We start from the raw sequence: 779,661 nt of genomic DNA, 5'->3' as shown, positions 1-779,661 counted from the left end.
CTTCCAATTTAGGCGGCCTGGCGCAGGGGTCCCACCTCTTCCCATCCCGAACAGAGAAGTTAAGCCCTGCAGCGCCGATGGTACTGGGGTTACACCCGGGAGAGTAGGTCGCCGCCTCATTCATTACAAGCCCCGATCACGGGGCTTTTTTTATGCCCTTACTTCTCAGACTACCAACGTCACATTCCTTACAGAATCCCTTTTCCAGCTCTCAACAAGTCCTTCTCAAAAGTTTATTTTTCATTTTTAGATTATTGTTGCAGTTTTGCATCAAATAGATTTCGAATGGCTGTACTCTTCCAAGGATTGACATGGATCGATAAGGGAGAATCCCAAAAAGGTGATTTTGTTTTTGTTGATGGTCAATTCCAATTGCTCGATTCAACACTAGACTATAAACATGCTCAAATTATCAATTCTGAAGGATGGTTGGCGTCCAAGGGTTGGATAGATCTTCGTGTTGCTTCAGGAGAGCCTGGTTTAGAACACAAAGAAACGATCGAGACCCTTTGTGATAGTCTATACTGCTCTGGGTTTTCGACAGCCGTGATGATGCCAAATACCCAACCTGTTGTTCAAAATAAAAGTCTGGTTGACTTCATCAAAAATAAATCTGCTTACAGCTCGGTTGAATTGATTCCTCAAGCCGCAGTAACCATGGATTTAAAAGGGGAAGATCTGACTGAAATGTTGGATATGCACTATCAGTCTGGGGTGACCATTTTTGGAGAAGGTAAAGATCCATTATCAAACAGTGATCGATTCCTTAAAATCATCCAATACCTTCAAAAATTTAATGGTGTCCTTTTTGATCATTCCTATGACCCGCTATTGGCAATTTTTGGACAAATGCATGAAGGTGAAGTATCTACAAGACTAGGACTTAAAGGGATTCCGTCCTTAGCTGAAGAAGTAGCTATTCAAAAAAACTTGGAGTTAATTCGCTATGCAGGTGGACGCGTTCATTTTCAGACAATTAGTACAGCAAAATCCGTAGCTCTAATCCGAAAAGCAAAAGAGGAAGGCTTAAATGTAACAGCAGATGTCTCTATTTACCAGTTGATTTTTTCAGATGGAGATTTGGTTGAATTTGATCCCAATTTGAAAGTATTACCTCCATTTCGAAGTGAGAATGATCGAATGGCTCTTTTGGAAGGGTTAAAAGACGGAACTATCGATGCAATTGTTTCGAATCATCAACCCGAAGACTATGATTCCAAATTCATGGAATTTGATTTGGCAGCTTTCGGGATGGCAGGTTTACAAACCTTTTTACCAGCAATGGTAAAATTGGAAAAGGAGTTAGGTTGGGAGTTAATGATCGAGAAACTAACTGATGGCCCCTTAGAAGTTTTAGGCCGCACTTCTTCTAATTCCATTACGATTTTTGATCCAAAAGAATCTTGGATTTACGATCACCCAAGTAATCGATCTCTTTCTTTTAACCATCCTTGGTTTGGGAAGGAATTAACAGGTAAAGTGAAATATAGAATTTACGACGGTGTTTTAAGCGAAATCGATGATTAAGTATTTTGGATCTGCTTATCAATTCGGAACCCTCGGGGGGATTCTAAGCTTGATTGCTTTTGGGGTCTTAGCTTGGATGGTACCGGATCCAACAAATCTGAATTTGATTTTCGGTTACATAATTACCCCAATTTCAATATTCCTTGCACTTAAATTTTTTAAAGATTACACTAATAATGGTTTCTTGTCATTTGCTGAAGGTATGTCAGTTGGTTTTGTAACATACATGATTATCGCGCTTCTTTCGGTGGTTGGAATCTGGGCTATTTTTCAAGTTTTTCCTGAATTCTTTGAAACAGTCAAGGCTTCCAAGCTCCAGGTAATGGCGAACAGCCGGGATACCATCATTTCTCAAGTAGGTGAAGCTTCCTATGAAAATACCCAAGAAAGTCTTTTAAAAATGAGCCCTTTAGATATAGCACTAAATGATGGGATTTGGAAAATAGTGCCCGGACTGTTTTTTACCATTATTATTTCTATTATTTTGAGAAAAAACCCTAATTAATTTATTATGGAAGAGAAGCAAACTCCTTTTCAAGCCGCTGTAAGACCTGGTCTTACGATAGGTCTTATCTCTGTGGCCTTAACTTATGTGGCCTATTTTGTCGACTCAACAATGCTAGCTTCCGGCTGGTTTGGGCTAGTTGCTCTAGTAGTGTTTTTTGTTTTGATCATCTATTTCGGTAGACAATACCGTACCGAATTAGGAGGCTTTATGACATTTGGTACAGCCTTCAATTTTTCATTTATCACCATGATTATTTCTGGCCTGATTTCTCTAGTCGGACAAATTTTGCTTTTCCAGGTGATTGATCCAGCGTTGCCTGGAGTTTTGGCAGATCAATCATTACAAAATACACTTGAGATCATGGAAAGATTTGGAGCATCTGCGGATTCTATGACTCCTGAGCAAATGGATGAAATACGTAACAGAACGTTGGATAATTTTTCCATGACTGGCCAGGTCAAAAATTTTGGAATTGGATTAATTATCTACGCGATCATTGCTTTGATTTTAGGAGCTATTCTTAAAAAAAGAGACAAATCCTTAGATTACTGATATGCTTCAAATTTCGGCGGTTGTTCCTGTTTTCAACGAGGAAGAATCTCTTTCAGAACTTACCCAATGGATTAGCCGTGTTATGCACCATCACGGCTTTTCTTATGAAATCATCCTAGTAAATGATGGGAGTACGGATGGTTCGTGGGAAAAAATCGCAGAGCTTGCCGAGGCAAATGGAAATATCAAAGGAATTAATTTCACACGAAATTATGGAAAATCTGCGGCCTTGGATGCAGGTTTTAAAAAAGCCCAAGGGAAAGTAGTGGTAACGCTTGATGCGGATTTGCAGGATAGTCCAGATGAAATCCCCGCACTTTACGAAATGATAGAAAAGGAAGGCTTTGATGTAGTTTCGGGCTGGAAAAAAGAACGTCATGACCCGATTTCAAAAACCATTCCCTCCCGATTTTTTAATGCAGTTACCCGATGGATTTCAGGTATCAAACTCCATGATTTCAATTGCGGGCTCAAAGCTTACAAATTGAAAGTGGTTAAAAACATTCAGGTTTATGGGGAGATGCATCGCTATATTCCTTTGTTAGCGAAATGGAATGGGTTTGGAAAAATTGGTGAAAAGGTAGTTCAGCATCAAGCCCGAAAATATGGATACTCTAAATTTGGGATTGAGCGATTTCTGAATGGTTTTTTGGATCTAATCTCGGTTTCTTTTGTACATCGATATAAAAAGAAGCCTATGCATTTTTTTGGATTACTAGGCACATTATCCTTCATTTCAGGTTTTTTAATTACTTGTTGGCTTATTTTCCAAAAGATTTATGGCCTCAAAAATGGTCTTCCGGTTCGAGAGATTGTTGATCAGCCTTTGTTCTTTTTGGCTTTGGTGGCATTAATTATTGGGGTTCAACTTTTTGTAACTGGCTTTATTGCCGAATTAATGACTTCCAATCAATCGAAAGAATCAGAATATAAAATAGACGAGGAAATCAACTTTGAGTATTGATGCTCTTTTCGGTTATCATTCCTGTTTACAACCGTCCAGAAGAATTGAGGGAGCTTCTGTATTCATTAACATGTCAAACCCAATCCAATTTTGAAGTCATTGTAGTAGAAGATGGGTCCGGGCTCAAGGCCGAGGAAGTTTGTCATTCTTTTCAAAAGGAATTAAGAATTCAGTATGTTTTTCAAAAAAATTCGGGTCAAGGTTTTGCCCGAAATAAAGGAATGGAACTGGCAAAAGGGGATTTTTATATTCTATTTGATTCCGATGTAGTTGTTCCAGATAATTATTTTTTTCAGGTGGAAAATGCAATTCTAGAAAGGAATTTGGACGCTTTCGGTGGTCCTGATGCAGCAGCAAAAGATTTTTCTATACTTCAAAAAGCGATGGATTTTGCCATGACCTCATTTTGGACGACGGGAGGAATTCGCGGAAAAATGAAAGACCCGGCAAAATACCAAGCTCGCGGTTTCAATATGGGCGTTTCTAAAGCAGTTTTCGAAAAAACAGGAGGTTTTTTGGATCCCAATCAGGGAGAAGATATCGAATGGAGTATCCGGATAAAAAAAGCAGGTTTCAGATTGGAATTAGTAAAAGAAGCCTTTGTTTTCCATAAGCGAAAAAATACACTATGGAGCTTTAGCAAGCAGGCTTTTTCCTTTGGGAGAAATCGTATAAATGTTTCAAGATTTCATCCAGATGCTATTCAGATTGTGCATCTTATGCCTTCTCTCTTTTTAGCCTTTTTGATCAGCTTGAGTTTGACAGGAATGCTGGGATGGAGAATTTTTATGCTCCAGTTCCTAGTTTTTAGCTGTTGGGTTTTAGCTGTTTGGATATCGGCCACTTTCAAGACTAAATCTTTTCTTGCAGGCTTGCTAGCGATAGTAACCTCAATTCTTCAGCTTTCAGCTTATGGTTTAGGCTTTATATGGGAATTCTTGGTAAAGATCTTCAAAGGTTAGCTGCCTTTTCGGCATAGGAAAATTATTTCCTTTGGGGGAAGGGCATATTTTTGAACCAGTTCTTTTGGTAGGTTTTCTACAAAGTGATTCTCTTCTATGCCAAGACCCGATTTTCGAAGTCGCTCGGCATAGTCTTTTCCATATTTTCTTACATGATCTCGCTGACCAAACAAATGTTCCCTTTCCGCTGGATCTGTAATCGTTGGATCCTCCAAGGTTTTTTCAAGTTCATAAATGGGTGATTGAATAATCCCCCAACCAGTAGGCTTCAATACTCTATTGAATTCTTCACAAACCCTCAAGTCATCTTCTACATGCTCCAAAACATGATTGCAAAAAATCACATCAAAGCTATTTTCCGGAAAGGGAATATCATGAACATCCATTTTTACCTTCGCCAAGGGGGATTCCAGATCGGCAGTGATGTAGTCCAAATTTGGCAATGCATCAAATAACTTCAAGAAACAATGCTCAGGGGCAACATGTAATACCCGGAGTTTATCGGTGAAAAAAATGGTTTCCTTTTGTAAAAATAACCACATCAAACGATGTCGCTCTAGGGAGAGGCAGTTAGGGCAAAGGGCATTTTCTCTGGCTTTTCGTCCATAAGGAAGAAATTTTTTAAACTGAGAATTACAAATTGGGCATTCCACGCCTTCTCCTTTATTTTTCCAGGCAAAAAACCTCATCGCCACAGGGCTCACACGCTGTAAGAGTGGCCTAGGAACGTATCGAATGACAAAGGAAATAGTCTTTTTAATCATGGCCCGCAATTTAGGTAACCTTCATTTCCTGTACCAGAAGTTTTCTGAAGAGATTTAGCATTTTTTCACACGATACTCTTAGGTCCTGATTGGTTAATGAATGTTCAATCATTATTTTAGTTAAATTATTTTCAAAATCTAGATACCTCATGAAGAGACTTTCAATTGTTCTATTTTGTCTTTTTGCTTTTCATCTAAGTGTTTCTGAATCTATAGCCCAAGAAGTGGTGACTTATACTCTTCAGGAAATGGTTCAGAGGGCCAAAGATCGTTCTCCCGCCTCCTTACGGGCAAAAACCAGACGTGAAAATCGCTATTGGCAGTATCGGTTATTTCGATCAAATTATAATCCCCAACTACGATTAAATGGCACCATCCCCAGTTATTCCCAAGCATTCAATAGTATTACACAGCCTGATGGTTCCATCGAATTTTTGGAGGTTCAGCAAAATTTCATGGATTTAGAATTAGGACTTCAGCAGGTGATTTCTCCTACTGGTGGTGTAATCTCGGTAAATACTTCCACTAATCGATTTGATAATTTTTTAGCCGGGCCGAATGATATCCAAACACGCTGGTCCGGAGTACCTGTCAATGTTCGTTTTCAACAGCCGCTTTTTGCCTATAATCCATATAAATGGGACAAAAAGATCCAACCCCTTCTCTTCGAAGAAAGTAAACGGGAATATGTCCAGGAAATGGAGGAGGTGTCTTTTTTTGTAAGTCAATTATTCTTTGACTATTTACTAGCTCAGGTAAATGTTGGAATAGCTCAGCAAAACCTAACGAACACCGAGGAAATCTTTTCTATCGAGCAAGCCCGCTATGATTTGGGGACTACTTTTGAGGATAAGCTGCTTCAGGTGGAGCTACAGGTGTTGCAAGCACGGCAGGATTTGGCCCAAGCAAAGTTGGATCTGGAAAGTTCAGCTCTAGCCGTAAAGTCTTTTATCGGCTTAGATCCCAATACAGAAATCGAGCTGGATTCTCCGGAAGAAGTTCCTTTTTTTGATGTAAATGTGGACGATGCGATAGAATTAGCCTTTCAAAATAGGGCAGAGGCATTGGGTTTTCAAAGGCGAAAAATAGAAGCCGAAGCAGCTATGGCTGAGGCAAAAGGACAGCGTTTTGCCGTACAATTGAATGCTAGCTATGGCTACAATAATGCTGCTTTTACTTGGTCCGATATCTATCAAAATCCCAATACCCAAGCTTTGGTTAGTTTAGGTTTTTCTGTTCCGATTTTGGATTGGGGGAGAAATAAAGCCCGTTTGGCTCAGGCTGAAGCTAATCAGCAATTGGTAGAGTATACCGTGCAGCAAGATGAAATCAATTTTGAGCAAGAGATTTTTACAAAGGTGAAGAATTTCTTGATGATTAGGGAGCGTCTTCAGGTAACCAAGGTGTCTGATGAAGTTGCCCAAAGGCGGTATGAGATAGCCATTAAGCGATATCAGTCTGGAAATGTGTCAATTACGGATCTTTCGATTGCTCAGAATGAAAAAGACACGAATCGTAGAGCCTATTTCAGCGCCTTAAAGGATTATTGGCTGGCTTATTATGAACTCCGGGCTTTGACACTTTTTGATTTCGAAAATCAGGAATTATTGTATAAAACAGAATAAAAAAAGGCGGTGTTAACCGCCTTCTTCATATTTTCTGATTTGCTCCTTTAATTTCTCGATTTCCTTTTCAAGTTTTACTACTTGTTTTTCATACTTTTGAATGGACTTAGTTTCTTTCGAGACCTGTTTAGGGGATAGTTTTCCACTAGTGTTTGATTTGTTAAACTTATCCCGACTGCTTTGTAGCTTTTTTTTCGCTTTTGCTAGCTTTTCTTCATCCTTGGCTAATTTCTCTTTTGCCTTTTCATACTTATCCTTTGCTTTGGCTTCCTTGATTTCTGCTTTGGAAGGTTCAGTGGTTTGGCCCATCACTTCAGTAGAAAGGGATAAAAGGCTTGCCAAGAGAAGAGTGGCCAAAAATCCTATTTTCAAAATATTTTTCATGAGAAAAGTTTTACTTAATGTAATGAAAATCAGCGTTATAATATAAGAAAAGCATAATTATTCGCTCGAACTTTCTTCCTGTCCGCCATTTTTAGGAAGTCTATTTGCTTTTTTTAGCGCTTCACGAATAATCCACTCCAGCTGTCCATTGGTGCTTCGGAATTCGTCCGCAGCCCATTTTTCAATGGCTTTCATGGTTTCTTCACTGATTCGAAGTGCAAATGCTTTCTTCTTACTCATAGGAAGTTTCCTCCTGCCAATAATCCAGAAATGCCTTCAATTCACCGGCCTTTTGAGTTCCGATCATGATCTTCTTTTTCTCATCCGTATGGATGGTCATTCCTTTATCGCCAATGATGCTATAAGCCTTTGTTGTTCGGTTACCCTTAATTCCCCATCCTCCAAAATCCGAGATAGGAGAATAGCTGATCACCTGTATTTCTCGAATTTTGGACCTGGGAATCGTTCTCCATTTGTTGATAAAGGGGACATATCGATAATGAATGCCTACCTCATCTATTCTACTTTCGAGACGAATGCTCATCAGTAACAAAAATGTCAGCCCAACGACCCCAATGATCACAGCTGTTGCAAAAGCGATTTCATTCGGGTCTGTTTTACTCGTTTTTAGTATTATGAAGACTAAAATGAGCATGGGAATCTCAGTCATTAGCAACAAATACATGAGCCAAGTGCCACGGTAAGATTGACTTTCCTTGTAAACCTGATGAGCCATAGCTTTATTGGTTTAGTGTTCCTACGTTTAGTACGGGGTTTGCACTTTTATCTGAGCAAAGAACAACCATCAGGTTGGATACCATCGTTGCCTTTTTTTCCTCATCAAACTCAATAATATCCTTCATTTTTAGATCATCTAATGCCATTTCCACCATTCCAACAGCACCTTCTACAATTTTTTGGCGGGCGGCTACAATGGCTGTTGCCTGTTGACGCTGAAGCATGGCAGAGGCAATTTCGGATGCATAGGCTAAGTGTGAGATTCTGGCTTCAATTACCTTGATTCCCGCGTGATGCAATCGCTCGGATATTTCTTTTTCAAGGGAATGATTGACTTCTTCTACACCTGAACGAAGTGTAACTTCCGCATCTTCGTCCTCGAAATTGTCATATGGATAAAGACCTGCCATTTTTCGAACAGCAGCATCTGATTGTAAGTGAACGAAGTTCTCATAATCTTCCACATCAAAGGTAGCTTTGAAGGTGTCTTCCACTTGCCAAACCACAATGGTCCCAATCATGACAGGGTTACCAATTTTATCATTGACTTTGAGTGGTTTGTTTTCAAAGTTTCGTACCCGCAAAGAAATTTTCTTTTTGGTCATAAATGGATTGACCCAGAAAAACCCATTAGCTTTTACAGTGCCTTTATAATCCCCAAATAGAAGCAAAACCATCGCTTTATTGGGTTCGACAATAAAGAATCCTGGAATCAGGAGAATGAAAACCAGAACACTGACTACCCCAAGAACTGGGATACCATTCAAAAAGGAGTACACAGTCAAAGGGATCATAATGAGATCCAACAAGAGAATGAGGTACCCGGACCAAGGTTTAATTATTTTTTCCATATTGATATGATATTAATTTGATATCATATTGAATTACGGAAATAAATTTAGAAGGTTCAAGTATTTGCAAAAAAAAATCCCTGAAAAACAGGGATTTAAATTTTAGATCAGATTAAACTACTTTTTAGAAAAGAGAGAATCCACAAATTCTTTGCGGTTGAATATCTGCAAATCGCTCATTTTTTCTCCCACTCCGATGTATTTGACAGGGATTTTAAATTGATCTGAAATTCCAATCACCACACCACCCTTGGCTGTTCCGTCCAGTTTGGTAATAGCTAAAGAAGTAACCTCAGTCGCCTTGGTGAATTCTTTTGCCTGGATGAATGCGTTTTGTCCTGTGGATCCATCCAATACCAACATGATTTCATGCGGTGCGTCTGGAATAAACTTCTGCATGACTCGTTTGATCTTGGAGAGTTCGTTCATCAGATTCACTTTGGTATGAAGTCGGCCAGCAGTATCGATGATGATCACATCCGCCCCCTGCTCCTTGCCTTGCTTTACCGTGTCAAATGCTACAGAGGCGGGGTCGGTATTCATGCCATGGGAAACCACCGGTACTCCAACGCGCTCTCCCCAAAGAATCAATTGGTCCACGGCAGCTGCTCGAAATGTATCAGCTGCTCCCAGGATGACAGATTTGCCATTACTCTTGAATAGGTTGGCTAGTTTTCCGATGGTAGTTGTTTTTCCAACCCCATTTACACCAACTACCATTATCACGTAGGGTTTTTTGTCTTCCGGAAGGTCAAAATCTAAAAAGTCTTGGGAATTATTTTCTTCCAGAAGAGCGATAATTTCTTCCCGGAGAATCTTGTCGAGTTCCTCCGTATTTAAGTACTTATCTCGGGCAACCCGTTCCTCAATTCGCTGTATGATTTTGATAGTGGTATCAACGCCAACATCCGAGGTGATCAGAATTTCTTCGAGTTCATCTAAAATCTCATCATCTACCTTAGATTTTCCCACAACGGCTTTGCTCAGCTTGGAGAAAATAGATTGATTGGATTTTTGTAGGCCTTGATCTAAACTTTCCTTTTTTTCCTTAGAGAATAATCCAAAGATTCCCATAACGTGAATTTTTGATGGAAAATAATAAAAAAGTCCCTGCTGACCGAAGTACAGAGGGACCTAATTGCATTACGATGCCGTTGGCAAATTATTTTTTCAAAGTATCCTGAACCATTGAGGTAGGAACCATTTCTTCTTTGAAGGTATATGCGCCGGTTTTGTCAGATTTTACCGCACGGATTACCTTGGCGTAAGTCACACCGCCTTCTTTTTTCAGGGTTGCTACTACTTTCTTAGCCATATCTTGTTTCGTTTACGGATTACTCCGGCTTAGATTACTTAATTTCTTTATGAACAGTGACCTTTTTAAGGATAGGATTGAATTTTTTCAATTCCAATCGCTCGGTCGTGTTCTTTCTGTTTTTGGTGGTGATGTACCGAGAGGTACCTGGCATGCCAGATTGCTTATGCTCTGTGCATTCCAAAATCACTTGTACTCTATTTCCTTTCTTAGCCATCTTTCTGAATATTTATCGCCGAGACTATATTATTTGATTACGATCATTCCTTTATCCTGCGCTTCTTTCAATACTGCAGAGATTCCTTTTTTATTGATCGTCTTCAATGCTTTAGTGCTAACTTTCAAAGTAATCCAAGCATCCTCTTCTGGTACATAGAAGGTTTTCTTTTGAAGATTCGGGTAAAATCTACGCTTGGTCTTGTTATTAGCATGGGACACATTGTTACCTACTTGAGGTCTTTTTCCGGTAATGTCACAAACTTTTGCCATGATTCAGTATCGTAAATGTATGCGTTTCACTAATGAGTCTGCAAATATCGGAACTTTTTGGGAATTAACAACAAAGCCCCCGAAAATATTGCCTGACTTTTCAGGCTTTTGAATATGGACAATGCTTACATCCACTTCCGCAGCAATATCCTCGCTTCCGATGATATTTTTCGGTGAATACCATAAGCCCTTGTTCATTGAAATAATAGTCTCCAGGCTCTAGAGCCGGAAGCTTCCCGCTATTCTTTTGGCTTTTCATGAGAGGGGCTTTGGGGCATTTACTATATTTGTACTCATCAGTTTTAACAGCCCAAAATTACAAAAGTTCATGGAGACCATCACTTCTAGCCGTCAGGCAATCGCCCTTGAAAATCAATACGGAGCCCATAATTACCATCCATTGCCTGTAGTTTTATCTAGAGGAGAAGGAGTTTTTCTATGGGATGTAGAAGGAAAAAGGTATTATGATTTTCTTTCTGCCTATTCTGCAGTTAATCAAGGTCATTGCAACCCTCGGATACAAAATGCTTTGATTGAGCAAGCTGGGAAATTAACCCTTACTTCCAGAGCTTTTTATAATGATGTATTAGGCCCATTTGAAAAGTACATCACAGAATATTTCGGCTTTGATAAGGTGCTACCCATGAATACCGGGGCTGAGGGTGTTGAAACTGCCATTAAAATTGCTAGAAAGTGGGGGTATGAAAGAAAAGGAGTGGCCGAAAACGAAGCAAAGATTATCGTGGCAGAGAATAATTTCCACGGTAGAACTACCACGATCATTTCCTTTTCTAATGATGCAAATGCAAGGAAAAACTTCGGTCCTTACACTGGAGGCTTTGTCAAAATCCCATATAATAATGTAGCTGCCTTAAAATCTGCCTTGGAAGATCCGCAGGTTGTTGCCTTTTTGGTGGAGCCTATTCAAGGGGAAGCAGGTGTTTACACGCCGGCTGATGATTATATCCGCCAAGTTCAAGAAGCCTGCGCTGCTAAAAATGTTCTATTTATTGCAGATGAGATTCAGACAGGGATTGCTCGTACGGGTTCTTTGCTAGCAGTTTGTGGTAATTGTACCTGTGAAGGCCATTGTGAAAGACAGGAAACTTATACAAAACCTGATATCTTGATTTTGGGGAAAGCGATTTCTGGGGGATTTTATCCGGTCTCTGCTGTTTTGGCTGATAAAGAAGTAATGGATGTAATTAAGCCGGGTCAGCATGGTTCTACTTTCGGCGGAAATCCTTTAGGGACTCAGGTTGCCATGACTGCACTTGAGGTGGTTCGCGATGAAAAATTGGCACAAAATGCACGTCGACTAGGTAAGATTTTTCGAGAGCGAATGCAAAAAATGGTGGATAAATATTCCATTGCGAAGCTAGTCAGAGGCAAAGGCTTGCTCAATGCCGTAGTCATCAATGATTCTGAAGATAGCTCTACCGCTTGGGATATCTGTATGAAGTTGGCTGAAAATGGATTATTGGCTAAACCCACCCACGGGAATATCATCCGTTTTGCCCCTCCATTGGTGATGACTGAAGAGCAGCTGCATGAATGCTGTGACATTATTGAAAAGGTGATTTCAGAGTTTAATTAATAAGGTGTAAAATTCTTTCGAAAGGTCGCTTTATTAGAAATGGTAAAGCGACCTCTCTTTTTTAACAATGGAAAAAGCGGTGATCTTCGATATGGATGGCGTAATCTGCCATACTAATCCATTCCACTCAAAGGCTTTTCGGGTTTTCTTTGAAAAAAGGAGTTTGTATCCCACAGAGGAAGAGTTTGCCCAGCATATGTATGGCAAAAGCAACTCCTATATATTAAGCCATTTTTTGGGAAGAAAAATTGAGGGAGATGAACTTCTGATTCTTGAGGATGAGAAGGAGAGTTTATTTCGGGAGATTTACCAACACCATGTTTCTCCCATTTCTGGATTTCTTGAATTTTTTAAGGATTTGAAAAATACTGGTTTTCTAACGGGGGTAGCGACTTCCGCTCCCTTTGCTAATCTCGAATTGATCGGTGGGAAGCTTGATCTTTTTCCTTACATGGAATCAACTTTGGCGAGCGAACATGTGACCAAGCACAAACCTGATCCGGAAGTCTATTTGAAGTCAGCTGAAAATCTTGGAGTAAATCCTGATCGATGTGTTGTTTTCGAGGATTCTTTTTCAGGAGTATCTGCCGCAAAAAATGCTGGGATGAAAGTAGTCGGCGTTTTGTCCTCTCACAGTGTAGATGAACTTCCGACCTGTGATTTTTATATTAATCATTTTGGGGAGGTGGATATACCAAGAATACTTTCATTTTTTGAATAATTTGAACATTCTAGGCTTAGTTATTTACAGGAGCTTTACTTCATCTTCATTGATTATTAAAAAAATCTAAGCGCTTCTGTAGAAAAGGAGGGTTTAATTATAGTTTTGACTTAATCAGATTTTTTCGCTCTTAACAATTTCTTAACATTGAAACCTGTGAAATAATGGATTCTGACCAAATAGCCTAGGTCTGATATCAGATTTTATTATAGATAGGATTAGTTTTGTTAATTATTTGATAATCTAGGATTCATTTTAAATCACAATTTTTCAAAGCAATTTTGCCGCGCTGTACAATTATCATCTTCTAATAATTCTATTATGCGAATAATTTTCGCGGTAGCTATGACCATTTTAGTCATGGTTAGCATCAGTGTCATTGCAAGAGGCGCTGTTCAGGATACTTTATTGTCTCAAGAACAAAATCCACCTAGAGTTGTCAATACTTGGTTTGAAAAAATCCAATTGAGAGGTTATGCTCAACTTCGTTATAATGGATTATTTGAGACAAATCCAGATCTTAAGTGTGATCAATGTGATAAATCATGGGGAGGAGACAATGGTGGATTCTTTTTCCGCCGAATCCGATTGATTTTTTATGGACAGATTCATCCTCAGGTTTATTTCTATATCCAGCCTGATTTCGCCTCAGGAGGGGGAAATTTTGCTCAAATAAGAGATGCTTATTTTGATTTGGCATTTGATAAAAAACAGGAATTTCGCGTCAGAATTGGTCAATCAAAAGTCCCATTTGGATTCGAAAATCTGCAGTCCAGTTCAAATAGACTTCCACTTGACCGAAATGACGGATTGAATTCTGCTGTTCCAAACGAACGTGAAACAGGACTTTTCTTTTATTACGCCCCACAAAAAATCCGGGAACGTTTTCGGTTTTTGACATCCTCAGGATTAAAGGGCTCCGGTGACTACGGAATGTTTGGTTTGGGGATTTATAATGGACAGGGACCCAATCAGCAGGACAAAAATAGAAATGTCCATGTTGTATCAAGGTTTACCTATCCTTTTGAGTTTTCCTCAGGTCAGATTTTGGAAGCTTCTTTTCAAGGATATGTTGGCAACTACATAGTAACAAGAAATAATCCAGCCAGTACGGATCAGGTAGAATTCAAGGATTTTCGCTACGGGCCTACTGTGGTTTTGTACCCACAGCCTTTTGGGTTACAGGCTGAATTCAATTGGGGAAAAGGGCCTGAATATGATCCTGAATTAGATGATGTTTTAGAGTCTCCTCTTCAAGGTGGATACATTTTGGCTAATTATAGAATTTTAAAAGGGAAAGATGTAATCATACCATTTACTCGATATCACTATTATAAAGGAGGGAAAAAGTTTGAAATTGATGCTACTCGACATCGAGTCAAAGAATTGGAGGTCGGTTTTGAATGGCAACCTCATAGAAACTTTGAACTTGTATGTATGTATACTTTCTCAGATAGAACGGCTGAAAATTCACTTAACCCTTCCAATAGGCAAAAAGGAAGTTTGCTAAGGCTTCAAGCCCAAGTAAATTTTTAAAAACCATCCAGAGGTGGCCTGAAATAATGTGCCCCCAAAAAGTTAGACACTTATTGGGGGCATTTTTTATGAGCAAAAATTCAGGTGTGAAAGTTGTCGGCGTTTTGTCCTCTCACAGTATAGATGAACTTCCATCTTGGGAATTTTTATTTTGAAATTTTAAGCAACTGAGGGTACGGAAAGTTTATTTGTTCCAAGAATCTTAGTCAAGGCTGCACTTAACAAGGAATCAATCTTAAATCAAATTTTTCCAATTCTATCTTTTTCAAGGGCCTTGTGTGCTTTCTATTAACAAAATTTGGTATTTGGAATATAATTCAAATTGAATCCAAATATTATTTTATAATTAAGACTTAAAGAAGAATAAAAATTACTTTTTAGATTATTTTAACCAAATATTGATTTTTAAATACATAAAATTGAATAATAAATTGGTTTAATTGAATTTTATTGATTTTACAATTTTCTTTAGAATTTTTCTCAGAGAAAAAATTTTTATTCTTTTTATAATTTACTTAAATTCAAAGAGTTATGTTTTTTGAATTTTGTAATTCAGATTTTTTATGGCAGTCGTTAACTTACCTTTCGAGTCCCTACTTTCCGATTCAGGTTTGAGTCAATGGAAATCGCAAATGGATCAACTTTTGGCAAATCCCTCGGATTCTGCTGAGGTAGTTTTTGAGCATCTCAAGGATTCATTAAATAACCCCATCAAACTTCCGGTTGATATTTCGAAAGTCGGTAATCAATATGTTATTGATTCTGCAGAGGATTTAATAGCAGACAATTTTGAATTTTTTCTTCATGAGTTGGCTTCAGTCCTGAATCAATTTCAGATCAAATTAAATGATGCAGGTACTCAGATAGATGAACTTTTAGTAAAAGGGGAAACGGAGCTTCTTTCGCTCCGAGATCGGGTAAGTAATGAATTATCAAAGATCCCCTACACAATAGAAATAAGAGATAATGGCGGTGTCAAGGAATTCTTTATAAATCAAACCCAAAAAATAGAATGTAAGATTCAAGGAGTTGATTTGACAATTAATTCTTCTTCCTGTTCATTCACACTTTCTCAATTAACGCAGTTACAGCTTTCTGTTGATGCCTTTTTGCCTGGGCTACAAAATGAGGATGGAACAGGCCCTCACAAGGTGGGTTTGGAATTGAATTATGGAGGAGGAGTTTTTAATGCCACAGCTTCAACTATTCCCCTAGCTAGATTTCAAGGAATACAGGCTACAATTAGCCAATTGACGCTAATTATACAGAATGGAGAATTCCAATCCGGGTCTCAAGTGTCGGGAGAATTTATCTTTGAATTTTTGGATTCTGGTCCTGGTGGTCCCGGTAAAATCGATTTTGAAGTTTCCTTATTAAATAATGGTGATGTCAATTACCAAGCTCAAAATCCCGAAGGGCAAGAACTAAAAAAGGGAAGTGTATCGATCTTTTTTCAACAAATTGAACTTACAACCCATACTTCTTCTCCCGCGGAGGTAACTATTAATGGATGGGCACAATTGCCTGGAGTCATTGACCAAGGAACTCAACAGCCTGCAAAGACTCAATTTCAATTCAATTATTCTGATCCTCATTTTGAATTCACCGGAAATAATTTTTCACCCATTCCTTTGGGTTTTTCTACCATCACCTTCAATCAAGTCTTTCTTCGAATTCATAAAGACGGAAGTTTGGTTCAAAGTGATTGGCAAGGCCAATTAGAGCTACCGCTCTTTTCAACTGGCAAACTGGATTTTGAGATAGCTTTTCTGGATTCGAGTCAAGATGAATTAGAAATCAGAATCACCGGCAATCAGCCTGTTTCCCATGGCGGTTTTATCTTGAATTTGCAGCAATTCACGTTAGCCTATCTGAATGGGCAAGTTCAGGATATCAATGGTCAAGGTACCCTAACCATTCCTGAGATCACCTCTGGTACTCCAATTGAGGTAGATGTTCAATTTAATCGTACCGGCTCTGATGAAAATCTACTGATTCAAGCTTCAGATTTTGGGACACCTGAAATAGCGGGTTGTCAAATTGATTTTTCCCAAATCCAATTTGAATTTCTAAACGGGACTTTTACTGGAAGTCAGATAAATGGAAAACTTAAGCTACCTGATACAACTGATGGAGCGGGTATTGGCTTTGAGTTGATGTTCTCCAATGGGGGTAATGATTATTTGATTCAATTGACAGGGAATCCTGCAGATAGTGAATTAAACTTTGGCCCGATTTCGTTGCAAATTCAAGCTTTTGAGTTGATTGTTCAGAATACAGCACTTCAGGCAATATCCGGGAATGGGCAATTGCAATTTCCCGGCTTGAGCCAAGCTTTCGCTTTCAATTTTGGAGTAACAATCAATGGGGGAAATACGGAATATGAAATAGAAATCAATAATGTCCAAGCAGATGTTGCCGGGTTTAGCCTGAACTTTTCCCAAATTACCTTAAGCAGTCAGCGATCCCAACAATTTTCAGCGAGTGCGATTGGGAGCTTGACTTTATCGGTGTTTGATGATGGAGGAAGTTTGGATTTTGCCTTTGCTATCGAGCGAACCGATAATTATCAAATTGCAGTAAATAGTGGCTCTCAGTTTGTTCGATTTGGTGATTTTGAGTTAAATCAGGTCCAGCTCAGCCTTCAGGTTTCTGGAGGGGTGGTACAAGATTTTACAGGAAATGCCACACTTCTTATTCCTGGATTTAATTCTCCTAGCGCTGTATCCCTTGCCTATTCCCAAATTCAAGATCAATATTTAATCAATCTTCAAAATCCACTTGACCTCGAATTATTTGGAGGAGAAATGCACCTAGCATCATTGGATTTTGAGATTCGAAATGGAGATTTCCAAAATGGCTCTGCTGCTGGAGCTTTTAAATTACCCGATTCAACGGGGGGGTCTGGAATCCTTTTCGAGTTAGAAATCGGAAATACTGGGCAGAATTATTCACTAAATCTTACAGGAACTCCTGATCAGAATACCTTAGAATTCGGACCTGTTCAATTGCAATTTCAGAGTTTTAATCTTCTGGTCCAGAATGGAAATCTCCAGTCAGTCTCGGGTTCAGGCGCTTTGCAATTCCCAGGATTGAGTCAACCTTTCACATTCAATATTTCAGTTGATACATCCGGGCCTAATCCTATTTATGAAATAGAGCTACAAGATGTCACAGCGGATCTTGAAAGTTTCAATTTACATTTTGACCAAATTCGGATTGCGAGTGAAAAGTCAAAAGATTTTGAGGCCGATGTCAATGGTCAAATTACGCTTCCGGTTTTTGATGGCAACCCGATCGGATTTGAAGTATCTGTTGCTAAAACCAACAGTTATTCGATTCAAATTGATGGAACAGGGCAAAGTTCGAATTTTGGAATGTTCGTCCTCAGCGATGTTGAATTTGCCATTCAGGTTTTAAGTGGGAATGTTCAAAATGCAAGTGGGTCCGCTGGATTTCACATTCCTGAACTAACTGCTCCGAATCAGCCGTTTTCAGTTGCCGTAAATTATTCAAAAAACGGAAATGAAGATTTCGCCCTTTCTGCATCCGGTTTGCCAGCAGTTGATTTGGCCATTTTTACGCTCAATATAACTTCCTTAGCATTTTTAATCCGAAATGGGAATTTTGAATCCGGCGATTTAGAAGGAACGATTAGCATGCCCTTTTTTACCAATGGCGGGGGGCTCAATTTTACTTTCGAAGTAAGCAATGGGGGCAATAGTTATTCAATTCAAATCCTTTCGGTGGGAACCCTTGAAGGCAATGGGTTAGAACTTAAAGATGTTGATTTGGATTTGGTTGTTTCTAATGGATCAATGCAATCCATTTCCGGAACCTCGAAGTTTAAACTTCCGGGTGGTGATGATTTCATTCAGGTAGCTGTTGCCTATAATTCAGGACAGAATAAACTCAGTTTCTCGGCAAGTTCTTTGCCGACTTTTAAAATTGGAGACCTTGATTTTGCATTCTCTCAATTTGGTTTTGCTATTCAAAATGGAAACCTGATGGATGCAATTTTTGCAGGGCAATTGACGATCGATGCCTGCGATACAGGGCACAACTCGTTGGATTTCAGTTTTCAATTATCCGATGGAAATGATTATACCATCCAGGCAAATACTGGGGGTAGTCGAACTGAGCTTAAATTAGGGGATGTCAGTTTATTCATCGATGACTTTGATCTGAGGATTTTGCAAGGTGAATTGGAAAGCATCCAAGCCGCCGCCGCATTGGGTTTCTCAGGTTTTGAAAATGAAAGCGGTTCGGGTCCTGCTGAAATAGGAATTGGTTTCAGTTACGAAAAAGCTACCAAAAAATATCAAATATCCCTTTCCAGTGATCAAAAGATCAAAGTAGGAGGTTTTGCCTTTACATTGAAAGAGCTTGAATTGGCATTTACTTCTTTAAGTCTTCAGTATCCATTTTCATTTGAAGGAGAATTAGAAATACCTGGTTTGAAGGATGATTCAGATCAGCAGGCCAAAGTAACTGTCAGTTTTGAAGTTCCTTCTGCGGGGAATTTTTCTGCCTCGATAGGAAGTACAGCAGTTTTTCATGTTGGAAGTATCAAAATTACCATTTTGGATATCTCCGTTACCAAAAACCAAGATGAAATCACGATCAAACTTCAAGGGCAACTTGAGTTAGAAGGAATTGGAGGCGCGGATGGCGCCACTGCTATCGGAGTTGATATAGAGATCGATAATCAAGGAGCATTTAGCATTTTGGGAACGGCAGATCCAGCTTTGAAAGTCTTGGATGTCCCAAGCGTAGTTCGGATATACTTGAGTAAAATCGGCCTGAGCAGGACTGCTTCCAATGATTGGGGTTTCAGTTTAGGTGGATTAATAGAAAATCAGATTGTCATCCCTGGTATGGATGATCTGCTGCCAAGTCAGATCAATCTAAAGGATTTACAGTTTGGGGAATCGTTTGATATTGACTTGGATATCCGCTGGCCTTCAGGCCTTAATATTTCATTTGGAGGAGCTCAAAGTGAGGCTTTAATTCCTGTAAATGGGAAATTCGGAAATGCAGTCAGCTTAGATGCGCTAAAAATCACATACAAAGACAATGGGACTGCAGGTGCAGATATTGGAGTAGCATTTTCAGGAGCAAGCATAACGCTTGGACCAGTGGCCGCTTCCGTGGAGGGATTAGGAATAGAGGCCACCTTAGTCAAGGCTACTTTTAGCAATGGAGTGCCACAGGGAAATTCCAATTTTGGAATAGTCAATATTGACATACGCTTCAAACCACCAACAGGACTAGGAGTTTCGCTAGACACGCCGGTATTTACCGGAGGAGGTTATTTGTTTTTTGATAAAGAAAAAGGGGAATACGCAGGAGCTGTCGAGTTATCCTTTATGAATCTTTTCGCAGTATCTGCGATAGGAATCATCAATAGCAAAATGCCGGATGGCAAGCCGGGAACCTCCGTATTGTTTATTGTTTCTGTGGAGTTTGCAACAGGGATCGCCTTAGGGTTTGGATTCTTTTTGTCCGGATTGGGAGGGATTTTAGGTATTCATAGAACCATTCAAGTAGAGCGACTACGGGATGGTGTTCGGACCGGAACCATTCAGAATATTCTTTTTCCAAAGGACATCATTGCCAATATTAATAAGATTCTGACCGATATCAAGGAGGTCTTCCCAGTGAAGCGAGACCAATTTGTTTTGGGTCCAATGGCTGCTATTACTTGGGGAGTTCCTACACTTCTCCGGGTAGATTTAGGAGTAGCTATAGAATTTGCAAATCCTGTAAGGTTTGGGATTCTAGGAGTTCTTCGAGTGATTTTGCCTGATGAAAATGCCGCCTTGATCAAAATTCAGGTTGCTTTCCTCGGCATGATCGACTTTGAAAAAGGCATGCTGAGCTTTGATGCAAGCTTGTTTGATTCTAGGGTGCTTACTTTTGGACTAGAGGGTGATATGGTTTTGCGGATTTCGTGGGGAGCAAAGCCGGATTTTGTACTCTCGGTGGGAGGTTTCCATCCGAGATTTAATCCACCTACTCATCTTCAAATCCCAACGATGAAGCGGCTTACCTTGAAAATTCTTTCAGGTAATCCCCGTCTGACATTGGCTTGTTACTTTGCAGTCACATCCAATACAGTCCAATTCGGAGCTGGTATCGATTTTTATTTTGGGGTAGCAGGTTTCAAAGTAGTCGGAGAATTTGGCTTTGATGTTCTGTTCCAATTTTCACCTTTCCGCTTCATTGCCGATGCACGGGCAAGATTGGCAGTCAAGGCTGGCAGCACCACTTTGCTCAGTCTTTCTCTGGAATTTTCGCTCGAGGGACCGACCCCATGGAGAGCAAAAGGTACCGCCAAATTCAAGATTCTTTTCTTCTCAGTCAAAGTCAAATTCGACGTCACTTGGGGAGACAAAAAAGATACAACACTACCGGATATTACGGTCTTCCCGCTACTTACCGATGCAATGGAGGACATTCAAAACTGGAGAAGTATACCTTCCAACCCGAATTCTCCTGGATTACGCATGAGAGGTTTGGCATCGGAAGAAGAGTTGATTCTTACACCAAATGGTTCGATAGAAATCAGTCAGAAAATCGTACCGCTTGAAGTAGAGATTTCCAAGTTCGGGCAATTCAAACCTTCAGATTTTACTCTTTTTGAAGTAGACGAGGTGAAAATCGGAAATTCATCTGCCAATTATTCTTATATCCAAGAAGCCTTTGCTCCAGCTAATTTTATTGACATAGGAGATAATGAAAAGCTCAGTCTCCCTTCATTCGAAGATCAGAACTCCGGTGTCAAATTAAGTGCAACTGACGCCTTGAAATGTGGGGGAGTGGTAGATAGAACGGTGGAATATGAGCAACATGTGATGGATGAAGCCAACCAGGCATTTGCTATTCAAAAACTGGGTGCTTTAGCTACTTTCAGCCAAAAAGAGACCACTTTCTTCTCAAGAAGAGGAGCTGTGGGACGGTCTTCTTTGTCGGCTTACAAATCCCAGGTACTCAATCCTAAAAAAGTTGCCTTGCAAAAACCGGGTTTTGCAGTAGTAGGCACGGAGGATTTGCAAGTTGTTGGAGCTGCCCAGCATCTGTCTTACATGGAAGCTGTGGAGATAGCCAAAACTTCCCAAAAATCGGGAAAACAGAGTGTTCAAGTTGTTGCCAGTGATGTTTTAGCCTTATAAGATATGCCAGATTCAGTTTTTGCTAATTATTCATTTTTACCTTGGGTTAGACAAGGATTAGGGAATGAAATCCTAGAAGCAGATTTTTTGGGAAATACTTTGCCAAATAACGCTACTCTTGAGCGCCCTGAAATCACTGTGATAACGAAAGTGAAGGCTACCAAAGCAGAAGTTTCACAGACTCATACAATCACCAAAGTTGTCAAAGTGCAAGGTCCTGGAGATGTTTTGGGAGTGAATTCCAAATCGATCATCAGAGTACATCCTAAAAAAGGGGTCACAAATTTTGAGACCAATAATCTTTGCTACGTTGAGTTTTACGAAGAGGATTTGCCTTGGCGATTTACGCCTGCCAAGCCGGTAGGGAATAAACTCAGGCCTTGGTTGGCATTGATCGTATTACGGGAAAATGAATTTGAAAAGAGTACAGGTGGAACTCCCACTCCATTTATAAACATCAATAATGATGCGCTGGGGGAAGTTTTTTGTAACGAAAAGGATACCTATGCCTTAGCTCACGTACATATTTTGGAAGATTTGGGTGATTCTCCTTCCAATCCTGCATCCCAATTATCTGATAAACTTTCGAAAAATCCGGATTTAGCTCTTTCTAGATTGCTATGTGCAAGAAAGCTGGAATATACAGAGCTCTCGCCTTCTTTGGATTATGACCCAAATGTTTACCATGCTTTTTTGATTCCGGCATTTGAAACCGGAAGATTAGCAGGTTTGGGATTGGATACAGAAGGAGTGCCAGCCCAAAAGCCTTCTTGGTCCCGTACAGCGATTAATGGAGGTACAAATCCTTCCAGTTACCCCTATTACTATACCTGGTCCTTTAAAGTAGACGAGGGAGGGGATTTTGAAAGCTTAGCACAGCTATTGGAAGCTCGTGAACTTCCGGAAAATATTGGCAAGAGAGAAATGGAGATGGAGGATATGGGCTTTGGTATCAAGCCAGTCGGTGCGGATTCACTTGGTTATGTGGAGGGAGCATTAAGGCATCCCGATTATCAAACTGCTCCTTGGCCAATGAGTCAGCAGGATCTTAAGACCCAATTATTGAGAGTGTTAAATCTTTCATTTGATCTTCAGGATAAAGCTCCTATTCCAAACCCAACCTTTTTCTATTCTCCTAATGCAGAACAAGATCCAATCATCACCCCGCCCATTTACGGTAAATGGCATAAAGGAGTTAATAAGCTAACAGCAAATGGATCAGATTGGATTCATCAAATGAATCTTCATCCTAGCCATCGGGCTGCTGCAGGTTTGGGCGTTCAAGTGGTTCAGAAGAATCAAGAGCACTTCATGGAGATGGCTTGGGAGCAGATCGGGGAGATTAATGAAGCCAATCAAAAAATCAGAGAAAGTGAGTTGATAAAAAGGGCTACCCAAGCCTTAGCGATTAAAAAGGTTTTTAAGCTGAATCAGTTCGATCTAATTAATGCCACCGGAAAAGCCTTTGAGGTATTGAAGTTGGACGCTCAGTCTACCGTCAAAAAAGCATTTAAAACTTCCATTGTGCCCACCTCGATTCGCTCTGGTACCTTCTTGAAGGTTGCCAATAATTTTACGCCCACAGCCTTGATGAATGACGGGAAGGATGGAGCCTTGGAAGTTCTTAATCAGGATTTGTTTGTCAAACTGAATATTCAAAAGGAAGAAAATGGGAGAATTTCAGCTGCTCCGAGCCGTTCTGAGCCTGCCATGATCTTACCTACTTTAAAGGCCTATGATAATATCGTAGATGTGGTTGTTGAGAAACCTCCTGTTTCTTTCATGGAAAAGTTGACTAATGCGATTTTGGAGTTTTCTACTATGAATTTTTCAACTTCAGAGGTAATGGCAAAGCTGACTGATTTGGAAGAAGAACCCAGAAAAAGAGCAGAGGATATTCTGAACGGAATTACCAATAGGCAGAAAGTAGATGAAAATAGGACATTTGTAATCAATCCAGACGTATTCGAAGATAGAATCAATCCAAATTTTACGGAAGGGATTTATGGCCCTAATGATGAGGTTAAGTTTGTAAAAGGAGGGGCTGTCTTAAGCACTATTGTACAATATATTCATAGTACCACGATTAAGACCCGAGAGGATTTTCTAACTAGTTTTTCCGATAAGTTTGTAATCTCTCAAGGGACTGATAAAATAGCAAAACTGGTTCAAAAGCCGCTTCGTGCCTCTTTGCCTTTAGATATACAGGATAAAATACGGGCGAAACTTGACCCTAGGGTAAATTTTACCCGGAAATTGGCTTCCTTTTTTACCTCAAATATCATTCTCAACAATAAGCCAATCATGGCTTATCCGCGGTTTCCAATACCGGTATATGAGTATCTCAAGGAGATTTCTCCTGACTACATCATTCCAAATATCAATGAAATCGAACCCAATACCATTACCCTGATGGAGACGAATCGTCAGTTTATCGAGTCTTTCTTGATGGGGATGAATCACGAGTTTTCGAGGGAATTGCTATGGAGAGAGTTTCCTACCGATATGAGAGGGAGTTATTTCCGGCATTTTTGGGAATATGACAATGACCCGATGAAAGATGTAGAAGTAGGGGACGATTATGAGGCTTATGTGGAGGCGATGCTCGCCAATCAAAATGCACGAGCTGATATCAAAGAAATCCATAAATGGAATAAAGCCCTGGGGAAAAATGAGGAAAAACCAGGTGCTGGTCTCGTCCTCCTGATTAAAGGGGATTTGCTCAGAAAGTATCCAAATACGCTAGTTTATGCCCAAAAGGCTGTTTATAAAAATGGGAATCCGGCTCTTCCAAGGCAATTAAGTGATTACAATCAATCCGGAAATGTCAAATGGCCTATCCTTAGTGGTTCCATTGAGCCAGACGTTTATTTCTTTGGTTTTGAGCTTTCTCAGGAAGAGGCCAATGGGAACAGAACAAATAATCCAGGTTGGTTTTTTGTACTTCGGGAAAGACCTGGGCAGGTAAGTTTTGGACTGGATGATTTGGATGGGGCATTGGATATGACTCCTGACAATTGGAATCAAGTGACTTGGGAACATCTCACAGGGAATGCCTCTAAGCAACCTTCTTATTTGAAAATAAACGGAGTGAATCTTCAACTCAGTCCTAGTGGAACGGGTCCAAGAGCTGCACAATGGGGTGCAAGCAGCAGCGATATGGCCTATATTCTTTATCAAGCCCCCATTCTTTTTGCACGACATGCATCTACCATGCTAAACGATTAAGCGCTATGGCTATCCCAGAACTTGTAGGAAAATATAACGACCCGGTTTTTCATCAGATCAAAAATGCCTTCAATCAGCGGAGTGATGATTTCCCTATCTTGATGTTGCCAGTTCGACTGGAGACTAAATTCATGAAGTATTCACGGTTGGTGAAACCATCTGTTCCGGGTAAAGGAGACGCCAATACCATCATCCAATTGGTATACAAGCTCATTTATGAAGTCCAAATTTTGGAAGATGCAATCATTGAATTTCAGCCCTCAGAGGATGAAGAAAAGGAAAAAAAGGCCACGGTTATTTTTGCTCGTAAGGAGAAACAAGCCAAAAATCAGTTAAAAAAGAATTTTGCTGACTTCCAAAAGGAAACAGAGCGAATCACAGGATTAGTCAATAAAATCAAAGAAGCAGAAAGAGCTGATAAATTGGTGCTTCGACATGCAGCGGGAGATTTAAAATCTGTGATTCAGCCATTTTGGATTTGGGATGAGCTAGCTCCTACAAAGGCTAGTCTGATGGATCGAGTAGAGGAACTCGTCAAGGCAGTCGAGCGACTCAAGACACCCTCTCGCTTTGTCTACGAAAAAGGTAAACTCTACCTAGATGCACTAGAAAAATTAAATAAAAGTATCGATGGGATTTTTGTTTCCAACAAAATCAATGCTGCTACACTTGATAAGGAGCTAAAAAATATTGAGGATCGACTGAGTGAAATGGATGCCTTGGCAGATGCTCCTGATTTTCGTGCTACCGAGGATATGATCAAAAAAATCCAAAGCAATATTTCTTTGATTAAACGAAAACATAAGAGCGGAAATGTCAGACTTACTAATTTCAAAATCGGCTATACAGGCAAAAAAGATCTCAAAAGAGAGGAATATGAACTTCGAAAGAAGATCAATTCTCTCAAAGAAAAGATCGATCAAGAGACAGTTCCAGTAGTTCGGTTTAGAGAAACGCTAAAGACCTTCCCAATCAAGCAGCTCAACCCTAAAATTGTTAAGGCAAGTTTTTTTATTGCTGCCAAAGTAAAAATTGGGATAAAAGACTATCGAACCTTGATTTCGGTTCAAAAGGAGCTAATTACGCAATTAAAAGATATTCATAAACATGCCCAATTACCACTTGACGGTAGCTTGGATGAGATCAATAAGCTGAAAAAGAATTATGGGGTTTTGAAGAAGCAGTTGCTTAGCTTTCAAGCTGCTTCAAGAAAAATCAGAACCAAAACCCCTTTGGAAAAAAGAGGTATTGCCAAGCTAAATACACAACTTTCGGGATATCTAAAAGATATGCAGGAATTAGAGCCAGGATTTAAAAAACTGGAGAATCAAATTCTAGCAGAAAACAAGATCAAGATAAGTTCACTATCCTCCCTAGCAACTCGCCGAAGTATTGTCAATGCCCGGGATGTCATTGTTGCAAATCGAGAAAAACCTCCAAAGCAAGCTCTTGAAGATTTAAAAAGTCAACTTTCTCAGCTTCAAGAAAAAATAAAAACCACTGCCTCCAGTACAATCTTACTTCCTAGAGGTGAATACAATCAGCTCAAAAGTGCATATTTCAGTCTTCGGGACCAAGTAAATAATGTGCTCAAAGCCAACCCTCTACCCGAAGCAGAAGGTGCCCGAGCAGAGGCAGACCGAATGTTGGTGAGCATCGAAAATCAGATTTTGGATCAGTTGGTTGACATCAATGATCCTAGAGATCGATTTTATGAGGATTATCGAAACCGGGTGATTTTTACTCCTCGCACGGAAGAGGTGAATGAGCTTTGGGTACGGATTTTTCCAGATGACATCGCCATAGACAATCATGACGAACGGCTTACCGATAATGAAGAGCAGGCTGCAAAAGACTTCTATTACGAAGTTTACAGTAAACCTGAATCTGAGCGGGAGTCGGCCAAGTTAGGCGCATGGCGTGCAGTAGCTGTAAGTTTAGGGGTACGAAGAGCCGCCTATGCCATTCGTGCTTTGGAGCCCAAGGAAATTGTAACCGGGAAAATCGAAAAAATAAAAGATGAATTAAAGGACTACTTGATCGAGGAGCTTGGGTACGTAAAAAACAAATCTCGCTTACAGCCTAAATCTGATTCAAAATTAAAAAAGCTTGAAGAAGCATTTGCCTCAGCTCCATTGCGCATAAAAAAACTCTTAGCATCTTCTCATTTTACGCCTTGCTTAGAGACAAAAGGCACTTTAGATATTGCTATTTCCTATTTCCGACAGTTGATCGAAAGCCTTGAGAGCTGGATTACCTCCCGTACATCGGCCTTGCAAAAATCTCAAATTGAGCAGTTGGCTTTGCAGATCAATGAGTTAGGAAAAATTATTTATGAATATTACAAAGATCATCTAAAAGAACTTAATGAACCTTTTAAACCTGCGTTGACCTTTCCAAATGTTCCTAAGAAAACCAAAAGCTGGGATCGGGCAGGGTTTACAGAAGTTTTACCAGATCGTTTTGTAGTGATTACCAAAAGGGGTGATCAATATCAACATATAGCCACGGGAAAAACTATACAAAAACCTTTACCGGTCAGTTTAGATCCTAGCGGTGATCAAGCTGACTATTTCAAGCATCTACCCAATGGTGATTTGGAAGTGCCCGGAGAGATTAACTGGATGTTTGATTTCAATGCGGCCGTGGAGGCAGGGATGGCAGTCAAGATTCCTTTGGACAAGGATGATTGGGATAAAGGATTTGACTTAGTGATGGTATATGGTGTTCAGAATAAGGATGCGAATCAAAGTCAAGAACTCTTAAATAAATTGTTTATCAATCACCTCTACAGTGAAGGTGGATTGGAATATTTGGCAGCAGGAACTGCTACAAATAATACAGACCAAGTGAAATCTCCTTACAGGGCATTAGACGATGATTTGGACGGAGCTTTCGATTTATTTTTTGCTTCAAACCCGCCTAAATATGTAGACAGTTTCGATGATAAGGATGAATTAGAAGTTCCTGATGGACAGTTCTTTAAAGAAGCACTTGGCCTACCTGAGTCTTTAGCAAATTATATCAGGAATCATGACAAAAAAGACATTTGTTTGGGAAGAGCTATGAATAGAGCACTTTTCAACGCTACCCTGAAATATTATTTCAAGGTGATGATTCCTAACCTAATGCAGGATTTCGACATCAATCAGACCATGTTGTTTATGCTGCACCATGTGTCTGCCTTGGGAACCTTGCCAATCTTTCGTGTAGATAATCAGCCCTATGGAATTGTTCCCGTTTCTCCTGTTGAATTATTCAAATCTCAAGGATCCACCGCTAAGGGAACTGAAGCGAATTATATCAAAAACCTTACACTCTTTTTAAAACAAACCAAAAAGGGATTTGAAAACTTCAGAGATAAACCCCTTCATATCAATAGCGATCAATACAAGGCAAATCCTCAAGCCGAATTTTTGAAAGTTCTGGGGCTAGAGCCATTTTCTAAGGAATTTTTCTATCGCTTTGGTGTCAATGCTGCTAATAGATGGCAAGATCCTGATGAGGAAGGAGAAGGCTTCCAAGTAAATTGGGACTATTTAGAAGGAGCCTTCACTCCAGGTGAAGTTGCTTACAACTACAAGCAACTCTTAAGTGGTTTGGGGCATACCACTACAAATACACAGACTAATGCTATTTCTAAATCAAATATTTATAAAAATCGATTTACCGAAGGGAATTTTATACTGGGACCCTTGGTACAGGATGAGCAATTAGGTCAAGGTCCCTTAGCGGTTACTGATAAGGGGAAAAATTATCTGGAATGGATCCTAGATCAGAATACATTGGAAAAAGTAACCAGTCTTCATTTTGAAGATCTTCCCAAAGTCGAGATTGATGGAGAGGAAAAAACACAGTATTCTGTCTTGATGGCCATGATACGAGGTGCATGGGTATATGACCATGGAACCTATGCGAGGAAAGCTCTTGAAAAAATCAAAAATCTGGATGTATCAACTCTGGAAAGGTTGCTTTCTTCCCACATTGACTTGGTTACTTATCGATTGGATGCTTGGTTGACTGGCTTGTCAGATTATCGCCTTAGAGAATTGCGGAGTGAAAATCCATCAGGAACTTATCTTGGAGCCTATGGATTTGTCCACGATTTACGAAGATCTGAAGAAATGGAATCAGTCCCTAAACTTCCAAAAGGACTTGAGTCCTCAAATGGTCAGGATGTTAAAAAATTGCCGGATAGCCAAGGATTTATCCATGGTCCAAGCATGAATCATGCAGTCACTGCTGCAGTTTTGCGAGCCGGATATAATTCCATCAAAGCAAAAGGAGATAGCAATAATGCCTTATCGGTGAATCTTACCTCTGCAAGAGTAAGAAAAGCCCTTCATCTTTTGGAAGGAGTTGGGAATGGCCAAGAAACGGGAGCACTTTTAGGATATCAGTTTGAGCGTGCGCTACATGAGAAATATGAAGATGGATCAGGGAATCCATTGGAAATGGATGTTTATATCTACCGATTAAGAAGAAAATTTCCTACGTACTCTGACTCTTCGGTAGATCCTACTGATACCACTCAGTCAGAATCGATCAAGGCCTTAAATGTAGTCGATGGATTGGCATTAATAGATCATGTTGAGAAGCATCTTACTGATGCAGGATTATGGAATCCTGATCTAACCTTTGTGGATAATATCATCAATGACAGTGTCTCCCCTGTTCAGTTTAAAGGCTTCCCTTGGGGATTGGCAAGTCAGCTCCCCAACCCTGCAGCTCCAAGCACGGGTTCTACAGCAGAGTTGGAGCGAAAAAAAATCAGGGCAATTGTTCATGAATTAGACAATATCGCGGATGCTATCGATGCCTTAGGAGATTTAGTGACGGCTGAAGGAGTTTATCAATTAGTCCGGGGGAATCATGTTCGGGCCAGTGCAGTCCTAAATGCAATTTCTGAAGGCAAGGTCCCTCTTGATCCTGAAATAATCAAAACTTTCAGACAAGGAGTAATGGTGACACAGAGAGCTTTGCTTCAAATTCCTGTCATTCAAAATTCAAGTTCTCCATGGGTTGGTGTGGAGGCTAGTCCAAGAAGCAAGGCAGAACCATCCCTAAATCACTGGCTGGCGTCAAAAATTGGGGACCCTGAGTTGGTAGCTTGGAAAGCAAGCTTTGGAGATACAAGTACCTCTATTAGTCTTTCAGATTTGGGAATGCAGCCAATCGATTTGGTGCCATTGGTTACCAGTGGGGGAGATGATAGTTTGGGAGAGTTGCAGGCTAGATGCATCGATTATTTAAGACAAAACGGAGCTACTTCGGAGGATGATATTTCGATCCAATTCAATGAAGCATCTAGTTCATCTACCTTGAGTTTTGGAGAAATCGTATCCATGCTTCAGCATTTGGGAAAAGTAATCGGGTCAGCGAGAGCAGCAGATGCGAGAGATTACCGGATCGCTGAAGATGATTTGAATTTTGGACCTGAGGCTGCAGGAGTTGATTTGACAGATTTGAATACTCGGATCACTACAGCAATAAGTGATTATCAGAACCTTTTGGATTCTTTATCGCCATTTGAAGCTTCCAAAACATCCTATTCTTCTTCCGAAAATGATTTGGCAATAGATTCCTTGAAAGCTTTGTCAAATTTTGGTTTCTCGGGATTTTACCCCGTTGATCCAGCTGAAGATGTCCTTTCTTTGGCTCAGCGCATCCTGTCGGCAAAAGTCAAAATGGCAGAAAACATCACTTTTGCCCAAGCTCAACTTTCGGAATTAGAATTTGAAATTGATCAGGGTAAATGGATCAGTTTTGCTTCAGAATTCTCTACTAAGTTTTTTGGAAGCGGTTTCAAAATAGTTCCTAAAATCACCTTGAGCAATGAATCTGATTTGAGTGGGCAACTCAGTATGCATAGATCAGAAAGTCCTTTGCGACATCAAAACGAAGCTCAGCTTCAAGATTGGTGGTCAGGAATTTCATTGGTTAGAAACCGACTTGGTTATTTGGAAACTGTTTCGATTTTGGGCGAAGTGCTTCACGATGATCAGATCAGTTTTCAGCCAGTACAATTACCATTTGATCTAAATAATCTGCCCCCGATAGCCGAAAGGGATTATTGGTTAGGAGCTGAATTTCCAGATTCTTATATTCCTGATGGGGATCGTTTGTCTTTATTGATTTTTGGAAAAGAGAATTTACAAGCTAACTGTTGTAGTTTGTTTTTAGACGAATGGATGGAAATTATTCCAGATCCGAAAGAGACTACTGGAATAGCATTTCATTTCAATCAACCTGATTCCAGAGCCCCTCAAAGTTTGCTTTTAGCGGTGCCACCTGAAAAAAGAGGTACTTGGGATTTTGAGGAATTAGCACTTTGTGTGGAGGAAGCTTTTCAATTGGCAAAATTAAGGGCAGTTGAGCCGGATCAAGTAGATAAATCTATGTTTTCTCAAGTATTACCTGCTACCGCAACCTTGGCATTTGGCGATGATGAGTTTGCCCGAAAACTAGCGGCATCTGACGAAGATGAAACCAATGATGGATCATCCGGAGGTGATGCGCTCGGTTATTTTATCGATTATACCAGTGTGAATGTTGGATATGAATCTGAAGAATAATGACAACAATAAAGCAATATTTCCCCTGTGAACCTTTCAGAGCCTATAATCGAATCGAAGGGCGGCCTCGTGAGGAAGAATTGGACGATTCACTTGCTGCAAAAATCAATGACCCTTTATGGATGTTGGCTAGACAGTATCAGTTTGGGGAGTTGAAAGGTGAGGATGCCGGATCGGCGATTTTTGCAAAAGCTGCTATAAATATGGTCCGAATGACCTCATTCACGGGAGGTGACGGAAATAAAATACCATACACGGAAGATTTACCTTTAGAAGCAAGGGTAGAGCGATTGATTCCTGATATAGATTTGAAAATGGCTGTACGGATCGGGAAAAAGTTTTTGAATCTGCTCGATGAGGAAGGGGTAAAACTCCCTACTAGCCAAGGGTATAATACTGGGATGTATCGGGAGCAGTTTAAAGAAAAATTCCCTTTTACTATACCTCAGTTTCAGGAAGATGATACGGCTCAAACAACAGCTTCAAAAGCTCGGGTGCTAAGTTTGCAGCAGTCAGCTTCCTTCCTTCGAGCAGTGAGCGGGAGAGCCGTAAATGGGAAGACTCTTTGGTTTCTTTTATGGCAAAATCCAACCCAAATCAATCAACTGATACTTGCTCCGAATCAATCACCGAATGCTGAAAAATTTATTCTTTCAAAACATAAGAACTTGCTGCTTTTGGTTGCTGCTAAATGGGTTGAATTTGTGAAGAATGAATTGAATTTACCAGAAAGCGATGAACAGGATTGTTGGTTAAGGGAGCGTCTTGAATACAGTTTTCGAACTGAAGTGGATGAAGGTGATGGAACCAAAACAGAATTAAATGCTGAGGAGTATTTTCATGGCCATTTAGATTGGTTTTCATTTGATGTGGCCAAAGAAAAAGGGAATTCCAACCTAGCCTACGATGAATCCATTAGAAAAAGAGAAGTGCTGACAGTGATTCCTTCCGAAGCAAGTTTTGCAGGGATGCCGAATTCACGCTGGTGGGAAATGGAAGATGGCTCCATTGATCTCGGCAATCTGAAGGCTTCTGACACTGATATTGCCAAAATTTTGGTGACTCAATATGCTCTACAGTACAGCAATGACTGGCTGGCTATTCCATATGATATTCCTACAGGCTCCATGGTTGAGGTAGAAGGGATTTTGGTTCGGGATACCTTTGGTCAAAACTTCTTTGTTGAGGCAGCTCACAAAGATGGTGAAAGCTGGAATGAGTGGAATATGTATTCCCTGACAGTAGAAAAAGGGGAATTTGAAACTCCTGATTTTGATAAAAGAGTGCTTCTTCCATCAGCAGCAGTTAAGACATTGGAAAGTGAAGCAATCGAAGAAATCAAATTTATTCGAGATGAAATGGCAAATCTGGTTTGGGGAATTGAATCCAAAATTCCTAATGGATTAGGTGAGGGGATTGACGGTTATGAAGCTGCTAAGAACCTTCAGGATGAATTCAATCGCTTAATCAAGCCAGAGGAGATTCCTTCAGAGATTACACTTCCAGAAAGTGTAAATGCTTCGGATGAAATCAAGGTATCCACATATAAAGCCCAATTGAGGTATCAATTAGGGAATAGTGTGAGTGAGAATTGGATTCCATTTATCCCTGTTCATCAGCCAGGCTCAAATCGTGAGATTCATTTCCAGAGAGCATCCATGCCGCGAATCAATGAGTTACATGCTCCTCATGCCATTCGTCCGAGAACACCACTTCTACGAGATGGGATAGATGAAGATGATAATCAGCTTAATCCTTTGTATATCAATGAGGAAGAGATTCCAAGGGCAGGTGTCAAGTTAACGAGTACCTACCAACGTACAAGATGGTATAATGGAAAAATTGTGTCCTGGTATGGCCGAAGAAAACGAACTGGAAGGGGAGAGGGAAGTAGCGGATTAAGATTTGATTTGGTATTGGAAAATAAGGATTGATTGACTAAATTAGAAATATAAGATTGGTAATAGTCCTTCGGGAATTTAAGATAAACGCACTACGGTGTTAGGAACCTGAGCAAGCAAGGAAGAAGAACAAGAAATTGAATCTTGAGAACAGTATGACAACGAGTTATGCTTCAACTTTCTGTAGGCACAGTGACGTCTTCTTCGGGAGACGTTTTTTATTTTCCATATTTTTCGAGCAGTTCCAATACGGCTAATTCGGGATTTTCAAAGTCTAAAATTAAATCAAATGAAGGAGTGGTTGCCTGATTATAAGAATCGCTTTGGTCAAAATATGACATTAAGCCCCGCATTACAAATGCATAATTCCTTTTGATTAGTTCGCTTTTCAGTGCTTCCGCCTTTTCAGGACCAATTCTGAACTTTAATTTTTCAATTCCAGACTCAATTTCTTTGTCATTGATGCCTGCATAGTCTGAAATCAGCCTTTGAATACGAGAATCTTCGCTAAGCTGGAGTTGTACTCTTTTTCCTTTAGAAATTTGATCTAAAAGTCTGTAGGGAATCATGTTTTTGCCGAGGCTATATTTTTCAGACTCCACAAAAATGGGTTTTTGAGGATCAAAGTCAGATAAGCATTCGGCTAGTTGTAGGATAAAAGATTCTTGGCTAGGCTGAGTTTGCTTTTTCAGGTTTCCAAAAGTAGAACCTCGATGATTTGCGATTTCTTCTAGGTGAAGAACTTGATGATTTTTACTTCTAAGGAGTTCCAGCATAGCGGATTTTCCGACACCAGTTTTTCCATAAAGGGTGATAAAGTTGAGTTTGCTTTTGAAAACTTCTTCAGCCTCTTGCAATAGCCCATCGATACCGTTTCGATAAATATAGATTTCCTTAAAAGGCAGGTAATGCTGCCAAATTGCTTGTGCCATCAAGCTTTTTCCCTCATCAAATAATAAAATAGGTTTAGTGGAGGAAAAATCCGATTGGTGAGATTGGATTCTTTTCATTATTTCCTTCCCTACCTCACTAGCAAATCCTTGTTTTCGTAGTTTTTTGAGTTCATTGGCGGAGTATAAAACCAAGGTTTGACATTTAGGGATTTTGATTTGTAGCTGAGATTCACGACTCCGGATATCTAGACAGTGAAAATTATCCCACCCACCAAAAATCGTATGTTGATACTTTTTTTGATTCATGACGTATCATCTTATTCTAAGATACTTAATTAGGAGCCAAAGCTTAATGATTATGGAGGATAATTTCTAATTCATTTTAGCTTGGGAAATCTCTATTGTACCTTTGGGGAGTAAAGTTTTATCCCATGTATAGAAGACCGAGAAGAAACCGAAAGTCAGAGGCCATCAGAAATCTAGTTCAAGAGACTTCAGTTGGAGTCGAGGATTTAATTTTTCCTCTTTTTCTTGTTTCAGGTGAGAAAAAGAAGATTCCTGTGGATTCCATGCCGGGAATTTTTAGGTTTTCGATTGATCAAATGTTATTTGAAATCGAAGAATGCCTCAAGCTTGGAATTCAAAGCTTTGATGTGTTTCCTGCCTATCCAGAAGAACTTAAAGATCCATTCGCAAAGGAGAGCTACAATCCTGAAACATTTTATCTTAAAGGTTTGAGGGAAATCAAAAAGCGATTTCCTGAGGTTTGTCTCATGTCGGATGTAGCCATGGATCCTTATAGCAGCGATGGGCATGATGGGATCGTACAAAATGGAAAAATCCTCAATGATGAGACATTGGAGGTTTTGGCAAAAATGTCATTGGCACAGGCAGATGCAGGTGTGGATATTTTGGGACCATCGGATATGATGGATGGCCGGGTAGGTTTTATTCGGGAAGAATTGGATCAGCATGGGTTTACCGATGTCTCTATCATGTCCTACACGGCAAAGTATGCAAGTGCATTTTATGGGCCATTCCGGGATGCTTTGGATTCTGCTCCAAAGTTTGGAGATAAAAAGACCTATCAGATGAATCCTGCCAATTCCAAAGAAGCTTTAATCGAAGCTGATTTGGATATGGAGGAAGGAGCTGATTTTTTGATGGTCAAGCCAGCATTGTCCTATTTGGATGTGATCAAGCTATTGAATGATAACTATCCTCTTCCTGTTGCTGCTTACAATGTATCAGGAGAATATAGTATGGTAAAAGCATCCTCTGCCAGAGGTTGGATTGATGAAGATCGGGCAATGATGGAAATACTTACTTCTATCAAGCGTGCAGGAGCTAAGATCATTCTGACTTACTTTGCAAAGGATTTTGCAAAGACTTTAAGATAAAAAATCTTTCAGGTGAAATATTGATAGCTAAAGACCCAAATCCCGGGTCTTTTTTTGTTATAGGTTATTTTTTGAAGCAGTTTTTAAAGCTTGATCAAAAGTTTTTCTTATTCAAATTGAAAAAAAATCGAATAATTTGAAAATTTATATTTTTCATAATTTATCAAAAATGAATTTTTTTTAAGAAAAAGCATTAAAAACAGAATTTAATTCTTTTTTATCTCTAAAGGCCGCTGCGATCGGTTGTTTCTTGTTTTTCGAAATCGTTTTCAGAAAATATTCTAAACCTCAGCGAAATAATATTTTTTTATCATATAGGGTTAATATTTATTCAAAAACAACTCATTTTTTGAAAAATCATTAAAAAATGGTTTAAATATTAATTGAAAAATCAGAAAAAATAGATTTTTATTAAAAATGTGATTTGTTTTTTAGCTAAAAAATAAACTACATTCGTTTCGAGCCTAGGCTCTCAAACCTATCAAAAATTTTGAAATACGTTCAAATTTAATCCTAAACCTATGAAGTATTTTGTACACGTTTTGGCCAATGAAATGGCCACTATGGATCTCACTTTAGAGATGTCCAAGAACATCCTTACCACAAACAATGTTTGGATGATGCTTTCGACGGCCCTGGTATTTATCATGCACTTGGGCTTTGCTGGAGTAGAAGCTGGTTTTGGTCAAGCCAAAAACACGGTCAATATTCTTTTTAAAAATACCATTACTCCCATTATCGGTATTGTTTCTTATGCCGCTGTCGGATTTTACTTAATGTATCCTGGATTTGAGGTGCCGGGTTGGTTAAGTTTTGACTTTAGCGGTTGGAATATGTTTTGGTTTTCACCTGCAACTGCTGATGTAAGTGCTGATTATGCCAATGCAGGCTATACTTATTGGACTGACTTCTTGTTTCAGGCAATGTTTGCCGCTACTGCTGCCACGATTGTTTCCGGAGCTATCGCTGAGCGTGTAAAACTTGGTGCATATTTGATCTTTACCTTATTCTTTGTAGGGTTTGTTTACCCAATTATAGGTAGCTGGAAGTGGGGAGGTGGTGCTTTAGATGCTATGGGATTCTATGATTTTGCTGGAAGTACACTTGTCCACTCTGTTGGAGGATGGGGAGCTTTAGCTGGTGTCATCTTGGTAGGTCCTCGAATTGGTAAATATGTAAATGGGCGAACTGTTGAAAAGCCAGGGGCAAGTGTTCCTTTGGCGGTAATTGGTGTCTTTTTGCTTTGGTTGGGATGGTTTGGATTCAATGGAGGCTCAGTGCTATCCGCTGACCCTGGATTGGTTTCCTTTGTCCTTGTAACCACTTCTTTGGCAGCCTGTGCCGGAGGCCTTGGAGGATTCTTGGCTGCTTATTTTGCCTTCAAGCGATTGGACTTGGGAATGGTTCTCAATGGAATTTTGGCAGGCTTGGTATCTATCACAGCGGGAGCAGATGTCATCAACCCGGGTGGTGCTGTCTTGGTAGGCTTTATCGGTGGGATTTTAGTAGTGCTTTCAGCTATTCTGCTTGATAAACTTCATCTGGATGATGTAGTAGGTGCAGTTTCTGTTCACCTTACCTGTGGTGTTTGGGGTACGCTTGCTGTAGGTATTTTTTCTACCAACCCGGAACATAGCTTTATGACTCAATTGATTGGCGTAGCAGTTTGCGGTGTGACGGCATTCTTATCTGCCTATGTCATATTCTTTATTCTGAAGAAAACTGTAGGAATCCGTGTTTCTGCGGAGCACGAGCGAACAGGTTTGGATTCTCACGAACATGGAATCCGAGGATATACCATCGTATTCGATGAATAATCTCTAAAAAAGAAGAACCCCTGCCGAAGAAAAAAACGCGACTCTCTTTCGAACGGCAAGGGGTTCTATTGGTCAACTCTATCATTAACCAACATCCAAAATTAAAATGAAAAAGATATTTCTACTAACTATATGTATTTGTCTAAGTACCTCTTATAAAATTTTTGCTCAGGAAGAAAAAGAAGAAACACCTTCCGTATTGACAATTTCAGGGTCTGTTGATGCTTATTTCCGGACCAATTTCAATGCACCCAATAAGGGTGAAAATATGATGGCTCCGGCTAGTTCATTTGCCAATTTACCAGGATTTTCTCTAGGCATGGCCAATTTGATTGCAACTTATGATGGCGAAAAAGTTGGAGCCGTGGTTGATTTGGTTTTTGGTCCGCGAGGTGAGGATGCAGTTTTTGGCTCACCACTTTATTCAGGTGGAATGGCAGGAAGCTCCCAAATTGTTAACCAACTTTATGTCTATTGGAAAGCAACAGACAAGGTCACGTTGACTTTTGGGAATTTCAATACCTTTTTAGGCTATGAAGTAATCTCCCCGACTGGAAACTTCAACTACTCTACTTCTTACATGTTTTCCTACGGACCTTTTTCCCATACAGGTTTGAAAGCTGACATTGCCTTATCGGATAAATTTTCTTTCATAGCAGCCGTCATGAATCCTACCGATCTGACCGAATTTAATCCCTTTGGATCCTTTATTTATGGGGCGCAATTGGGATATTCCTCAGGATCTGGAAGTACATTCCTTAATTTAGTCTATGGGGATAATGACGGGAAACTGGTCAATGATGGAGCGCTTATACCTGGTCAGACATCTTTCGGGAATACCCTACAAATCGATTTGACTACAGGCTTTGATCTGTCTGACTTTTGGTATTTAGGGGTGAATACGACCTATAATACTACCAGTTCGGGGCAGGAATTTGACGGAGGAGATGTTTTGCCTCTTGATGGAGAAGGGTCTGGGTTTTATGGTTTTGCAGGATATCTTCAAGCTAAGCCTTCTGAAAACTTTGGCTTGGGGCTCCGCGGAGAGTATTTCAATGTTTTCAATGGAGGACTTGACGGGGTAGTTGGTCTTGACGATGCCGGAGATGGAAATGTCTTCGCGGTAACGCTTTCCGCAAATGCGAAAATTGGAAATAATTTAACAATCATACCCGAAATCAGACTGGACTCCATGGGCAATAATTACTTTTTGAATAAGGATTTAGCTGCATCCAAAAACCTTTCATCTTTTCTTTTGGCAGCTGTTTTTGCCTTTTGATTCAGAAAACAGGGTCTATTGTTGAAGAAAAAGCCGGGTTGATTTTCAATCCGGTTTTTTTCTTTTTAATGCCTGACTTCCTAGTATCCCTTTAGAAACTAGCAGGTTCAGCATTTAATTAGAATCTGTTTTAAATCTCTGCTTGATTTATTGCCTAATCGGTAAGATTTTCCCAAATCCCAACTTTTTGTTAAGGTTGAAAAAAGTTGGTATCTGTAAAACATTTTTTGGTGGAGGCAGTATATTTAGCTGTAAACCCAAATTAAATCGTATGAAAAAAGGCATTTTCCTTCTTTCGGCATTTCTTCTTTTTGGATATTCTTACGGTCAAAACATTTCAACCGGACCAGCTGCCAAAAACCAAGCAGTGTGGGAAAAGAATCAAAAAAATCCTGTAGTGTACTTCAATGCCAATCCTGAAAATGCTCAAGGGATAGAGGCTAAAAATTCCAAAACTTGGAATCAAAACTCTTCCAAATTAAAAATTAGGACCCGGAAAGAAATTCATAATCCGAAAGGATTGGAAGCGAAAAATTGGAAGCCATGGAAGGAATATTCTGCGAAGAATACTAATTCAAAGGCTGCATATATAATTCCAAAAGGGATGCGAAAGAAAAAAATCTGGTTTCATTGAGAAACAAAAAATGCCCGGTGATTTTCATCGGGCATTTTTAGTTAAAGTTCTTGCTCCCGTTCGAGCATTAGTATTGCTCCTTGGGATACGATGTAATATTTTTCTCCTTCATACATCACCTCATGAGCTCCAGATAACAGGAAAATAGCCAAGTCGCCTTCTTTAGCTTGGAGCGGGACATATTTCACCTTTTCATCATTTTCCATCCAAGGTTCATGGTCTTCTACAGGCATGGGGATGGGGTAGCCTGGGCCTGCTTTTATAATATAGCCTTGCTGGACTTTTTCTTTTTCCTGAACACCAGGAGGAAGGTAAAGTCCCGTTGAAGTCTTTTCGTTGGGTTTTTTAAGTCGAATAAGTACCCGATCTCCCACCACGATGAGTTTCTTTAGCTTATTATCTGGGGTTAATTGCATGGTCTCAAAATAAAGTGTGAAAGAAAGAAAAGCCAAGATTCCTAGCTGGGATTCTTGGCTTTTGAATGCCAAAAGCACTCGGGTAATTTCCGAGTGCTTTGAATTATTGGTTTAGCTTTATTACTTCTTGTCTTCGCTAACCTCTTCGTAATCTACGTCAGAGACTCCGTCTCCGCTATCGCTTGCTCCAGTAGCTCCTGCGTCAGCACCTGGCTGAGCTCCCGCTCCTTGAGTTGCATTGTAGATTTCCTGAGAAGCAGCTTCCCAAGCTTTATTTAGCTCTTCCATTCCAGCATCAACTCCAGCCAAATCTTGAGACTGGTGAGCAGCTTTCAGTTTATCCAAAGCTCCGTTGATGGCAGTTTTGTTACCTTCAGAAAGCTTATCGCCATATTCTTTCAACTGCTTTTCAGTCTGGAAAATTAAGCTGTCAGCTTGGTTAAGCTTTTCGATCTTTTCTTTTTCAGCCTTGTCAGCTGCTGCATTTGCTTCAGCTTCTTTCTTCATTCGGTCAATATCCTCCTGAGAAAGTCCAGAAGAAGCTTCGATCTTGATTTTCTGTTCTTTTCCAGTTCCTTTATCCTTTGCAGATACGTTGAGGATACCGTTCGCATCAATGTCGAAAGTAACTTCGATTTGAGGTACTCCTCTTGGTGCTGGCGGGATATCTGTCAACTGGAATCTACCGATGGTTCGGTTGTCCTTAGCCAAAGGTCTCTCACCTTGAAGTACGTGGATATCTACAGCAGGCTGATTGTCAGCAGCAGTAGAGAACACTTCAGATTTCTTGGTAGGAATTGTCGTGTTGGCTTCGATCAATTTGGTGAATACTCCGCCCATGGTTTCGATACCAAGAGATAGAGGAGTTACGTCCAAAAGAAGTACATCTTTCACTTCACCAGTCAATACACCGCCTTGGATAGCAGCTCCGATAGCTACTACTTCGTCAGGGTTTACACCCTTAGAAGGCTTCTTGCCGAAGAACTTCTCAACTTCTTCTTGAATCTTAGGAATTCGAGTAGATCCACCGACCAAGATTACTTCGTCAATTTCAGAAGCAGTTAGTCCAGCATCTTGAAGCGCTTTTTTACAAGGCTCCATGGATCGTTTCACCAAGTCTTCAGAAAGTTGCTCGAACTTAGATCGGCTCAATGTTCTTACCAAGTGCTTTGGTCCAGTTTGAGTTGCTGTGATGTAAGGCAAGTTGATTTCGGTAGAAGAGGAGCTGGAAAGCTCGATTTTCGCCTTTTCAGCTGCTTCTTTCAATCTTTGAAGAGCCATAGGGTCCTTTCTCAGATCGATTTGCTCTTCCGCCATGAATTCATCAGCAAGCCAGTTGATGATTACTTGGTCAAAGTCGTCACCACCCAAGTGTACATCACCATTGGTTGATTTTACTTCGAATACACCATCGCCTAGTTCAAGGATTGAAATATCGAAGGTACCACCACCGAGGTCATACACAGCGATTTTCATGTCCTGATTTTTCTTGTCCATACCGTATGCCAAAGCCGCTGCGGTAGGCTCGTTGATGATACGCTTCACTTCCAAACCGGCAATTTGTCCAGCTTCTTTGGTGGCTTGACGCTCGGCATCATTGAAGTAAGCAGGCACGGTAATAACTGCTTCAGTCACTTCTTGTCCCAAGAAGTCTTCAGCAGTACTCTTCATTTTCTGAAGAATCATTGCAGAAATTTCCTGTGGGGTGTAGGAACGGTCACCGATTTTGATTGCAACGGTGTCGTTTGGTCCTTGCTCCACTTTGTAGGAAGCGTGTTTTTTCTCTTCGGAAACCTCAGAGAATTTTTTACCCATAAATCGTTTTACAGATGAAATGGTATTTGCGGGGTTGGTGATGGCCTGACGCTTGGCAGGATCACCTACTTTTCGCTCGCCATTTCCATTGTCTAGAAATGCTACAATAGATGGGGTAGTTCTTCTTCCTTCACTGTTTTGGATGACTACAGGCTCATTTCCCTCCATTACGGCTACGCAGGAGTTGGTGGTACCCAAGTCAATGCCTATAATTTTTCCCATGATTATAAATTTTATTTAGTTTCTGATTCGGTTTATTTCCTTTGCTTCAATGCTTATGCCATCTGATAATTTTGATTTTTTTGTGTCACAATGTCAGATTCACTGGCAGATTCCAAGAAGTTTTCCTTCATAATGGCACGGTTAGTTTTTAGAAATCTGAGATTGTGACAGGATTTTTTGATTCTCTATGCAACCTTTTCTTACTCCTCTTCATCTTTTTGGTATGAGACAATTTTTTGGCAAAAAGCGAAGTCAAGACCGGTTAAAGTGGACCATGATATTCCTTTTATTGATGATTTTTGGGATGATGACTCGAATCGGTTTTGGGATTCTACTTCTAAAACAGTGGTTTTTCTAAACAAACACTCATGGTAAATCAAAAATTAGATAAGAGGGGTTAACTTGTGCTCCTTACTCTAATCAAACCATGGATTCACTTATAATTCAGGATATTTATATCTACCCGATCAAATCATTGGGGGGAATTCGTTTGAATGAAGCAACTGTAGAAGAAAAAGGTTTTCGCTATGATAGGCGATGGATGCTTATAGATGAAGAAGGTGTTTTTGTGTCTCAGCGTTCCTTTCCAAAATTAGCTTTGCTTCAAGTAGAACTTTCCCAAGATGCCCTAAAAGTATTTCCAAAACATGATCCAGGAAATTTCCTATTGATTCCTTTTGACCAAGAAGGAGAGGAGTCCGTAGAGGTGGTCGTTTGGGATGATACAATGACTGCCAAGTTGGTCGATGCCAAGTTTGATCGCTGGTTTTCTGATTTTTTGGGTAAGCACGTTAGACTTGTGAAAATGCCTGAATCAACTCGAAGGCTAGTAAGTCCAAAATATGCAGTAAGGGGAGAGGCTGTCAGTTTTGCAGATGGGATGCCTTACTTACTAATTGGAGAGGAATCTCTAAATGATCTCAATCAAAAACTGGAAAAACCTGTTTCGATGGATCGCTTTCGCCCTAATTTGGTTTTTTCTGGAGGAAAACCTTTTCAAGAAGATACTTTTAAAAAGATTAAAATCGGATCTGTTGATTTTCAAGTGGTCAAGCCCTGCGCACGCTGTGTATTGATCACCGTAGACCAAGAGACAGGAATAAAAAGCAAAGAACCGCTTCGGACTTTGTCATCCTATCGGACCAAAGGAAATAAAGTCCTTTTTGGTCAGAATATGGTTGCTTTGGGTGAAGGAGTGGTGAAAATTGGTGATCCGATTAATATTTCTGAATAATTGGTTACCGAAAGTCTTTTACCGTCTGAATAAAGACTTTTACCATTTCCGGGTCAATATCCGGATAAACTCCATGACCCAAATTGGCGATATGTCTGCTTCCCCGGAATTCTCCCATCATTTTCTGAGTCGCAATCTGTATTTGTTCGGGTGAACCGTAAAGTGCGGCTGGGTCTAAATTTCCTTGAAGAGTCTTGTTTGGTCCGATTAATTTTCTGGATTCAGCGATTCCCATATTCCAATCCAAACCGATCGTTTCACAATTCAATTTCCCCATAGCTTCCCTAGCAAAGAATGCTCCCTTTGCAAAAACAGTTTTTGGAACTTCTTGAATGGCATCGCAAATCTGGGAAATGTATCGAAGGGAAAACTCCTCATATTGATCTGGACCAAGAATGCCGGCCCAGGAATCAAAGATTTGAATCAAATCTGCCCCGGCCTCAATTTGGGCTTTTAGATAGTTGATCGTACTGTCAGTGATCATTTGGAGCAGGCGATGGGAAAAGGCCGGCTCTTTATAAAGCATCGCTCTAGCCTTGGAGAAGGTCTTGCTTCCACTTCCCTCGATCATGTATGCAAAAATGGTCCAAGGTGCCCCTGCAAAACCAATTAGCGGTACTCGGCCGTTTAGGTTTTTTTTGGTGATTTCAATCGCTTTGATGACATAGCTCAGGTCATTTGCACCGTCAGCGATTCGTAATTTTTTCAGATCTTCTTCCGAAGAAACTGTGTTTGGAAACCAAGGCCCTCGCTTTTCCACCATTTCATAAGGTAATCCCATGGCTTCTGGAATTACTAGAATATCTGAAAAAATGATGGCAGCGTCCACTCCTAATAAATCTACTGGCTGGATAGTCACCTCTGCGGCTAATTCAGGAGTTTGGGCAAGTTCGATAAAGCCTGAAACGGACTCACGCACGGCACGGTATTCGGGAAGAATTCGTCCTGCTTGACGCATCAGCCACACCGGAGTGCGTTCTACTTTTTCACCTTTTGCTGCCCGAAGCAGTAGATCATTTTGAAGTTTCATGCGGCAAAGATAGGAAGCAAATAATATTTGGTATTAAAAAAAACAGGATTGTAGCACCGCTTCAATCCTGTTTGTGGTAGAAGTTGGTTTAGTGAATATTAATTTTTGGATTTTGGTTTGAGTGGAATAAAATCATCCTCTTCTATTCCCAATAACTTGGTGACAGCTTCGTAATCGGAGAAATCAATTCTGGAGCCAGCAAAATCTGCAGGTACAATTACGATTCGAAATAGCTGATTATCTGTCCAATCTGAGGAAAGCAAACTGTAATCCAATGGCCCATCCAAAAAGACGGAAAAGTCAAATTGGGTAAAGTCATAATTGTACATTAGCACGCCTTCTTCAAAGAAAATAGTCTGTGGAAGGGGCCTCCAGATAGGGGTATTTCCATCTTGCTCCCAACGGATATAGACAAGAACTACATCACTATCTAAAATGGCTGGATCAAATTCAAACAACTCTCGGTAATCATTTGCTTCTGTAAAGTCCACTTCTACTTCAAAAGCTTCCCCTACGATAGTGATACCGTCTAATCCATCTTGTCCGGGAGGGCCTGGAGGTCCTACGGGTCCTTCACAGGCTTGGAATGCAAACATTGTTGCGAAACCAAATATTGCAATAAGTTTTTTCATAAAATTTTATTTGGCTTAGTAATAATTATTGTCACGAAAATTTCAGAAATAGGTTTGGTTAAAAAATGTAAAAAGCTCTCAATTCCTTATCGGAGCGATCACATGTACCTCATTTTCAGAGATTATCTTATCGATAAAAATTTCTGATAATTCAAGTTTTGCCGAGTCGGCAAAGTCCTGAAGTCTACTTTTTACCTTTTCAGGTCCTGGCATGACCCATCGACTTCCTTGAATTCTGGCTAGTAAGTAGCGATTCTCCTCAAAAACCAACTGCTCGTATTCATCGCCAACCAGTAATTGGTCAATTCCCACAAAAACCCGCATGGTATCTAACTTTCCAGCAGGTTCGACTTCATAGATTGTCTGCAAAAAGCTTCCAGGATGTAAGGACTTCTCAGTCTCGATTTTTTCAAAGGTTTCTTTCAATGAAGGATCCTGAGGAGTCCCAACATAATAAATACCTGAAAGGGGAGTAGGTTTTTGATTTACAAGGGTGATTTGAATAGGATTGTTTCCTCCCAAGTAATTGAAAATGATTAATCCTCCCAAGACCAAAAAGGCTAGGAATACTAGGATTACGATAAGTTTTCTGCTCATGGTTTAGAACAAATAGCGAACGCCAATTCCTCCTTGACCTTTGATATGCCCCACTCGATCCAGTAATTCCAAAAAGATTCCTACTTCGGCAAATACGGAGATAGGCAATTCATCAAAATAGTATTCTCCTCCTACGAAAGCTTCAGGCCCAAAATCAACATTGCTTCGCTGCTCGCTAAATGTTCCACCACTTTCACCTGCTCCCAAGTTGTAGGTATAGTTAACCTGAGTGGTGCGTAGCTGCGCGCCTACTCCTCCATACCCTAAAAGATATCCTTGTGAAATATCAAATACATCGGTAAAATCCTCATGATAGGCCACTCGGCCATGAAGAGATACTCCTTTGCTGGCGCTATGGCCTATGTAGAAAGCATTGGAACTTGGTGGGTTGTTTTCAAAATCACGCTGATAGTAGCCTGGGCTGTTAATTCCTCCGCTTCCTATCATCACCTCCCAAGAAAAATAATCATCAAAGAAATCCTTGTAAGTCAAGTTGAATGGTTCACCTAGTCGAATTCCAGCTCCTCTTTCCTGTGCTATCCCCAAAAATGGTAAAAGGAATAGCAAAAATGCTAATCTGTGTTTCACGTTATTCTAGTTGGTTTAATTGATTCAAGCAAATTCCAGGCTAGATTGCCATGGTCTTGAGCTGCATTTGATGGAGTTGGGTGTAGTAGCCTCCTTTTTCTAGCAACTCATCGTGTTTTCCCTGCTCCACGATTTCTCCCTTGTTCAATACAATGATGTTGTCAGCTTTTTGAATGGTAGAAAGTCGGTGAGCGATGACAATGGATGTCCTGCCCTTCATCATTTTTTCGATAGATTCCTGAATGAGTTCTTCCGTTTCGGTGTCTACTGAGCTTGTGGCTTCATCCAAGATGATAATTTCGGGATTGTAAACCATTGCTCGAACGAAGGAGATTAATTGTCTTTGACCCACAGAAAGCGTAGCACCTCGTTCCATCACATTGTAGTCCAAACCACCTGGCAAACGTTCGATAAACTTCCGAGCTCCCACCATTTCAGCTGCTTCCAAAACTTGCTCTCTGCTGATTTTCGGGTTGCCTAATGTAATGTTGTAATAGATGGTGTTGGAGAATAAAAATACATCTTGGAGTACTACGCCAATATGCTTTCGCAGAATACCCAATTCAAATTCCCGAATATCTGTCCCATCGATGGTGATAGAGCCTTTATTGATTTCGTAAAATCTTGAAAGTAGGTTTATTACAGATGATTTACCCGCTCCTGTAGCTCCGACAAGAGCAACTGTTTGCCCACTTTTTACAGAGAAATTGATGTTTTTCAGGACATAATCCTCATCTATATAAGCAAACCAAAGGTCTTTGAATTCGATGTTTCCTTTTACTTTTTCAGGCTTAAAATCTCCTTCATTCGCGATGTGTTCATCACTATCGAGCAGTTTGAAAATTCGCGATGAACTAACCACACCCATTTGAAGGGTATTAAATCGGTCTGCAATCATACGGATCGGTCTGAAAAACAATTGCAGGTACATGATAAAGGATATCAGAACTCCGACTTGTAATTCCAGTCCCAAAACTCCTACAGCGCCATACCAAACAACCAACCCAATCCCAATTGCCTGAATAATTTCTGCTACGGGGAAGTAAATGGAATAATATAAAACGGACCGAATATGCGCTGTTCGATGCTCTCGGTTGATTTCTTTGAATTTTTCAAATTCCCGATCTTCTCGATTGAAAATCTGAACAATATTCATCCCTGTGATGTGTTCTTGAAGAAATGAGTTCAGGTTGGATACCGCGTTTCGCACATCATTAAAGGTGACTTTGATCTTTTCCTTGAAAATGTAAGTCGAAATAATCATGAGTGGAAGTGTACACAAACTGACAAGGGTGAGCTTCCAATCGATATAAAACATGACTCCCAAAATGGTCACCAATTGCAGTAAATCCCCTATGATAGCAGCTAAACCTTCACTGAATACGTCAGCTAAAGTTTCGATATCCGAGATATTTCGTGTGACCAATCTTCCAATTGGGGTATTATCAAAGAACTTGAGTTTCAGACGAAGTAAATGGTCAAATAGCTTGACACGAATATCCCGAATGATCACCTGTCCAATCCAGCCAGAAAAATAGGTGTGGGCCCATTGGACGACCGCTTGTAGAATCATCAGACCTACTAAAATGTAGATCATCTGAACCAGACCGGCACTGTCACCTATGGCAATGTGGTCATCGATGGCAACCTGAATGAAATAGGGTCGCGTAGGAGCCAAAATTGCCAAGGCAATAGTCAAAAACACCAAAAAATAAAACTGAAGTTTGTAAGGCTGCACATAGCGATACAATTTCTTCAGGACTTTGGTGTCTACTATTTCACCGGAAGAAGTTTTTTCTTTTTCTAAGCTCAAGGTTTTTCAATCTAGGTAAATTTCTCGGGGGTAAACTACCCTACTTAAAAAAAGACCTTTAGCAGGTGCGGCTTTACCCGCTTTACTTCGGTCTTTGGATTGAATAATTTCCACCATACTTTCTGGTGATTTTTTACCAACCCCAATCTCCACCAAAGTTCCGACAATTGCCCGTACCATCCCACGCAAAAATCGATTGGCGGTTATATGGAATAACAATTCCTCCTCTTTTTGTTCCCAACGGGCTGACATAATTGTACAACGGAAATGATTGACCTCCGTTTGGACCTTACTAAAAGCTTCAAAGTCTTGTTCTCCAATCAGAAACTGAGCGGCTTGATTCATTTTTTCTACATCCAGATTTCCAAAAAATGTCCAGGCTAATTCATCGTAAAAGGGGCTTTTTTGGAAAATAATTCGGTAAAAATAAGATCGCTCCAAGGCGTCAAACCGAGCATGTGCATCAGGTTTTACAAGGCGAACGGCCTTTATTCCAACAGAATTTGGAAGAATTCCATTTAAAGCCTTGACAAGTCTTTTTGACTCAAAGGGGACGTCACATTCAAAATGACAAACTTGATGGGTAGCATGCACACCGGTATCAGTCCGTCCACTGCCCATTATATTGATGGGTTTCTGAAAATAGGTAGAAAGTGCAGATTCTATGGATTCTTGGACCGAAAAGGCATTTTGTTGGATTTGCCAGCCGTGAAAAGGCTTGCCATGATAGCTTAATTCAAGGAAAAAGCGTTTGGTTTGGCTCATAGCTCACAAAGATACAATTCCCACAGGATTCCAATGGCAGATTTTAACTTTCCTTGTGAAAGCGGGGATTAGGGCTTTTCTTTGCTAAAAATTAGAAAATCATGATTCAACGAATTCAAACCATATTCTTGTTTTTGGTAGTAGTCTGCATGGGAGCAAGTATCAGTTCTCCCTATTGGTTGCAAGCTCAGGAAGCATCAGGCGAAACTTGGGAGCTGACTGCTTTTATGATGACTCATATGGATGCAGCAGGAGAAACTTTGGATTCTTCTTCCACTTGGTACATGGCTACATTGGCTTCATTTTCAGGGCTTTTGGCATTGATTTCCATTTTTCAATATAAAAACCGAACCCGGCAAATGATGTTCAATATGATCAACAGTTTGATCATGGTAGGTTTGGTTGTCGTAGTCTTTTTGACAACAAACGGAGTGAATTCTGAAATCAATGCAGTAGAGTCCGGTTCCTATCAGGCTGGATTTTGGGTGATTTTAGCGGCTATGGTATTTAATATGCTAGCTAATCGATTTATTAGAAAAGATGAAGCTTTGGTAAGATCAGTAGATAGGATCAGATAAAAAAGCTGAAAAAATAAGTAAGCCCTCAAGCGAAGTAGATCACTTGAGGGCTTTTTTTTACCAGAATCTCACACCGATTGTTGGGTAGAAAGTCTTTAAGTTTTCAGTGCCTACAACACCCACTTCAATAGCAATATTTTTATTGAGTTGGTGCTTGTAGAAAGCTCTAATTGTCGTACCAGAAAATAAGTCACTCTTGGTATCATTCATGAGTAGCCCAATTCCAACTGTGTTTTTCTTGTTTTCCCTTGAATATTTTTCCCAGGAAAACTCTGCATTTACAAACCAGCTGCTGTTTACTTTGATGTTTTTTTCGATGCGTGGAGGGAAATAAATATGGTTGGTGATCGATCCTCCAAAACTGAAGTTTCGAAGATTTAAATGAGTTCGGAAGCCAGCTACCGGAGTGAAATCACCTCCTGTATAATCCAAACCAACAGGGAAAGTGAATTCCAGGCTGTCTAAGTGCTGAACGTATTTATTCTCGACTTCATATTTTACAGCCTCTAGTCTGGTGGATGAAAAACTTTCAGCAATTCGATAGCCTTTCGTTTCAAACTCCGGGAATTTGGTAGCTTTCTCTAAAATTGGCTGGAATTCCTCTTGAAGTGATTCAACGCTGTGTTCCTGATTGTTGAAGTAAAGGAGAAATGTTCCTTCGTTGGGAAGATTAAATACTAATGTGTCTGTAATAGGAGATTTTTCATTGATCAGGTTTTGATTGAATTTGCTTAATTGGTTTTCTACCTCCTGTGCAAAAAGAGAGATCGAAAAGAGCATAACAATCCCTGTGAGAAGAAAATATCTTTTCATTTTTATAGTGTTTAAGATGTGATGGATTTGTTTTTAAATTTAATTTGAATGGTTTTGGAAGAAGAAGTCTGATACTTTCGATTCGATTGTAACTCTTCTTGGCTTTTCCCAAAAGCAGTTTTAACTCTCATTTTTGAGCGGCCTTTATCCCAAGAAATGTCTACTTCATGCAGGCTTTTGTTTTCTGAGGAGGCAGTGAATTGATTTGGATTATAAGTTGGGTCCAAGTTTACCTGCGGAATTTCTAAATTAGGTAAGGCAATGATGGGAATACTTACCTCTGCCAATTCCTGTTTTGATTCAATAGGTTTAGTTTCAGTGGTAAGAGTGGACGGTTCACTCATTTCTGCAAAGCTCTCTTTTCCCTCAAGGATTGGTTTCTCAACCTGTATAGGAATAGAGATATCTCGAATCTGCGTCAAAAGATCTGTTTCGAAATTAGGCTCTTGGTCTTTTTCCAACAAGACCCATGATAATGCAATCGTGAATACCAAAACCATTGCCGCTGCCAGTTTTTTCCAAATCGGAACGATTCTTTTCTCAGAGTCCAATTCAGTGACGATTCCTTCCCAGGCCTTGCTGCTTGGTTCAAAATGAGGAAGGTCAAGACTTACTTTTTCTAATTGAGTGTCGAAATCCTGCTGTTGCAAAATCTTATCCCAGCTAGTGCTTTTCGGAGTATGTTGAGGAAGATTTTTCATGCCTGAAGCAGTGTTTTGATTCTTGTTTTTAGAAGTTTCTTTGCATAACTCAGCTGGGATTTTGAAGTACTTTCACTCACTCCCAAAAGCTTGGCAGCTTCTTGATGTGGATAGCCTTCAACGGCAACCAACATGAAAATGGCCCTAGCACCGGGAGGAAGGCTTCGGATTGCCTGATCCAATAGTTCTCCGTCAAACCAGGATTCAAATTGATCTTCCCCAGCTTCTTCTATTTGATCCAATTTTTCAAATTGAAATTGCCTTTTACCCTTTCGAATGGCGTTGCGAGCTGTAATTGTCCGAATCCAAGATGTCAAAGCTTCCGGATGCTTCAAGTTTCGGATTTGTTGAAAAACCTGCACATAGGTGTCCTGCAGAACATCATGCGCCATGTCTTCATCATCCAACATTCGAAAAGCCAGAGAATAAACCATCCGCTTAGTCAATTCGAAAAGCTGAAATTGGGCTTTTCGATCTTGAGCGATGACCTGCTCTATCAATTCACTGTCTAGTTGAATTTGAGTCATTTTTGTTGATTCTATCCTAAAGAGTCAACCTAGGTTAAAAAGGTTGTAATGGTCCTGCTAAATTTTTTTCTGTGTAAAGTGTGCCTTTTCTCTCATTTCGTTTCCAAATAGATTGTTAAATTTCCAGAAATACCTAGGAAATGAAATTCGAAACACGCGCTATTCACAAAGGAAATCATATCACCGACAATACCGGATCAGTTGTTCAACCCATCACTTTAAGTACCACTTTCGAGCATGGAAATGAAGCTGGCTTGCTCTATACACGTGCTGGAAATCCCAATCGATTGGCTTTGGAAGAACTGATTGCTTCACTGGAGCAAGGAGTAGATGCGGCAGCTTTTTCATCTGGAAATGCTGCAGGAACTGCGGTCTATCAGGCTTTGGAGCCTGGATCTCATATTATCGCTCCGGATGATATGTACCATGGACTACATAATTCCATGACGATTCTATTCAAAGGAATTCATGAAGTGAGCTTTGTGGATATGAGTAATTTGGAGGCGGTGAAGGCTGCGATTCGTCCAAATACCAAACTTTTCTGGGTAGAAACTCCGTCTAATCCACTTTTAAAAATCACGGATATTCGAAAGGTTGCTGAAATCGCACACGAAAACGGGGCAATCTTAGCCTGTGATAACACCTTTGCTACACCTGTATTTCAAAACCCGCTTTTGCTTGGAGCGGACATTGTGATGCATAGCAGTACCAAATATTTTGGTGGTCATAGTGATTTGCTTGGAGGTGCATTGGTCACGAAGGAAAAGAATGAATTTTGGAACAAAATCAGAACCATTCAGCGAGTAGGGGGGGCTGTGCCATCTCCAACTGATTGTTATTGGCTAGCACGAAGTATTAAGTCCTTGGCTTATCGTATGAAGGGTCATGCAGAACATGCGATGGTCTTGGCTGATTATTTTTTGGCTCATCCAAAAGTGGAGCGGGTCTATTACCCGGGATTAAAAAATCACCCCGGTCATGAAATTGCAGCTTCGCAGATGAGTGGTTTTGGAGGAGTTGTATCTATTCAGGTAAAAGGCGGCGCTGTTTCAGCAGATAAATTGATCAGTGAGCTTCACTTATTTGCCAATGCTACAAGTTTAGGAGGAATTGAAAGTTTGATTGAGCGAAGAGCTGCTGTGGAAGGTCCTGATACCTTGACTCCTCAAAATTTAATTCGTGTCTCAGTAGGGTTGGAACATACCGAGGATTTACTGACTGATTTGGATCAAGCATTTTCTAAAGTTTGACCTGAACAAGATTTTCTAAGGTTTTTGCTTAAAAAACTGGTTATTTCATCTCAATTTTTGATTAGAAACATCATTTTCTAAAGATTTTTCTTAAATTTTATTTCATTTTTATTTGAACGCTTAACTATGCCCGCACAGCCCCTAGAGTTGATTTTAGGAAGGCAATTTGTTGACACCTTGTCTCTACCCGCCTTTCTGGTTGATCCAGAGGGCAATTTGTTGTTTTACAATGAACCTGCTGAAGTGATATTCGGATTGAATTTCGGAGAGACTGGGGGAATGCGTGTAGAAGAGTGGGCTACCATGTTTACACCTTATGATGACCAAGGAAATCCGCTTCCTCCAGAGGAGCTTCCATTGGTTAAAACGCTTCAGGATCTTAAGCCGAATTCCGGCTCATTTTATATTCACAGCCTCACAGGAAAGGAAATTCATATCGAAGTCACCTCTTTTCCCATCATTGCGCGACAGGATAGATTTCTAGGTGCCATGGCTATATTTTGGAAAATTGACCCATGATGAAGGTAAAAGTCTGGGGTTGTCGTGGTTCACTCCCTTCGCCAGGTCCAGAAAACAATTTTTATGGAGGAAATACTTCATGTGTTGAAGTCACAGACGGAGAAACATTTCTGATTTTGGATGCCGGCTCGGGTATTCAACGCTTGGGTCGTTTTATAGATAGAAATATCAAAGAGATCCATATTTTACTTACTCACTTGCATATTGATCATACGATGGGAATGGGTTTTTTTCTTCCCTTGTACGATCCTTCAGTGAAAGTTCATTTTTGGGGGCCGAGTTCGTCAGTGACTCCCCTTTTGCAAAGGCTGCGCAAATTCTTTTCTCCTCCCATGTTTCCGGTAAGGCTCGCTGATCTGCCCAATCATCCAGAAGTCCATGAATTGACTTATGATGATTTTTACATAGGTAATTTCCATATTCATTCCGAATATGTTTGTCATCCTGGGCCGACTTTGGGCTTTCGAATTCGGCTGGGGGATTCTACCATTGCCTATATCCCTGATCACGAGGTTCGTTTAGGATCCACAAATTTTCCCAACGATCCTGAATGGACAAGTGGGTTTGAATTGGCCAAGAAAGTTGACTTGCTATTCCATGATGGAGGATATACCTCCTCAGAATATGATCAAAAAGTCGGCTGGGGGCATAGTGCTGTTCAAGATTCCATAGAGTTTGGCGCTCTTTGTCAGGTAAAACGGATGGCGATTTTTCATCATGAACCCAATAATACTGATGAACAATTGGATGCTATTTTGGCTGATCGTCTGGAAGGGAGAAATCTCAGTTTTCCAGTAGAACTCTGTCGGGAAGGAGCTGAATACTTTTTATAGTTTCCTTCGTATTTAATCTATATTCTACTTCTATAACTTGTAATTCAGTGGGTATTTTCCCTTTTTGGGGGGAGAAAATTAATTTTTAAAAATGAAAAAAGTATTGGTTGCTACCGGTGGAGGAGATTGTCCAGGTTTAAATGCAGTAATCAGAGGAATTGCAAAACGGGCCACTCAGGAAAAAGGATGGGAGGTTTGGGGAAGTTATGAAGCTTTCAATGGAATCATGGAAAACCCTCCTCGGATGATTAAATTGGATGAATCCAATACAGCGGGTATTCATGTGATGGGAGGCACCATTATTGGCACTACCAATAAGGGAAACCCACTTCGATTTCCGGTAAAAAAGGCAGATGGATCGGTGGTTTTGGAAAATCGGCTTCAATTTTTAGTGGATACAATTAAGGAGTTGGGCTTTGATGCAGTAATCAATATAGGAGGGGATGGGTCCCAGGAGATTTCACAGGCTCTTTTTGAGGCAGGAATACCTGTCGTTGGTGTCCCAAAAACCATAGATAATGACCTTTCTTCCACAGATTTCACATTTGGTTTTCAAACAGCCGTTCAGATTGCTTCAGATTCTTTGGATCGATTAGTCACTACGGCAGCAAGCCACCATCGAGTGATGATTATGGAGGTTATGGGGCGAAATGCTGGTTGGATTGCCCTGTACACGGCAATCTCAGGAGGAGCAGAAGTCTGTTTAATTCCGGAAATTCCTTACGATTTAGGAAAAGTCATAGAAAAAATTCGAGCTCGATATGATGATGGAAGAGGCTTTGTCAATATAGTAATCGCAGAAGGAGCCTATGCAAAAGACGGCATTATTACTGGAGTTCAGGGTGAGTCGGGTAGAAATTCAGTGAGATTGGGAGGCGTGGCTTTTACCTTGAGTCAGCAGCTAAAGGATGCTGGTCTTGAGGCTGAAATCCGTGAAACTGTATTAGGGCATACCCAGCGTGGAGGTACTCCCATCGCTTTTGACCGAGTGATAGCTTCTGTTTTTGGGGTGAAGGCGATGGAATTGGTATTAGATGGGAAGTTTGGGCAATTGGTGGTTTTGAAAAATAATGATTTTAGCTCGGTGCCAATCACTGAGGCAATTAAAACCTATCATGTCGTAGATCCTTCAGGAACCTTGGTACAGGCAGCAAAAGGTCTTGGAATTACTTTTGGGGATTAGAAAATGGCGATTCCTTTTGCTATCAGCCCAGCTAAAATGGGAATGATGGATAAAATGATTAATTCCATTCTTACAGACCAAATAATTCCTTTTGGGATGTCCACTTTTTGATTTTGATTTCCTTTGGCTTGTTTGATGAAAAATACTGTTGGGTAAATTGAAATCAATCCGACTAGAATAAATAGTCCTAATTTGAGGTGAAAAGTAGGATTTTGGCTATAAAACTCAGTTGGTTTTCCATATCCTCCCAACCAAAGTGAAAGACCTACGATAAGAAGCGAAAGCGCTGAAATGCCATAAACTGCATCAATTCGGCTGAGTTGCTTGATTTGTTTTTTGCTTAGGCTATTATCCAATAGAAAAAATTCTGCAAATAAAGATCCAGCCAAGGTAAATACTGAAATAAAGTGAAGGTAACGAAGGAGGAGTTCCATGAGGTAATTGATTCATTTCAAAGACTAAAATTTAGGGAAATGAATCCATTTATCTAAATACCCTCGAAAAACTACCTCCTCCGATTATAATTGGTGGTTTTTTCAATCAATTGGGATGGTCAAAGTCAATGCCGGATAGGCTTTTGGAATAGCTCCTGTAAATCTTGGTGCATTCATCGGTTGATAATTCAGGCTTAATTCAGCTGCTTTTCTCGCATTTTTTCCTGAACTGACAAAAACTGGAATACTTGCAATCATAGCTGCTCCTCCAGCTACTACCATTACACTAGCCGCATTCATTGCATTATTTTGGCTATCTGTACAACTAAATAGACAAAAGTTTTCAGAACCAATAATGGCTCCCGCGCCTAACAAAGCAGCACCGCCCCCAAGAAGTATAAATGCTGTGGTTTTCTGCTTTTTACTTTTTTCCAAGTAATCCTGTTTGGTCAATTGCTGAGCAAAGCTTGGATAAGCTGCTCCAATCAAGGCCGCCACAACGAATGTGGCGATGAACAACTTTTTCATAGGATATTTCTTTAAAGGCTAGACTTTTTCCAGTGCTTCAAACTAATAGCCAAATCATTGTAAATGCCTGATTTTAGGCCTAAAGTGCAGTGATTTTAATCAGAGATTTAAAGCAAAAATAAACCCCTCGAAAAAGAGGGGTTTGATAACTATTCTGTGCAGAAATTATGCTTAATTCTCAGGATACCAATTTCGTAATCTTACTTCCACACCAGGAGTCTTTTCTCCAACAAGATTCTTGAATTTTTCTACGTCGCTCAGTCCATTTGTTCCTCGGTAGTGATACGGATAAACGACGGTCGGTTGAAATTCGGAAACAGCACTTGCTGCTTGGTCTACATCCATAGTAAATGGAAGATTCATGCAGACAAAAGCTACATCGATATTTTCCAAAGCTCTCATTTCCGGAATATCTTCGGTGTCACCGGAGAAGTAAAAACTCTTTCCTCCCAACTCCACGATATAGCCATTTCCTCTACCTTTTGGGTGTCTGCTGTCTTCTGTTTCAGGAAGATTATACATGGGAATCGCTTCAATTCTGCTTCCCAGGATATTCTCAACATCCCCATTACCCAACACGATGATGCTTTTATACTTTTCGGCAGGAAGTTTTTCGGCTACAGCTTGAGGTGCTACGATCACTGTATTCGAAAGATCGAGTCCATCCAAAGTTTCTTGATTGTGATGATCTCCATGAATATCCGTGATTAGAACAAGGTCAGCTGGATTTTGGGACTGGAAGCGCTCCGCACCACCATAAGGATCCACATAGATTGTCAGGTCTTTGTAATCCAAAACTAAGGAGCCGTGCAATATTGGGGTGATTTTTACCTCTTGATCATCCGTCTGGATTAAGTCCTGCGAAAAGCCCCAAAATGGCAGCATTACCAGTAATAATGAATATAACTTTTTCATATCGTTAAAATTGGAGGTTAGTTTGATTTAGGAAATCATAAATTTTTTTACTTCAGATTAACATCCAAACTATCCGATAGTTTTTAGAATGCTAAAGAAAGGGAATTCATAAGGGCTCTTCCTAACCCTTTATTGGGGTTAAACAAATCAGCATTATTTAGATGAAGAATAATACGAATTAATTATTGTTGGCCCAATCTTTCAGCAATTGAGGAGCATCTCCCTCTTCTGAATATATTTTTGCTTCATCGTTTTCTCTTATTCCCACATGCATAATCATTTTAGAGGTATCGTATAGAATAATGAAATTTGTAGTGTCACAGTTGTTTTTCTGACATGCTTGAGCAATAAATAACTCATTATCATACTCGATAGGCATTTCTACGGCCCAAGTTTCGATTAGGAAAGTAAATCTTTCTGGACCCAGGAGATTTTTCAGTCTTTCGGTAAAAGCAGAATTTTCGAAAAGCTTTACATCATAGGGGTATTTTTCATTTAAATCCTTTAGAAATTGAAGGCTGTCGACAACAATGTTTTCTGATGGGTTAGATTCCTGATTTAATAATTCTCTACCCTCTAATTTTTCTATTTCTTTAATAAAAACTTGATTCTCTTTTTCGATCAAATTTTTATTCGTTTTTAAAAGGCCGTCTTTTTCTGAGCAAGCACAAATTGGGCTTAAAATCAGAAAAGCAGCAAGGATCGATACAAGATTTTTATTATTCATAAGTTGAATATACCAGAATCGTAATTGATTTCCATGAGGGTGGTTTATCCTGCCCAGCCTTCTCTATCCAAACTTCGATACTGGATCGCCTCCGCAAGGTGTTCCACTTTGATCGTATCGCTGCCGGCTATGTCAGCTATAGTCCTCGCAACTTTCAGGATGCGATCATAAGCCCGGGCACTCAAACCTAGGCGCTCCATCGCGGTTTTGAGTAAAGCCTTTCCAGCTTCGTTGATTTGGCAGATTTCTTTGACCATGTGAGAAGGCATCATGGCATTGCAATAGACTTCGGGGTTGTTTTGGAAGCGTTGTTTTTGTTTTTCTCTTCCCTGAATCACCCGCTCCCTGATAGACTTGCTGGATTCGGATTTTCGGGTGGAGGTCATTTCATCAAACTTCACCGGAGTCACTTCCACGTGCAGGTCGATTCGGTCGAGTAGCGGTCCACTTACTTTGTTGAGGTAGCGCTGTACAATTCCCGGCCCACAGACACATTCCTTTTCGGGATGGTTGTAGTAGCCGCAAGGACAAGGATTCATGCTGGCAATCAGCATAAAATTCGCAGGATAATCGACTGAAATTTTTGCCCGAGATATCGTCACTTTCCGCTCTTCCAAAGGCTGGCGCATTACTTCCAAAACTGTACGTTTGAATTCCGGAAGTTCGTCGAGGAAAAGTACTCCATTATGAGCAAGGGAGATTTCCCCAGGCTGAGGATTACCTCCGCCTCCCACTAAAGCCACATCTGAAATAGTATGGTGCGGACTGCGGAAAGGTCGCTGAGCTAGCAGGGATCCGTTTTTGCCAAGTTTTCCGGCAACGGAGTGAATTTTGGTAGTTTCCAAAGCCTCTTGCAATGAGAGTGGTGGCAAAATGGAAGGAAGCCGCTTGGCTAGCATGGTTTTTCCAGCTCCGGGAGGCCCAATCATGATCACATTGTGTCCACCTGCAGCTGCAATCTCCATGGCGCGTTTGATATTTTCTTGCCCTTGGACGTCGGCAAAGTCAAATTCATTTTCATCCAGAGAATGGTAAAAAATTTCTCGTGTGTCAGTAATGGTGGGCTCGATTTCCAATTCTCCCATCAAAAAATCAGCTGCCTGCTGAAGGGTCTCTACACCAATAATATCCAGATTATTTACGATGGAAGCTTCTTTGGCATTTTCTAGAGGAAGGATAAAACCTTTAAAGCCTCTTTTTCGCGCTTCAATAGCTATGGGTAAAACGCCTTTGATTGGCCGAAGATAACCGTCCAGCGAAAGCTCTCCCATAATAACATAGCGATCCAGTTCTGGGAAATCTACTTGTTCGGAGGCTTGGAGAATTCCCATAGCAATCGGAAGGTCATAGGCTGAGCCTTCTTTTCGAATATCAGCGGGAGCCAAATTTATGACAACCTTCTGCCTTGGCATCCGATAATTGAAATACTTGAGAGCGGACTCCACTCGTTGTTGGGATTCTTTGACAGCAGAATCAGGCAAACCCACCATGTAAAAACTGGTGCCTTGTCCTACATTTACCTCAATTGTAATCAGGTTGGCGTCTACTCCTGAGACAGCGCTTCCAAAAGTTTTTGCTACCATACGAAAAAAGGAAACCGATTTTGGTTTCCTTAATATACAGTTTTTGAATTTAAACCTTAATTATTCGGTGAAATTTTGCCTTGGCGGCAGGTTACTGCTTTCACTATCCGAGGGTTTTGGAGTGCTTTCGGTCTTCGGTTTTTCTTGGCCTTTTGGATGCTCAAAATCATAGATTTTTGCTTTTAGGGCATTCATTTCGTTTTCCATCTTTTTGACTTTGCTTTGAAGCGAGGATTTCACGCCTTTACCAACTAGCCATGATATTAAAAACAGAACTAAACCTGTCAGCAATATTTTGACTACTGAATCAGAAGTGACTTCTGCAATTCCTACGAGCCCTCCCATGGTGTCAAAAGAGATGAAAAATAGGAGCAAGCCGGCAAAATAGACCAGCAAAATGATCTGGAGAATTCGATGAAATTTTTGCATAGTGGCAAAGAGTTGATTTGTTCGAATATAACTAAACTGACTGAATACTTGAAAGCTTCTGGTAAAGTCCCTCCTCCTTTAGAAGCTCGGAATGAGTGCCTCGCTGAATAATTTGTCCTTGGTCAATGACCAAAATTTCATCGGCGTGTTGAATGGTACTCAGTCGATGCGCGATAACCAAAGTGGTTCTGTTTTTCATCAGTTGAGTTAGCGCATCCTGCACCAATTTTTCGGATTCTGAATCAAGGGCAGAGGTAGCTTCATCTAAGATTAGAATAGGAGGGTTTTTCAATACAGCCCTCGCAATACTTAATCGTTGCCGCTGTCCGCCAGAAAGCTTGCTGCCCCGTTCGCCGATATTGGTTTGATAGCCATTTTCCATCTTTTCGATAAACTCATGAGCATTAGCAATTTTAGCTGCCTCAAGGACTTGCTGTTCAGAAACTCCCTCTAAACCAAATGCGATATTGTTGAAAACTGTATCATTGAAAAGAATAGACTCTTGGGTCACAATTCCCATGAATTTTCTCAAAGACGTCAATTCAAGGGACTTGAGATTGATGCCATCAATTAAAATAGCCCCACTCGTGGGATCATAGAATCGAGGAACCAAATCGGCTAAAGTAGACTTTCCGCCTCCTGAAGGTCCCACCAAAGCGATGGTTTTCCCTTTTTCCAGTTTGAAATTGATTCCTTTCAACACTTCTTTTTCACCATAAGAGAAATGTACATTTTGGAATTCAATCTCACGATCGAAGCCTTTCAAAATCTGGGCTGTAGCAGGAGATGTAATGGCTGCCTGCGTATCAACTACTTGAAAAATCCGCTCAGCAGAGGCAATTCCCCTTTGGACGCTTGAAACAGCCCGGGAAATTTCTTTGGCAGGATTCAGTACTTGTGTGAAAATGATAATATAGGTAATGAAGTCTGAAGCGCTTAAACTTGAATTCCCACTCAATACCAAGCTTCCTCCATAAATAAGAATTCCTGCAACGACAGTTACGCCTAGAAACTGGGAAATAGGAGAGGCTAGCTCGTTTTTTCGAGCCATATTAATATTGACAGCGGCATAGTTGTCTGTTTCCTGATCAAACTTGCCAAACATAAAAGACTCAGCATTGAAGGCTTTGATCACACGCATACCTCCTAGAGTTTCGTCCAGAATATTGACAATCCGTCCTAAGCTTTGCTGGCTTTCTACGGCTTTCTTTTTTAGTCTTCTGGTGATTCCTCCTATGATTGCGCCAGAAATCGGAATCAGTAAAATGGTGAATAGTGTCAGTTTGACTGACATAAAAAATAAAACTGCGAAATAGAGAATGATTGTAGCTGGCTCCCGAAAAACAACTCGAAGTGATTGTACAATCGTGTTTTCTACTTCTTGCACGTCATTGGTCATTTTCGACATCAAGTCCCCTTTTCGCTCATTCGAGAAATAGCCCAAATGCAAGCCACTCACCCGGTTGAAGATATCAGTACGCATCCCTTTGATAACCTTAGCTCGAACTTTTGCCAAAACCACTCCGGATAGGTAGGTAAAGAGATTGGATAGGAAAACTGAAAAGACGATGACTATACAGACAAAGGCTAGGGTCCCTACTTTGCCATAGCCATCCTGAATTTTCAGAAAGTAATGATTGAAGAGACTTGTGAAATACTCTAAAGTGAATTGGAAGCGCGGTAAGTCTCTGAATCTTTCTAAAGATTCTGGAGCTACTTGCTCAAAAATCACATCAAATAATGGCTTGAGTAGGGTGAAATTGATCAAGCCAAAAATGATAGAAAGGAGCGTATAGCCGATGTATGTAGGTACGAACTTGCCCAAAGGACGGGCGTAGGACAAGATCCGCAAATAAGTCTTCATGTAGGAAAAGTTCCGAATTTGGCCCGCAATTTACGCAAAATTGGTGAAGCCTCTTGATTTTGGAATCAGGGCAAAGTATTCTCTCAGGATAGCTTTGCTTTAGTAATTAAACTCAGGACGGATGAAATTCCATCGCAATGCCAATTGTACAAATTGAGAGCTTTCAGGTGAAGTCAAGTCTTGAGCGGTTCGTCTTCTGAAGACATGAGTTCCATCAATGAACAAATTATGCTTGAGCATATAGCTAGCCACCAAGTTTGTCTGAATGACTTGATTTTCGATTCCCTGACCCGTAACATTTCCAAATAATCCAGTTGGACTGCCTTCCAATCTATTTTTCAGGATATCTCCTCCCCAGTTTGTTTCTTCATCAGGATCGGCTCCGTACAATTGATAATTCCCCAAAAGCGTGATTCGCAATTTTGGTATAGGTTGAAAGCGAACTATGCCTACAAATTCTTTGAAATTAGCTCCCAAGGGATGAGTGAGAGGAACTCGCCAATTCGTGTATGATTGGTGGTCAAATTTCTCCTGAAAAGTATAAGGTCTGGCTGTATTGAATTCCAATTGTAGGTCCAAATTGGAAACCTCAAAAGCATTGATGTATTTATAACCGGCCTGCACACCATATTTATTTCGCTTAGATCCTTTGCCATCGATACCGAAAAATTCATTGAACACAAATTCGTCTAAAGCAAACTGCCCATAAAACTGCATGCCGGGACGAAAAATCCATTTTGCATCCATTCCCAACATCACCTTGTCTGGAGTCCCAAGTTGCTGCTCTACCCATCTGAAAAAGACAACCGGGTTGAAGTAATTGAAATTGACCTTATCGGTCATCACAGATTCAAAAAAGCCGAGATTTAGTTTTTTCCCAATATTGAAACCAAGTCTATGCATAGAAAAATATTTCTGGGGATAGCGTCCATCTGTAGGTCTTCCTCGATCATAAATGACGTCCGCAGTCATTTGAGTCCAAAGGTTGGTCAATTGAAATTTCCCGATTTTGGTGTTTATCTTCACAAACATGTAGGGGTTGGAAAAATCCGACAATAAAAAGGAGCGATAGCCCTCTCCAATGAAATTTCTGTCATGTCCCACTTGAGCTTGTATGCTCTTGGTCAAATTAAAATTCACATGGCCACGTGCTGAAAAATAGCTGTAGCCATCCGTATTGTACTGTTTCCAAAAACCTTCTCCCGGCACGGCACCTCGATAATCTGCATAGTTTTTCACCCAACTTGGAAAAAATACTTCTGAAGTGGTCAGATAAGTAAAGAAGCTGACCTTTTTATCTACCGCTCCCCGCACAACAAATCCACGGGAAAGTTGAGCAGGGTTCTGCTCATTATCCGTTTCCATTCCACCAGCCAAATAGATAACGGGACTTACGTGAATGTCGAATTCCTCACTGTATGAATGTGCGAAATCTCCAGGTCTTCGATAAAGTTTTTTCAGAAAAGGCTTTTTAGATTCTGGAGTTTCTTGAGAGACAAATTCCCAATTGTCCTGGGCTAAATAGGAAAGATTGAATTGATCAGAAGCACTTTTTATTACCTGATCCTGCGCAAGACTGTCTAAATATTTTCCAAGCAGATCTCTCCGATAAGGCTTGTAACCGGTTTGAAAGAAAGGATTATTCTTTCCTTGCAAGATTTCATAGCGTTCGATGAGGTGATAGTAATCTCGTTCGAAAGGCACATAACTTCCCTGAGAAAAGGAAACGTGATGAGTTGAAAATCCAAGAATGAAAAGGATGAAGAAGAATTTTGCTGGTTTTAGAAAAATGGCTCTATTCATAAAATGAAATTCGCTTTGTTCAGGCTTTTTAAGGGTTTTCTCTGCAATCAATTTGAAAAATAGTAGTTTTGAAGCTGATTTCGGTCGCTTGAACCAAGTTTTATCTCAAAAATGCCAAGTCCCTCAGATTATTTTTTACAAAGATTTGGTCACTTATTTCAAAAAGGATAACTTTGTGCCTCATTTGAGCGAGCGCTGACAAAAACACTGAAGATATGAAAAAAGATATTCATCCAAACTACAGACCTGTAGTGTTTTATGACACTTCATCTGAGTTTAAATTCTTGACCCAATCTACCATCGAAACCAACGAAACCATCGTATGGGAAGACGGTAATGAATATCCTCTATACAAAATCGAGGTAAGTTCTGAATCTCATCCTTTCTATACTGGAAAGAAGATGCTTTTGGATACTGCTGGTCGAGTAGAGAAATTCAACAGAAGATACGCAAAGAAATAAGTCGCATCTACGGCTGTTCAAAAAGTCTCCCGGAGCATGGATTCCGGGAGACTTTTTTATTTTTGCCTCATGGAAAACCTGCTTTTATTTGATGACCCGTCTATTCGCGGGGCTTTGCTTCCCTTTACTTTTACCCGTCCGATTGCCGCTATTCGGATTGGAATCTTGACCATTGCTGAGAAATGGGAGAAGGTTTCTGGGAAGGAAGTCTCCTATTTAACCCAAGACTATTTACAGGAAAAATACCCTAGAAAAGAAGGGAGCTGCCTTGCGATAAACGGAGGATTGATACCTTCCGCTGAAATCCTAAAAGAAATTCAGAATCTTCAAGAGGATCAGGCGCTTTATGCAGGGAAGACATTGCTTGCCTTCTATATAGGTGAGACGGAAAAGAATTTAAGTGCAGCTACCCAAAAGGAGGTAGTGCAAGTTGATTCTGAACCGCTATTGATTTCTAAAACCTGGGAGATTTTTCAGCATAATGGAAAAGAGATTAAGCGAGATTTTGACTTGTTGACCCAAGGAAGAAAAAGTCAGCCTATTTCGGATCCCCATACCAAAGTATATGCTCCGGAAAATATTTTCATCGAAGAAGGAGCTGTGATTCGAGCAGCGGTTTTGAATGCTGAAAATGGTCCGATTTACATTGGAAAAAATACCGAAATTCAGGAAGGCTCGTTGATTCGAGGTCCTTTTGCCTTATGTGAGGGCTCTACCGTAAATATGGGCGCCAAACTCCGTGGGGATACCACCGTGGGCCCTCACTCGAAGGTAGGAGGTGAAATTTCCAATTCTGTCATTTTTGGTTATTCCAACAAAGGTCATGAAGGTTTCCTAGGCAACTCGGTAATTGGAGAGTGGTGTAATCTCGGTGCAGATACCAATACCTCAAACCTGAAAAATAATTATGCACCTGTTAAACTTTGGGACTATGTCCGCGGAGGCTTTGCAAATACTGGTCTTCAGTTTTGTGGATTAATGATGGGCGACCACTCTAAATGTGGGATCAACACCATGTTTAATACCGGAACAGTTGTAGGAGTTGGAGCAAATATTTTTGGAGATGGTTTTCCTCGAAATTTCATTCCTTCCTTCGCTTGGGGTGGTGCTGCCGGATTTTCCACCTTTCAGTTTCCAAAATTTGCACAAACAGCTCAGGCTGTAATGGCAAGACGAAAAGTTGCTTGGGACGATGTGGAGGAAGAAATGCTCCGTAAAGTTTTTGATTTAACCAAGAACTATAGAATTTGGGAAAAATAATCCCTTGACGCCAAAATCATGCAGTTTGCACAAATCCCCGGATTAAGAGAAACGAAAGAGCGGCTCACGCAGGCCGTTCAGCAGAATCATTTGGCGCACGCCCTTTTATTTCATGGGCCGGAAGGCTCTGCTTCACTGGCGATGCCATTGGCTTTGGCGACATATCTCTACTGTGAAAATCGCAGTGAAGAAGATTCCTGTGGGACCTGCAGTTCTTGTCAACGGATGGCAAAATTGGTTGTCCCCGATTTCAATTTTGTATTCCCTCGCGTCAGTCTTACAAAGGAAGAAGAAAAAAGAGCAGATGAAATCAATGCGAAGTTGGTGGCCAATTTTCGGGAATTCTGCTTGCATCAGACTTATGGAAATGTTCAGGATTTCATCCATTTGAATCATTTCGAGAAAAAGAAACTCAATATTTCAGTTGGTGCAGCGCGAGAAGTAATCCGCTCGCTTTCACTTTCTTCTTTTGAAGGAAGCTATAAAATCATGATGATCTGGGGTGTGGAGTATTTGAATATCGAAGCCTCCAATGCCCTTTTGAAAATACTGGAAGAGCCTCAGCCAGGAACCATCTTCATGTTGGTAACCAGTCAGCCTGATCAGCTTTTGACCACTATCCTTTCCCGGACTCAAAAAATCAATGTTCGTGCTTTTTCCGATGAAGAGATTCAGGAGTATCTGGTGGAAACCGGAAAATGTGATGAACAAGTGGCCAAGCAGATTTCCATGATTGCAGATGGAAATATTCGAGCTGCTTTGCGAATGGTGGACCAAGTCGAGGATAGGCAAGTGATCTGGATCCGTGATTGGTTTAGGCTTTGTGGAATGAGGAGATATGGGGAGATCTTTGATTTGGCAGAGAAATTCCAAAAAACCGATCTTGACTTTCAGCGATCAATTTTCCAAACAGGCTTAAATGTGGCCCGGGAGATTTTACTCCAAAATGCCAATTTGGAGCAGTTGCTCCGAACACAGGGCGAGGATCGGGATTTCGTCCATAAAATTGCTACACATGTATTGGATGAGGAAGCTGCGGGAGAACTTTATGAAAAATTCAACCAAGCAATTTATCATATAGACCGAAATGGGAATCCGAAGCTGATTTTTACAGACCTTTCGATGGATATTTTGAAGTTACTAGGTAGAAATGCAAAAGCAGCCTAAAAAAATCATCGGTCGAAAGGAAAGAATTAGTCTTCCTGGACTCCATCTTTCCAAGGTATGGGCCAAAGTAGATACGGGAGCCTATACCAGCGCTATTCATGCAGAAAATATCCGGGTGGAAAATCGAAATGGAAAGAATCAACTAGTCTTCGAAATACTAATGCCGGGACATCGGAAATTCACCGGAGAGGAATTAGTATTTGAGAATTTTCGAGAGAAAAAAGTCAAAAATTCCTTTGGTCAGGCAGAAATTCGCTACCTGATCGAAACAGAAATTCATCTGGCAGGTGAGCGTTATATCGCAGAATTTACTCTAACAGATCGCTCCAAAATGAAAAATTCCATCCTCCTGGGAAGAAAAATCCTCAAAGGCAGATTCCTAGTAGATGTGGATCAAATTAATCTTTCAAAAAATTATAATCAGGCCTAGCTATGAAGATCGCAGTCCTTTCTAGAAACTCAAATTTATACTCTACCCGCCGGTTGGTAGAAGCGATCCAAGCTGCAGGCCATGAGGCTTTGGTAGTTGATCATAGCATTTGTGATTTGATTATTGAACAAGAGGGGCCTTCTATCATTTTCAAAGGCCAAAACCTTACAGATATTGATGCGATCATTCCCCGAATCGGTGCTTCAGTGACTTTCTATGGAACTGCTGTTGTTCGGCAATTTGAGCTGATGGGAGCTTTTTCTGCCAATAATTCACAAGCTATTGTGCGAAGCAGAGATAAGCTTAGAAGCTTACAGATTCTTTCTAAAGCTGGACTGGGAATGCCTAAAACGGCATTTACGAATTTTTCTAAAGGAGGAGAAAAGCAGATTATCGAGCATGTAGGTGGAGCTCCGCTTATTATCAAATTATTGGAAGGCACTCAGGGCTTGGGAGTGGTTTTGGCAGAGACCAAAAAAGCTGGTCAATCTGTGATTGAGGCTTTTCATGGTTTGAAAGCTCGAATTATTGTTCAAGAATTCATCAAGGAAGCTAAAGGAGCAGATATTCGTGCTTTTGTAGTGAATGGGAAAGTAGTAGGAGCAATGAAAAGGCAAGGAGCTGAAGGGGAGTTTCGATCCAACCTACATCGAGGAGGCAAAGCAACAGTCATCAAATTGAGCCGCGCTGAGCGTGCCGCAGCCTTGGGAGCTGCCAAAGCTTTGGGGTTGGATGTGGCAGGTGTGGATATGTTACAATCTTCTAGAGGGCCATTGATTTTGGAGGTGAACAGTTCTCCAGGTTTGGAAGGAATTGAAAAAGCGACAGGAATCGATATCGCCGGAACAATAATAAAATTTATCGAAGAAGGAGTGCAGAAGAAGTCTCCTAAAAGGGGAGCGGAGCAATGAGAAAAATAAAAATCGGAACGAGAGGAAGTAAGCTCGCACTTTGGCAGGCTTATCATGTGCAGGATTTATTGAAAAATGCCGGCCTTGAATCTGAAATCATCATCATCGATACCAAGGGTGATCAGATTTTGGATGTGTCCATTTCAAAGATTGGTAGCAAAGGAGTGTTTACCCAGGAATTGGAAGACCAATTGCTGGATGGCAGAATTGATATTGCTGTGCATTCAGCTAAGGATATGCAGTCCAATTTGCCAGAAGACTTCGAAATCATTGCTTTTACTAAACGCGAGCAGGCTCATGATGTTCTGCTTTCCAATCAAAGTGACATTTCATTAAAAGATTCCGGCAAGCCTTTGGTATTAGGTACTTCCTCTACTCGTCGGGTTGCCACGCTTAAGCATTTTTATCCTCACATCAAGACCGTCGAAGTTCGAGGGAATCTCCAAACTCGAATCCGAAAAATGGAAGAAGGCTTGTGTGATGCGCTTTTACTGGCATACGCTGGAGTTCATCGAATGGGATACGATGAAAAGATTGTAGAAAACCTTTCTTTGGAAGAATTTATTCCAGCTGTTGGTCAGGGATCTGTTGCTATCGAATCCTCAAAAAATCTTGATTCCGAAATTCGAAATCAAATTGTGGAAGCTTGTAATGATTTGAGGACTTCCTATTTGCTTCGTGCCGAGCGGGCTTATCTCCGAGTTTTGGAGGGTGGATGTAGCATCCCGGTCTTTGCTCTGGCTTCTGAAAAAGCGAAAAATCTCCACTTAAAGGGAGGTATTGTAAGCTTAGACGGAAAACAAAGAATTTGTATTGAAGTTCGGGGTGAAAAAGAAAAGCCTGAAAAGTTGGGAGAACAGTTAGCACAGCAGGTTCTAGAAGCTGGTGGAAAAGAAATTTTAGTGGATATTAAGTCAAAATTAAACGCATGAGTCGGAAACTGAATTTTCTATGGTCCCTGATTTTGGTGGGGTTTTTAGGTTGTGCAGGCCAAAAAGAACAAGTCATTCGGATTGATACCCGCTATGGAGAAATCGTAGCAGTACTTTTTGATGATACTCCAGCACACAAATCTAATTTTCTGGAATTAGCTGAAGCAGGTCGATTTGACTCAACTGAGTTTCATAGAGTGATCCCCAACTTCATGGTGCAGGGTGGAGATGTATTTACCAAAGAAGGCATGCCGGCGGAAGATTGGCCAACTCTGCCTGCCGAGATTCTTCCAAATCATTTCCATAAAAAAGGAATGATTGCAGCTGCCAGACAGGGAAATTCCATCAATCCAGAGAGAAGATCAAGTGGTTCCCAGTTTTACATTGTTTTAGGTGAAGTATACGATGAGTTGGCACTGACCACAGATATGCAAAAGCTACAGACAGCATTCATGCAGTACGTGCAATTGCAAAGTCAGGATTCCCTTCGTCAGGCATACAATCAATTGTATGAATTGCAGGAATTTGATTCTTTGACTCGACTGATTTTGTCCAAGCGAGATGAAATTGAGCAGTCACTTAATCTTAAATTGACCAAGGATATGACTGCAGAACAATTGGAAGCCTACACCACCGTTGGAGGCACTCCGCATTTGGATGGGGAGTACACTGTTTTTGGCGAGGTAATCCAAGGATTGGAAGTTGCTGAAAAAATTGCACAAGAGCCTCGAGGTGCCCGTGACAAGCCCATAGAACCGATCTATATGACAGTTCGTGTAGAAAAAATGAGTCCAGCTCAAATTGAACGTGAATTTGGATACCGATTAAATGACGAAAAATAAACCTCGCATATTCATCACCGGGGCCAATGGATTGCTTGGCCAAAAGCTCATTCATCGCCTTCTTGAAAAAGATAGCTTTGAAATCATCGGAAGCGGGAGAGGGCCATGCCGATTGAAGGAGGCGGATTTTGAATATGTTTCTCTGGATATTGAAGATCAAAAAGCCGTAAACGAAACACTCGGAAAATATAAGCCAGATATCATCGTTCATGGAGCAGCGATGACCCATGTGGATGTCTGTGAGCAAAATCAGGAAGCTTGCTATCGAGCTAACGTACTTGCAACCAAATATCTTTTGGATGCTTCGCAAAGCTTCCAACCTCATTTCATTTTCGTTTCCACAGATTTTATTTTCTCAGGAGAGGAAGGTCCTTTGACTGAAGATGAGTCCCCTGCACCTGTCAATTATTATGGGCAAACCAAGTTAGAGGCAGAAGAATTAGTAAAGCAATCAGGCTTAAAATGGGCTATTGCCCGCACCGTTTTGGTATTTGGGATTTCTCCTGGTTTGAGCAGGACAAACATTGTTCTTTGGGTAAAGGAGAGTTTGGAGAATGGAAAAACTATCCAAGTGGTTAATGACCAATATCGAACCCCAACCTTAGCGGAGGACTTAGCCGAAGGGTGTATTTTGATCGCTGAGAAGGGAGCGGAAGGTGTTTTCAATATTTCTGGGCCCGATTTTTTGACTCCTTATCAAATGGCAATGCAGACAGCCGATTTCTTTGGATTGGATAAAAGTCTCATTCAGGAATCAGACTCTACCCGATTTGTTCAGCCGGCCAAAAGACCTCTTCGAACAGGGTTTAAAATTGAAAAAGCCCGAAAGGAGTTGGGTTTTGAACCGAAAACTTTCCGAGCGGCAATTGGTATTTTGGCAAAACAAATTATCTTAGCCAGCTCTTAAAAAGCAGTTATTTCCCAAAAATTTAACATTCGCATTATCTATGGCAGTAAGTGCAAGTCCTGATTCTAGGGGACAATTTGGCTCTAGTCTAGGGTTCATCATGGCAGCCGCTGGTTCAGCAGTAGGCTTAGGAAATATTTGGAGATTCCCTTACCTCACAGGTGAAAATGGAGGAGGAGCCTTCGTTTTTGTTTACCTGATTTGTGTTCTTTTCATTGGTTTGCCTTTGCTTTTCAATGAAATCGCATTGGGTAGAAAATCCGGTAAAAACCCAATTGGAGCGATCCGAGATACAGGGGGTAATAAATTCTGGCAATTAGCAGGCGTCCTTTGTGTGATGGTCTGTTTTTTTGTTTTTAGCTACTACTCGGTAATTGCCGGATGGACAGTGGGTTACATTGTTACAGAAATCATCAATATTCCAGTGAATTTCGAGGATTTTGTACAAACCCCATTGTATGTAATTCCTCTTACCTTTTTCTTCATTTTAATCACCATCCTGATTGTATTGGGAGGTGTTTCTGGAGGAATTGAGAAGGCAGCAAAATTCTTGATGCCTATTCTGTTTATCATCATCATTTTCATTGCTGGACGATCCGTGACTTTGGAGGGTGCAGAAGCTGGTATTCAGTATTATTTGAATCCTGATTTCTCAAAAATTAATGGAACGGTAATTCTTCAGGCACTGGGTCAGGCTTTCTTCTCCATGTCTGTAGGATGGGGTTTGATGATTACTTTCGGTTCGTATTTGCCTAAAGAATCTAACATTATTCAGTCCTCAGGATGGATTGCGGGTATGGATACCATGGTTGCTCTTTTGGGCGGTTTGATGGTATTCCCAGCCTTGTTTGCCTTGTTGCCAGGAAAAGATCCTGCAGCAGGTCCTGCATTGGTTTTTGATGTATTGCCTCGCGTATTTGATGCAATGCCTGGTGGAAGTGTAATTGGAGCTTTGTTCTTCCTACTATTGATGGTAGCGGCTTTGACCTCTACTATTTCCATGTTGGAAGTACCGGTTTCGTATCTAATTGACGATAGGAAGTGGAACAGAACCAAAGCCACTTGGGTAGTTGGTATCGCTGCCATGTTGATGTCTATTCCATCTGCTTTGTCTTCTATTCCAGGTAACTTCTTCGCAGAGATTCGATTTAATTTCTTGAGCAATCCAATCGAAGGTTTCTTCGGGGCAATGGACTTTATCTTCGGAACATTCGCGGTGATTGTGATCTGTTTGATGCTTTCTCTTTACACAGGATGGGCTCAGAAAATTGGTGACTTTGCTGATGAATTAGCAATGGGTGCTCCTAAGTTTCAGGGCGTTTATAGAAAAGGCTGGATCTTCTTTATCAAGTGGGTTTGTCCAATCGTCATCATCTTGTTGATATTGAATATGGTAGGATTGTTTGGAGCTCCTCAAGCTGCATAAAATTCGACCACATACTCGATTTAAGGGCTGTCTTTCTAAAAAGACAGCCTTTTTTTATGGGTTTTTGTTGCTTTTTAATTTTTTGGAACGATTATTTCAGTTGAAAAACAAGAACCTAATTTTGAAACTATGCGGGTACTTTTGGTTGATGATGATGTACTTCATCTTTTGATTCTCAAGCGAATTTTTGAAACCTCAGAAGATACGGTCGTGACTGCAAAAAATGGGCAAGAAGCTTTGCAGGTTTTAAAATCCAGTACAGACTTTCATGTGATATTGACCGATATCAGTATGCCTGTGATGGATGGAGTGGAGCTTTTAGCCAAGTTAAAATCCAATGGAAAAACCAAAAGTATCCCAGTAATTGGATTTACTTCAGGAGATGTGAATTATTACCGAGAAATAACCAAAATCCCGTTTGATTCCCTAGTTCCAAAACCATCTGATTTTTCGGATTTGAGATTATTGGCGCAGGAAAAAGCCAAGTTTCAAGTCAACTGATCGTTAGTTTTTCCGCTTCTTCTTGTACATATTTCGATGTTTTGACGTTTAGAATACTCAAAAAACAAAATGCCTATGAAAAAATTAACCTTGTTTTTAGTTGTATTCGGGATAGCAATAGCAGGCTATTCTCAGAATTTTGGAGTGGGAATCAAAGCTGGATTAAGTAGTTCCAAATTAGATTTCAAATCCACAGAATTTGTTCCTCAAGATGCACAAACAGGCTATCATCTTGGGGTATTCGCAAGAGTGGGAGGAGCCGGGTTCTTTGTCCAACCTGAATTACTTTTTACTCAAACGAGCGGCCTGTTTTCTTTGGATTTGCAAGGCAATAGTGGTACAGAAGAATATCAGGCTGATTTCAATCGAATTGATGTTCCTGTGATGGTAGGAGTGAAATTCCTGAAATTCCTTCGAATTCAAGCAGGGCCAATCGCTTCAATTAATATTGATTCAAATCTGGAAAATTCGGTTGGAACTGTGATTGACACAGATTTCAAAAAAGCAACTTTAGGATATCAGGCAGGAATTGGATTTGATATAGGAAATCTTTACATCGATGCCAAGTATGAAGGAGGCTTAAGTAATTTAACAGATAATATCTCGACGTTTACTACCGATAATAGGCTTAATCAATGGATTTTGTCTGTAGGTTTTAAAATATTTTAATATAAGAAAGGCTGACCTTTTGGTCAGCCTTTCTGATTCTTAATCCATTACTTTTTGGGTCGGAGTAGCGAGTTCATGGATCTGTTCTAATTCCACAATGTAAACGCTTCGTCCGTGTGTTCCGATCACAAGATCATTTTCACGTTCCTGAATGACCATGTCATAAATGGCGACATTCGGGATTTCCCCTTGGAACAGGTTCCAATTGTTTCCACCATCCATACTAACATATAATCCATGATCTGTTCCTAAATACAGAATGCTTGGATTGATGTGATCTTCTACAATGATGTTGGTGGACTCTTCCGGAAGATTTCCTTTGATGGAAGTCCAGGTCTTTCCATAATTGGTGCTTTTGAATACATAGGTCTTGAATTCATCGTATCGGTAGCCGTTTAGCGTGATATAAACTACGCCTTCCTGATGCTTGGATGGGGCGATGGAACTCACCCATCGATCTTCTGGAAGACCGACATTCAAAGATTCCCAATTGCCTCCATTATTATGGGTAATCCACACATTTCCGTCGTCAGTTCCGGCATACAAAGTCCCGAATTCAAACGGAGATTCTTCGACTACCGTTAAGGTGGCAAAAGGCACATTTCCGCTTTTTTCATTCTTTGTTAAATCCGGAGAAATTGTGGTCCAAGTGCTTCCCTGATCCAAGCTTTGGTATACGTATTGAGAACCCATGTAAATGATGTCCTGATTATGATGGCTCAGACGGGCAGGTGTTCTCCAATTCCAGCGGTTAGGGTCATTACCAATATCATGCCCGGGAGTGATTCTCCTTCTGTCTCCTGTTGCTTTGTCGATTCGGAAATAGTTACCGAATTGGAACCCGGTATAAACAATATTATTGTCTCGAGTATCTACTGCCACAACCATTCCATCACCTCCCATTAAAGATTCCCAGCGGTCAGCCGGATCATTTTTAGAACTTCCAAACCAAACCCCATTATCTTGCATTCCGCCATAGACATTGTAGGGAGATGCATTGTCTGTCATGATGGAGTAAAATTGAGAGATGGGCATTTGGGTATTCAAATGATCCCAAATTGCGCCACCTCCATAGCTTCGATACAATCCTCCGTCATTTCCTAGCAAGATATGTTTGCCATCCTTTGGATTGATCCACATGGACTGATGGTCAGAGTGCGGTCTTCCTACCGAATCGGTGCGAGAGAAATTTTTTCCTCCATCTCTTGATACGAGCAATGGTACACCCAAAACAAAGATTTCATCTTCATTTTCTGTATTGACTCGCACTTCACCAAAGTAGTACCCATAGGTATTATACAACCGACTCAAATCCGACTCGGATACTTTCTTCCAAGATTTCCCAGCGTCTTCAGATCGGAAAACTTCAGCGCCAATGATGGAAATATTGGTCAAGGCTGCATTCGCGTCGTTTGATTCCTTGTTGTAATCAGCGATTTGAGCAGTTGTGATTTTTCCAGTTTTAAGTTGACGTTTGATTTCGGCCGGTGTGTATTTGGAGGCAAATTGATTTCTTCGCAGAAAAGAATTCAATCGATCATCTTCCAAGCCCAAGGCTTCCTCTACCGGCATATCCTTGAAATCTTCAAATTTCAATGGATTTTCCTCTTGCTGCCCTCTTCTTCGAGGTTGCTGTGGCTCTTTATCTGAAGGACCTTGATTATCGTGAAGAGCATAGACAATGTTAGGATTGCTTTGAGCAAAATCAAATCCTATTCGTCCCACAAATTCATTTTGAGGAAAACCATCTACTGCTTTTTTCCAGGTTTTACCCCCATCCTCTGATCGCCAAATAGCCGAGCCCTCACCATTTCCTATGAAATCATGTGCTTGTCTGTACCGCTCCCAAGAAGCGGCAAGAAGAATGTCTGGATTTTCCGGATGAACTTTGATGTCGATAATTCCAGTATTGTCATCAATGTAAAGGACTTTTTTCCAGGACTTCCCCCCGTCAGTGGTCATGTATAAGCCGCGTTCTTTGTTTTGAGAGTAAAGGCTTCCCATGGACCCTACCCAAACAATGTCTGGGTTGGTAGGGTGAATTTGGATTTGGCCGATGTGCTGGGAGTGGGGTAAACCCATAAACTGCCAGGTCTTTCCGGCATCGGTGGATTTGTAGACTCCTGAACCCGCATAGGTGGATCGGCTGGAATTATTTTCTCCTGTTCCCACCCAAAGGATATTATTGTTTGAAGGAGAGAGAGCCATGTCGCCAATCCCTAATGCACCTTGATGATCAAAAATCGGAGTAAAGGATTGTCCATTATCTTCTGTTTTCCAAACCCCACCAGAGGCGGCGGCGATATAAAAGGTATTTGGATTTTGGGCTACTTCAATATCCACAATTCGTCCTGACATATTGGTTGGTCCAATATTTCGGGCTTTGAAGCTTTTTAGGGGAGTATTGGCCAGCATTTCCCGGTGTTTTTCAACAGCGGCTACCAATTCTTTTTCAGTGGTGGGCTTGACGTCTTGGGCTTGAACAGTACCCAAGCAAAGTAGTCCTGCTGTGGCCCATATCAGGTAGGTCGATGGTTTTTTCATAGAATTTGTATTGATCAGGATGAAATATAAACAATAGCGGGCAAAACCGATTGGCTTTGCCCGCAAAAGGGAATCCCGATATATAAATGGTATTTACTGAGTGACGAGACGAGTTTTGTAAATGACCGAATAGTCATTTTCAGCTTCTTCAAAATTCAGAGAAAACCAGATTTCATCATTGGATACATACTTACTGAGTGTGCCTAAAATCTCAGGTTTTACTATCAAAGGGCTAATGCTTTTTCCATCAAAAAGGATGAAACCTCCGGAATTGTATTTTTCTGCATCTTCAAACATTTTATTAAAGTCAGTTTCTGCTGCTGAAGTGACTTCATTTGCTTCCTCATCCGTAAGGCCAGAAAGATACTGTAGAAGAAAGTCTCCAGTCTCTGTGGGAAATATGGAAAGGTTAAACCCAAGAAAGAAATCCCGGAAATTAAAGCCTCCATTAGCTGGTTTGCTATCGGCTTTTCGCTCAATAAACTCAGGGTAGGGAATAGTCTTGACGCTGGCTGGAATCTCTAGGTTAGACAAAGTATAGGCAAAAATTTTGGGTTCATTTCGATAAATCATGTACAGGGAATCTCCTGATATCGTGAAAGTGGGATAGAAGTCCAGTCCTCCAAATTCCTGAGTTTCACTGCTAAACTTAGATGATTTTGGGAAAGGCATGACAGATGAAAACTCCCCAGTGTTTAAATCCAGTATTTCTAGTCTTTTGGACTTTTTTTGGAAGTCCAGTCCTTGTTGGCCAAGGTCACTGTATCTTCCAGGAAGGTAAACATAGACTTTTTGGCCTGATACCCAGTGAACTTGGTTAAAAGGGACTACAAAACTTGATAACCCTGTAAAATCAGGTTTGAAGGCTTTCTTTAGTTTGCCCGATAATTCATAGGTGATAATTCCTTGACTTCCAGGAATAAGAATGGATTCATTGTCTAGAAATTTACCCAATCCTGTACGGTTTCCTTGGATTGATTCTGGATCATCGCCACTGCGATAGTATTTATGTTTGATTTTTCCTTTGGGATCTGTAACGAAAATAGTATCTGTATTTTGGTCTATCAGAAGATAGTTTTCACCATTTGGGCTGATATCCATCAGCATAAGATTCCCTAGGTAATCCACCATCAGGGAGTCATATATTTCGAATTTCAGGTTTTGATCCGATAAGGGTTTGTTTGGGGTTTCAGATGCTTTTTCGCTACAGGCAAGAAAAAATACTATTCCTGCCAAAAAAAGGAATAAAGGGTTTCTCATGGTTGGTTTAATTTAAATTTATAGATCCGAACAAAATCTTCTTCTATTTCCTCAGAAGGGGCTTTTTGGAACCATAGAAAATCGCCTGCTGCAAGAAAACCGCCAGTCTCAACACCCGAAGGAAAAGTAATATCTCCCAACTGTTTTAGGGTTTTTAGATCAAAAATCAAGAAACCTTTTCTTACTTCTTTCTCGAGCTTTTCAAAAAGTTGACCTGCCTCTTCCTCATTCCCAGACATCCATAGCTCCTCAGCCTCTTTGGTTTTTTCAGGGTCCATTCCGGCATAATAATGAACTAAAATAAAATTGCCTACTTGATGAATATTTCGAATAGCAGGTGTACTTCCGTCCACAGTCAGGCTACCCTCGGCAAATTCATTTCTTTCTCGAATCGGCAATTCCCTAAAATCAGGGATGCTCAGATTGATAGTAGTGTCCAGCAATGGTTCATCGGTAGTAAGCGTATAGACCCGAAGCTTGGGTTCACCACCCAGACTTACATAAAGCCTATTTGAAATCCATTCATAGGCCGGGGTATAGTCACTTTCAATATATCCTTTTCCATTTTTGAAGATACTGCCCTCCTCAAAGGGAATGATGTCTTTGGATTTCCCTGTCTTTATATCGATCCATTCTATGGCTCTATATCTATCATAAAATGCCTGCTCCCCAGGAAAAGTATTTCTAGATCTTACGGATTTAGCAATCAAAAATTCATTTCCATCTAAGGAAATGGACTCAATTGATTTACCAGTAATCGGCATAAAAATCGCGCCTCCCAAATCCTCCGGGTGATCGATTTTGCTGATTAAGTTTCCTTCTAAATTATAGATGAAAATCCCACGCAGACCGCTAACCACTACTCGGTCATTCCCCAAAAATCCCGGAAGTTCCATCATAAAGCCATAAGCATCAGGAGTGTCTTCAGTTTTGGAAAATTTTCCAAGGAGATTTCCATTCTCGTCTAGGGTAATTAATTCGCTTGAAGCATAATCATAAATTAAAACTTGGCTTCCGTCTGAACTGACATCTGCAAAAATCGGATCCCCGAGTAATTGATAATCTAGAGAATCTGTGAGGACCAGTTCAAATGAATTTTCGGTTTGGGATACTTCTTCGACGTTTGGATTTCCTCCACATGCAAAAAGAGTTGCTAAAAGAAAGAGTAAAGGGGTTCGCTTAAAAATGGAGGTTTTAAATTCAATCATTTGTTTTTGTTTAAATGAAAAGGTTGAGGCGTAAAATATTTAGCCAAAAATTTCAAAATATAGATTAAGAGGCTATTTGTAAAATAGTTAATCCAAAATCATTCTATTTTGAAAAATACAACGAAATAAAAAATCCACAGTTTCGAGCTGTGGATTTTTTTGAATCAACCGATGATATTTCCTTCATCATCCCATTCGACGACTTTCCCCCGATCTTCGGGTTTGAGGTAAAGGTTCGCATATTGGGGTGGGTTAGAAAGTCCGTGTTTATTGAGAACTTCCTGTGGAATTCCATCCCATACATTTGGAGTATTTCCTTTATAACCCATGTATTTCCATCCTGCTTCTGTGGTAAAATAGCCCGTACAGGTAAGGTTTCGAAGTAAATTAAACCATCGAACTCCTCCTTCATAAGCAGGGTCGGCTTTGTCAGGCCAGGCTACTAATTCAACGATTTCAATTACCTGATCTTTGGAAAGCTCATTGAAAGTTTTTCCGAATTTTTCATCTGCTTCAAAGTCCAGCCACATCAGACCACCTCGCATGGGAGTTTGGTAACTAGGTTGATCTAGCATCATGAAATCAATGAAGTCAGTCACTTTCAGTTCGGTCGCTGCGGGAGATTCGGAATCTGCTGGCATGATGATATCCACTAAGGTGTCCAGTTTTTTTCGCTCCTCCTCCGTGAAAAATGAATCGGCAAGTAATTTTGCATCCCGAATTTTTTCTTCTTCGGTGCGTCCACCTGGCGTTCCTCCTTCGAATAGTTGCCCCGAAACAACCTGTTCTTCCGGTTCGCATCCTGTCATCAACAAGCCCGCTCCCAGAGAGCCTGTAAACAATAATTTGAGGTTTTCTCTTCTGTTCATGGCTTAGATGTTTTTTTGTTTCAGTTGCTCAACAATGTAATCTGAAGTTCTCCAAGAAAGAGCCAAGATGGTCCAGGTTGGGTTTTTATCTGCTTGAGAGACGAATGGTCCGGCATCTACCACAAAAAGATTTTTGCAGTCATGAACTTGGCAATTGGAATTAACTACTGAGGAACTGCGGTCATTCCCCATTCGGGTAGTTCCTACTTCATGAATAATTCTTCCTGGTGCAGCTAGTCCGTATTTAGTTTCTGGTCCTGGTTTCTTGCCTAGTAAGATAGCTCCTGCATTCGTCAGGATTTCCTCAAAGGTATCCTGCATGTGCTTGGCTTGCTTGATTTCCTGATCAGTCCAATTGTAGTTGAATCGAAGGACAGGGATACCATACTTATCGACCACATTCGGATCAATTTCACAGTAATTATCGTATTGAGGAATACTTTCTCCCCGACCTGACATACCTAGAGTAGATCCATAGATTCGGCGAATATCTTTTTTCAAACCTTCACCATAGCCTCCGTTTGGACTTGGATTTCCGAATTCATCTTTGATGTACTGGCGCATACTATCCATGCTCATGCCTGTTCCATAAGCAGGTTGACCCATTCCACCCCAGTATTCAATATGATAGCCTCTGGCAAAATCAAGCTTTTTATTGTCCAGCCACCAAGGAGTATACATATGCATGCCTCCGACTCCATCTTCATTATAGCGTTCCCGATCGATTAAATCAGGCATGATTCCCATTCTGTCAGCTCCTGTAGAATCGTGTAAGTATCTTCCCAATACTCCAGAATCAGCACCTATCCCGTTCGGGAAAGTTTTTGATTTAGAGTTCATCATGATACGGGCTGATTCACAGGCAGAAGCTCCCAGAACCACCACTCTGGAGCGTAACTTGTATTCCTTCATATCTACTTTTGATACGAAGGATACACCCGTTGCATTTCCTTGTTCGTCTGTGGTCACCTTTCGTACCATGGAGTAGGTATAGAGGTCTACCTTGCCTTTTTTCATCGCTGGGTGAACCAAGCAGGTTCCTGCTGAAAAGTCCGCATATGCTTGGCATGCCCGATTACATTGATTACAGAAAAAACAAACTCCCCGCTCATTATTGATAGGGCGAGTAAGCATGGAAAGCCGAGAAGGAATCATAGGAATTCCTGCTCTATCAGCTCCTTTTTTGATGAATAGTTCGTGAAGTCTTGGTTTAGGAGGAGGAAGGAAAAATCCATCAGGTTCATTGTAAATGCCTTCTTTAGTGCCAAAAACACCAATTAATTTATCTACTCGATCGTAGTATGGTTTCAGGTCCTCATAGCCAATTGGCCAATCATCTCCCAGGCCGTCTATGCTGCCTCTTTTAAAGTCATTTGGTCCAAATCGAAGAGAGATTCTTCCCCAGTGATTGGTTCGGCCACCAACCATTCTGGAGCGGAACCAGTCAAATTGAGTTCCATTTTTTCGTGTGTAAGGTTCTCCATCTATATCCCATCCGCCAATAGCAGCGTCAAAATCTCCGAAGGGTCGGATTCTTGTTCCAGCACCTCTTCGTGGAGATTCCCAGGGTGGTCTCAGTTGGGTTCGGTCTTCGTCTTTCGCTGGGTCAAAATCACCGCCTGCCTCAACTACAGCAACGGAAAGTCCCGCTTCGGAGAGGACTTTGGAAGCCATTCCGCCTCCCGCTCCAGACCCTACAATGATAACATCATAAGTGTCCGGGGTTTCTTTGATTTGAAAACTCATTTTTAAAAATTTTAATTAAGTTGAAAAGATAGGGTAAAAAATTTTATTATGAAAAGGATGAAATGGGAATCATGAATTGATTTTTAAGTTGGGATTTTGTGCTCAGTAAACTTAGGAGTAAACCCAAATGAAAGAAGAAACTTTTCAAATTCTTTATTAATTAAAGCTGGTTTTTCTACTTGCATTAGCTGAGGTCCTGGCATGGAGTTTATCTCAATAATTTTTATCCCATTTGGAGTGAAAGCGAGATCAATCCCTCCGAATTTCAAAAAATCCAAATCCTTAATTACAAGTCTAGATATTTCAGTGAATTTTTCATCCCAATTTGGAATTCTAATTCCTTCTATTTGAATATTTGTTTCCATATGTTTCGAAAACCATCCTCTATAAGTTGGATTTATATAGGAGTATGCTTTTGTCATAGTTCCGCTAGTAAGGTTAATCCCACAAGCCATTCCTCCTTTTGAGGCGTTATCAACACCTTCAGATAATGAATTCCCAAACCTTTGTCCAACCATCAAAATTTCATTTTCATTTAATGAATTTCTAAAAAAAATTACCCTTGTTGTGTTCAATGTATAAGGGAAATACTGCTGGAAGAAGGGGTCGTTTTCCAAAAAATTATTTAGTACATATTCCCCTTTTTCCAACTGTTTTATTAATGACAAAAAGTTTTCTTTGTTTATTTTAAAAATTCCATGACCTCCAGACGCAAAACAGGGTTTAACTATAATTTCCCCGAATTTTTCTAAAGCCTTCCCCACATAATCGATTGTGGATTTAAAAGTGGACCCTAAACCTTGCTCGAATCTAATCGTTCCTGATTCGGAAAAAGCAAATAATTCAGGTAACAGATCTGGACGATTTGAAAGAATTATAGGTAAAAATGCTTTGTTATTTATCAGTGGGGCAAATGAACCATTTGGTGATTTTATTTTTTTGTAATCTCTTTCATTGAGATATAATTCTTTTGAGTATTCTTTAAAATTAAAAATAAGGTAGTCAGATGGTAAAAATCCATTTTTTATTAATAATCTCCTTATCTGAGGAGAAAATCCCAAATTTGGGTCTTTTGAATACCATTGGTGATATGGGGATAGCTTCTTTGCTTCCCTCACAAAAAGATTTTTTATTCGATCTAAATTCATTTTGGTAAAATATGTAAATTGGTTATTTACAGGATCATGAGATATCCTAAATTTTGGTAATGAAAAGTAAAGGAATTTTGGTAGTCTAAAGCAAGAATTTTAAAAGAAGGAGCTACCTCCTTCCAAAAAGGGTAGTTGATATTAGTTTTTTTTACATAATATCGGCAATTTATTCCCTTAATATTAAAATCTAAGTTTTAAAGCTGGATAAACTAATTTATTATAATGGAAGATATTATCATTAATTTTTGTCCTACAGGGATGGTTCCCCAAAAAATAATGACTCCCTATGTGCCGATTTCACCTACAGAAATTATTGAACAAACGCATCAAGCATATGAAATAGGAATTACTATTGTTCATCTTCATGCTAGGGAGGAGGATGGCACACCTTCTTATAAAAAAAGTATTTATCAAGAAGTGTTTGAAGGTGTAAGAAAACATTGTCCTGATCTGATTATTTGTGGAAGTACGTCTGGGAGAAATTTTCCTGAATTTGAAAAACGATCAGAAGTAATTGAACTACAACCCGACATGTGTTCACTTACTTTATCATCCCTGAATTTTTTAAGACAAGCTTCCATAAATTCTCCTGATATGATTATTCAATTGGCTGAAAAAATGAATAATTATGGAGTAGTGCCTGAATTAGAATGTTTTGACTTGGGGATGATCAATTATGGGAAATACCTAATAAAGAAAGGGATACTGAAAGGACCCTATTATTGGAATCTACTATTCGGAAATATTGCAGGTTTTCAAGCATCAATATCACATATTGGACAAGCAATTCATGAAATATCAAGTGACCACCAGATCGCTTTGGCTGGTCTAGGTGAGTTTCAGTTACCGGTAAATTCGATAGCTATAGCCGAAGGTCTAGGAGTGAGAATAGGATTAGAGGATAATATTTATTGGGATCCAGGGAGAAAAAAACTTGCTACCAATTTGGAGCTATTGAGAAGGGTCCACGATTTGATTGATATTCATGGTAAGCACTTTTGTAGGTCTCAAAATTTGGGTAGCAAAGGTTTTTACAACTCTGCAAGGTTTTATGAAGTTTCCGAAAAATGAGCTTTGAGCCATTTGAAACTCTACAAGAAGGGGAGGGTAACGATAATCCCGGACATCCTCTAGTAAGTGTTTGTGTACCTACTTTTCAGCATAGGTATTATATAAGTGATTGTTTAGATTCTATTTTAGCACAAAAAACTGATTTTCGTTTTGAAATATTAGTTGGGGAGGACTGCAGTACAGATGGTACTAGAGAAATATGTATAAATTACGCAAAAAAGTTTCCCGAACAAATACGATTATTCCTTCGAAAGGAAGAGGAAAAAATCATAATGTTTGGTAGGAGATCTGGACGTCTTAATCATTTAGGTTTATATGAAAATGCTAAAGGGAAATATGTTTGTTTTTGTGATGGGGATGATTTTTGGTGTGACCCTTTGAAACTTCAAAAGCAGGTTACTATCATGGAAAAAAATCCTGAGTTGAGTATTTGTGTAACAAATACCCGGATTGAAGGCGGAGGGCAACAATTCTCGGTTGAACTCTCTGAAAGTAGCCGTTTATTTAATTCTAAACAGCTTCATAATAAATTTTATATGGGACATGTTTCTAGTTGGATGGTAAGAAATAGGATGAAAAAAATACTGCAAAATCAAATTGTGAAAAAACCAATTCATCTCGATAAGGTATTATTTCAATTTTATAAATTAGAGGGCAGTCTGTTTTATCTTTCCGATGTTACTTCGGTTTATCGGTTCAATCCATCTGGAATTTACTTAAGCAAATCAGAGCGAGAAAATCATAAAGCCCAATATAAAAATGGTTGGTTTTTGTTTTGGTATTTGCACAAAGACCCTACTTTATTTCTCCGACATACTATTTATTCCCTACGTAGAGGCTTTAATATTTTTGTTTTGAAGAGATTTATAAAGAAATGAGATGAAGAAACTAGTGATTTTAGGGCATAGTGACGGAGGTGTTCCAATTGTAATGGATATGGCAGCCGAAATTTTTGGATGTAGATCATTTGATATTGTAAAGAATATAAATCGACCCAATTGCCCTTTACCGGGAGAATTATATGAGGCAGTCCATATATTCGATAAAGAATATGATTTTGACTTAAATAGGAGTCATTCTGTTCAGTTTGGTGTACAACATGGAAATGTAAAATATGTCCTCTATCATCATTTTTTCAAAAATTTCCAGATAGGGAGAGAGAGATACATTGACCTGATTCATTCAAGCAGTTATTTTGCTCCTTCAGCTTCTGCGAAAGGTGGATTAATAATGGAACCACTTTCAGTAGTTTCTACTATGTCCCAGCTTGGATTTGGAGTGACATTAAAAAGGTCCGCATCTGTCGGTCATCATGCAATTTTAGAGGATTTTGTAAATGTTAATCCTGGAGCGGTTTTATCAGGTTTTGTTTCTATTGGCGAAGGAAGTGAAATTGGCACGGGGGCGATAATTTCCAATAATATAAAAATTGGGAAAAGGTGCCTTATAGGTGCAGGAAGTGTGGTGACTCGTGATATTCCAGATGGTGTGATTGCATATGGAAATCCATGCAAAGTAATCCGAGAAAATGAAAGATGGGCTAAATTAAACTTAGAAATATAAGCCCTCTCATTATATGAATGTATTGCTAACAAGTGTCGGTCGAAGAAATTATTTAGTAGAATATTTCAAAGAAGCAGTTCAGCCTTATGGAGGAAAGGTGTTTGCTGTTAATTGTCATGAAATTTCCCCTGCGCTTTATGCCGCTGATGCTTTTGAATTAGCACCAATGATCCATTCGGAACAATACATACCCTTTTTGATAAATTTTTGCATTCAGAACGATATTAAAGTTGTTATTCCACTGTTAGATAATGATCTGCCAGTTTTAGCAAACTCAAAATCAAAGTTTGCTACTCATGGGATTTACGTTTTAACCCCAGATCAATGGTTGGCCGATTTGGCAAATGATAAATACAAAACATTTAAGTTTTTGAATGAGTATGATTTTCCGACTGTTCCTACCTTCAAAAATTTGAAAGACTTTCAAACTTCCTACAAAAAAAAATCAATAAAATTCCCATTAATTATAAAACCTCGTTGGGGCATGGGATCACTTTCAGTTTATGAAGTTGAAGATCTTGAGGAATTGGAGTTTTTCTATAAAAAAGCAAGAAAGGAGGTTTTAGGAAGTTTTTTAAGGCATGAGAGCAGTCAAGATCCAGGGAATGAAATATTGATAATGTCAAAGGTTTCAGGTGATGAATATATGCTTGATGTAATTAATGATTTAAGGGGGAACTATTTGCTTACTGTAGTAAACAAGAAGCTTCTTCGAAAAAATGGTGAGACGGAAGCAGTAGAAACAGTTAGTCATCCTGAATTAGAAATGCTTGGAGCAAAAATCACTGCTCTCACCAAGCATCCTTTAGTAATGGATGTTGATGTAATTCTTCAAGATGGAATTCCATACATTTTAGAATTTAATCCTCGTTTCAGTGGCGGATATCCTTTTTCCCATTATGCTGGAATAAATTTGCCAAAGGTTATGATCAAATGGCTCTATAATGATCCTGTTGATATTGGTAATCATCTTACCCCTAAAATTGGGACTAAATCAATGAAAGGAATGATAATGGTGGGTTACCCTAATCCGATCAAATCAACTCCTCAATAAAGGGCCATACCGTCTCAAAAACAATTTGATGGCCTTCTTCGGTTGGGTGTATTCCGTCTGGAAGGTTGAGCGCTGGATCTCCTGCTACTCCTTCCAAAAGGAATGGAATCAGTGTCACATTTTTCTCCTTAGCCACTTGAGGGTAGATTTCCTTGAATTCGTCGGTGTACTCTTGTCCCATATTGGGTGGAATTTGCATGCCTGCTAAAATGATATGCGTATTCGGGTATTTGGACCGTACCTTGTCGATGATTTTTTCCAAATTACTTTTTGTCTCGCTGAGTAGGATGCCGCGAAGTCCGTCATTCCCTCCAAGTTCGAGTACAAAAATCGCAGGCTCATCTTCCAAAAACCAATCCAACCTACTCAATCCTCCAGCAGTAGTTTCCCCACTCAAACCCCCATTGATCACTCGGTAATCCAAGCCCAAGCTGTCAATTCGCTGCTGAACTAGGCCCGCAAAGGCATCTTCCTTATCTATTCCATATCCGGCAGTCAAACTATTACCGAAAAAAAGGATGGTCTGCTTAGGTGTTTCAAAAGTAGAAGTAGGTTGCTCTGTATCGATGACTTCTTCTTTTTTAGCCTGGTTTTCTCCACAGCTAAAAGTCAAAAAGGCAAAAAGTATCAAAGAAAGTATAGAGATCGATTTTGAGATTTTCATTTTTCTTTTTGTTGCAATTAATGTCTTTTATGGCAGAATTGTTTCAAAAGACGGTCAATTCAGGAACTGATTTTAACCGCTGAACAGTTTATTGTACAATTTTCTACAATAAATGGTTTACTTTCATACCGATCGCCGAATTTTCTTCGGCATTTTCTAACCATTAAATGGTGGATGCGTTTTAAGCTTCAAGTTCTCCAATTAACACAAATTATTTCATGCATATTCTTTCAGTAAAAGACCTGGGTAAAACCTACAAAAGCGGAAATAGAAGCCTGACTGTTTTGGATCAGGTGAATTTTGATATCGAAGCAGGGGAAACCCTAGCAATTGTCGGCCCTTCAGGAAGTGGTAAGACTACTCTTTTGGGACTCTGTGCAGGTTTGGACTCAGCTTCTACCGGTTCTGTCCAATTAAATGGGAAAGCTTTGGAAAGGTTATCTGAAGATGAGCGGGCGGCTGTTAGAAATCAGGATGTGGGATTTATCTTTCAGAATTTCCAATTACTGCCTACACTAACCGCACTTGAAAATGTGATGGTTCCGCTTGAGCTGAAAAAACGAAAAGATGCTCGAGAAAAAGCCTTTGAACTATTGCAAAAAGTAGGGCTTGGCGATCGGGCTACGCATTATCCAACTCAACTTTCAGGAGGAGAACAGCAGCGTGTTTCTATCGCTCGAGCATTTGCAAATGAACCGAAAATCCTTTTTGCCGATGAGCCAACGGGTAATTTGGATACCGAAACGGGGGAGATGATCGAAAAGTTGATTTTTGACTTGAATAAAGAAAAGGGGACTACGCTTGTCTTGGTGACCCATGATCCGGAGCTAGCTGCTAAAACCCAGCGAATAATTCACATCAAAGGAGGAAAAATACAGGAGGATGCCCATGCCTGATTTTGCTTGGATTTTGAAAATGGCTTTCCGGGATTTCCGGAAAAACATTTCCCGACTGATGCTTTTTGTGAGTTCCATAGTGGTGGGAATTGCTGCCTTGGTAGCGATTAGCAGTTTCGGGGATAATTTGACTGCTGATATTGATAATCAGGCCAAAGAGCTTTTGGGTGCAGATTTGGTTTTGGAGAATAACAAGCCAATTGGGGAGCAGCCGATTGACTCCATGGCCACTCAAATGGCATCGGAGGTGAATTTTGCTTCAATGGTTGCATTTCCTGAGACTGGAGCGAGTCGCCTAACGCAAGTGCGAGCATTAGAAGGAGACTTTCCTTTTTATGGGTTTCTGGAAACTATTCCTGCTTCTGGAGATCAGAATTTCCGAGCTGGTGGAAAAAAAGCTTTGGTGGAAAAAATCCTGATGGCCCAATTCAATGCAGAAGTAGGGGACTATATCAAGGTAGGAAATGTGGAATTTGAAATTGTGGGAGAGTTGCAGGGAGTTCCTGGACAAACAGGAATCACGGCGACTGTTGCCCCTGCGGTTTATATTCCCATGGATTATTTGGAGGAAACAGGTCTGGTCCAATATGGAAGTAGAGTGGAATACAATCGCTATTTCCAGTTTGCGGCAGGTTCTGATGTGGAATCCTTGATTGAGCCGTTTGAAGATGAATGGGAAATCGAGCGAATTGATGCTGATACTGTGGAGGATAGAAAAAGATCTACAGGTAGGTCATTTGAAAACCTTTCTAATTTCCTAAGCTTAGTAGCTTTCATTGCACTTTTATTAGGGTGTGTGGGAGTGGCTTCTGCAGTCAATGTTTTTGTAAAAGAGAAATTGGCCTCCGTAGCTGTTCTCAGATGTCTTGGAGTTTCTTCTCGGGATGTTCTTCTGATTTATCTATTTGAAATATTAGTGATGGGCTTATTTGGAGCCCTGCTCGGTTCTATATTGGGAACCCTCCTTCAATTTATCCTCCCTGCTGTTTTCGATGAGTTTCTTCCTGTGGAAGTAACCGTAGGGATTTCTTGGATATCCATAGGTTTTGGAATTATCACAGGCTTATTCGTTTCAGTTTTGTTCGCCTTGCTGCCTTTGCTTAAGGTTCGAAACGTTTCGCCAATGGCTACGCTTCGTCCTGAGACTGCGGACTCGACTATACTCCGAGATCCATATCGATGGGCGGTAGTGGTAGGTGTTATACTATTTATTTGGGGCTTTAGTTTTTATCTATTGAAGTCCTTGCCATTAGCTATTGGCTTTACAGGATTCGTGATTTTTGCCTTCGGAATTCTGTGGGGAGTTGGTCAGTTGATCATGTGGGCCGTTCGAAAGTTCTTGCCTATTTCCTTACGCTACACCATTCGACAGGCCTTGGCTAATCTTTATCGACCCAATAACCAAACCATCTCCTTGATTGCCACGATAGGTTTGGGCACGGCGATGATTAGTACCTTATTTTTTCTCCAAAATCAATTGCTGGAAGAAGCTCGATTTGCAGATAAGGAGGACCAACCGAATTTGTTGATGTTTGATATTCAAACACCCCAACTGGAGGCGGTTAAAGAAAAAGTTACTAGCAGAGGGCTTCGGATCATTCAGGAAGTTCCCATCGTGACCATGCAGCTCAATGAGATCAATGGAATCGATAAACGCGAAAATGAAGAGTTGCCTGATGAGGAAAATTACTCCCGATGGATGTATAATCGGGAATATCGGGTTACTTATCGGGATACGCTAATCGAAACAGAAACACTTGTTGAAGGAGAACTGATTCCTGTCGGGGCTAGGGGGGATTCCATTTTTGTCAGTTTGTCCACTAGTTTCGCAGAAGGGAACAACCTGAAAATCGGTGATGAGATTGAATTCAACGTGCAAGGTAGACCGATCAAAACTTACATCGGAAGTTTCCGAAATGTCAAATTCAATCAGGTATCTACCAACTTTATTGTTCTTTTCCCAAATGGGGTTTTGGAACAAGCTCCGAAATTCCATGTCATCATTACTCGTACAAAAAATGACAGGGAATCCGCAGCGATTCAATCCGAGGTGGTAAGGGAATTCCCGAATATCTCAGTCATCAACTTGGGTGTGATCGTGGAGACCTTGGAGGATATCCTAAGCAAGATCTCATTTGTGATTCAGTTTATGGCCTTTTTTAGTATTGCCACAGGGATTTTGGTTTTGATCAGTTCGTTGATTATCAGTAAATATCAGCGGATGCGGGAAAGTATTCTGCTACGCACGCTAGGTGCGTCATCAGGGATCGTAAAGAAAATCAATACCCTTGAATATTTCTTTTTGGGAAGTTTGGCCTCATTATCTGGGATTCTTTTATCCTTCATCGCAACCTGGCTTTTGAGCTTATTTGTCTTTGAAATGAGCTTTAGACCGGCTTGGACAGAAGCTTTGATTTTGTATTTGGGAATCACTGGATTGACAATTATTCTCGGATGGTTGAATGGTAGAAAAATCATCAATCAGCCTCCAATGGAGATTTTGAGAGGAAATGGATGATAAATCGTAGATTGGAAAAGCGGAATGAATAATTTCGCTTTTCTTTTTACCAATCTCCGCTAAAATCCATGCTCTCCAAAAAACAAAAAATTGCCCAATGTTTTTCGCCTGCTGCCTTTGTTCACGATACTGAGGAAAATCATCGGGAACTGGAACGTTTAATTCAAGAAGAGGAAATTGGGAGCTTGACATTTTTTCATAGCCGACATTCTGCAGCAGCCAATTTTGAGAGTAGGGCGGAAGTCCTGGATTTCAGTGGGACATTAGAAAAGATGATCGGGTTGATCAACCGCTTTCAGGCCGTATCCAAAATCCCTTTGCTGATTTGTATTGATGCAGAATATGGATTGGCTATGCGAATTGAAAAAACCCCGCAATACCCTTTTGCCATTACCTTGGGTGCATTGCAGCAAGACGCTGAAAAATGGGTAGGAGAAGTGGGATTCCAGATGGGAATGGATCTAAAGCGAGCTGGAATTCACTTGAATTTTGCTCCTTGTGCCGATGTGAATACCAATCCTAACAATCCGGTAATTGGCTATCGCTCCTTTGGAGATGATGCTGAAAAAGTAGCCCGACTTGCGATGGCATCTTATTTAGGAATGAAAAAAGCAGGGATTGGAGCTTGCTTTAAGCATTTCCCGGGACATGGCGATACCGCGGTTGATTCTCATTTGGGTTTGCCGGTACTTAAGAAATCTATTGAAGAATTGAAATCCGAGGAGTTGTTGCCTTTTCAATATGGAATTGACAGGGAAGTGGAACTTATTATGGTAGGACATTTGGCTGTACCTGCATTGAGTGGGGGGAAAGAAATACCTGCGAGTATAAGTCGAGAAATCATAACCGATTTTTTGAAAGGCAAAATGGGATTCAAGGGCTTGGTTGTTTCGGATGCACTGAATATGAAAGCTGTAGCAAATCATTTTCCGGAACCTGGAGAATTGGAGTGGCAGGCCTTTCATGCAGGAAATGATCTTTTGTGTTTTTCAGATCATGTGAAGGAAGGAATTGAAAAAATTGCTGAAAAGGCGTTGGAGGAAGAAGTGGATTTGGTTTTCCAAAAAATCATGGATCTCAAAAAACAATTGGGGGTTTTGGATTTCCAGCCCATTTCAGTCCCAAAATTTGATTGGGAGGCTCACCATCAATTGCAAAAAGACCTTGCTCAAAACTATGTGTCGGTAATTTCCGGAAAGATTGATTTTGATAATCTCTGTGATTTGTCGAAAGCGGGAAAGCTTGGATATCAGGAGTATTTTACCTCTCAAAAAAGCAGATTTGCTGAAATGCTGGATTATGATTTTGTAGCTATTGATCAAGCTGAAAAGGTATTGATTTCGGTTTTTGTACCAAGCCACAAACCTTTGAATCAATTCGGGATGGAAGAAGCTGAATTGGAAGAAATTAAAAATCTATCTCAAAGAAAGCCTTGTATTTTAATTCATTTTGGAAATCCCTTGGCATTAAAGTATTTGGGAGAATTGAATGATTTTGAGGCTGTAATTTGTGCTTATCAGAATTTTGAAGAGACACAGGAGGTGACGATAAATCTTATCCAAAAGTGAAAAGTCATCCAAAATGAAAACAATTCGATTTTTATAGAAAGACCCTAATCAAAAAAAATCATGGCTAAAACGCTCACTTTATTCATCTTTTTCCTTTTTGGAATTCAGGCTATAGCTCAAACAAATCCTGAATCTATTGGTGCAATTGTGAAGCGAGCTGCGGAAAATGAATTTTTTGAAGGGACGGTTTTGGTGGCCGAAAATGGGGGTATTTTATATCATCAATCCTTTGGTTTTAAAGATGAAAATCAGAAAGCCCCAATTTCAATTAACTCAAGGTTTGGCATAGCATCAATCACCAAACTTTTTACCGCCATTATCATCTTGCAACTTGTAGAAGAAGGTGAAATTCAACTGTCGGACAGCTTAAATGAATTACTTCCTGATTTCAAAGTTCCAGGAGGAGATAGGATAACTGTCCATCATTTGTTGCTTCATATTTCGGGTTTGCCTAATGAGAATGACGCGATTTATTTGGCTCCAACTTCTCCTAAAGAATTTGTTGAAAGGACCTTGGAAAACGAGTCTCATGCATTTGGCGAATTCAATTACGCTAATATCGATTACGTGCTTCAGGGATTAATTATTGAAAAATTCGATCAAAAAACTTGGGAAAATTCGGTTCAAAAGCGAATTCTAGAAAAGCTTGAAATGAATGAAACAGGCTTCCTTGAAAAAGGGAATTTTCCTGATGATTTTGCTTATACTTTCTCCTATAATAAAGATGGGGTTAGAAAGGCAGATCCCTTATTTTTTATCGAAAATTTTTATGCTGCCGGGTGCATGTACTCAACCGCGGAAGATCTTTTAAAACTTGATCAAGGATTGTATAGTTCGGAAATTCTTTCCAATGAGAGTAAAGAACTGATGTACAAATCTTATCCGGAATATAACTACTCAGGGTATAGTGTATGGACTTACAATTACCCCTTTTCGGATTCAAAGCCAAGGTTAATGGAAAGGCGTGGAGGAATTTTAGGAGCCAACTCTGTTCTAATTCGGATGCTAGAAAGCAACAAAACCATCATCATTTTAAGCAATAATAATAGGTTTAACCCTGACTCCTTTGGAAATACAAACAGCTTAAAGGAGGCTTTGATTATTGAATTAGACAAAGCCGTAGAATAGCTTTCATTAGTGAAAATAAGATGGCTTTTTCTTTATAAAATATTCTAAATGAGGTAATTGCTTTTTTTCAGAAAATAAACTAGTGAAAAAAGATTCTTAACTTCTATTCTCAATCTTTATTTTTTTACCAGAAAATATGTCCAAAAAAATCTACCAAACCCCGGGAATTTATGTGGAAGAGGTGAGCTTTAGTGCACTTTCTATAGCTCCGGTTGAAACGGCAATCCCAGCCTTTATTGGCTATACAGAAAAGGCGGAAGCCAATAGCCAATCCCTCATAAATCAACCAATCAAAGTAAATTCCCTTTTTGAGTTTCAGATTTATTTTGGAGGAGCGTACGTACCCAAGTTTGATTTAGTACCAGCTAGTAGCATAGATCCAAATTCAATTTCCATTGCCAATCGATCTCTTAGCGTACAATTAAAACCTAATCAGAGAACTTTCCTTTTTCAGGCTATCTATGATTTCTTTAACAATGGAGGGGTAGCTTGCTATATCGTTTCTGTAGGGACTTTTGCAGGGCAAAAGGAAGTTGAAATCAAAAAAGAGGAGTTGCTGGGGATGAGTAATTCTTCAGGATTAAAAGCCTTAGAAGATTTTCGAGAGCCTAGTATTCTGGTAGTTCCGGATGCAGTAGTATTGGGAAGAGAATGCCATGATGTCTATCGAGAAATGCTTAGCCATTGTAAAAAAGAAGGTAATCGCTTTTCCATTTTTGATATCTTCAATGGATTTGAGGAGCGAAATACTAGCAATGACTGCATAGACCAATTCCGAAATGAGATTGGAAGTAGCGATTTGAGCTTTGGAGCCGCTTATTATCCTTGGGTAGATCGATTTGAAAGTCAAATCCCAATCAGCTTTGAAAATTTAGATCCCTCTATCGACCTATCGGCTATTCTTCTCGAACAAAAAGCCCAGGATGTGTTGAATATGAGTGGGATTTCAGATAAGGATTTACATAGGGCTCTTATTCAGGTAAGTTCCACATACCAGCAGCTTCTGAAAGCAATGGCAAACAAACTGAAAGCTGTGCCTGTCGCTGGTGCTGTGGCAGGAGTTTATTCTTCCACTGATATCTCTCGTGGAGTTTGGAAAGCTCCTGCAGGAGAATCAATAAACGGCTTTGAAAAGCCTACCATAGCACTGAATAATGCTCAACAGGAAGACTTAAATCGAGGAGGTCCAGCTGGAAAATCCATTAATGCCATTCGCAAATTCCAAGGAAGGGGAGTTGTGGTTTGGGGAGGAAGAACTTTAGCCGGGAATGACAATGAGTGGCGATATGTGTCTGTAAAAAGAACTTATTTGATGGTGGAGGAATCAATCAAAAATGGCTTGAAAGCTTTTGTTTTTGAACCGAACGATGCCAATACCTGGATGCAGATCAAATCGCTTTGTGAGGGCTTTTTACAGGGGTTTTGGCAACAGGGTACATTTTCAGGCACCACTCCGAAAGATGCTTATTTTGTCCGAGTTGGTTTGGGACAAACTATGACGCAACAAGATATTTTAGAGGGCAAGTTAATTGTTGAAATCGGGATGGCATTAGTCAGACCAGCAGAGTTTATCATCCTACGATTGGCTTTGAAGATGGAAACTTCTTGATTTTAAAAATGCCCCATTCTAGCAACCATATTTTATTGAAAGCTTCCAATTAGGAAATGGTGGGTTAAATAGATACTTTGATCCATTAATCCCAGCCCTATGAAAAAAACACTTTTTCTTTTTGTCTCACTTATTGCTTTTGGCAGTTGTAATTCGGTCAAGGTTCCAACCACCTTGGGAGACTCTTCCAATGCCAGTTCTTTCGGTTATCATCCTGTTGATCCATTGCCGGTTTGGGTAGAGAATTTGGGTCAAAAAACAATTGATTATTCCACCCTACTCGGGGCTATGCCTGATGAAACAATCCGACTTGCTATCGCAGAAGTGACCAATGAGGGAGTTTTAAATTTTGGAACAAGTTCTATTGGAGTAGCCCATCACAACTATGTGGTGATCCTAGATTATATCAAATACAGTACGGATTTTTTTAGGGTTGAGTACAGGAATGAAGATGGGACTGATTTTTCTGTTCTTCCGCGTTATGAAAAATCAGAGATAGAGAATTCCTACGATCCCATAATTCGTTCAGTGAATGAAGGGGATGCGGTTGTTCCTGTTTACGTAGGAGTTGGATTGCGCCTAACCGCCAGTATTACAGTCAATAAAAATGGAGTTGATCTAGGGAATTTATTTTCTATTGGGGCTCAGGCTTCTTCCAATAAAATTGCGGGAACACTTACTGTGCAAACCTTGGGAATAAGCGGTGATAATATATCATCAATTATTCCCATGCCGAGCGAAATCAACCCTACTACCATCCAAAATGCCATACTCGCGATGGGTACGATCAAAGCAAAGTTATATGATGACCAAACCGTAATAACACCCCGTGTGGTTGGGGTTTATAATTATTTGGGAGGCTCTTCTAGGACAATCAATAAGTTTGTTTCATCCATGCTGATTGAGCGGCCCAAATTGACGGTTTATTAGATTTTAATAAAATCAAATTTGCAATAAAAACCCTCCAAATTATACCTGGAGGGTTTCTTTTTATTTTTCAACTGAGAATTTATACTCAATTTGATGCTCATATTTTTCCCCGGGATTTAAGATTGGACTAGGGAAATTTTCATGATTGATTGCATCCGGCCAATTTTGAGATTCAAGGCAAAAACCCCAATGCTTGTCGTAAGTTTTCCCATCTGCACCCGGGAAGTTGGAAATGAAATTGGCAGTATAAAATTGGACACCCGTATTATCAGAGTACATATCCATGATTCTACCAGTTTCGGGATGGCGAACCTGAACGAAGTGCTTCATTTCAGGTGATTTCTCCAATTTCCTGACCATGTTATGGTCAAACCCTTCTCTATTTGCTGCTATTTGGTCCCCAAGAATTTTTGGGCTCCGGAAATCAAAGGGAGTTCCGGTAACATCTTTTACTTCACCAGTAGGAATTAATTCATCATCCACCGGAGTGTAATAATCCGCCCAAAACTGGAATTCATGATCCAAAACATCTCGCTTCATACCACCCAAATTGAAATAAGTATGGTTTGTGAGATTAACGATGGTCTTTTTATCGGTAATTGCTTCAAATCGAATTCTTAGGGTGTTATCAGTTGTCAACTCCATCCAAAGCGTGGTTTCCAAATTCCCGGGGTAGCCTTCCTCTCCATCTTTGCTAAGATAGGTCATCTTTACCCCAACAACCGAATCATTTGAGTATATCTCTGGAGTCCAAACTTTCTTGTTAAAGCCTTCTACTCCTCCATGGAGGTGATTATTTCCATTTGTCTTTGCCAATTTATAGGTGGTTCCGTCAAGCCTGAATTCCGCATTGGCAATTCGGTTGGCCACTCGCCCTGCCGTTGCTCCGAAAAAAGGATTAGGCTTGGTTAAAAAGTCTTCCACATGGTCTAGCGTCAGAGCAATATTTTCCAGTTTTCCATTTTTATCCGGCACTATGATTTTGGAAACCAGCCCTCCATAATTGGATAATTCGACTTGCATGGTGCCATTTCCGAGCAAATATTCAAAAACTGGCTTTCCTTGGTACTCAGCCACCTGCTTGGCTTCTATTGTCAGATCAATTTCTTCGCGCATGGGTTCTTGGGTTGATTTTTGGGAACAAGCTGAAACCAAGCATCCCGCAAATAGAAAGTAAAGTACGATGTTCGATTTCATAGTTTTTTTGCTTATTTCCGTTCGTGATTTTTTTCAATTCTATCTAATTCAGCTTGAAGCTTTTCTCCACTGATCCACTCTCCCCGGATAACTACTCCCAAGGGTTTCTGCATGGTTTCTAAGTTTTTCAATGGATTTTCTTTGACCATGACAAAATCGGCGGCCATTCCTTCCTGAATCATTCCCCATTCTTGCTCCTTCCCCATGTAGCGGGCTGGTTCGACTGAACCAGTTTTCAAAATCTCATAATTGGACATTCCTGCTTTGGACATTAAGGCTATCTCATGGTGAATGGAAAAACCAGGTACGTTAAATACCTGAGGGGAGTCAGAGGCCATAATCATGGGGATCCTGGCTTCATGAAGGGCCATGAAAAGTTGATTTCTGAATTGTAGATAAGGTGCTACAATTTCTTTTTCTAACATTCCAGCACGCTCCATTTGCTTTTTGGTATTCACCCATTGTTGAATTAGCGGTCCGGGAAGGTACTTCATTTCAGGAGCCTGACGGAATTCGTCTGCTGGAATGTATCCGAAATAACGATCAAAAAGTGTCAGAGTCGGAGCAATGTATGTCCCCTGCTCTTTGGTTTGCTTGATTAAAGCAGGAAGTTTTTCCATTTGAACCTGACCTACCAAATTCAAATTGAAAGGTCCGGAAGTAGTAGGGTCGATGACTAAATCATCCGGCAAAAGTCCTTCCATGTAGCCATCCATATGCTCAACAGATTTAAACCCGCTTGCCAAAGCATTTCGGATTCCAACGGCTAATGGCACATGGCCTCCAAATGGAATTCCTACTTCTTTAGCAGTTGCTGAAATGGCCCACATTTCATCCAATTCTACTCCAGGGTGGATTTTCAAATGGTCGTATCCTGCCTCTTTTTGATCTCTAACCATTTGAGCGGCTTGCTCAGGACTGCTGACCGAATTCCCATTGAAAGATGGCCCTGAAATAAAAACCCGAGGCCCTGGGATTTCTCCCGCATTCACCCTTTTTCTCAATTCTACATGGCTAGGATGCCCCAGCATACTTCGGATTCGAAGAACACCATTAGCGAGATATAGCCAAAGCGATTCCTCCTGAAGTTGGGTGCTGCCATCATTGGCTACTGGAAGGTGGGTGTGAAATTCCGCTAATCCCGGAAAAATATAGGCTCCTTGACCATCAACCATGTTTTCATGGGACATTCGGGGTGTTTGAGGAGTCAGAGGAATGATTTTGTCAATTTTTCCATCTTTCACAAAGACAGCGTGATTTTCCAATACTTCCTCTCCATCCATAGTCACAATGTTCACATTCGTGACCAAAACGTCCTGAGCGAAAAGATTTATGAAAATAAATGAAAGTAGAAGGGTGAGTGAATAACGTATCCGTTTCATGGAAGGCTTATTAGGGTTTGAAATTCAATTTCGCCCTTTGAATTCGCTATTCCAATCCGATCCTGTAATTTCTATTTCTTTAAAAAATCCAATGTTTCCTCAAGCATTGTCCCGGGGCTTTGGGCTATGGAAAGTTTATATCCGTAATCTGGCTCTTCCCAGGTGGCAAATTGGGAATCTAGCATTTCAGCCTTCATATAATGGTTTTTCCGGGCTTTCATTCGCTCCCAGATCAAGTCTCGGTCACCTTTTAAGTGAATCCAATAAATGCTTGGATCGATTGAAAGAACTTTTCGATAACTTTCTTTTAAGGCTGAGCAAGCCAAAATGCATCCACCCGATGCCTTGGATTCTTTCAATTTGGAAGCCAAAGCTTCAAGCCAGGGTTTCCTGTCCTCGTCATTTAGCGGAATACCTGAGCTCATCTTTGCTATGTTTTCTGCAGGATGAAAATTATCTGCATCATAAAAGGGAATCCCTAGTTCCTTTGACAAAGCTGTCCCAAGTGTGGTTTTTCCAGTTCCTGAAACTCCAGTAACGATGATGAGCGTATATTTTTTCATTGTAGAAGAAAACCCAAAGATTGGCTAATTTGGGAAAGATGAAAAATCGCACCGACTTTATTTCTGATCAATTTTATTCAAAGTTCGTTCGGGACCTTCATTTTCGTCATCTCCGAATGGCCAAGCCCACCGCTACTATTCAGGAGTGCGCGGCCCAAATGGCCAAAGAACAAGTCAGTTGTCTTTTCATCGGAGAGTCTCAGGAGGCTATTCAGGGCTTTATTACGGATATTACTTTGCGTGATAAGGTTTTGGCAAAAGGACTTCCCATAGTAACACCTGTCCGTGAAATCATGGAGTCATCTATGGTCTCGATTCATCCCGAAGCCAGTTTGGTGGAGGCTTTGATGCTGATGTTCCGGACAAAATCCCGTTATCTATTAGTAAAGGAAGCTGATCAATTTATTGGTTGGATTAGTAGAACAAAGATCCTTACCGAACAAAGTCAAGGGCCTTTCATGTTCATCCAATCGGTCAAGGAGGCTCGACAAATTCCTGAACTCAAAGCAAAATGGCAACGGATGCCTGAAATCATTCACTTGCTATTAAGCAGGGGAATGAAAGCTAGCATCGTCAATCAGATTATTTCGACAGTGGCAGATACTATTACCCAGCGGGTGATTGAGCGAGTCATCAAAGAAATCGGTCCAGCTCCAGCAAAGTTTGTCTTTTTTGTTTTGGGGAGTGAAGGGAGAGGAGAACTGACGCTCAAAACAGATCAGGACAACGCCATCATTTATGAAGATAAAGCCAATGAACAACGTGAAAAAGTACGGGCTTATTTTTTGGATTTTGCGACGAGAGTATCTACGGCATTGGATCAGATTGGGATTGTCTTTTGTGAAGGAGAGTTGATGGCGATGAATCCCAAATGGACCCACTCTTTATCTCATTGGAAGCGAAATTATGAAAATTGGATCTCCGATGCCTCACAGGAGACTGCTATGAATTATGCCACTTTTTTTGATTGTCGGGCGATCTATGGAGAAGAGAAACTGCTGGATGACCTGAAACAACACATGAACCAATTATTGGATAAAGCGCCTGAGCGATTCTTTATTAATCTGGGATACAATGCACTTCAATACGAGCCACCTTTGACTTTTTTCAGGCAAATCCGAACAGAGAAAATCGATGGGGAAAAACAATTCAATCTCAAACATGCCATGCGGACTATGGTAGACCTTGCCCGTGTCTATGCCTTAAAGTATCAAATTCAAGAAACCAACACGATTGAACGAATTATAAAATTGAGAGATCGAGGGGTTTTTTCAGATGCCGAAAGTCAGGAATTGATTCATGCATTTTCTTATCTAATGGCTATGCGTCTAGAAAATCAAGCAGAACTTCTCTTGGCAGGGTCTTCCAAGCCTCTGAATTGGCTGCGAATGGAAAAGCTTACCAAGGTTCAGAATGTGACATTGATTGAGATTTTTAAAGTTATTCGGGATTTCCAGGCAAGAATGCGGATTTCATTTACGAAGAGTCTATAAATTTCATTGATTTCAGATACTTTTATAAAAAATTTATAAAAGTCATTTTTTATTCAATAAAGTTTTTTAATTTTGTTTGATTGAATAATCTGAGGCAATAAGCAATGATTTCCTAATAAAATTTTACAGATATTTATTAAGAAAAATTTATTTTGGAAGTCAATCGATTGCACTTTGGATTTTCTTTGGAAAATTGAAATTGAGAGAAGTACAATAAACCTTACTTAACGCAAATCTGCTTTATCAACATGCTCAGCAACTATCCTCTTTCAGAAGTTGAGAAACATTTTCTCGAAGAATCCGGAATCGACAAGATTTCTACCTTGATTCCTTATCTCACGGTGGATAATTTTCCTAAACTGGGATTATTGACCGCTTGTCGCTTTTTGGAATGGGCGGCAGAAAATCCTCAAGGCGTAATCAGTTTACCAACAGGTAAAACGCCGGAGTTTTTTATTAAGTGGACCCAATATTTATTGGATAATTGGGATAGTAAAAAAGGGAAGGAAATTCGGGAAAAGTACGGGTTGGGAAATACCAAAAAACCGGTTCTCAAGGATTTGACTTTTGTGCAGATTGATGAGTTTTATCCCATTGCCTCTACCCAGCATAATAGCTTTTACGATTACGTCAACAAGTTCTACATTCAAGGATTTGGCCTTTCCAAGGAGAAAGCCATTCTGATAAATTCAGATGAAATTCCGCTTGCCCAAGGAAAGCATTATAGCGAGATTTTTCCTGACTTGAAGGTTGATTTGTCTTTGCGATTTAGGGATCCTGTCACAGACTTGGAGAAGCTGCAGCAGGAATCTATATACATGATTGATCAGTGGTGTGCCGATTATGAGAAGAAAATTCGTGATCTGGGAGGTATTGGTTTTTTCTTAGGAGGGATTGGTCCGGATGGTCACATTGCCTTCAATACTCGTGGATCTCATATCTATTCTGTCACCCGTTTGACTGAGACCAACTTTGAGACTCAAGCAGTAGCTGCAGGAGATTTGGGTGGTATTGAGGTTTCAGCAAACCGATTGGTGATAACCATTGGATTGGATACCATTGTTTACAATCCTGAAGCTGTTGCCATCATCATTGCGGCTGGAGAAGCGAAGGCTGGTATTGTCAAAGATTCTTTGGAGACCAAGCTGAATAATGTCTATCCGGCTACAGTACTTCAAAAGCTTAAGAATGGGCGCTTTTATTTGACCAAAGGCGCTGCTGTTAAATTGACCGATTCAGTAGATGCTTATTATCAAAAAGGTGAATGGACCTTTGAGAAAACAGAACGAGCAGTAATCGAACTTTGTAAGAGGCTGAATAAATATGGTCACCGCTTGAAATTAAGCGATTTGAAAGCGGACAAATACTGCAAATTGATACCTGATTTGTCAGAAGAGACAGTTGGTCAGGTGATGAAAAGTGTAGAGGATAAATTAGCCCGAGGCTTAGAACAAGAAAAGAATCAGCGGCTCCTTCATACGGGACCTCACCATGATGATATTTCTCTGGGAATTCTACCTCACATTACCAATCAGTTGCATGAGCCAACGAATGAAGCTCATTTTTCAGTCTTGACTTCGGGCTTTACGGCTGTTACAAACTCCTTTGTGATCGATACCCTTCAGCATACCAAAAAATTGCTGGATGAAAACAAGATCCAGATGGTGAATTATGAGGATTTCTTTGAGGTAGGTTACAGTCTGAAAACAGACAAGGATGTCTATCATTATTTGACCAATGTTGCCTCTGAGAATGAAGCTGCACGAAAGCGAGGACTTTGCCACCGGGTAGTAAGAGCATTAGTGACAATCTACGGAATTAAGAATAAGACCCAGTTGCGTGAGACCATCAATGATGTGATCAGCATCCTACGTAAAAGCTATGATGGAGAGAAAAATCCATCCAAAATTCAAAAACTGAAGGGAATGATCCGGGAGTTTGAGGAGGAATTGGTTTGGGCTCATTTCGGTGTTCAGGTTAAAAATGTTCACCATCTTCGCTTAGGCTTTTATACAGGGGATATTTTCACCGAACAGCCTGACAAAACCCGAGATGTGGAACCGATCGTGGAATTGTTCCGAAAAGTTAACCCTACAAAGATTAGCTTGACACTCGATCCGGAAGGTTCCGGTCCTGATACCCATTACAAGGTGCTTCAGGCAACTGCAGCTGCTGTGAAAAAGTGGGGAGAGGAAAAGGATATCAGTGATTTGCGAATTATTGGCTATCGAAATGTTTGGTTTAAATTCGAACCGCATGAAGCCAACGTGGTCGTTCCGGTTTCTCTTGGGGATATGTCTGTGATGGAGGATTCTTTCGCAAACTGCTACCTCAGCCAAGTAAATGCTTCTTTCCCAAGCTATTCGCACAATGGTAAGTTTAGTACCGTTGCCAAGCGAATTTGGGTTAGTCAGCTAAATGATATTCAGCTTCTTTTGGGTAAAAATTACTTCTACTTGCATGAGCGAGCCAAGGTGCGAGCAAGTCACGGGTTGATTTTCTTCCGTGATATGAACGTGGAGGAATTCCTGGCTACAGCGAGAGAGCTGGAAAAATCCATTGAAGGGATGATTTAATTGATTGAAGTATAGAAAAGCTTCAAAAACCTATAAACCTAAAATAGACCAAATAACCTCAGCACATGGAAAAAGCCATTCTGGGACTTGATATTGGGGGAACAGGAATCAAAGGAGGAGTCCTTGTGAAAGGTCACCTAGAGGATGTTCGTTCTATTCCCACTCCGGCAAAGGAATCCCAAGAATTTATTTTGGAGACAATTGCCTTATTTATCGAGTCTTATATGGGCTATGATATTGCTGGGATTGGAATAGGAATTCCCGGGCTGGTAGATGTGGAAAAAGGTGAGGTTTTAGGTTTGGCAAATATTCCGGCCTTTCAGCATGTAGAACTAGCTAGATTCCTCCAAGAGCGTTTTGCAAAACCGGTTTTTATCAACAATGACGCAAATTGCTTTGCAATTGGGGTTCATAAATTTGGAGTAGGAAAACCTTTCAAAAACCTAGTAGGAATCACCTTAGGGACCGGCGTGGGAGCCGGGATTGTAATCAATGGTCATTTGTATTCTGGGGTTAATTCTGCGGCAGGGGAATGGTGTAGTGCACCTTATCTCGAGCATAATTTTGAGCATTATTGCAGCGGGAAGTTTTTCCATCATTATTATGATTCTAAGCCCAAAGTTTTAGCTAAAAGAGCAAAAGCCGGTGATCCCGAAGCTTTAAAGGCTTTTGAAGAATATGGAGCTCATTTAGGAGAACTGATTAAACATATCCTGTTTGCATTAGCTCCGGAGGCAATTGTCTTGGGTGGATCAATTCGTAAAACCTACCCACTTTTTGAAGCTTCCCTGAAAAAATCCTTGTCCAGCTTCGCTTATCCTACAGTTTTGGAGCATGTGCAGATATTGCTTTCTGAATTGGATGAAACAGCCATTCATGGGGCTGTAGCATTAGTTGATGTGGAACCCGAAATCATCAACACATAAAAGAATAAAAGTTGGTTTAGTGAATAGAAAAAAGGCGGTCTCATTTGAGACCGTTTTTTTTGGAATTTTGATTTGAAAATTACGTTCTTCGAGCATGGAAAATCGACTAAAAATAGCTCTTGCTCAAATTGCTCCTGTTTGGCTAGATAAAATTGCTACTCTTGAAAAAGTGAAAAATTCCATTCAGGAGGCCGCTGATCAAAACTGTGAACTCATTGTTTTTGGAGAAGGATTGGTACCGGGATATCCTTGGTGGACCTCCATTACCAATGCGTCTGCATGGGATGATCGCATCCAAAAAGAAATCCATGCTCACTATATGAGAAATGCTGTTCAGCTGGAGAGGGGGGATTTAAGAGAAATCCAAAATTTGGCGAGAGATAATAAAATTGCCATTTATCTAGGAATCATTGAACGGCCACTCGATCGAGGAGGGCATAGTCTCTATTGCTCTTTGGTATACATCAATGAATCGGGCCAAATTTGTTCCGTTCACCGCAAGCTTCAACCGACCTATGATGAACGCTTGACTTGGTCTCCAGGAGATGGTCATGGATTACAAGTTCATGATTTGAAAAGTTTCCGAGTGGGAGGACTCAATTGCTGGGAAAACTGGATGCCTTTGGCGCGTACCTCGCTTTATGGTCAAGGTGAAAATCTTCACATTGCTGTTTGGCCCGGGTCGGTTCGAAATACTGAGTTAATCACTCGAATGATAGCACAGGAGAGTCGGTCTTTCGTGGTTTCTGTAGGCAGCCCAATGCGGAAAAGTGATTTTCCTGCTGATACCCCTCATTTGGATTTTATTTTGGAAAACTGCCCGGATGTCTTGGCAGATGGAGGCAGCTGTATTGCAGGTCCAGATGGAAAATGGATTTTGGAGCCTGTTCTTCATCAAGAAGGCCTGTTGATTGAAACATTGGATTTAAACCGGGTTTTTGAAGAAAGACAGAACTTCGATGCAGTTGGCCATTATTCCAGACCGGATGTCCTCAAGCTTCAAGTCGATCGAAGAAGACAAGGCTCAGTGGAATATTTGGGTGAATGAGTTAGCTCTCTCCTGGATGATAGATTCTAATTGCCTGCTTCAGTACTGAATCCTTGTCCAAGGTCATTGGTTTTAATTCTCGTTTCAGATAGCGCTCCATTTGATCGTCATAATGAGGGCTTTCGGGACGATTGCTTGCACCATATACATTGATGGTTTCGATTTGTGGAAGGCCTTTTCCAAATCGAACCATCATGATATAAGATTCTCCCTGGGCTCCCTTTCGCATACCATTTTCCCAAGGTTCGGAACGCATGGCTGTAATCACGTCATCTAGTCCCCAAAGCGGTAAGGCTTTTTCCCCGCGTACGAGTTTCTGATATTCACCCAGCGTGACAAGCTCCTTTCCAAAATTACTTTCAAAGTGTGCTTTTGCCGCTTCCAAGCCTTCCACTGCTTCAGCCTCAGTCAAGGTAGATTCCCATGGTCTTCCAGTTTCGTTGAATTTATCTCTCCAGTAATAATAGCTAAAGGCAAAAAGAGCAGCACCCTCAGAGTCAATTGGGGCACGTTTGTTCCATTGTTGAAGAACCTCGATTTGAGGTTTAATCTCTGGGTATTTTTCCGGATCCAACAAGAATAAACTATCCATATTGGTTCGGAAGGCTAGTTGTTCTGGGAGTTGATCGTCAAATTTGATTCGTTCAAAATCATCCCAAGAAATAATCCCAGAGTCGGGCATTATTTCACGGAAACGGACAGACCGGTTATTTTCTCTAAGTGAGAAACTCATTTCCTTAGGAAAGTCTTCCGCAGATAAATTATCCTTCAATCCTGATCCTGTGAATGGACTATGGTTGGTGTTGAAAAGGTAACCTGAGTTAGGGTTGAGGTATTGAGGTAATTCCTCGAAATCATGATAATCCTCCCAAAAACTATCTAAAGTATTTCCCGGAACAGTTTCTTCATAGTCAAAGACTGGGTTTCGCTTAGGAAGCACTGCATTGCTGACATAAAAAATGGTGTCAAATTTATCCGCATATACGGTGTTGAAACTGGTTAATTGTAAGCTTTCCATAGCAGTTTTCCATTCGGAGAAATTTTTCGCCTTGTTCATTCTCCACCATTGTTCTGGGGCACCTATTCGATCCATCGCCCCTAATCGGATAGAGAAAGTCCCTTGTTCGGTCACTAGGGTAGGCCCATAAATACTTTTCCAGACTTTTTTGGGAACAGGTAAGGTCAAAAAGTCCCATAATTTTACTTTTAGCCATACAGTCCGTTCTTCCAATTCCAGCCAATCATCATCCACTCGATATAAGTTCGGATTTTCGGGATGGATTTCTAATTGGTAAGTGTCGAGCAGGTCTGGGAAATTCACTGTGTGCGCCCACCCCAAATTTTCATTAACTCCATGAAATATCATTGCTCCTCCAGGGAATAAACCACCCAGCATATTCCATCCTTCTTCAGAGTGGAGGTGGGCTTCATACCAAGAAACAGGTCCTTCTAGAGGTTGGTGGGAATTGATCGCTAAAAAACTCTCTCCAGAGGAAGTTCGGGAAGGGTGAATTGCAATGGCGTTTGAACCTTTTGGGTTGGGATCGGGAAGAACTTTACCGGCTTTTCCATTTACAATTTGTTGAACAGCCCGATCGGCACCTGACATTTGTGCCAAAGATAAAATATAGGCTGAAGTAATGTCAATAGTACTTACAGGGAAGGCTCCCTTGTATAAAATTTCATCAGGATGACTTTCAGCATAATCATTAATTCCTGCGGCATATCCTTCTAAAACAGCCTGAAATTCTTCGGAGAAGGCGTTTTCATATTTTTCTTTCGCAATTCTTCTGGTTTCAAGTAAGTGAACAAAAAAATCTACCGCTGCTCCATCTGCTCCATACACTCTTCCGACTAAGGCTTTCCCGGCTAATAGTGTTTGTTGAATGGTATTAAAGTCATCCTCCGAATGTGCCCATGCCAAACCATATGCCACATCGGCATCTGTGTTTCCAAAAATGTGAGGAACACCGAATTCATCTCGTGCAATTTGAATCTGCTTGGTATCCCAATCTGAAGGCTGAAGGACGCTTTGGCAAGAAAGAATTCCTAGGAGGAGAAATAGTAGATAATGGGACTTGTTCATATTTCAAAAAAGCACTTTGGTAGTGATTTGTTGATATCAATTAAAAAGTTTTAAAAAATCAGGAAGATATTTTTTTAATAATGTTAATTATTTCTAACATTGTGTTAGAAATAATTAACATTGCTATGAAACGAATAATCTTAATGGCGGCTGTGATTTTGATGGTGGCAGCTACCCTTTACCTATGGTTTAGCAACTCAGGGTTTGCAAATGGAGAAGGGCTTTATTTGGGGATAATTGTATTGGTTTTGGTGTTCGCTGTTTTTCTTTTGGTCAGGCGGATTAAAAGCTGGAAAGCTGGCGAGCCGCAGGAGGATGAGTTAACCAAAAAAGTGATGGTTAGAACGGCCGCTTTATCCTATTACATTTCTTTGTATTTATGGGTGTTCCTTCTCTACATGCAGGATAGAGTTACTTTCGATAAGGATCGACTAATTGGAATCGGTATTGTGGGGATGGCTATAATTTTTGCCTTGAGCTGGGTGTTTAATCATTTTCGAGGAGTGTCTAATGACTAATCGAATCAAAGAGTTACGGGTAAAATTTGGCATGACACAGGAGGAATTGGCAAAAAAAGTCAATGTGAGGAGAGAGACTATCGTGTTTCTAGAGAAGAATAAATACAACCCTTCCCTTCGTCTAGCCTTTGATTTGGCCAAAACCCTAGAAATATCCGTGGAAGACTTATTCAGTTTTGATGATGAAAAATAAAAAGGAGAAATATCTGCCTTTGTTTATTTCCGGTGGTCTTTTGATCGGAGTAGTGGTAGGAACAGCAATCAGTATGATTAGAGGTGAAATGGGGATTTGGCTCTCAGTCGGTGTAGGTGGAGGGATGGCTTTGGGAGTTCTTTCTTTTCTGGTTTTCTTGAAAAAATAAAGCCGGCAATTAGCCGGCTTTTCGGTGAATAAACACTTTTCTCAATCCTTTTGGGAAAGGGTTTATCTGAACTCATAATCCACTCCGTACACCTGAGTCAGCAAGGTAGCTGGTGCATCTAGAGCAACAGCTGATTTAGGAGGTATTGGGGTTACTGGAGAATTTTCTGCCAGATAATTTTTAACTGCATGGTGCAGAGTAAATTGCGTGTTTTTAGTGTCCTGTACGCCTCGCATACGACAAAGCATATCGTCTGGATCTCCGTCCCGCTCACAAGCACAAATGCTGTAAACTCGATCGGCCTCAAGCGGTTTTCCATGTACAGTTACGGATTGAACACGCTTCCCTTCTTCTCCGAAAGCCAAGAATTTAACTTCCATGCCACGGAATTTGATTACCCATCCTCCAAAACGCTTCGATGCTTCTTTGGCGAATACGTTATTCAATTCTTTTTCGAGCCAAGCTGAGATTTGAGCACCTGTTACTTTTCCAGTTCTGATAGTGGAGTCAACTGGAAGCATATCGAAGATATATCCATTGGTAATCGGAATATTTCCGGTTTGATCAGGACTAGTTCTAGGCGGGCAGAATCGGAAGCCATTGGAAAGAACGATATCAATTTCCGGTACTTGCCAGCTGATAGCATCCAAAATCATCGTATCGATTGGATTTTCAATGACAAAATAGCGATACAAAGGAACTGTGCTATATCCAGCAATTTGGTAAATGTCTTCCTGGAATGGGAGCTCATTTTGAGCGATGATTTGATCGACTACTGGGTCGGGTTTGTTGTCCTCTGAAGATACTTCCAGCAATTCATAATCATCTTTTACAACTTTTCCATCTTCAATGGTCAGTTCTAATTTTCCAACAAAGGATCCAAATGCACCAGGCTCAACTACCTTAGCATACTTGGCCTGAATAGGTTTACGAACTCGCTCGTGTGTGTCTCCACCCAAGATGTAATCCACGCCTTCGCACTCAGGAAGATTTGCCAGATTAATCTGCTGGGAAAGTCCCAAGTGAGCAATAATGGCTACGAAAGCACATTTTTCCTGATTTCTTAGAACATCCACATAATGCTCCAGATTTTCCTCTGGCTTGGTGTAAATGATTCCTTTACTGTAGTTAGGGGATTGTCTAAGCGGTACCAAATGGTCCGTGTAACCCAAGAAACCGATTTTTACTCCATTTACTGTCCAGATATGGTACGGAGGGAAAATCAATTCTCCACGTTTTCCGTCCCCAAGATCATGATACATGTTTGCACAGATTTTCGGAGCGTGAAGTGAACCAAGCAAGTGCTGCATAGCCTGCTTGTAGTATACCACTTCCCAGTTACCTGGAAGGTAAAGATCATAGCCGATTTCGTTCAAAATAGGCACCATGGCTTCTCCGGTGGTCATTACGGAGAGTTCCGATCCCTGGAACATGTCCCCGGTGTCCATGATTAAGCAATGTTCAGCTTTTGCTCGCTCCTTATCCAAGAAGGTTTTCAAGTGAGAATAACCTCCGGTTTTTCTGAATACAGACTTCCCATTTTCCCAAAACAATTCATCATGGGGATGAATTTGACAATGGACGTCGGTAGTTTGTAGGATGGTAAGCTTAAATGATTTGGGGTTTAATTTTTTTGCCTCAGCTTGTGCTACTTGAGGAGAAAGGCTCAAAAGACTTGTCCCAGCTCCCAATGCCCCCAGCTGGGACATAAATTTCCTTCTGGAATATTTCATGGAGAATTTTGGATTTATTGTACTGTTGTTTGGTGAATTTCTCAGAGGGCAGAAGGAAGTTTTCTTCCAATCTGCTTGTAAGATACCAATCCAATTTGGCTACTTTTAGTGACTGTGGTCACACAATAAAAAATCCCCACAATTTTGTTGTGGGGATAGTCTTAAATTGAGTTAGAATTCTAATTCGAAGCGGTAAAGCGAACTACACGATTGCTTTGTGGCTCTAAAGTTTGAAGGTATGCATAGATTGCTTCCAAATCCTCGGTTTTCATTCCCGCGTACATGGTCCAAGGCATGATGCTATTAAATTCACCCGGTTGCACTTTTTTGGTCAAATAGGAAGAGTCTGAGTATTGTTTAAATCGCTGGACAAACTGCGAAGAGGTCCAATTTCCTATTCCTGTTTCAGTATCAGGTGTGATATTACTTGAGGCAACGACTGATCCATCAGGAAACTGGAATTTGCGACCACCGGAAAAAGCAAGATCTTGGATAATGGCACCCTGCTGGTCAACTTGCGTGTGGCACTCAATGCAACCAGATGCATTTACTAAATAGCCACCATAGGCTACTTGATCGCTTGGGTCTGGCCTTTTTTGAGGTTCGGCGGCTTTGGGGATAGTTTTTAAAATTAGACTAACTGGAAAATCCGCTTCTGACTCTGGAATATCACTTTGAATTGGGTCCAAGGATCGAATGTAGGCAATGATATCATAAATATCCTCTGGGTCCATTTTGCCATAGTACATGTAAGGCATCAAAGGGAACATGGCTCTTCCATCATTGGTCACCCCTGTGGTAATTACCCGGAATAACTCCCCATCGGTATAATCAGAAATACCTGTTGGAGTAATGTTTTTAGCATAAAAAACGCCCGGGAAACCCATGGAATGGTCAAATCGGTCTCCGCCTCTTCCTAAGGTTCCGGGAGTAGGAGGTCCAGAAAATAAAGAGAAGTCTCTTGCAGAATGACAATCCATACAAACTGTCACATGGTTGGCTAGATAAGCTCCACGCTCGATACGTTCCTGAGTATAGTCAATGGATAATTCTTTAGCTGGCGAAACTGATGGGAAAGCCATTTGAATGTAAACAAAACCAATGAGGAGCAAAATAATCAGGGCTCCGAGGACCCAGGAAAAAACTTTAAACAATTTATTCATAGTATTTAGGGTTAATTTCTTAGAAAAATACAATAAACGACTTAAAAATGAAATATTTGAGGAATAAAATTTAGATCAAATCCATTCAGGTGAAATATTGTTTTTTGAATTTGTTTTCACTCCAAATTTTCATAGAATCTTTGGGGCTCTGCTAGTTTCCTTCTAATTTTCAAAAAATTGAAAGACACTTAATCCTTACGATCACCTTACTATGAAAAAGTTATTTACTCTTTTCTTCTGTTTTTTGGCTATTGGGCTGAAAGCGCAAGAAAAATCCGTCCTTGATGACTTAGATTCTAAGACTGAGCAATATTCTAAAATTGCTCTCCAAATTTGGTCTAATCCTGAATTAGGTTACTTAGAGAGTGAGAGTTCTGCCTTACTTCAAAAAACTTTGACAGATGCTGGATTCTCCCTGAAGGCTGGTGTTGCGAATATACCAACAGCCTTTGTCGCAGAATTCGGATCTGGATATCCGGTCATTGGGATCATGGCTGAATTTGATGCTTTGCCGGGAGTATCTCAAGAAGCTTCACCGTTTCGTGAACCGGTAGTTGAAGGAGGAGCTGGTCATGCTTGTGGACATCATCTGTTTGGAACGGCTTCCGTAGCAGCAGGTATTGCAGTCAAAGACTGGATGATTGCAAATGGTGCTAAGGGTACAATCAGAGTTTATGGAACACCTGCTGAGGAAGGCGGTGGAGGTAAAGTTTACATGGCCCGAGCCGGACTTATGGATGATGTGGATGTGATGCTACATTGGCATCCTGGATCTAAAAATAACGCTGGAGCAAATTCTTCCTTGGCTAATATTTCTACCAAGTTCCGCTTCTATGGGGTTGCTTCTCATGCAGCAGCAGCTCCTGAGCGAGGAAAATCTGCTTTGGATGGGGTAGAAGCGATGAATTTCATGGTTAACCTAATGCGTGAGCACGTTCCTCAAGAAACCCGAATGCATTATGTGATTACCCGAGGAGGCGAGGCACCAAATGTAGTGCCTGCATTTGCAGAGTCTTACCACTATGTCAGACATCCAGATGTAGCAGTCGTTAAGGCTATTTTTGATCGAATGGTAAAAGCCGCTGAAGGTGCTGCCATGGGAACCCAAACTACCATGGAATATGAAATCATCAATGGTGTTTACAATTTGCTTCCAAATGAAACCTTAGCAAGAGTAATGCATAAGAATCTAGAGCAGGTTGGTGGTGTGATTTACAACGATGAGGAAAAGAAATTTGCTGAAGAACTCATCAAAAGCTATCCGGAATTATCCATCAATCCTGCAGAAGATGCGGCGAAAATTGAACCATTCAAAGTTCAGGAAAAAGGAACAGGGGGTTCTACCGATGTCGGTGATGTAAGTTGGTTAGTTCCTACAGCAGGATTGGGAACGGCTACTTGGGTGCCTGGAACAAGTGCCCATACTTGGCAGGCAGTAGCAGCAGGAGGAACTAGCATTGGGATAAAAGGAATGATGGTTGCAGCAAAAACATTGGCTTTGACCGCACTGGATGTTTTCATGAATCCTAAACTTGCTGAAGAGGCTAAGGCTGAATTGGATCGTAGAAGAGGAGCAAATTTCAACTATGAGTCCTTGGTAGGAGATCGAGAAGCTCCTTTGGATTATCGAAAGTAAATTCTTTCATCTGACTATGGCCTCTACTATCTATCGGGTAATTTTTACTGTTCTTTTACTTTGTTTCAGTAGCCACTATTTAATGGGGCAGGTTTCTTCCGAGAAGCCTGCCCGAATTGGTTTAGTATTAAGTGGTGGAGGGGCAAAAGGGATAGCTCATGTAGGTGTAATCAAGGCCATGGAAGAAGCGGGATTAAGGCCTGATTACATTGTTGGGACAAGTATGGGTTCTGTGATCGGGGGCCTTTATGCGATTGGCTATAGTGCAGATGATCTTGAAAAAGTGATCCGCTCTACCAATTGGGACTTGGTTGTTTCAAATCGCGTGGATTTTAAAGATATAGCCTTTGAAGAAAAGGAATATTACAACCGCTACCTTTTAGAGGTCCCTTTTAACAAAGGTAAACTCACCTTACCATCGGGGTTGATTCATGGACAGGTGCTTTCTGAGATTTTACATTATTACACCTTTCCTGCTTCCCAATACCAGGATTTTGATGAGTTCCCTATCCCTTTTCGATGTATCGCGACAGATGTTCGGACTGGTAAGCCCATTGTTTTTGATAAAGGGTATTTACATGATGCCATTCGATCGAGTATAGCCATTCCAACTGCATTCACGGCATTTAATTTGGATTCCACATTGGTAGTGGATGGGGGAGTGGTGAATAATTTTCCTGTGGACATTGTTCGAGCCATGGGTGCAGATTTTGTGATTGGAGTCAATGTTTCCGATGAGGATTTTTTGGAAATTGAAGAATTGGGAGGGTTTGGAGGTATATTGATGCAGATCGCAATGGCTGAATCCCTTCGAAAAACCAGTGTGAATATTGAGGATACGGATATTTATATCAAGCCCGATTTGGGTCCTTATTCTACTGGAAGTTTTGGAGAATATGATGCGATTTTGAAATTGGGTGAAAAAGTCGGGAAGGATTTTTTTGATCAATTCAAAAAGGCCGCGGATAGTTTGGGAGTGAGAAATCTGACCAAAATCGAAACACCTATTTCTCCGGAAGTAAAAATCCATTCAATTGATGTAAAAGGGAACCGGCTTTTTTCAGATGATTTTATAGAATCTAAGTTGGGAGTTGTTCCTGGCCAAACCGTAAATCGGGATGATTTGCAGGAAGGTGTTCGAAATATCTTTGGGGTCAATGGGTTTTACAAGGTCGATTATTCGATGAAACCCATTAATGATCAGGAATTTGATTTGAGTATTCGGACCATCGAAAAACCCAAAACTGCTTTTTCTACGGCTCTGCATTATGATAATATTTTTTCCGTCGGGCTTTTAGCCAATTGGACAATCCGAAATTGGATTGGTAAATCCTCAAGAACTGTTTTGGTGGCTGATATTTCTAAAAACCCGAAGTTTCGGATTGACCATTACAAGTATTTAGGGTCTCAGAAAAAAGTTGCGCTAAATTTCCGGTACAATTTCCTTAAACAGGAATTTCCCGGATATGAAAACGGAGAATTGTCTCGGATTAATATCTTCAATACCAACCGTTCTGAATTACAATTAATTACCACAAATTCGCTAAAAGAGGCGTTTTATTTAGGATTTATCACTGATTTGAGTGAATCAAAAATTCAGTTTGACCAAATCCTTCCAGAAGGAGTAAGAAATGGAATTGATAATTATGTCAGTGCTAGAGCAAGGTATTATCGAAATTCTCAGGATGATCGGAACTTTCCTACTCGAGGAGCCGAAGGCCTTTTAGAAGCCGAATATCGATTTAAAACTTGGCTAAAAATCAATTTGGAAAAAGGAGTTGATACTATTTATTTGGACGCAGGGGGTGTTCAAATTCCTTTGGGAAAAGATCAATTGGATCAATTGGTAGAGGATATAACCCCGGATTCTTATTTGACCTTGTTGGGTAGATATTCTAAACTCCTACCAATTTCCCAATCCTTTCAAATCAAGCCTTTCATCGGAGGAGGGCTTACGCTTTCCAAACAAAGCAGCCAGTCTTTCCGGGACTTTTTTGTAGGAGGATATCAGATGGTTAGATTTATAGATAATCGATTTTGGGGTCTAAATTATGCCGAGATCACAGCGCAAAACTTCGGGAAATTAGGGATGGAATTACAAGTCATCCCAATGAAAAAACTGTTTTTGAGGGGAGGGATCAATTGGCTGGGTTATTCAGATCAAATTCCAATTGAAGAAGTTTTTGGAAAAAATACTTTCACTCAGAATACCCTTTTGGGATATGGAGCCGATATTTCCTATCAATCTATTTTGGGTCCGATTACTCTGGGGATGGGGTCGAATTCTACCGATAAAAAACTTCGGACCTATCTTTCTATTGGCTTTAGTCTCAATTATCAGGATCGCTAAGCTCACCTGAAATTACACGAATGGCTATTTGTCCTTCGCCTCAAATCCCTTAAATTCAACGGAAACATACTGTAGCTATGGATCGAAGAAAATCACTCAAAATATTAGGAGCGGGAGGAGTTGGGATTGCCGGATTGGTTTTAGCCGACTGGAAATGGCATTTGGTAGATCAATTAACTCACAAAGGTTTTTTCTCTTGGAAGCAGGAGCAATTAATTTCTGCCATTGCTGATACTATCATTCCCGAAGGATTACCCCCAGTTTTACCTACTCCGGACGCAAAACCCATTGGAGCCTTGAGTACTGGAACTGATAAGTTTTTGCTTCGCTTTATTGAGCATTGTTATGAAAAAGAGGATCAAGACTTGATCAAAAATCAATTGGATAAATTAGGAAAGACTGATTTTTTGGATTCAGATCAAGCTCGCCGTGAAGAATTGCTTTTGTCACTTGCAAATTCAGCAAATGAGGATGAAAAGAAATTCTTTGATATCATGAAATCTCGAACGATTTACGGCTTCACTACGGTTCGGGAAGTGATGGTTGATTATCATGGGTACAAGGTAGCTGCAGGAGGTTTTTCTGGCTGTGTTCCCGCTACGAAGACATTGATTTAAACTGAATTTTATGAATTTCTGGAAATATTTCTACGGTTTTTGGGCTTTGGTTTTTGTTTTGTTTGCCTATTGGCAATTCAATGATCCTGATCCTGAAATTTGGGTAAGTATCTACGCTGTTGCTTTCATATTCTGTTTGAGAGGAATCAAAGGAATTTTTCCCAAATACCCATTGACCATTGTAGTTATTGCCTGTGTAATTGGCGCGATTTATTATTGGCCTGACTCTGTTCCAAGTTGGATAAGTCAGGAAATAGAGCAAGGAGATTTGACGATGAAAACTCCCGAAATGGAGGAAGGTCGTGAATCTTTTGGTCTTTTGATTATTTCTTTGGTGATGTTGCCAGGCCTGATAAAAGCCTGGAAAAAGTAAATCAAACAGTCAAAAAGAAGAGCCGATTCATTTGAATGGATCGGCTCTTTTTTATTTTAAAGATTTTTCAATTCAGCAATAAGCTTTTCTAAAGAGTCCTTCGCATCTCCGAAAAGCATTCGATTTTTGGGATGGAAGAAAAGCTCGTTTTCGATTCCTGCATAACCTTTTCCCATGGATCGTTTCAAAACAATGATGTTTTTCGCATTCCATACCTTTACCACTGGCATACCATAAATCGGGCTGGAGGGGTCATTTTCCGCAGCCGGATTGACCACGTCATTTGCACCAATCACCAATACTACATCAGTACTTGCCATGCCTTCATTGGCGTCCTCCATTTCCAATAATTTTGGATAAGGGACATCCGCTTCTGCCAAAAGTACATTCATGTGTCCAGGCATTCGGCCTGCTACCGGATGGATGGCATAGGTCAATTCTACACCCTTGTCTTCCAATAGTTTTTCCAAATTATGAACGGTATGTTGTGCTTGTGCGACAGCCAATCCATATCCCGGAACCACACTAACTTTATTCGCATAAGCCAACAGAATGGCAGCATCGGTCACGCTGATTTCTTTGATCGTGCCTTGTTCTCCTGATTTAGCGGAAGCAGCATTTCCTCCTCCGAAAGAGCCAATGATCACATTGGTAAGGGAGCGATTCATGGCGGTACACATCAAAACGGTCAAGATAGTACCGGCCGAACCTACCAAAATACCACCTGTTAACATGGCCTGATTTCCATAAAGGAAACCGCCAAATGCAGCTGCCATTCCTGTGAAGCTGTTCAAGAGGGAGATAACCACTGGCATATCCGCGCCACCAATCGGCATCACAAATAGTACCCCATAAAGCAAGGAAAGTGTAAGCAGGCCGTAAAGCATAGGCATGCTCAAGTTTCCGGAAATAGCCAAAAATCCAGCTAATCCAAAGATTGCGATCAAAAGCAAAATATTGATGATTTGTCCCGCAGGAAGTGCTTTATCAGCAATTTTTCCTTCTAGTTTGCCATAGGCTATCATGGAACCGGAGAATGAAACTGAACCAATTATCAGCCCCAATAAAATGACTATCAGCATTCCCGTAGAAACTTCTCCTCCATGACGAAGGTGATCAAATTCTACAAGTGAGATTACACCGGCACAGGCTCCTCCCATTCCATTGAAAAAGGAAACCATTTGTGGCATGGCGGTCATTTTTACTTTGAGTGCCATGCGGACTCCAATGACAGTTCCAATTATCAATCCAGCAAGAATCAAGCTGTAATTCAACCATTTGTCAGGGCTGAATTCTTCTTTAAATAAAATGGTGGCCGCTATGGCCAATCCCATTCCATATCCGGCTATGAGATTTCCTTTTCTGGCTTTATCAGGGCTTGAAAGCATTTTCAAACCCAAAATAAAAGTCACCGAAGCAACAATGTAGGACAGCTCTAGGAGACTAAGTCCGAGTAGTTTGATATCCATACTTACTTCGATTTTTTCTTAAACATTTCCAACATCCGGTTGGTGACTACAAATCCCCCAACCACATTCAAAGTCCCTAGAATCACAGCTAGAAAACCTAAAACCAAGGCGTAGTAATTTCCAGGGTCTGCTTGCAGCATAATGATAATTGATCCAATAATTACTACTCCATGAATGGCATTAGCACCGGACATTAATGGAGTATGCAAAACGGCAGGTACATTGGAAATTACTTCTATTCCAAGGAATATGGATACGATGATCAGGAATATAAATTCCCGATTCTCATAAAATAGGCTAAGAATTTCTTCCATAATTAGGCTGTGGTTTCGGATGGGTACAAGATATTTTTTACACGCTCGCTTCGAATTGCTCCATCATGTGTGACGCAGGTGTTTTGAATAATGTCATCCTCCCAGTTCAGGAGAAGATTTCCTTCTTTGTCAATTAGAAGTTTTAGGAAATTGACCATGTTTTTGCCATACATTTTGCTTGCATCCATGGGCATACTGGAGGAAAGATTAGAATCTCCAATGATGGTTACACCGTGAATGTGAGTGATTTGATTGTTTTCGGTCAGTTCGCAATTTCCTCCTGTCGAAGCTGCCAAATCCACAATCACTGAGCCTGGAGCCATTGCTTCCACGGTTTCTTTGGTAATAAGAACGGGTGCTTTTCTACCAGGAATCTGAGCTGTACAAATTATAATGTTTGATTTTTTGGCGTGCTCCTGTATCAATGCTTGTTGTTTTGCTTTGTATTCTTCCGTTTGCTCAACGGCATATCCACCGGCACTTGCTTCATCTTTGGCTCCCTCAACTTTGACAAACTTGGCACCCAAACTTTTTACTTCTTCTTCGGCAGCTGCGCGAACGTCGAAAGCTTCTACCACTGCACCTAGTCTGCGAGCAGTAGCAATAGCTTGTAATCCTGCTACACCAGCTCCCAAGACCAAAAGTTTGGAGGGAACAATACTTCCTGCTGCAGTCATAAACATTGGGAAGAATCTTGGGGAATTGGATGCGGCAAGTAAAACCGCTTTATACCCAGCTACAGTTGCCATGGAAGAAAGCACATCCATAGCCTGTGCTCTAGTAGTTCTTGGAACATTATCCATAGAGAAAGTAGTCAGCTTCTGGCTCAGGAATCGATCTACCAATTCCTTATTGGAAAGAGGTTGAAAAAGGCAAACTAATACCTGCCCTGCTTGAAGTTCTTGCTGTTCTTCTTCAGTAGGAGGATTGATTCCGAGAATCAAATCTGCTTTCAAGGCGTCCTTTCGCAAGGCAATTTTTCCACCTACTGCCTCATAGTCGGCATCAGAGGCAAATGCAGCTTCTCCTGCATGTGTTTCGACAAGGATTTCTACTTGGAGTTGAATGAGGGTTTTGGCACTTTCTGGAAGAAGTGCCACCCGATTTTCCCCCTCGGGTTCTTTTAAAAGGCCAATTGTCATGGACTGGGATTTAAACTGAATTGGCTCAAGATAAACGAATATTTCTCAAATGAAAATGATCTTAATCACTTCACTGGTTTTGATACTTATTTTTTCAATTACTTGAAATTAAAGGGATTTGCTAATGCTTCAAAACAAAAGCTTTCTATATTCAGTAAACTTTAAGCACGAAAATCGAGCATATGCCTTTTCATCATTTCGGGGGGAAAATTACCACTCCTCTCAGGAACCAATATCAACAATCACCAAACTGGAAAGAAGGGAAATTTCAGAATTTGCAGCCTACCAGGATGAATATTGGGTTGAAAGATTTTCCAAAACTTCTTTATCAACAATTTAACAATAGGAGCCAAAAACAACCTAGCCAACCAATTCCCATACAATCTTTTGAGAAGGATAAATTTCTTTCAGATGATCCCGTTATAAAATTCGCATGGTATGGTCATTCTGCTATTCTTCTCCGAATGAATGGGAAAAATATCTTCATTGACCCTATGCTGGGGCCCGATGCCTCTCCAATTGCTCCTTTTAAAACAGAGCGGTTTTCCAAGGATAGTTTAGACCTTATCGATGATTTCCCTGATTTGGACCTTGTTCTATTGACTCATGATCATTACGATCATTTGGATTTTGAAAGCATAAAACGTCTTAAGGCCAAAACAAAGCGCTATTATGTAGCTTTAGGAGTCAAGCGCCATTTACAAAAATGGGGTGTAGATGCAGCATTGGTTGAAGAATTTGATTGGTGGGATTCTTTAGATTTTGATGGAATCCGAATCACCTTTACTCCAACGCGCCATTTTTCTGGAAGAGGAATGACTGATCGATCCCTTTCGCTTTGGGGCGGTTGGGCATTTCAAAGCGCTAAAGAATCCATCTGGTTTAGTGGAGATGGAGGTTTTGGTGATCATTTTGAAGAAATCGGAAAACGATTGGGAACTTTCGACTTTGCCTTTATGGAATGCGGCCAATACAATGAACATTGGCGGCAGCTTCATCTTTTTCCGGATGAATCGGTAATCGCAGCAAAACATGCCCTAGTAAATAAAATTATGCCTGTTCACTGGGCTGGATTTAATTTGGCTCCTCATGGTTGGAAAGAGCCCGTAGAGCAGTTTACTAGCGTGGCTCTTGATCAAAATATGGAATATATGGTTCCTCAGCTTGGGCAGATCGTAAAACTCGATGAAAAACACCAGGATAAATGGTGGGATGCATATTGATTCAAACCGACTGTATATTTACCTTTAGTGAAAGACCCTTTCCATGACCCTATCCTTTCTTCGAGATTATTGTCTTTCCAAAGCAGGTACTTCCGAAGATACTCCTTTTGATGCCAATACACTTTGTTTTCGGGTGGGTGGAAAAATTTTCGGAATCACCGACATCGAAAATTTTGATTTTATCAATTTGAAATGTGATCCGGAAAAGTCAGAGGAGCTTCGGGAAAGGTATCCGGGGATTACGCCAGGCTATCACATGAATAAAAAATGGTGGAATTCAGTTTCTGTCCTGGGAAATGTTCCAGATAAATTGATTTTGGATTTGGTAGATCATTCTTATGAATTGATCTTTGACTCATTGCCTAAAAAAATACAAGCCGAGATTAGACCATGAGTTTTTTTTCAGTTCGCAGGATCAGAAAATCCTACCAAAAGCAAATCGCATTACATGATTTTTCATTGGAATTGGAAGAGGGAGGCCAATTAGCCATTGTAGGGGAAAGTGGTTCCGGAAAATCTACCTTGCTCCGAATTTTGGCGGGTTTGGAAAAACAGGATTCAGGGGAGGTTTTTCTTCAAGGTCAAAAAATCCTGAATCCAGCAGAAAAACTGGTTGCAGGTTATGACGAAATCAAACTTATCCATCAGGATTATCAATTATATCCCAATAGTACCGTTGCCGAAAATATCGCGCGTCCTCTTTTGTTATTCGAGAAAAATTACACCAAAAACCGCGTAAAATCACTTCTGAAGCAATTTGGGTTGGAGAAGTTGGCAGAGCGTCTTCCTCGTCAACTTTCTGGTGGACAGCAGCAAAAAGTAGCCATCGCTGCTGCTATGGCCATTGAACCTGAGGTTTTGCTTTTAGATGAGCCTTTCTCTTCACTTGATACCATTCAAACACATCAATTGATTGGAGAATTGGCGGAAAGTTTCAAAAAAGGAAAAACCACCGTGATCTTCGTGACGCATGAGCTCGATGATGCTTTGAGGTTGACTGATAATGTCTTGATTCTTCAGAAAGGAAAGATCATTCAGCATGGGAATTCTCAATTCCTATGTGAAAACCCAAAAAATCAATATGTCGCTAGGTTGTTTTCTCCCATCAATTCCATTCCTGGAAAAGAAAATACCTATCTCCGTCCGAGTGATGTGAAGCTTCGAACCCGGGGGCAGTTGTTAGGGCATGTAGTGGATTCTCGATTTTTGGTCCACTTCAATAGTTTGCAGGTGCGATTGAAAGAGAGTGGAATGATTTGGGAAGTGGATGATCCCTTAAGAAAATACCAAGTAGGCGATCGAGTCTATTTAAATTGGGATGCTGAAAAAGAACTGGAATTAAGTAGTTAAAAAAAATTTTCAAAATCATTTGTGTCACACTGAGCGAAGTCGAAGTGTGCTCGACTTTACTCAGAATGACATAAGAGTTTTTTAATTAATGATCTTCGCCATGTTCTCCGTGTACATGACCGTGGTCTAATTCTTCTGGTGTTGCTTCCCGAACTTCCAGGACCTTTCCTTCGAAATGTAGATCAAACCCAACCAAAGGATGGTTGAAATCCAACAAAAGAGTGTCTCCAAAATCCTTCAATACTTTTGCTTGCATGGGATACCCGTTTTCATCCATCAAAGGAAGAAATTCCCCCTCTTGAAGCATGCTGTCTTCAAAACCTCTTTCTTTCGAAAACTGAGACTTCGGGAGGTTGATCAATAATTCATCATCAGCCTCACCGTAGGCCTCAGCTACTTTTAGAACAAACTCAAATGAGTCTCCTTCCTTTTTTCCAGTTAGGTATTCCTCAAATTTTTCAGGAAGGCCACTTTGTCCAAAAATGAAATAAAAGGGATCTTCTTCATCCCGAACTTCCACACTGAAAGGGACTGATTCGATTTCGTCTTCGACTTTGCTGACTTTAAGTTCGTAAGTCAATCCTACGACTGTTTGATTTTCAATTTTCATAGCTATTAAATTAGGCCGTATTTCAGGCGGATTCGAATACGTTCTTTCAGTACCTCCCATTTACTGAGTGGAGTGGATTTATGTAAGGGTTTGGAGGATCGGAAGACAAAATACTGGTAATCCTTCTCCTGATAAAAAACCGAGTAGGTTTCCATTTTTTCCAAGTAAAATCCAGCGAATGTAAGGCTTTTGATTAGGTCTCCCGAGTCCAAAGGCTGATCAATTACTTGGAGCTTTTCAGGTTCGTTTTCAATCATCCATTTTAAGTATCGAGGTGCTGGAATATGGACAAAGACTACGGAATCGGGATGTGAATGCTTTTTGATTTTTTGAAATAAAGCCTGATGCTGATCTACAGGAATATGCTCTAATACATCCGGAAATACAAAAAAATCAAAAGTCTGATCTCCCTTGTCAAAATCAGACATATCCGAAACCTCAAATTTTAGGTTGGCCTGATCTTTCCAGAGAATTTGTGCTTTTGAAATACTTTCCGGAGAAATATCTACTGCCAGAACTTCTCCTTTGCTTACCTGCTTGGCAAGGAGTGAAGAAACAGTTCCAATTCCACAACCTACCTCCAAAACACGATGATGCGCTTGAAGCCCGGCGGAAACCACCTTGTCTAGGATTGATAGATGACGGGAATTGATTCCGGTCTTCTCTTGCTTTTCAGCAAACTGATCGTAAAAGCTGACTACCTTATTTTCGTTTTCTTCCTGCATTAAGATTTGGTTTTATAAGTCAGGAATATTCCGCCTATCAGTGAAATCACAATCAAATATTGGAAAATAACCATAGGCGTTTTGGTAGCATAGTAACTGGAAGGCTCAAAAGAAAATTCAATTTTGTGAGCTCCGCTAGGCACTTCAATTCCACGTAGCAAATAATCGACCCGAAGGATCGGAGTTTCATTACCGTCAATCTTGGCAATCCATCCTTTCGGATAATGGATTTCAGAAAATACAACCAATCCTCCTTGATCCATTTGAGCTTGATAGGTTAGTTTATTTGGATTGTGATCGACCATTGATACCTGACCTGCACCGGCCGAGATAGTCCCAAATTCCTCTGTATTTATAGTTGCTTGAGTTTTAGTATCGATTTGTCCTAGCAGTTTGATTTCTTCCTCATTACTATTGACCGAGATGATTTCGGAAGGAATCCAAGCAGGACCATTTGCTTGTGGGTTTTCAAATACTGCCCCTGCATCCTGCCCGGCAATCAGATATTTGGTGTTGAGCATATTGATGACTCCAATTCCTCCCCAATCAAAGTTTCCTTCCTGGGCTTTTGTGATAAAATCTTGGATTTCATTCTGCAATTGATAATCAACCAAATCCTGATAGCGACGAAGTTTCGCTCCATGATAACCTCCCAAACTTGCAAATCTATAACTTGTCCTAGCCCCTTGGGTAAGTCCTTCGGTAAGGTTTAAAACCCGGAAGTAATTGTTGTCTTTTTCAATTTCCTTTTCAGCTGGCGTTTCAGCAAAAAACTGACGAGAAGGATTTCCTTGAAAGGATTCACTATTCAAGTATCGTCGATTGATGGAAACAAGATCAACAGAAATCAAGGCTATTAAAGCGAGACCTAGAACCCAGTCAGATATTTTCTGCTTCAGGTTTAAAAAGACTAAACCACCAGAAACCACCAAAAAACCTAAGCTTTTCCAAGCTGAGGAAGTGAGCATGGATTTACGATCTGTTTGCAAAGCATTTGCCAGCCATTCCGGAAGATTGCTATCCACAGGAGCCTCAAATCTGAAAAATGCACCTGAGGCCACTGCCAATATCAAAAGCAATCCCCCAACAATTCCTGAAGCTATGTAAAGTGGTTTGAGCTCTCCTTTTTGAACGAGTTTTTCCAAGGAAATCATTCCTAAAACCGGAATCGCAAACAAGGTTATTCCCAAAGCCATGGAGACAGCTCGAAATTTATTGTAGCCGGGAAGGATGTCAAAAAGGAGATAGTTAAACCAAGCGAGATTTTTCCCCCAACTCAATAAAATGGAAAATAAAATCATTCCTCCAAAGGCATAAAGCACCTCTTTTGGAGCTGCCCAAATTCCTAGAATTGCTAGAAAAACAAGAATAATTCCTCCGTAAATAGGTCCTCCGGTGAAGGTTTGATCACCCCAGTAAGTAGGAGCAGCTTTTACGAATCCATTGATTTGAACGGCATCAATACCGTTAGCTCGCAGTGCTTTTTCAGAAGCGGAATTTTCAGGTAGGGGAGTTTGGCTCCCTCCTCCATAAAAATCTGGGATTAAAAGCGTGAGGGTCTCAAGCTTTCCGTTGGACCAGGAGAATGCATATTCTCGATCCAAACCGCTGGATTCTGTTTCAAGAGTTGCCTCACCACGGGTAGAATAAGGACTGTATTCCAAAGCAGTTGCTAGCCTTCCCAAATTTCCCCCAACTGCCAATAGTGCACCGATTGTCAAGAATCCTAGACTTTTGCCTATTTCCAGCGCTCCGTCTTTTTTCCAGTCAACTATCAATCGAACCAAGACATAAATCACCGAGACGATTAGCGTGTAATAGGTGATTTGTAAATGGTTGAATTTGAGCTGAAGTAAAAGACCAAGAGCCAAGAGCGCAGCACCCAGAATTCGTTTTTTCTCAAAAGCTAAATGGATACCTGCTAAGATTAATGGGATCAAACAAACAGCCCAGATTTTAGCATTGTGACCTGCTTCAAGAGAAAGCAGATTGAATGTGTTAAAGGAAAAAGCAATGGATCCTGCGATGGAAAATAAGGGTCGTACTCGGAAGCTGAGGAGTAAAATGTACATTCCCAGCATTCCAAAAAACAGTCCATTTATCGGGTGCGGAAGACCCAGCGTCAAGATGGATACCAAAGCATTGGTGATATCACCCGGGAATTCCAGGCTGATGAAATAGGCGGGCATTCCTCCAAACATGGAATTGGTCCAAAGTGCCTGTTCTCCCGTCTCTGCACGGTAGTCCATGACCTCTTTTGCAGAACCTTCCCACTGGAGAATGTCTCCCTGGAAAATAACTTTCCCATCAAATACCAAAGGGGAAAAGTAGAAAACGATGAGGAGGTAGAAAATGAGAACTCCCAGTAAGTGAGGGAGGAGATCTTTTTGAAAATTCAGCTTCATGCAGGAAGTTTTCTTCGTTCTGTAATGAAAGTCCGCAAATTAGTGATTAAAAGCTAAAATTGGCTCGAATTCAGGGTGGATTCAGGACTTTTAAGTTTTCGTGCAGGCGCTAAAATCATTACTTTTGCAGCAAATAGCGAAAATCACATGTTTGATAATTTAAGTTTGAAGCTGGACCGGGCCTTTAAAACCCTTAAAGGAACCGGGAAAATCACCGAAATCAACGTTGCCACCACGGTTAAGGAAATTCGTCGTGCCTTGATCGATGCTGACGTTAACTATAAAGTAGCCAAGGAGGTCACAGACAAAATTAAGAATGAGGCGTTGGGACGAGATGTATTGATCTCGGTATCTCCGGGTCAATTATTGGTGAAGATCACTCAGGAAGAGCTGACCAAGCTTATGGGTGGCTCCAAGGTAGATATCAAACTTACCGGTGATCCTGCTGTGATTTTGATTTCCGGTTTGCAAGGTTCTGGTAAGACAACCTTCACCGGAAAATTGGGAGCATTCTTGAAAAAACAAGGACGACAAGTTTTGTTGGTTGCCTGCGATATTTACCGACCTGCTGCGATTGACCAATTGAAGGTGCTGGGTGAGCAAATCGGTGTGGAGGTTTATGCCGAGCCGGAAAACAAGAATGCTATCGAGATCGCCAATAATGCGATTGCCTACGCTAAGAAAACCGGAAAGAAAACAGTAATTGTCGATACCGCCGGTCGCCTCGCAGTGGATGAGCAAATGATGAATGAGATTGAGGCATTGAAAAAAGCACTCAATCCTTCTGAAACGCTATTTGTCGTAGACTCCATGACTGGTCAGGATGCAGTGAATACTGCCAAGACCTTTGATGAGCGATTGGATTTTGATGGGGTGGTATTAACCAAGTTGGATGGTGATACCCGAGGTGGTGCTGCTATTTCCATTCGCCACGTGGTGGAGAAGCCGATTAAGTTTATCTCTACTGGGGAAAAAATGGAGAATCTAGACGTTTTCCATCCTGACCGAATGGCTCAGCGAATTCTCGGTATGGGTGACGTGATCTCTTTGGTAGAGCGTGCTCAGCAATCTTTTGACGAAGAGGAAGCCAAGCGGATCAACGCTAAAATTCGCAAGAACAGTTTTGATTTTGAGGATTTCCTTTCCCAATTGGAGCAAGTCAAAAAGATGGGAAATATCAAGGACTTGATGGGAATGATCCCGGGTATGGGAAAAGCTATGAAAGGATTGGATATTGATGATGATTCTTTCAAACCAATTGAAGCGATTATCAGAAGTATGACCCCGTTTGAACGTCAGAATCCTGATGTGATTGACGGCAGCCGAAGAAAGCGGATTGCGAATGGGTCAGGAAGAAATATTACCGAAGTAAATAACCTGATGAAGCAGTTTGCTGATATGCGGAAGCTAATGAAGCAAATGAATAAGATGGGAGGAGCAAAGGCTGCGATGAGCCGGATGATGCCTGGAATGGGTAAAAGATGATGAATTAAGAATTAGGAATTAATAATGAGCCCGGTCTGAATGGATCGGGTTTCTTCATTAATACAGGGTCTTGTTATCCATTTTTTTCCAAATCTCGAAAGCTTCTAAAACTTCTTCTCGTAGCATAGATATCATTGGGATTTTTCGATCGGCTGGATTCAATTCAATTTCCTGATAGATGAAATCATCGTCAAAGCCTGCATCCGCAGCGTCTTCCTTAGTGCCGGCATAAAATACCCGCTCTGGCCTTGCCCAAAAAATAGCTCCCAAACACATGGGACAAGGTTCGCAGGAGGCATAAACTTCACAACCTTCCAATTGAAAGTTATTAAGTGTTTTGCAGGCCTCCCGGATAGCGACTACCTCTGCATGAGCGGTTGGGTCATTGGTTTTCAAGACCATGTTTGAGCCTTGGCCGACGATCTTTCCGTCTTTGACAATTACGCAGCCAAAAGGACCGCCATTTCCAGCTTTCATTCCTTCTTTAGCCAAACGGATAGCTTCACGCATAAAGTGTTTTTGCGATTCATTCATGTTTAAAAATACTGAACTGTTCCAATAATGTCTACAGGACTAGCTCATCCATCTGCTCATAAATGCCAAAAATGCCTCTTTGTAATTATCTCCGATGGAAATCTCATGGTTTCCAAGGTGAATACTGTTTTTCGAAACAGAATCTATATGGTCTAGCCCGATGATGTAGGAGCGATGAACACGCATGAATTTATCTGCAGGTAGCAGCTCCTCCATGTTTTTCAAACTTGTCAGAGAAAGAAGGGGAGCGTTTTTGGATTTAAGATGAACCTTAACATAATCCTTGTATGCTTCCACGTATATAATGTCCTGAAGCATGACTTTTACCAGTTGGTACTCTACCTTTAGGAAAATATAGTCTAAGGGCTTTACTGCGCTTTCTTCTGTCTCGGAAGAAGTATTTTTTCTCCGCTCAAAGTAATTATAGGCTTTGGTGGCTGCATTTAAAAAATCCTCGTAGCTAAAAGGTTTAAGAAGGTAATCCAATGCATCTACCTTATAGCCTTCTATTGCAAATTGATGGTAAGCTGTGGCAAAAACGATTCGGGTTTGATCGGAATTTTTCTTTCCATCCAAAACCCGGGCGAGTTCCATACCCGATAAGTCAGGCATTTGGATATCCATGAATATCAATTGAACCTCATGCTGATTAATAAAGCTCAATGCCTCAATTGCACTGGTAAACCTACCGATTAATTCTAAAAAGGAGGTTTGCTCGATGTATTTGCAAACTAAATCCAGGGCAAGAGGCTCATCGTCTACTGCTATGCATTTGAGTTTCATTCCAGATTTAAAGTCAGGTTGACGTAATATTCCTGATTCTCCTCATCTTTCCCAAATTTCAGGCGATGTTTACCTGGATAAAGCAAGCTCAGACGACGCTGTGTATTGACTAGTCCGATACCATGTTCTTTGGCTTCGGGGCTGTCAGGATTGGTAGGGAAAATTTGATTTCTAGTCTCAAAAAAGACCGTATTTCCCATAATTTCCAATTTGATATAAATATCGCTTTCCTTTTGTGAGCTGATCCCATGTTTGAAAGAGTTTTCCAAAAATGGTAAAAGTAACATCGGTGCAATGATGTGATTATCGTCTGCTTCATCAAGTTGGATATGCAGCTTGACTTTATCAGTAAGGCGCATTTTCATCAGCTCGATGTAATCCCGGATGAAATCCACTTCTTTGCTCAAAAGTGTCGTTTCCTTCTGATTTTCATACAACACATAGCGCATCATTCTGGAGAGCTTTAGCAAAGCTTCCTGCGCTTTTTTAACATCCAGATTGGTGAGCGAATAGATGTTGTTCAGCGTATTGAAAAAGAAATGTGGGTTGATCTGTGCTTTAAGGTAGGAAAGCTCCGTTTTGATTCGCTGTTTTTCGAGTTCCTGCCTATGCTCCTCGTCTTTTTGCCATTTCTGTACCAAGGCCAGGGAAGTGCTTAGCCCGACCGAAAGCAAATAAAGCATCTCCTGAAAAACATCCCCTGGAATCCATCTTCTTTTTGGGTCAAAAGGTCTGTCAGGATTGAAGGTTTCATGCATTCGAAGTGGATACTGAATAAGCTGCTCGAAGTACACAATGATGAAATAAAATAAAATACCACCAATGATGGCCATCAAAAGGTAGGTGTAGGTTTTGCCTTTTAATAAGACCCTTGGAACGACAAAGGATTGATTGGTATAAAAGATGAATAAGAGTAACAATACCAAAAAGGCTTGCTTCCACCAATATTCAACAGGAAGGTCGATTTCTCCCATCCTCCAGGAGAGGGGAGAAAGTAGGAGCAAAACCACTCCTAGCATCAACCAGCCCAAAATATGGACGAGTATGGATATGTTTTTTCTGGGGGTGACGAGCTGCATAGCCTTGAGTTTCAACGCAAACTAAGAGAAAGTTTTACCAATTTGAAGGAATAATCTACCAATCCAAATTTTTCACCGCTCAAAAGCTCCTTTTGACCGATAAATACCAATTTTTCCGTTTTCTACAGATTTATCTGCTCAAAATGCCTTTTTGTCGATAAGTCTCAGGGCTTGGTCTATTGCATGGATTTGTGTGAAACAAAGCCTGTTGTTTTGTGGTAATGAAGGGGAGAAAGCCCACTATTTGAAGACTAAATCATGAAAAAACTACTCAATTTAATTATCGTTTTCTTTTTCGCTGCAGGATCTATTTCTGCATTTGCGCAGCAAACCGAAAAGGAACCTGCTCGGATCATCGGGGTGGCTAAGGATGCCAAGTCAGGTGAACCTGTAGGGTATGCAACTGCTGCCTTGTATAAAAAAGGTGCTGATGTCAGTCTTGCCGGAGCCGTTGCTGACGGGGACGGTAAATTTTTTATCACAGGATTCGAGCCTGGAGATTACATACTTCAATTGACCTTTATTGGTTTTGAAACCTTAGTGGTTGACGGGATCAAAGTAACTAGTCCTACTGGTGATGTCAACTTGGGAGAATTGTTGATGTCTGATGAGGGATTAGCTTTGGAGGAAGTGACTGTTCAGGGACAGCGTGAGCTTATCGAAGAGCGCGTAGACCGAACCATCTACAAAGCTGAAAATGACAAAACCGTCGCAGGTGGTGATGCTACCGATGTATTGAGACGCGTGCCAATGCTTTCTGTGGATTTGGATGGAAACGTATCCATGCGTGGAAGTAGCAACATTACTGTTTTAATTGACAATCGGCCATCTGCTATCGCAGCTAGCAGTATCACTGATGCTTTGCGTCAAATCCCAGCAGATGAAATCAAAGAAGTTGAAGTAATCACTTCTCCATCGGCAAGATTCGATGCAGAAGGTACATCCGGAGTCATCAACATTGTGACCAAAAAGAACAACCTAGAAGGAATGACTGTCAGTATAAACAGTGGTGCTGGTCTTCGAGGATCTAATTTGGGATTGAACGGTGGAGCAAGAATCGGAAAATTCGGGTTCTCTTTGGGAGGTTTCGGACGTTCTGGATACAATACTTTAGGAAGCTTCGACAACACACAAACGCTTCTAGGTGCTGATGGAGGTCAAACAGTAATTGCACAATCTGCTGACACAGAGCGAAATTTCCTATTTGGCCGATATAACTTCGGAATTGATTACGAAATTAATAAATACAATTTCTTGACAGGTTCTGCAAACTTCGGAATTCGAAACTCCAGAAACTATCAGAATGACTTCTTGACTCAAACTTTTGTAGGTGGTGACTTGGTGAATTCAGCCATGCGTCAGACTGACACAAAAGATAAGTCAAACTCTATTGATGTGAGTTTGAACTACACAAGAACTTTTGAAAAGAAAGGAAAGGAGATCAGTTTCTTGACGCTTTACAGCAGAAACAACAGAGAAAATTCTTTTGTCAACTCTCTTTTCAATGAGGATTTCCAAACAATCGATTCTCGATTGAGAAACGATAACCCAAGCCGAAATGAAGAGTTTACTGCTCAATTGGATTTCGTAACTCCAATGGGAGCAGATGGTCAGCAAATCTTGGAATATGGTGCTAAAAACATTCTTCGAAAAGCTTATTCAGATTTCGCTTACTTCAGAGCTGATGGCGCAGATGGCGATTACATTGAATTGGTTGATCCATCTTTGAGCAATGAGTTTAGCTATGATCAAAATGTGTCAGCTGCTTATGTATCGTATACCTTCAACTTCTTGAAGAATTACACTTTGAAGCCTGGCTTCCGCTATGAATACACTACAATCTCTGCGGATTTTGCCAATGAGTTAACTGTACAGATTCCTTCTTATGGATCTTTGATTCCTAGCTTGAATGCAAGTAGAAAGCTGAAGAACGGAAACATGATCAAGGCGGCCTATAACCGTCGATTGCAGCGACCTTCTTTGAGATTCTTGAATCCAAACATTGAAGCTTCTAACCCGCTTCAAATTACTCAGGGTAACCCAGAATTGGATCCAGAATTCACCGATAACTATGAATTGGGATACAGCACCTTCATTAAGGGGACTATGTTGAACTTCACTACTTTCTACCGAAATACAACTGGTTCTATTCAGGCAGTACGATCAGTTCTTGATGATGATGTGATCTACACAACTTTCGAAAATATCGGTCAGGAGCAGGCGATCGGTACCAACATCTTCGCCAATGTGAACATTAATAATAAGTTTTCTTTGAACGGTGGTATCGACTTGTTCTACACTATGTTGGACAATGGATTATCTGATCCACAGACAGCTGCTCAAAATGAAGGTTGGGTAATCAGTGGTCGTATGTTTGGTAACTATTCCCTTCCAAAAGATTGGCAGATCCAGCTCTTCACCTTTGCTAGAGGTCGTCGAGTTCAGCTTCAGGGAACAAGTGGTGGATTTGCTGCTTATGGATTGAACTTGAACAAGCAGTTCCAAGAGAAAAGAGGAAGTATTGGTTTCGGAGTTGAAAACTTCTTAGCAAAAGAATTTATCATCAGAAATGAAACTATCACTCCAACCATTATTCAAAACAGTACTACTGCTTTGAGAAACATGAACTTCAAAATCAACTTCAGCTATAGAATCGGAAAGATGTCCATGAATGACCGAAATCGCCGCAGAAAGTCCGTAAACAACGATGATTTAAAAGGTGGCGATGACGGAGGAATGAATGGTCAGATGAACGAAAACAGATAAACTGAAATTCGAACAAGATAATTGGGAACTGGTTTATTCTAAGGGCTAGTTCCCTTTTTTATAGATAGATAGATTGGGTAACAAAAAACCCTGACTTGATAGGTCAGGGCTTTTTTTTAGGTTTTATTCTAAAACTATTCTTTGTAAGTCACTTTTTTGATTGCTTCTACTGTTCGCTTCACATTTGGAATAGTGGCCTCAATGTAAGTAGGAGCATAGCTCAAGGGAACGTCCATGGAATTGACACGGATAACAGGAGAATCCAGATAATCAAAAGCGTAACGCTGGAAGTGGTATGTCAATTCAGAAGAAATTGCAGCAAGTGGATTTGCTTCTTCTACTATAACAGCCCGATTAGTCTTTTTCACAGACTCTACACAGGTTGCATAGTCAATCGGTCTTACGGAACGAAGATCAATTACTTCACAATCGATTCCTTCTTTTGCCATTTCTTCTGCAGCTTCCAAAGCCACTTTCATCATTTTTCCGAAGGAAATCAAAGTGACATCTTTTCCTTTTCGTTTGATATCAGCTACTCCGATAGGGAGTAGATATTCAGACTCAGGAACCTCTCCTCTGTCAGAATACATCAATTCGGACTCCATGAATATTACTGGATCTGGGTCACGAATAGCTGCTTTCAAGAGTCCTTTTGCATCATAAGGATTGGAAGGTACGATTACTTTTAGGCCTGGAGTATTGGCAAACCAGTTTTCGAAGTTTGAAGAGTGCGTAGCACCAAGCTGACCGGCATTTCCAGTAGGTCCTCTAAACACGATTGGAACGGAATAGGCGCCTCCTGACATAGCATACATTTTAGCAGCCGAATTGATGATTTGGTCAATGGCAACTAGGGAGAAGTTGAAGGTCATAAATTCAATGATAGGTCGCAGACCATTCATAGCTGCACCTACCCCCAAACCTGCAAAACCCAATTCAGAAATCGGAGTGTCATATACACGGTCTGGTCCAAACTCATCCAGCATTCCCTGAGAAACCTTGTAGGCACCATTGTACTCTGCTACTTCTTCCCCCATCAAAAAGACATTGGGATCACGTCTCATTTCTTCAGACATGGCCTCTCTGAGGGCTTCTCGAAACTGTATTTCTCTCATTTTATAAGGTCAAAATTATGGCTCGTAAAAATAGGAAGGAATCCCTCAATTGCAAAAACCGCTTGTGGGATTATCATGGCTATTTAACCCAAATACACTGTCTTGATATTAACAAATTCAAGGATGCCTTCTTGGCTAAGTTCTCTCCCATAACCCGACTTTTTGATTCCGCCGAAAGGGAGATGTGGATTTGAGGCTACTAAAGAATTGATAAAAACTGCTCCGGTTTCAATTTGCGCAGCAAGTTTTTCGGCTTTTTCGAGGTCTTGAGACCAAAGACTACCACCAAGTCCAAACTCTGAATCATTCGCTAGGGAAATGGCTTCATCTTCATTTTTAACCTTGAAAATAGAAGCAACAGGGCCAAACAATTCCTTGGAATATGCTGGAGACTCTTTTGGAATATCAGTCAATATTGTAGGCTCAAAAAGTGCTTTCCCTTTTTCGGGTTTTTTGCCACCCAGAAGGACTTTTGCCCCTTCTTTCACACTTTTTTCTACCTGTTCATAGAGTTCGAAAGCCAAATCTTCCCGAGCCATGCAGGCATAATCAGAATTAGAATCTTCAGGGTTGCCGAATTTCATCGACTTAATTTCTTCCTTGAAGACTTCTGCAAATTCATCGAAAACGGATTCCTCAACAATAAATCGCTTGGCTGCAATGCAACTTTGTCCAAAGTTGATCATTCGGGCCTTTGCGGCTGTTTTAGCTGCTTTTTTCACGTCTGCGTCCGCCAAGACAATGAAGGGATCACTACCTCCCAGCTCAAGAAGGGATTTCTTGATATTTTTTCCGGCGGTTGAAGCCACAGCCGAACCGGCTTTTTCACTTCCTGTTAGGGTAACTGCTTTTATCCTTGGATCGGCAATAATCTGATTGGTAGTCTTAGAGTCAATCAGCAAGGTCTGAAAAACTCCTTCGGGAAAACCTGCTCTTTCAAATACCTGTTGGATGGCAAGCGCAGCCTGTGGAACATTAGAAGCATGTTTGAGAAGACCAGTGTTTCCCGCCATTAAAGTTGGAGCCGCAAAACGGAAAACCTGCCAAAAAGGGAAGTTCCAGGGCATTACAGCCAATATAGCCCCCAAAGGTTGATAGATAACCTTGGCAGTAGCTCCATCAGGTAGGTTGATGGATTTTGATTTCAAGAAGCTTTCCGCGTTATCAGCATAAAAGTCACAAACCCAAGCACATTTTTCGATTTCCGCTTGCGATTCTTTGATGACTTTTCCCATTTCCTGTGTAAGGAGAAGGGCATACTCATCCCGGTTTTCCCGCAGTTCTTGAGCCGCAGCCTTCATTAATTTTTTTCGATCCGAAAAATCAGAGATTTTCCACTTACGAAAAGCAGCCTCGCTTTTGGCTAAGGCTGCTTCGATTTGGAGTTCATCAAATGGATCGAATTCCTTTAAAATCTCCCCTGTAAAAGGGTTGATAGATTTAATCATCAGTCTTTTATTGGTTTTCCTTCGTTCTTCCAGGCTGTAATACCTCCGTCTAGCATAATTACATGTTTGAAGCCTGCCGCTTTCATGGCTGCCCCTGCCTTTGCTGTTCTTTTTCCAGAACGACAATAGAGCAGGTAAGTTTTGGATTTGTCTAGGGTTTCGATTTTCTCAGAGAAATCTTCAGCCAAAAAGTCGAGGTTTTCAGCTCCTGAAATGTATCCTTCTTTCATTTCCTCCGGAGTCCGGATATCAAGCAAGGTGTTTTTCTTTTTGTTCATCAGCTTTTCAAATTTATCCACGCTGACAACTTTGGCTGAATCTTGGGAGGTTTGTGCTTGGGCATAAAAAGCCAATGTCAGCAGGAATAAGCTAAGAATAGCTGATTTAAGATAATTTTTCATAGTCATTAATTTTTGAGTGCAGTACTTTCCATACATATTCGGGGAGAAATTAATTCCTTTCTCCACAAATGTCCACTAAAATCGCGCTCATTTCAGATTCTCACGGTTACATTGATCACAAAACCTTAAAATACCTAGGTGAAGTAGATGAAATATGGCATGCCGGAGATATCGGAAGCCTTGAAGTCATGGATCAACTTCCAAAAGAAAAAGTCATCCGAGCTGTTTTTGGAAATATAGATGATCAGGGAATTCAGAACCTATATCCTGAATGGAATGACTTCGAGGTTGATGGTGTGAGAGTGTTGATTACGCATATCGGAGGCAAACCGCCGCGATACGCGAAAGGGGTTAAAACAAAAATCAAGGAAATCAAGCCACAATTATTCATTTGTGGACATTCCCATATCTGCAAAGTGGAATTTGATTCGAACTTAAATTGCTTGTACATGAATCCAGGAGCTATTGGACAGCAAGGATTTCATCAAATGCGAACTATGCTTCTATTTGAGTTGGATCAGGGAAAAGTGAAAAATCTCCAAGTGGTAGAACTCGGTAGGAGAGGGCGCCCTTCGTCATAACCAAAAAGAAATAAAAAAAGCGGCAAGAGCCGCTTCAAAGATTTTAATTGAAATAAATTATTTCGTCTCGAAAGATTTTTTCAATTCCTCAACGTCCACGTTTTTGATTACTGGCTTCGCAGTCAATTGCTTGATTTGAGCAGTACGCGTATTTTGACTTTGTCTTTTTCTTCTAAGCTTTCTTTTAAGAGTAGTAACTGCCATGGCTATATCTTTTAATGTATTGAATTCGAATCGGACGGCAAAGGTAGAAAAACATTTGCGTAATGCCTAAGTGAGCTTTGGAAAATATTTTGTAAATCCGAGACAAACCAAGCTATTCTGCATTTTTTGGGTAAATTTGGCCTTCAAATCACCAAAAAGTTTCATGCAAAAACCTAGTTTACCAAAAGGTACAAGAGATTTTGGGCCTATTCAGATGGCCAGAAGAAATTTTATTCTGGATACAATCAAGGAGACTTTTCAAATTTTTGGATATCAGCAGTTGGAGACTCCTGCCATGGAAAATCTCAGTACCCTTACTGGAAAATATGGAGATGAAGGAGATCAGCTATTGTTCAAAATTCTCAACAGTGGAGATTTTTTGAAAAATGTCAGCGAGGAAGATTTTAAAAATGGCGCTGCGACTACTCTACCAAAAGTCTCTGAAAAGGGGCTTCGCTACGATTTGACTGTTCCTTTTGCACGATATGTGGTGATGAACCGGCATGAATTGACTTTCCCATTTAAGCGATTTCAGATTCAGCCCGTTTGGCGTGCGGATCGACCACAAAAGGGAAGGTATCGTGAGTTTTATCAGTGTGATGCCGATGTAGTTGGGACTGATAGTTTGCTTTGCGAAGCCGAAATTATCCTGATGATTCATAAGGTGTTTTCAAAACTTGGTATCCAAGACTACAGCATCAAAGTCAATAACAGAAAGATTCTAACAGGTATTGCTGAGGCAATTGGAGAAGCAGGAAAAGAAGGGCCTTTATGCGTTGCCATAGATAAGCTGGATAAAATCGGAAAGGAAAAAGTAGAGGAAGAATTGCGGCAACGAGGATTTGGTGAAGAGGCGATTACCAAACTTCAGCCCTTGTTTGATGCCAATCCGGAGGATTTTGATGCTGGACTGGAATTCCTGAAAGGTTTTCTAGCGGAAAGTGAAACAGGGAAACAAGGAATTGCAGAACTGGAAGAAACCTTGAATATTTTGGCAAGCCTGGGTGGTACGAGAGACCATGTCGCTTTTGATTTCCTATTGGCTAGAGGATTATCCTATTACACAGGGGCGATTTTCGAAGTAAAGGCTCATGGCGTGAAAATCGGCTCTGTCAGTGGTGGAGGAAGATATGATGATTTGACTGGCGTATTTGGCATGCCTGGAGTTTCTGGAGTAGGTTTCTCATTTGGGGTAGATCGTTTATATGATGTGATGGAAGAATTAGGGCTATTCCCCGAAGATAATCTTTCTGCACCTGTTCTTTTGCTGGCTCATTTCGATCAAAAAGGATTTGATTACGCCGCAAGTCTATTGAGTCAAGTGCGTGCTAAGGGAATCCGAGCTGAGCTTTATCCAGATCTGACCAAATTGAAAAAGCAATTAGATTACGCCAGTAAAAAGGGGATTCCATTTGTTGGAATCTGTGGTGATAAGGAAATCGAATCCAAAACTGTTGCCTTGAAAGATTTGACGACTGGAGAGCAATCATCGGTCACACTAGAGGAGATGCTTGAAAAACTCTACTGATTATTCGACTTTGATAATAGAGCGGATTGGAATAGTGATTCCTCCTTTGAGTACCACGAATTCAGATCCTACTGCCCAAACTGTCGTATAAACTTCGTATAGATTTTGATCAACAGAAAGAAAACTTATTCGAACCTTGGTATGGAGGAGGTTGCCAAGTGTTTGAGATCGATGAAGGGTGGCAAGGCGTTGTTTGATTTCTTCAGGGTTAGACAATACTTCCCGTTTAGTAAAATTAATAGCGCTTACTTGTTCTTTTTCGATTCTTACTGAAGTTTCCATGAGTATTTAGTTTTCTGTAAAAAGTATAAACAGGAATTATTTCGTGAAGGTTACAGAAAATTATCTTATGATTTGTATAAAAATTATTTTACAAAATAATATTCTGAAATAAATAAAATTAAGAAACTATGTTTGATTTTATGAATATGATGAACAAGGTGAAAGAAGCCCAGGCCAAAATCAAAGAGGCACAGGCAAAACTTGTTCATTTGACTGCTGAAGGAGAATCAGGTGCCGGCATGGTTAAAGTGACGGTCAATGGAGAGCGAAAGGTGGTCAAAATCGAAATGGATGAATCGCTGATCACACCTCAGGACAAAGAAATGCTCAGTGATCTCATCGTGGCAGCCACTAATATTGCCATGGAGCAGATTGATGCGAAAATCAAGGCAGAGATGAAAGCTGCTACCGATGGCATGATTCCAAATATTCCAGGCATGGACTTGGGAAGCATGTTTGGATGAAAACCTGTGCTATTGTCATATTGAATTATAATGGGGAGGAAATGCTAGCCCGTTTCCTTCCATCTGTTGTTACGAATTCCCAATTTGATATCTGGGTTATCGATAATGCCAGTACCGATCAATCTATAGCATTTCTTGAAAAAGAGTTTCCTCATGTTTTCCTAGAGAAGCTAAACCAAAACTTCGGCTATGCTGGAGGATACAACCGCGGTCTAGAAAAATTTAAAGGGAGCTATCAATATTACATCCTACTCAATTCTGATGTGGAGGTCACACAGGGATGGGATGTCACTTTAATCAATTATCTCCAAGAAAATCAGAATCTAGCCGCTGTTCAACCAAAAATCCTTTCTGCAGTCGATCGACACCAATTTGATTATGCGGGAGCAGGAGGAGGGTTTTTGGATTCCTTGTATTATCCCTATTGTCGGGGTAGGATTTGGAATCAAATCGAAACTGACGAAGGTCAATATGATGATGATTGTTTAGTGGATTGGACCTCGGGTGCATGCTTTGCAATTCGGTCCGATCTATTTCATGAATTAAAGGGCTTTGATGATCATTTTTTTGCTCACATGGAAGAGATTGATCTTTGTCTGAGAATCCGTCAACTCGGATTCGATTTGGCATACACTTCCAAGAGTACCATTTATCATTTGGGAGGGGCTACACTTGACCGTTCGAGCCCTAAAAAATTGGAGCTCAATATTCGTAACAGTCTTTCGATGATTTATAAAAATTTGCCTGCCTCTTCTTTTTGGTGGGTTTTCATTCAAAAAGGGATTCTCGAGCTAATCGCCGGGATAGGTTACTTTTTTCAAGGGAAAAGTCATTTGGGAAAAGCTGTTTTCCAAGGATATGTAGGTTTTTTTCGTCAGCGTTCCATTTTTACACCGGGGACCAACAAAAAAAAGATCCCTTTTTTGGGACCTTCCAGTTATGTGTTTATCGATTTTTTCTTCCGGAGAAGAAAGAAATTTTCCGAGCTTTAATCAAAAAGCACCGGGTTATTCATTTTTCTGAAGTACTTTCGGATTTTCATCATCATGGCCATGGATACGTAAATAATCACTGGTGAGCCAAGTGTGATGAAAGAGGAGTAAATAAAAAACAACCGAATGCTATCGATGGGGAAATTGAATTTTTCTCCTAACCTGGAACAAACGCCGAAGGCTCTTTCTTCGAAAAACAGTTTCAGTTTTTGCATGGTATTCGATTTGTGGTGGTCTAAGTTAAAAATACTCTCGCGAACTATAAAGCAAAATGTCTGCCCGATTGTTCCCCAAAATTAAAAATTTCCTTTTCCTTTTTTTCTTTTTCTGGAGTTGTATTTCGTATGCTCAGGAATTTCGATTTATAGAAAATGTCAATTTGTCTCCTGAAAAACTGGAATATTTTAGAGATTCAGTCCGCTTCAAAGTGGAAGGAAGTATTCCCATCGAATCTGTTGTGACTCCGAGAAATCCGAAAGCAATATTGATTTTCAGATCATCAAACAATAGCCTTGACTTGGGTGAATTGGAATTGAAAAAGAATTTATCGGACTATAGTTTTGAGGCTGAGTTTCGAATTGCTTTCAAGCCTTGGATGCAGGAAGGTTTTTTAGAATTGCAGTTTTTTCAAGGGAAAAAGGAAACCACAGAACCTTTTGAAAAGCGGACTCTTGCGCAAGGGATTATTTTAACCCCATTTTTAGCGAAAGTTGGCAAAGCAAGTCCCAATGAACCGATTCCAGATGTAGGATTGATTATTCCTGCAGGGGCAGTAGATCAAGGGGCCGCTCAAACCAAAAGCTTTTTGTTTCAATTTGATCCGGGATCTTCAGTATATAAATCTTCCACGGCTAATGAAAAGCAATTCGAGCTGGTTCGGGACTTTGTCACTGAAAACCCCGACGTGAAATCTGTTAAGATTACTGGAATCCAATCTCCTGAAAATTCGGAAGGGAAGAACAGTAAGCTTGGAATGGATAGGGCGCAGAGTCTTCTCCGGGAAATCCAAGACAAAAAGCTTTTCCTTCGTGATTCCATGATTGAGGTGGGAGCTCGTTGGAACGATTGGTTTGACTTCCGCTTACTACTACGTGATTTTGCAGGTCTCTCTACTTCAGCCAAAGATCAATACTATGATGTGTTGATGAATGGGGATGATTTTTTGACTCAAAAAGAAAAGTTGAAGGATATCAGGGGCTTCGATCAAGTGGCAAGGCAGCTTTACCCCAAACTAAGAGCAGCAAAGTTGGAAGTAATCGCCAAACCTGGGATGGGGATAGGCTTGGCCAAGATGAATATTTTGCAGAAGGAGTTGACTGGAAACTCTTCTAATAGTGAATTAGAATTTTTGGATTGGGCTTTGGCTGCTGAAAGTTCGGCGAGATTAGAAGAAAAATCCCAAATCTATATCAAAATGACGGAGTTATTCCGTTCCCCTTTGCCTTACAATAATCTGGCGGTAGTTCGAATGCAGCAAGCTCAGCGAACCTTTAATCCTGATGAGAAAGAAAATCTTTGGGCAGAAGCTGAATGGCTACTTCAGCAAGCATTGCGAATTGAGGAAAATCCATATTCCCTGCACAACCTTGGTCAAATATTAGCCTTAAGGGGGTACTATTGGGAAGCTTATAAATATTTATCGAATGCCTCTGTCTTAACTAGAAATCCAGATTTTCTAAAGCGAAATGAAGCACTTCGAGGTGCCTTGGATATTTTGAGGGGAGATTACAAGCTTGCCACCTTGCGTTTTGATTTTGAGTACACCGAACCAAGCAGCTACTTTAATAAAGGACTAGCTCATTTTTTGGCCAAAGAATATGCAAAAGCTTCCTTGGCATTTGAGGAGTCTGTTTTCTTAAGTAGAGAATTTGGCTATGGATATTATGGTTTGGCCTTGCTGGCAGTAAACTCGGGCCAACTCGAAGTGGCTACTATTCAGCTTCAAAAAGCCATTGAAGCGAATGAAGAGCTTTACAAATGGATGTTATTTGATCCTAGCTTTGAGGAAATCAGAAATTCTGAAGATTTTTTTGAGATTTTAAGAAATGACTGATTTTACCACTTTTAACAAAATTTCAAATGTTTTTTGGGGTGAGAAAGACCTATTGTCCAAATATTGAATAAGTAAACTTCTGAATTTCAGGAAAATTAGGGGCGGGCTATAAAGAATAGGCAAATTAGGTTTTGTTAAAATTATTTCCTTCCATAGAATATTTATGCTTAGAAATTTGAATTTTGTTTTAGATTCTTTAACATTGATGATTAAGAAGTACAATAAACCCCAGAAAATAACCGCCTATGACCAATAAGACTTAGCATCTCTTTCCTCGCAAAAGCATCTATTGATGCACTCAAACCTTTAGGCGAAAGCCATTTGCAGGTATTCGTACCATGGTATAATAGCAATAGAAATCCCAAATTTTGAAGGGCCTTAACTATTGCAATTATTTTGAGAATAATCGCAAACGATTGCATAATCAATTAACAGACAAGTATTTGAGATTAATCTTGTTACCCAATCTATCTATGTTTATGAAAAATGTTTACAAAAGCCTAAGTGCGCTTTTAATGCTCTTAGTATTAGCCAGTTCCGCAGCCATGGCGCAGCGGGTTGTAACTGGTACAGTGCTGGACGAGTTTGATGTAGGGTTGCCGGGTGTGTCCGTCCTAGTAAAAGGAACGACCACGGGTACCGCTACCGACATTGACGGTAAATTCTCCCTCAATGTGCCTAATGACCAAGCTGTTTTGGTTTTCTCTTTTATCGGTTATGCCACTATCGAGCAGGTAGTTGGAAATCGAAGTGTCATCGATGTGAAGATGGCGCCAGATGAGCAAACTTTGACAGAATTGGTAGTAACCGGTTATACGATTGATAGCCGAAGAGAGACTACAGGTGCGATTGCAACGGTAGACCCTAAAGATTTGACAGTGATTCCTACCGGTAACGTAGAACAGACCCTACAAGGTCGTGTTTCCGGTGTAACGGTAATTACTAACGGTCAGCCAGGTACTTCTTCTATCATTCGTGTTCGTGGTTTCGGTGCCTTCGGTGGTAACGAACCATTGTACGTTGTAGATGGTGTGCCTGTAGGATCAACTGATTTCTTGAACCCTGATGACATTGAGTCAACCACTGTATTGAAGGATGCTGCTGCAGCTTCAATTTATGGTGCTCGTGCTGCTAACGGTGTAATTATCTACACTACTAAGCGAGGCAGAAGAGGAAATCAGAAAATTAGAGTGGATTATAACGGTATGTTCGGTTTGACTACTCCTGGTAAAGGCTTGGACATGATGAATCCACAGGATTTTGCTACTTACACTTGGTTGGCTGAAACTAACCAGGCAGCTATCGACGGTCGTGCTCCAAATTATGGTCACCCACAATTTGGTACAGGAACAACCCCAGTATTGCCTTACTACATCAACGTAGGTGGTGCTGCAGGTGTGCCTGGCCCACTTTCAGCAGCTGAAATTGAGCAACAAAGAGCTCTTTATAATGTGGATCCTACCAAAGGACCTGTTCATCAGCTTGTAAGAGCTGCTACTGGAGAAGGAACAGACTGGTATGAGGCTTTGACTAGAAACGCTCCTTTGAACAGACACTCCATTGGATTGAGTGGTGGTTCTGAAACTAGCCGATTCTTTATCGGTTTGGGCTATCAGGATCAAGCTGGTATCATGATCGTGAACAACTTCCGAAGACTTTCTTTCAGAGCTAATTCTGAGTTTGATGTAACGAAGCGATTCCGAATCGGTGAAAACTTCCAGGCTACTTACCGTCAGGTATTAGGTCAGCAAGGTGGCACCGGTGGTCGAGGCGTTTCCGACGATGAGAACGACATCCTTCAGGCTTTCCGTATGCCATCAATCATTCCAGTATATGATGAATTCGGAGGTTATGCAGGTACTGCAGCTCGAGGTTTCAACAACCCAAGAAACCCTGTGGCTAACCGAGATGGTCAGCGTGATAACAGAAACTTTAATGCGAACGTTTTTGGTAACGTTTATGCAGAATATGACATCCTTGATGATTTGAGATTTAGATCTTCCATCGGTGGTCAATATAATAACTACTACTTCTGGGGATATTCCAGATTGCAGTACGAAAACTCTGAAAACAACTCTGCTTTCGGTTACAACGAAGGAGCTGGTTTTGTTTTCGGATGGACCTTTACCAATACTCTTTCTTGGAAGAAAACTTTCGGGAAGCATGCATTTGATGTGATTGTTGGTCAGGAAGCTTTGAATACTGGTGCTGGTAGAAACATGTCTGCCTCTGGTCAGAATCCATTCTCTACTGACCCTGACTTCATCAATATTTCCAACTTACCTGTATCTTCTCGTCAAGTAAATTCAGATTTGTTTAAGGGTGTGAACTTCAACTCTTACTTCGGTCGTGTGAATTATACTTTCAATGATAAGTACCTATTCAGTGCTGTTGTAAGACGTGACGGTTCTTCTCGATTCGGTGCTAACAACCGATATGGTGTATTCCCTGCATTCTCTGCAGCTTGGAGAATTTCTTCTGAAGAATTCTTGGCTAGCGCTACTTGGATTGACGATTTGAAAATCCGAGGTGGTTGGGGACAAATGGGTAACTCCAATAACGTAGACCCTAACAACCAATTCTCCCTATTTGGTGGTACTGTAGGAGCTTCTTCTTACGATATCACTGGTTCTAATTCTTCTGCTTCTATTGGTTTCAGAAGAACTCGAATTGGTAACCCGAATGCACAGTGGGAAACAGCGGTAACTCAAAACGTTGGTTTTGATGGTACTTTCTTCAATGGAAGATTGGATGTGATCTTTGATTGGTGGAGAAAAGACACCAAAGACCTATTGTTTACTGTGCCAATTCCTTTGACAGCTGGTAGCAATGCTGCTCCACCAGCAGTAAACATTGGTGAAATGTTGAACAGAGGTTTGGATCTTTTGGTGTCAACAAGAGGTAACCTTTCTTCTTCTTTGACTTATGAGTTGACTGTAACAGGTTCTACCTTGAAGAACGAAATCGTAGCCTTGGCCCCAGGTTTGGAAATTATTACTTCCGTTAACCCTGCTTACCGAGGTATTCGTCCAATTAGAAACTCTGTAGGACAGCCGCTTTCCACTTTCTTCGGATATAAAGTTTTGGGCTTGTTCCAAAGCCAAGAAGATGTAAACTCTCATGCAGAGCAAGTTGGTGCAGCTCCTGGTCGATTCAAGTATGAAGATACTGATGGAGACGGTGTGATCACCCCTGATGACAGACAAGTATTGGGTAATCCAATCCCTGATTTCACTGGTGGTGTTAACTTCACTGTAGGATATAAAGGTTTTGACCTTTCTGCTTACTTGTACACTTCTATCGGTAATGAAGTTTGGAACCAGTCTAAGTGGTTCACTGACTTCTTCTCTACTTTCGAAGGTGCTGCAATTTCTGAGCGTTTGAAAGACTCTTGGTCTCCTCAGAATCCTAACGCTACTATTCCTATCGTAGACCGTTCTTCTACATTCTCTACTTCAACTGTTGAAAACAGTTACTATGTAGAGGATGGTTCATACCTAAGACTTCAGAACGTTACTCTTGGATATACCCTTCCTCAGAATCTTCTAGACAAGTGGAAGTTGCAAAGGCTAAGAGTATTTGCTTCTGCAAACAACCTATTTACTATCTCTGGATATGAAGGTTTGGATCCTGCAGTAGGCGGAGACGCGGATTTGACGTTTGGTATTGATGTTGGTAACTACCCAGTTACTAGAGGTTACACTTTGGGTCTGAATGTCAGCTTCTAAGTCTAACATTTCACAGCGAATCGAGTTATAGAAAATATAATTGATTAAAAATGAAAAATTTTAAATTAAAATTTGGAGCCCTATCATTATCAGCAATGATGATGGTAGCAGTGAGTTGTTCTGATGAGTTCCTTGAAGTTCCACCAACAGGATTGCTTGCACAAGCTCAGCTGTCATCTTTGGCAGGTATTGAAGCTTCCTTGATTGCAGCATATTCTCAGGTGAACGGACGAGGTAACCGTCTAGGTTCCCCTTCCAACTGGGTTTGGGGAAGTATCCGAGGGGGAGAGGCTAATAAAGGTACTGACCCTGGGGACTTTACCACCATTAACCCTATTCAGCGTTTTGAAAATGATGCTGCTTCTGGTGAAATGGGGTCAAAGTGGAACGTTTGCTACGAGGGTATTGCCCGCGCTAACAACGTTTTGAGATTATTGCAAGAGCCAGGACCAGATGTGACTGATGCTGACGCTATCAGATTAGCTGCTCAGGCAAGATTCCTGAGAGCTCACTTCTATTTTGAATTGAAGCGTGATTACAACAATACGCCTTATGTAGATGAGAATGTTGATTACGGTTCTGGTTTGGAAGAAGTAAGTAACAACCAAGATCTATGGCCTTTTATTGAGGCTGATTTCCAATATGCAATTGATAACCTTCCTGCTACACAATCACAAGTTGGTCGTGTAAACTCTTGGGCTGCCAAGGCTTATATGGGTAAGGTTTACTTGTATCAAGGGAAATTCTCTCAGGCTAAATCCATGTTTGACGATGTAATTGCCAATGGTGTTACATCCAATGGATTGAAGTATGATCTTGTTCCTTACTATGATGACATGTTCCGCGGAGCAAATGATAACCATCAGGAATCTGTTTGGGCTTATCAGTCTGCTGCAGGTACAGGGTCTGTATTGAATGCTAACCCTGAGTTTGACTTGAACTTCCCATACAATACCGGACCTGCTGGACCAGGTAACTGTTGTGGATTCTTCCAGCCAAGCTTTACTTTCGTGAATGCATTTAGAACTGATGCTAATGGTCTTCCATTGTTGGACAAGTCTTACAATGATCCAGCTAACAGAGTAAAAAGTGATATGGGTCTAAACTCTGACCAGGACTTTACTCCAGATGCTGGTAACTTGGATCCACGTTTGGATCATACTGTAGGTCGTAGAGGTATTCCTTATCTAGATTGGCAAGATCATCCAGGCGCTGCTTGGATTCGTAACCAGCCTAATGGTGGCCCTTACTCTCCTAAGAAGTATGTATATGCTCGTTCTGAGCAAGGTTCTTTCCAGGATAACTCTTCTTGGACTCCAGGTTACACTGGTATCAACTTCATGATTATTCGATTTGCCGATGTGCTTTTGATGTCAGCTGAAGCAGATATCGAAACTGGTAACTTGGAAAGTGCTCGCGCTAAGGTGAACCGAGTTCGTGAGAGAGCAATGAACTCTAAATTGCTTCGTGAAGACGGAACCCCAGCTGCTAACTATGTAATCTCTACTTATGATGCTCCTTGGACTGATGCAAATGCAGCAAGAACTGCTGTTCGTATGGAGAGAATGCTTGAGTTGGGAATGGAAGGACATAGATTCTATGATCTAATCAGATGGAATACTGTTCAGGCTGAATTGGACTTCTACTTTGCACTTGACGGAACTATTCTGACTGGTGCATTGGGTGGAGCTAAGTTCTCTGACAAGTATCGTCTTGTTCCAATTCCTCAAGATCAAATTGACTTAGTAGGTTCAGACATTCTGATTCAGAATCCTGGCTTCTAAGCATAAATTGATAGTTTAAAAAAGGGACCAGAAATGGTCCCTTTTTTTGTTTTTACCAGTCAATTCTGCTTAATTTTTTTTGCCCTATTTGATTAAATAGTAATTTCAAGACTAATAATTACCCCTGCCCAATCATGAAGATTAATGCCGCTTTATTCTCCCTTTTTGTTTCTGTAATCCTGTTTTCCTGTAAAAAAACAGATACTCTATTTGAACTGAAATCTCCTGATGAGACAGGGATTGATTTTAATAATGAGATTATTGAAACAGATTCTTTTAACATCCTCACGGACGAATACATTTTTAATGGGGGTGGCGTTGCAGTTGCTGATTTTGATCAAAATGGTTTGCCTGATTTGTTTTTTACAGGTAATCAGGTGCCTAATAAATTATACCTCAACCAAGGTGATTTTAAGTTTAAAGACATTTCTGAGGGTGCAGGAATATCAGCTTCTGAAAAATGGTGTACCGGTGTTACTGTGATAGATATCAATCAAGACGGATGGATGGATATCTATGTGGTTGCTGCGATGAAAACCGGGCCTGGGGAACGTGATAACTTATTGTTTGTAAATCAAGGAAAAGACTCCCAAGGAAATGTAACCTTTAAAGAAATGGCTGCTTCCTATGGAATTGCCGATTCTGGAAATGGAATGGGAGCTGCTTTTGTGGATTATGATTTAGATGGTGATCTTGATTTATATGTGTTGAATAATGAGCAAAGCAAAATCACACCTTCGAATTACCGTGAAAAAATTACGGATGGATCTGCCATTAATAATGATGCTTTCTATCGAAATAACGGGGATGGCTCATTTACAAATGTAACTGTTGAGGCAGGGATTACTATTGAAGGCTTTGGTTTGGGACTTTTGACCTCAGACTTGAATAATGACGGTTGGCCTGATATCCATGTTTCCAATGATTATGTAACGAATGATTTGCTTTACATCAACAATCAGGATGGGACTTTTTCGAATCAAATTTCCCAAAAATTGAAGCATCAAAGTCAGTTTTCCATGGGCTCAGATATATCAGACTTCAATAATGACATGATGCCTGATATCGTCACCTTAGACATGCTGGGTGAAGATAACTATCGAAAAAAGACAACCATTGGTAAGAATTCCTACCAAGTCTATATCAGCAATGAACAATGGGGTTATGAATACCAACATGTCCGAAACATGCTCCATATGAATAATGGTCCTGAAGCTCCATTTAGCGAAATAGGGATGTATGCGGGTATGTATCAAACTGATTGGTCTTGGTCGCCGCTTTTTGGAGATGTTGATCAGGATGGATGGAGAGACTTACTTATCACGAATGGTTTTCCTCGGGATATTACGGATAAGGATTTTGCAAACTATCGGGCTGACGTTGGCAATATCGCTACAGTTAGACAACTTTTAGATTCTATTCCGATAGTAAAAATCCCAAATTATGCCTTTAAAAATCAGGGAGACTGGACTTTTGCCAATAGTGGAAATGAATGGGGTTTGGATAAGCCTTCATTTTCCAATGGCGCAGCCTTAGTGGATTTGGATCTGGATGGGGATTTGGATTATGTGGTGAATAATATTAATGACCCGGCCTTTGTATTTGAGAATTTGCTGAATGAAAAAGAAAACAAAGGAGATTATCTAAAAATCGATTTGCAGGGACCTGAATTAAACCCTCAAGGTCTAGGAGCTAAGGTAATTTTGACTTTTTCCGATGGTTCCAAACTTTTTCAAGAGCAGCAGCTAGTTCGAGGATATATGTCCACTCTTGATGCAATGATGCACTTTGGTTTGGGTAAGAATCGTACTATCGCAGATCTAAAAGTGATTTGGCCGGATGGAAGAATCAATCAGCTTTCTGCTGTCGATCCAAATCAGACCCTTTCTGTAGACTACAGCCAATCACAGCCCGGAAGATATTCCTTAGCTATTTTGGATTTCGAAAATGGAAGTCCGCTTGTTGAGGAAGTGACAGATCAGGTTGGGATTTCTTTTGTCCATCAGGAGCAGGATAAGATTGATTACAATGTACAGCGGACCTTACCACATAAGTTAACCCAATATGGGCCAGCCTTAGCTGTAGGGGACTTGAATGGGGATGGAATGGAAGATTTGATTGTCGGGTCTTCGTCGGGTGAGGAACCTACCGCATTTATTCAGCAATCTGACGGGACCTTTTCAGAAAGAATACTGATAGGAGATGAAAACACGAATTTCGAAGAGATGGGAATTCTGCTTTTTGATTTGGATAATGACGGAGATTTGGATTTGTATTTGGTAGGAGGAAGTAATGAGTTTTTGCCCAACTCGACTGAATATAACGATAGACTGTACCTAAATGATGGTAAAGGGAATTTTACCCTAGATCAGAATTTTCAGGAAGTGAAAGCAAGTGGAAGTGTAGTACGTGCTGCTGACTTTGATCAAGATGGATTCTTGGATCTTTTTGTAGGAGGGAGAACTCCTTTTGCTCAATTTCCTTACCCAGAAAAGAGCTTTTTGCTGAAAAATAATGGAGGTACACTAAGCAATGTAACGGATGAAGTTGCGCCTGAATTAAGTCAAATTGGTATGGTGACCGATGCTATTTGGTCGGATGTGGATTTGGATGGAGCACTTGATTTGGTTGTTGTTGGCGAATTAATGTCTATTCAAATTTTCCATAATCAAAATGGGAAACTTGAATTGATGGCCGATACTGGTTTGGAAAAATATAAAGGCTGGTGGAATTCCATAGCATCCGGTGATTTCGACCAAGATGGGGATATGGATTTTGTGGTTGGGAATTTAGGAGCGAATAATCATTTCCATCCTTCTTTTGAAAAACCCTTTAAAATTTACGCCAAGGACTTTGACAATAATGGAAGTGTAGACCCTGTGATTTTCTCTTGGTACAAAGATCGTTCTGGGAATTTTGAGTCCTATCCAAGCCATTTTTGGGATGATTTGTATGGACAAAGTATTCTTTTCAGAAGAAAATTTGAGCGATATAAAACCTACGCCGAAGCAACCGAGCAAACTTTATTTACAGAAGAGGAGCGAAGAGATGCCTTGATTTTGGAGGGGAATTATGATCGATCTGTTTATGTGAAAAATCTAGGAAATGGAAAATTCGAAATTCATCAACTCCCTAAAGAAGCTCAATTAGCCCCTGTTTTTGGGCTGGTTTCCGAAGATGTAAATGGTGATGGGTATTTGGATGTTGTTTTGGTCGGAAATGATTTCGGGAATGAAATTTTCATTGGAAGACTTGATGCCTTGAACGGATTGGTTCTTTTGGGAGATGGACAAGGAGGCTTCGAATCAATTTCCACAAGAGAAAGTGGATTCTTGGTTCCGGGTGACGCCAAAGCTTTGGTAAAGCTAAATCGTGCTTCGGGTAGTCCGCTTTTGATCGCTTCTCAAAATAGAGGGGAGCTAAAGGTATTTAGATTGGAAAATAAGGAAGAGCAAACCATTGTGCCCAGTCAGGATATTGTAGCGGTGGTGGTTGAATTAGAAAATGGGAAAACCGTCCGCTACGAAACTGGATTTGGAAGCGGCTTCTTATCCCAGTCTTCCAGAGAGATTCGACTTCCTGAGGGAGTGAAAGGAATTAAAGCGGTTAATTTCCGCGGGGAGGTTCAAGAAATGGATGGAGCTGTATTGAATTAACGATACAGCTCATCCGTTTTCACCTCGCAAATATCCAGGAATAGCTGGGCGACTTTGTCGGTTACATCTTCAAAATATCGTTTTCCTTTTTCAGGATTGGCTTTTTTTGGATTTCCGACTCCAGTGTCTTGGGTTACTTGAGACCATTTTCGCTCGGCCCAAGCCCACCTTTCTCTTACACCCTGAATGCTGGATTTTTTATCCTTTCCATCTCCAGCTTCCTCAAGTGGTAAAACCAATTCGGGATGTAAATGCTGAATCAATGCGGTTTCCATTTCGTCTGCATGATCCCCCTCTTCCTCAAAGTATTGGCTTTTGTCAAGGGCTTGAAACCAATTAGAAGTGAACAGAAGCATGTCCGGAAATTGAAGCCCTAATTCGCGCAGAGCTGTTTTGAAATCATTTCCACCATGGCTGTTGAGGATCAAAAACTTTTTAACTCCCTGTCTATTTAAAACTTCTAATACATCTCGAATAATGGCCATTTGCGTACTTGGATTCATATTAATGTCCAAATAAATATCTGCCTGTCCAGTATTGACTCCAAAAGGGATGGTTGGTAATACGACTAAATTCCCGCCTTTTTCCCAAGCCTTTCGACCTGCCTCCGCGCTAATGGCATCAGCCTCGAAAATGTCAGTTCCATAAGGAAGATGGTAATTATGCGCTTCGGTTGCACCCCAAGGCAAAACTGCTAATTCATATCGATGAGTTTTTAAGGATTTCCAAGTGCATTCTTTGAGGAGATAAGGTCTCATTTTTTTAAGATTTGGTGGGAAATTGAAGAAAAAGCCTTGATATTAATCTTTTCAAAACTTCATCTAAATTATCATTCATGTCTCAAAGAAGAAAGTTTATTAAAAAATCCTTACTCGGTTCTTTGGTCGCTCTACCAACTCTCAGCCATGCACTTCCCCGGATTGATTTTTCTAGAAAAAAGGCAGACGGACCTTTGATTCTTTCGACTTGGAATCATGGTCTTCCAGCTAATGTTGCTGCCATTGAGAAGTTCAAGCAGACTGGAAGTATTTTGGATGCGGTGGAGACGGGAGTGAAGGATACAGAATTGGACATGGATAATTTATCTGTTGGGTTGCAGGGTCTGCCTGACAGGGAGGGGATTACTACTTTGGATGCCTCCATTATGACTGGAGACGGGTCCTGCGGCTCAGTGGCTTTTGTTCGTCAAATCAAACACCCAATCACACTGGCAAGAGCGGTGATGGAAAAAACCCCCCATGTTATGCTGGCAGGAGAAGGAGCTCGGCAATTTGCGATTGCTGAGGGATTCCCACTGGAAAAAGAAGAGTTGAGTCCCAAGGCTCAAGAAGCTTATGATGAATGGAAAAAAACCAGCAAATACAAGCCTGTTATTAATATCGAAAACCATGATACCATAGGGATGATTGGCATGGATGATAAAGGGAAATTAGCTGGCAGCTGTACGACAAGTGGGCTTGCTTACAAAATGCATGGACGAGTAGGTGATAGTCCAATTATTGGGGCAGGATTGTACGTGGATGATGAAGCGGGGGCTGCTACAGCTACGGGGCTAGGAGAGTCGATTATTCGGATTTGTGGGAGTTTTCTGATTGTAGAATTGATGCGACAGGGAAGAAGCCCACAGGAAGCTTGTGAAGAAGCAGTAAGACGATTGATTTCAAAAAACAGAAAAAATATTGCAGATATTCAAGCTGGGTTTTTGGCGATAAATAAAGATGGTGAAGTGGGTGCTTTCGCTGTTCACCCTGGATTTAATTTCGCCAAAGCTAATCTGACTAGTAATGAATTAATTGACTCAAAGAGTCATTTTTAACATGGAATATTTACTGGAGGCCCCCGTTTTTAATATTCAATCAGCCTTGGATGCTGCTCGATTTGGAGTGCATCGATTGGAATTGTGTGCAAATTTTCCTGAAGGAGGAGAGACTCCCAGTGCCGGGATGCTTCAAACTCTGAAAAGTGAATTAGATATTCCGGTCTTTGTCATGATTCGACCAAGAGGAGGGGATTTTTGTTATTCGCCCAAAGAGTTGTTGGTCATGAAAAAGGATATTGAGATTTTGGGTGAAATGGGAGCAGATGGATTTGTATTTGGTGTTTTAGACGCTGATGGAAATATTCATTCAGAGGCTTGCGAAAGCCTTCTTCGAGCTGCTTCAGGAAAACCATGTACTTTTCATAGAGCTTTTGATGTCTGTCGAAGTCCTGAAGAGTCCTTGGAGGAGATTATTCGATTAGGATTTCGAAGAATACTGACCTCAGGAGCTAAAAATTCGGTGACTGAAGGAATAGCTTTTATCGAAAAGTTGATTCAAAAAGCCGCAGGACGAATAATCATTATGCCAGGAGGTGGCTCCAAACCTGACCATGTGCTTCAGCTGAAGAAATGGGAAGGTTTCCAAGAGATTCATGCATCCTGTAAAACCAAAGTCAGATCCATTAATCAATATTTTAATCCGGAAGTACAATTTTCCACCAATTCAGAGGATTTTAAATTTCATTTAGGGATTGATCAAATTATTGTTGAAGAGTTTTTGGAGGCGTTTAAGGAATGATAAGATTAGTTCCCTTCATACTTTTGATTTTTATTTTTTCTGCATGTGGGCCAATTTCTGAGCGAAAACAGCCTGTTCCAAGTTTATACCAATTATCCCAAATGGATTTGAATTTGGATGGGGAAAAACTCGCAGAGCTATACTGTGGAAATTGTCATCTGAAACCCGATCCGGAAATTTTGGACAGAAACACTTGGGAGACCAAAGTGCTTCCAGATATGCGAATGCGAATGGGTTTATACCTAGCAGAGGATTTTGGTGTTACGCTTCCCGCTGATAATGGCGTTCCAAAGGGAATCTATTCTGAAATTCCACTTATCAAGCGGGATGATTGGCAAAAGCTGAAAAACTATTATTTGGAATCAGCGCCTACAACTCCTCTTCCTCAAAAGGAAAAAATTTCTCCTAAAGTAGGTATTCCAAATTTCGAAGTGGAAATTCCTGAAATTGATTTTTTATACCCTGATCTGATTACTATGATTCATGTGGATGATGATTCCAATATTTGGTTGGGTCATCGATTCAAAAGGCTTTTTCAACTGAAATTTGATGAGGGCTTCAAGCTTGTTGATTCCTTGATCACTGATGTGGCACCGGTTTCCATACATTTTAATCAAACGGGTTTTGAGTTGCTTTCGATGGGGCTAATGGATCCTTCCAATGATTCTTTAGGGACATTAGAACAGTTAGAAAAAGTAGGTCAAAAATGGGAAGCAACCCGTCTTAATAGCAAACTAATGCGTCCAGTTGATTTGGCTGTTGGGGATTTGAATGGGGATGGGAGAGAGGATCGCGTGATTTCTCAGTTCGGCAATCATCTGGGTAAATTGAGCGTATTTTTTTCAAAAGAGAATGGAAAAGAAGAGGTAGTATTAAAGGCTTTGCCGGGTGCACGGAAAGTAGAATTGGTGGATTTTGATCAAGATGGAGACCTGGATGTGATTGGGATGATGACTCAAGCTCGGGAGGGGATTTATTTTTGGGAAAATGTCGGAGATCAACGCTTCTCGGAGAAGGTGCTTTTGGAGTTTCAACCTGCCTTTGGAAGTAGTGATTTTCAACTGGTAGATATTAACCGGGATGGTCTATTAGATATTGTGATGGTGAATGGAGACAATGCAGATTTATCTCAAATTTTCAAAAATTTCCATGGAGTCCGGATTTTTAAAAACAAGGGAGGTCTTGAATTTGAAGAAACTTGGTTTTATCCGATGTATGGCGCAAGTGGGATTAAGGCTGATGATTTTGATCAAGATGGGGATGTGGATTTAGTGGCTATTTCCTTTTTTCCTGACACCAAGCAGTCTCCTAAGCAAGACTTGATTTACTTCGAGAATAAAGGGCTATATCAATTTCAGCCTTATGTCTCTGGCTTGGATTCGGATGCAAATTTCCTAATTATCGCTAAGGGAGATATAGATCAAGATGAGGATCAAGATATTTTGGTAGGAGCATTTGATTTTGATGATTTGTATAAAAAGCCTTCTGAAAACTGGCGGCCATTAATTTTGCTTAGAAATAAAATTTTTTAGAAAATCATATTGATAGAATAAAAGCCTGAGAATTAATTTTATCTGGATTAATAATTTGAAAAAGTGATGATTTTCAGTATATTATTCATCCAATTTTAAATTCAAAGGCTATGGTAAAAAGTTTCCAAGGAGTTCGTATGGTAGCATCCAAGCGAACTACTCCTACTCCCATTCTCGTACGAGATCACATGAGCACCAATCTTGTCACCTTCCATCCAGAGGACACTATTGATCAGGTTCTTGAGGTGTTGACAAGGCGTAAAATTTCCGGTGCCCCCGTGGTTGATGAATCGGGTGGTTTGGTAGGGATAATTTCCGAAGTCGATTGCTTGAAGGAAATTATCAAAGGAAAGTATACCAATACGCCAAAATTCCCAGCTAAAGTCAAAGAGCATATGACAAGTGAGGTAATTACTTTATCTCCTGACTTATCCTTGTTTGATGCGGCAGGAAAATTTTTAGAGCTGAAAAAAAGACGATTCCCTGTTTTAAAGGACGGGAAATTAGTAGGTCAAATTAGTTTGAGTGATGTCATCCGGGCTTTTCCAAAATTGAAATCCACTACTTGGTAAATGAAATAGGGCTTTAAAGCCCTATTTTTTTGATCTTTCCAATGCCTTTTCGATATCTGACAGAATATCTTCTGGATGTTCCAATCCCACCGATACTCGGACGAGTCCATCTGTAATCCCAACTCGAAGTCTTTCTTCTTCACTCAGTTTACTGTGAGTCGTCGATGCCGGATGCGTGATAATTGTTCGGCTATCTCCTAGATTGGCAGTGATGGAAATCATCTCCAGTTGATCAATAAATCTCTGTACCCTAGTTAAGCCACCTTTTAATTGCAAGGTGAGAATTCCCCCACCTTGGCTCATTTGTTTGATAGCTAGGTGATACTGAGGATGAGATTTGAGGAATGGATATCGTACCTGCTCAATCTCTGGATGTGATTGGAAATGTTCTGCAATTTTTAAGGCACTGCTGCAATGTCTATCCATTCGAACAGCCAATGTTTCCATACTCTTGGATAAAATCCAGGAGTTAAAAGGCGAAATAGCAGGGCCTGTATGTCTTGTGAAAAACTGAACCTCTTTAATCAGCTCTTTTTTACCTAAAATTAATCCTCCTAAAACTCTTCCTTGTCCATCGATAAACTTCGTCGCTGAATGAGCAACTAAGTGTGCTCCCCATTTGGCTGGCTGCTGTAAGTATGGGGTGGCAAAACAATTATCAACCACCAAAATCAGATTATGAGACTCAGCGAATTTCCCAGCCCATTCCAAGTCGATGATTTCCAAACCAGGGTTGGAAGGGGTTTCCAGAAATAGCATTTTGGTGTTAGGCTGAATTAGTCGGTCCCAATTTTCATAATCTGAAATATCTCCATAGGTGGATGAGATTCCCCACTTGGGGAAAATTCGCGTCAAGAGTTGGTGAGTGGATCCAAATAAAGATCGAGATGCCAAAATGTGGTCCCCTTGCTGCAAAAGAGAGGCAATACTGGCAAACATTGCAGCCATCCCAGAAGCAGTGGCAATCCCATCTTCTGTTCCTTCCGCGGCACATATTTTTTCAATGAGTTCGCTTGTATTGGGATTGGCGTAGCGGGAATAAATATTCCCTTCGATTTCATCTGCAAAAGTTGCCCGAGCCTCTTCTGCAGAATCAAAAGTAAAACTGGAAGTAAGGTAAATAGGGCTTGAATGCTCTTTTTGATTGGATTTGGAAGAGTTAATCCGGATAGCTTTGGTTTCAAAATGCTGACTCATACTGATTGGATTTGGATGAAAATCAGGAGTTGATTATAAAAGTCCAACCCGAGCGAATAAGAACTAAAAAGTAATAGGATCGCAATCTTACAATTTATAGTTCCCTGAAAGGGTAGGAATTGGCACCTTTTCATTGAATCGAATGGTTGCCAGAGGGTCATCGAGCCTAGTCTCTTACCTCTTCTTTATAAATCTTTACCTGAAGTGCTGCAAAGTACAGGGTTACAAAATCAAATCCAAATCTTTGATCAATCGTTGAATTGAGTCATAGTCTGGGAAATGCCGATCCTGCAGAAAGCTAAAATCATTTCGATGGCTTTATCCATCATGATTGGGAGTTCTTCAAATTCTTTCTCGCTAAACCTTCCCAGTACATATTCTACTTGCTTTCCTTTAGGGAAATCATTTCCTATTCCCATTCGTAATCTTGGGTAATTTTGGCCCCCGGTTAGGTCTTCAATATTTTTCAGGCCATTATGTCCAGCAGAACTACCTTTTGCCCGCATTCTCAATTTAGAAAAGGGTAATGCCACCTCATCAACTACTACAAGTAGGTTTTCCTTTGGAATTTTCAGTTCCTTCATCCAATAATTTACTGCCTTTCCACTGAGATTCATGTAGGTAGTTGGTTTAATTAGATGGATACTTCGACCTTTATATTTGATTTCGCTTTTAAAAGCCAAACGGTCACTTTTCCATTCCGCTTCGAATTTATCTGCCAGTCGATCCAAAGTCAGAAAGCCTATATTATGCCTTGTGAGCTCGTAAGCCGGTCCAATATTTCCAAGTCCTACAATTAGGTATTTCATTTGATTTTCTCCTGTTTATAAAGCCTTTTGGCTTTTACAATCTCTGTTTGCATCTAAATGTTTTATTACCTCGAAATGCTCAAAATTGATTTTTCAAAATAAAAAAATCCTGCCCTTTGGAGGCAGGATTTTAAATGAGTTCAAGAAAATTAAGCTTCTTCGGTTGCTTTCTTTCCTCTCAAAGCTCTTGGGATACCGATAGTTACAATTGATACGTTAGGGCTTGTCAAGATTTCAAAACCTTCTACGTTCAATTCACCAACTTTGAAAGATTTTCCAAGATCCAATTTAGAGATATCTACTTCAATGTAGTCAGGGAAGTTTTGGGCAAGACCCTTTACTTTCAAGGATCTTGTTTTCATTTCCAACTTACCACCTTTGGCAATACCTGGGGAGTTTCCGACTACCTTTACTGGGATTTCGAATTTGATTGGTCGATCTTCAGTGTAAGCCATAAAGTCAGCGTGCATCAATACCTCACTTACAGGATGGAATTGAGCATCTTTCAAAACTGCCTTAACCTTAGTTCCTTCGATGTTTAGATCAACAAGGTGAACATCAGGAGTGTAGATCAAGTCTCTGAACAAGATTGCAGGACTGTGGAAGTGAATTTGCTCTGGAATACCAGGGCCGTACACTACGCAAGGTACGCTTCCTGATTCACGGATTTCCTTCAAACTAGCACTGTCGAGATTTGCTCTTTTAAACCCTATAATCTCAAGTGTTTTCATATGTATTTGTATTTAAAATTGGTTCTAAATAAATAAAGAACTGATAGAGGTGTTTCCAGTGACAGCATGGATGGCTTTCGAAAACAAATCCGCAACACCTAATACTCGGATTTTGGATGATTTCTGTCTTAGAGGAATCGTATCTGTGATAACCAACTCTTTCAAAACAGAATTTTCAATGTTTTCGTAGGCTTTTCCGGATAAAACGCCGTGAGTAGCAATAGCTCTGACAGATTTTGCTCCTTTATCCATGATGATTTGAGCTGCCTTGCATAGCGTACCAGCGGTATCTACCAAGTCATCCACAAGTACCACGTCTCTACCTTCTACGTCCCCGATTACCTGCATGGAGGCAATCTCATTGGCTCTTTTTCTGTGCTTATCACAGACAACCATATCTACTTCAAAATGCTTGGCGTAAGCTCTCGCTCGAGCTACTCCACCTACGTCCGGAGATGCGAAAATCAAATCCGGTAGATCCAGCATTTGCAAATAGGGCACAAAGATAGCAGATCCATTTAAATGATCCAATGGGATATCAAAAAATCCCTGAATCTGACCGGCATGCAGGTCACAGGTCATAATTCGATCAGCTCCTGCTGATGTTAGCATATTTGCAATTAATTTGGCTGCGATAGAAACCCGAGGTCTATCCTTTCGGTCCTGTCTTGCATATCCGAAATAGGGGATTACTGCACACACTTTATAAGCACTGGCACGCTTAGCCGCATCGATCATCAAGCAAAGCTCCAGAATATTGTCGGTAGGTGGATTGGTGCTTTGAATGATGAATACATTGCAACCACGAATGGATTCGTCGAAGCTGGTTGACATTTCACCATCGCTAAATCTGGATAAGGTGACCTGTCCTAAATTTTTACCAAAGTTTTTGGAGATTTTTTTTGCAAGTTCAGTACTGTTGGATCCTGAAAATATTTTTACCTCGGACATGGGATTTTTTGGTTAGGGCGGAATTTTTTTCTGGAAATCAAGACAAAAGTAAGAATTTTTGATGGCAAGGGAAGATGTTGGAGTAGTAATCGGAAAAATGTTCTTTATTGACTTGTTTCAGTGAGTTCGTTTCAAAAATTTTCCGATCCTGTAAAATATCCATCAAAGAGTCTGAATATCATGAGGCCCTCTAATTTTTGGCTTATTTTTATAGATCGACTATTTGCGAAAACTTATGAGAAAAGATTTACGATCCCTACTCTTGATTTTCCTGTTGCTTGCAGGATTTCAAATTCAGGCTCAGCAAGTCCCTACACCCAAATCTCATTTTGGGTTTGATATAGGGGATGACTACATGCTGGCCAATTTTACCCAGACAGAAGCTTATTTTAAGAAAGTAGCTGAAGCTTCCGATCGCGTCATAATGACAAGCATCGGAAAGACGGAATATGGCAGAGAGCAACCCATGATGATTGTAACTGCTCCAAAAAACTTCGCCAACCTTGACCGATACAAGGAAATATCTCAAAAATTGGCTCGTGCAGAAATGTCCAGGGAAGAGGCAGAGGCTTTGATTGCAGAAGGGAAGCCAGTTATTTGGATTGATGGAGGTTTGCATGCAAATGAAGTAGTTGGGCCTCATCAATTAATTCAGACCTTGTATGAGCTGGCTTCCAGAAATGATGAAGAAACCCTGAGAATCTTGGATGAAGTGATCATTTTATTGGTTCATGCCAATCCGGATGGAATGGAAATCATGTCCGATTGGTACATGCGAAAAGAAGATCCAACCAAACGTGATCAGAATATTCCTATCCTGTATCAGAAATATGTGGGGCATGATAACAACCGGGATTTTTACATGAACAATATGTCAGAGGCTACCAATATGTCTCTGCAGCAATATGTGGAATGGATTCCTCAAATCATTTATAATCACCATCAGTCAGGTCCTGCTGGGTCTGTTTTGGCAGGTCCTCCCTACCGAGATCCTTTCAACCACGTCTTTGATCCATTGATTATTACAAGTTTGGATGCGGTTGGCGCAGCTATGATCAACCGCTTGCATCAGGAAGATAAGCCGGGTTATACACGATTAGATGGTTCTGTATTCTCCACTTGGTGGAATGGTGGACTTCGTACCACTCCTTATTATCATAATCAGATTGGTATCTTGACAGAGATTATCGGGAACCCGACACCCTCTGAAGTTCCTTTGGTTCCGGATCGTTTGATTCCAAATAACGGAACTCCCTATCCGGTTACTCCGAGGGATTGGCACTTCAAAACATCTATAGAGTATTCTGTTTCTTTGAATTATGCCATTCTCAATCATGCTGTGCGTCATGGAGATGAATTACTTCGAAACATTTATATCATGGGTAGAAGATCCATCGAGAAGGGTCAGAAAGATACTTGGACTATGTATCCCAAATATGCTCAAGCGGTAGAAGATGCCTTCGAACAAGCTCGTAAGGAGGGAAAAGCGCAGCGTCCTAGTGGATGGAGATCAGGTCTTCCTAAAGAGTTTTATGATGAGGTTTATACAGATCAGGCTAGAAAGGATCCTTATGGATATATTTTGTCTGCCGATCAACCCGATTTTCCAACGGCTATCAAGTTTTTGAATGCCTTGATTAAGTCCGGGATTTTGGTGCATAAAGCTACTTCTGACTTTACAGTGAATGGAAATACCTATCCTGCTGGTTCCTACATTGTAAAAACTGCTCAGGCTTTCCGTCCTCATGTGATTGATATGTTTGAGCCTCAGGATCACCCGAATGACTTCTTGTATCCTGGAGGACCTCCAATTCGCCCATATGATGCGGCTGGATGGACTTTGGCTTACCAAATGGGGTCTGAGATCGATCGGATTATGGAGGACTTTGATGGACCGTTTGAAGCTGTTCCTTACGGAGAAATTCAAACACCTCCTGCCAAAGCATTGGCTAATGGATCTGGCTATCTGATCGATGTTCGAGGTAATAATTCCTTCATGGCTGTCAATGACCTGTTGAAAGCTAAAGTAAAAGTATACCGCACAACTGAATCAGTAAATGGCTTGCCAGCAGGGTCTTTCTATGTGGGTTCTGCCGGGAAATCAATTTTGCAAAAAGCAGCACAAGAATATGGAGTCTATGGACAGCCTGCTTCCCGACCGAGAAATATCACGGAAGTTAAACCTGCCCGAATCGGTTTGTTCGATTACTATGGAGGTTCCATGCCATCGGGATGGGTTCGTTGGATGATGGAGCAGTTCCATTATGATTACAGCCTGGTCTTCCCTCAAGAAATTGATGCGGGGAATCTAAATGAAAAGTATGATGTGCTTTTATTCATAGGCCCGGGTATTCCTTCCGTGGGAAGCCGTGGTGGGGGTAGAGCTCAACCGGATGCTTCGGAAATTGATGAAAAGTATCATCATATGCTGGGTAACTTTAGTGCTGAAAAGTCAGTGCCAGCCATTGAGGCGTTTTTGCAAAATGGAGGAAATGTAATTACGGTCGGTTCCGCTACTGAGCTTGCCTTCCATTTGGGGCTACCTGTAAAGGATGCTTTGGTTGAAATGGGTGCCGATGGACAAGAGCGACCTTTGAGCAGTGAAAAATATTATATCCCAGGTTCGGTGCTGGAGATGCACGTGGATAATTCCAAGCCAATCAATTATGGCATGGGCGAAAAGTCTTATATCATGTTTAACCGCTCCCCGGTTTTCCATTTGAGTCCAGAAGCAGCCAATGAGGGTGTAAAAGCTCTGGCCTGGTTTGGTGAAGAAGAACCACTTCGAAGTGGATGGGCCTGGGGGCAAGCTTATCTGAAAAATGGAGTAACTGCCTTTGAGGCTCCTGTAGGTAAAGGGAAGCTGTTTGCCTTTGGGCCAGAAATTACCTTCCGATCTCAATCACATGGCACCTTTAAGATGTTATTTAACGGATTGTACCGATGACATCTTTCTAAAAAGACCTATTTATAATCCGCACCTTCAAAAGGTGCGGATTTTTTTTCGCTTTTGATTTTTTCTTTCCTTAAACTGTTGTTAAATAAATCCCGTCTTAGCATTAGGCGATAAGCTTATGCCAAATCATGGATACCTATCAACACTATATTCAAGCTGAACTGACCTCTTGGCTATATCAAATGAAAAAACCTCCTTCGATTGGAAGCAGGCTTGCCCATGGGGTTCAAAAGAAAATCAATCAGATTATTCCTGAAAAAGTCCATAAGGTTGTAACCGCTGCTATAGAGAATATGGTAAAAGCTGTTATTACAGGTTCTTCTTGGATTGTTCCAAAAGCTTCAGCTCATCTAACCACCAAAGAGCGGGAAATGAAGGTCAGGAGTCGAATTAAATGGTATCGAAATTCCGCTTCGGCTGAAGGTGCCATAACTGGTGCTGGAGGTATTTTGATGGGTTTTGCTGATTTCCCAGCATTTTTGGCTATCAAAATGAAGATGCTATTTGATGTCGCAGCTTTGTATGGATTTGATACCAAGGATTACCAAGAGCGTTTGTTTTTGCTCCATGTGTTTCAATTAAGCTTTTCCTCCCAAAAGCGAAGAAATGAATTGATTGAGTTGATAGAAAATTGGGATTTATATAAGGACCAGCTTCCGCAATCGTTCGATGAGTTTGATTGGAAAACTTTTCAGCTTGATTATCGGGATTACATGGATTTGGCAAAATTGGCTCAATTGATTCCTATTGTAGGTGCTCCAGTGGGTGCTTTGGCGAATTATAAACTCACAAAACAGCTCGGGAAAAATGCGATGAATGCCTTCCGACTTCGATTATGGACATAAAAAAACCTCCCAATTTGGGAGGTTTTTGTTGGTCTACTAGGGCTCGAACCTAGACTCTTCTGAACCAAAATCAGACGTGTTGCCAGTTACACCATAGACCAGTTTGAAAAGAATCCCTTGTGGTTTCCTTTAAAGTGTCACAAAGGTAGAATTATGAGTTTTTTTTTCCAAGTACCTCCCAAAAGAATTTTAAAATTTTCCGCTAAAGAGGGTTTTATCAGGGATTTAAGGCGAATAAAAATATTTTTTAAAAAAAATTTAACCTAAAAATCCTTTTAAATTCAGTCCGCAATCGATTGAAAAATTGCAATTATGTTAACTTTCAATTGGTTATGTTGAAAAATTCGAAATAATTACCTTGTTTTGTTTCGAATTTTAAGAAAACACAAACATTTAGCTATGAGCGTAGAAAAAATGGAAAAGACCGTTATCGAAGCGGTCAACAAATTGGAAAAGCTAAAGGTCGGAGAATCTTTGGCTGCTGAATTGTCTTGGTGCTGGTTTAGCTTCAAGAACGATCAGAATCCAGTGGGTTTGATCGAGAAGAGCGAGAAGGCCTTGGAATTGTTTAAAGCTGCACGTGAAAAAAACAGTAGAGCTGTTTCCAAGAAATTGGTAGAAGATCTGGAAAAGATCTTGGTATTGAACTAAGAAAAAAAGGGCTGAATTTTCAGCCCTTTTCTATTTTTTGATGGTGTATAGCTTATTCAGCTACTACAACGAATTTTACATCAGTCTTAACTTCTCTGTGAAGGTCAACTTCTGCAGAAAATTCTCCAGCACCTTCAACAGGTGTGTTGATAGAGATTTTCTTACGATCGATATCAAATCCTTGAGCAGCAAGTGCATCAGAGATTTGAAGAGTAGTTACCTTACCGAAGATTTTTCCGGTTTCACCGATTTTAGCCTTGATTTCCAAAGTTACATCAGCAAGTTTAGCAGCTAGAGCTTCAGCATCAGCTTTCAATTTTTCAGCTTTGTGAGCAGCTTGCTTAATGTTTTCAGCCAAAATCTTCTTATTAGAAGAAGTAGCCAAAACAGCGTAACCTTGAGGAATGAGGTAGTTGCGACCATAACCTGGCTTCACATCTACCAAATCATTTTTATAGCCAAGACCTTTAATGTCTGTTTTTAGTATAATTTCCATTTCTGAATAGCTTTTTGGATGATAGGATAGAGCGAATTACTTCAAACCGTCAGTTACGAATGGTAGCAAAGCCAAATGTCTTGCTTTCTTCACAGCCTGAGCAACTTTACGCTGATATTTTGCAGAGTTTCCAGTCAATCTTCTAGGAAGGATTTTTCCCTGCTCGTTAACGAATTTCAAAAGGAAGTTAGGATCCTTGTAATCAATGTATTTGATCCCGTGCTTCTTGAATCGGCAATACTTCTTTTTTACTTCGCCTCTGTTGATTGGTTCGTTGAATAGTGTCATTGGGCAGCTTCCTCCTTAGCTTCGGTTTTTTTGTTGAACTCTCCTTTTCTTCTTCTTTCCGCATAAGCGATTGCGTGCTTGTCCAATACAGTAGTCAAGAATCGCATCACTTTTTCATCTCTACGGAATTCTACCTCCAACTTTTTGATTACAGTTGGATCTGCTTTGAACTCAACCAATACATAGAAACCGGTGGTCTTCTTTTGGATGGTGTAAGCCATCTTTTTAAGCCCCCAATTTTCCACATTGATGATTTCTGCCCCCTCTTCTTTTAACAAGTTCACGAACTTGTCGACAGTATCCTTCATCTGAACATCAGACAAAACGGGAGTTAAAATGAATACCGTCTCGTAGTTTCTTTGGAACATTTTCAAATGTGTTTTTGGATTTAAAATAAACAGACCGCAAAAGTAGGGGAATCTGTCCTTTTTTCCAAACGATATGTCGGCTGTCTTTTTTGATGAAGCACAAAAAAACCTCTCTGATTTAGAGAGGTTTCTGGCTTGATTGAGCTGTTTTTTATTTTACAGAGAATGTAGAAGATCCTATTTGGTAATTATCCACAAATATTCGGATTGTGTGATCTCCTGATGCATAGTCCGAACCCTTTTCATAATAGAAGGTAAGCGCTTCTCCAGAGTTATTAAAAAGCACATCCTGTTTTACGGTATAGAATTGCTCGATTCCATCTACTGTGAAGGTCCCTGATCCTTTTGCCACATCGAAAATAGGTTGCTCATTAGGAGCTAAGATTTGAACGTACACATTTCTAGGTCCTGGAGGGGCCACTTTATTCTCTGCGAAATTGAAGCTGATTTTGATCCGCTCGATTTGACGATTTCGAAAATCATTAGTGGTTTCCACTCGTTCTCTACCTCTTCTGTTTATTGCGGCTACGGTAATGTTTTCCGCCTTTAGCATAGATGCGACATTTACTTTAGCCTGCAAATCTTCTTTTTGTAGGTTGAGCTTTGCTACTTCTTCTTCGATTTCAGCCTGAGTGGTTTTGAGATCTTGATTTTCAGCATACAGTTGCTGATTCATAGCGCGCAGTTCCAAAATCTCCTGGTCTTTTTCCTGAAGCATGGAATTATAAGACTGAATCCGCTTGTTCAATTCTGCAATTTCATTGGCTGTTCGCTGACGATTAGAGTTACGTTCTGCGATTAATTGATCCCGAACTTGCTCCAAGGCAGCTATGTCTCCTCCTAATTTTTCGATTTCTTGAATACGTAGATTCAATTGATAAGTGACTGAATCAAGACGTTGATTCAATTGATTGTTTTCTGTGGAGAGTAGCAGGATTTCTTCCGTTTTTTTGGTACGATCGACATAGTCTGTGTACAGTTTGATCCCGCTGATGATGACCAAAAGGACAAGTACTATAATGATGATGTTCTTCCCTTGATCTTTTTTAGGTTCAGAATCTTTTTGAAAATTAGTGCTCATAATTATAAATAGGGCTTTATGATGTTTTTTGATGAAAGCTATTGGACGAAGCGCTATAGCCACGGGACTACAGGCTGGGATATTGGCTATCCATCTACCCCGCTAGTACAATATTTAGACCAAATTGAAGACAGGGAAATTCGTGTACTTATTCCAGGAGGAGGAAATGGTCATGAAGTAGCCTATTCATTCAAAAAAGGCTTTTTAGACGTCCATTTGCTGGATATTTCCGAAATTCCCTTAACAAATTTTAGCAATGCATACCCTGATTTTCCTAAAAATTACATCCACCATCAGGACTTTTTTGAGCATGAAGGAGCCTATGATTTGATTTTGGAGCAAACCTTTTTTTGCGCACTTCACCCCAGTCAGCGTGACGCCTATTGTCAAAAAATGAAGAAACTTTTAAAGCCAAATGGAATTCTAGCCGGAGTTCTTTTTTCGAAGGAATTTGATAGAGAGGGTCCACCCTTTGGAGGAAATATGAAGGAATATCAAAAGCTATTTTCTCAATATTTTATCATTCATAAATTGGAGCCATGCTACAACTCCATTCCGCCTCGAAGTGGGTCTGAACTTTTTATTGAATTTGAAAATCAATAATCTAAAATTCGATGAGTTTTTTCTCCCGGAAAATCGAAAAACACTACTCCACATTCATAGAAATCTAGACTTAATCGAACTTCCGGTCTAGCAATGATAGTTTTCCAAGCCAGGTACATTTCTCGGGACCAATAAATATCGGCAATTACCAGAATGCTCTTGGAATGCAGATGGGGGAGGAGCATTTCAAAATAATACATTGTGGCTTCAAATGTGTGAGTAGCATCCACTAAGGCAAAGTCAACTATTGGATTTTTCTCCAGAAAAGCTGGAAGTGTATCCTGAATTTTTCCAAGGACAAACTCCGTGTTTTTCTTTTTGAATCCTGCTTTAGCAACTTCCTGAATACTATGAGAGCCTTCAAAAGTCGCCAATTTTCCAAGGGTCACTTGACTTAGGTACCGTGTAGTAATTCCCAAACAAGTCCCTAATTCGATCAAAACCTTTGCAGGAGTTTTCGAAGCAAAAAATTGATAGAGTTGGGCGAATTTTCTACCAGAAGTGGAATACCGAGTTATGGCTGAAATTTCCCTCTCTCTTTGTGGGACTTTTTTTGATCCTGCTCCAAAATCATCTACAGGGATCAATGTGTGATTTTGGAGTAGTTTTTTTCGAAAACCCTCGATTTCAAGGTCATCTTTCTTCCGGTATTCAATATAGTTTCTAAGATCTTCGTAAAGGTTCGCCAGAAAAGGACCCTGTAAGGAATAATGATCCTCTTTCAGTAGCCAATAATACAAATATCCAAAAGCTGGAAACAGAATATTTGGCAAGGGAATTAATTATGAAAAATATTGGCGATCATTTGAAATTCGGGTACTACCACTTCAAATTCTTTTTCGTTGTAAACTTTTTGCATGGTGTACCATCCTTTCATTTTACCCAGACCTGAACGGAGGTTGCAACCTGAAACGTAACTATGGCTTTGACCTGGTTCTAGGGTAGGTTGCTGTCCGACAACGCCATCTCCTTCGACGATTTTGCGGGTTTCAGCTGCGTCAGAAATTTCCCATCTTCGCCTTAACAATTGTACGGTAATATCACTTCTATTATGAATAGTTACCTTGTAAGTAAAAACATAATGATGCTGAAGAGGACTGGAAAATTCGGCTTGATAAGTGACTTCCACACTGACTTCAATGCCTTCTGTGATAGCTGTTACCATTGAAAGAATAATTTAAAAGTTTACAAATATAAGACGAACTATTTGAATATCAATTAATTTACCTATGGATGTAAGAATTGAAGAATCTTGGGGTGCTGTTTTGAGTGAAGTTTTTGATAAACAGTATTTCAAAGATTTAGTAGCATTTGTGAAGTCTGAATATAAAACCCAAACCATCTATCCTCCTGGAAAACTAATTTTTAATGCCTTTGATCAATGTCCACTAGATCAAGTGAAGGTGGTCATCTTAGGACAGGATCCATACCATGGTCCAGGTCAAGCTCATGGGCTTTCGTTTTCTGTTCGTCCAGGTGTTCCTTTTCCACCGAGTTTATTGAATATTTTCAAAGAAATCAAATCAGACTTAGGCATAGATATGCCGCCAAATGGGGACTTGACCCGTTGGGCAAAGCAAGGAGTTTTCCTTCTCAACGCTACCTTGACAGTACGAAATGGGCAGGCAGGGTCCCATCAAAAACGCGGTTGGGAGGAGTTTACCGATTCGGTTATACATACGATCAGTGAAAAACGATCTCATGTGGTTTTTTTGCTTTGGGGAGCCTATGCAGGGAAAAAGGCCGAATTGATAGATGAGAAAAAGCATTTGATTTTGAAAGCTCCTCATCCAAGTCCTTTGTCCGCTCATAGAGGTTTTTTTGGTTGTAAGCATTTTTCCAAAGCGAATGCTTACCTCGAAAGCAAAGACATTGAACCCATTAAATGGTAAGTCTTTTTATGAAAAAAAGCCCCGAGGGGCTTTTTTTAACTGATTCCTTTGAAAATTCTATTCCATCGAATCTTGCCAAAGAAGGATTCGAATTCATCCAGCGAAAGCCATAAGAACCAAGCTTTTCCCACTACATGATCTTCAGGGACAAAACCCCAATAGCGGGAATCCAAAGAATCATGTCTATTGTCTCCCATCATGAAATAGTAATCCTGCTTGAAGGTATAGCTATCAACTTTTTGACCATCAATAAACAGCTGACCGTCGCGAATATCAACTTGATCATGTCCTTCATAATTTTGAATAGTGGTGCCATATCGAAGAACATTGTCTTCGTTCATTTCTATGGTTACACCTTTGCCAGGAATTGTGAGTGGTCCGTATTGATCTCGATTCCAACCTAATGTCAATCCATCTGGGAAAATTCCATTTTCACCTCTAGGGCCCATGATTCGTTTTCTAACTTCGGTGACTACCGGTGATTCTTTTAGCCGATCGATTACCAAATCAGTGGCATAAACTATATATCCCGACCCATCCGGGAATGCCATGAAACTTGCTGGGTTGATACCATAGTCAGTAAAAAAATCTGCGTTTAGCATTCGGTTTGTCATGACATCATAGGAATACTGCATTTCCTCGGGCTTCATAGCGGCTTCACCATTCACATAGAGGTCCCCATTCTTGATTTCAATTACGTCTCCAGGAACTCCAACTGCTCGTTTGATATAATTGGTTTTTAAATCATTGGGGAATTGAAATTCAACTGGGTAATTGAAAACTACCACATCATTTCTTTTGACATGGGTAAACCCAGGTAATCGATAGTAGGGGAGTTGGATGGCATCTGAGTAAGATGGGATATCAGTTCCCCAAATCTTTTGATGGGTCAAAGGAACCTGAAGCGGGGTTTTCGGGATCCGAGTACCATAATGCATTTTGCTCACAAAAAGGAAATCCCCTACCAAAAGCGATTTCTCCATGGATGCTGTTGGGATGGTAAAAGGCTCCAATAAAAGCCAGCGAATCAAACTCGCTGCTACAACTGCAAAAACTAAGGCGTCAATCCATTCTCTAGCGGCTGACTTTTTCTTTTTAGGACTTGTACTCATGTTTTTATTTTTCAGAATGAAAGAAAGTCATTCATCGTTAAAACTCCTTTTTTTCCAGGTAGCCACTCAGCCACCAAAACTGCGCCAAGAGCAAATCCTTGTCTGCTATGTGCAGTATGAGAAATTTCAATATCGTCTATTTCAGATTGATAACGAATAATATGGGTTCCGGGAGCAGGATCTATCCGCTTGGAGCTTATAGGGATGCTTTGTCCATTTTCGGACGCTTGATCGGACAGGTGCCACGCAGTAAACGCCTGCTGGTTTTTGATGATTCCTTCTGCCAATGTAATAGCTGTTCCTGAAGGAGCATCTTTTTTTGCTGTATGATGAATCTCTTCGATACTGACCTCATATCCAGATACCTCATTCATCAACTTAGCCAAATATTCATTCACTTTGAAGAATACATTGACACCGATACTGAAATTGGAAGCATAGAAGAAACCAGTTTGTTTTTCCTCGGCGAGTTGGTCCATTTGAGGTTTTTGATCCAGCCAGCCGGTAGTTCCTGATACAACAGGAATTCCATGATTTAAACACCAGGAAATATTCGAAACTGCTGCCTCAGGTTGACTGAATTCAATGGCAACATCAATGGGCTTTGGATCAATAGAATCCAAAAGTTCTCTGTTATTCTCGTCGATTTTTAGAAGGATTTGATGACCTCGGGATTCGGCGATTTCGCCAATGATTTTCCCCATTTTGCCATATCCCAATAAAATGATATTCATTTATTTAAAATTCAGTTTGAAACTTATACCCATCTGTTGGTTTTGGGCTGTAAAATTGTCGATTGATGGTTCAATAGACAAACTTAATTCATCTGTAATGTCAAATCCCGATAAATGAGCGTCCACATTCGCGTCGATAATATTCAAAGCATAGATCACTCCAAGTAGCAAGATGGTCAGATCTCTATTTCTCCGCCAATAATCAACATTTCTCACCAAGGCATCCCGATTTAGGGTTGGGAATCCGTTTGGTTCTCCTTCATCAAAAGCAAATAGGGCTTCTCGGAAAACCTGATAGCGCCGATTGTTGAAATTGATGAAATAAATATCCGCCATGAAGCCTGCATAGATGATGGGGACTTTCCAAGCTTTTCCATTATACACTTGGCCAGCTCCTGGAAGCATTGCAGATAGAAGAGAAGCTTTTCGTGGGTTTTTAGGTAGGGAGGAATAATCCGGTTTTTCTTTCTTTTGTTTTCTTATTTCCACTTTTGTGGTATCCTGCTGGGCAAAGGAACTAATCGGATTTAGACACAAAAAAAAAGAAAACCCCACTAATACCGATAGGGTCTTTAAGAATTGAGAGTTATGCTTTGATAACTGTTCCAAAATCAAATGATTTCGAGTATTTCGAGAATTCTATTTAGATCTGAGGCTGAATGAAAAGGAATTTTGATTTCACCTCGATTTTTAGTGTCTGATTTTAAAGAAACTTTGGTTCCAAAATGGGATGCAAGTCGCTGCTGTAACTTGTTCAACTCGTATTTTTTTACCGGGTCTAATTCTGGTTTTTCCTTTTTCGCTCCTTTTCCTTCATTCAATGCCTTAACCAGAGCTTCTACTTTTCGTACGCTAAGCTCTTCTTCTACAGCCTTTTTGAATATAGCCAATTGCTTATCAATGTCCTCTACGTTAATCAGAGCACGAGCATGTCCCATGGAAATCTGCTGATCGCGAATAGCAGCCTGAATGGATGGAGGAAGCTTAAGCAATCGAAGGTAATTGTTTACAGTAGTTCGGTTTTTCCCAACCCGATCTCCTAGCTCCTCTTGCTTTAGATCACACTCAGCTAGCAAACGTTGATAGGAATGCGCAATTTCAAGTGCATTGAGATTTTCTCGCTGAATATTTTCAATGAGTGCCATTTCCAGCATTTGCTGGTCATTAGCTGTTCGAACATAGGCAGGAATTTTATCTAATCCAGCCAGTTTAGAGGCTTGAAATCTTCGTTCTCCAGAAATTAACTGATACTCGTTCTGATCAAGCTTTCGGACGGTAATAGGTTGGATGATTCCCTGAACTTTAATTGATTCAGCAAGCTCTTCTAATGCCTCCTTGTCAAAATGTGTCCTTGGCTGAAATGGATTGACTTGAATAGAATCGATAGAAATTTCAAAAATTCCGGTTTTTTGAACCTCAGGAAGAATTTCTTCCGAATTGGTTTTTGCAGGGCTATCCTGAAGTAAAGCTCCAAGCCCTCGCCCTAAGGCACTTTTTTTTCTATTTGGTTTATTATCAGCCATGAGTTTCTGTTACTTTTTTAAGCCCGTTTTTCTCGGCAATCTCATTAGCCAAATTCAGGTAGGCAATCGCTCCTTTCCCTTCTGCGTCAAAAGCGATAGCAGGTAGGCCAAAACTTGGAGCCTCTCCCAATCGGACATTTCTTGGGATTATGGTTTCAAAAACCATGTTTTTGAAATGCATCCGGACTTCATCAACTACTTGGTTGGAAAGTTTAAGACGAACATCATACATGGTCAAAAGTATGCCTTCTATTTCCAAATTAGTATTTAACCTCGTTTGGATGATTTTAATGGTATTCAAAAGTTTACCTAAGCCTTCCAAAGCGAAATATTCACACTGAACTGGAATGATCACAGAATCGGCAGCTGTGAGGGCATTGATTGTGATCAAACCCAAAGAAGGGGAACAATCAATAATGATGAAGTCGTAGCGATCGCGAACTGAAGCGATTACTCCCTTCATCTTTTCCTCCCGATTCTCCATGTTGATCATTTCGACCTCTGCACCAACCAAGTCAATGTGTGAAGGCACTAAATCCAAAAATTCGATTTCGGTTTTAATGATGATCTCTTCTACTGGGATACCATCCACCATGCATTCATAAATACTTGTATTGATGGATTTTGGGTCTTGGCCTAATCCCGAAGTAGTATTGGCTTGAGGGTCGGCATCAATCACCAGGGTTTTATATTCTAGGACTGCCAAACTTGCAGCGAGGTTCATCGCGGTTGTTGTTTTTCCAACTCCACCTTTTTGATTGGCGATTGCAATGATTTTTCCCATGGTTATGATCGAAATTTAAAACTCAATATTAATCAAAATCCGCACGCTATCGAGCGATTTGCTCCCTTTTTTTACAAGCCTTTTCCCCTGAAATAAATCTATTTTTAAGATGTTTTTATTTCAGGTTTACAGTTAAAGTACTTAAAAGTCAATAGGTTAGGTTGATACTCGATGATGTTATACTTAACTGTTAAAGTTTGTTGTCTCCTGTAGCTATCTTCTTAATTGGTCAGGCTATGTCAGATAAGTTTTCTTATGGCCACAAAAAAAGGGCCTAAAGCCCTTTCTTTTATTTTTTTCGATTTGCATCTGCAGCTTTCATTGCCTCTTCCAGTCGTTGTTGGAATTTCGACTTTTTCTTATTTGCATTCTTGACTTTATTCTCTTCCACTTTTTGGCGAATCTTTTGATCATCCACGGAAAGCTTGATTAAAGCCTGCTGACCAAAGGTCACGACGTTAGAAACGAAGTAGTAAAAGCTCAATCCTGCAGGATATGAGTTCAAAATGAACATGAACATCACCGGCATAATATATCCTAGGTTTTTCATAGGACCCGTAGCCGTGGTCAATTGATTGTTGAAATGGGTATAGATGATTTGAGATACTGTCATCAAAAGCGTGAATAAACTCACGTGTGAACCATAGAAGGGAATGGTAAATGGCAATTTGATGAATTCGTCGTAAGTCGAAAGGTCTGTAGCCCAAAGGAAAGATTCCTGCCGAAGTTCTATTGCATTCGGGAAAAAGAAGAACATGGCAAACAAGAATGGCATTTGAAGAAGCAAAGGAAGACATCCAGAGATAGGACTTACTCCCAATTGAGAGAAAAGCTTCATTTGCTCTTGCTGCATTTTGGTAGGGTCATCCCCGTATTTCTCCTTTAGCTCATCAATTTCTGGCTTGATTACCCGCATTTTTGCCATCCCGATGTAGGACTTATAGGTAAGCGGGGATAGTGCCAATTTGATAATCAAAACAATAAGGATGATAATTACCCCGTAGTTGTTGAAGTACTTCTCTAAGAAGGAGAAAAGGTTAACAATGATGTATTTGTTTACCCAGCTGACGAAGAAGTATCCCATGTCCACATTCTTCTCAAATCCCTCAGTAACGCTTTTTAGTACTTTGTACTTGTCGGGGCCAAAGTAGAATTGGTAATCTGCTTTTCCGTCATTGATCGGGATGTCCAATTGTGCTTCCATATTTCGCACAAATAGGCTATCCGTAGGAGTGCTTTGAGCTAAGGTTACATTATCGAAGGCTTGATCGGCAATAATACCGGCAGTAAAAAACCGCTGACTAAAACCAATCCATTTTACAGGCTCCTCGGGAACATTGGTTTCTAGAGATTCCCCAACACCTAAATTATCATAGGAACCACCTTCAGTGTAGAAATTAATCTGAGTTTTTCTTCTGGATTCTGCAAGGTCTCGCTCATGTGCTCGAGCCTGATCTTTCCAGTCTAAAGAGATGGTGTTTTGAGTAAATACTCCCTGAAAACGATTGATTTCAAAGCTCTTTTTAACCTGATAAGACTCTGACTCTAAACTAAATTGATGAATCAGTGATCCGCTTTCAGTTTCGGCTTTTAAGGTCAAAAGAGTTACTTCTTTTCCTTCTTCTGTCGTTTCAGAAGTCACTTCTGGAGTGAAGTAAAAATCTTCGATCTGTACAGGGCCTCGAGTGGTATTCAAGGTATTCACCATGGATGAAGAAACATCATCCAATAGAGCTAAATCCTTACCTTCCCAGTCTTTGTATTCTTTGAGGATTACATTTTTAATGCTTGCACCCTTGGTGGAAATATCCAAGCGAATCAGCTCATTCTCTAAGGTAATTAACTCTTCCTCGCCTTGTGTCAATGGAGCTAAGACTCCATATTTTTCAATTTTTTCTTGAGAAAGCGTATCAGAACCTGATTCCTCCATTGGAATTTGATCCATCGTGGGTTCTTCCACTGAACTTACAAGTTCATTGGTAGATACTTCCTCTTCTGGCTGCACTTCTGGGCCACTCGCGAAAAAGATGGAGTAAATAAGAATGACCGCTGCAAATAAAATCAGCCCAGTTGCTTGATTTCTATCCATAATAATTGGTTCCCGAAAATCGGGGTTCGTTTACTTTACTTTTTTGTTTTCAATCGCCGCTTGAATAAACTTCACAAATAGCGGCTGCGGATTGAGTGCTGTACTTTTATATTCGGGATGAAATTGAACGCCGACAAACCATGGATGGTTTTTGATTTCGACAATTTCTACCAAACCAGTCTCTGGATTTTTACCTGTGGCAATCATTCCGGCTGCTTCTACTTGATCCAGATATCTATTATTAAACTCGTAGCGATGACGGTGTCTTTCCTGAATTTTTTTGCTGCCATAGGCCAAGTGAGACTTGCTTCCTCTTTTGAGTTCGCAAGTATACGCACCTAATCGCATTGTTCCGCCCATTTGCTCAATTTGCTTTTGCTCTTCCATCAAATCAATGATAGGATGAGAGGTGTAGGGATCCATTTCGGTACTGTTGGCATTTTCAAGTTCCAATACATTTCTTGCAAACTCAATCACAGCCACCTGCATCCCCAGACAGATTCCGAAGAATGGGATTTTCTTTTCTCGAGCATAGCGGACAGTCTCGATTTTTCCTTCAAAACCACGTTCTCCAAAACCTGGAGCAACCAAAATTCCATCCAAATCCCGAAGCTTGGATTCGTAGTTGTCTGAATTGATTTCCTCAGAGGAAATCAATTTGAGATTAACATGGCATTCTACCGCTGCACCTGCATGGGTAAATGCTTCAATGATGGATTTATAAGAATCCGGTAGCGAAACATATTTACCGATCAGACCAATATTAACTTCTTGGGTCGGATTTTTCAATTTTCCTAAGAAGTCTTTCCAGTCTTCCAAATCAGTATTTTGCTTGGAAGAAAGCTTCAATTTTGAAAGTACCCGCTCATCAAGCTTTTCTTTTTTCATCAAAAGAGGAACGTCATAAATAGTATCTGCATCCATTGCTTCGATGACACTATTAAGCTGAACGTTACAAAAAAGAGCGAGCTTTTTCTTCACCTCCGGAGGAAGGTGATATTCCGTACGGCAAACCAAAATATCAGGCTGAATACCTGCTTCTAATAATTGCTTTACAGAATGTTGGGTAGGTTTTGTTTTTAATTCTTTTGCAGCCTTGAGGTATGGAATCAAAGTCAAGTGAATTACTAGGAAGTTGTTAGGACCTAAATCCCAGCGTGCTTGACGAACTGCCTCAATGAAAGGTAAGGATTCAATATCCCCCACACATCCTCCAATTTCGGTAATTACAACATCATACTTTCCTTCTTGACCTAGTTTGTAGAAATTGGACTTGATCTCATCCGTAATATGAGGGATTACCTGGACGGTTTTTCCTAAATATTCTCCCTTACGCTCCTTGGTGATGACATTGTTATAAATCCTACCGGTAGTTACATTGTTGCTTTGGGAGGTGGTGATATTCAAGAAACGCTCATAATGACCCAGGTCGAGGTCCGTTTCAGCTCCATCATCGGTCACATAGCATTCCCCGTGCTCATAAGGATTAAGGGTCCCTGGGTCTATATTTAGATAGGGGTCAAATTTCTGAATCGTTACAGAAAAGCCTCTTGCTTGAAGCAATTTGCCTAAGGATGCTGCAATGATTCCTTTTCCTAGGGAAGAAGTAACTCCTCCTGTGATGAAGATGTATTTGGTGGATGAGGCCATAAGAATGAGCTGAGAAGTGGGTTTGGTCTTGAATTCTTATGGGGTTCAAAATTAAGGAAATTATCTGATTTAGGAGAGAAGGTGACTTTTTTCTCCCAGAATTTTTTCAAAGAAGGGATTGTTCAAATTCCTATCTGATATGAAATTGTTTTAGTTTTTATACAGGGAAAAATATTTAAAATCATAAATAGAGGTCTATAGAAAATATGAAAGAGAATACTGTCTACTGCAGATAAATAAGGGACTCATTTTTAATAAAAAGAAATAAAAAACTTTGGTATAGAAAAGGCTCGCTTTTAAAAATCTTCCTATATAAAATCACTAGTTTGAATCATTTTCGCTCATCAGAGAATTATGATTTTTCTCTCGAAAAATGTTGGTTAAAGTTTTGATATAGATTGAGTTTTATTTTAATGATATTATTTGGTTAATTTTTCTTGTGTATTGTATTTTGTTCTAATATAAATAATATATTGCACCTTGTTTCAACTTTAAACATATTGTTATGAGAGAATTAATAAAAGAGGCAATTGCTGATTTGAAAAAAAATGATGGCTTTGTCTATGTGACTTCTGATGGGAAAAGAATTGATCTTCATGAAGCAGCTGCTAGAGGAATTGCGGTAACACCTGTTAATCCTAAAGATGATGTAATTAAGAAATTGGAAAATGCAGGTTTGTTTTTAACTGATGGAAGATTTGTAAATGATCTAAATGAATTGATCGGATTGATTACCGGTCAGTCATCCGGAAAGTCTTCCAAAAGAAGAACTTTTTCAGATTCTGAAAAAAGCAAAATTTTAGAAGAGTGGAAGAAAGTTGAAGCTGCAGGAAAGAAAACAAAAGCTGCCTTCGCAAGAGAGGTAGGTATTGGTTATCAGACTTTTATCAATTGGCTGAGAGGTTGATTTCGAGAAATTTAGAGTGAAAAGGCGGTTTTAAACTGCCTTTTTTATTTTCTAGATATGCTAGCATATTGTTTAAATAGGTAGGGTTTTTATTTGACCTTATATATAAATATTTAAAGATAGAATACTCATTTTGTTTAAATACTATGGTGGAACTTTAAGTGCTAAAAACTTAAATAGCTTGGGGAGAAATTACTGTTAATGAACCTTGCTCTCGGATATCTGATTATTTTTGTGCAAAAATTGATAGAAATTGGATCAACGAGCAATTGTAGGAGCACTTCAGCGTCAGGGACAGGTTCAAATTAAGGAAGGAAACGGAAAAGTTCTCAGGCTTCTCAAATTGAACTCATGGACTCCTGAAATGGGAAACGATTGGATTTTTTTACTTTTCGATCTTTTTCAAATTCGATCCATTTCAGGTCAATTTTCTGAAGTTTCGTTGGATATTGTTGAGTTTGCATCCAAACCAACCATTTATCATACAAGCCCAGGGGTTACAATTCCTGTAGCTTTAGCCAATGATGGAAAAATTAGGTTTTCGCTGATTCGGGATAAAGAATGGAATAAGTTACTTTTTCAGGCCTCTGACTTGATGCTTTGCAAAATCGTTGAAAAGGCTCCATCTGAATTTGAGACTAATCTGTTTTTCCCACTTCTCAGCCCAAATCTCAAGGAAATGTATCTTAGTCCCGAAGGGGATGTTAAAATCATCAAAGGATGAACTTCAAAGAAAAATTGAATCAAAATCCAATTTTTGAAAAAGTAGCCGCTGCCGGACAATCGCTTGGACTAGAAACCTATGTCGTGGGTGGCTATGTGCGGGATTTGTTGATGGGAAGAGAAAGCAAGGATATTGATTTTACCTGTGTGGGAAGCGGGATTGAGTTGGCTGAGGAAGTTGCTAAATCCTTTGATTTTCATGTTCCACTCTCGGTTTTTAAGAATTTCGGAACTGCCATGCTAAAAATGGAGGACTATGAACTGGAATTTGTAGGAGCTAGGAAAGAGTCTTATCGATCTCACAGCAGAAAGCCAATTGTGGAGGATGGAACCTTGATGGAAGATTTGGAGCGAAGAGATTTTACCATCAATGCCATGGCGATTTCTCTCAACGCAGATAATTATGGTGAGCTGTTAGACCCGTTTGAAGGGCAAAAAGATCTCAAGCGAAAAGTGATTAAAACACCCCTCGACGCAAACGTAACCTTTTCAGATGACCCTCTGAGAATGATGCGCGCCATTAGATTTGCAGCTCAGTTGGACTTTGATATTGATCCGGATACTTTTTTCGCAATTCAAAACAATGCCTATCGGCTTAAAATTGTATCTGCGGAACGGATTATCACCGAATTAAATAAAATTGTCTTGACCAAAAAGCCCTCCTATGGCTTTAATTTGCTTTTCGCAGGGAAATTACTACATGAGTTTTTTCCTGAAATGGTGGATTTACAGGGCGTGGATACGGTAGATGACAAATCCCATAAGGATAATTTCTATCATACCCTTCAAGTTTTGGATAATGTGGCCAAAGTCAGTGATGATTTATGGCTGAGATGGGCTGCGATCCTTCATGATATCGCTAAGCCCGCTACCAAGCGATTCAATCAAAAAGCTGGCTGGACCTTCCATGGACATGAAGACAAAGGTGCTCGAATGGTCCCTGGAATTTTCAAAAGGTTGAAATTACCAATGGATGAACGAATGAAGTTTGTTCAGAAACTAGTAAGGCTTCATTTGAGACCAATTGCTTTGGTAAAAGATGAGGTGACAGATTCAGCCTTGCGAAGATTGCTTTTTGATGCCGGAGATGCGATCGATGATTTACTGAAGCTTTGCCGGGCGGATATTACTTCCAAAAACAATAAGAAGGTAAAGCGCTATTTGGAAAATTTTGATAAGGTGGAGCGAAAGCTCCAGGAAGTGGAGGAAAAGGATCAAGTTCGGAATTTTCAACCTCCGGTAAGCGGGGAAGAAATCATGGAAACTTTCGGTTTGAAACCTTCGAAAGCGGTTGGAGATATTAAAGAAGAAATTAAAGAAGCTATATTGGAGGGCAAAATCAAAAATAACCCTGAAGAGGCTCGGAAATTGATGATTGAGATTGCTGAGCGAATGGGGTTTTCACCTCTAGATAAATAATAAAATAACCTAAACTAAACCATGAAGCGATTAGTGCTGATTTTCGTGCTTGGGCTTTTTGCCAGCGCATCTTTCTCTCAAACGTCAGATTCAACTGCCCAGCTGGATCCAAAGACCAAACTATCCTTGAATATTCAAGATCAGGCTGCTTATCAATTGGCCATGCGATATAATGATCCGCAAATGGCTAAAAGTGCGTTATATCGATTGATTGTTCGAAATCCCGAAAACTTGAGATTTCAGGAACTGCTAGGAACGCTCTATTTTGAAATGGGACAGTCTACTTCTGCAGCCTTAGTTTCCTTGGATATTTTGGAAGTCAATGATCGAAGTATAGGTGCATTGGAGATTGCGGCTTACTCCTTGGAACAGTTAGGTGCGCTTGACCGGGCGCTACCCAATTATGAAAGATTATATTTGTTGACTGGTGATAATTTCAGTTTATATAAGTCTGGGTTCCTTCAGTATTCTTTAAAGCGATATGAGGAAGCTCTTAACTCTGTCAATATGCTAGTGAAAAATGCTAAACCTGATGAGAAAATTGGTTTCCCTCAATCTGAGACCGAAACTCAGGAGATAAGCATGAAGGCAGCAGCTTTAAACCTTAAAGGTATGATCTACCTAGATCAAGGTTCCAATACCGAAGCAAGAACGGCTTTTGAAGAGGCTATTGAACTTGAGCCGAACTTCCAGCTTGCAAAAGAGAATCTGCAAAAGACTCAAAATTAAAAAAGCGTTATTGGAAAATTAATTGGGGCTGTTCATTTGGACGGCCTTTTTTATATGAAAAAAATGTAAGCTAAGGTCGTGGTAATGATTGCCAAGAGGAAACTTATAAACAAAATTTTCAGATAGTTAACAGGGATTTTTATTGGATCCTTTATGTCTTTTCGCCGGAAAAAGGATTTGGGATGGGAGATTCCCTGCACAATAGCTAGAATACCTAAAAAGTAGATGGTAAGGATAAGTATGAAGCTGGCTATTTCTTCCATTTTGCGAAGGTATTCGATTTTTTCAATCTCGAAAAAATGGGAAAGATTATTAATGATTTGGTAATAAAAGAAAAGCGACCGATTTGGCCGCTTTTTTCTATTAATTGGTTTGATTACTTAACTGCAATTGTATCCGCATTTCCATCAGGGTCATTTATAGCAGTTCCTCCTGATCTTGGATTTCCAGTTAAAAGGATTCCGGCCACGTGAGGAGAAGCCATGGATGTTCCGCTAAGAGTGGCATATCCTCCTGGATAAGTAGAAAGTATACCAACACCAGGAGCCGCATAATCTACTGGTGGGTTTCCATAATTTGAGAAAGATGCAAACACATCACTGCTATTGATTGCAGACACAGTGAAAATATTATTTCCATTCGCACGGGCAGGTGATGAGTTATTAGCATCCTGACTTTCATTTCCAGCCGCTAATGCTACCTTAACTCCTTCGGCGCCGAGAGCAATTACTGCCGCATCCAATGCTGCTGATGCAGGTCCTCCTAAACTCATATTTGCTACATCGCCATTTGATCCATTAGCCGCTACAAAGTCTACTCCAGCGATTACTCCTGAGTAAGAACCAGAACCTCGGCTATCCAATACTTTAACAGGGACTACAGTCGCTCCAGCCGCTACACCTATCACACCAATGTTGTTGTCAATGGCAGCGATTGTTCCAGCTACGTGAGTTCCATGACCATTTCCGTCTGCTGAAAGGTCGGCATCCTTACCTCTGTCAAAAGCATTGAAGCCAGCTGAAACATCCACGTTCAAATCAGGATGGGTGGCATCGATTCCTGAATCAATGACATAGGCTTTTCCACTTCCTGTGTAAGTTGCACCTCCATTGACTCTGGTAATTCCGTATGGAGTAGCTTGAGTGGGGTTGCCTCCTCCACCGCCACCGCCTGGCTTACCTCTGAATGCATCAATTTCACCTAACATCATGATACGATCCGGTTCGATGAATTTCACCGCAGGGTCTTTTGAAAGCTTCTCAAATTCTTCATTGGAGAGATCTACCGAGAATCCTTCAATGGAACTGCCATATACATAACCTAAGCTTGCTTCAGCAATATCATATCTTGCCAGAATATCCATGCTGATTTTTCGCATGGCCGCTTGGTTGCTGGCATAGTCTTTTGTTTTTCTAAAATTCAAATTCGTTGGGTTCAACCGAACGATGTACTTTCCAGGAATAATGTCACCATGCTGGAATTTTACATATTCCACTACAGAGTCATTGATCACTGGGTTTTGATCTTGAGGCATACAGGCAAATGCCATCGCACCAAGAACCACTCCTGCCATAGAAACAGGCTTTCGTAAGAAGTTTTTCATTTTGTAAAAGGTTGGTTGGTTAAAATAATTAGCATTCTTATCCTTAATGGATAAAATTTCTATCCTAAATTTATTCGCTTACCAAAATATTCCAAACGTTTGTCGAAAAGTAATTGAAGTATTTTTTCAATAGGTCAAAAAAAAGAGCTCCGATTTGGGAGCTCTTAGATTTTGTTATTTCATTGTTTCGATCATTCTACCTGATCGGATTTTAATATCCAGCGTACTGCCAATATCCTGTCGGTCAAGTTTTTGGAATCGACCGGATGGAGCCTCTCCGGTTATTTCTGCTATGGCAGTTCGCAGAAGTAATTCATTGACATCTCCCAATGGTCTTAGGCGTTCTGTAATCTCTCTTGCAGAAATAGCTGGTGTGAAGCCATTGGTATAGTCTGATTCATCAAGGCTATTGAAGCTTTGGGTGACGATTGGTAAAATTCCATACGTGTTTTGAGGGTTGTCTTCGTCATCAAAAGGTATTGAACCGACATTTTTTCCAGTGGTCACATCTCCAATCAAAAAGACATCCATATAGGGTCTTAGCCCATTGATAATTAATTCGGAAGCGGATGCAGTTCTGCTAGAGGTCAAAATATATACCCGATTGCCATCTAGAATATTTCCTAGATTTTCTGATTTAGTTTTAAATGGCGTCTGTACATTTTGGAAATCGTCGAATTGACTCAAGAAACTGTTGTATTTTGTTTTTGAAAAAATATCATTTTGAGTCACACTAGGAGCGATCAAGCTGGCCAAATTCACCGCAGAAGAAACAAAACCTCCTCCATTATATCGAAAATCAACAATCAAGTGATTAATGCCCTCGGCTTTGAATTTGGCAAAAATTCCATCCATCTCATTGTCATAGACTGTACTTCCATTGCCCGGCCCTGGTGCAAAGAAATGATAGATGACATAGCCGATTTTCTGGTTATTGATGGTGTAAATCGTATCAAGGAAATTCGGGTTTTCAGCAAGTTGCACAGTGTTTAACTCGAGATCTCCCTGATCCTCAAAAACCTGCGTTTCTTCATTAAAGCGTAAGTAGTTAATGGTATGAGTAGAAGAGATGTCCTCTAAAACTTCCCGATAGTTGTCAATGGTCATTTGTACTCCATTGATGGTCTGAATGATATCACCTCTCAAAAGGCCGGCTGTAGCTGCTGGACTATTTTTCTTGACATAGGTGATTTCGGCTATGACATTATCGGAGTTTTGGCTCTCTCTAAAAAGGATGAATTCATACCCTGCCTCCAAATTAATCCCATTCAAAGAATTGAGAAGTTCTTGGTAATCTGGATAAATGACCGAGAATCGATCTGTGGGGCGGTTCAAAAGGGCTTCAAAATAATCCTCCGGATCTGAAGTTTCAGCAATCGGGTTTCTCATTTCCTCCAGCCAATAGTACACCTGCTCCATGATGTCATAAATCCATTGGTTTACGGCAGCGTTTGAGCCTGGATCAACTGGCGGTTCTGGATCGTTTTTATCACAAGCAAATAGTCCAAGCAAAGCGAAGACCATGAAAAGCGGAAGTCCTTTGAATATTCTCATAAACGGGATTGTTTCATTTCTCTCAAACGCAGAAATAGGAAGGCTGTTGTGTCCTAAAGGTTTTTACCAAGAAGAACCAAAGGAGACGTCATGGGTTTGACTATCCAATAACTTTCCGTTTTCGCATTTGAGTACTCGATAGGGATATTTTCTTAATAATTCGTGATTATGAGTAGCCATGAGGATAGCTGTTCCTTTTTTGTTGATTTCTTGGAATAGCTTGAAAATCCCATCTGCGACATCGGGGTCCAAATTTCCTGTTGGTTCGTCTGCTAGAAGAATGGAAGGTTCATTCAATAAAGCTCTTGCAATCACTACCCGCTGTTGCTCGCCACCACTTAATTGATGGGGCATTTTGCTGGAAGCATTATGAAGGCCAACTTGAAGCAAGACCTCAGCCATTCGCTCTTTGATTTTTACCTTATCCTTCCAACCAGTTGCTTTCATGACGAATGCTAGGTTTTCTGCCACTGTTCGATCATTGAACAACTGGAAGTCTTGAAAAATAATCCCAAGTTTTCTTCGAAGAAAGGGGACTTCTTTGGTTTTGATTGATTTCAAATGAAACCCCGAGATCTCCACCTCTCCCGCTTTTAGAGCAAGATCCGCATACAAGGTTTTCAAAAGAGAGCTTTTTCCACTTCCGGTTTTTCCAATCAGGAAAACAAACTCATGCTGTTCGATGGAAAATGATACATCGGATAGGATAGGGTCTACGCCTTGGAAGACGGTGACATGATCTACTTTAAGAACCGGTTCTGTATTGAAGTCCATCTTATAATTCCAGTTTTTGTAATTTACCGAAGGGTAATTTTTCGATCAATTCCTGAAGTTCCTCTTCCTTGCCTTCTAGGCCAAATTTTTCAGGATTTTTCATAGGGCGATCTGCCCGAAAATAAGCTACGAGTACAAAGTTTTCATCCCGAATTTGAATATAGTCCGGAATCTTGGCTTTACCTTTTACTTTGATGATATACATGGGCTTAAAGAAAAGATGGCTTTTCTAGAAAATTAGAAAAGCCCTGATTTGTTTACTTTCCAGCTGCTTTAGCATGATCAGCCAGAAACTGTGCCAAGCCTTTGTCCGTCAATGGATGGTTTAGCAATCCTGTGATTACCTTAAGGGGACAAGTGGCTACATCTGCTCCGAGTTCTGCGCACTTAATTAGGTGCATAGTATGGCGAATGCTGGCAGCTAGTACCTCGGTAGAAAAACCATAGGTTTGATAAATGTGGACGATTTGCTCGATCAATTCAAGTCCGTCAAATGAAATATCATCCAATCTGCCAATAAAAGGAGATACGTAAGTTGCTCCCGCCTTTGCAGCTAGAATTGCCTGGCCAGCAGAGAAAATCAAAGTACAATTGGTGCGGATTCCTTCACTATGTAGGTATTTGATGGCTTTTACACCCTCTTTTATCATTGGAACTTTTACCACGATTTTTTCATCGATTTTGGCAAGTTCTTTTCCTTCCCGAATCATTCCTTCAAAATCAGTGGAAATTACTTCAGCGCTTACTTTGTCGTCTACGATGTCGCAGATGGCTTTGTAATGCGCTCGGATTTGATCCTCGCCTGTAATTCCTTCCTTTGCCATTAGAGAAGGATTGGTGGTAACCCCGTCCAATACACCCAAGTCATAGGCTTCTTGGATTTCGGCAAGGTTTGCAGTGTCAATAAAGAATTTCATGAATAAATAGTTTTGGTTGAAAGCAATGGGTAAAAGTTCCCGATGAAGCAAAGTTAAAACTTTAATCAGGATAAGGAATTGAATTTTCGAAAAGGGAGAGGACAAAAAAAGAGGCGGCATCGCACCGCTACAACCGCCTACCCTTGCTTCCTTCCGGACCTGGGGGATTCAGCAGGAGCTGGTCGTGCCGCCGGGCAGCAAAGGTAAGGCAAAATTTGCTCATTTCAATATTTTCTAAGAAAGTTTGGGGCTTTTTCAGCTTAGAGAAATAAAGCATGCTGAATGTCTTGTACTTAGATTAAGACTCGCCATGTTTTAAATCATAATTTATCATCCAACAGACCCCAAATTTATCCTGGAAGCTTCCGAAATAGGCGCCCCAGAAGGTCTTTTGGTACTCCATTTCTACACTTCCTCCGGCTGAAAGTTTCTCGAAAATCTCTGCTCCAGACTCTTTGGAATCTGCGTCTATAGATAGGTAATTGGAATTCCCCATTATAAACGGTTTACCCGTAGATGGTAGCGTGTCTGATGCTAGAATTTTGAATTGCTTATTGACATGTAAACTGACATGCATTACTCGATGAAGATCAGAATCCGGAATGTCCATTCCCGGAATTTCGCTGAAATATCGAAAACCACCATCTAGTTCACCCCCCAAAATGGATTGGTAAAATAAAATGGCTTCCTCAGCATGACCATCAAAATTTAGATAAGGAAAAATTTTCATTTCTACTGGATTTGGTATGCAATCAAGTTAAAGATTATTACTTGATTTTATCTACCCGGAAGCTTAATAATGAGATAATTATTCCAATTAATGAGGTGCTAAAAGCAAGTACTATCCAAGTAAATGAAATGGAAATGGAGACAAATTGTAACGCCAACCCTACTGTCCAAACCAAATGCCCTTTCCAGTTTCTTTCTTGCCTTTCTTTGGGTTGACTTTCACTCCTTCCTTCATTGATAATAGGAGTAAAAAAGTCTCGGTAATGCCAAATAATTAAAAAATTCAAAAAAAGTAAGCCGCCCAAAACGAATGGGGTACCTTTCCATTCCAATGAAATAGTGATCATCAGGATATTCAAAATCATGGGAATGAGCATAATGCTTCCCAAAAGTTTGTATCGGGTTGTAATTAATAAATAGCCAATGAATATTTGAGAAAGGGCAATGAACTGACCATAAAAGCCTAATTGGTATTCCTCCAACCGCTCAATCAACCAAGTAGGTCCAATCCAACCAAAGTATTGGTGATCGGCATATAGTTTGGCCATACCTGCTCCGAAAAATGTAAAGCCCAATAAGACGGCAATCAAGTTTAGAATAGTCTTTTTCGTTTTGAGAGAAAACATCGGATTTTTACAGTTAATGAATGAAATCAGATAAGGTTACAATTGAATAGCTGAAAACTCATATTATTTCTAATTTAGGAATATAAAAATCGAATTTCAGCATTATGTCAACCAGTGAATTAGCCCCAGGCAGTAAACTTCGCCATCCCAAATTTGGAGTAGGAATGATTCTCTCTGTGGATGAGAATTATTACAAAATCTATTTTTACAATACAGAGGAAATCAAAACCCTGGCAAGGGATTATGAAGGCTTCGAAATAGAAGAGGCAAAAAAACCGGATTTTCCCATGTTGACTTTAAAAGAAGTGGAAAAAGCAATTCGGGAAGCTTTGGCCCAAACTTCAGAACGCGCTCCCATTGTCCCGTTAGGAGGGAAATGGATTGGAGGTTCTGTGACTCTAGAGCCTGGAGATCCCGATCTTCAATCCAAAGAAATCCCAATGGATACTTTTTTTCATAAAATTGTGATGGTAAGGGAGAAGCTGCGGGTTTTGGAACAGAATATTAACAATCACCCGAAGCTAGATGATGAAGATAGGGTTCATTTGCAACAATATATCACTCGTTGTTATGGCTCTCTGACCACTTTCAATGTGCTCTTTGCTTACAAAGAAGATCAATTCAAGGGGAGTGGAGGAAAAGACTAAAAAGAATTGGGTTTAGGGCTTCTGAAAAACCCGTGAAATGATAAAGCGAATCAAGAGAATGATGGTCAGGATGATTCCTCCTACAATGATAAATTCCATGATAAATGTTTTTGATAAAACAGCACTCTCTTCAAATAGTTTCGGAATTTGAAAAAGGTTGGGAATGTAGCAGACTTATTCGGTAATTTGCCTTTCGATTCGCTCAAACCTATCCATGAATTTCCTTCTAAAACGCCGAATAGCCATCGGAAGCATGTTCTTTTTTTTGGGGCTTTGCTTCGCCAGTTGGGCTGCACGTATTCCGGATATTCAAACCAAATTTGATCTTTCCGAAGGTCAATTGGGTTCAATTTTGCTGTTTTTACCCATTGGATCCATCATCGGTCTTCCTATTGCAGGGTGGTCGGTGCATCACTATGGAAGCAAAAAAGTTATTCTTTGGGGAAGTTTTGCCTATGCATTAAGTCTTCCTTTGATTGGATTGAGTCCATCGCTTTGGATGTTAGTTTTGGTTTTGATGACCTTTGGCTTGCTGGGTAATATCATGAATATTGCGCTCAATACACAAGCACTGGATTTTGAGGATGAATATGGCAAAAGTATTCTCGCATTTTTTCATGGATTGTGGAGTATGGCGGGTTTTGTCGGGGCAGGAATTGGTGCCGTAATGATTGGTTTGGGATGGGTTCCATTTTCACATTATTTGGTTGTAGCTGGAATTTCAATCGGTATCATACTAACCAGTAAAGCATTCATTTTTGAAGAAAAATCCCGTTCCGAAGCAGGTGGGCTTGTTTTGAAAAAGCCAGATGAATTATTGCTGCGGGTAGGTTTGATCTCTTTTTTAGGGATGATGACCGAAGGATGCATGTTTGACTGGAGTGGAGTTTATTTCAAAAAAGTAGTGGAGGCACCTGCAGAATGGGTAACCTTGGGATATGTGGCCTTTATGGGAACAATGGCTTCCGGAAGGTTCATTTCTGATCGGTTTATTCAGCGTTTTGGAAAAGTTCCCATTCTCCGCGTTAGCGGGATTTTGATATTTACAGGATTAAGTATTTCCGTTTTGGTACCAACTATTGTTTGGGCCACTATAGGCTTTTTAATGGTGGGATTTGGCGTAGCTTCGATTGTGCCTGTTTCTTACAGTGTAGCAGGCCGTTCTACCTTATATTCTCCGGGAATTGCCCTAGCGTTGGTTTCTACCATTTCCTTCTTTGGATTTTTGATAGGACCTCCTTTGATAGGTTTTATCGCAGACTTATTTAGCCTCAAGACTTCTTTTGCCTTGATTGCTGTAAATGGACTTGGAATTGCACTCCTTTCCACCGTTCGAAAGCAGGTATTTTTTCCTACACAAACCTCAGAAAAATCATGAGCGCGCCCGAGACTTTCCAGTTCCATCACGATTTTGAAATCGGATCCTTTCAGGTGAATCCATCGGGGAATTTGAGGCTCAAAGATTTGGCAGATTTATTTCAAGAAGCAGCTTGGAGACATGCTGATTCAGGGGATTTTGGGAGAAACTTGCAGAAGGAGAATAGAATGTGGGTCCTTTCTCGTCTAGAGATAAAAGTAAATCAAATGCCTGTTTGGGGGGATGAAGTTAGGGTCTACACTGCGGGGAGAGGGGTAGAAGGGCTTTTTGCCTTTCGTGAATTTCTTATGGTTAATTCCAAAGAGGAAGAATTGGCGAGAGGGATAAGTTCATGGGTATTGCTGGATGCAGAAAGCAAACGTATTGTAAAGCCGGGATCTGTTTTGCCACCGGAATTATTTAAAATCAATCAAAAACCTGATTGGATTCCAGAAAAGCATAGAATCCGCGATTTGGGTGCAAACGCATTTTCCATTAAAGTTCAGCCTTCGGATTTGGATTTGCAGAATCATGTAAACAATACGAGCTACATTCGATGGGTTGAAGATGGGATTTTGGAAAAATCAAAGGGAATTCAATTTCTTTCCATCAACTATTTGGCTGAATGCTTTTTGAGAGATGAGGTAAGCATTTTTAAGAGCACCTCAGATCAAGTGATACAGTTGGTAGGAAAGGTGGAGGAGAAAACAGTTTTTTCAGCTAAGGTTCAACTTTTTTGAGTTTACCATTCAAAAAGGCCTCCTGTGACCCAAGTCACAGCAAGAAGGGATGGAATTTTGCCACATTTGTGCTAGATTAAAATAAAAAAATGAAGCAGATAGGCAATAAATCATTCATTCAATTGATCGGCTTAATGGTCGGTCTTTTGGCTCTGATCACCGCTTTGGTAGGTGTAATTGGATTGGTTCTTTTCCTGGCTTATTCAGGGGTACGATTAGATGTAGCTTCTCCAGATGATTCTCAGGTATTAGCTGCAGCATCTGTGCCTGCTCCAAAGGTGACGGCTTTGGAAGATCCGGTGGGAATGTGGAAGGCTCCTGATTGGAAATCTGTAGATGCTGAGCCAAATGCAGATGAAATTAAATATGGTCGGGAGTTGATTGCTAACACTGCTGCTTATCTTGGTCCAAACGGAAGTGTAAGAAAAATCTCCAATGGATTAAATTGTCAAAACTGTCATTTGAATGCTGGAACGGCACCTCTTGGAAATAACTACGGAGCCGTAGCGGCAACCTATCCGAAAATCAGAGCTCGTTCCGGTCAATCCGAAGATATTCCAAAAAGAATTAATGATTGCTTCGAAAGAAGTTTGAATGGAAAGCCTCTCGAACGTAATTCTACAGAAATGAAGGCGATGGTTGCCTATATGGAATGGCTTGGAAAAGATGTTCCAAAAGGCGAAAAACCGAAGGGAGCAGGAATTTATGCTGTCCCATTGCTAGATAGAGCCGCCGACCCGGTTAGAGGAAAAACTGTTTACGAAAATCAATGCCAAAGCTGTCACCAAGCGGACGGACAAGGGATTGCCAAACCTGATGGAAGCGGGTATACCTATCCGCCACTTTGGGGCGATCACAGCTACAATAGCGGAGCTGGTCTTTACAGACTATCCCGATTTGCAGGTTATGTAAGAGCTAATATGCCATTGGGAGCTACCTATGAAAACCCATTGATTTCTGATGAAGATGCATGGGATGTTGCAGCCTATGTAAATAGCTTAGAAAGACCAAGCAAAGACCTAGCTGGTGATTGGCCAGATATTTCCAAGAAGCCAATGGACCATCCATTTGGCCCATATAGTGACGGCTTTTCTGAAGAGCAGCATAAGTACGGACCATTCAAACCCATCGTAGAAGCCAAAGCTTCAGGGCAATGAAATATTGGATTGCGCTGATATTGATTATCGGCCCTTTGACCTCTTTTTCCCAAGAAAGGATAAAAAACGTACAGATTGATCCAACAGTCCATGCCCGGACTTTTTGGATGAGTACATCCTATCGGGAAGATTTTAGAGATGATTATGCTTTAGGAGCCTCTTTGGCTATTGGGTTCAAAGCTAAAATTTATAGTAAGTGGACTCTTCAAGCCGCATATCGGGGTTTTGCTAATGTGCTCAGTTCTGATATTTGGGATTTGGAGCCCTATTCCGGTAGGGAAAATCGCTATGAGACAGGTTTATTCAATTTTTTAGAACCTGGCCAACGTACTTTCGGTAGCTTGGAGACTTTGAATCTTAGTTATCAAACGACTTCCTGGAAACTTTCCATCGGCAGAATGCCTATAAACACAGCCTGGATAAATCCAGCAGATGGACGATTGGCCCCTACAGAAATGGAAGGAGCTTCGGTGAGCTTTTCTCCTTCCAAATCTTGGAAAATCTCGGGTTGGTATATCAACAGATTCAGAGTTAGAGGTACAAATAAATTCCTCAATGTGGGTGAATCAATCGGTGTATATGGAGTAGGCCGAGATGAGACCGGAGCACCTTCAAGCTATTTTGGGAATACAGAAAGTGATTTCGTCAGCATAGTCCAAGTAGACTATCAGAAAGAGAAAAATCATTATACACTATCCCACACTTTGGCTGATAACCTTTTTTCCACCTTTTGGGGAGAATGGAATTATAAATTCTCTAAGAATACAGGAGGTCTAAATTGGCTTTTGGGCGCTCAACTTGGATTTCAACATGGAATAGGAGATGGAGGAAATCAAGAGGTTTCATTCCGATATAAAAACCCGAAAGATCAAAACTGGGTGATGTCAGTTTCAGCAGGTGCGGAAATTGGAAAATGGAAAAATACATTTGGGTTTACGCAATTGGGAGGAAAGGGTAGATGGCTCAGTCCAAGAGAATGGGGGAAAGATGCCTGGTACACTTTTATTCCTCGAGAGCGAAATGAGGGGGTGGGGCAATTAACTGCATTGACACTCTTGTCAGAATACCAACTTGGAAAAGGCTTGGGTATTTATGGACATATAGGTTTTCATTGGTTGCCTGAATTGTCCGATGCACCCAATAATAAATATGCTTTTCCATCCTATAGACAAATTAACTTGGGATTAAAATACAAGCCTGACTCCATGTCAAAGACTGATTTTCATCTCTTGATCATGAATAAAGAAGCCCTGGGTTCACCTGATTTAACTCCGTCACAACGATACAACAAGGTAGAAATGATTCATGTGAACCTGATGGTGAATTATCGGATCAATTAAGGTATACAGCCTCTAAAGCTTAACCTCATTCAGTAATTCCTTGTTTTCTTCGAAAGCCGAGATGTTTTCTAAAGTCGTTTCTGCGATTTGATCCAAAGCCTCTCGTGTCAGGAATGCTTGGTGTCCGGTAATCAAAACATTGGGAAAGGTCATTAATCGAGCGATTTGCTCATCCTGGAGGATTTGTTCTGATAAGTTTTGGAAAAATAGATCTTCTTCCTGCTCATATACATCAATTCCCAGAAAACCGATTTTACCTTTTTTCAAAGCAGAAATCACGGATTTGGTTTCAATTAATCCACCTCTGGAAGTATTGATGAGCATGCATCCATCCTGTATTCTTCGCAAGGACTTTTTATTGATAATGTGATGAGTTTCAGGTGTCAAGGGGCAATGCAAAGAAATGATACTAGATTCTGAAAAAAGCTCATGGAGGCTGCAGTATTCAACTCCCAAGGATTTCATTTCAGGATTTTCAAAAATATCATAGGCTAAGATTCGACAGCCAAAGCCTTTAGCAATTCTGCAGAAAGCCCTTCCAATAGCTCCAGTTCCGATGACACCGATTGTTTTACCGTGAATATTGCATCCGGTCAGACCTTCTAGTGAAAAATTGGATTCTCGCACCCGATTATAGGCCTTATGAGTCTTTCGGCTGAGGGTCAGAATCAAAGCGAAGGCATGTTCAGCTACGGCTTCTGGACTGTAGGCAGGTACTCGAACGATTTTTAAGTTTAGCTTTTTTGCTGCTTCCAAGTCAACTTGATTATATCCCGCACAGCGAAGGGCTATAAGTTTAATTCCTTGTGAGGCCAAAACCTCTAAAGGTGCCTTATCCAGTTGGTCATTGACAAAAGCACAGATTGCTTCATGGTCCTGGGCTAAAATAGCCGATCGCTGATCTAGTTTTGCTTCGAAAAAACTGATTTGATGAGGATAGTTAGGAAGCCATTTTTCGAAACTTTCCCGATCATATTTTTTTGTACTAAAAAAAGCTACTCGCATAAATATTAAGAGTCTTTGATCAATTGATAGACTGAGAATCTTGTTTTTTCTTCTTCAATTTCGGGGTTTTCAGGTTCCTGAACCAAAAATTTCCCATCCCCTAATCCAAATAAAATAGAACCAGGCACTGATGGAAGTTCTGGCCCAACCTGCTTCCCATCTAAGATAATTATAATACTATTTTCTTTGGGATCAATTGTCGGAGTATAGGTAGCATCCTCTGCAATTCGAGTTTGATAAGCAGCCTCGCTAATTCCCTTATAATAATTGATAAGGAAAAGGTTAGGCTCAAGTTGGATTAATTGCTTGTTTCTTCCTGCTAAAAAGCGGAGAGGGGTAATTCCCTCATCATTTCCTTGGGTGCCTATTGGAACGGGAGAATAGGACATAAATTCTTCGTGATTCAGAGGGATTGTCTTGGATAGATTAAATAGGGGAAGATCATAGATCTCTATCTCTTTTGACAAGGCATGTACTAGCCATAGTTCATCTGTTATATGGTCCACCAAAAAACTTTTGGTCATTAATTCCTGATAAATTCCCTCTGTATTCTTGTATGGACTTTCCTCTCGATAAGGAACGACTGATTTCATTTCCCCTGTTTGAATGTTGATTTGGAAAAAGTTTTTGAGCGTATCTCTTCCCTCTTCATTCATGATTAAGTAGTGAGCCGATAAATAATTGCTTGGCCCGACTAAGTACATGGTACTATCCCCATTTTGAAAATATTCTGTCCTTCCCATAGGACCGAAGGTTCGTATCGGTAGTGGGGATTGAATCCGTTGTTCTTGGAGTACTTCATAGTTCGAATTATAGGTGACAATTCGAAAAGGTAATTCTACAACTCGCTCTTGATTTGGGCCGAAACTGATTCCGATCGGATTCCAATTTCCATATAAACCCGGTCCTTCACCTTTCTTTTTAACCCGTTTTAATATTTCGCCCTCCTCTGAAATTTCTAAAATCTCGTCCTCTACCATGGAGTACCCTAAGTAAATTCCTTCTTCAGGGGAGTAGTCTCGAATAAAGACTCTAGTCAAATTTTCAACCTCAAATGAATCAATTTTGGTAAGGAAATATGGATTGTCTTCGGTACTTTTTTCGGAGGCCTCCTTTTGTGAGCAGGAAGTAATTAAGGCTATGAATCCAAAGAAGGTAAAATATCGAGAGAATGACATTTTATAAATATTTAGTTTTATTATTTAAATATCGTTGAAGATACGGAATATTTTATTTTTCAGTTTGAATGCCAAGAAAAAAATTATTTTCCAGTTAATTAGAGTAGCCTAATGCATATCACTATGAAAAAGACATTCCTGATTCTAGCCTTTGTGGGATTATTTTCTTGCCAAAATGAAAAATCTGAAATCGTAAAAGAAGTGGAAATTATAAAAACAGAGGAATCCATGCCAGATTCTGTTCTTCGACACGTAGTTTATTTTTCTTTCAAGGATAGCTCCTCTCAGGATGATATTCAGGAAGTGATTGATGCTTTTAGAAATCTTCAAAACGAGATTCCCGGAATACAATCATTTGAATGGGGAGTGAATTCCAGTCCTGAAGGAATCAATAAAGGACTTACCCATGCCTTTACATTGACATTTCATTCTGCTGAAGACCGAGATGCTTATTTGCCACATCCGGCTCATAAGGCCTTTGGCGAAGTATTAGGACCTCACCTGAAAGATGTCTGTGTAGTAGATTATTGGACCCGTCACTAATTACTGGTCGAAGGGAATCCCGGAGGTATCGACTTTCCCCGTTTCTTTCACTGAAATGACTTCGGTGACGATGAAATTACTTGTTCCTCTCCAGGGAAGTTTCCCGTTGTATTCCACATATCGTAGCTCCACATGCTTGCCTGAGGATCGCTCTAGTTGTGCCGCTACATCATCATCAATTACACTAAATCGAAATTCATTGCTTTGCAAGGCTCCTGCAGTGGGGCTTTGGAAGCCTTCTTGAACGACTCTCCCTTCGAAGGTTTTAAATATGACCCCCTTTTTCATGAAGTAATTCAAAGAACCGGCTTTGACTCCTTCACCGAAGACGAAAAAGAATCTCCACCAGATGAAGATGGAAAGAAAAACGATTAAAATTATCCCGGAGATCCAAGCGAATTTTTTCATAGTCGTAGATTTAATATTCTAAATATAAATAGTCCCGGGAATTATTTGAGGGCAAAAGAAAATTTTAAACTCTCGCTTTATCTTCTGGTTTTTGGAATATGCAGCAATCGATTTTTAATTCTTCCAATAATAATATTCTCCCTCATCATGGGGAGATTCGTCTCTACGATCAATTTTTTTCTAAAGAGCAGGCCGACTTTTATTTTGAAACTCTTCAAAATACCATTCAATGGAAACAAGAGCCCATTTGGATGTTTGGGAAAAAAGTAATGCAGCCCAGGTTAACTGCACTTTATGGAGATTCGGAAAAGACGTATTCTTATTCAGGAATTTCGATGAAACCATTTCCATGGACTAAAGAACTTCTGGAAATCAAGTCCTTAGTAGAAAAATTAGTAGAAAAGCCATTTACTCATGTCTTGATGAATTTCTATCGAGACGGTCAGGATAGCATGGGTTGGCATCGGGATAATGAATCCACCTTAGGTCCTAATCCAGTAATTGCTTCTGTGAGTTTTGGTGCTTCCCGAAATTTTCAGATCCGAAATTATTTCGATAAGTCTGAGAAAATCCAAATCCCATTGAATCACGGAAGTCTTCTCATTATGGAAGGAGAAAGTCAGCACCATTGGGAACATCAAATTCCCAAATCGAAAAGGGTTTTTGGAGGAAGAATTAATCTCACGTTTAGAAGGCTGATTTAACAAAAAAAGGAAGACAATGAGCCTTCCTTTTTAACCAAACTGATTCAACAAACAAAATCATTAATCTACCAACCACAAATACTCTCCGTATCCTGCTGCTTCCATTTCAGATTTAGGAATAAATTTCATAGCAGCCGAATTCATGCAATATCTTAAGCCCGTAGGAGCTGGACCGTCGTAGAAGACATGACCTACATGACTGTTTCCAAACTTACTTCTTACTTCCACTCTGGTCATTCCAAAACTCTTGTCTATCGGTTTTTCAAGAAATCTAGCGTCTATTGGTTTGGTGAAACTAGGCCAGCCGGAACCTGATTCATACTTATCCTTTGAGCTGAACAAAGGTGCACCTGAGACGATACAGACATAGATTCCCTCTTCTTTATTTCCATTGTATTCGTTTTGGAACGCAAATTCAGTAGCATCCTCCATAGTCACTTCATATTGCATGGGAGTTAGCTTTTCTTTCAATTCCTTCTTGGAAGGGGCTGTGTATTTTTCCTCACTTAATTCAGGCCAATGCTTTTTGATAAAGGCATCTCTTCCACTGCCTTTTCTGTAAGCATAATAATCCACTGGATTTTTCTTGTAATAATCCTGATGGTATTCTTCAGCGGGGTAAAAATTGGTGTACTTAATGATAGGAGTAGCGATTGGCTTTTCGAAGCGTCCAGATTCATCTAATGATTTTTTGGACTCCTCAGCTACTTTCTTCTGTTCGGCTGAATGGTAAAATATTGCAGATTCGTACTGAGAACCTCTGTCATAAAACGAACCACCTACATCAGTGGGATCGTAGGTTTGCCAGAAAATATCCACCAATTCTGAATAACTGATCACTTCTGGGTCAAAAGTGATTTGAACAGATTCGCGATGGGAAGTTCTTCCACTGCTGACTTCTCCGTAGGTTGGATTCTTTTCTTTTCCTCCCGCGTAACCTGAGATTACAGTGATCACTCCATCCAAATCTTCAAAAGGTGCTTCCACACACCAGAAACAACCTCCAGCGAAGGTCGCAAGCTCAGTTCGCCCGCTGAATTGAGCTAATTTTTCGGCATCAGAGGGAGCAATCGATTGCTCAGCCTGATTCTCTGTGGGACTACTACAGGCAAGGATGAAGCTTAAAATCAAACTATACATTGGTAGCTTTTTGATTTTTGAAATAAACATTATCAAATAAAATTTTTCGTGAGTTCGAATTTTGGTCTCGAATTTGAACCAATTGATAAACCATTCCAAATGGATTCTGTTTGAATCTACCCTGACTGTTACGAAGGAATTCCGACTAGGGGTTAGAAATCAGGTGATAATTTAGTCGTGAAAAGCTCTACGACAATAAAAAGTAAAGGTTTATGGAAAAAGTACGGTTAGGGATTTTTGCTTTAGTTTTCCTTTATTTCCTTTCAGTTCCCAGCTTTGGGCAGCAAGGCTCAGGCCTAGGAATAAAGTTTGGAACGAATTACAATACCTCGGGGAAGTATTTTAAAGACCTGGGAAATGTTTGGCAGGATCCACTCGGAAATGTAGGTTATCACGCCGGGCTTTTTTATACCATGAATTCCTATGATATATACTTGCGACCTGAGCTAGTTTATACCGAAACGAGATTTCAAACTGTAGACGGGGAAGCCTTTTCCAAGCGAATTGATGTCCCTGTTCTTTTGGGAATTCGGCTTTTTCAGGTTCTTACAGCTTTTGGAGGTCCTTCTGCCCATTACACGTTAAAGGATAATTTTCTGCCTTCTCAAGTAGATGAATTTAATAAACGTCTCCGATTGGGCTATCAGTTTGGATTGGGAGTGGCTATTGGACCTGTTGGTTTGGATCTTCGATATGAGCGCGAATTCAACGATCAAAAAATTAATCTGGAGCGAATCCTTGGTCAAGACAGGAACTTCCGTTCCCAGCAGATCATTTTAGCGGTTTCATTACGAATTTTTGGCCCTTAACTATTGGGAAATATCGTAGCGATTTGATTTTATTTTTCAGGAAAGTATTTCTCGAAAACCTTTTTCCAAAGCTCATATCCATCTTCGTTCATGTGTAAACGGTCTTCAATAAAGATCGTCGAAATTGGTTCTCCATTTTCACCAAGCATGATATCCCACACATTGACAAATTCTACTCCATCCTTTTCCTCACAATAGGCCTTCATCGCCTTATTCAGCTTTAGGTAATTTTCTTTTTTATCCCATCGGGAAGGACTAGGTTTTGCGCTGATTAAAAAAATCTCAGTGCTAGGGTCAACCACTTGAATCCGCAGAATGATTTGCTCCAAATCCTGCATGATTTCCTCCGGACTCAAACCAGCATGAATATCATTATCCCCTTCGTATATAAAAACCCGGGAAGGATTAAACTGAAGTACCAAAGGATACAAATGTCTTTTTAAATCAGAGGCTTTAGAACCTCCAAAGCCCGTGTTTATGATGGGATAATCCGGAAAATCAGCTTGCAAATTTTTCCATAATCGAATGGAAGAGCTCCCTGTAAACAAAGTGCTCCCAACCTGATAGCCATCTCGTTTTATTCGTTGGGTAATTTCCTTTACTTCATTTTCGAAAGGGATTTCTTGACCGAAAGAAAACGATACGATCCCAATTAGGGTCAGTAAAAAGAGAAAGCCTACTTTTTTCATGTACTTATTAATTGTTTTTAAATGGCCATGTGGAATGCCTTAATTTCATTATTCCCCTACGTGTCATCCGTCGATAGGAGCCTTACAAAATCAAACATAAGCCAAAAAATGACTGAACCAAAACCGTTCATCCCCTGAACGGAACCGAACAACCCGAACAAAAATTGAGTCTGTCCCTTTGGATTTTTTATCCCTAAAAAATGCCTTTTCGTCCCAAAATCCCTCTATTCGGTTAAATCCCAGGATTTTGGTATTCATTTGGAGGAATTCAGTCGTTATCCTAATGGTCAATCACCAAACTTATCCTTTATGAATTCACTTATCCGTTTTTTCTGGTTTTGTAGTGGAGCCAACTTTTCTATTTTAAAGCGAACTCCCACAGAGTCCAATAAATATGTCGGAATAGGAGCCACGGTATTTTTCACAGGTGTTTTGGCGGCTTTAGCTGCAGGCTATGCCTTGTTTACCGTCTTCCAATCCATCTGGCCAGCAATAGGTTTTGGATTCCTTTGGGGTTTGATGATTTTTAATCTGGACCGATTCATTGTGTCCAGTATGCGAAAAAAAGAGAACACTTGGGCAGAATGGAAATTGGCTATCCCTCGTTTGGTATTGGCGGTCTTGCTCGCTTTAGTGATCTCCAAGCCGCTGGAATTGAAAATGTTTGAGCGGGAAATCAATAGAAAGTTGGATGAAAAAAAGACAGAATTTATTACCCAATCCAAAGCAAATTTGGCTAAAGGATTCCCCGAAATTCAGGAACTGGAAGTGAAGATTGACACGCTGAAGCGCGAAGTGGAGGATGCTGAAGCTTTTCGAGATAAACTTCAACAGGAATATGATGCAGAGCGATTTGGTGAGAAAACTACTAGCACCAGTGGAATAGTAGGCTTGGGGACTAATGCAAAAAAGAAAGAGCAGCAATTGGATGCAGCACAGTCTGCGTTAAATTCTTTAAGAGAAAGAAATCAAGTTCGTATAGACACATTAGAGGCACAAATCCGGCAATTCATGGCGTTGCGTCAGCAGGAATTTGAAAAGCAGCAACCCGGAATAGAGGGCTTTGATGGCTTAGCGGCAAGAATGGACGCCTTGTCAGCTTTGACTGAGGAAAGTGGGGCAATGGCCTTGGCAAATGTCTTTATCATGCTATTGTTTATTGCCATTGAGACTGCACCGATTTTTGTGAAATTAATTTCTCCGCGGGGACCATATGATGAACTATTGGAACTCCATGAGGATAAAGTGAAGCTTTTCAAAAGCGAAAAATGGACTTTTGCAAAAGGTGAATCTGAGGCGCGGGTCGATTATTTTCAAGGGACCCATTTTTATGCTATGCAGCTGAAAAAAGAAAAGACCAACCGGAAAAATGAAGTAGAAACAAGTAAAGAAATTGGAGGAATGGGTTGAAAATTGGAATTAGATCAAACTTTTTCGGGAAGTATTAAATCCAATTGATCCATCGTTTTGCTGACGGATTTCCATTCAGCAAAACTTATAATTCGAATGAGGAAACTCAGGAATTTCCCGGGATTGATCAGTTTTCGAGCAAGCTCTGCAATGTTTTTATCTCGTTTTTCAATCTCTATATTTTGATTCCCAGCAAGGTGATATTCGTTCGCATATTTCCAGGCACCATCTCGGGCAAGTTGGATGGAGAAGTTGAGAAGCATCTCATCTTTTCCTTTTGCAAGGGGAATCAGCCAACCAAAAATGGGGGACACCTTACTAATGTTGGCTTTCACATCATCGACCAATTCTGAAAGTAAAAGGTTGATCTGATCGAAATCCCCTTTAATTTTTGATAGGTCTTTTCCCTTCATGGTTTCAGATGCGGCAATCCCCAAATCCAAATTTATATGTGCATTGATTCCAAGAAATAAATGCTGCAAGACGAGATGTTTTGAATTTCTACTTGCTTCAAATGCTATTCGCCAGCTTTCTGTAGGGTTTTTTCCTGATTTCCATTCCTCATATGCATCAATGAACCGTTTTGCAAAAAGTACATCCAAAACTTCCATTCGTTTATTATCCTCAAATTCACCTGCTAAAATCCCATCTCGAACTCTTCGGGTGACTTGGCGATATAGAATCGTGAAATACCCAATTCGACTTTGATTAATCCGGCATTCATCCACGATACTATCCAACCGGTTTAAGACTTCCTGGATAGTTTCCATTTATTTTTTGATAAAAAATTCCTCCAAAATATCCCCAACATAATAAGCAACTAGAGCCGCTAAAAAACCAAGCGCCAAGGTTTCCAAAATGCTTTTGATAGGAGAGGTTTGGTTAACCCAGCTTTTCATCCAGCCGATGAGTATAAAGGCAAAACCAGTAAGAATGCTGGTAAATAAAAAGATGTGCTTTTCGATTTGGCTGAAAAAATCGATCAGATATACGAGTAAGGGAATGAATCCGACTAGGATAAATGAAACCAGCGTGGCAAGTCCAATTTTAAGTGGACTTTTATTGTCCTGCATCATTTCCAATTCATCCTTCATCATTTCCGCTACCCATAGGTCTTTGTCCGAGCAAATTTGATCTACTACTTTTTCCAAAAGCTCCCCCTTAAAACCTTTCGCTTTGTAAATGTCGCGGATTTCTTCTCGCTCCAAATGCGGAAGATTTTCTACTTCCCAATACTCAATTTTTTCGTGCTTTTTAAAATTTTCCCGTTCCGATTTGGAGGAAAGAAAAGCTCCTACGGACATAGAAAATCCGTCTGCAAGTAAGTTTGCAAAGCCAAGAATAATTATGACACCCGTATCTAAATTGGCTCCAAATCCACCCGCTACCACGGCAAAAGTTGTGACAGCACCATCTATGCCTCCATAAACAAATTCCCGAAGGTATTCTTGTAGCTTTCCGAATCTTTCAGCGTCTTGGTGATACTTTTCTTCCATGGGTTAGTTGAGGTTTTTCAGGAAAAAGTTTTTGACATTTTCGCCCATGACAGCGCGGATTTCAGCTTCTGTGAACCCCTCTTTCATAAGGCCTTCTACAATCAACGGCAATCCGGTAATATCAAATGGGACTGCTACGGAACCGTCATAATCAGAGCCCAATGCCACATATTCGATCCCAACCAAATCACGTACATGTTTGATCGAGGCGATGATATTCGGAAGTTCGGGAGTTCCTACTGCCATATCGAAAAAGGCAATTCCAATTATTCCGCCATTTTCAGCGATTTTTTGAATTTGCTCATCGCTCAAATTACGTTGTGAGTCTAAAATGGCTCTTACTCCCGTATGGGAGACAATGACTGGCTTGGTGGAAAGTTCCAAAACATCTTCAACAATTGCTGGAGAAGCGTGGGCCAAATCAATAAAAATCCCAAGCTCATTCATTCGTTTGACTACTTGCTTTCCAAATTCGGAAAGTCCATCTCCGCTTTCGCCATGTGCAGATCCTCCTAATTCATTATCAAAGAAATGGGTAGGGCCGATCATACGAATTCCAGCTTCATAAACCGCTTTCAAGTTTTCAAGATTCCCTTCCAAAGCATGAGCTCCTTCTATTCCGAGCATTGCCCCAATGACAGCTGGGTCTGATTTCCTTTTTTCAAGAAGGTTTTCTAAATCCGCTTTACTTTTTACCAAAATCGCTTTTCCATCTTCTTTGGTCACAAAGCCTTCCAGTGCCTGCGCCTGAGATAATGTTCGATTGATTAAACTAAACCAATTCATCGGACTTTCTCCCTTCATGATGGTAAGGGGAGTGATGTTGTCAAAGGTGTCCTCGCTGTTTTCCTGCATATTTTGGCCGGCAGGAGATTTAGATACGATGGTGAACATTTCCAAGCTCACATGAGCCTCCCGCATTCTTGGAAAATCCACATGACCCCGATCTCCCCGTTTGGTCAAATCTCTCCCCCATAATAAGGCATCACAATGGAGGTCTGAAATAAAATCCAAGCGGTTGTAAAGTTCCTGTGCTTCAGGGGAGACTTCGTATGGAGATTCTATCTTTACTGGATTTCGTGAGGATTCGACATAGGAGGGAACCGTATTGATGCCGATCAGGTAGATCACGAAAAGTATTACTAAGAAAATCAGTACTTTTTTCATAGGCTGGTGATTTCATTCATAAGTTAAGAAAGTTCTTCCATTTGGATTTTGGAAGTTGATATAGAGAATTGAATTTTTTCTCAAAAAAGGATTGAAAAATATTTTTCTGAATTTGGAATAATTACTTCTCTTTTTGTATGTTTAAGAAATTTTGGTATCTCAAAATTGAATCAATGTTGAGAATTGCCAAAGTTTATTTGGTTTTACTTAATCAACAATAGACCCATGAAAGAAGCCTGTTTGAAAAAACAGGCTTTCTTTTTTTATAGATATTCTTGATTTCTTGTTGGGTTTAAAGAAACTGGTTTCAAAAAGACCCTATTTCTATAAAAATTTTGTTAAAAAGTCAAAAAAAGGTTTTTTGGTATTCATATAGAAATCTATAAGAAATAGACTAATCAAATGAGGGCTCACAAAAAAACCTCCCCGAAAATTCGGAGAGGCTTTCTCATCAATTAACCCTTTAATCCAAAAAATATCTATGCATCTGGCAAATCTTTCTTTGCCAGGTAGAAGTCTACCATTTCGTAATCACTTGCTTCACGCTCTTTCATTTCCTCTACAGTTTTTGGTGGAGGAACGATAGCTTTCTCACCAGGGGTCCAGTTTAAAGGAAGAGCCACTTTGTATTTGTCAGCTGTTTGAAGAGCGATCAAAGCTCTTTTGATCTCGTCCATATTTCTTCCCACATTCAATGGGTAGTACATGATCAACCGGATTTTTCCACTTGGATCGATGAAGAAAACTGCACGAACTGCAGCAGTTTCACTTTCTCCAGGTTGAAGCATTCCATACAGCTTGGAAACACTCATGTCGATGTCCGCGATAATTGGGAATTCGAATAAAACGCCAGTATTTTTCTTCACGTTATTCACCCATGCAATGTGTGCGTGGATAGAGTCAATGCTCAATCCGATCAATTTGGTGCCTCGCTCATCAAAGAATTTTTGATCCAAAGCAAAACCACTCATTTCTGTAGTACAAACTGGCGTAAAGTCGGCTGGGTGAGAAAAAAGAATGGTCCAGCTATCCTTGATGTATTCAGAGAATTTGATTTTCCCAGTGGTTGTCATTGCCTCAAAATCGGGCGCTTGGTCACCGATTCTTGGCATTGTGATTATTTCCTTTTCAGTATTCATTGTGTTATCGATTTTGTTATTTGATAGAACAAATCTAACTCAGTTCTAAGGCTTAAATCGTGACCTAGGTCACTCCCGAGGCCATTCAGATCCATTTTTGTGATTGTCTTTTTCTATGTGCCATGCAGGATTTTCGATCTCGTTTTCATAGAGGTAATTGACGATCTTTTCCAAATCTGTATCAGAGATCATAGGCTTTGGCATGAGTCCAAATCGTTTGATAGGTCCTTTCATCAAGGCTTTTTCTTCATTTGGATTCTGAACAAAGCTTTTCATTGCTTCAGTGAAAGGTTCCTTTTCAGGATAAGCTTTCAGGTAATGATTTTTTACTCCCCAAAGAGGGGGAGCAATGATTTCATCATGAGATTTGGACTTTGGATTGTGGCAGGTATAGCAATGCTTTTGAAGCAAAAGCAATCCTTCTACATCTGGATTTTCTGATTTTAGGAATTGTTGGTTTTGAGGAATTTGATTTTCTGGTTTTGCTACAAATACAAGAATTGCAACTAATAGTGGGATTATGTTCATTTGCTCATGAATTAAAGTCCGGAACAGGTGCTCTTTGGAGTGCTGATGATTAGGTCGTATTCTGCTTGAGTGATAAATTCTGGTGTGTAGGTAAGTCCAAGAGTGGATGCTTGTCCTTCAAATGCTCTCATATGATTTTTAGAACCACACATGAGATTTTCATAAAGTGATGCTAATTGATCATCATTGGTTTCTTTGATTGCATTTTGAAGATCAAGGATATCCATATCCTCTATATACAACCCTACAAGAATTGCTTCTTGATGGGAAATATCTACTCTAGCGATCAATTCCGCGTAAAGGGTTTGAATTGCAGGAATTGTGAATTCACCTTCAGTAGTGCTACCATCCAAGGGATCATCCAAGTTTAACCTATCCATATTGGTCAATACGGCTGTTACATGTTGTGATTCACTGGAAATAATATTTTCAAATACCTGAAGGTCATACTTGGAATATGCATAAGCATAGACATCGTGGGCCATTTTCTCCTCTTCCCTTGTAAAAAGAAGAGTTTCTTTTACTGCGGTGCTGACCTGCGGAATTATTACCGGGTCCTTTTCCTTGTCGTCCTGGCAGGAGACAAATGAAAGCAGTAGGAATGCGAATGTGAATAAGCGTTTCATAGTTATATGTGGGCTTTTTATCCTTGATTAATTTCAGCTAAAAAACCCAAACAGGTGGTGATTTTCGTCACTCTGGAAAGTCAATAACTGTTTTCATCCAGCTTAACTTTTCCTCTATAGGTCCAATAAATAATCACCGTGTAGGAAACGACAAATGGAAGCCCGAAAGCAGCTAAAATAGCCATAGTTTTCAGGGTGTATTGGGAAGAAGCAGCATTGTAAATATCCAAATTGAAGGCTGGGTCTAAATTGGAAATCATTAAGTTTGGAAATATACCAAGCGCAAAAAGCATCACAATTGCTCCAATCATGCTGGCTGAGGAAATAAAGGTCCAGCCATAGTTTCCCTTTGCTAAGGTTCGTGGGATATTTGCTATTGCTAGAATATTCAAGAAAACCACCGTCCAGGCAAATACAGAAATTAAAGTCTGATGATTTTCTACCAATTCATGTTTATTTCCTGGAAGGTCAATTTGACCGAATGAAAAATTAGCAATCATTTCTGGCTTCATATAAAGCGTCAGGCCGGAGAAGATCAAATAGAAAATCACAAAAATCCAATAATTGGTTTTGATCCATCCTTGAATCTGTTTTTGGAGCTCCCCTTCTGTCTTCATGTTAAGGTAAATGGCGCCATGCAGAGCAAACATGGATAAGGCAAAGAATCCTGCAGCCAAAGAATAAGGATTGAGTAGGTCGAAGAAATTTCCTTGGTATTCCATGTCACTACCAATGTGGAATCCCATGACCACATTTCCGATCGCAATTCCAAAAAGAAGAGCTGCTGTAATAGAGCCTATACTGAATCCCCAATCCCAAAAATTTCGCCAGCGTGGATTTTCTTCTTTGGACCGAAACTCTATGGAAACCGCCCGAAAAATCAAGGCTACCAGGAGAAGCATGAATGGAAGGTAAAAGCTTGAAAAAGCGGTGGCATAGACATTAGGAAAAGCCGCAAAAAGAGCTCCACCTGCGGTAATGAGCCAAACTTCATTTCCATCCCAAACAGGACCGATGGCATTCATCAAAATGCGTCGATTATAATCTCCTTTGCTTCGTAGATGCAAAATCCCCACTCCCAAATCAAAGCCATCCAAAATGGCATATCCTATTAGAAGCACTCCTACCAATATGTACCAGACAATGTTGAAGTCCATAGCTTAATGTGATTTTATTGCGTCCATTCGTTCTGCTTTTTTCTTAAATCCGACTTCCACTGCGGCCAAGTGTTCAGGTCCATGTTTGATCTCACGATCCAGTACATAGAGCCAAACGAAGAAGAGTAGAATGTAAACCAGCAAAAACAAGAGTAAAGAAATCATCACTTCCGGTGTAGAAATGGATTTTGAGACTCCTTCACTTGTACGGAGAAGGCCTTGCACGATCCAAGGCTGACGGCCTCTTTCTGCAGAAACCCATCCCAATTGGTTGGCTAAGACAGGTAAGGCAACGGCAGGTACATATAATTTGATCAACCAAGACCAACTTGGAGTGAATAGTTTTTTCTTCCAAAGCAAAATCAGACTTAAAACCGTAGCTCCAATAAATAGCATCCCTAAAGCTACCATAAGGTGATAGCTTTGAAATACCCCGTTAACAGCCGGCCAATCTTCCTCTGGAAATTCTTCAAGTCCTTTGACTTCACCCTCGAAATCTCCATGAACCAAAAAGCTCAGCATTCCCGGAATGGCAATGCCGGAAGTTTCTCTTTTTTCAGGATCCGTCCAGCCAAAAAGATAGAGTGGGGCATTAGTTTGGGTTTCATAAAGTCCCTCAAATGCCGCCAATTTTGCAGGTTGCCATTCTTCAACCACCTTGGCGTGTTCATGACCAACTAGCGGTTGAGCAATGGAAGCGATAGCGGCTAACCCCAAGGCAATGGCGAAAGATTTTTGTGCAAATTCAATATTTTTCTTTTTGATGAGGTAATAGGCTGAAACGCTCATTACCAAAAAAGCGCCCTGAATCCAAGCTCCCAGAATCACATGAGTAAACCTGACCATGGATGAAGGGTTGAAAACCATTTCCCAAAAGTCTGTGATTACAGCTCTTCTGATCCCATAGTCTACAACAATTTCATAGGCCACAGGCGTTTGCTGCCAGCTGTTGGCAACCACAATCCAAAATCCGGACAGCATACTTCCCAAGGCTACCATGATCGTTGCGAAAAGGTGCATTCCGGGCTTTACCCTATTCCAGCCAAAAAGGAGAATGGCCAAAAAGCCTGACTCTAAGAAGAAGGCAAAAATTCCCTCGGCGGCCAATGGGGAACCGAAAATATCTCCTACAAATCTGGAATAAGTAGACCAATTGGTGCCAAACTCAAATTCCATTACAATCCCAGAAGCTACTCCTACAGAGAAATTAGCCGCGAAAATCTTAATCCAAAATCGAGTGATTTTCTCATAGATTTTCTTTTTCGTAATTAGAAAAAGCGATTCAAAGACCACCAATAGTAATCCCAACCCAATACTAAAAGGAGGGAATATGTAATGAAACATAATGGTGAAGGCAAACTGAATGCGTGAGAGCGTTTCTACATCCCAAGTCATAATACTTGTTTTTTGGAATTTTTGTAAATCAGAAAAGTAGTCACGATGAATACCAAGCCGATCAGAATTTTTAAAAGTTTTGCTCCGTCAAATCCACCAAAACCTTCTCTTAAAAATGGTATCTTTACGAGGATTCTATATGAAATCATTAACCCTAAACCGAGTAAAAAAAGAACTTGGGTATTTGATTTCATATTTTAAGGAGTTCTATTTGGAACAAACTTTTTCAAAATTACCTTTCGAAAAAAAGAAAAAGGTGATTCTGGTCACCTTTTCAATTAACAACAACTTTCGTTCATGAAAAAACAAATCGGAGAGTTTTTAGAGCTTTGTTATCCAACTTTTGAAGCAGGACTCAAAGAGGAAATTCTATCCATCGCAACCTTGCAAGTTTTGCCACCTGATGCCTTGATGATGGATATCGGTCAAAAAGTTGAAATCATCCCCTTGATAGTATCCGGTCAGGTAAAGGTTTTTCGGGAGGATGAAGACGATCACGAGTTGTTTTTGTACTATCTAGGCCCGGGAGAAGCCTGTGCAATCACGATGATTTGTTCGGCTCGAGAGGGATATTCCAAAATCAAAGCTATTCCTGAAGAGGAGACCATCATTATTTCTGTTCCGATTTCTAAACTCGATGAATGGATGCCCAAATACCAATCTTGGTATTATTTCGTCATGGATACCTATCAGGATCGATTTGAAGAATTGTTGAAAGTGGTTGATGGGATTGCATTTCATCGAATGGATGAGCGTTTGTTGGAGTATTTGGAAAAAAATTCGGCGGCGAGTCAAAGTTCTATTATCCATAAAACCCATCAGCAAATAGCTCAGGAACTAAATTCCAGTCGGGAAGTGATTACCCGCCTGTTGAAAAAATTAGAGCAACGTGGGGTCGTAAGGGTCAATCGAAATCAGATTGAATTACTGGAATAATTGAATCCTAAGGCCTCTAAAAGGGCCTTTTTTCGTTTTTCGAAAGAAAAATTTTGGGCAATTCGGGTAGAAGCATTTTTGGATAATTTTAGCAAATCCTTCGCTGCTATCTCTTGCATTAATTCTTCTAAAAGTTGAAGATCCTTTTTGGCCAATATTCCCCCGCAATCCCCAATAATTTCCGCAATAGCCCCTACAGCAGATCCAATTGGAATGCAACCACAAGACATAGCTTCACCGAGAGCATTTGGAAATCCTTCGGTGGTAGAAAGCTGCAAGTAAAATTGATGGGAATTGTAAAGTTCCCGAAGCTTTTTAGAATCCAATTTTCCTAAAACTTCAATATTTGAACTCTTTGGTTGATAAACTGAATCTCCCAACAAGGTAAAATCCCAATCGGGATGATTTTTGGCAAATTTTTCGATTAGGTCATATCCTTTGACCCGAGCTCGAGTAGGTTCTGCTGTCCCTGTTGCTACTGATAAAAAGCTCCAGGCATTTCGGGGTTTATTTTGGTTCTTCCAGAATTCCGTATCAAAGCCATTTGGGATAACTTGGATTTGTGTTTTCAGGTCAGGAATTAGATTGAGTAAGCCCTGTTTGGGAGGAAGAGTTGGGTCAAAGGAATAATTCTGCTTGACTAAAGCCTCTGCAACGGGGAGAATCAGTGAGCAATTTTTAAAGGAGTAGACGGTGGCTTTTCGCAGCCACTTTTTCCTAAAATTTCCATAACCGATTTGAGGCATATTCATGCAGTCCATTCCGCCGGCTTGGATAGTGCATCGTTTTCCGAATATTTTTCCAAACCAAACAGGAAGTACACTATGATAGCCCCCAAAAAAACAGAGGTATTGGCTGGTTTTGGGCAAAAACCATAACAATTGAAAAAATTGGAGTATAAAGAAAAAGGGAAGAAAAAGAGGCTTATTGGTAAAGACAAGAGGGTGAATCTTTGATTCCGGACGGATCATTTCCAAATCCCTTTCAATAAAGGCAGTGTGGACTGGAAATGTGTAAATAATCATGGGCTGAAAAATTGATTAAGCTAAGGTAAGCCCTAAAATGAAAAAGGGGAAACCAAGCTTCCCCTTCTTCTTTGATTTATTATTGATTAGATAACCAAGTTCACGATTTTTCCCGGAACGACAATCACTTTTTTCGGTGCTTTACCTTCCAGCCATTTTTGAACTGTTTCATCTGCCAAGGCTGCCTTTTCAATATCCTCTTTGTTCAAATCCAATGGCAGGGATACTTTCGAACGCATCTTTCCATTGATCATGATTGGATATTCAAAGTTGCTTTCTACCAGATATTCTTCCTTGAATTCAGGGAATGATGCCGTTGTTACCGAACCTTCATGACCCAATAATGACCAAAGCTCTTCCGCCACGTGAGGTGCATAAGGAGAGATCAAAACTGCCAAAGGTTCTAAAACTTCCCGCTTGTTACATTTCAAAGCAGTCAATTCGTTCACGCAAATCATGAATGAGGAAACAGAAGTATTGAAGACGTAGGAAGCCATATCCTCTTCCATTTTTTTGATGGCCTTATGAAGGGCTTTTAATTCTTCCTTGCTTGCAGGAGCATCCGAAACTTCAAATTCACCTTTTGAATTATGGTATAGGTTCCAAAGCTTTCGAAGAAACTTGAAAACGCCGTCAATTCCATTGGTATTCCAAGGTTTGAATTGCTCTAAAGGACCCAAGAACATCTCATACAATCTCAAGGTATCCGCCCCATAGCGCTCAATGATATCATCTGGATTGACCACGTTGTACTTGGACTTCGACATTTTCTCCACCTCTGAACCACAGATGTATTTGCCATCTTCCAAAATGAATTCGGCATCAGCCAAATCTGGTCTCCAAGCTTTGAATTTTTCAAGGTTCAATTGGTCGTTGTGAACGATATTCACGTCCACATGCATAGCTGAAGTATCATATTGATCCTTCAATCCTAGAGAGACAAACTTATTTGTTCCTTTTATTCTATACACAAAATTGGATCGACCTTGGATCATTCCTTGGTTGATCATTTTTTGGAATGGTTCATCAATGCTCACCGCTCCGATATCATATAAAAATTTCGTCCAGAAACGGGAATACAGCAAATGACCAGTAGCATGTTCTGAACCACCGATGTACAGATCTACTGCTCCCCAATAATCAGTTTTTGCTTTGTCTGCGAAAACCTGATCGTTTTTGGGATCCATGTATCGGAAGAAATACCAACTTGATCCAGCCCAACCCGGCATAGTGGAGAGTTCCAAAGGATATTCTCCATCTTCTGTTTCATAAGTCCAGTTTTTAGCTCGACCTAGAGGTGGCTCTCCATCTTCGGTTGGTAAATATTTATCTACCTCAGGAAGGACTAGTGGAAGATCTTTTTCATCGATCAAATACGGTAAACCATCTTTGAAATAAACAGGTAGCGGTTCTCCCCAATAGCGCTGTCGAGTGAAAATAGCATCCCGCATACGGTATTGGATTTTGCCCTTTCCGATTCCTTTTTCTTCCAGAAACTCGATACATTTCTGCATGGCTTCTTTCATATACAAGCCTGAGATGAAGCCAGAATTGATAATCAGACCGTCTTTGCCTGGGAAAGACCCGTTTTCCATTGAGCCTTCAATCACCTGCCTAATTTCTAAGCCGAAGTGTTTGGCGAAATTATAATCACGCTCATCATGTGCCGGTACGGCCATCACTGCGCCTGTTCCATATCCAGCCAATACATAATCAGCTACCCAGATTTGGATTTCTTCTCCATTGAAAGGGTTAATGGCATAAGATCCTGTGAAAGCTCCAGAAATGGTCTTTACATCGCTCATTCGCTCACGTTCGGAGCGATTTTTAGCTACTTCGATATATGCTTCTGCAGTTTCTCGTTGGTCATCTGTAACTAATTCAGCAGCCAAATCTGACTCAGGTGCCAAAGCCAAATAGGTCACTCCAAAAATGGTATCGACCCTTGTTGTGAAAACTTTAATTTTTTTGTCAGAGCCTTTCACCTCAAAAAGAACCTCAGCTCCGATGGACTTTCCGATCCAGTTTCGCTGCATTTCTTTGATTGGCTCGGACCAATCTACTTTTTCCAAACCCTGAAGCAAGCGATCAGCATAAGCAGTGATCCGCATGGACCATTGCATCATTTTCTTTCGCTCCACAGGATGTCCCCCTCTTTCAGAAAAACCATCCTTTACCTCATCATTAGAAAGTACCGTTCCCAAAGCTGGGCACCAGTTTACCGTTGTTTCGGCCAAGTAGGTGAGCCTATATCGAAGCAACATTTCCTGCTTTTCTTTTTCAGAAAATGCATTCCATTCTGAAGCTGTAAAAGTTGGGGTTTCATCATCACAGACAGCTTTCACGCTAGAATTCCCCTCTTTTTCAAATCGCTTTACTAAGTCAGCAATAGGCATAGCCTTGTCCGCTTCCAAATCATAATAGCTTTTGAAAAGTTGCATGAAAATCCACTGCGTCCACTTGTAATAAGAAGGGTCCGAGGTGCGAACTTCCCGATCCCAATCAAAAGCAAAACCTATATTTTTTAGCTGTTCTGTGTAGCGGGTAATATTTTGCTCTGTAGTTAATGCGGGATGTTGGCCAGTTTGAATGGCGTATTGCTCAGCTGGCAAGCCAAAAGAGTCATATCCCATGGGGTGAAGGACATTGAACCTTTTGAGCATCTTGAACCGACTGACGATATCAGAAGCAATGTAACCCAGCGGGTGTCCTACGTGAAGACCCGCCCCAGATGGGTATGGAAACATGTCCAGGGAATAAAACTTTTCTCGATTAGGGTCTACTTCAGCTTTGAAGGTTCCGTTTTCTCTCCAGTAGCTTTGCCACTTTTGTTCGATTTCCCTGAAATTATATTCCGCCATGGTTGATGAATTCTTGATTTTTTAGCTAACAGCCTGCAAAAATAGAAAAATAAGACGGCTTTGGTAGCCAAACTTTCAAAACCTCCAACAAGCAGATTTTTCCTTTGATCAATTTTTTTAGACTAGTTTTCAGCTTTTTGGTAAATTCCATGCAATCAACCCACCAATCGTATGAAAAAAATTACAGGAATAAGTCTCGCCTTGCTTTTGGGAATCAGCATAGGTGGCTACGCACAGAAAAAGTTTTCCCCCAAACAAATTGAAGCTCTGAAGGCCGAAGCAGCTGAAATCGTCCAAGCAAATCACAAGCAAAGCCAAGTGATGGTGGATAAAGTATTCAGTTTTGCCGAATTGGGGTTTCAGGAAATAGAATCTTCTAAGTATCTAACGGGCGTCCTTGAGGAAAATGGATTTACCATCGAGAAGGGGATATCTGGTATCCCCACGGCTTGGTGGGCAGTTTGGAGTAACGGAGAAGGTCCGGTGATTGCTCTTGGCTCTGATGTGGATGATATTCCAAAAGCTTCCCAATATCCGGGGGTAGCTTATCACAAACCTATTGTGGAAGGAGCTCCGGGTCATGGGGAAGGTCATAATTCCGGGATTCCTTTGAATATCACAGCTGCTTTGGCAGTGAAGCAAATCATGGAACGTGAAAATATTGGCGGAACATTAATTCTCTGGCCGGGAATCGCAGAGGAACTAGTAGCTGCCAAAGCATGGTACACCCGCGACGGATTATTTGATGGAGTCGATCTGTGTATTTTTACCCACGTTGCAAATAACTTGGCTGTAAGCTGGGGACAGGCTTCTGGTACCGGTTTGATTTCGGTAGAATATACTTTCTCCGGAGATGCTGCTCACGCAGCAGGCGCCCCTTGGAGAGGGAAAAGTGCTGCTGATGCAGTGGAACTCATGAATATTGGTTGGAATTACAAGCGGGAGCATTTACATCCTTTGAAAAGATCTCACTCTGTAATTACCGATGGAGGCGATCAGCCAAATGTAGTTCCTTCCAAGGCTTCTATCTGGTATTATTTCCGCGATGTGAAATATGACGGAATCATGGAAATGTATCAGCAGGCGACCAATATCGCAAAAGGAGCAGCTTTGATGACCGATACAGAAATGACATATAAGATTTTAGGTACAGCATGGCCGCGTCACTTTAATAAGGTGATTGCTGAGACCATGTTTGATAACATTCAAAAGGTAGGTTTGCCTGAATGGGATGAAAACGATCAGACCTTGGCGAAAGCCGTGCAAAAAGAAATGGGGTCTGAGGAGAGGGGACTTGCTACCGAATTGAGTGAATTGGGCAAGCCCGTTGAAGAACTTCGAAGTGGAGGCTCAGATGATATTGGCGATGTGTCATGGGTAGTTCCTACCGTAACTTTGCGTTTTCCTTCCAATATTCCGGGCTTACCTGGCCACCATTGGAGTAATGCAATTGCGATGGCGACTCCGATAGCCCATAAGGGTGTTACTGCTGGAGCAAAGGTGGAAGCTATGACCATTTTGGACTTTTTGCTTCAGCCTGAATTAGTGGATCAAGCGTGGGATTACTTCAATAATGTGCAGACCAAAGAAGAGCAGTATAAGCCCATGATCACTCAAGATGATGCGCCACCAATCTATCTCAATTCTGAAATCATGAAGAAATTCCGTCCTGAATTGGAGAAATTCTATTATGATGAAACGAAGTACGATACCTACTTGGAGCAATTGGGAGTGACATATCCAACGATTAAAAAAGATTGATCTTCATTTACGATTTACGATTTTTGATTTACGACACTATTTTGAACCTCAATCCTAAAATTCTGAAGTTTTGCCAAGTGAAATTAGGGTTGAGGTTCTTTAAGACGTCGTAAATCGTCATTCGTAAATCGTAATTACAAAAAAACATGCAGTTTAAAATCCGTCATGCTTCTCCCGAAGAGCTCCTCTGGATTCATGAACGCATCCCGGAGTTTCCCGGAAAGGCTTCTTTGGATTTTTATAGAGAACGATTGAAGCATCGACTTTTTCTTGCTTTGGTGGCGGAAAGGGACGGCGAGTTGTTGGGTTTCAAAGTTGGCTATCAAAGTGATAATCCTGAGACTTTTTATTCTTGGATGGGTGGAGTAAAACCTGCTTATCGAAAAAAGGGGATTGCTAATGTACTAGCGGAATACCAGGAAAATTGGGCAAAGGAAAAGGGTTTTCGATTCATTTATTTCAAAACCAGAAACCGATTCCCAGCCATGATCAACTTCGGTCTTCAAAGAGGGTTTAAAATCATGGAAGTTATTCCAAAAGGAGGGGTGGAGGATTATCGAGTTGTCATGCGGAAGGAGTTGTAAAGTGGAAAGGTGAAAAGTTGCAAAGTATGACAACTCAACCTTCCAACTTTTCTACTTTGCAACCTTCCAACTTTCATCCTACCTTTGCGCCTCATTCAGCGGTTCGATCACCCGCTTTACCAAAAATTTCAATGACGACTCAAGAACTTGTGGCCACAGGCCAGCAGCTTCCAGTCATGGAGGCTTTTTACACTATACAAGGAGAAGGAAGATTTACTGGACATCCAGCTTATTTCATAAGGCTAGGAGGATGTGATGTGGGATGTGTTTGGTGTGATGTCAAAGAATCCTGGGAGGCGGCAAAATGGCCAGTCATCTCTATAGATGAAATCGTCGAAGGAGCCTTGGCATATCCCGGTAGGCTAGTAGTAATTACCGGAGGAGAACCTTTGATATATAATTTATTTCCTCTGACTCAGCTTTTGAAAGAAAAGGGGTTTTCTACTCATATTGAAACTTCTGGAGCGCATCCTTTTTCAGGAGAATTTGACTGGGTTTGCTTTTCCCCAAAGAAATTTAAAAAACCGCATCCCTCTATCTATCAGGTAGCTAACGAGCTGAAAGTGGTCATTTACCATGCAAGTGATTTTGAATTTGCAGAGGAGCATGCTGCACAGGTAAATCCGACTTGTGAACTGAGACTTCAGCCTGAGTGGAGTAAGGCAGATCGCTTCACTTCGGAGATCATTGAATACATCAAAAAGCGTCCCGCTTGGAAAATATCCCTACAAACTCATAAATTTATGGACATCCCATAAATTCATGCGCAGCCTTTTATTCTGCATTTTATTTCTAATTCCTTCCTATTGCCTGATTGCTCAGCAATACTCCATCATCGATGGAAGGGCAATTCGTTACTATGAGGAAGGGGAGCAATTAATCCGTGAAAGGCGGTATGATGAGGCTATTGAAAAATTTCAAGCAGCTATTTCTCGTGAGCGTTCTTTTTTGGAAGCTTATGTGAAAATGTCCCAGTTGTATATTACTACAGGTGACTTGGATAAGGCTCAAGAAGTAGCGGATTTGGGTAAAGCAAGATTATCTGGAAAAAATGCAAAACCCAAACATGCCGCTGATATTGGCTGGGTATACACCAACATTTTTTTAAAACGGGGTGAGTTTCGGGAAGCCTACGATCAATTTCAGGAAATCGATCCGATTTTGGAGGATTCCTTCAAAACGAGTGTGTATTACAAAGACATGAAGGAATTAATGGAATTCCTAAATAGTCAATTAGGTAATGCGCTATCCATCGACAAGGAAAGACTCCAAAGTCCCTTAAATGAATTTAAACTTCAATATTTCCCTGTTTTGACAGCTGATGGAAAACAAATTCTGTTTACCAAGCGAGATGGAATTGGGAATTTTGACAAGGAGGATATTTACACTGCTTTTATGACAGAAAGCGGGGAATGGACTAAACCTTCGAGTATCGCGGAGACGATTAATTCGCCTTATAATGAAGGAACTTGTTCGGTAACAGCCGATGGAAATATTTTAATTTATACTTCTTGTGATGCGCCGGACTCTCAGGGAAGTTGTGATTTGTATGTGGCCTACAAAGTCAATAATAAATGGCAACGCCCGCAGAATATGGGTAAAAATGTGAATTCCCGAGAATGGGATTCACAGCCTTCGCTTTCTGCAGATGGTAGAGTTTTGTTTTTCTCATCGAATAGAAAAGGGGGATTTGGAGGAAATGATATTTGGTATTCAGTAAGAAAAGAGGATGGAAGCTGGTCTGAGGCTAAAAATCTTGGAAGTGTGGTGAATACGCAAAAAGATGAGATTTCACCTTTTATGTTTTTCAACAATGAAATTCTCTTTTTCGCTTCCAATGGCCATCAGGGATTCGGGGGTATGGATATTTTTCTCTCTCGAGTCAAAAATGGTGAATTTTCAAAACCTGAAAATCTCGGATTGCCTATTAATGATCAGCTGGACCAGGTTGCGCTATTCATTACTGCTCAAAAAGACTATGCTTATTTTACGGAGCTCACTACCCAGCAGAAGGAAAATGATCGGGCTTTGTTATATCGTTTCAATTTCCCGCAGGATATATACTTAGGAGATAATTTAACTGTAACAGGAGGGAAAGTTTTCAATTCCAAAACAGGAGAACCCATTGACGCGACTTTGTCCTTGGTTTCTTTGACTAATGACAGTACGCTCTATGAGTTCAGAGCCGATGGCAAAACGGGGGAATTTATGATGCTTTATCCTGAAAATTCCATTTCAGGACTTTATGTAGAAAAGAAGGGGTACTTACCAAAGATCTACAACGTTCAGCGGGATAGTATTCAGAACGTGAAGAACATGGAGGTCGCACTAACTCCGGTTGCTTCGGGTGAAGAATTTGTCTTCGAAAATGTATTTTTTGATTTTGATAAATATGATTTGAAGCCGGAATCATTGAGTTCCTTGCGGCGTCTCATAAAGTTCTTGGAAGAAAATCCGAATGTAAATATCATGATTACCGGGCACACAGATAATGTAGGAAATCCTGGATACAATCAAAGGCTGAGTTTGATGCGTGCTGAAAGTGTGCGAGATTTTTTGATCAAGGAAGGAGTGCATGAAGGCCGTGCCGCGGTGGAAGGCAAAGGTGATCGAGAACCTATGGTGCCAAACACAAATGCTAGAAATCAAGCCTTGAACAGAAGGATAACAATCACTATTCTTTAAAAAATTCGTTTTTGGAATTTTTGCTCTTTTTTGATAAAAACAGCCAACCGCTTATATAATTATTTTTCATCCGTTTAGCTATTTATTTTTTTATAAAATGGGATGCTTTATAAATATTAACTCTTTTTAATTAGTATTTATATAATATTTTGGTAAAAATCAATTTTGAAAAATAAATGTCTGAAATGGATATGGGATTCACTTTTTTGAAAGATTTTTTAATATCCTCAACTAGAATTAACTTTTGTTAACAATTAGATAATCTGAATATTTTTTGGAAAAAGAAGCATTTATCTAAAGAAACAAAATAATCTTTTGATTAAAAGCTTAAGTGCTTCAAAAAAAGGAACTGTTGCACTTAAACAATTGTGATTTTTCTAAGTATTGCTTTTGGAGTATTCGAAGATATAGAATATCATTGAGTCTATTTTAAACCATAATCAAACCAAATATGAGGAAAGTTTTACTTCTAGGACTCATGCTTTTCTTGAGCAGCGCAGTGTTGTTCGCTCAGAATCGCGTGATTACTGGTACGGTTACTTCTTCGGAAGATAACTTGGGTGTACCAGGAGCTACAGTTCTGGTGAAGGGAACGACAATCGGTACAGCTACCGATTTGGATGGTAAATATTCCATCTCTGTTCCTGCCGGAAGTAATGTGTTGGTCTTCAGCTTCGTAGGCTTGAGACAGCAAGAGGTAGTGATTGGAAATCAGACCACCATCAATGTTGTGATGGAACCTGATGTTCAGTCTCTCTCTGAGTTTGTGATTACTTCTTACGGTGATCAGTCAAAAAGAGAAATTACTGGTGCAATTGCATCCGTAAAAGGTGAGGTTTTCGAAAACCTACCTGTTCAGTCATTTGACCGTGCGATGCAAGGTCGAATTGCTGGTGTGCAAGTAACTTCTACTACTGGTGCTCCAGGTGGTACCTTGAACGTGCGAATCCGAGGTGTCGGTTCGATCAACGCTGGAAACGAGCCTCTTTACATCGTTGACGGTGTGCAGATCGGTACTGGTTCTCTTTCTGGTCAAGGTCCTCAAAACGCATTGGCATCTATCAACCCTAATGACATTGAGTCTATCGAGGTATTGAAAGATGCTGCAGCTGCTTCCATTTATGGTGCTCAGGCTGCAAACGGTGTAGTTTTGATTACGACTAAGAAAGGTAGCAAAGGAACTACCAAAACAAAGGTTTCCGTTCAGGAAGGTATCGTTCAGCCATTGAACTTGTACGAAGTAATGAATGCTAGCCAACTAGCTGGTATCAAGAGACAGGCATACCTTAATGCTGGCTTGAATCCTGCTAACGCAGCAAGTACTTATGGCGATCCTGAAGATCCAAACTTGCAGTCTTACGACTGGGTAGATGAATTGTATAGAAATGGACGTTTGTCTATTTATGATTTGTCTGTTTCTGGAGGTGATGATAAGACTAACTTCTATCTATCTGGTTCTTACACAGCTCAAGAAGGTCAAATTATTCAGTCTAAATATGAAAGAGCTACTGGTCGTTTGAATGTAACTCACAGACCAAATAAGAAATTGACCATCGGAGCTAACTTCTCCTTGGCGTATCAGCGTACTTTCGGTACTATCGCTAACGGTAACTTCGTAAACGGTCCTTTCTCTGCTGGTTTCACCATGAGGCCTAATGTACCGATCTATAATGAGGATGGTTCTTTCAAAGCTGATTATCCTTCTAACCACAACTTCGGTTACAACATCGTTCAAGGTGTTTATGAAGAATTGAGACAAGGTACTACTGTTCAGACTGTGTCTAACTTGCAATTGAACTATCAAATTACACCTTGGTTGTCTTGGACTTCTTACTTCGGTATTGACTTCGCCGATAACAGAGACGAGAACAACCGTCCTTCTACTATTCCGGTATTCTCTTCTTATGGAGGTCAGTCCTTCTATGCTGACGAAAGAAGAAATAACTTCAACACCAACCACAACTTGAACTTCAACAAGAAATTCAATGACGTTCACACTGTTTCTGGTTTGGTAGGTTATGAATACAAAGGTTTCCAAAATGAGGAAACTACTGCTACTGGTCGAGGTTTTGCTAACCCAACTTTGAGATATCTGCAAAACGCTGCAACTCCATTTGCAGTAGGTGGTTTCTTCACAGAGTTTAAGAGAGCTGGTTTCTTCGGTCAAGTAAAATATGATTATGATGACAGATATACCGCGGATTTCACAATCCGTCGTGATGGTCACTCTCGATTCGGTGAGAAAAACAGATGGGGTACTTTCGGTGCAGCTTCTGTAGGATGGAGAATTTCTTCCGAAAGCTTCATGGAAGGCCTTACTTGGCTTGACAACTTGAGATTGAGAGCTTCATTCGGTATTACTGGTAACTCCAATATCGCTAACTTTGCTTCCAGAACATTGGTTGGAAACACTGGTCAGTATCTTGGAAATGGTACTTTGGGTCTTTCCCAGTTGGGTAACGACTTGTTGACTTGGGAAGAATCAGTAACTGCTAACATTGGTTTGGACTGGACAATCTTCAATGGTCGAATCATCGGTACAGTTGACTTCTGGAGAAGAGATTCTGAAGCTCTATTGTTCAATACGCCACTTCCTACTGACTCTGGATTCGGTTCTATCACCAGAAATACAGGTAAAGTAAGAAACCAAGGTATTGACTTCGATTTGCAGACTGTTAACGTGGTTGCAGGCAAATTCCAGTGGAGCACTGCTTTCAATATCACATTCTTGGAGAATGAGTTGATGGAACTGTATGATGACTTGGATAGAATCGGTAACTCCTTAATCGTAGGTAAGCCAATTTCATTCTGGTATACTCATCAATACTTGGGAGTTAACCCTGCTAATGGTCGTGCAATGTACGATGATGGAAATGGTGGTTATACTTACATCGTTGGTGAATCTACTCTTGCTTACAGAGGTAGCGGCTTCCCTGGAAGCTACGGTGGTTTGGCTAATACCTTCTCTTACGGACCTCTTTCTTTGGAAGTATTCTTCCAAGGTCAATTTGGTAATCTAGCAGGTAACCAAGATATGTTCAACCTAGAAGACTGGGGTGCATCTACTGGTAACCTAAGAACTAACCAGTTGGAGTACTGGAGACAGCCTGGAGATATCACTACAGTAGGTCGTCCTTACGAAGGTGGTCAAGCACCAGGTACTTCTAATATCGATACCTTCTCTACTCGATTCTTGAGCGATGGTGGATATGTACGTTTGAAGCAGGTAACATTGAACTATGTACTTCCATCTTCTGCAGCTCAGAAAATCGGTATGCAAGGTTTGAGCGCGTTCGTTCAGGGAATGAACTTAGCAACATTCACTAAGTACACTGGACAAGATCCAGAAGTAGTTGGTATTGCTGAAAACGTTTCTATCGGACGATTCCCTAACGGAAGACAAATCTCTGCAGGTGTAACGCTAACCTTCTAATCAGAAAATAGAAATGAAACATATAGTAAAAACATTGGTATTGGGTGGTGCTATTTTGGCAGCATCTTGTACAGATTTGGAAACTCAACCAAGGCAGAGTTTGACTCCTGAAACAGCTTTTGCAGATGTTGATGGAATTGAGGCTCTTGGTTTGACCGCATATGGTACTCTTAGAGATTTCAACCGCTATGGTCAGCAATTGATTATTGCACCAGAGATTATGGCTGATAATCTAAGAATCATTGCAAATACCGGCCGATATATTGGTCAGGAGCAGAATACCGACCGTGCCCACATGGGCATTTGGAATACTGGATTCTGGTCTGGAATCAACACGACTAACATCGTTTTGTCTCAGATTGATGATGAAGAAGCTATTCCTGGTGATGCTACCCAAAGACAGCGAGTTAAAGGTGAAGCGTTGTTCTTGAGAGCTATGATGTACTTCGACATGGCTAAAATCTACGGATACGAGCCAGGTAAAGAAGTGAACGGCTGGGATAAAGCTGTGATTTTGAGAACTACTCCTACACTTGGTTTCTCTGATGCGGATTTCCGTGCTAGAGCTACTAACCGTCAGGTGTATGATCAAATCATCTCTGATTTGCAAGCTGCAATCAACCTTTTGCCTAATGCAAGTATGGGTACTACTGGTGTTTATAGAGCAAGCCGAGGTTCTGCTCAGGCGCTACTAGCTAGAGTATATCTTTATGATTCCAAGTTTGCAGAAGCTGCTGCTACAGCAACTGCTGCAATGGCATCTTTCGGTCTTGCCGATGATGGAACTGGTTTGGCTACTCCAGACAATTATATTGCTGGATTCTCTACAGCTCCAAACCCAGAATCTCTATTTGAGATTGAGATCCGTTCTAACGACTGGTCTACTGTAGACGGTGTAAACAACTCTGTTTGCTCTTTGACTGCTAACGTATTTGCGAGTGCTCAGTTTATCGCAACTGCTACAGATGATTTGATTGATTCTTATGATGAAAATGATGTAAGAAGAGATGCTTGGGTTGAAACTACTCGTTCTGGAGCAGATGGAACTGTTTACCGTTCTGCTAAGTGGTTGGGCCATAAAGGTGACTTCTTGGAAAATCTTCCTATCATCCGTGCTGCTGAATTGTATTTAATCAGAGCTGAGGCTCGTTATAGAACAGGTGATGAAGCAGGTGCAAGAGCTGACGTGAATGCTTTACGTGCTAACCGTGGTCTTGAGGAATTCCCTATTTCTGCTTCTGGAACTGCACTTTTCGATGCAATCATGCTAGAGCGTAGATTGGAGTTTGCTTTGGAAGGTCACAGATGGTTTGACTTGAAGCGAAATGGAATGGCTATTCCTAAGGCTGGACGATTTGAGGATATTCCTTATACTGATTATCGTATCCTACCTCCGCTTCCTACTGACCAATTGTTGTTGAACGATCAGTTGGAGCAAAACCCTGGTTATAATTAATAAATAGAACAAATCATGAAAAAGATATATAGCTATTTAGCAGTTGTATTTGCCATGATGGCAATAACTTCCTGCTTCGATGATCCAGGGAGAGATGTCTTCTTTGAAGGAAATGAGGTTGAATTTCAAGATGGTAACCTGCCAAATGGATTCTCGGTTACTCAAGTTAGAAGAACGGCTGACCAAGTTGATGTTGTTGATATTCAGGTAAACCGAGTATCTACTGATGCTTCTAGAGAAATTACTGTATCTATTGGTGTAGACCCTGCTTCAACTGCAGTTCAAGGAGTACACGTAGACTTTACTGGTGCTTCTGTAACAATCCCTGCTGGTCAGTTTGTAGCAACTTTCCCCGTTAATGTACTTACTGGAAATATTGACCCTTCTGAGTCTCCAGTTTTGAAATTGGTGATGGAAGCTGCTACTGGTGCTGAAGTTTCAGATAATTACGGAGATTTGGATATCAATATCAATGTGATTTGTGAATCCAATATCTCTACTGCCTCTGACACTTGGACTGCTACCAGCCAGTCTCGTTTCGGTACCTTTACAGCTGAAGTATCTGTTACTCCAGTAGACGGTGCTGTAGGTGAATATGTGGTATCTGATATTTCTGCAGGATTGTATGCTGCCTTTGGATTCAGTACTACGCAAGAAGCAATCTATGGAGATAATTGTAATGTATTGACTTTCTTGAGAGGTGGTCAAAGACAATTCAATATCTCTGCACCTTCCGTTGAACCTTTTGAAGGATCTTTTGATCCAGCTACTAATACCTTGGTATTGTACTGGAGTGATCCAAATAATGGGATCAATGGTACTACCACCTTGGTGAAAAACTAATTCACATATTTTAACTCAAAAAAGGAGGGATTTCCCTCCTTTTTTGTTTTATGGCTACCGATGAGAAAAAATAATAGGCATTTTCTCAATCTGTAGTTTATTTTTAGACAAAAATTTCAATAAATATAAACCCTAAGACTAGAGCGGTAGTTTGAGTAGTATGAGGAGAAAATTTACCCTAATTGGAATTCTTTTATTGGCACTTCTTGGAGTACAATTAAATGCTCAAGAGTCTCAAGAAAAACAAGATTTACTAAAGAAAGCAAGAGAGGAAGTTCAATCCAATCTTCAAAAAACACTAGAAAAGTTAAGGTATATTCCTAACACGGATATTTTACAAAAATTCGATTATCTGAATGCAAATGGGGATTTGGATTTAGGGGACGGTTTTGTATCAAAAATTCAATTTTTAGATGAGTCAGGTAGCCCTGTCTTTTATGCCCCTCATAACAAAAATGCTGCTATTACCACAGGTGCCGTCACGCTTCAGCCTGAGGGTGAATTAGGATTAAATTTGACCGGAAAGGGTTTGACTGTTGGGATTTTTGACCAAACCAGACCTAAACCAGACCATGTGGAATTTCAGGGTAGGCTTACTCAGATAGATGGATCTTCAGAAGATTTGAGTACACACGCAACTCATGTCAGCGGAACAGTATTAGGAGGAGGGGTAAATCCTTCTGCTAGAGGTATGGCTTACGAGGCTACGGGTTGGTCTTTCAATTGGGAGGCTGATATTTCTAAAATGAATGCCAATGCCTATGATCCAGAAAGTAAAACTAATGGCATCCTAATTTCGAACCATTCCTATGGGATTGTTCTTGGGTGGAGGAATAATGGTGGAAGCTGGACTTGGTTTGGGAATGCTACCGTTGATCCGGATAAAGATTGGAGATTTGGTTTTTACAGTACAAAGAGTCAGGCTATTGACGAATTGCTCTATTCAAAACCCTATTACAGCGTTGTTTGGTCGGCTGGAAATGATCGGGATGATGTGGGGGATGGTACTCGTGATCCAGATGGTCCAGATGATACGATTGGTCCGGAAGGGGTTGCGAAAAATAACTTTGCAATAGGTGCTGTAGAGCAGGTTTTGGACTATAAAGGACCTGAAGATGTTAAAATGAGTGGCTTTTCTTCATGGGGACCTGTAGATGATGGAAGAATTAAGCCCGATTTAGTGGCGATGGGAGTCAATGTTTTTAGTGCTTCTATTGGACCACAGGGAGCTGATAGCTATGCCAGCCAAAGTGGTACGTCCATGGCCGCGCCTAATGCGACAGGTTCTATGTTCTTGCTTCAGCAACTTTACTCTGAGCGAAATTCTGGACGTTTCATGCTGTCCTCTGCATTGAAAGCTTTGGCAATACATACTGCAAAAGAAGCCGGTCCTTCTCCTGGTCCTGACTATATGTATGGTTGGGGTTTGCTCGATGTCAATGCAGCTGCAAAAATCATCCTAAATGAAGACGGAAGCTCTCAATTCATCCGGGAAGATATTTTGGGAGAGGGAGAGTTCCATGAGTTTAAGTTTGTATCCGACGGAGTAACTCCAATTCGAGCCACAATCGCTTGGACAGATCCTGCAGGAACCCCTCCAGGACAAGCAAATAACCCCACCAATTTGATGTTGGTGAACGATTTGGATCTTCGAATTTTTGACGAAGATGGAAAAGAATATTTCCCTTGGACTTTAGATCCAACTCAACGTGCTGGAGCTAGAGCTCAGCGGACTTCGGATAATTTCCGAGATAATGTGGAGCAGGTTTTAATTGATAATCCTGAGCCTAAGCTTTACACAGTCCGAATTAACCATAAGAATAATCTTCAATTCGGTGTACAACAATATGCCTTTGTTTTCACAGGTGGTACAGTAGATGGTGCTGATGAAACATTGTACTGGATAGGGGGAGCAAATGGAGACTGGAATGACGGAAATAACTGGTCATCAACTTCTGGAGGTAGTCCTGCGGGTAAAATTCCAAGTGCCGGTAGTAGAGTAGTCTTTGAAGGAAGAGAAGGCGGGGCAGCTACTGTTAGTTTTCCTTCTGCAGCAAATGCTTTCAGTATTAATCTTTTTGGAGATCAAACTGTTTCCTTTGACCTCAAGGGCAATGAAGTCAGGGTGAGCAATGGTTTCCGAGTAAGCAACCAAATTACCGAAATCAAGAATGGTACATTGGTTTTTGAAAACTCCGATGAAAATTCCCACCTAGTCGAATTCGGGCAGACCACCTTTGATAATGTGAATTTGAATTTTAATTCAGGTAATTGGAGATTGATAGATGCAGAGGTCTTAGGTAATGTAAGGATTGATGGGGCTCATGTGAAAGCTGAAATGCTTGCTTTACAATTGAAATCGCTTGAAATGGTTGGTTCAGGTTCATTAGATGGAGGTTTTTCCTACTTGAATTTTGAAGATGACCTTATTGTCGAACCAAACGCTAGTTTGAAGGCCGCAATCACCGCCACCTTTAAAGGAGAAAGCGGTCTATTCAATGTTCTTTCTTCCGAGCCAATTGAGGAGCTTCATGTGACTTCCGGTAATTTGACCTTACTAAGTGAGGGTTTTGAACACTTGAATATCGAGAACTCCAAAGTCTTTTTGGATCGGGAAACTGCGACTATTCAAGAGCTTTCTATGGGGCCTTCCTCTGAATTGGATTTGGGGCCAAATGGACAGCTGGTAGTTCAAAATAACATTTCATCTTCAGCTACTGCATCACTAAGTGCTAAAATCCGAGCTACCAATAAAGGCGAGATTGTACATAATATTTATAGAAAGTACTGCTTTGAAAATCTTTCGATAGAAAACGTGGATTTAGAAGGGCAAGCAATTGTCAATTTGGGTACGGAAGCAGTTATTTCGAATTCAAATGGATGGTTGGCTCAAAATTGTGATGATGTCCTTTTTGCTAATTTCCGAGTGCTTTATCCGTGTGAAGGAGCAGCTGTAACCTTTGAAAATCTCAGCGAGGGAGCTATATCTTCTTATTCTTGGGATTTTGACGGAAGAGGAAACTCTAGCCTTGAAAATCCATTCTTCGTTTTCGATTCCCCAGGTACCTACATGGTGAAGTTGACAATTGCTAATGAATCAGGATCAACGCTTTTTGAGCAGACTGTTGAAATTGGAATCAATGAACTCGTAAAGCCTGTGATTGTGGCTAATGGAAATTCCCTCACTTCTCAGCAGCCTGGAGATGCTTATCAATGGTACTTAAATGGAGAAGCAATTCCTGGAGCTACTACTCGTTCTATTCAAGCCGATGCGGATGGATCCTATCAAGTTGCCATCTTCAACGCGAGCTGTAATCGAGTTTCAGATCCTGTAGTGATTTCTGCTATTCCTAATCAAGAGCAGGAGTTGTCTAGATTTGGGATTTTTGTAGGACCGATTCCATCCGAGGATCAAATCAAGGTTATGATTTCAAATGAATATCGAGGTCTAATTTCACTATCCATCGTGGATATGGCAGGTCGGGTATATAGAAGCGCTGATATCAGTAAAAATACAGATGAGATTGAGGTAGAAATGAACTTACCTGCTACAAGAGGAATTTATATACTGAAAATTAATACCAACCAATTAACACTACACAAAAAAGTAATTAAACAATGAGAAAATTATTTATCGTAGCCTTTCTTTTTTTAGCTCAATTAAGCTATGCACAGCTTTCAAACATCGATATGAATGGAGCTCCCGCTAGACTTTCCGGATATTCCGGAGTCGATGGATCCCCTTATCTTTTTGAGGATTGGTCACGGGCTGATATTTCCCTTTCTAATGCTGGCTTGAAAGAAAACGTGGCTTATAAATTCAATATTTATGAGAATGAGCTTGAAGTAATCAATGAGGCAGGAAATAAGATTTACCTGAATAAGGCCTATGTAGAATATGCGATGCTTGAGCGTCCTTCCATAGTAATTGCAAACAATACAGAGCAAGGGCTTCTTACTAGATTATTATTCAAAAAGGGCTTTGATATGATCGATGGAGTGAAAGCTGATGATTTGGTCAATGTAATCGCAGAAGGTGAAAAGTATTCTCTTGTTCGAAAATTTTATTCGGACTTGGTTACTCCCCCTAAAAACAGTTATGCTCCAACCCCTGGGAAATTATTCGTTTTTGAAGAGCGATTCTTTTTGATTGATTCAAACAATAAAGTAGAATCTGTACGAGCTAAGACGAACAATATCATTAAGTCCCTGAATGAAAAAGATGCCGATTTGGCAAAAAAGATTGTAAAGGACAATAAATTGGATCTTTCTCGAGAAGATCATTTAGTGTTGTTTTTCCAAAAACTGAATGAGGCTTAAAAGCATCTCTTAATCAACACCTAAGCCCTGATATTTATCAGGGCTTTTGTATTTTGGCTTAATTTTCAATCTCTGATCTTTTGTCTACCTTTGCACCGAATTTCTAGTGCCGATGATCTACGTTTGCCGAAAAGAGCATTTCAATGCCGCCCATAAGCTTTGGAATCCAAATTGGTCCGATGAAAAAAACTTTGAGGTTTTTGGACCATGCGCCAATGTGAACTGGCATGGGCACAACTTTGAGTTGATTGTAACTGTCAAAGGGATTCCTGACCCCGATACAGGTTTTGTGGTAGACTTAAAGGAGTTAAGTACCCTGATCAAAAAATTGATTATTGATAAAGTTGACCATAAAAATCTCAACTTAGATGTTGATTTTATGCAAGGAAAAATGGCCTCCTGCGAGATTCTGATTATGGAGTTTTGGAAAATTCTGGAGCCAGCAATCAAGGAAATTACCCCAAATGGCGGTTTGCATAAATTGACACTTTATGAAACCCCGAGGAATTTTGTGGAGTATTTCGGGGAGTAAATTTTTTAACTTACCACAGAGGAAAAAGAGATTTTTTTATAGAATTTTATTTCCGTCCCTTATTTAATTTTAGATTTTTAGTGAAATAGGTTAATTTCCTAAATGGGTGATTTTGATATTACTGAAAAAATAATCGGTGAAGCTATTTATGTACATCGAAGTTTAGGTCCAGGTTTACTCGAAAGTACCTATCAAAACTGTTTGTATCATCGGCTTATAACCACAGGGTTAAAAGTTGAAAAAGAAAAGCCATTACCTGTTTATTTTGATGGTTTGTATCTAGAATGTGGTTATCGTTTAGATTTGGTAGTTGAGGATCAAGTTGTATTAGAATTAAAAAGCGTAAAAAAGTTAAAAGAAATTCATAAAGCTCAATTGATTACTTACCTCAAATTGAGTGGTTATAAAATTGGTTTATTAATGAATTTCAATGTCCTAAAGCTTGTCAATGGTTTAATAAGATTGAAAAACTAGTTTATCCTCTGTGTCCTCTGTGGTAAATAAAAATAAACTTTACATCATATCCGGTGAACGATCAGGTGATTTGCATGCATCAAATTTGGTTGCTGCTGTAAGGAAGCTTTCGCCTGAAATCCAATTCCGAGGAATGGGTGGGAGCTATTCTAGGGAGGCAGGAGTAGATTTGGCTGTTGATTATGCTGAGGTCGCTTTAATGGGGTTTTTGGAGGTGATTTTGGGATTTCAGAAAGTGTTGAAATATCTCCGTTTGGTTAAGGAAGATATTTTGGATTATAAGCCGGATGCTTTGATTTTGGTCGATTACGGGGGATTTAATATGAAAATTGCAGCATTTGCTACCGAAAATGGAATCCCCGTACATTATTACATTCCTCCAAAAGTTTGGGCTTGGAACCAAAAGCGCGCATTGAAGCTCAAGGCCTTCACTAATAAGATTTACAGTATTCTTCCTTTTGAACCTGATTTTTTTCAGAAGTTCGATATGGATGTAGAATATGTTGGCAATCCATTGTTAGATGAAATCCGAAAATTCAAGCCTCACGATTTTTTCTTCCAAAAAAATGAGCTAAGCTACGCTCCAATCATTGCCTTATTACCGGGAAGTAGGAAACAGGAAGTTAAAGCCATGCTCCAAACCATGGTTGAGTTGGTCCCCAAATTCCCTTTAGGACAATGGGTCGTTGCCGGCGTGGATAGCCTGGATAAGAGTCTTTATGCTCCTGCTGAAAAGGCTGGAATTAAAGTGATTTTTAATCAAACCTACGATCTCTTATCTCATGCAACTGTGGCCGTCGTCACATCGGGTACAGCTACTTTAGAAACAGCCCTTTTCCGGGTTCCCCAAGTCGTGGTATATCGAACTTCTCCAATTTCGTATCAGATAGGGAAGCGGGTAATTCGGGTTCCTTTTATTTCTTTGGTGAATTTGATTGCTGGTAAACAAGTGGTAAAAGAATTGATTCAACAAGATTTTTCACCTGCAAAAATTGAAAAAGAACTTCAAGCAATTTTTACAAATCCCGTTCATAAGGGTGAAATACTTGAAGGCTATAATGAGATCCTTGAAAAATTAGGAAATCAATCTGCTTCTGAGACCGTTGCCAAAAGGATAATTGTAAGCTTGAAGTAGCTTTCTCTTTTTTGTGATAGCTATTTCCTTTAAAAATCAATAATTTGAAGGAAATCTTAATTCTATGAAAAGAATCTATTTACTCCTATTGGCAGGACTTTTCTCGGTATCTGCCTTTTCACAAACTGTCGATGGAATCATTCAAGAACGTGTCCAAAAATTGGATGAGATGCTTGAAGATGCAATCGCCAAACAGCAGGTTCCGGGTTTGGTTGCCATGGTATTAAAGGACGGAAAAGTGGTTTATCATGAAGCCAAAGGATTTGCGGATGTTGCTTCAAAATCCTCCATGAAAAAGGATCATATTTTCCGAATTGCATCTCAGACAAAAGCAATTACGTCGACGGCCGTTATGATTCTTTGGGAAGAGGGAAAATTCCGTTTGGATGATCCCATTTCCAAATACATTCCCGAGTTCAAAAACCCGCAGGTTTTAACGGGATTTCGTTATGGAGACACTACCTATACGACTAGGCCAGCAAGTCAAGAAATTACGATTCGGCAACTGTTGACGCATACCTCCGGAATAGGATATGGGGTGATTGATGGAGATGAGCGGATGAAGATGATTTATCACAAAGCCGGAGTGGTTGATTTGTTTACGACTGAAGAGATCTCCATCAAAGAGAGTGTCATGAGGCTTGCAAAACTTCCGCTTCATCACGATCCGGGCGCCAAATTCACCTATTCTGAAGGACTAGATGTTTTAGGTTATTTCATTGAGGTGATTAGTGGGCAATCTTTTGATGAATTTTTGAAAGAACGAATTTTTGATCCTTTGGAGATGAATGATACGCGCTTTTATCTTTCAGCGGCACAAGCTCCTCGATTAGTGACTGTTTATACCTTTAGAGAGGGTAATTGGCAGGCATATCCAGTTACTTTTTATGATCCGGATTATCCTAGAAAAGGTGCTAAGCGTTTCTTCTCCGGAGGAGCAGGATTGTCAAGTACGACAGCCGATTACGCCAAATTTCTCCAAATGTACTTGAATGGAGGGGAGTTGAATGGTAAGCGAATTCTAAGTTCTCAGACAATCGAAACCATGATGAAAAATCAGGTAGGAGACTTGATGCAGGGAGATAAAAAATATGGGTTGGCTTTTGGCTTAGTTACAGAACAAGGTGTTGCCACAGGTGGAATAGGTAGTGAAGGTACTTTTGATTGGGGTGGTTATTTCAATACCCAGTATTTCGCAGATCCCCAAGAAAATATCATAGGATTGATTTTCAAACAGACCTCCGGCTCTGGAAATGGAGATGAGACAGGCTGGAAATTCAGACAGATGGTTTTTACCCTTATTGAATAAGATGGGGCTTGGGACTAATTTTGAGCCTTTAGGTTATCACCATCCCTGAAATGTAATCTTCTAAAAACCAAGGCTGAAAGCATGGTTAGAATTCCTATGACCAAAAAAGTATAGCGAAATGCCTGATGGATTTCACCTTGGATTAACTTTTCATCTCCTTCGAAAAGCTTCAGGATAATCAAGCCAAAGGCGACTCCAAAGCCTATGGCCAATTGTTGATTGACGGAGAGAAGGGAGTTGCCGCTGCTTGTGTGATAAGGTCGCAGGTCAGCAATGGCAATAGTATTCATAGAGGTGAATTGAATGGAATTGAAAAAGCCAAGAATGGCAATAATAGGAATATGCCAATAGATAGAGCTTTCCAGTCCTGGGATGGCAAAGGAAGAAATTAAAAGTCCGATGATCAGGGTGTTAAAAATCAGGGTAGTCCGATAACCTAGGCTTTTTAGAATTTTCAGAACTGCGGACTTGCCGATCATGGCAGTCAAGGCCATAGGTGCCACAATCCAACCAGAAATGACAGCAGATTTTCCATAACCAATCTGTACCATAAGGGGCAAAAGCAAAGGGACAGAACTTATCCCCAAGCGCGTGGCTAGATTCCCAATTATTCCCACACGAAAAGTTCTAACCTGAAAAAGATCCAAAGGAAAAATGGGTTCAACTTGCTTTTTTGCATGGCGATAGTAAAAATAAAGGAGTAAAAACCCGAAAAACAAACCCAATAAAAGCGGGGTAGTTTGAACGGAGTTCCCCAAAAGTTCCAAGGAAACAGATAGTATAAAAGTTGCTGCCGCAAAAATCAAAAAGCCTTTTATATCAAAACCTGAAGAATGGGAGTGATAGTCTGGGAGGTAAATAATGCTCAGGATAATTCCTATCAAAGCGATGGGTAAATTGATCAAAAAGATCCAATGCCAAGAGACATAGTCTACCATATAGCCACCAACCAAAGGTCCTAATATTGGCCCAATCAATGCAGGGACAATTGCATAATTCATGGCCCGAACCAGCTCATTTTTTGGGAAGGTTTTGATCAATGTGAGCCTTCCCACAGGTGTCATCATACTTCCGCCGACTCCTTGAATCACCCGGGATATAACAAGATGAGTGAGGTTTTGGGAAAGTGAACAAAGAAGCGATCCAAGTGCAAAAAGAGTCAAGGCTGAAATAAAAACCCTTTTGGTGCCAAAGCGATCGGCCATAAACCCGCTGATAGGCATCAATAAAGCTACCGTCAGGACATAGCTGATGATGGCGTTTTGCATATTGAGCGGGGATTCATTCAGGTCTTCTGCAATGGCAGGCAGTGAGGTGTTCAAAATGGTAGAATCCAGCATCAACATAAAAATGGCTGTCGCCAGGATGATGGGCAGGATTTTTTTGTTTTTTGAAAGGACCTGATCTGAACTCATCTAGAACCAGTATAAAAGTAATTGTTATGTTTTCCCAATATTAGATACAGGTTTTAGCTTCCTCTAAAAGTTCCTTTGTGAACTTGTCTATCTGGTCTTTTGAGAAAGAATTTCGGAAAGCTCTAAGGCACATCCCCAAGCTACAGTAAATCCAGCTCCTCCATGTCCATAATTATGAAAGACATTCGGGAAATCGGGATCAAATTCGAATCTGACGGCACTGCGTTTTGGCCTAAGCCCTACAATCACTTCCAGAATCTCAGGATTCTTTCTAATTCCAAAGGTCTTAAGTCGACTTAAAATCAAATCAGTGTCTTTTGGATCAATAGATTCATTCCAGTCATCATCATAGTCTGTACCTCCAATGACCGAATCCTGACTTCGGTTGATGATATAAGAGAGGGCTCCTTTTTTGGTGGGATCAGCGAAAGAAGGAACCGTAAGTTTTTCTGCCCGAAGGATCTGTCCACGCATAGGATGAAGATCTTCGTCCTGACATAATGCTCTTGCACCAAGACCCGTACAATTAATTACCCATGAATCCAGGCCGGCAACCTCAACCATACTTGCTAGCGTTTTTTGCTCATAGCTTCCTCCCAAGCTTAAAAACTTTTCGAACAAATAAGGAAGATAAAGTGGAGGTTCGGCAAGGGGAACATCTGCAATGAACCCTTTTTCCATCCCATTGGGTAATTCATCAGGTCTTGCTTTTCTGACAGTTCCCGGCGGTAATTGATCGACCCAATCTTCTTTGCTTTCATCTACATAGGCATTAAGAAAAGGAACAAAAGAAATACCGGGAGCAATTCCAGCTTCTTTTTTATATCGGTCAAAAGATTGGGCGGCCCATAGACTAGACTTCTTTAAAGGTTCAATGGCATAGGGAAACCAAACTGCCCCTACTTTATTGGAAAGGGTCTTATCAAATCGCTCTTTGGCAACAATGCGAACTTGAAAACCTTGCTCTTGAAGGGCAATTGCAGAGGTTAGTCCAATAATCCCTGACCCGATAACTGTTACGGATTTCATTTCTCAAAAAACTGAATCCAGTCACTTTCGGCTGCCAAATAGCCAAAGGAAGAGAATGCTTGGCTATCCAACAATTCCTCCATAAGTAATCTGGCTTGAGCCGTGTCTCCATGATATAAATACCAATTCGCAACGCCATAGCGGATAGCATCATTGGAAGGGTTACCTGGGCCAGTTTGAATCAGTGAATCTACAGGAATCCAACCTTTGTAAAGTCGGCAAAGGTCGGCATAGCTTTGGTTTTCAATCACAGTTGAGTCTTTGTGAATCGGTGCCAAAAGGGAATCTGCTTTTTCGGGATTTCCCATCCTTTGCTGAATCATATACAGCCAATGCGTGCTGGATACAATATTATCGTAATTACTACCGCTTTCTCGACATTTCAGATAAGCCTCAAAGGCTTTTTGGTAATTCTGCTTGAGGTAGTAGGCTAAGCCTAAATGGTAGTAAATATTCCCATGAAGGGTACTCACAGGAATATTCAAGGCATTGGGCATGCCATCCGGTTCTATTTCATTGGTTGTTCCTTGAATCAACTCGGCAGCCTTTTCTAAATCTGCGATCGCTTGATCATATTCTCGAATGGAGATATAGCGATGGCCTCTATGTCGATAGAGTCGGGGGTCTTGAGGGAATTTTTCTATTCCTTTGCTATAGATAGAAATTGCTTCTTGGTATTGACCCAAATAAGCTGCCCTTCGACCATACCAAATCAAGGCTTCCACATCTTCCGGATTGGCTAGGTAAGTTGCCTTTGCTTCATTATATTGGGCTATACTCTTTTCAGAGGGTTGGGGGATTTCGTAGGTTTTACCCAATGGAGTGGTAAAGGAAGTTTCCTTTTCTATTTCTTCCTTTTTCTCCTGCTTTTGGGTGCAAGCAAAAAGAATTGAAAGGCAACAAAGCATTAAAATAAAACGCATGGCAAATTTAAATAATGGTGTTTTTCTAGGGGTTGATTAATTCTTGAAAATTAAATTCCCAAAGCTTTTCGATTGAAAATGCAATTGGGGGATGATTCCTTTCGATTCAAAATAGCCAGCGTATTCTCAACCGTCATGGTACACATTTGAGTGTAGGTGGTTTTTGTCAAGCTTCCAACATGCGCAGTAATTAATGTATTTGGATGTTTGATCAAAGGCTCATCCGCTTCTGGCGGTTCTACCGCCAAAACATCAGCCGCAAAACCTCCTAATTTCCCTGATTCCAAAGCTTCATTTAAAGCTTTTTGATCTATGATTTTTCCTCTTGCAGTATTAATCAGAAGTGCGCCTTTTTTCATTTGTGCCAATGCTTCTGAATTGATCAAATTTTCAGTTTCTGAAGTGAGAGGAAGGTGGAGACTGATAATATCTGAATTATTCAATACTTCCTGAAGGGAAAGTATAGGGTAGGGTACATCTTCCTTAAAAGCACTCCAATAACAAACTTTCACTCCCAATGCCTCGGCAATTTTAGCGACCTTTTTTCCGATGTTTCCCATTCCCAAAATTCCAAGCGTTTTGCCATGAACCTCATCGCCTACATAATTTCCTCGATCTTTCCAGCGTCCTTCCTTGACCATGGAAAATGCGGTATACATGTTTCGCTGTAGATTGAGAATAAGGCTTATGGTATGTTCAGCAATAGTATTGGCATTGCTATTGGGCGCATTGACGACTTTTATTTTCCGTTTGGAAGCCTCATCAACATCGATATTATCCAAGCCAACTCCAGCTCGCGCAATTAGTTGAAGACTGGGGATTTGGTCCATCAAATTGGCTCGGACCTGACCTTTTCCTCGGGTGATGATGGCTTGGATATTTCCTTCTTCAATGGCTGCTTGCAAGACTTCCTCATTAAAGGCGAAAATCACCTCATAGGAATTAGCCGCAAGGAGTATTTCCATGGCTTCCTCTGCCAAGGTCTCCAAAAGCAAAATCTTTTGCTTCATTTATTCTTATGGTAAAGGGTGGCATCTTTGGACTTGTAGCCTCGGAAATCATTTCTACCGGAAACATAAATCCCAGGCTTGAACAGTTCGTCTTCAAATATCCTAGGGTCAATTTTCGCATCTGGAGCAGAGGAAAGCTCAAGCAGATTTCCAGATGGATCCCGAACAAACATCTGAATCGGTCCATCGGGTAATTGTCGTACATAGCCCCAAGGATTGACGTCAATTACTCCCAGTTCCTTCATTCGCCAATAGATGGCATTGATATCATCTACTTGCAGACACATGTGTCCCCGGAAAGAATATACATCATCCCATTCGGTCAGGTGTAGTTGTTGGTCTTCATTGATCTTGAAGAAAGCGGTCGGATAGTCAAATAAAAATGCAGGGATTGGTTCCATCCCCAATTCCTTTTCATAAAACTCACAAGCCTCTTCCAAATTGCTTACCACTAAGGCGATGTGATTGATTTGTATTGCTTTTGCCATGATTTTATTGTTTGAATTCGTTTACAAAATCCCAATTGGGGGTCAATCCCAATCCGGGTTTATCCGGTTTTGCCAGCATGCCATCCTGGTCGACACTGATTTTTTCCTTCACTAAATCATACATCATCGGATTTCCTCCCAAGGAAAATTCAATGACATTGGCTGAAGGGGAAGCAAAGGCAACGGAAGCCCCTGCCATGAAGGAAAAAGCAGATCCCCAACAGTGAGGTGCTAGTTCCAATTGATAGGTATGAGCCAATTGAGCAACACGCATCGCTTCTGTAATTCCACCTATGATGGCGCAATCAGGCTGAATCACATCCAAGGCTTTCTCACCAATCAGGTCCCTTACATCGAAGGCGGTGTATTCACTTTCCCCTGCAGCAATAGGAATATGGGTGCTAGCCCGAACTTCCGCAGTTCCTATTTTATTATCCGGGCTGATAGGTTCTTCAAACCAATACAGATTACAATCTGCAACCCCTCTACAAAACTGTTTGGCCTCTGGAACGCTGAAGGTGCCATGAGCATCCGTCATCAATTTGATATGATCAGGGAGTGCTTCCCGGGCAGCTTTCACTCGTTTGATGCTTTCTCCCACACTTTCATCCATTACCCCGACACGCATCTTGACTCCGGAAAATCCTTTTTCGGTATAGCCCAATAATTGTTCTCCTATGGCTTCGGTATTGGCCCATCCCCCACTTGCATAGGCTGGCATTTTATCGCGACAGCTTCCTCCTAAAAGATCCACAATCGGGGCACCCAAGGATTTTCCTTTGATATCCCATAAGGCAGTATCGATTCCACTCAAAGCTGAAATAGTCAATCCTCTTCTTCCTAAAATCGGGAATTTACGGCCTCTGGAAAGGGCATAATGGTCTCTTGTTCCATTGTAAACGATCTCCCAAATTCGATTAATTTCTCCTGCATCCTGACCAATAAGAGCAGGTTTGAGTTCATGCTCAATACAACTCACGATGCTGGCGCAGGAACCTGAAGAACCTACAGCTGCTTTTGCCTCTCCAAAGCCTTGCAAGCCTGTATCGGTGGTAACCACAACCAAAGTCATGTCGAAATTGGTCAACAGTCCATAATCGGAGCGATGTTGCTTTTCCTTGGGAATAGGACAGCGCAACCAATAAGCCTCTATGTTGACGATCTTCATGATAGGTAAGGCTTTAAAAGGTCTGCTGATCGCTGAGTAAGCATGGAATAAAAATCCTCTGTAATGGCTGTACTTCCATGATCTTGTAAAAACTTCAACTGCTCCTCGCTCAATCCTTCCGGTGCTTCATCGATAGAATTTGGATAAGGGTTGGCTGGGGTACGATCTATAGGAGGACAGAATTCAACTGAAAGCGTTTCATCATAGCCAATTTCAGCCAAGGTACTCATGATCCGTTTCCAGTCTAGTTTACCCATTCCTGGAGCCATACGGTTGTTGTCAGCAACATGGAAATTCACCAATCTGGAACCCATTCGCTTCATAGTTGCAAACATGTCCACTTCTTCAATATTCATGTGGAAAGTATCCAAACATACCCCGCAATTCGGGCCTACAGCTTCAGCCAAAGCCAATGCTTGATCACCTCGATTGATGAAGTAGGTTTCAAATCGATTGATTGGTTCGATCCCGATTCGAAGACCATTGGCTTCGGTAAATTCATATACTTGTTTGACTCCTTCTACAGCCCATTCCCATTCCTCTTCAGGGCGTGCGTCCGGGATGATTTTACCTACGGTAGCGGGCACCAAGGAAATCACTTTTCCTCCCAAATCCTTGACCATTTGAGCAAGGTCTAAAACATATTGTACGGAGCGTTTGCGCTGATCAGGGTCCTTAGCTAAGAGGTTTCGTTCTTCAAGCATGAGGGTGACCGAACCCCAACATTGGATTCCGTATTTTTCAAGCAGCTCTTTCACCTCTTGTGTATCATACATTTCGGGGGCGCCCTGTATTTCTAAATGGGTATATCCGAGCGCTGAAATTCGCTTCAAAGTACTCTCCAGCGTTTCCGCCCGCATCCAATTATGAATGGCTAATCGCATAAATCAATAGGTTTATTGTTGTTCAGCTTTAAGTTAGTTGAAAATTTTGAAAAAGGGGCCCGAGGCTACTTTGAGAACTCTATTTTCAGATCAAAGGCGAAATATTTATATGGGATAATTAAGGGTTAACTATTCCCCTTCACATAATTTTGCCTCTCTTTGAATCCCAGAACTTCTCTGATTTTCCGGTTGGAAAATAAAGCTTCACGCTACTCCTTTTCCCATAGCGAAGGAACACTGGGAAAGAAGCGATTAGCTAGCTCTTTCCTTGGGAGAATCCCTCAATAGTGATCATTTTTAGTATTGAAAATTTCAAATCCTAGACCCTCGAATTGTATAAAGAAATCCACAATTTGACCTAAATCAGGGGTGTCGATATGGTAAAAAGCTCAAAAAAAGAAGAAAAGAAAGCCCAAAAAGGAACTCAGGGGATGTTTTTGAATTTAAGGGTTTGCAGGAGGGTCAGCGGAAATCCAAAATCCTAATTTTTAAAACCTGTCTGCAAAAGCCTCGATTTTTATTCAATCTCAAAAACCACTTTATGGAGCTTCCCATTTGAGAAAGGAAATTTCCCTAAGTGCTCATATTCTTCATTCACAGGAAGACCTTCGTCTCGCCCGATATCAAAAGTTTCGTGACCGGTGAAGGCCGCATAGACCGTGGCAATAATATCCATTTCACCTACCTTTTGATCATTAATAAAGAATTCTACCAGTGAAGGCCCATTCAGTCGAGCTTCCTTCATGGTGTGTTTTAGAGTGATTTTGACCTCGCCTTCCGGAATTGGCACATTTCCATTAAAGTCATGCCAATATAGTCCCAAGGTGGAGTAACTATACCTCAGCTTACCGTCTTTGATGAATAGCGCCTGACCACCTAGTCTTTCCCCGACTGCATAGATTACCCCTTCAGTTTGTTTGGTAGCAGTGAGGTATGCATTGATTTCGTAATTAGTAGATTTGATTTCAGGGCCTGCAAGTTCTGGAACCCGATACACATTTGGGGTGAGTTCCCAGTATTTTTTTGCTGCCCGCTGCGGGTTGGATTCAGGTTGAAGAGCTCTACCCATTGACCCACCGATGGGATAGACATCGTACTTTTCGGCCTCTTTCCAGAATAATTCCTCTAACTCTTTAACCTTTTCAGGGTATTGATCAGCCAAGTTTACCGATTGGATAGGGTCTTCATTGATGTTATACAATTCCCATTCGGTATTCAGAGGATCAAAATTCTTGAGAGCTTCCGGGTCTACCGACCAAGGTACCCGATAGGGTTTTCCGGAAATTGTCCAACCCTCATGATAAAGCCCCATGAAGCCGGTCATTTCAAAATATTGGGTGGGATGATTGGTTTTGGCATCAGGATCATTCCAAGCATAAGTCAGGGATTTGCCAGGGTATTCTATCCTTTTCTGCCCATTTACATAGTCAGGTGTTGGTACTCCGGTCACTTCCAATATGGTGGGGACGATATCAGTAATATTTTGGAATTGTCTTCGCCATTCACCTTTGGCCTTAATAGCCTTTGGATACCGAATCGCAGTTGCGGCAATAGTTCCTCCAAAATGAGATGCTATTTGCTTGGTCCATTGGAATGGGGTAGAGGAAGCATAAGACCAACCAACCGAATAATGATTAGCCAGATGTGGTCCGCCCCATTCTTCAATTCCTCCAAACTCTTCCAATTTTTCCAATTGTTGTTCCATCGTTAATGGAGGAAATCCATTTTGAAATAATAACTCAGAAAAGGTTCCGGTAGGTGTTCCCTCAGCTGTTACCCCATTATCCGCAGTCAGATAAATCACCAAGGTATTGTCCAGTTCACCCATTTCTTCCAGTCTGTTAATCACTCTGCCAATATGATGGTCTACATGTTCCATAAAGGCGGCATTTACCTCCATTTGTCGGGATAAATATTTCTTCCCCTCATCACTAAATGAATCCCATTCGGGAATAACCTCCGGCCATTCCACCAACTGGGCATTTTCGGGAACCAAGCCTAGTTTCTTCTGTCTTTCTAATAATTCCTGTTGGTAGACATGCCAACCTTCATCGAATTTGCCCTTGTATTTGTCACGCCACTCTTCGGGAACTTGTATCGGTGCATGCACAGCTCCGGGGGCATAGTACATAAAGAATGGATTTTCTCTCAAGCCTTTCCAATTGTCCAGCCATTTGATGGCTTGATCAGCCATGCCATGAGAAAGGTGGAATGTAGAGCCGTCTGCATTGGTTTTTGGTGTTTCAATGGCAGTTGTATTTTCATAGAGTAGGGGATGAAATTGATTGGTTTCCCCTCCCAGAAATCCCCAGAAATACTCAAACCCCCACATTCCTGTCGGCCAACTTTCAAATGGACCCGCCGGTGAAGCCTCTTCCATAGGTGTATTATGCCACTTTCCAAATGCCGCAGTGGCATAGCCGTTTTCGGTAAGTATTTTTGCGATGGAAGGAGTGGTGTAATCAATCTGTGAATTATAGCCTGGATAGCCGGTAGCAAACTCAGAAATAATCCCCGTTCCGATCTGATGGATATTATACCCGGTCAAAATGGAACCACGGCTCGGCGAACAGACAGCGGCCACTGAAAAATGAGTATAACGGATGCCTTCATCTCCAATTCGGTCAAAAGTAGGAGTTTGCATCACCCCTCCAAAAGAAGAAGCATTGGAATAGCCAGCATCATCCAGTAAAATTATCAACACATTGGGCGCGCCTTCCGGTGCTTTCGGAGGTCCTATGAAATAAGGTTTAGAATCTGCCAGCGTTTTTCCCTGGACTCCTTTCCATTCTTCCTTTTGATAAGGAATCGCATTTTCGTCTGAAGATTTTTCAGGAGCCTGGCAACTGGCAATTAGGAAAAAAAATCCAAGTGTAATGAAATTTAGCTTTTTCATAGAGAGGGCTTTTACTTGTTGTTAAAAGTATATACGTGAAGCTGCTTAAATCACAAAATACTAAGAGTCGCTAAAAAATTTTGGACAGCATTGTCTAGATTCTAAAGAGTTTTTTGGAAGAAGCGAACTTATTTCTAGCTAATGAAACCCTAAGCTTAGCGGGTTTTCTGTATGATTAATCCTGAAAAAAGGCCAAGCGTATTTTCCATGATTTCCATAGCCACGGAAATCATATTTTCTACGTTGAAATCATTTGGGTTGACACGGATATACCAAGTATCCGTGAGCGTGTGGTAAAATTGGATTAAATCTTCATCCGAACCGGTAGTTCTGAACAATTGCTTGATATGTGGCAGAAGTATGGTTAGGGCTTCATTATTCCCTTTTTTATAGATGTCTAAAAACTCGTCTTGGTCTCTGTGTAGGAGCAATTGTCGATGGAAAAGAATTCCTTCTTTGTTTGCATACATCACTTTATAAAGATCAGGAACGATGTCTTTGACCTCCTTTTTCAGTTCTGATAGATAGCTATTGATTTTTTTCTGATGAAAAATCAGCAGTTCTTCTCCTAGTGCTTCTTTGGAATCAAAGTGATAATAGAGCGAGGCTCTAGGCAATTTGCTCTTTTCTGCTAGCGCATTTAAGCTGAATTCGGGACCTGATAAGGCAAATTCAGAATAGGCTGCTTCAATCCATTTATCTTTTGCTCCTTGGGTCATTTTTAACTGTTGAACCGAAATTCAATTAACTGAAAATCAACTAAAATACCTTGATTTTATAGAAAAGAAATGAATATTTCTACAAAAAAAGACCCACGGTTTCAACCGTGGGCTATTGAAATTTACAGCTTCAGATTAGTGAATAATCACTTCACAAATAACACCCCATCCAGGAGTAGTCAAGACTTTATTTTGACTAGGGGTAGTTTGAAACTACGTCCCGAGTATCCTCACCGATTTGCAATCGGTTTAAACTCACTTCAGAAACAATACTCCCACGCTTAGCCAAACAATCAAACTACACTCAGGCAGAGATTCCGTTGAAATAGTCTTTTGTTTATGAGTATAAATGCACTAACTAGATTCCTGCATTTTTAAAAAAATCAAGTTAGTAAGATTAAAAATTCGGAATCCTTCCTAACAATTTTTAAGAGTTCAATATTTAGGAAATTATTTAAAAATCTGATTTCTCAGTATTCTATTGATTCTGATCCTGAGAATGGAAGTCCTCACTTAAGAAAATCTTACGTACAGATTCCTCAAAAACTTGCTCTTCTTTTTTAATATTCTCGCAGTATTCAGTAAAGTCTTTAACTCTCAAAGAATAATTTTGGAGACAGTCTTCAATTTTAGAAATAATTGATGCCAAAGAGACTGTTTTTTCATCAAATTTATATTCTTCAGGGATTGAAATATCATTCTTATTTGCAGCAGCTCCCTTTTTTCCAGTGATAATGCAACAGCCTGATAATGCAGCTTCTCTAGGAAGTCGGTCTTTTCCTGGATGGTGCCCAAAATCAATGTAGATTTTACTTATCGAAAGTATATCTTGGACTTCTTGTGGTCTCATATTTTGAATTGGGAACCAATTCAAGTCCGGCCGCTTAGAAATGATCTTTTTGGTGAATTCAAATCCTTTTGAGGGATTATAGAGGATATTATCTTTTTTGAAAGAGTATTTTAAACTCTCATTTATAAAAACAGTATTCAGATAATCAGAAAGTGCTTTCTTTTGAATAGAAATGTTATTTTTAACTAAAAAAGACTTTGCGTATTCTGATTGATAAAGGTGAAGGATTTTACCTGAGTCTTTGGATTGGAAAGTGAATATTTTCTTTGGAAGAAAGACCTTTCTATTCCTAATTGATTTTTTCACCAAATGAAAAAAGCTAAAATTTAACTTTCTTTTTATGAGGTAATTATCAACACTCAACCACCAAATCGATTTTTGAATCCTGTGGTATCTATATAGGAAATCGGTGTAGATTTCTGGCACAATCAGTAAATTTTCTCCGCGGTCAACGATGTAGTTAGTGTGGTGAGTATTGTATTTTAAAAAGTTTTCATGGACAGGGTTGGTATGGGTTTGATTTAAATAATAAATCTTTGTATTTGAAAACCCTAGGCTTGTAAGTTTATTGGCAAGTTGATGAATGACCTCAGTTCCTCCTGTTGCGTGATTGGCAGGACAAACTAGGTAAATTTTGGAAGTTTGGGTCAGTTTAAAATTCATTACCAACAATTAAAAAGTTTCATTCATGGCTTTTTCTATAATTTGATGCATGTCATAGTATTTGTATTCGGCTAGTCTTCCCCCAAAATGAATTGATTTTAAAGATTTAGCTAAGTTTTGATATTTGGCTAATAGTCTTTGATTCCGATCATCATTAATAGGATAGTAAGGCTCCTTTTCCTTAGAAAATTCATGTGGGAACTCCCGGGTTATAATTGTATTTTTCTGAGTTCCAAATTCAAAATATTTATGTTCTAGAATTCGAGTAAATGGGACTTCTTTGTCGGTGTAATTCACTACAGCATTACCTTGAAAATTTTCAAACTCTAAAACCTCATGCTCAAAGTGAAGGCTTCTATATTCTAATTTTCCAAATTGATAGTCGAAATATTCATCAATTTTTCCTGTGTAAACAATTTTAAGAGCTAGTTGGTCCAATTCAGCTTTATGCTCAAAATAATTACAATTGATTTTAACTTCAATCCCATCTAAAAGTCTTTTGATAAGTCTTGTGTAGCCTCCAATAGGGATTCCTTGAAAGACGTCATTGAAATAGTTGTTGTTATATGTGAATCGAATTGGTAATCTACGAATGATAAACGCAGGAATTTCTTTTGCAGGTCGTCCCCATTGCTTCTCAGAATATCCTTTGATCAGCTTTTCATAGATATCTTTTCCTAACGAGGTTAAGGCTTGTTCTTCAAGGTTTTTTGGGTTTGTAATGTGTCTGAACTGAAACCTTTGTTCTTCGATTTTTTCTTTGGCTTCTTTTTCTGTTTTTACCCCCCAGAGCTGTTCGAAGGTGTGCATGTTAAAGGGGAGATTGTAGAGATTGCCTTTATAATTGGCCAATGGGGAGTTTGTGAAATTATTGAATTTCACGAAAGAATTAACATAATCCCAAACCATTCGGTTGTTGGTATGAAAAATATGGGCTCCATATTTATGGACATTAATTCCTTCAATATTTGTAGTGTAAATATTTCCTCCAATATGAGACCGCTTGTCAATGACTAGGCATTTTTTACCTCTTCTTGTAGCCTCACAGGCAAATACAGACCCATATAATCCAGCACCAACAATTAAGTAATCATATTTCCATTGTTCCATTGTTAGAATAAAAATAAAATATTGGATGATAGAAACTTATTCCCCTACAATCAAATGCCTTTTGCTTAGGCATATTTGAGATTTGTAATAATTGATTCCCAAAAAAATTAACCCCCAAAAGCCTTAGGCTGTAAAATATCAAGGGCTATAGATGCTGCACATCGCAGTTGAAAACTACAATAGTTTGATTGTTTTAAGTAGAATGTCAAGGTGTCACTATTGGCCCAAGTAAACCCAGGTGTTAAATCGAAATCATCGATTTCAATCAATTGGTACTCACTATCATTTTGAAAAAATCTCCCCCCTTCATCACATTGAATTATTCTTCTTTTCAACCTTCCATTCGTAATAGGTTTATCAGAATTTGGGTTTTCTGGGCTATTCATATACGATGGATATAAAGCAAAATCCGTTGAAATTCCCCATTCATGATCTCTTTTTATTAGAAACTCGATTTTTTCTCCGGTATTTCTATAAGCTAATTGGACTAAGCCCTGATTCTGAATTTTATATAAAGGCTGGGACCACGCTTTCACCTCTCTATTTGTTGCAGAAAAATGAAAAAAGCCAATAGCGGGAAGCGATGGTTTTTTTGGAGTTATGCCTGATTCAGACTTCCTCCAATTATTTAATTGATCCAGAGGAATCATTTTATAAGTCCCTAATGAGCTATTCTTTGGGGGATCTATTTTCATTTCATTACTATTCATTCTATGCTCCATCAAAAAGCCGTCCCAGTCAAAAACTGCTAGAAGTGAACGAAGATCTGCATTTAAAAAATTATTTTCTTCCAAGACTCCTTTTATTGCTCGAAGGGAAGCCCAGATCATATTCTCTTGGGTTTCAATAAAATCTTCTGTAAACAGGTAGTGATGGGTTTTACTTTTTTGGAAATATTTTGAACCAAGGTCATGCTGCATAGAGTGGGTGATAAGATTGCACCCAGGTACAAAACTTGTAAAGTATTCTATGTATGCTGTCGCTTTTCCTCCGTGTAATCTTAAGTAGTTTGCTGGCGTACTTTGAATAGTGGGACCAAATTGAATCACTCCAGTATTTCCGGGTTCTACACGTGCCTGAAGTAAAACATAAAGTTCATTATGTTGTCGCGCAATGATCAAACCTGTCAATGCACTCTGAGGCTGGTACAGCATTAGTTTTTGATCGCTCCGGTCAGCTAAATTTTCCACACCGATTACTTGGAAGAACCCTTTAGAAGTGTGTGATAATGCACCATCTGAAAAATCCCATTGATTTTGAGATTTAAATTCGATTTCTTTTAATAAGAACTCAGATTTTTTTTTAGTTTCATTTAAAAAATCCAGTAAAGTTCCTTTTGAATCAGCATAGGTTATGTGCTTTTGTTGAGGAGTTTTCATCTAAGATCTTTTCTATTTTATCAAAAGTTAAAATTGGGGATACTTGACCATTATGAGGGATTTCATAGAATTGATGACCACAGTATTTTGCTAAAATGGATTGGGCACCTTTGTTCATGAGTCCACTACTCAGTTGCATAATAACTGTTGAGTTTTTTGGCATCCAAAACATATTGAATAAGTCTGCTCCTCTGATAGCAATTAATGCTTTTGAGTGATTATGCACCCTTATTTGTTCTTTCAAATTATGCGCTCCTGGCTCAAAAATCAAGGAGTTATGGCCTCTTTTACCTAGATCATTATTTAAGCTATCAATACCTCTGAGTTGTCTTCGCTCAGATCCATAGCCCTTTAGCCATCTTTTTTCAACTGAAGCTCTTCCAATAGCAGTAGTGGGCGGGGCTGATCTTTTCAATATCAAAGTATAGGGTTCATAGCTTGTTTCACTTGGTGAATTTGCCCAATCAATCAATTTCTTTCTTATCTCATTAATTAGTTGTTCATATATTTTTGGGAAACTATCAAAGAATTCTAAATATACATCCCACCTGGGAATGGTGATAGCATCTTCTTTTTCGACAAATCTGTGGAATGTGAATACTGAAGCCTCGGTCCCTCTGAGCTTTACTTCAAGTTTCATAAGGCGTCTTTTTATTTTTTTCCGATAGGATTTCCAGTATCTTTTTGATAGCTCTAATTTCTTTATTGATAGTTGCCTCATTTCATAAGGGATCTGGCTTTCCTTCAGGTATTCTTCAAGGATGCTATCAGTCATTGGGTTACAACTATCTATAATCAGTTTTTTCCCCTTTAATTGGTCTTTGTTTTTATCAAACCAAACCAAAAATGGTAGAAAAAATCCCAGCATATAATGCCAATAATTTCCTAAATCACCCCCCTTTTTGGAGTCGGCTATTATCTTGATGTCTTTCATTCCACAAACAATACTCCAACTCCTGCTTCCTGTGCCATTTGGTTAAAGGAAGGAATTGCTGTTTGAATCAAGCGTTCGCCTTCATCCTTAAGCGGTTTCCACTCTTCCATCAGACGAGCATATTCAGCTTTGGTGCCTTCATTGATTTTCGGGATGCTGCTTTCGCCATGATTCAGCATAAAGAGGAAGTTAGCGGTAAACTTATTCGGGAAGTTTTCCACGTCGTCGTACGCGGTAGATCTTCGTTGGATCATATTCTCGTCCCAGGATTTTAATTCAGATAGTAATTTATCTCCAGCCTCTTTCAAAGCCTTATATTCTTCTTTGTCACCAATTTTCCCAATAAGCTCAGCCAATTGGTCCTGATAATCCTTGGCAGTATTGACCATAGTGTGCATGGTAGTTACTTCAGCCTCTAATTGACTCATCCAAGCATGATAGGCTTGATAATCTGAAGGACTTAAGTTGTAATCAGGAAGATCTTTGATTTTGGCTTTCGACTCCGAACTTACACCCATGCCACTTAGGCGAACCGTGTAGGTTCCGGGAATGGCCTTATGACCTCGATAACTGGATTCGATGTAAGCGCCCGGAATTCCCGGCATGGTCGGATAGCGCAAATCCCATACAAAACGATTCAATCCTTTTCGGTTGGAAATGATCGGTTCCATTGGAGGACCACCCGCCCAAGTTTTGGCTTCAGGGTCTCTTTTTGAAGAGATTTTTCTCACCAAATTCCCCTGAGCATCCAGAATCTCCAAAGTCAGTTCGGTAGAATCTGTTACCGATTCTGGAAGGGAATAGTGAATCACCATGCCATTTGCTGGGTTTAATCCTTGGAATGGGTGAGTTCCTTTAAAATCATCCAAATTCCCCCCATTCATGCTGGAATACCAATTTGCCAAAAGGGCATCTTCAGGCGTATAGAGAGTGATTTGATCTACCTCCGCTTTTACTTCCCGCACAACATTCAGTTCGTCCAAAATCCAAAAAGATCTTCCCGAAGTCGCCACAATCAAATCATCATGGGCCACTTTCAAGTCGGTGATCGGGGTGATGGGTAGGTTCAATTGGAAGGATTCCCAATTGGCTCCTCCATCTCGGGAGATATACATTCCCTGTTCGGTGCCTGCATAAAGCAGTCCCTCTTTTTCGGTATCTTCCCGAACTACCCGAGTAAATGCTCCATAAGGTATTCCTTTAGAAATATTGGTCCAAGTCTTTCCGTAGTCGGTCGTTTTGTAAAGAGCAGGGGTATAGTCGTTGAGTTTGTAGCGGGTCGTGGCGATATAGGCCGTAGCCGGATCATGAGGGGATACTTCAATCGCATTCACCAAAGTTTCCTGCATGCCTTTCGGTGTGACATTGGTCCAGGTGGCTCCATTGTCTTGAGTTAGGTGAACCAGACCGTCATCGCTTCCAGTCCAAATCACTCCAGCCTCATGTGGGCTTTCGATTACATAGGCTAAAGTCCCATAGTTTTCAGCGCCTACAGCTTCATTGGTAAAGGGTACACCCGGAGTTCCCTGCTTTTCCTTTTCATTTCGAGTCAGATCGGGTGATACTTCTGTCCAAGTTTGTCCCCAATCCTGAGTTTTCAGCAACACTTGGGCTCCATGATAAAAAGTGTTCGGCTCATGCTGAGACCAAATAATCGGAGCGTTCCAGTTGAAGCGATATTTCATGTCCTTAGCGCTCATTCCGAGGTATTGAATAGGGGCGGCCATTATATTGGTCGAACCTTGGGTCTGCATGTCCAAGACCTCAATCGTTCCCTGATAGCTTCCGCCTAAAACATATCTTGGGTCGTCCGGATCAAAGGCTAGGAAGGCAGATTCTCCACCTGCGGAGTAATTCCAATGCTCTTCTCCGATTCCTCCTCGGCCCAAAGCCATGCTGGAAATGACCACGGAAGTATTGTCCTGTTGCCCTCCATAAATTCGGTAAGGGAAATGGTTGTCTGTATTGATTCGATAAAACTGCGCCGTAGGCATATTATTTTGAGTGGACCAGGTTTCTCCCCCATTGAAAGTGATGGAACCGCCTCCATCATCTGCCAAAATCATATTTTTGGAGTTATTGGGGTTGATCCAAAGATCGTGGTAGTCTCCATGTGCTCCGTCTATGGCTTCAAAGGTTTTTCCTCCGTCAAATGACTTCAGCATTGGCGCGCTTTGCACCCAAACGGTATTCTCATCATTCGGATCGGCAAAAACTTCTATGTAATACCAAGCGCGCTGAGTCAATCGATTATCCTTGTTGACTAAGGTCCAGCTTTCTCCTGCGTTATTCGATACAAACAAACCGCCTAGGTCTTTATAGGTATCGCTTTCCACCAAAGCATAAACCTTATTTGGGTTGGCGCGGGAAACGGAAACGGCCATTTTCCCCTTTTCCTTAGGAAGACCATTTTCTATTTTCTTCCAGGTTTCCCCAGAATCTGTGGACTTGTACATACCCGAACCCGGACCGCCTGACTTCACCTGCCAAGGCAAACGCTGATGCTCCCACATGGCCGCATAAAGTACTTCAGGAGTATTCATGTCCATAGAAAGCTCCACGGCCCCGGTTTTGTCATCTACATAAAGAACCTTTTCCCAGGTATCGCCTCCATCGGTAGATTTAAAGACTCCTCGATCGGGATTGGGAGCGTTTAAAGCTCCTTGCGCTGCAACATAGACAATGTCTGGATTCGATGGGTGAATCTGAATTCTTGAAATGTGTTCTGTTTTTTCCAGGCCGAGTTTTTTCCAGGTTTTTCCTGCGTCAGTAGATTTATAGACTCCGTCTCCATAGGAAGTCATCACGCCTCTTGGTGCATGCTCGCCCATTCCTACATAGACGATATTGGGATTGCTTTCGGAGACTGCGACGGCACCTACCGATCCTGTGGTGAAAAAGCCATCCGAAATATTTTCCCAATGCTGTCCGGCATCGCTGGTTTTCCAGAGTCCTCCTCCTGTGGTGCCAAAGTAGTAGGTGAGAGGATCGCCCACCACTCCGGTAGCTGTTACAGAACGACCACCTCGATAGGGGCCGATATTTCGGTATTTGATGGGGAGATTTTGGTCAAAATTGACTTGGCCTACTGCTTCAAAAGTGAGAAGGAGCAGGAACAAAAAGATACTTTTCTTCATGATTTGGTGGTTTTGGCTTTAAGTTAGGAAATTGAGCCGAAACTTCAGTAGATCAAAAAATTACATAAGAGTTCAAATAAAAAAGCCATCTCAATTTTCGAGGTGGCTTTTACAGCGTTTATTACTTAGTTATTTCTTGAATTTCCCCTTGAGCTACTGCTGGATCGAGTTGGGGCTTTTCTGCTAGAGCTGCTTCTGCTCGGAGTAGCTACTTTGGAACTGCCTTTACTCGAGGATTGTACCCGCGAACTACTTCGAGTAGGAGTTTGGGTTCTGCTGCTGCTTCTTTTTGGAGCCTCTACCCGGGTATTTCTACTGCTAGGGGCCTGTACTCGACTGCTCGAACGCTGAGGAGTGGCTTGCACATTTCGCTGTCTACTTGGCGCCGGAGCCTTGGTTACCGAAGAGCTACGGGTAGAAGGTTGTACCCTGCTAGAGGACCCGCTTCGGCTTCTAGTGGAATTGTCTGGTCTTACCGAACTTTCCCGGCTGCTTGGGCTGGATTGAACTCGGGTAGAGCGACTATCCTGCCTCGGAGCTTCGTAGGGTCTAGTCTCGAAGTTTTTGCTTGGAGAGCTTGATCTACCAGGCTGTACACTTCTGCTTGAGCTTCGACTAGGTGAGGCAGCCTGAGTCCGTGAGCTGGAATTTGATTCAGTTCTTACTCTCGGAGAGCTCTCCATCGTACGGCTTCTGCTAGGACTTGTGGCAGTCACAGATCTTCTGCTTCTTGCTTCGTTGGATTCAAGCACTCTTGAAGGTCTAGCTTCTGCAGTTCTGCTTCGACTGGATTGTAAATCAGGTCGATACATACTTACCCGGTTATTGGAAACTGCCACACGGCCAGGTCTTGCACTATTCTCTAGTCTATAGACAGGGACGTTTCTTCCAGTAACTCTACGGATTTCTCGGCTGCTAGGACCTGCCACATAAGTGTTGTTGTTATAGACCACGGTATTGTTGATCACGGTAGTTCTATTGATGATCTTGATTTTAGTACGGTGAGGAGCATAGTACCTCCAAGCGTAGAGATCGTAGATTCTACGCTGAGGGAGAAATACCCAATGAAAGCTAGGGATGCCTACTCGGACACTGATCGAAATCCTAGGTCCCAAAGGTGCCCAACCATAGTAGCCACCGCCTGTTCTCCAACTCACCCAAGCAGGACCCCAATCATAACCAGGAATCCATGCCCAGCTTTGGTAGAAGTCATCGTAATACCAGCGGCCGTAGTGGAAAGGAGCCCAGCCCCAATCATAATAAGAAACCCAGGTGTTTCCGAATTCGGTCATAGCCCAATGGCCATTGCTTGCATAAGGATGGAAGTCAGGACCCACAGCAGGTAACCAGATAAATCCATATCGGGCATCTTTTACCCAATCTCCATATGGCATTAATTCATCATAGAATACCTGAAAGGATACCCCATTGTAGTCGGCTGCTTTTGCGGAGGATAAGGATAGTAGACTCAGGGAAAAAATTCCCAACATGAGTGCAGCTGTCCATCGAGAGATAAGTTTGGTTTTCATGGTTTCGTTGGTTTAGTTGGACAAATAAATCGGGGCAGGTTTAGTGGCTGCTTCCGTTTCTTAGATGCAATTATTCTAAAAAAGGATGCATGCATACTAAAACTAAAATCAAGCCAAATTTCCAATCTTTATGAAAATCGATCTGATTTTAGATTTTTATTCGTAAAAAAATTAATAAAGGTTCGCTTATGAATTTTGATAAATCAAAAATAAATTCATTTTTAAATTAACTTTATTAAAAAAATTAAATAATCAAATTTAATGAATTTAAAAAAATTCAGGAAGGGATCTTTCCTTCGTCTAAAAACTATACGGAAAAGACCGTTTTTGCGGTCATTTCCTTTTTCTTAATTTTTTCTTAAAATTTTTTCTAAACCTTCCCTTTGGTGATTTCTTCCAAAGCCCAATTGGTCCAAGAAGCGCTGTGACCGGTACTAGGTGACTTGTCTTTACCCAATAAATCATCCACAATTTTTTGAATCAAAGGCTGTTGGATATGCTTGGGTAATTCAAGGTGAAAATGTTTTGGTTCCTCTCCATCTCGGAGAAGTGTAAACTCTCCTTTGCCAAAGGTCTCAAATTGAATCTGACCTTTGCTGCCATCAATAGTGATTTGATCAATTTGGGTTTCTTTGGCACTGGTAAAGCACCAGTTTCCGCTTCCCATGACTCCGTTTTCAAATGCATAGCTTCCTACCACCATATCTTCAGCCGGATATAATCTGGCTTGATTGGTAGCAAAACCAGAAGCATGGGTGATTTTTCCAAAAAAGAACTGAAGCAAGTCTAATTGATGGGATGCCAAATCATAAAAATATCCTCCTCCTGCTATCTCAGGAATGACTCGCCAGTTGTTCTCCAACTTGGCAATGATTTCAGGTTCAGCTTCTTGCTGCATTTGAATATGAACGGTCCTTATTATACCTATTTCTCCCCGATTTAAAAGCTCTTTAATTTTGACAAAATGAGGAAGTGCTCTTCGATAGTAAGCCACAAACAGGGGGACGCCCGCTTCTTCACATACTTTGATCATGGCTTCGCATTCTGAGAATGTTCTGGCCATAGGTTTTTCAACGTACACGGGTTTTCCGGCATTTGCCGCCATTTCTGTATAGGGAAGGTGCATGTAAGGAGGTGTGGCTATGTAAATAGCGTTTACTTCTGGATCTTCTATCAAGGACTTTGCATCTGTATACCACTTGGGGACTCCATGTCTTTTGGCGTAGTCCTTCACCTTTTCCTCATTTCTACGCATGACAGCTACCAAGCGACTATGAGGAACCAAATTCATAGCAGGGGCAGATTTGACTTCGCATACGTCACCAACCCCGATGATTCCCCAGCGGACTTCATCTTCCTTTGTTTTTTTCATGTGTTTATAATTGTTTTTCAAAGGTCACATGGAAGCTCGCAATCATAATCATCTCTCTGTGTATCGCTCGCTTCATGCTCGATTTCATGGATACAAAATAAAAATGACCCGGTAGATTTGGGCCATTTTGTCGTTTTTTATTGACTTGATGGAGTTCTTCGCTTCATGACCAAACTATCCGCAGGATAGGTGGCGGCTAAATAGGCCATTTGTTCCTTTGCCCAGTTGATTAAAACCTCCCGCTCCTCGTCAGTAAGATCAGCTTCCGGATGCAATCCGAAATAGGTATAAGACTCCAAAGGCATTTCCTTGCTTTCTACCGTTTCGATGACTTCTTCCAGTTTGTGGTTCTGGACAGCAAGGGGAAGCTTGGTAAATTCTGAAAAATTCAAATGTTGTTTTCCTTCTTGAACATGATCTGCCAGAAAGTATTTTACCGGTTGGATATTCGAATACCAAGGATAGCGGGTCAAATTGGTATGGCAATCATTGCAGGCACCTTTCATAATGGTGGCTACTTGGTCCGGGAGGTCATAGCTTTTGCTGATATCAAAAGTCTGATCATTGGACTCGTTTTTTTCGGCAGGGATGAATTGGATAGCTACCAAAATCAAAACAATCCCGATAGTGATTTTTTTCAACATAGTTTTAAAGGTTTGCTGGGTTGGATTTTATCTGCTAGTTAGACAATTTTTTTGAGCAAAGGATTAATCCCTTCATCGAAATCTTACTCCATCAATCACTAAACTTAGGCCTGCTTGAAAAACAACTAATCCAGCTGTCCCGTACCAAAACCAAGGATCTCCAGATAGTTTGTTTAGTCCTGCGTCTATGCACATAGATAGACCCGTTCCGGTCAAAAGCAATCCGGATACTGATTGAATAAACCAACGCTTTTTCGAGCTCATAATTTTTGATACCCTAGTTTAAAATCGATTGATCATGGACATGCCTGAATCCCGAAATTCATCCATTCGAGGAAGTTCATCTACAGCATCATCTAAGCTTATCCTTTTACCAATAAGTTTTTCAGGATTCAATTTACCCTGCAAAATCATTCGCATCAAGTCATCATAGGCATAAGCTTGCATTCCATGACTTCCTAGAATTTCCAGTTCTTTTGCGATTACCAAATGCATAGGAATAGGAGGATTTTCTTCGGTACCAGCCATTAAGCCAACTTGGATATGTTTGCCTCGTTTTCGCAAACTTAAAATGGAATTTGCACAGGTAATTCGACTTCCAAGCGCATCTACAGATACATGAACTCCGCCTTTCGTTAGTTCTTGGATTTGAGAAGCAATATCTCCCAATTTTCCATTGAGTAGGATGGATGCTCCGGCAACTTGGGCTAGGTTTAGTTTTACTTCAGAAATATCAACCGCAATCACTTTTGCCCCTAATGCTGAGGCAATCATAATGGCAGAAAGGCCGACTCCGCCACAACCGTGAATAGCCACCCATTCCCCTCCTTTTACCTGACCTTGAGCAACGATGGCTCTAAAGGAAGTGGCAAAGCGGCATCCCAAACTTGCAGCTGACTCAAAACTAACTGAATCAGGCAGCGCAACCAGATTGGTGTCTGCTCGATAAACAGCTACATATTCAGCAAAAGAGCCCCAATGTGTAAATCCGGGCTGAAATTGATTGTCACATATTTGCTGATTTCCACTTTGACAGGTTGGGCAAATGCCACAGGCACAAACAAAAGGAACGGTCACTCGCTCTCCGATTTTCCAGTTTTTTACTTCCTTTCCGACCTCTACGATTTCTCCGGCAAATTCATGTCCCGGAACATGTGGTAATTTGATATCAGAATCATGCCCCATCCAACCATGCCAATCACTTCGACATAAGCCTGTGGCCTTAACTTTTAAAACTACTCCGTCTTCGGGTGCGATAGGGTCGGTAACTTGAGTGATTTTTGGGACACTCTGGAAGGATTCGACAAGAAGGGCTTTCATCGGTTGAAGTTTTAAATTTTAAATCTCTCAAAAAAACACAAAAGAACCGTGAGCGTTTCCACCCACGGTCCAACTAATTGAGTTGTATGCACTGGAAGCTTTCAAGATAAATAGTTTGCCTACTACTCACTGAAAACTGCCACCTCTGGATTACACTTCAAAGCCTTGTCGGTATTGTCTTCCAACAAACTGATTGGCTTCTTCCAAGTTGGTGATTCGCATGTTTTCACCATCCCAAAGGAGTTTTTTCCGTGCAAAGAATTCTTGGCGTCCCTGAGCATTTTCTCTTCGGAGCATGTAGCTTCTGATCGCCAAGTTACCCATCAACACAGTCTCGGTCATTGGGCCTGCGTAATCGAAGGATGAAGTGAGTCCTTGGTGCTCTGGTGAATTGAACCCAGCCTTACATGCTTCCACCCAAAGTCGCTGATGGCCATATTCCCGCTCGAATCCTTCTTCGCTTTGTGGGCCTTCTTCTTTTGTACCGTCGTTCAAATACAGCTTTGGCATCAAAGGCGAAGAGTCATTGATGTTGGTGGAAATGATTCCCTTTTCTCCGATGATTAAAACCCCATTTGCAGAATTGGCTCCTCCTATGTCGTCATTTGCAGGGATAATATCCGGGTGCGCTGGACGAATTCCTCCATCCATCCAAGTCATTTCAATTGGGGATTTGCTCTTGCTGGTTGCATCAAAATGCAGGGTTATGAAAGAAGATGCTGGACAACCTTCCGGATGATAATCTGGAGTCCACATCTGACTGAATACAGAGCCTACGCTACATTCTGCATCTTTTGGATAATGAAGTCCTAATGTTCTGAAAGGAATATCAATTAAGTGACAACCTACATCTCCCAAGGCTCCTGTTCCATAATCCCACCATCCTCTCCAGTTGAATGGATGGAGGTTTGGTGTAAATGGGATTTCAGGCGCAGGCCCTAACCAAAGGTCCCATTCCAAAGCATCCGGTTTGGAACTTGGATCGGCCTTTGGAAAAGCTCCTCCTTGAGGCCAAACAGGACGATTGGTCCAGATTTGTACTTTGGATACAGCACCGATTCTATCCTCATCAATCCACTGTTGCACCAATTTCAGCAAAGGATTTGACCCGCCCTGATTTCCCATTTGGGTAACTACTTTTTGGGTTCGGGCCATTTCGGTAAGCATTCTTGCTTCTCGAATATTATGTGTCATTGGTTTTTGTACATAGACATGTTTGCCTCGCTCCATGGCGTATTTGGCGGCAGGTCCATGGACATGGTCCGGAGTGGAAATAGTCACTGCATCAATATCTTTTTCCTTATCCAACATTTCCCGGTAGTCTGCATAAAGCTTTGCTGTAGGGAATCGCTCTACCGATTGTTTGGCAGAACCTGAGAAGTCCACATCACAAAGAGCGACCACTCGTTCTCTTCCGCCTACTGATGCAAGTTCAATATCACTGGCCCCTTTTCCACCTGCACCTATCGCTGCAAGCACAAGTTGATCAGATGGAGCTGTGAAGCCTACACCGCCAAGAACATTCCTTGGCACGATAAAAAAAGATGAAGCAATGGCTGCATTTTTTATAAATTCTCTTCTGGACTGTCCAGAATTGGGATTTTCGGGTTTTTTCATCATTGATGTTATTAGGGTTTAAGAGTCATTTTGATTGAATTCTTAAGATAATTCCTCCTTCTTAATTTCTGAAACTTTATAATTTAAATAGTTTATGAGAATCCCTTTATTTCATTTCGAAATGATAAAAATTATCTAGTCTATTTAGGGTTGGCTACCATACTTGTTCAACAAATTCCAAGAAAATACTCCAGTCCCCCCAAGTAAGACCATGTTCTCCTTCCCTGATATGGTATCCTAGAGTTTTGGAGTGGACCGGACCTTTGAGTTCTTCAAATGAAAGCTTAAATGGACTTTCTTGGTCATAAATCCTTGAAAAAACCTGGCTTCCTATTTGAAGACTAAGATATTCACCTTTGGGATCGGCCCATTGATCGTCCTTTGAACTTGCAAAATAGACGGCCCTTGGAGCAATCAAAGCTGGAAGCATGTGCTGATCTAGGGGAAGTGATTCTTCGGCACCATTGTATTTTTTGAAATTTTCTGCAAACCAATGCGGAAAAGCATTATTAATGATCTCAACGGTTTCTCCAAATTTTCTTTTTGAAAGAGCTGCTCCACCGCAGCCTGACTCATTAGCATAGGTGATCGCCCAGCGTGGATCATTGGCAGATGTCCAAAGGGCAGATTTTCCAGACCTGGAATGTCCTACCAAAACGGATTTTTTTGCATTGATTGCCTCATGCTGCTCAAAATAATCCATTGCTCTCATAGCTCCCCATCCCCATGCACCGAGGGCTTTTAGTCCATCTTTCTTATCCAGCTGCTCAGGATAAAGGTTAGTCAAAATGCCACCGGAGAACCTTTGGATGTCATCTGGTGCCACTGTCTCTGCATGAAATGAAGCTGTAGCAAATCCCTTTTGGATCAATTCGGCGACAGGCCAATAGCCCTCTTCCGCCAAGGAACCATCTTCTGCCTTTTGTCTATGGTTTATTAGCAAAATTATAGGGGCAGGCTCTTCCATTTCTTTGGGTAAAAAAACATTTAGTCTCATGACGTGCGTTTTCTCACCGCGCCGGATTTTAATATCAACCTCCTCAAGGTTAGCGATCAAATCAAATTGATGATTAGACCTTTTGGTGACTTCAAAACTTATCTCGTCAAAATCTTTAGGGATTTGACCATACACCTCTGTTTGAAATAGCCTAAAAATCTCGGGTTTTCGAATAGCCTCCCATTTCTCACGAGAATCGATAACCTCTCCTTTTTCGCTAATAAAAAGTGAAGGCAGATGAAGGGCAGGAACCTTACTTTCGTCATAGTTAACTTGAGATTGAGCCATGGTTTTAGTGAATATAATTAAAATACCGAGTGCTAGAAATTTCCAAAGAGCCTGCATCTTTAAAAAGGTTTAGTTACTGGCTGCTTCGGCTCTCGATGGTTCAAAAGGCTCATAAGGATAGTCGGTAGGGAGGACTTCAATCCCGGAGGTTACCTTGAGTGGCGTTTCCCCAGCAAATGTCAGTTCCACAAAGTATCCTCGAAATCCTTCATCAGGTTCCTGCATGACTACCTCCAGTTCTCCACTTGCAGGCATAGGGATTTCTTCAGCTACCCAGTTGGGTCCAAATTCATCCACCCGGAAATCTCTGGCAAGTGGGTTGTAAGCCGACCAGAGTTTGACGGAAATAGGCATCTTTTCAGGGTCTACTTTTACATGGATTTTATTTCCTTCCACAGTCCAGCTATAGTCTGGTCTGCTTGAATTTTCTAGAATGGAGTTGTAAAAAGAAATTAGGTTGGGTAAGGCATCGGATTCACTCAAGTCATGTCCAAAATTTGGTACATATTGGATATGCTTTTCTCCCTTAAGATCATTCCAGTAAAATTCCCAGCTATCTGGCTGAAAAAATTGATCTCCTGCGGCATTGATTAAGAGTTTTGGGATTTCCAGTTCTTCTACAAAAGAGTAAGGTTCGGTGAGTTCGAGCATGCGATCAAATTCAGGCGTGCCCATCCAATTCATCACTCCTTCCCGAACATAATCCGTAACTGCTGGGGCCCAAAAACCATAATTTCTCCAATGATGCATAAAGGAAGGTTCAATATTTAATAAGTCAATCACGACTGGAGCCATTGCAATAACCCGATCATCGGCAGCAGCAGTCGTCCAAGTAGTCCAACCTCGCTTGGAAGCTCCCGCCACAAAAAAGTTTTTCAAATCCTTATTGTAATTTTCTTTGGCCACTTCCTGTACGGCATCCATGGCAAGTTTGACAGCTTTGGTCATCGGGAATCTAGCTAACCAAATAGCATCCTCATCCTTTGCACCACCTTCCATGAATTTTCGCCAGCCATAAGCAATGATGGCATCCTCATAGCGTTCCCCAAAAGGATCATTGGCAAATGTCAAAGGCTGAAATGGGACATTGTGAATTTCCGCAACGATGGAGTTGGTTTGAGCCGCTGCAGCTTCCAGAAGAGGAGAGGGGCTTTGAGGCATTTCAGTACCTCGGCTTCCTCCACCTATCCACATCATTCCTGTATCGTGAGGGCTATTTTTTGGGATAATTACTGAAACCCAATGCCACCACAAGGTCTCATCGACAATACTATCTGCAAGCCATCGCTGGGAATACATTTTCAAGACATGGAAATCTGAATTTTCTCCTGAAACGGAATGAACAATCTCATAGCTAAAATCGGGTGAAGGGGATTGTACATATTCCCTCAATAAATTCTCAGACTTTGATTCAATGGCCGATTCACTGGTTTTGTCAGAGGTTTGAGTTTGGCAAGCGAAGGACGCGATAAGCCAAACTAATGCAAGTAGAAGGTTAATTCTCGGGTTGGATTGTTTCATGGTTAGGGCTGGTTGGTGTAATTATTTTGTAAAAACTAATAATTTTAATTTCGGACGGCAAGATTGCTGCCCAAAAGCTTCAAGGAATTTGAAAAATATTTACACCATGCAATTGAAAATTAGACTTTTAATCCTTTTTATAGGTTGGTTTGGGATTGTTTCTGCTCAGGAAATCCGTTCTCCGAATGGGGAATTAAAACTCGCTTTTGGACTTGATGCGAGCGGAACCCCAACCTATCAGCTATCCTATAAAAATCAAACTGTTATTCAGTCTAGTCGTTTGGGTTTTGATTTGAAAAATGACACCCTCGATTTAATTCAAGGTTTTCGGGTTGTGGACTCGGAGGAATCATCTCATGATGAAACCTGGCAACCGGTATGGGGAGAGGAAAGCTTGATTCGCGATCATCATCAAGAATTGTTGGTTCATTTGGAGCATTTGGGAAGTAAGCGGAAAATGGATATTCGCTTTCGCTTATTTGATTCGGGATTAGGTTTTCGATATGAGTTTCCTGTTCAGGAAAATATGGGGCACTTCGTAATCACTGAAGAACTTACTCATTTTGCGATGAGTGGAGATCATACCGCATTTTGGATTCCTGGAGATTACGATACACAGGAATACGATTACATAGAATCCAAACTTTCAGAAATCCGAGGATTGATGGAAACTGCCATCACACCGAATGCTTCACAAACTCCTTTTTCCGAAACGGGTGTACAAACTGCCTTGATGATGAAATCCGAATCTGGCTTATACATTAATATCCACGAGGCAGCTTTGATTGATTATCCAGCCATGCATTTGGAATTGGATGATGAGCGGATGGTTTTTGTGAGTCATTTGACACCGGACTCCCAAGGTGATAAGGGATATTTGGTAACCCCAGCGCAATCTCCTTGGCGATCGGTGATCGTAAGCGATGATGCTCGAGAAATTTTGGCCTCTCGAATTACCTACAACCTCAATGAGCCTTCAAAAATCGAAGATACTTCATGGATCAAACCGATGAAATATGTCGGTGTTTGGTGGGAAATGATCACTGGACAGAGTACCTGGTCTTATACTGATGAACTCAAGGCAGTCAAATTAGGAGTGACTGATTTTTCCAAAGTCAAACCTAATGGCAAACACGGTGCTACCACGGAAAATGTGAAAAAGTATATTGATTTCGCGGCTGAACATGGTTTTGACGGAGTGTTGGTTGAAGGTTGGAATATTGGTTGGGAAGACTGGTTTGGTAACTCCAAAGATTATGTTTTTGATTTTCTGACTCCTTATCCGGATTTTGATTTGGAAGGGATTGCTACCTATGCTAAAGAAAAGGGAGTCCAAATGATTATGCATCATGAGACTTCTTCTTCTGTTCGGAATTATGAGCGCCACTTGGATGATGCTTATCAGTTAATGAAAAAGTATGGCTATCCAGCTGTAAAAAGTGGCTATGTTGGAGACATCATCCCTCGTGGAGAATATCACTACAGTCAATGGCTGGTGAATCATTATCAGTATGCGATAGAAAAAGCTGCCGAGTACCAAATCATGGTTAATGCCCACGAGGCAGTTCGACCTACAGGAGTGGCTCGCACCTGGCCAAATCTCATTGCCAATGAATCAGCGCGAGGAACCGAATATCAGGCCTTTGGAGGTAGCAATGCAAATCATGTGACCATTCTCCCATTCACCCGCCAAATTGGTGGACCGATGGACTATACACCAGGGATTTTTGAAATGGATGTATTTAACGGCTCACATGTGAATAGTACGCTGGCTAATCAATTGGCTTTGTATGTGACGATGTATTCCCCACTTCAGATGGCTGCGGATTACCCAGAAAATTACATGCGATTCCCAGATGCTTTTCAGTTTATCAAGGATGTGGCTTTGGATTGGGAAAATAGTCTGTATTTGGAAGCTGAACCCGGCTATTATTTGACCATCGCCAGAAAGGCAAAGGGTACAGGAGAATGGTTTGTGGGGAATGTGAATGGATTCGAGGGCAGAACAGGGGAGGTCAAATTTGATTTTTTGGATGAAGGCAAAACTTACCTAGCTGAAATCTATGCAGATCAAATGGATGCCCATTATAAATCCAATCCCCAAGCCTTTGAGATTCGAAAGGTTTCAGTGGATTCAAAATCAGTTTTGAAGCAATATTCCGCTCCGGGTGGTGGTTATGCTATCCGAATTCGGGAGGTGAGTAAGGAAGAACTCAAAGGGGTTAAGAAATTGAAATAATCTAGTAGGGGCTGTACCCTAAACGCATTCCATTTCATTAGCAAAGTCGAAATATCTTCTCCAATTAAAATAGACTTCGACTCCGCTCAGTCTGACAACAAATTAAAAATTGAGATAGCCTCTTTTTCTTTCCCAAAAAAGGAAAAGCCGCAGTAATTGGGTAAATTCCAGTATTGCATCTCAATTCACATGAAGCAGCTTAGCGAAAATTCGATTCGGGTTTTGGAAGAGCGATACTTGGTCCAGGATCATTCCGGAAAGGTCATTGAGACACCGGAAGAGATGTTTCTTCGAGTTGCTAAAAAAGTAGCAAGTGCTGAATTAAAGTGGGGGAAGCAGAAAGACGCAGACTATTGGGAAGGACAATTTTTTAGAATGATGTCAGAATTGGATTTTCTACCCAATTCAACGACACTGATGAATGCCGGAACCGGATATGGGCAATTGAGTGCCTGTTTTGTTTTGCCTGTTCGAGATAGTTTAAGCGGAATTTTCGACACCTTGAAGATGGCAGCCTTGGTACAGCAAAAGGGTGGAGGGACTGGCTTTAATTTTTCAAAGCTCAGGCCTAAAGGGGATAGAGTTAGTAAGCATGGAGGTACATCCTCCGGTCCGGTTTCCTTTTTGGAGCTCTTTAATTTTTCCAGCGACCATGTCAAGCAAGGAGGAAAACGCTTAGGAGCGAACATGGGGATTATGAACGTTGATCATCCCGATATTTTTGAGTTTATGCGCTTAGGATCAAAGGAAAATCGGGTCAGACACTTCAACTTATCAGTAGGGATTACGGATCAGTTTATGAAGCACCTTGAAACTGATAAACCCTGGAGTCTTATTAATCCCCGCACCCAGAAAGTTTTGAATAAGGTTTCTCCCAAGGCAATTTGGGAGGAGCTGATCTTTGGAGCTTGGGAGTCAGGAAATCCCGGTGTCATCTTTTTGGATACTATCAATTCAAAAAATCCTACTCCAAACCAAGGTGAAATTCAGGCCACCAATCCCTGCGGGGAAGTTCCGCTGCTTCCTTATGAGTCCTGTAATTTGGGATCGATAAACCTTACCCATTTCATCAAGTCGGCAAAAGGGAAGTCGATACCCGATTGGGAAAGGATAGGCGAAATAATTCCCATGGCAGTTCGCTTTTTGGACAATGTGATTGAGGTCAATCATTTCCCCAATTCAAAAATTAAAAAAGCCACGCTTTCAAATCGAAAAATCGGTTTGGGTGTGATGGGATGGGCTGACTTTTTAATTCAACTGGGGATTCCATATGGAAGTCAAGAAGCGGTGGATTTAGGAGAGGAATTGATGCGTTTTATAAATGAAAAAAGTCACCTCGCTTCACAGGAGTTGGCTAAGAAAAGAGGCAGTTTTCCTAATTGGGAAGAAAGTGTGTTTGCCCCTCATACCCCTATCCGGAATGCTACTTTGACTAGTATTGCTCCTACAGGAACCATCTCCTTGATTGCAAATACTTCTTCCTCCATTGAACCATTATTTGCTTTGGCTTTTGAAAGGAGAAATGTTTTAGGGGAAGAAACTTTACAGACTATTCAGCCTCAAGTATTAAATTTTCTCCAAGAAAAAGGGTTGCTCTCAGAAGAATTAAAACAAAAAATCGCCGAAGATGGGACTTGTGCTGATAGTCATGAATTGAGTGAAAAGGATAAAGCTATTCTACAAACCGCAACAGAAATCGACCCCATTTGGCATCTAAAGCATCAGGTGGCCTTTCAGAAGTTTACCGATAATGCGGTTTCAAAAACCATCAATTTGCCCGCCTCTACCAAACCTGAAGATATCGGGGAAATATATCTTCAAGCTTGGAAAGAAGGGGTAAAGGGTTTAACTGTTTTTCGAACAGATTCAGGAAGGGAACAAATGCTTTATCCCGGTCTCAAAACTTTTAAGGATAAAAGCTTTCCTTGCTGAGCCTATCTAATTATTAATGGCAAAGTGACCTTTGACCATTTCCAAAAGCTGATTGTAAGTCATTTTATCAGCGTCCTTCATCAAAATTTTCATCTCGATAAACTTTTTGTTATCTCGAATTTGCTTGAAGAACTGTGCTTTTGTGATTCCAGGTCCTATCAATAATAATTCCTCAAGTCCCAATACTTTCCCCTCGAGTTCCTTGAAATATTTGTTCAGTTGGTCCCGCTCCTGATTGTTTTTCTTGTTTTCATTGTTGGAAGGACCACCTTGGGAATTCATAAATCGGGTCTTATCACTTGTTTCTCCTTCAAACCTTACCTGGTTTTCTATAGGGGATTCGATTTCTTCCACCACGAAGGGATGGTCTGGTAAGTAACCAATTAATATTGCATGACTCTGGTCCAACCACATGCATGCTTTATGGGGCATTAGGGTTTCCATGGCTTTTTAGTTTTTTAATTGTTACACATATTGGTCCCGTAGTGGATTTTCATCCTAAATAGTGGGATCCATATTCTTGTTCATATTTCCTCATGAATTCCAACGTTTCCTCATCATTGAGATTTGAAAAACGTTCGTATCCCTGAGACACCGCCCGGAAGTCTTCCGGGATCTCTAAAATCAAGACTTTATCAGCCATTTTTACAAGTTGTTTTGCAGCATCTATTCCCGAAATGGGAGCGGCTACAATCAACTTTTTGGGATGTTGATTTTGGCAAAGTTTTAGGGTAGCAAAAAGCGTCGAACCAGTCGCAATTCCATCATCAACTACGATCACGGTTCGATCTTTAAGGTTTGGAATAGGTTTACCATGCCTTAGTAATTGTACCCTTCTCTTGATTTCTTCTTTTTCTTTGTTTTTTACAAATTCTAAATCATCTGCACTTATTTCTGATTTTGCCCAAGGAGATAGGTAATAACTCCCATCCTCAGCAATAGCGCCCATGGCAAATTCAGGCTGTTGGGGATGACCCAGTTTTCTGGAAATAATGGGGACCATTTCTGCATGCAGTTTTTGGGCTACATAGAATGCCGTTTCGATACCTCCTCGTGGAATACCTATGACAATTGGATTGTCTTTTTGATAGGAAAGCAATGCTTCTCCTAGCTTTAGTCCGGCATCTTTTCGGTCCTTAAACATCCCCCTGAGATTTAGAAAACACTTTCTTATTTCTATCCGCATTCGCTCTTCCCTGGAGCACCTTGAATATCCAATCTTTTGATTCTTCCGCCACTTGTTCGAGTTTTCCCGGTTCTTCAAAAAGGTGGCCTGCTCCCGAGAGGATTTTTAAATCATTTCCTTCAGGAAAGTGCTTGTAACAAGCTTTGTTGAGACGTAGAACTTCCTGATCCAAACTGCCCACAATCCATAACATGGGGCAGCTTACTTCCGGGATATAATCCACGGCATAATCCAGCCTGCCTCCCCGCGAAATGATTCCATAGATTAGAGGTTTTAATTTTGTTGCAGCGGTGACTGCAATTGCCGCTCCTGTACTTCCTCCAAAGAAAAATACAGGCAATTTGCTTAGCGAAGGCTTTGCAAGAAGTGATTTTGTTAGTTCAACAAGTCGGTCTGCAAAGCGAGAAATATTGAACTCTCCTTTCTCTTTTTCAAGGGGAGTAGATAAATCAAGGAGAAAGGTGGCTATCTCATTCTTATTAAAAAATTGAGCAATAAAATTATTGCGGGGACTAAACCTGCCACTTCCACTTCCATGGGCGAATAGCACCAAGGCTTTGGGTTGGTCGGGAATAGCCAGTTCCCCTTCCACCATTACATCCGCCAACCTGATTTTTAAGATCTCCTTCATAGCTTTTCAGGTTTTATTCACTATGGAAGGAAATTCTTTTAAAGATGAAATCCTATGATATTCATCAGCAAATGGAATACTGGAGTCTTTTTATTTTCAAAAAATCTGACTCATCTCCATTTGATGTTTTTAAATATAATTTGCCGATACTTATCTCTTTCATAAAGTATCCCTAAAGTGTTGTCATCTAATTTCACTAGGTCAGAATAGGCCGTCCAAGGTAGTTTTTTCGGGTCGGTACTAAAGTCTATTGGAATGATATGATCCCAGGTTTTACCCTCATCATAGCTGATTTTGATGGTTAGGTAGTTGCGTTCCAGAGGGTCGGCTGCATTAGAGTGGGCTAGAATGGTTTTTCCCTCTTTTTCCCCAATATCTAAAATTGATCCTTGGCAAACAGGGTCAGGCAGTTCCTCTTCAAAATAGGCTTCAACCCATGATTTTCCCCCATCGGAAGAATAGGCCAGAATGCGCTGACGAATATCTCCTTTTTGATTTCGAATACTCATAATCATTCGTCCATTAGAGAGTTCAGCTGCAATGGATTCATTACTTCCTGGGATTTCTACAGATTCTGAAATCCCAAAACTTTTTCCGCCATCATCGGTGAAAAATCCATGAGCCTGATAGTCTGACCAATCTTCTTTAGGATTTCCGGTGGAATGATTCGCTGCAACAAATATTCTACCCTTATGAGGACCGCTTTGAAATTGGAATGCATGGCCGGGCGTATTTGCATAGTGGCGCCAGTCTTCCGGGTTTTTGTAAAAAGGATTGAAATCTGGGTTGTTGGGTTTGTGTACCTGTTGGGTGATATTTTCCGGTTCGGTCCAAGTTCTTCCCAAATCAAAGGACTTGATCATCCAAACTTCCCGAACCCCTCTATTCATTCGTACATCATATTCATGATTATTCCCTGTGTTGTAAAACAGGAAAATTACCCCTTCTGGATAATTTGGGTTTAATCGGTCGACTACTGGAGCTGGATTTCCGGCCTGAAGGCTGTCATAATCAATCAAGGTTTGCAAAGGGGACCAAGTATAGCCTCCATCCAAGCTTCGTTTCATCACCAAATTGACATCACCAAAATCATCACTGCCGTTGACTCGTCCTTCTGCAAAAGCCAAGAGTTCGCCATTGGGCAGAGAGATGATGGCGGGAATTCTATAGATGGCATGTCCTTCTTTGCCTGCCTCGAAGACCAAAGTTTCCTGGGCTTTGATTCCTTGGGAAAGAAGAAGAATGATAAAGAATGAAATCAGGTTTTTCACTAGGTCTGTTTTGGGTTTATTGATTGACCTTATTTTTCTTCGAAATAGCGCTTAAGGGTGTATTCAGGTTGCCATTGGTCCGGCTTCCGTTTGAGTGTGTCGGGATAGTAAGCCATGGGTTTGATTACAGCAGCGGTAAAGGAAACGGTATCTCCAACAGCCTTTTGGCTTTCCTGAAGCAAAGAAATTAATCGATTTTTTTCGGAAGAGAAGATAGGGTTTTCTGCTAGGTTATTGAGTTCCAAAGGATCATGTTCCAAATCAAATAATTGGGTGTGATCCCGTTCAGGATATCTGATAAGTTTCCATTTGTCGGTTCTTACAGCTCGGATAGTATGTCTGTAGGCAGTAAATAGCGCATCTCGAACAGACTCTTTTTCTCCATGAATCACGGGAACAAGGCTTTTTCCATCCACATCTTCTCTTGGAGGTAAACCAGCTAATTCTGCCAGAGTAGGATACAAATCATGGATATAGGCAAAAGCATCTAATTCCTGATTAGAAGGAATCCCCGGTCCTTTGATGATTAAGGGGACCTTCATGCTGTGCTCGTAAAGACTTTGTTTCCCCAAAAGCCCATGACTTCCGACTGCCAAACCATTATCTGCAGCATAGACGATAATCGTGTTTTCCAATTTTCCGCTTTCGCGAAGCGCATCCAAAATTCTAGCTACCTGAGTGTCTAAATGGGTAATTAATGCATAGTAATCCGATAAAATCATTTGAATTACCTCAGGTCTCCTAGGCCAACCGGTGAGATTTTCATCCCGAACTGTCAAATGATCAAATTCAAAGGGATGGTATGGCATGTAATTTCCCGGCAAGGGAAGCGAGCCATCGGGGTAATAGTTAATATAATTTGCCTCAGGGGAATATGGGTCATGAGGGACAGTGAAGGCAACATAGCAGAAAAAGGGATCGCTGCTATCCTTTTGTGATTGAATAAAGTCAATAGCGGATTCAGCGAAAATTTCGGTGGAATAGCCCTTTTTGGTTGGCTCTCCCAACTTGCCATCTGCACCATAATTCCGCAAGTCTACTTCGTAATGATTTGCCATTCCTCCCAAGTACACATTGTTTGCTTGTTGGAAACTAGCCTCAAATGCCTCCTTCTCATTATGCCATTTTCCTGTTCCAAAAGTGGTATAACCTGCATTGGCAAAATCCATAGTCATGGTTTGGACACCATTTAATCGATCATACACCTTAAATAGGTTTTTTCCACTGAAGAGCATCGCACGGCTAGCCATGCAAATGGCTCCATGATTTCCACCCATCACATAGGCATTGGTAAAGCGAGTCCCTTCTCGGGCCAATTGATCAAGAGTTGGGGTCTGGATATAAGGATTACCAGCTATCCCAAGGGTTTCTGCTCGTTGATCATCTGCAAAAAGAAATAGCACATTGGGTTTTTGAGTTTCTGTTTTTTCGCTACAAGCCCAACTGAGGAAAAGGATAAGAATTGGAATGAGTTTTTTCATGGGGTGTATGTTTTTCCCAGATCGTTAGTCTGGACTTCTTTGATTTTCTGATTCAAAAGGGCCTTCATTTCTTCCACTTGGGATTGGAAATATTCATCAAAGGCAAGATTTTGATATTGACCGGGATCTTGCTCCATATCAAAAAGCTCCATTCCTTCCTCTGCATTTTTACCATATTGGATATAAGCCCATCGTTTTGATCGGATCAGGTAAGTTGAACCTCCTTGAGTGACAGAGAAAGTAAAGGATCTGACTTCTTGATCAGGATTTTGAAGAAGGGATTTAAGGCTTTTTCCTTGTAATCTTTTGGGGATTTCGAAATTCGTCAAATCCAAAAGAGTAGGGTACAAGTCCACTAGCTCCACAAAAGATTCACTTTTTCCTGAACTATACCCTGGGGCTTTAATGATAAAAGGTACTCGAACAGATTCTTCCTTTAGGGAAACTTTCATCCAAAAGTCATGCTCACCCAAATGGAAACCATGATCAGAGGTGAAGATGATAATGGTATTTTCTGCCAATCCGGCTTGCTTTAAAGCATCTATAATTTCTCCCACTTGAGCATCCATAAAAGAAACTGAGGCATAATAGCCTGCTATGGCTTTCTGCTTGTGGATATAGTTCATTTCTGCATTTTGGGTAGTTACATAGTTGATTCCTTTTTTCGGAATATCGTCCCAATCTCCTTCGATTACAGGTGGTGGAACTATGCTTTGCCAAGGGTAAGAAGTAAAATATTCTTTTGGAGCAACAAATGGAACATGGGGTCTAACCAAACCTACAGCTAAGAAAAAAGGCTGTTCTTTATTTTGTTTTTTTATAAGTTCGATTGCTTTTTTAGCCGTTTTTCCATCGGATTGGCTTAGATCTCCTCCCTCAGCTTGAACAATCGTCATGACGTTGCCACCTTTTCGCTCGATTTTTCCGTCAGGGTTATTTTGAACCAATTCGGCTAATCCTTCTGATTGCCATTCAGGTCCGGGAGAATTGAATCGCTCTACCCAGGATGCTGCATCGTCTTGGCCATCACTTCCTGTTTCGATATCAATAGGCACGCCCATGTGGAATATTTTACTTACCCGTGCCGTGTAATAGCCATTTTGTTTAAAAAACTCCGGGAGAGATGCACGGTCTGATCCTACATTTTCTCTCCCACTGGTATAGCCATAAGTCTCGGTGGCAGAAGGATAGTAACCAAAAAGGAAAGAAGCTCTTGAGGGACCACAGACGGGATATTGGGAATAGGCATTTTGAAAAAGCATGCTTTCTGAAGCAAGACGATCAATGTTTGGAGTTGAAACCAGCTTGTTTCCATACGCACCTATGGCCGTTTGATTCAGGTCGTCCGCGACGATCAGCAAGATGTTAGGTTGCTTGTTTTGAGCAAAAGAAAGATAGGAAAGTAGGAGAAAACTGTAGAAAAGCAGGTTCTTCATGGGCTGGAAATTCGGAAGATTAAGATAAAGGATTTTTCTCTTTCCATGTTCTGAAAGAGGCAGACAAGTAATTTAAAAATCTATTGTATTGATTTTTAACTGGTTATAATTCTCCGTTTAATTTTATTTAGATTTTTTCCAAATAAAGATTGTCTGGTATTGATTCGAGATTTAAGTTTACGTCATTATTTAAAATCAATCCAAATAAATATAAAGAATGAGATTTATTTATAGTTTCCTGATTTGCACTTTATTGTTTTCGGTGGAAGGTTTTGCACAAAAGAATATTCTGAAAGGAAAGATTTCTGACGAAAATGGTAATCCTGTTCAGGGTGCGTCTGTGTTGCTAGAAGGCACTGTTCGAGGAGTTCAGTCTGACTTGGATGGGGATTATGAATTGAAAGATTTCCCAAAAGGGACCTATCAATTGATCGTGAGTCTGGTAGGGTTTCAGAATTGGTCTCAAGAGTTTTCAATTGAGGAAGGCGAGACTAAGGAGCTGGATATTCTTTTGAAAGAAGATGAGTACTTGCTTTCAGAATTCAGTATTTCAGCCAGTCGTGGGATTTTGGGCCAGGGGAGACTTCCTGAAGTGTCTGATTTCCAGATTAATGCTGGGAAAAAGAATGAGGTGATTCGAATCGCTGAGATTGATGCCAATTTGGCGATGAATAATAGCCGTCAGGTTTTCGGAAGAACGCCAGGAATTTCCATTTGGGAAAATGATGGTTCAGGTATTCAATTGGGGGTGGCTTCCAGAGGTTTGAGCCCAAATAGATCTTGGGAGTTCAATGTCCGAATGAACGGATATGATATTACCCCAGATCCAATGGGCTATCCAGAAGCCTATTTCACGCCGCCTTTGGAAGTGGTAGAGCAAATCGAAATCATCCGAGGAGCATCTTCCTTGCAATATGGACCGCAGTTTGGCGGATTGATGAACTTTGTGCTGAGAAAGCCGGATAAGTCTACTCGATTTACAGCAGAGTCTATCAATACGGTAGGAAGTAATGGGCTTTTTAGCTCCTTTAATTATATCGGAGGAACAGAGGGGAAATGGAATTATACGGCTTATTACCAAAAAAGAAGAGGTGATGGCTGGAGAGAAAACGGTTTCTTCAATACTGATCACGCGCATTTAGAGGTCAATTATGCGGCAAGCAACAGATTGAAGCTTGGGTATGAAATGACCTACATGACCACCGAAACCCAGCAGCCAGGAGGTTTGACTGATGCACAGTTTGAGCAGGATTCTCAGCAAAGTTCACGTAGCCGAAACTGGTTCAATACACCTTGGTTTATTCCGGCTTTGTCTGCGGAGTATTTGGTTTCCCAAAACACCAAGTTGAGTTGGAAAGTCTTTGGAACTTTCGCAGAGCGAAATAGTGTAGGCTTCATGCGTCCGATCAATCAGGAAGATGATCTAGGAAATCGTCAAGTGGATCGAGACTATTACACGACATACGGTTCAGAAATCCGCCTTAGCTCATCCTATGAGTTGTTTGGTCAGGAACAGACCTTGATGACAGGACTTCGATATTTCAATGGAAACATTGATCGAAATCAGCGTGGGGTAGGAACTACAGGTTCTGATATGGACTTTTCCGTGGCAGAAGGAGACTTCAGTAGAAAGTTAGATTATACTAATAGAAACTGGGCAGCTTTTGCAGAGAATGTTTTCCGCTTCAATGAAAAACTGCTATTTACTGCCGGTCTTCGTGTAGAAAATATTCTTTCTGAAAATCAAGGCCAATTCAACGTAGTTAACGGAACACCACAGTTTTTGGAGCCTGTTTCCCGATCAAGAAGCTTTGTTTTGTTAGGTTTGGGAGCTGAGTACCATGTGGGAAAAAGCGCTGAATTCTACACGAATTTCTCCCAAGCTTATCGCCCTGTCTTAATTTCTGATTTGACACCTCCGGCTACTACAGATGTAATCGATCAGAATTTACAGGATTCAAAAGGGTATAATTTTGATTTTGGATTCAGAGGGTCGGTGTTTCCTTCCTTGAAGTTTGATATCGGATACTTTCGACTCAATTACCAAGACCGAATTGGTACTATTGCTCAGGCAAGAGAGGATGGAAGTATCTATCAGTTCCGTACCAATTTGGGGAATTCTATCAGTCAGGGATTTGAAGGATATGTAGAATTTGATCCGATTACTGCCATTTTTGAAAGTTCCCGATTCGGATACCTACACCTATTCGCTTCTCTTGCATTCATTGATGCGACTTATGGTGATTTCGAAATCACTTCTGTAAGTGATGGGGAGTTGGTGGTAAGAAACTTGGAAGGAAATCAAGTAGAAAATGCACCTAGAAAGATCAATCGATTTGGTGCGACTTACAGTTTAGGTAAGTTTTCCATGACTTGGCAATTGAGTGATATTGGGGAAGCATTTTCCGATGCATCCAACACTGTAACTCCTAATGCAGCCTCAACTGTTGGGTTGATTCCAGCTTATCAAGTTCAGGATTTATCTGCTTCTTGGAATATTTGGAAGCAGCACTCTATCAAAGCGGGGATTAACAATCTGACCGATGAGCGTTATTTCACAAGAAGAGCGGGAGGATATCCTGGGCCGGGAATTATGCCTGCCGATGGAAGGACTTTCTATCTCACCTTCGGTTTGAAATTCTAAGGCAAAAAAGTGGATAAAAGGTAAAGCCATTCTGATTTTCAGGATGGCTTTTTTGTTTGGCATTTTGTGGAAATTCTCCGAAAGGGTTTATTCCTGAGTTTAAGTTTTTTACATTTAATGCAAACCCCAGCTTTATGAAATCAATCTCAGCCCTTTTTGGAAGCATGATCGTATTGCTTTTTGCTTTTTCCTGTCAGCAAAAAAAAACTTCTGAGCGTCCCAATATTATTTTCATCATGTCTGATGATCATGCCTATCAAGCGATATCAGCTTATAGTGATCACTTGATCGAGACTCCCAATATTGATCGGATTGCTAAAATGGGGATGCTTTTCACCAATGCTACGGTCACCAATTCTATCTGTGCGCCAAGTAGAGCAACGATTTTGACAGGAAAGCACTCACACATCAATGGAAAGGTTGACAATCATTTTCCCTTTGATACAACCAATGTCACCTTTCCCCAACTTTTCCAAGAGGCTGGATATCAAACGGCCATGTTTGGTAAGCTACACTTCGGGAATAATCCCAAAGGCTTTGACCAGTTTAAAATTCTTCCAGGTCAGGGGAAATATTACAATCCTGAGTTTATCACCAAAAATGAAGGGAGAATTCAAGTAGAGGGTTATGTCACGGATATCATCACGGATATGACCTTGGACTGGCTACAGAATGAGCGAAAAGCAGAAGATCCCTTCTTGCTTTTTTATCTGCATAAAGCCCCGCATCGGGAATGGCTTCCTGCCGGTAGACATGTGGCCGAGTTTACTCAGCGAACATTTCCTGAGCCAGCTACTCTTTTTGATGATTATTCTGGCCGAGGCCGTGCTGCCAAAGAAGCGGAGATGAATTTGCTCAAAGACATGCACTGGGCAGGGGACTCAAAAATTACTCCCGAAGCGATGGATGAACTAGGCTTAGAACCCACTTCAGGTTGGGATAAGGCTGCCTTTGAAGGGGAAGTTGGCAGGATGAACCCGGAACAGCGAGCGGTTTGGGATGAGGCTTATAATAAGGTGATTGAAGACTTCAAGAAGGCCTATCCAAATATGAGTGAAGAAGATAAAATGAGGTGGCGATACCAGCGATACATGCAGGATTACCTCGGTACCATCAAGGCAGTAGATGAAAATGTAGGACGCGTTTTGGATTATCTAGAAGCGAATGACTTGATGGAAAACACCATCATTGTTTACACTTCTGATCAGGGTTTCTATCTAGGTGAGCACGGTTGGTTTGATAAGCGATTTGTGTACGATGAAAGCTTCAAAACCCCACTTTTGGTGGCTTGGCCTGGTAAAGTAGATGCAGGAAGCAAAACTGATGAGATGGTTCAAAATCTGGATTTTGCGCAGACCTTTTTAGCTGCTGCGGGAATTGAGGCACCGTCTGATATGCAAGGTGAGAGTTTGTTGCCACTCCTGACCGGAGAAGGAGAGTGGACACGGGACGCAGTATATTATCATTATTACGAGTATCCATCAGTCCATATGGTCAAGCGCCACTATGCGATCGTTACCAAGGAGTATAAGCTGACCCATTATTATTTTGATACCGATGAGTGGGAGCTGATTGATCGAATTAATGATCCCATGGAGTTGAAAAATGTCTACGATGATCCCGCTTATGCCGAGATTAAAGAAGAGCTGCATCAAAAATTGGACGGCTTAAGAGAAAAGTATGGAGACAACTCCCAGATTTCTCAACGATACTTACAAGAGTATTTGGATTATCTTCAAAAGAACAATTCCTACGCAGGGGGTAAAAACAAGGAATTGCTTGATAAAATATTTAAGGACAGAAAACTCAGCACCGAGCAGTAAGAAGCTCGGAAGATCAAATTAGACTTATGAAAAACTCGCATGTTGTCTTAGGAATTTTACTGGGAGTAGGACTATTGACTTCCTGCCAATCAGAGGAGCAAAAAACTTCTCAAGAACGACCCAATATCATTTTCATCATGTCGGACGATCACGCTTATCAGGCTATTTCGGCCTACAGTGATCATTTGATTGAAACTCCAAATATTGATCGGATTGCTAAAATGGGAATGTTGTTCACTCAAGCATCAGTAACCAATTCCATCTGTGCGCCTAGTCGAGCCACCATTTTAACAGGAAAGCACAGTCACCTCAATGGAAAAATCGATAACCATTTTCCTTTTGATACGACCAATGTGACCTTTCCTCAACTTTTTCAGGATGCAGGTTATCAGACGGCGATGTTTGGAAAGTTGCATTTTGGAAATAATCCAAAAGGCTTTGATCAATTTAAGATCTTACCTGGTCAAGGAGCCTATTACAATCCGGATTTTATCACCAAAAATGAAGGGAATATTAAAGTGGAGGGATATGTGACGGATATCATCACGGATATGACCATTGACTGGCTCCAAAATGAGCGAAAGAAAGAAGATCCCTTTTTGCTATTTTATCTACATAAAGCCCCTCATCGATCTTGGTTGATGGCAGAGCGGCACTTGGAGGAATTTACCAACAAAACATTCCCTGAGCCAGCGACATTGTTTGATGATTATTCGGGAAGAACTTCTCCAGCAGCAGAAGCTGAAATGAGTATTCTTCATCACATGAGTTGGGCTGGAGATCATAAGATTTCTCCGGAGGTGATGGATGAAATTGGCTTGGAGGAAATAGGGTATGATAAGCCTCGGTTTAATTATTCCTTTGAGCGCTTTACTCCTGAGCAAAGGGAAAGTTTTGAACGGGTATATGGCAAAATTGCAGAAGAGCTAAAAGTAAAATATCCGAGCATGACCGAGGAAGATTTGATGCGTTGGAAATATCAGCGATACATGCAGGATTACCTCGGTACAATTAAGTCAGTGGATGAAAATGTCGGTCGCCTATTGGATTATTTGGAAGCCAATGATATGATGGAAAATACCATCATCGTTTATACCTCCGATCAAGGCTTTTATTTAGGAGAGCATGGTTGGTTCGACAAGCGATTTGTTTATGATGAATCCTTCAAAACCCCGCTTTTAGTGGCTTGGCCTGGAAGGGTGGAAGCAGGTAGCCGTTCAGATGCTTTGGTACAAAACCTAGATTTTGCTCAGACATTTTTGGATGCTGCGGGAATTCCTGCTCCTAATGATATGCAAGGAGAGAGCATGATCCCGATTCTTACTGGAAATGAAGAGGAGTGGACCCGTGATGCTGTTTATTATCACTACTATGAGTACCCTGCCGAGCATATGGTCAATCGCCACTATGCGATCGTGACGGATGAGTACAAATTGATCCATTACTACTATGTAGTGGATGAATGGGAACTCATTGATCGTAAAAAAGATCCGATGGAGTTGAAAAATGTCTATGACGATCCTGCTTATGCTGAAATCCGGGAAGATTTGCACAAGCGATTGGAAGAGCTCCGTGTCAAATACAAAGACAATAATGAGCTCAGTCAGAAGTACATTGACCAGTTATTGGAAGATGCAGAAGAAGGAAAAGTATTTGGGATCAATAAGGAGCGAGTAGAGCAAATCAAAGCTAGGCGAAAAGAAATAGAGGCTCGCTTAGAAGACTAAGCGAGTTATTCTCTGAGCTTTATTTTAGAAATCAAGCTTATTTCACTCCCAGCATCCTGAAAGGAAGGGCGAAAATATTTCTTATTAGGTCAAATGAGATATCCACCGCTAAGCCTAGTAGCCTAAAAGGAAGTAAAATCAACCAAACGATAGGGTAGAGGATTAATGCTATGATGGCGATTGGCCAGCAAAGAACCAGCAGAATCAGCCAAAGTAGGAAATTGATCATGCTATTTTCAAATCAAGATAAATGCCATCTTGATAAGTGGTTGATTTTGTGTAATTTGAATTTTGTTTTAAACAAAATCATGTCCGATTTCGAGCAGTGAATTGCTCGATTTTTAGATTAGCAATCAATTGAGAATTCAAAGTGCATCTAAGATTTTTGAGAAAACCGGTGCGACAGCACCTCCTCTCCAAACTTGGGAATAATTAGCTGCCATGTACAAATCTTTTTCAGGAATGTACAGAACTTGAGTTCCCCAAAAACCGGTATGGGTATAGGCCATCATTCCATTGATTTTTACCCGATACATCCCCATTTGGTAATCCATTCTTGCAGGTTTTTCATATTCCACCGGCTCAAGCATAATTTCCAGTGTTTTTGGATTATCAAAGATTTGATTGTTGAAAAGAGCTTTGAAAAAAGCTATCAGTTCGGGTGTAGTTGAAAGAAAACCTCCCCCTCCATAATAGTCCATGGTAGGGCTAAAACCATAGGTGTCCATTCCTTGTAAATACTGATGAATACGGAGCGAGTCTGTTGTTGGGTCCTTTCGTTCAAAATCAGTTCGGAATAATTGTAGTTTTTCCAAGCCTAATAACACCTTAATTCCTTCATCTAAATCTTTTTGCGTGTACTTTTCAATAATTTCTCCCAAAAGAATATAGCCTGTATCTGAATAGCTGAACTGCTCTCCGGGAGGACCAATTGGTTCCCCTTTCTCAACACCTAATTGAATTTGTTCGGTTCGAGTCCATTCATGTTTGGGATCTTTTAAAACAGTATCAAAAAATTCAGGGGCATTCGTATGATCAAAAAATCCAGCAGCATGTCTCAAAACCTGCCGAATTGTAATTTGATTCATGGGATAGTCTTCGGATAAAATTCTGGTATGTTCTTCACTGATATGACTGGCAAGAAGATCCTCCAATTGGAGGGAATCCATTTCCATCAGTCGAAGTATACTAGCTGCCACAAAAGTTTTGGTAACCGAAGCGATTCGAAATGTATGCTCACTGCTGAGTGGTTTTTTTGTTTCTTTATCGGTAAGCCCGGCAGCCCCGGACCAAGAAATTTTCCCATCTTCCGATAAAATACTGAAGGAGATCCCCGGCATATTATCTTGAATTTCTCCTTCCAGAATTTCTTGAAATCCTTGACCATTTCCGCGGAAGGAAAGGCTGAGAATCAAGCCTATGATTAACCAAAGCTTTTTCATTATCCCTTTCTTTTTATTTGAATAAAATCACTCAATCTCTTCATCGCGACTTTCAATTCCTCATGGCTCAAACTCGTGATAACAATCCGATACCAACCTTTTTCAGAATGACCAAATCCATTGGTTGGAGTAATCAGGATTCCGGTTTTCTCGTAGATCTCAAGCCAAAGTTTTTCTTCTCCTTTTAAACTTTTCTCTTCCAAGAATTCTGATAAATCCATCCAAACAAACAGACTTCCTCGGGAGGGGTTGAAGGGGATGTTGAGTTTTTTCAGAGTCTGGGTTACGATTAAATAAGACTCTGTCAGCTTTTGCTGAAAGCTTTCGAAAAAGGTCTTTAGAAAACCATGATCAAGCAAAACCTCCTGAATCACCCATTGGGTATAATTGGAGATGGAATGCCCCAAACCAGCATTCCGATAAGCTTGAATTAAATCTTCATTATGAGAATGGAGCAAACCAATTCGAAATCCGGAAATCCCAAAATCTTTGGAAAAGGAATACCAAAAATGAAGAAATGGGCTTTGATATTCAGACATAATTTTTCCAAATGAAACGAAAGGAGAAGCTTGAGGATAGAATGCCTTAAGATTTGGATTTTGAATATCCAATTGGGATAGACCATAGATCTCATTTACAATCAAATGAATTTGATTTTGAATACACCAATCAGCGATTTTTCTCAGTAAACTTTCCGAATAAATTCTTCCAGTGGGATTATCAGGTTGGGTCAAAATCAACATTCGGAAATTACTTCCGTTCGCTTCTATTTTTTCCTTGGCTTCTTGTAAGAGTTGCAGGTCAAATTGATATTCTGAATTTATTGGTTTTGAAGGAACCTGAAGATCGAATCGCTTTACTTCGGGTAAGGTACCGATATCACCTGAATACACCGGATAGCTAGGAGCTGGAATGACCGCAGTGTCGCCTGGATTGGCCAACAGAAAACTAGTCATCTCGATTGTAGAAGTAGCACCTCCTGAAAAGGCCAAACTATCTGGGTTGACAGGAACATGCATCAAAAACTTGGATAAAAATTCGGCAGTCGCTTCCCTAAAACTTGGCGCACCTGCAGGGTCTGTATAGCTTGCTACCCATTCGGGGATAGTATTTTCTCGGGTTACTTTTTGAATCCTATCTCGAAGCATTTCCCAACACAAGTGGTTTTCTGCCACATTCATAGGCAAGGCCCCGCTTGGATTGGTTTCGGGATGGTATAAATTTTCCATCGCCTCGTAATATATTTCAAGATCTATTCGCATGGGGCTTTTGGAAGCAGCAGCCCCTTTTTTAGATAGGAATGATAAGTTTGACATGATTAAATGATAAGCCGATCATTGAAATTAAAGGATCGGTCAGTAAAAGGATAATTCAATATTATTTTTTTGATGAAAGGGGGAAATTGGTAAATCTTTCAAAATCAGTTTTTTGAATTTTTCGAAAATCAATGACTTGAATTCGTATCTTTTTTGAATGATTTTATCGAAGATCTCGAATGATTTATAGATTTGATAATTAGACGAATTTATCCCTTATGAAAAAATTAGCCCTACTCCGATACATTTTCCTTTTTGTACAGGTTTGTTTTCTGGCTCAAATTTCTAATGCCCAAACAAGGCATTGGTCCGAAGATGGGAATTCTTATTTCATCGCTGAGAAAAACAGTATTCTCAAATTCAGTCTTCCTGAAAACTCACCTTCAACTTTTGTTCCTTCGGAGTGGCTTCAAACTCCAGATAATTCGACTCTGACGATTCGGGATTTTTCTTTTTCTGAGGATGGAAAGAAAGTGTTGATTTATACCAATACGAAGCGGGTTTGGAGATTAGACACCCAAGGAGATTATTGGGTCTTGGATTTGGAAACCAAGAAATTACAGCAAGCAGGGAAGGGGCTTCCTGAGTCTTCTTTGCGCTTTGCGAAGCTTTCCCCTGATGTTACTCGAATCGCTTATGTAAGTGAGTTTAATCTTTATGTGGAGAATTTGGCTACAGGGGAAATAACGCAATTGACGCATGATGGAAATCGGAAATTGATCAATGGAACATTTGATTGGGCATATGAGGAAGAGTTTGCCTGTCGAGATGGTTTTCAATGGAGCCCAGATGGAGAGAAAATTTCCTTTTGGCAAATCGATGCCAATCAGATTCGCGATTTCTACATGATCAATAATATTGATTCAGTCTACTCACAGATCATTCCTGTGGAATATCCGAAAGTGGGTCAGTCTCCTTCTCCTGCAAAAATCGGGGTGATTGATCTAAATGATAAAGGAATTACTTGGCTCAACATTCCCGGAGACCCGCAGCAACATTATTTGCCGCGAATGGAATGGAATAACCCGGATTTACTCTTAGTTCAGCAACTGAACCGGAAGCAAAATCACTCTAAAATTTATGCTGTAGATGTGCCAAACAATCTGGCAAAAGTCATTTTCGAAGAGCAGGATGAAGCTTGGATTGATGTTCTTTCCAACTGGGAAAATGTTTACGCCTTAACGTATAGACATGAGTTAAAATGGATCAACGATGGGAAGGAGTTTTTGTGGTTTAGTGAAAAAGACGGATGGCGACACCTTTACAGAATTGGTTTGGATGGAAAGTCAACTGAGATTACAACAGGTGACTATGATGTAATCAATTTGCTTCATTTCGATGAAAAAGGAAACCGAATCTACTTCCATGCTTCTCCTGAAAATGCTACTCAAAAATACCTGTATTCTACTAGTATAGATGGCAAAGGCGAGGCAGAATTGCTTTCTCCTTCTGATTTGAAAGGAACGCACAATTATGAAATTTCTCCTTCTGGGATGTATGCCTTTCACCAATTCCAAAACCATTTTACAAGACCATCTTCGGAGTGGATTAGTTTGCCAAATCACCAACCTTTGGACCCTTCCCGAAGTATCGAGAAAAATCTCTCTGCAAATCAACGAGAAAGTCAGCTTGAGTTTTTCAAAGTCAAAACCGCTGATGGAGCCGAAATGGACGGCTGGATGGTCAAGCCGAATGATTTTGATCCCAGCAAAAAGTACCCAGTGGTGTTCTATGTCTACACCGAACCTTGGGGAGCGAATGTGAAAGACACCTACGGGGTTGGAAGAAATAGATTGTATGAGGGCGATATGGCGGAAGATGGCTATATCTATGTTTCAATTGATAATCGTGGAACTCCAGCTCCAAAAGGACGGGCTTGGAGAAAAAGCATTTATCGAAAAATCGGTCGATTGAATATTTCAGACCAAGCTGAGGCAGCAAAGCAAATTTTGGAATGGGACTTTGTAGATCCTGATAGAGTGGCTGTTTGGGGATGGTCCGGGGGAGGTTCAGCGACCTTGAATTTACTTTTCCAATTTCCTGAAATTTATAAGACTGGAATCTCTATTGCAGCCGTTGCCAATCAGCTGACCTATGACAATATCTATCAGGAACGATATATGGGTTTGCCTCAGGAAAACCTGGAAGATTTCATTGCAGGTTCACCGATTACACACGCAAAAAATCTACAAGGAAACCTGCTATATATTCATGGTACGACAGATGATAATGTGCATTACGCCAACGCAGATATGCTTGTCAATGAGCTGATTAAGCACGGAAAACTTTTCCAATTTATGCCATATCCAAACCGATCTCATTCGATTTCTGAAGGAGAAGGAACCAATATGCATTTACGAAAATTGTACACCGATTATTTGAAAAAGCATTGTCCTCCGGGTGCGAAATAATTTTATTTAGGAATTAGGAATTAGGAATTAGGAATTAGGAATTAGGAATTAGGAATTAGGAATTATTTATGCTGGTAGGGATAAAAAAGGCGATTTTAAGCTGCTTGGTTGTTTTCTTTCTAGTGACAACAAATGAAGTTTTTTCACAGGAAAATTTTACCCGGGCCGATACGCTTCGAGGAAGTATCACTCCTGAGCGGGCTTGGTGGGATTTGAATTATTATCACTTGTCTGTGGAGGTTTTTCCCGAAAGTAAATCCATCCAAGGAAAGAACCTGGTCAGATACAAAGTCAAAGAAGCCGGAAAAGTACTGCAGATTGACCTTCAAGAACCTCTTGAGATTACTTCAGTAATGCAGGATGGTGAACAGCTTTCTTTTGAGCGAGATGGTGCAGCGCATTTTATTTCTTTGAAAAAAGAACAAAAGCCAGGTGAATTCCAAGAAATAGAAATCCAATACGAAGGTCAGCCCAAAGAAGCAATTCGTCCACCTTGGGATGGAGGGATTACCTGGACCAAGGATTCCAATGGAAAGCAATTTATCGCCTCCTCCAATCAGGGCATAGGTTCCAGTATTTGGTGGCCAAGTAAAGATCATCCTGCTGATGAAGTAGATAGCATGCTGATTTCTGTTACCGTTCCCAAGGACTTAATGGATGTGTCCAATGGTCGACTTCGAGGGATTGAAGAAAATTCTGATACTAGAACTTTTCACTGGTTTGTTTCCAATCCTATCAATGACTACGGAGTGAATATCAACATCGGGGATTATGTTCATTTCGGTGAGGAATATGAAGGGGAGAAGGGAACTTTGACCATGGATTATTATGTGCTTCGGGAAAACCTAAAAAAGGCTGAAAAGCAGTTTCAGGATGCTCGAAGAATGATTGAGGCTTTTGAGCATTGGTTTGGTCCTTATCCATTTTATGAAGATGGATTCAAGCTGGTGGAAGCTCCCTATTTAGGAATGGAGCATCAAAGTTCGGTGACCTATGGCAATGGTTATCAAAATGGCTATCGAGGAACAGATTTGAGCGGGACAGGCTGGGGAATGAAGTTTGATTTTATCATTATTCATGAGTCAGGACATGAGTGGTTTGCCAATAATATCACCTACCGCGATGTGGCCGATATGTGGATTCATGAAAGCTTTACGAATTATTCTGAAAGTCTATTTTTGGAGTATTTCTATGGTAAAGAAGCCGGGCAGGAATATGTTCGGGGAACAAGAGCCCGTATTCAAAATGATCGCCCCATCATTGGAACTTACGGAGTAAATAGTCGAGGTTCCGGGGATATGTACTACAAGGGTGGGAATATGCTCAAGACTCTTCGGGAAATAATTCAGGATGATGAAAAATGGAGATCCATTTTGCGAGGTCTAAACAAAGAGTTTTATCATCAGACAGTATCAACTCGACAAGTTGAAAATTATATTTCTCAGCAAGCTGGAATTGATTTGAAGCCCTTCTTTGATCAGTATCTTCGGGAGACTAGCATCCCAACTTTGGAATACTATTTTTCAAGAGATAATACCCTGCATTACCGCTGGATGAACTGTATTTCCTCCTTTGATATGCCGGTGGATGTCACAGTTGGAGATAAAAAAATCCGGCTTTATCCTACCACTGATTGGCAGGAACAAACCGGATTAAAAGGACAGAATTTAGAGATTAATCCTAATTTCTATGTTTCGCTATTGCGGATGAATTAGGAGACGAGTAATTATTTTTCTTCAAACTGAAAGATAGACTCGATCGGCAGGCCAAAGAGTTTGGCCATTTTAAAGGCCGTTGGCAAACTTGGATCAAATTTTTGCTTTTCAATTGCATTGATCGTCTGTCGGGATACGCCAATGAATTCCGCCAATTCCTCTTGCGTCATCCCTTTTTGTTCTCGGAGGTCTCGGATCTTATTTTTCATTTGAATCGACGTGTGTTAATTAATACCGCAGTGAGGTAACAAAGGCCCGTAAACATCACCAAAAAGCCGATTTCTGCATCAAAAGAAATCAAGTCTTTTTGGTCTAATAGGGAAAAGGTCAGGCCCACTACGACCGTAAGGCCAAGAGTAATACCCATAGATTCTAAATGGATTTTTCGCTCCAATTCATCAAAATGATTGAATAAATCACGGTTAGCCAAAATCATTAATATCCCATTGGCCAAGTTTACTATGATGGCAAAAGGCGTAAGAAATGAGTGTTTATCCCAAATGAACTCCGGGCCGAATGTTGCAATCGCCATAGTGGCTACCCAAGTCCATGTCCAGGCAGCTAGCTTTCTAATTCGTTTTGTTCGTTCCAATTTCATGTTTTCCATAATTCGTTATGTAAAGTTGACTTTACAAATGTAAATAAGATTTTACATATGTCAAGTTTTATTTACATTATTTTTCAAAACATGAAGAATTGAGATGGATTACTATTTCAATTTGGGATTACTTTTTAAAGCTTATTAATTGGAAGAAGGGTTTATCAAGCGTGCAACCATGATTCCTGATTGGCTTCGATTAGCAGCAAGATAATCATGTAGCGGCTTTTCGGAGATCTCCACTTCTTTGTTTGCCGAACTAGCATGCATCAGATGTATGCGTCCGTTTTGTTCCACGGCAAATCCTACATGAACCATATCCAAATTGGAAAGGGAAGTGGTGATAGCAATCAAATCCCCGGATTGAATTTTACTTTCTAACTGACTGATTTGGTCTTTTGGAATGAAATAATACTCACGAAGTCCAATTCCTGCCTCGATATTTTGCAACTGCTCGACATATTCCCGATTACTTAATTGAGGATAGAATTGCGGATTTTCAGACATAAAAGTTGGCTTGTTAGGGTAGGGGCTTCCTCCGATAGCTTGGCTCATATCCTGAAGCATCCCCTTTTGTTGATTGACATAAATCCAATCTGAAAAATAGTGCAATCTGCTAGGGTAGCCTTCGTTTTTACCATCGCGATAACGGACTTTTTCAAGTTCATTTTCGAAAGCCTCAAAAGTAGCTTCTCCCATTTTAGCAATCTTTGCCAATGTTACAACGGTTTCCAAATAAGTCGTACAATCCACCCCCTGTAAGTCTATGACTAATTGCTCTGGACCAGGAATTTCCAAGGTTTTTTCAACATAAGGGGTTCCTTGAAAACTCTTCCCAATCTCAACTACCAATTCATTGATGCTGAGCTTTTCAGAATCCAAATCTTTCAGAAGGTCTAAAGCTATTTCTAAACGTTCCCGACTTTCCGCAGAGCATACAGTTTGGGCATTCAATGGAATGCCAATAAAAAGAAATAGAATCAAAGTGTAGATAGGCTTCATGAAAATTGGGAGAGCAAATATTCATTAAAGCTATAAAAAGAAAAGCTGAATCCGAATTCTTAATCTTTAAGGCTTAAAATATTCAGCGGCAGTTTGTAGCCAAATTCTACGATCCAGCCATTTAATGAGGTCTGAGTTTCAAATTCGCCGGATTGAATTCCGTCTTCCCATTGATAGGTTATTGTTCGAAGTGTAGAGGGAACAGAAAGAACATGGCTTGCTTGTATCGATAAAAAAGAGGATTTAAAAGCTAAAATCTCAGCATGAATACCAATTTTGAAAAAGGACTTGAATTTGGGTTCATTTACAGTGAAATCAATGGACACGCCCTCTATGCTCCCAGAACCATAATACGGAAACCTTCGGTTGGGATCAGGTCTATCGGAAGAAAATAGAATTAGATTGCTTATGGCATGAGCTCCTATTCTTAGCCTCTGTTGATTGTTTAATGGAATGGAATAGCGAAAACCTAAAGGTAAAAAGATGGAATTATGATTCGATTTAGTAATTATCGATTTCTCAGACTGTCCTAATTGATACTCCAATTCAGAGTTATGCCAGATGAAACCAAGGCCTGTTTCCATTGAAATATTTCCAATTCTGTAGCCCAAATTTCCCTGAACTATTCCATCCATTTCTCCTGATATTGGCAAGTATAAGTTATTTCCTTCTGTAGTAAGATGCCTACGCAAGCCTCCCTGAAAAAGTAAATAATTGCCATCCTGGCCGCTTCGTTCTTGTCGAAGTTTTTTCTTTTCGAAACTGCTCAAATTACTCTCAGTGTATACTGCGTGATCTTTTTCTTGAGCAAAGAGCAGATTGCTAAAAAAACAAATACAAATGCTGAATAATACCTTTCTCATAGTTATGGTTTTTTTCAATAAACGAATAACTATGTTAAAAAATATATTAAAAAAAATATTTTTTCTTCCTATTTGAAATAATTCTTTAATAGTTTTCTTTTTTAAAAAAATCTTCCAAATAAAAGACGAATTTTTTTTTTGTTAAAAAACAAAATTGAGAATCAAATAGAACAATGATGGGCACAACAAACAGCCTACACCAGTATAAAAGGTAGCAGTCACTGCTCCATAAGGAACAAGGCTAGGATCGGTGGCGGCTAGTCCGGCTGCTACCCCGCTGGATGTTCCCATCATGCCTCCAAATGCCATGGCTGATTCAGGACTTTTTAAACCAATTCTTTTGGCAGCAATGGGTGTAAAGATAGTCACGGCTATGGTCTTGACTACCCCTATAGCAATGCTCAAGGCGATCACCTCGGAGGAAGCTCCAACGGCAGCTCCCGTTATCGGCCCTACGATGTAAGTGCATGCTCCCGCTCCAATTGTACATAGGCTTGCTGCATCCCGAAATCCCCAAGCGAAGGCAAGTAAAACCCCAATAATGAAGAACAGTACAATCCCTACCAAAAGTGAAATCAAGCCCAGCCAACCCGCCTTTCGGATCAATTCCAGATTAGCCCCCAAGGCAGTGGCCACGATGGTAAAGTCTCGAAACATGGAACCTCCAAGCAATCCAATTCCTGCAAATAGTGAGATTCCTGCTATGCCTTTTTCTCCATCTGACCAAAGTCCTCCTAAATATCCCAAAAGCAAACCTAGAAAAATTGCAATTGCAGAACCGGGTATCTTGGACCGGAAGATAGTTTTGGAAAGAAGCTCTCCTATCAGGAAGATGATTCCGACACATAAAAAGCCAAAAATCAGCCCGTTTTTCTCGATCAATCCAATCAGATTATCCATGATGTTTAGGATTGAATTTTTTCATAATCCAGGGGAAGGCAAGAAAACTAGCCAATACAGGGATAATACCAGCAACCAATGCTAAACTTCCCGAGGAAACTGCTGATTTGACATTGAGGCTGGCTGCCATAGCGATGACTACCGGGATATACATTTTACTCCAAAAAGCAATTCCTCCCGTCATTTCGCTGGTCATTTGTTTCTTCTGAACCAACCATTCTTTTCCAAGCATCAGGAATATCATCGCAAATCCTACTCCTCCCACATTGGCTTGGATTCCCAACCAGTCCCCCAATAGTGAGCCCATCCATTGACCCAACAGAAAAGAAATCGCCAAAAGCGCTACGCCGTAGATGGTCATGGGTTAGAATAGTTTTTTGAGTTCATTTTTAGTCACTTTTCCCAAGGCGTTGCGGGGTAATTCCTCCAAAAAAAGAAACTCTTTAGGGATTTTATAGGATGGCAATTCCGTTTTGAGCCAAGTTTTTAAAGCTTGGATTTCAATTTCCTGATTTGGTACTATTGCAGCCACAACTTTTTCTCCCCACTCCTCATCAGGAATACCTACGACCCCACAATCCTTGACCGCTTCATGGGTTCTGATTTTTTCTTCAATTTCCAGAGCTGAGATTTTGTAGCCACCGGATTTGATGATGTCCACCGAATCTCTTCCTAGGATTCGAAAGTATCCATCCTCAACAAGAGCGATATCTCCGGTTTTGAACCACCCATCAGCTGTGAAGGCTTTGGCAGTAGCTTCAGGTTTTTCCCAATATTCAGAAAACACATTTTCCCCTTTCACCTGTATTTCTCCCGCTTGACCAACAGGTACTTCCTGTCCATTTTCATCACAAAGCCTAATTGAGACTCCGGGTAGCGGTTGACCGATGTGACCGGGTCTTCGCTCTCCTTCATAGGGATTGCTTATAGCCATCCCTATCTCGGTCATTCCATATCGCTCCAGTAAGGTATGTCCGGAAATACTTTTCCATTTTTCCATGACAGATACCGGTAATGCAGCCGACCCGGAAACCATAAATCTAAATTTCTTCAAAGCATTTCGAATCTCGTCCTGCTTGGATTCTGGAAGTGTTTCATAGTATGCAATCAACTTAAAATAGATGGTTGGAACTGCCATGAAAACATTTACCTCGCCCTCACAGAAAATTTCAAAAACCCGTGCTGCATCAAAATTGGGTAAAAACTGAACCGTTGCTCCAGACCACAAAGCACAGGAATTCACATTGATGATTCCGTGCACATGGTGAAGAGGAAGAATGGATAAGATGTGGTCATTTTCTGACCAGTGCCACGCTTCCACCAAACTTTTGATTTGAGCAGTAATCGTGGAATGTGTACTCAAGACACCTTTTGGCAAACTGGTTGTACCGCTGGTATACAAAATCATGGCACCCCGATCTGGATTTACATCCGGTAAAGAACTTGAAGAATTATTTTCCAGATCATTGGTGGAAAGATAAGCGAGGCTCTGACTGTCTCGGTAAGGAGAAAGGAGATCTTCAAATTCAGGAGAGACGATCAAGAAACTGGCTTGAGTATCTTCGATGACATATTGCAAGGAGGGGAAAGGGTAGGAAGTACAAAGTGGTACGGCGATTCCACCCGCTCTCCATATTCCCCATTGAATTGCCAAATAATCAAATGAGGGAGGTATAATGAAGGCCACTCGCTGACTTTGTAGATCGGATTTATTTCCAAGTAGAGTATGAGCAATTTGCTCGCTTCGGTCTAAAAGGTCTCGGTAGCTAAAACGTTTTCCCTGATCCACCACGGCTGTTCGGGGCAAAAATTGGGAGGCGCGTTCAATCAATTCAATCATAAATTGGAATAGGTTTAAGCAGCTTTCAAGATAGTCCTTTGAAGCCAAAAAGGGAGAGTTACTGCTTGTAATTTTTGGCAGGGGAAATATTTAGGGGTAAGTTGACCGTCCAAAAAGCAATATTTTTTCTTCAATATCCTTTCTATGAGCTCAACTCAAAAGAAAAATGCGCTCTTAACAGGAGTCTCCCTTTTGTTAATGGCTGGACTGGCAGGCTATTCCTATGGCTTTGTTTATCAGCAACTTGTAATTACTGGAGATGAAGTGCAAACGGTCCAAAATATCCGAAACTCATTGGATCAATTCCATTATGGAATTGCCGGTTGGGTAGGAATTCTTATCCTAGATATTATGGTTGCCTTCGGCTTTTTTCGAATCTTTCAATCTCAAAATTTCAGATTGTCATTAGCTTCAGCCATCCTTAGGATTGCTTATTGCCTTTTTTTGGTGTTTGCTATAAACCAACTCAAACATGCTGCACAAGCTATTTCTGTCACTTCCTCGGGAGGAGATGTTATGGCTTTTCTTGCTGAATTTGAAAAATATTGGTCACAAGGTTTGATTGTGTTTGGTCTTCATTTGATCGGGATAGGGATCTTGAGTTGGCAAAGCACCTTTATCCCCAAGATTTTGGCCGGTCTTGCCACTTTTGCAGGCTTTTGTTACTTCGTAATTCACGGAACGAGGGCTTTGTTCCCAAGTTGGGACTCAGTATTAAATGAAGCCGAAATGTATCTGGCACTTCCGATGGGTTTAGGCGAAATAGCCTTAGCAATCTGGCTAATCGTAGTAGCCTTGAAATCAAAGTAGATTCAGAATGAAAATTATCAAGGGAATAGGATTTGGACTTTTAGGATTTGTAGCCTTGGTGCTACTTGTTTTAGCGATAATACTAATTATTGATTCTAATAAAACATCCTACCTCAAAGTGAATCGAGTAGCGGAAGCTGAAGAAGATTCTTATTTAATCCAGAATGTCCATGTGATTCCGATGACAAAAGATACAATCCTGATGGATCGCGATGTCCGAATAGAAGGAGGAATAATCTCTGAAATCGGTCAAAACTTGGATTCAGAAGGATTACCGATGATGGATGCTCAAGGAGCTTATCTTTCTCCGGGGCTAATGGATATGCATGTGCATGTTTGGGATGAGTATGAGTTGGGTTTGTATTTGGCGAATGGGGTGACAGCTGTGCGAAATTTATGGGGACTCCCCATGCATCTTCGCATGAAGGATAATTTGGCAAAAGGCAAACTTTTGGCTCCTGCTTTTTTTACTTCTGGTCCTAAACTGAGTGGTCCCGACTATCCGGGTGATGATAATCTGCAGCTTCAAAGCCCTGAAGAAGCCAAGGAAAAAATCATTTCCTACAAGGAGCGAGGGTATGATTTTATCAAAACTTACAATGGACTTACTGAGGAGCTTTTTGATGCCATTTTGGAACAGGCGGCTGAAAGTGAAATGGATTTAGTCTCTCACCCTTCGGCTTTGGTTCCTTACAGCTACCATTTCAGAAATCAAATCAAGACCATAGAGCATGTGGAGGATATAGTGCAGCAACCATTGGAATTTCAATTGGATACTGCCAAACTTCAGGATGTTATTGATTTATATGTCTCTCATCCCCAATCAGCTTTATGTCCAACCGCTGTGGTTTTCTATAATATTTACAGACTACTTACAGAGGATGATATTTTAAATCAGGAAGAGTTGGCCGCTATTAATCCTCTGATTCGGGACGTAGATAGCCAAGCTCAATTTGATCGATGGCAGGGGACGAAAACTTCTGACCCTAAGGTGGAAGATCGTATAAAAAACCAGCATGATTTTCATCTTACCATCATTCAAAAACTGCATGAAAATGGGGCGAATATTGTCTGCGGAACCGATGCAGGAATTGGTGTGACTCTACCGGGCTATTCGATTCATCAGGAATTGAATTTTTATCAGCAGGCGGGTATGAGTGCTTTTGAAGCATTAAAAACCGCTACCGCTAATCCGGCAAAGGTTCATGATTTTTTAAGTCAAATGGGAACAATAGAAGAAGGAAAGTTGGCGAATTTTGTCTTGACTGATTCCAATCCTTTGGAAGATTTGGCCGTGCTACAAAAACCAAAAGTCGTGGCTGTCAAAGGCAGAAAAATAAATCGAGAGACTTTAGACGAGTTTGAAAATCGAGCCAAAACCCGAAAAAATTTCATCGCCTCCGGACTGCGCTATGCCGAGTATTTATTGGTAGAGAGGTAAGGATTTCAAAAATAAAAAGAGGCTGTCTCAAAAGTCCTCTGTGTCAAATTGAGCACATGCCTAGCCGGTAGGCAGGAAGTCGAAAGATAATTCTAATCGCTAGGATTAGCCTTCGACTCCGCTCAGGCTGACAATAGAACGCTTTTGCGACAGCCTATTTTAAATATGATTTGGAATTTTATTTCTGATAAGTCAAATCAAATCGATCTAGGTTCATCACCTTTGTCCAAGCATTTACAAAGTCATGGACGAATTTTTCTTCATTATCGAACTGTCCATAAACCTCAGCTAATGCTCTCAATTCAGAGTTGGAACCGAAAATCAAGTCTGCACGAGTAGCTGTGTATTTCACTTCACCAGTTTTTCTGTCACGACCTTCAAAGATTTCTTTGGTATCGTCTACAGCCTTCCATTCAGTGCTCATATCCAATAAGTTCACAAAGAAATCATTGGTCAACTGATCCTGCTTGTCGGTGAAAATTCCATGATTGGAACCGTCATAATTTGCATGAAGTGCTCGCATTCCACCTACCAAAACTGTCATTTCAGGAGCAGTTAATCTCAATAGCTGGGCTTTGTCAACCAGCAATTCCTCAGTGGAAAGGGTGTATTGAGTTTTCAGGTAGTTTCTGAAACCATCAGCCATTGGCTCTAGCAAGTTGAAAGATTGAACATCCGTTTGCTCCTGCAATGCATCCATTCTACCTGGAGTAAATTCAACTTCTACATCTGTATATCCAGCATTGTGAGCTGCTTTTTCTACGGCGGCAGTTCCGGCAAGAACGATCAAGTCTGCCATAGAGACTTTTTTATTTCCAGACTGAGCGCTGTTGAATTTGGTTTGGATTCCTTCCAATACACCAAGAACCTTATTCAATTGAGCGGGATTATTTACTTCCCAATTTCGCTGAGGAGCAAGCATGATTCTGGCACCATTAGCACCACCTCTACGATCAGAGTGTCTGTAGGTAGAAGCTGAGGCCCAAGCCGTGGTCACTAATTCAGAAATGCTCAAACCAGAATTTAGTATTTCTGATTTTAGCTTTTCAATATCCTGAGCATTTACCACTTCATGGTTCAAAGCAGGAATTGGATCTTGCCAGATCAAATCTTCAGTTGGTGCTTCGGGACCTAAGTAAGTTGTTTTTGGTCCCATGTCTCGGTGAGTCAATTTGAACCAAGCTTTTGCAAATGCCTTGTTGAACTCCTCGGGATTTTCGTAGAATCTTCTTGAGATTTTTTCGTAAACCGGATCAAATCTCATAGAAAGGTCAGTAGTCAACATGGTAGGCTTATGCTTTTTGGTAGAGTCAAAAGCATCTGGATACAATACCTCAGGGTTTTTAGCAACCCATTGATGTGCACCTGCCGGGCTTTTGGTTAATTCCCACTCGTTTTCGAATAAGCTCTTGAAGAAACCTTGGCTCCACTCAGTGGGAGTAAGGGTCCAAATTACTTCCAAACCAGACGTGATTGCATCAGCACCTTTTCCGGATTTGTAGGAGCTTTTCCAACCTAAGCCTTGCTCTTCGATAGGAGCTGCTTCAGGCTCCGGACCTACATTGTCAGCAGGACCAGCACCGTGAGTCTTACCCAAAGTGTGACCTCCAGCAATCAATGCAACGGTCTCCTCATCATTCATACCCATTCTTCCGAAAGTCTCACGGATATCATGAGCTGCTAAAACCGGGTCAGGGTTTCCATTTGGTCCTTCTGGGTTTACATAGATCAGACCCATTTGAACAGCTGCCAATGGATTCTCCAATTTTCTGCCTTCGGAATAACGCTTTGAATCATCCAGCCATTTTCCTTCAGCTCCCCAATAAACATCCAATTCAGGTTCGTAAACATCTTCACGACCTCCAGCAAATCCATAGGTTTCAAATCCCATTGATTCCAAAGCAACGTTTCCTGTCAAAACCATCAAGTCAGCCCAAGAGATTTTGTCTCCGTATTTCTGTTTGATAGGCCATAACAAGCGTCGAGCTTTGTCTAGGTTAGCATTGTCAGGCCAGGAGTTCAATGGAGCAAAACGCTGCTGACCAGATCTAGACCCGCCACGACCATCTCCGGATCGGTAGGTGCCGGCACTGTGCCAAGCCATTCGGATAAACAAACCTCCATAGTGTCCAAAATCAGCTGGCCACCAGTCTTGAGAATCTGTCATCAAGGCTCTCAAATCACTTTTCAATGCTTCATATTCCAAGCTGTTGAAGGCCTTGATGTAATCAAAATCAGGGTCCATTGGATTAGATAACTCGGAGTTTTGTCGAAGAATCGAAAGATTCAATTGATTCGGCCACCAATCGGTATTACTGGTAGCTCGCATCGCTGTGCTGCTCTTTTTAGTGGCACCGGTATAGGCATCCACAGGGGCTCCTTCTGTATACTTCTCTTGAGCATTGACAGAAGTAAGTGAACCCAAAATCAACGCTAGTGCAAGGATTCGTTTTAACATGGTTTTGTTGTTTGATTTTAACTCGAAGTTAAAGCCTATTAAATCCTTGAAGAAATAGATAGTTTCTATAAGGCTTATGATATTTGTTTTAGAAGTTCCTTAAAAAATTGATAATCAATGGTTTGATATTTATTCGAGTGTTTTTATGATGACTTTTTCTGACAAAAATCAGTTGAAATGAATTTTGAGTTTGAATTCAATCGAATTTCCTAGCGTCAAAAAAGACTAACAAAAAAGAGGCTATCCAATGGACAGCCTCTTTTTCATTTTAAACCATAAATGATTATGATTGGTAGTTGACGGAATTATCCAATAAAATGGCGTCTAAATCCTCACCTGGAAGCGCAATCACTTGTTCGTTTTCGGCATCCCATTCGATTCTTCTACCAATTTTATAGGATAATCCTGCCATGTGAGCGGTGATAGCTTCTTCGAAACCTTCATTGATTCCGCAACTTGGATTCCCACCATTTCTGATACAGCTGAGCCATTCTCGAATATGCAGGAAGGTAGAATCCACTCGTTTTCCATCTCGGTATGTCCAAAGTAGGCCTTTGTTGGCGAAGTACTTCGCTGTGGCGGAAGTTACTGCATCCACTCCATCGGCACTTGGGTCATATTGATAGATTGGGACAGAAGGATCAATTCTACCTTCCTGAATCATATCCTTGTACTGGGTTGATCGAGGATCGGCGTAGATGGTCAGGATGTTTCCAAGTTCCATACTTGCATCATGCCCCATTAATACAGTGCCTCGGTCAAATTGATTTCCAAGGGTTGCACTGTAAACCAAAGTCATTCCTTGTTCCTTACCGCTTTCTTGGCTCGATCCTGTGCTGAAATCCGGGAAGTCCATATTGACTTGCATGACATCCGGAACATTTCGGCCGTCTCGGTGAGTGTAAATACCTCCCGATGCGGTCACATATTTCGGAATTCCCATGTTTAAGACACAGTTTATTCGGTCATAATCATGAGTCAAAAGATCTCCGGATAATCCTGAACCGTAAGCCCACCATTTTCTCCAACGGAAGAAATGTTCCTTATTAAATGGCTCATACGGGGCATTGCCTAAGAAAGCATTCCAGTCAATCGTTTCCGTATTTGCATCGGGATGAATCGGATATTGCCAAGCACCATTGTCATCATTTCTGTTGGTGTTGGTTACTACCAAAGAAACATGACCCAGCGTATTTTTAGCAATAGCATCTTGGGCAGTCAAGAAGCTTAAGGTTTGTCGATGCTGGTGTCCCACTGCCAAGACTGTTCCTGGATTTCTCCTGACAGCATCCCGTAGCAGGTAGGTTTCGGAAATGGTATGTGTCATGGGCTTTTCCACATACACATGGACACCTGCCTCCACTGCAGCCTGTGCCATCGGAGCATGCCAATGGTCAGGAGCAGCAATAATCACAGCATCTACATCCCCGCTATGGATTAAATCCAAGTAACTATTGTACCGCTTACATGGATTGTCAGGGGTATTGAAGGAGCGAAGGGCATTCTCTGCCCGGACATCAAAAATGTCGCAGATACCCGTCAATTTTACATTGAGGTTTTCTTGGGCTTTAAAATCCTCCAATCGCGTATCATTTGGATTCTCCTGACTGGATTTAGCCATCGCTTCCATCCATTCTTGGGTGGCAAATCCCAAAGCCCTCATGAGCTGTTCGCCTCGAATACCAAAACCTATCAATCCTACTCGAACCGGGTCACCTGCCATGGATCCCGAAGGTGGTGGAGGACTTGCTTTTATATTTAGTCTTTCAAGAAGAAGTTCTTTTTCGAGTTTGGATTTTTTGGTCGTATCCAATCCGGCTGCCCAAACCGATCCTAAGATGGGAAGGCCTGCCAGACTTTTTAACCAGTCTCGTCGGGTAAATCCGCTGAATAGTTTTTTATCTGTTGACATGAGCTTGCTGGGTTTAGTGGGATTGGGTTTGGATTTCTTTTTTGTGGAATAACCTTTCCAAACCAAAAGTCAGGGAAGTTGGGAAAAGGTAAACGACAAGAAGTGCTACTGCCTCGATGAGGTTTTTATTCACGATCCAATAGCTTCCTTCGGTAGCTCCTTGCGGATGTCCGGGAAATGGCGGATGTGCAAAGAAATAAAGTAACAAAAGGCCGATTCCAAGAATACTTGCCAGTTTGGTTCGAAAACCTAAAACCAGTGCTGCACCCACAAAGATGAGGGTAGCAACATTGAGAGTATCCACAATGGAAATCATGGAATCACTGCCAAGCCAATGGAACAAAGATTCCATATAAGTAGCACTGAGCAGGTAGCCTTTGGCTGTCCATGAGGGTGTATAAAGTTTGATGACACCTTCATAGAGAAAATGCCATCCCACTAATAGCCTTAACAACACCAAAGCGGTGGTTTGGGCTGAAGATAAGGGCTGAGGTTGCGACATAGCTTCTGGTTTTTGATTATTGAATGAACGATGATACGGCATAACCCTTAAAAAAATCATGAGGAAAGTCATTGAATGGGATGAGGTTTGTCGGGAAGAGTTGAGGTTTGGATGTTTTTGGGTTTTCTGTTATCAAATTTTGTGATTGGTGATATTAAAAAAATTTTATTTCTCTATTTGAATCTTTTCAAAAAGTAGTTTTAAATTTCCTAAAGGATGATGTCTTTTTCCCAATCACTATGAAGGCAGCAAATTCAAGTAAACAACTATTTGAAAATCCTTTTTTAGAGCGATTTTCCAGATCCAATGCGATTGCAGTTATCGCTTCTTTATTCGGATTGGCACTGATCATATTTCTTTATGGAGTTTATTTTCGATTGGTGCCACTAGGCCTTCAAATCCTTTTGGTATTTGTTGGGCTATTTGCCTTCTCATTTTTTGAATATTTGATTCATCGCTATGTTTTTCATGCTGGTAATTATAGAGAGGGGAAAAATTGGCAGTCAAAATTGCATGGTATCCATCATGATATTCCTTCTGACCGGGAACGCCTAACCCTACCCATGCCTTTGGCATTAGGAGTTTCTTTAGTAGTGTTTTTCCTATTCAAATTCCTAATCGGCTCCTTGGCCTATGGGTTTTTTCCTGGATTCATTTCAGGCTATGCATTATATCTACTTATTCATTATTGGATCCATACTCGGAAACCTCCAAAAAACAGCTTGAAAGTACTTTGGAGAAATCATCATATTCATCACCATGTAGATGAAAATAAAGCCTATGGGGTAACTACTCCATTTTGGGATTGGGTCTTCAGGACTTTACCATGATTGTTAAGCGCTTAACCAAAAATTGATCAAATGAGTGTTCAAAATGGAGTTGCTATCGCTATTGCCTGGCCTGAATTTGTAGGAAAGCAGACCGGGACTTGGTATGATAAGCCTATGACTTTTCTTGGCTTCAACAAAGACTTTCATTACCAAGTTGGTCATGCTTCTTTGGTTTTATTTCACAAAGAGGATGGGATTTGTAGGTATTTTGATTGTGGTCGTTACCATGCTCCTTATCAATATGGACGGATTCGGGATGAATCCACCGACTCGGTTTTGTCGATTCGCACTAAAGCCATTTGGGAGAATGGCAACATTCAAAATTTTCAGGATATTCTCCAAGAGATTCAAAGAAACCCTTGGACTTTTGGAATGGGGCCTTTAATGGCATCCTATTGTGAAATCAATTTTGATAGAGCATTCGAAAAAGTAAAGGCAATGCAAAGCCTGGGATCAATTCCATTTGGGCCATTTACAATTGACGGAACTAATTGTTGTCGTTTTGTTCGCTCGGGAATTCTTGCAGGAAGTCCAAAGCTTTCGGGTTTAAATCAGGTGTTATTGAATTACCTCTGGCATTTAAAACCTATGCCTATTACCAATGTGGATTTGTTGAAAAATAAATTGGTTGTCAGTTCTGAAGGAGAAAAAATTCCAGTAGGAAAGTATCACAGCAAAACAGCTTACACCTGGGAAACGGTACATGGAACGCTACCCGAACCTCCAAAACCAAAAAATATCCCAATACAAAGTCAATGGTTAGCCGGGGAGGTTGCCGGATCTTGGTTTTGCTTGGAAATGGGAGAGGAGGGCTTTCGAATAACTCGCTTTTCTCCTGAAGGAGTGGAGGAATGTACAGGGGAATTCAAATCCATTACCGATGATGTTTTTGATCCGGAACAACCATACGAATTCACCCATTTATCTCATTGTAGTCAGGTGAGTTTGATTCAGAGTGGAAAAAGGCTTGTATTCCAAAGAATCTCGTAGACTATCAATTCAAAAGGAAAAAGTCGAGACCAATGGAATGCCCAAATCAGCTGATTAGCTGATATTTATCAGAAGAATCCTTGAAGAATCTGCCTAGTTTAGATCAATCCAAGATGATCATTTTGTGATTAGCAGTTGAAAATGAGGCAAACCAAAAATTTCAAAGCCATGAGAACTATTCAAAGCCTGCTTCGGGAAATAATGCAATTGACAACCAATATCGAGAACAACTTCCCAGAGCTTTACAAAAAGCTGAATGAAAATCCCATCACGATTCCATCCGAAAAGAATCCAAAAATCGATCAGGAAGTTTTGGCAGACTACCTTGAAAGCCTCAAAACTCTTCTGAAGGAGGAGTTGAAGGAACATGGAATGAGTTGATTCCAGCAGAATAGAATTCCTTATGGATATAAGTTGGCTCAAAATTGAGGATCCTATCCTTCTTGCCTTATTGGCGACCTTGTTTACTTGGGGAGTGACCATGGCTGGCGCTGCTTTGGTGTTTTTCTTTAAGGATATTCATCGCAGAGTCATGAATCTCATGTTGGGATTTACAGCTGGAGTGATGATTGCGGCAAGTTTTTGGTCCTTGCTATCGCCCGCCATAGAATTAGTAGCCCAAGAAGATCCGGGATTTGCTTGGTTTCCAGCGACCGTTGGATTTTTGTCAGGAGGTGCATTTTTGCTTTTGATCGATAAGATTTTACCTCACTTGCATCAAAGTCTACCCCTATCCAAAGCGGAAGGAATTCGAACCTCTTGGCAGCGAAGTGTCTTATTGATTTTGGCTATTACGCTCCATAATATCCCTGAAGGATTGGCAGTTGGGGTTGCATTTGGAGCCTATGGAGTCAGCCAAGATCCTAATATTCTTACGGGTGCCATTCTTCTGGCTATTGGAATTGGTCTTCAAAATTTCCCTGAAGGAACGGCTGTTTCAGTCCCTTTGAGACGAGAAGGGTTTTCGAGGAGAAAAGCCTTTTTCTATGGTCAATTATCGGGTATTGTGGAGCCCATAGCCGGAGTGTTGGGAGCCATTATGGTCGTGAGTATGTCACATCTTCTCCCTTACGCCCTAGCTTTCGCCGCAGGAGCAATGATTTTTGTAGTTATAGAAGAATTGATCCCAGAATCCCAACAAGGAAATGAAACAGATCTTTCTACCATAGGAGCCATGGTAGGCTTTGCAACAATGATGATGTTGGACGTGGCATTGGGATAAATTTCCAACAAAAACTTCCTTTTTTCTAGAGCAGTTTTAGCTCATTTTTATCTTAAAGCTGAGTGATATTTATCATAGTAATTCCTTTTGTTATTGACTTACTTTCTATGGATTTCAGGTGAAAAAAACCTCAGAAGCCATGCTCAAACTAAAGAGTAATGTCGCAATTAGTGAATCCGGATTTGTCTTTGATGCAGGGACTGGGGATTCCTTTTCTCTCAATGCTACGGGATTGGAGATTGTCCAATTAATTCAAGCCGGGAAGGACTTTCCAGAAATTTTGAAGATTCTCTCAGAAAAATATGAAGTCGATCCCGAGAGCTTCGAACGCTACTACTACGACTTTGTAGCTACCCTAAAGCAAATGAACTTATTCGTGCATCATGGAGAAGAATAAGGTCACCGTTGCCCTATCCGGATTGAACAATATCGATAGTCCGGGACCCGGGATTCCTGTCATTCGGGGCTTGAAAGAATCCAGACGATTTGATGTTCGGGTGGTGGGGCTTGCTTATGAGAATTTGGAGCCAGGAATCTATATGCATGAATTAGTGGATAAAACCTACAAGGTTCCATACCCTTCGGATGGGGTAGAGCCATTTTTAGAACGAATCCGGTATATCCATGAGCAGGAGAATATTCAGGTATTGGTGCCCAATTTTGACTCGGAGCTATTTACCGTGATGAAGTCGGAAAAGATTCTTCAGGAAATGGGAATCCGGACTTTTCTGCCAACTCTACAGCAATTTGAAGAAAGACATAAGTCCAATTTACCGGAATACGGGAAAAAATATGGAGTTAAAGTGCCTTTTAGTGAGCCGATTTTGAGTTTTCAGGAATGGTTAGGGATTGAGGAAAAGTTTGATTACCCGGTGGTGGTCAAAGGGAAATTTTATGATGCCTATATCGCTTATGACCGTGAACAGGTTTCTATCTATTTCAACAAAATCGCAGCAAAATGGGGCCTTCCCATCGTGATTCAGCAATTTGTGAAAGGGACAGAAGTCAATGTGGTGGCTATGGGTGATGGCAGAGGAAATACAGTGGGTGCGGTACCGATGCGCAAAACTTACATCACTGATAAAGGAAAAGCCTGGGGAGGAATTACGCTTCAGGATCCGGAAATGATGAAGTTGACCGACAAAATAATCTCTCAAACACGATGGCGAGGAGGAATGGAATTGGAGTTGATTCGGACTGCTAAGGAGGAATTATACCTTATAGAGATCAACCCTCGATTGCCTGCTTGGGTGTATCTGGCAGTTGCTGCCGGGCAGAATTTACCGGAGGCTTTGGTCTCGCTGGCTTTGGGGCAAGAGGTTAAGCCCTTTCATGATTATGCCGTTGGGAAGCTATTTATCCGCTATTCCTACGATATGATTTGTGATTTGAAATCATTTGAACAATTCTCCACAAAAGGGGAGCTCTAATATTCTACAACCATGAGTAAGCTAACTTTTGAGCGACCGATTATTCAGCGGATCAATGCCGGTTTGCCAAGTAAATATGGAATGCCTCGAAGGCTGGAACCTTTGAGTCAAATTGACGGAGTATCTATCGAATCCTTGCTGCAGGAGTTTGGTTCGCCTTTATTTATTCTCTCCGAGCAAACCATTCGAAAAACCTATCGGGAAGCTTATCGTGCCTTTAGTTCCCGCTATCCTAAAGTGCAGTTTTCTTGGTCTTACAAAACCAATTACCTGAACGCGGTTTGCAATATTTTCCATCAAGAGGGAGCCTGGGCTGAAGTTGTTTCTGGTTTTGAGTTTCAAAAAGCCTTAGCTAATGGAGTCCCCGGTGAGTTGATCATTTTCAATGGCCCAGATAAATCCCGAGAGGATTTGAAGATGGCCATTCAACATCAATCACTCATTCACATCGATCACTTCGATGAACTGTATGATGTCATCCATTTAAGTAAGGAAATGGAGGAAAGGCCCAAAGTTGCTATCCGAGTTAATTTGGATACAGGAATTTACCCCCTTTGGGATCGCTTCGGGTTTAATTTCGAAAATGGAGAAGCCGGAGATGCGCTTACTCGAATCATGAGCAGCGAGAGGTTGGATTTGGTAGGCCTTCATACGCATATCGGCACCTATATGCTAAGTACGGATGCTTATCGAATCGCAGCCACCAAATTGGCGAGTTTGGCCGTAAAACTGGAACGAAAATACGGACACCTCATTCAATACATCGATATGGGAGGTGGCTTTGCTTCTAAAAATACCCTGAAAGGAGCTTATTATCCCGGTACGGATACAGCTCCTTCATTCGATGATTTTGCGGAAGCTATTACTTCGGCTCTCATGTCTTCAGATATCAAACCTGACCATTTACCCATGTTGATTTTGGAGACAGGTAGAGCTCTGATCGATGATGCGGGATATCTGGCAGGGACAGTCTTGGCTACCAAGCGATTGTCAGATGGAAGGCGTGCCACCATTATAGATGCCGGGGTCAATTTGTTGTTTACCTCATTTTGGTATGATCATGATATCCGACCAGTAGCGCCTGTTTCGGATCAGTCAGAGGACACCACCATCTTCGGGCCGCTTTGCATGAATATCGATGTGATCCGATCAAATATGATGTTCCCATTACTCAAAAAAGGAGATCGATTTGTGGTTCGTCGGGTTGGTGCCTACAATATGACTCAATGGATGCAATTCATCACATTTCGTCCTACAGTCATTTTGTTGGATAAGGAGGGAAAACCGCATGTGATTCGCAAAAAGGAAAGTTTGGAAACATTCAACTCCCAAGAGTTGACCCCCGATCATTTGAAAGATTTTGATCTCTAATCTTATTCCGCAATGTTTTGAAAGTCAAGGTACTCATCAAGCAACTCGAATGGTTTGGGGTAGCCGTTTCAAATAGCTACGCACAAGTCTTTTTCTCTGATAATAAGGGATTTGGGATTGCTTTGCTCCTTGTTACTTTCATTGATCTTTTTGTTGGGCTTTCCGGTATATTGGCAGTAAGTGCCGCAATGCTTACTGCAAAAGTTCTAGGATTTGAGGAAACCTTAATTCGAAAAGGTTTTTATGGATTCAACGCCTTGCTTGTTGGCATAGGCTTAGGGATTTACTTTGAACCCAGTCAAATTCTTTTCTTGTTGGTTTTACTTTCCGGGATCTTGTCCGTCTTTCTTTCCGTGACCTTGGAGGGAGTTTTGGGGAAATATGGACTTCCTTTTCTTAGCCTTCCCTTTATCCTGATTTTCTGGATGTTTCGATTGGCAGCTCGGCAGTTTGCCGATTTGGGACTCAGTGAGCGGGGTGTTTATGTGTTGAATGAATTGTATACTCTTGGAGGCAAACCCCTGATCGAATTTTATGAATGGGTACAACATTTAGGAATGCCGGAGTCTTTTCACTCTTATTTTCTATCCTTGGGGGCCATTTTTTTTCAGCAAACCTTGCTAGCAGGTCTAGTGGCTGCATTGGGACTGTTGATTTACTCACGCATTGCTTTCATGCTTTCCTTGGTAGGATTTTATATCGCTTACCTGTTTTATTCCATTTTGGGAATTCCTTTCTCGGAAGTCGCTTTCAGTTACATCGGATTTAACTACATCCTGACCGCTATCGCCTTGGGGGGTTACTTTATTATTCCAAGTCGAAGTAGCTATATACAGCTACTTTTGATCATCCCCTTGGCTGTTTTGATGACCGTTTCGCTACAGCAAGTTTTGGACCCCCTCTATCTCCCTGTTCATTCTTTCCCATTCAACGTAGTGACGCTAATTACGCTTTACACCTTGAAATTCCGAGTGGATAATCGGGCAGGCTTGAGTACGATATTTTGGCAACAAAATGCTCCTGAAAAGAACCTCTATTCCTTCAATAATTTCATGAGGCGATTTGGTAAAAACAGTCCAATTCCTATCTATTTGCCATTTTTTGGAGAATGGACTGTGACTCAAGGGCATAATGGACAGTACACCCACAAGGATGATTGGCGGCATGCCTGGGATTTTGAAATTAGGGATGAGGAAGGCAGAACTTATCGAAACGAAGGGGATTACTCGTCGGATTATTATTGCTTTGACAAGAATATTTTGGCCCCTGCCAAAGGAGTGGTCGAAAAGGTGGTCAATGAGATAGAAGATAATATCATTGGCACTCGGAATCTGGAGGAAAATTGGGGAAATACAGTCATTATCAAGCATGGGGAGTTTTTGTATTCCAAGCTTTCTCATTTGAAAAAAGGCTCTATCCCTGTCAAACCGGGAGATACTGTTGAAAAAGGACAGGTGGTAGGGAAGTGCGGGAATTCCGGAAACTCACCCTATCCTCATTTGCATTTTCAAATTCAAGCCAGTCCCTACATTGGTTCAAGCACTATTGACTATCCTATTTCAGATGTATTGGTGCGATATAAGGGCAAGGAAGAACTTCAGTCCAATTCCAATCCTCCCAAAAACTCCGTGGTATCCACGCTGACCGCCCAACCTGAAATGAAAAAAGCCTTTGCTTTTGTAGTGGGTGAAACTATTCGCTTCAAAACCTTTGAAGGAGAGGAAGTTTGGGAAGTTAAGCGAGATTATTTTCTAAATAAATATCTCTATTGCCAAAGGACCAAGTCCAAGGCTTATTTCAAAGTGGATGATTTGATGCTTCATTTCACTCATTTTGAAGGGAAAAGGAAATCCCTGTTGTACCTGTTTTATCTCTCTGCTTATAAAGTAAGCTTCGGGTTTACACCTGGGTTAAAATTAAAAGACACCTTTCCGATTAACCAGATTTTCAATCCTAGACGCATTTTCCTTCAGGATTTTCTGGCTCCATTTTATGAATATCTGCGAGCCGAATATGAATTGGAATATCCCGCCAACAATAGGGGTTTTTCCAAAAAAGCACTCGTTCTAAAAGGGGCTATCTGTAAGTCTTCTTTTGGGAAAACTGTAGAAACCTCCCGATTTGAATTTGTCATTGATAGGGGAGGAATACAATCCTTTGAATTTGAAAGGGGCTCACAAAACATTAAAGCGGTATGCGAATGCGACTGATACTTTCAATATTGATCATGCTAGGCTTTTTTGAGGGAATCCAAGCTCAGGAAAAGCATAGCTTATCCCAAATAGATGCGGAAACTTATTCGCTCTTTCTAAATAAGGATTGGGATGGTTTGATTCGGGTGGGAACTGAGGCACTCGATCAAGGTATTGACTTTTATTACCTCCGGGTCCGCTTGGGGATAGCTTTTTTTGAGCGAGAAAATTACCAAGAGGCTGCCAGTCATTTTGAAAAAGCGAGGGAAGTAAGTCAAGAAGCGTTTGTGGAGGAATATTTATACTATTCCTACCTCTGGTCGGGAAGGAAATCCCAAGCTCGCTTGCTTGCAAAAGGATTTTCTACCGAGCTTAAAAAGCGGACTATCACGGAAAAAGTCAGCGCTCTTCAAGGTTTGGATTTAGCCTATAATTACACGGGTTTTTTGGATCAACGTGTCTTGGATGATTTCACCGGGCCAGCTGATCAACAAGCTTCGGGTTATCAGATTATTCCACAATTTCACCATTACGGATTTTTGGGTTTGGATTTTCAGTTGAGTCCAAGAATGACACTATATCAAGGTGTTAGCTATTTGCAAGCGACTCAATTTTTTTATTCTCAAGCAGAAGGCCTTTCCATTCAGACTTCCACGAATAAGTCTACAAGTTTCCAATATTTGGCAAGTGTCGGTTATTATTTAGGAAAGGGTGTTCATTTGACTTTTGGAGGACATGCCCTTTTTATTTCCTATGATTCTCTTCGAGTTCAATCCATTGGAAATAGTCCTCAGACACAAATCCAAACTGAAAGAATGCAGGAATTTGATTGGTTGGTATTTGGTGGAATTTCTAAAAATCTCCGCTTCCTGGATCTCGGAGCCACTATTTACACGGGACAAATCAACGGAGGTCAGCAGTTCCAATCAGATCTTCAGCTCACCTTTTTCCCTATGGGTAATCTGAATTTTTACACCTACTCCGTTCTAAGTTTTCAAAATCAAAAATTAGGTGAAGCTCCTTCTACCAGTCGATTGATTTTCAATCAGGAAATTGGAGTCAAGCTGACCAATTTTCTTTGGATAGAAGGCTATGGGACTTTTGGGGAGCTTGAAAATTACATTATCAAACAAGGAGTGGTGGTATTCAATCGATTGGACCAAATCGACCAACGATGGGGAGGAAGACTGATTTTTCTTCCTCAAACCAACTGGAAGTTGACAGTGGATTTTACTCATTTCTCGAATAGTAGCCGATTCCAATCCGATCCTTTGTCCGCAGATCAAAATCTAAAATCTTATCAACATCAATCCCTAACCGCAATACTGTCATGGAAATTTTAACAACACTCAGAAAAATCCGCGTTTTCCTGGATTTAAAGAGGATATCCCTTTTTTGGGTTTTCTTTCTCGGATTCTTAGGAATGGTTTGGGCTCAAGAAAATCTAGAGCAGGCTTTTCAGAAAAGTTATTCCCTGGAAAATTCGGGTGACTTTTCCGGTGCAATCAAGGCGCTTCAAGCCCAGTATCAAGCAGATTCCTATGAGATTAATCTTCGCTTAGGTTGGTTACAGTACCAAGCGGGTCAATTGGCAGAATCAATAGAATCCTACCAAAAGGCAGTAAGACTCAAGCCTTATGCGATCGAGCCAAAAATGGGTTTAGTTCTTCCTCTTTCAGTACAGGGAATGTGGGCTGAAGTGGAGGAAACCTACCTCAAAATCCTACAAATTGATCCGCAAAATTCCTTGGTAAACTACCGACTCGGGTTGATTTATTACAATCGGGGAAATTTTGACAAGGCTGACCCTTATTTGGAAAAGGTAGTCAATCTGTATCCTTTCGATTATGATGGGCTTTTGCTGTTAGCTTGGAATAAACTCCAGCTTCAAAAAAGCAGGGAAGCGAAAGTATTATTTCAAAAAGTTTTGCTCAACAATCCGGGAGATGCTTCCGCAAAGGAGGGCTTGGCCTTGTTGAAGTAAAGGAGTAAAGAAAGAATTTTGTTAGTTAAGCCTGAGGCCTTAAAGGGTTAGGATATTTTTTTGGCTTTTTGGAAGAGAGTTGCTTTTGCTCAAAAAATTACCCTATTTCAGCAAGAGTTTATTCAATTTCCTTTGTTTCAAGTACTTAATTAACCCTCTTTTTTCCATGAAGCATACCCTGAAAACCTATTTTTTAAGATTAAAAACCTGGCTTGGTAAGAAACTCCTAAAAATTAAACCTGGATTATTTTCTGTAAAAGGGGCTGCAGTCGGATTAATCATCGGCTCGGTTATCCTTTTTGTAATCGAGGTATTAGGGACGACCATAAACTTTAAAGATCCTTGGATTATGGCCTTGGGAGCAGTGATTGTTTTACTTGCTCTCTTGGGGTCCTATTTGAGTGTTTGGCTAGTAAAGCAGTTTTATGAGATTCCAAGGCCCTATAAAATCGCTTTATTTCTAACAATTCCGCTTCTTTTTGTAGTAAGGCTTCAAGATGAACGGTTAGTCTTTTATTTAGTAGTTGTTTTTTCACTAGTAGGGGCGGGAATTTCCTTGTTTAGAAATGGGCATTTCAAGCGTTTGACTACTCCCAAAAAAGTGGTAGGGATTCTAGGATTTGCTCTAGGGCTTGTAGGAGTGGGGGTTTTTCTATACTTCCTTTCCATCCGGGGCTTGGAGATGAGACCCGTGATTAATGCTGCGAAACTGTCGGAGGATAAAATCCCCTTACTCAAAGGAGATTCACCAGCGAACCCAGGTTCCTTCGAAGTGGATTATTTCACCTATGGCTCTGGAAAAGATATTCGAAGAGAGGAATATGCTGAAGGTGTTCGGTACGAAACTTCTTCCGTGGATGGTACTGCATTCTTAGATCATTGGGAAGGACTTTCCGGGAAGTATAGAACCCATTTTTGGGGATTTGATTATCGGGAGTTGCCCTTAAATGGACGGGTTTGGAAGCCTAAAGGTGAAGGACCTTTTCCATTGGTTTTGATTGTTCATGGTAACCATCCCATGCAGGATTTCTCCGATCCCGGATATGCCTATCTAGGAGAACTTTTAGCTTCGAGAGGAATAATTTTGGTGTCAGTAGATGAGAATTTCATCAATGGATCTTGGTCTGATATCCCGGAAGGCTTGGAAAGAGAAAATGACGCCCGGGCTTGGTTGCTTTTGGAACACCTGAAGCAGTGGAAGGCTTGGAATGAAGATGCCCAGCATGAACTTTCCGGTCAAATCGCTATGGATAAATTGGCTTTGATTGGTCACTCCAGAGGGGGAGAGGCAGTTGGTCATGCAGCCATGCTCAACCAATTGGACTTTTATCCTGATGATGCGAGCATTCCTTTGGGTTACCATTTTGATATTCAGTCTGTCATAGCTATAGCTCCTGTTGATGGACAGTATAAGCCAGGAAATAGCCTTACCAAAATTGAAAATGTTAGCTATTTGGGGATACATGGAGCTCAGGATGCGGATGTAGAGTCCTTCGATGCGGCTAAGCAATATGAGCGTGTTTCTTTTACTGATTCTGCATATCGCTTTAAAGCTGGGATTTACATTGCCGGGGCAAATCATGGACAGTTTAATACCAGGTGGGGAGATAATGATGTGTTGGCCACATTTTCAGGAATTTTAAATAAAAACCAACTGATGGATGAAGCTGAGCAGGAGCAAATTGCTAAAGTGTATATCAGTGCCTTTTTAGAAACAACCCTATTCAAAAAAGAAGACTATTTGCCACTTTTTGCAGATGCCCGAAAAGGCCGTCATTGGCTTCCAGAGACTATTTATCTCAGTCAATTTGAAGATTCGAAGAGTCAATTTTGGGCAAATTTTGATGAGGATTTTGATGTGGTCAGTTTAACTGAAGAAGGAAAAGCAAAAGGCGAGAATCTAACTGTTTGGAGAGAAGGAGAGGTCATACCAAAATATGGTCTGAAAGGAACGCGAGCCCTTTTTCTAGGATGGAATTACGATGAATTTGGAGGGGATAGTGTGAATTGGGAATCAGGTCCAAAGCCACAATTGTCGGATTCGGTTAGAGCTAGCTACACGATAAGTTTGGGACAGAATACCTTTAGACCGGATTCTAGTTCGGTTTTGATTTTTTCCTTGGCTGAGTCTAATGAAAGCTCCAACCCAAAAAAGAGTGGAAAGTGGATCAAAAAGAATGAATCCAATGAAGAAGAACTTGAGAATGAATCAGTAGGAGAGAACGAGGTTGATGAGGAGCAAGTCGAAGAATCAGAAAATAAAGAGGAGGAAAAGGAAAGCAAAGAAGAAAAGCCTCTTTCTCCAATTGATTTTACCATAGAATTGACCGATCAACAAGGTGAACGTTTAACTTTTTTATTGAGCGAGTTTTCACCTTTGCAGCGACTGATTAAGTCTAGGGTAATGAAAATCCAATTTTTGGATGATAAGGACGAAACGGAAAGTGTTTTCCAATTGTACCAGTTTGATCTTCAAAAGCTCAGAGCCCTCAATCCAGCCTTTCAGCCCGAAAATTTGAATCAAATTCGCTTCATTTTCGACCAATCGGAGGTAGGAGTGATTGTATTAGATAAGGTTGGGATTATGAAGAATTTGGAGAGCATATCCTTTGAATAGAGATAGCGAGATTATTCTTTTAGGAAATATTCCTTGGTCAATTCTTTATAGGATCGTGAAATGGGAATGGTAAACTCCCCATTCAGTTCGATTTCCTGTCCCTTGTAAATTGCAAAATCAGGATTGATTAAAAAGGATCGATGTACTCTCAGGAACTTTGGTAGACGATTTGTCCATTCACTGATTTTTACGCCATTTTTCAAGGATTGGCCATTTTTTAATTGGACGGAAGTGTATTCGCCTAGGCTTTCGATGAATACTATTTCTTCGGCTTTCAGAGAAACCAACTTTCGATTACTGTAAAAGCTGATGGTTTCGGGAGTAGTGTTGGATTCTGCCTTTTTTCGAAAAAGGAAAAAATTTAGACCAGTAAAAAAACCCATAATGACCCACAAGAGAATGGGGTTGATGATGGATTTTTCAAAATAGTTGGAGTTGAACCCCAAGAAATACCAATACACAAAAGCAATGGCTAGATAAGCCAAATAAAGGGATGAAACCCCAACTAAAAAAAGTCGGACAATTCGTTTCAATCCTGAAAAGTCCAACGCCCAAGCAATTCCTTTTTGCAAGGTCAAGGTTGGTATCAATAATAGGCAGCCTGCAAGCCAACTTCCCTGGGAACTGGAAAAGGCATCTTGAACGAGGAGTCCCATCAGAAAAGCAGTCAGCAGCCAAAAGGCGATTTCGAGTCGTATCAACTTGGACATGGCTAAAAATAGGTAAAATAGATCGGAGAAGCGGTTTTTGCCGAATCCCGAATTTCTTAAATCCTGTTTTTGACTTGTCTAGCAGGGTTTATTGCTTACCTTTTGGAGGCTATTCAAAGTAATTTTGGTCTGTACCAAAACCAAAAAACTATGATTGATTTATTCTTTGCAGGAGGGCCTATTATCATGAGTATTTTGACTCTCCAACTGATTGCAGTAGTAGTCTCTGCCTTTAAATTTCCAGAATGGACCAAGGAGCTGGGGATTTTTGCCTTAGCGACCGGAATCCTCGGTCAAGTGATCGGACTCTATGGGATGTTTGAAGGAATTGAATCCTTTGGCGGAAATATTAACCAAGCTATGATCGCGGGAGGATTAAAGTATAGCACGATTTCCACGATTTATGGATTACTCATTTTTATGGGTTCCTTGGTGATTCGGGTGATTCAAAAACCTCGTTTTGTTTAAAAAAAGAAAGGCCTTCGGAATATATTCTGAAGGCCTTATTGAATTCAATCGAAAATTGGAAGACTTCTTTCTTTGATTAACCAAGGAATCAAATCCTTATCTTATTCATTTTATCTCTTTTGACTAGTTTACAATACCTGAAATGGAGGTGTAAATCCAGATTTTAGAATAGATCAATATACTCTTTAAAAGCAAAAATTCGGTTTCGTTTGTATCCTGTCAACTCTGTCAAAATTCCCAAATTTTCAAAGTCTTTGATTAAGCGGTTGGCTGTTGAGGCATGTACCCCAAGTTGCTCGGCAACAAATCCAGCGTCGACGATAGGTTGCTTATAGAGTTCATTGATCAGTCGTTTTGCCTCGGCTTGTTTCCTTCCCAATTTATTTAATTCATTCAGCTCTATCCTGTTACGGAGTTCGATAATCCTTTGAAAGGTGTTTATGCTAGATTCGGTTGTTTCAATCACTCCAATCAAAAAAAAATCTAACCAACTCTTTAGATCATTTTTTATTCTAACATCCATAAGGTAGTTATAGTAATCTCTACGGTTTTTCTCAAAAAAGGCCGATAGATAAAGAGTTGGTTTCTTAAGTAATCCTTTTTCCAAAAGATAAAGGGTAATCAATAGTCTTCCGATTCTCCCATTTCCATCCAAAAATGGGTGGATAGTCTCAAACTGATAGTGAATAATGGCGATTTTTATAAGGTGAGGGACATTTTTTGGAGGTAAGGTTTGGTCTGAATGAAGGAAATATTCCAAATCACTCATCAATTCGGGAATTTCCTCATGGGTAGGGGGAACGAAAATAGCATGCTTTAAGCTTGGCCCGATCCAGTTTTGACTTGAGCGGAATTCCCCTGGAAGTTTTTCCTTTCCCCTTACTCCGCTAAGTAAGGTAGCATGTGTTCGTTTGATTAATCGACTGGAAAGTGGAAGTTGCTTCATTTCGTCAATTGCCTGTTTCATAGCCGAGATGTAAGCTTGTACTTCTTTCCAATCATCTCTTCGCTCAGGATCCAAATCTTTTTCTTTTACCAAAGCTTCTTGAAAAGAGGTTTGAGTACCCTCAATTTTACTGGAAACAGTTGCTTCCTTCGTGATATGCATTTTGATAAAGAAGTCAATATCTGGCACTAGGTCCGAAAATGCATCCAATTTTCCCAGACTTCGATCTGCATTGCTGAGTAAGTTTGTCAAGGCCGGATCAGAAATGACCCATTCTTCATTTATTTTTTCGGGACTGAAACTTTTGTAATCTAGTCTATTGACCCATTTCCCGGCTTTGAAATTATTTATGTCTCTCATATTAAATCCGCAATTATGAAAACCTATAATTGCAATTACCTATATAAGTGCAAATATAGTAATCTATAATTGCATCTATTATGTTTTTTGCAAATAAAACGAAGAGGGATATTGTGTTTAATTGCTTGGGATTCTAGAAAAAACCTCTAATCCAAAGAAGAACTTTCTGTTTTTTAAACCCTAATTGAAGGCATTCCTTTCGGTTTTGATTAAATTCAATGGATTACCACCAATTCAAAATCCATGAGTTATCCTAGTATTTTTAATGATGTGACCGGGCCGGTGATGAGAGGTCCTTCTAGTTCCCACTGTGCAGCTTCCCTTCGGATTGGGAGGATTTGTCATGATTTGATGGATGGGAAAATTTCAAAGATTGAAATTGATTTTGATCCCGATGGATCTTTGGCAACTACCCATAAAGACCAAGGCTCAGATATGGGACTCTTTGGTGGATTTTTAGGTTGGGAAGCTTATGATGAGCGTTTGGTAGATTCGGAAATGCATCTGAAAGGAGCAGGGATAGCTTATACCATTCGAATTGTTGAATTGGAAAACAAGCATCCCAATGCTTACCAGATCACCCTTTCCAATCCTTGGGAGTCGCATCGCGTCGTTGCAATTTCTACTGGAGGAGGTATGATCGAGCTAGTAGAGATCGATGGGGCCAAAGTGTCTCTGGCTGGGGACCGATTCATGACTTTGGTCTATACGGATATGCCAATTCAGGTAATGAACTACCTGGAGCAAGCTGGTGACTGGGACAGTTTGGAGATGCTTTCAGGAAATTCAAAAATGGTTTTTTTGACTGCTCAGACTCCTATCGATTCAATCCTGAAAGAAGAATTAGCCCAAATCGATGGAGTAAAAATGATCAAGGAGATTCGCCCGGTTTTACCTGTTCTTTCTTCTAAAAACACGCAGGTTCCATTTATCACCGTGGAGGAAATGCTTGCCTACAATCAGGATAAAAATCTATCACTTTGGCAACTGGCAGCCAGGTATGAAAGCATGAGAGGGAATATTTCCGAGGAGGAAGTCTTTGCCAAAATGGAGCAGATCCGGGAGATCTTGAAGAATGCTGTGGAAACTGGCTTGAAAGGCACCCAATTCGAGGATAGGATTTTGGGCCCGCAATCTGTCAAGTTTAAGTCCATGATGGAGGAAAAGCGTTTGGTAGATGGAGATGTGCTTAATCGGATTATCATGTATGTTTCGGCTATTATGGAAGTCAAGAGCTCTATGGGTGTGATTGTCGCAGCACCAACAGCCGGATCCTGTGGAGCCATGCCGGGATCAGTTTTGGGAGTAGCCGACTCCTTGGGAGTTTCGGATGAGGAAACGGTCAAAGCTTTACTTATTGCAGGACTGATCGGAGTGTTTATTGCCGCTCATTCAACTTTCGCCGCTGAAGTTGGAGGATGTCAGGCAGAATGTGGGTCGGGAGCGACTATGGCAGCTGCTTCCTTGGTTTATTTGGGAGGAGGCAGCATGAATCAAAGTTTATCCGCAGCTTCTATGGCTTTACAAAGTTCTCTCGGAATGATCTGTGACCCGATCGGAAATCGAGTGGAAGCTCCGTGCCTAAACCGAAATGTGATGGCAGCATCCAATTCCCTTTCCTGTGCCAATATGGCCTTGGCGGATTATGATGCCCTGATACCGCTTGATGAAGTGATTGAAACCATGTATGAGGTAGGGAAAAGTATTCCCAATACTCTTCGATGTACCAATTTGGGTGGATTATCCATCACCAAAACCGCCAAGGAAATCGAGCAAAAGCTGGTTCAAAAGCAGTTTTTTAAGAGTTGCTAAAGAGAATAAAAAGAAGAGGGTGTCCCAGAAATCATTTACTTGTCAGCCTGAGCGGAGTCGAAGGCTAATTCAAATGATTTGGAGCATTTTTCTATTTCTTGCTTAATGTCAAGGAAGGCAATGAATGTGACCTGCTGAACTTCTGGGACATCCTCTGTTTACGTGCTTTTGAGAAATTATTTCCGGTAGAAAAAAAGGCGCGTAATAAATATCCCCTGACCGTCTTCTGCACCTCCATCACTTTCCACTCCGGAGGTCACATACTTGAGTTCCCAGCCCTGTGCCAACATGCTGTTAATTTTTGAAGCGATGACTGCATCGTTGGAGGCGATATTTTGGAAATTGATACCCGTTGCGCTGAAGAAGTTCAAAAGTTTGGTTTCCTCCAGTTCATCTACTTTGATATCCGAACGGCTGATTTCCTTTTGATTACTCTTTTTTCCATCTGTCCGTTCGGTCGTAAAAATCGAAGCATCTACTTCGGTTTGACTGTCGATGATTCGAGATCGTCCAATTCCCATAGGAACGATGGATTCAACTACTGTTATAACTTTGAATTCTCCGGAAGATGGACTTTGACTTGATTCCTGAGCTTGAGCTGTAAAGGCGAATAAACCAAGTAAAGAAAGGGCAAGGAAAATTGATTTTTTCATTGTTGGGATACGATTAAAATTGTTTTTGAAAAGGGATTAGAGAGTGTGTTTTTGTTTAAGAAAATTAAAAAGCAAAATCGAAGAATTAGCTTGAAAAACAAAAAGCCCCTAGAATTAAATTCTAGAGGCTTTTTTCTGAAGCTCCCCCTGTTGACAATAGCTGCAGCTGGGACTATCTAGTTTTTAGAGGGTAGAAGAAAAAGGTTCAGTATCAAAGAACGCGGGGGCTTAATTTTTTCAGATTCAAATTGACTCTGCCTTTTCGACATCTCAAAAGATTTGTTTTGGTTTATAAAGAATAAGCTGTAGATTTGTTAGTAAATACTAACTAACTGAAAAATGATCTCGGAAAGGCAAAGAGAAATCATCGATGCGGCAGGTAAAATCCTTACTGAATCTGGTCTTGGAGGTCTGACTACCAAAAAACTTGCTTCAGAAATGGGATTTTCGGAGGCAGCTATTTATAGGCATTTTTCGAGTAAGGAGTCAATAATTCTGGCTTTATTAGAATATCTGCGTGAAAATATGGCTTTTAGACTTTCATCTTTGGGCCAAGGTTTGGAATTAGAGGAGCGTTTTCGAGCAGTTTTTAGAAGTCAGTTCCATTTTTTTTCCAGTCAGCCGCACTTTGTCATAGCGGTTTTCTCGGATGGACTTTGGGAGGAGAGTGAGCAGATTAATCAGGCTATTCTATCGTTAATGCAAACAAAAATGAGCTTTTTGATACCCTTGATTTCAGAGGGGCAGGCTGAAGGTGTATTCAAGACTGATGTTGCCGCGGAGCAATTGGTGCATTTGGTATTGGGAGCTTTTCGGCTTCAAATGTTCAAATGGCGAGTATCAGGATTCAGTTTTGATCTGATTGAATCTGGTGAAAAGTTGATCGATTCCATTTTAACAGTGATCAGGAAATAAAAAAATTTATCTCAATATGTTAGTAAATACTCACAAACAATTCTTCTTTACCCTTCTTTTTTTCCTGTGGTTGGGGAATGTAAAGGCTCAAGAGTGGTCTTTATTGCAAAGTTTGGATACTGCGATGCAGCATAATCGAGCGCTATTAATCGCCCAAAATCTATCTAACGCAGCTGTCTTGAAAAATCAGGAGGCCAAGAGTCAGCTTTTGCCCAAAGTGATGGCTAGTGCGGACTATAAGTATTTCACTCAATTGCCCTATCAAATTCTTCCGCAAGAGGCTTTTGGAGGCCCCTCGGGAGTCTATAGAGCGATTCAATTTGGAGTGCCACATACTATTATGGGTAACTTAAATCTCCGAATACCCATTTACGATCCCCAAATCATAGCCGGCATACAGGTTTCAGAATCGTATCAGCAGTTGATCGATCTGCAACGTGTCAAAACAGAGGAACAGGTTTACCTAGAGGTGTCAAACCTTTACTTCAATGCTCAGATTGTGAAAAACAAACTTGCTTTTCTCCAAGCCAATCAGGTAAATGGTGAAAAGCTGGAGCGAAATTTTCGATTACTTTTTGAGCAAAAGCTTGCCAGTCGAACTGATGTGGATAAAGTGGTCCTCCAAAATCAACAGGTGGCGTTTCAAATTATCCAATTGGAAGGTCAATATCAAACCATTTTGCAGCAGCTCAAACTGGTGATTGGCTTGCCGCTTCAGGAGGAAATGGATGTCGTCACTGAGGTGCAATTTGAGAAATCCGAACTTCCCGATGCCGGGTTGACTTCGGATTTGAGGATTCAGGAGCTCCGAGAAAAAGTATTGGCCGAAGAGCTGAAAGGTTTAAAAAAATCCCGGATTCCAAGTTTAAACTTGGTAGCTAACTATGGGACTACCGGCTTCGGATACAGGGGCGCTCCGGAATCCTTTTTGGATTTCTATTCTCAAAGTTTCATCGGAGCGCAAGTGAGTTTCCCAATTTTCAACGGTACGATTACTTCTAAAAAAATCCGTCAAAAAGAACTGGAACTGGAAAATGCAGCTCTGCAAAAATCGCTGGTTAGTGATCAAGCGCATGTTCAATACCAAGCGGCTCTTTTTCAGCAAAACACAGCCAAAAAGCAAATCGAAACGACTCAAGCACAGATAGAGTTGGCAGCGTCGATTTACGACAAGTCTATCCTATTACAGCAGGAAGGCCTTGCCACGCTCACAGATATTTTGCTTGCAGATCAGTCGCTAAGAGCTACCCAACAGTCCTACCTCGATGCGATGGTCGATTACCTGAAGGCCACACTCGAACTCAAAAAATCATCTGCCACTCTTCTCAACTAAGTATTCATGAAAAAGATCCTTATTTATATCGTCCCATTGGCTCTGATCGCAGCGGTCGCGATCAAGCTCCTATCGAATAAGCAAACTGCCGAAGACCGGGTCTATGTCTATGATAAAGAACAGACCGTTACTGTTTTTGCAGTGAAAGCTACCGAAGGGCAACTCGCCAGTCAGCGGAGTTTTTCTGGTGTGATCGAGGCTATCCGAGAAAGTAAACTCAGCGGAGAAGTACAGGGAAAGGTGAACCTTGTAGCAGTCGAGGTAGGACAAGAGGTTCGCGTCAATCAGCTCCTAGTACAACAGGATGTGGCGTTGGTTCAATTACAATTGAAGGCAGCCGAAGTGCAAAAAGGCGGACTGGAGGCCGACCTGAAACGTTATCAGATTTTGGTAGAGAATGAAGCTATTCAGGGTATACAACTGGAAAAAACGGAGCTTGCTATGGCAGGATTGGAAGTGCAAATTGCAACTCTCCAAGAACAAATTGCCAAGTCTTCCATTCGGGCACCTTTTTCTGGAATCGTAACAGCAAAAATGACTGAAGTGGGGGATTTTGCAGCACCTGGAAAATCGCTGATACAGGTGACAGATCTCAGCAAAGTCAAATTAACCTTGCAGATTCCTGAGAATGACCTGCTCTATTTTCAAGCAGGGAGTTCTCAAGTGGTGAAAATCGCTTCCCTTTTGGCTGAAATTCCCGGGAAAGTCACCTTGATTGGAAGCCGAGGAACGCTAGGTAATAGTTTTCCGGTTGAAGTGACGTTTGACAATACACCCGATTTGGCTATTAAAGCAGGAATGTTTGGGGAGGTTGAAGTGAATTTAAAGCAAGCGGAAAGTGGGGTGACTTTGCCTGCATCTGCCTTGCTAGGGTCTGATCTGAATCCTCAAGTCTATATCATTCAAAATGGGAAGGCTACACTCAAGCCTATCCAAATTGCAAGGCGCGTAGAAGATCAGCTGATGGTGAGTTCAGGTGTCCAACCAGGAGAAGTGGTTATTACTGGTGGACTGGTCAATGTATTTGAAGGAGCAAATGTGGAACCTATTTTTTCTTCTCAGCGATGAACATTACATCAATTTCCATCCATAGGCCCTCGCTGATTATCGTATTGTTCAGTTTGTTTATCCTTTTAGGATACATCGGCTTTACCAATTTGTCTTACGAACTCATGCCGGACTTTAATCAGCCGGTGTTGGTAATCAAGACTGCCTATCCAGGGGCATCGCCTGATGAGGTTCAATCCTCTGTTTCGGAAAAAATCGAAGATGCGCTCTCCAATCTGGAAGGAGTCGATTATCTCGTCACCAAGTCCATGCCCAATGCATCGGTCATCATTGCTAATATGAATTACGGAGTTGACCTTGATCAGGCTATGCAGGATGCCCAACGTTATATTGGCAATATTTCCAAAGACTTACCTGAGGACGTGTTGTCTCCGGTGATGAGTAAGGTATCGCCAAATGACCTGCCAATAATGTCCATTACTTCTACAAGCAACCTGGATTCCAAGGTTTTTTATCAGAAAATGGTGGATGAGTTTTTGCCTCAAATTCAGCAATTGAAGGGGGTAGCGGAAATCACCGTATTGGGTGGGGAGCAACGGGAGATTCAGGTTCAAGTCGATCCCAATAAATTGCGATTTTATCAGATTTCATTGCAGCAGGTCGTCGATGCAATTAACCGGGCAGGTCTGGATGTGCCGGCTGGGAATGTGCAGTCAGATAGGATTCAAAACGCAGTTCGTCTGAGTGGTAAATTCCAGGATCTTGCCTCACTTGAATCAGTTCAGGTAGCGATGCCTATACCGGGCTCCCCAATCTATGTAAAAGATGTGGCCATAGTAACCGATGGTACCAAAGAGATCGCGTCAATTAGTCGATTTAACGGGAAAGAAGGAATTGGGCTATTGCTCAAAAAACAGGGTGATGCCAATGCAGTGGATGTTTCCAGGGCTGTCCGGGAAAAGCTTTCTCTGATCGAGGAGAGGTATCAATCAGAAGAAGTGTCATTTGTCATCGCCGATGACAGTACCGACAACACCATCGCGGCGGTTAATTCTGTAATTTTTGATTTGATTTTAGCTGTAATCCTCGTGGCCTTGGTGATGCTGCTCTTCTTGCGCAGCTTCCGAAACTCACTGATTGTCCTAGTAGCTATTCCAACTTCACTTGTGACGGCTTTCGCAGTGATGTGGCTCTTGGGCTATACGCTCAATTTGATGACACTGCTAGCAATGTCTTTGATTGTTGGCATTTTGGTGGATGATGCCACAGTTGTTTTGGAAAATATTCAGCGTCACTTGGATATGGGGAAAAGCAAAAAATCTGCTGCCATGGATGGACGATTGGAAATTGGCTTTTCTGCCTTATCCATTACTCTGGTGGATGTGGTTGTGTTTCTGCCCATTCTTTTTCTTCAGGTTTTTGTGGCGGATATGCTCAAGCAGTTTTCAGTAGTGGTTATTACCTCAACCATGACCAGTTTGCTCGTTGGTTTTACCCTTACGCCTTGGATGGCATCCCGTATTGGAAAAGCAGAAGGTCTAAAGCCCACAAATTCCTTTAATCGATTTTTGATCGGTTTCGAATATCAGTTGGACCGTTTCATCGCATGGTATGGGCGCCAATTGTCTTGGGTGCTCAGCCATAAGCTAGTTTTTACTGGGATTGTGATTTTGCTTTTTATAATGACGCTAGGAATCCTCAGACAGGGAATAATCGGAAAGGAACTCATTGCCACAGGCGATCAGGGTAAGTTTCGGATGTATCTGGAGTATGACAAGTCCACCAGTGTAAAAGAAAATAACCTACGTACCCTGAAAGTAGAACAGTTCCTCCTACAGCAACCCGAAGTTGCGACGCTTTTTAGTAATGTCGCAGGGCCTACCACAGGTATTGGTAGTTTGGGAGTAGGATTGCCATACAAGTCAGAACTGACTATACAGCTCCATGACAAAAAGGAAACAGGTGGCCTTTCCACTGAGAAATTTATGAAAGAGGTGCGCGAGGAAATGAAGCGGACTTTTCCTGGGATTAGTTTTTCGATGACAGCCCTAGGTTTAATTCCGCGCACTTCACCAATAGAGATGACTCTCAGTGGTCCTGATCAGGAGCAGGTTATGCAGGCGGCTCAAGATTTAGCCCTCGCAGTGGAGGAAATTCCCGGAGCAGATTACGTCAAACTGTCTGTAGAACAGGGAAGTCCTGAGTATCAAGTTATTCCGGATTCGGATAAACTTCAGGGACTTGGGCTTTCTAATGCTGCATTGGGGATGACCATGCGCAGTGCATTTGCAGGGAATGAGGATGCAACGTTGACCGAGGCCGGAACAGAATATCCTGTACGAATTCAGCTGGATAATTTCAATCGACAGTCTTACGAAGATGTCAGAAACTTTCAATTGGTAAACTCCAAAGGGATGCCTATCACCCTTTCCCAAGTGGCAGAAGTGGTGCAAGCCAATTCACCCTCGCTATTGGAGCGCAAAGACCGACAGCCGGCAGTAACCTTGACAGCTGATGCCTTGGGACGACCTTCCGGTTCTGTAGCAGATGAAGTGGTCGCATACTTAAATGAAAACCCGCTCCCTGAAGAAATCAGTATGGTGTGGGGCTCTGATATTAAGCGGCAAAATGACAGTTTCGGCGCATTAGGTCAGGTATTGTTGATTTCTTTTCTGTTGATTTACCTGATCATGGTGGCGCTATACGATAGCTTTGTTTATCCATTTGTGGTCTTGTTTTCAATCCCCGTGGCAGTAATCGGAGCAATCCTGGCACTCAATCTTTCGATAAACAACCTGAGTTTATTTGCACTCTTAGGTCTGATCATGCTGATGGGCCTGGTGGCCAAAAATGCCATTTTGATCGTGGATTTTACTAATCAACTCAAGGCAAAAGGTTTGGAAACTCGAGATGCTCTGATTGAGGCAGGAAAAGGTAGGATGCGTCCCATTTTGATGACTACACTTTCCATGGTAATCGGGATGCTGCCAATTGCATTGGCAAGTGGCACAGCGAGTGAGTGGAAAAATGGCCTGGCCTGGGTGATTATTGGCGGACTACTTTCTTCCTTGATTTTAACCGTGTATTTGGTTCCTATGGTTTACGAGTTTATAGATCGGCTGAAGATTCGTTTCCAGCGGACTGCGAAATCATCATAAATAAAAATCCCCTAGAATTAAATTCTAGGGGATTTTTTCTGAAGCTCCCCTTATTGACAATAGCTGCAGCTGGGACTATGTTTTTGGTGAGTTTGATTAGATAATTACAAGTAGTAAAAAGACGATAAGTCAAGATAAGGTATGAAGAAGTTGATAGGATTCATGATGCTTATTCTTAATAAAATTAAGACCTAGAAATAGATCCGGTTTTTTAGTTAGGTTTTGCTACTCTACTAATTTGGGAAAAGTTTCAGATGATATCATCAATTTGAAAATCTTGAGAACTAGGATTTTTTTTGATTAAAAATTAAATTCAGAGGTTTTCTAATCTTAAGATTTTCTTCAAGAATTTTCTTGCTATAAATTTTGAATTGAACTCTTTTTTTTAAGCATTCATAATGCTAATTTTTTCTACAAATTTCATTATATGCAGATAGTTGAAGTTAACTCGAGAAAATTAGAACGAGATTTTTTGAAGGTTCATAACTTAATCAACAAGTCATATCCAAATTGGATACAGCCTTTGGATAAGGATGTTCTTTCAGTTTTTGATAAAAAGAAAAATAAATTTTTAGAAAGATCTGAGGCCATCCGATGGGTTATAAAAAATAGTCAAGGAAAACTTATAGGTAGGATTGCAGCCTTTGTAAATAGGAGATATATAAATAAAGGGGATGATATAAAAGTTGGATGTTTTGGTTTTTTTGATTGTGTTGACGATCAAGATACTGCACGATTGTTATTTGATACAGCCAAAGCTTGGTTAAAGGAAAGAGGAATGGAGGCGATGGATGGCCCCATAAACCTTGGTGATAGAGATAAATGGTGGGGCTTGTTGGTAGAAGGGTTTCATCCTCCGATTTACAATATGAACTTTAATCCACCTTATTATAAAAAATTGTTTGAGTCTTACGGGTTTAAAAATTTTTATAATCAAATATGCTGGAGTCTCTCAGTATCCGGAGAAAGTCATCAATTGGCTCCCAAATTTTATGAAGCCCATAAAAAATATTCAGTGGACTCAGATTTTAAGGCACTGCATATCAAAAAAAACAACTTGGAAAAATATGCTAATGATCTGAGTATTGTTTACAATAAAGCTTGGGCGCAACATCAAGGAAATAAGGATATAACTCCCCAACAGGCTTTAAAACTTTTTAAATCAATCAAGCCTGTTATGGATGAGAGATTGATTTGGTTTGTCTACTACAAAGATGAACCTATAGTTATGTGGGTCAATCTTCCCGATATCAATCAAATGATCAAGTACCTTCATGGCAAATTTGGTTTTTTTTCAAAGCTGAAATTTTATCTAATTAAAAGATTTGCTAAAAACGAGAATTTTATAGGCTTGGCCTTTGGAGTAGTTCCAGAGTTTCAGGGAATGGGACTCGACTATTATATGATCGTAGAAGCAGAGCAAGTCATCAAATCCCAGACTTCCTACAAAAAGCTTGAACTTTATTGGCAAGGAGATTTCAATCCTAAAATGCTGAATATTTCCAAAAATTTGGGTGGGAAGCATTTCAGGACATTAGTGACCTACCGGTTTTTGTTTGATGAAAATAAAAAGTTTGAAAGGCATCCCATTTTGTAAATGAATGTTCATTTTTTTTAGTAAAAAACCCAGGGTCGAATTTTTAGAAAAACTCAATAATCTGAAGCTAAAATTTTGAATTTAGTGAGATTTTTTTCTATAACTTTATATATATCAGTCCTTTAATCTATGTAAGAAGCTTTTATGGTCAATATCGATTCTATTGGAGCGACCGTGATGATAATGATTTTCATGGTTGAATTGTACCTCACCTGGAAGAAGAGTCATTTCGAAAATGAGGTGAAGGATATGTTGGCAAATTTTGTTGTTGGAATGTGTATTCTAACAGTGGGATTATTTATGAAAGGAGTTGCTTTTGGTCTCTACAGCGGGGTATATGAATTTGCCTTCTTTAAGCCTGAATTATCTGTCTGGTTATGGGTTGTAGGCTTTTTGTCTTGTGATTTTATTATGTATTTATTCCATTTACTAGGACACAAATCCAGAATATTTTGGGCTGCCCATGTTACTCATCATTCCTCATTGTATTACAATATTTCCGTAGGATTTCGTGTCAATTTTATCCATACTTTTTACCGATTTCTTTTTTGGGCTCCTTTATGTTTATTCGGAATTCCACCATGGATGATTTTACTTAATGAATCAATCTCTACGATTTGGAATATTCTTGTACATACTGAGCGAATCGGGAAACTTGGCTTTTTAGATTTAATTTTCAATACGCCTTCTAACCATAGGGTTCATCATGGTAGCAACCCTCATTATTTGGATAAAAATATGGGAGGAATATTGATTCTTTTCGATCACATTTTTGGTACATATCAACCAGAAGTTGAAAAACCGATTTACGGTATTACGCATAATATTCACACAAAAAATCCAGCGAAAATCATCTTACATGAATATATTGAAATAGTTAGGAACCTATCAAAGATTTCAAATTTCAAATCGAAAATTCATTTTCTTTTTGGTCCTCCCGGGTCAGAAAAATGGAAAATTTTTGATCAAGTTGAAAAACAGGAGTTAGATGATTTCAAAACTCCTTTTAAAGTAGAAAGAATTTTACGAGAAAATTAGATTCGGTACTTCCTATTATTTCACATAAAGAAAGGTTAAAACTCTTTAGTTAAAAAAGATTTGGAAGTATCAAAGGTTATAAATGTTCATTTCGTTCCTAAATATGAAATTATGCAGAATTCTAACAAATCAATAGCAAGATATCCGGTTTATGATTCAAATATTAAGGATAAGAATTTGGCTGCCGACTTAAAGTCCAAGGTTTTTGCAAGAATGAAAGTATTAAAAAAGAGAGAGAACGAATTAATTTTTAAAGCTTTCTTCTTCCCAATGCTCTACTTGGGTTTTTATTTATCTGCTTTATCTACGGACAATTATCTGACTTTCTTATTGTGCTACTCTTTAATGGGGTTAATGGTGGTTATTATTTTTTTGAACCTAATTCATGAAGTTTGCCATGAAAATCTTTTTTCTAAAAAACACTATAACCATCTATACATGCTTATTTTTGATGTTTTAGGTGCAAATAGTTTTATATGGCAAAAGAGGCATGTGATTTTCCACCATAATTATCCGAATGTTGCGGGTTGGGATAGTGATATTGAAAAAAGTAAATTTTTGAAAGTTCACCCGAATGAAAAAGGTAAATGGCTTACTAAATACCAGCATTATATAATTGTTTTGTATCCTTTTTTTCTGCTAAACTGGTTTTTGGTTCGTGATTTTCGTGATTTTATTAAGCATATTTTAGGTAAGGGGAAATTTGGACCCATACCGCCTATTGAATATGTGAAGCTGTTTATTTTTAAACTTTTATTTGTCGCATACATTTTCTTTTTACCCATTTATCTAACGCAATTCTCTGTTTTGGAAGTGATAATAGCAGGAATACTGATGTTCATTGTCGCTGGGGTTTTTGGCCTTTTTGTTCTTTTACCGCCTCATGTCAATATCAACAACCAATTTCCTTTAGTAGAGGAGAACCATACCTTATCGAATAGCTGGCTAAGACATCAGCTTTTTACTACCAATGACCTGGTGGAGGAAAACTGGTTTACCAGATATATAATGGCCAATTTTAATTTTCATGTTGCTCATCACTTATTTCCAAAAATCAGCTATCTCTATGCTAAAGAAGTAACAGAGGAAATCAAAAATTTTTGTATTGAAAACGGATTAGCATATAAGTCAATTTCTATTTGGAAAGCTTTTCGTGACCATTATGCACTAATTAAAAGTAATAGTGCTGATGAGAGTATATGGGAACAGAATATGTAATCCTCTAAATCATGGCAGGTTTCAAATATTCCGACCTTCATTGCCATCCGAATCTAAAAGCATTTGGACATTCATTTACAAATCAAAATCATCCAAAAGCAGATATTTGGTATACCAAAGAGCAAGACTTTTTTACTCGAAAAATTTATGAGAGAACAGGTATTACCAAGTTTTCGCAATCAGATTTAAGTACCATGTCGAGAGCTAATGGGAAATTAGCTCTTGTTTCCCTTTATCCCTTTGAAAAAGGTTTTTTCCATAATCCCTATGTATGGGATGCCATGGCCGCCCGAATGGCCAATTGGGGAATAGAAATAGGATATGAGCGGGTTAGGTATATTCAAAAACACACCAATTACTTTGAGGATCTTCAAAATGAATATCAATTTTTTATCAATTCAAAGAAGATGAACAGAATTGACGGGATCCAAACTAGTTGGAAGCCCCTTAAGGATATTGATGATTTGAAAGTTAACCTGAAAACGGATAATGAAATAGGTGTGATCTTTACGATAGAAGGGGCACATGTTTTCAATACCGGATTAGAGGACTATGGTCGGAGAGTGGACAAAGATGAAGTAATCGCTAATATCAAGAAAGTGAAAAATTGGGAGTTCCCTCCCTTTTTTATTGGACTGGCTCATAACTTCAATAATGACCTATGCGGACACGCTAGAAGTCTCCAAAGATTGGGCAATTTGGTCAATCAAGAGAAAAATCTTGGTATTGGGTTGACTAATTTAGGTAGCGAAGTGGTTCGTGAATTATTGAGCAAAAGCAATGGCCGAAGGATATTGATTGATCTCAAACACATGAGTTTGAACACGCGATTGGACTATTATCGATTTTTGGCAGAAGAATACCCTAATGAATCCATTCCTTTAATCATAAGCCATGGAGCCTTGGTTGGCGGGACATTTCAGTATAAGGAAACATCTTCCTCAATTGTCAATATTTTTAATCAGACCGAATTGAATTTTTATGATGAGGAAATTATCAAATTGGTACAGTCAGGAGGGCTTTTTGCTTTTCAAATGGATTTAAATATCCATGTAGATATAGGTAAACTGAACGGTTTATTCAAGACAAAAAATAAGAACAAAAATCTCCAAATCTCCGCTTCACTTATTTGGAACCAAATGAAGCATTTTGCTGAAGTTTGTGATAGAAATGGATTGTTTGCTTGGGGGAACACCTGTTTGGGTACTGATTTCGATGGAAGTATTTACCCTTTTCCTGGTTTATTGACTGCAGAAGGTCTGGAGCCATTGTCCAAGGAATTGCTACTACTTGCAGATAACTATTTGAAAAAGGGGAACATGTCAATCAAAGAAAATTATTCCATAACAGCAGAGGAAATCGTTGAACGATTCTTTTTTACCAATACAGTGGAATTTCTTTACAAGAATTTTTAAAAATTATTTTTTGCTTCCTCAGTGAATACTATCCTTTTAAAATTGAAATATTTCTGTTTGGAAGTTCAAGAATGGGTTTTTATAGTTCTCTTGATGGTTCGAGGAACAGTTTCGAATTGAAAAAAGATTATGACCAATTTGATCAAATGAGTGTAATTTATCAGAAACACTTTAAGTAATGATTTATGAAATCACCAAACTTGAAGTTGCAACTCTATCAACCTGATTTAAAAGTTCTAGAAGGGATAATAACAAAAAAAGAGGTCAATTTGACCTCTTTTTTGATTTGGCTCCCCCTATTGACAGAAGCTGCAGCTGGGACTAATTTCTTCTTAGGATTTTTCTTATCGAAATTTTACGATTTAAGCTTTGAAAATATTGAAGAGATGAAAACAAAAATCACCTAGTGAGTGATTTCCTTCAAGTGTTCATATATCATCACCATTGCTAAGGTGTCTAATTCACAATATTTTTTTAACCCAGAAACTAATTCTTCACGTTCAGCTTCTGACATGTCCACATATTGCAATTTTGCATAAGTAGTCAACGCCATTCCACCATCAGCAATACTCTCGATTCCTGAAATATTTCCTTCAAAATCTTCCAATTCCCAGTCTTCAAAAAGTTTTGGAAGCCTTGAGTATGGATTTACTAGTTCATCATTCTCAATTTGCAACCAAATATGATCTTGGGGGAAATTTTTACTACTTAATCCAATTTCTCTAATTGGTTGAGAATATTTCTCTTTTAGGAAATCACTAGATTTTAAAGTTGCGGGGAGAAGATGTTTTATCGAGTTTGAGCCTTTTGTATGAGGGTTGTAGTAGTACTTGAGAACAACCTTTCTTAAATCGATCATATCCCTTTCTCCAACCCATTGATCTGGACTATTTCTTGATGAGTTGGTTATACTTTTCAAGAAATCAATCAATTCATATTTATCGCTTTCATCACTTCCTTTAAGTTGGTTAATAATTACATTTAGAATCGTGTTCTCATGTGTAGCAAACTTGAATATGGTACCATTATCGTTTTCAAGTGATTTTTTTAGAGATCTAGCGAATTCATAATTTGGAAACACTCCGGCATCTGCATTTAAAAATTCTGATTGATGATGGATATTTCCATTTTGATCAATCATATGATGTGAAAATTGAAATGCAACCTGCTCATAAGGTCTTCTTCCTTTGGTGAAAGGTAATGCTACTGCACTAGTTTCAAAATCAATAAAGTGCAAGGGGAAATTCCAATTTTCAATTTCTGTTTTTAACTCATCCTTGAGAAAATAGACTTTATTGTCTCCCTTTACTGCCTTGTCAACTTGAATCCACCTTCTTTCTGAAGAAGAGATTTCCCCAGACTTTGGTTCTGGATTTAAGTCGTTTTCAGTTAGTTGTTCAAATAACAGCCTATTCTCGTTAAATAGGTTTTCTATAACCTTGCTTCGAAAATTCCAAATTTCAAAAATACTCGGTTGAAAAAGATTGTCGTCCTTCCATTTATGTTGGAATTTCATGCATTCATGAAAGCCAGATTTTAGTCCACTTTTTAGCTGATCATTAGTCGCTTTGAATTCACAGTTTTTACATTTTGAATAACTTGTTGGCCAATTTGGGTATTCTCCGCTCTGGTATTTTTCTTTCAAAAATTTAATCGAATCCTCAAAGCTGTAGCCTTCAAGGACCTCATATTTATCGTTTAGGATTTCACCAATTACATCTTCAAGATTGATTTTCGTCAAAATTGAATCACCAGTTTCTTCAAGTGATTCTACTTTTTTAATTATGTCTTTTCTTTGATCTCCATCGCCCTTTTTTGGAATTCGAAACATTTGATTTAACCCGTCAATTGAGGCGGTTTTATTTTTATCCGCCATCATTAGACTGGGGATGATAAAACAGTCGGGTAATATTTTGTGGACCACATAAGTCTGAAAAGCAAGGTCAAAAAGGTAGGGCCTCCATCCACTGACTATACCTCCTTGTACTCCAATAAATTGGTGCTTATCATCAGGGTTATGCAATTTTGCCTTGACCTCAATCAGTTCAATTTTATTTCCTCTTTTTACAAGAATATCGGTTCTAATAAATAGGCCATTCCATAAGAATGCTGCTTCAAATAGGACTATACTTTCCTTTTTTAGTAGTTCTTGAGTTTGTTTGGCAGCACCCTCATAATCATAATGTGGGAAGTCTATTAATATCCCATCAGGATAGTGCATTCTCGCCAATTCCTCAACTTGAAATCCTCCTTGGGCAAGAGAATCTAAAAAGCTATCCTCAGTTTTGGAGCTGGGATATTTCTCTTTGTGAAAGGTGAAAAAGAGCTTGTTGGGACATTCAAGCCCAATTTTGAATCTGGATTTTGAAAGAACTTTCATGAGTGTTTGAAAAAAATATGTTTTTCTATTGATCGAATAATTTAACGATGGGTTTCTTAATTAGAAAAATGATTTTTTTTAATTTTAAAATAGTGAAGGGTTTATTTCACTAAATTTTGATTAATAAATTAAGGTGATATGTCCATAAGAAGGAAAGCCGATTGGTTAAGAGGATATCTTGAATCAATTGAAGACGGAGGTAATGTTTCAAATAGGCAAATTGAAGTATTAAAAGAAAAATTGAATCTTTTGCTTTCTGAAATTGAGGAATATTTCTACGAAGATAATGAAGATGATTTCGATGAAGCTCGAAGACATGAGACAACGATGGATCCATTTGACAATGAGAACATGCCCATGTAGTCGAATTTAGTATTTTTATAAATTCTATATTTCGTGACCCCTATACAAATCTTGAAATGAGTTCATTTTTTTAAGTACCAATTAGTCTACGGAGATTCCTTGACATCTATTTTTTGACACCTTTATTTCAATAAACGACATTTGTTGTCATAGTGACTTCAAAAAAATTTGATGGGAATGAGTTAAGTTTTTAATTTTACAAAATCATCAAGAATCAGCACAGCTGATACCAACCGAGTCAAACACCACGGTGGTCAATCGATGAGGGTCCCTGCAGACCAAAAATGTTTACCTGCAACCCCCTTTTCTTTCTTGATGATAACATGTCTAACCTAAACTCATGTTATCATGTGTACTTTCAAAACAACCCCACCTACAATAAGGGAAAACGTCTTTAATGGACACATTACTGACTCACCCTTCGGTCCTAAACCCGAAAAAGAGGTAATCCTTCGTCCTAAAATCGAACTGGACTCAGAGTTTAAGCAAATGGCCGAGGAATATGCTATCCAAGAGCAACAGGTCATAGTACATTGTCGCTTTTATCCCAGTATTTTCTATTCCCCAAGACTCCGTATTTGGCCTAGCACCTTCCTGAGACCCAAAGGGTCTTCAAAACCATCTAAGTTGCTACAGGCGTTTAATATCAGTTTCTATCCTGACTGGAAGGAAATTCACCCTCATAATCCTCATGACTTTACCCTGATTTTTGAAGGTTTACCCAAGGATTGTTTAGTCTTTGATTTGATCGAAGAAATCCCAGAACCAGGAGGATTTTGTGTCCGGGACATAAAACGAAACCACTCCGATGTTTACCACATCAGGGTTTAAAGCATTGTCTTTTTGATAGACTTGGCTAAATCCCAAGCCTCCTATCTCCTTTTTTAAAACTATTCATCCTTAAACAAGAAAAACAATGAATTACTCAAATGATAAACTCACTACTGTAAAGGCCTTTCCAGAAGGTTATGGTGAATTTCCATATATCATCGTGCGATTATTCAGCGCAGTATACATGCAGATACCACTCCAAATTAATACAGGATATGATCCTGATTTATTCCCAGGATCACAAATAAATGGCATAGCTGATAGTTTGGTGGAAGAATATAGATTCGATAAATATTCCAAGCTTCATAGCATTTTGATCAGTAGAACTAGGGTGATCAAAGAGACTTTGGAAGAGGAATACCAACGGCCACTTCTTTTGTGCTTAGTCGAAGGAAAAGATATGGCTCATTATTTCGAGGGTGAAAAGATTGAATTCTTTAGAGTAATTCCCTGGGGAGGAAGCTTGGTAACCCATTTAAAAAAAGTTATTGCAATGAATGCTGCTCATTATAAAGATTCAACTGAATAAACTCTCTCCTAATCCTTAAATATTAAAAAAGATAATTATGAAAACTGTCCAATATCCTCAAAAACTGAATTTGTATTTCCGTAATGGAGAAATCAGAAAAGTCCAAGTTCAGGAATATATAACCCTTGACTCAATTGTAAGAGTAGCTGATTTTCTCAACGAACAAGACCAAATAATACTCTTTTCTTTCATCCATAGTCGATTGAATGTACAATTAGATCTTAATGGAGTGTCATCCCATATTGTATTACAGTTTGATGGCAAAATGGAATTTGAAGGAGCAAGCCTAAGTTTGGGGAAATCCGAAGGTTCTTTTGGAATTCAGGTTCAAGCACGTCATGTATTGATTTTACCATTTGATAGGGATTTCAAGATTGAAGCCGTCACTTCATTTGAGATCGATCAAAGCGAGAAAAGCAGTGGTGAAATATTTGTAGAAGGACTTAGAAGATTACCATTTACTCATCCTTCAGAGAGAAAAGAAAAAGGATTTATTATTCATCGAAAAAAGTAAAAGAATACCTAATTATGAAAGCACAAGACCTCATTGCTATCAATGAATTTCATTTGACTACGGTGGATAAATACTATCGAAAGTATGCAGGCCTATCCTCGAAGTTGGTAGATTTCACTGAATATCAAATGAAAATTTTTGTTGAGATTGATTTTAGATGGAAAAAAGATCTAGAAAATACGGCTCTCCAAATTGCGAAATCTTGGAAAAAAAATAATCCAGCGCTTTTTTCAATAGTGGATTTTGAAGTTGAAATTAGGGAGACAAATTTAAGTTTGCCAAAAGATCAATTTTGGATAATCAAAGGCCATTTTTAAAACGACTAACATTAGATTAAAAAACAGGAAAACTATGGACACAAAATGTCGGGGAACTAGTTTTAAAGAGGGCTTTTAATTTTTTGAGTTGTATTTTTAGATATCCATTATTTATGGCTTAAGTTTGGCTTTGACGACACCTTATAAGCCCACTTTTTCAGGAAAATTGTTTTCAGTTGTTGTGGGGGTAGATTAAGAAATGAGGTTTTACCTGTTAAGAATTAATTGTTAAAGCAATAGGCTGATTTTAAGTAGATTCAAATATTTATCTTGTATAGGAGGTTTTGTTCTTAATTGAATAGGATACGATGAGTTTGATTTAAAGAGGAAAAATGAATTTAGAAGGAGAAAAAATTAAACCAACATTTTCTGGTCACGATTCATTTCCATGTAGGAATTTCTGGTTGAAGAAAGGATTTGATTTTGTCTTATCTGGCAAATCATTTTCTGATGATGACGCTGTAGTCCAATTAGGTGTAGGGAAAAATATGGTTGGAGCAATTAGATATTGGATGAAAGCTTTCGGAATTATTGATGAGGATCAAAGAATTACAAATTTGGGATACTTTATCTTCAGTAACACTGATGGGGTTGATCCTTATTTGGAAGACGATGCTACTCTTTGGCTTTTGCATTATCATTTGGTTAAAACAGGTCATGCTTCTACCTATTCCTTGATTTTCAATTATTTGAGAAAAGAACGAATTGAATTCACAAAGCAGAATTTTATTCAATTTATTCAAAGAGAAATAGGTGGTCAGAACGAAAACACTTTAAATTCTGATTTCAATGTTTTTTCTAGGATGTATGTAAGGAATACAGCTCGATCAAAAGATAGGGAGGATAACCTTTCAGAGTTACTAAATGAACTTAACCTTGTTGATTCCTACAGATCTGAAAAACTAGAGTATTACATAATTGAAAATCAAGAGAGAGGAGAAATACCTGACGAATTAATCTTATACGCTATTTTAGATAAGGGAGGGTTTGATATGTCAGTTAACTTTAAATCTATTGAATCTGATTTCAATAGTGTTGGGAATATTTTCGCAATTAGTCGTCATGGTCTTTTCATGAAGATCCAAAATCTAGTTGAGAAAAATGATTATTTGGTTTTTAACGATCAGGCAGGAATCAAAGAATTACAGTTTAAATGGAAGCCAAATAATCCATTCGAAGTTTTAAAAAATTATTATGGAAATGAATAAGTTCTCAACTTCTACAAATATCATTAGAGATTCTGAGCGAGGGATTAATTATATCGCTACGCCTAACTCTTTACGGGTAATTAATCAAATTGAAGTTGACTATTCCCGTGGAATACATTCTTTTAATTTGATAGGGTCTTATGGGACTGGGAAGTCTTCGTTTCTTTGGGCGCTTGAAAAAAGCATAAAAGGGGAGAAGGATTTTTTCAATTCAAATTTTCTAAGGAATAAAGATGTTGAGGTATGGAAGTTTGTAGGAAAGTATGGTTCATTTATTAATGTTATATCAGATTTTTTAGACTTAGATTCCGAGAGAACGGAAGATGTTCTTTCAGAACTTTTTTCCAGATTCTATAAATTAAAAGAATCTGGGAAAGGTCTTGTTTTCATTGTTGATGAGTTTGGGAAATTCCTTGAGTTTGCATCCAAGAACAATCCAGAGAGAGAGCTTTATTTTATTCAAGAAATTGCTGAATTCATCAATGACCCTCATGTAGATGCAATACTAATCACAGCAGTCCATCAAAATTTCGATGCCTATTCTTATGAACTAAATTCCGCCCAAAGGCAAGAATGGACAAAAGTCAAGGGGAGGTTTAGAGAAATTACCTTTAATGAGCCTGTGGAGCAATTGCTTTATTTAGCAGCAGAAACATTAGATTCTAGGGTTAAAGGGGATGGATATCATGAATCACTTGTTGATTTAGGATTAAATCTTTTACAATCCTCCAAAGTATTCAATATAAATCCAGACTATGCAAAAGAGATCTCCAGGAAATTAGATCCATTAGATATTATTTCAGCAAATGTTCTCACCCTTTCTTTGCAAAAATATGGGCAAAATGAGCGATCTCTTTTTACATTTTTAGAAACTGAATCGAAACTTCATACACTAAGTGAAAACCAATTTTTCCACTTGGGAGAAGTGTATGATTATCTAATATCTAATTTTTATTCCTTTTTAAATTCAAGGTATAATCCTGATTTTGCCATTTGGGTTTCTATAAAAAATGCCCTAGAAGCGATTGAATTACAGTGGCTTGAAAATATCGAAGAAGGAAAAGCTATTGTAAAAGCAATTGGACTTTTGAATCTTACTGCGAATTATGGTTCCAAAATGGACTTTGCATTCTTATCTAACTATGCTAGTTCATTTATGGGAATTGAAGCCCCCGAAGAAATAATTGGAAAACTCGAGAATTCAAAAATCATTATTTATAGAGGATATAATTCTAGGTATTCTCTTTTCGAAGGAACTGATTTAGACATTACAGAGGCATTAACGTTAGCAGAAGACAAGGTTAATGAAGTTATTGATGTTGTAGGCCTTCTTAAAAAAGAGTATGAATTTGAGCCCCTTCTAGCAAAATCATACTCCTATAGGAATGGTACTCCCAGAATATTTGAATTCATTATTTCTGAAAACCCAGTTGAGAAAATCCCAGAAGATGATACAGATGGATTTGTTAATTTGATTTTTAACAATTCCTTTTCGGAAAATGATGTAATCCAAATTTCGCGAAATTGTGAAGAGGCAATTTTATTTGGGTTTTTTAAGAATTATGATTCAATAAAAACTCAACTTTTTGAAATAGAAAAAACCAGAAAAGTTATTGAAGAAAACTTAAGCGACAAAGTTGCTGTCAAGGAATTAAATAACATTTTAGACCATCAAAAAAGACTGCTAAATCATTACGTGGTTAATAATTTATACAATGATAGTAAACAGGTCTCCTGGATTTTCAAGGGAAGGATTTATGAAGTATTGAATAAAAGAGATTTCAACAAACTTCTTTCTACAATTTGCATTGAAATATATTTCAAGACACCACGGTTTAAGAATGAACTTGTAAATCGACATAAAATATCACCTACAATTCATACCGCAAAAAGGAATTATCTTAAATCCTTGGTTAACAATTGGGAGTTTCCAGACCTTGGATTTGATAAGGACAGGTTTCCCCCAGAGAAAACAATTTATCTTACTCTACTTAAAGAAAATGGATTAGAGCCTTATACGGAGAATTTGGAAGATAGGGCCCAGAGGTTAAGGGATTCGAGTTTTGCCTATTTATGGGAAACATCCGTCGAGTTCTTGAATTCTTCAAAGAAGAATAAGTTGCCCTTATCCGAATTTGTGGATATTCTTTCAAAAAGGCCTTATAAATTGAAGCAGGGTCTTATCGATTTTTGGCTAGGTTCTTTTTTGTTTCTTAAAAGAGATGAATTTGCACTTTTTGGAGAGTCTGGCTACATTCCTTATATCACTGAAGATATTTTAGAGCTTGTAATTAAGTACCCAAGAAAATATCAAATTAAAGCATTTGATCTTGAAGGGGTTAAAATGGATTTATTCAATAATTATAGAGTTTTCCTAAATCAAGCTACTACTAAGGCCCCTTCAAATGAAACCTTTATAGAAACTATTAGGCCTTTCCTAGTATTTTATAGAGATCTAAAACCTTATGCAAAAGAGACCCTAAGATTAAGTAAATCTGCATTAGCCATAAGATCAGCAATTGCTAACTCGAAAGAACCTGAGAAAACATTTTTTGAGGATTTTCCTACTGCATTGGGATTTTCAATTTCAAATATTCAAGGGTCACAAGATGACTTTAACTCATATATTCAAAAACTTCAAGATGCAATTCGGGAAATAAGAAAAAGCCTCGATGGGCTTTTTGAAAGGCTTGAAGGGTTTATTCAAGATGAGATAATTGGAGAGAAGGTTGATTTTGAGGTTTACAAATCTCTTTTGGAGAAACGTTATAAAAAAATAAATAGGCATCTCTGCCTACCTCATCAAAAGACTTTTTTAATGAGGATTGATTCTCCACTAGAGGAGCGAAATTTGTGGTTAAGTTCAATTTCCCAAGCACTTATTGGGACTCCTTTGGAAAGTATCAATGATGTAGAGGAAGTAAAGCTTTTTAAAAAATTCAAAGAGGTAATTTTAGAACTTGATAGTCTAAACCGAATTGCTTCATCTGGATTTGATTTTCAAAAAGAGGAGGCAATTGAAATAGAAATGTCATCTTTTGGGAATCAAAAAAGTAAAAATCTAATTAGATTACCTAAGAGCAAGATTGAAGATGCTGGTGACATTCTATCAAATTTAGAGAAGTCACTTTCGGGAGATAAGAGGACAGATATTTATGCTTTAGCAAAGCTTTTAAACAAACTAATGAATTCATGAGTAAGGTTAGACATCTTTTGGGGATTTCAGGTGGAAAAGATAGCGCGGCACTAGCGATCTATATGAAGGAGAAATATCCTCATTTGGATATCGAATATTATACCTGTGATACAGGTAAGGAATTGGATGAAACCTATGAATTAATTAGAAATCTTGAAAATTACCTTGGAAAAGAAATAATTAAGCTTCAAGGAGCGGAAGGAAGCAACGAGGATCCCTTTGATCATTTTTTAAAAATGTATGGAGGGTTTTTACCCTCATCAAATGCTAGGTGGTGTACAAAAAAATTAAAATTAGATCCATTTGAAAAATTTGTTGGGGATGATCCAGTGATTTCATATGTTGGGATCAGAGGGGATGAAGAGCGAGAAGGATATATTTCAAAGAAATCAAACATCCAAAGTATTTTCCCATTTAGAAAAAATATTTGGAGTGAGGATGTTATTAGGAAGTTTTTGGCGAATTCTAATATTGAAAATGTCTTAGAATTCATAGAGAAGACCGAAATTGAACCTGATGGTAGATTCATTGATTTATTGGGACAGGAGATTTCTTTAGCTTTCACTCAACAACAAAAATTGAATCTATTATTAGATACAGATGTGAAGACTTTTAATGCTTTGGTTTTCTCCTTTTTAAAAGAAACATCTTATCCTCTTTCAAAAGAGAAAGATTTTCCACTAGTCGATAATGATGATATCTTAATACGAGATGATATTTTCAAACTTTTGGAGGAGAGTGGGGTAGGTGTTCCCGCTTATTACAAAGAGAAAGAGTTTTCTATAAATGAAAAGAAGGGAACCTATGCGAGAAGTAGATCAGGGTGTTTTTTCTGTTTCTTCCAACAGAAAATTGAGTGGGTTTGGTTATATGAACAACATCCTGAGCGATTTGAAAAAGCGATGGAATATGAGAAAGATGGGTATACTTGGATGCAAGGCGAAACTTTACAAGATTTAATTCGGCCTGAGCGGATAAAACAAATCAAGGAAGAATATCTAAAGCGAAGAGAGAGAATAGCTAAAAACAAGAAATCACCATATCTGATTGATATTTTAGACGATGCAGAAGGAGAGGGATGTGCTAGTTGTTTTATTTGATCTTTAACCTTTCGGAATAATTAGGTCTATCGACCTCATACTTACCATTACCAAGTTCTACAATCCAACGATATAGGATTTGAATATTTTCAGTAATTTCCCATCTTCTAGGGGTTGGTACATCAGCACAATTATAATGAATCCACTCTTTTGCAGCTCCAAAATAAATCTCTCTATTTCTTCCAAGGTTTTCTAAAAAACCGTTGATAAACGGGTGATTAAAAAAAGAATGAGATAGGAGATTTCTAAAATTATCGTAAGTCAATCCTAATGGTATTTTATAGAGGGCTATATCGTGTAATGCACAATTCAATTCTTCCTCATTATCATATTTTTTTTCATGATATATGGAATAAAGTTTGTCTACGCTGAAGGACATTGGAAGTGAAGAGATTAAAAAATCTTTATCTGAATTTTCAAATGTTAAATCGAAATCAAATTCATTTGAGAATTCCTCATCTTTTTTTTCTGATAGTTGTTCTTTTATCTGGTTGTAGATATTATCTGTAATTAAAGTGCTTTCATTTTCAATTAAGGAGAAATATAAACGATCCTCAATGTTCAGGTTTTCCACAATGGTTCCAATTTCATAATTGTAAAGATCATGGTGTGGAATATTTAATGCCCTAGAAGAAATATTTGCAGTTGTTAAAAAACATCTTTTGTATTCATCAATATAGGCTTTTAGGTGAAGTCTTCGATTCCTAAAAAGGGAAATACCCTTTTCTTTTAAAAATGGATAAATTTCCAAATCAGATGACCCTCTAATTAAGTCATTAGGTTCCCATCTTACAAAAACAGCATTAACATTATTTTTTTCTTTAATTAATTCAACTAATGCCTCTATCCTTATGTAAGGAGAAAAGATGTAAATCCTTTGTGATCTATTTAAGAATTCTATAATTTTTTTACTTAAGTCTAAACCATTTTTATAGATCTTCATTTTCTTCATTTAAAGAAATTTCAAATTCATTAATGATTTCTTTATTTATCTTAATATTGTTTTCCTGTAAATAATTTGATAAATGGATCCCAACATATGTTCTAAAATTATCAAGATTTCTCTTTTTGTTTTCGTCTATATCAAAATGTTCTTTTTGTTCCCAAGCAAGGCTTGAAATAAATAACTCTATAGCGGTAAGAGCTGGTTCAAATCTAGTTTCTCTAAATAAAGCTATGATATTCTTATAAAACTCATGTTCGGTATTTATTGAAATAACTAGGAAGCCTCTAATATCAGAATATGTCCATAATTGTTGATTTCCTTCAATCGGACAATAAATTACACACCCTCTTACAAGGGATTTGTCAAATTTATCTATAGCTAAATCTATTTCTGACTCTTGTAAATCAGGATATTTCTTTAGCAAAACTTCCTTTAAATCAGCTTTTTGTTCGTCATCAAATTGTCCTTTTCTCTCTCTATCAGTTTTTTTGAATGCCTTTGTAGTTGTGTCTGTACCTGTTGGAATAGATGGCTTATCAGTTTGTTGAATTATTCTGTTATCAAATTCTCGAGCCTGATTAGATAATTTTTTTTGGACGGCTCTTACAGCATTAATTATTTTTTTTGAGAGAAGAAACCAAAGATGTTCTCTTGCCTGTTGAAGGCTTGCTGTATGCTTATCAAATTGGACGGACGGATCCTCATCCACGGTTTTTGTGAATTTTATTCCTTGTTTTGTGTTACTCACACCCAAAAGGTCATCAGCATCAGCATCGAAATCTATTTCAATACTCCACCATCTTTGATTTTCAGCTGTTAAATTGTAAAAGCCATAGTGACCACATGAAATTTCTCTTTGATGCCTAGTAAAATAGATGTTGCCGATTTTTTGTTTTTCACCATATATTCTTCCAATCTTTGTGGTACCCCCTTCTCTAATACCAGGCTTTTGGATATCAATTTTAGCATAGCTTGTCTTTATTCGAAATTCATATTCCTTTCCCCTCCATTCAAAAGGTATTTTATAGGAATGGTCTTCCAATTTTTCATTTGTTGGAATACTTTCATTTTCATTTAACCCAATAATAAATTTTTTATAATAAGTAGCTGGATCATTATTTTCATCACTAATACTGAAATCTCTTTTTGACTCCTGCCATAGAATTTTTGATATGTATGAATTTGGAGTTAAAAATAATGGGTCATTTATAGCTACCTCTATGTTTGGTTCACTTAAATATGAGTTTTCTTCATTACTGAATTGAAAAGTCCGAAGATTAATTTTTCTTCCATTAGCTAAATAATATCGAAATAGCCTTCCTAAAATTCCTTCACTTCTTCTGTAAAGAGTGCTTGAAAATTGTCTATCTAGTCTGTCGCACTCTTTCCATGATATAATAGTTCCACTTTTTTTGTTTAAAACTGCATTAATTTCTTCAAAATAATCGGGTAAATCTGTTTCTTCAAAAGTTGGTAATTCTGTCGAGTTTTCTCTTAATAATTTATCAATATCCATCACTTTTTTTCTCCATTTTGAATTTTCAGTTTTGGAGTATACAGTAATTAAGCGACATTGACTTATAGAAGAGTTTGGCAATCCCATTCCGAACTTTCCAATTTTTTTATTTTTGATTGTATGAACCAAATTGTTATTAGTTCCATACGCAAAAGTTAGGCAGTTATTTAAAATATCATCCTCCATACCAAAACCATCATCACAGAACAGGATTTCATCAATAAATCTTTTTCCATGTTTATCTCTTTTTTCAATACTAATTATTTCAACCTTTTTAGCCCCTGCATCAAAAGAATTGTCAATTAATTCCGCAAAAGCATAACTAGTATTTTGGTAGTCAGAGGAGCGCATTCGCTCAATAAAGTTTGCTGTAATTATTTGTGTTCCCATTTTTTATATTTTTTCCCAAGCACCTTCAAAATATTCATATAAATAAGATGCACTTGGATAGTTTAGAAGATTGTCTTTAATGTTTATTATTGTGTTTTCTTTATTACCTCCATTTTTCTCTCCCCTTAGGGCTCTTCCAAGAATTTGGCTTAATAGGTTTGGAGAACTTATTGGGCGGGTAATAATTATTTTATTTACATTAGGTAAGTCAATTCCTGTGGATAAAATTTCTAAATTTATTAATATGAAATATTCTCTATTTTTGAATGATTCAATTATTTGCAATCTTTCAGATTGGTCAACTGATCCGGTAATATAGTTTGCATGAATTCCTTTAGCTCTGCATAAAATAAGCAGGGCGTATACATGATCTAGGGAACAAGCAAATACTAATGTCGACTCTTTTTGGTCGTTTGCTAATTTAATTTGTTCTATAATTTTTTCATTTCTCTCGCTATTTGAAGCAAGTTCAATTAACACCCTGTTTTCATTTGATTCATTTGTATTTACTCCTGTTTCTAGAATTTTTGTTGAAAGCTTTGCTAAATAACCTTCTTCTTGGAGATATTTAATAGTGTTGTTTATTGGATTCCAATTTTCATCTCGAATTGAAATTTTATCATTCGAGTAAAGTTCAACCAACTTTAAGGTAGTTTCTTTGTCATTAGATCCTGGGGTTGCAGATAATCCTAGAATTTTAATATAAGGGGTATGTTTAAAAGAATTAATACAAGTGTAATATGTTTCTGCTAATGAATGATGAGCTTCATCTATAATCAATAATTCCGAATTCCTTATTAAATGAATAATAGAATTAAAATGTTCGCTATTTGAATCACTAAGGATTGAATAAAATTTATCGAATCCTGCAAAAACAATTCCGCCGTTTTCTATAGTAAAATTTGGGTTAAACTCCTTAAATAACCGAAATGAATTTATAATCCTGTCTCCCCGAAGTTTCCATAACTTATAAAATGATTGGAATGCCTGTTCAGCTAATTCGTTTGTGTCGACTAACCAAACAATATATTTATTTTTTCCAGGAATTTTAAATTCCGTTAGTGGGTTAGGTCTTCTGAATATATCGACAACACATTCTAGAGCAGTTAATGTTTTTCCTGCTCCAGTCGGCATTTGAACAAAGAATGATTTTTCATTTTTTTGGTAAAGACGATACATTATTTCATCTTTAACTCGTTTTTGATAAGGATGCAAATACGATAATATTTTAATTTCTTCTCCGTATTTAGCATTTATTACTTCCTTTTCTTTTCTAATGTCAATAATTTCACTTAAATAATACTTTTCATTTAATTCCAAGAAATCAATAAAAATTTTACTTTTTTCTATATTATATCCTCTCGTGAAAAAGTCAATTGTATTAGAGTAGATGCTTTTATGTTTGTTTTTAAGTTTACATTTGCTTCCTAATAATCTTATTTCGTCATTTGTTAATGAGTTTATAATTGCTTCACGAATAATTTTCTCATTAAAAATTTGTTTACCATATTTTAATATCAGAATTTTTGATAATTCTCTTTCATCTTCACCTTTGTTTTCAGATTTAATTGCATTTAGTATTACTATTCCAGCAATTCGATGTAATGTAGGGAGATCTATTCTAGAAAGTATTTTTATTAATTTTTCTTCCAATTTAAATGTATGTTAAGATTATAGTTTTTTTAATTCTTTGTTTAGAAATTTACATAGATCATTTATATCATCAATTGTGTTTAGTTTTCCGAGTGAAAATCTAATTGATGAATATGCCTCATCTTCTCTGAGTCCCATTGAAGTTAAAACATGAGAGGGAGAATAAATTGCAGAAGAACAAGCAGAACCATTTGAAATTGCGATATTTTTAAGCTTTTCAATAAGGATATTGGCATTGAGATTCGGGAAGAGTATGTTAGTCACATTGAAAACCCTAGAATCTAAACTCCCATTCACCTTACTTCCCTTAATTGTTAATAGTTTTTTTTCTAAGGAGTCTCTTAATTCCTTAATTTTTTTTTCATTTTGGATCATTTCTTCTTTTGCAATTTCACAAGCTTTCCCTAACCCAACAATACCAGGCACATTTAGCGTCCCACTTCTTAAGCCTTGTTCATGTCCTCCTCCATGGATTTGGCTCGGAATTTTTTTGATTCCTTTTTTTAGATAAAGAGCTCCAATTCCTTTTGGCCCATAAATTTTATGTGCTGATAAAGACAAAATATCAATGCCTAATTCAACTACATTAACTGGTATTTTCCCTACAGATTGTGTACAGTCACTCATGAATATTGCACCTTTCTCATGTGCTAAATCTGAGATCTGTTTAATTGGCTGAATCACTCCAGTTTCATTATTTACATGCATTACGGATACAAGAATTGTATCCGTCCTAATTGAATTTCTGACTAAATCTAGGTCTAATAGACCATCGCTTTTTACAGGCAAGTATGTTACTTCGTATCCAATAGTTTCTAAGTATTTACATGTATCTAATACAGCCTTATGTTCTGTTGATACTGTTACTATGTGATTACCTTTACTAGAATAAATCTGAGCTATTCCTTTTATAGCGATATTGATTGCTTCGGTGGCTCCACTTGTAAAAACAATCTCGTTTGATGTTGCTCCTATTAATTCTGCAACTTGTTTTCTAGAGTCCTCGACGGCTTTTTTTGTCGAAATACCAAAATGATGTGCAGATGATGCGTTCGCAAATTGATTTGTTAGATATGGCATCATCTTCTCCAAAACTCTTGGGTCTATTGGAGTTGTAGAGTTATAGTCGAAATAAATTATCCTTTCTTCCAATTTATTTTTCCTTTAAAAGGTATTTCTGCCAATAATTCTTAAAATTTTCTACTTATGAAAAGAAATTTCAAACGTAATGTCTTGATAAAAAGCAAGTTGTTGTATTACACTTGAAACAATTGCTTTTGGTGAAAAAAAGTGGTTTCGGCATGAAGCTGAGAACCAATTCAATTATTTAAGATTTTGAAATATAGCAATTGAAATTATTTTCTTCAACTAAAAATTATACCATTTTAAAATTTGACATGAAATGGCAAATCATGTTTAGAAAAGATTTTTGGAATTCTTTGAACTTGTGTAATTACTAATCTTAAAGTTTATATTTTTAGTGTTGAATGGGAAAAATCTTGATTAATTTTTCCTTTTGATTTGATCAGTTTTCTCAATTGAGAGAATTTCGATGTTTCGTTAAACTCCTAGAAATTAAAATGCGAAAATACGTTAAAGGCCAAGTTTATCCTTTTGATGTAATTGAAATTCGTGAGGTAAATGAGCGTAAATTTATTTATCTGTCAGATGGATATAAGGATACTTTCAGAGTAATACCTTTTGATTTTCAATTAGAATGGGAGCCTTACAACTTACCAAAAGTTCTTAATTGCTATGTTGTTAGAGTTAATCAGGAGGGGCTACCTTTACTTTCACAGGTCCGAAAAGAAGTTTTAGCTCATAATTATACGGAGGAAGGAACTGAGTATCCATTTAAGATAGTTGCAAAAAGAAAGGATGTAAAATCCTCATCCGAATACTATGAATTACATGATCCTTTTGGTCTTTCTCATCGATATTACCCAAGACAAGGAGAGCCTGAAAGGGAAGTAGCGGACATTTTTTCTCTTATTTTTCAGGGGATAGAAGAAAAAGAAGGGAATAATGCATTTTTAAAATTAGCTCCAATTCAGTCTACCCTTACAAAGAGCCATTCAATAAATGAAGAAATTAATGAGGGGTTAGCAATTGGTTCTGAGGGGGAATCTATGGAATTCAAAAGTACAATTATTTTTCCTGCAGGTTCAATTGAACCAGATGTTGACCGCCAAATGGTAATCATTTGTAAAACTATTGCAGGTTTTATGAATAAGGATGGAGGAGAATTATTGATTGGAGTTAACGACTCTGGAATGGTGGTAGGCATTGATCAAGATTTTAAATATCTAAATAGTTCGAAAATTGATACTTTTTCATATCAAACCAATATTGATGGATATGAAAACAAAATCAGAACGACTGTAAAAAATCAATTAGGAAATGCAGCGAATGCTAATATCCAAATTTCTTTTCCTATTCATGAGGGGGTAACCTATTGTAAAATTAAAATTAATGAAGTTCTAAAACCGATTTTTTTAAATCACTCCAAGCTTTATCAAAGAGCAGGCAATATGACACAATTACTTAAAGGAGATGAAATTGCATGGTTTGTAGAAGAGCGATATAGAAAACGAATTGTTAAAGAAGGAGGTGCTCTTACTGGCTCAAGGCCTGAAAATATGGAGGAAGTTGAGGAGGTTGAAATTGTATCGTTGCCTGAAACGAACCCTGTGCTTCCGCCTATAAATTATAAGCCTGAAGGAGAAAAATTATGGTATTGGATGACATTTTATGAAAATGGAGATTGGTCTTTTGATACAAAACAAGTTGAAGATGAAACAAAAGTATTTGAAGTTTCAATTCCGTTTTCGCTAAAAAATGAACGATTAATAATGGCCTATAGGAATGGTTGCGTAAATGTTGTTGTACCCTATGATCAAATAAAACCAAAAGGAAAAAGCGGAAGAAAACTAAGGAAAAAAGGGCACAGATACAGTAATGGTTGGAATACTGATTCAGAAATTTTAAATATATTCTGTGTTGATAAAAAAGATCTTTTGGTTTTTAAGAGTAAGGATTCAAATGATATTGATTGGGTTAAAATTCATAATGTAAGTGCTATCTCCGTCCATGGTACTTTGAATTTAGCGGGGAACGTATTGATTAATCCAAAGTTTGATGCATCAATTGTTTCAATTAGCCCCTTACCAATCCATTACTTTCATTTAGTTTCTGCATTAGTCCTAAAGGATCATCAAACTTCCGGCTATTTAGGATATAGAAGGAAAGATAAAACTTTGGATAAAGTTTTTCGAGTATTGGATCAAATACTCGAAAAAGAAAAATGAAATGGAATTTTCAATCCATCAATTCTACAATCAAAAATCAAACAATTAATAATGGGACTTTAAAGTAATTTTTGAAATTCTCGAAGAATTGAAATGATTTGAGGGTTTTTGAAATGCATATTAATGTACATCGGATGATAAAATCTATTTTCCTTGAAATCCGCATTTAAATAATTCCCACTTCTATTTTTCAGAGCATCAAAAATTCCTTTAGCGATTGGTTCAGCTCCATTTATTTTTTTCCATGTATCAAACCAACCAAGATATACAGGTTTTTTCTTGAACGACATGATCAATTCATTAACATTTGGAAAAAGTAAATGAGACTTACTTTCATTTGCCTTCTCATGAGCAAGGTCAAGGTTAGGTTCCTTTAGATAAGTTAAATTGAAAAGCTGGATAACTCCATCAAGATTTTTTTCCTTTCCCAAATAATAACCATTGAAGATCTTTTCTAAAAACCCCATAGTTGAATCAGCTCTGAACCTATACCAGTTTTCTGGATTCACTTGAGAAGTAGGCAAAAAAGAATTAATCAGCTTAAGATCTTCAATAGATACTTTATCCATAGGTTGGGCACTACCAGGGTTTTTTAATACAGCTGAACCTAGTAAATCCCAACTTTCTCCGAATTGCAATAAGGTGATCCTTCGATATTGATTATATCCCTCTTTGTGGAATTCAGCGTAGACTTTCATTTGAGTTTTTACCGAATTTAAGGTTATTCGATTCTGATAAAATTCTTTTTAAATTCTATTTTTCCCGTTGAATGCATACAATTAAATTATATAATTCCATCGGATTAATTGATAAAATTATTTTATCTGTCTCAGATTGGTTGACTCCTAATATTGCCATATATTTCTCTACAATTCTTTTTTCATTTTGAGTAACATTCTGAATTGGAATTAGAAAATCATCGCTTAAAACGTATTGGGTGTTTTTTTTGGGAATTAAGGATTTGAGCTCATTAGGATATATTAATTCAAATACCATTTTGCTCATTTTTTCTTATTTCAAATAGGTTGAATTTATTTGGATTTGATGATGCAGTTTTATTTAGGACTTCATCATTCATATTTCTTCTTTCAAGTTTTCTCTCTTGAGATTCTGTTATTACAATCTTCTTCATACCTATAAATATGTCATATTCGATTTTCTGAAAATTTGGCCAGAAATTTTTTTTCACTTTTTCCAACATCTCTGGTGTATTGGGAATTACTGGCAAAAATTTTTTTGAGAATACCGAGGACCAGTTTTACTTAACAAATATGCCAAAGGGGGAGGAGGGATACGAAGGCAAGAAGGGATGCCCTCCCTGATGGGCCCCATGCGCGGCAGAAATTATAATTTAATCTGCCATACCTTAATCCTTCAATTTCAACCCTAGTCTTATCCGACCGTATTTATGGCAGATTAAATTCAATAAATGACGTTAGTCCGGCGTGCTTTATAAAGCGCTGCAATTAATAATGCATCGATTTTAATCTTGAATTAAATAGATGCTGTAAATCAGTGTATTAGCCTTTCAATTAAGCGGCATAGTTAGGTTTTCGCTGTAATTTTATTCCCACATTTAAATCAATACATCTATGAAGGTAAAATACAATAGGGTTTCGACAATCCAACAGAGTGGAAACCGTTTTGAGGCTGATACAGATAGCTATGACCTTATTTTATTTGATAGGGTCAGTGGTACTGTTAAATTTAGAGATAGGCCAGAAGCTCGAAAATTGATTGAACTTGTAGAGAATGGTAAGGTGACTACTGTTGTTTTGGAGGAGTTGTCAAGAATTGGAAGATCTTTGGGTGACACCATTTCTTCATTAGAATGGCTCGACAAAAATAATATTAATGTTATCGTCAGAAATTTAGGAATTGAATCTAGACCATTAGGGAAGAAAAATCCCGTTTGGGGGATTTTAACAGCAACTTTAGCTGGACTTTACGCATTAGAATTAGAAAATATAAAGGAAAGAACAACCACAGGACGGATGATATTTGTCCAACGAGGAGGTAAATTAGGTCGTCCAATTGGGACTAATGAATCTGAAAAGAAGTTTCTTGAAAAAGAGAATACACAAAAAATAATTAAACTATTAAATCGCGGTCGTTCAATAAGGGAAATTTCAAGTTTTTTGAATACTTCTACGAGTACAGTATTGAAGGTTAAAAAAATTGGCTCAAAACATAATTTAATTCAAATATGAGTCTTACAGGAATTGATTTTGTATTACATTTTTCAGATATGCTTGAAGAGATGAAACAAACAATGCCAAAAGAATTTCATGAGATTATTATTCGATATAAATTCAATGATCCACATGATTTGGTGCCGCCAGATATTGTATTCAGATCAAAAGAAGAAATGCTTATGTACTTGAGGAACCTCATATGGATTGATCATATTGAGAATGATCCGACGCATAGGAATTGATTTTTGGGTTTTCACCATTTTTGGCAGATTAAATTAGGATTGATTTTGCGCTGTTTCATTGCGCAAGATTTCTTTCTAGTTTTCGTTTTTTTTCGAAAAGTTGGATTTGATTCGCTGAAAGGTCAATTCCCACCACAAGTTCTTACGACAAAATTTTGCTTTCATTAAATCAGAATTCCCAGTTTTTAATAGCGGTAGAAGTACTTTTAAAGGTGTGATTTATTTGAATCACAAGTCCATCACTAGAGATACTCTACGACAAAAAAGGGTTTTAATGAAAAAGTGAGACCTTTTTTAAATATTAAAGATTTGAATAAAAACATAGCAATTCCTTAGCACACCACCCTTCTCCTTTTCCTCGTTTTTGGATATATTTTTTATAGTTCGATTCGTTGGTGTGATCGAACTTATTAAATAACTAAAGAAACAAATACATGGAATTCTTGAGAATCTAGCTCACCAATAGAGATCTTAAGATCGATTTTATTAAAATGAAAAAATCTAACAAAAAAGGACTTTGGATTCCAATTGAGATATTGGAAGACAAAAATTTAAACAGTACTGAGAAAATTTTACTCTCAGAAATTTACTCTTTGACAGAACTTCAAGATGGATGTTTTGCTTCAAATGATCACTTCGGACAACTATTGGGGATTACGAAGGGTGCTGCTTCTAAAAGAATCAAGAAGATAAAGGAGAAAGGCTATATCAATACCAAAGATGTTTATGAAAAAAAATCCTGTGTTGGGAGATTCATTACTAAGGTTGAGAACCCTAAAAAAGTAAAAACTGAAACTAATCAGGTATTACATAAGAGTACTTCTTTGAGGAAACAGACCCATGTTCCAAATGAACTAGAGGGTATTTCCTTTTCGACTAGGGAAGTACTTCCAAATGAACTAGACCCTACTTCCCCAGAGAAGCCAATAAATACAACTATAAATTCAGAGATATTAAAACAGGATAATAACAATGCTGGGGAAAATGATTCTATAGTTGAAGATGTATTTGATTTCCAAGATCTAGAACATTCAAATGAAAGCCGAAAGGAATTCAACGAAGTTGAACAAATTGCCAATCTGGAATTTAAAAATAGAAATGATACTTCAACTGAATTAAAAAAATACCCTGGTATAAGCCAGTCTGGAATGATGACCCAGTATCAAGCTGCTAAACTTCAATTTGAAATGTCAAAAGATTATTTAGCTAGCTCAACCAGATTAGGAAGTGATATCTTCCATTATGCCAGCGAAAAGAAATATTTTCTACTCAAGGAAAAACTTGCTCCAGAAGTGTATGCGGAAATAGTCACTCCAATGAGGCACTACATACAGGCACGAAAAGCTTTGGGACTGGATAAAAAATAAATTCCTCTCAACCAATCCGCAGGAGATATTTGCTAGATGCTAGTTCCAGTATACTAGGGCAAGGCGAATTATTTGTTGGAGAAATAAATTATTAGAACGGGAAATTTTAAAAAAAATGACAGTTGCCTAAAAGGAAATTTTCTTCTAGTTTTTGAAGAAAAAGATGAAAGTTTTCTTGACTGGAGTAACAGAAGTTGAACCGAAATTACTTATTGATATCCAAAAGTTCCTTTCAAAGATTGGTGGTCCAATGGAATATCAAAATTTGGGAGTTTCGGATCTTTCTAGATATAAAACCATATTTCCTGAAGTAAAGGATTTTGATACTCAAGATGAATTTGATTTTGGTGCTGCAATTAAGTTTGGTCAACTTCTAAAGTTCAAGGAGGATATTCCCCAAGAAGATATCTTGGTGATATTCACCAAGAAAAAGCTTGGTGCGCCGATTGAAGAATTTAAAACTTGGTTTAGCTACTTTGACGATAATGTCATAATAGTAAGGGATAAGGAACTAGATTTTTTTCCAAAAAGTAAATGGCCTTTCATATTAAGCCATCAGGTCGTAGAAAATCTATTTCAATTACTTAGTGGAACAACCATAAAAAATGCCTCTCAATTCATTCATTTATCGCCAAAAGGTTGTTTAAATGATTTTTGTTCCTATCCGCCTCAGATTGAATTCAAATTAAGGATGGCTCATATTTGTAATGATTGTCTAAATATAGCTTACTCTAATAAAATTGATCCCAACGTTTTACGGCAGATAAAAGACACTATTGAATCTGTAAGAACCAAGCTTGATAATTTTGGTGACAGTGTGGCAATTGAAGAATTTTCCCCTGTAGTTGTCAGCGAAAAAGGAAAAATTTTTATTGAAGATAGAGAAATCCAATTGCAGGATTTACCTAAAGCACTATACCTATTCTTTCTAAAAAAACCTGGAGTGCCAATTCAAAATCAATATCTAAGGAATTATAAGGATGATCTAGTGAGAATTTATTCCAAGATCAAAAGAGGAGGTGAAAATGGTCCTTTATACAAATTACTAGGATTTGATGAAAGGGGTGAAAAGACGATAGGATACCTTAATACAGAAGCACTAAAAAATCATAGATACAACATTTCTAAAGAGTTAAAATCGAAATTGGGCGAGGCAAAAACGGAATTTTACCAAATAAAAAGTTGGAGAAAAAAGGTGAACAATATGCCTCAATTCTACAATCAAATAGGAATTCCAGAAGACTTAATTCAAATCCCCCATAACTTTTAAAAAAAAATGACGCTAGTTTCGATTTTTTCTGACGCTACTCTAAGGAGTTAGTTGATTTTTCAAAAAGGGAAGTTTGTGCCATCAACAAAACAAAAATGTTATGGTACAATTTCAGCATTCCGACTCCAAAATGGAGTTGATGAAAATCTCACAAATTATCGAGGTAGAAGGACTCAAGACTTTCTACGATGACTGGTCCGAAGAGGAAAGAGAAGAGATGATTTCCTCAATTGAATTAAACGGGCAAAAAGTTCCTGTAATTATTAATAGGAACTCAGAGTTGATCGATGGTTACCGTCGTAAATTCTGTCTTGAAAAACTTGGAATCCAAGAGATTTGGGTGATTGTGAAAGATTGTCCTCCGACAATCGAAGAAAGGATACTACACAACAAGTATCGAAAGAAGACCGCTAATGATGAGGTAAAAGAAATCAAGGCAGTATTCAAAAAAATACCTAAGAAACAGGGTAAAAAGAATCTCGGGAAGAAGTACACAAGGCATGAGATAATATCCAAAGAATTAGGTCACCGATGGAAGGGCGATAAGACCATAAAGAAAGTTGAGGATGTTTTGAAAAACGATTTGGAGGGAGATACCCTGATGAAGGGTATCGTTACCCAGAAATGGCCTATCGATAAGTGTCATGAGTACCTTACAAAATGGAAAGACATTGATGAGAAAAATGGTTATGGTTTTACCGAGAAACTCAAGAAAGGAGAATTGAATATTCAAGAAACCTGTAAGTTGATTGAGTCCAGACATGGTCTTGATAAGTATCAAGACACCTTCATTATTCCAAACAAGTCCATTTCATTTAACATGGACTGTACTCAAATCAAACACAAAAGAGAATTTATTAAGATGGTTGATTTGATTTTTACTAGTATTCCATATTACTCACTTCGTTTTTATGAGAATGGTGAGGGTGAAAACCAAGCAGGTCATGAAGAGAGCCCTCAGGAATATTGCAATCGTATGGCGAGAATTCTGGCCGACGTTGCCGTTACTCTTAAAGAAACAGGAAATATGATGATCAACATCGGTGAGACGTATGACGAGGGTGTCGGGCTTGGGATTGTGGACATGCTGAAGGATGCGATTGTTAGGCATACTGGTCTAGTTTATAAAGACAGGCTAGTATGGTCAAAACCCAACCCTAAGCCCCAAAATGAGGAAGTTCAAAGACCAATAAATAATTTGGAATACATCCTATGGTTCGTTATAGATCCAAAGATTGCAAAGTACAATTTGATCACTTATACAGATCCTAAAAAGAATAAAAAACCTGAAATCACAAACGGTGCAAAAGATGTTGATGAAAATGGTACTATCTGGGAAAAAGTAAAATCAATTTCGAAGCCCTATCAGAAGATATATTCTCACATCAAAGCTCAAGACGTACTTCATATGATTGAGTGTACTACAGGGAAAAACAGTGAGGTTTATAAGGTTTATAGCGAGGGTGGGCCAGCTATAATGGCAGAATTACTCCCAATTCTTCCTATCATGATGGCGACGGACGAATTTGATGTCGTATTTGATCCCTTCGCGGGGACAAATGTGGTTGGACGCACAGCAATACTTCTCAATAGGGTTGCACTATCCACAGAGTTGTCCAGAAAATATTATACCGTTGGATGTGGTGTAATTGAAAATGCGGTAAATGATTTCAATCAAGAGGATTTAGACCTAGTTAACTATTTCTGTCTCCCTGAATGGGGAGACAGAGTTCCTCTTCAAATTGCTGCCTAATCATGAAAGATTCACCTGAAAATCAAATGGTATCAAAAGAAATAGTTTTCGATAAACAAGAGATACAACTTTCCATTAAACAGTTGATGGAAGAGTTTGCTGAATTAGAATATCAATTCTTCTTGGAAAAAAACGAAAGGTCAGATGCCGCTTCTGAAAATCCTAATCTGGAAATTGGCAATAACACAAATCAAGAAACTGCTGCATGATGAAAAATGTAATTATTTATTCTCGAGTCTCAACAGACGAACAAGCACAGCAGGGTTATTCATTGGACTACCAAGAACAAACAATTCAGAGGTATTGCCAACTGAATGATTACAAGGTTATTCAATCATTCCGTGAAGATCATTCAGCAAAGGATTTCGAAAGGCCAGAATGGAAAAAAATCATCAAACTGATTAAAGCCAAGGAGAAACAAAAGGATAAAATTACAGCGGTTGTAATTCTTCGTGCAGATAGATTTTCAAGGAATCTTCTCTTATCATTAATGGAGAAAGCCAAACTCAATTTTTTGGGTTGCGATGTAGAATTTGTGGAAGGAGGAATTGATTTATCTTCCCCAGAATCATTGGTTGTAGAAGCAATTCAATATGCACTACCCCAAGTCGAGAATGAAAAACTAAGCCTGAGAACCAAAGAAGGATCATACAGATGTCGATTATCTGGCGGGTGGACTGGCTCACCTTTACGGGGATACAAAACTATGAGACTAGAAAAGTATCCTTCAATGATTTTTAATGACCAAGCACCACTAATCAAAGAGGCGTTCGAAAAGATGGCAAGTGGCCTCTATTCAGCTGATCAAATAAGACGTTGGTTGAATTCGAAAGGCATGAAAATCACCAAAAATCAATTCCCAAATATTATCAGGAATGTCGCTTACACTGGGAAAGTCGTGGTCATGCCGTTCAAGGATCAGCCAAAAAAGATTGTAGATGGACTACATCCCGCATTGGTTAGCGAAGAACTCTTCGCTGCAGCAAATGATGTACTAAACGGAAGAAAACGGAAAATGGACTTCAAATCAGATAAAAGTGATTTGTACCCATTGAAAGGTTTTCTGAGATGCCCAATTCATGGCAGATCATTATCAGCCTATAAGTCGAAAGGTAGAAGTGGTTTTTACCATTATTACGTTTGCACAAAAAATGGCTGTCCAAGATATCCCATTCAATGGGTACATGATCAGATTGATAGAATTTTGGAAAAGATCCAATTTTCAGCAAAAACGATCAAAGAATATAAAAAAGTGCTAGCTAGGAAATTTGACTCCATGGACTTGGAAAGAAAACGTAAACAGAAAGATTTTGAGCGAGACTTAGTTACGTTAAAAGGCCGTAAAACCTTTCTTCAAAATGAATATTTGGAGGGTAAGATTACCGCTGCGGATTACAACGAGTTAAAATCTACTATTGAAGTAAAACTCTTTCAAGTAGATCGTGAATTAGCCAATCTTAAAAGTCAAAAGGCCCCATTTAAACACTATCTGGAGAACGATATTCCTTTGATGGAGGATTTGGTTAGCTTTTATCAAAAAGCGGATGGAAAGACGAAAAAAAAGATCCTGGGACTCATCTTCGCTGATAAGATTGAGTTTGATGAGAATCGAAAACCGAAATTCATTTTTACTCCTCCAATAGAGGCGCTATCTCAAATTTTAAACGGTGCCAAAAAAGGAGATGTATCAATCAAACTATTAGAAAAATTAGTAAAAGAGGATAAAGGTTTGCGGAGTTTTTTGAGTTGAATTTATTCGAATCTTTCACTCCAAAATGGGTTTGATTCATTTTGATTAAGATTTGACCATATATCCAAATCTTCAAGAGATTAAATGAAGTAAACCTTTGAATTTGGTTTTTAGGAAATAGAATCATCATGATTTTTTTAATATCTTAAACCAAGATTTTCTTTTTCAGTAAAAGATAGATTCTTTTTAAGATTACTATCTAGTTCCATATTCTTTAACGATTGATATGGCAATTCAGTAGGAATATCGAATGAAGCCAAAAAAAGATAGGAAAAAGGTAAGGTGAAAAGCCATTTACTGGTTTTATGAGCAAAAAGTAAATTAAATTCCTTGTTACCTCCAACCATAAAAAGCTACTTTCAATGAAATTTAATCCAATAACAAAAAACATTTATACGGACGAAGGTGAATTTGTCAAGAGAATGAATTGTCCATATAGAATGAGTTGGAACAACCTAGAAGTCACAAATTCAAATAGGAGAAAATGTTGTATTTGTGATCATTCAATAGTTGACACAGGAAATATATCTGATGACGACCTTCTAGCCATGGTTAAAGAAAATCCAGACACTTGCCTGAAAATTGATTTAAACCAAAACAACGTAAAATTATTAGCAAATGGCATTTTGGGACAGAAATAAAAACTCAAAAGAATTGCGTGTTATTAAGACAGCACGAGACAAAGACAGTATAAATAAGGCTGCAAAAAATGGTTACAAACCTGTAATAAAAAAGGTTGAGCCTTCCGAACAAATACGTTCAAAGTTTTCTGTTATTCAGAACAAGAAAACTGGTGAAATTGAAATAATCGGTGACTACCGTATGGAATATCATATGGACAATGAAAGTGAATATGAGACCGTAATTGAATGGACTTTCTACTATCCTTATAAATTCAAATCACCATTTGCAGCATATTTGATTCCAAAGGACATAGAAACTGGAGAACGAGTTTTCATAGAAGACCTAATAGAAGATTATATTGGTGCAAGTTGGAATCAAGGCGACACCTACAGACTTGAAAGCTGTGAAGCAATTTGGAACGGAACAGACTTAGAAATTCAGTATGACCCTATGACAAACCGTTCAGACTTTGTAGGATAGAAGAATAAAAGCAAGTAACAAGCGTTTGGAATAATGGCTGGTGACTTGGTTAATTGAAAATTCTACCTCGCATCAACATTTGTGGTGTTTTGACAGTTTTGTGGGCCAAAATCTGCTACTGTGCCAAGCTCCAAAACGATTCGAGCCTGTTGAGTTAAAATATAAACGTAAAATCAGTTTGTTTCTAATTCAGTACTTATGAATTAAATAATTGACATTGCTGGAATGTTCTTTGAATAATATTTTAATCAAAAAATTTCTAATTGGAGTGTTGAAAATTTACCAATTGAACCAGAGGATTTTTCAACCAATTCCAAATTGCAGTCTTCAAATAAATCTAAAAGGGGAGCATGCCCTGATTAATTACTTAACACTTTAAGACCACCTTGAAAGAGGTGGTTTCTTGTTTTATATGGATAAAAAGCTGCAGCCGCTAAAAATCTTCTATTGAATTAAAACCCTTCCAAATAGACCGTGAATTAGCCAATCTTAAAAGTCTAAAGGCCCCATATAAACACTATCTGGAAAACGGTATTCCTTTAAAAGAGAACTTGGTTGGTTTCTATAAAAAAGCGTATGGAAAGACGAAAAAAGATACTTTGACTCCTTTTTTCTGATAAAATTAAATTTGATGAGAATCGAAAAACCAAGTATAAATTGAAATCTCCGATCAAAGCACTAGTGCAAATCTCTATAGAGGTAGATATGAATGACATTTTTATTGACCTATTGTAAACCTTTGTAAAAGGTAGTGGTAATTTCAAAGGTGTTGGAATTCTTATTTTATCGAACAATCCGTAATTAGGCGAAAAGTTAGAACCTAATTCATTATTAATAAATGATTGATTAGGTTAAAATAATCTTTATCAAATTGATGTTTTTTTATTCCCTATCGTAAAAAAGCTGGCTTTGAATAATCTTTGTTATTTGATGTAACTTCAAAATGTTATTTGAAGACTATCAACTTGTTTGACAATAATTCGAAAGGGATGTTTAAAGAATACCGGGACAAAAAATACACCTACTTGACGTACACACGCTGTCCCAGTTTTTCAAAAAATATCACCCTTACATTACCCGCATTTTACTGCCTGGTCCCAATAGCTTTATAACTTTCTGATAGTCATCTCCGATGATCTCTCTGTCTTGAATTACCCGAGCTTTCCTTCTCTTATAAGATTCTAGCTCCTGCTTCTGATGATCTTCTTCTGCTTGGATATACTCGTCAAAACTAGTGTCTCCCGTAGAGCTTTTATATAGGATGAAAAACACCTCAAGTAGAAAGACAAACCCAAAGAATATCCAATAGATCCATTTTGACGTGCTGTCCTGAAAGACGAATGCATGAAGATCCTTGAGCTGACTAATCAACGCGTCCTGTCGTTTCTTGACCTTCTCTTCTGCATAAGCAGAGGCTGCCGAATCTAAGGATTGCGATTTTTTCGCTAGTTCAGATTTAAGTTCTGCTAGCTCTCTAGCTTTTTGTTGTTGCTTCAACTCAATTTTATCAGAAATTTTCCCTTTACCTGCAACTCCAGAACCTCCCTTTCCCGTCATTTCTAGTACATGTAGGTATCCCAAAGAAGCTTCAACACTATCCATAGCAGTCATTTTTCTTTCCAATCGCCGAAGTTCTACTCCATGCTTTTCTTTGTATTCCAAAATTGCTTCTTGACGCTCTGTTGCTTGAGTTTGACTACGATATTCCACTAAATCCCCTTGGAATAGAGCTAGATCTATGGCCAATGAACCGAGGATTGTTGAAATCAACGCAAACCCACCTCGAATTACAATCAGTAAAGTGGTTCTAGACCCTTTAGGAGTAGCTACAAAGCTCCGGTCTATTGCTAGAATCAATCCGCCCAAGAATAGGGCGACAATCAAGGACCCAATCAAATCGATTCCCATTAGAATATGAGCCAGGTAAAAACCTGAAAAGGTCCAAAGCACCACAGGGATCAAAATCAGAAATCCCATCGTCACAATCTTTTGCCGGCTGGCAGTTGGCTGAGCCTTAACTACATGATAATCGTAGCCGAACATTTTGCTGAATAGTCTTAGTATAGTTGTCATTGCTTATAGAGTTTTAGTTCGTTTGAACATTACTTTTTCTTCCAAATACAGCTTATAGCCGCGCTTAAACCCTCTTTTGTAGTCTTGATAGGGTTTTTCAATGTATCCTTCACCCACCATAGCAAGGTCTTTTTGGGCTACCATATCCTTCTTTTGAGTAAGCAATAAATCCAAGGAGTGGTAAACTTGATCAGAAAGGGTTTGGGATTTTTCTTCTAATTCGTCTGTAAGATGAAGCCTGATAAAGGCGATTTTATCATCCAGATCCTGCAATGCTTTGTCATAAACTTGCCTGAATTCCATAGCCATCACACGGAGACCTTCATCCATTTCAGATAAATCTCTGGTCTCATACCCATCTCTTAAACCAATTCGCTCATAATCTTTGGAGAGTAGATCTTCTAGTAAGGTTTTTTCAGTAGATTTTTGAGGATGGCTAGATATTTCCATCAATTCATCCGGATGCCTATCCTCTAGGAATAGATCTCGATCCGGAACCGTTTCTTGGAATTCTGGCTGAGTAACTTGTTTTGTCTCAGATGGCTTAATGCCGAATAGTTTTTGCATGAAAGTTGTCATAGCTTCTAGTATTTTAAATGTCTTTAATTGGAATTGAATAATGCTGATGTCCTGCACGATGGCAGGTGTCACACAAGGTGACCAGGAACTGTGGGGAATATTCCCATGGCTTGAGCCATTCGCCGCTATGCTTGTGCCTATGATATTGTCTATGATGGACATGAAGTTGACTCGTTGAGCCACAACATTGGCACTGGTATCGATCTCTTCGAATTATTTTTTGCCGAAGTGATTTCCATCGAGGATCTATTAAAGATTCCTGATATGCTTCTTTCGTGGATTGAATTGGGGTCATTGCTTGCCTCCTTTCCGGTTTGGTTGAAATAGTTGATTGGGTGCCTTTGGAGCCTCAGCGCAATCATTTTCTCCGGAAATCTGAAAAATTCAGGCAAGGGATACTTAGATTGACTTACAGTCGGCTAGGCTTGGTTTGGATGTTTTTTGAGATCATGATTCACCTCCTTTTGATTTAGATTTCTTTTTGAGAGAGGTCCTTGACATAGTCTATGGATTCTCGGTACTTTTTCCTTGTTCTTTTTTTCTTGCTGCAAATCTAAAATAGATAGGCGCAAGGTTTCTTCATCTATTTTTTAAGGCGTTTAGATTTTTTCTTGACTCGATGAATAGCTCTGTCACTTTTGTAACAAGTGATGATTTCCCGAATACTTTGATCTGTAATCACCATCAAGTTTGCCACTGCTTCGGCATCTTTGACTTGCCAATCTGCCCTTTTGGCTTTTGGGACAAAGAAGAATTTTAACCCTTGTTTGTGGATAACTTCCCCCTCTTTTATAACCAATAGTGCAACTTCCTCAGAAATTCCTCTTTGACCCATTCTGGTCTTTCCATGCAGGGTGGGTTGGGGGATTGAAATTAATTTTCTGGTTTCCATTGTTGCCTCCTTTCCTTTTGTTGACACAAAGAAAAAGCGTATAGGTGAAAGGGTTCTTCACCTATTTTAAAATTTCAAAAAATTGAATAATAATTCATTTTAGGCTTCCCTTTTTTAATAAAGGGCGATTATGGAGGATGCTAATTCTTTCAATTTTTCCTTCACAGAGGTTGGTGATAGTACTTTAATCCTTGGTCCATGTGATAAAATCAAAGAGTAGAATTCATAATTGGGAATAATTTCTATAGAAAATACTTTCCAGTCTTCTGTACACTCTGCAGTAATTTGAGTTTGAGATTTGTGTATTGGTTTTGTTCGGATATAGGGGAAAAGATCAGATTTTGCCGCAAGTTTGATTTCTATGGGTTCATTAGGTTTTCGTGTTACCCCAATAATATTTTCATAAAATAATTCTGGATCCTCTTCGGGGTAGGGTAAGAATTTTTTTCTGCTTTTTGCAATATCTGTCATTCTATCCAAGGCAAGGTTAATTAAAAAATCATGCTGATCGGAATGACTAAGTAAAAACCAACGATTATTAAACTGTTTAAGTAAATAAGGAGAAACCTGATGAATTTCTACTTCTTTTCCAAAAGGTGCATATACGATACGTAATGTTTGCTTGTTTTGAATAGCACTATATAAATCATGAATTTTTTCTGAAACATCTAGGTTTAGATTTTCTTCTAACAAAATAGATCGTTGCTGATTTTCTCGGTCTAATGTCCATTTTTTCATCAACTCACTAGTTTCATGCAACCAATCAAATTGAGGAAGCCCCTTAATACTAAGAATGGTATCTAGTGCAGCTTGGATTTTAGAAGAGTCTTGTGGAGATAGGGGGATTTTATAAATTGAAAACTCTGGGTCCGCATAGCGGATGTAATGGCTTCTTTTGTCTCCTGGATCCTTTTCCTTAACAATTTCAACATCATAATCTGACTCAATGGACAAGAGATCTTTTTGTAGAGTTCTTTTTGATATTAATGGAAAATCTTTTTGCTCCAATCTCTCATTACATTTTCTCAGTAATTGTTCAATGGTATAACCTTTTTTATCCTGGAGTAAACTGTCTAAAATTCGAATACGTGGTCCTATATTTTTGTCAGGGGGCATAGTAAATAATTTAGGGGTATTGTTTGCCTGTTAAAATCATAGCTATTTCTCAACGTCTATCCATAGATCGTATAATTATCACCTGGGTATTTATAATCCAATAATAAATCATTTCCAGTCCAAATTGCCTCGCAGGTTTCGAGCCGGAATACATCCCCTTGGTTCCACCTGCTGCCTACCAAATCTTCAATTACATCACTGATAAATACTCTTTCCCCAATTTCCAAGTCATGAGGAATAAGGTATGCTGCAAAGGGATTTAATTGGGTATAAGGGTAATAATCAGTCCACTCAATAACCACATTGTAATCCTTGAAAAGTCTTTCGCTTCGATAATCATGTACGATAATTATTTCATGAGTCAATTTGTGTTGAAAGACCTTAAATTTCGATTTAATCTCTGGAGAAGGACTTACTTTCTTCACCAAAGGATAAAAACCATTCTATGCCGCCATATTTATTTCAATTTCTGAACGGGCAGTCTTGATCACGGTATAGTTGTTTGGGTTGAGATTTTCTTCTTTATACTCCATATATGGAAAGGCTTAAAATTAGGTTGGATTGATCCAAGTCGATTTTCAAACAGGTATGGGGTTCTTTTTGGACGATTTCCAAAATCAACTCATCTGAAATCCTGCTTGTATCTAGAACGGGATGTTGGCAAAAATTACAGTTTCTGATGGTTTGATCCTTTAGGTTTACTTTCATTTTTTTCCAATCTGGCTGGAAAGGACAATGAAGCTCCTTGATAAACTCTCCTTTATCCGTAAAAAGCTTTTTGGTAAGGGGATTGTATTTCATGACTTGATTTGATAAAAATGATAATTTCAAAATAAGAAAAAATTTATAGGGCTGGTCTTCAAAGTGAGTGTAATTTTTTATCTCATATTAACCTCAATATTTATTTTATTCTGAAGGTTAGAAAAAATATGTCCCAATTCTTTTCTTTATGCGATAAGTATAGAAGGAATATAATTAGCCTAGTTAGAAACCTGGTTCTATGCTAACTAGGCGAATAAGAATTCAAGGTCTGATTTTTATCCTCAATCCTTTTTGTCCGGCTACCTTTGAAAAGTTTTAATGGATTTTTTTTATCCCGATATAGCCGTGTATAGGGAGGGCTCTTGAACAGTTTTTACCAATGTGTAAAACTACACTAATAGCCCGCCCAACAGTCTGGCCCCTCGCTAAAATGATCCACTGGATCATTTCTTCACGCTCGTTCCTCCTTGCCTGCCTGCCGTAGGCAGGTTTTAGTGGATCTGGTACTCTGACCTAGATGAGAGGGGACTATATGCAGCCAAATTACAGTCTTAATCCTTGTTTTAGTGGATTTTTTAATCCCGATATAGCCGTGTATAGGGAGGGCTCTTGAACAGTTTTTACCAATGTGTAAAACTACACTAATAGCCCGCCCTACAGTCTGGCCCCTCGCTAAAATGATCCACCGGATCATTTCTTCACGCTCGTTCCTCCTTGCCTGCCTGCCGCAGGCAGGTTTTAGTGGATCTGGTACTCTGACAGTATCAAGCGTTGATGTTATATCAGGAGATATTGAGTCTTAATCCTTGTTTTAGTGGATCTGGTACTCTGACAACGTAGGTTATTGTTAATATGAACAATATTGTAGTCTTAATCCTTGTTTTAGTGGATGTGGTGCTCTGACAATATCATCCACATCCGCAAAGATGTCGCTCAGAAGTCTTAATCCTTGTTTTAGTGGATGTGGTGCTCTGACTATGAGCAGATTCAAGTACGTCTTTATAGAAAAGTCTTAATCCTTGTTTTAGTGGATGTGGTGCTCTGACACCCATGCTATGAACAGACAAACTTTCAAAGCCTAGTCTTAATCCTTGTTTTAGTGGATGTGGTGCTCTGACTTATGCTAAAATGCATTTAGAAATGGTGTCTCCAGGGTCTTAATCCTTGTTTTAGTGGATGTGGTGCTCTGACTATTAACAAATGGAATTTAAAGCAAGAGCGAGCGGTCTTAATCCTTGTTTTAGTGGATGTGGTGCTCTGACTTATGGTCTTAATTGTTATGTCCTTGATGTAGGAGTCTTAATCCTTGTTTTAGTGGATGTGGTGCTCTGACGACAATCCTAACATCATGAAGAAGTTTATATCTCAGTCTTAATCCTTGTTTTAGTGGATGTGGTGCTCTGACGAACATATTATTATGATTAAAACAATAAGACTTGTGTCTTAATCCTTGTTTTAGTGGATGTGGTGCTCTGACGTAGGAGTATTGTTCCTAGTTATCGGTCTTGTACTGTCTTAATCCTTGTTTTAGTGGATGTGGTGCTCTGACTCCGTTCCTCCATCTGGAACGAAAGCTTTATGCGGTCTTAATCCTTGTTTTAGTGGATGTGGTGCTCTGACTATGAAGCCTAAGTCTTATCCAACATACATATGTGTGTCTTAATCCTTGTTTTAGTGGATGTGGTGCTCTGACAGGCAAATTCAACTGTAATAGTCAAACTTTCTGAGTCTTAATCCTTGTTTTAGTGGATGTGGTGCTCTGACCAGGCTTTAATCGCTTTCTGGGACGGATCCTCAAAGGTCTTAATCCTTGTTTTAGTGGATGTGGTGCTCTGACTCCAGAAAGCATTCCTGAACGTGAAACCCGGACAGTCTTAATCCTTGTTTTAGTGGATGTGGTGCTCTGACTATTTACCCAACACCCTTTGGATAGGTCGCTAGAGTCTTAATCCTTGTTTTAGTGGATGTGGTGCTCTGACTAAATAGTGATGCATATCACCTGCAAGTCAAACAGGTCTTAATCCTTGTTTTAGTGGATGTGGTGCTCTGACAGTATCAAACAGATACGTGTAGATTCCGGACCGTACGTCTTAATCCTTGTTTTAGTGGATGTGGTGCTCTGACAAATTCAGAAAATCAAATCAGAAAAAGAGTATTGTCTTAATCCTTGTTTTAGTGGATGTGGTGCTCTGACTATTTACCCAACACCCTTTGGATAGGTCGCTAGAGTCTTAATCCTTGTTTTAGTGGATGTGGTGCTCTGACTATCATAAAGATACCTATTCGCTCATGGAACGGATGTCTTAATCCTTGTTTTAGTGGATGTGGTGCTCTGACTGTATCGAGAGATGTATTCCAAGGATATAGGCGAAAGTCTTAATCCTTGTTTTAGTGGATGTGGTGCTCTGACGACTACAGGCTTAGCGCAACCCATCCCATCTGAAAGTGTCTTAATCCTTGTTTTAGTGGATGTGGTGCTCTGACTTATCATGAAATATCTTTCAGATTATCTCAATCAATGTCTTAATCCTTGTTTTAGTGGATGTGGTGCTCTGACAACAGATAAAAGATTCTCAGTGGCACTTTGCAGTGTTGTCTTAATCCTTGTTTTAGTGGATGTGGTGCTCTGACCACTAAGCACAGTTCATAATCAATCTTCAATCTTATGTCTTAATCCTTGTTTTAGTGGATGTGGTGCTCTGACCTTCACTCCAAATCCAGCCAGAATGGACGACGGAGTCTTAATCCTTGTTTTAGTGGATGTGGTGCTCTGACGAACATATTATTATGATTAAAACAATAAGACTTGTGTCTTAATCCTTGTTTTAGTGGATGTGGTGCTCTGACGTAGGAGTATTGTTCCTAGTTATCGGTCTTGTACTGTCTTAATCCTTGTTTTAGTGGATGTGGTGCTCTGACAAGCAACCGCTTCTCCGAAAGGAAAGGTTACGACCGTCTTAATCCTTGTTTTAGTGGATGTGGTGCTCTGACAGTAAATTAAACACTCACATGACCAAAACAGGAAAGTCTTAATCCTTGTTTTAGTGGATGTGGTGCTCTGACTAATTATGACCCATATTAACGGGGTGATAGTTGTTGTCTTAATCCTTGTTTTAGTGGATGTGGTGCTCTGACCTAATAATTTTGTACACATGATAGTGAGAAGGAGGTCTTAATCCTTGTTTTAGTGGATGTGGTGCTCTGACCATGTGGTTGCTGGCTATCAAATTGTTTGTGATTGGTCTTAATCCTTGTTTTAGTGGATGTGGTGCTCTGACACTTAGAGAATGAGTACCAGGGATAGAATAACAGATAGTCTTAATCCTTGTTTTAGTGGATGTGGTGCTCTGACTACTCAGCATTTAACCACACTCACATTACAGAAAATGTCTTAATCCTTGTTTTAGTGGATGTGGTGCTCTGACCCTGGCTTTGGTCGTGAAGCACTGTACCTAAGCCGTCTTAATCCTTGTTTTAGTGGATGTGGTGCTCTGACCCTGTGACTATTGACAAAGAATGTCCTACAACAGCGTCTTAATCCTTGTTTTAGTGGATGTGGTGCTCTGACCACTAACAGAAAGAACAAAGTACATCTTCAATAAAGTCTTAATCCTTGTTTTAGTGGATGTGGTGCTCTGACGGTGCTTCAGCAGGGCGTGAGAAAAACTCATCAAACGTCTTAATCCTTGTTTTAGTGGATGTGGTGCTCTGACATTTGGAATCAATTATTCGAAAAACAGGAAATTATTGTCTTAATCCTTGTTTTAGTGGATGTGGTGCTCTGACGGTGCTTCAAAGCCCTATTGGGAAAGTGAAACTCTAGTCTTAATCCTTGTTTTAGTGGATGTGGTGCTCTGACCATGGCTATTAAATTGCAAAAAGTCGAATACCAGAAGTCTTAATCCTTGTTTTAGTGGATGTGGTGCTCTGACTATGATTTGCAGATCAATAAGTTTGTAAAACCGCGTCTTAATCCTTGTTTTAGTGGATGTGGTGCTCTGACAGCCAGTTATCAGGTTGAGGGTAAGTAGGAACTAAGTCTTAATCCTTGTTTTAGTGGATGTGGTGCTCTGACAGCATTCATCTTTCATGACAAGGAGGATGTTGTTAGGTCTTAATCCTTGTTTTAGTGGATGTGGTGCTCTGACTTACGTGGTGATGAAGCGGAAAACATTTACTTCAGTGTCTTAATCCTTGTTTTAGTGGATGTGGTGCTCTGACTTGGAAAGAAAATATTTGACCGATTCATTCATTTAATGTCTTAATCCTTGTTTTAGTGGATGTGGTGCTCTGACCAAGTACTTAATAACTCTTGACCTTCCAATACCATGGTCTTAATCCTTGTTTTAGTGGATGTGGTGCTCTGACAATTGCAAGAGTTTGCAGTGAGCATCCTGTCTTTTGGTCTTAATCCTTGTTTTAGTGGATGTGGTGCTCTGACAAAACACTTTAAATCATCCAGTAATCGACATCACCGTCTTAATCCTTGTTTTAGTGGATGTGGTGCTCTGACGGTGGGTTTAAATTCTTTCTGGGTGGGTGTGTACAGTCTTAATCCTTGTTTTAGTGGATGTGGTGCTCTGACTAGGACTTTCACTATGTCTCATCTTCTTGTTTCCATCGTCTTAATCCTTGTTTTAGTGGATGTGGTGCTCTGACAAAATAAAGAGCGAGTGGAAGAACTCGTGAACCAAGGTCTTAATCCTTGTTTTAGTGGATGTGGTGCTCTGACGGTCTAATGGTGACCAGAGAGAAAGGTAACAGAGTGTCTTAATCCTTGTTTTAGTGGATGTGGTGCTCTGACCCTGCCTACTTATGAGTAACGAGTTCTCCAAAAATGGGTCTTAATCCTTGTTTTAGTGGATGTGGTGCTCTGACCAAACTATTGAAAGCAAATTGTAAAATAAAATAAAAGTCTTAATCCTTGTTTTAGTGGATGTGGTGCTCTGACACAATGACTTTGGTCAGATTGGATTGACCACTATAGTCTTAATCCTTGTTTTAGTGGATGTGGTGCTCTGACAACATCTAGATCTATTTAGAAAATGAAAAGATAGTCTTAATCCTTGTTTTAGTGGATGTGGTGCTCTGACAATATAAAACTAGTGCAACGAGTGCATTATTCTCCGTCTTAATCCTTGTTTTAGTGGATGTGGTGCTCTGACTGCCTCTCAGTCCACCCTTGAGACCATTGGTACTCTGTCTTAATCCTTGTTTTAGTGGATGTGGTGCTCTGACCACACTCAAAGCATCTGATAAGAAATCTAAACGCAGTCTTAATCCTTGTTTTAGTGGATGTGGTGCTCTGACTAATCAGTTAAGTGATGATAGATATCATCGCATACTGTCTTAATCCTTGTTTTAGTGGATGTGGTGCTCTGACGTTTAAAGTTATTATCGCTGGTGGCAGAGAGTTGTCTTAATCCTTGTTTTAGTGGATGTGGTGCTCTGACTCCAGACAAATTAGTCTTTATCGCTATGGAGCGAGAGTCTTAATCCTTGTTTTAGTGGATGTGGTGCTCTGACGGTTATACTTTTTGTACTACGGAAGATTTCAATCCTGTCTTAATCCTTGTTTTAGTGGATGTGGTGCTCTGACAGTGAACATGGTGAACATATGGTGTTTTACAATAATGTCTTAATCCTTGTTTTAGTGGATGTGGTGCTCTGACACCTTATATATATAGTGTACAATTTTATCACTTTCTGTCTTAATCCTTGTTTTAGTGGATGTGGTGCTCTGACGCGAAAGGGCAGACCTATGGCAAGAAGGGGGCATGTCTTAATCCTTGTTTTAGTGGATGTGGTGCTCTGACGGTCAGCTATTCAAGCACACGACTCACACCTTCCTGTGTCTTAATCCTTGTTTTAGTGGATGTGGTGCTCTGACTTTTAAGTTGAAATCCCCTAAGCTTTTGCTTGGGGGGTCTTAATCCTTGTTTTAGTGGATGTGGTGCTCTGACTTGATAATAATAGAGACTTTGTTGTTTTTACTCAAGTCTTAATCCTTGTTTTAGTGGATGTGGTGCTCTGACCCTCGGGATGCAGGTCAATCCCATTTACTACTATGGTCTTAATCCTTGTTTTAGTGGATGTGGTGCTCTGACTACTGGGGAACGTGGAAGCAGGCTGAAATTTGGAGTCTTAATCCTTGTTTTAGTGGATGTGGTGCTCTGACTAATGTATTCTTCCTTTTAAATCTTGGTCCTTCAGTCTTAATCCTTGTTTTAGTGGATGTGGTGCTCTGACTCTACCCTTAGAGGTGGAGCGACTAATCACATCATCGTCTTAATCCTTGTTTTAGTGGATGTGGTGCTCTGACAGAGTTAGGAAACTCTTTCCAAACAATAGAAGAGCGTCTTAATCCTTGTTTTAGTGGATGTGGTGCTCTGACCGACCATGAAAAAGTTATTTCTCCTTTTTCTCCTCTGTCTTAATCCTTGTTTTAGTGGATGTGGTGCTCTGACTATAAAGCTTGATGTCGAAGAAAACACGGCAAAAGGGTCTTAATCCTTGTTTTAGTGGATGTGGTGCTCTGACTCGTTATTATGGTATTAGTCCTGTACATCCTAAAGTCTTAATCCTTGTTTTAGTGGATGTGGTGCTCTGACAGGCATGAGCATCACCAAAGCAACAGCTTTGATTCGTCTTAATCCTTGTTTTAGTGGATGTGGTGCTCTGACCCTTGCCAAAAAGGACAAGGACATCAAAAAGCTTGTCTTAATCCTTGTTTTAGTGGATGTGGTGCTCTGACAACGACACGAATTCGGCAACTACAAAGAAGTAGTGTCTTAATCCTTGTTTTAGTGGATGTGGTGCTCTGACAGAAACAACGGAAGACACATGCTCCTAGGATATGGTCTTAATCCTTGTTTTAGTGGATGTGGTGCTCTGACTTTGCTCGAAATCCCGGAGCCAACACACCAATCAGAGTCTTAATCCTTGTTTTAGTGGATGTGGTGCTCTGACAACACTAATTATTATGATTAAAGTAAGATTGGTCAGGTCTTAATCCTTGTTTTAGTGGATGTGGTGCTCTGACCCAAGAGGAAGAGTCTCTAAGAAAAATTGATTTTTAGTCTTAATCCTTGTTTTAGTGGATGTGGTGCTCTGACAATGAAATATTCTCACTCATAGTTAAGTGTGGTTTCGTCTTAATCCTTGTTTTAGTGGATGTGGTGCTCTGACAGCTAACTCTGGTTTCGATTGATTTTAAAGTGGTTATGATTGAAAAACCACCCGAAAAACCATTGTTTTAAGAAAATAAATTTTCTTTTTTCTACTGTCATTTTCAAATCTAGACTTTTTCAATTAATATCAAAAGTCCTTTTTTATGCGTTTTTTTGGATGGAAATGACTTTCCAAGCCCACTCTTTTTTACCCTTTAGGGGGGCTAATAATGCGGTGCCTTTTACATTTTCATTGGTCATCAGCCTATTCTTTTTTACAAGTTCAGGTGGAATGAAGTTTCCGTCGACAAAGGCGAATGCCTGGTGCACCTTTTTGATAACTTTTCCTTCTACCAATCGCAGAAGGGGATGGCTATTGCCTTCCACTTCCTTTTGTTTTTTGACGTTGAAAAAATCACCCTTCCCGAAGTTTCCTTCAAGCCTATAGATCCGATTTGGTATTGGCTCTTTTAAATATTTCCCAAATCCGCTTTTGTTTTCTTCTATCAAAAAACCGAAGACCTTTTTTTCTCTATTCACATGATGGACAATAACCAAAAGAGACTCATAAGGAGTGATACCTATCAATGCCTCTGCTTTTGCAACATGGTCTCGGTAGTTAGTTGGATGGTTTTCAGCACGATTGTACCAATTCGAATCAAGATATTGGCGGTGAATAGTTTTTATCCCCCACCTCTGTCTTTCTCTTAGCTTCATAAGCTTATCGAGCTCGGATTTAGCTTGGTCGTACTTACCGGTTTTGATAAAATGAGAAATCAACTTTTCTTGGATATTAGAAAGAAATTCAGGCTTGGTCTTACAGGTCATGGCCTTGCAAAGACATGAAAAATAAAGTTTGGGATCATCTTCATAAACCTCGGCAAATACTTGCCAAACCCAGAATTCTCCTGCTTTCTTTTTGGCAAATGGTAAAAAAGCTGAAATACCGGAAGCTCTGTCACCTATGCCCAAGAGAAGTTTGGCTTTGAAATAAGGCACATAGATCATGGCCGGATATTTTTCCAATGTGGGTTCCACAATCCCCCTGATATATGCCAGGATTTTTTCTTCTGCTACCTTTTCCCGTAGAAGGGCTTTTGAATAAGTGATGTGTAGGCGTTCTGCAAGTGAAATGAGTTTTTTTCCTTCCCATTCCTGCTTTTGGAAATCATCTTCTTCCAGAATATCAAACAAACCTACTTTTTCGAGACTGTAAGATTGTTTTTGGCCGACCCAAAAATCTGCAGGAGTTTTGATCAATTCCTGCAAAATAAGTTTGTTTACAAGCCTTTTTGAAGGTGTATAATGCTGCATAAGCTTTTGCAAGAGTTCCATTGTTTTGGTTGGGCTAGGTTTTCCTGTTTTATTGAATGATCTAAGAAGGTAATAGACTATCCAGGAAAGTTGCTCAAGGTCTGCATTTTCCTTTTTTAATTCTAAATGAAACGCTTCTTCAAATTTCTCTTCTGCGATCAACTGCTTGATTCTGAGGTAGCCTTGTTCCAATACTTTGAAAAAATACTTCATTCGTTCATGGAGTAATTTTTCTTCATCTGGCATTTGAAGGGCTGAAAATTCTTCCAAATAATGTTTGGCCTGTGCGGTTTGCCCTGCTTTTATGTGTTTTTTGATTAAGTAGTAGATAGACCAACTGTGGTTTCTTTTGGCCCATATATCTGCGGGATTTAGGTATAATTGATTCCGCGTCATTTTGTAGGCTTCTTCGTGTCTATTTTGATTTCTAAGAAGTTTAATAGTTGATTGACTCATTATAAAAAGACGGTATTGGGTGGGTCTATAATTTGATTGATGTTTACATTTTTACCAATGAGTTTCATACTGCGTGCATCTGAAATATTAAGTGGTACCAATATGATGCTGTCTTCATTGTCATAGACTTCGTTGATTTCAGCGAGCGTTTTTCGTATCGATTCAAATTTTTTGTAATCGGAATGGACAAGAAAGACCGATTTTTGGACACGTATGCATCCATTTTTTTCGAGGTATTTTGCTATTAGTCTTCGGACTTTGTTGTTTTCGATGTCATAGAGGATCAAGTAGTTCATAGTAGTGGATTTGAGCGGCTTGCCCTGGAATATTCCTAGGATTTTTTCGATTCTATTGGAAAGTGGCAAGAGCATATCATTAGGATCTGTCTCTTTCTCCTTTTCTTTTCCCTTGCTAAGGCCTGAGTTTTTGATTTTATCGATTCGTTCTCTTAGGTCAAATTCCTTCTTGGGAGGTTTTGGCATAAGTTTTAGTATGTTGAAAATGATGCTTTCAGATAGTCAGTGATTGTTTTTGCAAATTCACGATGGCTTCCTGTTTTTGTAGTTGGAACAATACTCACTCCTTTTTTTCCAAAAAATACATTGATCTCTGCCCAGGTATTTCCTGAGCTTACTTTGATTTGTCTTCCATAGGAGATAGGCTTGATATTTTCTATTTTGGAATTTACTTCATCAAGAAATACTTGAAGTTCAGCGATGATCTTCTCAAGTTCTTCAGGTTGCTCAAAATATTTCTCAGGTGTTTTGTTTCTCGTTCGTTGACCGGTTTTCTCTTTAATAAAAGCTAATATTTCATCGGAAAGGTCCTGACCAGGCTGGGATTTTTCAGGAGATAATTCTACTTTTTGAATTTCTTTTTGAGATTTGAGAATTTGATCAGCCTGAAATTGAACCTGCTCTAAATCTAAAAATGAATCCTTTCTGACGAAATCGGCAGGGTTAATAGCTTTCGCATTTGTATTGAAGTATGCTTCTGGATCAAAGCTTACAAAGCAGCATCTACTTACATCATGCGTTTTGTGATCCAATGCTGTACCTAGCAGATATTTTTTTTCTAGATGGATGCAGAAAGCCTTATAGAAAAGCACGTAATAGGAAGAGTCAGAAATTTTTGGATCAATTTTGAATAGTAATTTCAGTCCATCGCCAGAAGGAGATGAGAACATCAATTCGACACGTTCGTCTTGGGCAAATTTCTTTCTGAGATCCTGTATATTCAGTTCATGATCAGAAAGGTGGTCGATATCAATTAAAAATCGTTCTGTGAAAAGGAAGTTTTCCTTACGTCTAGCTTTAGGATGAAATTGTGCGCAGACTATATAAGGAAGAGATGTTTTCATCTTCCTGTATTGGTTCGGGTCCATTGCTCGAATGGCTTGAAGTTTACGCTGTAAGGAAGCAACCTCTCCTTGCGGATTGATAAGAGCCTTGTGTAGTTTTTCAATGCTCACATCATAGAGTTGATCGCCGGCTTGTGTAATATGCTTTCCAAGTCGTATCATTCGCTTGAATTTTTTATAAAAAACCTTGCAAGACGGTGCATATCTTCGACAATATGTGCCATGCGTCCCATACTTTTCCCTTGTAATTGAATGACCTCGCTGAGGTAGTCATTGACAGATTGAATGAGGATTCGCTTTGCTAAAGGACCTAGAAGGAGCGGTCCATCCGGTAGTTCCTGTTCCATGCTTTCTTCAGGAAAGGCTTCAGCCAAACAGAGTTGTATTACTACATAATCCATCCAAGATCTGTATTTTTCTATCACATCGAAAACCAATGCGGGTCTATTGTAATCATCCCGATGGAATATACCGATGTAAGGGTCTAGTCCAGCTTTTATTAAAGCACCTTCGATTTTTCCATAAAGCATACCATAGGCGTAGTTCAATAGTGCATTAAATGGGTCTTTTGCGGGTTGTCGGTCTCTGGATTGAAAGCTGTATTGTTCGGGGAATAACTTAGAGATAGCTTGAAAATAGCGCTTTCCAGCGGCACCTTCCCAGCCTCTTATAGATGGTGCGACATCAGAGAGAAACTCACCTTCTATTTCATTTATCTTTCGCTTGTAATCTTCAATGCTATTAATGGCGGATTTGAAAATATTGTAGGCAGGAAGCACTTCTTTTTCTGGCTGCAGGGCTAGGAGGAGAGCTACCTGATTATCCAATTTTTGGTTGATTAGATCTTTGACCCATTCTAGGGATGCCTTGGAGTAGAGAAAGTTGACTTGTGCTTTTCGGATATTGCTGATTGATCCGTATTGAACGCTCCATACCCTGCCTTCAGGATTTCCAAGATCGTTTACAAAAAGTACTTCTACTTGATGTTTGATGGCCAGAATAATTGCGTCACTAGTAATCCGAGCAGCCTTTGAAATACTGATGCTTTTGACAATATCTGGTGGAAAGGACTGCTTTCCTTCAGGTGTAGTAATGACAAAAAGGTTATTCTCCTTTTGAAGAGTAGCGCCAAATGTATTGATTACTAAATGCATAAAAAGTGTGCTTTAAAATCCTCATTTATCAAATCAGATTTTTTGATTAGGTGCTAAATAAATGCTTAAAAAATCTGATTGATTAATCGTATAAAAACGATTTTATTGTCGAGCCCTATATTTCAATTTAAACTTATCGATCACAAGAATTAGCTTATCCACCAATTATTAACAAGATGAAGCTTTTCCTTGGATCGGGTAATGCCCGTGTACCACCAGCGGGTCAATTCCAATGGACTCATGACATACATTCCTTTGTTTAAAAAGAAAAAGACCTCTTCCCATTCACCACCCTGACTTTTGTGACAAGTCACCGCATAACCATAATTTGCCCGTAGGCTATTGAGCCAAGGATCCTTCTGCATGGCAGAAAAATAGATTTCAGATTTAGGTTTGATTTTTTTAGCCCGCATTCGTTGGCTGAAATCTATCATTAATAACCGTTGCTGTTCCTGATTTAGATTTGCTTGTCCGCTCAAGAGTGGATCTAAACAGAGTAGCGTCTCATAAGCTTTCCCCGTTGATCTTGCTTTGACCGTTACATGGATAAACTGAATACCCTTCACATTTTCTCGGTTTCCTACTTCCAGGATTTCCACAAAATCCCCATTGGTCAAGGGTACCAGGTAATTGTTTTGGGTGACCATTAGCAAGTCTCCAGGATGAAGGATTTCCTGATCCGTTCCATACCTTCTTTTTCTTACCTCCAAATTAATCTCGTGGCAATTGTAATTACTCAGACTAATTGCAATACTGTTTTCGGTGCCATTTTCAATGACGGACTGAATGTATTTTTCCTTCATCTGCTCATAAGAAGGAAGCGTAATCTGTTCCCCACTTTTTGCAGGAACTTTCACCCACTTCGTTTTAAAAGAAACACCCGTCATTTTTCGAACTTGTGAGGCCAGCTTAAGTACTTCCGAATCTTGTTTCTGACGAAGAATCTGATTCAGTTCATAGGAAGATACCGATCTGCCTAGGTTCTTAAAAAAAGACTCAGCTAATGCCGGGCTTTCAAGGGATCCTACCGGTGGGAGTTGGCAAGGATCTCCTGCGAAAATGACTTTGTTTTTTCCTACCAAAGTCAAAAAATCAGTTAATAGATGGCCTGAACCGAAGGAGGCAAAAGAAGTAGCATCGGATCGCTCATCCCCAATCATAGATGCTTCGTCTACGATATAGATTTTGGATTGATCCTCATCAGGTTTTCGAATTTCGAAAAGAAGCCTCATTTGCCCATAATCATCGACTTCAGTTGACTCTTTGGAAGGGTCTGCATCACCGTCTATATCTTTGAAATGGTAGAGTTCAGAATGAAGAGTCCTAGCTGAAAATCCCGTTTTAGCACTTAATACAGATGCTGCTCTTCCAGTAGGGGCCAGTAGCGAAAATACTTTTTCCTGACCTTCAAGATACTGAGCCAGGTATTGTAGGAGGGTGGTTTTACCTGTACCGGCATATCCCTTGAGGATAAAGAATGATTGGTCGGGATTTTCTAGAAAGGATTTGATCTTGTCAAAAGCTTCTTTTTGCTGCTCGGTGAGTTGAATAGAAGAGGTCATAGGTCATATTTTCTAAATCTCACAAATTCAAACTTAGATATTTTCGTTCCGTTAGGCAGATCCTCCGTAGTACGGTGGGTGGTGGAGGCAAGACAAGGAATTCCGACCTGCCGGAGTTTGAATACCAATTGAAAGCAAAATGTAAGCTCTCCCATGATATGAACTGCCTGAGGTCGCATGGCTAAAATGTCTTCTTTATATACTTCGGAAAGCCTTTGAATATCTTCTTCGCTGGCTTCGGGATCAATGTGTGGAAAAGGCATGTCCCTAATATCTCCGAAAAGTCTATTTGCTTCCTGAATTTGCTTTTCCGGCCAGGAAGAGGAGGGATGGTTGGAGAGGTTGAGGAGCATGGTTACATACTTTTTATAAAATCTTGCAATTTTTTACTTTCTGATAAAAATTCAGTTCCGATCAGTTTAATGTCCAAGACTCTCGCTCTATCTTTTTGCTCATCGCTTAATTTTGAAAAATCATTTACCGAGAAAAGAAAATATTTAACAAATAGGCCAAAGTCTTTTTTTAGAGTACTCGCCTTGTAAAGTGTATTTGTGAAAAGCTGACTTAGTTTCCCTTCTTCATTATCTGCCACATCTGTTTTGCATTCTATTACGTAGAGGGCATTGTTATGGGTAAACATGACATCAAACTCATTTGAAGTTTTTTCCCCTCTAGTTACTCTTACGCCTTTGCCTATTTCTTCATCTTTTTTGTTAAGTGTGTTTACAATCAGCGAATACGTGTATTCTTCAAACCAATCTCCGGTTAGATAATTGGTTTCTTCCCTAGTAAACTTTTCAGAAGACTCTGGAGAAAAACCTAAATCTCTCATTGGTTTAATTATTTCCAAAATTTCGGAGGAAACCTTAAAATTTTTCTTATCTCTAAATTTCTTGTCTCGGAGAATTTCGACCATTTTTTTAATTGGAAGATTACTATCACCTAAGAAATTCTGAAATATTTTTGTTGTAAACTCTTCGCTTCGTATTAACTGGTTTTTTTGTGAGAATGCTTTAGACTGTATGGTAACTCCATTAGCTTCTAAGTAATCTTTCAGGTTAATTTTAAAATTTATTTCTCTGGTTTTATTCTTAATAATTGGAAATACCTGGCGAAAATGATTTTTACCCAAGGGCAAATAATAAATAGAAGACGATCCAATTCTTGTAAAAAAGTTATAAGCGCCAAGAGACATTATTTTGGTTCCCCCCGTAATGTTTACCAAGAAATGATCGCCATCCTCAACTTCAAGGGTTTCACCTAATTTCTTTTCGAAATCAACCAAGCTGTCTTCTTCAACTAATATGGTTTTTGAGTTTTTGGAAATCCATCCGTTACAAGCCTTTTGAATATTAGGCACTATATGTTTTTTTTCCATTCCTTCCGTTGAGATAAATAAATATTGATCGGCAGGAGGATTGTCTCTTATAAACAAAACATTTGGAATAGTTTGATCACTCACGAGTGAAACTAATATTGTTCTAGCCATTTTTTTTATCCGTTAAATTTCTCCATCAATAAATTTAATTTTTCCTGAAAATCAGGTTTTTCTGACTCTTCTCGCTTTAGGATTTCGATACCCTGATGATTCTTAAAGTCTTCCAAAGTAATCAGTTTATCGATTCCCAAGTTGGCTCTGAGTTGCCCTAATTGATCACGAGTATCTTCTTGCTCAGGTAGTTCGGCGAGAATTGCCAGATACTTCTTACACTTCAGTCCAAACTTCTGTGTAAGGGAGGCCAATTTGTACATAGGAGCCTGAAACTTTTCCTTTTTGTAATTGGGACTTGAGTAGACTTTGCATTCAAACACGTATAGGTCATTTTGATAGATGAACATCAGATCAAATTCATTATCGTGTTGATTGACTGTTTGACTTCCGATTTTTTTGAGGCCGACGCTGCAGCCTATTTGGGCATCTCCCAATCGGAAAATTCGCTTAAAAAACTGATAGCAATAAAATTCAAACCAATTACCTTGAAGGTAATTCTTATCTTCTTCTTTGTAATCCTGTGAACTGGCACGTACTATTTCAGCGACATGGGAAGCACCACCTGATTCCACCACTTTTTTGAACAAGGTGGTTGGTTTAGGATTTCCTTTGAAATAGGGTAGCTCTCCAGTGATTTCATAGCCATAGGCAAAGAGATATTCATCTAAGGTTAGTTTTATGGATTGGTCTTTTTGAATGTTTATAACCTCAGGATAGACTTGCTGATATTGGTCTGAGTCAATCGGAGAATAAAACATGCTAGAATCATATCCCTGAAAATGGGTAAATACCATTTGGGACATCAGTTTGTTGCCTCCAGTAATGTTGACTAGGAAGGAAGATTCTTTGGGAAAAGGGAAGGCCTTTAGTTGTTGATCGATTTGCTTTGCATTATTCGCATCAATGATGATTTTGTAGCATTTGTCATGCGGTAAATGAAGGGCCTGAATCAAATGATCAGTTGCATCCCGATCTTCCATTTTTTGGGTGGTGACAAAAAAAAACTCCGAATCAGGCTGGGAAAACTGCCTTATAAATAGCAGGTTAGGTACAGCTTGATCGGAGATGATGCAGACGAGGTGGGGCATTTATAGAAGAGATTTGATTTGAAAATAGCTCCCAGGATAATCAGATGGGGCTTTCAAAAAATCAAACATCTGTTTTATTTCATTAAACTCATTGATTTTTTCCTTTCGTCCTTTTCGTGGATTGAATTTTTCCGCCTCAAGCTTTGGGAAATTCAATCTTGCATAATCCGTCCCTACTTTTGCCAAAGAACCCAAATCCTTTATTTGATCGGTATCAGTCCACTTTTTATTGAATTTTTGTAGTGAATGCTCATTGATTTCTACTTCAAAGATCTTTAGATATTTTTTGAGATTTTCGGAATCCATTTTCACATCCATTTTAATTCTTCCGTATCCCATAGACTTTGCCATTCCCAAATTATGACGGAGTTGATCATGATTATTGTGGTAAGTCAGCGCAGATAGCAAAGCCCCCAATTCAAAAGGCTTCAAATTATGATACCTTAGTTTGAAGGTGAATTTGGCGCCAGATTCCAATGGCCTAAAATAGACCATACTTTCAGAATCCTTTTGTTCTTGGGTGTACTCGTTCTGTTTTGCTTGCCCTTGCACATGATACTTTTTAAAACCCCTTAATTCACTGGATTTATTTTGATAAGTATTGTACCCATTATTTCTCGGATCCTTTTGCTTAAGATAGAACGGGTAGTATGATGGCTTTGGACTGCCTAATATCTCGTATGAAACCTTATCTGATTCTTTGGGACTTCCTAATGCTAGGGCATGTGAAAAGAAAACTCTTCCTTTCAATGAAGATTCTTCATTGGAGGTTTGACCAAAAATAGTCTGCCCTAGATCCATTTCTTTATTATTCGTATAGCTGGCTACAGGCTCCAAATCTTTAAGATACTCTGCATTATTTAGGCGATAAAGTTTTGAAAAGCCGAAGTGAATTACTTTACCATTTACTTCTTTATAAAAAACCGGGATTTGCTCAATTTTCAATTCGTTTAAAAAGTAATCCCAAAGAGATTTTTCTTTTTCTGTACCATTTATCTCCAAGGCTTTTGTTATCAAAGATTTGTCAAAATGCAATGGTCTTTGATCTTCTTCTAATTCTTCAAAAACATATTCGTACTTCTTGTTATCAATAGAGCCAAACATAATTAGAATTCCTTCGAAATCACCATTTTTATTGAGCTTGTAAATTTGACCTGTTTTATTAACAAAATGTGATTCATCAAAATATACGGGATTCAAGAAGTTCTTAATTTTACAAGCCTTATATTTTTCAATGCTAGTAGCCTTATTAAAGCTTATTTTTTCCTCTTTATTTCCTGTTTTACGAATAATAGATTGAATGTTAAAGTAATCTTTTACACTAGGTATCGTTACTTTATAAAAATTAGACGGGTATAACATCCACTTTCCATCGACCTTTTTTAACCATCCAGCATTTGTTTTACTAATCTCCTTTCTTTTATAATCTTCATTGTTCATATCCCTTAAGCCAAATATCGTATTACCCAAAGCCACTGGCGCCAACCTCGAAAAACTCATAATCTCAACCACATTTCTGAGCATCCCTTTAAGAGATGTGGCAGGAATGAAATATCGCTTTTGGCCATTTTTATCTTTGAAATAAGAAAACTCCTCCGTAGGCTTCTCATTTTTTGTAGGTTTCTTATGGCCGTTTCGGATAAAAATAGGAGTCTCTGCAGTGATCTCAATTTCAATTTCTCCGCTTTCCCCATCTTCAAATGGAATGTCATGACTGACTTGATTTGCCCATTCGGGTTTAAAAACCTGGTCTTCAGTAGGCGCAGGAACGAAGTTATATGGTGATTTTACGGTTGTCATATTATTGATAATTAAATCCAGAGAAAATTAAAGCAGTGGGTTTTAAAGACGGAAAACTAGTCGTTTCATCCACTTCTAGAAGGACCTCCTCCCATACTTGGGTAAAAATTACTTTTTTGACTTGATCAAGTTTGTGGGGAATGTATTCCTTTTGGACGGTATCGAGTTTATCTAGCTTTTTAAGATCAAATGCAGTAACGAGATATTTTCCAGTATGCTGAATATGAATACTTATTCCTTCCGTCTTTGAGTAAAGTAATGCCTCTACGCAAAAGGGATTAACCGATGCCAAAATCTTTTCTTTGGGCAAAGCCTCTTCAAAAAGCATTTCAGGTTTATCCGAATTAGACCACCAGTAATAGCCTGTAAACTTATAATCAGGTATTTGGCTGATATCTTTGATTTTATCTATGATATATTTCTCCATGTGAGATCAGTTTTTTGGGAAGATTTGTTCATTATTTTTATACAAACAGCCTGTGAAAATACCATGACCTTTGGTAGTCATGCCTCCAAGCGGGAGTAGTCCCTTGCATATATCTTCTAGAGTATTTTCAAATGCTTGCTTATAAATTTGATCAACATCAGACTCCAAGAAGAGATTGATTTCCAGTTCATCATCTGTTAAATAACTTACCTTCTCCGAAAATAAAGCTCCTTCTAATGCACCTCCAGTAAATCGATCAATGGCCACATGATTAAATATTTTGTCATTCTTTACCTGATCTTGATTTAGAAACACATCGTTGATATAGACTTTACCAGCGGTTGGTTCTTTTTCACCTTTACCAGCCTTTCCAAAAAGTGCTGTTACTGCCTCATTTTCAATTCCAACACTTGCATTGTCTGAACCTGCCCATCGATTCATTTCTTTGTTATAGTAAAATGCCACTCGGTGTGAGATTGCACCTTTGATTGATGAGCCGGGTACAAGCGTTTGTTTTTGGAATTGAATACCCTCAGAGGTATATACAACCACCTCCTCTTCAACTGGGGTATTATCCACATCTTCATCTCCATTTCCCGAGCCGAAAAGAAAGAAAGGGTCAGGTTTTAGTTTGAGTAGATAATTTGTTTTTGAAAAGGTCTCTTCTTCTATTTTACTTTCCTCTATGCTTGTCTGCGTCCAATCAATTTCATTGAAAGAAGGCGAAAGGCTTAAATATTGATTCATTTGAGATCGTAAATCAAACTTCAGCTTTTGAGATTTTAGGACTTTCAAACTTCCATATCCATTTCTGCTTCCTGCACCAATTCTGAAATCAGGACTTGAAATACTTTCTAATATCCTTTTCCAGTCATTTTCTAATTCCCCGGAAAAATCTGTTAGTTCCAATTCAAAAACGAAACGGGTTCCTTTAAAAATTACCTCATTATCAAATAGCCCATTTTTTTCAGCTACACCTTTTTCAGTGATGCGTACATGTTGCCGTACAGGCAGATTATCAAATTGAATTCTAAGTTTTTCCCACTTATCATTTAATAAAAGACCTTCTGAAACTTGGCTTTCATCTAGCATCATTAAAGCGGGGCTAATTTTAATGAGGGATCCTGTTCCTGTATCTCCTCCTTTTGAATCTCCAAAGAGATTTGAAACAGTTTCGGAATTAACAGTTTTAGAAAAGGAATGCCTTAATACTCCTGCCAAGGAAGTTCCAGGAATCATTGGGAATCCATTGGCATCTTTTTGTACCAGAGCATCTTTTAAAAGTGTGGATTGACCAGAGCCGATGAAAAGGGGAGTTTCGGCCTCTATCATAAATCTCGCGATATATTTTATGATTGTTTTTCCCATGACATTAGTTTTTATTTTCCTTAGCCATTTCAGCCGCAAACTTGGCTACGAATACCTTTATATCAACCTTAGATTGATTTTGACTTTTGCTTTCGATAGCTGAAATAATGTCTTTCAGATTCTTTAATCTTTGTTCACTATTTTTGCCCCAACATTTTTCATAGGCAACGCCATGTTTTAGGTAAGCCTCCTTTCCTTCATAGAGTAACGATTTCATTTCATCAACATCTCTTGCTCTGGATGCAATCAATCGAATATTCCCCCATTGACTCGGAGAAACATCATTTAGTTTGCTAAACCGATTTGGTACTTCCTTGTACACATAATCAGTTACCAATTCTGAAGTAAGCAACTCCATTGCTTTTTGATCTTTTTGCTTTTTGAGAAATTGAGATAAAGGACTGTTTAGGTTCCCCTTTTGATACACCGGTTCTGCTATTTTATCTAGGTGAATTTCAAATGGAGATTCTTTTTCATTACCGTTTGATTTGAGAAAAATCGGATTGTAGATCACTTTACCCAATCCTTCTGCTTGATAATGACCAATAAAATTTACACTAGATGAAGGATATCCTCCTTTTACATAGAATACTGACCCTTTGGCTATGCAGTGACGTTGGGTAGAAGTGGTTTTGCGTTGACCGTTCCAGGGTGCATAACTGTAAGTTCTGATCTGTGATTTAGACCAATCTACGATTCCTCCATCTAGTCCCAAATCCTCAGTTGTTGGCTGAAAAGTGGGCTGTCCTGACTGGTCAAAAAAGCATAAATTACTTTCTGCATAAACCAACGTGAATTCATCCGATTGGAAAGTAGGAAGTGGTTCAATGTGTTCGATTTTTTCTATTTGTACTTGTCCATATTCAGCTGTTTTGGATTTACCTAATCGCTGGTTACCTTTTAAAGCTGCTGCAACTTTATCTAAAAGTGATTTATTTTCTGATGAAATGGAAAAAATAAAAACTGTTCCTGCAGGTATAGCTTCAAAACCAAACATATTTCCTGTTTTAGAAGTGCGTTTTTCTCTGTCATATGCTGATTTTAAAGAAAATCGCTTTTCCACCTCTTTAACCAGCGTTCCTTTTGCTGAGATATAGCCCGACCTAGATTGTTGAAGTTGTCGCTTCGTGCCTGTATCGTCTTTGGGAAAGTTCTTGCTAGTAATTAAATGATGGAGGTAGATTGGATCATTTTCCAATTTTGATTTTAACTTATCCTGAAAGAATGAAAATGGTACAGCATAAGTAATTTCTCCTGTGTTTGTTGCAACCCGACCATCTCCAAATTTCACTTCTCCTGAGTGAAATAATTTATAAGCGGTTTCATCTCCCTCAGCTTTATATAATTTGTTGGCAGCAATTCCTAAAAAATTACTTCCTGGTATATAATCCAAAGTGGTCATATTGCCTTCAGTCGCCAATTTACTGTTCAATACGACATTAGAGAGCAGCGTACATTTAAAGTAGTAAGTTGTCATAGCATTTATTATAGTTTGATTGAACATCTCCCCAAACCTCTGTTTCTGTTTGCACCTAATGACCTAATATACTTGGCGAGTTGATTGAGAATTTCTTTATCTGAATCCTTGGTTCCTTGGATATAGGCTTCCAGTTCCAATGGAATACATACTTCTGTGGTCCGAAGAGAGGTATTTTTTGCCACACCTGTAGCGGAATCAATGGCTGTAAATGCGATGGTTCTGAAAAGAAATTCGGCATGATCAGATCCTATAGCTTTTTTCTCTGCTTCAGGCAGAGTGGCATTAGAAAAGAACAATGAACCTGGACTTGTCACCCCAGTCTCTTCGTTAAATTCGCCAAATAATGCTTTTTGAGTATCCTTAGAAAAACCTTCAATTTCAAGGAGCAGAAAATCTTGGAACGCATCGACAAATAGGCCTTTTAAAGTTTTTCCAGGAATGTAAGGAAATCCATCTGCATCCTTGATCACTATTGAATCTGCCTCTGCACCCGCAGAAAGACCAGAGCCGGCATGCCAGTCTGTATAAAAATTGATGGTGTATTTAATTTTCTCTTGCTCCATAGTTAAATCCATGTAATGTGATTAAATCAAGTAATTGAGATTTGATAGGATGTTCACTTTTCCCAATAGATTGTAATTGATCCAAGTCTCCTTCAAGTTCTAAGTCTCCAAAAAAGTCTTTATTGACTGTTTTCATTCTATTTAAATTGAATTCTGCGACTGAAAAGTCTTTAAACGTATCAGAAACTATTCTTCTGAGTTTGCTTATTGCTTTGGTGGTGTCTTGAGATTTATCTACTTGTTCTCTAAGAAATTCTAAGCGAGAATTTAGCTTGTCTAAATCTTTGAAAAGATATGGACCGTAATAGTAATCAAGGATTTTATCTCCATGCTTAGCCAAAAGTGTCCGTTCTTTTAAAATGGAAAGTTTTTCAGTGAAGGACTCCTGAACTTTATAAAAAGCTAAAGCCGATTGAGGGATACCATTTTCTCGTTTTTCAACTTTAGGATCATTTTTGACAAGGTTTTTAGCATCCTTGCATAAAGCTTCTGAAAGATTAAGTGCATAATGAAGCGGGTAGGACTCTTTTACATAAGCTATTCCAGCACAGGCTGTAATCCCTTCTTTGAAATCATTAATTCCAAATTCATCCAAAACACAAAACTCTTTTTTAGTACTATTTTCAAACTCCCGAAGAAATGCTTCAGTGAACGTAAGTGCTAGATCGGCTCTTATTATAAATGTGATGTCATCTCCCCCAAAAATTATGGGTCGAATCGGATACTTTCCTTCTGAGGTAAAAGCTTCTGATTTGGAGAATACTTTCCAAAACGCAGCTTGAGTTGCATTTTTGGTTGCACTATCGAGGGCAATGGAAAATTTTCTGAATGCTATTTTACTTTTTTCAAAATCAGCATTTCCGAGTTTTTCTCCCATCACTCGAAGAATATTCCCTAAGCCATTTCCATCTGCATGCACCACAGCTATCCAGGAGTTTTTGTGTCCTTTACAGATATCTTCAATTTCTAAAGTGATTTCTTTTGGTTTTTCAGAAAGTCCCGAGAATTTGTTGAATAATTTTGTGTGCCTTTGTTCTCTATCAACCACCTCATCCTTGATAGCCGTACTTTCACAAAATGAAACAAGCTTCCCTTTTTTTTCTTTTAGTTTTACTGCAACTCCTCCGGTTCTCCTTGCTCTTTCTAAGCCCATAAAACCTATTTCCATTGGGTTAGAGAGTTTATTTCTTTCTGTTTTTAGCTTCTCTTCCAATTTATCGATATGGGCCGACAATGGGATTTGATCATCAATTTTAACAACTGCCTGACTAACAGTAACTCCAGGTGCCTTCTGCAAAACATGTTTGGGGAATTCTCTTACTAACCTTTGGCATGTTTTTTCATCTGAAATGAATTTGATATTTCCAGCGGCACTGAGAATTATGTTTTCATCTGATTCATCTGAATTTATAAAATCATAAAATTCTGTAGTACAAATCTCTTCTACCAATTCACTCCCACCTACAATTTCTTTGAGCTTATTGGTCTGAAAAATAAAACTTTGGATGCCTTGAATACTGGCGCCATATAGGTATTTACTCATGTTTTTAAAATTTTATTAATGTTCCATATCCTACACTTACGCTTTTGCCAAGTCCTATATCAGGAGGCAAGAGCACGTTAGATTTAAATTCTAGATCAAATGACACAAGGTTTTGCCCTTTCCTTCGCTTCATTTTTTGAATTGGCAGGTTTGTTATAACAACCTCTATTTTTTCCTGAATCATCCAGTTAATTCCTTTTGCAAAGGACAGTATGTTGCCTATCAGAATCCTTTCTAAAAATTCAATCTTTTCTGCTACACCCACTAATTTTGAATATTCTTGAATGTTTTTTTCATTGAAAGGCAACCAGTTTTTTAACTTATAATAGTGCATAACCCCATTTACCCTGAGGTCAAAACGATTGATTTTGACATGCTCAACGAAAAGTGGGCGTTTTTCTTCACCAATTCTTATTTCCCCAAGGTTTTTGGAAAATAGGTGGTGGATTTCCTCAGTTCCGTTTTGTACACAAACAATTTCCGCTTTCTGTCGACGGGATTGATATTGGATCAGAGGATACCTGTAGTGATATCTGTGACTATCCAAATGGTTATGGAATATCAGATGATCTTTACCTACTAATTTAACAATAGCCCCTCTAAAGGCAGGTATTTCACTGTCTTTCAACGGTGTATTGAATGAAATCTTGACTACTCGAATGACAGGCATTGAAAAAGAAGTTAGAACTAGGTCTTCTGTGTAAAAATTTCTTCTTCTATAATAGGGATTTTTATGTATTTATAAAATGTGTTTTCTATTGAAAATTAAATTTTTTTTAAAAATTAGGTGATTGTTATTCTTCTATTCTCAAAGTTTAAATTTGTGAATCACCGATTTAGAATTACAAAGAATTTAGATTGGCCGACTAAAACCATTCTATCCAATTTTATTTTTCCGTACTGTCTTTTCCTATTTCATTTAAATTGTCTGACCAAAAAGGCATGGGTTGTTCATCGCTCCAGAGACCCATCGGGATATATTCCCCTTTCGACCTAGCCTTTTTTCGAATGTCCATATGAAAGGATAGGGTGTAAATGGTATCGGTGCTGGAGTAGTATTTTTGATTTAAGCAAAATTCCTCGGTTTCATTTGGTGTTAAAGCGAAATATTTCTGAAGCAACTCTAGATGTCTGGGTTTAAACCATTCCCAAAGTTGGGCAAATTTATCAAAGATGCCTCCCTTCAAAAAAGCTCTATGCTCTCTGAAAAAGTATTCCTCCTCATTTTTCCAAATCCAGATTAAATAGGATTGATCATAATTAATGAGAAGTTCTTCAATCTGTATGATTTTTTGAATTAAAACCTTTTCGGAAAAGTCATTTTCCTTAAATATTTCCTCCAAAAAAGATGGCAGGGTGAGACGCTCTATAAACCTGATTAGATTTTGAAGTGAATTGTATCGCATTGAAAAAAAATACCAAGAATAATAACCTCTTTTTGGATACCTTTCAAAAAAATCATAAGTGGATTGGTGTCTGAAAAGCCAAGATCGCAATTCAGATTCTGTGATTTCAGGTAAATAAGAACCCAGCTCTTTCATTGCTTCTTTTTGTTTTTCCATATGGATAATCAACTCAGGGCTTTTTTGGAAATCCACCTTCTCATCATCGTAAAAACAAAACGATATATCATTTGCATACCAATCCATAGGTTTAAAGCAATTGAATGAATAACAGCTAAAAATATCTTTGATTTGATGGTCGTTTCGGTCGGCCGTCATTTCTGTGATAAACCGTAGATCCAAATACAACCGTGTTTTGTTCCCCACAAATCGGTAGGCTGTGCGAACCGATTCTGGATTACATTCAAAATTACAGCAACTCCCAGGCTGTGAAATTAAAAAGGTGTCTCCCTCTTCTTTAAAGGAATTAAATGCTTCATTTAGTCGCTTTAGGAATATCTCTTTGGGTACATCAGAATAGGGGATTGAGGAGTCTAAAAGAAGATCCAAGCGCTCAATATCCATGGTTGAGATAGCTAGAATAACCTGATTGAAATAGCGGTTCATAAGTAAAAAATTATTTTAGAGGATTATAAAAATCGGATATTTTAGGATATGAAAGACAAATGCCTTCATTTGGAAAAAAATAATTGGCAGGTATTGTCAAACTTTCAGAATCATAGGTTTTGCCTTGTAGTTTATTGGTTTCAAATTGGCTTAAATTGAGATAGATGATAGACCTAGTAACCCTCAAAATCATCCAGCTTAATCGAAAAGAGATACAGGAAGCTCTTCTTGAAAAAGAGAGATTGGTGAAGAAAGCTCTATTATACTTTGGAATATTTGTAGGGTTCATTTTAATCATGCTTCTGTTTCAGAAGTCCTATCAGGATTCTTCAATTACTGAGACAGAGTTTAAAACTGCGAAGGCCTTTTTGAAATTTGGAGGGATATTTTTTTGGGCAGGAATTTTTTCATTGTATCGAATAATTAAGCTTAATAGTGAAATTAAGTCTATGAAAAAATACTACAAGGAATCAATCAAGGGAGCTAGTCATTTGTGCAATTAAAATTCGGAATTATAGGTCCGAATTTCCGTAAAATGACGAAAAATCAAAAAGATTTTCTTTTAGTTGAAAAAGATATTTTATTGGTAATCAATTAATTAGGGGGTTGTGGCTGCAGCTCGACCGTTTTTGATGGTCTTCCGATCTAAAAAAGCTGCAGCCGTTAAAAATCTTCATTTAAACGAAACTGGGATGGATTTAAAACAAAAAAAGAGGTCAAATTGACCTCTTTTTTGATTTGGCTCCCCCTCTTGGGCTCGAACCAAGGACCCCATGATTAACAGTCATGTGCTCTAACCAGCTGAGCTAAGGAGGAGTGTTTCGTACCGCTTTCCGATAACGTGATGCAAATGTAGAAGGCTATCTGATTTTTTCCAAATGCACTTTCAAAAAAAATCTTGAAGAAATTTTCCTTTTCTTCCTTTTGACTTCGCTATCAACAACTTACTTTTTTATACTTCGGTTCCTTCCTTGGATTTTTTTAGCATTCCATTATAAATACTCGTTACTCCGAGCACCATCAAACCGGCAATTACTGCCAAAAGAACATTGAAATAGGGCGGGGCAGATAGAGTCAAACGCAAAAATATCGTTGCCAAAGCAAAGGAGGAATATCGAAATAAGTTGAGGTATTTGGTGGTGTAGCGGAGTGAAAACAGCAAGATAAATACATCCGCAAAAATCAAAAGGGTGTAAAACAGCTCCAGACTGTAATTAAAATGATTGGTCTGATAGGCGGTAAAGAGATCATAAACTCCCAAGAGGAAAAAAGTTAAAGTCAGATAAATGGAAATAAGCTTCTTGATATTGGAAAAGCCGCTTTGTTCCTCATAATTCCCGGTAATTTGAATATGTCGTTGAGCTCGGTAAAATAGCCCCGTGATCAAAAAGAGCAAAATAGCTCCGAAAGCATCGGACACAATGGGTGCTAATTCCCATAGAAAGTCCATTCCCCAATTTAATTCGCCCAAATAATGTCCAAACTCCTTGAAGGCATCCCGTAATAGCAGTAAGGATATGATTTCAAATTGCTTGCCCACAGAATCGGCCACAGAATGCGGAATCAAAAAGATCAGGCCTAGGATTTCAAAAATCAGGAGTACGTTGAATGCCAATTCGATAGCGAAAAAGGAAGAAACATGTTGGAGAGGGTTCGAAATCCCCAAATAATTCAGGAGTCCAATCAGTAGTCCAGCCACAAAGAAGATAACAACCAAGTTACTGATCATTTTACTGACGCGGGGACTTTCCCAATGTTCGTCCAGAATATCGAAAATCCGGATTTGCTTCTTGAAGAATTCTTTGATCAAAGTGCAGGTTTTGAGTAAAACAATCTCCAACTAAGGAAATTAAATTCCCTTATTCGGAGACCAAAGTCACCAAGAATTCTCCTTCGATCAAGATTGATCTTTTGCACTAAACTTTCTAGTCATGGTTTTGATGAATTGAATCTTACGGAATCGCAGGGCCGACCAGTCTTCATTGATTGCGATTTGTCGGACGGCTTCCATGTCATTTTCTCCCAAAACTTTCCAGCCTTTATCCCGATTGATGCTTGCTTTGTAGCGTTTTGAACTGCCTTTTGGGTAGGCAAACCAAAGAATTTCATCTCCGTTGAGGAATTCTTTCATTTCTTCAAATTGAGCTCGGATCGATTCTTCATCTTGAACAAATCCAAGTAAAAAATCAGCTTTTTCAATAGCGTCGGCAATGAATCCTTCTTTAGTCCAGTCCTCTACAATAGCTGAAAGTTCATTCGGTAAATTCCAGATTTTGATTTTCTGTCCTTCCTTATAATTCAGTTTTTTCAAAAGTGGATCCATCTTTTCCATTTAAATCATTATCGACCCTAGTCTGTTGATATCCAACACCTCAAATTTATACTGATTGCTTTATTCCAATTAAATTACTTTGATTTCGGGGAATTCCACATCCATATCTTTAATTTTAAGCATGCGATATTCTTTCCTTATCATTTTATTCCTAATTCTGGCTTGTCCACTTATTGCACAAGAAACGGGCAATCAAAAATCTCCTTTCAAAGAAGGCGAAAAGGTAACTACGATTCGCAATCCTCTCTTGGAGGAGGTAAGTGGAATGGCTTTTTCCCGAAAGCATCCAAATTTGATTTATATGCACACCGACAGTGGAGGAGAAGCAGCAGTGTATTTATTGGATTCGATGGGGAATGAACTGGGAAAATTGGAATTGGAAGGTTTGGAAAATCGAGATTGGGAGGATATTGCTGTTGGGCCTGGCCCAGATGGAAAAAGTTATGTTTTTGTAGGGGAAATTGGAGATAATGCAGGAGTGCACAGGGAAATTGGGGTCTATCGTTTTCCTGAACCTGAAAAAATTGAATCAGCCACTATCGCCGTCGAATTGGCTAGATTGGAATATCCCAAAGGTGCCAGGGATGCTGAGACCCTAATGGTGGATCCTTGGGATGGAACAGTCTACATTCTTTCCAAAAGGGATTCCAAAAATTCGCTTTACAGTTTTGAACAAGATGCCTTCGAAAGTCCAGATAAAACGGAATTAACCTCTCATTTCAACCTTCCTTTTACCATGTCTACCGCGGGTGATATTTCGGCTGATGGAACTCAAATTCTAATCAAAAATTATGAGTCGGTATTTTATTGGAAGCGGGAAAAAGGTCAATCCCTTTTGGAAGTTTTGAAGAAAGACCCTGTCGTTTTACCCTATGTGCCTGAACCACAAGGTGAGGCCATAGGTTTTGGGCAAACTGGAAAAACTTATTATACGATTTCAGAGAAGCGTTTTTCGATTGATCCTGTGTTGTACTGTTACCCCGCTCAAAAATAATATGCAGACTGCATCCACCATATTGATGGTTCGTCCGGCCAACTTCGGTTTTAATGTTGATACTGCTGCCAATAATATATACCAACAGCAGGATGAGCGGCCTTCTCAAGTCATTCGATTTTTAGCGAGGCAGGAATTTGATGGATTTGTAGCTCTTCTTCGGGATCAGGGTGTGGAAGTTATAGTAGTAGAGGATACCGAAGAGCCAGTAAAAACTGATGCGATTTTTCCGAACAATTGGTTTTCAACCCATCCTGATGGTCGTTTGATTCTTTATCCCATGTTTTCTCCCAACAGGCGTTTGGAGCGCCGAAAGGATATCATTGAGCAGTTGATGAGTCTTGGGTTTAAGGTGAATGAAATCGTGGATTTGAGTTTTTTTGAGCAAGATGGACAGTATTTGGAGGGGACAGGAAGTATGGTTATGGACCATGATGCCAAGGTGATCTATGCATGCTATTCTGAGCGCACACATGCCGTTCCTTTGGATTATTTATCCAAAATTTTGGGCTATCAAGTGATTTCATTTGAAGCAGCTCAGGAAGTAGATGGGCAATTAATTCCAATCTATCACACCAATGTGATGATGCATGTGGGGACGGAATTTGCAGTGGTTTGTCTAGAAAGTATTGTTAGAGCTTTGGATCGACAAAAGGTTCAGGAAAGTTTGACTAAATCAGGAAAAAAAGTAATTCCGATTACAGCAAAGCAGAAATTCCACTTTGCCGGAAATATGTTGGAAGTGAGAAATGATGGAGGGGAGAAATTCACAGTTATGTCTCAAGCTGCCTACGATTCCCTCAATGCCGGCCAAATCCAAATGATTGAAAAGTATACAACTATTATCAGTCCTCAGATTCCAACTATTGAAAAGCTAGGTGGTGGTTCAGCTAGGTGTATGATGGCTGAGATTTTTTTACCAAGAGCCTAAACCCTTGTCAATCCTTGCCCACGTGAGTGTTTTCACTCACGTGTTTCAGCCAAAAGAGTATAAGATTGAGTTGTGAATGGAGACACTCACAACGGCAGTGCAGCCTACTGCCCACTGAAACCCATTGCCCACGTGAGTGTCTTCACTCACGTGTACCTTTTTGGCTTAAATTATTAATTTTACTCACATAGGCGGGGAATGGGTGAGTTTTTGAAATCCCTTAATTCATCATTAATTTTTAAGGTAAAAACGAACGTCTGATGGAATTAAATAGGGTTTATTTTTTTACAGCGACTATAAAAAACTGGTATCCTCTTCTCGAAAGAGAAGGTTTTATGAAAATCTTGATCGATAGTTTACGCTATTTGGCAACAAAAAATCAATTAAATTTTTATGGGTTTGTTTTTATGCCAAACCATATCCATTTAATAATTGAAAATATCGATTTAAATGGCAAAGAGATGCCACATGCGAGTTTTTTGAAATTTACTTCTCATAAATTTCTTTTAGCCTTGAGAGCTAATCAATCAGAAATCTTAAATCATTTCAAAGTAGATGAAGCAAACAAATCTCATTCATTTTGGCAAAGAGATTCTTTAGCTATTGAATTATTTACTCCTTCAGTAGCATATCAAAAGCTTTCATATATTCATAATAATCCTTGTAGAGGAAAATGGATGTTGGTTGAAGATCCAATTTTATATCCCTATTCTTCCTTTGAGTTTTATGAATATGGAAATGATAGATTCGGATTTTTAACGCATATTGGGGAAAGGCTTTAAGAATAATGAGTTGTGAGTGAAGACACTCACAACTGCGAATCGTGGCTCTGCTAGATGCATGATGGCTGAGATTTTTTTGCCAAGAGCCTAAACCCTTGTCAATCCTTGCCCACGTGAGTGTCTTCACTCACGTTTTTCCAAAAGAGTATTAGATTGAGTTGTGAGTGGAGACACTCACAACGGCAGTGCAGCCAACTGTTTACTGCTCACTGCCTACTGCCTACTGCCCACTGAAACCTGCCCTCTGAATCAAATCCCTGTGTAATTGAAAGGAGATATCGCCTTCAATTCGGTTTTTAATTCATCAGAAATCTCCAATCCATCAATAAAGCGCGCGATTGAATGTTGAGTAATTTTTTCATTGGTTCGAGTGAGGTCTTTCAGCGCTTCGTAAGGTTTTGGGAAGCCTTCTCTTCGGAGAATAGTTTGAATTGCTTCTGCCACCACAGCCCAGTTTTCCTCTAAATCCGCATGAATAGCCGCTTCATTGAGTTCAAGTTTACCCAAGCCTTTTTTCAAAGACTCCAAAGAAATCAGCATATGACCAAGCGGTACCCCAATAACGCGGAGAACCGTACTATCGGTCAAATCCCGCTGTAATCTTGAAATAGGTAGTTTGGCAGATAGATGCTCAAAGAGTGCATTGGCAATTCCTAAATTCCCTTCTGCATTTTCAAAATCAATGGGGTTGACTTTATGAGGCATGGCAGAAGAGCCAACTTCTCCGGCTTTAATTTTTTGCTTGAAGTAATTCATCGAAACATACTGCCAAACATCCTTGGAGAGATCGAGAAGGATGGTATTGATTCGCTTGAGGCAATCAAAAAGGGCAGCCAAATTATCGTAATGCTCAATTTGAGTAGTAGGGTAGGATCTGGAAAGTCCTAGGTAATGGCCGACAAAATGCTCTGCAAAATCATTCCAAGGTTGCTTTGGGTAAGCCACTTTGTGGGCATTCATATTACCGGTAGCTCCACCGAATTTGGCTGAATAAGGTATTCCTTTTAACTGCTCAAGCTGATTCTCAATTCGAGTAATGAACACCTGAATTTCTTTCCCAAGTCGGGTAGGAGACGCAGGTTGCCCATGAGTTTTAGCTAGCATGGGGATGTTTTCCCAAGCCTTAGCCTGCTGCTTCAACTTTGCAATCACCTCATTCAATTGTGGAAAAATCACCTTTTCCAGTCCTTCTTTCAGCATGAGAGGCGTGGCAGTATTGTTGATGTCTTGGGAAGTCAGGCCGAAGTGGATAAACTCCTTGTATTGCTCCTGTCCCAATTCATCAAATTTCTCTTTCAGGAAATACTCTACTGCCTTGACATCGTGGTTGGTGATTTTCTCTGTTTCCTTGATGGATTGAGCATCTACCAAAGAGAAGTTTTTCACGATATTTCTCAGAGCCGAAAAAAGATCCGTATCGAAGCCGGCCAATTGAGGAAGCGGTAATTCACAAAGGGCGATAAAGTATTCTACCTCTACATGAACCCGATATTTGATAAGGGCAAATTCTGAAAAATAGGCTCTTAATGGTTCGGTTTTGGAGGCATACCGGCCGTCAACCGAACTCACTGCTGTCAAGGCATTGAATTCCATGTTAATTGGTATTGGGTGCTGAAAGATTAATTCTGTCGCAATTTAGTGGATAGCCTGAAAAAATGCCTGCTGCCAATAATAATTCTATCGAATAGCAAACTTCAATTGACTTTTTGCGGTTTGCTTAATGAAAACCTAAAATTAGAAGCCGATTTCTCGATTGGCTCCGTATTTTTACACCCTAAATTGTCCCGAAAGACATGTTTAATTTATTCAAGAAGAAAAAGCCTGAATCTAAAAAATCGAACTACCTACCACTGAAAGTTAGAGAGGTGGTTCGGGAAACTCCCGATACGGTAAGTATTTATTTTGAACAGCCGGAACCCTATCTGGATTACAAGCCTGGTCAATTTCTCACACTGATTATGGATTTTGATGGGAAGGAACAAAGAAGGTCTTACAGTCTTTGTACCTCTCCGTTTGTCGATCCTTTTCCGGGAATTGCAGTAAAGCGAGTAGAGGGTGGCCTTTTCTCCAATTACCTTAACGATCAAATTTTCCCTGGTAAAACAATCAATGTTTTGCCTCCATTAGGAAGCTTTACAGTTGATTTTCACTCAGGAAATCAGCGCCACTTCATCTTGGTAGCTGGAGGGAGTGGGATTACGCCTATCATGGGGATTATCAAATCAGTTTTGATCAATGAACCCAAATCCATCATTACGCTGATTTATAGCAGCCGTAATGAGGAGCAGATTATTTTTAAAAATCAGTTGGATCAATTGCAAAAAGCAAATCCGGATCGACTGAAAATCGAACATGTGCTAAGCCAGCCTAGTGAAAACTGGAAAGGAACCCGCGGTCGACTGAATAAGGAAAAATTCCATGAATTGGTTGCTAATGCGGAATATGAGCAGCGTTATGAGGAAATTTATTTCCTGTGTGGACCGGATGGAATCATGGAGACAGCTGAATCTGTCCTTGAGGAAATTGGTGTAGATAAAGATCGCATCCATCGTGAATCATTTTTCTCCGCTGCAGCAGATCAGGCAAAAGCCGATGCAAAAGCAGGAATTACCCAAGGTTTGATGACTCGAGATGTGAAAATTACCTTAGAAGGCGAAGAACACGTAGTTACAGTTGCACCTGACAAAACCATTTTGGAAGCGGGCTTGGAAGCGGGCTTGGATATGCCATATAGTTGTCAAAGTGGGCTTTGCACTGCCTGTAGAGGAAGAATCACTTCTGGTAAAGTCAAAATGGATGAAGACGCTGGATTGAGTCCGAAAGAGTTGGAACAAGGTTATATTCTTTGCTGTTCTTCCCGAGCTGTCAGTGAAGACATCGCTATCACCATTGAATAAGATGGAATTGGATGTAGCGAAGCTTAAAAAGCATTACCGAAGCCAGGAAGTTACTTTGTTGATCTTGATGTTGGTGGCCTTGCCAATGTTTGGTTTGGTTTATTTGTACTACAATTCAGGCAATTTGCATTGGGAACTACCCGAGATCCCTGATTTCTTCAAAGGCTTGATCAATGGAATAGGGTTTGGATTGCTTATTGGGCAGTACCTGATTTTTAGGCAAGACCTCAAAAAATCCCGATCATTGGACAGTTTTGAGGAAAAGGTTATCAATTACCTAGATTCCTCTAAAAAGCGATTCTTCCTACTATTTGTCATTTCCTTGCTGAGTACGATAGGCTTATTGTTTTTCAAGAGTGCCTGGTTTGTCATACTCTTCGCACTTGTATTGGTATTCTTTTCTTTGGCAAAAGTTTCTCCAGATCGAGCCAAAAGATTGTTAAAACTTAACAAGGAAGAAACTGAAATTCTTCGGGCGATTTCTAGACCGGATTGATGCTTAAAAAAACGAAAAGAGGCTATTTCAATACTCTCTTTTGTCAGGCTGAGCGGAGTCGAAGCCTAGTGGTTGAATAAAACCATATTTCGACTTCCTTTTTGACTGCAAGGCAGCCACTCAAGATGACAAAAGAGCTCGTTGAAATAGCCTCTTTTATCTATATTAAAAGAGTTGGTTTAGTTTTCTATAGAGATACTTCCAGAAGTAATTCTTCCTTTTATCCAGGCATCTGCACCATTATCGACTTCCAATTTTTTGGATGTTTTTCTATCTCCTACCTGTAAGCTTCCTGATGAGGAGCTTAAGTCGAAATTGAAGTCTTCCAAGTTAGAATAAGTCTGAATTCGGAAGTTGCCGGAAGAACCAGAGAAGCTAGTATTTGGGCCTAATCCCACTTCCTCTGCTCGGATGGAACCTGAAGTAAATTTCAGTTCTCCTAACTGACCAATGCTTTCCAAAACTGCTCTTCCCGATGTGAATTCTACATTTAGTTCTCCATCAATTTGAGAAGCGTCCAGAGATCCACTGGTGGATTTATAATTTACATCCCCTGACACTTGATTGATGTCAGCATTTCCTGAAGTGAGAGAAGCCATAACACTTCCAGATACATCGGATACGCTTAACCTCCCTGAAGTAGCTCCAATAGTCAAATCACCATCAATTCCTTCCGCAGAAATTCGACCTGAAGTCACTTTCATATAGGTCTCTTCAGAAGCAACATTTCGTACACTGGTGTTTCCTGAGCTGTTTCTGAAATTGATTTCAATGGATTCAGGTCCTGTGATTTTGATCCAGCCTTTATTTTGGCCGTTAGACCAAGTCCAATTCTTTGACTTTCGCTCGTATTTGATTTTCAGTACATCACCTACTGTCACAAAGACAATATCCTGATCCTCATCATTGGATTGTAAATAGGCTTCAACCTGTACGTCAGTACCTGAGCCTCCTTCATAGCTCACATCAAGCCAACCGCCTTCAACTTCCAGTCTATTGATGCCCGGATAGCTTTTGTTGACGTCGACAAGTACATTTTGAGCAAAGGTAATTGTGGCCAAAAAGAGAAAGGCTAGGCCTAGGGGAAGAGTTTTTAAAGTTTTTTTCATCTGTTTTTTATTTAGTCAAGTCGGATTCCAAAACTCATAGCTTGCAGCTCGGGGCCTAAGCCAGGTTGGAACAAATCATTTAAATCATAATTAAAGAAAAAGGTGACATCACCGACTCCGATTTCTCCTCGGAGACCATAGCGGAAGTTTTCAAAGTACATATTGGATTTGGTGAAGACTTTTTGCTTTTCCCCATCCAAATCGTCATAGACATATTTTCCTCTTCCCCCTAAGCGGTAGCCTGCATAGCCACCGGCACCAAATCGAAAGTTACCGTTATTGGTTCGGATGGTAGGCACAAGACTAACTGTCGCATAGGAAGCTGAGATTTTTGATTTGGTAGGCGTGCCTTCCGGACCATTGGGAAGTTGGTCAAAATCCACAAAAGCCAATCCATCTGGGTTTTTCACAGCTATGATATTTCGTTCTTCAAACTTGAAGTTATACCAATTGACTCCCAGTGTAGATCGAAGATGGAAGTTTTTGCTAATCTTCCAGGTACCGGTTGAATGAAGGGAGACATACCAGCTCCCCCAAGGTTTTACTTGGGGAGCACCTTTGTCATTTGGATAGATATTGATCCCTACTTCGCTTTCCAGGAAGTTGTAGTGAAACTTACTTTTCTTGCTTCTGATTTTAGGGGTGTCATCTTTATCATCTTCCCATTCAATCACCTTGGTACCGTCATCGTACTTGGTAACCTTCCAGCTATTTCCAAGAACTGTATAAACTTTTTCCTTTTTGACCCCGCTTGTATCGGCTTCCTGGGCCATGGCGATTGTTGAGAAAAGGGTAATGAAAGTCAGTAATAAAAAGCGCTTTTGCATGTTGGTTTAGTTTAAAATAAAGGACAGGATTCAAATTCTATTTAGAAGACTATCCCAAAAGTGATCGGATTTAGCTCAGGGCCTTTATTCTCTTGGAATAGTGTATTAAGGTCATATGTGGTAAAGAAGGTAACACGGCCTACTCCGATTTCACCTCGGACACCATATCGGAAATTGTTCAGATACAGGCCGGTATTCTGCTTGTCTTTCTTTCTTCCTGATCCGCCTAATTCCTTATATGCGTATTTGGATTGGCCGCCAAGTCTATATCCAGCATAAGGTCCGGCTGCGATTCGAAGGCCTCTACGGCCATTATCATTCATTTTACCGAAGTCCAATTCAAGCATGGTCATGGCTGTGATGTAAGATGCAGAGATCTTGCTTTTGAAGCCATTGACATCATTTCGCTGAATGAATTCAATTTGATTGTCTCCTCGTATAGCCTGGAAATCGCGGTTTTCAAACTTGAAGTTGTAGAACTGAAAACCTATACCAAAATCCCAATAGAAGCCTTTGGAAATCCGCTGAGCGGCCATCCAGTTTAATCCCAAATTCCAGCTACCCCAGCCTTTTACAGCATAAGGATTGTCAGAGGAAGGAAATTGCCCATCTGGATTGAGGTAATTATTTACACCCAGGTCAATGTTGAAATAGGTACGGAAAGGAGGTTCCTGTTTCTTAGATTTATTGGTTTCGATTTTGACCTTGGTATTTTCTCCGGATTCATCTACATAGACGCGCATGCCTCCGATTTGAACTTCAGTCTCGAGACCATCTTCCCTTACTTTGACCACTTCTTTGGTAGTACCGTCTTTTTTGCGAATTTCTACAATGGTCAATTCACCGGTATCTTCATTTTCTTCCAAATCCAAGGATCGGATGATCTCATTGATATTCATGGACTTCAGTTTTTCAAAATCGTCCTTACTGTCCACGATAATGACGACTCTTCCGGATTTTCCGAATTCCACGATCACGGAATCCTTGTTGATTTGGTGATCGAAGGATGGCATTTCTGCGGCAAAAGCCACTTGAACAAGAGCCATCAAACAAAATAATAGCAGGTATTTTTTCATCTTAGTTTTCAAATAATGGGTTGGTGATCTTTTTTATTACTCTTCGGTCATTTTTTCTTTTCTAGTGGTCAGGCTCGCGAAAAGGTTGTTTTTCGCATCCTGAAGATTAGCAAAGCCCTCATCTACTTTTCCCAAAATACCGCCTACCTGGTCCACTTTTTTACCGATGCCGGCAATGAGGTTTTTGTCATCTTTGATTCCATCGGATATGATGGTCACTTTATAGGTAGGTTCTTGGGGTTCTTCCGTCTTCAATTCCGCTACTGCTTGGTTCAAATCCATTGGCTTCAATTCCGGGATTTCCCGCTCGATTGGAAGGGTAATTGGCGCAATCTCTGCCTGATTGATTTTTTCTTCTTCTATTTCCTCTTTTTCTGGGATTTGAGCTTCAGCAATTAGATTTTTAGATGGTTCTTCGAATTGATTTTTTATTTCTGGAGTAGATTGGGGCTTTTGATTCGTGATTTCTTGTTTAGGTTTTTCAATTATTGGTGTTGAATTTTCTTCTGTTTCAATTGGAGTATTGTCTGCTACCAAATCTTCCACAACTTCAGGTGCTTGACTTGGTTGATTTTCGGCAGTTTCGACTTTTTCTGCAGTCAACTGTTCCTCTTCAAAAGGTTGGGATGGGTTGCGAAGCAGGGAACCTACGAGGAAGATGACCAACACAGCAGCTGCCGCAGCCCACCAATAGATTCGTGTACTAGATTTTTCCTCTTTTGGAAGTTGATGTTCAAGGCGTTCCCATGCCAATTGACTGGGCTTGACCTCATGATTTTCCAACTTCTCCCGGAAAATCACATCGATATGTTCATTCTTCTTAGCCATTTATTCTCCTTTCTTTGAGTTGTAGACTGGCAATTTTTTCTTTTAAGGTATTTCTTGCCCGATTCAGTTGGGATTTGGAGGTACTTTCCGTAATTCCCAGCAATTCGGCAATTTCCTGATGGGCATAGCCCTCGATTGCATACAAGTTGAAGACTGTGCGATAACCTACCGGTAGGCTCTCTACGAGTTCTCTAAGTTCATCTGCCTCAAGCTCGGTGCTTTCGTAGTGAAAATGCTCGTATTCATGATCTTCTTCCACGTGTACTTCCATCATCAGGTGTCGATTGCTTCTCAAGGTCATGAGCGCCTGGGTAACCACGATTCGCTTCATCCAACCTTCAAAACTCCCCCTAGATTCGTATTGGGGTAGTTTTTCGAAAATCTTCATAAAGCTTTCAATCATGACATCTTCAGCGTGTTCTCTATCCTTGAGATAGCGAATGCAAATAGCCAGAAACTTCCCCGAATACCGCTCATAGAGGGCCCGCTGGGCTGACCGATCACCTTTCAGGCATCCTTTTATGAGTTTGTCTTCGGTAGAATAGTCGGTTCTAGAGAACATTCTGGTTTGCTTTCATGGAGGTAGATGTGAATCTTTTGGAAAAGGTTGCTTCTCCAGTGAAAAAAAGTTAAAAAAAATTACAAATAGCTATTAATCAATAGGTTAAAATACGGCTTTATAGTTGATGATAATATCTAAAGTAGTCCATTCTTTCTCTCGGATGGTCACAGGTTGGATATTTCCCTCTCCATCAAATAGATTGGCAAAAAGCCCGTCTTCTTCCTGGGTAAATATGGAATACCTCCCCGGACTCAACTCCAAAGCGTATTCTCCATTTTCATCAGATTCAGTTTTGGCGATTGGTTCTCCCTTCACTTGTATAAAAAGGCCATCATCCATTTTAGAATCAGCCAAATTGGTCAGTGGGTAAATTAAAATCGTCCGTTTTACTGGAATACCCTTTGGATTGGGTGGAGTGGCTGAACCGTCTTCAGAAATCATGGGCATTTGATTTCCTTCTAGCCAAGTGATTTTTCCTGAAATCCCTTGATTATCTGATGTTTGGGTTTTGCAGGAAAAATTCATGAGCACAAGTACTAAAATAAAAAGGATGTAGGATGTCTTTTGCATGGTGGTTTTTTCAAATTCCCTCAAAAAGCATGACAGATTCAAGATAATTAGGGATGATCGTATTCCAGCCCAACTCATTTTTCAATTTCATGGCGAGTTCTTCCGAACTTTCTTCTTCTCCGTGAATCACAAAAGTCATTTTTGGCTTTTCACAAAACCCCTCGGCCCATTCCATCAGTTCTTCCTGGTCTGCATGCGCGGAAAGATTTTCCATTTGGTAAATCTTCGCATTGACAGGGACCTGCTGTCCATAGATGGTGACAAACTTTTCACCTTCTACAAGTCTCCTTCCTCGGGTACCTTCGGCTTGATAGCCGACGAAAATAATCCCATTTCGCTCATTGGGAAGATGGTGATAGAGATGGTGGAGGACACGCCCACCGGTGGCCATTCCAGATGCTGAAATGATAATGGCATTGCCTCTATATTCATTGAGCGATTTCGACTCTTCTTGTTTCTTGAAGTATTTCAGTTGAGGAAAATCAAATGGGTGGGCCTCATCTTCCTCCAAAACTGCAGCAAGTCGATGGTCGGATTTGAACTTCATGTATAATTCCGTGGCATTGATCCCCATGGGAGAATCTGCAAAAACCGGGACTTTTGGAATTTTTCCTTTTTCCATCAACTGGAAAATGTAATACATAATCAATTGAGTCCTTCCAATTGCAAAGGATGGGATAATGGCCAATCCTCCTCTATCAAAAATGTCCAAAATGGCATCTCGAAGTTCATCCTCTGGTTTGACTTTTTCTGAAATCCGGTTCCCATAAGTGGATTCTATCCAGAGAATATCTGCCTTTGGAATGCGAGTAGGAGGGAATAGAATAGGGTCGTGGTAACGTCCTAAATCCCCTGAAAATACCAAGCGTTTTTTTTGCTGCTCTCCTTGGATTACAATCTTCACGATGGAGGCTCCGAGAATATGTCCTGCATGGAAAAAAGTCACATGGATGTTAGGATTGATTTCAATAGGAGTTTCGAAATCGCAGGGAAAAAATTGGGGAAATACCTTTTCGGCATCCTCCATAGAATATAGCGGCTGGGGATCATCATGTCTTGAATACCCTTTTTTCCGGGCATATTCTGCCTCTTCTTCTTGGAGTTTTCCCGAATCGAGCAATAAAATTTTTGCTAACTCAGCCGTAGCTTCTGTACAATAAATCGGACCAGTAAAACCCTGCTTTACCAACCGAGGTAAATAGCCCACATGGTCAAGGTGTGCATGGGTCAATACGACGGCTTCCATTTGATCCAATGGCATGGGGAATTTATCCCAGTTTCGCTCCCGGAGTTCCCGCCTTCCCTGAAAGAGTCCGCAGTCAACCAAAAATTCAAAATCACCCGTATCTACTAAATATTTTGAGCCTGTTACTGAGCCGGCTCCACCCAAAAATTTCACGCTAATATCCATGGTTGTTTTTTTGGAGAAGATACAAAAAAAGGGGCATCCTTGCTTGGATGCCCCGGTTTTTATTCAACAGAGTCTAAACGCTGCAGGTATTTGACCCGCGATAGACTATCTAACTTTTCCCGGTTGAGTTGTTCTTCTTCACTCTCTTCATCACTTTGATTCTGATTTTCAGTTTCATCCGAAGTTATCCCACAGGTCAGACAGACTAGACCAGCTTCATTGAAGGCCCAAATGTTTTTCTCCCGTACATCACTGGATTTATATCCGTTTCGGTATAGCGTGTTTCTAAGAATATCCAACAGTGAACGATCCATCAAGAATGGTTTTTCATAAGGAACCTTCAAGACAAGGTTCACTTTTTGGTCTCTAAAGACATCCATCGCACTATAATCAAATCCCGGAGGGAAAGTAACGATGGAATCCAATACTGAAACTTGGTAACCTAACATTTTGGCATTTTCCAAGGACTCTGCCTTGCTTTTTCCTCGAGAGAAAAACTCTTTTTCCAAGGTAACCAATGAATCAGCGGTACCTTCAATTTTCATGCTAACTTCATTAAAGTCAGGATCCTCCGCTTGGGTATCCAAGGTCAATAACATAGTGCCCTCGGTTACTGGGATAGTTTCAGAGATTCTATGCCAGTTTTCTTCTTTAAACTGTGAAGCAATTCTTGGGATCTGGAATAAAGTGATTCCTAGGAACAACAACCAGATAACGAAGGCCACCAATCCAAATCTATTTCCAACAAGGTTCTTTTTGATCAGCACACTCAAGCCCAAGAGCATGAATATGATTCCTGGAATGATCAAAAGGAAAGAGGAGCTGATCGCTAACCAATCTGGTATAATCCCGGTGAATAGTTCAAAAGGAACCTGATTGGTTTCGATGATGTACTCATTTGGATTGAGGTATTCAAAGAAGAATGCCAAAGTCAAAATCGGAGTAATGGTAATTGCGAGCCCGATAAATAAGACTATGAGACCAAATACTATTCGGAATATGGCGAATATGAATTTGCCCAAAGGTCCCAAGGCTTTTCCGATTGCTTCAATGACTTGTCCCAAAATCCGGAACGGAGTCATAACGATTTTCTTTAAAGTTGACTCCGGTTGGGGAGGCACAGGATTCATGTTTTCTTTCAAAGTAGAATCTATATTGTCGAGGGTAATTTCTCCTCCCTTCATTTTGATTCGCTCAGTGATAGACATGGCCACCGGGGTGATGATCCAAAGGATGAGGTAAATCAAGACTCCGGAACCCCCGGCAATAGTTAGGAAAACAAAAGCCAAGCGTATCCAAAGAACTTCTACGCCGAAATAGGCAGCTAATCCGCTGGCAACCCCACCCAGGGCTTTATCATCCGGGTTTCGATAGAGTTTTTTGATATTCTTGTCTTCCTCATAGTCATAACTTACTGGAAGTATAATCCACAGGACGATATATGCCACCACAGCAAATAGTCCAAAGGAAAACTTCAAGCGGAAGTCATCAAACAAAAAGAGACCCGGTCCGCTCCAGGATCCGTTGATATTCCCGCTAAATAGTAGTAGTAAGGCAATCAGTCGTACCCAAAGTGGATCGATTCGGAAATAGTTGGCGATTCCTGCGCAAACCCCACCCAAGATCTTTTTGGGTTCGGATCGCATCAATTTTTTATAGCCCTTTTTGTCCGCATCCGGTGGGGTCACATACTTGTAGAAATCATCTGAGCTTGCTTTTTCTTCATTCTGCTCTTTTTCTGTTTCGTTTTCCTCCACAGAAACGAAATCAGCGATGGTCCCCATTTTTTTGATGAGGTTGTCTACATTTTCAGCAGTGATGACCTGCTTATTGTTTTTCAGGTTGCTAAGGAAAATCTCAGCAATACGATTTTCGATATCCGAGATGATTTCCTGATTGTCGGGGTAGGAAGAGAAATGCTTATTGATCGCGTCAAGGTATTTGCGCAAGGTATCATAGCCATCCTCTTCGATGTGGAATAAGATTCCGCTGATGTTGATACTTATTGTCTTTTTCATGGTCTTGTCAATTTTTTCGTCTGCTTCCGGATACTAGTTCCGATTTCATTTCTTTTGGGTGATTGCTTGGGTGGAGTTCATCAGAGAATTCCAGGTATCCTGAAGTGTTTCTAGAAACTCTTTTCCTTGATCTGTAATCGAATAGTACTTTCTAGGTGGTCCGGATTCGGATTCCACCCATCGATATTCGACTAGTTCGGAGGATTTGAGACGATTTAGAAGGGGATAGAGAGTGCCTTCTACCACGATTATCTGGGCTTGAGTGAGCTCTTCAATCAAATCCGAGGTGTATACTTCGCCCCTAGATATGATATGAAGAACACAAAGCTCCAAAAGCCCTTTTCTCATTTGAATTTGTGTGTTGGCAATATTCATAAGGTTGGTTTTTTAGTGGAAAAGATTTTTTTCCTCACTCTTCAAGGATGAAAAATGATACCAATCTTTTCCAAGCTACCTTGTATTACCTAATTCTAGGCATAAAGAAGAGGTTTTATGCATTTGATTTTTTTAAAAAGTGCTTTTTTGATCGAATTGGGCGCTTTTTTGAGAAAAGCTCATTTTGGAAAATTTTTTCAAAGTATTTTCTGGGCTTCAAGAATGCTCCAAATAAATGTTAATTTACGTACAGAAAACTGTCCGATTGTGTACATAAACCGATCAAGTTTTCGAGAAAATTGAATCCAGTAATTTGTCTAAAAAGATTTTGGTTATTTTGGAATTGTGATTAAGAATCTAGGATCTTTTCTAAGGCTTTTCGGCTGTATACTTTTTTTATTTTGCCATCTGTCAGAAGCAGCTGGTCAAGACTTGACACCCAAATATTCCAATGAGTTTTTGAATATCGGAGTAGGAGCTCGGGCTTTGGGAATGGGAGGAGCACAGGTTTCGGCTGTCCGTGATGTCACTGCTTCCTTCTGGAATCCTGCGGGTCTTTTTGGGACCAATCACAAGTATGAGGCTACCTTGATGCATGCGGAATATTTTGCGGGGATCGCTCAGTTCGATTATTTAGCCTTTACCACTCCATTGAAAGATCAGAGCCAAATTGCCGTATCATTGATCCGTTTTGGGGTAGATGATATTCCTGATACCAGATTTCTTTACGATGCAAATGGAGCTTTGAATTATAACAATATCCAATTTTTCAATGCGGCGGATTATGCCCTTTTGTTAACCTATGCAAGGGCTATTTCTGATAAGATTAAGGTTGGAGCTAATGCCAAGGTGATCCATCGAAATGTTGGGAAATTCGCTTCAGCTTGGGGTTTTGGACTTGATGTGGGAGGAATGTATGTCCATAAAAAATTGACCGTTGGGCTGATGCTGCGGGATATCACTACCACTTTTAATGCATGGGCGCACAATGCCGAATTGGTTAGAGATATTTATTCTTCCACCAACAACGAAATCCCGCTCAATTCAGTGGAATTGACATTGCCTCGTGCCATCAGCAGTGTTTCCTATATCTGGAGTTTCGGAGAAAAGTTTGCTCTGACTTCTGCATTGGACTTAGAAATGACCTTTGATGGTAACAGAAATACGGTGATTTCAACTTCCCTTTTGAGCATTGATCCTCGCCTAGGTTTGGAATTAGGTTTTAAGAAATCGGTATTTATTCGGGCCGGAATTAGCAATCTCCAATACATCAAGAATTTTCAGGGAGAGCGTAATTTGAATTTTCTTCCTAGCACTGGATTAGGGTTTATTATAAATGAGCGCTTCCAAATTGACTATGCATTATCAGATATTGGGAATGTTTCAGACACGCCTTATTCACATATCTTTAGTGTAAAGGTTTCTTTGGAGAAGTTGAAGGAAGAAGATAGAAAATTTAAAGGATGGGAGTATTGAAGTCAGCATTAAGAATTGTTCTGCTCCTTTTTTGGGCTTTGCCTCTTGCCGCGCAAGACGGGGCTTGGTATTCCTTTGACCAAGATTATTACAAAATCAAAACCGGAAGTGACGGAATCTACCGAATTCGTCCTGAAGCATTGGAGGCTGCAGGGATCAATCTGAATTCGCTGGATCCTCGGAATTTGAGCATGTACCATCGAGGTAAAGAGATCGCGATTCATGTGGAGGGAGAAGGAGATGGACGATTGGATGCAGGGGATTTCATCGAATTTTTTGGAAAGCGAAATGATGCCACTTTGGACTCTGTCCTTTATAGAGATATTATTCCAGTAAACCCTTACTACAATACGCATTCAGATAGTACTGCATTTTTCCTGACCATACAGCCAAATCGACAAGGGAAACGAATGGCGGTTCGATTAGCACCACCTGCCGAACTTCCCCAAATATCAAATTATCAAAGCTCAAAAATTCAGGTTTTTGGGGAGCAGTTTTCCTTGGGGAATTCGTATGCTCTGGGCTTCCGACTTTCAAAATACGACATAGGGGAAGGTTGGATGAGTTCAGTCTTGACAAAGGGAAATGTACGGTCAATCGCTTTCGAAAATCTAGGTCAAATCGTCAATGCTGGTTCTCCAAAATTAGAAATAGGACTTGTTGGTAGATCACTAAATGCACATTTGGCAAGAATCAGTGTCGGGAAAAATAATGCTACGCTTCGGATAGCTCAGCAGGCTGAATTTGAAAATTTCAATACGATTTACTTAGAAATCCCGCTTCAGTATGCAGACTTTGACCCTTCTGGGAATATTCTGATTACGGTTAGTCCGATTGGGGCAGAGTCAACGGATAATATTTCGATTACATATGCCCGCATAGTTTATCAAAAAGCTCCTGCAAATGGAGAATTGGAGTTTGAAACAATGGAGGTACCAGCGGGAATTTCTCAGGTTCGTTTATCCAGTTTGTCTCAAACTTACAGTGCTATTGATGTTTTCGATTTGGAAAATCCAGAGCGTCTACTTTTGGGCCAAAGTGGAAATGAATTGAGATTACAGGTAGGGAAAGAAGGTAGAGCTAGTCGAATTTGGTTAGAAAATGAAGCTCATATTCAGGATGTAACCCAACTGGAAAAGATTCGTTTTCGCGATTACCTTTCACAATCTGCGAATTACTTATTGGTTGGGCATCGTGAATTAGAAAAAGCAGGAACGGAGTTTGAAAATCCATTAAAAGCCTATGCGGAGCATCGGGCCTCGTCTCTTGGAGGTAGCTACGATACCTTGACTCTTTTGATGGAGGATTTGTACAATCAGTTTTCCTTTGGGGAAGAGACTCCTTTGGCTTTGGTCAACTTTTTAAAAGCATATTATCCGGTTCATCGACCTTCTCACGTGTTATTAGCTGGAAGAGGATTGGCAATTTACTCCACTGCGAGAGATGGAGGGATTACGTATTTCTACCGGAATAAACCTTCCATTTTTCCTTTCCAAAGTCTGATTCCTGTGGCGGGATATCCTTTTTCGGATAATGAATTTGTGGTTGGTTTGGATCCAGAAAATCCAAATATACCAGCCATAGCCATCGGCCGAATCCCAGCAAAAAATTCACAGGAACTTGAAATCTATCTCAAAAAAGCCATAGAAAAAGATGAGGTAGGCTTGTCAGCTCCTTGGCAAAAAGAATTGATTCATTTGGGAGGGGGAGTTTCTGAGTTGGAATTGGATCGTTATTTCAGTTTTCTAAATGGGTTTAAGGCAATCGCTGAGGGGCCATTTTTAGGAGGAAATGTGACTACCTACCGAAAACGATCCAATAGTGTGGTAGAAGTCATCGACATCACTGGAGACTTAAATGAGGGTAGATCATTGGTAACCTTCTTCGGGCATGGATCTCCGACTATTTTGGATATCGATATCGGTTTTGCTTCCGATCCGACCATCAATTATCAGAACAAAGGAAAGTATCCAGTCATGCTTTTCAATGGCTGCGATTATGGTAGTGCTTTTGGTACAAATTACACCCAAGGAGAAGATTGGGTAATGGCTGCTGAAAAAGGAGCTTCCAACATACTTGCAAATTCATCTATTGGTGTGGATGTGTACCTGAGAAGGTATTCGGAGCAATTTTATTTGGAGGCCTTTGCCGATAGTGCGACTATTTACCAAACGGTAGGAGAAGTGAAAAGAGGTTCCGAAACCCGTTTGATTGAACTCTATGGGACTAATCCCCTGAATTATTCCCACATGGAGCAGATGATTTTATTGGGAGATCCTGGAGTTCGTCTGTTTCCAGCTGATAAGCCGGATTATTTTTTAAATGAGTCGGAAGTGAGAATTGAGAGTTTTTCAAATGATCCGATTTCTTCGCTTTCCGACAGCTTGAAGTTGAGTTTTGTTCTTCGAAATATTGGAATTACAAGTCGAGATTCGATTCATTATCGCATTCGTCGAAGATTACCGGATGGGACGGTAATTGATTATCCAGAAGTTAAAATTCCTTCTACGAATCGCTTGGATACCTTGTTTTTTTCTATTCCAAATCAAGAGATAAACTCTGCTGGAGAGAATGTATTTGAACTGGAAGTGAATAGAAAGCAGGAGGTGGATGAGATGGCTTTTTCTAATAACCAAATCAGCTTCACCCAATTTATTCCACTCAGTGGGACGCTTCACCTATTCCCGCTGAATTATGGAATTATTAATACGAAAGAACTTGAACTAGTTGGGCAAGTTCCTGGAAAGAATGATTTGGAAAGAACCATCATTGTTCAGTTGGATACAGCATCTAATTTCAATTCTGCTTACCGCAAAGAAATTAGAATCCCTACCAAAGGACTTTTCCGATGGAATATAGATTTATTAGCCGGAAATGATTCACTTACCTACTATTGGAGATCCAAGTATCAAGAACCATTGCCAGGAGAAACTGATGCTTGGACTAATTCTTCCTTTTCCTTTATCCAAAATGGACCGGAAGGCTGGACCCAGCGGGAAATCCCACAGTTAAATGAAAATTTACTGGACAATCTTAAGCTCGATGAGTCGGCCTCTCAATGGGAATATCTGGAGCAAAGTTTAGGTTTTGAGGTATTTACCATCGGAGCTCAGGTTGATACTCTGTCATTCAGAAATACCCAGTTTTACCTGAATGACGTACCTCAGATCATAGATAATGTCAACAATGCCAATAGCCGACTTTGTCCAAATGGTTCCTTAGGATTGGTCACTTTCCAGCAAAAAACCTTGCAACCATATCTCCCGGTTCCTGTTCCAGGTTTTGATATTTTGGATAGTAGATCCTGTGGCCGACCGCCTCAATTGATTCAAAGCATTCGAAATGCTTGGATCGTTGCTCCGGGCCGCACCATGTTGGATGATTACACCGAGAATGTCCCTGAAGGAGATTATGTGGTTATATTTTCAGTGGGCAGTGTCAATTTCGATGATTGGCCTGATCAGGCTTATGCCCGATTGAAGGAGTTTGGAGCGAGTGAGGTCACACTTCGAAATCTAAAATCGGGTGATCCTTATATCCTTTATGGAAGAAAAGGAATGAAGCCAGGCGAAGCCCTGGAGATTATTGGGAATCCTGATTTTGAATTGCCGGCTAGCCAGCAAACCTTGAGTTTCAAAACGGCATTGCAGGGATATATCAGTGAAGGCGTAATTGTGACTCCTCAAATCGGACCTTCCAGTAATTGGGAGCGCATGATTCAGCGTATCAATGAGCGACCTTGGATAGATGAGCAATTAACCAGCTTCGATATTATCGGAATCAATAATACCGGTGAAGAGGAAATTCTATTGGGTGGAATACAAGATCAGCAAGTAGATCTTTCTTTTATCAATTCAGAAAATTATCCATTCCTGCGGCTGAGATATCTTATGGACGATCCGGCGTCTACCGATCCAGCTGATTTGAATTTCTGGCAGGTAAATTATACTGGAGTTCCGGAAGGAGCCCTAGTGGTTCAATCCAATGCAGAAAGTGCTCGTCTTCGAGAAGGACAGGTTGGGACGCTTCCATTTGAATTTACGAATGTCTCCAATTTGGACTTTTTGGACTCCATACAAGTTGATTGGAAAATCACCAATTCACGAACAAGAGCTGTAGAGAATTTCTCTAAAAAGTTTCCTGCCTTGAAAGCAGGAGAGTCTTTTTCGCATGTGATTGAGTTCAATACCATTGGAAAATCGGGAAGCTATGAAGTACAGATTTTTGCCAATCCGAGAATTTTGCCAGAACAGACTTATCGAAACAATCAAGTCGATTTAGGAATCTATTTCGAAGTGGAGGCGGATGACAGCCAAGCCTTACTTGATGTGAATTTTGATGGAATTTATATTATGGATGGGGATATCGTTTCTCCTACTGTTTTGATCAATACCATTCTGAAAAATGACCAAAGTCTTATCTATAAAAAAGACACAGTAGGACTTGATATTTTCCTCAAGAAAAACTGTGAGTCCTGCGAATTTGAGCGAATCAATTTTTCGGATCCAAAGCTGACATGGATTCCTGCCTCAGAAAATCAGGATTTTAGAGTTTCCTTCCAACCAGGACCACTAGAGGATGGAATGTACACCTTAAAGGTTCAAAATGAAGATTCACCGGAGCCTTATCAGGTGACTTTTGAGGTGGTGAATGAATCTCAAATCACGAATTTCTACCCTTATCCGAATCCATTTAGTACCAGTGTCCGGTTCGTGTTTACTGTGACTGGTGCAGAAATCCCGGATGAAATTAAAATTCAAATTATGACGGTCACAGGACGAGTGGTGAGAGAGATTTTACAGGAAGAATTGGGGCCAATTCGGATAGGGAATAATATCACAGAATATGCTTGGGATGGTCGCGATGAATACGGAGACCAACTAGCCAATGGGGTGTATATCTATCGCGTATTGGTTCGTAAAAATGGCCAATTCATGGAACATCGTCCAACTGCAGGGGACCGAGCTTTCCGTCAAGGCTATGGGAAAATGTACCTCTTGCGCTAGGATTTGGACTTTTTCCAATTAATCCAAATTCCCCAAATACTAATTATTAGTAAGAGGATCAGCAAAGTAATTTGCCAAGGTTCCTGGAGATTGTTTTTTGCTTCCATAAAATCACTAGCCACGATTCCGGCTAAAAAAGCCATGATGGTTCGGGGTAACATTCCCGGAATGCCGTAGAGCAACACTTTGCGAAGCGGAACCTGAAGGGAGGCAAAAAGAAGATTGGAAATAGCAAAAGGGATCACAGGGCTTATGCGAATAAAAAATATCAAAGCCCCCCAATTACTTTTTTTTTGCTCGAGCTCTTGGTAGAAAGTCGGAGATTTTTTTGAGAGAAAATTCAAGAAATCTAAGTTCAGGTATTTTCCAACCCCATAACCCAACACATTTGCCAGAGAATATGCGGCGACTAACCAAAGGAATCCATTCCACCCAAGCCAAAAACCAGTAAAAAGCGCAGTCAGAGTAGTGGGTAGTATGGCTAACCCCATGATGGCTGAAGCAAGAAGAGCGAGGAGAGTAAAATCAAATAAACTGTCCGGTTCTTTTTCTAGAATTGACTCATAATTTCCAGCTAAAAAAAGGCTGCCTAAAAAAGGAATACTTACCGCCCAAACCCATGCAATGCTCGCTGCAGGATGATTTTTCAGGTATTGAAGAAATTGATTGAAAAAACTGCCCTTTTTTGTCATATTTGGTCTCCCTCAAGGAAGGCTGGCTTGCAAGTATAGCAAGTTTATGCCGCTCATTTCGATACGAATAATAAGAATCTCAAAATACACTGAAAATCTATGAAATTCGGTACCAAAGCTATCCACGCGGGTGTAGAGCCAGATCCGAGTACAGGAGCGATTATGACTCCTATTTATCAAACTTCCACCTACGTACAGCGTTCGCCCGGAGATCACAAAGGCTATGAGTATTCTCGTACTCATAACCCTACCCGAACAGCTTTGCAACAAAATTTGGCAGCGCTGGAAAATGGAAAACATGGAATTTGTTTTTCTTCTGGACTGGGTGCAATTGACGCGGTGATGAAGCTCTTCCGTCCTGGCGATGAAATCATCAGTACCAGCGATTTATATGGCGGAACTTACAGGCTATTTACCAAAGTATTCGAGCCATTTGGAATCAAATTCCATTTCGTGCCAATGTCTGATATGGATGCGATCGAAGAAAAGATCAATTCCAACACGAAGTTGATTTGGGTAGAAACACCAACCAACCCCATGATGAATATTATTGATATCGTGGAGGTGGCAAAAATCGCTAAGAATCACGGAGTATTGCTCGCTGTGGACAATACCTTTGCTTCTCCATTCCTCCAAAATCCCCTGGATCTAGGAGCTGATATCGTTATGCACTCTGTGACCAAGTATCTGGGAGGGCATTCGGATGTGGTGATGGGTGCTTTGGTGGTTAATGACGATGTTTTAGCAGAGCGCTTGGTGTTTTTACAAAATGCCTCCGGTGCTACTCCTGGACCTCAAGATTGTTTCTTGGTGTTGCGAGGAATCAAAACTCTTCATATTCGGATGGAGCGTCATTCTCAAAATGGAAAAACTATTGCAGCCTATTTGAAGAATCATCCAAAAGTTGAAAAGGTTTACTGGCCCGGATTTGAGGACCATCCAAACCATGATATCGCAAAGAAGCAAATGCGTGATTTTGGTGGGATGATCTCTTTTACCTTGGTTGGAAATCGTCTGGAGGATGCGAAAAAAGTAATGGAGAACTTCAAATTATTCTCTCTTGCAGAATCTCTAGGAGGAGTAGAATCCCTTTGCGGTCATCCAGCCACTATGACCCATGCTAGTATTCCTAAGGAAGAGCGTGAGAAAGTGGGATTGGTTGATTCTTTAATCAGACTTAGCGTAGGTATTGAGGATGCCGAGGATTTAAAAAATGATATCGCAAAGGCTTTGGAAGCGATTTGATCAATCTAAAATCTTTTGAAATAATTCTTGAGCCTGTTTTTCTACGTTGGAAGACAGGCTTTTCTTTTTGACTTGTAGTTCCTTAATCCAGTCCAGATATTTCTTGGATACCTGTTCTTTGTCTGATAGATATTGAGAAAGGGATTGAAGTTCGAGGTGGTTGTTGTACCATTTAGAAAGGGCCTGAAGCAATCCTTCCATTTCTTCATGGATTGTTGTCACAAAAATGGGGTTGAATCCAAGATATTGGAGGATAAACTCGAGGTGGAGGATTTTTCGAAGTCCAGCATCCATATCCTTACAGGCCTTGGCATCCAAGCCTTTTTTCCAGTCAACATGGAAAAATTCCAGCTCTTCATTGACTAATTGATGTATGGCTGTACTAATGGTTATTGGCTTGTGTCCATTACTTCCATTTTTTACTTCCTCATTTAATCTTTCCCATTTGGAGATCGTTCCTCCTACAATTCGGTCAAAAGCTTCCGTATGCAAGCCCTTTTTGTGATCAGCTAGGAATGCCTCGTAACTTCTGTAGGTTTGATTTTTTACAATTTGCCTATCCCGAAGACCATTTTCTACCGTCTTAAGACGGATGATTTTTTTAAGGTCTTTTTGAAGAATCCGAAAATCCCGAAAAAGTTGATTGGCAAATTCTTCTTTGTCAAAATGGATTTTGCCCAGAAGCTCCCCGAATATTTCCAAATATTCCAGCTTTTCGTAAAGCAAGGCAGCTTTCTTGGACTTAATCTGCTTGCTCAGTTCGAGAAAAAGACTTTTGGCTTCTTTCAAGTTTTTCTCAAACAATTCAAAAATCCGGGAGACTTTAGTCTGCATGGGTCAAGTTATTCGAACGAGAGTGGCTCCATAGCCCCATTGATCTTTCTGCGTGTCTTGAAAGTACTGAATATTTGTCAATTGACTCAATCGCTTGTGAATTTCTTTCCGAAGCACGCCATTTCCAATTCCATGCACAAAGGTGATTTCATGCATACCTGAAGCAATAGCCTGATTGAGATTTTTCTCAAAATGTTCCAATTGAATTCGAAGTATTTCTGAATTACTCATCCTTTCAGGATTTGGAACAAGCTCTTCGATATGTAAGTCTACACGTTTATCCGGCTTTTGGATAGGCTCAATTGTAGGTTTTGGATTGATGGATTCCAATTCCTGATTGAGTTTTTGGATGTCCAATTCCTGAGTAGTTAGCTCCAAGTGAAAGCTATAACCCCGTTTTTTGAGAATTGGAATTTCCGAAAGATGCTTAAAAAATTGGGTGGGCTTAATTTTGATTTGCCTTTCAAATGGTTGTCTTGCCTTTTCCAGTTTTGGCTGAATGGGAAGAAAACGCAGAAGAAAAGAAGGCCAATCATTCATTTCCTTGATGATTCGATCATCAAATTTTTTAGCCTCGCCGGATTTCAATTGCTCAGCAAAAAGCGTCCGCTGATTGGATCCATACACTTCAGAAGCATGACACAGATAATTGGTACTACTGTCATTGATCAGGTAAAGACTAAGGTTTTGGTCATTGATTGGAATAAATGCCAAATAGATTCCCTGATCTTTGGGAGCAGAAATAGCAGTCGGGATTTCGTCTTTTTCAGATTCGGATTCCTTTTCTCCAAAAAATGCAGATTCTGCTGCATGAATCACTACGGCTTCGGATTTCAAGGCAGGGATGATAAAACCATCCTCAATTTCAACTTCTATTCTTCCACTGGAAGAGATTCGCTTTATGATTCCTTCTTCCTTGCCGTGAAGTAGCCTTACGCGATCACCGATGTTCATGAGTTTAATGCTTCTTTATAGGTGTCAATTGCCCGTTGCCTTGCAAATTTATGATCAACGATGGGTTTTGGATACTTATCTGTCCCCAATTCCGGAATCCATTTTTTGATATACTTCAAATCCTTGTCAAATTTTTCGGTTTGGGATTCAGGATTGAATACTCGGAAATAGGGCTGAGCGTCTGTACCCGTTCCCGCCGCCCATTGCCAGCCTCCATTATTGGATGCCAATTCAAAATCCAGAAGTTTTCTTGCAAAATAGGCCTCACCCCATCGCCAGTCAATTAATAGGTGCTTGGTGAGAAAAGAAGCCACGATCATTCGAACTCGATTGTGCATATATCCTGTCGCGTTGAGTTCGCGCATGCCTGCATCGACAATAGGGTATCCCGTTTTTCCTTGACACCAAGCTTCGAATTCCTGCTCATTGTTTCTCCAAGGAATTTGATCGTAGGCAGGCTTGAAAGCCTTGTCAACTACTTGTGGATTGAAGGCTAAAATAGTCATGTAAAACTCCCTCCAAATCAGCTCATTCAAATAAGTCGCATTTAGCTTGGCTGCAATTTTAGCTAATCTCCGAATGGAAATCGTACCGAAACGAAGGTGAATTCCTAAACGGCTTGTGCCATGAATTGCGGGAAAATTCCGGGTCTTATCATAGAGTTTGATAATGTCTTCATCCGTCTCCATAGGAGGGATTTCTATGCTTGATTTTTCAAAACCAACTTCCTTAAGGCTAGGGAGTGGCAGTGGTTTGGTAGAAAAAAGATTTTTCCACTGATAATTAGCAAGAGGTTCAATTTTCTGCTCATTGAATTTTCCCAACCAAACCTTACTAAAGGGAGTGAAGACTTTATAAAATTCCCCGGAACCGTTTAGGACTTCTCCAGGTTCGAAAATCATTTGATCCTTAAAGGTGAAAAATTCCGCTCCGTGTTTTTTGAGTAAATCGGATACAGCCTGATCCCGCTCTTTTGCATAAGGTTCATAATCCCGGTTTGTGTAGACTGCCTGTATGGAATATTCCTCCAATAAGGATTTATAAATTTCCAATGGCTTTCCGATTCGGACGATCATGGAACTTCCTTTTTTCTCGAGTTGTGATTTTAGCTTTGTGATTTGATCATGAATAAATCCAACTCGTGCATCGTCTTTATCTTCCAGTTTTTCCAGAATATTCTGATCGAAAATAAAGACAGGAAGCACATTTTTTTCTTGCTGCAGGGCATAAAAAAGCCCGGTATTATCATCGAGTCTCAGGTCTCTTCTAAACCAAAAAAGGGTGACTTTTTCCATTTATTCTTTTTTAAAAGGAAAGCAAATTTGCCTTGAATTGTTTCGACTAAAGATTGGGTAGAGGGAGGTATTGAACCGGTCGATTGTAAGTGGAGTCAAGCTTGTTTTCCAATGGCGTTAAATCAATTTGTTGCCAATCTTCTCCATCATTATACCGCAAGAAGTAATCGGAGTCTTCTACAAGGCTAGAGCTTCGTTTTTTCTTTCGAATGATTTTTTCAAACAACTCTGAGAAAGAATTGAAGGAAACGTTTTGGGAAAGGGCTACCCCATAAGTTGCCACATTTCTGGAAAGAGAAAGCGAGGTAAAGGTGTTGAAATTATTTCGGTTGAATATTCTGATTCGGTAAACGCCATCTTCTGTCAAGAGATATTCCGCTTGCCAGTCTCCGATGATTGCCGCAGCTCCTGCCTGTCCTGTATTGTCTGTAAAACCTCCATCACGGGACACTCGCAATCTTCCGTCCAGGAAGGTATATGCTACACTAAGCTGAAAGGTCTCGAGTGCATTTTGATCTAATGTAGCCAAGTCGACATTGATTTCCAGATTTTTATCCACCTGTCCTAAAAATGAATTAAGCTGAGCGGAAAGTAATTGTCCGAGGCTGTTTGAGAGGGAGTTGACTCCGGCAAATTGTCCTTCTGGAGAAAATGAACGGGTCATAATCACTGAGAATACCTGACGGTTCATTTCCTGTTCATCATTGGCAACTCGGGACTGGAAGGAAGAAATGGCAGTTTGTAAATCCCCTGTATTAGGGAATTCGGAGAAATCAAACCCAAATTCAATATCAGGGGAGAGCAACTCACCATTAAGTTCCATGATGACACCTACCGGATATCGACGGTTAGCTACTGTATTTTCCTGCCCGGAAGTCGTACTGGTCGCCAAAAGAGGTTGGATGGATACCGATTCTTCATAGCGGGCTGTCAGATCCATGACTCCTTGATAAGGGTCCCCATACCAAGAAATTCGACCTCCTGGGTCTACTGTAAAGTCTTTCTTTACCACATTATAAAGTGAGAAATTATATGTGGCTTCTGTGACTTCATAGGTGCCATTCAGGGAAAAAGCTCCTTGTGTATCGATATTCATAGTTAAAACACCCTTCCCTCTTCCCGAAATTTTTTCTTGGGTTCGCGGGTCAATAATGATTTCCGCATAGGCATCTGGAGTGACATCCAAAACGAAGTTCATTTGGACATTTTGGATATCCAATCGATTGATTTCCTCGCTTAATCCTTGTACAGAAACCGTGTCGTAAATATTGATAAAGTGGATGTAATCTTCGCTGACCTGTTCATCACTGCTGGAAAGTGGAATAAAAATTCGAGTGTCAGGCTGACTGGTAGCTCTAGCATCGATGACCAAATTAGAAGTAGTGCCTGTAATATCTAGCCCTCCTGTGACATAGACGTTACCATAAAAGACTTCATTGTCCTTGGCACTGGTGTTCATCACTTGGAAATTATTCAAGTTGGCATGAATATCCAGCAAAATATCCTTGATTCCCTGATAAGTTAGTCCTCCGTTAAGGTTGGCGGTATTTCCCCGGACATCTTTTGCAACTAATCGATCAAAACGGATTGCCCCCGGTGTAAACAGAATACTTCCATCCAATTGGTAGAGAGTATTTAGGAAGTTGACCCGAACTTTTCCCTTATTGATTTTTCCTTCCCCTATAAGAATGGGTTTGATAGGATCACCTTGCAATTGGATGTTACCAGAAATGCTGCCTCCCATATCAGAGAGGTAATTAGAAAGGAATGGTTCGAAGATGGCTAATTCCGCATCCTCCAAATCTCCTTTCAAGTCAAAATTTAAATCTCCTAATCCCAGCGAACCTGAGAGGTCGATTGTTTTTTTACCATTTAGGACATTTTCAATATTTAGATCTAAGGCATTATCATCAAGACTTGCTTGTGTAATCAAATCACCAACTGGGATTTCATTGATCGCTAAGCCGTTAATGGTGATTTGGGAATTTAGAATCAATTGGTCATCCGCACCAAAATAAGCCGTAACCAATCCATTGATTGCTCCTTCATATTCCTGCGGGGCAAAGGTATTTAGGATGTTGGCATTTACATCTTTCAGAGAAAGGGTCCATTTTTTTTCTACTGATTTACCAAGAACGCCTTCAGCTTTGATTTCTTGATTTCCGGAATGTAGTCGCAAATTTTCAAATACGACCGAGTTCGGAAGGATGCGAATTTGATTATCGGTATCAAATTCCCAGTTGTTGCTCAAAACTTCCAATTGGGATTTAAGCATCTGAATTTTAGTCTCCTCTGCCGAAAACTGTGCGACCGCGTTAATTCTTGCATGGCTTTGGGTGGAATCCTGATCCAAAGCAAAATTCAAATCTAAAGCTTCATTATTCCATATTGCTTCAAATCCCAAATTGCTGAAATCCAGCTTTCCTCCGAGGTTTTGTTGCTTGGAGAATACGTAGAAGGAAGCCAGGATTTCTGGTCCATTGATGAATTTTGAGGTATTAAAGTCAATATTTACATCCCGGGCTTCATTTCCTTGGAATCGGATCGTATCAATCCCTGTAAAGAAGTTGAAAATCGTGTTTTCGCTCGTCTGATAAAAAGCACCTTCGATCAGTGTGTTTTTGGAGATGTATAGATCTGGCTGAACCAAGTGCAGAATTGGATTAATGTTGATTAGCCTAATATTCAAATCCAGATTATAGGGCAAATTGAAGTTCTGGTCCAAATCAGCAATTGGAGGATCTTCCTGAGTCAGAATTGCTAAGTATTGATCGAGTAGGAAAGGCAAGTCCTTACTCATTTGATTTAGATTGAACTGACCTGATGCCCCAGCTACTATGTAGTCTGAATTGAGGGACATGGTGCGGGTGCCTCCGGCAAAAAGTGATTGGAAGCTAAAATCTCCCAAATCCAAAACCCGGTCTTCATAGCCAATCATAATGTCTTTAAACCGCATGATACCAGTCAGCTTATCGAGCTCTATTCCCCGAGTATCCATTTCCAAATATCCATGGACAAAGGCTGAAGTGTCAATTAAATTAATTGCCTGGAGATTGGCTGAATCCAACTGAAGTCGGATATTGATCGATTCGAAGCTTTCTTTCAAATTGATAGAACCTGATCCATTTAAAGCCAAATTTGGATCTTGGATGGAAAGATTTCCTTCAAATAGTTCCAAACCATATTTCGCATCAGTCTGAATATTGGTGTAATCATATCCCAATAGCCCTAGATTGGAAATGGAAGCATTGAGGTCCAATAATAGGTCTTCTGCATTGCTGCCTTGCAAATCCACATTCCCTGCAAGAGAAACTTTTTGAAGCAGGTCGGGTCGATCAGAAAGAATTCCAAGATTAAGATTGTTGATTTGAACCTTGGAAACGATAGAGTTGATGTCTCCTTTTTTATCGAAGTTTACACGACCATTCAAACTTCCTATTGAGGTTTTAAAATCCCCATTGGTGGTAAACCGGTTTAGCAATCCTGCGAAATCGGCATTAAGGCGGATAGTTCCCAATTTGTTTACCTGCTTCGCTATGTCTGCTCCAAGGTAAGGACTCAGGTCTCGTGTCTGTATTGTGGAATTTTTTAGAGCAAGATTGATGTAGGTTTCTGAAATTTCAGGAAGTCCGTCAAGATAAAATGCCCCAAATATTTCCGTTTTTTGGCCTATTCTAAGTAAAAATTCATCTGATTTGATTTCGGCAATTGGACCTGTTACTTCACCGCTCAGGATGATTTGGTCTTCGATATTCGGTAAAGAAGGAGCGAAAAAATTCAAGTCTCCCAGCCCCAGGATGGTTTCCTCCATACGAGCAAGGATTTTCACATCAGTGACGAAATTGGAAAGAGAAGCAGGGGAGTCGTATTCAAATTTGAGGTATTCCCGGATATGACTTTCATTGCTGACCAGTTTCAAATGGTCGAATTCCATATAGGTGGGAGCGAAGGTGAAATTGGTTTTGAATTCTTTGATTTCTAGTCCAGAAGCAATTTCTTTCCCAGATAGATGACCAATTTCCAGTTTTACGCCTCCTCCTTCGGTTACAAAATTTGAGGCAGACAACTGAATGTCTGAAAACCGCATCCGATTGTAATCTAAGCCTTCTGTAATGGGCTCTGAATTGCCATTTATTAAGGCAAACTCCGAATTGCGGAAATCAATTGAAGTGATCGAAAACTTCCCGCCACCTGAACTTTCACTCGAGCCAAAAGCCTCGCTCAATTCATTGATCCATTGGTTGATATTCATAATGGAATCTCCCTCATGGGTAATCAACTGGACTTTTGCCTGCTCAATCCGAACTTGATCGATGGTCGGATTGCCTTTAGCCAGAAGAGACTTGAGTTCAAAGTCCACAAAGGCTTCTTTTGCGCCGATCATCAGACTATCATGAGTATCCCGAATTTCGAGATTTTGAATGGTCAAAGCATCCCACCAAGTAATCTGAATTTTATCGATGGAAGCGGTGAAATTGGTGCGATCATTTAGATAGCTTGTCACCCGATCAATGAGCCAATTCTGTACAGGATTAAATTGAACCAGTGCTCCGATGAGCAGAATTAAGACTAAAAAGTAAAATACCACCCAAAGCAGCACACGGAAGGTCTTGTGTAAAAAATCCGTAACTTTCGGCTTCTTTTCCAATGGGTACTAGAGATATTTATATACTGGCTATAGAGTCTTCGTGTGACGAAACTTCTGCCTCTGTCATCTATAATGGCAAAGTACTTAATAATATTGTCGCCACACAATCTGTCCACGAAAAATATGGGGGAGTAGTTCCCGAATTGGCTTCTCGGGCTCATCAGGAAAACATAGTTCCTGTGGTATCAGAGGCTTTGTCCTCGGCAGGGATTTCCAAAAATCAGTTGTCGGCAATCGCCTTTACGAGGGGGCCTGGTTTGATGGGAGCCTTGTTAGTTGGAGTAAGTTTTGCAAAGTCCCTAGCTCAAGCACTTGATATTCCATTGATCGAAGTCAATCACATGCAAGCGCATGTTTTGGCACATTTCATTGAAGACCCTAAGCCTTCATTTCCTTTTCTTTGCCTGACCGTGAGTGGAGGACATACACAGTTGGTTTTGGTGAAAGATCATTTAGAAATGGAAGTCATCGGAGAAACACGGGATGATGCCGTAGGTGAAGCTTTTGACAAGACGGCTAAGCTATTGGGCTTGCCTTATCCGGGAGGACCTTTGATTGATCGATATGCTAAAGAAGGTAATCCCAAGGCTTTCCAGTTTCCTGTTACCCGGATGCCGGGTCTGGATTTCTCCTTTAGTGGGATAAAGACAGCTGTACTTTATTTCCTTCAGGATAAAATGAAGGAGAATCCAAATTTTATTCAGGAAAATCTTCCGGATCTTTGCGCTAGCATTCAATATACCCTGATTGAAATGCTTCGCATAAAACTCGAAGAAGCTTCAAAAAAGCTCAAAATCAAAGAAATTGCAATTGCTGGAGGAGTCTCTGCAAATTCAGGTTTAAGAAATACCCTGACTCAATTAGCAAAGAAAAAGGGATGGAACTTATACATTCCAAAATTTGAATATTGTACAGATAATGCAGGCATGATTGCTATTGCGGCTCATTATAAATTCCTAAAGGAAGAATTTTCTTCCTTGGATGTCACCCCATTAGCCAAAATGAAAATCTGATATGGCTACAAAAAAGAAATTTGAGAAGATTATTAATATTAAAAACAAAAAGGCCAGTTTTCAATTTGAATTTTTGGAAACGTACGTGGCTGGCTTGGTTTTGAAAGGAACTGAAATCAAATCCCTTCGGGAAGGGAAAGTATCTTTGACTGAATCCTTTTGTATTTTTTTAGATGATGAATTGTATGTTCGGCAGATGCACATTGCACCGTATTCCATGGCTGCGAGCTATAATCACGAGGCGGTAAGGGATCGAAAATTACTTTTGAATAAAAAAGAACTTGAAAAACTCCGCACGAAGTCGCAGGAAAAAGGGCTGACTATCATTCCTGTTCGTATATTTATCAATGACCGAGGGTTGGCTAAAATGGAAATTGCTCTTGGTCGTGGTAAAAAGATGCACGACAAACGACAGGATTTGAAGGAAAAAGATGCCAAAAGAGAACTTCAGCGAATGGCCCTTAAGTGATGCGTACGGGATCTGTAGGCAGACCATGCTGCCTGTCTACAAAAAACCTTCCCGCGATTCGGCTTTAATTACACAATTGCTTTTTGGAGAGTGCTATCAGGTCTTGGCTGTTTCCCAAGATCATCAGTGGTACCGTATTTTTCATGAGGATAGTAGGATAGGAGGATGGATATCTGCCAAGTCCCTAAAGGAAATCCAACAGCAGGATTATTTGAATTTCCTAAGTCAGGACTTTCAGGTAGTGACCAGTCCAATTGCTGCAATTGAATACCAAGGAACAAACCTCTATCTTCTCCCAGGTAGCCGACTTCATTTTTCAGAACTGGAACTTTTCAATTGGCAGGATACCATTGGGTTTACTGGTACAAGTCGAAGTCATGCTCATCGAGCGGATCGGGAAGAGTTGATCGAGATTGCTCTACGATATATTAATGCCCCTTGGCAACCTGGGGGAAGAAGTATTTTTGGATTGGATGAAGCATTGGGATTTGCTTTGATATACACCATTGGAGGCTACACTTGGCATGCAGCCGCATTGCCGGGAAGGATTTTGCCTTTCAATCATGCCATGCCGGGAGATTTATTTATTTTTCATGATGAACAAAAACGGATCGATCATTTTGCGATCTACTTAGGACTAGAAGAAGTCCTTTGGATGGATCATAAAATGCGCGTTTCGGATTTGGACGAATGGCAAAATTACCTGGCAAACAATCGCCCAACTGAGGTGGTTTTGGAAGCTAGATCAGTATTTGGATTGTGATGGAAAAGCGTGTGTTGGTATTAAATCTGGATCATTCTCCGGTAGCAGTCGTATCGGTTCAAAAAGCCATTGTGCTTACTCTTTTGGAGAAAGCAACAATTCTTTCAGTATATGAACTTTTACAAATCCGTACCATCAGCCGGAATTTTGAATATCCAGCCGTTATCCGACTCAATCAATATAAGAATATTCCCTACAGAGGGGTTCTACTCAATCGGGCTAATCTTTTTCGTCGGGATAATGGGGAATGTCAATACTGTGGATCGAATCGTCACCTTACTATAGATCATGTTCTTCCCCGTTCTAAAGGTGGGAAGACCTCTTGGACTAATTTGGTTACGGCCTGTAACCGATGCAATGTGAACAAAGGTGATAAAACCCCAGAAGAAGCTGGAATGCCTTTGAAGATTACTCCTTTTAAACCTACACTATCCTATTTCTTGGCGGATTATGCCGAAAGACACGCTGCGGAATGGCTACCTTTTTTGAATGCAAAAGTTATTCAGTCCTAATTTCTTTTTTGGCAAAAAAATTGCCACAACACCCGCATGAGAATTACCATTTTAAGCTTTCTTCTAATTTCTTTCTTTGGAATTTCATCTGCTCTTCAAGCCCAGCAATTGATCGGGAAATGGCAGTTGGTATATTTTGATGGGATAGATCAAATTAGAAACTCTCCTGAATTCCGGGAAGCTACTGCCACAGCTCGAGCAAATATGGAATATCGGATCAAAAATCGACTGGAAAATACTGTTTATGAGTTTTTTGGTGAGGATTCCTTGAAATATACCGATATGGTCAATCAAAAATTAGTGTTGCGAAAAGCTACTTTTGAAGTGGATGAAAACAACACTCTTTTTATAAAACATGAGGATTTAGTTCGAAGAGCTCAAATCGTGGAATTGAGTGAGAACAAGCTTGTTCTTCAGCCAATTTCTCAATCCGGGACCTTGGGCAGATTGATTTTTGAGCCTTATGTAGAGCCTGAAGAAGACTGATTTTTTTCCTTCTAAATCCTACAAGTCTAATTTTAATTGCTCGGGAAGCAACCTAAAGCTATTCCGGTGCCATGGAGTTTTTCCATGCTTGATAATTCCCTCTCGATGTACTTTGGTGGGATAGCCGGCATTGGATTCCCAACCGTAATGAGGGAATTCTTGGGCCAAATTTTCCATGAATTGATCTCGGTGAACCTTAGCCAAAATGGAGGCAGCTGCAATGCTCGTGAATTTGCCGTCACCCTTGATCACACAAGTGAATGGTAACTCCAAATCCGAATTCCAGCGATTTCCATCAATAAGCAGATGTTCAGGTTGAGTTTGCAGGGCTAAAACCGCTCGTTTCATGGCCAAAAAAGAAGCATTCAAGATATTGATCTGATCAATTTCAGCTACGGAAGCTTCCCCAAGAGCCCAAGCAATAGAAGCATTTTTGATTTCTTCTACCAATTCTTCCCGCTGGGTTTTGCTTAGTTTTTTAGAGTCATTGATCCAGGGGTTTTCATAGATGTTTGGCAAAATCACGGCAGCAGCTACCACCGGACCCGCCAGGCATCCTCGTCCTACTTCATCACATCCGGCTTCCAGTCGATTAGCTTCTAAATAGGGGAGCAGTGGCATGAACTTCTGGTCTTTGCTCTTTATAGAATTTATGGATCATCTCAGCAACTAGTCCTGTCCATCCCGTTTGGTGGGATGCACCGAGTCCTTTTCCGCTATCTCCATGGAAATACTCATAAAAGAGAATATAATCTTTAAAATGAGGGTCTTTTTGGAATTTTTCATCGGTTCCATAAACCGGGCGATTGCCATTTTCATCACGCATGAAAATTTTCATGCAGCGAAGGGAAAGTTCCTTGGCAACCATATCCATGGTGAGGTAATTTCCAGAACCTGTTGGGTATTCTATGGAAAAATCTCCTCCATAGTAGAAATTAAATTTCTTGAGGGATTCAATGATCAGGTAATTGATAGGAAACCAAATCGGACCCCGCCAGTTGGAGTTTCCTCCAAACATTCGAGTGTCAGATTCGCCCGGAGTGTATCGAATTGAATAAGTGTCCCCATTCATTTTTAAGGCATAGGGATGATTCAAATGGAATTTAGAAAGCGAACGAATTCCAAAATCACTTAAGAATTCCTCTGAATCCAACATTTTGTGGAGTACACTGCGCATTCGGTGCCCGCGGAGCAAGGAGAATAAGCGTCGTTTTTCTTTTCCGGGATGAATCCAGCTGGAAACTAGTGCAGCCAATTTGGGCTTTTCCTTCATGAAAAAGTCCAGTCGCTTCTTGAATTCCGGTAAACTGTCAAATAATTCCTCACGTATGGGTTCCACAGCGAACAAAGGTATTAGACCGACAATAGACCTTACCTTTAGCTTTTTGGCGTCTTTTCCTTTAAAGTGGAAAATATCATAGAAAAACTGATCCTCCTCATCCCAAAGGGAAATATGCTCACGGGAAATATTATTCATGGCACCCGCGATATACAGGAAATGCTCTAAAAACTTGGTTGCGATAAACTGGTATACCTTGTTGAACTCGCACAAATCCAAGGAAATACGGAGCATATTCAAGGAGAACATCGCCATCCAAGAAGTGCCATCGGCTTGTTCCAGTTTGCCTTGGTAATATTCAGCAGCGGAGCGATCAAAAATGGAGATATTATCTAATCCCAAGAAGCCACCTTCGAAGATATTGTTGCCTTCACTGTCTTTTCGATTTACCCACCAAGTGAAATTGAGCATGAGCTTATGCATGGCTCGCTCGAGGAATTCAGAATCACCAACTCCATTATTGGCTTTTTTGTCAATTTGGTATACTCGCTGAACCGCATAAGCATGCACTGGTGGGTTGACATCTGAGAAGTTCCATTCATAGGCTGGAATCTGTCCATTTGGATGCATATACCATTCGCTGAGAAGCAACAGGAGCTGTTGCTTGGCAAATTCAGGATCAATCCTAGCTATCGGAATGCAATGAAATGCTAAGTCCCAAGCTGCATACCAAGGATATTCCCATTTGTCGGGCATGGAAATGATATCGTAATTCTGAAGATGTCGCCATTGATGATTTCTTCCTTTTTTACGTTCTACAGGAGGAACATAGCGACCGGGATCGCCTTCTAGCCAGCGCTCAACATCATAATAATAAAATTGCTTGGACCACATCATCCCAGCAAATGCCTGGCGCTGAATCATCTTGAGATCAGGATCTGTGACCCGATGCTGCAAATGAGCGTAAAATTCATCTGCTTCTCTTTTTCTGGCATTTAGACATTCATCGCAGATATGTAGCGGATGATCATCCAATTGATGCTGAAGACGAAGTTTTACCTCTACACTTTCCCCGGCAGGGATATCAAACTTGAATATGGCTGCAGCTTTGGTTCCAGTGAATTTTGGATTCAACTTGGAAGCATCCCCATGAACTACAAAATCATTGATGCCGTCTTTAGGGTATTTTTTCTCATTATGAATCCCGTATAAACGTTCTCGATTGGTTTCATTATCACAAAAACGGATATCGGGGTTTCCATTGAATGTAATCGAGTAGTTTCCTGATTTGGGATTGAAGGCTTTGATGCAATTCGAGCGGACAAGGTTCAGTTTCGGCATAAAAGGCTCATGACCCGTAAACCAAGTTTTTCGAAACCAAAGCGTTGGCATCACCCAAAGAGGAGCAGATTCCGGTCCTCGGTTGTGAATTGTCACTTTTGCTACAATATCCTCCGCATCATTTTTGGCGTATTCAATGAAAATGTCAAAATATTTATCTTCATCAAATACTCCCGTATCCATCAATTCATATTCGGGATCGGTCTTTTGCCTTTTTTGGTTTTCAAGGAGTAATTTTTGATATGGGGATTCTGCCTGAGGATACTTGTAAAGCATCTTCATGTAGGAATGAGTCGGCGTGGAATCCAAGTAGTAATAGATTTCTTTTACATCTTCTCCGTGATTCCCCTGATTTCCGGTTAGGCCAAAAAGTCGCTCCTTGATAAAAGGATCTTTTCCGTTCCAAAACGCCCAAGCCAGGCAAAGCTTTTGTTTGTGGTCAGAAATTCCTCCAATGCCTTCTTCTCCCCATCGGTAAGCTTTGCTTCTGGCTTCATCATGGGTTACGTTTTCCCAGGCAGCACCATCGGGACTGTAATCCTCCCGGACGGTTCCCCATTGTCTTTCCGTTAGATAGGGGCCCCATTTCTTCCAATGCTTTTTAAATTCCCGATCCTCTTGTAATCGTATATGTTCAGCTAACATGTAGGTTCTTCTTGAGCAGTGCCGAAATTAGACTTTTTCAGTCACTTAAGCTCAAAAATAGGAATCCTGTTTCAGTAATCCTTCAATTAGGATAGGGGAGAAAAAGAAAGGGGATTTTGATCTGAACCTACAAATTCTGAAGAAACGGCAGTTTTTGGATTGGCTTGCGTGATTTTTTCCAAAATTTCAGGCCATTCTTCACACCATAGCTGGAAAAATGCAGGGTTTTGGTGAAATCCTTGAATATGTTTTTCGAAGAAAGAAAAGTCAAAATTCTTTCCTTCAATCGCAATTTGGTGCTTCTCAGCATCTAAAGCATTGCAAGCCTGTTCATATTGACCTGCCACAGGAATCATCATCACTGGTTTTCCAAAATAAGCTGCTTCGCAAACTGATTCAAATCCAGCTGTGCAGACCAAGCCTTTGCAGGTAGCCATATCATTGAGAAACTTTTTATCATTCACCTGATGGAAGGAAAGGTTTGGAAGTGGCTGTTCAATTTCAGGAGCCCCTTTTTTATCCCAATAGGCTTTGATATGAAAGCTTGGGTTTGATTTTGCGAATTTGATAATTTCAGTGGAATACCCAGGGTTTACCAAATAGGCAAGGTAAAATTCTCCCGATGATGGAGTCAATAATTGAAGTTCTTTTCGCAATAATGGAGGGACAACTTCGATTTTCGAATTTTGTGCTTGTGTAGGTTTAAAACTTAGGGCAAGTAAGCGGCTAGCTCCCCAAGCAGTCATTTTGGTATTGAGGAGAAATAATTCCTTGGCAAAGCCTTTGGAAGGAGCAAAAGAAAAATCAGCTTGAAAAGCCAAATATTGGTGTCCAATCGCCCAAAATTCAACATTGGGTCTATAAATTCCATTGTATAAACCTCCCAGAAGATCGTAAAAATTCAAAATGACATCAGGCTTGTGGTGGTTAACCAAGACATCAATTTGATGGAGACTTTTTAGAAAGGTCCGGAACTTTAGAGAATTTTTCCAGATAGTTTTCCCCAGAAGGATTCGTTTTTCTGCTCGATCTGTTTCAAAATTGGGACTCTCAATCCAGTGGATTTTTGATTTGATTTCTCTGGAAAAAAATTCAGGTATTGCTCTTCTTTTGCTTTTTCCCAAAACCACCCCACAGAGTTCATGTCCCTGCGATCGAAGTAAACTTGCAAAAGATATGGCTTGGGTCATGTGACCCCGACCTTCTCCCTGTACAATGAATAGGAATTTCATGATCGAAATGCAGGCGAATTCAAGTCATCATCTTGCGAAGAGCGAAAGGAGACTTGGCGTAAGGGAATGATGCTATCCTCCTCTACCTCTTTTTTAGGGTCTTCAAAAAAGCTTCCGATTTGATCGGTTTGGATTGATTTGAAATCAATCTCGCTATAATAGATCAACTGCCAATTACCTTCATGGTCTTCAGCTAGGGCAGACATAGTCTCCACCCAATCTCCAGAATTGAGGTAATGAATTCCCTCGATTTCCCGGTTTTCGGCTTTATGTATATGTCCACAAATGATCCCGTCACAACCTTTTGCTCTAGCCATTTTGGCAAGCTCTGTTTCATATTGATCGATGTATGAAACAGCCGATTTTACTTTTGCTTTAACATATTGTGAAAGAGAAAAATAGGGCAAGCCTCGCTTAAATCGATAATGATTGACGACTCGATTTAGCCAAAGCAAAAAAGTGTATCCTATATCTCCCAAATAGGCAATCCATCTAAGATTGGTCGTAATGCTGTCAAAAATATCTCCATGCGTAATGAAATATTTCTTGCCTTTCGATTCATAAATCATGTCGGTTTGAATGGAAAGTTTTCCAATCTGAAGGGGTAGGATTTGATCCAAAAAGTCGTCATGATTGCCCCGAAGGTAAAATACCTGGGTGTCGTGATTTTCAATCATCTTTAGAATCCGATTGAAAAAGCGGGTATGTTTCCGCTTCCAAGTACCTGATTTTTTAAGTTGCCAGCCATCGATAATGTCACCGTTTAAAATGAGATTATCACAGCGATATTGTTTCAAAAACCGAACGATTTCTTTAGCCTTTGACCCTTTGGTCCCAAGATGGACGTCGGATACTATAATTGTTTTGAAATGTGTCTTCACAAATTGGGTTTTACTCAAAAGTAGCGGCCTGATGTAAATCAGTTATGTTTAGTTTGTTACTATTTTGCTATTTTTTCCAAATTAAATTTGGTTAAAGTGAAGTATTTGTTAACTGATTGTGAAAAAGTTTGGTCAATCGTGTTGCTTTATCAAGACGAGAACATTTGTCTGTAATTTTTCCGCAAGTGGTAAAAAGCTTTTGAAGGCCGTTATATAGTTTCGTTGCGGAATAAAACTCAATGAATTATGCAACGATTACTCTTGGTTTTTGGGCTCTTTTTGTCGACCCAACTAGCTTGGGCACAAGAGCCGATTTATAAAGGGAATTATGAACTAGCTGCACGGTTTTCACCGGATAAGCTGGAGAAAATGATTTTTTCTACATCCGTAAATCCGCATTGGATGAGAAAATCCGAGCGCTTTTGGTATGAATATGAAACTTCGGATGGCAAGCGATGGTATGTTGTAGATCCTGTTCGTAGGACGAAAACAGAACTTTTCGATCGGGATAAGTTAGCTGCAGAAATCACGAAAGTTGTCAAGGATCCATTCGATGGTCAGCATTTGAAATTGGATGATTTGAAATTGATGGATGATGAAAATACCCTTCGCTTCAAAGTGAAGAGTACTGCCGATGTCCTGAAGTCCGATTGGGCTGAGATCAAGGAAAAAAACAAAAATGCCAAGGACTCACTAGAGAAGAAAGTCCATACCTTTCTATACAACATTTCCTCTCAGACTTTGACTGAGATTGAAACTGAAAAAGATCCGAAGCGTCTTTCGTGGGCGAATATTTCACCGGATTCATCCAAGGTCGTCTACGCAAAGAACTTCAATTTGTATTGGATGGATAAGGAGAATTTCCTGAAAGCTGTGAAGGATGAGAAGGATTCAACCATCGTGGAAAATCAATTAACCACCGATGGGGAAAAGGATTACGAATACGGCTGGGGTGGTCGAGGTGATGATAATGTGGAGGAAGAAAAGAAAAAGGACGACCGAAAGCGAGTAGGGGTACTTTGGAGTGCAGATTCCAAGCAGTTTGTAATGACTCGGACAGATCAGCGTCAGGTAAAAGACCTTTGGGTGATCCATAATACACGAAACCCTCGTCCAACTTTGGAAACCTATAAGTATGCCATGCCTGGAGAAAAGGAGCAACCTCAGACAGAACTGTTGCATTTTTCCTTTGAAAGTATGGAGTTGAAGAAGCTTCCGATTTCAACTTTCAAAGATCAAACAGTGAGTTTGTGGTCTACTACGCCTGCCGCAAATACAAGAGATGATGATTTTCGTCCCGCAACTTGGCTAGGAGATTTGGATGAATTCTACTTTGCGATTACTAGCCGTGACCTGAAGCGAGTAGACGTTTGTCGTTGGAATCTGGCAACTAATGAAAAAGAAGTAGTTATCGAGGAGCGAAGTAATACTTACATTGATTTCAATAAGTTGGAACTGGTGGGCAATGACTTGATTTGGTGGTCTGAGCGAGACGGTTGGGCTCATCTTTACCTTTATGGCAAAGATGGAACTATGAAACGTCAGCTGACTTCCGGACCTTTCCATGTGGGTGGAGTTGCCAGAGTCGATGAGCGAAATCGAAAAGTCTATTTTGTGGCAAACGGAAGAGAAAAAGGGGAAGACCCATACTACGAGCATTTGTATAGTGTTAGTTTGGATGGAGGAGCAATCAGCCTGCTAAATTCTGGCGATTTCAATCATGAAATCGAGATGAATGACCAAGCTTCTTTCTTTGTCAATAATTTCTCCAGAGTGAATACTACGCCAGTTTCAGTATTGATGGATCGAAATGGAAACAAGGTGATGGACTTGGAAACTGCTGATTTGAGCCAGCTTTTTGCTGCTGGATATCAATTCCCTGAACCATTCAAATTCAAAGCTGACGATGGAATCACTGATCTCTATGGAGTGATGTACAAGCCTTTCGATTTTGACTCAACACGGAAATATCCATTGATTCAATATGTGTATCCAGGACCTCAAACGGAAGCTGTTAACAAGTCTTTTGGAAGAGGTATGGATAGAACGGACAGATTGGCTCAATTTGGTTTTGTGGTAGTGACTTTGGGTAACCGAGGCGGTCATCCAGCTCGCTCCAAGTGGTATCACAATTATGGCTATGGAGATTTAAGAGATTATGGTTTGGCTGATAAAAAAGCTGCCGTTGAGCAACTAGCAGATCGGTATTCTTTCATTGACCGAAATAAAGTAGGGATCCATGGTCACTCAGGAGGTGGATTTATGTCTACGGCTGCAATGCTTGTATATCCAGATGTATTTAAAGTGGCTATTTCTTCAGCAGGAAACCATGAGAACAACATCTACAACCGTTGGTGGTCTGAGAAGCATCATGGCGTGCTTGAGCGCGTGACTCCAAAAGGGGATACAACTTTCATTTATAGCATTGAGAAAAATCCTGATTTAGCGAAAAACTTGAAAGGACATTTGATGCTTTCTACAGGGGATGTGGACAATAATGTTCACCCTGCAGGAACAATTCGAATGGCTGAAGCTCTTATTAAGGCTGGAAAGCGATTTGAATTTGTGATTATGCCTGGGCAGCGACATGGCTATGGAAATATGCGCGAATACTTCTTCTGGAAGATGGGTGATTATTTCGTTCGCCACTTGTTGGGAGATAATACGCCTCCTCCGGTAGACATGGTCGAAATGCAGCGAGAGATTCCTAAGGATAAGTAAACACTATTTTCAAAGCCCAATTTGTTATTCAAATTGGGCTTTGTTTTGAAGTGATTTTGCTCAGTTTTTTTGAACAAATCCACTTCCAGTTTAAGGAGCAGGATTACCAAAAAGCCTCATAGTTTTTATCTATTGAAAAAAAATTTATATCCGTAAAATTTTTGGTAATTTCGTCATCCCTGAAATTAAATAATTAACTATAAACCATAAGAAATATGAGTAATCCACATGAAAATGGCAAAGGTGATTTGAGCAAATGCCCATTTCACAATGGCACTATGTTGCATGGCGCCGGAAAAGGTACTCAGAATGTTGATTGGTGGCCTAATCAACTGAATCTGAATATCTTGAGACAGCATTCTTCTTTGTCTAACCCAATGAGCGAAGACTTCAACTACGCGAAGGAATTCGCTTCTTTGGACCTTCCTCAGGTGAAAAAGGAGATCGAAGAAGTATTGAAAACTTCTCAGGATTGGTGGCCTGCTGACTATGGTCACTATGGTCCATTCATGATCCGAATGGCTTGGCATAGTGCTGGTACTTACCGAGTACATGATGGCCGTGGTGGAGCTGGTACAGGTACTCAGCGATTTGCTCCATTGAACTCTTGGCCTGATAATGCCAACCTGGACAAGGCGAGACTTCTATTGTGGCCTATCAAGCAGAAGTATGGAAAGAAACTTTCTTGGGCTGATTTGATGATCTTGGCAGGTAACGTAGCATTGGAATCCATGGGCTTCAAAACTTTCGGTTTTGGTGGTGGTCGTTCCGATGTATGGGAGCCTGAGCAAGACATTTATTGGGGATCTGAAAAAGAGTGGGTAGCCCACAGAAATCCAGAAGCTTTGGAATCTCCACTTGGAGCTACTGAAATGGGATTGATCTATGTAAATCCAGAAGGTCCAGATAAAAACCCTGATCCACTATTGGCAGCAAAAGCCATCCGAGAAACTTTCGGCCGTATGGCAATGAACGACGAAGAAACAGTTGCTTTGATTGCAGGCGGTCATTCCTTCGGTAAAACTCACGGTGCGGCAAACCCTGATAAATATGTAGGTCCTGAGCCAGCAGCAGCATCCATCGAAGAGATGAGCATGGGATGGACAAGTTCTTACGGTTCTGGTCATGGTGCTGATACTATTACTAGTGGTTTGGAAGGAGCTTGGACAAGTACTCCAGCAAAATGGAGCCACGATTATTTCAAGTTCTTGTTCGAATATGAGTGGGAATTGACTAAGAGCCCTGCAGGTGCTCATCAGTGGGTTGCGAAGGATGCCGAGGCAATTATTCCTGATGCACACATCCCAGGTAAATTCCACAAGCCGTTCATGTTGACTACGGACTTGTCAATGAGATTTGATCCAGAATACGAAAAAGTCTCCAGAAGATTCTATGAGAATCCTGATGAGTTTGCGGATGCATTTGCAAGAGCTTGGTTCAAATTGACTCACAGAGATATGGGACCAAAGACTCGCTATGTAGGTCCAGAGGTTCCTGAAGAAGATTTGATCTGGCAAGATCCGATTCCTGCAGTAAATCACCCATTGGTAGACGATAAAGATATCGCTGCTTTGAAGGCTAATATCTTGGCTTCCGGATTGTCCGTAGCTGAATTGGTTTCTACCGCTTGGGCTTCTGCTTCTACGTTCCGTGGTTCTGATATGAGAGGTGGCGCCAATGGTGCTCACATCCGATTGGAGCCAATGAAAAATTGGGAGGCTAACAACCCAGTTCAACTTTCTAAAGTATTGGGTGTTTTGGAAAGCATTCAAGAAGAATTCAACAGCACTGCCGAAGGAGGCAAGAAAGTTTCTTTGGCAGACTTGATCGTTTTGGCAGGTTGTGCAGCAGTTGAAAAAGCTGCTAAAGACGCTGGATTCGATGTGACTGTTCCATTCACTCCAGGTCGTATGGACGCTTCTCAAGAGCAAACTGAAATCGAATCCTTTGAGTATCTAAGACCAGTTGCTGATGGTTTCAGAAACTACATCGCGAAAGATTGCGAAGTGAAGGGTGAAGAATTGCTGATTGACAAGGCTCAATTGTTAACTCTTACAGCTCCAGAAATGACTGCCTTGGTAGGTGGTTTGAGAGCAATGGGTGCCAATTGGGACGGGTCCAAGCATGGTGTTTTCACTGATAAGCCTGGTCAATTGACCAATGACTTCTTCGTGAATGTTCTTGATTTGGGTACTACTTGGAGAGCAACTAATGACAAGAACAACATCTTCGTAGGAAGTGATCGTAAGACTGGCGAACCTAAGTGGACTGGAACTCGCGTTGATTTGATTTTCGGTTCCAATACTGAATTGAGAGCATTGGCTGAGGTTTATGCTTCCGCTGATGGAGCTGAGCAGTTCGTTCAGGACTTCGTGAATGCTTGGAATAAAGTGATGAACTTGGATCGTTTTGATCTAGCTAAATAAAATCACCTCATATATTTTAAAAAGTGGCTCTCAAAAGGAGCCACTTTTTTTGTGTTTATGGATTCCTAATTCTTCTCAAAATCAAACAGGTTTCAGTTTTTTCAGTTTAAAAAGGCATGAGACAAAATCGATTTTTCATCCTATTCCTGTTGGTTGCTAGTATGTCCTTTGCTTGCCATGCTCAGAGCAACTCCAACGACTCCAAATCTCCTTATAAATACAAAACAGCTTCTTGGGATGGAATAGGTAAAGTTTACATGGGAAGGGAAATTTCCCATATTATGGGTTTTGCGGGGAAAGATTGGCTTGAGCGGGATTCTCGAGAAGCAGAAGAAGGCGTTTCTTTGGCAATCAAAAATTTACCGATCACCCCAAACAGTGTTGTCGCTGATATTGGCGCCGGATCGGGCTATTATTCCTTTCGGATAGCTCCCCTTGTTTCTGAAGGAAAGGTTTACGCGGTGGACGTTCAAGATGCAGCCGTTGAATATTTGAATCGGCGGAGTCAGGAATTAGGAATTGAAAATGTAATTGCTGTTAAAGGATCATCGACCTCGCCTAATTTACCTGAAAATGCTATCGATCTGGCAATTTTTGTGGATGTGTACCATGAGTTGGAATTTCCGGAGGAAATGCTCCAAAACCTACGCAAATCTCTGAAATCTGATGGCAAAATTCTTTTGATTGAATACCGGGGAGAGGATCCTTCAGTTCCTATCAAACCATTGCATAAAATGACAGTGCGTCAAGCCAAAAAGGAATTGGAAGCGAATGGATTTGAACTGGTAGAGAATGGGCAGTTTTTAAAGATTCAACACTTTCTGGTCTTTCAAAAAAAAGAGGAGTAATCAAAGCGTATAGCCACTTAGGATTTCTCCATCAGATACCCGTTTTAAGTAAGAAACTACTTTCCCATCAGTACCGACCTCACAAACTCTGTAGCTTGGGAATGGATTGCCCCAATTTCCTCCAAAGTGTCCTGACCATAGAAAGGGCTTTTTGCGATAAAGCATCACACCATCTACATCATGGTCATGCCCATGGAAAATGCCTCGTACATTTGGATAGGAGGTAATTAGATTCATAAAATTTTTGCAGTCGATTCCATGTCGAGTCCACTCATTTTGGGAAATATGGACAAAGACCATCACATGAGGTAATTCCTGAAAAGCATCTAGTTTTTCTTTGGCAAAATCCAGATCTGCACAAAGGTATTCTCCCGCCTCATTGGAGCAATTCAAAAGAAGCATGCCTAATTCTCCATGGTGAACTTCAGCGAAATTGGGGGATTGATTCCAAATAGAATCCCAATCCGAAGGAGTCACGCGATCATGATTGCCCCGAGTGACAAAGTAGGGATGTTGAACCTGATCATACACTTTTTTTACTTCTGGCATGAGGGAAGGGTCGTCATGGATTAAATCCCCATTGAAAACCACAAAGTCCACATTCTTTTCCCGATTAAGAGCTTCAATAAGGTTTCGGTGACTCGTTTCAAAATCCGTATTTGGCTGACCAAAATGTCCGTCCGAAGCCGTGATAAACTTGAATTTGGTTTCTTTTGGGAGTTGCATTTTCCCATATAAGAAAAAAGGAAGTGTCATGGTACCGGTGGTTAGAATGCCAAGTTTTTGAAGAAAAGGTCGTCGGTTCATAGACCTAAGATAAACAGGGGATATTAAATTGGTGAAAACCTAAAGAAAATAAGTCATGAAATGTTTTTCTGATTCAATACCATTTTGACCATCCTTCCCAAATCGAATTTGTAAATCGATTTTTCAGTCTTAACTTAAAACTCGAGAAAAAAGGCGTAACAGGAATGTTTCCAAATGATTTTTGGTCTTTCTGCTTTTTACTTTCAACCAAAAAGTCACCAATCACAAAAAATACAATCAACCCATCATGAACAAGAACCTTCAGTTTATTGACCGTCGGGATTTTCTCAAAAGGTCGGCTTTAGGTGCAGCTGGATTAGCCCTTGCACCTTCCTTATTGGCAAAAGCACAAGCCAATGGAAAATTACGAATCGCCCAAATCGGCCTAGGCGCTATGGGAATGGAAGACTTAAAAGCCATCGCTTCACATTCCCTGGTGGAAGTTGTGGCACTTTGTGATGTTGATAGTCGAGCAATCGATAATGCAGCAAAGTTGTATCCCCAGGCGAAGACGTTTGCAGATTATCGGGTTTTACTGAAGGAATTAGAGGATGATATCGATGCCGTAGTAGTTTCTACACCTGATCATACGCATGCGCCAGCTTCCTTGATGGCGATGAAAATGGATAAGGCGGTTTATTGCCAAAAGCCTTTGACTCACCATGTCTCGGAAGCAAGGGAAATGAAGAAAGTGGCTGAAAAGAAAGGACTGGTAACCCAAATGGGTATTCAGGTTCACTCGTTTTATGATTATAAATTGGCAACTCTTCTGATACAATCTGGAATTATTGGAAAAGTGCATACCGTTCGGGCTTGGTCTCCAAAAAACTGGGGCTTTGACGGGCCCGAACCAATGGGAAGTGATCCGATTCCGGCAGGATTGGATTGGAATCTTTGGTTAGGGACAGCTCCTGAGCGACCATATAAAGAAGGATACTATCATCCTGGCAATTGGAGAAAAGTGATGGATTTTGGTTGCGGAACTTTAGGGGATATGGGAGTTCATATTTTTGACACGCCATACAATGCCTTGGCTTTGGATGTGCCACGGACCATTCGAAATGAGTGCCGTCAATCAACCGGTTTTGGTTTTCCAGAAAACAATGTGGTAACCTATGAATTTCCTTCCACTCCATATACAGGCGAAACTTTGACTTGGGTGTGGTATGATGGGCCGGGTGCTCCAGCTGATCATCCTGATTTGCAATTGCCAAATGGGGATCAGCTGCCTGACCAAGGTGCCATGTTTATGGGTGAAAAAGGACGCTTACTATTGCCTCACTTTATGCAGTTGCCGCGGTTAATAGTCGATGGAAAGTATCAAGAAATGGATATTGCTCAATTTAATTTAGGAGAGCCAGTGAAAGATTATGCTGAGGAGAGCAAGAAGCATTACCATGAATTTGTGGATGCATGTTTGGGCAAAACAGAATGTAGTGCGCCATTCTCCTATTCTGCACGCTTGACTGAGACGATTTTGCTAGGTGTAATTGCAGGAAGATTCCCAAATCAGACTTTGCATTGGGATAGTAAAAAAGCCCGATTTGCAGAAAAAGAAGCGAATAAATTCTTGAAAGGCAAGTATAGAAAATTCTAAAAAGCTGCATAAAGTGCCAAATCAAAAACCTTTGAGGTCAGATAGATCTCAAAGGTTTTTTGTTTAATGGTTAATGGCTTTTAAATACAAATGCAGAAATTGGAATACCAAACCACCCTTAAATCATGAAGCAGATCTTTTCCTTTTTCCTTTCAATTCTCTTTTTAGCATCCTGTAGTCCGAAAGATCCGATAGTAGGACAAACGGAAATCACTAAATGGCAGGGCGATAAACCAGGAGCTGTCTCGATCACTTTTGATGATGGGATCGTCAATCAACTCACCATTGCAAAGCCAATATTGGACAGCTTTGATCTAAAGGCCACTTTCTACATCATTACAGGAAAAGTGGAAGGATCGGGAAGGGGGAAATTCATCGGAAGAAATCCTCAGGAAATCATTGATGAAACAGCTCAAATTCCGACTGATTTTAGCAACTTATTCGAAAGAGCTTCATTGATAGCATATACAGGTACATCGGAAGCAGAGGATTATCATGCCCGAATTGGGTCTTTATTTGAGCAGGGGAGGGTGGAAGATGCCTATGCTTTGACAGATGAAGGCTTTGCCAAAATACGGAGTGGGCAAATGAAAAATACGGATGATGTAGTCTTTCATAACAATGTGGAGGATACGACTACTTGGGAGCAATACAAGTCCTATTCAGCCCAAGGTCATGAAATTGCCTCCCATACTGTAACCCATCCTAGATTAGCTGTTTTGGATGAGGTCAACTTGATGTATGAATTGGAACAGAGTAAGGCTGACCTTTTGAAATTCATAGGTGAAGAATCCATTTTTTCAGCGGAATGTCCCTATGGGACGGAAAATGAACGGGTGATGCACTATGCTCATCAGGTTTATCCTTCTTCAAGAAATCGCATGCCGGAGGATTGGTTGGAAGAAATCAATAGAGGTAGTGACATGACTCCCGGTGAGTCCAACAAAGAGTATGTGCAATGGCAAAGAGGTCCACTTACCCGAACTACTCCAGCCCAAATGAAAGCTTGGACCGATACCGTGATGAACCATGACAATACCTGGTTGGTATTGGTTTATCATGGCGTGGAAAATTTAGGATGGGAGCCTAAAAAACGAGAGGAATTGGTGGAATATTTTTCTTATCTCAAAACCAATGAAGATCAACTTTGGATTGCTCCTTTCAGAAATGTGACAAAATATCTTCGTGAACGAAAGGCTACCGAAGTGGAAGTAGATGTTGAATCTGATGAACTAATTATCAATCTAACTTGCTCTTTGGATACTGATACCTACCAAGAACCATTGACCTTAAAAACTTACATTCCCAAGGAATGGAGTAAGGTGAAATTGGAAAATGGAGAGGAGATCCAGGAACTAGAGATTATGCAGGATGAAAAGGGGAACTTTGTAATCTATTCTGCCTCTCCGAATTCTCAAGGATTAAAACTGACGAATTCAAAAAGCTGATCAAATTTATCCTGGGGTATTTCGGTTTTTGATTTTCTGAATCTTCTTTTTCAAATGGACAATATAAATCCATTGGATGATGAAGATTAATGGCCAGATAATTACAAATATCCAGACGTTGATTTCCTTGTAGGTCATTCCAAAAACATCGGAAAGCCAGTACAAAAAATCAACACACCAATCAAATACCTGATTCATATTAACCGTTGAAGATCAGCTTGAAGGTTGTGCCTTCTCCCAATTGAGAGCGAACTTGGATGTTTCCTTTGTGACGGCGCATGATTTGTTTGGAAAGGCTCAACCCAATCCCAGATCCCTTTTTCTTGGTAGTGAAGAATGGAATGAAGATTTTGCTTAAGGCCTCTTCTTCTATTCCTTTGCCAGTATCACATACCTCCAAAATGATTTTCCCTGCCTCGTCGATATAAGCCCGCAACCGGATCAATTTTCGTTCGGAATCTTCCAATGCTTGAATAGCATTTTGAACAAGATTTATCAATACCTGCTCGATTTGGGTTTGATCTCCAAACAGAATCAATTCCGGTGGATCGAGTTCTTTAAGCAGTTCGATATTGTGGGTTTCCAATTGATGCTGGAAAAGCACCTCAAGCTGATCAAAGAGATTTGCAAGGCGGATACTGCTGAATTTCGGTGCGGGAATATGAGCAAGACTACGGAAATCAGATACGAAGTTTATCAGTCCTTCAGAACGCTTTTCTACAGTTGAAATCCCCATCAGATAATCTTCTAGATCACTATCCGTAACAGGGTCAGCTTGCTCCAGCTTTTGTTCAATATCCGTTTTGATAGTGCCTGCCAAGGAAGATATCGGCGCGATGGAATTCATGATCTCGTGGGTCAAGATTCGAACCAAGTTTTGCCAGGCCTCCATTTCCTTTTCCTCCAATTCGGATTGGATGTTTTGTAAGGATACCAATTTGAATTGCTCACCTCGCATCATCAATTCAATCACATAAACCGAAAGCTGCATAATGCCATCCGGATGAGCAATTTTGATCAACTCACTTCCTCCAGTTTTTAGCTGATGTATTGCAATGTGAAGCTCCTTATTGACTGATTCAATTTGATTGATATTGCTAAGATCATCCACATTCAAGATGCGTTTTGCAGCCGTATTGATCAATTGGATTTTACCGTCTTCCCCATAAGTAATCAGGCCTATACTTAAGTGCTTAAATACCGAGCGGAAGTAATGGTAATTGGCTTCTTTTTCAGCTTGATCTTCTTTGAGTTTGGCTAGGATGGCATTGAATTCAATGTGAAGGTCATCTGTTTCTGTTCCGTCGAATTTAACCGGGTAAACTTGAGAATATTGATCCTGCTTGATGTTATCGAGAAAGGTTCGGACTTTTTTGAAAGAACTTTCCGCATAGCGAAGTAGGAACACTACTTGAATAATGACCAATATGATGAAAAGGGAAGTCATAAATACTCCCCATTCATCTGCTATGGAATAGCCTAATGCAAATAAAGAAACTGCCAAAAGGGCTATTCGCCCCAAAAGGCCTACCTTAAAGTCCATATTTTTCCAGTCTTCTATAAAGCGATGCCCGGGTTAATCCCAATTCTTTCGCTGCTTTGGAAATGTTTCCTCCATTCTTATCAATCGCGCGCTGAATGGTCGTTCGCTCCATGTCATCTAGGTTAAGCGTGGCATTCGTTTGGATCTTTTCCGAAGCGGGTTTTGCGGACAAAAAGAAAAAGTCTCGACTATCCAATTGATTGCCTTCGGACATGATGATAGCCCGCTCGATGGCATGCTGCAATTCCCTGATATTTCCAGGCCATGAGTATCGCTGCATCAACTCCATAGCTGAAGGAGTAAATCCATCTAAATTCTTGCGATACTTTTGACTGTAAATCTTCAAGAAGTGATTGGCCAATTGAGGGATATCATCCTGTCTTTCACGAAGAGGAGGGAGGAAGATTTCTACGGTATTAATTCGATAGAGCAAATCTTGTCTAAAGGTATTATCCATCACCATTTCATGTACAGGCATATTGGTGGCGCAGATGAGTCGAATATCGACAGGAATTGCCTTGTTTGTGCCTATTCGGGTTACTTCTCGACGTTGTAGGACTGTCAATAATTTGGATTGTAGTGGCATGGAAAGGTTTCCGATTTCATCCAAGAAAAGGGTGCCTTGATCTGCCACTTCGAATCGACCTGCTCTATCGTCTTTGGCATCGGTAAATGCTCCTTTTTTGTGACCAAAAAGCTCCGATTCAAAAAGGGTTTCGGTGATCGCTCCCATATCTACTCCTACAAAGATTTCGTCTTTTCGAAGAGAACGTTCATGTATAGCTCTGGCAATTAATTCTTTACCAGTACCATTTTCGCCCAATATCAAGACATTGGCATCAGTTTGAGCAACTTTGTCAATGATGGAGAAAATGTTTTTCATGGAGGCAGAACTTCCGATAATCTCCGTGTAGGGTTTTTTCAAATCGGTCTGAAGGGCCTTTTGTTTCTTCTGAAGCTTTTCCACTTCGTTATAGCTCTCCTTTAGCTTTACCGCAGAAGAAAGGGTGGCAATCAGTTTTTCGTTTTGCCAAGGCTTCAAGATGAAATCTGTTGCTCCTTCCTTCAAGGCTTGGACGGCCATTTCTACATCCCCAAAAGCAGTAATAAGAATTACTACAGCTTTGGGGTCTATTTCCTTGATTTGCTTAAGCCAGTAAAAACCTTCCTTCCCCGAGGTAGTATCCTCTCGGAAATTCATATCTAGAAGAATGACATCGTAATTGTTATTATTGATCAAAAAAGGGATGCGTCGTGGGTCCTTTTCGATGCTGACTTCCTTTGCATGCTTTTTCAGAAGCATTTTTGCAGCAAAAAGCAAATCTTCGTTATCGTCTATGATGAGGATTTTTCCCAAGTCTTGATTTTCCATACTCTAATTGTTTGCTCTTTTAAGGGGGAAAATAGTGCCAACTCAATTTAAGGCATTTATTTGGGCTTTTAGCTGAATTAGTGTCCGAAATTGTACATAATTATATTGAATTCGGACAGTTTGTCTGAAAAATGTACGGTTTTATCCCCCGGCGTATTATTTGTACCTTTGTGATAACACAAAACCAATTAGTATTATGCAAGCAAAGAAAGGTGATGCCGTACAGGTACACTACACAGGAAAATTAGAAGACGGAAGTGTTTTTGATTCGTCTGTAAACCGTCAGCCATTAGGGTTTACATTAGGCGATGGCAATATGATCAAAGGATTCGATGAGGCTGTTCATGGAATGGCAATCGGTGATAAAAAAACAGTAACAATCCCTGCGGCTGAGGCTTATGGAGAGCGAAGAGACGATATGATGATCGATGTTCCTCGCGCACAAGTTCCAGCTAATATCAATCCTGAAGTAGGAATGCAATTGACTCTTCAAGGAGGAAATGGCCAGCCTATGCCGGTTGTGGTAACTTTCGTGGATGAAGAAAAAATTACCTTGGATGCCAATCACCAATTGGCAGGTAAGGATTTGATCTTTGAAATTGAATTGGTGACTATCGCTTAATTCAATGAGAATTTGACAAAGAGGCCGGGAAATAAACGTTTCTCGGCTTTTTTATTGTAATTCTTTTAGGGAATCGGGTATTGGGTAAATTTCGATTTTTTCACCTTGTACCAGCAAAAGTTTTGTTTGTCCAACAAACACATAGCTGTCAACTGAAGCCGTAAATGCTTGTATGTTTTCAATGGTCTGTTGAGATAAATTATACCCCATCAAGTTGCCATTCTCCAACCAAAGCAAGTAATCCTTGTAAAGACTTAATTTTTCAACTTTGGGAAGTTTCAAATCGAGTAATAGGTTTCCCTGGTTGTCAAAAACCAAAACTCCTTCATTTGGAATCAAGGCGAACAGCCGGTTTTTATATTCTTTTAAAGCTGAAATCTGCAGGCTTTTGACAGAAGTGATTAGATTGAGAGGTTGGATATCCAGAATCAAATTTCGTAGATAGTCCATGCGCTTAAGTGATAAATCTGATTCATCCCAGACCCAGACGATATTGTTATTTCCCAAAGTAGCCGCTTTCGGGAGATTGACCGAAGCATCCAAAAAGTTGCGTTCTGCGATTGGATTGAGGAAGCGATCTAGGATTCGGTATTCCTGAAGATCTTCTGAAAATGAGAAAATGGTTACACTCCAAGCTGCCTCCAACTGGCTAAGCTTGGCTTGTCGAGCTGGAGAAAAATAATTCAACTGTTTTCCGGTAGCGTCAAAAAGAAAAATATCTCCTTGAAGATTGCTTACATAAATTTGGTCTCGAGTATCGAGTGAAACTTGGTCTAATTCTTTGACACTTATTTCAGAAAGGGGTTCACCGAGATCATTTTTTATTTGGGAATAAACTTCCCAATTAATCCAAATGAATAAAAAGGATAGGAGCCATCTCATTCTTCAAAGGTTAAAAGTTTGGGCTTTTCACCATCGAATTCCAAATAGGTGAATTGGCTGACCCATTCACCTAAATTGAAGTAGGTGGCCTTTTTTCCAACTTCCAACTCCAAAGGCAAATGCCTATGACCAAAGATGTAATAATCGTGGTGCTTTCGCTGCTCGATTTCTTTGCAATACTGCCAAAGCCATTCTCCTTCACCCAAAAAATGATTTTCATTTTTCTCCATATTGGAGACCCGGCTACTGCTTGACCAAGCTTTCGCAAGTTTGATTCCCAAATCTGGGTGAAACCATCGGAAAAGCCATTGGGCTACCGGGTTGGTAAACACCTTTTTTAAAAGTTTATATTGTTTGTCTCCTGGCCCTAAACCATCTCCGTGCCCTACCAAAATTCGTTTTTCATTGACTACGATTTCAATAGGATGTTGATAAACTGGTATTCCCAATTGCTCGGTGAAATAGTCCTTCATCCACAGGTCATGATTTCCTGTGAAAAACAGAATAGGGATTTTTTTCTCGCGAAGTTGGTGGATTTTAGAAATGAAGGGAATAAAACCTTTCGGGATCACTTCTTTGTATTCAAACCAAAAGTCAAAGATATCTCCAACCAAGAAAATAGCGGCTGCCTCATCTTGAATTTGATCCAGCCAACGGATGATTTTTTGCTCTCTGGCTAGGCTTTTTTCCCAATTTGGTGCTCCCAAATGGAAATCGGATGCAAAAAATAATTTCTTACCCTGTAATTGATAATTGTATGGTTCCAGAGACATACGGAAAGATAGAATTAGTCAGGCAAAAATAAAAAGTCCTGATTGCTCAGGACTTTTTTTGAATGGATTTTACAAATTATTCTTTTGTTGTTTCTTCTTCATCAGTCTCGGATACTGCTTCCTTTTTCTTAGGTTTTTTCGCTGGTTTAGCTTCTATTTCCTCGGATGGGGCAGCATCTTTAACTTCCTCTTCTTTTTCCTTTTTGGATTCCTCAGGCTTATTTTTTCCACTGGTGTAAGCCTGATAGGTTGTTTCCTTCGCAAAAGGCCTTTTTCCGATAAGTTTTTCCAGATCAGATTGGAAAATAATTTCCTTCTCAAGAAGTTCCTTAGCAAGTGTTTCCAATTCATTTCTCCGCTCTCGAAGAAGATCTAGTGTACGCTGATAGGCAAAGTCTATCAGTTTGTGAACCTCCTGATCGATCAATTCGGCAGTTGCTTCAGAATAAGGTTTGGTCATCTTGTAACCATCGCTCTTGCTGTCATAGAAGGATACATTACCCAATTTCTCATTCATTCCATAAACGGATACAATTGAATAAGCCATTTTGGTAATGCGCTCCAAGTCGCTCAAAGCTCCAGTGGAAATTTTACCGAAGACAATTTCTTCAGCGGCACGACCGCCCAAGGTCATACACATTTCATCGATCAATTGCTCGGTTTGATAAAGGAATTGCTCTTTAGGAAGATATTGGGCATAACCCAAAGCAGCTACTCCTCGAGGTACGATAGATACTTTTACCAAAGGATCGGCATGCTCCAAGAACCATCCAGCAACCGCATGACCAGCTTCATGGTATGCAACAATTTTCTTTTCTTCAGGAGAAATAATCTTGTTTTTCTTTTCCAATCCACCAATAACTCGGTCAATAGCGTCCTGGAAATCTTGCATATCAACTGCCGTCTTATTGCGACGGGCCGCAATTAGAGCTGCTTCGTTGCAGACGTTAGCGATTTCAGCACCAGCAAATCCGGGAGTCTGTGCCGCTAATTTCTTGGCATCAACGTCATCGGAGATTTTGATTGGCTTCAAATGTACCTTGAAGATTGCCTCTCTACCTACTATGTCCGGCTTATCAATAGAGATCTGACGGTCAAATCGACCTGGTCTCAATAAGGCACTGTCCAAAACATCCGGACGGTTGGTAGCTGCCAAAACGATTACACCGGAATCAGTACCGAAACCATCCATCTCCACCAATAGGGAATTCAGGGTGTTTTCACGCTCATCATTGGATCCAGGCATTTGGCCTTTACCTCTTGATCGTCCAATCGCATCAATCTCATCGATGAAAATGATACAAGGAGCTTTTTCTTTGGCTTGTTTAAACAAGTCACGAACACGAGCTGCACCTACACCGACAAACATTTCTACGAAGTCTGATCCGGATAATGTAAAGAAAGGAACACCAGCTTCACCAGCGACTGCTTTTGCTAGAAGGGTTTTACCTGTTCCCGGAGGGCCTACCAAAAGTGCTCCTTTTGGAATCTTACCACCCAGTTTGGTGAATTTGGAAGGGTTCTTCAGAAATTCAACAATTTCCTGAATCTCTTCTTTCGCCTCATCCAAACCAGCGACATTATCGAAGGTGATTTTTACCTTATTTTCAGCATCGAATAGCTGTGCACGTGATTTTCCTACGTTGAAGATTTGACCTCCAGGACCTGAGGGACCTGCCATTCTTCGCATCATGAACCAGAAGAAAATAAATAGCAATAGCAAGAAGCCAAAGCTGCCAAACCAGGAGCTCCAGTTTTCTTCCGTTGTGACAGAATAACCTATTCGCTCTTCTGCAGGCTTACTTTCTTCCAAGGTGTCAAAATCGGTGGCAAATTTATCGGAAGATGCTACCTGAAGGGAGTAGTGCGGACCGTTTGGATTGAAAAAGGTCGCATTAGACTCTAATTCATTTTTGTACTTGGTTTCACTCAAGGCAGATGGCTTCAGGGTAATATCGACCCGGTCCATGTTTTTGACAATGACCACTTTGGCGACATCGCCAGCAGTGTACATGTCTTCAAAACGCTTTTGGGTAATATCAACCGTCGCACCTCGCTGCTGTATCCAAGTCAACCCGATTAAAACCAAAACGGCAACTACAATCAGCCAAAGCTGAAAATTGGGTCTTTGCGGCGGTTTCGGGGTGAACTTTTTTGGTTTATTTGTATCGCTCATTGATTTGTTTGTAATTCTATAAACTTATGGTAAAACGGAATTTCCTATCTAAAGTTTGTAGGTTTAGTGCTCGACCTTAGTCAAGACCGCATCCCCCCATAGATCCTCTAATCCGTAGAACGCTCTGATATCTTTTTGGAAAATGTGGGCTACGACATCTACATAGTCCATTAATACCCACTGATTGTTGTTTTTGCCTTCCACTTTAAAAGGAAGTGAATCTCCTGCCTTCAGTACTTTTTCTTCTACTGAATCGGCGATTGCTTCTACTTGCGTGTCCGAATTGGCGGAGCAAATAACAAAAAAATCACATACGGTATTCTTAATTTTTCTAAGGTCCATCACCACGATATCGAAGGCTTTTTTATCCTCCATTCCCTCAACGATGACTTGACTCAGCTCTTCTGCTGTCATATTTTCTATTTAATTTTGCCTAGTTCTCGTAAATCTAGTAGCTACCAAGACAAACTAGAAACAAATGCATAAAATTCTTGCCAACACACTTTTTTTAGGCAAAGACATACAATTCCTGCCAGAGTGTCACTCCACAAATGACATAGCCTTCCAATTAGTCAGGGATGGTCGAGCTATTGAAGGAACTTTGGTTGTTTGCGATTATCAAAAAGCGGGTAAAGGGCAGCGGGGAAATACTTGGGAGTCAGGACCGGGTTTAAATTTGACTTTCTCCCTGATTCTCAAGCCGGACTTTCTTGATATTTCGGAGCAATTTTATTTGAATATGGCAGTCAGCTGTGCCATCCGCAAGGTTTTGGTGGAATATTTTCCTCTGATTAAAACCAAATGGCCAAATGATGTGATCGTTCCCCAAAGAGGGAAATTGGGAGGGATTTTGATTGAAAATAGTGTTGGGAAAAGTGGTTGGGAAGTCGCTGTGGTAGGAATTGGGTTGAATATCAATCAGACTGAATTTGGAAACTCCAAAGCGGTTTCTCTGAAAAGTCTGACGGGAACTGATTTTTCAAAGGAAGAAATTCTGAGGCAGCTTGTCACCCAAATTGAACAGTATTATTTGCTTTTGAAGAAAAAAAAGTGGGCTTTTATTGAACAAGAATACCAGCAAAACCTTTTTCTATTTCAGCAAGCAGCTGAATACACCGTTGGCGAGGAAAAGTTTATCGGTAAGATTATTGGGCTGAAACCTAGTGGGCAATTGGTATTAGAGGCAAGTGATCAGGATATTAAGGTGTTTGATTTTCAGACGATCCGATTCCCCGATTACAGTGTTCAATTTTAATTTGCGGGATTTTAGCGATACCTTTGCGGCAAGTTTTGAGATTTTAAACGTTTAATTTTCATACTATGTCAGAGATTCAATCTGAAAAATTTATTCAATACAAGGTAAAAGATATTTCCTTGGCGGAGTGGGGTAGAAAAGAAATCAAACTAGCTGAGGCAGAGATGCCTGGTTTGATGGCTTTGCGTGAAGAATATGGAAAAACCAAGCCGCTTCAAGGAGCTCGTATTGCAGGCTGTTTGCATATGACAATTCAGACTGCTGTTTTGATCGAAACATTGGTGGAACTTGGAGCAGAAGTTACTTGGTCATCTTGTAACATTTTTTCTACTCAAGATCATGCTGCAGCTGCGATTGCCGCTGCTGGAATTTCAGTCTATGCTTGGAAAGGTATGACAGCTGAGGAATTTGACTGGTGTATTGAGCAGACTCTTTTCTTCGGTGAAGAGCGCAAGCCTTTGAATATGATTTTGGACGATGGAGGTGATTTGACTAACATGGTTCTGGATCAATATCCTGAATTGGTTTCCGGAATTAAAGGTTTGTCTGAAGAGACTACCACCGGTGTTCACAGATTATATGAGCGAATGAAGAATGGTACGCTTCCTCTTCCTGCGATCAATGTGAATGACTCTGTAACCAAGTCCAAGTTTGATAATAAGTACGGATGTAAGGAATCTTTGGTAGATGCAATTCGTCGTGCAACCGATGTGATGATGGCTGGAAAAGTAGCTGTTGTGGCAGGATATGGTGACGTTGGAAAGGGATCTGCTGCTTCATTGAGAGGTGCAGGTGCTAGAGTTATTGTAACTGAGATCGATCCGATTTGTGCACTTCAGGCAGCTATGGATGGCTTCGCAGTGAAGAAGATGGTAGACGCGGTAAAAGAAGCTGATATTGTGGTGACTGCTACCGGTAATAAGGATATCATCACAGGAGAGCATTTCAAAGCAATGCGTGATAAGACGATCGTATGTAATATTGGCCACTTCGACAATGAGATTGACATGGCTTGGTTGAACAAGAATTATGGAAATACCAAATCCGTGATTAAGCCACAGGTAGATCTTTACAATGTGGATGGAAAAGACATCATCGTGTTGGCAGAAGGACGTTTGGTTAACCTTGGTTGCGCAACAGGTCACCCATCTTTCGTGATGTCCAATTCATTTACCAACCAAACTTTGGCCCAGCTTGAGCTTTGGACAAAATCTGAAGAATATCAGCCTGGCGTTTACGTGCTTCCTAAGCATCTGGATGAAAAAGTTGCTGCTTTACACTTGTCCAAATTGGGTGTTGAGCTGGATACTTTATCTGAAGATCAAGCGAAATATATTGGTGTAGAAGTTCAGGGACCATTCAAACCTGAATACTACAGATACTAATCGAAAAGATTGAAATTTTGAAACCCGGAGGATTTTCTTCCGGGTTTTTTTATTACTTGAGTTGAAGTCTCCTGCCATCGGAAAGCAATGCCTCAACCTGGACTAAGCAAGGATCTGTACTTTCAAAATAGAGTGTGTGAGAAACAGTCTCTGGGAAGGTTCTTGAAATTTCCCAGATTTCTACAGATGAATTCGGAAGGCCGGGCTCTTCAGTTAAAAAACACTGAAGTTTTTCTTCCCGAATGGATTGAATTTGCATTGATATAGCTCTTCCAGCTGGATTTTTTCCAGTCATTTTTCCAGTAGTTCTTAAGCTTGACAATAATCCATTGGAAATAATAGGGTTATGTGAAAAATCACCGGAAAGCACAGTGTTTAGCCCTTTTTCAGATTGAAAAGTCAAGTTTTCGAAATTTTCCCTGATTTGGGAAAGATTGATGAAAGTGAAGTTTCGAACTCCAGTAATTTTGAATCCTTTGTATGAATAATCCTCATACCTCATAGTCCAGAAAGATTGGAATCCAATCTTTTGAGAGAATTCTAAAATAATTTTTCCAGACCGGAATGTTTTATCATCGCTATCACATCCTTTTTTATTGGAAAAATCTAGAACAACTCTTCGGTCTCCATCGCTTACGAGAATCTCTGGACAACCAGGAAAAAACTCACTTTCCATTTGACGGTAATCCTCAAAGTTGAACATAGCGAAAAAGAGACTTTCTCCCCAATTAGATGAAGTTTCTAGTAGCTGATTGGCTTCCACGCTCAAGTCTGTACGAATAACCCGGTCAGCATCTTCCTGACAGGAGGTGTTTAGTACTACCAAGAAGATGATAAAAATAAAGGCAAATCGCTTCATGAAGGCTAATTTCTTGTTTTTGGAATTGTTTTCAATTACCGGGCCGGATGATTATCTTGGTTCAACTTTAAACAAAAATAACCAATGAATTTTAACGAAGGCATGCTCCGTGAAGGAGCTTTGAAAGGCAAAAACATTTTAGTCACTGGTGGGGGAACTGGTTTAGGACGTTCTATGGGTTCCTATTTTTTGGAATTAGGGGCTAATCTGGTAATCACTTCCCGTAAGCTAGATGTGCTTCAACAAACTGCAGAAGAGATGATGCGGGAAAAGGGAGGAAAAGTTTTGGCCTTAGCCTGTGATGTTCGGGATATTGAGCAGGTAGAGCAGATGTGGGCTGATGCCAATCAAGAGTTCGGTCAAATTCATGTGGTTTTAAATAATGCTGCTGGAAATTTTATCAGCCCGACGGAACGTCTTTCTACAAATGCTTTTAATACCGTTTTGGATATCGTATTAAAGGGAACTTCTCAAGTAACCTTGACTGCCGGAAAAGACTGGATCAAAAAGAAACAGTCTGGCACCTTTTTAAATATCGTGACAACTTATGCTTGGACTGGTTCAGGATATGTGGTTCCGTCTGCCGCTGCTAAAGCAGGTGTTTTAGCCATGACAAGATCTCTTGCAGTTGAATGGGCGAAATATGGAATTAGATCCAATGCCATCGCTCCCGGACCATTCCCGACTGAAGGAGCTTGGAGTCGATTATTGCCAGGTGATTTGGTGAAGAAATTTGATCCGGCCAAGAAAGTCCCTGTGGGTAGGGTAGGTGATCATCAAGAACTTGCAAACTTGGCAGCCTATCTGGTCTCAGATTTTTCAAGTTATGTCAATGGAGAAGTCATGACCATAGATGGGGGAGAATGGCTTCAGGGAGCTGGTGAGTTTAACAATTTAGATAAAATCCCACAGGAAATGTGGGATATGCTGGAGGCTAGCCGCGGAAAAAAGCAATGAGCCCCAAAGTGATTTGGGGCTATTTAAAGGCAAAATGGAAGATTAGAAATCTTTAATTGGCCGTACTTCCAGTTTCGGATTCAAAGACCTTATTTTGATTGACTGACTCTTTGATGCTTTTTTTCAAAGCATGATCCAAATCCTTTGTTTCTTTTTTGATGATTTCAACGATTCGCTTGGACTCGAGTGATTGCTGCTCGAGTTCAAGAATATCAATCAATCCTAAAATATTGGCGACTCTCGCCCGAAGGGTATGAGATTGTTGGAATGCTAGGTCTTTGAGAAAGAAATGATGCTCCTTGAGCCATAATTCTTGCTTTTTGCGCTCATTAATGTCTACGATTAAGCCTTGGACATGATAGGGCTTTCCATCTTCATTCCATTTAGTGGTTTTTCCGAAAGCGACTACCCAGATAATTTGATTTTGCTTGGTTACCAGCCTGAATTCTCTTTTAAAAGGGAGAGAACCTGAGCTTCTGAAGTGATGGATAAGATCAGACTGTAATTTTGAATAATCCTCAGGGTGAATATGCTCTTTCCATGTGATTCCTCCTCTTTTACTAATATCTCTTTCAGAATATCCCAATGTCTGGGCTAGACCGGAGCTAATCGAATTTGATTTTTCAAATGGATTAAATTCCCAAAATCCCAATAATCGATCTTCGAGAATAGTATCAAAGATTTCTTGGGGAGAATCTCCCGCATCGATGAATTCACCAAGTTGGATATCATAGGGCTTTTGGCTATCTACTGGATGGCCTATACCAAGACAAGTCCCAAAATCCTTGGAAATAAAGAAAAACTCCCATCTGGTTTTGAGTAAGTTGCCATTGGGGTAATTGATTTTTTGCAAATCCACAAAAAATGATTGCTGATGATTGTTCCAGGCTTTTGTGCGATTATTTTCATATTTTAACCAGTCTGAGGATAGAAAGCAATCGGCAAAGAATAAAGGCTTTTTAGATTGGTCAAAAAGAGAAGGGATTGGACCAATCCCGGAGTCACTGGAAAGGACCTTTCCTTCGGGATCTAAAGTCACCTGCATTAAGTATTCAGATGATACCGCCAGTTGGGCCAAATTTTCAAGTCCTTCCAAACTCATATCGTATTCCAAAGTCTAAACAAATATACAAGAAACAATTAAATTTATATGAAATACATTAAAAATTATTTGAAATGAATGAAGTGTCTTTGAACCTAGGTAGAAGTGAGTTTGGAAATGCTGAAAATTCAGGAAATGTCCTTTCAGAAAAGGAGGCTTTTGAACTGTTGGAGGATTGGGTGAAAAATGAAAAACTGATTGTTCATATGCGTCAGGTGGCCCATTTGATGAAGTCTTTTGCCAAAGAAAAAGGAATGAATGATCAGGATCAGCACCGTTGGTTTTTGGCAGGACTTCTTCATGATGCGGACTGGGACCAATGGCCGGATCAGCATTGTCGCAAAATCATTGAGGAGTTAGAATCTAGAAATATTGATCCAGAAATAATTCGTGCAATTGCTTCACATGGACCACGCTATTTTGGTGTGGAACCCGTGACTGAAATGGATAAAATGCTTTATGCTTTTGATGAATTGAGCGGATTTATCCATGCCTATTCCTTAATGCGTCCTACAGGATATGAAGGAATGGAAGCAAAGGGAGTGAAAAAGCGGATGAAGGATAAAACCTTTGCTGCCCAAGTGAGTAGGGAAGATATTCGGGATGCCTCTGAACGGGCTGGAATTTCAATAGATGACTTAATTAATTTTGTCATTAGTCATCAACCTCAGGCTTTAAACTAAAAAAGGGGATTAATCATCCCCTTCTTCATTTTCTTCCAATGGTCTGAAGTTTCCTTCAGGTAATTGCGTCCGCTCCTCACTGGACTCGTATGGGAACACTTCCACAATTGGGCTTTCGGTGATGTCTGGAACACGGAAGCTTACCAGCATATTACTCAGGCTTTCCTGGATACGGTCGTATGCCTGCTTGACATCGTATGCGGTCACAATCATGTATTGAGTTACTTTTTTCTCTTTTCCACTTTCTCCGTCCGCTACGAGGTAGGTGATTTTACATTTGTGCCAAATATCTGCATCATCGTAATAAAAAACATCTACGATGTTGCTTTTGCTGATACCTGTTACTTGAAAGTCTCCTCGAATTTGAGACCCTAGTCGATCATAAAGAATTGCTTCTGCCTCTGTGAATGAAACTGCATCTACGAGATATTGCTCGGAAATGCTTTTTAGCAATCCCTGTTCATTTTCTTTAGCGTATTTTACCTTGCACAAAAACCACGTTCTCATTCTTTCTCAATTTTGAGCTTTGAAAGTACATTTTATTGGGTGAATGACCATGGAGATAAACCAAGAATTCAGCCCCTTTTTTATTTCTAATTTCCAATGAATTGAAAGCCAAAGGCTTTGCAAAAAAGTTTTTTCATTGATGGAAAAACCTTAAATTTTAGGGAACATCCGTTACAATGATTCAATCAATTTGGTACAGTTTTCCTGTACAGTTACTTTTTCTTCATCTTCGTAAAAACCTAGCCCTTATTCTAGTTTGGGGTTTGTTGTTTGCCATTGTTTTCGAGGGAGTTGGGGTAACTCTAGGAATTCCATTTTTATTTCTTGATCCAGAATACTTGCATGAAGTTTCTTGGCTGAGTTTCATGCTGATGGGGATTGGCTTTGCCGTTTTTACCATGGCCTTTCACATGACAACCTACATCATGGATGGAAGACGATATTCATTTTTGGCAATTCTGAAAAAGCCATTTATTCACTTTTGCATCAATAATTCCATCGTTCCGCTACTTTTTTACCTGGCGTATTGTATTCGATTCGTCACTTTTCAACTTCAAAATGATTTGGATTCCGAGTGGCGAGTAGTTTCTTATTTTAGTGGATTTACCTTGGGGAGTCTTCTTAGTTATGGGTTGATTTTTGGCTACTTCGCCTTTACGAATAAAGACTTCTTTGTGATTTTCGCGGGGACATTGGACCGAAGACTCCGTAAAGTTGCTTTCACTAGAAAAAATGTCATTAGTCGCTATAAAGACTTAAAAAACAATTCCCAATCCGTTCATAGCTTTTTAAATATTCGGATGCGTTTTGAGCCGGTAAGACCAGATATTTCCCGGTTTCACGCAGCCAAGCTTCTAAAAGTATTTGACCAAAATCACCTTAATCTCTTCCTGATTCAGGTTTTCTTAATTTTCATAGTTGTTATTTTGGGCTTATTCAAAGAGCAAGCAATCCTTCAGTTGCCCGCAGCTATGAGTGGATTGCTCTTACTTGCGATTTTGGTGATGTTGGTTGGTGCGGTCAGTTTTTGGCTTCGAGAATGGGCTACTGTTGCGGTATTTGCCGCCATAATCTTGCTTAATTATTTTTCAAATTTTTCCTTTCTGAACCGTCCACATGAGGCTTTTGGACTAGACTATAAAGTAGAACCCGCTAGCTATACCCTTGAGAAACTGGATTCCCTTCTTCATCCGGATACCTTGAGAAAAGATCGGGAGCATACCATTCAAATTCTTTCTAATTGGAAGAAAAAAACAGGAGAAGATAAGCCAAAGCTAGTCATGGTTGCATCAAGTGGAGGAGGACAGCGTTCGGCGCTTTGGACTTTTGTAGTGCTCCAGCATTTGTACGAAATTCATGATGGAAAAATTTTAACTCATACAGAATTCTTTTCCGGTGCCTCAGGTGGCGTATTGGGTGAGGCATTTTTTCGTGAAATCTACCTTCGATCCTTGGATAATCCATCTATTGATCCCCGCGATTCGGTCTACTTGGATCAGATTTCTGCGGATAATCTCAATCCGATTATCTTTTCACTTTTGGTGAACGATTTGTTGATTCGAAATCAATATTTCGAATACAATGGCCGGAAATATCTAAAAGACCGAGGATATGCCTTTGAGCAGCAGCTTAATGAAAACACCTTTGGTGTATTAGATAAGCCTTTGAAAGCCTATAGGGAAGCTGAGTTTTCAGCAAAAATTCCCTTGCTCCCCGTTACTTCTTTAATAACTAACGACGGTAGAAAGTTGGTGATTTCTCCTCATTCCATGTCCTATTTGGGCACTTCTGTTAAAGGTCAATTGGGAGTGGATGAAAAAAAACAGAGTATTGATTTTCTTCGGTTTTTTAAAAATCAAGATGCGGAAAACCTTCGTTTTTTGACAGCAATCCGAATGTCAGCTACCTTTCCCTTTATTACACCGAATGTGCAATTGCCATCCGAGCCTGCTATGGAAACTATGGATACAGGACTTTCTGACAATTTCGGGATTCAGGATGCACTAAGATTTACATATGTTTTTCAGGATTGGATTCGAGAAAATACCTCAGGAGTTGTCTTGGTCACTATTCGGGACTCTGAAAAGTCCATGGAAATACCACCAAGTCCAATTCCCAGAATTGCAGAGAAAATATTTAATCCCTTAAAAAATATTTATTCGAATTGGGATAATGTTCAGACTATTCAAAACGAGGTTTTATTCAATTACATGGCCGAGTCCATGCCTTTCCCTTTAGATAAAATCGAGTTTGAATATGCTCCTGAATTAGTTCAAAATGAGGAACTGACGGGAAGTCAGGAAAACATGCAGCGAGCCTCACTCAATTGGAGATTAACAGCAAGAGAGAAAAAATCGATTTTGATGAGCATCAAAACACGTAAAAACCAAGAATCTCTTCGAAAGATTAGAGCCCTTTTTGATTGATCTTGAATTCTAATAAGCCAGTCCTAATTTCTTATAAATAAAGTGCATCAACCAAGCCGGACCAATAAGGAGAAATTGAAGGTCTTTGAAAAATGAAGGTTTTTTGCCTTCAATTTTATGTCCATAAAACTGTATAATCCAGGCAATGATGAATATCCCCAAACTGATCATCCAAAGTTTACCGGGAAATTCGATGGTTAAGAAATTTGCCAGTGCAAGACAAATCGATGAAAACAAAAACATGCCTAATGCAAGAGGAACGGAGAGGGTGACATAATACACTAAAACCAAAAATAGGATGATAGTCGCCCAATTGGCAAATGTTCCCAATTGAGATAAAAATTCTGGTAAAGGGCCGGGAGGAATGCTGAAAATCAAGCCCACAACGCTGAAGAAAATGGCTGGGACGCAGAACCAGTGGATTAGTTTATTGGTAGGGTTTTGATGGCTAGAACCATATTCCTGCAATAGTTCCTCAATTTTTCTCATCTATTTTGGGGTTATTGAATAAGTTTAAAAGTAAATTATCAAAATTCTAACTAAATGCGATTAGCAATTTGAAAATATGCTGAGCTATTGGGAAAAAAAGCACTTTTTGAACTATGATTTAATTGTGGTGGGAGCTGGGTTTGTAGGCTTGTCAACAGCTATTCATTACAAACGAAAAAATAAGAAGGCGAAGGTGTTAATACTCGAGAGAGGTGCATTTCCCACTGGAGCTAGTACAAAAAATGCCGGTTTTGCCTGTTTTGGTTCGTTGACAGAGATCTTAGATGACCTTTGGCATATGACTCAGGATGAGGTTTTGCAGCTTGTGTCTCGTAGGTCAAAAGGCTTAGATCAAATCAAAAAAGAGTTTGGAAAAAGAACCCTTGATTTTAAAGAGTCCGGAGGTTTTGAATTGATTCAAGATGATCAGCTGGATGCCTTAGATCAGCTGAATGGTATCAATAAAATGTTAAAGCCGATTTTCAAAAAGCCGGTTTTTTCTCAAGTCAAAAATTTCCGAAAGATGGGGTTTGCTGATTCGGTGAAGGCTGTTGTTAAAAATCAATTTGAAGGGGAATTGGATTCTGGAAGGTATTTGAATGCGCTTTGGACAAAGGCACGCGAAATTGGGATTCGGATTTTGACCGGAATTACTGTTGAAAATATTGAGACTGAATCCGGGATCGTACTTACAAAGGATCAGCAGTTGGGATCCATAGAATTTGTTGGCAAAAAAGTAGGCATTTGTACCAATGCTTTTTCTAAGAAATTAGTCCCCGATTTGGATTTGGTTCCGGGGAGAGGCTTGGTGATGGTGAGTAAGCAATTGGATTTTCAAATACCTTGGAAGGGAAGCTTTCATTTTGACAAAGGGTATGTGTATTTCCGAAAAATTGACGGTCGACTTCTTTTAGGCGGGGGAAGGAATCAGGATTTTGAAGGAGAGGAAAGTGAGGAAAATAAAATCAATCCCAAAATTGAAACCTATTTACATCGAATTGCTGAGGAAGTGATTTTTCCGGGTAAGAAAATTGAATGGGAGCAATCCTGGACCGGGATCATGGCATTTGGACAAAAAAAATCTCCTATTATCCAAAAAATCGGTGATAAAACGGCCGTGGCAGTTCGACTTGGAGGAATGGGAGTAGCTATAGGTTGGCAGGTAGGGAAAGAACTCTCAGACCTACTTCGAAAAGGGTTTTAAAATTTTTGGTTAGATTCACGAATTCATCCCATCCTTAAAATTTGATGCAAGAGAAAACTAGGACGCCGAGGATAGTAGATGCGTTGATACCCCTCGTTTTTTTAATCTTTTTATTGGTTTTGAATATCCGGGTCTTTGGGACTGATGGTCTTTCCGGCTCTAATCAAATCGTGCTTTTGCTTTCTGCTTCCGTTGCAGGGATTGTCGCCATTTATAGGCTAGGCTTTCACTGGGAAACCTTACAAGATGGCATAGTAAAAAGCATCAGCTCTGCGATGTCCAGCATTCTCATTTTGTTTTTGATTGGAGCATTGGCAGGAACATGGCTTTTGAGCGGTATAGTACCTGCTATGATTTATTATGGACTTCAGGTGCTAAGCCCTGGGATTTTCCTTTTTGCGGCTTGTGTGGTAAGTGCTGTTGTTTCGATTTCCACAGGAAGTTCCTGGACTACCGTTGCAACAGTTGGAGTTGCTTTATTAGGAATAGGGAAAGCTTTGGGATTTGAAGAAGGAATTATAGCTGGGGCGATTATTTCAGGCGCTTATTTTGGTGATAAAATGTCCCCGCTATCAGATACTACAAATCTCGCACCTGCCATGGCTGGGACGGATTTGTTTACTCATATCCGGCACATGGCCAAAACAACCATCCCTTCGATTACCATAACCCTGATATTATTTATTGTTATCGGAATAAACTATGAGGCGAATGGTTCGGTAGATGATGTGAAAGCCATTTCCGAGGTGATTTTGGAAAAGTTTAATGTCACAGGTTGGTTGTTCATTGTACCCGCCGTGGTTATTATTTTAATCATTAGAAAAGTTCCTGCCATACCTGCCTTATTGGCTGGTGCTCTTCTTGGGGGAGTTTTTGCGATTATTTTCCAACCGGATATCATTGCGACTATTGCCAATGAGTCAGGTTCTTATTCCTACTTAAGTTTCAAGGCCGTCATGATGTCCTTATATGGGGAAATCGCCATTATCACGAGTAATGATGTGGTAAATGAGTTGTTGGTAACCCGAGGAATGGGAGGGATGTTGAATACAATCTGGTTGATTATCTGTGCTATGATTTTTGGTGGAATTATGGAAGTGACAGGAATGCTGCAAGTCTTAGCTGAGGCCGTGATTAGAAAAGTTCATAAAGTAGGTTCCCTGATTGCCAGTACAGCAGCCACCTGTGTGTTTTTTAACATCACCACATCTGATCAATATTTGGCCATTTTGGTTCCGGGACGTATGTATGCAGATATCTACAAAAAGCGTGGACTAAAACCTGAAAATCTCAGTCGAACATTAGAAGATTCCGCAACAGTTACCTCCGTATTGGTTCCTTGGAATACCTGTGGGGCCACGCAGGCGGGAGTTTTGGGAGTAGCCACCTTGGTCTATGCTCCTTATTGCTTTTTTAATATTATCAGCCCATTCATGACGATTTTATATGGGTATCTGAATATTGGAATTAACTATTACGAGGAGGAAGATTTAGAAGTGGCATGATTCCTACACGGATAAGCAAAGATGAAGTAAATGCACTTCCTTTGGGTCAATTTGAGGGTGAAATCTATCTGATTGATCAACTGGAAGATGTGGAAGAAGTAGTCGAGTTTTTGGACACCCAACCCTTATTGGGATTCGATACCGAAACAAAACCATCCTTTCGGAAAGGTGTGATCAATGAAGTTTCCCTTCTCCAACTTTCCACTTCAGAACAAGCTTTTTTGTTTCGTTTAAACTCGATTGGTTTTCCTGATGAATTACGAGCCTTATTGGAGAGGGAGCATATTTTGAAAATAGGAGCGGCTGTCCATGATGATTTGAAAGGACTCGGGAAATTGACAGATTCCTTTTATCCTCAGGCATTTTTTGACTTAAATGATGAACTTCGGAAAATCGGATTTCACAATGTAGGTGTTCGAAATCTATCAGGAATGGTCTTAGGAATCCGAATTAGTAAATCCGAACAAGTGTCAAATTGGGAAGCACAAGAATTGACTATCAAACAACAACGATATGCGGCTACCGATGCATGGGCCTGTCTCGAGGTATTCAAAAAATTAAGAGGGGAAGGCTACTTGGATGAGCTATTCCAATAGCTGGAACGCTACGCCCTCCATTTTTTCGAACTCTTGGCTTACTTTTTCCAACAAGCCTGATCTAAAAATCAAGACCATTTCAGCATCCAATCCCATTTCTTGTGATTCGATTACCAGATTTTCATTTTTGATGAGTTTCATCACTTCATTCATTTGAGAATAGGGGAATTTTACCCGAATTCTACTTCTTAGAAAATCTTCAACGATTTCATTTTCCTCAATGGCGAGCCGGGCTGAAGTTTTATAAGCTTGGATAAGTCCACTCATTCCCAATTTGGTGCCTCCGAAATACCGAACCACCACAATGAGCACATTTGTCAAGCCAAAAGAGCGGATTTGTCCTATGATCGGATCACCTGCTGAGTGATTGGGCTCGCCATCATCATTTGCCCTGAAAACTTCACCATCTTTCCCAAGGCTGTATGCATAGCAATGATGTCTTGCGTCAAAAAATTTCTTTCGAAGTACTTCTAAATGAGACTTAATTTCCTCTTCATTTTTAACAGGAAATGCGAAATAGTGAAACTTGCTATTCTTTTCTTTGAAAAGGCCAGAAGACTCCGAGGAAAGTGTAAAAAAGGAATCGTTATCTGAAACAGAATTTGTCAAGGATGGTGTTTTGAAATGGAAATTCTATTGAGAGTTTAAATTTAACTTAAGTGTAATCTTTTTTCCTTTGTAATTATCTTAATTTTCGTTCGATTGCTTGAATTATGAAAAATCCAATGCCAGAGGAAAAACCAAAAATCATTCGATTCAAGGGAGATGTTGGAGAGACGGGAAATCTCTTTTTTTGGGAGAATAAAGAGCTCTTTCCGAATGGGATTCGAAGGTGTTTTTGGGTGCATAAGGTGCCGGAAGGATTTATTAGAGGGAAGCATGCCCATCGAAATGAAACCCAGATTTTGATTGCCATGTCTGGAGTTTTGGAAATAACTACACATCGACAAGATGGAGAAAGCCAAGTTTTTATTCTTAATGATCCTTCTGAAGGTCTGTTAATTCCGCCTTTTCATTGGGTGGAAACAAAGTTTTCTCCCGATGCTGTTTTGCTGGGCCTTTCAGACCAGGATTTTTCAGAAGAAGATTACATCAGAGACCCTGAAGAATTTGGAAACGTATAAAAAAGAACTATCCGAAAACTACAGCTTGGAAGTAAGTCAGGCTTCTTTGGAATCCAAGGACTATTTCTTGGCTCAGTATAGTGTCTCAATCAAAGGTGAAACCTTAGATTTCAGTTTTTTTAAAAAGGGAAGGAAAAAGGCTTGGATGACGGTTTTTATTTCTGAAGATACCAAGGAGGCTATTTCTCTTCCACATGCACCATTTGGCGGGATTTGGATTGACAGTAAACTTATCTCCGAGCAGATAGCTTATTTTTTGAATTTGGTCCTGGATGAATTGAAGCATAGGGACGTGAAGCAAATTGAAATCACGCAGGCACCAAAACCCTACGAGGAAAACCATGACTTGATTGATTATCTACTATTCAAATTGGGATTTCAGGCTCGAAAAATCTTGGCTCATCAGTTTTTTCTTGGGAAGAAAAAGATCAAAAAAATGATCCAGAATGAAGCGGATAAATTCCAGCGAAAAACCAAGGAAAATAAGATTCATGTCAATGTAAGCCCGATTCAAAACTTTGGGTTTTTAACTGCCATTCAGTCTTGGAATAAGGAGAGGGGCTACGATGTTTCATTGGATGAGTCGAAATTGATTAGCCAGGTTTCTGAATTTCCGGATCGGTATTTCTTAATTTCTTTGGAACAAGACGGGGTTGCCTTTGCTTACACTTTAGCCGTCCGACTTACTGAAAATTCACTCTACTATTTTCAGTCGGCCATCAATCCTGGAACTTCTGTCAAAAATGCGGGAGAAATTCTTTTGTTTAATCTTTTCAAATTGGCAGGAGAATTAGGTGTTGATTTGATCGATCTGGGCTCCTCTGATCATCCGGATTCACCCAATCATAGTTTAATGTTTTTTAAGTCGAGATTTTCAAACGATATTTCCAATAAGGTTACCTGGTTCAGGAAGCTTTAGCCATGGAAAAGCAAAAAAAGGTCACTGTAATTTGTATAGCTTTTAATCACGAGGATTGGATTGTCGAAGCCTTGGAAAGTGTTGCTATGCAAGATTATTATGCGAAGGAGCTGATAATCATTGATAATGGCAGTTCTGATCAGACGCCTACATTGATACGGGATTGGGTGAATAAGTTTACAGGGCTATTTTCAGTAAAGACTATTTTTTATGATGATCCCAAACCCTATTGTTCGGTTTTTAACGCAGCCTTTTTTGAGACAGAAGGAGATTATGTGGTGGATTTGTCGGGAGATGATGTGCTTTATCCAGATCATCTATCCCTTTCAATCAAACAATTGACAAAGGATCCAAAAGCTGCTTTCTGCTTCTCAGATGCCTATTTGCTTTCTTCTTCAGGGTCTATTCGGACTTTTTATAAGAGAAATACCTTTAGTGAATTGGTTGAAGAGGTGGAGGTAGGGAATTTATATGAAACCTTGCTACGCCGATCGGCTATTTGTTCGGCAACCATGGTATTCAATGCTAAAATTCTAAAAAAGGAAGGAGGGTATGATGAAAACCTATTCTACGAGGATTTTGATATTCAAATCCGTTTGACCAGAAAATATCCGGTGGTTTTTTCCGATCATGTTGGAATACTAAAGCGAGTACATCCTCGCTCCATGTCTGCTCATCAATATCAGCGATACATTTCCAGGATGCTTCCTAGCACAGTGAAGGTTTGTGAAAAAGCCTTGGATCTCAATCAAAGCGAGGGGGAAAACAATGCACTTCAGGAGCGCATATTATTTGAGTTGAAACATGCGATGTGGTCTGCAAATTTTTTGGCTGCAGAAAAACTGATTGCTCTCGCCGAGAAATTACACACTAAAAACCTTGAGCTTTCTCTTTATAAATGGTGGTTAAAGACTCGATTGGATATTTCTTGGCTTTACGTCCATCTTACTGGTTAACCCACACTTACTTCAAAAATCGCTTTGTCTTTGAAGTATTTTTCCCCGATTTCTAGAATATGTCCTTGGTTAAACTCTTTCAAAAAGTTGAGTTTTTGCTGATAAAAACCCAGGGTCATACCCGCATGATGAACTGCCCGAAATCGGTCCATCAGATCAAATGAATTACTGAATTGGGAAAGCATTTGTCCGAGCAAATAATTTCTCACCAATTCCAATTCATCTTGAGGAACAGGCTCTTCACAGAGCGTTTGGATTTCTTTTTTGATTTCAGACTTGACTGTCTGAAGGTATTTCTTCTCTACATCCGCAGAGATCACCCAATAATTCAAGTCTCCAATTTGAGCTAGGCTAGAATAAATGCCATAGGTATGTCCTTTGTCTTCCCGGATGTTTTTGATCAACCTTGAACCAAAATATCCTCCTAAAATGGAATTGAAGACTAAAAGTGGAATAAAATCCGAATGATTTTTTGGAATGGAAAAATCCCCCATTCGGATACTACTTTGTAGGGATTCAGCCCTTTCTTCATGGAGGAAATATTCACTGGAGGTTTCCGGTAACAGCACTTTTTCCAAAAGGGGGCGGACTGGAAATTTCTCCAGATGCTGAAGTAGCTTCGATAGTTCTGGCTCAGAAAAATTTCCTGAAATGAAAATTTCCAAATTTTGCCACAATTGGGTTTGGCTATGCTGAAGCAATCGTTCAGAGGTTATTTCCTCTAACATGGATTCTTCCACTACTACTCCATAGGGGTGTGTGTCACCAAATAAGGCTTTCCTGAAAAGTTGAGAGGCCCTAGAGGAGGTCTTTTCCCGCTCTAGCTGAATGGAAAGTTTTCGCTGAGATTTCTTTTTTATAAGAATTTCCTCTGGGAAAATAGCCTCATGAACCAATTCCAAGGCTACTGGAAGAATTTCGAAAATATGCTTTTTGGTACTGATTAGACTAAATCCCTCATTGCCGAAGGAAATGATTGGTTGCAATTCACTTGCATGAAAATCAAAGAAATGAGCGATTTCCGTTCCGCTTTTTTGGCTTGTTCCTTCTGGCAAAAGCTGAAGGGTAAAGGAAGGCACCAAAGACCGAGTTAAAGGAAGATTAGCTCGAGTACCATTTCCCAAAAATTCAATTTTAACAGCTTCTACAGCTGGGGTAGGGATGAAATACACCTTTGCCCCACTAGACAGCTCGAAGTGCTCAGGTTGAGTTAATGAGAAATCTTCCGGAATGATGTATTTCGGAGGCTGACTTCGGTCAAGCATCGATTAATTATTCGGGATGGTGTAAAGCAAGCTAAATCGTAAAGTTTCGGCTAGGGGATGGTTTTGGGTTTGAGGAACAAGATAGGAGAAATTAAAGCCAAGTCTGTTGAAGTTAAACCCAACTCCCATAGTAAAATATCTCCTTCCGCCTTTGGTAGGATTTTCAAAAAAGTAACCTGTTCTCAAGGCAAATTTTTGATTGTAAATGTATTCTGCTCCAAAGGATAAGGTTACTTCTTGAATTTCCTCTTTAAACCCATCAGGAGCGTCTGCAAGAGAACCAAACATTCCTGAAATCAATGGGCGATTTGGATCTTTTCCACGTTCAATGATCAAATTTCCATCCTCGTCAGTAGCCAAGGTTCCATCAGGATTAGTCGCGTAAACAGGAGGACTCGGAACCAACAACTTATTGAAATCAAGTGCGAAGGTTAGTGTATTCAATTCATTCAGTTCTACCGAATAAGCTGTCCCAATTCGTAGGTTTGTTGGAATATAATCCAAATCGTCGGCACTATTGTAGGTGATCTTTGGTCCAATGTTCGAAATATTTATTCCCCAGGACCAAGTTCCTTCTTTGGAACCTGACAAAATAGGTTTGCTGTAATATAAGCCCACGTCGGTGCCCACACTTACTCCCGGTCTCCCTTCACTTCCACCTACGGCAGAAATATTTCCTGAAAGATTAGAATGAATAAAACGGGCTGAAATTCCTAGTCCTAAGTTAGCTGAAAGCTTTCTCGAATAAGTTCCACCAATGGCAATGTCCCTAGGATTAAATTCCCCTAGTTCATTCCCCAATCCATCTGTCAATTGTATGTCTCCCATATTGAAATACCGGAGATCAAAACCAAAGGCGGAATTTTCATCGATTTTAAAGAAACCAGTCAAATAACTTAAGGACATGTCATTGACCAATTTTCCAAGCCAAGGGGAATAAGACAGGGAGAACCCCATTTGGTCTTCGATAAAGGCAAGCTTTCCACTATTCCAGTGAGCAGAATTTGCATCCGGACTAGTTGCCACCCCGACATCTCCCATTGCAGAATGGCGGGAATCTGGGGCAAAATTCAAAAAGGGAACGGCCGTAGTAATCACCCTTCTCTCAGGATCTTGTCCCGATATGACAACGGAATTTTGAGCAAGCAGCAAGGTGGAATTGATCAGGACCAATCCAAAAAGCAATACACCTTGTCTCCAAATGCCTTTTATCTTCATTCAATTATAAGTTTTCCGCTGATCGAATCGAAGGAATTATCCCTCTCCGACTGAAGCGTCAATTTGTAAATATAAGTTCCTTTTGCTGGAATTTTAGACTGACTTTGTAAAAAAATCCATGAAAAGGCCTCCAAATCAGGGTCAACTTTTACCCAACGTTCAGACTCTGAAAATAGTATATTTCCTGCCATATCATATACTTCCAAGCCTATAACCAAATTTTCTCCAGGTCTGTTATGTGATACTTTAAAGGTTGTTTTTTGATTAGCTGGATTTGGGAAAACCATGTGATCTAAGATTTTCATTTGGTTACTTCCCCTTACTTCTATCTGAACACTTACTGTAGAAATATTTCCCAATAAATCAGCTGCTTTGATTTCAAGGGTATTGATACCTTCCTGCAAACCTTTTAAGGTGTAATTTACCTTCCCCCTTTGATAAGATCCGTCTAAACTGATATATCGTTGATTGAGGACTTGTTCATCGCCACCATTTATTCGAATACTAAGGTCGTATTCTGGAATAAGCCCACTGACATCGATACCTGTCAGGTCAAAAAATTCAAAGCTGGCTTCCAACTGATTTTTAGGAAATATAAATGGAGTGATGGATTGGTTTTCAATAATCACTTTAATTTCCGGGCCTTCATCATCATCAGGTTTTGCTGTGTTTTCACCGCCAAGTAGTGCTTTTTGACCACCGGAGGCATCTTGAGAGAGAGTTGAATCAACGGCATAAAATCGAAGCCTTCCCTCATTCAAATCAGTAGAAAGCCCTTCTGGAAGCCTAAATTTTCCTTCGAAAATTCCATTTACCACCTTTCCACTTCCTCTAAAGAGCATGATGATTTCATCTGGAAATTCAACCGGGCTGCTTTCGTCTCCTAATGTTTTTATTTTGACTTCTTTATCCCGGAGTTCAATTTCAAAACTTCCATTAAAATCAGATATTCGATTTCCAGTTTGTGGATCTACAATTTCACCAACGTAAGTGATTTCCGTAAGAAAGGGAAGTGAAGATAGGTTTTTTCCAGAATCATCTTTCCATTCTGTGATTTTGACTTCAAAATCCGGATAGTCCAATTTCATGCTTGGATCTCCTAGAAGACTAAAATTTCTGTTTAGAGGACCATTGAGGCTTGCATTTTTAGTGTTTTTGTAAATGTTTCCTAGGTCTTGGGTTTTTCCATTCACTTTTTTGAAAACTTCCTGAATGAAAGCCTCATTCAACCTGAAGTTTACGCTGCTAAAAACAGGCCTGCCAGTTGTCAGGAGACCAATAGCTCCCTTTCCTTCTGCTATTAACAATTCCTCAGCCGCAGAGCGAATAAAGGGGCTATCGTGTCTTCCAAATTCACAGGTGGCAGTCACCCAAAGAGGTAAATTTTGGAAGTTTGGCCAGTTGGCAAGATCTTCAATACGAAAAACCTCTTCTGCTGTCAGGGTAGTTTCATTCCCGTGCCCAATAAAATTCAAGAATAGGGTTCCATCTTCCAAAGTTTGAAGAAGCTTTTCTTTTGCTTCAGGAGAACGTTGGGATTGATTATCTGAAGTCTGCTCAAAACGATCCAGGTAAAGTTTTTCCTGAAAATAGGAGTTTGCATTTTCTCCAAGAAAAGTACTGTGAGATTCTGCATCTCGAAGGTGAATATTGTTGTCTCCGTCATCTGCAAAGAGGGAAAAATTTCGTTTCCATCTCCCAAATGAGGAATTCGATTCGTAATCCATGATTTTTTTGATTACGAGTTCTGCTTCACGGCGGTTGATTACCGGGAGTCTACCTATTCCAATTGACAAAGTTTCATCTCCTTCTTGACTTTCTTCCCAATTTCCCTGACCTATCTCCAGTAATCCAAAAAAATCATCCGAACTGAAGGTGGTTAATGGATTGAGGCTATTTCTGCTGGAGTAGGTTGGAACGATAGAGGGACGGCCTCCTAATTTTCCTTTATAATCAAACGTTCCTTTTCCCAAGAAAAGGACATTTTTAAGCTTTTTTCCCTCATGAAAATGCCAAGCTAAGAAATTTCGGATAGCTACAATATCTCGATTTCCATACCCAAAATGATCATAGATATCCCGAGTCGAAACAGCCTGGACAAAAATCCCTTGGGCCATTTTGTGGGTGCTTAATTTTTCGGCTTCAGGGAAAAAAAGATCATCGGTAATAATTAAGAGTTCAGGCCAATTTCCATTTGACAAAAGAATGTTTTCAACGGATTCAATTTGTTGGATGGGCTGTATAGAGCCTTGTTCAAATATGATAATCTTCTGCCCCGATAATGAACTTTGTTCTTCAAAAGCTTTGGGATTAAAAAAATCACTGACTTCCCAAGCTTGACAAGTCGTGCAATTTGTGGAAAATGAACTTTTGTTTTCAGGAAAATAAAGCCCCGGGTCCAAATTGTCTGAATTGAATGGAACTCCTACTAAAAGTTGTTCGAAATAACCGTTTCCATTCGGATCGCTACTTTCAAATCCAAGTTCTATGGTGTTGACTGTGCTGGTGGAAGGTTCAAAAGTCGCTTCCAAAGATGCTTCCGATCCTTTTATTCCATAGGTGGAATTTGGAATGGGAGCGAGTTGGGCACTTGTAATCACATTTCCATTTTCTATTATGGAGATTTGGCTCGCTTGGAGCGATTGTGCCATGACTTTTCCTTGAATTTTCCAAGGAGCAGTACTTTCAGTGCCTTTTCGGATGGGAATGGATTGGATTGCGCCGGCACCGACAGGTTTGGAATACCAAACTCTGCCCGAATTCAGAATATTGGTTTCTTCCCCTTTTAAAGCAGTCCATTGGTATAAAAGTTGGTTTTGATTTGGGATATCCTCCTGACTAGAGAAAGGAAAAACTCGTTTAGGACTGTCCTTTTTTCCGATCAAGTAGTATAGTGTATCGGAATAGTAATGATGCAAATATTCAATGCCTTCATTTATTGGATTTATGACATGAGGTCCAGTCAGAAATACCAGAAGACCGGATTCCGTTTCCATGGAAGGAATTTCTCTCCATTCCAGTTGGCTGCTATCTAATTTCTGAGGAAGTCTTCCTGGATAGCCGAAGAAAGCCACTTCAGAAAAATCACTAAAACCTAATTCTGCTAATTGGTTTTTGGATAATTGATAGATGCCGTTCTCTAGAATTGGGAATTTGAAAAAGCGCTCTTGTGACCAAGCTTGGGGGCTTAGAAATATTAATAGAAGAAAGGAAAAACTTACTTTGAGAGTATTTCTCATGGAGAAAAAACGGAGTTTTCGATCACAGAAAGCACCAAGTAAAATAAAATCACAAGTGGTACTCCCGCCAAACCCATAGTCAAAAGCAAAATTGCTCCTGACCCGATGAGCATATATCTAAATACATTGTCTCGGGCAGAAAAGTTTTTGAATTTCAAGGCAATGAGAGGAAGCTCTGCTACGAGTAACAAAGAAAAAATCCAAGCAAGAACGATGAGAAACCAAGGATTAGCAAATAAAAAATCCAGCTGTGCCAATTGGGAAGAAAGAAAAGGGAGTGTGCTGAAAAACAAAGCATTTGCAGGAGTAGGCAAGCCGATGAAACGATCAGATTGTCTTTCGTCAATATTGAATTTGGCTAATCTAAGAGCTGAAAACAATGGAATGGTCAGCGCAAGATAGGCTAGCCATTCGGTGGAGGTTAAATTTTGGATCCAAGAAACCAAGATAAATCCTGGTAATACACCGAAGGAAACAAGGTCTGCCAAGGAATCGAGTTGTTTGCCTAATTCTCCTGTCACTTTAAGCAATCTTGCAGCAAAGCCATCAAAAAAATCAAGCAATGCAGCCAACAGGATGAAATAAGCTCCAGCTTGGTAATTTCCCTCGATTACCCAGATGCAACCGATTACGCCGGAAAGAAGATTTCCAAGCGTCAAAATATTTGGGATGTGTGATTTGATTTTCAAATTCAGAATGTGGCTTTTTTTCCTACGAAAGGGTTGTATTCTTTTTCAAATCCAATAGTGGTCGTCGGGCCATGACCTGGGTAAATAATCGTCTCTTCCGGCAAAGTAAAAAGTTCGGATTTAATTTTTTTCAATAGTAGATCGTGATTTCCTCCAGGTAGGTCCGTTCTGCCAATACTTCCTCGGAATAAAGTGTCTCCTCCAATACATTGCTTGCTCGGTTCATGGTAAAATACCACATGTCCTGGTGCATGACCCGGAACAAATAGAACCTTTAGCCTTTCATTTCCAATTTGAATGATTTGGTTTTCTGTCAAATATCCATCCGGCTCTGTGGCTTCATAGCGAGCAAAACCATAATTCGGGGCAAAAACTTTGGCCGAATTCAATACTGGGCTTTCCTGTTCGTGAATCCAAAGAGAAATACCAAATGTCCGCTTCACAAATGCATTTCCAAGGACATGATCGATGTGGCAATGCGTATTCAAGAGAAGCTCTGGCTTCAAGTTTTCTTCTCGAATGTAGTCCACTAATAATTGGTTTTCCGAAGACTCATAGTTTCCGGGGTCTATGATTGCTGCATGCCCTTCCGAGTCCGAAATGACATAGGTGTTTTCTTGGAAGGGATTGAATGTGAATGTTTGAATTCTCAGCATGATTTTCTCGATCTGCAAAAACAAAATAAGGAATAAAACCCGTTATTTGAGCTATGAAAATTGATTTTTTGCTAATCGGAGGAGGCTTAGCCGGGACAGCATTGGGGTACCGATTGATCCAATCTGGGAAAACAATTCGGATCTTGGATCTACCGGAAAAAAACCAATCCAGTAGGATTGCAGCAGGACTTTACAATCCTGTGACGGGAAGAAAAATGGTAAAGACTTGGTTAGCAGATCAATTGTTTCCAGAGATCGAACCCTTTTATCGGGAAATTGAAAAAAAGACAGGGGCAAGTTTCCTGCGCCCGGAGACGATTTATAGACCTTTTATAAGTATTGAAGAGCAAAATGAATGGATGGGTAACAGTTCGGATGAGGTTTTTATTCCTTATATCAAGGAATTGGTCACCGAATCTCAGTCCTCTCACCTCCAAGATCCTTATGGAGGAGTAATGCTGCGACAATCTGGATGGCTTGATATTCCTGCGTTTTTGGATGCTTTTAAGAAGAAGTTTTCTGATAATTTTTCTATTGAGAATTTTGAAGAGAGTATGCTTCAGTTTGAGAATGGAAATTGGCATTATGGAGATATTGAGACGCCTTCAGTGGTGTTTTGTAATGGGGTTCATGCTGCCCAAACCTCGTTTTTTGGATTTTTACCTTTTGCACCTGTAAAAGGGGAAATTCTGGAGTTAAAGCAAGAATTTTGCCCTGAATATATTGTGAATCGAGGGGTGTTCCGAGTTCATTTGGGGGATGGGATTCATCGTGTGGGCTCGACTTATACCTGGCATGATTTGGATATTGGTCCTACTGAGCGAGCTAAAAATGAGCTTTTGGAGCGACTTCAAGGTTTGGTTAATTTACCAGTTGAGGAAGTTGTTTCACATAAATTTGGAATTCGTCCAGCTACAAAAGACAGGAAACCGTTTTTGGGGAAACATCCTAGTCTTTCAGGCGTTTACATATTCAATGGTTTTGGAGCCAAAGGTGTCTCTTTGGTTCCTTATTTCAGTAATATGATGAACGCTTATTTATTGAATGAAGAGCCTGTAATGAAGGAGGTGGATATCGCCCGCTATTTTGATTATATTTAAAACTTCTAGTTTAAAGCATGCAAAAGAAGTCTTTCCATATTATTCTTCTCTTTCTTGGTTTCCTGTTTTTTGCAGATTCGGCTTTTGCTCAATTTGATCAGGAACGATTTGGGAAAAACCGCTTACAGCACAAACAGTTTGACTGGTATTTTTACAGCTCCAATAATTTTGAGGTTTATTATTACGACAGGGGAGGAGCGAATGCCAAGCTTGCCATCGAGTATTTAGAGTCCGAGTTTCAGCGTTTGACGCAAATGATCGGATATGTGGCCTACACCAAGCCCAAAATTTACATTTATAATTCTCCTGAAGAATTGCTTCAGAGCAATTTGAACCTTAATAAGGAGGAATATAATGAGGAAGGGCAAACCAATTTTAGCAGGCTAATCGCAGAGGTTTCTTACAAAGGAGAGGTTGATCTTTTTAAGCAGGACCTGATTTACGCGACTTCCAAAATCATCATTCAGGAAATGCTTTACGGTGCATCTGTAGCTGATGCCTTCCAGTCCAATTTGCTCAATAGCTTTCCGGAATGGTATGTGGAGGGAATTTCTCTTTACCTGGCTAAAGGCTGGAGTAGAGAAATGGATGATTATATCCGTCACTACTTGAAGGAAGATGAAACTCCAAAAATCCTCCGATTGAATTCTATTGAGGCTGCTTTGGTTGGCCAATCCATTTGGAACTATATAGCAGAGCGATATGGTCGCCGATATATTTCAAGTATTCTAAATCTTTCACGAATTAATCGAAATGAGGAAAATTCGGTAGCCAATACGGTCGGACTGAATTTTAATTCCTTCATTGAAGATTGGAGAAAGTACTATCTCACCATCAATCAGCAGGTTAATTCCAACTTCCGAGAAATCAATTCTTCTCAGGCAGTTGCGCAGACTTCACCTCGCGTGATTGGAACTATCATGGATATCAAATTCAGTCCCGATGGATTAAATTTGGCCTATGTGATCAATAATCAAGGGAAGTACAAGGTTCAGGTTCGTGAAGTTTCCTCTGGATTGGAGCGTACGCTTTTCCAAGGAGGATCCGTATATGAGGATCAAAATCCAAATTTCCGATCTCCAGTTATTGCTTGGAGAGATTCGGCGAATTTGGCAATTGCATCTTTTAAACGTGGAATAACGACGCTAAGACTGCGCTCAATCGATGGAACGAATCAGGATAAAATATTCCTCCGAAATATCAACCAAGTCCTAAGTCTCGACTTTAATAGTACAGGTCGAAATATGGTGCTTTCGGCAATTTCAAATGGAAAGACCGATATCTACACCTTAAATACCCGTGGGGCAGGGAGGAGATTGACAAACGATGAGTTTGACGATCTTACGCCGATGTTCCTCAATGATTCAACCATCATTTACACGACCAATTATTCGGAAGAATTGGATTCGCTCTCCGGTAAATTTGAAAATCTGAATCAGTTCAAAACGAGCTATAATATCTTCATGGCCGAGGTTCGGGATACCGTTCGCCTGACTAGGCTTACCAATAGTTACAGCAAAAATATTCGTCCTCGAAAAGTCAATAGCAATACCGTTGTCTATCTCAGTGACCTAAGCGGTATTAATAACTTGATGCGTTTGAATGTTGGAAATCAGGTGTCCAGCCAAATTACGGGTTATAGTAAAAGCTTGGAATCATTTGATATCAATAGTCGGATGAATAAGATTGCTTTTTCAGTAAGAGATGGAAAAGAAAGTTTTCTAGTTATTCAAAATTATTCCGGTGCAGATTTATTTACTCCAAGTACACCTCGAATTCAATTGGAGCAAGCGAAAAGTTTGAATGAGCGAATTGCGGCCAGGAGATTGATTGAGTCTGCCCCCAAAGAAACTCAACAAACAGTAGCTACAGCTCCAAAACCTCAAATTGAACAAGAGCCGATCAAAATTGATACTACTTCTCAAAAGACCACTACCTCAATCAATGTTGATCGCTTGAAGTTTCAAAATCGGGCTGGAATCAATACGGAAAATTACACCTTCGATTCCCTTCCTAATCCACAACTTAATCGTGAGCAAGGTCAGACTTCGGAAGAAAATGCAGGAAATATCTTGGAGGCATTCCGGAGACAATCTCTACAAAAGCGGGTATTTGGACCTCGAGGTATGGAGCCTCAGTTTTTCACCAATAACCTAAATACCCGTTTTATAGTCGATCCGCTAAGGGGCTTCGGTTTAAGCATGAGTGGAAAGATGACTGACTTGTTAGATAATCATTCCCTAACCGGAGGCATTTCTGTTGCGCTGGATTTCCGTTCAGGAGGGGATATTTTTGCTGAATATGAGTATTTGAAGAGTAGGTTGGACTTCCGGGCTAGGTTCGATCGAAGAACTATTCGTTATACAGAGGACGATATAACTTTCCAAAAGTATGTTTTGACCAAAGTCGAAGCGGGAGTTTCTTATCCATTCAATGTTAATTCCAGGTTTACAATCGCACCTTTCCTAGCTAAGACTCAATATTTCAATCTTAATCCAGATTCATTGATTTTGGCAGCAAATCCTGAGTCTAACCGATTTGATGTGAATTATGTGGGAGGAAAGGTTGAGTTTGTTTACGATCGCACCCAGCAGATTGGATTGTACTCCCAGATTGGATTGAAAGGTAAGGTCGGTTTTGTCCATTATCAGGGCTTAAATCACTCAGATAGGAGCTTCAGTAATTTCTATTTAGATGTGAGAAATTACCAACGAGTCCATAAAAACATCGTACTAGCTTCCAAACTTTATGTTGGTTCATTCTTTGGAAATAACCCTCAGACCTACTTGGTAGGAGGTATGGATAATTGGTTGTTTAATGAATTTTATCAACCACCATCAAATCGTCCGGAAGTTTCACCGGTTCGAAACCCAACCGGTGTTGAAAACTCCAATATTCTTTTTGCGGACTTTGTGGATTTGAGAGGGTATGATTACGATGAAATCCGTGGAAATAATGTGATTACCTTCTCTACAGAATTGAGGATTCCGCTTTTCTCCTATCTAACTCGAGGAAATATCACTTCTAATTTTATCAGGAATTTCCAACTAGTAGGATTCTATGATATTGGATCTGCCTGGGATGTGTCTGCACCTTGGGAGCGTGTCAATGACCAAAATACCGAAGTCATCAATACTGAAGGTTCACCTTTCCAGATTACAATCAATAACTTCAACAACCCTTGGTTGCAGAGTTATGGTGCCGGCCTTCGCACAGTATTACTCAATTATTACGTGAAATTTGATGTCGCAAGACCAATCCGAAATTATCAGACGGAAGATCTCAAGTTCTATGTAACTTTGGGCTATAATTTTTAATAGAGCATTATGATCAAATCGATGACCGGCTATGGAAGTGTCGGATGGGAAGACGAGTCACGAATTATCCATGTAGAAGTAAAAACTCTCAATTCCAAATTCTTGGATCTGTCCTTGAGAAATCCGAGGCAATTTTCGGAGAAGGAACATGAGATCCGGAATTTGGTCCAAGCAGTACTGGATAGAGGTAAAGTATCCCTTACTATCGATTTTGTTGCTAAAAAATCTTCTGAGATTCCTGTCACCATTAATGAGAAACTGTTTGATGCTTATTTTTCCAAGTTTCAAACTATGGCTTCGAAAGTTGGAGCTGATCAATCGGAGCTTTTCAAATTAGCCCTTCAAGCCCCATCTGTGGTGATCAATACAAATCCTGAAGAGACTGATGATTCTACCGATTGGGAACTTGTTAAAAAAGCAATTGAAGAGGCATTGGAGAAATGCGATCAGTTTCGGAAAGACGAAGGACAGTCATTGTTAGAAAAATTAGAGAGTAATATCCATATTATCTCTGATGCTTTAGAAAAAGTAAAAGCTTCAGAGTCTCAACGGAAAGATCGGATTAAAACCCGTATTCGAAATAATTTCAAAGAATGGGTTGCTGAAAATGATTTCGATCAAAATCGTTTTGAGCAGGAATTGATCTACTACTTTGAAAAGTTGGATATAACCGAAGAGTTAGTCCGATTGGAAACCCATCTTAAGTACTTTTTAAAGGTATTGAAAGAAGAAACCCAACAAGGGAAGAAGTTGGGTTTTATTAGTCAGGAAATCGGGCGTGAAATCAATACCATTGGGTCTAAAGCAAACGATGCAGCGATCCAAAAATTAGTGATTTTAATGAAAGATGAATTAGAAAAAATTAAAGAACAATCTATGAATGTTCTTTAAAGTCGATTTTTCCGAATGACTCTTCCAAAGCCTTTTTGCTGAAATTCACCTTCTTTCACCGCAAATTTTCCATTGATAATTACGTATTCGATTCCTTTTGGATATTGATGCGGATTAATGAAAGTTGCTTGATCTATAACCGTCTCGGGATTGAAAATAGTGATGTCAGCAAAAGCGCCTTGCTTAATGATTCCTCGATCAGTTAATCCAAGTCTTTTTGCTGATAGGCCGGTCATCTTATGGATAGCCATTGCCAGGTCCATGATTTTCTTTTCTCTTACATAATATCCCAAAACTCTTGGGAAGGTCCCATAAGCTCTTGGGTGTGGATGACCTTGTCCTGGCTTTGAAAGTCTTCCATCAGACCCAATCATTGTCATGGGATGTTGCATGATTCGCTCTACATCCGCCTCGTCCATAGCATGATAGATTGTTCCTGTGCCTCCATTCAACTGTGCTTGAATGACATATTCAGCTCCATTTTCTACAGTTGGTTCTTCTCCCTCTCGAACAATCCAATCGTACAGGGTTTTTCCCTCCAAACTTCGATCCCATTGTACAGTGGAAAATTGGATTCGCTTCAAATCGCTTCCGCCTCGGTCATTCAAAATGGCGAATATGATTCCTGATTTGATACTGTCTTTTAAAGCAGGATTATTTACTCGTTCTTGGAATTTTCCACCTTCTAGAGCCCAACTTGGGATTAAAACGCTTATTCCTGTGTGACTTGCTGTGTAGGGGTACTGATCCATCATGATGTCTAAACCTAGCTGACGTGCTGAATCAACGAGCGCTAAAGTCTTTTTACTAGCACCCCACATTTTCACCCCTATAGCTTTGTGATGGGTTAACACAACCGGTATTTGGGCATCGCGAGAAATTTGAATGGCTTCTTGAACAGCATCAATAAGGCCTAGCCCTTCTTCACGAAGATGTGAAGTATAAATCCCTCCTTTCGCCGCAGCAACATCGGACAGAGCTATGACTTCATCCAGTTTGGCGAATGTGCCGGGTAAATATTTTAAGCCGGTAGAAATACCAAAAGCACCCGCATCCATAGCTTTGCCCACTTCCTCCTTCATGGCCGCTAATTCCGCTTCTGTCGGCTCACGGTCAACATTTCCCAAAAATGCTCTTCGAATAGAATTATGACCGACCAAATAAGCCAAATTAGGACCGATTTCTATTTGTTCGAGCGTATCCAAATAGCTGTCTAAAGGTAAAGGGCTATTTCCATCAGGGCCACCCAGTGAGAGCGTTACACCTTGGCGCACCAATGATTCAGCCAATGGCATTTCGAGAATCGGCTCTAAATGGGTATGCATGTCAATGAATCCCGGTGCAACAGCCATTCCTGTTGCATCGATTATATCATTGCTTTCAAAGGAGCCAAGTTTTCCCAAAAAAGTAATTCTGTCTCCTGAAATCCCCACATCCATGACCTGACCTTCACTACCATCTCCAGTATATACAGTTCCGTTTTTGATAACCAAGTCAAATTTTGGACTTTGACAGGCAAACGTTACCAGAAATAAAATAAGGGTAAGTATTTTGTTCATTTTCATACTTACCCAAATTACAGTTTTTAAATCATCCTTCTATTCCATCGTAGTAAAATTCATTCGATTTTAAGTGCTATTGAAGTTTAAAGCGAATTGGAATCACCATTCTAGATCTAACAGGTCTTCCTCCCATTTTTCCAGGTGTCCACTCTGGAGAGTTTTCGATCACTTCTTTGGCTACCTCATCACACCCTCCACCTAGGGGTCTGACAACTTCGACATCTTGGACACTTCCATCCTTATTTACTACAAACCGGATTAAAACTACGCCTTCTATTCCCATTCTTTTGGCCTGGGAAGGGTATTTGAGGTTCTTTCTTAAATACTCATACCAAGCTTCCATCCCTCCTTTGAAGCTTGCTTGAACTTCTGTGAAGTCCATGATCTCCTCAGCTTTATCAATTATAGGAGGATCATCAGAAATGATAACTTCTGGAATTTCGGTTGTTTCCGTAGTATTGATATCAATTGAAATCAAAGTAGGATCGATTTGGATTTCATTGGGTTGAACTTGGATGATTGGAGGTATTTCAACCGGTGGAGGAGGAGGTGTTTGGAAGGTATTGGGGATGTCTGGAATGTCCCAAATTTCTGATTCCTTATTAATCTCTTTGATAGGAGAGTCTGAATAAGATTTCCATTCAAAGGCAACAAGACAAAGACCGATACTAATTACTAACCCTAGGTTAAATAGGGGAGAAGACCATTTTCTTAGATCTGCTTTTGGGTTTTTCTTGGTTCCATGTTTTATGAGGTTTAAATGAAACGATAGTAGAAAATACCCAATAAATAGCTGATAAATAGCTAATTAACCGACTTTAACTATGTTAAAAGTTTTAAAAACTAAGGCACAAAAAAAGCCCGAATTATTATTCGGGCTTAAATTTTATTATTGATTCGATTAGCTCAGCTTGAATCGGATTGGTAATCTCATTCGAGTACGTACTGGACGACCTCTTTGCTTACCAGGTTCCCACTTAGGAGCATCTTGTACTACTTTCACAGCTTCTTCGTCGCAACCTCCTCCGATTCCTCGAAGTACTTCTACGTCTTGGATAGAACCGTCAACGTTAATAACGAATACTACGATTACTGTACCTTCGATACCCATACGTCTTGCTTGAGTTGGGTATTTCAAGTTCTTTCTCAAGTATTCATTCCAACCTGACATTCCACCTGGTGGTTGAGGCTGAGTTTCTACCACGTCAAAGATTTCGTCTGCTTTTTCTTCTACCGGAGCTTCCGCAATAACAACTTCTTCGATCACAGTTTCTTCTTCAACGTTTACGTCAAAGTTTACTTCGATCTTTTCTTCGATTTCTACTTCATCAGGAATCTCTTGAATGATCGGCTGCTCAACTGGTGGTGGTGGCGGTGGTGGTGGTTGTTCGGTGATTGGAATATCCAGTAGCTCTTCAAAATTATCATCAGCCATTCCTAGATCCTTAAGAGATCCATCGTCGAATGACTTCCATTCAAAGGCCACTAGGACAGCACCTACAGCAACTGCCAAGCCCAAATTCAGGAACATTCCTGAAGTTCTGGTAAGGTCAGCGCTTGGGGTCTTTTTTGCTTCCATAGCGTGTTTGGTTTATGATAGGTTAATTTTTATTCTATTTATCTAACAAGTCTAAGGATTTCCCAAGATTATTGCAAATGATTTAACATCGTCAAATCTTAAAATATCCAAAGAGCCCTAGCCAAATACCCAATTGGTTGAATACCAAGTCCCACCAATCAAAGGATCGATTTGGAATCCATAGTTGTCCAATCTCAAAAGCGACAGAAGGAATTATGGCTAAAGGTATGAAAATGAGCCAGTTGATTGACTTTTTTCCTTTCTTCAAATGGTTGCTTGAAACACCTGCCCAAATAAATGAAAGGACGAGAAAGCAAATCGTGTGGATGACTTTATCTTGAAAATCAAATGCGTTAATTTCTGGTAAGCGGTCGCCGGGTGTCAGCATCGCAAAACCTAAAATTATTAACCAGGTGATCCCAAGAAAAACCCGCAACTGACTGATTAATTTTTCCCTACTAGTTCAGCGTAGCTTTCTGAAGACAATAAATCAGCTGGAAGGTCTCCATCAATTTTGATTTTGATCATCCAACCGTCTTCATAAGGAGATTCATTTACAAGTTCTGGAGAACTTTCCAATTCCTCGTTGAATTCCAAAATTTCTCCTGAAATCGGCATGAAAAGATCAGATACTGTTTTCACAGCTTCTACCGTTCCAAAGACTTCTCCTGCTTCAATTGTTTCGCCTACTGTCTCTACTTCGACATAAACGATATCACCCAATTCGCCCTGTGCAAATTCGGTAATTCCCACTGTGGCAATATCTCCTTCGATACGAACCCACTCATGGTCTTTGGTGTACTTTAATTCTTCTGGGAAATTCATGTTTTATGATTGATTAAGGTCTCCAAAAATAAGACGATTCCTAATTGGAAAAAATCTATTGTGATAAATTAAATCGAAGTTGTCCACCAAAGGAGGTAGAAGCTCGCTTAAAGGCGGTAGATACCCGAGGGTCGTTGATCGTTCGGTCAAAATAAATCGTCAAATTCAGGTTTTGATTGATGACATATCCGATCGTTGGACGAATCTGAATATTCAGGTTTCCATTGGTTACCGTACTTCCCTCTTCGATTTTTCGCTGTACCTGCTGGGTATCCACGATTTTCATATCCAACCGTAATTGTAGATCATTTTTGAGAATGGTTTCTCTGCCTTGGAACTTGAATGGGACTTTAACGCCAGCCTTGGTATAGGCAAGGTTAAACCCAAAATCATTGCTTCGCTGTTCGGTTACTTGAGCATTGGAGAAGTTGAGTCCAAGATTTCGCTCTTTGTTGTAATTGATCGCGACATTGAGTCTGCCTTTGGTCATTAAGTCAATTCCAATCAAAGGCGAAAATCTTTCTGACAGCACTACTTGATTCAAAACATAGATTGGAATGAATAAGCCCTCGTCGTTGATTTCTGTTGGGAATCGACGATTTTGTAAGGTGTTATAGAGTTCTAATCCTTGCTGATATTGTAAGGAATTGGAGAAATTACTCGCATCATAAGTGGATACATAAGAATGGGTGATATTGATGCTGGTAAATACATCACTTAGACCCTTGATTCGGGAAAGGCCGGAATAATCAATTCTCCAATTTGGAAGTGGTGTTTTAGGGAAAGGATTCAAATTCACTTCTGCCGCATCTTGTCCGCGATAAGCCGCCAAAAATGCCGGCACCAATACATCTTGCCCATTGATCGCATATTCTCCATTAGCCGTGTTCAATGCATCAAGCCTTCCTTTGATAATTGCTCTGTTGTTTTCAAAGTCTTGAAACAATGGAGAATTATTTTGAGAATCATCTCTTGAAAAGCTAGTACCCAAAAGTATGGTCGTTACGGAGTAAGCTGTATTGTTTCGTAAGGGACTTATCGATAGGTATTCACCTGGATTATCTGCCGAATTCCTAAAAATTTCCTGATACCTTCCAACTTCTCGCTTTTCGGCATTGAGGGTAATTCTGAAATCACGTATAGGTTCTACCAAGGCTCCCAAACGGAGGTTCATAGCACGATTTTGCTGGAAAGGTTGGGTCAGTTCTGCACTTGGAGCCATTAAGCCTCTTGCCGCCAATTCATTTCTTATTTGTGGGTCTTGGCTACCGAAGATAAATGCTAATCCAGGATTGGTGAAAGCTCTATCCATACCCAAGAGCCCCGTATTTGGTAAATAACCTGGCAAGAATGTTCCTTCCGTTATGCCGTAATTGAAGGTTATTTCTTTTACGGACATTAAGAATTTAAGCACCTTATTGCTGAAAGGGGTGCCAATTGTATCCTCTGCAGTTGGAGCATTTCTTCCTGGAATGCTCGGTCTTCGAGGAGCATTCAATGCTTCAAGTTTTTTATTCTTATTATAAAGTCTAATTAGATCAAATTTCCCGGTTAGAGTCTGCTCGCGGGTGTTTTGAATGACGTTACCCAAAGTGTCTCGTTGCCCGATCGCTCCGGTCATCCAAGTGTAGGTTGTGTTATAACGGTAATCTGCACGGATCCAGTTGACTAATGGAACCTTGTCAAATGGAATGGTGTAATTCAGATTAACATTGTGATTATAATTTGTCCTTCTTCCAAAATTCCAAAAATTGGCACGGACTGAGTCAATTTTTTCCTGTGTGTCTAGATCTCCCTCAGGTTCATCCACCACTGCCATTACGGAAGCACTGTAATCGACTCGAAGGTTTTTAGAAAGATCCCAATTCAGGGTGTAGAACCGATTCATAAAGAAAGATTTCTGAAACAGCGGATCAACTCCAGAAGTGGAAAGCTGATCATTTCTGTATTGAGATCGGAGGAATTTTCTGTCTACATCTACCCTGGCCAATAATTGGGTTGGGGCAAAATTCAGGTTGAAGTCTTTTATTAATTTCAGATACGGAGAAGATAATCCCTCTGAATTTTTGAAAGGCTCAAACGTCAAAGGCTTTGGAGCAAAGCTGTAGGTAATATTTCCCCGGTTGGTTTTGAATTCATAGCGCTGTATTTGAGCGTTTGTTTGTGTAACTGTCCCTACAGCATAGGAGAAGGAGAAATTGCTGATGTCATAGAATCTATCAGGAGCTTCTGGGTTTGTTTTGAGCTTTCGGACATTGTTCAAACTGATATTTTTTCGATTCAGTTGATCTTGCGCAATGGACCTATATTCATCTCGCTCCTGATCAGTTTCAAACTTTTGCAAAGCCACTTCAAATGGCACATCCGGGTTGAGCGGGTCAAATTCCGGTCTAGTGCTGGAATTTTCCACACTCATGTAGACTGGGATGCTTACTCCCAATTCCTCAGGAAGTAATTTGTCTACCTTGAAGTTTGTGGAAACATCATATTGAGTAGTTGCTTCTCTGGATCGTTGGGATAATCTAGTCTCCAAGCCTCCAAAACCGATGGAACTATGTCTCACTGAGGCAGACACCACCGCCAGGTCTGCGATTTTAGCATTGACAAAGGCATTGGCTGCCCAACCATTCGATTCATTTTGTCCCGTTACTCGAAGTTCATTCGCCCAAAGACAAATACTTCTGCTTCCTCCTGCCCCAGTTCCCGGATTTCTCACCCCGATCATTGCTCCCTGGGTTTGATTGAGTTCTGGTCTACCTACGATTGTTACCTTGTATTGCCGGATGGATTTGGAGTAGGGGAGGTTAAGAGGAAGTCCCTGATTATCCCGATCTGTTTTTACTGAAACTATCTCCTGGATGGCAATGTCAATTTCATTTTCCAAGGGCCAAATCTGTCTTGGATCACGAGTGCCTTTTGGAGTGATGATAAGCGGAACTTCAATTTCATAATAGTTGTCTGTGTAGTCAGTTCCCAATCGTAAAAATGCGGTAATCTCACCATCCAAAGCATCTTCACTGTCGGCATGGAAGAACATTTTGATTCGCTCAAACTGCACCAAATCCAAGGTTAGGTTTTTGAAAACAGCTCTTGCATCCCTAGCAGCAAGGTCTTCCACACAGATCCGAAGGGATTGTTCATTCAATCGTCGCTCTACGGTGGAGGTATTGTCTCGATCCCGATTTATACCAGGAGGAAGTACATAAGGGCTTTGAGTATCGCTTCCCTGGGAGTTTTCTTCTATCCCTACCACGTCCACGGTTACATTTGAATTGTCTGGTTCAGGAATTTCGAAAAATCCCCGCTCAAAAAGTGATTCCTGGAATACCCGCCACTGACTTCCAATCATTCGGAAGTTAGCCATTCGCAAAACGACCGGTTGTTCAAAATCTGTCAAATAAGTTCTAATCCATCGAATAGATTTGAATCCTGTAATATTTCCCTGAATTCTGTCAGGCTGGCGTACAGGAATTCGGAATAGGTACCAGTTCACAGCTTCTCCTCCAACGTTTGCCGTGACCTTATCCACGATATAGTTTTGACCCACGATCAAATTGTTCGGGCGAAGATCAATTTCGTATTCGTAGTAATTCTCTAGCTCGTTGATGGTATTATCAGTGTTGAGGTCCTCATTGTCCGGATTGTTTGTTCCAGAAGGAGTGAAGGAAAGATTTTGATTAGGTTCAACGGGTGAGTTACCTTCCTGACCATTGAATTTCTTGTATCGCTCCAGGATTTTAGCGTTCTGCTCGTCAAATGACTCATCTAAGTAGTATTGGAATGCATCCGCTGATACGTCCTGAAGGATATTATTTAGCGCTTGTTGGTTGACATTGATTCGGTCAAGGAATCGGCTTCTAAAGAAATCGGCTTCATCTTCATTTCTCAAACCATCCAAACCAACATCCTGATTTTCTCTTGCTTCAGCTGAATTGTCAAAAGCAGGAATAAGGAATTGTTCCCGGGTAATTCTTCCCCATTCATTTTGACGGGTTTCGGTAGGGTCCCCATCGGCTGGAAGTCCATTTTCGAAGGCATGGCTACCATCTTTCATAACATCCTCCGAGATATCACCGAGATTGAAATAAAGCTTACCTCCGGTCGTATTGTTTTGGTTGAAAACACCATCTAAGACTCGACCATTTTCTCCTCCGATAAATGGATCAAGCAACCAGAATTCCAAATACTCAATATTGGTTCTATCGAAATCCACTTCTGTGGTGATAGCTCTTGTTACTCCTCCATAATTTTGTCTCGGGTTTGGGAGAAGGCCATCTTGGCGAAGGTTTGGATTGTAATTGTACATCCCCCGTTCGGATGGGAAGTAGGCCAATTCAAACAAAGGCTCAGGAGTGATAATCACATCACGGTCCTGTTGAGGGAAAATCTCTTGCGGTACGACTCTCCGCACGTAGTGGTTTTGTCTGTCCTCTCTGGAGATGTTTGATGGTACTCCAGGCCCGCTTTCCCGGTAAAAAATATTATCAATATTATACCAAGCAACCCGAGCTCTTCGGTAGGTTGCTCCTAGATTGTCTTCCGTTTGTGAACTTAAATCAAATTTATTGTCAGGTGTCTGGGGAGTAGAGGCAAGTTTCCAGTTTTGATTGGCAGCCCCTCCCAAATTGAATGGAGTGATCGCAGCCTCAAAATCGTCGATGTAGGATGCTCCATCTCCATCAACTCTATTGGAGGTTCCGGGGATCAAATGCGCAAATTCACCACTGATTTGTACTTGAGAAACTTCTTTGGTATTGGTGAAAGGTAGGGCGTCCGCCAACTTAGTTAGGAATCTGGATTCATCTGAGAAATTCGCGTCCAATCCCCAAATACTATTTCTGACAGTTTCACTTCCGGTGGCTATTCGGGTGACATTAGGCCGTTCATTCAAGTATAAAAATGTACCGCCCAAATTGAATTTATCACTGAATAAATAATCCAGTCTGGTTCCTAAAAGGCTTCGAGTCTGAAAGGAAACCAAGTCTGCTTTTTCAAAGCTTACATTGATCTGCTTTCCGGATTGAAGAATGGCGTCATTGATAATGACCAGTCTACCCACATTGTAATCAATGGTGAAGTCTACCCCTTCTGTCAATGGGATATTTCCAGCTGTTACAACTACCGAACCGGGAGCGATATTTAGTCCAGGAAGTTGGATTTCACTCGCCGAACCTGCAGTTAGCCGTCCCTTTATAAAATACTTGTTGAGTCGAGTGACCAATTCTGCATCTGCCTGAGTTGTTCGGTAAAGGGTGTCGTAGACATATTTGTCCTTCAATACCCCTTCAGTATCGAGAAAACGCTTTTCCAAATTAGATCCAAAGGGCTCCAATACCGGGAAAATCAATAAGCCCCTATTAGAAATCATCGTCAATCCTTCCACATAATCAAAGTTTCCGTCGGGAGCAGGGTCATTTTGTGGGTTGAGGTTATCTAACCCCGTCAATCGAATCAAAGGAACATCCTTGACTTCCTGACCTTCCAAAAGTGAAGGGTTGTCCAAACCAGTTCGGTCATCTCGATAGATTACCTGCAGTTGGAATCCTTCCCGTAGGATTTGACTTGCGTTAAGGCTGTAGACGTTTTTCATCATCAAGTTCCAGGTCGGAACTTGTGGATTGATCCGTGCAGGGCGCAATAATTTTAGGAAAATCAACTCATCCTCAGCTCTACTTTGATAATCTTCGGTTAATTCCCCGACCTTATAAACTTGCCCATTGTAGGTGTATTCATAGGCTACGGCTAATACCTCATCATTTTGTAGCCTTCTGAAAAGAGAAACATATCCCAGTTGGGGATTGATGAAATATTCTGTCTGATCCAGTTTTCTTGCTCCATTAATCTGCTCAAAGTCAACTCCCTTTCGAAGCCCCAATGCACCTTCCATTGCACGAGAACCTGTATCAAAAGGACGGAAAGTTGGATTGCTGGAAATATTGCTATACAATTGATTGGCAGTATTTCCAGTTGGAGCAGTAGGATCTGCTGGGCCAATACTTGGATTGCTAGGGTTTAGAAGAACTCGACCTTCCCCCAAATCCATGAATGCTGCAAAATTTCGAAGCGTCTCTGTGTTGGCAGCCCGGTTCATGACATAAATCTCGATTCGAGTCACATTGACTCCGGAAAGCACCTGAGGAAGTCCTCTCAGCCAACGCTCATAATTGTCTCTGAAAAAATGGGACAAGAAGAAGTGTCGGTTTTCGTCGTAATTAGAAGCTTGGATTTCAAATGTTCTACCTTGCCCATTTGCATCAATTTGCAAGTTATCTCGTCTGCCTCTTTGGGTGGAGGCGACAGCTGTGACATTCAATTTACCAAACTGCATTTGGGTTTTTACCCCAAAAAGATTTTGTGCCCCTTGAATCAGTCGGTTTTGGACTGGCATGGACACATTTCCCAACTCGATTGATTGGATTATGTCTTCTTCAAATCCATCAAATTCTAGCTTGAGTTGGTTTTGAAAATCAAAGGAATTGTTCGAATCAAAGTTGGCAGCAATTTTCATCTTTTCGCCCAAAGATCCATTGACAGCCATTTGGATTTGCTGATTGAAATTGAAACCACCATTTCGTTGCTGACGAATCGGAAGGGTAGGATTATCCACCCGTCTGAAAATTGCGCCTAGATCAAGATTAACATATCCGGTAGGCTGAATATTGATATCCGAACCTCCGAAAATCCGGTCAAAATTTGGACTTACCGTCAAAGGGGGAACTAGCCCTCTGCCTTCTACAGCACTTTCTCCATCACCACCGCGGGCTCGGTTTCGCCAATATTCCTGCCGTACTTTGTATTCCTGAATCTGGGAAAATTCTTCAAAATCATATTCTTGACCCGTCCCTACTTGCGTGCTGTCCATTTGATTGAACACATTGTATCGGAGTTGGGAGGTGGAGTCTACCTGAACTCTGACGGACTGGTCAAATAGTGAGTTCGGAAAGAAAGGAGAGTAGCTGTTTAGAAAAGGGTTCCCAATAGGGAATAGTGGATTCGTTCGCTGATTTTGCCACAGCAAAAAAGAAGGTGCTAACCTTCGATTGTTCAGGGAATCGATTTTAGTCTGGGTAGTATCAGTACGAGTTTGTTGGGCAGTTACATTTCCTAAACCAACAAACAATCCAAACAGGATGAAGCAAACTGTACCCAGAGCTTTTCCCCTGCAAAAAGTCAGTATCGTACGAAAGTTCAATCCAAGTTTAAATTATGATGTCTTTAAAGATGCTTTAATTAAATCTTCTAAAGAAATTTCTCCCTTGGTTTTTTTGAGTACTGAGTCAATATTCTTTTCTGCGGCGGACTTTGGAAAACCTAAGGTAATTAAGGCTTTTAACGCCTCCTCTCGTATTTTATTGCTTGATTTTAAGAATCCAAGTGGTGTGGTACTTTCAGCAGATCCTGATTTTCCTATCTTGTCTTTCAATTCTAAAATAACACGCTGAGCCGTCTTCAGGCCTATACCTTTTACCTGCTTTATTGTATTTACATCCCCACCTAAAATTGCTTCTTCGATTTCTGTAGCGCTAAGAGAAGAAAGGATCATCAAACCGGTATTTGGACCTACTCCATTGATGCTTATAAGAAGTAAAAAAAGTCGTTTTTCGTTTTCCTCCTTAAATCCGTAAAGCGTGTGCGCATCTTCTTTAATATGGAGGTAGGTGAGGAGTCGAATCGACTCCTCATCCTTGATTTTGCTGTAGGTTTGAAGGGAAATTTTCACCTCATATCCAACCCCTCCCACATCAATGATGACGTAAGTAGGGTCTTTGAAGGCTAATTTTCCCTGTAGGTAGGCAATCATGAAGAAGCTGTTTGAGCGTCAACAACAGCGATTGCTACCATATTCACAATTTCTCGGATAGAACTTCCCAGTTGAAGAATGTGTACCGGCTTGTTCATTCCCAAGAGAATCGGACCGATTGCTTCTGAATTTCCGATTTCGGAGAGCAACTTGTAAGCGATGTTTCCTGATGCCAAATCAGGGAAAATCAAGGTATTTGCTTTCTTATTGATCAATTCAGAGAATGGATACACTTCCCGCTGAATTTCATCATTCAATGCAACATTCGCTTGCATTTCTCCCTCGATGATCAAGCCCGGATATTTTTCCTTTGCCAAGGCAGTGGCTTTAGCCATTTTCGCAGGGATATCTCCTTTCGCAGATCCAAAGTTGGAGTAAGAAAGCATAGCCACTCTCGGCTCCACATTGAAGAATTTAACCGCGTCAGCAGTCAGCCCGATAATGTCTACCAGTTCTTCTGCACTTGGATTCAAGTTAACCGTGGTGTCTGCGAAGAAGAATGGGCCTTTATCGGTATTCATAATGTACATACCGGCCACTCTTTTTGCTCCTGGCTTCACGCCAATTGTATGAAGTGTAGGAAGTATGGTCTTTGGATAGTCTCTTGTCAAACCAGAGATGAAGGCATCTGCCTGTCCAGTTTCCACCATCATGGCTCCAAAATAATTTCGCTGCATCACCAATCTAGAAGCATCTACTGGAGTCATGCCTTTTCTTTTTCGTTTTTCGAAAAGGATTTTTGCAAACTGATCCAACATTTGGGTTTCTTCTTGTGGATCAATGATGGTAACATGCTCTAAATCCAAGGAACTTTCTTCAATGAGGGAAAGAATTTTCTCTTTGTTACCCAAAAGGATTGGATGAGCAATTTTTTCATCCTTAAGGATTTGAGCAGCTTTGAGAATTTTTCTATTGTCAGCTTCCGCAAATACCACTCGCTTCGGATCTTTCTTGGCTCGGGCTATTACCACGGACATTAATCTCTGATCAATACCAATTCTCTCTTGGAGTTCTAATTCATAAGAATCCCAATCGGAAATAGTTCTACGTGCTACTCCTGAGTCAATAGCAGCCTTTGCCACAGCAGGTGCAATGGTGGTAATCAATCTTGGATCTAATGGTTTTGGAATCAAGTAGAATCTACCAAATCCTAAATTACTCTCCCCATAAGCCTTGGTTACGATATCCGGAACGGGCTCTTTTGCGAGTTTGGCGATTGCTTTGGCAGCCGCTAATTTCATTTCTTCATTGATTGCTGTAGCACGTACATCTAATGCTCCTCTGAAGATGTATGGGAATCCCAATACGTTATTTACCTGATTAGGATGATCCGAACGCCCTGTAGCCATGATCAAATCTTCCCGGGCTGCAATAGCAAGGTCATAAGCGATTTCTGGATCTGGATTAGCTAAGGCAAAAACAATTGGATTTGGAGCCATCTCTTTGATTTGCTCCTGTGAGACTACGTTGCCGGCAGAAAGACCTAAGAATACATCCGCTCCTGATAAAGCTTCAGTGAGTGTATGAATATCTCGATCAGTCGCAAATTCTGCCTTAATAGAATCCAAATGCTCACGATCGTTTCGAATCACACCCTCTTTGTCACACATGACAATATTCTCTCGCTTAACGCCAAGAGACATATAAAATCTAGTACAGGAAACTGCAGAAGCTCCAGCACCATTTACCACTAGTTTGATTTGGGTAATATCCTTCTCGACTAGTTCGAGGGCATTGAGAAGGGCAGCTCCGGAAATGATTGCAGTACCATGCTGATCATCGTGCATGACCGGGATTTTCATTTCCCGCTTCAGTGTCTGCTCGATTTCAAAACATTCTGGGGCTTTGATGTCCTCCAGATTCACTCCCCCAAAAGTAGGTTCGAGGGATTTGATGATATCAATAAGTTTCTTTGGGTCTTTTTCGTTGATTTCGATGTCAAAAACATCAATACCTGCAAACTTCTTGAAAAGTACACCTTTTCCTTCCATTACCGGCTTGGAAGCTTCCGGACCGATATCTCCCAGTCCAAGTACCGCAGTACCATTAGAAATTACAGCTACAAGGTTCCCCTTTGCGGTGTATTTGTACACGTTTTCCTGATCGGCTTCAATCTCCTTGCAGGGCTCTGCCACACCGGGAGAATAAGCCAATGCCAAATCCATTTGACTGGATAGGGGTTTGGAAGGAATGACTTCGATTTTACCAGGCGACCCCTGAGTGTGATAATTGAGGGCGTCTTCTTTTCGAATTTTAATGGCCATAAAAGCTACGTTAAGTTGGGTTTAGCTTCCTTGGTCAGGAACCCAGCTAACGTCGGTATTAAGCAAAATGGTCTCGATTTCCCGAAGGGCATCCCGATGAACTTCATTAGGGTAATAAACAAATCCTTCGATGTAATAAAGTTTTCCTTTTTGCTCATCCACCATAAGGTAACCTAAATAGGTTCCACCCATGGTGACGTTGTTGGTCCTCCAGGAAGCCCTGATTTCGGTTGTAAAATTATCATTTATAACCATGTTTCGGAAAGCTGGAGGGATTTGTTTTTCTGTTACCACATAAGAACTTGGAACTTCAGGGTCTCCAAAAATATGTTGCTTCGTGATAGAGTCCCTGAGAGCCAGTATGTTCTCAGGAAAAGTCTGCTCTTCGGACACGTAATCTTCTACATGAAAAAAGAGGCTGATATCAGCCCTATTTCCTGATGGAGTGGGTTGTCGAAGCCAAAGAAATCCCGGGACAGATTTAGCAATCTGATATGAAGCTGGTACATTTATTTGAATCCCAATGTTTTTTTCAGCTTCGGCATTGGCTGCGGTATTTTTCCGGGCAAGCAATATTTTTTCTAATCTTCCTCTTTCCCTTACCTCGAAAAGGTTCTGAATTCTCGGCCCATTTTTCTTCAGGTTGTCTACCAATTGCTCTTCTGTATTTCCAAATAAATACAAAACTTCCTGGCCGATGGCGTATTCATCTTCTACTCGAAGTGAATAGATACTTGGGTCATTCAGAGCCTTTTCTTTGGATTCCTTGGAAAATTGCGCATTGATCACTTGGCTGGCACCACCTTTATCATCAAAAGTGGTCACGTAAATGAGATTGGTAGACATCTTGAGCATTCGGGTCATGGCTCTTGGGTCTACTGTATTGACTTTAAACTTGCTTTCAGAGCGAATCATTCCCGGTAGGTCTGATTCAAAAATATCCCGCAATGCATCGCCCACTGGTCCAGCATATTTGGCAGAGTCAATCACCAAGATAATTTCTCCAATGGAGCCCCTTGCTCTCGGTTTTGTACTTTCAGATAGGGAACCGTTGGAATCGCAAGAAGCGAGAATTGCTACAGCAAGGATGAAAAGACTGATTCTGGAAAGGAATTTCATTCAGTTGTTTGGTTTGTGTGTTTGGCTGAAAGTAAAATAAATACTTTACAGGAAGGAAAATTCATTCCTGTAAGGACTTTTGGCTTTTGTTAAAAAAAATTAACAGAATTCTGCTCCAAGCCTTCGGGAAGCAAAGGTGATTTACCCGATAATGAGTCGTTGACCAGGCTTAATTTGTGTGGAGTTCAAATTGTTCAATCGCTTCAATTGTTCCACAGTCAATCCTTCAAATCTTCTGGAAATAATCCAAAGTGAATCGCCCGGTTGGACAATGTAGGTTTTCTGTCCACTAGAATTGGTTTGAACTTGTGCAATACTTCTATTCGAACTGCTACCGATTGGCGCATGGATGGTAAGCCGCTGTCCCACTCGAATCAAATTAGAACTTAAGCTATTCCATTCTTTTAATTGTGAAACTGTTACCCGATGATTTTGGGCAATTTTTCCAAGATTATCTCCGCTTTGTACTCGGTAGGTAATGGTGTTCCGTTGGATTTCTTTTTCGATATCAGACTCATTTCGAAGAATGAGCTTGTTGCTAGCAGTGAGCGGTAGGGGAGCATTTCCCAAGGAATCAGTAATCCAAGCGAGATTTTCATTGATGAAATCAGCCTTTCCTTTCGGGATATTCAATGCCATGCTCTTGTTGGTTTCTGGAATTTTTCTTCGCTTGACGGAAGGGTTTAATTTTTCCAGATCGCTGATGCAGAGGTTGGTTAGTTCTGAAAGTTTTTCAAAAGATAAGGCTCGTTCGAATCTGATTTTTTCGGTTGCAAATCGATAGGTGGGATCTTCCAAATGAAGATTGTGTTCATCCAAATGATGTAGAATGTACATCATAGCTTGGAATTGTGGTACATATCCTCTTGTCTCTCTTGGGAGGTAATTGTAGATCTCCCAGAACTTCTTCTTTCCACCGGATCTACGGATGGCCTTTCTTACATTTCCCGGTCCACAATTGTAAGCAGCCAAAGCCAATTCCCAGTCTCCAAACATGCGGTAAAGTGACTTCAGATATTTAGCCGCCGCTTCGGTAGATTGTTCGGGATCCATACGGTCATCTACATCCCAATTCACATTCATTCCATACATTCTGCCGGTTGCAGGCATAAATTGCCACAAACCCATGGCACCAACTCGAGAGCGAATTTGGGGATCCAATCCGGATTCGATGATAGCCAGGTATTTAATGTCATCCGGCATCTCATGCTCTTCGAGAGTGCTTTCGAATAATGGGAAAAACAGATCCTTTCTCGCAAGGATCATTTTGGTGTAATCTCTATTTCGAACGGTAAAGTATTGGATGAATGAAAAAATACGATCATTCAATTCGAAGGACATTTCAGTGTCCATTTTTTCAACCCGCTCTCTTACCTGATCATAAGTAAAGTCGGGGATGTATTCATAATGGTAATTGGGCTGCACCTCATCTTCTGAAAAAAGCTCGGGAGCAACCAATTGGGTCTCCTGTGAAAAGGCTTTGGAAAAAAAGAGGCTGCTCGCTACAAAAACGAATAGAAATTTTCTTCTCAAAGCTGTTTTCATTGGTCTTTTATTTTGAAATAAGGTTTACTAAATAATTGCTGAAAGCATAGAGTTCTGCCTCCTTAAAGGAATTGGCCATTACCTGTAGGCCAATTGGCATTCCTTCTTTATCCTGACCATTTGGAATGGAAATCGCAGGAACTCCTGATACGGAAGCTTGTACGGTAAATAAATCCTCTAAATACATGGCTACCGGATCTTCACTATGCTCTCCAAACTTAAACGCTGTAGATGGCGTAGTTGGCATGATAATATAATCAAAATCATTCAAAAGATTTTCAGTGAAATCTTTGATGAGTCTTCTAACCTTCTGAGCCTTTGTGAAATAGGCATCATAATAACTGGCACTCAAGACGAATGTTCCCAGCATAATTCGTCTTTTTACTTCATCTCCAAAGCCCTCACTTCTGGTTTTTTTGTACATGGATTCCAGGTTGTGGGCATTTGGACTTCGGTAGCCATACTTTACTCCATCAAATCTGGACAAGTTGCTACTTGCTTCGGCAGTGGTTAGGATGTAATAGGTGGGGAGAATGTATTCAAGTAAAGGAAATTCTACTTCCTCGACGATATGTCCTTCTTCCTTGAGTTTGTCCAAAACAGACAAGGTATTCGCCTTGATTTCAGGCTGAAGGATAGGGGATTCAATACTTTCTTTGAGATAAGCGACTTTCGCTCTTTTTTCAAAATGCAAAAGTTGGCTGTAGGGAAGTACCGGCTTTCTGGAAGATGTGCTGTCAAATTCATCATGACCAGCCATAATTTCCATCACCAAGGCATTATCCCGAATGGTTCTTGAAAAAACTCCTATGGTATCAAAAGAAGAAGCATAGGCGATCAATCCCCATCGGGAAACTCGCGAATAGGTTGGTTTTGAACCGATCACTCCCGTAAATGCTGCAGGCTGTCTGACAGAACCTCCTGTATCTGTTCCTAAAGCTACTGTGCAAAGATTTGCTTGGACTGCTACTGCAGAACCTCCTGATGAACCTCCGGGAACACGGGATTCATCCAAAGCATTCAATACTTTTCCATGGGCTGAGTTCTCATTAGAACTTCCCATACCAAATTCATCACAATTCAATCGGCCGATGATGATCGCATCTTCGTCGATAAGGCGTTGGATGGCAGTAGTGGTGAATTGGGCTTCGTAGCCCTGAAGAATTTTAGAGGAGGCGTTGGATTCGTGACCGGCATAGCAAAGCACATCTTTGATTCCGATGACCATGCCTGCAAGTTTGCCGGCTTTTCCTGAAGCTAATTTTTCATCCACCCATGCAGCTCGCGCAAGAGCGGATGGTCCATAAACTTCAACGAAGGCGTTTAGGTGCGCCTTCGTTTGAATATTGGAGAGATAGTAACGAACGATTGATTGACAATCAGTTTCTCTGTTTTCGAGGGATTTTTGAATTTCCTCGAATGAGCTAAATTTTTCCAAAGCTTAGAGGCTTTAGGGATTATTTTTTCTTGTCTTTCAGTCCCTCTTCGAGATCGTTTTGAATGTCTTTGGTAGCATCTTTAAACTCACGGATGCCTCGGCCTAAGCCTCGAGCCAATTCCGGAATTCTTTTAGCACCAAACAATAGGAGGATGACCAAGATGATCAGAATGATCGAGCCACCGCCCATATTTTGAAGAAAACCCAATGTAGCCATAGTGTAATTAATTTAGGGTAAATGAGGTCACAAAGATAGTATTGTCATTGGCAAGGACAAAGGAGCTTTGCGACTCTGTGAATATTTTTCCGAATATACGAAATTTTGACCTATCTGGACGAAATCCACGAAGCAGGATCCATTTTTTGAAGGCCTTTCCAGGTTTGAAAATGAATTTCTGCTTCTCCATCAGAATTGGTAGCAACTTTACCAATTACGTCTTTTGATTTGACAGTTTGGCCAGTTTTTACAGAAGTGGAGGATAGCTTACTATATAAGGTATAATACTCTCCATGCTTGATCAAAACTGTTTCGCCATAGCCTGGCATGGATGCCACTTTTGCAACGACTCCATCAAAAACAGTCCGTACCGTCGAGTTGGGTTGAGTACGAATATTTATCCCATCACTCGGTACGGTAATTCCACGAAGGGTAGGGTGAGGATGGTCTCCGTAAGTTTGTGTGATAAATCCAGTTTCTACAGGCCAAGGCAATCTTCCACGATTTCCTGCGAAAGAACTTGAGAGAGCCGCAACTTCAGGAGTCATAGGCATGCTGCTATCCGGTCTTTTCGTAGCCGTGCTGTTTGCTTTGGCAGCTGCAGCTTCTGCTAATCGGATTTCTTCTTCAATTGCAGCCCGAATCATTGCCTCCAACTGCTGCTGTTGCTTTTTGGTAGCAGTGATTTGACTTTTGATAGTTCGTTCTTTTTTGGTTAAAGAATTGACGATCACCTGCTGTTCTTTTCGAAGAGCCTCTAGCTTTTTCCGTTCTTCTTGGGCTTCCGCTAGAATTTGAACCTTATCAGCTTTTCTGGCATCTAACTGTACTCGTTCCTCTGCCAATTGTGCGGTGACTTTTTCGATCTGCTCGGCTTGCTGTTTTCTACTGTCCGTATATTGCTTCAAGTATTTCAATCGCATGTAGAGCTGATTGAAATTAGTCGAGCTGAATACAAAGGCAACAATGGAAAGATTTCGATTTAGCTTAGAGGTATTGTAAATCATTCGGCTGTATTCGGCCTTGAGTTCTTTCAAGTCCCTTTCCAGTTGGTTGATTTTTGCTTCGGTTTCCCTGATTTCGGTATCAAGAACTTTTACCTCTCGGTCCAAAGTATTGACTAGGCGGGTTTGGGCCTGAAACTGACGGGTTACCGCATTTAATGATCCGATAGACTCTTTTTTGGTAGCTGTGGTCTGTCGGAGAATGGCATCAAATTCCCGAAGCTTGGCTTGAATTTCCGCTTTTTGCCGCTCAAGTTCTTCTCTGGTTTTGCTGATTTGAGCAAAAGCATCATAACTCCAAAAGCTGCTCAGGAGAAAAATAAATACAAGTAGCCTTTTTGATCTAGTTACTCTCAAAACCTAAAGGGGAAATTTAATGATTCAGACTGTAAAGTAATCCCAGTCCAATCCACGTGAACAATCGTGTTTTGTTTTTCTTTTCCCAGTTGATAGACAAACTGGTACAAGGTCTCTGATGGAAAAGGCTGTCCTTCCACATCTTGATAATCCGCATAGCTGGCCAACAAGCTACCTCTGTCATCCAGTGAATTGCTGGCTAGTTCATTGACCTTGGCGTTTTCTGTTCCGATTTTACTGAAGTATCGAACTTGATTCCGAACTTGGGTTAATTCATAACTTGTCTTCACTTTGACCAATCGGTCGCTGTAATCAAAAACAAAAGGAGGGTTTGCCCACAGGATATTTTGAAATAGATCCAAGGAAAGGTCCAAACCGTAATAATTTTTAAACTCCTCAAAAGTCAAATCCACATCCTCATTTCCAATTCTATCTTTGATCTGGATTTTTTCCTGAGTGATTAGACCTCTTACAGCTTCCATCCCCAAACCGGGGGAGATGGAAAACCAAAGCACAGAGTCTTTTTTCGAGCGTAGATTTAAAGTCCCCCGTGTTATTTTTCCAGATCCCTCTTCAATCACCACTTTAGCTCTCGCTGTCAAATATTGGTATTGAGGGTAACTCGGATTGAATCCCTCCATTCGGGAATTAGAACTGTAGGGAATGGTCTTTTTTGCACAGGCATTCAAAAAAATAAGACCAACCAACAGGAGGAAGTAAGCCAAAAATTTATTCATAGTATTTTTTGTCTCTTATCTTCAAAGGCAATTTTTCTGATGCTTCGGAACTTTCAGCAGCTTTTTCCCAATAGCTTAACGCTTCGGCTTTTCGGCCAATGTGATACAAGATGTCTCCGAAATGCTCCAAAAGTGTACCACTGGGTTCAGATTCATATTGGAAAGCTTTCTCCATATTCTGATAAGCTTCCTGGTATTCTCCCAATTGAAATAGAACCCAAGCGTATGTATCCAAAAAAGTGCCATTCTCTGGAAATCTCCGCACTACTTTTTCAGCCATCTGTTTTGCCTTTTCTAAATCCCGCTTTTCCAGGGAAAGAAAATAGGCGTAATTATTCAAAACCTGCTCATCATTTGGATTCAGTTCCAAGGCCTTTTCGAAGTAATGAAAAGCTGAATCTTTCTCTCCCAAATTGTATAGTGAACTTCCTAAAGAGCCAAAGGCAACTTGATCCAATTGCCTATTTTGACTCTTGTTCAAGTTTATGGCTTCATTCAAGGAATTCACTGCTGAACTATCTTTCTTTAGGGCTGATTTGACGACTCCGTCATAAAACCAAAACTCAGGGCTTTCAGGAAATTCATCGACACCAATCGTAGTAAATTTTTCCAACTCTTCTAGATTAGCTCCTTCACCAAATGAGTTCAAAATTACCTGCTCCAAAATCCGTGGATTTTTGGGATTGAGTTGGATGGATTTTTTGTACCAATCTACACTTTCTACCTGCTTGTTTTCTTTTGCATCCCGGTCACCAAGCACTTCAAAAATGGCGGCATTTTCTACTTCATCCTGCAACATAAGTGTGCTCAGAGAATCCAATAATTGCTCTCTTTCGGGAGTTTTAATCTCCTCTAAAATCCCCTTAAAGGCCCTCGCTTTTGATTCTGGATCCAAGTCAGGACTTGCAAAAGCTCGGTAAAGAAAAACTTTTGATTCCTCTTGTTCGCCCTTGGATTTCAATAATGTATAAGCCGCTAGTTGAAGTTCTGGTTGATTAGGATATTTGTCAATTTCCCGGTTGACTAATTCGATGGCCTGATCGATTCTGTTGTTATTGTATAGGATTTCAACCAAGCTCAGGACATAGTTGGGATTGCCGGGTCTGTTTTCTATTAGTTTTTCCCCTTCGCGTATCGCTTCATCCAATTGATTTTTGCGAAGATAGATTCGTTGCTTTTGCTGGGTGATGGGTTCTAAAATTCCGAAATAAGCCTCTGCTCGGTTGAGTACTACCAAGGCTTTATCAAACTCACCTGCCTGCAAATAAATGGAAGCTAAATCGAGATTGTATTGCTGATTATGTTCTCCATCAGCTGTAAGTTGATCGAGGATTTCGGCAGCTTTCAGAGGCTGTTTGAGATTAGTGTAAATCTCCGCAACAAGCAATGCATAGTACTTGTTGTCGGGCTCCAAAGCCACTGCCTTTTCTGCATAGGGAAGCGCTTTTTCAGGCTCATTAATTCGGGCAAACAATTCCCCTAACTTGTAATGAATGGCTGGTTCATCTGGCTTAAGTTCCAAAGCATTTTGGAGGTAACCGTAAGCCTTTTGGTAATCCCCCAAAGTGAGCTGCTTGGATCCTTCAATAAAATTCCGATCTGCTAGTGCTTCCTTGGCCTGAATTTTCTTTTGCTTTTTCGAAAGTTTGGTTTGTCCATTTGCCTCGGTCAGGATTCCTAGGGTCAGGATCAGGAGGCTGAGGAATATATTTTTTAAAGTCACGTTTATTCTCACTCTATTGGATTGAATCACAAACATAATGCCTTTTCGCGAAAGGAATTGTTTTGCAAAAGAACAGCTTTGCCGGGTAAATCATCCCAGCTTTTAACGCTTTTTAGAAAGATAACCTTGGATTTCTTTTTTCTCCAGCAGGAAAAATAAAGCTACGAAAGGAATCAGTACTGCGTTTTTCAGGAAAAATCCCAAAATCTCATTTTCTAGGTTCCAGTAAAATCCCAAGTAGCTTAGCCCAAAGGCAATAAAAAGGTAGAAGATATCTTTTCCTGTTTGATAGGGAATGGGATAAAATCGCTGTCCAAAGTAGAAGCACACAATGGACATCACCAAATAGCAGGCAAGGGTACTCAAAGCTGCTCCCATGAAACCGTAAACCGGCACAAGGAAGATCACCACCGCAATACTTACTATAGCTCCAATCAAGGTGATCCAGAAACTGTATTGGGTTTTATCGGTGATTTTAAACCAAATGGACAGATTGAAATAAACGCCCAATAAAAGGTAACCCATTAGCAAAACCGGAACGATATAAAGTCCTTCGGCATAGCCTTCACTTCGAAGGAAAAGTGGTCCCAACCAATTCAGATTAACCGAGATAGCAATCATCAGGAATGCACAGAAAATGATGAAAGCATGCATCACTCTTGCATAAAGTTGGGGTGAATTTTTATTCTCTGATTCTCTAAAAAAGAAGGGCTCCGCTGCATATTTGAATGCTTGAATCACCAAGTTCATCAAGATTGCCAACTTAAAGTTTGCTCCGAAAACCCCAGCTGCTGCCCGGCTATCCAATCCCGGATAAAATCCTTCAGGAAGTACGTATTCAAATAAGAGTCGAGAAATGAGCTCATTGGTAACACCGGCTAATCCCATAAAAAGCAAGGGGAGGGAATAGCGCCACATGGGCTGTAGGATGCTTTTTTCCAGCTTGAAGGAAAAGAAGCCTGCCTTCCACCAAACCAATGGAATAATGAGGCCATTTGCCAGTAAGTTGGCGAGGAGGATGTATTCTACGCCCCAATCCAAGCGATATCCCAGGAAGCTTTCTGGAATTACTCCATTTTGAATCCAAATCGGGAAACCGATGATCAGAATCAGGTTGAAACCAACATTCAAGGTGATATTGGTGAGCTTGGCTATTGCGAAAGTCACCGCCTTATTTTCTAACCGGAGCTTGGCGAAAGGGATGGCCAAAATCGCATCGAATGTCAAAATCAGCGCCACCCAACGGAATAAATATTCCTGACCGGGATAATTCATCCACTCCGCCAAAAGAGGAGCAAGTAGAAAAGTACCCGAACCTAAGATAAGACTGGAAGTTACTAGAAGACTTTGGGTGTTGTTGTAAACTCGCTGGGGAGAAAGGTTTTTACCTGTGGCAAAGCGGAAAAAGCTGGTTTCCATGCCATATGTGAAGATGATATTCAAAAATCCGATCAGGGCATAAATCCCAGTAAAAGCTCCCAGAGCATTTTTGCTGAGGTAGGCCGTGTATACAATGATCAGTAAAAAATTGATGGACCGGCCAAGGATACTACTGAGCCCATAAATGGCTGTTTGGCCGGCAAGTTTTTTGAGGTTGCTCATGGAATGGGAACCTCTTTATTCTCCCTTGAAGATCGGTTTGCGTTTTTCCAAAAACGCTGAAGTTCCTTCTTTGTAATCTCCGGATTTCACACATCGTGCAAAGCTATTAGCTTCAGTTTGGTAGCCGTTTTCTTCAGAAAGATAAACTGCATTCACACAATCTACGATCATACCGATGGCCAAAGGGGCCTTGGACATGATTTTATGGATGATTTCTTCTGCTTTTGCCATCGCCTCTGCTTTGGTAGGGAGGACATGATTCACCAATCCCAAACTCAAAGCTTCCTCTGCACCAATCATATCTCCGGTCATCATGAGTTCATTGGCTTTTCCACGGCCCACTAAGATGGTCAGTCGCTGTGTACCTCCATAGCCCGGAATAATTCCCAGGTTCACTTCAGGTTGTCCAAATTTTGCATTAGAAGTGGCGATTCGCATGTGACAAGCCATGGCTAATTCACAACCTCCTCCAAGGGTAAAGCCATTGGTGACAGCGATAACTGGCTTTTGGCAGTTTTCGATAACAGAAAATATTTCCTGACCGTTTTCAGCAAATTTTCGGGCATTTACCTCATTCAATTCTGCAATTTCCCGGATATCTGCACCGGCTACGAAGGCCTTTTCTCCAGCCCCGGTAATGATGACGGCTTTGATGGATTTATCTTCCATCACCCGGTCAAAAATCTCTCTCAATTCCTCCAAAGTGGCGAAATTCAAAGCGTTCATTTTGTCTTCTCGGTTGATGGTTAGGTAGAGTACACCTTCTTTTTCTTCAGTCAGAATATTTCGAAAACCGTCCATAAGAATTAATTTCTGTTCGAAGCAAATATACGTCTAGGGTATTCAATCCCAAATTCATGCTTTGAAAAATACAATTTCCTTCCTGTGATTCAAACAAATTCTAATGTTATCCATTAATTCAATTTAAGGATTTTGGGGCGTCCTTCCAGTATTTTTTCCTTACTTTTGCACCATCAAATTTTAAACTAAACCTCAAAATATATGTCTTCAAAAAGAAAGATTACCGTAGCCTACGGGGATGGAATCGGTCCTGAAATCATGGAAGCTACGCTTCGCATTCTAGATGCCGCAGGTGCGCAGCTAGAGTATGATGTAATTGAGATCGGCGAAAAGGTTTACCTCAAAGGAATTTCCTCCGGAATGGAACCTAAGGCAATCGATTCTCTACGTGAAACCAAAGTCTTTTTGAAGTCGCCTATCACCACTCCTCAAGGTGGAGGATTTAAGTCCCTAAACGTAACCACCCGAAAGTCTTTCGGTCTCTATGCAAACGTGAGACCTTGCAAAGCCTTCTCTCCATTTGTGAAAACCAACTTCCCAAAAACGGATATGGTAATCATTCGCGAAAATGAGGAGGACTTGTATGCAGGAATCGAGCACAGACAAACTCAGGAAGTATATCAGACTTTGAAATTGATCTCTGAGCCAGGTTCTGAAAAAATTATTCGCTATGCTTTCGAGTATGCTAAAAAATATGGTCGAAAGAAGGTGACCTGTTTGACCAAAGACAACATCATGAAGTTGGCTGATGGTCTTTTCCACAAGAAATTTGATGAGATCGCGAAGGAATACCCGGAGATTCAAGCGGATCACAAAATCATCGATATCGGCACAGCTTTGATTGCTGACCGTCCTGAAACTTTCGACGTAGTCGTAACTCTAAACCTTTATGGTGATATCATTTCCGACGTAGCTGCTCAGGTGACTGGTTCTGTAGGACTCGGAGGTTCTGCTAACGTGGGTGAAGAAGTAGCAATGTTCGAAGCCATCCACGGTTCTGCACCGGATATCGCTGGAATGGGTATCGCCAACCCGTCTGGCTTATTGAATGGAGCTATTATGATGTTGGTGCACATCGGACAGCCTGAGGTAGCAGAGAAAATCTCTAACGCTTGGATGAAGACTTTGGAAGATGGAATCCATACTGGAGATATTTATCAGGAAGGTCTTTCCTCCAAGAAGGCAAGCACCAAGGAATTTGCTGACGCAGTGATTGAGCGATTGGGGCAAAAACCTGAGAAAATGACTCCAGCGGTATTTGGAGAAGATGCGACTGAACCGATGAATATCAAACTGAAGCCTAAAGCCAAGCAGAAAAAAGAATTGGTAGGGGTTGATGTATTTATCGACTGGGATGAGGATGGTAGAGATCCAAATATCATCGGAGAGCGCTTGCGCAAAGCCAATGCTGATGGATTGCAACTACACCTGATCACCAACCGTGGTGTGAAAGTATTCCCAGAAGGCTTGAAAGAAACCTTCTGTACGGATCACTGGAGATGTCGATTTAAGACTGCAGATCAAAAAGTAATTTCTCACGATCACGTATTAGATCTATTGAAGCAAATCCAGGACTTGGGCTTTGACTTTATCAAGACCGAGCACCTATATACCTTTGATGGGCAAAGAGGCTACTCACTTGCTCAAGGAGAATAAGAGAATTACGAAATACGAAGTACGAAAAGGGGAAAGGAGACTTTCCCTTTTTTATTTGTTGATTTACGATGGACGATTTACGATTTAAGAACCCTCCAAGGGATTGGTATTCCTATAATTAGCAGAATTTTTATAGCTCGTTTTTTAGACAATGAAAAACCCTTGGAGGGTTTCCTGACTTGAGAAGAAATAATGAATGTCGAACGTAGAATGATGAATATTGAAGAATTTCCGATAACCTTCCCACTTTCGAACTTTACCACTATCAACCAATCTTCCAATTTTTAAATCGCCCATTTGCACTTTCTCCTCACTAACTAGTACTTTGTACAAGAATGAAAAAACGGGTTTTGATTATTACCTATTATTGGCCACCGAGTGGAGGTTCGGGTGTACAGCGCTGGCTGAAGTTTGCCAAGTATCTGCCTGAATTCGCTTGGGAACCCGTGATTTTCACTCCCGAAAACCCTGATTTCGATATTCAAGATCCTTCCTTAGAGAAGGAAATAAGCCCTGATTTAAAGGTTATCAAATTCCCGATTTGGGAGCCTTATGGGGTATTGGGGAAATTGAGAGGGAAAAAGAAAAGCCATCCTGCCCGCATTTTGGAGCAAAAAGAAATGAGCCTTTTGGAAAAGGCTGCGGTCTGGATTCGAGCTAATTTTATGGTTCCCGATCCCCGTGTCTTTTGGGTAAAGCCCTCCGTGAAGTTTTTACTCGACTTGGTGAAGTCAGGTCAGTTTGATGCTATTATCACCACAGGGCCGCCTCATTCCATACATTTGATTGGGAAAGCACTGAAGGAGAAAACCGGAATTTATTGGGTTGCAGATTTCCGTGACCCTTGGTCGGAATGGGAGTTTTTAGATACACTGCCTATGACTTCTTCTGTTAGAAAGAAGCATCAACGATTGGAACAGGAGGTCTTGGAAAAGGCTGATCGAGTCATGACGATTTCATCTACCTTCCAACGGGATTTATCCAAAATCGGAAATCGGAAAATAGACCTAATCACCAATGGTTTTGATCCCGATGATATTCCTGAAGGGTTTCAGGCCAAGAAAAGATCTGCAGAGGAATTTCATATAGTTTACACGGGAGTAATCGACTCGATACGTAATCCCATTCCATTTTTGGAAGCCTTAAAAGCCGAATTCGAAAAATCCAGCAATAATATCCTCCTGACTTTTGTAGGGAAGGTAAGTGAGCAGGTAAGGGATTTTGTGGCAAAGGATACCTGGCTTTCCAAAGCAGTTGATTTTCCTGGATATGTCACCCATCAGGAGGTTTTTGGCTTTTATGCGAAAGCAGATTTGCTACTTCTGATTTTGACGGATACCAAAAACGCTCAGGGAAATATTCCGGGCAAGCTATTCGAATACATGTCAACCGGTGTTCCTGTATTGGCATTGGGAGATCCGAATGGAGACTCTGCTCAAATTCTAAAAGAAAGTGGAGCAGGGCAGGTGCTCTCTCATGGAGATGGAGATCAAATTCGAGCAGTATTGCGAAAATGGGTAAATGAAGAAGCAATCAATCAGCCTTCCGATCAAATTTCCCAATTTTCAAGAAAAGCGATTTGTGAACACTTAGCCCAGATTCTCGATGCAGATTCCATTTCTTGATCTCAGTCGCATGGATTCAGATCTTCAGGAAAGACTTCGGGCGAAGTTTTCCCAAGTCTTGGAAAAAGGCATTTTCTCCGGTGGAGAGGAGGTTCAGATTTTGGAGAAGACTATCCAACAAAAACTCAATTCTCTTTATGCCATCCCCTGTGCCAATGGAACCGATGCCTTGGAACTGGCCCTTCGGGCTTTGGAGATTGGAGAAGGGGATGAGGTGATTGTACCGGCTTTGACCTGGGTAAGTACGGCTGAGGCTGTTCGAATGGTAGGAGCTAAACCTAAATTCTGGGATACAGATGTAAATGGACTCCTTCGATCGGATTGGGTGGAGGCGATCACCCCAAAAACTAAAGCCGTGATCCCTGTTCATTTGTATGGAAGAATGGTGGATATGGCTACATTGACTGAAAAAGCTCAATTCAAAGGGATTTCAGTGATCGAAGATGCTGCCCAAGCTTTTGGAGCTTTTCAGGATGGAAAAGCTGCCGGAACTTGGGGTTCGGTGGGCTGTCTGAGTTTTTATCCCACCAAAAATCTGGGTGCTCTAGGAGAAGCGGGCATGTGCCTGACTCAAGATGAGAGGTTAGCTGAAAAAATCCGCCTCCTTAGCAATCATGGCCAACCTAAGCGTGATGAGCATGTGCTCGTAGGACGGAATAGCCGAATCGATACACTTCAGGCTGCATTTCTTACCGTGATGCTGGAGGATTTTGAAAAGCATCAGCAGAAACGGAAATCCTTAGCCAAGATTTATTTGGAGGAATTGTCGGACTTAGAAGGCTTGGAATTGCCTCAAGGCCTGATGGAATCCAATCAGAATGCTCATCTTTTTGTGGTGAAATCTGACAAGAGAAATGAGCTCAGGGAGTTTTTGGCAGATCATGGAATAGGAACAGCCATTCATTATCCGCAGATCATTCCTGATATGGAACCGTATTTTGTGGAGGGAGATTTTTCGAATGCTCGAATTCTTGCCAATCAAGGACTTTCCTTGCCTTTGAATCCTTGGCTAAAAGAGGAGGAAGTGGAGAAGATTACTAAAGCGATCAAATCATTTTTTACCAAAAAGTCCTAAAAAAACTCCCCGAGATTTTTCCCGAGGAGTTTGATAGAGAGTTGTGTTAAGTTAATTAATCTGTTTTTATGTTTTTATTCAATGGAAGGCCCAACTGATAGCGTAGGTCCTCATCTTTTGAAGGGTCGGTGACGTCAACTCCGTATTGGATTTTCTTTGTGTCATCGTAGACGAAGGTACCAAAGAGTCTGTCCCAAATGGAGAAGATATTCCCAAAATTCGTATCGGTCCAAGGACGCTCATAGTGATGGTGGAACTTGTGCACATTAGGCGTGATAAAGACCAAGCTCAATGGCTTATCAATCCATTTTGGTAATTCAATATTTGCGTGGGTCACATAAGTAAAGAATACCGTGCAGATTCGATAGAAGACATAAAATGCTAGCGGAATCCCGAAAATAATCACAGTACCAATGGAGAAGAGCTCTCGGATAAAATAATCCCCGGGATGGTGTCTAGTACCTGTGGTGGCATCCACCTTCGTGTCACTGTGGTGAACCAAGTGGAATTTCCACATCCATCGAACCCGATGCAAGAGGTAATGCGCCACATACTGCGCGATAAAGTCAAGGGCCATAACGGCGATTAGGAGTTCTGCCCAGAAGGGGAGTTCTACCCACTGAAGCAAGCCTACCTTGGAAGTACTGATCCAATAAAAAACACCCACGGTAGCCACTCCAACCAGCACATTAATCACCATGGACATGCTAAGGAATACCAGATTGATTCCGTCATGCTTGATTTTATTGTACTGATGCTGTACGAGGGGAATGACCAATTCCAAGATCCAAACCAAAGCCAAACAGGCTACTACCCAAATCAACTTATAGAGGGCGGGTAATTCTTCAAAATAGGAGATAAACTGTTCCATACTCAACTAACTTGCTTCGAATATAATTGGTTTGGGGAATTTTTGCTTAAGGAAAGTTTCGTTGATATGGAACAGATGATGTAAGAGGTAAACAGTAAATTGTAAAAGGTAAAGATGATCCATTACAGGAAAAGCTCCGTAGGAGCGAAATTATTAATAGCCCTGCCTACCGGCAGGCAGGCTGGGGTTTCAACCCCTGGTTTATAAGCAATCATTAACCCCAGCGCTGGCGCAGGATTTTTAGATTGGAAATGGGAAATTGGTGCCAGCAAGATGGAAACGAATATTTTTTCATTGTCCTTTTGGCTTGATCCAAAAGGACCATCCCGATAAAAATCGGGACAAGATTTGCCCCGATAAAAATCGGGGTTCCCCGCACATGGCCCGCGCACACCCCGCTCCTGCCTGCTGCAGGCAGGGCTGCGTCGGCCACCGCACACGTTGGCTAATCATTATTTTCTGGGGGATCTATTTCAAAAAAGCTCCGTAGGAGCGAAATTATTAATAGCCAGGGGTTTCAACCCCTGGTTTATAAGCAATTATTACCCCCAGCGCTGGCGCAGGTTCTTAGAATTGGAAATGGTGAATTGGTGCCAGCAAGATGGAAATGTAGCCCTATTAGCCTAGAGTAGGATTCTCTTGCTGGGGTGAGTGTCTTCACTCACCACTTATTCAATTACTTTTTGAAATTCGTCCGTGGAGACCTGCCTACTTAAAAGGCAGGCGTGAATGGTGACAGAAATTTCTGTCATGCCAACCTATTAAAGGACTAGTCATTAATCCTTGATAGATTGAATCAATTTGAATTTTAACTTTCCATTTTCCTGAAGTTCAAATTCGTAAAGAGACCTACCCAGTATATGGCCATCCTCATAATCTGCTATTAGCCAGCATTTTGACAATAGCTGAATTTTACTAAAATGCATTGTACCACCAAGAACTGCCTTAAGAGGAATTAGTTCGGGAGCTGCTCGAAGGGATGAATCAACAAATTCCACTGGATTTTCTATGCCTTTGCTTTTGAAATATATTTCATCGTAATCATCATACCAATATGTTAGCTCTTTTTGAATTAGTTCATTATTCATCTCAAGCTCTCTTACCCTCGTATTTAGTACTTCATTCTTTTTCTGAAGTTCATCAATTTCAAGTTGGAGTTCTTCTTGGGTTGAGTTGGAACACCCCATAATCAGTAGTGCCATTACGCATAGGTACAAGGTTTTCATAAGTTGAAATTGTATAAAACCCATTATTTTATTTACTTCTTGATTTGGGATCAAGCTAGTTTTCCATAGAATGCTTTGACTATTCACTAAAAATCAAAAGCTAAATCGTCATTAAACATAAAAAACCAAAGCTAAAAACTCAATAAGGAATTAGGTTTTTACACCGTCCACTATTCCAAAAAGGCATAAAAAAAGCCCCGACAAATTAATGGCGGGGCTGGGAAGATGAATTGAGAATTTTATCTCACTGCTTTGATCTGCTCAATGATTAAATCCGCGTAGGCATCGAGGGCTTTTAGCACCACTTCTTTGTATTTGGCTTCATCAGCTTTGATGACAAAAGTTCCTGTATTTGTGGTATTTAGGGAGAGTCCTTTGCTGATCTCCTCCGGAAAAGCTCCTTTATAGGCATCTACCTCTGTCGCGTAGTTTTCGTTGTAGAAGAGATTCTTCATCAGGAGGATATTCGCCATTTGCTTTTTCTCATTGATCAGGGTAAAATTGGTATTCACCAACTTGGTTCTATCGGCAGAATTGGACTGCTTGATCGAAACCTGAGGCATGACATTAGAACTTGTCTTGGTGTTGATAAAATCATAGCCAGGACCATAGCCGTCGGATTTCCATCGGGTGGCATCTATGTCGAATCGGGCAAAATCCACAATAATGTCGTAAGAGTACACATCGCTGCCGCTTTCCTTGGCAATTTTGCTGTAAGGGCCTGGCGTAAATACAAAATCAAAGCGATTATAAGCCATATCTTCAGCCGTTTTTACTTTCACTTGACCGATTAGTTTCCCATTGTCTTCTGTTTTGTCGGCTTTTTCCGAGTTTTTGGCATAAGCGGAGGTGCTTTTGAAAGCCGAACTTTCCGTTAGTTCCAAGCCACCGATGGAAGCAAGTTTTTCCTGAAAACTAGCAGCAAATTCATCCGCGATTTCCTGGCGTGTCTGATCGCTGACTCCTTCTAGCACAGCCCATGCGGTGACAGTTTCCCTTTGTTGACCTTTGCCTAAAAATACAGCTCCACTGGTGATGTCTTTAAAGTGAATGGAGCCCTTTATCAAACCTGCTTTAGTGGAATTTTTGATTGGTTTATCGTAGGGTGCATGGAAATCCTTTTTCGGATCAAAGTCATTAAAACTTGCGAAGGTTACGCCTCCTCTTGCGGTGGCATTGTCTTGAGCTTGTAATGAAAAGCTCATTGCCAGTAGTGTGATAAGGGTTAAAAGATTTTTCATGTCGTTAGTATTATTTAGGCACTAAGTATTCGGTAAATCTATTTACTCCATGAAAAAATCTAAATACGTCATTTGCCCTATATTCGATGTTTTGCCTTTTTAATTGCTTGAAAAGCAGGTTTAAAATTAGGCTTAAGCAAAAAAAAAGTGTAGCAGTAAGCTACACCCTCAATAATTTGACTAGTTATTCATCAAGTTTTTCATAACTCACTCTGGCTTTTGCCTTGCCATCTCGATTGGGATCCAAGTACAATTCGTAGCCTTTCAAGAGTTTTACCTTTTTGGTTTCCTTTTTCAAAACAGTAAGCTCCTCAATGATTTTTCCTTCCTTTTGAACACGAATATAAAACTCTCTTTTTCCGGTGTTTTTAACCACGGTATAGCAATCTTTATCTTCAAAAGGATTGATGGTAGCGTCTTGACCGGGGCCCTTACCGGTCATGAGCATGCTTTGAGATGTGTCTAGTTCAAAATCAGTTTGGGCAAAAACTCCATAAGAAGTCAGGAGGGTTAGCGAGAATAATAAAAGTAGTTTTTTCATTTTCAGGATTTTATGTGATGGTATATGGTAACGGGTCCAGAGATGCATTGTTTCCTGAGCCTTATTTGACCGAGGTTAAAGAACCCTAAAAGACCTGCTGAGAAGGCTACCTCTAAGGGAAATCAAAAAGTCTATAAAAAAAAGAGGCTGTCTCATATTTGTCCTTTGTCATGTTGAGCGGTGTCGAATCGATGCCAATTGATCAACAAGAGACTTCGACTTCGCCCAGTCTGACAAAAAGGTGACATTTGAGACAGCCTCCAATAATGAAGGTTTTTATTGTTTACCCTCTTGTAGCTGCTTCATCAATTCTGAGAAGTCATAGGTAGCGGCTTTTTGTACGGGAGGGTAATCTACAAGGGATTGAATGTGCTCACCGAGTAGCTCCTGAATTGGCTCGTTGATAAATTGTTTTCTTTGAATAATATCTGACCGATCAGTGATGTTATCAAAACTCTCGTAGGGATCAAAGTGGATATTATACATAATCGGAAACTTCTGCTTCTGGTAAGGTGCGTAGTAATTTTCACTTGTTTCAAAGTGTAATTTCCACTGATTGATCCTTACTGCACGAATACCCGATTCGTGATAGTAAATAAAGTTATTGCGCTCACTTTCATCACTTTTGCCTAGCCAGTAATCCAGGTTATTGACTCCATCGATATACTGTTTGCGCTCTTTTTTCATTTTTTCTACCACATCCGGTACACCTGCTGCAGCTGCAAGGGTGGTGAAAATATCCATGTGAGATTGAATTCCTCTAAGTACTTTGCCTTCAGGGATATGACCTTTCCACATGACCATCATAGGTACTCGAGCACCGCCCTCGTAGGTTGTCATTTTTTCGCCTCTAAATGGAGTGGTTCCTCCATGTGTTCGGGCACTATGTTCAGGGCCATTATCGGTAGAATAGATAACGATGGTATTTTCAAGAACACCCATTTTCTCAAGTTCTTCCAGAATCATTCCTACCTGCATGTCATGTTCCATCATACCACTTCCATAAAAATCATGTTCTGTGGTATAAGGAGCTGCTAGGTATCTGTTTTCTGGTTTGAGATGGGTAAACATATGCATCCTACTTGGGTTCAGCCAGACGAAGAAAGGCTTATCATTCTCCTGAGCCCTTTTCATAAAGTCAAAGGAAGCCTCTATAAACTCTTCATCTACGGTTTCCATTCTTTCTTTTGAAAGTTGGCCTGTGTCTTCAATTCGCTGTTTTCCAACTCTTCCAAATCGAGGATCTACGGTTGGATCATCTTCATCCGTAGCCCAGGTATGAAGTACACCTCGGGTTCCATATTTTTTAAAGAACTCAGGGTCTTGTGGGTAATCAACTTGCTGATATTCTTCCTGAGTATTTAGATGGTATAAATTTCCGAAAAACTCATCAAAGCCATGGACGGTAGGGAGATGCTCGTTTCGATCACCCAAGTGATTTTTACCAAATTGTCCTGTGGCATAGCCTTGTTCTTTTAGAACTTCAGCTAGGGTTGGAGATTCCTTTTTCAAACCCAGTTCGGCACCGGGTCTTCCTACTGTGGTCATCCCGCTACGAATAGGATACTGTCCAGTAATTAAGGCAGCTCGACCTGCAGTGCAAGAAGGTTGGGCATAATGTTCGGTAAACATGATTCCTTCTTTTGCGATTCGGTCAATATTTGGAGTGGTATAGCCCATCAATCCGTGACCATAGGCGCTTACATTGCTCCATCCTACATCATCGGGGAAAATAATTAGGATGTTTGGTTTTTCTTGGGCTATGGCTTGGAGATGAAAAAAACATGCGACCAATGCCATTAGAAGCCGAGTGGTTGATTTTGAATTCATAGTAAAGTAATTAAATAAATAGAGTTTCGTTTTTTAAAAATCCAAACCTAAGTCCGTATTCGGATATTTTTGCATGCTAGCAATATGACGTTTTTGAAAAGCGATGATGGCGGGTAAGCCCCATTCAAAATAACGATGCCCCTCACTTGCCATTTCTTTCGGATCTACATTCAAATTGAAAACCCAAGGTGCGGTTCCGATTCTTGTCAAAAGAGATGCATCAATGTTTCTTCGAGTTTCTTTAGTTTCAAACACTTGGAAATGAATTTTGTAATCCCTCCATCTTACTGCACAAAATTCAGTGGAATTCCAAAGGAATATGGCCTGTCGAAGGGAACGCCCATTTTCAGCTAGTAAGAATGGCGTCTGATCTATACCGTCGAAGTATAAATTATCGGGAAGTTGATCCAAAACACCTCCTAATCGAAGGGATACCATATAGATATCAGAAAGATCCATTAGTTCATTGGATTCTTGTCCCGGCTCGATCATTCCTTTCCAGTATGCGATTCCCGGAACTCTGACGCCGCCTTCCCATGTAGTGCCTTTTCCACCTCTCCAAGGGTGATAGCCGGAATCTGGAAATACATCCTCGTTGGCTCCATTGTCAGAAGTGAAAATGACTAGGGTGTTTTCTAATTCACCACTTTTTTCCAGAGCATCCATGATTTCACCCACATAAGCATCCATTTCAACAATGGCGTCTTTTACTGGCATTGCAGCCGGACTTTTTCCTATGAAATCCGCTCCGCTGTAGGTGTCATTATGAATGGCTGTGAATGAATGAACCAAGAAGAAAGGATTATTCCCTGCATTTTCATTGATAAATTTGATAGATTCATTTTTCAGCCTTTCATCAATCTCTCTAACTTCATCCAGATTTGTTATTTCAAAGGCTACTTCTCGCGGACCTCCTTTAACACCTCTAATTAAGCCCTCAGGTTGAAGCTGAAATGCTTTTTCGTGAAGCTCGGGGTTGTTGATCATATCTGAATATTGTCTCTCTACGAGAAATTGGGTGTAATCGGATTGTACAGCGGGTAAGCCATAGAAGTAGTCAAACCCTACCTCATGAGGAAGCATATTTTCAGCTTCTCCGATATGCCATTTACCAATTAAAGCGGACTTGTACCCGGCCTTGGCCAAAAGTTTTGCTTGAGTTACTTCTATCTCCCAAGGATTAGTTTTTACCTTATCCCCGCTGAGTAAAGGTCGGGTAAGTCCACTTCGGATAGGTTGTCTTCCAGTCAGCATCATGGCTCTGGAAGAAGTACAAGTAGGAGTTGAATAAAAGGATGTTAATCTTTTTCCCTCCCGGGCAAGCTTGTCTACATTAGGAGTAGGGGCGCCTACTGCGATTCCACCGCCATTGACCCCAATATCGCCCCAACCCAAGTCGTCGACTAGTAAAATTAGAATGTTTGGTTTTCTACCAATTTTGGATTCAAGGTCTTTAAGTTTTTGAGCAGCGATTTTTTCCTGCTCAGGTCGAGGAATGATAGGTTCTAGATTGTCCTTGATCACGACGGTTTCATCAAAAACACTGATTTGCTGGGCCTGAAGTCCCATACAACTCACTAGAAAAATGGATAACACGAATAGTGTAGCTTTCATATTTAGGGGTTTTGAATTGTCCAACAGAATAAATGCCCAATCAAAAATATGAGCATTATTCTTACTTGTGAAGAGAGTAATGCTCACTATTGTTATTTAAACTAGAAATCTGAGGTTGATTTTACCATCTATACCCACCTCCATACATGCCGACATTCACAGAAGGAGTGACGCGCATGCCATAGGGACCACCGCTAAAGTTTAATCCTACTCCTCCAGTCATATGCATATTGGAGCAGGCTGGTAAAATCATGGAAATGCCGATGATTGCTATAAATGTGATGATTTTCTTTTTCATGATGATCGAATTAAGGATTGTAAACTTGAAGGGCTAAAGGAGCACCGGTTGGGTCAAGGATAATAGCCACAGACCCATTTCGGATACCTGCATTTGGTTCGAGTAAAACGGTAGCACCACTTGCTTTCGCCTTTGCTAAACTCTGCTGCACATCGGCAACCCGGATGTACGGAAGCCAGTGCGTTCGGACGTTTTCGGCAGGATTAGCCAGCATGCCAGCACAGTTCATATCGCCCATTTTGAAAACCGTATAATCGATTGTTCCTTCTTTTCGCATCTCGGTTTCATAGCCTGCGATTTCGGTATAGAAATCATGAGAAGCTTGAGTGTCATTAGACCAAAGTTCCATTCCCAAAAAGGAATTATGTTGGGCGAGTTTTGGTTCGGGATCACCCTTCGCCAAATTTATCAGTGAAAAATTCGCTCCCTGAGGATCTTGAATAAAAGCGACTGTTCCCTGATTTTCTACTGCGACGGGTTTATTGAGAATTTTTGCTCCTAAAGATTTTGCTTCTGAAGCTGAAGCGTCTACGTCTGCTGTTGAGATTGAGCCGATCCATTCTCCGGAATTGTTGTCGCTGTTATACCTAGCCATTAAGCCTACAGGTTGATCTCCGTTTTTGAAAACCCAAATTTCCCGGTTTTTATCTCCATAAGGAATGGTAGTCCATCCGAAAACCTCCTCGTAGAAATTTTTCGAGACTTCAGGATTAGGGGATGCGAGATTGTACCAAACCACCCGGCCATGATGATAACCCGGAGTGGATATTTCTGTCAAAACAGGAGGAGCGGCGCTGGGACTACAAGCAAAAAGAATGAAGCCAAGGCCAAAGGCGGTTAAAAATTTTTTCATGATTAAAGAGTTGATTTTCAAAATTTAAATAATCTCGGCCGGAAATTCAATGGGTTTTTATTTCGAAATTATTTTGATCACTGGTTTAGTTTAAAACCCAGTATTCTCTATTTTTCCAAAATGAGTTTCCAAAATGATCCCATATTCATTGCTGCTGTCCTTTGCTTGGGAGTGTTTTTTGCCATTTGGTTGACCCGGTTTTCTTGGGGAAGGACGGTTGGGACACCCATCTGGGCCATCCTCATTTGTGCTGTTTTTGCCAATGTGGGCTTGATCCCTTCAGCCATGGAAGGTAGCCCTGTTTATGATGGGGTTTTTCAATATGTGGCTCCATTGGGGATATTTATTGCTCTTTTGGAGGTGGATTTGAAAAGTTTGAAAAATGCGGGGATTCCACTTTTACTCATGTTTGCGATAGGTACCGTGGGTACAGTTGTGGGAGTGTTGGTATCCTGGTTTTTGGTAAAACCTGAAGCTGCGATAGGAGAATTGGCAGGGGCAGTGGCCGGGATGTACACGGGAACTTATATAGGAGGAAGCATCAATTTCAATGCAGTGGCATTGAGTTACGGAGTGAATGAACAAGGAACTCTTTTCGCAGCCACGACTGTGGTGGATAATTTGATTGGTACGCCTTGGATTATTGCCACCTTGATCTTGCCCAAATACCTGCAAAAGTTTTTTCCCAGAAAGAAATTAAAGTCAGCGGAGTCGGGTGAAAAACTCCCTCAAGTGGAAGCTATTTCCATGTCTTCTTTGGCTTCAATTTTAGCTTTGGGATTGATGGCAATGATTATCAGCAAGGTGGTTCAGGTATATTTTCCTGCTATTCCTGAGATCATCACCTTGACGACATTGGCTTTGATTTTGGCACAGTTTCCATCTGTTCAGCAGTTGCAGGGGAAGCATACCTTGGGATTTTTCATGATTATTCTTTTCCTCGCAGTAATAGGGACCCTATGTGACATTGGTGCACTTTCTGGGGTTGGAGAATTGGCAGGAACGCTGATGCTTTTTGTGGGATTGTTGGTTTTGATTCACGGCTTGTTTGTCTTCGGAATAGGATCCCTTTTGAAGATGGATTGGGATGTAATTGCTGTTGCTTCTCAGGCAAATGTGGGAGGGAATACTACCGCAATCGCCGCTGCTGAAAGTCTGAATCGACCTGACTTGCTGATCCCGGGAGTTTTGGTTGGAAGCCTAGGAAATGCTTTGGGGACTTATATAGGGTTTTTGGTCGCGGGAGGGTTGAGTTAGAAGGGGTTGGAAAGTTAGAAGGTGGTAAAGTGGGAAGGTTGGAAAGAAGGGGGTTCCACTTCATTATTCTACATTCTACATTCTACATTCATCATTCATTATTTCTTCTCAATTCAAGAAACCCTCCAAGGGTTTTTCTTTTTCTGATGAAGAGTTTTAAGAATTCCCCTAATTACAGGAATACCAATCCCTTGGAGGGTTCTTAAATCGAAAATCGTAGATCGTCCATCGTAAATCCCAACTCATCATACTCATTCTTAATTAATTATTCATTCCTGGTTTATCTACCTATCGGAAGATGGCCATCTTGCTGGGAATAGATATTCGTGTTTCTACCATTTTATAAGGCCCAGCGCTGTTGAGATGTTTTTCTCTTGACCCGGGGTTGCGTCTTTCTCCTCCGTCGAAAGTCTTACCCCGGGTTACCAAACTTAGACCCCGATGGGGTCTTTTTTGAAGGTATTTACCTTTAAGAAGGTTGGAAGGTGGAAAGTGGTAAAGTTAGCAATTGGGGGTAAGCTTCATTTTTTATTATTCATTATTTCTTCTCAATTCAAGAAACCCTCCAAGGGTTTTTCTTTTTCTGATTAGGAGTTTTAAGAATTTCCCTAATTACATGATTACCAATCCCTTGGAGGGTTCGTGCATCGTAAATCGTAATTCGTAAATCTCAATTCATCATTTCTCCTTCTCAATTCATCATTTAAAAAATCCCCTTGTGAACTGATCTTTGTCAGGTATTTTTAGGGATAGCCTACTCAACTTTGTTTCCGATAAAAATCGAATTTTTATTTTCAGCGTATGACTAATGCAATTTATTTAACTACTACTGAACCCTTTTCCGGCAAATCTATCTTCGCTTTGGGGCTCATGAATATGTTGGCCAGTAAAGCCGAGAAATTGGCCTATTTCAAACCCATTATTTCTGGAGGAAAAAAGTCCAGAGATAGACGATTGGAGCTGATTTCCAAGCAGTTTAATCTGACTCAAAGCTATGAGGAGATGTATGCCTTTACCCGCAAAAATGCGATTAAAGAAATCAATAAGCGAAATGAAGCTTATCTGATAGACAGTATCATTGAGAAATTTAACTCCTTGAAAGAGGAGGCGGACTTTGTGGTCGTGGAGGGTACGGACTTTACGGATGTCAATACCAATGTAGAGTTTGATGGGAATATCACCGTTGCAAAAAATCTCGGAATTCCGGCTGCTATTATTTTGAATGGAGCAGATCGAACTACTTCGGAAATTGTGGATTTGGCAATGGCTAGCGCAAATAGCTATTTGACTAGGGGAGTACAGGTTTTGACTCTTATTGCCAATAAAGTTCAAGCGAGCAAATTGGATGAGGTTTTAAGAAGACTTCGCTATGTGCTTCCCGAAAGTATTCTGGTGAATGTCATTCCTTCCCATCAGCAATTGAGTAATCCTACCATGGGGGAAATCATGGAGTCTTTGGGAGCCAAATTGCTTTTTGGAAAGGAATTTCTAACAAATCGTGTGGATCATTCCATCGTGGGAGCCATGCAATTGCATAATTTTTTGGATCGACTAGATAATAATACACTGGTTGTAACTCCAGGTGATAGGGGAGATATTTTGGTAGGTTCACTTCAAGCAAATATTTCCAGAAATTTTGGAAAGGTTGCCGGGGTAATCGTTTCTGGGGGTATGTATCCGGAATCCACCATTGTCAAGTTGATTGAAGGTTTGGAAACAGTAGTACCTGTTTTACAAGTAGAGGATGGGACCTTCATGGTTGTCACTAAGGTGAATCAGATTCGGGCCCGAATTTCACCAAATGATAAGGATAAGATTGCTTTGGCCATTCGCCTATTTGATTCACATGTGGATGAAAAAGCCCTTTCTGAACGTATCACTTCCTTCAACTCCACTATTCTGACACCTCGGATGTTTCAGTATCAAATCGTCAGAAGAGCCAAAAGTCACAAAAAACATATTGTTCTTCCAGAAGGAAACGATGAACGGATTTTGAAAGCTGCCGATATGTTGCTTCGACAAGAAATTGTGGATTTGACCATTTTGGGAAATCAGGATGAAATCCGAAGTGCTATTTCCAAACTGAATCTTTCTATGGATTTGGATAAAGTGAACATCGTAGATCCGGCGAGCTCACCCAACTTTGAAAATTATGCGATGACGCTTTATGAGCTTCGAAAAAACAAAGGACTTTCCTTGGCAACTGCTCGAGATCTGATGCATGATGTATCCTATTTTGGTACCATGATGGTGTATAAGGGAGACGCAGATGGGATGGTTTCCGGGGCAATTCATACAACCCAACATACCATTCGACCTGCTTTGCAGTTTGTGAAAACCAAACCGGGAGTGAATACTGTTTCTTCGGTCTTTTTCATGTGTTTACCAAATCGTGTTTCTGTTTTCGGAGATTGTGCGGTGGTGCCCAATCCAACTTCCGAACAGTTGGCCGATATCGCCATTTCTTCTGCTGAATCGGCTCAGATGTTTGGAATCGAGCCTAAAATTGCCATGCTTTCTTATTCTTCAGGCTCTTCAGGTTCTGGGGAGGAAGTGGAAAAAGTACGGGCAGCTACTGAGCTAGTTAAATCCCGAAGACCGGATTTAAAAATTGAAGGACCCATCCAATATGATGCAGCTGTGGATCCGATTGTAGGAAAGCAAAAGCTTCCGAATTCAGAAGTAGCAGGTCAGGCAAGTGTATTGATTTTCCCGGATCTAAATACCGGAAACAATACCTACAAAGCTGTACAGCGGGAGACAGGGGCTATTGCAATTGGTCCCATGCTCCAAGGACTCAACAAACCGGTTAATGATCTGAGCCGCGGCTGTACAGTTATCGATATTTTCAATACAGTTGTAATCACTGCAATCCAAGCTCAAGAATCCTAATCCTATGAATGTTTTTGTGATTAATTCAGGTAGTAGCTCCATCAAATACCAATTGATCAGCATGCCGGAAGAAAAAGTCATTTGCTCAGGAATGGTTGACCGAATCGGGCAGGAAGGTTCTCGAGTGGATTATCGTTCTTTTTTGAAAAGAGAACCTGTTGAATTTTCGGAAAAAATGCCGATTTCTGATCATTCCGCAGGATTGCAGGAAGTAGCAAAATTGCTGGTTGATCCTGAAGTTGGAGTAATTACCGATCCAAAGCAAGTGGAAGCAGTCGGGCATCGTGTAGTTCATGGTGGTGAAAAATTCGCAAGTACTCAACTTATTACAGAAGAAGTCAAAGCCAAAATTAAAGAACTGTTTCCTTTAGCGCCCTTGCATAATCCAGCTAATTATCTTGGTATTGAAGTGTCTGAGAAGATTTTTAGTAATGCAAAGCAGGTGGCGGTTTTTGATACGGCTTTTCATCAAACCCAGCCTCCGGTAGCTTTTCGAATGGCCATTCCCAATGAATTCTATGAAAAGCATGGGATTCGTGCTTATGGATTTCATGGAACGAGCCATAAATATGTTTCTGAACGAGCCCGAGAATATTTGGGAACCAAAGGAAAACGAATCGTCAGCATTCACTTAGGGAATGGCTGTAGTATGGCAGCGATTCAGGATGGAAAATCCATTGATACCAGTATGGGATTTGGTCCTATGAATGGGTTGGTGATGGGAACCCGCGTGGGAGATATCGATCAGTCTGTGATTTTCCATTTGGTTCAGGAGCTAGGTTATTCCTTGCAGGATGTATTTCAGATTCTCAATAAGAAAAGCGGCATGTTGGGATTGACCGGCTTTAGCGATATGCGGGATATTCAGAAGAAATACAATGCTGATGATCCTGAAGCTCGACTAGCTTATCATCTCTATGCCTATAAAATCAAAAAATACATCGGTTCCTTCGCAGCAGTTTTGAATGGCTTGGATGCGATCATTTTTACGGGAGGGGTTGGTGAAAATGACCGATTGACTCGTCAATTGGTTTGTGAAGAGATGAATTATCTGGGAATTGAATTGGATACTGAAAAGAATGCAGGACCTAAACAAGCTGTACAGGAAATTCAATCCGAGAGTTCACGGGTTAAATTGTTGGTCATTCCTACCAACGAAGAATTGGAAATTGCCAAGCAGAGCTTTTCATTATTGAATTAGAATAATGCTTAAAAGAATTTCAATTGGGCTTTGTCAGTTTGTATTTCAGCCTTCTCAAGTTTGAGTAGCCTCTTTTTGGCATCTAGACCTCCTGCATATCCTACAAGACTGCCATCCGAACCTATGATTCGGTGACAGGGAATCAGGATTGAAATGGCATTGGCACCATTGGCGGACGCTACAGCGCGGATGGCGTCTGGATTCCCTAAATCCTTCGAAAGCTGTAGGTAGGAGCGAGTTTCTCCAAAAGGAATTTCGGTCAACTTTTTCCAAACCTCTTTTTGAAAATCGGTACCAACCGGTAAAAGTGGAATATCAAATTGTGTAAGTTCCCCCTCAAAATAGGCTTCCAGTTGTCGGATGGTTTCTTTAACTACTTCAGTTTCTCCTTCTATAAATTCCGCATCCAAGCCTTTGCGAATTCGTTCATCGATGGAAGCACGCATTTTTCGGTATTTCCAGTCGCAAAGACAGATTTGATTGTCGAAACTACCCAAGATTAACTCTCCAGCAGGACTTTTATAGGAAGTGATATGGATCGAATTCATAGCTGGAAATTACCGGATTTAATTGGGTATTAGGTTTTTCTGTCACCCATTGTCAAAGAAACCCTAAAAAGGTTCGATATGAATCAGGATATGTCCTAATTCTGGTAGCTCCAACTTTAGCGTGTCTTTCAGGTCATGTGCGATATCATGGCCTTTCTTTACACTCAAATCTCCGTCCACACTGGCGTGGAGGTCCACATGATATTTCATTCCTGCTTTCCGAATGAAACACTTTTCGGTTCCCTTTATCCCGGGCACAGTGGAGGCTATTTTTCGGATTTCTTTGGTGAGTTCTTCATAATTGTTTTCATCCATGACCTCACCCAATGCTGGTCTGAAAATCAGGTAACAGTTGTAAAGGATAAAACCACTGGCGAAGAGGGCCGCGTAATCATCAGCTACTTCAAAACCTTCTCCGCCAATCACTGCAATCAAGATCCCGATAAATGCCGCCACCGAGGTAATTGCGTCACTTCGGTGGTGCCAAGCTTCGGCCTTGAGTGACGTGGAGTGCAATTTTTTGCTTCTTGATAAGACAATTTGATATGAAATTTCCTTCCAAAGAATAATTGCTCCCAAAATCCATAAGGTCCAATTTTCTGGAGCCGGATGTGGTTCTCGAATATTTTGGATGGCTTGAAAAGCAATGGTAGCAGCGGATAGAATCAGAAAACCAACCACCATAAAAGTGATAAGTGCTTCTGCCTTTCCATGCCCGTAGGGATGATTTTCATCGGCGGGACGTTGGGCATATTGTAATCCAAAAAGCACCAAAATACTGGAAAAAACATCCACTAAGGATTCAATGCCGTCAGCGATAAGCGCAAAGGAATTTCCAAAAAAGCCAGCTAAGAATTTGATCCCAGCAAGCAGAACATTACCTAGCATGCTGAAATAAACGGTTCGAATGGCCAGCTTACCTGTTGACATCAGGATTTTGTTTAGTAAGAAAAGCCGGGAAAGCTTTCCTTATTCTTGATTTTGTCTTTTCCCAATCCAATATAAGCCCGTTCCGATTCCTACAAAAATGGCAGTCATCCATACGGAGTTCCAACTCACCTGAAACATCAGCCAGAGGCAGGCAAGAATACCCAAAATTGGAATGGTGTAACCTCCTTTCAGGATAAAGCGATTGGGGGCTTTGAATTTTGGACGAAGGGCAGGAACGGCTGCACAAGTCATGATAAATAGGAAAAGTCTAGACAAAACGGTCATGGCAGCTAAAGCACGGAATGAACCCATAGCTGCAAGAATAAACGCTGCTATTCCAAAGAATAAAACTGAATTCGCCGGAGTCAGGAATTTATTATGGACTTGTCCAAACCAAGAGGGCAGGGAATTTTCTAGAGAAAGAGCATAGGTGACTCTTGTAGCAGAAAACATGGAACTGATCAGATTTGCAATCACGGATGTGGTTACTCCGATCATTAAAATATAGGCCCCAATTTCTCCAAAAAGGCTCGATGCTGCGTCCAAAAGAGGAGTATTGGAATCAGAAAGATTCGGTACAGCAGCCATGGTCACCAATTGGATGAGCATGTACAAAATCACTACGACAATTAATCCCAAGATTAATCCTAAGGGCATATCCCGTTCGGGTTTTTTGGCTTCTCCAGCTGGTACAATAGCTCCTTCAAATCCTACAAATGCATAGATCAACAAAAGCGCCGCCGCACCCAAATCTCCAGCCGGTGGAATTGGACTATCAAAACTTGGAAGAACAGAATCACCCAATAACAAAAATCCACCGAAGACTAAGCCGATTAAGACCCCAAACTTGATAATGGTGAAAAAAGTCATGGAGCGGATGGATTCACTGGAGCCCAAAATATTGATGATACTCAATCCCACAATTGTCAGAAAAACAGTCACTAATCTTCCTGCACCTTCTCCTGCAATAGGGAGAAAATAAGCAATGCTATCGGTAAGCAAAACAGTATTCGCCGCAAATGAAATCAGGCGTGCTAGGTAATAGAGCCATCCACCCTGAAAACCTACAAATCCTCCAAATGCTAAGGCTCCATACCTGATTGGGCCTCCTGTTCCGCGGAAATAACTTCCAATTTCTGCGAAACTTAAGATAACAGGAAGCATGAGCAAAGCACAAAAGGCATAAATCCAAACGCTGTATTCTCCGGCTAAAGCAGCTGCTCCTGAAGGCAATCCAAAAATTCCTGCTCCAATAAAGCCATTGACTACCAGCATCCAAACGCCCCATAGACCTAAGTTTCGGGGTAATTTTTCGAGTTTTTCTTCAGTAGAGAATGGTTTAGACACGGGAATAATTTTGGTTATCGAAAGGTGGAAGATAATTAGAATGAATTAAGAATCGAATGAAAAATTAGTAAGCGGATATCCTTAATGGGTAGGATTGGTTTGGTTTTTCTTTTTTCGGATGTTTTTAATCCATTTTTCAAATTCAACAGCATGGAACACTACTAATCCCATACCCACGCTGAAGATTAATTCGGGAAGATTCAAGGCTTCGGTATGAAAAACCCGATTAAAAAAAGGAAGATAAATAATTAGGATTTGTAAAATCAGGGTTCCGATAATGGAAAGTATCAAAGGAGTATTGGTGAAAATGCCAAGTTTGAATAGAGGGCTTCTATCACTTCTCACAGCCATGACATGTCCTAATTGAGAAAATGCTAGGACCGTAAATACCATGGTTTGCCAATGCCATCCTTGGCGTATCGCCCAATATTGAGTGAAAAGAGTGATTCCAGCCATGAGTATTCCAACCCAAAGGATGTGCAAGCCCAAGCCATCTGCAAAAAGACTTTGTTGGGGTGGTCTAGGGGGGCGCTGCATTATGTTTTTCTCGGCTTTTTCCTTTGCTAAGGCTAAGGCAGGAATTCCGTCAGTAACTAGGTTGATCCAAAGAATATGAATAGGAAGCAAAGGGATGGGAAGACCTAAAAACGGGGCCATGGTGATTGTCCAAATTTCTGCTCCATTACAGGTCATGATGTATTTGATAAACTTCCGGATATTATCAAAAATCCTTCTTCCTTCCCGAATGGCTCGTACGATCGTTGCAAAATTGTCATCCAACAAAATCATATGAGCGGCTTCCTTGCTGACATCAGTACCTGTGCCTCCCATGGCAATTCCTATGGTACTTGCCCGAAGGGAAGGAGCGTCATTTACCCCATCTCCTGTCATGGCGACAAATTGATTTTGTTGTTGGAGAATTCGGACAATTCGGAGTTTTTGATCCGGAGAAACCCGGGCGTATACCGTGATTTTCTCTACTTTTTTTGCAAAATCTTCATCAGTCATTTCCCGTAGTTCAGAACCACTTACTACTAAGTCCCCCTCTTCAAAAATACCCACTTCTTTTGCGATAGTCTTGGCAGTTGCCGGGTGATCACCGGTAATCATGACTGGCTGAATTCCAGCTGTTTTACATTCTTGGATTGCCTCTTTAACCTCTTCGCGTGGAGGATCTATCATTCCTATCAATCCCCAGAAAGTCAAGTCACTTTCAATTTTATCCCATTCAGATTTTGGTGGAAGTTGGTCTAAAACTTTTCCAGCAAAAGCTAAAACCCGTTCCCCTGCTTCAGCCCATTCCTGAGAGTCTTTTTTAATTTTTTGAACATTTTTCTTTTCCTTCAAAATGTCCAAAATGGATTCTGTGGCCCCTTTACAAATCACCAAAACCTGATCTCCGATTTGATGGAAAGTACTCATGAGCTTTCGATCAGAATCAAAAGGCACTTCTCCTATCCTAGGAAAGGTTTTTAAGATTTCTAGGTAGGAACTTTCTCCCAATTCCTTGATCAGATGCTGGGTTAATGCCAATTCTGTAGCTTCTCCCAATAGCTTTCCATCCTTCCCTACTTTGACATCATTATTCAAAGCCAGGGCTAAATGAAGATTATCATATCCAGGATAAACAGATTCATTCTCTTCCGAAAAGTGACGAACCACAGTCATCTGATTTTTGGTCAGGGTGCCTGTTTTATCGGTACAGATAAAAGTGATAGATCCCAAACTCTCTACGGCTGGTAGTTTCCGAATCAAAGCCTCCTTCTTGGCCATCCGAGCTGCACCCAAGGAAAGTGCAATGGTAATTAGGGCGGGTAAGGCTTCCGGAATGGCAGCGACGGCCAAACTCACGGAAATCATGAGCAATTGAAGTGGTTCTTCACCTCGTAGAATGCCCAGTCCAAAAATTATTAAACAGATTAGTAGAATCAGCAAGGAGATAGTTTTTCCAAACTTCTTCATTCTGACCTGTAGGGGAGTTTCAGGACTTCCCTCTTGAAGCAGGTCTGCGATTTTCCCGAATTGGGTCTCCATGCCGGTTTTCAAAACAATTCCTACACCTCGTCCATTGGTCTGGAAAGTACCCTTAAATAGATGCTGTTCTGAGTTGATGTCGGGAGATTCTAGCTTTTCTATAAAAGCCTTTTTATCTACGGGAACTGATTCGCCTGTTAAGGAAGATTCATCCATTTTGACAGCAGTTCCTTCCAAAAGCTGGATATCCGCTGGGATCATATTCCCTGCTTCACAAATAATAATGTCACCCGGAACCAACTCACTTGAATGGGTAATTTGGGTTTTTCCATCTCGTATTACCCTCGTGTGGGTTTCACTCATTTTTTTCAGGGCTTCCAAAGCTTTTTCAGCTCTGTACTCCTGAATGAAACCCATGATCGCATTCAGGATGACAATCACTAAGATGATGATGGTATCTGACCATTCTCCAATAATCCCTGCAATTAAAGATGCTGAGATGAGGATGGTGATCATAAAATCCTTGAACTGATCGAGAAAAAGTTGGAATGGAGTTTTCTTCTTTTTTTCCTTGAGGGTATTTGGGCCCACTTCCTCCAGGCGGCGTTTTGCCTCGGTTTCAGTCAGACCTGTGCTGATCAATGCTTCGAGTTCTGACTTGGAGTTAGGAAGTGAAATCATAAAAGTTTTGCTTCAATAGCTTAAAATAAAAAAGTCTGGGCTAAGATGCTCCAGACTTTTCAATTTGATTTAAAAACTTGCTCTTAATGAGAAAATAAAATTCCTTCCAGCTCCTGAAATCCCCGAACTGTAAGGCCTATACCTTTGGTCGGTGATGTTTTCAATCCCTGCATTCAATTGCAGAATATCAAGAATAGGATAGCTGACTTTTAGATTAAGGGTGTACCAAGCAGGCGAATAATTGTTCTCGTTTTCGTCTTTGGCATAGATTTCATCCTTTCCGCGCTCTTCTTGAGCCAAATTTTCAAAGCTTCTTTTACCCTGGAAATTGACATAAAGTTGTGCTCTTAGACGACTGGCCTGGTAATCCAATCGTGTCACCCCAAATAGAGGAGCAGCATGCCGGGAAGGGCTAGTACTTCCATCATCCAGTTCCTCTTTTCCCTCCTGGAAATTGATATCGGTGAAAAAAGAAAGGCTTTTTGTCAACTTAGCCTGCACCCCAATCTGAATTCCATACACTCGAGCTTCGGCTGCATTTTGGATAGCTTGGGCCTGACTCAATTCACCGGTGTAAAGAATACTATCTTGGCCATTCAATTGGAAATTTCTTCTCACCAAAGCATTTGCCAAATGGGTATAGAAACCTGTAATGTCCACCTTGAAAGCATCTCCCCAAAGTTTGGCAAGACTCAAATCTAGATTGGTGGCATATTCAGGTTTTAATTCCGGGTTGGGAACGGTAACAGCTCCCGGTTCTGAGTCAAACACTTTTCCAATATCATCCACATTGGGTGATCGAAAGGCGGTGCCTAAATTGGTGCTTAAAACCCAGGATTCCTTGGGACGATAAACGATTCCTACGCTTCCGGTAAGGTTTCCATTTCCCAAGCTAGCCTGCTCAAAAGGGAAAGGATAAAATCGGGTGTCAAATTGACTTTCAATTCCATACCAACTATAGCGTAACCCACTTTGAAGCGTAGCTTTTTCATGAATTTTGGATTCCAAATTCACATAAGCCCCAAAGGAATTCCAATCTGATTGGGGATAGCGGGCAGGTCCTTCCTCTTGTTCTCCAGTTTCGATATCTGTCGTAAAACCAGTGGAATTCACCTTGTTTTTCACCCATTCCAATCCATAGAAAAGGAATTTTTTCGGATTAAGGCTTTTGCTGAAGTCTAGGTTTGCAGAATAAGCAGTGACTTTTTCGATTTGGGTGTTTCGGATAGGATCATTCAGGCTTCGGTCGATTCGGCTTTCTTCAAAATTCTGAAGAGCAAGACTCAAATTCACCCGATCGTACAAAGCACCAGATTGATTATGGGTTATTTTCAGGTGATTCATCATCCATTTTTGAGGGCCATAGTTCCACTCTGCATAGCGAGGCAAGCCATTTCTGACGCGGTTATGCCGATCATACCGGCCATAGCTAGAAGTGGCAGAATAATGAAACCCGTAATTAAATTCCCAATGATCAGATGGCTGGAAACGGATTTTTTGCATGAAGTTTTTCTGCGAATAGCCAGAAGGAATCTGGATTAAGGCAGGGTCTTCCGAGGTTAAAATCACATCTTGTCCATTGATTCGCTCGACATAATTTCGCTTGATGTAATCCTCCGGACCATGGGAACCCTGTCGCAAGTCATCATAATCCCAGCTTGAGAAACTAGTAGCCAATGCCCATTTTTTCCAACCGATTTGGAGATTAGCGTGTCCTGTCTTTTCCTTGTTGGCACTGGAGTAGCGGGATACGATTGTTCCTTCGATCAGTGTCTCATCATCGAGAGAAAACCCAGGTTTGATGGTTTCAAAACTCATTACTCCTCCAATGGCATCACTCCCATAAATCACAGATGCAGGCCCTAGCAAAACTTCTGCATCACTGATGACAAAGGGATCCAAATTGATGACATTTTGAATATTTCCTCCTCGGAAAATTGCCGTATTCATTCGGACACCATCTACAGAATAAAGCAAGCGATTCGTGGCAAATCCCCGAATCATGGGGCTTCCTCCGCCTTGCTGACTTTTTTGAACGTAAACCTTGCCAGAAATCCCCAATAAGTCTGCTGCAGTTTGTGGGTTTTGAAATCGGACTTCTGATGGGGCAATAGTGACAATTTTCTGAGGAACATCATCACTGTTTTGCCTCCATTTATTCGCAGCAACTACCACCTCCCCGAGGTTGATATTGCTTTTTTCTAAATACAAAGTGGCGTCAGGTAAAGTGCTCAGTTGCTGAAAACTCAACCTTACCGTTTGGTAGCCATAGCTACTGATTTGTATTAGTTCTAAATCTGCAAAAGTGGAAAGGTCCAATTGCCCCTTTCCGTTTGCATATAATACCCTTCCTGTAGATGGATCATGAGCCACCACAGTAGGAATGGGTTCATTGCTTACTTGATCTTTCACTGAGATGGTTTGGCCTTTGGATACAAAAACCAAGACACAGCAAAGAACCCAAGTCATGATGTATTTCATGTTGATTGGGTTTGAAAATAAAAACCGATTTAAAAACAGAGAGAAATAAGGAAGTTAGATTCCCCTTGGTGGTGAAAAAAGTCGCCTGTGATCAGGGTTTTCCCAAATCGGATTTAGATTTTCTTGGAAAGCTACTTGCTTTGGATTGCTCCAAAAATTTATTGAAGACAAGTTTTCAAAAAAGAAAACGACATGAAAACTGTTTCGTTTTTGATGCTCAGAATGATTTTCTCGAGAGGACTCTTCATATTCCGACTCTCTTTTTTTTAGCTCACTTTCTTCTTGGTCATGCCAAACCAAGTACTCGATTTGGTCGCCTTTTTCCTTGATTTCGAGCACATCATACATTTCTCCTTGGTACTCAAATTCCCTTTCATGCTCCCAATCCAAAAGTGTTTGTGATTCTTCTTGAGTAAAAACCAAGGTTTTAATCCGCTTATCATTCGGGTTTCGATTGATGCGGCTTTCCATATTTTCCTTCAGTTGAAAAAATCGAAGCTCAAAAGCAGTCAATCCCAAGGTCATGGGACCTGCGATACTAAAAGCCAGCAATATGACGATGAGAAGGTGCTTCATAGAAACTTTGAATGCGAAAATGAGAATAATTCCCGCCTATACAAGTTCGGATTTTAATCTTGGAAAATTGTGATGATTGAAGGTAATAATGGTTTTTGGAAAGGGGAAAGTCAAAAAGATTTTGAATTTGTGCTATTCCTTTCTTGTTGAATTTGGTTTTGAAGGAGCTTGATGCATTTTTCATTTGGAAAGCCAACCGCTTACCAATATTTGTTTGGTATTGAGGGAAATATATTTCATTTTAGGAAAGAGAGTTTTCTTCTCTAGCCCAACTCAAAATAATCTCGTTAAACGTGAAAAACTTTCGGATATGGATGTTTTTTGGATTGTCTGTATTGGCATCCTGTGAAGAACCCGGACCCTTGCCCGAAACGCCCGATAGCCCCGTTCGCTCACCCGAAGAGGAACTATTGACTTTTCAGATTGATCAGGGTTTAGAAGTCCAATTGGTTGCTCAAGAACCCTTGGTAGAAAGTCCGGTCATTATCCAATTTGATCAATGGGGAAGGTTGTGGGTAGTCGAAATGCGGGGGTACATGAATGATATGGAGGGTAGTGAGGAACATCAGCGAGTAGGTCGAATTGCAATTTTGGAAGATCTAGATGGGGATGGAGAAATGGATCATAGGATCACCTATTTGGATAGCTTGGTCATGCCTCGAGCATTGGGGCTTTTTGGAAATGGAGCTTTAATAGCAGAGAATAATTCCCTGTGGATCACAGAAGATTTAGATGGAGATTGGGTTGCAGATCGTAAAGTATTGCTCGATTCTACTTATGCTGCCAATGGAATTCCCGAGCATTCAGATAATGGTTTTGTGAGAAATCTGGACAATTGGTATTACAGTGCCAAGTCCCGTCTTCGCTACAAATTGTTAGATGGAGAATGGATTAGAGATAGTACAGAATTTCGAGGTCAGTGGGGAATTTCTCAGGATGATCAGGGTCGACTAATTTATAATTACAATTGGTCCCAACTTCATGGAGATTTGGTTCCTCCAAATTCCATAGGTAGAAATGAATTCCATCAACCCAGCAGCGGTATTGACTATGGATTGACTATTGATAGACGGGTATATCCTATTCGCTCTAATCCTGCTGTGAACCGTGGTTATATCCCCGGGACATTGGATTCTGCCAAGAGGCTTTTGGAGTTTACATCAGCTAGTGCGCCAACTGTCTATCGAAGCTCTTTGCTTCCCAAAGAATATCATGGAAATATGTTCGTGATGGAGAATGCAGGAAATTTGATCAAGCGCAATGTGGTCACTGAAAATGGGTTTTATCTAGAAGCCAAAGATCCTAATCCCGGAAGGGAATTTATGGCATCAACCGATGAGCGCTTTCGGCCTGTTTTCGCTGCAGTTGGACCGGATGGAGGCCTGTACATCGCAGATATGTATCAGGGAATTGTGCAGCATGGTTCTTACATGACTGATTACTTGAAGGAACAGACTTTAAATCGAAAATTGGATTATCCCGGTCATATGGGTAGGATTTGGAGAATTGTTCCGAAAAGAACTTCTACCCGCTCTCCTGAAAAACTTGGCGAACTTTCTTTCGAAGAGTTGACTCCCTATTTAGACCACTCAGACGGTTGGCATCGAGATATGGCTCAACGACTTTTGGTTGAGTCTGCTCAAAAAAATCTTGCTCCCCAATTAGAAAATTTCATCTCCAATCAGGCCAAAACTGACTTGGGGAAGATTCACGCCTTGTGGACTTTGGAAGGGCTTCAGGCTTTAAGCCCTGAGTTTTTATTGGAGATTTTGGAAAAGGCTGATTATGGGGTGAAAACCCATGTCCTCCGTTTATTCGAGCCTTTTGCAAAAGAGGATTCTGAGATTGCCAAAGCTTTGGCGGAAGTTGTCCAAAAGTATTTAAATCAGAGCACTCCACGGTTTAAGTTGCAGGTCGCTTTAAGTTCTTATGTATTTGATTCCAGTGATCAGATGAAAATTCTGGTTTCGGTATTAAAGGGCTTTGGAGAAGATCCTGTCTTTCGGGATGCTATTCTCAGCAGTCTTCAAGGACAGGAATTGGAGTTTCTTTCCTATTTGAGAGACTCTGAGTGGAGTGAGAAGGAAAGTCAGGAAAAAGCAATTTTCTTGGAAATGCTGACTTCTGCCGTTGTTCAAGGAGGAGATTTGGAAGAAGTTCGGCAGCTCCTTTCACAGATTGAAAGTAGTTCACAACATTGGACATCATCAGCCATACTTTCTGGCTTGGCTACTCAAGGAGGCAATCTGGATAATTTGGGGAAATTCAGTTTAAGGGAGCGACCTATACTTTTTGGCGATAATAGTCCAATCTCTGATAATTCTGCTCTTGCGAGGGCAAAGAATCTCTTTAGATGGGAAGGTTTTTCCCCTGAAAAGAGCAAGGAAGGAGCTTTGGCTTTGGATGAAAATTCCCAGAAACTATTTACTGAAGGCAGACAAAAATACCTCGCTTCCTGCGCGGGATGTCATGGTGGAAATGGTGGAGGAGTAAATAGAATGGGACCACCATTGGACGGTTCGGAATGGGTAATTGGAGATGAAAGAAGATTAGCTCTAATTCTTTTGCATGGAATTGAAGGTCCGATTTCGGTAAAAGGTAAATTATATGATGCTCCTGAAATCTTACCAGTTATGCCATCCCATTCCACAATGGATGATCGAAGCATTGCGGCTATTTTGACCTACATTCGGAATGAATGGGGGAACCATGCGGGGCCTATTCCTCCAAGATTGGTGGGGGGTACCCGGCATACTTCGCAGGGAAGAGTGTATCCTTGGTCTGAAACGGAATTGAATGCGCATATAGCTAAATTGAATCAAACGGACTCTAACCCATAAAATCGTGAAGCATCGCATCAGTAGAAGAGATTTTATTCAACAAAGTAGTATGGCTGCTATGGCATTTTCGGTTCCCTTTCCCAAAATCCCAGAATTTTTGAAAAACTATTCCATGGGTGTGGTCGTGCATTCTTATGGGATGCGCTATGGGGGAAGATTAAAAAGTGAGCAGTTTCCGCCCTTTTTAAATGCATTGAATTTGATGAAGCATTGCCAAAAAATCGGAGCGGGAGGAGTTCAAACCATGGTTAGTGGTTGGGATGAGGATTTTGTTAAAATGTTGCGCTCAGAATCCGATCAGGGAGGAATGTATTTAGAGGGAAGCATTGGACTTCCTAAGGATGAGGGAGATTTAGAGCGATTTGAAAGAGAGATCAAAATTGCCAAAGAGGCCGGAGTATCAGTTTTTCGAACGGTATGCTTGAACGGAAGGAGATATGAAAATTTTGATTCGAAGAATCAATTTGATGAATTTAAATCCAACGCAATTCATTCTTTAGAAATGGCTGAAAAAATAGTCCGAAAGCATCAGGTCAAATTGGCGGTTGAAAATCATAAAGATTGGAAAGCAGCCGAATTAGTGGAGATTTTGGAAAAATTGGGTTCGGAATGGGTTGGTGCCACTGTTGATTTTGGGAATAATGTGTCCTTAATTGAAGACCCCAATGAAGTCATTGAAACCTTAGCTCCTTATGCATTTTCTACCCATGTCAAAGATATGGGGGTAAAGGAATACGAGGAGGGATTTCTGCTTTCGGAGGTTCCTCTTGGAGAAGGGATCGTAAACTTGAAAAAGGGTATGGATCTCTGTAAAAAATTTAATCCTGATATTCATTTTTCATTGGAAATGATTACCCGCGATCCGCTTCAAATTCCTTGTTTAAAGGATCATTATTGGGCCACTTTTGAAAACCCTTCTGCAGTGGAGTTTGCAAAGCATTTGGCCATGATACGAAAACATGAATTTGAAGGGAAGCTACCTGAAACCAGTCCTTTGACTACAGATGAAAAATTGACTTTGGAGGAAGATTACGTTCAAAAATGCCTTACTTATTCAAAAAACAACCTATTGACATAAATTCAAAATGACAGACTTTAGTAAACTTCCAGGAATCGAACTCTTTTCTCAAAAAGGCAAAGCTGCCATCATCACGGGCGGTTCAAAAGGATTGGGATTTGCCATGGCAGCAGGGCTGGCATCTGCAGGTTCGGATGTGATGCTGGTGAGCCGAAACCAAGCCGAATGTGATGCCGCAGCTGAAGAAATAGCCTCGCAATATGGAGTAAAAGCTTTGGGATATGCCGCAGACGTAACTCAAGCTTTTGAGATGGAAGCTATGGCTCTCGCAGCTCTTCGCGCTTTTGGGAAGGTCGATACCTTGATAAATTCTGCAGGCATCAATATTCGGGGTGCGATTGATGAACTTTCGGAGGAAGATTTCAAAAAAGTCATGGATATCAATGTCACTGGAACTTGGTTGGCTTCCAAAGCAGTCATTCCAAATATGAAGGAAAATAAGCGAGGTGCCATCATTAATTTAGCTAGTACGCTTGGATTGGTAGGCTTAGCAAATCGAACTCCCTATACGGCTAGCAAAGGAGCTATAGTCAATATGACTAAGGCCTTGGCATTGGAATTAGCTCCCTGGAATATAACCGTAAATGCTATTTGTCCAGGTCCGTTTTTGACTGAAATGAATGAACCTATTGCTAATACCGAAGAAGGGAAAAAATTCATCGTTGGGGCAACTGCTTTAGCAAGATGGGGTGAGCTCAAGGAGATTCAAGGAGCTGCTATTTTCCTAGCCTCAGATGCCGGAACTTACATGGTTGGTTCCATGGTGACTGTAGATGGAGGTTGGACTGCAAGGTGATTTAACCCACAAAAAGGCTAATCAGGTAAATAATAAAGATGGCTGATATTCCCATGATTAGGGTGCCTAAGCTATGTGATTGATTTCCTTGCTTGACGGTCATTCCGGATAGCTGTGTAACCACCCAAAAACCGCTGTCATTGGCATGAGATATCGCAATAGCACCCGCGCCAACTGATAGTGCAGTAAGTACTTTCATCGTTTCAGTATCCAGTCCCAAAGGTCCCATTAAAGGTGCAATGATTGAAGCAGTGGTAATCATGGCTACCGTTGTTGAACCTTGAGCGGTTTTGAGGGCAAAAGCGATCAAGAATGGAAGGAAAATTCCCCAATTAGCGTCTTTCATTCCTTCGCTGACCAATGTTCCGATCCCTGAATTTTGAAGCATTTTCCCGAAAACACCACCTGCACCCGTAATGAAGATAACCGGTGCGGCAATCAACAAGGCTTTCCCTATCCACCCACTAGCCGAGAGCATTTTTTTGTCCAATTTTTTGGGAAGGGTAAAAGAAAGAAGTGCCCCGATAAGTAAGGCAATGACTGGTGAACCTAGGAACTTGATCAAATTCAGCATGCTTCCTTCTCCAAAAGGCTTTGTTGGATAATTGGCGATGGAGGCCAAAATGATCAGTAATAATGGGATGATGATTGGCAAAAATGACTTAAATGCTGATGGGAATTCCTTTCTTGAATTAGCCTCTTCATCCGTTTCGATAGTAGCTTCCAAAGGAATTTTTGAAACAAATTTATTGACAAAGATATAGCCCGGGATCAGGGTTAAAAGGGATACAATGATTCCCCAAAAAATCATTTGCCCTAAATCAGCATGTAAAATTCCTGCTGTAGCGATTGGTCCTGGAGTAGGAGGTACGAGAGAGTGACTACACATAGCCCCAAGGGATAAGGCAATCATAGTTCCAGCATAGGAGCGATTACTTTTTACTGCCAAGGATTTGGCGATAGGATTCATCATGATGATAGTAGAATCTCCAAACACCGGGATGGATAACACATAGCCACCTAGCATCATGGTGAGATTGACAGATTTTTTACCAATCCAGCTTAGGATTTTTTCTGCGATTACAAGGGCTCCACCGGTTTTTTCTAAAAATGTCCCCAAAATCACCCCGAGCAAGATCAGCAATCCAACAGAACCTAAAACCCCTCCAAATCCTTCAGAAATGGACTGAATGATTAAATCCATGGGCATGCCAGCCAATAACCCATAAATGAGTGCAGCGGCAAAAAGAACTAAAAATGGGTGAATGTCGAACTTGACGATGGCTATTAATATGAAAGCCAAAACAAAAAGGATGGAAATAATTAGGATCATGTTGGGTCTATTTGAAAAAGAAAATTTGGGGTTTCTCTCTTCTTTATCCTTTAAAAAAAGCTAAAAAGCGGAATAAAAAAAGATTTTTTATGTCTTTAGACATTTGGCAAGCACGAATGCAGGGAGGCATTCAAAAAAATCCCCTTCAGCCAAAAGGTGAAAGGAATGAAAGAGTCTTGAAATCGGAATTCTAAATGCTCTGCCCGAATGTCAATAGGTTATTATCAGGATCAAGGATGGAAAATTCCTTTTGTCCCCAAGGTTTGATTTCCAGTTTTCCATTGGGATGGATTTTTGTCCCATTTTTCAATAAGGTTGCATAAAATCCATCAATGTCATCTGTTCGGATATAGACCTGTCCGTAATTCTCTCTAGGATCAAGATCTTTAAATTCAAAGAAATGAATCTGGATTTTATCCTTCTCCATCATCAGGTATCCATCATAGTCTGCTCTCCCGTATTCCTCAAAGCCTAAGTGATTTAGATAAAAATTACGCGTAACCTTTTTGTTACGCATGGGTAATTTGGGGTGAATGTGTGTTAGCACAGGGTTTATTTGGGAAAAAGTAGAACAAAAATCGCACGGATTCCCCAGCTTGCTGAATTTCCGTTTCCGTAATGGATTCTTGGACCAATTGCGAATTGAGAGGCTTGTTTTCCGATTGTGAAGACCTTTGATCCTACCAAATTAAGGGTGCCTGAAGTTGCATCTGCTTCCCAGTTTTGAGTCAGTTCGGTATTCAGAGTGATTGCTTTACCTCCAGGAAAGTTTTTAGCAATAAATGGCTGGATGAAGGTGGAATTGACATCTGCCCGGTTTTCATTTCCTGCCACCGAAAAAATGTGGTTTACCAATCCTCCGATTGTAAAGCTGCCTACCTGTTTCAAAGCAACAGCAGTGGGTCCCAAACCGAACTTCTCTGTACCTAGGGCATTATTGCTTGCAGTTGGGATAAGAAGGGCAGGCCCTACTCCCCAAATTAGTCCCCCACTTGTGGGCTCTTTTGGAGAAAAGAATCCACTTACGAGTACATCACTAAGTCCAGATTGCTTTCCACTTTCTCCGAAAACATTATTTTGAGAGATGACAGGTACGATAACCCGGGCAATTAGATTCCAGTCTTCCCCAATACTCATGGGAATAACTGGCTGGAAATTCAAGGTGTATCTGGATCCGTCATTCGGCCCTATTCCAAAATCGAAGTTGTTCTGAAAAGGAACGCTGATTAGGCTGGCAACTGGATTTTGAAGTTGCTTGGCTAGGTCATCAGCCGAACTACTAGTTAACTCTTGAGCAATTAATAGGGATGGAAGTAAAAGCGGTAAAACAAGTAGAATGAATTTTTTCATTTTAATTGGATTTTGAGAAAACAGTTTGTCCTTCTTTAATGGTCTCAAGAACCTGAATATCCTTGATCGCATCAGGCTCTACTTTAAGTGGATTTTTATCCAAAATAACTAAATCAGCTAGTTTTCCAGCTTTCAAACTTCCCTTTTTACCTTCTTCGAAATGCTGATAGGCAGACCAAATAGTGATTGCCTGAAGTGCTTCATAGGGAGTTAATCGTTCTTCTTCCCCAATGATTGCTCCTGATCGGGAGTTTCGATTAACTGCAGTCCAAACCACCCTCATTAAATTGGGTAAGGCTACCGGAGCATCAGTATGGATAGTGATTTTTACACCTTTATTCAAGGCTGTTCTCACCGGACTGATTTTGTTTCCCAATTCATCCCCGATAAGTTGCTTATGCCAATCTCCCCAATAAAAAGTATGAAGTGGGAAAAGGGAAGCAATTACATCTAATGCTTTGAGTGAATCCAACTGATCCTCCCGGATATATTGACCGTGAATCAGGGTGTTTCTACGGTCATCCAATCCATATTTTTCCACATTAGGCCGTAAGGTTCGGATCAATTGGTCGATAGCAGCATCTCCGTTTGCATGAGCCAGAATCTGCCAATGGTTTTTAAAGCCTTTTTCTAAAATAGCCTCAACGGTGGAATCATTTGGAATGGCCGGATAGCCAGCATAATCTTTCCCTTGCCCATCTGGAGGGATCAAATAAGGCTGAGTTCTCCAAGCAGTACGTCCCTGGGGAGAACCATCCAAGGTGATTTTCATTCCACCAATTCGATAGTGATTCGTGTAATCACGGCTATTCCATTTGGAATCCATGTATTGATCCACAAAAGCATAGTCGATGTAACTGACGACATCAAGTTTCAATTCTCCTTTTTCAGCGTTTGCGGCTAGCAGCTCATGGTTTTGCATAGCTCGACCTTCTTGCGCTGTCGTGTAGCCATAGGAAAGAGCCATATCTTGCCCGGCTTGGAAAAATCGGTCAGCACTTTCTTGAGTTTTGGGCATTAATGCATTGAGCATGTAAGGGATGGCTGCCAATTCTTCGAGGACACCATTCGGGGTTTTTCCATCTGCTTCTCTTCTAATTATCCCTCCCTCAGGATCTGGTGTGTTTTCGTCAAAACCTAAGACTTCGATACCCTTGGAATTAACTACGGCAAAATGTCCAGAAATATGAGTGATCATGATTGGTATTTCGGTGCTGACTTGGTCCAAATCATGTCGGGTTGGAAAGCGTTTTTCCTCCAAAACGGAGTCATCAAAGCCAGTTCCAAAAATCCAACCTGTCAAAGCCAGATTTTCCGGGGTATTCCAATCCTTTAAAATTTGAATAAGCGTCGGGATATCCTTGCAGGATGCATCGGGTGGAGCCAATAATTGGGCACCAATTGCCTGCAAACCAAAATTCCCAAAATGGGCATGGCCATCAATAAAACCGGGAATAAGCGTTTTTCCATCCAGATTAACCATTTTATGTCCTTTTCCGGCCCTTTCCATGGCTTCTCCTGAATCACCTACAAATTCGATTTGTCCATCTCGGACAACCAGTGCTTCCGCATATTCCGGTTGTTCGCCTTCCATAGTTAGAATGTCCCCGCCGAAATAAACTGTAGCTGTGTTTTTTGTTTCAGAAGGTTGCTGACAAGACCAAATAAATAAAGGAATACCTAGAATAAGGAATTGAATCCTGTGAATAAAAATCCTCATAATGAATAAAAGTTAAAAGGTTACGATAAATGGCTATGTAAAGCCTTTAAGGTTAAAAAGTTAAGCTTTTTTTGATTTTTTATTTGCTACAGTAAAAAGAAAAACTCCCTCGAAATAATTTTCGAGGGAGTTAATATTAATGATGGGATTCAACCCAGTTTTTCGCATTTACAAAAGCTTCGAGCCAAGGAGTAAAGTCATCTTCCCGGTTCATCGGATAGAATGGCCAGTTCCAAGGCTTCAAACTCCGTTCAATATGGGGCATGATAGCCAAATGTCTACCATCCTTTGAAGCAATACCTGCCACGGAATAATCCGAACCATTTGGATTTCCAGGATAGGCTTCGTAGCTGTATTTCATACCTATATGGTAGTTTGATTCTGCTTCAGGTAGATTGAATTTCCCTTCTCCATGTGCGATCCATACTCCCAAACGCTGTCCACTTAGGCTTCCCAGCATTACAGTGTCATTTTCAGGAATAGTCACGTTCACGAAAGCAGATTCAAATTTGTGACTTTCGTTATGAAGCATTTTTGCTCGACTAGTTCCGGTATTTCCAACTAGCCCTAGCTCCACCATCAGCTGACAGCCATTACATACTCCAAGGCTCAAGGTATCAGGTCTTGCGTAGAAGTTGTCCAAAGCCTGTTTTGCCTTTTCATTGTAAAGGAAAGCTCCAGCCCATCCTTTGGCAGAACCTAATACGTCGGAATTGGAGAATCCACCCACAAAGACAATCATTTGCACATCGCTGAGATCCTCTCTTCCCGCAATCAGATCTGTCATGTGAACGTCCTTCACTTCAAATCCAGCAAGCCAAAGTGAATAGGCCATTTCACGGTCTCCGTTCACACCTTTTTCGCGTATAATGGCTGCTTTTGCTTTTCCTTTTTCCTGTCGGAAAGGATCAATACCTGAATTGGAATAGCTTCCAGACCAGCCTTCTGCAAATTGATAGTGTAAGGGTTGGTTTTTATAATTTTCAAAACGGTCTTTCGCTAATTTTTCTCCGCTTTGTTTTCTATCAAGTAAATAGGAAGATTTGTACCAACTGTCTCGAAGTTCTTCGATTCCTAAATTCAATCCGATTTCAGGAATGGAAAGTGTCGGTTCGAAAGTCACATCAGCTAAGGATATGTAGTCGATTCCATAATTGTCCAAAATGGTTCTGACTTTTTCTACTTCCTTGATTTGGATCAAGACACCTGGCTTTTCTGCGAAAAGAGCCTTGATAATATCTTTTTCTTTCAGTCGGTCTGTCTTTACCTGAATGCCAATTCCTTGGCTTGGGAAGCACATTTCAAGTAGGGCAGTAATCAATCCGCCAGCAGAAATATCATGTCCTGCCAAAACCAAATCCTGCTCGATCAATTTTTGAACGGCCATGAAGGCATGACTGAAGTAATCAGCATCCTTCACGTCAGGAGCTTCAATACCAATTTTATTCAAAACTTGGTAGAAACTTGAGCCTCCAAGCTTAGAATCGTCTTTAGAAAAATCCAGGTAATAAATCTTGCTTCTTTCCTCAGGCTTGAGTGCGGTATGAACTGTCTTTTGAATATCAGAACATTCGCCAACAGTAGAGATGATGACGGTTCCTGGGGCATAAACAACCTTTCCATCAGGATATTTCTGGGTCATGGAAAGTGAGTCTTTTCCAGTTGGGATGTTGATGCCCAATGCTATCGCAAAATCAGAACAAGCTTGAACAGCTCGGTAAAGCCTATCATTTTCCCCTTGATTTTTAGCAGGCCACATCCAGTTGGCAGAAAGCGAAACTCCCTGTAAACCACCTTCAATTGGAGCGAAAACCAAATTGGTTAAAGCCTCTGCGATAGCCAATCGGCTACCAACCTCCGGATCTGACAAAGCTGCTACCGGAGCATGTCCGATAGAAGTGGCGATCCCTTTATTTCCCGTAAAGTCTAAAGCCATCACAGCCACGTCATTGAGTGGAAGTTGGATTTCACCAACTGTCTGCTGCGTAGCTACCCGACCCGTCACCGAGCGGTCTACTTTATTGGTCAACCAATCCTTACAAGCTACTGCTTCCAACTGCAATACTTCGCGGATATATTCGGCGATTTGGTCTGCAGAATAGGTCGGTTCGGAGAATTGGAAATTTGCTTTTTTATCTTCGAGAATGGTCTTTGGAGAAGAACCAAACATATAGGCTAAATCCCAATCCACAGGTTTTTCTCCGGTTTTTTGATTCTCAAATTTGAAATGCATGTCACCGGTAGTTTCACCCACTACATAGAAGGGAGCTCTTTCCCGGGCAGCTAATTGAGAAAGGGTAGGAATATCTTTTGGTGCAACGACTAATCCCATTCGTTCTTGGGACTCATTTCCAATGATTTCCTTGGCAGATAACGTAGGGTCTCCAACTGGAAGCTTGTCAATATGAATGGTTCCTCCAGTAGATTCCACTAATTCAGAAAGACAGTTTAAGTGCCCTCCAGCTCCATGGTCATGGATAGAAATGATGGGGTTTTCATCACTTTCAGCCATCGCTCGAATGACATTTGAAACCCGCTTTTGCATTTCAGGATTGGAGCGTTGTACGGCGTTCAGTTCTAGGGAACTGGAAACTTCACCGGTATTTAGGGAAGAAACAGCAGAACCGCCCATGCCGATGCGGTAATTGTCTCCACCCATGACAACAATTTGATCACCTGCTCCAGGTTCTTCTTTTTTAGCGTAGCGTGCATTAGTAAATCCAATACCTCCTGCCAGCATGATAACTTTATCGAAGCCAAAGTGCTTTTCTCCTTCATCATGCTCAAAAGTCAAAAGCGATCCCGAAATCAAAGGCTGACCAAATTTGTTACCGAAATCGGATGCTCCGTTGGATGCTTTGATCAAAATATCCATTGGGGTTTGGTAAAGCCAAGGTCTTTCAGGTAAATCCTTTTCCCAGCTTCTTCCTTTTTCGGAGCGCGGATAAGAAGTCATGTATACTGCCGTTCCAGCCAAAGGAATAGAAGCAGTACCACCTGCGAGACGGTCCCGAATTTCTCCACCCGAACCAGTAGCAGCACCATTGAAAGGTTCTACTGTTGTAGGGAAATTGTGAGTTTCTGCTTTCAATGAAATGACCGTTTCAATTTCCTTTGTTTCAAAGAAATCGGCCTGATGCTGGGTTTTGGGAGCAAATTGCTGGGCTTTAGGTCCCTGAATGAATGCTACGTTGTCTTTGTAAGCCGAAACGATCCGATTAGGATGCTGCTTGGAAGTTTCTTTGATCAGTTGAAAAAGTGTCTTTGGTTTTTCTTCCCCATCAATGATAAATGTACCGTTGAAGATTTTATGTCGGCAATGCTCGGAGTTGACTTGAGAAAATCCAAAAACCTCTGAATCAGTCAACGGACGTCCCAACTGCTTGGAAACCTTTTCTAGATAGTTGATTTCTTCCTCACTTAAGGCTAGGCCTTCTTGTTCATTGTAAGCAGCGATATCAATAATGTTTTCGATAGGAGCTGGTTCCAAATGAATATCGAAAATCTCTTGGTCTAGTCCATGGTAAGCATGCTGAAGCATGGGGTCAATGGAACTCTCGTCTTCAAGAGGGAAAAATTCCTCGATTCGTTGAATCCCAGGAATGCCCATGTTCGCGGTAATTTCCACGGCATTGGTGGACCAAGGGGTAATCATTTCTTTGCGTGGACCGGCATAATTCCCGGCAATAGAAGCTTGCTCAATTTGTTGAGCTTCACCAAAAAGCCACTTGAGTTTTTCGATGTCTTCGGGTGCAAAAGGTTGAGGTGTCTGAACGGCGTAGACTACTTTTTGGGGTGATTCGAAGAAGAAAATCATGTCCTTAAGCTGGTAAGTTGCAAAGGTAAGGAATTGGGAGAAGCTTTGGAATAGAAAATTGAAACTGTGCTTTTTATCTCAGTAGTTAAAAATTCCTGCTTATCCGATTTAGTGTAGCCAAGTGATTTTACCTATCTTTCCTTGATGACGTCCTTTTTAGGATGCGTGTATTATAAACTGTGATATTCATAAAAATAGATCTCCCTATGAAAAAACTTACACTTACCATGAGTCTAGTCTGGATGCTTTTGATTCCAGTAATGGCTCAAGAATCGACAACCTCAGCTGAAACTCATTCCGATCCAAAAGCGGAAGTTTTTGAATCTGATATTTCAGTGACTATTGATGGAAAATCCATCGATCTCAGGGCTCATGCCGGCACAATGGAACTGAAAGATGAAAACAATAAGCCGATTGCGCTTTTTGGTTTTACTGCTTATTTCAAGAAAAATCCAGAGAAGAACAGACCCATCGTTTTCGCATATAATGGTGGTCCAGGTTCCTCATCATACTGGTTGCATTTGGGAATAATGGGTCCAAGAAGGGTGGTGGTTGATGATCCCAATTACAATCAAGCAGCTCCATATCAATTGGTGAATAATGAGTTTTCCATTTTAGACGTGGCTGATGTGGTAATGATGGATCCTGTTGGGACTGGATTATCCGTTCCAATTGGCGAGGCAAAAGGAAAGGATTTCTGGGGAGTTGATCAGGATATTCGAAGTGTGAGTTTGTTCATTATGCAGTTTTTGAAGGAGCATAATAGACTCAACTCTCCAAAATATATTCTGGGCGAGAGCTACGGAACTTTCAGAAATGCTGGAGTGATGAATTATCTGCTTGGGAGAGGCTATGCGCTCAATGGGGTGATTATGGTTTCTGCCGTTTTTGATCTCCGAACCTTGTTTTTTGCACCTAATGAGGATATTTCCTATGTCGTTTACTTGCCAACTATGGCGGCTACTTCTTGGTACCATAATCGGGTAGCCAACAAAGGTGGAAGTTTGCCTGATTTTGTTCAACAGGTCAGAGAATTTACAGAGCAGGAATATGCGCCTGCTTTATTCAAGGGAAATCGAATCAGTGCTTCAGAAAAATCTCAAATCGCTCAAAAATTGGAAGCCTATACAGGGATTTCATCCACTGTTTGGGAGCGAGCAAATCTAAAAATAACTGCATCTGAATACTTCCAAGAATTGCTTCGCGATGAAGAAAATACTGTGGGTCGATTAGATTCTCGGTATAAAGGCATCAATATCGATCCAATGTCTATGGATGCCTTTACAGATCCTCAAAGTGATGCGATTTCACCTGCCTACACCATGGCATTTTTAGATTATTTCCATGGACAATTAGGAGTGAGTAAAGATTGGTTGTATTCAACTTCTGCTTATTCCAAAGAAGGTTTCCGATGGGATTGGAAGCATCAAGGAAATAACTTCTGGGGTGCGGATGCGGCTGTGACTACTTTGCCGGATATGGCAGAGGCTCTTAGTAAAGATCCAAATGTGAAAGTTTTGATTATGAATGGCTACTATGACTTAGCGACTGTTTTCTATGGAGTAGAGCACTCGATTTCTCATTTGGATTTGCCCAAAGAAGCTACAGATCGAATAATTATGACCTATTATGAGGCGGGACACATGATGTATACTCATTTGCCTTCAGCCAAACTTTTTCGGGATGATTTGAAAAATTTTATTCAAGACACGCAGCGTAAATAACCTCTTTAGCATTTTATGAAAAAACTCCAGTTCCTTACTTCCCTTAGTCTCTTTCTGGTTGGATTCCTTGTTTTTTCCAATCTACAGGCACAAAACCAGTCAACTTCTACCTTATACTTTCCACCGGTAGGGCAAGAGATTTGGGAGAAAATGCCTGTGAATCAAACTGGTTGGGACCAAGGGAAGTTGGGGGAGTTTTTGGCCTGGATGGAGAATACTAATACCCGGGCTTTGATCATTCTCAAAGATGGCAAAATTGTCGTTGAAGAGTATAGGGGGAATCGACTGACTGGGCTGGGACCAATGAATGAGGGCTCACTTTGGTATTGGGCTTCAGCGGGAAAAACGCTTACGGCAACCTTGATGGGAATTGCGGAGGAAGAAAAATTACTGAAGCGAAAAGATCGAACCGAAAAGTATTTAGGGAAAGGTTGGACTTCCATGAACCCAAAAGAAGAGAAAGCTATTCGGCTCATTCATCATTTGACCATGACAACAGGTTTGAATGATCGAGGAATTGATTTGGATGACACCGATCCGTCTAGCTTAACTTTTTTAGCGAAACCGGGTACTCGTTGGAGTTATCATAATGCTCCTTACATACTTTTGAAAAATGTTTTGGAAGCAGCGAGTGGTCAACCTTTTGAATCCTATTTCAAAGAAAAAATAGGCGATCCCATTGGTATGGGAGGATTTTGGCAGCGAACGGGAAAAAATCACATCTTTTATTCCAATGCCCGGAGTATGGCTAGATTTGGTTTGCTTCTTTTGGCTCAAGGACAATGGGAAGGAAAGCAGATTGTAAACAACGATTTTATTCAAGAGATGACTTCCAGTTCTCAGGGCTTAAATCCGAGTTATGGTTTTCTCACTTGGTTAAATGGAAAGAGCTCTTTCAAACTTCCTGCCGTTCAACGGGAGTTTGAGGGTTCTTTGGTTCCTTCTGCTCCCAGCGATATGTATCAAGCCATGGGCAGAAATGGACAGTTTTTGATGGTAGTTCCTTCAGAAAATCTGGTGATTGTCAGAATGGGAGCACATTCGGATACTTCTTTGATTCCTTACAGATTGATCCGGGATATGTGGGATCGATTTGCTCCTGTAATTCAATAGGCCTTGAGAGTTTCTTCTAAAAAGTGATTTCGAAGAATGCTTGTTTAATATTTACTCAGTTGATAATTTATTTTATCGAGTGAAAGGGGTTTTTCTAAAAATCCCGAAACGATTTCATATTCCATGGCTTTTTTACGGTCTTGAAAATCGATCGAGCTTGAAAGTATAACAATCTTATCCTTTCTATCCGGAAATTTTTCTTGATAAGAATCTAGAAATTCCCAGCCGTTCATAACAGGCATGTTGATGTCTAAAAAGATCAATAGGGATTTTTCAGTCTCAATTTCTTCCAAATGCTGTAATGCCATATCCGCACCCAAAAATTCAACAATCGTATCAGAAATTTCAGTTTTTCCTAAAAGACGCTTATTGATGAGGTTATTGATCGGATCGTCATCCACAAGAAAAATGGCATCAAATTGAATCATGCAATGTGTAAAGATCAGGCTGTATAACTGCCAAAATACGATTATTCCAATTGGGAGAAAAAGTTTGGGAGTATTTTTTAGAATAGCATTGAAAAAAGATTTCTTCTACAAAACAAAAAAGGAGGCCGAGGCCTCCTTTTTTAATGATTTGGGTTGGATTACATCATTCCACCCATTCCTCCGCCGCCCATAGGAGGCATTGCAGGAGCATCTTCTTTTACGTCTGCTACTACACACTCGGTAGTCAATAGCAACCCGGCGATAGAGGCAGCATTTTCCAAAGCCAATCTTGTTACTTTGGTAGGATCGATTACACCAGCTTCGAATAAATCTTCGTACTGATCGATTCTTGCATTGTAACCGAAGTTTCCAGCGTTTTCTCTGATTTTGTTGATTACTACAGAAGGCTCGCCACCTGCATTAAGAACGATTGTTCTCAATGGAGCTTCTATTGCCATTCTTACGATATTGATACCAGTGTCCTGATCTTCGTTGGATCCAGTAAGGTTGTCCAAGCCTTCAGAAGCTCTGATCAAGGCTACACCACCACCAACTACTACGCCTTCTTGCACAGCAGCTCTAGTAGCATGAAGGGCATCGTCCACTCGGTCCTTTTTCTCCTTCATCTCTACTTCAGTAGCAGCACCGATGTAAAGGATTGCTACCCCGCCGGAAAGCTTAGCCAATCTTTCTTGAAGCTTCTCACGGTCGTAGTCAGAAGTAGTTTTTTCGATTTGAGCTTTGATCTCAGCGATTCTTGCCTGAATCATTTCAGCTTGTCCAGCACCGTTGACGATGGTTGTGTTGTCCTTGTCAATGTTAACTTTTTCAGCACGGCCAAGCATGTCAGGAGTAGCATTTTCAAGCTTGAAGCCTCTTTCTTCAGAGATAACAGTACCGCCAGTCAAGATTGCGATATCTTCCAACATGGCCTTTCTTCTGTCACCGAATCCAGGAGCTTTTACAGCAGCTACTTTCAAGGCACCTCTGATTTTGTTTACAACCAAAGTCGCCAAAGCTTCTCCGTCTACGTCTTCAGCGATGATCACCAAAGGCTTGCCAGACTGAGCAACTGGCTCCAATACTGGAAGCAACTCCTTCATGGAAGATATCTTCTTGTCATAGATCAAGATGTAAGGAGACTCAAGCTCAGCTTCCATCTTTTCAGTGTTGGTAACGAAGTAAGGAGAAAGGTAACCTCTGTCAAACTGCATACCTTCAACAGTTTTTACTTCAGTTTCGGTACCTTTTGCTTCCTCTACAGTGATTACACCGTCCTTACCAACTTTTTCCATAGCGTCAGAAATCATTTTACCGATTTCTTCGTCGTTGTTGGCAGAAACAGTAGCAACTTGAGCGATTTCTTTGCTGGTAGAAATCTCCTTAGAGTTTTCTTTCAACTTAGCAATAACAGCAGTTACCGCTTTGTCGATACCTCTCTTAAGATCCATTGGGTTAGCGCCAGCAGCTACGTTTTTGATACCTGCATTAAAGATGGCTTGAGCAAGTACAGTAGCAGTAGTAGTACCGTCACCTGCGTTGTCTGCAGTTTTGGAAGCAACTTCTTTCAAAAGTTGAGCACCCATATTTTCGATAGGCTCTTCCAATTCGATTTCTTTTGCTACAGACACACCGTCCTTTGTGATGGTAGGTGCGCCGAATTTTTTGTCAAGGATAACATTTCGACCTTTTGGTCCAAGGGTTACTTTTACTGCATCAGCAAGAGCATCCACACCTTTTTTCAGGCGGTCTCTAGCATTGGTGTCAAAGAATAATTCTTTAGCCATTTCTTTTTTCAGTTTTAGGTTTCGTTAATTCAATTAAAGGATTGCGAAAATGTCAGACTCACGCATGATTAGATAGTCTGTGCCATCCACATTCAGCTCGGTACCGGAGTACTTTCCGTACAAAACAGTGTCTCCAACTTTCACAGTCAATGGTTCATCTTTTTTACCAGTTCCGATAGCCACTACCGTACCTCTTTGAGGCTTTTCTTTTGCGGTATCCGGAATGTAAAGACCGGAAGCGGTTTTTTCTTCGGCTGCAGCAGGTTGTACCAACACCCTGTCTGCAAGTGGTTTGATGTTCACGTTTGACATAATATGAGATTGTTTAAAGGTTAGATTAAAATTCCTACTGCCCCTTGAGCGATTCCTATGCCAAGCCATTTTTTCTAAAAAACCCTGACAAATCGGCTACAATTATGTCAGTGTTTGTGATTTTTATTTTCTGACGCATTTTAAAATCTGTCAAAATTTCGCGGAGCTGTGGAAAAAAATGTCAGAATTCACTACTTTTTATCAAAGCTTTTAGACCTATGAGTAAACTTTCAAAAAACTGGATCACCGAAGGTTTGATCGATTTTGAGTACAAAAAGTACCAATTGCTTGCCTATCTTCAGGAAACTGACAGGCGATTTAAGGCTGTCCAACTTTATCCGCATTTGGGTGAATTGATCGAACATCACCGGAATTTATCTGAACTGCAGTCGGGAAAGAAAAATCTGTCTGATTTCTTTCCCAAGGCTTTGGATAGTATTGATTTCAAGGAGAAAAAACTCAATTATGAACCGCGCTCTGAAGACCATGAAGTGTTGAAGGAAATAAGCCAAATCACAGATTTCGCCTTGCCAAAAATCGAGGGTCAAATTCAGGAAGGAAAGACAATTTACAATTTCGTGGAGGATCAGGTTGAGTTTGAACCGGTAGGAATTCTACCCATTTATAATCGTGAAGGATTCGTGTTGATGACTCGAGAAAAGAAATCAGAAATTCATGCTTTCCAATATAAATCAAGCCTATTGCAGATTGCCGGAGAGCGTTTTCGAAGTATCTCGGTTTGGTTGATAGGAGTTTTTCAAAAAACGCTTGTCAAAACCTTAGAGGCTTTGAAGCTGGAATTAATTAGAGAAATCAAGGAATTGCCGAATCCGGCAACCTACAGATTGCATAGTCGGCAGGAATTTCCCATTGAAGAGACCTTGCTTCCAATCAGTAAGAGATTGCTCCTACAACAGGTGAAGGGATAAAAGAACTAGCTGGCTTCGGCTAGTTCTTTCTTTGTATTGTCGATTTCTTTTTCCTTTCGGCTTTGTCTTTCCTGACGTTTTTTGATGATTTCTGCTCCCGGCTTATCAAAAAGAATCAACCAGATTTCCTTTATATTTTGAGCTTTTCGGATATCTCTGAAAATGTCTCGCCACTCGTGAAATACTAGGTAAATGGGATTGTAAGAAGTAACTGGTTTGGTGATTCCATAAACCGGTCGCTCTTTTTCTTCCATAAAAGTTCCAAACATTCGGTCCCAAATAATAAAGGTCGATCCATAATTTTTATCCAAATAATGCTCATCACTAGCATGGTGGACGCGATGATGGGAAGGAGTCGTGAAAATATACTCGATGACCGGATGAAGTTTAGTAATGTATTCGGTATGAATCCAAAACTGGTAAAGTACAGCAATCTGATGACAGATGAAGAACACAAAAGGATCAAATCCCATCATCATCACAGGAATAAAAAACACGATTTTGATATGCTGGGTCCAACCCAGACGGAAGGATACCGATAGGTTGTACTTCGAACTGTTGTGATGTGTGATATGGGTTGCCCACCAGAATCGCTGTTCGTGAGCTACACGATGTGCCCAATAGCGGGCAAAATCAATGGCAATGAAACAGGCAATGAATGACCACCAGGTAGCGGGGATTTTAAATGGAGCCAGATTGTAAAAAAACAAGGCTGTCCCAAAAGTTGCCAGCTTAATCATAGCACTGATGCCTACATTGACTAAGCCAATGGAAGCAGCAGCTAAGAAATCTTTGGTGTCATAGGCATCTCTTTTTTGGTACCAACTGATACCCCATTCGACAAATACCAATAAAAACATGATGGGAGCGGCCCATAAAATTAGGTTAGGCCAGTTTTCGAACTGTAGATCCTCCAAGCGGAGAGGTTGATTATTCATAAATAGGATTTGAAAGTAACAGCAGGTTTTAGAAACGGGTGAGTTTGATCCGCTGAAAAAACGCTTTCAAGCAAAGTACAAAAAAAGTCCGCCTTTAGAAAGACGGACTTCATTAAAATTGATTAAAACTCTTAATTATTGATTCTCTGTGGAATCAGGGGTAGATTCTTCGGTAGGTAAAATGCTTTGAGATTCCTGATCTCCAAATGCAGGAGCTACCACTTGCTGCTTTGCACTCTCAATGTTAGGAGACTGAAATTGATTTGCCTCTGGAGTGCTGTAGAATGCAGAAGATGCCAAAGACAATACCAAAATAGAAATAGCCAAAACCCAAGTGGCTTTTTCCAAGACATTTCCTGTTCGTGTTACTCCCATGATTTGAGAAGCACTACCTCCAAAAGCTGCACCTACGCCACCTTTAGAATTTTGTCCTAAAATGACCAAGATTAAAAGAATGGCCAAAATCAGAATTACGGAAATCAAGAAAGTAAACATATAATTAGTCGGTATTTTTCAGGTTTTCAATTAAGTCCGCAAAGTAAGCTGATTTCTCTGGAAACATCAAACTCAATTTCTTATAAATTTGAAGCGCTTTTTCTTTTTTACCTTGCTTGATCAATAATTTGGCAAAGGATTCTGTAATGAGTTCATCCTTTATTTTAGTGCTGCTTTCAGCCAGATTTTCATTGTTTTGATTCGCTTCGATTTCACGAATTGTAGCCAATTTGATGTCTTTTTTACTGAATGCCTTGATCAAATCAATCTGCTCCTGCTTTTTGGAGTCCAAGATTTTCTTCTTTTCCTTCTTCTTGATTGATTCGATTAGATCGTCTGAACTTGCACGCTTTTTCCGGGTTTTGGATTTCGGTTTTTCTTCCTTTTGTGGGGAGTTATCAGTTTTCTTTTTAAGCTTCTCATCCAATTGTACTAAGCTCGCGGTACGGTCCGCTAGATCAAGCTTTTCTTTTGGTTTTTCAGGCAGAATGTCCACAGTCGGCTTGGTTTCCTGAATCGCTTCCTGCTTTTCAATCAAGCCTCTCAGCCAAACTCTATCTGGACTAGTAATAGCTGCCCAACTCAAGGAATCCGACTTTTTTTCGGGTGACTTTTGAATTTCATACCGGGAGATCAGCACATGTGGAATTTGGAAATAAGGGAAATTCTCCTGGATTTTGCGAAGTAGCAAAACATCCGATTTTTCAAGTTTATCGGCCCTATTGAGGATGTCTTTGAATTGATTGGCGTTCACTTCAAGTTTTTTTTCAATATAGGGATTTTACCAATTTGCCACCGTAGCTGTGAAAATATCTTGAATGATATTCTTGAAAATTTCCTCAATTAAGCGGTCCTCGACATCTAGAAGGGTAGTGGTTCGTGGATCATAATCCTGGAAAAAGGAGAAGCTTTGTTTTAAATTTTCCTCCTCATTGGTTTGATTGATGTATTCTACTTCTACTGAAATCGTCAGCCGCATCTGACCGGCTCGGTCGGGTAAATTAGGATTTCCACTAGATACGACAGCCTGAGGAGTCAAAGTATAGCGCTTGATAGCTCCGGCAAATTGTAAATCCCCATTTGTCCGAACCAATTCCAATTGGGTGTTTCGCTGATAAAATTCTTTTAGGGATTCCGTGAATCTTTGCTCCATATTGGCAGGACCACCTCCCGAATCATTGAAAAAGTTTTCTACCGAAAAAGTTTGAACCTCTTCATAGTTAATATTGGTACCTGTAAAGCTGTAGCTTACCGAACAGCTATTCAATAACAAACCCAAAACTACTATCAGTAGAAACGTGAAAAATCTATTGATCAATGCCATATTGTTTGATCTTTCTGTAAAGGGTTCGCTCGGAAATTCCTAAATCATTGGCAGCATATTTCCGCTTGTTATTATGCTTACGAAGTGCCTTGACAATCATTTCCTTCTCCTTTTTTTCTAAAGAAAGGGAATTGTCATCTTCTTCATGCATGATGTCTTCGATTGCCTCATCTTCATATTCAGGCGCACTTCCATTGCTGCTTTTTTGAGAATCCAAAACCAAAGGTAATGGATAGCTTGGACTGCTTTCTTTCGGTTCTTTCACCGGAATTCCCGTGTCCATATCCTCAAAAAGTTCACTGTGCTTTTGGATGATGCTTTGGCTTAAGCCACCACTTTTGTAAGTGTCTAAGACCAATTTTTTCAACTCATTCATGTCCTTTTTCATGTCAAAAAGGACTTTGTAAAGGAGATCACGCTCAGAAAAATCCATGGATTCACCACCTTGCGTTCCGGTAGGAATCGGCATAGGAAGCCTACTGTTATCTGTTGGCAAATACTTGGAAAGTGTCTGGGCGTTTACCTCTCCTTCCTGCTCCAAAAGTGAAACCTGCTCGGCAATATTTTTTAATTGTCTAATATTCCCAGGGAATGGATAGCGCATCAACAAAGCCTGTGCATCAGGATCTAAGGAAATCGGTTTTACTCGGTATTTTTCAGAAAAATCTGAGGTGAATTTTCGGAATAGCAGGACTACATCTTCGCCTCTCTCCCGGAGGGGAGGTACGAAAATGGGAACTGTATTCAATCGATAATACAAATCCTCGCGAAATTTCCCCTTTTCTACTGCCCGAATTAAATTGACATTGGTTGCGGCGATTACACGGACATTGGTTTTTTGGACTTTAGAAGAACCTACCTTAATGAATTCCCCATTTTCTAGCACTCGAAGAAGGCGTGCTTGAGTTCCCAAAGGCATTTCTCCGATTTCATCTAGGAAAATTGATCCTCCATCTGTTACTTCAAAATACCCTTTCCGGGCTTCGTGAGCGCCCGTAAAAGAGCCTTTTTCGTGTCCAAAAAGCTCTGAATCTATGGTTCCTTCAGGTATCGCTCCACAGTTAATGGCGATGAATTTGCCGTGTTTTCGAAGGGAAAGGGAATGGATGATTTTGGAAAAACTTTCCTTTCCACTTCCACTTTCACCTGTAATCAAAACGGTCATATCGGTAGGTGCAGCTTGCATCGCAACTTGAATCGCATGATTCAGAAGCGGGCTGTTTCCTATGATACCGAACCGCTGCTTGACACTTTGTATTTCTGAAGGAGTGATCATGCTAAGGCTGGATTAATTTCTAGAACTTCCCCAAATAGGGTAGCAGCAGTGCAATCCTTGATTTTTACTTTCACATAATCTCCGATTTTCAATCCTTCTGAAGGTACGATGACCACCTTGTTGGCAGAATTTCGTCCTTTCAATTCGAATTCTGATTTTTTGGAGGTTCCTTCGATCAAGATGATTTGCTCTTGTCCAATATCCAGTTTATTACGCTCTAGAGAAAGCTGGGTTTGCTTTTCGATGATTTCATTTAGCCTGCGTTTTTTGACATCCAAAGGAATATCATCTGTATATTTTTTGGCTGCCAAAGTTCCCGGACGCTCTGAATAGTAGAACATGTAGGAGAAGTCATATTTGACAATATCCATCAAAGTCAAAGTGTCCTTGTGTTCTTCTTCAGTTTCTGTACAGAAACCGGCAATCATATCGGAAGAAATCCCGCACTCTTCTCCTAAGATCTCACGAATGGCTTTTACTCGATCGAGATACCATTCCCGGTCGTAGGTTCTGTTCATCAATTCCAAAACCCGAGAGTTTCCTGATTGTACAGGAAGGTGAATATACTTACAGATGTTGTCATATTTTTTCATGGTGTAAAGCACCTCATCTGTAATATCTTTTGGGTGGGAGGTAGAAAATCGTACTCGTAGCAAAGGATTCACCTGAGCTACCATTTCCAGCAAATTCGCAAAGTTTACTACTTCACTAACCTCTTCCTCTTTCTTATTCAATCTAGCTTTATTGTTTTCCTCAGGGGACCATTTATAGGAGTCTACATTTTGACCCAAAAGCGTCACTTCCCTGTATCCTCTTTCGAATAAATCCCTTGCTTCAGCTACGATGGAATGAGGATCACGGCTTCTTTCCCTACCTCTGGTGAAAGGAACCACACAGAAAGAACACATATTGTCGCATCCCCTCATGATGGAGATAAATGCGGTAACTCCATTAGAATTAAGTCGTACTGGAGCGATGTCTGCGTAAGTTTCTTCTCTGGAAAGGAAAGTATTAACTCCTTTTCGCCCATCTTCCGCAGCATTCACAAGATTTGGAAGATCGCGATAAGCGTCAGGTCCTACGACTACGTCGACGATTTTTTCCTCTTCCAAAAGTTTATCTTTCAATCGTTCTGCCATGCAGCCCAAGACGCCAATGGTCATTTCTGGCTTATTCTTTTTGACAGCATTAAAATGGTTCAGGCGATTTCGGACGGTTTGTTCCGCCTTTTCCCTGATGGAACAGGTATTCAAAAAAACCACGTCTGCTTGCTGGAAATCGGCGGTTGTATCATAACCGTTTTCCTTCATGATGGAAGCTACTATTTCCGAATCCGAAAAATTCATCTGGCAGCCGTAGCTTTCGATATATATCTTTTTGGTTTTTCCGGTGTTTTCCTCAGGGGTGGTTTTATAATCTACCGCCTGCGCTTCCTCTCCAGAAATAATATCAATGTCTTTGATCAGTTGATCCATTTAATTTGATTTTTTCAGGATGCGAAATTACTAAAAATCGGACAAAATGGCAGGGATTATTCAGTTTATTCTTAGCTATTTTCAGGAATGCTCAAATGGAATCCTCAACTGCTCCCCAAAATGAATTTGCTCTTCGGTGATGTTCAAGTTAGAAAGTCCTAATCCAAGCAGCCGGACAGGTTTTGGGACTTCTTCTTGGTTTAAAAGTTCAAGGCCTACTTCCCAGATGGTTTCATCATTTGGATATTGTTCCAACGTTTTACTACGTGTTTGGATTGTAAAATCGGAATATTTGATTTTTAAGGTGATGGTCCTGCCTTTGATACCCGTTTTCTTTACCCTTCGAATGACTTCTTCGAATATAGGATGGAGATTTTCTTCCAAATCTATGGGAGTGATCAGGTCTTTTTCAAAGGTGTTTTCTGCGCTTAAAGATTTTCGGATACGGTTAGGCTGAACTTCAGAAAGGTGGATTCCCCGAACGATGTTATAGTAGTGCAAACCGGATTTTCCGAATTTTTTTGTCAAGAACTGCAGGGAATATTCTTTGAGATCTCTTCCATTGAAGATCCCGAGTTTTTCCATCTTTTCAGCAGTCACTTTTCCGATTCCAAAAAATTTCCGGATGGGTAGTTTCTCCAAAAAAGCCTCTGCATCTTGAGGCAAAATGACCGCCTGCCCATTAGGTTTATTCAGATCCGAAGCGGTTTTTGCAAGAAATTTATTGTAAGAAACTCCTGCAGAAGCGTTTAAGCCTGTTTTCTCTTTGATTTTAGCACGAATCTGTCGAGCTATTAAGATGGCAGATTTAAGACCTTTTTTATTTTCAGTTACATCTAAAAACGCTTCATCTAAAGAGAGAGGTTCCACTAAATCGGTGTACTCGTAGAATATTTCCCGGATTTGATTTGAGAGCTCTTTGTAGCGATCAAATCGGGGTCTTGCAAAAATTAATTGGGGACATTTTCTGGCTGCTAAGACGGAGGACATGGCCGAGTGAATGCCAAATTTCCTGGCTTCATAACTTGCCGCAGCTACTACTCCTCGGGCTGCATTTCCCCCAACTACCAGGGGTTTTCCTTGCCATTTCGGATGATCCAATTGCTCCACGGAGGCGTAAAATGCATCCATGTCTACATGAATGATTTTTCGGGTTTTGGCTTCGGAATGTGAATTGGAATCCATGACTAACCAATATAAAACAGAAAAGGGAATTCCTGAGAATTCCCCTTCTATTCGTTGGTTTAGTAGGTATTAGTTAGCTTTTACATCCAGTTGCAAAGAAACAGTGTTATAGATGAACTGGTCTTTTGCTTTGTCAACTGCATTAGCTTCGTCTCCGTAAGAAAGACCCCATGCAGTTCTGTCGATGTTGAATCCAGCCTTAGCAGTTACGATTCCATTTTCGATAGAAACAGCAGCAGGGAACTTGATGTTTTTGGTGGTTCCTCTCATGGTCAAGTTACCGCTGATCCAATGAGTAGGAGCTTCAGGAGTAAGTTCGCTGTTGGAAGCAGGAGTGAATTCTGTTAAAAATTCTTCTTTGTCAGTAATCACATCTTCAGCATTGAATACTTCCACACCGGTGATTTCAAAAGTAGCAGTTGGGTGATTTTCAGCGTCAAAGAAATCAGGGGACTGAAGGTGACCCCAAAGCTTTCCGTAGTTTTCAGATCCTTCTTCCAAGTCTTCAATCTTCAATCCTGTGATATCAAAGGTGAAAGAACCACCAGTGATTTCCTCTCCATTGACAGAAAGAGTGCCTGTGGTAGCAGGGATTTTACCAAAGTGCTTTCCTGCTGGCTTGTATCCTGCCCAAGAAATAGTAGTGGCATTTGGATCCAAGGTAAGTGTTTGACCAGTAGCCTGAGCTACTTCTTGCGCTTCAGTAGTTTCAACTGTTTCGCTTGGCGCACCACAAGCAACCATCAAAAGGGTTGCAGCTACAAATAGGCCTGATTTAGCAATAAATTTCATAGTTGTTTTAGATTTAGTTTCCTAATTAATGTATAGACACAGAACGCAAATTTCTATAAAAAGTTTATAAGTCAGAAAAAAAATTAAAATTTGTTTTTCACAAATCATTGCAAGTATGAAAGAGGCCTTAACCATGGAAATAAACGGTAAAAAACCAGTTTTTGGAGAGTCTTGTTGGCTGGCTCCAAATGCCACGGTCGTAGGAGATGTGGTGATGGGGGATGATTGTACCGTTTGGTTCAATGCCGTAATCCGAGGAGATGTCAATGAGATTCGAATAGGTAACCAAACCAATATCCAAGATGGAGCAGTCATTCATTGTACTTACAAGAAAGCGGGAACTTACATAGGTAATCAAGTATCCATCGCACATAATGCGATTGTACATGGTTGTACCATCCACGACCGGGTTTTAATTGGTATGGGAGCGATTGTGATGGATGGAGCAGTGGTTCATTCAGGAGCAGTAATAGCTGCAGGTGCGGTGGTTTTGGCGAATACTGTAGTAGAGCCGAATTCTATCTATGCAGGGATGCCTGCGAAAAAAGTCAAGGATATTGGGCCAGAAATGGAAGAAGTGATTCTCCGGACAGCAAGAAATTATCCCATGTATTCAAAATGGTTTCAAGGAAAATAGATTTCTTGAAACCTTGGCTTTCCTAAGTCGTTGACTTTTAGTAAATTCGTAACCGTTTTTCAACTCATTTTTTTATGAAAGCTATTGTTGATTTTGTCTCAGACAAGAAGATTTTGATTGCTCTATTTTTCCTATTAGTAGCGCTCAATCTCTCTCTTTCATTCTTTATGCCAAAGGATCACGCTTTGGATTTGAAGTTTGCCTATACGTTTTCAGAAGCCTACCAATCTCTTTCCGAAATGGATTTGGATACCAGAAAATTCTATCGGTTTGGAATTTGGGCATTGGATTTTCCATACATGATAGTGTATAGTTTGTTTTTTGCAGGAATCCTTTATCGTTTTTGGAGATCTCAAACTTTGATTACCCTTCCTTTTTTGGTGGCAGCTTTCGATTTGTTTGAAAACTTGATAGTGCTAAGAATTTTAAAATTGTTCCCCGAACCCAACCGGCTTTTGACACTTCTCGCTTCCGGCTTTACAACCCTTAAATGGTTAACTGTAGGTGTGATGGTTTTAGTGTTAATTGTGGGAGTTTGGAGGTATTATTTTTCAGGAAAGATTTCGACTTCTTCCTCCTCTTGAGGAACTATCCAATTTTTATTTCCAACTACTGAAAATATAAGCTTTGCATTTCAAGATATTTTGAATAGTTTTTCTTTTGCTTACCGAATAGGAAGCATTTCAAAAATTTTATGAAAGAGGAATATTTTAAATGGTACTCTCCCCATCTACAGCGGGATGTGCAAATGTTGGTATTTGGTCATGCAGGTTATCCCGTCGTGGTTTTTCCTACTTCCAAGGGTTCTTTCCATGAAAATAAGGATATGGGCTTGATAGGCTCAGCGCATTGGTATATCGAGCAAGGATTAATTCAGATTTATTGCCCTGAGAGTAATGATGCGCAAAGCTTTTACAATAAAAATGTTCATCCTCATCAGCGAATCCAAAATCATGTAGCTTATGACAAAATGATTTGCCATGAGTTGGTTGAGCGGATTCGGCTAAATACCTCCATGGCAAAGGTTGTCGTAGCAGGCTGCAGCTTTGGAGGGTATCATGCCGCCAATTTTGCCTTTCGACATCCTGGCTATGTCAGTCATATGTTTTCCATGTCAGGTGCCTTTGATATAAGAAGTTTTATGGATGGCTACTCTCATGATGACATTTATTACAACAGCCCTTTGGAATATCTCCCGGGGTTAAATGATCATGAACTATGGAAAATGGATATCGTTTTGGGTACTTCCAACTGGGATATTTGCTACGATGCCAATTTAAAATTATCCCATGTCCTCAATCAAAAACAAGTACCGCATTGGTTGGACGTTCGCCAAAATCGTGTGCATGATTGGGATGTTTGGAAGGAGATGTTCCCCCATTATTTAAGTAGAATTAAGTTTGATTAGATATTTTAATTGTATTCAAAAATGAAAAAGATCGGAATACTTTTCGGTATGGAAGACACCTTTCCTCAGGCTTTTATTGACCGGGTAAATCAAAAAGCAGGAAAGGGAATCGTAGCGGAAGCGGTGAAAATTGATAAAGTCATCCAAAATCAATTGACAGAATATGCAGTGATTATCGACCGAATATCACAGGATGTTCCTTTTTATCGCGCCTATTTAAAAAATGCTGCTTTGACTGGAACTGCGGTAATCAATAACCCTTTTTGGTGGAGTGCTGATGATAAGTTTTTTAATAACTGTCTGGCCGATCAGCTGGGAGTTCCTTTACCAAAAACAGTCATCCTTCCATCAGCCGAGCATCCGACGGATACGACTTCTAAATCCTTTCGAAATCTAGTTGCTCCTTTGGATTGGGAAGGGATTTTCGATTACATAGGATTCCCTGCTTATATGAAACCTTATGCAGGTGGAGGCTGGAAGAATGTTTATAGACTCGAAAACAAAGAGGAGTTTTTCCAAAAACATCCCGAAACCGGCCAATTGGTCATGTTGCTTCAGGAAGAAATTGTCTTTGATGAATATTTCAGAGTGTATTGCTTGGGTGGAAAGGCCGTTCGAATCATGGAATATGAACCTCGAAATCCTCACCACCTTCGATATGTGGTAGATAGGGCTCCGGCTTCCAAAAAGCTTTTGGCAAAAGTAAAGGAATACACCCTGACGCTTTGCAAGGGATTGGGCTATGATTTCAATACCGTCGAGTTTGCGGTTCGAGATGGGATACCTTATGCGATAGATTTTGGAAATCCCGCTCCTGATGCGGATGTGAATTCTGTTGGTCAGGAGAATTTCGAATGGGTAGTAGAAGAAGCTGCAAATATGGCAATTCGCTACGCAAAAGCTCAAAAGCCAGGAAAAATGAATTTGACCTGGGGAACATTTATGAGAGGTGCGGTAGAAGCAACCAATCGTTTTTAGGATAATAATTCACTTTTTATGTGCGCAGTCATCAAGAAATTGCCTCAATTTACGATTGGGGTAGAGGAGGAATATCAGATCATTGATCCGACGACTCGGGATCTACGATCGCATATGTCCAAAATAGTAGATGGGGGAAAAATTCAGCTTCGGGAGCAGGTTAAAGCCGAAATGCACCAATCGGTGGTGGAGGTGGGGACAAATATTTGTCAAAATGTCCAAGAAGCTCGTAAAGAAGTTGCCTTTTTACGAAATAAGATTTCTGAGCTTGCAGCCCAACAAGGGTTGATTGTTGGAGCTTCCAGTACTCATCCTTTCTCCAAATGGCAGGATCAGGAGATTACAGATGATCCCCGATATCATACCATTGTAGATGAATTGAAGGATATTGCGCGTTCCAATCTTATTTTTGGCCTGCATGTCCATGTCGGGATAGAGAGCAGAGAAGTGGCATTGCAAGTTATGAATCAGGCCTGCTATTTTCTCCCCCATATCTATGCTCTAACTACCAATTCACCTTTTTGGGAAGGAAGAAATACCGGATTTAAAGCCTTCAGAGCAAAGATTTTCGCGAAGTTTCCCCGCACAGGATTGCCAGAGTACTTCGATTCTGTTCAATCTTATGATAATTTTTTGGAGACTCTGGTGAAGACAAATTGCATCGATAATCCAAAGAAAATCTGGTGGGATCTTCGCATGCATCCATTCTTCAGCACAATTGAATTTCGAATTTGTGATATGTGCCTGACGGTAGAGGAGACCATTTGTATCGTGGCCTTGATTCAGGCAGTTGTTGCTAAGTTGTATAAATTGATCATGAACAACATCTCGTATAATGTCTACCGAATAGCACTGATTAGAGAGAATAAATTCCGTGCAGCTCGAAATGGAATTGAAGGGAAATTGATCGACTTTGGAAAAAAACAAGAAGTCCCGACAGTGGATTTAATTATGGAGCTTTTGGAATTTATAGATGATGTAGTAGACGAATTAGGAAGCCGGGAAGAAGTTAATTATGTGCATCAGATTTTAAAGAACGGAACTGGTGCTGATCAGCAATTAAAAGTTTTCGAGGAGACCCAAGATTTGACCAAAGTTGTCGATTTTATCACCAGTAAATTTACCGAAGGGATTTAAGGAATTCCCGTACCTTTGAGGCCTAAAATCAGTCGTTGTGGGAAAGTCTAAGATTCAGTTGGCCATATTGGATATGTATGATGGGGAGCCTAATCAAGGAATGCGCTGCATTCAGGATATTTTGGGCAGATTTCATCATGATATTTCCTATAAGGTTTTTGATGTCAGGGGCAAATCAGAGCTCCCGGAAGTTACTGATTTTGACCTCTATATTTCTACTGGAGGACCTGGTAATCCTCTTGAAGGAAATGGAGATTGGGATATCAAATACTTTGATTTTTTGGACCAAATCTGGATTTGGAATCAAAACCATTCAGTTAAGAAATATTTGCTGTTGATTTGTCATTCTTTTCAAATGGCATGTAAGCATTTTGGGCTAGGGGAAATTACCAAACGTAAATCAACCTCCTTCGGAGTGATGACAATTCACAAAACCTCTGATGGAATGGTTGATCCACTTTTCCAAAATCTAGATAATCCTTTTTGGGCAGTAGATAGCCGGGATTATCAAGTTGTTCAGCCTCATAAGCGAAAATTCAACCTTTTGGGGGCAAAAATTATTGCCTTGGAAAAAATCAGAAACCATGTGGAGTATGAACGGGCAATCATGGGGATTCGATTCACCAATGAAATTGTTGGTACACAATTCCATCCAGAAGCAGATCCTGTTTCTTTTTTGGCACATTTGAAAAAACATGAAGTTCGAGATAAAATCATCGAATTAAAGGGCAAGGCTAAATTCCGAACCATGTTGGAAGATTTGGTGGATGAGGATAAAATTTATCGGACTAATGAGGAGTTGATTCCTAATTTTCTCCGGCAAAGTGTCAATCATGTTCGAAGTCAAAAAAAGTCTAAAGCTTTGATTTAGTTGTTATGATATCATCTGTCCGCGAGCAATTTAATGCTGCTTTTTCGCAGGAAAAATATCAAGAGCTTTTACAGAGTATTCAAAAGGATTTTGATTTTCTTCCTGCATTCCGGATTGCCGAAACACCTTTTTTTATTTCAGATAGACTTAAATCCCAACTTTTAGAAGCCTGTGAGGAATTGATTTCTTTTCTAAAAAGGCCGGATTTTAAACAACTGACTCAACGAGCACTTGATCTGAATACAGAGGTGCCAAATGAGGATTCGCATTCCCAATTTTTGGCAATTGACTTTGGGATTTGTGAAGAAGACGGAGTTTTATTACCCAAATTAATTGAAGTCCAAGGTTTCCCTACGGTTTTTAATTTTCAGTATAATCTATTCCAAAAGCTTCGGTCTGTTTATCCTTTCTTGGAAAATTTCACCCCTTATCTTAATGGGTATGAGGAGAAGAATTATTTGGAATTACTCAAAAGGACAATTTTAGGGAAATACAAACCAGAAGAAGTGGTGCTTTTGGAAATTGAACCTGAAAATCAAAACACCAAGATCGATTTCTATTATTGTCGACGTGACTTAGGAATTCCTGTTTGCTGTATAACAGAGATTGAAAAAGAAGGAAAAAAATTGTTTTACAGGGATTCTAAAGGAAATAAAATTCAGATTAGGCGAATTTATAATCGAGTGATTTTCGATGAGCTGAATTCTCGACCTGATTTGAAAATGAATTTTAGCTTTTTGGATGATTTGGATGTGGAATGGGCCGGACATCCCAATTGGTACACCCGGGTTTCCAAATTCATTCTACCTTATTTGAATAGTCCTTACTTTATTGATACTACCTTAATGAGTGAATTGAAAGAAGTTCCTCAGGATTTGGAAAATTATGTGCTCAAATCACTTTTTTCTTTCTCGGGAGCTGGAGTGATTTTTAATGTGAAGCCTTCTGATATTGAGAATTTGAAGTATCCGGATCAATTTATACTTCAGAAAAAGGTGAATTATGCACCCGTGATTCAAGCTCCAAATGGAGGTGTTAAAGTGGAGGTTCGAATTTTTGCTCTTTGGCCGGAAGAGGATGAGTCACCAACTTTGTTGGGGAACTTAGCCAGATTAAGTCGAGGAGAAATGATCGGAGTGAAGTATAACAAAGACAAGGACTGGGTGGGGGCTTCCATTGGTCTCTTCCAGAAGTAACTCTTTAATTTCTAAACATAAAAAAAGCCGAGATTCTCGGCTTTAATTTTTTAAGGATTCCATTGGGAAGGATTTTCCCGCCAGACTTCTAGTGATTTTAGAGCTTCGTCATCGATATATTTTTTCTGAACGGCTCGTGGAAGTAATGCCTCATAATGGGAAAGAACAGCTAAACGTACGCCAGCTTTTTCGAAATTTTCATCTGCAATAGGAAAACCATAACTAAAGATGGCTACCATCCCCAAAACCTCAAATCCTGCTTTTCGAAGATCTTCTACAGCTTTTAAGGAACTTCCTCCCGTAGATACCAAATCTTCTACAACGACTACTTTTTGCCCTTTTACGATTTTACCTTCGATCATATTTTCCATACCATGACCTTTTGGTTTGGAGCGAACATAGAGAAATGGAAGTTCTAGCTCGTTAGCCAAAAGAGCTCCTTGAGGAATTCCTGCTGTGGCAACACCAGCGATGGCCTCTACTTCGGGGAAGCAGTGTTGGATGGCACGGGTCAAAGAGTCGCGGATCAGATTTCTGACTTTCGGAAAAGATAGAGAAAGTCTATTGTCGCAATAAATCGGTGATTTCCATCCTGAAGCCCACGTGAAAGGTTGCTTGGGTTGTAGTCTTATTGCTTCGATTTGGAGTAGTTGATCAGCTACTTCAGCAGCGATTTCTGAGGATATGATTTCCATATCTCAAAAATAAGGGATAGGCTCCATCTTCTTATTGGAGTGGGGGAAAATTTTATGCATTTTTGACACAATCCTGACCAAACTCATAAATAGAAAATAGCTCTCCATGCGAATTTTTATCAACGATAAGCCTTTGGATCTGATCAGCTATGATGAATTACCGAAGACCAAAGAGTTTGATAGTGTTTTCAAAGACCCAAATGAATTACCGCCGGCTTCGGAATGGATCGATGATTTGTTATTTCACGAGCCTTCTTTTGATTTAGTGATTCGGATTCTCTATCAGTTACGAACCAGAAAGTTACGGGAACTGGATTCGATAACTTTGGTAACAAATTCCAAAAAGGAACTTCGTGATTTTATCAAGAGCCGGTTTTTTATCATTAAAGCGGCTGGTGGAGTAGTGATGAAGGATGAGCAAGTTCTATTGATCCATCGCCTGGGGAAATGGGATTTTCCTAAAGGGAAGTTTGATAAAGGGGAGACGCCAGCCTCTTGCGCAGTCCGTGAAGTAGAAGAGGAGTGCGCTATTGAGGTACGCTTAGGAAAGCATATCTGTAATACCTGGCATACTTATATGCAAGACCGAAAAAGTATCTTGAAGAAGACCTATTGGTACGCCATGGACTGTACCAATGATCGAAAAATGGCTCCTCAGTTAGAAGAAGGAATCGATGATATTCGGTGGTTCAGAGTTCCTGAAGCTAAGACTGCATTAATCAATTCTTACCCTTCTATGCGATGGTTATTTAAGCAGGTCTTAAAATCTTATTTTAACCCTGCGGATAGGCAAAAAACAAAGAAAATTAAATCGGGTAAGGAAGAAACTCGTTGACATCTCCTCCATATCGATGAACCTCTCGGATAACGGTGGAGCTAATTGCAGCGTATTGAGGGGAAGTGATTAGAAACACGGTTTCCAAATCCTCATTTAAATACCGGTTCATCTGAGAAATGGTGTTTTCGTATTCAAAATCCGTGGTATTTCTCAGGCCTCGAATCAAAAAGCCTGCTCCATGTTTTTTGGCAAGTGTGGAGGTAAGCTCATTGTAAACAATCACTTTGACTCTGGAATTATCAGCGTAAACTGATTCGATTTTTCCAACCATCATGTCGATGTCAAAGTACCTGTTCTTTTTGGTGGAATTATAGCCGATTCCAATAATCACCTCATCGAATAAATTCAAACTTCGCTCCACGATGTCGTGATGCCCCATGGTAAAAGGGTCAAAGGTCCCTGGGAAAATGGCTACTTTTTTCATGCTTATAGATATTGCCATGAAACTTCAAACAGACCAAGGTCTTTGATTCGTTTGAACCCATGCGAATAATTTTGATTGGCGTGCGGAGTTAAAATCCGGACATGATGAAAATACTCTTTTGCCCAATCCTCTGTGATGGAAGACTTTTGGGGAAGTCCATAAATCGTGACTCTGACATGCTTGGCAGAATATTTCATCTGTTTGATCATTATCAGGATGTACTTTAGAAAATCCTCATCTGAAGGAATATCAAACATGTTAAATGCGCTTAGCTCTTGATCTGTAAATGCAGCTAAGTACATTTTTCTTCCGAAGATATTAACCAAGATCTCCTGTCCGATCAGATTAAATCGCTCCTTGAATAAATAGGAGAGGAAAGAGCAAGCTCCATGATAAAAACTGATTTCAGAAAATCGAGCCTGAAGAGATTTCTTGAGCTTTTCGTCAACAAATGAAACGATCTGGAGATTATTGCTATCCAATGGAGTGTGGAAAAAATGGGCTTGGGGAGGTAAATCCTGTACAAACTCCAAGTATTTTCTTTCATTCTCCGGAGCAAATAAAACTCCTGGCACCAAACTGAATCCAGGTTGATGTACATAAACTCTTACCGGTACATCATTTTTCAAGAGTGGATCGGAGATAATGAGTTTATCCAATTTATCCCACTCAAAATCTGGGTAAAAATGAATTCCGGTATTCGCTTGATTTTGGTCTTTGGCAAAGACCGCTAAAAATTCGGGATATAAAAAAAGTGATAAGCTCGCCGTGTCTTCCACATCAAACTTATCACTCTTAAAAACTTTCAAAGTGGTTTCCAAAATTGCTTGGATTATTTCCAGTTACCTTCAGTAGAAGCGTCAGTTCTGGATCCTACTCGCAATGCTTTTTCGTTATTATTCAATCTTCTTTCAGGGTTGATTGGAGCTGGGTCACGGATCTCAAATACGTTAACCTCATAGCTGTTTCGCTCAATTTTGTCTGCGAAGAATTCGAATACTTTACCTCCTGAACCTGGAACAACGGCTAAAGCCTCCAAATTGAAGTCAGGATATTTTCTTTCGTTGAATAGGGAATCAATCACTGGAACAGAACCCAAGGTGTCGAAAGTAACAGTCGTCTCTTCCTTACCATAATCCAACAATTTGGTGGTTTCAGTTCGCTGGATCAACCAGATTTCACCTTCTTGAATAAATGTTTTCAAGCTGTCCCATGTAGAGGCATATTTTCCATTGGAAGCTTCATAAGCTAGTTGAGCATCTCGAAGCATTTGAAGTTTTTCGATAATAGCTGCTTCGATAAGTGCGATTCTTTTTTCTTCTTCAACTACGTCGTCAACTCCTTTCCATAGGAGATATCCGAGACCTAATGCTGCTAGCAAGAAGACGAAGGAAAGTACTTTGGTTAGATTCATTTTAGTTAGAATTTTAAAATCTAGGTAAGGTTGATGGTGTTTTTAAACCGTGCTATTTTAGGTATTTATTTTCAAAATTAAAATATCCTTTCCACAATCCTATATCTTCAAAGGAATTAATTGCCCAAAATACCTGATGAAGGGATTTTTTAGGAATTTTTTGGATTTGCGGTAAGCTTAGCCATTGGATATCGGTGATTATTTGCTGTAATCCTTCCAATTCCGGGTCATGACCTAATGTCAATTCCCCTCCTTGAAGGTTTACTTTGAAGAATAATTCAATGGCATGAAGGGGAGGTTCGAGAAATTCATGAACAAACAAAAAGTCCCCTACTGAAATTTCCAATCCGGTTTCTTCCATGAATTCCCGCTTCAAGTTGGAACCGGCATCTGAACCAAACCGCATTCCACCTCCCGGTACAGACCAAAATTCCTGCTGATCCCCCATTAAGTGTCTAACCATTAATAGCCGATCATCTTGAATTAAAATTCCATTTACCCGTGTCCGGAGTCGATTTCCGAATTTTGATTCGATTTGCTTCCCGATTTTGTCTGTTGTCATGTACCTTCGTCTCTATGGGTAAAGATACTCAGGCAGATTTAAAGCCTTCCCGGTTTTTTTCAAAATATTTCCCCTTTGAGCCAACTAAAGGGCAAGCCCAGTTTTTCCAAAAAATGGATGATTTTCTGCTGCTTCCTGAAAAGGAAAAGCCCACGTTTGTCTTGAGAGGGTATGCAGGTACCGGAAAAACGAGCCTTATTTCTGCATTGGTAAAAGTGTTGCCCCATTTCAATATGAGGTCTTTGTTGCTTGCTCCCACAGGTAGAGCAGCAAAAGTTATGAGTAATTATAGTAATCGATCTGCTTTTACCATTCATAAGATTATTTACAAGCCCAAGGAGGAAGTGTCTGGGATGGGTATGGGTTTTATACTTCAAAAAAACTATTTCAAAGACACCTTATTTATTGTCGATGAATCATCCATGCTTTCAGATGATGGGGGGATGTCCGGTAATTTATTGGGGGATTTAATTCGCTTTATTTTTAGTGGAACTGGAAATCGGTTGTTGTTGGTGGGTGATACTGCTCAGCTGCCTCCTGTGGGGAGCACATATAGTCCTGCTTTGGAATCGGGCTACTTATTGCGTCAGTTTAGGCTTTCAGCAGATCAGTTGGAATTAACGGAGGTGATGCGTCAACGGGTAGAATCCGGGATTTTATTCAATGCCACCCAACTTCGTCAGTTACTTCAAGTTGATAATCCTTCAATAAAACTCCGAACTTCTGGTTTTCCGGATATTTATCGGATGACTGGGGAGCGATTGGAGGACGGTCTCCGGTATGCATATGATAAATATGGAGCGGAAAATACGGTGATAGTTACTCGGTCGAATAAGAATGCGGTGCAATATAATCAGTACATCCGTAGGATGATCCATTTTTATGAAAATGAAATCGATACGGGTGATCTTCTGATGATTGTTAAAAATAATTATACCTACATGGCTGATTCGGATCGGGTTAGTTTTTTGGCCAATGGTGATATGGTTGAAATTATGAAAATCCGAAGTTTTGAAGAGTTGTACGGATTCCGTTTTGCCACACTTGAACTGCGTTTGTTGGATTATCCTGACGAACCTCAATTTGAGGCAAAAGTATTGTTGGATACCTTATATTCTCCATCTCCGTCATTAACCAGAGAACAATACAGAAGCTTGTATGATCAGGTTTCTATGGATTATGAGGATGTTGCCAATAAAAATGAGCGAATGGAATTGATCCGGAAAGATCCTTATCTCAATGCCTTACAAATCAAATTTGCCTATGCCCTTACTTGCCATAAAGCTCAAGGGGGGCAATGGGATGCGGTTTTTGTAGATCAAGGTTATCTTCCAGATGAGCAAATCGACCGTGATTACATACGCTGGCTATATACTGCAGTCACAAGGGCAAAGGAAGAATTGTATCTTTTGAACTTTCAATCCGTATTCTTTGCTTAAGAGTTAAAAGCTAGATTCAGAACCTTGGTCTGAATTTTGAATGAGTTATTGAAAATTGAATATTTGAAATATTAAACCTACCATACCATGAAAAAACTAGGAATATTATTAAGCGCTTTGATTGTATTAGTAGCCTTTCAGGCTCAAGCACAATCAGGACCTGTACTCACTTTCAAAGAAAAATCTATCGATTTTGGAGATATCGTTCAAGGCGCAAAGGTCTCCCACACCTTTGAATTCACCAATACTGGCGATGCTCCTTTAGTAATTTCTAACGTGGCTGCTACTTGTGGCTGTACAGTTCCTAGCTGGCCAAAAGAGCCAGTTGCTCCAGGAAGTACAGCAAAAATTGAAGTTTCCTTCAATTCAGCAGGAAAAATGGGTAAGCAAAACTCAGTGGTGAGGATTTACTCCAATGCTTCTGAACCGATTGAAAAAGTATCCTTGATTTCAAACGTATTACCACGTACAAAATAAAAATTGACGAACTCTAATTCGAAAGCTGTCTCCTGATCGAGGCAGCTTTTTTTGTTTTTAAATTCAATTTGAAGTTTTCCTCCAATAAAAGGGGAGGATTTAAATAGATACTATTTCAAAGAATTAATCTGAATTTGAACTAGAATTTCCATCTCTAGGTTACTTTTCCACTCTTATGAAAAAACAACATGAAAAAAAGGTCAGCATCCAAAAGGTCTTTGTGACGATAGTTTGGCCAAGACGCAAGCAACTTTTATTAGGCTTGGTTTTAATTCTAATTAGCCGACTTTCAGGGTTGGTTTTGCCTGGGGCTAGTAAGTATTTGATTGATGATGTGATTCCTTCCAGTGATTTGAATTTACTTAAGTGGCTGATCTTGATAGTTGTTGCAGCAATTGTAATTCAATCTGTCACATCCTATGCTTTGACACAGATTTTGTCAGTTGAAGCTCAGAATTTGATTGCTAAGCTCCGCTCACAAGTTCAAAGTCACATCATCCGCCTACCTATTCGGTTTTTTGATAATACCAAAACAGGGGAATTAGTGTCCCGAATCATGAGCGATGTGGAAGGGGTTCGGAATTTGGTAGGAACTGGCTTTGCACAGATGATAGGTGGCGTACTGACAGCAGTTATTTCCCTGGTTTTGTTGATCAGTATTTCCCCAATGATGACACTTTATGTACTGGTTCCAGTCGCTGTTTTTGGTTTAGTTTCCTTGAAGGCTTTCGGAAAAATTAGGCCTATTTTCCGTGAAAGAGGAAAAATCAATGCTCAAGTGACAGGCAGGTTGACCGAAACTTTGGGTGGAATTCGAGTAATCAAAGGCTTCAATGCAGAAGCCCAAGAAATTAAAACTTTCGAAAAAGGAGTGGATCAACTTTTTCAAAATGTCAAAGCAAGTTTGACTGCCACCTCTTTTGTGACCTCAGCAGGAACTTTGCTATTGGGGCTTGCCTCTGCAGGGATTATGGGGATTGGCGGTTGGATGATTATGGAAGGTAAAATGACCTTTGGAGACTTTTTGGCATTTACCCTGTATCTGGGTTTTATGATTGCTCCGATTGTTCAGATGTCCAATATCGGTTCTCAATTGACCGAAGCTTTTGCTGGTTTAGACCGTACCGAGGAAATCATGAATGCTCCGCTTGAATCGGATGATAAAAAGCGAACTATTGAGTTGAAAGAATTCCGGGGAGATATTCGATTTGATCAAGTTTCATTTGCTTATGAAGAAGGAAAGGAAGTGGTCCAAGAAGTGAGTTTTGAAGCTCCTGCAGGTTCAGTTACTGCATTGGTAGGAACTTCTGGTTCAGGGAAGACAACCATTGCTGGGTTAGCCGCCAGTTTTCTGTCGCCAGATTCGGGTAAAATCACTTTGGATGGGAATGATTTAAATAAAATCACTTTGGAATCGTATCGATCCCGATTAGGGGTAGTTCTCCAGGATGATTTTCTTTTTGAGGGAACAATTCGCGAAAACATTCTTTTTCCAAGACCAGATGCCACAGAGGAGCAGCTACTTGCAGCAGTAAAAGCTGCGCATGTGGGTGAGTTTACAGATCGATTTGAAGATGGATTAGATACCTTGATTGGAGAGAGAGGTGTGAAGCTATCAGGCGGTCAGCGACAGCGAATTGCCATTGCTAGGGCTATTTTGGCTGACCCGAAGATCCTGATTTTGGATGAGGCTACTTCTAATTTGGATACGGAGTCGGAGACTTTGATTCAGGCTAGTTTGAAGGAATTAATGAAGGGAAGGACGACTTTCGTTATTGCTCATAGATTGAGTACTATTAGACAGGCTGATCAGATTTTGGTGATCGAGCAGGGAAGAATAGTTGAGCGGGGTAAGCATGAAGATTTGATTTCAATACAAGGAAGGTATTTTCAATTGTATACCTATCAAGCAAGAATCTAATTGTGGTTATTTGATTCATTTCGACAGCTAATCCTTCGATGAGGAGTGGAGGATTTTGTATTTTTGTAAACCCAAAAGAAAACGGAAGAGATGACTGAATTGAAATGGTATGTGATGTACACGGCATCACGCTCTGAGAAGAAAGTAGCTACCAGATTAAGAGAAAAAGGATGGGAAGTTTATTTGCCACTTGTTACTGAACTTCGGCAATGGTCAGATCGAAAGAAAAAAGTGGAACGACCTCTTTTCAATGGTTATGTCTTTGTTAAAACGCATCGAAATCAACTTTGGGAATGTCTTCAAGTTCCCGGTTCCGTGAAGTTCGTTCATTTTTCAGGCAATCATGCGACGGTTCGGGAAGAGGATTTGGACAAAATCCGACGAGTAGTAGAAACGGGTGTTGCTGTGGAAACCGATGGGGGAGAGATCGAACCAGGGGAACAAGTTCAGGTAATGGGTGGCCCGCTTCAAAATATGGTCGGGGAATGTATAGAGAAGGGAAACAAGGATTATTTCGTGATTCGAATCCCTGGAATCTATCAAAATATGCTCATTAATATTCCTAGGAAGTACCTGCAAGTGCTTCCCAAGAGAGAGACAGCAAGTTAGAAACTTGATTTATTCCAAGTCCTTTGGCCTGAAATATCGTCTGAATACGATTTGAGCTTGGAAAAGATGATCACCAAATCGGTTAAAACCCACATTTCCATCTAGATTGTCTGAAAAAGTCCATAACATGGTGCCTTCGCCGGCAATGTCTGAATAAGGACCAATGCTATAGCTCAAGCCTGCCCGAACGGGAACATAACCTGTTGTGATTTGATGCTTGGTGGGAGTTTCTTCTGGGCTAAACGATTTGGTTTTTTCAGTCATCACATGCATAATTCCTAATCCAACTCCTCCATAAATATTGAAGCGAGACCGGTGCATATGGTTGGAAAAAGGGATGAGGTTAATGCTTGGAATTACATCAAAATAATAGGCAGGGCCTTTTGCTGTAAAGGAGGCAAAATTTGCATACCACATATCACGGATTTGCGTACTAGGATCTCCACCACTACTGATAAACTGCACCCCCAAAGTAGCCCTAAGGTCTAATGCAGGAGTCATTTTTTTTGTAAGCGAAGCCGAAATAGCAGGTTTGATTTCAAAATTTAAATCTCGGTATTGACCTCCATTGTCAAGATAGGCAAAGGAAGGACCTATACCGATGGAGAAGATATTGTCTCGTGAAATTCGCTCCCGATAAAAGTTCTGAGCTTTTGCCAATACAGGAAAAGTCAAAAAGAATACTAACGCTGAAAATTTTATAATAGAACTCATGGAAATCAACCCCTTAGGTGAGATTTGAACGCTTGTGAAGTTGACAACAAATGTGCCAACGCTTGATTTACAAAGGTTTAAACTTTAATCCTTTTGGATTATTGTGGAAGAAAAGAAATTTTATCCTTGCTCTTCATCAAAAGCTTTTTGAATTTCTTCTTCTGTGTTTTTGAGTTTTTCCTTGCAGAATTTGACTAGGTCTGCAGCTTCTTTTACCAAGTCCGAAAGTTCATCTACACTTTTCTTTCCCTCTTCCAATTGACTAAGAATGAGTTCAAGTCGTTCTATAGCTTCGTTGTATTTCATCTTATTTCTCTTTTTCGATTTTGTTGATGGTACTTTCAATACGCTGATTGGAAGTGATCGTTGTAATTTGGTCTCCGACCTTGGGATCGGCGAGTTGGATAGGTTTGCCTCCAATTTCTGTACGGGAATATCCACGTTTTAAAATCGCCTTCGGGTCCAATTGCTGTAGCATTTTTTCCAGACTGGAAAGCTGTTGATTTTCAGAACGGATTTGTTGTGAAGAAAAGGAGGAGATTCCTTTTTGAAGATTCGCCAAAAAATCTTTTTGATGTCCAATCTGTCCCAAAGAAGCCCGGCCTAATCTACTTTTTTGATGCTCTACTTTTTCTTTTTCGAGGCGAAGTTGGCCGAACATAATTGCCTGAACTCGATGGCTTACCCCCTCGATTTGATTGTGAGCGAGCTTGAGATACTGATTCGTAATTCGATCAATTTTATTCGCAAGCAAAAGGATATTGTCTTCAAAAATCCGAAAACTTGACAAAATAAATTCCGCAACGGCAGTCGGGGTTTTGAGTTTGGAGTGTGCCACTAAATCGGCTACTGTCTCATCCCGTTCGTGGCCTATTCCAGTTAAAACTGGAAGGTCGCAATTCGCAATTTTTACGGCTAATCGATAATCATCGAAGCAATCCAGGTCCAGTTGTGCGCCTCCTCCCCGAATAATTACCAAAGCTTCCAAGCCTAGTGCTTTTTTAAAATTCTCGGCTTTTTCGATAGCTGCAATCAGGCTTGAAACAGCTTCATTCCCCTGCATTAGGGACGGAAAGAGACGATGATAAATTTTGTAGCCGTATTGATTTTTCTCCAACTGATTGACAAAATCCCCATATCCAGCTGCTGTTGCACTTGAAATGATTCCAATCCGCTGAATTACAGTGGGTAGCGGCCGGTTGGTATTGAGTCGAAGTAGGCCTTCTTTGGTTAATCTGTCTATTGTTTCCTGCCGGATTCTTGCTCTTTCTCCTAATGAAAAAGATGCGTCAATGTCCTTTACATTCAGGCTAAAGCCATAAACAGGATGAAAAGTGACTTGGACTTGAGCCAAAACTTTCATTCCGTTTTTGATGCCGGTTCCAGTCAAACTTTCAAATCGAGAAGCAATGGTTCGATAGGTGAATTGCCAGCAATTGCTGCGCATTTTGGCCAAAACCTGACTACCCTGCTTTTCGACTAGTTCGAAATAAGCGTGACCTTGAGCAGCCACGCGGAAATCTGCGATCTCTCCAATTACCCAATAAGTTGGATTCAGCTCATTTTCCAAAGTGGATTTAATGAGGTGTCCTAGCTCGGAAATGGAGAGTGCATTTTGCATGCGTTTTTAGATAGCTTGATGAGCTTTTTTGATCAATTGTTGAAGTTCAGTGGTTGCCTTTACTAGCGGTAATCGGACTTGGTCACCACAAATACCAATCTCTTTCAAAAGAAATTTAAGTCCCACTGGATTTCCTTCAGCATACATGAGAGGATTGATTTCGAGAAGTGAAAGAGTTGCTTTTTTCTTTTCTTCAGGAGTTCCTTTGGTTAGCTTTTTGAAAATTTCAGGGTAAGCATTGGCTAAAACTGAAATGACACCAACACCCCCGATGCTTTCCATAGGTACTGTGAGCATGTCATCACCCGAAATCAACAAAAAGTCATGGGGTTTTCGTGACGCAATTTCCATGCATTGGGTCAAATCTCCCGAGGCTTCCTTGATTCCGATAATATTCGGATGATTAGCAAGGGTCAGAGTAGTTTTTACAGAAAGATTGGAAGAAGTTCTTCCCGGGACATTATAGAGAATTACAGGGACGGGGCAAGCCTCTGCTATGGTTTGGTAATGGGCGATAATTCCTGCTTGGGAGGGTTTGTTATAGTATGGACTGACAGAAAGAATGGCGTCGATACCTTCGAAATTGGTCTGCCTGATTTCGTCCAAAATTGCCTGAGTGTTATTTCCACCTAATCCATAGACTAGCGGAACTCGTCCCTTATTTATTGAAATTGCTTCTTGAAGCACTTGCTTTTTTTCTTCCTTAGAAAGAGTAGCTACTTCCCCTGTTGTTCCAAGAACAACCAAGTAATCCACTCCCCCTTCTATGCAATGCTCAATCAATTTTGCTAAGGCTTGAAAGTCAATATTTCCATCCTCCGAAAATGGAGTAATTAAAGCAACACCTGTGCCGTAGAAATTTTTCATGGTTCGCATTCAGATTCGAGGTGCAAAGATAAGGTCTTCTGCATTTTGAATGGACCGATCGTCAAAAATAGGGTAGGGATCTTTGAATTTTTGAAGAGATGGCTATGACTTTCCGTCCAATTATTGGTGAAAGGCCAAGCCAATTTCGCTTATATTTTTAGATAATATTTTATGAAGTCGAACCCACCATATCCAAAAACTCTTCCTCAGAAATCATTGGAATTCCAAGCTTTTCAGCTTTCTCTTTTTTGCTTGGCCCCATGCCTTCCCCTTCGATGATAAAGTCTAGGTTTTTGGAAACGGAAGAAATGTATTGGCCTCCATGTGCTTGAACAAAATCCACAATTTCATCTCGCTTGAAGTTTTGGAGTTTACCGGATGCCAAAATTCGCTTTCCTGCTAAAACCTGGCTTTTTACGACGTTTAAGTCTTCCTGAATCTCAAAGTGCAGTCCATGGTTTTTAAGCCTTTGAATCAGGTTTTGGTTTTCTGAATTTTCAAAAAAGTCCTGAATACTCTGAACTAGGATGTCTCCGACGCCATTGATTTCCAATAGCTGTTCGGCACTTGCATCTTGCAGCTTTTCTATACTTCCAAAATGACGAGCTAGGAGTTGGGCTGTATTTTCACCAATATTTCGGATTCCTAGTGCAAAAAGAACCTTTTCAAAAGGCTGTTCTTTAGATGCTTTGATTCCATCTAGCATATTGGAAATGACTCCTTCTTGGAAGGTATTGGCTTTTAGCTTTTTGATTCGCTCCCGCAATTCATTTGGCAAATCCAAATCAAGCCGAAGGATGATTCCATGAATAGTGCCTTCCTTCTTGCTAGCTTTTAATAAATCTGAAAACTCAACAAGTCTTCCTAGGAATATGTCCAAAACAACAGCTACAGGCACATAATCTTCCATTTTCGGAAGCTCATGATGATCCTTGAGGGTATTGATCAGCAGCTCCACCATCCCCACATTGGAAGGTACTTTCTTTTTCCATTTCCTGATTTTTTCTTGGAAGGCTTTTAATGTCTCAAAAAGTGGGAGCTCGGCAGCTTCCTGCAAGAAATCCTGAATTTGTTTGAATGAAATCTGTTCTGTAAGTGCGAAAAGGGCTTTTTCTAGGGTTATGTAAAGCAAGCCGCTTTCCTCTTTTTCGTATTGGTCATGACTCATTTCCAATCCAAGCAGTTCCTTTTCCTTGGATTCTAGGTCATAGATGTCAGCGTAATTTTTTATAAAATCCTGATCGATCAAAGCCCGAATTCGCTCTGTACCTAAGGAGTCAATATCCATGGCTCGCTTTGAAACAAAATGCTCAATTCGTCCCAGAATCTGTGGAGGACAAGTTTCGGCATTTGGGCAAAAGTGTTTTGCCTCACCCTCTTTTCTTACCAGTTTGGTGCCACATTCTGGACAGGAATCGATGTAATGTATAGGTTTAGCATGAGCTTTTCTCATGCTTACATCCACGCCGGTGATTTTTGGTATGATTTCACCGCCCTTCTCAACAAAAAGGGTATCACCTTCATAGATTCCAAGTCTTTGAATCTCGTTTGCATTGTGAAGGGATGCCCGCTTTACTGTCGTTCCAGCTAGGCTGACTGGTAAGAGATTAGCAACTGGCGTAATAGCCCCGGTTCTTCCTACCTGATAGGTGATAGAAAGTAATTCGGTCTCTGCACTTTCGGCTTTGTATTTATAGGCAATGGCCCAGCGAGGGTTTTTGGCTGTAAATCCCAATTCTTCCCGCTGATCGTAGTCGTTGATTTTGAGGACCACTCCATCCGTTTCCATGGGAAGGTGATGGCGTCCTTCTCGCCATTTCTCAATATATTCAAGTACCTGATTTAGGTTTTTTGCTTTCTGATAAGTTTGGGAGACATTAAAACCCCAACTTTCAATCAAATGAATGGCTTCAGAGTGGGTTTTAATTCCCAAATCTTCACCAAGAAGTTGATAGAGGCAGCAGTTCAGTCGGCGCTTGGCAACAATGCTGCTATCTTGCATTTTAAGCGTTCCGGAAGCTGCATTCCGAGGATTGGCTAGTAAAGCTTCCCCTTTCTTTTCCCGTTCTGCATTTATTTTTTCAAACTCCCGGATTGGAAGGAAAATTTCCCCTCTTACTTCAAATTTCTTTGGAACGTGTTTTCCGGAAACTGTCAATGGGATGTTTTGGATAGTCCGAACATTGGCTGTGACATCATCCCCTTTGGTTCCATCACCGCGAGTTACTGCGCGAACTAATTTTCCATCCTCATACACTAGGCTGATGGCTACTCCATCGAATTTGAGTTCGCAGAAATATTCATAATCAGTTGACCCCAATCCTTTTTCGACCCGCTCATCAAAAGCCTGTAGCTCTTCGATGGTATAGGTGTTTCCAAGAGAAAGCATTTTATATTCATGAACGACGGTTTTGAATTCCTTCGTGATCGTTCCGCCTACTCGTTGACTTGGACTATCAGGGTCTAAAAGATCTGGGAATTCCGTCTCCAAACGGATCAGTTCCTCCAGCAATTGATCGAATTCAAAGTCAGAGATTTCGATTCGGCTTTCCTGATAGTAAAGGTGATTGTGGTAGTTGATTTCTTTGGTTAGTTCGGCGATCCGTTTCTTAGCTTCCTGATGAGTCATGATTTTTAAAATGATAGCTAAATTAAGTCGAAGTTGGAAGCTTGTAAAGTTGTAAGGTGGAAAAGTTTCAAGTAGATTTTACCTTTGCCAAGTTTCATTCCCTGAATTTTCAAATGACTCAAAAATCAAATCAGGAAGCAAAGATCATTGACGCTGCATACGAGCTTTTTTTAGAGAAAGGCTATCGTCATACCACAGTAGATGATATTGCGCAGGCTTTGGGGATGAGTAAGAAAACTTTGTATAAATTTTTTCCCTCCAAATCGGAATTACTGTCAGCTGCTTTTGAAAAGCTAAAACTTCGTATGACAGCCAAGGTGGAGGCGATTTTAGACAACCGCTATATTCCATTTCATTTGAAATTAAAGTCCAGCTTATCGGTTGTTGCGAATTATTTGGCTCCTATTAATCCTGAACTTTTCGAAGATCTTCGAGAGCATGCTCCAGAAGTTTGGGAAGATTTGATGGAGTATATCAATGAATCAGCATTTATGAGATTTCAGCGATTGATTCAAGAGGGAAGGGATCAAGGATTGGTTAAGTCTAACCTCAATGTAGGCTTGGTGGTTATGATGTATGCTAGTGCGGTCCGCTCTTTGCTAGACCCGGAATTTCGAGCAGGTTTTCCTGAATCGATTCAAAAAGACATGCGAATTCCAGCTGCTGATATCTTTGATCAGGCAATTACGATTATATACAATGGAATAATGACAGATGAGGCTAGAGCTGAATTCGAGAATGCCTGATTTGAAAAGATGATTTCCCTATCTTTGCGACCTGATTTGAACGAAACACCCTCCTTTTTCAATGAATAAATCTTTCAAACGCTATACGATTACTTCTGCATTGCCTTATGCCAATGGGCCATTGCATATCGGACATTTGGCAGGTTGTTATGTCCCATCTGATATTTATGCCCGTTTTTTGCGATCCCAAGGCAAAGATGTGCTGTATGTTTGCGGATCGGATGAGCATGGAGTAGCAATTACCATCAAAGCCCGGAAGGAAGGAAAAACGCCTCAGGAAGTGGTTGACCATTTCCATGGCTTAATGAAAAAGAGTTTTGAAGAATTTGGGATTTCTTTTGATCACTATTCCCGCACCTCTGCACCGATTCATCACGAAACTGCTCAGGGATTTTTCAAAGATCTCTACGAAAAAGGAGAATTTTTAGAGCAAAGTACAGAGCAATATTATGATGAGGAGGCGGGACAGTTTTTGGCTGACCGCTATATTGAGGGTACCTGTCCCAAGTGTGGATTTGAAAATGCTTATGGGGATCAATGTGAAAAATGTGGATCTTCGCTAAGCCCTACCGAACTTATTAACCCTCGCTCAAAGCTGAGTGGAAGCAAACCGGTTTTGAAAGAAACCAAGCATTGGTTTTTGGATTTAGCTCGGTATTCTGATTTTCTGAAGAAATGGATCTTGGAAGAGCACGGTAACGATTGGAAAAACAATGTGCTTGGACAATGTCGCTCTTGGTTGGAAGCTGGAGAAGGACTTCAGGCTCGTTCCATGACAAGAGATATGGATTGGGGAATCAAAGTCCCTTTACCAGATGCAGAAGGAAAAGTCTTATATGTATGGTTTGATGCGCCGATCGGATACATTTCTTCTACCAAGGAATGGGCTGCTGAAAATGGAAAGGATTGGGAGCCCTACTGGAAGGATGAGGATACCCAACTGGTACATTTTATAGGAAAGGACAATATCGTATTCCACTGCATCATTTTCCCAGCTATTTTGAAGACGCATGGAGATTACATTTTACCGGACAATGTGCCAGCCAATGAATTCCTAAATCTCGAAGGAGATAAAATTTCTACGTCTAGAAACTGGGCGGTTTGGTTACATGAATACCTAGAGGAATTTCCTGGTAAGCAGGATGTATTACGGTATGTATTGACCGCAAATGCTCCTGAGACCAAGGATAATGATTTCACCTGGAAGGATTTTCAGTCTCGAAATAATTCAGAGTTGGTAGCCATCTATGGGAATTTTGTCAATCGTGCTGTCGTGTTAACTCACAAATATTACCAAGGGGTTATTCCTTTGAGGGGGGCTTTGACAGCTTATGACGAGGAAGTCTTGGCAGCTTTGGCTGAGTTTCCTGAGAAAATTGCTTCTTCCATCGAGCGGTTCCGTTTCCGGGAAGCACTTGGGTTGATGATGGATTTGGCCCGATTGGGAAATAAATATTTGGCTGACACAGAACCTTGGAAAACCATCAAAACGGATGAAAAGCGAACTGAAACCATCCTGAATATTGCTTTGAATATCGCTGCAAACTTGGCGATAGTTTCCGAGCCATTCTTGCCATTCACAGCTGCGAAATTGTATGAATTGTTCGGAATGAGTGAATCAAAATGGGAGTTGGCTGGAAACTCTGAATTGCTTTCTCCGGGAAAAGTAATCGGGAAAGCAGAATTGTTATTCGAAAAGATTGAAGACGAAACCGTAGAAAAACAAGTTCAAAAATTACTAGACGCTAAAAAAATGAATGAAGATGCAAATGCCCCTGTTGCTCCAATGAAGGATATTATCACCTATGATGACTTTGCAAAATTGGATATGCGGGTGGTGACTGTATTGGAAGCTGAAAAAATGCCGAAGTCCAAGAAATTGATCAAGTTGAAAGTGGATACCGGACTTGGCCATCGGACAGTTTTGAGTGGGGTTGCCGAGCATTTTGAGCCTGAGTTTTTGGTTGGAAAGCAAGTGACCATGTTGATCAACCTGGCTCCAAGAAAAATGATGGGAATCGAATCCGAAGGAATGATTCTGATGGCAGAAGACAAAGATGGAAAGTTGAAGCTGCTTGTACCTCACGAAGGTACTGCGAGTGGATCGACGATTTCTTAAGTACCGAGTATCTGGTATCAAGTATCAAAATTAGGCTGTCTCAGATGTTTTTGTCATGTACTCTACGTGGCAGATATAATTTCTGAAACAGCCTTTTTACTTTTTTTTATAAATCAAAACTCTAATTTTTTGATACTTACATCTTGATATCAAAGATCAATGCAAAGGTCTTTTCTTTATCATTCCTCCCTTGGTATCCTTGATTGGATATTGAATCACAAAAGCCTTGGGGTCTATTTTTTCGATTTCTGTTAAGACTCGTGTAACCTCCAGTCGCGTCACTACTGTGAAAAGGACGTTTCGGTCAGGATTTTTTGCTTTTTCTCCAAATCCTCCATCTGCTTTAAAAGCAGTTACCCCACGACCCAAATCATAGGTGACTTTGCTTTTGATGTCATCTGCAAAGTCAGAAATGATCATTACACCAATGTATTCTTCTACGCCATTAATTAGAAAATCCACCGTTCGAGAAGCTGAAAAATAAGTCAACATGGAATACATGGCCGTTTCCAATCCAACCAAGAAAGCTGCAACAATAAAAAGGAAGACATTGAATACGGTTATAAAGTCACCTACTGTCAAGCTGGAGCGACGGGAAACCTGAATTGCCAATACTTCAGTACCATCGATAACTGCGCCACCCCGAATCGCAAAGCCAATTCCACTTCCCAGAAAAAACCCTCCGAAAACAGCAATCAGTAATTTATCAGCTGTAATAATGGGGAGTTCGATATAATGAACAAGAAGCGCGAGAGCGAAAATCGCCAAGGTGCTTTTTACCGCAAACCGGAATGAAAGCTGTTTGTAGCCTAAATAGATGAAGGGAAGGTTGACTAAGATAATCAAGAAGGAAAGATCGATCGGAGTCAAAATTTCTAGTAAGAGGGAAACTCCCATTGCTCCTCCATCAAAAAAGCCATTGGGAAGGAGAAACCCTTTCAGGCCAATACTCGCCATGACTACTCCGATCCCAATGAAAAGCACATCTTTCACCTGCCGCCAAATGATTATTTTTTTAGCCCTAGCTGAATTGGGGATATTGAGGAGTTGATTTACCATTTCCGAAAATAAGAGAAAAATAGGAATTCAGATCTTTTTCAAATTTCTATAAAAATTTAAAGTAAGCTGATTTTCTAGCATTAAATGATCGAATTAATTACTGATTTGTTAAATATTTTATCGTTTTGGAATATTCTGTATTTGTTCTAACTTATTGTGCGACTCTTAATTTTTAAACTGTATGAAGATAGAAGGATATCAATCCAAAGAGCATTACGATGAGATGTTTACACCCGAAGGGGATGTTAGGCCTCATTACCAAGAGTTTTTTCAAAACCTGAAAAAAACGCCGTTTAAAAAGATGAATCATCTCCAGTTCTCTGCTAATCAAACACAGCGAGCAATGGGGATGACATTCAATGTCTATCACGACAATCAGGGTTTGGAAAAAATTCTTCATCTAGACATTGTTCCCCGAATCATCCCAAATGAGGAATGGAAAAAGCTAGAGGCTGGACTTAAGCAGCGAACTTATGCCCTGAATTTATTTCTTCAGGATATTTATAATGAACAAAAAATCCTAAAAGACGGAATCGTTCCCAGTGACTTGATTTTAGGTTCTAAAGATTTTCTGAAGCCTTGTATTGGATTGACTCCTCCCAAAGGAATATGGTGTCACATAACCGGTACGGATCTAATAAAAAATAAGGATGGGGAATATTACATTCTCGAAGACAATTTACGCTGTCCTTCCGGAGTGTCTTATATGCTAGAAAGTAGAGAAATCATCAAGCGAGCTTTCCCCAATTTATTCAATAAAGGTGGGGTAATGCCTGTTTCAGATTATCCTGCCAAGCTTTTAAGAATGCTCCAGTTTCTGAGTAATAAAGCCAAGCCGATTGTAGGAGTTTTGACGCCTGGGATTTACAATTCTGCCTACTATGAGCATTCCTATTTAGCCTTGCAAATGGGAGTGGAGTTGGTCAATGGGGTCGATCTCATTGTGGAGGATAATAAGGTTTTCATGCAGACTACCCATGGATTGCAGCAAATTGATGTGCTTTACAGGAGGATAGATGATGTTTTCCTTGACCCTTTGACTTTCAGACCGGATTCTATGCTTGGTGTTCCTGGAATTTTCAATGCCTATAAAGCTGGAAATATTGCCCTCGCCAATGCTCCTGGAACGGGAGTGGCAGATGATAAGGCTGTGTATGCTTATGTTCCAAAAATCATCAAATACTATCTTGATGAGGATCCGATTCTGAATAATGTTCCTACTTACCTATGCAGAGAGGATAAAGACAGGCAGTATGTCTTAGATCATATTGAAGAGTTGGTTGTGAAAGAAACCAATGCAGCGGGAGGATATGGAATGCTCATCGGGCCGAAAGCCACCAAAGAAGAGCATGCAAAATTCAAAGAATTGATCAAATCTAACCCGAACAATTACATTGCCCAGCCGACACTTTCCCTTTCCACTGTTCCTACTCTTTGTGAAGAAGGAGGGCTGGAGGGACGCCATGTAGATTTGAGGCCCTATATTCTTTATGGAAAGGAGATTGAGGTGATCCCCGGCGCTTTGACGCGAGTGGCACTCAGGAAGGGTTCCTTAGTAGTCAATAGCTCCCAAGGTGGAGGGAGTAAGGATACTTGGGTTTTGTATAATTAATCATCGAAGAAATGTTAAGCCGAGTTGCAAATCATATTTATTGGTTGGGAAGGTATCTGGAGCGAGCTGAAAACTATGCTCGATTCATCGATGTCAATTTTAATTTAATGCAGGATCTCCCTGTCGATTTGAAGGAGCAATGGCAGCCTTTGGTAGCTGCTACGGGAGATTGGGATTTATTCATTTCGAAAAATCAAAAGTTTGAAAAGAATGAAGTCTTGTACTTTTTGGCTTTTGACTTAGAAAACCCCAATTCCATGCTTTCAGCTATTTCCAGAGCTCGAGAAAATGCACGAATCATTCGGGAAAACCTCAGCAAGGAGACTTGGGAAAAAACCAATCAACTTTATATGATGATGCAAGAAGGGGTTGAAAAGAAAGTCTGGAAAAAAGTGGATCCCCGACCATTCTTTGAAAAAGTAAAAAACCAGATTCTTTTAATCTATGGAATAGCTGATAGCAGTGTCGCTCGTGTAGAGGGTTGGTATTTCAGGCAATTGGGACAATTTCTAGAGAGGGCAGATAAAACTTCCAGAATTTTAGACGTGAAGTATCATATTCTATTGCCATCCGGACAAGATGTTGGGACTCCTTTGGACTTTTTACATTGGATGGCCTTATTGAAATCAGTGACAGGTTTCAATACCTATCGGAGAGTGTATGGGAATATTGATCCTTCGAATGTGGTGGAATTTTTAGTCCTGAATAAATATTTCCCGAGGTCCATTTACTATTGTCTCAAAGAGGCAGAATCCTGCCTTCATCATATTTCGGGAAATAAAGATGGAGGTTTTATCAATCCTGCTGAAAAAGCCGCCGGTGAGTTGCGTTCTCATTTGGAGTTTGCCGAAGTAGGGGAAATCATCGACTATGGATTGCATGAGTATTTGGACAATTTGCAAATAAAGATGAATAAACTATCAGATCTGATCGACAGTACGTACTTTCGGCTTCGGGATAATTTTATTTCGCAAAATCAGGATCAATAATGACATTCTGCCTCGGCATCAAGACCAAGCATGGCTTGGTGGGTCTCTCGGATACAAGAATCACCTCTGGAAATGAGACCACTTCTTCCAAAAAGGTTTTTACAGTTAATCGGGAAAAGCATTCTTTCTTTATCATGACTAGCGGCCTGAGGTCTGTAAGGGATAAGGCGATCACTTATTTCTCGGAAGTGATTGAGCAACAGGATGAATCATTTACCAAACTTTATCATGCCGTTAATGAGTTTGGGAATCAAGTCAAGATAGTAGCCAAAGAAGATAAGGAGTTTTTAGAGGGGGCCGGATTGAACTTCAACCTTTATTCCATCATTGGAGGGCAATTGGAACATGACCCTGAACCCAAGTTGTATTTGCTTTATCCTCAAGGAAACTGGATAGAAATCCGAAAGGGGACACCATTCGTAATTATTGGGAATTCAGGGTTTGGCAACCCAATCTTAAAGCGATCATTCCACTATGAGGATTCTTTAGAATATGCGTTGAAATGTGCTTTTTTGGCATTTGATGCTACCCGAATCTCTGCTAATGATGTGGATTTCCCGATTGATACAGTGGTATTGAAGGATGGGGAATATTATACGAAAGAGAAGCGATTTGAACAGAAGGAATTAGAGCATATTTCAGCATTTTGGAATACAAGACTAAAAAAACTTATCACCGAAGTGCCTGCTGATATCCTCAATGAAGCGATATAAGTTTTAGAACTATGCTGATTCAAGTTCATCATCAAACTCACTATACATACACCGAAAAAGTGGGTTTGGGTGTGCATCAGCTTTATTTACTGCCCCAATATCGGCCTCACTTTCGGATCAAAAATCAGGAAATTAAGATAGACCCTCAGCCTGAAGGAAAGCATGATCGACAGGATTTAGCAGGGAATTGGTATCAGCAAGTTTGGTTTTCGGGCGAGACCGATAATTTTCAAATTCAAACCGATTGGGTTTTTGAGCTTTATCCTTTCAATCCTTTCGGATTTATCATTGATCATGATTTAGAACAATCCGCAAGAGAGGATGATTTGCCGATGTTTCAATATCGGAAATCAGAAGAGTTCTCGCGGCCATTTTTAATCAGACCGGAGGCAGTAGATTACCAATCCTTCCTTCTTCCAATCAGGGAAAAGTCAAATGGCTTAGTTGATTTTCTAGTAAATCTAACTCAGGAAATCTATCAGAACTGGCCTCATTTGGTTCGCCATGAGCAAAACATTTGGCAGCCTTCCTTTACATTTTCGGAAAAAAAAGGGTCCTGTAGGGATTTGGCATGGATGCAAATGAATATGCTCCGATCTATGGGACTTGCCTGTCGGTTTGTAAGCGGGTATGCTTTTAACCCCAAGCTGGATGATGGGCATGAATTGCATGCATGGATGGAGGTTTTTCTTCCTGGCGCGGGTTGGATTGGCTTAGATCCAAGTTTGGGTCTTTTGACTGATCACCATTACATCCCATTAGCTGTACATCCGGAACCTTATGAAACCATGCCTGTCAAGGGTTCTTATTTTGGCAAAGCCGAATCAAGCTTACATACTTTTGTAGATCTGAAATTGATCGAGCACTGATTAATTGGCCACAACCGCTAATTTTTCAGGCATTTCAAAAAGATCTTGATCAAAAGTATCCTCTGTCAAAACGACATCTGCAAAACTAACTTGACTTCGAAATCTCTCGGTAGAATCTCCCGCAATCGAATAGCCTGTAATCACTCTCGGAAAAATCAAACCTCCTGCATCGCGATAATCCTCATATTTCATTGCCTGTAGAGGAGGATTGGGGTTATTGAAGAAAGTGACTTTGTATAGCACCCATTCCAACTTGTTAGTTTCTGGATCAATGAGTAGCGTGTATTGATTAGAAGGTCCTGAATGATGACCCTCCTCAAAAGTAGCTTCAAATGCCACATAGTTTTTCCCATTCAAGTCTTGATTTTCAACTTTCTCAACCCTAGCGGCCAAATCCGTTAAAATGTAAGGCATAGCGAAAAAATAGAAGTAGAAATCCTGGTAGAATCTCACAGATGGTCCACCGAAAGCTTGTCTATTTGGACTGATCCAAGTCTTTTCTCCATCAAATCCAATTTGGAAAAATTGTCCATCAATTCTCACTTCTCTAGAATCCAAATTGATGAAATAATTCTCTTGAGTAAGATTTGTTTCATGAAACATGGTGAAGGAAAATGCCTCTGAATTAATCCATTTACTCCAATCTCCATGAGCATCGAGTACTTTTTTAAATTCCTCAGGCTGATCTAATCGAGGGTCTGGCTTTTTTTCTTCACAGGAAATAATTAATAGGGTGATAAATGCGGTCCAAACAAGTTTGGTCAATGAGTTCATGTTTATTCATTTTTTGGATTGGAAAGATAAAGACTTTCGATTCTTTTTCCCTTCTCAATAAGGGATTGAAAAAAGCTTTTTACAGCTTTTATTTTTTTTAGAATTAGTCTTAATAATAAGAGATTTTCTTTTAATTTTGACACAGTCTAAATAAGAATAAGAAAATGGCCCGTTCAAAATCCACTTGGAAAACCGTCCGAAAACTATTCAATGATATTCATTTGTATGCTGGATTGATTTCTGGAATCATCGTGATATTGGTTTGCCTTAGTGGAACGATTTACGTGTATAATACCGAAATCAAAGAATTGGCTGATTCAGAGCGATATTTTGTAGAGCCAACGGGAGAAAAGAGGTCTTTGGACCAATTAAAGAATAGTTTGGAATCCCAATTGAATGGTAAAGTGACCGCAGCATTTGTTCATGAAGATGCGGATCGCTCAGTACAGTTTACACTTTTAAAAGAGGGGGAAAAGGGGAGAGGAACCACCTATTTTGTCAATCCATATAATGGGGAAATTTTAGCCGATAACTCCGAGCGGACCGCTGCTGAGGAGTTTATGAGTACCCAATTTTCGCTACACCGATGGTTATTGATCGATCGCATTGAGGAGCCGATTTTCGAATCCATGAGCAATCGGGATTTGGGTCGTTTGATCAATGGAATTGCCACTTCCTTATTTCTTTTGGGAGTGTTGACTGGGATGGTGATCTGGGTGCCTCAAAAAGTAAAAAGCTGGAAACAAGGTTTGAAAATCAAGTGGTCAGGAAACTGGAAACGTATCAATCATGACCTGCATAATACCCTAGCATTTTATTCTTTGATCGCATTGTTTATCATGTCTGCTACAGGTTTGTTTTGGTCTTTCCCTTGGTATCGGGAAGGCTGGCAAAAAACCTGGGACACCTACCAGCCTCCCCGCGAGGAACAAAAAGGAGAGGAAGCTCAAAAAGTAGTACCTGGACCTGCCTTGGATTTTTCCTTGGACCTGGCTGTTTCAAAAGCAAATGAAACCCTTCCTTACGCAGGAAATCTCCGAATCTCCATGCCTCAATCTGATGCGGAAGCCATTTCTATCAATAAATACCGGACCGGATTTTTTGCTCGAGCTGGAGCCGATCAATTAGCTTTGAACCAAGCAGATTTATCTGTTTCGGAGATTAATTTGTTTTCAGATATGTCAACTCGACAGCAAATTGGTCGGTCAGTAAAAAGCCTTCATACAGGTGAGATTTTTGGAGCTTTTACCAAGTTAATATGGTTTGTAGCATGCCTAATAGCTACCTCACTTCCGATTACTGGAACTTTGATTTGGTGGAACAAACGGAAAAAGAAAAAACCATCCAAGAAGAAAAAGGTGGAGGAAAGGCAATTTGAAATTGCGTAAAGCTGATTGTTTAAACCAAGAATTTAAACTGTCTTATTTTCTTTAAATTCTTTTGAATTCCCACAATCTAAAAATTAAGTAAACTTTAAGATAAATAAGCTTCGTTTTTCACAAAATTCTCGAAATTTTAGGGTATGAGAATACTCGTAGTGGAAGACGAACCGGGAATTTCCAATTTTCTAAAGCAGGGATTGGAAGAAGAAAGCTATGCTGTAGATGTTGCTGATAATGGAAAAGATGGTTTGGAGCTAGCTTTATCGGGAACCTATGACTTATTGCTTTTGGACTGGATGCTTCCTGGAATGAGTGGGATAGAACTTACTCGGGTTTTTAGAAAGGAGCAGCCGACTACGCCCATTATTTTTCTCACAGCAAAGGATACCGTAGATGAAACCGTATTTGGACTTCAGGCTGGTGCCAATGATTACATCAAAAAACCTTTTCACTTCGAAGAATTGCTGGAACGAATCCGGGTTCAACTCAGAAAAAGCCCAGCTCCTGAAAGTATCCTTGAACTTGGAGATATTCAGATTAATCCAGCAGCTCATCAGGTTTGGAAAAATGGAAAAGAAATCTCTCTTACCCAGAAAGAGTTTGCCTTATTGGAATATTTGGTAAGAAATAAAAACCGGGTTTGTCGTCGGACTCGGATTATAGAGCATGTTTGGGATATTCATTTTGAATATAATACTGGAGTAATTGATGTCTATATCAATTCACTTCGAAAAAAATTAAACCTGAATAAGGAAGAGGATTACATTCAGACTATTCGAGGAGTGGGGTATATGGCTAAGGAACCATGAGTATTTCATACAAGGAGCGGATTGCCCGAAGATTGACAGCTACTACTGCCATGATCATTCTGGTGGTTTTTGGGATTATTTATGGGGTGGTCCGATTGACGGTGGTAACCAATATCGATCGGGATCTTCAGCTAGAAACTGATGAACATAAAAGCCAGATTTTTGTGATCAATGGAGAAATCCGATTCGTTCATAAAGGGGAATGGCAGGAAGAGGAACATAGTCAATTGCAGCTGAATCCGATTTTTATTGAGATTGTGGATGCAGAGGGGAATAGCATGGATCGCTCTCCTAATTTGCTCAATAATCACCTCAGTTTTTTTCCGGATCGAGCAGGGAGCGGAGAGGCTTGGACAGTAAAGGCTGGTTCCAGAGAACTCCGACAAATGCAAATTCCGCTATATAATCAAGGGATTATAGAAGGCTATTTGTTGGTTGCTAAGTCCTTCCAGGATGCTCGAGAGACCCTGACCAATCTTAGAAATGTGCTTCTCGTTTTATATCCTCTGATTTTGATTTCGCTTTTTTTGATCATGCGAAATCAAGCGGATCAGAGTATTCAACCTATTCGCCAAATCATTCAAAAAACTAATTTGATTACTCAGTCTAACCTGAATGAACGAATTCCTCTTTCGGGCCCTAATGATGAAATCGAGCAGCTAACTCGCTCTATCAACGATTTGCTCCATCGATTGGAGCAGGCTTTGAAGCGTGAAAAGCAATTTACTTCCGATGCCTCCCATGAGTTGCGGACTCCGCTTTCAGTTCTCAGAGGTACGCTTGAGGTAATGATTCGAAAGCCTCGAACACAAGAAGAGTATCAGCAGAAAATCCAGTTGGCTTTGCAAAGTATAGACCGGATGACTGCTACCATTGAACAGCTATTGGTTTTAGCAAGGGTAGAAAGTGGTCAGTCAATCATCTTGGAGGAGTTGGACCTTTTGGCATTTTGTGAGGATTATGTGCTTCAGAAAAAGCTCAATACAGATCGGGAGATTAATTTTCTTCCTCAAGTTGGTCACCCTATTTTTTTGAAGACAAATGAGAAATCCCTTCAGATCATTCTGGATAATCTGGTTGAAAACGCACTCAAATATTCAGATGAATCTCAGCCTGTTGATTTGATTTTGGGAAAAGAGGGAAAGGAGGTTTTTGTTGAAGTGCAGGACAAAGGCCCGGGGATATCCGAAGAAGATCAGAAGCGAATTTTTGATCCATTTTATAGAGGAGATAGCGTTTTGGGAAGCCGAAAACCAGGGGCCGGGTTGGGTTTAGCAATCGTAAAGAAGCTTTGCGATGAATTGAATATTCAGGTTGCGGTTGAAAGTGAATCAGACAAAGGAAGTAGGTTCCGATTGGTATGGTATACCTGAATTTTAAGGAAATCTTAAGAATATTCTAAATCAAACCTAAGAGTAGGTCGGCATCTTTGTTAGAGAACTTAGATTGACCTATGTTAGATTCGATTATCCGGTGGAGTTTAGCTAATAAGCTACTAATCGGCATTTTTATCATCCTTTGGATTGGATTTGGTATTTATTCCCTGACAAATATTCCAATAGGAGCTGTACCTGATGTGACCAATAATCAGGTACAGGTCATTACTACTTCCCGAAATTTAGCGACCGAGGATGTAGAAAAATACCTCACCTATCCTGTTGAACTGGAGATGGCAAATTTGCCTGGAGTAAAAGAAATCCGCTCTATTTCCAAATTCGGGCTTTCGGTAGTAACCATCGTTTTTGAGGATGATTTGGGGACTTACTTGCCTCGACAGCTCATCGCAGAGCGAATCAAAATTGCTCAAGAGCGGATTCCAGAAGGTTTTGGAAGTCCTTTTATGGGACCTATTTCTACTGGCCTTGGTGAGATTTACCAATACATCATCGATGTTGAACCCGGCTATGAAGATCAGTACTCCATCACCGATTTGCGAACGATTCAGGATTGGGTTGTTCGAAGACAATTAGCAGGAATTCCCGGCGTCGTGGAGGTGAATACTTGGGGAGGTTTTTTGAAACAGTATGAGGTAGCCATCAATCCAGAGCGATTGCGTGCGATGGATTTAAGCATTGAGGAAGTTTTCACCGCTCTTCAAAAAAACAACTCTGTAGCAGGGGGCGGATATATCGAAAAAAGCAATCAAAGCTATTTCATCCGAGGAGAGGGTTTGACGACTTCTTTGGATGACATTGGTCAAATTGTGGTCACGACTCGATCAGGAGTTCCGATTTTTATCCGGGATATTGCTACAGTTGGCTTTGGTGCTGCTAATCGATTTGGAGCAATTACTGCAAATGGAGAGGGAGAGAAAGTGTTGGGCCAAATCATGATGTTAAAAGGAGCCGATTCAAAGCGAACCATTGATTTGGTACGAGAACGCATCTCCGAAATTGAAGGATCTCTACCTGAGGGTATCTATATCAATGGGTTTTTGGATCGTTCCGAATTGATCGGACGGACCACCTTCACGATTGCAGAGAACCTGATTTTGGGTTGTTTGATCGTGATTTTTGTAGTGGTATTGCTTTTAGGAAATATTCGATCAGGATTAGTAGTAGCTTCGGTAATTCCGCTCAGTCTTCTTTTTGCGCTTTCGCTCATGTTCATTTTTGGTGTGGATGCCAATTTGATGAGTTTGGGGGCCATTGACTTTGGAATCATCATTGACGGAGCCGTAATTATTGTCGAGTATATTGCCTATAGATTTACCAAGTCTTCAGATATTTTATCAGGGTTGGCGAAAGAAGATCGAAATTCCGAGCGAGATAAAATCTCCTTTGAGGGGTCTTCAAAGATGATGCACTCCGCCATTTTTGGTCAGATTATTATAATCATTGTTTTCATTCCTATCCTTTCTCTTTCAGGGGTAGAGGGTAAAATGTTCCGTCCTATGGCAGAGGTATTCAGCTTTGCCTTGATAGGGGCAATGATTTTAGGTTTGACCTATGTACCTGTGGCCTCTTCGCTTTTCTTGAAATCTACTGTTCAAGGCCCCAAGAATATTTCTGTTCGGATAATTAAGGCTATCAATAAAGCCTATGATCCTTCTCTTCGATTTGCGCTGGATCATGGAAAGGCTGTCCTGCTTTTTGCTGTAGGGATTTTAGTTTCGGCTATTATGATTTTCTCCTCGATGGGTTCGGAGTTTGTGCCGACTCTGGATGAAGGTGATTTTGTAATTCAGCCTGTTTTGAAAACGGGAACTTCTCTAAATAGTACTGTTGAGACAATCACGAGTATCGAAAAAATACTTCTTGAGTTTCCAGAAGTAAAACAAGTCGTAACCCGTATAGGAGCGGCCGAAATTCCAACAGACCCTATGTCCATGGAAGAAAGTGACGTAATTGTGACTTTGCACCCTCCAAGTGAGTGGACTACAGTAGAGACAAAAGATGAATTGGCAGACAAATTCAAAGAAGCTCTCACTATCATTCCGGGATTGGATTTTGAATTTACTCAGCCTATTGAAATGCGATTCAATGAATTGATTACCGGGGTAAGAGCAGATTTAGCGATCAAGATTTTTGGAGAGGACTTGGATGAATTGCTTCGATTGGGACAGGAAGTGGAGGCAGCTATCCAAAATGTGGAGGGAGCCGCAGATATTATTATGGAAAAAGTGGATGGCCTACCTCAAATGAAAATTGAGTATGACCGTTCGAAAATCGCAAAATATGGACTCAATATTTCAGATTTGAATTCTATAGTGACGATGGGTTTTGCTGGGGAAGCCGCAGGAACCGTTTTTGAAGGTGAGCGGCAGTTTGATTTGGTGGTTCGATTTGATAAGGATTTCCGAAAGGATCTTCAAAGCTTACAAAACACAACTGTAAAACTTGCTGATGGTCGCTCCATTCCTTTTTCGGAGTTGGCGGATATTTCCTACACCAAAGGTCCTGCTAAAATTTCCAGGGATAACACCCAGAGAAGGGTAGTGGTAAGCGTGAATGTCCGAAATCGGGATTTGCAGTCTGTCGTGGATGATATTCAGCAGATTGTCGATCAACGAATTGTTCTTCCAGAAGGCTATCGGGTGGATTATGGTGGGCAATTTGAAAATCTACAACAGGCCCGTTCTAGACTTCTCATCGCTGTTCCAGTAGCTTTAGTTTTGATTTTTATCTTATTGTATTTCGCCTTTTCATCCACCAAAGATGCCTTGATGATTTATTCAGCCATTCCGCTTTCAGCCATTGGGGGAGTTTTCTTACTCTGGGTAAGGGATATGCCCTTCAGTATTTCGGCTGGAGTTGGCTTTATCGCGCTATTCGGGATTGCGGTCTTAAATGGGATTGTGTTGATCGAGCATTTTAAATCTTTGGAATCCAAATTCGATTCGGTTCGTGATTTGGTGATTCATGGTGCCAAAGAGCGGCTCCGACCTGTTCTTTTGACAGCATCTGCAGCAGCTTTAGGGTTTCTGCCAATGGCTGTTTCCGGTTCTGCAGGAGCAGAAGTTCAAAGACCACTAGCTACCGTGGTAGTTGGTGGATTGGTGTCAGCTACCTTATTAACCTTAATAGTCTTGCCGGTTCTTTATTATATGTTTCATCAGACAAAAATCTCATTGAAGGGGGCAGGCAAAAGCTTGGGATTCTTTTTGATCTTCCTACTTGCATCGATAGCCCCGGTTTTTGGACAGGAAGGTTCACCTATTTCTCTTCAGCAAGCTATTCAATTAGCCAATGAGCAAAACGTAGACCTTCAGTCTTCTCGCAAGGCTATGGATCGTTCGGAATCTTTGATCGGTGCGGGATGGGATATAGGCAAAACCTCTATTTCCTACGGATACGACAAAAACGATATTGCCGAAAATGGCATTTATAACCGGGTATGGAGAGTTCAGCAGCAAATAGAGTTTCCATCTGTATATGGTGCTCGGACAGCAATGTTCAGAGCCCAAACAGAAAAGACCAATGCGGAATTTTTGCTGAAAAAGCGAGAAGTAGAAAAGGCAGTAGGGATGGCTTATGTACAGGCTTTTTATTGGCGGGAGTCTATTCGAAATTTGAACTATTTGGATAGCCTCTATGGTCAATTTGCAAGGGCTGCAACCCGGCGTTTTGAATTAGGAGAAAGCAATCTATTGGAAAAACTCACTGCTGAAAGGAAGCTTCAGGAAGTTGGTTTGAGGTTGAGATCCGCAAGGCAGGATTTTGCTACCTCCCTTATCAGCCTGCAACGGCTTTTGAATACTACAGATACCTTGATTTTGGAAGAAGGAGAACCGGATTTAGAATTATTGAACTTGGAAAATCCAGTTCATCCTATGGAACTTTGGATGGAAGCCCAACAAAAGCAAGCCTCTTTTGCGGTAAAGGAAGCTAGAAGAGTGATGCTTCCAGATTTGAATTTCGAACTTTTCCGAGGTACCAATCCGGGTCCGGAAGCCCGAATTTATCCAGGTTTTCAGGCAGGAGTGACAGTTCCCCTGTTTTTCGGATCCTATAAATCCAAAGTAAAAGCAGCCAGTATTTATGAAGAACAACTTGAACTGGAGGCATCTGCACTTTCCTTGACTTTAGAATCCAAAAAAGCTCAACTGGAAAAGCAAATCCAAAAAGCCCAAAGTGTCCTAGAATATTATCAAGAAGAAGGGCGAACCTTGGCTGATCAACTTGAGACCCAGGCAAGCCGGTCATTTCAAGAGGGTGAGATAGATTTTCTCCAATTCGTTCAACTACTAGAAAATTCCCGAAATATTCGGATTCAATACCTGGAAAGTAAACTCGAATACCAATTAGCTACCCTAGAACTTATTTACCTGTCCATCTGATGAAAAAATTTATTCCATATATCGCATCGCTTTTTGTCTTTTCAACCATGATTTCATGTGGGAATTCCTCCAATGAAATGGAAGGAATCGAGGTTGAAGAAGCTGTCTCTTCAGTAGAGCAAATCGAGCTGTCCAATGCGCAATTTGCAGCATTGAATATGGCTTGGGGGAATTTCGAAGAGCGGAATTTCTCCGAGCATTTAAGCCTATTAGGGATGGTTCGGGTCCCAACAGAAGGAAGACAGGAGATTACAGCCATTTATGGTGGATATGTTTCAGACCTCAAATTGATCGAGGGGGAGCAAATTAGAAGAGGACAGGTTCTCTTTTATTTGGAGAATCCAGAGTTTGTCCGACTTCAGCAGGAATATTTGGAATCCAAAGGGCAATTAGACTACCTGAAAGCTGAGTATGAGCGCCAAAAGACACTTTACTCAGAGCAAATATCTGCTCAAAAGAATTTTTTGAAAGCAGAAGCAGAGTACAAGACTACTCAAGCAAAATTGGCTGGTTTGACCAAGCAGTTAGCTATGCTGTCCATCAATGTAGATGCACTTCAACCTGAAAATATCCGCTCCAAAATTCCTGTTTATTCACCGATCAATGGATTTGTTGAAACAATCGATGTTGTTCCAGGATCCTATATCAGTGAGACCACGCGAGCTTTGACATTATTGAACAGGGATCATTTGCATATAGAATTGATCGCTTATGAAAAAGATGCTGCCAAAATTAAGGTAGGACAAAAGGTGCGGATTTCCATTCCTGATCTTGATGTTGATGAAATTGTAGCAGAGGTATATGTAATCAGTCAGTCAATTAATGAAGATCGGCAAGTGATGATTCATGCTCATATTTTGGATGAAGAATTGGAAAAGTCCCTCGTGCCGGGAATGTATGTGGAATCTGAATTGGATTTAGAAGATCGACTGGTGAAAGTTTTACCTGAAACGGCCGTAGTCGAAGTCGAGGATGAAAACTTCATTTTAATTCAACAATCAAAGACTGATTCTGGATTTGTTCTTGAACCTATCAAAGTAAAAGTCGGGATATCTAAAGATGGATTTGTGGAGGTGGTTCCACTTTCTGAATTGGATCCAAATGCGATGATCTTGACCAAAGGGGCATTTAGTCTAATGTAGGTTTTACTTCTTTTGGATTATGGTATTTGAAGTCTAGATTTTATCGATGATATGATATCCTTTCTGAAGATATGTTGCTTTTTTGTTTTTCTATTTGGGCCAGTATTTTCTGTTGCCCAAACAGGATATAAAGACGAACTAGGAAGGGAAATTAGTAGGGATTTTTTTGAACAGCAGATTCTCGAAGGGCCTTATTTTGGGATTCCCGATGGAGAAGGCGGTAAAATGTTAGTTCATAGAATGCCTGTTGGATTGGTAGATGATCCGCGAATTTTTTTTGAAAAAACGGGGCAATTGAAGGCATTTCAAGAAGGTAAAATGCTCCTTGTAATTTACTATCCCGGTAAAGATGAGTGTAATTCCTCTGGTCTAGGAAATAATGCATCTTCATTCCAAAAGGAGCATGAAACTCTGCTCAAATGGGCTAATAAATATGAGGCTACCGAACCCATTTATATTTATTTGGAGCCTAGTGGATTGGAAAAATACCAAGGGTATATTCCTTGGCGAGAGGATCCAGATGATATTTTCCGAAATCAATTTTTTAAATACCCTTATCCTTGCGGGAGCTTCGTTGTCCTACATCCCTCTGGATCATTTCGTGGAATTTTGGGCGGATATCCGCTTTCTCAGATCAATGTGGCTTTAAAGAAGCTGGCAAAAAACTGATAGGGAAAAATTCTCAATTCAACATTTTTTCTGAATGGAAAGCATTGGCGTGGCTTGACTAATCTGTTTATCTTGTATCAACAGCCTCGAACACTATGAAAAAACTCTTTCTATCCATTTTCACCCTTTTCGTTGGGTTTTCATTGTACGCCCAACAAGGACATCGAATAGAAGTGGAGATCAAAGACTATGATCAGTCTAACTTATACCTGGCCTACTATTATGGGGACAAACAATACGTGAAGGATACCGTTCAGCGAGACGCGAATGGGAGGTTTGTATTCAAAGGGGAAGAGGCTTTAGAGCCCGGGGTTTATATGGTGGTTATGGAGCCGGAGAATAATTTTTTTCAACTCATTGTGGATGAGGATGAACAAAATTATTCCCTCTCAACCTCCAAGGATAATTATGTACAGGATATTTCCTTTCAATATGCTCCCGATAATGAATTGTTCTACGAATACCTTCAATTTTTGGAAGAAAAACGTCCTCAGGCAGCACAGCTTCAGGAAGAACTTTCAAATAGTTCCGACGAGGTGGCCCAACAAAATATCCAATCTCAACTCGATCAAATCAACCTTGAAGTCCGTGAATATCAGGATAAGTTGATTCAGGAACATCCGAAAAGTTTTACTGCTGCAATTATCAAAGCCAATTTAGCGATTGACTACCCTGAATTTGAAGGAAGTCCTGAGGAAGTTCAGATGAGTCAATATCGCTATACAAAGGATCATTACTTTGATAATTTGGACCTATCTGATCCTCGAATGCTGAGGACTCCTTTTCTATTCTCTCGAATTGATAATTATGTTCAGCGGCTAACTTATCAGAATCCAGATTCTCTAATTCAATCCATAGATTGGATTTTAAATGAGACCAAACCGGCAGAGGAGACCTTTAAATTTTACTTGATTCATTTTTTAAATACTTACGCTCGATCCAAGATTATCGGAATGGATGCAGTTTACGTCCATCTTGCCTTGAATTATTACGCTACAGGGCAGGCTGATTGGACGGATCCAGAGCAATTGGAGAAGATTGTTAGTAATGCCAAAACGCTTGAGCCATTATTGATTGGGAAAGTCGCTCCTGACCTTAAACTTCAAAGGCCAGATGGATTACCTGTTAGATTGCATGAGGTAAATTCTCCCTATACCGTGCTCTATTTTTGGAGGTATGATTGTGGTGCTTGTAAGACTTCAACTCCGATTATGAAGCGCTTTTTTGAAAAATATAAGGATCAGGGAGTTCAGCTTATGGCTGTTTGTATGAAGACAGGTGATGAGGTTGGAGGCTGTTGGGATTATGTAAACGAACAAGAAATTGGAGACTGGCTTCATACTGTAGATCCAAATGGAACTGCCCAAGTTCATGCTGTTTATGATGTGAAAAGTACCCCGACAATTTACATCCTGGACCAGGAAAAAAGAATAGTCCTAAAACGCTTGGGAGCAGATCAATTGGATGAAGTGATGGGGCAGATTTTGGAAGGAAAACGATAAATCACTTCATTACAATCTCATCAGGCCAAGGAGCTGGGTTTCCTGTTTCGATGAAATTGGGACGTTGACCATTTACACTTCGTAGGTAATCCCCGAGTTCAGCGGCAAGTTCTCTAACTATTTCAGGATTTTGACTGGCAAGATTATTTTCTTCATGAATATCTTCTGTAAGGTTGTAAAGCTCCAGTTTTTGGTCTTTATACCAATAAATTAGCTTCCAATCTCCCTTTCGAATAGTGCTGGTAGAACCAATTCCCGGACCAGTACCTCCCCATTTGTTAGGATAATGCCAAATAAGACTTCTTTCGGGTAGACTTTGATTCAATTCTTGCTTTAAATTTGGAACAAATGATTTTCCATCGATTGATTGGATAGGCTGATAATCTTGTATCCCGGCGATTTCCAAAATACTGGGAAAGAAATCCTCGATAATTACAGGGGATCCCGATTTCGAACCAGGTTGAACTTTTCCCGGCCAACTTACAATCATTGGAACTCGTGTCCCACCTTCATAAGCTGAGCCTTTTCCGCTTTTTAATGGCCAATTGTGAGTATGAGGTTCACCACCGCGAGCATGAGCACTAAGCCCACCATTATCCGACATGAAAAGAATGATCGTATTATCAGCCATTCCATTTTCCTCCAAATAATCCATCAATTGACCCAGGCTATTGTCCATTCCTTCTACCATGGAAGCATAGCGTGCCTCTCGCTCATCCAAGCCCATTTCCTTGTATTTCTGAAAGTATGGATGATGAGGTTCTAAGGGTACATGAACTGTGTAATGTGCCATGTAGAGGTAGAAAGGTTTATTATTTCCACGAGCTTGATTCAAAGCCTCGATGGCTTCAAGCGTTAGAGCGTCTGTTATGTTGATAGGCTTTCCATGGTATTTTTCCAAACCGGGTACGTTCCAGGTTATATCATTGGTGGAGCTAGCGTAATTATTTTCTCCCTGATAGGAAGCGGGTGCTCCAGCTTCATGTCCTGCGATGTTCACATCAAAACCCAGATTTAATGGGTTTGCTCCGGGTGTTCCTCCAGCCCCCCAATGCGCTTTGCCTGCATGAATGGTGTAATAGCCGTTGTTTTTTAGAATTTGTGGGAGAGGGGTGGCATAGATCGAATTTTCTATGGTATCCACTGCTTGAAGCCCATTGACATTCCAACTTGGCATTTGGAGCACTGAATCCTTGCTGTCAGTGGAGGTATTGTATCGAAGGGTCCAATTCGTAACACGATGCCTAGCAGCATTCATTCCTGTCATGAGACTTGTTCGGCTGGGAGAACAAACCGCATAAGCGTAGGCTTGTGTGAAAACCATTCCCTTAGCAGCCAGTCTTTCCATATTTGGGGTTCTATACAGTTCATTGAAGTGCGTCTTTTCTGACCAAAAAGGAACCGATGTGTCCTGCCAACCCATATCGTCCACTAGAAAAAATATGATGTTTGGGGATTGCTTTTCTTTTGATTGACAAGCGCTTAGAAAAGTTATGATGAGAATGAGGAAGAATAATATAGGATCGCTTTTCTTATCCATACATGTTTTTTTAATTGACTGAAAATCAATGTGTGTTTTGAGTTTAGGTTATCCTATTCAGTGCAATTGGTTTAAATTTTTACATTTTCCGTATCAATTCGGCTGCAAGTTGAATGTTTTCTACCGAAGAAAACCGCTCGTGTTTGACCTCATGATGGACTTGTTCATGAACCCAAGTGATATGAAAAGGAATATGAATCGCATGACCTCCCAATTCCAGTACGGGTAGAATATCTGACTTCAAACTGTTCCCTAACATAACGAAATGCTCAGGATCCACATCTAAATGACGGATCAGCTTCGCAAAATCTTCTGTCCGTTTTTCACTCATTATTTCAATGTGGTGGAAGTATTTTTCCAATCCCGATTTTTTCAGTTTCCGCTCCTGATCTACCAAATCCCCCTTGGTAGCAAGTACCATCCTAAAGTCACCATTAAGGTTTTGGAGTACCTCCTCAACCCCTGGAAGTAAATCCACAGGTTTTTCGAGCATTTCTTGACCAATTTGGATTACCTTTTCAACAAGCGAGATTGGTACTTGTTGATTGGAAATCCGCATGGCGGTCTCGATCATGGACAGCATAAAGCCTTTGATTCCATAACCATACATTTTCAAATTGCTGATTTCGGTATGATATAATTCTTTGAGAATGGCATGGGCCGGCATAAAGTCTTCTAGAAGTGAGCAGAATTTCTCTTCAGCTTCCCGAAAGAAGGGTTCATTTACCCAAAGGGTATCATCGGCATCGAATGCAATTACTTTAATGGACATTAGTCTAGGTTTTTTATCCAATCTAAAAGCGTGTTTCTCCAATTTTCAACTGCTCCTCGTCCCATTCCAAAGGCAAAGCCATGCCCACCAGTAGGATAGATGTGAAGAGATGCTTTCACCTGATTTGCATGTAGGGCCTGATAATAAAGCGTGCTGTTTTCCAAAGGAACAGCTTGGTCATCTTGGGCATGAACAAGAAATGTAGGCGGGGTATTTTCGTCTACGTTCAATTCATTTGAAAAGCGCTCAACTAATTTAGGATCAGGGTTTTCTCCTAGAAGATTTTTCTTAGAACCACCATGGGTAAATCTATCATTGAAAGTAATGACTGGATAAACCAAAATAGAGAAATCTGGTCTTGCTGATAATTGATCGATGGAATCCAAATCCCGGTCAATGGAGTGTTCATATTGGGTGCTTAGTGTGGAGGCTAGATGTCCTCCAGCTGAAAAGCCCATGATGCCGACTTTTTCAGGATTAAGATTCCAATCGGAAGCATGATGCCTCACCAAGCGGATTGCTCGCTGGGCATCGAGCAGAGGTACCTCCTTGGGATCTGTCAAGGATTTGGAGATGGGAAGTCTATATTTCACTACAATCCCAGCAATTCCCTGTGAATTCAGCCATTTTGCAAAGTCAGTTCCTTCCCAATCATATGCTAAAATACCATAACCTCCTCCCGGAAAAATTACTACTGCTTCTCCAGTAGCAATTTGTTTGGTAGGTAAATAAACCTCGATTGTAGGCTGTTGCACATTGGAAATTCGAAGAATTCCCTCGTGAACTGCCTCTTCTTTTAGGTCCATTTCTTTTTGCAGGGGAGGAGTTCCTTCCCAAATTGGGATGATATGATTTTGTGCCAAAGAGATTTTTGCTAAAAACAGCAAGATTAGAATTGCCCCAAATCGTTTCATATAAAGGTCATTTATTTATCAATTGCATTGAATTCAAAAATCCTCTCCATCAAAGCCCATCTCCAATTGAGAGGTGTTCCGGGTAAATTTGTTTGATATTGCCCAACGAATGCCTCCCATTTCTGCACTTTTGGATTGGCATTATCCAATTGTGCCTTTTTCTCAAAAGAAAAATCATCATCTGTTTTCATAAACATGGTAAGTCGATTTCGCCAGCGATAGATGCTCATTTCGAGAATTCCAGAGACTCGAATACTTTCCAAAATATCTGGTGAAACCGCCTGATGACACGCTACATATGCCTCAATTGCTTCAGGTTCATCTTTCAAATCGCAAATCAACACGAAAGTCTGCATGCCTATTTTGTTTAAATTTTTCTGACCCGTATTGCGAATAGTGAAACCATCAGAAAGCAGAGAAGTGGCAATATGAAAGAAAAGCGAACTTCCGATACTCCAAGAATTTCGATATCGGTATATCCGCTTCCTCCCCAATCCAGAATGAATCCTTGCAAGGTTGGCATGATCGCTCCTCCAACAATAGCCATAACAAGAAATGCAGCTGCAAATTTGGAGTCTTCTCCCAATCCCTTCAGTGCAATTCCATAGATTGTGGGAAACATCAGGGACATGGCAAAGCTGATTCCTACCAAACTATAAAGACCAGCCATTTCGGGTAGGAAAATTGCCCCCAGGGTGAATCCAATTGCAAGAATTGAAAATATGGTGAGCAACTTTGGTCCTGAGACATAGCGTAGAAGAAATGTACATACCCATCGACCTAGCAAGAAGACAATTAGCGCTGCATAACCATAATTCACCGCAGAAGCATTATCGATTCCCATGGCTTCAGCGTATTGGTAAATGTAGGTCCAGACCATGATTTGGGCACCTACATAAAACATTTGTGCTAAGGTTCCTTCCACAAAGTTCCGATTGGAAAAAAGTCTTTTCATGGTAGGCCAAAAGTCAATTTTACCTGAATTATCCTTGTTTTCAGGCATTTTGACCATGGCAATCAAAACCAAGATTCCCAAAACCACGAGTCCCAACATCACGTAAGGATCTCGAATTACCATCAGGTCATTGGTTCGGATCGCTGCTTTTGCGGATTCCTCTAAACTTTCATAAATGATTAACCCATTTTCATCGGTTGCATTGGATTGCAGGGAGTTGAGGATGAACTGCTTCGCTACAAATAAACCTGCCAAAGCTCCCATGGGATTAAATGCCTGAGCTAGATTCAATCGTTGGGTGGCTGTTTCTTCCGGCCCCATGGAAAGGATGTAGGGATTGGCTGTCGTTTCTAAAAAGGCTAATCCAAAAGTGAGGATGTACAAAGAGGCTAGGAAAAAGCCATAGCTTTCCCAAGAAGCAGCAGGATAAAATAATAAGGCTCCAAAGGCATAGAGTCCCAATCCCAGTAAAACACCTGTTTTATAGGAGTACTTTTTGATAAAAAAGGCAGCCGGAAGAGCCATGGTGAAATAACCTCCGTAAAATGCCAATTGCACCCAGGAGGCTTGTACATTGTTGAGTTCCAATACTCGCTTAAAGGCAGCCACCATGGGGTTGGTAATATCATTGGCAAAACCCCAAAGAGCAAAAAGGGAGGTGATTAAGATAAAGGGGATGAGAAGCTGTTTGGGGACAAGTTGGGCTTTGGATTTCATAAGGCTCGGTCAAGATGGGTATAGCCACCATCTACAAATAGATGTTGTCCAGTGATGTGAGAAGCTTTTTCGGAAAGTAAAAAGACAACCATAGATGCGATCTCCTCAGGTCGCGTCATTCGCTTTTCTAAGGGAATTCGATCAGTGATCTCCTTCAGTTTGGAGTTGGGATCGGGAAAAGTTCCCAGCCAATTTTTATACAAGGGAGTCATTACCTCGGCAGGAATAACTGCATTCACACGAATGTGATAAGGGAGTAATTCTGCAGCCCATTCCCGGGTTAGCGCAAGTTGGGCTCCTTTGGCAGCTACATATCCAGATGTTCCTCCCTGACCTGTGATAGCCGTTTTGGAAGAAATATTTACAATACTTCCTTTGGTCGCTTTCAAGTAGGGCAGTGCAAAATGAGCTAGGTTGTAATAATGAAGAAGGTTTTTGGATAGGGAATTCAAAAATTCTTTGGGGGTTCCGTTTTCAAGGCTGATTCCATCATTTGCTCCGGCGTTGTTAACAAGGCCATGAATCTTTCCGAATTTTTTGATGGCTTGTTGTATTACATTTTCTGTATCATCTTCATCGGTTAGTCTTATGGGAATATGAAGTGCTTTTCCATGAGCTAATTCTACCAATTGCTGACCTTCAGGTGAAGGGTCAATGATTACCGGAATGGCCCCTTCTTCAATTAATGTTTTGCTGATGGCCGCTCCAATTCCTTTAGCGCCTCCGGAAATCAAAATGATATGATTTTGAAGATTTAGATTCATGCTTGAGGGATTTTATAGAATTTCATGGCAGTTAAACCCAATATTTGATCTTTCTCCTGGAGAGAAAGGGTAGAAGTAAAGTCATCTATTAATCTCCAAACGGATTCATATTTACCGGTCACCAAACAAACCGGCCAATCACTTCCAAACATCAATCGATTCGGACCAAATAGTTCAAGGGCAATTTCGAGGTAGGGCAGGATTTGCTCCTTTTTCCATTTTTTCCAATCTGCTTCAGTGATTAATCCTGATAGTTTGGCATAAATATAATCACGCTCGGCTAGGGGTTTCATGGTCTTTTTCCATTCTCTCCATTCTCCATCTTTGATAAAGGGTTTTGCCAAATGATCAATCACAAAAGCATGCCCTTCACATTTTTTGACCAATTCCAAAACAGCCGATAAATGTTGGGGGAAAACCAAAATATCATAGGTAAGGCCTTTGGAATGGATAAGTTTGAGCCCTTGGATAAATTCATCTCGAAGCATGTATCTAGGGTCTTTTGCCTGTAAAATTTCCCGAAAACCTTTGAGTTTGGAAAAATGGTTGTAATGATCCAATGTTTTATTCAGATCAGGAGAACCAATATCCACCCAACCAACTACAGCCTGAATCCAGTCATTTTCTTCGGCTAAATCCAACAAAAAGTTAGTTTCCTGTAAGCTTTCTTCTGCCTGTACAGCCACGCATCCATCTATTCCTGTCTGATCCAAAATCGGTTTCAGGTCTTTAGGTAAAAAATCCCGACGAATGGATTTCATGCTTTCATCGATCCATTCATGTCTTTGCGGGTGATATTTCCAAAAATGCTGATGGGCGTCTATTCTCATGCCTCAGGGTCGTTCATAGCCACTTGTCTGGAACTTCCCAAGCCTTCAATTCCCAATTCTACCACATCTCCATGTTCCAAGTAGCGAGGTTCTGGTTTTAGGCCCATTCCTACTCCCGAAGGAGTTCCTGTTGAAATCACATCTCCCGGCAGCAAGGTCATGTATTGACTGAGGTGAGAAACTATTGTTGGGATATCGAAAATGAGATCTGAGGTATTGCTGTCTTGTAGAATTTTCCCATTTAACTTTAACCAAAGGCGCAGATTATGAGGATCAGCAATTTCATCTCCTGTAACCAAATATGGCCCAAGGGGAGCGAAGTTATCTGCGCTTTTTCCTTTTACCCATTGTCCGCCATGCCGAAGCTGAAAATCCCGCTCGCTAACATCATTGTGAACCGCATAGCCAGCCACATAGTCCATAGCGTCTTCAACTGATACATATTTGGCTCGTTTTCCAATAATTACTGCAAGTTCTACCTCCCAGTCAGTTTGTTTAGAGTTTTTTGGAATAAAAATGGGATCATAAGGACCGCTCAGGGAAGAGGTAGCCTTCATGAAAATTATTGGAACTTCAGGAACTTCCATACCTGCTTCTTCGGCATGTTTTCGATAGTTCAGCCCAATGCAAATAATCTTTGATGGTCTTGCTATAGGAGATCCGATTCGAGCGTTTTTTGGAACTTCAGGCAAGGAATTTTGATGATCAACCAGCCAGTGTCTTAAGCGATAGAGACCTTCATTGGCGAAAAAACTTTCGTTCCAATCTTCCCCAAAATCAGAACAGTCTAAGTTCTTTCCGTCTGCTGTTTGTATTCCAGGCTTTTCCTGTCCTATGGGGCCAAATCGAAATAGTTTCATAGTGAGTTTTTGAAAGGTATATAGGGACGAATTGAATTTACATTTTTAAGTGTAGGAAGCCACCGTCAATGTTATAGTTGGCGCCGGTGATAAACCCGCTAGCATCCGAGCTGATAAAGTAGGCTAGTTCTGCAATTTCTTCCGGTGAAGCCATTCTTCCTATGGGTTGGGTAGCAGCCAGTTTTTCAAACATTTCCTGTTCTTGACCCGGATAGTTTTTAGAAAGAAAATCATCCACGAATGGGGTATGGACCCGTCCAGGGCTGAGGCAATTGCACCGGATTCCTTTTTCTACATAATCTCTTGCTATGCTAAATGTCATGGAAAGTGCGGCCCCCTTTGTCATGCTGTAAGCAAATCGGTCTGGTAATCCCATGGTGGCCGCCACAGAGCACATGTTGAGAATAGAGCCTCCTCCATCCTGAATCAATTTGGGTAGGACTGCTTTGGTGCAAATGAACATACCTTTGACATTCACTTGGAAAAGGCGCTCAAAATCCTCCTCGGTAGTATTTTCAACTTTTCCGATATGTGAGATGCCCGCATTGTTGATGAGCACATGGAATTTACCGGGGTGCCGTTGAATATGATGGTTGACAGAATCAAAGTCAGTTACATCAGCTTGCCAAAAATTTACTGAATGACCTTTTTCCTGCTCATCATGCATGACCTTTTCACCTGCAGGAACATTGGAATCGATGAAATAAACCTGGCTTCCTTCTCTGGCAAATTTTTGTACCATAGCTAGCCCGATTCCGCTTGCCCCTCCCGTAATTAGGATGGATTTGTTCTTCATAGGGTTAAAATCAAAATTTATAAATGGATTATTTTCCCGGTTTTTACTGATTCATCACAGGCAAAGGCAATTTTCAAACTGTTCAAAGCATCTTCCAAATGGTCTGTTAGATCCAGATTTTCTTGGATGGCTTTTAGAAAATAGGCCTGTTCTCGATCGCAGAGCTCTTGATGCCCTGGTTCATCCTTCATATTGATCCATTCGTCCTCTTTGGTGAAATGATTTTTATCGTCTATATCGGCATGATGAACTCGAATGGATTCTGTTTTGGTATGGGAATCAACATCATCCGATTTGCCACTGCTACCTGCATCTTTTGCTACGATTGAGACTGATCCTTTTGGCCCAAACACATCTTTGATGAAGAATGCGGTTTCCGATATCATGGGCCCCCAACCAGCTTCATACCAGCCTACTGATCCATCCTCAAAACGAATTTGGAGTTGTCCATAGTTGTAGTTGTCTTTTGCAATATCATCTGTCAGTCGAGCGCCAATTGCAGAAACTGTCATTGGCTTAGATCGAGTCATTTGGCACATCACGTCGATGTAGTGTACCCCACAATCCACTATAGGGCTTAGACTCTTCATCAGGTTCCGATGAACATCCCACATGAAACCATGACTTTGCTGATTGAGATTCATGCGCATTACCAAAGGTTTACCCATTTTTTGGGCTTCTTCAATGAAGCGAATCCAAGACGGATGATGTCTTAAAATATAACCAACAACTACTTTTTTGCCTGTTTCTTTGGCTTTGTCAATGATCCGCTGACTTCCTTTAACCGTATCCGCCAATGGTTTTTCGATAAAAATATGGCAGCCATGATCCAGGGCTTTTAAAGCAAATTCCTCATGAGTATCGGGATAGGTGGAAATACATACAGCATCTGGCTTAGTCTCTTTCAAAGCAGTATCCATATCCTCAAAAAGTGCATAATCAGCGCCTAATTTTTTATTAAGCCTAGATTTACTTTCTCCCCTGGATACCAATCCGCAGATTTCAAATTCAGGCATGTGATGATAAGCAGTTGCGTGGGAAGCCCCCATATTTCCACAGCCAATTACCAAGATTCGAATGGGTTTATTCATGATTTAATTTTCTTGGGTGATAAGCTTTTCTATTTCGGTTGATGTGAGGTATATGATATTAATATCCAATGTAATAGGTGTCAAAGGTTCATCACTTTCGTCTCTTTCAACTTGGACGATTTGATCGACGATATCCATTCCTTTGATGACTTTACCAAAAACGGTGTAGTTTCCATCCAACCGATGCAAACCGTCTTTATTTTGGACTATGTAAAATTGGCATCGTGCTGAAAGTTTTTCGGCATTATCATCTCTTCCAGCACCGACCGCTCCATATACATGGGTTAGTTCTGGGTGAAATTCCGGTGCCAATAAATACTCCGGATCATTAAAACCTTCGGGAGTATCAGGACATCCTCCCTGAGCTACAAAATCTGGCATTACTCTGTTGAATGTTAAGGAATCCCAATATCCTGCTTCTGCAAGTTGGATGAAGCTATCTCGATGATTGGGGGTTCGATTATCTAATTGAATTAAAATTTCTCCCAACGGAGTCAAAATTTGACCCACAGGTATTTTTTCATACTGTAAATGTGTGAAGAGCAGGCTTACAATAAACCAAATGAGATAATGGTGCATAATTGATGGTAATTGGGTTAAAAAAGAATTGAAACCCAAGTGAGGATTTCAATTCTTTTTTAAGTTACACGATATCAATAAAAGTGTCCAGAATTTGGTGGAATTATTCCTTATTAGGAAAAAAATATCTTCAGGAAATAGTCACTACTTTTCGCTTATTGTCTACCGGATTGGCATACATGGATAAGTATTTCTCGACTTCCTCTGGATTTTTGGAGTTGATTTTTGCCTCAATTCGCTTTTCAAAATCTGTCTTTTCCTTTTCGGTGTAATGGGACTTGAATTCCTCCTTGGCGTGTAATAAATCATGGGCGATGAAATTGCTAGGCCAAAGCCGATAACCAGCCCAGATTTTCTCATCCATTATTTCAGCCAGTTGGCTTAATTTTTCTGATAATGGAATTTCCTGACCGGCGATTTTGTCGATATCCTCATTCAAAAATCCATTTATTGAAATATGGATTCGTTTCTTAGTTCCGATGATTCCTCTAAGCAAATTCAAAAAGTCCTCATTTTCACTTTTGATGTATTTTTCATCCCTTGCTTTTGCAATCAATTCCGGGATTTTCAGCGTATCTGTAGGATCGTATTCGTAAGAAATGGAAACTGGGACTAGCTTGACTTTTTGAAAGTATACGAAGGGATCAGACCCTTTTTCTGCCAAAGTCAGCATTCGAAGCACTCCCTTATGAGTCAAATCATTGCCATCTTTTGTACGGCCTTCCCGCTGAGCTATCCAAACGGAGCGATTTTCATGAGTCAGAGAGTTGAAAATATATTCCGATGCCAATTGTGAACTCTCCAAAAGTTCCCGGCCTTTCAGCCCTCTTTTGATGGCAAAGTTTCGGTTTAGTCTGGAAAGCGTGAGCAAGAATGGCTTTTTGATCAGATTATCTCCGATTGCAGAGGTAGTCATCACCAAGCCATTTTCGTAAAGACAAGCATTCAGCAGGGAAGTATCCAAAATAATATCCCGATGATTAGAGACGAACAAATAGGCGGTGTTTGGCTCCAATTGCTCAAAACCCGAGGTGCTTAATCCATCGGAGGTTCTTTCCAGTACTTTCATGAGTCCTGGGTAGATGAAATTTATCTGAAAGTCCCGAAGAGAATGGGTATGACGCATCAGCTCTTTCCATAAGCCTGTTTTGTCCTCTGGAAAGGTGAATTCCATCATGGCTACCAACATGGGATCGTCTAAGATTTCCAAGATGGCCTTATTCGCTTCGGCATCAAAAAAAGGTCTTATTGAATCAAATTTTGACATAGTCTGGGATAATAAACTATCACAAAAAGCAAAATTAAAGGAAGAATTCCGATTGCTTTCTTTTCGATTTGTACTGCTTGAATTGTTGGTTCTTAATTTCTCTGGAGATATCTATCAAAGAAAAGTAAGTGTACAGGAAGTGCCTCTGTCCAATATTTCCAAGTATGTGCCCCTGGTCGCTCGATATATTCATGTGGGACTTTTCTTTCTAAAAGCATTTCTCGCAATTGACGATTAGTTTTGATCAGAAAATCATCCACTCCGCAATCAATAATGATAGCATGCCCATTTTGTTGGATTTGTTCTACCAATCCCACAATGGTGTATGGGTTGAAATCAGGGGCTTCGTAATTCAAGTCCTCCCCAAGCATTTCTTTTTGACCTGTTCTTCGAAGATTTCTAAAATCATCCGGAACCTCCCAAAGCCTCGTATCAATATTCATAACGCCTGACATAGTACCGACCGCAGTGAAAAGCTCAGGATGCTTTGCCGCCAACATCATCGCTCCATGACCGCCCATTGATAATCCTGTAATCGCTCTTGATTCTTTTTTTGCTAAGGTTCTGTAATTTTTATCGACGAAAGGAATCAATTCCTTAACCATATAACTTTCATATTTTACGGAGTCCATTTGGGGACTATCATAATAATAACTAGCGGGACCTACTCCGGGAGTTACAATAATTACTTGATATTGATCTGCTAATCGGGGGACCAATCCAGGTTCGGTCACTTTTTTGTGCCAATCGCTGAAGGAACCACTTCCACCATGTAGGAGGTAAAGGACAGGGTAGTGATTTTCTCCTGAAAAATAACTGCCTGGTACAGTTACTGCGGCTCTCAGAGCTTTATTCATGAATTGGCTTTGAACTTCAACTGTGTCAACTTGGCCGAATAAAGCGATTGGAAGGAGAAAAAGGATTACTAATATTTTTTTCATAATGCAGGAGGGCGTTTTAAGGTTTGAGGAATGTTCTAAAGATTCAATTGGGGAATTTATAAATTATCAAGCAATCCAAAGGAGGGAATTTGATAGTTGGGAGAATACTTCCTTTGAAGAATTAGTATATTCCCTTGTGAATGAATTAAGACCATGGAAAAACTCAAAAAGACGGCATTTTTTCTGATCATCATTGTTTTTGGTTCAATTGTCCTCCGGGAAGGCTCTTTCATTTTGGTGCCCTTAGTCTGGGGGGTATTTTTTGCATTTGCACTTTCCCCACTATCCGATTGGATGGAGCGGAAAAAAATACCGAGGAGTTTGGCAATTATTTTAAGCATTTTGATTGTCATCTTGGTTGCAGTGGGGCTTGTATATGTCTTGCTCAACCAAATGATAGGCTTGATTAAGGACATCCCTGAGATAGGAGATAATTTTGTCCAAAAGGTGGGTAGATATATGGAACAGCTCAATGCCATGCTCGGCGGACAGGTGGTCTTTCCTGAACATCAAGGTGAGCTTTGGTCCATTCTAAAGGTTGAAAATCTGAATAGCACCTTGTTTGAGACTGGCAAATCATTGACACTTGCTGGAATCATCCCGCTCTACATTTTTCTTTTAATGTATTATAGGGATTTTTTCGTGGCGTTTTTGATTAGATATTCTGAAAAAAGTAAAGAACGAATCCTTACTTGGGCAAAGGACTCTGGTCGGGTGATTCAATCTTATCTGACAGGAATGATTTTGGTTACCATTATTGTAGCTATTCTATCCGGGATTTTCTTTTTCCTGATTGGGGTAAAATACTTCTTATTGTTTGCAGCATTTATTGCCATTATGAATTTGATTCCTTACGTGGGAGTAGTTGTTTCTTCTCTTATCGTTATTTTGTACGTTTTCTTAACCACGGATTCTGTCCTTTTCCCACTTTTGACCCTTGGGGTATTATGGAGTATTCAGTTATTGGAAAATAACATCATTACACCTTGGATAGTGGGGGCACAGGTAAGAGTCAATGCATTAGCGGTGATATTGGCCATCTTATTAGGAGGCTGGCTTTGGGGGATTTCTGGAATGGTCTTATTTATTCCTTTGGTAGGGGTGCTGAAGATTACTTTAGAGCGCAGTGATGGCTTGGAGGCATTTGGTTTTTTGCTGAGCGATTCAGTCCCAAAGAAACCTCTGACAGGTTCAAAAAGCTGGTTTTTTTGGCTAGGCAAAAAAAATCCTCATTCCGACTGATCGAAATGAGGATTTGGAGCGGACGAAAGGATCTGAACATTGACACCCGAGGTCGCTCTCGCCTGATGACCGTGAGTCTACTATTTTCACCATGTCCGCAGTAAAATATTAAGTCGGGGTGGCAAGATTCGAACTTGCGACCTCCACATCCCAAATGTGGCGCGATAACCGGGCTACGCTACACCCCGAATATTTTATTGCTTTAGAAGATAAATCTCCATTTGAGATTTATTTCAATTTTTCTCCGGCACATGCAGGAAGTTCAGCAGAGAGTGGGGGATTCGAACCCCCGGTACGGTTTGACCCGTACGACAGTTTAGCAAACTGCTGGTTTAAGCCACTCACCCAACTCTCTGTAGGTTTTTCCCTAGCTTCCCTTAACGGAAGTCGTTTTGGACTGTTGCCAAATGAGTCGCAAATATAGTTTAATTGACAAGATTAAAACAAGTTAATTGAGATGCTTCTAGTCTCCTTTTTGTAAATATTTTATAACGTCCTCATTTTCAAATTGATTTTCCGACAATTTTCTTCAAAAGTTAAAAATTACCCAGTTTATGGGATTTTTGGTTTCTGACCTTTTTCTAATTTGCCTTCAAATTTTTCCAAAATGCTTATTCAAACCAGAACAGCAAGGTTTTTAATCTCCAATATCTCTGAGAAACAGGGTGTCCTTTTGGTCCAGTCTGATAATAAAGATGAAATGGAACGCTTGTTTGGATCAGAAGAAATTAAAAAGGTCCAAGGAAATCCTTGGCCGTATGAAGTGAGTATTTGCAAACAGGAGCTAGCTCATTGCCTGATTTTGCTGGTAAAAGAGATCGATTACAAGGAATTTCGACAGCTATCTGATTTCATTTAAATTTTTTTTTGATTTTTTTTCGCAACCCCCTTTTGGGATGAAAAACATTTTTCGATTCAGTAGCTACTTTTTCTTTTATTGGAACAAATAAAATGCTGATAATCAGTATTTTTCAGAATTTTGTTTGAGAAAAATTAGATTTTTTTTATAAAAATATTTTTTAACATTTGGCTTGAGAAAACTCAACTTATCACCCTTTTCAACTCCTGTTTTGGTAAGCTTCACTGATAATGAGAAACGTATTCCAGTGTTTCTGGAAGAGTCTGAACACTTTCTTTGTGTCCTGCTGGACATCGAAGGGAATGTTCAGGATGCCAACCAATTATTTTTCCGTCAATCAAAAACTAAAACCACCAACTCCATCTTTGATTTGATTGCGCCTGGTAATCAATCCGAAATGGAGGAACTCCTAGAAAGGCTTTTATTGAATCCAAAATCCAAAGCTCATTTTTTAATGAAATGGGAAAAAGGTAGCCTTTCGGATTCGATTTGGTGGGAGTTTTCCATGGTGGTCAACCAAGAAAACGATCCTGTTGGTTTTATAGGAATTGGCCTGCCTCTTCGTTATTTGGAAGAAGAACTGCCTCTGGAACATTTATTGGACATCTTGGACTATGGAGTGATCAAGATTGATTCCGATTTGAATATTTTGGAAGCGGATGATTTGTCCAAAAATATTCTTCAAATCCCTTCTTCGAGTAAACAAGTCCTTAGCCTGCAATCATTTATTTGCTTTCTTCCTGAAGATCTGGTAAAGCTAAATCAGTGGAATGGTAAAGATAAATTTTTGCAATTGGAAGCTTCTACTCCTGCATGTGGAGAGGTGAGGCTTACGTTATTCAAGCAGGAGAAAAATATTTCGGTTTTAGTTGGATTCAATTCCAGTGCAAACATCAGAAAATCTTCAAAGACATATGTTTCTCAAGAAGCTTTGGAATTGATTCCTGGACCTGTTTGGGTAATCAATGACAAGCTGGTTTTATTGCAATCCAATGCCAAGGCTATTCAAATTACAGAGGATTGGGTTTATAGACAGCCTTCATTTGGTGTTGAGTTAAATCTTGGGCAAAGGCTCGGGTTTTACGAGAAAATTCTCAATAAAATCAACGACGTGAAAGGGAGAGAAGAAAATTTTTTTGAATGGAAAATTAATGCTGCTGGATCACGAGAATTATGGCAGTTTAGGATCAAAAGACTTTCCACTCCAAATGTGTTTTTGGTTCAGGGAATTGATTTGAGTCATATTCAGAAGCGAGTGGAGCATATCCAGTTGGAAAACCAGCAACTGAAAGAATTGGTAGTCCAGCCTTCCTACATACTCAGGTCGCCACTTTCATCCATGCTCGGACTATTAGATTTGATCGATTCCCGTAAGCTGGATTCTGAAAACAAAAAGTACTTTTCCTATTTACGACCACTTGCGGAAGAACTGGATCAAGTGATTCGAACCAATGCAAAGCAAGTAGCCGCTTTCGATTAAAATATCCCTTCTAGCCCGACAATACCAAGCTGAGGATTAATTTCTACCACATTTGCTATTCCAACTCGCTCGGAACTAATCCAAGTATTTCCCTCAGGCGTAAATACAATCCCTTCGGTTAACCCCATGGGGAATTCAGCAATTTGTATCCTTCCAAAGTTTTCTCCTAACAATTCTCCATTCATTCCTTCCCAAAGAGAAAGGAATCCCTGAAGTGGCAACTTATAGCCCAAGAGAATAACTTTTCCACTGATAGGATCAATGCACGCACCTGTCACCAATTTATTCACAGGAAGTGTCTCTACAAATTCCGTGATATAGTTACCAGGCTCGATGGGTAAGACATGATGATCACTGTCTTCACTTGCTCTATTTTTAGTAAAAAGGTGGAGTTTTCCTTCCCAAAATAAAAAGGCTTCACAGTCAAAACGATGGGTTTCACTTGGACTGAAATCATCTTGATTGATATAGCGAAAGTCTATTTTTTCAGCTTGGACAGTTTCTTGATTTAAAACTTGCTGCCAAGGGATCCGATAGATTGCTAAATCTTGTCGAGTTCCTTGATTATTCCCAAAATCACCGATGAACAAATGCGTCTCGCTTTGAGCTAAACTTTCCCAGTCCCTATTGATGGCATTTTCAACCAAGATACTTCGAAGTACTTCGCCGGAAATAGGGTCCAATTCATAAATGCGGTTGGGATTATCGCCATCGTTTATAGCAAATAATCTGCCTTCGAACTGAGCCAATCCAGAGGTTTCATTTTGTGAATCATCCAAATCGGCTATTGGAGTCAAAGGTAAGGTTAAAGGGAATCCATCTTCATTCAGTCGAATAGCTCCATCATAAATAAACTCAGAATCAGGCCAATAAAGTCGGATGCTGTTGGAGTTTGCGGCATTTTGAAATAGGGTGAGATAGTCATAGCTACCAGGATTCTCCACTTTCAATTTGAGAAATTGATCAGAGTTGGTATAGATTCTGAAAAAATCCTGAATCGCATAGAAAGACGTTTCAATAGGGCTGACTATTTGTGGGGCTGACATGGGGAAATTGGCATTAATCCGAATCATTTCGCTTAATCCAATGCCTGATAAACTCAGGTCAGTTTTTTCAGTTTTTGCTTCAAACTCACCTTGAATACGAACGGGGAGGAACTCTGAAAACTCTGGAATTGGATCCGATTCAAAAGAATAGCTATATTCCCCAAATGGGAGAACGATTTTTTCTTGATGAGGAAATCGGTTAGGCAGAAACACCAAAGAATAGGTTTCCATCGTCTCCTTGTTTTTAAAAATCAGATTCCATTCAGATTTGAAGTTGTGATCCGTACTTACGGAGTAGTTGCTTAATTGAATAGCTTGAATCAAGACTTCTGAATTTCCAGGAGGAATTACTGGATCAGGAGGAGGCGTTTCATCCTTACAGGAAGAAATAAAAGGAATAATCAAAAAAAGAAGTATCCGGAATCTCATATCAGATGTGAGTTCAAAGGTTTTCCAAATTCATTGGTTATATCAAAAATACCCCTTCAATTTACGTACTAAGAATTCAAAAATGTAAAGAATTACAAACCAATGGCAAGGAACTATTTCTTAATTCCCATACTCTAGTTTTTAAGTCAAATCTTTTCCTTAAACCTAGATGTTAATTGGATTAATTTTTTCTATTAATGATAATGAAATCACCAAGGAAATAAGGAATTCTGAAACAATTAAAACAATGCTGTGAGATTGAGGTTTTCAACTGTAAATGGATTCAGCATGAAAGAGTTATTGGAAGGTGTTAAAAAGAATGGGAATGGAAATGGTCAGGCAGCTCTTGAAAATACTTCTAAGCTGTTGATCAAAGATGCCATTTTTGTCAGGCAAGAAGGTTCCTTAGTGAAAGTTAAATTTCAGGATATTCTTTGGCTTCAAGGTGATGGAAATTATACCACTTTAGTGACCAAAGGATTTGTGGTGTCAGTTCGGAATATTCTCAAGGATTTCGAAGATGCTCTTCCGAAAGACCAATTCATGCGAATTCATAAAAGCTATATTGTTCGACTAGAAGAAATTATTTCTATATCTACTCGGGAAGTTAAAATTGAAGAACACACTATTCCAGTTGGAAGGACCTATTATCAACGCTTAATCGAAGGGATTCAGAAATTGGGAGGGGAATAACCTATAGCCACAATAAGCTGCTGTCTCCGTAACTTAAGAATCGGTAATCCTTGTCCAAGGCTTCCTGGTAAACCTTCTTCCAATCATCTCCTATCATGGATCCAATTAATAACATTAGCGTGGTTCCCGGCTGATGAAAATTGGTGATCAAGCCATCTATCATTTTGAATTCATAGCCTGGGAAAATAAAAATCTCAGTTTCTCCCATAATTTCTTCTTTCCCATCAGACTTCATCTGCCTTAGAATTGCTTGAAGTGCCTCTTTTTTGCTTGGAAGACTGTCTCGATCCCGATAGGGAAAGAGTTTTTCAATTTGAAATTCATTTCCCAGATTTTCCAAAAGTTTCACCCCATACCAATAAAGACTTTCCAAGGTTCTAACCGAGGTTGTACCTACTGCTACTGTTTGGTTATTATTGTCAATCAGTTGCTGAATGGTTCTTGAGGAAATGTGAATTTGCTCGCTATGCATAGGGTGGAGCGTCACATCGTCTACTTTTATCGGCTGAAAAGTTCCTGCACTTACGTGAAGTGTGACCTGAGCTTCTTGAACTCCTTTGTTTCGAAGTTCCTCAAAAACTTTCTCTGTAAAATGAAGACCTGCGGTTGGAGCAGCTACGGCGCCTTCTTTCTCAGAGTAAACCGTTTGGTAGCGATCTTTATCAGCTTCTTCCGCTTGTCGATTCAGGTAGGGTGGAAGCGGGATTTCTCCACTCGCCTCTACGATATCTACGAAAGGAATCTCTGTTGAATTCCAGCTAAATTCTACCAGTTTCTTTTCCCGATCAGCTAGTTTGGCTTCAAGAATAATTTCCTTACCCTGAATAGTTAATCGACCCCGGAGAGTTTCATCGGACTTCCATTTTTTAGCATTACCGATCATGACCTCCCAAGTGACAGGATGGGTGGCTAACATGATTTCAGGGATGACTGTTGTGGGAGCTGCTGGATGCAAAAGAAAAATCTCGATTCTTGCTCCCGTTTCCCGTTGAAAAATCAGTCGAGCTGGAATTACTTTGGTGTCATTATAAACTAAAAGAGTGCCTTTTTCCAAGAACTGGGGCAAATCATAAAAATGATGATGCGTAATCACTCCTTTTCGATAGTGGAGTAATTTGGAATGATCCCGCTTTTCTAATGGATATTTCGCTATTCTTTCCTCAGGGAGCGTATATTCGTATTCTTTTAAGTTTACTTTCTGCACTGGCTTTAGCAATTTGGTTGCAAATATAGGCCATTCATTTCAACCCTATCAAATTCATTCAGAAGCTATGTTTTTAAAGTTTAGCTGTATCCCTAGAACCTTGGATTTTAAATTTGAAGCCGGAACCTCCCGTGGGGTATTGACAAGCCGGAAAATTTGGTGGATCAAGGCTCAAGACCCTGAAAATCCAGATCGATTCGGTTGGGGAGAAGCGGCTCCTTTGGTGAAATTAAGTCTAGATGATTTGCCTGATTTTGAAATACAAATCCAAGAGTATTTAGAAAAATTCCAATCCATCGATTTTCCTAATGAGGAAAAGCAGCTTCTATCGATGATTCAATCCCTAGTGCCTTCACATTTACCATCTTTCCGCTTTGGTTTGGAGATGGCTGTTTTGGACTTGATGCAGGGTGGTAGAAAGCGCTTTTTCCCCAACTCATTTTATGACAACAAGAAGCCAATACCTATTAATGGTTTGATTTGGATGGGGGAAAAAGAATTCATGCGTCAGCAAATTGATGCCAAAATTTCGCAGGGATTTTCTTGTATCAAAATGAAGATTGGAGCCATTGATTTTGAGCAGGAATTGGACTTGTTGAAATACATTCGGTCCGAATATGGAAACGAGGATTTGGTTCTACGTGTAGATGCGAATGGGGCTTTTTCACCGGCTGAAGCGATGGAAAAATTAGGCAAACTGGCAGACTTGGATATCCATAGTATTGAGCAGCCGATTCGTGCTGGCCAATGGGAGGAAATGGCCCTGCTTTGCGAAAAAACACCTTTGCCCATTGCCCTTGATGAAGAATTAATTGGTGTCGAAAACAAACCCAGTCTTTTGGACCAAATCCAACCTCAGCATATTATTTTGAAACCAACTTTGGTTGGTGGATTTTTAGAAACAAAAGATTGGATAGCCAAGGCAGAACAACGACAAATAGGCTGGTGGATGACTTCTGCTTTGGAAAGTAATATTGGCCTAAATGCTATTTCACAGCTAGCTTCAAGCTACGACCCAACAATTCCACAGGGATTGGGGACAGGACAGTTGTATTACAATAATCTGGAGTCTCCTTTGGTCATCTCCAATGGAGAAATCAGATATGATTCCGCAATTCCTTGGGAAGAACCTTCCTAATTAGAAAGACTAAATAAGTAAACCGGTTTGGGTGCTTCTATGCTCAGGTCAGTGGGAGTAAGTTTGCCCGTTGTTTGATCTCGCTTGAAAACCACGATATCTTCCGAGGCCTGATGGGCTACTAATAGAAAGTCTCCGTCTGGGCTTAAGTTAAAATTCCTTGGCATAATTCCTCCTGAGGGAACATGTTCTACCAAAGAATAACTTCCATCCGCATTATTGGCAAAAACTGAAATAGTATTCGCATCTCCTCGATTGGAAGCATATACATGTTTTCCATCTGGAGATACCCGGACTTCAGCTGCTCCAACGGACCCTTCAAACCCTTCAGGTGTTAAGGGAAGTCGTTGTTTAGAAATAATTTTTCCTTCATTATATGAAAATACTTCTAAAACAGCGGTTAATTCCTGAACCACAAATGCCTCATTCCCATCTGGAGAAAAAGTCAAATGTCTTGGCCCATCCCCGGGATTCATAGGGAATTCTTCGAACAAGCTTGCCGGTTCAGGTTTTTCAGGATCAAATTGATAGCTGTAAATCTTATCAGTACCTAAGTCGGCAACAAATAAAAACTTGCCATCAGGGCTAAAATTTGCACTGTGAACATGGGCAGATTCTTGCCTATCTGAATTGACACTGTTGCCACTATGCTGTACAATTTGCCGGAGAGCTAGTATTCCATCTTCTTGAACTTCGATAATGGAAAAATTGCCGCCAGAGTAATTACTCACCACAAGAAAACCGTCATGGTAAGATAAATGGCAGGGATGGTTGCCATTGGTTGGTATTGTTGATAGCTGCTGAAGTGATTGACGATTATCATCCCATTCGAAACTCAAAACATTTCCACCTACGATGCCTTCAATTTCTTCTACCGAAAAAACCTGATTGCCTACTTCAATTACAAAAGAAGGGTTTTGAATCCCTTCCGCGATAGTTTGAAGGGATAAGGAATTTTGATCTGGAAAAAAAGTCAAAAGACTAATTCCTTCTTCGGGTCCATCCGTATAGGAACCCACTAAAAACTGATAATTCATCGTTGAGGTGGTTTCAATGGTTTTTTGCTGGCAGGACAATGCGACTAAGCAAAAAAGGAGGGGGATGATTTTTTTCATTCAGAAAAGTACAAAAAAATAAAAGCTAATTCCTTATTCAGGTCCGATGAAAGAAAGGAAATAATTCAGGATTCTTTTTGAAGAATTGCTAAATTTTTCGCTAAAAAGGGGAATTATTTTTAATTTAAGCCTACTAATAATCACACTGAAATGCACACCAACTACGATATAGAAGTAGCGAAAAGATTCACAATCTATAATTCACTTTTTCTTGATTTGCCCTTTGATAACATTTTTCGAACAGGAACCATGTTGCCTCTATTGGCGACATCATGTCAAAAAGGCTTTGAGGAGGGAAAATCTCCTAGGGAAATTATCGAGGGCTTTTTTGAAGAAATGATGCCTCAAAATTCGGAGAAGGAACAGAATGATTTACTGTTTCAAATGATCCAATATGTGGAGCGTCAGGTAGTACTTTTTGATTCGATTGAAGATGCTGCTTATGAAAAAATCAATGATCTAGGCGGAAAAGGCTCAATCAAAGCATTGATTACCCGAGCTGGAGATGATCGCAAAAAAGAAGAGTTGATCGAAAAACTGAAAACATTCTCTGTTCGACTGACTTTGACCGCTCACCCCACTCAGTTTTATCCCGGAAATGTACTGGGGATCATTACGGATATGGAAGACGCAATTCGTCATGATGATATTGGCCGGATCAATTTATTGCTCCAACAATTAGGGAAAACCGGTTTCATTAAGCGGGAAAAACCAAGCCCTTATGAGGAAGCAGTCAGCTTGATCTGGTATTTGGAAAATATTTTTTATCAGAGTGTTTCCGATATCATGATTCGATTGCTCAAAATGCTGGATCAGCCTCTCCATAGTTGGGAAAATCCAGGTTTGTTGAAAATCGGGTTTTGGCCGGGAGGAGATCGGGATGGGAATCCATTTGTAACTCATCAAACGACTATGCAAGTGGCAGAGCGATTGAAAAAATGGATTTTGAGATGTTATTATCGGGACCTTCGGAAGCTTCGTCGAAGATTGACCTTTAAGCATGTGGAAGAGGTGATGCTTCGGGTAGAGCGGGGAATTTATGATACGCTTTTTGAAGAAAAGCCTGTTTATCACAGTGCCGATCAGTTGCTGGAGGAACTCCTCTTGGCTCGGGAAGCCCTAATTAAATACCATGACGGATTATTCTTGGAGTTGCTAGATCAATTTATATTGAAGGTTCGGATTTTCGGATTTCATTTTGCCTACATGGATATGCGGCAGGATAGCCGGAAGCATGATGGGCTTTGGGATGAATTGATGGAGGTTGAAAAAGTAAAGTGGGAATCTGAAGAAAACGCACAGATTGAGCAGATTCTGGCTTTGAAAAAAATACCCAAAGTAGAAGCATTTAAAGATGAATTCCATCGTGAAATGCTCTTGTCATTCGAAGCTATCGGGCATATTCAGCGGGAAAATGGAGAGAACGCACTTCATCGATATATAATTTCCAATTGCCAATCAGCTAAACATCTATTGGAAGTTTTCCAATTGGCAAAATTGACTTTGGATCAAGATGGTTCGGGGCTTCCTTTGGATATTGTTCCGCTATTCGAAACAGTGGATGATTTGGCAGCCGCTCCTGAGATCATGAGTTTTCTTTATCAGCTTCCTGTCTATCAAAAACATTTGGAGAAAAGAGGAAACAAGCAAACTATCATGCTTGGATTTTCTGATGGGACGAAGGATGGGGGATATTTGAAAGCCAACTGGTCTATTCTCCGGGCAAAAGAAGAATTGACACGGGTTTCGAGGGAGAGTGGCATCACTGTGGTGTTTTTTGACGGTCGTGGAGGACCGCCTGCCAGAGGAGGTGGAAATATGCATAATTTCTATGCTTCCTTAGGTGAGCAAGTCGAGAATGCTGAAATCCAGGTGACTATTCAAGGCCAAACTATCTCAGCGAATTATGGAAAGCAGGCTTCCTGTACCTACAATTTCGAGCAATTGCTCAGTGCAGGGATGGAAAATCATTTGTATTCTGATGAAGAAAGAAATCTCTCCGAATCCCAGCGAACTCTAATTGCCGAGTTGGCGGATAGTGGATATGAGGCTTATAAAGCATTCAAAAGCCATCCGAAGTTTGTTCCCTATTTGGAGCATGTCACTCCACTCAAATATTTTGGAATGACCAATATTGGATCACGTCCTTTGAAGCGTGGTAAATCTGAGGGGTTAAAGTTTGAGGATTTGAGAGCGATTCCATTTGTGGGTTCTTGGGCACAAATGAAACAGAATATTCCAGGCTATTATGGCGTAGGGGCGGCGATTTCCGAAATGGAACAAAAGGGTAAGCTCAAGGATCTGAAGAATTTGTATCAGACAAGTCTATTTTTCAGGACGCTTTTGGGAAATTCCATGCAGTCATTGAATAAGTGTTTTTATCCAGCAACTGCTTATTTGAAAAATAATCCTGAGTACAGCGAGTTTTGGGAATTGATGTTTGAGGAATATCAACGATCAATTGAAGCAATCAAAAAAGTCGCTGAGATGGATGAATTGATGAAGGATAATCCGGTGATTAAAACATCCATTTCCATCCGGGAAAAAATTGTGCTTCCTCTAATCACTATTCAGCAATATGCGATTCAAACCATGCTGGAAGACGGAAAAGATAAAGCAGTTCTTCAAAAATTGATTTTGCGAAGTATGTTCGGAATCATCAATGCTGCAAGGAATGCGGCTTGATTTCTGAAGTATTGTTCAACAAAAAAACTCAGCAGATAATCTGCTGAGTTTTTTTTTGATTTGAAATTCGGGGACCTATTCTGAAATAAACCCATCCTTAATCAATTGTTTCACAATAGATTCAGCAAAGGTTTTGGAGAAGGTTTCCAAAGAAGATGGATTGGTTGTTTCAGACTGAGAAGACCAAACAAGTTCCTCAGTAGCTACATCGTAAAGGTTAGCTTCTAAGTAGTAGTTCTTGTCAGTAGTGTAATATCCCGGGTCGTACATGACTGGATTGTAATAGTTGTAATATCCCCAAAAACGACCATAATACCCGTATCGCATTGGAGTGTACATGGTAGTTCCCGGTACATATCGGGTCTCATTCGTTTGGTCTAGAAGTGCGATAGTCAAGATGGATTCGCTACCCATTTCCTTGATTTTGGCAAGGATTGTCTCTTTGTCCGATTCTTTTGCTTTGAACCCAGGAGGGATCACTTCAAAACTGCTTGATGCAGTTATCCCTTTTGACTGTATGAGATCGACTAGATCTTTTTCTACAGCTTGTCTTGCGAGGAGATTTTCTGTCAATGCAGTGACAAATACACTACTGTATCCTTCAGCAGGTTTACTTGGGCTAGTCCATGACCCAAGGATTTTTACACTAGGAGAGCAGGATATCATTACTGCTACTAGTGAAAGCAATAAAATGAAGTTGGATTTTTTCATTTGATTTAATTTTAGTTGTCAATTTTAGCAAATAATAAATCCACTGCACTTTGAATCGTTGCAGGGAGATTTTTTTCTTTATTGGGCAGTGCCCGATCAATGGTTCCAATCCAAACAGCCTCATTACTTTCATTGTCTACCAAATGCATGGTGAGACTTCCTTCCTTATAGGTATTGACAGGGATTTCTCTGACCGACCAAGTGTAGTTTCTTTGACCTGTATACATAAAGGGGTCAGTGGCAAGGTTGGTTTCTCGAGTCTGAACTTTGTCTTGAACCCGAATTCCTAAGTTAATTTTTAATTCAGGATTTGAACTGTCTCTTTTCAAACCTCGTTCTTCCATTTTTTTGGTGATAGCATCTTGAAGATACTGAATGTTTTCCTTGAAATTTGGGCCTGGTTCATCGGGACCTTTCATTTCAAAAAAATCGAAAGATTTATACTCTGTTAAATCAAATCCATCATAGATTCCTTTTGGTACAGTCACATATTTTTTCCCCGAGCAAGCTGCAAATATGACTACCAGAAATAGCAGAATTATTCTTGAGTTTTTCATGGATTTATTTTTTGAGTCTATTTAATAAATACTATTCCGAAATTCACCGAAAGGTTGGATTGACCGTCGAGGTTAGAACTGGCAAAAGAAGAATTATATTTTGCGCCAAGTTTAAACCCTACTGAAGAAGAAGGCTGCAGGATAAGGCCGATTTCTGGTCGAATAGCAAGCTGCCAATGAGTTTTTTCCGAAGTGAAAATTCCCATATCTATTCTTCTGTCTTGAGCGATCGTCCCAATTCCTAAGCCTGCATAGGGCCTGATGGATCCTTCTACTATTGGAAAATAGGTTCCTGTTACTAGAATTGGGAATGCATGCTGATACCTGTATTGGACTCCAGAAAGTGAGGCAGAACCTTCGGTATATACTTTCTGTTCCTCTTTTTTGTAAAGGGTCGAATAGCCGATTTCTCCTCCGACAGCGAAGGTCTTTTTAATAAAACGCTGGTATTGAATATTGACTCCTCTCAACGCTACCTGATCGATAAAATCAGCTGTATTGCCAAGTGGTATAGTTAGGGGTACTTCAATTGTAAAAGCGGATTGTTGAGCCAACAAGGTGTTTAAGCCGAGTAAGCCAAAAGTGAAAAGGAATACAAATATTTTTTTCATGATTAGTTTGCTAAGTATGGTGATTGAGAAAATGCCTGATCAATACCATTTGTAATTCTTGTGGCTACTTGATCTTTACTGCCTTCCAAAAGTCCGTTGATAATAGCAGACCATTGTACTGGTACTTTGTCAGCTGGGCTTTGTCCTGCAGGATTGACCATTTGAATAAATACAGAACCAGTTCGGATTCTTGTTAATTGAGGTGGATAATATCCAGGGTAGTACCAGCCCCATCCAGTACCCCATCCAGGATACCACCAACTCCAATACCACCAATCGTAAAAAAAGTATAATTGATCTGTCTGCAAGGCAGTAGGAAGCAAAATTAAATCCGGATTTGCGGATTTATCGACCTCTCTATAGCCCAGCGCATTCATATTGGACCTAATAGAGTTAATAATAGTGGCGGAGTAAACTGGATCTATAAATTCAGGTTCATAGCCTGGTTCACCCTCTACCAGTTCGGTGGTGATTTTGATTACTTTGTCAGGAAGTGAGTAGGTTTCTTGTCCAGTGAAATCAAATTCTTCATTATGATTGGTGTATACAATGTCTAATTCATCCACATAAGTGGGCTCATCTGGAATACAGGATCCAAGGGTTATTCCTAAAAATCCTAGGAGAATCCATTTTTTAAAGTTGTTTGTCATACTGTCTTTTGAAATTGATTAAAATTCGCCGATAAAGGGCAGTTCTTGTTGTATGGAATTTCGGATGGTATTGTGAATATAAGTGTCTAATTGAAAGAATTTCGCTGCGTACGTAGCGGTTGTTGCCTTTTTGAACTTTTTGTAATACTTGGAATGCAGTTTTGATAATGCCGCATCATTTTTTAAAGTTCTCAATGCAAGAGAATTTGCGAATTCGTCATTAATAGATTCGTATTGATTCATGTAATCCTCAATGATCAAGAATCGTTCTCTAGCAAGTAATTGGCGCTCAGCTTCGTATTGTTGATAAACAAACCAAAATCCCTGGGAAAGGGGTTCTGGGAGTTCCATGACAGACTCTACGATCTGTCTTTTTTCCAGCCCAAATTCAGCCTGAATTAAGGTGATTTCATCATTTATGTCTTGTGCAAAGCTTATTCCTGCGAAAAAACATAGAGCCCAAAGAATTAAAATGGTTTTTTTCATGGTTGATCAATTAAAATTTATTTTTCTACTATTAAAAACTGGCGGGGTATTAAAACGATTCGTTGATATTTAGATAAAAGCCTGAATTCCCTTCTCTTCCAAAAGCATAATCTGCTGAAATAGTTGTCCGGTTTGCTTTATTGATCATTACTCGCAATCCTACACCGTATCCTGGATTGATTGTTTCTAATAATTTTTCTCCATTGAATTTACTACCAAATGAATTGGCATTCAAGAAAATAGTCCCTCCAAAAGTCTCTTTATTTTGTTGGAGAGGAAACCGGTATTCAACTTCCGAATACAGCATGTTTTCTCCCCTGAATCTGCCCTGAGCATATCCTCGGCCACTTCGGCCAAACATGTCCCAACCCAAGGAAGGAAGATTCATATAAGGAAGATTTCCAGTCATCAGAAAATTACCGTATGCCCAAACCCCAATCAAATGCCGTTTTCTGTCCGGATTCAGATTGAAATAATGGCGATAATCCATCAGAAGCGTGGAGGAAGATTGGTCAGAGCCAAAAAAAGAAGGATTAAACTTTAAAGAAATAAAGGCATAATTTTTCTCATAGGGTGAGACCGCAACATCGCGATTTTCATAGACTGCATTGAGTGTTATCCCTGAAAGCGTGTAGGATTCCGTGTCGAAACCATGATAACTATTGTAAGCATCATGGGTAAATTGTCCCGAAACCACATTTTGATCCTCATTTAAAAAGTTTTCAATTTTTGAATGAATGTCCAAATGATATCCCAAACCCAAATAAAAATTGGTGTCAGACACTCTTTTTAGGACTGTTTCATAAAATCGGATGAGTCTAAAATCCATTTGTTGTTCTCCCCAAAGTACTCCATTGGAAGAAGGAAAAGCAGGGTCTAATTGGACTTCATTTGGGGTGCTGCTTCCTAAGCCAAAAGTAGGCTGGGAAGTGATGAAATAACGCCAATCCCCCATCAGAATCAATCGGTTTTCATTTGTAAAAATATTGCTCCTAATGCTGAAGATCCACTGTTTTTTAGTGGTGTAAAGTAAGTTGCCAACCAAGTTAGAAAGCTTAGTGGATTCAGGTTGTCCCATGTACCAAGTGGCTGCAGGAGCTAAGCCAAACATCCACCCATTGGCTGGATTGGAGGCAACTGCAGGTAGGGGGACTAGTTTGAAATTGTTGAATTTATTGGCTTGAAATTCCTTCTGTTCTTGAGAAAATGAAAAGTTGAAGATGAAGCTCCAAAAAATCAAAGTTAGAAAAGAAGTTTTCATGAGCTTGGTGGGTGCTGTTACAGTTTATTATTTGTCAGAATGACGATTAATTAACTAAACATCAGGAAATCTTATGTGAAATCAAAGAAATGAACTTCCGACGTTTGTGTCAAAGGCAAAATTTTTTTCAAGCCATGATTCAATGAATTTTGACAAAAAAGAAAAGCTCCCGAAGGAGCTTTTCAAACCATGTCTTCATCAACTAAACTATAAGAAAAGCCTTACTCTCCGTGTGAGCAGCAAAACAATCTTTGACAATGGTATTACAAATACTCCCGTCAGATGCTTTGGGTTCTGGCTTTAAGCTATTTTATGATTTCAGGGTAATTTTCCCTACTAGTGGTTAATTTTCAGGATTAACTAAATCGCTCAAAATCGGGTATTTAGGCCTTTCGTTAACTTATCGAACACTTGATTTTTAAATCAAAATTCTGTAAAAATTATAAGTCTAGATAGCTGCTTTGGCAATAATCAAAAAGGATTTATAATTCTTTTGTATTTTCAGTTTTTCTAAGACAATTCTTTATGCAGCATCTCGAAACCAGCTATCAAGCCCCAGACGGAATCAAACTTTATCTTCAAGCTTGGATGCCTGAAAAACCAAAAGCCTCGCTACTTCTGATTCATGGTTTAGGGGAACATAGTGGAAGATATTCTGCATTAGTTGAAGGATTGGTTGACTTAGGAGTTGCAGTATTTACTTTTGATGGGAGAGGGCACGGGAAATCATCGACTGATGGACCAACAGCTTATTTCGAGTCTTATAAAGATTATTTAAAAGATATTGAGGCTTTATATGGTAAGGTAAAAGCTTATGTCCCGGATGTTCCTTCATTTATTTTCGGGCATAGCATGGGAGGAGGTTTGGCCGCAGCTTTTGCACTGAAATATCGACCTGAAACAAGCGGAATTATTCTTTCCGCACCGGCTATCAAAGAAGCAGAAGGTACTTCCCCAATATTGGTTGCCCTTTCAGGCTTTTTGAATAAGATTTCTCCAAAGGTGAAAGCTTTGGCTTTGGATATTGAAGGAATTTCACGCATTCCTGAGGAAGTAGAGAAATATAAAAATGATCCCTTAGTCTATCAGGGGAAAATACCCGTACGGACGGGCTATGAACTGTTGCAAATGATGCGATATGTTCAGGATCAGGCATCACTATTTGATTTTCCATTTTTGGTTTTGCATGGCACCGCGGATCGGCTTACCAATCCCAAAGGGTCCCAAATACTTTTTGAAAAATCACCCTCATCGGATAAAACCCTTCGCATGCTGCAAGGAGCCTATCATGAACTTCTCAATGACCTAGACCGAGAAGAGGTTCTCCGTGAGATTTTGGAATGGGTTAAGGAAAGAATGTAAAAAAAACATCATCTAGTTTTTGTATTTGAAAAATTGTTTTTAGTTTAGTGTCATATTGTATTATGACACTAAAACAAAAGTCTATGGTTTTAATTCAAAATCTCCATTTTTCATATCCCAAAAAGCCCACACTTTTTAAAGGATTGACTATGAATTTGGAAAAAGGGAAAGTAATTGGGCTTCTGGGGAAAAACGGTGCAGGGAAATCAACCTTGATGCGTTTGATGGCAGGCCTCCTTAAGCCGAACGCTGGAACTGTTGTTTTCGAGGGAAAACATTCTTTTGATCGTGATCCGGATTTTTTGGATCAAATGATTTTTGTGTCTGAGCAGATTTCTGTTCCGGAATTTTTGAAAGTAAAGGATTATGTAGGGGTATACCGGGATTTTTACAGCAGATTTGATGATGTTCGACTAGAAAATCTCCTAGCTGAATTTCAAATAAGTACTGAGGAGAAGATTTCAAATATGTCTTATGGGCAGCAAAAGAAACTTCAACTTGCCATTAGTTTGAGCGTGGGAGCGAAACTAATACTTCTTGATGAACCGACCAATGGACTTGATATTCCATCGAAAAGTTCCTTTAAAAAAGTAGTCTCTGCGAGTCTTGAGGAGGACCAAATACTTGTGATATCAACTCACCAAGTCCAAGATATAGAGCATTTGATAGATCAGGTGATCATACTGGATGAAGGAAAGATCAAACTTCATGCAGATCTCGAAGTGCTGGAAGAAGAGTTCGTCTTCTCTCAGTCAGGAGAAATGCCAGCAAATGCGATTTATGGTGAATCACATGTATTGGGGGCTCGATTTATAGCCAAATCCATGATTGGTATCAGTGGAGGAAGCACTGATTTAGAATTGCTTTTTCATGCCGTAATCGCCGATAAACTAAACGGTAATTATTTATCTCATCCAAAACCCCAAATGTCATGAATGGAATATCTGTAAACCGAATATGGAAATTGATGAGGCTTGAACTTCTCTTCCATTGGAAATATTACGTAATGCTGACTATCGGTTCATTTTTCTTACTTGCGACCTTCTTTTTCTATGTTTGGAATAAGTTTTCTGCATATTGGGATCTCTGGGATTGGAGGGATCAAACATTTTTAGGTTACCTAATGGCTTACAAAATCCTATTGGTCTTTCTAGTATATGGGAATGCCTTTTTTGATCTGCGCTCAAAGGCAAATTCGGAACGTTATTTATTAATCCCAGCTTCTAACTGGGAGAAGCTGCTTTCTCAACTGTTTATAAAGATCGGTTTAGCAGAAATTATCCTTCCCCTAGTTTTTTGGCTAAGTGCAAATTTTGCTAGTTTGATTTGGGTCAACTTTTTACAAGAAATCTTTCATCCGGAGAATCTGGCAGAATTTCAGCTCATTGGGATTGGAATTATTTGGCCTTTTCCACCGGATCAAAACTGGGCGATTTATTTACTGATGCTCGGAATATATTTGGTTTTGATATCTATATTTTTTGCAGGGAACCTGTATTTCGGCAAGTGGAATTTGGTATTGACACCCGTAAGCTTGTTTATTTTCTACCTCATTATAACTAGTTCATCGGTCGGACTATCACAGCTCCTTTTCACAAAAGACGAAAGTATCTTGAGTTTTAATATCAGTATCAATGAGCCGGAGATTTTCACAGATGTTCCGCTGATGGTCCTGGTTATTATTTTCCTGCTTTTTTTAGGTTCAGCCTTAAGTTACCTAGTGGCATACTATAGACTAAAAGAGCGGGAGGTTTAAGATGGAATTTAGTGATCACAAAACCATCTTTCTTCAAATCCGCGATTGGTTAGTAGACCAAATTCTTACTGGAAAATTGATTCCAGGAGATAAAATTCCATCCGTCAGGGAGCTAGCAGCAGATATTGAAGTCAATCGGAATACGGTAATGCGGACCTATGCACTGATGGAGCAGGAGGGTATCATCGATAACCGAAGAGGAATCGGATTCTTTATTTCAGATGTAGCTCGTCAGCGACTTGCAAAAGATGAAAAAGCGCAATTCATCCAAGATGAACTTCCCAAACTTGTGCATCAAGCAAAAGTGCTCAAGTTGACTTTAGCTGATTTACAACCTCTTATCAATCAACTCAAAGAAAATCAAAATGAAGACAAGTAATAAAATAGTATACTCTTTCTTGGCCTTTGCTTGGCTAAGTATCATGGTCACTTTGGTAATTTCTTTCTTTTTTTCCCGCCTGAGAGGTTTTTCTACTCTTGATAAAGTCGAGGTTAAAGAATGGCCGGTTTTAGGGAGCTATTCGGTCGTTTCAATTCAAGACTCTTGGGTTGTTTCAATTGAGCGTCAAAAAGAAGGGACTATACAATATACTAAGTACTATTTTTCTCGGGAAAGAGAAGAATTATTGGAAGATCCTGATCCCTTTTTTTATGAAGTCCGAAATGATACTCTCTTCGTAAAAGGGATGAAGCAAAAACCTACCGGCAAATTTTCTATTCATGTAGGACCGATTAAATCCATTGTTCTTAAGGATGTTACTGAAGTTCGTGTTAAAGAAGTTGGTATTGATAGCTTAATTGTGAAAGCAAACCATGGGCATTTGACTATGGAAGAAAATCATGGGGTTGGTTTTCTTAGATTTGAGGGGAAAAATGAATCTAGGCTTCAGATTATGAAAATCCCAGCTTTAGAACTTTATCTGGATCAAAGCAAAGCCGAAATTTATAAAGAAATGGGGGATGTTTCTGGAAATTTAGCCCGAAGGTCTGAGGTGATTTTACCTACAAAATTGGGTGAATTGAATCTGACGAAGGATGAAAATTCCAAGGTTTCTATTGAAGAATATTGAGATTAAGGGAAAAATTTAATCTTAGTTTTATCTATTTGATAGGAATCCTATGGGAAAGAAAAAGGCAAAGAAATCCCTCAAGAGAGGATGGCTGTTTCTTGTGATCTTAATTTGGGCAGCATTCCTCTACGAGATTATTTTTATGAATGGAGTTGAAACTTATGGGATCAAGGAATGGGTGGTTTTTTCTGTTCTTACTTTTTGGTTGCTGATGGAGCTTGCCGAAAAATTGATCAAAGCGAGGAAAACCTGATTAGTTCAATTAATTGAACTTTGTCTTACCAATATTTTCTGATTGGGATTTTGGTTTTCTTACTCTTCATTTTTCATTCTTAATTTATATCTCCATCCCATTAAAAGGATTGAACCTTCTCCTTCCTACGGCCATGGCCACAGCCCGGCAGACGGTTTTGTCACCGTATTTTACGTTTAGCTTGTCGAGGGCTTGATAGAGGTTGATTTGCTCTTGGGTGTCTTCGAAGAGATTGATTTGATAATTGCCATAGACCAGGTGGCTGAAACGAACTCCGATCAGGCGAATCAACAGACGACGGCTGTACAGCTTACGGAAGAGTTCCTTCACGATCGGCAATATGCTGTGGTCTGCCGAAGTATAAGGGATTCGCTGTTGCATGGTATGTGTCTCAAAATCCGAATAGCGAATCTTCACGCTTACACAGGCGGTGAGTTGGCCTTTTTGTCTAAGCTTGGAAGCGAGTTGCTCGGTCATCGCCACCAGGGTCGCTTCTAGCATTTTCACGTCAATGGTGTCTTCTTCGAAGGTGTTTTCGGAGGAAACAGATTTCGCTTCGGAGTAGGGGATGACTGGATTGCGGTCGATTCCATTTGCCTTTTCCCAGATCATCTTTCCATTTTTTCCGAAGGTCGCTTCCAACAATTGGGAGGGCATTTGTTGTAGTGTCTGTACTTTTTTTACTCCCATGTTATAAAGGGTTTGGGAGGTTTTCTCACCGATCATGGGGATTTTACGTACCGAGAGCGGAGCAAGGAAAGGCTTTTCCTGCCCGAAAGGAACTTGTTTTTCATTGTTGGGCTTGGCTTCACCCGTGGCAACTTTGGAGACGGTTTTGTTTTCAGACAGTCCGAGAGAAATAGGAAGTCCAGTTTCCCTGATGATACGCTGTCGGAGTTCATGAGCCAATTTGAAGCAGCCAAAAAATCGATCCATGCCTGTAAGGTCCATGTAGAATTCATCGATGGAAGATTTCTCAAAAAGAGGGACGGATTCCTTGATGATTTCAGTGACTTCGTGGGATTTTTGGCTGTATTTTTCAAAATCTCCCCGAACGATTACTGCTTCGGGACAAAGCTGCCTTGCTGTCCGCATGGGCATGGCCGAGTGTACGCCAAATCTCCTGGCCTCGTAGCTGCAGGAAGCCACCACTCCACGGTCACTCGAGCCTCCGATCAGTATGGGTTTTCCGTTGAGCCTGCTGTCAAAAAGCCGCTCCACCGACACGAAAAACGTATCCAAATCCATATGCGCAATATTCCGTTTCCCCTCCATGGTTTTTTGTCAATTATTTAAACATTATAATGTTTATAATTTAATCAATATTCTTACATTTGGGAGAGGGAAGTGGCGGAAGTTGTCATGGTAAAAAAGATATGCTTCACTTCGTTCAGCGAGATATGCTATCTGCCCGCAGAGCTATCTTTAAAAATATCTGCGTAGCTGTCTTGATATAATGAAGATAGGCTGCGCCAGATATACTTCACTTCGTTCAGTGAGATAAAAGATTTAAGAGATCATGAGTAGTAAAAAATCAAATTACATTCCTCTCAAAGAGCTTGATATCTATGTTTTATCAAGGAGACTTTCTGCGTTAGCTTGGATCATTTATCAAAGGTTAGATTACCAATTGAGAAAAACCTGGGGAAATCAAATGATGAGTTCCATGGATTCTGTGGGAGCCAATATCGCCGAAGGATATGCGAGATTCCATTTTTTAGAAAGAATTCGATTTTACTATATCTCGAGAGCATCACTATCAGAAAGTGTTGAGCATTGGATTGATTTGGGATTTGAGAGAAAAATTGTAACTGAAGAGGAATACAAAGAGATCAAGACTACATCAAAGGAGCTTCAGATCAAATTAAATCATCAAATTAAAATTGCTTATGAGGCAAAAGATAAAGACTTATCAAAGTAGAGTATCTGCCCATTGGGCTATCTTCAAAATTATCTGCATAGCTATCTTGAAATAAAAAAGATAAGATATGGCTTCGCCAAGATATGCTTCACTTCGTTCAGCGAGATATGCTATCTGCCCGCAGGACTATCATAGAAGGTATCTGTGTAGCTATCTTGAAATAAGAAAGATGAGATATGGCTTCGCCAAGATATGCTTCACTTCGTTCAGCGAGATATGCTATCTGCCCGCAGGACTATCATAGAAGGTATCTGTGTAGCTATCTTGAAATAAGAAAGATGAGATATGGCTTCCACCAAGATATGCTTCACTTCGTTCAGCGAGATATGCTATCTGCCCGTAGGGCTATCTTAAAAGTATCTGTGTAGGAATCTTGAAATAAGAAATAAATAAGAAAGATAAGATATGGCTTCGCCAAGATATGCTTCACTTCGTTCAGCGAGATAGTCTATCTGCCCATAGGGCTATCTTAACAAAGTATCTGCGTAGCTATCTTAAAGAAGATCTTACCAATTGTCATTCTAGAAAAGTTTAAAAAACATGCTTCTTAATACAAATCTCAAATTCCTCCGAAAAAAGAAAAACTTAACCCAGCAGGAACTGGCAGATAGGTTGTCAATTTCTCGATCGAAATTAGCAGGGTACGAACTCACCATTACGCCTCCTTTGGAAACTCTGGTGAAAATCTCTGAATACTTTGGTGTTTCTCTGGATATTCTGATCAAAGAAGATCTATCTTCTTATTCGGAATACAAACTCCGGGAATTGCTGGAAACAGATAAATTTCTTCGTGGACGAAAACTCAGGATTCTTTCAACCACCGTGGATGCGGATGGGAGAGAGCTGATCGAAGTCGTTTCCCAGCGAGCCAAAGCAAGTTATTTGGCTGGTTTTGCAGATCCTGAATTTATCTCGGAATTACCGCGCTTTTCTTTACCCTTTTTGCCTACGGATAAAAAACACCGGGTATTTCAGGTGGATGGAGATTCGATGTTACCGATTCCCGATGGAGCATGGATCATCTGTGAATATGTAGATGACTGGATGTCAATCAAAGATGGAGAGCGCTACGTGATCGTCACCGAGCAGGATGGTGTGACTTTCAAAATCGCCTACAATCGTATCAAGGCTGATCAACAGCTTTTACTTTGTTCCTCTAACCCTATTTACCCTCCTTTTGAGGTAACTATTGATCAAGTACGGGAAGTGTGGCGGTATCGCTTGCTAATGAGTGAGTGATATGCCAAAGGCAATTTCCTCCATTTCCACCATTGGTTTATTCCTTTGGGGATTCCTTCCTATCTTATCCCCTCAATAAACCTAAAAAGCCTTTCGTATGAAAAATCGCTTGTCTTTAGCACTTTTAGTGTGCTGGGGGATGATTTGGAGCTGTGCCCCAAAAGACGTTGATCCTTTTGCGACTATCAAACCCGATGAAAGTCGATTTACCAAAATATCCCTAGTTGAAAAACTCAATGAACCCATGGAGTTGGAGGTTATGGATAACGGGGATGTACTTTTTATTGAGCGAGCTGGTAAGCTAAAACTGTACGAGGCTGCTACCGGTGAGACTACCGTAGTTGGGGAATTGAATGTCTACCTAGAGCATGAAGATGGTTTGCTGGGTTTGGCAAAGGATCCTAATTTCAATCAGAATCATTGGATTTACCTTTACTATGCGCCCTTGGATTATTCTCCGGATGTCAATAGGCTTTCCCGATTTGAGTTTAAGGAAAACCGTCTTGATTTAGAATCTGAAAAGGTGATTTTAGAAATTCCGGTTTTTAGAGGTTGTTGTCATTCTGGCGGCTCCATCGAATTTGATGCCAATGGATTGCTATACCTTTCTACTGGAGACGATACCACGCCTTTTGAATCTGACAATTACAATCCCATTGACGAGCGTCAGGATAGACCTGCGAATGTGGATGCACAAAAGACTTCTGGGAACACCAATGATTTACGGGGGGCAATTATCCGAATTAAGCCTGAAGCAGATGGAAGCTACAGCATTCCTGAAGGAAATTTATTTCCTCCCGGAACACCCAATACCCGACCTGAAATCTACGTGATGGGTAATCGGAACCCTTATCGGATATCCTTGGATCAGCATAATGGCAATCTTTTTTGGGGAGAAGTGGGGCCTGATGCCTCTGTTGATTCTGCGAGACGGGGACCAAAAGGCCATGATGAAATCAATTTGGCTAGAAAACCAGGCTTTTATGGTTGGCCTTATTTTGTAGGAAATAATAAGCCCTATTGGAAGTATGACTTTGCTACGCAGGAAAGCCTCTTTGAGTTTGATCCCGCAGCTCCAATTAACACTTCTCCAAACAATACCGGATTAGAGCAGCTGCCACCGGCTCAGCCAGCTTTGATTTGGTATCCGTATGATGAGTCAGTTGAGTTTCCTATGCTCGAAACAGGAGGAAGGAATGCCATGGCAGGACCTGTTTATTACCGAGAAGACTATGATAAGTCGGATGTTCGCTTTCCTGGATATTACAATGGAAAATTATTCATCTTCGATTGGATGCGAAATTGGGTTTTTACAGTAAATCTTACCGAGAATTTTGAATACGATACCATGGAGCGCTTTATGCCTTCCACTCAATTTGTGAAACCAGTAGACATGCAGTTTGCAAAAGATGGTTCACTCTATGTTTTGGAATATGGAACTTATTGGAGAGCGCAAAATGATGATTCGGGGCTTTACAAAATTGAGTTTGCGCCGGGAAATCGTCAACCAGTTGCCAAAGCTTCTGCAAGTCAACGAACAGGAGCTGCTCCGCTATTGGTTCAGTTTTCATCTGAAGGTTCTATTGATTTTGATCCTCAGGACAGTCTGACTTATTCGTGGAATTTTGGGGATGGTTCACCTGAAGTTTCTTCTCCGAATCCAAATCATACCTTTGATTCTCCTGGATCTTATCAGGTGGTTTTGACGGTGAAAGACTTGGAAGGAAAGCAAGCCAATGCCTCTATAGAAATCCAAGTTGGGAATGAACGCCCTGAAGTTTCAATTCAGTGGGATGGAAATCGTAGCTTTTATTTTGAAAATGATGAGATTCCTTACGCCGTTCAGGTTTCAGATAAAGAAGATGGAAGCATTGATTCCGAACAAATTGATTTTACCATTGATTTCATTGCCGGAGGTTATGATTTGATTCAAGCAGGTCATCAAGAGGAGCAGGTTTCTGTTGGGGAAAATTTCATTACTCAAGCAGGTTGTAAAGCCTGCCATGCTATCGAGAATGAATCAGTGGGGCCTACTTATCGAGATGTGTCTTCTAAGTATAAAGGTCAAGGCGAAGCAAAAGCATATTTAATTGATAAAATCCGAAATGGAGGTGGGGGTGTATGGGGCGAGCGAATCATGCCTGGGCACACTCATCTTCCTGAGGATCAAGTTGCTCAGATGGTCGACTTTATTTTGGGCTTGGAAGATCCTGATTTTGGAAAAGAAAAAATACCGCTTGAAGGAACCTTCAGATTTGATCCAACTGAAAATACGGAAGGATACTATTTGATTCAGGCTAATTATACCGATCAAGGAGCAAATGGAATGGATCCTCTAAGAGGAAATGAGCAGTTTGTCTTACGAAATCCATTAATAAAAGCGTTCACGGCAGATCGATTTAAAAATACCGCCAAAGCCAATGCAAATGGCTTGAATTTTATCCGTTATACCGAAAAGGACTCTTGGATTGCTTTGGATCAGGTGGATTTATCTGGAATAAAGCAATTGCAACTTTGGGTTAATCCAGCTGGAATTAAAGGGGTTTTGGAAATTCGGACTGGAAGCTCCGACGGCCCAATTTTGGGTAAGACAGGAGAACTTCAACAAGGTGCACAAAGTGGATATTTCCCAGTAACTGTCAATTTGCAGGAATCGAATGAGATTCAGGATTTGTATTTCGTTTTGCGAACAGATTCGGGGATTTCGATTTGGAATACTTTCAATCTAGATCGAATTCTTTTCAAGCGCTAAGTCGATGGGGAACTTTCCTGTTCCCCATTTTCTTTCTTATCAAAAATCAAGGTCATGAAGCAATTTTGGGATGAGCGTTATGCTGCTGAAGATTATGTCTATGGAAAAGAACCCAACCGTTTTTTTCAAGCCAAACTTCTCGACTTAAAACCTGGGAAAGCACTTTTTCCAGCGGAAGGAGAGGGGAGAAATAGTGTATTTGCAGCTGAGAACGGCTGGGAGGTTTTTGCTTTTGATATTAGTGATTCTGCTAGAATGAAGGCAGAACGATTGGCTGCAGAGCGTGGCGTAACAATCCACTATCAAGTTGGTACTTTGGATCAGATGAAATTTGAACCCGAGAGTTTCGATCTTTTGGTATTGATTTTTGCCCATTTTCCAGGAGATATTCGGCATTCATTGCATCAAAATCTCCTTCGATTGCTAAAACCGGGTGGTACTTTGATTTTAGAGGCTTTCTCCAAAGAGCATTTGGAATATAATTCCATCAATCCAAAAGCCGGAGGACCGAAAGACGTCAAAATGCTGTTTTCAAAGGAAGAATTAGATCGGGATTTTGGGCAGATGGAATGGTTGTTTTTTGAAAAAACCGTAACCGAAATGAAGGAGGGTGATTTTCATGTGGGGCTTTCTTCGGTCATTCGCTTGGTAGCGAGGAAATAGTTGTTTGCATATTTCAACTAATTTTATAAATTCAAACAAACTTTTTAAATCATGGAAAAGAAGACTTGTTTGAATTGTGGTGCACCCTTGCAAGGACGATCCGATAAGAAGTTTTGTGATGATCAGTGTCGGAATAATTATAACTACAAGCAATATGCGGACAACAGTAATTTTATCCGCAGGATCAATCACAAGATCAAGAAGAATCGGAATATTCTAGAGTCCTTTATTCCTTCAGGAGAAGATATGGCGAAGACTACCAAGGACAGGTTGCTCCGAGAGGGATTTGATTTTCAGTATCAGACTCATACCATAGAGACCAAGAAGGGGAGCATTTACCACTTTTGCTATGATTATGGCTACCTGCCCTTGGATGGGGATTGGTATCTGATCGTACGGAGAAAGGAAAATTAAGAAGACTCTTTTTCGAGATATTCCACCGTTTTTTCAATTAGTTGCCCATGTCCTACAGGCAGGATTACTTCTTGAATTTGTGGGATTTTGGAGGAAAACCGATTCAAATTTTCATGGGTGATCATCTTATCGTATTCTCCGATGAATAGCTTGATTGGAGTCTTATTTTTTCTAGCCTGACGAATGATCTTTCCTAAATGCAAGTGAATTCCTCCGAAAACTCTCCAAGTAAAGTAGACCTGAGCTCGTTTGGAGCGGGTTTCCATTTGGGTTTGCACAAATTTCACAATACTGCTTTCGAGTAATCCCGCTGAATTCAATCCATTCATCAATCCAAAAAATAGGTGCGGTTTGAATACAACACCTTTAAAAAGCCCATGAAAAGAGCCCGGATAGCTGCTGATGCTATACCAAAGTCCTGTTTTTATTCCATCTGGAGCAAGAAGTGTGAGGCTCTGAACTTGACTATCAAATAATTCATATGTAAGTAGAGCGAATTTTCCACCCATACTGTAACCGATTAGATGGAAATTCTGAAAACCAACTTCCTGCCGGAGTTTTTGAATGAAAGCCTTCCAAGTGTTTTTCGATAGGGGCTTTTTCGAATCAAACCATTGACTTCGTCCATGGTAAAAAATGTCTATGTAAATGTAACGTTGATTTGGTTTTCGGATTCTTGAGAAAGCTTTCAAGTCTTCCATGCTTTGTCCAAAGCCGTGTAGAAGGAGCACGGTTTCTTCTCCATCTCCTACGGTTTGATAATGGAGTTTTCCGGATGGATTTTGAATAAATTTCATTTAAAAGTTGAAAACAGCACTAAAATTATAAAAAATCAAATTTCCTCTCCCAAAAAAGTTAGAGTACAAAATAATGTATTATAAAAATACATTTTTGTTCGAAACCGAACTATTTAATAATTTTTTAACAAAAGCTTACAAAATAAAATTTCAAAAAAAACTACGGAAACTTTGAACATTCTAAACGTTTCCATAGTTTTGTCGGCCTAAAGAGAAAAGTAGCAATGCGCGAAAAAATATTGGAAGCAGCGATAGAGCAGTTCTCAAAGTATGGGGTCCGTAGTGTCACCATGGATGATATTGCCAGGCATTTGGGAATATCTAAGAAAACGCTCTATCAGGAATTTGCTGACAAAAAGGAATTGGTGAAGATTGCTTTCGATCAGATTTTGAGGAGAGATCAAAATATGATCGAAGCATTGATGAATGATTCGGATGATCAGGTGATCGAAACCTTGGTTCATTTGTCCCGAATGATGCGAGAGCGATTGCAATCCATCAATCCGGTTACCATTATGGAAGTTCAGAAATACTTTCCTGATGCTTGGCAGATTTTCGTTCGTCATAAGGAGGAGGTGATTCTCTCTCAGATGATGGATATTCTTGAGCGGGGTAAAAATTTGGGCTATTTCAGACAGGAAATCGAAGTGCCGATTTTGGCAAGAATTCGAGTGGACCAAATTACTAGTGCCATGGACTCCACCAATTTTCAAGATGCTAATTACGATATCGTTAAGATCCAATTAGAAATGATGGATCATTTTCTTCACGGAATATTTACTGAAAAGGGACGTGAAGCTTATAAAACTCAGCAAGAAAACACTATTTGAATCTCATTGAAATGAAAAAAATATTCATCCTATTCTTTTTTGGTTTAGGCCTGTCCTATCAGGCTCATTCCCAAGAGATTGTTGAATTAACACTTGAGGAAGCCTTGAATTTCACACTCGAAAACAACATCGACGTCAAAAATGCACAGTTGGAGACATTGATTGCGAAGGCAACTATCAAGGAAACCACGGCATCGGGACTTCCTCAAATCACAGGAAATTTTGATTTGAATTACAATCCTTCTATTCCAGTGGTCTTTCTTCCCAATCAACCACCATTCGGAGATCCAAGCATTCCCGGAGATGTAATTCCGGCACGATTTGGTGTGAGCTTCCAATCCAGTTTGGGGGTGAATGTTCGTCAGATGATTTTTGACGGCTCCTTTTTCGTAGGTCTTCAGGCAGCCAAGACCTATCGGGAATTGACAGATCTGGATAAAATTAAAACAGAGAATGATGCCATTGAAGCTGTAAAGAAGGCTTATTTCGGAGTTTTGGTCAATCAGGAGCGTATTCGTCTTGCTGAAGCCAACCTTTCTCGAATTGATACCTTATTAGCGGAGACCAGGGCTTTGAATGAGGCTGGTTTTGCCGAAAAGGTGGATGTTTCCAGAATTCAGGTTCAGCGAAATAATACTTACTCCCAATTGGAACGAAGTCGGACTGCCTTGGAAATCAGTCAGCAAATCCTAAAACTTCAAATGGGTTTACCTATGGAGTATGACGTGGTGCTTTCAGAGACCTTGGCTGAATTGAACCCGATTGAGGAAATCAATGCCTTGTTATTAGAAGAGGGAATGGAGCGGGTTGAGGTTTCTCAATTGAATACCAATCTGGAGTTGGTCAAACTGGATTTGAAAAATAATCAATCTCAGTATATGCCAACTATTGATTTTGTGGCTAATGGAATACGATCCGGTGCCGGAAATGCCTTTAATACGGTATACGATAAGCAAAACTGGTTTGGGAGCTCTCTTCTTGGAGTTAGTATGCAGATTCCAATTTTCGACGGATTGCTCAAAAGTGCGAGAATTCAACAGAATCGGGTGCAATTGCAGCAACTCGAAAACCAGCGGTTTTTCTTGAAAGAAAGTATCAAAAACGAAGTGTTCACTGCTAAGTCCAACCTTCGCAATGAGTTGAATATTCTTCGGGTTCAGCGAGAGAATCTCGATTTGGCTCGGGAGGTTTATGACATTGCCAAAATCAAATACCAAGAAGGAGTCGGATCTAACTTAGAGGTAGTAGAAGCAGATGCAGCATTGATTGAGGCCGAAATCAACTATTTATCAGCCCTTTATGATGGATTGGTATCTAAAGTGGATTTGGAAAAAGCCCTAGGAATATTGAAAAACGATTTAATGAACTAAACCAACACCCTTTCCTTCCTGGAAATTATTAATCAAACACATGAAAACAATTTTGAGATTTTTACCCATCACATTAGCTCTTGTAATGAGTTTTGCTTGTGCGGAGGATGAATCAGTGGAAGCTAAAAAAGCAAAGCTGGAGGAGTTGAAAGCTCAAGTGGTTGAACTGAATGGAAACATTCGTACGCTAGAGGCAGAATTAATGAAATTGGATCCTGAGTTTGCCAAACAAAATCAGAAGTCTGTTTTGATTACTACAGCTGATACCCACAAGGAGCGCTTTGAGCATTTTGTGGAAGTGACAGGTTCTGTGCTTTCTAAAAAGAATGTCAGTATTTCTTCAGAGACAGCAGGTCAGGTTTTGGAAATCCCTGCTATGGAGGGAATGCGAGTAAAGAAAGGTGAAGTTTTGGCTAGAATAGACGCTGAAGTAATTCAACGAAATATCGATGAAGTTGAAAATTCTTTGAGCTTGGCCAATACTCTTTTTGAAAAGCAGAAGCGATTGTGGGAACAGGAAATCGGAACAGAAGTTCAGTACCTTGAAGCTAAAAATCGAAAAGAAGGACTGGAGCGAAGTCTAGCCTCTTTGAAAACCCAGTTGGATAAGTCTATCGTAAAGGCACCTTTTGATGGTACGGTAGAAACAGTGACCGTTCGATTAGGAGAATTAGTGCAACCAGGTTCACCTATGTTCCAATTCGTAGGAGAAAGCGACCTCTTTATTGAAGCGGATATATCTGAAGCTTATGTTGGAGTTTTGGGTAAAGGTGACTCCGTACGAGTAAGCTTCCCATCGATTGGAAAAGAAATTGAAACTCGAGTATCGGCGATTGGAGCTATCATCAATCCTAATAATAGGACTTTTAAAGTGGAGGTTTACCTTCCTCAAATGGACCTTGTGAAGCCCAATATGCTTGCCATTTTGGATATCAAAGATTATGAAAATCCAGAGGCTGTGGTTGTTCCGTCTAAATTGGTTTTAAGCGATAACCGAGGTGACTATGTGTTTGTAGTTCGTGATGGAAAAGCTATCAAAACTTATGTTCAGCGAGGAAAGACTTTCCAGCAGCTTACCGAAATTTTGGAAGGTCTAAGCGGAGACGAAAAATTGGTGGATAAAGGATTCAGAGAAGTAGGAGATAATTTCAACGTAACTATTGCACAGCAGTAAGTCATGGCCGAACAATCAAGTCCAAAAACAACGAGAGAGTTTGGGTTGACCAGTATGAGTGTGGATAATTCCACCTCTGTGGTCATTCTAACGCTGATTATTACCGTCTTGGGTTTGGGTGCCTATAGGACCATGCCCAAAGAGAGTTTTCCTGAAGTAGTAATCCCTACCGTATATGTGGGAACTCCCTATCCTGGAAACTCACCCGTAGATATGGAGAACCTGATCACTCGTCCGATTGAGAAGGAACTCAAATCATTAAATGATGTCAAGGATATCAAATCCACATCTGTTCAGGATTTCTCTTCCATTGTAGTGGAATTCAACCCCGGAGTTGAGATTTCTAAAGCTATTCAGGATGTAAAAGACGCAGTAGACAAGTCTAAAAGTGAATTGCCTTCAGACTTGGATCAGGACCCTAATGTATTGGAAATCAATACTTCAGATTTCCCAATCATGAACGTAAATATATCGGGCAATTATTCTGAGGCCGAGCTAAAGAAGTTTGGAGAGTATTTAGAAGATGAAATTGAAAAGCTTCCAGAAATTTCAAAGGCAGACTTGGCTGGTACCGTAGAACGGGAAATTCAGATTAATGCTGATCCCTATAAAATGGAGTCAGTAGGTGTGACCTTTGATGATATCGCCAATGCCGTTCGCTCAGAAAATGTGACCATTTCAGGTGGTAGTATTCGAGGAGGTGATTTTCAGCGAACTTTACGGGTCGATGGAGAATTCACTGACCCGATGGATATCCTCGATGTGATTGTCAAAACAGACAATGAGAAAATCGTCTATCTCCGCGATGTAGCTGAGGTCAAGGATACTTACAAAGACAGAAGCTCCTATGCCCGGATGAAAAACCTTCCGGTAGTAACCATCAACGTAGTAAAGCGAAGTGGTGAAAACCTTTTGAATGCTGCCGATCAAATCAAGCAAATCATTGAGGAGACTAAAGCGAACCGTTTTCCACCCGATTTGGAAATTACCATCAATAATGACCAAAGTAAGACTACCCGAACTCAGGTAAATGACTTGGAAAACTCTATCATCTTTGGGGTGATTCTGGTGGTTTTGGTTTTGATGTTTTTCTTGGGATTCCGAAATGCCCTTTTTGTGGGTTCAGCGATTCCTTTGTCTATGTTTATCTCCTTTTTGGTGCTTAATTCCTTTGGAATCACCTTAAACTTGATGGTGCTGTTTTCCCTGATATTGGCATTGGGGATGTTGGTGGATAACGGAATTGTGGTAGTAGAAAATATCTACCGATTGATGTCGGAAGGAAAATCCCCAATGCGAGCCGCAAAAGAAGGAGTGGGAGAAGTGGCCTGGCCAATTATTACATCTACAGCTACCACACTAGCTGCCTTCTTGCCATTGGCCTTCTGGGAGGATACGATTGGAGATTTCATGAAATATCTTCCAATCACCCTGATTATTGTACTTTCATCTTCACTTTTTGTGGCATTGGTGATCAATCCTGTTTTCACCTCCATGTTCATGAAAGTGGAAGATGTAAATAAGGTAAAGTCAAAAAGAAAACCGATTACTGTTGCCGGTGCATTTTTGATCCTATCTACCCTTTTCTATTTGACTGGGTGGACTGCCATGGGATCCCTTGCTTTGGTTGCCTCTATTTTGACCTTATTCAATGTGTTTCTTCTTAGAGGAGCGATTAAATGGTTCCAAACCGTCTTTTTGGTTCGATTAGAGAATGCTTATGAACAAACTTTGAACTTTGCTCTTAGAGGGAAAAATCCTTATTTCTTCTTTTTTGGAGTAAATATTCTACTGATTCTATCAGTTTCCCTGTATTTCGTCAGAGCTCCTAAGGTATTGTTCTTCCCAGATAACCAGCCACAATTGGTCAACGTCTATGTAGAATTCCCAATTGGAACGGATATCGAAGCGACCAATGAATTTGTTGATGAGTTTGAGGATCAGGTAGCGAGTGTGTTGAAGGATTATCAGGACATTATCGATTCAATGATTTCTCAGGTAGGGGAGGGAACTGGTGAACCAACAGAAGGAAACTCCGGTCAAGCTACTCCTCATAAAGCAAAAATCACGATTGGTTTCGTGGATTACATTGAGCGTCAGGGAATCAACACGAACCGGGCCATGGAAAAAATCCGTGAATTAGCGGAGAACTATCCTGGGGTATTGATTACAGTTGATAAGCAGCGGGCCGGTCCGCCTGTTGGAAAGCCGATCAATATTGAATTTTCAGGTGAGGATTACGATCAGTTGATCAGCTATGTTAATCAGACTTTGGAATTCATTAACAGCAAGAATATTCCAGGAATTGAAGAACTCAAAACAGACCTTTCTTTAGGAAGTCCTGAATTGATCGTGGATATCGATCGGGATAAAGCCCGTCGATTTGGATTGTCCACTTCAACCATCGCGACCGAGTTGCGAACTTCCTTGTTTGGTTTGGAGGTATCCAAGTTCAAAGAAGGGGAGGATGATTATCCGATCCAACTTCGATTAGAGGAGGAGTACCGATATAATATCGATGCTTTGGTCAATAAGAAAATTGGCTTCCGAGATAAGTTTGGCACCAAACGAGAAGTTCCTGTTTCCGCTGTTGCAGATGTTAAATTCAGCTCAACGTATGGGTCTGTGAAGCGAAAGGATTTGGAGAAAGCTGTGACCATTTATTCCAATGTGTTGGATGGTTACAATGCTACTGAGATCAATAATTCCATTCGTGAATACTTGGCAGGCTATGATGTCCCTGATGGAATCACTGTTAAGTTTACCGGGGAGCAAGAAGAGCAAGCCAAATCCATGGAGTTTTTGGTAAGAGCTTTAGCAATTGCAGTTTCTTTGATTTTCTTAATCATCGTTGCTCAGTTTAACTCCGTGACCACGCCTTTCATAATCATGGCTTCCGTGGTTTTGAGTACGATTGGAGTATTCCTTGGTTTGGTAATATTCAACATGGACTTTGTTGTCATTATGACAGGTATTGGTATTATTTCCTTGGCTGGTGTTGTGGTGAATAACGCGATTGTATTGATAGATTATACCAACCTGGTCCGCGAAAGAAAACGAGAGTCTTTAGGATTAGGCTCCAATGAATTCCTTTCTTATACTGATTTGGTAGGAAGTATCGTTGAATCTGGTAAAACTCGTCTTCGACCAGTTCTTTTGACAGCAATTACAACGGTGCTTGGATTGATTCCATTAGCCATTGGTATGAATATCAATTTTGGTTCCCTCTTAAGCTCATTTGACCCTCAATTCTATGTGGGAGGGGACAATGCAGATTTTTGGGGGCCAATGGCTTGGACAGTAATATTTGGGTTAACCTTTGCAACGTTTCTTACGTTAGTGATCGTACCAGTTATGTATTTATTGGCCGATAAGGTAAATATGAAACTCCGTAAGGTTAAAAATTAAAACATGATTGATTTAAGGTTGGTGGTTTTTTAAAATAAAACCCCCGGGACATTGTCCTCGGGGGTTTTTCTTTTTCAGGTACCTATACCTGAATCCTTAGCCTTAAAAGTTTTCAAAGCGTTTCCTTAAAAAGGAAGATCCGCTTCGTCCGTAACTGGGCCATTTTCTTGATTTTTGGCTCCACCCATGAATAGGAAATCATGGACTACAATTTCGGTGATGTACCGCTTGATACCTTCCTTATCTGTGTAGCTTCGATTCGTGATTTTTCCCTCGATCGCGATTTCAGAACCCTTGGAAGTGTACTTCTCTAAAAGCTCCGCCTGCTTGCCCCAGACTACTAAATTGTGCCAAGTTGTTTCGGTTACTTTTTCGCCTTGCTGATTTTTGTAAGTTTCATTCGTCGCGAGACTTACCTTTCCGATTTTAGAACCGGACTCAAGTGTTTTTACTTCGATGTTGTCGCCCATGCGACCGATTAGTTGAACTTTGTTTCTTAGCGTGTTCATGATTACGTGTGTTTTGGTTAGAAATTTTTTTTGTTCGTTTCCGCCAGAGGAAAAACTTGATGATCCAAAGTTGCAACAGTGCTCAAAAGAAAGTCGGGAATCAGTCGTTTGTATCCGTTTGTATCCGATAGTAGTCGTTTGCTGTCGGATAAACCCCTTCTAATTGGTTGTATGGGGCATTTTTCGAATGAGAGAAAAGTTTCTAAAAATTCTATTTAAACTGATGGGTTCAAGAAAAAAGTAGAAATTTTCTTTAAAAAATTGGTTCGATTGACAGTCGCTTAAAGGTTTTCTTTCTTGGGCTTTCCTGCCAAAGGCCGTAACTTTAGCAGATGAATCAAAAAATTCGGATTAGGACATTTGGAATGATTGCCGAGGAAATCGGACAGTCTGAATTGGTCTTGGATCAGTTGGATTCTACGGAGCTTTTGAAAGAATATTTATTCGGTCAGTTTCCCAAACTTCAATCCATGAAGTTTTCAATTGCTATCAATCAGCAACTAGCTCAAGGTGATGAAAAAATTCCGGAAGGAGCTGAGATTGCGCTTTTACCACCATTCTCAGGAGGTTAATGTCTGATCGTTTTGAAAGACAGCGGTTGGTTCCCGACTTTGGGATTGATGGACAAGAAAAACTCCGGAATTCTTCTGTCTTAGTTATTGGTGCCGGTGGTTTAGGTTCTCCCATATTACTTTATTTGGCTGCTATGGGAGTTGGGCACATTGGCATTGTTGATGGAGATCAGGTGAGCATCTCAAATCTAAATCGACAGGTTCTATATGGTGTTCAAGATGTAGGTAAGAATAAAGCTGAAGTTGCAGCTAATTTTTTGCGTGCTCAATATCCGGATTGTTCTTTCACCGAGATCCTGTCCTTTATCTCAGTCGAGAATGTTGTTGAATTGATTGAGCCTTATGATTTGGTGATTGATGGATCCGATAATTTCCCCACCCGATATTTGGTCAATGATGCCTGTGTTTTGCTGAAAAAGCCCTTGGTTTTTGGTGCTATTTATCAGCATGAAGGGCAGGTTTCAGTTTTTAATTTAGGAATAGATTCCTGTAACTACCGCGACATTTTTCCCAATCCTCCAAAAGCAGATGAAGTTCCTAATTGCTCGGTGACAGGGGTAATAGGAGTGCTGCCTGGAGTCATTGGAAATCTAATGGCTATGGAAGCCGTTAAAGTTTTAGCGGATTTTGGAAGCCCCTTGAAGAATAGAGTACTCTTTTATCAAGCAAAATCTGCCAGTTTTTATGAAATTAAAATAAGCCCCAATCCAAGTGCTTATAGCCTGATGCCTAAAAACTTGGAAGAGCTTTCGAAAACTGATTATGAATTAGTATGCGAAGGTCTTCCGGAAATCTCTTGGGAAGAAATTCCATCCCAAATCCCTTCTAATGTACTATTGGTGGATTTGCGGGAACCGGATGAATTACCCAAACTTGAGAATTGGAGCCCTGCCTTGATTCCTTTCTCTCAATTGGAGGAGAATTTTGATCTGATTAACAAAAGGGATTTGATATACTTTTTTTGTCAAAGCGGGGTTCGAAGTCTGAAGGCGGTTCGCCTTTGGCAAAAAGATTTTCCTCAAAAATCGGTATTTTCGATTCGTGGAGGAATGAAAGCAATGTTGAAAAATTAAGAAAATGGAAAAAGAAAGAACTCCTAAAAATATTTTTGTCCAAGGACCGATTAGTCCTGAAAAAATAGCACAATCTGTTGCCAATCATCAAAGCAAAACTGACATCGGCGGACATTCGATTTTTTTAGGACAGGTCAGAAAAGACCAAAAGGAGAATGGAACGGTAGTAGCGATCGAGTACACAGCTTATGAGGAGATGGCTCTTCAAAAAGCCTTTGAAATTCGGGAAGATATCTTTGCGAAATATCCGCTAACCTGCATGCATATTTATCACAGTTTGGGAAGGGTTGAGGTAGGCCAACTTTGTCTTTTTGTCTTTACCTCATCCAAGCATAGAAGAGCAGCAATGGATGCCTGTGATGAATTAGTGGAGCGAATCAAAGCAGAACTGCCCGTTTGGGGAAAGGAATTGCTCGATACGGATGAGCATGTTTGGAAAGTGAATCAATAAACCCAGATACTGATGCAAATTGATATGAAATTTTGGAAAAAGCTGACTCCGGAGGAGCGGCTTAATCGGGTCCAACGTGCTTTAAAGGAAAATGTGGACTTCAGCAAAGATGCCAATCTAGGCTATCCGGCATCAAGGCTTGATGAAAAAGTATTTGCCAATGAATCGCTTTTTCTTCGGGAAATGCCTGTATTAAATACCTACATCGCAAACCCTAATCATATTGGTTGTCATACCTATGGGACTTCCGAATATTCCTTTAAAGGAACTCAGGAAATTGAGCGGGAGGTCTTGGATATGATTGCAGTGGATCTTTTTAAGGCAGAAGAAGGGGCCTACGATGGATATATTTCTCCAGGAGGTACCGAGGCTAATGTACAGGCCATGTGGATTTATCGAAATGAATTCATGAAAAGGCATGGCGCTAAATTGGAAGAGATTGTGATTTTAGCTTCTGATGACACCCACTATTCCATTCCAAAAGGGGTCAATTTATTGATGTTGGAGTGGAAAAAGGTACCGGTGGACGAAGTCACTCGGGATATCAGTAGAGAGGATTTTCGAAATACGGTGAAATCGGCCTTGGAAGAAGGGAAAAAGTACTTCATCGTCATTGCCAATATGGGTACGACCATGTTTGGTTCTGTTGATGATCCTGTGCCGATGACTGAAGTGTTAGAGGAATTTGAAGTGCCTTATCGCTTGCATATAGATGGAGCGTATGGTGGTTTTGTTTTTCCTTTTTCAGAAGGCGAAAACACTATCAATTTCACCAACCCAAAAATCTCTTCCATTACCATCGACGCTCATAAAATGCTTCAGGCTCCGTATGGAACTGGGATTTTTGTTTGTCGAAAAGGGTTGATAGAAAATGTATTGACCACGGAAGCTCAGTACGTGGAGGGGATGGATTTGACGCTTTGCGGAAGTCGATCTGGTGCAAATGCAGTAGCCGTTTGGACTATTTTGACGACCTACGGACCACATAAATGGTATGAGAAAATTTCAGTATTGAAGATGCGAACCAACTGGTTATGCAAGCAACTGGATTTGTTGGAGGTCCCATATTTCCGAGAACCTGAAATGAACATTGTTACTATTCGCTCCTTTGCTGTGCCCGAGGAAATTGCCCATAAATATAATTTGGTACCTCAGACCCATGATGAAGGAAATAAGTGGTACAAAATCGTGTTGATGGATCATGTGGAGATAGAGCATTTAAAGGATTTTATAAACGATCTATCTTCTCATAAGAAAGTCCCGGTCAAGTAATATCATTCAATTATAAATCCCACCCACGAGGTGGGTTTTTTTAGTAAACGATTGAATTTTTAGCCAAGCCAAAATTATCAACCGTTTGCATTAAATTTTTCATTCAATTCTTTTTGAACATGGTTTTTCTCCAATTAAAATTTGGTAAGTTCAACTTGGCGAAAATGCCGATCTAATTCTTTTGACCCTTTTCTAACCCAAACTAACCTAGGTTTTCATGAAAAAACCGCAACTTTCCTTTTCCCAAATTATCAATATGAATGTCGGGTTTTTTGGCATTCAGTACAGTTTTGGACTACAGCAAAGTGCTGTTAACCCAATTTATGATATGCTGGGAGCGGCTCCTGACGAAATCCCAATCTTGAATTTGGCAGGCCCCATGACCGGCCTTTTGATTCAGCCGATTATTGGCGCTTTGAGTGATAATACTTGGAGTCCGAAATATGGAAGAAGGAAGCCATTTTTCTTCATAGGAGCTTTGTTTTGCAGTATTACCCTATTTTTCTATCCCTTCAGTAGCTCGCTTTGGATGGCTGCAGGGTTGCTCTGGGTTTTAGATGCGGCTAATAATACAGCAATGGAACCATATCGGGCCTTGATCGCAGATAAGTTACCCGATGAACAATACAGTACTGGTTTTTTAACTCAAAGTTTTTTCACTGGTCTGGGTATTACTCTTGCTAATGTTTCCCTCTTTATTTTTCAAAAGTATATCACAGGTACTTGGGGTTCGCTTCCCTATTGGGTTTATGCTTCGTTTTTCTTGGGAACGGTTTGTTCCATCGGCTCGGTGATGTGGAGTATTTCCAAAACTCCTGAAATACCACCCAGTCCCGAAGAATTGGCGGCTTTGAAAAAACGGAATGAAGGAATGCCTCATCCGGCTATTCAGTTCTTTTTGTCCATTTTGACGACTTTGGTTGCCTATCTAGTGTTTTTTGCCCTATTAATCCCGGCCATTTTCTCGAAGGGTCTGATCAAAAGAGTATTAGAAAAAACCAAAACCAATCCAAAGACTCGGGTGCTCTTTGCTCAAAACGTAGAGATTATTGAGTCCATCATGGTGATGCCCGGTGTGATGTGGAAGCTTGCTCTGATTTATCTTTTTCAATGGTATGCACTCTTTTGTTATTGGCAAAATGCAGCAAAAAGTATCGCTCAGTCTGTTTGGAATACGACTCCAACAGGCGACCCAAAGTTGTATGAAGAAGCAGTTGGATGGACTGGGTTGGTAAACGGTTGGTATAATGTGGTCACCTTTTTATCTGCTTTCTTTTTGGCCAGTATGGCAAGGAAGTTTGGTCCTAAAAAAGTCCATTTCATTTGTCTTCTCATGGCAGGAGTAGGCTTGATGATTTTCCCTCAGCTTACGAATAAATATGCCCTTTTCATTCCAATGGCTGGATTTGGAATTGCCTGGGCTAGTATGATGGGAGTGCCCTATCTTCTCGTGGTCAATGAGATTCCTAAAGAGCGCTATGGTGTATATATGGGGATTATCAATATGATGATTGTGATTCCTATGATTCTTCAGACCTTGACATTTGGAGTAATTTCTAAAAATTTCCTAGGAAATGACCCCGGATTAGCCATTGTGTTTGGAGGCGTTTTGTTGATTATAGCTGCTTTAGCAACCTTAAATATCAAGGAAAATAAAAATGTAACCATTGATCAGCCGGTGGCTGGTGGAGCTCATTAAGGATGGAAGAAAAATTAATGGAAAAGGATTATATGCCTTGGGAAGCCTTACTTCAGGAATTTGGAATTCGGTCAACAGGAATGCACCGAGCTTTTTTTCAAAGATTTCAAGAAGGAATTGCAAATATTGAATCCTTGTATCGGTCTATTTATGGCGATTTTTCTGAATCCGAAGATGTTTTTGAAGAATTGCTAAAGTCCATCATTGTTGCCTATTTGGAAAGAGAACAGGATCTCAAGAAAAGAGACAATGCCAAAGAAAAACAGGGGCATTGGTTCCTTAGTAATCAATTAGTGGGGATGAGTCTCTATGTAGATCGATTTGCTGAAAATCTTTCCGGATTGCATGAGAAGCTAGATTATTTTGATGAACTAGGAGTGAATTTCCTTCATTTAATGCCACTTTTTGAAAGTCCTGCCGGAGAAAGTGATGGGGGGTATGCAGTGTCTAATTTCCGAAAGGTGGATTCCAAATTTGGGGATTTACAGGATTTGGTGGCATTGCGAAAGAGCATGCATACTCAAGGGATGAATTTGATGTTGGACATTGTCCTTAATCATACCTCTCATCGACATCCGTGGGCAGAAAAAGCTAAAGCTGGAGATAAGCGTTATCAGGATTATTATTACATGTATGACAACCGCTGGATTCCCAATCAGTATGAAGCGGCCATGCCTGAAATTTTTCCTGAAAGTTCACCAGGGAATTTCACTTATAGTGAAGAATGTCAAAAGTGGGTTATGACCGTTTTTCATCACTATCAATGGGACTTGAATTATCGGAATCCTCATTTGCTTAGAGAAATGCTCGACAATGTATTTTTCTATGCTAATCTGGGTGTTGATCTACTTAGGATCGATGCGCCAGCCTTTATTTGGAAAGAAACAGGTACTAGCTCTCAAAACTTGCCTCAAGCGCATCAGCTATTGCAACTGATCAAACAGGCCGTCCAAATGGCTACTCCGGGAATGGCAATTTTGGGAGAAGCTATTGTTGCTCCTGAGGCGATTATGGAATATTTTGGAAAGGGGGATCGGGCAGGAAAGGAATGTGATTTTGCCTATAATGCTACACAAATGGCTTTACAATGGGATATGTTGGCATCAGGTGATACCCGAGTGATGTTGCAAGCCCAACCTATTCTCCAGCAAAAGCCGTGGCGGACGAGTTGGATTTCCTACACTCGATGCCATGATGATATTGGCTTGGGCTACGATGATTATATGATCGCTCAAGCGGGGAAAAACCCTTATCAACACAGAAGTTATTTAAAGGATTTTTATGCTGGCAAATTTCCGGGTAGTCCAGCAAGAGGTGCACTTTTTTCGAGCAACCCTAAAACAGGTGATGCACGGATTTCAGGTTCTTTAGCATCCCTTTGTGGATTGGAATTTGCCTTATTTGCTGAAGGTCCAAACGAAATTCAGCTTTCGATTCAAAAGATTCTGTTGATGCAGGCTTTTTCTATGTTTACAGGCGGCTTGCCCATGCTCTATTATGGGGATGAATTAGGCTATTTAAATGACTATTCTTTCTTGCAAGACCCAGCAAAAAGCTATGACAATCGCTGGATGCATAGACCCATAATAGATTGGGAAAAAGCCGGTTTGCGAAAAGAGAAGGGAACAGTAGAAAATCAGGTTTTTTCAGGAACCCAAAGGCTTATAAAAATTCGAAAAAAACTTTCCGCTATTGCGGATTTTAATAATATTCGATGGATTCAGCCCCATAATATCCATGTAGCTGGTTTTCTTCGAGAGATTGAAAATCAACGGGTTTTTGTCATAGGAAATTATTCAAATGAAACCGCTTACTTGACTTGGTACGCTTTGAAGGAATTTGGGTTTGTGCCAAATAGCTTATTTGACCATTGGTCCAAAAAGTCTGTTCAGGTAGGTTCTGATGATAATTACCTTATTTTGGAACCGTATGGATTTCGAATTTTTGAGGTGAAGGATTAAAAAGACTTATCCTTTTCGCAGGGTGGAATTACGGATCATCAAATCACTCTGGATTTCAATTTTCTGATCCCTGAGAGATTTGTCGTTGCTTTGTAGTGATTCGATAAGCAGTTCGGTAGCGCGAAGTCCGATTTGGTATCCGTGCTGCTCCACGGTACTGAGAGAAGGTTGCATCACCTCGGAAATTTTCCAGTTGCTAAATCCCATGACACCTATCTCTTCGGGAACTTTCCGATTGCTTTCTCGCAAGTAGTTCATCGCTCCAAGGGCCACCAAATCCGTAATGCAAAAAATGGCATCTGGGGGATTCTTGCTTTCCAAGAGTTGTTTTGCAAAACGGTAACCCTCTTCTTCAGTGATTTGCTGACAATGGGGGATCCATTCTGGATGTTGTTCTAAATGATGATCAATTAAAGCCTGCCGATATCCTGCTAGACGATCTACTGAGTTTTGAACGTTTTCGAGTCCATTGATATGGGCTATCTTTTTATACCCTTGTTCAATCAAATGCTTGACGGCACCATGGGCGCCTTGGTAATCGTCGGTGATTACTTTGGGGGTTTTTAGTTTATCAGAATATTTATCAAACTGTATGACAGGCTTCCCCTCATCCAAAAATTCCTGAATGTGAGAGACATCAGAAGTCTCATTGGAGATCGAAATCAAAAGACCATCGACATTTCCGGCAAGCATCGCATGGCAAGCATGCATTTCCAGTTCTGCCTTTTCTTCCGTTTGACTGATCAAAAGCCGATAACCTTTTTTGGTAGCAGCATCGAGGGCCCCACTGATAATGGAAGAGAAATAATAGTGAACCACTTCCGGAACAACCATCCCAATCGTCATTGTCTTGTTTTTCCTGAAGTTGACCGCAATGGAGTTGGGAACGTAATTGTGCTTTTTGGCAAAATCCTGTACCATTTTGATGGTCTCCTCCGAAATCCCCGGATATTCGTTCAAAGCTCGGGAAGCGGTGGAAACAGAGATTCCCAATTCCCTTGCGATGTCCTTTAGTGTGATGCGTCTTTTCTCTGACATAAGTTTGTCCGATGATTCAAGATTTAGCCTTTCATTTTTACTTTTCGGATATGACTCTACCTTCCTGATCAAGAATAAGGTCTTTGGTTTGATTGTCTTTTTGGAGAATCACCCGAATCCTTGCTTTTCCTTTTTCTTCAAAAAACCGCACTTGTCCCACCTTAAAACCTGGATAGGTATCCAAGAGTTTTTCTTCGACAATTTGAGGAAGTTGGTCTTCATAAGGAATGGTATTTGAAAATCTAAATTCCTCCGGGAGTACTTCTTTGTAATCCCGAAAATCATTGATACCATCTTCACCTTTTGTAAGCTCAAATTTGTCATAAAGTTCTCCAATGGCTGTATAGGACTCAAAAAGCAGACGGTTTCCTTCAATACTTACAACTTGGAAAAGTTGTGTGTTTTCCGCGGCTCGATCCCGGACTGCTCCCCATTCTTCCCAACCATCGGGTTTGATTCCATACATTTTCCCACCGCTTACTGAGACCACGTAAACCGTACCTGTTTTGTCTCGCATATTCATCCCGTCCATCACATTTTCACCGGGAGAGACTCTTCCTCTTCCGTAACTGTGATCATGTCCCTGCAGAGCTAAATCGACTTTATACTTGTCAAAAATTGGTTTCCAAAGCATTCGCAATGCCTCATTGTCCCGTCCAGCTGAAGCGGAAAATAGGGGGTGATGGTAGCTGACAATGACCCATTTTTTAGTATTTGCTTCTAGGATTTCTACTAGCCAAGCTGCCTGAAGTTCTTGGTCACGATTGCTGTCAAGAAAAATAAATTTGGCATCAGGGTAATCAACATAATAGGCTGTTTCCTCTAGTCCTTTAGGCCCATTCGGTGGAAAGCTGAATTGAGGTTTCCATTGGATTGAGAGGCTTCTTTTTCTGCTTTCCCGATCTGCTTCATTAAGGTAGTTATACTCGTGATTGCCTGGTACAGCTAAGGTCGGAAGCATACTGTGAATAAACCCGCCTGCTGTAAACCACTCATGCCATTCTTGTTCTCGATGGGCATAATTGATCAAATCCCCTGCATGAATGATAAAATCTGCATCCGGAGCTTTTCTATATCCCTCACGAATTAATCTTGCCCACAATTCCAAAATGTAGTTTTGAGCATCTCCTACATAAAGAAAAGAGAATTTATCCCCAGCTTGATCGCTTGGAGTTTTAAATTGAAACCACTCTGACCAGCGGGTCCCATCTCCCACACGATAGGCATAGACGGTTCCGGGAGTCAAATTGGAAAAAGAGACACTGTGGTAATTAGCAACTACTTCAGCAGTCGCAATTTGAGAAGCTTCAAATACTTCAGTTTGGGCTTTTTGGGTTATTGCATTTCTCCAAAATTTTGGTGCTCCGGTAGCAACAGCTAATTCGGCAAAGGCTGTCCTGATTTCTGTATTGGTTCGCCAATTCACGCTAACTTCTGAAGTTGCATCCTCTCCAAAAGTCAATATGATTCGATCGGGATATTCTGAAGGCTTACTCCAATCGAATCCAAATTCCGGCTCTTTGTAAACTCGGATTTCTTGAGCCTGAAGGGTGAATAATCCAACAAAAAGAAGCAAGAAAAAGATTAGCAGGGATTTCATGATTAGGCTTTTTTCCAAGTTAAGGATTTTTGAGAGCTTTTGATCTCATTTATGCGTGATGTGCTTTTCTCTATTTTTCCTCTAAAATCATTTGGAATTTATCTTAAATCCCTGATTTTTTGTTTGATCCAGTCTTGATAAAAACGGTAGCATTCTTGACTAAAATGTTGCAGGTCTGATCGTGAGGGATTTTCAGAAATAATAAGAGAGTCTTTTTTAATCCACTCATTTTGAACATTATCCAATTCTTGACGGATTTTTGGAAATAGCTCAATTCTATTTTTATCAACCAAATCATGGAGTTGTCGGGCTTGCCACCAAAGTGAATCATCCATTTTGGAAACCGGGAAGGTCAGGAAGTCAGTAATGGTGCCGAAATAGAAAGGGACATAGAGACTAAGACAAGGATGCGGAGTTCCGGTAAGCCAAATTGTGCTGGGTTGGTTTTGGCGAATTTCAGTGACCATACTTCCTGTCGTATCAGAAGGATTTGTCAAGCCAGTAGCATGCATGCAAATGGAAGCTGCCGAACAATTTTTGGGATGAAATTCATCATCAGGGATAGGGTGTGTCCGGAGGGTTTTCATAAACTCCCAAGTACTCAGCTGACCGGCATAATTTTCCAGATGACTTGTTGTGGTGGCTTTTCGGGACCTTGCTTTGGAGAAATAGGTGTAGAGAAAATCAGAAAATCGGGATTTGAATCCTTTTTTGGAGCGAAAGATTGCACTGAAATGGGTCGCTTCCTTTTCCAGAAAAATCTCATCATAATCTTCATCCAAGCTCAGACAGTTGGAGATGCTAGCTGTGTCCCTGACTTTTTTCCAAGCCCAGGATTTCCCGGCAGTTTCCAGAATATACGCTTCTTTAGAATCGGCAATTAGAAAGCTATTGTGATAATAAAAATCTTTGTTTTGGTAACCTCCGCAGGCATCTTGACCGTAAATTGAAAGGAGTTGAATAATCAGATTTTTGGCTTCGTTAGCTTTCTTGCATCGCTCTAATGCTAGACGAAGCATGTCCATTCCTGTCAGTCCAGGCTTTTTTTTATTGATTTTGACTTGAGTGAAAACAGCTTCGTTCCCGATAGTTAAACCCCATTCATTGACTCCCATTTCTGCTCCCCACATTTGAAATGGCTTGGAAAGGAAAACCTCCCAGGTTTGATCCACTTGAGGAATGGTGATAAAGGTACAAGGGACTGTTTTTTCTGTATGGGTTTTTCTGGAGAAGTGGCGAATTTCCTGTGCTTCCAAAGGTTCCCTATCGGAATTTTTTCCAAAGACTAAATTTCCGGATTGGGTATAATTCCCAAGTGCTGCCAGTGTATCACACATATTCTAAAAATTTATGGACCAGATTCCTGCACGATCTGCAGGTTTCAACTCAAGTTGAAGTCCATTTAAGACTGCTAAAGGTTGACCATCTGCTCCCAAGTCCCAGAGTTCTCCGCGTAGAAATACATTCATTCCCACCCGAGCATTTGTCTGGCTAATCCTACCTGGAAGGGCATATTTATTCCAGGCTTCCCATTCGCTGATTGTTTCGATATCATTTAGATTGGTTCCAACCGGAGCAGGCGCTCCATTGTAACCTTGCCATGGCTTTTCCATGCTTTCATCCCCCGTAAGATAAGAAGGTACTAAAATGATTTCTGCCTGTGACTGATTGGCTACTTGATAAGGTTCGGGATACCAACTATCAGCACAAATTAGTAAGGAGGTTTTGCCCATGGGAAGGTTGAATACCGGGATTTTTTCTACTGCTTCTCCACTTACAAAGGGAATTTCGGATTCAATAGGAAATACTTTTAAAACCGGTTCGCCAATGATTTTTCCATCAGGACCAAAAATGAAAGAAGCATTATAAAGAGGACCTCCCTTATCAATATATAATTCACCTTCTGCAATATAAGGTTTCGGGAGGATGATACTTCCAGCTGCGATATAACAATTGAACTGTTGGGCTAATTGGCTGAAGGTAGTGAAATAATCCTGAGCCATGCTTCTCGCCTTCATTCGAAATAAGGTAGCAGTAGCTCTATCTGTTTCATGGCTTTGGAAGTAATTGACTGAAAAGTCAATAATGTTTGAAAGAACCAAAGTGGACATGGCGTTTTTAAGATTGTCCTTTTCTGCCAAAGCATGTTTCTCTCCGGATAAAACCAACCAAGTTCCAATATACTCAGGAAGCAAGACAACAGTGTTTGGTTGAATGAGCTTGGATTTTAGGGCAGCATCCAGATAAAGCGCCATTTTTTGCTGAAAGGTCTCCTGATCCAAGTAGTCTTTTGCCAACATATAAGGTTGGATTCCCAGTATATTTCTTTTCAAAGAGTCACTGGGGTTAACTTCTTCTATCAAGTCCAAAAAGGCCTCAGGTTGTTCGGGAAGATAGCCTCTCCCTGCAGAGGACCAAATCAGCCAAATGAATATGACCAATAATATGGAGGAGACGATTAATCTTCTCACACTCATGCTTCTTCTTTATTTTTCTTTTTGATAATTTCTAAGGCTGCGGCTTCACCTGCCCGGACAGCTCCTTCAATGTAGCCATGCCAGACAGTAGCAGCTTCTGTACCTGCAAAATGGAGATTTCCTTCCGGTTTTCTATAGGCTTCTCGCCAAGTAGTCCAAGCACCTACAGGCATCAATCCAGCATAGCAACCTTGGGACCAAGTCTCATCACTCATCGTAAAATCAATGTATTGAATGGGATCTTTTGCTTTTTCACCAAAATACTGAACCAATTGGGAAATCATCCGCTTTTTTCGATCTTCCTCACTTCTTCCAAAATATTCATCCGCCCGATTTCCAATCGTAAATCCCATCAGAATCCCATATTTTCCATCTACCGTTGAGCAATCAAAAAGGGTCTGATGGGTAAGTGGATCATCAGAAACTACTTGTCCGCTAAAGCTATCTTCTCTCCAAAATGGAGTTTGATAAATCATAAAACACTTCCCAACCCGTCCCATGGCATAGTTGTCCAGGAGTTCGCTTTTTTCAGAGCTTAGCCCCGGTTCAAAATGAATCTTTTTTAGTAGAGGAGGAGGTACAGCCAAAATTACTCGATTTGAAGAAAACCTATTTTCTCCAGAAATGACATCCGTGTGATCAGTACTTTGTATTACTTTTTCTACAGGGCTATTGAAAATAATGTGATCCCTAAAAGGAGTTGCCATAGCCTCAGCGATACGCTGCATCCCGCCTTCAATTCTATGCTGTTGTGCTCCTCCTTGGATATTAATCAGGCAGTCCAAGGATTTTCCTGAGCGAATATAAAAAAGAGCGTGAAGTAGGGAGATTTCATGGAGTTCACAGGCAAAAATCGTTTCACAGCCGATTTTGATTACCTCATAGCAGGATTTGGTCTTGGAGTTTTTTCGGAGAAAATCCTCCAATGTAAGCTGATCCCATTTTTGAGCTTTTGGATGCGACCATGGAGTATGGACATTGATTTGCCTTGCCATTCGTTCCATTTTTCGCATAAGGATATCCAAATTGATCAATGAAACGGGGTCCATTTTAGGAATAATCCCTTTGTAGGTTCGGATTTTACCCCGAAGATTTAGAATGTTTTTTCCTTCGTCATAGGTCTCGAAATAAGAGATGCCATATTCCTTGCAAAGTTCATACATCCTATCCTGAGTTGGTCCGATCCATTGTCCTCCTAGGTCAACATACAGATCCTCTTTTAGATAGTTTGTGTAAACCCTTCCTCCAATTCGATCTCGGGCTTCTAGAATTTTAAAGGAAATCCCGGCTTCAAAAAGTTTTTTTGCGGCGGCAATTCCTGAAAAACCGGCTCCTACGATAATAACTTCCGTCTTGGGGATTTTCATGAAAGAAATATAGAGAGATTTTCAGATTCTCTTAAAATAAGGAACCGAACTAAGACAGATTTCTTAGCCTAGGTTTGTGATTCAGAAGATCAACTTGGAGTCTAAAAAGTCAAAAATTTATAAACAGTGATTTATTGGTTAATCAAAAAATCCCGAAACTCATCCGTGTTGAAATTGCTCATTCCCTCCTGATAGAATACGATTTTTCCTTCCGGGTTGACCACAAGAGTGGTAGGGATGGATTCGCTGAGCAAGGACTTGTTTAGGCCATAACTGGCATGAACAGCAGGGAAGGACCAGGATTTTCCTTCTATAAAATTCTTACTTTTCTGATAGTCATTATCTACTCCTATCATTAAAAACTCGAGGTTTTCAACGTCTTGAACAGACTTGTATAACTCAGAAATATGGGGCATTTCTGCCCGGCAGGGTCCACACCAAGAAGCCCAAAGATTGATAAAAACAGTCTTTCCTTTGTAGTCGGCTAAGCGAATTGTATTTCCATCAAAATCCTGAAAAGTTCCAGCATAATCGAAATTCTTATTAGTAAGATCAACTCTCTCTAATTTGGGTTTAATTAAACCCGTGGAAAGTAAAACAGATTGGAGTGCTCCCTGCACGACCGGCAGTAAGCCTGTGAAATATAAGAATGCGAAAAAGGCCAAAATCAGACCCCAGGATTTTATTTCTTTTTTCCAGTCCATATCGAATTACGAAGTACGATGTACGAAATATGAAGTTAGTTTAATATTGAGAATTGGGATCAAACAAGGGATTAATTGGTTTCGAATGATTAAGAGTCTGATCTACTATATAAAAACAGTAGACTTTTCTACCTTTCAACTTTCCCACATTGCAACTGAACTTCAATTTTCAAATCGGTTAAATTCTGCTACAATTTTACATTCTTAAAATCAGAGCCTTAGTGACAAGCGCTACATTTCCCCCTTTTTGTCTAAAAAAGGACTCCTATCTTGCGGGAAATTTGAAGAGAATTTGATTAAATCACATGAATTATTCCTACAAAATAGCCGAAGAGTTACACGTAAAAAACCAACAGGTCCAGGCCACTATTGATTTATTGGATGGTGGTGCCACTGTTCCCTTCATTTCCCGATACAGAAAAGAAGTAACCGGAAGTTTGGATGAAGTCCAAGTCGCTACAATTCGAGATCGAATCCAACAGCTTCGGGATTTGGATAAGCGTAGAGAGGCTATTGTCAAATCCATTGAAGAGCAGGGTAAAATGACACCCGAACTTCAAAAGGCCATTCAAGAAGCTGAAACCATGGCTCGATTGGAGGATATTTATTTACCATTCAAACCCAAGCGTAGAACTAAGGCGACTATTGCTCGGGAAAAAGGATTAGAGCCTTTGGCTGAATTGATTTTTAAGCAAGGGACACTAGACTTGGAAGCTCTAGCAACCGAATACATCAATCCTGAAAAGGAAGTAGCCTCAGTCGAAGAAGCACTTCAAGGTGCACGAGATATTATTGCTGAGTGGATCAATGAAGATGCAGGGCTTCGTGAGAAGATGCGTCAACTCTTTTTGAAGGAAGGTCTATTCCGTTCGCGAGTAATCCCGGGAAAAGAGCAGGAAGCTATTAAATACAAGGATTATTTTGATTGGTCAGAACCCATTCATTCGGCACCTTCGCATCGAGTTTTGGCGATGAGAAGAGGGGAAAAAGAGCTTTTCCTTTTGCTTGATGTTTGTCCGGAAGAAATGGATGCTCTTGCTTTGATGGAGCGGGAAATTTTGATTAATGCCGAGAATACTTCTGTGGCGCAAGTGAGACTGGCGATCAAGGATGCCTACAAGCGATTACTCAAACCGAGCATGGAGACGGAAATTCGCCTAATAACAAAGAAAAAAGCAGACGAAGAGGCGATTAAAGTCTTTGCTGAAAACCTACGTCAGCTTCTTTTGGGAGCTCCTTTGGGCGAAAAAGCCGTGATGGCAATAGACCCGGGTTTCCGTACCGGATGCAAATTGGTCTGCCTAGGGCCTCAGGGTCAGCTGTTACACTATGAAGCGATTTTTCCTCATGAACCCCAACGAAGAACAGCAGAGGCAGCCATGACTGTTCGTGGATTGGTTGAGAAATTTGGCATTCAAGCTATTGCCGTTGGAAATGGAACAGCAGGAAGAGAAACCGAAGCTTTTGTCAAAGGAATTGGACTTCCTAATTCTGTGATTGTGACCATGGTCAATGAATCAGGGGCTTCGATTTACTCGGCATCTGAAGTTGCTCGAGAGGAATTTCCGGATTTGGACCTGACGGTTAGAGGAGCGGTTTCTATTGGACGGCGTTTGATGGATCCTTTGGCGGAACTTGTAAAAATTGATCCCAAATCCATTGGAGTGGGGCAATATCAGCATGATGTGGATCAAACTGCTTTAAAGAATGCTTTGGATGACACTGTAGTTTCTGCGGTAAATGGCGTGGGAGTAGAGGTTAATACTGCTTCGAAACAATTGTTGACTTATGTATCTGGTTTAGGGCCAGTTTTGGCACAGAATATCGTAGACTATCGAAATCAGCATGGTCCCTTTATCAGCCGCTCGCAATTGTTGCAAGTTCCTCGATTAGGAGAAAAAGCTTATGAACAAGCAGCTGGTTTTTTGAGAATTCGCCAAGCGACGAATCCTTTGGATCGTTCTGCTGTCCACCCTGAGCGTTATGATGTGGTTGAACGAATGGCTAAGGATCTCGGGACAACAGTAAGCGAATTGATGCAATCCGAATCCCTCCGCAACCAAATCAATCTGAAGAACTACCTTTCTGATTCTGTGGGTTTGCCGACCTTACAGGATATTTTGGAAGAACTTGCCAAACCTGGTCGTGATCCACGCGAGCAGTTTGAAGTGTTTCAGTTTCAAGAAGGAGTTAATCATCTTGAAGACCTAAAGCGTGGAATGAAACTGCCGGGAATCGTTACCAATATCACTGCTTTTGGAGCTTTTGTGGATATTGGTGTTCATCAGGATGGCTTGGTGCATCTGAGCCATTTAGCAGATCGATTTGTAAAAGATCCCAATGAGATTGTGCAGGTTAATCAACAGGTGAGCGTAACTGTATTGGATGTGGATATTCCTCGGAAGCGAATTGGATTGAGTATGAAATCAGATCCTTTTGCGGAGCGAGGAAAAAAGATGGAGAAATCTAGTAATCCAAAAAGAAAGGAAGAACCTCAAGGAAGTATGGCTGAAAAATTGGCAATGCTGAAAGGTAAATTTCGGTGATTTGAAATTTGGTAAGATGTAAAAAGTAAAAGGTAAACTATCAAGTTTACCTTTTACTTTTTATTTCAATAACCAGAAGGCTTAATCCCTTCTTCCTCCTCTGTCATCCCCACCGCCGGTATTTATCATCTCATTGTAATCATCCATGTCCATACCCTTGGAGAAACGGCGAATATTGTAGGAGAAAGTCAACATGAAGTAGCGTTGCAAGACATTGGTCTGCACATCTTCGATAAAGGTGTCCGTAATATTTCTACGGATGTTGTTGTTTTGTCTGAAAAGGTCATAGACGTTTAGGCTGATTTCTCCCCGCTGATTGGCAAAGATTTTTTTGCCCAAACTCATATTAACCAAAGTGAAGTTGGTGTCAAATCCAGCTGAAAGTCCTGAATTGACTTGATGGTTCAAGTCCAACCTGTAAACAAAGCCTTCCCAAATAATCCAGTTGAAGTTCACTCGGGCCCGCTGATTGAAAAACTTGTTGTTCAAGTTGGGGTTGAGCGTGTTTTCCACTTGATTGAAGGAAAAACGGGTCCAGATGTTAAAGTCTATTTGATCAGAAATATTACTGCTTAATGAAATGCCGGTGCTGATTCGACGGGAATTGTTAAACCCATTCTCATTATTCACCAAGGTAGGGCGCTTGGTATAGCCCAAACCACCATTGATGTTCAAATTGGATTTAATGAAACCCACTGGCATGCCATATCCAAACCAAGAACGAAGATCCCAATAACCATCTAAATTGACTGGGCTAAAAAGTTGGGAGCCAGGCTCTAGAATAATTCCAGGTTGGATTTCTGTAGCTTCTTCCGCAATGAAAGAACTGTTGGCAATGATGTTATTGACAAAAGAAGATTGACCAAAGAAGAACCAGTTTTGATCAGTTTCTGGGTTATTGCTTCGGAATCGAACGCGAAGTCGATTAGAAAAGGACTGGTTCAAGTCAGGATTTCCCACATACAATTGTAAGGGATTGGAATTATCTACCACTGGCTGAAGTTGTCTCAAATCCGGTTCCTGTGTCCGTGTATCATAGTCAAATTGCAGATTGGTGTTTGGAGTGATCTGATAGTTAAAACGAACAGTCGGCTGAAGGCTTTCGAATGTTCTTTTTAATTCAAATGGAATTGGAAATCCTTGTGAATTATCCAACTGAGCATTTTGATACTGAAGCTCTGTTTGAATCCGGATTTTTTCAGTTTTGAACTGATAGCCTAATTCGGTTTCCTGAGTAAGATATTTGCTTTCAAAGGTATTGCTCAAGGCTGTGTCGAGCCGGTATTCAATTGCCTGCGGATCTTCGTCGATGACATCATAGATCAATTGGTCGGAATCATTGATTCGGTTTCCGATTTCATATTCCAACTCGAGCATACTCTTCTCACTCAAGGCTTCTGTAAAAGAAATTCCAGTTTGCCATGAGGATCCTTTTCTATCCCGATTGATTTGCTGATTTATGATTTCAGTTCGAGGGTCAGGAATGAAAAACTGGTTTTCTGCAATTCGATTTGCTTCGTCTTGATTTCTGTTGTCGCTGATTCTACCTCGAATGGTCATCGTACGACCAGGTTTGTTGAATTTATGGCTGTAGAAAATCCGATTGAACAAATCATAATCATAATTATCAGCAGTACGTGTATTGACTACTGAGTTGATTAAATCAGTTCCATTGGAGGTTTCTCCTGAGAAGTCCGAGTTTTCCGTTTCAAATCGGGCAGAAAATCGAGGGATATATAAGATTCGGTTACGCTCATCGATATTGTACTCCAGTCTGAGATTAAACTGATGCCGATTATTCAACCGGGTATCAGTGCTGACTTCATTATACAATTGGTCACTTTCACCATTGGTAATGAACTCACGGAAACGGATTGCCTGTCCAAAGTTTTCACGGCTGCTATACACATAGCTTCCGGATACTTTCACTTTTTCACCCCAATTATCAGAGTAATTCAAACCTAGAATATGTGTCTGAATAATCCCATTTTGAGGTCGGGAATTGTCCTGAGCATTTGGATCGGATGAAAAATCCGTCACATTAATATTATTGGATAAACCGGTGAAAGTAATACGTCGGTCTTCGTCAAAGTCATTGATACTTGCGCCTACTAGGTAGCGGTCATTGGTACCGTAGCCTGCTGAAGTACGCCCAAATTGGCCTTTTCGGCGATTTGGTTTTGTGATAATGTTGATGGTCTTCAAACGTTCCCCATCATCAAATCCACTAAGACGGGACTGTTCACTCAACTGATCGAAAATCTCAATACTTTGAATTACCTCAGCTGGAATATTTTGTAGGGCGGTTTTGATATCATTTCCAAAGAAAGGTTCTCCATCTACTAGAATTTGAGCGATAGCTTCTCCCTGAGCTTGAAGCCCTCCGTCTTCCGAAGTTACCCCGGGAAGTTTTTCGATGAGTGTTTGGGCACTAGCATCACGCATGGTTTTGAATGCATCCGCATTAAACATGGTCGTATCGGACTTATTTTGACTGGTAGACCTACGTGCAGCTACGGTCACTTCCTCCAAGCCAACTGCCTGTTCTTGGATGGAAACGATCCCTAAATCCAGATTTCCCGAAATCTGAAGCGTACGAAAAAAGTTTTGATATCCCAGATATTGAATTTTCAAGAGGTATTCGCCCTCCTGAATGGATTGAATTTCAAAATTTCCATCCAAGTCCGAAATCATACCATCTACTTGTGTGGAATCGTTTACCCGCAAAAGAAGAACTGTCGCATTGGGGATAGTCTCTTTGTTTTTAGCATCCTGAATTTTTCCCTTCAGAGAAAAAGTTTGGGCAAAACTTCCCCAGGAAACAAATAGTAAAAAAAGAATTAGAACTCTGATTTTCATGTAGTTGGTTTAATTGCGTATTGCTATAACACAAAATTAGGTGGGATGGATTTATTGTATTCCTCTTTTGGGCTAAGCGGTCAATAGCTTGAATAAACTGCACGCCGATCATGTAATTTTTAGGAAAAGAAATTCTGAAAAACTATGAAATCCCTCATTCTTGGAATGTTTGACAAAAGTTGTCGTATAGCGATGTTATTTTTTTTAACGATAGAATGTTTATAAAAGCAACATTTGTATCTTGGCTGATGAAATAAATGACGCTATGGAAGAATTGGGAAAAATCAATATCAGCACCAAGCCGCTTTCCTCTGGAAATGTTCAGGTGAAGTTTTTTGTAGAAAATGAGCAAGGCTCCGAATATGGATATTTGCTTGTTAGGGAGCCCAAACCCGTGGGAGATATTATTTTGGAGATTCAGGCAAGATTAGCCAAGCGAAAAGCAGCCCAACGGAATATTGATCCGCTTTTTCCATTGGCTCCTGAGCCGGAAGATTATGACTTTTACCTCTTTTCAGCATGAGTTTCCTGGCTAGCAATCTTCGGTATCTACGGAAGCAAAAGGGACTGACTCAGCAGGATTTAGCTGATCAGTTGGAAGTTCAGCGAACTATGATCTCAGCCTATGAGGATGGCCGATCCGAACCCAAATTGAGCTCTTTGCTAAAAATAAGTGCAATTCTGGAGGTTGGGATTGAAGAGCTACTGGAGCATGATATTGAGAATTTAGGACGGAAGGCACTGCAAAAGCGGAATCTTCAGATTTTGACAATTGCAACAGATGAATCTGATCGGGAAAATATTACTTGGGTTGGACAAAAAGCATCAGCTGGTTATTTGAATGGATTTGCTGATCCGGAATTTATGGAGCAGTTGCCGCAATTTCACCTTCCTAATCTTCCAAGACATGCAACCTATCGGGCTTTTGAACTGGCGGGTGATTCCATGTTGCCTCTTATAGCGGGGACTATCATTATCGGCTCCTTTATCGAGCATCCCTCTGAGATCAAAAGCGGTCGCACGTACGTTTTGGTGACCCAATCAGAGGGAATCGTTTACAAGCGCGTATTTAATTATTTGGCTGAGAACGGAAAGCTTTTTTTAGTTTCTGATAATGAGCATTACAAACCCTACGAAGTTCGAGGAGAGGATGTGTTGGAAGTTTGGGAGGCAAAAGCATTTATCAGTACCGATTTCCCGAATCCTGGGGACAAAAAGAAATCCCTCAGCCTTTCGGATTTAGGAGAAATGCTAAAGGATATTCAGGAAGATTTGAGAAAATTGAAACCATAAAGCCGGGGTAAGATCTGGCTTTTTTAGCTACCAATTAGATTTCGAAAATTCTTTTCGATTTGACCTACGGCATCGAAACTTGGATCGATATTGATTACTCCCTTTCCTAGTTCATGCCAAAACCCATCACCACAATCGAGATAAATTCCTCGCTTCTTTCCAGGAGATTCCTTTGCCAAATCATAATCATAATCTGGGGTAAAGATGAGTTTCATCAACTGAAAAGCATATTCCCAATTTAGATTTTCCACTTGACCATCATGTTCAAAAACCACACTTCTATTGGAAAAATGAAGTTTAATGGAAGCTTCATGAATACTCTCTTTTTCGACTACTCTATAGTTGATTTGCAGCGGACTCTCCTTTTTTGAAGTCTCATAGATGGCCTGAATGAGATCCTGAGCCAAAAGTTGCCAAGCTTCTTGGTTAGTGGGGGATTTAAAAGGAGAAGTTTTTCCTCCTTCAATGGTCGCAACTGTAATTTCTCCTTCTCCATCCACTCGGGACGAGTAGCGTGTTTGTTCAATCAATTCCAGAACAGGTTTTTTCCAAACAGTATCCAACGTCCCGTCAAATTGATAATCGTCATTTAGGGTAAAGCCTTCCTCTAGAATTTCTTCTTCTGAAAGGTCTTCCCGGTCTGTGTAATGAAGATTCAGGGAAGCTTGAAGTGATTCTTTCTTCCAATTGAGAGAAAGTCGAAAAACATGGCTATAAGGTGGAGGGATAATGCCAGAATGATATTCTAAAACAATCCCTTCTAATTCGTGCTTGCTCAAAATCTTAAATTTTTGATTGGTGCAAAAGTAGGCTTTTTTGGATGAAATCTTTTGGTAAGTAGATGTATGATTCAGTAGTTGAATCATCAAAAATGCTATTTCTTCAATTCTATAGTTACTATGTTTTTTTTGCCTTCTTTGATTTCAATCAAACATTTTTCAAAAGATGGAATGGAAAAAGAGATCTTGGGATTATTTGAAAATCCATAAGGCTCTGTAGGGTATCCGAAGAAATTTTTATTGATTTCTCCATTTTCATCCTTATCCTGAAAAGTGCAAATGGCATATTTTCCGGGTGGCAGGGAATTGATCAGGGTTTGAGTTTTAAAGTTCTCAATTGGAAGGCTTAATGCCAATTTAGCTTTTTGTGGGTTGTCTGGGAAGCCATCTGCCTGGTCAAAAATTAAAACGCGAATCAGGCCTTGATTAGATTCACTCTTGGTGACATGAAGCTCCAATTGAGGCACGCTTTGCGGAAATACCTCCATTAAGAGAAAGGACAATCTAATGATCCAAAGAAGCATGCGCTAAGGTTTTAATTCGGTTTATTTTACCGCTAGATGTTTCCTCGAAATGGGTTAGAAAAACAACTTCCCGAGGCCTTTCATAACGTGAAATTTTGGAAGTGAGTTGTCGGAGCAAAATCTCTGCCTTTTGTCTGTCTTTCTCTGAGGATTCAATAAGAAGAACCAATTTTTCTCCTAAAGTTGGGTCAGGAATTCCTCCCAAAAAATACCGCTTTCCGGGGAAAAAATTGTCCATTTCCACTTCGATTTGCTGTTCTAAGACCTCTGGAAATAATTTGATTCCACCGGAATTAACCACAAAATCAACTCTTCCCAACCATTGGAAATTCCCAGAGGAATTAAAGGTGATTCTATCGTTCGTTTGAATTCGTTGGTTCCTGCTCATCGGGCTTTCGATCCATAAAGTCTCCCGCTCATCCTGACCGATTTTTACCCCGGGAAGTGGGTGATACCACAAGGGAGCTCCAGTTATTTTTGCAAGCGCAATGTGGGAAACTGTTTCTGTCATCCCAAAGCTTTGCCAAGCTTGAATTTCATTTTCAGCCAATTGCTTTTGAAGCTGAGCTGAACAAGGAGCTCCGCCAATCAGTATATGTTTGATTTGTTGAAGCTTTCGTTTGGAATCTTGATTTTTGAGGCTGTTCTCTACCTGAAGTGGGACCATTGCCACAAAATCAGGATGTATAGTGTTGGGAATTCGCTGAAGTGGATCGCTACTTGGTTCTACCAAAATCAATGGTGCATCCCAAATGATAGCCCTGACAAGCATCATTTTGCCCGCAATGTAATTGGGGTGAAGACAGGCTAGTAGCAAGTCAGAACTTTTTATCTGAAAAAAATCGCCGGTAGCCTGGGCACTAGCAATCATTTGTTTTCTTGTGATCTCTATTTCTTTGGGAACTCCTGTCGAACCGGATGTTTTTTGAATAAATGTTTCTATTCCTTCCATCCAATCTCGACAAAAAGAAAGTGCTTGCTGGAGAACTTCATTATCAGAAGAAGATCTAAAATCCTCTGGTGTTCGAAAAATCTGATTTTCAAAATGAAGTTGAAACATGCTGAAAGCGCTAGTAGATTGGAAGGTTAATGAGAAGTCAACAAATTTGAAGCAAGCCTGTTATCTTGCAAAAAAATCGAATTTTTAAACCAAATCGAAACAGATGGAGTGGATTACAGCAAAAGAATACGAAGATATCACCTATAAAAAGTGTAATGGGGTTGCCCGAATTGCTTTCAATCGTCCGGAAGTCCGAAACGCTTTCCGTCCAAAAACCACCGCTGAATTGTATGATGCCTTTTATGATGCCCAAGAGGATACGTCCATTGGGGTGGTTCTTTTATCCGGGGAAGGCCCATCACCAAAAGATGGAAAATGGGCATTTTGCTCAGGAGGAGATCAAAAGGCTCGTGGACACCAAGGGTATGTAGGAGATGATGGCTATCATAGACTGAATATTTTGGAAGTTCAGCGTCTCATTCGTTTTATGCCTAAGGTAGTGATTGCCGTTGTTCCAGGATGGGCAGTTGGAGGTGGACACAGCTTGCACGTAGTTTGTGATTTGACATTGGCGAGTAAGGAGCATGCTATTTTTAAGCAAACCGATGCGGATGTGACAAGCTTTGACGGTGGATATGGGTCTGCGTATTTGGCAAAAATGGTAGGTCAGAAAAAGGCCCGTGAAATTTTCTTTTTGGGAAGAAATTATTCCGCCCAAGAAGCTTTTGAAATGGGAATGGTCAATGCTGTAATTCCTCATGATGAATTGGAAGATACAGCCTATCAGTGGGCTCAGGAAATTCTTCAAAAATCACCTACTTCCATCAAGATGTTGAAGTTTGCGATGAACCTTACCGATGATGGAATGGTCGGTCAGCAGGTATTTGCTGGAGAGGCTACTCGATTAGCTTATATGACGGAAGAAGCGAAGGAGGGGAGAAATGCTTTCTTAGAAAAACGAAAGCCCGATTTCAGTAAAATTAAATGGATCCCATAATTGAGAGAAATTGAAAAAAGCCTGTTCTATCAGGCTTTTTTTATGCAATCTGGCCAATATGCTTTCTTCATCTTCTTCTTCCTCCTCCTTCTATTTTTTTGGGAGCATCTTTCATTTCAGGTTATGGCTGATTTGCGAGTGCTTTAGGTTTTATTATGCATCAGAAGAATAATATTCAGGGTAATCTACTTAGATGAGGGGATCAGTATTTCTTTTTGCGTGATTTTCTCCCAGATCATTTTTCCGATTTTTTCTCCTTGTTTCACTCCTTCTTCAATCGCATCTCGGAAATGAATTCCCCCATATAATCTCGAAATAGCAGCTTCTTCCGAAGCATTTAGGAATGAAGGGAATTCACGCTCAGGGAGTCCAAAATAAGTTTCTGAGTCGTCAACGAAATCAAAATAATCACCAAAGTATCCAGTTAAAATCACGGCTGAAGCTCGGGAAATCACAGAATGCCCTGAGGTATATTCAGGGAAAGGAGGTGTTTGTAACAATGGCCTCCATCGTTGATCTATTTTTTGGTTGATAACTGTTTCAGGACGAATTCGATCAGTTTCATATTTTGCTTTCCAGCAGGAAATAAATGCGTCATGCAGAGTCATTCCAACCAAAGCATGGATATAAGCTGTTTCGGCAAAATTCAAGTTAGCTTTTTCTGAAGCAATTCCTGTAATTCCCATCCAATGACCTCCGGGAGATATTTTTTTCACCCCTATGGCCATGTGCCCTGAAAATTCCACCATAAAAGGATTGCAATCCCAAAAATTCGCGATTAATTTTTGTTCTTCAGTGAGACTTTTACCGGTCTCATAAACCTCCATCAATTGCTGGTAAAAAGAACTCCCTTGTTCCAAACTAAAAGGAGCCATAGGAGCAGGACTGTAGGAATTCAAATTTTCAATAAAAAATGGCTGCATAGTCCTCCATTCGGGCTCCACAGCTTCGATGTATGCAGGAGGAGTCGGATACCAGCGGCCTTCCTCTTCTACGGGACTGTAGCGCGTCAGGGCAGGAAGTTCAAGGTAGCCGTCTTTTCTGGCTATTTCTAAAACAAGACTTGATGTCCGTTCTGCTTCGCTGATGTGTTCTTCGAGTTCTGATTTTTTGAGCCATTTATTTTTAATGCCTTTCTCGATCCATATTTCTTGTTTTTCTTTTAACAGGTACCCTGAGGGCATTAACTTTTCTCCCACCCGTAACATGGCGTAAATAGCTGCAAATTCAGGAGAGTTGAGTTTTTTAGATTCGTTGGTAAAATCAATTTCGAGAAGGCTAGCTGGTAAAAAATCAGCTTGGGAAAACTCTGCTTCTTGTTGCTTTATCATCAAATAGGTAGCTAGGCAAGAATAGGCATAAATCCGTGCAGCAACAGGGGGGCTGGCAACGTCAGTTACCATTACTTCAGTCAGATGAAAAAGTTGATTTTTGTAGATAGAAGGCCAGTTTTCGGACTTTTTTCCTGCCCATGTATTTACCTGAAATCCAAGTAAAAAAACAAAAATAAAAAGGCTAATCCTCATATTGATAAAGTTCTAATGCTTGGCCATGAATTCCAATCAGGAAATATTTTTTACCATTCAATTCGATTGGCAAAAGAGATTTAATGTCTCCTTTGATCGAAAGACCTGACTCGCTGGGATAAAGTGGTGAAAAATTACCCATTCCATCTCCTTGTAATATTAAACCAAGGCCTGCATCTAAATTGCCAATTCTGATTCTACTTTGATGCTGGTTTCCTCCTAAAAGAATGTCTTGCTCTCCATCTTGGTTAAAATCACCTGTAGAAATTGCATAAATTGGGAATGACTGGGCAAGTTCAGGTAATGGCTTTCCAACAAATCCAGAAGAAGTGTTTTCAAAATAAAAGGATTTTAAACTGGTCGCTTCTAAGACTTGCGCTTTCTCTAATTGGGTAGACTCGAATAGGTCCTCTAAAGAGGCATCAGCATAAGCTTCGTAAGTGGTAAACTTGCTACGCATTTCTACCATTTGACTGAGTAATTCGTCCCGGCTTGGGAATGGGTAGGCTTCGTCTCCTATGTAGCATTCCAAAATTGGATCAAGCGAACCGTTTTGATCAAAATCTGAGAAAACCAATCGCAATTTCTTCTCATCGCTTACCTCGAATTGGGAGTTTTCTCCAAAGTTGCCCGCAATCAAGTCCAAATCCCCATCTCCATCCAAATCAGCTTGTGCCAAAGCACTCCACCAACCGCTAGGTGAATTTGATAGGAATTGTTCGGTTTGATTTATGAAGCGCTGTCCTTTTTCATTGATTAAAAAAGTCAAATGCATGAATTCTCCAGCAAGAATTAAATCTACGAAACCATCTTCGTTCACATCTTGACTTACTGCAGAACTGACCAAGCCGATTAAACCATCCTTTTCTAAAAATTGATCACTTTGGTCTACAAATCTACCCTCTCCTTGATTGATCAAAAGTTTACTAGGCGGAGTTTGAGGGTATCGGCCCGGGATAATCCTTGCTCCAATAAATAAGTCTTTTAAACCATCTCCATTAAAATCTTCTGACACGGCTGTCCCTGTGCTGATTTGATAAGAGGGGAAATCACTTTGTCGGGTGAGGTTTCCCATTCCGTCATTTAGATAGAGTCGATCTGTTAAGGATTCATCAGTTCTTAAATAGTCATGGTAGCCTCCACTTCCTAAGAATAAATCCATCCATCCATCTCCATTAAAGTCCTCGAAAATTGCAATGGCATCAGTAAATTCATCATTGCTGTTGAACCCTGCATAATTCATCCAATTTTGTCCATCCCATGTGAAAATTTTCGCTGCTTGCCCTTTTGTCCCCCCGAACAAGACTTCTGGTCTTCCGTCTTGATTAAGGTCAGCAGAGGCTAAAATAGGGGATATGGCGCTAGGCATGGTAATCATCAATGGCTGACGCTTGAAATCATTGAAGCCGCTCTCTTTCGAAATGAAGTCTGGAATCGAATTTACTTTTCTAAAAAGAGGTGTAGCTTTTTCAACAAGTTTATTTGAAGTGGAATTAATCGCATCTTCATACTGCAATTCCATCACTTGATTGGCTTTAATGCTCCCTTTTTTTTCTGTTTTTCCATCAGGCCATTGAACCCAAACGGAATCTAGTTTATCTGTATTGCCTAGGCCGAAATGCAAACGATAAGAGGATGAAGATTGAAATCCTCTAACGACTTGGAGTTCTTGGATTTGCTTTTGACCTTGATGAAAAATAGTCACATTAGCCCCGATTCCTTTTGTGTTTCCCTTTGGGCCATTGAGATTAAACTGAATATAATTTCCCTTTGGTCCGGTGTTTTCGAAAATTCCAGCTACTTCATTTAGGTTGTTGACTACCAGGTCCAAATCGCCGTCATTATCCAAGTCCGAAAAAGCAGCTCCGCTTGAAAAACCTTTTTCATCAAATCCCCATTCAGCGGATCGATTTTGAAATTTTAAATCACCTTTATTTTCGAAAAGATAATTCGAAATTGGTGTGGAACTCATGCTAGTGACCAGATGTAAAGTATCGGCTACTTCGCCTGCCACTGCTTGTTTGAAATAATAATCCCCTTTGTGTTTCAGGAAGTCCCTATTAGTATAATCACGAAAATAACCGTTGGTAATAAATAGGTCCTTGAAACCATCATTTGTCGCATCAAAAAACAAAGCTGACCAGGACCAATCAGTATTAGAAATCCCAGAAAGCTGTCCGATTTCCGCAAAATTTCCTGCCCCAAGATTTAATTGGAGCATATTCCGCATGTTTTGATGGTAAAATCCTTTTCGGATCATCAGTGCATACTGCTCATAATTTTCCGGGCCATACAAGAGTTTTTGGCGCCTATTGTCTTCAGGAAGCATATCTAGCGTATAGATATCTTTGAGTCCGTCATTGTTGATATCGGCTATATCAGCTCCCATAGAAAAATGGGAAATGTGTTGAAAATAACTCGTCAATTCATCTTTGAAAGTGCCATCTCTTTGGTTGATGTAGAGGTAATCAGGTTCGATGTAATCATTCGTAACCAGTAAATCGGGCCAGCCATCTTCGTTGATATCGGTAGCAGTGACCGAAAGCCCAAATCCTAAGGGAGAGCCTTTGATTCCCGCTTCAATACTTATGTCGATGAATTTTCCTCCTTCATTTCGATATAGTTTATCCCCTGAATAAGGATGGCGGATTGTTTTTGCCTCGTCAAATTCCAATTCTGTAATGACTTGGATATGGTGATTTAAAAGGTATAAGTCCAAGTCTCCATCCCGGTCAAAATCAAAAAATAGACCTTGAGTGCTGTTAGATGGATCGGCAATTCCATAGGTTTCCGCCTGTTCTTCAAATTGGAAATCGCCCTGATTGATCCATAATTCATTTTTTCGCTCTTCCTCAGGGCCTTTTCCCGAATAGCAGACATAAATATCTAGTAGTCCATCGCCGTTTACATCAGCCATGCTGACTCCTGTGGTCCATCCTTTGTTTTTATTAATCCCTGCCTTTTTTGTCCAATCTTCAAACTCGAGGTTTCCAACGTTTTTGTAAAGAGCATTCGGAACCATGTTACCTGTGAAAAAAATGTCATCCAATCCGTCATTGTCTAAATCCCCAACAGCTACTCCGCCTCCATTGTAAAAATATTCATAGCGAAGGATGTTATTGTCCCGATCTTCGGTCAACTGATTTTTGAAATTGACTCCAATTTTTTTTGGCTTCAGCTGAATATACTTAGAAGCGTAAGTTTCTTGGGATTGAGCGGGAAAATGAAAAATTAAGCCCATGATTGCCAAAACAATCGAAAAAGCTTTTCGAAAATAGGATTTTAAAAAGTGCATAATAAATAAGATTATCCTAAACGGTTCAGCACATCTTCGAACAATTGTTCGTTGACTACTGCTACGCCTCCCATCAAACCAACATCTTCGCCTAATTGGTAAAGTGCCAATTTGGATTTTTCACGGGACTTAGCCATGCTGTAAATGTTTAGCGCCTGTTGAATAGGTGTAATGAGGTATTGATTGGCTTCAGCAACCGAACCTCCGATGATAATCAGGTCTGGGTTTAGAAGTTGGATGAGGATTGAAATCCCTCTTCCTAAATCCAATCCTGCTTCTGATAATATGGTAATGGCTCGTTGATCACCCGCTAAAGCAGCTTCCACAACTAGCGCAGGCTCTAATTCACCTTGATGATCTCGAACCATCCTTGCCAAAATACTGTCAGTGTCCAATTTGATGGCTTCTTCAGCCATCCGTACGATAGCCGTACCTGAGGCAACTGCTTCAAGGCATCCTTTTTTACCACAAATACAGGTTACGTTTCGGTTTTCGAAAATAGGAGAGTGGGAAAATTCTCCTGCAAAACCTGAAGCTCCTCGATAAATCTTTCCTTCTATGATAATTCCAAGACCGATTCCCCAACCCACAAACAGTCCAAGTACATTCTTGTGCTCATGTTCCGACCCAAATTTGAATTCGGCCAAAGTCATTGCTCGTGCGTCATTTTCCAAGAAGATTTTCTTATTGAATCTTGCCTCGAAATTTTCCAATAAGGTTTTTCTTCCAAATCGTAGATAAGTGTAATTCACTCCACCGACAGCATCGACTAATCCTGGCATGGAAACTCCTATGGCAATAATTTTTTCAGACGGAATTCCGGTCTTCTGGAGATAATTCTCCATCAAATCACAGATTTTTTCAAACGTCTCCTTTTCGTTATTCAATACAACCTTGTGGGATTCCTTGGGAAATGCCAAGGTATTGTGACAGGAGTACAGTCCTAAATTGATGGTAAATTTTGACAGGTCTACGGATAATACGTAAAAAGCATCTTCAGCAAGTCGGTAAAGGTCAGGCTTTCTCCCTCCTTGGGATTCTGCACGGCCTTGTTTGATGATTTCTCCTGAATTCATCAAATCATTGAGAAGGGAATTTACCGTAGGAAGGGAGATTCCTACTTCACTGCAGATTTCACTGGCAGTATTTGCCCCCTTTAGATATAGGTTTTTAATGATCTTAATTTTGTTGAGGTAGCTCTTGATTTCAACTACCCCGTCCATTTGATCAATGACAGCTTGAGGATTAATTAGGTTCATGGCAGAAAGATATACTTGAAATAAGGTAATTTTTGTCTTTCAAAAAAAACTTTCAAAAAAAAATCATAAAACAAGCTGAAGATTTTAAATATTAATTCGATTTATTTCTTTTGTAAGCCATTTTAGAAAAAAAGATTTTCATTATCGATTAGTTTGAAGCATATGAGCGAATTGCTTTTTTCATCCGCTAGTTCAAAAGATGAGGTTTTTCAGAAAGTATTTGAATTCCTTGATTCTGAGGGATTTTCTATTGTTTCCCAAGATAGAGAGCGGCCTTGGGGAGGTTTTTTTGTAATAGATGAGAAGCAAATCAGGAAATTTCATGATTCATTTTTTCCTGATGTTCCATTTACAGAAGAACAATATTCGCAGAAATTAAGTCCAAAATTCCTGCTTGTGGCACCAGGTGCAAGATTGTCTTGGCAATACCATTTTCGAAGAGCTGAAATTTGGAAATTACTTTTTGGAGAAGCAGGAATCGTCAGGAGTATGACTGATGAAATGGGAGTGGAGCATGATATGGTTCAAAATGAAACCGTAAAATTATCTCAGGGAGAGCGTCATCGCTTGGTTGGGAAAACTAACTGGGGTGTGGTAGCTGAAATATGGATGCATACTGAACCTAGTCATCCTTCTGATGAATCAGATATTGTTCGATTACAGGATGATTATTCAAGAAAATAAAAAAATCCCGACCGTTTGGTCGGGATCGTTTTTTTAAAACGTTGGTCCGTAGCTCAATCACCCTTAAAATTTATTCAATCAAGTTTAAAAAATTTACTAGCGGACTAGCTTTAAAGTACCTAAAGGTAATCATAATTATTTGAAATCCAAATATTTGTGTATAAAATTATCCAATTATTGGTTAAAATACTTTTTACTGTATTTTTTCGATTTTCTTGGCGATTTCTTCTGCTTCCGCCATTAGCTTATCCGCCTCAGTACGATTTGTATGAGAAAGTTTGTGTGCTTTTTCTAGCGTTTTCTTGTAAAGCTCTTGGAGTTTCTCAGCCTCAGTCTTTTTCTTGAATAGTCCAAACATAAGTTTTTTCTAGACTAACCTATTTTTCGGGTAGAGGTTTAAAAATTGATTTTAAATTCTTGTTCTGTATTTACACCCTCTACTGCCTCATCATCCTTGTAGTTAATTAAATCAATGAGCCTTCCTGCGGAATTATAATATTTCCAATTCCCTTCTTTCTTTCCATCCTTCATGATTCCTTCAGATGCCTTTCTGCCATTTTCGTGGAAAAAGGTCCAGGTTCCCGAAGCTTTTCCAGAGGTAAAATTTCCCTCGGATTCTTTTTTGCCATTTACATAATAGGTGATCCGAGTACCATTTCCATCTTTCAGAGTCCCTTTATCATAGGTAGTAGAACCGTCATAACTGTAATAATCGGAGATATTCATTAGTCTTCCATTGTCCCAGGTTTCTTCTTGGGTCAATTGCTTATTGTCGTAGAATAGTCCCCATATGCCATCCTCAAAACCTAAGACGTAGGTCCCGATGGATTTTAATTGGCCACCGTCATAATAATATACCCACTGGCCATTTTCCATTCCTAGCTCATATTCTCCTTCTGCGATAAGAATTCCGATTTTGTTAAAGTATTTCCAAAGACCGGTTTTGGTATCATTTCGGTATTCTCCTATAGAGTACAATACACCATCTGGGAAGTAACTTTTCCAAACGCCCGTTTTCATGCCATTTGAATATTGACCAACAACGGATTCTTTGCCATTTTGGAAGTATTCAACGTAGTTTCCTACTGGAACTCCCAATTCATAGGTTTTACGTTTTGCCAGGTTTTTATTCGGGTAGTACTCTTCCCATGTGCCCACTGCTATGCCATTTTCATATTTCTCGATTCGAGCAACGCGGCGATTATCGTAGTAATATTTCCAAATTCCGATTCGGTTTCCATTGGGGTCATAGTTTTCTTCGGCTTCAATGATTTTAGTTTCGGGGAAATACCGAATCCATTTGCCTACCTTTTTTCCGTTTTTATATTCACCCTCTTCATACACTTGATTTCCCAAAGCGTACCTTTTAAATATGCCTTCCATTTGACCTTGCTTATATGCTCCTTCCAAAGTCAAATTTCCATAGGAATCATACTCTAAATATGGGCCCTCTCGCAAACCATTCTCATAATATTCTCGAACAGAGACTACCCCATTGAAAAAATATTTGATCCACTGACCCGTTTTTTTCCCTTCTTCAAAAGTGCCTTCCTGAGAAACTTGAAAGGGATCTACACCCGCTGGCCTACCCGTTTTTCCATAATACTCTACGTATTTTCCTACTAGGAGACTATCCTTAAAAATCATTTCCCGAATAGGGAAGCCATCTTCATCATAGAGGACGCTTGGACCAAAAAGCTTTCCCTCTTTGTACTCAACTTCAGCTTGTTTTTTTCCATCTGGAAAAAAAGAAGTCCAAGTACCTTCCCGCTGTCCATTTTCAAAAACTCCGGTGGTTATCAGTTTATTAGTCTTAGCATCATAAATTTTCCAAAGCCCCTGTCTCATCTGATTACTTATAACACCGGTTGCAATGAGGCTTGAATCTTGGCTGTATTGTTTTACCAGTTGGTTTTCCTGGGCAAAAAGTGAACTGCAACTAAAAAAGAGAAGAATGAGTAGGTATCTCATAGAATTTGTAATCAGAATTTTATTGGCTTTGCATGCAATAATCTCTACCAATTTAGAATATTAGTACGGAGATAGACTATGATTGGTTAAAAAAAATCAATTCTTGCTTTTAGTGATTAACTCTTAAAACTTCCAATACACACTTTATAGCATGTGTCCAGTTTTGAAAGTTTTTCTCGGAGCTGCTTGAAATAGGTAAACGCTGAAATCCTTGCTGATATTTTGGAACAGTATTTTTTTGAGATGAATTTTTTATCTCCCCAAGAATTTCTTCATAATCAAAAGGGCTTTCTGTATTAGTTGGAGTCAAACCCAGATTGGAGAAATCAAAATTTGGATAGCGCTCTTTACCAACTATTACAAACAAAAAAACACCCTTTCCAAACCAGTTGAGTAATCTGATATTTAGGCCAATTTCAAGATCAAAATCCCGAATGATATCCAATACCTGATAGGGAAGCCCTCCCAAATCCCGGCCTTGAGCCTGTTTTTTACCTTTTGAATTGGGATGAATCTCAAGTAGAAAGTCTTGTGAAAAAGCGTCTCCAACCTTCCCCAATAAAGTCCAGAATTGATATTTTAACTGGTTCTGTTTTCGGATAAGCTCTTCATTTCCCCAAAGTTCCAAATCCAGCTCATCCATTTTACCAACGTAAAAGAGCAGATGCCCAAGTGAACCCTGAACCAAATGCAGCCAAACAGATTAAGTCTCCCTCATTAATTTTTCCTTGCTCCCAAGCTTCACTCATGGCGATTGGAATAGTAGCTGACGTGGTATTACCCATGTGCATGATATTATTGAAAACCTTTTCATCCGGAAGTTCCAACTTTTGTTGAATGTACTGGCTAATGCGAAGATTGGCCTGATGAGGGATAAGAAGATCAATGGCCGATTTGTCCAAGCCATTGTGATCCAATGCTTCCTGAATGACTTCCATAAAACGGACTACAGCATGTTTGAATACTGCATTTCCATTCATTTTCAAGAAAAAGCTACCTGATTCAATAAGCTCCGGAGAGAGACGAACTTCCCGGCTACTGCCCGGGTCTTTACAGTAAAGTTCTTCGGCATATTTACCCTGAGAGTGAAGATGGGTAGAAAGAATTCCGGAATTTTCGGAAGTGCTTGGGCCTAAAACGACTGCTCCAGCTCCATCTGCAAAAATCACCGAACTAGAGCGACCTTCATCACTTTTATCCAATGCGGAAGATTGGATTTCAGCTCCGACTACTAAAACCCGATTATACATACCGGTTTTAATGAATTGGTCTGCGATAGATAATGCATAGATAAACCCGGAACAGGCATTTCGAATATCCAATGCTCCGATATTGTCAAAATCAAGTTCCCGCTGTAACAAAACCCCATTTCCAGGGATGAAATAGTCGGGGGTGATTGTGGCAAAAACAATGAAATCTATGTCCTTGGCTGTCAAATTTGCCCGCTCGAGAGCTACTTCTGTTGCTTTTTTAGAAAGGGAAGTGATGGTGTCTTTTCCAGGGGTAAACCAATGACGTGTATGAATTCCAGTTCTTTCAACAATCCATTCATTGTTGGTGTCCATCATTTTGGACAATTCCTCATTGGTAACAATTCGATCGGGAACGCAATGTCCCACGCCAAGAATCTTGGATTTTCTCATCAGTATTTTGGGTTTCTCAAAGAAGGTTAGCAAATATCCGAACCACGGCTTGGAAAACAAAAAAGGATTTTGAGCCTTTTGTTTATCCAAATAAGGTATAATTCCCATGTTGGTCCATGGGAGAAGTTTTCCGAATCAATGCAGGGCTATCATTTTTGATAGAATTGACTAATGGACTGACAGGATAGCTGATCATATGATCCGAAGGATAAGGCTTCAATAAGTCAATTAATTCTTCCTCTGAACTGTAGGAGTCTAGCCATTTTTTTTCAGATCCTTTATCCAAAATCACGGGCATTCGATCATGGACATCCGAAACCAATTGGTTTGGTTCGGTAGTCAAAATTAAAAAGGTATGTTGATTCTCTCCATCCACTGTTTCATATTCATCCCAAATTCCTGCAAATGAAAATAAGGCGTTGTTTTCTAAGGTAAAGCGATGCGGGATAGTGGTTTTCTTTCCTAATCTTTTCCATTCATAAAAACCATCAGCAGGAATGATGCATCGTCTTCTTTTGAATGAGTTTTTGAAAGAAGCTTTTTGATGAACCGATTCAGCTCTTGCATTGATCAGTTTCTGAGAAACGGGCTTGTTTCTGCCAAACTCCGGAGTAATTCCCCAATAAAAGAAGGAAAAGCCTTTCGGACTATCTGAAGTAATTACCGGTACCAATTGGGTAGGGGCGATGTTGTATCGTGGTGAAAAGTCCGCGAGCATTTCTGCCTGAAAGCGCTCTTCCAGTTCAATTTTACTTTTGCTGAGGGAGTATCGTCCGCACATTTGCTTATTCTTTGTTTGCGGAAGTTAGAAATCCATTTCAATAAATTCAAATGCTCTTTTTTCGGAGTAATAGGGAGCTTTTGTTCCTGGAACAGAGAATCCTACGTGGCCACCCTGTTTAGGAAATTCAAAATATACCTGGTCAAACTCCTTGGCAAGTTTAATGGGGAAGCATTGATCGGAAAGAAAAGGATCGTTTTGTGCATTTAATACCAAGGTTGGTATGGTAATATTTTCAAGGAAAAAAATGGAAGAATTGATTTCATAGTACTCTTCCGCATCGCTAAAGCCATGCAAAGGACCGGTGTAGTAGTCATCAAAGTCACTTAGCGTTTTAATTTTTCTTAGAAACTGGACAGGGATTTCTTCCGGATGATGTTGCGCTTTTCGAATTACTTTTTCTCGAAGTGTTTTCAAAAATCGTTTCGAATAAAGTTGATTTTCACCTGAGGAAATCTTTTTACTGCTGGATGAAAGGTGCAATGGGACAGAAATAGCTACGCCTTTTTGGATAGGTTTATCCTGAGACATCGTTTCCCCGAGATATTTTAAAGTAAGATTTCCTCCCAGGCTAAAGCCTACTAATGAGATCGTGTCGTATTTCTGAGCAGCATGTTCCACCACTGTATTCAAATCGTAGGTGGCTCCTGAGTGATAAAAAATGGGTTTTTGGTTCAATTCCTCACCACATCCTCGATAATTCCATGTCAAAACGTCGTAATTGTTTTTCAAAAAAATCTGCGCCATTCCCAACATATAAGGTCTTCTGCTGTTTCCTTCTAGACCATGAGAGATGATGATCAGATGACGATTTTTGGCTTGATACCAGTCCAAATCCAAAAAATCCCCATCGGTTGTAGGAATTCTTTCTGATTCTGGATTTCGAAGTTCTACTTTCCGAAATAAGGCAGGATAGATGGTTTCCAAATGACGGTTAAACAGCCACTTAGGTCGTTGGTAGCTACTGTTGGGGATTAATGGCATATTTTTGTCGCGAGAAAGCCCAAAATCATCTGCTCGAAAATACAAGTCTAAATTTGAATAAAGAGTTTATAAAAACTATTTTTGGACACTTTAAAAAACGATAAGCGCGCAAAAACCTATGGCCGAAGTAATTAGAATGCCTAAAATGAGTGACACCATGGAAGAAGGGGTGATCGCTGCTTGGTTGAAAAAAGTCGGAGATACCGTGAAGCCGGGAGATATCCTTGCAGAAGTGGAGACTGACAAAGCGACCATGGAGCTTGAATCCTACGATGAAGGTGTCCTATTACATATCGGAGTAAAAGAAAAAGAGGCAGTTCCAGTGAATGGAATTATTGCAGTGATTGGAGAAAAGGGAGAGAAATTTGACCATCTCCTATCAGAAAACGGTGCATCCTCAGAGACTAAGGAGGAAAAAACTGTAGAAGAAGTTAAGCCAGCAGCTCCGGAAAAAGTTGCCGAGAAAATTGATACATCTTCAATCAATGCTACTGTCATAACCATGCCTAAGATGTCGGATACCATGCAAGAAGGTACCATTGCATCTTGGTTGAAAAAGGTGGGTGATGATATCAAATCTGGAGAAATCATCGCTGAAGTTGAGACTGATAAAGCAACCATGGAGCTCGAATCTTACGAGGATGGTACGCTTCTATATATTGGGGTTGAGGCTGGAAACAGTGTTCCTGTCGATGGAGTAATTGCTGTAATTGGTGAGAAAGGAGCAGATTATCAGACGCTTTTGAAAGCTCACGAACAAGAAACTGCTGCTCCTGCCGAGGAAGAGGCGCCTGCAAAAGCCGAATCAAAGCCTGAGCCTAAGAAAGAAACGGCTTCAGCACCTGCAGCTACTACATCTGCAGCTGCTCCAGCACCGGTATTGGCAGTTGGAGAAAGAGTAAAAGCCTCTCCACTTGCTAAAAAAATTGCAGAGGAGAAAGGAATAGATATTAGACTTGTATCGGGAACTGGTGAAGGTGGTCGTATCATCAAGCGAGATGTTGAAAATTATGTTCCTGCTGCTGCCCCAGCTGCTGCTGTTTCAACTGGAGTTGCTCCAGCTGTTGGTCAAGAGAGCTTTAGAGAGGAGAACGTTTCACAAATGCGTAAGGTGATCGCCAAACGACTTTCTGAAAGTAAGTTTGGAGCACCTCATTTCTACCTCACCATGGAAATCAATATGGATAAGGCTATCGAAGCTCGTAAGAGCATGAACGAGGTTTCTCCAGTGAAGATTTCTTTCAATGATATGGTTATCAAAGCTGCCGCCGCAGCATTGCGTCAGCATCCAAAAGTAAATTCCAGTTGGCTAGGAGATAAGATTCGATACAATGACCATATCCATATCGGAATGGCAGTCGCAGTTGAAGAAGGCTTGTTGGTTCCTGTAATTCGATTCGCAGATAGCAAATCCCTTTCCCAGATTTCTAATGAAGCAAAAACTTTGGGAGGAAAAGCGAAGAATAAAGAATTGCAGCCTAAGGATTGGGAAGGAAACACCTTCACGATTTCCAACTTGGGAATGTTTGGTATAGAAGAATTCACTGCTATCATCAACCCGCCTGATGCATGTATCCTTGCTGTTGGAGGAATTAAGGAAACTGTCATTGTGAAGGATGGTCAAATGAAGATTGGAAACGTGATGAAAGTAACGCTTTCCTGTGACCACCGAGTTGTTGATGGAGCTGTTGGTTCAGCCTTCCTGTTAACTTTAAAAGGTTTGCTCGAAGATCCAGTAAGAATTTTGATTTAATCAATAACCTGTCAAAAAGTCCTGTTTTCACAGGACTTTTTGCTTTAGAACGGTTATTGGTATCTAATCTTTACCTACTTGAGTAGGAAAGTTCGAATTTGAAATTCAAAGAAGAAAATTTTTATTCTCATGGAAAAAATTAAATCAACCACCGTCGTCGCCATCCGTCACAATGGACAAACTGTAATCGGTGCTGACGGGCAGGCTACTTTGGGAAATACCGTCGCGAAAAGTAGCGTTAAGAAAATCCGGGTTTTGCAAAATGGCAGAATCGTTACTGGTTTCGCTGGTTCAACAGCCGATGCATTTACTTTATTGGAAAGATTCGAAGAGAAGCTTGGAGCTTTTGGAAATAATATGAAGCGGGCTGCTGTGGAACTTGCCAAAGAATGGAGAATGGACCGCATGCTTAGCAAATTGGAAGCGATGATGGTCGTTGCAGATAAGGATGATATTTTAATCATCTCCGGAACGGGAGATGTCATCGAACCTGATATGGAAATTGCCACCATCGGTTCCGGAAGTATGTATGCCCAATCTGCCGCTAGAGCTTTGAAAAAATTCGCCCCACAACTATCAGCCGAGGAGATGGTCAGGGAGAGTCTTCAGATAGCAGCTGATATTTGTATTTACACCAATCATAACTTGGTGATAGAGAAGGTGAAGGATTGAAATTTAACGGGATTTGTAACCGGATCGGATGGTCCGGTTTTTTTATGACTTTTATTTAAACCTCCTGCTGTTTTTAGGTGTTATCCATGCAAACCAATTATCCATTCATGGAAACTACAGCAAAGAAGAAAACATCAAAAAAGGACTATCGAAAGTTAATTCTTGAAAGTTACCAACAGCATGTCTTAGAATTTGGAAAGGAGCCAGCTTCCATTTTCAAATTTGCCAAAGAGCTGAAAATGACTGAAGGGGAGTTCTACACTTGGTTTACTTCCTTTGATGCGATTAAATCCGCTATTTGGGTGCAGCTTTTCGATGAAACTGTTACCCAACTTGAAGCGCAAGAAGTTTATAAAGAATACTCTGCAAGAGAAAAGTTTTTGGGCTTCCTATTTACCTGGATTGAAGTTCTTAAAAATAACCGTTCTTACTTGTTGAGCTTGTATTCAGAGAAATTAAAGTCACTTACCAGCCTACCTTCTGAGCTAAAGGAATTTAGAGGCAAATTTAAGGATTATGCAGGTGAGATTATTTTAGAAGGAAAAGAAACTCAGGAAATTGCAAATCGCCCTATTCTTTCGGATCGATATGATGAGGCACTGTGGGTTCAGGTTTTGTTTGTTTTCAATTACTGGTTGAAAGATCAGTCTCCTGGCTTTGAAAAGACAGATGCAGCCATCGAAAAATCAGTCAATTTAGCATTTGACCTGATGGGTAAAAGTGCTCTGGATAGTTTTCTTGATTTTGCAAAATTCCTTTATCAAAGCAAATAAGTATGGCTGAGAAACTGAAAGAGCAGGAATCCATCCCGGTTTCCAAAGTACAGCGTGCGGCCAAATTTATTTCCACAGGGGCCAAGGTCGGAGGGAATTACGTTCGACATTACGCTAAAAAAATGGTCAATCCTTCATTGGACAAGGAATCTCTTCATCAGTCCAATGCTGAAGATATTTACAAGTCTCTTAGCCAACTGAAGGGTTCGGCTTTGAAAGTTGCTCAAATGATGTCCATGGACAAAAACCTGTTGCCTCGTGCTTATCAGGATAAGTTCACCATGGCTCAGTATTCTGCACCGCCACTTTCCTATCCTTTGGTGGTCAAGACTTTCCAGAAATATTTTGGGAAAGGCCCCGAACAGCTTTTTGAAACATTTACTCGATCTGCTGTAAATGCTGCGTCCATCGGTCAAGTTCATCAGGCGACCTTGGATGGTAAAACTTTGGCTGTAAAAATCCAATATCCAGGCGTGGCGGATTCTGTTAGTTCTGACCTGAAATTGGTGCGTCCTTTCGCCCTTCGACTTCTCAATATGAATGAGAAAGAATTGGATCATTACATGGAAGAAGTGGAGGAAAGATTACTGGAAGAGACTGATTATCTGTTGGAGGTAGAGCGATCTCGAGAGATTTCGAAAGCCTGTTCACATATTCCCAATCTGAACTTCCCTAACTATTATGATGAGTTTAGTTCAGAACGAATCATTACCATGGACTGGATTCAGGGTCAACATATTAAAGAATGGTTGGAAACTAATCCAAGTCAAGAGTCTAAAAATCAGGTAGGTCAAGCACTTTGGGACTTTTACCATCATCAGGTTCATAATTTGAAGCAAGTCCATGCTGATCCACATCCTGGAAACTTCATTGTTCAGGATAAAGATGTTTTGGGAATCATTGATTTTGGTTGTGTGAAGGTGATTCCTGAAGATTTTTATAAAGGCTATTTTTCTTTAATCAAAAAGGATTTATTGATTAAAGAAGAAGAATTGAATGAGATATTCTATGGCCTGGAGTTCATTTCAGACCAAGATACAGAAGAAGAAAAAGTCTATTTCAAAGGAGTTTTCAAGGAGATGATTTCCCTCCTTGGGAAACCTTTCCATGCAGAGCGATTTGACTTTGCTGATGATGGATTCTTTGAGCAGATCTTTGAATTGGGAGATCGGATTTCGAATGATAAAATGTTCAAAAAATCCCGACAAGCGCGTGGATCGAGACATGGATTGTATATCAATCGAACCTATTTCGGACTCTACAATTTATTGAATCAGCTTCAAGCTGAAATCGAAACAACAAAGCCGGAATGGTTGAAATAAGGAAGAGGCTGTCTTTTTAATCCCTCTTGTCACATTGAACAGAGTCGAAATGAAGCACTATTTACTGCACCTAGACTTCGACTTCGCTCAGTCTGACAAAAAATTAGATTTAAAGACAGCCGCTCTTCTACTTTTATTTAAATGACTTTTTAAATCTTGCCCATTCATTTTTTAACAGGCTGTAATATATCGTGTCCCTTCTTCTTCCCGTGCAGAGTAGTGTATGACTGCGCAAAATTCCTTCTTCAACCAACCCCAATTTGAGTAAAGCCTTCCGTGCAGGCAGGTTTAAAACATCGGTTTTTAATTCTATTCGTTCTAGTCCCATTTGCTCGAAGGCATATTCCATCATCAGGAATTTCATTTGAGCATTCACACCAGTCCCCTGAAAATTTTTCCCTATCCAAGTCCAACCTATTTCTATCCGTTGATCTCTTTCTGAATAATTCCCAAAACCAGAGGAGCCCATTAGTTTTCCGGAATCCTTATCAATCAAAACCAATTGAATTCTTTCTCCATTAAAAGCTGGAATTGCCCATGATTGAATTCCTTCCAAGGTACTTAAGTTATGGGTGAAATATTCCCATAGGCTTTGATCTTGAGTCAATTCCAAAAGCAAAGAAAAATCCTGCTCCTTGATTGGTCGGAGCAGGATTTTTTCATTTTCTAAAATAAGATATGATTCTATCAACTGTACAGTTCTTTTAAGTATTGATTGAATAGGTTGACTTCTTCTGGCGTGCCAGTAGAAATTCGGCACCAATCATTTAAAGGAGGGAATGGCCTTCCGATAATCATTCCTTTGTCAGCAAAGGCCTTGTTCAGTTCTTTGATATCTCTACCTGATTGGAAGAAAACAAAGTTTGCATGACTATCCAGATAAGGGAGTTTCAAATCATCTAAAGTTTTGGTAATGGCATCTTTTGCTTCATTGGTTTTTTGAAGGGTGAAATCATAAAATTCCTGATCCCCCAAAGCTGCTTTACCCGCCTCAATCGCCATGATATTGGTATTTGCTACCACCCGCTCACGAAGACGCTGTGCTAAAGCAGGTCTTGCGATCAAATAACCTAATCGGATCCCTGCAAGGCCATAGACTTTGGAAAAAGTACGGGATACCACCACATCCATTCCTTTTTTGACTAGCTCAACCATGGATGGGTAATTAGGTTCTTTAATGAAGTCATAGTATGCTTCATCACTGAAAACTACAGTCTTTTTGCTGACTGTCTCGCAAAAGTCCATTACACGATCTGCTGGGAGTAATTTTCCAGTAGGATTGTTTGGATTGCAAAGGAATACCAAGCGTGTTTGATAAGAAACCCGCTTCTCGATCTCATCTAGGTCAAAGTCCAAGTCTTTGTTTAATGGCACCCAATTGATATCCGTGCCCCAAAGCTCCGCGTAATCCATCATGGATAAGAAAGTTGGGGCGCAGGAAATGATTTCTCCGCTTTGCCCGAAGGTGATTCCTGCAACTTTTAGACCTTCTGTGGATCCGGCAACTAAAACAATATGATCTTCAGGAACTCCTTCTTTCTCTGCAAGGAGTTTTACTAAATCAGCATTGTAGCCCCAGGGATAGCGGCAACCCAGATCAAAGTGGTCTACCATGGCTTTTCTCATCTTTTGAGATGGGCCAAAAGGGTTTTCATTAGAACCTAATCGAATAGGGCCATCCATTGGTCTAGGATTGAACTTGTTGACCTCTTCTGCTGAAAGGGGGGATAGCAAACCTCCTCCCATCATTGCCACACCGCTTCCTAATCCTACTTTTTTTAGCCAATTCCTTCTTGACAATCCATTCATATTCTTTTCGTTTTATTGGAGAAATACCAAAATTCAGGTAGGTAAATTAAAAAAATTACAGATTAGAGGCCTGAAAAGTGCAAGTATTTTTTTTGAAGGGATGGTATTTTGAAAAATAAAATTCCAAAAATTATATAAGTGGCAGAATAATTTTTTAAATTAAACCAAAGCACAGAAACTTAACCCAGTTAATTATGAAAAAATATGTTTTTCTATTCGTTGGCATCATGCTTTGGGCTTTTACTGCGAATGCCCAAAAAGATCAATACATGGTGCTGGAGTTTGTCAAGGTGGAAAGTGACCAACTTTTTGACTACATCGAGTTTAAAGACTTGATGGAAAAGGTTTACAGACAGGCCTTGAATGATCATCAGATTACAGGATGGGACTTTTGGGCCTTGCAGTCAGGAGCAAGCCACTCGGACTTCCAATACATCATGATCACTTATTATGATGACCCTGTAAAAATGATGGATGGATTAGATGAAACCAAAATGATCGAATACACCAAAATTGCTTATCCTCATTTGAATGATGCTCAGGTGGTGAAATTATTCGAAAATTCTCTTTCCATGCGGGAATTACCAATGCGGCTATACATGAAGCAAATTGTAAGCACTGAGGATGATTTTCACATGAGACCGGGGGTTTTGGCTTCCTTTGACTTGATGAAGGCGAAAGAAGGCAATTTTGCGGCTTATGAAAAAGCGGAAGAAGAAGTCTTCAAACCAATTCATCAGAAGCGGATTGAACAAGGTTTGATGGGGCATTGGAGTCTATTGCGCACGGCCTTGCCATTGGGAACTGAAGCAAAGTCTACGCATTTAACTTTGAATATGTACAAGGATTACATGCAGTTTTTCAATGCTCAAGCCTATGAGGATTTAGACCAAACGGAGGCAGATCGAAAAGCTGTGAATGAAGGTTTGAACTCTCGGGAGCAAAAGTGGGTTTATTTAGCAACTTTAGAAAATGTAGTTAGGTAGCAATAGTCCGGTTTGACGCTACTTTAGGAGGCCTTGAGACAGGGCCTCTTTTTTTTGAAAAAAGCGAAAAAGAATAATCCCTATCAAAGGACCGAACCCTAAAAGTCCTAAGGAGAATGAAACTCCCAATCGAGGCACTAACCATTCTGTGAGTTGAATCGAAAATATAGTCAAGGCAAAACCCAGACAGTTGACAAGAGTAAGAGCTGTTCCACGATATGTAGGAGGTGTAGACTGGGCAACTAATGTGGAGAATTGGGGCGAATCAGCAGTGACTAGGATTCCCCAAATCAGTAGGAAAAGGAAGCCCAGAACCCCGATATTTTCAGGCAATAGAAATACCAAAAGACAGCAAATTCCAGATCCCAGTAAAGATGAAAGCGCAACGTTTCGACTACTTTTTTTTGCTGCAATAAATCCACCAAGAGCACAGGAAAAAGCTCCAATAGCGATAATAAAAAATACTCCGATGGAATTGCTAGGACTCCCTGCTTGCCAAGTAGTAAAATAGGCTAAGGCTAATGGGGCAAAAGCCCAGAAAGTGTAGAGTTCCCACATATGACCAAAATATCCCGAAGCTGCTCCTTTAAGGGCATTTATTTGACTGAGGCGAGGAAGTACTTTCCAATCGAACTTAGGATTTCGGGTTCGATAAGGACCATCTGGCACAAAGAGTCCAACAGTCAAGCCACCTAAAGCAGCTAAGCTCGAGGTAATCCAAAAAATTATTTCATAGGAATATTGGAAATCTAATCCTCGAACCAAAAAGGGGAGAGCAGTGCCAAGAACAAGGGCTCCCACGAGTAATCCTAATGCTTTGCCAAGTCCTTTTTCAAAATAATCGGCGGCGATTTTCATCCCTACCGGATAAATTCCTGCTAAAAAAAAGCCTACCAAATATCGAAAAGCCAATAAAGACTCAAAGTTGAGGGGGAAAACTGTGATTAGAAAATTAAACCCTGCTGCTAACAAGGAACTAATCAAAAAGACTTTGCTTGGAGAAAACCTATCTGGAATGGAAAGGATAGCAAAAATTAAAGTTCCGGAAATAAAGCCAAATTGAACTGCAGATGTTAAGGCTCCTGTCAATTCTGGCAAGTCCAACTTCTGACTTAATTCAGGAATAACAGCATTGCCAGCAAACCAAAGGGAAGTGCCCAAAAACTGGGAGATAACAATGATCGTAAGGGCACTTCCCGCTTGAATCTGCCGCATTAGGCTCCGATGATTGTTTTGATTTCGGTTATCTCTGAATCGCTGAACTGGGAATTTTTAATGGATGCAACATTGTCATCCAGTTGTTCAGGTCTGGAAACACCCACCAATACGGAAGTGATACGTTGATCTTTAAGCAGCCAAGCAATGGCCATTTGCGCTAAGGTCTGTCCTCTTGAAATAGCGATATCATTAAGCTTTTTGATCATCTGGATTTTGTCTCCACTAATTTGATCAGGCTTCAGATACCGACCATCTTTGGCAGCCCTGGAATCTTCAGGAATACCCTTCAGATATTTGTTTGTCAATAGTCCCTGCTCCAATGGGGAGAATGCAATGCTTCCAATTCCTTTTTCTTCAAGTACATCCAAAAGACCGCCTTCAACCCAACGATCAAGCATGCTATATCGTGGCTGGTGAATTAGAAGCGGAGTGCCCATTTCTTTTAGAATAGAATAAGCACGGGCTGTTTCTTCTGCGCTATATTGAGAGATTCCCACATAGAGAGCTTTACCCTGACGAACCAATTGATCTAGAGCTCCCATTGTTTCTTCAAGAGGAGTTTCAGGATCCGGACGGTGATGGTAAAAAATATCTACATAATCCAGTCCCATTCGCTTCAAGCTTTGATCACAGCTTGCTATCAGGTATTTTTTCGATCCCCAGTTTCCATAAGGACCTGGCCACATATCCCATCCAGCTTTGGAGGAAATAATGAGTTCATCCCGGTAGGGAAGTAGGTCTTTTTTAAAGATTCTTCCAAAATTTTCCTCGGCAGAACCATAAGGAGGGCCATAGTTATTTGCCAGGTCAAAGTGTGAAATGCCCAAATCAAAAGCTCTTCGAATAATTTTTCTTCCCAGTGTAAAGTCTGCATTGTGCCCGAAATTATGCCACAAGCCAAGGCTTATTTCTGGAAGCATTAAGCCGCTTTTTCCGGTTCTTCGGTATTTCATTTCTTGATACCGATTGTCAGCAGCATGGTAAGTGGGTAGGGGATTATGATCGTTGATATTCATGAATCAAGGTTATTTAGGTTTAATGAAACCAAATTAATGCGATTATTAGGGATAACAAACAGATTCCAACAACTGCCAGCCAACTTTTGATGATAAATCGAATCCAGTCATTGAATTTTACACCGGCGGCAGCGACAACAGCCATCATTCCGCCATTTGTTGGAGTAATCATATCCATCATACTGACTGCATATTGAGTCGCTAATACGGCTAGTTGCCGTGAAATTCCCAGTAAATCCATTAGCGGAACAGCTAGTGGGATAGTCAAGACATTTTGACCAGAAGTACTAGGAACAGGTATATGAATAAGACATTGTGCTAAGAAAAGACCATTTACAGCAACCAAATCCGGGAGACCTTCTAAAGGGGTGAAAAGGGAATAAATGACCGTGTCGATGATTTTTCCTTTTTCCAGAACCAAATAGACGGAACGGGCCAAGCCAACAATCACCCCTGCAAAAATCATTTCCCCAAATCCTTCTGAATAGGTTTTTGCTGTACCATTAAGACCAAGTTTTCCAATTAAGCCGCAGGATATTCCAATCACAAAAAATAGGGAAGACATCTCATTGTATCCCCAATCATGTTGGGTGATTCCCCAGCCCATCACAATAATTCCTCCCAAGGAAAGGAACAAAATCAAGGAATGCCTCCAGCCAATCGGGCTTGGTTCAAATTTAATGGAGGCTGTTACAGGTTCTTTGGATTTTCCATTCCTAATCATGAGAAAGGTCCACAATCCAATCCCTATGATAAAAACGATCATCCTGAAAATTAGCCCTTCAGAGAGATCTAACTCGGCTAGTTGTTGTCCTAAAAGTGAATTGAATGGATTAATGGGTGAAAATGCCGCTCCAGCTAAAGAAGAGCCTAAGGTCAACCCGATTATTGATCGGATATCCATCCGAAGGTTTTTGGCAAGAATAATCAATATGGGAGCCATTGCGATTATTTCTTCCTGCATAGCGATCGTAGCCCCAGCAAAAGAAAAGCCCAAGGAAAGAAAAATCAAAAGTAGGTTTTGTTGTTTTTGAAATCGGAAAATTAAAGCCTCAACCCCAGCTTGAAGTGCACCTGTTTTTTCTACTACATAAAAAGCCCCGCCGATGAGTAGAATTAAGACTACTATATCACCTCCCAATATGATACCCTCAGGAATTGCCATTAACATTTCTTGAAAGGAAACAGATGGTTTTTCAATCAACTCATAACTCCCTTTAACCACTACTTCACGACCTGTAAGCTCATCCGGTTTTCTTTCATAATTTCCGGAAGGAATTAAAAAAGTAAATACCCAGGAAAGAAGAACAAACCCCACTAAAATGATGAGCGGGTGGGGGAAGGTGATTTTTTTCATGCTTCCTGGTGGTCTATAGGATGAGGGATAGGGTGTTTGGAAATGTAGTTTTTGGGGAGTTGTTTTTTCAAATCCTGAATGAATCGATGAAAATCTACCGTGATCGTATGTCTAGGAGTATTAATTTGCTTGTAATCGGGATTTTTCACCTCTTTTTCGCAAAGTTCTTGGATGTTATCAGGGCGCTTCCAATTCCCTACTAATTCTTGAGCCATCAGTTTGCTTTGAAGTTCGGCTCCCGGCCAAATACAGCCCAATGGCTGGAACATTCCGATGAAGTAAAGATTGGTGATCGAAGGATGGAACATTTTCAAGTACAATGGAACTGGTCCCTTGCTATAATCGATAAAGTCCTTGTCAAAAAACGGATGACTCAGCCAATAGCCTGTACAGGCAACAATGCTGTCATATTCTTCTTCTTCTCCGTCTTCAAAGATGACCTTCTTTCCTTCGAAGCGTTTGATATCTAACCTTGGTTTGACTTTTCCATGCCGAATTTTGTGTAAAAGCTCATCATTGATGGTAGGGTGAGTGGCTCCAAAAGGTTCTGTTGGAGGGCGAAGTCCATAGGCTTCATTTTTACCGATAATGACACGGAGTAAAATAGAATTCAGAAACATGCGGATTCGTGGAGGAATCCATTTGGATCTCTCAGCCACCTTATCTGAGGGCATTCCGAAAATAAATTTGGGAACGATTCGGTAGCCTCTTCTCCAAGAAATTGCAGTCATTTTTGAAACCCGACTTGTTTCTACAGCCACATCACAGGCAGAATTACCTCCTCCAATAACTAATACCCGTTTTCCACGAAAAGGCTCGGCCTTTTTGAAATTATGGGAGTGTGAAAATTCACCGGTAAACTCACCAGGGTAGTTTGGATATCTTGGCTTCCAATGATGGCCATTTGCTACCACTAAATGGGTAAATCGCTCGGTATGTTTTTGACCGTCTTTTTCAGTGGTGATTTCCCAAGTATTCGAATCGATCCATTCACAATGAAGGATCATCGTGCCAAATCGGATATATGGATACAGGCCGAAATGTCTGGCATAAGCCTGGAAATATTTTCTCAATTCCTCATGTGATGGGTAATCTGCTACTTCAGGATCAAAATCGTCGAATGTAAAGTCTTCGTATTGGGATAAGGTCTTGGAAGAAATAATGTGGGTGGTTTCAAAAACACTGGAATGACTTTCGTCCTCGCTGTAAATCCAGTTACCTCCAACATCCTGATTTCGATCAAATGCAACAGCTTCTATTCCCTGATCAAGAAGATTTTTGAGTGCGGTGATTCCGGAAGGCCCACATCCGATAATGGCTACTTTGTGATTCATAAATTGATATTCGGGTTTTTTCTTTCCAAAAAATGGAAACTCTAATCCAAACTAGTCTGTAATTTATGGCTTTTCCTGAAAGCTTTGCAATCAACTAAGGTTGAGCAATTCGTTTTTAAGAATTTTCATGCCTTCTGTGGCGACCTGATTGATGAAGGTTGCGTTTTTGGGAAGTCGATATGTTGGTGGGTTGGGATCAACCAAATAAAGGGGAGTATTTTCAGGAACATAAGAAACCAAATCAGCAGCTGGATATACTTGCAGGGAAGTGCCAACAACCAAAAAAATATCAGCTTTTTGAGCAATTTGAATGGCAGGCAACATATTTGGTACTGCCTCGCCAAACCAAACAACATGAGGGCGAAGTTGACTTCCCTTTTCACATTTATCTCCTAATTTCAACTCCCAATGATCCAATTCATATATTAACCTGGGATCCAAGGTGCTTTGAGCCTTATTTAATTCTCCATGCAAATGAAGAACTTGAGTGGATCCTGCCCGTTCATGCAAACTGTCTACATTCTGAGTGATGACATGAACTGAAAAGTGTTCTTCTAATTCCACCAGAATTTGGTGAGCAAGATTGGGTTTGCATTCCCGTTCTTGTTTTCTTCGTTGGTTATAAAATTCCAAAACCAGCTCCTTATTTCGATGCCAAGCTTGTGGAGTGGCAACCTCCATCACATCATGACCTTCCCAAAGTCCCCCGCTATCCCGAAAGGTTTTGATTCCACTTTCTGCGGAGATCCCAGCTCCCGATAAGACGACCAAGTTTTTCATACTTGACTAGTTTATGAACAAAAAAACCGATCCATGGATCGGCTTTAAATTTATTTTTTCTTAGCAAATCGCCCACCTTTTTTCTTGGTGTCAGGCTGATTTTCTATGATTTCGACTGTTTCTTGATAGCTGAGTTTTTCGGCTTCCTTACCCTTTGGGATCTTAAAATTATTTTTTCCAAACTTTATATAAGGTCCCCAACGGCCATTTAGAATCTGAATCTCAGGATTTTCGTCGAAGGTTTTGATATGCTTTTTGGCATCTGCTTCACGCTTATCCTGAATGAGCTGAATCGCTTCATCTTCGGTAATGCTAAGCGGATCCTGTTCTTTTTTCAAGGAAACAAAATTCCCGTCGTGACGAATGTATGGGCCAAAGCGTCCTATCGCTGCAACCATCTTTTTGCCTTCAAACATTCCCACATCGCGAGGAAGTTTGAAAAGCTCAAGCGCATCTTCCAAACTGATGTTTTCGATGAATTGACCTTTCTTAAGACTAGCAAATTTCTTGTCCTCATCATCATTATCTCCAATCTGAACCAATGGTCCGAATCGGCCAAGTCTTGCAGTTACAGGCTTTCCATTTTCTGGATGATTTCCTAAGAATCGACTGGAATTAACATCCTGACGGGAAACCTGCTCGGTTTCTTCCACGCTGTGATGGAATTTTCCGTAGAAATTGTCAATCATATCCTGCCAATCCTGTCCACCAGCAGCGATATCATCGAACTCCTTCTCGACTTTTGCGGTGAAGTTGTAATCGATCACATTCGGGAAATGCTCTACTAAGAAGTCATTGACCACCATGGCAATATTCGTAGGGAAGAGCTTCTGTTTTTCTGCGCCTGTAATCTCTGTTTTGGTGGATTCTTTAAATTCTCCATCAGCAATCACCATTTCCTGATAATTGCGAGGCGTTCCATCTCGGCTTTCCTTGATTACGTACTCCCGTTTCTGAATCGTGGAAATAGTCGGAGCATAGGTGGAAGGTCTACCGATTCCAAGTTCTTCCAATTTTTTCACCAAGCTCGCTTCCGTGTAGCGTGGAGCAGGTCTAGTGAAGCTTTCCTTTCCCTTCATTTCACGAAGATGAAGAGGTTGACCTATTTGCATTGGAGGCAGAAGAGACTTGTTTTGGTTGTCATCTTCCTCGTTTTCATCATCAGTTGACTCCATATAAACCTTCAAAAAACCATCAAATTTGATCACTTCTCCATGTGCGGAAAGCGTCAAATCAGAGTTGGAGATTTGAATAGTAATATTGGTTTTTTCAAGCTGAGCATCAGCCATCTGAGAGGCAATTGCCCGCTTCCAAATCAACTCATACAATCGCTGCTCATTTCGATCTCCAGTAATTTCGGGTTTGGAAAAATCGGTAGGACGAATCGCTTCGTGAGCTTCCTGAGCGCCTTCAGACTTGGTTGTATATTTTCTGGCCTTATGGTACTGATCTCCAAATTCATTTTTAATAGCAGACTCGGCTGATCGCATGGCTTCTTCAGAAAGATTCACACTATCGGTACGCATGTAGGTGATCTTTCCCGCTTCATAAAGCTTTTGAGCTACCGACATGGTTTGAGCAACTGAAAAATATAATTTCCGGGAAGCTTCCTGCTGAAGGGTGGAGGTAGTAAAAGGTGGAGCGGGGGATTTCTTAGCAGGTTTTTTCTCTAGATTTCCTACTGTAAATTCTGCTTGAAGACAGGCTTTTAGAAAAGCTTCTGCCTCTGCCTTTGTTTCAAATTTTTTGGGTAATTCGGCTTGGAAAGTTTTTCCATCTACTTCAAATTGAGCTGTAATTCGGAAAGAAGATTTGGCTTCAAAAGCTTCAATTTCTCGCTCTCTTTCTACAATCAGGCGAACAGCAACAGATTGTACTCTACCTGCTGAAAGACCAGTTTTAATTTTTTTCCAAAGTACAGGAGATAGTTCGAAACCAACCAATCGATCCAAAATTCTCCGAGCCTGTTGAGCATTTACCAAATCGTAGTCGATTCCTCGTGGATTTTCAATTGCCCGCTGAATGGCATTTTTGGTAATCTCTCTAAAAACTATCCGCTTGGTGTTTTCGTCTTTAAGTTTCAAGACTTCTTTCAAATGCCAAGATATTGCTTCTCCTTCCCGGTCATCGTCACTCGCGAGATAGATTGTGTCGGCATCTTTGACTAAGCTTCTTAGATTTTTGATCACTTCTTTTTTATCAGGAGTGATTTCATAGGTTGGCTTGAAGCGATTATTTATATCAATTGCCTTGTCACCTTTCGGCAAATCTCGGATGTGTCCATAGCTGGATGCAACCTTGAAATCTTTGCCAAGGTATCCTTCAATGGTTTTTGCTTTGGCTGGGGACTCGACTATGACGATATTTTTGGACATAAAAATTTCAGAATTAGGCCTGAGGGCTTGTTTTGAAAAGCTAAAAATAGAAGGCATTGTTTTCACCTGCAACTATTAAATTTTCAGGTGATCAGATGGAAGGATTCTTGCGCCGAGTTTTAAGCTTGAAATTTTGAAAAATATAGACTTATGAAACGACTATTTTTAATGCGACACGGAGAGGCTAGTTTTTCGGCAGATGTGGATTTTGATCGGACGCTTACTCCAAAAGGGAAAAGTAAAGTTTCTCATGTAGCAGCCCGTCTTTATGAATTAGCACCTGAAATAGGAAAAGTCTATTGCTCTCCGGCAAAACGAACCAAAGAAACTGCCAGTATCATCGCTGAGCGGGTTTTGATCAAAAGTCAGGAATATGTACGGTCCATTTACGATGGGGATTTGCAGGATTTGATGGATATTTTGGAAAATAGTCCCCAAGACGTAAATGAAGTCATGATTGTGGGACATAATCCTTTGATTAGCCTTTTTGCAGCGAATTTAAGTGATGGTGATTATCTGAATATGCAGCCAGGTGATTTGATCTACATTGAATTTCCTCTGGAATCTTGGCAATTAATCACTTTCGGAAGTGGAATTTTGTGTGAAGTGATCAGTTAAAAATGAATTTTCAGCGTCAATTTGATTTTAGCATAAAGTGCTTTTTCAAACTTATTTCTGTAACATCGAGAAAAATCTAAATCAAATGATACGAAAAGAGCAAACTTCTATTTCTTCAAAAAGTCGATTCCTAACAGTCATTCCTTTCTTTTTAGGGCTCATGATCTTGGTTTCCTGTTCGAATGGAATTCAAAAAGAGGATTTGGTCGGAACTTGGACTGGGACTGATTTTAATTTTGAACAATCAGAGGGTGGAGAAATGGCAGCTATGATTGAGGGAGGAAGAATGCTTCATGAAGATGGGAAGCTAGAACTCAATGAAAACGGTACCTTCAAGATTTTTGCTGGAAAAGGAGATTTGAATGGATTAGGTACTTGGGAGATTGACGGTGGCGATCTCTTAATGAATTACGATGTGGGAGAAGTTACCCGATATGAAATCCTCTCGCTTTCTGATAAAGAATTGGTAACAAAACATGAGGTGGAATTTGAATCGCCACTTGGTAAAATAGCCGGAACCATTACGTTGACCTATAGGCGATAAAAAGTAATTCAAAGCTGACGATAAAGAAAAAACCGCAGGATATCCTGCGGTTTTTTTAGCTTTTAGTCCATTTGATTTCCAAAGAAAATGGCATTTAAGAACAGCTTGTTTGTTCCAAACCATGTGCCTCTAAAATTCGGACTATCGAAGAAATGAATAACACGACCGCTTCTTGAGGAAGAAATAACCACACTTGCACTTTGCTTTAGCTTCTCCAAATTTGAGTCAGAAATGTAGCCTCCCAAATGTGGGTTTTCTGTATATCGGATAGGAGTCAAATATTTGTTTTGGCTAGGTTGGATGAAAATGTTCGTGTTTCTATAAACAGGTATATTTTCATTTCGGTAGCCGTAAGAAATCGGGTGGCTTAGGTCCATTCTAGCTAGGTAGATACTTCCTCCAACTTCTTTTGCTCCCTCAAAATCTCTCCTTGTCGCAAAGGGAAGCTCTGAAGGGTCTTTTTCCATTTCAATTTGAACAGGAGTTTCTTTTGTAAGTCCGATTCTATTCAGCCATAGGCTGGCACTTTTCAAGGAGATTACTGTACCGCCTCGATTTACCCAATCTTTCAAATGTTCAATTGAAGCTTCAGAAAGGCTATTGTAATTTCCAGATGGAAGAATCAGTGTGTTGTAATTGAAAAGATTTACTCGGCCAAAATTGTCTGTATTTACTTTGGTAATTGGCATTCCAACTTTGGTGTCCAATAAATGCCAGATTTCACCTGCTTCATAGCCGGATACGCCAGGTCCAACCAGCATGATGACTTTTGGTTTTTGTACAGCCCCAACTAGATTTGAACCTAAATCAATCCCTGCCAGATTGAGACCTGTTTCTACCTTGTAGACTTTTTGCTGATTGATTTTTGCCAACTCTTCCATTTTGGACGCAACCTCCTCATGGCTTAGGCTTTGGAAGCCCATAGGAACCATCAAGGTTCCAGCTGCAAATTCAACTGGGCCATCTTGAGTCTGAGATTCGAAAGATCTATTGATTACCTCTACATGTATGCCTGCAGTTTGTAAATCATATAGCATTTTGGGAGCAAAATAATCCGCCCAGTCAATCAAATAGGCATAGGCTTTTCCGCTTGGGAAGGTGTAATCTGGAATTTCAACTGAATTTAGCTCAGCTCCTAATTTGGTGGAAGGGGCAGCAGAAAAAGGCATTCCGTAGGCTGCAGCCATGGTCCACGCTGAGGCGTCATAAAATACCGAATCTGCAAATTCCTTCACGTACTCAAACATAGTTCGAACCATTCTATATTGCGGTTGAGCTGTAGGTACTAACCAAGATTTTCCTTTTTTGAATTCTTGACCTCCAATTCTTAAGTCGGTATCATTTTCATAAACCTTGATTTTATGATCCAAAAGGAATTGTAGAAATAGTCGGTTTCGACCGGCATCAAATTCATCTCCGAAGACATAGTTTTTTGCTGGGTCCTTTCGCCCTTCATCGACTGCAGTCACAAAAAACTCTCGAAGATAATCGTGCATATATTCCCGATTATCGATAGAAGCTTCCATTGTTGCCAAGGAATTGATCACATGATTTCTAATCGTAAAGGCAAAGGAAATATCTCCTCGCTGACTGGCTTGAAGATGTCCACGACTACTGGCTGTTTCGAAAACTAAGCCCAATCCTCCATGAATATCCGGATAGGTTGAACCGTAGCCCGGATAACTATTGTCAAATACTTCTTTTGTCCAATATAAGCTGCCAATTTCATCCATGTATTTGGAGAAATATTTCGCAAAAAGCGGATTGATATCATCGTAATTCTTCCGAGGGACGACCGGATTCTCAGAGCCATAAGGTTTGGTAGGTTCGAAGAAATAGGTGCTGTTGGTCCCCATTTCATGGAAATCCGTGGTGACATTCGGATACCATTGATGGTACCATTCCACTTTCACCTGGGATTCAGGATGGGCAAGCGGTAGCCAATCTCTATTTAAATCAAACCAGTAATGGTTGGTTCTGCCACCAGGCCATGCTTCATTATGCTCTCGATCCAAAGGATCAGCAACAGGAGGGAATCCCTTATTGGAATCAGCCCACAAACTATGTCTATCTCTTCCGTCAGGATTTAAAGTTGGGTCAATGTGAATTACTGCTTCTTCTCGAACTCGCTTGGCAAGGTCAGACTGTCCAGCTAAAATCCAATAGGCCGTCAGCATGGCTGCTTCGGCAGAGGAAGGTTCATTTCCATGTACTCCATATCCCAAGTGAACAATTGCCGGCATGGAACTCACATCCGGTTTTTCCTGAGTTGGATCTGCAAGTTGAATTTGGCGTTGTCGAACTTGCTCCAAATCAGCCATATGAGCAGGAGAAGCAATGGTTAAAATTACTTTTGGTCGATACTCATGGGTATAACCAATAGTTTGAAGAGTAGCTAATTCACTGATTTCATCCAGTTTTTCGAAATACTTAACGATTAAATCATAACGGGTATGCCAATCTCCAATAGGGTATCCTAAAAATTCTTCAGGAGATGGAATATTCGAGTCAAAACTTTCCCCTGGAAAGAAATAGTCAGATTGGGCAAATGATTGACTAACTCCCAACAAGAAGGCGATCAAAGCGAAGTATAATTTTTTCATATGCTGTATTTTTCAGAAAATTAGGAAAGCTTTTGCCCTCTACAACCAAAAATCCATCAATGGTCTTTTGATTCAGGACAATTGCCCTTAATTTATTCATTCATTTTCTCAACCCTAAATAATTTCACATATGAAAATTTTCCATAAGCTCTTTTTTACAGCTTTAGGTATTCTAGTAGGTTCATCATTTGCAAAAGCTCAAGAGCAAACTCCGCCTCCAATTCCTCCTCAGGCCACAGAGTTTTACACTCCTGTTCCTCCAAAAATTACCCCAGGAGCCCAAAATCATTTACCCCCTTCAGATGCGATTGTTCTTTTTGATGGAAGCAGCCTGAATAGCTTTGTTTCTGCTAGAGATGGTTCAAGTCCAGCGGAGTGGAAGATCGAAAATGGTGAGTTGGTTGTGGTAGCAGGAAAAGGAGACATTCAATCCAAATTGCCTTTTGGAGATGCTCAGTATCATATTGAGTGGTCCGCACCAACTGAAATTAAAGGAGAAGGACAAGGCCGGGGTAATTCGGGCTTTTTCCTGATGGGATTGTATGAGGTGCAAATTTTGGATAGTTATGAAAGTAAAACCTACACCAATGGGCAGGCAGGAAGTATTTACAAGCAATATCCACCACTGGTGAATCCTTTAAGAGCTCCGGGTGAGTGGAATTATTACGATATCATCTTTAAAGCTCCTCGTTTTGATAAAAATGGAGTTTTGACATCCCCAGCAACGGTTACGGTGATGATCAATGGGGTTTTGGTGCAAAATCACGTGATTCTTCGGGGACCGACTGAATACATTGGAATTCCTAATTATAAAGCACACCCAGAAGAACTTCCAATCAAACTTCAGGATCACGGAAATCCAGTTCGATTCAGAAATATCTGGGTGAGGCCTTTGTAACAGTTAGCAGTTTTCAGTGGGCAGATGCTTTTGAATTATAGCCCACATATTATAACCCAATAACTCAATAACCCAAAAACCTATGTCTTCACGAAGAAAATTCCTCCAAAATACCATGCTCATGGGAGCTGGGCTCAGTATGCCATCGATATTGACGGCAGCTGATTTTGGTGCTTTTACAAGAAAAATCAAGCCCTCAGATCAACTTAATTACGGCCTAATTGGCTGTAAAGGAATGGGTTGGTCAAATATGAATGCACATTTAAAAATCCCTAATGTCAATTGTGTTGCTCTTGCAGATATCGATCAATCAGTTTTGGATCAGCGAACTGAGGATGTATTCAAATTAAGAGGTGTCCGACCCAAGCAATACAGGGATTATCGAAAGATGCTCGAGGATCCTGATATTGATGTTGTGATTATCGGTACACCGGACCATTGGCATTGCCTGAACATGGTGGATGCAGTATCTGCCGGAAAGCATGTCTATGTTGAAAAGCCTATTGCTAACACGATCGAGGAATGCCAAATCATGGTGAAAGCTCAAGAGCGCTATGGAAAGGTTGTACAGGTAGGTCAATGGCAGCGATCCGGTTCTCAATACGATCAGGCCATCGAATATGTCAAATCAGGAAAACTAGGTCAGATTCGTTTGGTGAAATGCTGGGCTTATCAGGGATGGATGAAACCAGTTCCAGTACAGCCAGATGGACCTGCACCTGCTGGAGTGGATTATAATATGTGGTTGGGGCCAGCTCCAAAGAGACCATTTAACCCAAATCGATTCCATTTCAATTTCCGGTGGTTTTGGGATTATGCAGGTGGTCTAATGACAGATTGGGGGGTGCATGAAATAGATATTGCACTTTATGCAATGGGAGTAAGTGCCCCGAAATCTATTATGGCCTCAGGAGGTAAGTTTGCTTATCCTGATGATGCTTCCGAGACTCCAGATACCTTGCAAACAGTCTATGAATATGATGGATTCAATATGCTTTGGGAGCATGCCACAGGGATTGATGGGGGAAATTACGGTACGACTGAAGGAATTGCTTTTATCGGGAATAATGCAACTTTAGTAGTGAATCGAGGAGGTTGGAAAGTAATCCCAGAAACCGAAAATGTGGAAGGAGAGCGAAAGCCGAAAGTAGAAGAGGTCCCACACACCCGTCCTACTGGAAGTGCTTTGGATTCCCATGCCCAGAATTTTGTGGAGTCTGTGATGGCAAATGATCCAAGTAAGTTGAAGTGTGCGATTCAAACTGGATCAGTAGCGGCTATCAATGCACAAATGGGCAATATTGCCTACAAAACTGGAAAGAAAATTTATTGGGATGCAGTAAATAATCAGTTCACAGATGCTGATGCCAATGATTTGATGAAAGCTCATTACCATAATGGCTGGCAAGTTCCCAAAGTCTAGTAAAATTTGAAAAGAGAAGCCAGGGCAATTCATTCCAAGCTCTGGTTTCTTTATTTTTGGCCCTTATTTATTGAAAATATCCATTCAAAACCCCAAACCTTGAAGTCTGCCGCTCTCATCCCTGCACGATTCGCATCTACTCGTTTGCCAGCTAAACTTGTCCAAGATTTAGGAGGGAAATCTGTTATTCAGCGAACCTATCTCAGTACTTTGGGTACTGGTGTTTTTGATGAAGTTTGGGTGGTGACTGATCATGAAGAAATCGCCAATCAGATCAGGCAGGTTGGAGGAAATGTTTTTTTCAGTAAAAAAAATCATGAAAGCGGATCAGATCGAATAGCTGAAGCACTTGACCAAGTCGATGCCGAACTGATTGTGAATGTTCAAGGTGATGAGCCTTTTCAAGATGCTAATTCTTTAAAGTCTTTGGTGGAAGTTTTTCAAGATGATTCAGTGCAGATGGCTTCCTTGTTTCATCAGATTTCAGAAGAAGAAGCTCAAAATCCCAATGCAGTAAAGGTGGTTCTTGATGAAAAGGGAGATGCTCTTTATTTTTCGAGATCACCGATTCCATTCAATCGAGATAAGTTGCCAAACCTAGTTTATAAAAAGCACATAGGTGTCTATGCCTACAGACGGGAAATTTTAAGTCAATTTACTTCTTGGCAAAAGGGTGAATTAGAGCAAATCGAAATGTTGGAACAGCTTCGATTATTGGAGGAAGGTATTAAGATTCGAATGGTGAGAACCATGCATCAACCTATCGCAATTGATACTGCAGAAGACTTAGAAAAGGCCAGAAAATTTTTGGAAAGTCTGTAAAATATTCCCCAATCATCGATCAAAGAATGACCTTCTTCTGGAAACTTTCAAATCCTGTAGGATACTGGATTTTACACGAATGTCAATGTTATAGGATGTAAAGCGTCCGAACGGAATCCAGTTGACATTCATCTGCCAGCAATGCAGGTCTCTGGCAATTCCTATCATGGATTGAGTAATCGCCTGATCCACTAAGTTTATACCAGTATTAAAATTGATTTTCCACTTTTCAGATAGGGAAATATCTCCCGAAAGTTGCACCGCAGAAGTCACATTCGTACTTCCATTTGATTGTTTGCTGTAGGCTAAATTATAACCCACGGTCAAATTCCATGGAATATTCCAGTCTATGTATTGGCTTGGATCAGTGACAATTTGGTTAATCTGACTCTCCACAAATTCATTCATAATTCCCCCTTGCTGAAGGAATTGATTGGTGAGTTCATCTCGGACTTCATTTGGATTTTGTGAGTTGCTCGGATTAATTGATGCATTGATGTTCAGTGATGCATTTCGAATTGTTCCAATACCTTGGCCATTTTTCCATGCGTACTCATTTATTCTACGGATGGTTTCTGTGCCATTCGTATTGGTGAAAGTAGCAGTAGCATAGGGGTCCAAGGTAGTGCTCACGTTCACAGATAGTCTTCTTTCAAAAAAGCTTGTCCGGGCACTGATTCTCACAGGTGCTAATTGAAAGGAATCAGCTGCAAAATTGTAGGAGGTATTCAGGTCTAAATTTTCGATGATTGGAATTTTCTTGGTACTCTCTTCATCTGTGGAATCCTCGGCGGTTTTGATTTTTGCCTCCAATACTGACCGCAAACCAAATGTCAGGGATCTGGATTCTCCCTGCGGAGCACCACCATAAATAAATCCTTGATGTCTATTGTACAATCGGGTGTCATCCTCGGCATTTACCTGTACATTTTGAAAATATCCAAATGACTCATCTGTGAAATCCGGGGTGTAGCTAAATCCAAAAGTGGGCTGAATATGATGTCTTATCGTCTGGATTTTTCCCCCTTTGAAATTATAGAATCCATAGAGGTTGGTATTCATGGCAAATGAACTATTGTAAAAGCTCACCCGATTGAATCCATTCTCTACGATTTGATCCACTCGCTCTGATTCTGGATTGTAGAAGAAACGAAGCTTTTGCAAATACCAAAGTTCTGTGATGTTTGCGGAAGCTGTTCCAGTAAAGTATTTAAACAAGGTAAAATTGGAGCTGATAGGAATTCGATGTTGGGCTCCATTATTGGCATTTTTGAGCAAAAGGCTAAAGTTCTCAGGAGTAAAAGGAATTAACTCTGGTGCCGTGCTTCCTCCCAATTCTGGATCAATAGGAGTTGGAGACTGAATCCGGTTGGTAATGGAGTTTTGGATATCAAAATTCCAGGCAATATTCAAAGTTTTGAGTGGCTCAAAATCCACATTTCGAAATGGATTTTGTCGGTTCATCGAAACGTTGAAAGAAGGTAAACGTAGTCTCACCTCACCAGTTGAAACGGATTGGGAATGCTGGGCACTTGCCGACATGGAGAAAGGTGTGCCGGAAAATTGTTTCGTGTAATTGATATTCGACTGAAGGTCAGAGGTGACGTTATTTTGAAAATTTGTCGGATTTATGACATTGTTGAAATAGGAGGTGCTTCCCGCATTGACAGATGCGGAAAATCTTCCCGTTCCTCTACTTTCAGGATTGTGTGACCAAGAAATTCTGAAGGTGTTGTAATCTACTGGATTAAGCTCTGTTTCAGGAGATTTGAATTTTTGGAAATCAAAATTAAATGAACCACTGAATCGGTACCGCTTTTTATAGATGGATTGAGATTTGAGTCCCCATCCACCTTTGGAATAAATATCCCCAGTTATTCTGCTGTGGATATAATCATTGAAAGCAAAATAATATCCAAAATCACGTAGAAATAATCCGCGAACTTGTTCCTCTCCATAAGTAGGGAAGATGATTCCCGACGCTTTTTCTTCAGGAGTATTAGGAATAATGCCGAAAGGAAGACCAAGTGGAGTTGGAATTCCATTGAAATAGAGATTGAATGGTCCTGAGACGACTTGCTTTCCTTCGATAGACTTGATCTTGTTGGAAGAAATATGCCAATGCGGCTCAGTAAGCTTACAGGTGGTATAATATCCATGATCCAGGTAGATGCTGCCATCATCAGTCTTTTTGATGGTTTCTCCCCTCAAAATCCCATCTTGTTGCTCGGTGACAACATCTTTAATGATGGCTTTTTGAGTTTGGAAATTATACCGCATTTCCTTTCGGATTTCATAGACTTGCCCTCGATCTTTGAAAAAGGGATTCCCTTGAATATTCCCTAGGCTGTCCGTAACACCCGAAGCGTAAAGCTCATTATTTTTCCAATCTATCACGATCCGATCTGCATCCAATCGCATTTCTCCATACTCAAACCATGCTTGATTGTAGAGATAGACTTTGTTGGTTTTGAAGTCAGTGACGATACTATCTTCAGCATAGTAATTGATTTCGCTCATAATTGAGCTGGTGGGCACAATTTTTGTCGAATCTGTTAAGGATAAGGTGTCAGCTGGGATGGAAACTGTATCCCCCAAAATACGAGCAGGAGCCTCTAAGGTATCAGGTACAGTCAACCTTCTCTCTTGAGTGGGCCTGGTTCGCTGAGCTTCAGCCATTTGGGGCAAAAGCAAAAATATACATAAGCTCAAAAGTAGGAGTCTCAATCCCTGCACGGTCGCTGCCTTATTTGCTGATTTAATGGAAATTTCGCGTAAAGTTAATTTTATTGCCCTCATGGAAAGGTTTCAAAATAAAAAATTTATTCTTTCTCTAATTCTGATGATTCCGTTTCTGTTTGGAGGTTTCATTCCTGATGAAACGATGATGCCGGCATTTCGGATGAAAAAAATTGTTTTGGATGCAGGCCATGGTGGAAAAGATCCCGGGAATTTGGGTTCTAAATCCCGTGAAAAAGACATCAATTTGGCGGTCACCTTACTTGTTGGGAAATATATTGAGCAATATATGCCGGATGTGGAAGTGATCTATACCCGAAAGGATGATACCTTCCCTTCTTTAAAGGATAGACCTAGAATTGCCAATAATAACAAGGCAGACCTTTTTGTTTCCATTCATTCCAATTCTGCAGCAAGCCGCTCTGCTTTTGGGACTGAGACTTTTATTATGGGAATGAAGCATTTCGAATCCAACTTCGATATTATCAAGCGAGAAAACTCAGTGATGCTTTTGGAAGATGGATACCAAGAAAAATATGAAGGCTTTGATCCTTCTTCTCCAGAATCCTACATCATGTTTAATCTAATGTCCCAAGCTTTTTTTGAAAACTCCCTTACTTTGGCTGATCAAATCGAAAAGCAATTTAAGGATAGGGTAGGAAGAAAGAGCAGGGGTGTAAAGCAAGGACCTTTTTATGTGCTTTGGACTCCGTCAATGCCATCTGTTTTGGTTGAGTTGGGATTCCTGTCCAATAGCTCGGAAGAGCAATTTCTCATGAGCAAACAGGGGCAGGAATACATGGCTTCTGCGATTTTCAGATCCATTCGGGATTATAAAAATGAAATTGAAGGAAATTAAGCTTTAAGCTGTATTTCAAGGAATTAGCCCTTTTTTGTTTTGAAAAAGGGCTTTTTCTTTTCCCAAAAACCAAACTTCCTTTTGTAGATTGGAGTTTTAAATGTCATAAACCCAAAATCAACTTCATGAATACTGCCGGAAAAACTCCCACTTTGAATTTTGATTCCTTATTGGATGAATTGAAAACTAAGTATGAGACTGTAAAAAAGGGTGGAGGTGAAAAAAGAATCGCAAAAGAGCATGAAAAAGGAAAACTGACAGCTCGAGAGCGAATTGATTATTTGATCGATCAAGAATCTGATTTTTTGGAAATCGGGGCTTTCGCTGCTGATGGAATGTATGAAGAAGAAGGCGGTTGTCCTTCTGCAGGAGTAGTGACAGGAATTGGCTATGTGAGCGGAAAAATGTGCGTTATAGTTGCTAATGATGCCACCGTGAAAGCTGGGGCTTGGTTTCCGATGACCGCCAAGAAAAATTTGCGAGCTCAAGAAGTGGCAATGGAAAACCGACTTCCAATCATTTATCTGGTGGATAGCGCGGGTGTATTTCTTCCTATGCAAAATGAGATTTTTCCGGATAAGGAACATTTTGGGCGTCAGTTTCGGAATAATGCCAAGATGTCTTCCATGGGGATAGTTCAAGTGGCTGCGATCATGGGAAGCTGTGTGGCTGGAGGAGCTTATTTGCCGATCATGTCTGACGAGGCGATGATCGTGGATAAGACAGGGACGATTTTTTTAGCTGGATCCTACTTGGTGAAAGCCGCAATTGGTGAGCAGGTAGATAATGAAACCTTGGGAGGAGCGACTACCCACTGTGAAATCTCCGGAGTAACTGACAATAAATACGATTCTGATCAGGAATGCCTGGACGCAATTCGAAGAATTTTTGACAAAATAGGTGCATCTGAAAATGCAGGTTTTGATAGAAAAGAGCCCAAAGCTCCTATAGTTTCTATTGGAGAGGTTTTGGAGAAATTTCCTATTGATCGTGTGAAACCTTATGATATGATCGATGTGCTGAAAGGTCTAGTAGATGGAGGGGAATTGGATGAATACAAAAAAGATTATGGAAAAACCTTGATTTGCGCGACAGCTCGAATTGATGGCTGGGCAGTAGGAATCATTGCCAATCAGCGGAAGGTGGTCAAGAATGCCAAAGGAGAGATGCAAATGGGTGGAGTGATTTACTCAGATTCTGCAGATAAGGCGGCTAGATTTATCATGAACTGCAATCAGCGAAAAATCCCATTGGTATTTATTCAGGATGTGAGCGGCTTTATGGTGGGTTCAAAAGCCGAACATGGTGGAATTATCAAAGACGGCGCAAAAATGGTGAATGCCATGGCTAATTCCGTGGTTCCTAAGTTTACTTTGATAATTGGGAATTCTTATGGTGCTGGGAATTATGCGATGTGCGGAAAAGCCTATGACCCACGCCTGATTTACTCTTGGCCTACAGCCCAAATGGCAGTGATGTCTGGAGCTTCAGCTGCCAAAACTTTGCTTCAAATAAAAGTTTCAGCTTTGAAAAAGGCTGGGAAAGAAATTTCTCCTGAAGATGAAAAAGCGCTTTTGGAAGAAATTACCAATAAATACAATGAGGAACTCAGTCCATATTATGCGGCTGCCAGGCTGTGGGTGGATGGAGTGATTGATCCTCGAGAAACGCGCAAGGTTATTTCCATGGGAATTGAAGCTGCCAATCATGCTCCAATCGAAAATCGATTCAATGTAGGAGTGATTCAAACTTGACAATTTTTTGTAATTTCATTGAGTAATGGATCATCTAAGTCCTTCTGAATTAAATGCGCTTATTTCTCTTCTTGACGACACGGATCAGGAAGTAAAAGGTCATGTTCGTGATAGACTGATGTCACTTGGAGCGGATATCATCCCTTTTTTGGAAGAAAAATGGGAGACGAATTTTAATCCTGAGATTCAAAGGGAACTAGAATTTTTGGTTCATGAGCTCCAGTTTTCCCAGTTAAAAGCCCGTCTTGAAGATTGGAAAAATTCGGAAGACCGAGATTTGCTAGCAGGACTATGGATTGTCAATACCTATCAGTATCCGGACTTGGAGTTTCAAAAGCTCAACGCAGACATGCATCAGATTTATTTCGAGGTATGGACTGCTTTTAGTAATGATTTGGGCCCCTACGATCAGATCAAAATCATCAATAATGTCCTATTCAATAAATTGAGATTTTCAGCCAATACCAAGAATTTCCATTCGCCCGGAAATTCTATGATATCAACGGTTTTGGATACGAAAAAGGGGAATCCAATTTCCCTTTGTGCAATCTATTTGTTGGTGGCTCAAAAGCTTGGATTGCCTGTTTATGGAGTGAATCTCCCCAATCTTTTTGTCCTGACTTATAAGTCTGAGGATGTGACTTTTTACATCAATGTCTTTAATAAAGGCTTGATATTCAGGAGACAGGACGTCTTCAATTATTTGGAGCATCTAAAGATTCCGCCGAAGGACGAGTATTTTGAGCCTACGGATTCATTTCACATTGTCTTGAGATCACTTCGGAACCTTGCCAATTCATTTGAAAAATTAGGAGAGGCTGAAAAGGTAGAAGAAATTAATAGCTTGATCCAAATTCTTCTGGATTAATTAAAATGCTCGAACGTTACAGCCTGTAGCCCGTACCTGTGAGGGACTCGGCATTTCGCCACGCAAAAGTTGATTTATCGCTCGTTCCAGGAATTTTTCACTAACCGCATCTTCAGCCTGTGGATTGTTGTCTATAGCGCCGTGATAGACTGACTGGATTTCGCCTTCAACTTTCGTCAACAAAAAGACCTCGGGGATTTTAGAAACCTCCAACTTTTTGGAAAGTACTTTCTCTGAATCAATTAAAAAGGACAGGTTGATACCGGAACTATCCACGTAATCTTTGAGAGATGCCTGATCTGCTGAAGTTGCATTTGGATTTACCAAAACAAATCGAATTCCTTTATTGGAATAAGAACTGCGCAGATTTTTGATTCTATCCTCATACATTTTTGCAAAAGGACATTTGAGGTCATAAAAAAGCAATACAAGCCCTTTTTGATCACTCAAAGAGGCAATGCTCAGAGGCTTGTTGGTGATCGCGTCCGTTAGACTTATTTCCTCTAAGCTTTGTGCAAATGAGTTTAGTCCTAAGGCTAAAAAAAGGATCAGGAATATTGCTTTGAGTTTCATAGGCTTCCAATTTACCAAATGGTATAGGTCAATACCACGTCTTGAATAATTTCAGCTTTTACTTCATAATGATGATTCGCAAAATCTGTTCCGTGAATTTTTCCTTTAATCGTTTTGGCATTTTTATCAAATGGCTCGAGCAGGATATTGTCCCGAAAAGAGACGCCTTTTTTTCCTTGGCATTTGAAAATGGATTCCTTGGCTGACCAGGCTAGTGTGTAGTGGATTGGATCTTTTTCCAAAAAATCCAACTCAGAGGAATCCAAAAAACGGAAGCCAATCCTTAGGATTTTTTCCCGGATCAAATCCATATCGATCCCAACTGGTAATTCCCGATGGAAAATTGCTCCCGCAAATCCTAAAGTGTGAGTGAGTGAGACATGACCTCCTCCATGCATTGCCTGAGATTTGCCATGTTCGTCTTTGAAAAACCCTGGGTAAGGGAGTTTTAACTCATCCATGGCCTGTTTGATGGCTAGCCTTGAAGATGCCCATTCCCGTTTTTTTTCAGGATGGGAAATGTTTGCATAGGATAGTCTTTCCCGAAAACTCAAAAAATCCAACTGAGTCAGTGGCTGGTCTTCAATAATCTTCAAAACCAGGGCCGATTGAGAATCAATTTTTTCTATTTTTGTTTGCATAGGCAAATGGGGAATTCCCAAACGAAAGCCAATATATGTCAAAAATCCAAGTTAATAAATTACATACCCTTACCGGCCATAATGATTGCATCTATGCTTTGGCAGAGGGGCCGGATCCACGATTTTTTTACACAGGTGCCGGAGATGGCATGGTGGTAGAGTGGGATTTGGATAAGCCCAAGGACGGTAAATTGATCGCAAAACTTCCGCATTCGGTCTATGCTTTGGCAGTAGATCGGCTTCGAAATTGGCTGATTATTGGTCATAATTTTGAAGGTATTCATGTGATTGATCTACAGGAAAACAAAGAAATTTGGTCTCTAAAACTCACCGATCAGGCTATTTTTCATATAACCGTAATTGGAGATGAAATCTTTGTGGGAACAGGCGATGGGGTTTTGACTGTAGTGGATATTCAAAGCCAATCGGTGCGGAAACACATCAAATTGAGTTCAAAAAGTATCCGTGTGATGGATGTAGCTTTGAAAAAGATGCATCTAGCGATCGGATTATCAGATCATACTGTGAAAATTTTGGATTTGTCTCAGGATTTTAAACCGATCGCAAATCTTACCGGGCATACTAATTCGGTTTTTGCTTTGAGTTATTCTCCTGATGAGGAATTGTTGATCAGTGGGGCTAGAGATGCCCATTTGAAATTTTGGAATACTGATTCCTACACACTCAGCGAAAATATCATCGCACATATGTATGCGATAAATTACCTTTCTTTCCGAGAGGATGGAGCATACTTTGTGACCTGCTCCATGGATAAATCAATCAAAGTCTGGGATACCCAGCAACAAAAATTATTAAAAGTCATCGATAAGGCACGAAATGCCGGACATGGAACCTCCATAAATAAAGTCATTTGGAGTAGCTACAGTCAGGATGTTATCTCCGTTTCGGATGACCGGACTATTTCTATCTGGAATTTAGAACTTTAAAAACATGAAAATTTCACCCACAGAGATTCGTAAAAAGTCATTCGAAACATCCTTTCGAGGATATGAAAAGAAGGAAGTGGAGCAGTTTCTGGATCAATTGAGTCAATCATTTGATCAGGTTTGTCAGGAAAATTTGGAGTTGAAAAGCAAGCTCCAGCAAGTGGAGAGTGAAGCTAAGCGACTCAAAGATGTGGAGGATAGTCTTTTTCGGACGCTCAAGACTGCTGAAGATACAGGTGCTAGCATTATTGAGGAAGCAAATGCTGCTGCAGATCAAATCATAGAGGAAGCCAATTACAATGCTAAGCATGCAAATGAGTATGCCGAAAAAATCATAAAAGAAGCTAAGCAGAAGGCAGAATCTGATGCGGCAATCATTATTGGTGCGGCGGAATCGAAAGCTAAGGAAGTGATTGTAGAGCTTCGCGAAAGCATGCAGGGGTTAGTACGAAGCTACGAAAGCTTGGTGGAGCAGCGAGAGAATTTGGTGAAAAGCTTACGTCGAATTTCTCAGGATATGCTGAATCAAATCGATCTTTCAGATGCCCATTTCTCCAGAATTGATGCGAAAGCTCATGCACGAGCTGTTGAGGAACTGAGCCGATCCCAAGCTTTTACATTTGGAAATTTAGCAAGCCTCGCCGAACAAGTAGGTCAGAGTCTTTCTCAAACAGAAATCGTTGTAGAAGAAGAGGAGCAAGATCCGATGGCTGAAATGGAGGTAATTGAAGAGGAATTGGAAATTGAAATCCATGATTCTACACCTGATGTGCAGGCTGAAGTTTCTGAAGTGGAGTCTGAGGAGCAAATAGAAGAGGAAGAAGTTGAGGAAGAGGAAACTAAGGTGAAAAATGAAGCTCCTTCTGTATCCGAAGAGGAAACTGAATCTCCAAAAAAAGAAGATCCAAATAAACAATCAGGTTCTTTCTTTGATCAATTTGACTGATGGGAAAAGTAGCACTGGAAGGAATCGAGTTTCATGCCTATCATGGAGTTTATCCCGAAGAAGCCATTTTAGGAAATCGCTTTACGCTGGATTTAGAATTGGATACTGATTTCAAAAAAGCAATGCTTCATGATGATCTGGGAGGAACAGTAGACTATTCAAAATTGTATCAGCTGATCAAAGCAAGGATGGGTGAGAAGGTTAAGTTGCTGGAGCATTTGGGGCATTTGATCGTTCAAGACATTTTAGAAGCCTATCCAGAAACCAAAAAAATCAAGCTCACATTGAAAAAGCATCATCCTTCACTGGGAGGTTTGGTGAATTTTTCTTCTGTTCAAATCCAATATCCCGAAGATTACAGCTAAAGGTCTTGTATTCCCGATCCGAAACATCCCGAATCAGAAAGAGCTTTTGGATAGCTTTTGGCCAGTATATGCGACCTGTTCCGAATGCACAGGGAGGCAGAGTCAATTGGCAAAATTACAAGACCGGCGTCAAGGATATTTATTTTCGCTTGCGAGCCGAAAGGGGCTATGCAACAGTAGGAATTGAGGTCACTCATAAGGATGAGGAATTGCAGCAGTTATTCTTTGAGCAACTGATGCAACTGCGAAAAATACTGGAACAGTGTACGGGAGAAGTTTGGGATTGGCAACTTCATCAAGCCAATGAATTTGGTCAGTTGATTTCTAAGGTGGAAAAAAGAATGGATGGGGTAGATGTGATGAATGAAAATGATTGGCCAGCTATCATTTCATTTTTGAAGCCCAGAATTATTGCTTTGGATGAATTTTGGGATTTGGTAAAGCCGGGTTTTGAGGATTTTTGACCCCAAATCTTTCTGGATATTTGCATTTATTTCCCTTGAAATTTTCTAAGGATCGAAATCAGAGAATTCAGGACTATGCTTTAATGCGCTTTTTTTGAAAAGTTGAGAATTTCGGTTTTGGTATCAGCTCCATCCGAAACATTGAGATGATATATCAATTGTTCCCCTTTTCGTTCAATAGTCATTCCATCGAACCAGACTTTTTCATCGCCTAGTTCAATCAGCTTAAAAACAGTCCATTCTTCCTTTTCTTCCCAGCCCTCCAAATCAGGACTAAAATGCTTTAGTTTCATGGTGACGCTTTCTCCATCTTGAACCAAATTCATGAATTCTGAGAAAACCAATTTGCCATTTTCCCAAAATCGAAAGGTGCCAATCATATGCCCATCTACTGCAGGCATCCATACTTCTTCACATTCTCCACCAAACCCAGTTCCCAACCAATACCCTACGAGCCAATCAAGATTTTCAAGGGCACCCTTTCCTGGATTTTCTCCTTCTGCGAGACTTCTAACCTGTGCGAAAGAAAAATGATTAATGCTAAGGCAAAGCAAAAAGCTGAAAAATATCTTCATGTTCTTGGGGTTTAAAGACCAGAAAATACAAAGAATTATTGATCATGTCGCTTAGGGATATCAGGATTGACAAAAGTAAAACCCCTTGCTTCATCACTTTCGAAAAAGTCAATTTGCATTCCCATCAAAAACATATAATGCTTTTTCTCAATTAAGACCGGAATTCCCCCGATATCAAATTGCTGATCTTCTTCCTTGGGTTTGTCAAAGCCTAACTTATAGGACATACCACCACAGCCTCCTCCTTTTACTCCAACTCGAAGGAAATAATCCGTAGGAATGTTTTTATTGGCCATGATATTTTTGATCTCAGCCTCAGCTTTTTCTGTGATTGTAATCGGAATTAGCATGTACTTCGAATGATTTTGGCAGGAAATTGGTTCGAATTTGAATCAAATTTACACAAGCAACCGTTTTCAAGGCGGGATAATTTGCAGATATTCGAAGATTCTACTGAAGAAATATGGATTACCTGGTTGATTTACTCAAAATTTTGCTTCCTGCAGGGGCAGTACTCTATGGGATGTACCTAGTGGTTGTTTCTTTTCTTTCAAAAGAAAGGGAAAAAATGCTCGTAGATTTAAAGACTCAAAATACCCAAACCATCCTTCCTATACGCTTACAGGCGGCAGAGCGCTTATGTTTGTTGTTGGAGCGAATTACTCCAAATAATCTGGTTCGTAGAGCCAATGTTTCTGGACTGAGTGCTGCAGAGCTTCATTCACAATTATTAGCTGAGGTTAGGGATGAGTTTAGCCATAACTATTCCCAGCAGGTTTATTTTTCGGATGAAACTTGGGAAGCTGTTAAGCGTGCAATAGAGGAAGTGACCACCATCGTGAATCTTGGAAGACAAAGCTTATCAGAGGGGCAGGATAGCGGAATGGATTTGGCAAAAGCAATTTTCTCAGTTTCAATGGAAAGGAAAAGTAATGCGATTGCCTTTGCCTTAAAGCAGGTGAAGTCCGAGATTAATATATATTTCTGATTAAATGTCGAAGCTAAAAGACAAAACCGGCCAATTAATCGAGCAAGCTCGGACGCTTTTTGGAAAGCAGGTGGAAGCCCTAGCCCAAAAGGAAGCAAAAGTCCGTGAATTGCTTTCTGGTGTCAAGAATAAATTGACCGGGTTAAAGGATAATCCCCGAGTCAAAAAATTGGTAGAGCCTGTTTCGGTATTTATTCGGATGATAAAAGCTCATTTTTCAGGAGCACATAAGTTATCTGGTTCCACTTTGGGCTTGATTCTTTTAGCTTTGGTTTACTTTTTATCTCCTGTCGATATCATTCCGGACTTTTTAGGCTTTTTCGGATTTGCAGATGACTTGTCTGTTATCATGGCCATTTTTGCGAAAGTAAAAGACGAGGTGACGGATTTTTTAGATTGGGAGCGAACTCAGATATAAACTAGTCTGTTTAGAGTCCAAATCCGAGAATTTATGTTGGACCAAATTACGAAACCAAAAACCATTACTTCCGATACGAATGCTAATGCCATGACCTACTCGCAATATCGCGAGCTGGTAGATGCGCTTTTTTCTGAAGGGAAAACTACCGGAGAAAATCAGTCAGAGGCTTATTTGGAATATACCCGAATGGCAATTCAGCGGATGAATCGCTGGGACAAGGTGGCGAAGGTTTCACCTGAAATGGAAGAGCGGGTCAAAAAGCTTCCTCCTCAGATTTGGCTGGTCTTGACAGAAGCATGGTGTGGTGATGCTGGTCAAACCATTCCTTTCATGAATAAATTAGCAGAATTGAATCCTGGGATTCAGCTACGATTGATTTTGCGAGATGAGAATCCGGAAATTATGGATGCCCATCTAACCAATGGAGCTAGATCCATTCCTAAATTGATTTCCTTAAGTCCTGGGCTAACCAAAGAGTATTTTTCTTGGGGGCCAAAGCCTAAGTATTTGATTGAAAAGCAAAGAGCCTTTAGAGAGGACCCCAAAGGCAAAACTTCAAAAGAATTTACCCAAGAGGTTCACCTTTGGTATGCAAAGGATAAAAACCAATCTTTGGAACAAGAATTAGGAGACTGTTTCTCTGAAGCATTTGATATATGAAAATTGCGATAATTTCAGGCACTTCGGGATTGATCGGCATGCAGTTGCTGGATCAATTGCTTAAAAGTGCTGCTTATGATTTTGTGATCAGTGTAGGGCGTAGGAAACTAGCCTTGAAGCATCCTAAGCTAGTTCAGTTGGAAGGTGATCTGGCAAAAATTCAGGATTGGAACTGGGCAGAATTAATCAATGCCGAGTCTTTGGGTGGTGATTATCGCGACTTGGTTTTGGCTTTGGGGTCCAAGTCAGCTCAAGTTTCAGGCTTTTGTTCTTTGGGAACAACAATCAAAAACGCTGGTTCAAAAGAACGGTTTTTTGAAATAGATCATGATCTGGTTATTGCCTTTGCATCTTGGGTGAAATCCCTAGGGGGACAATCTTTCCATTACGTCTCGGCAATGGGCGCAAATTCCGAATCAGGTATTTTTTATAATCAGGTAAAAGGGAAAACCGAAAAAGACCTGGAATCCATAGGTTTTGAAAGCTTAAAGATTTATCAGCCTTCTCTTTTGCTAGGCAATCGGCACGAGTTTCGTTTTGGGGAATTAGTAGCTTCTATTGTAATGAGGCCATTGGTTTGGTTGAAATTGTTCAAGAATTTCAGACCGATTTATGACTATCAGGTCGCCAAATCCATGGTGATGGTTGACTTGGATTCCGAGAGAAGCGGTTTGGAGCGAATAAGCTCTGGTGAAATGCAAGATCTCACAGCAAAGAAAAAGTCATGATAGCAGTCATTCAGCGAGTCTCTGAAGCTTCGGTAAAGATTGAAGGGAAAATCAAATCTTCTATTGGAACGGGTTTGATGATTCTTTTGGGAATTGAAGATGCCGATAATCAAGAAGACATTGAGTGGCTTTCCAAGAAAATTGTCAATCTCAGGATTTTCCCTGACGTAAATGAGGTGATGAATCGTAGCCTTCTTGACGTCAAAGGTGAGATTTTATTGATTTCCCAATTCACCTTGCATGCGAGCACAAAAAAAGGAAATAGGCCTTCCTATATCAAAGCTGCAAAGCCTCCTGTAGCTATTCCATTGTATGAAAAAATGATACAGGCCTTGGAGCAGGAACTAGGAAAGTCAATTGGTACCGGTGAATTTGGGGCGGATATGAAAGTTTCGCTTATCAATGATGGTCCGGTCACGATTGTGATAGACAGCAAAAACAAGGTTTGATTTTTCTTCTATTTTTGAGGAGAAATGAAATCCATCCTCCTCGATATTCAACAAGCTCAAGTTTTTTTTAAGGGAAAGCAAGCATTCCAAAATCTGAATTTTCAATGGGAAGAAGGACAAACTTGGGCAATTATCAGTGAGTCAGGATGGCTTCAAACTGCGTTTCTAGAAACCATTCGGGGAAATACGCTGATTCGTAAGGGGAAATTTCAAACTCATTTTGCTCAAGCCTATGTTGAAGAAAAATCTTCTCAAAAAGAAGTTCATAGCTTCCGGGATTTGATAGCCTATGTGTCTCAGAAGTATGAATTCAGGAATAAATTCAATCAACAAAACTTTTATTTCCAGCAACGATTCAATTCCTCAGAATCAGAGGAAACGGCTACAGTTGAGCAATACCTTAAAGAGGTAGAGCCAAAAATTCAAGGGGCTTGGACGCTTCAGAAAGTTTTGGATTTGCTTGATTTAGAAAAACTGCGGGATGAGTCTTTGCTTAAACTTTCTAATGGGGAAACCAGGAGATTAGCCTTAGCAAGTGGCTTAATGCGTCAGCCAAGTATTTTTCTCATGGACCATCCTACCACAGGACTTGATATTCAAAGCAGAGCGAATTTTGGGAAAGTGCTTCAAAGTATTCTTGATGCTGGAACCCAAGTCTTGCTGACCTGTAATGCTCAAGATGTGCCCGAGGGTGTAACTCATATTGCACAATTAGACTATTCAGGCGTCTCTCGAATTTGGAAAAAGGATGAATTTCATCAAGTAGAGCAACATAATTTGAAAAAGAACTGGGATTGGGGTTTACTTCAGGAGTTGGTAAAGGATGATAAAAATGAAAGTAGCGAATCAATAATTGAGTTGAAAAATGTCTCCATTTCGTATCAAGGGAAAAAGATTCTAGATCAAGTTAATTGGAGCATTGAAGTGGGTGATAAATGGCAATTGAAAGGAGCAAATGGTTCTGGAAAATCCACTTTGATTTCCTTGATAATAGGTGAAAACCCACAATCCTATTCTCAGGATATCTGGTTGTTTGGAAGGAAGAGAGGAACAGGGGAATCCATTTGGGATGTGAAACGACCAACCGGTTTTGTAGCACCTGAGTTGGCTAGATTTTTTCCAGCCAATCAAACCTGCCGAAAAGTGATATTGTCTGGGCTTTTTGATACCATGGGGCTGTTTAAAAAGGTCTCTCCCGAACAAGAAAGTCTTGCAGGCAAATGGATGAAATTATTTGAATTGGAAGAGTTTGCAGACATTCCAATTCAGCGCTTACCCCTCGAGCAGCAACGTTGGACACTTCTTGCTAGAGCACTTATAAAAAAGCCAAGGCTATTGATTTTGGATGAAGCTTCTCAAGGTTTAGATGAATCCCAGAGAAACCTGTATAAAGAAACGGTTCAGAAAGTCTGCGAATTTTCTGGAGTGACGTTGATTTTTGTAAGTCATTATCCGAAAGATGTTCCTGTTGCAGTTGATAGGGTTTTCCAACTTTAGCGTTGAATTTTTCCTGATATAGAAATGGAAATCATGACTTTACTTTCCGACGAAAACTGATTTTTTGACCTTACTGGTTTTACAGTTTTTTTTCTAATGTAAAATGGTATCTTGATTTTCAATCAGATATTTCAATTCTAAAAATTATGGGAAATCGAAGGGATTTCATCCAAAAAATGGGGTTTGGGTTATTAGCGCCTACTTTTCTAAGTAGTATTGATTCACAAGCTAATTCATTACCATTATCTGAACAATCTTGGGAGGAGATTCGGGAATTGTTTCCCCTTCAAAAGAGTAGAATTTACTTAAATAACGGGACCTTTGGACCTTCTCCAAAGTCGGTATTGGAAGCCATTCATCAATCTTTCCAAGAAACCAATGAAACGGGAGTTTATGGCAATCCCGATTCAGGAAGAGAGCGGATCGCTGATTTTTTTGGAGTAAAAAAATCCGAGATTTCGCTCACCCATAATACTACTGAAGGAATTAATATTATGGCTCAAGGACTACCACTTCAAGCAGGGGATGAGGTGATAGTTACATCACATGAGCATGCTGGGAGTGCGATTCCTTGGCTTAATCGAGCTCATTTAGATCAGATAGTTCTGAAAGTTTTTCAACCTTCTGATACCCAAGAAAAGAACCAAGAAATCATCAAAAGTTTGGTGACTCCCAAAACCAGGGCTATTGCCATTCCGCATATTACCTGTACTACTGGGACGGTATTTCCCATTCGTGAAATAGCGGATTTTGCAAGAGAACGAGGAATTTTCACAGCAATTGATGGGGCTCATGGTGCAGGGACGATACAACTCAATCTCCGAGAATTAGGATGTGATTTCTATGCTGGATGTTTTCATAAATGGATGTTAGGGCCAAATGGTAGCGGTTTTTTGTTTGTTCGGGAAGAAATGCTTGATCAATTACAAGCCTATCAAGTCGGTGCTAAATCTGAAAAAAGCTGGAAACTTTCGGAGGATGAAAGTGACTTCGGTGGCTATGTAGATACAGCTCATCGATACGATTACGGTACACAGAGTACTCCAATGCATGTTGGTGTAGTAGCTGCTGTGGAATTTCATAAAGAAATCGGCAGGGAAAGAATCGAAGCTCGAATTCGAGAATTGAATGACTATCTATACGAAGGCTTGAAGCAAATTGAAAGATTGGAGATTCTAACCCCTGAGGAGCGGGAATCAAGAATTTGTGTGGTTTCTTTTCGAGTTCCGGGAATGGATTATCGTGAAATAGCTACAGCTTTAAGCCAAAAGCAGATTCGAATTCGGGGAGTTCATGAGGCTAATCTCAACGCCATCCGGGTATCCACTCATATTTATAATTCCAAGGCTGAAATAGATTTCTTCCTAAACGAAATCAAGCGAATTACTTCTTAAGTTTTCGCTCTTGTTTTTCCTTAGCCTCAGCCTTTCTAAAGAGTGCGATTTGAGTGATTAATTCTTGTGGAATTTCCTGTTCATAGGGAATTTGAATAACTCCTTTTCCAGTTTCGTAACCCCCTAGTAGGTCTTTGAAATTACTTACTCCTGAACTCGTTGGGTAAAAGCCTAAATGGTTTTTCATTGCTGCATAATAAACCAAGACTTCAGAGGTTCTAAATGCCGGCATGTGATAGCTAATAACTTCTGTTGCCTCTGGCAAGGCTTTTTTTAGGATTTGTCGAATTTGCTGAAGCTTTGATTGAATCTCAGGAGAGAACCAGCTGAAATATTCTTCTATGGAACTAGGTTTGGGATGCATAAAAGGAGAGTTTAGAAAATCCTAGTGATAAGAATCGCTGTAATCTAAGCTATTGATTTTGAGAATATTTATTTATGGGAATTAATTTTTTTCTTTTCCTAAATTATGAGATATCAAAACTTCATTTGTTTTGACCTGGGGGTGCTCTTTGAAAAATCATTTTATTTGTTCCGGAATTTGAACTATTTGAAGCATGAGTGATATCAAATCAGAAATTACCATTTCCGAAGCTCAAGAACTTGTCGATCAGTGGATCAAAACGGTGGGAGTTCGCTATTTTAATGAGCTTACCAATATGACAATTTTGATGGAAGAGGTAGGGGAGATGGCTCGGATTATGGCTAGGACCTACGGGGAGCAGTCTTTCAAGGAATCCGATAAGGATAAAAATCTAGGCGATGAAATGGCAGATGTGCTTTGGGTTTTGATTTGCCTAGCGAATCAAACCGGGGTAGACCTTACGGAAGCTTTAAGACGGAATTTTGAAAAGAAGAATATTCGGGATAAAGACCGTCATCGAAATAATGAAAAGCTGAAATAAAAAAGAGACTGTTTTTTAAGTTTATTCTTAGTCAGACTGAGCGGAGTCGAAGTCTTGATGCAGAGAATAAGACGTTAAGTTTCGACTTCCTACCCGATGGTAATGACGGCCTTCTATGTGATAAATAAATCTATAATTAGACAGCCTCTTTTACAATTAGCTTTCCTTCAAAATCCGGTATATTTCATCTTTTAGGCGCATCCGTTTGATATGGAGTTGATTTGTTGTTTCATCGGATGCAGGTTCAGTTTCTGATTCGATTCGGTAGATTTCATGATCTACCTCATCATAATCATCAAAGAGATTTTTAAAGTATTCATCTTCTACCTTTAGTTGGTTGATTTTATCTTCAAATTCCGGGAATTCTTCCTGTAATGGATGTTTCTTGATCATGATATTCGAACTTTTGGTATACCTAATATTAGGTGATTTTCACCGGCTTTCTGATGACAAAAATCACCTAGGTTCCGAATACAGATCTTATTTTTTGAAACTTCATGATCCGGATTCTTTTATCCATCTAACACTTAAATCTGGATCATCCATATTGGGATCAAGTGGGAACATGGGACGGTTAATTCGCTGATATCCCAATCTCTGAAGGTCTTGGTCCACACCTCCTGGAGTCAAAGCCATAATCCAATCTCCACGAAGATCGTATAGCTCAGGAACCAAATAGCCAATTTTCACCACTAAAATATCAGTCTCTCTAGGATTAAGTTGCAGGTCTGTAAAATCCTTTTCATGATGGTATGGCTTCCGTTTTTCGGTAACAATTACTTTTACCGAACCTATTTGGACGACTATTTCAGTTTTTGCATCCGGATCACCCTCTTTGATTGCAAAAAGCTTTCCTTTCAGTAAAATTGGAGGAGCAAAACGGTCATCTACCATTGCTCCAACATATCCCGAAATTTCATCTCCAACTTGTGCCGATTTGGCCTTTTCGATTAATTCAGGACCTGGAATAGAAGCATAAATCAATTCAGGTCCATTTTCGGATTGGAATTCTGGACGTTTCAAAATTTCATTCAAAGTCCAAGTAACATCACCTGCACCTCCTGCGGTGGGATTATCTCCCATATCAGAAATTACAAATGGTTTTTTCGCACTATTAAGTGCCATTTCCAAGCTTTCATCCAAGTATGCCACAGGTGCTACAAATTCAAATTCATTTCGAACATCCCAAAAACTCTGAGCGAGGTATTCTGCACTTTCCTTCACTTCCTTTTCATTATCTCCAGTTACCATGACAACAGCATGATTTCTAGGTTCATCAGCCCAAGCATAGCCTATCCAAATGGCCGCATCAATCACTCCTTCTTTTTTGGTTTGAGGATCCACTTTTGCATATAGAGATTTTCCCGGGTCAATTCGAGTGCTTGTTTTTTCTCCTGGTAATAAAATTGGAACAGGAATCCAGGCTTTAAAGGTAGGTTTTCCTTTCCCGCTTTCTAATCGATCGAGAAGGTTTTCAACTGCTCGCTGTTTTGATTCCAAGGCGTCTTCATGGGGAGCCATTCGGTAGCAAGTTATCAAATCAGTGTTTTCTGCTAATCGCTGGGAAACATTGCCATGAAGGTCCATGGATGTGGAAATTATGGTTTCCGGACCCACGACCTCTCGTACTTTGATGATAAAATCTCCCTCAGGATCATCTAAGCCTTCCACACTCATTGCTCCATGAATATCAAAGAAAAGTCCATCATAAGGCAGATTCTCTTTCAACATATCCAAGGTCAAATTCACCAAAGAATCATAAGCTTCGCGGGTAACCATACCGCCTGGAATCGCATGTCCCCTTAAGGTTGGGAACCATTCGGCCCGGCTTCGATTTGAAGAACTATCGCCTAAAAAAGGGTAGTAATTGAAAATATCATCCCCGATTCGGGCTTTGAAGGATTCTGCCGTAGATCTGGCTGGTGAAAATGTGCTGGATTCAATCGCTAATCCTGCTATGGCAATTCGTGGAAGTTTTTCTTCCGGCTGACAGGAGAAGAATAGACTAATCAGTAAAAGGCCGAAAAGGTTTTTCATCATTTGCTGGTTTAAATGGCATCCTGAAAATACCAGCAATTCTGGAAAGTTCTGAAAGAAAGAGGATGATTGGGGAAATCTTTGTTTGGAAAATGGACACTTATTCCAAAGGTAAAACCTCCATTATTCCTCAAAAAACAAATTCATTGAATTGACGGAATAATTAAGTCCGAGTTTGAATCACTGGCAATTTGATTCGCCTTTTTGACTGCCTTATTCAAATTGGAATAATCAAAAGAAAAGATACGTTGATAGGAATTTGAATGTAAAATTACCTTAAAAGAATTTACTTTTCCGGAAAGCGTGGGGCTAATTCCATTGGGTACATTTTGACTTTTATAGCTGTAGGGAAGTACTTCAATTTTGGATATTTGAGGCAATAGGTTCCATTCTCCAAATCGAAAGCCCAAAATGGAAAAGTAGTTTTTATACCTATTTTTTGAAAAATCGAGCAGGGTCCCTCTGTAGGATGAAAGAATGATGAGTCCAATGATAAGGGTTGCTACCCCAACTGTAATGACTTTTTCCAAGGAACTTCCACTTTCCAAAAAAGACGGGCTGATCAAAACAAAAATTCCCACCAATACTAAAATTAAACCTAATAAATGAGGGCCTGAAAAAAGATTTCTGTTTTGGTAGTTGAAGGTTTTCATTTTCAGAGAATTGTAAAGAGGATGCAACTTTAATTTCTGAAAGTAACCTTTCCTAGCGCAAAAAGAAAGTTTTCAGAATTTCAAAAAGAAATTGGCCTTACCCTATCGTTAACCACCTTCCCCACCAAGTCATACAAATCCAAAGTCAGGCAAAAATCAATGTCCTTTTCGATTCCTTGGTTTTGAAGGCGCTTGGCGTGAGATGCTTTACTGAGGTATTGTTTGAGTTGATGTCCCTCTTTTTCGAAAAGAGTTTTCATGGATAAGGCTCCATCATCATCACTTGAATGAGTGCTTTCTAGAGCTTTAGCCAAAGCTCCCGCATAGAGGGAGTCCTCTAAGTTGAAACGGCCCTTCCAGCCTGCGCAGTGAATCAAGACGTCCTTTTGTTGTGCTTGGATATAGCGAATAGTCGCAGAAAAATTGGGAAATGCTCCGATTAGAATTTCATCAGCAGACTGGGATTTGGAGATCGCTAAGGTTCCATTGGTGGTGGTCATTGCCAATTTTTTTCCTCCATAATATTCCTCTAAAAAGGCAACCGGAGAATTTCCCAAATCAAAACCTTCAACAGTTTTCCCATTTCGCTCTCCTGCAATCAGATAGCCTTTTTCCCTCATGGAACGACAGCTTTCCAAATCGGCGAAGGTTTGAATTTCTTCGATACCATTTGCCAAAGCAGCGATCATTGTAGAGGTAGCCCTAAAAATATCAACCACCACCACGATTTTACCTTCCAAATCGTGCAAATGAATCAGTTCAGGGCTAAAGCAAATTTCTAATTGATTCATCCTTTATAAAGAGGAAGTTTTTCTACCTGAGCTTTGAGGTTTTTATTTCTGACTTGAATAAAAATTTCTGTTCCCGGCTTACTGAATTCAGTCTTGACATATCCCAAACCGATCCCAACTTCCATAGAGGGTGACATGGTACCGCTGGTAACTTCACCTATTAGATTTCCCTCTGCGTCTAAAATGGGATAATGCCCTCTTGGGATACCTCTTTCCTGCATCACGAATCCAACCAATTTTCGGGTTACGCCTGCTTCTTTTTGAGCTTTTAATGCCTCAGAGTTGATGAAATCCTTTGTGAATTTGGTAATCCATCCCAATCCTGCTTCGATTGGGGAAGTGGTATCATCAATGTCATTTCCATACAGACAATAGCCCATTTCCAATCGCAAGGTATCTCTTGCTCCCAATCCGATTGGCTTGATATCAAAGTCCTTTCCAGCTTCAAAAATGGCATTCCAAACCTTTTCGGCATCTTCATTTTTTACATAAATCTCAAATCCTCCAGCACCTGTATAACCTGTTCCTGAAATAATTACATCTTGGACACCTGCAAATTCACCTATTGTAAAGTGATAAAATTTCACTTCGGAAAGATTTACCGGTGTCAGAGATTGAACGGCTTCGATAGCTTTTGGTCCTTGGACGGCAAAAAGGGAGATTTCATCCGAAATATTCTTGAGCTTGGCACCCATGGTGTTGTGCTGATTGATCCAATTCCAATCTTTTTGAATATTGGAAGCATTCACAACCAGCATGTATTTTTCATCTGCAAACTTGTATACAATCAAGTCATCGACGATACCTCCAGTTTGATTAGGAAAGCAGGAATACTGTGCCTGACCGTCCACTAATTTGGAAGCGTCATTGGAAGTCACTTTCTGGATCAATTCCAAAGCATGTGGTCCTTCAACCATAAATTCCCCCATGTGTGATACATCAAATACCCCAACTCCCTGACGGACACATTGATGCTCCTCTTTATCGGAACTGTATCGGACAGGCATATTAAAACCTGCGAAAGGAACCATTTTGCCTCCTAGGGCCTCGTGTAAATCGTTGAGTTGGATTTTTTTGACTGCTTCTTCCATGATTGACTTGATTTGTCGCCAAAGGTAAGGATTGAAGGGGATTTTGAAGAAAGGATTTTGTACAAAAAATAGATGTAAAAATGGAAATAGATTTAGAGTAAAGTTTTTTCCATAAAAAAAGCAACCCTAAGGTTGCTTTCAAATAGTGTTAAATTTTATCAGACTGAAAAACTCTCTCCACAACCGCAGGTGCGACTTGCATTCGGGTTGATGAATTGAAAACCTTTTCCATTGAGTCCATCACTAAATTCTAGCGTGGTTCCAGCCAAATAGAGCAAACTTTTTCGATCTACGATGATTTTGATTCCTTTATCCTCAAAAACATGGTCTGTTTCGGTAGTTTGAGCATCAAAATTCAGGTCGTACATCAATCCTGAACAACCGCCACCTTTGACCGATACGCGGATGTTTTCATTTTCAGTTCGTCCTTCTTCTTTTCTTAATTCCAAAATCCGCTCTTTCGCTTTATCAGATACGATGATCATATATTCTTAACTTTACGTCTTCCAATTTTATTTAGCAGGGTAAACGCACCCTCGCTCTAAATAATTCAATTACAAATATAAGAATTATCAAGATGAGAAAAATTGAGCATATCGGGATTGCTGTGGCGGATTTGGAAAAATCCAATGAGTTGTTTGCCAAATTGTTAGGAAAAGAAGCGTATAAATCCGAAAGAGTGGAGGGTGAAGGAGTGGAAACATCTTTCTTTCAAGTAGGTGAAACCAAAGTGGAATTACTTCAAGCTACTCGACCGGATAGTCCCATTTCAAAATATTTAGAAAAGCGAAACGAGGGAATCCATCATATTGCATTTGATGTAGCCGATATTCATTCGGAGGTACAGCGCTTGAAGGATGCTGGTTTCGAAATATTGAATGAGACACCCAAAGAAGGGGCCGATAATAAATTAGTGGTATTTTTGCATCCCCGAAGCACGAATGGGGTGTTGGTGGAACTTTGCCAAGAGAAGAATTTGTAAGTAGTAAATCGTAAATAGTAAAAAGTCCGACCTTAAAGATGCCGAGTCAAAAATATGCAGTCTTGGTACTTGGGACTTAGAACTTGGTACAATAAGATATGTCAGAAAAACGAACAGAAATAAGTGAATTTGGTGAGTTTGGACTCATCGATCATTTGAATGAGAAGGTTCAAATCAAAAATTCATCTACGCTAAAAGGTATTGGGGATGATGCGGCAGTAATTGATGCTGGCGATCATGTGAAAGTGGTCACTACCGATTTATTGTTGGAAGGGGTTCACTTTGATTTAGCCTATGCTCCTTTGCCACACGTGGGCTTTAAGGCAGTTGCGGTCAATATATCTGATATCGCTGCAATGAATGCCATTCCCAAACAAATTACCGTGAGCATTGCACTTTCCAATCGTTTTTCTGTGGAGGCAGTAGATGCCATTTATTCTGGGATTAATGCTGCCTGTGAGCATTATGGAGTAGATTTGGTTGGTGGTGATACTACGGCTTCAAGAGGAGGTTTGATTATTTCCATTACAGCTATCGGAGAAGCTAAAAAAGAGCAAGTGACTTACCGAAGTGGTGCCAAGGTCAACGATATTTTATGTGTTACAGGAGACTTGGGAGGAGCTTTAGTAGGACTTCAGGTTTTGGAGAGGGAAAAGCAGGTGTTTTTAGCCAATCCTGACATGAAACCGGATTTGGAGAAATATGCGATTGTAAGTGGGCGTCAGTTGAAACCGGATGCTCGAATGGATATTATTCATGAATTCCGTGAACTTGGAGTGGTGCCTACTTCTATGATGGATATTTCCGATGGTTTGGCTTCTGAAATTTTCCATATCAGCAAAGCTTCCGGTGTGGGTGCTACCATTTATGAGGACAAGCTTCCTATTGATAAGCAGACTTATGATACGGCAGTAGAACTTGGAATTGATCCCATCACCTGTGTTTTGAATGGGGGAGAGGATTATGAGTTGTTATTTACAATTGACCAGAAGGATTTTCCAAAATTGGAAAAACATCCCGACGTCCATTTTATTGGTCATATCACGAAGGCTGAGGAAGGTAAATTTCTAGTAACTAAAAGCGGTACAGCAGTTCAGGTCAAAGCCCAAGGCTGGCAACATTTTTAAAGTGAAAAATCCCCTGAAATGAATCTTCAGGGGATTTTTTTATAAGGATTATTGGCCTTTAATGATAATGATCACCCGCTGATAGTTTGTCAATTTAGGGGAGCCATCATCAGTGCCTGCCACAATCACATGAACTTCTTGACCGGGGATTGCATCTTCGGGAATACTTAGCTCTATGGATTTGCCTGAAGTTTGGGAAAAGGATGCCTTTACTTCATTTCCACTGACAGGTGTTTGGTACCAAGAAAGCTCTACTTGGTTGCCATCAGGATCCTTCGATTCAGCATGTAGTTTGATTTTTTGGCCAGGAGATACAGCCAAAGTCAAAGGTCCCTGAATCCTGACCATGGGAGGATGATTTGCATCTTCAAATTTTGGACTTACTGACCATTTCATTCTAGCTGCAAAGTCTCGTTGGGCTGCAGGGAAATAATTGGGGAAATCTTCTAATTCGTTTTGCGCTCTATTTTGCGAAGAAAGTAAAGCAGCCATATCTTCAGCCGATCCGGTTGAGCCCATTCCAGGAACTTGACTGGGTTGTTCAGTAAGAATGGTTCTACCTCCCCATCCGCCATAAGTTCCTTTTTCAAATGCCCGAAGCCCATTTCCAAGCATGTTCATGACCGTATGATTGTCTCCTTCACCTAGCCAAGAACCTTTTTCTTGAACGGGTAGCCAAACAAAGTATCCCATCTCCTTAAGCTGTTCATTGGTATATCCCGCAAATCCAAAATAATCCACCTTATCACCTTCAACCATTTGCTTTCCATCTCCCCAAACCCGATAAAGTTCTCCAAAAGGTCTGCGGTCTGAGATGTTTTCTTTCATCCATTGGGAAGTTAAATAAGGCGCGTTTTCAGGAGTAGCTCTGATTTGTGCTCCATAGCCATAGCTTGGTACCTGACGGAATTGCCGAATTTCGATATTTGGCCAATTGGGACGGATGTAAGTGGCAAATGTATCATCCTGATCTCCAGAGGGTAAAAGCAATACTTTTCTGCTGATTTTATCCTGGATTTCTTTCCAGTCCTCAGTAAACTCAAAGTCTCTTTGAATGGTATATAATGCCCGGGCAATAGTGCTGCCACCTCCCCAAGCGGTAATGAATAGTTTTCCGGGTTTTTCATCCAGAATTAATTCCCTTATCAATTCCGAACCAGGTGAATCTTTACTGTAGTCCCCGTCAAATTCAATATTTCCATATCGGATAACTGATTTTAATAGTTCCGGGCTAGGGTAATCAGAATTATGGATTTTTAGATTTGGATACGATTTTTCATAGGCTTCCACGATTTCATGGATAAATCGCTCATCATCTGCCCATCTCCAAGATTCACAGGGGCACTCATTCATTCCAAATCGATCATACTCTCTTCCTGGTACAAACCACTTGGTTCCTTTTCCATCTCCCTTCCAATGAAACTGACTGCTTGCATAGATTAAGCCCTCTATTTGAAGATCCGAACTGTAGAGAATCATTCGAATCAGAGAATTATTATCATCCAATTCGGGGTCTGCGGTGATGATGATTCGGGGTTTTAAGGGTGATTCCTGACTTAAAGCTATTATCGGAGAAAATGCTAACAGGAAAGTAAAAATCAGGAAAGTAGCTTGAATTTTACTTAAAGTGATTGGTTTCATAGGCTAGTAGGGTTTTGAGATCAGAATTTATTGATTAGTCTGAATAATTGCTACTTCTCAAGGGAAATGTGAGAAATTGTTATTCTGATATGGATAAGTCTTCTCGAGCTCTTCCTTTGGTTATCCTCAAAAAATGGATTTCTGCAAGTAGAGATAAATTTCTATTTTGTTTTCTTTAAGCGAAGAGCAGAATCAACAGTCTTATTGGTTTTTGGTGAATTTTCTTTTCAAAAAATGAGCACAAATGAGTAAAAAAGTCGGGGCGAAAATATCCAAATTAGAAGAGGAGAGGAATCGGAAAGATTCAGGTTTTGGTACTGCCACCACGAGTACTCGCGCAAGGTTGATCCTTCCAGATGGATCATTTAATGTTAAAAGAAAGGGACAGTCATTTTCGGCATGGCTCAATCTTTATCACCGAATGATTACCATGCCGGTTTTTGAATTCGTTTTGGTGATAGCTCTTTCCTATTTTGTTGTTAATCTGGTGTTTGCAGGTATGTATTACTGGATAGGAATAGAGCATCTCAGTGGTATTGATGAGCAAACTCAATTCGTTTCCCCCTTTTGGGGAGCTTTCTTTTTTAGTAGTCAAACCCTGACCACAGTAGGATATGGGCATATCAGCCCTTTGGGAAGCTTGACGAATGCAGTGGCTGCTGTGGAAGCCTTGGTTGGTTTGATGATGTTTGCATTGATTACGGGTTTGGTCTATGGTCGCTTTAGTACCCCTAGTCCGAAAATTTTATTTAGTAGAAATATTTTGGTTTCACCCTATCTGGATATGAATGGATTGATGTTTAGAATGATCAATGAGCGGAATAGCCATTTGATTAATGTAAAAGTCAATGTCATGATGAGTCGAAACGAAAAAGATGAAACTGGGAAATTGACCAGGAAGTATTATAATCTAGCTTTGGAACGGGATTTTATTCAGTTTTTCTCAACAAGCTGGACGGTAGTTCATCCAATTACTCCGGATAGTCCATTTTTTGAAGAAACTCCCGAGAAAATGGCTGCTTCGGACACAGAGATTTTAATAGCTGTAGAAGGAATGAATGATGCTTATTCAGATTCTGTCCATGTCAGGACTTCCTATCTCTACAATGAATTTGTTTGGGGAAGAAAGTTTGTGCCTATATTATCAGAGAAAGGAACTGGCTATATCATTGATTTGGACAAAATCAATGACAGCATCGAAGCATCGTTAAACAGTTGAAAGTTTTCAAACTTTTTCAAGTCTTAAAAAAAATGCCCGAAGATTTCTCCCCGGGCTATTCCAGTAAATATTGCTTTAGAATATAAACCTTCAAGGTTTTGAAAACCTCAAAGGTTTATTCAAATCTTACATTCTCAAATTTTCCATTTCCAACTGTGGTGCAAATGGCTGCTCGTAGTAGCGTTTGCCAGTTGCCTTGTAAAGTGAATTTGCCAATGCAGCAAATACAGGAGGGAAGAGTGGTTCTCCCAAACCAGTTGGATTTTCGGTGGATTCTACAAAATGAACCTCGATTTTCTTTGGAGATTCTTTTTGTCGAATCATTCTATAAGTATCGAAATTGGTTTTGGTAGGCGCTCCATTATTAAAGGCCAATTCCCCAAAGAAAGCATTCCCAATACCGTCCACAATTGCACCTTCACCCATATTGGCAGCAGCATCCGGATTGACTACAATTCCGCAATCAACTGCTGCGTAAACCGATTCAACCACAGGTTTATTGTCCTTGATGACAGTGTCTACCACCTCTGCTACATAGGAATTATGACAGAAGTATGCGGAAACGCCACGGTGAACATTGGATTGGGCTTGACTCCAGTTTGATTTTTCCTTGACTAACTGCAAGACTCCTGCATAGCGTTTTGGATCATAATCATTATTGCTGCCAACCGGGTCAGTTTCAGCTCGCTTAAGTAATTCCAGACGGAAATCAATTGGATCTTTACCCATTTCCTCAGCCAATTCATCTAAGAAGCTTTGCTCTGCTCCAGCGATAAAGTTAGATCGCGGAGCTCGGAAAGCACCAATGGTGATGTTGGATGGGATATCCCAGCTTTCTGCCATGTAATGATCCAAGGCCCCAGCAGGGAATCGATTAGCATGCAATGGAGATTCAGGTATTCCACCGGCCTTTACATGCAAGGCAAGGAGATTGTTGTTTTCATCCAAAGCAGCTCGATAAGTCGCAGAATAGGTAGGACGATAAACACCAGCTGACATATCGTCTTCCCGTGAATAAACCATCTTCACAGGAGCCTGTATTTTTTGAGAAATCAAAGCCGCTTCCACCATGTGGTGGCTGTAGGCCCTTCTTCCAAATCCACCTCCCATACGGGCTAAATTGATCTGAATATTTTCTCGAGGAATTCCCAAACTACTAGAAATTGTACCCATAATAAATTCAGGAGCCTGGGTAGGACCATAAATCACGGCTCTATCACCTTTAACATCAGCAAAGCAGTTCATAGGTTCCATTGTATTATGGGCCAAGAATGGAGCTGAGTACGTTCGTTCGATGACTTTAGCAGCCTTTTTAAACATGCCTTCAGGATCGCCATCTTTTCGAACTACTGTTCCTGGCTTTTTTAGGAATTCAGCCATTCTTGATTTATGACTGGAAGAATTCTCTAATCCTGCTGGAACGGTTACTTCCATGCTGTTTCCACCGAATCCAGCCATTGCGATTTTTGTTTCAGGAGCTTTTTCCCATTCCGCAACCAAATTCTTTTTGGCTTGCATGACTTCCCAAGTAGAGTTGCCTACGATGGCAATAATCTCTGGGAAAGTGGTGGTATCAAAAAAGTTTTGGACATAATCATCCTTGAATACATTGACAGGGAAAACATCCTGAATCCCAGACATTCCCATTACGGAACTTTTATCGAAAGATTTCAAGCGCATTCCAAAGGCAGGAGGATGTACGATGGCAGCGTATTTCATTCCTTCTACTTTATGATCAATCGCGAAGAGTGGCTTTCCGCTTACGATTTTTTGCCCGTCTACATTCTTTTTGGAATGCCCGATGATTTTGAAATCGTTGATGTCTTTTAATTCTACCTCCTCAGGAACCTCTAAAGTGGCAGCTAGGGAAGCCATTTCTCCATAATTAGCTTTTTTGCCACTTGCTTTATGTTCCAAAATTCCAGCTGAAGTGGTGATTTCATTTGCAGGGACATTCCAGTTTTGCGCAGCTGCAGCTACCAGCATGGCTCTTGCCGTTGCACCTGCAGTCCGCAAAGGAGTCCATCCCATTCGGATACCTTGACTTCCTCCTGTGAATTGTCTGTCGAATCGTTCCGGATAAAAATCAGCCTGCTCTACCCATACATTTTTCCAATCCGTGTCAAGCTCTTCCGCCAAGATCATCGGCATGGAAGTTTTGACATTGGATCCAAATTCTGGATTTGGAGAGTAGAGGGTCACAGCGCCATTTTCTCCTATTTTGATATAGCTATTTAATTCAAACCACTCCTTGGGCAATCCCAGTTCTTCTTCAACTGTTGGCTTACAGCCTGCCAACCAGCTAAAGCTGAGCATCATCCCACCTCCAGCTAATGCTGAAACTTTCAAAAATGATCTTCGGTCGAGTTTCGTGTTTACTTTGGTCATGATTGAAAGAGTTTAAAGTTTTTGTGAAGCAGTTTTTACAGCTGCTTTGATTCTCAAATAGGTGCCGCAGCGGCAAATATTCCCATTCATAGCATTCTCAATTTCCTCATCGCTTGGATTTGGGTTTTGCTGAAGCAAGGCAGCTGCAGTCATGATTTGGCCAGCTTGGCAGTAGCCGCATTGAGGAACATCATGCTCCATCCAAGCTTGCTGAACCGGATGATCTCCGTTTTCAGAAAGTCCTTCAATGGTCGTGATTTGAGCGCCTTCTGCTGCCGAAACAGGAAGCTGACAGGAGCGAACCGCAGTTCCGTTTAAGTGAATGGTACAAGCACCGCATTGAGCGATACCGCAACCGAATTTTGTTCCTACAAGATCCAAATGATCTCGCAATACCCAAAGAAGCGGAGTAGAGGGATCTACATCTACCTGTTGGGTTTTTCCATTTACATTGAGGTTGAATTGAGCCATAGTATTTTCAATTAAGTCTTAAATATAATTATCTCAAGAAGGGTAAACCTTACGAAATTCAAACTGAAAGTATTATAAATCAAGCGAATAAGCTATTGGATCCCTATTTATCCATTCAATTCTTGTATGAAAGGCTGATTGTAGAATCGCTTTCCTGTGGCCTGATATAGTGCATTGGCTAGGGCTGCAAAGACAGGAGGATAAGCTGGTTCTCCCAAACCAGTAGGATCCTCTTGACTTTCTACAAAATGCGTTTCTATTTCTTTGGGAGCCTCTTTCGACCGAATCATTCGATACTGATCAAAATTCATTCGGTCTGGAATTCCTTGGTTAAATTTTAATTCTCCAAAAAGAGCCGTTCCAATTCCGTCCACCACAGCCCCTTCGCAGAGATTTTTGGCAGCATCTGGATTGACTACCAATCCACAATCAATCGCATTGAAAACCTTGTCTATCTGTACTTCTCCATTTTCTACTTTCAAATCCACTACTTGTGCAGCGTAACTATTATGGCAGAAATAAGCCGAAACTCCTCTTGAAATTCCAGCGGGAGTCTGTCCCCAATTTGACTTGCTTTTCACCAATTCCAAAACTCCTGCATAGCGCTCAGGATCGTAGTCATTTCGCTCCCCAACTGGATTGGTTTTGGCTTTTTTCAAAAGCTCCAAGCGGAAGTCAATTGGATCTTTTCCTGCAGCTTCAGCTACTTCATCCAAAAAGGATTGTTCGACAGCGGCCATGAAATTTGATCGGGGAGCCCGGAAGGAACCTGTTGTTAGGTTGGAAGGAACTTCCCATCCTTCAGCCCAATAATTGTCAACTGCTCCTGCGGGGAAACGATCTGGGTAAAGTGGATTTTCTGGTAAGCCTCCTGCAATCACATGAAAACCAATCAATTGATTGTTTTCATCTAAAGCAGCGCGATAATTAGCATGATAGCGGGATCTATAAATTCCTCCCGACATATCATCTTCCCGAGTATAAATGAGCTTGATAGGAGCATTCATTTTTTGGGAAATAACTGCCGCTTCTACAAGCCAATGCGCATAGGAGCGCCTTCCATAACCTCCGCCCAAGCGGGTCATTTCAATTTCAATATTTTCTACAGGAATACCCAATCGTTGAGAAAGTGCTTGCTCTGTTAATTCTGGTTTTTGAAGCGGTCCGGCACAATTGACCTTATCTCCCTGCACATGAGCAAAGAAATTCATGGGCTCCATACAGTTGTGGGAGAGGAAAGGAGCTTCATAGGTTCGCTCTATAACTTGAGCTGCATTTTGAAATGCCTGTTCGGGATTGCCATCCTTTCTGAAAGTTCTTGGGCTCTTTGCGGCGGCCTCCATTTTCACTCGCTGACTCTCCTCACTTTCAAGCCCTGCTGGGACAATTCTAGTCGTGGGATTACCAAATTGATCCCGCTTTTCTTCATAGGATTGAATAGGTTCCCATTCTGCACTTATTGCCTTTTTGGCTTGGAGAACCTGCCAAGTGCTATTGCCGACGATGGCGATCAAATCAGTAAATGAAACGGTATCAAAAAATGTTCTGGAATAATCATCTTGCAAGGATTTAAATTCAAAAATCCCTTTAATCCCGGGAAGGTTTTTGGCAGCCGAGTCGTCGAATGATTTCAATTTCATCCCATGAGCAGGAGGATGAATAATCATGGCAATCAGCATTCCTGGCTTTTTGTAATCAATCCCAAAAAGCGGTTTACCTGTAATGATATTTTTGGTCTCTACATTTTTATGGGATTTCCCAATGAGTTTGAATTCGGAGATATCCTTGAGTTCTACATTTTCAGGTAGTGGTAGAGTTGCTGCCAAAGAGGCCATTTTCCCATAATGAGCCCTTTTATTACTAGCTTGATGGATCAAGTAGCCTGATTCAGTGGTGATTTCAGCTGCAGGGACATTCCATTCTTGGGAGGCAGCATTGATCAAAAGTTGTCTCGCTGTTGCTCCGGCAGTACGCAAAGGAATCCACCCGATTCGGATAGCCTGACTTCCTCCAATAAATTGTCGGGTAAAATTATCAGTATCTAAAGGAGCCTGTTCGACCACTACATTTTTCCAATCAGCATCTAGCTCCTCTGCTACTATCAGTGGCATGGAGGTTTTGACATTTTGCCCCCCTTCAGGATTAGGAGACATAATGGTAATCAATCCATTTTCTCCGATTTTGATATAGCCATTTAGTCTAAACCATTCCTTCGGAAGTCCAAATTCTTCAATTTCCTCAGGTTTGCATCCTGCCAGCCAATTAAAGCTGAGGATCAGTCCTCCGCCTGCTAAAGCAGAGACTTTTAGAAAAGACCTTCGGTTTAGTTTATTGGAAGTGATCATTTTGGACAGTATGGGTTAATTATACTCTTACAAGTTAGAAATCTTGATTTTTTTATACTTATACTTTTCAAACAAATCTTTCTAATAGGCTCATTTTAAGTGTTTTTCGAGGAAAGAAAAGACTGAATTTCGGATTTCCTCTACGTCAAACATGGGGCCGAAATGGGGAGCGTCCTTCACCACTATCAATTCCGTCTCCACACCTTTCACTTTCAACCAGGAATTCAAGAGTTGGGATTGTCGGGGAGATACCAAGTCATCCTTTTCCCCATGAATAATTAGGAATGGAGGATCATTTCCATCAACATAGGCAACTGGGCTTGCTGCTTTGGCTAAATCCGGTCTATCCAATGGAGCCGCTCCAATCAGTAAACCTTCTGGTGATTTGGGGTCGACAGCGCCAGGGAAAAGCGTTAAATCTGCAGGACCATAAAAGTCCACCACCGCTTTGAATTTGAAGTTTCTATTTGTTCCAGGAAGGAAAAAAGCTTCTACATTTTGATTCTTGGACAATCCAAGCATGGAAGCCAAATGTCCACCAGCAGAGAACCCCATGAGGGTTACCTTTTCGGTGTCGAAACCATATTTATCCGCGTTTTCGAAAAGGTAAGATACAGCTGCATTACAATCCAGCATCTGAGCTGGGAAGACAGCTTGAGTGCTGAATCGATAATCAATTGAAGCCAGGGCATAACCTTCATTCATAATTCGGGCTATGGTCTCTTTCATGTAGCCCATATCCGCATACTTGTCATTACTTAGCCAGCCTCCTCCATGGACCCAAATAACCAGCGGTATATTCCCTTTTGCATTCGGAGGGAGATAAATATCCAATAGATGTTTTTTCAGCGTATCACCTTGGTAGGGGATATTCCCGTGAAGAGTAGTGCCCTCCGGGAAAAATTTTAGGACAGGATTGGTTTGGGAAAAACTTGGATTAGTTGCCAAGAATGAAATAAAAACAAGGCTTAAAAGAAGATTCTTCATAGAGTTTGAGATTGGATTTGTTATCATTTAATAAGGTAGACTGAATTATTTTCTGGCTAAAATATCATTATCAAATAATTAGCTTTTGATATCTGCTTTTGCTTCTTAGGTTATGATTAACCTAGGTAGATATTGGTAGGGCGGGTAATTATACTTTGTTTCATTTTTTAAAGCTTATTAGATTTGGTAGTGAGGCCGGAAATGGTGAATTTATTGTCGCCTAACATTATTGAAATCTTTCTTATTGAATCCTTATGGCTTTAAATTTTTTTCAAAATTCCTTGATTAAGAGCTTTTATACCTAACTATTTCAAACAAATAGTTACAATTTTCAAATAATATAGGAGAAAGGTGTCATGCTCTGTCCTTTCTATTTATTGACGGAAAAAATATGGGTTAAGAAATTCTGGTAAAATTTAAAATTGTTTGAAAAATATAAGTTTTACTTTGAATTAAATTAGGATTTTCTTGCTCTTTAGATGAGTTTTGCACCCATCTGAAAATTTCAGCAAAACCTATTCACCCTACTTCTAGATAAAACAATGAAAAATCTTAAAACGGCGATCCTTTATTCGGTTATGCTTGGGTTGCTTTTCTCATCTCCATTACTGGCTCAGGAAGGGGATACCTCTCAATCACCTGAAAGACATATTGGGGGAACAATCACAGCGACCAATAATGGGGTGTCGATCATTCCTTCCTTCTCCTTGGGGCGTCCAGCCGTATTCTTTGACCTGACGATGGGTGGTGAGCGCCTTTCCTTTGATCCTATGATTCGCTTTGGGATGGATGGAAAACCTTGGTCTTTTGTCTTTTGGGGACGATATAAGCTGATAAAAGACAAGCGCTTTACATTGACTGTGGGAGGTCACCCTGCTTTTCTTTTTCAGGAAAGAGATGTGATTGTAGATGGTAAACCGTCTAAAGAATTTGTGGCTAACCGCTATGTGGCTGGAGAGTTAAATTCCAAATACCAAATAACTGATAAATTCTCCTTGGGACTGTATTTTTTACATGGATCAGGACTTCAGCGCACAGGGCCTCAAAATTCAGATTTTCTGGCATTGAACATTGGTTTGCCTGAGATCGTTTTAGTTTCAGATGTGAGTCTGATGATTAATCCTCAAATATTTTTTCTGAGTGTGGATGAGAATTCAGGCTATTACCTGAATTCTGCTTTTACATTCAAAAAGGGAGACTATCCTATACAGTTTCAGGCTTTTTTCAACCAAAAAGTCAATTCAACCATTGCCGGAGACGATTTGGTTTGGAACTTGAGTTTGCTGTATAAGTTTAACAGCACCTTTTCAAAAAAATAATCATGGAGAAGAAGGAGACCTTAGAGGAGTTTTATAAAAGGAAGTTTAACTGGATTCCTGAAAGTCTAAAGAATGACTTTGGCCATTTTAATATTTTTCGGCTAGAGCCTTATTTGGAAGGAAAGGTTAAAACGCTCCCATATCGAAGAAGGGATTTTTACAAATTGATGTTGGTAAAGGGAGCCAGTTCGGTGCATTATGCCGACCGGGTTTATGAAGTAAAAAAGCAAGCATTGTCTTTTTCAAATCCCATGGTTCCTTACAAATGGGACCATTTGGATCAGATTACTTCAGGAATTTACTGCATATTCAATCCTCATTTCTTCATGAATTTTGGTCAAATTCAGCAGTACGAGGTGTTTCATCCCAATGGAACCCATGTGTTCGAGCTGACAGATGAGGAAGCTATAGAGGTAGAGGAAATCTTTGCAAAGATGCAGGAGGAAATCGGTTCTGAATATAAATACAAATATGATCGAATTCGTAATCTTGTGTTTGAATTGATCCATTTTGGGATGAAGTTGCAGCCTGCTGAGGTGCAGACAGCTCAGCTTGGAAATGCTTCACTTCGAATTGCTTCCATTTTTATGGAATTGCTGGAAAGGCAATTTCCCATCGATGAGAATCATAGGCAAATCCAATTGCGTTCTGCATCGGATTTTGCCAATCAGCTCAATATTCATGTGAATCACCTGAATAGGGCTGTGAAGGAAATGACAGGGAAAACGACTACCCAATTGATCTCTGAAAGGTTGCTTCAAGAATCCAAAATTCTCCTAAAGCAGAGTAACTGGAATGTGTCTGAAATTGCCTATTCGCTTGGCTTTTCAGAGGTGACTCATTTTAATAATTTCTTTAAAAAACAGATAAATCTTAGTCCCACTCAATTCCGTAAATCAGGCCAATCATAGCAGGATTTTCCGCTTGATACCAAATCATTTTAATCTTCAGCTAATAATCTCTATCATAGCATTATGCTTCAGGATTCATTTGGACGTATTCATGATTACTTGCGCATCTCGCTGACAGATCATTGTAATTTCCGTTGCACCTATTGCATGCCGCAGGAGGAGATGGAATGGATGCCTCAGTCCAGGTTGATGAGCAAAGATGAAGTCTTGAAATTGGCAGAAATATTCATCAATCTGGGGGTTAAAAAAATACGTCTGACAGGAGGAGAGCCTTTAGTACGAAAGGAATTACCGGAGATTCTTGAGCACCTTTCCACTTATCCGGTCGAGTTGACCTTGACTACTAATGGGGTTTTGATTCATAAGCACATCGATGTGTTAAAGCGGGCCGGTGTTCGTTCGGTTAATGTTAGTTTAGATACCCTAAATCGCGAAAAATTCATCAAACTCACCCGAAGAGATCAGTTTGATCAGGTTTGGGAAAATATTTTGCTATTGCTTTCTGAGGGATTTCGTGTCAAGGTTAACGCTGTGGCTCTTCATGGATTAATTGAAGATGAAATCTGTGACTTTGTGGCTGTTACCGAAAAGCTGCCAATCCATATGCGCTTTATTGAATTTATGCCATTTGCAGGAAATCACTGGAAAAGCAAAAAGGTGGTGACAGCTTCTCAGATGTTGACTTTGGTAGAAGAAAAATATCCCATCGAAAAGCTCGAAGACAAAAAACACGACACGGCGAAAAAGTACAAAGTTCCGGGCTTTGCAGGAACCTTTGCTTTTATCACCACTATGAGTGAAAACTTCTGTGCAGGTTGTAATCGGATTCGTCTGACTGCGGATGGTAAAATCAAAAATTGTCTTTTTGGAAAAGAAGAGCTGGATTTATTGGGAGCTCTACGAAAAGGAGAGGATGTTGAAAAATTGATTCGATTGTCGATTTCCCGTAAACACAAAGCGCTTGGAGGACAATTTGATCCAGATTATTTAAAGGCTAATCCTGATCAGATTATCAATCGAAGTATGATCAAAATTGGAGGCTAAAATGATCAGTGTTTCCGAAGCAAAGGCCATTTTACAAAAACAGCAAATTCATAGGCAGGTAATTACAATACCCATTTCAGAATCCTGCGGTTATTTTTTGGCAGAGGCAGTCAATTCCCGATTGGATGTTCCATCTTTTGATAATTCCGCAATGGATGGATATGCATTTTGTTGGAATGATGAATTTTTAAATAATCAAAAGGATACTATTTCTCTACAAATTGTCGGTGAGGTTGCAGCAGGGAGTTTTAGAGAGCAAGTTTTAGAAAAGGGACAGGCAGTTCGGATTTTTACAGGGGCGCCAATTCCTCCTGGAGCGGATACAGTTATTATGCAGGAGAAAGTCGAGCGACAGGGTGATCAGATTGTTATTCATAAAGATTATTTAGTAAAAGGAAGCCATGTCCGCTATCGCGGTTCCCAGTGTAAAGAAGGAAGCATTGTCGCTAAAAAAGGGGGCAAAATCACACCGGGTACGGTGAGCTTATTGGCTTCTGTCGGTATAAAAGAAGTGAGTGTTTGGGGGCTTCCTACTGTCAGTATTCTCCTGACTGGAAATGAAATCAAAAATGTAGGAGAAGCCCTTGAAGCAGGTCAAATATACAATGCCAATGGACCCGCATTGGAAGCTTGGCTTTCCTCTTTGGGAATCGGAAAAATAACTACTCGAAAAGTTTCTGATGATAAAGAAAAAGTGATTGAGTCCATAGCTCAGGCTTTGGAAGAGTCAGATGTAGTTTTGGTAACGGGTGGGATTTCTGTTGGGGAATATGATTTTGTGCAAGAAGCTATGCAGGAAAATGGAGTCGAGACGCTTTTCTACAAAATCAAACAGAGGCCTGGAAAACCCCTTTTCGTAGGAAGAAAAGGTGATAAAATGGTTTTTGCCTTGCCTGGTAATCCTGCTTCTGTCCTTTCTTGTTTTATGCAATACGTCAAGCCTTTTCTGCTTTCTTTAAAAGGAGATAGTTCGGCTTGGGAACAATTTGAATGGTTGCCTTTGATGGAGGGTTTTGAGAAAAAGATTCCCCTGACTCAATTTTTGAAGGCAGAGAAATTGGGGAGTCAAATTCGGGTTCTGCAAGGTCAGGAGTCCTTCAACTTGATTTCTTTCGGAACTGCTTCAGGCTTTGTGGAAATCCCTGAAGATGTAGAAAAACTAGATGCTGGTTCATTGGTGAAATTTTACCCTTGGTAATGGAAGATCTGATTTACTATGGGCTGTTTATTCTCATGCCTTTTGCGGCTTTTTTATATGCTTCCGTGGGGCATGGAGGGGCAAGTTCTTACTTGATGATTTTGGCATTGTTGGGTTTTGCTCCAGAAGAAATCCGTCCGACGGCCCTGATTCTCAATATGATGGTTTCCATGGCTTCCTTTTTGAATTATCGAAAAGCAGGAGTCTTTCCGACCAAGTTATTTTGGTCCTTGATCATCTTTTCCATTCCTGCGGCTTATCTCGGAGGGACGATTTTGCTGGATGCATCGATTTACAAAAAAGTCTTAGGGGCCTTATTGCTTTTTCCAGCCCTGAAGTTTGCTGGTGTTTTTCCTATAGCCGATGAAAAGAAGCTAGACCGAAAGTGGTGGATGGGACCCTTGCTCGGACTTTTGATTGGATTTTTGTCTGGAATGATAGGTATTGGAGGAGGAATTATTCTGACACCCATTGTGCTCATGCTAGGCTGGGCTGGAGTGAAAGAAACAGCAGCTTTGAGTGCTCTTTTTATTTTTCTGAATTCCGTTGCAGGATTTTTGGGAGCTAGTATTTACCAACTTCCGTTGAAAGAGGAATTATGGATTTTGGTTCCACTGACTGTAGCAGGAGGAATTTTAGGAGCTTACCTAGGAGCCAAAAAGTTTTCGGTCAAATCCCTCAAATACCTCCTAGCCTTTGTGCTTCTATTCGCATCTATCAAATTGATGCTCAGCTAGGAAATCAAGGAACCTCAAATTCAAAACCCAACTTCTTTAATCCTTCTTGAATATCAGGTGCGTTCATAAATAATTGCCAACCCAGTCTAGTCCGATAATTTTCTATCATGCTTACCATAGGGCCTTGATCGATTGCTAAGTAGCGCTGCGGAAAAAAGTCATGGTGAGGACTCATAGCGTCGTAGAATCCGTAAGGTCCAAATACCTTTTCGCCATAATTTTCATAAAGATTCCGAATCACTTCCATCGACTCTTTCGGAGTGTAAACAATGGAAGATACTGCCGCAGTAGGAGAAATCACACCCGTATCATCTCCCGGTCGATGCGCATGGTAAAAATCAGTCGAGTACGAGGCTGTCAACCCCCATAGTTTTTCTCCATACTCATTAAAGTTCCCGGGATTTTCTATACACCAAGCCCGGTTGATGAGGGTTTGGTTGAGGTTTTCCTGCCAGTAATCTGCATACTGATCTCGAAGCCCATTTGGATTTAGGCTGAGATATGAATAATGTGCCCAAAATAGCGGGCCTCCCATTTCTTCCGCTCCATTATGTTTAAGCTGAAGGGTATAGCCAAAAGCTCCTGCATTGCTGGATTTAATTCCTCCAGACCGAGCCCAACCTTCATGATAGGCAGCGGGATCAATTGAATGAGTAGGGGAGGCTGCCGCCAATATGTAAGTAATAAGAGTCTCATTGTATCCTTCAAGTGCAAAATTCATATCCCAGCCATAGTTGGGTGACCAATGCCAGTACAAAACGTTTTTTCCGTTTTGGGTATGCCAGTCCCATTCCATTTCTTCCCAGAGTTTCTGGATACGATTACTGATTGCTTGTTCCGATTCAGAGCCATTTTTAAAGTATTCTCGGACTACTAATAAGCCTTGGATCAAAAATGCTGATTCGACTAGATCCGCTCCATCATCTTTTGGGCTGAAAGGTTTGACTTTTCCCGTTTTGCCATCCAGCCAATGCGGCCAAATTCCATGAAAGCGATCGGCCTTTTCCAAGAAATTGAGCATTTTTTCGAATCTTAATACTGCTTCCGTACGGGCGATCCATCCACGTTCGATTGCACCAAGAATACCGATTAATCCCATTCCTGTTCCACCGGTAGTGATAATATGTGAATCATTATCGGGGTAATTTCCATCTATATGGATTCTTTCAGGTGCCATTCCAGAATTTTCCTCGTCTCCAGACCAGAAATATTGAAAAGTGTAAAATTGAACTGTATCGAGTAATTCTTCATCGGATAGTCCCAAGTGAATGTGTGAAACAGGTTCTATTTTATTATCCAGTTGGGATTCGGGAGAGCAAGCAAATAAGAAAGAAAAGAGGAGCAAATATTGGGTTTTCATAGATGGATTGGTAAGTCGAGCAAATAATTTAAGAAATAGATTGAATTAGAGGGAAGGGGGCTATAATTTTGAACAAAAAACTATGTGGCGGTTTGTCCTTTCCTTCATTCTCTTTCTCCAAGTTTCAGTTTTTTCGTTTGCTCAGGATAATCAGAAAAATTACGTCATATTAATTTCTCTGGATGGTTTTAGATATGATTATGTAGAGCGTTTTCAGCCAAAAAATCTAAGCCAATTTATCAAAGAAGGTACTGCTGCAAAGGGTTTGATTCCTTCATTTCCCAGTAAGACATTTCCCAATCATTATACCATAGCAACAGGAATGAAGCCCGAGCATCACGGGCTAGTTGATAATAACTTCTGGAATCCTGAGAAGAATAAGCAATACTCCATTTCCAATCGGGAAGTGGTGACAGATGGAACTTGGTATGGAGGAACTCCACTTTGGGTTTTGGCGGAGCAAAATGAAATGAAGTCAGCCAGTTATTTCTTCGTAGGTAGTGAAGCGGATGTTCAAGGAATTCGGCCAAGCTACTATTATGATTATGATGGAAATGTTCCTAATCTGACGAGAATTTCAAAAGTTTTTGAGTGGCTTCAGTTACCGGAATCTGAGCGTCCACAGATGATTACTATGTACTTTTCAGATATGGATGATACCGGCCATCGTTATGGTCCAAATAATGGTGAGCAGTTGAAAAAAACCTTAGATAGGTTGGATCATGAATTAGGAGCACTTTTCGAAGGAGTGGCCAGTTTTGATTTGCCCGTTCATATAGTGATTGTTTCTGACCATGGAATGGTTGATGTTCCTAAGGAAAATCTGCTAAATCTGACTGAACTAACAGAAGGCATTAATGCTCGCGTGGTGAACTCTGGAGCTTTAGCTCATATTCATTTAAATGATCCTTCAGAGAAGAAAAAGGTAATTCAGCTAATCGAAAGCAGGGGAAACCATATCCATGTGGTAGACGTGGCTGATAGGGAATATTACAAAGATTTGAGCTTGCATGCAGATTTGATGGGGGATCTGCTGATTATGCCTGATTTGGGATATTATTTGGCAGATGAGCGTGGTATGTTCCGTTATCAAAACCGCTCTGCCATGAATAAAACCGATGTCTTCGGGGAGCATGGCTATAGTCCGGACTATCAAGAAATGCAGGGAATTTTTTATGCCAAAGGACCTCAAATCAAGGAAGGATTAGTAATTGAGCCGTTTGAGAATTACCATATTTATCCTTTGATCTGCAAGATTTTGGGACTGCCTGTTCCAGATGGAATTGACGGAAAATTGGAAGTATTGGCTCCAATATTAAAATAGGATGAAAGGACGGCTACCGATAGAAAGTCGGGAAGAAATCGATTTTTTGGTTCGGAGGTTTTATGAAAAAATCCGAGCTCATAGTCTTCTGGGGCCGGTTTTCAATCAAGTTGTAAAAGATTGGGATCATCATTTGGTGCATTTGAGTGATTTTTGGGAGATCATACTTTTGCAATCAGGTCCAGGAGCGGGAAAATTTAATCCTGCCCAGGTCCATCGAGATGTCGATGAAGCTGTTGACCATCAAATCGATCAGGTTCATTTCGGTAATTGGCTGGAGTTATGGTTCGAAACCATTGATCAATACTTCGAAGGAGAGGTAGCAGATTTTGCAAAAGAACATGCCCGAAGAATGGCTCATATGTTATTTATGCGAATCTGGGAAGCTCGTCCTAAATAGAATTATTTGAATGGGGAAAGCTTGATTTTCAGGATTTTTTTGTAGCTTATTTGAACTTTATTTAGGTCAAATTTTTCTCTCATGCGCTACTTTAACTTGCTATTTAGATCCTTTTCAGGTCTTTTACTTGCCATACTTATTCTCTTTTCATTTCCAGCTTTTGCTCAAGGGGATCTTTTTGATTCGGATGAAATCATTGATGTGAAAATGCAATTTTCTGTCAAGGATATTCGGAAAGATACCAATGATAGCACCTTCGTGGATGAAGTCATTTGGCTGAAAGATTCGGAAGGAAATTGGGAAGAAATTCCTGTGGAACTTCGGGTGAGGGGAAATTTCCGTTTGACCAATTGCTACTATCCTCCTTTGAGGATGAAGATCAAAAAGAAAAATCGCGAAGGGACGATTTTTGAAGAAAACAAAAGCCTGAAAGTTGTCTTTCCATGCTCCAGAGCCAAAAATGCCGATTCTTATGTGGCCAAGGAATTTATGGCCTATCAGATTTTTGAAGAAGTTTCAGAATACACCTTTCAAACTCGTATGATGCGAATCACTTTTATCAATGAAGATGATAGAAAAGAAGAGGAGATAGAGTTATTGGGATTTTTATTGGAAGATGATGACGATGTAGCTGATCGATTTGATGGAGAGATTTTAGAGGGGAAAAAGATTTTGGGAAGTTTGATGGAGCCCTTGCCTTCTGTTCGCCATGATTATTTTCAAATGTTGATCGGCAATACGGATTTTTCCAGTCTATTCCGCCACAACTCCAAGATTCTATTACTTCCTGAAGAAAGACTGATTCCTCTGGCTTATGATTTTGACATGACAGGTTTAGTGAATCCTCCATATGCTCAAGTCAGTAATCTGGTAGATATAGAAAAGGTGACTGATCGTTTATACCGTGGGTTTTGTAGGGAGCGAGAATTCTTCGAGGAGGTGAGGGCAGAATTTTTGGAAAAGGAGGGCCGAATCATGGAAATTGCATCTGATTATGAATCCTATCTTAGTCCTGCTGAGTATAGAGAAACTTCCCGCTTTCTGGGCGATTTTTTTGATATCTTGAGAAATGATAAGGCTTTTGAAAATCAAATTGTCTCAGCTTGTAGAAGTTACTAATATCGACAAGCATTGGAAGTTATATGATTTGGAATAAGAAAGAAAAAACTCCTGAACAACTAGAGCGGGAGAGGCAGTTGGAAATTGATCGTCACATCAATAAGACGAAAAATAAGAACACTGACGGAGCTAAAACACATGGGGAAATCCTTCGGGATCAAATTACCGAAGCGCTAGAAACCTACGACAAAAGCACCAGCAGTATTTTATTGAGTTCCTTCACTGCCGGCTTAGAGATCAGCTTTAGTTTTCTCCTATTATGTACTTTTTACTTCTATCTCGATGGAAGAGTGGATCAGGAGGAGATTTTCAAAAGTATTTCACTTGTTTATCCATTGGGTTTCATCTTGGTAGTGCTCGGGCAAAGCATACTTTTTACTGAACAAACAGCGCTTCTTACTCTTCCTGTCCTGAATAAAAAGCGAAGTTTTCCAAGCATGATGCGACTTTGGGGGCTGGTTATTGCAGGTAATTTATTGGGTGGATATTTCATGAGTTTGGTGCTGGTTTGGTTGGGTCCTCGATTAGGTATTTTTGAACATTTTGTGGTGGAAACCATAGCCCTCCATGTGACTCATGGGACCATTCCTGTAGTTTTTGTGAGTGCAGTAATAGCAGGTTGGCTGATGGGTCTATTGTCTTGGCTTTTAGCATCTTCCCGAGACACTATCAGCCGAATTGTGATGATCTTTTTGATTACTTCCGTGCTTGCTTTTGCCGGCCTTCATCATAGTATTATTGGTAGTATTGAAGTATTTTCTGGCTTTCTGGTTTCCGATCAAATTTCCTTTTTTGATTACCTGGAATTCCAATCAACGGCCTTATTGGGAAATGCATTTGGCGGTGCCATTTTCGTGGCTTTGTTGAAATACCGGGCTTTTGTCTTCAATATTGGAAATTGAAATTTTCAAATTCCCTCGTTAACAAGCATTTCATGAATCGATTTATACTTTCCTTTTTCCTCATCTTTTCAATTATGATTGGAGCATGTGAAGCCCAAACTGACAATAAAAAAGGGTTGAATATCGAATGGGAATTATTGGAAAATCAATTAGATGCTGACACTTACCATCAGGCTCAATTTGTGATTGAAAACCATTCGGGTCAAAGTATTGAGGCAGGATGGAAGCTATATTTCAACTCCATATTTTTTGACCTAAAAGCACAACTTGAAAATCCAGGAATTGAATTACAACATTTGGCTGGTGATTTTTTTGTATTGACTGGAAAAGGGAAAGAGGCGGCGATTCCAAATGGGGAGACTTTAAAAATATCTTATCGTAGCAGGAATCCTTATTTGAAGAATAATCATGCACCTGAGGCTCCGATTTTCACCCTCGCAAATGGTACAATTGTTTCGGATATTCAATTTGAGAAATCTGAAATGAGTGTTTGGGAATTGCAAAACCTGGCAGCAGATTCCCGGCTACCCATTCCAACGCCTGCTCGATTATTCGAACAAAATGAAGGACTGTCTCTATTGCCTAAAGAAGATTTACCGCCTTTTCTTCCAAGTCCTAAATCATGGAAAATAAATGGAGAGACTCAATGGGTAACTCGGGCAGGTTTGGCTGTGGTGGGAGATAAATCCTTTGCTGAGGCTGCTACTTTCCTGACAAAGCGAATTAAAGAGAATTACAATCCGGAAATTCTGAAAACAGAAAAGCCGATTCAAATCCGTATTTCCCAAAAGGATGGTTTTCCATCAGAGGGTTATTCCATAGAGATTCGCGATCGACGAGTTTTGATTTTGGCAAGTGATGAGCGAGGAGCTTTTTATGGTGTTCAATCATTTTTAGGTTTACAACCAGCGGATTTTTGGAAAGGCAATACTGAAGGATTACTTCTTCCGCAAATTTCCATTGAGGATTCTCCAGCCTATTCCTATCGTGGTTTCTTCCTGGATGTCGCTCGAAACTTTCAGACGAAGGAAGAAATTTTTCGAATCTTGGATTTAATGGCTTTGTACAAGCTAAATACTTTCCACTTCAATTTAGCAAATGATGAAGGTTGGCGAATAGAGATTGAGTCTTTGCCAGAACTCACCCAATATGGGTCAAAGAGAGGTTTTTCTGAAGATGAAGCAGATTTTCAGTGGCCATTTTATGGTTCTGGAATTTCTTCAGAAGAGACTCCGGGTTCTGGGTTTTATACCCAAGAAGACTTCAAGGAAATTCTTCAATATGCCAAAGAAAGACAAATTGAAGTGATCCCAGAAATAGGTTTTCCAGCCCATTCCCGAGCTGCCATCAAATCCATGGAAAAGCGCTATGAGCGTTTTCAAAAGGTTGGTGATCTAGAAAAAGCCGAAGAATTTCGATTGATCGATCCAGATGATCAGTCTGAATATTTGTCTGCTCAAAATTTCCGAGATAACACGGTTTGTGTGTGTAAAGAGTCAGTTTACCACTTTTTTGAAACAGTGGTAATGGAGATGAAAGGAATGTATCAAGAAGTAGGAATTCCTTTGAAAGTTTTTCATACAGGAGGGGATGAGGTTCCACACGGTGTTTGGGAAAAATCACCGATTTGCCAGGAATTTTTGGCTGAAAACAAGTCTTTGAAACAAGAAGATTTAGGGCCTTATTTTCGTTCGAGAATTGGATTTTTTCTAAAAAATGAAGGAATTCAGCAAGCAGGTTGGGAAGAGATAGGGCAACTAGTGGAAAATGGCAAAGTGGTTCCAAATCCGAATTTTGCGGATCGAAATTGGAGATTATATGCTTGGAATGCAGTTGCTGGATGGGAAGGAGAAGACATGGCTTACCTTCTGGCTAATGCTGGTTTTCCGGTGGTAATCAGCTCCAGTGCCAACTACTATTTTGACTTGGCCTATGATTGGGATCCACGCGAAAGAGGGCATACCTGGTCTGGTGTGGGTGACATGTACCAAAGCTGGAAGACTGTACCGAGTAAATTTTTCCTTTCACATGACCAAACTATTGATGGGGCGGTTTGGAATTGGGAGGAAGCGAAGGAAAAATTTGAGAATTTGTCAGAAGAAGGGAAGAAGAATATTTTGGGGATTCAGGGGCAATTGTGGACCGAGACAGTCAAAACACCTGATATGCTGGAATATTATGTAATTCCCAAGATTTTTGGATTGGCTCAGCGGGCTTGGGAGGGAGATCCTACTTGGGCATCAGCTTCTAATACAGAAGAAAAAAAGGCACTTCGTCAAAATGAATGGAATCTTTTTGCCAATCAAGTAGCTCAATTGGAAGTCCCTCGATTGGAGGTATTTCAAGGTGGTTACAAAATCCGGATTCCAGCTCCAGGGTTGAAGCGAGTGGGTGATCAGGTTTTTGCGAACCTCCAATTGCCGGGATTAGAAATTCGCTATACTAGCAATGGTCGAGTTCCAAGTATGCAAGATTCTTTGTATGAAGGACCAATCCCGTATTCTCCAAATCTTCGATTCAGAGCCTTTTCACCAAACGGTCAAGGAAGTAATGTCAGTCAATTAGAGGACTAAAGGGGAGGAACTTCCCCTTTGTATTTTTCAATCAGCCGTTCATTTGCAGCTTCTCCTTCCTCAGTATTCGCACTGATAAAGACTTCAGGGTCTACTCCTCGATCAATTAGGATTTCCACAGCTTGGCATAGGATGGCATGAAGCAAAGCTGCTCCGATGACAGTAGACGTTGCTCCAACTTTTCCTTTCAAGCCTTGGATGTCAATGGAAGCATCACCGATTTCACCAAAATTATCCAACACCAAATCAGCAACTTCAAATAAACGCAAATTGGATGAGTGCCGCGAATCGACCGATTGGCTGTGCGTTAAATTGGTGATACAAATAACCCTAGCACCTCTGTTTTTGGCTTCCATTGCCAATTCGATTGGTACAGCGTTTCTTCCAGAATTACTAAAGAGAAAGAAAAGGTCCTTTTCACCGATTTGATAATTGGATAAAAGGTGTGTGGCATAACCTTCCTGCCTTTCGATATGGGAACTTTCGGATGCACTAATGTGCAGCATCAGGGGAGGATCTAAAATCGGTTTGACTCTGGTAAACCCACCAGCCCGATAAAAAATCTCCTCAGCCAAAAGATGTGAATGGCCTGTTCCACTTGTAAAAATCCAACCTAGGTTTTGAATGCTATCAGCAACCCAACCCGCAGCTTTATCAATGGTTTCTGTTTGTGAAAAGGCCTGTTGAAGTTTCTTTTCAATTGTATGTTGGTAGCGAAGAAAGGCTTTTTCCTGTGACATCAATTTAGAAGGATTTCATCAATAAATACCCATCCTCTTGCACCTGCTCCAGGATGCCACTTGGGAAGCGATGGGATAGGGTGGAGTTTCACCTGGATTTTTTCAAAGTTCTCACCAGGGAGTTTATAAGTCAGGAGTTCCGACCTGATTTCTCTTATTTTTTCCGATTGGGTGGGCTGATCTACTATGAGGATTTCTGATTTCCCTTTTTTCCAACCTATAATTTCGACTTTAACCGGAGGAAAGATATATGCTCCTTCGTGATACAATAAACTGATGCCGATAGTGGAAGGATGTTGGGTTTCGGAAAGAGAAAATTCAGCTTCAAATGCTCTATCGCTATATCCCAACCATTCTCCAGAGGTATGGTTGTTTTTTCCTTTGATTTGATCAAAAAGAGTTCTTTCAAGTTGAGCTTTGTAATTAGGGCTAGGTTGAGTGATAAGCTCCACATTTTCAGGTTTTAAGCCTGCCTTCATAAATACTGAAGTGATTTCTTCTGATCCTATCCATTCAGGAGCATAGGCTTTTGCCCGAAGTTTTCCAGATGTTTTTACAAAAATTGGTTTCGAATAAACGAGACTATTCATACTATCGGGCTCTGTTCCGTCAAGAGTATAGCGAATAGAAGCACTTTGGATTGGATGGCTTAATTCGATTCGAAGGCTATCCGAAAACAAAACGCGGTCTTGCGAGATTTTGGGGCTGTTTAAAGGAAGAATGATTCCTTTTCCATCAAATCCAAAATCGATTCTTGTGTCAGGTAATAGTTCTGAAAGTTGCTGTTTTTGAGAGTTGCTTAATCCGGTATTCCAGAGAAAAAGATTCTGTAGATTTTCCAATTTGGAAATTCTCTTGACAGCATCTGGAGTCAATGAGTTTCCTGATAAAGACAAATCTTCCAATTGCATCAATGCAGGAAAGTTTTCTAATTGTTCTGCTGTCAGATCTGTGAAATTCAAAGACAATTCTCTCAGGTTTGGGAAATCATTTAAGAAATCCAAATTGACTTCAGAAAGCGGCATTTTGTCTAATCGAAGGGTAACCAATTGCTCCTTTATTTTTTGAAGATCTTTCAAAGAATTAGGATCGAATGCAGATATCCCGAAGTAAGAAACTTCCAATGCTGGGGATTCAGGATAGACCGGGCTGACTTTTCTGAAAAAGGTATTTAGGTTCTCGATCGTAGATGAAGAGGTAGGCTCAAAATCATAGGTTTCCTCGGTGGTAAAACGGACAGAGGCCAGTTGAAAAAACTCACTTTCTTGAGGAAGGTCTACTACTTTTCCTTCAAAACTAGCACCCGATTCTATCCATGCTGTTAATATTTGAAGTTCTTCTTCTGTTAATTGGGCTTTGTTTTTAGGAGGCATATGATCTTCTTCCTCCATCGGAAGATTGATCCGTTGGATCAAAAGCGATTGTGCCAAATCTCCCGCAACAACGAATGGGCCTGATTTACCGCCTTTCTTCAATTCTGTCAGATGATCCATTCGAAGCTCTCCTTTTGACTTTCCTTCCCTATGGCAACTTTCACACTTGGCTTGGAGAATGGGTTGGATTACATGATCGAAAACTTCTGCTTCTGCCAAAGGAACCTGTTCTTCAGGAGGTGTTAAAGGAGCTAATAAATAGTTTTCACCATGAGTGATATTTGCTCCCAAGTGCCCAGTTAGCGTCAAGCAAACTCCTAATGCGGCTGCAGGAATCCCAATTTGTTTTGGGTTTCTTTTTTGGAAAAAATAGATCAAAGTTGCTCCCCAAAAGGTCGCCATTCCCGACCATTGATGCCAAAGTAAGGAGTTGCCTTCGTAATCCTCTCTGGCTAAAATTAATCCGGAGATAACGGTAATCCCCGCCAAATTGCTTCCCCAAAGCAGTGATTTGGCTCCGAAATCTCGGATGCTTTCATTTTTTCGTAAGGATGGAAAAAGTAAAAAAATGACTCCAATCAGGATTAAGGTAATGGGAAAATGGAGTAGAAGAGGATGCCCTCTTCCTATTACCTGAAGCAAGGGGGATAAATCAATTGCTTTTTCTCCGATTAGAAGAATGAAGGAAAGTCCCAGCCAAACAAATAGCAGGTTTTCCAAGATGGAGTTGAGTTTGGAAAATGGGCTAGACATTTAGACAAGAATATCTTTTACAACATGGCCGGAAACATCCGTGAGGCGATATCTTCTGCCTAGATGTTTGAAGGTTAAGCGCTCGTGGTCAATTCCTAGCAGATGAAGGACTGTTGCCTGAAAATCGTGAACATGAACTGGATTCTCGACGATGTTATAGCCAAACTCATCTGTTTCTCCATAGACAATTCCCGGCTTTACGCCTCCTCCAGCCATCCATATTGAGAAAGCCCGTGGGTGATGGTCTCGACCATAGTTATCTACTTGAATCTTACCTTGACAGTAATTGGTTCGACCGAATTCTCCTCCCCATATCACCAAAGTCTCATCCAATAATCCTCGTTGCTTTAAATCAGTAATCAGGGCGGCTGAAGCTTGATCTACATCTTTGGCTTGCTGGGCCATTTCATTTGGTAAGTTTCCATGTTGATCCCAACCTTGATGATAGAGTTGGACAAAGCGAACGCCACTTTCGGAAAGCTTTCTGGCCAGGAGACAATTTGCGACATAGGTTCCAGGTACGAGGCAATCCGGTCCATATAATTTCACAATGGAGTCTGGTTCTTTGGAAACATCGGTGATTTCCGGAACTGCGGTCTGCATGCGATAAGCCATTTCATACTGCTGAACTTTGGCTGTGATTGCCGGATCGTTGAATTCCTGATAATTGAGCTCATTCATTGAGGCAATTTGATCGAGCATTTTTCTTCGCTCTGTTCGGCTCATGGAATGCGGATCTCGAAGGTATAGGACTGGATCTTCGGAATTAGAAAACTGAACTCCTTGGTGGGTAGCATCAAGAAATCCATTACTCCATAATTTACTATATACTCCTTGTCCATTTCCTTTTCCTCGGCTGAGAAGCACGCAAAAAGCTGGAAGATTACTGTTTTCACTTCCCAAACCATAACTTAGCCAGGAGCCCATGCTAGGGCGGTTCCCAACTTGTGCTCCGGTTTGGAAAAAGGTCAAAGCCGGATCATGATTTATGGCTTCCGTATGCATGGATTTGATGATGCAAAGATCATCCACCACTTTGGCGGTGTAAGGGAATATAGAAGAAATCCAGGCCCTACTTTCGCCGTATTGCTGAAAATCATAATAAGAACCTACTAATGGGAAACGCTCCTGATCAGCGGTCATGCCGGTCAATCGTTGTCCCATTCGAATTGATTCTGGAAGGTCTTGTCCGTAGCTTTTTTGAAGTAAAGGCTTGTAGTCAAATGTTTCCAGCTGAGAGGGTGCTCCATTTTGGAAAAGATAAATAACCCGTTTTGCCTTGGGTGCAAAATGAGGTAAAGCTGCCATAATTGCATCTTCCTCTTTACTTTGACCTCGGAAAAGGTCCGGAATCAGCAAAGATCCCAAAGCTGCACTTCCCAATCCTAGACTTAGCCTGGATAGGAATTTCCTTCGGTTCAAATTCAGCCCATGCTCCAATAATTTCTTCTCCATGCTTAGATTTTGGTTATGGTTTCTTCCAAATTGTATAAACTCACAATTACCTGCATTAGGGCTGCTGTTTTTGAATTGATCGCATCAGAATCCAAAGGATATTCACCTACTTCTAAAGTGGGCCGGATTTGATCTGGGTTTGATTCAAATCGATCCAATTGATCTTCAAAATAATTTGCCAAAAGATCCCGCTCTTTTTCCTTGATAGGACGGCAAACGATTCTGGTAAAAGCCTCTTCCATAGCATCCTGAACATCTTCATGCTTTTCTAGTAGCTTACTAGCCAAAACTCGCGAAGCCTCCAAAACCAAAGGGTCATTCATCATCACCAATGCTTGTAGAGGGGTATTGGTACGGCCTCTGCCAACTTCACATCGATCCCGATTACTGGAATCGAAAATGATTGCCTTTGGAGGTGGTACTGTTAATTTGATAAAGTTGTAGAGTCCCCTTCGGTAAAGGCTCTCTCCATGATCTTGCCTGTAAGTGGCCAATTCCCCTCTTCCTGAGGAAGCTGCCTCCCATATACCTCCAGGCTGATAGGGCTTGACACTTGGCCCACCCAATTTTTTGACTAAAAGCCCGCTACTCGCCAAAACCAAATCCTGAACATTTTCTGCTGGAAGCCGAAGGCGAGGTGCGCGTGACAGGTAGATGTTCTCTGGATCAATTTCCAGTTGTTTTGAACTGACTTTAGCTGATTGCTTGTAAGTAGCCGAACTCATAATCTGCTTAAACAATCGCTTGATATCCCAGCCATTTTCCATAAAGTCCACAGCCAACCAATCCAGTAATTCAGGATGGGAGGGAAGGTCTCCCTGCATTCCAAAGTCTCCTGCTGATTTCACGATACCCGTTCCAAAAATCTCCTGCCAAATCAAATTGACAAAGACTCGGGCAGTCAAAGGATTATCTTGACTTGTAGTCCATTGGGCCAATCCCAGTCTGTTTTGAGGAAGATTATCCGGGAATTCCAGAATAGATGTAGGAGTAGAGGGCGCAACAGGCTCAGTCGGCGCATCATAAACGCCTCGATTCAAGATGTAAGTGGTTCGGGACTTTTCTTCGTCCAGTTCACCCATCACGGATACGCTCAATCGGCTAGTGTCTGAATGGTTTATAAAATTCAAAATACCATCCAAATCATCCTGTTCAATCCAAAGAATAGGTGTTTTTGCTGGTTTTGAGATGCTGACATCGCCTTCATATCCTTTTTCAGGAGTATTGTTGAAAAAGGCGAATAATTCAAAATATTCTTTTTGTGAAATGGGGTCATATTTATGGTCATGGCATTGGGCGCATTCCATGGTAAGTCCAAGCAATCCTTTGCTGAAAGTGTTGGTTTTATCCAAAACATACTCAATGCGATACTCTTCATCGATGACTCCACCTTCTTCTGTGTATTTATGATTTCGATTGAAGGCAGTCGCTAAAATCTGTTCTTTGGTAGGGTTGGGTAGTAAGTCTCCGGCTAATTGCCAAGTAATGAATTGGTCATATGGTAGGTTATTATTGAAGGCATGAATCACCCAGTCCCGATAGGGCCATTGGGTTCTGATATTATCATCTTGGTAGCCATAACTGTCCGCATAGCGAGAAATATCCATCCAAAGAATTGCTAATTTTTCACCAAAAGAAGGTTGAGCTAATAATCCATCCAATAAATCTTCATAGGAATTTTCACCTGAAAAATCCCCGTATCGATCAATCAATTCAGGGGAGGGAGGCAGACCAGTTAAATCCAAACTTGCTCGCTTGATCAACTCATAAGGGGCAGCTTGAGGATTAGGCTCTAATCCCATTTCCCCCATTTTTTGAAAGGTGAACTGATCAATCTCATTGATGGTCCATTCATTCACTGGTGGAGGTGTAACCTTCTCAGCTTTGACAAAGGCCCAATGGGGTTCGTATTTAGCTCCCTGTTCAATCCATTTTTTGATCAAATCTATTTCTTCTTCTGAAAGAGCAAGGTTTGATTCTGATGGAGGCATCAATTCAGCTGGATCTTCGGAGGTAATCCGTACAAAAACTTCCGAGTTTTGTGGATCACCAGCCACCAAAGCATGTCTGCTTGGATTTTCTTTCAAAGCAGCAAATGCAGCAGATTCAACATCTAAACGAAGGTCCGCTTCCCTCTTATTTGCATCAGGACCATGACAAGCAAAGCATTTATCGGAAAGAATAGGCCGTATGTGGAAGTTGTAGCTAATTTGATCTGCTGAACCTAGTGTGGAGGTTTTTTCCTTTTCTTGACTGCAGGAGCCCAAAAAAACAGAAGTGGTTGCGACCAACCCAAAAATATATTTCCTCCAAAATGACATCCTTAATTGCTTGATTTTCAATTTTAAGTTATGGAAAAAATTTAACAAAGATTCTTTATTTAAAGTAAAAAAGAGAAGAATGAATTATTGGATTAATACATAAATGAAAAAGCCATCCGGAAGGATGGCTTTTCGATAGTTGTTTTTTTGGAGGCTTAAGCTTTCACGACTGAAAAATCAAAAGTCTCCAAGAACTTGGTAGTAAAGTTACCTTCTTTGAATTGTTCATTATCCAAAAGCGCGATATGGAATGGAATTGTTGTTTTGATACCATCAATCACAAATTCTTCTAGTGCACGCTTCATCCTTACAATAACTTCCTCTCGAGTCTGCCCACTAACAATCAGCTTGGCAATCATGGAGTCATAGTTTGGTGGAATGACATATCCCGCATAGACATGAGAATCTACTCGAACGCCACGGCCACCTGGTAGGTGAAGGTTTTGTATTTTTCCCGGGCTTGGCCGGAATCCATTGGCAGGGTCTTCGGCATTGATTCTACATTCCATCGCATAAAGCTTTGGAAAGTAATTTCTACCGCTGATTTTTTCTCCTGCCGCAACTTTAATTTGCTCTTTGATCAAATCAAAATCGGTTACTTCTTCAGTAATAGGATGTTCTACCTGAATTCGGGTATTCATCTCCATGAAGTAGAAGTTCCGATTTTTATCAACCAAAAACTCAATAGTACCAGCTCCTTCGTAGCCAATAGCTTCAGCACCCTTGATGGCTGCTTCACCCATCGCTTTTCGAAGTTCTTCAGTGATAAATGGAGAAGGGGTTTCTTCAACTAGTTTTTGGTGTCTTCGCTGGATCGAGCAGTCTCGTTCGGATAGATGACAAGCTCTTCCTGTGCTATCACCAACTATTTGAATTTCGATATGCCTTGGTTCTTCAACGAATTTTTCCAAATACAAACCATCGTTACCAAAAGCAGCGCCTGATTCCATCTTGGCATCATCCCAGGCTTTTTGAAATTCATTATCTCCTCGGACAATACGCATTCCTCTTCCTCCTCCACCGGCTGTAGCTTTGAGTATTACCGGATAGCCCATTTCATTGGCTAGCTTGATGCCTTGTTCTACAGAGTCAAGTAGCCCTTCAGATCCAGGAATTGTTGGTACTCCAGCTGCCTTCATGGTAGCTTTTGCAGTGGCCTTATCACCCATTTTGGCGATCATCTCCGGAGAAGCACCGATGAATTTGATTCCGTATTCTTCACAGATTTTGGAGAATTCGGCGTTTTCAGATAGGAATCCATAACCTGGATGGATAGCATCTGCATTGGTGATTTCTGCAGCCGCGATAATACGAGGGATATTCAGGTAGGATTCCCGGCTTGGAGCAGGACCTATGCAAACAGCTTCATCAGCAAAACGAACGTGCAAGCTGTCTTTATCTGCTGTGGAGTATACTGCCACCGTCTTAATGCCCATTTCCTTACAGGTTCGGATGACCCGAAGGGCAATTTCTCCGCGATTGGCTATTAATATTTTATTGAACACAATTACTTGGGTTTTGTGAAAAATCAACCAGCTGGATCAACTAGGAAAAGTGGTTGGTCATATTCTACTGGCGATGCATTAGCAACCAACACTTTCACGATTTTACCAGAAACTTCTGATTCAATCTCATTGAAAAGCTTCATGGCTTCGATGATACATACTGTTTGGCCAGCTTTCACAGTGTCTCCGACATTGACAAAAGTAGGAGAGTCAGGATTTGGGCTAGTGTAGAAAGTTCCGATCATTGGTGATTTGATCTCCACCAAATTAGAAGTTGACTCTGCTGGGCTAGGAGCCGGAGCTGAGGCAGCCGGTGCAGGGGCAGGAGCTGGTGCTGCAGCCACTGGTACAGGAGCAGGAGCTGCCTCTACCATGCGTACATTTTGATCGGCATACTTCTTAATGGAAAGTTCGAATTCCTCCGTTTTGATCTTTACTTCTGCAAGACCAGAGTTAGAGATATAATCGATTAGTTCTTGAATTTCTTTTGCTTTCATAGGGTCTTTAAATTAAGGCCTTCATAGGCTGGTAGTTCGATATTAAATAAGAAAAGCCGCAGGTTTGCCCTGCAGCTTGAAGTTATTTTACCCGCTCGGAGTAAGAACCGTCTCTCGTATCAACCTTAATCATGGTATCTTGATCGACAAAAAGCGGGACCATCACAGTCGCACCGGTTTCCAATGTAGCAGGCTTTAATGCATTGGTTGCTGTGTCTCCTTTGATTCCGGGCTCAGTATAAGTAATCATCAATTCAACGAAAGGAGGCAATTCTACAGACAGGGGAGTTTCTGTCTCGTCATGAATTAAAATATCCACTTCCTGACCTTCCTTCAATAATTCTGGACGCTCGATCAAAGACTCTTCAATTAGAATCTGTTCGAAGGTATTTGTGTCCATGAAATTGTAACCCATATCGTCCTTATAAATAAACTGATGTGGGCGCTTTTCTACTCGAGCAGTGGTTACTTTTTCTCCCGCATTGAAAGTTTTATCCAGGGTTTTCCCTGTCTTAAGACTTTTCAATTTTGTTCGGACAAATGCTGCCCCTTTACCTGGTTTGACATGCTGAAATTCTACAATACTCCAGATGTCATTATTCATTTCTAGACAGAGTCCGTTTTTAAAATCTGCTGTCGATGCCATATTAAATTTTGAGTTTATACTGTTTTATTTTGGGTCATAAGCCCATTTTACATAGATAGCTCCCCAAGTGAAACCACCACCAAATGCTGCCAGGATAAGGTTATCCCCTTTATGAAGCTGCTTTTCGTAGTCCCATAAGCAAAGCGGAATGGTAGCAGCGGTGGTATTTCCGTAGCGCTCGATATTCATCATTACCTTTTCAGGTCCCACACCCATGCGATTGGCAGTGGCGTCAATAATACGCTTGTTAGCCTGATGTGGTACTAGCCAAGCTACATCATCACCTTTTAGACCATTTCGCTCCATCACTTCAGCGCTGACATCTGCCATGTTTGTAACAGCAAATTTAAATACAGTGGAACCCTCTTGATAAGCGTAATGCTCACGAGCTTCAACTGTTTCATGGCTAGCTGGTCTTCGGCTTCCGCCTGCTTTCATGTGTAGGTAAGGTTCGCCTGATCCGTCAGCTCGAAGAATGGCATCTCGAATACCTAAGTCTCCCTCAGCAGGTTCCAGCAATACAGCACCAGCACCATCTCCAAATAGGATGCAGGTTGTTCGATCCTGGTAATCTACTATGGAGGACATTTTGTCTGCGCCTATGACCATTACTTTTTTATGGGTACCAGACTCAATGAATTGTGCTCCTAGCTGTAAGGCGTATAGGAAGCCTGAGCAGGCAGCCGATATGTCAAAACTGAAACTCTTTTTAGCTCCGATTTTATCAGCAATGATGTTAGCGGTAGCTGGGAAAGGCATATCTGGGGTCACCGTAGCGCAGATAATTACTTCCACGTCCATGGGATCGGTGTTGGTTTTTTCCAAAAGCCCCTTTGCGGCTTCGATTCCCAAAACAGAGGTTCCTTGATTTTCCCCTTTTAAAATTCTTCTTTCTTTAATGCCTGTTCTACTGGTGATCCATTCATCGTTGGTTTCCACCATTTTTTCAAGCTCTTTGTTGGTCAGCCGATATTCTGGAACATATCCTTGAACACCGGTGATCATGGCTCTAATTTTCTCCATTCGAATTGGGTTAGAAAAGCCTTCGGGAAGGCTTTATATTCCTTAGGTTGAAAGGTTTTTTGTAAAGAAGGTCAAAAATATCATAAATGCCCCTTACCACCAAAATTATTCCATTTACAAAATGCTAAATGACTGATATGTAATGAATTATATTTGAGTTAAAAAACAAAAAATCCACTTCGGTGAGGAAGTGGATTTTTTATGCTTTTTGGTTTGGTATTAAGCCAAAACCTCTTTTTCGATGATAACTTGTCCTTTGTAGTACAATTTTCCGTCAAGCCAGAAAGCTCTGTGAGGAAGGTGCAATTCACCGGTTGTAGGACATTTTGCCAAACCAGGAGCTTCCAACTTATAGTGAGTTCTTCTTTTATCTCTTCTGGTTTTAGAAATCTTTCGTTTAGGATGTGCCATTTTATGCGTGATTTAAGAGTTTCAGATTCGTTATTTTAATTTCTTCAGCTTTTCCCAACGAGGATCGATGCTTCCCGGTTCATCGTTTGAGGATTCTTCTTCCTTTTCGGATTCAGAATCGAAGTAAACGTACTGTCCTTCGGCTTCGCTTTCCTCCTCATCCAATTCATTTCGATAATCTGGATGAATCTTTTTCGCTGGAATCGCTAGTAAAATAAATTCATAAATCAACTGGGCTACATTAATAGAAGGCGTATCCCGAGTGATCATGAAGATATTCTCATCAATTTCTTTTTCTTCAGAGCCGTATTTGAAAATAATGGATTCCTCGATATCCAGAGGATAATCGAACTCTTCCAAGCTGCGGTCACAGGTAAGGTGAACCGAACCTTGGATTTTAAAATCCATTTCAATCAAATTGACTCCCTTATCCATTTTGACCCGTACGGTCAAATTTCCTTTGTTGACAAGATCATTGTCTTCAAATTCGTCAAAAAACCGATCAGTGACCTGGAATTCCAGTTCGTGAGCACCTTCTCGGTATTTAATCACCTCAATATCAAAGTGCTGCAAGAATTTCACGACTTCTCTTCTCGATTTTAAGACCGCAAAAATAGCTAATTTTTTATGTTTTTGAAATTTTCTGCAAGATATATTTTAGGTACCCTCTTCTGATTCTTCCATTTCGGCATAGTGTTGCTTCAAGATATCAGAGGCTAGGAAAATTGCAGCCTGCATTGAGCCTTCATCGGCTAGACCTTTGCCGGCGATATTGTAGGCCGTTCCATGGTCAGGTGAAGTGCGAATTACAGGCAATCCGGCCGTGAAATTTACGCCATCGCTGAAGGACATGGATTTGAAAGGAATTAAACCTTGATCATGATACATGGCTAAAATTCCATCAAATTTTGTCTGATGCATCATTCCAAAAAATCCATCAGAAGGGTAGGGGCCAAAAACTAATTTGTTTTCTTCTTTCAATTGGTTGATTGCAGGACGAATCACCTCCTGTTCTTCTTTTCCCAATAATCCATCTTCCCCAGCATGAGGGTTCATTCCCAAAATGGCAATTTTTGGTCGGTTGATGCCGAAATCCTGCTCTAGGCTTTTCAGCATCAAGTTGGCCTTTTGCTTGATTTTTTCCACTGTGACTGCTTTCGACACTTCAGCTAAGGGTATATGACCTGTCACCAAACCTACCCGGAGTCTGTCGGAAACTAAAAACATTAAACTTTCCTTTGCGCCGACAGCATTGGTAATGTATTCCGTATGACCTACAAATTTTAATTCCTCAGAATTGATGTTGTTTTTATTCAAAGGTGCCGTAACAAGAGCCTGGATTCTCCCTTCTTTTAGGTCTTCTACCGCTTGTCTTAGCGCTTCCAAAGCCAATTTTCCAGCCTCCTGCGTTTCTACCCCTGGGATGATTTCGGGGCACTCTTCCATCACATTGATGACGTTAATTCGCTTGGGTTGAATTTCTTCCAGATTTCGAATTTGGAGGAAATTGAACCCTTCCATGTCTAGCATTTTCTTGTAAATACTCAGTGCTTTACCATGGCCGTAAATCAACGGAGTAAAGTTTTTGTGGACCCTATTGTCCTGCAATGCTTTCATGCAGACTTCTACACCAATACCATTGATGTCTCCAATACTGATTCCAATGATGGGTTTGCTTGGTTTTGCTGTCATATTGATCTATCAAAAATCGCCTTGTAGAAAATAAGGCGAACGTAGGCCTTTAGGAATATTGTCTTAATTTTAGGCTGCAATTTATAAAATTTTACCGGAGCTATTCGATGGAAAAAGTCAGACCCAAAAAACATCTGGGACAACATTTCCTGACCGATCTGAGCATTGCCCAGCGAATAGCTCGGTCGGTTACAGGACATCTTGAAGCCAAACGGGTGCTTGAAATAGGACCTGGAATGGGTGTTTTAACGCAGTTTTTGCTTGAAAACCCTCAGGAACTTTTTGTGGTCGAAATTGATACGGAGTCAATTGATTACTTAAAAAAGAATTTCCCACAGCTAGAAGGCCATATTTTAGAAGGGGATTTTCTGAAAATGGATTTAAGCAATTGGTTTCAGGAGCCGTTTGCCATTGCGGGCAATTTCCCATATAATATTTCCAGTCAGATATTCTTCAAGGTTTTGGAATATAGGGATCAGGTGACTGAGGTGGTTTGTATGCTTCAGAAGGAAGTGGCCCAGCGAATCGCTTCTCCAAAAGGAAACAAGGATTATGGAATTTTGTCTGTTTTGCTTCAGGCCTTTTATGATATTGAATACTTGTTTTCGGTTCCGCCCGGGGTGTTCAATCCACCACCAAAAGTTCAATCCGGCGTGATTCGACTTCTTAGAAATCAGACCAAAAAACTGGATTGTGACGAATCGTTATTTATAAAAGTGGTCAAGGGAGGTTTTGGAAACCGAAGGAAAACTTTGCGGAATTCCTTAAAATCTTTCCAACTTTCGGAATCCTTGAAGTCGCATTCCTTGCTAGACAAGCGTGCTGAGCAGTTGGATGTTGCTGATTTTGTTTTTTTAACCCAACAAATCCAAGCTTCCCGTGGAAATCATTAAGCAATTTGAACTTTCGAAAGAATATCTTGAGAGCCTCCGACATGGCATTGAAAATCAAGATTTGGATTTCATCAAGGATTCGTTGGATGGAGTCAATGAGGCGGATATTGCGGCAATCCTTGATGAATTGTCGCTTGATGAGGCTATCTACGTCCTTCGTGCTCTTGAGAAGCAAGTTGCTGCTGACATCTTAATAGAACTGGATGAAGGGAATTTAGGGAAGGTGTTGAAGGAATTAGAAAATCCTGAAATAGCTTCTCTGATCGAATTGATGGACTCAGATGATGCAGCGGATTTGCTGAATCTTCTGGGAGAACGAGAGCGGGAAGAAGTTATTTCTAATTTTCAGGACAGGCTAAAGTCCGATCATGTTGTAGACCTGCTTCGTTATGAAGAGGACACTGCAGGTGGTATCATGGCGAAGGAATTTATTCGAGCCAATAAGAATTGGAATGTCATTCAAACCATCAATGAAATCCGTCGCCAAGCCGAAAATGTAGAGAAAATCTTTTCCATTTATGTGGTGAATAACCGACAACAACTCATGGGAAGGGTTTCGCTGAAAAGGATCATTTTGGCAGGTGAAAACACAAAAATCGAAGATATCTATGAGCCTGAGGTTATTTCTGTTCCTACCTACATGGATCAAGAAGAAGTAGCGGCTATCATGCGTAAATACGATTTGGAATCTGTGCCTGTTGTAAATGCCAAGAATAAGTTGGTAGGACGGATTACGGTTGATGATATCTTGGACGTAGTGCAGGAAGAAGCAGATGAAGATATCCAAGCAATGGCTGGTATCTCTGGTGATATCGAGGAATCGGATTCTGTTTTCATGATTACCAAAGCACGTTTGCCATGGCTTTTGATTGGGGTAATTGGAGGCTTAATGGGTGCCAAAATCATCGGATTTTTCGAAGATGGGTTAAATAAATACCTCGCATTAGCCTCCTTCATTCCTTTGGTGGCTGCAACGGGAGGAAATGTTGGTATTCAGGCTTCTTCCTTGATTGTTCAATCCTTGGCTTCAAAATCCGTTTTTGATGATACTCCTTGGCAACGATTTGTAAAAGGCACTTTGGTGGCTGTGCTTAATGGTTTGCTTCTCGCATTGTTTGTGTTTCTAGTGGTGGTGTTTTTATATGGATTTGAACCCATCTTTGGGATCACGGTAGGAACAGCTCTCTTTTGTGTGGTGCTTTTAGCATCCTTTATGGGGACAGTCACACCTCTTGTACTCAATAGGTTTGGAATCAATCCTGCGATTGCCTCAGGGCCTTTTATTACCACCACCAACGATCTATTAGGATTGGCAGTATACTTTGGGGTGGCTATGTATTTACTGAATTTGTAATCCATGAGAATATTGATAATTGACCAAATGCATCCAAGTATTGTGGAGCTTTTGGAAAAAGATGGTCATGAAGTTGTCAATGCGCCCAAGATTATAAGGGAAGAGATCAAGGATCAAATCCACCAATTTGACGGTTTGGTGATTCGTTCGAAGACACCTATGGATCGAGACTTATTACAGCATGCTTCCAAACTGAAATTTATTGCCCGGGCAGGAGCTGGTTTGGATCAAATTGATCTTGATTATTTATCTGAAAAGAATATTCAACTCTTCCATGCCGCAGAAGGTAACCGAGACGCAGTAGCAGAGCATGCTTTAGGTGGTCTTTTGGCCTTGCTCAATCATATGATTCATGGAGATGCTCAAGTTCGAAAAGGGATTTGGGATAGAGAAGGCAACCGAGGATATGAATTGAAAGGCAAGACGGTCGGAATTATGGGCTATGGAAATATGGGGAAAGCTTTTGCCAAGCGTCTCCGTGGATTTGGTGTTGAAATTTTAGCATACGATAAGTACAAGCTTGATTTTGGAACCGATAAGGTTCAAGAGGTAATTTGGGAAAAGCTAAAAGCCGAAGCAGATGTGTTGAGTATACATGTTCCTTTAACTGAGGAAACTCGGGGGTTTTTCACTCTAGATGAACTTCGCTCTTTTGCCAAACCGTTTTGGTTGATTAATACAGCAAGGGGTGAGGTGATCACCTTTAAAACCTTGAATGAGGCTTTGGATGAAGGTATTCTGAGAGGCGCAGTTTTGGATGTGCTGGAAAATGAAAAATTTCAAAAATTCACCCCTGAGCAAAAAGCTGAATTCGAAAAGTTAGCTAGTCGTGAGAATGTTGTTTTTTCTCCTCATGTGGCTGGATGGACCTTTGAATCTTATGAAAAAATCAATCAGGTTTTGGTCAAAAAAATTAGGAAAACTTTCGGGAAAGTGTCGTAGTACAAGCAATTCCAAAAAAGTGAGAATTTTGTTTGTGAGGTCAGATTTTATATTTTTGTAATCACATAACGCGAAATGAAAATAAGGTAACGGTCTCCATCTGGCGACCGTTACTTTGTTTTTTGGTGCTGTATAAATCGAGTCAATTATGTCAAAAGTACAATATTACACAGAAGAAGGTCTTAAAAAATTGAAGGACGAACTTCAGGAATTAAAGACAAAAGGTAGAGCTGATATTGCCCGTCAAATTGCCGAGGCAAGAGATAAAGGTGACCTTTCTGAAAATGCTGAATACGATGCAGCGAAAGATGCTCAGGGACTTTTGGAATTGAAAATTGCCAAATTGGAGGCAGTGGTTGGGAATGCCCGAGTACTTGATAATTCAAAAATGGATCATTCCAAAGTGGGTATTTTAAGCACCGTGAAAATCAAGAATGTAAAGAATGGTATGGTCGTGAGCTACACGCTCGTGTCCGAAGAAGAGGCCGATTTGAAAGCTGGAAAAATTTCCTTGGCTTCTCCATTTGGAAAGGGGCTTGTTGGAAAAGCTGTAGGTGAAGTAGCTGAAATCAACGCACCCGCTGGAAAGCTACAGTTCGAGATTTTGGAAATTAATTACTAATAAAATTTTCCTTAGAGATATTAATCCCGGTATTCGCCGGGATTTTTTTATTTTTGAGATTATGGCAAGCATCTTTACAAAAATCATCAACAGGGAAATCCCCGCTCATATTATCGCTGAAGACGATCGGAATATCGCCTTTTTGGATATCATGCCTTTGGTGAAGGGGCATGTGCTCGTGGTACCAAAAAAAGAAGTGAATTACATTTTTGATATGGAACCGGAGGACCTGACAGCCCTTCATCTATTTGCACAAAAAGTGGCCAAGGTCATGGATCAAACTATTTCCTGTACCCGAATTGGAGTTGCTGTGATTGGCTTGGAGGTCCCTCATGTTCATGTTCACTTAGTTCCTCTTCGGACTATGGATGATATTAATTTTACCCGTCCAAAATTGAAACTCAGTCAAGAGGAATTGGCAGAAATCGCCGAAAAGATTCGAAAAGGATTTGAGTAAATGTTGAATCCCTATTCATTTAGAAGCCCATCTTTATAGAATGGGCTTTTTTTGTTTTTTAAAATTTTTATAAAAGTCCGGGTAGAATCATTTATTTTTCAATTATGAATAAAAATGAATTCGATGCGATTGTAGTTGGTTCAGGTATATCTGGTGGATGGGCTGCTAAAGAACTTTGTGAAAAAGGTCTTAAAACCTTGGTTTTGGAACGAGGAAGGGATGTTCAGCATTTGAAGGATTATCCTACGATGACTTCTTCTCCGTGGGAAATGCCCCATCACAATCAGATTCCTCGAGAGGATAAAATCAAAAACCCTGTCGTCAATCGCTGCTATGCATACAAGGAAGATACCGAACATTTTTTCGTAAAGGATTCAGAACATCCCTATGTGCAAGAAAAGCCATTTGATTGGATTAGAGGCTATCAAGTAGGGGGAAAGTCTTTGATTTGGGCTCGCCAAACACAACGCTGGAGCAAATATGATTTTGAAGGCCCTGGTCGGGATGGTTTTGCAGTAGATTGGCCGATTCGATATGAAGATATAGCTCCTTGGTATAGCCATGTGGAGCGGTTTGTCGGAATCTCTGGTAGTTATGAAGGATTGGATACACTTCCGGATGGGGAGTTTTTGAAGGCTTGGGAAATGAATTGTGTGGAGAGTGAGATTCGCAATCGGGTAAACGCTCATTATCAGGATAGGAAATTTATCATTGGACGCTGTGCTCATTTGACCGAACCAAAGGAAGAGCATCTCGCCCAAGGTCGTGGACAATGTATGGCTCGAAATCAATGTTACAGGGGATGTCCATTTGGAGGGTATTTCAGCAGTAATTCTTCTACCTTACCTCATGCAGCGAAAACAGGAAACCTAACAGTTCGTCCTGATTCGGTGGTTCATTCTTTGATTTGGGATGAAGAGAAGTCCAAGGTGACTGGAGTGCGGGTCATCGATCGAATCAGTAAGGAAGAACGAGAGTTTTTTGCAAAAGTCGTTTTTCTCAATGCCTCTGCTTTAAATACCAATCTGATTTTGCTGAATAGTACTTCAAGGCGTTTTCCGAATGGACTTGGGAATGATTCGGGTATTCTTGGAAAATACATTGCCTTTCATAATTATCGAGGTACGATTTCAGCAAATTATGAAGGCTTTGAGGATAAATATTATTTTGGGAGAAGGCCTACGGCCATCATGATGCCTAACTTCAGGAATGTCCAAAAGCAAGAGATGGATTTTTTGCGAGGGTATATGACCTTTTATTCTGCAGGAAGGGCAGGTTTTGGACATGCAAATCCCGGAGGTTTTGGGGCAGAGTTCAAGGAAGCTAATACACGTCCAGGACCTTGGTCAGTTTTTATGATGATGCAAGGGGAGACTATTCCAAAAGAGAGCAATCAGGTGAGTTTGAGTTCAGATCAAAAAGATGAGTGGGGTATTCCTTTGCTGAAAATTGATGTCGCCTATGATGATAATGACGAAAAAACCCTGAAAGATTTTTGGGAACAGGGAGAGGAAATGTTGTCTATTGCAGGTTGCGTGAATATTCGGAAGTCCGACTCCAAGCAAGCCCCAGGTCTGGATATACATGAAATGGGGGGTGTCCGAATGGGGAGAGATCCCAAAACTTCACTTTTGAATGGATTTAATCAGATGCATTTTGCGCCCAACGTTTTTGTGACCGATGGTGCTTGTATGACATCTACTGGAACTCAAAATCCTTCTATTACCTACATGGCTCTGACAGCTAGAGCGGTGGATTATGCTGTAGAGCAATTAAGAAAAGGGGAGATTAAATGATTTTTAAGGTTGGGAAAAGATAAATAACCGCTTGCGTAATTTCCCTGAGATTCGACAGGATATTTTGTAAACTTCCTTTTGAATAACTCAAACTGACCTATGAAAAATAAAACTCAACTTATTTTATTGGTTTTCCTCTCCGCTTTTTTGTTTGGATTGGGAAATCCGAATACTTATGCTGCTGACTCATATAAACTTGTAGTAGCTGGATTTGATTGGGGACCTGCCGTTCACAAAGTTATTTTAGCAAATGCGCCTTCGGATGCAAGACCCTCTGATTTTGAGGTGTTTGTAAATCGAAGTTCTAGCGAAGGTGAGATTCCTGAAGCGATACGCTCAGGCAAAAGATCCGTGATATATTCCTATCCTTCTGACGAAAATGGGAATCGGCAACAAGGCGGTACGTTTGTAACCCTAGTGCTTGAAGTTAGTCCTATTCAACCTTTGGGTTCACCGATTCAATACATGCGTGTGGGCAATCGGGCTTCCAATGTATGGATAGATTATCAGGTAACTGTCGTCAATACTAAAAACCGACAAGTTTGGGATCAGGAATCCGGTCGAATTATGCCCATTGTGGATGAGTTTGATTTAGATCCAGTCTTCAACTATCAGGACAAAATGACTTTGTCCAATGCTGCATTTTCTCCTGAAACCAAATCCGAAAAATCGCCTTTAATCATTTGGCTTCATGGAGGAGGAGAAGGTGGAAATGATCCGACTATAGCCCTTCTTGGTAATCGGGCTGCTAATTATGCTTCTGATGAAATACAGGTTCTTTTTGGTGGAGCTCATGTGTTGGTGCCTCAATCACCTACCTTTTGGATGCAATCTGAAGATGGAACCTACACGAGAGGAGACAGGGAAGATGTTTACCATGAAGCACTTTTTGCTTTGATTGATGAGTATGTAAAAAGCAATCCTGACATTGATCCAAAGCGGGTCTATGTGGGTGGCTGTTCTAATGGAGGGTATATGTCCCTTAAATTAATCCTTGAACACCCAGACTATTTTGCCGCAGGATATATTAGTGCGCTTGCCTATAGCAACGAATTCATCACAGATGAGCAAGTTAAATCCATCAAAAACATACCAATTTGGTTTGTGCATTCAGCAGACGATAATACCACCAAGCCCGATGTTACGGTGGTTCCATTGTATCATCGTCTGAAAGAAGCTGGAGCAAAGAATGTCTTTTTAAGCTACTATGAACATGTAACTGACATTACTGGATTTTATGGTGGTGAGGATTACCATTATCCTGGGCATTGGTCTTGGATTTATTCTCATGCCAATACAGCACGAACCGATTTTGACGGCTCACCAGTCATGTTGAATGGAAAACCAGTTACAATCATGGAATGGTTAGCGGCACAGAAAAAGAAATAAAAAGTCCCAAAATAGCTTAAGCGAAATTTCAGTGGTTTCAATATTGGAAGCCACTGATTTTTTTATTCTTAGTTTAGGATATGGAAATTTTCAACGCTGATTTTGCTTCCCTAGCTGAAAAATCAGGACAATTGATTCCTGAATGGTTGGAAGAAATCTATGCTCAAAGGTGGTTTAAACTTTTTGTCCCAAGGGACTTAGGAGGTTTGGAATTAAGCCTCCCTGATGCTTTGAAGGTGGAGGAGAGTTTAGCCCGTTTGGATGGAAGTTTGGGATGGACTGTTACACTTTGCGCAGGAGCAGCTTGGTTTGTTGGGTTTTTGGATCAGGACTTTTCTAAAGAGATTTTTTCAAACCCAAAAGTTTGTTTAGCAGGTAGTGGACATGTTGGAGGGAAAGCAGAAAAGCAAGATGGTTTTTTTCTTATTTCGGGGAAGTGGAATTATGCTTCAGGGGCCTTGCATGCTACTCATTTTACAGCTAATTGTGAGCTTTGGGAAAATGAAGCGCCAATTCTGGATGCCTCTGGAAATCCAATTGTGAAAGCTTTTATCCTTCAGAAGAACGAAGTGGAAATTCTAGATGCTTGGCATTACATGGGGATGAAAGCCACTGGAAGCCATGCTTTTCGAACAAATCAATTATTGGTTTCAAAAAATAGATGCTTCGAAATAGCACCTGAAAAAGCAATTAGATCTGAGGCGATTTACCGTTTTCCATTCCTTCAATTTGCAGAAGCAACCTTGGCAGTGAATATTTTGGGTATTTCGTTTCATCTTCAAGAATTAATCCGAACTACTTTTTGGAAAAGGCAAGGCGAAAAAAAACTTGAAAAAGAATATGTGGATTTCTTCGTTATGCTAGAAAAGAAAAGCCAAAAGAAATTGGATGAAAAACGGATGAGTTTTTACCATGAAGTGGAAAAGGCTTGGGAGGAACTAGAAAGCCAAGGTTGGATTTCTCAAGCAACACTTCAGCGTGTAAGTAAGACAAGTCGTAAACTTACCCAAGTTTGCAGAAAATGGAATGCGAAAATGTATCCATTTGGAGGTTTGGAAGCTGCTCGAGAGGATACTGAATTGAATCGCGTTTGGAGAGATTTTAATACAGTAAGTCAGCATTCGTTGTTAATTTTTCCTTTTTGATTATTTCAATTTTTTCTTCAGACAGTTTTTGACAAAATGACTTGACTTAAAGCTACTTTTTGTAAACTGATTGTCAAGGATTTGACAAAATGGTTGACAACAAGAAAGATTATTTCAAAGGAAGAGGAGCTCAGGTTCAGTCTGGAAATCGCTTTCTCACACAGCAAATTGTAACTGAACATATGGAGGGATTGGACGAACCATTATATGTTCAACCAAAGACTGAAGTCAGAATCGATCATCCGAAAACTATTGTCAACCCCATAAATAGTCCGGATTTGGGTTTAAGTTTTTCTTTAAATCCCTATCAAGGTTGTGAGCATGGATGTATTTATTGCTATGCTCGAAATTCTCATGAATACTATGGCTTCACGGCAGGATTGGATTTTGAAACCAAGCTAATGGCAAAACCCAATGCACCTAAGCTCCTAGAGAAGAGACTTCTCAGCAAATCCTGGAAAGCCAGTCCGATTTCATTATCCGGAAATACAGATTGCTATCAACCTTTGGAAAAAGAAATGGGTATAACTCGGGAATTGCTTAAAGTCTTTGCTCGATATCGGCATCCGGTTGGTTTGATAACCAAGAATAGTTTGATTTTGAGGGATTTGGATTTGTTGCAGGATTTGGCTTCCGAGAACTTGGTCCAAGTGTATATTTCAATTACCACTTTAGAGGAAGACCTGAGGAGAAAAATGGAGCCTCGCACAGCAAGTGCCAAAAAAAGGCTGTCAACTCTTGAAGCATTGGCAAAAGCAAATATCCCTGTGGCTGTGATGAATGCTCCGATTATTCCGGGATTGAATCACTATGAAATCCCACAAATTCTTAAAGCAGCCTCAGATGCAGGTGCTTTGGGTGCAGGGTATACGGTTGTTCGATTAAATGGTCAATTGGAGCAGATTTTCTCTGATTGGCTTCAGAAGAATTACCCGGATCGATTTAATAAGGTGATGAATCAAATAGCTGAGTTGCACGGAGGAAATGTAAATGATTCTCAATTTGGCCGAAGAATGAAAGGAGAGGGCCCTATCGCTGAATGTATTCGTCAGTTATTCAATCAAGCAAGAAAGAGGTATTTTAAAAATAAATCTTTGCCAAAATTCAATTTGAAGGCATTCCACAAAGGAGGAACCTTAAGTTTTGATTTTGGTTGAAGGCTTTCAAGCTAAACTAGCTGGTCTTTTCTACAATCAAGAGATAGTCAATTTTTGCGGTGGCACCCATGAATTGGAAGGTTGGGCGGACATTGGGTAAAACTGAGATGATTTCTCCATCAAGTCTGTTTAAAAACCGTTCTAGCTTTTCCTGCATATTGTCACGGTTGACCTCGAGTTTATGTACTTTATATTTCATAGGGTTGTTTGGTTTTTGAGTAATTGATCTTTAATTCATAATGGAAATTGGTTTATTTTCACTAATACCCTTTCCAATATTCATCCAAATAATTTGCAAATCGTTCTGGAGAGTGTCTGTCGAATCGAAAGTAGAGACAAGGTTCTATGAGTTCCAGCTCCATTAATGCCATGGTATTTTGCGGCGTTCTTACTAAATCTACGCGTGCATAAAAAGGCTTTTGAGGTAAGGCAGCCATAGCTTTTTCTCCGGCAGAAAAGATGGAAGATTCGGGGCTTTGGATAGCGATCACACCGCCTCCATGTTCTTCCTGAACACGAAAATCACCAGCTCCGACTGTCTTCAAAATGGTGTGGCTGAGATGACCCTGAAAGTACATTAGCGAAAATTCCCCTTCATCTACCACGGATTGCATGAACGGCTGAATCATCCCTTCTTTATTCTGGAAAATATTTAAAGCTTTTTTCCAATCATCCTGATTTGATTTTTTAAGCCAAAATGTATCATCAGCATTGGCTCCAATTAGAGGTTTAACCACGATTTCTTCTGTATTGAATTTTGAGAAAGCTTCTTCAATCTGAGAAGCGTTCAGGTTTTGGAAGCGGATTGTGGGTACTAATTCAACCCCTTTTTCCTCTAACTCAAACAGGTAATTTTTGTGGATATTCCATCGGAGAATCTCTAGTGAATTAAGAAGATTGGCCGAAGACTGATCAATTTTTTCCAGCACCTTCACAAATTCATCTAAGTGCTGTTGATAATCCCATGGGCTTCGAATGACTACCAAATCGAATTCATTCCAGTTGGTTTCTTGATTCCAAGGGATGTTTTTCACATCCCATCCCAAATCCTTGAGAAATGGATGGACAAGGTCGTCGTCAATAAACCAACCTTCGGTATTGGCGATGGAAAGAAAAGCACATCGAGGCATGGGCTGGGCTTGAAGTGGATTATTAATTTAAGAAGATAATCGCAGGATTTTTAAAAAATGCTTCGATTTCCTCTTTGCCTCAATGGAATTTTTTCTCTGTCTGTTTTATCCTCATCAAAGATGGAACGGTTGTCTTAAAATGGGCTTACTTTCTTACTACATCCCCCTTTTTGATCTTTTTTCCATCATATCCTTCTACAAATTCTACAGGATGAGAAACCATTTCACCCTCAGCATTCACCGGCTTTAGACAGTTGAAATGAAGGTGAGGCTCTGTTGTCTGTCCTGTATTTCCGGACAAGCCAATCGGTTGCCCGCTACTTATTTGATCCCCAACCTTGACTAGACTACCATTTTGCTTCAAATGTACATATTGGAAAAAACGACCTGATTCCTGGTCATATATTGTGATGAAGTTGCTGTAAGGTCTCCAAGCGGGATCGGTTCCTCCTCGCTCATATTGATCTATCACACCTACCACATAGCCATCCGAAACCGAGACCACGGTATCGCCTACTTGAAATTTGAAATCCAAGGCGTAGCGAGAGTAATCTGAACTATGGGTAAAATTGGTGTTGTTTCCCTGAATGACTTTATATGATTTTCCTTTCGGAAAAGGGAGTTCGATGGGAGTGTTTTCGATTTCCTTGGATGGGTCTCCTAAAGAAATTTTATAAGCAATATCATCTTGAAATTCGTTGAGTTCAGAAAAAATCAAAAGTGTGTCTTGCTTTTCTTGGATTACAATTGGGTTTAGCGAGTCAAATTTTTCTTGAAGTGGGGAATATGATGTGCTCAACCATATACGTAGAGGAGCCATGACTGGATTTGAAAGCCTAATCTGGAGCTCATCATTTTGATAGGTATGATCTTTTTTGAATAAGAACTGATAATATTTTTCCTCCGGGAGCTTAAGCGGTTGACAGCTAATTGAAAGTAAGAGAGCGAATACTAGTATGCTTTTGACCCCTTTCATAATTCTCTGGTCTTTAAAAAACTATTTCTTTTCAGGATGATTTGTCCGTTGGATTCCTTTATAGAAACTATCTAGAAAAATAGAAAAATGATTTTCATGCTCGTAATAGTTTACCGAAAAATCAATGCTTTCTTTCCGTTTTTCTAGCTCTAGAATGAATTCTTCTATTTTTTCTCGATGAAAAGCAGGCTTACCTTGGTAGGTAAGGTGGATTTTGACAGGCTTGATAGATGAACTGTTTTTTAGCTTTTTAGTGACTTCTCCATTACTATACCAAATGGAAGGATCATACAAATGAAGGATTTCAAAAGGATGTGGTCTGTCTAGAATATAGGCACCAAAATATCCACCGTAGGAATGCCCTATCAGCGTATTATGATTATTGGTGGGATAATTATTTGATAAATCAGGGATCAGTTCTTTCGTAAGGAAATCATAAAACTTTTCTGCTCTGCCTGCATTGCTGTCATCATACCAATCGACTTCCTCTCCATCGAATTCAACTTTCGAATGGCTAAAAGTTAAATCCTGTCCTCTTTTCTTTTCCACTTCTATATGGGGGATGCCAACAATTATTGATCGATCTATTTTTTGGTGCCCACCAAGATCAAAAGCAATTTGCCGAACCAATTCAAATCTCCACTCAGCATCTAATACAAAGATCACCGGGTAAGAAACCGAGTCGGAATAATTCAGAGGAAGTGCAACCCAATATTCACGGGTTTCATTTAAATACTCAGATTCAATTTTGTGGGATTGAGTAGGGGAAAGACAGATTGTTTCTTGAGCCAAAACAGGAGTAATTATAATGCTTAGAAGGATTATCAAAATAAACCTCGCGTTGGATATCATGGGCCTAGAAAATTTTTAGCTTTTAGTTTTTTTCAAAGGTGAGATAATCTATATCTCCATTTCCACCACTTACATCCATTAATTCAATTTTTGTTGATGACTGAGAGATAATTTCCCAATCATCGTTTAAATCTTCAAAATCATTGGTTAGGTTGAAATTGATGTTGAAATCTAAATCATCTGGGCTATCATCATCAATACCTCCTTCTGTTATACTCCAAGTTCCATCATAATTATTTGTTCCATTGTTTGCGTTTAGAACACCTGAATTTAAGAAGGTGAAAATGTAACCATTGAAATGGTTGGTTTCATCATCGCTCGAATCAATAAATTTAGTGATGCGCCAAGTTCCTTGTTGGATATTAAATTCGATTTGATCTTTGACCTCACTTCTTGGGTTATTGTCATCATTTGAACATGATGTAAAAACCATGGTGCCAATTAAACAGGCTAGGATCGAGATTTTTAATTTTTTAGAGATCATAGTGTTGGGGATTAAGTTAATGATTCTGTACAGGTTAAACACCAATTTTTTTTCTCGGCTTGTTTCCGAGAATTGTTGCCAGTATTAATTAAACGTTCCTTGGTCACAGAAAGGTGTGATTCAGGATAGAATTCCTAAACATTGAATCTTTGTTGATTAATTTGAAAAATTGGGTTCCCCATTTCGGAATTAAAAAATCAAGATATGTTGGGAAGGACTTTACATTTGCTTGATTGGAATCCAAATCTCTTCTTCTGAATTTGGGTCATTATTTATGTAATTGTCACCTAATATTTCAAAATGCGGTCTTTGGTCTAATTCCCAATTTGAATTTGGGAGCCAAGTCCAAAAAATGTAATGAAAAATTGATGGGTCACTACTCATTCCCTTATACTCAAAAACTGCGTAAAGTCCTGCTTGAATTACCAAGGTTTCCAAATGGGAAGGGATGTTTTCAAAGCAGGCAACTTCCACAGCAGCCCATTTTTCAAATTCATTTTCATCCTGGAAATCATGAAAATAATTGGTAGGATAAATGGATATGGAGTATAATTCTTTGGATATAGGATTTAAAATTTCTTTCTTCTTAGGTATAAAATTTTTCCAAAGCTCTCCTGCCTGAAAATTGGCTAGGCTCATAATTTGCTTTTTGCCAATCATTTTTTTGGAAGAGATTTCCTCAATTCTTGGATTAAGATTTTTCAATTTTTTTAATTCAAGTTTTTTGATGATTTCAGGACAGCAATCCTATCTGAAGCATGACTATTATCGGGATTAATTTCAATGGATCTCTGGTAATTTTTTATGGCATTTTCTGTATCTCCAATCCCCTCTAAAGCTTCACCAAGACTATCATAGGCATTATACGATTCTGGATAATTTTCAGTATTCAATTGAAAAAACTCGATTGCTTTTCTTTTACCTATTTCATCATTGCTTCTCAAAAAGCTGTAACCCAATTGATTTACAAGTGACTCAGGTGGGAGAAATTGATAAGAAAGACGATCGGACAGAATAGAAAAATGTTTCTTTAACTGTTCTACATTTTGAATATCCCGATAATCGATACCATATCCCTCAAAAACCGAAGAGATTCCTTTGTAAAATGCGATAGAAGGGACTAAGGCGTGATTTTCTTCTTCAAAATATTCCAATTCTCCAGGGAATTCACCCTCACTTTTTGCATGAAAGGATTCATATAAGCGAACATGCCTGTCACGGTTTCGAATGTTTCTTTTCCCCCAATTTGCAGTAGCGATATAGATAAATCGATCAAAAGAGTTTTGTGTCAACTTTTCAAGTTTCTGATCCATGGTCTCAGCACCCCAGGAACCTAGACTCGGATCGGCTGCAATGAAAGCATTGAAAAGGGTGCTTTCCTTCATGTATGTGTGCGTGGCTAATAATCCCCCAAGAGAGTGACCATATAGTATTCGATAGGGGGCAGTTCGATATTCTTGATCCAATTGAGGAATCAGCTCTTCTTCAAGAAATCTCAAAAAATTATCTCCTCCTCCAAAATCATTAGGTCTACGGGTTATGATTTTATCCGGTGTGAAGTCTCGATTTCTATTTACATTTTCAACTGCAACCACAATCATTTCTGGTATTCGCTGATTTCTATAAGTTTCAGAACTCATAAAATCCACCATTCCCGAAATATGTCTAAAGAGAGTGTTTCCGTCTAGAATAATTAAAACCGGATATTTTTTGTAAGAGGAGAAGGGGGTATGATAGGATTCAGGCAAACTCAACCAATAGGAGCGATCTTCTTCCAAAACATGGGAGTATATGTGATGCTTTGTTCCAATTACGAACTCTTCTAATTCTTGAGAATATGCTTGGGTGAGACTAGTCAATAAAAAAAGAGAAATGAAAATGGTTTTTTTCATGGGTGATGGGATGAATTGAAAATTAATATGAAGCTGTAAGGTAGGAAATTAAAAAGTGGGGCTCTGATTTAGCTCCAAGGGTAGGGGCTTAATTCTCGGAAATATCTAATCTGAAAGTTAAATTCTATCAATGACTTCCTGGAATTTTTGTTTTTCATCTTCCTTCAATTTTTCAATGGATTCCTGAGAGCCATTGGAAATTTTTAAGGAGGAAAGAATCTGAACTGCAACATACATATCATGCCATTCCCCAAGTTGATGCTGTTGCTTTAGGATTAGCTTTTTATCCAAATCAATCTCCTTTTGGAGTTTTTTGGGCAAGACATCGTAGATATAGACTAGGTTCTTGATTTTTCTTCGATAGGTATGCAGTCCTTCGCGATCTTTTACTTGAAGGATTTTTAGTGCATTTTCTTTTGATTTCTCAAAGTATCCTTTGATTACTTTTTTATCTCCGATTTTTTCTGGAAACCTAAGGCTTTTACGATATGCTGAAATAGCTTGAAAAAAAGTTGGAGCGAAATCTAAAAATTGTTTGACTAAAACGCTTTCTTGAGATTCAGCTTTTGAAATGAGATTGGTTGGTGGGGGAGAAAGTGATTGAAGCAATTGAATAGTCAATTTTGTCTCTCTAATCTTACCTGCATTTTTAAATAAAGGCAAAAGGGATGCAGCAGTGAAATCCGCCTCGTAAATTTTTCTAGCAAAGGAATTAATGGCTTTAATTTTTTTTATCTCCACTCGGATTCGATGAAGACACTCAGGATCTTTTTCTTTCTGGTAGAATGAAAGTTGCTGTTCTATTGAATCAAGCAGTTTTATTACATAAGAATTCAGCAAGTTCTTTTTCATCCATATGGGGTTGAATTATTAAGAAGTTGATATACTTATATTGGTGTAGAAAAATCTGAAAAGATCACTTCAACTTTTTACTTCTTTCTTTTCAATACCATCACCACCCGGTTTGGAATGTAAAGCGATACTTTATTTTCCTTATCAGTAGGGTAAATTAGCTTTTTATCCAAGCGTTCGAAACCACCAAATTCCTTCTGGTCTGAATGCAGAATAATCTGGTAATCTCCAGCTTTTGGCATAGGTATGGGGAATCCAAAATACGAATCGGTAGGATGGAAGGAAAAGACAAAGATCAATCCTCCTCGTTCGTATGCCAGAATTTTCTTGTTTGGTTCCAAGTATAATTGCGTTGCATGAGGCTGAGCCAAAAGCTCATATTTCGTTGCCAAATGAATCATGGCTTTGTCCCAGGCATTCAATTGCTGATAACGAAGGTGAGGAGTGTCTACCAAGGACCATTGTCTTCTGGCATACTGATAGCTCCAATTATTTCCTTCTCTAGGGAAATCCACCCATTCCGGATGTCCAAATTCATTACCGATGAAGTTCAAATATCCTTCTCCTCCCAAAGAAAGCGTGAGCATTCGAATCAGTTTGTGTATAGCAATCCCCCGATCTACGACAAGATTTTGCTCCAGAACTGACATGGACGTGTACATTTCCTTATCCATCAACCAAAAAGCCAAGGATTTATCACCCACTAGGGCTTGATCATGGCTTTCTGCATAGGCTATGGATTTTTCTTTTTTGGGGCGATTTGTTAATTCATGCCATAATTCAAATAAATCCCATTGCTCGTCTAGCTTATGCTTGAGGGTCTTGATCCAAAAGTCAGGAATTCCCATGGCTAATCTAAAATCAAACCCTATCCCTCCATCTTCAATTTTTCTGCAAAGTCCTGGCATCCCGCTCACTTCTTCCGCTATAGAAATAGCATCTGGATTCAATTGGTGAATCAAGGTATTGGCTAATTGGAAATAGAGTAGGGCATCTTGGTCTACTCCTTCATCGAAGTATTTTTCTGCTGAATCAAAAGAAACATGGCCATGGTGGTGATAAAGCATGGAAGTAGCTCCATCAAATCGGAATCCATCAAAATGAAACTCATCCATCCAATAGCGAATATTAGATAAGAGGAATTCTTGAACTTCCCATTTCCCATAATCAAAGAGCTTTGAGTCCCATCCCTCGTGGTATCCTCGATCTCCAGGATGAAAATATTGATGGTCACTTCCATCAAATTCATTCAATCCTTCATTCACATTTTTTACAGCATGAGAATGCACAATATCCATGATCACCGCAATTCCCATTCTATGTGCCGTATTGATCAAAGACTTGAGCTCTTCAGGAGTACCAAAGCGTGAGGACGGAGCAAAGAAGTTGGAAACATGGTACCCGAAGGATCCATAATATGGATGTTCCATAACTGCCATCATTTGAATGGCATTATAACCAGCATCTTTAATTCGCGGCAGGATACTTTCTTCGAATTCCCTGTAGGTTCCGACCCCTAATTTTTCCTGAGCCATTCCTACATGACACTCATAGATAAGTGGCATATGGGCTACTTCTTGTAATGAAAAATCAGAATCTGTCCAGGAAAATTGTTCCTCAGGAAACCAAAGCTGTCCGGTGAAGTCATGCGTTTTTTCATCCTGAACTACTCTTCGGATATAAGCTGGAATCCGGTCTAGGTCACGTCCTTGGGAGTCAATGACGCGGACTTTAATTTTACTTTGATGAATAAAGGTGTGCTTGTATTGCTCATAGGGGAGAAATATTTCCCAATCACCTCGATGATTCCGTTTCATGGGATGGGAATTTCGATCCCACCAATTAAAGTCCCCCATCAAATACAATTGGCGCGCCGCAGGTGCCCATTCCCGGTAAATCCAACCATTCCGAACTGGTTCGAAATGAATTCCATAATAAGTGTGGAAATTGGCGAATTCCAGGATGCTTCCCATGGATTCGTTGATGGCATGTATAGCTTTATGAAATCGCTCTAATCGGCTTTGAATGGCGGGAGCGAAAGGCTCGAGCCAAGGTTCATCCTTGATAATTGTCAAAGTATGTTTGCTCACAAAAAATGCTTTAAAGTCTGAGCTGAATTTATAAAAAAAATAGGGGAAAGGTAAAGAAGGCTTTTTACCAATTTTTTGAGGAGAAAGAAGAGGCCTAAGAAAAAGAAAAGAGGAACCTCTTGAGACGCCCCCTATTTTCTTTTTCAATTTTTACGTGGCGGTGATTTCAAATGCCTCAGCTTATAATTGTCAATGTTTTTCATAAATCATTTCTGGCTCGAGAACTTCTACATTTCCAGCTGGATTGATTTGATCAAGCGTGACTAATTTTGTCTCATTGATAAGCATAGGGTCATATTTCGCAGCGACACGGATGTAGTTTTCTGTAAAACCATGCATTTTCCCATCTTCAATGTCTTCTTCAAAGAGAACTGTGTAGGTTTTTCCGAGATTTTCTTCATAAAACTTTCTACGTTTCTTCTCGGACAAAATTCGAAGCATTTTGGATCGTTCATTTCGTTTTTTCATAGGAACAACTCCATCCATTTCCACAGCTCTTGTATTTGCTCTTTCCGAATAAGTAAAGACATGGAGATAGGAAATATCCAATTCATTGAGGAAGTTGTAGGTTTCCAAAAACAACTCATCCGTTTCACCCGGAAAACCTACAATTACATCCACCCCTATGCAGGCATGTGGCATTAGTGTTTTGATTTTGGAGACGCGGTCCTCGTATAATTCCCTCAAGTAACGTCTTCCCATTCGTCTCAAAATGGTATTAGACCCGGATTGAAGCGGAATATGGAAATGAGGGACAAAACGCTTCGATCTGGATACAAACTCAATGATTTCATTGGTTAGCAAATTGGGTTCTATAGAAGAAATCCTAAATCGATCGATTCCTTCCACTTCATCCAAAGCAAAAACCAAATCAGCAAATCGCTCCTGCCTTTTTCCTTCTACGATCCCAAAGTCACCAATATTGACTCCAGTCAAAACCACTTCTTTCACATCAGTAGCAGCAATTTCTCTCGCGGCTTCTAAAACGGATTCAATGGTATTGCTTCGACTTTTTCCTCGTGCAAGAGGAATAGTGCAAAATGCGCAGCCATAGTTACAACCATCCTGAACTTTCAGAAAAGTTCTGGTTCTGTCATTGATTGAATAGGCATTATTAAAAGACTTGGCTTCAGAAATTTCACTTGCCAAAACCTTTGCTTCTTGTTCTTTAGCAAAATCACCGAGTAATTCTAGAAGTCTGAATTTTTCTGCTGCACCCAAAACTGCATCCACACCTTGAATTTCTGAAATCTCCGTCGGTTTCAATTGAGCGTAGCAACCAATAATGGCTACATAAGAGTTGGGGGAAATCTTTTTAGCCTCCTTGACAATTTTCTTACACTTTTTGTCTGCGTTTTCGGTCACAGAGCAAGTATTGATGATGAAAATGTCCGGATTCTCCTGAAAATCCACTTTTTGATAACCTCTGTCTTCAAATTGACGGCTAATCGTGGAGGTTTCGGAGAAGTTTAGCTTACAACCCAGTGTATAAAAGGCGACTTTTTTCACAATTTCCCTTCTGATAATGAGAGTGCAAAGGTAATCAATCTCATTTTGTTTTCAATTTTGTAAAATCGGGCTTGAAAAGCATAAAAATTTCCGATTTTGGGTTCAAAAAACACATGATCCATTGAAAAAAGTGTAAATTTTTTAAAAAACTGCTCTAAAAAATGGTCAAAAGCTTTTTCAAGTCAGTATTTTTCTATTTTTGTGGGTAATATTTTAAACCACTATTGTAGATATGGCAACATTAAGACAACAATCCCTAGCGATGGTACAAACCAGACCTCGGGTAAAAGTAGAAGCACCTGCTCCAAAAATCTCTGACTTCTTCGGGACCAATGTTTTTGGGATCAATCAAATGAAGCAGTCTTTGGCTCCATCTGTTTTCAAAAAAGTGATGGAAGCTATCGATAAAGGATCTAAAATCGATACAGCTACGGCAGAAGAAGTTGCGTCTGCAGTAAAGACTTGGGCCTTATCTAAAGGTGTAACGCATTACACGCACTGGTTTCAGCCATTGACTGGTTCCACAGCAGAAAAGCACGACTCTTTCTTCGATGCACATGCAGGATTAGAAAAATTCAAAGGATCAGCTTTGGTTCAGCAAGAACCTGATGCATCTTCTTTCCCTCATGGTGGAATTCGTTCTACTTTTGAAGCGAGAGGTTATACTGCCTGGGATCCTTCTTCTCCAATTTTCATTTTTGACAAAACCCTTTGTATCCCTACCATCTTCGTGTCTTACACTGGAGAGGCCTTGGATTACAAAACTCCTTTGTTGAAATCACTGGAAGCTGTTAATGAGGCCGCTGTAGCAATTTGCCAGCTTTTTGATCGGAACGTACGTAAAGTATCTCCTTCTCTAGGTGTAGAGCAAGAATACTTTGTGATTGATAAGGCTTTGTTTGCTGCTCGTCCTGACTTGGTAATGGCGGGAAGAACAGTGTTTGGTCACAATCCAGCCAGAGGTCAGCAGTTGGAAGATCATTACTTTGGTTCTATTCCAACTCGCGTGAAGGACTTCATGATGGATTTTGAAATCGAAGCGCACAAATTAGGTATTCCTGTTTCAACAAGACACAATGAGGTTGCTCCAGGTCAGTTTGAAGTAGCACCTGTTTTTGAAGAAATCAACAAGGCAGTTGATCACAACCAATTGTTGATGGATTTGATGGATAAAGTGGCTGAAAAGCATGGCTTGAAAGTGTTGTTGCATGAAAAGCCTTTTGCTGGGGTAAACGGTTCTGGTAAGCACAACAACTGGTCTTTGATTACAGATACAGGAGTCAACTTGTTCCAGCCAAGTAACTCGGCCCGTGAAAATCTTCAATTCTTGACTTTCTTGGTGGCTACTGTTAAGGCCGTTTATGACAATGCAGATTTGCTTCGTGCAAGTATTGCTTCCGCAGGTAACGACTTCCGTTTGGGTGCCAATGAAGCGCCACCGGCAATTATTTCTGTTTTCTTGGGTGAAACCTTGACTGGAGTATTGGATGAGTTGGAGAAAAATGGAAACATCAAGATAGAGAAGGGTGATAACATGTATATGAAGCTTGGTATTTCCAAGATTCCTGAAATCATCCTTGATAATACTGATCGAAACCGGACTTCTCCGTTTGCATTCACTGGAAATAAATTCGAATTCCGTGCTGTAGGTTCTAGTGCTAACTCAGCAGGACCAATGGCTACATTGAACGTAATCGTAGCTGAAGTTCTTCAGCAAATGGCCAAGGATATCCAAAAAGAAATGGATGCTGGACATGAAAAGAAGATTGCCATTGTAAATGTTCTTAGAAAGTACATTAAAGAATCTAAGAAAATCCGATTCGAGGGAGATGGATATTCAGAAGAATGGGAAAAGGAAGCTGCGAAGCGTGGATTATCCAACTTGAAGAATACGCCAGATGCATTGGACGTGTATACCAAAAAGGCTACAAAAGATCTTTTTGCTCGTCATAATGTGATGAATGAGCTTGAGGTTCATGCCCGTCATGAAATCATGCTTGAAAACTTCATGAAGAAAGTGCAGATTGAAAGCCGTGTGATGGGTGACCTTGCCTTGAATCACGTGATTCCTACTGCTATCCTTTACCAAAATAAGCTGATCCAAAATGCAAATGGATTGAAAGGTCTTGGTTTGGATAATTCAGCTGCTGTTGAGACTATTAAAGAAGTTTCTAAGCACATCGAATCCTTGAAGGCTAACGTAAATGCAATGATTGATGCTCGTCGTAAACTCAATAAAGAGGAAGACGTAATCAAGCGTGCAAAAGGCTATCAGAAGGAAGTGAAAGAAGCATTCTTTGACAAAATCCGCTATGCAGTTGATAAATTGGAATTGCTAGTAGATGACGAAAGCTGGCCTTTGGTAAAATACCGCGAGATGCTTTTCATTCGATAATTAAAGATTAGATTGATTTGTTTAAAGCCATCCCTTTCCTAGGGATGGCTTTTTTTATGAATTTCCCAAGCTTTCAGGAATAATAATCTAAGAGAGAGAGAAAAATCATAGAACTGCTCAAGGCGTTGCAGATTTTTGGCTTATATCCAATGAAAGGAAATAAAATGTTGAAAAAGATTTTTACTATTTCTTAAAATAAATTTCAAACAAGGTTACTTTTAAAAAAAAATTAAAAAAGAATTGATTTTTTGTGTAAAAAAATCATAATATTGTTTTTGAAAAAATTTGGAATTATTTAGCTTTATCAATAGGCTATTTTATTGTTTTCGAATTTTTAGCTTTTAAACTATGGCTTTTGAATTATTTGACCATATAACCTTTTATAAATCCAATCCCAGCTGCTTATGGAAAAAGCCCTACGCACAATTTTAAAATCAAAGTCCGGCCATCCGGCAAACCCAGTAAATCTATTTCTAACCCTTTATTACCAGCTATGAGAAAAATTTTATCGATCTCGTATGGGCTGGCTTTTATGCTATTTTTTAGCATTCAGGTCTATGCTCAAACACGCATCCTGACAGGTACTGTTGTGGGTGAAGATGGTATGGCTATCCCAGGTGTCACGATCTTGGATAAGACCAATCAGACCGGAACGACCACGGATGTGGACGGAAAGTATTCGATCAGTGTAAATGAGAATTCTGTTTTGGTTTTTTCCTTCATTGGATTTGCCACTCAAGAATTTACGGTGGGAAACCGTACTGTTTTGGATGTCACTTTAGCAGAAGATATCTCAGAATTAGGTGAATTTGTAGTGACTTCTTTCGGTATGGAGCGTGATAAGAAAGCATTAGGGTATTCTGTAACCCAGCTTTCTGGAGACAAATTCACAGAATCCCGAGCGATCAACCTCGGTAATGCCTTGACAGGTAAAGTTGCTGGGGTGAATGTGACGCCACCTTCTACCGGTGCGGCAGGTTCTACCCGCGTTGTTATTCGGGGTGGTTCTTCCCTTACAGGAAATGACCAGCCGCTTTATGTAGTGAATGGTGTTCCAATTGAATCCGGGAACTTAGGTTCTGCAGGACTTTGGGGAGGTAATGATGCCGGTGATGGTTTGGCCGCAATTAACCCGGATGATATTGAAAGTATTTCTGTACTAAAAGGAAATACTGCGGCAGCCCTTTATGGTGCGCGTGCTGCAAATGGGGTTATTTTGATTACTACCAAAGCCGGGCGAGCTCGAAAAGGAGTAGGTGTCGCCTTCAACTCCAACTTTACTGTTGAGTCGGTGGTAGATAGGACTAACTTTCAGCGAATTTACGGTCCTGGTCAAGATGGTCGCAAGCCTTTGACGCAGGATGAGGCAATCAATACTGCAGTAAATGGTTGGGGAGCTCCTTACGATGGTTCTCAAGCTATTCAGTTTGATGGCATTCAAAGACCTTATTCCTACTTGGGTGAGGATTTTTCTGATTTCTACAGTGACGGACATACTTGGAACAACTCCATCGCTTTGTTTGGTGGTGATGAGAAGACATCTTATAGATTCTCATTCTCCAATCTTACCAATGATGATGTGGTTCCAAATGCAGGATTTGATAGAAATGTAGCAAATATCAATGTGAACAGCCGTCAGGGAAAATTCACGTTGGCAGTGACTGGTCAATATTCCAAGCAAGAAGCTAGAAACAGACCGAGGCTTTCTGATTCTCCGGGTAATGCAAACTTCTCTATGGTTGTAAAACCAGGAAATATTCCATTGGATGTTATAAAAGGCGATCCAAATAAGCCAGGAGCTCTTCCTGACGGTACTGAATTGAGATATCAATCCAACGTATTCCAAACCAACCCTTATTGGGCTGTTTATCAGTGGGGAAGAGAGGACGTAACAGATCGTATTTTAGGGAATATGTCTTTGCGCTATGATTTCACTGATTGGTTGTATGCTCAAGGTCGTTTTGGTACAGATTACCAAGTAAGAGACGAATATGCATTCGAAGCTTACGGCACGGCATTCAAACCTAGAGGTAGTTATAATAATACTGTCCAATCAATTCGTGAAAACAATGCTGACTTCATGGTTGGTTTTGATAAGACATTCGGCGATTTTGACGTCGATGGTTTCATCGGTTCTAATATCATGAGAAGAACCATTGAGTCTCAAAGAGGTGGAGGTAACGACTTGGTAGTTCCATTCTTCCATTCAGTGACTAATGTGGCGGCTCCTACTTATGGATATGGATTCTCCGAACTTGGAATCAACTCTTATTTTGCTGCTGCAAATATTGGGTACAAAAACATGATCTTTTTGAACTTGACAGGCCGTCAGGATCAGTTTTCTACTTTGTCTCCAGAAAACAGCAAATTGTTTTACCCTTCCATTGGTTTATCAGCAGTTATTTCTGACATGATTGAGCTTCCTGAATTTGTCACCTTTGCCAAACTTCGTGGTAACTGGGGCCAAGTAGGTGGAGGAGCACCTAATCCTTATGCTTTGAATCTCACTTATGGTTTGGTAGGAGCAGGACACTTGGGAGCAAGTTTGGGACAAATCAATAATGGATCAATACCAAATGCTGGATTGTCACCTTACACTTCTACAGAATATGAGATAGGTGCAGATCTTCGATTCTTTGATAACAGATTAGGAGTAGATGTGGCTTATTACAGAAGAAGAACAAGTGACGATATCTTGAATACCGGAATTTCAGCAACCTCTGGATTCGGTTCTACGACAGTAAATATTGGTGAATTGGAAAATAGAGGTATTGAATTATTAATCAATGCTACCCCTATCATCGCCGGTGATTTCCAGTGGGATATTTCCTTCAACTTTGCCAATAATATCTCTGAAGTGCTCAGCTTAGGTACCAATGCAGCAGGTGATCCTATTGAATTTATCAACCTAGATGAAGCTAGAACGCGAAGAGAGCGAATCCGACATATCGTAGGTCAGCCATTGGGTATGATTGCAGGATTTAAGCATTTGGAAATCAATGGTCAAAAGGTATATGATGCCAATGGATTCCCTGTAACTACTTCAGGATATGAAACCATCGCAGAGGGACGTCATCCAATTTCAGGTGGTTTGACCAATACATTCACTTGGAAAGGTTTCCGTTTGATGGCCTTGATTGACTTTAGAAAAGGAGGATCTGTGATGTCTGGAACAGACTATTTCGCATACCAGTATGGATTGCACCAAAATACGTTGAATGGACGTGATGGAAGTTTGACAGTCTCTGGGGTAACTCCTGAAGGAACTCCTGGTACTTGGAACATTCCTGCTAACACAAGTGACCCTACTCAATACTTGATTGATAATTACTGGCAGCGATATTCTCAGGTGACTGAGTACATCGTTTATGATGCTTCTTTCGGTAAATTGAGAGAATTCTCTTTTGGTTACACCTTCCCGAACTCTCTAATCGAAAAGACTCCATTCCAGTCCCTTTCACTTTCTGTAGTGGGTAGAAACTTGGCCATTTTGTGGTCACACACACCGAATATCGATCCAGAAGCAGCTTACACGACTTCTGGCAATGCACAAGGTCTTGAGTTTTTCTCAGTACCAGCGAACAGAAGCTTTGGATTTAATCTATCAGCTAACTTCTAAGTCGGTTCAACCCTAAACTATTGAAACAATGAGAATTTTAAATAAAATGACCGGTCTGATGTTGGCTTCCTTGCTTTTTGCTACTTCTTGTAGTGAGCAGGACCTGTTAGACCTGAATATCAATCAAAATGCTGTCGAGGATATCGATATGCAATACTTGTTTTCCCTTGGGACTTTGAGAATTGGGGGAGAATATGAAAATACGCGTGCAAATATGTTGTATGCGGCAACCATGATTCAGCATACTGCTTCGACGGCAGGATATTTCAGTGGAGATAAATATTTCTACTCTGCTCAATATTCTGGTGCTTACATGGAGCGACACTTTACGGATGTGATTCGACTTTTTTCAGAAGTGATCCGAAAGACTGCTGAAGATCCAAATGAGGCAAATGTCAATGCGGCGGCAACCATCTTGCGCGTTTTTGATTTGCACAGAATGACTGATATGTATGGAGATATCCCTTACACTCAAGCAGGTTATGGCTTGGAAAGTGAGGAGAATTGGTTTCCAACTTATGAGCCTCAAAAGGATGTATACTACAAAATGATCGATGATCTTCGGGCTGCAAGAGATAAGTTTTCCGCTTCTGCAAGAGGCTTGGGAGCTCAGGATTTCATTTATTTCGGGGATATCGCCAAATGGAGAAAGTTTGCTAATTCCCTCTTGATGAGAATGGCAATGCGAATCAGCAACGTGGATCCTTCAAAAGCTCAGGAAGTATTTACTGAAGCTTTTAATGACGGTGCCTTTGGCAGCAATGATGATATCGCATATATCCACTATGCACCGGGACCACAAGGTGTCAATCGAAATGGTCTGAATGATGGTTATTGGAATACTTATAAATATTCCAGAGACTGTAAAATCTCTCAGACGTTCTTGGATTGGATGGATGCCAACAATGATCCTCGAAAAATGATCGTGACAGGTGGTATAGGAAACCCTGAGGATGCTTCTACATGGATTATAGATCCTGCTGAGCAAATCGGTATGCCTAACGGATACAACTCCACCAATATCGTAGATGCTGTTCCTGCAGGCACTTTAGATCGATTTAGTACTGTTCAGCAAAATTTCTCCATGCTTAATTTGAAGTATTTGGATTGGGAAGATCCCTACTATCTAATCTCTTATGCAGAGGTAGAATTGATGAAAGCTGAGGCGGCTTTGAATGGTTGGATCGGAGGTAGTGCTGAGCAGTACTTCAATGCCGGTGTAGCAGCTGCCATTAATGCTTGGGTAATATTTGATCCATCTTTTGCAGTTCCAGCCGAAGATATCGACGCCTATATTGCAGGGAGAGGTTTTGGTGCGGCATCGGATGAAGGAAAGCGTCAATTAATCGGTGAAGAATACTGGGCAGCTACTTACTTGAATGATATTGAATCTTGGTCTAACTGGAGAAGAACAGGCTATCCTGAACTTTCACCTACACAAGATCCAAATGCTTTCGAAGGTAATTTCATTCCAAGAAGACTACGCTATTGGGAGTCTGAGATTGGTTCCAATCCAGACAATTACCAGGCAGCTATTTCACGAATGGGAGGCGACTTGTTTGCCACCCGGATTTGGTGGGATGGTGGAAATTAATTTTCTGTTAATTTGATTTGAGACAGGGGTTTTGATTCGTTTCAAAACCTCTGTCTTTTTTTAATTCGCTATTAAAATTCAAGCTCATGAAAAAAATTAAGTTTTTGATTTTGCTGATTTTGGCTGCGTGCTCAAAACCTCAACAGGCTGAAGAACATACACCGCAAAAAGACTACTTCATTGTAGGATATGTCGCAGGTTGGAAAAATTGGAAAGCGAATCAAATTCCAGCTGAAAAACTAACCCATATAAACTATGCTTTCGCAAATGTGAAAGATGGTTTGGTTCAGCATATCGACGGAAGACAGGAGCGTGATAGTCTGAATTTTATAGAGCTTCAAAAACTCAAAAGTGTAAACCCTGATTTGAAAATCTTGGTATCCATAGGAGGTTGGACTCATTCCAAAGGCTTTTCTGAAGCTGTTTCTACTCCTGAAGGAATCAAGAAGTTGACAAAATCAGGTATCGAGTTTTTGAAAAAATACAATCTGGACGGATTGGATTATGATTGGGAATACCCTGGACTACCCGGAGATAATAACCCCTATCAAAAAGCGGATAAGGAAAATTTTATCGCCATGGTTAAAAGTTTTAGAGAAGCTTTAGATTCTCTTGGTCAAATTACAGGGAAAACCTATTTGAGCACCATTGCCTCGGGTGGATTTCGAAGTTATCAGGAAGCAAATGACTTAGGCAAAGCACAAGAGTACCTCGATTTTATCAATATCATGGCTTATGATTTTTACACTGCAGGAGATCGGCTCACAGGCCATCACGCAAATTTGTTCCCGAATGGTGCAAAAGGGCGGTCGGCACAAACTGCCGTAGAGGAACATCTTGAGTTTGGCGTTCCTGCAGAGAAGCTGGTATTGGGAGTACCTTTTTATGGGAGAATGTGGAAAAAAGTACCCGGCAAAGATGGAGGCTTGTTTCAGGTAGGGGAGTTTGAAAAAGGCTTGCCTTATCACCAAATTTATGCCCTTTCTCTCAATTCTAATTATACCCGTTTTTGGGATGAAAAAGCAAAAGCACCTTATTTATACTCTGCCAAAGATTCAACTTGGATTACCTATGAAGATCCCGAATCGCTAAAGGCAAAAATGGAATTCATTCGGTCTTCAAATCTTGCAGGAGCCATGTTTTGGGAAATGACCGAGGACAATACCGGTACTCTTTTGAAAGCTGTCTTTGAAGGTTTGAATCCAAATTCGCAAAAACCTTAAAACCTCATACTTTCAAAATGATCTGATACTTATGAAAAGAATTGGCTTATTTCTCTCATTATTTTGTCTTGTACTAGTTTCTCAAGCTCAGAATTATGACTTGATAGTTGTTGGAGGAGGAGCAAGTGGAACAGCAGCGGGAATTTCAGCAGGTAGAATGGGAGTGAAGACCTTGATCATAGAAGAAGGTCCTTGGTTGGGAGGAATGTTGACCGCTGCGGGCGTTTCTGCTATTGACGGGAATCATAGACTCCCATCTGGAATTTGGGGAGAATTTCGCTCAAGGTTGATTGAGCATTATGGATCACAGCAGGCTTTATCTACAGGTTGGGTGAGCAATACTCTTTTTGAGCCAAAAGTTGGGAATCAAATTTTTCAGGAAATGGCCTCTGAAACCGAAAATTTAACCGTTCATTTTCATTCAAAATGGAAAAGTGCCAAATATGAAAATGGACAATGGACTTTGGTGGCTGAGAAAGATGGGGCTAGTTATGAGGTAAAAGCTCCAGTTTTAATTGATGCAACAGAGTTAGGGGATGTGGCGGCTAGTAAAGGATTGCCCTACAGATTGGGTATGGATGCTCGGGCTGAAATTGGAGAGGAATTCGCACCTGAAAAAGCAAATGATATCATTCAGGATTTGACTTATGTGGTCACCTTACAGGATTTTGGGCCAGGTGCTGACAAGACAATACCGAAGCCAGATAATTATGATCCTGTAGAATTTGCCTGTGCCTGTGCTCATGCTGATCCTATCACAGACGATGATCCCACTTTGGATTGTCAGAAGATGCTGGATTATGGCAAACTTCCCAATGGGAAATACATGATCAATTGGCCCAATTGTGGGAATGATTATTATGTGAATTTGGTGGAGCTTTCTCCTTCTCAAAGGAAAGAGGAATTAGAAAAGGCTAAGCAAACTAGCCTTCGCTTCATATATTACATTCAACATGATTTAGGATTTAAGAATCTTGGAATTGCAGAAGGCGAATTTCCTACAACAGATGGATTGCCGATGATTCCTTACCATAGAGAG

At 40.3% G+C, this 779,661-nt stretch carries 667 protein-coding genes, 4 tRNA genes, 1 rRNA gene, 1 other RNA gene, 1 CRISPR repeat array and 1 riboswitch (1 of these 675 cut by a window edge); of the genes, 305 read left to right on the top strand and 368 right to left on the bottom strand.

Going from position 1 to position 779,661, the window contains the following annotated elements; genetic code table 11:
• Nucleotides 1-8: 8 nt before the first annotated feature.
• The 6 genes from rrf (at nt 9) to E4S40_RS12185 (ending at nt 4,513) form a co-directional block, all read left to right on the top strand.
• Nucleotides 9-120: ribosomal RNA gene (gene rrf / locus E4S40_RS12210) — 5S ribosomal RNA — on the top strand.
• Nucleotides 121-285: 165 nt separating this feature from the next.
• The gene (locus E4S40_RS12205) at nt 286-1,527 is read left to right on the top strand and encodes a dihydroorotase (protein WP_135074415.1); all 1,242 of its coding nucleotides are present in this window, start codon (nt 286-288) and stop codon (nt 1,525-1,527) included.
• Nucleotides 1,520-2,032, top strand: a complete 513-nt coding sequence (locus E4S40_RS12200) for a DUF4199 domain-containing protein (RefSeq protein WP_135074413.1) — start codon at nt 1,520-1,522, stop codon at nt 2,030-2,032. Before E4S40_RS12205 ends, E4S40_RS12200 begins: the two co-directional genes overlap by 8 nt.
• 6 nt (nt 2,033-2,038) lie before the next feature.
• Nucleotides 2,039-2,587 carry a DUF4199 domain-containing protein gene (locus E4S40_RS12195; RefSeq protein WP_135074411.1) on the top strand — a complete coding sequence of 183 codons (549 nt, stop codon included), beginning with the start codon at nt 2,039-2,041 and terminating at the stop codon, nt 2,585-2,587.
• 1 nt (nt 2,588) lies between these two features.
• Nucleotides 2,589-3,551, top strand: coding sequence for a glycosyltransferase family 2 protein (locus E4S40_RS12190; protein WP_135074409.1), 963 nt, complete (start codon nt 2,589-2,591; stop codon nt 3,549-3,551).
• Nucleotides 3,551-4,513 (top strand): glycosyltransferase, encoded by a 963-nt coding sequence (locus tag E4S40_RS12185; RefSeq protein WP_135074407.1) that lies wholly within the window; start codon nt 3,551-3,553, stop codon nt 4,511-4,513. The genes E4S40_RS12190 and E4S40_RS12185 overlap by 1 nt, the downstream gene beginning before the upstream one ends.
• Here the strand turns inward: E4S40_RS12185 and E4S40_RS12180 are convergent.
• Nucleotides 4,510-5,274, bottom strand: coding sequence for a class I SAM-dependent methyltransferase (locus E4S40_RS12180; protein ID WP_135074499.1), 765 nt, complete (start codon nt 5,272-5,274; stop codon nt 4,510-4,512). The genes E4S40_RS12185 and E4S40_RS12180 overlap by 4 nt on opposite strands.
• Nucleotides 5,275-5,426: 152 nt before the next feature.
• Here E4S40_RS12180 and E4S40_RS12175 point away from each other — a divergent pair, with 152 nt between their 5' ends.
• On the top strand, nt 5,427-6,902 hold the full coding sequence (locus E4S40_RS12175) for a TolC family protein (protein ID WP_135074405.1): 1,476 nt from the start codon (nt 5,427-5,429) through the stop codon (nt 6,900-6,902).
• Nucleotides 6,903-6,914: 12 nt separating this feature from the next.
• Here the strand turns inward: E4S40_RS12175 and E4S40_RS12170 are convergent, their stop codons facing one another.
• The 9 genes from E4S40_RS12170 to E4S40_RS17230 all read right to left on the bottom strand — a co-directional run bounded on the left by E4S40_RS12170 (nt 6,915) and on the right by E4S40_RS17230 (nt 10,863).
• Nucleotides 6,915-7,286: a hypothetical protein gene (locus E4S40_RS12170; RefSeq protein WP_135074403.1), complete on the bottom strand. Its 372-nt coding sequence runs from the start codon at nt 7,284-7,286 to the stop codon at nt 6,915-6,917.
• 57 nt (nt 7,287-7,343) lie between these two features.
• On the bottom strand, nt 7,344-7,526 hold the full coding sequence (locus E4S40_RS12165; RefSeq protein WP_135074401.1) for an Arc family DNA-binding protein: 183 nt from the start codon (nt 7,524-7,526) through the stop codon (nt 7,344-7,346).
• On the bottom strand, nt 7,519-8,022 hold the full coding sequence (locus E4S40_RS12160) for a YdbT family protein (RefSeq protein ID WP_135074399.1): 504 nt from the start codon (nt 8,020-8,022) through the stop codon (nt 7,519-7,521). The genes E4S40_RS12165 and E4S40_RS12160 overlap by 8 nt, the downstream gene beginning before the upstream one ends.
• A gap of 4 nt (nt 8,023-8,026) precedes the next feature.
• Complete coding sequence (locus E4S40_RS12155; RefSeq protein WP_135074397.1) at nt 8,027-8,875, bottom strand: SPFH domain-containing protein; 849 nt, start codon at nt 8,873-8,875, stop codon at nt 8,027-8,029.
• 117 nt (nt 8,876-8,992) lie between these two features.
• Nucleotides 8,993-9,949 carry a signal recognition particle-docking protein FtsY gene (ftsY, locus tag E4S40_RS12150; RefSeq protein WP_135074395.1) on the bottom strand — a complete coding sequence of 319 codons (957 nt, stop codon included), beginning with the start codon at nt 9,947-9,949 and terminating at the stop codon, nt 8,993-8,995.
• A gap of 88 nt (nt 9,950-10,037) precedes the next feature.
• Nucleotides 10,038-10,190 (bottom strand): DUF4295 domain-containing protein, encoded by a 153-nt coding sequence (locus tag E4S40_RS12145; RefSeq protein ID WP_135074393.1) that lies wholly within the window; start codon nt 10,188-10,190, stop codon nt 10,038-10,040.
• Between the two features lie 34 nt (nt 10,191-10,224).
• Nucleotides 10,225-10,407, bottom strand: coding sequence for a 50S ribosomal protein L33 (rpmG, locus tag E4S40_RS12140; protein ID WP_092174477.1), 183 nt, complete (start codon nt 10,405-10,407; stop codon nt 10,225-10,227).
• A gap of 29 nt (nt 10,408-10,436) precedes the next feature.
• Nucleotides 10,437-10,679, bottom strand: a complete 243-nt coding sequence (rpmB, locus tag E4S40_RS12135; protein ID WP_135074391.1) for a 50S ribosomal protein L28 — start codon at nt 10,677-10,679, stop codon at nt 10,437-10,439.
• 100 nt (nt 10,680-10,779) lie between these two features.
• Nucleotides 10,780-10,863, bottom strand: a complete 84-nt coding sequence (locus tag E4S40_RS17230) for a DUF5522 domain-containing protein (RefSeq protein WP_237563190.1) — start codon at nt 10,861-10,863, stop codon at nt 10,780-10,782.
• 144 nt (nt 10,864-11,007) lie between these two features.
• Between E4S40_RS17230 and rocD the strand changes: the two genes are divergently transcribed.
• The 7 genes from rocD (at nt 11,008) to E4S40_RS12100 (ending at nt 33,445) form a co-directional block, all read left to right on the top strand.
• The gene (gene rocD, locus E4S40_RS12130; protein ID WP_135074389.1) at nt 11,008-12,276 is read left to right on the top strand and encodes an ornithine--oxo-acid transaminase; all 1,269 of its coding nucleotides are present in this window, start codon (nt 11,008-11,010) and stop codon (nt 12,274-12,276) included.
• A 67-nt stretch (nt 12,277-12,343) separates the two neighbouring features.
• A complete protein-coding gene (locus tag E4S40_RS12125; protein WP_135074387.1) occupies nt 12,344-12,997 on the top strand; it encodes an HAD family hydrolase in 654 nt (217 codons plus the stop codon).
• 321 nt (nt 12,998-13,318) lie between these two features.
• Nucleotides 13,319-14,533, top strand: a complete 1,215-nt coding sequence (locus tag E4S40_RS12120) for a porin (RefSeq protein WP_135074385.1) — start codon at nt 13,319-13,321, stop codon at nt 14,531-14,533.
• Between the two features lie 563 nt (nt 14,534-15,096).
• Complete coding sequence (locus tag E4S40_RS12115; RefSeq protein ID WP_135074383.1) at nt 15,097-21,708, top strand: DUF6603 domain-containing protein; 6,612 nt, start codon at nt 15,097-15,099, stop codon at nt 21,706-21,708.
• Between the two features lie 3 nt (nt 21,709-21,711).
• On the top strand, nt 21,712-24,936 hold the full coding sequence (locus E4S40_RS12110) for a hypothetical protein (RefSeq protein WP_135074381.1): 3,225 nt from the start codon (nt 21,712-21,714) through the stop codon (nt 24,934-24,936).
• Nucleotides 24,937-24,941: 5 nt separating this feature from the next.
• Nucleotides 24,942-31,511, top strand: coding sequence for a hypothetical protein (locus tag E4S40_RS12105; RefSeq protein WP_135074379.1), 6,570 nt, complete (start codon nt 24,942-24,944; stop codon nt 31,509-31,511).
• Nucleotides 31,511-33,445, top strand: a complete 1,935-nt coding sequence (locus E4S40_RS12100) for a hypothetical protein (protein ID WP_135074377.1) — start codon at nt 31,511-31,513, stop codon at nt 33,443-33,445. The genes E4S40_RS12105 and E4S40_RS12100 overlap by 1 nt, the downstream gene beginning before the upstream one ends.
• A gap of 185 nt (nt 33,446-33,630) precedes the next feature.
• On the opposite strand, the gene E4S40_RS12095 is transcribed toward E4S40_RS12100, so the two are convergent.
• Entirely contained in the window at nt 33,631-34,611 is a 981-nt protein-coding gene (locus E4S40_RS12095) for a hypothetical protein (protein WP_135074375.1), read from the bottom strand.
• A gap of 125 nt (nt 34,612-34,736) precedes the next feature.
• Here E4S40_RS12095 and hemB point away from each other — a divergent pair, with 125 nt between their 5' ends.
• From hemB to E4S40_RS12075, 4 genes are all read left to right on the top strand, one after another.
• Nucleotides 34,737-35,705: a porphobilinogen synthase gene (hemB, locus tag E4S40_RS12090; protein ID WP_135074373.1), complete on the top strand. Its 969-nt coding sequence runs from the start codon at nt 34,737-34,739 to the stop codon at nt 35,703-35,705.
• Between the two features lie 554 nt (nt 35,706-36,259).
• On the top strand, nt 36,260-37,522 hold the full coding sequence (locus E4S40_RS12085; RefSeq protein WP_394345420.1) for an ammonium transporter: 1,263 nt from the start codon (nt 36,260-36,262) through the stop codon (nt 37,520-37,522).
• Between the two features lie 106 nt (nt 37,523-37,628).
• Nucleotides 37,629-38,801, top strand: a complete 1,173-nt coding sequence (locus tag E4S40_RS12080; protein ID WP_135074369.1) for a porin — start codon at nt 37,629-37,631, stop codon at nt 38,799-38,801.
• Nucleotides 38,802-39,072: 271 nt separating this feature from the next.
• Entirely contained in the window at nt 39,073-39,435 is a 363-nt protein-coding gene (locus E4S40_RS12075) for a hypothetical protein (RefSeq protein ID WP_135074367.1), read from the top strand.
• Nucleotides 39,436-39,476: 41 nt separating this feature from the next.
• Here E4S40_RS12075 and E4S40_RS12070 read toward each other — a convergent pair whose 3' ends face one another.
• A complete protein-coding gene (locus E4S40_RS12070; protein ID WP_135074497.1) occupies nt 39,477-39,851 on the bottom strand; it encodes a co-chaperone GroES in 375 nt (124 codons plus the stop codon).
• Between the two features lie 120 nt (nt 39,852-39,971).
• On the bottom strand, nt 39,972-41,888 hold the full coding sequence (gene dnaK, locus E4S40_RS12065; RefSeq protein WP_135074365.1) for a molecular chaperone DnaK: 1,917 nt from the start codon (nt 41,886-41,888) through the stop codon (nt 39,972-39,974).
• A gap of 427 nt (nt 41,889-42,315) precedes the next feature.
• On the opposite strand from dnaK, the gene E4S40_RS12060 reads away from it, so the two are divergent.
• Entirely contained in the window at nt 42,316-43,122 is an 807-nt protein-coding gene (locus tag E4S40_RS12060; protein ID WP_135074363.1) for an MOSC domain-containing protein, read from the top strand.
• A 4-nt stretch (nt 43,123-43,126) separates the two neighbouring features.
• Here E4S40_RS12060 and hemE read toward each other — a convergent pair whose 3' ends face one another.
• The 6 genes from hemE to truA all read right to left on the bottom strand — a co-directional run bounded on the left by hemE (nt 43,127) and on the right by truA (nt 48,547).
• The gene (gene hemE, locus E4S40_RS12055) at nt 43,127-44,152 is read right to left on the bottom strand and encodes a uroporphyrinogen decarboxylase (RefSeq protein WP_135074361.1); all 1,026 of its coding nucleotides are present in this window, start codon (nt 44,150-44,152) and stop codon (nt 43,127-43,129) included.
• Between the two features lie 98 nt (nt 44,153-44,250).
• Entirely contained in the window at nt 44,251-44,784 is a 534-nt protein-coding gene (locus E4S40_RS12050) for a hypothetical protein (protein WP_135074359.1), read from the bottom strand.
• Between the two features lie 78 nt (nt 44,785-44,862).
• On the bottom strand, nt 44,863-45,381 hold the full coding sequence (locus tag E4S40_RS12045) for a hypothetical protein (protein ID WP_135074357.1): 519 nt from the start codon (nt 45,379-45,381) through the stop codon (nt 44,863-44,865).
• A 3-nt stretch (nt 45,382-45,384) separates the two neighbouring features.
• The gene (locus tag E4S40_RS12040; RefSeq protein WP_135074355.1) at nt 45,385-45,969 is read right to left on the bottom strand and encodes a hypothetical protein; all 585 of its coding nucleotides are present in this window, start codon (nt 45,967-45,969) and stop codon (nt 45,385-45,387) included.
• A 40-nt stretch (nt 45,970-46,009) separates the two neighbouring features.
• A complete protein-coding gene (locus tag E4S40_RS12035; RefSeq protein ID WP_135074353.1) occupies nt 46,010-47,782 on the bottom strand; it encodes an ABC transporter ATP-binding protein in 1,773 nt (590 codons plus the stop codon).
• Between the two features lie 6 nt (nt 47,783-47,788).
• Nucleotides 47,789-48,547, bottom strand: coding sequence for a tRNA pseudouridine(38-40) synthase TruA (gene truA / locus E4S40_RS12030; protein WP_135074351.1), 759 nt, complete (start codon nt 48,545-48,547; stop codon nt 47,789-47,791).
• A gap of 101 nt (nt 48,548-48,648) precedes the next feature.
• On the opposite strand from truA, the gene E4S40_RS12025 reads away from it, so the two are divergent.
• Nucleotides 48,649-49,125, top strand: a complete 477-nt coding sequence (locus E4S40_RS12025) for a DUF4293 domain-containing protein (protein ID WP_135074349.1) — start codon at nt 48,649-48,651, stop codon at nt 49,123-49,125.
• Nucleotides 49,126-49,182: 57 nt separating this feature from the next.
• Here the strand turns inward: E4S40_RS12025 and E4S40_RS12020 are convergent, their stop codons facing one another.
• The 3 genes from E4S40_RS12020 to E4S40_RS12010 are packed head-to-tail and all read right to left on the bottom strand — an operon-like array spanning nt 49,183 to nt 51,166.
• The gene (locus E4S40_RS12020; RefSeq protein ID WP_135074347.1) at nt 49,183-49,938 is read right to left on the bottom strand and encodes a mitochondrial porin family protein; all 756 of its coding nucleotides are present in this window, start codon (nt 49,936-49,938) and stop codon (nt 49,183-49,185) included.
• 11 nt (nt 49,939-49,949) lie between these two features.
• On the bottom strand, nt 49,950-50,639 hold the full coding sequence (locus E4S40_RS12015; RefSeq protein WP_135074345.1) for a hypothetical protein: 690 nt from the start codon (nt 50,637-50,639) through the stop codon (nt 49,950-49,952).
• Nucleotides 50,636-51,166, bottom strand: coding sequence for an RNA polymerase sigma factor (locus E4S40_RS12010; RefSeq protein ID WP_135074343.1), 531 nt, complete (start codon nt 51,164-51,166; stop codon nt 50,636-50,638). Before E4S40_RS12010 ends, E4S40_RS12015 begins: the two co-directional genes overlap by 4 nt.
• Nucleotides 51,167-51,306: 140 nt before the next feature.
• Here E4S40_RS12010 and E4S40_RS12005 point away from each other — a divergent pair, with 140 nt between their 5' ends.
• The 4 genes from E4S40_RS12005 (at nt 51,307) to E4S40_RS11990 (ending at nt 54,951) form a co-directional block, all read left to right on the top strand.
• Nucleotides 51,307-52,416, top strand: a complete 1,110-nt coding sequence (locus E4S40_RS12005) for a trans-sulfuration enzyme family protein (RefSeq protein ID WP_135074341.1) — start codon at nt 51,307-51,309, stop codon at nt 52,414-52,416.
• A 126-nt stretch (nt 52,417-52,542) separates the two neighbouring features.
• Nucleotides 52,543-52,935 carry a PAS domain-containing protein gene (locus E4S40_RS12000; protein ID WP_135074339.1) on the top strand — a complete coding sequence of 131 codons (393 nt, stop codon included), beginning with the start codon at nt 52,543-52,545 and terminating at the stop codon, nt 52,933-52,935.
• The gene (locus E4S40_RS11995; protein ID WP_135074337.1) at nt 52,932-53,768 is read left to right on the top strand and encodes an MBL fold metallo-hydrolase; all 837 of its coding nucleotides are present in this window, start codon (nt 52,932-52,934) and stop codon (nt 53,766-53,768) included. Before E4S40_RS12000 ends, E4S40_RS11995 begins: the two co-directional genes overlap by 4 nt.
• Nucleotides 53,769-53,859: 91 nt before the next feature.
• Nucleotides 53,860-54,951, top strand: coding sequence for a 6-phosphofructokinase (locus E4S40_RS11990; RefSeq protein ID WP_135074334.1), 1,092 nt, complete (start codon nt 53,860-53,862; stop codon nt 54,949-54,951).
• Here the strand turns inward: E4S40_RS11990 and E4S40_RS11985 are convergent.
• The 8 genes from E4S40_RS11985 to E4S40_RS11950 all read right to left on the bottom strand — a co-directional run bounded on the left by E4S40_RS11985 (nt 54,948) and on the right by E4S40_RS11950 (nt 63,234).
• Nucleotides 54,948-55,385 carry a DUF2214 family protein gene (locus E4S40_RS11985; RefSeq protein ID WP_135074332.1) on the bottom strand — a complete coding sequence of 146 codons (438 nt, stop codon included), beginning with the start codon at nt 55,383-55,385 and terminating at the stop codon, nt 54,948-54,950. The two genes, E4S40_RS11990 and E4S40_RS11985, sit on opposite strands and share 4 nt — an antisense overlap.
• 102 nt (nt 55,386-55,487) lie before the next feature.
• The gene (locus E4S40_RS11980) at nt 55,488-55,913 is read right to left on the bottom strand and encodes a hypothetical protein (RefSeq protein ID WP_135074330.1); all 426 of its coding nucleotides are present in this window, start codon (nt 55,911-55,913) and stop codon (nt 55,488-55,490) included.
• 171 nt (nt 55,914-56,084) lie between these two features.
• Nucleotides 56,085-56,828 (bottom strand): MBL fold metallo-hydrolase, encoded by a 744-nt coding sequence (locus E4S40_RS11975; RefSeq protein WP_135074328.1) that lies wholly within the window; start codon nt 56,826-56,828, stop codon nt 56,085-56,087.
• Between the two features lie 178 nt (nt 56,829-57,006).
• On the bottom strand, nt 57,007-57,555 hold the full coding sequence (locus tag E4S40_RS11970; RefSeq protein ID WP_135074326.1) for a hypothetical protein: 549 nt from the start codon (nt 57,553-57,555) through the stop codon (nt 57,007-57,009).
• A gap of 44 nt (nt 57,556-57,599) precedes the next feature.
• Nucleotides 57,600-59,138, bottom strand: coding sequence for a YifB family Mg chelatase-like AAA ATPase (locus E4S40_RS11965; protein ID WP_135074324.1), 1,539 nt, complete (start codon nt 59,136-59,138; stop codon nt 57,600-57,602).
• 60 nt (nt 59,139-59,198) lie between these two features.
• On the bottom strand, nt 59,199-59,567 hold the full coding sequence (locus E4S40_RS11960) for a hypothetical protein (RefSeq protein WP_135074322.1): 369 nt from the start codon (nt 59,565-59,567) through the stop codon (nt 59,199-59,201).
• A 31-nt stretch (nt 59,568-59,598) separates the two neighbouring features.
• The gene (locus E4S40_RS11955; RefSeq protein WP_135074320.1) at nt 59,599-61,431 is read right to left on the bottom strand and encodes an ABC transporter ATP-binding protein; all 1,833 of its coding nucleotides are present in this window, start codon (nt 61,429-61,431) and stop codon (nt 59,599-59,601) included.
• Nucleotides 61,432-61,530: 99 nt separating this feature from the next.
• Nucleotides 61,531-63,234: a hypothetical protein gene (locus E4S40_RS11950; RefSeq protein ID WP_135074318.1), complete on the bottom strand. Its 1,704-nt coding sequence runs from the start codon at nt 63,232-63,234 to the stop codon at nt 61,531-61,533.
• 215 nt (nt 63,235-63,449) lie between these two features.
• Between E4S40_RS11950 and E4S40_RS11945 the strand changes: the two genes are divergently transcribed.
• The 11 genes from E4S40_RS11945 (at nt 63,450) to E4S40_RS11895 (ending at nt 72,740) form a co-directional block, all read left to right on the top strand.
• A complete protein-coding gene (locus E4S40_RS11945) occupies nt 63,450-63,695 on the top strand; it encodes a type B 50S ribosomal protein L31 (protein WP_135074316.1) in 246 nt (81 codons plus the stop codon).
• A gap of 69 nt (nt 63,696-63,764) precedes the next feature.
• A complete protein-coding gene (locus E4S40_RS11940; protein WP_135074314.1) occupies nt 63,765-64,955 on the top strand; it encodes a GlmU family protein in 1,191 nt (396 codons plus the stop codon).
• Nucleotides 64,956-64,973: 18 nt separating this feature from the next.
• Nucleotides 64,974-66,122, top strand: coding sequence for a DNA polymerase III subunit (locus E4S40_RS11935; RefSeq protein ID WP_135074312.1), 1,149 nt, complete (start codon nt 64,974-64,976; stop codon nt 66,120-66,122).
• A complete protein-coding gene (locus tag E4S40_RS11930) occupies nt 66,106-66,552 on the top strand; it encodes an ATP-dependent zinc protease family protein (RefSeq protein ID WP_135074310.1) in 447 nt (148 codons plus the stop codon). Before E4S40_RS11935 ends, E4S40_RS11930 begins: the two co-directional genes overlap by 17 nt.
• Nucleotides 66,553-66,554: 2 nt before the next feature.
• Complete coding sequence (gene rimK / locus E4S40_RS11925) at nt 66,555-67,463, top strand: 30S ribosomal protein S6--L-glutamate ligase (protein ID WP_135074309.1); 909 nt, start codon at nt 66,555-66,557, stop codon at nt 67,461-67,463.
• Nucleotides 67,460-68,395 (top strand): hydroxymethylbilane synthase, encoded by a 936-nt coding sequence (hemC, locus tag E4S40_RS11920; protein WP_135074307.1) that lies wholly within the window; start codon nt 67,460-67,462, stop codon nt 68,393-68,395. The genes rimK and hemC overlap by 4 nt, the downstream gene beginning before the upstream one ends.
• Nucleotides 68,392-69,237: a peptidylprolyl isomerase gene (locus E4S40_RS11915; protein WP_135074305.1), complete on the top strand. Its 846-nt coding sequence runs from the start codon at nt 68,392-68,394 to the stop codon at nt 69,235-69,237. The genes hemC and E4S40_RS11915 overlap by 4 nt, the downstream gene beginning before the upstream one ends.
• A complete protein-coding gene (locus tag E4S40_RS11910; RefSeq protein WP_135074303.1) occupies nt 69,224-70,144 on the top strand; it encodes an SDR family oxidoreductase in 921 nt (306 codons plus the stop codon). Before E4S40_RS11915 ends, E4S40_RS11910 begins: the two co-directional genes overlap by 14 nt.
• Before the next feature lie 40 nt (nt 70,145-70,184).
• On the top strand, nt 70,185-71,570 hold the full coding sequence (locus tag E4S40_RS11905) for a sodium-dependent transporter (RefSeq protein ID WP_135074301.1): 1,386 nt from the start codon (nt 70,185-70,187) through the stop codon (nt 71,568-71,570).
• A gap of 129 nt (nt 71,571-71,699) precedes the next feature.
• On the top strand, nt 71,700-72,071 hold the full coding sequence (locus tag E4S40_RS11900; RefSeq protein ID WP_135074299.1) for a response regulator: 372 nt from the start codon (nt 71,700-71,702) through the stop codon (nt 72,069-72,071).
• Nucleotides 72,072-72,146: 75 nt separating this feature from the next.
• The gene (locus E4S40_RS11895; RefSeq protein ID WP_135074297.1) at nt 72,147-72,740 is read left to right on the top strand and encodes a porin family protein; all 594 of its coding nucleotides are present in this window, start codon (nt 72,147-72,149) and stop codon (nt 72,738-72,740) included.
• A 39-nt stretch (nt 72,741-72,779) separates the two neighbouring features.
• On the opposite strand, the gene E4S40_RS11890 is transcribed toward E4S40_RS11895, so the two are convergent.
• The 6 genes from E4S40_RS11890 to E4S40_RS11865 all read right to left on the bottom strand — a co-directional run bounded on the left by E4S40_RS11890 (nt 72,780) and on the right by E4S40_RS11865 (nt 81,515).
• Nucleotides 72,780-75,284, bottom strand: a complete 2,505-nt coding sequence (locus E4S40_RS11890) for a WD40/YVTN/BNR-like repeat-containing protein (protein WP_135074295.1) — start codon at nt 75,282-75,284, stop codon at nt 72,780-72,782.
• 93 nt (nt 75,285-75,377) lie between these two features.
• On the bottom strand, nt 75,378-76,544 hold the full coding sequence (locus E4S40_RS11885) for a DUF4221 family protein (RefSeq protein WP_135074292.1): 1,167 nt from the start codon (nt 76,542-76,544) through the stop codon (nt 75,378-75,380).
• Nucleotides 76,541-77,752, bottom strand: a complete 1,212-nt coding sequence (locus tag E4S40_RS11880) for a hypothetical protein (RefSeq protein WP_135074290.1) — start codon at nt 77,750-77,752, stop codon at nt 76,541-76,543. The genes E4S40_RS11885 and E4S40_RS11880 overlap by 4 nt, the downstream gene beginning before the upstream one ends.
• A gap of 164 nt (nt 77,753-77,916) precedes the next feature.
• Nucleotides 77,917-78,621 (bottom strand): gluconate 2-dehydrogenase subunit 3 family protein, encoded by a 705-nt coding sequence (locus E4S40_RS11875; protein ID WP_135074288.1) that lies wholly within the window; start codon nt 78,619-78,621, stop codon nt 77,917-77,919.
• 3 nt (nt 78,622-78,624) lie between these two features.
• A complete protein-coding gene (locus tag E4S40_RS11870; protein ID WP_135074286.1) occupies nt 78,625-80,367 on the bottom strand; it encodes a GMC family oxidoreductase in 1,743 nt (580 codons plus the stop codon).
• Nucleotides 80,368-80,450: 83 nt separating this feature from the next.
• Complete coding sequence (locus tag E4S40_RS11865; RefSeq protein ID WP_135074284.1) at nt 80,451-81,515, bottom strand: sugar-transfer associated ATP-grasp domain-containing protein; 1,065 nt, start codon at nt 81,513-81,515, stop codon at nt 80,451-80,453.
• A 225-nt stretch (nt 81,516-81,740) separates the two neighbouring features.
• On the opposite strand from E4S40_RS11865, the gene E4S40_RS11860 reads away from it, so the two are divergent.
• From E4S40_RS11860 to E4S40_RS11845, 4 genes are read left to right on the top strand one after another with little or no spacing between them, the layout of a single operon-like run.
• Entirely contained in the window at nt 81,741-82,589 is an 849-nt protein-coding gene (locus tag E4S40_RS11860; protein ID WP_135074282.1) for a BKACE family enzyme, read from the top strand.
• Entirely contained in the window at nt 82,586-83,467 is an 882-nt protein-coding gene (locus tag E4S40_RS11855; protein WP_135074280.1) for a glycosyltransferase family 2 protein, read from the top strand. The genes E4S40_RS11860 and E4S40_RS11855 overlap by 4 nt, the downstream gene beginning before the upstream one ends.
• 1 nt (nt 83,468) lies before the next feature.
• On the top strand, nt 83,469-84,152 hold the full coding sequence (locus E4S40_RS11850; protein WP_135074278.1) for an LbetaH domain-containing protein: 684 nt from the start codon (nt 83,469-83,471) through the stop codon (nt 84,150-84,152).
• 13 nt (nt 84,153-84,165) lie between these two features.
• Nucleotides 84,166-85,206 (top strand): ATP-grasp domain-containing protein, encoded by a 1,041-nt coding sequence (locus tag E4S40_RS11845; protein ID WP_135074276.1) that lies wholly within the window; start codon nt 84,166-84,168, stop codon nt 85,204-85,206.
• Here the strand turns inward: E4S40_RS11845 and E4S40_RS11840 are convergent.
• The gene (locus tag E4S40_RS11840) at nt 85,187-85,870 is read right to left on the bottom strand and encodes an arylesterase (RefSeq protein ID WP_135074274.1); all 684 of its coding nucleotides are present in this window, start codon (nt 85,868-85,870) and stop codon (nt 85,187-85,189) included. The two genes, E4S40_RS11845 and E4S40_RS11840, sit on opposite strands and share 20 nt — an antisense overlap.
• Nucleotides 85,871-86,088: 218 nt before the next feature.
• Here E4S40_RS11840 and E4S40_RS11835 point away from each other — a divergent pair, with 218 nt between their 5' ends.
• From E4S40_RS11835 to E4S40_RS11810, 6 genes are all read left to right on the top strand, one after another.
• Entirely contained in the window at nt 86,089-86,766 is a 678-nt protein-coding gene (locus tag E4S40_RS11835) for an ABC transporter ATP-binding protein (RefSeq protein WP_135074272.1), read from the top strand.
• Complete coding sequence (locus E4S40_RS11830) at nt 86,759-89,284, top strand: ABC transporter permease (protein ID WP_135074270.1); 2,526 nt, start codon at nt 86,759-86,761, stop codon at nt 89,282-89,284. Before E4S40_RS11835 ends, E4S40_RS11830 begins: the two co-directional genes overlap by 8 nt.
• A 68-nt stretch (nt 89,285-89,352) precedes the next feature.
• Nucleotides 89,353-90,852, top strand: coding sequence for a glycoside hydrolase family 3 protein (locus E4S40_RS11825; protein WP_135074268.1), 1,500 nt, complete (start codon nt 89,353-89,355; stop codon nt 90,850-90,852).
• A 60-nt stretch (nt 90,853-90,912) separates the two neighbouring features.
• Nucleotides 90,913-91,980, top strand: coding sequence for a serine hydrolase domain-containing protein (locus tag E4S40_RS11820; protein WP_135074266.1), 1,068 nt, complete (start codon nt 90,913-90,915; stop codon nt 91,978-91,980).
• A gap of 136 nt (nt 91,981-92,116) precedes the next feature.
• Nucleotides 92,117-93,589: a phage tail sheath family protein gene (locus E4S40_RS11815; protein WP_135074264.1), complete on the top strand. Its 1,473-nt coding sequence runs from the start codon at nt 92,117-92,119 to the stop codon at nt 93,587-93,589.
• A 99-nt stretch (nt 93,590-93,688) separates the two neighbouring features.
• Nucleotides 93,689-94,519 carry a hypothetical protein gene (locus E4S40_RS11810; protein WP_135074262.1) on the top strand — a complete coding sequence of 277 codons (831 nt, stop codon included), beginning with the start codon at nt 93,689-93,691 and terminating at the stop codon, nt 94,517-94,519.
• Nucleotides 94,520-94,579: 60 nt separating this feature from the next.
• On the opposite strand, the gene E4S40_RS11805 is transcribed toward E4S40_RS11810, so the two are convergent.
• The 3 genes from E4S40_RS11805 to E4S40_RS11795 all read right to left on the bottom strand — a co-directional run bounded on the left by E4S40_RS11805 (nt 94,580) and on the right by E4S40_RS11795 (nt 97,661).
• The gene (locus E4S40_RS11805; protein ID WP_135074260.1) at nt 94,580-95,716 is read right to left on the bottom strand and encodes an aldose epimerase family protein; all 1,137 of its coding nucleotides are present in this window, start codon (nt 95,714-95,716) and stop codon (nt 94,580-94,582) included.
• Between the two features lie 11 nt (nt 95,717-95,727).
• A complete protein-coding gene (locus tag E4S40_RS11800) occupies nt 95,728-97,098 on the bottom strand; it encodes an amidohydrolase family protein (RefSeq protein ID WP_135074258.1) in 1,371 nt (456 codons plus the stop codon).
• Between the two features lie 71 nt (nt 97,099-97,169).
• Nucleotides 97,170-97,661: a gluconokinase gene (locus E4S40_RS11795; RefSeq protein ID WP_135074256.1), complete on the bottom strand. Its 492-nt coding sequence runs from the start codon at nt 97,659-97,661 to the stop codon at nt 97,170-97,172.
• Nucleotides 97,662-97,699: 38 nt separating this feature from the next.
• Here E4S40_RS11795 and E4S40_RS11790 point away from each other — a divergent pair, with 38 nt between their 5' ends.
• From E4S40_RS11790 to E4S40_RS11775, 4 genes are all read left to right on the top strand, one after another.
• Nucleotides 97,700-99,154 carry a DUF294 nucleotidyltransferase-like domain-containing protein gene (locus E4S40_RS11790; RefSeq protein ID WP_135074254.1) on the top strand — a complete coding sequence of 485 codons (1,455 nt, stop codon included), beginning with the start codon at nt 97,700-97,702 and terminating at the stop codon, nt 99,152-99,154.
• A gap of 248 nt (nt 99,155-99,402) precedes the next feature.
• Complete coding sequence (locus E4S40_RS11785; protein ID WP_135074252.1) at nt 99,403-101,730, top strand: PIG-L family deacetylase; 2,328 nt, start codon at nt 99,403-99,405, stop codon at nt 101,728-101,730.
• A 65-nt stretch (nt 101,731-101,795) separates the two neighbouring features.
• Nucleotides 101,796-102,656: an ROK family protein gene (locus E4S40_RS11780; protein WP_135074250.1), complete on the top strand. Its 861-nt coding sequence runs from the start codon at nt 101,796-101,798 to the stop codon at nt 102,654-102,656.
• A 94-nt stretch (nt 102,657-102,750) separates the two neighbouring features.
• Nucleotides 102,751-103,704, top strand: coding sequence for a carbon-nitrogen hydrolase family protein (locus E4S40_RS11775; protein WP_135074247.1), 954 nt, complete (start codon nt 102,751-102,753; stop codon nt 103,702-103,704).
• Nucleotide 103,705: 1 nt separating this feature from the next.
• Here E4S40_RS11775 and E4S40_RS11770 read toward each other — a convergent pair whose 3' ends face one another.
• Nucleotides 103,706-105,790, bottom strand: a complete 2,085-nt coding sequence (locus tag E4S40_RS11770) for an acylase (protein WP_135074245.1) — start codon at nt 105,788-105,790, stop codon at nt 103,706-103,708.
• Nucleotides 105,791-105,915: 125 nt separating this feature from the next.
• Between E4S40_RS11770 and E4S40_RS11765 the strand changes: the two genes are divergently transcribed.
• The 3 genes from E4S40_RS11765 to E4S40_RS11755 are packed head-to-tail and all read left to right on the top strand — an operon-like array spanning nt 105,916 to nt 106,670.
• Nucleotides 105,916-106,308: a hypothetical protein gene (locus tag E4S40_RS11765; protein ID WP_135074243.1), complete on the top strand. Its 393-nt coding sequence runs from the start codon at nt 105,916-105,918 to the stop codon at nt 106,306-106,308.
• Complete coding sequence (locus E4S40_RS11760) at nt 106,301-106,501, top strand: helix-turn-helix transcriptional regulator (protein ID WP_135074241.1); 201 nt, start codon at nt 106,301-106,303, stop codon at nt 106,499-106,501. The genes E4S40_RS11765 and E4S40_RS11760 overlap by 8 nt, the downstream gene beginning before the upstream one ends.
• Nucleotides 106,488-106,670, top strand: a complete 183-nt coding sequence (locus tag E4S40_RS11755) for a hypothetical protein (RefSeq protein WP_135074239.1) — start codon at nt 106,488-106,490, stop codon at nt 106,668-106,670. The genes E4S40_RS11760 and E4S40_RS11755 overlap by 14 nt, the downstream gene beginning before the upstream one ends.
• Before the next feature lie 62 nt (nt 106,671-106,732).
• On the opposite strand, the gene E4S40_RS11750 is transcribed toward E4S40_RS11755, so the two are convergent.
• Nucleotides 106,733-108,403, bottom strand: coding sequence for a bifunctional metallophosphatase/5'-nucleotidase (locus tag E4S40_RS11750; protein ID WP_135074237.1), 1,671 nt, complete (start codon nt 108,401-108,403; stop codon nt 106,733-106,735).
• 179 nt (nt 108,404-108,582) lie between these two features.
• Nucleotides 108,583-109,566 carry a c-type cytochrome gene (locus E4S40_RS11745; protein WP_135074235.1) on the bottom strand — a complete coding sequence of 328 codons (984 nt, stop codon included), beginning with the start codon at nt 109,564-109,566 and terminating at the stop codon, nt 108,583-108,585.
• A 211-nt stretch (nt 109,567-109,777) separates the two neighbouring features.
• Between E4S40_RS11745 and E4S40_RS11740 the strand changes: the two genes are divergently transcribed.
• From E4S40_RS11740 to E4S40_RS11725, 4 genes are all read left to right on the top strand, one after another.
• Complete coding sequence (locus E4S40_RS11740; protein ID WP_135074233.1) at nt 109,778-111,202, top strand: amidohydrolase; 1,425 nt, start codon at nt 109,778-109,780, stop codon at nt 111,200-111,202.
• Nucleotides 111,203-111,218: 16 nt separating this feature from the next.
• A complete protein-coding gene (locus E4S40_RS11735; RefSeq protein ID WP_135074231.1) occupies nt 111,219-113,552 on the top strand; it encodes a patatin-like phospholipase family protein in 2,334 nt (777 codons plus the stop codon).
• A gap of 77 nt (nt 113,553-113,629) precedes the next feature.
• Nucleotides 113,630-114,169: a gluconate 2-dehydrogenase subunit 3 family protein gene (locus E4S40_RS11730; protein WP_135074229.1), complete on the top strand. Its 540-nt coding sequence runs from the start codon at nt 113,630-113,632 to the stop codon at nt 114,167-114,169.
• Nucleotides 114,170-114,179: 10 nt separating this feature from the next.
• Nucleotides 114,180-114,542, top strand: coding sequence for a transmembrane 220 family protein (locus E4S40_RS11725; RefSeq protein WP_135074227.1), 363 nt, complete (start codon nt 114,180-114,182; stop codon nt 114,540-114,542).
• A 56-nt stretch (nt 114,543-114,598) separates the two neighbouring features.
• Here the strand turns inward: E4S40_RS11725 and E4S40_RS11720 are convergent, their stop codons facing one another.
• Genes E4S40_RS11720 through E4S40_RS11710 form a run of 3 tightly spaced genes read right to left on the bottom strand, consistent with a single transcriptional unit; the run spans nt 114,599 to nt 117,467 of the window.
• On the bottom strand, nt 114,599-116,011 hold the full coding sequence (locus E4S40_RS11720) for an NAD(P)(+) transhydrogenase (Re/Si-specific) subunit beta (RefSeq protein WP_135074225.1): 1,413 nt from the start codon (nt 116,009-116,011) through the stop codon (nt 114,599-114,601).
• A 2-nt stretch (nt 116,012-116,013) separates the two neighbouring features.
• Complete coding sequence (locus tag E4S40_RS11715; RefSeq protein ID WP_135074223.1) at nt 116,014-116,325, bottom strand: NAD(P) transhydrogenase subunit alpha; 312 nt, start codon at nt 116,323-116,325, stop codon at nt 116,014-116,016.
• 2 nt (nt 116,326-116,327) lie between these two features.
• A complete protein-coding gene (locus E4S40_RS11710; protein WP_135074221.1) occupies nt 116,328-117,467 on the bottom strand; it encodes a Re/Si-specific NAD(P)(+) transhydrogenase subunit alpha in 1,140 nt (379 codons plus the stop codon).
• Between the two features lie 182 nt (nt 117,468-117,649).
• Here E4S40_RS11710 and E4S40_RS11705 point away from each other — a divergent pair, with 182 nt between their 5' ends.
• From E4S40_RS11705 to E4S40_RS11695, 3 genes are read left to right on the top strand one after another with little or no spacing between them, the layout of a single operon-like run.
• Nucleotides 117,650-118,690, top strand: coding sequence for an MBL fold metallo-hydrolase (locus tag E4S40_RS11705; protein ID WP_135074219.1), 1,041 nt, complete (start codon nt 117,650-117,652; stop codon nt 118,688-118,690).
• A 43-nt stretch (nt 118,691-118,733) separates the two neighbouring features.
• Nucleotides 118,734-119,084 carry an MmcQ/YjbR family DNA-binding protein gene (locus E4S40_RS11700; RefSeq protein WP_135074217.1) on the top strand — a complete coding sequence of 117 codons (351 nt, stop codon included), beginning with the start codon at nt 118,734-118,736 and terminating at the stop codon, nt 119,082-119,084.
• Nucleotides 119,081-120,040, top strand: coding sequence for an ABC transporter ATP-binding protein (locus tag E4S40_RS11695; RefSeq protein ID WP_135074215.1), 960 nt, complete (start codon nt 119,081-119,083; stop codon nt 120,038-120,040). Before E4S40_RS11700 ends, E4S40_RS11695 begins: the two co-directional genes overlap by 4 nt.
• 85 nt (nt 120,041-120,125) lie before the next feature.
• Here E4S40_RS11695 and E4S40_RS11690 read toward each other — a convergent pair whose 3' ends face one another.
• The 3 genes from E4S40_RS11690 to E4S40_RS11680 are packed head-to-tail and all read right to left on the bottom strand — an operon-like array spanning nt 120,126 to nt 123,780.
• Nucleotides 120,126-120,650 carry an FKBP-type peptidyl-prolyl cis-trans isomerase gene (locus tag E4S40_RS11690; protein WP_135074213.1) on the bottom strand — a complete coding sequence of 175 codons (525 nt, stop codon included), beginning with the start codon at nt 120,648-120,650 and terminating at the stop codon, nt 120,126-120,128.
• A 5-nt stretch (nt 120,651-120,655) separates the two neighbouring features.
• A complete protein-coding gene (locus E4S40_RS11685) occupies nt 120,656-121,375 on the bottom strand; it encodes a class I SAM-dependent methyltransferase (protein WP_135074211.1) in 720 nt (239 codons plus the stop codon).
• Nucleotides 121,375-123,780, bottom strand: a complete 2,406-nt coding sequence (locus E4S40_RS11680; protein ID WP_135074209.1) for a YfhO family protein — start codon at nt 123,778-123,780, stop codon at nt 121,375-121,377. Before E4S40_RS11680 ends, E4S40_RS11685 begins: the two co-directional genes overlap by 1 nt.
• 147 nt (nt 123,781-123,927) lie before the next feature.
• On the opposite strand from E4S40_RS11680, the gene ffh reads away from it, so the two are divergent.
• A complete protein-coding gene (ffh, locus tag E4S40_RS11675; RefSeq protein WP_135074207.1) occupies nt 123,928-125,265 on the top strand; it encodes a signal recognition particle protein in 1,338 nt (445 codons plus the stop codon).
• A gap of 57 nt (nt 125,266-125,322) precedes the next feature.
• On the opposite strand, the gene E4S40_RS11670 is transcribed toward ffh, so the two are convergent.
• Genes E4S40_RS11670 through E4S40_RS11660 form a run of 3 tightly spaced genes read right to left on the bottom strand, consistent with a single transcriptional unit; the run spans nt 125,323 to nt 127,661 of the window.
• The gene (locus tag E4S40_RS11670) at nt 125,323-125,799 is read right to left on the bottom strand and encodes a nucleoside deaminase (protein ID WP_135074205.1); all 477 of its coding nucleotides are present in this window, start codon (nt 125,797-125,799) and stop codon (nt 125,323-125,325) included.
• A 39-nt stretch (nt 125,800-125,838) separates the two neighbouring features.
• Nucleotides 125,839-126,582: a LytR/AlgR family response regulator transcription factor gene (locus E4S40_RS11665; protein ID WP_135074203.1), complete on the bottom strand. Its 744-nt coding sequence runs from the start codon at nt 126,580-126,582 to the stop codon at nt 125,839-125,841.
• Nucleotides 126,579-127,661 (bottom strand): sensor histidine kinase, encoded by a 1,083-nt coding sequence (locus E4S40_RS11660; RefSeq protein ID WP_237563185.1) that lies wholly within the window; start codon nt 127,659-127,661, stop codon nt 126,579-126,581. The genes E4S40_RS11665 and E4S40_RS11660 overlap by 4 nt, the downstream gene beginning before the upstream one ends.
• Before the next feature lie 258 nt (nt 127,662-127,919).
• On the opposite strand from E4S40_RS11660, the gene E4S40_RS11655 reads away from it, so the two are divergent.
• Nucleotides 127,920-130,427 carry a TonB-dependent receptor domain-containing protein gene (locus tag E4S40_RS11655; RefSeq protein WP_135074201.1) on the top strand — a complete coding sequence of 836 codons (2,508 nt, stop codon included), beginning with the start codon at nt 127,920-127,922 and terminating at the stop codon, nt 130,425-130,427.
• Between the two features lie 134 nt (nt 130,428-130,561).
• Here E4S40_RS11655 and E4S40_RS11650 read toward each other — a convergent pair whose 3' ends face one another.
• The 3 genes from E4S40_RS11650 to E4S40_RS11640 all read right to left on the bottom strand — a co-directional run bounded on the left by E4S40_RS11650 (nt 130,562) and on the right by E4S40_RS11640 (nt 133,391).
• Nucleotides 130,562-131,542, bottom strand: coding sequence for a pyruvate dehydrogenase complex E1 component subunit beta (locus E4S40_RS11650; protein ID WP_135074199.1), 981 nt, complete (start codon nt 131,540-131,542; stop codon nt 130,562-130,564).
• Between the two features lie 83 nt (nt 131,543-131,625).
• Nucleotides 131,626-132,990, bottom strand: a complete 1,365-nt coding sequence (locus E4S40_RS11645) for an NAD-dependent succinate-semialdehyde dehydrogenase (protein WP_202615365.1) — start codon at nt 132,988-132,990, stop codon at nt 131,626-131,628.
• Nucleotides 132,990-133,391 carry a rhodanese-like domain-containing protein gene (locus tag E4S40_RS11640; protein WP_135074197.1) on the bottom strand — a complete coding sequence of 134 codons (402 nt, stop codon included), beginning with the start codon at nt 133,389-133,391 and terminating at the stop codon, nt 132,990-132,992. The genes E4S40_RS11645 and E4S40_RS11640 overlap by 1 nt, the downstream gene beginning before the upstream one ends.
• 68 nt (nt 133,392-133,459) lie before the next feature.
• On the opposite strand from E4S40_RS11640, the gene E4S40_RS11635 reads away from it, so the two are divergent.
• Nucleotides 133,460-133,972, top strand: a complete 513-nt coding sequence (locus E4S40_RS11635) for a metallophosphoesterase family protein (protein WP_135074195.1) — start codon at nt 133,460-133,462, stop codon at nt 133,970-133,972.
• A gap of 57 nt (nt 133,973-134,029) precedes the next feature.
• On the opposite strand, the gene E4S40_RS17170 is transcribed toward E4S40_RS11635, so the two are convergent.
• A complete protein-coding gene (locus E4S40_RS17170) occupies nt 134,030-134,176 on the bottom strand; it encodes a hypothetical protein (protein ID WP_202615364.1) in 147 nt (48 codons plus the stop codon).
• 163 nt (nt 134,177-134,339) lie between these two features.
• Here E4S40_RS17170 and hisS point away from each other — a divergent pair, with 163 nt between their 5' ends.
• Nucleotides 134,340-135,704: a histidine--tRNA ligase gene (gene hisS, locus E4S40_RS11630; RefSeq protein WP_135074193.1), complete on the top strand. Its 1,365-nt coding sequence runs from the start codon at nt 134,340-134,342 to the stop codon at nt 135,702-135,704.
• On the opposite strand, the gene E4S40_RS11625 is transcribed toward hisS, so the two are convergent.
• Entirely contained in the window at nt 135,705-135,986 is a 282-nt protein-coding gene (locus tag E4S40_RS11625; RefSeq protein WP_135074191.1) for a hypothetical protein, read from the bottom strand. It abuts the gene before it with no gap.
• 128 nt (nt 135,987-136,114) lie between these two features.
• On the opposite strand from E4S40_RS11625, the gene E4S40_RS11620 reads away from it, so the two are divergent.
• Both E4S40_RS11620 and E4S40_RS11615 read left to right on the top strand, forming a co-directional pair.
• The gene (locus E4S40_RS11620) at nt 136,115-136,450 is read left to right on the top strand and encodes a YbaB/EbfC family nucleoid-associated protein (RefSeq protein WP_135074189.1); all 336 of its coding nucleotides are present in this window, start codon (nt 136,115-136,117) and stop codon (nt 136,448-136,450) included.
• The gene (locus tag E4S40_RS11615) at nt 136,447-137,442 is read left to right on the top strand and encodes a glycosyltransferase family 2 protein (protein WP_135074187.1); all 996 of its coding nucleotides are present in this window, start codon (nt 136,447-136,449) and stop codon (nt 137,440-137,442) included. The genes E4S40_RS11620 and E4S40_RS11615 overlap by 4 nt, the downstream gene beginning before the upstream one ends.
• On the opposite strand, the gene E4S40_RS11610 is transcribed toward E4S40_RS11615, so the two are convergent.
• A complete protein-coding gene (locus E4S40_RS11610; RefSeq protein ID WP_135074185.1) occupies nt 137,439-137,657 on the bottom strand; it encodes a PspC domain-containing protein in 219 nt (72 codons plus the stop codon). The two genes, E4S40_RS11615 and E4S40_RS11610, sit on opposite strands and share 4 nt — an antisense overlap.
• 56 nt (nt 137,658-137,713) lie before the next feature.
• On the opposite strand from E4S40_RS11610, the gene E4S40_RS11605 reads away from it, so the two are divergent.
• The 4 genes from E4S40_RS11605 (at nt 137,714) to E4S40_RS11590 (ending at nt 148,663) form a co-directional block, all read left to right on the top strand.
• Nucleotides 137,714-139,495 carry a tetratricopeptide repeat protein gene (locus E4S40_RS11605; protein ID WP_135074183.1) on the top strand — a complete coding sequence of 594 codons (1,782 nt, stop codon included), beginning with the start codon at nt 137,714-137,716 and terminating at the stop codon, nt 139,493-139,495.
• Between the two features lie 473 nt (nt 139,496-139,968).
• On the top strand, nt 139,969-143,223 hold the full coding sequence (locus E4S40_RS11600; protein ID WP_135074181.1) for a SusC/RagA family TonB-linked outer membrane protein: 3,255 nt from the start codon (nt 139,969-139,971) through the stop codon (nt 143,221-143,223).
• Between the two features lie 50 nt (nt 143,224-143,273).
• Nucleotides 143,274-145,007, top strand: a complete 1,734-nt coding sequence (locus tag E4S40_RS11595; RefSeq protein ID WP_135074179.1) for a RagB/SusD family nutrient uptake outer membrane protein — start codon at nt 143,274-143,276, stop codon at nt 145,005-145,007.
• Nucleotides 145,008-145,141: 134 nt separating this feature from the next.
• Entirely contained in the window at nt 145,142-148,663 is a 3,522-nt protein-coding gene (locus tag E4S40_RS11590) for an FG-GAP-like repeat-containing protein (protein ID WP_135074177.1), read from the top strand.
• Here E4S40_RS11590 and E4S40_RS11585 read toward each other — a convergent pair.
• Nucleotides 148,660-149,421 (bottom strand): creatininase family protein, encoded by a 762-nt coding sequence (locus E4S40_RS11585; RefSeq protein ID WP_135074175.1) that lies wholly within the window; start codon nt 149,419-149,421, stop codon nt 148,660-148,662. The genes E4S40_RS11590 and E4S40_RS11585 overlap by 4 nt on opposite strands.
• 77 nt (nt 149,422-149,498) lie before the next feature.
• Between E4S40_RS11585 and E4S40_RS11580 the strand changes: the two genes are divergently transcribed.
• The 4 genes from E4S40_RS11580 to E4S40_RS11565 all read left to right on the top strand — a co-directional run bounded on the left by E4S40_RS11580 (nt 149,499) and on the right by E4S40_RS11565 (nt 153,325).
• Complete coding sequence (locus tag E4S40_RS11580) at nt 149,499-150,479, top strand: isoaspartyl peptidase/L-asparaginase family protein (RefSeq protein WP_135074173.1); 981 nt, start codon at nt 149,499-149,501, stop codon at nt 150,477-150,479.
• Between the two features lies 1 nt (nt 150,480).
• Nucleotides 150,481-151,221: a copper homeostasis protein CutC gene (locus tag E4S40_RS11575; protein WP_135074171.1), complete on the top strand. Its 741-nt coding sequence runs from the start codon at nt 150,481-150,483 to the stop codon at nt 151,219-151,221.
• Nucleotides 151,222-151,322: 101 nt separating this feature from the next.
• Entirely contained in the window at nt 151,323-152,753 is a 1,431-nt protein-coding gene (locus E4S40_RS11570) for an FG-GAP repeat domain-containing protein (RefSeq protein ID WP_161971801.1), read from the top strand.
• Nucleotides 152,754-152,863: 110 nt separating this feature from the next.
• On the top strand, nt 152,864-153,325 hold the full coding sequence (locus E4S40_RS11565) for a CBS domain-containing protein (protein ID WP_135074167.1): 462 nt from the start codon (nt 152,864-152,866) through the stop codon (nt 153,323-153,325).
• Between the two features lie 21 nt (nt 153,326-153,346).
• On the opposite strand, the gene E4S40_RS11560 is transcribed toward E4S40_RS11565, so the two are convergent.
• The 4 genes from E4S40_RS11560 to E4S40_RS11545 form a co-directional block, all read right to left on the bottom strand.
• On the bottom strand, nt 153,347-154,522 hold the full coding sequence (locus E4S40_RS11560; RefSeq protein WP_135074165.1) for a trans-sulfuration enzyme family protein: 1,176 nt from the start codon (nt 154,520-154,522) through the stop codon (nt 153,347-153,349).
• Between the two features lie 91 nt (nt 154,523-154,613).
• Nucleotides 154,614-154,716: riboswitch (SAM riboswitch) on the bottom strand.
• Between the two features lie 54 nt (nt 154,717-154,770).
• Nucleotides 154,771-155,331, bottom strand: coding sequence for an aminoacyl-tRNA hydrolase (pth, locus tag E4S40_RS11555; RefSeq protein WP_135074163.1), 561 nt, complete (start codon nt 155,329-155,331; stop codon nt 154,771-154,773).
• A 149-nt stretch (nt 155,332-155,480) separates the two neighbouring features.
• A complete protein-coding gene (locus E4S40_RS11550) occupies nt 155,481-156,062 on the bottom strand; it encodes a 50S ribosomal protein L25/general stress protein Ctc (RefSeq protein ID WP_135074161.1) in 582 nt (193 codons plus the stop codon).
• A 24-nt stretch (nt 156,063-156,086) separates the two neighbouring features.
• Entirely contained in the window at nt 156,087-157,013 is a 927-nt protein-coding gene (locus E4S40_RS11545; RefSeq protein WP_135074159.1) for a ribose-phosphate pyrophosphokinase, read from the bottom strand.
• A gap of 235 nt (nt 157,014-157,248) precedes the next feature.
• Here E4S40_RS11545 and E4S40_RS11540 point away from each other — a divergent pair, with 235 nt between their 5' ends.
• Both E4S40_RS11540 and E4S40_RS11535 read left to right on the top strand, forming a co-directional pair.
• The gene (locus tag E4S40_RS11540; RefSeq protein WP_135074157.1) at nt 157,249-159,960 is read left to right on the top strand and encodes a M14 family metallopeptidase; all 2,712 of its coding nucleotides are present in this window, start codon (nt 157,249-157,251) and stop codon (nt 159,958-159,960) included.
• A 137-nt stretch (nt 159,961-160,097) separates the two neighbouring features.
• Entirely contained in the window at nt 160,098-160,814 is a 717-nt protein-coding gene (locus tag E4S40_RS11535; RefSeq protein WP_135074155.1) for an EcsC family protein, read from the top strand.
• A 28-nt stretch (nt 160,815-160,842) separates the two neighbouring features.
• Here E4S40_RS11535 and E4S40_RS11530 read toward each other — a convergent pair.
• Nucleotides 160,843-160,915, bottom strand: a tRNA-Gln gene (locus E4S40_RS11530).
• Nucleotides 160,916-161,213: 298 nt separating this feature from the next.
• Here E4S40_RS11530 and E4S40_RS11525 point away from each other — a divergent pair.
• Entirely contained in the window at nt 161,214-161,465 is a 252-nt protein-coding gene (locus tag E4S40_RS11525; RefSeq protein WP_135074153.1) for a hypothetical protein, read from the top strand.
• Nucleotides 161,466-161,517: 52 nt separating this feature from the next.
• On the opposite strand, the gene rplI is transcribed toward E4S40_RS11525, so the two are convergent.
• The 4 genes from rplI to E4S40_RS11505 all read right to left on the bottom strand — a co-directional run bounded on the left by rplI (nt 161,518) and on the right by E4S40_RS11505 (nt 163,698).
• Nucleotides 161,518-161,961, bottom strand: a complete 444-nt coding sequence (gene rplI / locus E4S40_RS11520; RefSeq protein WP_135074151.1) for a 50S ribosomal protein L9 — start codon at nt 161,959-161,961, stop codon at nt 161,518-161,520.
• Between the two features lie 36 nt (nt 161,962-161,997).
• Nucleotides 161,998-162,249, bottom strand: coding sequence for a 30S ribosomal protein S18 (gene rpsR / locus E4S40_RS11515; RefSeq protein ID WP_024281712.1), 252 nt, complete (start codon nt 162,247-162,249; stop codon nt 161,998-162,000).
• Complete coding sequence (rpsF, locus tag E4S40_RS11510; protein ID WP_135074150.1) at nt 162,246-162,617, bottom strand: 30S ribosomal protein S6; 372 nt, start codon at nt 162,615-162,617, stop codon at nt 162,246-162,248. Before rpsF ends, rpsR begins: the two co-directional genes overlap by 4 nt.
• Nucleotides 162,618-162,768: 151 nt before the next feature.
• Nucleotides 162,769-163,698 carry a hypothetical protein gene (locus tag E4S40_RS11505; RefSeq protein WP_135074148.1) on the bottom strand — a complete coding sequence of 310 codons (930 nt, stop codon included), beginning with the start codon at nt 163,696-163,698 and terminating at the stop codon, nt 162,769-162,771.
• Nucleotides 163,699-163,716: 18 nt separating this feature from the next.
• On the opposite strand from E4S40_RS11505, the gene E4S40_RS11500 reads away from it, so the two are divergent.
• Nucleotides 163,717-164,301 (top strand): methyltransferase, encoded by a 585-nt coding sequence (locus tag E4S40_RS11500; RefSeq protein WP_202615363.1) that lies wholly within the window; start codon nt 163,717-163,719, stop codon nt 164,299-164,301.
• Here E4S40_RS11500 and E4S40_RS11495 read toward each other — a convergent pair.
• The gene (locus tag E4S40_RS11495; RefSeq protein WP_135074146.1) at nt 164,295-165,074 is read right to left on the bottom strand and encodes a class I SAM-dependent methyltransferase; all 780 of its coding nucleotides are present in this window, start codon (nt 165,072-165,074) and stop codon (nt 164,295-164,297) included. The two genes, E4S40_RS11500 and E4S40_RS11495, sit on opposite strands and share 7 nt — an antisense overlap.
• A 5-nt stretch (nt 165,075-165,079) precedes the next feature.
• Complete coding sequence (gene apaG, locus E4S40_RS11490; protein ID WP_135074144.1) at nt 165,080-165,466, bottom strand: Co2+/Mg2+ efflux protein ApaG; 387 nt, start codon at nt 165,464-165,466, stop codon at nt 165,080-165,082.
• 64 nt (nt 165,467-165,530) lie between these two features.
• Here apaG and ung point away from each other — a divergent pair, with 64 nt between their 5' ends.
• Nucleotides 165,531-166,193 carry a uracil-DNA glycosylase gene (gene ung, locus E4S40_RS11485; RefSeq protein ID WP_135074142.1) on the top strand — a complete coding sequence of 221 codons (663 nt, stop codon included), beginning with the start codon at nt 165,531-165,533 and terminating at the stop codon, nt 166,191-166,193.
• 35 nt (nt 166,194-166,228) lie between these two features.
• On the opposite strand, the gene lepB is transcribed toward ung, so the two are convergent.
• From lepB to E4S40_RS11450, 7 genes are all read right to left on the bottom strand, one after another.
• Nucleotides 166,229-167,305, bottom strand: coding sequence for a signal peptidase I (gene lepB / locus E4S40_RS11480; RefSeq protein WP_135074140.1), 1,077 nt, complete (start codon nt 167,303-167,305; stop codon nt 166,229-166,231).
• Nucleotides 167,306-167,316: 11 nt separating this feature from the next.
• On the bottom strand, nt 167,317-168,039 hold the full coding sequence (gene dapB / locus E4S40_RS11475) for a 4-hydroxy-tetrahydrodipicolinate reductase (RefSeq protein ID WP_135074138.1): 723 nt from the start codon (nt 168,037-168,039) through the stop codon (nt 167,317-167,319).
• Nucleotides 168,040-168,528, bottom strand: a complete 489-nt coding sequence (locus E4S40_RS11470) for a DUF5683 domain-containing protein (RefSeq protein WP_237563184.1) — start codon at nt 168,526-168,528, stop codon at nt 168,040-168,042.
• Between the two features lie 122 nt (nt 168,529-168,650).
• Entirely contained in the window at nt 168,651-169,562 is a 912-nt protein-coding gene (locus E4S40_RS11465) for a ParB/RepB/Spo0J family partition protein (RefSeq protein WP_135074136.1), read from the bottom strand.
• Nucleotides 169,555-170,346 carry a ParA family protein gene (locus E4S40_RS11460; protein WP_135074134.1) on the bottom strand — a complete coding sequence of 264 codons (792 nt, stop codon included), beginning with the start codon at nt 170,344-170,346 and terminating at the stop codon, nt 169,555-169,557. Before E4S40_RS11460 ends, E4S40_RS11465 begins: the two co-directional genes overlap by 8 nt.
• 289 nt (nt 170,347-170,635) lie before the next feature.
• A complete protein-coding gene (gene yidC, locus E4S40_RS11455; protein ID WP_135074132.1) occupies nt 170,636-172,435 on the bottom strand; it encodes a membrane protein insertase YidC in 1,800 nt (599 codons plus the stop codon).
• A 30-nt stretch (nt 172,436-172,465) separates the two neighbouring features.
• On the bottom strand, nt 172,466-174,085 hold the full coding sequence (locus E4S40_RS11450) for a CTP synthase (RefSeq protein ID WP_135074129.1): 1,620 nt from the start codon (nt 174,083-174,085) through the stop codon (nt 172,466-172,468).
• A gap of 505 nt (nt 174,086-174,590) precedes the next feature.
• Between E4S40_RS11450 and E4S40_RS11445 the strand changes: the two genes are divergently transcribed.
• The 4 genes from E4S40_RS11445 (at nt 174,591) to E4S40_RS11430 (ending at nt 177,863) form a co-directional block, all read left to right on the top strand.
• Complete coding sequence (locus tag E4S40_RS11445; protein WP_135074127.1) at nt 174,591-174,992, top strand: hypothetical protein; 402 nt, start codon at nt 174,591-174,593, stop codon at nt 174,990-174,992.
• A gap of 253 nt (nt 174,993-175,245) precedes the next feature.
• Nucleotides 175,246-175,716 (top strand): hypothetical protein, encoded by a 471-nt coding sequence (locus E4S40_RS11440; RefSeq protein WP_135074125.1) that lies wholly within the window; start codon nt 175,246-175,248, stop codon nt 175,714-175,716.
• The gene (locus tag E4S40_RS11435; protein ID WP_135074123.1) at nt 175,713-177,134 is read left to right on the top strand and encodes a CCA tRNA nucleotidyltransferase; all 1,422 of its coding nucleotides are present in this window, start codon (nt 175,713-175,715) and stop codon (nt 177,132-177,134) included. Before E4S40_RS11440 ends, E4S40_RS11435 begins: the two co-directional genes overlap by 4 nt.
• Before the next feature lie 21 nt (nt 177,135-177,155).
• Entirely contained in the window at nt 177,156-177,863 is a 708-nt protein-coding gene (locus E4S40_RS11430; protein WP_135074121.1) for a tetratricopeptide repeat protein, read from the top strand.
• A 376-nt stretch (nt 177,864-178,239) separates the two neighbouring features.
• Here the strand turns inward: E4S40_RS11430 and E4S40_RS11425 are convergent, their stop codons facing one another.
• The 8 genes from E4S40_RS11425 to E4S40_RS11390 form a co-directional block, all read right to left on the bottom strand.
• On the bottom strand, nt 178,240-179,466 hold the full coding sequence (locus tag E4S40_RS11425; protein WP_237563183.1) for a S8 family peptidase: 1,227 nt from the start codon (nt 179,464-179,466) through the stop codon (nt 178,240-178,242).
• Between the two features lie 174 nt (nt 179,467-179,640).
• Nucleotides 179,641-181,020, bottom strand: coding sequence for a S41 family peptidase (locus E4S40_RS11420; protein ID WP_135074119.1), 1,380 nt, complete (start codon nt 181,018-181,020; stop codon nt 179,641-179,643).
• A 63-nt stretch (nt 181,021-181,083) separates the two neighbouring features.
• Entirely contained in the window at nt 181,084-181,794 is a 711-nt protein-coding gene (locus tag E4S40_RS11415) for a cell division ATP-binding protein FtsE (RefSeq protein WP_135074117.1), read from the bottom strand.
• Nucleotide 181,795: 1 nt separating this feature from the next.
• Nucleotides 181,796-181,999, bottom strand: coding sequence for a fructose-6-phosphate aldolase (locus E4S40_RS11410; protein ID WP_135074115.1), 204 nt, complete (start codon nt 181,997-181,999; stop codon nt 181,796-181,798).
• 52 nt (nt 182,000-182,051) lie between these two features.
• On the bottom strand, nt 182,052-182,711 hold the full coding sequence (gene fsa, locus E4S40_RS11405) for a fructose-6-phosphate aldolase (protein ID WP_135074113.1): 660 nt from the start codon (nt 182,709-182,711) through the stop codon (nt 182,052-182,054).
• A gap of 106 nt (nt 182,712-182,817) precedes the next feature.
• Nucleotides 182,818-182,906, bottom strand: an RNA gene (gene ffs / locus E4S40_RS11400) — signal recognition particle sRNA small type.
• A 103-nt stretch (nt 182,907-183,009) separates the two neighbouring features.
• Nucleotides 183,010-183,441 carry a VOC family protein gene (locus E4S40_RS11395; RefSeq protein ID WP_135074111.1) on the bottom strand — a complete coding sequence of 144 codons (432 nt, stop codon included), beginning with the start codon at nt 183,439-183,441 and terminating at the stop codon, nt 183,010-183,012.
• A gap of 37 nt (nt 183,442-183,478) precedes the next feature.
• Nucleotides 183,479-184,066: a hypothetical protein gene (locus E4S40_RS11390; RefSeq protein ID WP_135074109.1), complete on the bottom strand. Its 588-nt coding sequence runs from the start codon at nt 184,064-184,066 to the stop codon at nt 183,479-183,481.
• 104 nt (nt 184,067-184,170) lie between these two features.
• Between E4S40_RS11390 and E4S40_RS11385 the strand changes: the two genes are divergently transcribed.
• The 5 genes from E4S40_RS11385 to E4S40_RS11365 all read left to right on the top strand — a co-directional run bounded on the left by E4S40_RS11385 (nt 184,171) and on the right by E4S40_RS11365 (nt 189,307).
• Nucleotides 184,171-184,713, top strand: coding sequence for a hypothetical protein (locus tag E4S40_RS11385; RefSeq protein WP_237563182.1), 543 nt, complete (start codon nt 184,171-184,173; stop codon nt 184,711-184,713).
• A 214-nt stretch (nt 184,714-184,927) separates the two neighbouring features.
• Nucleotides 184,928-186,091 carry an MFS transporter gene (locus tag E4S40_RS11380; protein ID WP_135074106.1) on the top strand — a complete coding sequence of 388 codons (1,164 nt, stop codon included), beginning with the start codon at nt 184,928-184,930 and terminating at the stop codon, nt 186,089-186,091.
• Complete coding sequence (locus E4S40_RS11375) at nt 186,088-186,810, top strand: acyl-[acyl-carrier-protein] thioesterase (RefSeq protein ID WP_135074104.1); 723 nt, start codon at nt 186,088-186,090, stop codon at nt 186,808-186,810. Before E4S40_RS11380 ends, E4S40_RS11375 begins: the two co-directional genes overlap by 4 nt.
• Nucleotides 186,811-186,899: 89 nt before the next feature.
• Nucleotides 186,900-187,967 carry a c-type cytochrome gene (locus E4S40_RS11370; protein ID WP_135074102.1) on the top strand — a complete coding sequence of 356 codons (1,068 nt, stop codon included), beginning with the start codon at nt 186,900-186,902 and terminating at the stop codon, nt 187,965-187,967.
• Complete coding sequence (locus E4S40_RS11365) at nt 187,964-189,307, top strand: hypothetical protein (RefSeq protein WP_135074100.1); 1,344 nt, start codon at nt 187,964-187,966, stop codon at nt 189,305-189,307. Before E4S40_RS11370 ends, E4S40_RS11365 begins: the two co-directional genes overlap by 4 nt.
• Nucleotides 189,308-189,319: 12 nt before the next feature.
• On the opposite strand, the gene E4S40_RS11360 is transcribed toward E4S40_RS11365, so the two are convergent.
• Together E4S40_RS11360 and E4S40_RS11355 are read right to left on the bottom strand one after the other, a co-directional pair.
• Entirely contained in the window at nt 189,320-190,312 is a 993-nt protein-coding gene (locus tag E4S40_RS11360; protein WP_135074098.1) for a 2-hydroxyacid dehydrogenase, read from the bottom strand.
• A gap of 5 nt (nt 190,313-190,317) precedes the next feature.
• A complete protein-coding gene (locus E4S40_RS11355; protein WP_135074096.1) occupies nt 190,318-191,490 on the bottom strand; it encodes a hypothetical protein in 1,173 nt (390 codons plus the stop codon).
• Between the two features lie 123 nt (nt 191,491-191,613).
• Between E4S40_RS11355 and E4S40_RS11350 the strand changes: the two genes are divergently transcribed.
• Entirely contained in the window at nt 191,614-192,033 is a 420-nt protein-coding gene (locus E4S40_RS11350; RefSeq protein WP_135074094.1) for a Dabb family protein, read from the top strand.
• Here E4S40_RS11350 and E4S40_RS11345 read toward each other — a convergent pair whose 3' ends face one another.
• Nucleotides 192,034-192,441: a hypothetical protein gene (locus E4S40_RS11345; protein WP_135074092.1), complete on the bottom strand. Its 408-nt coding sequence runs from the start codon at nt 192,439-192,441 to the stop codon at nt 192,034-192,036.
• Between the two features lie 98 nt (nt 192,442-192,539).
• Here E4S40_RS11345 and E4S40_RS11340 point away from each other — a divergent pair, with 98 nt between their 5' ends.
• Nucleotides 192,540-193,145, top strand: coding sequence for an alpha-ketoglutarate-dependent dioxygenase AlkB family protein (locus E4S40_RS11340; RefSeq protein ID WP_135074090.1), 606 nt, complete (start codon nt 192,540-192,542; stop codon nt 193,143-193,145).
• A 60-nt stretch (nt 193,146-193,205) separates the two neighbouring features.
• Here the strand turns inward: E4S40_RS11340 and msrA are convergent, their stop codons facing one another.
• Nucleotides 193,206-194,285 (bottom strand): peptide-methionine (S)-S-oxide reductase MsrA, encoded by a 1,080-nt coding sequence (msrA, locus tag E4S40_RS11335; RefSeq protein WP_202615362.1) that lies wholly within the window; start codon nt 194,283-194,285, stop codon nt 193,206-193,208.
• Nucleotides 194,286-194,497: 212 nt separating this feature from the next.
• Between msrA and E4S40_RS11330 the strand changes: the two genes are divergently transcribed.
• Nucleotides 194,498-195,094, top strand: coding sequence for a hypothetical protein (locus tag E4S40_RS11330; RefSeq protein WP_135074088.1), 597 nt, complete (start codon nt 194,498-194,500; stop codon nt 195,092-195,094).
• A gap of 29 nt (nt 195,095-195,123) precedes the next feature.
• On the opposite strand, the gene E4S40_RS11325 is transcribed toward E4S40_RS11330, so the two are convergent.
• On the bottom strand, nt 195,124-195,783 hold the full coding sequence (locus E4S40_RS11325; protein WP_135074086.1) for a GDSL-type esterase/lipase family protein: 660 nt from the start codon (nt 195,781-195,783) through the stop codon (nt 195,124-195,126).
• Between the two features lie 90 nt (nt 195,784-195,873).
• Nucleotides 195,874-196,041 (bottom strand): hypothetical protein, encoded by a 168-nt coding sequence (locus E4S40_RS17095; protein ID WP_161971800.1) that lies wholly within the window; start codon nt 196,039-196,041, stop codon nt 195,874-195,876.
• A gap of 51 nt (nt 196,042-196,092) precedes the next feature.
• On the opposite strand from E4S40_RS17095, the gene E4S40_RS11320 reads away from it, so the two are divergent.
• Complete coding sequence (locus tag E4S40_RS11320) at nt 196,093-197,193, top strand: DUF4407 domain-containing protein (protein ID WP_135074084.1); 1,101 nt, start codon at nt 196,093-196,095, stop codon at nt 197,191-197,193.
• 14 nt (nt 197,194-197,207) lie between these two features.
• Here the strand turns inward: E4S40_RS11320 and E4S40_RS11315 are convergent, their stop codons facing one another.
• From E4S40_RS11315 to E4S40_RS11280, 8 genes are all read right to left on the bottom strand, one after another.
• Entirely contained in the window at nt 197,208-197,963 is a 756-nt protein-coding gene (locus E4S40_RS11315; RefSeq protein WP_135074082.1) for a DUF5995 family protein, read from the bottom strand.
• Complete coding sequence (locus E4S40_RS11310) at nt 197,964-198,689, bottom strand: VIT1/CCC1 transporter family protein (RefSeq protein ID WP_135074080.1); 726 nt, start codon at nt 198,687-198,689, stop codon at nt 197,964-197,966.
• Between the two features lie 3 nt (nt 198,690-198,692).
• Nucleotides 198,693-199,856, bottom strand: a complete 1,164-nt coding sequence (locus tag E4S40_RS11305) for a dipeptidase (protein WP_135074078.1) — start codon at nt 199,854-199,856, stop codon at nt 198,693-198,695.
• 479 nt (nt 199,857-200,335) lie between these two features.
• The gene (locus tag E4S40_RS11300; protein WP_135074076.1) at nt 200,336-200,995 is read right to left on the bottom strand and encodes a peroxiredoxin; all 660 of its coding nucleotides are present in this window, start codon (nt 200,993-200,995) and stop codon (nt 200,336-200,338) included.
• 69 nt (nt 200,996-201,064) lie between these two features.
• On the bottom strand, nt 201,065-201,523 hold the full coding sequence (locus E4S40_RS11295) for a c-type cytochrome (protein ID WP_135074074.1): 459 nt from the start codon (nt 201,521-201,523) through the stop codon (nt 201,065-201,067).
• An 11-nt stretch (nt 201,524-201,534) separates the two neighbouring features.
• A complete protein-coding gene (locus tag E4S40_RS11290; protein ID WP_135074072.1) occupies nt 201,535-202,149 on the bottom strand; it encodes a DUF2202 domain-containing protein in 615 nt (204 codons plus the stop codon).
• Nucleotides 202,150-202,229: 80 nt separating this feature from the next.
• Nucleotides 202,230-203,306, bottom strand: a complete 1,077-nt coding sequence (gene cydB / locus E4S40_RS11285) for a cytochrome d ubiquinol oxidase subunit II (protein ID WP_135074070.1) — start codon at nt 203,304-203,306, stop codon at nt 202,230-202,232.
• Nucleotides 203,307-203,309: 3 nt separating this feature from the next.
• Entirely contained in the window at nt 203,310-204,701 is a 1,392-nt protein-coding gene (locus tag E4S40_RS11280) for a cytochrome ubiquinol oxidase subunit I (protein ID WP_135074068.1), read from the bottom strand.
• Nucleotides 204,702-204,998: 297 nt separating this feature from the next.
• On the opposite strand from E4S40_RS11280, the gene E4S40_RS11275 reads away from it, so the two are divergent.
• Nucleotides 204,999-205,637, top strand: a complete 639-nt coding sequence (locus E4S40_RS11275; protein WP_135074066.1) for a Crp/Fnr family transcriptional regulator — start codon at nt 204,999-205,001, stop codon at nt 205,635-205,637.
• Here E4S40_RS11275 and E4S40_RS11270 read toward each other — a convergent pair.
• Complete coding sequence (locus E4S40_RS11270; RefSeq protein ID WP_135074064.1) at nt 205,616-206,662, bottom strand: glycosyltransferase family 4 protein; 1,047 nt, start codon at nt 206,660-206,662, stop codon at nt 205,616-205,618. The genes E4S40_RS11275 and E4S40_RS11270 overlap by 22 nt on opposite strands.
• A gap of 86 nt (nt 206,663-206,748) precedes the next feature.
• Entirely contained in the window at nt 206,749-209,523 is a 2,775-nt protein-coding gene (leuS, locus tag E4S40_RS11265; RefSeq protein ID WP_135074062.1) for a leucine--tRNA ligase, read from the bottom strand.
• A gap of 171 nt (nt 209,524-209,694) precedes the next feature.
• On the opposite strand from leuS, the gene E4S40_RS11260 reads away from it, so the two are divergent.
• The 13 genes from E4S40_RS11260 (at nt 209,695) to E4S40_RS11200 (ending at nt 228,055) form a co-directional block, all read left to right on the top strand.
• Nucleotides 209,695-211,284, top strand: a complete 1,590-nt coding sequence (locus tag E4S40_RS11260) for a peptidase dimerization domain-containing protein (RefSeq protein ID WP_135074060.1) — start codon at nt 209,695-209,697, stop codon at nt 211,282-211,284.
• A gap of 146 nt (nt 211,285-211,430) precedes the next feature.
• Nucleotides 211,431-211,868, top strand: coding sequence for a GNAT family N-acetyltransferase (locus E4S40_RS11255; protein ID WP_135074058.1), 438 nt, complete (start codon nt 211,431-211,433; stop codon nt 211,866-211,868).
• Nucleotides 211,869-211,999: 131 nt separating this feature from the next.
• The gene (locus tag E4S40_RS11250; protein ID WP_135074485.1) at nt 212,000-212,626 is read left to right on the top strand and encodes a 7-carboxy-7-deazaguanine synthase QueE; all 627 of its coding nucleotides are present in this window, start codon (nt 212,000-212,002) and stop codon (nt 212,624-212,626) included.
• Nucleotides 212,627-212,630: 4 nt separating this feature from the next.
• Nucleotides 212,631-214,553 (top strand): OmpA family protein, encoded by a 1,923-nt coding sequence (locus E4S40_RS11245; protein WP_135074056.1) that lies wholly within the window; start codon nt 212,631-212,633, stop codon nt 214,551-214,553.
• Nucleotides 214,554-215,004: 451 nt separating this feature from the next.
• The gene (locus E4S40_RS11240; RefSeq protein ID WP_135074054.1) at nt 215,005-217,986 is read left to right on the top strand and encodes a SusC/RagA family TonB-linked outer membrane protein; all 2,982 of its coding nucleotides are present in this window, start codon (nt 215,005-215,007) and stop codon (nt 217,984-217,986) included.
• A 13-nt stretch (nt 217,987-217,999) separates the two neighbouring features.
• Complete coding sequence (locus E4S40_RS11235; protein ID WP_135074052.1) at nt 218,000-219,442, top strand: RagB/SusD family nutrient uptake outer membrane protein; 1,443 nt, start codon at nt 218,000-218,002, stop codon at nt 219,440-219,442.
• Nucleotides 219,443-219,457: 15 nt separating this feature from the next.
• Nucleotides 219,458-220,285: a hypothetical protein gene (locus E4S40_RS11230; protein ID WP_135074051.1), complete on the top strand. Its 828-nt coding sequence runs from the start codon at nt 219,458-219,460 to the stop codon at nt 220,283-220,285.
• 160 nt (nt 220,286-220,445) lie between these two features.
• On the top strand, nt 220,446-223,907 hold the full coding sequence (locus tag E4S40_RS11225) for a S8 family serine peptidase (protein WP_135074049.1): 3,462 nt from the start codon (nt 220,446-220,448) through the stop codon (nt 223,905-223,907).
• Nucleotides 223,904-224,605 (top strand): hypothetical protein, encoded by a 702-nt coding sequence (locus E4S40_RS11220; protein ID WP_135074047.1) that lies wholly within the window; start codon nt 223,904-223,906, stop codon nt 224,603-224,605. Before E4S40_RS11225 ends, E4S40_RS11220 begins: the two co-directional genes overlap by 4 nt.
• 112 nt (nt 224,606-224,717) lie before the next feature.
• Nucleotides 224,718-225,137, top strand: coding sequence for a 6-pyruvoyl trahydropterin synthase family protein (locus E4S40_RS11215; RefSeq protein ID WP_135074045.1), 420 nt, complete (start codon nt 224,718-224,720; stop codon nt 225,135-225,137).
• A 102-nt stretch (nt 225,138-225,239) separates the two neighbouring features.
• On the top strand, nt 225,240-225,611 hold the full coding sequence (locus E4S40_RS11210) for a GxxExxY protein (RefSeq protein WP_135074043.1): 372 nt from the start codon (nt 225,240-225,242) through the stop codon (nt 225,609-225,611).
• Nucleotides 225,612-225,630: 19 nt separating this feature from the next.
• Nucleotides 225,631-226,746: a lipid-A-disaccharide synthase gene (gene lpxB, locus E4S40_RS11205; RefSeq protein ID WP_135074483.1), complete on the top strand. Its 1,116-nt coding sequence runs from the start codon at nt 225,631-225,633 to the stop codon at nt 226,744-226,746.
• 64 nt (nt 226,747-226,810) lie between these two features.
• On the top strand, nt 226,811-228,055 hold the full coding sequence (locus E4S40_RS11200; protein ID WP_135074041.1) for a serine hydrolase domain-containing protein: 1,245 nt from the start codon (nt 226,811-226,813) through the stop codon (nt 228,053-228,055).
• Between the two features lie 14 nt (nt 228,056-228,069).
• On the opposite strand, the gene E4S40_RS11195 is transcribed toward E4S40_RS11200, so the two are convergent.
• The 22 genes from E4S40_RS11195 to E4S40_RS11090 form a co-directional block, all read right to left on the bottom strand.
• Entirely contained in the window at nt 228,070-229,470 is a 1,401-nt protein-coding gene (locus tag E4S40_RS11195; RefSeq protein WP_135074039.1) for an MFS transporter, read from the bottom strand.
• Nucleotides 229,471-229,557: 87 nt separating this feature from the next.
• Entirely contained in the window at nt 229,558-230,499 is a 942-nt protein-coding gene (locus E4S40_RS11190) for an FAD-dependent oxidoreductase (RefSeq protein WP_135074037.1), read from the bottom strand.
• Nucleotides 230,496-231,422 (bottom strand): tetratricopeptide repeat protein, encoded by a 927-nt coding sequence (locus E4S40_RS11185; RefSeq protein WP_135074035.1) that lies wholly within the window; start codon nt 231,420-231,422, stop codon nt 230,496-230,498. The genes E4S40_RS11190 and E4S40_RS11185 overlap by 4 nt, the downstream gene beginning before the upstream one ends.
• Before the next feature lie 50 nt (nt 231,423-231,472).
• A complete protein-coding gene (locus tag E4S40_RS11180; protein ID WP_135074033.1) occupies nt 231,473-232,432 on the bottom strand; it encodes a 2-hydroxyacid dehydrogenase in 960 nt (319 codons plus the stop codon).
• On the bottom strand, nt 232,429-232,920 hold the full coding sequence (locus tag E4S40_RS11175) for a VOC family protein (RefSeq protein WP_135074031.1): 492 nt from the start codon (nt 232,918-232,920) through the stop codon (nt 232,429-232,431). The genes E4S40_RS11180 and E4S40_RS11175 overlap by 4 nt, the downstream gene beginning before the upstream one ends.
• 4 nt (nt 232,921-232,924) lie before the next feature.
• On the bottom strand, nt 232,925-234,088 hold the full coding sequence (locus E4S40_RS11170; protein WP_135074029.1) for a mandelate racemase/muconate lactonizing enzyme family protein: 1,164 nt from the start codon (nt 234,086-234,088) through the stop codon (nt 232,925-232,927).
• Complete coding sequence (locus E4S40_RS11165; protein ID WP_135074027.1) at nt 234,085-234,972, bottom strand: sugar phosphate isomerase/epimerase family protein; 888 nt, start codon at nt 234,970-234,972, stop codon at nt 234,085-234,087. The genes E4S40_RS11170 and E4S40_RS11165 overlap by 4 nt, the downstream gene beginning before the upstream one ends.
• A gap of 517 nt (nt 234,973-235,489) precedes the next feature.
• A complete protein-coding gene (locus E4S40_RS11160) occupies nt 235,490-237,868 on the bottom strand; it encodes an arylsulfatase (RefSeq protein ID WP_135074025.1) in 2,379 nt (792 codons plus the stop codon).
• A gap of 155 nt (nt 237,869-238,023) precedes the next feature.
• Complete coding sequence (locus E4S40_RS11155; RefSeq protein ID WP_135074023.1) at nt 238,024-238,587, bottom strand: TetR/AcrR family transcriptional regulator; 564 nt, start codon at nt 238,585-238,587, stop codon at nt 238,024-238,026.
• A 478-nt stretch (nt 238,588-239,065) separates the two neighbouring features.
• Entirely contained in the window at nt 239,066-240,100 is a 1,035-nt protein-coding gene (locus tag E4S40_RS11150) for a hypothetical protein (RefSeq protein WP_135074021.1), read from the bottom strand.
• A 9-nt stretch (nt 240,101-240,109) separates the two neighbouring features.
• Entirely contained in the window at nt 240,110-241,210 is a 1,101-nt protein-coding gene (gene glf, locus E4S40_RS11145; RefSeq protein WP_135074019.1) for a UDP-galactopyranose mutase, read from the bottom strand.
• A gap of 107 nt (nt 241,211-241,317) precedes the next feature.
• The gene (locus tag E4S40_RS11140; protein WP_135074017.1) at nt 241,318-242,589 is read right to left on the bottom strand and encodes an NDP-hexose 2,3-dehydratase family protein; all 1,272 of its coding nucleotides are present in this window, start codon (nt 242,587-242,589) and stop codon (nt 241,318-241,320) included.
• Nucleotides 242,552-243,523 carry a glycosyltransferase 61 family protein gene (locus E4S40_RS11135; RefSeq protein WP_135074015.1) on the bottom strand — a complete coding sequence of 324 codons (972 nt, stop codon included), beginning with the start codon at nt 243,521-243,523 and terminating at the stop codon, nt 242,552-242,554. The genes E4S40_RS11140 and E4S40_RS11135 overlap by 38 nt, the downstream gene beginning before the upstream one ends.
• Complete coding sequence (locus E4S40_RS11130) at nt 243,520-246,660, bottom strand: WD40/YVTN/BNR-like repeat-containing protein (RefSeq protein WP_135074014.1); 3,141 nt, start codon at nt 246,658-246,660, stop codon at nt 243,520-243,522. Before E4S40_RS11130 ends, E4S40_RS11135 begins: the two co-directional genes overlap by 4 nt.
• A gap of 125 nt (nt 246,661-246,785) precedes the next feature.
• The gene (locus tag E4S40_RS11125; protein ID WP_135074012.1) at nt 246,786-248,189 is read right to left on the bottom strand and encodes a DUF6600 domain-containing protein; all 1,404 of its coding nucleotides are present in this window, start codon (nt 248,187-248,189) and stop codon (nt 246,786-246,788) included.
• Between the two features lie 370 nt (nt 248,190-248,559).
• The gene (locus tag E4S40_RS11120; RefSeq protein WP_135074010.1) at nt 248,560-249,561 is read right to left on the bottom strand and encodes a Gfo/Idh/MocA family protein; all 1,002 of its coding nucleotides are present in this window, start codon (nt 249,559-249,561) and stop codon (nt 248,560-248,562) included.
• A 137-nt stretch (nt 249,562-249,698) separates the two neighbouring features.
• Complete coding sequence (locus E4S40_RS11115; protein ID WP_135074008.1) at nt 249,699-250,205, bottom strand: heme-binding domain-containing protein; 507 nt, start codon at nt 250,203-250,205, stop codon at nt 249,699-249,701.
• Nucleotides 250,206-250,277: 72 nt separating this feature from the next.
• Nucleotides 250,278-250,469 (bottom strand): hypothetical protein, encoded by a 192-nt coding sequence (locus tag E4S40_RS11110; protein ID WP_135074006.1) that lies wholly within the window; start codon nt 250,467-250,469, stop codon nt 250,278-250,280.
• Nucleotides 250,470-250,487: 18 nt separating this feature from the next.
• A complete protein-coding gene (locus E4S40_RS11105; protein WP_135074004.1) occupies nt 250,488-251,525 on the bottom strand; it encodes a zinc-dependent alcohol dehydrogenase family protein in 1,038 nt (345 codons plus the stop codon).
• A gap of 150 nt (nt 251,526-251,675) precedes the next feature.
• Nucleotides 251,676-253,142 (bottom strand): Gfo/Idh/MocA family protein, encoded by a 1,467-nt coding sequence (locus tag E4S40_RS11100; RefSeq protein ID WP_135074481.1) that lies wholly within the window; start codon nt 253,140-253,142, stop codon nt 251,676-251,678.
• 154 nt (nt 253,143-253,296) lie between these two features.
• Nucleotides 253,297-254,427, bottom strand: a complete 1,131-nt coding sequence (locus E4S40_RS11095; RefSeq protein WP_237563181.1) for a glucuronyl esterase domain-containing protein — start codon at nt 254,425-254,427, stop codon at nt 253,297-253,299.
• 69 nt (nt 254,428-254,496) lie between these two features.
• Nucleotides 254,497-255,948, bottom strand: a complete 1,452-nt coding sequence (locus tag E4S40_RS11090) for a PhoPQ-activated pathogenicity-related family protein (RefSeq protein ID WP_135074000.1) — start codon at nt 255,946-255,948, stop codon at nt 254,497-254,499.
• Between the two features lie 106 nt (nt 255,949-256,054).
• On the opposite strand from E4S40_RS11090, the gene E4S40_RS11085 reads away from it, so the two are divergent.
• Together E4S40_RS11085 and E4S40_RS11080 are read left to right on the top strand one after the other, a co-directional pair.
• A complete protein-coding gene (locus tag E4S40_RS11085) occupies nt 256,055-258,187 on the top strand; it encodes a glycoside hydrolase family 97 protein (RefSeq protein WP_135073998.1) in 2,133 nt (710 codons plus the stop codon).
• A 189-nt stretch (nt 258,188-258,376) separates the two neighbouring features.
• Complete coding sequence (locus tag E4S40_RS11080) at nt 258,377-260,119, top strand: adenosylcobalamin-dependent ribonucleoside-diphosphate reductase (RefSeq protein WP_135073996.1); 1,743 nt, start codon at nt 258,377-258,379, stop codon at nt 260,117-260,119.
• Between the two features lie 6 nt (nt 260,120-260,125).
• On the opposite strand, the gene E4S40_RS11075 is transcribed toward E4S40_RS11080, so the two are convergent.
• From E4S40_RS11075 to E4S40_RS11050, 6 genes are all read right to left on the bottom strand, one after another.
• Nucleotides 260,126-260,563 (bottom strand): hypothetical protein, encoded by a 438-nt coding sequence (locus E4S40_RS11075; RefSeq protein WP_135073994.1) that lies wholly within the window; start codon nt 260,561-260,563, stop codon nt 260,126-260,128.
• Nucleotides 260,564-260,612: 49 nt separating this feature from the next.
• Nucleotides 260,613-261,263, bottom strand: coding sequence for a phosphoribosyltransferase (locus E4S40_RS11070; protein ID WP_135073992.1), 651 nt, complete (start codon nt 261,261-261,263; stop codon nt 260,613-260,615).
• Complete coding sequence (locus tag E4S40_RS11065; RefSeq protein ID WP_202615361.1) at nt 261,256-261,936, bottom strand: alpha/beta hydrolase; 681 nt, start codon at nt 261,934-261,936, stop codon at nt 261,256-261,258. The genes E4S40_RS11070 and E4S40_RS11065 overlap by 8 nt, the downstream gene beginning before the upstream one ends.
• A gap of 110 nt (nt 261,937-262,046) precedes the next feature.
• Nucleotides 262,047-263,207: a sialidase family protein gene (locus E4S40_RS11060; RefSeq protein WP_237563180.1), complete on the bottom strand. Its 1,161-nt coding sequence runs from the start codon at nt 263,205-263,207 to the stop codon at nt 262,047-262,049.
• Between the two features lie 29 nt (nt 263,208-263,236).
• A complete protein-coding gene (locus tag E4S40_RS11055) occupies nt 263,237-264,688 on the bottom strand; it encodes a sulfatase-like hydrolase/transferase (RefSeq protein WP_135073990.1) in 1,452 nt (483 codons plus the stop codon).
• Complete coding sequence (locus E4S40_RS11050; RefSeq protein WP_135073988.1) at nt 264,685-266,124, bottom strand: sulfatase; 1,440 nt, start codon at nt 266,122-266,124, stop codon at nt 264,685-264,687. The genes E4S40_RS11055 and E4S40_RS11050 overlap by 4 nt, the downstream gene beginning before the upstream one ends.
• Nucleotides 266,125-266,341: 217 nt before the next feature.
• Between E4S40_RS11050 and E4S40_RS11045 the strand changes: the two genes are divergently transcribed.
• The 3 genes from E4S40_RS11045 to E4S40_RS11035 all read left to right on the top strand — a co-directional run bounded on the left by E4S40_RS11045 (nt 266,342) and on the right by E4S40_RS11035 (nt 272,318).
• Nucleotides 266,342-268,768 (top strand): TonB-dependent receptor, encoded by a 2,427-nt coding sequence (locus tag E4S40_RS11045; protein ID WP_135073986.1) that lies wholly within the window; start codon nt 266,342-266,344, stop codon nt 268,766-268,768.
• A gap of 134 nt (nt 268,769-268,902) precedes the next feature.
• On the top strand, nt 268,903-270,591 hold the full coding sequence (locus tag E4S40_RS11040; protein WP_135073984.1) for a sulfatase family protein: 1,689 nt from the start codon (nt 268,903-268,905) through the stop codon (nt 270,589-270,591).
• A gap of 26 nt (nt 270,592-270,617) precedes the next feature.
• Nucleotides 270,618-272,318 (top strand): sulfatase/phosphatase domain-containing protein, encoded by a 1,701-nt coding sequence (locus E4S40_RS11035; protein WP_135073981.1) that lies wholly within the window; start codon nt 270,618-270,620, stop codon nt 272,316-272,318.
• Nucleotides 272,319-272,355: 37 nt separating this feature from the next.
• Here E4S40_RS11035 and E4S40_RS11030 read toward each other — a convergent pair whose 3' ends face one another.
• From E4S40_RS11030 to E4S40_RS11020, 3 genes are all read right to left on the bottom strand, one after another.
• On the bottom strand, nt 272,356-272,547 hold the full coding sequence (locus E4S40_RS11030; RefSeq protein ID WP_135073979.1) for a hypothetical protein: 192 nt from the start codon (nt 272,545-272,547) through the stop codon (nt 272,356-272,358).
• A gap of 136 nt (nt 272,548-272,683) precedes the next feature.
• The gene (locus tag E4S40_RS11025) at nt 272,684-273,760 is read right to left on the bottom strand and encodes a serine hydrolase domain-containing protein (protein ID WP_135073977.1); all 1,077 of its coding nucleotides are present in this window, start codon (nt 273,758-273,760) and stop codon (nt 272,684-272,686) included.
• Complete coding sequence (locus E4S40_RS11020; RefSeq protein WP_135073975.1) at nt 273,760-275,076, bottom strand: aminotransferase class I/II-fold pyridoxal phosphate-dependent enzyme; 1,317 nt, start codon at nt 275,074-275,076, stop codon at nt 273,760-273,762. The genes E4S40_RS11025 and E4S40_RS11020 overlap by 1 nt, the downstream gene beginning before the upstream one ends.
• Nucleotides 275,077-275,294: 218 nt before the next feature.
• Here E4S40_RS11020 and E4S40_RS11015 point away from each other — a divergent pair, with 218 nt between their 5' ends.
• Nucleotides 275,295-277,487, top strand: a complete 2,193-nt coding sequence (locus tag E4S40_RS11015) for a S9 family peptidase (RefSeq protein ID WP_135073973.1) — start codon at nt 275,295-275,297, stop codon at nt 277,485-277,487.
• Nucleotides 277,488-277,555: 68 nt separating this feature from the next.
• On the top strand, nt 277,556-279,202 hold the full coding sequence (locus tag E4S40_RS11010) for a M1 family metallopeptidase (protein WP_135073971.1): 1,647 nt from the start codon (nt 277,556-277,558) through the stop codon (nt 279,200-279,202).
• An 11-nt stretch (nt 279,203-279,213) separates the two neighbouring features.
• Here E4S40_RS11010 and E4S40_RS11005 read toward each other — a convergent pair whose 3' ends face one another.
• From E4S40_RS11005 to E4S40_RS10975, 7 genes are all read right to left on the bottom strand, one after another.
• Complete coding sequence (locus E4S40_RS11005) at nt 279,214-279,411, bottom strand: helix-turn-helix transcriptional regulator (protein ID WP_135073969.1); 198 nt, start codon at nt 279,409-279,411, stop codon at nt 279,214-279,216.
• A complete protein-coding gene (locus E4S40_RS11000) occupies nt 279,408-279,800 on the bottom strand; it encodes a hypothetical protein (protein ID WP_237563179.1) in 393 nt (130 codons plus the stop codon). Before E4S40_RS11000 ends, E4S40_RS11005 begins: the two co-directional genes overlap by 4 nt.
• A 144-nt stretch (nt 279,801-279,944) precedes the next feature.
• A complete protein-coding gene (locus tag E4S40_RS10995; protein ID WP_135073965.1) occupies nt 279,945-280,802 on the bottom strand; it encodes an N-acetylmuramoyl-L-alanine amidase-like domain-containing protein in 858 nt (285 codons plus the stop codon).
• A gap of 59 nt (nt 280,803-280,861) precedes the next feature.
• Nucleotides 280,862-281,665 (bottom strand): hypothetical protein, encoded by an 804-nt coding sequence (locus tag E4S40_RS10990; RefSeq protein WP_135073963.1) that lies wholly within the window; start codon nt 281,663-281,665, stop codon nt 280,862-280,864.
• 141 nt (nt 281,666-281,806) lie between these two features.
• A complete protein-coding gene (madM, locus tag E4S40_RS10985) occupies nt 281,807-282,565 on the bottom strand; it encodes a malonate transporter subunit MadM (RefSeq protein WP_135073961.1) in 759 nt (252 codons plus the stop codon).
• Complete coding sequence (gene madL, locus E4S40_RS10980; RefSeq protein WP_135073959.1) at nt 282,558-282,926, bottom strand: malonate transporter subunit MadL; 369 nt, start codon at nt 282,924-282,926, stop codon at nt 282,558-282,560. Before madL ends, madM begins: the two co-directional genes overlap by 8 nt.
• Before the next feature lie 3 nt (nt 282,927-282,929).
• Nucleotides 282,930-284,405, bottom strand: a complete 1,476-nt coding sequence (locus E4S40_RS10975) for an acyl-CoA synthetase (RefSeq protein ID WP_135073957.1) — start codon at nt 284,403-284,405, stop codon at nt 282,930-282,932.
• Between the two features lie 144 nt (nt 284,406-284,549).
• Between E4S40_RS10975 and E4S40_RS10970 the strand changes: the two genes are divergently transcribed.
• Nucleotides 284,550-285,215 carry a DUF4386 domain-containing protein gene (locus tag E4S40_RS10970; RefSeq protein ID WP_135073955.1) on the top strand — a complete coding sequence of 222 codons (666 nt, stop codon included), beginning with the start codon at nt 284,550-284,552 and terminating at the stop codon, nt 285,213-285,215.
• A gap of 7 nt (nt 285,216-285,222) precedes the next feature.
• Complete coding sequence (locus E4S40_RS10965; protein WP_135073953.1) at nt 285,223-286,656, top strand: amidohydrolase family protein; 1,434 nt, start codon at nt 285,223-285,225, stop codon at nt 286,654-286,656.
• 178 nt (nt 286,657-286,834) lie between these two features.
• On the opposite strand, the gene katG (E4S40_RS10960) is transcribed toward E4S40_RS10965, so the two are convergent.
• From katG (E4S40_RS10960) to E4S40_RS10950, 3 genes are all read right to left on the bottom strand, one after another.
• Entirely contained in the window at nt 286,835-289,114 is a 2,280-nt protein-coding gene (katG, locus tag E4S40_RS10960; protein ID WP_135073951.1) for a catalase/peroxidase HPI, read from the bottom strand.
• 283 nt (nt 289,115-289,397) lie between these two features.
• Complete coding sequence (locus tag E4S40_RS10955; RefSeq protein ID WP_135073949.1) at nt 289,398-291,026, bottom strand: Gfo/Idh/MocA family protein; 1,629 nt, start codon at nt 291,024-291,026, stop codon at nt 289,398-289,400.
• 13 nt (nt 291,027-291,039) lie between these two features.
• Complete coding sequence (locus E4S40_RS10950) at nt 291,040-291,528, bottom strand: DoxX family membrane protein (RefSeq protein ID WP_135073947.1); 489 nt, start codon at nt 291,526-291,528, stop codon at nt 291,040-291,042.
• A 239-nt stretch (nt 291,529-291,767) separates the two neighbouring features.
• Here E4S40_RS10950 and E4S40_RS10945 point away from each other — a divergent pair, with 239 nt between their 5' ends.
• From E4S40_RS10945 to E4S40_RS10895, 11 genes are all read left to right on the top strand, one after another.
• The gene (locus tag E4S40_RS10945; protein ID WP_135073945.1) at nt 291,768-292,358 is read left to right on the top strand and encodes a sterol desaturase family protein; all 591 of its coding nucleotides are present in this window, start codon (nt 291,768-291,770) and stop codon (nt 292,356-292,358) included.
• A gap of 30 nt (nt 292,359-292,388) precedes the next feature.
• Nucleotides 292,389-293,348, top strand: coding sequence for a DUF6695 family protein (locus E4S40_RS10940; RefSeq protein ID WP_135073943.1), 960 nt, complete (start codon nt 292,389-292,391; stop codon nt 293,346-293,348).
• A 168-nt stretch (nt 293,349-293,516) separates the two neighbouring features.
• Nucleotides 293,517-293,729, top strand: coding sequence for a hypothetical protein (locus E4S40_RS10935; protein ID WP_135073941.1), 213 nt, complete (start codon nt 293,517-293,519; stop codon nt 293,727-293,729).
• A 22-nt stretch (nt 293,730-293,751) separates the two neighbouring features.
• Nucleotides 293,752-294,570, top strand: a complete 819-nt coding sequence (locus E4S40_RS10930; RefSeq protein WP_135073939.1) for a ZIP family metal transporter — start codon at nt 293,752-293,754, stop codon at nt 294,568-294,570.
• Nucleotides 294,571-294,709: 139 nt separating this feature from the next.
• Entirely contained in the window at nt 294,710-294,967 is a 258-nt protein-coding gene (locus E4S40_RS10925) for a PqqD family protein (RefSeq protein ID WP_135073937.1), read from the top strand.
• A complete protein-coding gene (locus E4S40_RS10920; RefSeq protein ID WP_135073935.1) occupies nt 294,954-296,000 on the top strand; it encodes an ATP-grasp domain-containing protein in 1,047 nt (348 codons plus the stop codon). Before E4S40_RS10925 ends, E4S40_RS10920 begins: the two co-directional genes overlap by 14 nt.
• A 12-nt stretch (nt 296,001-296,012) precedes the next feature.
• The gene (locus E4S40_RS10915; RefSeq protein WP_135073933.1) at nt 296,013-297,371 is read left to right on the top strand and encodes an alanine racemase; all 1,359 of its coding nucleotides are present in this window, start codon (nt 296,013-296,015) and stop codon (nt 297,369-297,371) included.
• A gap of 17 nt (nt 297,372-297,388) precedes the next feature.
• Nucleotides 297,389-299,581: an urea transporter gene (locus E4S40_RS10910; protein ID WP_237563178.1), complete on the top strand. Its 2,193-nt coding sequence runs from the start codon at nt 297,389-297,391 to the stop codon at nt 299,579-299,581.
• Nucleotides 299,572-300,906: a tetratricopeptide repeat protein gene (locus E4S40_RS10905; protein WP_135073931.1), complete on the top strand. Its 1,335-nt coding sequence runs from the start codon at nt 299,572-299,574 to the stop codon at nt 300,904-300,906. Before E4S40_RS10910 ends, E4S40_RS10905 begins: the two co-directional genes overlap by 10 nt.
• Complete coding sequence (locus E4S40_RS10900; RefSeq protein WP_135073929.1) at nt 300,894-301,547, top strand: tetratricopeptide repeat protein; 654 nt, start codon at nt 300,894-300,896, stop codon at nt 301,545-301,547. Before E4S40_RS10905 ends, E4S40_RS10900 begins: the two co-directional genes overlap by 13 nt.
• A gap of 166 nt (nt 301,548-301,713) precedes the next feature.
• On the top strand, nt 301,714-304,164 hold the full coding sequence (locus tag E4S40_RS10895; RefSeq protein ID WP_135073927.1) for a poly(ethylene terephthalate) hydrolase family protein: 2,451 nt from the start codon (nt 301,714-301,716) through the stop codon (nt 304,162-304,164).
• Nucleotides 304,165-304,175: 11 nt separating this feature from the next.
• Here the strand turns inward: E4S40_RS10895 and E4S40_RS10890 are convergent, their stop codons facing one another.
• Nucleotides 304,176-304,874: a LytR/AlgR family response regulator transcription factor gene (locus E4S40_RS10890; protein WP_135073925.1), complete on the bottom strand. Its 699-nt coding sequence runs from the start codon at nt 304,872-304,874 to the stop codon at nt 304,176-304,178.
• A gap of 150 nt (nt 304,875-305,024) precedes the next feature.
• On the opposite strand from E4S40_RS10890, the gene E4S40_RS10885 reads away from it, so the two are divergent.
• The gene (locus E4S40_RS10885) at nt 305,025-305,342 is read left to right on the top strand and encodes a MotA/TolQ/ExbB proton channel family protein (RefSeq protein WP_135073923.1); all 318 of its coding nucleotides are present in this window, start codon (nt 305,025-305,027) and stop codon (nt 305,340-305,342) included.
• A gap of 163 nt (nt 305,343-305,505) precedes the next feature.
• Here E4S40_RS10885 and E4S40_RS10880 read toward each other — a convergent pair whose 3' ends face one another.
• Nucleotides 305,506-306,648 carry a Fic family protein gene (locus tag E4S40_RS10880; protein WP_135073921.1) on the bottom strand — a complete coding sequence of 381 codons (1,143 nt, stop codon included), beginning with the start codon at nt 306,646-306,648 and terminating at the stop codon, nt 305,506-305,508.
• Nucleotides 306,649-306,891: 243 nt separating this feature from the next.
• Here E4S40_RS10880 and E4S40_RS10875 point away from each other — a divergent pair, with 243 nt between their 5' ends.
• Complete coding sequence (locus E4S40_RS10875) at nt 306,892-308,460, top strand: L-serine ammonia-lyase, iron-sulfur-dependent, subunit alpha (protein ID WP_135073919.1); 1,569 nt, start codon at nt 306,892-306,894, stop codon at nt 308,458-308,460.
• A 176-nt stretch (nt 308,461-308,636) separates the two neighbouring features.
• Here the strand turns inward: E4S40_RS10875 and E4S40_RS10870 are convergent, their stop codons facing one another.
• Nucleotides 308,637-309,113 (bottom strand): hypothetical protein, encoded by a 477-nt coding sequence (locus E4S40_RS10870; RefSeq protein ID WP_135073917.1) that lies wholly within the window; start codon nt 309,111-309,113, stop codon nt 308,637-308,639.
• 339 nt (nt 309,114-309,452) lie between these two features.
• Here E4S40_RS10870 and E4S40_RS10865 point away from each other — a divergent pair, with 339 nt between their 5' ends.
• From E4S40_RS10865 to E4S40_RS10830, 8 genes are all read left to right on the top strand, one after another.
• Nucleotides 309,453-310,028 carry a TetR/AcrR family transcriptional regulator gene (locus E4S40_RS10865; protein WP_135073915.1) on the top strand — a complete coding sequence of 192 codons (576 nt, stop codon included), beginning with the start codon at nt 309,453-309,455 and terminating at the stop codon, nt 310,026-310,028.
• A gap of 16 nt (nt 310,029-310,044) precedes the next feature.
• A complete protein-coding gene (locus E4S40_RS10860; RefSeq protein ID WP_135073913.1) occupies nt 310,045-311,361 on the top strand; it encodes a TolC family protein in 1,317 nt (438 codons plus the stop codon).
• 6 nt (nt 311,362-311,367) lie between these two features.
• Entirely contained in the window at nt 311,368-312,429 is a 1,062-nt protein-coding gene (locus E4S40_RS10855) for an efflux RND transporter periplasmic adaptor subunit (protein ID WP_135073911.1), read from the top strand.
• On the top strand, nt 312,426-315,527 hold the full coding sequence (locus tag E4S40_RS10850) for an efflux RND transporter permease subunit (RefSeq protein WP_135073909.1): 3,102 nt from the start codon (nt 312,426-312,428) through the stop codon (nt 315,525-315,527). The genes E4S40_RS10855 and E4S40_RS10850 overlap by 4 nt, the downstream gene beginning before the upstream one ends.
• Before the next feature lie 427 nt (nt 315,528-315,954).
• Nucleotides 315,955-317,124, top strand: coding sequence for a hypothetical protein (locus E4S40_RS10845; RefSeq protein ID WP_135073907.1), 1,170 nt, complete (start codon nt 315,955-315,957; stop codon nt 317,122-317,124).
• Between the two features lie 249 nt (nt 317,125-317,373).
• Nucleotides 317,374-318,162 carry a sterol desaturase family protein gene (locus E4S40_RS10840; protein WP_161971799.1) on the top strand — a complete coding sequence of 263 codons (789 nt, stop codon included), beginning with the start codon at nt 317,374-317,376 and terminating at the stop codon, nt 318,160-318,162.
• Nucleotides 318,163-318,273: 111 nt separating this feature from the next.
• On the top strand, nt 318,274-319,380 hold the full coding sequence (locus tag E4S40_RS10835; protein WP_135073903.1) for a fatty acid desaturase family protein: 1,107 nt from the start codon (nt 318,274-318,276) through the stop codon (nt 319,378-319,380).
• 11 nt (nt 319,381-319,391) lie between these two features.
• Entirely contained in the window at nt 319,392-320,795 is a 1,404-nt protein-coding gene (locus E4S40_RS10830) for a membrane dipeptidase (RefSeq protein ID WP_135073901.1), read from the top strand.
• Between the two features lie 403 nt (nt 320,796-321,198).
• Here E4S40_RS10830 and E4S40_RS10825 read toward each other — a convergent pair whose 3' ends face one another.
• On the bottom strand, nt 321,199-322,674 hold the full coding sequence (locus tag E4S40_RS10825; protein ID WP_202615360.1) for a DUF2779 domain-containing protein: 1,476 nt from the start codon (nt 322,672-322,674) through the stop codon (nt 321,199-321,201).
• 639 nt (nt 322,675-323,313) lie between these two features.
• Here E4S40_RS10825 and E4S40_RS10820 point away from each other — a divergent pair.
• The 8 genes from E4S40_RS10820 to E4S40_RS10785 all read left to right on the top strand — a co-directional run bounded on the left by E4S40_RS10820 (nt 323,314) and on the right by E4S40_RS10785 (nt 331,233).
• The gene (locus E4S40_RS10820) at nt 323,314-323,538 is read left to right on the top strand and encodes a hypothetical protein (protein WP_135073897.1); all 225 of its coding nucleotides are present in this window, start codon (nt 323,314-323,316) and stop codon (nt 323,536-323,538) included.
• Between the two features lie 348 nt (nt 323,539-323,886).
• Nucleotides 323,887-324,369 carry a hypothetical protein gene (locus E4S40_RS10815; protein ID WP_237563177.1) on the top strand — a complete coding sequence of 161 codons (483 nt, stop codon included), beginning with the start codon at nt 323,887-323,889 and terminating at the stop codon, nt 324,367-324,369.
• A gap of 85 nt (nt 324,370-324,454) precedes the next feature.
• Nucleotides 324,455-324,898 (top strand): hypothetical protein, encoded by a 444-nt coding sequence (locus E4S40_RS10810; RefSeq protein ID WP_135073896.1) that lies wholly within the window; start codon nt 324,455-324,457, stop codon nt 324,896-324,898.
• A 37-nt stretch (nt 324,899-324,935) separates the two neighbouring features.
• Nucleotides 324,936-325,412 (top strand): hypothetical protein, encoded by a 477-nt coding sequence (locus tag E4S40_RS10805; protein ID WP_135073894.1) that lies wholly within the window; start codon nt 324,936-324,938, stop codon nt 325,410-325,412.
• 128 nt (nt 325,413-325,540) lie between these two features.
• Nucleotides 325,541-325,729 carry a hypothetical protein gene (locus E4S40_RS10800; RefSeq protein ID WP_135073892.1) on the top strand — a complete coding sequence of 63 codons (189 nt, stop codon included), beginning with the start codon at nt 325,541-325,543 and terminating at the stop codon, nt 325,727-325,729.
• A 332-nt stretch (nt 325,730-326,061) separates the two neighbouring features.
• Nucleotides 326,062-326,937 (top strand): DUF4007 family protein, encoded by an 876-nt coding sequence (locus E4S40_RS10795; protein ID WP_135073890.1) that lies wholly within the window; start codon nt 326,062-326,064, stop codon nt 326,935-326,937.
• Nucleotides 326,930-330,133 carry a hypothetical protein gene (locus E4S40_RS10790; RefSeq protein ID WP_237563176.1) on the top strand — a complete coding sequence of 1,068 codons (3,204 nt, stop codon included), beginning with the start codon at nt 326,930-326,932 and terminating at the stop codon, nt 330,131-330,133. Before E4S40_RS10795 ends, E4S40_RS10790 begins: the two co-directional genes overlap by 8 nt.
• Nucleotides 330,130-331,233, top strand: coding sequence for a phosphoadenosine phosphosulfate reductase family protein (locus E4S40_RS10785; protein WP_135073887.1), 1,104 nt, complete (start codon nt 330,130-330,132; stop codon nt 331,231-331,233). Before E4S40_RS10790 ends, E4S40_RS10785 begins: the two co-directional genes overlap by 4 nt.
• Here the strand turns inward: E4S40_RS10785 and E4S40_RS10780 are convergent.
• From E4S40_RS10780 to E4S40_RS10765, 4 genes are read right to left on the bottom strand one after another with little or no spacing between them, the layout of a single operon-like run.
• Entirely contained in the window at nt 331,226-332,185 is a 960-nt protein-coding gene (locus tag E4S40_RS10780; protein WP_135073885.1) for a phospholipase D-like domain-containing protein, read from the bottom strand. The genes E4S40_RS10785 and E4S40_RS10780 overlap by 8 nt on opposite strands.
• On the bottom strand, nt 332,163-334,085 hold the full coding sequence (locus tag E4S40_RS10775) for an ATP-binding protein (RefSeq protein WP_135073882.1): 1,923 nt from the start codon (nt 334,083-334,085) through the stop codon (nt 332,163-332,165). The genes E4S40_RS10780 and E4S40_RS10775 overlap by 23 nt, the downstream gene beginning before the upstream one ends.
• Nucleotides 334,086-334,088: 3 nt before the next feature.
• Complete coding sequence (locus tag E4S40_RS10770; protein ID WP_135073880.1) at nt 334,089-335,738, bottom strand: DEAD/DEAH box helicase; 1,650 nt, start codon at nt 335,736-335,738, stop codon at nt 334,089-334,091.
• A gap of 18 nt (nt 335,739-335,756) precedes the next feature.
• Nucleotides 335,757-336,890, bottom strand: coding sequence for a cysteine desulfurase family protein (locus E4S40_RS10765; protein WP_237563175.1), 1,134 nt, complete (start codon nt 336,888-336,890; stop codon nt 335,757-335,759).
• 428 nt (nt 336,891-337,318) lie between these two features.
• Here E4S40_RS10765 and E4S40_RS10760 point away from each other — a divergent pair, with 428 nt between their 5' ends.
• Entirely contained in the window at nt 337,319-339,046 is a 1,728-nt protein-coding gene (locus tag E4S40_RS10760; protein WP_135073878.1) for an AlbA family DNA-binding domain-containing protein, read from the top strand.
• Nucleotides 339,047-339,105: 59 nt separating this feature from the next.
• Here E4S40_RS10760 and E4S40_RS10755 read toward each other — a convergent pair whose 3' ends face one another.
• A complete protein-coding gene (locus E4S40_RS10755) occupies nt 339,106-339,744 on the bottom strand; it encodes a hypothetical protein (RefSeq protein WP_135073876.1) in 639 nt (212 codons plus the stop codon).
• A gap of 287 nt (nt 339,745-340,031) precedes the next feature.
• Nucleotides 340,032-340,274, bottom strand: a complete 243-nt coding sequence (locus E4S40_RS10750; RefSeq protein ID WP_135073874.1) for a hypothetical protein — start codon at nt 340,272-340,274, stop codon at nt 340,032-340,034.
• 364 nt (nt 340,275-340,638) lie between these two features.
• Between E4S40_RS10750 and E4S40_RS10745 the strand changes: the two genes are divergently transcribed.
• The 7 genes from E4S40_RS10745 to E4S40_RS10710 all read left to right on the top strand — a co-directional run bounded on the left by E4S40_RS10745 (nt 340,639) and on the right by E4S40_RS10710 (nt 348,727).
• Nucleotides 340,639-341,256, top strand: a complete 618-nt coding sequence (locus tag E4S40_RS10745; protein WP_135073872.1) for a recombinase family protein — start codon at nt 340,639-340,641, stop codon at nt 341,254-341,256.
• A 718-nt stretch (nt 341,257-341,974) separates the two neighbouring features.
• Nucleotides 341,975-342,850, top strand: a complete 876-nt coding sequence (locus E4S40_RS10735; RefSeq protein ID WP_135073868.1) for a helix-turn-helix domain-containing protein — start codon at nt 341,975-341,977, stop codon at nt 342,848-342,850.
• A gap of 151 nt (nt 342,851-343,001) precedes the next feature.
• Complete coding sequence (locus E4S40_RS10730) at nt 343,002-344,120, top strand: hypothetical protein (protein ID WP_161971798.1); 1,119 nt, start codon at nt 343,002-343,004, stop codon at nt 344,118-344,120.
• Nucleotides 344,121-344,220: 100 nt separating this feature from the next.
• Nucleotides 344,221-345,873 carry a DNA methyltransferase gene (locus E4S40_RS10725; RefSeq protein WP_135073864.1) on the top strand — a complete coding sequence of 551 codons (1,653 nt, stop codon included), beginning with the start codon at nt 344,221-344,223 and terminating at the stop codon, nt 345,871-345,873.
• 2 nt (nt 345,874-345,875) lie between these two features.
• Nucleotides 345,876-346,082 (top strand): hypothetical protein, encoded by a 207-nt coding sequence (locus E4S40_RS10720; RefSeq protein WP_135073862.1) that lies wholly within the window; start codon nt 345,876-345,878, stop codon nt 346,080-346,082.
• Nucleotides 346,079-347,623 carry a recombinase family protein gene (locus E4S40_RS10715; protein WP_135073860.1) on the top strand — a complete coding sequence of 515 codons (1,545 nt, stop codon included), beginning with the start codon at nt 346,079-346,081 and terminating at the stop codon, nt 347,621-347,623. Before E4S40_RS10720 ends, E4S40_RS10715 begins: the two co-directional genes overlap by 4 nt.
• A 618-nt stretch (nt 347,624-348,241) precedes the next feature.
• A complete protein-coding gene (locus tag E4S40_RS10710; protein WP_135073858.1) occupies nt 348,242-348,727 on the top strand; it encodes a hypothetical protein in 486 nt (161 codons plus the stop codon).
• 1,068 nt (nt 348,728-349,795) lie between these two features.
• On the opposite strand, the gene E4S40_RS10705 is transcribed toward E4S40_RS10710, so the two are convergent.
• The 25 genes from E4S40_RS10705 to E4S40_RS10580 form a co-directional block, all read right to left on the bottom strand.
• Entirely contained in the window at nt 349,796-350,800 is a 1,005-nt protein-coding gene (locus E4S40_RS10705; RefSeq protein ID WP_135073855.1) for a DUF4407 domain-containing protein, read from the bottom strand.
• Between the two features lie 3 nt (nt 350,801-350,803).
• Entirely contained in the window at nt 350,804-351,541 is a 738-nt protein-coding gene (locus tag E4S40_RS10700) for a hypothetical protein (RefSeq protein WP_161971797.1), read from the bottom strand.
• A gap of 421 nt (nt 351,542-351,962) precedes the next feature.
• Complete coding sequence (locus tag E4S40_RS10690; protein WP_135073850.1) at nt 351,963-352,271, bottom strand: DUF4258 domain-containing protein; 309 nt, start codon at nt 352,269-352,271, stop codon at nt 351,963-351,965.
• Between the two features lie 114 nt (nt 352,272-352,385).
• Nucleotides 352,386-353,387: a helix-turn-helix transcriptional regulator gene (locus tag E4S40_RS10685; protein WP_135073848.1), complete on the bottom strand. Its 1,002-nt coding sequence runs from the start codon at nt 353,385-353,387 to the stop codon at nt 352,386-352,388.
• Between the two features lie 56 nt (nt 353,388-353,443).
• Nucleotides 353,444-353,812: a hypothetical protein gene (locus E4S40_RS10680; RefSeq protein ID WP_161971796.1), complete on the bottom strand. Its 369-nt coding sequence runs from the start codon at nt 353,810-353,812 to the stop codon at nt 353,444-353,446.
• Nucleotides 353,813-353,909: 97 nt separating this feature from the next.
• Entirely contained in the window at nt 353,910-354,188 is a 279-nt protein-coding gene (locus E4S40_RS10675) for a hypothetical protein (RefSeq protein WP_135073844.1), read from the bottom strand.
• A 757-nt stretch (nt 354,189-354,945) separates the two neighbouring features.
• A CRISPR array of direct repeats spans nt 354,946-361,337; the repeat unit is 37 nt; unit sequence GTCTTAATCCTTGTTTTAGTGGATGTGGTGCTCTGAC.
• 143 nt (nt 361,338-361,480) lie between these two features.
• Complete coding sequence (locus E4S40_RS10670; RefSeq protein ID WP_161971795.1) at nt 361,481-363,028, bottom strand: DUF7017 domain-containing protein; 1,548 nt, start codon at nt 363,026-363,028, stop codon at nt 361,481-361,483.
• A 59-nt stretch (nt 363,029-363,087) separates the two neighbouring features.
• Nucleotides 363,088-363,570: a CRISPR-associated endonuclease Cas2 gene (gene cas2 / locus E4S40_RS10665; RefSeq protein WP_135073838.1), complete on the bottom strand. Its 483-nt coding sequence runs from the start codon at nt 363,568-363,570 to the stop codon at nt 363,088-363,090.
• A 5-nt stretch (nt 363,571-363,575) separates the two neighbouring features.
• Nucleotides 363,576-364,610: a CRISPR-associated primase-polymerase type B gene (locus E4S40_RS10660; RefSeq protein WP_135073836.1), complete on the bottom strand. Its 1,035-nt coding sequence runs from the start codon at nt 364,608-364,610 to the stop codon at nt 363,576-363,578.
• A complete protein-coding gene (cas1, locus tag E4S40_RS10655) occupies nt 364,607-365,602 on the bottom strand; it encodes a CRISPR-associated endonuclease Cas1 (protein ID WP_135073834.1) in 996 nt (331 codons plus the stop codon). The genes E4S40_RS10660 and cas1 overlap by 4 nt, the downstream gene beginning before the upstream one ends.
• Nucleotides 365,603-365,751: 149 nt before the next feature.
• Nucleotides 365,752-367,164, bottom strand: coding sequence for an ATP-dependent DNA helicase (locus E4S40_RS10650; RefSeq protein WP_135073832.1), 1,413 nt, complete (start codon nt 367,162-367,164; stop codon nt 365,752-365,754).
• The gene (locus tag E4S40_RS10645; RefSeq protein WP_135073830.1) at nt 367,161-367,517 is read right to left on the bottom strand and encodes a CRISPR-associated protein; all 357 of its coding nucleotides are present in this window, start codon (nt 367,515-367,517) and stop codon (nt 367,161-367,163) included. Before E4S40_RS10645 ends, E4S40_RS10650 begins: the two co-directional genes overlap by 4 nt.
• A 2-nt stretch (nt 367,518-367,519) precedes the next feature.
• Complete coding sequence (locus E4S40_RS10640) at nt 367,520-368,653, bottom strand: Card1-like endonuclease domain-containing protein (RefSeq protein ID WP_135073828.1); 1,134 nt, start codon at nt 368,651-368,653, stop codon at nt 367,520-367,522.
• Nucleotides 368,654-368,658: 5 nt separating this feature from the next.
• Complete coding sequence (locus E4S40_RS10635) at nt 368,659-369,744, bottom strand: Card1-like endonuclease domain-containing protein (RefSeq protein ID WP_135073826.1); 1,086 nt, start codon at nt 369,742-369,744, stop codon at nt 368,659-368,661.
• A complete protein-coding gene (locus E4S40_RS10630) occupies nt 369,745-371,544 on the bottom strand; it encodes a TIGR03986 family type III CRISPR-associated RAMP protein (protein WP_135073824.1) in 1,800 nt (599 codons plus the stop codon). It lies immediately after the preceding gene.
• 1 nt (nt 371,545) lies between these two features.
• On the bottom strand, nt 371,546-371,971 hold the full coding sequence (locus tag E4S40_RS10625) for a TIGR04423 family type III CRISPR-associated protein (RefSeq protein ID WP_135073822.1): 426 nt from the start codon (nt 371,969-371,971) through the stop codon (nt 371,546-371,548).
• Nucleotides 371,972-371,977: 6 nt separating this feature from the next.
• Nucleotides 371,978-373,339, bottom strand: coding sequence for an RAMP superfamily CRISPR-associated protein (locus tag E4S40_RS10620; RefSeq protein WP_135073820.1), 1,362 nt, complete (start codon nt 373,337-373,339; stop codon nt 371,978-371,980).
• A gap of 4 nt (nt 373,340-373,343) precedes the next feature.
• Nucleotides 373,344-374,843, bottom strand: coding sequence for a hypothetical protein (locus E4S40_RS10615; RefSeq protein ID WP_135073818.1), 1,500 nt, complete (start codon nt 374,841-374,843; stop codon nt 373,344-373,346).
• Nucleotides 374,825-375,382, bottom strand: coding sequence for an RAMP superfamily CRISPR-associated protein (locus E4S40_RS10610; RefSeq protein WP_161971794.1), 558 nt, complete (start codon nt 375,380-375,382; stop codon nt 374,825-374,827). Before E4S40_RS10610 ends, E4S40_RS10615 begins: the two co-directional genes overlap by 19 nt.
• Nucleotides 375,363-376,925: a Cas10/Cmr2 second palm domain-containing protein gene (locus tag E4S40_RS10605; RefSeq protein ID WP_135073814.1), complete on the bottom strand. Its 1,563-nt coding sequence runs from the start codon at nt 376,923-376,925 to the stop codon at nt 375,363-375,365. The genes E4S40_RS10610 and E4S40_RS10605 overlap by 20 nt, the downstream gene beginning before the upstream one ends.
• A gap of 4 nt (nt 376,926-376,929) precedes the next feature.
• Nucleotides 376,930-377,595 carry a CRISPR-associated endonuclease Cas6 gene (locus tag E4S40_RS10600; RefSeq protein WP_135073812.1) on the bottom strand — a complete coding sequence of 222 codons (666 nt, stop codon included), beginning with the start codon at nt 377,593-377,595 and terminating at the stop codon, nt 376,930-376,932.
• A 217-nt stretch (nt 377,596-377,812) separates the two neighbouring features.
• Nucleotides 377,813-378,934, bottom strand: coding sequence for an SET domain-containing protein (locus E4S40_RS10595; RefSeq protein WP_135073810.1), 1,122 nt, complete (start codon nt 378,932-378,934; stop codon nt 377,813-377,815).
• A gap of 739 nt (nt 378,935-379,673) precedes the next feature.
• A tRNA-Asn gene (locus E4S40_RS10590) sits at nt 379,674-379,750 on the bottom strand.
• Between the two features lie 136 nt (nt 379,751-379,886).
• Nucleotides 379,887-380,744, bottom strand: a complete 858-nt coding sequence (locus E4S40_RS10585; protein ID WP_135073809.1) for a hypothetical protein — start codon at nt 380,742-380,744, stop codon at nt 379,887-379,889.
• 87 nt (nt 380,745-380,831) lie between these two features.
• Entirely contained in the window at nt 380,832-381,257 is a 426-nt protein-coding gene (locus tag E4S40_RS10580; RefSeq protein ID WP_135074471.1) for a hypothetical protein, read from the bottom strand.
• 130 nt (nt 381,258-381,387) lie between these two features.
• Here E4S40_RS10580 and E4S40_RS10575 point away from each other — a divergent pair, with 130 nt between their 5' ends.
• From E4S40_RS10575 to E4S40_RS10565, 3 genes are all read left to right on the top strand, one after another.
• The gene (locus E4S40_RS10575; protein ID WP_135073807.1) at nt 381,388-382,260 is read left to right on the top strand and encodes a hypothetical protein; all 873 of its coding nucleotides are present in this window, start codon (nt 381,388-381,390) and stop codon (nt 382,258-382,260) included.
• A 1-nt stretch (nt 382,261) separates the two neighbouring features.
• Nucleotides 382,262-383,191 carry a citrulline utilization hydrolase CtlX gene (gene ctlX / locus E4S40_RS10570; protein WP_237563174.1) on the top strand — a complete coding sequence of 310 codons (930 nt, stop codon included), beginning with the start codon at nt 382,262-382,264 and terminating at the stop codon, nt 383,189-383,191.
• A gap of 260 nt (nt 383,192-383,451) precedes the next feature.
• Nucleotides 383,452-383,973, top strand: coding sequence for a transposase (locus E4S40_RS10565; protein ID WP_135073805.1), 522 nt, complete (start codon nt 383,452-383,454; stop codon nt 383,971-383,973).
• Between the two features lie 249 nt (nt 383,974-384,222).
• Here E4S40_RS10565 and purB read toward each other — a convergent pair whose 3' ends face one another.
• The gene (purB, locus tag E4S40_RS10560; protein ID WP_135073803.1) at nt 384,223-385,566 is read right to left on the bottom strand and encodes an adenylosuccinate lyase; all 1,344 of its coding nucleotides are present in this window, start codon (nt 385,564-385,566) and stop codon (nt 384,223-384,225) included.
• 200 nt (nt 385,567-385,766) lie between these two features.
• Here purB and E4S40_RS10555 point away from each other — a divergent pair, with 200 nt between their 5' ends.
• Nucleotides 385,767-386,870: a ferredoxin--NADP reductase gene (locus tag E4S40_RS10555; protein ID WP_135073801.1), complete on the top strand. Its 1,104-nt coding sequence runs from the start codon at nt 385,767-385,769 to the stop codon at nt 386,868-386,870.
• Complete coding sequence (locus E4S40_RS10550; protein WP_135073799.1) at nt 386,842-387,366, top strand: hypothetical protein; 525 nt, start codon at nt 386,842-386,844, stop codon at nt 387,364-387,366. The genes E4S40_RS10555 and E4S40_RS10550 overlap by 29 nt, the downstream gene beginning before the upstream one ends.
• 179 nt (nt 387,367-387,545) lie before the next feature.
• On the opposite strand, the gene E4S40_RS10545 is transcribed toward E4S40_RS10550, so the two are convergent.
• The 9 genes from E4S40_RS10545 to E4S40_RS10505 all read right to left on the bottom strand — a co-directional run bounded on the left by E4S40_RS10545 (nt 387,546) and on the right by E4S40_RS10505 (nt 396,142).
• Nucleotides 387,546-388,475: a DUF4097 family beta strand repeat-containing protein gene (locus E4S40_RS10545; RefSeq protein ID WP_135073797.1), complete on the bottom strand. Its 930-nt coding sequence runs from the start codon at nt 388,473-388,475 to the stop codon at nt 387,546-387,548.
• Between the two features lie 11 nt (nt 388,476-388,486).
• Nucleotides 388,487-389,302: a porin family protein gene (locus E4S40_RS10540; RefSeq protein WP_135073795.1), complete on the bottom strand. Its 816-nt coding sequence runs from the start codon at nt 389,300-389,302 to the stop codon at nt 388,487-388,489.
• Between the two features lie 41 nt (nt 389,303-389,343).
• Entirely contained in the window at nt 389,344-390,378 is a 1,035-nt protein-coding gene (locus E4S40_RS10535) for an outer membrane beta-barrel protein (RefSeq protein WP_135073793.1), read from the bottom strand.
• A gap of 36 nt (nt 390,379-390,414) precedes the next feature.
• Complete coding sequence (locus E4S40_RS10530) at nt 390,415-391,206, bottom strand: hypothetical protein (RefSeq protein ID WP_135073792.1); 792 nt, start codon at nt 391,204-391,206, stop codon at nt 390,415-390,417.
• Nucleotides 391,199-391,768 carry an RNA polymerase sigma factor gene (locus E4S40_RS10525; protein ID WP_135073790.1) on the bottom strand — a complete coding sequence of 190 codons (570 nt, stop codon included), beginning with the start codon at nt 391,766-391,768 and terminating at the stop codon, nt 391,199-391,201. The genes E4S40_RS10530 and E4S40_RS10525 overlap by 8 nt, the downstream gene beginning before the upstream one ends.
• A 102-nt stretch (nt 391,769-391,870) precedes the next feature.
• Complete coding sequence (locus E4S40_RS10520; protein ID WP_135073788.1) at nt 391,871-392,338, bottom strand: carboxypeptidase regulatory-like domain-containing protein; 468 nt, start codon at nt 392,336-392,338, stop codon at nt 391,871-391,873.
• 10 nt (nt 392,339-392,348) lie between these two features.
• Entirely contained in the window at nt 392,349-393,749 is a 1,401-nt protein-coding gene (locus E4S40_RS10515) for an MBL fold metallo-hydrolase RNA specificity domain-containing protein (protein ID WP_135073786.1), read from the bottom strand.
• A gap of 59 nt (nt 393,750-393,808) precedes the next feature.
• Nucleotides 393,809-395,767, bottom strand: coding sequence for a PspC domain-containing protein (locus tag E4S40_RS10510; RefSeq protein WP_135073784.1), 1,959 nt, complete (start codon nt 395,765-395,767; stop codon nt 393,809-393,811).
• A 45-nt stretch (nt 395,768-395,812) separates the two neighbouring features.
• Nucleotides 395,813-396,142, bottom strand: a complete 330-nt coding sequence (locus tag E4S40_RS10505) for a PadR family transcriptional regulator (RefSeq protein WP_135073782.1) — start codon at nt 396,140-396,142, stop codon at nt 395,813-395,815.
• A 387-nt stretch (nt 396,143-396,529) separates the two neighbouring features.
• Between E4S40_RS10505 and E4S40_RS10500 the strand changes: the two genes are divergently transcribed.
• Both E4S40_RS10500 and porU2 read left to right on the top strand, forming a co-directional pair.
• The gene (locus tag E4S40_RS10500; RefSeq protein ID WP_237563189.1) at nt 396,530-397,618 is read left to right on the top strand and encodes a putative type IX sorting system protein PorV2; all 1,089 of its coding nucleotides are present in this window, start codon (nt 396,530-396,532) and stop codon (nt 397,616-397,618) included.
• Nucleotides 397,606-402,624: a putative type IX secretion system sortase PorU2 gene (gene porU2, locus E4S40_RS10495; RefSeq protein ID WP_135073780.1), complete on the top strand. Its 5,019-nt coding sequence runs from the start codon at nt 397,606-397,608 to the stop codon at nt 402,622-402,624. Before E4S40_RS10500 ends, porU2 begins: the two co-directional genes overlap by 13 nt.
• Here the strand turns inward: porU2 and E4S40_RS10490 are convergent.
• On the bottom strand, nt 402,621-403,316 hold the full coding sequence (locus E4S40_RS10490) for a TVP38/TMEM64 family protein (protein WP_135073778.1): 696 nt from the start codon (nt 403,314-403,316) through the stop codon (nt 402,621-402,623). The genes porU2 and E4S40_RS10490 overlap by 4 nt on opposite strands.
• 99 nt (nt 403,317-403,415) lie before the next feature.
• Between E4S40_RS10490 and E4S40_RS10485 the strand changes: the two genes are divergently transcribed.
• Complete coding sequence (locus tag E4S40_RS10485) at nt 403,416-404,561, top strand: cystathionine gamma-synthase (RefSeq protein ID WP_135073776.1); 1,146 nt, start codon at nt 403,416-403,418, stop codon at nt 404,559-404,561.
• Here the strand turns inward: E4S40_RS10485 and E4S40_RS10480 are convergent, their stop codons facing one another.
• From E4S40_RS10480 to E4S40_RS10465, 4 genes are read right to left on the bottom strand one after another with little or no spacing between them, the layout of a single operon-like run.
• A complete protein-coding gene (locus E4S40_RS10480; RefSeq protein ID WP_135073774.1) occupies nt 404,562-405,395 on the bottom strand; it encodes a hypothetical protein in 834 nt (277 codons plus the stop codon). It lies immediately after the preceding gene.
• A gap of 3 nt (nt 405,396-405,398) precedes the next feature.
• On the bottom strand, nt 405,399-406,349 hold the full coding sequence (locus E4S40_RS10475) for a Smr/MutS family protein (RefSeq protein WP_135073772.1): 951 nt from the start codon (nt 406,347-406,349) through the stop codon (nt 405,399-405,401).
• Nucleotides 406,346-407,644, bottom strand: coding sequence for a cryptochrome/photolyase family protein (locus tag E4S40_RS10470; protein WP_135073771.1), 1,299 nt, complete (start codon nt 407,642-407,644; stop codon nt 406,346-406,348). The genes E4S40_RS10475 and E4S40_RS10470 overlap by 4 nt, the downstream gene beginning before the upstream one ends.
• Before the next feature lie 46 nt (nt 407,645-407,690).
• A complete protein-coding gene (locus tag E4S40_RS10465) occupies nt 407,691-412,292 on the bottom strand; it encodes a translocation/assembly module TamB domain-containing protein (protein ID WP_135073769.1) in 4,602 nt (1,533 codons plus the stop codon).
• On the opposite strand from E4S40_RS10465, the gene tsaD reads away from it, so the two are divergent.
• Genes tsaD through E4S40_RS10440 form a run of 5 tightly spaced genes read left to right on the top strand, consistent with a single transcriptional unit; the run spans nt 412,292 to nt 415,535 of the window.
• Nucleotides 412,292-413,305 (top strand): tRNA (adenosine(37)-N6)-threonylcarbamoyltransferase complex transferase subunit TsaD, encoded by a 1,014-nt coding sequence (gene tsaD, locus E4S40_RS10460; RefSeq protein WP_135073767.1) that lies wholly within the window; start codon nt 412,292-412,294, stop codon nt 413,303-413,305. The two genes, E4S40_RS10465 and tsaD, sit on opposite strands and share 1 nt — an antisense overlap.
• Nucleotide 413,306: 1 nt before the next feature.
• Nucleotides 413,307-413,774, top strand: coding sequence for an SsrA-binding protein SmpB (smpB, locus tag E4S40_RS10455; protein WP_135073765.1), 468 nt, complete (start codon nt 413,307-413,309; stop codon nt 413,772-413,774).
• 25 nt (nt 413,775-413,799) lie between these two features.
• A complete protein-coding gene (locus E4S40_RS10450) occupies nt 413,800-414,537 on the top strand; it encodes an SH3 domain-containing protein (RefSeq protein ID WP_161971793.1) in 738 nt (245 codons plus the stop codon).
• Entirely contained in the window at nt 414,537-415,049 is a 513-nt protein-coding gene (locus E4S40_RS10445) for an HNH endonuclease (protein WP_135073761.1), read from the top strand. The genes E4S40_RS10450 and E4S40_RS10445 overlap by 1 nt, the downstream gene beginning before the upstream one ends.
• A 36-nt stretch (nt 415,050-415,085) precedes the next feature.
• A complete protein-coding gene (locus tag E4S40_RS10440; RefSeq protein ID WP_135073759.1) occupies nt 415,086-415,535 on the top strand; it encodes a lipocalin-like domain-containing protein in 450 nt (149 codons plus the stop codon).
• 18 nt (nt 415,536-415,553) lie between these two features.
• Here E4S40_RS10440 and E4S40_RS10435 read toward each other — a convergent pair whose 3' ends face one another.
• From E4S40_RS10435 to E4S40_RS10420, 4 genes are all read right to left on the bottom strand, one after another.
• Nucleotides 415,554-416,156, bottom strand: a complete 603-nt coding sequence (locus tag E4S40_RS10435; protein WP_135073757.1) for a ribonuclease HII — start codon at nt 416,154-416,156, stop codon at nt 415,554-415,556.
• Nucleotides 416,128-418,800: an MGH1-like glycoside hydrolase domain-containing protein gene (locus E4S40_RS10430; protein ID WP_135073755.1), complete on the bottom strand. Its 2,673-nt coding sequence runs from the start codon at nt 418,798-418,800 to the stop codon at nt 416,128-416,130. The genes E4S40_RS10435 and E4S40_RS10430 overlap by 29 nt, the downstream gene beginning before the upstream one ends.
• A gap of 86 nt (nt 418,801-418,886) precedes the next feature.
• Nucleotides 418,887-420,032, bottom strand: a complete 1,146-nt coding sequence (locus E4S40_RS10425; protein WP_135073753.1) for a glycosyltransferase family protein — start codon at nt 420,030-420,032, stop codon at nt 418,887-418,889.
• The gene (locus E4S40_RS10420) at nt 420,029-420,913 is read right to left on the bottom strand and encodes a UDP-2,3-diacylglucosamine diphosphatase (protein WP_135073751.1); all 885 of its coding nucleotides are present in this window, start codon (nt 420,911-420,913) and stop codon (nt 420,029-420,031) included. The genes E4S40_RS10425 and E4S40_RS10420 overlap by 4 nt, the downstream gene beginning before the upstream one ends.
• A gap of 246 nt (nt 420,914-421,159) precedes the next feature.
• On the opposite strand from E4S40_RS10420, the gene E4S40_RS10415 reads away from it, so the two are divergent.
• The 3 genes from E4S40_RS10415 to E4S40_RS10405 all read left to right on the top strand — a co-directional run bounded on the left by E4S40_RS10415 (nt 421,160) and on the right by E4S40_RS10405 (nt 426,908).
• A complete protein-coding gene (locus tag E4S40_RS10415) occupies nt 421,160-423,634 on the top strand; it encodes a S9 family peptidase (protein ID WP_135073749.1) in 2,475 nt (824 codons plus the stop codon).
• Between the two features lie 215 nt (nt 423,635-423,849).
• Nucleotides 423,850-426,060: a catalase/peroxidase HPI gene (gene katG, locus E4S40_RS10410; protein ID WP_135073747.1), complete on the top strand. Its 2,211-nt coding sequence runs from the start codon at nt 423,850-423,852 to the stop codon at nt 426,058-426,060.
• Nucleotides 426,061-426,176: 116 nt separating this feature from the next.
• The gene (locus tag E4S40_RS10405; RefSeq protein WP_135073745.1) at nt 426,177-426,908 is read left to right on the top strand and encodes a class I SAM-dependent methyltransferase; all 732 of its coding nucleotides are present in this window, start codon (nt 426,177-426,179) and stop codon (nt 426,906-426,908) included.
• Here E4S40_RS10405 and E4S40_RS10400 read toward each other — a convergent pair whose 3' ends face one another.
• The gene (locus tag E4S40_RS10400) at nt 426,909-427,715 is read right to left on the bottom strand and encodes a metallophosphoesterase family protein (RefSeq protein WP_135073743.1); all 807 of its coding nucleotides are present in this window, start codon (nt 427,713-427,715) and stop codon (nt 426,909-426,911) included. It lies immediately after the preceding gene.
• Nucleotides 427,716-427,962: 247 nt separating this feature from the next.
• Between E4S40_RS10400 and E4S40_RS10395 the strand changes: the two genes are divergently transcribed.
• Entirely contained in the window at nt 427,963-429,312 is a 1,350-nt protein-coding gene (locus E4S40_RS10395) for a Gfo/Idh/MocA family protein (RefSeq protein ID WP_135073741.1), read from the top strand.
• Nucleotides 429,313-429,437: 125 nt separating this feature from the next.
• A complete protein-coding gene (locus E4S40_RS10390) occupies nt 429,438-430,760 on the top strand; it encodes a polysaccharide deacetylase family protein (protein ID WP_135073739.1) in 1,323 nt (440 codons plus the stop codon).
• A 6-nt stretch (nt 430,761-430,766) separates the two neighbouring features.
• Here the strand turns inward: E4S40_RS10390 and E4S40_RS10385 are convergent, their stop codons facing one another.
• The 3 genes from E4S40_RS10385 to E4S40_RS10375 are packed head-to-tail and all read right to left on the bottom strand — an operon-like array spanning nt 430,767 to nt 433,675.
• A complete protein-coding gene (locus E4S40_RS10385; RefSeq protein WP_135073737.1) occupies nt 430,767-430,958 on the bottom strand; it encodes a hypothetical protein in 192 nt (63 codons plus the stop codon).
• Nucleotide 430,959: 1 nt separating this feature from the next.
• On the bottom strand, nt 430,960-432,303 hold the full coding sequence (locus E4S40_RS10380) for a sensor histidine kinase (protein WP_135073735.1): 1,344 nt from the start codon (nt 432,301-432,303) through the stop codon (nt 430,960-430,962).
• On the bottom strand, nt 432,293-433,675 hold the full coding sequence (locus E4S40_RS10375; protein ID WP_135073733.1) for a sigma-54-dependent transcriptional regulator: 1,383 nt from the start codon (nt 433,673-433,675) through the stop codon (nt 432,293-432,295). Before E4S40_RS10375 ends, E4S40_RS10380 begins: the two co-directional genes overlap by 11 nt.
• Nucleotides 433,676-433,868: 193 nt before the next feature.
• Here E4S40_RS10375 and E4S40_RS10370 point away from each other — a divergent pair, with 193 nt between their 5' ends.
• Nucleotides 433,869-434,297, top strand: coding sequence for an FKBP-type peptidyl-prolyl cis-trans isomerase (locus E4S40_RS10370; RefSeq protein WP_135074465.1), 429 nt, complete (start codon nt 433,869-433,871; stop codon nt 434,295-434,297).
• A gap of 51 nt (nt 434,298-434,348) precedes the next feature.
• Here the strand turns inward: E4S40_RS10370 and E4S40_RS10365 are convergent, their stop codons facing one another.
• The 4 genes from E4S40_RS10365 to rsfS all read right to left on the bottom strand — a co-directional run bounded on the left by E4S40_RS10365 (nt 434,349) and on the right by rsfS (nt 438,542).
• Nucleotides 434,349-435,179, bottom strand: coding sequence for a hypothetical protein (locus E4S40_RS10365; RefSeq protein WP_135073731.1), 831 nt, complete (start codon nt 435,177-435,179; stop codon nt 434,349-434,351).
• On the bottom strand, nt 435,176-435,952 hold the full coding sequence (locus E4S40_RS10360) for a UDP-2,3-diacylglucosamine diphosphatase (protein ID WP_135073729.1): 777 nt from the start codon (nt 435,950-435,952) through the stop codon (nt 435,176-435,178). The genes E4S40_RS10365 and E4S40_RS10360 overlap by 4 nt, the downstream gene beginning before the upstream one ends.
• A gap of 76 nt (nt 435,953-436,028) precedes the next feature.
• The gene (gene ftsH / locus E4S40_RS10355; RefSeq protein WP_135073727.1) at nt 436,029-438,128 is read right to left on the bottom strand and encodes an ATP-dependent zinc metalloprotease FtsH; all 2,100 of its coding nucleotides are present in this window, start codon (nt 438,126-438,128) and stop codon (nt 436,029-436,031) included.
• A 63-nt stretch (nt 438,129-438,191) separates the two neighbouring features.
• Nucleotides 438,192-438,542 (bottom strand): ribosome silencing factor, encoded by a 351-nt coding sequence (rsfS, locus tag E4S40_RS10350; RefSeq protein WP_135073725.1) that lies wholly within the window; start codon nt 438,540-438,542, stop codon nt 438,192-438,194.
• Between the two features lie 64 nt (nt 438,543-438,606).
• Here rsfS and E4S40_RS10345 point away from each other — a divergent pair, with 64 nt between their 5' ends.
• Entirely contained in the window at nt 438,607-439,383 is a 777-nt protein-coding gene (locus tag E4S40_RS10345; RefSeq protein WP_135073723.1) for a biotin--[acetyl-CoA-carboxylase] ligase, read from the top strand.
• Nucleotides 439,384-439,448: 65 nt separating this feature from the next.
• The gene (gene ahcY / locus E4S40_RS10340; protein WP_135073721.1) at nt 439,449-440,768 is read left to right on the top strand and encodes an adenosylhomocysteinase; all 1,320 of its coding nucleotides are present in this window, start codon (nt 439,449-439,451) and stop codon (nt 440,766-440,768) included.
• A 52-nt stretch (nt 440,769-440,820) separates the two neighbouring features.
• On the opposite strand, the gene E4S40_RS10335 is transcribed toward ahcY, so the two are convergent.
• A complete protein-coding gene (locus E4S40_RS10335) occupies nt 440,821-441,627 on the bottom strand; it encodes a hypothetical protein (RefSeq protein ID WP_135073719.1) in 807 nt (268 codons plus the stop codon).
• An 84-nt stretch (nt 441,628-441,711) separates the two neighbouring features.
• Here E4S40_RS10335 and E4S40_RS10330 point away from each other — a divergent pair, with 84 nt between their 5' ends.
• Nucleotides 441,712-442,584 (top strand): SDR family oxidoreductase, encoded by an 873-nt coding sequence (locus tag E4S40_RS10330; protein WP_135073717.1) that lies wholly within the window; start codon nt 441,712-441,714, stop codon nt 442,582-442,584.
• Nucleotides 442,585-442,636: 52 nt separating this feature from the next.
• Here the strand turns inward: E4S40_RS10330 and E4S40_RS10325 are convergent, their stop codons facing one another.
• A complete protein-coding gene (locus E4S40_RS10325) occupies nt 442,637-443,686 on the bottom strand; it encodes a PAS domain-containing protein (RefSeq protein ID WP_135073715.1) in 1,050 nt (349 codons plus the stop codon).
• 74 nt (nt 443,687-443,760) lie between these two features.
• Between E4S40_RS10325 and E4S40_RS10320 the strand changes: the two genes are divergently transcribed.
• Nucleotides 443,761-444,369, top strand: coding sequence for an HD domain-containing protein (locus E4S40_RS10320; RefSeq protein ID WP_135073714.1), 609 nt, complete (start codon nt 443,761-443,763; stop codon nt 444,367-444,369).
• 9 nt (nt 444,370-444,378) lie between these two features.
• Here E4S40_RS10320 and E4S40_RS10315 read toward each other — a convergent pair whose 3' ends face one another.
• The gene (locus E4S40_RS10315) at nt 444,379-444,876 is read right to left on the bottom strand and encodes a DUF4494 domain-containing protein (protein WP_135073712.1); all 498 of its coding nucleotides are present in this window, start codon (nt 444,874-444,876) and stop codon (nt 444,379-444,381) included.
• Between the two features lie 176 nt (nt 444,877-445,052).
• Here E4S40_RS10315 and E4S40_RS10310 point away from each other — a divergent pair, with 176 nt between their 5' ends.
• Complete coding sequence (locus E4S40_RS10310; protein ID WP_135073711.1) at nt 445,053-447,302, top strand: patatin-like phospholipase family protein; 2,250 nt, start codon at nt 445,053-445,055, stop codon at nt 447,300-447,302.
• Between the two features lie 9 nt (nt 447,303-447,311).
• Here the strand turns inward: E4S40_RS10310 and E4S40_RS10305 are convergent, their stop codons facing one another.
• Nucleotides 447,312-447,791 (bottom strand): Mpo1 family 2-hydroxy fatty acid dioxygenase, encoded by a 480-nt coding sequence (locus E4S40_RS10305; RefSeq protein WP_135073709.1) that lies wholly within the window; start codon nt 447,789-447,791, stop codon nt 447,312-447,314.
• A 76-nt stretch (nt 447,792-447,867) separates the two neighbouring features.
• Between E4S40_RS10305 and E4S40_RS10300 the strand changes: the two genes are divergently transcribed.
• Genes E4S40_RS10300 through E4S40_RS10290 form a run of 3 tightly spaced genes read left to right on the top strand, consistent with a single transcriptional unit; the run spans nt 447,868 to nt 451,096 of the window.
• The gene (locus E4S40_RS10300) at nt 447,868-448,995 is read left to right on the top strand and encodes an NAD(P)/FAD-dependent oxidoreductase (RefSeq protein WP_135073707.1); all 1,128 of its coding nucleotides are present in this window, start codon (nt 447,868-447,870) and stop codon (nt 448,993-448,995) included.
• A 44-nt stretch (nt 448,996-449,039) separates the two neighbouring features.
• The gene (nhaC, locus tag E4S40_RS10295) at nt 449,040-450,500 is read left to right on the top strand and encodes a Na+/H+ antiporter NhaC (protein ID WP_135073705.1); all 1,461 of its coding nucleotides are present in this window, start codon (nt 449,040-449,042) and stop codon (nt 450,498-450,500) included.
• Complete coding sequence (locus E4S40_RS10290) at nt 450,497-451,096, top strand: 3'-5' exonuclease (RefSeq protein WP_135073703.1); 600 nt, start codon at nt 450,497-450,499, stop codon at nt 451,094-451,096. Before nhaC ends, E4S40_RS10290 begins: the two co-directional genes overlap by 4 nt.
• Here E4S40_RS10290 and E4S40_RS10285 read toward each other — a convergent pair.
• A complete protein-coding gene (locus E4S40_RS10285; protein WP_135073701.1) occupies nt 451,085-451,705 on the bottom strand; it encodes an IMPACT family protein in 621 nt (206 codons plus the stop codon). The two genes, E4S40_RS10290 and E4S40_RS10285, sit on opposite strands and share 12 nt — an antisense overlap.
• 104 nt (nt 451,706-451,809) lie before the next feature.
• Here E4S40_RS10285 and E4S40_RS10280 point away from each other — a divergent pair, with 104 nt between their 5' ends.
• The 3 genes from E4S40_RS10280 to E4S40_RS10270 are packed head-to-tail and all read left to right on the top strand — an operon-like array spanning nt 451,810 to nt 454,095.
• Nucleotides 451,810-452,220: a sugar 3,4-ketoisomerase gene (locus tag E4S40_RS10280; protein WP_135073699.1), complete on the top strand. Its 411-nt coding sequence runs from the start codon at nt 451,810-451,812 to the stop codon at nt 452,218-452,220.
• Nucleotides 452,207-453,139 (top strand): hypothetical protein, encoded by a 933-nt coding sequence (locus E4S40_RS10275; RefSeq protein WP_237563173.1) that lies wholly within the window; start codon nt 452,207-452,209, stop codon nt 453,137-453,139. The genes E4S40_RS10280 and E4S40_RS10275 overlap by 14 nt, the downstream gene beginning before the upstream one ends.
• Before the next feature lie 2 nt (nt 453,140-453,141).
• Entirely contained in the window at nt 453,142-454,095 is a 954-nt protein-coding gene (locus E4S40_RS10270) for a glycosyltransferase family A protein (RefSeq protein WP_135073697.1), read from the top strand.
• On the opposite strand, the gene E4S40_RS10265 is transcribed toward E4S40_RS10270, so the two are convergent.
• Genes E4S40_RS10265 through E4S40_RS10245 form a run of 5 tightly spaced genes read right to left on the bottom strand, consistent with a single transcriptional unit; the run spans nt 454,092 to nt 461,162 of the window.
• Entirely contained in the window at nt 454,092-455,360 is a 1,269-nt protein-coding gene (locus E4S40_RS10265; protein WP_135073695.1) for a M16 family metallopeptidase, read from the bottom strand. The two genes, E4S40_RS10270 and E4S40_RS10265, sit on opposite strands and share 4 nt — an antisense overlap.
• 3 nt (nt 455,361-455,363) lie before the next feature.
• On the bottom strand, nt 455,364-456,578 hold the full coding sequence (gene porV / locus E4S40_RS10260; protein ID WP_135073693.1) for a type IX secretion system outer membrane channel protein PorV: 1,215 nt from the start codon (nt 456,576-456,578) through the stop codon (nt 455,364-455,366).
• Nucleotides 456,575-459,817, bottom strand: a complete 3,243-nt coding sequence (gene porU, locus E4S40_RS10255; RefSeq protein WP_135073691.1) for a type IX secretion system sortase PorU — start codon at nt 459,815-459,817, stop codon at nt 456,575-456,577. Before porU ends, porV begins: the two co-directional genes overlap by 4 nt.
• Nucleotides 459,814-460,506, bottom strand: coding sequence for a CDP-diacylglycerol--serine O-phosphatidyltransferase (gene pssA / locus E4S40_RS10250; protein ID WP_135073689.1), 693 nt, complete (start codon nt 460,504-460,506; stop codon nt 459,814-459,816). The genes porU and pssA overlap by 4 nt, the downstream gene beginning before the upstream one ends.
• A 2-nt stretch (nt 460,507-460,508) precedes the next feature.
• Nucleotides 460,509-461,162 (bottom strand): MBL fold metallo-hydrolase, encoded by a 654-nt coding sequence (locus tag E4S40_RS10245; RefSeq protein ID WP_135073687.1) that lies wholly within the window; start codon nt 461,160-461,162, stop codon nt 460,509-460,511.
• Between the two features lie 53 nt (nt 461,163-461,215).
• On the opposite strand from E4S40_RS10245, the gene E4S40_RS10240 reads away from it, so the two are divergent.
• The 3 genes from E4S40_RS10240 to E4S40_RS10230 are packed head-to-tail and all read left to right on the top strand — an operon-like array spanning nt 461,216 to nt 466,470.
• The gene (locus E4S40_RS10240) at nt 461,216-462,262 is read left to right on the top strand and encodes an NAD(P)/FAD-dependent oxidoreductase (RefSeq protein WP_135073685.1); all 1,047 of its coding nucleotides are present in this window, start codon (nt 461,216-461,218) and stop codon (nt 462,260-462,262) included.
• Nucleotides 462,263-462,279: 17 nt separating this feature from the next.
• Nucleotides 462,280-465,579: a biopolymer transporter Tol gene (locus E4S40_RS10235; protein ID WP_135073683.1), complete on the top strand. Its 3,300-nt coding sequence runs from the start codon at nt 462,280-462,282 to the stop codon at nt 465,577-465,579.
• A 9-nt stretch (nt 465,580-465,588) separates the two neighbouring features.
• Nucleotides 465,589-466,470, top strand: a complete 882-nt coding sequence (locus E4S40_RS10230; RefSeq protein ID WP_135073681.1) for a YicC/YloC family endoribonuclease — start codon at nt 465,589-465,591, stop codon at nt 466,468-466,470.
• Here the strand turns inward: E4S40_RS10230 and E4S40_RS10225 are convergent.
• The 17 genes from E4S40_RS10225 to E4S40_RS10145 all read right to left on the bottom strand — a co-directional run bounded on the left by E4S40_RS10225 (nt 466,467) and on the right by E4S40_RS10145 (nt 491,044).
• Complete coding sequence (locus E4S40_RS10225; protein ID WP_135073679.1) at nt 466,467-468,035, bottom strand: N-acyl-D-amino-acid deacylase family protein; 1,569 nt, start codon at nt 468,033-468,035, stop codon at nt 466,467-466,469. The genes E4S40_RS10230 and E4S40_RS10225 overlap by 4 nt on opposite strands.
• A gap of 70 nt (nt 468,036-468,105) precedes the next feature.
• A complete protein-coding gene (locus E4S40_RS17300; protein WP_317129224.1) occupies nt 468,106-468,510 on the bottom strand; it encodes an energy transducer TonB in 405 nt (134 codons plus the stop codon).
• A gap of 423 nt (nt 468,511-468,933) precedes the next feature.
• On the bottom strand, nt 468,934-469,611 hold the full coding sequence (locus E4S40_RS10215) for an energy transducer TonB (protein WP_135073675.1): 678 nt from the start codon (nt 469,609-469,611) through the stop codon (nt 468,934-468,936).
• 91 nt (nt 469,612-469,702) lie between these two features.
• Complete coding sequence (locus E4S40_RS17325; RefSeq protein ID WP_135073673.1) at nt 469,703-469,999, bottom strand: VanZ family protein; 297 nt, start codon at nt 469,997-469,999, stop codon at nt 469,703-469,705.
• A gap of 56 nt (nt 470,000-470,055) precedes the next feature.
• Nucleotides 470,056-470,436, bottom strand: coding sequence for a glycine cleavage system protein GcvH (gcvH, locus tag E4S40_RS10205; protein ID WP_135073671.1), 381 nt, complete (start codon nt 470,434-470,436; stop codon nt 470,056-470,058).
• Nucleotides 470,437-470,491: 55 nt separating this feature from the next.
• Nucleotides 470,492-477,628 carry a T9SS outer membrane translocon Sov/SprA gene (sov, locus tag E4S40_RS10200; protein ID WP_394345419.1) on the bottom strand — a complete coding sequence of 2,379 codons (7,137 nt, stop codon included), beginning with the start codon at nt 477,626-477,628 and terminating at the stop codon, nt 470,492-470,494.
• A 12-nt stretch (nt 477,629-477,640) separates the two neighbouring features.
• Nucleotides 477,641-478,237 carry a Holliday junction branch migration protein RuvA gene (ruvA, locus tag E4S40_RS10195; protein WP_135073669.1) on the bottom strand — a complete coding sequence of 199 codons (597 nt, stop codon included), beginning with the start codon at nt 478,235-478,237 and terminating at the stop codon, nt 477,641-477,643.
• On the bottom strand, nt 478,234-480,501 hold the full coding sequence (locus E4S40_RS10190; RefSeq protein ID WP_135073667.1) for an NADP-dependent malic enzyme: 2,268 nt from the start codon (nt 480,499-480,501) through the stop codon (nt 478,234-478,236). The genes ruvA and E4S40_RS10190 overlap by 4 nt, the downstream gene beginning before the upstream one ends.
• Nucleotides 480,502-480,522: 21 nt before the next feature.
• A complete protein-coding gene (locus tag E4S40_RS10185; RefSeq protein ID WP_135073665.1) occupies nt 480,523-481,620 on the bottom strand; it encodes a DUF4837 family protein in 1,098 nt (365 codons plus the stop codon).
• 141 nt (nt 481,621-481,761) lie between these two features.
• Entirely contained in the window at nt 481,762-483,165 is a 1,404-nt protein-coding gene (locus E4S40_RS10180; protein WP_135073663.1) for a lytic transglycosylase domain-containing protein, read from the bottom strand.
• 7 nt (nt 483,166-483,172) lie between these two features.
• Nucleotides 483,173-484,603 (bottom strand): Asp-tRNA(Asn)/Glu-tRNA(Gln) amidotransferase subunit GatA, encoded by a 1,431-nt coding sequence (gene gatA, locus E4S40_RS10175; RefSeq protein WP_135073661.1) that lies wholly within the window; start codon nt 484,601-484,603, stop codon nt 483,173-483,175.
• A gap of 19 nt (nt 484,604-484,622) precedes the next feature.
• On the bottom strand, nt 484,623-484,820 hold the full coding sequence (gene tatA / locus E4S40_RS10170; RefSeq protein WP_135073659.1) for a twin-arginine translocase TatA/TatE family subunit: 198 nt from the start codon (nt 484,818-484,820) through the stop codon (nt 484,623-484,625).
• A 110-nt stretch (nt 484,821-484,930) separates the two neighbouring features.
• Entirely contained in the window at nt 484,931-486,181 is a 1,251-nt protein-coding gene (locus tag E4S40_RS10165) for a murein hydrolase activator EnvC family protein (RefSeq protein ID WP_135073657.1), read from the bottom strand.
• On the bottom strand, nt 486,178-486,918 hold the full coding sequence (locus tag E4S40_RS10160; protein WP_135073655.1) for a DUF4292 domain-containing protein: 741 nt from the start codon (nt 486,916-486,918) through the stop codon (nt 486,178-486,180). Before E4S40_RS10160 ends, E4S40_RS10165 begins: the two co-directional genes overlap by 4 nt.
• The gene (locus tag E4S40_RS10155) at nt 486,911-488,641 is read right to left on the bottom strand and encodes a tetratricopeptide repeat protein (protein ID WP_237563172.1); all 1,731 of its coding nucleotides are present in this window, start codon (nt 488,639-488,641) and stop codon (nt 486,911-486,913) included. The genes E4S40_RS10160 and E4S40_RS10155 overlap by 8 nt, the downstream gene beginning before the upstream one ends.
• 102 nt (nt 488,642-488,743) lie before the next feature.
• Nucleotides 488,744-490,243, bottom strand: coding sequence for a lipopolysaccharide biosynthesis protein (locus tag E4S40_RS10150; RefSeq protein ID WP_135073651.1), 1,500 nt, complete (start codon nt 490,241-490,243; stop codon nt 488,744-488,746).
• 15 nt (nt 490,244-490,258) lie between these two features.
• Nucleotides 490,259-491,044: an enoyl-CoA hydratase/isomerase family protein gene (locus tag E4S40_RS10145; RefSeq protein WP_135073650.1), complete on the bottom strand. Its 786-nt coding sequence runs from the start codon at nt 491,042-491,044 to the stop codon at nt 490,259-490,261.
• 201 nt (nt 491,045-491,245) lie between these two features.
• On the opposite strand from E4S40_RS10145, the gene E4S40_RS10140 reads away from it, so the two are divergent.
• Nucleotides 491,246-492,700 carry an NADP-dependent isocitrate dehydrogenase gene (locus E4S40_RS10140; protein WP_135073648.1) on the top strand — a complete coding sequence of 485 codons (1,455 nt, stop codon included), beginning with the start codon at nt 491,246-491,248 and terminating at the stop codon, nt 492,698-492,700.
• 144 nt (nt 492,701-492,844) lie between these two features.
• On the opposite strand, the gene E4S40_RS10135 is transcribed toward E4S40_RS10140, so the two are convergent.
• Nucleotides 492,845-493,033: a hypothetical protein gene (locus tag E4S40_RS10135; RefSeq protein WP_135073646.1), complete on the bottom strand. Its 189-nt coding sequence runs from the start codon at nt 493,031-493,033 to the stop codon at nt 492,845-492,847.
• Between the two features lie 2 nt (nt 493,034-493,035).
• On the opposite strand from E4S40_RS10135, the gene E4S40_RS10130 reads away from it, so the two are divergent.
• On the top strand, nt 493,036-494,325 hold the full coding sequence (locus E4S40_RS10130) for a glycosyltransferase family 4 protein (protein ID WP_135073644.1): 1,290 nt from the start codon (nt 493,036-493,038) through the stop codon (nt 494,323-494,325).
• A gap of 10 nt (nt 494,326-494,335) precedes the next feature.
• Nucleotides 494,336-495,400, top strand: a complete 1,065-nt coding sequence (locus E4S40_RS10125; RefSeq protein ID WP_237563171.1) for a DegT/DnrJ/EryC1/StrS family aminotransferase — start codon at nt 494,336-494,338, stop codon at nt 495,398-495,400.
• Between the two features lie 55 nt (nt 495,401-495,455).
• Here the strand turns inward: E4S40_RS10125 and E4S40_RS10120 are convergent, their stop codons facing one another.
• From E4S40_RS10120 to E4S40_RS10090, 8 genes are all read right to left on the bottom strand, one after another.
• Nucleotides 495,456-496,271 (bottom strand): sterol desaturase family protein, encoded by an 816-nt coding sequence (locus E4S40_RS10120; protein WP_135073640.1) that lies wholly within the window; start codon nt 496,269-496,271, stop codon nt 495,456-495,458.
• A 776-nt stretch (nt 496,272-497,047) separates the two neighbouring features.
• Nucleotides 497,048-497,497, bottom strand: a complete 450-nt coding sequence (locus E4S40_RS10115; protein WP_135073638.1) for a hypothetical protein — start codon at nt 497,495-497,497, stop codon at nt 497,048-497,050.
• A gap of 239 nt (nt 497,498-497,736) precedes the next feature.
• Complete coding sequence (locus E4S40_RS10110) at nt 497,737-498,738, bottom strand: hypothetical protein (RefSeq protein WP_135073636.1); 1,002 nt, start codon at nt 498,736-498,738, stop codon at nt 497,737-497,739.
• A 184-nt stretch (nt 498,739-498,922) separates the two neighbouring features.
• The gene (locus E4S40_RS10105) at nt 498,923-499,279 is read right to left on the bottom strand and encodes a hypothetical protein (RefSeq protein WP_135073634.1); all 357 of its coding nucleotides are present in this window, start codon (nt 499,277-499,279) and stop codon (nt 498,923-498,925) included.
• A 276-nt stretch (nt 499,280-499,555) separates the two neighbouring features.
• A complete protein-coding gene (locus tag E4S40_RS10100; protein ID WP_202615359.1) occupies nt 499,556-501,109 on the bottom strand; it encodes an arylsulfatase in 1,554 nt (517 codons plus the stop codon).
• Nucleotides 501,110-501,142: 33 nt separating this feature from the next.
• Nucleotides 501,143-502,723 (bottom strand): sulfatase-like hydrolase/transferase, encoded by a 1,581-nt coding sequence (locus E4S40_RS10095; RefSeq protein WP_135073632.1) that lies wholly within the window; start codon nt 502,721-502,723, stop codon nt 501,143-501,145.
• A gap of 121 nt (nt 502,724-502,844) precedes the next feature.
• Nucleotides 502,845-503,021, bottom strand: coding sequence for a hypothetical protein (locus tag E4S40_RS17090; RefSeq protein WP_161971792.1), 177 nt, complete (start codon nt 503,019-503,021; stop codon nt 502,845-502,847).
• Between the two features lie 10 nt (nt 503,022-503,031).
• On the bottom strand, nt 503,032-503,874 hold the full coding sequence (locus tag E4S40_RS10090) for a VOC family protein (protein WP_135073630.1): 843 nt from the start codon (nt 503,872-503,874) through the stop codon (nt 503,032-503,034).
• A gap of 120 nt (nt 503,875-503,994) precedes the next feature.
• On the opposite strand from E4S40_RS10090, the gene E4S40_RS10085 reads away from it, so the two are divergent.
• The 3 genes from E4S40_RS10085 (at nt 503,995) to E4S40_RS10075 (ending at nt 509,224) form a co-directional block, all read left to right on the top strand.
• Nucleotides 503,995-505,131: a DUF819 family protein gene (locus E4S40_RS10085; protein ID WP_135073628.1), complete on the top strand. Its 1,137-nt coding sequence runs from the start codon at nt 503,995-503,997 to the stop codon at nt 505,129-505,131.
• An 801-nt stretch (nt 505,132-505,932) separates the two neighbouring features.
• Nucleotides 505,933-508,023, top strand: coding sequence for a phosphate acetyltransferase (gene pta, locus E4S40_RS10080; protein ID WP_135073626.1), 2,091 nt, complete (start codon nt 505,933-505,935; stop codon nt 508,021-508,023).
• Nucleotides 508,024-508,027: 4 nt separating this feature from the next.
• A complete protein-coding gene (locus tag E4S40_RS10075; protein WP_135073624.1) occupies nt 508,028-509,224 on the top strand; it encodes an acetate/propionate family kinase in 1,197 nt (398 codons plus the stop codon).
• A gap of 8 nt (nt 509,225-509,232) precedes the next feature.
• On the opposite strand, the gene E4S40_RS10070 is transcribed toward E4S40_RS10075, so the two are convergent.
• The 6 genes from E4S40_RS10070 to E4S40_RS10045 form a co-directional block, all read right to left on the bottom strand.
• On the bottom strand, nt 509,233-509,772 hold the full coding sequence (locus tag E4S40_RS10070) for a methylated-DNA--[protein]-cysteine S-methyltransferase (RefSeq protein ID WP_135073622.1): 540 nt from the start codon (nt 509,770-509,772) through the stop codon (nt 509,233-509,235).
• 63 nt (nt 509,773-509,835) lie between these two features.
• Nucleotides 509,836-510,702, bottom strand: a complete 867-nt coding sequence (locus tag E4S40_RS10065) for a cation diffusion facilitator family transporter (protein WP_135073620.1) — start codon at nt 510,700-510,702, stop codon at nt 509,836-509,838.
• Nucleotides 510,703-510,741: 39 nt separating this feature from the next.
• Nucleotides 510,742-512,049: an APC family permease gene (locus E4S40_RS10060; protein WP_237563170.1), complete on the bottom strand. Its 1,308-nt coding sequence runs from the start codon at nt 512,047-512,049 to the stop codon at nt 510,742-510,744.
• Nucleotides 512,050-512,130: 81 nt separating this feature from the next.
• Entirely contained in the window at nt 512,131-514,704 is a 2,574-nt protein-coding gene (locus E4S40_RS10055) for a cation-translocating P-type ATPase (RefSeq protein ID WP_135073618.1), read from the bottom strand.
• A gap of 69 nt (nt 514,705-514,773) precedes the next feature.
• Complete coding sequence (locus E4S40_RS10050; RefSeq protein WP_202615358.1) at nt 514,774-517,185, bottom strand: TonB-dependent receptor; 2,412 nt, start codon at nt 517,183-517,185, stop codon at nt 514,774-514,776.
• Between the two features lie 54 nt (nt 517,186-517,239).
• Nucleotides 517,240-517,761, bottom strand: a complete 522-nt coding sequence (locus E4S40_RS10045) for a hypothetical protein (RefSeq protein WP_135073616.1) — start codon at nt 517,759-517,761, stop codon at nt 517,240-517,242.
• 293 nt (nt 517,762-518,054) lie between these two features.
• On the opposite strand from E4S40_RS10045, the gene E4S40_RS10040 reads away from it, so the two are divergent.
• Genes E4S40_RS10040 through E4S40_RS10030 form a run of 3 tightly spaced genes read left to right on the top strand, consistent with a single transcriptional unit; the run spans nt 518,055 to nt 522,475 of the window.
• On the top strand, nt 518,055-520,601 hold the full coding sequence (locus E4S40_RS10040; protein WP_237563169.1) for a DUF7133 domain-containing protein: 2,547 nt from the start codon (nt 518,055-518,057) through the stop codon (nt 520,599-520,601).
• 4 nt (nt 520,602-520,605) lie between these two features.
• Nucleotides 520,606-521,679: a sugar phosphate isomerase/epimerase family protein gene (locus E4S40_RS10035; RefSeq protein WP_237563168.1), complete on the top strand. Its 1,074-nt coding sequence runs from the start codon at nt 520,606-520,608 to the stop codon at nt 521,677-521,679.
• A gap of 7 nt (nt 521,680-521,686) precedes the next feature.
• Nucleotides 521,687-522,475, top strand: a complete 789-nt coding sequence (locus tag E4S40_RS10030) for an SDR family NAD(P)-dependent oxidoreductase (protein ID WP_135073614.1) — start codon at nt 521,687-521,689, stop codon at nt 522,473-522,475.
• Nucleotide 522,476: 1 nt separating this feature from the next.
• Here the strand turns inward: E4S40_RS10030 and E4S40_RS10025 are convergent, their stop codons facing one another.
• The 5 genes from E4S40_RS10025 to purL form a co-directional block, all read right to left on the bottom strand.
• Nucleotides 522,477-523,808, bottom strand: a complete 1,332-nt coding sequence (locus E4S40_RS10025; RefSeq protein WP_135073612.1) for a GntP family permease — start codon at nt 523,806-523,808, stop codon at nt 522,477-522,479.
• A 190-nt stretch (nt 523,809-523,998) separates the two neighbouring features.
• Complete coding sequence (locus tag E4S40_RS10020) at nt 523,999-524,325, bottom strand: bleomycin resistance protein (protein ID WP_237563167.1); 327 nt, start codon at nt 524,323-524,325, stop codon at nt 523,999-524,001.
• A gap of 35 nt (nt 524,326-524,360) precedes the next feature.
• Nucleotides 524,361-525,158, bottom strand: a complete 798-nt coding sequence (locus tag E4S40_RS10015; RefSeq protein ID WP_202615357.1) for a hypothetical protein — start codon at nt 525,156-525,158, stop codon at nt 524,361-524,363.
• A 1-nt stretch (nt 525,159) separates the two neighbouring features.
• Nucleotides 525,160-526,878: an amidohydrolase gene (locus E4S40_RS10010; protein WP_135073608.1), complete on the bottom strand. Its 1,719-nt coding sequence runs from the start codon at nt 526,876-526,878 to the stop codon at nt 525,160-525,162.
• A gap of 136 nt (nt 526,879-527,014) precedes the next feature.
• Nucleotides 527,015-530,695 carry a phosphoribosylformylglycinamidine synthase gene (gene purL / locus E4S40_RS10005; RefSeq protein WP_135073606.1) on the bottom strand — a complete coding sequence of 1,227 codons (3,681 nt, stop codon included), beginning with the start codon at nt 530,693-530,695 and terminating at the stop codon, nt 527,015-527,017.
• Between the two features lie 206 nt (nt 530,696-530,901).
• On the opposite strand from purL, the gene E4S40_RS10000 reads away from it, so the two are divergent.
• Complete coding sequence (locus tag E4S40_RS10000) at nt 530,902-532,419, top strand: S10 family peptidase (protein WP_135073604.1); 1,518 nt, start codon at nt 530,902-530,904, stop codon at nt 532,417-532,419.
• Nucleotides 532,420-532,434: 15 nt separating this feature from the next.
• Nucleotides 532,435-533,532, top strand: coding sequence for a serine hydrolase domain-containing protein (locus E4S40_RS09995; RefSeq protein WP_135073602.1), 1,098 nt, complete (start codon nt 532,435-532,437; stop codon nt 533,530-533,532).
• 44 nt (nt 533,533-533,576) lie between these two features.
• On the opposite strand, the gene E4S40_RS09990 is transcribed toward E4S40_RS09995, so the two are convergent.
• The 3 genes from E4S40_RS09990 to E4S40_RS09980 all read right to left on the bottom strand — a co-directional run bounded on the left by E4S40_RS09990 (nt 533,577) and on the right by E4S40_RS09980 (nt 536,059).
• Nucleotides 533,577-533,960: a response regulator gene (locus E4S40_RS09990; RefSeq protein WP_135073600.1), complete on the bottom strand. Its 384-nt coding sequence runs from the start codon at nt 533,958-533,960 to the stop codon at nt 533,577-533,579.
• A gap of 158 nt (nt 533,961-534,118) precedes the next feature.
• Nucleotides 534,119-535,747, bottom strand: coding sequence for a chaperonin GroEL (gene groL, locus E4S40_RS09985; RefSeq protein WP_135073598.1), 1,629 nt, complete (start codon nt 535,745-535,747; stop codon nt 534,119-534,121).
• A gap of 33 nt (nt 535,748-535,780) precedes the next feature.
• Nucleotides 535,781-536,059 (bottom strand): co-chaperone GroES, encoded by a 279-nt coding sequence (locus E4S40_RS09980; RefSeq protein WP_135073596.1) that lies wholly within the window; start codon nt 536,057-536,059, stop codon nt 535,781-535,783.
• Nucleotides 536,060-536,277: 218 nt separating this feature from the next.
• Between E4S40_RS09980 and E4S40_RS09975 the strand changes: the two genes are divergently transcribed.
• A complete protein-coding gene (locus E4S40_RS09975; RefSeq protein ID WP_135073594.1) occupies nt 536,278-536,988 on the top strand; it encodes a hypothetical protein in 711 nt (236 codons plus the stop codon).
• A gap of 5 nt (nt 536,989-536,993) precedes the next feature.
• On the opposite strand, the gene E4S40_RS09970 is transcribed toward E4S40_RS09975, so the two are convergent.
• From E4S40_RS09970 to E4S40_RS09935, 8 genes are all read right to left on the bottom strand, one after another.
• A complete protein-coding gene (locus tag E4S40_RS09970) occupies nt 536,994-537,926 on the bottom strand; it encodes a sterol desaturase family protein (protein WP_135073592.1) in 933 nt (310 codons plus the stop codon).
• A gap of 135 nt (nt 537,927-538,061) precedes the next feature.
• Entirely contained in the window at nt 538,062-538,421 is a 360-nt protein-coding gene (secG, locus tag E4S40_RS09965) for a preprotein translocase subunit SecG (RefSeq protein ID WP_135073590.1), read from the bottom strand.
• A 4-nt stretch (nt 538,422-538,425) separates the two neighbouring features.
• A complete protein-coding gene (locus E4S40_RS09960; RefSeq protein ID WP_135073588.1) occupies nt 538,426-539,175 on the bottom strand; it encodes a hypothetical protein in 750 nt (249 codons plus the stop codon).
• A gap of 27 nt (nt 539,176-539,202) precedes the next feature.
• On the bottom strand, nt 539,203-539,745 hold the full coding sequence (lptE, locus tag E4S40_RS09955) for an LPS assembly lipoprotein LptE (RefSeq protein WP_135073586.1): 543 nt from the start codon (nt 539,743-539,745) through the stop codon (nt 539,203-539,205).
• Entirely contained in the window at nt 539,729-541,021 is a 1,293-nt protein-coding gene (locus E4S40_RS09950; protein WP_135073584.1) for a sigma-54 interaction domain-containing protein, read from the bottom strand. Before E4S40_RS09950 ends, lptE begins: the two co-directional genes overlap by 17 nt.
• Nucleotides 541,018-542,496 (bottom strand): tRNA (N6-isopentenyl adenosine(37)-C2)-methylthiotransferase MiaB, encoded by a 1,479-nt coding sequence (gene miaB / locus E4S40_RS09945; RefSeq protein WP_135073582.1) that lies wholly within the window; start codon nt 542,494-542,496, stop codon nt 541,018-541,020. Before miaB ends, E4S40_RS09950 begins: the two co-directional genes overlap by 4 nt.
• Before the next feature lie 81 nt (nt 542,497-542,577).
• Nucleotides 542,578-543,681, bottom strand: a complete 1,104-nt coding sequence (dinB, locus tag E4S40_RS09940) for a DNA polymerase IV (RefSeq protein ID WP_135073580.1) — start codon at nt 543,679-543,681, stop codon at nt 542,578-542,580.
• Nucleotides 543,682-543,750: 69 nt separating this feature from the next.
• Nucleotides 543,751-544,473 carry a YceI family protein gene (locus tag E4S40_RS09935; RefSeq protein WP_135073578.1) on the bottom strand — a complete coding sequence of 241 codons (723 nt, stop codon included), beginning with the start codon at nt 544,471-544,473 and terminating at the stop codon, nt 543,751-543,753.
• A 115-nt stretch (nt 544,474-544,588) separates the two neighbouring features.
• Between E4S40_RS09935 and E4S40_RS09930 the strand changes: the two genes are divergently transcribed.
• From E4S40_RS09930 to E4S40_RS09900, 7 genes are all read left to right on the top strand, one after another.
• Nucleotides 544,589-545,110, top strand: a complete 522-nt coding sequence (locus E4S40_RS09930) for a gamma carbonic anhydrase family protein (RefSeq protein WP_237563166.1) — start codon at nt 544,589-544,591, stop codon at nt 545,108-545,110.
• A 74-nt stretch (nt 545,111-545,184) separates the two neighbouring features.
• Nucleotides 545,185-545,694 carry a hypothetical protein gene (locus tag E4S40_RS09925; protein ID WP_135073576.1) on the top strand — a complete coding sequence of 170 codons (510 nt, stop codon included), beginning with the start codon at nt 545,185-545,187 and terminating at the stop codon, nt 545,692-545,694.
• Nucleotides 545,695-545,804: 110 nt separating this feature from the next.
• Entirely contained in the window at nt 545,805-546,518 is a 714-nt protein-coding gene (locus E4S40_RS09920; RefSeq protein WP_135073574.1) for an esterase family protein, read from the top strand.
• Nucleotides 546,519-546,539: 21 nt separating this feature from the next.
• Nucleotides 546,540-547,496, top strand: a complete 957-nt coding sequence (locus E4S40_RS09915) for an ATP-grasp domain-containing protein (protein ID WP_135073572.1) — start codon at nt 546,540-546,542, stop codon at nt 547,494-547,496.
• An 18-nt stretch (nt 547,497-547,514) separates the two neighbouring features.
• On the top strand, nt 547,515-548,633 hold the full coding sequence (locus E4S40_RS09910; RefSeq protein WP_237563165.1) for a carboxylate-amine ligase: 1,119 nt from the start codon (nt 547,515-547,517) through the stop codon (nt 548,631-548,633).
• A 73-nt stretch (nt 548,634-548,706) separates the two neighbouring features.
• Nucleotides 548,707-549,504 carry a type 1 glutamine amidotransferase gene (locus E4S40_RS09905; protein ID WP_135074442.1) on the top strand — a complete coding sequence of 266 codons (798 nt, stop codon included), beginning with the start codon at nt 548,707-548,709 and terminating at the stop codon, nt 549,502-549,504.
• 5 nt (nt 549,505-549,509) lie between these two features.
• Complete coding sequence (locus E4S40_RS09900) at nt 549,510-550,700, top strand: hypothetical protein (RefSeq protein WP_135073570.1); 1,191 nt, start codon at nt 549,510-549,512, stop codon at nt 550,698-550,700.
• A gap of 50 nt (nt 550,701-550,750) precedes the next feature.
• On the opposite strand, the gene pyrE is transcribed toward E4S40_RS09900, so the two are convergent.
• Nucleotides 550,751-551,395, bottom strand: coding sequence for an orotate phosphoribosyltransferase (pyrE, locus tag E4S40_RS09895; RefSeq protein ID WP_290426999.1), 645 nt, complete (start codon nt 551,393-551,395; stop codon nt 550,751-550,753).
• Nucleotides 551,396-551,501: 106 nt separating this feature from the next.
• Here pyrE and E4S40_RS09890 point away from each other — a divergent pair, with 106 nt between their 5' ends.
• Entirely contained in the window at nt 551,502-552,230 is a 729-nt protein-coding gene (locus E4S40_RS09890) for an NUDIX hydrolase (protein WP_135073568.1), read from the top strand.
• On the opposite strand, the gene coaD is transcribed toward E4S40_RS09890, so the two are convergent.
• The 4 genes from coaD to E4S40_RS09870 are packed head-to-tail and all read right to left on the bottom strand — an operon-like array spanning nt 552,202 to nt 554,633.
• Nucleotides 552,202-552,657 (bottom strand): pantetheine-phosphate adenylyltransferase, encoded by a 456-nt coding sequence (coaD, locus tag E4S40_RS09885; RefSeq protein ID WP_135073566.1) that lies wholly within the window; start codon nt 552,655-552,657, stop codon nt 552,202-552,204. The genes E4S40_RS09890 and coaD overlap by 29 nt on opposite strands.
• Before the next feature lie 2 nt (nt 552,658-552,659).
• The gene (locus E4S40_RS09880; protein ID WP_161971791.1) at nt 552,660-553,466 is read right to left on the bottom strand and encodes a DUF3822 family protein; all 807 of its coding nucleotides are present in this window, start codon (nt 553,464-553,466) and stop codon (nt 552,660-552,662) included.
• A 23-nt stretch (nt 553,467-553,489) separates the two neighbouring features.
• Nucleotides 553,490-554,071 carry a hypothetical protein gene (locus E4S40_RS09875; RefSeq protein ID WP_135073562.1) on the bottom strand — a complete coding sequence of 194 codons (582 nt, stop codon included), beginning with the start codon at nt 554,069-554,071 and terminating at the stop codon, nt 553,490-553,492.
• 52 nt (nt 554,072-554,123) lie between these two features.
• Nucleotides 554,124-554,633, bottom strand: coding sequence for an NUDIX domain-containing protein (locus E4S40_RS09870; protein WP_135073560.1), 510 nt, complete (start codon nt 554,631-554,633; stop codon nt 554,124-554,126).
• A 14-nt stretch (nt 554,634-554,647) separates the two neighbouring features.
• Here E4S40_RS09870 and E4S40_RS09865 point away from each other — a divergent pair, with 14 nt between their 5' ends.
• The 4 genes from E4S40_RS09865 to E4S40_RS09850 all read left to right on the top strand — a co-directional run bounded on the left by E4S40_RS09865 (nt 554,648) and on the right by E4S40_RS09850 (nt 559,079).
• Nucleotides 554,648-556,072, top strand: a complete 1,425-nt coding sequence (locus tag E4S40_RS09865; RefSeq protein WP_135073558.1) for an ATP-dependent DNA helicase — start codon at nt 554,648-554,650, stop codon at nt 556,070-556,072.
• A gap of 87 nt (nt 556,073-556,159) precedes the next feature.
• Nucleotides 556,160-556,549 carry a DUF1573 domain-containing protein gene (locus tag E4S40_RS09860; protein WP_135073556.1) on the top strand — a complete coding sequence of 130 codons (390 nt, stop codon included), beginning with the start codon at nt 556,160-556,162 and terminating at the stop codon, nt 556,547-556,549.
• Nucleotides 556,550-556,724: 175 nt separating this feature from the next.
• Nucleotides 556,725-558,470: an ABC transporter ATP-binding protein gene (locus E4S40_RS09855; protein WP_135073555.1), complete on the top strand. Its 1,746-nt coding sequence runs from the start codon at nt 556,725-556,727 to the stop codon at nt 558,468-558,470.
• Nucleotides 558,471-558,560: 90 nt separating this feature from the next.
• Entirely contained in the window at nt 558,561-559,079 is a 519-nt protein-coding gene (locus E4S40_RS09850; protein ID WP_135073553.1) for a UpxY family transcription antiterminator, read from the top strand.
• A gap of 9 nt (nt 559,080-559,088) precedes the next feature.
• On the opposite strand, the gene E4S40_RS09845 is transcribed toward E4S40_RS09850, so the two are convergent.
• From E4S40_RS09845 to ligA, 5 genes are all read right to left on the bottom strand, one after another.
• Nucleotides 559,089-559,793, bottom strand: a complete 705-nt coding sequence (locus E4S40_RS09845; protein WP_135073552.1) for a hypothetical protein — start codon at nt 559,791-559,793, stop codon at nt 559,089-559,091.
• Nucleotides 559,794-559,913: 120 nt separating this feature from the next.
• A complete protein-coding gene (gene xseB / locus E4S40_RS09840; RefSeq protein WP_135073550.1) occupies nt 559,914-560,099 on the bottom strand; it encodes an exodeoxyribonuclease VII small subunit in 186 nt (61 codons plus the stop codon).
• A gap of 1 nt (nt 560,100) precedes the next feature.
• The gene (gene xseA / locus E4S40_RS09835) at nt 560,101-561,414 is read right to left on the bottom strand and encodes an exodeoxyribonuclease VII large subunit (RefSeq protein ID WP_135073548.1); all 1,314 of its coding nucleotides are present in this window, start codon (nt 561,412-561,414) and stop codon (nt 560,101-560,103) included.
• A gap of 6 nt (nt 561,415-561,420) precedes the next feature.
• Nucleotides 561,421-562,281: a 4-hydroxy-tetrahydrodipicolinate synthase gene (gene dapA / locus E4S40_RS09830; protein WP_135073546.1), complete on the bottom strand. Its 861-nt coding sequence runs from the start codon at nt 562,279-562,281 to the stop codon at nt 561,421-561,423.
• A gap of 169 nt (nt 562,282-562,450) precedes the next feature.
• Nucleotides 562,451-564,910 (bottom strand): NAD-dependent DNA ligase LigA, encoded by a 2,460-nt coding sequence (gene ligA, locus E4S40_RS09825; RefSeq protein ID WP_135073544.1) that lies wholly within the window; start codon nt 564,908-564,910, stop codon nt 562,451-562,453.
• Between the two features lie 56 nt (nt 564,911-564,966).
• Between ligA and E4S40_RS09820 the strand changes: the two genes are divergently transcribed.
• Together E4S40_RS09820 and metG are read left to right on the top strand one after the other, a co-directional pair.
• A complete protein-coding gene (locus E4S40_RS09820) occupies nt 564,967-565,656 on the top strand; it encodes a TetR/AcrR family transcriptional regulator (protein WP_317129223.1) in 690 nt (229 codons plus the stop codon).
• A gap of 61 nt (nt 565,657-565,717) precedes the next feature.
• The gene (metG, locus tag E4S40_RS09815; protein WP_135073542.1) at nt 565,718-567,775 is read left to right on the top strand and encodes a methionine--tRNA ligase; all 2,058 of its coding nucleotides are present in this window, start codon (nt 565,718-565,720) and stop codon (nt 567,773-567,775) included.
• Nucleotides 567,776-567,931: 156 nt separating this feature from the next.
• Here the strand turns inward: metG and E4S40_RS09810 are convergent, their stop codons facing one another.
• Nucleotides 567,932-568,834, bottom strand: a complete 903-nt coding sequence (locus E4S40_RS09810; protein WP_135073540.1) for a YitT family protein — start codon at nt 568,832-568,834, stop codon at nt 567,932-567,934.
• 181 nt (nt 568,835-569,015) lie between these two features.
• On the opposite strand from E4S40_RS09810, the gene E4S40_RS09805 reads away from it, so the two are divergent.
• From E4S40_RS09805 to E4S40_RS09790, 4 genes are read left to right on the top strand one after another with little or no spacing between them, the layout of a single operon-like run.
• On the top strand, nt 569,016-570,446 hold the full coding sequence (locus E4S40_RS09805; RefSeq protein ID WP_135073538.1) for a circularly permuted type 2 ATP-grasp protein: 1,431 nt from the start codon (nt 569,016-569,018) through the stop codon (nt 570,444-570,446).
• A gap of 11 nt (nt 570,447-570,457) precedes the next feature.
• Complete coding sequence (locus tag E4S40_RS09800) at nt 570,458-571,435, top strand: alpha-E domain-containing protein (protein WP_135073536.1); 978 nt, start codon at nt 570,458-570,460, stop codon at nt 571,433-571,435.
• Nucleotides 571,435-572,148: a peptidase gene (locus E4S40_RS09795; RefSeq protein ID WP_135073535.1), complete on the top strand. Its 714-nt coding sequence runs from the start codon at nt 571,435-571,437 to the stop codon at nt 572,146-572,148. Before E4S40_RS09800 ends, E4S40_RS09795 begins: the two co-directional genes overlap by 1 nt.
• 11 nt (nt 572,149-572,159) lie before the next feature.
• Nucleotides 572,160-573,017 (top strand): transglutaminase family protein, encoded by an 858-nt coding sequence (locus E4S40_RS09790; RefSeq protein WP_135073533.1) that lies wholly within the window; start codon nt 572,160-572,162, stop codon nt 573,015-573,017.
• Here E4S40_RS09790 and E4S40_RS09785 read toward each other — a convergent pair whose 3' ends face one another.
• Nucleotides 573,018-573,791, bottom strand: a complete 774-nt coding sequence (locus tag E4S40_RS09785) for a DUF6503 family protein (protein WP_135073531.1) — start codon at nt 573,789-573,791, stop codon at nt 573,018-573,020.
• A gap of 164 nt (nt 573,792-573,955) precedes the next feature.
• Here E4S40_RS09785 and E4S40_RS09780 point away from each other — a divergent pair, with 164 nt between their 5' ends.
• From E4S40_RS09780 to E4S40_RS09750, 7 genes are all read left to right on the top strand, one after another.
• A complete protein-coding gene (locus tag E4S40_RS09780) occupies nt 573,956-575,179 on the top strand; it encodes a PepSY-associated TM helix domain-containing protein (RefSeq protein ID WP_135073529.1) in 1,224 nt (407 codons plus the stop codon).
• 134 nt (nt 575,180-575,313) lie between these two features.
• On the top strand, nt 575,314-575,982 hold the full coding sequence (locus tag E4S40_RS09775; protein WP_135073527.1) for a response regulator transcription factor: 669 nt from the start codon (nt 575,314-575,316) through the stop codon (nt 575,980-575,982).
• Nucleotides 575,979-577,355, top strand: a complete 1,377-nt coding sequence (locus E4S40_RS09770; RefSeq protein WP_135073525.1) for a sensor histidine kinase — start codon at nt 575,979-575,981, stop codon at nt 577,353-577,355. The genes E4S40_RS09775 and E4S40_RS09770 overlap by 4 nt, the downstream gene beginning before the upstream one ends.
• Before the next feature lie 80 nt (nt 577,356-577,435).
• Complete coding sequence (locus E4S40_RS09765) at nt 577,436-581,761, top strand: CusA/CzcA family heavy metal efflux RND transporter (protein ID WP_135073523.1); 4,326 nt, start codon at nt 577,436-577,438, stop codon at nt 581,759-581,761.
• A complete protein-coding gene (locus E4S40_RS09760) occupies nt 581,761-582,903 on the top strand; it encodes an efflux RND transporter periplasmic adaptor subunit (protein WP_135073521.1) in 1,143 nt (380 codons plus the stop codon). The genes E4S40_RS09765 and E4S40_RS09760 overlap by 1 nt, the downstream gene beginning before the upstream one ends.
• Nucleotides 582,904-582,954: 51 nt before the next feature.
• Nucleotides 582,955-583,572: a hypothetical protein gene (locus E4S40_RS09755; protein ID WP_135073519.1), complete on the top strand. Its 618-nt coding sequence runs from the start codon at nt 582,955-582,957 to the stop codon at nt 583,570-583,572.
• 95 nt (nt 583,573-583,667) lie between these two features.
• A complete protein-coding gene (locus E4S40_RS09750; protein ID WP_135073517.1) occupies nt 583,668-585,074 on the top strand; it encodes a TlpA family protein disulfide reductase in 1,407 nt (468 codons plus the stop codon).
• Nucleotide 585,075: 1 nt separating this feature from the next.
• On the opposite strand, the gene E4S40_RS09745 is transcribed toward E4S40_RS09750, so the two are convergent.
• The 13 genes from E4S40_RS09745 to E4S40_RS09685 all read right to left on the bottom strand — a co-directional run bounded on the left by E4S40_RS09745 (nt 585,076) and on the right by E4S40_RS09685 (nt 597,100).
• Nucleotides 585,076-586,614: a sulfatase gene (locus E4S40_RS09745; protein WP_135073515.1), complete on the bottom strand. Its 1,539-nt coding sequence runs from the start codon at nt 586,612-586,614 to the stop codon at nt 585,076-585,078.
• 79 nt (nt 586,615-586,693) lie between these two features.
• Nucleotides 586,694-587,386 carry an HAD family hydrolase gene (locus E4S40_RS09740; protein WP_135073513.1) on the bottom strand — a complete coding sequence of 231 codons (693 nt, stop codon included), beginning with the start codon at nt 587,384-587,386 and terminating at the stop codon, nt 586,694-586,696.
• Nucleotides 587,386-588,300, bottom strand: coding sequence for an alpha/beta hydrolase (locus E4S40_RS09735; RefSeq protein ID WP_135073511.1), 915 nt, complete (start codon nt 588,298-588,300; stop codon nt 587,386-587,388). Before E4S40_RS09735 ends, E4S40_RS09740 begins: the two co-directional genes overlap by 1 nt.
• A gap of 11 nt (nt 588,301-588,311) precedes the next feature.
• A complete protein-coding gene (locus tag E4S40_RS09730; RefSeq protein ID WP_135073509.1) occupies nt 588,312-588,656 on the bottom strand; it encodes an L-rhamnose mutarotase in 345 nt (114 codons plus the stop codon).
• An 11-nt stretch (nt 588,657-588,667) separates the two neighbouring features.
• Complete coding sequence (gene fucP, locus E4S40_RS09725; protein WP_135073507.1) at nt 588,668-589,972, bottom strand: L-fucose:H+ symporter permease; 1,305 nt, start codon at nt 589,970-589,972, stop codon at nt 588,668-588,670.
• Complete coding sequence (locus E4S40_RS09720; RefSeq protein ID WP_135073505.1) at nt 589,969-590,736, bottom strand: L-fucose dehydrogenase; 768 nt, start codon at nt 590,734-590,736, stop codon at nt 589,969-589,971. The genes fucP and E4S40_RS09720 overlap by 4 nt, the downstream gene beginning before the upstream one ends.
• Nucleotides 590,733-591,566 (bottom strand): amidohydrolase family protein, encoded by an 834-nt coding sequence (locus E4S40_RS09715; protein ID WP_135073503.1) that lies wholly within the window; start codon nt 591,564-591,566, stop codon nt 590,733-590,735. Before E4S40_RS09715 ends, E4S40_RS09720 begins: the two co-directional genes overlap by 4 nt.
• The gene (locus E4S40_RS09710) at nt 591,563-592,426 is read right to left on the bottom strand and encodes a fumarylacetoacetate hydrolase family protein (protein ID WP_135073501.1); all 864 of its coding nucleotides are present in this window, start codon (nt 592,424-592,426) and stop codon (nt 591,563-591,565) included. Before E4S40_RS09710 ends, E4S40_RS09715 begins: the two co-directional genes overlap by 4 nt.
• 37 nt (nt 592,427-592,463) lie before the next feature.
• Nucleotides 592,464-593,222 (bottom strand): SDR family NAD(P)-dependent oxidoreductase, encoded by a 759-nt coding sequence (locus E4S40_RS09705; RefSeq protein ID WP_135073499.1) that lies wholly within the window; start codon nt 593,220-593,222, stop codon nt 592,464-592,466.
• Nucleotides 593,223-593,239: 17 nt separating this feature from the next.
• Entirely contained in the window at nt 593,240-594,313 is a 1,074-nt protein-coding gene (locus E4S40_RS09700; protein ID WP_135073497.1) for a Gfo/Idh/MocA family protein, read from the bottom strand.
• 3 nt (nt 594,314-594,316) lie between these two features.
• Nucleotides 594,317-594,892 carry a peptidylprolyl isomerase gene (locus tag E4S40_RS09695; RefSeq protein WP_135073495.1) on the bottom strand — a complete coding sequence of 192 codons (576 nt, stop codon included), beginning with the start codon at nt 594,890-594,892 and terminating at the stop codon, nt 594,317-594,319.
• A gap of 130 nt (nt 594,893-595,022) precedes the next feature.
• Nucleotides 595,023-596,159 (bottom strand): 1-acyl-sn-glycerol-3-phosphate acyltransferase, encoded by a 1,137-nt coding sequence (locus E4S40_RS09690; RefSeq protein WP_135073493.1) that lies wholly within the window; start codon nt 596,157-596,159, stop codon nt 595,023-595,025.
• A gap of 92 nt (nt 596,160-596,251) precedes the next feature.
• Nucleotides 596,252-597,100 carry an alpha/beta hydrolase gene (locus E4S40_RS09685; protein WP_135073491.1) on the bottom strand — a complete coding sequence of 283 codons (849 nt, stop codon included), beginning with the start codon at nt 597,098-597,100 and terminating at the stop codon, nt 596,252-596,254.
• Nucleotides 597,101-597,253: 153 nt separating this feature from the next.
• Here E4S40_RS09685 and E4S40_RS09680 point away from each other — a divergent pair, with 153 nt between their 5' ends.
• Nucleotides 597,254-598,342 (top strand): AI-2E family transporter, encoded by a 1,089-nt coding sequence (locus tag E4S40_RS09680; protein WP_135073489.1) that lies wholly within the window; start codon nt 597,254-597,256, stop codon nt 598,340-598,342.
• A gap of 113 nt (nt 598,343-598,455) precedes the next feature.
• Here the strand turns inward: E4S40_RS09680 and E4S40_RS09675 are convergent.
• Nucleotides 598,456-598,530 (bottom strand) — tRNA-Pro (locus tag E4S40_RS09675).
• A 78-nt stretch (nt 598,531-598,608) separates the two neighbouring features.
• A tRNA-Ser gene (locus tag E4S40_RS09670) sits at nt 598,609-598,697 on the bottom strand.
• A gap of 252 nt (nt 598,698-598,949) precedes the next feature.
• On the opposite strand from E4S40_RS09670, the gene E4S40_RS09665 reads away from it, so the two are divergent.
• Nucleotides 598,950-599,201 (top strand): hypothetical protein, encoded by a 252-nt coding sequence (locus E4S40_RS09665; protein ID WP_135073487.1) that lies wholly within the window; start codon nt 598,950-598,952, stop codon nt 599,199-599,201.
• Between the two features lie 172 nt (nt 599,202-599,373).
• A complete protein-coding gene (locus E4S40_RS09660) occupies nt 599,374-600,681 on the top strand; it encodes a hypothetical protein (RefSeq protein WP_135073485.1) in 1,308 nt (435 codons plus the stop codon).
• Here E4S40_RS09660 and E4S40_RS09655 read toward each other — a convergent pair.
• The gene (locus tag E4S40_RS09655) at nt 600,678-602,156 is read right to left on the bottom strand and encodes a hypothetical protein (RefSeq protein WP_135073483.1); all 1,479 of its coding nucleotides are present in this window, start codon (nt 602,154-602,156) and stop codon (nt 600,678-600,680) included. The two genes, E4S40_RS09660 and E4S40_RS09655, sit on opposite strands and share 4 nt — an antisense overlap.
• A 288-nt stretch (nt 602,157-602,444) precedes the next feature.
• On the opposite strand from E4S40_RS09655, the gene E4S40_RS09650 reads away from it, so the two are divergent.
• On the top strand, nt 602,445-602,849 hold the full coding sequence (locus tag E4S40_RS09650; protein WP_135073481.1) for a LytR/AlgR family response regulator transcription factor: 405 nt from the start codon (nt 602,445-602,447) through the stop codon (nt 602,847-602,849).
• Between the two features lies 1 nt (nt 602,850).
• On the opposite strand, the gene E4S40_RS09645 is transcribed toward E4S40_RS09650, so the two are convergent.
• Complete coding sequence (locus E4S40_RS09645) at nt 602,851-604,053, bottom strand: S-adenosylmethionine:tRNA ribosyltransferase-isomerase (RefSeq protein ID WP_394345418.1); 1,203 nt, start codon at nt 604,051-604,053, stop codon at nt 602,851-602,853.
• A 100-nt stretch (nt 604,054-604,153) separates the two neighbouring features.
• Between E4S40_RS09645 and E4S40_RS09640 the strand changes: the two genes are divergently transcribed.
• Nucleotides 604,154-605,191, top strand: a complete 1,038-nt coding sequence (locus E4S40_RS09640) for an o-succinylbenzoate synthase (RefSeq protein WP_237563164.1) — start codon at nt 604,154-604,156, stop codon at nt 605,189-605,191.
• Here E4S40_RS09640 and E4S40_RS09635 read toward each other — a convergent pair.
• Nucleotides 605,188-606,228, bottom strand: coding sequence for a lactonase family protein (locus tag E4S40_RS09635; protein ID WP_161971790.1), 1,041 nt, complete (start codon nt 606,226-606,228; stop codon nt 605,188-605,190). The genes E4S40_RS09640 and E4S40_RS09635 overlap by 4 nt on opposite strands.
• A 228-nt stretch (nt 606,229-606,456) precedes the next feature.
• Here E4S40_RS09635 and E4S40_RS09630 point away from each other — a divergent pair, with 228 nt between their 5' ends.
• Complete coding sequence (locus E4S40_RS09630; protein ID WP_135073474.1) at nt 606,457-608,991, top strand: phosphoenolpyruvate carboxylase; 2,535 nt, start codon at nt 606,457-606,459, stop codon at nt 608,989-608,991.
• A 75-nt stretch (nt 608,992-609,066) separates the two neighbouring features.
• Here E4S40_RS09630 and E4S40_RS09625 read toward each other — a convergent pair whose 3' ends face one another.
• From E4S40_RS09625 to E4S40_RS09600, 6 genes are read right to left on the bottom strand one after another with little or no spacing between them, the layout of a single operon-like run.
• Nucleotides 609,067-609,702 carry a hypothetical protein gene (locus tag E4S40_RS09625; protein WP_135073472.1) on the bottom strand — a complete coding sequence of 212 codons (636 nt, stop codon included), beginning with the start codon at nt 609,700-609,702 and terminating at the stop codon, nt 609,067-609,069.
• 11 nt (nt 609,703-609,713) lie between these two features.
• Nucleotides 609,714-610,259, bottom strand: a complete 546-nt coding sequence (locus tag E4S40_RS09620) for a DUF4136 domain-containing protein (RefSeq protein ID WP_135073470.1) — start codon at nt 610,257-610,259, stop codon at nt 609,714-609,716.
• Between the two features lie 17 nt (nt 610,260-610,276).
• A complete protein-coding gene (locus tag E4S40_RS09615; protein WP_135073468.1) occupies nt 610,277-610,870 on the bottom strand; it encodes a hypothetical protein in 594 nt (197 codons plus the stop codon).
• 2 nt (nt 610,871-610,872) lie between these two features.
• Complete coding sequence (locus E4S40_RS09610) at nt 610,873-611,520, bottom strand: DUF4136 domain-containing protein (protein WP_135073466.1); 648 nt, start codon at nt 611,518-611,520, stop codon at nt 610,873-610,875.
• 18 nt (nt 611,521-611,538) lie between these two features.
• Complete coding sequence (locus tag E4S40_RS09605; RefSeq protein ID WP_135073464.1) at nt 611,539-612,006, bottom strand: hypothetical protein; 468 nt, start codon at nt 612,004-612,006, stop codon at nt 611,539-611,541.
• Nucleotides 612,007-612,055: 49 nt separating this feature from the next.
• A complete protein-coding gene (locus E4S40_RS09600; RefSeq protein ID WP_135073462.1) occupies nt 612,056-613,267 on the bottom strand; it encodes a BamA/TamA family outer membrane protein in 1,212 nt (403 codons plus the stop codon).
• A 525-nt stretch (nt 613,268-613,792) separates the two neighbouring features.
• On the opposite strand from E4S40_RS09600, the gene E4S40_RS09595 reads away from it, so the two are divergent.
• The 6 genes from E4S40_RS09595 to E4S40_RS09570 all read left to right on the top strand — a co-directional run bounded on the left by E4S40_RS09595 (nt 613,793) and on the right by E4S40_RS09570 (nt 617,708).
• Complete coding sequence (locus tag E4S40_RS09595; RefSeq protein WP_135073460.1) at nt 613,793-614,629, top strand: alpha/beta hydrolase; 837 nt, start codon at nt 613,793-613,795, stop codon at nt 614,627-614,629.
• Between the two features lie 83 nt (nt 614,630-614,712).
• Nucleotides 614,713-615,564 carry an ABC transporter ATP-binding protein gene (locus E4S40_RS09590; RefSeq protein WP_161971789.1) on the top strand — a complete coding sequence of 284 codons (852 nt, stop codon included), beginning with the start codon at nt 614,713-614,715 and terminating at the stop codon, nt 615,562-615,564.
• Entirely contained in the window at nt 615,561-616,385 is an 825-nt protein-coding gene (locus E4S40_RS09585; protein ID WP_135073456.1) for a hypothetical protein, read from the top strand. Before E4S40_RS09590 ends, E4S40_RS09585 begins: the two co-directional genes overlap by 4 nt.
• A 1-nt stretch (nt 616,386) precedes the next feature.
• Nucleotides 616,387-616,764, top strand: coding sequence for a GntR family transcriptional regulator (locus tag E4S40_RS09580; protein ID WP_135073454.1), 378 nt, complete (start codon nt 616,387-616,389; stop codon nt 616,762-616,764).
• Nucleotides 616,751-617,455: a hypothetical protein gene (locus E4S40_RS09575; RefSeq protein ID WP_135073452.1), complete on the top strand. Its 705-nt coding sequence runs from the start codon at nt 616,751-616,753 to the stop codon at nt 617,453-617,455. The genes E4S40_RS09580 and E4S40_RS09575 overlap by 14 nt, the downstream gene beginning before the upstream one ends.
• Before the next feature lie 49 nt (nt 617,456-617,504).
• Entirely contained in the window at nt 617,505-617,708 is a 204-nt protein-coding gene (locus tag E4S40_RS09570; RefSeq protein WP_135073450.1) for a hypothetical protein, read from the top strand.
• An 84-nt stretch (nt 617,709-617,792) separates the two neighbouring features.
• Here the strand turns inward: E4S40_RS09570 and dinB (E4S40_RS09565) are convergent, their stop codons facing one another.
• Complete coding sequence (dinB, locus tag E4S40_RS09565) at nt 617,793-618,983, bottom strand: DNA polymerase IV (RefSeq protein ID WP_135073448.1); 1,191 nt, start codon at nt 618,981-618,983, stop codon at nt 617,793-617,795.
• Between the two features lie 244 nt (nt 618,984-619,227).
• Here dinB (E4S40_RS09565) and E4S40_RS09560 point away from each other — a divergent pair, with 244 nt between their 5' ends.
• The 5 genes from E4S40_RS09560 to E4S40_RS09540 all read left to right on the top strand — a co-directional run bounded on the left by E4S40_RS09560 (nt 619,228) and on the right by E4S40_RS09540 (nt 624,697).
• Complete coding sequence (locus E4S40_RS09560; RefSeq protein WP_135073446.1) at nt 619,228-619,629, top strand: four helix bundle protein; 402 nt, start codon at nt 619,228-619,230, stop codon at nt 619,627-619,629.
• A 540-nt stretch (nt 619,630-620,169) separates the two neighbouring features.
• Nucleotides 620,170-620,868: an XRE family transcriptional regulator gene (locus E4S40_RS09555; RefSeq protein WP_135073444.1), complete on the top strand. Its 699-nt coding sequence runs from the start codon at nt 620,170-620,172 to the stop codon at nt 620,866-620,868.
• A gap of 97 nt (nt 620,869-620,965) precedes the next feature.
• Complete coding sequence (locus E4S40_RS09550) at nt 620,966-623,620, top strand: PQQ-dependent sugar dehydrogenase (protein WP_135073443.1); 2,655 nt, start codon at nt 620,966-620,968, stop codon at nt 623,618-623,620.
• Between the two features lie 54 nt (nt 623,621-623,674).
• Nucleotides 623,675-624,283, top strand: a complete 609-nt coding sequence (locus E4S40_RS09545) for a class I SAM-dependent methyltransferase (protein ID WP_135073441.1) — start codon at nt 623,675-623,677, stop codon at nt 624,281-624,283.
• A 51-nt stretch (nt 624,284-624,334) separates the two neighbouring features.
• Nucleotides 624,335-624,697, top strand: a complete 363-nt coding sequence (locus E4S40_RS09540) for a DUF2116 family Zn-ribbon domain-containing protein (protein WP_135073439.1) — start codon at nt 624,335-624,337, stop codon at nt 624,695-624,697.
• On the opposite strand, the gene E4S40_RS09535 is transcribed toward E4S40_RS09540, so the two are convergent.
• Complete coding sequence (locus E4S40_RS09535) at nt 624,694-625,494, bottom strand: alpha/beta fold hydrolase (RefSeq protein ID WP_135073437.1); 801 nt, start codon at nt 625,492-625,494, stop codon at nt 624,694-624,696. The genes E4S40_RS09540 and E4S40_RS09535 overlap by 4 nt on opposite strands.
• A 224-nt stretch (nt 625,495-625,718) precedes the next feature.
• Here E4S40_RS09535 and E4S40_RS09530 point away from each other — a divergent pair, with 224 nt between their 5' ends.
• From E4S40_RS09530 to E4S40_RS09515, 4 genes are read left to right on the top strand one after another with little or no spacing between them, the layout of a single operon-like run.
• Nucleotides 625,719-626,324, top strand: coding sequence for a TetR/AcrR family transcriptional regulator (locus tag E4S40_RS09530; protein ID WP_135073435.1), 606 nt, complete (start codon nt 625,719-625,721; stop codon nt 626,322-626,324).
• Nucleotides 626,325-626,335: 11 nt separating this feature from the next.
• Nucleotides 626,336-627,694 carry a TolC family protein gene (locus E4S40_RS09525; protein ID WP_135073433.1) on the top strand — a complete coding sequence of 453 codons (1,359 nt, stop codon included), beginning with the start codon at nt 626,336-626,338 and terminating at the stop codon, nt 627,692-627,694.
• A gap of 40 nt (nt 627,695-627,734) precedes the next feature.
• Nucleotides 627,735-628,868: an efflux RND transporter periplasmic adaptor subunit gene (locus tag E4S40_RS09520; protein WP_135073431.1), complete on the top strand. Its 1,134-nt coding sequence runs from the start codon at nt 627,735-627,737 to the stop codon at nt 628,866-628,868.
• Nucleotides 628,869-628,871: 3 nt separating this feature from the next.
• Nucleotides 628,872-632,276 carry an efflux RND transporter permease subunit gene (locus tag E4S40_RS09515; RefSeq protein WP_135073429.1) on the top strand — a complete coding sequence of 1,135 codons (3,405 nt, stop codon included), beginning with the start codon at nt 628,872-628,874 and terminating at the stop codon, nt 632,274-632,276.
• 125 nt (nt 632,277-632,401) lie between these two features.
• Here E4S40_RS09515 and E4S40_RS09510 read toward each other — a convergent pair whose 3' ends face one another.
• Entirely contained in the window at nt 632,402-632,785 is a 384-nt protein-coding gene (locus E4S40_RS09510) for a single-stranded DNA-binding protein (protein ID WP_135073428.1), read from the bottom strand.
• Between the two features lie 332 nt (nt 632,786-633,117).
• Between E4S40_RS09510 and E4S40_RS09505 the strand changes: the two genes are divergently transcribed.
• The 6 genes from E4S40_RS09505 to E4S40_RS09480 all read left to right on the top strand — a co-directional run bounded on the left by E4S40_RS09505 (nt 633,118) and on the right by E4S40_RS09480 (nt 639,813).
• On the top strand, nt 633,118-633,357 hold the full coding sequence (locus tag E4S40_RS09505) for a MoaD/ThiS family protein (protein ID WP_135073426.1): 240 nt from the start codon (nt 633,118-633,120) through the stop codon (nt 633,355-633,357).
• Nucleotides 633,357-634,430 carry a HesA/MoeB/ThiF family protein gene (locus E4S40_RS09500; protein WP_135073424.1) on the top strand — a complete coding sequence of 358 codons (1,074 nt, stop codon included), beginning with the start codon at nt 633,357-633,359 and terminating at the stop codon, nt 634,428-634,430. The genes E4S40_RS09505 and E4S40_RS09500 overlap by 1 nt, the downstream gene beginning before the upstream one ends.
• Nucleotides 634,431-634,434: 4 nt before the next feature.
• Nucleotides 634,435-634,881: a molybdenum cofactor biosynthesis protein MoaE gene (locus E4S40_RS09495; RefSeq protein WP_135073422.1), complete on the top strand. Its 447-nt coding sequence runs from the start codon at nt 634,435-634,437 to the stop codon at nt 634,879-634,881.
• Between the two features lie 24 nt (nt 634,882-634,905).
• Nucleotides 634,906-636,153: a pyridoxal phosphate-dependent decarboxylase family protein gene (locus E4S40_RS09490; protein WP_135073420.1), complete on the top strand. Its 1,248-nt coding sequence runs from the start codon at nt 634,906-634,908 to the stop codon at nt 636,151-636,153.
• Between the two features lie 217 nt (nt 636,154-636,370).
• Entirely contained in the window at nt 636,371-637,852 is a 1,482-nt protein-coding gene (locus tag E4S40_RS09485) for an MFS transporter (RefSeq protein WP_135073418.1), read from the top strand.
• 17 nt (nt 637,853-637,869) lie between these two features.
• Nucleotides 637,870-639,813 carry an amylosucrase gene (locus E4S40_RS09480; RefSeq protein ID WP_161971788.1) on the top strand — a complete coding sequence of 648 codons (1,944 nt, stop codon included), beginning with the start codon at nt 637,870-637,872 and terminating at the stop codon, nt 639,811-639,813.
• Between the two features lie 6 nt (nt 639,814-639,819).
• On the opposite strand, the gene E4S40_RS09475 is transcribed toward E4S40_RS09480, so the two are convergent.
• From E4S40_RS09475 to E4S40_RS09450, 6 genes are all read right to left on the bottom strand, one after another.
• The gene (locus E4S40_RS09475) at nt 639,820-640,851 is read right to left on the bottom strand and encodes a LacI family DNA-binding transcriptional regulator (protein ID WP_135073415.1); all 1,032 of its coding nucleotides are present in this window, start codon (nt 640,849-640,851) and stop codon (nt 639,820-639,822) included.
• A 37-nt stretch (nt 640,852-640,888) separates the two neighbouring features.
• Nucleotides 640,889-642,451 (bottom strand): purple acid phosphatase family protein, encoded by a 1,563-nt coding sequence (locus E4S40_RS09470; protein ID WP_135073413.1) that lies wholly within the window; start codon nt 642,449-642,451, stop codon nt 640,889-640,891.
• A gap of 98 nt (nt 642,452-642,549) precedes the next feature.
• Nucleotides 642,550-643,788, bottom strand: a complete 1,239-nt coding sequence (locus tag E4S40_RS09465) for a carcinine hydrolase/isopenicillin-N N-acyltransferase family protein (RefSeq protein ID WP_135073411.1) — start codon at nt 643,786-643,788, stop codon at nt 642,550-642,552.
• Nucleotides 643,789-643,791: 3 nt separating this feature from the next.
• Nucleotides 643,792-644,928 carry a nitrilase-related carbon-nitrogen hydrolase gene (locus tag E4S40_RS09460; protein WP_135073409.1) on the bottom strand — a complete coding sequence of 379 codons (1,137 nt, stop codon included), beginning with the start codon at nt 644,926-644,928 and terminating at the stop codon, nt 643,792-643,794.
• Nucleotides 644,925-646,295 carry a flavin monoamine oxidase family protein gene (locus E4S40_RS09455; RefSeq protein ID WP_135073407.1) on the bottom strand — a complete coding sequence of 457 codons (1,371 nt, stop codon included), beginning with the start codon at nt 646,293-646,295 and terminating at the stop codon, nt 644,925-644,927. Before E4S40_RS09455 ends, E4S40_RS09460 begins: the two co-directional genes overlap by 4 nt.
• A gap of 131 nt (nt 646,296-646,426) precedes the next feature.
• The gene (locus E4S40_RS09450; protein ID WP_135073405.1) at nt 646,427-646,999 is read right to left on the bottom strand and encodes a TlpA family protein disulfide reductase; all 573 of its coding nucleotides are present in this window, start codon (nt 646,997-646,999) and stop codon (nt 646,427-646,429) included.
• Nucleotides 647,000-647,304: 305 nt separating this feature from the next.
• On the opposite strand from E4S40_RS09450, the gene E4S40_RS09445 reads away from it, so the two are divergent.
• Entirely contained in the window at nt 647,305-649,545 is a 2,241-nt protein-coding gene (locus E4S40_RS09445) for a Tex family protein (protein ID WP_135073403.1), read from the top strand.
• Between the two features lie 81 nt (nt 649,546-649,626).
• On the opposite strand, the gene E4S40_RS09440 is transcribed toward E4S40_RS09445, so the two are convergent.
• Nucleotides 649,627-652,404 (bottom strand): outer membrane beta-barrel protein, encoded by a 2,778-nt coding sequence (locus E4S40_RS09440; RefSeq protein WP_135073401.1) that lies wholly within the window; start codon nt 652,402-652,404, stop codon nt 649,627-649,629.
• 241 nt (nt 652,405-652,645) lie between these two features.
• On the opposite strand from E4S40_RS09440, the gene E4S40_RS09435 reads away from it, so the two are divergent.
• Entirely contained in the window at nt 652,646-652,927 is a 282-nt protein-coding gene (locus tag E4S40_RS09435) for a hypothetical protein (RefSeq protein WP_237563163.1), read from the top strand.
• Nucleotides 652,924-653,697: an XRE family transcriptional regulator gene (locus tag E4S40_RS09430; protein ID WP_135073399.1), complete on the top strand. Its 774-nt coding sequence runs from the start codon at nt 652,924-652,926 to the stop codon at nt 653,695-653,697. The genes E4S40_RS09435 and E4S40_RS09430 overlap by 4 nt, the downstream gene beginning before the upstream one ends.
• 23 nt (nt 653,698-653,720) lie before the next feature.
• On the opposite strand, the gene E4S40_RS09425 is transcribed toward E4S40_RS09430, so the two are convergent.
• From E4S40_RS09425 to E4S40_RS09415, 3 genes are read right to left on the bottom strand one after another with little or no spacing between them, the layout of a single operon-like run.
• Nucleotides 653,721-654,563: a hypothetical protein gene (locus tag E4S40_RS09425; protein ID WP_135073398.1), complete on the bottom strand. Its 843-nt coding sequence runs from the start codon at nt 654,561-654,563 to the stop codon at nt 653,721-653,723.
• 8 nt (nt 654,564-654,571) lie between these two features.
• Nucleotides 654,572-655,000, bottom strand: coding sequence for a DUF2141 domain-containing protein (locus tag E4S40_RS09420; protein WP_135073396.1), 429 nt, complete (start codon nt 654,998-655,000; stop codon nt 654,572-654,574).
• Entirely contained in the window at nt 654,981-656,060 is a 1,080-nt protein-coding gene (locus E4S40_RS09415) for an AMP-binding protein (protein WP_135073394.1), read from the bottom strand. Before E4S40_RS09415 ends, E4S40_RS09420 begins: the two co-directional genes overlap by 20 nt.
• Before the next feature lie 103 nt (nt 656,061-656,163).
• Between E4S40_RS09415 and E4S40_RS09410 the strand changes: the two genes are divergently transcribed.
• Nucleotides 656,164-656,997, top strand: a complete 834-nt coding sequence (locus tag E4S40_RS09410; RefSeq protein WP_135073392.1) for a 1,4-dihydroxy-2-naphthoyl-CoA synthase — start codon at nt 656,164-656,166, stop codon at nt 656,995-656,997.
• A gap of 185 nt (nt 656,998-657,182) precedes the next feature.
• Here E4S40_RS09410 and E4S40_RS09405 read toward each other — a convergent pair whose 3' ends face one another.
• The 3 genes from E4S40_RS09405 to E4S40_RS09395 are packed head-to-tail and all read right to left on the bottom strand — an operon-like array spanning nt 657,183 to nt 663,077.
• Entirely contained in the window at nt 657,183-658,523 is a 1,341-nt protein-coding gene (locus E4S40_RS09405) for a vanadium-dependent haloperoxidase (protein WP_135073390.1), read from the bottom strand.
• Nucleotides 658,513-661,818: a VCBS repeat-containing protein gene (locus E4S40_RS09400; protein WP_237563162.1), complete on the bottom strand. Its 3,306-nt coding sequence runs from the start codon at nt 661,816-661,818 to the stop codon at nt 658,513-658,515. Before E4S40_RS09400 ends, E4S40_RS09405 begins: the two co-directional genes overlap by 11 nt.
• An 11-nt stretch (nt 661,819-661,829) precedes the next feature.
• Complete coding sequence (locus E4S40_RS09395; protein ID WP_135073388.1) at nt 661,830-663,077, bottom strand: ROK family transcriptional regulator; 1,248 nt, start codon at nt 663,075-663,077, stop codon at nt 661,830-661,832.
• Between the two features lie 162 nt (nt 663,078-663,239).
• Here E4S40_RS09395 and E4S40_RS09390 point away from each other — a divergent pair, with 162 nt between their 5' ends.
• On the top strand, nt 663,240-663,761 hold the full coding sequence (locus E4S40_RS09390; protein ID WP_135073386.1) for a cupin domain-containing protein: 522 nt from the start codon (nt 663,240-663,242) through the stop codon (nt 663,759-663,761).
• Nucleotides 663,762-663,954: 193 nt separating this feature from the next.
• On the opposite strand, the gene E4S40_RS09385 is transcribed toward E4S40_RS09390, so the two are convergent.
• The 6 genes from E4S40_RS09385 to E4S40_RS09360 form a co-directional block, all read right to left on the bottom strand.
• Nucleotides 663,955-664,119 carry a Lacal_2735 family protein gene (locus E4S40_RS09385; RefSeq protein WP_135073384.1) on the bottom strand — a complete coding sequence of 55 codons (165 nt, stop codon included), beginning with the start codon at nt 664,117-664,119 and terminating at the stop codon, nt 663,955-663,957.
• 38 nt (nt 664,120-664,157) lie between these two features.
• On the bottom strand, nt 664,158-665,732 hold the full coding sequence (locus tag E4S40_RS09380; RefSeq protein ID WP_135073382.1) for a toxin-antitoxin system YwqK family antitoxin: 1,575 nt from the start codon (nt 665,730-665,732) through the stop codon (nt 664,158-664,160).
• A gap of 109 nt (nt 665,733-665,841) precedes the next feature.
• A complete protein-coding gene (locus E4S40_RS09375; protein WP_135073380.1) occupies nt 665,842-666,375 on the bottom strand; it encodes a hypothetical protein in 534 nt (177 codons plus the stop codon).
• 1 nt (nt 666,376) lies between these two features.
• Nucleotides 666,377-667,375, bottom strand: a complete 999-nt coding sequence (locus E4S40_RS09370; protein WP_135073378.1) for a 3-oxoacyl-ACP synthase III family protein — start codon at nt 667,373-667,375, stop codon at nt 666,377-666,379.
• A gap of 82 nt (nt 667,376-667,457) precedes the next feature.
• Nucleotides 667,458-668,156 (bottom strand): SOS response-associated peptidase, encoded by a 699-nt coding sequence (locus E4S40_RS09365; RefSeq protein ID WP_135073376.1) that lies wholly within the window; start codon nt 668,154-668,156, stop codon nt 667,458-667,460.
• A 24-nt stretch (nt 668,157-668,180) separates the two neighbouring features.
• Nucleotides 668,181-669,140 carry a YheT family hydrolase gene (locus tag E4S40_RS09360; protein WP_135074431.1) on the bottom strand — a complete coding sequence of 320 codons (960 nt, stop codon included), beginning with the start codon at nt 669,138-669,140 and terminating at the stop codon, nt 668,181-668,183.
• A 118-nt stretch (nt 669,141-669,258) separates the two neighbouring features.
• Between E4S40_RS09360 and E4S40_RS09355 the strand changes: the two genes are divergently transcribed.
• The 4 genes from E4S40_RS09355 to E4S40_RS09340 all read left to right on the top strand — a co-directional run bounded on the left by E4S40_RS09355 (nt 669,259) and on the right by E4S40_RS09340 (nt 673,660).
• Nucleotides 669,259-670,893, top strand: coding sequence for a pyruvate dehydrogenase complex dihydrolipoamide acetyltransferase (locus E4S40_RS09355; protein WP_135073374.1), 1,635 nt, complete (start codon nt 669,259-669,261; stop codon nt 670,891-670,893).
• Nucleotides 670,894-671,022: 129 nt separating this feature from the next.
• Nucleotides 671,023-671,565 (top strand): ATP-dependent protease subunit HslV, encoded by a 543-nt coding sequence (gene hslV, locus E4S40_RS09350; RefSeq protein ID WP_135073372.1) that lies wholly within the window; start codon nt 671,023-671,025, stop codon nt 671,563-671,565.
• A 107-nt stretch (nt 671,566-671,672) separates the two neighbouring features.
• A complete protein-coding gene (locus tag E4S40_RS09345) occupies nt 671,673-672,338 on the top strand; it encodes a TetR/AcrR family transcriptional regulator (protein WP_135073370.1) in 666 nt (221 codons plus the stop codon).
• A gap of 2 nt (nt 672,339-672,340) precedes the next feature.
• Entirely contained in the window at nt 672,341-673,660 is a 1,320-nt protein-coding gene (locus E4S40_RS09340; protein WP_135073368.1) for an ABC1 kinase family protein, read from the top strand.
• Nucleotides 673,661-673,793: 133 nt separating this feature from the next.
• On the opposite strand, the gene E4S40_RS09335 is transcribed toward E4S40_RS09340, so the two are convergent.
• Nucleotides 673,794-674,351: a GNAT family N-acetyltransferase gene (locus E4S40_RS09335; RefSeq protein ID WP_135073366.1), complete on the bottom strand. Its 558-nt coding sequence runs from the start codon at nt 674,349-674,351 to the stop codon at nt 673,794-673,796.
• Nucleotides 674,348-675,469 carry a pyridoxal phosphate-dependent aminotransferase gene (locus tag E4S40_RS09330; protein WP_135073363.1) on the bottom strand — a complete coding sequence of 374 codons (1,122 nt, stop codon included), beginning with the start codon at nt 675,467-675,469 and terminating at the stop codon, nt 674,348-674,350. The genes E4S40_RS09335 and E4S40_RS09330 overlap by 4 nt, the downstream gene beginning before the upstream one ends.
• Before the next feature lie 194 nt (nt 675,470-675,663).
• On the opposite strand from E4S40_RS09330, the gene E4S40_RS09325 reads away from it, so the two are divergent.
• A complete protein-coding gene (locus E4S40_RS09325; protein ID WP_237563161.1) occupies nt 675,664-676,455 on the top strand; it encodes a hypothetical protein in 792 nt (263 codons plus the stop codon).
• 18 nt (nt 676,456-676,473) lie between these two features.
• On the opposite strand, the gene E4S40_RS09320 is transcribed toward E4S40_RS09325, so the two are convergent.
• From E4S40_RS09320 to topA, 6 genes are all read right to left on the bottom strand, one after another.
• Nucleotides 676,474-677,670 carry an MFS transporter gene (locus tag E4S40_RS09320; protein ID WP_135073361.1) on the bottom strand — a complete coding sequence of 399 codons (1,197 nt, stop codon included), beginning with the start codon at nt 677,668-677,670 and terminating at the stop codon, nt 676,474-676,476.
• Nucleotides 677,670-678,689, bottom strand: coding sequence for an L-glyceraldehyde 3-phosphate reductase (mgrA, locus tag E4S40_RS09315; RefSeq protein ID WP_135073359.1), 1,020 nt, complete (start codon nt 678,687-678,689; stop codon nt 677,670-677,672). Before mgrA ends, E4S40_RS09320 begins: the two co-directional genes overlap by 1 nt.
• Before the next feature lie 19 nt (nt 678,690-678,708).
• The gene (locus E4S40_RS09310; protein WP_135073357.1) at nt 678,709-680,046 is read right to left on the bottom strand and encodes a YfcC family protein; all 1,338 of its coding nucleotides are present in this window, start codon (nt 680,044-680,046) and stop codon (nt 678,709-678,711) included.
• A complete protein-coding gene (locus tag E4S40_RS09305) occupies nt 680,043-681,380 on the bottom strand; it encodes a flavin-containing monooxygenase (protein ID WP_135073355.1) in 1,338 nt (445 codons plus the stop codon). Before E4S40_RS09305 ends, E4S40_RS09310 begins: the two co-directional genes overlap by 4 nt.
• A gap of 90 nt (nt 681,381-681,470) precedes the next feature.
• Nucleotides 681,471-682,160 carry an SIR2 family NAD-dependent protein deacylase gene (locus tag E4S40_RS09300; protein ID WP_135073353.1) on the bottom strand — a complete coding sequence of 230 codons (690 nt, stop codon included), beginning with the start codon at nt 682,158-682,160 and terminating at the stop codon, nt 681,471-681,473.
• A 50-nt stretch (nt 682,161-682,210) separates the two neighbouring features.
• Nucleotides 682,211-684,535 carry a type I DNA topoisomerase gene (gene topA / locus E4S40_RS09295; protein ID WP_135073352.1) on the bottom strand — a complete coding sequence of 775 codons (2,325 nt, stop codon included), beginning with the start codon at nt 684,533-684,535 and terminating at the stop codon, nt 682,211-682,213.
• A gap of 150 nt (nt 684,536-684,685) precedes the next feature.
• Here topA and sixA point away from each other — a divergent pair, with 150 nt between their 5' ends.
• Nucleotides 684,686-685,153, top strand: coding sequence for a phosphohistidine phosphatase SixA (gene sixA, locus E4S40_RS09290; protein ID WP_135073350.1), 468 nt, complete (start codon nt 684,686-684,688; stop codon nt 685,151-685,153).
• Between the two features lie 85 nt (nt 685,154-685,238).
• Nucleotides 685,239-685,697, top strand: coding sequence for a lipocalin-like domain-containing protein (locus E4S40_RS09285; protein WP_135073348.1), 459 nt, complete (start codon nt 685,239-685,241; stop codon nt 685,695-685,697).
• Between the two features lie 62 nt (nt 685,698-685,759).
• On the opposite strand, the gene E4S40_RS09280 is transcribed toward E4S40_RS09285, so the two are convergent.
• The gene (locus E4S40_RS09280; RefSeq protein ID WP_135073346.1) at nt 685,760-688,300 is read right to left on the bottom strand and encodes a M14 family metallopeptidase; all 2,541 of its coding nucleotides are present in this window, start codon (nt 688,298-688,300) and stop codon (nt 685,760-685,762) included.
• A 130-nt stretch (nt 688,301-688,430) separates the two neighbouring features.
• On the opposite strand from E4S40_RS09280, the gene E4S40_RS09275 reads away from it, so the two are divergent.
• From E4S40_RS09275 to kdsB, 3 genes are all read left to right on the top strand, one after another.
• Nucleotides 688,431-689,198 carry a 3-keto-disaccharide hydrolase gene (locus E4S40_RS09275; protein ID WP_135073344.1) on the top strand — a complete coding sequence of 256 codons (768 nt, stop codon included), beginning with the start codon at nt 688,431-688,433 and terminating at the stop codon, nt 689,196-689,198.
• An 82-nt stretch (nt 689,199-689,280) separates the two neighbouring features.
• Nucleotides 689,281-690,621, top strand: a complete 1,341-nt coding sequence (locus tag E4S40_RS09270) for a Gfo/Idh/MocA family protein (RefSeq protein WP_135073342.1) — start codon at nt 689,281-689,283, stop codon at nt 690,619-690,621.
• A 99-nt stretch (nt 690,622-690,720) separates the two neighbouring features.
• On the top strand, nt 690,721-691,443 hold the full coding sequence (gene kdsB, locus E4S40_RS09265) for a 3-deoxy-manno-octulosonate cytidylyltransferase (RefSeq protein WP_135073340.1): 723 nt from the start codon (nt 690,721-690,723) through the stop codon (nt 691,441-691,443).
• A 12-nt stretch (nt 691,444-691,455) separates the two neighbouring features.
• Here kdsB and E4S40_RS09260 read toward each other — a convergent pair whose 3' ends face one another.
• Nucleotides 691,456-694,242: a putative LPS assembly protein LptD gene (locus tag E4S40_RS09260; protein ID WP_394345416.1), complete on the bottom strand. Its 2,787-nt coding sequence runs from the start codon at nt 694,240-694,242 to the stop codon at nt 691,456-691,458.
• Nucleotides 694,243-694,285: 43 nt separating this feature from the next.
• On the opposite strand from E4S40_RS09260, the gene E4S40_RS09255 reads away from it, so the two are divergent.
• The 3 genes from E4S40_RS09255 (at nt 694,286) to E4S40_RS09245 (ending at nt 697,663) form a co-directional block, all read left to right on the top strand.
• Nucleotides 694,286-695,041 carry an N-acetylmuramoyl-L-alanine amidase family protein gene (locus tag E4S40_RS09255; protein ID WP_237563160.1) on the top strand — a complete coding sequence of 252 codons (756 nt, stop codon included), beginning with the start codon at nt 694,286-694,288 and terminating at the stop codon, nt 695,039-695,041.
• A 125-nt stretch (nt 695,042-695,166) separates the two neighbouring features.
• Nucleotides 695,167-696,795 (top strand): acyl-CoA carboxylase subunit beta, encoded by a 1,629-nt coding sequence (locus E4S40_RS09250; protein ID WP_135073336.1) that lies wholly within the window; start codon nt 695,167-695,169, stop codon nt 696,793-696,795.
• A gap of 25 nt (nt 696,796-696,820) precedes the next feature.
• The gene (locus E4S40_RS09245) at nt 696,821-697,663 is read left to right on the top strand and encodes a transglutaminase-like domain-containing protein (RefSeq protein ID WP_135073334.1); all 843 of its coding nucleotides are present in this window, start codon (nt 696,821-696,823) and stop codon (nt 697,661-697,663) included.
• On the opposite strand, the gene E4S40_RS09240 is transcribed toward E4S40_RS09245, so the two are convergent.
• Together E4S40_RS09240 and E4S40_RS09235 are read right to left on the bottom strand one after the other, a co-directional pair.
• On the bottom strand, nt 697,664-698,236 hold the full coding sequence (locus tag E4S40_RS09240) for a redoxin domain-containing protein (protein ID WP_135073332.1): 573 nt from the start codon (nt 698,234-698,236) through the stop codon (nt 697,664-697,666).
• Nucleotides 698,237-698,247: 11 nt separating this feature from the next.
• The gene (locus E4S40_RS09235; RefSeq protein WP_135073330.1) at nt 698,248-698,877 is read right to left on the bottom strand and encodes a 4'-phosphopantetheinyl transferase family protein; all 630 of its coding nucleotides are present in this window, start codon (nt 698,875-698,877) and stop codon (nt 698,248-698,250) included.
• Between the two features lie 35 nt (nt 698,878-698,912).
• Between E4S40_RS09235 and E4S40_RS09230 the strand changes: the two genes are divergently transcribed.
• Genes E4S40_RS09230 through E4S40_RS09215 form a run of 4 tightly spaced genes read left to right on the top strand, consistent with a single transcriptional unit; the run spans nt 698,913 to nt 701,599 of the window.
• Entirely contained in the window at nt 698,913-699,824 is a 912-nt protein-coding gene (locus tag E4S40_RS09230) for a WD40 repeat domain-containing protein (protein ID WP_135073328.1), read from the top strand.
• A gap of 4 nt (nt 699,825-699,828) precedes the next feature.
• Complete coding sequence (locus tag E4S40_RS09225) at nt 699,829-700,770, top strand: DivIVA domain-containing protein (RefSeq protein ID WP_135073326.1); 942 nt, start codon at nt 699,829-699,831, stop codon at nt 700,768-700,770.
• Entirely contained in the window at nt 700,770-701,135 is a 366-nt protein-coding gene (gene folB / locus E4S40_RS09220; protein WP_135073324.1) for a dihydroneopterin aldolase, read from the top strand. The genes E4S40_RS09225 and folB overlap by 1 nt, the downstream gene beginning before the upstream one ends.
• Nucleotides 701,136-701,140: 5 nt before the next feature.
• Nucleotides 701,141-701,599, top strand: a complete 459-nt coding sequence (locus E4S40_RS09215) for a DUF4268 domain-containing protein (RefSeq protein ID WP_135073322.1) — start codon at nt 701,141-701,143, stop codon at nt 701,597-701,599.
• Nucleotides 701,600-701,679: 80 nt separating this feature from the next.
• Here E4S40_RS09215 and E4S40_RS09210 read toward each other — a convergent pair whose 3' ends face one another.
• Both E4S40_RS09210 and E4S40_RS09205 read right to left on the bottom strand, forming a co-directional pair.
• The gene (locus tag E4S40_RS09210) at nt 701,680-702,174 is read right to left on the bottom strand and encodes a DUF6265 family protein (RefSeq protein ID WP_135073320.1); all 495 of its coding nucleotides are present in this window, start codon (nt 702,172-702,174) and stop codon (nt 701,680-701,682) included.
• A 35-nt stretch (nt 702,175-702,209) separates the two neighbouring features.
• A complete protein-coding gene (locus E4S40_RS09205; RefSeq protein ID WP_135073318.1) occupies nt 702,210-702,524 on the bottom strand; it encodes a HesB/IscA family protein in 315 nt (104 codons plus the stop codon).
• Nucleotides 702,525-702,637: 113 nt separating this feature from the next.
• Here E4S40_RS09205 and E4S40_RS09200 point away from each other — a divergent pair, with 113 nt between their 5' ends.
• The 7 genes from E4S40_RS09200 (at nt 702,638) to E4S40_RS09170 (ending at nt 708,311) form a co-directional block, all read left to right on the top strand.
• Complete coding sequence (locus E4S40_RS09200) at nt 702,638-703,162, top strand: DUF7935 family protein (RefSeq protein WP_135073316.1); 525 nt, start codon at nt 702,638-702,640, stop codon at nt 703,160-703,162.
• A 4-nt stretch (nt 703,163-703,166) separates the two neighbouring features.
• Nucleotides 703,167-703,580, top strand: a complete 414-nt coding sequence (locus E4S40_RS09195; RefSeq protein ID WP_135073314.1) for a YkvA family protein — start codon at nt 703,167-703,169, stop codon at nt 703,578-703,580.
• Nucleotides 703,581-703,613: 33 nt separating this feature from the next.
• On the top strand, nt 703,614-704,243 hold the full coding sequence (locus tag E4S40_RS09190) for a thioredoxin family protein (RefSeq protein WP_135073312.1): 630 nt from the start codon (nt 703,614-703,616) through the stop codon (nt 704,241-704,243).
• The gene (locus E4S40_RS09185) at nt 704,240-704,971 is read left to right on the top strand and encodes a Rossmann-fold NAD(P)-binding domain-containing protein (RefSeq protein WP_135073310.1); all 732 of its coding nucleotides are present in this window, start codon (nt 704,240-704,242) and stop codon (nt 704,969-704,971) included. The genes E4S40_RS09190 and E4S40_RS09185 overlap by 4 nt, the downstream gene beginning before the upstream one ends.
• Nucleotides 704,968-705,420: a D-aminoacyl-tRNA deacylase gene (dtd, locus tag E4S40_RS09180; RefSeq protein ID WP_135073308.1), complete on the top strand. Its 453-nt coding sequence runs from the start codon at nt 704,968-704,970 to the stop codon at nt 705,418-705,420. Before E4S40_RS09185 ends, dtd begins: the two co-directional genes overlap by 4 nt.
• 24 nt (nt 705,421-705,444) lie before the next feature.
• Nucleotides 705,445-706,917, top strand: coding sequence for an ATP-binding cassette domain-containing protein (locus E4S40_RS09175; protein WP_135073306.1), 1,473 nt, complete (start codon nt 705,445-705,447; stop codon nt 706,915-706,917).
• Between the two features lie 146 nt (nt 706,918-707,063).
• Nucleotides 707,064-708,311: an aminotransferase class V-fold PLP-dependent enzyme gene (locus E4S40_RS09170; protein WP_135073304.1), complete on the top strand. Its 1,248-nt coding sequence runs from the start codon at nt 707,064-707,066 to the stop codon at nt 708,309-708,311.
• Here the strand turns inward: E4S40_RS09170 and E4S40_RS09165 are convergent.
• A complete protein-coding gene (locus tag E4S40_RS09165; RefSeq protein ID WP_135073302.1) occupies nt 708,301-708,675 on the bottom strand; it encodes an iron chaperone in 375 nt (124 codons plus the stop codon). The genes E4S40_RS09170 and E4S40_RS09165 overlap by 11 nt on opposite strands.
• A 193-nt stretch (nt 708,676-708,868) precedes the next feature.
• Between E4S40_RS09165 and E4S40_RS09160 the strand changes: the two genes are divergently transcribed.
• Complete coding sequence (locus E4S40_RS09160) at nt 708,869-709,216, top strand: nucleotide pyrophosphohydrolase (RefSeq protein WP_202615356.1); 348 nt, start codon at nt 708,869-708,871, stop codon at nt 709,214-709,216.
• 156 nt (nt 709,217-709,372) lie between these two features.
• On the opposite strand, the gene E4S40_RS09155 is transcribed toward E4S40_RS09160, so the two are convergent.
• The 6 genes from E4S40_RS09155 to E4S40_RS09130 all read right to left on the bottom strand — a co-directional run bounded on the left by E4S40_RS09155 (nt 709,373) and on the right by E4S40_RS09130 (nt 714,273).
• Complete coding sequence (locus E4S40_RS09155; protein ID WP_202615355.1) at nt 709,373-709,609, bottom strand: YdcH family protein; 237 nt, start codon at nt 709,607-709,609, stop codon at nt 709,373-709,375.
• Between the two features lie 102 nt (nt 709,610-709,711).
• Nucleotides 709,712-711,253, bottom strand: a complete 1,542-nt coding sequence (locus E4S40_RS09150) for a M81 family metallopeptidase (RefSeq protein WP_394345413.1) — start codon at nt 711,251-711,253, stop codon at nt 709,712-709,714.
• 143 nt (nt 711,254-711,396) lie between these two features.
• On the bottom strand, nt 711,397-711,906 hold the full coding sequence (locus E4S40_RS09145; RefSeq protein ID WP_135073296.1) for a hypothetical protein: 510 nt from the start codon (nt 711,904-711,906) through the stop codon (nt 711,397-711,399).
• Nucleotides 711,907-711,986: 80 nt separating this feature from the next.
• A complete protein-coding gene (locus tag E4S40_RS09140) occupies nt 711,987-712,697 on the bottom strand; it encodes a 2-phosphosulfolactate phosphatase (protein WP_135073294.1) in 711 nt (236 codons plus the stop codon).
• Nucleotides 712,694-713,788 (bottom strand): glycine cleavage system aminomethyltransferase GcvT, encoded by a 1,095-nt coding sequence (gene gcvT / locus E4S40_RS09135; protein WP_135073292.1) that lies wholly within the window; start codon nt 713,786-713,788, stop codon nt 712,694-712,696. The genes E4S40_RS09140 and gcvT overlap by 4 nt, the downstream gene beginning before the upstream one ends.
• Nucleotides 713,789-713,946: 158 nt before the next feature.
• Nucleotides 713,947-714,273: a HesB/IscA family protein gene (locus E4S40_RS09130; RefSeq protein ID WP_135073290.1), complete on the bottom strand. Its 327-nt coding sequence runs from the start codon at nt 714,271-714,273 to the stop codon at nt 713,947-713,949.
• A 92-nt stretch (nt 714,274-714,365) separates the two neighbouring features.
• On the opposite strand from E4S40_RS09130, the gene mce reads away from it, so the two are divergent.
• Together mce and thiL are read left to right on the top strand one after the other, a co-directional pair.
• Nucleotides 714,366-714,770 carry a methylmalonyl-CoA epimerase gene (gene mce, locus E4S40_RS09125; RefSeq protein WP_135073289.1) on the top strand — a complete coding sequence of 135 codons (405 nt, stop codon included), beginning with the start codon at nt 714,366-714,368 and terminating at the stop codon, nt 714,768-714,770.
• Nucleotides 714,771-714,868: 98 nt separating this feature from the next.
• Nucleotides 714,869-715,897: a thiamine-phosphate kinase gene (gene thiL, locus E4S40_RS09120; protein WP_135073287.1), complete on the top strand. Its 1,029-nt coding sequence runs from the start codon at nt 714,869-714,871 to the stop codon at nt 715,895-715,897.
• A 48-nt stretch (nt 715,898-715,945) separates the two neighbouring features.
• Here the strand turns inward: thiL and E4S40_RS09115 are convergent, their stop codons facing one another.
• On the bottom strand, nt 715,946-717,538 hold the full coding sequence (locus E4S40_RS09115) for a DUF1593 domain-containing protein (protein ID WP_135073285.1): 1,593 nt from the start codon (nt 717,536-717,538) through the stop codon (nt 715,946-715,948).
• A gap of 244 nt (nt 717,539-717,782) precedes the next feature.
• Between E4S40_RS09115 and E4S40_RS09110 the strand changes: the two genes are divergently transcribed.
• Entirely contained in the window at nt 717,783-718,757 is a 975-nt protein-coding gene (locus E4S40_RS09110; protein WP_135073284.1) for an ion channel, read from the top strand.
• Nucleotides 718,758-718,883: 126 nt separating this feature from the next.
• On the opposite strand, the gene E4S40_RS09105 is transcribed toward E4S40_RS09110, so the two are convergent.
• The 4 genes from E4S40_RS09105 to E4S40_RS09090 all read right to left on the bottom strand — a co-directional run bounded on the left by E4S40_RS09105 (nt 718,884) and on the right by E4S40_RS09090 (nt 724,948).
• A complete protein-coding gene (locus E4S40_RS09105; protein ID WP_135073282.1) occupies nt 718,884-721,145 on the bottom strand; it encodes a xanthine dehydrogenase family protein molybdopterin-binding subunit in 2,262 nt (753 codons plus the stop codon).
• A 12-nt stretch (nt 721,146-721,157) separates the two neighbouring features.
• Nucleotides 721,158-721,616, bottom strand: a complete 459-nt coding sequence (locus E4S40_RS09100) for a (2Fe-2S)-binding protein (protein WP_135073280.1) — start codon at nt 721,614-721,616, stop codon at nt 721,158-721,160.
• A 107-nt stretch (nt 721,617-721,723) separates the two neighbouring features.
• Nucleotides 721,724-723,961, bottom strand: a complete 2,238-nt coding sequence (locus E4S40_RS09095; protein WP_135073278.1) for a xanthine dehydrogenase family protein molybdopterin-binding subunit — start codon at nt 723,959-723,961, stop codon at nt 721,724-721,726.
• 90 nt (nt 723,962-724,051) lie between these two features.
• Nucleotides 724,052-724,948, bottom strand: coding sequence for an alpha/beta hydrolase (locus tag E4S40_RS09090; RefSeq protein WP_135073276.1), 897 nt, complete (start codon nt 724,946-724,948; stop codon nt 724,052-724,054).
• Between the two features lie 542 nt (nt 724,949-725,490).
• On the opposite strand from E4S40_RS09090, the gene E4S40_RS09085 reads away from it, so the two are divergent.
• The 5 genes from E4S40_RS09085 to E4S40_RS09065 all read left to right on the top strand — a co-directional run bounded on the left by E4S40_RS09085 (nt 725,491) and on the right by E4S40_RS09065 (nt 730,157).
• Nucleotides 725,491-726,267, top strand: a complete 777-nt coding sequence (locus E4S40_RS09085) for a hypothetical protein (RefSeq protein WP_135073274.1) — start codon at nt 725,491-725,493, stop codon at nt 726,265-726,267.
• 2 nt (nt 726,268-726,269) lie between these two features.
• Complete coding sequence (locus E4S40_RS09080; RefSeq protein WP_135073272.1) at nt 726,270-727,178, top strand: helix-turn-helix domain-containing protein; 909 nt, start codon at nt 726,270-726,272, stop codon at nt 727,176-727,178.
• Between the two features lie 63 nt (nt 727,179-727,241).
• A complete protein-coding gene (moaA, locus tag E4S40_RS09075) occupies nt 727,242-728,222 on the top strand; it encodes a GTP 3',8-cyclase MoaA (protein WP_135073270.1) in 981 nt (326 codons plus the stop codon).
• A gap of 1 nt (nt 728,223) precedes the next feature.
• The gene (locus E4S40_RS09070) at nt 728,224-729,420 is read left to right on the top strand and encodes a molybdopterin molybdotransferase MoeA (RefSeq protein WP_135073268.1); all 1,197 of its coding nucleotides are present in this window, start codon (nt 728,224-728,226) and stop codon (nt 729,418-729,420) included.
• Nucleotides 729,420-730,157, top strand: coding sequence for a sulfite exporter TauE/SafE family protein (locus E4S40_RS09065; RefSeq protein ID WP_135073265.1), 738 nt, complete (start codon nt 729,420-729,422; stop codon nt 730,155-730,157). Before E4S40_RS09070 ends, E4S40_RS09065 begins: the two co-directional genes overlap by 1 nt.
• Nucleotides 730,158-730,161: 4 nt before the next feature.
• On the opposite strand, the gene E4S40_RS09060 is transcribed toward E4S40_RS09065, so the two are convergent.
• The gene (locus tag E4S40_RS09060) at nt 730,162-731,517 is read right to left on the bottom strand and encodes a glucoamylase family protein (protein WP_135073263.1); all 1,356 of its coding nucleotides are present in this window, start codon (nt 731,515-731,517) and stop codon (nt 730,162-730,164) included.
• A gap of 82 nt (nt 731,518-731,599) precedes the next feature.
• Between E4S40_RS09060 and E4S40_RS09055 the strand changes: the two genes are divergently transcribed.
• The 5 genes from E4S40_RS09055 to E4S40_RS09035 all read left to right on the top strand — a co-directional run bounded on the left by E4S40_RS09055 (nt 731,600) and on the right by E4S40_RS09035 (nt 737,835).
• Complete coding sequence (locus E4S40_RS09055) at nt 731,600-732,841, top strand: alkaline phosphatase family protein (RefSeq protein ID WP_135073261.1); 1,242 nt, start codon at nt 731,600-731,602, stop codon at nt 732,839-732,841.
• Nucleotide 732,842: 1 nt separating this feature from the next.
• Entirely contained in the window at nt 732,843-733,241 is a 399-nt protein-coding gene (locus E4S40_RS09050; protein ID WP_135073259.1) for a group III truncated hemoglobin, read from the top strand.
• 81 nt (nt 733,242-733,322) lie between these two features.
• Entirely contained in the window at nt 733,323-734,360 is a 1,038-nt protein-coding gene (locus tag E4S40_RS09045; protein ID WP_135073257.1) for a hypothetical protein, read from the top strand.
• Nucleotides 734,361-734,383: 23 nt separating this feature from the next.
• Nucleotides 734,384-735,262, top strand: a complete 879-nt coding sequence (locus E4S40_RS09040; RefSeq protein WP_135073255.1) for a formate/nitrite transporter family protein — start codon at nt 734,384-734,386, stop codon at nt 735,260-735,262.
• Between the two features lie 32 nt (nt 735,263-735,294).
• Entirely contained in the window at nt 735,295-737,835 is a 2,541-nt protein-coding gene (locus E4S40_RS09035; RefSeq protein WP_135073253.1) for a family 20 glycosylhydrolase, read from the top strand.
• Here the strand turns inward: E4S40_RS09035 and E4S40_RS09030 are convergent.
• From E4S40_RS09030 to pdxA, 11 genes are all read right to left on the bottom strand, one after another.
• The gene (locus E4S40_RS09030) at nt 737,832-738,575 is read right to left on the bottom strand and encodes a sugar isomerase domain-containing protein (RefSeq protein ID WP_135073251.1); all 744 of its coding nucleotides are present in this window, start codon (nt 738,573-738,575) and stop codon (nt 737,832-737,834) included. The two genes, E4S40_RS09035 and E4S40_RS09030, sit on opposite strands and share 4 nt — an antisense overlap.
• Nucleotides 738,575-740,701: a c-type cytochrome domain-containing protein gene (locus E4S40_RS09025; protein ID WP_135073249.1), complete on the bottom strand. Its 2,127-nt coding sequence runs from the start codon at nt 740,699-740,701 to the stop codon at nt 738,575-738,577. The genes E4S40_RS09030 and E4S40_RS09025 overlap by 1 nt, the downstream gene beginning before the upstream one ends.
• Nucleotides 740,702-742,156 carry a DUF1501 domain-containing protein gene (locus E4S40_RS09020; RefSeq protein ID WP_135073247.1) on the bottom strand — a complete coding sequence of 485 codons (1,455 nt, stop codon included), beginning with the start codon at nt 742,154-742,156 and terminating at the stop codon, nt 740,702-740,704.
• 2 nt (nt 742,157-742,158) lie between these two features.
• Nucleotides 742,159-744,477 (bottom strand): PSD1 and planctomycete cytochrome C domain-containing protein, encoded by a 2,319-nt coding sequence (locus E4S40_RS09015; RefSeq protein ID WP_135073245.1) that lies wholly within the window; start codon nt 744,475-744,477, stop codon nt 742,159-742,161.
• Between the two features lie 155 nt (nt 744,478-744,632).
• On the bottom strand, nt 744,633-745,982 hold the full coding sequence (accC, locus tag E4S40_RS09010; RefSeq protein ID WP_135073243.1) for an acetyl-CoA carboxylase biotin carboxylase subunit: 1,350 nt from the start codon (nt 745,980-745,982) through the stop codon (nt 744,633-744,635).
• Between the two features lie 23 nt (nt 745,983-746,005).
• The gene (accB, locus tag E4S40_RS09005; protein WP_135073241.1) at nt 746,006-746,479 is read right to left on the bottom strand and encodes an acetyl-CoA carboxylase biotin carboxyl carrier protein; all 474 of its coding nucleotides are present in this window, start codon (nt 746,477-746,479) and stop codon (nt 746,006-746,008) included.
• Nucleotides 746,480-746,561: 82 nt separating this feature from the next.
• Nucleotides 746,562-747,125, bottom strand: coding sequence for an elongation factor P (gene efp, locus E4S40_RS09000; protein ID WP_135073239.1), 564 nt, complete (start codon nt 747,123-747,125; stop codon nt 746,562-746,564).
• Nucleotides 747,126-747,149: 24 nt separating this feature from the next.
• Nucleotides 747,150-748,148 (bottom strand): beta-ketoacyl-ACP synthase III, encoded by a 999-nt coding sequence (locus E4S40_RS08995; protein ID WP_135073237.1) that lies wholly within the window; start codon nt 748,146-748,148, stop codon nt 747,150-747,152.
• A 219-nt stretch (nt 748,149-748,367) separates the two neighbouring features.
• Nucleotides 748,368-748,559: a 50S ribosomal protein L32 gene (rpmF, locus tag E4S40_RS08990; RefSeq protein WP_135073235.1), complete on the bottom strand. Its 192-nt coding sequence runs from the start codon at nt 748,557-748,559 to the stop codon at nt 748,368-748,370.
• A 30-nt stretch (nt 748,560-748,589) separates the two neighbouring features.
• A complete protein-coding gene (locus E4S40_RS08985) occupies nt 748,590-749,141 on the bottom strand; it encodes a YceD family protein (protein ID WP_135073233.1) in 552 nt (183 codons plus the stop codon).
• A gap of 75 nt (nt 749,142-749,216) precedes the next feature.
• On the bottom strand, nt 749,217-750,251 hold the full coding sequence (pdxA, locus tag E4S40_RS08980) for a 4-hydroxythreonine-4-phosphate dehydrogenase PdxA (RefSeq protein WP_135073231.1): 1,035 nt from the start codon (nt 750,249-750,251) through the stop codon (nt 749,217-749,219).
• Nucleotides 750,252-750,358: 107 nt separating this feature from the next.
• Here pdxA and rsmA point away from each other — a divergent pair, with 107 nt between their 5' ends.
• The 9 genes from rsmA (at nt 750,359) to E4S40_RS08935 (ending at nt 760,006) form a co-directional block, all read left to right on the top strand.
• Nucleotides 750,359-751,144 (top strand): 16S rRNA (adenine(1518)-N(6)/adenine(1519)-N(6))-dimethyltransferase RsmA, encoded by a 786-nt coding sequence (gene rsmA, locus E4S40_RS08975; protein WP_135073229.1) that lies wholly within the window; start codon nt 750,359-750,361, stop codon nt 751,142-751,144.
• A complete protein-coding gene (gene mgtE, locus E4S40_RS08970; RefSeq protein ID WP_135073227.1) occupies nt 751,131-752,498 on the top strand; it encodes a magnesium transporter in 1,368 nt (455 codons plus the stop codon). Before rsmA ends, mgtE begins: the two co-directional genes overlap by 14 nt.
• Nucleotides 752,499-752,501: 3 nt before the next feature.
• Nucleotides 752,502-753,440: an NAD(P)-dependent oxidoreductase gene (locus E4S40_RS08965; RefSeq protein ID WP_135073225.1), complete on the top strand. Its 939-nt coding sequence runs from the start codon at nt 752,502-752,504 to the stop codon at nt 753,438-753,440.
• 148 nt (nt 753,441-753,588) lie between these two features.
• Nucleotides 753,589-754,062 carry a transcription elongation factor GreA gene (greA, locus tag E4S40_RS08960; protein ID WP_135073223.1) on the top strand — a complete coding sequence of 158 codons (474 nt, stop codon included), beginning with the start codon at nt 753,589-753,591 and terminating at the stop codon, nt 754,060-754,062.
• A gap of 61 nt (nt 754,063-754,123) precedes the next feature.
• Nucleotides 754,124-754,519: an HIT family protein gene (locus E4S40_RS08955; protein WP_135073221.1), complete on the top strand. Its 396-nt coding sequence runs from the start codon at nt 754,124-754,126 to the stop codon at nt 754,517-754,519.
• A gap of 104 nt (nt 754,520-754,623) precedes the next feature.
• Entirely contained in the window at nt 754,624-756,315 is a 1,692-nt protein-coding gene (locus E4S40_RS08950) for a GMC oxidoreductase (RefSeq protein ID WP_135073219.1), read from the top strand.
• 99 nt (nt 756,316-756,414) lie between these two features.
• A complete protein-coding gene (locus E4S40_RS08945; protein ID WP_135073217.1) occupies nt 756,415-757,704 on the top strand; it encodes a prolyl oligopeptidase family serine peptidase in 1,290 nt (429 codons plus the stop codon).
• Nucleotides 757,705-757,784: 80 nt separating this feature from the next.
• The gene (locus tag E4S40_RS08940; RefSeq protein ID WP_135073215.1) at nt 757,785-758,849 is read left to right on the top strand and encodes an acyl-CoA dehydrogenase family protein; all 1,065 of its coding nucleotides are present in this window, start codon (nt 757,785-757,787) and stop codon (nt 758,847-758,849) included.
• 89 nt (nt 758,850-758,938) lie between these two features.
• Nucleotides 758,939-760,006, top strand: a complete 1,068-nt coding sequence (locus E4S40_RS08935; protein ID WP_135073213.1) for a PA0069 family radical SAM protein — start codon at nt 758,939-758,941, stop codon at nt 760,004-760,006.
• Between the two features lie 16 nt (nt 760,007-760,022).
• Here the strand turns inward: E4S40_RS08935 and E4S40_RS08930 are convergent, their stop codons facing one another.
• The 10 genes from E4S40_RS08930 to mtaB all read right to left on the bottom strand — a co-directional run bounded on the left by E4S40_RS08930 (nt 760,023) and on the right by mtaB (nt 769,791).
• The gene (locus E4S40_RS08930; protein WP_135073211.1) at nt 760,023-760,205 is read right to left on the bottom strand and encodes a hypothetical protein; all 183 of its coding nucleotides are present in this window, start codon (nt 760,203-760,205) and stop codon (nt 760,023-760,025) included.
• A gap of 61 nt (nt 760,206-760,266) precedes the next feature.
• Nucleotides 760,267-761,136 carry an ATP-grasp domain-containing protein gene (locus tag E4S40_RS08925; protein ID WP_135073209.1) on the bottom strand — a complete coding sequence of 290 codons (870 nt, stop codon included), beginning with the start codon at nt 761,134-761,136 and terminating at the stop codon, nt 760,267-760,269.
• A 145-nt stretch (nt 761,137-761,281) separates the two neighbouring features.
• The gene (locus E4S40_RS08920) at nt 761,282-762,112 is read right to left on the bottom strand and encodes a M23 family metallopeptidase (protein ID WP_135073207.1); all 831 of its coding nucleotides are present in this window, start codon (nt 762,110-762,112) and stop codon (nt 761,282-761,284) included.
• Nucleotides 762,113-762,133: 21 nt separating this feature from the next.
• A complete protein-coding gene (locus E4S40_RS08915) occupies nt 762,134-762,964 on the bottom strand; it encodes an alpha/beta hydrolase (protein WP_135073205.1) in 831 nt (276 codons plus the stop codon).
• 22 nt (nt 762,965-762,986) lie between these two features.
• Nucleotides 762,987-763,448 carry a hypothetical protein gene (locus E4S40_RS08910; protein WP_202615354.1) on the bottom strand — a complete coding sequence of 154 codons (462 nt, stop codon included), beginning with the start codon at nt 763,446-763,448 and terminating at the stop codon, nt 762,987-762,989.
• Nucleotides 763,449-763,667: 219 nt separating this feature from the next.
• The gene (locus tag E4S40_RS08905; RefSeq protein WP_135073203.1) at nt 763,668-764,153 is read right to left on the bottom strand and encodes a GyrI-like domain-containing protein; all 486 of its coding nucleotides are present in this window, start codon (nt 764,151-764,153) and stop codon (nt 763,668-763,670) included.
• A 5-nt stretch (nt 764,154-764,158) separates the two neighbouring features.
• Nucleotides 764,159-765,340 (bottom strand): alpha/beta hydrolase-fold protein, encoded by a 1,182-nt coding sequence (locus E4S40_RS08900; protein WP_135073201.1) that lies wholly within the window; start codon nt 765,338-765,340, stop codon nt 764,159-764,161.
• A gap of 117 nt (nt 765,341-765,457) precedes the next feature.
• Nucleotides 765,458-766,192 (bottom strand): CHAD domain-containing protein, encoded by a 735-nt coding sequence (locus E4S40_RS08895; protein WP_135073199.1) that lies wholly within the window; start codon nt 766,190-766,192, stop codon nt 765,458-765,460.
• A gap of 77 nt (nt 766,193-766,269) precedes the next feature.
• On the bottom strand, nt 766,270-768,282 hold the full coding sequence (locus E4S40_RS08890) for an alpha-amylase family glycosyl hydrolase (RefSeq protein WP_237563158.1): 2,013 nt from the start codon (nt 768,280-768,282) through the stop codon (nt 766,270-766,272).
• 189 nt (nt 768,283-768,471) lie between these two features.
• Nucleotides 768,472-769,791: a tRNA (N(6)-L-threonylcarbamoyladenosine(37)-C(2))-methylthiotransferase MtaB gene (mtaB, locus tag E4S40_RS08885; protein ID WP_135073196.1), complete on the bottom strand. Its 1,320-nt coding sequence runs from the start codon at nt 769,789-769,791 to the stop codon at nt 768,472-768,474.
• Between the two features lie 232 nt (nt 769,792-770,023).
• Here mtaB and E4S40_RS08880 point away from each other — a divergent pair, with 232 nt between their 5' ends.
• The 5 genes from E4S40_RS08880 to E4S40_RS08860 form a co-directional block, all read left to right on the top strand.
• Nucleotides 770,024-772,186 carry a glutamine synthetase III family protein gene (locus E4S40_RS08880; protein WP_135073194.1) on the top strand — a complete coding sequence of 721 codons (2,163 nt, stop codon included), beginning with the start codon at nt 770,024-770,026 and terminating at the stop codon, nt 772,184-772,186.
• A gap of 493 nt (nt 772,187-772,679) precedes the next feature.
• Nucleotides 772,680-775,805 carry a SusC/RagA family TonB-linked outer membrane protein gene (locus E4S40_RS08875; protein WP_135073192.1) on the top strand — a complete coding sequence of 1,042 codons (3,126 nt, stop codon included), beginning with the start codon at nt 772,680-772,682 and terminating at the stop codon, nt 775,803-775,805.
• Nucleotides 775,806-775,833: 28 nt separating this feature from the next.
• Nucleotides 775,834-777,399, top strand: coding sequence for a SusD/RagB family nutrient-binding outer membrane lipoprotein (locus tag E4S40_RS08870; RefSeq protein WP_135073190.1), 1,566 nt, complete (start codon nt 775,834-775,836; stop codon nt 777,397-777,399).
• A gap of 86 nt (nt 777,400-777,485) precedes the next feature.
• The gene (locus E4S40_RS08865; protein ID WP_135073188.1) at nt 777,486-778,622 is read left to right on the top strand and encodes a glycoside hydrolase family 18 protein; all 1,137 of its coding nucleotides are present in this window, start codon (nt 777,486-777,488) and stop codon (nt 778,620-778,622) included.
• Between the two features lie 31 nt (nt 778,623-778,653).
• A protein-coding gene (locus E4S40_RS08860) for an FAD-dependent oxidoreductase (protein ID WP_135073186.1) crosses the window boundary here: on the top strand, nt 778,654-779,661 show its 5' portion. 834 nt of this gene lie beyond the right edge of the window; only the first 1,008 of its 1,842 coding nucleotides appear in the window; the start codon lies at nt 778,654-778,656; the stop codon falls past the right edge of the window.

The sequence above is a fragment of the Algoriphagus kandeliae genome, assembly GCF_004571135.1.
Taxonomy (GTDB): Bacteria; Bacteroidota; Bacteroidia; order Cytophagales; family Cyclobacteriaceae; genus Algoriphagus; species Algoriphagus kandeliae.
This window is presented reverse-complemented; position numbering and strand designations above follow the sequence as displayed.

Bases quoted from the DNA above. Each gene is read 5' to 3' on its own strand.
- E4S40_RS09975 (WP_135073594.1), top strand. From the start codon at position 536,278: ATGAGTAAACTTTCAAAAAACTGGATCACCGAAGGTTTGATCGATTTT.
- E4S40_RS10160 (WP_135073655.1), bottom strand. From the start codon at position 486,918: ATGAATAAATTTTTGGCTTACTTCCTCCTGTTGGTTGGTCTTATTTTT.
- dinB (WP_135073580.1), bottom strand. From the start codon at position 543,681: ATGGATTCCAATTCACATTCCGAAGCCAAAACCCGAAAAATCATTCAT.
- E4S40_RS10280 (WP_135073699.1), top strand. From the start codon at position 451,810: ATGAAAAATCCAATGCCAGAGGAAAAACCAAAAATCATTCGATTCAAG.
- E4S40_RS08935 (WP_135073213.1), top strand. From the start codon at position 758,939: ATGGTTGACAACAAGAAAGATTATTTCAAAGGAAGAGGAGCTCAGGTT.
- ahcY (WP_135073721.1), top strand. From the start codon at position 439,449: ATGTCAGAGATTCAATCTGAAAAATTTATTCAATACAAGGTAAAAGAT.
- E4S40_RS09750 (WP_135073517.1), top strand. From the start codon at position 583,668: ATGAAAAAACTCTTTCTATCCATTTTCACCCTTTTCGTTGGGTTTTCA.
- E4S40_RS11565 (WP_135074167.1), top strand. From the start codon at position 152,864: ATGGTAAAAAGTTTCCAAGGAGTTCGTATGGTAGCATCCAAGCGAACT.
- E4S40_RS11200 (WP_135074041.1), top strand. From the start codon at position 226,811: ATGAAAAGAATCTATTTACTCCTATTGGCAGGACTTTTCTCGGTATCT.
- E4S40_RS09375 (WP_135073380.1), bottom strand. From the start codon at position 666,375: ATGGATGAGCTGGATTTGGAACTTTGGGGAAATGAAGAGCTTATCCGA.
- E4S40_RS11620 (WP_135074189.1), top strand. From the start codon at position 136,115: ATGTTTGATTTTATGAATATGATGAACAAGGTGAAAGAAGCCCAGGCC.
- E4S40_RS10225 (WP_135073679.1), bottom strand. From the start codon at position 468,035: ATGAAAATGAACAAAATACTTACCCTTATTTTATTTCTGGTAACGTTT.
- E4S40_RS11760 (WP_135074241.1), top strand. From the start codon at position 106,301: ATGACTAATCGAATCAAAGAGTTACGGGTAAAATTTGGCATGACACAG.
- E4S40_RS10345 (WP_135073723.1), top strand. From the start codon at position 438,607: ATGCATAAAATTCTTGCCAACACACTTTTTTTAGGCAAAGACATACAA.
- E4S40_RS11550 (WP_135074161.1), bottom strand. From the start codon at position 156,062: ATGAAAACACTTGAGATTATAGGGTTTAAAAGAGCAAATCTCGACAGT.
- E4S40_RS09065 (WP_135073265.1), top strand. From the start codon at position 729,420: ATGGAAGATCTGATTTACTATGGGCTGTTTATTCTCATGCCTTTTGCG.
- E4S40_RS11610 (WP_135074185.1), bottom strand. From the start codon at position 137,657: ATGCAAAAACTGAAACTGTTTTTCGAAGAAAGAGCCTTCGGCGTTTGT.
- E4S40_RS11325 (WP_135074086.1), bottom strand. From the start codon at position 195,783: ATGAAAAAAGTAGGCTTTCTCTTTTTACTGACCCTAATTGGGATCGTA.
- E4S40_RS09530 (WP_135073435.1), top strand. From the start codon at position 625,719: ATGCGCGAAAAAATATTGGAAGCAGCGATAGAGCAGTTCTCAAAGTAT.
- E4S40_RS11685 (WP_135074211.1), bottom strand. From the start codon at position 121,375: ATGCAGGAAGAAAACGAAAATAAGGTAGTCAGCTTTTACGATCAGTTT.
- accB (WP_135073241.1), bottom strand. From the start codon at position 746,479: ATGAAAGCAAAAGAAATTCAAGAACTAATCGATTATATCTCTAACTCT.
- E4S40_RS10110 (WP_135073636.1), bottom strand. From the start codon at position 498,738: ATGAAAAATCTTTTAACCCTTATCACACTACTGGCAATGAGCTTTTCA.
- E4S40_RS09935 (WP_135073578.1), bottom strand. From the start codon at position 544,473: ATGAAATTTATTGCTAAATCAGGCCTATTTGTAGCTGCAACCCTTTTG.
- E4S40_RS10065 (WP_135073620.1), bottom strand. From the start codon at position 510,702: ATGTCAACAGGTAAGCTGGCCATTCGAACCGTTTATTTCAGCATGCTA.
- E4S40_RS09360 (WP_135074431.1), bottom strand. From the start codon at position 669,140: ATGCCATTAATCCCCAACAGTAGCTACCAACGACCTAAGTGGCTGTTT.
- E4S40_RS17090 (WP_161971792.1), bottom strand. From the start codon at position 503,021: ATGAAAAAGAAAATCATCACATTTATAGCAATCATCGGCATTTCCATG.
- E4S40_RS09560 (WP_135073446.1), top strand. From the start codon at position 619,228: ATGAGTAGTAAAAAATCAAATTACATTCCTCTCAAAGAGCTTGATATC.
- E4S40_RS09030 (WP_135073251.1), bottom strand. From the start codon at position 738,575: ATGTCACAGGAAAAAGCCTTTCTTCGCTACCAACATACAATTGAAAAG.
- E4S40_RS09150 (WP_394345413.1), bottom strand. From the start codon at position 711,253: ATGAAAAACCTTTTCGGCCTTTTACTGATTAGTCTATTCTTCTCCTGT.
- E4S40_RS10945 (WP_135073945.1), top strand. From the start codon at position 291,768: ATGAAGGCAGCAAATTCAAGTAAACAACTATTTGAAAATCCTTTTTTA.
- E4S40_RS11900 (WP_135074299.1), top strand. From the start codon at position 71,700: ATGCGGGTACTTTTGGTTGATGATGATGTACTTCATCTTTTGATTCTC.
- E4S40_RS12085 (WP_394345420.1), top strand. From the start codon at position 36,260: ATGGCCACTATGGATCTCACTTTAGAGATGTCCAAGAACATCCTTACC.
- E4S40_RS11955 (WP_135074320.1), bottom strand. From the start codon at position 61,431: ATGAAGACTTATTTGCGGATCTTGTCCTACGCCCGTCCTTTGGGCAAG.
- E4S40_RS09045 (WP_135073257.1), top strand. From the start codon at position 733,323: ATGCGCTACTTTAACTTGCTATTTAGATCCTTTTCAGGTCTTTTACTT.
- E4S40_RS11115 (WP_135074008.1), bottom strand. From the start codon at position 250,205: ATGTTGAAAAAAATCACTATCGGGATTGTTTTGATTTTGGTAGCTATC.
- ligA (WP_135073544.1), bottom strand. From the start codon at position 564,910: ATGACTCATCAGGAAGCTAAGAAACGGATCGCCGAACTAACCAAAGAA.
- E4S40_RS11770 (WP_135074245.1), bottom strand. From the start codon at position 105,790: ATGAACAAGTCCCATTATCTACTATTTCTCCTCCTAGGAATTCTTTCT.
- E4S40_RS11985 (WP_135074332.1), bottom strand. From the start codon at position 55,385: ATGGAACTCCTCCTTCGTTACCTTCACTTTATTTCAGTATTTACCTTG.
- E4S40_RS09480 (WP_161971788.1), top strand. From the start codon at position 637,870: ATGGAAAAGGATTATATGCCTTGGGAAGCCTTACTTCAGGAATTTGGA.
- E4S40_RS10400 (WP_135073743.1), bottom strand. From the start codon at position 427,715: ATGAACCGACGACCTTTTCTTCAAAAACTTGGCATTCTAACCACCGGT.
- E4S40_RS09090 (WP_135073276.1), bottom strand. From the start codon at position 724,948: ATGAAGAATCTTCTTTTAAGCCTTGTTTTTATTTCATTCTTGGCAACT.
- E4S40_RS11435 (WP_135074123.1), top strand. From the start codon at position 175,713: ATGAACTTCAAAGAAAAATTGAATCAAAATCCAATTTTTGAAAAAGTA.
- E4S40_RS11430 (WP_135074121.1), top strand. From the start codon at position 177,156: ATGAAGCGATTAGTGCTGATTTTCGTGCTTGGGCTTTTTGCCAGCGCA.
- ung (WP_135074142.1), top strand. From the start codon at position 165,531: ATGGATGTAAGAATTGAAGAATCTTGGGGTGCTGTTTTGAGTGAAGTT.
- E4S40_RS11735 (WP_135074231.1), top strand. From the start codon at position 111,219: ATGGCCTCTACTATCTATCGGGTAATTTTTACTGTTCTTTTACTTTGT.
- E4S40_RS09345 (WP_135073370.1), top strand. From the start codon at position 671,673: ATGGAAACTACAGCAAAGAAGAAAACATCAAAAAAGGACTATCGAAAG.
- E4S40_RS09855 (WP_135073555.1), top strand. From the start codon at position 556,725: ATGAAAAAACAACATGAAAAAAAGGTCAGCATCCAAAAGGTCTTTGTG.
- pdxA (WP_135073231.1), bottom strand. From the start codon at position 750,251: ATGACAGCAAAACCAAGCAAACCCATCATTGGAATCAGTATTGGAGAC.
- E4S40_RS11260 (WP_135074060.1), top strand. From the start codon at position 209,695: ATGAAAAAAATTACAGGAATAAGTCTCGCCTTGCTTTTGGGAATCAGC.
- E4S40_RS10625 (WP_135073822.1), bottom strand. From the start codon at position 371,971: ATGGAGAAATATATCATAGATAAAATCAAAGATATCAGCCAAATACCT.
- E4S40_RS09550 (WP_135073443.1), top strand. From the start codon at position 620,966: ATGAAAAATCGCTTGTCTTTAGCACTTTTAGTGTGCTGGGGGATGATT.
- E4S40_RS09720 (WP_135073505.1), bottom strand. From the start codon at position 590,736: ATGAATCTAAATCTTCAAAATCATATCATTTTGATTTCCGGAGGCGCT.
- E4S40_RS12045 (WP_135074357.1), bottom strand. From the start codon at position 45,381: ATGAGCAGAAAACTTATCGTAATCCTAGTATTCCTAGCCTTTTTGGTC.
- E4S40_RS09930 (WP_237563166.1), top strand. From the start codon at position 544,589: ATGAAAGAGGCCTTAACCATGGAAATAAACGGTAAAAAACCAGTTTTT.
- E4S40_RS09745 (WP_135073515.1), bottom strand. From the start codon at position 586,614: ATGGATAAGAAAAGCGATCCTATATTATTCTTCCTCATTCTCATCATA.
- E4S40_RS11700 (WP_135074217.1), top strand. From the start codon at position 118,734: ATGACCCTATCCTTTCTTCGAGATTATTGTCTTTCCAAAGCAGGTACT.
- E4S40_RS10105 (WP_135073634.1), bottom strand. From the start codon at position 499,279: ATGAAAAAACTACTTTTATTATTCTCGCTAACCCTCCTGACTTCTTAT.
- E4S40_RS10520 (WP_135073788.1), bottom strand. From the start codon at position 392,338: ATGCAAAAGACATCCTACATCCTTTTTATTTTAGTACTTGTGCTCATG.
- E4S40_RS09395 (WP_135073388.1), bottom strand. From the start codon at position 663,077: ATGAACCTAATTAATCCTCAAGCTGTCATTGATCAAATGGACGGGGTA.
- hemB (WP_135074373.1), top strand. From the start codon at position 34,737: ATGTATAGAAGACCGAGAAGAAACCGAAAGTCAGAGGCCATCAGAAAT.
- E4S40_RS11680 (WP_135074209.1), bottom strand. From the start codon at position 123,780: ATGAAGCTGAATTTTCAAAAAGATCTCCTCCCTCACTTACTGGGAGTT.
- E4S40_RS10425 (WP_135073753.1), bottom strand. From the start codon at position 420,032: ATGAAATTCCTATTCATTGTACAGGGAGAAGGTCGGGGTCACATGACC.
- E4S40_RS09850 (WP_135073553.1), top strand. From the start codon at position 558,561: ATGACTGAATTGAAATGGTATGTGATGTACACGGCATCACGCTCTGAG.
- E4S40_RS11010 (WP_135073971.1), top strand. From the start codon at position 277,556: ATGCTGGTAGGGATAAAAAAGGCGATTTTAAGCTGCTTGGTTGTTTTC.
- E4S40_RS10390 (WP_135073739.1), top strand. From the start codon at position 429,438: ATGAAGCAGATCTTTTCCTTTTTCCTTTCAATTCTCTTTTTAGCATCC.
- E4S40_RS11710 (WP_135074221.1), bottom strand. From the start codon at position 117,467: ATGACAATTGGCCTTTTAAAAGAACCCGAGGGGGAAAATCGGGTGGCA.
- E4S40_RS09715 (WP_135073503.1), bottom strand. From the start codon at position 591,566: ATGAGAATAGACGCCCATCAGCATTTTTGGAAATATCACCCGCAAAGA.
- E4S40_RS09905 (WP_135074442.1), top strand. From the start codon at position 548,707: ATGTATGATGGGGAGCCTAATCAAGGAATGCGCTGCATTCAGGATATT.
- E4S40_RS09700 (WP_135073497.1), bottom strand. From the start codon at position 594,313: ATGAATAAACCCATTCGAATCTTGGTAATTGGCTGTGGAAATATGGGG.
- E4S40_RS09195 (WP_135073314.1), top strand. From the start codon at position 703,167: ATGTCGAAGCTAAAAGACAAAACCGGCCAATTAATCGAGCAAGCTCGG.
- pyrE (WP_290426999.1), bottom strand. From the start codon at position 551,395: ATGGAAATCATATCCTCAGAAATCGCTGCTGAAGTAGCTGATCAACTA.
- E4S40_RS11990 (WP_135074334.1), top strand. From the start codon at position 53,860: ATGAAAAAAGTATTGGTTGCTACCGGTGGAGGAGATTGTCCAGGTTTA.
- E4S40_RS09060 (WP_135073263.1), bottom strand. From the start codon at position 731,517: ATGAAAACCCAATATTTGCTCCTCTTTTCTTTCTTATTTGCTTGCTCT.
- E4S40_RS11650 (WP_135074199.1), bottom strand. From the start codon at position 131,542: ATGAGAGAAATACAGTTTCGAGAAGCCCTCAGAGAGGCCATGTCTGAA.
- lepB (WP_135074140.1), bottom strand. From the start codon at position 167,305: ATGAGTACAAGTCCTAAAAAGAAAAAGTCAGCCGCTAGAGAATGGATT.
- E4S40_RS10305 (WP_135073709.1), bottom strand. From the start codon at position 447,791: ATGAGAAAAATTGAGGAACTATTGCAGGAATATGGTTCTAGCCATCAA.
- topA (WP_135073352.1), bottom strand. From the start codon at position 684,535: ATGTCCAAAAATATCGTCATAGTCGAGTCCCCAGCCAAAGCAAAAACC.
- E4S40_RS09140 (WP_135073294.1), bottom strand. From the start codon at position 712,697: ATGAATCAATTAGAAATTTGCTTTAGCCCTGAACTGATTCATTTGCAC.
- E4S40_RS11645 (WP_202615365.1), bottom strand. From the start codon at position 132,990: ATGATTAAATCTATCAACCCTTTTACAGGGGAGATTTTAAAGGAATTC.
- E4S40_RS09260 (WP_394345416.1), bottom strand. From the start codon at position 694,242: ATGAGGGCAATAAAATTAACTTTACGCGAAATTTCCATTAAATCAGCA.
- E4S40_RS10660 (WP_135073836.1), bottom strand. From the start codon at position 364,610: ATGATACGACTTGGAAAGCATATTACACAAGCCGGCGATCAACTCTAT.
- E4S40_RS09200 (WP_135073316.1), top strand. From the start codon at position 702,638: ATGGATTACCTGGTTGATTTACTCAAAATTTTGCTTCCTGCAGGGGCA.
- E4S40_RS10375 (WP_135073733.1), bottom strand. From the start codon at position 433,675: ATGGAAAATCAAGACTTGGGAAAAATCCTCATCATAGACGATAACGAA.
- E4S40_RS09330 (WP_135073363.1), bottom strand. From the start codon at position 675,469: ATGAATGGATTGTCAAGAAGGAATTGGCTAAAAAAAGTAGGATTAGGA.
- E4S40_RS08945 (WP_135073217.1), top strand. From the start codon at position 756,415: ATGAAAAATAAAACTCAACTTATTTTATTGGTTTTCCTCTCCGCTTTT.
- E4S40_RS11845 (WP_135074276.1), top strand. From the start codon at position 84,166: ATGAATGTATTGCTAACAAGTGTCGGTCGAAGAAATTATTTAGTAGAA.
- E4S40_RS09310 (WP_135073357.1), bottom strand. From the start codon at position 680,046: ATGAAAAAAATCACCTTCCCCCACCCGCTCATCATTTTAGTGGGGTTT.
- E4S40_RS10100 (WP_202615359.1), bottom strand. From the start codon at position 501,109: ATGAATTCAAAATCAACCACTCGGCTTCTAATGGCATTGGTCGCATGT.
- E4S40_RS11590 (WP_135074177.1), top strand. From the start codon at position 145,142: ATGAAGATTAATGCCGCTTTATTCTCCCTTTTTGTTTCTGTAATCCTG.
- E4S40_RS10150 (WP_135073651.1), bottom strand. From the start codon at position 490,243: ATGAGCAACCTCAAAAAACTTGCCGGCCAAACAGCCATTTATGGGCTC.
- E4S40_RS09535 (WP_135073437.1), bottom strand. From the start codon at position 625,494: ATGAAATTTATTCAAAATCCATCCGGAAAACTCCATTATCAAACCGTA.
- E4S40_RS11220 (WP_135074047.1), top strand. From the start codon at position 223,904: ATGAGAAAATTATTTATCGTAGCCTTTCTTTTTTTAGCTCAATTAAGC.
- E4S40_RS10010 (WP_135073608.1), bottom strand. From the start codon at position 526,878: ATGAGGATTTTTATTCACAGGATTCAATTCCTTATTCTAGGTATTCCT.
- E4S40_RS09470 (WP_135073413.1), bottom strand. From the start codon at position 642,451: ATGAAATCCCTGCTAATCTTTTTCTTGCTTCTTTTTGTTGGATTATTC.
- E4S40_RS09540 (WP_135073439.1), top strand. From the start codon at position 624,335: ATGGAAAAGAAGACTTGTTTGAATTGTGGTGCACCCTTGCAAGGACGA.
- E4S40_RS09320 (WP_135073361.1), bottom strand. From the start codon at position 677,670: ATGCGGCAGATTCAAGCGGGAAGTGCCCTTACGATCATTGTTATCTCC.
- E4S40_RS09050 (WP_135073259.1), top strand. From the start codon at position 732,843: ATGAAAGGACGGCTACCGATAGAAAGTCGGGAAGAAATCGATTTTTTG.
- E4S40_RS10635 (WP_135073826.1), bottom strand. From the start codon at position 369,744: ATGCCCCACCTCGTCTGCATCATCTCCGATCAAGCTGTACCTAACCTG.
- msrA (WP_202615362.1), bottom strand. From the start codon at position 194,285: ATGTATAGTTTGATTTTAAGCTTCATCCTTGCCTGTAGTAGTCCCACA.
- E4S40_RS11975 (WP_135074328.1), bottom strand. From the start codon at position 56,828: ATGAAAAAGTTATATTCATTATTACTGGTAATGCTGCCATTTTGGGGC.
- E4S40_RS11690 (WP_135074213.1), bottom strand. From the start codon at position 120,650: ATGAAAATTGAAAATCAAACAGTCGTAGGATTGACTTACGAACTTAAA.
- rocD (WP_135074389.1), top strand. From the start codon at position 11,008: ATGGAGACCATCACTTCTAGCCGTCAGGCAATCGCCCTTGAAAATCAA.
- E4S40_RS11450 (WP_135074129.1), bottom strand. From the start codon at position 174,085: ATGGCCTCATCCACCAAATACATCTTCATCACAGGAGGAGTTACTTCT.
- dnaK (WP_135074365.1), bottom strand. From the start codon at position 41,888: ATGGGAAAAATTATAGGCATTGACTTGGGTACCACCAACTCCTGCGTA.
- E4S40_RS10530 (WP_135073792.1), bottom strand. From the start codon at position 391,206: ATGGCTAAGAAGAATGAACATATCGATGTGATTTTCCGGGAGAAGTTG.
- E4S40_RS10700 (WP_161971797.1), bottom strand. From the start codon at position 351,541: ATGTCCATCATAGACAATATCATAGGCACAAGCATAGCGGCGAATGGC.
- E4S40_RS10610 (WP_161971794.1), bottom strand. From the start codon at position 375,382: ATGGAGCAAGAGAAAATTAAATACACCATCAATTTTTATACAGACTGG.
- E4S40_RS11745 (WP_135074235.1), bottom strand. From the start codon at position 109,566: ATGAATAAATTGTTTAAAGTTTTTTCCTGGGTCCTCGGAGCCCTGATT.
- pth (WP_135074163.1), bottom strand. From the start codon at position 155,331: ATGAAATACCTAATTGTAGGACTTGGAAATATTGGACCGGCTTACGAG.
- E4S40_RS10940 (WP_135073943.1), top strand. From the start codon at position 292,389: ATGAGTGTTCAAAATGGAGTTGCTATCGCTATTGCCTGGCCTGAATTT.
- E4S40_RS09465 (WP_135073411.1), bottom strand. From the start codon at position 643,788: ATGTGTGATACACTGGCAGCACTTGGGAATTATACCCAATCCGGAAAT.
- E4S40_RS10805 (WP_135073894.1), top strand. From the start codon at position 324,936: ATGAAAACTGTCCAATATCCTCAAAAACTGAATTTGTATTTCCGTAAT.
- madM (WP_135073961.1), bottom strand. From the start codon at position 282,565: ATGGATAATCTGATTGGATTGATCGAGAAAAACGGGCTGATTTTTGGC.
- E4S40_RS10845 (WP_135073907.1), top strand. From the start codon at position 315,955: ATGCAGATAGTTGAAGTTAACTCGAGAAAATTAGAACGAGATTTTTTG.
- E4S40_RS09185 (WP_135073310.1), top strand. From the start codon at position 704,240: ATGAAAATTGCGATAATTTCAGGCACTTCGGGATTGATCGGCATGCAG.
- E4S40_RS12200 (WP_135074413.1), top strand. From the start codon at position 1,520: ATGATTAAGTATTTTGGATCTGCTTATCAATTCGGAACCCTCGGGGGG.
- E4S40_RS10475 (WP_135073772.1), bottom strand. From the start codon at position 406,349: ATGAACATCGGTGATCGCGTAAGGCTACTTCACGGCAAGGAAGAAGGA.
- hisS (WP_135074193.1), top strand. From the start codon at position 134,340: ATGCAAAAACCTAGTTTACCAAAAGGTACAAGAGATTTTGGGCCTATT.
- E4S40_RS09455 (WP_135073407.1), bottom strand. From the start codon at position 646,295: ATGAAAATCCCCAAGACGGAAGTTATTATCGTAGGAGCCGGTTTTTCA.
- mgrA (WP_135073359.1), bottom strand. From the start codon at position 678,689: ATGAATATCAACGATCATAATCCCCTACCCACTTACCATGCTGCTGAC.
- groL (WP_135073598.1), bottom strand. From the start codon at position 535,747: ATGGCTAAAGAATTATTCTTTGACACCAATGCTAGAGACCGCCTGAAA.
- E4S40_RS12170 (WP_135074403.1), bottom strand. From the start codon at position 7,286: ATGAAAAATATTTTGAAAATAGGATTTTTGGCCACTCTTCTCTTGGCA.
- E4S40_RS10310 (WP_135073711.1), top strand. From the start codon at position 445,053: ATGATTCAATCAATTTGGTACAGTTTTCCTGTACAGTTACTTTTTCTT.
- E4S40_RS10870 (WP_135073917.1), bottom strand. From the start codon at position 309,113: ATGAAAAAATCAATTTTCCTTGCCCTTTCTTTACTTGGTTTATTCGCC.
- E4S40_RS09995 (WP_135073602.1), top strand. From the start codon at position 532,435: ATGAAAAAACTCCAGTTCCTTACTTCCCTTAGTCTCTTTCTGGTTGGA.
- E4S40_RS10000 (WP_135073604.1), top strand. From the start codon at position 530,902: ATGAAAAAACTTACACTTACCATGAGTCTAGTCTGGATGCTTTTGATT.
- E4S40_RS09205 (WP_135073318.1), bottom strand. From the start codon at position 702,524: ATGCTAATTCCGATTACAATCACAGAAAAAGCTGAGGCTGAGATCAAA.
- E4S40_RS10705 (WP_135073855.1), bottom strand. From the start codon at position 350,800: ATGACAACTATACTAAGACTATTCAGCAAAATGTTCGGCTACGATTAT.
- E4S40_RS11015 (WP_135073973.1), top strand. From the start codon at position 275,295: ATGAAAAAATTAGCCCTACTCCGATACATTTTCCTTTTTGTACAGGTT.
- E4S40_RS10430 (WP_135073755.1), bottom strand. From the start codon at position 418,800: ATGTTAGCTGAACATATACGATTACAAGAGGATCGGGAATTTAAAAAG.
- E4S40_RS10565 (WP_135073805.1), top strand. From the start codon at position 383,452: ATGGAATTAAATAGGGTTTATTTTTTTACAGCGACTATAAAAAACTGG.
- E4S40_RS11785 (WP_135074252.1), top strand. From the start codon at position 99,403: ATGCTCAGCAACTATCCTCTTTCAGAAGTTGAGAAACATTTTCTCGAA.
- E4S40_RS08955 (WP_135073221.1), top strand. From the start codon at position 754,124: ATGGCAAGCATCTTTACAAAAATCATCAACAGGGAAATCCCCGCTCAT.
- E4S40_RS10545 (WP_135073797.1), bottom strand. From the start codon at position 388,475: ATGAAAAAAACTTTAAAAACTCTTCCCCTAGGCCTAGCCTTTCTCTTT.
- E4S40_RS09105 (WP_135073282.1), bottom strand. From the start codon at position 721,145: ATGACCAAAGTAAACACGAAACTCGACCGAAGATCATTTTTGAAAGTT.
- E4S40_RS09445 (WP_135073403.1), top strand. From the start codon at position 647,305: ATGAATTATTCCTACAAAATAGCCGAAGAGTTACACGTAAAAAACCAA.
- E4S40_RS09575 (WP_135073452.1), top strand. From the start codon at position 616,751: ATGAAGACAAGTAATAAAATAGTATACTCTTTCTTGGCCTTTGCTTGG.
- porU2 (WP_135073780.1), top strand. From the start codon at position 397,606: ATGGGAGTATTGAAGTCAGCATTAAGAATTGTTCTGCTCCTTTTTTGG.
- porV (WP_135073693.1), bottom strand. From the start codon at position 456,578: ATGAAGATAAAAGGCATTTGGAGACAAGGTGTATTGCTTTTTGGATTG.
- E4S40_RS11805 (WP_135074260.1), bottom strand. From the start codon at position 95,716: ATGAAATCGAACATCGTACTTTACTTTCTATTTGCGGGATGCTTGGTT.
- gcvT (WP_135073292.1), bottom strand. From the start codon at position 713,788: ATGGAAGAAGCAGTCAAAAAAATCCAACTCAACGATTTACACGAGGCC.
- E4S40_RS11365 (WP_135074100.1), top strand. From the start codon at position 187,964: ATGAAATATTGGATTGCGCTGATATTGATTATCGGCCCTTTGACCTCT.
- E4S40_RS09450 (WP_135073405.1), bottom strand. From the start codon at position 646,999: ATGGACTGGAAAAAAGAAATAAAATCCTGGGGTCTGATTTTGGCCTTT.
- E4S40_RS10120 (WP_135073640.1), bottom strand. From the start codon at position 496,271: ATGGAACAGTTTATCTCCTATTTTGAAGAATTACCCGCCCTCTATAAG.
- E4S40_RS10620 (WP_135073820.1), bottom strand. From the start codon at position 373,339: ATGGGAAAAACAATCATAAAATATATCGCGAGATTTATGATAGAGGCC.
- E4S40_RS09655 (WP_135073483.1), bottom strand. From the start codon at position 602,156: ATGAGATTCCGGATACTTCTTTTTTTGATTATTCCTTTTATTTCTTCC.
- E4S40_RS08920 (WP_135073207.1), bottom strand. From the start codon at position 762,112: ATGAAAGGGGTCAAAAGCATACTAGTATTCGCTCTCTTACTTTCAATT.
- E4S40_RS09555 (WP_135073444.1), top strand. From the start codon at position 620,170: ATGCTTCTTAATACAAATCTCAAATTCCTCCGAAAAAAGAAAAACTTA.
- E4S40_RS11035 (WP_135073981.1), top strand. From the start codon at position 270,618: ATGAAAAACTCGCATGTTGTCTTAGGAATTTTACTGGGAGTAGGACTA.
- E4S40_RS11195 (WP_135074039.1), bottom strand. From the start codon at position 229,470: ATGAGTTCAGATCAGGTCCTTTCAAAAAACAAAAAAATCCTGCCCATC.
- E4S40_RS10070 (WP_135073622.1), bottom strand. From the start codon at position 509,772: ATGAATTCGATCCATATCACTTCCTATAAAAGTCCTGCTGGAGAGTTA.
- E4S40_RS10130 (WP_135073644.1), top strand. From the start codon at position 493,036: ATGAAAAAACGGGTTTTGATTATTACCTATTATTGGCCACCGAGTGGA.
- E4S40_RS12005 (WP_135074341.1), top strand. From the start codon at position 51,307: ATGAAATTCGAAACACGCGCTATTCACAAAGGAAATCATATCACCGAC.
- E4S40_RS09400 (WP_237563162.1), bottom strand. From the start codon at position 661,818: ATGCACTTTTTAAAATCCTATTTTCGAAAAGCTTTTTCGATTGTTTTG.
- E4S40_RS10360 (WP_135073729.1), bottom strand. From the start codon at position 435,952: ATGTCTCTGGAACCATACAATTATCAATTACAGGGTAAGAAATTATTT.
- E4S40_RS09115 (WP_135073285.1), bottom strand. From the start codon at position 717,538: ATGAAACCAATCACTTTAAGTAAAATTCAAGCTACTTTCCTGATTTTT.
- E4S40_RS10190 (WP_135073667.1), bottom strand. From the start codon at position 480,501: ATGGCCATTAAAATTCGAAAAGAAGACGCCCTCAATTATCACACTCAG.
- E4S40_RS08950 (WP_135073219.1), top strand. From the start codon at position 754,624: ATGAATAAAAATGAATTCGATGCGATTGTAGTTGGTTCAGGTATATCT.
- E4S40_RS11140 (WP_135074017.1), bottom strand. From the start codon at position 242,589: ATGAAAACTCCTCAACAAAAGCACATAACCTATGCTGATTCAAAAGGA.
- E4S40_RS09275 (WP_135073344.1), top strand. From the start codon at position 688,431: ATGAAAATTTTCCATAAGCTCTTTTTTACAGCTTTAGGTATTCTAGTA.
- E4S40_RS10270 (WP_135073697.1), top strand. From the start codon at position 453,142: ATGGAAAAGCAAAAAAAGGTCACTGTAATTTGTATAGCTTTTAATCAC.
- E4S40_RS10480 (WP_135073774.1), bottom strand. From the start codon at position 405,395: ATGCAGACTAAAGTCTCCCGGATTTTTGAATTGTTTGAGAAAAACTTG.
- E4S40_RS10645 (WP_135073830.1), bottom strand. From the start codon at position 367,517: ATGCTCCTCAACCTCTCCAACCATCCCTCCTCTTCCTGGCCGGAAAAG.
- E4S40_RS10685 (WP_135073848.1), bottom strand. From the start codon at position 353,387: ATGCCCCCTGACAAAAATATAGGACCACGTATTCGAATTTTAGACAGT.
- E4S40_RS11930 (WP_135074310.1), top strand. From the start codon at position 66,106: ATGCAAAAGCAGCCTAAAAAAATCATCGGTCGAAAGGAAAGAATTAGT.
- E4S40_RS09095 (WP_135073278.1), bottom strand. From the start codon at position 723,961: ATGATCACTTCCAATAAACTAAACCGAAGGTCTTTTCTAAAAGTCTCT.
- E4S40_RS11090 (WP_135074000.1), bottom strand. From the start codon at position 255,948: ATGAAACAATCCAACCCGAGAATTAACCTTCTACTTGCATTAGTTTGG.
- E4S40_RS09285 (WP_135073348.1), top strand. From the start codon at position 685,239: ATGATACGAAAAGAGCAAACTTCTATTTCTTCAAAAAGTCGATTCCTA.
- E4S40_RS09870 (WP_135073560.1), bottom strand. From the start codon at position 554,633: ATGACAACAGACAAAATCGGGAAGCAAATCGAATCAAAATTCGGAAAT.
- secG (WP_135073590.1), bottom strand. From the start codon at position 538,421: ATGTTTACTTTCTTGATTTCCGTAATTCTGATTTTGGCCATTCTTTTA.
- E4S40_RS11095 (WP_237563181.1), bottom strand. From the start codon at position 254,427: ATGGCTCAATCTCAAGTTAACTATGACGAAAGTAAGGTTCCTGCCCTT.
- E4S40_RS11280 (WP_135074068.1), bottom strand. From the start codon at position 204,701: ATGACTTGGGATGTAGAAACGCTCTCACGCATTCAGTTTGCCTTCACC.
- E4S40_RS09845 (WP_135073552.1), bottom strand. From the start codon at position 559,793: ATGAGTTCTATTATAAAATTTTCAGCGTTAGTATTCTTTTTGACTTTT.
- E4S40_RS10840 (WP_161971799.1), top strand. From the start codon at position 317,374: ATGTTGGCAAATTTTGTTGTTGGAATGTGTATTCTAACAGTGGGATTA.
- tsaD (WP_135073767.1), top strand. From the start codon at position 412,292: ATGGGTACTAGAGATATTTATATACTGGCTATAGAGTCTTCGTGTGAC.
- E4S40_RS08915 (WP_135073205.1), bottom strand. From the start codon at position 762,964: ATGATATCCAACGCGAGGTTTATTTTGATAATCCTTCTAAGCATTATA.
- E4S40_RS09515 (WP_135073429.1), top strand. From the start codon at position 628,872: ATGGCCGAACAATCAAGTCCAAAAACAACGAGAGAGTTTGGGTTGACC.
- E4S40_RS12050 (WP_135074359.1), bottom strand. From the start codon at position 44,784: ATGAAAAAACTTATTGCAATATTTGGTTTCGCAACAATGTTTGCATTC.
- E4S40_RS09190 (WP_135073312.1), top strand. From the start codon at position 703,614: ATGTTGGACCAAATTACGAAACCAAAAACCATTACTTCCGATACGAAT.
- E4S40_RS10315 (WP_135073712.1), bottom strand. From the start codon at position 444,876: ATGAGAACGTGGTTTTTGTGCAAGGTAAAATACGCTAAAGAAAATGAA.
- E4S40_RS11695 (WP_135074215.1), top strand. From the start codon at position 119,081: ATGAGTTTTTTTTCAGTTCGCAGGATCAGAAAATCCTACCAAAAGCAA.
- E4S40_RS11575 (WP_135074171.1), top strand. From the start codon at position 150,481: ATGGAATATTTACTGGAGGCCCCCGTTTTTAATATTCAATCAGCCTTG.
- E4S40_RS10715 (WP_135073860.1), top strand. From the start codon at position 346,079: ATGATGAAAAATGTAATTATTTATTCTCGAGTCTCAACAGACGAACAA.
- E4S40_RS11345 (WP_135074092.1), bottom strand. From the start codon at position 192,441: ATGAAAAAATTCGCTTGGATCTCCGGGATAATTTTAATCGTTTTTCTT.
- E4S40_RS11460 (WP_135074134.1), bottom strand. From the start codon at position 170,346: ATGGGAAAAATCATTGCAATCGCCAATCAAAAAGGTGGAGTTGGAAAA.
- E4S40_RS11105 (WP_135074004.1), bottom strand. From the start codon at position 251,525: ATGAAAGCCCTTCTTGTCGAATCCTTCCAGAGTGTCCCAAAAATCACT.
- cas1 (WP_135073834.1), bottom strand. From the start codon at position 365,602: ATGCATTTAGTAATCAATACATTTGGCGCTACTCTTCAAAAGGAGAAT.
- E4S40_RS11155 (WP_135074023.1), bottom strand. From the start codon at position 238,587: ATGACCCAAGGAGCAAAAGATAAATGGATTGAAGCAGCCTATTCTGAA.
- E4S40_RS11885 (WP_135074292.1), bottom strand. From the start codon at position 76,544: ATGAGAAACCCTTTATTCCTTTTTTTGGCAGGAATAGTATTTTTTCTT.
- E4S40_RS10335 (WP_135073719.1), bottom strand. From the start codon at position 441,627: ATGAAGCGATTTGCCTTTATTTTTATCATCTTCTTGGTAGTACTAAAC.
- E4S40_RS09610 (WP_135073466.1), bottom strand. From the start codon at position 611,520: ATGACAAACAACTTTAAAAAATGGATTCTCCTAGGATTTTTAGGAATA.
- E4S40_RS09545 (WP_135073441.1), top strand. From the start codon at position 623,675: ATGAAGCAATTTTGGGATGAGCGTTATGCTGCTGAAGATTATGTCTAT.
- E4S40_RS11175 (WP_135074031.1), bottom strand. From the start codon at position 232,920: ATGGCAAAAGCAATACAAATCAATCACATCGCCTTAGTGGTAAGCAAT.
- dtd (WP_135073308.1), top strand. From the start codon at position 704,968: ATGATAGCAGTCATTCAGCGAGTCTCTGAAGCTTCGGTAAAGATTGAA.
- glf (WP_135074019.1), bottom strand. From the start codon at position 241,210: ATGGAACAATGGAAATATGATTACTTAATTGTTGGTGCTGGATTATAT.
- E4S40_RS09735 (WP_135073511.1), bottom strand. From the start codon at position 588,300: ATGAAACGATTTGGGGCAATTCTAATCTTGCTGTTTTTAGCAAAAATC.
- E4S40_RS11815 (WP_135074264.1), top strand. From the start codon at position 92,117: ATGTCCAAAAAAATCTACCAAACCCCGGGAATTTATGTGGAAGAGGTG.
- E4S40_RS11235 (WP_135074052.1), top strand. From the start codon at position 218,000: ATGAAACATATAGTAAAAACATTGGTATTGGGTGGTGCTATTTTGGCA.
- ruvA (WP_135073669.1), bottom strand. From the start codon at position 478,237: ATGATTGCCTACCTACAGGGAAAATTAGCCTTCAAAGACCCTACTTAC.
- E4S40_RS10650 (WP_135073832.1), bottom strand. From the start codon at position 367,164: ATGACCTCTTCTATTCAACTCACCGAGCAGCAAAAAGAAGCTTTTGAC.
- E4S40_RS11315 (WP_135074082.1), bottom strand. From the start codon at position 197,963: ATGGAAACTATCCAGGAAGTCTTAAACCGGTTGGATAGTATCGTGGAT.
- E4S40_RS10920 (WP_135073935.1), top strand. From the start codon at position 294,954: ATGGAGAAGAATAAGGTCACCGTTGCCCTATCCGGATTGAACAATATC.
- ftsH (WP_135073727.1), bottom strand. From the start codon at position 438,128: ATGAGCGATACAAATAAACCAAAAAAGTTCACCCCGAAACCGCCGCAA.
- E4S40_RS17230 (WP_237563190.1), bottom strand. From the start codon at position 10,863: ATGGTATTCACCGAAAAATATCATCGGAAGCGAGGATATTGCTGCGGA.
- E4S40_RS11585 (WP_135074175.1), bottom strand. From the start codon at position 149,421: ATGAGACCTTATCTCCTCAAAGAATGCACTTGGAAATCCTTAAAAACT.
- E4S40_RS10605 (WP_135073814.1), bottom strand. From the start codon at position 376,925: ATGAGTAAATACCTATATGGCGCCAGTATTCAAGGCATCCAAAGTTTT.
- E4S40_RS09430 (WP_135073399.1), top strand. From the start codon at position 652,924: ATGAGTTTCCTGGCTAGCAATCTTCGGTATCTACGGAAGCAAAAGGGA.
- E4S40_RS12075 (WP_135074367.1), top strand. From the start codon at position 39,073: ATGAAAAAAGGCATTTTCCTTCTTTCGGCATTTCTTCTTTTTGGATAT.
- ctlX (WP_237563174.1), top strand. From the start codon at position 382,262: ATGCAGACTGCATCCACCATATTGATGGTTCGTCCGGCCAACTTCGGT.
- E4S40_RS10435 (WP_135073757.1), bottom strand. From the start codon at position 416,156: ATGCCACTGCTCCCCTATTTAGAAGCTAATCGACTGGAAGCCGGATGT.
- E4S40_RS09590 (WP_161971789.1), top strand. From the start codon at position 614,713: ATGGTTTTAATTCAAAATCTCCATTTTTCATATCCCAAAAAGCCCACA.
- E4S40_RS11855 (WP_135074280.1), top strand. From the start codon at position 82,586: ATGAGCTTTGAGCCATTTGAAACTCTACAAGAAGGGGAGGGTAACGAT.
- E4S40_RS09730 (WP_135073509.1), bottom strand. From the start codon at position 588,656: ATGCAGACTTTCGTGTTGATTTGCGATTTGAAAGATGAACCTGAAGCA.
- smpB (WP_135073765.1), top strand. From the start codon at position 413,307: ATGGCTACAAAAAAGAAATTTGAGAAGATTATTAATATTAAAAACAAA.
- E4S40_RS10780 (WP_135073885.1), bottom strand. From the start codon at position 332,185: ATGAAGAAAATGAAGATCTATAAAAATGGTTTAGACTTAAGTAAAAAA.
- E4S40_RS09155 (WP_202615355.1), bottom strand. From the start codon at position 709,609: ATGATCAAGAAACATCCATTACAGGAAGAATTCCCGGAATTTGAAGAT.
- E4S40_RS10030 (WP_135073614.1), top strand. From the start codon at position 521,687: ATGACAGACTTTAGTAAACTTCCAGGAATCGAACTCTTTTCTCAAAAA.
- E4S40_RS10675 (WP_135073844.1), bottom strand. From the start codon at position 354,188: ATGAAATACAATCCCCTTACCAAAAAGCTTTTTACGGATAAAGGAGAG.
- E4S40_RS11895 (WP_135074297.1), top strand. From the start codon at position 72,147: ATGAAAAAATTAACCTTGTTTTTAGTTGTATTCGGGATAGCAATAGCA.
- E4S40_RS12145 (WP_135074393.1), bottom strand. From the start codon at position 10,190: ATGGCTAAGAAAGTAGTAGCAACCCTGAAAAAAGAAGGCGGTGTGACT.
- E4S40_RS11980 (WP_135074330.1), bottom strand. From the start codon at position 55,913: ATGAAAAAGTTGTTCATCGCCACATTCGTTGTGGCGGCCTTGATTGGA.
- E4S40_RS12205 (WP_135074415.1), top strand. From the start codon at position 286: ATGGCTGTACTCTTCCAAGGATTGACATGGATCGATAAGGGAGAATCC.
- E4S40_RS10900 (WP_135073929.1), top strand. From the start codon at position 300,894: ATGGAAATTTTAACAACACTCAGAAAAATCCGCGTTTTCCTGGATTTA.
- yidC (WP_135074132.1), bottom strand. From the start codon at position 172,435: ATGGATAGAAATCAAGCAACTGGGCTGATTTTATTTGCAGCGGTCATT.
- E4S40_RS10895 (WP_135073927.1), top strand. From the start codon at position 301,714: ATGAAGCATACCCTGAAAACCTATTTTTTAAGATTAAAAACCTGGCTT.
- E4S40_RS10050 (WP_202615358.1), bottom strand. From the start codon at position 517,185: ATGAAATACATCATGACTTGGGTTCTTTGCTGTGTCTTGGTTTTTGTA.
- folB (WP_135073324.1), top strand. From the start codon at position 700,770: ATGGGAAAAGTAGCACTGGAAGGAATCGAGTTTCATGCCTATCATGGA.
- E4S40_RS11725 (WP_135074227.1), top strand. From the start codon at position 114,180: ATGAATTTCTGGAAATATTTCTACGGTTTTTGGGCTTTGGTTTTTGTT.
- E4S40_RS09525 (WP_135073433.1), top strand. From the start codon at position 626,336: ATGAAAAAAATATTCATCCTATTCTTTTTTGGTTTAGGCCTGTCCTAT.
- E4S40_RS09245 (WP_135073334.1), top strand. From the start codon at position 696,821: ATGGATCATCTAAGTCCTTCTGAATTAAATGCGCTTATTTCTCTTCTT.
- E4S40_RS10935 (WP_135073941.1), top strand. From the start codon at position 293,517: ATGAGAACTATTCAAAGCCTGCTTCGGGAAATAATGCAATTGACAACC.
- E4S40_RS11945 (WP_135074316.1), top strand. From the start codon at position 63,450: ATGAAAAAAGATATTCATCCAAACTACAGACCTGTAGTGTTTTATGAC.
- E4S40_RS09950 (WP_135073584.1), bottom strand. From the start codon at position 541,021: ATGATCACTCCTTCAGAAATACAAAGTGTCAAGCAGCGGTTCGGTATC.
- E4S40_RS10055 (WP_135073618.1), bottom strand. From the start codon at position 514,704: ATGATTTCACTTCCTAACTCCAAGTCAGAACTCGAAGCATTGATCAGC.
- E4S40_RS08910 (WP_202615354.1), bottom strand. From the start codon at position 763,448: ATGATCTCTAAAAAATTAAAAATCTCGATCCTAGCCTGTTTAATTGGC.
- E4S40_RS09025 (WP_135073249.1), bottom strand. From the start codon at position 740,701: ATGTCTAGCCCATTTTCCAAACTCAACTCCATCTTGGAAAACCTGCTA.
- E4S40_RS12095 (WP_135074375.1), bottom strand. From the start codon at position 34,611: ATGAATCAAAAAAAGTATCAACATACGATTTTTGGTGGGTGGGATAAT.
- E4S40_RS11045 (WP_135073986.1), top strand. From the start codon at position 266,342: ATGAGATTTATTTATAGTTTCCTGATTTGCACTTTATTGTTTTCGGTG.
- E4S40_RS11075 (WP_135073994.1), bottom strand. From the start codon at position 260,563: ATGGAAACCCTAATGCCCCATAAAGCATGCATGTGGTTGGACCAGAGT.
- katG (WP_135073747.1), top strand. From the start codon at position 423,850: ATGAGTAATCCACATGAAAATGGCAAAGGTGATTTGAGCAAATGCCCA.
- E4S40_RS12000 (WP_135074339.1), top strand. From the start codon at position 52,543: ATGCCCGCACAGCCCCTAGAGTTGATTTTAGGAAGGCAATTTGTTGAC.
- E4S40_RS11000 (WP_237563179.1), bottom strand. From the start codon at position 279,800: ATGAAATTGGAACGAACAAAACGAATTAGAAAGCTAGCTGCCTGGACA.
- E4S40_RS09810 (WP_135073540.1), bottom strand. From the start codon at position 568,834: ATGGTAAATCAACTCCTCAATATCCCCAATTCAGCTAGGGCTAAAAAA.
- E4S40_RS10760 (WP_135073878.1), top strand. From the start codon at position 337,319: ATGCGAAAATACGTTAAAGGCCAAGTTTATCCTTTTGATGTAATTGAA.
- E4S40_RS11580 (WP_135074173.1), top strand. From the start codon at position 149,499: ATGTCTCAAAGAAGAAAGTTTATTAAAAAATCCTTACTCGGTTCTTTG.
- E4S40_RS10300 (WP_135073707.1), top strand. From the start codon at position 447,868: ATGCTGAGCTATTGGGAAAAAAAGCACTTTTTGAACTATGATTTAATT.
- E4S40_RS09355 (WP_135073374.1), top strand. From the start codon at position 669,259: ATGGCCGAAGTAATTAGAATGCCTAAAATGAGTGACACCATGGAAGAA.
- E4S40_RS11245 (WP_135074056.1), top strand. From the start codon at position 212,631: ATGCGCAGCCTTTTATTCTGCATTTTATTTCTAATTCCTTCCTATTGC.
- E4S40_RS10640 (WP_135073828.1), bottom strand. From the start codon at position 368,653: ATGGCTAGAACAATATTAGTTTCACTCGTGAGTGATCAAACTATTCCA.
- E4S40_RS11600 (WP_135074181.1), top strand. From the start codon at position 139,969: ATGTTTATGAAAAATGTTTACAAAAGCCTAAGTGCGCTTTTAATGCTC.
- E4S40_RS09585 (WP_135073456.1), top strand. From the start codon at position 615,561: ATGAATGGAATATCTGTAAACCGAATATGGAAATTGATGAGGCTTGAA.
- E4S40_RS11595 (WP_135074179.1), top strand. From the start codon at position 143,274: ATGAAAAATTTTAAATTAAAATTTGGAGCCCTATCATTATCAGCAATG.
- rpmF (WP_135073235.1), bottom strand. From the start codon at position 748,559: ATGGCACATCCTAAACGAAAGATTTCTAAAACCAGAAGAGATAAAAGA.
- E4S40_RS11615 (WP_135074187.1), top strand. From the start codon at position 136,447: ATGAAAACCTGTGCTATTGTCATATTGAATTATAATGGGGAGGAAATG.
- E4S40_RS09370 (WP_135073378.1), bottom strand. From the start codon at position 667,375: ATGAGAAAATCCAAGATTCTTGGCGTGGGACATTGCGTTCCCGATCGA.
- E4S40_RS11890 (WP_135074295.1), bottom strand. From the start codon at position 75,284: ATGAAAAAACCATCGACCTACCTGATATGGGCCACAGCAGGACTACTT.
- E4S40_RS12175 (WP_135074405.1), top strand. From the start codon at position 5,427: ATGAAGAGACTTTCAATTGTTCTATTTTGTCTTTTTGCTTTTCATCTA.
- E4S40_RS08930 (WP_135073211.1), bottom strand. From the start codon at position 760,205: ATGAAATATAAAGTACATAAACTCGAGGTCAACCGTGACAATATGCAG.
- E4S40_RS11185 (WP_135074035.1), bottom strand. From the start codon at position 231,422: ATGCGTTTTATTTTAATGCTTTGTTGCCTTTCAATTCTTTTTGCTTGC.
- fucP (WP_135073507.1), bottom strand. From the start codon at position 589,972: ATGAAATCCAAAGCCCAACTTGTCCCCAAACAGCTTCTCATCCCCTTT.
- E4S40_RS10795 (WP_135073890.1), top strand. From the start codon at position 326,062: ATGAATTTAGAAGGAGAAAAAATTAAACCAACATTTTCTGGTCACGAT.
- E4S40_RS09145 (WP_135073296.1), bottom strand. From the start codon at position 711,906: ATGAAAACCTTCAACTACCAAAACAGAAATCTTTTTTCAGGCCCTCAT.
- E4S40_RS11135 (WP_135074015.1), bottom strand. From the start codon at position 243,523: ATGAAAGACATCAAGATAATAGCCGACTCCAAAAAGGGGGGTGATTTA.
- E4S40_RS11640 (WP_135074197.1), bottom strand. From the start codon at position 133,391: ATGAAAAATTATCTTAAATCAGCTATTCTTAGCTTATTCCTGCTGACA.
- E4S40_RS12125 (WP_135074387.1), top strand. From the start codon at position 12,344: ATGGAAAAAGCGGTGATCTTCGATATGGATGGCGTAATCTGCCATACT.
- E4S40_RS11085 (WP_135073998.1), top strand. From the start codon at position 256,055: ATGCAATTGAAAATTAGACTTTTAATCCTTTTTATAGGTTGGTTTGGG.
- E4S40_RS12195 (WP_135074411.1), top strand. From the start codon at position 2,039: ATGGAAGAGAAGCAAACTCCTTTTCAAGCCGCTGTAAGACCTGGTCTT.
- E4S40_RS09680 (WP_135073489.1), top strand. From the start codon at position 597,254: ATGGAAAAACTCAAAAAGACGGCATTTTTTCTGATCATCATTGTTTTT.
- E4S40_RS09615 (WP_135073468.1), bottom strand. From the start codon at position 610,870: ATGAAAAAAATATTTGTATTCCTTTTCACTTTTGGCTTACTCGGCTTA.
- E4S40_RS09620 (WP_135073470.1), bottom strand. From the start codon at position 610,259: ATGAAAAACTCAAGAATAATTCTGCTATTTCTGGTAGTCATATTTGCA.
- E4S40_RS11810 (WP_135074262.1), top strand. From the start codon at position 93,689: ATGAAAAAAACACTTTTTCTTTTTGTCTCACTTATTGCTTTTGGCAGT.
- E4S40_RS10540 (WP_135073795.1), bottom strand. From the start codon at position 389,302: ATGCAAAAGCGCTTTTTATTACTGACTTTCATTACCCTTTTCTCAACA.
- E4S40_RS10875 (WP_135073919.1), top strand. From the start codon at position 306,892: ATGAGTTATCCTAGTATTTTTAATGATGTGACCGGGCCGGTGATGAGA.
- E4S40_RS11960 (WP_135074322.1), bottom strand. From the start codon at position 59,567: ATGCAAAAATTTCATCGAATTCTCCAGATCATTTTGCTGGTCTATTTT.
- E4S40_RS11915 (WP_135074305.1), top strand. From the start codon at position 68,392: ATGAGTCGGAAACTGAATTTTCTATGGTCCCTGATTTTGGTGGGGTTT.
- E4S40_RS11005 (WP_135073969.1), bottom strand. From the start codon at position 279,411: ATGAAAAATAAGATCCGAGACCTCCGAGAACAAAAAGGGATGACGCAA.
- E4S40_RS10915 (WP_135073933.1), top strand. From the start codon at position 296,013: ATGAGTAAGCTAACTTTTGAGCGACCGATTATTCAGCGGATCAATGCC.
- E4S40_RS10885 (WP_135073923.1), top strand. From the start codon at position 305,025: ATGATTGATTTATTCTTTGCAGGAGGGCCTATTATCATGAGTATTTTG.
- E4S40_RS10630 (WP_135073824.1), bottom strand. From the start codon at position 371,544: ATGACAACCGTAAAATCACCATATAACTTCGTTCCTGCGCCTACTGAA.
- E4S40_RS11170 (WP_135074029.1), bottom strand. From the start codon at position 234,088: ATGAAGATCGTCAACATAGAGGCTTATTGGTTGCGCTGTCCTATTCCC.
- moaA (WP_135073270.1), top strand. From the start codon at position 727,242: ATGCTTCAGGATTCATTTGGACGTATTCATGATTACTTGCGCATCTCG.
- metG (WP_135073542.1), top strand. From the start codon at position 565,718: ATGAATAAATCTTTCAAACGCTATACGATTACTTCTGCATTGCCTTAT.
- E4S40_RS10735 (WP_135073868.1), top strand. From the start codon at position 341,975: ATGAAAAAATCTAACAAAAAAGGACTTTGGATTCCAATTGAGATATTG.
- E4S40_RS11765 (WP_135074243.1), top strand. From the start codon at position 105,916: ATGAAACGAATAATCTTAATGGCGGCTGTGATTTTGATGGTGGCAGCT.
- E4S40_RS11230 (WP_135074051.1), top strand. From the start codon at position 219,458: ATGAAAAAGATATATAGCTATTTAGCAGTTGTATTTGCCATGATGGCA.
- E4S40_RS10905 (WP_135073931.1), top strand. From the start codon at position 299,572: ATGCGACTGATACTTTCAATATTGATCATGCTAGGCTTTTTTGAGGGA.
- madL (WP_135073959.1), bottom strand. From the start codon at position 282,926: ATGACCATCTACGGCGTAGCGCTTTTGGCGATTTCTTTTCTGTTGGGT.
- E4S40_RS11880 (WP_135074290.1), bottom strand. From the start codon at position 77,752: ATGATTGAATTTAAAACCTCCATTTTTAAGCGAACCCCTTTACTCTTT.
- E4S40_RS11390 (WP_135074109.1), bottom strand. From the start codon at position 184,066: ATGTTTTCTCTCAAAACGAAAAAGACTATTCTAAACTTGATTGCCGTC.
- E4S40_RS10510 (WP_135073784.1), bottom strand. From the start codon at position 395,767: ATGAAAAAGACAATAAGTATCAACATCAGCGGAATCTTATTCCACATC.
- E4S40_RS12060 (WP_135074363.1), top strand. From the start codon at position 42,316: ATGGATTCACTTATAATTCAGGATATTTATATCTACCCGATCAAATCA.
- E4S40_RS10965 (WP_135073953.1), top strand. From the start codon at position 285,223: ATGAAAATTATCAAGGGAATAGGATTTGGACTTTTAGGATTTGTAGCC.
- E4S40_RS11715 (WP_135074223.1), bottom strand. From the start codon at position 116,325: ATGGAAGAAATTCTTAGCCTATTTTATGAGAATCGGGAATTTATATTC.
- dinB (WP_135073448.1), bottom strand. From the start codon at position 618,983: ATGGAGGGGAAACGGAATATTGCGCATATGGATTTGGATACGTTTTTC.
- E4S40_RS09970 (WP_135073592.1), bottom strand. From the start codon at position 537,926: ATGAATAATCAACCTCTCCGCTTGGAGGATCTACAGTTCGAAAACTGG.
- E4S40_RS09085 (WP_135073274.1), top strand. From the start codon at position 725,491: ATGAAAAATCTTAAAACGGCGATCCTTTATTCGGTTATGCTTGGGTTG.
- E4S40_RS10095 (WP_135073632.1), bottom strand. From the start codon at position 502,723: ATGAAAGCTACACTATTCGTGTTATCCATTTTTCTAGTGAGTTGTATG.
- E4S40_RS11830 (WP_135074270.1), top strand. From the start codon at position 86,759: ATGCCTGATTTTGCTTGGATTTTGAAAATGGCTTTCCGGGATTTCCGG.
- E4S40_RS12120 (WP_135074385.1), top strand. From the start codon at position 13,319: ATGCGAATAATTTTCGCGGTAGCTATGACCATTTTAGTCATGGTTAGC.
- E4S40_RS10235 (WP_135073683.1), top strand. From the start codon at position 462,280: ATGCAAAAGAAGTCTTTCCATATTATTCTTCTCTTTCTTGGTTTCCTG.
- sixA (WP_135073350.1), top strand. From the start codon at position 684,686: ATGAAACGACTATTTTTAATGCGACACGGAGAGGCTAGTTTTTCGGCA.
- E4S40_RS10995 (WP_135073965.1), bottom strand. From the start codon at position 280,802: ATGAAGCCTATCTACACTTTGATTCTATTTCTTTTTATTGGCATTCCA.
- E4S40_RS11705 (WP_135074219.1), top strand. From the start codon at position 117,650: ATGCCTTTTCATCATTTCGGGGGGAAAATTACCACTCCTCTCAGGAAC.
- E4S40_RS10970 (WP_135073955.1), top strand. From the start codon at position 284,550: ATGAGCTCAACTCAAAAGAAAAATGCGCTCTTAACAGGAGTCTCCCTT.
- E4S40_RS09760 (WP_135073521.1), top strand. From the start codon at position 581,761: ATGAAAAAATTTATTCCATATATCGCATCGCTTTTTGTCTTTTCAACC.
- E4S40_RS08880 (WP_135073194.1), top strand. From the start codon at position 770,024: ATGGCAACATTAAGACAACAATCCCTAGCGATGGTACAAACCAGACCT.
- leuS (WP_135074062.1), bottom strand. From the start codon at position 209,523: ATGGCGGAATATAATTTCAGGGAAATCGAACAAAAGTGGCAAAGCTAC.
- E4S40_RS09440 (WP_135073401.1), bottom strand. From the start codon at position 652,404: ATGAAAATCAGAGTTCTAATTCTTTTTTTACTATTTGTTTCCTGGGGA.
- E4S40_RS09040 (WP_135073255.1), top strand. From the start codon at position 734,384: ATGATTTGGAATAAGAAAGAAAAAACTCCTGAACAACTAGAGCGGGAG.
- E4S40_RS11670 (WP_135074205.1), bottom strand. From the start codon at position 125,799: ATGAATGAATCGCAAAAACACTTTATGCGTGAAGCTATCCGTTTGGCT.
- rsfS (WP_135073725.1), bottom strand. From the start codon at position 438,542: ATGACAGCAGAAGAGCTGAGTCAAGTCATCGTTGAGGGAATGGAGGAT.
- E4S40_RS11375 (WP_135074104.1), top strand. From the start codon at position 186,088: ATGAGCGCGCCCGAGACTTTCCAGTTCCATCACGATTTTGAAATCGGA.
- coaD (WP_135073566.1), bottom strand. From the start codon at position 552,657: ATGAAAAAAGTAGCCATTTTCCCAGGGACCTTTGACCCTTTTACCATG.
- E4S40_RS11340 (WP_135074090.1), top strand. From the start codon at position 192,540: ATGCAGCAATCGATTTTTAATTCTTCCAATAATAATATTCTCCCTCAT.
- E4S40_RS11875 (WP_135074288.1), bottom strand. From the start codon at position 78,621: ATGAACAGAAGAGAAAACCTCAAATTATTGTTTACAGGCTCTCTGGGA.
- E4S40_RS11720 (WP_135074225.1), bottom strand. From the start codon at position 116,011: ATGGATATCAAACTACTCGGACTTAGTCTCCTAGAGCTGTCCTACATT.
- E4S40_RS10575 (WP_135073807.1), top strand. From the start codon at position 381,388: ATGCGATATTCTTTCCTTATCATTTTATTCCTAATTCTGGCTTGTCCA.
- ftsY (WP_135074395.1), bottom strand. From the start codon at position 9,949: ATGGGAATCTTTGGATTATTCTCTAAGGAAAAAAAGGAAAGTTTAGAT.
- E4S40_RS09900 (WP_135073570.1), top strand. From the start codon at position 549,510: ATGATATCATCTGTCCGCGAGCAATTTAATGCTGCTTTTTCGCAGGAA.
- E4S40_RS11940 (WP_135074314.1), top strand. From the start codon at position 63,765: ATGGAAAACCTGCTTTTATTTGATGACCCGTCTATTCGCGGGGCTTTG.
- gcvH (WP_135073671.1), bottom strand. From the start codon at position 470,436: ATGAATTTCCCAGAAGAATTAAAGTACACCAAAGACCATGAGTGGGTT.
- katG (WP_135073951.1), bottom strand. From the start codon at position 289,114: ATGTTAAAACGAATCCTTGCACTAGCGTTGATTTTGGGTTCACTTACT.
- E4S40_RS10810 (WP_135073896.1), top strand. From the start codon at position 324,455: ATGAATTACTCAAATGATAAACTCACTACTGTAAAGGCCTTTCCAGAA.
- E4S40_RS08895 (WP_135073199.1), bottom strand. From the start codon at position 766,192: ATGAAAAAGAACTTGCTGAATTCTTATGTAATAAAACTGCTTGATTCA.
- E4S40_RS09990 (WP_135073600.1), bottom strand. From the start codon at position 533,960: ATGATTCAATTTGATGCCATTTTTCTTGTGGATGACGATCCGATCAAT.
- E4S40_RS10825 (WP_202615360.1), bottom strand. From the start codon at position 322,674: ATGATGGCGGATAAAAATAAAACCGCCTCAATTGACGGGTTAAATCAA.
- E4S40_RS11370 (WP_135074102.1), top strand. From the start codon at position 186,900: ATGAAGCAGATAGGCAATAAATCATTCATTCAATTGATCGGCTTAATG.
- E4S40_RS11540 (WP_135074157.1), top strand. From the start codon at position 157,249: ATGAGAAAAGATTTACGATCCCTACTCTTGATTTTCCTGTTGCTTGCA.
- E4S40_RS09280 (WP_135073346.1), bottom strand. From the start codon at position 688,300: ATGAAAAAATTATACTTCGCTTTGATCGCCTTCTTGTTGGGAGTTAGT.
- fsa (WP_135074113.1), bottom strand. From the start codon at position 182,711: ATGAAATTCTTTATTGACACTGCAAACCTTGCCGAAATCCAAGAAGCC.
- miaB (WP_135073582.1), bottom strand. From the start codon at position 542,496: ATGGATCAACTGATCAAAGACATTGATATTATTTCTGGAGAGGAAGCG.
- purL (WP_135073606.1), bottom strand. From the start codon at position 530,695: ATGATTTTCTTCTTCGAATCACCCCAAAAAGTAGTCTACGCCGTTCAG.
- E4S40_RS09230 (WP_135073328.1), top strand. From the start codon at position 698,913: ATGTCAAAAATCCAAGTTAATAAATTACATACCCTTACCGGCCATAAT.
- tatA (WP_135073659.1), bottom strand. From the start codon at position 484,820: ATGGCTACATTGGGTTTTCTTCAAAATATGGGCGGTGGCTCGATCATT.
- E4S40_RS09915 (WP_135073572.1), top strand. From the start codon at position 546,540: ATGAAAAAGATCGGAATACTTTTCGGTATGGAAGACACCTTTCCTCAG.
- E4S40_RS11775 (WP_135074247.1), top strand. From the start codon at position 102,751: ATGGAAAATCGACTAAAAATAGCTCTTGCTCAAATTGCTCCTGTTTGG.
- dapB (WP_135074138.1), bottom strand. From the start codon at position 168,039: ATGAATATCATTTTATTGGGATATGGCAAAATGGGGAAAATCATTGGC.
- E4S40_RS09865 (WP_135073558.1), top strand. From the start codon at position 554,648: ATGGGTAAAGATACTCAGGCAGATTTAAAGCCTTCCCGGTTTTTTTCA.
- E4S40_RS10755 (WP_135073876.1), bottom strand. From the start codon at position 339,744: ATGAAAGTCTACGCTGAATTCCACAAAGAGGGATATAATCAATATCGA.
- E4S40_RS09385 (WP_135073384.1), bottom strand. From the start codon at position 664,119: ATGTTTGGACTATTCAAGAAAAAGACTGAGGCTGAGAAACTCCAAGAG.
- mce (WP_135073289.1), top strand. From the start codon at position 714,366: ATGAGAAAAATTGAGCATATCGGGATTGCTGTGGCGGATTTGGAAAAA.
- E4S40_RS11270 (WP_135074064.1), bottom strand. From the start codon at position 206,662: ATGATTATTTACACATTTCCAGTCCACACTGCCTTTATTGAAAGGGAT.
- E4S40_RS10045 (WP_135073616.1), bottom strand. From the start codon at position 517,761: ATGAAGCACCTTCTCATCGTCATATTGCTGGCTTTTAGTATCGCAGGT.
- E4S40_RS11850 (WP_135074278.1), top strand. From the start codon at position 83,469: ATGAAGAAACTAGTGATTTTAGGGCATAGTGACGGAGGTGTTCCAATT.
- E4S40_RS09690 (WP_135073493.1), bottom strand. From the start codon at position 596,159: ATGTCAAAATTTGATTCAATAAGACCTTTTTTTGATGCCGAAGCGAAT.
- E4S40_RS10595 (WP_135073810.1), bottom strand. From the start codon at position 378,934: ATGAACCGCTATTTCAATCAGGTTATTCTAGCTATCTCAACCATGGAT.
- E4S40_RS10505 (WP_135073782.1), bottom strand. From the start codon at position 396,142: ATGAATATTGCCAACACACAAATTCAAATGAGAAAAGGGCTTTTGGAG.
- E4S40_RS12080 (WP_135074369.1), top strand. From the start codon at position 37,629: ATGAAAAAGATATTTCTACTAACTATATGTATTTGTCTAAGTACCTCT.
- E4S40_RS10525 (WP_135073790.1), bottom strand. From the start codon at position 391,768: ATGTTCTCTAGAACCGACTATTCTACCGAAGACAAACTCATAAAAGGA.
- E4S40_RS09110 (WP_135073284.1), top strand. From the start codon at position 717,783: ATGAGTAAAAAAGTCGGGGCGAAAATATCCAAATTAGAAGAGGAGAGG.
- E4S40_RS08965 (WP_135073225.1), top strand. From the start codon at position 752,502: ATGAGAATATTGATAATTGACCAAATGCATCCAAGTATTGTGGAGCTT.
- E4S40_RS09460 (WP_135073409.1), bottom strand. From the start codon at position 644,928: ATGAGTGTGAGAAGATTAATCGTCTCCTCCATATTATTGGTCATATTC.
- E4S40_RS10320 (WP_135073714.1), top strand. From the start codon at position 443,761: ATGAATGAAGTGTCTTTGAACCTAGGTAGAAGTGAGTTTGGAAATGCT.
- E4S40_RS09770 (WP_135073525.1), top strand. From the start codon at position 575,979: ATGAGTATTTCATACAAGGAGCGGATTGCCCGAAGATTGACAGCTACT.
- E4S40_RS09695 (WP_135073495.1), bottom strand. From the start codon at position 594,892: ATGCACCATTATCTCATTTGGTTTATTGTAAGCCTGCTCTTCACACAT.
- E4S40_RS11835 (WP_135074272.1), top strand. From the start codon at position 86,089: ATGCATATTCTTTCAGTAAAAGACCTGGGTAAAACCTACAAAAGCGGA.
- E4S40_RS09390 (WP_135073386.1), top strand. From the start codon at position 663,240: ATGAGCGAATTGCTTTTTTCATCCGCTAGTTCAAAAGATGAGGTTTTT.
- E4S40_RS11425 (WP_237563183.1), bottom strand. From the start codon at position 179,466: ATGAAAAACTTCTTACGAAAGCCTGTTTCTATGGCAGGAGTGGTTCTT.
- E4S40_RS09605 (WP_135073464.1), bottom strand. From the start codon at position 612,006: ATGAAAAAAACCATTTTAATTCTTTGGGCTCTATGTTTTTTCGCAGGA.
- E4S40_RS10955 (WP_135073949.1), bottom strand. From the start codon at position 291,026: ATGTCAACAGATAAAAAACTATTCAGCGGATTTACCCGACGAGACTGG.
- E4S40_RS09500 (WP_135073424.1), top strand. From the start codon at position 633,357: ATGTCTGATCGTTTTGAAAGACAGCGGTTGGTTCCCGACTTTGGGATT.
- E4S40_RS11305 (WP_135074078.1), bottom strand. From the start codon at position 199,856: ATGAAAAAAGTACTGATTTTCTTAGTAATACTTTTCGTGATCTACCTG.
- apaG (WP_135074144.1), bottom strand. From the start codon at position 165,466: ATGGTAACAGCTATCACAGAAGGCATTGAAGTCAGTGTGGAAGTCACT.
- E4S40_RS10415 (WP_135073749.1), top strand. From the start codon at position 421,160: ATGCAACGATTACTCTTGGTTTTTGGGCTCTTTTTGTCGACCCAACTA.
- lptE (WP_135073586.1), bottom strand. From the start codon at position 539,745: ATGGCATTGATCAATAGATTTTTCACGTTTCTACTGATAGTAGTTTTG.
- E4S40_RS09710 (WP_135073501.1), bottom strand. From the start codon at position 592,426: ATGAAACTATTTCGATTTGGCCCCATAGGACAGGAAAAGCCTGGAATA.
- E4S40_RS10835 (WP_135073903.1), top strand. From the start codon at position 318,274: ATGCAGAATTCTAACAAATCAATAGCAAGATATCCGGTTTATGATTCA.
- ffh (WP_135074207.1), top strand. From the start codon at position 123,928: ATGTTTGATAATTTAAGTTTGAAGCTGGACCGGGCCTTTAAAACCCTT.
- E4S40_RS11130 (WP_135074014.1), bottom strand. From the start codon at position 246,660: ATGAAGAAAAGTATCTTTTTGTTCCTGCTCCTTCTCACTTTTGAAGCA.
- E4S40_RS09410 (WP_135073392.1), top strand. From the start codon at position 656,164: ATGGAGTGGATTACAGCAAAAGAATACGAAGATATCACCTATAAAAAG.
- E4S40_RS10580 (WP_135074471.1), bottom strand. From the start codon at position 381,257: ATGGATCCACTTTTGAAAAAACTGAATTATAAGGAAGGACAGAAAATC.
- E4S40_RS10880 (WP_135073921.1), bottom strand. From the start codon at position 306,648: ATGAGAGACATAAATAATTTCAAAGCCGGGAAATGGGTCAATAGACTA.
- E4S40_RS11860 (WP_135074282.1), top strand. From the start codon at position 81,741: ATGGAAGATATTATCATTAATTTTTGTCCTACAGGGATGGTTCCCCAA.
- xseA (WP_135073548.1), bottom strand. From the start codon at position 561,414: ATGCAAAATGCACTCTCCATTTCCGAGCTAGGACACCTCATTAAATCC.
- E4S40_RS09805 (WP_135073538.1), top strand. From the start codon at position 569,016: ATGAAGATAGAAGGATATCAATCCAAAGAGCATTACGATGAGATGTTT.
- E4S40_RS12025 (WP_135074349.1), top strand. From the start codon at position 48,649: ATGATTCAACGAATTCAAACCATATTCTTGTTTTTGGTAGTAGTCTGC.
- E4S40_RS09630 (WP_135073474.1), top strand. From the start codon at position 606,457: ATGCACACCAACTACGATATAGAAGTAGCGAAAAGATTCACAATCTAT.
- E4S40_RS10330 (WP_135073717.1), top strand. From the start codon at position 441,712: ATGAATTTTAACGAAGGCATGCTCCGTGAAGGAGCTTTGAAAGGCAAA.
- E4S40_RS11905 (WP_135074301.1), top strand. From the start codon at position 70,185: ATGGCAGTAAGTGCAAGTCCTGATTCTAGGGGACAATTTGGCTCTAGT.
- E4S40_RS11750 (WP_135074237.1), bottom strand. From the start codon at position 108,403: ATGAAATATTCCAGAAGGAAATTTATGTCCCAGCTGGGGGCATTGGGA.
- E4S40_RS09580 (WP_135073454.1), top strand. From the start codon at position 616,387: ATGGAATTTAGTGATCACAAAACCATCTTTCTTCAAATCCGCGATTGG.
- E4S40_RS11385 (WP_237563182.1), top strand. From the start codon at position 184,171: ATGTCAACCAGTGAATTAGCCCCAGGCAGTAAACTTCGCCATCCCAAA.
- porU (WP_135073691.1), bottom strand. From the start codon at position 459,817: ATGAGAAATACTCTCAAAGTAAGTTTTTCCTTTCTTCTATTAATATTT.
- E4S40_RS11545 (WP_135074159.1), bottom strand. From the start codon at position 157,013: ATGTCCGAGGTAAAAATATTTTCAGGATCCAACAGTACTGAACTTGCA.
- E4S40_RS10600 (WP_135073812.1), bottom strand. From the start codon at position 377,595: ATGCCTGTCATTCGAGTAGTCAAGATTTCATTCAATACACCGTTGAAA.
- E4S40_RS09920 (WP_135073574.1), top strand. From the start codon at position 545,805: ATGAAAGAGGAATATTTTAAATGGTACTCTCCCCATCTACAGCGGGAT.
- E4S40_RS08995 (WP_135073237.1), bottom strand. From the start codon at position 748,148: ATGGAGAAAATTAGAGCCATGATCACCGGTGTTCAAGGATATGTTCCA.
- E4S40_RS11210 (WP_135074043.1), top strand. From the start codon at position 225,240: ATGGGTGATTTTGATATTACTGAAAAAATAATCGGTGAAGCTATTTAT.
- E4S40_RS09055 (WP_135073261.1), top strand. From the start codon at position 731,600: ATGTGGCGGTTTGTCCTTTCCTTCATTCTCTTTCTCCAAGTTTCAGTT.
- E4S40_RS10515 (WP_135073786.1), bottom strand. From the start codon at position 393,749: ATGGATATTAGCGTGAAATTTTTGGGTGGAGCCGGCTCAGTAACAGGC.
- E4S40_RS10265 (WP_135073695.1), bottom strand. From the start codon at position 455,360: ATGCTTGACCGAAGTCAGCCTCCGAAATACATCATTCCGGAAGATTTC.
- E4S40_RS09080 (WP_135073272.1), top strand. From the start codon at position 726,270: ATGGAGAAGAAGGAGACCTTAGAGGAGTTTTATAAAAGGAAGTTTAAC.
- E4S40_RS10085 (WP_135073628.1), top strand. From the start codon at position 503,995: ATGAGTTTCCAAAATGATCCCATATTCATTGCTGCTGTCCTTTGCTTG.
- E4S40_RS09365 (WP_135073376.1), bottom strand. From the start codon at position 668,156: ATGTGCGGACGATACTCCCTCAGCAAAAGTAAAATTGAACTGGAAGAG.
- E4S40_RS10015 (WP_202615357.1), bottom strand. From the start codon at position 525,158: ATGAAAAAATTCATTCTACTTGTTTTACCGCTTTTACTTCCATCCCTA.
- E4S40_RS10230 (WP_135073681.1), top strand. From the start codon at position 465,589: ATGATCAAATCGATGACCGGCTATGGAAGTGTCGGATGGGAAGACGAG.
- E4S40_RS10535 (WP_135073793.1), bottom strand. From the start codon at position 390,378: ATGAAAAAATACCTGCTATTATTTTGTTTGATGGCTCTTGTTCAAGTG.
- E4S40_RS09650 (WP_135073481.1), top strand. From the start codon at position 602,445: ATGAAAGAGTTATTGGAAGGTGTTAAAAAGAATGGGAATGGAAATGGT.
- E4S40_RS10725 (WP_135073864.1), top strand. From the start codon at position 344,221: ATGGTACAATTTCAGCATTCCGACTCCAAAATGGAGTTGATGAAAATC.
- E4S40_RS10445 (WP_135073761.1), top strand. From the start codon at position 414,537: ATGGAAAAGCGTGTGTTGGTATTAAATCTGGATCATTCTCCGGTAGCA.
- E4S40_RS11445 (WP_135074127.1), top strand. From the start codon at position 174,591: ATGAGAGAATTAATAAAAGAGGCAATTGCTGATTTGAAAAAAAATGAT.
- E4S40_RS12100 (WP_135074377.1), top strand. From the start codon at position 31,511: ATGACAACAATAAAGCAATATTTCCCCTGTGAACCTTTCAGAGCCTAT.
- E4S40_RS12165 (WP_135074401.1), bottom strand. From the start codon at position 7,526: ATGAGTAAGAAGAAAGCATTTGCACTTCGAATCAGTGAAGAAACCATG.
- E4S40_RS10830 (WP_135073901.1), top strand. From the start codon at position 319,392: ATGGCAGGTTTCAAATATTCCGACCTTCATTGCCATCCGAATCTAAAA.
- E4S40_RS10140 (WP_135073648.1), top strand. From the start codon at position 491,246: ATGTCTTCAAAAAGAAAGATTACCGTAGCCTACGGGGATGGAATCGGT.
- E4S40_RS11355 (WP_135074096.1), bottom strand. From the start codon at position 191,490: ATGTCATTCTCTCGATATTTTACCTTCTTTGGATTCATAGCCTTAATT.
- E4S40_RS11030 (WP_135073979.1), bottom strand. From the start codon at position 272,547: ATGATCAATTTCCTACTTTGGCTGATTCTGCTGGTTCTTTGCTGGCCA.
- E4S40_RS17170 (WP_202615364.1), bottom strand. From the start codon at position 134,176: ATGGCAGTTACTACTCTTAAAAGAAAGCTTAGAAGAAAAAGACAAAGT.
- E4S40_RS10925 (WP_135073937.1), top strand. From the start codon at position 294,710: ATGCTCAAACTAAAGAGTAATGTCGCAATTAGTGAATCCGGATTTGTC.
- dapA (WP_135073546.1), bottom strand. From the start codon at position 562,281: ATGAAAAATTTCTACGGCACAGGTGTTGCTTTAATTACTCCATTTTCG.
- E4S40_RS10720 (WP_135073862.1), top strand. From the start codon at position 345,876: ATGAAAGATTCACCTGAAAATCAAATGGTATCAAAAGAAATAGTTTTC.
- E4S40_RS09775 (WP_135073527.1), top strand. From the start codon at position 575,314: ATGAGAATACTCGTAGTGGAAGACGAACCGGGAATTTCCAATTTTCTA.
- E4S40_RS11110 (WP_135074006.1), bottom strand. From the start codon at position 250,469: ATGAGCTCGAAAAAGCGTTGGTTTATTCAATCAGTATCCGGATTGCTT.
- E4S40_RS10245 (WP_135073687.1), bottom strand. From the start codon at position 461,162: ATGCTGAGAATTCAAACATTCACATTCAATCCCTTCCAAGAAAACACC.
- E4S40_RS10090 (WP_135073630.1), bottom strand. From the start codon at position 503,874: ATGAAAAAATTTTTAACCGCCTTTGGCCTTGGCTTCATTCTTTTTGCT.
- E4S40_RS10820 (WP_135073897.1), top strand. From the start codon at position 323,314: ATGTCCATAAGAAGGAAAGCCGATTGGTTAAGAGGATATCTTGAATCA.
- E4S40_RS11625 (WP_135074191.1), bottom strand. From the start codon at position 135,986: ATGGAAACTTCAGTAAGAATCGAAAAAGAACAAGTAAGCGCTATTAAT.
- thiL (WP_135073287.1), top strand. From the start codon at position 714,869: ATGTCAGAAAAACGAACAGAAATAAGTGAATTTGGTGAGTTTGGACTC.
- E4S40_RS12160 (WP_135074399.1), bottom strand. From the start codon at position 8,022: ATGGCTCATCAGGTTTACAAGGAAAGTCAATCTTACCGTGGCACTTGG.
- E4S40_RS11080 (WP_135073996.1), top strand. From the start codon at position 258,377: ATGAAGCAGCTTAGCGAAAATTCGATTCGGGTTTTGGAAGAGCGATAC.
- E4S40_RS11505 (WP_135074148.1), bottom strand. From the start codon at position 163,698: ATGAGCACTAATTTTCAAAAAGATTCTGAACCTAAAAAAGATCAAGGG.
- E4S40_RS09340 (WP_135073368.1), top strand. From the start codon at position 672,341: ATGGCTGAGAAACTGAAAGAGCAGGAATCCATCCCGGTTTCCAAAGTA.
- E4S40_RS10440 (WP_135073759.1), top strand. From the start codon at position 415,086: ATGAGAATTACCATTTTAAGCTTTCTTCTAATTTCTTTCTTTGGAATT.
- E4S40_RS10290 (WP_135073703.1), top strand. From the start codon at position 450,497: ATGATTCCTACACGGATAAGCAAAGATGAAGTAAATGCACTTCCTTTG.
- E4S40_RS10785 (WP_135073887.1), top strand. From the start codon at position 330,130: ATGAGTAAGGTTAGACATCTTTTGGGGATTTCAGGTGGAAAAGATAGC.
- E4S40_RS09420 (WP_135073396.1), bottom strand. From the start codon at position 655,000: ATGCTTCTTTGGATCATTAGATTGTCCTTTCTCTTAATGGAGGTATTT.
- E4S40_RS09600 (WP_135073462.1), bottom strand. From the start codon at position 613,267: ATGAAAACTTCTTTTCTAACTTTGATTTTTTGGAGCTTCATCTTCAAC.
- purB (WP_135073803.1), bottom strand. From the start codon at position 385,566: ATGGAATTCAATGCCTTGACAGCAGTGAGTTCGGTTGACGGCCGGTAT.
- E4S40_RS09165 (WP_135073302.1), bottom strand. From the start codon at position 708,675: ATGCATCCCAAACCTAGTTCCATAGAAGAATATTTCAGCTGGTTCTCT.
- E4S40_RS09160 (WP_202615356.1), top strand. From the start codon at position 708,869: ATGAGTGATATCAAATCAGAAATTACCATTTCCGAAGCTCAAGAACTT.
- E4S40_RS12105 (WP_135074379.1), top strand. From the start codon at position 24,942: ATGGCTATCCCAGAACTTGTAGGAAAATATAACGACCCGGTTTTTCAT.
- E4S40_RS11250 (WP_135074485.1), top strand. From the start codon at position 212,000: ATGACGACTCAAGAACTTGTGGCCACAGGCCAGCAGCTTCCAGTCATG.
- E4S40_RS09925 (WP_135073576.1), top strand. From the start codon at position 545,185: ATGAAAGCTATTGTTGATTTTGTCTCAGACAAGAAGATTTTGATTGCT.
- E4S40_RS11995 (WP_135074337.1), top strand. From the start codon at position 52,932: ATGATGAAGGTAAAAGTCTGGGGTTGTCGTGGTTCACTCCCTTCGCCA.
- E4S40_RS10180 (WP_135073663.1), bottom strand. From the start codon at position 483,165: ATGAAAACAGCTTTGAGAAGAAAATTTCTATTCGTTTTTGTAGCGAGC.
- rpsF (WP_135074150.1), bottom strand. From the start codon at position 162,617: ATGTTCCAAAGAAACTACGAGACGGTATTCATTTTAACTCCCGTTTTG.
- E4S40_RS09475 (WP_135073415.1), bottom strand. From the start codon at position 640,851: ATGTCAGAGAAAAGACGCATCACACTAAAGGACATCGCAAGGGAATTG.
- E4S40_RS09860 (WP_135073556.1), top strand. From the start codon at position 556,160: ATGAAAAAACTAGGAATATTATTAAGCGCTTTGATTGTATTAGTAGCC.
- E4S40_RS11665 (WP_135074203.1), bottom strand. From the start codon at position 126,582: ATGAAACTCAAATGCATAGCAGTAGACGATGAGCCTCTTGCCCTGGAT.
- E4S40_RS11290 (WP_135074072.1), bottom strand. From the start codon at position 202,149: ATGAAACGCTTATTCACATTCGCATTCCTACTGCTTTCATTTGTCTCC.
- E4S40_RS09740 (WP_135073513.1), bottom strand. From the start codon at position 587,386: ATGTCCATTAAAGTAATTGCATTCGATGCCGATGATACCCTTTGGGTA.
- hemE (WP_135074361.1), bottom strand. From the start codon at position 44,152: ATGAAACTTCAAAATGATCTACTGCTTCGGGCAGCAAAAGGTGAAAAA.
- E4S40_RS09270 (WP_135073342.1), top strand. From the start codon at position 689,281: ATGTCTTCACGAAGAAAATTCCTCCAAAATACCATGCTCATGGGAGCT.
- E4S40_RS09910 (WP_237563165.1), top strand. From the start codon at position 547,515: ATGTGCGCAGTCATCAAGAAATTGCCTCAATTTACGATTGGGGTAGAG.
- E4S40_RS11040 (WP_135073984.1), top strand. From the start codon at position 268,903: ATGAAATCAATCTCAGCCCTTTTTGGAAGCATGATCGTATTGCTTTTT.
- rpmB (WP_135074391.1), bottom strand. From the start codon at position 10,679: ATGGCAAAAGTTTGTGACATTACCGGAAAAAGACCTCAAGTAGGTAAC.
- E4S40_RS10470 (WP_135073771.1), bottom strand. From the start codon at position 407,644: ATGGAAAAAGTCACCCTTTTTTGGTTTAGAAGAGACCTGAGACTCGAT.
- E4S40_RS08940 (WP_135073215.1), top strand. From the start codon at position 757,785: ATGGAAATTTTCAACGCTGATTTTGCTTCCCTAGCTGAAAAATCAGGA.
- E4S40_RS11055 (WP_135073990.1), bottom strand. From the start codon at position 264,688: ATGAAAAAACTCATTCCAATTCTTATCCTTTTCCTCAGTTGGGCTTGT.
- E4S40_RS10800 (WP_135073892.1), top strand. From the start codon at position 325,541: ATGAAAATTTTTGTTGAGATTGATTTTAGATGGAAAAAAGATCTAGAA.
- E4S40_RS11970 (WP_135074326.1), bottom strand. From the start codon at position 57,555: ATGAATAATAAAAATCTTGTATCGATCCTTGCTGCTTTTCTGATTTTA.
- E4S40_RS12020 (WP_135074347.1), bottom strand. From the start codon at position 49,938: ATGAAAAGATATTTTCTTCTCACAGGGATTGTTATGCTCTTTTCGATC.
- rpsR (WP_024281712.1), bottom strand. From the start codon at position 162,249: ATGACACTATTCAACGAACCAATCAACAGAGGCGAAGTAAAAAAGAAG.
- E4S40_RS10615 (WP_135073818.1), bottom strand. From the start codon at position 374,843: ATGTTCAATCAAACTATAATAAATGCTATGACAACTTACTACTTTAAA.
- E4S40_RS11275 (WP_135074066.1), top strand. From the start codon at position 204,999: ATGAAAAAACAAATCGGAGAGTTTTTAGAGCTTTGTTATCCAACTTTT.
- E4S40_RS09170 (WP_135073304.1), top strand. From the start codon at position 707,064: ATGGGAAATCGAAGGGATTTCATCCAAAAAATGGGGTTTGGGTTATTA.
- E4S40_RS11660 (WP_237563185.1), bottom strand. From the start codon at position 127,661: ATGCAGCTCGTCACCCCCAGAAAAAACATATCCATACTCGTCCATATT.
- E4S40_RS12115 (WP_135074383.1), top strand. From the start codon at position 15,097: ATGGCAGTCGTTAACTTACCTTTCGAGTCCCTACTTTCCGATTCAGGT.
- E4S40_RS12185 (WP_135074407.1), top strand. From the start codon at position 3,551: ATGCTCTTTTCGGTTATCATTCCTGTTTACAACCGTCCAGAAGAATTG.
- E4S40_RS10745 (WP_135073872.1), top strand. From the start codon at position 340,639: ATGAAGGTAAAATACAATAGGGTTTCGACAATCCAACAGAGTGGAAAC.
- hemC (WP_135074307.1), top strand. From the start codon at position 67,460: ATGAGAAAAATAAAAATCGGAACGAGAGGAAGTAAGCTCGCACTTTGG.
- E4S40_RS10930 (WP_135073939.1), top strand. From the start codon at position 293,752: ATGGATATAAGTTGGCTCAAAATTGAGGATCCTATCCTTCTTGCCTTA.
- E4S40_RS11525 (WP_135074153.1), top strand. From the start codon at position 161,214: ATGAGCGTAGAAAAAATGGAAAAGACCGTTATCGAAGCGGTCAACAAA.
- E4S40_RS11215 (WP_135074045.1), top strand. From the start codon at position 224,718: ATGATCTACGTTTGCCGAAAAGAGCATTTCAATGCCGCCCATAAGCTT.
- E4S40_RS11070 (WP_135073992.1), bottom strand. From the start codon at position 261,263: ATGTTTAAGGACCGAAAAGATGCCGGACTAAAGCTAGGAGAAGCATTG.
- E4S40_RS11570 (WP_161971801.1), top strand. From the start codon at position 151,323: ATGGATTTGAATTTGGATGGGGAAAAACTCGCAGAGCTATACTGTGGA.
- E4S40_RS09685 (WP_135073491.1), bottom strand. From the start codon at position 597,100: ATGAAAAAAATATTAGTAATCCTTTTTCTCCTTCCAATCGCTTTATTC.
- E4S40_RS09625 (WP_135073472.1), bottom strand. From the start codon at position 609,702: ATGAAAAAATCCAACTTCATTTTATTGCTTTCACTAGTAGCAGTAATG.
- E4S40_RS10185 (WP_135073665.1), bottom strand. From the start codon at position 481,620: ATGAAATTCCTTTCCAGAATCAGTCTTTTCATCCTTGCTGTAGCAATT.
- E4S40_RS11795 (WP_135074256.1), bottom strand. From the start codon at position 97,661: ATGAAAAAATATACGCTCATCATCGTTACTGGAGTTTCAGGAACTGGA.
- E4S40_RS11730 (WP_135074229.1), top strand. From the start codon at position 113,630: ATGGATCGAAGAAAATCACTCAAAATATTAGGAGCGGGAGGAGTTGGG.
- E4S40_RS09485 (WP_135073418.1), top strand. From the start codon at position 636,371: ATGAAAAAACCGCAACTTTCCTTTTCCCAAATTATCAATATGAATGTC.
- E4S40_RS09635 (WP_161971790.1), bottom strand. From the start codon at position 606,228: ATGAATTATCAGTTTTTAGTGGGTTCCTATACGGATGGACCCGAAGAA.
- E4S40_RS11330 (WP_135074088.1), top strand. From the start codon at position 194,498: ATGGAAAAAGTACGGTTAGGGATTTTTGCTTTAGTTTTCCTTTATTTC.
- E4S40_RS09210 (WP_135073320.1), bottom strand. From the start codon at position 702,174: ATGAAGATATTTTTCAGCTTTTTGCTTTGCCTTAGCATTAATCATTTT.
- E4S40_RS09790 (WP_135073533.1), top strand. From the start codon at position 572,160: ATGCTGATTCAAGTTCATCATCAAACTCACTATACATACACCGAAAAA.
- rimK (WP_135074309.1), top strand. From the start codon at position 66,555: ATGAAGATCGCAGTCCTTTCTAGAAACTCAAATTTATACTCTACCCGC.
- E4S40_RS11950 (WP_135074318.1), bottom strand. From the start codon at position 63,234: ATGAATAGAGCCATTTTTCTAAAACCAGCAAAATTCTTCTTCATCCTT.
- E4S40_RS11160 (WP_135074025.1), bottom strand. From the start codon at position 237,868: ATGAAAAAGCTAAATTTCATTACACTTGGATTTTTTTTCCTAATTGCC.
- E4S40_RS10485 (WP_135073776.1), top strand. From the start codon at position 403,416: ATGAAATTCGGTACCAAAGCTATCCACGCGGGTGTAGAGCCAGATCCG.
- hslV (WP_135073372.1), top strand. From the start codon at position 671,023: ATGGAAAAAATTAAATCAACCACCGTCGTCGCCATCCGTCACAATGGA.
- E4S40_RS11125 (WP_135074012.1), bottom strand. From the start codon at position 248,189: ATGAAAACCAAACTTATCTCTCGATGGACAGCTGCACTCATGTTGGGA.
- pta (WP_135073626.1), top strand. From the start codon at position 505,933: ATGACTAATGCAATTTATTTAACTACTACTGAACCCTTTTCCGGCAAA.
- E4S40_RS10860 (WP_135073913.1), top strand. From the start codon at position 310,045: ATGTTAGTAAATACTCACAAACAATTCTTCTTTACCCTTCTTTTTTTC.
- E4S40_RS09380 (WP_135073382.1), bottom strand. From the start codon at position 665,732: ATGAGATACCTACTCATTCTTCTCTTTTTTAGTTGCAGTTCACTTTTT.
- cas2 (WP_135073838.1), bottom strand. From the start codon at position 363,570: ATGCCAAAACCTCCCAAGAAGGAATTTGACCTAAGAGAACGAATCGAT.
- E4S40_RS09405 (WP_135073390.1), bottom strand. From the start codon at position 658,523: ATGAGGATTAGCCTTTTTATTTTTGTTTTTTTACTTGGATTTCAGGTA.
- E4S40_RS09015 (WP_135073245.1), bottom strand. From the start codon at position 744,477: ATGTCATTTTGGAGGAAATATATTTTTGGGTTGGTCGCAACCACTTCT.
- E4S40_RS09705 (WP_135073499.1), bottom strand. From the start codon at position 593,222: ATGAAGAACAAATCCATCCTAATTACGGGAGGGGCAAGCGGAATCGGG.
- E4S40_RS10215 (WP_135073675.1), bottom strand. From the start codon at position 469,611: ATGGAAGCAAAAAAGACCCCAAGCGCTGACCTTACCAGAACTTCAGGA.
- E4S40_RS11840 (WP_135074274.1), bottom strand. From the start codon at position 85,870: ATGAAAATCTCAAAATCGATCTCTATACTTTCTTTGATACTTTTTGCC.
- E4S40_RS09505 (WP_135073426.1), top strand. From the start codon at position 633,118: ATGAATCAAAAAATTCGGATTAGGACATTTGGAATGATTGCCGAGGAA.
- truA (WP_135074351.1), bottom strand. From the start codon at position 48,547: ATGAGCCAAACCAAACGCTTTTTCCTTGAATTAAGCTATCATGGCAAG.
- E4S40_RS10890 (WP_135073925.1), bottom strand. From the start codon at position 304,874: ATGTCCAAGTTGATACGACTCGAAATCGCCTTTTGGCTGCTGACTGCT.
- E4S40_RS10365 (WP_135073731.1), bottom strand. From the start codon at position 435,179: ATGAGATGGCTCCTATCCTTTTTATTCATTTGGATTAATTGGGAAGTT.
- E4S40_RS12110 (WP_135074381.1), top strand. From the start codon at position 21,712: ATGCCAGATTCAGTTTTTGCTAATTATTCATTTTTACCTTGGGTTAGA.
- E4S40_RS11320 (WP_135074084.1), top strand. From the start codon at position 196,093: ATGAATTCACTTATCCGTTTTTTCTGGTTTTGTAGTGGAGCCAACTTT.
- E4S40_RS11025 (WP_135073977.1), bottom strand. From the start codon at position 273,760: ATGAAAAAGCTTTGGTTAATCATAGGCTTGATTCTCAGCCTTTCCTTC.
- E4S40_RS09795 (WP_135073535.1), top strand. From the start codon at position 571,435: ATGACATTCTGCCTCGGCATCAAGACCAAGCATGGCTTGGTGGGTCTC.
- E4S40_RS11965 (WP_135074324.1), bottom strand. From the start codon at position 59,138: ATGGTAGCAAAAACTTTTGGAAGCGCTGTCTCAGGAGTAGACGCCAAC.
- rpmG (WP_092174477.1), bottom strand. From the start codon at position 10,407: ATGGCTAAGAAAGGAAATAGAGTACAAGTGATTTTGGAATGCACAGAG.
- E4S40_RS09020 (WP_135073247.1), bottom strand. From the start codon at position 742,156: ATGGAGAAGAAATTATTGGAGCATGGGCTGAATTTGAACCGAAGGAAA.
- E4S40_RS11910 (WP_135074303.1), top strand. From the start codon at position 69,224: ATGACGAAAAATAAACCTCGCATATTCATCACCGGGGCCAATGGATTG.
- efp (WP_135073239.1), bottom strand. From the start codon at position 747,125: ATGGCATCGACAGCAGATTTTAAAAACGGACTCTGTCTAGAAATGAAT.
- E4S40_RS09225 (WP_135073326.1), top strand. From the start codon at position 699,829: ATGAAAATTTCACCCACAGAGATTCGTAAAAAGTCATTCGAAACATCC.
- E4S40_RS11740 (WP_135074233.1), top strand. From the start codon at position 109,778: ATGAAAAAGTTATTTACTCTTTTCTTCTGTTTTTTGGCTATTGGGCTG.
- E4S40_RS11150 (WP_135074021.1), bottom strand. From the start codon at position 240,100: ATGAATTTTAAACTGACCCAAACTTCCAAAATTTACCTAGTTTGTCCT.
- E4S40_RS12015 (WP_135074345.1), bottom strand. From the start codon at position 50,639: ATGAAAAATCTTCCTCAACATACTCCGAAAAGCACTAGCTGGGATAAG.
- E4S40_RS11165 (WP_135074027.1), bottom strand. From the start codon at position 234,972: ATGCGATTAGCCATTCATAATTGGATGCGGGCGGAAACGCTGGAGAGT.
- E4S40_RS09250 (WP_135073336.1), top strand. From the start codon at position 695,167: ATGAATACTGCCGGAAAAACTCCCACTTTGAATTTTGATTCCTTATTG.
- E4S40_RS11395 (WP_135074111.1), bottom strand. From the start codon at position 183,441: ATGAAAATTTTTCCTTATCTAAATTTTGATGGTCATGCTGAGGAAGCC.
- E4S40_RS10865 (WP_135073915.1), top strand. From the start codon at position 309,453: ATGATCTCGGAAAGGCAAAGAGAAATCATCGATGCGGCAGGTAAAATC.
- E4S40_RS09665 (WP_135073487.1), top strand. From the start codon at position 598,950: ATGCTTATTCAAACCAGAACAGCAAGGTTTTTAATCTCCAATATCTCT.
- E4S40_RS11820 (WP_135074266.1), top strand. From the start codon at position 90,913: ATGGCTAAAACGCTCACTTTATTCATCTTTTTCCTTTTTGGAATTCAG.
- E4S40_RS09100 (WP_135073280.1), bottom strand. From the start codon at position 721,616: ATGGCTCAATTCAACCTCAATGTAAATGGAAAAACCCAACAGGTAGAT.
- E4S40_RS11065 (WP_202615361.1), bottom strand. From the start codon at position 261,936: ATGAAGGAGATCTTAAAAATCAGGTTGGCGGATGTAATGGTGGAAGGG.
- E4S40_RS10395 (WP_135073741.1), top strand. From the start codon at position 427,963: ATGAACAAGAACCTTCAGTTTATTGACCGTCGGGATTTTCTCAAAAGG.
- E4S40_RS11655 (WP_135074201.1), top strand. From the start codon at position 127,920: ATGAAAAAACTACTCAATTTAATTATCGTTTTCTTTTTCGCTGCAGGA.
- E4S40_RS11780 (WP_135074250.1), top strand. From the start codon at position 101,796: ATGGAAAAAGCCATTCTGGGACTTGATATTGGGGGAACAGGAATCAAA.
- E4S40_RS09785 (WP_135073531.1), bottom strand. From the start codon at position 573,791: ATGAACTCATTGACCAAACTTGTTTGGACCGCATTTATCACCCTATTA.
- E4S40_RS09255 (WP_237563160.1), top strand. From the start codon at position 694,286: ATGATTCCGTTTCTGTTTGGAGGTTTCATTCCTGATGAAACGATGATG.
- E4S40_RS11050 (WP_135073988.1), bottom strand. From the start codon at position 266,124: ATGAAGAACCTGCTTTTCTACAGTTTTCTCCTACTTTCCTATCTTTCT.
- E4S40_RS11635 (WP_135074195.1), top strand. From the start codon at position 133,460: ATGTCCACTAAAATCGCGCTCATTTCAGATTCTCACGGTTACATTGAT.
- E4S40_RS10990 (WP_135073963.1), bottom strand. From the start codon at position 281,665: ATGAGAAAGGTATTATTCAGCATTTGTATTTGTTTTTTTAGCAATCTG.
- E4S40_RS11255 (WP_135074058.1), top strand. From the start codon at position 211,431: ATGCAGTTTAAAATCCGTCATGCTTCTCCCGAAGAGCTCCTCTGGATT.
- E4S40_RS10115 (WP_135073638.1), bottom strand. From the start codon at position 497,497: ATGAAAACCTTGTACCTATGCGTAATGGCACTACTGATTATGGGGTGT.
- E4S40_RS09510 (WP_135073428.1), bottom strand. From the start codon at position 632,785: ATGAACACGCTAAGAAACAAAGTTCAACTAATCGGTCGCATGGGCGAC.
- E4S40_RS08900 (WP_135073201.1), bottom strand. From the start codon at position 765,340: ATGAAAAAAACCATTTTCATTTCTCTTTTTTTATTGACTAGTCTCACC.
- E4S40_RS11500 (WP_202615363.1), top strand. From the start codon at position 163,717: ATGATGTTTTTTGATGAAAGCTATTGGACGAAGCGCTATAGCCACGGG.
- greA (WP_135073223.1), top strand. From the start codon at position 753,589: ATGTCAAAAGTACAATATTACACAGAAGAAGGTCTTAAAAAATTGAAG.
- E4S40_RS09490 (WP_135073420.1), top strand. From the start codon at position 634,906: ATGAAATTTTGGAAAAAGCTGACTCCGGAGGAGCGGCTTAATCGGGTC.
- cydB (WP_135074070.1), bottom strand. From the start codon at position 203,306: ATGGACTTCAACATTGTCTGGTACATATTGGTAGGAGTGCTTCTAATA.
- E4S40_RS10145 (WP_135073650.1), bottom strand. From the start codon at position 491,044: ATGGACGGTTTTCGAAATATTCTGACTGAAGAAAAAGAAGGTGTACTC.
- E4S40_RS11300 (WP_135074076.1), bottom strand. From the start codon at position 200,995: ATGAATACTGAAAAGGAAATAATCACAATGCCAAGAATCGGTGACCAA.
- E4S40_RS10950 (WP_135073947.1), bottom strand. From the start codon at position 291,528: ATGTCGCAACCTCAGCCCTTATCTTCAGCCCAAACCACCGCTTTGGTG.
- E4S40_RS08870 (WP_135073190.1), top strand. From the start codon at position 775,834: ATGAGAATTTTAAATAAAATGACCGGTCTGATGTTGGCTTCCTTGCTT.
- E4S40_RS09595 (WP_135073460.1), top strand. From the start codon at position 613,793: ATGCAGCATCTCGAAACCAGCTATCAAGCCCCAGACGGAATCAAACTT.
- E4S40_RS11410 (WP_135074115.1), bottom strand. From the start codon at position 181,999: ATGTATATCATCAAAGTAAAAGGTAAAGCCAAGATTCCGGACTATATT.
- E4S40_RS11870 (WP_135074286.1), bottom strand. From the start codon at position 80,367: ATGAGTTTTCAAATCAAAGAAACCCCGGACACTTATGATGTTATCATT.
- E4S40_RS09520 (WP_135073431.1), top strand. From the start codon at position 627,735: ATGAAAACAATTTTGAGATTTTTACCCATCACATTAGCTCTTGTAATG.
- E4S40_RS09070 (WP_135073268.1), top strand. From the start codon at position 728,224: ATGATCAGTGTTTCCGAAGCAAAGGCCATTTTACAAAAACAGCAAATT.
- E4S40_RS09130 (WP_135073290.1), bottom strand. From the start codon at position 714,273: ATGATCATCGTATCTGATAAAGCGAAAGAGCGGATTTTGGAATTAAGA.
- E4S40_RS10325 (WP_135073715.1), bottom strand. From the start codon at position 443,686: ATGAGTTTGGAAGGACTTGAAAATTTGGCCCAACTGGCGGTATCATCT.
- E4S40_RS10690 (WP_135073850.1), bottom strand. From the start codon at position 352,271: ATGGAAACCAGAAAATTAATTTCAATCCCCCAACCCACCCTGCATGGA.
- E4S40_RS09240 (WP_135073332.1), bottom strand. From the start codon at position 698,236: ATGAAACTCAAAGCAATATTCCTGATCCTTTTTTTAGCCTTAGGACTA.
- E4S40_RS11360 (WP_135074098.1), bottom strand. From the start codon at position 190,312: ATGCGAGTAGCTTTTTTTAGTACAAAAAAATATGATCGGGAAAGTTTC.
- E4S40_RS09800 (WP_135073536.1), top strand. From the start codon at position 570,458: ATGTTAAGCCGAGTTGCAAATCATATTTATTGGTTGGGAAGGTATCTG.
- E4S40_RS10380 (WP_135073735.1), bottom strand. From the start codon at position 432,303: ATGGACTTTAAGGTAGGCCTTTTGGGGCGAATAGCCCTTTTGGCAGTT.
- E4S40_RS11825 (WP_135074268.1), top strand. From the start codon at position 89,353: ATGCTCTCCAAAAAACAAAAAATTGCCCAATGTTTTTCGCCTGCTGCC.
- E4S40_RS09235 (WP_135073330.1), bottom strand. From the start codon at position 698,877: ATGCAAACAAAAATAGAAAAAATTGATTCTCAATCGGCCCTGGTTTTG.
- nhaC (WP_135073705.1), top strand. From the start codon at position 449,040: ATGCAAGAGAAAACTAGGACGCCGAGGATAGTAGATGCGTTGATACCC.
- E4S40_RS17325 (WP_135073673.1), bottom strand. From the start codon at position 469,999: ATGCTGACACCCGGCGACCGCTTACCAGAAATTAACGCATTTGATTTT.
- E4S40_RS10240 (WP_135073685.1), top strand. From the start codon at position 461,216: ATGAAAATTGATTTTTTGCTAATCGGAGGAGGCTTAGCCGGGACAGCA.
- E4S40_RS10075 (WP_135073624.1), top strand. From the start codon at position 508,028: ATGAATGTTTTTGTGATTAATTCAGGTAGTAGCTCCATCAAATACCAA.
- E4S40_RS11240 (WP_135074054.1), top strand. From the start codon at position 215,005: ATGAGGAAAGTTTTACTTCTAGGACTCATGCTTTTCTTGAGCAGCGCA.
- E4S40_RS10790 (WP_237563176.1), top strand. From the start codon at position 326,930: ATGAATAAGTTCTCAACTTCTACAAATATCATTAGAGATTCTGAGCGA.
- E4S40_RS09175 (WP_135073306.1), top strand. From the start codon at position 705,445: ATGAAATCCATCCTCCTCGATATTCAACAAGCTCAAGTTTTTTTTAAG.
- E4S40_RS08925 (WP_135073209.1), bottom strand. From the start codon at position 761,136: ATGCCTCGATGTGCTTTTCTTTCCATCGCCAATACCGAAGGTTGGTTT.
- E4S40_RS10850 (WP_135073909.1), top strand. From the start codon at position 312,426: ATGAACATTACATCAATTTCCATCCATAGGCCCTCGCTGATTATCGTA.
- E4S40_RS10710 (WP_135073858.1), top strand. From the start codon at position 348,242: ATGGCATTTTGGGACAGAAATAAAAACTCAAAAGAATTGCGTGTTATT.
- E4S40_RS10405 (WP_135073745.1), top strand. From the start codon at position 426,177: ATGAGACAAAATCGATTTTTCATCCTATTCCTGTTGGTTGCTAGTATG.
- E4S40_RS12155 (WP_135074397.1), bottom strand. From the start codon at position 8,875: ATGGAAAAAATAATTAAACCTTGGTCCGGGTACCTCATTCTCTTGTTG.
- E4S40_RS09325 (WP_237563161.1), top strand. From the start codon at position 675,664: ATGAAAAAATATGTTTTTCTATTCGTTGGCATCATGCTTTGGGCTTTT.
- E4S40_RS10450 (WP_161971793.1), top strand. From the start codon at position 413,800: ATGCTGCCTGTCTACAAAAAACCTTCCCGCGATTCGGCTTTAATTACA.
- E4S40_RS09780 (WP_135073529.1), top strand. From the start codon at position 573,956: ATGGCCCGTTCAAAATCCACTTGGAAAACCGTCCGAAAACTATTCAAT.
- rplI (WP_135074151.1), bottom strand. From the start codon at position 161,961: ATGGAAATTATACTAAAAACAGACATTAAAGGTCTTGGCTATAAAAAT.
- E4S40_RS09980 (WP_135073596.1), bottom strand. From the start codon at position 536,059: ATGTCAAACGTGAACATCAAACCACTTGCAGACAGGGTGTTGGTACAA.
- E4S40_RS11605 (WP_135074183.1), top strand. From the start codon at position 137,714: ATGTCTGCCCGATTGTTCCCCAAAATTAAAAATTTCCTTTTCCTTTTT.
- E4S40_RS10670 (WP_161971795.1), bottom strand. From the start codon at position 363,028: ATGACGCGGAATCAATTATACCTAAATCCCGCAGATATATGGGCCAAA.
- E4S40_RS11310 (WP_135074080.1), bottom strand. From the start codon at position 198,689: ATGGAAGAAAAGTATCACCAAGACGCTGAAAGATTCGGAAAGCTACAA.
- E4S40_RS09495 (WP_135073422.1), top strand. From the start codon at position 634,435: ATGGAAAAAGAAAGAACTCCTAAAAATATTTTTGTCCAAGGACCGATT.
- E4S40_RS10555 (WP_135073801.1), top strand. From the start codon at position 385,767: ATGTTTAATTTATTCAAGAAGAAAAAGCCTGAATCTAAAAAATCGAAC.
- E4S40_RS11295 (WP_135074074.1), bottom strand. From the start codon at position 201,523: ATGAACATAATCCCACTATTAGTTGCAATTCTTGTATTTGTAGCAAAA.
- E4S40_RS11120 (WP_135074010.1), bottom strand. From the start codon at position 249,561: ATGAAAAAAACAAAGGAAGATGAAGTCCGCTGGGGAATCATCGGGGTT.
- E4S40_RS10975 (WP_135073957.1), bottom strand. From the start codon at position 284,405: ATGATTGAATTGATTGAACGCGCCTCCCAATTTTTGCCCCGAACAGCC.
- E4S40_RS12070 (WP_135074497.1), bottom strand. From the start codon at position 39,851: ATGCAATTAACCCCAGATAATAAGCTAAAGAAACTCATCGTGGTGGGA.
- E4S40_RS10775 (WP_135073882.1), bottom strand. From the start codon at position 334,085: ATGGGAACACAAATAATTACAGCAAACTTTATTGAGCGAATGCGCTCC.
- E4S40_RS09875 (WP_135073562.1), bottom strand. From the start codon at position 554,071: ATGAATCTAACCAAAGTACTTTCCTTCGTCTTCTTGCTAGCAGCATTA.
- E4S40_RS11190 (WP_135074037.1), bottom strand. From the start codon at position 230,499: ATGAAATCCGTAACAGTTATCGGGTCAGGGATTATTGGACTAACCTCT.
- E4S40_RS09415 (WP_135073394.1), bottom strand. From the start codon at position 656,060: ATGTTTCAACTTCATTTTGAAAATCAGATTTTTCGAACACCAGAGGAT.
- E4S40_RS10385 (WP_135073737.1), bottom strand. From the start codon at position 430,958: ATGAATCAGGTATTTGATTGGTGTGTTGATTTTTTGTACTGGCTTTCC.
- E4S40_RS11350 (WP_135074094.1), top strand. From the start codon at position 191,614: ATGAAAAAGACATTCCTGATTCTAGCCTTTGTGGGATTATTTTCTTGC.
- xseB (WP_135073550.1), bottom strand. From the start codon at position 560,099: ATGAAATACAACGAAGCTATAGAACGACTTGAACTCATTCTTAGTCAA.
- E4S40_RS09035 (WP_135073253.1), top strand. From the start codon at position 735,295: ATGAATCGATTTATACTTTCCTTTTTCCTCATCTTTTCAATTATGATT.
- E4S40_RS11935 (WP_135074312.1), top strand. From the start codon at position 64,974: ATGCAGTTTGCACAAATCCCCGGATTAAGAGAAACGAAAGAGCGGCTC.
- E4S40_RS11420 (WP_135074119.1), bottom strand. From the start codon at position 181,020: ATGAGAATATTCAAAGGACTTCCGCTTTTCATGGTCTTCGCTTTGCTT.
- E4S40_RS09890 (WP_135073568.1), top strand. From the start codon at position 551,502: ATGCGAATTTTTATCAACGATAAGCCTTTGGATCTGATCAGCTATGAT.
- rsmA (WP_135073229.1), top strand. From the start codon at position 750,359: ATGGAAAAAGTCAGACCCAAAAAACATCTGGGACAACATTTCCTGACC.
- E4S40_RS12190 (WP_135074409.1), top strand. From the start codon at position 2,589: ATGCTTCAAATTTCGGCGGTTGTTCCTGTTTTCAACGAGGAAGAATCT.
- E4S40_RS11465 (WP_135074136.1), bottom strand. From the start codon at position 169,562: ATGGCTGATAATAAACCAAATAGAAAAAAAAGTGCCTTAGGGCGAGGG.
- E4S40_RS09305 (WP_135073355.1), bottom strand. From the start codon at position 681,380: ATGAATCACAAAGTAGCCATTATCGGATGTGGGCCTTCCGGAATCACC.
- E4S40_RS09570 (WP_135073450.1), top strand. From the start codon at position 617,505: ATGGGAAAGAAAAAGGCAAAGAAATCCCTCAAGAGAGGATGGCTGTTT.
- E4S40_RS09765 (WP_135073523.1), top strand. From the start codon at position 577,436: ATGTTAGATTCGATTATCCGGTGGAGTTTAGCTAATAAGCTACTAATC.
- E4S40_RS10125 (WP_237563171.1), top strand. From the start codon at position 494,336: ATGGATTCAGATCTTCAGGAAAGACTTCGGGCGAAGTTTTCCCAAGTC.
- E4S40_RS09425 (WP_135073398.1), bottom strand. From the start codon at position 654,563: ATGATTCAACTACTGAATCATACATCTACTTACCAAAAGATTTCATCC.
- E4S40_RS11560 (WP_135074165.1), bottom strand. From the start codon at position 154,522: ATGAGTCAGCATTTTGAAACCAAAGCTATCCGGATTAACTCTTCCAAA.
- E4S40_RS12010 (WP_135074343.1), bottom strand. From the start codon at position 51,166: ATGACTCAAATTCAACTAGACAGTGAATTGATAGAGCAGGTCATCGCT.
- E4S40_RS10025 (WP_135073612.1), bottom strand. From the start codon at position 523,808: ATGATCCTAATTATTTCCATCCTTTTTGTTTTGGCTTTCATATTAATA.
- E4S40_RS09300 (WP_135073353.1), bottom strand. From the start codon at position 682,160: ATGAAAAACTTGGTCGTCTTATCGGGAGCTGGGATCTCCGCAGAAAGT.
- E4S40_RS11020 (WP_135073975.1), bottom strand. From the start codon at position 275,076: ATGTCAAACTTATCATTCCTATCTAAAAAAGGGGCTGCTGCTTCCAAA.
- E4S40_RS08865 (WP_135073188.1), top strand. From the start codon at position 777,486: ATGAAAAAAATTAAGTTTTTGATTTTGCTGATTTTGGCTGCGTGCTCA.
- E4S40_RS17095 (WP_161971800.1), bottom strand. From the start codon at position 196,041: ATGAATACCAAAATCCTGGGATTTAACCGAATAGAGGGATTTTGGGAC.
- E4S40_RS11380 (WP_135074106.1), top strand. From the start codon at position 184,928: ATGAATTTCCTTCTAAAACGCCGAATAGCCATCGGAAGCATGTTCTTT.
- E4S40_RS10020 (WP_237563167.1), bottom strand. From the start codon at position 524,325: ATGCGTAACAAAAAGGTTACGCGTAATTTTTATCTAAATCACTTAGGC.
- E4S40_RS09755 (WP_135073519.1), top strand. From the start codon at position 582,955: ATGATATCCTTTCTGAAGATATGTTGCTTTTTTGTTTTTCTATTTGGG.
- E4S40_RS11415 (WP_135074117.1), bottom strand. From the start codon at position 181,794: ATGGACTTCAATACAGAACCGGTTCTTAAAGTAGATCATGTCACCGTC.
- E4S40_RS11225 (WP_135074049.1), top strand. From the start codon at position 220,446: ATGAGGAGAAAATTTACCCTAATTGGAATTCTTTTATTGGCACTTCTT.
- E4S40_RS11180 (WP_135074033.1), bottom strand. From the start codon at position 232,432: ATGAAGCAAAAGATTTTGCTTTTGGAGACCTTGGCAGAGGAAGCCATG.
- E4S40_RS11100 (WP_135074481.1), bottom strand. From the start codon at position 253,142: ATGAAAAAACCCGAAAATCCCAATTCTGGACAGTCCAGAAGAGAATTT.
- E4S40_RS10815 (WP_237563177.1), top strand. From the start codon at position 323,887: ATGTGTACTTTCAAAACAACCCCACCTACAATAAGGGAAAACGTCTTT.
- E4S40_RS11800 (WP_135074258.1), bottom strand. From the start codon at position 97,098: ATGAAACGGATACGTTATTCACTCACCCTTCTACTTTCATTTATTTTC.
- E4S40_RS10490 (WP_135073778.1), bottom strand. From the start codon at position 403,316: ATGACAAAAAAGGGCAGTTTTTTCAATCAATTTCTTCAATACCTGAAA.
- E4S40_RS11755 (WP_135074239.1), top strand. From the start codon at position 106,488: ATGATGAAAAATAAAAAGGAGAAATATCTGCCTTTGTTTATTTCCGGT.
- E4S40_RS10855 (WP_135073911.1), top strand. From the start codon at position 311,368: ATGAAAAAGATCCTTATTTATATCGTCCCATTGGCTCTGATCGCAGCG.
- E4S40_RS11865 (WP_135074284.1), bottom strand. From the start codon at position 81,515: ATGAATTTAGATCGAATAAAAAATCTTTTTGTGAGGGAAGCAAAGAAG.
- E4S40_RS08875 (WP_135073192.1), top strand. From the start codon at position 772,680: ATGAGAAAAATTTTATCGATCTCGTATGGGCTGGCTTTTATGCTATTT.
- E4S40_RS11535 (WP_135074155.1), top strand. From the start codon at position 160,098: ATGGATACCTATCAACACTATATTCAAGCTGAACTGACCTCTTGGCTA.
- E4S40_RS11790 (WP_135074254.1), top strand. From the start codon at position 97,700: ATGAAAAATCGCACCGACTTTATTTCTGATCAATTTTATTCAAAGTTC.